At 41.0% G+C, this 922,746-nt stretch carries 760 protein-coding genes, 33 tRNA genes, 3 rRNA genes, 8 pseudogenes and 3 riboswitches (2 of these 807 running past the window's edge); of the genes and pseudogenes, 451 read left to right on the forward strand and 353 right to left on the reverse strand.

Features of this window, described 5'->3' with window-relative positions; translation table 11 throughout:
• The 6 genes from HQQ94_RS09875 to HQQ94_RS09900 form a co-directional block, all read left to right on the forward strand.
• Positions 1–65 carry the final stretch of a lipopolysaccharide kinase InaA family protein gene (locus HQQ94_RS09875; RefSeq protein WP_173294266.1) on the forward strand. The gene continues 658 nt to the left of window position 1, outside the view, so only the last 65 of its 723 coding nucleotides appear in the window; the start codon falls outside the window, past its left edge; it ends in the stop codon at positions 63–65.
• A gap of 86 nt (positions 66–151) precedes the next feature.
• Entirely contained in the window at positions 152–322 is a 171-nt protein-coding gene (locus HQQ94_RS09880; RefSeq protein WP_173294267.1) for a hypothetical protein, read from the forward strand.
• A gap of 18 nt (positions 323–340) precedes the next feature.
• Positions 341–631, forward strand: coding sequence for a J domain-containing protein (locus HQQ94_RS09885; RefSeq protein ID WP_173294268.1), 291 nt, complete (start codon positions 341–343; stop codon positions 629–631).
• Positions 632–644: 13 nt separating this feature from the next.
• Complete coding sequence (locus HQQ94_RS09890; protein WP_173294269.1) at positions 645–1,136, forward strand: hypothetical protein; 492 nt, start codon at positions 645–647, stop codon at positions 1,134–1,136.
• The gene (locus HQQ94_RS09895) at positions 1,136–1,891 is read left to right on the forward strand and encodes a hypothetical protein (RefSeq protein WP_375335695.1); all 756 of its coding nucleotides are present in this window, start codon (positions 1,136–1,138) and stop codon (positions 1,889–1,891) included. Before HQQ94_RS09890 ends, HQQ94_RS09895 begins: the two co-directional genes overlap by 1 nt.
• Positions 1,892–1,902: 11 nt before the next feature.
• A complete protein-coding gene (locus HQQ94_RS09900) occupies positions 1,903–2,796 on the forward strand; it encodes a hypothetical protein (RefSeq protein WP_173294270.1) in 894 nt (297 codons plus the stop codon).
• A gap of 86 nt (positions 2,797–2,882) precedes the next feature.
• Here HQQ94_RS09900 and HQQ94_RS09905 read toward each other — a convergent pair whose 3' ends face one another.
• Complete coding sequence (locus HQQ94_RS09905; RefSeq protein WP_173294271.1) at positions 2,883–4,175, reverse strand: citrate synthase; 1,293 nt, start codon at positions 4,173–4,175, stop codon at positions 2,883–2,885.
• 417 nt (positions 4,176–4,592) lie between these two features.
• Here HQQ94_RS09905 and sdhC point away from each other — a divergent pair, with 417 nt between their 5' ends.
• From sdhC to HQQ94_RS09955, 10 genes are all read left to right on the forward strand, one after another.
• Entirely contained in the window at positions 4,593–4,988 is a 396-nt protein-coding gene (gene sdhC, locus HQQ94_RS09910) for a succinate dehydrogenase cytochrome b556 subunit (RefSeq protein ID WP_173296594.1), read from the forward strand.
• The gene (gene sdhD / locus HQQ94_RS09915; RefSeq protein WP_173294272.1) at positions 4,982–5,329 is read left to right on the forward strand and encodes a succinate dehydrogenase, hydrophobic membrane anchor protein; all 348 of its coding nucleotides are present in this window, start codon (positions 4,982–4,984) and stop codon (positions 5,327–5,329) included. The genes sdhC and sdhD overlap by 7 nt, the downstream gene beginning before the upstream one ends.
• Positions 5,330–7,096, forward strand: coding sequence for a succinate dehydrogenase flavoprotein subunit (sdhA, locus tag HQQ94_RS09920; protein ID WP_173294273.1), 1,767 nt, complete (start codon positions 5,330–5,332; stop codon positions 7,094–7,096).
• Between the two features lie 10 nt (positions 7,097–7,106).
• Entirely contained in the window at positions 7,107–7,814 is a 708-nt protein-coding gene (locus HQQ94_RS09925; RefSeq protein WP_173294274.1) for a succinate dehydrogenase iron-sulfur subunit, read from the forward strand.
• A gap of 219 nt (positions 7,815–8,033) precedes the next feature.
• On the forward strand, positions 8,034–10,856 hold the full coding sequence (sucA, locus tag HQQ94_RS09930; RefSeq protein WP_173294275.1) for a 2-oxoglutarate dehydrogenase E1 component: 2,823 nt from the start codon (positions 8,034–8,036) through the stop codon (positions 10,854–10,856).
• Between the two features lie 29 nt (positions 10,857–10,885).
• On the forward strand, positions 10,886–12,067 hold the full coding sequence (gene odhB / locus HQQ94_RS09935) for a 2-oxoglutarate dehydrogenase complex dihydrolipoyllysine-residue succinyltransferase (protein ID WP_173294276.1): 1,182 nt from the start codon (positions 10,886–10,888) through the stop codon (positions 12,065–12,067).
• A 107-nt stretch (positions 12,068–12,174) separates the two neighbouring features.
• Positions 12,175–13,341: an ADP-forming succinate--CoA ligase subunit beta gene (sucC, locus tag HQQ94_RS09940; protein WP_173294277.1), complete on the forward strand. Its 1,167-nt coding sequence runs from the start codon at positions 12,175–12,177 to the stop codon at positions 13,339–13,341.
• Positions 13,341–14,213: a succinate--CoA ligase subunit alpha gene (gene sucD, locus HQQ94_RS09945; RefSeq protein ID WP_173294278.1), complete on the forward strand. Its 873-nt coding sequence runs from the start codon at positions 13,341–13,343 to the stop codon at positions 14,211–14,213. Before sucC ends, sucD begins: the two co-directional genes overlap by 1 nt.
• Positions 14,214–14,814: 601 nt before the next feature.
• A complete protein-coding gene (locus HQQ94_RS09950) occupies positions 14,815–15,936 on the forward strand; it encodes a TDT family transporter (RefSeq protein WP_173294279.1) in 1,122 nt (373 codons plus the stop codon).
• A gap of 487 nt (positions 15,937–16,423) precedes the next feature.
• Complete coding sequence (locus tag HQQ94_RS09955) at positions 16,424–17,563, forward strand: OmpP1/FadL family transporter (protein WP_254304036.1); 1,140 nt, start codon at positions 16,424–16,426, stop codon at positions 17,561–17,563.
• A 333-nt stretch (positions 17,564–17,896) separates the two neighbouring features.
• Here HQQ94_RS09955 and HQQ94_RS09960 read toward each other — a convergent pair whose 3' ends face one another.
• Both HQQ94_RS09960 and fur read right to left on the reverse strand, forming a co-directional pair.
• Positions 17,897–19,531 carry an FMN-binding glutamate synthase family protein gene (locus tag HQQ94_RS09960; protein ID WP_173294280.1) on the reverse strand — a complete coding sequence of 545 codons (1,635 nt, stop codon included), beginning with the start codon at positions 19,529–19,531 and terminating at the stop codon, positions 17,897–17,899.
• A gap of 113 nt (positions 19,532–19,644) precedes the next feature.
• Positions 19,645–20,076: a ferric iron uptake transcriptional regulator gene (gene fur, locus HQQ94_RS09965; RefSeq protein WP_173294281.1), complete on the reverse strand. Its 432-nt coding sequence runs from the start codon at positions 20,074–20,076 to the stop codon at positions 19,645–19,647.
• Positions 20,077–20,358: 282 nt separating this feature from the next.
• On the opposite strand from fur, the gene cobB reads away from it, so the two are divergent.
• The 6 genes from cobB (at position 20,359) to HQQ94_RS09995 (ending at position 26,463) form a co-directional block, all read left to right on the forward strand.
• Positions 20,359–21,123 carry a Sir2 family NAD+-dependent deacetylase gene (gene cobB, locus HQQ94_RS09970; protein ID WP_173294282.1) on the forward strand — a complete coding sequence of 255 codons (765 nt, stop codon included), beginning with the start codon at positions 20,359–20,361 and terminating at the stop codon, positions 21,121–21,123.
• A 53-nt stretch (positions 21,124–21,176) separates the two neighbouring features.
• Positions 21,177–21,626, forward strand: coding sequence for an AAA family ATPase (locus HQQ94_RS09975; protein ID WP_173296596.1), 450 nt, complete (start codon positions 21,177–21,179; stop codon positions 21,624–21,626).
• Positions 21,627–21,985: 359 nt separating this feature from the next.
• Positions 21,986–22,990 (forward strand): ABC transporter substrate-binding protein, encoded by a 1,005-nt coding sequence (locus tag HQQ94_RS09980; protein ID WP_173294283.1) that lies wholly within the window; start codon positions 21,986–21,988, stop codon positions 22,988–22,990.
• A gap of 82 nt (positions 22,991–23,072) precedes the next feature.
• Complete coding sequence (locus HQQ94_RS09985) at positions 23,073–23,972, forward strand: proline/glycine betaine ABC transporter permease (RefSeq protein ID WP_173294284.1); 900 nt, start codon at positions 23,073–23,075, stop codon at positions 23,970–23,972.
• Positions 23,965–25,236: a glycine betaine/L-proline ABC transporter ATP-binding protein gene (locus HQQ94_RS09990; protein ID WP_173294285.1), complete on the forward strand. Its 1,272-nt coding sequence runs from the start codon at positions 23,965–23,967 to the stop codon at positions 25,234–25,236. The genes HQQ94_RS09985 and HQQ94_RS09990 overlap by 8 nt, the downstream gene beginning before the upstream one ends.
• A 3-nt stretch (positions 25,237–25,239) precedes the next feature.
• Positions 25,240–26,463 carry a carbohydrate porin gene (locus tag HQQ94_RS09995; RefSeq protein WP_173296597.1) on the forward strand — a complete coding sequence of 408 codons (1,224 nt, stop codon included), beginning with the start codon at positions 25,240–25,242 and terminating at the stop codon, positions 26,461–26,463.
• A 129-nt stretch (positions 26,464–26,592) separates the two neighbouring features.
• Here the strand turns inward: HQQ94_RS09995 and HQQ94_RS10000 are convergent, their stop codons facing one another.
• The 5 genes from HQQ94_RS10000 to eco (HQQ94_RS10020) form a co-directional block, all read right to left on the reverse strand.
• Positions 26,593–27,099 carry a GNAT family N-acetyltransferase gene (locus HQQ94_RS10000; RefSeq protein WP_173294286.1) on the reverse strand — a complete coding sequence of 169 codons (507 nt, stop codon included), beginning with the start codon at positions 27,097–27,099 and terminating at the stop codon, positions 26,593–26,595.
• A 146-nt stretch (positions 27,100–27,245) separates the two neighbouring features.
• The gene (locus HQQ94_RS10005; RefSeq protein WP_173294287.1) at positions 27,246–27,509 is read right to left on the reverse strand and encodes a hypothetical protein; all 264 of its coding nucleotides are present in this window, start codon (positions 27,507–27,509) and stop codon (positions 27,246–27,248) included.
• Between the two features lie 2 nt (positions 27,510–27,511).
• Positions 27,512–28,006 (reverse strand): GNAT family N-acetyltransferase, encoded by a 495-nt coding sequence (locus tag HQQ94_RS10010; RefSeq protein WP_173294288.1) that lies wholly within the window; start codon positions 28,004–28,006, stop codon positions 27,512–27,514.
• A 123-nt stretch (positions 28,007–28,129) separates the two neighbouring features.
• Positions 28,130–29,428 (reverse strand): cytosine deaminase, encoded by a 1,299-nt coding sequence (locus HQQ94_RS10015; protein ID WP_173294289.1) that lies wholly within the window; start codon positions 29,426–29,428, stop codon positions 28,130–28,132.
• Between the two features lie 361 nt (positions 29,429–29,789).
• Positions 29,790–30,377 (reverse strand): serine protease inhibitor ecotin, encoded by a 588-nt coding sequence (eco, locus tag HQQ94_RS10020; protein WP_173294290.1) that lies wholly within the window; start codon positions 30,375–30,377, stop codon positions 29,790–29,792.
• Between the two features lie 245 nt (positions 30,378–30,622).
• On the opposite strand from eco (HQQ94_RS10020), the gene HQQ94_RS10025 reads away from it, so the two are divergent.
• Positions 30,623–31,111: a hypothetical protein gene (locus HQQ94_RS10025; RefSeq protein WP_173294291.1), complete on the forward strand. Its 489-nt coding sequence runs from the start codon at positions 30,623–30,625 to the stop codon at positions 31,109–31,111.
• Between the two features lie 194 nt (positions 31,112–31,305).
• On the opposite strand, the gene bioA is transcribed toward HQQ94_RS10025, so the two are convergent.
• Entirely contained in the window at positions 31,306–32,673 is a 1,368-nt protein-coding gene (gene bioA / locus HQQ94_RS10030) for an adenosylmethionine--8-amino-7-oxononanoate transaminase (protein ID WP_173294292.1), read from the reverse strand.
• 110 nt (positions 32,674–32,783) lie between these two features.
• On the opposite strand from bioA, the gene bioB reads away from it, so the two are divergent.
• The 4 genes from bioB to bioD are packed head-to-tail and all read left to right on the forward strand — an operon-like array spanning position 32,784 to position 36,603.
• Positions 32,784–33,848, forward strand: coding sequence for a biotin synthase BioB (gene bioB / locus HQQ94_RS10035; RefSeq protein ID WP_173294293.1), 1,065 nt, complete (start codon positions 32,784–32,786; stop codon positions 33,846–33,848).
• Positions 33,849–33,896: 48 nt separating this feature from the next.
• A complete protein-coding gene (locus HQQ94_RS10040; RefSeq protein WP_375335717.1) occupies positions 33,897–35,066 on the forward strand; it encodes an aminotransferase class I/II-fold pyridoxal phosphate-dependent enzyme in 1,170 nt (389 codons plus the stop codon).
• 52 nt (positions 35,067–35,118) lie between these two features.
• On the forward strand, positions 35,119–35,919 hold the full coding sequence (locus tag HQQ94_RS10045; protein WP_173294295.1) for a methyltransferase domain-containing protein: 801 nt from the start codon (positions 35,119–35,121) through the stop codon (positions 35,917–35,919).
• Between the two features lie 6 nt (positions 35,920–35,925).
• Positions 35,926–36,603 carry a dethiobiotin synthase gene (gene bioD, locus HQQ94_RS10050; protein WP_173296598.1) on the forward strand — a complete coding sequence of 226 codons (678 nt, stop codon included), beginning with the start codon at positions 35,926–35,928 and terminating at the stop codon, positions 36,601–36,603.
• A gap of 102 nt (positions 36,604–36,705) precedes the next feature.
• Here bioD and HQQ94_RS10055 read toward each other — a convergent pair whose 3' ends face one another.
• Positions 36,706–38,835 (reverse strand): M3 family metallopeptidase, encoded by a 2,130-nt coding sequence (locus tag HQQ94_RS10055; RefSeq protein WP_173294296.1) that lies wholly within the window; start codon positions 38,833–38,835, stop codon positions 36,706–36,708.
• A gap of 272 nt (positions 38,836–39,107) precedes the next feature.
• On the opposite strand from HQQ94_RS10055, the gene htpX reads away from it, so the two are divergent.
• The 10 genes from htpX to HQQ94_RS10105 all read left to right on the forward strand — a co-directional run bounded on the left by htpX (position 39,108) and on the right by HQQ94_RS10105 (position 48,904).
• Complete coding sequence (gene htpX, locus HQQ94_RS10060; protein WP_173294297.1) at positions 39,108–39,968, forward strand: protease HtpX; 861 nt, start codon at positions 39,108–39,110, stop codon at positions 39,966–39,968.
• 922 nt (positions 39,969–40,890) lie between these two features.
• Positions 40,891–41,523, forward strand: coding sequence for a response regulator transcription factor (locus HQQ94_RS10065; RefSeq protein WP_173294298.1), 633 nt, complete (start codon positions 40,891–40,893; stop codon positions 41,521–41,523).
• Between the two features lie 359 nt (positions 41,524–41,882).
• On the forward strand, positions 41,883–42,233 hold the full coding sequence (gene hinT, locus HQQ94_RS10070; protein WP_173294299.1) for a purine nucleoside phosphoramidase: 351 nt from the start codon (positions 41,883–41,885) through the stop codon (positions 42,231–42,233).
• Between the two features lie 80 nt (positions 42,234–42,313).
• Entirely contained in the window at positions 42,314–42,703 is a 390-nt protein-coding gene (locus tag HQQ94_RS10075; protein ID WP_173294300.1) for a YcfL family protein, read from the forward strand.
• A gap of 102 nt (positions 42,704–42,805) precedes the next feature.
• Positions 42,806–42,917, forward strand: a riboswitch (TPP riboswitch).
• Between the two features lie 76 nt (positions 42,918–42,993).
• Entirely contained in the window at positions 42,994–45,243 is a 2,250-nt protein-coding gene (locus HQQ94_RS10080; protein ID WP_173294301.1) for a TonB-dependent receptor, read from the forward strand.
• 96 nt (positions 45,244–45,339) lie between these two features.
• Positions 45,340–45,600, forward strand: a complete 261-nt coding sequence (locus tag HQQ94_RS10085; protein ID WP_173294302.1) for a YkoF family thiamine/hydroxymethylpyrimidine-binding protein — start codon at positions 45,340–45,342, stop codon at positions 45,598–45,600.
• Positions 45,601–45,708: 108 nt separating this feature from the next.
• A complete protein-coding gene (pnuC, locus tag HQQ94_RS10090; protein ID WP_173294303.1) occupies positions 45,709–46,347 on the forward strand; it encodes a nicotinamide riboside transporter PnuC in 639 nt (212 codons plus the stop codon).
• 61 nt (positions 46,348–46,408) lie between these two features.
• Entirely contained in the window at positions 46,409–47,431 is a 1,023-nt protein-coding gene (locus HQQ94_RS10095; protein ID WP_173294304.1) for a phosphotransferase, read from the forward strand.
• Positions 47,432–47,570: 139 nt separating this feature from the next.
• Positions 47,571–48,161: a DoxX family protein gene (locus HQQ94_RS10100; protein WP_173294305.1), complete on the forward strand. Its 591-nt coding sequence runs from the start codon at positions 47,571–47,573 to the stop codon at positions 48,159–48,161.
• A 194-nt stretch (positions 48,162–48,355) separates the two neighbouring features.
• On the forward strand, positions 48,356–48,904 hold the full coding sequence (locus HQQ94_RS10105; protein ID WP_173294306.1) for an NAD(P)H nitroreductase: 549 nt from the start codon (positions 48,356–48,358) through the stop codon (positions 48,902–48,904).
• 119 nt (positions 48,905–49,023) lie between these two features.
• Here the strand turns inward: HQQ94_RS10105 and HQQ94_RS10110 are convergent, their stop codons facing one another.
• The gene (locus HQQ94_RS10110) at positions 49,024–49,770 is read right to left on the reverse strand and encodes an MBL fold metallo-hydrolase (protein WP_173294307.1); all 747 of its coding nucleotides are present in this window, start codon (positions 49,768–49,770) and stop codon (positions 49,024–49,026) included.
• A gap of 40 nt (positions 49,771–49,810) precedes the next feature.
• On the reverse strand, positions 49,811–50,440 hold the full coding sequence (locus HQQ94_RS10115) for a chemotaxis protein (protein WP_173294308.1): 630 nt from the start codon (positions 50,438–50,440) through the stop codon (positions 49,811–49,813).
• Between the two features lie 503 nt (positions 50,441–50,943).
• Between HQQ94_RS10115 and HQQ94_RS10120 the strand changes: the two genes are divergently transcribed.
• The 8 genes from HQQ94_RS10120 (at position 50,944) to HQQ94_RS10155 (ending at position 60,832) form a co-directional block, all read left to right on the forward strand.
• The gene (locus HQQ94_RS10120) at positions 50,944–51,297 is read left to right on the forward strand and encodes a hypothetical protein (protein WP_375335718.1); all 354 of its coding nucleotides are present in this window, start codon (positions 50,944–50,946) and stop codon (positions 51,295–51,297) included.
• A 133-nt stretch (positions 51,298–51,430) separates the two neighbouring features.
• A complete protein-coding gene (locus tag HQQ94_RS10125) occupies positions 51,431–51,817 on the forward strand; it encodes a hypothetical protein (protein ID WP_173294310.1) in 387 nt (128 codons plus the stop codon).
• A gap of 352 nt (positions 51,818–52,169) precedes the next feature.
• On the forward strand, positions 52,170–52,856 hold the full coding sequence (locus tag HQQ94_RS10130; RefSeq protein WP_173294311.1) for an ABC transporter ATP-binding protein: 687 nt from the start codon (positions 52,170–52,172) through the stop codon (positions 52,854–52,856).
• The gene (locus HQQ94_RS10135) at positions 52,810–53,868 is read left to right on the forward strand and encodes an HlyD family secretion protein (protein WP_254304038.1); all 1,059 of its coding nucleotides are present in this window, start codon (positions 52,810–52,812) and stop codon (positions 53,866–53,868) included. The genes HQQ94_RS10130 and HQQ94_RS10135 overlap by 47 nt, the downstream gene beginning before the upstream one ends.
• Positions 53,865–55,064 carry an efflux RND transporter periplasmic adaptor subunit gene (locus HQQ94_RS10140; protein ID WP_173294312.1) on the forward strand — a complete coding sequence of 400 codons (1,200 nt, stop codon included), beginning with the start codon at positions 53,865–53,867 and terminating at the stop codon, positions 55,062–55,064. Before HQQ94_RS10135 ends, HQQ94_RS10140 begins: the two co-directional genes overlap by 4 nt.
• A complete protein-coding gene (locus HQQ94_RS10145; RefSeq protein ID WP_173294313.1) occupies positions 55,061–56,317 on the forward strand; it encodes an efflux RND transporter periplasmic adaptor subunit in 1,257 nt (418 codons plus the stop codon). Before HQQ94_RS10140 ends, HQQ94_RS10145 begins: the two co-directional genes overlap by 4 nt.
• Positions 56,314–57,573 carry an ABC transporter permease gene (locus HQQ94_RS10150; RefSeq protein ID WP_173294314.1) on the forward strand — a complete coding sequence of 420 codons (1,260 nt, stop codon included), beginning with the start codon at positions 56,314–56,316 and terminating at the stop codon, positions 57,571–57,573. The genes HQQ94_RS10145 and HQQ94_RS10150 overlap by 4 nt, the downstream gene beginning before the upstream one ends.
• A gap of 436 nt (positions 57,574–58,009) precedes the next feature.
• The gene (locus HQQ94_RS10155; protein ID WP_173294315.1) at positions 58,010–60,832 is read left to right on the forward strand and encodes an ExeM/NucH family extracellular endonuclease; all 2,823 of its coding nucleotides are present in this window, start codon (positions 58,010–58,012) and stop codon (positions 60,830–60,832) included.
• A 131-nt stretch (positions 60,833–60,963) separates the two neighbouring features.
• On the opposite strand, the gene HQQ94_RS10160 is transcribed toward HQQ94_RS10155, so the two are convergent.
• From HQQ94_RS10160 to HQQ94_RS10175, 4 genes are all read right to left on the reverse strand, one after another.
• Positions 60,964–61,284, reverse strand: coding sequence for a YdbL family protein (locus tag HQQ94_RS10160; RefSeq protein ID WP_173294316.1), 321 nt, complete (start codon positions 61,282–61,284; stop codon positions 60,964–60,966).
• Positions 61,285–61,313: 29 nt separating this feature from the next.
• Positions 61,314–61,475: a YnbE family lipoprotein gene (locus tag HQQ94_RS10165; protein WP_173296600.1), complete on the reverse strand. Its 162-nt coding sequence runs from the start codon at positions 61,473–61,475 to the stop codon at positions 61,314–61,316.
• Positions 61,476–61,548: 73 nt separating this feature from the next.
• Positions 61,549–65,031 (reverse strand): YdbH domain-containing protein, encoded by a 3,483-nt coding sequence (locus tag HQQ94_RS10170; protein ID WP_173294317.1) that lies wholly within the window; start codon positions 65,029–65,031, stop codon positions 61,549–61,551.
• Between the two features lie 160 nt (positions 65,032–65,191).
• Positions 65,192–66,040: a D-hexose-6-phosphate mutarotase gene (locus HQQ94_RS10175; protein ID WP_173294318.1), complete on the reverse strand. Its 849-nt coding sequence runs from the start codon at positions 66,038–66,040 to the stop codon at positions 65,192–65,194.
• A gap of 341 nt (positions 66,041–66,381) precedes the next feature.
• On the opposite strand from HQQ94_RS10175, the gene HQQ94_RS10180 reads away from it, so the two are divergent.
• Together HQQ94_RS10180 and HQQ94_RS10185 are read left to right on the forward strand one after the other, a co-directional pair.
• The gene (locus HQQ94_RS10180) at positions 66,382–68,172 is read left to right on the forward strand and encodes an acyl-CoA dehydrogenase C-terminal domain-containing protein (RefSeq protein WP_173294319.1); all 1,791 of its coding nucleotides are present in this window, start codon (positions 66,382–66,384) and stop codon (positions 68,170–68,172) included.
• 269 nt (positions 68,173–68,441) lie between these two features.
• On the forward strand, positions 68,442–70,412 hold the full coding sequence (locus tag HQQ94_RS10185; RefSeq protein WP_173294320.1) for a methyl-accepting chemotaxis protein: 1,971 nt from the start codon (positions 68,442–68,444) through the stop codon (positions 70,410–70,412).
• A 59-nt stretch (positions 70,413–70,471) separates the two neighbouring features.
• Here the strand turns inward: HQQ94_RS10185 and HQQ94_RS10190 are convergent, their stop codons facing one another.
• A complete protein-coding gene (locus HQQ94_RS10190; protein ID WP_173296601.1) occupies positions 70,472–71,080 on the reverse strand; it encodes a DUF938 domain-containing protein in 609 nt (202 codons plus the stop codon).
• Positions 71,081–71,663: 583 nt separating this feature from the next.
• Here HQQ94_RS10190 and HQQ94_RS10195 point away from each other — a divergent pair.
• The 3 genes from HQQ94_RS10195 to HQQ94_RS10205 all read left to right on the forward strand — a co-directional run bounded on the left by HQQ94_RS10195 (position 71,664) and on the right by HQQ94_RS10205 (position 72,796).
• Positions 71,664–71,939, forward strand: coding sequence for a helix-turn-helix transcriptional regulator (locus HQQ94_RS10195; protein WP_254304039.1), 276 nt, complete (start codon positions 71,664–71,666; stop codon positions 71,937–71,939).
• Entirely contained in the window at positions 71,902–72,132 is a 231-nt protein-coding gene (locus HQQ94_RS10200; protein ID WP_173294322.1) for a hypothetical protein, read from the forward strand. Before HQQ94_RS10195 ends, HQQ94_RS10200 begins: the two co-directional genes overlap by 38 nt.
• Positions 72,133–72,259: 127 nt before the next feature.
• Complete coding sequence (locus HQQ94_RS10205) at positions 72,260–72,796, forward strand: hypothetical protein (protein WP_173294323.1); 537 nt, start codon at positions 72,260–72,262, stop codon at positions 72,794–72,796.
• Between the two features lie 155 nt (positions 72,797–72,951).
• On the opposite strand, the gene HQQ94_RS10210 is transcribed toward HQQ94_RS10205, so the two are convergent.
• The 4 genes from HQQ94_RS10210 to ggt form a co-directional block, all read right to left on the reverse strand.
• A complete protein-coding gene (locus HQQ94_RS10210; RefSeq protein ID WP_173294324.1) occupies positions 72,952–73,221 on the reverse strand; it encodes a hypothetical protein in 270 nt (89 codons plus the stop codon).
• Positions 73,222–73,472: 251 nt separating this feature from the next.
• Positions 73,473–75,524 (reverse strand): bifunctional 2',3'-cyclic-nucleotide 2'-phosphodiesterase/3'-nucleotidase, encoded by a 2,052-nt coding sequence (locus tag HQQ94_RS10215; RefSeq protein ID WP_173294325.1) that lies wholly within the window; start codon positions 75,522–75,524, stop codon positions 73,473–73,475.
• A gap of 481 nt (positions 75,525–76,005) precedes the next feature.
• Positions 76,006–78,183 (reverse strand): M3 family metallopeptidase, encoded by a 2,178-nt coding sequence (locus HQQ94_RS10220; RefSeq protein WP_173294326.1) that lies wholly within the window; start codon positions 78,181–78,183, stop codon positions 76,006–76,008.
• Positions 78,184–78,561: 378 nt separating this feature from the next.
• Complete coding sequence (gene ggt / locus HQQ94_RS10225; protein ID WP_173294327.1) at positions 78,562–80,307, reverse strand: gamma-glutamyltransferase; 1,746 nt, start codon at positions 80,305–80,307, stop codon at positions 78,562–78,564.
• A gap of 374 nt (positions 80,308–80,681) precedes the next feature.
• Between ggt and HQQ94_RS10230 the strand changes: the two genes are divergently transcribed.
• Entirely contained in the window at positions 80,682–81,908 is a 1,227-nt protein-coding gene (locus HQQ94_RS10230) for a GNAT family N-acetyltransferase (protein ID WP_173294328.1), read from the forward strand.
• 19 nt (positions 81,909–81,927) lie between these two features.
• Here HQQ94_RS10230 and HQQ94_RS10235 read toward each other — a convergent pair whose 3' ends face one another.
• The gene (locus HQQ94_RS10235) at positions 81,928–82,545 is read right to left on the reverse strand and encodes a LysE family translocator (protein WP_173294329.1); all 618 of its coding nucleotides are present in this window, start codon (positions 82,543–82,545) and stop codon (positions 81,928–81,930) included.
• A gap of 288 nt (positions 82,546–82,833) precedes the next feature.
• On the opposite strand from HQQ94_RS10235, the gene HQQ94_RS10240 reads away from it, so the two are divergent.
• Positions 82,834–84,768, forward strand: coding sequence for a hypothetical protein (locus HQQ94_RS10240; RefSeq protein ID WP_173294330.1), 1,935 nt, complete (start codon positions 82,834–82,836; stop codon positions 84,766–84,768).
• On the forward strand, positions 84,765–86,450 hold the full coding sequence (locus tag HQQ94_RS10245) for a HEAT repeat domain-containing protein (RefSeq protein WP_173294331.1): 1,686 nt from the start codon (positions 84,765–84,767) through the stop codon (positions 86,448–86,450). Before HQQ94_RS10240 ends, HQQ94_RS10245 begins: the two co-directional genes overlap by 4 nt.
• A gap of 86 nt (positions 86,451–86,536) precedes the next feature.
• Here the strand turns inward: HQQ94_RS10245 and rsgA are convergent, their stop codons facing one another.
• Positions 86,537–87,403, reverse strand: coding sequence for a ribosome small subunit-dependent GTPase A (gene rsgA, locus HQQ94_RS10250; RefSeq protein ID WP_309247245.1), 867 nt, complete (start codon positions 87,401–87,403; stop codon positions 86,537–86,539).
• Positions 87,404–87,449: 46 nt separating this feature from the next.
• A complete protein-coding gene (locus tag HQQ94_RS22330; protein WP_217274027.1) occupies positions 87,450–87,623 on the reverse strand; it encodes a hypothetical protein in 174 nt (57 codons plus the stop codon).
• A gap of 352 nt (positions 87,624–87,975) precedes the next feature.
• Here HQQ94_RS22330 and HQQ94_RS10255 point away from each other — a divergent pair, with 352 nt between their 5' ends.
• From HQQ94_RS10255 to HQQ94_RS10270, 4 genes are all read left to right on the forward strand, one after another.
• Complete coding sequence (locus HQQ94_RS10255) at positions 87,976–88,146, forward strand: hypothetical protein (RefSeq protein ID WP_173294332.1); 171 nt, start codon at positions 87,976–87,978, stop codon at positions 88,144–88,146.
• A 782-nt stretch (positions 88,147–88,928) separates the two neighbouring features.
• A complete protein-coding gene (locus tag HQQ94_RS10260) occupies positions 88,929–89,399 on the forward strand; it encodes a hypothetical protein (RefSeq protein WP_173294333.1) in 471 nt (156 codons plus the stop codon).
• A 465-nt stretch (positions 89,400–89,864) separates the two neighbouring features.
• Positions 89,865–90,491 carry a LysE family translocator gene (locus tag HQQ94_RS10265; RefSeq protein WP_173294334.1) on the forward strand — a complete coding sequence of 209 codons (627 nt, stop codon included), beginning with the start codon at positions 89,865–89,867 and terminating at the stop codon, positions 90,489–90,491.
• Positions 90,492–90,721: 230 nt separating this feature from the next.
• Complete coding sequence (locus HQQ94_RS10270; RefSeq protein ID WP_173294335.1) at positions 90,722–91,036, forward strand: hypothetical protein; 315 nt, start codon at positions 90,722–90,724, stop codon at positions 91,034–91,036.
• Between the two features lie 273 nt (positions 91,037–91,309).
• On the opposite strand, the gene HQQ94_RS10275 is transcribed toward HQQ94_RS10270, so the two are convergent.
• A complete protein-coding gene (locus HQQ94_RS10275; RefSeq protein ID WP_173294336.1) occupies positions 91,310–92,077 on the reverse strand; it encodes a helix-turn-helix domain-containing protein in 768 nt (255 codons plus the stop codon).
• 103 nt (positions 92,078–92,180) lie between these two features.
• Here HQQ94_RS10275 and HQQ94_RS10280 point away from each other — a divergent pair, with 103 nt between their 5' ends.
• Positions 92,181–93,344 (forward strand): MFS transporter, encoded by a 1,164-nt coding sequence (locus HQQ94_RS10280; RefSeq protein WP_173294337.1) that lies wholly within the window; start codon positions 92,181–92,183, stop codon positions 93,342–93,344.
• Positions 93,345–93,744: 400 nt separating this feature from the next.
• Here HQQ94_RS10280 and HQQ94_RS10285 read toward each other — a convergent pair whose 3' ends face one another.
• Positions 93,745–94,710, reverse strand: coding sequence for an acyl-CoA desaturase (locus HQQ94_RS10285; RefSeq protein WP_173294338.1), 966 nt, complete (start codon positions 94,708–94,710; stop codon positions 93,745–93,747).
• Positions 94,711–95,071: 361 nt separating this feature from the next.
• Here HQQ94_RS10285 and sctR point away from each other — a divergent pair, with 361 nt between their 5' ends.
• Genes sctR through HQQ94_RS10305 form a run of 4 tightly spaced genes read left to right on the forward strand, consistent with a single transcriptional unit; the run spans position 95,072 to position 97,857 of the window.
• Positions 95,072–95,722, forward strand: coding sequence for a type III secretion system export apparatus subunit SctR (sctR, locus tag HQQ94_RS10290; RefSeq protein WP_173294339.1), 651 nt, complete (start codon positions 95,072–95,074; stop codon positions 95,720–95,722).
• The gene (gene sctS / locus HQQ94_RS10295; RefSeq protein WP_173294340.1) at positions 95,719–95,988 is read left to right on the forward strand and encodes a type III secretion system export apparatus subunit SctS; all 270 of its coding nucleotides are present in this window, start codon (positions 95,719–95,721) and stop codon (positions 95,986–95,988) included. The genes sctR and sctS overlap by 4 nt, the downstream gene beginning before the upstream one ends.
• Before the next feature lies 1 nt (position 95,989).
• Entirely contained in the window at positions 95,990–96,790 is an 801-nt protein-coding gene (gene sctT / locus HQQ94_RS10300; RefSeq protein WP_173294341.1) for a type III secretion system export apparatus subunit SctT, read from the forward strand.
• A gap of 17 nt (positions 96,791–96,807) precedes the next feature.
• A complete protein-coding gene (locus HQQ94_RS10305) occupies positions 96,808–97,857 on the forward strand; it encodes an EscU/YscU/HrcU family type III secretion system export apparatus switch protein (protein WP_173294342.1) in 1,050 nt (349 codons plus the stop codon).
• A 91-nt stretch (positions 97,858–97,948) separates the two neighbouring features.
• On the opposite strand, the gene HQQ94_RS10310 is transcribed toward HQQ94_RS10305, so the two are convergent.
• Positions 97,949–99,058, reverse strand: a complete 1,110-nt coding sequence (locus HQQ94_RS10310; protein WP_254304040.1) for a YdiY family protein — start codon at positions 99,056–99,058, stop codon at positions 97,949–97,951.
• A gap of 10 nt (positions 99,059–99,068) precedes the next feature.
• Here HQQ94_RS10310 and HQQ94_RS10315 point away from each other — a divergent pair, with 10 nt between their 5' ends.
• Entirely contained in the window at positions 99,069–99,221 is a 153-nt protein-coding gene (locus tag HQQ94_RS10315; RefSeq protein WP_173294344.1) for a hypothetical protein, read from the forward strand.
• On the opposite strand, the gene HQQ94_RS10320 is transcribed toward HQQ94_RS10315, so the two are convergent.
• Positions 99,195–99,767, reverse strand: a complete 573-nt coding sequence (locus HQQ94_RS10320) for an arylesterase (protein ID WP_173296602.1) — start codon at positions 99,765–99,767, stop codon at positions 99,195–99,197. The two genes, HQQ94_RS10315 and HQQ94_RS10320, sit on opposite strands and share 27 nt — an antisense overlap.
• Before the next feature lie 40 nt (positions 99,768–99,807).
• Between HQQ94_RS10320 and HQQ94_RS10325 the strand changes: the two genes are divergently transcribed.
• Complete coding sequence (locus tag HQQ94_RS10325) at positions 99,808–100,551, forward strand: ABC transporter ATP-binding protein (RefSeq protein ID WP_173294345.1); 744 nt, start codon at positions 99,808–99,810, stop codon at positions 100,549–100,551.
• On the forward strand, positions 100,551–103,016 hold the full coding sequence (locus HQQ94_RS10330) for an ABC transporter permease (RefSeq protein ID WP_173294346.1): 2,466 nt from the start codon (positions 100,551–100,553) through the stop codon (positions 103,014–103,016). The genes HQQ94_RS10325 and HQQ94_RS10330 overlap by 1 nt, the downstream gene beginning before the upstream one ends.
• Before the next feature lie 80 nt (positions 103,017–103,096).
• Here the strand turns inward: HQQ94_RS10330 and HQQ94_RS10335 are convergent, their stop codons facing one another.
• On the reverse strand, positions 103,097–104,011 hold the full coding sequence (locus HQQ94_RS10335; protein WP_173294347.1) for a TIGR01777 family oxidoreductase: 915 nt from the start codon (positions 104,009–104,011) through the stop codon (positions 103,097–103,099).
• 210 nt (positions 104,012–104,221) lie between these two features.
• Positions 104,222–104,593, reverse strand: a complete 372-nt coding sequence (folX, locus tag HQQ94_RS10340) for a dihydroneopterin triphosphate 2'-epimerase (protein ID WP_173296603.1) — start codon at positions 104,591–104,593, stop codon at positions 104,222–104,224.
• A 78-nt stretch (positions 104,594–104,671) separates the two neighbouring features.
• Here folX and HQQ94_RS10345 point away from each other — a divergent pair, with 78 nt between their 5' ends.
• Positions 104,672–105,751: an AI-2E family transporter gene (locus tag HQQ94_RS10345; RefSeq protein ID WP_173294348.1), complete on the forward strand. Its 1,080-nt coding sequence runs from the start codon at positions 104,672–104,674 to the stop codon at positions 105,749–105,751.
• A 63-nt stretch (positions 105,752–105,814) separates the two neighbouring features.
• Positions 105,815–106,726 (forward strand): class I SAM-dependent methyltransferase, encoded by a 912-nt coding sequence (locus HQQ94_RS10350; protein ID WP_173294349.1) that lies wholly within the window; start codon positions 105,815–105,817, stop codon positions 106,724–106,726.
• 743 nt (positions 106,727–107,469) lie between these two features.
• Here the strand turns inward: HQQ94_RS10350 and HQQ94_RS10355 are convergent.
• The 3 genes from HQQ94_RS10355 to HQQ94_RS10365 form a co-directional block, all read right to left on the reverse strand.
• Positions 107,470–107,889, reverse strand: a complete 420-nt coding sequence (locus tag HQQ94_RS10355) for a DUF4878 domain-containing protein (RefSeq protein WP_173294350.1) — start codon at positions 107,887–107,889, stop codon at positions 107,470–107,472.
• Positions 107,890–108,287: 398 nt separating this feature from the next.
• A complete protein-coding gene (gene pta / locus HQQ94_RS10360; RefSeq protein ID WP_173294351.1) occupies positions 108,288–110,429 on the reverse strand; it encodes a phosphate acetyltransferase in 2,142 nt (713 codons plus the stop codon).
• 112 nt (positions 110,430–110,541) lie between these two features.
• A complete protein-coding gene (locus HQQ94_RS10365; protein ID WP_173294352.1) occupies positions 110,542–111,738 on the reverse strand; it encodes an acetate kinase in 1,197 nt (398 codons plus the stop codon).
• Between the two features lie 193 nt (positions 111,739–111,931).
• Here HQQ94_RS10365 and yfbV point away from each other — a divergent pair, with 193 nt between their 5' ends.
• The gene (gene yfbV / locus HQQ94_RS10370; RefSeq protein ID WP_173294353.1) at positions 111,932–112,375 is read left to right on the forward strand and encodes a terminus macrodomain insulation protein YfbV; all 444 of its coding nucleotides are present in this window, start codon (positions 111,932–111,934) and stop codon (positions 112,373–112,375) included.
• A gap of 45 nt (positions 112,376–112,420) precedes the next feature.
• On the opposite strand, the gene pflA is transcribed toward yfbV, so the two are convergent.
• The 3 genes from pflA to HQQ94_RS10385 all read right to left on the reverse strand — a co-directional run bounded on the left by pflA (position 112,421) and on the right by HQQ94_RS10385 (position 118,428).
• Positions 112,421–113,161: a pyruvate formate lyase 1-activating protein gene (pflA, locus tag HQQ94_RS10375; RefSeq protein WP_173294354.1), complete on the reverse strand. Its 741-nt coding sequence runs from the start codon at positions 113,159–113,161 to the stop codon at positions 112,421–112,423.
• Positions 113,162–113,322: 161 nt separating this feature from the next.
• Positions 113,323–115,605, reverse strand: coding sequence for a formate C-acetyltransferase (gene pflB / locus HQQ94_RS10380; protein ID WP_173294355.1), 2,283 nt, complete (start codon positions 115,603–115,605; stop codon positions 113,323–113,325).
• An 822-nt stretch (positions 115,606–116,427) separates the two neighbouring features.
• Positions 116,428–118,428, reverse strand: a complete 2,001-nt coding sequence (locus HQQ94_RS10385) for a hypothetical protein (RefSeq protein ID WP_173294356.1) — start codon at positions 118,426–118,428, stop codon at positions 116,428–116,430.
• A 428-nt stretch (positions 118,429–118,856) separates the two neighbouring features.
• Here HQQ94_RS10385 and HQQ94_RS10390 point away from each other — a divergent pair, with 428 nt between their 5' ends.
• Together HQQ94_RS10390 and HQQ94_RS10395 are read left to right on the forward strand one after the other, a co-directional pair.
• On the forward strand, positions 118,857–119,789 hold the full coding sequence (locus tag HQQ94_RS10390) for a phosphatidate cytidylyltransferase (protein ID WP_173294357.1): 933 nt from the start codon (positions 118,857–118,859) through the stop codon (positions 119,787–119,789).
• Positions 119,790–119,791: 2 nt separating this feature from the next.
• Entirely contained in the window at positions 119,792–120,454 is a 663-nt protein-coding gene (locus HQQ94_RS10395; RefSeq protein WP_173294358.1) for a lysophospholipid acyltransferase family protein, read from the forward strand.
• Positions 120,455–120,569: 115 nt separating this feature from the next.
• Here the strand turns inward: HQQ94_RS10395 and HQQ94_RS10400 are convergent, their stop codons facing one another.
• A complete protein-coding gene (locus HQQ94_RS10400) occupies positions 120,570–121,166 on the reverse strand; it encodes a CDP-alcohol phosphatidyltransferase family protein (protein ID WP_173294359.1) in 597 nt (198 codons plus the stop codon).
• A gap of 252 nt (positions 121,167–121,418) precedes the next feature.
• Between HQQ94_RS10400 and HQQ94_RS10405 the strand changes: the two genes are divergently transcribed.
• The 5 genes from HQQ94_RS10405 (at position 121,419) to HQQ94_RS10425 (ending at position 130,304) form a co-directional block, all read left to right on the forward strand.
• Positions 121,419–122,180 carry a DeoR family transcriptional regulator gene (locus HQQ94_RS10405; RefSeq protein WP_173294360.1) on the forward strand — a complete coding sequence of 254 codons (762 nt, stop codon included), beginning with the start codon at positions 121,419–121,421 and terminating at the stop codon, positions 122,178–122,180.
• A 253-nt stretch (positions 122,181–122,433) separates the two neighbouring features.
• Positions 122,434–123,936 (forward strand): glycerol kinase GlpK, encoded by a 1,503-nt coding sequence (glpK, locus tag HQQ94_RS10410; RefSeq protein WP_173294361.1) that lies wholly within the window; start codon positions 122,434–122,436, stop codon positions 123,934–123,936.
• A gap of 100 nt (positions 123,937–124,036) precedes the next feature.
• On the forward strand, positions 124,037–124,747 hold the full coding sequence (locus HQQ94_RS10415; protein WP_173294362.1) for an MIP/aquaporin family protein: 711 nt from the start codon (positions 124,037–124,039) through the stop codon (positions 124,745–124,747).
• A gap of 112 nt (positions 124,748–124,859) precedes the next feature.
• Complete coding sequence (gene glpD, locus HQQ94_RS10420) at positions 124,860–126,485, forward strand: glycerol-3-phosphate dehydrogenase (protein ID WP_254304041.1); 1,626 nt, start codon at positions 124,860–124,862, stop codon at positions 126,483–126,485.
• Between the two features lie 1,200 nt (positions 126,486–127,685).
• Positions 127,686–130,304 (forward strand): TonB-dependent receptor, encoded by a 2,619-nt coding sequence (locus HQQ94_RS10425; protein ID WP_173294363.1) that lies wholly within the window; start codon positions 127,686–127,688, stop codon positions 130,302–130,304.
• A gap of 73 nt (positions 130,305–130,377) precedes the next feature.
• Here the strand turns inward: HQQ94_RS10425 and gloA are convergent, their stop codons facing one another.
• From gloA to HQQ94_RS10500, 15 genes are all read right to left on the reverse strand, one after another.
• A complete protein-coding gene (gene gloA, locus HQQ94_RS10430; RefSeq protein ID WP_173294364.1) occupies positions 130,378–130,788 on the reverse strand; it encodes a lactoylglutathione lyase in 411 nt (136 codons plus the stop codon).
• Between the two features lie 329 nt (positions 130,789–131,117).
• Entirely contained in the window at positions 131,118–131,756 is a 639-nt protein-coding gene (gene nth, locus HQQ94_RS10435; protein ID WP_173294365.1) for an endonuclease III, read from the reverse strand.
• 42 nt (positions 131,757–131,798) lie between these two features.
• Positions 131,799–132,497 carry an electron transport complex subunit E gene (locus tag HQQ94_RS10440; protein WP_173294366.1) on the reverse strand — a complete coding sequence of 233 codons (699 nt, stop codon included), beginning with the start codon at positions 132,495–132,497 and terminating at the stop codon, positions 131,799–131,801.
• Positions 132,490–133,116: an electron transport complex subunit RsxG gene (gene rsxG, locus HQQ94_RS10445; protein WP_173296605.1), complete on the reverse strand. Its 627-nt coding sequence runs from the start codon at positions 133,114–133,116 to the stop codon at positions 132,490–132,492. The genes HQQ94_RS10440 and rsxG overlap by 8 nt, the downstream gene beginning before the upstream one ends.
• 30 nt (positions 133,117–133,146) lie before the next feature.
• On the reverse strand, positions 133,147–134,199 hold the full coding sequence (rsxD, locus tag HQQ94_RS10450) for an electron transport complex subunit RsxD (RefSeq protein WP_173294367.1): 1,053 nt from the start codon (positions 134,197–134,199) through the stop codon (positions 133,147–133,149).
• A 3-nt stretch (positions 134,200–134,202) separates the two neighbouring features.
• The gene (gene rsxC, locus HQQ94_RS10455) at positions 134,203–136,401 is read right to left on the reverse strand and encodes an electron transport complex subunit RsxC (protein WP_173294368.1); all 2,199 of its coding nucleotides are present in this window, start codon (positions 136,399–136,401) and stop codon (positions 134,203–134,205) included.
• Positions 136,395–136,964 (reverse strand): electron transport complex subunit RsxB, encoded by a 570-nt coding sequence (gene rsxB, locus HQQ94_RS10460; protein WP_173294369.1) that lies wholly within the window; start codon positions 136,962–136,964, stop codon positions 136,395–136,397. Before rsxB ends, rsxC begins: the two co-directional genes overlap by 7 nt.
• A gap of 2 nt (positions 136,965–136,966) precedes the next feature.
• Positions 136,967–137,545, reverse strand: coding sequence for an electron transport complex subunit RsxA (gene rsxA, locus HQQ94_RS10465; protein ID WP_173294370.1), 579 nt, complete (start codon positions 137,543–137,545; stop codon positions 136,967–136,969).
• A gap of 108 nt (positions 137,546–137,653) precedes the next feature.
• Positions 137,654–139,549: an EAL domain-containing protein gene (locus tag HQQ94_RS10470; protein ID WP_173294371.1), complete on the reverse strand. Its 1,896-nt coding sequence runs from the start codon at positions 139,547–139,549 to the stop codon at positions 137,654–137,656.
• 208 nt (positions 139,550–139,757) lie between these two features.
• Positions 139,758–139,833 (reverse strand) — tRNA-Asn (locus HQQ94_RS10475).
• 32 nt (positions 139,834–139,865) lie between these two features.
• Positions 139,866–139,941, reverse strand: a tRNA-Asn gene (locus HQQ94_RS10480).
• 32 nt (positions 139,942–139,973) lie between these two features.
• Positions 139,974–140,049: transfer RNA gene (locus HQQ94_RS10485), tRNA-Asn, on the reverse strand.
• A gap of 33 nt (positions 140,050–140,082) precedes the next feature.
• A tRNA-Asn gene (locus HQQ94_RS10490) sits at positions 140,083–140,158 on the reverse strand.
• 32 nt (positions 140,159–140,190) lie between these two features.
• Positions 140,191–140,266: transfer RNA gene (locus tag HQQ94_RS10495), tRNA-Asn, on the reverse strand.
• Positions 140,267–140,298: 32 nt separating this feature from the next.
• Positions 140,299–140,374 (reverse strand) — tRNA-Asn (locus HQQ94_RS10500).
• A gap of 910 nt (positions 140,375–141,284) precedes the next feature.
• Here HQQ94_RS10500 and uvrB point away from each other — a divergent pair.
• A complete protein-coding gene (gene uvrB, locus HQQ94_RS10505) occupies positions 141,285–143,300 on the forward strand; it encodes an excinuclease ABC subunit UvrB (RefSeq protein WP_173294372.1) in 2,016 nt (671 codons plus the stop codon).
• Positions 143,301–143,320: 20 nt separating this feature from the next.
• Here the strand turns inward: uvrB and rrtA are convergent, their stop codons facing one another.
• Positions 143,321–143,935 (reverse strand): rhombosortase, encoded by a 615-nt coding sequence (rrtA, locus tag HQQ94_RS10510; protein ID WP_173294373.1) that lies wholly within the window; start codon positions 143,933–143,935, stop codon positions 143,321–143,323.
• Positions 143,929–144,612: a 7-cyano-7-deazaguanine synthase QueC gene (gene queC / locus HQQ94_RS10515; protein ID WP_173294374.1), complete on the reverse strand. Its 684-nt coding sequence runs from the start codon at positions 144,610–144,612 to the stop codon at positions 143,929–143,931. The genes rrtA and queC overlap by 7 nt, the downstream gene beginning before the upstream one ends.
• 285 nt (positions 144,613–144,897) lie before the next feature.
• On the opposite strand from queC, the gene queE reads away from it, so the two are divergent.
• Positions 144,898–145,566, forward strand: a complete 669-nt coding sequence (gene queE / locus HQQ94_RS10520) for a 7-carboxy-7-deazaguanine synthase QueE (protein WP_173294375.1) — start codon at positions 144,898–144,900, stop codon at positions 145,564–145,566.
• On the opposite strand, the gene HQQ94_RS10525 is transcribed toward queE, so the two are convergent.
• The 3 genes from HQQ94_RS10525 to HQQ94_RS10535 form a co-directional block, all read right to left on the reverse strand.
• Positions 145,563–146,621, reverse strand: coding sequence for a PLP-dependent cysteine synthase family protein (locus HQQ94_RS10525; protein ID WP_173294376.1), 1,059 nt, complete (start codon positions 146,619–146,621; stop codon positions 145,563–145,565). The two genes, queE and HQQ94_RS10525, sit on opposite strands and share 4 nt — an antisense overlap.
• Positions 146,622–146,782: 161 nt before the next feature.
• A tRNA-Tyr gene (locus tag HQQ94_RS10530) sits at positions 146,783–146,867 on the reverse strand.
• A 30-nt stretch (positions 146,868–146,897) separates the two neighbouring features.
• Positions 146,898–146,982: transfer RNA gene (locus HQQ94_RS10535), tRNA-Tyr, on the reverse strand.
• Between the two features lie 126 nt (positions 146,983–147,108).
• Here HQQ94_RS10535 and HQQ94_RS10540 point away from each other — a divergent pair.
• The 3 genes from HQQ94_RS10540 (at position 147,109) to HQQ94_RS10550 (ending at position 150,327) form a co-directional block, all read left to right on the forward strand.
• Positions 147,109–147,600 carry a VC2046/SO_2500 family protein gene (locus HQQ94_RS10540; protein ID WP_173294377.1) on the forward strand — a complete coding sequence of 164 codons (492 nt, stop codon included), beginning with the start codon at positions 147,109–147,111 and terminating at the stop codon, positions 147,598–147,600.
• A gap of 108 nt (positions 147,601–147,708) precedes the next feature.
• On the forward strand, positions 147,709–147,996 hold the full coding sequence (locus tag HQQ94_RS10545) for a DUF406 family protein (RefSeq protein WP_173294378.1): 288 nt from the start codon (positions 147,709–147,711) through the stop codon (positions 147,994–147,996).
• 150 nt (positions 147,997–148,146) lie between these two features.
• Positions 148,147–150,327: an EAL domain-containing protein gene (locus HQQ94_RS10550; RefSeq protein WP_173294379.1), complete on the forward strand. Its 2,181-nt coding sequence runs from the start codon at positions 148,147–148,149 to the stop codon at positions 150,325–150,327.
• Between the two features lie 22 nt (positions 150,328–150,349).
• Here HQQ94_RS10550 and HQQ94_RS10555 read toward each other — a convergent pair whose 3' ends face one another.
• Entirely contained in the window at positions 150,350–150,835 is a 486-nt protein-coding gene (locus HQQ94_RS10555; RefSeq protein ID WP_173294380.1) for a YchJ family protein, read from the reverse strand.
• A 263-nt stretch (positions 150,836–151,098) separates the two neighbouring features.
• On the opposite strand from HQQ94_RS10555, the gene HQQ94_RS10560 reads away from it, so the two are divergent.
• The 3 genes from HQQ94_RS10560 to HQQ94_RS10570 all read left to right on the forward strand — a co-directional run bounded on the left by HQQ94_RS10560 (position 151,099) and on the right by HQQ94_RS10570 (position 155,118).
• Positions 151,099–151,746: a TetR/AcrR family transcriptional regulator gene (locus tag HQQ94_RS10560; RefSeq protein ID WP_173294381.1), complete on the forward strand. Its 648-nt coding sequence runs from the start codon at positions 151,099–151,101 to the stop codon at positions 151,744–151,746.
• 11 nt (positions 151,747–151,757) lie between these two features.
• On the forward strand, positions 151,758–154,034 hold the full coding sequence (locus HQQ94_RS10565) for an acyl-CoA dehydrogenase (RefSeq protein ID WP_173294382.1): 2,277 nt from the start codon (positions 151,758–151,760) through the stop codon (positions 154,032–154,034).
• 115 nt (positions 154,035–154,149) lie between these two features.
• Positions 154,150–155,118, forward strand: coding sequence for an MBL fold metallo-hydrolase (locus tag HQQ94_RS10570; RefSeq protein ID WP_173294383.1), 969 nt, complete (start codon positions 154,150–154,152; stop codon positions 155,116–155,118).
• 77 nt (positions 155,119–155,195) lie between these two features.
• Here HQQ94_RS10570 and HQQ94_RS10575 read toward each other — a convergent pair whose 3' ends face one another.
• The 3 genes from HQQ94_RS10575 to HQQ94_RS10585 form a co-directional block, all read right to left on the reverse strand.
• Entirely contained in the window at positions 155,196–156,260 is a 1,065-nt protein-coding gene (locus HQQ94_RS10575) for a ketoacyl-ACP synthase III (RefSeq protein WP_173294384.1), read from the reverse strand.
• An 89-nt stretch (positions 156,261–156,349) separates the two neighbouring features.
• Positions 156,350–157,021 (reverse strand): GntR family transcriptional regulator, encoded by a 672-nt coding sequence (locus HQQ94_RS10580; RefSeq protein ID WP_173294385.1) that lies wholly within the window; start codon positions 157,019–157,021, stop codon positions 156,350–156,352.
• Between the two features lie 227 nt (positions 157,022–157,248).
• Positions 157,249–160,215 (reverse strand): ricin-type beta-trefoil lectin domain protein, encoded by a 2,967-nt coding sequence (locus HQQ94_RS10585; RefSeq protein WP_173294386.1) that lies wholly within the window; start codon positions 160,213–160,215, stop codon positions 157,249–157,251.
• Positions 160,216–160,627: 412 nt separating this feature from the next.
• On the opposite strand from HQQ94_RS10585, the gene HQQ94_RS10590 reads away from it, so the two are divergent.
• Positions 160,628–161,434 (forward strand): Cof-type HAD-IIB family hydrolase, encoded by an 807-nt coding sequence (locus HQQ94_RS10590; RefSeq protein WP_173294387.1) that lies wholly within the window; start codon positions 160,628–160,630, stop codon positions 161,432–161,434.
• Positions 161,435–161,924: 490 nt separating this feature from the next.
• Here HQQ94_RS10590 and ptsG read toward each other — a convergent pair whose 3' ends face one another.
• On the reverse strand, positions 161,925–163,667 hold the full coding sequence (ptsG, locus tag HQQ94_RS10595; protein WP_173294388.1) for a PTS glucose transporter subunit IIBC: 1,743 nt from the start codon (positions 163,665–163,667) through the stop codon (positions 161,925–161,927).
• 50 nt (positions 163,668–163,717) lie between these two features.
• Complete coding sequence (gene ptsP, locus HQQ94_RS10600) at positions 163,718–166,291, reverse strand: phosphoenolpyruvate--protein phosphotransferase (protein ID WP_173294389.1); 2,574 nt, start codon at positions 166,289–166,291, stop codon at positions 163,718–163,720.
• 669 nt (positions 166,292–166,960) lie between these two features.
• Here ptsP and gmhB point away from each other — a divergent pair.
• The 8 genes from gmhB to HQQ94_RS10640 all read left to right on the forward strand — a co-directional run bounded on the left by gmhB (position 166,961) and on the right by HQQ94_RS10640 (position 174,736).
• The gene (gene gmhB, locus HQQ94_RS10605) at positions 166,961–167,512 is read left to right on the forward strand and encodes a D-glycero-beta-D-manno-heptose 1,7-bisphosphate 7-phosphatase (protein WP_173294390.1); all 552 of its coding nucleotides are present in this window, start codon (positions 166,961–166,963) and stop codon (positions 167,510–167,512) included.
• A gap of 464 nt (positions 167,513–167,976) precedes the next feature.
• Positions 167,977–169,520: ribosomal RNA gene (locus HQQ94_RS10610) — 16S ribosomal RNA — on the forward strand.
• Positions 169,521–169,719: 199 nt separating this feature from the next.
• A tRNA-Ile gene (locus tag HQQ94_RS10615) sits at positions 169,720–169,796 on the forward strand.
• A gap of 159 nt (positions 169,797–169,955) precedes the next feature.
• Positions 169,956–170,031 (forward strand) — tRNA-Ala (locus tag HQQ94_RS10620).
• Between the two features lie 469 nt (positions 170,032–170,500).
• A 23S ribosomal RNA gene (locus tag HQQ94_RS10625) occupies positions 170,501–173,403 on the forward strand.
• A gap of 259 nt (positions 173,404–173,662) precedes the next feature.
• Positions 173,663–173,778, forward strand: a 5S ribosomal RNA gene (gene rrf, locus HQQ94_RS10630).
• The 16S, 23S and 5S rRNA genes sit together here with 2 tRNA genes alongside, the layout of an rRNA operon.
• Before the next feature lie 162 nt (positions 173,779–173,940).
• Positions 173,941–174,129, forward strand: coding sequence for a hypothetical protein (locus tag HQQ94_RS10635; RefSeq protein ID WP_173294391.1), 189 nt, complete (start codon positions 173,941–173,943; stop codon positions 174,127–174,129).
• A 40-nt stretch (positions 174,130–174,169) separates the two neighbouring features.
• Positions 174,170–174,736, forward strand: a complete 567-nt coding sequence (locus HQQ94_RS10640; RefSeq protein ID WP_173294392.1) for a hypothetical protein — start codon at positions 174,170–174,172, stop codon at positions 174,734–174,736.
• Between the two features lie 51 nt (positions 174,737–174,787).
• Here the strand turns inward: HQQ94_RS10640 and rsmF are convergent, their stop codons facing one another.
• Positions 174,788–176,242, reverse strand: a complete 1,455-nt coding sequence (gene rsmF, locus HQQ94_RS10645) for a 16S rRNA (cytosine(1407)-C(5))-methyltransferase RsmF (protein WP_173294393.1) — start codon at positions 176,240–176,242, stop codon at positions 174,788–174,790.
• A gap of 172 nt (positions 176,243–176,414) precedes the next feature.
• Between rsmF and HQQ94_RS10650 the strand changes: the two genes are divergently transcribed.
• A complete protein-coding gene (locus HQQ94_RS10650; protein ID WP_173294394.1) occupies positions 176,415–177,641 on the forward strand; it encodes a nucleoside recognition domain-containing protein in 1,227 nt (408 codons plus the stop codon).
• A 23-nt stretch (positions 177,642–177,664) separates the two neighbouring features.
• Here HQQ94_RS10650 and HQQ94_RS10655 read toward each other — a convergent pair whose 3' ends face one another.
• Positions 177,665–178,036: a diacylglycerol kinase gene (locus tag HQQ94_RS10655; protein ID WP_173296606.1), complete on the reverse strand. Its 372-nt coding sequence runs from the start codon at positions 178,034–178,036 to the stop codon at positions 177,665–177,667.
• Between the two features lie 177 nt (positions 178,037–178,213).
• Here HQQ94_RS10655 and HQQ94_RS10660 point away from each other — a divergent pair, with 177 nt between their 5' ends.
• Entirely contained in the window at positions 178,214–179,113 is a 900-nt protein-coding gene (locus HQQ94_RS10660; protein ID WP_254304042.1) for a DNA ligase, read from the forward strand.
• Positions 179,114–179,519: 406 nt separating this feature from the next.
• On the opposite strand, the gene HQQ94_RS10665 is transcribed toward HQQ94_RS10660, so the two are convergent.
• Together HQQ94_RS10665 and HQQ94_RS22855 are read right to left on the reverse strand one after the other, a co-directional pair.
• Positions 179,520–180,458, reverse strand: a complete 939-nt coding sequence (locus HQQ94_RS10665; RefSeq protein WP_173294395.1) for a sensor domain-containing diguanylate cyclase — start codon at positions 180,456–180,458, stop codon at positions 179,520–179,522.
• A gap of 59 nt (positions 180,459–180,517) precedes the next feature.
• Positions 180,518–180,649 (reverse strand): hypothetical protein, encoded by a 132-nt coding sequence (locus HQQ94_RS22855; RefSeq protein ID WP_302051846.1) that lies wholly within the window; start codon positions 180,647–180,649, stop codon positions 180,518–180,520.
• Positions 180,650–181,008: 359 nt separating this feature from the next.
• Here HQQ94_RS22855 and HQQ94_RS10670 point away from each other — a divergent pair, with 359 nt between their 5' ends.
• Entirely contained in the window at positions 181,009–181,572 is a 564-nt protein-coding gene (locus HQQ94_RS10670) for a dihydrofolate reductase family protein (RefSeq protein ID WP_173294396.1), read from the forward strand.
• Positions 181,573–182,139: 567 nt separating this feature from the next.
• Here the strand turns inward: HQQ94_RS10670 and HQQ94_RS10675 are convergent.
• Positions 182,140–183,180 (reverse strand): IS110 family transposase, encoded by a 1,041-nt coding sequence (locus tag HQQ94_RS10675; RefSeq protein WP_173294397.1) that lies wholly within the window; start codon positions 183,178–183,180, stop codon positions 182,140–182,142.
• 150 nt (positions 183,181–183,330) lie between these two features.
• Between HQQ94_RS10675 and HQQ94_RS10680 the strand changes: the two genes are divergently transcribed.
• From HQQ94_RS10680 to HQQ94_RS10695, 4 genes are all read left to right on the forward strand, one after another.
• Positions 183,331–184,308, forward strand: a complete 978-nt coding sequence (locus tag HQQ94_RS10680) for a transposase (protein WP_173294398.1) — start codon at positions 183,331–183,333, stop codon at positions 184,306–184,308.
• Between the two features lie 448 nt (positions 184,309–184,756).
• Positions 184,757–185,002 (forward strand): hypothetical protein, encoded by a 246-nt coding sequence (locus tag HQQ94_RS10685; protein WP_173294399.1) that lies wholly within the window; start codon positions 184,757–184,759, stop codon positions 185,000–185,002.
• A gap of 285 nt (positions 185,003–185,287) precedes the next feature.
• Positions 185,288–185,785 (forward strand): GNAT family N-acetyltransferase, encoded by a 498-nt coding sequence (locus tag HQQ94_RS10690; RefSeq protein WP_173294400.1) that lies wholly within the window; start codon positions 185,288–185,290, stop codon positions 185,783–185,785.
• A 111-nt stretch (positions 185,786–185,896) separates the two neighbouring features.
• Positions 185,897–186,676 carry an alpha/beta fold hydrolase gene (locus HQQ94_RS10695; protein ID WP_173294401.1) on the forward strand — a complete coding sequence of 260 codons (780 nt, stop codon included), beginning with the start codon at positions 185,897–185,899 and terminating at the stop codon, positions 186,674–186,676.
• A gap of 280 nt (positions 186,677–186,956) precedes the next feature.
• On the opposite strand, the gene HQQ94_RS10700 is transcribed toward HQQ94_RS10695, so the two are convergent.
• Both HQQ94_RS10700 and HQQ94_RS10705 read right to left on the reverse strand, forming a co-directional pair.
• Positions 186,957–188,057: an IS91 family transposase gene (locus HQQ94_RS10700; protein WP_173294402.1), complete on the reverse strand. Its 1,101-nt coding sequence runs from the start codon at positions 188,055–188,057 to the stop codon at positions 186,957–186,959.
• The gene (locus tag HQQ94_RS10705; protein WP_173294403.1) at positions 188,054–188,944 is read right to left on the reverse strand and encodes a site-specific integrase; all 891 of its coding nucleotides are present in this window, start codon (positions 188,942–188,944) and stop codon (positions 188,054–188,056) included. Before HQQ94_RS10705 ends, HQQ94_RS10700 begins: the two co-directional genes overlap by 4 nt.
• A 203-nt stretch (positions 188,945–189,147) precedes the next feature.
• Between HQQ94_RS10705 and HQQ94_RS10710 the strand changes: the two genes are divergently transcribed.
• Complete coding sequence (locus tag HQQ94_RS10710) at positions 189,148–189,327, forward strand: hypothetical protein (protein ID WP_173294404.1); 180 nt, start codon at positions 189,148–189,150, stop codon at positions 189,325–189,327.
• 497 nt (positions 189,328–189,824) lie between these two features.
• Here the strand turns inward: HQQ94_RS10710 and ylqF are convergent, their stop codons facing one another.
• On the reverse strand, positions 189,825–190,763 hold the full coding sequence (gene ylqF, locus HQQ94_RS10715; RefSeq protein WP_173294405.1) for a ribosome biogenesis GTPase YlqF: 939 nt from the start codon (positions 190,761–190,763) through the stop codon (positions 189,825–189,827).
• Between the two features lie 120 nt (positions 190,764–190,883).
• Positions 190,884–191,726 (reverse strand): isopenicillin N synthase family oxygenase, encoded by an 843-nt coding sequence (locus HQQ94_RS10720; protein WP_173294406.1) that lies wholly within the window; start codon positions 191,724–191,726, stop codon positions 190,884–190,886.
• A gap of 313 nt (positions 191,727–192,039) precedes the next feature.
• Here HQQ94_RS10720 and HQQ94_RS10725 point away from each other — a divergent pair, with 313 nt between their 5' ends.
• Positions 192,040–192,948, forward strand: coding sequence for a bifunctional methionine sulfoxide reductase B/A protein (locus HQQ94_RS10725; protein WP_173294407.1), 909 nt, complete (start codon positions 192,040–192,042; stop codon positions 192,946–192,948).
• A 55-nt stretch (positions 192,949–193,003) separates the two neighbouring features.
• Here the strand turns inward: HQQ94_RS10725 and HQQ94_RS10730 are convergent, their stop codons facing one another.
• Positions 193,004–194,560 (reverse strand): SulP family inorganic anion transporter, encoded by a 1,557-nt coding sequence (locus HQQ94_RS10730; protein ID WP_173294408.1) that lies wholly within the window; start codon positions 194,558–194,560, stop codon positions 193,004–193,006.
• Positions 194,561–194,686: 126 nt separating this feature from the next.
• Positions 194,687–198,223, reverse strand: a complete 3,537-nt coding sequence (gene rne / locus HQQ94_RS10735) for a ribonuclease E (protein WP_173294409.1) — start codon at positions 198,221–198,223, stop codon at positions 194,687–194,689.
• Positions 198,224–198,806: 583 nt separating this feature from the next.
• Here rne and rluC point away from each other — a divergent pair.
• Complete coding sequence (rluC, locus tag HQQ94_RS10740; protein ID WP_173294410.1) at positions 198,807–199,766, forward strand: 23S rRNA pseudouridine(955/2504/2580) synthase RluC; 960 nt, start codon at positions 198,807–198,809, stop codon at positions 199,764–199,766.
• Positions 199,763–200,413: an HAD-IIIA family hydrolase gene (locus tag HQQ94_RS10745; protein ID WP_173294411.1), complete on the forward strand. Its 651-nt coding sequence runs from the start codon at positions 199,763–199,765 to the stop codon at positions 200,411–200,413. The genes rluC and HQQ94_RS10745 overlap by 4 nt, the downstream gene beginning before the upstream one ends.
• A 45-nt stretch (positions 200,414–200,458) precedes the next feature.
• Here the strand turns inward: HQQ94_RS10745 and HQQ94_RS10750 are convergent, their stop codons facing one another.
• Positions 200,459–201,058, reverse strand: coding sequence for a nucleoside triphosphate pyrophosphatase (locus HQQ94_RS10750; protein ID WP_173294412.1), 600 nt, complete (start codon positions 201,056–201,058; stop codon positions 200,459–200,461).
• Positions 201,059–201,371: 313 nt separating this feature from the next.
• On the opposite strand from HQQ94_RS10750, the gene yceD reads away from it, so the two are divergent.
• The 11 genes from yceD to HQQ94_RS10805 all read left to right on the forward strand — a co-directional run bounded on the left by yceD (position 201,372) and on the right by HQQ94_RS10805 (position 212,829).
• Positions 201,372–201,896 (forward strand): 23S rRNA accumulation protein YceD, encoded by a 525-nt coding sequence (yceD, locus tag HQQ94_RS10755; protein WP_173294413.1) that lies wholly within the window; start codon positions 201,372–201,374, stop codon positions 201,894–201,896.
• A 16-nt stretch (positions 201,897–201,912) separates the two neighbouring features.
• Positions 201,913–202,083 carry a 50S ribosomal protein L32 gene (gene rpmF / locus HQQ94_RS10760; RefSeq protein ID WP_173294414.1) on the forward strand — a complete coding sequence of 57 codons (171 nt, stop codon included), beginning with the start codon at positions 201,913–201,915 and terminating at the stop codon, positions 202,081–202,083.
• Between the two features lie 14 nt (positions 202,084–202,097).
• A complete protein-coding gene (plsX, locus tag HQQ94_RS10765; protein WP_173294415.1) occupies positions 202,098–203,126 on the forward strand; it encodes a phosphate acyltransferase PlsX in 1,029 nt (342 codons plus the stop codon).
• Positions 203,127–203,139: 13 nt separating this feature from the next.
• Positions 203,140–204,099 (forward strand): beta-ketoacyl-ACP synthase III, encoded by a 960-nt coding sequence (locus HQQ94_RS10770; protein ID WP_173294416.1) that lies wholly within the window; start codon positions 203,140–203,142, stop codon positions 204,097–204,099.
• A 51-nt stretch (positions 204,100–204,150) separates the two neighbouring features.
• Positions 204,151–205,077, forward strand: a complete 927-nt coding sequence (fabD, locus tag HQQ94_RS10775) for an ACP S-malonyltransferase (RefSeq protein WP_173294417.1) — start codon at positions 204,151–204,153, stop codon at positions 205,075–205,077.
• A 9-nt stretch (positions 205,078–205,086) separates the two neighbouring features.
• Complete coding sequence (gene fabG, locus HQQ94_RS10780; RefSeq protein ID WP_173294418.1) at positions 205,087–205,833, forward strand: 3-oxoacyl-ACP reductase FabG; 747 nt, start codon at positions 205,087–205,089, stop codon at positions 205,831–205,833.
• Between the two features lie 159 nt (positions 205,834–205,992).
• Positions 205,993–206,226 carry an acyl carrier protein gene (gene acpP / locus HQQ94_RS10785; protein ID WP_012324673.1) on the forward strand — a complete coding sequence of 78 codons (234 nt, stop codon included), beginning with the start codon at positions 205,993–205,995 and terminating at the stop codon, positions 206,224–206,226.
• A 160-nt stretch (positions 206,227–206,386) separates the two neighbouring features.
• Positions 206,387–207,625 carry a beta-ketoacyl-ACP synthase II gene (fabF, locus tag HQQ94_RS10790; protein WP_173294419.1) on the forward strand — a complete coding sequence of 413 codons (1,239 nt, stop codon included), beginning with the start codon at positions 206,387–206,389 and terminating at the stop codon, positions 207,623–207,625.
• Positions 207,626–208,239: 614 nt separating this feature from the next.
• On the forward strand, positions 208,240–208,506 hold the full coding sequence (locus HQQ94_RS10795; RefSeq protein WP_173294420.1) for a DUF4212 domain-containing protein: 267 nt from the start codon (positions 208,240–208,242) through the stop codon (positions 208,504–208,506).
• A 26-nt stretch (positions 208,507–208,532) separates the two neighbouring features.
• Positions 208,533–210,251 carry a sodium:solute symporter family protein gene (locus HQQ94_RS10800; protein WP_173294421.1) on the forward strand — a complete coding sequence of 573 codons (1,719 nt, stop codon included), beginning with the start codon at positions 208,533–208,535 and terminating at the stop codon, positions 210,249–210,251.
• A 730-nt stretch (positions 210,252–210,981) separates the two neighbouring features.
• A complete protein-coding gene (locus tag HQQ94_RS10805; RefSeq protein ID WP_173294422.1) occupies positions 210,982–212,829 on the forward strand; it encodes a DUF294 nucleotidyltransferase-like domain-containing protein in 1,848 nt (615 codons plus the stop codon).
• A 35-nt stretch (positions 212,830–212,864) separates the two neighbouring features.
• On the opposite strand, the gene HQQ94_RS10810 is transcribed toward HQQ94_RS10805, so the two are convergent.
• Both HQQ94_RS10810 and HQQ94_RS10815 read right to left on the reverse strand, forming a co-directional pair.
• On the reverse strand, positions 212,865–214,601 hold the full coding sequence (locus HQQ94_RS10810; RefSeq protein ID WP_173294423.1) for an ATP-binding protein: 1,737 nt from the start codon (positions 214,599–214,601) through the stop codon (positions 212,865–212,867).
• 15 nt (positions 214,602–214,616) lie between these two features.
• Positions 214,617–215,153, reverse strand: coding sequence for a heme NO-binding domain-containing protein (locus HQQ94_RS10815; protein WP_173294424.1), 537 nt, complete (start codon positions 215,151–215,153; stop codon positions 214,617–214,619).
• A 376-nt stretch (positions 215,154–215,529) separates the two neighbouring features.
• Here HQQ94_RS10815 and HQQ94_RS10820 point away from each other — a divergent pair, with 376 nt between their 5' ends.
• Together HQQ94_RS10820 and pntB are read left to right on the forward strand one after the other, a co-directional pair.
• Entirely contained in the window at positions 215,530–217,074 is a 1,545-nt protein-coding gene (locus tag HQQ94_RS10820; RefSeq protein ID WP_173294425.1) for a Re/Si-specific NAD(P)(+) transhydrogenase subunit alpha, read from the forward strand.
• A gap of 14 nt (positions 217,075–217,088) precedes the next feature.
• Positions 217,089–218,489: a Re/Si-specific NAD(P)(+) transhydrogenase subunit beta gene (gene pntB / locus HQQ94_RS10825; RefSeq protein WP_173294426.1), complete on the forward strand. Its 1,401-nt coding sequence runs from the start codon at positions 217,089–217,091 to the stop codon at positions 218,487–218,489.
• Positions 218,490–218,572: 83 nt separating this feature from the next.
• Here pntB and pyk read toward each other — a convergent pair whose 3' ends face one another.
• Both pyk and HQQ94_RS10835 read right to left on the reverse strand, forming a co-directional pair.
• Positions 218,573–220,012, reverse strand: coding sequence for a pyruvate kinase (gene pyk, locus HQQ94_RS10830; RefSeq protein WP_173294427.1), 1,440 nt, complete (start codon positions 220,010–220,012; stop codon positions 218,573–218,575).
• A 180-nt stretch (positions 220,013–220,192) separates the two neighbouring features.
• Entirely contained in the window at positions 220,193–221,047 is an 855-nt protein-coding gene (locus tag HQQ94_RS10835; RefSeq protein WP_173294428.1) for a MurR/RpiR family transcriptional regulator, read from the reverse strand.
• Between the two features lie 306 nt (positions 221,048–221,353).
• Here HQQ94_RS10835 and zwf point away from each other — a divergent pair, with 306 nt between their 5' ends.
• The 4 genes from zwf to HQQ94_RS10855 are packed head-to-tail and all read left to right on the forward strand — an operon-like array spanning position 221,354 to position 226,032.
• Positions 221,354–222,826, forward strand: a complete 1,473-nt coding sequence (gene zwf, locus HQQ94_RS10840; protein WP_173294429.1) for a glucose-6-phosphate dehydrogenase — start codon at positions 221,354–221,356, stop codon at positions 222,824–222,826.
• A 12-nt stretch (positions 222,827–222,838) separates the two neighbouring features.
• Positions 222,839–223,537 carry a 6-phosphogluconolactonase gene (pgl, locus tag HQQ94_RS10845; protein WP_173294430.1) on the forward strand — a complete coding sequence of 233 codons (699 nt, stop codon included), beginning with the start codon at positions 222,839–222,841 and terminating at the stop codon, positions 223,535–223,537.
• Between the two features lie 9 nt (positions 223,538–223,546).
• On the forward strand, positions 223,547–225,373 hold the full coding sequence (gene edd, locus HQQ94_RS10850; protein WP_173294431.1) for a phosphogluconate dehydratase: 1,827 nt from the start codon (positions 223,547–223,549) through the stop codon (positions 225,371–225,373).
• 17 nt (positions 225,374–225,390) lie between these two features.
• Positions 225,391–226,032 (forward strand): bifunctional 4-hydroxy-2-oxoglutarate aldolase/2-dehydro-3-deoxy-phosphogluconate aldolase, encoded by a 642-nt coding sequence (locus HQQ94_RS10855; RefSeq protein ID WP_173294432.1) that lies wholly within the window; start codon positions 225,391–225,393, stop codon positions 226,030–226,032.
• Positions 226,033–226,128: 96 nt separating this feature from the next.
• Here the strand turns inward: HQQ94_RS10855 and eco (HQQ94_RS10860) are convergent, their stop codons facing one another.
• A complete protein-coding gene (gene eco / locus HQQ94_RS10860; protein WP_173294433.1) occupies positions 226,129–226,707 on the reverse strand; it encodes a serine protease inhibitor ecotin in 579 nt (192 codons plus the stop codon).
• Between the two features lie 189 nt (positions 226,708–226,896).
• Between eco (HQQ94_RS10860) and HQQ94_RS10865 the strand changes: the two genes are divergently transcribed.
• A complete protein-coding gene (locus HQQ94_RS10865; protein ID WP_173294434.1) occupies positions 226,897–228,525 on the forward strand; it encodes a phosphoethanolamine transferase in 1,629 nt (542 codons plus the stop codon).
• Positions 228,526–228,715: 190 nt separating this feature from the next.
• The gene (locus HQQ94_RS10870) at positions 228,716–229,747 is read left to right on the forward strand and encodes a GGDEF domain-containing protein (protein ID WP_173294435.1); all 1,032 of its coding nucleotides are present in this window, start codon (positions 228,716–228,718) and stop codon (positions 229,745–229,747) included.
• 77 nt (positions 229,748–229,824) lie between these two features.
• On the opposite strand, the gene HQQ94_RS10875 is transcribed toward HQQ94_RS10870, so the two are convergent.
• Positions 229,825–232,524 carry an acetate--CoA ligase family protein gene (locus HQQ94_RS10875; RefSeq protein ID WP_173294436.1) on the reverse strand — a complete coding sequence of 900 codons (2,700 nt, stop codon included), beginning with the start codon at positions 232,522–232,524 and terminating at the stop codon, positions 229,825–229,827.
• 820 nt (positions 232,525–233,344) lie between these two features.
• On the opposite strand from HQQ94_RS10875, the gene tssB reads away from it, so the two are divergent.
• The 16 genes from tssB to HQQ94_RS10955 all read left to right on the forward strand — a co-directional run bounded on the left by tssB (position 233,345) and on the right by HQQ94_RS10955 (position 254,995).
• Positions 233,345–233,833: a type VI secretion system contractile sheath small subunit gene (tssB, locus tag HQQ94_RS10880; RefSeq protein WP_173294437.1), complete on the forward strand. Its 489-nt coding sequence runs from the start codon at positions 233,345–233,347 to the stop codon at positions 233,831–233,833.
• Positions 233,834–233,925: 92 nt separating this feature from the next.
• A complete protein-coding gene (gene tssC, locus HQQ94_RS10885) occupies positions 233,926–235,401 on the forward strand; it encodes a type VI secretion system contractile sheath large subunit (protein WP_173294438.1) in 1,476 nt (491 codons plus the stop codon).
• A gap of 6 nt (positions 235,402–235,407) precedes the next feature.
• Positions 235,408–235,833, forward strand: coding sequence for a type VI secretion system baseplate subunit TssE (gene tssE, locus HQQ94_RS10890; RefSeq protein WP_254304043.1), 426 nt, complete (start codon positions 235,408–235,410; stop codon positions 235,831–235,833).
• Positions 235,834–235,835: 2 nt separating this feature from the next.
• Positions 235,836–237,602 carry a type VI secretion system baseplate subunit TssF gene (gene tssF, locus HQQ94_RS10895; RefSeq protein ID WP_173294439.1) on the forward strand — a complete coding sequence of 589 codons (1,767 nt, stop codon included), beginning with the start codon at positions 235,836–235,838 and terminating at the stop codon, positions 237,600–237,602.
• A complete protein-coding gene (gene tssG / locus HQQ94_RS10900; protein WP_173294440.1) occupies positions 237,566–238,573 on the forward strand; it encodes a type VI secretion system baseplate subunit TssG in 1,008 nt (335 codons plus the stop codon). Before tssF ends, tssG begins: the two co-directional genes overlap by 37 nt.
• A 12-nt stretch (positions 238,574–238,585) precedes the next feature.
• Positions 238,586–239,929, forward strand: a complete 1,344-nt coding sequence (tagH, locus tag HQQ94_RS10905; protein WP_173294441.1) for a type VI secretion system-associated FHA domain protein TagH — start codon at positions 238,586–238,588, stop codon at positions 239,927–239,929.
• Positions 239,929–240,459, forward strand: coding sequence for a type VI secretion system lipoprotein TssJ (gene tssJ / locus HQQ94_RS10910; RefSeq protein WP_173294442.1), 531 nt, complete (start codon positions 239,929–239,931; stop codon positions 240,457–240,459). Before tagH ends, tssJ begins: the two co-directional genes overlap by 1 nt.
• 2 nt (positions 240,460–240,461) lie before the next feature.
• Entirely contained in the window at positions 240,462–241,796 is a 1,335-nt protein-coding gene (gene tssK / locus HQQ94_RS10915) for a type VI secretion system baseplate subunit TssK (protein ID WP_173294443.1), read from the forward strand.
• Between the two features lie 4 nt (positions 241,797–241,800).
• Positions 241,801–242,586, forward strand: a complete 786-nt coding sequence (icmH, locus tag HQQ94_RS10920; RefSeq protein WP_173294444.1) for a type IVB secretion system protein IcmH/DotU — start codon at positions 241,801–241,803, stop codon at positions 242,584–242,586.
• Between the two features lie 9 nt (positions 242,587–242,595).
• Complete coding sequence (tssH, locus tag HQQ94_RS10925; protein ID WP_173294445.1) at positions 242,596–245,199, forward strand: type VI secretion system ATPase TssH; 2,604 nt, start codon at positions 242,596–242,598, stop codon at positions 245,197–245,199.
• Complete coding sequence (locus HQQ94_RS22985; protein WP_173294446.1) at positions 245,199–246,743, forward strand: sigma-54-dependent Fis family transcriptional regulator; 1,545 nt, start codon at positions 245,199–245,201, stop codon at positions 246,741–246,743. The genes tssH and HQQ94_RS22985 overlap by 1 nt, the downstream gene beginning before the upstream one ends.
• On the forward strand, positions 246,743–247,381 hold the full coding sequence (gene vasI, locus HQQ94_RS10935; RefSeq protein WP_173294447.1) for a type VI secretion system-associated protein VasI: 639 nt from the start codon (positions 246,743–246,745) through the stop codon (positions 247,379–247,381). Before HQQ94_RS22985 ends, vasI begins: the two co-directional genes overlap by 1 nt.
• A 5-nt stretch (positions 247,382–247,386) precedes the next feature.
• Positions 247,387–248,802 carry a type VI secretion system protein TssA gene (gene tssA, locus HQQ94_RS10940; RefSeq protein ID WP_173294452.1) on the forward strand — a complete coding sequence of 472 codons (1,416 nt, stop codon included), beginning with the start codon at positions 247,387–247,389 and terminating at the stop codon, positions 248,800–248,802.
• A 16-nt stretch (positions 248,803–248,818) separates the two neighbouring features.
• Positions 248,819–252,382 carry a type VI secretion system membrane subunit TssM gene (tssM, locus tag HQQ94_RS10945; protein ID WP_173294454.1) on the forward strand — a complete coding sequence of 1,188 codons (3,564 nt, stop codon included), beginning with the start codon at positions 248,819–248,821 and terminating at the stop codon, positions 252,380–252,382.
• Positions 252,383–252,594: 212 nt separating this feature from the next.
• Complete coding sequence (locus HQQ94_RS10950) at positions 252,595–253,842, forward strand: type VI secretion system ImpA family N-terminal domain-containing protein (protein WP_173294456.1); 1,248 nt, start codon at positions 252,595–252,597, stop codon at positions 253,840–253,842.
• A gap of 754 nt (positions 253,843–254,596) precedes the next feature.
• Positions 254,597–254,995, forward strand: a complete 399-nt coding sequence (locus HQQ94_RS10955; RefSeq protein WP_173294458.1) for a tail fiber domain-containing protein — start codon at positions 254,597–254,599, stop codon at positions 254,993–254,995.
• Between the two features lie 144 nt (positions 254,996–255,139).
• Here HQQ94_RS10955 and HQQ94_RS10960 read toward each other — a convergent pair whose 3' ends face one another.
• Positions 255,140–255,538, reverse strand: a complete 399-nt coding sequence (locus HQQ94_RS10960; protein WP_173294460.1) for a hypothetical protein — start codon at positions 255,536–255,538, stop codon at positions 255,140–255,142.
• A gap of 674 nt (positions 255,539–256,212) precedes the next feature.
• Here HQQ94_RS10960 and HQQ94_RS10965 point away from each other — a divergent pair.
• Positions 256,213–256,935, forward strand: a complete 723-nt coding sequence (locus HQQ94_RS10965) for an META domain-containing protein (RefSeq protein ID WP_173294461.1) — start codon at positions 256,213–256,215, stop codon at positions 256,933–256,935.
• A 195-nt stretch (positions 256,936–257,130) separates the two neighbouring features.
• Here the strand turns inward: HQQ94_RS10965 and HQQ94_RS10970 are convergent, their stop codons facing one another.
• Both HQQ94_RS10970 and HQQ94_RS10975 read right to left on the reverse strand, forming a co-directional pair.
• Positions 257,131–258,225 (reverse strand): hypothetical protein, encoded by a 1,095-nt coding sequence (locus tag HQQ94_RS10970; RefSeq protein WP_173294462.1) that lies wholly within the window; start codon positions 258,223–258,225, stop codon positions 257,131–257,133.
• A 10-nt stretch (positions 258,226–258,235) separates the two neighbouring features.
• Positions 258,236–258,691, reverse strand: coding sequence for an ati2 chaperone (locus tag HQQ94_RS10975; protein WP_173294463.1), 456 nt, complete (start codon positions 258,689–258,691; stop codon positions 258,236–258,238).
• A 454-nt stretch (positions 258,692–259,145) separates the two neighbouring features.
• On the opposite strand from HQQ94_RS10975, the gene HQQ94_RS10980 reads away from it, so the two are divergent.
• From HQQ94_RS10980 to HQQ94_RS11050, 15 genes are all read left to right on the forward strand, one after another.
• Positions 259,146–260,156 (forward strand): substrate-binding domain-containing protein, encoded by a 1,011-nt coding sequence (locus HQQ94_RS10980; protein ID WP_173294464.1) that lies wholly within the window; start codon positions 259,146–259,148, stop codon positions 260,154–260,156.
• Between the two features lie 572 nt (positions 260,157–260,728).
• Positions 260,729–261,127: a tol-pal system-associated acyl-CoA thioesterase gene (ybgC, locus tag HQQ94_RS10985; protein WP_173294465.1), complete on the forward strand. Its 399-nt coding sequence runs from the start codon at positions 260,729–260,731 to the stop codon at positions 261,125–261,127.
• Positions 261,117–261,806 carry a protein TolQ gene (tolQ, locus tag HQQ94_RS10990; RefSeq protein WP_173294466.1) on the forward strand — a complete coding sequence of 230 codons (690 nt, stop codon included), beginning with the start codon at positions 261,117–261,119 and terminating at the stop codon, positions 261,804–261,806. Before ybgC ends, tolQ begins: the two co-directional genes overlap by 11 nt.
• Positions 261,806–262,240 (forward strand): protein TolR, encoded by a 435-nt coding sequence (gene tolR / locus HQQ94_RS10995; protein WP_173294468.1) that lies wholly within the window; start codon positions 261,806–261,808, stop codon positions 262,238–262,240. The genes tolQ and tolR overlap by 1 nt, the downstream gene beginning before the upstream one ends.
• A 9-nt stretch (positions 262,241–262,249) precedes the next feature.
• On the forward strand, positions 262,250–263,149 hold the full coding sequence (tolA, locus tag HQQ94_RS11000) for a cell envelope integrity protein TolA (protein ID WP_173296609.1): 900 nt from the start codon (positions 262,250–262,252) through the stop codon (positions 263,147–263,149).
• A gap of 9 nt (positions 263,150–263,158) precedes the next feature.
• The gene (gene tolB / locus HQQ94_RS11005; RefSeq protein WP_173294470.1) at positions 263,159–264,487 is read left to right on the forward strand and encodes a Tol-Pal system beta propeller repeat protein TolB; all 1,329 of its coding nucleotides are present in this window, start codon (positions 263,159–263,161) and stop codon (positions 264,485–264,487) included.
• 34 nt (positions 264,488–264,521) lie between these two features.
• Complete coding sequence (pal, locus tag HQQ94_RS11010) at positions 264,522–265,058, forward strand: peptidoglycan-associated lipoprotein Pal (RefSeq protein WP_173294472.1); 537 nt, start codon at positions 264,522–264,524, stop codon at positions 265,056–265,058.
• A 34-nt stretch (positions 265,059–265,092) separates the two neighbouring features.
• Entirely contained in the window at positions 265,093–265,818 is a 726-nt protein-coding gene (gene ybgF, locus HQQ94_RS11015; protein WP_173296610.1) for a tol-pal system protein YbgF, read from the forward strand.
• A gap of 347 nt (positions 265,819–266,165) precedes the next feature.
• Positions 266,166–266,241, forward strand: a tRNA-Lys gene (locus HQQ94_RS11020).
• A 66-nt stretch (positions 266,242–266,307) separates the two neighbouring features.
• Positions 266,308–266,383, forward strand: a tRNA-Lys gene (locus HQQ94_RS11025).
• Between the two features lie 67 nt (positions 266,384–266,450).
• Positions 266,451–266,526: transfer RNA gene (locus HQQ94_RS11030), tRNA-Lys, on the forward strand.
• Between the two features lie 66 nt (positions 266,527–266,592).
• Positions 266,593–266,668: transfer RNA gene (locus HQQ94_RS11035), tRNA-Lys, on the forward strand.
• Between the two features lie 66 nt (positions 266,669–266,734).
• A tRNA-Lys gene (locus tag HQQ94_RS11040) sits at positions 266,735–266,810 on the forward strand.
• 66 nt (positions 266,811–266,876) lie between these two features.
• Positions 266,877–266,952: transfer RNA gene (locus HQQ94_RS11045), tRNA-Lys, on the forward strand.
• Between the two features lie 67 nt (positions 266,953–267,019).
• Positions 267,020–267,095: transfer RNA gene (locus HQQ94_RS11050), tRNA-Lys, on the forward strand.
• A 342-nt stretch (positions 267,096–267,437) separates the two neighbouring features.
• Here HQQ94_RS11050 and HQQ94_RS11055 read toward each other — a convergent pair.
• The 3 genes from HQQ94_RS11055 to acs form a co-directional block, all read right to left on the reverse strand.
• Entirely contained in the window at positions 267,438–267,707 is a 270-nt protein-coding gene (locus HQQ94_RS11055; protein ID WP_173294474.1) for a GrxA family glutaredoxin, read from the reverse strand.
• Between the two features lie 69 nt (positions 267,708–267,776).
• A complete protein-coding gene (locus HQQ94_RS11060) occupies positions 267,777–269,519 on the reverse strand; it encodes a DEAD/DEAH box helicase (RefSeq protein WP_375335696.1) in 1,743 nt (580 codons plus the stop codon).
• A gap of 100 nt (positions 269,520–269,619) precedes the next feature.
• Positions 269,620–271,572: an acetate--CoA ligase gene (gene acs / locus HQQ94_RS11065; RefSeq protein ID WP_173294476.1), complete on the reverse strand. Its 1,953-nt coding sequence runs from the start codon at positions 271,570–271,572 to the stop codon at positions 269,620–269,622.
• Positions 271,573–271,744: 172 nt separating this feature from the next.
• Here acs and HQQ94_RS11070 point away from each other — a divergent pair, with 172 nt between their 5' ends.
• Genes HQQ94_RS11070 through HQQ94_RS11080 form a run of 3 tightly spaced genes read left to right on the forward strand, consistent with a single transcriptional unit; the run spans position 271,745 to position 277,151 of the window.
• Positions 271,745–275,173 (forward strand): PAS domain-containing hybrid sensor histidine kinase/response regulator, encoded by a 3,429-nt coding sequence (locus tag HQQ94_RS11070; protein WP_173294478.1) that lies wholly within the window; start codon positions 271,745–271,747, stop codon positions 275,171–275,173.
• Positions 275,174–275,189: 16 nt separating this feature from the next.
• The gene (locus HQQ94_RS11075; protein ID WP_173296612.1) at positions 275,190–275,801 is read left to right on the forward strand and encodes a fumarylacetoacetate hydrolase family protein; all 612 of its coding nucleotides are present in this window, start codon (positions 275,190–275,192) and stop codon (positions 275,799–275,801) included.
• A gap of 60 nt (positions 275,802–275,861) precedes the next feature.
• On the forward strand, positions 275,862–277,151 hold the full coding sequence (locus HQQ94_RS11080) for an FAD-binding oxidoreductase (RefSeq protein WP_173294480.1): 1,290 nt from the start codon (positions 275,862–275,864) through the stop codon (positions 277,149–277,151).
• Positions 277,152–277,192: 41 nt separating this feature from the next.
• Here the strand turns inward: HQQ94_RS11080 and HQQ94_RS11085 are convergent, their stop codons facing one another.
• Complete coding sequence (locus HQQ94_RS11085; protein WP_173294482.1) at positions 277,193–277,852, reverse strand: response regulator transcription factor; 660 nt, start codon at positions 277,850–277,852, stop codon at positions 277,193–277,195.
• 370 nt (positions 277,853–278,222) lie between these two features.
• Between HQQ94_RS11085 and HQQ94_RS11090 the strand changes: the two genes are divergently transcribed.
• Both HQQ94_RS11090 and HQQ94_RS11095 read left to right on the forward strand, forming a co-directional pair.
• A complete protein-coding gene (locus HQQ94_RS11090; protein WP_254304044.1) occupies positions 278,223–280,712 on the forward strand; it encodes a glycosyl hydrolase family 18 protein in 2,490 nt (829 codons plus the stop codon).
• A 101-nt stretch (positions 280,713–280,813) separates the two neighbouring features.
• Positions 280,814–281,881, forward strand: a complete 1,068-nt coding sequence (locus HQQ94_RS11095; RefSeq protein ID WP_173294484.1) for a lytic polysaccharide monooxygenase — start codon at positions 280,814–280,816, stop codon at positions 281,879–281,881.
• Positions 281,882–282,231: 350 nt separating this feature from the next.
• On the opposite strand, the gene HQQ94_RS11100 is transcribed toward HQQ94_RS11095, so the two are convergent.
• Positions 282,232–283,302, reverse strand: a complete 1,071-nt coding sequence (locus tag HQQ94_RS11100; protein WP_173294485.1) for a 3-deoxy-7-phosphoheptulonate synthase — start codon at positions 283,300–283,302, stop codon at positions 282,232–282,234.
• A gap of 159 nt (positions 283,303–283,461) precedes the next feature.
• Complete coding sequence (locus HQQ94_RS11105; protein ID WP_173294486.1) at positions 283,462–284,274, reverse strand: pyruvate, water dikinase regulatory protein; 813 nt, start codon at positions 284,272–284,274, stop codon at positions 283,462–283,464.
• Between the two features lie 126 nt (positions 284,275–284,400).
• Here HQQ94_RS11105 and ppsA point away from each other — a divergent pair, with 126 nt between their 5' ends.
• From ppsA to HQQ94_RS11125, 4 genes are all read left to right on the forward strand, one after another.
• Positions 284,401–286,770: a phosphoenolpyruvate synthase gene (ppsA, locus tag HQQ94_RS11110; protein ID WP_173294487.1), complete on the forward strand. Its 2,370-nt coding sequence runs from the start codon at positions 284,401–284,403 to the stop codon at positions 286,768–286,770.
• 98 nt (positions 286,771–286,868) lie between these two features.
• Positions 286,869–289,934 (forward strand): FAD-binding and (Fe-S)-binding domain-containing protein, encoded by a 3,066-nt coding sequence (locus tag HQQ94_RS11115; protein WP_173296614.1) that lies wholly within the window; start codon positions 286,869–286,871, stop codon positions 289,932–289,934.
• 53 nt (positions 289,935–289,987) lie between these two features.
• A complete protein-coding gene (locus tag HQQ94_RS11120) occupies positions 289,988–290,431 on the forward strand; it encodes a DUF1285 domain-containing protein (RefSeq protein WP_173294488.1) in 444 nt (147 codons plus the stop codon).
• Between the two features lie 114 nt (positions 290,432–290,545).
• Positions 290,546–290,965 (forward strand): MarR family winged helix-turn-helix transcriptional regulator, encoded by a 420-nt coding sequence (locus HQQ94_RS11125; RefSeq protein WP_173294489.1) that lies wholly within the window; start codon positions 290,546–290,548, stop codon positions 290,963–290,965.
• A 177-nt stretch (positions 290,966–291,142) separates the two neighbouring features.
• Here the strand turns inward: HQQ94_RS11125 and HQQ94_RS11130 are convergent, their stop codons facing one another.
• Entirely contained in the window at positions 291,143–291,487 is a 345-nt protein-coding gene (locus HQQ94_RS11130) for a hypothetical protein (protein ID WP_173294490.1), read from the reverse strand.
• Between the two features lie 206 nt (positions 291,488–291,693).
• Positions 291,694–292,728 carry a Glu/Leu/Phe/Val dehydrogenase gene (locus HQQ94_RS11135; RefSeq protein ID WP_173294491.1) on the reverse strand — a complete coding sequence of 345 codons (1,035 nt, stop codon included), beginning with the start codon at positions 292,726–292,728 and terminating at the stop codon, positions 291,694–291,696.
• A 253-nt stretch (positions 292,729–292,981) separates the two neighbouring features.
• Between HQQ94_RS11135 and HQQ94_RS11140 the strand changes: the two genes are divergently transcribed.
• Entirely contained in the window at positions 292,982–293,425 is a 444-nt protein-coding gene (locus HQQ94_RS11140; protein WP_173294492.1) for a DUF4826 family protein, read from the forward strand.
• 89 nt (positions 293,426–293,514) lie between these two features.
• Here HQQ94_RS11140 and HQQ94_RS11145 read toward each other — a convergent pair whose 3' ends face one another.
• From HQQ94_RS11145 to HQQ94_RS11165, 5 genes are all read right to left on the reverse strand, one after another.
• Positions 293,515–294,639 (reverse strand): cupin domain-containing protein, encoded by a 1,125-nt coding sequence (locus tag HQQ94_RS11145; protein ID WP_173294493.1) that lies wholly within the window; start codon positions 294,637–294,639, stop codon positions 293,515–293,517.
• Between the two features lie 102 nt (positions 294,640–294,741).
• Complete coding sequence (gene purB / locus HQQ94_RS11150; protein WP_173294494.1) at positions 294,742–296,112, reverse strand: adenylosuccinate lyase; 1,371 nt, start codon at positions 296,110–296,112, stop codon at positions 294,742–294,744.
• 28 nt (positions 296,113–296,140) lie between these two features.
• On the reverse strand, positions 296,141–296,755 hold the full coding sequence (hflD, locus tag HQQ94_RS11155; RefSeq protein ID WP_173294495.1) for a high frequency lysogenization protein HflD: 615 nt from the start codon (positions 296,753–296,755) through the stop codon (positions 296,141–296,143).
• Positions 296,756–296,758: 3 nt separating this feature from the next.
• The gene (mnmA, locus tag HQQ94_RS11160) at positions 296,759–297,877 is read right to left on the reverse strand and encodes a tRNA 2-thiouridine(34) synthase MnmA (protein ID WP_173294496.1); all 1,119 of its coding nucleotides are present in this window, start codon (positions 297,875–297,877) and stop codon (positions 296,759–296,761) included.
• A 679-nt stretch (positions 297,878–298,556) separates the two neighbouring features.
• Positions 298,557–299,276 (reverse strand): pseudouridine synthase, encoded by a 720-nt coding sequence (locus HQQ94_RS11165; RefSeq protein ID WP_173294497.1) that lies wholly within the window; start codon positions 299,274–299,276, stop codon positions 298,557–298,559.
• Positions 299,277–299,642: 366 nt separating this feature from the next.
• Here HQQ94_RS11165 and HQQ94_RS11170 point away from each other — a divergent pair, with 366 nt between their 5' ends.
• On the forward strand, positions 299,643–301,865 hold the full coding sequence (locus HQQ94_RS11170; protein WP_173294498.1) for an NADP-dependent isocitrate dehydrogenase: 2,223 nt from the start codon (positions 299,643–299,645) through the stop codon (positions 301,863–301,865).
• A gap of 111 nt (positions 301,866–301,976) precedes the next feature.
• On the opposite strand, the gene cspD is transcribed toward HQQ94_RS11170, so the two are convergent.
• Entirely contained in the window at positions 301,977–302,183 is a 207-nt protein-coding gene (cspD, locus tag HQQ94_RS11175; protein ID WP_173294499.1) for a cold shock domain-containing protein CspD, read from the reverse strand.
• Positions 302,184–302,430: 247 nt separating this feature from the next.
• On the opposite strand from cspD, the gene clpS reads away from it, so the two are divergent.
• The gene (gene clpS, locus HQQ94_RS11180; RefSeq protein ID WP_173294500.1) at positions 302,431–302,739 is read left to right on the forward strand and encodes an ATP-dependent Clp protease adapter ClpS; all 309 of its coding nucleotides are present in this window, start codon (positions 302,431–302,433) and stop codon (positions 302,737–302,739) included.
• A gap of 36 nt (positions 302,740–302,775) precedes the next feature.
• A complete protein-coding gene (gene clpA / locus HQQ94_RS11185) occupies positions 302,776–305,034 on the forward strand; it encodes an ATP-dependent Clp protease ATP-binding subunit ClpA (RefSeq protein WP_173294501.1) in 2,259 nt (752 codons plus the stop codon).
• A gap of 111 nt (positions 305,035–305,145) precedes the next feature.
• Here clpA and infA read toward each other — a convergent pair whose 3' ends face one another.
• The 3 genes from infA to aat form a co-directional block, all read right to left on the reverse strand.
• The gene (gene infA / locus HQQ94_RS11190; RefSeq protein WP_011865366.1) at positions 305,146–305,364 is read right to left on the reverse strand and encodes a translation initiation factor IF-1; all 219 of its coding nucleotides are present in this window, start codon (positions 305,362–305,364) and stop codon (positions 305,146–305,148) included.
• Between the two features lie 138 nt (positions 305,365–305,502).
• A complete protein-coding gene (locus HQQ94_RS11195; protein ID WP_173294502.1) occupies positions 305,503–306,213 on the reverse strand; it encodes an arginyltransferase in 711 nt (236 codons plus the stop codon).
• Positions 306,203–306,913, reverse strand: a complete 711-nt coding sequence (gene aat, locus HQQ94_RS11200) for a leucyl/phenylalanyl-tRNA--protein transferase (protein ID WP_173294503.1) — start codon at positions 306,911–306,913, stop codon at positions 306,203–306,205. The genes HQQ94_RS11195 and aat overlap by 11 nt, the downstream gene beginning before the upstream one ends.
• A 55-nt stretch (positions 306,914–306,968) precedes the next feature.
• On the opposite strand from aat, the gene HQQ94_RS11205 reads away from it, so the two are divergent.
• A complete protein-coding gene (locus HQQ94_RS11205) occupies positions 306,969–307,445 on the forward strand; it encodes a glycine zipper 2TM domain-containing protein (RefSeq protein WP_173294504.1) in 477 nt (158 codons plus the stop codon).
• Between the two features lie 68 nt (positions 307,446–307,513).
• Here the strand turns inward: HQQ94_RS11205 and HQQ94_RS11210 are convergent, their stop codons facing one another.
• Positions 307,514–307,852: a hypothetical protein gene (locus HQQ94_RS11210; RefSeq protein ID WP_173294505.1), complete on the reverse strand. Its 339-nt coding sequence runs from the start codon at positions 307,850–307,852 to the stop codon at positions 307,514–307,516.
• Between the two features lie 235 nt (positions 307,853–308,087).
• Between HQQ94_RS11210 and HQQ94_RS11215 the strand changes: the two genes are divergently transcribed.
• Entirely contained in the window at positions 308,088–308,840 is a 753-nt protein-coding gene (locus HQQ94_RS11215) for a Nif3-like dinuclear metal center hexameric protein (RefSeq protein WP_173294506.1), read from the forward strand.
• 74 nt (positions 308,841–308,914) lie between these two features.
• Here HQQ94_RS11215 and dsbB read toward each other — a convergent pair whose 3' ends face one another.
• Entirely contained in the window at positions 308,915–309,439 is a 525-nt protein-coding gene (dsbB, locus tag HQQ94_RS11220; protein WP_173294507.1) for a disulfide bond formation protein DsbB, read from the reverse strand.
• An 87-nt stretch (positions 309,440–309,526) separates the two neighbouring features.
• Complete coding sequence (nhaB, locus tag HQQ94_RS11225) at positions 309,527–311,104, reverse strand: sodium/proton antiporter NhaB (RefSeq protein WP_173294508.1); 1,578 nt, start codon at positions 311,102–311,104, stop codon at positions 309,527–309,529.
• Between the two features lie 262 nt (positions 311,105–311,366).
• On the opposite strand from nhaB, the gene fadR reads away from it, so the two are divergent.
• Positions 311,367–312,116: a fatty acid metabolism transcriptional regulator FadR gene (gene fadR, locus HQQ94_RS11230; RefSeq protein WP_173294509.1), complete on the forward strand. Its 750-nt coding sequence runs from the start codon at positions 311,367–311,369 to the stop codon at positions 312,114–312,116.
• A gap of 49 nt (positions 312,117–312,165) precedes the next feature.
• Here the strand turns inward: fadR and HQQ94_RS11235 are convergent, their stop codons facing one another.
• Together HQQ94_RS11235 and HQQ94_RS11240 are read right to left on the reverse strand one after the other, a co-directional pair.
• The gene (locus HQQ94_RS11235; RefSeq protein WP_173294510.1) at positions 312,166–316,014 is read right to left on the reverse strand and encodes a translocation/assembly module TamB domain-containing protein; all 3,849 of its coding nucleotides are present in this window, start codon (positions 316,012–316,014) and stop codon (positions 312,166–312,168) included.
• The gene (locus tag HQQ94_RS11240) at positions 316,011–317,852 is read right to left on the reverse strand and encodes an autotransporter assembly complex family protein (RefSeq protein WP_173294511.1); all 1,842 of its coding nucleotides are present in this window, start codon (positions 317,850–317,852) and stop codon (positions 316,011–316,013) included. Before HQQ94_RS11240 ends, HQQ94_RS11235 begins: the two co-directional genes overlap by 4 nt.
• Before the next feature lie 467 nt (positions 317,853–318,319).
• Between HQQ94_RS11240 and hrpA the strand changes: the two genes are divergently transcribed.
• The 6 genes from hrpA to HQQ94_RS11270 all read left to right on the forward strand — a co-directional run bounded on the left by hrpA (position 318,320) and on the right by HQQ94_RS11270 (position 326,642).
• Positions 318,320–322,201, forward strand: a complete 3,882-nt coding sequence (gene hrpA / locus HQQ94_RS11245) for an ATP-dependent RNA helicase HrpA (RefSeq protein WP_173296615.1) — start codon at positions 318,320–318,322, stop codon at positions 322,199–322,201.
• 382 nt (positions 322,202–322,583) lie between these two features.
• On the forward strand, positions 322,584–322,742 hold the full coding sequence (locus HQQ94_RS11250) for a nitrate reductase (protein WP_173294512.1): 159 nt from the start codon (positions 322,584–322,586) through the stop codon (positions 322,740–322,742).
• A 39-nt stretch (positions 322,743–322,781) separates the two neighbouring features.
• The gene (locus tag HQQ94_RS11255; protein WP_173294513.1) at positions 322,782–323,039 is read left to right on the forward strand and encodes a chaperone NapD; all 258 of its coding nucleotides are present in this window, start codon (positions 322,782–322,784) and stop codon (positions 323,037–323,039) included.
• Between the two features lie 2 nt (positions 323,040–323,041).
• Positions 323,042–325,531: a nitrate reductase catalytic subunit NapA gene (gene napA / locus HQQ94_RS11260; RefSeq protein WP_173296616.1), complete on the forward strand. Its 2,490-nt coding sequence runs from the start codon at positions 323,042–323,044 to the stop codon at positions 325,529–325,531.
• 11 nt (positions 325,532–325,542) lie between these two features.
• Positions 325,543–326,034, forward strand: a complete 492-nt coding sequence (locus HQQ94_RS11265) for a nitrate reductase cytochrome c-type subunit (protein ID WP_173294514.1) — start codon at positions 325,543–325,545, stop codon at positions 326,032–326,034.
• Positions 326,035–326,042: 8 nt separating this feature from the next.
• A complete protein-coding gene (locus HQQ94_RS11270) occupies positions 326,043–326,642 on the forward strand; it encodes a cytochrome c3 family protein (RefSeq protein ID WP_173294515.1) in 600 nt (199 codons plus the stop codon).
• Positions 326,643–326,721: 79 nt separating this feature from the next.
• Here the strand turns inward: HQQ94_RS11270 and HQQ94_RS11275 are convergent, their stop codons facing one another.
• From HQQ94_RS11275 to HQQ94_RS11290, 4 genes are all read right to left on the reverse strand, one after another.
• Complete coding sequence (locus HQQ94_RS11275) at positions 326,722–327,666, reverse strand: LysR family transcriptional regulator (protein ID WP_173294516.1); 945 nt, start codon at positions 327,664–327,666, stop codon at positions 326,722–326,724.
• A gap of 20 nt (positions 327,667–327,686) precedes the next feature.
• Positions 327,687–328,685 (reverse strand): D-alanine--D-alanine ligase, encoded by a 999-nt coding sequence (locus HQQ94_RS11280; RefSeq protein ID WP_173294517.1) that lies wholly within the window; start codon positions 328,683–328,685, stop codon positions 327,687–327,689.
• 239 nt (positions 328,686–328,924) lie between these two features.
• Entirely contained in the window at positions 328,925–329,833 is a 909-nt protein-coding gene (locus HQQ94_RS11285) for a dihydrodipicolinate synthase family protein (RefSeq protein ID WP_217274029.1), read from the reverse strand.
• A gap of 28 nt (positions 329,834–329,861) precedes the next feature.
• Positions 329,862–330,641: an aldolase gene (locus tag HQQ94_RS11290; protein ID WP_173294518.1), complete on the reverse strand. Its 780-nt coding sequence runs from the start codon at positions 330,639–330,641 to the stop codon at positions 329,862–329,864.
• Between the two features lie 127 nt (positions 330,642–330,768).
• On the opposite strand from HQQ94_RS11290, the gene HQQ94_RS11295 reads away from it, so the two are divergent.
• On the forward strand, positions 330,769–332,271 hold the full coding sequence (locus HQQ94_RS11295; protein ID WP_173294519.1) for a PLP-dependent aminotransferase family protein: 1,503 nt from the start codon (positions 330,769–330,771) through the stop codon (positions 332,269–332,271).
• A gap of 62 nt (positions 332,272–332,333) precedes the next feature.
• Here the strand turns inward: HQQ94_RS11295 and HQQ94_RS11300 are convergent, their stop codons facing one another.
• Positions 332,334–333,560: a benzoate/H(+) symporter BenE family transporter gene (locus HQQ94_RS11300; protein WP_173294520.1), complete on the reverse strand. Its 1,227-nt coding sequence runs from the start codon at positions 333,558–333,560 to the stop codon at positions 332,334–332,336.
• A gap of 91 nt (positions 333,561–333,651) precedes the next feature.
• Here HQQ94_RS11300 and HQQ94_RS11305 point away from each other — a divergent pair, with 91 nt between their 5' ends.
• The 27 genes and pseudogenes from HQQ94_RS11305 (at position 333,652) to rnd (ending at position 361,181) form a co-directional block, all read left to right on the forward strand.
• Positions 333,652–334,194 (forward strand): helix-turn-helix domain-containing protein, encoded by a 543-nt coding sequence (locus tag HQQ94_RS11305; RefSeq protein ID WP_254304045.1) that lies wholly within the window; start codon positions 333,652–333,654, stop codon positions 334,192–334,194.
• A 127-nt stretch (positions 334,195–334,321) separates the two neighbouring features.
• Positions 334,322–335,020 carry a hypothetical protein gene (locus HQQ94_RS11310; protein WP_173294521.1) on the forward strand — a complete coding sequence of 233 codons (699 nt, stop codon included), beginning with the start codon at positions 334,322–334,324 and terminating at the stop codon, positions 335,018–335,020.
• A gap of 642 nt (positions 335,021–335,662) precedes the next feature.
• On the forward strand, positions 335,663–338,350 hold the full coding sequence (locus tag HQQ94_RS11315; protein ID WP_173294522.1) for a hypothetical protein: 2,688 nt from the start codon (positions 335,663–335,665) through the stop codon (positions 338,348–338,350).
• A 29-nt stretch (positions 338,351–338,379) separates the two neighbouring features.
• Positions 338,380–342,561 (forward strand): DUF637 domain-containing protein, encoded by a 4,182-nt coding sequence (locus HQQ94_RS11320; protein ID WP_173294523.1) that lies wholly within the window; start codon positions 338,380–338,382, stop codon positions 342,559–342,561.
• A 44-nt stretch (positions 342,562–342,605) separates the two neighbouring features.
• Complete coding sequence (locus tag HQQ94_RS11325) at positions 342,606–343,508, forward strand: Imm49 family immunity protein (protein ID WP_173294524.1); 903 nt, start codon at positions 342,606–342,608, stop codon at positions 343,506–343,508.
• A gap of 309 nt (positions 343,509–343,817) precedes the next feature.
• Complete coding sequence (locus HQQ94_RS11330; protein WP_173294525.1) at positions 343,818–344,174, forward strand: hypothetical protein; 357 nt, start codon at positions 343,818–343,820, stop codon at positions 344,172–344,174.
• 239 nt (positions 344,175–344,413) lie between these two features.
• Positions 344,414–344,755 (forward strand): DUF5992 family protein, encoded by a 342-nt coding sequence (locus HQQ94_RS11335; protein WP_173294526.1) that lies wholly within the window; start codon positions 344,414–344,416, stop codon positions 344,753–344,755.
• Positions 344,756–344,836: 81 nt separating this feature from the next.
• Positions 344,837–345,154: a hypothetical protein gene (locus HQQ94_RS11340; protein WP_173294527.1), complete on the forward strand. Its 318-nt coding sequence runs from the start codon at positions 344,837–344,839 to the stop codon at positions 345,152–345,154.
• Positions 345,155–345,409: 255 nt separating this feature from the next.
• On the forward strand, positions 345,410–345,547 hold the full coding sequence (locus HQQ94_RS11345; RefSeq protein ID WP_173294528.1) for a hypothetical protein: 138 nt from the start codon (positions 345,410–345,412) through the stop codon (positions 345,545–345,547).
• Complete coding sequence (locus HQQ94_RS11350; RefSeq protein ID WP_173294529.1) at positions 345,547–346,077, forward strand: hypothetical protein; 531 nt, start codon at positions 345,547–345,549, stop codon at positions 346,075–346,077. Before HQQ94_RS11345 ends, HQQ94_RS11350 begins: the two co-directional genes overlap by 1 nt.
• 36 nt (positions 346,078–346,113) lie before the next feature.
• Positions 346,114–346,437 (forward strand): annotated as a pseudogene (locus HQQ94_RS11355) (transposase); the annotation flags it as partial.
• A gap of 232 nt (positions 346,438–346,669) precedes the next feature.
• Positions 346,670–346,885 (forward strand): hypothetical protein, encoded by a 216-nt coding sequence (locus HQQ94_RS11360; RefSeq protein WP_173294530.1) that lies wholly within the window; start codon positions 346,670–346,672, stop codon positions 346,883–346,885.
• A 44-nt stretch (positions 346,886–346,929) separates the two neighbouring features.
• Positions 346,930–347,826: an Imm49 family immunity protein gene (locus HQQ94_RS11365; protein ID WP_173294531.1), complete on the forward strand. Its 897-nt coding sequence runs from the start codon at positions 346,930–346,932 to the stop codon at positions 347,824–347,826.
• Between the two features lie 369 nt (positions 347,827–348,195).
• Positions 348,196–348,522, forward strand: a complete 327-nt coding sequence (locus HQQ94_RS11370) for a hypothetical protein (RefSeq protein ID WP_173294532.1) — start codon at positions 348,196–348,198, stop codon at positions 348,520–348,522.
• Positions 348,523–348,847: 325 nt separating this feature from the next.
• Positions 348,848–349,213, forward strand: a complete 366-nt coding sequence (locus tag HQQ94_RS11375) for a hypothetical protein (protein ID WP_173294533.1) — start codon at positions 348,848–348,850, stop codon at positions 349,211–349,213.
• 156 nt (positions 349,214–349,369) lie between these two features.
• Positions 349,370–349,897: a hypothetical protein gene (locus HQQ94_RS11380; RefSeq protein WP_173294534.1), complete on the forward strand. Its 528-nt coding sequence runs from the start codon at positions 349,370–349,372 to the stop codon at positions 349,895–349,897.
• Positions 349,898–350,136: 239 nt separating this feature from the next.
• Positions 350,137–350,478: a DUF5992 family protein gene (locus HQQ94_RS11385; protein ID WP_173294526.1), complete on the forward strand. Its 342-nt coding sequence runs from the start codon at positions 350,137–350,139 to the stop codon at positions 350,476–350,478.
• 81 nt (positions 350,479–350,559) lie between these two features.
• Positions 350,560–350,817 (forward strand): hypothetical protein, encoded by a 258-nt coding sequence (locus HQQ94_RS11390; RefSeq protein ID WP_173294535.1) that lies wholly within the window; start codon positions 350,560–350,562, stop codon positions 350,815–350,817.
• 676 nt (positions 350,818–351,493) lie between these two features.
• Entirely contained in the window at positions 351,494–351,877 is a 384-nt protein-coding gene (locus HQQ94_RS11395) for a PEGA domain-containing protein (protein ID WP_173294536.1), read from the forward strand.
• Between the two features lie 288 nt (positions 351,878–352,165).
• Positions 352,166–352,885, forward strand: a complete 720-nt coding sequence (tsaB, locus tag HQQ94_RS11400; RefSeq protein WP_173294537.1) for a tRNA (adenosine(37)-N6)-threonylcarbamoyltransferase complex dimerization subunit type 1 TsaB — start codon at positions 352,166–352,168, stop codon at positions 352,883–352,885.
• A 55-nt stretch (positions 352,886–352,940) separates the two neighbouring features.
• Positions 352,941–353,324 carry a hypothetical protein gene (locus HQQ94_RS11405; protein ID WP_217274030.1) on the forward strand — a complete coding sequence of 128 codons (384 nt, stop codon included), beginning with the start codon at positions 352,941–352,943 and terminating at the stop codon, positions 353,322–353,324.
• Positions 353,325–353,331: 7 nt separating this feature from the next.
• Positions 353,332–354,060, forward strand: coding sequence for a M50 family metallopeptidase (locus HQQ94_RS11410; RefSeq protein WP_173296619.1), 729 nt, complete (start codon positions 353,332–353,334; stop codon positions 354,058–354,060).
• Between the two features lie 520 nt (positions 354,061–354,580).
• The gene (locus HQQ94_RS11415) at positions 354,581–356,179 is read left to right on the forward strand and encodes a GMC family oxidoreductase (RefSeq protein ID WP_173294538.1); all 1,599 of its coding nucleotides are present in this window, start codon (positions 354,581–354,583) and stop codon (positions 356,177–356,179) included.
• Positions 356,180–356,313: 134 nt separating this feature from the next.
• Complete coding sequence (locus HQQ94_RS11420; RefSeq protein WP_173294539.1) at positions 356,314–357,144, forward strand: class I SAM-dependent methyltransferase; 831 nt, start codon at positions 356,314–356,316, stop codon at positions 357,142–357,144.
• 18 nt (positions 357,145–357,162) lie between these two features.
• Positions 357,163–358,035, forward strand: a complete 873-nt coding sequence (locus HQQ94_RS11425; RefSeq protein ID WP_173294540.1) for an alpha/beta fold hydrolase — start codon at positions 357,163–357,165, stop codon at positions 358,033–358,035.
• 254 nt (positions 358,036–358,289) lie between these two features.
• On the forward strand, positions 358,290–359,963 hold the full coding sequence (gene fadD, locus HQQ94_RS11430; protein WP_173294541.1) for a long-chain-fatty-acid--CoA ligase FadD: 1,674 nt from the start codon (positions 358,290–358,292) through the stop codon (positions 359,961–359,963).
• Between the two features lie 108 nt (positions 359,964–360,071).
• The gene (gene rnd, locus HQQ94_RS11435; protein ID WP_173294542.1) at positions 360,072–361,181 is read left to right on the forward strand and encodes a ribonuclease D; all 1,110 of its coding nucleotides are present in this window, start codon (positions 360,072–360,074) and stop codon (positions 361,179–361,181) included.
• 96 nt (positions 361,182–361,277) lie between these two features.
• Here rnd and minE read toward each other — a convergent pair whose 3' ends face one another.
• From minE to minC, 3 genes are read right to left on the reverse strand one after another with little or no spacing between them, the layout of a single operon-like run.
• On the reverse strand, positions 361,278–361,535 hold the full coding sequence (gene minE / locus HQQ94_RS11440) for a cell division topological specificity factor MinE (protein ID WP_173294543.1): 258 nt from the start codon (positions 361,533–361,535) through the stop codon (positions 361,278–361,280).
• Between the two features lie 2 nt (positions 361,536–361,537).
• Positions 361,538–362,347, reverse strand: coding sequence for a septum site-determining protein MinD (minD, locus tag HQQ94_RS11445; protein WP_173294544.1), 810 nt, complete (start codon positions 362,345–362,347; stop codon positions 361,538–361,540).
• 26 nt (positions 362,348–362,373) lie between these two features.
• Positions 362,374–363,039 (reverse strand): septum site-determining protein MinC, encoded by a 666-nt coding sequence (gene minC / locus HQQ94_RS11450; RefSeq protein ID WP_173294545.1) that lies wholly within the window; start codon positions 363,037–363,039, stop codon positions 362,374–362,376.
• A 120-nt stretch (positions 363,040–363,159) separates the two neighbouring features.
• Here minC and HQQ94_RS11455 point away from each other — a divergent pair, with 120 nt between their 5' ends.
• Both HQQ94_RS11455 and HQQ94_RS11460 read left to right on the forward strand, forming a co-directional pair.
• Entirely contained in the window at positions 363,160–363,441 is a 282-nt protein-coding gene (locus HQQ94_RS11455) for a YcgL domain-containing protein (protein ID WP_173294546.1), read from the forward strand.
• A 117-nt stretch (positions 363,442–363,558) separates the two neighbouring features.
• Positions 363,559–363,999 (forward strand): YcgN family cysteine cluster protein, encoded by a 441-nt coding sequence (locus HQQ94_RS11460; protein ID WP_173296621.1) that lies wholly within the window; start codon positions 363,559–363,561, stop codon positions 363,997–363,999.
• A 4-nt stretch (positions 364,000–364,003) separates the two neighbouring features.
• Here the strand turns inward: HQQ94_RS11460 and HQQ94_RS11465 are convergent, their stop codons facing one another.
• The 4 genes from HQQ94_RS11465 to pdsR all read right to left on the reverse strand — a co-directional run bounded on the left by HQQ94_RS11465 (position 364,004) and on the right by pdsR (position 369,639).
• On the reverse strand, positions 364,004–365,173 hold the full coding sequence (locus tag HQQ94_RS11465) for a serine hydrolase (protein ID WP_173294547.1): 1,170 nt from the start codon (positions 365,171–365,173) through the stop codon (positions 364,004–364,006).
• A 251-nt stretch (positions 365,174–365,424) separates the two neighbouring features.
• The gene (locus HQQ94_RS11470; RefSeq protein WP_173294548.1) at positions 365,425–366,600 is read right to left on the reverse strand and encodes a cystathionine beta-lyase; all 1,176 of its coding nucleotides are present in this window, start codon (positions 366,598–366,600) and stop codon (positions 365,425–365,427) included.
• 96 nt (positions 366,601–366,696) lie between these two features.
• Positions 366,697–368,874: a proteobacterial dedicated sortase system histidine kinase gene (pdsS, locus tag HQQ94_RS11475; protein WP_173294549.1), complete on the reverse strand. Its 2,178-nt coding sequence runs from the start codon at positions 368,872–368,874 to the stop codon at positions 366,697–366,699.
• A 69-nt stretch (positions 368,875–368,943) separates the two neighbouring features.
• Positions 368,944–369,639 (reverse strand): proteobacterial dedicated sortase system response regulator, encoded by a 696-nt coding sequence (pdsR, locus tag HQQ94_RS11480; RefSeq protein ID WP_173294550.1) that lies wholly within the window; start codon positions 369,637–369,639, stop codon positions 368,944–368,946.
• Between the two features lie 295 nt (positions 369,640–369,934).
• On the opposite strand from pdsR, the gene pdsO reads away from it, so the two are divergent.
• The 7 genes from pdsO (at position 369,935) to rplY (ending at position 376,559) form a co-directional block, all read left to right on the forward strand.
• The gene (gene pdsO, locus HQQ94_RS11485; protein WP_173294551.1) at positions 369,935–370,630 is read left to right on the forward strand and encodes a sortase-associated OmpA-like protein PdsO; all 696 of its coding nucleotides are present in this window, start codon (positions 369,935–369,937) and stop codon (positions 370,628–370,630) included.
• Positions 370,631–371,287: 657 nt separating this feature from the next.
• Positions 371,288–372,382, forward strand: a complete 1,095-nt coding sequence (locus HQQ94_RS11490; protein WP_173294552.1) for a hypothetical protein — start codon at positions 371,288–371,290, stop codon at positions 372,380–372,382.
• A gap of 451 nt (positions 372,383–372,833) precedes the next feature.
• Positions 372,834–373,175: a hypothetical protein gene (locus tag HQQ94_RS11495; RefSeq protein ID WP_173294553.1), complete on the forward strand. Its 342-nt coding sequence runs from the start codon at positions 372,834–372,836 to the stop codon at positions 373,173–373,175.
• A 412-nt stretch (positions 373,176–373,587) separates the two neighbouring features.
• Positions 373,588–373,673 (forward strand) — tRNA-Leu (locus tag HQQ94_RS11500).
• A 404-nt stretch (positions 373,674–374,077) separates the two neighbouring features.
• On the forward strand, positions 374,078–375,466 hold the full coding sequence (locus tag HQQ94_RS11505) for a murein L,D-transpeptidase (RefSeq protein ID WP_173294554.1): 1,389 nt from the start codon (positions 374,078–374,080) through the stop codon (positions 375,464–375,466).
• Between the two features lie 112 nt (positions 375,467–375,578).
• Positions 375,579–376,127 (forward strand): DUF882 domain-containing protein, encoded by a 549-nt coding sequence (locus tag HQQ94_RS11510; protein WP_173294555.1) that lies wholly within the window; start codon positions 375,579–375,581, stop codon positions 376,125–376,127.
• Between the two features lie 144 nt (positions 376,128–376,271).
• The gene (gene rplY / locus HQQ94_RS11515; protein ID WP_173294556.1) at positions 376,272–376,559 is read left to right on the forward strand and encodes a 50S ribosomal protein L25; all 288 of its coding nucleotides are present in this window, start codon (positions 376,272–376,274) and stop codon (positions 376,557–376,559) included.
• Between the two features lie 69 nt (positions 376,560–376,628).
• Here the strand turns inward: rplY and HQQ94_RS11520 are convergent, their stop codons facing one another.
• The 4 genes from HQQ94_RS11520 to sodB form a co-directional block, all read right to left on the reverse strand.
• Positions 376,629–378,146, reverse strand: a complete 1,518-nt coding sequence (locus HQQ94_RS11520; protein ID WP_173294557.1) for a SpoVR family protein — start codon at positions 378,144–378,146, stop codon at positions 376,629–376,631.
• Between the two features lie 8 nt (positions 378,147–378,154).
• Complete coding sequence (locus HQQ94_RS11525) at positions 378,155–379,423, reverse strand: YeaH/YhbH family protein (RefSeq protein WP_173294558.1); 1,269 nt, start codon at positions 379,421–379,423, stop codon at positions 378,155–378,157.
• Between the two features lie 52 nt (positions 379,424–379,475).
• Positions 379,476–381,410, reverse strand: a complete 1,935-nt coding sequence (locus HQQ94_RS11530) for a PrkA family serine protein kinase (RefSeq protein WP_173294559.1) — start codon at positions 381,408–381,410, stop codon at positions 379,476–379,478.
• Positions 381,411–381,672: 262 nt separating this feature from the next.
• Positions 381,673–382,254, reverse strand: coding sequence for a superoxide dismutase [Fe] (gene sodB, locus HQQ94_RS11535; protein ID WP_173294560.1), 582 nt, complete (start codon positions 382,252–382,254; stop codon positions 381,673–381,675).
• 212 nt (positions 382,255–382,466) lie between these two features.
• Here sodB and grxD point away from each other — a divergent pair, with 212 nt between their 5' ends.
• A complete protein-coding gene (gene grxD, locus HQQ94_RS11540) occupies positions 382,467–382,817 on the forward strand; it encodes a Grx4 family monothiol glutaredoxin (RefSeq protein WP_173294561.1) in 351 nt (116 codons plus the stop codon).
• 128 nt (positions 382,818–382,945) lie between these two features.
• Here the strand turns inward: grxD and HQQ94_RS11545 are convergent.
• Positions 382,946–383,036 (reverse strand) — tRNA-Ser (locus tag HQQ94_RS11545).
• Positions 383,037–383,342: 306 nt separating this feature from the next.
• On the opposite strand from HQQ94_RS11545, the gene HQQ94_RS11550 reads away from it, so the two are divergent.
• From HQQ94_RS11550 to HQQ94_RS11575, 6 genes are all read left to right on the forward strand, one after another.
• Positions 383,343–385,286: an ATP-dependent DNA helicase RecQ gene (locus tag HQQ94_RS11550; RefSeq protein ID WP_173294562.1), complete on the forward strand. Its 1,944-nt coding sequence runs from the start codon at positions 383,343–383,345 to the stop codon at positions 385,284–385,286.
• A 158-nt stretch (positions 385,287–385,444) separates the two neighbouring features.
• Entirely contained in the window at positions 385,445–387,220 is a 1,776-nt protein-coding gene (locus HQQ94_RS11555; RefSeq protein WP_173294563.1) for a DUF885 domain-containing protein, read from the forward strand.
• Between the two features lie 157 nt (positions 387,221–387,377).
• Positions 387,378–388,058 carry a response regulator transcription factor gene (locus tag HQQ94_RS11560; protein WP_173294564.1) on the forward strand — a complete coding sequence of 227 codons (681 nt, stop codon included), beginning with the start codon at positions 387,378–387,380 and terminating at the stop codon, positions 388,056–388,058.
• 143 nt (positions 388,059–388,201) lie between these two features.
• A complete protein-coding gene (locus tag HQQ94_RS11565) occupies positions 388,202–389,329 on the forward strand; it encodes a carboxypeptidase family protein (protein WP_173294565.1) in 1,128 nt (375 codons plus the stop codon).
• A gap of 115 nt (positions 389,330–389,444) precedes the next feature.
• Positions 389,445–389,762 (forward strand): zinc ribbon domain-containing protein, encoded by a 318-nt coding sequence (locus HQQ94_RS11570; protein ID WP_173294566.1) that lies wholly within the window; start codon positions 389,445–389,447, stop codon positions 389,760–389,762.
• Positions 389,759–390,043: a YeaC family protein gene (locus tag HQQ94_RS11575; protein WP_173294567.1), complete on the forward strand. Its 285-nt coding sequence runs from the start codon at positions 389,759–389,761 to the stop codon at positions 390,041–390,043. Before HQQ94_RS11570 ends, HQQ94_RS11575 begins: the two co-directional genes overlap by 4 nt.
• A 42-nt stretch (positions 390,044–390,085) precedes the next feature.
• Here the strand turns inward: HQQ94_RS11575 and ansA are convergent, their stop codons facing one another.
• Both ansA and sppA read right to left on the reverse strand, forming a co-directional pair.
• Positions 390,086–391,099 carry an asparaginase gene (gene ansA, locus HQQ94_RS11580; protein WP_173294568.1) on the reverse strand — a complete coding sequence of 338 codons (1,014 nt, stop codon included), beginning with the start codon at positions 391,097–391,099 and terminating at the stop codon, positions 390,086–390,088.
• Between the two features lie 170 nt (positions 391,100–391,269).
• Positions 391,270–393,111, reverse strand: a complete 1,842-nt coding sequence (sppA, locus tag HQQ94_RS11585) for a signal peptide peptidase SppA (RefSeq protein WP_173294569.1) — start codon at positions 393,109–393,111, stop codon at positions 391,270–391,272.
• Positions 393,112–393,276: 165 nt separating this feature from the next.
• On the opposite strand from sppA, the gene HQQ94_RS11590 reads away from it, so the two are divergent.
• The 3 genes from HQQ94_RS11590 to HQQ94_RS11600 all read left to right on the forward strand — a co-directional run bounded on the left by HQQ94_RS11590 (position 393,277) and on the right by HQQ94_RS11600 (position 397,008).
• Complete coding sequence (locus HQQ94_RS11590) at positions 393,277–395,292, forward strand: FAD-dependent oxidoreductase (protein WP_173294570.1); 2,016 nt, start codon at positions 393,277–393,279, stop codon at positions 395,290–395,292.
• A 168-nt stretch (positions 395,293–395,460) separates the two neighbouring features.
• Positions 395,461–395,736 (forward strand): hypothetical protein, encoded by a 276-nt coding sequence (locus HQQ94_RS11595; RefSeq protein ID WP_173294571.1) that lies wholly within the window; start codon positions 395,461–395,463, stop codon positions 395,734–395,736.
• Between the two features lie 351 nt (positions 395,737–396,087).
• A complete protein-coding gene (locus tag HQQ94_RS11600) occupies positions 396,088–397,008 on the forward strand; it encodes a manganese-dependent inorganic pyrophosphatase (RefSeq protein WP_173294572.1) in 921 nt (306 codons plus the stop codon).
• Between the two features lie 121 nt (positions 397,009–397,129).
• Here HQQ94_RS11600 and HQQ94_RS11605 read toward each other — a convergent pair whose 3' ends face one another.
• Entirely contained in the window at positions 397,130–399,574 is a 2,445-nt protein-coding gene (locus HQQ94_RS11605; protein WP_173294573.1) for a Lon protease family protein, read from the reverse strand.
• 354 nt (positions 399,575–399,928) lie between these two features.
• On the opposite strand from HQQ94_RS11605, the gene uvrY reads away from it, so the two are divergent.
• The 8 genes from uvrY (at position 399,929) to HQQ94_RS11645 (ending at position 406,231) form a co-directional block, all read left to right on the forward strand.
• Positions 399,929–400,573 carry a UvrY/SirA/GacA family response regulator transcription factor gene (gene uvrY, locus HQQ94_RS11610; protein ID WP_173294574.1) on the forward strand — a complete coding sequence of 215 codons (645 nt, stop codon included), beginning with the start codon at positions 399,929–399,931 and terminating at the stop codon, positions 400,571–400,573.
• 20 nt (positions 400,574–400,593) lie between these two features.
• The gene (gene uvrC, locus HQQ94_RS11615) at positions 400,594–402,426 is read left to right on the forward strand and encodes an excinuclease ABC subunit UvrC (protein WP_173294575.1); all 1,833 of its coding nucleotides are present in this window, start codon (positions 400,594–400,596) and stop codon (positions 402,424–402,426) included.
• A gap of 44 nt (positions 402,427–402,470) precedes the next feature.
• The gene (pgsA, locus tag HQQ94_RS11620) at positions 402,471–403,028 is read left to right on the forward strand and encodes a CDP-diacylglycerol--glycerol-3-phosphate 3-phosphatidyltransferase (RefSeq protein ID WP_173294576.1); all 558 of its coding nucleotides are present in this window, start codon (positions 402,471–402,473) and stop codon (positions 403,026–403,028) included.
• Positions 403,029–403,212: 184 nt separating this feature from the next.
• A tRNA-Gly gene (locus HQQ94_RS11625) sits at positions 403,213–403,288 on the forward strand.
• A gap of 43 nt (positions 403,289–403,331) precedes the next feature.
• Positions 403,332–403,405 (forward strand) — tRNA-Cys (locus HQQ94_RS11630).
• Positions 403,406–403,494: 89 nt separating this feature from the next.
• Positions 403,495–403,580: transfer RNA gene (locus tag HQQ94_RS11635), tRNA-Leu, on the forward strand.
• Between the two features lie 190 nt (positions 403,581–403,770).
• The gene (locus HQQ94_RS11640; RefSeq protein WP_173294577.1) at positions 403,771–405,375 is read left to right on the forward strand and encodes a hypothetical protein; all 1,605 of its coding nucleotides are present in this window, start codon (positions 403,771–403,773) and stop codon (positions 405,373–405,375) included.
• Positions 405,376–405,634: 259 nt separating this feature from the next.
• A complete protein-coding gene (locus tag HQQ94_RS11645) occupies positions 405,635–406,231 on the forward strand; it encodes a DUF998 domain-containing protein (protein WP_173294578.1) in 597 nt (198 codons plus the stop codon).
• Positions 406,232–406,242: 11 nt separating this feature from the next.
• Here HQQ94_RS11645 and HQQ94_RS11650 read toward each other — a convergent pair whose 3' ends face one another.
• The 9 genes from HQQ94_RS11650 to rmuC all read right to left on the reverse strand — a co-directional run bounded on the left by HQQ94_RS11650 (position 406,243) and on the right by rmuC (position 423,855).
• Positions 406,243–406,902, reverse strand: coding sequence for a DsbA family protein (locus tag HQQ94_RS11650; protein ID WP_173294579.1), 660 nt, complete (start codon positions 406,900–406,902; stop codon positions 406,243–406,245).
• The gene (recD, locus tag HQQ94_RS11655; protein WP_173294580.1) at positions 406,899–408,953 is read right to left on the reverse strand and encodes an exodeoxyribonuclease V subunit alpha; all 2,055 of its coding nucleotides are present in this window, start codon (positions 408,951–408,953) and stop codon (positions 406,899–406,901) included. The genes HQQ94_RS11650 and recD overlap by 4 nt, the downstream gene beginning before the upstream one ends.
• Positions 408,950–412,609 (reverse strand): exodeoxyribonuclease V subunit beta, encoded by a 3,660-nt coding sequence (gene recB, locus HQQ94_RS11660; protein ID WP_173294581.1) that lies wholly within the window; start codon positions 412,607–412,609, stop codon positions 408,950–408,952. The genes recD and recB overlap by 4 nt, the downstream gene beginning before the upstream one ends.
• 4 nt (positions 412,610–412,613) lie before the next feature.
• Complete coding sequence (gene recC / locus HQQ94_RS11665) at positions 412,614–416,165, reverse strand: exodeoxyribonuclease V subunit gamma (RefSeq protein WP_173294582.1); 3,552 nt, start codon at positions 416,163–416,165, stop codon at positions 412,614–412,616.
• A 144-nt stretch (positions 416,166–416,309) separates the two neighbouring features.
• Positions 416,310–418,313 (reverse strand): DUF3488 and transglutaminase-like domain-containing protein, encoded by a 2,004-nt coding sequence (locus tag HQQ94_RS11670; protein WP_173294583.1) that lies wholly within the window; start codon positions 418,311–418,313, stop codon positions 416,310–416,312.
• Positions 418,306–419,223 (reverse strand): DUF58 domain-containing protein, encoded by a 918-nt coding sequence (locus HQQ94_RS11675; RefSeq protein WP_254304046.1) that lies wholly within the window; start codon positions 419,221–419,223, stop codon positions 418,306–418,308. Before HQQ94_RS11675 ends, HQQ94_RS11670 begins: the two co-directional genes overlap by 8 nt.
• 75 nt (positions 419,224–419,298) lie before the next feature.
• Positions 419,299–420,210: a MoxR family ATPase gene (locus HQQ94_RS11680; RefSeq protein ID WP_173294585.1), complete on the reverse strand. Its 912-nt coding sequence runs from the start codon at positions 420,208–420,210 to the stop codon at positions 419,299–419,301.
• A gap of 145 nt (positions 420,211–420,355) precedes the next feature.
• Entirely contained in the window at positions 420,356–422,260 is a 1,905-nt protein-coding gene (locus HQQ94_RS11685) for a transglycosylase SLT domain-containing protein (protein WP_173296622.1), read from the reverse strand.
• 98 nt (positions 422,261–422,358) lie between these two features.
• Positions 422,359–423,855, reverse strand: coding sequence for a DNA recombination protein RmuC (gene rmuC / locus HQQ94_RS11690; protein ID WP_173294586.1), 1,497 nt, complete (start codon positions 423,853–423,855; stop codon positions 422,359–422,361).
• Positions 423,856–424,139: 284 nt separating this feature from the next.
• Here rmuC and msrP point away from each other — a divergent pair, with 284 nt between their 5' ends.
• The 3 genes from msrP (at position 424,140) to HQQ94_RS11705 (ending at position 427,689) form a co-directional block, all read left to right on the forward strand.
• Entirely contained in the window at positions 424,140–425,156 is a 1,017-nt protein-coding gene (gene msrP / locus HQQ94_RS11695) for a protein-methionine-sulfoxide reductase catalytic subunit MsrP (RefSeq protein WP_173294587.1), read from the forward strand.
• A 75-nt stretch (positions 425,157–425,231) separates the two neighbouring features.
• Positions 425,232–425,873 (forward strand): protein-methionine-sulfoxide reductase heme-binding subunit MsrQ, encoded by a 642-nt coding sequence (gene msrQ / locus HQQ94_RS11700; protein WP_173294588.1) that lies wholly within the window; start codon positions 425,232–425,234, stop codon positions 425,871–425,873.
• A gap of 169 nt (positions 425,874–426,042) precedes the next feature.
• Positions 426,043–427,689, forward strand: coding sequence for a methyl-accepting chemotaxis protein (locus tag HQQ94_RS11705; protein WP_173294589.1), 1,647 nt, complete (start codon positions 426,043–426,045; stop codon positions 427,687–427,689).
• A gap of 131 nt (positions 427,690–427,820) precedes the next feature.
• On the opposite strand, the gene HQQ94_RS11710 is transcribed toward HQQ94_RS11705, so the two are convergent.
• Positions 427,821–429,041, reverse strand: a complete 1,221-nt coding sequence (locus tag HQQ94_RS11710; protein WP_173294590.1) for a uracil-xanthine permease family protein — start codon at positions 429,039–429,041, stop codon at positions 427,821–427,823.
• Between the two features lie 184 nt (positions 429,042–429,225).
• On the opposite strand from HQQ94_RS11710, the gene HQQ94_RS11715 reads away from it, so the two are divergent.
• A complete protein-coding gene (locus HQQ94_RS11715) occupies positions 429,226–430,332 on the forward strand; it encodes a DUF2066 domain-containing protein (RefSeq protein ID WP_173294591.1) in 1,107 nt (368 codons plus the stop codon).
• Positions 430,333–430,402: 70 nt separating this feature from the next.
• Positions 430,403–431,113, forward strand: coding sequence for a DnaA inactivator Hda (hda, locus tag HQQ94_RS11720; RefSeq protein WP_173294592.1), 711 nt, complete (start codon positions 430,403–430,405; stop codon positions 431,111–431,113).
• Between the two features lie 52 nt (positions 431,114–431,165).
• Here hda and HQQ94_RS11725 read toward each other — a convergent pair whose 3' ends face one another.
• The 6 genes and pseudogenes from HQQ94_RS11725 to HQQ94_RS11750 all read right to left on the reverse strand — a co-directional run bounded on the left by HQQ94_RS11725 (position 431,166) and on the right by HQQ94_RS11750 (position 437,249).
• Positions 431,166–433,112 (reverse strand): hypothetical protein, encoded by a 1,947-nt coding sequence (locus tag HQQ94_RS11725; protein ID WP_173294593.1) that lies wholly within the window; start codon positions 433,110–433,112, stop codon positions 431,166–431,168.
• Between the two features lie 177 nt (positions 433,113–433,289).
• Positions 433,290–433,718, reverse strand: coding sequence for a GNAT family N-acetyltransferase (locus HQQ94_RS11730; protein ID WP_173294594.1), 429 nt, complete (start codon positions 433,716–433,718; stop codon positions 433,290–433,292).
• Positions 433,719–434,098: 380 nt separating this feature from the next.
• On the reverse strand, positions 434,099–434,503 hold the full coding sequence (locus HQQ94_RS11735) for an ASCH domain-containing protein (RefSeq protein ID WP_217274031.1): 405 nt from the start codon (positions 434,501–434,503) through the stop codon (positions 434,099–434,101).
• An 839-nt stretch (positions 434,504–435,342) separates the two neighbouring features.
• Positions 435,343–435,591, reverse strand: a pseudogene (locus HQQ94_RS11740) (transposase); the annotation flags it as partial.
• 15 nt (positions 435,592–435,606) lie between these two features.
• Positions 435,607–435,789 carry a hypothetical protein gene (locus HQQ94_RS11745; RefSeq protein ID WP_173294595.1) on the reverse strand — a complete coding sequence of 61 codons (183 nt, stop codon included), beginning with the start codon at positions 435,787–435,789 and terminating at the stop codon, positions 435,607–435,609.
• A 419-nt stretch (positions 435,790–436,208) separates the two neighbouring features.
• On the reverse strand, positions 436,209–437,249 hold the full coding sequence (locus tag HQQ94_RS11750; protein ID WP_173294596.1) for an IS110 family transposase: 1,041 nt from the start codon (positions 437,247–437,249) through the stop codon (positions 436,209–436,211).
• Positions 437,250–437,399: 150 nt separating this feature from the next.
• Here HQQ94_RS11750 and HQQ94_RS11755 point away from each other — a divergent pair.
• Positions 437,400–438,377 (forward strand): annotated as a pseudogene (locus HQQ94_RS11755) (transposase).
• 239 nt (positions 438,378–438,616) lie between these two features.
• Here the strand turns inward: HQQ94_RS11755 and HQQ94_RS11760 are convergent.
• The gene (locus HQQ94_RS11760; RefSeq protein ID WP_173292465.1) at positions 438,617–438,766 is read right to left on the reverse strand and encodes a hypothetical protein; all 150 of its coding nucleotides are present in this window, start codon (positions 438,764–438,766) and stop codon (positions 438,617–438,619) included.
• A gap of 212 nt (positions 438,767–438,978) precedes the next feature.
• On the opposite strand from HQQ94_RS11760, the gene HQQ94_RS11765 reads away from it, so the two are divergent.
• Both HQQ94_RS11765 and HQQ94_RS11770 read left to right on the forward strand, forming a co-directional pair.
• Positions 438,979–439,248 carry a hypothetical protein gene (locus HQQ94_RS11765; RefSeq protein WP_173294597.1) on the forward strand — a complete coding sequence of 90 codons (270 nt, stop codon included), beginning with the start codon at positions 438,979–438,981 and terminating at the stop codon, positions 439,246–439,248.
• A 272-nt stretch (positions 439,249–439,520) separates the two neighbouring features.
• Positions 439,521–440,309 (forward strand): alpha/beta hydrolase, encoded by a 789-nt coding sequence (locus HQQ94_RS11770; RefSeq protein ID WP_173294598.1) that lies wholly within the window; start codon positions 439,521–439,523, stop codon positions 440,307–440,309.
• 756 nt (positions 440,310–441,065) lie between these two features.
• On the opposite strand, the gene purN is transcribed toward HQQ94_RS11770, so the two are convergent.
• Both purN and purM read right to left on the reverse strand, forming a co-directional pair.
• Positions 441,066–441,710 (reverse strand): phosphoribosylglycinamide formyltransferase, encoded by a 645-nt coding sequence (purN, locus tag HQQ94_RS11775; protein WP_173294599.1) that lies wholly within the window; start codon positions 441,708–441,710, stop codon positions 441,066–441,068.
• Positions 441,710–442,747: a phosphoribosylformylglycinamidine cyclo-ligase gene (purM, locus tag HQQ94_RS11780; protein ID WP_173294600.1), complete on the reverse strand. Its 1,038-nt coding sequence runs from the start codon at positions 442,745–442,747 to the stop codon at positions 441,710–441,712. Before purM ends, purN begins: the two co-directional genes overlap by 1 nt.
• A gap of 213 nt (positions 442,748–442,960) precedes the next feature.
• Here purM and upp point away from each other — a divergent pair, with 213 nt between their 5' ends.
• Positions 442,961–443,587, forward strand: a complete 627-nt coding sequence (gene upp, locus HQQ94_RS11785) for a uracil phosphoribosyltransferase (RefSeq protein WP_173294601.1) — start codon at positions 442,961–442,963, stop codon at positions 443,585–443,587.
• A gap of 65 nt (positions 443,588–443,652) precedes the next feature.
• On the opposite strand, the gene HQQ94_RS11790 is transcribed toward upp, so the two are convergent.
• The gene (locus tag HQQ94_RS11790; RefSeq protein WP_173294603.1) at positions 443,653–444,972 is read right to left on the reverse strand and encodes a Na+/H+ antiporter family protein; all 1,320 of its coding nucleotides are present in this window, start codon (positions 444,970–444,972) and stop codon (positions 443,653–443,655) included.
• Between the two features lie 302 nt (positions 444,973–445,274).
• Here HQQ94_RS11790 and HQQ94_RS11795 point away from each other — a divergent pair, with 302 nt between their 5' ends.
• Complete coding sequence (locus HQQ94_RS11795) at positions 445,275–445,880, forward strand: peroxiredoxin C (protein ID WP_173294605.1); 606 nt, start codon at positions 445,275–445,277, stop codon at positions 445,878–445,880.
• A 125-nt stretch (positions 445,881–446,005) separates the two neighbouring features.
• On the opposite strand, the gene rnt is transcribed toward HQQ94_RS11795, so the two are convergent.
• Positions 446,006–446,671 carry a ribonuclease T gene (gene rnt, locus HQQ94_RS11800; protein ID WP_173294607.1) on the reverse strand — a complete coding sequence of 222 codons (666 nt, stop codon included), beginning with the start codon at positions 446,669–446,671 and terminating at the stop codon, positions 446,006–446,008.
• Positions 446,672–446,811: 140 nt separating this feature from the next.
• Here rnt and HQQ94_RS11805 point away from each other — a divergent pair, with 140 nt between their 5' ends.
• A complete protein-coding gene (locus tag HQQ94_RS11805) occupies positions 446,812–447,681 on the forward strand; it encodes an OmpA family protein (RefSeq protein WP_173294609.1) in 870 nt (289 codons plus the stop codon).
• A gap of 637 nt (positions 447,682–448,318) precedes the next feature.
• Positions 448,319–450,463, forward strand: a complete 2,145-nt coding sequence (locus HQQ94_RS11810; protein ID WP_173294610.1) for a prolyl oligopeptidase family protein — start codon at positions 448,319–448,321, stop codon at positions 450,461–450,463.
• Positions 450,464–450,592: 129 nt separating this feature from the next.
• Here the strand turns inward: HQQ94_RS11810 and HQQ94_RS11815 are convergent, their stop codons facing one another.
• The gene (locus HQQ94_RS11815; protein WP_173294611.1) at positions 450,593–452,194 is read right to left on the reverse strand and encodes a M28 family metallopeptidase; all 1,602 of its coding nucleotides are present in this window, start codon (positions 452,192–452,194) and stop codon (positions 450,593–450,595) included.
• Between the two features lie 274 nt (positions 452,195–452,468).
• On the opposite strand from HQQ94_RS11815, the gene HQQ94_RS11820 reads away from it, so the two are divergent.
• Complete coding sequence (locus tag HQQ94_RS11820) at positions 452,469–454,367, forward strand: sodium:proton antiporter (protein WP_173294612.1); 1,899 nt, start codon at positions 452,469–452,471, stop codon at positions 454,365–454,367.
• A gap of 65 nt (positions 454,368–454,432) precedes the next feature.
• On the opposite strand, the gene fadE is transcribed toward HQQ94_RS11820, so the two are convergent.
• Positions 454,433–456,880 (reverse strand): acyl-CoA dehydrogenase FadE, encoded by a 2,448-nt coding sequence (gene fadE / locus HQQ94_RS11825; RefSeq protein ID WP_173294613.1) that lies wholly within the window; start codon positions 456,878–456,880, stop codon positions 454,433–454,435.
• 239 nt (positions 456,881–457,119) lie between these two features.
• Between fadE and HQQ94_RS11830 the strand changes: the two genes are divergently transcribed.
• Positions 457,120–457,899 carry a class II glutamine amidotransferase gene (locus tag HQQ94_RS11830; RefSeq protein ID WP_173294614.1) on the forward strand — a complete coding sequence of 260 codons (780 nt, stop codon included), beginning with the start codon at positions 457,120–457,122 and terminating at the stop codon, positions 457,897–457,899.
• Positions 457,900–458,019: 120 nt separating this feature from the next.
• Here HQQ94_RS11830 and HQQ94_RS11835 read toward each other — a convergent pair whose 3' ends face one another.
• Both HQQ94_RS11835 and HQQ94_RS11840 read right to left on the reverse strand, forming a co-directional pair.
• On the reverse strand, positions 458,020–458,787 hold the full coding sequence (locus HQQ94_RS11835) for a DUF3108 domain-containing protein (RefSeq protein ID WP_173294615.1): 768 nt from the start codon (positions 458,785–458,787) through the stop codon (positions 458,020–458,022).
• 135 nt (positions 458,788–458,922) lie between these two features.
• On the reverse strand, positions 458,923–459,288 hold the full coding sequence (locus tag HQQ94_RS11840; RefSeq protein ID WP_173294616.1) for an MGMT family protein: 366 nt from the start codon (positions 459,286–459,288) through the stop codon (positions 458,923–458,925).
• 254 nt (positions 459,289–459,542) lie between these two features.
• Between HQQ94_RS11840 and def the strand changes: the two genes are divergently transcribed.
• A complete protein-coding gene (gene def / locus HQQ94_RS11845; RefSeq protein ID WP_173296624.1) occupies positions 459,543–460,034 on the forward strand; it encodes a peptide deformylase in 492 nt (163 codons plus the stop codon).
• 99 nt (positions 460,035–460,133) lie between these two features.
• Here the strand turns inward: def and HQQ94_RS11850 are convergent, their stop codons facing one another.
• The gene (locus tag HQQ94_RS11850) at positions 460,134–461,504 is read right to left on the reverse strand and encodes a histidine kinase sensor domain-containing protein (RefSeq protein WP_254304047.1); all 1,371 of its coding nucleotides are present in this window, start codon (positions 461,502–461,504) and stop codon (positions 460,134–460,136) included.
• A gap of 163 nt (positions 461,505–461,667) precedes the next feature.
• On the opposite strand from HQQ94_RS11850, the gene HQQ94_RS11855 reads away from it, so the two are divergent.
• Positions 461,668–462,183, forward strand: a complete 516-nt coding sequence (locus HQQ94_RS11855; RefSeq protein WP_173294618.1) for a DTW domain-containing protein — start codon at positions 461,668–461,670, stop codon at positions 462,181–462,183.
• A gap of 57 nt (positions 462,184–462,240) precedes the next feature.
• Here HQQ94_RS11855 and HQQ94_RS11860 read toward each other — a convergent pair whose 3' ends face one another.
• Positions 462,241–462,915: a hemolysin III family protein gene (locus tag HQQ94_RS11860; RefSeq protein WP_173294619.1), complete on the reverse strand. Its 675-nt coding sequence runs from the start codon at positions 462,913–462,915 to the stop codon at positions 462,241–462,243.
• Positions 462,916–463,398: 483 nt separating this feature from the next.
• On the opposite strand from HQQ94_RS11860, the gene HQQ94_RS11865 reads away from it, so the two are divergent.
• The 12 genes from HQQ94_RS11865 to HQQ94_RS11920 all read left to right on the forward strand — a co-directional run bounded on the left by HQQ94_RS11865 (position 463,399) and on the right by HQQ94_RS11920 (position 477,338).
• A complete protein-coding gene (locus HQQ94_RS11865; protein WP_173294620.1) occupies positions 463,399–464,274 on the forward strand; it encodes a hypothetical protein in 876 nt (291 codons plus the stop codon).
• A 167-nt stretch (positions 464,275–464,441) separates the two neighbouring features.
• Positions 464,442–464,540: riboswitch (TPP riboswitch) on the forward strand.
• A 248-nt stretch (positions 464,541–464,788) separates the two neighbouring features.
• Positions 464,789–466,747: a phosphomethylpyrimidine synthase ThiC gene (gene thiC, locus HQQ94_RS11870; RefSeq protein WP_173294621.1), complete on the forward strand. Its 1,959-nt coding sequence runs from the start codon at positions 464,789–464,791 to the stop codon at positions 466,745–466,747.
• Positions 466,748–466,750: 3 nt separating this feature from the next.
• Positions 466,751–468,358 carry a thiamine phosphate synthase gene (thiE, locus tag HQQ94_RS11875; protein ID WP_173294622.1) on the forward strand — a complete coding sequence of 536 codons (1,608 nt, stop codon included), beginning with the start codon at positions 466,751–466,753 and terminating at the stop codon, positions 468,356–468,358.
• Positions 468,345–469,100 carry a HesA/MoeB/ThiF family protein gene (locus HQQ94_RS11880; protein WP_173294623.1) on the forward strand — a complete coding sequence of 252 codons (756 nt, stop codon included), beginning with the start codon at positions 468,345–468,347 and terminating at the stop codon, positions 469,098–469,100. Before thiE ends, HQQ94_RS11880 begins: the two co-directional genes overlap by 14 nt.
• A 71-nt stretch (positions 469,101–469,171) precedes the next feature.
• Positions 469,172–469,381 (forward strand): sulfur carrier protein ThiS, encoded by a 210-nt coding sequence (thiS, locus tag HQQ94_RS11885; RefSeq protein WP_173294624.1) that lies wholly within the window; start codon positions 469,172–469,174, stop codon positions 469,379–469,381.
• A 1-nt stretch (position 469,382) separates the two neighbouring features.
• Positions 469,383–470,147, forward strand: a complete 765-nt coding sequence (locus HQQ94_RS11890; protein WP_173294625.1) for a thiazole synthase — start codon at positions 469,383–469,385, stop codon at positions 470,145–470,147.
• Positions 470,148–470,186: 39 nt separating this feature from the next.
• Complete coding sequence (gene thiH / locus HQQ94_RS11895; RefSeq protein WP_173294626.1) at positions 470,187–471,296, forward strand: 2-iminoacetate synthase ThiH; 1,110 nt, start codon at positions 470,187–470,189, stop codon at positions 471,294–471,296.
• Between the two features lie 197 nt (positions 471,297–471,493).
• Positions 471,494–471,766 (forward strand): chemotaxis protein, encoded by a 273-nt coding sequence (locus tag HQQ94_RS11900; protein WP_173294627.1) that lies wholly within the window; start codon positions 471,494–471,496, stop codon positions 471,764–471,766.
• A gap of 14 nt (positions 471,767–471,780) precedes the next feature.
• Positions 471,781–473,046 (forward strand): putative metalloprotease CJM1_0395 family protein, encoded by a 1,266-nt coding sequence (locus tag HQQ94_RS11905; RefSeq protein WP_173294628.1) that lies wholly within the window; start codon positions 471,781–471,783, stop codon positions 473,044–473,046.
• A 429-nt stretch (positions 473,047–473,475) separates the two neighbouring features.
• Entirely contained in the window at positions 473,476–474,486 is a 1,011-nt protein-coding gene (locus tag HQQ94_RS11910; protein ID WP_173294629.1) for an acyltransferase, read from the forward strand.
• Positions 474,487–474,687: 201 nt separating this feature from the next.
• Entirely contained in the window at positions 474,688–475,758 is a 1,071-nt protein-coding gene (locus tag HQQ94_RS11915) for a DUF3541 domain-containing protein (protein WP_173294630.1), read from the forward strand.
• A 44-nt stretch (positions 475,759–475,802) separates the two neighbouring features.
• Positions 475,803–477,338, forward strand: a complete 1,536-nt coding sequence (locus HQQ94_RS11920) for a M14 family zinc carboxypeptidase (protein WP_173294631.1) — start codon at positions 475,803–475,805, stop codon at positions 477,336–477,338.
• A gap of 46 nt (positions 477,339–477,384) precedes the next feature.
• On the opposite strand, the gene HQQ94_RS11925 is transcribed toward HQQ94_RS11920, so the two are convergent.
• The 6 genes from HQQ94_RS11925 to cmoA form a co-directional block, all read right to left on the reverse strand.
• Complete coding sequence (locus tag HQQ94_RS11925; protein ID WP_173294632.1) at positions 477,385–479,097, reverse strand: M2 family metallopeptidase; 1,713 nt, start codon at positions 479,095–479,097, stop codon at positions 477,385–477,387.
• Complete coding sequence (locus HQQ94_RS11930; RefSeq protein ID WP_173294633.1) at positions 479,060–480,022, reverse strand: alpha-L-glutamate ligase-like protein; 963 nt, start codon at positions 480,020–480,022, stop codon at positions 479,060–479,062. Before HQQ94_RS11930 ends, HQQ94_RS11925 begins: the two co-directional genes overlap by 38 nt.
• Positions 480,023–480,024: 2 nt before the next feature.
• Positions 480,025–481,533 (reverse strand): inactive transglutaminase family protein, encoded by a 1,509-nt coding sequence (locus tag HQQ94_RS11935; protein WP_173294634.1) that lies wholly within the window; start codon positions 481,531–481,533, stop codon positions 480,025–480,027.
• A gap of 11 nt (positions 481,534–481,544) precedes the next feature.
• Positions 481,545–482,282, reverse strand: a complete 738-nt coding sequence (locus HQQ94_RS11940) for a RimK/LysX family protein (RefSeq protein WP_173294635.1) — start codon at positions 482,280–482,282, stop codon at positions 481,545–481,547.
• A 101-nt stretch (positions 482,283–482,383) separates the two neighbouring features.
• Entirely contained in the window at positions 482,384–483,376 is a 993-nt protein-coding gene (cmoB, locus tag HQQ94_RS11945; protein WP_173294636.1) for a tRNA 5-methoxyuridine(34)/uridine 5-oxyacetic acid(34) synthase CmoB, read from the reverse strand.
• 76 nt (positions 483,377–483,452) lie between these two features.
• A complete protein-coding gene (gene cmoA / locus HQQ94_RS11950; protein ID WP_173294637.1) occupies positions 483,453–484,184 on the reverse strand; it encodes a carboxy-S-adenosyl-L-methionine synthase CmoA in 732 nt (243 codons plus the stop codon).
• A 149-nt stretch (positions 484,185–484,333) separates the two neighbouring features.
• Between cmoA and HQQ94_RS11955 the strand changes: the two genes are divergently transcribed.
• The 8 genes from HQQ94_RS11955 to HQQ94_RS11990 all read left to right on the forward strand — a co-directional run bounded on the left by HQQ94_RS11955 (position 484,334) and on the right by HQQ94_RS11990 (position 493,441).
• Positions 484,334–486,469, forward strand: a complete 2,136-nt coding sequence (locus HQQ94_RS11955) for a GGDEF domain-containing protein (RefSeq protein WP_173294638.1) — start codon at positions 484,334–484,336, stop codon at positions 486,467–486,469.
• A 173-nt stretch (positions 486,470–486,642) separates the two neighbouring features.
• On the forward strand, positions 486,643–488,421 hold the full coding sequence (gene aspS, locus HQQ94_RS11960) for an aspartate--tRNA ligase (protein WP_173294639.1): 1,779 nt from the start codon (positions 486,643–486,645) through the stop codon (positions 488,419–488,421).
• Positions 488,422–488,510: 89 nt separating this feature from the next.
• On the forward strand, positions 488,511–489,257 hold the full coding sequence (locus HQQ94_RS11965; protein WP_173294640.1) for a YebC/PmpR family DNA-binding transcriptional regulator: 747 nt from the start codon (positions 488,511–488,513) through the stop codon (positions 489,255–489,257).
• Between the two features lie 3 nt (positions 489,258–489,260).
• Positions 489,261–489,782 carry a crossover junction endodeoxyribonuclease RuvC gene (ruvC, locus tag HQQ94_RS11970; RefSeq protein ID WP_173294641.1) on the forward strand — a complete coding sequence of 174 codons (522 nt, stop codon included), beginning with the start codon at positions 489,261–489,263 and terminating at the stop codon, positions 489,780–489,782.
• Complete coding sequence (gene ruvA / locus HQQ94_RS11975) at positions 489,779–490,396, forward strand: Holliday junction branch migration protein RuvA (protein WP_173294642.1); 618 nt, start codon at positions 489,779–489,781, stop codon at positions 490,394–490,396. The genes ruvC and ruvA overlap by 4 nt, the downstream gene beginning before the upstream one ends.
• Positions 490,397–490,414: 18 nt before the next feature.
• On the forward strand, positions 490,415–491,434 hold the full coding sequence (gene ruvB, locus HQQ94_RS11980) for a Holliday junction branch migration DNA helicase RuvB (RefSeq protein ID WP_173294643.1): 1,020 nt from the start codon (positions 490,415–490,417) through the stop codon (positions 491,432–491,434).
• A 665-nt stretch (positions 491,435–492,099) separates the two neighbouring features.
• Entirely contained in the window at positions 492,100–492,885 is a 786-nt protein-coding gene (locus tag HQQ94_RS11985; protein ID WP_173294644.1) for a DUF3800 domain-containing protein, read from the forward strand.
• Positions 492,886–493,219: 334 nt separating this feature from the next.
• Positions 493,220–493,441 carry a BrnT family toxin gene (locus tag HQQ94_RS11990; RefSeq protein ID WP_173294645.1) on the forward strand — a complete coding sequence of 74 codons (222 nt, stop codon included), beginning with the start codon at positions 493,220–493,222 and terminating at the stop codon, positions 493,439–493,441.
• Here the strand turns inward: HQQ94_RS11990 and HQQ94_RS11995 are convergent.
• Positions 493,438–494,355, reverse strand: coding sequence for an IS5 family transposase (locus HQQ94_RS11995; RefSeq protein ID WP_173294646.1), 918 nt, complete (start codon positions 494,353–494,355; stop codon positions 493,438–493,440). The two genes, HQQ94_RS11990 and HQQ94_RS11995, sit on opposite strands and share 4 nt — an antisense overlap.
• 88 nt (positions 494,356–494,443) lie before the next feature.
• Here HQQ94_RS11995 and HQQ94_RS12000 point away from each other — a divergent pair, with 88 nt between their 5' ends.
• The 8 genes from HQQ94_RS12000 (at position 494,444) to HQQ94_RS23080 (ending at position 499,290) form a co-directional block, all read left to right on the forward strand.
• Positions 494,444–494,668 carry a hypothetical protein gene (locus HQQ94_RS12000; RefSeq protein ID WP_173292467.1) on the forward strand — a complete coding sequence of 75 codons (225 nt, stop codon included), beginning with the start codon at positions 494,444–494,446 and terminating at the stop codon, positions 494,666–494,668.
• Between the two features lie 214 nt (positions 494,669–494,882).
• Positions 494,883–495,332 carry a GNAT family N-acetyltransferase gene (locus tag HQQ94_RS12005; RefSeq protein WP_173294647.1) on the forward strand — a complete coding sequence of 150 codons (450 nt, stop codon included), beginning with the start codon at positions 494,883–494,885 and terminating at the stop codon, positions 495,330–495,332.
• Between the two features lie 793 nt (positions 495,333–496,125).
• Entirely contained in the window at positions 496,126–496,533 is a 408-nt protein-coding gene (locus tag HQQ94_RS12010; protein WP_173294648.1) for a hypothetical protein, read from the forward strand.
• Positions 496,534–496,618: 85 nt separating this feature from the next.
• Positions 496,619–497,077 carry a GNAT family N-acetyltransferase gene (locus HQQ94_RS12015; RefSeq protein ID WP_173294649.1) on the forward strand — a complete coding sequence of 153 codons (459 nt, stop codon included), beginning with the start codon at positions 496,619–496,621 and terminating at the stop codon, positions 497,075–497,077.
• A gap of 7 nt (positions 497,078–497,084) precedes the next feature.
• Complete coding sequence (locus tag HQQ94_RS12020; protein ID WP_217274032.1) at positions 497,085–497,621, forward strand: GNAT family N-acetyltransferase; 537 nt, start codon at positions 497,085–497,087, stop codon at positions 497,619–497,621.
• A 175-nt stretch (positions 497,622–497,796) separates the two neighbouring features.
• The gene (locus HQQ94_RS12025) at positions 497,797–498,429 is read left to right on the forward strand and encodes a LysE family translocator (protein ID WP_173294650.1); all 633 of its coding nucleotides are present in this window, start codon (positions 497,797–497,799) and stop codon (positions 498,427–498,429) included.
• A 173-nt stretch (positions 498,430–498,602) separates the two neighbouring features.
• Positions 498,603–499,085: a GNAT family N-acetyltransferase gene (locus tag HQQ94_RS12030; protein ID WP_173294651.1), complete on the forward strand. Its 483-nt coding sequence runs from the start codon at positions 498,603–498,605 to the stop codon at positions 499,083–499,085.
• Positions 499,086–499,128: 43 nt separating this feature from the next.
• Positions 499,129–499,290, forward strand: a complete 162-nt coding sequence (locus tag HQQ94_RS23080) for a hypothetical protein (protein ID WP_375335719.1) — start codon at positions 499,129–499,131, stop codon at positions 499,288–499,290.
• A gap of 42 nt (positions 499,291–499,332) precedes the next feature.
• Here the strand turns inward: HQQ94_RS23080 and yfaE are convergent, their stop codons facing one another.
• The 5 genes from yfaE to ubiG form a co-directional block, all read right to left on the reverse strand.
• Positions 499,333–499,680 (reverse strand): class I ribonucleotide reductase maintenance protein YfaE, encoded by a 348-nt coding sequence (gene yfaE, locus HQQ94_RS12040; RefSeq protein WP_173294653.1) that lies wholly within the window; start codon positions 499,678–499,680, stop codon positions 499,333–499,335.
• Positions 499,649–500,779: a class Ia ribonucleoside-diphosphate reductase subunit beta gene (gene nrdB / locus HQQ94_RS12045; protein WP_173294654.1), complete on the reverse strand. Its 1,131-nt coding sequence runs from the start codon at positions 500,777–500,779 to the stop codon at positions 499,649–499,651. Before nrdB ends, yfaE begins: the two co-directional genes overlap by 32 nt.
• 86 nt (positions 500,780–500,865) lie before the next feature.
• Entirely contained in the window at positions 500,866–503,154 is a 2,289-nt protein-coding gene (nrdA, locus tag HQQ94_RS12050; RefSeq protein WP_173294655.1) for a class 1a ribonucleoside-diphosphate reductase subunit alpha, read from the reverse strand.
• A 671-nt stretch (positions 503,155–503,825) separates the two neighbouring features.
• A complete protein-coding gene (locus HQQ94_RS12055) occupies positions 503,826–504,527 on the reverse strand; it encodes an HAD family hydrolase (RefSeq protein ID WP_173294656.1) in 702 nt (233 codons plus the stop codon).
• Positions 504,527–505,252 (reverse strand): bifunctional 2-polyprenyl-6-hydroxyphenol methylase/3-demethylubiquinol 3-O-methyltransferase UbiG, encoded by a 726-nt coding sequence (ubiG, locus tag HQQ94_RS12060; protein ID WP_173294657.1) that lies wholly within the window; start codon positions 505,250–505,252, stop codon positions 504,527–504,529. The genes HQQ94_RS12055 and ubiG overlap by 1 nt, the downstream gene beginning before the upstream one ends.
• 286 nt (positions 505,253–505,538) lie before the next feature.
• Between ubiG and gyrA the strand changes: the two genes are divergently transcribed.
• Positions 505,539–508,250, forward strand: a complete 2,712-nt coding sequence (gene gyrA, locus HQQ94_RS12065) for a DNA gyrase subunit A (protein WP_173294658.1) — start codon at positions 505,539–505,541, stop codon at positions 508,248–508,250.
• Between the two features lie 151 nt (positions 508,251–508,401).
• Positions 508,402–509,493: a 3-phosphoserine/phosphohydroxythreonine transaminase gene (serC, locus tag HQQ94_RS12070; protein WP_173294659.1), complete on the forward strand. Its 1,092-nt coding sequence runs from the start codon at positions 508,402–508,404 to the stop codon at positions 509,491–509,493.
• Between the two features lie 75 nt (positions 509,494–509,568).
• On the opposite strand, the gene HQQ94_RS12075 is transcribed toward serC, so the two are convergent.
• Positions 509,569–510,774 (reverse strand): amino acid aminotransferase, encoded by a 1,206-nt coding sequence (locus tag HQQ94_RS12075; RefSeq protein ID WP_173294660.1) that lies wholly within the window; start codon positions 510,772–510,774, stop codon positions 509,569–509,571.
• A gap of 389 nt (positions 510,775–511,163) precedes the next feature.
• Here HQQ94_RS12075 and aroA point away from each other — a divergent pair, with 389 nt between their 5' ends.
• The 8 genes from aroA (at position 511,164) to HQQ94_RS12115 (ending at position 518,390) form a co-directional block, all read left to right on the forward strand.
• Positions 511,164–512,444 (forward strand): 3-phosphoshikimate 1-carboxyvinyltransferase, encoded by a 1,281-nt coding sequence (aroA, locus tag HQQ94_RS12080; RefSeq protein ID WP_173294661.1) that lies wholly within the window; start codon positions 511,164–511,166, stop codon positions 512,442–512,444.
• A 248-nt stretch (positions 512,445–512,692) separates the two neighbouring features.
• Positions 512,693–513,385: a (d)CMP kinase gene (cmk, locus tag HQQ94_RS12085; RefSeq protein WP_173294662.1), complete on the forward strand. Its 693-nt coding sequence runs from the start codon at positions 512,693–512,695 to the stop codon at positions 513,383–513,385.
• Between the two features lie 105 nt (positions 513,386–513,490).
• Positions 513,491–515,161: a 30S ribosomal protein S1 gene (rpsA, locus tag HQQ94_RS12090; protein WP_173294663.1), complete on the forward strand. Its 1,671-nt coding sequence runs from the start codon at positions 513,491–513,493 to the stop codon at positions 515,159–515,161.
• 69 nt (positions 515,162–515,230) lie between these two features.
• A complete protein-coding gene (gene ihfB / locus HQQ94_RS12095; RefSeq protein WP_173294664.1) occupies positions 515,231–515,518 on the forward strand; it encodes an integration host factor subunit beta in 288 nt (95 codons plus the stop codon).
• Between the two features lie 124 nt (positions 515,519–515,642).
• Positions 515,643–515,930 carry a LapA family protein gene (locus tag HQQ94_RS12100; protein ID WP_173294665.1) on the forward strand — a complete coding sequence of 96 codons (288 nt, stop codon included), beginning with the start codon at positions 515,643–515,645 and terminating at the stop codon, positions 515,928–515,930.
• A 1-nt stretch (position 515,931) separates the two neighbouring features.
• Positions 515,932–517,092, forward strand: coding sequence for a lipopolysaccharide assembly protein LapB (gene lapB, locus HQQ94_RS12105; protein ID WP_173294666.1), 1,161 nt, complete (start codon positions 515,932–515,934; stop codon positions 517,090–517,092).
• Positions 517,093–517,143: 51 nt separating this feature from the next.
• Entirely contained in the window at positions 517,144–517,845 is a 702-nt protein-coding gene (gene pyrF / locus HQQ94_RS12110) for an orotidine-5'-phosphate decarboxylase (RefSeq protein WP_173294667.1), read from the forward strand.
• Between the two features lie 2 nt (positions 517,846–517,847).
• On the forward strand, positions 517,848–518,390 hold the full coding sequence (locus HQQ94_RS12115; protein ID WP_173294668.1) for a DUF2058 domain-containing protein: 543 nt from the start codon (positions 517,848–517,850) through the stop codon (positions 518,388–518,390).
• Between the two features lie 28 nt (positions 518,391–518,418).
• Here the strand turns inward: HQQ94_RS12115 and HQQ94_RS12120 are convergent, their stop codons facing one another.
• Positions 518,419–518,559: a hypothetical protein gene (locus HQQ94_RS12120; RefSeq protein WP_173294669.1), complete on the reverse strand. Its 141-nt coding sequence runs from the start codon at positions 518,557–518,559 to the stop codon at positions 518,419–518,421.
• 627 nt (positions 518,560–519,186) lie between these two features.
• Between HQQ94_RS12120 and HQQ94_RS12125 the strand changes: the two genes are divergently transcribed.
• The 8 genes from HQQ94_RS12125 (at position 519,187) to HQQ94_RS12160 (ending at position 531,230) form a co-directional block, all read left to right on the forward strand.
• The gene (locus HQQ94_RS12125) at positions 519,187–522,249 is read left to right on the forward strand and encodes a hypothetical protein (protein WP_173294670.1); all 3,063 of its coding nucleotides are present in this window, start codon (positions 519,187–519,189) and stop codon (positions 522,247–522,249) included.
• A gap of 480 nt (positions 522,250–522,729) precedes the next feature.
• Complete coding sequence (locus HQQ94_RS12130) at positions 522,730–524,487, forward strand: acyl-CoA dehydrogenase (RefSeq protein WP_173294671.1); 1,758 nt, start codon at positions 522,730–522,732, stop codon at positions 524,485–524,487.
• A 295-nt stretch (positions 524,488–524,782) separates the two neighbouring features.
• Positions 524,783–525,115 carry a DUF1904 family protein gene (locus HQQ94_RS12135; RefSeq protein ID WP_173294672.1) on the forward strand — a complete coding sequence of 111 codons (333 nt, stop codon included), beginning with the start codon at positions 524,783–524,785 and terminating at the stop codon, positions 525,113–525,115.
• 10 nt (positions 525,116–525,125) lie between these two features.
• Positions 525,126–526,439 (forward strand): CDP-diacylglycerol--serine O-phosphatidyltransferase, encoded by a 1,314-nt coding sequence (pssA, locus tag HQQ94_RS12140; protein ID WP_173294673.1) that lies wholly within the window; start codon positions 525,126–525,128, stop codon positions 526,437–526,439.
• A gap of 318 nt (positions 526,440–526,757) precedes the next feature.
• Positions 526,758–527,501 (forward strand): tRNA-uridine aminocarboxypropyltransferase, encoded by a 744-nt coding sequence (locus HQQ94_RS12145; protein WP_173294674.1) that lies wholly within the window; start codon positions 526,758–526,760, stop codon positions 527,499–527,501.
• A 297-nt stretch (positions 527,502–527,798) separates the two neighbouring features.
• Positions 527,799–529,841, forward strand: coding sequence for a hybrid sensor histidine kinase/response regulator (locus tag HQQ94_RS12150; RefSeq protein WP_173294675.1), 2,043 nt, complete (start codon positions 527,799–527,801; stop codon positions 529,839–529,841).
• 225 nt (positions 529,842–530,066) lie between these two features.
• The gene (locus tag HQQ94_RS12155; RefSeq protein ID WP_173294676.1) at positions 530,067–530,300 is read left to right on the forward strand and encodes a hypothetical protein; all 234 of its coding nucleotides are present in this window, start codon (positions 530,067–530,069) and stop codon (positions 530,298–530,300) included.
• A gap of 294 nt (positions 530,301–530,594) precedes the next feature.
• Positions 530,595–531,230 (forward strand): hypothetical protein, encoded by a 636-nt coding sequence (locus tag HQQ94_RS12160; RefSeq protein WP_173294677.1) that lies wholly within the window; start codon positions 530,595–530,597, stop codon positions 531,228–531,230.
• A gap of 138 nt (positions 531,231–531,368) precedes the next feature.
• Here HQQ94_RS12160 and HQQ94_RS12165 read toward each other — a convergent pair whose 3' ends face one another.
• From HQQ94_RS12165 to HQQ94_RS12200, 8 genes are all read right to left on the reverse strand, one after another.
• On the reverse strand, positions 531,369–532,124 hold the full coding sequence (locus HQQ94_RS12165; RefSeq protein ID WP_173294678.1) for a hypothetical protein: 756 nt from the start codon (positions 532,122–532,124) through the stop codon (positions 531,369–531,371).
• 184 nt (positions 532,125–532,308) lie between these two features.
• Positions 532,309–533,523, reverse strand: a complete 1,215-nt coding sequence (locus HQQ94_RS12170) for a pyridoxal phosphate-dependent aminotransferase (RefSeq protein ID WP_173294679.1) — start codon at positions 533,521–533,523, stop codon at positions 532,309–532,311.
• A 295-nt stretch (positions 533,524–533,818) separates the two neighbouring features.
• Entirely contained in the window at positions 533,819–534,379 is a 561-nt protein-coding gene (gene efp, locus HQQ94_RS12175) for an elongation factor P (RefSeq protein ID WP_173294680.1), read from the reverse strand.
• Positions 534,380–534,404: 25 nt separating this feature from the next.
• Positions 534,405–535,595, reverse strand: a complete 1,191-nt coding sequence (gene earP, locus HQQ94_RS12180) for an elongation factor P maturation arginine rhamnosyltransferase EarP (protein ID WP_173294681.1) — start codon at positions 535,593–535,595, stop codon at positions 534,405–534,407.
• An 80-nt stretch (positions 535,596–535,675) separates the two neighbouring features.
• Positions 535,676–536,203, reverse strand: a complete 528-nt coding sequence (gene fldA, locus HQQ94_RS12185) for a flavodoxin FldA (protein ID WP_173294682.1) — start codon at positions 536,201–536,203, stop codon at positions 535,676–535,678.
• A 51-nt stretch (positions 536,204–536,254) separates the two neighbouring features.
• Complete coding sequence (gene ybfE, locus HQQ94_RS12190; RefSeq protein ID WP_173294683.1) at positions 536,255–536,527, reverse strand: LexA regulated protein; 273 nt, start codon at positions 536,525–536,527, stop codon at positions 536,255–536,257.
• A gap of 11 nt (positions 536,528–536,538) precedes the next feature.
• Entirely contained in the window at positions 536,539–536,760 is a 222-nt protein-coding gene (locus tag HQQ94_RS12195; protein WP_173294684.1) for a DUF2788 domain-containing protein, read from the reverse strand.
• Positions 536,761–536,844: 84 nt separating this feature from the next.
• Positions 536,845–537,624: an alpha/beta fold hydrolase gene (locus tag HQQ94_RS12200; RefSeq protein WP_173296626.1), complete on the reverse strand. Its 780-nt coding sequence runs from the start codon at positions 537,622–537,624 to the stop codon at positions 536,845–536,847.
• A 293-nt stretch (positions 537,625–537,917) separates the two neighbouring features.
• Here HQQ94_RS12200 and seqA point away from each other — a divergent pair, with 293 nt between their 5' ends.
• The 7 genes from seqA (at position 537,918) to nadA (ending at position 546,529) form a co-directional block, all read left to right on the forward strand.
• A complete protein-coding gene (gene seqA / locus HQQ94_RS12205; protein WP_173294685.1) occupies positions 537,918–538,460 on the forward strand; it encodes a replication initiation negative regulator SeqA in 543 nt (180 codons plus the stop codon).
• Between the two features lie 31 nt (positions 538,461–538,491).
• A complete protein-coding gene (gene pgm / locus HQQ94_RS12210) occupies positions 538,492–540,144 on the forward strand; it encodes a phosphoglucomutase (alpha-D-glucose-1,6-bisphosphate-dependent) (protein WP_173294686.1) in 1,653 nt (550 codons plus the stop codon).
• 152 nt (positions 540,145–540,296) lie between these two features.
• Positions 540,297–541,346, forward strand: coding sequence for a succinylglutamate desuccinylase (gene astE / locus HQQ94_RS12215; RefSeq protein ID WP_173294687.1), 1,050 nt, complete (start codon positions 540,297–540,299; stop codon positions 541,344–541,346).
• Between the two features lie 200 nt (positions 541,347–541,546).
• A complete protein-coding gene (locus HQQ94_RS12220; protein WP_173294688.1) occupies positions 541,547–542,725 on the forward strand; it encodes a thiamine pyrophosphate-dependent dehydrogenase E1 component subunit alpha in 1,179 nt (392 codons plus the stop codon).
• Between the two features lie 3 nt (positions 542,726–542,728).
• Positions 542,729–543,706, forward strand: a complete 978-nt coding sequence (locus HQQ94_RS12225) for an alpha-ketoacid dehydrogenase subunit beta (RefSeq protein ID WP_173294689.1) — start codon at positions 542,729–542,731, stop codon at positions 543,704–543,706.
• Positions 543,707–543,716: 10 nt separating this feature from the next.
• On the forward strand, positions 543,717–545,309 hold the full coding sequence (locus tag HQQ94_RS12230; RefSeq protein WP_173294690.1) for a dihydrolipoyllysine-residue acetyltransferase: 1,593 nt from the start codon (positions 543,717–543,719) through the stop codon (positions 545,307–545,309).
• Positions 545,310–545,461: 152 nt separating this feature from the next.
• Complete coding sequence (gene nadA, locus HQQ94_RS12235; RefSeq protein ID WP_173294691.1) at positions 545,462–546,529, forward strand: quinolinate synthase NadA; 1,068 nt, start codon at positions 545,462–545,464, stop codon at positions 546,527–546,529.
• Between the two features lie 65 nt (positions 546,530–546,594).
• On the opposite strand, the gene HQQ94_RS12240 is transcribed toward nadA, so the two are convergent.
• The 6 genes from HQQ94_RS12240 to HQQ94_RS12265 all read right to left on the reverse strand — a co-directional run bounded on the left by HQQ94_RS12240 (position 546,595) and on the right by HQQ94_RS12265 (position 558,563).
• On the reverse strand, positions 546,595–549,210 hold the full coding sequence (locus HQQ94_RS12240) for a glycosyl hydrolase family 18 protein (RefSeq protein WP_173294692.1): 2,616 nt from the start codon (positions 549,208–549,210) through the stop codon (positions 546,595–546,597).
• 82 nt (positions 549,211–549,292) lie between these two features.
• Positions 549,293–549,380, reverse strand: a riboswitch (cyclic di-GMP riboswitch).
• Between the two features lie 216 nt (positions 549,381–549,596).
• Complete coding sequence (locus HQQ94_RS12245) at positions 549,597–550,853, reverse strand: RHS repeat-associated core domain-containing protein (RefSeq protein WP_173294693.1); 1,257 nt, start codon at positions 550,851–550,853, stop codon at positions 549,597–549,599.
• A gap of 62 nt (positions 550,854–550,915) precedes the next feature.
• Positions 550,916–552,151, reverse strand: a complete 1,236-nt coding sequence (locus HQQ94_RS12250) for an RHS repeat-associated core domain-containing protein (protein ID WP_173294694.1) — start codon at positions 552,149–552,151, stop codon at positions 550,916–550,918.
• Positions 552,152–552,272: 121 nt separating this feature from the next.
• Positions 552,273–553,511 carry an RHS repeat-associated core domain-containing protein gene (locus tag HQQ94_RS12255; protein WP_173294695.1) on the reverse strand — a complete coding sequence of 413 codons (1,239 nt, stop codon included), beginning with the start codon at positions 553,509–553,511 and terminating at the stop codon, positions 552,273–552,275.
• A 3-nt stretch (positions 553,512–553,514) separates the two neighbouring features.
• Complete coding sequence (locus HQQ94_RS12260; RefSeq protein WP_173294696.1) at positions 553,515–557,303, reverse strand: RHS repeat domain-containing protein; 3,789 nt, start codon at positions 557,301–557,303, stop codon at positions 553,515–553,517.
• Positions 557,304–557,432: 129 nt separating this feature from the next.
• Positions 557,433–558,563 carry a hypothetical protein gene (locus HQQ94_RS12265; RefSeq protein WP_173294697.1) on the reverse strand — a complete coding sequence of 377 codons (1,131 nt, stop codon included), beginning with the start codon at positions 558,561–558,563 and terminating at the stop codon, positions 557,433–557,435.
• 751 nt (positions 558,564–559,314) lie between these two features.
• Between HQQ94_RS12265 and HQQ94_RS12270 the strand changes: the two genes are divergently transcribed.
• Positions 559,315–560,505, forward strand: a complete 1,191-nt coding sequence (locus tag HQQ94_RS12270) for a hypothetical protein (protein WP_173294698.1) — start codon at positions 559,315–559,317, stop codon at positions 560,503–560,505.
• A gap of 124 nt (positions 560,506–560,629) precedes the next feature.
• Here the strand turns inward: HQQ94_RS12270 and hmgA are convergent, their stop codons facing one another.
• Complete coding sequence (gene hmgA / locus HQQ94_RS12275; RefSeq protein WP_173294699.1) at positions 560,630–561,922, reverse strand: homogentisate 1,2-dioxygenase; 1,293 nt, start codon at positions 561,920–561,922, stop codon at positions 560,630–560,632.
• Between the two features lie 188 nt (positions 561,923–562,110).
• Between hmgA and HQQ94_RS12280 the strand changes: the two genes are divergently transcribed.
• The 19 genes and pseudogenes from HQQ94_RS12280 to pglZ all read left to right on the forward strand — a co-directional run bounded on the left by HQQ94_RS12280 (position 562,111) and on the right by pglZ (position 581,169).
• The gene (locus HQQ94_RS12280) at positions 562,111–562,599 is read left to right on the forward strand and encodes a MarR family winged helix-turn-helix transcriptional regulator (RefSeq protein WP_173296627.1); all 489 of its coding nucleotides are present in this window, start codon (positions 562,111–562,113) and stop codon (positions 562,597–562,599) included.
• A gap of 174 nt (positions 562,600–562,773) precedes the next feature.
• Complete coding sequence (locus HQQ94_RS12285; protein ID WP_173294700.1) at positions 562,774–563,625, forward strand: bifunctional 2-polyprenyl-6-hydroxyphenol methylase/3-demethylubiquinol 3-O-methyltransferase UbiG; 852 nt, start codon at positions 562,774–562,776, stop codon at positions 563,623–563,625.
• Between the two features lie 116 nt (positions 563,626–563,741).
• Complete coding sequence (locus tag HQQ94_RS12290) at positions 563,742–564,011, forward strand: type II toxin-antitoxin system Phd/YefM family antitoxin (protein ID WP_254304048.1); 270 nt, start codon at positions 563,742–563,744, stop codon at positions 564,009–564,011.
• Positions 564,008–564,355: a type II toxin-antitoxin system RelE/ParE family toxin gene (locus tag HQQ94_RS12295; protein ID WP_173294701.1), complete on the forward strand. Its 348-nt coding sequence runs from the start codon at positions 564,008–564,010 to the stop codon at positions 564,353–564,355. Before HQQ94_RS12290 ends, HQQ94_RS12295 begins: the two co-directional genes overlap by 4 nt.
• Before the next feature lie 170 nt (positions 564,356–564,525).
• Positions 564,526–566,667 carry a DNA/RNA non-specific endonuclease gene (locus tag HQQ94_RS22335; protein ID WP_217274033.1) on the forward strand — a complete coding sequence of 714 codons (2,142 nt, stop codon included), beginning with the start codon at positions 564,526–564,528 and terminating at the stop codon, positions 566,665–566,667.
• 4 nt (positions 566,668–566,671) lie between these two features.
• Positions 566,672–567,013 carry an immunity protein YezG family protein gene (locus HQQ94_RS12305; protein WP_173294702.1) on the forward strand — a complete coding sequence of 114 codons (342 nt, stop codon included), beginning with the start codon at positions 566,672–566,674 and terminating at the stop codon, positions 567,011–567,013.
• 24 nt (positions 567,014–567,037) lie between these two features.
• On the forward strand, positions 567,038–567,196 hold the full coding sequence (locus HQQ94_RS12310; RefSeq protein WP_173294703.1) for a T6SS immunity protein Tdi1 domain-containing protein: 159 nt from the start codon (positions 567,038–567,040) through the stop codon (positions 567,194–567,196).
• Positions 567,197–567,215: 19 nt separating this feature from the next.
• On the forward strand, positions 567,216–567,785 hold the full coding sequence (locus HQQ94_RS12315; RefSeq protein WP_173294704.1) for an imm11 family protein: 570 nt from the start codon (positions 567,216–567,218) through the stop codon (positions 567,783–567,785).
• Between the two features lie 177 nt (positions 567,786–567,962).
• Positions 567,963–568,274 (forward strand): GAD-like domain-containing protein, encoded by a 312-nt coding sequence (locus HQQ94_RS22565; RefSeq protein ID WP_254304049.1) that lies wholly within the window; start codon positions 567,963–567,965, stop codon positions 568,272–568,274.
• Entirely contained in the window at positions 568,247–568,636 is a 390-nt protein-coding gene (locus HQQ94_RS22570; protein ID WP_254304050.1) for a T6SS immunity protein Tdi1 domain-containing protein, read from the forward strand. Before HQQ94_RS22565 ends, HQQ94_RS22570 begins: the two co-directional genes overlap by 28 nt.
• Before the next feature lie 77 nt (positions 568,637–568,713).
• Positions 568,714–568,974 carry a hypothetical protein gene (locus HQQ94_RS22575; RefSeq protein ID WP_254304051.1) on the forward strand — a complete coding sequence of 87 codons (261 nt, stop codon included), beginning with the start codon at positions 568,714–568,716 and terminating at the stop codon, positions 568,972–568,974.
• Positions 568,920–569,054 (forward strand): annotated as a pseudogene (locus HQQ94_RS23085) (immunity protein YezG family protein); the annotation flags it as partial. The gene HQQ94_RS22575 and the pseudogene HQQ94_RS23085, both read left to right, overlap by 55 nt.
• On the forward strand, positions 569,047–569,175 hold the full coding sequence (locus HQQ94_RS12330; protein WP_173294705.1) for a T6SS immunity protein Tdi1 domain-containing protein: 129 nt from the start codon (positions 569,047–569,049) through the stop codon (positions 569,173–569,175). The pseudogene HQQ94_RS23085 and the gene HQQ94_RS12330, both read left to right, overlap by 8 nt.
• A 103-nt stretch (positions 569,176–569,278) precedes the next feature.
• The gene (locus HQQ94_RS12335; RefSeq protein ID WP_173294706.1) at positions 569,279–570,403 is read left to right on the forward strand and encodes an HNH endonuclease; all 1,125 of its coding nucleotides are present in this window, start codon (positions 569,279–569,281) and stop codon (positions 570,401–570,403) included.
• A gap of 202 nt (positions 570,404–570,605) precedes the next feature.
• On the forward strand, positions 570,606–571,367 hold the full coding sequence (locus HQQ94_RS12340) for a hypothetical protein (protein WP_173294707.1): 762 nt from the start codon (positions 570,606–570,608) through the stop codon (positions 571,365–571,367).
• A gap of 3 nt (positions 571,368–571,370) precedes the next feature.
• Positions 571,371–571,916, forward strand: a complete 546-nt coding sequence (locus HQQ94_RS12345) for a BREX protein BrxB domain-containing protein (RefSeq protein ID WP_173294708.1) — start codon at positions 571,371–571,373, stop codon at positions 571,914–571,916.
• A 9-nt stretch (positions 571,917–571,925) separates the two neighbouring features.
• Positions 571,926–575,399, forward strand: coding sequence for a BREX system P-loop protein BrxC (gene brxC, locus HQQ94_RS12350; protein WP_173294709.1), 3,474 nt, complete (start codon positions 571,926–571,928; stop codon positions 575,397–575,399).
• Between the two features lie 146 nt (positions 575,400–575,545).
• Positions 575,546–579,010 carry an Eco57I restriction-modification methylase domain-containing protein gene (locus tag HQQ94_RS12355; RefSeq protein WP_173294710.1) on the forward strand — a complete coding sequence of 1,155 codons (3,465 nt, stop codon included), beginning with the start codon at positions 575,546–575,548 and terminating at the stop codon, positions 579,008–579,010.
• Positions 579,011–579,129: 119 nt separating this feature from the next.
• A complete protein-coding gene (gene pglZ / locus HQQ94_RS12360) occupies positions 579,130–581,169 on the forward strand; it encodes a BREX-1 system phosphatase PglZ type B (protein ID WP_173294711.1) in 2,040 nt (679 codons plus the stop codon).
• Positions 581,170–581,343: 174 nt separating this feature from the next.
• On the opposite strand, the gene HQQ94_RS12365 is transcribed toward pglZ, so the two are convergent.
• Both HQQ94_RS12365 and HQQ94_RS12370 read right to left on the reverse strand, forming a co-directional pair.
• A complete protein-coding gene (locus tag HQQ94_RS12365) occupies positions 581,344–583,197 on the reverse strand; it encodes a DEAD/DEAH box helicase family protein (protein ID WP_173294712.1) in 1,854 nt (617 codons plus the stop codon).
• Between the two features lie 60 nt (positions 583,198–583,257).
• Positions 583,258–585,252, reverse strand: coding sequence for a DEAD/DEAH box helicase family protein (locus HQQ94_RS12370; RefSeq protein ID WP_173294713.1), 1,995 nt, complete (start codon positions 585,250–585,252; stop codon positions 583,258–583,260).
• A 280-nt stretch (positions 585,253–585,532) separates the two neighbouring features.
• Between HQQ94_RS12370 and HQQ94_RS12375 the strand changes: the two genes are divergently transcribed.
• Positions 585,533–585,673 (forward strand): hypothetical protein, encoded by a 141-nt coding sequence (locus HQQ94_RS12375; protein ID WP_173294714.1) that lies wholly within the window; start codon positions 585,533–585,535, stop codon positions 585,671–585,673.
• Here the strand turns inward: HQQ94_RS12375 and HQQ94_RS12380 are convergent.
• A complete protein-coding gene (locus HQQ94_RS12380) occupies positions 585,670–586,626 on the reverse strand; it encodes an IS30 family transposase (RefSeq protein WP_173292984.1) in 957 nt (318 codons plus the stop codon). The two genes, HQQ94_RS12375 and HQQ94_RS12380, sit on opposite strands and share 4 nt — an antisense overlap.
• Before the next feature lie 147 nt (positions 586,627–586,773).
• Positions 586,774–586,989 carry a hypothetical protein gene (locus tag HQQ94_RS12385; RefSeq protein WP_173294715.1) on the reverse strand — a complete coding sequence of 72 codons (216 nt, stop codon included), beginning with the start codon at positions 586,987–586,989 and terminating at the stop codon, positions 586,774–586,776.
• A gap of 351 nt (positions 586,990–587,340) precedes the next feature.
• Between HQQ94_RS12385 and HQQ94_RS12390 the strand changes: the two genes are divergently transcribed.
• Positions 587,341–587,604, forward strand: a complete 264-nt coding sequence (locus HQQ94_RS12390) for a hypothetical protein (RefSeq protein WP_173294716.1) — start codon at positions 587,341–587,343, stop codon at positions 587,602–587,604.
• Positions 587,605–587,773: 169 nt separating this feature from the next.
• A complete protein-coding gene (locus HQQ94_RS12395) occupies positions 587,774–589,270 on the forward strand; it encodes a hypothetical protein (protein ID WP_173294717.1) in 1,497 nt (498 codons plus the stop codon).
• Between the two features lie 152 nt (positions 589,271–589,422).
• Here HQQ94_RS12395 and HQQ94_RS12400 read toward each other — a convergent pair whose 3' ends face one another.
• From HQQ94_RS12400 to HQQ94_RS12415, 4 genes are all read right to left on the reverse strand, one after another.
• Complete coding sequence (locus tag HQQ94_RS12400; protein ID WP_173294718.1) at positions 589,423–590,448, reverse strand: GGDEF domain-containing protein; 1,026 nt, start codon at positions 590,446–590,448, stop codon at positions 589,423–589,425.
• A gap of 149 nt (positions 590,449–590,597) precedes the next feature.
• Entirely contained in the window at positions 590,598–593,222 is a 2,625-nt protein-coding gene (locus HQQ94_RS12405) for an MlaD family protein (RefSeq protein ID WP_173294719.1), read from the reverse strand.
• Positions 593,209–593,841: a paraquat-inducible protein A gene (locus HQQ94_RS12410; protein WP_173294720.1), complete on the reverse strand. Its 633-nt coding sequence runs from the start codon at positions 593,839–593,841 to the stop codon at positions 593,209–593,211. Before HQQ94_RS12410 ends, HQQ94_RS12405 begins: the two co-directional genes overlap by 14 nt.
• Positions 593,834–594,460 carry a paraquat-inducible protein A gene (locus HQQ94_RS12415; protein ID WP_173294721.1) on the reverse strand — a complete coding sequence of 209 codons (627 nt, stop codon included), beginning with the start codon at positions 594,458–594,460 and terminating at the stop codon, positions 593,834–593,836. The genes HQQ94_RS12410 and HQQ94_RS12415 overlap by 8 nt, the downstream gene beginning before the upstream one ends.
• A 330-nt stretch (positions 594,461–594,790) precedes the next feature.
• Between HQQ94_RS12415 and HQQ94_RS12420 the strand changes: the two genes are divergently transcribed.
• From HQQ94_RS12420 to HQQ94_RS12475, 12 genes are all read left to right on the forward strand, one after another.
• Complete coding sequence (locus HQQ94_RS12420) at positions 594,791–595,075, forward strand: YebG family protein (RefSeq protein ID WP_173294722.1); 285 nt, start codon at positions 594,791–594,793, stop codon at positions 595,073–595,075.
• Positions 595,076–595,479: 404 nt separating this feature from the next.
• Positions 595,480–596,124: an RNA chaperone ProQ gene (gene proQ / locus HQQ94_RS12425; RefSeq protein ID WP_173296630.1), complete on the forward strand. Its 645-nt coding sequence runs from the start codon at positions 595,480–595,482 to the stop codon at positions 596,122–596,124.
• Positions 596,125–596,161: 37 nt separating this feature from the next.
• Entirely contained in the window at positions 596,162–598,228 is a 2,067-nt protein-coding gene (gene prc, locus HQQ94_RS12430) for a carboxy terminal-processing peptidase (RefSeq protein ID WP_173294723.1), read from the forward strand.
• Positions 598,229–598,323: 95 nt separating this feature from the next.
• A complete protein-coding gene (pepN, locus tag HQQ94_RS12435) occupies positions 598,324–600,885 on the forward strand; it encodes an aminopeptidase N (RefSeq protein WP_173294724.1) in 2,562 nt (853 codons plus the stop codon).
• Positions 600,886–600,931: 46 nt separating this feature from the next.
• Positions 600,932–601,156, forward strand: a complete 225-nt coding sequence (locus tag HQQ94_RS12440) for a DUF2835 domain-containing protein (RefSeq protein ID WP_309247246.1) — start codon at positions 600,932–600,934, stop codon at positions 601,154–601,156.
• Positions 601,157–601,485: 329 nt separating this feature from the next.
• A complete protein-coding gene (locus tag HQQ94_RS12445; protein WP_173294725.1) occupies positions 601,486–603,549 on the forward strand; it encodes a DUF1302 domain-containing protein in 2,064 nt (687 codons plus the stop codon).
• Positions 603,550–603,567: 18 nt separating this feature from the next.
• Positions 603,568–604,932: a DUF1329 domain-containing protein gene (locus HQQ94_RS12450; RefSeq protein WP_173294726.1), complete on the forward strand. Its 1,365-nt coding sequence runs from the start codon at positions 603,568–603,570 to the stop codon at positions 604,930–604,932.
• A gap of 56 nt (positions 604,933–604,988) precedes the next feature.
• Positions 604,989–606,014, forward strand: coding sequence for a YCF48-related protein (locus tag HQQ94_RS12455; RefSeq protein ID WP_254304052.1), 1,026 nt, complete (start codon positions 604,989–604,991; stop codon positions 606,012–606,014).
• A 16-nt stretch (positions 606,015–606,030) separates the two neighbouring features.
• Positions 606,031–608,343 carry an RND family transporter gene (locus HQQ94_RS12460; protein WP_173294727.1) on the forward strand — a complete coding sequence of 771 codons (2,313 nt, stop codon included), beginning with the start codon at positions 606,031–606,033 and terminating at the stop codon, positions 608,341–608,343.
• Positions 608,344–608,612: 269 nt separating this feature from the next.
• On the forward strand, positions 608,613–613,457 hold the full coding sequence (locus HQQ94_RS12465; RefSeq protein ID WP_173294728.1) for an NAD-glutamate dehydrogenase: 4,845 nt from the start codon (positions 608,613–608,615) through the stop codon (positions 613,455–613,457).
• A 62-nt stretch (positions 613,458–613,519) separates the two neighbouring features.
• Positions 613,520–614,542 (forward strand): quinone-dependent dihydroorotate dehydrogenase, encoded by a 1,023-nt coding sequence (gene pyrD / locus HQQ94_RS12470; RefSeq protein WP_173294729.1) that lies wholly within the window; start codon positions 613,520–613,522, stop codon positions 614,540–614,542.
• A gap of 161 nt (positions 614,543–614,703) precedes the next feature.
• A complete protein-coding gene (locus HQQ94_RS12475) occupies positions 614,704–615,237 on the forward strand; it encodes a cell division protein ZapC (protein WP_173294730.1) in 534 nt (177 codons plus the stop codon).
• A gap of 53 nt (positions 615,238–615,290) precedes the next feature.
• On the opposite strand, the gene HQQ94_RS12480 is transcribed toward HQQ94_RS12475, so the two are convergent.
• Positions 615,291–616,361 (reverse strand): SGNH/GDSL hydrolase family protein, encoded by a 1,071-nt coding sequence (locus HQQ94_RS12480; RefSeq protein WP_173294731.1) that lies wholly within the window; start codon positions 616,359–616,361, stop codon positions 615,291–615,293.
• A gap of 282 nt (positions 616,362–616,643) precedes the next feature.
• Between HQQ94_RS12480 and rlmKL the strand changes: the two genes are divergently transcribed.
• The 5 genes from rlmKL to rmf all read left to right on the forward strand — a co-directional run bounded on the left by rlmKL (position 616,644) and on the right by rmf (position 623,222).
• Positions 616,644–618,779, forward strand: coding sequence for a bifunctional 23S rRNA (guanine(2069)-N(7))-methyltransferase RlmK/23S rRNA (guanine(2445)-N(2))-methyltransferase RlmL (gene rlmKL, locus HQQ94_RS12485; protein ID WP_173294732.1), 2,136 nt, complete (start codon positions 616,644–616,646; stop codon positions 618,777–618,779).
• Complete coding sequence (locus HQQ94_RS12490) at positions 618,769–619,008, forward strand: glutaredoxin family protein (RefSeq protein WP_173294733.1); 240 nt, start codon at positions 618,769–618,771, stop codon at positions 619,006–619,008. The genes rlmKL and HQQ94_RS12490 overlap by 11 nt, the downstream gene beginning before the upstream one ends.
• A 1-nt stretch (position 619,009) precedes the next feature.
• Positions 619,010–620,929: an ABC transporter ATP-binding protein gene (locus HQQ94_RS12495; RefSeq protein ID WP_173294734.1), complete on the forward strand. Its 1,920-nt coding sequence runs from the start codon at positions 619,010–619,012 to the stop codon at positions 620,927–620,929.
• A gap of 35 nt (positions 620,930–620,964) precedes the next feature.
• Positions 620,965–622,869 carry a DUF3466 family protein gene (locus HQQ94_RS12500; RefSeq protein WP_173294735.1) on the forward strand — a complete coding sequence of 635 codons (1,905 nt, stop codon included), beginning with the start codon at positions 620,965–620,967 and terminating at the stop codon, positions 622,867–622,869.
• A gap of 176 nt (positions 622,870–623,045) precedes the next feature.
• Positions 623,046–623,222 (forward strand): ribosome modulation factor, encoded by a 177-nt coding sequence (rmf, locus tag HQQ94_RS12505; protein ID WP_173294736.1) that lies wholly within the window; start codon positions 623,046–623,048, stop codon positions 623,220–623,222.
• Positions 623,223–623,299: 77 nt separating this feature from the next.
• Here the strand turns inward: rmf and fabA are convergent, their stop codons facing one another.
• Both fabA and HQQ94_RS12515 read right to left on the reverse strand, forming a co-directional pair.
• Positions 623,300–623,815, reverse strand: a complete 516-nt coding sequence (gene fabA, locus HQQ94_RS12510; RefSeq protein WP_173294737.1) for a bifunctional 3-hydroxydecanoyl-ACP dehydratase/trans-2-decenoyl-ACP isomerase — start codon at positions 623,813–623,815, stop codon at positions 623,300–623,302.
• Positions 623,816–623,882: 67 nt separating this feature from the next.
• Positions 623,883–625,616, reverse strand: a complete 1,734-nt coding sequence (locus HQQ94_RS12515; protein WP_173294738.1) for a S16 family serine protease — start codon at positions 625,614–625,616, stop codon at positions 623,883–623,885.
• 794 nt (positions 625,617–626,410) lie between these two features.
• Between HQQ94_RS12515 and HQQ94_RS23090 the strand changes: the two genes are divergently transcribed.
• The 3 genes from HQQ94_RS23090 (at position 626,411) to HQQ94_RS12525 (ending at position 627,566) form a co-directional block, all read left to right on the forward strand.
• The gene (locus HQQ94_RS23090) at positions 626,411–626,584 is read left to right on the forward strand and encodes a YaaC family protein (protein ID WP_173294739.1); all 174 of its coding nucleotides are present in this window, start codon (positions 626,411–626,413) and stop codon (positions 626,582–626,584) included.
• Positions 626,585–626,748: 164 nt separating this feature from the next.
• Positions 626,749–627,066, forward strand: a complete 318-nt coding sequence (locus HQQ94_RS22990) for an alpha/beta fold hydrolase (protein WP_217274034.1) — start codon at positions 626,749–626,751, stop codon at positions 627,064–627,066.
• A complete protein-coding gene (locus tag HQQ94_RS12525) occupies positions 627,033–627,566 on the forward strand; it encodes a hypothetical protein (RefSeq protein ID WP_217274035.1) in 534 nt (177 codons plus the stop codon). Before HQQ94_RS22990 ends, HQQ94_RS12525 begins: the two co-directional genes overlap by 34 nt.
• 183 nt (positions 627,567–627,749) lie before the next feature.
• Here the strand turns inward: HQQ94_RS12525 and HQQ94_RS12530 are convergent, their stop codons facing one another.
• From HQQ94_RS12530 to HQQ94_RS12545, 4 genes are all read right to left on the reverse strand, one after another.
• Complete coding sequence (locus HQQ94_RS12530; RefSeq protein ID WP_173294740.1) at positions 627,750–630,983, reverse strand: efflux RND transporter permease subunit; 3,234 nt, start codon at positions 630,981–630,983, stop codon at positions 627,750–627,752.
• A gap of 3 nt (positions 630,984–630,986) precedes the next feature.
• Entirely contained in the window at positions 630,987–632,177 is a 1,191-nt protein-coding gene (locus tag HQQ94_RS12535) for an efflux RND transporter periplasmic adaptor subunit (RefSeq protein ID WP_173294741.1), read from the reverse strand.
• 395 nt (positions 632,178–632,572) lie between these two features.
• Positions 632,573–633,583, reverse strand: coding sequence for a type I glyceraldehyde-3-phosphate dehydrogenase (gap, locus tag HQQ94_RS12540; protein ID WP_173294742.1), 1,011 nt, complete (start codon positions 633,581–633,583; stop codon positions 632,573–632,575).
• A gap of 439 nt (positions 633,584–634,022) precedes the next feature.
• A complete protein-coding gene (locus HQQ94_RS12545) occupies positions 634,023–634,859 on the reverse strand; it encodes a DUF2989 domain-containing protein (RefSeq protein WP_173294743.1) in 837 nt (278 codons plus the stop codon).
• Between the two features lie 204 nt (positions 634,860–635,063).
• Between HQQ94_RS12545 and HQQ94_RS12550 the strand changes: the two genes are divergently transcribed.
• The 5 genes from HQQ94_RS12550 (at position 635,064) to HQQ94_RS12570 (ending at position 638,603) form a co-directional block, all read left to right on the forward strand.
• A complete protein-coding gene (locus tag HQQ94_RS12550; protein ID WP_173294744.1) occupies positions 635,064–636,500 on the forward strand; it encodes a glyceraldehyde-3-phosphate dehydrogenase in 1,437 nt (478 codons plus the stop codon).
• A gap of 344 nt (positions 636,501–636,844) precedes the next feature.
• Positions 636,845–636,920: transfer RNA gene (locus tag HQQ94_RS12555), tRNA-Gly, on the forward strand.
• 16 nt (positions 636,921–636,936) lie between these two features.
• A tRNA-Cys gene (locus tag HQQ94_RS12560) sits at positions 636,937–637,010 on the forward strand.
• Positions 637,011–637,093: 83 nt separating this feature from the next.
• Positions 637,094–637,179 (forward strand) — tRNA-Leu (locus HQQ94_RS12565).
• Positions 637,180–637,409: 230 nt separating this feature from the next.
• Positions 637,410–638,603, forward strand: coding sequence for an amino acid aminotransferase (locus tag HQQ94_RS12570; protein ID WP_173294745.1), 1,194 nt, complete (start codon positions 637,410–637,412; stop codon positions 638,601–638,603).
• 79 nt (positions 638,604–638,682) lie between these two features.
• On the opposite strand, the gene yvcK is transcribed toward HQQ94_RS12570, so the two are convergent.
• Positions 638,683–639,576, reverse strand: a complete 894-nt coding sequence (gene yvcK, locus HQQ94_RS12575) for a uridine diphosphate-N-acetylglucosamine-binding protein YvcK (RefSeq protein ID WP_173294746.1) — start codon at positions 639,574–639,576, stop codon at positions 638,683–638,685.
• A 132-nt stretch (positions 639,577–639,708) separates the two neighbouring features.
• On the opposite strand from yvcK, the gene HQQ94_RS12580 reads away from it, so the two are divergent.
• Both HQQ94_RS12580 and HQQ94_RS12585 read left to right on the forward strand, forming a co-directional pair.
• Positions 639,709–640,536, forward strand: coding sequence for a glucosaminidase domain-containing protein (locus HQQ94_RS12580; RefSeq protein WP_173294747.1), 828 nt, complete (start codon positions 639,709–639,711; stop codon positions 640,534–640,536).
• Complete coding sequence (locus tag HQQ94_RS12585; RefSeq protein WP_173294748.1) at positions 640,514–641,143, forward strand: DUF2987 domain-containing protein; 630 nt, start codon at positions 640,514–640,516, stop codon at positions 641,141–641,143. The genes HQQ94_RS12580 and HQQ94_RS12585 overlap by 23 nt, the downstream gene beginning before the upstream one ends.
• A 46-nt stretch (positions 641,144–641,189) precedes the next feature.
• Here the strand turns inward: HQQ94_RS12585 and ttcA are convergent, their stop codons facing one another.
• From ttcA to HQQ94_RS12600, 3 genes are all read right to left on the reverse strand, one after another.
• The gene (ttcA, locus tag HQQ94_RS12590) at positions 641,190–642,149 is read right to left on the reverse strand and encodes a tRNA 2-thiocytidine(32) synthetase TtcA (RefSeq protein WP_173294749.1); all 960 of its coding nucleotides are present in this window, start codon (positions 642,147–642,149) and stop codon (positions 641,190–641,192) included.
• Between the two features lie 80 nt (positions 642,150–642,229).
• Positions 642,230–643,162, reverse strand: a complete 933-nt coding sequence (gene uspE / locus HQQ94_RS12595; RefSeq protein WP_173294750.1) for a universal stress protein UspE — start codon at positions 643,160–643,162, stop codon at positions 642,230–642,232.
• Positions 643,163–643,305: 143 nt separating this feature from the next.
• Positions 643,306–644,223, reverse strand: a complete 918-nt coding sequence (locus HQQ94_RS12600; RefSeq protein ID WP_173294751.1) for a DNA replication terminus site-binding protein — start codon at positions 644,221–644,223, stop codon at positions 643,306–643,308.
• A gap of 392 nt (positions 644,224–644,615) precedes the next feature.
• Between HQQ94_RS12600 and HQQ94_RS12605 the strand changes: the two genes are divergently transcribed.
• Positions 644,616–645,164: a hypothetical protein gene (locus HQQ94_RS12605; RefSeq protein ID WP_173294752.1), complete on the forward strand. Its 549-nt coding sequence runs from the start codon at positions 644,616–644,618 to the stop codon at positions 645,162–645,164.
• Positions 645,154–646,272, forward strand: a complete 1,119-nt coding sequence (locus tag HQQ94_RS22585; protein ID WP_173294753.1) for a tyrosine-type recombinase/integrase — start codon at positions 645,154–645,156, stop codon at positions 646,270–646,272. The genes HQQ94_RS12605 and HQQ94_RS22585 overlap by 11 nt, the downstream gene beginning before the upstream one ends.
• Before the next feature lie 51 nt (positions 646,273–646,323).
• On the opposite strand, the gene HQQ94_RS12615 is transcribed toward HQQ94_RS22585, so the two are convergent.
• The 9 genes from HQQ94_RS12615 to ccoN all read right to left on the reverse strand — a co-directional run bounded on the left by HQQ94_RS12615 (position 646,324) and on the right by ccoN (position 654,252).
• The gene (locus HQQ94_RS12615; protein WP_173294754.1) at positions 646,324–647,073 is read right to left on the reverse strand and encodes an FNR family transcription factor; all 750 of its coding nucleotides are present in this window, start codon (positions 647,071–647,073) and stop codon (positions 646,324–646,326) included.
• A gap of 51 nt (positions 647,074–647,124) precedes the next feature.
• Positions 647,125–647,817, reverse strand: a complete 693-nt coding sequence (locus tag HQQ94_RS12620; RefSeq protein WP_173294755.1) for a sulfite exporter TauE/SafE family protein — start codon at positions 647,815–647,817, stop codon at positions 647,125–647,127.
• Positions 647,810–648,001: a cbb3-type cytochrome oxidase assembly protein CcoS gene (gene ccoS / locus HQQ94_RS12625; RefSeq protein ID WP_173294756.1), complete on the reverse strand. Its 192-nt coding sequence runs from the start codon at positions 647,999–648,001 to the stop codon at positions 647,810–647,812. Before ccoS ends, HQQ94_RS12620 begins: the two co-directional genes overlap by 8 nt.
• The gene (locus HQQ94_RS12630) at positions 647,998–650,376 is read right to left on the reverse strand and encodes a heavy metal translocating P-type ATPase metal-binding domain-containing protein (RefSeq protein ID WP_173294757.1); all 2,379 of its coding nucleotides are present in this window, start codon (positions 650,374–650,376) and stop codon (positions 647,998–648,000) included. Before HQQ94_RS12630 ends, ccoS begins: the two co-directional genes overlap by 4 nt.
• A gap of 71 nt (positions 650,377–650,447) precedes the next feature.
• Positions 650,448–650,927 carry a FixH family protein gene (locus tag HQQ94_RS12635; protein WP_173294758.1) on the reverse strand — a complete coding sequence of 160 codons (480 nt, stop codon included), beginning with the start codon at positions 650,925–650,927 and terminating at the stop codon, positions 650,448–650,450.
• A gap of 110 nt (positions 650,928–651,037) precedes the next feature.
• Positions 651,038–652,006 (reverse strand): cytochrome-c oxidase, cbb3-type subunit III, encoded by a 969-nt coding sequence (gene ccoP, locus HQQ94_RS12640; RefSeq protein ID WP_173294759.1) that lies wholly within the window; start codon positions 652,004–652,006, stop codon positions 651,038–651,040.
• A complete protein-coding gene (locus HQQ94_RS12645; RefSeq protein WP_173294760.1) occupies positions 652,006–652,173 on the reverse strand; it encodes a cbb3-type cytochrome c oxidase subunit 3 in 168 nt (55 codons plus the stop codon). The genes ccoP and HQQ94_RS12645 overlap by 1 nt, the downstream gene beginning before the upstream one ends.
• Positions 652,174–652,188: 15 nt before the next feature.
• Positions 652,189–652,815 (reverse strand): cytochrome-c oxidase, cbb3-type subunit II, encoded by a 627-nt coding sequence (gene ccoO, locus HQQ94_RS12650; protein WP_173294761.1) that lies wholly within the window; start codon positions 652,813–652,815, stop codon positions 652,189–652,191.
• A 12-nt stretch (positions 652,816–652,827) separates the two neighbouring features.
• Positions 652,828–654,252 (reverse strand): cytochrome-c oxidase, cbb3-type subunit I, encoded by a 1,425-nt coding sequence (gene ccoN / locus HQQ94_RS12655; RefSeq protein ID WP_173294762.1) that lies wholly within the window; start codon positions 654,250–654,252, stop codon positions 652,828–652,830.
• Positions 654,253–654,515: 263 nt separating this feature from the next.
• Between ccoN and HQQ94_RS12660 the strand changes: the two genes are divergently transcribed.
• Positions 654,516–654,977, forward strand: coding sequence for a hypothetical protein (locus HQQ94_RS12660; RefSeq protein ID WP_173294763.1), 462 nt, complete (start codon positions 654,516–654,518; stop codon positions 654,975–654,977).
• Positions 654,978–655,040: 63 nt separating this feature from the next.
• Here the strand turns inward: HQQ94_RS12660 and HQQ94_RS12665 are convergent, their stop codons facing one another.
• Positions 655,041–656,606 (reverse strand): response regulator, encoded by a 1,566-nt coding sequence (locus HQQ94_RS12665; RefSeq protein ID WP_173294764.1) that lies wholly within the window; start codon positions 656,604–656,606, stop codon positions 655,041–655,043.
• A gap of 196 nt (positions 656,607–656,802) precedes the next feature.
• Between HQQ94_RS12665 and HQQ94_RS12670 the strand changes: the two genes are divergently transcribed.
• From HQQ94_RS12670 to HQQ94_RS12680, 3 genes are all read left to right on the forward strand, one after another.
• Positions 656,803–657,084, forward strand: a complete 282-nt coding sequence (locus tag HQQ94_RS12670; protein ID WP_173294765.1) for a hypothetical protein — start codon at positions 656,803–656,805, stop codon at positions 657,082–657,084.
• Positions 657,085–657,221: 137 nt separating this feature from the next.
• The gene (locus tag HQQ94_RS12675; RefSeq protein WP_173294766.1) at positions 657,222–658,514 is read left to right on the forward strand and encodes a site-specific integrase; all 1,293 of its coding nucleotides are present in this window, start codon (positions 657,222–657,224) and stop codon (positions 658,512–658,514) included.
• An 80-nt stretch (positions 658,515–658,594) separates the two neighbouring features.
• Positions 658,595–658,789: a hypothetical protein gene (locus HQQ94_RS12680; RefSeq protein WP_173294767.1), complete on the forward strand. Its 195-nt coding sequence runs from the start codon at positions 658,595–658,597 to the stop codon at positions 658,787–658,789.
• Positions 658,790–659,289: 500 nt separating this feature from the next.
• On the opposite strand, the gene HQQ94_RS12685 is transcribed toward HQQ94_RS12680, so the two are convergent.
• Positions 659,290–659,715, reverse strand: a complete 426-nt coding sequence (locus HQQ94_RS12685; protein WP_254304053.1) for a DUF3653 domain-containing protein — start codon at positions 659,713–659,715, stop codon at positions 659,290–659,292.
• A gap of 260 nt (positions 659,716–659,975) precedes the next feature.
• On the opposite strand from HQQ94_RS12685, the gene HQQ94_RS12690 reads away from it, so the two are divergent.
• Positions 659,976–660,398 (forward strand): hypothetical protein, encoded by a 423-nt coding sequence (locus HQQ94_RS12690; RefSeq protein ID WP_173294768.1) that lies wholly within the window; start codon positions 659,976–659,978, stop codon positions 660,396–660,398.
• 68 nt (positions 660,399–660,466) lie between these two features.
• Here HQQ94_RS12690 and HQQ94_RS12695 read toward each other — a convergent pair whose 3' ends face one another.
• The 4 genes from HQQ94_RS12695 to HQQ94_RS12710 all read right to left on the reverse strand — a co-directional run bounded on the left by HQQ94_RS12695 (position 660,467) and on the right by HQQ94_RS12710 (position 662,813).
• Positions 660,467–660,829 carry a hypothetical protein gene (locus tag HQQ94_RS12695; protein ID WP_173294769.1) on the reverse strand — a complete coding sequence of 121 codons (363 nt, stop codon included), beginning with the start codon at positions 660,827–660,829 and terminating at the stop codon, positions 660,467–660,469.
• 62 nt (positions 660,830–660,891) lie between these two features.
• Positions 660,892–661,044, reverse strand: coding sequence for a hypothetical protein (locus HQQ94_RS12700; protein WP_173294770.1), 153 nt, complete (start codon positions 661,042–661,044; stop codon positions 660,892–660,894).
• Positions 661,045–661,469: 425 nt separating this feature from the next.
• Entirely contained in the window at positions 661,470–662,105 is a 636-nt protein-coding gene (locus HQQ94_RS12705) for a hypothetical protein (RefSeq protein WP_173294771.1), read from the reverse strand.
• A 51-nt stretch (positions 662,106–662,156) separates the two neighbouring features.
• Positions 662,157–662,813: a protein-disulfide isomerase gene (locus HQQ94_RS12710; protein WP_254304054.1), complete on the reverse strand. Its 657-nt coding sequence runs from the start codon at positions 662,811–662,813 to the stop codon at positions 662,157–662,159.
• Between the two features lie 384 nt (positions 662,814–663,197).
• Here HQQ94_RS12710 and HQQ94_RS12715 point away from each other — a divergent pair, with 384 nt between their 5' ends.
• The 3 genes from HQQ94_RS12715 to HQQ94_RS12725 all read left to right on the forward strand — a co-directional run bounded on the left by HQQ94_RS12715 (position 663,198) and on the right by HQQ94_RS12725 (position 665,596).
• Positions 663,198–664,370 (forward strand): DUF3103 family protein, encoded by a 1,173-nt coding sequence (locus HQQ94_RS12715; protein WP_173294772.1) that lies wholly within the window; start codon positions 663,198–663,200, stop codon positions 664,368–664,370.
• A gap of 309 nt (positions 664,371–664,679) precedes the next feature.
• On the forward strand, positions 664,680–665,132 hold the full coding sequence (locus HQQ94_RS12720) for an antitoxin Xre/MbcA/ParS toxin-binding domain-containing protein (protein WP_173294773.1): 453 nt from the start codon (positions 664,680–664,682) through the stop codon (positions 665,130–665,132).
• Positions 665,129–665,596: an RES family NAD+ phosphorylase gene (locus HQQ94_RS12725; protein ID WP_173294774.1), complete on the forward strand. Its 468-nt coding sequence runs from the start codon at positions 665,129–665,131 to the stop codon at positions 665,594–665,596. Before HQQ94_RS12720 ends, HQQ94_RS12725 begins: the two co-directional genes overlap by 4 nt.
• A gap of 18 nt (positions 665,597–665,614) precedes the next feature.
• Here HQQ94_RS12725 and HQQ94_RS12730 read toward each other — a convergent pair whose 3' ends face one another.
• The 3 genes from HQQ94_RS12730 to HQQ94_RS12740 all read right to left on the reverse strand — a co-directional run bounded on the left by HQQ94_RS12730 (position 665,615) and on the right by HQQ94_RS12740 (position 668,844).
• Positions 665,615–666,556, reverse strand: coding sequence for a hypothetical protein (locus tag HQQ94_RS12730; RefSeq protein ID WP_173294775.1), 942 nt, complete (start codon positions 666,554–666,556; stop codon positions 665,615–665,617).
• Complete coding sequence (locus tag HQQ94_RS12735) at positions 666,556–667,929, reverse strand: sphingomyelin phosphodiesterase (protein WP_173294776.1); 1,374 nt, start codon at positions 667,927–667,929, stop codon at positions 666,556–666,558. The genes HQQ94_RS12730 and HQQ94_RS12735 overlap by 1 nt, the downstream gene beginning before the upstream one ends.
• Before the next feature lie 429 nt (positions 667,930–668,358).
• Positions 668,359–668,844 carry a VF530 family DNA-binding protein gene (locus tag HQQ94_RS12740; protein WP_173294777.1) on the reverse strand — a complete coding sequence of 162 codons (486 nt, stop codon included), beginning with the start codon at positions 668,842–668,844 and terminating at the stop codon, positions 668,359–668,361.
• A gap of 324 nt (positions 668,845–669,168) precedes the next feature.
• Between HQQ94_RS12740 and HQQ94_RS12745 the strand changes: the two genes are divergently transcribed.
• From HQQ94_RS12745 to HQQ94_RS12775, 7 genes are all read left to right on the forward strand, one after another.
• Complete coding sequence (locus HQQ94_RS12745; protein ID WP_173294778.1) at positions 669,169–670,764, forward strand: ABC-F family ATPase; 1,596 nt, start codon at positions 669,169–669,171, stop codon at positions 670,762–670,764.
• Positions 670,765–671,146: 382 nt separating this feature from the next.
• On the forward strand, positions 671,147–672,976 hold the full coding sequence (locus HQQ94_RS12750) for a thiamine pyrophosphate-binding protein (protein WP_173294779.1): 1,830 nt from the start codon (positions 671,147–671,149) through the stop codon (positions 672,974–672,976).
• Between the two features lie 24 nt (positions 672,977–673,000).
• Entirely contained in the window at positions 673,001–673,867 is an 867-nt protein-coding gene (locus tag HQQ94_RS12755) for a citrate/2-methylcitrate synthase (RefSeq protein WP_173294780.1), read from the forward strand.
• A complete protein-coding gene (locus HQQ94_RS12760; protein ID WP_173294781.1) occupies positions 673,860–674,741 on the forward strand; it encodes a hypothetical protein in 882 nt (293 codons plus the stop codon). The genes HQQ94_RS12755 and HQQ94_RS12760 overlap by 8 nt, the downstream gene beginning before the upstream one ends.
• Positions 674,742–674,795: 54 nt before the next feature.
• A complete protein-coding gene (locus tag HQQ94_RS22860; RefSeq protein WP_217274036.1) occupies positions 674,796–676,937 on the forward strand; it encodes a TonB-dependent siderophore receptor in 2,142 nt (713 codons plus the stop codon).
• Positions 676,938–676,948: 11 nt separating this feature from the next.
• Entirely contained in the window at positions 676,949–677,890 is a 942-nt protein-coding gene (locus HQQ94_RS12770; RefSeq protein WP_173294782.1) for an ABC transporter substrate binding protein, read from the forward strand.
• Between the two features lie 34 nt (positions 677,891–677,924).
• Positions 677,925–682,466, forward strand: a complete 4,542-nt coding sequence (locus HQQ94_RS12775) for an EAL domain-containing protein (protein WP_173294783.1) — start codon at positions 677,925–677,927, stop codon at positions 682,464–682,466.
• Between the two features lie 67 nt (positions 682,467–682,533).
• Here the strand turns inward: HQQ94_RS12775 and HQQ94_RS12780 are convergent, their stop codons facing one another.
• Entirely contained in the window at positions 682,534–683,781 is a 1,248-nt protein-coding gene (locus tag HQQ94_RS12780; RefSeq protein WP_173294784.1) for an HD domain-containing phosphohydrolase, read from the reverse strand.
• A gap of 424 nt (positions 683,782–684,205) precedes the next feature.
• Here HQQ94_RS12780 and HQQ94_RS12785 point away from each other — a divergent pair, with 424 nt between their 5' ends.
• On the forward strand, positions 684,206–684,466 hold the full coding sequence (locus HQQ94_RS12785; protein ID WP_173294785.1) for a hypothetical protein: 261 nt from the start codon (positions 684,206–684,208) through the stop codon (positions 684,464–684,466).
• Here HQQ94_RS12785 and HQQ94_RS12790 read toward each other — a convergent pair.
• Positions 684,453–687,014 carry a UvrD-helicase domain-containing protein gene (locus HQQ94_RS12790; RefSeq protein ID WP_173294786.1) on the reverse strand — a complete coding sequence of 854 codons (2,562 nt, stop codon included), beginning with the start codon at positions 687,012–687,014 and terminating at the stop codon, positions 684,453–684,455. The two genes, HQQ94_RS12785 and HQQ94_RS12790, sit on opposite strands and share 14 nt — an antisense overlap.
• 186 nt (positions 687,015–687,200) lie before the next feature.
• On the opposite strand from HQQ94_RS12790, the gene yfbR reads away from it, so the two are divergent.
• Positions 687,201–687,788: a 5'-deoxynucleotidase gene (gene yfbR, locus HQQ94_RS12795; RefSeq protein ID WP_173294787.1), complete on the forward strand. Its 588-nt coding sequence runs from the start codon at positions 687,201–687,203 to the stop codon at positions 687,786–687,788.
• 23 nt (positions 687,789–687,811) lie between these two features.
• Positions 687,812–689,146: an anti-phage deoxyguanosine triphosphatase gene (locus tag HQQ94_RS12800; RefSeq protein WP_173294788.1), complete on the forward strand. Its 1,335-nt coding sequence runs from the start codon at positions 687,812–687,814 to the stop codon at positions 689,144–689,146.
• 89 nt (positions 689,147–689,235) lie between these two features.
• Here HQQ94_RS12800 and HQQ94_RS12805 read toward each other — a convergent pair whose 3' ends face one another.
• Positions 689,236–689,868 carry a YchE family NAAT transporter gene (locus tag HQQ94_RS12805; protein ID WP_173294789.1) on the reverse strand — a complete coding sequence of 211 codons (633 nt, stop codon included), beginning with the start codon at positions 689,866–689,868 and terminating at the stop codon, positions 689,236–689,238.
• Between the two features lie 332 nt (positions 689,869–690,200).
• On the opposite strand from HQQ94_RS12805, the gene adhE reads away from it, so the two are divergent.
• Positions 690,201–692,801 carry a bifunctional acetaldehyde-CoA/alcohol dehydrogenase gene (gene adhE / locus HQQ94_RS12810; protein WP_173296636.1) on the forward strand — a complete coding sequence of 867 codons (2,601 nt, stop codon included), beginning with the start codon at positions 690,201–690,203 and terminating at the stop codon, positions 692,799–692,801.
• Between the two features lie 63 nt (positions 692,802–692,864).
• Here adhE and HQQ94_RS12815 read toward each other — a convergent pair whose 3' ends face one another.
• A complete protein-coding gene (locus tag HQQ94_RS12815) occupies positions 692,865–693,752 on the reverse strand; it encodes a mechanosensitive ion channel family protein (RefSeq protein ID WP_217274178.1) in 888 nt (295 codons plus the stop codon).
• A gap of 486 nt (positions 693,753–694,238) precedes the next feature.
• Here HQQ94_RS12815 and HQQ94_RS12820 point away from each other — a divergent pair, with 486 nt between their 5' ends.
• The gene (locus HQQ94_RS12820) at positions 694,239–697,412 is read left to right on the forward strand and encodes an autotransporter outer membrane beta-barrel domain-containing protein (protein ID WP_173294791.1); all 3,174 of its coding nucleotides are present in this window, start codon (positions 694,239–694,241) and stop codon (positions 697,410–697,412) included.
• A 132-nt stretch (positions 697,413–697,544) separates the two neighbouring features.
• On the opposite strand, the gene HQQ94_RS12825 is transcribed toward HQQ94_RS12820, so the two are convergent.
• The 10 genes from HQQ94_RS12825 to HQQ94_RS12875 all read right to left on the reverse strand — a co-directional run bounded on the left by HQQ94_RS12825 (position 697,545) and on the right by HQQ94_RS12875 (position 707,655).
• A complete protein-coding gene (locus tag HQQ94_RS12825; RefSeq protein WP_173294792.1) occupies positions 697,545–698,885 on the reverse strand; it encodes a magnesium transporter in 1,341 nt (446 codons plus the stop codon).
• Positions 698,886–698,898: 13 nt separating this feature from the next.
• Complete coding sequence (locus tag HQQ94_RS12830; RefSeq protein WP_173294793.1) at positions 698,899–699,339, reverse strand: RimK/LysX family protein; 441 nt, start codon at positions 699,337–699,339, stop codon at positions 698,899–698,901.
• Positions 699,329–699,856 carry a mechanosensitive ion channel domain-containing protein gene (locus tag HQQ94_RS12835; protein WP_173294794.1) on the reverse strand — a complete coding sequence of 176 codons (528 nt, stop codon included), beginning with the start codon at positions 699,854–699,856 and terminating at the stop codon, positions 699,329–699,331. Before HQQ94_RS12835 ends, HQQ94_RS12830 begins: the two co-directional genes overlap by 11 nt.
• Before the next feature lie 25 nt (positions 699,857–699,881).
• A complete protein-coding gene (locus tag HQQ94_RS12840) occupies positions 699,882–700,907 on the reverse strand; it encodes a succinylglutamate desuccinylase/aspartoacylase family protein (RefSeq protein WP_173294795.1) in 1,026 nt (341 codons plus the stop codon).
• A 1-nt stretch (position 700,908) separates the two neighbouring features.
• A complete protein-coding gene (gene rimK, locus HQQ94_RS12845; protein WP_173294796.1) occupies positions 700,909–701,817 on the reverse strand; it encodes a 30S ribosomal protein S6--L-glutamate ligase in 909 nt (302 codons plus the stop codon).
• A 100-nt stretch (positions 701,818–701,917) separates the two neighbouring features.
• Positions 701,918–702,247, reverse strand: coding sequence for a YbjQ family protein (locus HQQ94_RS12850; protein WP_173294797.1), 330 nt, complete (start codon positions 702,245–702,247; stop codon positions 701,918–701,920).
• Positions 702,248–702,313: 66 nt separating this feature from the next.
• Positions 702,314–702,661: a cupin domain-containing protein gene (locus HQQ94_RS22865; RefSeq protein WP_173294798.1), complete on the reverse strand. Its 348-nt coding sequence runs from the start codon at positions 702,659–702,661 to the stop codon at positions 702,314–702,316.
• Positions 702,662–702,714: 53 nt separating this feature from the next.
• Positions 702,715–703,353 carry a glutathione S-transferase family protein gene (locus HQQ94_RS12860; RefSeq protein ID WP_173294799.1) on the reverse strand — a complete coding sequence of 213 codons (639 nt, stop codon included), beginning with the start codon at positions 703,351–703,353 and terminating at the stop codon, positions 702,715–702,717.
• 899 nt (positions 703,354–704,252) lie between these two features.
• A complete protein-coding gene (locus HQQ94_RS12870) occupies positions 704,253–706,430 on the reverse strand; it encodes a malate synthase G (protein WP_173294800.1) in 2,178 nt (725 codons plus the stop codon).
• A 280-nt stretch (positions 706,431–706,710) separates the two neighbouring features.
• Positions 706,711–707,655: a LysR family transcriptional regulator gene (locus tag HQQ94_RS12875; RefSeq protein ID WP_173294801.1), complete on the reverse strand. Its 945-nt coding sequence runs from the start codon at positions 707,653–707,655 to the stop codon at positions 706,711–706,713.
• A 112-nt stretch (positions 707,656–707,767) separates the two neighbouring features.
• On the opposite strand from HQQ94_RS12875, the gene HQQ94_RS12880 reads away from it, so the two are divergent.
• The 6 genes from HQQ94_RS12880 to HQQ94_RS12905 all read left to right on the forward strand — a co-directional run bounded on the left by HQQ94_RS12880 (position 707,768) and on the right by HQQ94_RS12905 (position 716,332).
• Positions 707,768–709,351 (forward strand): isocitrate lyase, encoded by a 1,584-nt coding sequence (locus HQQ94_RS12880; protein WP_173294802.1) that lies wholly within the window; start codon positions 707,768–707,770, stop codon positions 709,349–709,351.
• 374 nt (positions 709,352–709,725) lie between these two features.
• Complete coding sequence (locus HQQ94_RS12885; protein WP_173294803.1) at positions 709,726–710,706, forward strand: DMT family transporter; 981 nt, start codon at positions 709,726–709,728, stop codon at positions 710,704–710,706.
• A gap of 169 nt (positions 710,707–710,875) precedes the next feature.
• The gene (locus HQQ94_RS12890; protein WP_173294804.1) at positions 710,876–714,037 is read left to right on the forward strand and encodes a response regulator; all 3,162 of its coding nucleotides are present in this window, start codon (positions 710,876–710,878) and stop codon (positions 714,035–714,037) included.
• Between the two features lie 10 nt (positions 714,038–714,047).
• Positions 714,048–714,524, forward strand: a complete 477-nt coding sequence (locus tag HQQ94_RS12895; protein WP_173294805.1) for a hypothetical protein — start codon at positions 714,048–714,050, stop codon at positions 714,522–714,524.
• Between the two features lies 1 nt (position 714,525).
• Entirely contained in the window at positions 714,526–715,575 is a 1,050-nt protein-coding gene (locus HQQ94_RS12900; RefSeq protein ID WP_173294806.1) for a sulfate ABC transporter permease, read from the forward strand.
• A gap of 415 nt (positions 715,576–715,990) precedes the next feature.
• Entirely contained in the window at positions 715,991–716,332 is a 342-nt protein-coding gene (locus HQQ94_RS12905) for a hypothetical protein (protein WP_173294807.1), read from the forward strand.
• 152 nt (positions 716,333–716,484) lie between these two features.
• Here the strand turns inward: HQQ94_RS12905 and yjjG are convergent, their stop codons facing one another.
• From yjjG to HQQ94_RS12925, 4 genes are all read right to left on the reverse strand, one after another.
• Complete coding sequence (gene yjjG / locus HQQ94_RS12910) at positions 716,485–717,159, reverse strand: pyrimidine 5'-nucleotidase (protein WP_173294808.1); 675 nt, start codon at positions 717,157–717,159, stop codon at positions 716,485–716,487.
• A gap of 103 nt (positions 717,160–717,262) precedes the next feature.
• Complete coding sequence (locus tag HQQ94_RS12915) at positions 717,263–717,478, reverse strand: EutP/PduV family microcompartment system protein (protein ID WP_173294809.1); 216 nt, start codon at positions 717,476–717,478, stop codon at positions 717,263–717,265.
• Positions 717,479–717,687: 209 nt separating this feature from the next.
• The gene (locus HQQ94_RS12920) at positions 717,688–719,742 is read right to left on the reverse strand and encodes a S9 family peptidase (protein WP_173294810.1); all 2,055 of its coding nucleotides are present in this window, start codon (positions 719,740–719,742) and stop codon (positions 717,688–717,690) included.
• A gap of 217 nt (positions 719,743–719,959) precedes the next feature.
• On the reverse strand, positions 719,960–721,498 hold the full coding sequence (locus tag HQQ94_RS12925) for a fumarate hydratase (protein WP_173294811.1): 1,539 nt from the start codon (positions 721,496–721,498) through the stop codon (positions 719,960–719,962).
• A 209-nt stretch (positions 721,499–721,707) separates the two neighbouring features.
• On the opposite strand from HQQ94_RS12925, the gene pabB reads away from it, so the two are divergent.
• The gene (pabB, locus tag HQQ94_RS12930) at positions 721,708–723,132 is read left to right on the forward strand and encodes an aminodeoxychorismate synthase component I (RefSeq protein ID WP_173294812.1); all 1,425 of its coding nucleotides are present in this window, start codon (positions 721,708–721,710) and stop codon (positions 723,130–723,132) included.
• A 1-nt stretch (position 723,133) separates the two neighbouring features.
• Positions 723,134–723,706, forward strand: a complete 573-nt coding sequence (locus HQQ94_RS12935; protein WP_173294813.1) for a CoA pyrophosphatase — start codon at positions 723,134–723,136, stop codon at positions 723,704–723,706.
• A 4-nt stretch (positions 723,707–723,710) separates the two neighbouring features.
• On the opposite strand, the gene HQQ94_RS12940 is transcribed toward HQQ94_RS12935, so the two are convergent.
• Positions 723,711–724,046 (reverse strand): hypothetical protein, encoded by a 336-nt coding sequence (locus HQQ94_RS12940; protein ID WP_173294814.1) that lies wholly within the window; start codon positions 724,044–724,046, stop codon positions 723,711–723,713.
• 240 nt (positions 724,047–724,286) lie between these two features.
• Here HQQ94_RS12940 and asnS point away from each other — a divergent pair, with 240 nt between their 5' ends.
• Complete coding sequence (gene asnS / locus HQQ94_RS12945; RefSeq protein ID WP_173294815.1) at positions 724,287–725,687, forward strand: asparagine--tRNA ligase; 1,401 nt, start codon at positions 724,287–724,289, stop codon at positions 725,685–725,687.
• A 74-nt stretch (positions 725,688–725,761) separates the two neighbouring features.
• Here asnS and HQQ94_RS12950 read toward each other — a convergent pair whose 3' ends face one another.
• Positions 725,762–726,211, reverse strand: coding sequence for a helix-turn-helix domain-containing protein (locus HQQ94_RS12950; protein WP_173294816.1), 450 nt, complete (start codon positions 726,209–726,211; stop codon positions 725,762–725,764).
• A 412-nt stretch (positions 726,212–726,623) separates the two neighbouring features.
• Between HQQ94_RS12950 and HQQ94_RS12955 the strand changes: the two genes are divergently transcribed.
• Entirely contained in the window at positions 726,624–727,310 is a 687-nt protein-coding gene (locus HQQ94_RS12955; protein WP_173294817.1) for a flagellin, read from the forward strand.
• 49 nt (positions 727,311–727,359) lie between these two features.
• Here HQQ94_RS12955 and HQQ94_RS12960 read toward each other — a convergent pair whose 3' ends face one another.
• The 10 genes and pseudogenes from HQQ94_RS12960 to punC form a co-directional block, all read right to left on the reverse strand.
• Positions 727,360–730,596, reverse strand: a complete 3,237-nt coding sequence (locus HQQ94_RS12960; protein ID WP_254304055.1) for a DEAD/DEAH box helicase — start codon at positions 730,594–730,596, stop codon at positions 727,360–727,362.
• Between the two features lie 243 nt (positions 730,597–730,839).
• Complete coding sequence (locus HQQ94_RS12965; RefSeq protein WP_173294818.1) at positions 730,840–731,568, reverse strand: cytochrome b/b6 domain-containing protein; 729 nt, start codon at positions 731,566–731,568, stop codon at positions 730,840–730,842.
• Positions 731,569–731,602: 34 nt separating this feature from the next.
• Complete coding sequence (locus HQQ94_RS12970) at positions 731,603–732,817, reverse strand: RsmB/NOP family class I SAM-dependent RNA methyltransferase (RefSeq protein ID WP_173294819.1); 1,215 nt, start codon at positions 732,815–732,817, stop codon at positions 731,603–731,605.
• Between the two features lie 258 nt (positions 732,818–733,075).
• Positions 733,076–733,276, reverse strand: a pseudogene (locus HQQ94_RS12975) (alpha-amylase family glycosyl hydrolase); the annotation flags it as partial.
• A 116-nt stretch (positions 733,277–733,392) separates the two neighbouring features.
• Positions 733,393–733,737, reverse strand: coding sequence for a 5-carboxymethyl-2-hydroxymuconate Delta-isomerase (locus tag HQQ94_RS12980; protein WP_173294820.1), 345 nt, complete (start codon positions 733,735–733,737; stop codon positions 733,393–733,395).
• 297 nt (positions 733,738–734,034) lie between these two features.
• The gene (locus tag HQQ94_RS12985; RefSeq protein WP_173294821.1) at positions 734,035–734,472 is read right to left on the reverse strand and encodes a hypothetical protein; all 438 of its coding nucleotides are present in this window, start codon (positions 734,470–734,472) and stop codon (positions 734,035–734,037) included.
• Between the two features lie 568 nt (positions 734,473–735,040).
• The gene (locus HQQ94_RS12990) at positions 735,041–736,072 is read right to left on the reverse strand and encodes an IS110 family transposase (protein ID WP_173293618.1); all 1,032 of its coding nucleotides are present in this window, start codon (positions 736,070–736,072) and stop codon (positions 735,041–735,043) included.
• A 177-nt stretch (positions 736,073–736,249) separates the two neighbouring features.
• On the reverse strand, positions 736,250–737,167 hold the full coding sequence (locus tag HQQ94_RS12995; RefSeq protein ID WP_173294822.1) for an IS5 family transposase: 918 nt from the start codon (positions 737,165–737,167) through the stop codon (positions 736,250–736,252).
• 432 nt (positions 737,168–737,599) lie between these two features.
• Positions 737,600–737,690, reverse strand: a tRNA-Ser gene (locus HQQ94_RS13000).
• A 152-nt stretch (positions 737,691–737,842) separates the two neighbouring features.
• Positions 737,843–739,036: a purine nucleoside transporter PunC gene (punC, locus tag HQQ94_RS13005; protein WP_173294823.1), complete on the reverse strand. Its 1,194-nt coding sequence runs from the start codon at positions 739,034–739,036 to the stop codon at positions 737,843–737,845.
• 130 nt (positions 739,037–739,166) lie between these two features.
• Between punC and punR the strand changes: the two genes are divergently transcribed.
• The 6 genes from punR (at position 739,167) to HQQ94_RS13035 (ending at position 742,599) form a co-directional block, all read left to right on the forward strand.
• Positions 739,167–740,069: a DNA-binding transcriptional activator PunR gene (punR, locus tag HQQ94_RS13010; RefSeq protein ID WP_173294824.1), complete on the forward strand. Its 903-nt coding sequence runs from the start codon at positions 739,167–739,169 to the stop codon at positions 740,067–740,069.
• 307 nt (positions 740,070–740,376) lie between these two features.
• Positions 740,377–741,036, forward strand: a complete 660-nt coding sequence (locus tag HQQ94_RS13015; protein ID WP_173294825.1) for a Bax inhibitor-1/YccA family protein — start codon at positions 740,377–740,379, stop codon at positions 741,034–741,036.
• 145 nt (positions 741,037–741,181) lie between these two features.
• On the forward strand, positions 741,182–741,571 hold the full coding sequence (tusD, locus tag HQQ94_RS13020; RefSeq protein ID WP_173294826.1) for a sulfurtransferase complex subunit TusD: 390 nt from the start codon (positions 741,182–741,184) through the stop codon (positions 741,569–741,571).
• 46 nt (positions 741,572–741,617) lie between these two features.
• Positions 741,618–741,974 (forward strand): sulfurtransferase complex subunit TusC, encoded by a 357-nt coding sequence (tusC, locus tag HQQ94_RS13025; protein WP_173294827.1) that lies wholly within the window; start codon positions 741,618–741,620, stop codon positions 741,972–741,974.
• Positions 741,974–742,255, forward strand: coding sequence for a sulfurtransferase complex subunit TusB (gene tusB / locus HQQ94_RS13030; protein ID WP_173294828.1), 282 nt, complete (start codon positions 741,974–741,976; stop codon positions 742,253–742,255). The genes tusC and tusB overlap by 1 nt, the downstream gene beginning before the upstream one ends.
• On the forward strand, positions 742,252–742,599 hold the full coding sequence (locus HQQ94_RS13035; RefSeq protein WP_173294829.1) for a TusE/DsrC/DsvC family sulfur relay protein: 348 nt from the start codon (positions 742,252–742,254) through the stop codon (positions 742,597–742,599). The genes tusB and HQQ94_RS13035 overlap by 4 nt, the downstream gene beginning before the upstream one ends.
• A 115-nt stretch (positions 742,600–742,714) precedes the next feature.
• Here HQQ94_RS13035 and HQQ94_RS13040 read toward each other — a convergent pair whose 3' ends face one another.
• The gene (locus HQQ94_RS13040) at positions 742,715–743,698 is read right to left on the reverse strand and encodes a glycosyl hydrolase family 18 protein (RefSeq protein WP_173294830.1); all 984 of its coding nucleotides are present in this window, start codon (positions 743,696–743,698) and stop codon (positions 742,715–742,717) included.
• A 502-nt stretch (positions 743,699–744,200) separates the two neighbouring features.
• Here HQQ94_RS13040 and HQQ94_RS13045 point away from each other — a divergent pair.
• On the forward strand, positions 744,201–744,986 hold the full coding sequence (locus HQQ94_RS13045; RefSeq protein WP_173294831.1) for an ABC transporter substrate-binding protein: 786 nt from the start codon (positions 744,201–744,203) through the stop codon (positions 744,984–744,986).
• A 217-nt stretch (positions 744,987–745,203) separates the two neighbouring features.
• Here HQQ94_RS13045 and HQQ94_RS13050 read toward each other — a convergent pair whose 3' ends face one another.
• The 7 genes from HQQ94_RS13050 to HQQ94_RS13080 form a co-directional block, all read right to left on the reverse strand.
• A complete protein-coding gene (locus tag HQQ94_RS13050; RefSeq protein WP_173296638.1) occupies positions 745,204–746,508 on the reverse strand; it encodes a DEAD/DEAH box helicase in 1,305 nt (434 codons plus the stop codon).
• 240 nt (positions 746,509–746,748) lie between these two features.
• Positions 746,749–747,177, reverse strand: coding sequence for an adenylyltransferase/cytidyltransferase family protein (locus tag HQQ94_RS13055; protein ID WP_173294832.1), 429 nt, complete (start codon positions 747,175–747,177; stop codon positions 746,749–746,751).
• Positions 747,174–748,691: an asparagine synthetase B gene (locus HQQ94_RS13060; protein ID WP_173294833.1), complete on the reverse strand. Its 1,518-nt coding sequence runs from the start codon at positions 748,689–748,691 to the stop codon at positions 747,174–747,176. Before HQQ94_RS13060 ends, HQQ94_RS13055 begins: the two co-directional genes overlap by 4 nt.
• A gap of 459 nt (positions 748,692–749,150) precedes the next feature.
• Positions 749,151–750,494 (reverse strand): cytochrome c, encoded by a 1,344-nt coding sequence (locus HQQ94_RS13065; RefSeq protein ID WP_173294834.1) that lies wholly within the window; start codon positions 750,492–750,494, stop codon positions 749,151–749,153.
• Between the two features lie 8 nt (positions 750,495–750,502).
• Positions 750,503–751,036, reverse strand: coding sequence for a (2Fe-2S)-binding protein (locus HQQ94_RS13070; protein WP_173294835.1), 534 nt, complete (start codon positions 751,034–751,036; stop codon positions 750,503–750,505).
• Positions 751,033–753,831, reverse strand: coding sequence for a xanthine dehydrogenase family protein molybdopterin-binding subunit (locus HQQ94_RS13075; protein ID WP_173294836.1), 2,799 nt, complete (start codon positions 753,829–753,831; stop codon positions 751,033–751,035). Before HQQ94_RS13075 ends, HQQ94_RS13070 begins: the two co-directional genes overlap by 4 nt.
• Positions 753,832–754,101: 270 nt before the next feature.
• Positions 754,102–754,467 (reverse strand): hypothetical protein, encoded by a 366-nt coding sequence (locus HQQ94_RS13080; protein ID WP_173294837.1) that lies wholly within the window; start codon positions 754,465–754,467, stop codon positions 754,102–754,104.
• Positions 754,468–754,928: 461 nt separating this feature from the next.
• Here HQQ94_RS13080 and fusA point away from each other — a divergent pair, with 461 nt between their 5' ends.
• Positions 754,929–757,022 (forward strand): elongation factor G, encoded by a 2,094-nt coding sequence (gene fusA / locus HQQ94_RS13085; RefSeq protein ID WP_173294838.1) that lies wholly within the window; start codon positions 754,929–754,931, stop codon positions 757,020–757,022.
• Between the two features lie 87 nt (positions 757,023–757,109).
• Positions 757,110–757,736, forward strand: coding sequence for a PolC-type DNA polymerase III (locus tag HQQ94_RS13090; RefSeq protein WP_173294839.1), 627 nt, complete (start codon positions 757,110–757,112; stop codon positions 757,734–757,736).
• Positions 757,737–757,828: 92 nt separating this feature from the next.
• On the opposite strand, the gene HQQ94_RS13095 is transcribed toward HQQ94_RS13090, so the two are convergent.
• The gene (locus HQQ94_RS13095; protein WP_173294840.1) at positions 757,829–758,518 is read right to left on the reverse strand and encodes a DUF3334 family protein; all 690 of its coding nucleotides are present in this window, start codon (positions 758,516–758,518) and stop codon (positions 757,829–757,831) included.
• Positions 758,519–758,955: 437 nt separating this feature from the next.
• Between HQQ94_RS13095 and HQQ94_RS13100 the strand changes: the two genes are divergently transcribed.
• The 12 genes from HQQ94_RS13100 (at position 758,956) to HQQ94_RS13155 (ending at position 767,883) form a co-directional block, all read left to right on the forward strand.
• Positions 758,956–759,342 carry an ACT domain-containing protein gene (locus tag HQQ94_RS13100; RefSeq protein WP_173294841.1) on the forward strand — a complete coding sequence of 129 codons (387 nt, stop codon included), beginning with the start codon at positions 758,956–758,958 and terminating at the stop codon, positions 759,340–759,342.
• A 27-nt stretch (positions 759,343–759,369) separates the two neighbouring features.
• Positions 759,370–759,627 carry an HPr family phosphocarrier protein gene (locus HQQ94_RS13105; protein ID WP_173294842.1) on the forward strand — a complete coding sequence of 86 codons (258 nt, stop codon included), beginning with the start codon at positions 759,370–759,372 and terminating at the stop codon, positions 759,625–759,627.
• A 75-nt stretch (positions 759,628–759,702) separates the two neighbouring features.
• Complete coding sequence (gene crr, locus HQQ94_RS13110) at positions 759,703–760,212, forward strand: PTS glucose transporter subunit IIA (RefSeq protein ID WP_173294843.1); 510 nt, start codon at positions 759,703–759,705, stop codon at positions 760,210–760,212.
• A 287-nt stretch (positions 760,213–760,499) separates the two neighbouring features.
• On the forward strand, positions 760,500–760,844 hold the full coding sequence (locus HQQ94_RS13115; RefSeq protein ID WP_254304056.1) for an ArsC family reductase: 345 nt from the start codon (positions 760,500–760,502) through the stop codon (positions 760,842–760,844).
• Positions 760,841–761,971 (forward strand): succinyl-diaminopimelate desuccinylase, encoded by a 1,131-nt coding sequence (gene dapE / locus HQQ94_RS13120; protein WP_173294845.1) that lies wholly within the window; start codon positions 760,841–760,843, stop codon positions 761,969–761,971. Before HQQ94_RS13115 ends, dapE begins: the two co-directional genes overlap by 4 nt.
• Positions 761,965–762,672: a M15 family metallopeptidase gene (locus tag HQQ94_RS13125; RefSeq protein ID WP_173294846.1), complete on the forward strand. Its 708-nt coding sequence runs from the start codon at positions 761,965–761,967 to the stop codon at positions 762,670–762,672. The genes dapE and HQQ94_RS13125 overlap by 7 nt, the downstream gene beginning before the upstream one ends.
• A 24-nt stretch (positions 762,673–762,696) precedes the next feature.
• Entirely contained in the window at positions 762,697–763,587 is an 891-nt protein-coding gene (locus tag HQQ94_RS13130; RefSeq protein ID WP_173296639.1) for an alpha/beta fold hydrolase, read from the forward strand.
• 109 nt (positions 763,588–763,696) lie between these two features.
• Positions 763,697–764,308, forward strand: coding sequence for a carbonate dehydratase (gene can, locus HQQ94_RS13135; protein ID WP_173294847.1), 612 nt, complete (start codon positions 763,697–763,699; stop codon positions 764,306–764,308).
• Positions 764,309–764,507: 199 nt separating this feature from the next.
• Positions 764,508–765,692 carry an 8-amino-3,8-dideoxy-alpha-D-manno-octulosonate transaminase KdnA gene (gene kdnA / locus HQQ94_RS13140; RefSeq protein ID WP_173294848.1) on the forward strand — a complete coding sequence of 395 codons (1,185 nt, stop codon included), beginning with the start codon at positions 764,508–764,510 and terminating at the stop codon, positions 765,690–765,692.
• A gap of 84 nt (positions 765,693–765,776) precedes the next feature.
• Positions 765,777–766,847: a 3-deoxy-alpha-D-manno-octulosonate 8-oxidase KdnB gene (gene kdnB, locus HQQ94_RS13145; protein WP_173294849.1), complete on the forward strand. Its 1,071-nt coding sequence runs from the start codon at positions 765,777–765,779 to the stop codon at positions 766,845–766,847.
• A 60-nt stretch (positions 766,848–766,907) separates the two neighbouring features.
• Entirely contained in the window at positions 766,908–767,645 is a 738-nt protein-coding gene (gene kdsB / locus HQQ94_RS13150) for a 3-deoxy-manno-octulosonate cytidylyltransferase (RefSeq protein WP_173294850.1), read from the forward strand.
• A gap of 13 nt (positions 767,646–767,658) precedes the next feature.
• The gene (locus tag HQQ94_RS13155; RefSeq protein ID WP_173294851.1) at positions 767,659–767,883 is read left to right on the forward strand and encodes a DUF2897 family protein; all 225 of its coding nucleotides are present in this window, start codon (positions 767,659–767,661) and stop codon (positions 767,881–767,883) included.
• A gap of 1 nt (position 767,884) precedes the next feature.
• Here the strand turns inward: HQQ94_RS13155 and HQQ94_RS13160 are convergent, their stop codons facing one another.
• The 6 genes from HQQ94_RS13160 to HQQ94_RS13185 form a co-directional block, all read right to left on the reverse strand.
• Positions 767,885–768,388, reverse strand: coding sequence for a cupin domain-containing protein (locus tag HQQ94_RS13160; protein ID WP_217274037.1), 504 nt, complete (start codon positions 768,386–768,388; stop codon positions 767,885–767,887).
• A gap of 151 nt (positions 768,389–768,539) precedes the next feature.
• A complete protein-coding gene (locus HQQ94_RS13165; RefSeq protein WP_173294852.1) occupies positions 768,540–769,535 on the reverse strand; it encodes an OmpA family protein in 996 nt (331 codons plus the stop codon).
• Between the two features lie 9 nt (positions 769,536–769,544).
• Positions 769,545–770,576: a fimbrial protein gene (locus HQQ94_RS13170; protein ID WP_173294853.1), complete on the reverse strand. Its 1,032-nt coding sequence runs from the start codon at positions 770,574–770,576 to the stop codon at positions 769,545–769,547.
• Positions 770,573–771,331, reverse strand: coding sequence for a molecular chaperone (locus HQQ94_RS13175; protein ID WP_173294854.1), 759 nt, complete (start codon positions 771,329–771,331; stop codon positions 770,573–770,575). The genes HQQ94_RS13170 and HQQ94_RS13175 overlap by 4 nt, the downstream gene beginning before the upstream one ends.
• Positions 771,332–771,343: 12 nt before the next feature.
• On the reverse strand, positions 771,344–773,806 hold the full coding sequence (locus HQQ94_RS13180; RefSeq protein WP_217274038.1) for a fimbria/pilus outer membrane usher protein: 2,463 nt from the start codon (positions 773,804–773,806) through the stop codon (positions 771,344–771,346).
• A 245-nt stretch (positions 773,807–774,051) separates the two neighbouring features.
• Positions 774,052–774,576 carry a fimbrial protein gene (locus tag HQQ94_RS13185; RefSeq protein WP_217274039.1) on the reverse strand — a complete coding sequence of 175 codons (525 nt, stop codon included), beginning with the start codon at positions 774,574–774,576 and terminating at the stop codon, positions 774,052–774,054.
• A 1,170-nt stretch (positions 774,577–775,746) separates the two neighbouring features.
• Here HQQ94_RS13185 and HQQ94_RS13190 point away from each other — a divergent pair.
• From HQQ94_RS13190 to HQQ94_RS13200, 3 genes are all read left to right on the forward strand, one after another.
• Positions 775,747–775,914, forward strand: a complete 168-nt coding sequence (locus tag HQQ94_RS13190; protein WP_173294855.1) for a hypothetical protein — start codon at positions 775,747–775,749, stop codon at positions 775,912–775,914.
• A 367-nt stretch (positions 775,915–776,281) separates the two neighbouring features.
• Positions 776,282–776,809 (forward strand): fimbrial protein, encoded by a 528-nt coding sequence (locus HQQ94_RS13195; RefSeq protein ID WP_173294856.1) that lies wholly within the window; start codon positions 776,282–776,284, stop codon positions 776,807–776,809.
• Between the two features lie 865 nt (positions 776,810–777,674).
• Positions 777,675–778,190: a fimbrial protein gene (locus HQQ94_RS13200; RefSeq protein ID WP_173294857.1), complete on the forward strand. Its 516-nt coding sequence runs from the start codon at positions 777,675–777,677 to the stop codon at positions 778,188–778,190.
• A gap of 1,079 nt (positions 778,191–779,269) precedes the next feature.
• On the opposite strand, the gene HQQ94_RS13205 is transcribed toward HQQ94_RS13200, so the two are convergent.
• From HQQ94_RS13205 to HQQ94_RS13260, 13 genes are all read right to left on the reverse strand, one after another.
• Positions 779,270–780,823: a hypothetical protein gene (locus tag HQQ94_RS13205; protein WP_173294858.1), complete on the reverse strand. Its 1,554-nt coding sequence runs from the start codon at positions 780,821–780,823 to the stop codon at positions 779,270–779,272.
• 441 nt (positions 780,824–781,264) lie between these two features.
• Positions 781,265–782,755 carry a hypothetical protein gene (locus HQQ94_RS13210; RefSeq protein WP_173294859.1) on the reverse strand — a complete coding sequence of 497 codons (1,491 nt, stop codon included), beginning with the start codon at positions 782,753–782,755 and terminating at the stop codon, positions 781,265–781,267.
• 625 nt (positions 782,756–783,380) lie between these two features.
• Complete coding sequence (locus HQQ94_RS13215) at positions 783,381–784,349, reverse strand: hypothetical protein (RefSeq protein WP_173294860.1); 969 nt, start codon at positions 784,347–784,349, stop codon at positions 783,381–783,383.
• 454 nt (positions 784,350–784,803) lie between these two features.
• Positions 784,804–786,285, reverse strand: a complete 1,482-nt coding sequence (locus HQQ94_RS13220; RefSeq protein WP_173294861.1) for a hypothetical protein — start codon at positions 786,283–786,285, stop codon at positions 784,804–784,806.
• Between the two features lie 511 nt (positions 786,286–786,796).
• Positions 786,797–787,828, reverse strand: a complete 1,032-nt coding sequence (locus HQQ94_RS13225; RefSeq protein ID WP_254304057.1) for a reverse transcriptase domain-containing protein — start codon at positions 787,826–787,828, stop codon at positions 786,797–786,799.
• The gene (locus HQQ94_RS22610) at positions 787,770–788,069 is read right to left on the reverse strand and encodes a hypothetical protein (RefSeq protein WP_254304058.1); all 300 of its coding nucleotides are present in this window, start codon (positions 788,067–788,069) and stop codon (positions 787,770–787,772) included. The genes HQQ94_RS13225 and HQQ94_RS22610 overlap by 59 nt, the downstream gene beginning before the upstream one ends.
• A gap of 829 nt (positions 788,070–788,898) precedes the next feature.
• Positions 788,899–790,662 (reverse strand): Calx-beta domain-containing protein, encoded by a 1,764-nt coding sequence (locus HQQ94_RS13230; RefSeq protein WP_173294862.1) that lies wholly within the window; start codon positions 790,660–790,662, stop codon positions 788,899–788,901.
• Positions 790,663–791,216: 554 nt separating this feature from the next.
• Positions 791,217–793,529, reverse strand: coding sequence for a fimbria/pilus outer membrane usher protein (locus HQQ94_RS13235; protein ID WP_173294863.1), 2,313 nt, complete (start codon positions 793,527–793,529; stop codon positions 791,217–791,219).
• Between the two features lie 86 nt (positions 793,530–793,615).
• Positions 793,616–794,440: a fimbrial protein gene (locus tag HQQ94_RS13240; protein WP_173294864.1), complete on the reverse strand. Its 825-nt coding sequence runs from the start codon at positions 794,438–794,440 to the stop codon at positions 793,616–793,618.
• On the reverse strand, positions 794,403–795,071 hold the full coding sequence (locus HQQ94_RS13245) for a molecular chaperone (RefSeq protein WP_173294865.1): 669 nt from the start codon (positions 795,069–795,071) through the stop codon (positions 794,403–794,405). The genes HQQ94_RS13240 and HQQ94_RS13245 overlap by 38 nt, the downstream gene beginning before the upstream one ends.
• 51 nt (positions 795,072–795,122) lie before the next feature.
• Entirely contained in the window at positions 795,123–796,157 is a 1,035-nt protein-coding gene (locus tag HQQ94_RS13250; RefSeq protein ID WP_173294866.1) for an OmpA family protein, read from the reverse strand.
• Positions 796,158–796,220: 63 nt separating this feature from the next.
• Positions 796,221–796,754, reverse strand: a complete 534-nt coding sequence (locus HQQ94_RS13255; protein WP_173294867.1) for a fimbrial protein — start codon at positions 796,752–796,754, stop codon at positions 796,221–796,223.
• A gap of 320 nt (positions 796,755–797,074) precedes the next feature.
• Positions 797,075–797,659, reverse strand: a complete 585-nt coding sequence (locus tag HQQ94_RS13260) for a fimbrial protein (protein ID WP_173294868.1) — start codon at positions 797,657–797,659, stop codon at positions 797,075–797,077.
• A gap of 1,364 nt (positions 797,660–799,023) precedes the next feature.
• Here HQQ94_RS13260 and HQQ94_RS13265 point away from each other — a divergent pair.
• On the forward strand, positions 799,024–800,754 hold the full coding sequence (locus HQQ94_RS13265) for a Calx-beta domain-containing protein (RefSeq protein WP_173294869.1): 1,731 nt from the start codon (positions 799,024–799,026) through the stop codon (positions 800,752–800,754).
• 761 nt (positions 800,755–801,515) lie between these two features.
• On the opposite strand, the gene HQQ94_RS13270 is transcribed toward HQQ94_RS13265, so the two are convergent.
• The 3 genes from HQQ94_RS13270 to dapA form a co-directional block, all read right to left on the reverse strand.
• Positions 801,516–802,418 carry a LysR family transcriptional regulator gene (locus tag HQQ94_RS13270; protein WP_173294870.1) on the reverse strand — a complete coding sequence of 301 codons (903 nt, stop codon included), beginning with the start codon at positions 802,416–802,418 and terminating at the stop codon, positions 801,516–801,518.
• A gap of 849 nt (positions 802,419–803,267) precedes the next feature.
• Positions 803,268–804,389, reverse strand: a complete 1,122-nt coding sequence (gene bamC / locus HQQ94_RS13275; protein WP_173294871.1) for an outer membrane protein assembly factor BamC — start codon at positions 804,387–804,389, stop codon at positions 803,268–803,270.
• Positions 804,390–804,392: 3 nt separating this feature from the next.
• On the reverse strand, positions 804,393–805,277 hold the full coding sequence (dapA, locus tag HQQ94_RS13280; RefSeq protein WP_173294872.1) for a 4-hydroxy-tetrahydrodipicolinate synthase: 885 nt from the start codon (positions 805,275–805,277) through the stop codon (positions 804,393–804,395).
• Between the two features lie 502 nt (positions 805,278–805,779).
• Here dapA and HQQ94_RS13285 point away from each other — a divergent pair.
• Both HQQ94_RS13285 and bcp read left to right on the forward strand, forming a co-directional pair.
• Complete coding sequence (locus tag HQQ94_RS13285) at positions 805,780–806,325, forward strand: glycine cleavage system protein R (RefSeq protein WP_173294873.1); 546 nt, start codon at positions 805,780–805,782, stop codon at positions 806,323–806,325.
• Between the two features lie 18 nt (positions 806,326–806,343).
• Complete coding sequence (gene bcp, locus HQQ94_RS13290; protein ID WP_173294874.1) at positions 806,344–806,820, forward strand: thioredoxin-dependent thiol peroxidase; 477 nt, start codon at positions 806,344–806,346, stop codon at positions 806,818–806,820.
• Positions 806,821–806,867: 47 nt separating this feature from the next.
• Here bcp and HQQ94_RS13295 read toward each other — a convergent pair whose 3' ends face one another.
• The gene (locus HQQ94_RS13295; RefSeq protein WP_173294875.1) at positions 806,868–807,479 is read right to left on the reverse strand and encodes a LysE/ArgO family amino acid transporter; all 612 of its coding nucleotides are present in this window, start codon (positions 807,477–807,479) and stop codon (positions 806,868–806,870) included.
• Positions 807,480–807,602: 123 nt separating this feature from the next.
• On the opposite strand from HQQ94_RS13295, the gene HQQ94_RS13300 reads away from it, so the two are divergent.
• Positions 807,603–808,505 carry a LysR family transcriptional regulator ArgP gene (locus HQQ94_RS13300; RefSeq protein WP_173294876.1) on the forward strand — a complete coding sequence of 301 codons (903 nt, stop codon included), beginning with the start codon at positions 807,603–807,605 and terminating at the stop codon, positions 808,503–808,505.
• 6 nt (positions 808,506–808,511) lie between these two features.
• On the opposite strand, the gene HQQ94_RS13305 is transcribed toward HQQ94_RS13300, so the two are convergent.
• Together HQQ94_RS13305 and HQQ94_RS13310 are read right to left on the reverse strand one after the other, a co-directional pair.
• Complete coding sequence (locus tag HQQ94_RS13305) at positions 808,512–809,603, reverse strand: AI-2E family transporter (protein WP_173294877.1); 1,092 nt, start codon at positions 809,601–809,603, stop codon at positions 808,512–808,514.
• A gap of 54 nt (positions 809,604–809,657) precedes the next feature.
• Positions 809,658–809,879, reverse strand: a complete 222-nt coding sequence (locus tag HQQ94_RS13310) for a sulfurtransferase TusA family protein (RefSeq protein WP_173294878.1) — start codon at positions 809,877–809,879, stop codon at positions 809,658–809,660.
• Between the two features lie 291 nt (positions 809,880–810,170).
• Between HQQ94_RS13310 and HQQ94_RS13315 the strand changes: the two genes are divergently transcribed.
• The 3 genes from HQQ94_RS13315 to HQQ94_RS13325 all read left to right on the forward strand — a co-directional run bounded on the left by HQQ94_RS13315 (position 810,171) and on the right by HQQ94_RS13325 (position 812,502).
• Positions 810,171–811,580 (forward strand): M48 family metalloprotease, encoded by a 1,410-nt coding sequence (locus tag HQQ94_RS13315; protein ID WP_173296643.1) that lies wholly within the window; start codon positions 810,171–810,173, stop codon positions 811,578–811,580.
• A 187-nt stretch (positions 811,581–811,767) separates the two neighbouring features.
• Positions 811,768–812,118 carry an arsenate reductase (glutaredoxin) gene (gene arsC / locus HQQ94_RS13320; RefSeq protein ID WP_173294879.1) on the forward strand — a complete coding sequence of 117 codons (351 nt, stop codon included), beginning with the start codon at positions 811,768–811,770 and terminating at the stop codon, positions 812,116–812,118.
• A gap of 12 nt (positions 812,119–812,130) precedes the next feature.
• Positions 812,131–812,502 (forward strand): DUF2069 domain-containing protein, encoded by a 372-nt coding sequence (locus HQQ94_RS13325; RefSeq protein WP_173294880.1) that lies wholly within the window; start codon positions 812,131–812,133, stop codon positions 812,500–812,502.
• Positions 812,503–812,526: 24 nt separating this feature from the next.
• On the opposite strand, the gene HQQ94_RS13330 is transcribed toward HQQ94_RS13325, so the two are convergent.
• From HQQ94_RS13330 to eat, 5 genes are all read right to left on the reverse strand, one after another.
• A complete protein-coding gene (locus tag HQQ94_RS13330) occupies positions 812,527–813,234 on the reverse strand; it encodes a GMP synthase (RefSeq protein ID WP_173294881.1) in 708 nt (235 codons plus the stop codon).
• Positions 813,235–813,316: 82 nt separating this feature from the next.
• Complete coding sequence (locus HQQ94_RS13335) at positions 813,317–814,486, reverse strand: iron-containing alcohol dehydrogenase (protein WP_173294882.1); 1,170 nt, start codon at positions 814,484–814,486, stop codon at positions 813,317–813,319.
• A 29-nt stretch (positions 814,487–814,515) separates the two neighbouring features.
• A complete protein-coding gene (locus tag HQQ94_RS13340) occupies positions 814,516–815,943 on the reverse strand; it encodes an aldehyde dehydrogenase family protein (protein WP_173294883.1) in 1,428 nt (475 codons plus the stop codon).
• Between the two features lie 55 nt (positions 815,944–815,998).
• Positions 815,999–817,366 carry a glutamine synthetase family protein gene (locus HQQ94_RS13345; protein WP_173294884.1) on the reverse strand — a complete coding sequence of 456 codons (1,368 nt, stop codon included), beginning with the start codon at positions 817,364–817,366 and terminating at the stop codon, positions 815,999–816,001.
• A gap of 139 nt (positions 817,367–817,505) precedes the next feature.
• Positions 817,506–818,966 (reverse strand): ethanolamine permease, encoded by a 1,461-nt coding sequence (eat, locus tag HQQ94_RS13350; protein ID WP_173294885.1) that lies wholly within the window; start codon positions 818,964–818,966, stop codon positions 817,506–817,508.
• Positions 818,967–819,460: 494 nt separating this feature from the next.
• On the opposite strand from eat, the gene HQQ94_RS13355 reads away from it, so the two are divergent.
• Positions 819,461–820,762 carry an NAD(P)/FAD-dependent oxidoreductase gene (locus tag HQQ94_RS13355; protein ID WP_173294886.1) on the forward strand — a complete coding sequence of 434 codons (1,302 nt, stop codon included), beginning with the start codon at positions 819,461–819,463 and terminating at the stop codon, positions 820,760–820,762.
• A gap of 50 nt (positions 820,763–820,812) precedes the next feature.
• Here the strand turns inward: HQQ94_RS13355 and HQQ94_RS13360 are convergent, their stop codons facing one another.
• From HQQ94_RS13360 to HQQ94_RS13375, 4 genes and pseudogenes are all read right to left on the reverse strand, one after another.
• Positions 820,813–821,391, reverse strand: a complete 579-nt coding sequence (locus HQQ94_RS13360; RefSeq protein ID WP_173294887.1) for an HD family hydrolase — start codon at positions 821,389–821,391, stop codon at positions 820,813–820,815.
• A 10-nt stretch (positions 821,392–821,401) separates the two neighbouring features.
• Positions 821,402–823,337, reverse strand: a pseudogene (locus HQQ94_RS13365) (ATP-dependent DNA helicase).
• A 574-nt stretch (positions 823,338–823,911) separates the two neighbouring features.
• Complete coding sequence (locus tag HQQ94_RS13370; protein WP_173294888.1) at positions 823,912–824,439, reverse strand: hypothetical protein; 528 nt, start codon at positions 824,437–824,439, stop codon at positions 823,912–823,914.
• 5 nt (positions 824,440–824,444) lie between these two features.
• Positions 824,445–824,867 (reverse strand): hypothetical protein, encoded by a 423-nt coding sequence (locus HQQ94_RS13375; protein ID WP_173294889.1) that lies wholly within the window; start codon positions 824,865–824,867, stop codon positions 824,445–824,447.
• A 96-nt stretch (positions 824,868–824,963) separates the two neighbouring features.
• Here HQQ94_RS13375 and HQQ94_RS13380 point away from each other — a divergent pair.
• A pseudogene (locus tag HQQ94_RS13380) lies at positions 824,964–825,998 on the forward strand (IS110 family transposase).
• A gap of 492 nt (positions 825,999–826,490) precedes the next feature.
• On the opposite strand, the gene HQQ94_RS13385 reads toward HQQ94_RS13380, so the two are convergent.
• From HQQ94_RS13385 to HQQ94_RS13395, 3 genes are all read right to left on the reverse strand, one after another.
• Entirely contained in the window at positions 826,491–826,991 is a 501-nt protein-coding gene (locus HQQ94_RS13385) for a hypothetical protein (protein ID WP_173294890.1), read from the reverse strand.
• Positions 826,992–827,605: 614 nt separating this feature from the next.
• Entirely contained in the window at positions 827,606–827,941 is a 336-nt protein-coding gene (gene imm45, locus HQQ94_RS13390; RefSeq protein ID WP_217274040.1) for an Imm45 family immunity protein, read from the reverse strand.
• A 70-nt stretch (positions 827,942–828,011) separates the two neighbouring features.
• Positions 828,012–828,158, reverse strand: coding sequence for a hypothetical protein (locus HQQ94_RS13395; RefSeq protein ID WP_173294891.1), 147 nt, complete (start codon positions 828,156–828,158; stop codon positions 828,012–828,014).
• 467 nt (positions 828,159–828,625) lie between these two features.
• Here HQQ94_RS13395 and HQQ94_RS13400 point away from each other — a divergent pair, with 467 nt between their 5' ends.
• From HQQ94_RS13400 to HQQ94_RS13415, 4 genes are all read left to right on the forward strand, one after another.
• Positions 828,626–829,162, forward strand: a complete 537-nt coding sequence (locus HQQ94_RS13400) for a hypothetical protein (RefSeq protein WP_173294892.1) — start codon at positions 828,626–828,628, stop codon at positions 829,160–829,162.
• Entirely contained in the window at positions 829,162–830,919 is a 1,758-nt protein-coding gene (locus HQQ94_RS13405; RefSeq protein WP_173294893.1) for an OmpA family protein, read from the forward strand. The genes HQQ94_RS13400 and HQQ94_RS13405 overlap by 1 nt, the downstream gene beginning before the upstream one ends.
• A gap of 145 nt (positions 830,920–831,064) precedes the next feature.
• Complete coding sequence (locus HQQ94_RS13410) at positions 831,065–831,559, forward strand: Rab family GTPase (RefSeq protein ID WP_173294894.1); 495 nt, start codon at positions 831,065–831,067, stop codon at positions 831,557–831,559.
• A gap of 5 nt (positions 831,560–831,564) precedes the next feature.
• Positions 831,565–833,718, forward strand: coding sequence for a bifunctional diguanylate cyclase/phosphodiesterase (locus HQQ94_RS13415; RefSeq protein WP_173294895.1), 2,154 nt, complete (start codon positions 831,565–831,567; stop codon positions 833,716–833,718).
• A gap of 475 nt (positions 833,719–834,193) precedes the next feature.
• Here the strand turns inward: HQQ94_RS13415 and HQQ94_RS13420 are convergent, their stop codons facing one another.
• The 4 genes from HQQ94_RS13420 to HQQ94_RS13435 all read right to left on the reverse strand — a co-directional run bounded on the left by HQQ94_RS13420 (position 834,194) and on the right by HQQ94_RS13435 (position 845,761).
• Positions 834,194–840,601, reverse strand: a complete 6,408-nt coding sequence (locus HQQ94_RS13420; RefSeq protein ID WP_173294896.1) for a hypothetical protein — start codon at positions 840,599–840,601, stop codon at positions 834,194–834,196.
• Positions 840,507–842,432, reverse strand: coding sequence for a hypothetical protein (locus tag HQQ94_RS13425; protein WP_173294897.1), 1,926 nt, complete (start codon positions 842,430–842,432; stop codon positions 840,507–840,509). The genes HQQ94_RS13420 and HQQ94_RS13425 overlap by 95 nt, the downstream gene beginning before the upstream one ends.
• Positions 842,369–845,083 (reverse strand): hypothetical protein, encoded by a 2,715-nt coding sequence (locus HQQ94_RS13430; RefSeq protein ID WP_173294898.1) that lies wholly within the window; start codon positions 845,081–845,083, stop codon positions 842,369–842,371. Before HQQ94_RS13430 ends, HQQ94_RS13425 begins: the two co-directional genes overlap by 64 nt.
• A 531-nt stretch (positions 845,084–845,614) precedes the next feature.
• A complete protein-coding gene (locus tag HQQ94_RS13435) occupies positions 845,615–845,761 on the reverse strand; it encodes a hypothetical protein (RefSeq protein WP_173294899.1) in 147 nt (48 codons plus the stop codon).
• Positions 845,762–846,046: 285 nt separating this feature from the next.
• Between HQQ94_RS13435 and HQQ94_RS13440 the strand changes: the two genes are divergently transcribed.
• Both HQQ94_RS13440 and HQQ94_RS13445 read left to right on the forward strand, forming a co-directional pair.
• Positions 846,047–846,478 carry a hypothetical protein gene (locus HQQ94_RS13440; protein ID WP_173294900.1) on the forward strand — a complete coding sequence of 144 codons (432 nt, stop codon included), beginning with the start codon at positions 846,047–846,049 and terminating at the stop codon, positions 846,476–846,478.
• 10 nt (positions 846,479–846,488) lie between these two features.
• Complete coding sequence (locus tag HQQ94_RS13445; RefSeq protein WP_173294901.1) at positions 846,489–847,295, forward strand: hypothetical protein; 807 nt, start codon at positions 846,489–846,491, stop codon at positions 847,293–847,295.
• 68 nt (positions 847,296–847,363) lie between these two features.
• On the opposite strand, the gene HQQ94_RS13450 is transcribed toward HQQ94_RS13445, so the two are convergent.
• The gene (locus HQQ94_RS13450) at positions 847,364–847,966 is read right to left on the reverse strand and encodes a LysE family translocator (protein ID WP_173294902.1); all 603 of its coding nucleotides are present in this window, start codon (positions 847,964–847,966) and stop codon (positions 847,364–847,366) included.
• 196 nt (positions 847,967–848,162) lie between these two features.
• On the opposite strand from HQQ94_RS13450, the gene HQQ94_RS13455 reads away from it, so the two are divergent.
• Positions 848,163–849,056 carry a LysR family transcriptional regulator gene (locus HQQ94_RS13455; RefSeq protein WP_173294903.1) on the forward strand — a complete coding sequence of 298 codons (894 nt, stop codon included), beginning with the start codon at positions 848,163–848,165 and terminating at the stop codon, positions 849,054–849,056.
• Positions 849,057–849,061: 5 nt separating this feature from the next.
• Here HQQ94_RS13455 and HQQ94_RS13460 read toward each other — a convergent pair whose 3' ends face one another.
• The 3 genes from HQQ94_RS13460 to HQQ94_RS13470 form a co-directional block, all read right to left on the reverse strand.
• The gene (locus HQQ94_RS13460) at positions 849,062–851,509 is read right to left on the reverse strand and encodes a hypothetical protein (protein ID WP_173294904.1); all 2,448 of its coding nucleotides are present in this window, start codon (positions 851,507–851,509) and stop codon (positions 849,062–849,064) included.
• A 194-nt stretch (positions 851,510–851,703) separates the two neighbouring features.
• Positions 851,704–851,910: a cold-shock protein gene (locus HQQ94_RS13465; RefSeq protein WP_143563685.1), complete on the reverse strand. Its 207-nt coding sequence runs from the start codon at positions 851,908–851,910 to the stop codon at positions 851,704–851,706.
• Positions 851,911–851,995: 85 nt separating this feature from the next.
• Positions 851,996–852,934, reverse strand: coding sequence for a DMT family transporter (locus HQQ94_RS13470; protein WP_173294905.1), 939 nt, complete (start codon positions 852,932–852,934; stop codon positions 851,996–851,998).
• Positions 852,935–853,082: 148 nt separating this feature from the next.
• Between HQQ94_RS13470 and HQQ94_RS13475 the strand changes: the two genes are divergently transcribed.
• From HQQ94_RS13475 to HQQ94_RS13520, 10 genes are all read left to right on the forward strand, one after another.
• Positions 853,083–853,949: an AraC family transcriptional regulator gene (locus HQQ94_RS13475; RefSeq protein WP_173294906.1), complete on the forward strand. Its 867-nt coding sequence runs from the start codon at positions 853,083–853,085 to the stop codon at positions 853,947–853,949.
• Between the two features lie 379 nt (positions 853,950–854,328).
• Positions 854,329–855,228, forward strand: coding sequence for an ATP phosphoribosyltransferase (gene hisG, locus HQQ94_RS13480; protein ID WP_173294907.1), 900 nt, complete (start codon positions 854,329–854,331; stop codon positions 855,226–855,228).
• Between the two features lie 4 nt (positions 855,229–855,232).
• Complete coding sequence (hisD, locus tag HQQ94_RS13485) at positions 855,233–856,531, forward strand: histidinol dehydrogenase (protein WP_173294908.1); 1,299 nt, start codon at positions 855,233–855,235, stop codon at positions 856,529–856,531.
• Positions 856,532–856,533: 2 nt separating this feature from the next.
• On the forward strand, positions 856,534–857,577 hold the full coding sequence (gene hisC, locus HQQ94_RS13490) for a histidinol-phosphate transaminase (protein ID WP_173294909.1): 1,044 nt from the start codon (positions 856,534–856,536) through the stop codon (positions 857,575–857,577).
• A gap of 64 nt (positions 857,578–857,641) precedes the next feature.
• Positions 857,642–858,721 (forward strand): bifunctional histidinol-phosphatase/imidazoleglycerol-phosphate dehydratase HisB, encoded by a 1,080-nt coding sequence (gene hisB / locus HQQ94_RS13495; RefSeq protein ID WP_173294910.1) that lies wholly within the window; start codon positions 857,642–857,644, stop codon positions 858,719–858,721.
• A gap of 49 nt (positions 858,722–858,770) precedes the next feature.
• On the forward strand, positions 858,771–859,421 hold the full coding sequence (gene hisH, locus HQQ94_RS13500) for an imidazole glycerol phosphate synthase subunit HisH (RefSeq protein ID WP_173294911.1): 651 nt from the start codon (positions 858,771–858,773) through the stop codon (positions 859,419–859,421).
• Positions 859,421–860,176 carry a 1-(5-phosphoribosyl)-5-[(5-phosphoribosylamino)methylideneamino]imidazole-4-carboxamide isomerase gene (hisA, locus tag HQQ94_RS13505; RefSeq protein WP_173294912.1) on the forward strand — a complete coding sequence of 252 codons (756 nt, stop codon included), beginning with the start codon at positions 859,421–859,423 and terminating at the stop codon, positions 860,174–860,176. The genes hisH and hisA overlap by 1 nt, the downstream gene beginning before the upstream one ends.
• A complete protein-coding gene (gene hisF, locus HQQ94_RS13510; protein WP_173294913.1) occupies positions 860,170–860,943 on the forward strand; it encodes an imidazole glycerol phosphate synthase subunit HisF in 774 nt (257 codons plus the stop codon). Before hisA ends, hisF begins: the two co-directional genes overlap by 7 nt.
• Positions 860,944–860,989: 46 nt before the next feature.
• Entirely contained in the window at positions 860,990–861,622 is a 633-nt protein-coding gene (gene hisIE / locus HQQ94_RS13515) for a bifunctional phosphoribosyl-AMP cyclohydrolase/phosphoribosyl-ATP diphosphatase HisIE (protein ID WP_173294914.1), read from the forward strand.
• A 216-nt stretch (positions 861,623–861,838) separates the two neighbouring features.
• Positions 861,839–862,945 carry a phosphoribosylaminoimidazolesuccinocarboxamide synthase gene (locus HQQ94_RS13520; protein WP_173294915.1) on the forward strand — a complete coding sequence of 369 codons (1,107 nt, stop codon included), beginning with the start codon at positions 861,839–861,841 and terminating at the stop codon, positions 862,943–862,945.
• A 61-nt stretch (positions 862,946–863,006) separates the two neighbouring features.
• On the opposite strand, the gene HQQ94_RS13525 is transcribed toward HQQ94_RS13520, so the two are convergent.
• The 3 genes from HQQ94_RS13525 to HQQ94_RS13535 all read right to left on the reverse strand — a co-directional run bounded on the left by HQQ94_RS13525 (position 863,007) and on the right by HQQ94_RS13535 (position 865,717).
• The gene (locus HQQ94_RS13525) at positions 863,007–863,600 is read right to left on the reverse strand and encodes a hypothetical protein (RefSeq protein WP_173294916.1); all 594 of its coding nucleotides are present in this window, start codon (positions 863,598–863,600) and stop codon (positions 863,007–863,009) included.
• On the reverse strand, positions 863,594–865,180 hold the full coding sequence (locus HQQ94_RS13530) for an FAD-dependent oxidoreductase (protein WP_173294917.1): 1,587 nt from the start codon (positions 865,178–865,180) through the stop codon (positions 863,594–863,596). Before HQQ94_RS13530 ends, HQQ94_RS13525 begins: the two co-directional genes overlap by 7 nt.
• Before the next feature lie 168 nt (positions 865,181–865,348).
• Positions 865,349–865,717: a response regulator gene (locus tag HQQ94_RS13535; RefSeq protein ID WP_173294918.1), complete on the reverse strand. Its 369-nt coding sequence runs from the start codon at positions 865,715–865,717 to the stop codon at positions 865,349–865,351.
• A gap of 304 nt (positions 865,718–866,021) precedes the next feature.
• Between HQQ94_RS13535 and HQQ94_RS13540 the strand changes: the two are divergent.
• From HQQ94_RS13540 to asnB, 3 genes and pseudogenes are all read left to right on the forward strand, one after another.
• Positions 866,022–866,297: pseudogene (locus HQQ94_RS13540) on the forward strand (UMP phosphatase); the annotation flags it as partial.
• Positions 866,298–866,368: 71 nt separating this feature from the next.
• On the forward strand, positions 866,369–868,087 hold the full coding sequence (locus tag HQQ94_RS13545; protein ID WP_173294919.1) for a M28 family metallopeptidase: 1,719 nt from the start codon (positions 866,369–866,371) through the stop codon (positions 868,085–868,087).
• A 351-nt stretch (positions 868,088–868,438) separates the two neighbouring features.
• Entirely contained in the window at positions 868,439–870,112 is a 1,674-nt protein-coding gene (gene asnB / locus HQQ94_RS13550; RefSeq protein WP_173294920.1) for an asparagine synthase B, read from the forward strand.
• A 50-nt stretch (positions 870,113–870,162) separates the two neighbouring features.
• Here asnB and HQQ94_RS13555 read toward each other — a convergent pair whose 3' ends face one another.
• Positions 870,163–870,867 (reverse strand): DUF445 domain-containing protein, encoded by a 705-nt coding sequence (locus HQQ94_RS13555; RefSeq protein WP_173294921.1) that lies wholly within the window; start codon positions 870,865–870,867, stop codon positions 870,163–870,165.
• A 363-nt stretch (positions 870,868–871,230) separates the two neighbouring features.
• Here HQQ94_RS13555 and HQQ94_RS13560 point away from each other — a divergent pair, with 363 nt between their 5' ends.
• Positions 871,231–871,608 (forward strand): VOC family protein, encoded by a 378-nt coding sequence (locus HQQ94_RS13560; protein WP_173294922.1) that lies wholly within the window; start codon positions 871,231–871,233, stop codon positions 871,606–871,608.
• A gap of 10 nt (positions 871,609–871,618) precedes the next feature.
• Here the strand turns inward: HQQ94_RS13560 and HQQ94_RS13565 are convergent, their stop codons facing one another.
• The gene (locus HQQ94_RS13565; RefSeq protein ID WP_173294923.1) at positions 871,619–872,632 is read right to left on the reverse strand and encodes a 2Fe-2S iron-sulfur cluster-binding protein; all 1,014 of its coding nucleotides are present in this window, start codon (positions 872,630–872,632) and stop codon (positions 871,619–871,621) included.
• 398 nt (positions 872,633–873,030) lie between these two features.
• Here HQQ94_RS13565 and HQQ94_RS13570 point away from each other — a divergent pair, with 398 nt between their 5' ends.
• On the forward strand, positions 873,031–873,387 hold the full coding sequence (locus HQQ94_RS13570; protein WP_173294924.1) for a glutathione S-transferase N-terminal domain-containing protein: 357 nt from the start codon (positions 873,031–873,033) through the stop codon (positions 873,385–873,387).
• Positions 873,388–873,441: 54 nt separating this feature from the next.
• On the opposite strand, the gene HQQ94_RS13575 is transcribed toward HQQ94_RS13570, so the two are convergent.
• The 4 genes from HQQ94_RS13575 to HQQ94_RS13590 are packed head-to-tail and all read right to left on the reverse strand — an operon-like array spanning position 873,442 to position 875,772.
• Positions 873,442–873,846, reverse strand: coding sequence for a CBS domain-containing protein (locus HQQ94_RS13575; protein ID WP_173294925.1), 405 nt, complete (start codon positions 873,844–873,846; stop codon positions 873,442–873,444).
• Complete coding sequence (locus tag HQQ94_RS13580; protein ID WP_173294926.1) at positions 873,843–874,193, reverse strand: P-II family nitrogen regulator; 351 nt, start codon at positions 874,191–874,193, stop codon at positions 873,843–873,845. Before HQQ94_RS13580 ends, HQQ94_RS13575 begins: the two co-directional genes overlap by 4 nt.
• A 53-nt stretch (positions 874,194–874,246) precedes the next feature.
• The gene (locus HQQ94_RS13585; RefSeq protein WP_173294927.1) at positions 874,247–875,038 is read right to left on the reverse strand and encodes a DUF1538 domain-containing protein; all 792 of its coding nucleotides are present in this window, start codon (positions 875,036–875,038) and stop codon (positions 874,247–874,249) included.
• Positions 875,038–875,772 (reverse strand): DUF1538 domain-containing protein, encoded by a 735-nt coding sequence (locus HQQ94_RS13590; RefSeq protein ID WP_173294928.1) that lies wholly within the window; start codon positions 875,770–875,772, stop codon positions 875,038–875,040. The genes HQQ94_RS13585 and HQQ94_RS13590 overlap by 1 nt, the downstream gene beginning before the upstream one ends.
• A gap of 326 nt (positions 875,773–876,098) precedes the next feature.
• Here HQQ94_RS13590 and HQQ94_RS13595 point away from each other — a divergent pair, with 326 nt between their 5' ends.
• Positions 876,099–876,506: a hypothetical protein gene (locus tag HQQ94_RS13595; RefSeq protein ID WP_173294929.1), complete on the forward strand. Its 408-nt coding sequence runs from the start codon at positions 876,099–876,101 to the stop codon at positions 876,504–876,506.
• Between the two features lie 177 nt (positions 876,507–876,683).
• Positions 876,684–876,908 carry a DUF2986 domain-containing protein gene (locus HQQ94_RS13600; protein WP_254304060.1) on the forward strand — a complete coding sequence of 75 codons (225 nt, stop codon included), beginning with the start codon at positions 876,684–876,686 and terminating at the stop codon, positions 876,906–876,908.
• Between the two features lie 119 nt (positions 876,909–877,027).
• On the opposite strand, the gene HQQ94_RS13605 is transcribed toward HQQ94_RS13600, so the two are convergent.
• Entirely contained in the window at positions 877,028–878,527 is a 1,500-nt protein-coding gene (locus HQQ94_RS13605; RefSeq protein WP_173294930.1) for an MATE family efflux transporter, read from the reverse strand.
• Positions 878,528–878,562: 35 nt separating this feature from the next.
• Positions 878,563–879,402: an ion transporter gene (locus HQQ94_RS13610; protein ID WP_173296645.1), complete on the reverse strand. Its 840-nt coding sequence runs from the start codon at positions 879,400–879,402 to the stop codon at positions 878,563–878,565.
• Between the two features lie 151 nt (positions 879,403–879,553).
• Between HQQ94_RS13610 and HQQ94_RS13615 the strand changes: the two genes are divergently transcribed.
• Both HQQ94_RS13615 and HQQ94_RS13620 read left to right on the forward strand, forming a co-directional pair.
• Positions 879,554–880,093, forward strand: coding sequence for a murein L,D-transpeptidase family protein (locus HQQ94_RS13615; protein WP_173294931.1), 540 nt, complete (start codon positions 879,554–879,556; stop codon positions 880,091–880,093).
• Between the two features lie 86 nt (positions 880,094–880,179).
• A complete protein-coding gene (locus HQQ94_RS13620) occupies positions 880,180–880,764 on the forward strand; it encodes a VOC family protein (RefSeq protein WP_173294932.1) in 585 nt (194 codons plus the stop codon).
• Positions 880,765–880,837: 73 nt separating this feature from the next.
• On the opposite strand, the gene HQQ94_RS13625 is transcribed toward HQQ94_RS13620, so the two are convergent.
• The 13 genes from HQQ94_RS13625 to HQQ94_RS13685 are packed head-to-tail and all read right to left on the reverse strand — an operon-like array spanning position 880,838 to position 891,193.
• The gene (locus HQQ94_RS13625) at positions 880,838–881,362 is read right to left on the reverse strand and encodes a DUF3833 domain-containing protein (protein WP_173294933.1); all 525 of its coding nucleotides are present in this window, start codon (positions 881,360–881,362) and stop codon (positions 880,838–880,840) included.
• The gene (locus HQQ94_RS13630) at positions 881,359–881,868 is read right to left on the reverse strand and encodes a chalcone isomerase family protein (protein ID WP_173294934.1); all 510 of its coding nucleotides are present in this window, start codon (positions 881,866–881,868) and stop codon (positions 881,359–881,361) included. Before HQQ94_RS13630 ends, HQQ94_RS13625 begins: the two co-directional genes overlap by 4 nt.
• Positions 881,868–882,377, reverse strand: coding sequence for a DUF2878 domain-containing protein (locus HQQ94_RS13635; RefSeq protein WP_173294935.1), 510 nt, complete (start codon positions 882,375–882,377; stop codon positions 881,868–881,870). Before HQQ94_RS13635 ends, HQQ94_RS13630 begins: the two co-directional genes overlap by 1 nt.
• Entirely contained in the window at positions 882,355–883,617 is a 1,263-nt protein-coding gene (locus HQQ94_RS13640) for a cyclopropane-fatty-acyl-phospholipid synthase family protein (RefSeq protein WP_173294936.1), read from the reverse strand. The genes HQQ94_RS13635 and HQQ94_RS13640 overlap by 23 nt, the downstream gene beginning before the upstream one ends.
• A gap of 41 nt (positions 883,618–883,658) precedes the next feature.
• A complete protein-coding gene (locus HQQ94_RS13645; RefSeq protein ID WP_173294937.1) occupies positions 883,659–884,378 on the reverse strand; it encodes a DUF1365 domain-containing protein in 720 nt (239 codons plus the stop codon).
• Positions 884,375–885,628 (reverse strand): NAD(P)/FAD-dependent oxidoreductase, encoded by a 1,254-nt coding sequence (locus HQQ94_RS13650; protein ID WP_173294938.1) that lies wholly within the window; start codon positions 885,626–885,628, stop codon positions 884,375–884,377. Before HQQ94_RS13650 ends, HQQ94_RS13645 begins: the two co-directional genes overlap by 4 nt.
• 6 nt (positions 885,629–885,634) lie before the next feature.
• A complete protein-coding gene (locus tag HQQ94_RS13655; protein ID WP_173294939.1) occupies positions 885,635–886,351 on the reverse strand; it encodes an SDR family NAD(P)-dependent oxidoreductase in 717 nt (238 codons plus the stop codon).
• Positions 886,348–886,779: a nuclear transport factor 2 family protein gene (locus HQQ94_RS13660; protein ID WP_173294940.1), complete on the reverse strand. Its 432-nt coding sequence runs from the start codon at positions 886,777–886,779 to the stop codon at positions 886,348–886,350. Before HQQ94_RS13660 ends, HQQ94_RS13655 begins: the two co-directional genes overlap by 4 nt.
• A 10-nt stretch (positions 886,780–886,789) precedes the next feature.
• Positions 886,790–888,235, reverse strand: coding sequence for a deoxyribodipyrimidine photo-lyase (phrB, locus tag HQQ94_RS13665; protein WP_173294941.1), 1,446 nt, complete (start codon positions 888,233–888,235; stop codon positions 886,790–886,792).
• Entirely contained in the window at positions 888,235–889,179 is a 945-nt protein-coding gene (locus HQQ94_RS13670; RefSeq protein ID WP_173294942.1) for a DUF523 and DUF1722 domain-containing protein, read from the reverse strand. The genes phrB and HQQ94_RS13670 overlap by 1 nt, the downstream gene beginning before the upstream one ends.
• A gap of 17 nt (positions 889,180–889,196) precedes the next feature.
• Positions 889,197–889,919, reverse strand: coding sequence for a ChrR family anti-sigma-E factor (locus HQQ94_RS13675; protein ID WP_173294943.1), 723 nt, complete (start codon positions 889,917–889,919; stop codon positions 889,197–889,199).
• Positions 889,912–890,538 carry a sigma-70 family RNA polymerase sigma factor gene (locus HQQ94_RS13680; protein ID WP_173294944.1) on the reverse strand — a complete coding sequence of 209 codons (627 nt, stop codon included), beginning with the start codon at positions 890,536–890,538 and terminating at the stop codon, positions 889,912–889,914. Before HQQ94_RS13680 ends, HQQ94_RS13675 begins: the two co-directional genes overlap by 8 nt.
• A 58-nt stretch (positions 890,539–890,596) precedes the next feature.
• Positions 890,597–891,193, reverse strand: coding sequence for an LON peptidase substrate-binding domain-containing protein (locus HQQ94_RS13685; protein ID WP_173294945.1), 597 nt, complete (start codon positions 891,191–891,193; stop codon positions 890,597–890,599).
• Positions 891,194–891,515: 322 nt separating this feature from the next.
• On the opposite strand from HQQ94_RS13685, the gene HQQ94_RS13690 reads away from it, so the two are divergent.
• Positions 891,516–891,956 carry a phosphate ABC transporter substrate-binding protein gene (locus tag HQQ94_RS13690; protein ID WP_254304061.1) on the forward strand — a complete coding sequence of 147 codons (441 nt, stop codon included), beginning with the start codon at positions 891,516–891,518 and terminating at the stop codon, positions 891,954–891,956.
• Between the two features lie 4 nt (positions 891,957–891,960).
• On the opposite strand, the gene HQQ94_RS13695 is transcribed toward HQQ94_RS13690, so the two are convergent.
• Entirely contained in the window at positions 891,961–892,269 is a 309-nt protein-coding gene (locus tag HQQ94_RS13695; protein ID WP_173294946.1) for a hypothetical protein, read from the reverse strand.
• A gap of 99 nt (positions 892,270–892,368) precedes the next feature.
• Between HQQ94_RS13695 and HQQ94_RS13700 the strand changes: the two genes are divergently transcribed.
• Positions 892,369–893,106: an ABC transporter substrate-binding protein gene (locus HQQ94_RS13700; protein ID WP_173294947.1), complete on the forward strand. Its 738-nt coding sequence runs from the start codon at positions 892,369–892,371 to the stop codon at positions 893,104–893,106.
• Positions 893,107–893,213: 107 nt separating this feature from the next.
• On the opposite strand, the gene HQQ94_RS13705 is transcribed toward HQQ94_RS13700, so the two are convergent.
• Positions 893,214–894,524 carry a TIGR03503 family protein gene (locus HQQ94_RS13705; protein WP_173294948.1) on the reverse strand — a complete coding sequence of 437 codons (1,311 nt, stop codon included), beginning with the start codon at positions 894,522–894,524 and terminating at the stop codon, positions 893,214–893,216.
• Between the two features lie 10 nt (positions 894,525–894,534).
• Complete coding sequence (gene dnaQ, locus HQQ94_RS13710; RefSeq protein WP_173294949.1) at positions 894,535–895,263, reverse strand: DNA polymerase III subunit epsilon; 729 nt, start codon at positions 895,261–895,263, stop codon at positions 894,535–894,537.
• 66 nt (positions 895,264–895,329) lie between these two features.
• Here dnaQ and rnhA point away from each other — a divergent pair, with 66 nt between their 5' ends.
• Positions 895,330–895,806, forward strand: a complete 477-nt coding sequence (gene rnhA, locus HQQ94_RS13715) for a ribonuclease HI (protein ID WP_173294950.1) — start codon at positions 895,330–895,332, stop codon at positions 895,804–895,806.
• Positions 895,807–895,841: 35 nt separating this feature from the next.
• Here the strand turns inward: rnhA and HQQ94_RS13720 are convergent, their stop codons facing one another.
• A complete protein-coding gene (locus tag HQQ94_RS13720) occupies positions 895,842–896,735 on the reverse strand; it encodes a LysR substrate-binding domain-containing protein (protein ID WP_173294951.1) in 894 nt (297 codons plus the stop codon).
• A 64-nt stretch (positions 896,736–896,799) separates the two neighbouring features.
• Positions 896,800–897,546: a class I SAM-dependent methyltransferase gene (locus HQQ94_RS13725; RefSeq protein WP_173294952.1), complete on the reverse strand. Its 747-nt coding sequence runs from the start codon at positions 897,544–897,546 to the stop codon at positions 896,800–896,802.
• Between the two features lie 216 nt (positions 897,547–897,762).
• Here HQQ94_RS13725 and gloB point away from each other — a divergent pair, with 216 nt between their 5' ends.
• Positions 897,763–898,539: a hydroxyacylglutathione hydrolase gene (gene gloB / locus HQQ94_RS13730; RefSeq protein ID WP_173296647.1), complete on the forward strand. Its 777-nt coding sequence runs from the start codon at positions 897,763–897,765 to the stop codon at positions 898,537–898,539.
• An 89-nt stretch (positions 898,540–898,628) separates the two neighbouring features.
• Positions 898,629–900,173, forward strand: a complete 1,545-nt coding sequence (locus HQQ94_RS13735; RefSeq protein ID WP_173294953.1) for a LysM peptidoglycan-binding domain-containing protein — start codon at positions 898,629–898,631, stop codon at positions 900,171–900,173.
• Positions 900,174–900,297: 124 nt separating this feature from the next.
• Here the strand turns inward: HQQ94_RS13735 and HQQ94_RS13740 are convergent, their stop codons facing one another.
• Positions 900,298–902,124, reverse strand: a complete 1,827-nt coding sequence (locus tag HQQ94_RS13740; RefSeq protein WP_173294954.1) for an AsmA family protein — start codon at positions 902,122–902,124, stop codon at positions 900,298–900,300.
• Between the two features lie 434 nt (positions 902,125–902,558).
• Here HQQ94_RS13740 and HQQ94_RS13745 point away from each other — a divergent pair, with 434 nt between their 5' ends.
• On the forward strand, positions 902,559–902,882 hold the full coding sequence (locus tag HQQ94_RS13745) for a hypothetical protein (RefSeq protein ID WP_173294955.1): 324 nt from the start codon (positions 902,559–902,561) through the stop codon (positions 902,880–902,882).
• A 688-nt stretch (positions 902,883–903,570) separates the two neighbouring features.
• Here the strand turns inward: HQQ94_RS13745 and serS are convergent.
• The 6 genes from serS to lrp all read right to left on the reverse strand — a co-directional run bounded on the left by serS (position 903,571) and on the right by lrp (position 910,535).
• Complete coding sequence (gene serS / locus HQQ94_RS13750) at positions 903,571–904,857, reverse strand: serine--tRNA ligase (protein WP_173294956.1); 1,287 nt, start codon at positions 904,855–904,857, stop codon at positions 903,571–903,573.
• A gap of 18 nt (positions 904,858–904,875) precedes the next feature.
• Positions 904,876–905,250 carry a fluoride efflux transporter CrcB gene (crcB, locus tag HQQ94_RS13755; RefSeq protein WP_173294957.1) on the reverse strand — a complete coding sequence of 125 codons (375 nt, stop codon included), beginning with the start codon at positions 905,248–905,250 and terminating at the stop codon, positions 904,876–904,878.
• Positions 905,243–906,574, reverse strand: coding sequence for a replication-associated recombination protein A (locus HQQ94_RS13760; protein WP_173294958.1), 1,332 nt, complete (start codon positions 906,572–906,574; stop codon positions 905,243–905,245). The genes crcB and HQQ94_RS13760 overlap by 8 nt, the downstream gene beginning before the upstream one ends.
• 9 nt (positions 906,575–906,583) lie before the next feature.
• Complete coding sequence (lolA, locus tag HQQ94_RS13765) at positions 906,584–907,210, reverse strand: outer membrane lipoprotein chaperone LolA (RefSeq protein ID WP_173294959.1); 627 nt, start codon at positions 907,208–907,210, stop codon at positions 906,584–906,586.
• A 106-nt stretch (positions 907,211–907,316) separates the two neighbouring features.
• Positions 907,317–909,854: a DNA translocase FtsK 4TM domain-containing protein gene (locus tag HQQ94_RS22995; RefSeq protein ID WP_375335697.1), complete on the reverse strand. Its 2,538-nt coding sequence runs from the start codon at positions 909,852–909,854 to the stop codon at positions 907,317–907,319.
• A gap of 177 nt (positions 909,855–910,031) precedes the next feature.
• Entirely contained in the window at positions 910,032–910,535 is a 504-nt protein-coding gene (gene lrp, locus HQQ94_RS13775; protein WP_173294961.1) for a leucine-responsive transcriptional regulator Lrp, read from the reverse strand.
• Between the two features lie 181 nt (positions 910,536–910,716).
• Here lrp and ald point away from each other — a divergent pair, with 181 nt between their 5' ends.
• Both ald and trxB read left to right on the forward strand, forming a co-directional pair.
• The gene (gene ald / locus HQQ94_RS13780; RefSeq protein WP_173294962.1) at positions 910,717–911,832 is read left to right on the forward strand and encodes an alanine dehydrogenase; all 1,116 of its coding nucleotides are present in this window, start codon (positions 910,717–910,719) and stop codon (positions 911,830–911,832) included.
• Positions 911,833–911,981: 149 nt separating this feature from the next.
• The gene (gene trxB, locus HQQ94_RS13785) at positions 911,982–912,938 is read left to right on the forward strand and encodes a thioredoxin-disulfide reductase (protein ID WP_173294963.1); all 957 of its coding nucleotides are present in this window, start codon (positions 911,982–911,984) and stop codon (positions 912,936–912,938) included.
• A gap of 173 nt (positions 912,939–913,111) precedes the next feature.
• On the opposite strand, the gene rplT is transcribed toward trxB, so the two are convergent.
• The 4 genes from rplT to thrS all read right to left on the reverse strand — a co-directional run bounded on the left by rplT (position 913,112) and on the right by thrS (position 916,244).
• On the reverse strand, positions 913,112–913,471 hold the full coding sequence (gene rplT, locus HQQ94_RS13790; RefSeq protein WP_173294964.1) for a 50S ribosomal protein L20: 360 nt from the start codon (positions 913,469–913,471) through the stop codon (positions 913,112–913,114).
• Between the two features lie 18 nt (positions 913,472–913,489).
• Entirely contained in the window at positions 913,490–913,684 is a 195-nt protein-coding gene (rpmI, locus tag HQQ94_RS13795) for a 50S ribosomal protein L35 (protein ID WP_173294965.1), read from the reverse strand.
• 85 nt (positions 913,685–913,769) lie between these two features.
• Positions 913,770–914,312, reverse strand: coding sequence for a translation initiation factor IF-3 (infC, locus tag HQQ94_RS13800; protein WP_173296648.1), 543 nt, complete (start codon positions 914,310–914,312; stop codon positions 913,770–913,772).
• Between the two features lie 3 nt (positions 914,313–914,315).
• On the reverse strand, positions 914,316–916,244 hold the full coding sequence (gene thrS, locus HQQ94_RS13805; RefSeq protein ID WP_173294966.1) for a threonine--tRNA ligase: 1,929 nt from the start codon (positions 916,242–916,244) through the stop codon (positions 914,316–914,318).
• 284 nt (positions 916,245–916,528) lie between these two features.
• Here thrS and HQQ94_RS13810 point away from each other — a divergent pair, with 284 nt between their 5' ends.
• Entirely contained in the window at positions 916,529–916,825 is a 297-nt protein-coding gene (locus HQQ94_RS13810; protein ID WP_173294967.1) for a hypothetical protein, read from the forward strand.
• A 251-nt stretch (positions 916,826–917,076) separates the two neighbouring features.
• On the opposite strand, the gene HQQ94_RS13815 is transcribed toward HQQ94_RS13810, so the two are convergent.
• The 8 genes from HQQ94_RS13815 to HQQ94_RS13850 form a co-directional block, all read right to left on the reverse strand.
• Positions 917,077–917,153, reverse strand: a tRNA-Val gene (locus HQQ94_RS13815).
• A 31-nt stretch (positions 917,154–917,184) separates the two neighbouring features.
• Positions 917,185–917,261: transfer RNA gene (locus HQQ94_RS13820), tRNA-Val, on the reverse strand.
• Between the two features lie 2 nt (positions 917,262–917,263).
• Positions 917,264–917,340 (reverse strand) — tRNA-Met (locus HQQ94_RS13825).
• A gap of 44 nt (positions 917,341–917,384) precedes the next feature.
• Positions 917,385–917,461 (reverse strand) — tRNA-Met (locus tag HQQ94_RS13830).
• 44 nt (positions 917,462–917,505) lie between these two features.
• Positions 917,506–917,582 (reverse strand) — tRNA-Met (locus HQQ94_RS13835).
• A gap of 44 nt (positions 917,583–917,626) precedes the next feature.
• Positions 917,627–917,703, reverse strand: a tRNA-Met gene (locus HQQ94_RS13840).
• Positions 917,704–917,747: 44 nt separating this feature from the next.
• Positions 917,748–917,824, reverse strand: a tRNA-Met gene (locus tag HQQ94_RS13845).
• Between the two features lie 204 nt (positions 917,825–918,028).
• The gene (locus HQQ94_RS13850; RefSeq protein ID WP_173294968.1) at positions 918,029–919,390 is read right to left on the reverse strand and encodes an MATE family efflux transporter; all 1,362 of its coding nucleotides are present in this window, start codon (positions 919,388–919,390) and stop codon (positions 918,029–918,031) included.
• Between the two features lie 32 nt (positions 919,391–919,422).
• On the opposite strand from HQQ94_RS13850, the gene HQQ94_RS13855 reads away from it, so the two are divergent.
• Entirely contained in the window at positions 919,423–920,043 is a 621-nt protein-coding gene (locus HQQ94_RS13855; RefSeq protein WP_173294969.1) for a riboflavin synthase subunit alpha, read from the forward strand.
• 64 nt (positions 920,044–920,107) lie between these two features.
• On the opposite strand, the gene prpF is transcribed toward HQQ94_RS13855, so the two are convergent.
• Together prpF and acnD are read right to left on the reverse strand one after the other, a co-directional pair.
• A complete protein-coding gene (gene prpF, locus HQQ94_RS13860) occupies positions 920,108–921,340 on the reverse strand; it encodes a 2-methylaconitate cis-trans isomerase PrpF (protein WP_173294970.1) in 1,233 nt (410 codons plus the stop codon).
• 53 nt (positions 921,341–921,393) lie between these two features.
• Positions 921,394–922,746: the 3' portion of a Fe/S-dependent 2-methylisocitrate dehydratase AcnD gene (acnD, locus tag HQQ94_RS13865; protein WP_173294971.1), read on the reverse strand. 1,272 nt of this gene lie beyond the right edge of the window; the window shows 1,353 of its 2,625 coding nt (coding positions 1,273–2,625); its start codon lies off the right edge, out of view; its stop codon occupies positions 921,394–921,396.

Consider the following 922,746-nt stretch of genomic DNA (forward strand, 5'->3'; position numbering starts at 1 on the left):
ACGTGGGTGGTAAAGATCTTCGTCCTATTTATTGGTTGTTATGGCATTTTAGACAAACAAAGTAATGGCATCATTTTTAGTTGGGCGTGATGGTGTTTATTGTTATGGTCAATATTAAGCTAACTTATGACAGTGTCGTAAAGGTTGGCGCGTGTCGCGGATTGTATGTTGTACTCTGGCCTTTCTACCGTTAAACTTTGCTTTTAAAAAATCATTGATCGGATCAGAGTCAATGGGATCTGGGACGATGCGAATTTTAGTGGGTAAATGGCAATACAGTGTCAGCCTACTTAACCCTTTCGATTTTGAAATGAAAGAATAACTGCTCGCAGGTAATAACATGATTAACCACTTTAGTGTGCTTGGCGTTAAGCCGAGCGCAAACGAAGACGATATAAAAAAAGCTTACAAACGCTTATCGAATAAGTACCACCCTGATAAATTACTCGGCGTGTCTGAAGATGATAAAGTCGAGGCCGAAGTTCGACTACAGAGAGTAAAAAAAGCTTATGAAGTGCTTTCAAATCCTAAGCTTAAAAGTGCATTTGTGAGAGATTTCAATAATGTTATTGTGACCGACCCCGCTGCCGCAATGCGCGAGCTATGGGACCAATTTTATTCTATAAGTTAATTTCTGAGTACTCATGACAACATCACTAAATCTCGCACGCATTGATGAGTTAAAAGAAAATGCATATAGCAATATCGAATCTTATAATGATCCCGATACCCCAAATGCGCTGGAACAATTTACCAGTCAAATCAAAACGATTTTGTTGGCCGATCCTAAGTTACTCAATTCTGTCCCTGAGTACTTACCCATTGCTCTGTATGATAAAGTTAAATTTCCACCTGCAGCAAAACTCAAATGGTCTGGCTGGATAGAGCAAGGGATCTTACCCCCGTGGAATGATTTTAAAACGACCGTGGCCTTTAATAATGCTGATTTACCGCTGGTGTTAGCGGTTCGGGAATATTGTGAAACCTTACTCATAGAGAGCTGTGCAGTTTTATACTTATTGGAAAATGAGAATAAAGTGCCGTCAGGAAATAAAGAAAAGGATCAAGATGATAATGATGACTACGTTGAAGATAATGATGATGGTTATTACGATCAGTATGATGAGGAGCACTGATGAATAACTTAGTTGAAATTGCTGCAGCCGAAATAAAACAATTGGCAGATATAGAGCCTAAGCAAGCGAGTAAAAAGTTTGAATTGATGGCTAACACCATGACTGATGAGGTGTTGGTTGAAGTGATTGAGCAGATGGATATCGTGACCTTAACTCAAATCAACAGTCATCATGATATCTCCTGTCCGTCCATTATGTCGGAACTGATGAGTCCTGAGCAGATCAGAGACATTGTTTGCCAACAGCCTCTTTATTGGGAAGAGAAAATTAAGAGTAATGCAGATGAATTGATCCAGCATACTTTTGACTTTCTGACATACCTTATTCGTATTCAAGACTGTGAAGCTAAACAGACGGCTATTTTGGAGTGTATTGCTGAAGATCCTGCAGGTTTATTTTATCTGTCGATCCCTTTTATTGAATTTATATTAGGGCCATCAACAAGCACTGAATATCACATCAATGATAGCTACGATGATGAAGATGATGGTGAAACGATTGGTTTTAGTGATAGAAACACAGAAGAGGAAGCTCATGGTCTTAGTATGGATGATCCTCGTAGTTTGTTAGCCTTGATTAGTCAACTTGCCCCTGATGTCGAGAAATCGATTAAAAACCTACTACGTAGCGAAAATTCAAGTTGGATAAATATTATTAACAAATTTGTCAGTGAATTAGTACTTCAAGCAAAAGAAAAGAATGAAGTGACTGATGAGTACGCTGAAGTTGATGATATGTTTAGTTTTCTTGATTAAGGAACTCACTAATGCAAGTCGTGTTAAGAGATAGTGACCAAGGGCCTTTTTTAAGTAGAGTATTAGCCTACGGCCAAACAGAAGCGTTATTAGATGACACACAATTGGCGAATATTAAAGCGAAAGCAGTGTTGATGAGTCTTAAATTGGCTGATAAGTTTTATAATAAATACAAGATGCATTTATTAGAACATGCCGCTTTTGATGTTATTGGCGTGGCAAGTTTAGGTCTGATGGCGTTAAGTGATCGAGATAAGTATCAAGGACTCAATTTACTTTTAACGTCAGATGGGATAGTTAAATCCTTTCAGAAAGGCTGGAGTATGCTGAGTACGGTCAGTAAGTATAAGCTGAGCAATAAGTCAGTGTATGGTGATATTGATAAAGTCTTACTCGATAAAGTGTCTAGTCCAAGCGATAGCGATGAATGGATAGGTTGGCAAGCTTATCAAGAAGCATTATTAGATTTTAACCGTCAGGAATCAGTGGTGTGCTTGCTAAAGCAATGTTATGCCCAAGTTAGCTACGATCCTTTAGATTGTTTGAGTCTGGAAAGTGTGTTTGCTGAAGTGGTACTGTATCGACTATTTTTGGGCTCAGTTAACGTAAGACAAGATCTCAAGCAACGGATCGCACATATCGAATTTCAAGATATTTGGTTCTCAGCTGAACACATAGAACAACTCATAGAAAAAACGTTGTCTGAGCTGCCTTTGGCCCTTGCAGAGACAATAAAAGTGGACTTAGGTAAGCATTTTACAGCGGGTTTGCTGCGCACGTTAACGTTTGCTAAAAGTTATCGTGAGTTACTGTTAAAAAATGTCAGTCCAGAGCGGTTAGAGCGATTGGAATACAAAGAAGGTCTAACAGGTTTGTTGGGGTGGCCTGTTTATATTGTGATGTAAAATCATTAGGGTTAATTAGAGTGAAAAAAAAGCGCGAATATCAAGCTGAATATTCGCGCTTTTTATTGACCTAATTTAAATTATTATCAAGAATTACGTTTGTTTTTTGGAATAAAGCTACGTTCAGTATCGCCAGTATACAATTGTCGAGGACGACTGATTTTATGGCCGGGTTGATCTAACATCTCTTTCCAGTGAGCAATCCAACCGACGGTACGCGCAAGGGCAAATAGTACGGTGAACATGCTGGTTGGAATACCAATAGCTTTCATAATAATTCCCGAATAGAAGTCAACGTTCGGGTAAAGTTTCTTAGAGACAAAGTATTCATCTTCTAATGCAATACGTTCAAGTTCCATGGCCACATCAAGCAGAGGGTCATTCACTTTGAGCTCACTCAGTACTTCATGACATGTTTCACGCATGACTTTAGCACGTGGGTCAAAGTTTTTGTAAACACGATGTCCAAAGCCCATTAGACGGAAAGGATCGTCTTTATCCTTTGCACGTGCAATGAATTCTGGAATGCGATCAACAGTGCCAATTTCTTCGAGCATATTTAGACAGGCTTCATTGGCCCCGCCATGTGCAGGTCCCCACAGTGATGCGATCCCCGCAGCGATACATGCAAATGGGTTTGCACCAGAAGAACCCGCTAGACGTACTGTAGAAGTTGATGCGTTTTGCTCATGATCTGCATGTAAAATGAAGATACGGTCCATAGCGCGTTCTACAATCGGGTTCACTCGATACTCTTCGCACGGCACAGCAAACATCATACTAAGGAAGTTACCTGCGTAGCTAAGATCATTACGTGGGTATACAAATGGCTGACCAATTGAATACTTATAACACATGGCGGCAATAGTGGGCATTTTAGACACGAGTCGGTATGCTGCAATTTCACGATGACGACTATCATTGACATCTAAAGAATCTTGATAAAATGCAGATAAAGCACCCGTCACGCCACATAGCATTGCCATCGGGTGAGCATCACGACGGAAGCCTCTAAAGAAAGATGCCAACTGTTCATTCACCATTGTGTGGTTTTTTACAGTAAGAACAAATTCTTTATATTGGCTTTTAGATGGAAGCTCTCCGTACAAAAGTAGATAACATAGATCTAAATAATCAGAGTCTACCGCTAATTCGCTTATCGGATAACCACGGTGGAGCAGTATGCCCAAATCGCCATCAATATAGGTGATCGCTGATTCACAGGAGGCTGTAGCGAGAAATCCTGGGTCGAATGTAAAGTGCGCTTTACTGCCTAACTTACTGATGTCAATGACATCGAATCCTGCAGTTCCTTTTTTGATCGGCAAATCGATCGATTCATTCCCTGGTAGTTGTAACTTGGCTATTTTGTCAGCCATACCCTTCTCCTTACTTCATTCATATGTGAGTGCGGCTTATCAATCGCAATACTCTACAGTGAATCTAGATCACATTTCAATTTAAATAAGTGTTTAAATTTGTTAGACCGCGGTCTTATTTTAATCAACAGCATAGCATAACTGGGACTTGGCAGTTTTTTTTACCAAAAAAACTTAATATGCATAATGTGACGTTTGTATTTGACATTTGCCCCGCGTATACTTGCTTCGGCTCCGATGAGCTACTAACATTACCAGTTAGTTAACACTTGTTTACATGCGTTTACATCAGTAAATAGTGTTTTTTATTTGGTTAATTGTTTGTTTACACTTTTCTTTTACGATAATTAAAATTGTGATTTAGATCACGGTCTATAATTTGAGTAAAAGCGGTTCGTATAACAAAAATATAGCTCAATAGAGCAGAGTGAGCAGAACGTGAAAAAGCAAAGACCTGTCCATTTAGATCTGCAGACCATTCGCTTCCCTGCAACAGCGATTGCGTCCATTCTTCACCGTGTATCCGGTGTCATCATGCTATTTGCTGTTGGTATTCTTATTTGGTTGTTAAATCAATCTTTAGCATCACCTGAGAGTTTCGCAGCGACACAATCTCTTTTTGATAATTTGTTGGTTAAATTTGTCATTTGGGGAATTCTTACCGCTCTTGGTTATCATCTCATTGTTGGTTTACGCCATTTAGTGATGGATACTGGGCGCTGGGAAGAGTTAGCTTCTGGCATTGTTTCAGCAAAAATTGCGTTTGCTTTGTCAGCCGCGTTTTCTATCATTGTGGGGATTTGGGTATGGTAACTAACGCAGCAAGTCTTGGTCGCAGTGGTGTCCATGACTTTATTCTGATACGCGCCAGTGCAATCGTTTTGGCTATCTATACCATTTTCTTGGTTGGATTTGTTGCATGTAGCGCTCCACTTACCTACGACGTATGGCATGGCTTATTTAGTGCATTGCCGATGAAGGTATTTACATTGTTAGCGCTTGTTGCTTTGCTTATCCATGCATGGATTGGTGTTTGGCAAGTACTGACAGACTATGTAAAACCGATCGCTTTACGTGGTGTACTTCAGTTCGTTGTTGTCGTGGTAGCCTTTTCTTATATGGCTGCAGGCATTTTGATAGTGTGGGGTGTTTAAGTGAGTATTCCAGTTCGCGAATTTGATGCGATTGTGATCGGTGCCGGTGGCGCAGGTATGCGAGCCGCATTACAAATCTCTAAAGAAGGTAAAAGCTGTGCGCTTTTATCTAAAGTATTTCCTACACGTTCTCATACCGTATCTGCGCAAGGGGGCATTACCGTTGCGCTAGGTAATGCCCATGAAGATCATTGGGAACAACACATGTACGACACGGTTAAAGGTTCCGATTTTATCGGAGATCAAGAAGCCATCGAGTTTATGTGTAAAACCGGTCCTGAATCGGTTATCGAATTAGAGCAAATGGGACTGCCATTTTCTCGTTTCGAGAACGGCACTATCTATCAACGCCCGTTTGGTGGCCAATCAAGAAATTTTGGTGGCGAACAAGCAGCACGTACAGCAGCCGCTGCGGATCGAACCGGTCATGCGCTTTTACATTGCCTTTATCAGCAAAATGTAAAGCATAAAACAGAAGTGTTTTCTGAGTGGTATGCACTGGATTTAGTGAAAAATGCAGACGACGTGATTGTCGGTTGTACTGCCATTGATATTGAAAGTGGTGAGATTGTTTATTTCAAAGCTAAAGCGACAGTGTTAGCGACCGGTGGTGCTGGGCGTATTTTTGCTTCAACCACTAACGCACATATTAATACCGGTGACGGTGTTGGTATGGCGATGCGTGCTGGTGTTCAGATGCAAGATATGGAAATGTGGCAGTTTCATCCTACTGGGATTGCTGGCGCGGGTGTTCTCGTGACGGAAGGATGCCGTGGTGAAGGTGGATATTTGCTGAACAAAGACGGTGAACGCTTCATGGAGCGTTATGCACCTAATGCCAAAGATTTAGCATCTCGTGATGTCGTTGCGCGTTCGATGATGACTGAGATTCGTGAAGGTCGTGGATTAGATGGTCCACTTGGCCCGCATTGTCTGCTTAAGCTTGATCATTTAGGTAAAGAAACATTAGAAGCTCGTTTACCTGGTGTTTGCGAATTATCACGTACATTTGCTCACATTGATCCTGCTGATGGTCCTATCCCTGTGTTACCTACTTGTCACTATATGATGGGAGGGCTGCCCGCGAAAGTGAGTGGTCAGGTCATTCGAAAGCATACCGATGGTACGGAAACTGATGTTATTGGTCTTTTTGCTGTGGGTGAAATTGCGTGTGTATCAGTACATGGTGCTAACCGTTTAGGCGGCAACTCACTGCTCGATTTAGTGGTATTTGGTCGTGCAGCCGGGCAACACTTAGGTAAAGCATTGGATGAAACCGCTACCCCAATTGACGCCACTGAGGCAGATATAGCGGCATCACTTGAACGTTTGAACCGTTGGGAAAGCAATAAAGACGGTGAAGATCCGGTACAAATACGTAAAGACTTGCAGCTTTGTATGCAACTTAATTTCTCTGTATTTCGAAGTGGTGATGCAATGGCTGAAGGTTTGAAAGAACTTAAAGCAATACGCGCACGTTTAGCTAATGCTAAGTTATCTGATAATTCAAGCGAGTTCAATACGCAGCGTATTGAGTGCCTAGAGTTGGATAACTTGATGGCCACAGCGATTGCAACAGCTTATGCTGCAAATTACCGCACAGAAAGTCGTGGTGCACATTCACGTGAAGATTATCTTGAACGCGATGATGAGAACTGGCTGTGCCATAGTTTGTTTAACCCAGATACAGAAGAGATGGATCGACGGCCTGTGAACATGGAGCCTAAGCTTCGTGCTGCATTCCCACCGATCAAGCGTACTTACTAAGGAATTTGAGATGAATTTGAATATTGCAGTTTATCGCTATAATCCTGATGTAGACGCTAAGCCTTACATGAAGGATTACACATTAGAAGTAGCAGAAGGTACCGACATGATGGTCCTTGATGCGCTGATATTGTTAAAAGAGCAAGACCCAACATTAGCGTTTCGTCGCTCATGCCGTGAAGGTGTTTGTGGCAGTGATGGCGTTAATATGAACGGTAAAAATGGGTTGGCTTGTATTACGCCAGTTTCTACCTTTCAAGGTAAAAAAATACAGATCAGACCGCTGCCAGGTATGCCAGTGGTACGTGATGTTATTGTGGACTTAAGTCAGTTCTACAAGCAATATGAAAAAATCAAGCCTTACTTGATTAACGATGAAAAAACGCCTGCGCGTGAACATCTGCAATCGCCTGAGGAACGTGAACATTTAGATGGATTGTACGAATGCATTATGTGTGCGTGCTGTTCGACTGCTTGCCCATCTTTTTGGTGGAATCCTGATAAATTTATTGGTCCAAGTGGACTACTACATGCTTATCGTTTTCTCATTGATAGTCGCGATACTGCAACTGAAGAGCGTTTATCTGAACTCGATGATGCTTACAGTGTATTTCGCTGTCATGGGATTATGAACTGTGTGGATGTGTGTCCTAAAGGACTCAATCCAACAAAAGCAATTGGGCATATTAAGTCCATGTTGTTAAAAAGAGCAGTGTAAATGCAATATCAAGAGCTTAAATCAATAATAACATAGCTCGAATAGAGTCACTTTTCTTTTTTTGAGAAGTGACTCTTTTGTATAATGAAACTACAATTTGTCGTGAAGTCTAGATAATTTAGATTTTGGATGACAACGATTGTGCATTTCTTGTTTTATCATAAAGAATGCATACTTAAGACTTGGCTAAGTTCGTGTATAAGTTTGAAAGGAATAGAAATGCACCAAGGCATCATGAAAGCCTGGCTCGAATCATCACACTTAAGTGGTGCAAACTCGACCTATGTAGAAGAGATGTATGAAGCCTATCAAGAAGACCCTCAGTCTGTTGCTTCAGACTGGCAAGCGGTGTTTGATAACCTCCCTTATGCGAACGGCACATCGAAAGATGTACCGGAAGCTGCTCATTCAAAAGTACGTGATTATTTTCGTAGTTTAGCATTAGAAGGAAGTCATAAGGGCGTCGCCCGCGTAACCGATCCTGAAGTCGATGCTAAGCAAGTTAAAGTCCTGCAGATGATTAATGCTCATCGATTCCGTGGCCACCAGAATGCAAATTTAGACCCTCTGGCGCTTTGGAAACGTGAGCCAGTCTCTGAGTTGGACCCTGCCTTCCATGGATTAACTCGCGAAGATATGCAGCGTGAATTCAATACCGGTTCCTTTGCTCATCGTGGTGACACTATGAAGCTTGGTGATCTTGTTAACGCCTTGAAAGCCACTTACTGTGGTTCAATTGGCTCTGAATACATGCATATCACTGATACCGATGAGAAACGCTGGATACAGCAAAGGTTAGAGCCTTCTTTAGGTAGCGCTAATTACGATAAATCGGTTAAAAAACGTATCCTCGAAGGCTTAAATGCCGCAGAAGGTATGGAAAAATATCTCGGTGCCAAATTTCCTGGCGCAAAACGTTTCTCATTGGAAGGTGGCGATGCGTTAGTGCCTATGATGCGAGAGATCTTGTATCGTGCAGGCGAAGCGGGCACTAGAGAAGTGGTTGTGGGCATGGCTCACCGTGGTCGCCTGAATCTGCTGGTGAATATCTTAGGTAAAAAGCCTTCAGAACTGTTTGATGAATTTGCCGGAAAGCACAGCGATGACGTCAATGGTTCTGGTGACGTTAAATACCACCAAGGTTTTTCTTCTGACTTCCAGACACCTGGTGGTAATATTCACCTAGCATTGGCTTTTAATCCTTCTCATCTTGAGATTGTTAATCCTGTGGTGATGGGCTCAGTACGTGCACGTCTTGATCGTCGGGGTTGTGATTCTGGCTTGTTAGTTTTGCCTATTACCATACATGGTGATTCAGCCATCACAGGCCAAGGTATTGTGCAAGAGACATTTAACATGTCTCAGACTCGCGGTTTCACAGTGGGTGGTAGCATCCGAATCGTGATTAATAATCAAGTTGGTTTCACTACTTCTGCAACTGAAGATGTACGTTCAACTGAATATTGTACCGATATTGCTAAGATGGTGCAGGCACCCATTTTTCATGTGAATGCGGATGATCCTGAAGCCGTTGCGTTTGTTTCTCAATTAGCGGTTGATTATCGCAATGAGTTTAAACGAGATGTGGTGATAGATCTTGTTTGTTATCGTCGTCACGGTCATAACGAAGCCGATGAGCCAAGTGCAACTCAGCCTTTGATGTATGCCAAGATAAAAAAACATCCCACACCACGTAAAATTTATGCAGATCGATTGATTGCAGAAAAGACCTTCGCTGCTGATGATGTGACTTCGATGGTTAATCATTATCGAGATGCGCTTGATCATGGCGATTGTGTCGTGTCTGAATGGCGTCCAATGACGTTACATTCGGGCGATTGGTCTCCTTACATCAACAAAGAGTGGGATGAAGATTACCCCGCTCAAATGTCGATGGAGCGTATCAAGAATTTAGCTGAAAAAATCAGTCATGTGCCTGCAAGCCACAAACTTCAATCGCGTGTGGCTAAAATTTACAAAGATCGTGCTTTAATGGCCAGTGGTGAGAAGTTGCTTGATTGGGGGTTTGCAGAAACCTTAGCTTACGCCTCTATTGTTGAAGATAAGAAACGTATCCGTATAACAGGTCAAGATTCTGGTCGTGGTACTTTCTTTCATCGACACGCTGTATTGCATAATCAAAACGATGCTACAGCCTATTTGCCACTGCGTAACATTGCTGATGAGCAAGGTCCTATTGACATTACAGATTCTGTTTTGTCAGAAGCCTCTGTACTTGCATTTGAATATGGTTATGCGACGGCAGAACCAAGTGGATTAACCCTTTGGGAAGCACAGTTTGGTGATTTTGCTAACTGTGCTCAAGTTGTTATTGACCAATTTTTATCATCGGGTGAGCAGAAGTGGGGACGCCTATGTGGTTTGACTCTTCTATTACCTCATGGTTATGAAGGTCAAGGACCTGAACACTCGAGTGCACGACTTGAGCGTTTCCTACAACTGTGTGCCAACCACAATATGCAGGTTTGTGTGCCGTCAACACCGGCGCAGGTTTACCATATGTTACGACGACAGGTTGTAAGACCGATGCGTCGGCCATTGGTCGTGATGTCTCCTAAATCTTTATTGCGTCATCCATTAGCGGTATCTTCGATGGAGGAACTTGCTCAGGGAACATTCCAAAATGTTATTCCTGAAATTGATGGTCTAGACAGCAGTAAAGTTGACCGAGTCGTATTCTGTAGCGGTAAGGTGTACTTTGAGTTGTTAGAAAAACGTCGCAAGGAAAATGTGACCAATGTAGCCTTGATTCGTTTGGAACAATTATACCCGTTCCCACACGAAGATATGGATACAATATTATCTGAATATCAACATGTTAAAGATTTTGTTTGGTGTCAGGAAGAGCCTCAAAACCAAGGTGCTTGGTATTGCAGTCAGCACCATTTCTGGACGTCGGTTCCAGCAGGTGCAAAGTTAATCTACGCGGGACGAGAAGCATCTGCTGCACCCGCGTGTGGTTATCCTGCACTGCACGCCAAAGAGCAAGAATCTTTGATTAAAAGCGCATTAAAACTGTAGTAATAGACAAATTAAAAGGATAGCTCCTCATGAGTATCGAAATTAAGGTACCCGTACTACCAGAATCTGTTGCTGATGCAACTATTGCTACTTGGCATGTTCAGCCTGGAGAACACGTTTCACGAGATCAAAATCTTGTTGATATTGAAACTGATAAGGTTGTGCTTGAAGTCGTTGCACCTGAAGATGGTTCAATTGCTGAGTTTCTAGCACATGAAGGTGATACCGTTCTCGGTGAAGCCGTGATTGCTAGATTTACCGCAGGTGCTGTAGCGGGTCAAGAAGTGACTAACACTGAATCGAATACTGCAGAAGTTGCAGATGATTCTACTGATGCATTAAGTCCGTCTGTTCGCCGCCTATTAGGCGAACATGGTATTGAAGCAAACAAGGTTAAAGGTACAGGCACTGGCGGACGTATTACTAAAGAAGACGTCGAAGCTTTTGTTAAAAATAAGTCAGCAACGCCTGCTGCAGTAAGTGCCCCCGTTGTTGTTGTGCCACAGGGTGAGCGCAGTCAGAAACGTGTGCCAATGTCACGTCTGCGTAAAACGATCGCTAATCGTTTGCTTGAAGCTAAAAATTCGACAGCCATGTTGACGACGTTTAACGAAGTCAACATGAAACCGATTATGGATATCCGTAAGCAGTATCAAGAAGTGTTCGAGAAGCGCCATGGTATTCGTTTAGGTTTCATGTCTTTTTACATTAAGGCCGTTACCGAAGCACTGAAACGTTTCCCTGAAGTGAACGCATCGATTGATGGTGATGATATTGTTTATCACAATTATTTTGATATCAGTATTGCAGTCTCGACTCCACGTGGCTTGGTTACACCAGTGCTTCGTAACACCGATACCATGAGCCTTGCCGATATTGAACGTAATGTTCGTGAGCTTGCGCTTAAAGGCCGTGATGGTAAATTGACTGTTGAAGATATGACAGGAGGTAACTTCACCGTGACCAATGGCGGTGTGTTTGGCTCACTCATGTCGACGCCTATTCTTAATTTACCGCAGAGTGCGATCTTAGGCATGCATGCCATTAAGGATCGCCCTATGGCCGTGAATGGGCAAGTTGAAATTTTGCCTATGATGTACCTAGCATTATCTTACGATCACCGTATTGTCGATGGTCGTGAGTCAGTTGGCTACTTGGTTGCCATTAAGGACTTCCTCGAAGATCCAACTCGTCTACTGCTTGATTTATAGTTAGCAGTGACAACTGACCAGTCGTCTCACATGGAGCGATTGGTGTACCCTCGTGACTGGCCATTAAGGCCAGTTGGATTTGATAAGAAGTATACGGATAGATCATCATGAATTTGCATGAGTATCAGGCGAAATCTTTATTTGCCGAATATGGTTTACCAGTGTCAGAAGGCTTTGCATGTGATACTGCTCAAGAAGCAGTTGAAGCAGCAGGTCATATTGGCGGTGATATGTGGGTTGTTAAGTGTCAAGTACACGCAGGCGGCCGTGGTAAAGCAGGTGGCGTAAAAGTTACTGGCGATAAAAACGAAATTAGAGCATTTGCTGAACATTGGTTAGGTAAAAATCTTGTCACTTATCAAACTGATGAGAAAGGTCAGCCAGTCGCTAAAATTTTAGTAGAAAGCTGTACTGACATAGCTAACGAATTGTACCTCGGTGCCGTTGTTGACCGTGCTTCACGTCGCGTTGTATTTATGGCGTCTACTGAAGGTGGTGTTGAGATTGAGACTGTGGCTGAAGAAACGCCAGAGCTTATCCACAAAGCTATTATCGATCCACTAGCGGGTCCTCAACCTTACCAAGCTCGTGATCTTGGCTTTAAACTGGGCCTTAACCCGACTCAGCTGAAGCAATTTACAAAAGTCTTTATGGGCTTAGCGAAAATGTTTGAAGATCATGATTTCGCACTACTTGAAATCAACCCGCTTGTGATCACGACAGAGGGCAATATTCACTGTTTAGATGGTAAGATTGGCATCGATGGTAATGCACTTTACCGTCAACCAAAAATTCGTGAAATGCACGATCCATCACAAGATGATGCTCGTGAAGCTCATGCTGCTAAGTTTGAACTTAACTATGTTGCACTTGATGGAAATGTAGGTTGCATGGTTAACGGTGCAGGCCTTGCTATGGGAACGATGGATATTGTCAATCTACACGGTGGCAAGCCAGCTAACTTCCTAGATGTTGGGGGCGGAGCGACCAAAGAACGTGTTGCTGAAGCATTTAAAATCATTTTATCTGATGACAATGTTAAAGCGGTTCTGGTTAACATCTTCGGTGGCATCGTTCGTTGTGACATGATTGCTGAAGGTATCATCGGTGCAGTTAAAGAGGTCGGTGTAACCGTACCTGTTGTTGTTCGTCTTGAAGGAACTAATGCTGATCTTGGTCGTGAAGTGTTAGCGAATTCAGGTCTTGATATTATCGCAGCTACAAGTCTAACTGACGCAGCTGAGCAAGTTGTTAAAGCTGCGGGAGGCAAATAATGTCTGTCTTAATCAATAAAGAGACTAAAGTGATCTGTCAGGGTTTTACTGGCGGACAAGGTACTTTTCACTCTGAGCAAGCTATCGATTACGGTACGCTAATGGTCGGCGGTGTTTCACCAGGAAAAGGGGGGCAGGTTCACTTAGGCCTGCCTGTGTTTAATACTGTTAAGGATGCGGTAGCTCAAACGGGTGCAACAGCATCAGTTATCTATGTGCCGGCTCCTTTTTGTAAAGATGCAATCTTTGAAGCGATTGACGGTGGCATTGAGCTCATCGTTTGTATCACTGAAGGGATCCCAACATTAGATATGCTTCAAGTTAAAGTTAAGCTTGAAGAAACTGGTGTTCGTATGATTGGTCCTAACTGCCCAGGTGTTATTACACCTGGTGAGTGTAAGATTGGTATCATGCCAGGACACATTCATTTACCTGGAAAAGTCGGTATTGTTTCTCGCTCTGGTACGTTGACGTACGAAGCGGTTAAGCAAACGACTGATGAAGGTTTTGGTCAGTCTACTTGTGTTGGTATTGGTGGTGACCCAATTCCTGGTACTAACTTCATCGATGTTTTGGAAATGTTCCAAAACGATCCACAAACAGAAGCCATTGTCATGATTGGTGAAATTGGTGGTACAGCTGAAGAAGAAGCGGCTGATTACATCAAAGCTAACGTGACTAAGCCTGTTGTTTCATACATTGCTGGTGTTACTGCACCTGAAGGTAAGCGTATGGGACATGCCGGTGCTATCATTGCTGGTGGTAAAGGTACTGCTGAAGATAAGTTTGCTGCGCTTGAAGCAGCAGGCGTGACAACTGTGCGTTCACTTGCTGATATCGGTAAGGCATTGCGTACACGCACTGGTTGGTAATGTCATACTAGACCTGGTTTAAAAAAGGCGCCTATGGCGCCTTTTTATTTTTCGCTGACAACGCATTATATATTCTGCCCTGTTTTTTCATTCGTTAGTTCAATGTTCAGTCTATTGATAGTTGTGTTTATTTACTTGTTGATACAATGAATGAATTTTCCTCAGTAAGGATGACTTTATTCTATTCTCATAGACAACAGTAAAGTTCGCTGCAGCCATATTATTTACCCATTTACCCATTTACCCATTTACCCATTTACTCAGGTTGATTGTTTTTACATTAGGCGATGATGTGCCAGTCAATATCTGCTTAAACATTTCATATATTGACTCCATGAGTCGGGCTGATGGCATTTGCTGACGAAGTTATAGCGGAGAGAGAACTCATGCAGAGTCTCTCTTATTTTGAAGATAATTTATTGACGCTAACTCACGGGGTGAAATTTTTCAATCAGTGTAAAGCTATTACGCTAATATTTATTATGTGTTCTCTTCTTCTATTAATAGACATTCACGATATTCAACTATTGCTGTTTGAAGCTGGCTAATGAGTAGAAAAACACCTTCTAACATACCTCTAATACGTAAGAAAGGGATCTGTATGTCTACAAATGCTCAAATTGAATTCAGTAAGGAAATAGGACCTAATTGGTTTGCTTCTGTGATGGGGACAGGGATCATTGCTAATGCTGCGGTAGGTTTGCCTTGGTTTGGTGAGCATTTAAGCAGCCTAGGTTTGGCTATATGGTTACTTGCATCAATAATGTTATTTTTTATGCTACTGATAAAAATAGTTCAGACGGTTATGAATCCTCATATTATCAAGAGGCAATTTAATGATCCGGTTATGGCGCAGTTTTTTGGAGCGCCACCAATGGCAATACTGACTGTGGCTGGAGGAACTGTCTTATTCGGACCACAAATTATGCCTAGTGATGTAGCGATAATAATAGCATGGATACTTTGGATTTTAGGTACTGTTGGCGGATTAATTGCTGCTGTTATCATTCCTTATCGTCTTTTTACTCATCATAAAATCCGACATGACGCTGCTTTTGGTGGCTGGCTTATGCCTGTTGTTCCTCCGATGGTTTCAGCAGCGATGGGGGCAATGTTAATCCCTTATGCACAAAATATTGTTTTACAACAAACCCTTCTATATTTCTGTTATGCCATGTTTGGGATAAGTTTGATCAGTTCACTCATTATCATTACCATGATTTGGAGTCGCTTGGTTCATTCAGGGACATCTGGTGGTGCTCGAGCTCCTACTCTTTGGATTGTTTTAGGGCCTCTGGGACAATCAATTACTGCGGCGGGAGCCCTTGGAACTGTCGCGCTACTCGTTGTCGATGAACCCATGTCTACAAGCATAAATAATATGGCTATTATTTATGGTGTTCCTATCTGGGGCTTTGCTTTTTTCTGGTCGATATTAGCGGGTTTATTAACGATACGAGCACTGCGTAGAAAAATGCCTTTTTCATTGACTTGGTGGGCATTAACGTTCCCTGTAGGCACTTGTGTTACTGGAACCACACAATTGGCATTACATACTGGGTTATGGGTGTTTGAATGTGCTGCGGTTATTTTATTTGCTGGCTTAATCTGTACTTGGCTTATTGCTGCTATTGGTACAATTAACGGAGTGAAAAATCGAAGCATCATTCATAACCCAACGACACCTATACATATCGTTTCTAATAAAGACTACCTTGAATAGACATTATTCTAATGAGATCGACTAGCTGAAGTTTGGAATATTAGCTTTGAGACCAAGCATGGTCAATTCTAGCCTATAGCAGATTATAACAACAGGTGCATCTTTACCTAATACTTTCATATTTGTTATAACCGCTATAACTTTATTGTGAGTGACGTTAATGGTTATACTTAAGATTAAAAGGATGACTGGCGATTGTGAATTTAGTGAGCTTGATAACATGTTTATCAACACAACATTATTTAGCAATTTTTTTGTCAGTTAAGGTATGTCTCTATTCGTCATTTATGTAGACACTTCAATTTTATGTATGTTGAATATATGTATAATTAGTCTAGATTTACCTATGTGAGCTGTGTAATTTCAAACAGTTATAGTGCTTATAAAATAAAGCATACTCGAGCAATAATATGGTTCACTCTTTCAACGATGGTAATGGATATATCTCCAGATCCTTTGGTTAATCATTTGATATTTGGATTATATAATGAGAAATAACACGACTTATTTAGTCATTCCTTTTACACTTTTAAGCTGCATGGTACCAAGTACGGTTTTAGCAGGTGGTTTAGGTCTATCACAAATAGGTACAGCAGAGAGTGTAGGAACAGCTGGCGCTGCTAATGTCACCAATAGTAAAGATTCATCAGCAGTGGTGACTAACCCCGCTGGTTTGTCAGCGATAAAAGAGAGCAGTGCTGTCATTGGCATTCAATATTTAGATGTAAAGTCTGATTTTGAACGTGGCTCATCTGAGACAGGAACAACGGGGAGTGCAGGGCAGTTCATGCCCCATTTATCCTATGCCAAACGTATAAATGATGACTGGGTCGCGGGTATTGCTGTGCATTCACCTGGTGGCTTAGGCATGGCTTATGACAATGGTGTTGCAGGAGGCCCAGCTAAAATAATTAATGAAAATAATATTGCTATTATCAATATTACCACCTCAGCTTCTTATCAGGTGAATGAGAGATTATCACTAGGTGGCTCTTTAATTGCACAGTATGCAGACTTAAAAGTTGATTTGTTTCAGGGGACGGAGCAAGCTAATACCATAGAAGGTGATAATTGGGCTCCCTCATTTGCACTGGGTGCACTTTATCAGTTATCGGATAAGACCACATTTGGATTAACCTATAATTATGGGGGTAAACATGAGCTTGATTTAGCGACGCGTTTACCTGAGCCGCAAACTATTGACGTTAATTGGCCACAAAGTATGGAACTTGGGATTGAACAACAACTCACAGATCAGCTTGCACTAATGGTAAGTGCCAATTGGCAGCAGTGGAGCAGGTACAATGACAAGTATTCAGATACATGGGGTGGTGGTATTGCGTTAAGTTACCAATTAAGTGATTGGACCTTACAATCAGGTTTTAGTTTTGATACTAGCCCACTGAATTCGGCTGAGAGAGATGTCATATTGCCACTGGATCAACAATGGCGATTTGGTTTCGGTGCAATGAAAACTCTGGACACAGGTTCAGTGCTTGGTATTGCTTACCAGTATCAATCTCTGGGAGATGGTGAAATCGATGGAAATACATTGAACCCGATCCAGCCTCAGGGGTATTACAGTGAAAATCGGATACATTTCATCACGGTTTCTTTAAGTTTTTAGGCGATAATGATTTAAGTATAAGGGTGATATTATCACCTTCTTTTTATCCTCTAAGCAGAAGGGATCGCCTTTTTCAGGGCAACAATTTACTGATACCAAATGCATTAAGTCATTGTTCATTCCGCGTGAATCCAAAGCCCTGAAATCAAGGGCTGTAATTGCTCCATCAATACAGACATTCGCCACATCCATGTGGCTAGCGGATGATTGAAGTTAATCGTTATTCTATATCTAAATTATTCAACATGGCATGCAGGGCTTTGAACCCTTTTTAATTTATTGGACTCAGAATACAGGATTGCCGTTATAATCCATTTTTTGTTTGAATTATGCTCAGCGATTAAACTCAGCGGGTTTAAGGAAGTACAAGTCTTCTACGTAAAATTGATCTGCATTGCATGATGCCCACCAAGCTGACCAAGCATCATCACATTTGTTTTCAAGTAAAGCACCATTAGCCAGAGGTGTAATTAAACTGCCCCAAGATATCAATAAACCATAAGGCGAGCGGCGTTTTATCATTTGTGGAGTAAGTTTAGCAGGATCTGATAACCCCATACTGCCAACGAGTTCAAAAAAACTCTTTAAGGTATTATTGTGAAAGTTCTTAACTCTTAAGCTCTTATCATGGACGTTTAATGCGTTTGAACGAGCAGGATCTTGTGTTGCAATGCCTGTCGGACAATGATTCGTATTACAATGACGTGATTGAATACAGCCCAGTGCCATCATCATGGTCCGCGCTGCGTTAACGGTATCAGCGCCTAAGGCTATTTTAGACAGCAGATCGAAACTCGATGCTGTTTTTCCTGATGCTATGATGCGTATTTTGTCCCTTAAACCGACACCGACCAATGCGTTGTGGGTAAAATACACGCCTTCGAGGCATACCATGCCTAAGCGGTTAGTGAATTCTACAGGCGCTGCGCCAGTGCCACCTTCTGCGCCATCGACGGTAATAAAGTCGGGAGTGATCCCTGTGATTAACATTGCTTTACAGATGGCTAAAAATTCAGCTGGGTTACCGATACAAAGCTTAAAACCAACCGGTTTTCCACCACTAAGATCCCTTAATTTTTTGACAAAATTAAGTAAGGCTATCGGAGTCGTACATTCTGGATTCACCGCTGGGGAAATACAATCCTTATCCATTGATATTTGCCTGATAGCGGCTATTTCTTTGGTTATCTTTGCTTTAGGGAGTACACCGCCATGTCCAGGTTTAGCACCTTGACTAAGCTTTATTTCGATCATTTTTATTTGCGGGCGAGTGGCCATATCTTGAAATGAGTCAGGATTAAAGTGACCGTTATTATCTCGGCAACCAAATAACCCTGAGCCTATTTGCCACACAATATCACCTCCATGTTTAAGATGGTAGGGACTGACTCCTCCTTCACCAGTATTATGAGAGCAGCCCGCTAATTTTGCTCCTAAGTTCATGGCTTCGATGGCATTGGCGCTTAATGAGCCGAAACTCATGGCTGAAATATTGAGGTAAGAGGCATCATAGGGTTGAGTACAGTCTGGTCCTCCAAAACGAATCAGTTCAACGCCATTAGCAATGGTTTGTGGGGAAAGAGAGTGCCATAGGCTTAAGTAGTTTTCTTCGACTAAATCCCGTTGAGTACCAAAAGCGATGGTATCACGAACATTTTTGGATCTTTGATAGACTAGGGAGCGTTGTTCCCGATTAAATGGTTTTTCTTCGGTATCGTTGGCAATAAAGTATTGCTGGATTTCTGTTCGGTAAGACTCTAGGAAATATCGTAAATAAGCGACAACGGGATATAGGCGGTTTAAGGTGTGTGGGCTGTACTTTAAATCGAAAAAACCGATAGCGGTGTAACTTAACGTTAATACCAACAAGAGACTTGAGAGCTCATTCATCTCAATGGTTAATATATATAGTGCTAATAGATTGCCTAAGGTGGCAATCAGCCAGTATACAGTTTGCATTATTGTCATGCTGCATCCTCAATCGTTGTTCGTTTAGTGTATGCCTATCAGCGTGTGACGGTATAAAAAAACCAGCAGTTAGCTGGTTTTATGTAAAACTATTTTGCTGGTAATTCCCAGGACTATACTTTGCCGTGATCACATTTATCGGTCGTCGAAACACCATAAAGATATAAACTATGGTTAGTGAGTTTGATATTGTGCTTCATTGCAATTTCATCTTGACGGGCTTCGATCATATCATCTGAGAATTCGATAACTTTTCCACAAGATAAGCAAACAAGATGATCATGGTGGTGTTGAGATGATAATTCAAAAACGGCTTTACCGCTTTCGAAATGGTGACGAGTCACAATACCTGCATCATCAAATTGATTTAACACTCGATAGACAGTGGCGAGACCTATCTCTTCACCTAAATCAAGTAATCTCTTATAGAGATCTTCAGCACTGATATGCTGATTTTCAGGCACTTGCATCAGTTCTAGGATCTTGACTCGTGGTAAGGTAATTTTCAAACCTGCTTTTTTTAGCGCTTGATTTCCATCTGTCATTACTAATCTCTTGATTGAGGAACCTAAGCAAATATGGGTTCAATTGTGTATATGAAAATTCATTATATGTGTACTAATGGAAAACATAAACCTTTCATCTTGGATTATAGTGCGATAAGCAATTTTTTTACAAAATATGGACATTAATAACGATATTTGGTGCGCTTTAAGCATACTTTTTGTATTGTTATTCAACTTTATACTTAACACGCTTAGCCGTTTTTTGGATTTATGGTTGGGTCTTTGTGTGAACTTTTTTAATAAGAAAGGAAAGGACTGAAGATGTATCAGCAGATCGTAATATTAACTGGCGCGGGTATTTCAGCTGAATCGGGTATAAACACGTTTCGAGATCAAGATGGTCTTTGGGAGGAACATAAGATTGAAGATGTTGCTACTCCCGAAGGTTATGCCAGAAACCCAGTGATGGTTGAGGCGTTTTATAACGCGCGTATTGCTCAATTACACGATGGGAAGGTAACGCCTAATAAGGGTCATCATGCGTTAGTCAAACTTGAACAGGAATTTAATGGTGAGCTATTAATTGTAACGCAAAACATTGATGATTTACATGAGCGTGCAGGGTCTCGTCGCCTGTTACATATGCATGGTGAGTTGTTTAAATCTCGTTGCCCACAGTCACAACAAACATTTATGTTACAAGACACATTTGGGCCTGAACACACTTGTACTTGTTGCATACCGGCCCAACGACTGCGTCCTCATGTGGTGTGGTTTGGTGAAATACCTATCGGACTTGATAGAATCCAAGATGCACTTGATAGCTGTGATCTTTTTATTGCCATTGGAACGTCTGGAACTGTTTATCCTGCAGCAGGGTTTGTCGATACGGCTAATTATCATGGGGCACAAACCATTGAAGTTAATTTAGCTGAAGCTGATCGCCATAGTAAATTCCAATATCACGTACAAGGTAAGGCAAGTCAACGATTGCCTGATTTGGTCAATCATATTCTTCAGGGGAGAAAGGTGAGTGATTTAAGTTGCGCAGTGACGGATAACTTGATCGGAAAAGGCGATATTTGATGATAAAAAACAATAGTGAGAATGCATCAGAGTTGAAGGTTGAGGACGCGAACATCGCTCACCATGTGGCCATTATTATGCGTGGCTTGCCTGGAAGTGGGAAGTCACATTGGGTGAATGAATTCATTGCTCGTCAGCCGATTCATCTCAGGGCGCGGCTCCTTAATCATGGTTGCTTTTCAACCGATACTTTTTTTTATCGCGATGGCCAGTATCAGTTTGATCCTCGATGTTTGCCTGAGTATCACCAGCGGAATTTAACGGGGTTTATTTATGCCATTTCACAAGGTGAGCCGATAGTTATCTGCGATAACACTAATTTGGCTAAATGGGAGTCTATGGCGTACGAAGCTGCCGCAAAATCACTCAATTATCAGGTGCGTTATGTTTTAGTTGGCGTACCCAATGATAGTCATCATCAAGCATTGTGTGCTAAGCGTAATCGTCATGGTATTTCATTAACACAAATAGTGAAAATGGCAAAACAGTTCGAGGAATTTTAACCGTTTTAGGGCGTGTTTACTGACTAGGTTTTATGGCGCATTCTGGTGACGAATTCCTATTTAGAAACGAATTTGATCGTCTCAAAACAGTTCGTTCTCTAACTATTTTACGATTACTTTTCATGCTGATTTATTGGCTGTGTTATTTCTATTTTAACGAATTGAATATGTTGATTTAGGCTATTGATATCTATATTAATTTTGTCAATTATCTGGCGTGTATATTACAGTGTGAATTTTGTTTTATAATCTCTAAAAAAGGATGCGATTAAGTTAATTTAAAGTGGGTCAACTTGTATGGAAATGGTTATTTGTGTAATGTAATGGCTATATTCTCATCGCTTCGAGCAGGGAGCTCTATGAAAAAATTCATTTTAATCGTTGGTTTACTAAGCACTTCTATAGCACAACAGGCATTGGCAAATGAGCAATGCGGCAAGGTGACTATCGCTGATATGAACTGGAGTTCTGCTTCACTGATTGCCAATGTCGACCGTTTTATTCTTCAACATGGTTTGGGCTGCGAAGCTGAGTTACTTCCAGGTGACACCATGCCCACTAGCACCTCAATGATTGAAAAAGGCCAACCTGATATTGCACCTGAAATATGGAGCAACGGGGTAAAAAAACTGATTGAAAAAGGGGTAAGTGATAAACGATTAGTCATTGCGGGAGAATCTCTTTCTGATGGCGGAGAAGAGGGTTTTTGGGTGCCTCAATATATGGTCGATAACGATCCCAGCTTGAAAACAATTGAAGGGGTAATCGCCAAAGTTACTGACTTTGATCATCCAGAAGATCCTGATAGAGGAGCCTTTTATGGATGTCCTGCCGGGTGGGGGTGCCAGCTTTCGGCTGAAAATCTTTACCGAGCTCTGAAGTTGAATGAAGCGGGCTTTGATCTTATCGATCCCGGTTCAGGGGCTGGACTATCAGGCTCTATTGCACGTGCTTATGAACGTAAAAAGCCTTGGTTTGGTTATTACTGGTCGCCGACTGCCGTGCTAGGTAAGTACAAAATGGTGAAGGTGGATTTTGGTACTGGTGTTGATTTAGCCCATTTCAGTGCTTGTCTTTCTTTAGCTCAATGCGCTGATCCTAAGGTGAGCATGTATCCTAAGGCATTAGTGCAAACCATTACCACGCCAGATTTTGCTAAAAAATCGACTCAAGGTTTTGACTATCTTAGTCGACGTGCATTTACCAATGCCCAGATGAATAGCCTACTTGCTTGGATGGAAGATAATCAGGCTGATGGTGATATTGCAGCAGAGTATTTCTTAACTCATTATGAGGACGTATGGATAAAATGGCTTCCTGCTGATGCTGCAGCAAAAGTGAAACTAGCACTTAAAGCCCGTTAAATAGATTATGGCGAGGTTTTTGGACCTCGTCACTTCCCCCCTTTCTACGCGTAAATAATGTAAACATAAATTAGAGGTATTAATGGCCGATTCTTCTTGGCTTAACACATTTCCTAAAATGGATCGTGTCGATTTGTTAGCGATCCGTAAATATTTAGACAGTGCATTTCGTGATTTCTCTCGAGAGTATGGTGATAATATCGAGTTTTTTTTTAGTCCAATGCTCGATTTCCTTATTTGGTTTGAAAAGTTGCTGGTGCAATCCCCCTGGTGGGCAGTCCTTTCGGTTATTACCGGTTTAGTTTACCTTTCTAGTCGTTCATGGAAATTATCTTTTAGCGTAATAGTGTCGTTTTTACTTATTGGTTATTTCGGTATGTGGGAAGACACGATGCGGACGTTAAGCATTATTACAGTGTGTACCATGTTAGCCATCATTTTAGGCGTACCCATAGGTATTTTTATGGCGCGCAGTGATCGGACTCAATCGGTAGTCACCCCTATCTTAGATGTAATGCAGACCATGCCGGCATTTGTTTATTTGATCCCAGTGGTCATGTTACTTGGCATAGGTAAAGTGCCCGGTGTGATTGCGGTTGTGATCTACGCCATACCGCCCGTTATTCGCCTTACCAACTTGGGGATCCGCTTGGTAGATAAAGAAGTTCTTGAAGCTGCTACAGCTTATGGAGCCAATAAAATGCAACGCTTAATGGGTGTGCAATTGCCACTCGCTTCCCCAACCATCATGGCGGGGATTAATCAAACGATTATGATGGCACTGGGGATGGTGGTGATAGCATCAATGATTGGGGTTAAAGGTTTAGGTCAGCCGGTACTCAAGTCAATTACAAACCAGTATTTTACTCTGGGTCTTTTTAATGGCTTAGCCATCGTTGCGTTAGCTATCATTTTTGACAGGGCCACACAGGCTTATGCTAAGCGCTCTCAGAAACACCTGCTGGATGGACATAATGCCTAGTAAAGCGAAAAAACAGCCTTTAATTCAGATAAGAGATCTTTATAAGGTTTTTGGCAAAAAACCAGCCAGTGTCATGCCTATGGTACATGAAGGTTTATCGAAAGAGAGTATTTTGGCCCAAACCAGTCATACCCTAGGCCTTAAAGCGATTAATCTTGATATTCACAAGGGCGAAATTTTTGTCATTATGGGCTTATCTGGCTCAGGAAAATCCACATTAATTCGACACTTCAATCGGCTTATCGATCCCACAGAAGGGCAAATTTTGGTGGAAGGTATTGACGTAATGAAACTCAATACCAAGGAGCTAGAAGCATTTCGTCGTAAAAAAATGGCCATGGTGTTTCAACGTTTTGGGCTTATGCCTCATCGTAATGTGCGCGATAATGTTGCTTACGGACTCAAGGTGCAGGGACTTGATAAAGTGAGTCGAAGTGCCAAAGCGGATCAATGGCTAGAAATTGTCGGTCTCAATGGGTATGGAAACCAATACCCATCACAGCTTTCTGGTGGTCAGCAGCAACGTGTTGGTTTAGCTAGAGCACTTTGTACAGATGCTGAAATCTTACTCATGGATGAGGCATTTTCTGCACTCGATCCATTGATCCGAAGTGAGATGCAAGATCAATTGGTTGAACTGCAAAAAGATCTGAATAAAACCATTATTTTTATCACCCATGATCTTGATGAAGCATTGAGAATTGGAGATAGAATTGCCATTTTAAAAGATGGTGAATTAGTCCAGATTGGCAAGCCTGTCGATATTTTACTGAACCCAGCTGATGATTATGTTGAAGCTTTTGTCAAAGATGTGAATCGCCCCCGTGCCTTAACGGTTGATACCGTGATGAAGCCTCCTGCATATCGTTTGACTGCAGATACCATCGGAGAGGCGCTTAAAGAGATGAGGCGGATACCGGCTAATTATGCTTATTACATGACTGAAGACGGCTTTCAGGGGGTGGTGTGTGAGAAAGCGTTGGAAGATGCTGCCAAATCAGATAAAGAAGCCCCAATGGATGAGTTTAAGGTAGAAGATATGAACACCATATCGCCAGATTCGCTGCTGGAAAGCATTATTCCAGCGACCATGAAATCAAAATTTCCTCTTCCAGTGGTCGATGATGATGGGGATCTACAAGGTGTACTTTCGAGGGAACATCTTGCAGAGGTATTATCGGGTTTCAACAATGATGAAGTAGACGAAATAGATGAAAAGGTGCGTGAAGATAGAGTAAACCATAATGATAAACAAAAGGGATAAATGATGATCCGTAAGACACTATTAGCTTCTTGTATTGCAGTGATGTTAAGCGCTAACGCAAATTCTACCTCGGTGGACGAAGAAATAGCAGCTCTAAAGACCCGTATTGGTCAATTGGAATCAGAAAAGGGGGCAACAGCAGTCGATAGTAAGGAAAAAAAGGAGAATGCTATCAAGTTTGGTGGCGCTGCTCGTTTCCAATATTCCTATGAAGATTACGATGAAGATAATAAAGATCGGGGTGGTGACCTTGACTTTGATGTCTTTCGTATCGAGGTTGACGGAAATCTCGACGATATTATTTTTTCTGCTCAGTATCGCTGGTTTCAGTATATGCACGTGGTGCATCATGCCTGGGTCGGTTACAATTTTGATGAGCATCAACAAGGAAAAATTGGGGTGACTCAAGTGCCTTTTGGTATTTTACCATTTGCATCAAATAGTTTCTTTTTCAGTTCTAATTTTTATTTGGGGCTTGAAGATGATTATGATATGGGCCTGAATTATACCTACAAAAACGAGGCCAACCAACTGGATCTGGCTTTTTACAAAAATGATGAGTTAGGTGGATTGGATGGGTATGTTTCTGATCGCACTGAGCGCTACTCCTATGATGTGGTGGGTGTTCGCGGCGATGGAGATGACCCAGATACAGGTAAGCCGAAAATCGAAGCTGCAGAAACCAATACTGTTAATGTGCGTTATGCCCATAACTTAGTGTTTGATGATCTTGCCATTGAGCTTGGCGTATCGGCTCAGGTTGGTCAATTGGATCTAACAAGTAAGCAAGATGGCGATCATCTCTCCGCGGCGTTGCACGGTGTAGTAAATTATGATCGCTGGAATGCCAAGTTACAGATGACAGGTTATGAGTATGATATCGATGGCATGGATGTTGAGCAAATGGCGGTTGGTGCTTATGGTTTTTATGACTCTATTCCAGCTGAGGCAACCAGTTATATGGCGAACCTAGCGTACAGTTTACCTGTGAGCATAGGGCCAATATCAAATCTGACCTTTTATAATGATTACTCGCTTGTGACTGATAAATCCACTGATTTGGAAGATACTTTTATGAATGTCACCGGTGTTGCTATTACCGCGGGTGGTCTCTATACCTATGTCGATTTTGTTATCGCTGAGAATCAACCGTTTATTGGTGGCTCAATGGTCGGAGATGGTGAGGTTAACCATCGTCTTAATATTAACGTCGGTTATTATTTTTAATATAAATATTTAGGTGCGATATTACTTATTTATGTGGTGATAAAAAACAAGGTAAGTCTGGTTAGGTTTATCTTGTTTTTTTATATCGTTAACAGTGCTTTATATCCCAGTGATGACGGTGAAAAATATTTAGGTTAACGCTAAACGCCAGTTAAATAATGTATCTGTCTCATCTGTTTTGGTAAATTGATTACGCTCTAAAATAGTATAGGAGGCCACATTGCTTTTATCCGTTGAAGCAATGATGGTGTTGACGTTAGCTTGTTGTTTTGCCCAGCCTATTAATCCTGCGAGGGCTTCAATCATAAAGCGTTTACCTCTGAACTCTTCGTAAGTCCCATAACCTACTTCAATTTCCCCCTTTTCATTAGGCTCACCAAAAAAGCACAGATCTCCGACCATGGTGTTTTGTTGTTTATCGATAACAGACCAAAGAGTTGAATATAAGTAATTTTTATCGGGATCAGCCACATTTGGTAAAATCATGTTATCCAGTGCCTCTTTAAGCTCACTGGAAATGGTCATTGTTGTTTTATTAACCTTCAATTCCACTTCTAAAGAGTGGTCGGCTATTGCATATTTACTGAGTTGGTCGTAGGTGAGAGGCTGTAATCTAAGTCTTGGTGTTTCAATCATATTTATTTTTTTTGTGAGATTAATTGTGAGATTGATTGTAACATTCTTTACTCTTTGTGGCGCTGTGCGTGGTTATTGTTTTAATTGTGTTTATTTTAGTGTTTTTGGTGCTTTTCGGCTTGTGGCATAAACGAGAATAAATCAGGCTAAATTGATGACACAGATTTGGTGTGTAAATGCTGTAATATCTCGAGGTTTAATTTTTTGATAACAATCACTGTGTCGGGGAGCGTGGTGTTTAATGCAACCCAGCCATCAGTGCCCATGATATCAAGCGTTAATATCAGCAGCTCTGCTTGTGTCATGGTGACACTGGTTGGCTGCCACATTCCCGTGACTCTGATGATACCTAGACTGGTATTGAGCCGGCTGATAGCAAATGTTGTTGTTTCGCTGGTGGTGTTGGTCATTGTTAACTTGCAGAAGTCAGTTTTGTTGACATGGAAACTGACGCCAATATAAAACCTGCTGGGTGTTGCCAGCGGGTTTCTTCCAAAGCAGTAAACCCAATAGTTTGATAAAACGTCACTGCATTGAGACTTGATGAAAGTTTTAGTTCACTTAATCCTGACTTTTGTGCACTTGAGATTAATGTTTTAGCTATTCGTTTACCAATACCTTTACCAGCAGCATTGGGGTCAACAAAAAGGGATTCAAATCGACTTTGCTCGATATCGATAAATCCAAAACCGAGTATGGTTGTCTTTGCATGTATGTCAGTACTTTCGGCAACGATGGTATTTAAATCGACTAATATCTTGTCAAAGTCATCCGGCATTGGGGAGTGTGCCCATGCGGTGACGATTTCTTTAGGATAATGGGATAAACAAGCCTTTAGAATCGCGTTAGTTCTTATCGCCCAAATGCGTTGCACATCTTTAGCTGTGGCAGTTCTGATTGTGATCAAAAGTGATCTCCTTATCGTAATCAATCATTGAGTGCTGTATGTCTGCTACTCTACTGTATTATTATCTCTATAATTAATATACATAAAATTGATATCTCGTTGCAAATTTTTTGGGTGTGAATACTAACGACGAAAAGTCACGTTTTCAGTGTCGGCTAAATGAATTTTTGTGGTCGCTATTTGGGTTTCAGCGATGCATTTACCGTGACGTATTGAATAACGGACAGGGACTTGGCGGCGCAGAGCATCGAAACCATTATCGGCTGGAAGCACAAGTAAGCTACCTGGCTTGCCTATTTCAATGCCGTATTTGTCTTGAATATTGAGAGTACGTGCTGATTGATGACAGATAAGTGCCAGCGAGTCGTTGATCTCATCATATCCCATTATCTGACACACATGCAGTCCCATATGGAGTACTTGTAACATATTCGCAGTGCCCAGTGGATACCAAGGATCGAAGATATCGTCATGGCCAAAACAGACATTAATATTGGCAGCGAGCATCTCTTTGACCCGAGTGATCCCACGACGTTTAGGGTGATCATCGAAACGTCCTTGCAGGTGAATATTCACTAAAGGATTGGCGACAAAGTGAATGCCAGACATCTTAAGTAAACGAAACAGGCGCGAGGTATAAGCTCCATTATATGAGTGCATGGCTGTAGTATGGCTAGCGGTGACGCGTGAGCCCATATTAAATTGATAAGCCAGCGCTGCGACAGTTTCGACAAAACGTGATTGCTCATCATCAATCTCATCACAGTGAACATCGATCATGCGGTCGTATTTACGCGCAAGGTCAAATACAAAATGCAGTGAGTCGATACCGTATTCACGCGTGAATTCAAAGTGGGGGATAGCACCAATGACATCTGCGCCTAACTTGACAGCTTCTTCAAGCAAGTCCTTGCCATTGGGATAGGATAAAATGCCTTCTTGTGGGAAGGCGACGATTTGAATGTCTACCCATTCTTTCATCTCCTGTTTCACCTCAAGCATGGCTTTGAGTGCAAGAAGAGATGGATCGGAAACATCAACATGGGTACGAACGTGTTGAATACCATTGGCGATTTGCCACTTTAGTGTCTGCTTGGCTCGGTTTTTCACATCGTCAATAGAAAGCATAGACTTACGCTCTGACCAACGTTCAATGCCCTCAAATAATGTACCAGAGATATTCCAGCTTGGCTCACCGGCAGTTTGTGTGGTGTCTAAATGGATGTGGGGTTCGCAAAACGGGGAAATGGCCATACCACCTTCACCGTCAATTATCTTCCCTGAGACATTTGAAGAGCTAAAATGTAGATTGTCGGTCATTGAGGCTATTGCTTGAAATGCTCCATTTTCAATTAAAATTTGCTGTAGACCTTGTTTGCCTTCAATCGTGACATTTTGGAGCAGCAAGTTGGCAGTTGGCATGGTATTTCCTTATGTGTTGGCTCATTCGATACTGCTTACTGCTAGGGAATAGTGTATTTCTTTATTGACCTTTTAACCAAACGACTTGGATTAAATTTCTTGCGTTAGGATTTGCTAGCTTGTTGACTATAATACATCAAAATGCTCAGTAGCTGCCTTTTATGGTTAGGTGTGATCCAATCAAGTTCATAAAGGTGAGCCACAGATGCGGCTAACGTAATTTGATGTAAATTGTCATAAGAATCCCTTTTCATTCTTAGTATCATTAACAATCTATCGATTAATTAATACTCATTTTTAGCACTATACTGAAGTCCCCTTAAGATGCCAACCTGCTCGTTAGCATTTTAAGGGCATAACATTAATTTGTTTGCGTTTCACTGGCTTTAGAGGTGTGGAAGCTCCCGTCTACACGCCAAAGTCGGTATCTCAGTTCGCTGCCTTTGGGTAGGTAAAAAACCTTAGCTAAATGGCTATCATAGTTGAGTTTAAGTTCATCTTGAATAGGAACGAAGCTTTCTTTCTCGCTTTCTTTACGAATACAAGCCATACGTGTACTGGCCCCTTCATTAATGCTATCGACCTGATAGTAATGATACCCCCAGCCTTTTACTGAATGTTCCATGAGTTCGCCTGAGAGCACTTGTTGATTACAATCTACCATTTTTGTTTGGCCGATTTGGATCTCTAGTAGGTAATTAGATTCATCATCTAAAGTCGGTAATGTTAAAATATGCTGTTCTAAACCGTTTGTCGGAGCAGGGAACATCTTAGTTGTTTCTTGTCTTTGGTAATTAGATGCCGTGAAAGTTTGAGTTGTGATGTTGTTTTCACTGTGATCATTTGGCTGAGTTGAATGATTAGCTAAGACATTGAAAGAGAAGAGTGAGATGGCTAAGGCTGTCGTCGTTAATGCATGTTTAGCAATATTAAGGGGCGATGAATTCATATAATCTCCAAAAATAAAATGATGTACTTTAAGTTACCGACTTTTATAAACGATACCAAAAACAAAAAGGGTTAAATTAATTTATTACTTTCTTAATTGAATGATTTTCACTCGATAGATGAGATGAAATCATGTATGTTTGAATATACCTATGCTTTATAACCTGTTATCTAGCATTGAGTAGACGACAATATGCTTAATTAGGTCTATTTTTAGTAGATGAGATAAATAGCAAAGGAAAATTGATGAATATTGAGTTAATCGGAAATTTTGTAGGATTAACGCTGGCTCATACCGCTTTTATTGGTAGCGGGCAAGATGGTGAGTTAATGGTGCCATACATTATTTTACAGTCTGGAGCGAAAAGGGAGGTACAAAACTTTGAAGCTGAGACCCAGCAAAAAGCGATAGAACTTGCTCATAAGGCGATTGACAAGCAGCAAGCTTCGGTGGATGCTTGGGCGTATGCCCAAGAAGGTGTGATTGAGTTAGCAGATGGCACTAAACAAGATGTGTACCTAATTAAGGCGTGGTCGAATGATTTAGCTGAGCCTATTGAACTTTATCAAAGGACGCAATCCGTCCCCTTTAAACTGATTGGTAGTATACAAATGCTCAACTTTGAGAAGGCTGGTTTTACTATGGATCAAGCTGAAACGTTCATGAATGCACTCAATACTGGTATTTTGTCCCATAAAAGTGCCAATGAAAATTGGAAAAACTGGTTCGAGTGATCATGAGTGTAGTGCTTTTTTGCGATTAACGTGATCGAACATTGATGGTGTTTAGCTTAGTTGCCATGAATAATCGATATGGATTGTCTTTTGAGTCTCCTTAATGACATCTGCAAACAGATGTATGTAGCATCTTGAGGTCGTGTGGGAATACACCAAAGGACAATAAAGCAAAAGCTTGAGAGAAATGATGGTTATCCATGACTAATAAATGCTGCTGATTGATTTGAATAAAGGGTATTTTTTGCCACTTTCTTCATTGCGTTTGTTAACTGGCTCAGTTGTTTTTTTGATATAATATAAGGTGGCATAATATAGATAAGGTTTGAAAAAGGTCTTATCCAGACACCCAAATCGACAAATTCTTGTTGTAATTGAGCAGTATTGACTGTCGAATTCATCTCTATAACCCCAATAGCCCCTAACACCCGTACATCTTTGACTTCAGGATAATGAATGACTTCTTCCAGTTCAGCCTTTAATTGAATTTCTATATCAATAACTTGCTGCTGCCATTCATTGTTTGCCAATAGTGCTAAGCTCGCACAGGCAGCAGAACAAGCTAGCGGATTGCCCATAAAGGTAGGACCATGCATAAACACGCCTGCAGGAGAGTCACTGATCCCTTGGGCGACCTCATCACTGCACATGGTGACAGCCAGGGAAATATATCCACCTGTAAGCGCTTTACCTAGGCAGAGAATATCCGCTTCAACGACTGCCCCATTGCTAGTGGCATGCTCATAAGCGAATAGCTTACCTGTACGGCCAAAGCCTGTGGCAATTTCATCAAGGATGAGTAACACATTAAATGCATCACACAATTTACGCAGGCCGATTAAATATTCAGGGCTGTAAAAGCGCATACCGCCTGCACCTTGCAGAATAGGCTCGATAATAACGGCAGCGATAGTGTCATGCTTAGAGTCGAGTGTTGCGTGCATTTCATCAAGATCGCTTGGATCAAAAATTTGACCAAATTTTGTTTGCGGCGCGCTAACAAACTCGTGTTGAGTGACGGAATCACCAAACATAGTATGCATACCGCCTTCGGGATCACAGACGCTCATGGCTGCAAAAGTATCGCCATGATAACCGGACTTTACCGTTAGGATCCGTTGTTTTTGTGGCTGCTCTCGGCCTTGCCAATATTGCAATGCCATTTTTAGTGCTACTTCAACGGCAATGGATCCTGAGTCAGCCAAAAAAACTTTAGTCAGCTTAGGGCTAGTGATCTTCACCAGTTTTTTCGATAACTCAATCGCTGGCTGGTGAGTGATCCCGCCAAACATGACATGACTCAAGGTATTAAGTTGATGTTGCATCGTTTGAATGATTGTCGGGTGGCTATAACCATGAACACAGGCCCACCAAGAACTGGTGCCATCAACAAGCTTGCGCCCATCGTGGAGTGTGAGCTCACAGCCTGTAGCTGAGGCGACTCCGAATGCTGGCAGAGCATTATTCATCGACGTGTACGGATGCCAGATATGTTGTTTATCAAAATTGAAGTCAATTGAATGGTTATTAACAGAGACATTGCAATGAGTATTGCTGGCCATAAATTATCCTATAGTAAACCTTGTGTTCGGTTTGTCGTTGACAGATTACTGTCTACAGGTATCCTAGGCAAGATAAAAACAAATAATATTGAGCTGAAAGGGTAAGGTTAATGTCGGATATGCAGATACGCCATGATTGGCAACGTGATGAGATAGAAGCACTGTTTGCTTTACCTATGAATGATCTATTGTTTAAGGCTCACTCGATCCATCGTCAGGTTTATGATCCGAACGAGATCCAGATCAGCCGTTTACTGTCGATTAAAACCGGTGCTTGTCCGGAAGATTGCAAATATTGCCCTCAAAGTGCACGTTATGATACCGGTCTTGAGAAAGAGCGATTAATCGAGATTGGAAAAGTGTTGACTGAAGCCCGTAGCGCTAAAGCGGCGGGAGCATCACGTTTTTGCATGGGAGCTGCGTGGCGCAACCCCCATGCTCGTGATATGCCGTATCTAAAAGATATGGTGCGTGAAGTTAAGTCTATGGGCATGGAGACATGCATGACATTAGGCATGATATCGCCAGATCAGGCGGGAGAATTAGCCGAAGCAGGTTTAGATTATTACAACCATAATCTGGACACCTCGCCAGAATATTATGGCGACATCATTACCACCCGCACTTATCAAGATAGACTCGATACCTTGTCCAATGTACGCGCGGCGGGCATGAAAGTCTGCTCCGGTGGTATTGTGGGTATGGGGGAGCAAGCCAGTGATCGTGCCGGATTATTGCAGCAGCTTGCTAATATGGAGGAACATCCAGATTCAGTGCCGATTAATATGTTAGTGAAAGTGGCGGGGACACCGTTTGAAAACCTCGATGATCTCGACCCTTTAGTATTTGTCAGAACCATCGCAGTCGCTCGCATCTTGATGCCATATTCTCGAGTACGCCTTTCTGCTGGCCGTGAAAGCATGAGCGATGAAATGCAGGCAATGTGCTTTTTTGCTGGTGCGAACTCTATTTTTTATGGGTGTAAGTTATTGACCACCAATAACCCTGAAGAAAATGATGATATGGCTTTGTTTAGACGTCTTGGTTTGCACCCAGAACAAGGCAAGTATGCCACGATTGAAGAGGATAAAGCAGTATTTGAAAAAGCAACCGCTAAAGCGAATGCCATTAAAGATAAGCAAAGTGCTGCTTTTTATGATGCCGCAGCCTTATGAACAGTCAGTATTTTTACCATGAATGAGTGTGCCCATTTCCCAGAGATAGTGTCCATGTCATTGTCTGAAAAAATGCACATGAAACAGACTCAGCTTAAGCAAGCTGGGTTGTTGAGGGTGAGACAAAAAATAGATCCTGCTTCGGTGAATCAAATATATCCTTCGATGGTATTGTCCGTTGATGGGGTGGAACACATCAACTTCAGCAGTAATGATTATCTGGGTTTATCTCAAGCGCCAGAGATGCTAGATGCGCTTTGTTTAAGTGCAAAGCAATATGGCGTAGGAAGTGGATCTTCACCCTTAGTCACTGGTTACGGTCATGCACACCAGTTACTTGAGGAGCAGCTTTGCCAAGTGACAGGCCATGAAGCAGGTTTGCTTTTTTGTTCAGGTTTTAGTGCCAATACGGCTCTGATGAAAACCTTGTTCAATACTGGGGATACCGTGGTGGCCGATAAACGGGTACATGCCTCTATTGTCGATGGTTTAGTGGACAGTAAGGCGACTTTAAAACGTTTTTTGCATAACGATCTTGCCAGTGCTGAACGACTCATGTCGAAATATGCCCCACAAGCATTGGTGACAGAAAGTATTTTCAGCATGGATGGCGACGTAGCACCACTGGCAGATTTATCGCGTCTATGCCGTGAAAATAACACGTGTTTTATTGTCGATGATGCTCACGGGTTTGGGATTCAGCCAGCCCTTCCGGCGACGATGAAACCAGTGAATGCATCCATTGCCGATATTCAGGTTGTGACCTTTGGTAAAGCGCTAGGGTGTCAAGGAGCCGCCATTCTTGGGAGTCAGCTCCTTATCGACTTTTTGGTCTCGAACGCCCGGGAATATATTTATTCGACGGCGCTGTCACCCATTAATGCCAGCCTTGCGTTGACAGCGGTAAAGTTGACACAAACTTCTGAGTTAAGGGCAGTTAAATTGGCAGAAAATATTGCTTACTTTAAGCAATCTTGCCTTTCAGCCAAGATATGGTTGAGTGAGTCTATGACGCCGATCCAACCTTTGATCATCGGTGATGTGGATAACACATTAGCCATTGCAGAGAAGTTGAAAAGCTTAGGCGTGTGGGTAGGGGCTATTCGTCCTCCTACAGTGCTTAAGGGCAGTGCACGACTGAGGATAACGATCACAGCGTTACATACCCATGGTGACATTGACACATTAGTCAACTCGTTAACCTTGGCCCTTGGTTAATCGTCATGAATGTGAACATTCAGACAGCTAGTGATTAGATGAGTGTATAGAGATGAGATCAGAGCAAGTCATTGATAGGATTAACGAGCGAAGTAACACAGATGTCATTGCCGAGTGTTTTTCTGCGGCGGCGAACACCTATCACCACCATAACAGCTTACAGAAAATCTCAGCACAGAAGCTGCTTAACGAGATGAGCCCAAGTGGTGTGTTACTGGATATTGGCTGCGGACCCGGAACTGATTTTAGCTATTTTATTCATTTAAAGCATGTTATTGCACTTGATATTGCGCAAGGAATGCTTGATCAGGTGGAGCGTCATTTCCCCACATATCAAACAATATGCAGTGATGCTAAAGCCATCCCTTTAGCGCAAAACAGCGTCGATACTGTGTATTCAAATCTGGCATTACAGTGGTGTGATGATATCAAGCAATCTTTTGACAGTACCGCTTTAGCACTTAAATCTGGCGGTAATTATCACTTAGCTATCGTGGCTCAAGACAGTTTACCTGAGTTAACAGAGTTAGGGTTTAGGGCTAATTCATTCAGAAGTCTACCTAATATCGCATCCCAGTTTGATCCAGAGGTGTGGCGAATTAAGTCAGCAGCGGTAGAAACCATTACCGTTTACTTTACTAGTTTAAAAGCCTTACTTTATTCGATTAAAGGGGTCGGGGCTTCGATACATACTGGTGCATCACCGTCTAATTCGACTTCATCAGTATTAAGCCATGGCATACGTGGTCGTGGTGATTGGCAAAAACAGTTAGTGAAAGCTGAAAGGATGCGGCAAGAGGCAGGTTTACCTTTGACGTATCACATTGCACGACTACATATCGAAAAAAGGTAATAGATGATTTATTTTGTGACGGGGACTGATACAGATTGCGGTAAAACCTTTATCGCTTCGGCGTTGTTATGTCAGGCTAAGAACGCAGATAAATCCACTTTAGGGCTTAAACCCATTGCCTCAGATTGTGAGGCAACACCACTAGGGTTGAGAAATGCTGACGCACTGAGTTTAATGGCTCAATCGAGTATTGAGTTAGCTTACTCACAGGTGAATCCGATTTCATTTAAGCCCGCCATCGCCCCGCATATTGCAGCAGAGAAAATGGGAGTCGATATCTCTCCTAGTAGAGTCTGTGACAGTTTGACTCCTGTACTCTCATTACTTAGTCAAGAGGATTTCTGTCTGATAGAAGGGGCGGGAGGTTGGCGTTTGCCACTGGGGGAAGGTCAGTTTCTTTCACAAGTGGTTAAGCAACTGTCTTTACCGGTTATTCTTGTGGTGGGTGTGAAGTTAGGGTGCTTAAATCATGCTGTGTTGACCCAGGAGGCGATGTTAGCTGATGGCATCAAGATAGCCGGTTGGGTGGGTAACATCCTTGATCCTAATATAGCCTACCTTGAAGAAAATTTGACTTCTTTACATCAACTGATGACATCTGCTTGTGTCGGTGTCGTCCCCCATTTACAAGATTGTTGTGTTGAGCGCGCAGCACTTGAGCTCAATATCGATATATTGACATGATTGGGGCATGACAGTGGGGTTACTTTCATTTTAATCGACCAAATCCCCCCAAGTGCCGATGGTGTTTGGGGGGATTAAATGGTGATAATATGGGGGATCTCGTTAGTCGTTCAATCCTCTGCGCAGAAGGAGGGCATCGGTGTTCGGTTTTTCTCCTCTAAAACGGATATAACTTTCCATTAGATCTTGACTATTACCTTTTGAAAGAATGGTCTCTCTATATTTATTGCCATTTTCTAGTGTTAAACCGCCGGTTGTTGCCATATAGGAAAAAGCATCGGCCGCTAATACTTCAGTCCATAAATAAGCGTAATACCCTGCTGAGTATCCACCGCCAAAACTGTGATTAAAATAGCTGGTTTTATATCGAGGAGGAACAGGTGCGTAATCTATGCCGTGTTTGGCAAGCATGTTATGTTCGAATGTCTCCACATTATCTATTTGAGTATTAGGCGTGATTGAATGCCATTCCATATCGATAATCGCAGCTGCTAAATACTCAGTGGTGTCGTGACCTTGATTAAACTTGTGAGACGCGAGTATCTTATTTAATAATGCGCTCGGGATCGGTTCACCTGTTTGGTAATGCTTAGCATAGTGAGAAATCACTTCAGGGTTGATGTCCCAATCTTCATTAAACTGAGAGGGGAACTCGACGAAATCACGTGCAGTGGCTGTCCCAGCGATACTAGGGTATTTCACCTTGGAAAATAATCCGTGAACAGCATGACCAAATTCATGGAACATAGTAGTGACCTCATCGAAGGTCATTAAGGTTGGATTTCCTGCTGCTGGCTTAGGAATATTGAGTGCATTGTAGACAACGGGATGAGTACCTAAAAGATCCGATTGTGTGACAAATTCATCCATCCAAGCACCACCATTTTTACCCGGTCTTGCGTAGGGATCGAGGTAGAAAATACCAATAGAGCTTGCATCCTTGTTAAACACTTCGAATGCCATGACATCTTTGTGCCATACAGGCAGATCTGTACGGGGTTTTATGTCGATACCATAGAGTCTGTTCATGGCATAAAATAACCCATCTTCTAATACACGATTAAATTCGAAATATGGTTTAATTAAACTTTCATCTAAGCTGTATTTTTGTTTGCGGACTTTTTCTGCATAAAATGCCCAATCCCATGGCTGTAGCTCAAACGTTGCGCCCTCTTTGTTCATTATGTCTCGAATGTCTTGCGATTCAGTTTTGGTTTTGGCGACGGCTTTAGGCACGAGATCATCGAGGATGGCAAATACTGCGTCGGGTGTTTTAGCCATCTGATCGGCAACAGTATAGGCTGCCCACGTTGGGTAACCCAGTAGCACTGCTTTATCAGCACGCAGTTGTGCCATTTTGATGGCTAAGGGACCATTATTGCTTTTTGCTCGCTGTGATGACGTTTGCCATATTTTTTGACGTAGCTCTCGATTGGTTAAACTTGCCAGTATGGGCTGTCTAGTGGTGTTGACTAGCGTGATCATATAGCCTTTTTCACCCGCTGAATCAGCGGCTGTTGCGAGGGAAGCAATTTCATTGTCCGATAAGCCATCAAGTAGGGCTTTATCGTTAACCACAATGACATCATGTTTAAATGATGCTAACACATTTTGTGAAAAATCAGCACTTGCTTTTGCCAGTAACGTATTGATACTGCGTATTTTAACCTGATCCTGCAATGACAATTTGGCGCCCGCACGAAGAAAGTCATTGTAATAAATTTCAGTCAGGTATTTTTGTTCGCCTTTCAGTAAATTTCTATTTTGGTAAATACTCTCTACTCGCGAAAAAAGTGCTTGATTAAGGTAGATATTATCTTCGTGGTGGGTAAGTTCTGGGAGGATATTATTTTCTATTTTCAACATGCTATCATCAGACATTAGCGCTGATAAATTAAAAAAAGCACGGGAGACCCGGTTTAGTTGCTCACCTGATGTTTCCATTGCAGAGATAGTATTGTCAAACGTGGCTGAAGCGGTGTTATTAACGATAGCCGCAATTTCTGTATTGTGTTGCTTCATTCCGAGTCGAAATGCAGGTAAGTAATCGCTTGAAACGATTTGATCGAATTGAGGGGCTTGGTCTTGTAATGGACTTGGATAAAATAATACGTTGTCTATTGTCTGTGTGCTCATATTGACCTTTATGTGGGGTTGAGCGGGATCAATCACTTGAGTAGAGCATCCATTTAAAACAAATACTATGCCAATTGTTATTAGATTCTTGCGCATATGAAATCTCTTCTTCTTTATTTGTTGGTGAACCTTTTTATTCGTTAACTTGTGTTGTTAACTTTTATCTGAACACCCTAGCAAGGTTTAAGCCTACTGCATAATGTTAAATCTGGATCATTGTGGATCTTTTCCTGCCATGTATGATTTACGCAGTCGTTATAGTGTGTGTTTTATTTTTGATTTCTCCCTTGAATTTTCATTTTTAGGACATATTATGTCTTTAACGATGTAGGATCTGGTACTCAAGTACCTAATTAGGAGCTTAGTTAATGCGTATTTTATTATTGATAGCAACCAATATGGCAATTTTACTTGTCGCATCAATTGTGATGTCACTGCTGGGTGTTAATACCTCGACGATGGGAGGTCTCTTGGTGTTTGCCGCGCTCTTTGGTTTCGGTGGTGCTTTTATTAGCTTGGCTATTTCTAAATGGATGGCAAAGAAAACCATGGGGTGTGAAGTGATCACCAATCCACGTGATAACACTGAACGCTGGTTAGTTGACACGGTGGCTCGTCAAGCTAAGCAAGCTGGGATTAAGATGCCTGAAGTGGCTATTTATCAGTCAGAAGAACTTAATGCTTTTGCGACTGGGCCAAGTAAAGATAATGCATTAGTGGCAGTCAGTAGTGGGTTGCTTTATGGCATGAGTCAAGATGAAATAGAAGGCGTATTAGCACACGAAGTGAGTCATGTGGCCAATGGCGACATGGTGACATTAACGTTAATCCAAGGTGTGGTAAATACTTTTGTCATCTTTGCTGCTCGCGTGGTCGCGGGAATGATTAATAATGTTGTGTCAAGTAATGACGAAGAGGGTGAAGGTTTAGGGATGTTCGCTTATATGGCGGTGGTTTTTGTCTTGGATATGTTGTTTGGTATTTTAGCTTCGATGATTGTGGCTTATTTTTCACGCATTCGAGAGTTTAAGGCCGATGAGGGTGCAGCTAAACTTGCCGGTAAAGAAAAGATGATTGCGGCTCTTGAGCGTTTACGCCAAGGTCCAGCTACGGGAGCGATGCCTGCTCAAATGTCTGCACTGGGTATCAATGGTAAGAAGTCCATGTCAGAATTGATGATGAGCCACCCTCCTTTGGAAAAACGCATTGCTGCACTTCGCAATCGTTGATTTTATTAAGTATATTGACAATTCATCTTAAGGTGAATTGTCAATCATATAGAGAAGTGACCGAGTTCAGGGGCGTTAATTGCGCCTGAATCCATTCAGTGTAATTCAATATTTCATAACGAAAACATAGGTTGCTTCTCCTCATGCTCTGCAGGAGTTCCGATAAAATACCTGCATCAACAAGGGAATAACCATTGCCTCAATCACTGCCTTATTCTGCCATCCTATTGTGACTCTAAAACGGCTTCTTGAAGTGGCTTGAGTATCTCTCTTTGTCGCCCCGACAGATAGTCAGCTTGCTGGCTTGGATAATATTATTTATATGCTGGTTTTCTATACTGAAAGTAAAAATTTCATCTCTATGTCTACAGTAATTAGCTTTAGTCATGTTAGCTTTTAGAGAGTTAACAAAAAATTAATGTTTTTTTACTTAATAGAGCTTTGAAATACACTCAAATTGCTACATAATAGCAACAATTAAATGTGGACCAGATTTTGTTTAAATATAATCCATAAGAGTTTGATATAGCTTTATAAAGTGTTAGTAGTTAAGTATTAGGTCGAAGGTGAGAATAGCCGTTCGGCACAATAACCTTAATACTTTATGTTGACGATGTTAACAGCTATCCCTTACATACTATGCATTAGCGGTTGTTAGTGCCGTTCGTTCTTTTTCTAATACGTACCTACAGAAAAAGGATCACCACTTTAACACAAGCGGCCTTTAAACAGAATAGTGAAGTGTGCTTGTTATTATGCCCCCAGAGCCGATGAATAATACAAGGCTTGAGGGCGGAACTCTTTACTATTTTGTTGATAACCTAAGTAAGTAATAGGTTACAGGCTTTATTTGGTATCACTCATATTTTGTTGCCTCTAGGGGTTGTCAATATGGTTAATTTTGTCGACATGGAGTCGCAGTATGTTTAAAGTCATAAACTGGGTCGTCATTTCTCGATCTAATCTTCTCACTGATTTACTTGATACTCGTTGGCCTCAAGAGTTTTTAGTCAAGTTACTTAAAATACCTCCAGAGAATGTCGAGCTTGAGGTTACAAATGGAGATTTCTCACTGATTATCATCGATCTAGCGACGGTTGATATTCAAAAGGCATATCAAATTCAGCGTTTCGTTGAAAAAAAATTATCTGCACGGGTTGTTTTTTTACACTTCCCTAGGCAAATAGATGCGCGTTTTCTTATTCATTCAACAGTGACAGCAGGAGTCTTTTTTTGTAATACGACTTTGGAAACAATCGGTCATAGTTTGGGAAATATTTTAAGAGGTCAGTCTGTTATACCAGCAGAGCTGCTACAGCGAAATCAAGATAATGTATCTCAAGTTGATGGCACTGATAGCCTCACAATGCGTGAAAGAGAGGTTTTGCAAGCACTGCTAAGAGGCAGTACAAATGTGGATATAGCCAATCAACTTTTTGTGAGTGAAAGTACGATTAAAACTCACCTTTATCGCGCTTTTAGAAAGATTGGTGTGTCGAGTCGAGGTCAAGCTATTGCATGGGCACAAACTCATTTGCATGAGGTACGTCATTAGATAATAGTATATTAATTAAGACTTAATTGAGTGTTTACTGAGCGTTTTATAGTGAATTAAAATGCTCAGTAAATAAAATTTAAGTCGTTGAAGATAGTTAATTAACGAAGCCCTGCCTTTAATCTATATTGGAGGGTTTATCGATTCATTTCTCCTTGCTGTTTCAATGTTTATGTTGTTCCTTTCATTTTTAGTTTCTTGTTAATAATACCTAGGCCACTTCCATATAAACAATAAATATAGCTATTAATTTCAAAGTTATGTGTCTTTAAATTGGTATGACAAATACAGTGGTGCACTCCCAATTTCGATAATTACAGGTATACTCCTAACATTGAGTTTATAAAGAGGAATAATAAGTGGCAGAAGAAACTATTTTTAGTAAAATTATACGTAGAGAAATCCCCGCAGATATCTTATTTCAAGATGATTTGGTAACCGCGTTTCGTGATATCAATCCTCTGGCTCCAAGCCATATCTTGATTATTCCTAATCATCTTATTGCTACTGTCAATGATGTTAAAGCTTCAGATGAGAGAGCATTAGGTCGTATGATGACCGTTGCTGCCAAAATTGCTGAAGAGGAGGGGATAGCTAACGATGGATACCGGTTAATTATGAACTGTAATAAACATGGTGGTCAGGAGGTTTATCATATTCATATGCATTTAGTCGGTGGTAGACCTTTAGGGCGGATATTAGCAACGTAAAGATAACCATCGCGTAGAGAACACCATTTTATGGGGCATTCATGGCTCCGTTAACGTTAAGATCCGTCTGAGAATACACAATGATAAAATTTATTTTAGTGATTACTTTTGCCTTATTTATGAGTGCATGCGCACCACATTCCGCTGGATTAATGGCCAGTTCAACCGGTGAGGTGAGAGTCGATAATCGATCATTTGCGAGTGAAATTAGCGTTGAACAGCTTAAATCTCGTCAGCAAGAAGGTTTTTTACAAGGATCAGGCTTGATCATAAGTAAAGTTGCTACTTCTCTTCGTCTCCAATATAAGTTTACGTGGTATGACATTAATGGCTATTCACTTGACGATGAAGGTGTGGCGTGGAAATCATTAAAAATTCATGGAAAACAGCAAATTCAAGTGTCTGGTGTTTCACCTAGTGCTAATGCCGTTAGGTATGAATTGTATGTGAGGATGGCTTTTTCTAACTAACTTATTTTTGCATCGACATGAGTGCCAACATGTAAGTTGGCATTTTTTATGTGCAAATGACCACACAAGTATGTCAATCATTTGTATTAATCATGTATAATCGCTAGCGCCAAGGGGTGATATCGTATTATATACGGTATCTGAGATGTCATGTGACAAACCCTTTGAACCTGATCCGGCTTATACCGGCGTAGGAATGGGCCAATTTTTGATTTTTCAATCATGATCAAATTCAATATCCTTTCTCGCTTTTCAATTGCCGGATCTCAAAATAATCATTTGGGGTCCTCATGTCTGTTTCAAAACGGTTTACGATAAAAAAAATGTCACCAGCAGCGCTGGTAGTTTCGAGTGTGCTGACTAGTTTCTATGCGCTATCTGCTGAACAGAACCAAGATTCTGAACTAGAGGATGAAATGGAAGTGGTGGTGGTTGCATCAGACTTTCGTGGCACGGCGATTGAAAAGATGCCGTCTAGTGTCACGATTATCGATCAACAACAGATTGAAGATGAAGGTGCGCAGCACTTTGAAGATATATTAAATTCCATCGCGAATTTGAATTGGTCAGGAGGAAGCTCAAGACCTAAATATTTTCAAATCAGAGGTGTGGGTGAGCAAGAGGAATATCAAGGTGCACCTAATTCTTCGGTCGGTTACATTATTGATGATATCGATATGTCAGGGTTAGGCATGATATCGAGTATGTACGACTTACAGCAAGTTGAAGTGCTTCGTGGACCTCAAGGCACCCGTTATGGCGCCAATGCGCTTGCTGGGCTTATTTATCTTAAAAGTAATGACCCTACCGATGTGTTTGAGCATGGTGCGGAAGTCTCTGTCGGTGACGATGCATTGACAACTTTTAGTGGTTTTAGTTCAGGACCATTAACCGATTCCGGCAAGTTATTGTATCGCGTCTCATTACAACAACATAATCAAAATGGTTACCAAGATAATCTCTATCTAGGCCGTGATGACACCAATGCTCGTGATGAATTTACTGGCCGAGCAAAATTGCGCTGGTATGCCACGGACGATTTAGAGGTGGACTTAACCTTGTTGCATGCCAATTATGATAATGGCTATGATGTGTGGACTTTGGACAATAATGGTGAAAATACGCTGACCGATGCCCCTGGTGTTGATAAGCAGCGCACCACAGGCAGTTCACTTAAGTTTACTTATACGGGGGCCGACAAATTTGAGCTGGTTTCTTTGACGTCTTATGCCAATTCACAAACAGATTATAATTACGATGGTGATTGGGCTAACCCTGATTATTGGGCTGGTTTGGATTGTGGCGTGTCTATAGGCACTAAACCTTGTGTTTATAACGCGACTTGGGATAAAGAGGGAGAGAGAACGACTTTATCTCAAGAATTAAGGTTATCTTCTAATGATGCCGGCAGAATATTTTTAAATTCTACTAATTGGTTAATTGGTGTTTATTATTCCCGCTTAGATGAGGAGAACCTAACGACTGATTATTCTAAATACAATTCAGGAAAACTAGCTCCGTTATATAATGAGAGAACTAAATATTTAGATGCGAGTTATAATGCGAATACTTACGCTGTTTTTGGTCAAATAGATACCGACTATTCTAATGGTTATTTATTGTCTATAGGACTTCGCCTAGAGGGCCGCCAGAGTGACTATGAAGATAGCGGCCGTAAAGAGGATAAAGATGGCCATGTTATTGATGTCAATGGTCAGGAATTTGATCCAAGTGAAACAATGTGGGGTGGTCATGTCGCCCTTAGTAAAACCCTGAACCATGATCATGAGGCGTATATGCGAGTCGCTCGAGGTTACAAAGCGGGCGGTTTTAACATGTCACTTCCTGTGGAGCTGTCTGATAAGAAAGAGTATGACACCGAGACCTTGTATAATTATGAAATAGGTTTGAAGTCCATTTGGCTCGATGGGGCTGCCAATACTAACTTCTCATTGTTTTATATGGACAGGCGAGATCAACAAGTTGCTGCATCGCAACAGAATCCAGATGATATCTCTGAGTTTATTCTCTATACCGAAAATGCCGGTAGTTCGCATAACTATGGCGCAGAACTAGATGGTACTTGGTATGCGACCAATAATCTTAAGCTATATACCAGTCTTGGGTGGTTAGAAACGGCCTATGGAGATTATGCATACCAGGATGGAGGTGGGAATACCGTGGATTTAAGCGGGCGTGAGCTGGCGCATTCTCCTCAATTCACTTACAGTGCTGGTGCGACTTATCGTACCGACTCTGGCTGGTTTGCGAATGTAACAGGTAGTGGTAAAAGTGATTTTTATTACTCAGACAGCAACGAGTCAAAATCACAAGCTTATACCATTTTTAATGCCCGTGTGGGTTATGAAGCTGAGTACTGGTCAGCCTATTTATGGGGACGTAACTTGTTTGATGAGCAATACGGCACCCGAGGGTTTTATTTTGGTAATGAGCCGGATCAAGATTGGGCTGACAAGCAATACATCCGCTATGGCGATCCTCGTCAATTAGGGTTAACTGTTAGTGTTAAGTTCCTTTAGTAAAGGTGACTCGGTTTACATGCCCGATCATCTTTATTGATATGTGTATCAATATTTATTATTTGGCCGCACTAGAAGGCGGCCTAAGGTCATAAAATGAAATTAACTGCAGAAATTAGTTGTTACCCTTTACAAGATAACTATTTAGATCCCATTCTATGGTTTATTGCTCGAGTCGATAGCTATGTAAATATAGAGCGAAAAACCAATGCCATGGCAACTCAAGTGTGTGGTGAGTATAAAGAGGTGATGGATATGTTGGCCACTGAAATGGAAGCAGCCCACGAGAAATGGGGTAAAGCTGTGTTTGTGTGTAAGTTTATCGGCGGTGAACTAAACCTATCTCATACTCAATAGTGCAGTAATAATGAATCGTAATCACCTTAAATATTACTAATATCAGGCTCCGCTCTCACTTTTTAGAGATGCATTGTTTAGACTAATTAAATCAGAATGGATGATTCAATGACAGACTTTTGGTCAGCATTATTAAGCACATTAACAGGTGCTTTCTCTCAAGCCAATGCATTGACCGCCTGGGAAGCACTAGCGGTGGTGTTAGCTGCAGCCTATTTGGTACTGGCGATGAAAGGCAGTATCTGGTGTTGGTTTGCCGCTTTTACGAGTACGGCCATTTATACTGCCCTGTTTTGGAAGGTATCATTGTTAATGGAGTCAGTACTGAATATCTACTATATGGCGATGGCGATATATGGTTTTCAGCAATGGTCTAAAGATAGGCAAGGTAACCATAGCGGTGTTATTTCATGGAGCCTTGTTCGACATCTGCAGATGATATTGATCACTGCGTTGATCTCGATATCTATTGGGTTTGTTATGACAAATTATACTCAAGCATCATACCCTTATCTCGATGCTGCTACGACTTGTTATGCTGTTATGACAACGTATTTAGTGGCTAAAAAAGTGTTAGAAAATTGGTTATATTGGGTCGTTATCGACTTATTTTCAATCTATCTTTACCTACAAAAGGGCTTAATGTTAACCTCTTTGTTGTTTATTGTGTATGTGGGCATGGCTATTGGTGGTTACTTTTTGTGGCGTTCAAGCATGCGGAATGAAAACTTAACCGTGATCAGTTAAGTTGCATGCTTCAGTTTACGGTGGCGTTTTCCTCAATGACCTTGTTTAAGTTGATCTATTTATGAATCAAGCTGAGAAGCTACTGGCGATATTACCCCATTTTGTGGTCGATGATCTTACTCTATTTGGATTAAAGTTATCTTATTCATCCAAGGTAATAAGGCTTACCCATGGATTAAGTAACGTCAATTACCTGATCACTGATGGTGAACGTCAATGGGTGTTACGCAGCAACTCATCGGCGAGTGACAAACTTTGTGATCGTCAAGCAGAAGTGAAAAATTGGCGCTTGGCAGCGGATGCCGGATTAGCACCTTGTTTGTATTATGTCAGCCCTGATCATACTTATTTTCTCAGTGAATACATTAAGGAAGATCCTGACAATCAATGGTCTGATTTACTTTGTACTCATGCCCCTCTAATTGATGATCCGTTAAATAAACCCAATGCTCATCGACAATTGTTAGCCCTTTTACTTGGACTGGCTAAATTAGCTGTGCCGGATAATGTGATTGAGGTGTCTACTCAGTGGCGGATATATCGGGATCAATTGCTTGCTATGCAGGGTCAAAGTTTACGGGTAAAAAACAGTGAGATAATCAAGCAATGGCAAGTACACTTGCAGCAACTGTTGGACGTGGAGGAAAAAATAGACCAATGGCTTGCAGAGTTAGATGAATGTCACTTAGCCAGTCAATATAGCCATAGAGACCTCAACCCTCATAATCTATTGTTTAAAAATGGGAAAGTTTTTTGTATTGATTTTGAATATGCCTGTGGATCACATCCTTTGTTTGATCTTGCCGTCGTATTGTCGACTCATCGGCTGTCGACTCTGCAGCGAGAAGCATTAATTGAGTCTTATTTACTCGGCCATCCTAAACTCACCATAGCGGCTAAATCGGCATTACCTGCAGCTGTTAATGTTTATTGGATATTTGCGGCCTGTTGGTCATTGTTAATGGCATCTGATAATGTATTTTATGGCGAAAAGCGGGTTAATAGTATTGAACATAATCACAATCCACATGGCGCACAAGTCTACCTTGATTATTTTGAACAATTTTTACTTTTGATAGACTAAGCTATGTACTAGTCGCTTCAACACACTGATTTTTGTGGAATACTGAGAGTTAAAATTAAGTTGATAGAAATAAGAACTGTTTGAAATAAAATTCTCCTGTTGGAGGTCTATTTAAGCAATAATAGAAAAAGGAATGATCATGTTAATTATTAATTTATATCAAAGATTTGTCGACTTACTCAGTTATTTCGAGGGGATAGCGCCTCTTGCGCTTAGGCTTTACCTTGCACCAGTGCTTATGCAAGCAGGTTATAATAAATTATCTCACTTTAGCGACTCAGCTGCTTGGTTCGGCAATCCTGATTGGGGATTAGGGTTACCTTTTCCTGAAGTGATGGTGTCTCTGGCTGCTGGCACTGAGTTGATTGGAGGTGGCTTGCTTATTTTTGGATTGGCGACTCGTCTCATTGCTATCCCACTTATGGTCACTATGTTGGTGGCTGCGTTTGCTGTCCATTGGGATAACGGTTGGTTGGCTATTGCTGATGTTAATTCTTGGCTGGCCAATGATCAGGTACTTGCAGCGGGAGATAAATTGAGTGCAGCGAAGGCATTGTTACAGGAAAATGGCAATTACGAATGGTTAACAAGTTCAGGTAACTTTGTGGTGCTGAATAACGGTATTGAATTTGCTATCACTTATTTATTTATGTTGCTAGCGCTGTTATTTATGGGAGGAGGTCGTTATACCAGCATGGATTATTATATTACTAAGTCACTTAATAAATAGAGTCAATAATTTACTGCTTCTAGAAGTCAGATTAAACCAACATCAAATCCCACCATTTCGGTGGGATTTTTGTATGAGAAACAGGGATTTTTTGCTATTATTCTTGTTTGTTATAGACAGTATTTATCGGTATTAAGCTGTGATAGATCTGAGTCGAACACAGGTTTATTCCGATTGACATATAGGAGCCTCCATTGGACGCTATTGAATTATTGCTAACAAGACAGTCATGTCCTCGTCTTGCTGAGCCAGGTCCTGATAAAGAACAATTGAACATGATACTCGATGCGGGTGCTAGAGTCCCAGATCACGGAGGTCTAGCACCTTGGGAATTTGTGATTGCCCAAGGTGATGGTCTCGCGCGTTTAGGGCAAGTATTTGTCGATGCAGCGATTAGCAATCAGGCTAGTGAGGTGGCGCAAAAAAGAGCATTGTCTATGCCACTTCGCGCTCCTATGGTGATAGTGGTGGTCGCTAAACCAGTTGAACATGATAAAATTCCTCAACTTGAGCAGGTTATTGCTGCAAGTTGCGCTACGATGGCGATGCAGCAAGCTGCATTTGCATCCGGTTTAGGGGCTATTTGGCGAACAGGCAGTGTCGCCTTTGATCCTAAAGTGAATGCAGGTTTAGGGTTAACGGAACATGATCAGATTGTGGGCTTTTTGTATATCGGTACCCCAGTAGTTAACGCTCCTATTAAGGCGAGTAAGCAAGGAAGTGACTTCGCACGATACTTCTAAATATCACGATGACTTGTGCATCCAAACGTCAGATTACATTTTTGATGGAGTAAGGCTCATGCTGGGTAATTCATGAGCCTTTGAAGGTAATTATGTGAGTTACTTATTGAATTTTCATGTTAGTTTGATGCATGTGTGATGGCTTGACCGACTTCGAGTTTTTCAAACCAATCGAGGAACTGTCCGACTTGTTTGCCGGTAAAAATCCTTCCATGTTGAGGACACATATATTCAATGTCTAGCTTTCGGACTCTTGCTATCCAGTCATTCTTAGCGGCATTTGACGGCATCCATCTTTGATGAAAAAAAGTCATTTTTTTCGCATGGCTTTCAAAATCGTCAACAAAAATACTGGCATTGGGATCTTCTAGTGCAGCACCCACATCACCGCTCATTAAGACTCTGGTTGCTGGATCATAAACATGAAAGTTACCCGATGAATGTAGATAGTGCGCAGGAATAAATTGCACTTCAGTTTGATCCAATATTAATCGGCTGCCTTCATCTGGAAGTGCTTCATATTGAATGTTATTCATACCAAAATGACGAATAAATCCTTCCCAAATCCAAGGTGAATACAGTTTGGCTTCGGGTAACGTTTGATCCCAAAGTCCAAGTGAAGAGATGATATCCGGATCTTGGTGTGATGCGAAAAGATGGGTGAGTTGTTCAAGAGGAATATGTTTGACAATACTGGCCAACATGGGCGCAAAAAGTTCAATACCACCAGGATCCATTAAAAGGGCTTTGTGTTCAGTCACTATCATATACTGGTTAGTATCGATAATTTTTTCAGGCTTTTCAGGATCTCGTCCAAAATAAATCCATTTGTGGGTGGGGGTTTCAACGAGTACTTGACTCTTCATTAGTGTGGTATCCCTGATAAACTTGCATAATAGACATAAATTAGGCAGCTTTTTTGGTTACTGATGTATCAAAAAGTGAAATAGCGTTATCCACCCTCTGACGAATTTTATTAGCAACAAAATCAACGCGATTAGCGACATCATTAAATGTGGCTTGATTTGCCACATCAACACGACAGGCCTCAATTCGACAAATCGAGGCCAGAATATTGGCGGTTCTTAGGTTACGTTTAAGTTCATGGAGTTGTGTCTCCATTTGGTTCATAATTTTTTTAAAAGAATCTTGAAGTTGAGAGTAACGATGAGAAATATGCTGATATGCGGGTAAAATAGTATTGCCATATGGTGCATTGTGCGAATCATGTTTTGCTTTTTCAAAATGCTTTAGTGCAGTGGCAGCTCTTGCTGTTTCTGTCGCCATTTTACTGGCTTTATTGGCGAGTAAGTTAATGTCGGTTGCTGCTTTCATCGTGTAATTAGAGAGGTCATCAATAAAGCCAGTTAATGCTTTAAATCCCAATGCAGCATTGCCGACCCTCGATGAGGCAGCTTGCGCATTGCTGGCAGTAAGATTAATTTGCTTGCAGTAAGTTAATGTATGATTGAGCTCTGCGGCAACCACAGCAGCGATCACATAATACTGGCTGAATTCAGCTCGTGTCCTTGACATAGTGACGGCTTCCTCTGCAAAATTAAACAAAGTATAGTCTAAAAATCAGCGAGTAAAGATGCTAATGAATATTTGGTTTGTGAGTGAAAAACAGCCAGATTTAACGACGCTTAATGATCCAGAAAGGATGATTTTCTAGGGCTTTGTATTTATACCCAAGCCACATCAATGTGCTCGTTTCAGAGTCTACATAGGATGGTTTAATCCTGCATTTTGAGGTCATTTGGGGATAATGTGGTGTTGTTAGAAAATCGACAATCGTGATGCAAGTGGTGCCAAAATGTAACGCCTAACGGTGGAACACATAAAACGGATTTTGTTTTCTATTCACTTGATATTCAGTGATAACTAAAGTAGAACTGACCAGCATAAAGTCATTTCATTATCTTATGATTGGAAGCATCATGTTGAGTTCTATTTTTATTAAGTTTACTGCAGGTGTTAACCTGAGAAAACCATCCCTGATTATTATTCCTGTTGGTCTTTTGTTGAGTGCTTCTGCTATGGCAGTGGTGAGTCCAAGCGAAGCGGAACTCGCTTTTAATCATGAGGTTCTGGAGTGTGCTTCTTATTATCAGATAAGTTCCAATGCGATTGCCAGTATGAACGTGCCTCAAATGAAAGCGGTCGGTGATCGCTTGCTCGTTTCTGCTGAGCAGGCTGTTGGACTGGCGGAGCAATATCAGAACAAGAACCAGGTGTCGAGCACGCTGGCTGCTATCAAGGACAAGCAGTTATCGAGCCTACCGAGTGACAAAAGTTTAGCTTCTTTAATGGGGAAATATAAAGTCACTTGCCAGTCACTGTTAGCTGAGCCACAAAAGCGACTCGATTACTGGATTATGGCCACCATGTAATTTTTATCAAAAGCCGCATTATAAAGGTTTCGCAATCATTAATGTGAATTGCTGAAAGCATTTAGTGTCATAACCTGTCTATGTTTCTATGACATACACATTCAAATATAAATGAAATAATGGATATAAAATCATGAACATTTTTTTTATTGCGGCGGCTATTCTTGGGTTATTAACGTGTTTGGGTCATTTTACCTATGGCAGTAAGCAATATTTACAGCCAATGTTGGCCTCGAACTTGACTCCATTAGTGAAAACAGTATTGCATTGTGTTTTTCACTTTGTGTCAGTGTTTCTTGTTCTTTCCAGCATGGTACTAGGAGCCTGTGGTATGGATGTTATTTCTAATATGCAAGGATTTGGATTGGTGTTGTTTGTGGCCCTGAACTTTGGAGTATTTGCTATTTGGCAACTCTTTATTGCGTTTGATAGTGATATAAAGTGGTCACTCCGGAATGTCTGCCTATGGGCCCCTTTTGCCTGTATCGCTATTTTGAGCTTGTTAGGGATATACAGTTAATTCACGGTCCCTCATTGATGCTTTGCTCTTAGTTATTGAATACATTTATTCATGTTTTCAGGTGAAAAAGTGATGATACATCTGTTAATCTTTTGAACTTTATGTATCAATGCCACTCTTATGTTGGGCTTGTTCGTTTTGGATTGTTCCAATAGCAATAGGGGGCGGTATGATAAGTTTAATGGTACAGACTGAAGTTGTTAGATCAATGTAATGCAGTTGTTCAATCACTGATGTGAGACGTTATACCAAAGCCACTTTAAGATGCTCGTTTCAGAATCCCCATAGGATGGTTGAATTCTGCATCTTTAGGCCGTTTAAGTATATATCGATATGTGCGAGTGAGATAGTCATGATAAAAGTCAGTGGGTTAAGTAAAGAATATCAGATGGGTGATAGCTTCATATTTGCACTTAAAGAGGTTGAGTTTAGCATTAATAAAAATGAGTTTGTTGCTATTATGGGGCCTTCAGGCTCTGGAAAGTCAACATTAATGAATATCATAGGGTGTTTAGATAAACCCAGCTCAGGCAGTTACCAGCTTAATGAGCAAGAGGTTGCACGTTTAGATGACGATGCATTATCTGTTGTGCGGAATAAAGAGATAGGCTTTGTGTTCCAAAGCTTTCATCTACTGCCTCGCATGAGCGCCGTTCAAAATGTGTTATTGCCTTTACGTTTTTCCTCCCCTCCTAATGATGATATCGATTATGCGAGTGAGTTATTAACACGAGTAGGATTAGGTACACGACAAAAACACCGTCCTAATCAGTTGTCAGGCGGTCAAAGGCAGCGAGTTGCTATCGCTCGCGCATTAATTAATCGCCCAGCAATTTTACTTGCTGATGAACCGACAGGCGCGCTAGACAGTCAAACTGCTAGCGAAATTATGGAGCTTTTTACTGAGCTACACAAAGCTGGACAGACCATTATTCTCGTGACCCATGAAGAAGACGTGGCAGCGTATGCACAACGTATTATTCGTATGCGTGATGGCAAAATTATTGGAATTGAACAGCGGGGTGAGTATGTGGCTTAATACTAACGGTAAGCTATGTTCGATGAGAGTATTATTGATGATGTTACCGATGACTCTTGGCTATATGCTTGCTGTCAATGCCGAAGAGTTAGACGCTAATCATACCATAGAAGCTGAACATTTATTATTAACGGGGAAAATTTCGTCTATTCAATCACAGTTATTGATGGTACCTAAAGCCGGTGATGCTTGGCGCTATCAAATACAATGGATGTTGCCAGAAGGCTCGATAGCAAGTCCTGGTGACACAGTGATGATTTTCGATAAGAGCCAAATTGATAATCAGATTGAACAGCTAGAAGCGAGTTTACTGAGAGTGACCGCTGAAGAACAAAGCCAGTCTATCGATTTAAAGGCGAGCGTGTTACAGGCTCAATTCGATGTAAAAGAAAAGCGATCTGAGCGAGATAAAAGTAAACTCGATGCGAATGTGCCTGCAGAGTATATTGCAGCAAAAGATTATGCAGATAACCAATTTAAGCTTATGCAGGCGAACAGCGAGCTGAGCAAAGCTGAGCAAACGTTAAGAGAGGAACTCGATAAACAAAGCAGCAAGCTGGCACAACTTGCCATCGATAGACGTCGAGCCCAACTTGAACTCACGCAAGCTTTGGATGGAATAGCGAAGCTGACACTGAAAGCTGAGATAAAAGGGCCGATACTCTACAGTAGCGATCCTTGGTCGCAAAAGAAATATGCGATTGGTGACACAGTACAGGTGGGTCGTGAAGTCGCCAGTTTACCGGCGATGGAAGAGTTAGAAGTACTTGCTTGGGTGAATGAGGTTGATGTCGACAAAATAAAGGTTGGCAGTCAAGTCAACCTAAGAGTTGATGCACAGTCCGACATGACGTTTACTGGGCACATTAATACCATAGACAAACAAGCATTGAAGCAGCCAGGCTGGGGGAATAGTAACTGGTTTAGCCTCCAGATTGATTTTATATCCGATGCAAAAATCAATATCATTCCAGGCATGAGTGTATTAGTTAATGCGAAGGTGAGACCATGAAGTTTAGCGTTAATGCGATTGTAGTCGTTCGTTGTCCACCGATAATGGCTCTTGTTGTTTCGCTGTTAATGTTAACAGCATGCAATCACTCTATGGTGACGTCAGTTGAAAAAGGCATTTTAAGTCAAAGCCTTGAAGTGACAGGAGAGCTTGTGTCCGCTGACACGGCAGTTGTTAACCCCCCAGTGATACGTCGAGCATGGCAATATCAAATTAAACAGCTAGCGCCAGAGGGGTCTGAGGTTAAAAAAGGTGACATGCTTGCTCAGCTTGATACCTCAGAGTTATCGCAACGCCTGACGGTTAAAACCGCTGATTTTGAAGCAACTCGTCAAGATATCAAGACATCTAAATTAAGAAATGCACAAAAAATTGAAGAGCTAAGGTTATCTCTGGCCGAAGCGAAGATGAATGTAGAGAAAGCTGAACGTAAGTATGCACTTTCGGATATGACGACAGCGACGATCGATAAAATTAAGTATGAAAAAGATGCGGTGATTGCCAGAGATAAAGTCATCCTAATAGATCAGAAGCTGGCGCTTGAAGCACAAAGTGCCAAGCAAAGAGAAGCCATGTTGATGGGGGATAAACAAAAGCTGTCCATTGAGGTCGATCAACTGCAGCGAGGCATAGACTCGCTCACTATCTTGGCTCCGCGTAACGGCATGCTGGTATACGGTAATGATCCTAGTGGCAATAAAATTAAAGAGGGTCAATCTGTGTATGTAGGCGATACATTATTGAGTATTCCGGATCTAACACATATGCAGGTCAACATGACCATTCCCGAGGTCGAAGCCAGACGAGTTAAAGTCGGTCAAGTATTAAAAATTAAGCTTGATGCCAATCCCGATAAGGTTTTTATGGGGAAAATTATTGAACTAGGTGCGGTGTTTAGACATAAAAATCAAGACATACCTTTAGTGATTTTTGATGCTGTAGCCAGTATTGATGAGCCAGATAAAGATCTGATGAGACCTGGAATGACGGCGAAAATATCGATTGATATTACCGATGATAAACAGGTGTTATTGTTGTCTATCGATGCCGTACATTATGATGCTGGGCAGGCATTTGTGTTACTTCCGGGTGTATTTAGTGACAGTAAGCAGAATGTGAGCATCGGAAAAATGGGTAAAGAACGAGTGTCTATTACCTCAGGGTTAGTGTTAAATCAAGAGGTTTTATTGCCATGAAATATGTACTTTTGGAGTGCATTAGGCTGACAGGAAAAGGACTTTATTTAAGTAAAATATTGTGTGTCGTTATTGTCGTGGGGTGTTTAAGCCTCTCAGCCTGTGATCAACATGTTGAAGATGGTGTGCTTACCATGAATATCACGCGGGAAAATTTTAAGGTTGATATTCCAGCGACAGGTGAGTTAGAGGCCAGCCAGTCAACCGCTGTGACCGTACCGACAGGGCTACGAGGTCCTCAATCTTTGGTGTGGTTATTAGATAACTTTACTCAAGTTAAAGCCGGTGATGTGGTCGCAAGAATGGATCCGGAACGTGAAAGTTATCGCTTAATTATGGAAGGGTTCGATCACAAACAGTTAGGTTTTGATAGTCAAATTCAAGCAGAAAAAGATCACACCGTCAACCAAATGTTGCAGCAAGGAATTGAGATAACTCGTCAGGAAAAAGATTTGGCTGAGCGTTATTTTAGTGATGATGAGCGGGTTTATACCAAGATTGAAATCATTGATCAGATGCGAAATCAGGATTACTTAACAGCTAAAGTACATTACTTTGATTGGAGTTTAGCACAACATGCTTCTCAGGCTGAGGCTGAGCAGAAATTGATTAAGCTTAAGCAAAAAGGACATGCTGCCAAAATTAATCGATTCAAAAACAATCTGAAACATATGGAGATCATTGCCCCTCACGATGGTCTATTTGTGTACCAAAAGGGATGGGATGGATCATTTCCGGTTGTGGGTGACATGATATGGTCAGGTTTTGCCATTGGTTTATTACCTGATACTTCTGTGATGCAGGCAAAACTCTATGTACAAGAATCTGAAGCATCGGGTTTAGCCATAGGCCAAACTGCAACTGTGTATCTCGATGCTTATCCAGATCGACCTTTTCAAGGGAAAGTGATCCAGTTAGATGCACTCGCTAAACCTAAAGATAAAGATAGCCCGGTTAATTACTTTCAATTTACCGTTAGCTTAGATAAAACATTCGTGGAGATTATGCAACCTGGCAGACAAGTCCATGCGAGTGTGCATTTGTTGAGTGCAGACGATGTGTTGACAGTGCCTAATCAATCTATCTTTCAAAAAGAGGGCCAATATTGGGTTTATGTGAAGACGGTTAACGGTTTTATGAAGCGAGCTGTGATCCTTGGAAGCCGCAGTTTGAATCGCACGGTGATCATCGATGGTTTAACCATCGGCGATGTTATTGCACTGACAACTCCGCCTAAAAGGAGTCGAATATGAAGTTTCTAATGGTTCAAAGTAGAGCGTATGTCGAAGGTATAAAGCAAGCATTTGATGAAATGCGTCACCATAAGCTTCGTACAGCGTTGACTTTATTGGGAATGATATTTGGTGTTGGTGCTGTCATTGCGATGTTAAGTGTTGGAGAAGGTGCCGAACGTGAAGCACTCAAAATGATCGAATCCATGGGGGTAAGAAACGTAGTCGTTAACGCTAGAACGACTGATGGGGAAGCGTTAAAGTCAATACGTGAGCATAGTTTAGGGTTAAATTTAAGGGATGTCGAAAGTGCCAAAGAGACGTTACCTTTTGTGGAGGAGTGGAGCGCCGAGAAACAAGTGAAGGTGTTTAGTTTATTTAGCTTGGAGGGTCGCAGTGATGCACACGTTAAAGGTGTGACAACTAGCTACTTTTCTTTAACGTCTTTGGCGTTAAGTGATGGTCAAATATTCACTGCTAGTGATGAGCTTTATTTTAGGCAAGTGGCAGTATTAGGCCCAGAAGCGGCGCGAAGCTTATTTCCACAAGGGAATGCTATTGGCAGTGTGATAAAGATTAATCATCAATGGTTTACTGTCATTGGTACATTAACAGATGCCAATGTGGGCCAATCTAAAATTCAAGGTGTCAAATTAGGTGGTGAACGAAATCAGGTATTTATTCCTTTGTCGACCGCATTGAAGAAGTTAAATTTCACCCCCCTTGAAGATGAACTTGATGCGTTTAAAATGTCAATAGCCATCGGTGTAGAGCCCTCATTGGCGGCGAAAAGTTTACGACATTTAATGAATCGTCGCCACGGTGGAGAACAAGATTATGACATCGTAGTACCAGCAGATTTATTAGCTCAGCATCAAAAAACCCAACAGATATTTAATATTGTGATGGCCTGTGTTGCAGGAATTTCATTGCTTGTAGGTGGAATTGGGATCATGAATATCATGTTAGCTACGATAATGGAACGCACCAGTGAAATAGGATTATTACGCGCTTTAGGTGCCAAAAGGAAAGATATCGCCCGCCAATTCTTAATTGAGAGTATTGTCATCTCTGCCACAGGAGGCATTATCGGGATCGGTGTCGGTCAGTTACTGGCGATGGTGATCTCAATAGCGGCTGGCTGGCCAATAGCTTGGTCACCTTCAGCCATTATTTTAGCCTTGGGAGTATGCATGACCATTGGTATTGGTTTTGGACTATACCCGGCTAAAAAAGCAGCGAGGCTAGATCCTATCGTTGCACTACAAAGAGATTAATAGACTTAAGAGTTTTACATCTTTCTTCTAACTTGTTCGACATGCTAGAGCTGGCATGTCGAGCTTAGAGAAATGACGGTTTATTTATTTCGTCAATATCTTAGACTGTGGCATTATTGTCCACCCTAAATAATCGTGCCTACTTTTCCTATTTATCGTTACAGCCCTGTCATATTTATATTCTAGTGGATTACTTTTCCAGTGGTCTTTTATAGAGCCGTCATCGAATATTTGCTCACACAGTATCCTAATAGACTCCCTTTAAAGTTATTGCTTGGTTTTTTATTATCGATTTCGTAGCTAAATTGTAATTATTTTGTTTTATGATTTGATTTTATGTTTTATGCTGTTTCCGATTGGTAATAAATAGGTGTTTGAAAAATAGCCAGTTTTTGTAATGGAACTTAGGTTTCATGGATGATATTAAGGGGTTGATATGTTGATTAAAGCAAGCTTACTTTCTTTGTTGATGGCGAGTATGTCTACGTTTGCCCAAGGGGCAGATGATCTGATTTTCTCTGAATATGTTGAGGGCAGTGGTAACAATAAAGCGTTCGAACTTTATAACTTAAGTACTAATACTCTTGATTTGAGTCAATACCAAGTTGAATTTTATTTTAACGGCAGTACACAAGCGGGTGGTAGGATCCCGTTATCGGGATCATTAGCGGCAGGTGAAGTGTATGTTGTGGCCAATCACAATGCGAGTGCAGCAATATTGGCTGTCGCAGATCGGGTTAGTAACATTGATTTTTTCAATGGTGATGATGCCATTGTGTTAACTTCAGGTAATGTGGTGGTCGATAGCCTAGGTCAAGTGGGTTTTGATCCCGGGAGTGAGTGGGGCAGTGGCACTTTATCGACAAAAAATAATACTTTGATTCGTGATCCACAGACACTTATCGCAGATACCGTAGTAGATGATGAAGTGGGCTTGGAGACTTGGCTAGGTTTTGCTCAGGATGACATTACAGATCTAGGACAATTCAATGGTGACGATCCGGTAGAGCCACCTATCCCTGTTGAACTAGTGTGTCATGATCCTGCGGTGAGCATTCATGCACTGCAGGGGCACACGGATATGAGTCCTTTTAATGGTCAAACGATTGAAGTAGAAGCGATTGTGACCAGTAATCAAGCGTCTGGTTTACAGGGATTCTTTATGCAGATGCCGGACAATGCTGTGGATGCTGATCCGTTGACTTCAGAAGGTGTCTTTGTCTATACGGGAGGAAATATTCATTATTTGGCTGGAGATCGGGTTCGTATTCAAGCCGTTGTGAAAGAATTTAATGGGTTAACTCAGCTTACTGACATTGTTGCTCATACTCGGTGTGGATCATCTCAATCGATCCCCAGTGCGGTGAATGTGACATTGCCTGTTGAGAACATCGTCGATTTTGAGGCATTTGAAGGAATGCGCGTTAGCTTTACTCAACAGCTTGTGGTGAACGAAGTGTATCATTTAGGCCGCTATGGTGAATTAATGTTGGGGAGTCAACGTCACTTTATCGGCACACAAGTGGCCGCCCCAGGCAGTGATGCTCTGGCGGTGAGTGCCGCAAATGCACGAGATGCCATTGTACTTGACGATGGTTTGAGTGTGCAAAATTCCGATCCTATTCGCTATCCAGCACCAGGTTTAGATTCAAGTAATACGGTGAGAGTCGGGGACACAATTACAGATCTTAATGCTGTCATGCATTTTAGTTTTGGCAAGTATCGTTTAATGCCTGTTGATACGGTCAATTTTGTTGCTGAAAATACGAGAAGCATCATGCCAGATCTGGCTGAAGGGGGAAATTTAACCGTAGCAAGCTTTAACGTGTTGAATTACTTCAATGGTGATGGCCTTGGTGGTGGTTTCCCAACATCGAGAGGGGCGGATACTGTCATCGAATTTACGCGCCAGCGTGCCAAAATCATTAGCGCTATGGTGGGGATTAATGCTGATATATTTGGTTTAATGGAAATTGAGAATGATGGTTTTGGAGCAGGATCTGCGATTGACGATTTAGTGTCAGGCCTAAATGAAGCCGTGGGTGAAACTCGCTATACCTATATCAATGCAGGAGGAAACTCCATTGGTACTGATGCGATTGCGGTTGGGATGATTTATCGACACGATAAGGTTACCCCACAAAGCGGAGCTCACGTGTTATCCTCTGCTAATTCGCCGCTAAATGATGCTGGCGTGCCTTTGTTTAATGATAATAAAAATCGTCCTATGCTGACTCAAACGTTTAGGCTTAATGGTAGCGAACAGTCATTGGTTGTGGCGGTGAATCACTTTAAGTCGAAGGGAAGTGGGTGTGACAGTATCGGCGATCCGGATCTTAATGATGGTCAGGCTAATTGTAATTTAACCCGTACTTATGCAGCGCAAGCGGCCAGTATTTGGTTAGCAGAGCATTATCCTCAAGCGCCGGTATTACTGATTGGTGATCTTAATGCTTATGCACAAGAGGATCCGCTATCAATATTAAAAGGGGCTGATTTTACAGAATTATTCGAACATTTCGATAAACCTGGAGCATATTCATACGTATTTTCAGGAGAATCTGGCCAGTTAGACCATGCGTTAGCCAATAGTCAATTACTGAGTAAGGTGATTGATGTAACCGAATGGCACATCAATACCGATGAGCCAAGCTCACTGGATTATAATACCGAGTTTAAGTCAGACTCACAGTTGGTCACCCTTTATAATATCGATGCATACCGCTCATCTGATCATGATCCTATTATTATCTCTTTATTACTTGAAGCTGATAATATAGCACCAGTTTCCCGTTTTACTGCTGATGTTCAAGGTGCGAAGGTAAGCTTTACCAGTACCTCTACTGATGAAGATGGCTCTATTGTAAGCCACTTGTGGGACTTTGGTGATAACAGTGTGTGGAATAGCCAGAGCGTGGTGCATGAATATGCTGAAGATGGCGATTATACCGTCACCTTGACCGTGACCGATGATGCAGGTTTGAGCAGCAGTTCATCGGCAATCATTACCGTTAACACTAAAGCGAAAAAAATGAAGCCTGTTGCGGTGATTAAGCACATTAATCTTGGTTTGGTCGATGTGTTTATCTCGCAAAGCTATGATGAAGACGGTGAGATAGTGCAACAAAGATGGAAGTTTAATGATGGCAGTCAAGTATTTGGCCCCGTTGCTGTTAAGCTCGCTGATCACGCATCGAGGGTAAAGTTGATTGTAAGAGATAATGATAGTTTGCGCGGTAGCGCTAGATTGAGGTATTAGCTTATACCCAAGCGACCTCGAGATGCAGGATCTTGCATCTCGAGAAGTGGTTTGGGTATACGGTATTAGTGATATGTTACCACTCAACAAACAATGGTGTGTTTGTTGAGTTATTGACACTTTATAATGCCTTATTTCTTGAGCCACTTACCGCTGCTAGTCTGAATATATTCACCTGAAGTAGCGGCTTTCATTGCTTTTTCAGCGGCCAGTTTGGCCACTTCATTGGCTGATATGCCATTACTTTTGGCAATTTTCTGATAGTGTGCTTTACGTTTAGTGTTGACTTGCTCCACAACAGCATTACCTTGAGCATTATTGACCACTATGCCTAGGTAGCCATTGGCTTGTTCACCCACTAAGCCTTGAGATTTAGCATCTTGTAATGACATAGCGAATGCATTCAAGCTTAGTAGTGTGACTGCAGCGAGGACCAAAAATTTAGTTTTCATTGTGTATCCCTTTTATTTACAGAGCGTGATCAAAATAGCTCATCATTGGTGAGCAAAGCATCAAGATCTTTGTCCACTTTTATGCGGATCTCATGTTCAATCTTCACATTAAGATTGATCACGATAGGTTTATCTGGTGGCGCTATCTTCACTGTGGGAGTACATCCTATTAGTGTTAATAGCGCTATCATTGCGGCCAAAGCGGTGCGTTGGATAGGCAGTCTTTTCACGGTTCATTCCTTTTATCCAGTTTGTTTATATCAATCAATTTATTGATTGTTCAATTTGAGTTTGCAACTTATCCCCTATTTGTAGACTCCTTAAAAGCTGTAACATGTTTTCTTCTTGAGAATAATTCAAGTGTATAGGGCGTTCAACCCCTTTTCCTTTGCCTTTAACATTGAGGTGTAAAATAGCATCTCCTGTCGGTGCCATGTCGAAGCTAGTAGACAGTTCTGAATATTCAAGGTGCTCCATGGTTGAGAAAGCAAAATCGAGATAGGGTTGAGAATCTCGCATTTGATCGACTGCAGGGTTGCCGTTTAGAGTAATGAGCCCTCCAGGTGCTCTGGTGGCCAAGCGACCTCCACTGACTGAGACTTTTCCATCCACTAAATCAACAGGGAGGACACCGTCTAGCGTACCATTTGCATAAAGGCCTATCTGAGGCTGAATGGCAATGAGTTCAGCCAGATTGAGTCCTTGGAGCACTAAATATCCATGAGATCGTTCTTTTAGATTAAGGGTAAACTCTGGCAAGGTGAGTTTTCCACCGAGCAGTTTACCGCTGGCATTCATCTGAATATCGGCATGAGTCAAGTGGGTTGGTACACTGACGGATGGGGAGGGCTTTTTGGGCTCTGAATCTAAGGGGATAAAGAGGCTTGCATGAGAGTCAAAGTCTTCGATAAGGACCCCAGGATTAAAGGCCCTAGCGGATAGATTAATCTCATCACATGCGAGAGAACTTTGTTCTTTTGGGCGATGGTCATCGTGATGTAACCTCAGCTGGCATTTGGCATTTAGCATGGCTTTTTCAAAAGGCAGCTCATTCATACTGCCGCTAACCTCAGTCAGTGTTGGGCTAAAATCTACGGCCAATAGCGTGGTTTTCTGGGCAGATGAGGTGCTTACTGGAGTAAAACGGTATTTTGTCTCCAATGTTGCGTGACCATTGGCATGAAATGTTGCAGGCAGTGGATAACTTGCATCCACAATGGCTAATATCTCGCTTAATTCGCTTTCAAGCATTGCCTCACCCTGAACAGATATTTTTTGCACATTTTGCCGAGTTAAATCAAGAGTGACTTGGTGTGTTGAGTTGAATTGGAGTTCGCCTAATGACCAAGCTTCTTGGGTTGTTAACGTGGGTTTACTCCAATTGAATGCTTGTTTTATTGTTGCGTGATTAAGCTGCAGTATTTTTTCTGTTTTTAGGCGCTTATTTTTATGATGGCTGCGTGTGAGTGTTAAGCCTTCAAGTTGGTAATGTGCTCGGTTTCTCCACGCAGCCTGACTGAGAATATGTGGCCAATGCTGAGTCTTATCGAGCATAAACGCTAAGTTTGTGCTGTCCAATATTGTCAAGGTGAAATAGGGAAGTTTAGCTGTTAATGCTTGATTTAATGACTGAGAAAGCGGCGTTTTTGTTGTTGCTATCTTAATATTCGCTGGATTTTTTTCTTGAACGTGAGCGGGGTCTTTAATGACTTGAATGAATTCAGTCTCTGTTTGCTTGAATTCAAACTTTGGTAGTATCAGGGTTAATTGAGCATTATTCTCTTGAGCATGTTCAAGTGAGAAAGGCGTTAACGATGACAATTTAGCCTTTTGAGCTGTGATGGCAATAGAGGGGGCAGCCAATGGTGCTTGTTTACTTATTTTTTTATCTAAAAAGCTAATTTTTTCAGCCTCTAATGAAAACCTAGCACCTGTAAATTGGGTAGGTTTGAGGGCCAATGGCTGCAGATCTTTTGAGCCCATATTGACAGTGAAGTCACTGGGAGCCGATGTGCGAAAGATTACATTATTGGCCTCAAATGTGATGTCGTTTGGTGTTAATGAAGGCTGATAATGATAGGTGACAGGATCTAGACGTAATACAAGACGTGGTAGCACCACTGAAAGTGTATCGGATGCATAGCTTACTTTAAGCGGTGTGAGGTTTGATAATGAAAGTGATCCTATTTTCATTGTTATCGCTGTTTGTTTATCTTGGACTGTGCGTAACGTCAGCTTATCACTGACAATACTGGATTCGTTATCAACACTCAATGTGAATATAGGCTGAGTTTGAGTGACGCCATCATGTGTATCATTAACCTGCTTCAGTTGCAGTGTCCCCTTGGTGGTCATGGTGGTGTTTGCTAAGTGTAATTCAAGTGCATTGAGACTTTGCGGCAATAGCGGCTGAAGTGCGAGTTGCGTTTTGGTGATTAAGTTGAATGACCAATTGGCGCTAAGCGCCAGAGATTGTACATGGTGAGGCAAGACTAGGCTTAGCGCTTTGAGTGAAATATTGGTGGAGATGGTGTTATTGACGATTGAAAGCCTAATGTCGGGTGAGCTAATTTTTTGTGTTAAGAAGGAAAACTTGAGAGGATCACGTAATGAAAGAGTGGCTGTTAATTGATTCAAGGGCTCATTGGATTTGGTTGTTTGCAATGGCTCAATGGCCTTGAGTAAGGTCTTATTCTTGATAAGTGCCAACAGTGCAATTGTTTGTTGGGGCTTGGGAGTCACTTGTATCGAGAAGGGAAGTACCGTGAGGGATAGATCGGTAATGTGCCCGCCGATTTCAAATTCCAACATCTGATTCGGTTTGCTTTCGATATGAGTGAGTGAACTTGTTGATACTAAGAGGGACGATTGAGCTAATGCTGTATTGGGAATTAAGGCTAAATCTGCTAATGGCGACAAAATTAACTGTGTGCCAATGAGTTGATGAATAGAATGTAGCTGAGCCGTTTTCAAATCCAACTCCGCTTGACTGTTGAGTGTGCCACTCAAATAGATCCCCTGTTTATCTAATTTTGTCTTCATGGCCAGCACAGCATTAAATGCGCTGTTCGTTAAGGGGTGTTTAGCGATATTGTTTAACAGAGTGTATAGCTGCTCGAAGACGATGGAGCTTGAAATAGACCATTTATTATCGGTGAGGTGAGCATCTAAAGTGAATAGAGGCTGCCCATGTTGGGTGAGCTGACTGGTTAAGTGACCCAATTTATCTAATGTGAGATGAGTTAAATTCAAACTTAATGCGCTGGATGGGATCCCTTTTAATGAGAGGGATGTTTGCCCCATTTCTATTTGCGGCAGCTGGGTGATATCCAGTCCTAACGTGGGTCCTTGTTCATCGAGGTTTTTACCTGTATTACTGAGTACATTAGGGTTAAGTACTACCGCTATTTTTCCCAGTGAAATGGTGGCGAGTTGATTGGCAGAAAAGTTCAGTAGAGAAAAACGGTTATCGAATGTCAATTCGAGATCTTGAATGCGGATATCGCTACCCTTTACCACCAATACCAGTTTAGGTAATTGCCAATGAGTCAATGAACGGGGATAGAGACTGAGTTCAGTGATCTTGGTGTCATATTGGCGTAAATAATGGTTGGCAAGCTTAACTGCCAGCCATTCATAACTGAGCATTAATGTGATGAGTAAGCTGATCAAGAGAAAAGCGCAAGCCAGCGTACATTGGGTTGCTCGTGATAAAGTGCGGATCATGAATTGTGGTTTTATCGCCAATTAATGGTATTTGAGTCTAGCATGATGGCAACACCAATATGTGAAAAAAGTTGCCATGATTTATGCTTATTGCTGCGCAACTTCTTTAAAATAGGGTAATAAGGAGGTCGATAATGAGGATTAATTTTGGGTTAATGTGAGTCACTTTATCGAATGACATTTAATTTTTCCAACGGATCTGAGTGGTTAATGTGTGGGTCTCATGTGGGGCTAATATCACAGCATCCTCTAATACGTTTGCCGCTTCAAGGCACACCATAGACGCATAATCCTCGGCATTAAATCGAGATAATTGCTGCGATTTATCTATCCAAGGGTTCCAGAGTACTGCTGAGCGACTATTTTTACGGCTAACTTCGATAATACCTTCAGGTGTTTCTAGTGTTTGTATCTGACCAAGTTCAGTATAAACACGGTCAGTTTCTTTGTTGAACACCACTTCGTTATTGTGTTGCTTAAAAGGACCTTCACCAAATTCCAGATATTTTGCGCCCTCAAACCCCTTTGCCTTGAGTGTAGTGATGTCAGTAATGGGGAAATAGCTATGCAGTGCTTGAGTCAACTTAACCGTGTTGCTGGATAAGTTGGTATTGATCAATGACACGGTTAATGTGTTATTTAAGATAAACTGAATCGCAATTTGAGTATGATGTGGCCAATATCGTGTATCTTCTTCATTTAATTCAAGGGTAAAGTTGAGCTCTACTCCTGATTCGAGGATCTGAGTCGATGTTAAATCCCATATGCGGGTGCGGGCAAAGCCATGTTGTGGCCAATCTGGGTTGCTATGCATACCAAACCAAGGCCAACAAATAGGGATCCCTCCTCTGATCCCATAACCCGCTTGATAGTCATCTGCACTGGAAACCCACAATAGAGGTGCTTGGTTTTTAGGTTGGAAAAATTCAATTTGTGCACCTTGTAAGAAAATTCTGGCTTGGCATAGTGGAGTATCTACATTGACATATTCCAAGCCGTTAGCGTGTTTTTTGGTCGTGATTGCACTCATCTGCCGTTTCCTTATTTAATTCTAATTGAGGTTATTTACAAATAGTTAAACTCTTTATCCTCAGAGTCAAAAGAAGAATTTGAATCATAACATCATTCGTTGAATGGAGTGTATCTTACCTGAAAGTGAGTCTCTCCCTCCCTATTAATGGTGTCGTTCTAAGCGTTATTATTAAATGTTATTTTTTGATGTCGAGGTTTATTTTGAAGAACGAGATCACGTTTTAAGCTCCAGTTAACGTAAGCTGTTTCTTGCAAATGGTATCATTTAAACGCATGATTGAAACTACCGTATGAATAACTCACAATGATTAATTGTGCAGGTAAATAAAAGGATTAGAGATGGCGTCATATCAAGCACCACGTCGAGATTATCAATTTATATTAAATGAACTTCTTAATATCTATGAAGAAACTGAATTAAGAGGTTTTGATGAAATAGACGCTGAACTGAGCGATGCGATTTTACAAGGGGTGGCAGATTTCGCGACTGACATTATGTTACCGCTTAACTGTCGTGGAGACATCGAAGGTTGTCAGTTACTTGATGGCAATGTTATTGCCCCCAAAGGCTTTAAGGATGCCTATCAGCAGTACGTAGAGAACGGATGGGGAACATTAACCTGTGATCCCGAATTTGGTGGCCAAGGTCTTCCTGAGGTAATAGGGGTATTTGCTACTGAAATGAAAACAGCAACCAACATGGCATTTGCTATGTATCCAGGGTTAACCCATGGGGCTTATGCTGCGATTCATGCCCATGGTAGTGATGAGTTAAAGCAGAAATATTTAGCCAAACTGGTGACAGGTGAATGGACAGGTACCATGAATCTAACGGAATCTCATGCGGGGACAGATCTGGCCCTGTTACGCACCAAAGCACAGCATGTTGGTGAAGGCTTATTTGCTATTTCGGGTGAAAAAATATTTATCTCATCGGGAGATCACGATTTAGCTGACAATATCCTTCATTTGGTGTTGGCCCGCCTGCCGGATGCCCCAGAGGGAGTTAAAGGTATTTCTTTGTTTGCGGTGCCTAAATTTTTGGTTAATACAGACGGCAGTCTAGGCAAGCTCAATACACTTTGTGCGACAGGACTTGAGCATAAAATGGGGATCCACGGTAACTCGACGTGTGTGATGCATTTCGATGGCGCGATAGGTGAACTTGTGGGTGATGCACATCAAGGTTTACGGGCCATGTTTACTATGATGAACCAGGCACGATTAATGGTTGGTGTGCAAGCGCTGGGTGTGTCTGAAATTGCTTATCAAAATGCGCTTATTTACGCAAAAGATAGAATACAGGGACGTGGTCTAAGTGGTGTTAAGGCGCCTGAAATGGCGGCAGATCCTATTTTGGTTCATGGAGATGTTCGCCGCATGTTAATGTCGCAAAAATCGTTTAATGAAGGGGCAAGAGCGATGATGGGGCAGCAAGCTTTATGGCTAGATAAAGCAGAGCGCCATCATAATCCAGAACAAGCAGAGCTCGCCTCTAAGTTTGCAGCGTTATTTACACCCATTGTGAAAGGTTTTGTGACAGATAGAGGGTTTAATGCGTGTGTCGATGCGCAACAAGTCTTCGGTGGTCATGGTTATATCCATGAATGGGGTATGGAGCAATTTGTTCGTGATATTCGTATTTCTATGATTTATGAAGGCACTAACGGGGTGCAAGCGTTAGATTTAGTGGGTCGAAAAATCCTCTTTGATAAAGGGGCGACTTTGTTTAATTGGTCTGAGTTAGTCAAGCAGTTCATTGGGGCTAATGTCAATAATGAGTTGATGAAACCCTATATTGCTGGACTGATGGATGCATCAAGTGATCTTGAGCAAGCGACCCAGTTTATTGTTAATCATTCAGAGACAAACCCAGATATTCTTGGCGCGGCTTCTATGCCTTATATGCAAATTTTTGGGATCACAGCGTTGGCTTGGATGTGGGCACGGACCGCTTCTGTGGCATTGTCAGCTCTTGAGACCGCTACATTGGAAGTAGACTTTTATCAAGGAAAGCTGAAAACTGCTCAGTTTTACATGAACTACTGGGTTGTACAAACGCGCAGTTTACGCCAGCAACTCGACATGAGTAGTATACAATTAACTCAATTTGAAGTATCTGATTTTTAAAGTTAATGGGTGTTGAGACGATTAACGATATATCATTTTTCGTTAAGCGTCATGTCACCCATATTGCGTTTAATCGTGCAGTCGTGTTTGGTGCGATAGTTTGCGTTTTTGTAAGTAATGTCAATTAACAGAGCAACGCTTCGTGAGCTTAGTGAGCTGAGCTTAGGTCAGTGAATATCTTAGCGTTATCCACGAATGTACATTTGAAATAAAATATTGATTAATATGGTCTAATATTTATCCATACTTGTTTAGATGGATGATTGATTATGAGCGCATTTTTTTCTATTGGTATCAATATCGCAAATAGACTTAATTTTAAGAAAAAGTTTAGTTTGCTTGCTTTAGCCACCTTAGTACCACTGTCCCTTGGTGCTGCGTATTTAATTCAACTTCAATACCAACAGGTAAAAATTGTTGGTAACGAATTAAGAGGCTTAGCGTCTGTTAATGCCTTATCAGCAGTGGATCTTAACTTGCAACAGGCAAGGTTAGCTCTGATCCGTGGTGACGCGGTTGCTTCAACGCTAACACGAGTATCAGAGAAGCTGGTTGCGAGTGTTGAAACCATTGACGATAGTGAGTCAATGACCCTGTTATCGCAAATCTCTAATGCACTGCAAAGTGAGTCAAATGAGACGGCATTGGACGCCATTAATCATAGTGCAGATCTCATTGCAGATTTGAAAGAAAATATTGGGTCGAGTTCAGGCTTAGCACTTGATCATGATCCTAAAGGTTTTTACCTTGCAGAGCTTTATTTGACAAGAATTTCAGCCATCAATGACTACCATTCTCGTGTGAGTACAGTGGCCATTGAAGTGTTAGGAAATAATGGATTTACTCCCGTAAATTACACTCAATTAGTGGCGCTTAATACACGTTTATTTGAGCTGTTAGAAAGTAGCCAAAAAACGCTATCTCGGTTAAAGACCAAAGCGAGCAGTCAGGAAATATCACAATTTATCGAGACGATTAATGCACTTCACACCCGTTTGTCTCAATTTATACAAAGAGTCGATGCCGATATTATTAGCCCTGAAAATGTAAACATAGGTCTTAATGAGTTTACGGCAGAGTCTGGTGCTATGGCCCTGCTAATACAGGAGGGGCTTAATGATAACCAACAGACATTGGCAACCTTGCTTAATGAGCGAGAAGTTGACCAGTCTAGGATCATGTTTTGGCTAATGCTTATGGTTATTTCTGTTGTGATAGGTTCACTTTATGCTTTATTGGCGATTTATAAAGCCATTGTGTTTAACGTTTATCAGATTGAGTCTGTGGCCAGTCAGGTCTCTAATGGCAATTTGAGTCACAATATACAAATTGATGGCAAAGATGAGTTTTCTCAAATCGCATTGGCATTTAATAGTATGTTAATTAGTATGCGCACCTTGATCCGTGAAGTGCAAGTATTGAGTCATGATGTGGTTCAGGCCAGTAGTAAAATGCAAGAGATAACCAATAAAGTTGAAGGTACGCTAACTGAGCAGCAAACCCAGACTCATGAAATCGCCAGTGCTATTGGTCAGATGGTCGTGTCGGTCAACAGCGTTGAATCCAGTACAGGCGAAGCCACCAGTATTACCAGTGCAGCCAGTCATGCGGTAGAGCAAGGACAAACGGTGATCTCCGCAACAGTATCAGGGATCAATTCAATTGCAGAAGAGGTGGCGAAAGGCTCTAAAGTGATCAATCAACTTGCATCTCACAGCTCAGAAATAGGCAATGTGGTTGATGTTATTCGAGGGATCGCCGAACAAACTAATTTACTGGCACTAAATGCTGCGATAGAGGCGGCGAGAGCGGGGGAGCAAGGGCGCGGCTTTGCTGTGGTGGCCGATGAAGTGAGAAGTTTAGCGAGCCGAACTCAGCTATCAACCCAAGAGATACAAACCATGATAGAGCAAATTCAGCTTGGTGCAAAAGAGGCCGTTTCAGCCATGGAAGCGGGTACCCAACAAGCGGATAATGGTGTGACCCAAGCAAATGAAGTCAGAGAAAGCATTAGTGTGCTAACGGGGAGTGTGCAGGAAATTGTCGCGGTGATGCGAGATATCTCGAGTGCGGTGGCCGAGCAACGTCATGTCAGTACCCAAATAGACAGCAAAACATCATCGATAGGTGAGGGGGCTGATGATGCCTTACTTTCCGCCAAAAATGCTTCACAAATAGGGCTAACTCTTGCCGAAGACGCAAGAAAGTTGGCCAAGCAAATCGAAGGATTTAAGTTGTAGTTTTTTGTTACTTAACGTGGTTATTTTTAATAAAAAAATTAAGTGAAGCATTTATTTAACTAATTGATATTATTTGTAAAATGTAGTAGGCGGTTGTTGGCGGGCATGTCGTGATCGTCAACGAATGTTAGCCCTTGAATTTCTGCAAGTTGAATAATCCATTCAATATCACGAATGGCACGACTCGGATCCTGCTCTGCGAGACTAAGATCAAATCTGGCATTACTCTGACTGGTATGTTTACCCGCGTACTTAAATGGCCCATAAATACATAGCTGGCCTTTAGCTTGTAAATGTTGGCCGACTCCCTTAAAAAAAGCTTCAACCATGACCTTTGACATAATGTGTAAGGTATTGGCGGTAAAAATGGCATCGATGTGCGCTGCCATGGGTAGCGGCCAGACCGAGGTGACATCCAATGTTAATGGCTGAGGTAAGTTCGGACGCTGATATTGAGCCAGTCTTGCGTTTATCACGTCGAGATATTGCAATTGATCACTGGTTTGCCAGATAAGGTGTGGCAGGTGCTCAGCAAAGTAGACGGCGTGCTGAGCCGTGCCAGTGCCTATTTCGAGTAAATGAGTCGAGGTTGAAAAAATAGTATCGATCACTTGAAGAATGGGATCTTTGTTATTGTCGCAAGCTTGAGAAAAGGGCAGTTGAGTCATGTTTGGATACGCTATATTCATTAAGATGATCAAAGTATTACGGTGTTTAATAAGATAGGATAACTTGATTTGGTATTGAAAAACAGACTGAATTAGCCTTTATTGAATTACTTGTCTGAAAATCATGAATGTCTCTTCACTGCATATTAATGAGATGGTGGTTCAGTGATGAATCCTCACTCATTTTTTAGACATTGCCTAACGTTCATTACCCGTGCAGGTATAAGAGCATATTTTACATAGAAGGTGAAAAATTGAGTCGAGCACTGGCCTGCTCGACTCTGTTCGGGTTGTAAATCATGACTGACTCTTAGGTCAATTTCATTGGGTTTACTATCAAAAAACAGCAATATGATTGATAGTAAATTGCTTATCTTGTGCTCGCTCCCTAGGCGGTTCTGTTAGTTTTTTTAGTTTGTTACTGCACAAGTCAACTCGAGTGTTAATAGTAGCAAATCAAATGTCAAAATAATTAGACTAAAATTATAAAAAATGTTAAATATATGTCCTTATTTTAGAGGCTTACCTATGGTTAGTCACTAAAAGCGTGTGTAGTTAACGGATAGCGGTGCAAAAGGAACTTATGCTAACAACACCTGACATTGTAAAATCACTGCGACTGTCAAAAGGATACAGTGTGACAGAATTGGCAAATAAACTTGAATGCAGTCGACAGACGATTTATAACTGGGAGGAGGGCATTTCTGAGCCTAAACTGTCCCAGTTTTTGCGTCTGTGTGTCATTGTTGGGCTGAGCCCTAGTAACTTATTTCCTGATATTGCCACCATTAACAGACGAACTTCAAATAAGGAGATTCACAATGAAAATCAATCATCCACCCGTGGTATTACCAAGTAATCAATCTATGTTGTCTGTCGCTAAATTAGCGGTTAAAAGTGAGCCTTATATTAGACAAAGTACATGGGGAGGAGATGTTAAGCCTCCCCCATTAATGCAAAACCCGGAAATTTATGAACACCTTGTGACAGGCATGAGTGCGGCTCATACTGCTGATTTAACACAAGCGTCTCAGGTATCCATTAAAGTTTAATGTTTGCTAAATTAATGCTGTAATGTTGATGCGTTGTAGCATTATTTGAATCTTCGCCTTTACAGTGAAATCCTATTGAGTCAGCAGACCTTACCATTAATTTGAAAGTAAGGGTTTATCCAGTTTTATGTTTGAATATATTTCATTGATTAATCGTTATGAATGGGTTGTAGTACTGGTTGCTTTTGTGGTGAGTGCTCAGTCACCCAATATTCGTTGGTTAACTGGGACTATAATGGTCTTAAAGACAATAGATGTACTGACAGTTGATATTTTTTTACAGTGGGGTGGGTGGTTTTATATTGCGATTAGTTTTTTAGATCTTAGTATTGTTCTTTCGATACTATTACGACAAAAAACGGCAAGTTATATCGCAAATCTTGAGATCCCCTGCTTTAGCCAATTAGCCCAAAAATCGGCGCAATATTACAAGTTGACCAGCAATGAAATAGGTCTTGTTATCTTGTATATGATCTCTATTATTGTCAATTTTGCATCGTCGATTGAGCATGTTATTCGCAGAAATTCAGAATATAACCCCATGTTTATTTATAACCATTATTCGCAGTCAAAGCTGGCATTGACTTTCCTGTGTGTCATGATTGTATGTTCGTTGGCCATTAATGGCGCCAATAATCTTTATCGAGATAAAAGGAAAAACTAGTTGTCAGGCTTTTTGATAAGCGTGAATCCATCTTTGGCTTGTTGAAGTAAAACGGATGTTCACGCACTGGTGTTAAGGTCAACATCCGCATTTTTAGTTGATTAACGTAAATATGACGCCAGTCATAAGGCGTGAGTTTTGTTGCGTGTACAAGCTTAGCTTTCAGCTCTGCCCGCTTCTTTGGCTTTTTTAATGTCGAAATTGTCCAGTAACAGTAGGTTATCGGCAAGGGCTGATTTTAGCTTGGTTGCTGGTGGCAGTTTTTTTGAATGACTGAGTGATTCCCTTCGAGTGACCGATTCGAGTAATGCTTCCAGCTTTTCTGGGGATTCGAGGTCGAGTTTAGGGAGTTTGTTAGTGGTTGCATCGTTGTAAAGTTTAAATTCATTTTTTAAGTGTTGTTGAGCTTCCTTTATTCTATCCATATTGTATCTCCACTTTAATCAAAATTTAACCGCTCAATATCTAACCTATTCTATTGGGGGGACTTTCGCAAGCAATTACCTCTGCTTTTTATTGGTGGGAGTGGATTTTAATGATCTTAAAGCAATTATCTCCATCAAAGTATATTGATGGAGATGATTAACTATGAGTACTTAGCTGCAATGAGCGTTGATTTTTTACTGCTGAAAACAGCACGAATACGGTTTTAAAAAAACGCCTTGTTAACAGGTGGTTATTGAGTAACAGGATCTGTGGTTAAATCGATATTGTAGATAGCAAAACCAAATTCGTCGGTAAGGTCAGTGCGCTTAGTGAGCGGGCGTCGTTGGTTGTCTAAGATGAACTTATCGGCTAAAGGCGTGTTTTGAGTTTCAAAACGAATATCCAATGGCGTCGCGGTGCTAATGGTCACAAAATCCCAGTTATTATCTGCGCTGGGATCCACTTGGTCTTTTATTTCAGTTTCATTGGCAATGTATTGTGCCAATGCTTCACGGTTACTATCAGGCAGCTCCATGATGACATAATCAGAACCAGTTCCTGCAAATTTACCGCCAAATGCACGATAGTTGTTTGTTGCGACAATAAATTCTTTTTTCGCGAATTGGTTACCGGTAAATACCGTATCCCCCTCGGTGTAGGTTAACTCGACAATGCGATTAGCATTGGCGTCGACCAGTTGACAATCGCCATCATATTTCGTGGGTTGCGTTACATCGATTTGATACGTAATGCCATCTATCACATCAAAGTTATAGGTACGGTGAGTGTCCCAGTTGATCAAGTATTGTGGCTCAGTGGAGCTGGTTGATATTTGATTGAACTGGTTGGCACTGCACTCTAACCACTCTTTTATGTCAGCTCCAGTGACTTTTACCGCCACCATCGTATTGGGATATAAGTATAAATCTGCTGCATTTTTATACGTGAGATCTCCAGCGGGGACTTGCACATAAGAGTCTGCGTCAGCGGCTGTGCTATGACGCCCGCCAGCTTTAAAAGGGGCCGCAGCAGAGAGTACGGGTATCCCTTTGAGTGCGTCGGTGAGATTGGCTGTCACTTTAGCTATTTGTGCATCAGAGACAATTTGCACTGATGGATCATCTTGCACCAAAGTGAGAAAACTGTACATGTCTGCTGAGGCTTTACCAATAGGTTGGTCGACGTACTTAAGCGTCCCTAAGTGTGCGTTTTCTACAGCGTCACGAATGCCTTTATCAGGGCTGACTAATTCTACATTTTCGTCATATATCGGTGCCGCTTTTGCACTGCCGTCGATAACAACCCAAGCGCCGTGTTGCATTTCTAGCTTAAGATCGACAATACCTAAGTTATCTCCCCACCGACCAGGCATGACTGCGGCAACACCGTTAATGGTGCCCTTGTCTAAATCGGCATTTGCGAGTCCTTCAAACGTCGCTGAGGGGAACACTGAATGGCTGTGGCCAAATGTTATTGCATCGATGCCTTCAACCAGTGAGAGAGCATAGGTGGCGTTTTCGTCGCTGGCATCGACAGGGTTACTGGGTGTTCCTATGCCTGAGTGTGGGATCGCGACGATGACATCAGCACCTCCAGCTTTCATCAAGGGGATGAACTTTTGAGCGGCTTCAACAATGCCCATGACTGACACTTTGCCTGCCAGATTTTGCTTATCCCACTGCAGAATTTGAGGTGGCACAAACCCAATATACCCTATGTTCAGCGTTTGCTCATCACCATTACTGTCGAACACGGTTTTGGCTTCGATAACATAAGGCGTGAATAAGTTGTCACCTTTGGCTTTTCCTTGCCAACAATCTGCTTCGCAAAGTACATTCGCGTTAACATAAGGAAAGTTAGCTCCTCCAAGGGCTTCTTCTAGAAAATCTAGCCCATAATTAAACTCATGGTTGCCGACATTGCCGACTGAATAGCCAAGTGTGTTCATTGCTTTGTACGCTGGGTGAGTGCCACCAATGGTATTATCACGTTTATAATTCGCTGCCACAAAGTCTCCCATAGGACTACCTTGCAATAAATCGCCATTGTCAACGAGTACAACGTTAATGGCTTCGGCAGCTTGCTGCTTAATGAGACTGGCAGTTCGAGCCAGGCCTATTTTTGCATCATATTGGGTTTTGTAATAATCATAATCCATGATGTTAGTGTGCAGATCTGAGGTCTCTAAAATCCGCAGCTCAATCTGAGCCGCTGGCGTTGCTTGAGTGTTATCATCAGATCCACAGGCGGTTAATCCTAATGTGGTTGCTATTATTATTGTTAATGAATTTTTATTAAACATGTCTATTGTTCTCTTTTTTATGTAGACCCCGAAAGCGTGTTGTTGCAGCGCTCAGTGTGCTGATGAAAGATGTTTATTATCTTGTGTCAGCAAGGAAGATTATAAAGAAATAAAATAGCATTTATGTGATTAACAATAGAATTGATGAGGTGAATTTTGTTGTTTGAGTATATTTTGTACTATTTAGGCTGAGCGGTATTTTACATTTTAATACATCTGTTTTTTATGTTGAGTTAATTGTTTTTATTTTGTGTGTTTTTGACCTAGGTTGGGTCCACGTGAATCTTAGATTCCAAGGATAACCGGTTAATGAAAAAAAGAGGTACCCAAGCAACTTTAAGATGTTTGTTGCAGTATTCCTATAGGATGGTTGAATACACGTTGTATCTTGAGGCTGTTTGGATGTAGGTATAAAAAAGCACGGTGTTTACCGCACTTTTTTACACTGAAGCCAACTTAGCCAAGCTAAAGTCAATGTAGGCTATTTATTCAGTAACCCACGGCGACGAAGCAATGGTTCGATCCCCGCCTCTTTACCACGAAAGGCTTTATAGAGTGCCATGGGATCTTCACTGCCACCTTGTGATAATACTGTTTTTCTAAAGGCGTCAGCAGTGGCTCTATCGAAAATGCCTTTTTCTTTAAAAGCTTCAAATGCATCAGCACCTAAAATATCTGACCACAGATAGCTGTAGTAACCGGCAGAGTATCCGCCAGCAAAAATATGCGCGAAGTAAGTACTGCGATAGCGTGGAGCGATTTCACTGATTAAGCCCATATTGTTCAATGATTCAGCCTCAAAGACAGCCGCATCCTTCGGGGTAAAGTCAGTGATCGTGTGCCAATCAAGGTCCAGTTTAGTGGCTGCCATGTATTCTACCGTGGCAAAACCTTGGTTAAACTTACTTGCAGCTTGTATTTTGTTAACCAGTGATTGTGGGATCACTTCACCTGTTTGATAATGTTTAGCAAATTGAGCAAGCACTTCAGGTTGAGTCATCCAATTTTCCATCACTTGTGATGGAAATTCGACGTAATCACGTGGTACAGAGGTGCCCGCTTGTGATCGGTATTGTACGTTTGACAGCATGCCGTGAAGGGCATGACCAAATTCGTGAAACAAGGTACTTGCTTCATCGAATGTGAGCAGTGAAGGCCCACCATTAACAGGGTGAGGGAAGTTTAATACATTCACAATGATTGGTGTCGAATTGACCCCATTCATATTGTATTGCTGCTGGTAAGCGTTCATCCAGGCACCGCCACGCTTGTTGTCACGAACATAGTAGTCACCCATGAAAATAGCCATCACTGAGCCATCTTTGTCGTACACTTCCCAGGTTCGTACATCACGATTGTACTTAGGCAGATCCGTGCGTTCTTTGACTGTGATCCCATAGAGACGGTTGGCCGTGTAAAATACGCCTTTTAAAGTACTTTCTAGTGAGAAGTAAGGTCGGGTTTCTTGCTCGTTAAAACTGTATTTAGCCACACGAATTTTATCAGCATAATAATCCCAGTCCCACGCAGCAAGTTTGAAGTGACCACCTTGCTCATCGATAAGTTGTTGCATTACATCGACTTCGACTTTTGCCTGCGCTAAAGCAGCAGGCCATACCTTGTTGAGCAAACCATAGACGTTTTCTGGTGTTTGCGCTGTGCGTTCTTCAAGGACTAAGTGTGCATGAGTCGGATAACCTAACAGTTGAGCCCGCTCTGCACGTAGCGCGGCCATGTTCGCTAACACTTTTTTATTATCGTGGGCGTTATCCTGATTGCCGCGATTGATGTAACCCTGATAGATCTGTTCACGCAGTTCACGGTTATCGGCATAGGTTAAAAATGGTGTGATAGAGGGGCGTGATGTGGTGAACACCCATTTACCCTCGTGTCCTCGTTTAGTGGCAGTTTGAGCTGCGGTGCTGATGACATCGCTAGGCAATCCTGCTAAATCAGCTCGATTGTCGATAATCAATGCAAAGTCGTTAGTTTCAGACAATAAGTTATCAGCGAACTCTAGACTTAATTGACTTAGCTGTTCATTTAATGCTCTAAGTGTTGCTTTGTCCGCTTCATTTAGGTTGGCTCCTCCGCGAGTAAAAGAATGGTAGGTATCTTTTAAGAGCTTTGCTTGAGCAATACTGAGCTTCAGTTCATCACGCTGCTGGTAAACGTCACTGACTTTATTAAATAACATTTTATTCAATAAAATGTCGTCATTGGCAGCTGAAAGCATGGGGGAGACTTCTTTAGAGATGGCTTGTAGTTCATCATTGGTGTCTGCACCAGTCAGGTTATAAAAAACATTGGCCACTTTTGAGGTTAAGTTACCGGAAAACTCCATCGCTTCGATAGTGTTACTAAAAGTTGCAGGCGCTGGATTGTCTATAATGGCTTGAATTTCAGCTTTATTTTGCGCAATACCGGCCTTAAAAGCAGGCAGATAATGCTCTGATTTAATGTTATCGAAATTAGGGATCTCTAAATAGGTACCGTATGGTTTAAAAAAGGGGTTAGCGGCATTATTGTCAATAATGTGTTGTGCTACTGCATTGGGCGCCACACTCGTTTCAGTTGTGTTTGGTGTGTTGTGACATGCACTCAAGATGAAGGTGAGTGCCATTGCTGTGATAAGTGGTTTGAGGGTGGATCCCTGCATATTGATATCCCTGATTTATTTGTTGAATAATGATGTTATTAACGCCAACACCGAGGTCAACCTCCGTGTTTAGCCATGTAAGGGTATTTTGTATATCCAGAGGTTAAATAACATAGTTGACAGTAATTAAGCTACTTTAAATGATTTTTATTTGTAACAAATGTTTAGTAATTGTTTCGGAGGTTTGTTTTTTTGTGTTCAACGAGTTGGTTTGATTTTTCTGTGGTAAGGACAAGATATACCCAAGTGGCATCGATGACTTTAGTAGGGGCGGGTAAGAAAAACTAGGTAAATAAATGATTGTTTAAAAAGGATAAACGCCTGTGTTTATAAATACATTATACTAACACAGGCGTTTGATTTGGCCATAAGCTGAAGCTAGTAGCCTAACGCTTCACTGCCGGCGCGTCTTGGATCTGAAGCGCCAAATATTCCTTGCTCTGTGAGCATGATAGATTGTGTCGAGCCCATGGCATTTTTGACGTTAACTTTATGCCCTTTTGTTTTTAACAGGTCTATGGTGTCTTGATTTAAGCTTTGTTCTACGCGTATTTCATCAGGTAACCACTGGTGATGAATACGAGGGGCCACAGTTGCTTCAGCAATATTGAGATCATGATCAATCACATTCATGATGATTTGCATCGTAGTGGTGATGATGCGAGAGCCACCTGGACTACCTGTGACGATAAATGGCTTACCATCTTTCATCACTATGGTTGGACTCATTGAACTCAATGGTCGTTTGTTACCTTCAACAGCATTGGCATCACCGCCGACTAAACCATAACCGTTAGGTACACCAGGTTTAGCGGAGAAATCATCCATCTCATTATTGAGCAGTATTCCAGTCCCTTGAGCGACCATGCCAGATCCATAGCTGAAGTTTAGGGTGTACGTGTTTGATACAGCATTACCCCATTTATCGACAACGGAGAAATGGGTCGTTTGGTTACTTTCATAAGGCGCTAAATCACCAGGTTTCACTTCACTGCTCGGGGTTGCTTTATTCATCACGATTTGACTGGCGAGCTTTTTGGCGTAATCCTTGCTGATAAGCGCTTGTACGGGCACTTTATAGAAATCAGGATCGCCTAAGTACTCACTGCGATCGGCGTAGGCGCGTCGCATAGATTCAGCCATAACGTGTATGGTCGCAGCTGTATTATGCCCCAGCTTGTCGATAGGGAACTGTTCGAGCATGTTGAGCATTTCAATCAGATGGATACCACCAGATGAGGGAGGCGGCATAGAAATAATCTGGTAACCTCGATAATCACCTTGAACAGGCTTACGCTCAACCACCTTGTAATTTTTGAGATCGTCTAAGGTCATGATCCCACCAGCTTCTTGCACCGATGAGACTATCTGTTTAGCGGTTTCACCTTGATAAAACCCCTTGCTCCCTTGCTGTGCAATCAGTGATAAAGAGTGGGCTAATTCAGGTTGTTTAAACAGCTCACCCACCTGATAATTACCGCCATCGGCTTTGTAGAAGACTCCTGTCGAGCTAGGCCACTGGTTAATATGCTGCTTCATGCCTATCAATGAAGTTGATAGATCTGAGGTTACCTTGATCCCTTCTTTGGCCATTTTTATCGCAGTCTCGGTGACTTGCTTCATGGTCATGGTGCCATATTTTGTTAATGCCAGTTCCATTCCCATGACTGTGCCGGGAACACCGACAGCTAAGCCGTGTTCTTGGCTTAAACGTGCATCCGCATCACCGTTTTCGTTAAGGAAAATATCTTTGTGGGCTTTTGAAGGGGCCATTTCACGGTAATCGATGGCGATAGTCTTATTTTGCTCCGCGATATGGACCAGCATAAAGCCACCTCCGCCGATATTACCTGCTCGTGGGAGAGTTACAGCTAAGCTAAACGCGACAGCAACGGCGGCATCGACGGCATTACCGCCTTGTTTTAATATCTCAACGCCGGCGCGTGTAGCTAAGGATTCTTGACTGGAGACCATGCCATGCTTAGCCCAGACAGGTTGAGCTGTTGCCATTTGACTATAAATCGATGTTTGTGCTGCGTGTACGGGTGAAACTAATGCAGTCGAGAGACTAATAATAGGCACTGCGATAGACATGGCAACGATTAAGGTTTTGAACGCGCGCATTGATTTTCCTTTTTTATAATTAATTATCTGTGCAATGTGCCGCTAATAAAAAAAAATTGCAAGTGATACTGATCTTAAGTGTTCTTGGCGTTTTAAAGAGACACATCACATCTTTACGGCTCGGTGAATAAAATGTTTTTACTTTGTATTAAGTGAGGTTGTTTATGTGATTTTTGCCCACTATTTAATAACAATGAAATGGCTGGCTTCGCACTGTGTCCAGAAGGTTGTTCTGCAATAAATATGTGGAAATAATTCCGAGATAGTCAGTTGAGTGTTAGGGCTATCATTGGCAATCTAAACTGGCTCTGACTAACGCAAATATTTATACTCAACACACACCTAGTTTCTAACCTTTAGTGAGTGATGTCTCCATGAATGAGATCCGCATTGAATTTGCCTCAGCTATCACATGTATTCCTGCCGATGAGTGGAATGCTTTAATGGCAGATAAATTGGGCGGGGTTAATCCCTTTACTCGACATGAATATTTAGCAGCACTGGAAGCGAGCAATTGTGTGTGTAGCAAAACGGGTTGGACGCCGATGCATCTGATGGTGTTGCAAGGCGATCGACGTTTGGCGGTTATGCCACTTTATGCCAAGACTCACTCTTATGGCGAGTACGTGTTTGATTGGGCGTGGGCAGAAGCTTACGAGCGTAATAATATTGAGTACTATCCTAAGCTGCTCAGTGCGATTCCTTTTACCCCCGTCGCTGGCTCACGAGTGGGGATCTGTACGACATTGAGCGTGAATGAAACAGACTCTGTCTGGTCAGCAATGGTGAGTAAACTATCAATTTTGATTAAACGAGATGGGTATTCCAGTTGGCACTGTCTATTTTTACCTCAGTGTGAGTCTACTCAATTTTCAAACAAAGGGGCTCTGGCGAGAATAGGGACTCAGTTTCATTGGAAAAATCACCATTACCAAAGCTTTGATGGTTTTTTGGCAAGTATGCATTCGCGTAAGCGTAAAACCATTCGTAAAGAGAGAGAGCGGATCGCTCAGCTTGGACTTAATATACGTTTTATTAATGCCAAAGAGGTAACACAAGCCCAGTGGCAAGCATTTTATCAGTGCTATCAAATGACCTATGCTAAGCGTTCAGGCCATTATGGGTACCTCAATCTCGCCTTTTTTAAGGCCATTGCGTTAAGTATGCCTGAGCAGATCATGTTATTGGTGGTCGAGGCGAATGATATCGATAGTATTAATGTCGAGGAAAGTGAGGGCAAGAACAGAGAAAATCCACTCACTCGCATTATTGCCTCAGCGCTGTATTTTCAAAGTAATACTCACCTTTATGGTCGTTACTGGGGTGCGCTAGAAAGGGTGGAAGGTTTACATTTTGAGGTTTGTTATTATCAGGGCATTGAGTATTGCATCAAACAGGGGTTAGACACATTTGATGCAGGTGCTCAAGGAGAGCATAAAGTGCCCCGAGGCTTCGAGCCGATAGAGATTTATTCCAATCATGAGATTGCTCACCCAGCGTTTAGAGATGCCATTGACTCCTTTACTCTGCAAGAATGCGCTCAGGTAAGGCGCTATATACAAGAAATGAGCAAGGTCTTACCGTTTAAAAGCGAGGGTTAAGTGAAAGCCTTCCTTGTTTTTAGCTCAACGCTAACCAACATCCTACGCCTATCATGAGTGAGCCTGCTACTCGGTTTATCCACTTGATGTTGTCTCCACGGCTTAAGAATTTTTTTAGGGTCTTGCCACCGGTGGCATACGCGGTCATGCTGACAAATTCAGTCAACATGATGATGCTTAATAATGTTATTAATTGTGGGGCTAATGCGTTACTGACATTAATAAAGGGGGGCAGGAGTGAGATCATAAATGCCCAACCTTTAGGATTCGCGATGGCAGTGATAAACCCCTGTGAAATCAGTGCGCCATTGCTTATCTCAGTAGATTGTTGATCGAGCTTGGCCATTTTCCCCTTAGCACGCCACATTTGTATGCCAATATAGCCTAAATAGATCCCGCCAACCCATTTTAACATGTCAAAGATGTGTGGGTAATTAAGCATAACACTGGCCACACCCATGACGGCTGCGATGGCAACTAAGGCCACGCCAATTAGCTCACCTATCATCATCCAAAAGGTACGACGTACGCCAATGCTCATGCCTAATGTCATGGCGAGTGTCATGCACATTCCAGGCGTGATGGAAACGAAGAAAAAAGTAGGTAAAAAAACCGCAAGTAATGTGATATCTGGCATGATTTGTATGGACTGTTTATCATTTGGGATGCTGAGTCTATCTGTATATGAGGAAACAATCGATACTATTGCTATAAAAAATGCTGTTTTATTTCTGCTCTACTAGGTCAAATGAGAGTCGCATTGATTCGTCTAGCAAACAGAATTTACTTTCATCTTACCTTAATCAATCAATTAACCCCCTTTTAATGCCGTGTACTACAATTTTAAATGGTGCAAATAAATTCAGTTGATGACTGGATTGAGTATTTAGCCGTTGGCTCGTAAATAAAGACAAGTGAGGGGACGATGTTTGCAAACACGTTAATCATTTCAATATTAGGCTTGTTATTATTAGGGTGTGATAGCAACAAATCCAGCACTGATATTAAAGGGAATCTTTATGTTAGCGAGGTTCTCCTGCAAACAACCAACATCTTGGCGCATAAAGATCAATTTTCAGTAGAATATACTCTCAATGCTATCAATATCATCGAGCAAGAGGTTAAGATTGATTTTTATATGATTGAGACCTCATCAACCCCTGCTGATGTGGGTAATGTTTCAATTGATTTAGATAATGCGCATTTTCTTAAGAGTATCAGTATCGAAAAAGTCAGCAGTGGCACCTACCTAAGATCTGTTGACCTTATGGTTCCTAATATCAAGGGGGTAGAAGGTGAGTATCTGGTGGTCGCTATTGTTGATCCTAATCGTGAGTTCGAAGAAGTAAACGAACATGATAACTGGTTGACGCTTGAGATGATTGACAGTATGAGCGACGAAGAGCGAGAGTCGATTAACATATCGATTTATTCAAATAATACCATGCTCATCAAAGCTCCCATCGTGAATGATATTATTATTGATGAATATAATATTAGCCAAACTGCGATTATTTTTAATACGCCAGCCAAGGTAACAGAGTCAGCATTGACGTCAGATTTAGTGGGCTATATTGAAGCGCGTAATGGCGGTCCAGTGATGCCCGATACGGTGTTACAAGCCGATGTTCTGATTGGTGGTACATGGCAACCGCTTCATTTTTGGAATGCAAACTCGATATCTGGTAAAGATGAATATAAAACAAGTTTACCTTATTTATTTGAGCATAAAACTAACGAAGAACATATTGGGTTTGATATTGTCTTTGATAATGCTTATCTAGCAACACTTTACAGTGAATATGATAGTCGTATTCAAAATACATTAACGATTCGTTTTAACCTAATGCCTGCTTCAAACTCTGATTTTGAAGATACGAATATTGACAACAATATCGTTAGCTTCACTTTGCCCTATTATTTCTTTGAAGAGCCACAGTCGCAACCTGAGGTTCAATCACCAAGTAGCACTAAGTCATCGTTTGTCTCTGTTGAGCCAAATAATACAGAAGCAGCAGCTTTTATCGATTTTAATAAAAGTTACAATAAAATTTACGGTAATACGAGTAAAATTGCGGCAGAAATTCAGCTCGCTGGTGGTGTTTCAGTGGATCCTATACGAGTGGGTGGCTCAGCTTACGCCTCTGGTGGATTTAATGTTCATATGTTTAAAGCTAAAAACGTGATTGTGGGTGTTGATTTTAAAGCCAATGCTTATTTATTAGATGAAACGGGTTATTCATTAGACATGACCTTCCTTAATACGACAGTATTTTCCATGGAAGAGACCCAAAAACGTAGCAATGAAGATGAATTACCTGCCTGGTCAATAGGGCATGAGAAAAAATGGGAGCGTTCACGTGATATTGTTGAGTCTCGTTTTTTTGTTGGCCCTATTCCGTTAAGTGTTACCGCAGGTGTCAGTGGTCATGTGGGATTCGGTGTTCAAGCAGGTTATAACGGCCGATTATTTATCGAAGGGGACTTATTTAGTGCGGCTTTTAGTGGCTATGCCCTTGGTGGTATTGATCTGTTATTAGTTGAAGCGGGTATTGAGATTTCAATCATCATTATTGAAAATAATTTTACATTAAGTTCAAATTTAGGGTTAGCATTAGCAAAAGAGGACATTACACCAGTGATCACTTATCAGGCTTTATTGGTCGATAAGCTTGACGTGATTAAAGGTGAGTTTGGCCTTTTTGCCAAAGTGACTGGCATTCAATGGTGTAAGAAATGGTTTATTTATTATCCGTGTGGTACCAAAGCTAATACTTATACTTTCTGGTTTTATCAAACGCCCAGTTTGTTTAATAAAACGTTTACACTTTATAGTAAGGAAGGGACGATTGAATTATGATAAAACGAGTATCATTAATGTGCCATATCGGCACAGTGTTACTTGTTAATCCTGTTGCAAATGCTTCATGTCAATTGCAATACAAGTTAAGCGTTAATACAGAAACAACATTTGTGTTCAACAGCACGACAAGCCAACGTATTAACTTGAATGGGATATTAAATTTAAAGCCGCTTAATAAAGACAAAGACGGCCAATGGTGGGGTGTTAAAGGTGATAATATTGAATTATCAAGCCAAGGTGTAACACAAATCGATAATGACTATGTGATTCCGTTTGCCCTTAAACGCGGTAAAAATGGGTTAATTGTTGATTTTTGGTTTACTCGACACACAAAGCCAGAGCAGCAAGAAAAACTTAAGGGCTTAGTGTATAACATGCAATTTCGCGATGTTAATTATCAAGGCGCTTCTACTGAATATGATGGTGTAGGGCAATATATTGCTAACTATCATCGTCAAAATAATCAGGCTGTCAAGGTGAAGCAGCAATACCTATTGTCAGTGAAAAAAGCGCGAGCGCTCGATTCTGTGGATGTTATTGCTTCAAGCACACGTGCATTACTCGATAAATGCTGGTTAACAGATATTAAAACAGCAGAAACCCTCGCGTTTAATCAACTTGGCAACAGTTACAAACTGACGGTTAAACAGGGTTATCAGTTGACACCTATCAAGCAACGATTAGCCAGTGATTTGTGGGCATTACCAAACGACACATCACAATGGCCAGAGGCTAAACCTATTGTAATGACATTAGCGCAAAAAGAAAAACTAGCGCAAGAATTTAATGTATTTTTAAAGCAAAAATCATTAGTGGAGATTGAGCCACATGAATTGGCTAGATTATTAGTCAATTTTGCGCCAGTCTTTGAACAACTTGTGCCATTACTTATCGAAGGGGCATTTTCTGAAAATGATAATATGCGTTTATATCATGCATTTGGGTTAATTGATAATCCTCAATCACAGCAATTTCTAACGTCATTACTGGATTCAATTGACATTGATAACACGGATAAATTTAGAGCGATCCAAGCATTGTCACAAGGCTCAGGAATATTGGATCCAAAAGCCTACGCCCAGTTTGTTAATTTAATGGATTCAGGGATTAGTGATGATCAAAATTTAAATAATAGTTTGATTTATGCTGCGGGTGCGATGATCCAATTTAGAGTTGATGATCCTGCAATGAAAAACTTACAAACTAAATTACAGCAGAACTTAGTTAATGCTGTGACGGCGCAAACTCAATCAACTTTCATTGTTAGCTTAACCAATACAAATAGTGTCGATAACGTGTCACATATTCAAGAATTTCAGGCCAGTGGTTCGGCGCAGGTCAGACGCAATGTTGCCAAGTCATTGGGGCAATTACAAACGTCAGAATCATTTAGTACGTTAAGTACAATGTACGGTAACGAATCCAATCCGCGTGTAAAAACGGCGCTTATCCGTTCTTTAGGCAATTATGAATTGAGTGGTGAAATGACTAGTCAGATCAAAATACTCGCCAAAGAAAGTACTGATCATACGCTGCGTAAAGCCTCTATTGATGCCATGGCGAAACAAATTCAATATCAACCTAATGTTAAAGATGATTTAAGAGCGTTACTTTCTAGCGAAAAATCACGTCAAAACTTTGAGTCTATTGTGAAAGCAATTAACAGTAACGAACAATAAATAACGGTTGTTTTTTATATAATAATTGTTATATGGTTCATTTTTAACACTGAAAAAGAGGCCTGCTTGCCTCTTTAGTTTACATTTTACTTACCTTGTCGTTGTTTTACCTGTTCTCGATGAACTTTTTTACTGAACGCTTTCATATGCTGTTTTTGCGCGTAAGCATTTTGCGCTGAACGTGCATTGAAGGCATCTTCTTTGAGCAGTTTCTGATAATTATTCCAGTGAGATTGAGGTAATCCCCCGGACTCCAAAGCTTGTAATATTTTACAGTCAGGCTCCGTTTGGTGAATGCAGTTAACAAACTTACATTGTTTAGCCAACTCAACAATATCATTAAACGTTTTCTCTACTCCTTCCTTGGCGTTGAGTAATTGAAGTTCACGAATACCGGGAGTATCAATAAACAAAACACCTTGCTCATTAATTAATAATTGCCTTGAGGTCGTGGTATGCTTGCCTTTGTTATCATTTTCACGTATGTCACCGATGCTTTGAACTTCACCGGATCGGGTTTGATTAAAAAGAGCATTGATTAAAGATGATTTTCCAACGCCTGAAGATCCAACCATTGCGATGCTTGTTCCGGGTTGTAAAAATTGAGTCAGTGACAGCAATGAATCAGGTTGTAACATTGAAATCGCGATCACGTCATACACTGCTAAGTTGCGTATTTGATCTAAATAGTCTTCAACATTATCGACTAAATCAACTTTATTGAGCACAATAACGGGCTCGATATGATATTCATAAGCCATTGCAAGGTAGCGTTCTAATCGTTTCAGGTTAAAGTCGCTGTTTGCACTGGTAACAATAAAAAGATAGTCTACATTAGCTGCTATCAGCTGCCGCTTTTGGTTGCTTAGACGCTCTAATTGGTTTTTGGCTTCCAGTACCTGCAAGATGCGAAAGTGCTCATTAGCACGCTCTGTAATAACCCAATCGCCCACACAAAAATGCTCACTTACTGGCTGGAAACTCTCAGAGCAAAGTAATTCAACTTCCCCCCTTTGCCCACGTTTGCCCTAATCCTTTGATGACAGATCTATGGATGGCGCTGATCCGAAAAATTAATAATTCATCAGATTGCAGTTTTTCAAATGTTTGAAGATCGATTTGTTGCTGAAAGAAGTGACTCCAACCTAGGGGTTGTAATGGTGAAATATTCAATGCTTTAGCTCCGGCTAAAAAAACACAAATGAGTTATTCCTGAATTGAGGAATAACACTTAAAAGCGCCGGATAAGACAGTACTGACTAAGATACTCTGGAGAGATATCTTATCATTAGAGGGAGTTTATCAACACGAGAATATTCTCGTCGTGCTAAATTTTTCCGCTCTGTGTTGCCTTAATCGACGTTGAATTGATAACAATCATAAATAAATCCTTACATATATTAATGAGATTTGATTATCTTGGATTTAGCCGAACAGGTCAAGTTTTGATAGATTAAGAAGCAAATTAGGATAGTCATATTAATAGTGCTTAAACAAGACATCTCACCAGATTATGGACTTTGATATGGCATTAACTGACTCGTTTGTGGATTTAAGGTGTTGTCATTTGATTTCTCTTTTTTATTGTGATCTTTTAGATGGATCTGAATATCATTACGTCTTTAGTTTAAATATTGAACAGGAAATTGTTGATCGGCTACAAAAAGCCATTGATGAAGTGAGGAGCAATGAATAATTTTGGTTCCGTTGCAAATAACCAATTTGGCAGAATGTAACCAGTTCTTTGTCTATTCGATTTGGCTCTTGGCTTCATAAGAGTCACCCTAACTTATTTCTGATCCAAAGTTGGTTAGCCTTCGAATGAAGAATTATCACATTTATTGTTGTTGGGTCGAGGTTATATTCGGTGTTGGGTCGTTTTTTGAAGGTCACAGCTTCATAGCTATCTATCGCTTGCAGCGTGCTAATGTGTACCTTTCTTTGACAAGGGTCTGTGAGACGCTGGCTCTTGATTTCATAAGAGCCATCCCAGTGGTCTCTGCCAAAACAAACAACGTCCATGTTTAAATGCCAGTTCGACATCCCAGCCTCTCGTTCGGAGAGTATAACTTCGTGATACCTCACCCTGTTTTGGAAGCTCACAGCCGTATCTACACCCATAATTTCAAGAAAACGTGTCTCTTTGATTTGGCTTTTTGGGTGACACTGAAATGGTCTAGGTTATTTTTGGTGCCAAAGTTGGTTAGCTTTCGAATGAAGACAGCCGTATCTACACCCGTTATTTCAAGCAACCATGTCTCTTCGATTTGGCTTTATTTGTGATTTATCTAGCAGAACTCTCTAACAAAAATCCAAGACAGTCCATAAGGATTATGGACATATTATAACCACGAGAATATGTTAAAAATATTATGGGTGTCCACTTAGTGAAATTGCAGTGGCTATGTAACTTCTTCACTAAATAGTTTTCAAGATCAAAGTATTAGGTGTTATTTTGTTCGTGGGTGTTGCTTCTCTGTGGATGTTAACGAAACTGAAATAATACCAATCATTTTTAATTGCATGCCGTTTTCATGGCAAGGAAAATTTGAAAATGTATATATATCAGACTTTTCTTCATTGTCTAGGTTTGCTAAAAATCCAAACATTAATTTAGTAATGGCAAGTGCGAACGGGCAGAGTATGCAGGCTTCTAATAAGTCTAAACAATGGAGTGGTAGTAAGCCAAACTCTAATGACCTACTTCGGCATTTAGAAAGTCCAATTCAACTAAAACCATATCTTAATGCTAGAAAAGTGAATTCAAACTGGTGGATAGCGAATAATGAAATTGCTTTTACGGTTATGGATCATGAGGTTGATACTCACAAGTACGCTAAAGAAGAAAAAGCACTCTTTTCTTCGCCTCCGCCAGTGAGGAAAAAGCTAAAGAAGTCTAAATCTAAAAAAGGTATGGTAAAAAAATATAAAAATAAAAATCGCAGGTAACATCTTATAACTAATAAGGATAGGCCGTGCGCAGCCGCGTCCTTATCCCAAGTGTTGAACAAGCCCGAGCTAGTGAGAAGTTGTACTTTTAATAGCAAATAACAGTTCGAGAAAATCATAGCCAGCCATTGTTAATCAATAACATACCGACATTTACGCTAGCGTTCAACGTTCTGCAACTATCAACTCATGGCAGAAAGGAATGTTAAGCTCATATAACCAAGTGCTGTTAACAAACTGAGGTTTTTTTTCATAAAAAGTTGATTTTCAGACAAGGAATATTTGCTCTGTTGAGAAGTGAAATTAATGATGGCCGTCTATGTGCTTTTTCACCAATAAAAAATTATATATGGCAATGATTAAGTTATTTGTTAAAATAGACTTTTATATATATGAGCGTGACATCGGAAGAAATATGTGCGATTCGCGCACGATAAAATTGTTAGCTCTCTACAAAGGATTATGATGAACTTCGAAAATTGGTTAGCATTTTGTTCTATTGCTTTTATCGCAGCAGCAATCCCTGGTCCTGCAATATTATTAGTTTCGACACACAGTTTACAATTTGGTATTTTACGCTCTCTTATGACTGTCGCTGGAAATATCACTGGTCTTTTCATTATGTCGGCTTGTTCTATATTGGGGTTGAGCGCATTGGTAATGGTTTCATCTACAGCTTTTACTGCCATAAAAATAATTGGCGCGATCTACCTTTTTTATATGGGAATTAAAATTTGGCGTAGTGGTGTACAGTTAAATAATACGAATAACCCAAAACAAGCACAAATAACTACTTGGAAACTTTATATGCAAGGATTAATGATATCTTTAACCAATCCTAAAGCAATAATATTTACTTCTGCGCTTTTCCCGCAATTTATTGTTGTTTCTGAACCATTACTACCTCAGTTTCTAATTTTGGTTGTCACGCTTATGACGTGCTCCTTTATATGTTTACTTTCATACTCTCTTTTGAGCCAAAATTTAAAAGCAGGTAGTGAAAAATATGTGTCAGGCCATATTCTTGGAAAAGTGTTTGGTTCTGCATTTATCAGTGCGGGTGGTGTTTTAGCAATTTCAACTCAGAGGTAATTGAGAGCTAACTAATCAGGATAGGCCGTGCGCAGCCGCGTCCTTATCCCAAGTGTTGAACAAGCCAACGAAGAGGGGGAAATTTAGGTAGGTGGCCAAATTAACTATGCCACTTCAATCAGGCATATATAATCGTTAAATCACCACTGTATCCAAACGATGAAGTCATCGCCCCTTTTATTAAAAAACATGGAGATGCCGTTCGTGATGTTGCATTTTGTGTTGAAAATGTGCAGAAGACTTTTGAACATGCGAAGAAGAGTGGTGCAGAGGTTATCCAACCCCCGACTTACAGCGAAGATGATAAAGGTCAGGTACTCATTGCCAGTGTATTGGCTTATGGCGATACAGTACACTCTTTTATACAAGGTGATCAGTATCAGGGCTTATTTCTTCCGGGTTATCACCCAATCGCTCCTCACTTGGTGAATACATTTGCAGAAAGCTTACCTCCAGTACCTATGGGTCGGATTGATCATGTAGTGGAAATAGATGGGACAGGCATACTTTATCTGCTCAGCCAATCGTTTGTAATACTCAATTGAAATGCCTAGCGCAGGGATAAAAAGTATCACTCCTTTGATTTGTGTTGCATGTTCAGTCCTGTGAACTTGTGTTTGGGTAAAAAAGATAAATAACGTAAAAGCATTCCTATGTTAGAGCGGGAAACCCGCAAGGGCTCACACTCAGCGAATGGAATGAGTTCGGCTATATCATCCTGACAGAGGGTTTTTCTATGATATATTTGCGCCTTGATTCTTTTGCTGTTTGTTTACGAAAGAAGCTGTTTGTGGACACTGCCCGATTTTATTTCACAATCACCTCCGCATAGCCATATATACTCTCGGTGATCTGCCCACCATATTCTTGAAAAAGGTGGTGAAGGCACTGTCGCTGGAAAAGCCCAGCAAGCTGGCGATGTCAGATTGACTGTGCTTATTGGCCAGCAGTTCAATCGCTTTAAGCAACCGCCATTGCTGCCTCCACTGTTGATAACTTAGACCTGTTTCACGACTGAAGATGCGACTGATGGTCTTTTCCGAGGCGCCGCAATCGTGCGCCAGTTTATGTAGTGGCGGCACAGTCACCGTATCGGCCAGATGTCGAAGGCGGCGATCGTTCGGTAGCGGAAGTAGGGTTAATTCACGCGGCATCAGCGCGATTTCATCTAAGCATACAGCCAAAATATTGGCGGCAGTGCCGCTCCGCCAATCGGTACAGAAGTCAGATATGGCGATACGTTCCAGCACTTCATACAATAGAGGCGATGCTGACAGCACTTCAACCTGATCAGGTAGGCTAAAATGAAGGTCGCGCTCGAAATACACTGAGCGATAGCCGACGACCCCGGTTGTCTGTACGCGGTGTATCATCCTTGGTGGTATCCAAGCAATACGTGTCGGTGGTAGCATACAGATCTTCTCATTGAGTGTGATACGCATGCATCCTTGCTGACTGAACAGCAGTTGTCCCATGTTGTGCGAGTGTGAGCCAGAATCATGTTTTGTTAGCTCGGCTGCAATCCCCAATACGCTATTATCGAGCGCGTCAGGATCAAAAATGTTCTGGGCGTTAAGCCATGCCATAGAATGTCCGATTTTGTAAGTTTATTGTCTTTTGTTATGGTAATAGATGATAAATAAAGATGATACCATGTGTTTTTTATTCTTAACCATGGATTAATTTATTATGGGACGCAAGCTTACCTTGACGTTGGCGACATCAATGATGATGTTTCCCCAAGTCGTGGAAACTATCTATAGCCCAGCTCTGACGGACATTGCAGAAGGTTTCCACGTTAGCGCTGAAATGGCCACGCAAACCTTATCTTATTACTTCTTTGCCTTTGCCATCGGCATAGTAACGTGGGGGCGATTGTGCGACGTAATTGGGCGTCGCCCTACCATTTTGGCTGGGGTGGCGTTATATATGTTGGCCTCGATTGTAGCTATTTTTTCCGGTAGCTTTATTGAGTTACTGGCGGCACGAGGTTTGGCCGCCTTTGGCGCTGCCGTAGGGTCTGTAGGCACTCAGACTGTCATTCGTGACCAGTTCGACGGTAAGGAACTGGCACGGGTGTTCTCTTTGATGGGAATAGCGATGGCAGTTAGCCCAGCGATAGGCGTGCTGAGTGGTTCATTCCTGACCCACTATTGGGGCTACCAAGGGGTATTTAGCGGTCTGGCAATATTGGCTGCGACACTACTAGCCTATGTCACATGGAAACTGCCGGAAACCCGTCCTGAACAGGTGATCAAGAGTTCTTTCTTTGGCACGCTGGGGCGCATGGTTAACGACAGTGATATATGGCACAGCGCACTGTTGGTGGCACTGTTCAATATCTGTATGTACAGCTATTACCAGCTGGCACCATTCCGTTTTAAGGATTTGGGTCTGCCAGAACAGTGGTTTGGCTATACCGGTATCGTACTCGCTGTTGGGGTGGGTATAGGTGCCACTATCAATAAGCTGTTGATTGCCAAACGCTGGCTCTTTACCGCATTGCTGACTCTGGCGAGTGTTCTATCTCTGATTGGTGGTATATTAGTGTTCCTGCTGAAGGATACTGTGTGGTTTGTCTTACCAATGATACTAGTGGTTATGGCGTATGGTATTGCCATTCCCAATATTCTGGCGCGCGCTCTGCGCCACTATAAGGATTGCATAGGCACTTCTGGCGCAATTCTTGGCCTAATGTATTACCTGCTGCTCGGCACTGGCCTTGTATTCGCTGGGCTGGCGCAGCAGCTGAGCGCGGTACTGATCCTGAGTAGCCTCTGCACGTTAATGTTGGTATGGAGCATTATACGCAGAGAAAGCAAGCTTGTTCTACTTGAAAGCGAGAGTATCTGAATGTTAAACCTTGGTCGGTACCGTTAAATGGCCAACAAGTCATGGCTCTCGTCGATGATGTTACTGCACTGTGCCGTCAGATACATATGCCCTCCCTGAAAAACACGTTGCTGAAAATCCCCTTTCGCCACCTGATGCCAGTCTTCCAGATCCTGTTGTTCCTAAAAAGTCATTTAACAAACTTGCGGTCAATATTTTCAGTGTTCGAATGATTATAATTAATTTTAATCTTTTTTTTGGATTCCCATGAACAAAATTGAACAAGCATTTTCTGATGTTTTAGCTCAAGATTTGGAGGGGTTGAAATGAATGATGGCGTTAATACGCACTTTGAATTCGTTGTCGTTACGACTCTATAGGAATCATCTTCTTCATACTGCTCTACCGTAATTGTTCTTTGTTAGCTGTCTTTTCGAATAAACTTTGCAACTTCACAATCTTCAGGGACTCGTTCGACACGATTATCTATGTTATCAGCCACCACAACCAATTCCGAACGAACAGGAAGTTGCTTAGGTAGCTTGATATTTTTAACAATTCTAAGGTTATACAATGTGTTCAAAACCCACCAACCCGGATCAGGTTCATTGTGATATAAACCTAGCATTGCAGAACCAGGATAAGCATGGTGATTGTTATGCCATGCTTCACCCATGGATAGGAAACCCGCAATTCTAATATTGTGACCTTGTACCGCAGCACCTTTAACTTCCCAAGTGCGATCGCCTTTATTATGGGCGAAATAACCGATTAGCCAATGACCGCCAACCGATATAACAATTCTTACAGAAACTCCCCAAACTAACCAAGAAACCCCACCGATAAGAAATAAAGGAACGGCTAAAATTAATTGTTGAAGCATCCATGTTTTCTCGATGAATTGATAAAACTTATTGAGTGACACATTATTTTCTATATGAAATTCAGGTGGTTGATTTAAATTCAAATCACAATTCAATTGCCACCAACCATCTTTTAGAATTTTGGACCCATGTAATAAATAATCATGACATTGTGATTGTCGCTGCGCCCAATCACGAAGGTCGTGTTGAACAATCATTCCAATTGGACCAGCCATGCCGACTAACACACCTAAATACACGAACAAATATTCCATCCATTTAGGGCATTCGTAGGAGCGATGAATTAGCAATCTATGCATGCCTAGAGAATGGCCAAAACACAATGTTATTGGAGTAATAACTAAAAAGACCAAAAAAGAGGATGTAGATAGAACAAACGGCGCGACTAAAACAGTTATTAATAAATGCGTTAAAAACCAAATAGATTTAACTGGCTTCCACTTTACAACTCCACTGAAAGCACTGGTATTATTATTTGATCTAACTCTATCCGTATTGAGCATGACTATCCTTAGGCAGCTAACAGCTTATTAATTTGCAGCAAGATAATGTTCCTGACTGCTGATTAATTTGTTGTTAACCTATCACTTCTAAGTGGTGGTTGTAAATGTGCTACCTTGACTTTTTGTTACAAAATTGCGCTGGATAAATCACGTATAAAGGAAATAACCAAACTCAAATCGAGGAGACACGTTTGCTTGGAATCGCCAATGTCGTTAGGGCAGTGACCGTTGACAGCAAGGCCGTTTAATAACATCCCGTTACTATGGAATTTGTGAATCTATTCACGTTCAGGTCTTCACCTGATACAGAGTTTTAGCGAATAGCGTCATGATGGCACTCTAGTTATAAAAGGAGTGCCCCATGACCTTACTCGATAACCCAATTCAGCTTATTATCATGCTTTTTTGTTTGTCATTACTGCCGTTATTTGCAGTGATGGGCACGTCTTTTTTAAAATTGGCCATTGTATTTTCAATGTTGCGTAATGCCCTTGGGATCCAGCAAATTCCCCCCAATATGGCGATATATGGTCTGGCGCTTATTTTGACCTTATTTACCATGGCGCCTGTGGGGCTGCAGATAAATGATAATCTCAAAGCGACCCCTATCGTGTTTAATTCGCCCAATGTGATTGAACAAATAAATACTCAAGCCATTGCGCCTTATCGTGACTTTTTGCAGAAGAACAGCAGTAAAACCCAAGTGGATTTTTTTGCCAATATCGGCCATAAAACTTGGCCTGATAAGTATAAAGATGAATTATCTAAAGATTCATTATTAGTGATGCTACCTGCTTTTACCATGAGTCAACTGGTTGAAGCATTTAAAATAGGCTTACTTATTTATCTTCCTTTTGTGGCCATCGATCTTATCGTGTCTAATATTTTGCTGGCAATGGGGATGATGATGGTGTCACCGATGACCATAGCCTTACCCTTTAAATTGCTTATCTTTATTTTGATGGGAGGCTGGGAAAAGTTGGTGGGCCAGCTTATGGTGTCTTTCTCATGAGTGAAACCATTATAGTGCATCTGACTTCTGAGTTGCTGTGGATGGTGCTACTACTTTCATTACCCGTTGTGATTGTTGCCTCTATCGTGGGGGTGATTGTCAGTCTTGTTCAAGCATTGACGCAGATCCAAGATCAAACCTTGCAGTTTTTAATCAAACTGGTTGCGGTTTGCATCACCCTGGTGGTGAGTTATCACTGGATGGGGGGTTCCTTACTTAATTACGCCAATATGGCATTCGATCAAATAAGTCATATGGGGGGCTAGAATGATAAGTCAGCTGCCTGCAGAGTTAACCACACAATTGCCAGTATTGGCATTGTGTATGATGCGCCCATTGGGAATGATGTTACTGCTTCCTCTTTTTAAAGGTGGAGCTATGGGCAGTGCACTTATTCGTAACAGCTTGATTTTACTTTTTGCTTTACCGACAGTATCGATCATGGATGGAATGCAGTCGATCATCTTACAAGCGGATATGTGGAGTGTATTTAGTCTCTTTGGTAAGGAAATTTTAGTGGGTTTCCTACTTGGTTTTTGTGCAGCCATTCCATTTTGGGCCATCGATATGGCCGGATTTGTAATAGACACTATGCGTGGTGCATCAATGTCGACTGTGCTTAATCCATTAATGGGTTTGCAATCCTCTATTTATGGCATGTTGTTTACTCAACTATTGACGGTATTATTTCTCGTTTCGGGTGGTTTTAATCATCTCTTGGCTGCTATGTATCAGTCTTACAATCAATTACCACCAGGATTTGACTTGAACTTCACTCAGCCATTATTGGTCTTTATTAGCCATGAGTGGCAGTTAATGTGCCAGTTGTGTTTAAGTTTTGCAATGCCAGCGATGGTGATTATGATTTTAGTCGATGTGGCGCTGGGATTAGTGAACCGCTCAGCGCAGCAACTCAATGTGTTTTTTCTGTCGATGCCAATTAAGAGCGCTTTAGTATTATTGCTGCTTATTTACAGCTTACAGTTTGCTTTGTCTCACTATCTGGAGCGAATTTCCGGTATAGAACAACAGATAAGCATCTTGTTTGGCCTCTTGTCGAGTCATTAAATGTATAAGGTGAATGCATGAGTGAGAAAACAGAAAAACCCACAGAAAAAAGGCTAAAAGAGGCGAGAAATCGTGGCCAAGTGATCAAAAGTGCTGAAATTGTCACTGGGTTACAGATGGCGATTATTTTAGGTTATTTTTTGTTTGAAGGTCAGGCGTTGATGCACTCGGTGATGTACTTGATCAATGTGAGTATTCAATCGATTAACTTACCGCTTGAAAGGGCAGCAGATCAGATCATTGGCACCTTTGCTATGGTGGCCTTTCGGTTTCTCGGGGGATTAACGGTAGTGCTGGTGTTGACTATTATTGTTGGCAATGTAGTGCAAACTGGCCCTGTGTGGGCATCAGAAGCATTGATGCCGAGCATGAAGAAACTTAATGTGGTTGATAATGCTAAGCAATTAATTTCATGGAAGAGTGTGTTTGAGTTAGCGAAAAACTTGCTTAAAGTGATTGTACTGAGTTTAGTTTTTTATTATTTATTGCGACGTTATGTGACGTCTTTCCAATATTTACCCTTGTGCGGTGAAGGCTGTGGACTGGGGGTGATATCGACATTAATCACCTGGTTGTGGGCGTGTTTTTTAGGGTGCTATGTTATTTTCGGCATTGCTGATTATGCTTTTCAGCGCTATAACTTGATGAAAGAACTGAAAATGTCAAAAGATGATACCAAGCAAGAGTATAAGGATTCAGAGGGCAATCCAGAAGTGAAACAAAAACGCCGTGAAACCCAAAGAGAGGTGGCTTCCGGCAGTCTTGCGGCGAACGTACGTAAATCAACGGTGGTGATACGTAATCCAACTCATTTGGCTATTTGTCTATATTATCAAGCGGGTGAAACGCCGCTGCCGAGACTGTTGGAGAAAGCGGAAGATCATATGGCTTTACATATTGTTGATTTGGCTGAAAAGGCCGGGGTGCCCATTGTGGAAAATATTCCTCTTGCCCGCGCTATGTATGCTCAAGTTGGCAGTGGGGAGTCCATTCCTGAGAGTTTATTTGAGCCGGTTGCTGAGTTGCTACGTATGGTGATGGCGGTGCCTTATGATGAAAGTGATTAGGCGGTTTTATCTGTTGAACCTTGTTTGAATGTACAATCGCCATAAAAAGCGGTGAAGCACAAGCGGCCTCACCGTGATCAAATCGTTGAAATTAAATATCGAGACTTAGCTGGATGATAAACCGGTAATCGTTTTGCTCTGGAAAAATGTTATTGTTATCGGCTTGTGGTTTATTGATATGGTCCCAGATGTATCTTAAATCGAGATCTAACATATCGGTTAATTCTATGGAAAACTTTGCTTCTGCATTGTGGGTATATCCACCGGATAATTCGTTAAGGTAGTTGATTTCATATTTAGCATAAAAATCGATGTCACTGGTTATTTCAGTGTCATATTCATTTAACACTTTAAGGGATGGACTGCCTTCATTGTCCGACTCACCTGGCGCGACATTCTCAAATTGAGTGTAAGTATATCCTGGGCCAGCGCTTATACTCCATGTTGTATCGTTGTTATCGATGATGTCGTAACCTAATCCTAAACCTAAATTGACTTGGTAGGCTATGTTTTTGATAGGGTCAATAGTGATTGTGGCATCAATAGGTGTAAAGAACATGCGTTTAGATATATACCAATTAAATTTGGTATTTAATTTCTGGTTATCCGCCGTTGTTTCATCTTCGCTTTTAGTATAAGCACTGTCATATTTTAAGGAGTAACGAGACTGAGTTGTGCGGCGGATGGCTTCAGCACTCGCAGTGTAATCTATTTGGTCAGTATTGCCTGAATAAAAGTTAGCGCCTAATGAGACTTCGCTTGACCAGTAGTTTGCTTCGGTTTGCCCACCTTCAATGATGGTCATGATTTGCGTGCGGTCGAACTCTTCCCCGCCAATATAGGTTCGCCCGTCTTTTATGTATAAAGTGCCCGTCTTGGTGGTGAGATCAGTAAAGCCAACACTGACAATACTACGACTCTTGAGTACTTTAATATCTTCCCAATCAATGTCTGTTGTCCCTAGATCTTTACTCTTAAATTCTAGTTCATCATCATTAAGGCTTTTAATGGTGCCTTTTAATACTTCAGATGATGTGAGCTGTACCCAGTCATACTGGCTGTCTGCTTCTGGGTAAATTTGGGAAATGGCAAATGGAGGTGGTTCGATCCCTGTCTGAGTCTCCGCCAAGACTTGAGGAATAAACAATAAAGTGAGACATACACTTAAAGTGAGTGTCATGTTATCAAATTGGCTTTTCAAGGATTTCCCCATGATGACTAAAATTGGTCAGTGGTATTTTATTGACGTGGAGAATATACAAACTGCTGCCGATAAACAAATTTTTAGTGCTAACATGGGGAACAGTGTTAGGGTTTGTGTGTGCATTTTTCACGATTTAGAGCATATCGTTAATCCAAGGTAGAATAAAGTTGACAATATCTTGTTGGGCGAGCTTGTTTGGGTGTATACCATCTCTTTGCATTAATTCTGGCTTAGTGGCTATTGTTGTCATAAAAAACGGCATTAACGTGATCTGATGCTCTGTGGCGAGATCTTGGTATACTTTGTTAAACATTTGGGCGTACCTGGGACCGTAATTTGGAGGCAATAGAATGTCAGACAGAAGAATTTTACTGCCTTGGGCTTTCACTAAGGTAATTATTTTTGTAAGATTTTCTTTGAGTTGCTGAGGTGGAAAACCTCTTAATCCATCGTTGCCTCCCAGTTCAATGATGACAAGTTCAGGTTGTATGGAGTCAAGCAGGGCTGGGAGTCTACGCAATCCTCCAGCCGTTGTTTCACCACTTACAGAGCCGTTTGTTATCGAATGTTGAGGTATGTGTTTACGCATTAAATAAACCCAACCTTGCTCTTCATCGATACCATAACTTGCACTTAGGCTATCACCTAGGATTAATATAGGGGCAGCAATCACGTGAGAACAAGCTAATATGGCCACTAAGCACATTAGGCTAAGTGAACGTTTACGCATTAAGGTAGAAGGTTTTATGTCAAAAAATAGTGTGATCACAGTTAAGGCTCTCGTTAAGTCAGTGGCTACCCAAGAAGGGGAGCTTACTATCCTCAACGGCATTAATCTCGATGTCAAGTGTGGTGAGAGTGTCGCCATTTTGGGGCCATCAGGCTCAGGTAAGTCAACCTTACTGGGTTTATTAGCAGCATTAGACTCGCCGAGTTGTGGTGAGATAACGCTGGATGGTGAAGCGCTGCAATGGATGGATGAAGAGGGTAAGGCGGCACTGAGGAAGAAAAAAGTCAGCTTTATTTTTCAATCATTTATGTTAGTTGATACGCTCAATGCGTTAGAGAATGTGATGTTACCAGCTGAGCTTGCAGGGATAGATAAGGCCAAAGAAAAAGCTGAGGCCATGCTCATGAGAGTTGGATTAAGCCATAGACTGACACATTTCCCCAATCAGCTTTCAGGTGGAGAGCAGCAAAGGGTTGCGATCGCCAGAGCCTTTATTTGTGAGCCTAAAGTGTTATTTGCTGATGAACCTACTGGGAATTTAGATGCCGCTAATAGCCAGAAAGTCGCTGATATGTTGTTTGAACTCAATCAGGAAAGCGATACAACCTTGGTGCTGGTTACTCATGATTTAGTCTTGGCTAACCGATGTGAACGTCAGTTGTTGATGGACTGTGGTGAGCTGACTGAACGAAATAGTCTATTAGAACAAGATGCGAGCACAGAGATATCGATAGATCTTCAGTGTGTGGAGGCCAATTAATGGAGATACCGTTAGCGTGGCGGCTATTTAAGCGAGAGCTGCAACAAGGGCAATTAGGGCTTATTGTACTGGCCATCACTTTGGCTGTGTTATCCGTGACGGGGTTAGCGCGTGTGAGCGAACGCTTACAGGTTGCCATTAGTGGTCAAGCATCGACGTTTATTGCCGCCGACAGGATCATCAATTCCCCAGTTAAGATTGATGAGGCCATTTTACGTCGGGCTGATGAGCTTGGGTTAAGTCGGGTCTCGAGCATGCAATTTAATTCTATGGTGTTTGCTGGTGACAAATTTCAGCTGGTGACGGTGAGAGCCGTAGAAGAAGGTTACCCTTTAAAAGGCAAGATAGAACTGAACCAACAAGAAGGAGCACAGTATTCTGCACTGCCTAAAGTGGGTGATTTATGGTTTGAAAGCCGGCTAGGTGGATTATTAGCTTACCCTAAAACGCTTGAATTGGGTGATCGGCAATTTAGTCTCAGTGCTGAGATCGCCAGGCTGCCAGATGCTGGGTTTAATCCTTTTGCCTCTTCACCGCTCGTGCTAATGCGTTTAGAAGATGTGGCCAGTACTGGGGTGATACAGCCAGGTAGCCGAGTGACCTATTTGGCTCAATTTAGTGGCAACGAAGCTCAATTAGCCCAATTTGAAATGTATGCTAAGCCATTATTGAACAACAGCCAGCGTTGGATTGACGTGAGATCGGGTGATTCACCCATTGCCAGTGCTGTTAAGCGGGCAGAACGTTTTCTATTATTGGCGAGCTTGTTGGGGATAGCATTAGCGTGTGCTGCGATTGGTATTGCAGCGCAACGTTACTGCCAGCGGCATTATGATGTGGTTGCTATGTTGAAAACGTTTGGCGCATCAGCTAAACAAATCCGAACATTGTTCGGTATTCATCTCTTATTAGTGACCTTATTTGGCGTCATATTGGGCCTGATAGGAGGATTTATACTGGATGCGGTTATCACCTCTTTTTTACCAGTTGAGATAGCCGCTTATTCACCTCCGCTGATGAGGCCAATATTGTTAGGGCTTGCTACTGGCTTTATTAGTGCCTTTATGTTCTCGGCTTATCCCTTAATGAGGTTGCTTTCTATTCCGCCTTTGCGTGTGCTGCAACGTCAATTGGAAGGGCTAGAGCTTGGTATGTGGCTTCATTTATTACTTAGCATCATAGCCATGGCGATGTTAGGTTATCTTTATTCACAAAGTTTACCATTAACCTTAACTGTGGTTGCTGGTGTTGTGTTGCTCGGGCTCTTGTTAAGTGGATTGGGTTTTTTAATGATCCGCGCAGGTCACAGCATTGGCATGAAAACCACGAACCCGTTACAGCTTGCTTTGGCTGGTTTGAGGCGAAGGGCTAAACAAAATGCTACCCAGTTAGTGGGCTTTAGCAGTGCGTTAGTCTTACTGTTGACCATTTTCGCTTTACGACAAGATTTGTTGAGTGAATGGCAAAAACAATTGCCTGAGAATGCCCCTAACTACTTCCTTGTGAATATCGCGCCGGAGGAGTCGGTGCCATTGAGTGATTTTCTGGCCAAAAATACGGTGAAAACCACCGATATTTACCCTGTGATCCGTGGGCGCTTGAGTCAAATTAATGGTGAAACGTTAATATCTGCTGAGCAGGCCGATGATGGTGTGGTAGGCAGACGTGGCATGTCACGTGAATTGAACCTAACTTGGCGTGATAAATTACCGGAGAATAATGAGCTTATTCAAGGCGAGTTTAATGACGAAGATAACGATGTGTCAGTGGAGTCTGGGATTGCCGAGCGGCTAGACATTCAGTTGGGAGACAGCTTAACCTTTGTTATCGATAATCAAGATGTCACCGTGAATGTGAGCAGTATACGTGAGGTGCATTGGGAGACGCTTCAACCTAACTTTTTTATGATCTTTACTCGACATTCGCTGTCTTCATTTGCCTACACTTCAATGGCCAGTTTCTATCTTGAGGAAGAAAAGTCTGAGGTGATTTTACAGATCATTAAACAATTCCCGACGGTATCTATCATTGATGTGGGTAACATGGTGAAGCAATTACGTCAGATTATCGATCAAGTGTCCTTATCATTGACCTTAGTGCTTGTGCTCGTGGTGCTTGCTAGCAGTTTAGTGATGATAGCGCAAACTGAAGCAGGAATGGCAACGAGGCAAAGAGAATTGGCTGTATTGAGAACATTTGGTGCTTCAGGGTGGCTACTTAGAATGGCGACGGGTCTTGAATTTGCATTATTGGGTGGTATAGCAGGACTTTTAGCTGTGATTGTGGCCGAATTCACTCTTTATTTGTTAAAAACGCAGGTTTTTGAGCTTAATGTGTATATGCACTGGCCATGGTGGGGGATCGCGCCCGTGTGTGGCGCGCTAATTGTGGCACTATTAGGCGTATGGCGTTGTCGACAATTATTACAAAAGTCCTGCAGTGAGTTGCTTAAATCGCCTGCTTAAGAAAACCCGATCCTGTTAATCATTTACGGGTCTGTTTCCTGAAAAGATAGCAGTGAATGAATAAATCCTAAGTTTGAGTGTTATTTACGCTCAAGAATATCAGCGAGTGCATAACTGAGCTGGGGATATTTGAATGTGTAGCCAGCATCGATAAGCCGTGTTGGCATGACATATTGACCTTGGGTTAACAATTGTGCCATCTCACCGAGTAAGATATTAAGGATAATAGCAGGCATAGGAAGCAGTGATGGACGGGACAGAACACTGGCGAGTGTGTTTGAAAACTCTTGATTACTGACCGGATGAGGTGCAGTTGCATTAAAGATCCCGCTGCAGGTGTCGTTGTTAATGAGAAAATCAATTAATGCGATGACATCTTCTTGATGTATCCAACTCATTCCTTGTTTACCAGAAGCAATGGTTCCCCCTAAGCCTAATTTAAATGCGGGTAACATTTTGGGCAACGCACCACCTGATAATCCAAGCACTAGACCGATACGGATCACGCAAACACGGGTGTGCTCTGATGAAGCGTTAAGAGCAAGTTCTTCCCATTGTTTGCATACAAGGTGTGGAAAATCTTCCGTACCGTTTGGTTCTTGCAGTGTTAAGGTTTCGTCAACACGCTGCTCGGCAATATTTCCGTAAATACCTATTGCAGAAGCATTAATAAAGATAGATGGAGGTGTTTGGCTTAATTTGATGAGTTCAGATAACCTGTCTGTGAGTTGCCAACGAGTCTGACAAATCGTGTTTTTTTGATGAGCAGACCAACGTTTGTTGGCGATAGGCTCACCGGCTAAATTGATCACAGCATCAAAGTCATTAAGATGAGATAAGTCGTGTAGACTGTTTTTATAGTGATGTTGAGTTCCAAGTTTCTCTCTGGCTTGGGCGGGAGAACGCGACAGGATACACAGTTGATGATGACTTTCTAAAGCTTTGACTACTTGATGCCCAATAAATCCGTTGCCCCCGGTTATCAATATTTTCATCGTATTTCATCATGTGTAAAGTTAATATACTTTCAGGATAGCAAAGTTGCTTCAATCATGCTTAGTGACAATAGCAAGTATTTGAACGATAAGATGTTCTCCTAAAGAAAATTAACTATGTTCAATGAATGTGGTGATGAATAAAGCTTATTTTTTATGTATGGCTGCAGAGAATGAAGTACAGCCATATATTTGATTTATAGTCTAAAATTAATCAATGTTATTCACATAGCGTAGTTCCATCGACACAGAATCAGCAAAGCGTAGAGCATGTGGTTTGTCTATTTCTACTTTAGCGAAGTCGACCCAAGCATGTTCACTGGTGATATCCAGTACTTGGCCAGTAAGGTGCTCCAATAAAGAAAATCGATTATCTTCAACTAATGAGATGATTTTTTTGGTTATCGTGCGATAATTCAGGGCGTCAACCATATTGTCACTATTACGTGCTTTTTCTGCACAATAGTGAATTTCAGCATTGATTAACACATCTTGTTTGTTTTGGGTCTCATCGTCCTTAATGCCTATGAATGTGCGAAGACGTAGATTTTTGATACGAATGACAGCAGTGTCTGATTTCATCATGTTGAGTTGCTCTATTTTTGAAGTTACTAGTAAGCCTATCAATGTATTACTTAATCGTGAAGGAATTTATTTAAAATGCCGAGAATTGATGCTCAATCCGCGACCTATAAAGGGTTTGCCATTTTAGCTTTTATTGTGGTGATTCTTGCAGGTATTAAAACGGCAAGTCCCATTGTGGTCCCTTTTGTGCTCTCTGCTTTTATTGCGGTGATTTGTAACCCAATTATTGATTGGAGTACCAAATTACGTGTTCCTAGGGCGTTATCAGTGTTGTTTCTGATGGTATTTATTGTACTCATGGGGCTGTGGTTAGCACAAGTTGTGGGCAGTTCTATCAACGAATTTTCTAGCCAACTTCCTCATTATAGGGATCAACTCGTTGAGCAATTTGGCTGGATAATTGATAAATTACGCACGCTTAATATCATCATAAGTAAAGAGCAAATGCTGGCGTATTTTGATCCTGGCGTAGCGCTGTCTATGACTACCAATATGTTATCTGGCGTTGGTAGTGTTATGGCTAATTTGTTTTTAATCATATTGACGGTTGTCTTTATGTTATTTGAATCTGAAACCTTGCCTAAAAAGCTGCACTTCGCTTTAGACGATCCTGACATGAGAATGCAACAGATAGATCGATTTTTGCAATCAGTTAATCAGTATATGCTGATTAAAACTTTAATCAGTGTTGCAACTGGAGTGATTGTTGGAATAGGGCTAGCAGTCATTGGCGTTGATTATGCGTTATTATGGGCCGTGGTGGCTTTTTTGCTTAATTATATTCCCAATATAGGATCCATTATTGCCGCTATTCCGTCGGTACTTTTAGCGTTTATTCAGCTTGGCCCTGCGGCAGCTGGAGCGACAGCTTTATTGTATTTTGGCACTAATATGGTGATGGGGAACGTAATAGAGCCTAAATACATGGGCAGGGGATTGGGGCTTTCTACTTTGGTGGTATTTTTGTCTTTGATTTTTTGGGGATGGTTACTGGGTTCTGTCGGCATGCTTTTATCTGTGCCGTTAACTATGGTGGTTAAAATCGCCTTGGAGTCGAGCGAAGGTGGCCGTTGGTTCGCCATTTTATTAGCTGATGATGTGAATGAACTTGAGCCAGAAGCGACATCAGAAGTCGCATGTATTGAAGAAGAGTAAACCTTCAGTACTTAGTTCAATAAAACAAATTTTTTAGGCGTATTTAGGTTAGAAGTGAATGTAATGCAGTTATTTTTTGATGAATTGAACAATGTTACTTTAGATGAAGAAGTTAACCGCCTTTTTCATGGGCGTGGCGGTATTTATCCTGGTATGGAACATGTATGTTTAGATTGGTTTCCACCAGTACTCTTGTTGACCAGTTTTAAATCGTTAGCAGAAGATGATCTTGTATTAGCAATGGACAGATTATCTCAGCTATGGGATGAGCAAGATACAGTTAACGGCTCGATGAATCTGGTTTATCAATATCGAAATAGCGGTCAAACTCATACAGAAGTGCTTGCTGGTGTCGTGCCTGAACAACACCTTGTGCGTGAAAATGGGGCTGAGTTTCATATACATCTTTTAAGAGGCCAAAATCATGGTCTTTTTTTAGATATGAAGAATGGTAGGCAATGGGTGAGAGATCATGCAGCAGATAAAAAGGTGCTCAATCTTTTTGCGTATACTTGTGCGTTTTCAGTGGCAGCCTTGCAAGGAGGGGCTGACAGTGTGGTAAATATTGATATGAGTAAAGGTGCCTTATCGATAGGTAAGCAAAATCATCTGCTTAATCACTTACCTTCAGGTGCGCGTTTTTTTGGTCATGATATTTTTAAATCTTGGGGCAAGTTAACGAAATTAGGGCCTTATGAAATGATCATTGCAGATCCCCCCAGTAATCAAAAAGGTAGCTTTGTTGCAACTAAAGATTATTCTAGATTACTCAAGCGTTTACCTGAGCTCTTAACGCCTGATGGGGAAGTGCTTTTGTGCCTTAATGCACCAGAGCTTGGGATTGAGTTTTTGATGGGACAAGTGGCGGAGTACAGTCCTAACTTGGTATTTGTGGAACAATTAGCCAATCCTGAGGTGTTTACTGATAGAGATCCTAATAAGGCGCTAAAAGTATTACGCTATAGGCGAGTGTAGAGACAAGTATCTCCTGTCTATTTTGGTTGTCGATTCCGATTTTTGTGTATTTTTTATAATATTATTTTTCGTTTAATCCTATCTTAGAGTGCTCTGATGTGACCATGACTTAAGTGTTGCTGTCGGAGCCATCGATTTTTAGCCACATTAAAATCATGTTTAACTTTCAGTCCAATGGAACATATTTAGGCTTTTTTTCATAATAATGGCCTATTTTAGGTAACGAAAGTGAAAGTATTGTGTAACTCATGGCCAGTGCCTGATATGATGAGTCACTAAGGTCTGTTTATCTTTCATGGTTGTTCTTGCAATCTATTGTCGATTTTTATACATGTTAGAGCTGGTGTAGTCTAGTGATCCTACACCGACAAGTGATAACGCAGTAGAAAGGGTCAACAAACCTTGCCCTAGTGCTCATTTCGATGGCTTTATTGCTGTGTCGCGTGCTTTTTACTTAAGCCATTAAGTCTCATCGCTCGACGCCTTACACTAAATTCATTGAGATTGATCAACATTCAAGCTCGAAAGATAAACAGACCCTAGAATAGGAATATTTTTTTGGCGCAATATTATTAAAGTCATGATATGACACTATCCTACAAACAATCATTCGGAGTGGTTATGGAAGTTCAAGAATACGAAGGTGCGTATTACCAAGTTAAAGACGAGGTGATTGAGTCTTTACCGTTAAAAATGGATGATGATACCTTATTAGAATAGATGATATTAATTCAATTGATGAGTTAATTGCGATTGACACCTTCTGGTAAAATTTCAACAATTTTCCATTTTTTATTGTTTCTGTGAAGTTTGATTGTACGGTCGTCAATCCAAGTCCGTCCGCCTTTAAGTCCATATATTTTAACAATAACATTGACATCGTCCGTAAATTTTCTGAAAAAGTCGATGTCGACTACTTCGACTTCCAGTGTGACATTCGTCATTGATAGATTGAGAAAATGGCGCTGAACAGAGGAGGCAATATGGTAGTGTGCAATCACTTCTTTCATAGGCTCGTTCACATAAAGTTGTGCTTTTTTGATGTCTTTATCTATGTAAATTGCAGTGAAAAAACCTAATGAAACATCTTCAGGCGTACGGTGTGCGGATTCTTGCCCACAGCCTAAAATGAAAAAAAAACAAAATATCGTGATAATTTTCATATGCATGACACGCAGTGAATTTGAACTAAGTATCGCTAGTTAAACTGATATTGGCAAGAATATTTCAGTACTGCATATGTTTTTCTTGACTACAAGTCAAAAATAGGTCATATCTGTTATGGATGAATGGTATTGTTATCCACAAAATCTGTGGACAAGTGTGTTGAAGATTTTACTGTCATTATTCAACTTCATGATTATTAAGTATTTATTTTTGTGGTCAAAAAATGACGCATGTTAGTCATTATTATTTTTATTCAGTTTATATCCCCAAGCTACGTCAAGATGCTCCCTTCAGCGTCCTCATAAGATGTCTGAATTCAGACTCATGAGGACGTTTGACATCATCAACATAAAAAGTCAGTCAATGACAGATTTTTATGCTGATGATAAAGACGTTATTTAATTTGTGAAGCTTGGATCGCCGTGAGAGCAATAGTGTAAACGATATCGTCAACTAACGCGCCCCGAGACAGATCGTTAACAGGCTTACGCATACCTTGAAGCATTGGGCCAATACTAATAAGATCTGCACTTCTCTGTACTGCTTTGTAAGTTGTATTCCCTGTGTTTAGATCTGGGAACACGAATACCGTTGCTTGGCCTGCAACTGGACTATTTGGCGCTTTAGATTGAGCAACGTTAGGCATGACAGCAGCATCATATTGAAGTGGCCCATCAATAATCAGATCGGGGCGCTTATCTTTAGCAATCCGTGTTGCTTCACGCACCTTATCAACGTCAGAACCGGTACCTGAGCTGCCGGTAGAGTAGCTGATCATAGCAACACGTGGCTCGATACCAAATGCGGCAGCTGAATCAGCAGATTGAATCGCAATATCAGCTAACTGTTCTGCATTTGGATCAGGATTAATGGCACAGTCACCATAGACGAGTACTTGATCAGGCATTAACATAAAGAAAATAGAAGAAACAAGACTGGAACCCGGTGCGGTTTTTATTAATTGAAGCGGAGGACGAATCGTGTGAGCTGTCGTATTCACTGCCCCAGAAACAATGCCGTCGACTTCATTTTGCGCTAGCATCATGGTGCCTAATACCATGTTGTCACAAAGTTGTTCGCGAGCGACGACTTCTGTCAGGCCTTTATGTCGTCGCAGATCGAGCATAGGTTCAATGTAACGCTCACGTACAGAACTCGGTTCGATAATTTCAATACCTGCACCCAGTTTAACACCTTGTTGGACGGCAATACGTTCGATTTCATCACGGTTACCAAGTAGCACACATTTAGCGATACCTCGTTCAGCACAAATACTTGCCGCTTCAATGGTCCGTGAGTCATGCCCTTCAGGTAATACCACCGTTTTACATGCTGCACGGGCAAGTTCGGTTAACTTATACCTAAATGCTGGTGGAGAGAGTCGATGTTCACGGGAAGAGTTCTTTGTGACGTTGGCAATCCAATGTTGATCGATATGACTGGAGACGTACTCTTGAACATCTTCAATACGTACCGCATCATCAACAGGCACTTCATGATCGAAACGTTGAATGTTAAGTGATGTTTGCCAAGTATTTGTGTCAATCAAAAAGACAGGCAAGCCGGTCTCAAAAGCTTGTTTGCACAGTGCCATTATCTCAGGCTCAGGCTCATAGCTTCCGGTAAGCAGTAGTGCTCCTATTTTCACACCGTTCATGGCTGCAAGACAGGCTGCCACAATCACATCTGAACGATCGCCAGAGGTCACTAATAGAGAGTCTGTCTTAATGTGGGTTACCATATTAGGGATACTACGTGCACAGAAAGTGACTTTGCGTAAACGGCGGGTGTTCATTTCACCGGTGTTGATGATGTTTGCATTAAGGTGCTTAGCCAGATCAGATGCTCGCGGTGCAACCAGATCTAAGTGGTAAGGTACACTTGCTAAGATCCGCAATGTACTATTACTTGGGAGTTGAAACAAGTTAGTCGTATCAGGACGTTGTACAGCGGCATGATCAAAGACCTCAGAAAGATCGGGGCGAGCACGACCTTCATCATCAACTGGGGCTCCTATTTTGTTGATCATGGCACCAATGATACGTTTATTCCTAACGCCTCCCCATGTGTTATGGGTGATTTCTAAGCGGTTCATTAGTGCGGTTGGTTGTTCGTTACCTGGCGTGGCAACAAAAATAATGTCTGCGTCGAGTGCTTTAGCAATGGCGTAGTTAATATCGCTTGAGAAAGGATGGTTTCTCGTTTGCACTAAGCCTTCAACAACTAGCGTTTCAGTATCATCAGTATGTTGTGTGGCACGATCAATGATCTGCTCCATTAACACATCGGTTTTATCAGTGCGAATGAGTGCTTCGGCGTGATCCATATCAAAAGGTGTTAATGGATTAACGGTTGGCGATTGACCTAAAATGGTTGTCGACCGTTCAGGTCCATTATCATGTGGACGTTGTTGTGCAATAGGCTTAAAGAAGCGAACTTTAACACCGTGGTGCTCAAAAGCTCGAACCAGCCCCAAACTGATTGAAGTAAGACCGACACCAGTGCCGATGGGAACGAGCATAATATTGCGAGACATAAAAACCTCTGTTTTAAGCACAGACTGACTGAGTCACTCTACTGCTAACTGTCTGTTACTAAATAATATAAATTGTATTCTTGAAATGGATAAGCGTTTTCAGTCCCAAGTATTATTTAAGAAGACGCATAGCATCTTCTGCTATTACCCATTCTTCATTGGTTGGAATGACCATGGCGATGGGACCGTTAGCAGTCGTGATCTTACCTTGCTTACCGAAACGTGCCGCTTTATTGCGTTCATCATCAATGTCGAAGTTAAATATTTCGAGTAAATTAAGTACTTTTGCTCGAATAATGTCAGAATTTTCACCTATGCCTCCGGTAAACACAAGGGCATCTAAACGCCCTAATGGCACAGTATAAGATGCGATGTACTTAGCCAGACGGTAGCAGAAAATGTCTAAGGCTAATGTTGCGCCTTTATGACCTTCTTCGTACGCTTGTTCGATGCCGCGACAATCGCTAGTGAGTTCAGAAATCCCCAAAAGCCCACTTTGTTTATTCATCAGATTGTTAACTTGATCTAAGGTATAGCTTAGATGGTTAACTAAATGATGGATAATTGATGGATCGATATCACCACAACGAGTTCCCATGACTAACCCTTCAAGTGGCGTCATTCCCATTGATGTGTCGACACTTTTACCACCTTTAATAGCAGCGACTGAAGCCCCGTTACCTAAGTGAGCACAAATTATGTTGCAATCTTCAATTTTTTTGTCCATTGCTTTGGCGGCTTCACGACTAATGAATAAATGACTCGTGCCATGCATGCCGTAACGTCGGATGCTATTTTCTCGGTATAGTGTATAGGGAAGTGCGTAGATGAAAGCTTTCTCTGGCATCGTTTGATGAAAAGCCGTATCGAATACGGCAATTTGTGGTAATTCAGGAAAAGAGGCTTCTGCTGCGCGAATGCCGATTAAGTGAGCTGGATTATGAAGTGGAGCCAGTGCGGCACAATCTTCAATACCTTGTATTACCCTATTGTCGATAATCACTGATTGGGTGAATTTTTCACCGCCATGCACAACACGGTGTCCGATGGCATGGATTTGTGCGGCAATGTTAGGATGAGCACTTAGAATGTGATTAACGATATATTCAATTGCTTCGCTATGTGCAGTGAATGCACCTAGGTTAGCAGTTTGCTTAATTCCATCCACTTTCCATTTGATTTTAGCATCTTCAAGGCCGAAACATTCAGCTAAGCCTGAGATTTTGTCGTCACCTGTTAAGGCGTCGATAATCGCAAATTTTAGTGATGAGCTACCGCAGTTAAGAACTAATACCAGTTTATTTGACATCTTTAAAACCTTTTACAATGTAGTGAACATTTGTCACTGTACAATAATGACTTTCTTGGTAAAAAATACCGAAGTCGTTAGAAATGCTCTGAGATCAGAGCGAAAATTGTTAACTTAGGCCTCACAATGCCTTGGGGCTCCATTTGACCTTGTGCTATGGTAGAAGCAGTATCACATTAAATTGGTGTAATTTTTGAGCATTCAAGTTTTCAAAATGCTAGGTCAGGGTCATCAATATATGAGGACTTGGCCGATGGCCAGACAACTTAGTTTTTACTTTCCAGAATATCGCGTTATTCGTGCCACTCGGCTCGCTTTGCCAGTTATGCCTATTTTGGCTTTATTGGCTGCTGCGAGTCAGTTATCTATTCACGGCTGGGCATTTCTACCACAAGCCATTACATTAGCCTTGTTTTTTATTAGCTTGCCTATTCAAGGCTTGCTATGGCTAGGTTGGCGATCTCGTCACCCATTACCACTTACTTTACTGGGGTGGTGCGATACATTAACCGCTAAAATGATCGCAATGGGGATCCGTTGTCATCCCTTGGGACCTAAAGCATGTTATTTCGATATGGCGCTTATTTTAAAAGCGGCATTTGAATGCTTAGATGAACAATATTGGGAAGAACTTTAATTGAGTATAGCTGGTTCGTTTTAATATTGGAGTATCTTAACATTATTAGTAGATAGCGTTTAATCCCGCATTGATAAAGACGCGCTTTATTTGCTCCATTGTGTCAGTTGATGGGGGAGAAATTTGATCCAGTTCATATTTTTCACCTAAGGCTTCCCATTTATGCTTACCTAGTTCGTGATAAGGGAGCAGTTCTATCTTTTCTACATTGGCCATAGGCTTAAGAAAATCAGCGAGCTTTTTTGCTGAGGCAATATCGTCTGTGTATCCTTCAACAATAACATAACGTATCCAGGTTTTTTGTTGGCGTTGGTGTAAGTATTCTGCAAATTGTAAGGTACGATGATTACTGACCTTTGTAAGGTCGATATGTCGTTGATCATCGATATGTTTTATGTCAAGGAGGATCAGATCAGTATTATCGAGCAGCTCATCTATGTCGTGTGTATATTTTCTGACAAACCCATTAGTGTCTAAACAGGTATGAATACCTTCTTTTCTACATGCTTGAAAAAGAGCTGAGATAAAGGGGGCTTGGAGTATGGCCTCACCGCCGCTAGCAGTCACTCCTCCGCCATTGGCTTGATAAAAAGGGCGGTAGCTAACAATTTGAGACATGAGTGTGTCGACATCAATTTCTGTACCACTGTGAAGATCCCAAGTGTCACGGTTGTGACAGTATTGGCAACGCATTAAACAGCCTTGCATGAAAGTGACAAATCGGATACCTGGCCCATCTACGGTGCCGAAGGATTCCAATGAGTGGATACGACCTGTTACTGCCATGATAACTCCCTATGTATCTGTTCTGTTTTAAAAATAAATATACCCAAACAGTGAAATGATGCAGTATTTGCCGCGATCACTGTTTGGGTATTGGCTATACACTCTGCGTATCGTGTAGTGTTAGCTTTTTATTTGCCTTTATCGTTCAAAATGAGTGACGTTTACATACTGGTAGTAAAGGTACGAGTGATAACATCTTGCTGCTGTTCTGGAGTCAGTGCGTTGAAACGAACGGCATAACCAGATACACGAATAGTGAGCTGAGGATATTTATCTGGATTCACTACAGCATCTTCAAGCATTTCACGATTCATCACATTGATGTTTAAATGTTGACCGCCTTCGCGGTTTTCGTTATGTGCGAAATAACCGTCCATCAGTGCTGCTAAGTTTGCACGTCGACCATCTTCATCTTTACCAAGTGCCTTTGGCACAATAGAAAAAGTATAAGAGATGCCGTCTTGGGCGTGAGCAAAGGGAAGCTTAGCAACAGAAGTAAGTGATGCAATGGCGCCATTTTCATCACGTCCATGCATGGGGTTTGCACCCGGAGCAAAGGGTGCGCCTGCTGGACGCCCATCTGGTGTTGTGCCTGTTTTCTTACCATACACGACATTAGATGTAATGGTTAAAATAGACTGAGTTGGTATCGCATTACGGTACATTTTCATATCGCGTATTTTAGCCATAAAACGTTCTACAAGCTCAATAGCTAAATCATCAACGCGTGCATCGTTGTTACCAAATTTAGGATAGTCACCTTGGATGTCGAAATCGACAGCAATGCCATGTTCATCACGTATGGGTTTTACTTGTGCAAATTTGATGGCAGAAAGTGAATCAGCCGCGATAGATAGACCTGCAATACCACAGGCCATTGTACGACGTACATCACGATCATGGAGTGCCATAAGGGCGGCTTCATAAGAATATTTATCGTGCATGAAGTGAATAGCATTCAATGCGGTCACATATTGTATCGCTAACCAATCCATCATACTGTCTAAGCGAGTCATGACATCGTCAAAATCTAATACTTCAGAGGTAATTGCTGTAGATTTAGGGCCTATTTGAATTTTAAGCTTTTCATCGACACCGCCATTGATGGCATAAAGCATCGTTTTTGCTAAATTTGCACGAGCACCGAAAAATTGCATATGTTTGCCGACAACCATAGGACTCACACAGCATGCAATCGCATAGTCATCAGAGCTAAAGTCAGGACGCATTAAATCATCGTTTTCATATTGAATTGAGCTAGTGTCGATAGACACTTTCGCACAGTATTTTTTAAACGTTAATGGTAATTTTTCAGACCATAATACGGTAATGTTCGGCTCTGGACTAGGCCCCATGTTATACAGTGTGTGTAAAAATCGAAAGCTAGATTTAGTGACTAAAGTACGGCCATCGAGTCCCATTCCCGCAATAGATTCAGTTGCCCAGATAGGATCACCAGAGAATAGCTCATCGTATTCAGGAGTGCGTAAAAAACGAACCATTCGCAGCTTCATGACGAAATGATCAACCATTTCCTGGGCTTGTTGTTCTGTTAACACCCCATTTTTAATGTCTCGTTCGATATAGATGTCCAAAAAGCTCGATGTACGCCCAAGTGACATGGCCGCGCCATTTTGGCTCTTAACTGCTGCGAGATAACCGAAGTAAGTCCACTGAATGGCTTCTTGTGCATTAGTTGCAGGTAGAGAAATGTCAAAACCATAGCTTGTCGCCATGACCTTCATTTGGCCTAGCGCTCGATGTTGCTCAGCAATTTCTTCACGAAGTTGCATTGTGTAAGATAAATCTTTACCTGTTTCTAAGTCTGGTTGCAGTGAAGTAAACTGAGCTAATTTATCATCGATTAAATAATCTATTCCGTAAAGGGCGATACGGCGATAATCACCAATGATCCGACCACGGCCGTAAGCATCAGGCAAGCCAGTTAAAATACCGGATTTACGGCAACCCATGATTTCAGGTGTGTAAATATCGAAAACACCTTGATTGTGGGTTTTACGCAGTTCTGAATATAGATATTTAATTTTAGGGCTGAGCTGTCGGTTGTAAGCTTTACACGAGCTTTCAACCATGCGAATTCCGCCATTGGGCAACATTGCGCGTTTAAGTGGTGCTTCAGTTTGCAGGCCAACAATGGTCTCAAGACTTTGCTCTATGTAGCCAGCTTGATGTGAAGTAATGGTCGATACTGTTTCGGTGTCGAAATCTACAGGGGCATGAGTCGTATTTTCTTGCTTTACTCCAACCATGACCTTGTCCCAAAGTTGAGTGGTGGCAAGAGTGGCTGGTGTTAAAAAAGACTCATCACCGTCATAAGGGGTATAATTAGTTTGAATAAAGTCACGAATATTGACTTCATTTTCCCATTGGCCATAAACAAAGTCTTTCCACGCATTAGCAAATGGCTTAGTTTTTTCGATCATAGTACAAATACCTTTTAGTTGAGATACGTGTTATTGGTTATTGATGTCAGTAGTAAAACGTAATGACATCGATATACCAATAGCTAAGTCTTAAAGCTTCCTCACTGTGTTGCTTAAGTGCAGGGAACTCATTTCCGAGTGGTTTGTGTTCTGAGTGTTTTGTTGCTATAGACACTTGATGCGACACAAGACATATCGGAACTGTTAAATTGGTAAGACCAATTACACCCTTAGTCATTTTAGCATAAATAAAGATAAACTGCACCTTTACTACCTTTGTGCTTGAACTGTTTATTCTAAAATGGTTGTTTTTATGCGGTTTTATATTATAAACCTATATATTCGGCATTTTAATGCATAAAAACTATCATTTAACATTTATTATATGACACTAATGTTAACTTTTTTTTCATTTTCTGGCTCTTATTACGCTAAAATAAAATGGTAATACCAATTTACCATTTTATTTTAGCATAGCAATACTGATGCAGCATTAAGTATGCTTCTCATTTTATCTATGAGGTGAATTATTTGCGATCTACGTAGCAATTTACAATCACTATGGTGTAAAAAATGATTGTTCGGCACGTATATTGCGTTACTTGTAGATCATGTTTTTATGTGGATATAAGAGCCATTTCCAGACTATGACACCGTCAGTTGCTGTTTCGGTGACAGTGACAGAAATTGATGTGATGACAATCCGTTATGATCTTGATTTTTGCTAAAGTAAATGTCGCTATTTAACTCAAACATTGGTCGAGCGGATGTGTGAAAACAGCAAAGTGAATAACAATTTTGCTGTTTTTATTTTTGTGTCTATTAATGGTTAATGTATCTGGTTCCTGAAAAACCTTGGTGAAGTCCAGTTGATATTATCTCATAGCGATCTGAGCTAAATGTTGGAAAAGGATCGAAAACGGCTCTGGGTAAACCGGGAAGTTGGACGAGATAACCTTTAGGAGCAGAGATAAAGCCGACGTCTATACCTGCTCGCTGTAATTCAGATGAGAGTGCGGGTAAATAAAATCCTCCTCCTACATTACACGATTGGAGTTTCAATACTCCGACTTGCCTTAATCCTTGTGCCTTGAGTTGTTCAACCAAACCACGAGGAGAAATTGACGTTTCTATGTCAATATTACCAATACTGACAGGACCATATGGGTTACCATGTGCAACAATGTCTAAGCGGTCATCAAAGGTGAGATCTGCAAGTTGGTTATTGTTCATTTTTGGGAAAATATTCTCCAATCGACGTGATGTAATATACCCATCGCTATATAAATGACTCGCAGGGATCTGGTAACGGCTTTTTACATTATTGGCGTAATGAGTGAATAAGGATTCAGGTTTGCCTTTTCCCAATAATAGTACATGGCGAAATTCGCCAGAGTTAACCCAGTTATTACCACTTTCGGATAACTGTTTAACGACCCAGGATGCTTCTTCTGCTTGAATAATGGGATACTGGCCAAAAGAACCGAGTTCTTCAAAAAGCGCATATTTTTCAGTAGAAGGAAATCGGCGAATACGCCTCAATTTTTGATTAACCTGTGCTACGTAGTCGATACCTTCGACGGCATCAGTTCCTAAATAATGAAACAAACGTGGGCCAATTTCTTCTCCAAGTAGATCTTGATCCAGAAGCTCACTATTTTGAAGCGCTTTTTGTAACGTCATCGGTGTCTCGATGGTCGCTGACTCCGCAGCTGCTAATTCAGCAGCTCTTTGTGTGTATAGCGCATCAGCTACAGTCCCTCCCCGAAACATAGAGCGTGCGAATATGAGTTCTTGCGCTAATTCGCCTAAGGCCAATTCACCCACTATTTCGGGTATGGCTAATTCAGGTATGATTAATAAACCGATACTGATGGCAACAAAAGATACAGATGACCATCGACTGTGGTGTGGTGTTTGTACTTCTTCTCTCGCATAATTTGAAATAGCTTCACCAACGATTGAATATCCGTATTTATGATTAGGTAAAGGTTGAAGTTGGGTATACCAGTTTGACATTACAGCTTGCTTTGAAAGCGTCATATAAGGCCATTGGTGTATTAGCCGTTCTTGGGCATAAGCAGCGACTCTTGCATAAGGGTGCGATCTGTAGAGCGCCTGACTGAACTCATCATATGCTGGATGCCAGACGCTAGCTGAAAGTTGAAGCTGTTTTAACAAAAAGGATTCAATGAGGGTTTGATTATTGGTAAATTCGGCGATCAACCATTGTCTAATTGATGGGTGTTGACGGCTATTAGAAATGTCAGAGAGTGTTCTGATTAACGCTTGTTCGCCATTCATTTTTAAAGCAATATCAAGCGCGACAGAATACACTGCCAATTTAAGCACATTATATTTATAGTAGCGATCAAGATAAGATTCTTCAATATTAGTAGATAGGGGGAGTAGTTCAAGTTCAAAGCGTAAGCTTTGAAAAAAGAGTTGCCTAACACCTTCTATATCAAATAATTCATGATGGGGTAATCCCGTTGATATTGATGTTAAAAACAGTACTGAAGCTTCGTTAATAATGGCCATTTCAGTATGTGATTCTGATGGATATGGCCCATCGATGTTATGCTTGAGCCAATCAATCAAGAGAGAGTTTGTTTGTAGCTCCCCATGCTTCTTATTACTTACATTTAAAGCATCAACGGCCGACAATGCGGTATCATTCCCCTCAAAACTAACCCATTCATCCAGATTTTTTTTAGTATTGTAATGGTGTAAGTGACCTGTTTTTTCGTTATTAGCGTATGAGCTAAAGCTAAAGATAAAAAATAAAAAAAGAATGATAAATGATACTTTTTGTTGTTCCATGGCATATATTCCTGATGGTAACTTATTTTAATCATGCAAGTGGTATAGATTATTGTTGATTATAGATGGTGTTGTTTTTATTAATTTTGTTGTTTTAAAAACATTATTAAACCTAGTTAAAGGCATTTGTATTTCAGGTTACACTTTTTCATTGTTTAATGTCGAGAGGTATATAAACAATTCCGCATTAGATTTAATTACGTCATGTGGCATTGGGGTTGATGATTTTTTCGCCACAAAAAGTTTTTTTGTTATCGTAATGGTTGTGACATAAAAATAGACACTTAGTACTATTATCTCATTTAGTTATAGATATTTTTCATGGTATATTGTTAGCGATAATATAAGGGTATTTTTATCAGTGCTTAATGTAAGAAAACACATTTTTCAATCACTGAAATTTTAATCATTTGCAAGGTGAAGTTACGATGTTGAGTGTCGCAGACAATGTATTTTATATGATGGTGATGGTCATCATATTATTAGTGGTAGCATCCATTACTTGTTATACTATTCAAGTAAAGTCTCCAGATAAAAATTACACAGAGCTACATCAACGTATTCGATCTTGGTGGGTGATGATAGGCATCCTATTTGCTGTGTTGCTCAGTGGCAATACCTTATCTATGGTATTTTTTGCTTTTTTAAGTTTTTTAGCATTAAAAGAATTTCTGTCTATAGTACCTATGCGTCTGACTGATCGTAGAGTCATATTTTGGGCATATTTATCTATTCCATTTCAGTATTATTGGGTAGCAATAGGCTGGTATGGCATGTTTATTATTTTCATTCCAGTGTATGTTTTTTTATTTTTACCAATGCGGATGGTACTTATTGGTGATATGAAAGGTTTTATTCGTTCTGCAGGTATTGTTCATTGGGGAACAATGTTAACAGTTTACAGTATTAGCCATATTGCTTACTTATTAGTATTACCAGAAAAAAACAATCAAGCCGGTATTATTGGCCCTGTATTATTTTTATTATTTATGACGGAGTTTAATGATGTTTGCCAGTATGTATGGGGTAAAATACTGGGTAAACACAAAATAATTCCTAAAGTCAGCCCAAATAAAACGTGGGAAGGTTTTATTGGTGGTGTCGTCACCATTACTTTCTGTTCAGGCTTCATTGCTCCAATGCTCACACCATTGACGTTTAACCAAGGTCTTATGGCTGGAATGCTAATGAGTGTCAGTGGTTTTATTGGTGATGTGGTCATTTCTTCAGTAAAACGTGATTTACACATTAAAGATAGTGGACATCTAATCCCTGGTCATGGTGGAATTTTAGACCGATTGGACAGTTTAACTTATACTGCACCCTTATTTTTTCATTATCTCTATTACGTAAGCTATTAACTATGGATAGATTGTTTAAAATACTTTTTTTTGGATTAATCATTAAGCCTATCGTATTTGTTGTCTTAGGTCTGAATCTTCGTGGTCATGATAAATTACCGAAAAAAGGTCCTGCTGTGATTGTTGCTAATCATAATAGTCATTTAGATACCATCGTATTAATGAGTTTATACCCTTTATCAATGATACACCGAGTACGGCCTGTTGCTGCCGTTGATTATTTTTTAGGTCAAGGTGGTTTGCTCGCATGGCTAGCATTAAAATGTATTGATATCGTGCCTATGGACAGGAGTGGGATCACTGAACGTGAAGCCTTATTTTCAGAGTGTCATAAGGCGCTAGATAATGGTGATATTTTAATTTTATTTCCAGAAGGGAGTCGTGGTAAACCAGAGCAAATGAGTAAGCTAAAAAATGGGGTCTTTTTTTTGCTCAATGAGCGTAATGATACCAAGGTCACGCCAGTGATGTTACAAGGGCTAGGTCGATCTCTGCCAAAGGGAGAAGCACTTTTGGTACCCTTTAATTGTGATGTTATTATCGGTGAAAGTATCACAGTCACCAAACAGGCATCGACATTTATTGAGCAACTTAATCGTGCTTTTAGTACGTTGTCGAAACAGTGTATTACTCATTTTTATCAAGATGTAGACGAAGGCCAATAACAAAGGGAGTTATTGGCCTAACGTGGATCTATATCCAAGCCACTTTAAAGATGCTCGTTTCAAAGTCCCTGCATTTTGAGGTCATTTGGGTATATTAATAACGCGTCTAGATAGATTATTTCGTTCCATGATGCATGCGTTTATACAAGGTCACTAAACCTAAGAGTCCCGCCACCGTTAAATAAACAGAAACCCAAGTTTCAGATAACAGTTCACATGCTAATAAAATAGCGAATAAGCCCATTGTAAAAGCACGATCACTTTTACCCATTGGCCCATCGTATCGGCGGTCATGGTTAATTGTTTGTGCAACGACTCCCGCCATTTCGGTAAATATGCCAACAATAACAAAAGCAACGAGTAAAACAGGTGAAACAATAGAACAGAATGCAAGAGGTAAGTACATGACAGTATCAGAGATGACATCGGTCATTTCATTTAGCATTGCTCCTTTTTTTGTTTGCATATTATGCTCACGGGCTAACATCCCATCAATGGCATTTAATCCCATTCTTAACAAAAGGATGATTGGCAATAAAAGTAATGATATTACAGCCTCTTTGCTGATATAAATAAGCGCACCACAGGATGCGGACAGTAGCACGGCAAACCAAGTCACTTGATTTGCGCTGATCCCTTTATCTGCAAGTTTCACCACGATAGGCCTAAGAACGTTTTGAAATTTTGGTTTAAGATCGTAAATTGTTAACATAAGATACCTTTTTTGTTCATATCTTATCATGTTCAGATTCGTAACGATATTGTCGTATTCGTTGGACGATATGGACTCGTTGCTTACTAAGTTAAGGCCAATATTGAGCGATAGTGACTCGCGGGCATTAAAAATGTAAACTCATCATGTGTATTGATAAGCGCTTAGGCAGGCTATGCGTCATTACCCATAATTAGGTTGCTTGACGTTGTAAGCAATATTTAATCACTTTTACTCATATTGTGGCATTCTATGATTTTGAATCAACGTCAACAAGCACTACTGACTAGAGTTAAGCGTGATGGTCATGCGAGTGTTGAAAAATTGGCCGTGTATTTTGATGTGACTCCACAGACTATTCGCCGTGATATTAATCAACTTGCAGATGCCAGTTTGTTACAAAGAGTGCATGGTGGAGCCAGCACACTCTCTAGTGTGGAAAATGTGGCTTATAATACTCGACAAGTCATGCTTTCCAATGAAAAGACACGTATCGCAGAGTGTCTTGCGTTACAGATCCCTAATCAAGCGTCTTTATTTATTAGTTTAGGGACTAGCACTGAGGCTGTTGCTGGCGCCTTACTGCACCATACTGGTTTGCGTATTATTACCAATAACCTTAATGTCGCCTCTATGATGTGTGATTACACTGATTGTGAAGTGATTGTCGCTGGTGGGATAATGCGTCCTCGAGATAAAGGCATTATAGGTGAGGCTACGATTGAGTTTATTAAAAAATTCAGAGTCGATTATGCCATTATAGGCACATCTAGTATTGAAATGGATGGCACATTACGTGATTTTGATTTAAGAGAGGTTAGAATTACAGAAGCGATTATTGAACAATCTCGTCATGTGTTTCTTGTGGCTGATCATTCAAAATTTAATCGTCCGGCATTAGTTCAATCTGGCCATCTTTCACAAATTAAAGCCTTGTTTACTGATCAATCAGTGAGTGCTGACATTGCACGTGTACTTAATGAAAGTGGCACTGAACTTTATATCGCACATTAATCCTTATCTCTTTCAGCCATAATTAAGGTCCTTATAAACACGCCAATAATGGGTGAAACTGTATTGTTTGTACGGATAGGTTGCCATACTTTTGTATTAAACCGAAAAATTATGTTTGCTTAAATACCATTTATTGTTCGCTTTTATTCAGAAAAGTAATGTAATCTCTGGTCTCACACTTATTATCTTTATTACAACAACATATAACAAGAGCGTAAGTGCCCATCCTTAATTCGTTTATTGGAGTAACGAAATGCAAGATAAATTTATCATGGCCTTAGATCAAGGAACGACAAGTTCACGCGCCATTATTTTTGACCGTGCTGGTAACATGATTTCAATAGCACAAAAAGAATTTAGTCAAATTTACCCACATGCAGGTTGGGTTGAACACGATCCCATGGAGATTTGGGAAAGCCAGCGTAGCGTTGCTATTGATGCACTCAGCCAATCCCAACTTAATAGTAATCAAATCGCTGCAATGGGGATCACAAATCAACGTGAAACAACGGTTATTTGGGATAGAGAAACAGGTCTTCCTATTTACAATGCAATTGTCTGGCAAGATCGTCGTACCGCAGCGTTCTGTGATACCTTGAAAAATGATGGCCTTGAACAAATGATCCGTGATAAAACGGGTTTACCTATCGATGCTTATTTTTCAGCCAGTAAAGTTAAATGGATTCTTGATAATATTGATGGTGCAAGAGAGCGAGCAAACGCTGGGAAACTCGCGTTTGGCACAATAGATTCATGGTTAGTGTGGAATTTGACAAAGGGGCAATCGCATATCACCGATGTCACTAATGCTTCACGTACTATGTTATTTAATATCCATACACTGAGTTGGGATAATGAACTACTGGAATTACTCGATATTCCATTAAGTATGTTACCAGAAGTACGTTCATCCAGTGAGCATTATGGAGTCGTGGTTGATCCTTTATTAGGTGATCATATCCCAATTACGGGGATTGCTGGTGATCAACAAGCCGCCTTGTTTGGGCAGCAATGTACTCAGCCTGGCATGGTAAAAAATACATATGGGACAGGGTGTTTTATGATGATGAATACAGGCACTCAACCTGTGGCATCGCATAATAATCTCATTACGACGATTGCTTGGCAATATAATGGGCAAACCCATTATGCACTCGAGGGAAGTATTTTTAGTGGTGGTGCTGTGGTGAAATGGCTACGTGATGGGATAGGCTTAATTAACTCATCTGCAGAAGTCATGCAATTGGCAGGAAGTGTCAAAGACAGTGATGGTTTATATTTAGTGCCTGCTTTTGCTGGGTTAGGTGCCCCACATTGGAATCAAGAAGCGCGAGGCTCAATGTTCGGTGCGACACAAGGAACTACGGCTGCACATATTGCCCGTGCAGGATTAGAAAGTATTGCCTATCAAACACGTGATGTACTTAACGCAATGGAAGCAGATTCTGGTATTAGTGTGCCGGAATTACGTGTCGATGGTGGCGCCTCGGTGAATAATTTATTAATGCAATTACAAGCTGATATCTTAGAACTTGGTGTTATCCGACCAAAAGTGACCGAAACAACGGCATTGGGCGCTGCTTATTTTGCGGGGTTAGCGGTAGGTTATTGGAATGATATTGATGACGTACAAGGACAGTGGCAATTGGATACACGTTTTGACCATAGTATGAGCAAGAGCGATATTGAACAGCGTATAAAAGGTTGGCAGCGTGCTGTTGATGCAACTTGTTTTTGGGCTGATCAAGATAAATAAAAAGAACTCAGTGTTGATGTTTCAGTAGCATGGTTTTTTAAAGCAATGCAACTCAATTATCAATAATTGGTCTGCAACAATATAGGTTAATGGAATAATTATGACTCCTCTTTTTGCTGAATTTATCGGTACCACGCTATTAGTGTTACTTGGGAATGGCGTGGTCGCCAATGTACTTTTAAATAAAACGAAAGGCCAGAACAGTGGTTTGATCGTGATTGCTTTTGGTTGGGCGATGGCGGTATTTATTGCCGCATTTAGTGTTGCAGCGTATAGCGGAGCACATTTAAATCCAGCTGTCACACTGGCATTGGCTTTGTGTAATAAGTTTGCTTGGAGTGGGGTTTTTGGCTACATTTGTGCGCAAATGGCAGGGGGCATGGTAGGGGCATTTCTAGTGTGGTTTATTTATAGAAAACACTTTGAAGATACTGAATGTGGTGATACTAAACTAGCTGTTTTTTGTACAGGGCCTGCAATACGCAGTATGTCGGGGAATTTAGCGTCAGAAGTCATTGCCACGTTTGTATTGGTATTTGCTATTTTACATATGGTGTCGCCACAGGTGTCTTTAGGGGCGATGGATGCCTTACCTGTCGGATTGGTCGTACTTGGTATTGGTGTGTCATTGGGTGGCACGACAGGTTATGCAATGAATCCAGCACGTGATTTAGCACCACGTATTATGCATTCTATACTGCCCATTGCCGCCAAACGTGATAGTGATTGGTCTTATTCTTGGATCCCAGTCGTCGGCTCATTAACTGGTGGGGCATTAGCTGCAAGTTTACATCTTGTCTTAGCATTGTAAATAACAGGTTTAATATAGTGAAGTAAAAAACCACAGCTTGCTGTGGTTTTTTTATGGATATACACGGCACTGAAATATAAATAACAATAAAGCGAATCTTTTCGAAAATTAAATGTTGTTTAATGTTCGTTTCTGGCGTAAATTTAGCCTGTTGAAACATTCATTCGAACAAGAGTATTTTATGATTTATGATCTGTTAGTGATTGGTGGTGGCATTAATGGTGCGGGGATTGCGCGTGACGCTGCTGGCCGTGGTTTATCTGTTTTATTGTGTGAAAAAGATGATTTAGCACAGCATACTTCATCGGCTAGCACTAAATTAATTCATGGAGGATTACGTTATCTTGAGCACTATGAATTTTCACTTGTGCGTAAATCATTAAAAGAACGTGAAATATTACTCCGTTCTGCGCCACATATCATTGGACCTCTACGTTTCATTATGCCCCATGCGCCTGAACAACGACCGACTTGGTTGATTCGAGCGGGATTATTTCTTTATGATCACTTGGCCAAACGGGAAATACTGCCTGGAAGTGAGTCGATTAAATTGGGCCAACATCTTACTGGTGAACCGTTAAAAAAAGGATTCAAGCAGGGTTTTGCTTATTCAGATGCTTGGGTACAAGATGCAAGACTTGTGGTATTAAATGCGCTTGATGCTAGAGAGCGCAGTGCGCACATATTGACACAAACCGAAGTGATTGCCGCAAGACGAGAGGGCCAATATTGGCATGTATCATTAAAAAACAGTGACGGAGAAATAGAAGACGTTATCGCTAAGGGAGTGGTGAATGCCGCGGGTCCATGGGTGGACAACATTTTAGGTCAGGTTACTCAAACGGGCTCAGCGCACAAGATGCGGCTAGTTAAAGGTAGCCATATTATTGTTAAGCGACTTTTCGATCATCCTTATGCTTACATTTTTCAAAACCCAGATAAGCGTATTATTTTTGCCATACCCTATGAAAATGATTTCACTCTCATTGGTACCACGGATGTTGAATACCAAGGTGATCCAGGAGAAGTGACCATTGACCATGCTGAAGTAGAGTATTTATGCCAGATGAGTAATCGCTATTTTGAACAACAAATAATGCCGAGTGATGTGATTGCAACCATGTCTGGCGTACGACCATTATTTAATGATGAGGCTAATAGTGCGGCGAGTGTGACTCGTGATTATTCGTTAGAGCTTTGCTTTGAAAATAATGCAGCACCTTTGGTGTCAATTTTTGGAGGAAAACTAACCTCTTATCGCAAATTAGCTGAAGAAGCGATTGATTTGATCGCGCCTCACTTAGGCAACAAGCAAGGACGTTGGACAGAAGGTGAGTGTTTACCGGGAGGAGATATACCCAATATGGATATGTCTCATTTTATTCAGCTATGTCAAGAAAGATACCCTTGGATCCCAGCAACAATTATCGTACGCTATGCCAAGTCTTATGGCACTCGGCTACATCAGCTTATTGGCTCAGCAAAGTCACTCGATCAGCTTGGGATAGAAATTGCCCCTACTCTTTTTGAAGCAGAGGTCATGTACTTAATCAATGTTGAATGGGCAAAAACAGCACAAGACATTATATGGCGCCGTTCAAAATTGCAGTTACATCTCCAAGACAGTGATATTGCAAAGTTAGAAGACTGGCTCGCTGTTCACTTTAGTTCAGCGGCAGCGTTAACAAATAACCTTGCTTGGTCTACATCATTGACGACGGGGGAGGTGTCCATATAAATATTTACCCTACCGCGATGCTATCGTCATGAATGGCTGGGCTAAGATGAGCCAGTCAAACAGTGTAATATCATGTCGCGTGCTAGGATCTGCTTTGAACGCAATAGGATGCCATTTTATAATTTTCTATTGTTATATCTCTCCAAAAACTAAGCTTTATGACTGGATTAGCAGTAAAGCACTTAAGTTACCAATGAAAAGCGATGCCTCTATACGAGTAAGCTTGTATCCAGTCTGTGACCCTCCATCTTACTTGAATCGGCCATGTTACAGGTTCAGATACACCAATACAGAGCCAAATAACCTGAACTCGGGATAACGAGTGTCAGACATGTCTTATTTTTAATTAAAATCAACAAGTTAAACTCCATCTGTTGTTATTCACCCACCCACTTGCTTAATGCCGACATTTTTGTCGATATCAAGGCGGGATTTCGTACGTAATAGCTGGCTATGACTAGAAAGCACAACAAAGATAGGGGCCAAAATAGCGATATTAAGCGGCGCTGCTTACACCCGAGCTCAGGTTAAATAGGTCGCTATAGCGTATTGGTATTCCTATTTTTCATTGTGGTGTCATGGTTAATAGTGGCTCTCTTTCATTTTTGCGGTATTTTGTGCTGATTAAGCATGATTCTAACAATGTACAGATGGTGTACTTTACTGTTTACTCTTCAGTTTTTTTGTTACATTAGATGTCAAAGTTAACATTTGATATTTTATTGTATTATTTTGTTTCTGTGTTATTTAGTTAAATAATCTGTAAATACCCCCTAACAACTCATTATTTAGCTGAATATTTGCTGAATAGTGTCTAAATAATACAATTATACCACTGAAATATGCTTTGAATGATTGGTTGTTACTTGGGTGTTTATGATTTCCGAAGTAATTTCTGTGATCTGTATCACACTTACAATATTTTGGTAGGTTGCCGTATTGTTGCTAACTGATTGGTGTTAAATGTCGTAAAAACTATAAATACTAGTGTTTAACTCTGTCTTTGTGTTGTTGGTAGTTTTATTTTTATTTACCCTCATAGTTACTTACCTTTTTTATTGTTTTAATCAACCTTTTGGCATCATTGGTTAATGAGGTTGAGAATTGACTGTGTTCTGGTGAATCTTCACTATCAGACTAAGCGCTGCACGATTACATATTTACACATAGAAAAGCGCAATAATTAGGGAGTCAGCTTACATGTTAACAAAATCACTCTATTCACCTAGTCAATTAACCTCAGCGATTAAGCTAAGTTTAATTGCCGCCGTATCAACCACAGCATTGACCGTTTCAACCCATGTCGTTGCCGCAGAAGATAATGTGGAACGTATTGAAGTGACGGGATCACGAATTCAACGAAGCGACATGGAAACGGCATCACCGGTTACAGTGATTGATGCGGCAACCATTAGATCTGAAGGTTACACATCCGTTGGTGAGTTATTACAAGCGCAAACATCAATGGCTGGTGCTGCTGAGGGAGCAAGCAGTAACAACGGCTCAGGTGGTATCGCGAAAGTCGATCTGCGTGGGATGGGACCTGAGCGCACTTTAGTATTGCTCGATGGACGGCGTATGGTGAACTCTGGCGCTGGTGCGGACAGCTCAGTGGATCTTAACTCTATTCCCGTTGCTATGATTGCTCGGGTTGAAATATTAAAAGATGGCGCCTCTGCGGTATATGGCTCAGATGCGATTGCCGGCGTTGTGAACATTATCACTAAGAAAGATTTTGAAGGTTTCCAGTTTGATGTCACTGGCGGCATGACAGATAAGAGTGACGGTGAAAATGGTGATATCAGTGCACTTTACGGGTTTAATACTGATACGGGGAATTATACCTTTGGTGCGGCTTATTCAGAACGCAAAGCCGTCATCCAATCTGATAGGGATTGGACAGATGCAGGTAACAGTTCGTTTACTCCACAAGGTGGGATTGTTGGGAATAAATTTGATGAAAATGGTAATCCAGAACTTGATGATAAAGGTAATATAAAACAAGAAGTTAAAAATAATAATAACGGAGTTTGGGGGCCGCAAGAGCAAGGCTATGATTTTACTCAAGATAGCTATTATCAAACACCAAGTAAGCGTTATAGCTTGTTCGCCAATATGACTCAAGAATTGGGTTCTGATATCGTTTTGACTGGTGATATCCTTTACACCAAGCGCCAATCTAACCAGCAGTTAGCCGCCCAACCGGCCGACTTATTGTTAGATGTCTGTCAAGCGGGCCAAGATAAATCGACGTGTGTCGATATTGATAATGATATGGCTGCTGCGGGTATTGTTGCCGATGAAAATGGACAAGTGAATTATCGAAAACGCATGAATGACGTTGGACCGCGCATTTACAGTCAAGATACAGATACGTATCGAATATCAGCAGGTCTTGCAGGTTCATTAGATGTCAATACCGGCATGAATTGGGATGTGTCTTATACTTACGGTAACAACAAAGCCACAGATTCAGTTGAAAATGCCATCAATGCCAATTTAATGACCAATGCTATTTATGCCGATCAAGGTCCCTGGTTTAGCGGTGAGCCAGTGACAGATCAAGGCTTGTTAGACAGTGTGGGTTATACCGAAGAATCTGATGGTGGCAATGAGCAACATGTATTTGCAGCGGGTCTCAATGGCGAGTTAATGGAGCTGGATGCGGGTGCGGTTGGCTTTGCTATTGGGGTTGAATACCGTTACGAAAGTGGTTATTACAACCCAGATCCTCTTGTTGTGGCCGGCGAAAGTACTGCAGCGCAACAAGATCCAACTGAAGGCAGTTATGATGTTTTTTCCGTATATCAAGAAATTAGTGTGCCCTTCACCGACAAGTTAACCGGTGAATTTGCCCTGCGTTATGATGAATATTCCACTTTTGGCAGTGCGGCGACCTGGAAAGTCGGGTTAACCTATGAAGCCACCGATGATTTGATGCTTAGAACGGTTGCCTCAACCGGATTTCGCGCCCCGAGTGTGACAGAGCTATACGGCGGAGATACCGGCTCTTATGATTATTTAACTGATCCTTGGGGCAGAGAGCAAGATCCACAAATATTAGTTAATTATACTTCAGATGATGATCTACAAGCCGAAGAGTCTGAGTCTTATACCGCGGGGTTGGTTTATTCACCTAGCTATGTTGATGGCATGTCATTAACCCTTGATTGGTGGCGGATTAAAATTGACAATGCCATTGCGCGCCAGAACACTCAAACTGGGCTTAATGAGTGTAATAAAGGTATTCAGTCAGCTTGTGATGAGTTTAACATCGGTGAAGATGGCGATTTAACCAATCTGACCAGCTCGCTTACAAACGTGGGTTCTCAAGACACCAGTGGGATTGATTTTAACCTAGCGTACAGCTTTGAAGGCTTAGGTTTAGACTGGACTATTAGCAACGACACAACCTACTTGCTCAATTTCGAGCAGGATGGTGAAGATTATACAGGGACTATCGATGGCAACTTTGGTGCTTATGCTCAAGTGCGTAACAACTTTAGTATTAAGGCTGCACGAGGTGATTGGAGTGTGATGTATTTTAATCGCTATATCGGTGAAATGGATGATGAATATACCGACACAGATGCAAATGATAAGCCGTATGATGTTGTAGGAAAAGTCGATGCTGTTCTCTATCACAATGTTTCCGGTACTTATCATATCAACGATGAGATAATGTTGAGCCTTGGGGTTAAAAACCTAACCGATGAAGAGCCATCAACCGTGTCTAACGGCACTGCTGGTGGTACCATCCCTGAAGTGTATGACACCATAGGCCGTCAGTATTATGCTGGTGTTAGCATGACGTTCTAAAATGATACCTGTACAGTAAAAAAAAGCGCCTTTATGGCGCTTTTTTACTGTTTATTGAAAAGACTTAATAATCTTAGTCCAGTCCCTTAGTAACCGAACGCATTTGAATTAATTCAATTTTATAGCCATCAGGATCTTCGATGAAAGCGATTTCAGTTTTCCCACCAGCCACCGGACCTGGCGCTCTGACTATTTTCCCCCCAGCTTGCTCGATAGATTGACAGCGAGCATAAATGTCTTGTTCACCTATGGCCAAATGACCAAAAGCATCACCGTGCTCATAGTGATCAGTATCCCAGTTATAAGTGAGTTCAATGACAGCAGTGCCTGTTGATTCCTTATCAAAACCGACAAATGCCAAGGTGTATCGATATTCCTTGTTTTCAGAGCGGCGCAGTAGGGTCATGCCGAGTACATGAGTGTAAAATGCAATACTGGCTTCAAGGTTGGTTACGCGGATCATGGTATGCAGCAGCTGTGGCATAATGTTCTCTTAGATTGATGATTGGGCTGGGCGGTTGTTAATTTATGACACTGGAATATAGCATGAATGAGGCTAATCTTGCGTGGCTTCACATATATTTCTGACAGGAGTTGGCAAGTGATTGATAAGAGGCAATAATAAACTAGACCGAATTTTTGGAGTATTCAATGGACATTGAATTAAAAATGGCGCTCGTAACAACGCTTATTATAGGCGTGTTTCTCTCTATTTTCTTTGTATGTTTATATTAAAGACGATAGCAATAAAAAAGCCGCCTAGCGGCATTTTTTATGTGTGTAATAAGGTGTTTGGGAGCCGGTGTTGAGGTGTCATACAGCATAGACTTTGTCTTTAAATTCACATAGATCTTCAATTAAGCAGCTACCACAGCGAGGCTTACGGGCGATGCAAGTGTAGCGCCCTTGGAGAATGAACCAGTGATGTACGTCGACTTTGAACTCGGCAGGTACTACTTTCAACATTTTTTCTTCGACTTGATCGACATTTTTGCCCATGGCAAATTTTGTTCTGTTAGCCACACGAAAAATATGGGTGTCGACGGCAATGGTTGGCCAGCCAAATGCTGTATTTAACACCACATTGGCAGTTTTACGGCCCACACCGGGCAAGGCTTCAAGTGCTTCACGATCTTCGGGGACGTTACTATTGTGCTTATTGATTAAGATGCCACAGGCCTTGATGACGTTGATGGCCTTGTTATTATATAACCCAATGGTTTTGATATACTCTTTGAGTCCATCAACCCCTAAATCATAGATAGATTGAGGTGTGTTAGCCACGGGGAAAAGTCTATCAGTGGCTTTGTTGACACTCACATCTGTTGCTTGGGCCGACAAGGTGACCGCAACAAGCAGCTCAAATGGGCTCGAAAAATTAAGTTCAGTTTCTGGATGAGGGTTATTATCTCTTAAGATCGCTAAAATAGCGTGCCTTTTTGCCTTATTCATTTCTATTTAACACTCTACTTTTATGTCAATGGGTATAAAGGGTTAGCCTACTGTTGTGATCCTAGCACGTGTTATCACTTCTGGAGTTTCTTGAGCTGGTCCTCGTTCTGCTAATTTTTTGTCTATGATATTTTTGAATGCAATTAAAAATCCCATTGCAATAAAAGCGCCTGGGGGGAGCATAGCGAGTAGAAAACTGGTTTCTAGGTGCCATAAGTGAATGGTTAGCCCTGAAGCCCAATCACCGAGCAAAAGATCTGCACCACTAAATAAAGTACCTTGGCCTAATATTTCACGGCAAGCGCCTAAAAGTGACAAGACTAACAGGAAACCTAAGCCCATCATAAAACCATCAAAAGTAGATTTAAGTAAAGAATTACGCGATGCAAATGCCTCTGCTCTGCCAATGATCACGCAGTTAGTGACGATGAGTGGCAGGAAAATGCCTAAAGATAAGTATAAACCGTAAGCATAGGCGTTGATGAGCAGTTGAACGCAGGTTACCAGAGCTGCGATGATCATCACAAATACGGGAATACGAATTTCCTTAGGGACGAAATTTTTCACTAAAGAGACCAATAAGTTAGATCCAATCAGTACAGCCATGGTGGCTAAACCTAACCCTAACGCATTCGTTAACGTTGCTGTAACGGCCAATAAAGGGCAAAGGCCGAGTAGCTGTACCAGTCCAGGGTTGTTTTTCCACAGCCCTTGAAGTGCGATGTGTTTGTACTCATTCATAATTTACTCCACAATTACCAGGTCTTGTCAGTAATCTATTTTGATTTGCCTTGAAATAGAGTAGAGTACGCTTAATGGCGTTTACATAGGCTCTGGGGGTGATGGTAGCACCGGTAAATTGATCTATTTGTCCACCATCTTTTTTGACATTCCAGCGTATATCATTTTCAGAAAGTAAAAACATACCGTTAAAACTGTGTACCCAGTCTGATTTTCTCAGATCTATTTTGTCTCCTAATCCAGGAGTTTCTGCATGAGACAGTGTTCTGACTCCGAGCACTTCACCTGCCACGCTTATACCGATGATAAGGTGAATATTGCCGTTGTAACCATCGGGCGCCACGGTTTCAATTGCGATGGCAACCGGTTCATCCTTCATACTTGCAATGTACGAGGGAAGTGGCGTGTCGATGCCTAATGCTGCCTCATCGTGGATTAAAATACAATGTGCGAGAAGTTCATTATCATGTACATGATCGGGAATAATTTGATGCAGTACACGTTTTAACTCAAGTTGTTGTTGCTCTTTTATTTTATCAAAAGTTTGTTGATTAATTAAGGCGACAAGCCCTGTACAGAAAAAGGCAAATACCGCCAATAACAAACCGTTTTTTAACATTGTTTTTTTCACATATTACTCCGGTTTGTTTTAGCTTCTAGACCTGTGACCGTAGGTCCTAGGTTTAATATAATGATCAATAAAAGGGGCACAGAGATTGGCGAGTAAAATGGCAAATGCAAAGGCATCAGGATAGCCGCCATAGGTTCTTATCACATACACTAACAAGCCAATTAAGCCGCCAAACAATAGACGGCCTCGCACACTGGTGGCAGCAGTGACTGGATCTGTCGCAATAAAAAATGCCGCTAACATACTGGCGCCAGACACAAGATGAAATAAAGGACTGGCATGAGTGTCTGGATTTAACAGATATCCGGCACTGGCGCTAATAAAGAGTCCAGCTAATACCCCTACTGGAATATGCCAGCGGATGAGTTTCAGTTTTAGCATCAACAGTCCCCCAGCTAAATAGGCCATGTTGACCCAGAGCCAGCCAACACCAAAACCATGATTGAAGATAGATTTGGATAAACTTTCTGTACTTGTTAGCCCCATCCCTAAGTCTGTTTTTAGTGTATCGAGTGGCGTGGCCATTGCGATCCCATCGAAACCTAACTTGTAAGCTTTAATATCATCAGCGGATGGACTTAAAAAAATCAATTGTAGCGAGTCCCAAAAATTCACAGCTTGAGTGACTAATTCCATCGGTGCAACCCAGCTGGTCATCTGAACCGGAAAAGAAATCAGTAACACGACATAACCCACCATTGCGGGGTTGAAAATATTATGTCCAAGCCCACCGTAGAGATGCTTAACGATAACGATTGAAAAAAGTATACCAATAACAATTACCCACCAAGGTGCGAGCGGAGGAATGGCGATCCCTAGCAGTAATGCTGTGAGTAGGGCACTGTTATCTTGTAGGGTTTCACGAACAGGTCGCTGTCTTAATTTGAGTACTAGCCCTTCGCTGAGCAGGGCAACGCTAATCGCTAATGCAACTTGTATTAAAACTCCCCAACCAAAAAAATAACACTGGGTGACGACACCAGGAAGAGCACACCATAGTACACGTTGCATTACAGTACGAGTTTGAATACTTCGACTCAAATGAGGCGAAGAGGCTATCTTAAACGCCATCAGTTAATCCTTTTCATTATCTAATTTAGCTTGTGCTTTTTTGGCTTTGGCTCGAGCGACAGCCGCAGCAATTTTCACTTGTTTATCATCAGCTGCAGTAGGTGGATTGTCATCAGTGGTGTTGGGAGCCTCTGAGATTTGCTCGGTTGCTTTCAATGCTGCTTTTTTGGCTTTGGCTCGAGCGACAGCCGCAGCAATTTTCACTTGTTTATCATCAGCTGCAGTAGGTGGTGGATTGTCATCAGTGGTGTTGGGAGCCTCTGAGATTTGCTCGGTTGCTTTCAATGCCGCTTTTTTGGCCTTGGCTCGAGCGACAGCCGCAGCAATTTTCGCTTGTTTATCATCAGCTGCAGTAAGTGATGGATTGTTATCAGTGGTGTTGGGACCCTCTGAGATTTGCCCGGTTGCTTTCAATGCCGCTTTTTTGGCTTTGGCTCGAGCGACAGCCGCAGTAATTTTCGCTTGTTTATCATCAGCTGCAGTGGCTGAGGTATTCTCATCAGTATTGGTAGGAGTTGCTGAGACATTTATGGTTGAGTTAAGCGCTGCTTTTTTGGCTTTGGCTCGTGCAACCGCCGCTGATATGGCATCCCGTTTATTATCAGACTTACTCTCTGGCGATAGGTTTATTGCATCTGATTCTGTTGGTTTAATCGATTTTTTTGCCTGTATTCTGGCCATAGCCAGAGCGACAGCATCTTTATCTGAGCCCGACATATTGGCTTTACGTCTTTGTGCCGCTTCTTTTTGCTTAGCGTCACGGGCATTTTTTTCATCTTCTAAACGTTGAGTTCTCAGTTCAAACCTTTGTTTAGCTAATTCAGCTTGTTTTTTCTCTTCTATTTCACTTTTTACAGCTGATTTGGCTACGCGGTAATATTCCACCAAGGGAATATTACTTGGACAAACATAAGTACAGCAGCCACATTCGATACAATCATTGAGATTGTAATTGAGTGCTTTATCATATTCTTTCGCTTTGGCATGCCAAAAAAGTTGTTGGGGCAATAGCTGAGCTGGGCATACAACTGCGCATTCACCACATCGTATACAAGGGAGCTCTTTTTGCTCAGGTGCCATTTCAGTTTCATTGGGTAATAAGACACAGTTAGTGCCTTTAAGGATTGGAGCGTTGTCATTATAGAGGGCATATCCCATCATAGGACCACCAATAATGACTTTATCGGTGTTATTGCCTGAGAAGCCAGTGTGTGACAAAAGGTGCGAAATAGGGGTTCCGATCGGCGCCCAATAATTACCCGGCGTAGATACATTGTTACCTGTGATGGTCACCACTCGTTCAATCAGTGGGTAGTTTCGGAGTACTGCATCTTGTATTGCATAGCAAGTCGCAACATTTTGAACCAAAATACCCAGCTGAGCTGGAATAGCACCAGAGGGAACCTCTTGACCTGTTAATATTTGAATTAACTGCTTTTCACCGCCTGAAGGATATAATGTCGGGACTGATGTGATCCTCACCCCGTCTTTGGGAAGCAGACTGCGGTTCAATGCCTGTTGCATGATATCAATGGCTTGAGGTTTATTGTCTTCAATGGCGATGATGAGGCGCTTGGGAGTTAACAATTGATATATAATGGCAATGCCTTGCATTATAGCATCGCTTTGCTCTCTCATTATCATGTCATCAGAGGTAATGTAAGGCTCACATTCAATCGCATTGATAATGAGGAATTCAATGTCACTAGCCGGGTTTAATTTTATGTGGCTAGGAAAAGCGGCACCCCCTAAACCAGCGATCCCAGCCCGTTGAATTTTACTTAACACATCCTGAGCTGAGAAGTTTTCAATATCACTCAGCGCCAGTTTAGGATGGATGTTATCGCTTAAGGTGTCCAGTCCATCGGGGCGGATCACACAGCTTAATTGTGGAAGACCTGAAGGGTGATTGCTTGGGCGTTGCTCTATGTGAGTGACATGTCCTGAGGTCGGTGAGTGTACCGGTAAATAACCAAAGTGATCACCGTTTGTTATGTTCATTCCTTTCGTCACATAATCGCCAATTGTGACGTTTAATACGGCATTGTCACCTACCTGAGTGAGTGGAACGATATATTCATCTGCCAGTGGTAAGCATGAAATCTTGGATGTATTTGACAAGGTTTTTCGCTCTGGAGGGTGAATGCCTCCTATTGCACGCCATAATGTTCCTTGATCAATCTGTTCCAATAAGGTTAGCACTTGGTGTCCTCTTCAAGCATTTGAACGGGAATGACATTTAATTTCCAGTCCCAATTTTTAACTGTTGGTGTGATGGGAAGCATATCAATACAGTCAACTGGGCATGGTGCGACACAAAGATCGCAACCGGTACAGTAATCTGTGATCACAGTGTGCATCAGCTTTCCAGCTCCAAGGATGGCATCAACAGGGCAAGCTTGGATACATTTCGTGCAGCCAATACATTCATCCTCACGAATGTAGGCAACTTTTTTAATTTGGATCTCTTCACTTGCCGTTAAAGGCTCTGGCTCTACACCAGCCATGTCAGCAAGCTTTTCCATTGTGGCTGTACCACCGGGAGGACATTTGTTTATTTTTTCACCGCTGGCGATGGCTTCTGCATAGGGACGACAGCCAGGATAGCCGCATTGACCACATTGAGTCTGGGGTAACAAGGCTTCGAGCTGATCAACAAGAGGGTCAGCCTCTACTTTAAACTTCTCTGCTGCAATGCCAAGTAAAATGCCAAAAAAGAGAGCTAAGAGGGTCAGTAAAACAATTGCAATAAAAATATTAGACATTGTTAATTAACCAACCCAGTAAAGCCCATGAATGCCAATGACATCAGTCCTGCAGTGATCATTGCGATTGCCCCCCCTTTGAAAGGTTCGGGGACATCGGCCGCAGCGAGCCGCTCACGCATTGCTGAAAACAATATGAGTACAAGAGAAAATCCGACAGCGGCACCGAAACCATAAATTGCTGATTCAATAAAGCCATGTTTTTCATTAATATTAAGCAGAGCTACGCCTAACACAGCACAATTGGTTGTGATCAATGGCAGGTATATACCTAATGCGCGATACAGCGTAGAACTGGTTTTTTGGACAACCATTTCAGTAAATTGAACGACCACAGCGATGACTAATATAAAGCTCATTGTTCTTAGATAGCTTAAATCAAAGGGCAACAATAGATACTGGTTAATTAGATAGCTTAATATCGATGCCAAAGTGAGAACAAACGTCGTGGCCATTGACATACCAATAGCTGATTCGAGTTTGCTAGAAACCCCCATGAAAGGGCAAAGACCAAGAAATTTAACTAATACAAAATTATTAACAAGAACAGTACTTATCAATAGTAGGAGATATTCACTCATCTCAATTCATTATTTATCACAATTATGCCTATTATTATCGGCTTTTCTGGGAGTATAAACAACACATAGAATGCAGGGTTTTGTGAAAATAGACACATTTTATGGTATCTAGGTATTTTTAACTGCTTCTGGCTCGGCGATATAATAACCTTGAAGCCCATCAATCAATAACTTTTCCAATGCTAGTTTTTCGTCTTGGTGTTCGACACTGGTTGCCACCACATAAATGCCTAATTGGCGTGCAATATTAATGATCATTTTAACAAAAAACTGATTATTAGTATCTTGATGTATATTGTTGGTATAGGAGCCGTCGAGTTTAATAAAATCAGGTTTTATTTGATTAAAAAATTTAAAAGAGGTAAAACCCATGCCAAAATGCTCAACAGATACTCTACAGCCTAGGCTGTGAATAGCTTCAACAAATTTATAACTTGCTACTAGGTTGGTCTGCATACCAGATTCGTTCACTTCAAAAACAAGTCTGGAGGCTGTGTTCTTTTGTTTAGCGAGTAAGGTTTTTAACCAGAGAATAAATGGCGCTTGCATGACTGAAACTGAACTAATGTTAATCCCATAAGCACCAGTGAGTGTTGGATCCTTAGCGAGCATAGCTAGTGTAGCCATCACGACAAGCTTATCGAGTTCGATAATCATATTGTGGCGCTCTGCCATTGCTATAACAGTATTTGTTGGCAATAACTGTCCATCATGATTATAAAATTTTGAAAAAAGTTCATGATAAGTGGTCGTTTCTTTTTGACAAGGTAAGATGGCTTGGTGATAAAATTTTAGGGACTTTTTGTTAATAATATCATCAATCGTTTCTTTCCAATGTTTGTCATCATAAAGTACATCGTTGTTATTTTTTTCGAGTAAATAGAAACTGTTAGGGCCTAATGTTTGGGCTATGCTAGTGGCTGTATCTCCAAGAGATAAGAGTGTTGCAGGCTCACTATCATGGGTGTAAGGAATAAGGCCAATATGGGCAATCGATTCGTTGTTAACCGTTTTTTGATATTCATCGAATTGACTTTTTAAATTTTCGACCAAGGGAAGGCCATTTTGAATAATGAGCCCTGGGAGGAAAATAGCGAAATCAGCGGTGGAAATTCTGTAACAATCAGCATTAGGGTGTTCTGTCAGGGTCTTTCTAATACAATTTGCTATTTTTATTAAGTAATTATCACCTGCGCTGCGACCTAGAGTCTCATTAATGACATTGAGTTCAGAGGCTTTTATGAATGCTAATAAGCCTATTTTATTTTTGTCATCACTGGATAGCGATGCGAGTTTATCTGTAAATTTTGAGCGGGTAGCAAAACCTGTAGTTTGATCTTTAAAAGCGGCACGATTGAGATCTTCATATTCTTTTGTTCTTTCCTCACCTTGTTTTTTTAGCTCACAGAGGCAATGTTCTAATGCCTCTGCTAAAGGCGTGAATTCGGCTTGTAATTTAGAACTTTCTAATGGGTGGTAATGGTGGTGTGATAGTTCATTGACATAGTCACTGGCATAAATTATTTTTTGTTTTATTTTTATCATTAAGCTGATAAATATCAGTGTGATGATGAAATAGGTTAGCCAGATAATGAGGTTTATTTTTACAAATTGAGAGACTGCATTATGGGTTAAATCTTGTGTGAAAAGCTTGACTTGCAATCGACCTGATCCTACTTGGCGAGTATCTGGTAATGTTAACGTGAATAATATACTCAAGGGATGATGTGAAGTAGGGTTGAATTCCCCTTCAGTAAAGTTCAAACGGTTTTTACTTGCATGAATAAATTGAAAAAACTGAAGCGGTGTATGAGACTGTATTTTTGCATAAAGAAGCGCACCATCTTCTGGAAAAGTATGGTCTATTGTTATGTATGAATGATAATTTTCCAGCCTTAGCTTGCCTTTTTTAGCGAGTATATGAGCTTGCTCCAAATATACAAGGAAACTAAGCCCGATAAAAAGTACAAAAATAATCCCATGAAAAAATTTCGATATGTGCATAAAAATCCATTTTGATAAAACAGAAAAAGTCACAGATAATATTATTTTAGTTAATGTTGAGGGTTATGCTATTGAAAAAAGATTAAAATACGTCTTTAAGGCAAAGGTGTTCATGACATTCGTCATGGCATTGTGTGGATATGAGCTGTGTTTAGGTAATACTAACGTCAGCGAATAGTATTAAATGATGAGTTATTAACATGTACATTGGCTCCCCAGACTGGACTCGAACCAGTGACATACGGATTAACAGTCCGCCGTTCTACCAACTGAACTACAGGGGAATCGATTTATTGTTTACATTGACTTTTTAAATTGGCTCCCCGGACTGGACTCGAACCAGTGACATACGGATTAACAGTCCGCCGTTCTACCAACTGAACTACAGGGGAATCGGTTTTATATTTACATTGACTTTTTAAATTGGCTCCCCGGACTGGACTCGAACCAGTGACATACGGATTAACAGTCCGCCGTTCTACCAACTGAACTACAGGGGAATCGATTTTATTGCTTACATTGACTTTTTAAATTGGCTCCCCGGACTGGACTCGAACCAGTGACATACGGATTAACAGTCCGCCGTTCTACCAACTGAACTACAGGGGAATCGATTTAATATTTACACTTACTTTTTAAATTGGCTCCCCGGACTGGACTCGAACCAGTGACATACGGATTAACAGTCCGCCGTTCTACCAACTGAACTACAGGGGAATCGATTTAATATTTACACTTACTTTTTAAATTGGCTCCCCGGACTGGACTCGAACCAGTGACATACGGATTAACAGTCCGCCGTTCTACCAACTGAACTACAGGGGAATAATTTAAAGTCATTCATTGCTGAAGACGGAACGCATAGTAAATCGCTCTTCGTTATGAGTCAACTCAGCGGACAAAAAAAAGTGAATTTGAGCGGTTAAGTGCTCAGCAAACACCCATCATGGTGTAGATTCAATCGTTATCCTTGTTGTATCTATCATGAATTTTTTGATTTGGCAGTAATTAACATGACTAAAGTCAATGCCATTAGCTTGTCTTTGTAAATGATGTGTATCAGCATATTGTATGATATAGGCTGTAAATAGATTGGATGATAAGGGTTTACAGTGGCGATATATGTCAGCTTATCCAGATGGATCAGGCTCTTATTTAAGTGTTTTATTAGTTGTGGCTTTTTTTTAAAACACTCAAATGAAATAAAATTACATCATTTTTTATTTCATGTAGAGAAGAATGATATGTGTTAAAAGTCACGTATAATAAGGGGTCGGTTGAGTTATCCACTATTTCTGTGGATAAACCTGTGGGTTAAGCTAAAAATAGTGTGTCAACCCCTTAAAAACAGTGAGCTGAAGTTAAAATGAGCATTTTTATTTGGAATATTTAAAATGATTAATTAACAATGACTTGGTAAAAGCAAGTGCTTATTTTAGAGTGGATTTATAATGTGATCTAATTGTAACCGTAAAATGCTTGGGCCTTGTGTACTATTTTGTCATTTCCACTGTGGGTATGATGTTTCCATGAACGACTTAGCATTTTTTTACTTGTTGTTTTAAAATTTCATATTCTTAATTCTTTCCCTCATTCATCGCCGTTATCTTTAGGTGCATTAAGTGAGTTTGGGTATTAAGATTGATATCAGATACAATGTTCTGCTTATGATGGCGGAAGTCATCATGGGGTAATAGATCAAAATAGCGTGCTCATTATTTAGGAAGTGCAATTAGTGACAGAATTATCTTTTCAACTTGAATCTCAATATGCCCCTGCGGGCGATCAACCCAAAGCCATCGAAAAGTTAGTTGATGGCATTGAAGCGGGTCTTGCTTGTCAGACTCTGCTTGGTGTGACGGGATCGGGTAAAACATTCACCATTGCCAATGTGATTAAGAAAATGGCTCGTCCTACCATTATTATGGCGCCTAATAAAACGTTAGCTGCGCAGCTTTATGGTGAGATGAAGGAGTTTTTTCCTCACAATGCTGTTGAGTATTTTGTTTCTTATTATGATTACTATCAACCTGAGGCTTATGTGCCTTCAACGAATACTTTTATTGAAAAGGATGCTTCGGTCAATGCACATATAGAACAGATGCGTCTTTCTGCGACTAAAGCATTGTTAGAAAGAAAGGATGTGGTATTAATAGCCTCTGTATCTGCCATTTATGGTTTAGGTGATCCTGATTCTTATTTGAAAATGTTATTGCACCTAAGACAAGGTGATTTTATGGGGCAGCGAGATATACTTAACCGCCTCAGTGAGTTGCAATATACTCGTAATGATATTGAGTTAAAGCGAGGCACTTATCGCGTCAGAGGTGAGGTGATTGATATTTTTGCCGCTGATTCAGATAGGAATGCCATACGGGTAGAATTGTTTGATGATGAGATCGAACGATTAAGTTTATTCGATCCGTTAACGGGTCATATTATTCAACGTATTGCGCGTACGACGGTATACCCTAAGAGTCATTATGTGACACCTAGAGAAAAAATATTAACGGCAACAGAATATATCAAAGAGGAACTTAGAGAACGTAGACAGCAATTACTTGATAATAATAAGTTGGTTGAAGCGCAGCGTCTTACCGAAAGAGTTCAATACGATATCGAAATGATGGTTGAACTGGGCTATTGTTCTGGAATTGAGAATTACTCTAGGTACCTTTCTGGTCGAGGAGAGGGCAGTGGACCGCCGACTTTGTTAGATTACTTACCCGCTGATGGTTTACTGATCATTGATGAATCACACGTTACCGTGCCACAAATAGGGGCAATGTATAAAGGCGATCGTTCGAGAAAATCAAATTTGGTTGAATATGGTTTCCGTTTACCTTCAGCATTGGATAACAGACCGCTTAAGTTTGAAGAATTCGAAGATTTAATGCCACAAACTATTTACGTATCAGCCACGCCCGGAAAATATGAAATTGACAAGAGTGATGGTGAAATTGCTGAGCAAGTGATCAGACCAACAGGCTTGCTTGATCCTGTGCTTGAGGTTCGTCCGGTTGATATTCAGGTTGATGATTTATTATCTGAAATTGCGCTGCGAGTGAAAGTGAATGAACGTGTTTTAGTCACTACTTTAACGAAACGAATGTCTGAAGATCTTACCGAGTACCTAGATGAACATGGGGTTAAGGTAAGATACCTGCACTCTGATATTGATACCGTTGAGCGAGTTGAGATCATAAGAGATCTTAGGTTAGGTGTGTTTGACGTACTGGTGGGTATTAATTTACTTAGGGAGGGACTTGATTTACCTGAGGTGTCATTAGTGTGTATTCTTGATGCTGATAAAGAGGGTTTTTTACGTTCTGAGCGCTCTCTTATTCAAACCATTGGTCGTGCAGCCCGAAATATCAATGGGAAAGTGATCCTTTATGCTAATAAAATCACCGATTCGATGGCAAAAGCCATGGGTGAAACGGAACGACGTCGTAAGTTGCAACATCAATTTAACCTAGATAATGGCATTACTCCAAAAGGGGTATCGAAGACAATTACCGATGTGATGGACATTGGTGGTAAGGAATATGAGCAGCCAGATCTTACTCATATCCGCAATATAGCAGAGGCGAAAGGTGAGTATAAGGTCAAAGATGTGGCAACTGTCAGTCATCAAATTGATGCATTGGAAAAATTAATGTATGAGCATGCAAAAAACCTTGAATTCGAGCAAGCCGCTGCAGTACGAGATCAAGTGAGTCGACTTCATAGCACTTTGATTAAAGCCTAATGAGACTTTAAAAGTGTCGATTATTGATCACACGATGCTTTTATTATTTTTCTTTGTAAAATAAGTTTGAAAAATACCATGGCAAAAAAAAGTATGATACCTGTGATCGTGCCCACTAAATGAGCCTCTATGGCCACACGGGTACCAATCATTTCAGTGACTTGTTTACTGGCACCGAACCATTGCTCATGACCGACTTTTATTATTACGCCGATCAGCAATAAATATCCTGAACGCATGCCCACTTGGATATCTTTAATGGCACCATAGGTAAATATTCCGTGTAGTACACCGCTTAAGCCAATATACCCCAGTACGTTAGGGTAAAAAAGATACAACCCGGTACCTTGTAACAAACAAAGTGTTATAAAAAATAGGGTAAAGCCGGTTAAATGGTAGTGTTGCTGATGCAGTAAGATAATGACCCATAATCCGGCTACGTTCATCACAAGGTGCCAAATGTTGGTGTGTAACAAGTTGCCGGTAAATAATCGCCAATATTCGCCTAATGCTATCTCGTTTCGTTCATAGGCCAGTAGATCGTCTATGCTGACATAAAATAATATGATTGAACTGAGTGAGATAAGTAATATTATTGGTAAAGTGCTACCCCATAATGGTGGTGTTTTTAACACTTAGCGGCCAAATCAAGTTGTACTTGCTGTTTGTTATTAGCATAGTCATCAAGTCCTTTTTGTCTCAGTAAACAGGCTGAGCAGGTGCTACAACCAGTGCCTTTGATGCCATTATAACAGGTTAAGGTTTCATCCTTGATTAAGGTCAAGCTGTGATATTTGTCTGCAAGTGCCCATGTTTCAGCTTTATTGAGCCACATCAATGGGGTTGAGAGGAGTAGAGGTCTATCCATGCCTTGTGTTAATGCAGATTGCATTGCTTTGATAAAGTCATTGCGACAATCTGGGTAACCTGAAAAGTCTGTTTCACAGACACCAGTGATGACAGTGCTAGCACCTAGTTGATAAGCAAAGATACCTGCGAGGGTTAAAAATAAGATATTACGACCCGGTACGAAGGTATTGGGTAGACCATTATCCATCAGTTCATTTGATACTTGAATTGAATCACGAGTAAGGGATGAAATAGCCAATTCATTTAGCATAGTCACATCAAGTGTCTTATGACTTTTAAGTCCGAGCTGTTTGCCTAGTTTTTTTGCAATGTCAATTTCTTGTTGATGTCTTTGACCGTAATCAAAGGTGATACCGTGAACTTCTTCGTATTGAGTGAGGGCTTGAATGAGACAAGTAGTTGAGTCTTGACCACCACTAAACACGACGACTGCTTTTGACATAATAATCACTAATTAGAATACACCTTTGTTATTTTAACGGATTTGACTTAGCTTGCAAATAATTAAACTTATAATAACGTCTAAGCTTCTGAAAATTATTACAATTTAAATAAGTTTTATATGTAGCCAGTGTCATGTTTTCAATGCGTAGATTGAGCTATATACTGTGAATGTAGGCAAGCTTTCTCACTCAACAGCAAGACAGTGGTTTCACATTGTAGGTTTGACTTGCCAGTGACGGGGAAATCAATTATAAATGCCGCCTAATTTATTTGAAGGTTCAGCATGAAGTATCCGGTTAATGAAGTATTTGAGACGATCCAAGGTGAAGGAGTTTACACCGGTGTTCCAGCCATATTTGTGCGCCTTCAAGGGTGTCCTGTTGGCTGTAGCTGGTGTGATACAAAACATACTTGGGATTTACTTGAAACCAATCGTGTTGAGCCTGAGTTGGTGATCCAAGTTGATGGTACTATTGGGCGTTGGTCACATTTAACGAGTGATCAGTTAATTCACCGTTTAAAACAGAAAGCGTTTACGGCTTCACATATCGTTATTACTGGAGGTGAGCCATGTATGCATGACTTAACGGTGATAACGGAGACATTAAACAAAGCTGGCTATTCGACACAAATTGAAACCAGTGGTACGTTTACCGTGTTGTGCTCAGATGAAACTTGGGTAACCGTTTCACCTAAATTGAAAATGAAGGCGGGGATGGCGGTATTGCCTCAAGCACTTTATCGCGCCAACGAAATTAAGCACCCTGTTGCCACTCAAACCCATATAGAAGATCTTGACGCCTTATTAACAAACATTGATGTAGCTAATAAGACTATTTGTTTACAACCTATTAGCCAAAAAAAACGAGCAACTGAATTGGCTATGCGTGTCTGCATCGAGCGAAATTGGCGATTGTCGATACAGACTCATAAGTATCTAGAGATTGATTAGTTCAAGCGACCAGTGAGGGAAAATTGTGTGAGTTGAGCCTCGTATTTGCTCAGCGAGCCTATGTTCTCTTGCACCCAACTTGGGTCGTAATAGCTATCTAAGTAGCGTTCTCCAGAATCACACAATAAGGTCACAATAGAACCCTGTTGATGACTTGCTTGCATCTTTACTGCTATTTTAAGGACACCATATAAGTTTGTGCCTGTCGAAGGTCCTGCTTTTCTGCCTATTAGTTTTTCTAACCAGCGCATGGTGGCGATAGAAGCGGCGTCGGGTATTTTCTCCATATTGTCGATGACACCTGGAATAAATGACGGTTCCACTCTTGGGCGGCCAATACCTTCAATTTTACTGCCATGAGCCGATGTTAACGTTTTATCACCTGTAGTGTAATAGTCATAAAATACAGAGTGTTCTGGATCTGCAACGCAAAGTTGAGTATCGAGCCGCTGGTAACGTATATAGCGACCAATGGTTGCTGATGTGCCTCCGGTCCCAGGACTCATCACTATCCAGCTAGGAATAGGGTGAGGTTCTAACGCCATCTGTTCGAAAATTGAATTGGCTATGTTGTTATTTCCTCTCCAGTCTGTTGCACGTTCAGCATAAGTAAATTGATCCATGTAATGCCCATCAAGTTGACTTGCTAATTGCTCCGAAGCGGCATAAATCTCACTTGAATGGTTTACAAAATGGCAGCAGCCGCCATAGAATTCAATCTGTTGAATTTTTTTCTTTGCGGTAGTGTTAGGCATAACGGCAATAAAGGGTAGGCCGAGTAATCGAGCAAAATACGACTCAGAGACAGCTGTACTCCCAGATGAAGACTCTATAATCGTTGTGCCTTCTTTAATCCAACCGTTGCAAAGCCCATACAGAAATAACGAGCGTGCCAGCCTATGTTTAAGGCTGCCTGTCGGATGGGTACTTTCATCTTTAAGGTAGATATCAATTCCTGTGAGTTGAGGAATATCCAATTTAATTAAATGAGTATCAGCACTGCGTTGATAGTCTGATTCGATCTTTTCGATCGCCATGTTAACCCAAGAATTCATTATATATGCCCTGTACCGTAGATGTTATTATCTAGATAGTAACCAATAATAATTAAGGTAGGAAGTTAAAGCAGTGTATTTATGTTGTGTGACATCAATGTATTTTAAACGTTAGTCAAATGTTTAAAATAAGCAATGATGCTGATTCAGTTAATAAGAAGTGGTGGAGGGAGAAGGATTCGAACCTTCGAAGGCTGAGCCGTCAGATTTACAGTCTGATCCCTTTGGCCACTCGGGAACCCCTCCACGGATACTTTTATTATCATTTTGCGCAAGTGGTGGAGGGAGAAGGATTCGAACCTTCGAAGGCTGAGCCGTCAGATTTACAGTCTGATCCCTTTGGCCACTCGGGAACCCCTCCTCAACTTGCGGCGAGAATAGTAGACACAAACGGTGGTTGTGTAAAGGTCCTATTTGAAATAATTGCTAAAGTTGTGCTCCAAGCGGCCGATTAATTACCAATGGGTTGTTTTAGTGATGAATTTTTATGCGAACAAGCACAATTTTAATCAATGAGTCACAATTGGGCACACGCCTTAATCACGCCATCGATCAAGATAGGCGAGGTGAGTTTGCACTTTTATTAGCATTCCTGTCTGCAGATGCGCGTGATATGGCTCAATTTCACTTGAGTCATGATGCTATTGATCCAAACCTAGCCTTGCGTGCTAAGTTTGAGTTGCCAGAAAAACAGGATTTGATCAATGATGTGACTGTTCAATCATCACCTAGGGATAATAGTTCCACCTTCGTTAAAGGTGGAATAAGGGCTTTTCAACTTATGCAAGCTTTGTCTCCTGAGGCTTTGGTGATCCGAGGTGATAAGCCGATGCTGATGCAAAAGGTATTGGCAAATTGCGACATCTTAACCAGACAAAAATATAATAATAATGTGGCATCAGAGGTTCATTCAGCTCTGGATATTCACTTTGTTGATCTGCTCGCTCAACAACGGTTAATAAGTCGGGGCTTAACCTGATTGTTAATGACTTATTGCTTTATGATCTCTCTTCAATTTTTTAACGCGAAACCCGTCAACTGTTAGCGTATAATGATGACCAATGTACATCAATAGAGCTAATAACGAATGAAGATAGCGACACTAGAGCAATCAACCTTAGTGAATGACACCTGTAATGATTGCGGCAGTTATGCTGATATTGGTGCTATGATTGATGAAAATGATACTCAGTTATTGCTTTCTTTTACAGGTATTGAAGCGCATAAAAAAGCCAAGATCACAGCAGAAAAAGCAAAAAATCGTTTCGATAATGTAACAAGTGAAATAAAGAGTGAAGGTGAAATATTTAACTTATTGATTAAATTTGCCTTTAGTGTAGAGAAAATAATATTTCAACTAGAAAATAGCATTTAAATTGGCGGTGATGTTTGCAAATTAGCTAGTTGGTCATGTAGTCTGGCGCGCTAATAATAATTTTAATACTGACTAGTTTCGAAAAATTGACAAACACGATCAATTAAATGGAACATTGGGTAGGCATGCTTACTCATTTTAGGGAGCTAAGTGAAGAAGTTTAAGTATCAACACTTATTGGAGTTGATTGTTAACTCTGAAGCTAAGCAAGAGGGGAATTTTCAAAAGACTGCTCAAATGGCTGCGGAGTTGTTATGTCAACATCTTCTCGTCACGCACGTCGGCGTTGTAACTATCTCTTGTGAAAACAATCAAATTAATCCTATTGCTAATTATGGCCATATTTCACCTGATGGCTTTGTACGCCCAGCTCCGGATTTATGCCCTAAATATATAACAGAATTAGCCAATAAACGCCTAATTGATGCTTTTGATACAGGTAACGATCCTAGGCTGTGTGAATTAGCTCTCGGGTATTTTACGCCCAGTGGCGTGAGGTCTACACTTGATGTTGCAATTCGAATTAATGGGTATTTAGAAGGTATTTTATTTCTTGAAAGAATGGAATTTTCTCATTGGTCAGACAATGATATTCAAATAGCCTCCCAAGTGGCTGATCAATTAGCACTCTCGCTTGCAACGCGTAATGCCTATGAAAAGGAAGAAAAATTAGCACTATTACTGAACGCTGCTGAAGGCTCTGATCAAATCACCATGCTAATTAATCTTAAAACAGAAATGGTTGAATATGTTAATCAGGCTCACGAGACAATAACGGGTAAATGTAAAACGAGTGTGATTGGCCACTCATTGCAGGAATTAAGTTTTGTTAACCAATACCCTGAAAAAGCGAAAGAAGTGTTGGCTAAACTTAAACAAGGTTTAGTGATGAAAGGCGAAAGTCAAATTCTCAAATTAGACAATTCTTCATGTTGGGTTCGTTACTCTATTAAGCAGTTTATTACTGATAGAGGTAATCATTTTGCTTTAATAAATGCAGAAGATTGTAGTGAAGAGCATAAGCATAATCTGGAACTTGAAAGACTGGCATGGCGTTGCCGTTTAACGGATTTATATAATCGAACTTATTTTATTAAAAAGCTTGAAAAAGTAAGTAAAGGACATTTATTACTGATTGATCTACGAGGTTTTAAACGATTTAATGATACATATGGCCATGATAATGGTGATCGTTTATTGATCGAGATAGCCAGCAGGTTAAAACATTTTGCTAAGGTTAATCATACAGAGCAATTTGCCAGAGTTGGTAGTGATGAATTTGCTATTGTTTTCCCTGAATTGACACAAAGTGAACTAACATACAAAACCTCAAGTCTCTACCGCCAACTGACTAAGGCGGTGGTGATCGATCGCGAACACATTGAGCCCAAACCTGCTCTTGCGGTTGTAGACATTGAAAAAATTGAGGCTAATTTTTTACCTTTAGCTTGTGCTGATATTGCTCTTCAATATGCTAAAAATAAACAGGGAGATGCAATTCAAATATTTAATAACGCTTTGCTTAGTACTTTTAAAGAGAATGCTGAAATTGAAAGAGATTTACAAACGGCACTTAGAGGAAGAGAATTTGAACTTTATTATCAACCAATAAAAGATCTTCAAAAGAAATGTTATATTGGGGCTGAAGCGCTTATTCGCTGGAATCATCCTCAAAAAGGTGTGCTATATCCTGGTGCTTTTATCGCAATAGCCGAGCAAACTGGCCATATCAATGCCATTGGTACTTGGGTGCTGGAGGCGGCTTGTAAGCAGCTCAATCAGTGGCAACGTCAGTATGTTAATTTAACGATGCATGTGAATGTGGCTGCGAGACAATTTTTTAGTGGTAACTTATACGTTCAGGTTTGGGATTTGATCACATGTTATCGTTTAAAACCTGGGACCTTGATTTTAGAAATTACAGAAACAGAACTAATGGAAGACATAAAATACGCGACTCATTTATGTCAGGAGTTGACGGAGCTGGGGGTTGGGCTTGCTATTGACGATTTTGGCACCGGTTACAGTTCGATGCGCTACTTAAAACAGTTCCCTATTTGTAAACTTAAAATCGATCGCTCATTTATTTCAGATCTTTCCACTAGCCACGAAAGTCAGGAAATTGTGAGTGCAATTATTGCTATGGCATCAGCATTAAATATTTCTGTGACAGCTGAAGGGGTTGAAACGAAAGAGCAGGAGCTTTTTTTAGCAGATAATCATTGCCATCAAACCCAAGGGTTCCTGTACAGTCCGGGGTTAAGAGAATCAGAGTGTAGCCAATTTTTTATAAAACAAGGTAAATCATGCGAAAGTCCATCAATGGTTTAGCGTACAGCTCGTTTAGCTCAGTCTATTTTAGGCAGCATTGCTTATATTTTTTCCCGCTGTGACAAAGACATGTTTCATTTCTTTTAGGATAAACAGCAGCTTTTTGTTTTCCTTGTGTATAGAGCCATAGGCCATTTTCACAGATAAATTGCGAACATTCATGGATGGCATTGATCCCATTTGCATCGCGATACCAGGCTTGAAAACAAACTTCGCCTGAATAGGCTTGCATGTGATGTGACATTATTTGAAGAGAAAGCCATTGTAACGCATCATTTTCGGCTAATACTTCAGCGGTTAACGTATTTAAAAATGCTGGATGATGAGTTTGGATTAAATAATCATATTGTTTCATAACAAAAGCAGTATAGCGGCTTCTCATTAATTGCTCTGGCGTGATAGGCGTACTATTTGCTTGATGGTAAGGAGCACAGCATTCACTGTATGAGACAAAAGTGTGACTGTTATTTTGACTGCAAGGGCAAGGTTCATCTAAATGAGTCATCATGGTTCACGGTTGTTAATAAGGGGTAATAGTGCCTATAATACCAATTTTGTATCAATTTTACAGCCTATATAAAGTAGAGCTGATCGAGGCTGCAATGGTTTAGTTGGCAAGCTGTCTCAAAAGAACTTGGGCAAGAGGTTAGCTACTTTAAGTGCACAGGGGATCCATTAAGTGTGGTTTATTGGCGATGAATTTAGTTTGACAAAAAGTGTGTCAATGTTTAATTTAAACGAGTGTTTAAAATAGAGTTAGAAGGCGATGTAATGGCAAATCGATCTGATACCAAAACAAGAATACTGGATGCTGCAGAAAAATTATTTGCAGAACGAGGTTTTTCTGAAACCTCATTACGTTTGATAACCAGTAAAGCAGAGGTGAATCTTGCTTCTGTCAATTATCATTTTGGATCAAAGAAAGAGTTAATTAGAGCTGTTTTAGCACGTTATCTCGATGTGTTCATGCCTGTTGCATCGGCAGAAATTGTTAAATTACAAGGAGGGGATAATACTGCATCATTGGATGATATCTTCTCTGCTTTGGTTGATCCATTACTGGATTTAAATCAATTAAGGGCAGAAGGTACGAGCACTTTTTTACAACTCTTAGGCCGTGGTTACATTGAAAGTCAAGGTCACCTCCGCTGGTTCATCACCACTCATTATGGTGAGCATTTGACTCAATTTGTTAAAGCTGTTGCCGAGAGTACCCCACATATTCCTCCCGCTGAGATGTTTTGGCGTTTACACTTTACCTTAGGTACCGTTGTTTTTACCATGGCATCAGCGGATGCTTTAATTGAAATCGCTGCTGCAGATTTTAAGGAACATAATGATATTGAAGCCGTTATTCGTAAAATGATCCCCTATTTATCTGCTGGTGTTTCAGTACCAGTGAATGAAGATGTTATTTAAAAGGTGAACCCATGACTCTATTTATACTCGCACTGCTGGTTATTATTGTGCTTTTTGGTGTTAAAAATATCAGGATGCAGTTTGTTACACGTCCTGTTTTTTCGTTTTTTAAAAAGGTACTTCCTCCTCTTTCTAACACTGAGAAAGAAGCCATGGAAGCTGGAGATGTTTGGTGGGAAGGAGAATTATTTCGCGGTAAACCCAATTGGGAAACATTACATAGCTATGGTAAACCTAAGCTCACTGCTGAGGAACAAGACTTTATTGATAATCAAGTGATCACGGCGTTAAGCATGATTGATGATTTTGATATTGTTCAGACACGTAAAGATCTTCCACCTGAATTATGGGAATATTTTAAGCAGGAAGGCTTCTTTGCACTTATCATCCCGAAAAAATATGGTGGTAAAGCGTTTTCTGCTTATGCTAACTCGACCATTGTGGCTAAGTTGGCTAGCCGGAGCGTGAGTGCTGCGGTCACGGTTATGGTGCCTAATTCACTCGGCCCTGGAGAGTTATTGACTCATTACGGCACGAATGAGCAAAAAGAGTACTGGTTGCCTCAACTTGCATCGGGTAAAGCGGTGCCCTGTTTTGCGTTAACAGGTCCTGAAGCTGGTAGCGATGCAGGTGCCATCCCAGATACTGGTGTCGTCTGTCGTCAGCAGTTTGAAGGTGAAGAAGTGTTAGGTTTAAGACTTAATTGGGATAAACGCTACATCACTCTAGCCCCAGTTTCGACAGTTCTTGGTTTGGCATTTCAGATGCAAGATCCAGATGGATTGATTGGTGATAAAGAAACCATGGGTATTACCTGTGCATTAATTCCCACCGATCACGATGGGGTGGTGATCGGACAAAGACATAACCCGTTAAACATGGCTTTTATGAATGGCACGACCCAAGGGAAAGATGTTTTCATTCCTCTAGATTGGATCATTGGCGGTCCTCAATACGCGGGACGTGGATGGCGGATGCTGGTTGAGTGCTTATCTGCTGGTCGAGGTATCTCATTGCCTGCATTGGCAACAGCATCTGGACACACGGCGACGAAAACGACAACGGCTTATAGCTATGTACGTCATCAATTCGGTCTTTCCATAGGGGAGTTTGAAGGTGTGCAAGAAGCGCTTGCTCGCATTATTGCTAATACTTACCAGTTAGAGGCGGCAAGAAGGCTCACGACCACAGGTATCGACCTTAAGGTTAAACCTTCGGTTGTGACAGCAATTGCAAAATATCATATGACTGAGCTGAGTCGAGATGTACTCAACGATGCGATGGATATCCAATCAGGAAAAGGGATCCAACTTGGCCCTAAAAACTATTTAGGTCATCCCTATATGGCTAATCCTATTTCCATTACTGTTGAGGGAGCAAATATTCTGACGCGCAGTTTAATGATATTTGGGCAAGGGGCTACACGTTGTCATCCCTATGTACTGGCTGAGATGGAAACTGCCGCCATGGAAGATACTTGCGCCGCGTTAGCGCGTTTTGATTCTCTTTTATTAGGTCATATTGGGTATGTGGCTAGAAATGCGTTTAGTTCATTATTGAGTGCTTTGACAGGCAGTCGTTTTAACCAATCACCAGTCAGTGGTGAAACTCAGCATTATTATAAAGAGATGACACGCTTGTCATCATCATTAGCATTAATGACAGATTTTTCTATGTTGGTTATTGGGGGGGATCTTAAACGTAAAGAAATGCTGTCAGCACGTATGGGCGATGTATTGAGTGAATTGTATCTTGCTTCAGCAACGTTAAAATTATTTGAAGATAATGGACGTCAGCATGATGAGTTACCCGCGGTGCGTTTTGTCATGGCGACCCGACTCCACAATGCCGCTAAAGCGCTTGATGGTGCGCTACGAAACTTCCCTAACCGTCCGGTAGCTTGGATGATGAGAGCGTTGATTTTCCCTCTGGGTAATCATTTTAATGGTGCCAATGATAAAATGACCACAGATCTCGTCACTGGAATGATGAAACCTGGACCTGCTCGTGATAGATTGACTTTCCTTTGTCCTGATTTTGAGCAAGATAAAGGGGGGATTGCAGAGGTTGAAGATGCATTTAAAGCTCAATATGCCTGTCGTCATCTCTATAAGAAGATAAAGACAGCCCAACGTGATGGCTTACTGTCTAAAAAAATAGCTAATATTGAATTGTTTATTTTAGCGACTGAAAAATTAATTATTACTGAAGCAGAGCATGATTCATTACTTAAGGCTGATGAGTTACGGCTAGCGGCCATTAATGTTGATGACTTTACCACTCTCTAGCGTTAAGTTGTATGACACAAAATAGGGCGCATTAGCGTCCTTTTTTAATCGTTTTTGATGGTATCTGCCTCAGCCTCTAATAAGACATTATGATCGATCTGAGGATAAACAGTAGATGAAAAAAATAAATCAGTACGTTGTTGTGATCATGGTGATCATCGCTAGCACCCGTGTGTTTGCATCGATACCTTCAGATGAGCAATGTCACGATATTAACATACAAACGTTAGGTGCTGGAGGGCCTGAAATTGATGATGGTTTGGCATCGTCATCGTTTTTAGTGTGGATAAATGGTAAGGCTAGAATTATGGTCGATGCTGGTGGAGGCAGCACGCTAAATTTTGAAAAATCTATGGCAAATTTTAATGACTTGCAAGCCATTTTACTGACTCACTTGCATGTAGATCATAGTGCGGCGATCCCAGTTTATATTAAGGCCGGTTTTTTCACTGGTAGAAAAACACACTTAGCGATTTTCGGCCCTAATGCAGGTGCTGGTTTTCCTTCGACAACAGCATTTATCTCAGCATTGTTCGATGATAAACAAAATAGTGCCTATCCCTATTTGTCTGATAATATCAGGGAGCAAGCTTCCACAGATTATTTGGTGATCCCGCATAATGTGTCACCTGAAAATGCAGTGTGGCAACAAGCATTAAGCAAAGATTTATCGATTGCTGCTATTAATGTTGTTCATGGCCCAGTGCCAGCTTTAGCCTGGAAAGTCATTTTTAAACAGTGCTCAGTGACATTTAGTGGAGATATGAATGGCAGTAGCGGTCATTTAGTCCTGTTAGCCAAAGACACGCAGTTATTAGTGGCCAATAATGCGATTGGACAAGAAGCGGGACGCGTGGCAAAAAATCTTCATATGACGCCAAAAATCATTGGTGAGATCTCACAACAGGCGAATGTCCATAAATTGGTATTAGCGCATTTTATGTTGCGCAGTGTCAGTAAAACAGATGAAAGCAGAGATATCATCAAAAAAAGCTACTCTGGTGAGGTTGAGTTAGCGAAGGAACTTGAGGTTATTAAATTAAGTAGCGGTGACAGTGGGGTGGAGGAGTCAATGACTGATTGATGTCATCATTAGACAAGGATAGTTGTTATTAAAAAACACCAGCATGATGGCTGGTGTTTTTGAAAATAAGTGAGTGATTAGCCGCAAAAATGTTTAACGGCGTGACTAACCAGTTCAATACCCGTTTGTTCACACGGTGGTAGTTGTGCTTCACTTTGGTGAATAGGTGTGACTCTGTCACCCCATTTTATCAATGTCGCTGCTGAGGTTAGACCCGCTCCAAAAGCGCAAGATAGAATCGTTTGTCCCGATTTTATTTTACCTTGTGCAAGTGCATCGCAAATAGCGATAGGAATGGTAGCAGCCGAAGTATTACCGTAGTTGGCGATGTTCACTATTGCTTTTTCTTTCGGGATTTTCATTCGGTTGATAAGCGTATCTATGATACGTTCATTAGCTTGATGAGGAATAACCCAATCAACAGCATCTTTATCTACGCCACATTTTTGCAGTACCTGAGTGCTTAATTTCCCCATGCCTGCGATGGCACGTTTAAAGATTTCTTGGCCGTTAAACTCAATGTAAAATTCAAGTGAATTAGCACTAAATCTATCCATTGCGGTTCCGAAGCCTGATTTGAGAATATCGCGGCCAGCAGGATCATTGTTTAGCTCATAACCAAGCACCCCGATAGCTTCATCAGTCGCTTCAAGTACGACAGCTCCTGCGCCATCACCAAATAGAACGGCAGTTTCACGACGTGACCAATCGAGATAGAAAGATAAACGTTCCGCGCCTATCACAAGTACTTTCTTGCATTGGCCACTTTTAATTTGTGAGCTAGCAAGACCGACGCCATAAAGAAATCCGCTACAGGCTGCATTGATATCAAATGCTGCGCAGGTTGCGCCGACATTGGCTTGAACCGTAGAAGCGATATTGGGGATCAAGGTATCAGGACTGGCAGTTGCAAGTATGATCATGTCTAAATCAGAGCCTTTAATGCCAGCGGCTGCGAGTGCATGTTGCGCTGCGACAGAGGCCAGTTCTGAGGTGTTGACATGACTGATATGACGTTGGCTAATGCCGGTACGTGATTTAATCCATTCATCAGAAGTGTCAATGAAGGTCGAAAGGTCATGATTTGTTAAGGTTGCTGGCGGAACACATTTTCCCCAGCCGGTGATCGTGGCGTACTGCATCAGTTTTTCTCTCAAATAAAAAGGCAAAAATTATAACTTTCTTATTAAACATAACTTAGCTTAACAAGTTGGCCGATCTCTCCTGTGTTTTATGCTACTTTTTGTGCGACAAGATCGCGTAAAGTGCTTGCAGCATGCAGAATATGTGATCGTAGAAGTTCGACGGCCTTATCGACTTCTTTATTCTTACAGTAACGGAGTAAATCTCGATGATCGTGTTCTGCTTGTGCTATTGCACCTGCAAGCTGTAATTGTAATCGAATATAACGATCACAATTGGTATTTAAGCCATGCACGACTTCTAACGTGTGTGGTCGATTAGCAAGATGATATAAGCATGTGTGAAACCGAGTATTAAGTTCACTCCATGTCGCAATAGCATCTTCTTGTTTAAAGGCTATTTCTAGTTCATCAAGTACTTTTTCAGCTCGTAAATAATCTTCATCTCTTAGATTGGGTATGGCTCTCGCTAAGAGGTCTGTTTCTATCATTACCCTTAGCTCAAACAATTCAGTGACTTGTTCCACTGAAAGCTCTGTTGCAGTTGCCCCTTTGTGCGCTTCAAATTTGACGAGCCCTTCAGCTTCAAGTTGAAGTAAGGCTTCTCTAATGGGGATCCTACTGACATGAAATTCGGAGGCTAAGGCACTTTGACGAAGCGGTTCGCCTGCAGCGATGTCACCAGACAGAATTTTCTCTCTGAGCACTTCAACAACAACTTGTGTGCGTGTTTTATGGACAATGGGTGTTGTTCGGCTCATAAATTCAGTTTGATTAATCTTATGCTATTTTATTCGACTAAGACTACCGTTAATACTGCAATAAATAAAGGGAAACTATATTTCCCTCTATTTATTTTAATATTTGTGACATAGTGTAGAGGCTCATCAGCTTAGACTGATTGTTGGGTTCTTGATTTGGCGATAGTTCCCTTAGCGTTGCCAAATCAATACTGGCTAAAGCGGATGATACTTTAGCCTAAGTCGGTCTAGTTTACTGTCGTTCGCCATCTTTGATTTGAGCCTGAGTTATCATCCCAAATCGTGATATCCGAGTTGTCAACATTGGCGTTGGCATTAATCACTTTGTGATGATCTAGGCGAGAACGCAAGTAACCTCCATCTTGCTCCCATTGTTGAGCAGTGCCATTATTGCAATCAGTTACCACAATCGGCGTGTTATTTGCGGTGTTAGATCCTGCCAGCGCGACGCACTTATCCCTGTTAATTTTAGTGTGAATGCGGCCTTTTTTGGGGTCGTAGAGCCATTGTTGGTTATTTTCACCGTGGCAGGGCTCTAATTTTAGGTGATTCCCGTTGGTTACGTTGCTTGCAGGGATCCCTAAACATCGGCCTCCTTGATGTGAACGTAACGTTGACCAAAGGTATACTTCTCTTTCTGTGCGCAGTTCCCAAGCTTGACTATTACTGCCATCAAATGTCCATGAGCCAACGAAGTTGCCATTACCTGCTCCCCATACATCAACAACATAATTAGGGTCTTGTGTTGCCCTTAGCCAATAGCCATCATAAATCCAACGTTGAGCGTCGCTGTTGTTGCACTGGCTGATCCCAATATTGCCGTTGTTGTAAGCTTGATCTCGATTGTCTAAACACATGTTAGGGTTGACGCGATTTTTGAGCGTTTGGTTTGATTTATCATAAATCCACTGTTGATCATCTGATTGATGTTGACAGTCATATTGTTGAATAGCTTTCCCATCAGTGACTTGGTCATCATCGCCTGCAATATCGATACAATTACCGTTGCTCCAATTAACTATTCTGACGTAAAACTCCAGAGGATTATGGTGTTCATTGTTGTCATTGGTCTTTGCTCGCTCCCACATTTGTAAATAGGCTTCGGCTGAATTCATAATGGACTCATAAATACGCGTTGGAGCCTGTTCGCGGATATCTTGTAGGTGATCGGCAACCATACCGTAATGTGCCATACCATCATAGTTATAGTCATAGGTGCGGTTTCCTGACTGTTGCCGCTTAAATAGTAAACCAAACTCTGAGGTAAAAGGGTATTTAAGCGGATTATTTTGGGCATCTGCTCTAGGGCCAGGCTGTTCACCTAATCCGCTCATGTCCGTTGCGAAACCGACACCATGCACATAGTTTGTTTGTTCGACCTCATCAAGATATTGCGAGATAGTGCTGGCGATGTGGTCCGAGGTCCAGTTATAGGGTGTGACAAAGCCGCCTACGTGTACTGCACGCTTGAAATTACGATGCAGCTCTCCGTTTTTACCCGAATTCATCCAGCTATGAGATGAGATCACCCCGCTGTAGTGCCGCGCTTCGACAATATCCATTACCGAGTTGGCGGTTTTTTCACTCATATGGTCGAGCTCGATGAGCATTTTTTTATCTATCATACGATTGACCAGATACACACCGAGTTCCGATAAACCTTGTTGATTACAGTGCTCGAGCGTGGGTGGATATTGTGATCCTACCATTGTTTTCGCTGCTTCTCTGATAATAGGAAGATCATTGAGCAGAGGAAAGTCAGAATGTAGGTTAATACCGTGAGTGAAACCGTCACACTCTTTAGCGTCAAAAGCATAGCCTGTACTGAGTACTTGACCTATGTTGATCACACTGTCTTCAACACGAGAGCCACCGAATCGATTATCAAATTTATGGGTTGGATAAACAATTCGTACGCCTAAGTCATAGACTTCTTGTAGTTGTTGCTCGACATCAAAACGAGAACAACTATCTTTGAGTCCACAATTAAAGGTTTCTGATGCCTCAATGCCCATCAACACGGCCAATTGTCCATTAGCTATTACTTCACGAGCTTGTTCAGGAGAGGTGACGAGGCGAAAGAATCCTTGGCCTATACCGCCTGCTTGGGCATCAATATAATCTTGCATTTTAGATAGGCTTTCTACTTGCAGTCGAATACTGTCCATGGTGTTGCAGCTGTTGTGGTTGCCCCAAGCGGCGGGGTTGATTGTCGACTGTATGTGGCACAATACTTCGTTTTCCACAAGATGAGTGACGATCATTCTTTGCCCGCTAAGGTAGGCTCGTTCCATCCACTTATAATAATAACCCATATGGCTCATCTGTTTGTGATTCGGCCAGTGAGGAAAGTCTGGCCAACCACGAGTATCATAGCGATAAGTGATGTCGTTGTAGGCTAATACATTGCCTATGATGTCAAGTGCCCCTCTATAGCCATGTACTGTGCTGCTGTCGCTAAGAGCATGTTCGACACCAAAGCGGTGGAAAGGTTGACCATGCATAAAGCGGCCACCCATAAACTCATAAGAGGTAATATGAGTGTGAGGATCGATAAAGCCTCGTACACTCTGATCCACAGAGCCTTTAAGGGCGTCAATGTTGCCACTGACGTTGGTTGTTATTTCAGGAAAAGAGGAGCAATTATTTTGAGTGACTAATTTAAAAGTCGTTTCAGCTTCTTGTTGTTCTATGTTGGGGAGTTCGATGATTGATAATGCATCATTGTGATAATCATAGTGCAGTGTTTTATTTAATCCCGAGAGGTTAAACTGATAGAGAGTACTGTTAGTGTCTTGTGTGATAGCCCTTGTTTGCCATTCGGAAAAACGACTGACAGATTGACTCGCTATGATATTTGAAGACGTATGTGCAGTGAGATAATAGCTATCTTGATCTGTCATCAGATAATGGTTTAAATCCGTCGGTTTAAAGTAAAAACGACTGGCATTGTGTAGCTCAGTGCTGGAAAAACCATAACTTTGCTCGTCGCTAATTTGCTGGTCATCAGTGCCGCGTTTTATATATTTTCCTGTTTGTGGAGATTGGATTGAATAGCAGCCTTGGGCGAGTGCATGCACAGGATTATCGCTATTATTTTGCGTGGTACTTTCTATTGATGTTGCCCAAGGTGGAGTGCTTGTTGTGACTCCTACGGTAAGTATAATTAGTTGAACTAATGATTTAATTTGCATTATTCCATGTCCTATATTAATTATTATGTAAGTCGTGTATTTGAAGGTAAGTGGTTAACTTTACTTGTTAAATTTTTTACGTCTTGCGGTTTACTCTTGCTAACAGTACTTAACCCTTTTCCTTTGTACTTATATAGTAGGAAACTATTATTTGTATCTGCGTATAGTGTGAACAAATAAATGATGATTTTTTAATAATGGCACTATTAATTTCTTACTTAGCTAGAGTTCAGGTGACTTATTGTTTATTTTATTGTTTCAGATTTGGCCATAATAATGTCCCCCTCGAGAATACCGGTTTACCTTACTTGGGCTATGTACGTTGAGTTTGACAGCAACCTAGCGATTAAGCTAACTTGTGCGCTTTAGTATGCTGGTATGGAATCGATGACTGATAAGAAGGTAAATTAGTATGTATAAAATAGCGATCTCAGATCTCGATGGAACATTGCTGGGGGCAGATCATCAGATCTCAGCGAGCACTAAGGACAGTATTCAGCGTTGGGTGGATAAAGGGTATAAATTTGTTATCGCCACTGGTCGGCATTATATTGAGGCAAACAGTGTACAAGAACATCTTGATATCCCTATTTATCTCATTACTTCAAACGGTGCTCGAGTCCATAATCGTGAAGGTCAGATTATTCATCAGCAGGATCTAGACAGTGATATTGCCCAAGAAATTAGTGATACGAAATTTGATTATGCTGTGCAGGTAAATCTATATACCGATCAGACTTGGTATACAAGTCACCGCATAAAAGAGTTGGACGATATAGGATTAAACGGGGCCTTTGACTGCGTAGCAACAGAGTTAAGTGCACTTGATAAAAGCAATACGATCAAAATGTTTTTCTGGGCAGAGCAGGAATTGTTACAACCTATTTATGAGGAGTTAAACGCTCGTTACGGTGACCGTATTAACCTAACTTTCTCATTGGAAAATTGTTTAGAAGTGATGCAAGCGAATACCAATAAAGGTGAAGCTGTCAAAGTGGTATTAAAAGATAAAGGCTTACAATTGACAGAGGCAGTGGCCTTTGGAGACGGTATGAATGATGTTGAGATGCTCAGCGTGGTTGCTAAACCTGTGCTGATGGAAAACTCTCAACAAGCGTTACGTCAAGCATTACCTGATGCTGAGCTAACCCTGTCGTCAACAGAACACGGCGTAGCAGTCATGATGAATAAAATTTTATTAGCGCAAGAAAACAGTTGAGTGACAGTTGTTCATTTATGTCGGTTATCCTTGGGATCTAAGAATCAAACTACCTGAAGATTCAGGATGCCTGTCTCTTCAACGAATAGTTTGATTCTTTATCGCCTTTAAATTGATAGCTTGCTAGTGACTTTGTCAATCAGTATTAAAGATAGGATTATCGTTATTTGGTTCAATAGACTCTGTAAATAAGCAATTGGAGCGAATGAAAAGGGGTGGTTTGTGGAAAATTCATATTTTCTAAATCATGACTATCTAAACGAAATGAGCCATCTTTACTTATTGTACTAGTCTCACTGTTGATTAAACTTTACTGATACTCTCATTTTTTTTACGGCATTGAGTCATCTTATGGCTGCCGACTGATTGACATCACCTACCTGATAGAGACTAAAACGTAGAATTATAATAGGGGGAACATTTATTGTGTTTCCCCCTATAAGCACAGAATGAATTAAAAGTTTAATTCATTCTGCTCCAGATGATGACTCTACAGTGGCTGGTTTAACGCATTTGCCAATGCGGCGGTATTGGTTTTAAATAGTAAGTGAATGACCTGACTATTTAGGATAACCATATCTTCAACATTATTATTCAGTAATGCTTGCTTATCGATGGTCTCACTGTTTTTTACTTCAATACGTAAGCGATTGTCAGCTATCGATCGACAAGATGTAATCTCACCTAAAACAGATTTTATCGCGGTAGCTTGAGCATTAACGGCTGTGTTGACGACTACAGGGCTCTCAATTACCGGCGCTATTTTTGTTTGCACGAAACTCCCAGATCCAATCATTTCGTCTATTTCAGTTCGCGTCACTTCAGCTATGGTACCAACAATGGCTTGTATCGCGTTACCAGAAATAAGCACTCCACTGGCGCCTAGCTGTTTTAACCGAGCTTGGTCAACTTTACTGGTATCAACGACGTCAATACGTAAACGGGTGATGCATGAATCCACATTGGTTAAGTTTGCAGGGCCGCCAAAAGCTTCGATAAAATTGCGCGCTCTTTCAGTGCCAACGGCTGATTCGATTTCGAGATCGTCATCGGTACGTCCAGGTGTTTTTAAATTCAACGAGACGATTAATACTCTAAAGACAGTATAATAAACTGCAGCGTAAATTAAACCGAGTAGCGCCAACAAGCCTATTTTTTGTGAATGGCCAGAGAGTACTAAAAAGTCGATTAACCCGTGTGAAAATGATGTGCCATGAACGACGCCGAGCATATTAACCAATACATAAGCGAATCCAGCAAGTAATGCATGTACGACGTACAGTACAGGTGCCGCAAACAAGAAGGCAAATTCAATAGGCTCAGTGATACCAGTTAAAAAGGCGGTTAAGGCTGCAGACATCATAATCCCGCCAACCAAGGTACGGTTTTCAGGTTTTGCAGTATGCCAAATAGCAAGAGCGGCAGCAGGAAGACCAAACATTTTAAATAGATAACCACCAGCTAATTGACCGAATCCATTACCAGCAGCACGGCTGGCATCATCAGCTTGTAAATAGCAAGTCAATACACCCGTCGCTTCTTTGCCTAAACTGTCGACGCAATTACCAGCCTCGAAGAAGAAGGGGACATTCCACACATGGTGTAAACCGACTGGAATTAATAAACGTTCTACGACACCGTAGATACCAAACGCTAAGGTTGGATTTTGATAGGCTGCCCAGTTAGAGAATGTTGCCAATAAATGAGCAATGGGTGGCCATATAAATGACAAGATCACCCCTGCTACGATGGCAGCTAAGCCAGTGATTATTGGGACACTACGTTTGCCTGAGAAAAACCCTAGGTATGAAGGTAGCTGTATTTTATAAAAACGATTGAATGTCCAAGCTGCGATAGCACCTGCAATCATGCCACCAAATACACCGACATCAGTTCCTGGTTCTAATACATCAATGCTTTTTGTCATAATGGAATAACCGACCAGTGCTGCCATGGCAGCTACGCCATCATTTTTAGCAAAACCAAGTGCAATACCAATAGCGAATAACAAACCCATGTTACCAAATATGGCTTCGCCAGCTTGGACCATAAGCAAGTTAACGATATCTGGGAGTACACTGAAATTAGCCGCACCAACCCCTAATAAAATACCTGCAACCGGCAGTACTGATACCGGTAACATGACCGATTTTCCGACTTTCTGCAAGATTGAAAATGCATCGGTGAGGTGGGATTTTTTAGGGTTAATGTTATTTTTTGTTTTAGTTGTCATTATTGTTACCTTGTTCATTTTAGCTATTTACTGCTGAATTAATCAAAAAATTATGATTGCTTTGATATCGTCAGTAAGGTCACAGGATCTCGCATTAGCTCACGAACATCTTTAGCGTCAGCACAGACTAAAGCTTTCGCGGCTAATGCTTTACATGCGTGGTGATTTAATTGGCGTATTTGATGTTTGATTTCAGGGATGCTAGGAACGCTGACGGATAATTCATCAATGCCTAGACCAACCAAAATAGGCACAGCGTCTTTTTCACCGGCCAAACCACCACATATCCCCACCCACTTCCCTTTAGCGTGAGCCGCCTTAGTGGTGAGTTCAATTAACCGTAACACTGCTGGGTGTAATCCATCGGCAAGGGCTGCTAATTTTGGATGACCGCGATCGATAGCTAAGGTGTATTGAGTTAAATCATTGGTACCTATAGAAAAGAAATCAACGTGCTCAGCGAGTACGTCAGCGATGATGGCTGCAGATGGGACTTCAATCATGATCCCAATTTCAATATTACTCATGTCGATGGCTAATTTATCAGCTTCTTCGTTTAATACTTGTTTCGCTAGTTTTAATTCAAATAAGGATGCAACCATAGGGAACATGATACGCAAGCGTCCAGCGGCTGAGGCTTTAAGTAAAGCGCGGATCTGTTGACGTAATATGGCAGGTTTATCTAGGCCAACTCGAATGCCTCGCTCGCCGAGAAAGGGATTATCTTCTTTAGGCAAGGGTAAATAAGATAAGGGTTTATCACCGCCAACATCCAATGTCCGCACCACAAGAGGGCGTTCACCTAATGTGTTAAGAACTTGTCGGTAAGCTTGCTCTTGCTCAGCTTCTGTTGGTGAAATTGCTTGATCTTGATATAAAAACTCAGAGCGTAATAGACCGACAGCTTCGCCACCTAATTCAACCAATTGTTTGGCATCGGTGACATTGGCTATGTTACCGGCTACTTCAAACCGGGTGCCATCTAACGTCACAGCAGCTTCATCTTTATGTTCAAGTGCAATGGTGTGTTGCTCTTGGTTAGCTTCTTTAATGGCTTGCAGTTGCAACATTTCCTCTTGAGTAGGATTAAGCAGTAAATAGCCTTTGGCAGTATCCAGTAGGACTTCTGTATTGTGTAATGTTAATACTTTTGGATCGACAGCTGCCATCGCAGCAATCCCCATTGCACGAGCCAAAATAGCACTGTGGCTTGTTGTTCCACCTAAAGAGGTACAGATCCCAAGTACGTGATCAGGGTTGAGCTTGGCAGTGTCTGAAGGTGTTAGTTCTTTGGCGACAATAATGGTATTTTCTGGTAGTTGTGCAGGAATGGTGTCTTGTGATAATCCGGCGAGTATACGGGAGACACGGTTGCCGACATCGTTTAAATCAATTGCTCTGCCAGCTAATAAATTATTATCCATAGAAGCCAATTTGTTTGCTTGTCTGCAAACACTTTTTTCCCAAGCGTAAGGCGCAGATTTTCCTTGTTTAAGTTCTGTTTGGCAGCGTTGATATAAGTCAGGATCATTGAGTAGTTCTTGATGAGCAATGAAAATATCGGCTTTATCTTCCATTCCCTTGCTGCGAAGTTCGTCGACTAATTCAACCAGAGTTGCGTCTGCAATTTTGATGGCATTATCGAGTTTGGTTTGTTCAACAAGAGGATCACTGGCAAAAGTATCAAATTTAGGCACTTGGGCTTCAATGACATAGAGTCTACCTTTCACTTGTCCTGGTGAGGCTTCAACACCGAGTAATCTGCGTGGATCTTGACTGTGTTGTAATAACAGTGAAGGTTCAGAAAAAGGATCGAAATCATTACTTGTATCTATGGCTGTGGCTTCTTCACCGAGTCCTGATTGTATGGCTTGAGTTAAGGCTTCAATAGCAGCGAGTTGATCTGTCCCTTTAGCTAGAATGACAATCTTATCCCCACAACGAATGTCTAATCCCATTATGCCGACGACACTACGTGCGTTTGTTTGTTCTGCTGCTTTCTCTATCATCACATCACAAGAGAAGGGTTTAATGGCGGTAACAATAGCAGCCGCAGGTCGAGCATGAATACCAGTCGGATTGATAACAGTAATTGGGGCTGAAGTTAACATATTATCAGACTTTTCAACTGCTTGAGTTTGATTTTCAGATGATAGTACAACGTCAAATAACACATCACCTGCACGGATGTTTTTCTGTGTTGTCGGGATTAAGCTGCTAATTTGCTGCATGTCAGTAAGTAGGACGACGGTACGTAAACTCGTCGCTTGCTCACCGACTTTATCTAAATCGAGTTTAATTAACGGTGTTTGGGCGGCAACAATGTCACCTTCTTTCACTAAAGCCTCAAATCCTTCTCCTTTGAGCTTTACTGTGTCGACACCTATGTGTAATAAGATTTCAATCCCTGCGGCTGTTTTTAAGGTTATTGCATGTTTCGAAGGATGTATTTGAGTGATTTGAGCTTCACAAGGGGCATGTAAAATGTTGTCTGTAGGGTCAACGGCAAAACCATCACCAACCATTTTTTGAGCAAATGCAGCATCAGGTATGTCACTCAGCGGACAACTTAGCCCGGTAAAAGGTGACAGTAATTGCAGTCTTGTTGAAATTGGATTATTCATTGCTACTCCGGGTACAGTGCTTTAAAGACATGATTTCCATTAACATTTTACTCCGTTTTTAAAGCTATGTTATTATTTTTTTAACGATTTCACACATATTATGCGTATACCGCTCGTGAGTATTATCCCTTGATAAGTAAGGGATATATTGTATTCCCAGTTCTTAGCTGAGTATTTGAACCAATAAATGTCGTATTATTGTGGGCTTAATAAGCTAACAATATACCATCATGGTGACTTGTTCTGATTGCCACATTCTCTGATGAAGAAAAATTACACTCAAACGCCATGAATGACTGTGACTTTTAGCACATTTTTAGTCGTAAATGTAATTTTATAACGATATTAACAGTAATACTTGATGAGTAAATCATTATTTAAGATAAATTAAGTTCAACGATGATCGTGTCTAGTGTTTTGATACGCGCTCATTTCGATGTTGTTATCTATATAGAATAGATAGCAGGATGCTACAGATGATGGGATTTAGTAAAATGGGGCTACAGGTCGATTGCCTCTTACGTATATAGCGTAATGATTGATATTTTTGTGATGGATAACGCACTACAGGTGGATATTAAATTAAGGTAGGGCACTCGAATAGATTAGCGGTGCAATTTATCTTGATGAGTGAAATAATACCAGTAGATTTTTTTGGGAGTGAATCGTGTGAATAGAGTTGTTTTTTTAGACAGAGATGGCGTTATCAATATTGATCATGGATATGTCCATATGATTGATGATTTTGAATACGTTGAAGGTGTATTCGATGCATGCCGTTCATTAAAAGAGATGGGGTTTACACTGGTTGTTGTGACAAATCAGTCAGGAATTGCAAGAGGAATGTACACAGAAGAACAATTTCATACCCTAACAGAATGGATGGATTGGAATTTTATTGATCAAGGTGTTGAACTTGATGGTATCTACTTTTGTCCTCATCATGCAACAAAGGGAGTTGGAGAGTATAAGCAGGATTGTGATTGCCGTAAGCCCAAACCTGGCATGATGATATCGGCTGCTGAGTTTCTACAGTTAGATTTGAGTCAATCTGTGATGGTCGGTGATAAGCGTGATGATATGTTGGCGGCCAAAGCAGCGGGGATCCCTATTCGAATTTTAGTGCGTAGCGGGAAGCAAGTGACGGATGAAGCGATTATTGAAGCCACTATTGTTCTCGATTCGATAGCCAATGTACCAGAATATTTAGCAAGTCTATGATGATCACAGTAGATATTTCAGATCTATCGCCAACAACAAGGTTAAATGACGCGATATGCTTGGGTTAATGGCGGTGAACTGCACTCATTTGTATGATAAGTAGTCACTTGGTGTTGAGTGTCGAAAATAGAGGTTGACGCAAGCAAAAGAATACGTAAAATACGCCTCCTCAAGCCAGTGACCTAGCGTCTAACGGCAGTATCTGAAAAATTGATACTAACGCTCTTTAACAATTTATCAAGTAATCTGTGTGGACACTCACAGGTATTGAGTTATTCGAAACTGCCTCTTTTTTCTAGTAAAAAGTGAGGCAGTCAAAAAATTTCTCAATGAATGAGTGTTCATAGATTCGAACCTAGTTTGAATCAATATGTACAATCGTTGTTAATACTCTTATGAGTGTTGTCAATGACATCAGAATTCATTGAGCCGCTGAGTCCTTAACGGGGTTTAGCAAAAAACTTTAATTGAAGAGTTTGATCATGGCTCAGATTGAACGCTGGCGGCAGGCCTAACACATGCAAGTCGAGCGGAAACGAAGATAGCTTGCTATCAGGCGTCGAGCGGCGGACGGGTGAGTAATGCCTAGATATCTGCCTAGTCGTGGGGGATAACAGTTGGAAACGACTGCTAATACCGCATACGCCCTACGGGGGAAAGGAGGGGACCTTCGGGCCTTCCGCGATTAGATGAGTCTAGGTGGGATTAGCTAGTAGGTGAGGTAATGGCTCACCTAGGCGACGATCCCTAGCTGGTCTGAGAGGATGATCAGCCACACTGGGACTGAGACACGGCCCAGACTCCTACGGGAGGCAGCAGTGGGGAATATTGCACAATGGGCGAAAGCCTGATGCAGCCATGCCGCGTGTGTGAAGAAGGCCTTCGGGTTGTAAAGCACTTTCAGCGAGGAGGAAAGGTTGGTCGTTAATAGCGGCTAGCTGTGACGTTACTCGCAGAAGAAGCACCGGCTAACTTCGTGCCAGCAGCCGCGGTAATACGAGGGGTGCAAGCGTTAATCGGAATTACTGGGCGTAAAGCGTACGCAGGCGGTTTTTTAAGCCAGATGTGAAAGCCCCGGGCTCAACCTGGGAATTGCATTTGGAACTGGGGAACTAGAGTCTTGTAGAGGGGGGTAGAATTTCAGGTGTAGCGGTGAAATGCGTAGAGATCTGAAGGAATACCGGTGGCGAAGGCGGCCCCCTGGACAAAGACTGACGCTCATGTACGAAAGCGTGGGGAGCAAACAGGATTAGATACCCTGGTAGTCCACGCCGTAAACGATGTCTACTCGGAATTTGGTAACTTATGTTACTGGGTTCCCAAGCTAACGCATTAAGTAGACCGCCTGGGGAGTACGGCCGCAAGGTTAAAACTCAAATGAATTGACGGGGGCCCGCACAAGCGGTGGAGCATGTGGTTTAATTCGATGCAACGCGAAGAACCTTACCTACTCTTGACATCCTCAGAACTTACCAGAGATGGTTTTGTGCCTTCGGGAACTGAGAGACAGGTGCTGCATGGCTGTCGTCAGCTCGTGTTGTGAAATGTTGGGTTAAGTCCCGCAACGAGCGCAACCCTTATCCTTATTTGCCAGCACGTAATGGTGGGAACTTTAGGGAGACTGCCGGTGATAAACCGGAGGAAGGTGGGGACGACGTCAAGTCATCATGGCCCTTACGAGTAGGGCTACACACGTGCTACAATGGTCGGTACAGAGGGTTGCAAAGCCGCGAGGTGGAGCTAATCTCACAAAGCCGGTCGTAGTCCGGATTGGAGTCTGCAACTCGACTCCATGAAGTCGGAATCGCTAGTAATCGTGGATCAGAATGCCACGGTGAATACGTTCCCGGGCCTTGTACACACCGCCCGTCACACCATGGGAGTGGGCTGCACCAGAAGTAGATAGCTTAACCTTTCGGGGAGGGCGTTTACCACGGTGTGGTTCATGACTGGGGTGAAGTCGTAACAAGGTAGCCCTAGGGGAACCTGGGGCTGGATCACCTCCTTACCTATACGACTAACTCAATATTTGCTGAGTGTTCACACAGATTACTTGATAGAAGAAAGAGAAATATATCGAAAAGTATTTTTGAGGATTTTAATTCTTAATCAAGGCACTTGATGAGTCTCGCAGGGAGTGTGCTTTAGTACATGACTGAGAAATGAAGAAAGTAACGATGAGTAAGTGTTAAAAGACCAAAAAGAATGGGTCTGTAGCTCAGCTGGTTAGAGCGCACCCCTGATAAGGGTGAGGTCGGTGGTTCAAGTCCACTCTGACCCACCAATTCTTTTCTACTCTGCGTTAGTTTAATACTCGTTTAGACTCATTTTTATGAGAGTTAAACGTCACATTAAACTGCATTGATTAGAATGCGAATTGGCTTCGCCATTTAACTAGTGATAGCTAATTGGTTACTTGATTATTTCTCAACTGCATGTAAATGGGGCTATAGCTCAGCTGGGAGAGCGCCTGCCTTGCACGCAGGAGGTCTGCGGTTCGATCCCGCATAGCTCCACCATTTAATTATATTTTAATACAATATATACATGCATTGGATAGAGATGCCAAAGATAAACTAATACTTTATCTTTGGCTTTTTTAAGCCCGCTCTTTAAAAATTTGGAAAGCTGATAGTGTTAATGTGAAAGGGACGGTGAATGGCTTAGGTTGTTTGTTGTTAATAGCATTAATGCGAAAATAAATAATTGAGTTCTCAAACACTTAAATCAAGTGCGGAATGATTTACCTTAGGGTGATGAGTTCAAGAGTATTCTTTTGGCGAAAGTAAACACCATTAGTTGCGATACATCTCGTTCAAACTACCCGTTTGAACAATAGATAATATTAGCGCAGCGAGTTTGGTCTTAGGCAATGCGCGAAAGTGAGCGAGAAAGGCATGTAGCTGCGCTACATAACTGACAAGCGAACTTAAGTAACGCCGCATAAGGGCAAAGTAGCAAGCGAATAAAAACCTATGTGGGTTGTATGGTTAAGTGACTAAGCGTATACGGTGGATGCCTTGGCAGTCAGAGGCGATGAAGGACGTAGTAACTTGCGAAAAGCGTTGGCGAGCTAGTAACAAGCATTTGAGCTAACGATATCCGAATGGGGAAACCCACATGCATAAGCATGTATCACGACATGAATACATAGTGTCGTGAGGCGAACCCGGGGAACTGAAACATCTAAGTACCCGGAGGAAAAGAAATCAACCGAGATCCCCCTAGTAGCGGCGAGCGAACGGGGGTTAGCCCTTAAGTCTATGGGGTGTTAGTGGAATGTGTTGGAAAGCACAGCGGCACAGGGTGATAGCCCCGTACATGAAAACTAACCATAGATGAAAACGAGTAGGACGGGACACGTGACATCTTGTCTGAACATGGGGGGACCATCCTCCAAGGCTAAATACTCCTGACTGACCGATAGTGAACCAGTACCGTGAGGGAAAGGCGAAAAGAACCCCTGTGAGGGGAGTGAAATAGAACCTGAAACCGTATACGTACAAGCAGTGGGAGCGGTTCTTGAGACCGTGACTGCGTACCTTTTGTATAATGGGTCAGCGACTTACATTTTGTAGCGAGGTTAAGCGAATAGCGGAGCCGTAGGGAAACCGAGTGTTAACTGCGCGTTTAGTTGCAAGGTGTAGACCCGAAACCCGGTGATCTATCCATGGGCAGGTTGAAGATTGAGTAACATCAATTGGAGGACCGAACCGACTTATGTTGAAAATGAGCGGATGACTTGTGGATGGGGGTGAAAGGCCAATCAAACCGGGAGATATCTGGTTCTCCTCGAAAGCTATTTAGGTAGCGCCTCGAGCGAATACCATTGGGGGTAGAGCACTGTTAAGGCTAGGGGGTCATCCCGACTTACCAACCCTTTGCAAACTCCGAATACCAATGAGTACTACTCGGGAGACACACGGCGGGTGCTAACGTCCGTCGTGAAAAGGGAAACAACCCAGACCGTCAGCTAAGGTCCCAAAGTTATTGCTAAGTGGGAAACGATGTGGGAAGGCTTAGACAGCTAGGATGTTGGCTTAGAAGCAGCCATCATTTAAAGAAAGCGTAATAGCTCACTAGTCGAGTCGGCCTGCGCGGAAGATTTAACGGGGCTAAGCAATACACCGAAGCTACGGGTGTGCATCTTTGATGTACGCGGTAGAGGAGCGTTCTGTAAGCCGTAGAAGGTGAAGGGGTAACCCACGCTGGAGGTATCAGAAGTGCGAATGCTGACATGAGTAACGATAAAGGGAGTGAAAAACTCCCTCGCCGAAAGACCAAGGGTTCCTGTCCAATGTTAATCAGGGCAGGGTGAGTCGACCCCTAAGGCGAGGCCGAAAGGCGTAGTCGATGGGAAACGGGTTAATATTCCCGTACTTCTGCTAACTGCGATGGAGAGACGGAGAAGGCTAGGCTAGCGCGGCGTTGGTTGTCCGCGTTTAAGGTAGTAGGCAGTATTCTTAGGCAAATCCGGGAATACGCATTAAATTGCGATGCTGAGAGCTGATGACGAGTCACTAAGGTGATGAAGTAGTTGATGCCATGCTTCCAGGAAAATCTTCTAAGCTTCAGGTTAGTAGGAATCGTACCCCAAACCGACACAGGTGGTTGGGTAGAGAATACCAAGGCGCTTGAGAGAACTCGGCTGAAGGAACTAGGCAAAATGGTACCGTAACTTCGGGAGAAGGTACGCTCCTGTTGGTGATAAGACTTGCTCTTTAAGCTGACGGGAGTCGCAGATACCAGGTGGCTGCAACTGTTTATCAAAAACACAGTACTGTGCAAACTCGCAAGAGGAAGTATACGGTATGACGCCTGCCCGGTGCCGGAAGGTTAATTGATTGGGTTATCTTCGGAGAAGCTCATGATCGAAGCCCCGGTAAACGGCGGCCGTAACTATAACGGTCCTAAGGTAGCGAAATTCCTTGTCGGGTAAGTTCCGACCTGCACGAATGGCGTAATGATGGCCACGCTGTCTCCAGCCGAGACTCAGTGAAGTTGAAATTGCGGTGAAGATGCCGTATACCCGCGGCTAGACGGAAAGACCCCGTGCACCTTTACTATAGCTTGGCACTGAACATTGAACCTACATGTGTAGGATAGGTGGGAGACTATGAAGATGGGACGCTAGTTCTGTTGGAGTCAACCTTGAAATACCACCCTTGTAGTTTTGATGTTCTAACTCTGGCCCCTGAATCGGGGTTGAGGACAGTGTCTGGTGGGTAGTTTGACTGGGGCGGTCTCCTCCCAAAGAGTAACGGAGGAGCACGAAGGTTGGCTAAGTACGGTCGGACATCGTACGGTTAGTGCAATGGCATAAGCCAGCTTAACTGCGAGACATACACGTCGAGCAGGTACGAAAGTAGGTCATAGTGATCCGGTGGTTCTGAATGGAAGGGCCATCGCTCAACGGATAAAAGGTACGCCGGGGATAACAGGCTGATACCGCCCAAGAGTTCATATCGACGGCGGTGTTTGGCACCTCGATGTCGGCTCATCACATCCTGGGGCTGAAGTCGGTCCCAAGGGTATGGCTGTTCGCCATTTAAAGTGGTACGCGAGCTGGGTTCAGAACGTCGTGAGACAGTTCGGTCCCTATCTGCCGTGGGCGTTGGATGATTGAAGGAAGCTGCTCCTAGTACGAGAGGACCGGAGTGGACGAACCGCTGGTGTTCGGGTTGTTATGCCAATAGCATTGCCCGGTAGCTACGTTCGGAATCGATAACCGCTGAAAGCATCTAAGCGGGAAGCGAGTCCTAAGATGAGTCATCCCTAGGGATTTAATCCCTTTAAAGAGCCGTTCGAGACTAGGACGTTGATAGGCAGGGTGTGTAAGCGTTGTGAGGCGTTGAGCTAACCTGTACTAATGACTCGTAAGGCTTAACCATACAACCCAGATGGGTTTTACTTCTAAGAAGTTTGTGGTTAATGAGTGATTACAGAGCGAAAAAGAATACCAATTTGATTTAAGTTACACTCAATTATATTTATTTAACAGCTTTTCGAATTTAGTTATTTGGTTAATTACGCAGGAAATTGTTTGGCTGACAAAGCCGTAACGAGCGAAGCGCGGCGTGTACTTTAGTACACAAGCACTGGAGCGAGGAAACAATGCCGTGAGACGAATAATTAACCAGTAAGAATTTGTCTGGAAACCATAGCATTGTGGCACCACCTGATCCCATCCCGAACTCAGAAGTGAAATGCAATCGCGCCGATGGTAGTGTGGGGTCTCCCCATGTGAGAGTAGGTCATTTCCAGGCGCCTAATTCGTTTTTACTTTGACTCTTTGTTAGAAAAATAGTGAAGACAAAACGTCTCTTAAGAGAGTTGATAAAGCCCGTTGCTAATGCAACGGGCTTTTCGCATTTAAGGCAGTTAAGATTAAATGATTAGTAAATAAAGTCTCGATAAATAGGGAAATTATGAAGTGGTTAAGTAAAAAGAATAAATTTAGACTGGGATCTATTGCTGCTGTGATGTCTCTGTTGATCGTTTATTTTATTTTTAGTGCATTAAAGTTGGTACTTTATCTTAGTGCTATCGGTTTACTGGCCTATGTCGGCTATAAAATATTTAAAATAAGAAAACCAGTAAAAAAAATCGAAATATAAAAGACTTTCAAGTAAATAAATAATAATTAAGGATAATTAAATGGGCTTTTTTAATAAAATAAAAACTCAGGCTAATACGATTGGTACTAATATTAGTGATTCTACGGCTAAATTAGGTGGGGATATATTTACTTCAACCAAAGATAATGCAAAATTAATTGCCATAAAGGCGAAAATATCTTCTATTGAAGGCCAATTACATATAGGTTATCAGGGTATTGGTAAAAAATACGTTGAAAACCTGATGAATAATGAAGGTAAAAAAGTAGAGGATGTATTAGCCGATACACTTAGCAGCATCGAGCCTTTACTAGAAAAAAAGATCACACTTGAAAATGAAGCAATCGAAATTGAAAAAAGCCTGAAAGATCAAATTAAGTTACAAGAAAAAGCTATTTTTCAAAAAGAATACGATTCTGAAAAAGAAAAGCTGGATAGAGCCTTAAAGATGGAGATTATTTCGGAAGATGATCATGAGCGTAGACTGGGTAACGCCAAGCGAAAACTCGATAATTTCGACACTATTCGCAAGCTAAAGAAACAACATGAAATGAAATTAATCACTGAAGATGAATTAACGGCGAAACTAATAAGCTTAGGTGCTTAAACATTTTAACGCCCGTAGTGAAAACGCCATGGCACTTCAGCGACATTCACATCATGTTTTCAGGTTAATATCAAAGTGACATTTTGCTTCTGAAGTCATGACTTTATCGCGTACTAGTTCTCGAGGGAGATTGTTTTTCAATCGTTTCCCAAGGTGTTTGGCAAGACCTAATGGGCAACCATGGTAGCTAAGGATCACTTCACCTTGTGGCTGCTGCTCATCTTGTAGTGGGATATCTCGGCCCATAAGATATTGAATGGCTTGTGATGAATCTAACTCAATACATTGTTGTTGGTTGGCTAATGCTATAATGGCTTCATGGCGTATCTTGAAGCCTTTTTTTAATCCATCGGCAAGTTTAATCCCTATTCGTTGAAAGCGCATTTTTCCAATCAGATTGGCTATCGCAGCGGGAAATAACCAGTATTCAAGATCTCGAACCATGATTAAGCCATCATTGGGAAGAATGATACCAAAGGTGTGTGTAAAATAGTTGGCTAATTCAGTTTTCACTTTTGTACAGGCAGGTGAAAATGGAAAGTTTTTTTGCTGTTTAGGGATAGGCTTTTGACGTTCAACATCTGTAACTTTACGTATTTTAGCGATAAAGAAACCTTCACTATCATATATTTGAGGCCAAACATGCAAGAAACCCTCTGCAGTACAAGATTTTTCCGCATCGGGAAAGAGGTGACGTAAAGACTGAAATTCTAATGCATCAGGAAAGCATGACATAAGGTGTTCACACACTTCCTGATTTTCTGCTCGGCTGAGTGCGCAAGTTGAGTAGACTAAACTCCCTCCCGTTTTCAATGCCAGAAATGCCGATTCAATCAAGGCCTTTTGCGTGTCAATAATGGAGGTATTGTTTGCTGTACTCCAATTTTTCAGTGCGTGAGGATCTTTGCGTATCGTGCCTTCGCCACTGCAAGGAGCATCGAGTAAAATGGCATCGAATTGGTTGTAGAGGTATTCACCAAATACTCGAGCATCGAAATGAGTTAGCGCTGTATTAGCCACCCCCATGCGTAATACATTGGCATGGAGTACCTTAACTCGACTGGAGGAGTATTCGTTCGTCACCAGTAGGCCTGAATTTTTCATTAAAGCGGCCATTTGTGTTGTTTTTGAACCAGGCGCTGATGCCATATCCAGTATGGAGTATTGGGCCGTGTGATCAAAATCATCAAAGAGTGCTGTGGGGGGCAACATTGAACTCGCTTCTTGAATATAAAAAAGCCCCTGAATATGTTCTATGGTGTTACCTAATTGTATTTCATTGTCTAAGGCGACCCAGAAGCCATCACTGCACCAAGGGATAGGCTCAAGTGTCCAGCCTTTAGGCTTCATCAAGTCGATAAAATCTTTGGAAGTAATCTTTAGCGTATTGATACGAATAGAGGGACGAAGAGGCCGATGACAGTAGCTGATAAAATCATCCATAGTGAGGTGAGAAGGCATATCTTTGACAATGCTATGAAGAAAATCTTGATTTAAATGAGCCATAAGGAAGAAACGGTACCAGCAACATATTATTTTTCGGCATTATAGCATAGCATAACGGAGTGAGTGTACGAGGTTAGGATTTGTGGAGTGACTTGATGTTGAGGGTTAGCTTCTCTTAGGTTGACAGCTGATAATTCAGTTGCAGAATGATGCGTGATTAGAAGGATGTAGTGTGTTAAATCGGATATGGTTATTTTTCTTTGTAACAGCGATGCTTGCCATTGTGTTTCAACTTTTCAATGGTCATATCGAGGTGCTATCAGCATCAGTTAATGCATTGTTTGACAGTTCAAAACTCGCGGCTGAAATTGCGCTGGGATTAATCGGGGTGCTATCTTTGTGGATGGGATTGATGCGTGTGGGTGAAAAAGCCGGTGTGGTTGGTTTTTTTGCCAGATTGTTTGAGCCTTTATTATCTAAGCTAATGCCGGACGTACCTAGAGGTCACCCAGCATATGGCAGTATCACGATGAACCTTACGGCGAATATTTTAGGGCTTGATAATGCGGCTACTCCTCTGGGATTGAAGGCAATGCAAGATTTACAGAGCGTAAATCCGGATAAAGCAGTCGCCACGAATGCCCAAATTTTGTTCTTAGTGCTTAATACTTCATCTGTAACACTTGTGCCTGTGACTGTCTTTCTTTATCGAGCTCAGCAAGGTGCATCGGCCCCTGCTGACATTTTTTTGCCGATACTTCTGGCCACAACGGCGTCTACCTTAGCTGGCGTTATTGTTGTATCACTGTTTCAGCGTATTTCTTTGCTTAATACGGTTGTTTTAGGTTATGGAACTGTGCTTTTGGGCTCGATAATGGCGTTAGTTTTCTATTTGGGGACCTTAACCACATTAGCAATAGGAACCCTGTCGACAGGAATGGGCAATGGAATATTACTGCTATTGGTGTTCAGCTTTATACTGGTGGCAGGTCTACGAAAAGTGGCCGTATATGATGAGTTTATCATTGGCGCTAAAGAAGGCTTCGCTCAATCAATCACGCTTATCCCATACTTACTTGCCATGTTACTGGCTATTGCCCTGTTGCGTGCTTCTGGTGCATTAGATTATTTGTTAAACCTTATTTCTTTGATAGTGTCAGTGATAGGAGGTGATACCCGTTTTGTCGATGCATTGCCGACAGCAATAATGAAACCTTTTAGTGGCTCAGGCGCCAGAGCAATGATGCTTGAAACTATGGAACACCATGGTGTCGATTCATTTGCTGGGCGTTTAGCTGCTGTTTTTCAAGGAAGCACTGAAACCACTTTTTATGTATTAGCGGTTTATTTTGGTGCGGTTGGGATTAAGAATGGCAGACATGCGTTATTGTGTGGCTTAACCGCAGATTTTTCTGGGATCCTTGCGGCTATTTTTGTTTGTTATTATTTTTATGGTTGATGTCGTTGTTTATCTAAATGTTGTTAAAGATAGCGAGATCCCAGTACAACAGCCCAGGTTGTTGCACATAATGTCAGGCTTATAAAAACAGCGGCAGATGCAACATCTTTAGCTTGTCCGCTCAATACGTGAGTTTCGTCACTAATTCTGTCGACAACGGCTTCTATGGCTGAATTTAATAATTCAACAATTAACACAATAAATAGGGTTAAGATCAGTATTAAGCGCTCTATTATACTGATGTCAGCAATTAATGCTGCGGGGAGCATTAAGCAGGCAAGCACGAGTTCTTGTCTAAATGCGGCTTCATGTATCCACGCGGCCTTAAGTCCTTTCATCGAGAAGCCAAATGCTCTCAATATACGTCTAATACCGTGGTTATGTTCAGGTTTCATATTGGTCCAAAGTTGATTTTTGCTGTTAGCAGCTTGTTTTTGTAAGAGTATCATATAGTGTAAATGTGTGACTAATTTCAAATCGTGTGTTTCCTGTTCTACACTCATGATTATTGATGTTGGACTGTTTGTTAGATTAATGGACTAATCTGACGGTGTTGCGCGAAGGAGTGCTGAATGAAAGCTTGGCGATATTACACTTTTATCCTCGTATTAACGGCTACATTTCCATGTATGACACTGGGTAACTCTCTATTAGAAGTGACACCAGTGAAGCCACCTTTTTTACCATCCAAATCTGTCTTTTCCATTAACCACCCACTATTTTCGGCCAATTTACCCATAGAAGGAAGCCTTTCAGATTATCTCATCAGTGAAAAGCTTGATGGTGTCAGAGGGGCTTGGAATGGTAAGCAGCTATTCACTCGAACGGGGAGGAGAATTATTACTCCGAGTTGGTTTACTCAAGACTTTCCTGATTATCCGTTAGAGGGGGAATTATGGATGGGAAGAGAGACATTTGAACAGATGTCAGGCTTAGTGAGAAGAACCACACCTCTTGATGAGGAATGGAAAAAAGTTAAGTTTATGGTGTTTGATTTTCCTAGCAGCGAACTGACGTTTGAGCTTCGTTACCAAAAATTTGCAAAAGACTTAGCCAATATTTCTCCTTATATAGTGGTCATTGAGCAGAAGCGAATATCCAGTTTAACTGAGTTAGATATTTGGTTTGAACAGGTGGTTAAACAAGGAGGGGAAGGGTTAATGTTACATCGTCAAACATCACTTTACATCGCAGGTAAAAATAAAGATGTGATAAAATTCAAACCACTTTTTGATGCAGAAGCAATGGTCATTGGTCATATACCGGGAAAGGGCAAATTTACAGGTATACTGGGGGCATTATTGGTTGAAACGCCAGAAGGGTTACGCTTTAAAATTGGCACCGGCTTTACGTTAGCGGAACGTCGCCAACCACCAAGATTAGGCGCTATGGTGACTTATCAGTTTTCTGGTTTGACGCAGAAAGGGACGCCTAGGTTTGCACGCTTTTTAAGAGTAAGGTTAAGCGAGTGAACCTTCATCGTTATCTATCTATCGCTTGCTCAGCGGGATCTGTGTAGGCACTTCTGCGAGACGCCGAAAGCACATCTGACCGCCACGGACGCACATTAACAGGCAAGTAAGCTGAATAAGGTTTTCTTTAGAAAAGCTAACGTAAAAGGATTTCATATCGTCTATAAAGTTATGCCTGTCTCATCTCTTTTGTTCATTGTAACCATATCTTCGACTATTTATGAGGTAAACCTCTGGTCCTGATGGAAGTGAATCACATCTTTTCGCTTGAGCATTTTATTTTTAATTAGCTTGCCAGCCTTATTTACAGTAAAAAAATCAAAAATAAACTTTGTGATATCTATTATTCATTTGATAATGAGCGCCTATCCGTTCGTATTCACTATATTTTTTGATGTCTTGTCGTTTATTGTAGAGAACTTGCTTTTATTTGGTTTTTACCAGTATTTTTTGCTATATATAATGCATTGTCGGCGATATTAAGCAGATCATTATAGTCGCTGGTCGATGTCGGGCAAGGATGATTAGTCAACCCTATAGATATGCTAACATCGACTCTTTGTTTTTTGCTATTAATAATATTAAGTTGTGCTAAATTTTTTAGTAGAGTATCTGCTAGATTTTGTGCTTGATCTAATGAAAGATTTCCCCAAATGATGACAAATTCATCACCGCCGAAACGATAACAACAATCACTGGGTCGCTTACATAAATTGTTGATTAGCTGAGCGACGATTTTTAAACATTGATCTCCAATTAAATGCCCATGTGTATCATTAATTCCTTTAAAGTCATCAATATCAATAATACCAACTGATATAGGAAGGAATAGACGTTGACAGCGTTTTAATTCGTTTAAGAGAAAGTTATCACCATAGTGACGATTATGTATTTGAGTAAGCCCATCATACTGGGCGTTTTTTATGGCTTCTTCTTCGGCGATTTTTCGTATAGTTATATCGTAATGGATGATGCTATAGTAATCGCAATTTGTAATAGGTAATGGGATAACTCTCATCATGAACCATCTTTGTTTATCTGGACTATGGCAGGGATATTCTAGATAAAAACTCTCTTTAGTGCGTATGACATTTTGTATCCCCACAAAGGCTTCTTGTCCAAATTCGTCTCCATTGTTACTGGCTTGACGACAAACAGATAAATAATTTTTACTGGTCCATTCACTATCAATAGTTGAGCTATTATTATTGTTGGCAAAGCTGCACCAAGGTTGGTTTACGTAGATTATATTTCCTTTGTTATCAATGATAGTGATGTGTTCACCGAGAGTATTTAGAAGGAAAATCGCCATCTTGTTAAGATCGAACTCCATAGGGCTATTCATGCTATTCCTTTTCTATCAAATATTTATCTAGACGATATTGTAAACAATTATGAGTAATTTTAGCTTTGATATTGAGTTACGCAAGCCAGTACAGTGTTGGGTAGAATATTGAAGGTCGCCGCTTCACTTTTATTAATCGCTTCCTGCGGGTGCCGTGCACGTCTTGCATGTTCCAGACATACATTAGACATTTTCTTTCATCCATGAAGGTTAAACGTACCAATGTCGTGATCACACGGATGTGAATGAACGACCTTATGTGCACCTTGCTTAACAAGGATCTGCGAGATGCTGGCTCTTGATTTAATTTTTGGGAAATAAAAGATGAAACAAAAGATAAGACAAAAGATAGGACAGGCACATCTTTATTCTGCCTCTTTTGTCTTTTCTGAATATCTTCAGCACCAATAAAAAATTATAGTTGGCAATGCATTAAGTTATTTGTTAAACATAGATTTACTATATATGAGCGTGGCATCGGCAGAAATATGCGCGATTCGCGCACTATAAAATTGCTATAAGTAATTTCTAATTTGGAGTTGAATCTACTATGAAATGTTCTGTATATATTGCAACAAGTGCAGATGGTTATATTGCAACAACCGAAGGTGATGTAAATTGGCTACATACCGCAGGAAATTCGGAAGCGGATATGAGCGATAACCTTGATATGGGTTTTAATGAATTTGTAGCCTCTGTTGACTGTATGATCATGGGAAGAAAATGTATGGATGCAATTTCTAGTTTTAATTTAACTCCTGAACAATGGCCATATGGAGATATGAAGGTTTACGTATTAAGTCATTCTATCAATGAACCACCTGAAAATTTACGCGGGCAAGTTGAAATGTATTCAGGCGATATCTCAAAGTTAATAAGTCACCTTGAAACTGAAGGATATAAACATGCATACATTGACGGTGGAACAACAATTACGGCTTTCATTAACCTTCAACTCATTAATGAAATGATAATTACAAAAGCTCCAATCATTTTAGGTGGAGGTATAGCACTTTTTGGTAAAATCAATAGTAATATTAAGCTAATTAACTCAGAGGCAATTGCATTTCCAAATGACTTTGTTCAAGTTAAGTATGGTGTGAATTACTTATAACAAATAAGGAGAGGCTGCGGGCAGCCGCGTCCTAATCCCAAGTGTTGAACAAGCCCGAGACTGTAGGAGTCGATACCTTTATATAGTAATAAGGAAAGTCGGGAAATATATGGACGCTCCAGGTTAGTCAAGGTAATACTCATCTAGCCAAATGAATCAATAGACATATATGGACGCTCCCGGTTAGTCAAGGTAATACTCATCTAACCAAGGTATTTTTGACCTTAGTTTCTTTGTTAACTATGACCTCTCGTTACGTGTTTATTGACTGACTCTTTTCGCTTTAAGCGATAGTGCTGACATATATACGGGCTTAACACGTTCTCTTTTTAGAGAAAATGCGCCCCTGATGAATTCCGTACCTACACACCTAAAAGTATTTGAACAGCCAGTCGGGTTATTAACCCTTGTCTCTAACGGGTTTATGCAGGATGAACTGAGTCTTTTGTCATCAATTTAACCACTTCTCTAAGAGGTGACTATCAAGTGCTCACTACACCCAGTCGGGCTCAGTATCGGCTCTTGTCTTGAACGAGCTTTGCTTGATAGTCGATACCATTAACATTATCAGACGCATGATATTATCTCTGCCGTTTGGCCGCTTTGTGCTTGATAACGTGTTTGTTTTTTTAATAATATCCACATCAGCCTTGCCAGTTTATGTGCTGTCGCTACCGTGGCCTTATTAAAACCTATTCGCGCTTTTAATTGAGTTACCCATTGGTTGAGTGCGTCATCTTTTTTGTGTGCATGACTAACAACGGTTCTCGCACCGTGGATGAGTTGTTTCCGTAAATAGCTGTCACCACGCTTAGTAATACCATAAATCTGGCTTTTATTTCCTGAGGCATATTGCCTCGGTGTTAGCCCAAGCCAGACAGCGAGTTCTTTAGGGCCATTAAAAGCCTGGCCTTTGTCGATACAAGCTTCAAAAGCGGAGGCTATTACATGACCAATACCCGGTATGCTGAGCAGTATCGGTCCTGTTTCGGTTTGCTCTACCTTCTGTTTTATCAACTTATTGAGGTCTTTGAGTTGCTTAGTTATTTGCAAGTATTCATCATAAACTTGGTTGAGGAGATATCTGAGTAAAGGTCTCTGCTCACTGTCATTGATAATATCCCAGATGTTTTGTTCAAAAGCGGTAAAACCTTGTGGGAAAACAAAGCCAAAATCAACCAATAACCCTCGAATTTGATTGGTACAAGCGATACGCTGTTTGATTAACCGGTCTCTTATTCGGTGCATCATCAAGACCTCTTGCTGGGCCTCTGACTTAATTGGCACAAAACGAATATTAGGTCTTGAACTTGCTTCAAAGATAGCTAATGCATCGTTACTGTCATTTTTATTGCCGCGAACAAATGGGGTAACATGTTGAGCGGGTATCAACTTAACGTTATGACCAAATTGTAAACCGACACGGCCCCAATAGTGGGATGAATAACAGGCCTCCATAACCACAGTACAAGCAGGCGTGTTGCATAGCAGCTCTTTAAGCTGATTTCTGTTCAGCCGTTTGTTATAGACTTTTTTAGCATCTGCAGTCATTCCAAGTACTTGGAATACATTCTTTGCAAGATCAATCGCAATAGTGGTAACTTTCATAGTGGACGCTCCTTATGTAACTGAATGGTCAATATCAGTTTGGCGCATTGACGCCGAATTAGGGAGCGTCCATCTCATCAGCCATCGTTAATTGCACTTCTCTGTCGCTGTGACTAAAATTTAATCATGGTGATGTCATTGGAGTGAGTTATGCCACAGCCTAGAAGAACGCTAATCAGTATCGAAGATACGCCTTATTATCATTGTTGTAGCCGTGTCGTGCGCCGCGCATATCTCTGTGGTGACGATAAGTACACAGGTAAAAACTATGACCATCGACGCGGCTGGGTAGAGGCGCAAATGCTTAAATTATCTGACGTGTTTGCGATTGATGTTGCTGCCTATGCCGTGATGAGTAATCATTTGCATATTGTGTTATATATCGATTTAGATAAAGCCAATGTCTGGTCAGATAGGGAAGTGGTAGAACAATGGCATCAATGCTTTAACGGCACAGCACTCACACAAAAATTTGCTCGAGGTGAAGTGATTGATGAGCACCAAGTGAGTCAGTTAAAACATCTTATTGCGACTTACCGCTCACGGCTGAGTGATATTAGCTGGTTTATGCGATGTCTTAATGAGCCCATTGCTAGGCAAGCCAACTTTGAAGATAACTGCACGGGTCATTTCTGGGAAGGACGGTTTAAATCTCAAGCGCTTTTGGATGAAGCGGCAGTGCTGGCCTGTATGGCTTATGTCGAGCTTAATCCGATTCGGGCTAAAATGGCCAATACGCCTGAGAATTCAGACTACACCAGCCTTCAATTGCGAGTCAAGGCGGCAATCAATGGAAAGCAACCCACCAGATTACTGCCCTTTATTGGGGATGAAAGGCTGAATCAACCCAAAGGCATAAACTTCGCGCTGAAAGACTATCTTGAATTAATTGATGAAACAGGCCGTATTATTCGAGATGATAAACGCGGAGCAATCTCGGCCAATGCAGATAAGATATTAACAAGGTTAAACATTCCTGCTGACAATTGGCTCAAAATCACCACAGAGTTTGGGCATCTATTTCATGGACCAGTAGGAACATTGCAAGAGCTAAGTCGTTACTGTGAACACTTAAATAAAAGACGACGGCATTTTTCCTCGAGTTGTGAGTATCTGAAAGTAGGCTAGGTGCTGGATTTACGTAATTAGTGCAACAGAGCTCTAATATACCCCCAATAAAATCTTCCTCAGTTTATCAACAGAGCAGATATTTCTTGCCTGAAAATCAACTTTTACGACAAAAAAACTCATTTTGTTAAGAGTACTCTGTTATATGAGCTTAACATTCCTACCTCTCATGAGTTGATATTTGCAGAACGTTGAAGGCTCGCGGGGATGTCGATATGTTATTGATTAACAATGGCTGGCTATGACTTTTGTAATAGAATCTTCCTCGGTTTATCAACAGAGCAGATATTCCACGTCTAAAAATCAATTTTTTATGACAAAAAGCCTCATTTTGTTAAGAGCACTCGGTTATATGAGCTTAACATTCCTACCTCTCATGAGTTGATATTTGCAGAACGTTGAAGGCTCGCGGGAATGTCGATATGTTATTGATTAACAATGGCTGGCTATGATTTTTGCTAAAGGCTTTATGCGGCTGCGTTATTACGGGTTTATGGCTAATTCGATAAGACGTAAATCGTTAACCCTCATTAGGAAAAGCTTAGATAAAGCGGTTGATAAGCCAGAAAACGTAATCACAGACACCGTAAAAGATGAAATAGGGCCTGAATGTCCAAGTTGTCATCATGCAGGGATGGTCTTGATAGGAATTATATTGCCTAACAAACAGTTAGCGCAGTTTCGAACGATCTAGTTGAATGATATAAACGGTTAATTATGCGTTGAAAAAAGCGATAGTAGAGGCTTCGTTTGTCTTGACTAAAGCCCCTAACAAGGTAAACTTGCTTGATAACGTTGAGCAAAATAGAGTAAGGAAGCTACTGATAAAACCCTTTTGGTTAAAATCCTTCCGGTCACTGAAATGACTCAATAAACAAAAACCATATAGATTGTGCCAGGCGGCTCAGTCCAACAGGACATTTATCTCTCATGCTTCGACAAGAGATAAATGCTTAATTGTTAGGCTTGAAGGTAGAGTATGGTATTTAACGTAAGAAAAGCTCGATTAAGTGATATTCAGGAAATATCATTAATTCATGTGCAATCCTGGAAGTCTGCTTTTAAGGGATTAATGCCTGAGCGGTATATTAATAGTTATACACTCGAAGATAGAAAAACCGAATGGTTAAGCATCCTAGATAGTGGCTCTGAAACCGTAATAATTGCAGAAGAAAATAATAAACTTGTAGGTTTTTTATCTTATAGCGAAAAGGTAAATTTTCTATATCTGAGTAAACTTTACCTTTGCCCTAGCATTTATGGAAAAGGTGTCGGTTGCTTACTGATGAAGCAACTGGAAAGTGATGCTCAGTTGGCATGTATTGATCTGATTCGCTTATATGTTCTTGATAGTAATCAATCAGCCATTAAATTTTATTCAAAGCAAGGTTTTGATTTCGGTGACGGTTTTGAATCAGAGGTGTTTGAGGGTGAAACAATAATTGACCTTCTGATGGAGAAGCGTCTACAAGCCTAACAAGGCAATTAAACGGAACTAAAACAGTTGGTTAGGTTCCGCTTCGCTCCACATTATAACCAACAATTTTAGTCCGCTTATTGCGGCGTTAGCCCTTAATAGGAATATCATGTGAAATATTTCCAAAAAGGCAGTGGTGAATATTTAGTCTTGGTTCATGGAGCATTAACAGATGGTTCTATGTGGCTCCCTCATACAGATTCCTTGTCTCAGTATTTTGATGTGGTTTCAGTGACTTTAAGTCATTTTGATAATGATGATAACTTAATTTTTGGTCTGAACTCACACGCTCAAGAACTATGTGAGCTTGTGAAAAAGTTAGTTTCAGATAAGCCCGTGAATATTGTTGGCTGGTCTTATGGTGCAGATGTTGTATTGAACATGATAGCAACGTCTCAATTGCCATTGTCTAAGGTATTTTTGTATGAGCTGGGATATCCCGGTTGTGTTCAAGAAGATGAAATGAAAACTTGGGCTGCGGATGCAGAGTCAATGTTTGAGCCTGTTTTTAATGATGTACATCAGGGGAATTTGAGTTTAGCTGTTGAATCATTGATTGACGGTTCTGGGAATTGTAATGGTTACTTCGATAAGCAACCAACTGAGGTGAAGAGTTTACAGTTAAAGCAAGCTTATACATTGCCTTTGCAACTGAATCAGCAAGAACATCCATCGATTGATGCCCAAAGTCTATCTAATATTGATCTTTCATTAATATTTGGGCATGGCGATAAAACACGAGACTTATTTAAGCTGGCCACACAGAGTGATGCACGAGCTTCAAGACACTCAAAATTGGTGGTTATTGAAAATGAATCTCACATGTTACCTCAAGAAAATCCAGAAAAGTTTTCGAGTTTACTAATTGATTTACTGGGAAAAAAGGGCTAACAGATTAGGATAGGCCGCGCGCAGCCGCGTCCTTATCCCAAGTGTTGAACAAGCCCGAGCATGTTGGAAGTGATACCTTTATATAGTAAATATCAGCGTAAGATCTTACGCTTTTTAGGTATGTGCTGAGCAGTAGTACTTTTTGTAACTCATAGCGATCCATTAGCATCGACAGCTAATTATTTTACATTAATATCAATGCCTTAACCACTTTAAGGGGATCACCTCCTCATATTTATTTTGCTCTGTATTTTAACTCTTAGTTTTATAAACCTTCCGCTTAAACAGTGGCGTTAGGTTGCATTAAATGTTGGCTAATAAAGCTTGTCAGTCGAGTATGGACCCTGAGAAAACTCATTGGCTTATGGCAGCAGGGGCAAGGTCGTATAGCACGGGTCTTGGTTGTTTTTTCGAGCGGCGCAAACACTGTTCCTGCCACCGCTAGCATCAAACGTATGCGTTGCCGCAGCTTGGCAGCACTCCCTCTCAATAACCCATAGTCTCTGACTCGTCGTAAGCCCTTTGGCAAAACATGTTGCAATACTAAGTACAGAAACTTCACTGCGGGGAGTGTGTGTATTTCAGTGGCTTTAGTTTGGCTATCTTGATACTCAAAACTGACTTGCCCATCGATGTCGCTGATAATGTTTTTATCGGGCAGTACGCCTCGATAAAGATATCTCGACAGATACTTGAGTGCAGGTAGCCCTTTGCCAGCATGTTGACAGTCGACAACCCATTTCTTGGGGATGGCTTCAGGAAGCTTGCCACCCAGCTCACTGGTTAGTTTTTTCAGCAATCGTGCTCTCCATACTTTGGCGAGATTAAAATTGTTAAACAGGTATTTGCCTTTGCCCTTGTGCCACTGCTTTTTATCTTTATCGAAGCTACCTGCTGGAATAATAAAGTGAATATGCGGATGCAGATCACGCCGCCTGTTGTGAGTATGCAGTACTCCTGTAAAGCCAATATCACCGCCGAGTTGCTTTGAGTTTTTAGCAAAGTCTTTTAGCACGCTGGCAGCCACCGAGAACATGGCTTGATACATCAACTCAGGTTGATGCTTTGCAGTGGCGCGTAACTCATAAGGCAAGGTGAAAGTCACCATGTAATACTCAACGGGCAACAGTTTAGCTTGCTGCTTTGCAAGCCAATCTGTCGTGGTGTTGTGCTGGCATTGTGGGCAACTTCGATGACCACATGACAATGGAAAGTCAGCATGATGGTAACAGCTTTGACAAGCCCATTGACTCGTTCGCTCAGTATTAGAGCGGCAACTGAGCATGGCGTTGATGGCTTGGCGCATTGCGTTTGTCATCTGTTTCTCATAAGCCTGATTAAACGCATCAAGATGGTTGCGTAAAATGTCGATAAACGTCATAGCCCCCACTCCCACTTCAACACCAAAGCATCGCTAAGTTCGTTAACCGCTTTTACCGTATTCTTGCGGGTGATTTGAGTGAGTCTCGTATAACGTGCAGTTGTGTTAAGGCTACTGTGCCCGAGTAATGTTTGCACTGAGCGTAAATCAAGACCTTGCTCAAGCAGATGAGTCGCGTAACTGTGACGTAGATTATGCGGACTGATAGATTTATGAATGTTGCACTCACGAATGACACATTTTAGCGCTTTTTGGATGCCCCCTTTATCTATCAATGAGTCTGGTTTATCGTCTTTGCCTGGGAATAAATAACGAGGATGTCGATGAATTTGCCAGTAATACCTCAGCGCTAATAAGGTTCGCTGAGGTAAAGGAACGAATCGATCTTTACCGCCCTTCGCATCACGAATATGCACCTGCATCAATGCAGAATCAATATCACCGATTTGCAATGAAATCGCCTCACCGAGGCGCAACCCCATACTGTACAAGGTCAGAAAGAAGACCTGATATCGCAACTGACGTGTGAGGCTAATGACAATAGCCACTTCAGCTGGGGTCAGAATATCTGGCAAGCGATGAACTTGCGGAGGCTTAACAATGTTGAGCCACTCCCAGTTTTGGTTGAGCACATGGCGATAAAAAAACTGTAAGCCGTTACGGTCAAGCTTAACCGTGCTCCATGAATGTGATGCGATCAGTTGAGCAAAATAGCGCTTCAAGTCATCGGTGGTAAGGTTATCGGGACAAGCGTCAAAGTAGGCTGCAATGCGTCGTACAGCTCGACTATACGCATCGATGGTGGCAGGCCGCTTGCCTTGCAGTGTTAAGTTGGTAAGATGTTGTTTATAAAGAGAATCAAAGCGTTGTTGTTCGGATGTGGTCATGATAATACTCCTAGGTTAGCGATCGAATCTGATCGCCACTAGAAAGTATCTAGGATATGAGGATAAACAGGCTTGTTATCTCTTCTGCCGCATAGCGGCTTCGTTCAACAAGGCATTTCAGCGGATAAACCGCTGAATGCAGCGTTACCCATAGAAAATTTAACCTGAAACTCATGAATTAGAATTAATGGTCTAACTCGGAAATGTCCATAATCGAGTTAGCAACCATAAAATCTCAATCGAAGAAACAAGGCTTTGCTTTTAACAAAGGTGTAGATACGGCTGCGAGTTTCGGTTTCAAGGATGAAACCGTAAAGCGGCCATGGATGGCTTCACAGCGTCTCGCCGAAGTGTCTACACATAGGCCCACGGCAGGTGATTAATAAAATTTGAAACTTTGGTCATCAATAAGCCGACCAAACACCAAACCTGCCCAATGAACCCAACCAAAAGATATTTAAAACTTGTTATCCGACAAATTAACCCATTTTTGTCCAAAACCGTGTTAGCAACCATAAAAGCTCAATCGAAGAAACCATGCTTTTTTTTTACAAAGGTGTGAACCCGGCTGTGACCTTCCGTGACAGGGAAGTCACGGCAGAGGCTATAGGGATATATTCACGCCGTGTCACTGAAGTGTTCGCACAGTTCTCGCCGAACAGGCGTTAAACACCAATGAAACTTTGGTGATCAATAAGCCAATCAAACACCAAACCAGCTCAATGAACCAATCAAAAAGAGATTTGAAACTTGTTATCCGACACAGCAGAAAGCGGCGCTGAAATTTATATGGTTTGAGTCACCGCGACTATTTCAAGTCTATTCCAAGCTTGATTTCAATGCCCTTATTCTGATCTGAATTTGGGATAATGCGTTCAGGTTACTTATAGCGCTTACCCGAGCGTTTGAGTGCTTCGGCTTCTTCTTTAGCCTGTTTTTCGGCTTCTTTTTGTGCCAGTTTTAAGGCGACTTCTTGTTTTTCAATCTCAGCCATCTCGGGTGTTTCTAATGAAAGTTGACCTATTTTACCAGAGCGAAATTCATGGAGTACAAGCTCTGAAACTTTATGCAAGTCGATACGCCCACCAGGTCGAAGCGCGCCCCGTTTACGGCCAATGGCTTCTAAAAGCTCGATATCGGTGGCCGGAAGTGTTGTTAATTTATAGCGCTCAGCAATAGCTTCAGGATACGCGTGAAGAAAAAATTCGGCAGCAAACATGGCGACATCTTCATACTCCATCGCAGTGTCTTTAATGGCACCTGTGATCGCGAGGCGATAACTGCTTTTTTCATTGTCGACTTTGGGCCATAAAATACCGGGAGTATCAGAAAGTACAATGCCATTTTTGAGATTAATGCGCTGCTGAATTTTGGTGACTGCGGGTTCATTGCCTGTTTTTGCTATGGTTCTACCAGCAAGCGTGTTGATAATGGTGGATTTACCCACGTTGGGGATCCCCATTATCATGGTACGAATATCTTTTTCTAGCTTGTCCCGCCCAGGCACAAATTTACGGCAAAGATCAGGAATTTTTCTGACTTGCGCAGCGTGTAAGGTTGTGATTGCCATCGCCTTAACACCTTGTTCTCGCTCTAAATATTCAATCCAATCTTGGGTTACTTTAGGATCGGCGAGATCAGACTTATTGAGCAGTTTTATACAAGGCTTGCCATCTCGTAGGGTCGACACGACAGGGTTTTCACTACTATAAGGGATCCTTGCATCTAAGACTTCAATAACGAGATCGATTTGAGGCATCACCTCTTCGATCTCTTTACGTGCCTTATGCATATGCCCCGGGTACCACTGAATTGCCATGTAAACGCTCTGTATCTCAACTGAATGGGGAGATTTTACCTTGTTAAGGCAAAATTTAACAAATAAAAAGCGCTATTTGACGCTTTTTATTCACGGGAGACTAAATAATTTGAATTTAGGTTAACTTACAACCCCTAATTCTCTTAATCGTTCCATTAGGTAGCTGTCGGCAGTGTATTTATCTGATAACACCACTTCTGGATTTGGATGTAAAAATAATGGCAAAGAGATACGTGATTTTGTCTTATCGCTGCCTTCAGGGTTGATCACTCTATGACTTGTTGATGGGTAATATCCACCTGAAGCTTCTTGAAGCATATCGCCGATATTGATAATAATACTGCCGAAGTCACTGGGGACATCTAACCAAGCGCCATGTTGAGTTTGTACTTGTAATCCAGGTTCATTTGCAGCAGGTAAGACTGTGATTAAGTTGATATCTTCATGAGCTGCAGCGCGGATAGCTCCCATTTCTTCATTGCCTGACATCGGCGGGTAGTGAAGCACTCTTAATAAGGTTTTTTGACTATTATCAATCATTTGAGGGAGTGCCATCGAGAACTTAGCTTTTACGTCATCAGGTGCGTACGTCTCAATCCAACCCAGTAACTCTTGCGCTAATACATTGGCTTTATCGTAGTAGGTGAGTATATTATCTCGTAAAGAGTCAGGTATACGTCCCCAAGGATATACGTGGTAATACTCTTTAATATCCTTAACCGTATGACCTTTTGCCGTTTCAGATGTTTCAGCAGGGAAAAAACCATCTTGTGTTTCTGGTTTAAATAAATAGTTGCGTTTTTCTTCAGTGTTGAAAAATGCTTGCCATTGGACATAAATAGCCTCAACTAATGCTTTGTCGATAGGGTGATTACATAATACACCGAAGCCTGTTTCTCGTAGTGATGTGACAAACTTTTCTGCACAGTCCGGTGCTAAGTAGTTTATTGTTTTTAGTTTCATATCTGCTCACATATAATTAAACTAGGGGTAGTGTAACGAGGCAAAAGCGGCGGGGCAAATACGTATTAATAATAATCATGTTGTTATTGTTTCACTTTTGGTTTTATAGTGAAATTATGGTAACTAATTGTAATATTTACAATTGCATGGGTTAGAACAGTGTGCTTTAATTTTTTTGTTTATTTGACGATTGGGGACACAATACTCGGCATAAAACGAGAGGATTATCTATTATTCTTTTATTAATACAATTTGAGTTAATTTTTCAGGGGATATTTCTGAACCATTGTATGACAATCTATAGGTTAAAATAATGAAAATACTGACTGATTTTGAGCGCTATGTTATTGAAGAAAAAGGAACAGAACGTCCTTTTAGTGGTGAATACAATCAATTTGATGCTCAAGGTGTTTACGTGTGTAAGCGTTGTGATACTCCGCTGTATTTGTCTGAGAGTAAATTTATTGCCCATTGTGGGTGGCCAGCGTTTGATGATGAAATTTCAGGTGCGATAAAACGTAGCCCTGATATTGATGGGCGCAGAGTTGAAATCACCTGTGCAGCGTGTGATGGACATTTAGGTCATGTTTTTGAAGGTGAATATCTCACGGAGAAGAATATTCGTCATTGTGTGAATTCTGTGTCATTGAGTTTTCAGCCGTTAGAGGGTATGGAGGCTGAAAGCCGTCAACAACTTGCCACATTTGGAGCTGGGTGCTTTTGGTGTATTGAAGCTATTTTTTCAGAACTCAATGGGGTAAATGAAGTCCGGTCTGGTTATAGTGGTGCAGATCCCGATACGGCTAATTATGAAGATGTGTGCACAGGGTTAACGGGTCATGCCGAAGTGGTGCAAATTCACTTTAATCCTGATGTGATAAGTTTTAATGATTTACTGGAAGTATTTTGGATGAATCACAACCCCACGACATTGAATCGGCAAGGAGCCGATAGCGGTACTCAATATCGCTCTGTGGTATTCGGCCATACTAGCCAACAAATTGATAATGCTAATGAGATGATAGAGAAACTGACTTTAGCTCAATTGTGGCCAGATCCGATTGTGACAGAAGTTGCTTTGTTTGAAACATTTTATCCAGCAGAAAATTATCATCATAATTATTTTGCACAAAATGGTGACGCACCATATTGCCAAATGGTGATAAAACCTAAGATAGAGAAGTTTAGAGACGCTTTTTCGCAAAAATTAAAAGCAAACTAAAACTAAAAAAGCGAGTCAATGACTCGCTTTTGTTTGTTATTTAAGTAGCAGCTGATTAATCAAGCTTGTTATCGGCAATTTTATAGTGAGGATCTTCAATAACATTCACTTCAACAAGATCACCCGCCTTGTGGAGTAATTTCTTACAATCATTACTGAGGTGACGAAGGTGTAATTTTTTCCCACTGGATCCATAACGTTCTGCTAGGGTATCAATCGCATCTAGAGCAGAATGATCACACACACGAGAGTTTTTGAAATCAACAATCACATCACCTGGATCGGTCTCTGATTGAAATAAATCTAAAAAGTCAGCCACAGAGCCAAAGAACAGCGGGCCATTTAGTGTGTAGACTTTCCAGCCATTATCATCTTCAGTGATGTCGACATTGATGTGTTTTGCATGCTCCCATGCAAAGACAAGCGCTGACACAATCACACCTACAAAGACAGCAAAGGCAAGATCGGTGAAGACGGTCACGAGGGTGACGAGTATGATGACAAAAGCGTCGTGTTTAGGCACCTTACTCATGACGTTAAAGCTGGCCCATTCGAATGTACCCAGAACCACCATAAACATCACCCCCACTAATGCGGCAAGTGGGATCATTTCGATAAGTGCCGAGCCAAAAAGGATAAAAGCAAGTAGCGCGAGTGCTGCAGTAATACCCGATAAACGACCACGACCACCAGAGTTGATGTTAATCATGGACTGGCCAATCATGGCACACCCTCCCATGGCACCAAAGAAACCACTGGTGATATTACCAACACCTTGCCCTATGCATTCTTTGTTACCTTTACCACGGCTATTGGTCATTTCATCGATAACGGTCAAGGTTAACAATGATTCGATTAAGCCAACTGCGGCAAGAACGAAAGAGTATGGCAAAATAATGTATAAGGTGTCTAATGTAAAGGCAACATCTGGAATCGAAAAGGTCGGTAAATTGCCTGCAATCGTTGCATGCTCATCGCCGCTCATCGACTTAAGAAAATCCAATACAGTACGAGTATCTAAGTCTAAGAACACAACCAATAAGGTGACCGTAATGATAGCGGCAAGAGAAGAGGGGATGGCTGAGGTCAATTTAGGTAAAAAATGGATAATCGCCATGGTTAATGCAACTAAACCAAGCATTAACATTAATTGATCGGTAGGTAGCCAGATCATTATCCCATTAGGATCTGGCAGTTTAAATTGACCAAGTTGAGCGAGAAATATCACAATGGCTAAACCATTGACAAAACCTATCATGACAGGATATGGCACAATGCGAATAAACTTACCTAATTTGAGTAAGCCGAATGTGATCTGAATGAGACCTGCTAGGACCACTGCAGCGAACAAATATTGCACGCCGTGTTCGGCAACAAGTGCCACCATGACGACAGCCATAGCACCTGTTGCACCCGATATCATCCCTGGACGCCCACCAATTAGAGCGGTGATTAAGCCCATGATAAATGCTGCGTATAAACCTACCATAGGTTCAACTCCAGCGACAAAAGCAAAGGCGACAGCTTCAGGAACGAGTGCGAGTGCAACCGTTAATCCCGACAGCAGATCTGCTTTGCTACTAGCTGTTTTGTGACGAATAAGATCAAACATTTAGCCTCTATTATAATTATATTTAGGTTGAATAGCGGTCGCGGATATTAACAAACTATCCACGTTAATTAAATGAAAAAGCCATGCAATAGTGCATGGCTTTCAGTTATACAGGTTAACTATAGATTATGGTTTAATCATTTCCGAATTTGCTGTATTTGTATTATTGGTGACTCTCACTGGCTGAGCGTTGTCAGAGGCTTGATATTGACGACCCATTGGGGTGGCAATATTTTCTCTGTTCCCTACCACGGGTTTAGTCATATCAGATGTCACCATGGTCCCAAAACGACTTTTGTTAGCTGGTTTAGCTTTCATCGGCTCTGGTGCTGGTGAGCGGTCAACAGTGGACACAGGTTGAGCTGCAGATACAGCCGCTGCTTTCACTGGTGCGTCAGGTTTAGTCGCAATGGCGGCAGAGTTTGTCACTGCTTTCACTGGCACGTCCGGTTTGGTCGCAATGGCGGCAGAGGTCATCTCTACTTTCACAGGCGCGTCCGGTTTGGTCGCAATGGCGGCAGAGGTCATCTCTACTTTCACAGGCGCGTCCGGTTTGGTCGCAATGGCGGCAGAGGTCATCTCTACTTTCACAGGCGCGTCCGGTTTGATCGCGATGGTCGCAGAGGTTGTCGCTGCTTTGACTGGTGCGTCCGGTTTTGTCGCGATGGTCGCAGAGGTTGTCGCTGCTTTGACTGGTGCGTCCGGTTTTGTCGCAATGGCCGCAGAGGTCGTCGCTGTTTTGACTGGTGCGTTCGGCTTGGTTGCAATTGCCGCAGAAGTTGTCGCTGCTTTGACTGGCGCGTCCGGCTTGGTTGCAATGGCCGCAGAGGTCGTCGCTGTTTTGACTGGTGCGTCAGGCTTGGTCGCGATGGCTGCAGAAGTTGTCGCTGCTTTGGCTGGTGCGTCAGGCTTGGTCGCAATGGCTGCAGAAGTTGACTCTGCTTTCACTGGTGCGTCAGGCTTGGTCGCAATGGCTGCAGAAGTTGACTCTGCTTTCACTGGTGCGTCAGGCTTGGTCGTAATGTCAGTCGGTATCGTCTCGACATTTGTCATTGACACTTCAGGCTTAGTTGGCGCTGTGGATCCTATTTTTACAGAGGATTCAGTTAGTGCTACCGCCTTAATTGAAGCAGCTGTTGATTCATTGGCTTGGTTTCTCACTTCAGTTTCATTTGGAATGAAAATGGGTGTCCTGTCACCAGAAGCTTCAGTCGTGTCTTCATCTTTACGACGGCGTTGCCCTGCAGCTCTAAGATGACGTGGACTGCGACGATTACGACGTTGGCCTTCACGAGACTCAGTCGCTTCTTTGTCTTCATCAACCTCTTGAGGTGAAGTATCTACTGATTTTGCTGCTATGTCCTTGATGTCCAGCTCCTGTGCTGTCACATCAATATCGGGACGAGCCAGTTCAGTTTGCGGAGTTTCTATACTGATGTGGCTTGATTCAGTTTTTATCACGTCAATCTGGTCAAGATTTTCAGTGGCTTTTACTGTTACCTCATCTTGCTGCGTCTTCGGCTTGGCTTTTCTTGGCTGACGCTTAGGACGAGCTTGTTTTTCATCATGTGTTTTTGATTCTATCTCTTGTTTGGTTGAAGAAGTTGCAACAACGTCAGTTTGCTCATTTTCAACGCGTACTTTACGGCGCATGTTACGACGTTGGCGACGTTCTCTAGCGACCTCTTGTTTTGGTTGTTCGACAGTTTCGTCAGTCTTATCTATAGCTTGTTTCGCTTTATTATTCTGACGAGGCGGACGCTTGGTTTGCTCGTCCTTGTCCTTTTTAGCATAGATCTCTTTATTTGAGTCCGTTGCCTTAGTATGAGAAGTACGTTCTCTTTTATCGCTAGATTGTTCTTTATCATCACGTGGACGACGGTCATTGCGACGAGTATTACGTTGGGCATGTTTGTTTTGATTACTGTTTGTTGATTTCTGAGCTTTTTTAGGCTCTTCTTTCTCTTCCGATTTAAACATTGCACCGATAGCAGAGAAAAACTGAGCAAGTAGACCTGGCTTTTTCGCTTTTTCCTGAGTGGTTTTTGGAGACATGTCAGCAATTGTTTTTATGGGGGTAGAAAAACCAGTCAGTACAGGCTTAGGAGGGGCTGCACGCTCTAATTTTCTAGGCTCATAAAGTTCAGTTTCAGGCTGTCCAAGCAACTTATAACTTGATTCATGGATCTGATCATCTTTACGGTGACGTGATACACGGTAATCCGGTGTTGTCATGTTGGGATCAGGGATAACATAGATTTCAACATCATGACGCTGCTCAGTGATCCGAATGGCTTTACGTTTTTCGTTGAGAAGAAAGGCAGCAACATCAACAGGTACAACTGCTTCTATTTGTAATGTGTTTTCTTTAATTGCTTCTTCTTCCATAAGGCGCAAAATGGACAGAGCTAATGACTCAGTACCACGAATTGTACCTTGGCCATGACAGCGTGGACATAAGTGAGCAGCTGATTCTTCAAGAGAAGGTCGCAGACGTTGGCGAGACATTTCCATTAGACCGAAACGAGAGATCCGACCTAATTGAACACGTGCTCTGTCATGATGCACGGCATCACGCATTCTGTTTTCAACTTCACGTTGATGGCGCACGGGTGTCATATCGATGAAATCAATCACCACAAGCCCGCCTAAATCACGCAGGCGAAGTTGTCTGGCTATTTCATCAGCCGCTTCAAGATTCGTATTGAGTGCGGTTTCTTCAATATCGCTGCCTTTAGTTGCACGGGCAGAGTTAATATCGATAGAGGTAAGTGCTTCGGTGGGATCGATCACAATCGATCCCCCTGACGGAAGGCGAACTTCACGTTGAAAAGCCGACTCTATTTGGGTTTCTATTTGATAATGTGTGAAAAGTGGCACTTCGGCTTCATATTGTTTAATGCGATCGACAAAATCAGGACGCACTAGGGCAACATGTTGTTTAGCTTCTTCAAAAATTCGTGGGTGATCGACAAGCACTTCACCGACATCACGACGTAAATAATCACGGATAGCTCTGACTATTACATTACTTTCTTGGTGGATCAGAAAAGGAGCGGCACGACTCTCTCCTGCTTCTTTAATCGCTGTCCAGTGATGTTCTAGAACTTTTAGATCCCATTTTAACTCAGCAGAATCTTTACCTACACCTGCAGTACGTACGATCAAGCCCATACCATGTGGGACTTCAAGCTCGGATAATGCCGTCTTTAACTCTGTGCGCTCGTCACCTTCAATGCGACGAGATATACCGCCTGCACGAGGATTATTTGGCATCAGAACTAAGTAAGAACCTGCAAGACTGATAAAGGTGGTTAACGCAGCACCTTTGTTGCCACGTTCTTCTTTATCTATCTGAACAACAACTTCTTGTCCTTCCTTGATCACCTCTTTAATGTTAGGGCGACCTTGAAAAGAATAGCCTTTAGGAAAGTACTCTCTTGCAATTTCTTTTAGTGGTAAAAAGCCGTGACGGTCTGCACCGTAATCAACAAACGCGGCTTCAAGTGAGGGTTCTACTCGGGTAATTTTACCTTTGTAAATATTGGCTTTCTTCTGTTCATGACCAGGACTTTCAATATCAAGATCATACAGTTGTTGCCCATCAACAAGGGCAACGCGCAACTCTTCAGATTGAGTTGCATTAATTAACATCCGTTTCATTATGACGTAATTCTTCTAAAATAGGGTCATCAAATGATTTTTTCGTTGCATTACGGGCCTAGCATTCATAACAGAGCCTCACGGCAAGTGTCTAGGCAAGGTGCGCATTTCTGTAAGACGCATTCTCTGCGTGTCGCATCCATTTATGGCTTGTCTTTTACTTTTAAAAACAAGGGGTTCGTTGTAAAATATCAACCAACCCAATAAATTATTCAATACTTTCCGTTAATGCCAAAATCGAATCGTGTTCATTTGATGATAAGTTAAAATTAATCTTCGAATTTGGGGTGCGATTGTTGGAGAAACCACGTTGTCATGTGGGTTTATCATGCTGTTTAGTCGTTAACACTTACTTTAGATTTCATATAAAACGACTTGCAAATCAATGATTTGCTACAGATGAGAAACATTTTAGTCTCCACTTATTTCGCTATTGTTGAGGTTTTTGTAAACAACTTGTCTACTGATTATACCCAACCACGGATGGAATATAGCAATAATCACTAAATTCAGCAAATGGAAAGGCTCAAAGTTCTGATAATTTGCTGTATAATGCGCTTTCAGATATAGATATAGGCACATAATGAATACCGAATCTCCAAAAGCTCAAGTCCAGTTCGTTACTATTGATGAAGATAATCTCGGGCAACGTATCGACAATTACCTCTTAGCTAAATTAAAAGGTGTGCCTAAAAGTATGATTTATAGAATCGTGCGTAAAGGTGAAGTTAGGGTCAATAAAAAACGTATTAAACCTGAGTATAAGCTGCAAGATGGCGATATTGTGAGGATCCCACCAGTACGGGTCTCTGATAAGGAACAATGCCCAGGTCCTTCAGCTAAATTGAGTCAGGTCTCACAGCTTGAAGAGCGTATTTTGTTTGAAGATAAGCATATTATCGTGCTAAATAAACCTGCCGGGCTTGCTGTTCATGGTGGAAGTGGTGTGGATTTTGGTATTATTGAAGCGATGCGTGCGCTTCGACCACTGCAGAAATTTTTGGAATTAGCGCATCGTCTTGATAAAGATACTTCAGGGGTGCTACTGATAGCTAAGAAACGCAGTGCTTTAAGGCATTTACATGATCAACTTAGATTTAAAAAAATGCAAAAAGATTACCAGGCCTTAGTCAAGGGAACTTGGCAGGCAAAAGATAAAGCGATAAAGGCGCCATTGCTTAAGCTAACCTTGAAGTCTGGTGAGCGTATTGTACGTGTCAATCAAGAAGGCAAAGAGTGTGAAACTCGTTTTAAGATTTTACAACGTTATCAGGGCAGCACACTTATCCAAGCTAGCCCTGTAACAGGTCGTACGCACCAAATTAGGGTCCATTGTCAACATGCAGGTCATTCTATCGCGTGTGATGACAAGTACAGTGAGCAAAAATATGATGACAGTTTGCGAGCGCTTGGGCTTAACCGTTTGTTTCTGCATGCGGCGCAATTGAGGTTTATCCATCCAGGCACAGAAGAAGTGATGGTAGTCAAGGCCCCTTTGGATGTTGTGCTTATTAAAACATTAGATAAATTGGTAAAAGTATGAAGCAATATCAGCTGTTAATATTCGATTGGGATGGAACCTTGATGGACTCTGTCGGAAAAATCGTTGCGTGTATACAGGCGTCTTCACGCTCTCTTGAGTTGGCCGTTCCGTCAGAGTCAGCAGTGCGAGATATTATTGGGTTATCGATGCATAAAGCACTTCATACTTTGCATGATAATCTGGATGATGTCATTTATAACAAGATGATTGAACTATATCGTCAGCAATACCTTGAGCTCAATGATACACCGAGTCCTTTGTTTGAGGGAGCAGAGTCACTAATACAACAACTCGATCAAAAAGGCTATCAGCTTGCTGTTGCGACAGGAAAAGCCAGAGCGGGGTTAACCCGCGTGTTAAATGAGACGGGGTTAGGTCATTATTTTATTGCGAGTCGTTGCGCAGATGAAGCGCTAAGTAAGCCTAACCCTGAGATGATCAATCAACTGTTAATTGAGCGTCATGTGACGCCAGAACAGTGTCTCATGATAGGTGATTCATTGCATGATCTTAATATGGCAAATAGTGCTGGAGTTGATGCTATTGGTGTGAGCTACGGTGCTCATGGTACAAGTAAATTAAGTCGCGCTAATCCCAAAGCGATGATTAATGCCCCACTGGACTTACTCAACTATTTAGGTCACTAACCGTCTCGCCGGTATTGTTATCAGCTAATGTCCAACACAACGCTTCTAGCTTGCCGAGTTTGATGCTAGAACGTGGTAATTTTGCAATTCAAGCATATCAATTAGGGTGATCAAAGGCAGACCGATTAACGTGTTAGGATCTTTTCCTTCTAATTGGGTAAATAACGCAATGCCCAATCCTTCACATTTAAAACTGCCAGCACAAAAATAAGGGCGTTCAGTGTGTAAATAGTATTCGATTTGTGCCTGTGTTAATGCTCTAAAGTGCACGTTAAAGGTTTCAAATCGAGTGTCATTGTGACCTGTATTGATGTTATGCACAGTTAGCCCGGTATAAAATGTGATGATCTGGTTTGAGGCCTGAGTGAGTTGTTTGACGGCATTTTCATGGGTAAGAGGCTTACCGACAATGCGTTTATTGATCACTGCGACTTGATCTGAGCCAATCACGAGTCCTTGTGAGTAAGCAGAAGCTGCTGCAATTGCTTTTTCTTGCGCTAGGCGCATCACTAAGGCTTCAGGGGATTCGTTTAGATGCGCTGATTCATCAATATTGGGTGAACAAGTTTCGAAGGGGATATTCAGCTTTTCGAGTAGTTGTTTTCTAAAGGGTGAGCTTGAAGCGAGTATTAGCTGAGCTGACATAATCAGGTTCCATGTAAATGACAGTTGAAAACATAATAAGCATTCACATTTTCAATTTGAGCCTATTTTGATGTCAAGTTTATCCTTTTTCATCTTTTAAAGGAGGACATTTTTTGTTTATTAAGGATAAAAAAGGTCCGTTCGCTTTTATTTTAAGCGTGAGACACTTGAGTAAATGCCCATGCTTAGGTAAAATTTATCATTGATTAATTTATGTTGTTAGAGTTAAAAATGTAATTGAATTAGCCTATCTTCACCAAGATAGCTAATTTCCTTTGACTCTAAGGATTTCAAACTATAAAATGCGCGCCTTATGCAAACAGTAAAAATACCGGTTTCAATTGATCCAATACGCGCTGCGGCTAGTCAACTTTCTTATGAAGGTGTGATCCCTGGCAAGCATTTAAAGCGATTAAATGAGTTAAGTGCCGGAGACTGTTCCGATGTGGTAGTGTCATTGGAATGTGGCGAGGATATACAGGGGATAGTCTACCTTAAAGGGAAGGCTGTGACGGAGCTCACTCTACATTGTCAACGCTGCATGACACTATATAGCACAAAGGTTACGGTCGATTTTAATTTTACTCCTTGTGAGAATGAGGTTGAAATCGATGAGCTCCCGGATGCGTATGATCCTATTGAGTGCGATGATATAGGTGAAGTTCGTCTGCATCAATTGATTGAAGATGAATTGATAGTCGCTATGCCCTTGATCCCAATGCATGCCGACGAAAGTTGTAACCAAGGTGATCAAGACATAGTAGTAGGCGAAATTGAACCCTCTCAAGAGGAGCGTCCAAATCCGTTTGCAGTGTTAGAAAAACTGAAGAGCAAGTAATCTAGGAGACAGATAAATGGCTGTACAAAAGAGTAAAAAATCTCGTTCGAAGCGCGGAATGCGCCGTTCACACGATTCATTGAGCACTGCTCAGTTATCAGTGGATGCAACGAGTGGTGAACTACACCGTCGTCACAACGTGACTGCTGATGGTTTCTACCGTGGCGTAAAGGTTATTAACAAGTAATTGTTGATACTTTTATGACAGATCTAACGCTTGCGTTAGATGTGATGGGGGGTGATTATGGCCCCTGCGTCACAGTGCCTGCAACCTTGCAGGCACTTAATTTATACCCCTTCTTAAGTGTTATTCTTGTTGGCAATCAAACAGATATCGATCCTTTTTTAATTCATGTAGAACCTTGTATTCGACAACGTATTGACATTATCCATACGGCAGAAATGGTCAGTATGTCAGATCGTCCAGCGCATGCACTCCGAAATCGAAAGCAAAGTTCCATGCGATTGGCGATTGAGTTAGTGCGTGACGGTAAAGCGCAAGCTTGCTTAAGTGCCGGTAATACCGGAGCACTGATGGCCATTGCGAAAGTACTGCTAAAAACCCTACCAGGCATTGATAGGCCTGCGTTAATTAGTCGATTACCCGCAGTCAATAAAACCCCAGTTTATCTGCTAGATTTGGGAGCCAATGTTTCTTGCTGTTCAGATACATTATTTCAGTTTGCAGTGATGGGATCAGTGCTTTGTGAAGTCATAGATAAAAAAGAAAATCCGCAAGTTGCGCTTCTTAATGTGGGTATTGAAGAAATAAAAGGTAATGATCAGGTGCAGCAAGCAGGACAGTTGCTGCAACAATGCCCGCAAATAAATTATGTGGGCTTTATAGAAGGGAATAAACTGTATTCAGGCAATGTTGATGTGATTGTTTGTGATGGATTTGTAGGCAATATTACATTAAAAACCTCTGAAGGGATCGCTACATTATTAGTTAATCAATTAGAAAATGGATTGACCAAAGGTTTTTTTGTGCGCTTGATGGCTAAATTGATCGCACCGCGTATAAATTCTATTCTTAAACAGATGAACCCCGACCACTATAACGGTGCAAGTTTGATAGGATTACGGGGCATCGTAGTCAAAAGCCACGGCAGTGCCGATGAATCTGCGTATTTGCAAGCGATTATGCTTGCAGTGACCGAAGCACAATGTAGACTGCCTAAGATGATTGAAGAACGTCTTGAGTCTATTCTTTTAGATATAAACAACTGATATTTCCTAAAATATGCATACAAAAATTCTTGGAACGGGCAGTTATCTGCCAGCACAGGTACGCAGCAATCAGGATCTGGAAAAAATGGTAGAAACCAATGACCAGTGGATTGTTGAACGTACAGGGATCTCTGAGCGCAGGATCGCAGCGACTGATGAGTCGGTATCGACCATGGGTTTTGAAGCCGCCAAAAAAGCCCTTGACATGGCTGGTATTGAGGCTAATCAACTTGATATGATCGTTTGTGGTACCACAAGTGCAAGCCATGCTTTTCCTGCTGCTGCATGTGAAATTCAAGCTATGCTAGGGGTTGATACTATTCCAGCTTTCGACATCGCTGCTGCGTGTTCAGGCTTTGTATATGCATTGTCTGTTGCTGATCAGTATGTCAAATCTGGTATGGCTAAAAAAGTCTTAGTGGTTGGTTCTGATGTATTATCACGTCTTTGTGAGCCCGCAGATCGCAGCACGATTATTCTATTTGGTGATGGTGCTGGAGCGGTTGTTGTTGGAGCTTCAACTGAACCTGGTATTCTATCGACTCATATCTATGCTGATGGTCGGCAAGCTGATTTGCTTAAATGTTCATTGCCTCCACGTGGTCATGAGCCATCGCAAGACATGGGGTATATGAAGATGAAAGGCAATGATGTATTTAAAGTAGCAGTCACGCAACTGTCACGGGTTGTCACCGAAACCCTAGAGCTTAATCACATTGATAAGTCTGACATTGATTGGTTAATTCCACATCAAGCTAACTTCCGCATTATTAAAGCCACCGCTAAAAAGCTCAACATGAGTTTAGATAAAGTGGTTCTCACCCTGGCCAAACACGGTAATACTTCGGCAGCATCTGTTCCTATTGCCTTTGACGAGGCTGTTAGAGATGGTCGTATACAGCGTGGTCAGCTACTCATGCTTGAAGCATTTGGAGCGGGATTTGCTTGGGGCAGTGCATTAGTTCGTTTTTAATTATTGCATTAAAGTAGCGATTAATTATCTTGAATACAATAGGTAGAATTTATGAATAATTCAGCTTTTATCTTCCCTGGTCAAGGTTCACAAGTGGTTGGAATGTTGGCTGAACTTGCTAGTGAACATGAAATTATTGCTCAGACTTTTAGTCAAGCAAGTGAGATTGTAGAGTATGACCTTTGGGAACTTGTACAACAAGGACCTGCTGAAACGCTAAATGAAACAGATAAAACTCAACCCGCATTGTTGACGGCAAGTGTTGCAATATGGCGTGTATTTGAAGCCAGTGGAAAAGCTTTACCGAATGTATTGGCAGGGCACAGTTTAGGTGAGTACTCAGCTTTAGTCTGTGCGGGTGTCATTGATTTTGTTGATGCGGTGAAACTCGTTGAATTACGTGGCAAGTTAATGCAACAAGCGGTGCCGGTTGGCAGTGGCGCGATGTTTGCCATCATTGGTTTAGATAACCATATGATTGTCAAAGCTTGTGAAGAAGCATCAGAAGGTGACGTCGTCTGTCCCGTTAATTATAATAGTCCTGGTCAAGTCGTGATCGCAGGCACTAAAGCTGCCGTTGAACGAGCGGCGGTATTGTGTAAGGCAGCAGGTGCTAAAATGACCGTTGCTTTACCTGTTAGTGTGCCTTCTCATTGTGAATTGATGCGCCCAGCGGCTGAAAAATTGGCTCTGGCTTTGGATTCTATCACGTTTAAAACGCCTAACATTAGTGTCATAAATAATGTTGATGTTGCTTCGCCGACATCAGCAAAAGCCATTAAAAGTGCGCTAGTTAGGCAACTTTATTGCCCTGTGCTTTGGTCTGATACTGTTACAGCGATGGCAAAAATGGGTGTGACACACGTGTTTGAAATTGGACCAGGTAAAGTCCTTACAGGACTGACAAAACGAATTGAACGTTCACTTGTAGGCAAAGCAGTGAACGATGTGGCATCACTCGCGATATTGACCGAGTAGGAGATTTTAATGAGTGTGAATATAGATTTAACTGGCAAAATTGCTTTAGTTACTGGCGCTAGCCGTGGTATTGGTCGTGCAGTTGCTGAAACATTGGTGGCAGCCGGTGCAAGAGTGGTTGGTACCGCGACAAGTGAGCGCGGCGCGGCACTCATACAAGAGTATTTAGGTGATAATGGCCTAGGACTTGTTTTAAATGTGACGGATAGCCAGTCGGTGACTGATTTATTTGCCGCGATAAAAGCACAAGAGGGCGACGTTAATATTTTAGTTAACAATGCCGGTATTACACGTGATAATTTGTTAATGCGGATGAAAGAAGATGAATGGGGTGATATCATTGATACCAACCTTACATCGATATTTCGCACCTCTAAAGCCGTTATGCGTCCGATGATGAAAAAACGCAATGGACGTATCATTAATATCGGTTCTGTTGTAGGCTCTATGGGTAATCCAGGGCAAACAAACTATTGCGCAGCGAAAGCTGGCTTGATAGGATTTACCAAATCACTTGCTAGAGAGGTTGCATCTCGTCAAATAACAGTCAATGCTGTTGCTCCTGGATTTATCCAGACAGATATGACAGATGAGCTGACTGAAGAGCAACAAAAGGGTATAATGTCTCAAGTGCCGATGGAGAGACTTGGTCAAGCACAAGAGATCGCCAATGCTGTGGTGTTTTTAGCTTCAGACTCTGCTGCGTACATCACAGGAGAAACTCTCCATGTGAATGGTGGCATGTATATGGTATAAATGTGATAAGCTGATAGCACTTTATTTTATTGATGTTTAGCATCAATAAAAGCTTATTTCGTGGTCAAACTGCGAAAGTTAAGCTTGCATTGTGTGTCAAATTGAATAAACTACTCGCAATCTTACGCAAGTACGTAATTTGAATAGGAAAGAAAACTAATGAGCAACATCGAAGAACGTGTAAAGAAAATCATTATTGAGCAACTGGGTGTTAAAGAAGAGGACGTTAAGTCTGCTGCATCTTTCGTTGACGACTTGGGTGCAGATTCTCTGGACACGGTTGAGTTGGTTATGGCTCTAGAAGAAGAGTTTGATACCGAGATCCCTGATGAAGAAGCTGAAAAGATCACGACTGTTCAAGCAGCTGTTGATTACGTTTCAAAGAATCAGTAATCCTGAATTCTAGAAAACAGGCAGCATTTATGTTGCCTGTTTTTGTTTCTAGTGATTCGCATTATCTGTCCCAGTCTTCTATTCATTACCCCTTCCAAGTAATCATAAAGCAGTGTCTAATCACTGTTGTCGATCAATTCAATGTTATATAGGTGAAAGTGTGTCTAAACGTCGTGTAGTCGTAACAGGCCTAGGCCTAGTCACTCCAGTAGGTAATACCGTCGATTCAAGCTGGAAAGCGTTGCTTTCTGGTCAGAGTGGTATTGCGCCCATAACCAAATTTGATGCTAGCGAGTTTACGACTCGTTTTAGCGGCTCAGTCAAAGATTTTGATGTTGAGCAATACATGTCTCGAAAAGATGCGCGTAAAATGGATCTTTTTATCCAGTATGGGATGGCTGCTGGTATACAAGCGGTGACAGACTCTGCTCTTGACATGGATAAAATCGATAGTTCAAGAGTGGGGGTGGCCATTGGTGCAGGCATTGGCGGAATGCCACTGATTGAGCAGGGACATATGGCCCTATTAAAAGGCGGTTCTCGCAAAATTTCTCCATTTTTCGTACCCAGTATTATTATCAACATGATCTCGGGTCATCTTTCTATCAAATATGGTATGAAGGGACCTAACTTTGCCGTCACCACAGCTTGTACGACCGGTGTGCATAATATCGGTTTTGCCGCTCGTACTATCGCCTATGGTGATGCAGACATCATGGTTGCTGGGGGCGCAGAAGATGCGACGTGCCCGCTCGCTGTCGGTGGTTTTGCGTCGGCAAAAGCCCTTTCTACGCGCAATGATGATCCTCTCGCTGCAAGCCGCCCTTGGGACAAAGATCGTGATGGTTTTGTTATCGGTGATGGTGCTGGCGTGATGGTAATGGAAGAATATGAGCATGCTAAAGCTCGTGGGGCGACTATATATGGTGAGCTTGTCGGTTTTGGCATGAGTGGGGATGCTTTTCATATGACATCACCGCCAGCTGATGGTGAAGGTGCAGGTGCAGCCATGATCAATGCCATCAATGATGCCAAACTGGCTAGAGAACAAATCGGGTACATTAATGCCCATGGTACTTCGACGCCAGCAGGTGACAAAGCGGAAGTGGCAGCGATTAAATCAGTGTTTGGTGAGCATGCCTATCAATTGTTAGTCAGCTCGACGAAGTCGATGACTGGGCATCTTTTAGGTGCTGCAGGTTCGATGGAAGCAATTATTACCTTACTTGCCCTTAGGGATCAAATGATCCCTCCGACCTTGAACTTGGACAACCCGGATGAAGGCTTCGATTTAGATTTTGTGCCTCATACCGCACGTGAACATAAATTCGAGTACGCCCTATGTAATTCATTTGGCTTCGGCGGTACTAATGGCTCTTTGTTATTTAAAAAAGCCTGATATTTGCTATTTAGGCTAATGTGACAGATTTGCTTAGGATTAAAGGGTCTTTAGTGGTAATGCCAGTAAGTTAAGCTTTCTGGCATTTTTTTGCCCAGCGAAGCTTGAAAATCCAGCAGATTTAAAAAACCTCTATCACCCCGACTAAGTGGAAGTTAGAACGGTATTGGTTAACGGCAGGGTTTGAATTAAGCCATGGGAAGTGAGGTGTACACAACTAACCGAAACGATTAGAACTTCAGATTTGTATCAAGGTTAAGGTAGTAAAACCAGAGGTATTTGTTGCTCCTTAATAAAGATAAATAATAATCAGGTGGCCTTATAAATCAGGCGCGCCTATCCGAATATTGATTTCAATACCCTGGATCTGGATAAAGTTCAGCGGATTTATCATCCTCAGACCTAAATTTTTATGAGACCTTAGTCTCGTCTTCATTATGAAAATTAAATAAGATTACGTTAACGTCAGTGCTTAATTTGTTGTTATTTAAGGTTTAGTTGTTATTTTTTATTGGGCCTGACGTTAACGTTAGACTAAAGTCTTGATTCTTGTTGGCCAGCAGCTTGATAGATTAACAAGGGCTGAATAATAAAAATTAATTAAAGGAGTCATTATGAGTTTTGAAAGTAACGACAAGGCGGAAAGTTACTGGCGTGAAAACTTACGCTTAGTATTGGGGTTATTGGCCATCTGGGCTGGGGTATCGTTTGGCTGTGGTATTTTACTGGTTGATGTACTCAATGACATTCATTTTATGGGGTTCAAGTTAGGCTTTTGGTTTGCACAACAAGGAGCGATGTACGTGTTTGTGGCGCTGATTTTTGTTTATGTTGTGAAAGCGAATGCATTAGACAAAAAATATCAGGTTCAGGAAGACTAACATTGGGCTAGAAAAGGAATGAAGTGATGGATGTAAAAACGTTAACGTATTTAATTGTTGGGGTGACGTTTGCCCTTTATATTGGGATTGCGATCTGGTCTAGAGCGGGTTCAACAAAAGAATTTTATGTGGCTGGTGGTGGGGTGCATCCCGTGATGAACGGCATGGCAACAGCGGCAGATTGGATGTCGGCAGCTTCTTTTATTTCCCTTGCCGGCATTGTTTCATTTACTGGCTATGATGGCTCAGTTTATTTGATGGGGTGGACAGGGGGATATGTATTACTGGCTTTATGCATGGCTCCTTACTTACGTAAATTCGGCAAATTTACCGTGCCAGATTTTATTGGTGATCGTTATTATTCTCAAACTGCTCGTACAGTGGCCGTGATCTGTGCCATTTTTATCTGTTTTACGTATATTGCAGGGCAAATGCGTGGCGTGGGAGTGGTATTTTCACGTTTCTTAGAGGTTGAAATAGACACGGGGGTGTATATCGGTATGGCAGTGGTTTTCTTTTATGCGGTATTGGGGGGGATGAAAGGGATCACTTACACGCAAGTTGCCCAATATTGCGTGCTTATTTTTGCTTTTATGGTCCCCGCAATTTTTATCTCTGTGATGATGACAGGGCATATTTTTCCACAAATTGGTTTTGGTGCTGAGTTGGTCGATGCTGCAGGGAATAATACCGGCGTTTACTTGCTTGATAAGCTCGATGGTCTGTCGACCGAATTGGGTTTTTCTCAATATACTCAAGGTACAAAAAGTACGGTTGATGTGTTTTTTATCACGGGTGCTTTGATGTTTGGTACTGCGGGTTTACCCCATGTGATTGTGCGTTTCTTTACTGTGCCTAAAGTGAAAGATGCGCGTATTTCTGCGGGGTGGGCGCTGGTCTTTATAGCGATTATGTACACGACCATTCCAGCATTGGGGGCATTCTCTCGCGTGAATATGATTGAAACGATTAATGGTCCAGAGTCGACAGGTGTAGCCTATGAAACTGCGCCAGAATGGATTAAGAACTGGCAGAAAACGGGTCTGATTGAGTGGGATGATAAGAACGCGGATGGTAAAATTTACTATGCTAAAGATGACCGCAACGAAATAAAAATAGATCGTGATATTATGGTGTTAGCCACACCAGAAATTGCAAACTTACCTGCTTGGGTGATTGCTCTTGTGGCCGCAGGGGGGTTAGCGGCGGCACTGTCAACGTCGGCGGGTTTGTTGTTGGTGATTTCGACATCGGTCGCCCATGATTTGTTGAAGAAAAACTTAATGCCTGATATTTCTGATCGAAAAGAGCTGATGTTTGCGCGTATTGCTGCGGCTTTGGGAATAGTAATGGCAGGGTATTTTGGTATTCACCCTCCTGGATTTGTTGCCGCAGTGGTGGCGATAGCATTTGGTTTAGCGGCATCATCTTTGTTTCCGGCGATTATCATGGGCATTTTTTCTAAGACAATCAATAAAGAGGGGGCTATCAGCGGCATGGTCATTGGGTTACTGTTTACTGCCTTTTACATTATGTTCTTTAAGTTTATCCACCCAGAACTGAACAATGCGGAGCATTGGTTGTGGGGAATTTCACCCGAAGGTATAGGGATGTTAGGCATGTTAGTTAACTTTGCTATAGCATTTTCGGTGAGTAAAATGACTACAGCTATTCCGCTTGATGTGGTGAATATGATTGAATCGATCCGTTTTCCAAAGGGAGGCGGCGAAGCACATGATCACTGAATAACTTATCAATGCTAATAAGAGTGCAGCGGCGCTCTTTGTGTTGTTAAATGCTTACATCACCATGTTTTTGGTGATGTAAGCCCTCTATATTCATTTCGTTAATCTGAGATCGGATGAGTGCGTATTATTGAGTGCAAGTCCTCAAGATATTGTGAATGATACAGCAGAGGCGAAGACCAATGAAGTAGAGCAAATGCTATTTTTCGACGGTAACATTTATCATAATTAAGCTGTAAATTAGACCCAGTAATTAATTGCAGATAATAACTAGATAAAATCGACACTAACTATTTATCTGATGAACTTTACTTATTTAAAAATCATTAAATGATGTGTGTCATTTTTATTTATGGTGTATTTAAAACAGCTAATAATTTGGCTAAAACCGATGTTATAATTGGGGTTATTATAACTTGTTTAGTTATTAACCTTAATGAGAAAAGTCTAGATCACTATTGTGTTGTTTTTTTGTGTTTGTTTCTTTGTGATTATTTTTTAAATTGTAATTTTTTTGTAACTTATCGTTTTTCATATCATAAATTGAATAAAAAAAATCAAGTCCAACATCCGCATTAACATTATAAATAATTGATACTATTATTTTTTAATGTTATTTTTGTTAATGTTTAAGTAGGATACTCGCCTTAAGTCGAATATCTGAACCAAATTGAGTTAGGTATAATTTTTATCTCTAAAATTTCTTCTTTAAAATTGTGACAATCGATTTATGGATACAAGTGAACTTCAACTCATTACTGATTTTATTCAGGGACTTGATCCCTTTGATACTTTATCTAGTGCCACGTTAGATCGATGCTGTAAAAGTTTACGTGTGGGTTATTATAGTCAAGCTTCGACTTTTATTCCTTTTGATGAGGTAGAGCCGCTGCTTTATATTGTCCGTCGTGGTGCTTTTGAGGTGAGAAGCGAGGAAGGTGAATTACTTGACCGCTTAGGTGAAGGGGATTACTTTGGTTTTCCTTCGCTTCTGTCCGGCGAAAAGGTCAGTAATCGTATTCGGATCTTAGCCGATGCAGTGGTGTACCATCTTGATTCCGATACCTTTGACTATTTACGCGCCGAGAGTCGGCCGTTTGATCGTTACTTTAACCGAGCTTTTGCTAAACGTCTTCGTGATCAAGCTAAGCTTAGCGCGAAAGAGCTAACAAGGAGTAGTCGAGTGAGTGCCTTGATGTCCCACTCTCCCTTGATGGTTGATGTGAATATTTGTGTGAGTGAAGTGGCAAAAAAGATGCGCGGTGCTGGTGTCTCCTCTGTTTTGGTGCTTGATAATGGCAAACTCTGTGGTGTATTAACTGACAGCGATATGCGTAATCGAATACTGGCAGCAGGCAAAGATGGTCGCTGCTCTGTGCAGGAAGCCATGACTCCAGAGCCTCATACACTGGAGTCGAATGCATTAGTGTTTGAAGCCATGCTCTTGATGAATGAGCATAGCATTCGGCATCTGCCTATTGTTGATGATCACAAAGTGATCGGAATATTGACCAAAAGTGATATTTTTAAAGGCAGAAGCGCTCAGCCTCTGTTGCTTATTGGTGAAATAGAACGCCAGAGCAATGTCGACAGTCTTATTTCGGTGAGTAAGCAGATCCCATTACTGTTGCAAAACTTAATCACTACAGAGGCGAGAGCTGAGGAGATAGGTCGAGTGTTGACCTCTGTTAGCGATGCTTTGACGCGGCGTTTGATCATATTGAATCAGCAGTTGCTGGGTGAGGCTCCGATGGCGTTTTGTTGGTTAGCATTCGGCTCTCAAGGAAGACAAGATCAGACTGCCTGCTCAGATCAAGATAATGGTTTATTGTTGGAACATGCGCCTAATGAAGCTCAATCTGCTTATTTTGATGCCTTAACTAAGGCGGTATGCCGCGGCTTAGATAAGTGTGGTTACATGTATTGCCCTGGTGATATTATGGCGCAGAACCCTAAATGGCGCTTAAGCTTGTCTCAATGGCGACAGCAGTTTATGCATTGGGTTGACAGTCCAGAGCCTAACGCCTTGATGAATGCCAGTATTTTCTTTGATATGCGATCTGTATTTGGCCCCAATTCGCTGTTTGATAGTTTACAAGATAAGGTATTAGCGAATACTCATAATAATGATATTTTCCTTGCTGGTATGACAAATAATACCTTGAGAGTATCGCCTCCTTTGGGATTTTTTAATAAATTTGTCGTCGAACGTGATGGTTCTGAAGTGAAGGGAATAGATCTTAAACATAAAGGTAATGCATTAATTAATGATATTGTTCGTGTTTATGCGCTTTCTGCTGGGATTAAAGAAGTGAATACAGCACGTCGGATTTTTGCCTTGATGGAACAAGGTATTATGAATCGAAAAGACGGATTAAATTTGGCAGATGCTCATGAATTTATTGCCCACATACGCTTATCTAATCAGCGAGAGCAATATATTAATGCTGTGCCAGTTTCAAATTACCTTAAACCTAAACATGTGTCGTCGCTACTCAGGCAGCAGTTGAGGGATGCCTGTAAAGTGGTGAGTGACGCTCAATCAGGTATAAAACTTAAATTTTCTCGCAGCTTTTAAGTTTAATTATTCGGTTGTTTATCGTTCATAATTGTTTAAAGTGTGTTTTTGTTAGGTTTCCATTTGGTTAGCATGACGCTTAGCTCTTGCATCTTATAGGGTTTACTTATCAAGTCGTTCATGCCGACTGCTTTACATAAGTCTTGCTCGGTTGAGGTTGTGCCTGCAGTGAGTGCAATAATGGGTTTTACATAGCCTTTAGCACGAAGTGCAGCAGTGGCTTGATAACCATCGATGATGGGCATTCGACAGTCCATTAAAATAAGGTCAACATCATTTTTTTCTAAATAATCAAGAGCTTCTTGTCCATTGGATAGAATTTTAGGAGTGATTTCAAGTTTAGCCAGCATTAATTTAATGAGCATTTGATTGGTCTGGCTGTCTTCGACAACGAGTATAGATAGCTGTTTAAAAGAGGTAGTTGAAACGGTGTCAAGCTGGTGAGAAGGCGCTTGGATCTCTTTTAGTGGTAATGAAACAGAAAATGTACTGCCTATATTAATATCACTGTTGAGGGTGATGCTGCCATTCATTGCATTGACTAAGAGGGTGCAAATGGTTAAGCCCAGCCCAGTGCCTTCAAAGTGTCGATTACTGCGATTGTTAGCTTGTGTGAATGGTTTAAAAATAGCATCTATGTGCTCAGGAGCAATGCCGAATCCAGTATCACTGATAGAAAAATAAAAGCGTTCATTTAACCAGTAGACTTCTACTGATATTTGACCTTTTTCGGTGAACTTAATGGCATTGCCAATTAAATTGACAAATATTTGTTTAATTCTGTCAGGATCTCCCAATAAATAGTTAGGTATGTTGTTGTGATAATGAAATTCGAAATCGAGGGATTTCTCCATTGTTGGTGCTTTGAACAAATCTCGGATCATGTCGCAAAGTTGTTGTGTAGAAAAAGCGATTTCATTTAGTTGCAGCATTCCCGCGTTGATTTTACTGACGTCTAATAAATCATTGATGATCACTTTTAATAATTCACCAGATTGGAACATTGTCTGTATTAGGGTGGTTTGATATACACTCATTGGTGTTTGGAGCATCAGCTCTGTACTGCCTAATAAACCATTGAGTGGTGTTCTTAATTCATGATTGATCATGGCGACAAAATCTCGTGTTGAACTTTCGGATTGTTCAGCACGCTGTTTCTGAGCTAATGTGCGTTCTAATAAGGCTTGTCTTTGGTAAGCTGCACAGAGCATGTCAGTAAAAAGAAGCAGCTGTTTTTCGATCACTTCAGTCCAACGAATAGGAACAGATAATGCAATTTTTAATGATCCTAAGTAGGTATCGTCACTGTTGATAAACATGGTGATCTCATTGGCATTGTTATTCCAGTTACATGCCTTAAGGTTAGGTATTGAATGCCATTGATAGGGAGAGCCGGAGTTCAATACGATGTGCTGTGTTTTGTCGTTGGTATCGATAAATGTAAGTAGCACTGAGGTGAATGTTTCTACAGCGGCAAGATCATCAACCAATAACTGAAGTAATGTATTGGTCATGGGTTTTTGGAGAAAACTTTGGGTGAAATTTAATAAAATAGAATCTAAATAACTTTTTAGCGTGATTAATGCCATGCCTTGATCAGACTTTTCTTGCACGATATGGAGATTGTCTTCTACCAGTTGTTTTGCTAGATAAAGTTCACGACTTTTCTCATCTAACAGCATTTCGGCTGCGAGTCTTGCCTGCTGTTCCCTAGCCACTTTCTTAGTCAGTAAACTGATTTTTTTCTTTAATTCAGTATTTTCATTATTCATAGTAAGACACATTGTTTATTCGCCCAGCGTTAGGCAAAATCGGACTTCAGACTCTTGAGGATTGAGTGGATCCATATCAATGTGTATTTTCTCGTTAAAATGCTCAGCACAGCCATGCAATAATCCAAGACAAACATGTGATAGACAGCGTGCTGAATGATAGTCCATCACCAGCTGTGCTTTTGTTTCCGAAATAAAGATGAATTCAGGTGGCATTGCATTGTGATAGAGTTTTTTTACTTCGATATGAATGTATTCTTCTACACTCTTAACAAACTCAAATGTGGATTTTGTTTTTCCTTCCAGTCCCGGCATACTTTGGTATAAATTAATGAAGATCGATTTGCCATAGACTTCTTGGAGCTGCTCAACGGAAATACCGGTTAATTTGCTAAGACTGACGATCAGCTTAACCAGTGCTAAATGGTCGTAGGTACCTACGCTAGTGTAGGCACCAGTGTCATTGTTATCATCGAGTATTTGCTGGCAAATGTCTAAACCAAATTTATCTTCAACTAAAGTTAAAAATTCAGAAAAAATGATGCCTTTCATTTGTGTATTACTCTGTTTCATCGTTAAAGTAAAACTAGTTTATGGTCAGGTTTTTAGCAATCTGAACAAGCTTAAGGTCGCGATGATAAACATTGATTAAGCTAGGCGTATGGGAGCATCAATGGGTGAGTCATCATCATGATGACTGTTTTGTCGATTAAAATGGCGCTAAATTTAATTATTGAAAATTATTGACTCATAAACCAAATATCTTGTTATTGTTGTTAGGTTTTATGGCATGCTTAACTGATTTTTGAGTATTATTGATTGCCTTGTCGTAAAATATAATGAAACATTAACGAATGCGTTATCGTGCAAGGCGTGTGTTAATTGCAGTAGAGAAGTTCACTATCACTATCGACATCAGGAAAACATTATGCAAATCGGAATACCAAGGGAGATCCTTGATCAGGAGAGCCGGGTAGCCGCGACACCAGCCACTGTTATTCAACTTAAAAAATTGGGTTTCAGTGTGGTTGTACAACGCGGTGCTGGAGAAGCTGCCAATTTTAAAGATGAAGCTTATCAAGAAGCGGGTGCTGAGATTGTGAGTCTTGAAAAAGCATTTCAAGCCGATCTTATTTTGAAAGTGAATGCACCGACGATTGACACGCTGAGTGGCATTGACGAAGCCGATTTAATGCAAGCAGGCACCACGGTTGCCAGTTTTGTCTGGCCGGCTCAGAATCCTGAGTTGCTTGAAAAATGTAAGACAAAAGGCATTAATTTACTTGCTATGGATATGGTGCCACGTATTTCACGGGCTCAATCCCTGGATGCCCGTAGCTCATTAGCAAATGTCGATGGATATCGTGCTGTTATTGAAGCGGCTAACCATTTCGGCCGTTTCTTTACAGGTCAAATTACCGCGGCAGGGAAAGTACCGCCTGCCAAAGTATTGATCATTGGTGCGGGGGTTGCCGGTCTTTCAGCCTTAGGGACTGCAGGGAGTTTAGGGGCTATTGTTCGCGCCTTCGATACTCGCCCCGAAGTGAAAGAGCAGATCCACTCGATGGGTGCAGAATTCTTAGAAGTCGATTTTGAAGAGGAGTCTGGTTCTGGTGATGGTTATGCCAAAGTCATGAGTAAAGCCTTTATTGATGCTGAAATGGCCTTGTTTCGTGAGCAGGCTAAAGACGTTGATATTATCATTACTACTGCACTTATTCCGGGAAAGCCTGCACCAAAATTGATTTTAGCCGATATGGTTGGCTTGATGAAGCCAGGTAGTGTGATTGTTGATCTGGCTGCTGCCAATGGGGGCAACTGTGAGCTGACCGTTCCCGGTGAGGTTGCCGTTGTTAACGATGTGACGATTGTGGGTTATACCGAACTGTCACGTCGGCTTCCAACACAGGCAAGTCAATTATACGGCACTAACTTGGTGAATTTACTCAAGCTGATGGTGCCAGAGAAAAATGGCCATTATGACATTAACTTTGATGACGAAGTGATCCGTGGTGTTACGGCAGTTAACGCGGGGGAGATCACCTTTCCGCCGCCTGTTATCCAGGTCAGTGCACAACCACAAGCAAGGGTTCAAGAGGCAAAAGCTGACGTGGTTGAGAAGAAAAGTAATCCTTGGATTAAACCGATAGTCGCAACGGTTGCAGTGGGCTTATTTGGCCTCATTGCTCAGTCTGCGCCAACGGATTTTCTGCAGCACTTTAGCGTGTTTGTACTTTCATGTGTTGTCGGTTATTACGTGGTTTGGAATGTGAGTCATTCATTGCATACTCCCTTAATGAGTGTCACTAATGCGATCAGTGGCATTATTGTCGTCGGCGCGCTGGTACAGATGAACAGTGACAATACGGTGGTGTTGATTTTATCTGGGATCGCGATATTGATTGCTTCGATTAACATTGCCGGTGGATTCACCGTGACTCAGCGTATGCTGAAAATGTTCCGTAAAGATTAAGGGAATTGACGAATATGTCTATAGGATTATTAAGTGCAGCTTATTTGGTTGCCGCTGTCCTGTTTATCTTCAGTCTTGCAGGCTTAAGTAAACAAGAGACCGCTCAGCGTGGGAATATTTTGGGTATTATCGGGATGGCGATTGCGATAGTTGCGACGCTTGCCAGTACTCAAATTGAAGGCAATAGTTGGATCGTTACATGTGCCATGCTCATCGGTGCAGCCATTGGTGTGCGCTTAGCACTGAAAGTTGAAATGACGGAGATGCCAGAGCTGGTGGCTATTCTTCACAGTTTTGTCGGGATGGCGGCGGTGCTTGTGGGTTTCTCCAGTACATTAGATCACGGTAGCTTAATGGATGCTGTGACCGGGCATATCGATCCGGTGGCGAAAACAATTCATGATGTTGAAGTTTTCTTAGGTATATTTATCGGTGGCGTTACCTTTACCGGCTCAGTGGTGGCATTTGCTAAGCTTCGCGGATTGGTTAGCAGTACACCTAAAAGCTTACCTGGTGCACATTGGTTAAACTTAGGTATGATTGCCGCTTCTGTGATGTTAGGGGGGTATTACATGCAAACTGATGCCATTAGCGCATTAGTTATTATGACCTTAATCGCTTTTGTATTTGGTTATAACTTGGTGTCTGCCATTGGTGGCGCAGATATGCCTGTTGTGGTGTCTATGCTGAATTCATATTCAGGTTGGGCAGCAGCAGCTGCGGGCTTCATGTTAGGTAACGATCTGTTGATTATCACTGGTGCATTAGTCGGTAGTTCTGGTGCGATTCTTTCTTACATTATGTGTAAAGCAATGAATCGTTCATTTATTTCAGTTATTTTAGGGGGCTTTGGCACCGAAAGTGGCACCGTGCTCAGCAGTGATGCAGAACAGGGTGAGCACCGTGAAATTCAGGCTGATGAGGTCGCTGACATGTTGAAAAATGCACGTAATGTCATCATTGCACCTGGTTATGGAATGGCGGTGGCACAAGCACAATACCCTGTTGCAGAAATAACTCAAAAATTACGTCAACGAGGTGTGAATGTGCGTTTTGCTATTCATCCTGTGGCGGGGCGGTTACCTGGTCACATGAATGTGCTTTTGGCTGAAGCTAAATTGCCATACGATATTGTAATGGAGATGGATGAAATCAACGATGACTTTGCCGATACGGACGTAGTGTTGGTGATTGGTGCGAACGATACGGTTAACCCTGCAGCGAAGGAGCCAGGAAGTCCCATTTCAGGCATGCCAGTTCTTGAAGTGTGGCATGCTGACAGTGTTGTCGTGTTTAAGCGCTCAATGGCAACAGGTTATGCTGGTGTACAAAACCCGCTCTTTTTCAAAGATAATACTGAAATGTTATTTGGTGATGCTAAAGAAAGTGTCAATAAAATTTTAGCCAGTCTTTAGCATTTGAATTAAACTATATTGTGGCAATCAAATATCAGCCAATGATGGCTGGTATTTGATTGACTAACAACTCAACAATGTTGCTAAGCAACGATTAATATTTTACAAGTATTAGTACCACCAATGGTTTCCATTGAATCCCCTTTTGTCATCAACACCATATCACCGCTGTTAAGATCTTCAGATGTAGCCAGTGCGGCTAATGCTTGACGTGCAACGTCATCGGCACTCACATTAGTTGAATCGAAATAAATGGGTTTTACTCCCCGATACATGGCCATTTTCGCTAATGTGACATCATGACGAGATAAAGCAAAAATAGGCAATGATGAACTTATTCGTGACATGAGTTCTGCGGTTGCACCAGATTCGGTTAATGCGACAATGGCTTTAATGCCTTTAAGATGGTTGGCTGCGTACATAGTGGATAATGCAATTGTTTCTTCAATTGACTCAAAACTTTGATCTGGTCTATGTTTAAATAGTTGTACGCTTGGATGTGCTTCAGCGCCTAGGCATACGTCCGACATGGCTGTGACGGTTTCTACTGGGAAGTCACCTGCTGCTGTTTCAGCTGAGAGCATAACGGCATCGGTACCGTCGAGCACTGCATTCGCCACATCCATGACTTCTGCACGTGTCGGCATCGAGTTGGTGATCATTGACTCCATCATTTGTGTGGCCGTGATCACGCTTTTGTTGAGTTCACGAGAGCGGTTGATAAGCTTTTTCTGCACAGCAACAAGCGCTGGATCGCCAATTTCAACCCCTAAATCACCTCGAGCCACCATCACAACATCTGAGGCGAGGATCACATCATCCATCGCAGCCTCTGTTGCAACGGCTTCAGCACGTTCCACTTTAGCCACAATCAGTGCATTACTGCCAGCAGCGCGAGCTAATGAGCGAGCATAGTGAAGATCGGTGCCATTACGGGGGAAGGAAACAGCGAGGTAGTCAACTTGAATTTCAGCAGCGGTGATAATATCACGCTTATCTTTTTCAGTTAGCGCTGCCGCGGATAAGCCGCCACCTTGTTTATTGATCCCTTTATTATTGGATAAGGGACCAGCAACGGTCACTGAAGTGTGTATTTTATTGCCATCGATTTGTTCGACACGTAATTGAACCCGACCGTCATCAAGCATCAAAATGTCACCAATATTGACATCATTAGGTAATGCTTTGTAGTCGATACCCACCTGGTCTTCATTACCTAACCCTGTTTCCAGTTCAGCATCTAATATAAAGCGGTGGTTTAATGGTAGGTGTATTTTTTTATTATCTTGGAAGGTTGATATTCGAATTTTAGGGCCTTGAAGATCACCCAATACAGCGACATGAACTCCCAGCTCTTTAGCAATTTTTCGTGTGTCTGCAGCGCGTTTGATGTGGTCTTCAGGTGAGCCGTGAGAGAAATTAAGTCGTACAACGTTAGCCCCTGCTTTTATCATACGACGTAGGGTGTCATCGCGATCAGTTGCTGGACCCAAAGTAGTGACAATTTTGGTTCTGCGGAACATGAGATACTCCGTTAATGTGTAAAAAATATGACATTATATTAACAGGTAATGGATGTTTTTGTAGGAAAGTTACCAACAAAATGATCTTATATAAAGGATGAAATAGATGAGGTTAACTGAAATATGAGCGGTATTACGACAGAATAATGATGTGATACTGCCACAATACCGAGAAAAAGATCACAAATTGGGATCTTTATCTATCCTAGATTCTTTCAATACCTCTTTAACACGTTTCAAACTTTCTCTAAAGCGTGGTCCACGACGTAGAGTAAAACCGGTTGCAAGTACATCAATCACAACTAGTTGAGCTAAGCGAGAAGCCATAGGCAAATACATGTCGGTATCTTCAGGGACTTCTAAGGTGACAGGTAATGTACATTCATATGAGAGAGGTGAATTACGGGTTGTTAGGCCTATTACTGCCGCACCATTCTCCCTTGCGATACGGGCTATATCGATCATTGATTTAGTGCGACCAGTATGTGAAATTAAGACGATAACATCTCCTTCACCGCTGTTAATACAGCTCATTCGTTGCATTAAAACATCATCAAAACAAATAACTGGGACGTTGAATCTGAAAAATTTATTTTGTGCATCATGAGCAACAGAAGCAGATGCGCCAAGGCCAAAAAATGAAATTTTCTTGGCTTGAGTCAGTATGTCAACGGCTCTATTGATGGCTGCTGTATCAATGCTTTGTCTTGCTGTATCAAGGGAAGCCATTGAAGATTCGAATATTTTTGTTGTGTATGAATCAGGGCTGTCATTTTCTTCTACATGACGACTGACATAAGGTGTCCCATTGGCTAAACTTTGAGCTAAGTGAAGTTTGAAGTCAGGAAAACCTTTGGTATCCAATCTGCGGCAGAAACGGTTGACGGTAGGTTCACTCACATCAGCCATTTTAGCTAATGTAGCTATACTAGAGTGGATTGCTGTTTGAGGCGAGGCTAAAATAACCTCAGCGACTTTTCGCTCTGATTTACTAAAATGTGTAAGGCTTTTTTGAACCTTCTCTAGGGTATTCATATGCGTATATCCACTCGAAAGTAATGTAATTATATTTTATTTTTTTGTCATTTTTGTACGTTTTAAGTCGCAGAAACGTGACGTGGGTGACGAATGATAATGAATGAATGGGGTAAACTTTTTATTATATATAGCCATTTAATCAACAAAAGCATATCAGATTATGTATAGCAATGCCTAGGGCTGTTAGTGTCGTATTTTTACAGAATTTTGATGCAATTAATAAATCCTGTTGTTATATTACAACAAATGGGTGAGTTCTCATCGATTCGATGGGGCACCACGATGAAAGGAGATTGAGAAGCTATGGGCATAACAACACCAGAAGCCAAAGCTTGTGATTTTGTATTGTTTGGTACTAAAGGTGACTTAGCTCGTCGTAAATTACTGCCTTCATTATATCAACTGGATAAGGCGGGTTTACTTAACGAAGAGACGAAAGTGATTGGCGTTGCTAAAGATGCTTTTACTGATAAAGAATATAATGAATTAGTCGTTAAGGCGTTAACAGGCTTTATCAAAGAAGAACTCTGTCAAGAGACTCTGGCTCGTTTCTTAGCGCGTTGTCATTATATTGGCACCAACTTCACCGAATCAGAAGGTTATCAAGCCTTTCATGAACTGTTAGAACCGACAAAACGTGTCATGGTCAGTTATTTTGCGACGCCACCTTCTATTTTTGGTGATATTTGTCGTTGCCTTCACGAACAAAACCTTATTCACTCTGACTCTCGTGTTGTGCTTGAAAAGCCGATTGGTTCAGATCTGGCATCATCTAAAGTGATCAATGATCAAGTGGCTGCTTTTTACAACGAAGATCAGGTATACCGTATTGACCATTATTTAGGTAAAGAGACGGTTCAAAATCTCATCGCACTGCGTTTTGCAAATTCTTTATTTGCATCTAAATGGGATAACAGAACCATAGATCATGTTCAGCTCACAGTGGCTGAAGAGGTAGGTATTGAAGGCCGTTGGGGCTACTTCGATAAAGCAGGACAAATGCGAGATATGATTCAAAATCATCTTTTGCAAGTGCTGACCCTCGTGGCGATGGATCCACCAGTTAATCTCGATGCTGACAGTATTCGTGATGAGAAAGTGAAAGTACTTAAATCACTGCGGCCTATTAATTTAGATAATATTTACGAAAATACGGTACGTGGTCAGTACTCTGCCGGTTTCTTACAGGGCTCTCCTGTACCAGGATATCTGGAAGAAGAAGGTGCGAACACACAATCGAATGCTGAAACGTTTGTTGCTCTGCGTGTCGATATCGATAATTGGCGTTGGGCTGGCGTGCCTTTTTACCTTAGAAGTGGTAAACGGATGCCGACTAAGAGTTCTGAGATTGTGGTGTACTTTAAAAATCCGCCTCATAATTTATACCGTTCAAATTACCGTAATCTGCCACCCAATAAATTAACAATCCGTTTGCAGCCTCATGAAGGTATTGAAATTCAGATGATGAATAAGGTGCCAGGTCTTGAGCAAAAACAACGTCTACAAACCACTAAACTTGATTTAAGTTTCACCGACACGTTTAAAAATGAACGTATTGCTGATGCTTACGAACGTTTGTTACTCGAGGCAATGTTAGGTAATCAGGCATTGTTTGTACGTCGTGATGAAGTCGAGCAGGCCTGGACGTGGGTTGATGGGATTATTGAATCTTGGACTGAAAGCAATGATAAGCCTAAACCCTATCCTGCAGGCAGCTGGGGACCTGTGGCAGCGGTTGCTTTGATAGCAAAAGATGGCCGCTCTTGGGATGAATAAAGGAGATAAGACATGATTCAAGCAAGTGTATTTAAGTCATTTGAGAATAAAGAAGCGTTAGAGGAGCAGCTTGCTGAACGTATTGCACAGCAACTTCAAGCGGGTGTCGATAGTCGTGGGAAAGCCAGTTTGATCGTTTCTGGAGGGTCGACACCACTGAAGTTATTCCAGTTGCTGAGCAACAAAAAGGTTGAGTGGGGGGAGGTGTATATTACGTTAGCTGATGAGCGTTGGGTTGACGCGGAAGCTAATGATTCTAATGAAAAATTGGTTAGAGCTCATCTCCTGCAAAATAAAGCGGCGAATGCGAAGTTTCAAGGGTTAAAGAATATGTTTTCCACTCCAGAAGAGGGGTGTGACATGGCGATAGAACAATTAGCGCATTTACCACGTCCTTTTGATGTGGTGATTTTAGGTATGGGAAATGACGGGCATACATGTTCTTGGTTTCCTTGCTCGAAAGAGATTGACGTTGCGCTGTCTACAGATGAACTGTGCGTAGCAGTGAATCCTGAGAGTGCACCCAACTCACGTTTATCTTTATCTAAAACCGCGGTTCTGGCGAGTCGTCAGATATATTTACACATTGTCGGTGAACAAAAGTTAACGGTTTATCGTCAAGCGCTCGAAAACGAGAACGCAAATAGCATGCCGATCAGGGCTGTTTTAGGTCAAAACAAGACCCCTGTCGATGTTTATTGGAGCGCCTAAGGAGCCATTATGCACTCAGTAGTTCAGGCAGTAACAGATAGAATCATAGCCAGAAGCAAAGAACCAAGAGCAAAATATTTAGCGGCCCTCGATGAGGCTAAAAATAATGGGGTGCATCGTAGTTCCCTGAGCTGTGGCAATCTAGCCCATGGTTTTGCAGCGTGTAAACCTGACGACAAACAGTCTATTAAAGCGTTAACTAAAGCCAATATCGGTATCGTTACTGCATTTAATGACATGCTGTCGGCTCATCAGCCTTACGAAACCTACCCGGATTTATTAAAGCAAGCGTGTGCTGAAGTCGGCAGTGTTGCTCAAGTGGCCGCTGGGGTTCCTGCGATGTGTGATGGTGTGACTCAAGGGCAACCAGGCATGGAGTTAAGTTTACTTAGTCGCGAAGTGATAGCCATGTCTACAGCGATTGGGTTGTCGCATAATATGTTTGACGGTGCCTTGTTGCTGGGGATCTGTGACAAGATAGTACCGGGTCTTTTGATTGGTGCATTGAGTTTCGGTCATCTGCCAATGTTATTCGTCCCGGCAGGCCCAATGAAGTCTGGGATCCCCAATAAAGAGAAAGCCCGGATCCGGCAGAAATTTGCACAAGGTTTGGTTGATCGTACCGTGTTACTTGAAGCAGAATCGGCATCCTATCACAGTGCGGGAACATGCACTTTTTACGGAACCGCCAATAGTAATCAGTTAATGTTAGAAGTAATGGGGTTGCAGCTCCCCGGATCATCATTTGTGAACCCTGATGATCCTTTGCGTGAGGTGCTAAATAAAACGGCGGCTCAGCAAGTGTGTCGTTTGACGGAAATGGGCACTCAATATACGCCTATTGGTGAAATTGTTAATGAGAAATCAATCGTTAATGGGATAGTTGCCTTGCTCGCGACAGGCGGGTCAACGAATTTGACGATGCATATTGTTGCCGCCGCCCGTGCAGCAGGAGTGATGGTTAACTGGGATGATTTTTCAGAGCTTTCTGATGCAGTGCCATTAATTGCCCGTGTGTACCCTAATGGTCATGCAGATATTAATCACTTTCATGCGGCAGGTGGAATGGCTTTTTTAGTGAAAGAATTGCTTGATGGAGGTCTTTTACATGAAGATGTTAACACGGTTGCAGGTTACGGGCTGCGTAAATATACCCAAGAGCCGCGTTTGGTTGAGGGTAAGTTAACTTGGGTTGATGGACAAGCAGACAGTTTAGACAAAGAGGTGTTGACTAAAGTCAGTGAACCTTTCCAAGTAAACGGTGGACTTAAGTTACTTAAAGGTAACCTTGGTCGTGCAGTGATCAAGGTCTCGGCTGTGCAAGAGCAACATCGTATCGTTGAAGCACCTGCCGTGGTGATTGATGATCAAAATAAACTTGAGGCTATTTTCAAAGCTGGTGAGCTGGATAAAGATTGTGTTGTTGTTGTTAAAGGACAAGGCCCTAAAGCTATTGGCATGCCTGAGCTACATAAATTAACACCAATATTAGGTACGCTTCAAGATCGTGGTTTTAAGGTTGCTCTGTTGACTGATGGCCGTATGTCTGGCGCATCAGGAAAAGTGCTTGCAGCTATCCATCTGACACCTGAGGCGTTAGATGGCGGGGCTATCGCTAAAATTCAAAATGGAGATATGATCCGCATTAATGCCAAGACCGGAGAGCTAACACTGTTGCTTTCAGTCGCAGAAATACAGGCTCGAGAGGCTGAAAAGGTCATGTTGCGTAGTACCAGTTATGGGATGGGTCGAGAGTTGTTCGGTGCATTACGTTCAAATTTAAGTAGCCCGGAAACTGGTGCACGTTGTACCAGTACCATAGATGAAAACTATTAATTAGGAAGAATATTGCAATGTCTAAGAATAACTGGTCGTTACAAGCACAAGATATTTTTAATCGTAGCCCCATTGTTCCTGTTATGGTGATCAATAAAATTGAAGATGCTGTGCCGTTAGCGAAAGCACTGGTTGCTGGTGGGATCAGCGTATTGGAAGTTACGCTACGTACCGCTTGCGCATTAGAGGCTATCACTAAAATTGCGAAAGAAGTGCCTGATGCGTTAGTGGGGGCTGGGACTGTTTTAAATGAAGCGCAGCTTAAGCAAGCCGTCAATGCTGGTGCTCAATTTGTGATAAGCCCGGGTGCCACACCGAGTTTATTGAAAGCGGCAATGGAGGGCTCTGTGCCGTTAATTCCAGGTGTAGCCAGTATTTCTGAAGTCATGGCAGGTATGGCATTGGGGTACACTAACTTTAAATTTTTTCCGGCTGAAGCTTCTGGTGGAGTCAAGGCATTGAAGGCTTTTTCTGGTCCACTTGCCGATATTCGTTTTTGTCCTACGGGAGGAATAACGCCAAGTAGCTATAAAGATTACCTCGCTCTGAGCAATGTTGATTGTATTGGTGGTAGCTGGATTGCTCCTTCTGATGCGATGGAGCAAGGTGATTGGGCACGTATAACTCAACTTTGTAAAGCTGCAATTAGCGGTATTTAATCCCTGCGTCATTAATTTATACAAGAAAGGCGACCTAAAAGGTGCCTTTTTTGTATAAATAGTAGTAAATCATGCGTTGTCAAAGTGAAGACTATTTTAGTGTGATTGGTATGATGAGGTATTAAATTCAGTATCAACACGCCAGACTCGGTATCTTAGTTCGCTACCTTGTGGTAGGTAGAAGACCTTAGGTAAGCGACTATCATACTTGAGCATTAATTTATCCTGTATCGATAGAAACTGCTCAGTTTTTGCTTTGTCAAAGCAAGCCATCAGGGTGCTGGGACCTGGCTTAATACTGTTGACTTGATAGTATTGATATCCCCATCCTTTAACGGTGAGAGTGGTGAGTGCACCAAATAAACCGTGTTTATTACAGTCGACTAATTGCGTCTTTCCTATCTGTATCTCAACCATATAATCGGCTTCATTATTTAACTGAGATAAGGTTAAGATATGCTGCTCCATTCCTTGATTTGGGGCAGGGAACATTTTTACATTTTCATCTGCTTGATAATTGATAGAGCTAAACGTTTGTGAAGTGATCATCTTGTGTTGATATTCCTTGTTCTGTGAGCTGTCGGCTGCTAATAGATTAAATGAAAACAATGCTATAGCTAGTACTGATGTGCTGATAATGCGTGCTGTCGAAGAAAGTGATCTTGGTATTGTCATGAAATATCTCAATAGCGGTAAAGTTAATGTATGGGTGTATTTAATCATATAAACGTAGAACAGATTGAAAAGGGTTTATTTTTTTAATTGCGGTGTTGTGTATTTTTACTGTTTATCGTGGATAATTGTTATTTTTGTTTGGCTTGACTATTATGTTGGTTGTTTGATATAAATTTTATTGAGGATTAAGTGCTATTTCATGCTAAGAGTCTAACGGTCAATCAATTTACTCTGCTTGTTACTGTCTATTATGTGTGTATTTTCAATATTCCTTTTTTTAAGCTGGTTAAGCTAGGGGTTGAAAAACAAACTGAAACCGATGTTTTTTTTATTGCAACACTCCCGTTATTTTTAGTTTTCTTGATTAGTTTTTTCTTCTCATGTGTAAGTGTTAAATATCTTTTAAAGCCTATTTTTATCTTGATAACCTTACTTTCATCGGGTGTGTTTTTTGCAGAACTTCAGTACGGTGCCGTGTTTGATATTGAAATGATCGCGAATATTATGCAAACCAATCAGGCTGAAGCCTTAACCTACGTTAATTTTTCGTCTTTGTGCTATTTTATGTTGACAGGTATAATACCTACAGTATTGATTTTTAAGGTTAACATAGTTTACAAGCCTGTCATCAATGAAGCTATCCATAAACTGGTATTTATGCTTATCATGCTCATGGGAATTGGCTTTATTGCTTTCTTTTATTACCCTCACTATGCTGCATTTAATCATCATAATGACCAGCTTAGGCGCTCAATCATCCCCACTTATTTTATGCGCTCGATAATGCTATATATTAGTCAATATTATTTGCAGACTCCTTTGCCTTATCTACAGCAAGGGCTTGATGCGGTGAATATACGTCCTGTAGGTAATGGGAAAGGGAACCTTATTGTGTTAGTTGTGGGGGAAACAGCTAGGGCAATGAATTATGAATACTATGGTTATGACAGGCCGACAAATACTTATACTAAAAAACATGGACTGACTGCTTTTCAAGATACGAGTTCCTGTGGGACTACAACAGCGGTGTCAGTGCCTTGCATGTTTTCAAACATGACAAGAATTCAATATGATGCCAGACAATCTCAAGCACAAGATAATGTTCTTGATGTATTAGAACATGCGGGTATTCAACAGATTTGGTTCGATAATGACAGTGGCTGTAAAGGGGTGTGCGACAGGATAAATCATGTGATGATTGCACGGGATAGTGATCCTGAATTATGCAATGGCGACTACTGTTATGATCAAATACTCTTGGATAAATTGGACACTGCCTTCGTTAGCATTGACAATCGTGATACGCTTATTGTATTGCATATTATTGGCTCACATGGTCCAACATATTATCTACGCTATCCACAGGAGCATCAATATTTTATTCCCGATTGCCCCCGTAGTGATATACAGCACTGTAGTGCCCAAGCGTTAATGAATACGTATGATAATACGATCCTCTACACGGACTATATTATTGCGGGTGTGATTGATAGATTAAAAGCACAGTCTGCACAGTTTAATACTGGCATGATATATCTGTCTGATCATGGTGAGTCACTCGCAGAGAAGGGACTTTATTTACATGGAACCCCCTATGCGATCGCCCCCGATGAGCAAATTAAAATTCCTCTGTTAACCTGGTTTTCTACGTCGTTTAGCGAGGAAAATAAATTAGATCAAATGTGTTTGAGTCGAAAAGCAGATCTGGGTGGTTTTTCTCATGATAACTTATTTGATTCATTATTGGGCTTGATGTTTATTGAGACGATTGTTTATGATAGAAATCTTGATATTTTCGATTCATGTCGAGGGGAATAAACGGGGGATAATTTACATAAAAGTATGGCAACATCCCTGTATTTGGTTATTGTTATAAGGGTGGTTAGTTTTATTATCTAGAGTTCAAGGTCGTGAAAAATGATCTAACTTATGTTCGTAAGATAATAACGACCATCAGGAAATGGAGGTGGACGATAGGATTAAAATAAGAAATCCATGGCGGTGAATCATGAATTTAGCGAAACATTTATTAGATATTGAACTCTCTGCAAAAATCCTTAGGCATGCAGTGCCTAAAATGTCTGAACTGGATATTCCTGTTACACCAGATAATTACTCGGTGTGGTATGAATATTTTCTTGGTATCAATCTTGATTTAAAAAGAGCTATTGATGAGTACATTGCTAAAGACACGACATTTACAGATGAGGTCAATGCAGCTTTAGTCAAGCGTTTTATTTTAGAGAATTCACCGAATGTGATTGAAAATGTACACGTTGAAACCCAATTAGTGATAAATAATCTGTTGGAAAAAGTGAGTCAAATGAACAGTGGTACTGCAAACTTGACAGAGACCTTGAGTGAATTTCATCAGGAGCTTAAGCAAACCTATGATGTTGATGTACTTTATAAGTTGGTTGACACTCTAGTGGATGAGATGGGCAGTGTCATCTCAGATAATAATCAGATGGAGGAAAGTCTCTCCTCCATGAGTGATGAAATTTGCTCGCTTAAAGCAGAAATGGAAAACCTTAACATTGTTGCACAAACCGATCAGTTAACCTCTTTGTTTAATCGAAGAGCATTTGAAGACGAAATTCAATCCCACATGCAGCATTATAATCAAAATCATTGTGCCAGTTGTTTACTGGTGGTCGATATCGATCATTTTAAAGTGTTTAACGATACTCATGGGCATCTTGTCGGTGATAAGGTGTTGGCTTATGTGGCTTTAGCCTTAAAGAAAACGGTGAAGGGAACAGATTTTGTTGCCAGATACGGAGGTGAAGAATTTGTCGTGTTATTGCCTAATACAAAATTAAACGATGCGTTAGTGGTCGCTGAAATTCTTCGCAAGACCATTGCTGATAAAAAATTGACAATAGGTAAAGAGGATAAACATTCTCTTGGGTCGATTACGGTATCGGTAGGGGTGTCCACCTTGCATGATAGTGATGATAGAGAGAGCTATTTTATTCGGGCTGATGAGGCACTTTATCGTGCAAAGTCTTCAGGACGTAACTGCACCTGCAGTGAATAAAGGGACTGTTATTAAGAGCCCTTTAACCGGATCACCTAGTGAAGTCAATGTGTGAGTGGCTCACTTTGGTCGTATTGCTAATGTGGATCGTTTAATTGCATATCCATTTTAATCAGCCGTTCCTCCCTATCAAAAGTGACGATGAACCCTAATTTTTTAGCCAGATTAGCCATATTACGATTTTCAAATAAGGTCAAGCCGGTTAAAGATAACGTATTGTTTTCTTTATAGTATGAAATGAGTTTTTCGAGTAACAATTTGCCTAATCCCTGTCCTTGATGATCGCTTCTGACTGCCATGGCGAATTCTGCTTCAATATTATTTGGATCGATTGAAGCTCTGATAGCACCCAATGTCAGCTCATCACCATTGTCATCTTTTGCAATGGCAACGAAAGCCATTTCACGGGCATAGTCAATTTGAGTGAGTACAGCCATTTCTTCATGAGTCATTTTAGAACGCACACCAAAGTAACGTTTATACCTGTCTTCATCTGATAGTGAGTTGTCGAATATAAGATGTTTAGGCTCATCTTCCGGTAAAATAGGTCTAAGCATGACTGGGCGGCCATTTTTAAGTGTGGTTTGCTGTTCGAGTTCTTTTGGGTAGGGAGAAATGGCGAGTCTGGCACCGTTATCTATTTCAGTTTCATGAAGCTGAATATTGACGTCGAGTAAGGTAATGTGATGACCAGCACAGAGTACGGGATTTAAATCTAATGTGGCTATTTTTGGGCAATCGATCACTAAATGAGAAATTTGTGTGAGCATGACACACAGGGCATTCATGTCTAGCCCTAGAGGTAAGTGCCGATCTTTTAGTTTGTTTGTTTTGAGTGCTTGAATCACCATATAACGAGCTAATGCCATGTTTAATGGAGGAAGAGCAACGACGGCATCACGGCAGGGATCCCATTGAGAGCCTCCCTCACCGAGTAAAATAGCAGGTCCAAAAACGGGATCGTTAACCACAGCGACTCTTATCTCTTGAGCCCCAGCCGTTAACGCCATCTTTTGGACCACTAATCTCTCTATTTTTGCTGTTGGATGGTGTGCTAATACCCGTGAATTTATCGCGATGGCTGCTTGGTAAACTTCATCTTTATTACTCAAGTTTAGCATCACACCATGCACATCTGATTTATGATTAATATCGGGTGATTGGACTTTTATCGCGACGGGATAACCGATTTTATTGGCAACTTTTACTGCGTCTTCTGGTGTCTCCACGGCGTAAGTCGCGATGGTTTTTAAACCATAAGCAGACAGGATATCGATTGATTCATGGGTGTCTAACATGCGTTTACCATTTTTATGAGCTTGAGAAAGTGCATGTCTGGCTTGTTCAACATTGGTTGGAATGTTATCGGGTATTGATTGTGGCACCTCTTGTAGCAATTTTTGATTACGGCGATACTCTACCATATGCATGAAAGCACCAACTGCTCCTTCATGAGTTCTATAGGTTGAGATCCCTGCTTTATTGAAGTGTTTTCGGGCTAAATAGGCTGAATCTTCACCGCTCCAGTTTGTGAGTATATTGATTTTTTTCCGTTTAGGATGAGTACACACCATTGTTGCAAGGGAACGGGCAATGTCCAGACTATCTTCTAAAGCTGAAGGTGAATGAATGACCAAAATAGCATCTGCAGCATCACAGTCCATTAATATTTTGAGTGTCTGCGTATAACGTGCTGAGTGCGCATCTCCGCCGATATTAATGGGGTTTTTTCTAGACCAAGTAGAGGGGAGTAACGCATCGAGTTGTGTTAAGGTATCGACATCAATTATGGCCGATTTACCTCCGCCGAGTATGAGTTGATCTAATGCTAGTTCCGCAGGTCCTGTGCCATTACTTATAATGGCGAGTCGTTCACCTTGTAGCGCAGAGGAGTGAACTAAGGTTTCAACTGCGGCAAAAAGTTCAATTAAATCATTTACTCTTAGCATACCCGCACGCCTGAAGGCCGCTTCATAAACTGCATCGTTACCCACTAACATATGAGGATGTAATTGAATGGTATTAGCGCTTTGATGAGTACGTCCTGATTTGATGACGAGAATAGGTTTATTTTTTGCCGCTGCTCTTGCTGCTGAAATAAAGTGACGTTTATCATTAACCGCATCGATATAAAGTAAGATAGCACTGGTTTTTGAGTCGCGACCGAGATAATCAAGCAGCTCATCAAAATCAATATCGCTAGTGTCACCTAAAGAGATAAAGGAAGAGAAACCAATGCCTTTATTATTTGCCCAATCTAATACAGTGGTACAGATGGCCGCAGATTGAGACACGAATGCAATTTTGCCAGGCAGAGCACGAGTGTGGGCTAAACTGGCATTAAGTCCTAAATTAGGTAGCATCATTCCTAAGCTATTCGGTCCTAAAATTCTCATCCCGTAACGGTTAGCATGTTGCTTGGTTAATTCTAGTAAGGTGCTTCCTTCATGTTGACTTTGTGCTGTCATACCAGAAGCAAGGACAATGGCAAATTTACATCCAAATTGTGCCAAGGTTTCAACAATAGCAGGTACGTGGTGTGCCGCTGTGCAGATCATCGCAAGATCAGGTATTAAAGGAAGGGCTTCAATATTTGGGTAGGCCAGTACGCCCATCACCGCTTTATATTTGGGTGTCACAGGCATGATAGGGCCTGCGAATTCCCCTGCCAGTAGATTTTTCATGACGATATTGCCAGCGCGTTTTTTAGTATTGGATGCACCAATAATGGCAACTGACGTTAATGTAAATAAAGTATGCAATGTACGCTGGCTCATCATCATTCTCTTATGTGGTTATTTATTTTGAGTCTACGCTAAAAATAGAAATATTTAGTTCATTAGTCATTGTTAAAACGTCATTATATGCTTTAATTGTTTATTTTAGGTTGTTTTTTATACGGCAATATCAATAATAATAAAAGAAATGGATTAAGATGAGATGGAGGAAACCGAATCGAGCGTTTAATATACAAATTTATTTTAATAAGCTTTAAAAGCGATTAAGAGTGCCTACTCTAAATTGTTTTTATGGTGTAACATTTTTAATGTTACAAAAAGTTTCATTTAATATTGTTACTTATTTGTTTGCTTAATCGCGTGGTTTATTTTCAACGTTGGCGAGATAAGGCCTATTTTTTTATTGGAATTTGGTGCTTTGGTATTAGTATTTTTTACATCTATGTTATGAGTGGCGAGGTTCGCTAAAATATAGATTCAATGAGTCTTTTGAAGCATTTTATTATATTTATAATTTTAAAAATAGTACATTTTAAGTACTAATATAGCACTAATTGATTACATTTTTTAGTTCATTAAGACCTTTGAATTAAAAAGTAGGCTTGTACGACCAAGGATTTAATTTAACATTTATTTATCATTTTAAGCCGGTGAGAGTATTTTTTTCACTTGCCTTTATGGTAACTCTGGATAAGATAGCATCAAGATCTGGTTAAAATTTGGTATGGCATACTGAATAGATCGTCACCGTTATTAAAGTTCAATATTGGTAGTGTAAACCACCTAATTGATAGAAAACTTTGCTTTAGTTTAAATTGTAATAGGGTTTTCCCTATAGCCGTATATGGAGATATCAAAAATGGCAAAAGATGGATCAGTTGCGCCAAAAGAGCGCATCAACATCAAATATGTACCAGCGACAGGTGAGCAACAAGCGGAGATGGAACTTCCGTTGAAAATGTTGATAGTAGGCGACTTTAAAGGTCATGCTGAAGATACCCAACTTGAAGAAAGACAGGCTGTTTCTGTCAATAAAGTCAATTTTAGCGCAATTATGAAAGAAAGCGATTTGTCAATTAGCACAACCGTTGCTAACAAATTGACAGATAATGATTCTGATGAGTTAAATGTGACATTAAACTTCAGTTCATTAAAAGATTTTTCCCCTGATTCAATTGCCGGCCAAGTTCCTGAAATAAATAAATTGATTGAACTAAGAGAAGCGTTAGTTGCTTTGAAAGGCCCACTAGGTAATATCCCATCATTTAGAACAAAGCTGCAGGAATTAATTGAAACCGAAGATTCTCGTGAACAATTATTGGCAGAACTTCAAACTCTAGAAAATTAATACTAACGTATTTAGTTTTATTCGATATGGACATAAATTAAGTGGGTTCACTTCTCACTGAATTTGAAGCTTGATTTAAGGAATATAATTTCATGGACTCTATGGATACAGCACTGGAAAGCAAGCAGGCACAAAGTGTTAATTTGCTAGATGAAATTTTGGCACAAACCAAAATGACACCTATCGATGAAGGCTATGATGTTGCTAAGAAAGGTGTCGCCGCATTCATCAGTAATATCATTGAAACTCGTTCTAGCAGCGAGCCAGTAAACAAAACGCTCGTAGATAAAATGCTCGTTGAGCTTGATAAAAAAATTAGCAGTCAGATGGATGAGATTCTACATAATGAATCTTTTCAACAGATGGAATCATCTTGGAAAAACCTGAAATTGCTAGTTGATCGTACTGATTTTAAAGAAAATATAAAAATTGAGGTACTGCACGCGACCAAAGATGAATTGCTTGATGATTTTGAATTTGCGCCAGAAACGGTTCAATCAGGTCTTTATAAGCATGTTTACTCATCAGGTTATGGGCAATTTGGTGGTGAGCCTATTGCCGCTATTGTCGGTAATTATGCCTTTACCCCATCAGCCCCTGATATGAAGTTATTGCAGTATGTTGCTGCCGTTGGTGCGATGGCGCATGCCCCTTTTCTTTCATCAGTTGCCCCTGAGTTCTTTGGCATCGATTCGTTTGAAGAGTTACCAAATCTAAAAGATCTTAAGTCAACGTTCGAAAGCCCTAAGTATACCAAATGGCGTGCTTTAAGGGAGTCTGAAGATGCAAGATATCTAGGATTGACGGCCCCACGTTTCTTACTTCGTGTGCCTTATGATCCTATTGAAAATCCTATTAATTCATTTAATTATCGTGAAAATGTTCATGAAAGCCATGAAGATTACCTTTGGGGTAATACTGCTTTTGCGTTGGCAACACGTTTAACTGAAAGTTTTGCAAAATATCGCTGGTGTCCGAATATTATTGGTCCCCAAAGTGGTGGCGCTGTTGAAGATTTACCTGTTCACCTGTTTGAATCTATGGGTGCGCTACAGGCTAAAATCCCAACAGAAGTCTTGATCACAGATCGTAAAGAATTTGAGTTAGCCGATGAGGGATTCATTTCTCTTACTATGCGAAAAGGCAGTGATAATGCTGCATTTTTCTCTGCTAATTCGATTCAAAAGCCTAGAGTTTTCCCTAATACTAAGGAAGGTAAAGAGGCTGAAACTAACTATAAACTGGGTACACAGATCCCTTACATGATGATTATTAATCGTCTAGCGCATTACATCAAGGTGTTACAACGTGAGCAGATAGGTTCATGGAAAGAACGCCAAGATCTAGAGCGTGAGCTGAATAGTTGGATCAAACAGTTTGTTGCTGATCAAGAAAATCCGCCTGCTGATGTAAGAAGCCGTCGTCCATTACGTGAAGCTAAAGTTGAAGTGCTCGACGTTCAGGGCGATCCAGGTTGGTACCAAGTTTCTATGTCAGTACGTCCGCATTTTAAATATATGGGTGCTAGCTTTGAACTCTCATTGGTTGGACGTTTAGACCAGGAGTAAGCGACGTTGTTTAATCGTGACGAAATGTTTGGTGTCAGCTTCTTTCAACGGTTAGGTGCTGACATTGATCAACCCATTAATGGTGTTGAATCAATTGAATATGTTATAGCGTCGATTAAACGTAATATCTCTGGCTTGCTTAATACGCGAGTCGGAGAATCCCAAAGTTGTCCAGAGCTCGGATTGTTTGATTTCAATGATGCGAATTCTGGTAGCTTCGATTTAGGGGTTAGGATAAAAGCGGGTATTAAGGCTTGTATTGAACGATTTGAACCAAGATTATCTCACATAGATATCAATGTTTTACACGATAATACTTGTCCTTTTAGTTTACGCTTTCATATCCATGGAAATATTAACGTTAAATCGGTAAATGAAAAAGTTGAAATTGATCTTTTTTTGGATAGTAATCGCACCTATAGGGTAAGTTAACTGTGTCTCAAGACAAATATTTCAGGGATGAATTAGCCTTTCTAAGGGAACAAGGAAAACAGTTTTCTGATCTTCATCCCCAATTAGCACGCTATTTACACGGCAATAATACCGATCCAGACGTTGAACGTTTACTGGAAGGTTTTGCTTTTTTGACCGGTAGGTTACGTGAAAAGATCGATGACGAATTTCCTGAATTGACTCATTCGATGATCAATATGCTATGGCCGAATTATCTGCGACCGGTGCCTAGTACAAGTATCGTGCGTTTTTCACCTCATGCTCGTGGTATTAGTAATAAGCAACTGATCGAAAAAGGTTGCATGTTAGACACGAATGAAGTTGATGGCGAAGTGTGTCATTTTACCACCTGTAGAGATGTCAATGTTTACCCGCTTTCGGTGAACAATATCGAATCTTTTCACTCTAGAGAAGCATCAATTATTGATATATATGTCTCTAACTTTAGTGATTTGTCATTGCATGAAATAGGCCTTGATGATCTGCGTTTCTATTTAGGAGGTCAAAACCACAGTGCACAAATGCTCTATCTTTGGCTTAACCATTATTTAGAAGGCATAGATATTTGCATAGGTGATAAGCATTATTCCTTGCCAAATTCGAGTTTTAAATGTGTTGGTTTTGAGAGTGGTGATGGTATTTTACCTTATCCAAAAAATGTATATGAAGGCTATCGAATATTACAAGAATACTTGTCATTTTCTGATGCTTTTATGTTTTTTGATATTTGTAAAATTTATCAATGTCTCCCATCAGGTGTTGGTGGTGATTTCTCAATTAAATTAAAGTTTTCTCGCACTTTACCTGCTGACGTTTTGATTCAAAAAGAGATATTTCAGCTTTACTGCGTTCCCGTGCTTAATTTGTTTTCCCATGATGCCGATCCTATCGATCTCACAGGTAAAAAGAGTGAATATCCTATTTTTCCATCCAGTCGTAAGCCAGCTAACTTTGAGATTTTTAGTGTTGATAAAGTGCAGGGATGGCACGATTCTGACTCGGGTCGTGTTCGAGGCGAAGAACGAGTTTATACACCATTTGAAAGCTTTCAACATGAAGTCGAACGAGTCAGAGAACGGGTAGCACTTTATTATCGACTACGAGCGAGAGAGAGTATTCGTGGAGATGGTTTCGATCACTTTCTTTCTTTTGTGAGAGGTGATGAGACCCAGAGGTTTGATGCTAATGAAGCTGTGTCTGTCAGTTTAACCTGCACTAATAGACAGCTGCCTACTCAACTAGGTAAAGGTGATATTTGCGTGACGACCGATTCTTCACCAACGTTTGCCTCATTTGAAAATATTACCGAACCTAGCGCTTCGCTAAGACCTGTGCTTGATGGCAGCATGTTATGGACACTCATTTCAAATTTATCGCTGAATTACCTGTCACTTTTATCTAAAGATGCTTTGTGCTCAATTATTCGAGCTTACGATTTTAAATCACTCATCGATAGACAAGCTGAGCGAGTCACTCAAAAACGCTTAGATGGCATTGTCAGTATTGATTCTAAACCGACAGAGCGAATTTTTCGTGGTATGCCTGTGCGAGGGTTGCAATCTGTGATCTCTCTCGATCAGCATAAGTTTGGTTCGGAAGGAGATCTATACCTTTTTGCAACGGTATTAAGTCGTTTTTTTGCACTTTATGCCAGTATCAATTCATTTCACGAATTGATCGTGATTAATACCGTCAATCAGGAAAGATACACATGGGATATTCAGATTGGCCAACAACCCTTGATCTAGCAACGGAAAAAGATGCGTTAGTGTTCCCTGAGGCTGTTAGTTCATATAATTTTTTTCAACTTGTTGAGTTGATGCATAAATTAAGTGGCAATAACCCTGAAGAGCATGATTGGGAAAGTTTAGGGCAACTGCTCTTCTCGGCAAATCCGAGTTTAGGTTTTGCTGCCAGTGATGTCACAGCCATTGAAAGGCTTTCTGTTGATCGGGTTAAAATTGAAACCACATTCTTAGGGTTAAATGGGGCTCAATCACCATTACCCAGTTACATGCTAGAAGAGTTACTTCATGACGAAACAAATATTAAACGTGATTTTTTAGACTTTTTTAACAACCGTTTAATTGCTTTATTTTATCGAGCATGGCGAAAATATCGATATTATATTCGCTTTCAAGATGATGCCATTGATAAATTTTCATCTCAAGTGTTTGCGCTTGTGGGGTTAGGCAATGAAGATATTCGCGGTGATACTCCCATTAACTGGTGCAAGATGTTGCCTTATGCGGGTATGTTGGCAGGACGAAGTCGTTCTCCTCAGGCGGTTGCCGGTATTATTGCACATTGTTTTGATCTTGAAGATGTCTCGATTAGACAATGGGAATTTAGGCATGTCGAGATCCCGCAGTCGCAGCAATGTGTCTTAGGAAAAAGCAATGTCAAATTAGGCGAAGATACACTTTTAGGGAGTAAAGTCGGCGATATAAGTGGGAAATTTGTCTTGTGTATTAAAGGCTTATCCTTAATGCGTTTTCAAGATTTCTTACCTTCTGGCAAAGAATTTATGCCGCTGTGTAAAGTCATGGAAGTCATACTTAGAGAGCAAATGGCGTTTGATTTTGAATTGACATTAAAGACGGATGATATTCCTTTACTTAGGTTAGGTGAAGAGCAGGGTGGACAATTAGGTTGGTCTTCCTTTCTTGGACAAGCTGCCATTGAACAGCAGCAAGTATTAATACAAATTAGGCAGTAAAAGAGGCACAGAGTGGATAAATCAATATTACTCAATATCGTTAATTCCCAAATGCTGGATTCAGGCTTATTGCCTTTTGTCAGATTCAGTAAAGAAGGTGGGCTGCTTGGTAGTGATACCAATGCTGATTGGCAATTAAAAGATAGGTTAAATCAAGTTCGACATCAACATTGCCGTATTGTTTGGCTAGATGAACAGTTTTGCCTCGAAGATCTCTGTGGTGAAGTGTTTATTAACAATGCTTCTATGCCTGTTGGGGTGAACCGTTTTGCCAGTCTTAATGAGAATGATGAAATCAATGTTGGCCCTTATAAGGTCAGAATATCATTAGGGCAGGGTACGAATGACGCTAGCTCAATGAGCCATCGCATATCGGAACTGTTTAGTGAAAATAATTTTGCTGATTTGATGAGTGAGTCTTCGTCTGAAGTTGCGCACGATCATAATGATATTTCCATTGACGATCCTATGTTAGCACTAGATGCATTGCAGCAAAAATCACTAGAGAACACATTAAGTTTTGCATCTAAGCAAGCAGACAAAGTTGACAATAATAGTCTAATCGATGACCAATATTCGATTAGCGATAAAGAGCTAACCGTGCAAGCTGATTCCGAATATACCGCTGATTCTGCGATTGCATTAACACAACACACTTACTTGGATAATTTTACCATGGATGAGAATACGCTAGATTTGTTGGAATCTGAATTACATGCTGAACTGGACATAGATCTGGCCAAAAACAGTACATTCACAGGCGAGCATATTACCGCTGGCCCTCTATTTCGTGGCCTAGGTACACAAGTTGGCGATGTCCGAAATAGCGCACAAATGCAAGCTATTGCAGTGGATTTAGGCTCGGCATTAAAAGCGGCTATTACAGGGCTACTTTCGTTGCATAGCACGGCAAATCAAAGCCGTTACGAGCTAATGAATAAAAATTTACAACCAATTGAAGATAATCCGCTTCGATTGGGTCTAGATTATGAAGAAACAATCAATACCCTGTTTTCTTATGACAGGAGCCCGGTTCATTTATCATCAGAAGCGGCTATTACCGAAAGTATCCAATCTGTTGAACATCATAATGAAGCGGTTCAATCGGCGATCAGTGAAGCACTGGATTATATCTTATTGGCTTTTTCTCCTGAAAAATTGTTAAAGCGGTTTAAGCAGTATCGTAAATCAAGTGATGCTAATTTAGAGGCTGGCGATAAATGGGCTTGGTCTATGTATGAAAAATACTACGCTGAGCTGACCTCTAACCGCCAAAAAGGTTTTGAGAAACTCTTCTGGGAAGTTTTTGAGCAAGCCTACGATCGTAAGCTGCGTGAACTTCAAAGGGAGTGCTAATGAATATACTGCGCCTAGTGCTTATGATCTCGTTGTTGAGCCAACTCACTGGGTGTGGTTCTGTATGGGAAGGCACTAAAAAAGTGGGCCAAGTCATTTGGGATCCTTCTATTCCTGTTGGGGCACCGAAAGATCAACCGACACGATTAACTTACAGCATAGTGGCGCAGCAAGATGTGAACCAAAATGCCAATGGTGATGCGACACCTATAGAGTTTCAATTATTTGAATTAGAAGAAGATTCAAAGTTATTAGCCGCTGATTATGATTCCTTAGTCACAGACTTTGAAGATGCGCTAGGGTCAAACTACATCGATCACAGTGATTTTACCTTGTTACCTGGTCAGTTTAAATTCATCGAATCTTTTGAAGTTGATGAGGATACACGCTACATAGGTGTCATGGCTCACTTTGGTGATCCAGATGTTTCACAGTGGAAAAAAGTAATTAAAATCAAACCAATAGGAAGAGAGTATCATTTGTTGATTTTATTTAAAGAACAGGAAGTCATTCTGGATAAAGTGGAATAATCATGTCGTCAAAAAATAGAGTAATTTGGTCTGAAGGTCTATTCATCAAGCCACAGCATTTCCAGCAGCAGCAACGTTATTTTGAATATATTACTGATGCAAGATTGGATTCGGTGCACGGTCACCTTTATGGGGTTGCACAGCTTGAAATAAACCCTGAATATCTTGGCTTTGGCCGCATTGCAATACAAGCTGCGAAAGGCGTGATGCAAGATGGCACTGTGTTTAATATTCCCCAAGAGGATGTTCAGCCTAATGCATTAGAGGTTGCCGATGGTTCATTGGCGAACCAAATCGTTTACCTCGCTTTGTCGCTACGCAGTGATTCGATAACAGAAGTCACAGAGGCGTCCGTATCAGGCAATTCTCGCTATGTGACTCATCGTCATGAAGCGCGTGATATTCATACTAAACAGGGTGATTTTTCGACTATTGAAGTCAGCCCAGTGCACATGAAACTCATGTTTGAAAAAGAAGATCGCAGTGCATATACCTCAGTCGCCATTGCTAAAATTTTAGAAAAGCGTCCTGATGGAAGTGTGGTGCTCGATCCTCATTTTATTCCTTGTCATTATAATGTAGTCGGTATCCCTATATTACATCGTTTTATTGGTGAAATGGCTGGAATGATGCGTGAAAGAGCCAAAAACATAGCCCAACGAATTGGTTCTCCAAGTCAGGGTGGTGTGGCTGATGTGTCTGATTTCATGTTGTTGCAAGCATTAAACAGAATGCAACCTGCATTACAGCATATGTCACAGTTAAAGAGTCTGCATCCAGAACAGCTTTACCTTACTTTGGTGAGCATTTGCGGCGAGCTTTTTTCATTCACTGATGACAGCCGGTTAGCGCCTTTGTTTACAGCTTATGATCACGATATGCCTGTTACCTCATTTACCTTATTAATGAATATGTTACGACAGTCACTTAGCATAGTACTTGAGCCTAAAGCGGTATCGTTACAGTTGCAAAAGCGTAAATACGGCCTGATGGTTGCGCCAGTACAAGATCCTGATTTAATTAAAGAAGCTGACTTTATTTTGGCTGTACGAGCCAAATTGCCGTTAGAAGAGTTGAAGAAACTCTTTTTACAGCAGACCAAGATTTCATCGGTTGAGAAAATTCGTGAGCTTATTTCATTGCAACTTCCTGGTGTTGGGCTGACTCCCTTGCCGGTTGCGCCAAGGCAGTTGCCTTATCACGCAGGTTACACCTATTTTCAGTTAGATCGCAGCAGTAAATCATGGGAAATGCTCAATAATTCTACTGGATTTGCTTTCCATGTGGCGGGTGATTTTCCAGAGCTTGAGCTGCAATTTTGGGCCATAAGGAATTAATGCGATGAAACCTCAAAAAAAACCGCTAACAGAGCAACAGTTAGACGATGTCTTGTTTGATGAAGCACGTAATATTGATGCAGATAAAGAATATTGGTTTCAATTACGTGGTGATAACATTAACCCTTTGATTGATGCCGCTGCACCATTGATGGGCATGGTTTTTAGAGTGAGAAAACTGGCCGAATTGGCGGATGTTGACAAGCTTTACCACAACAGTGTCGATGATATTACCGCGATTGAAGCTGAATTGATTGAGCTCGGATATGATCGAGCGATTATTCTGGCTTATCGTTATGTGTTGTGCTGTTTTATTGATGAAGCGGTCATGAATACCCCTTGGGGATCAGACAGTATGTGGGCTGAACATTCTTTGCTTACGCGTTTTCATAATGAAACGTGGGGCGGTGAAAAAGTGTTCAGCATTCTACAACGTTTAGAAACAGAAGCGCTGACGTATAAAGAGCTACTTGAATTTATCTATCTCTGTTTTTGTTTAGGTTTTGAGGGGCGCTATAAAGTGATGGCCAATGGTAAAGAAGAGTTCGATAAGATCATTAATCGTCTTTACGAAACTTTAAGGCACCTAAAGGATGAAGAGCCAGAACTGTTAACCAGTGCGACAGAACATGTGGTGAACACTAAATTTCAAATCGGTAGGCAAATGCCTATTTGGACTGTTTTTGCGGGTTTTTCTGTGGCGTTAAGCGTGATTTTTATTTTTTATTCTGTTTCGTTGGCCAATAAATCAGCGGGTGTGTTAGACAAACTTTTCCAGATCTTAAATTAAGGATATTTTATGATCCGTATTGAATTAAGTACGCTTATTACAAAACTAAACCCTATCAGTAAGTTGGCTATGGAAGAAGCTGCTTCCTTGTGTATTGGAAGGCGCAACGAAGAAATTACGCTATCGCACTTCTTGTACAGTTTATTAGATAATCCTCTTAGTGATCTTAGGGTACTGCTGAAGCACTCAAGTTGTGACTTAAGCGAATTCAAATCGATACTTGGCAATACCTTACCCAGAGGAGAAAGCTTGGATACCTATCCGTCTTTTTCACCTTTATTGGTTGAGTTATTGCAAGATGCATGGTTGCTGTCTACCACCGAATTAGCGCAGACTGAGCTGAGAAGTGGTGCGGTTTTACTGGCTGCATTAATGCATTCAAATCGTTATTTACCTATTGAACTGGTCAATTTCTTCAGTGACATTAATCGTGAAACTTGGCGTAAAAATTTCAGCATTTTAACCTCCACATCGTCGGAATCTGCAGCTAATTCGACACAGGGTGACAAGGCATCCAGTGCACCGACTCAAGCATCAGCCAATAGCGCTTTAGACAAGTTTACCACTAACTTTACTCAATTTGCCCAAGACGGTGAATTGGATCCGGTACTGTGTCGTGATGATGAGATCAATCTCATGATCGATATTTTGTGTCGCCGTCGTAAGAATAATCCGATCGTTGTCGGTGACGCTGGTGTCGGTAAAAGTGCTGTCGTTGAGGGACTGGCACTGCGAATTGTTGCTGAAAAAGTGCCTGATTCTTTAAAGGGAGTGCAACTGCTGTCTTTGGATTTGGGACTGCTGCAGGCTGGGGCTTCAGTCAAGGGAGAGTTTGAAAAGCGTCTTAAAGGTGTCATTGATGAAGTGAAAAGCTCGGCGATACCCATTATTTTGTTTATTGATGAAGCGCATACCCTCATCGGTGCTGGTAACCAAGAAGGTGGTGGTGACGCGGCGAATTTACTCAAACCGGCACTGGCTCGAGGTGAATTACGCACCATAGGGGCAACGACTTGGAAAGAATATAAAAAATATTTTGAAAAAGATCCTGCACTTACTCGACGTTTTCAACTCGTCAAGCTTGACGAACCGACAGCAGAACAAGCGGTCACTATCCTGCGTGGATTACACAGTGTGTATGAGTCTGCGCATCAGGTTTTGATCCAAGATTGTGCGTTAAAAGCGGCAGCGCATCTGTCGAATCGTTACTTGTCAGGTCGTCAATTGCCAGACAAAGCCATTGATGTGTTAGATACTGCTTGTGCGCGTATTGCCATTAACCTTACTTCACCGCCAAGAAGGCTATCTGAACTTGAGGGAGTGATCCATCAAACAGAGGTTGAGATGTCCCTATTGCTAAGGCAAACGGCGATAGGTCAAACGGTCGATACTGAGTATTTAGCTGAGCTTGAAGAGATCACAAGCAATGCTTCACAAGAGTATCAAACACTCGAGTCTTTGTGGCAACAGCAACAAACCATTGTTCATAAGATTATCGCCTGTCGTAGCGAGATTTTAGCCGATGATGATATTGACAGAGATCTTGAGGCATTGCGTCATGAATTACAGTCCATGGAGTTATCACTGGCAGAGATAAGTGTGGATAACACGTTAATCATTCCTCAGGTTGATGAACAGCAAATTGCTTCTGTGATAGCTGATTGGACCGGTGTGCCCGTTGAGCAGATGAACAGTGATGAGTTACATAAAATTACCCATTTACCACAATTGTTGGGTGAATCACTTAAAGGTCAAGATATTGCCATTTCACGTCTACATAAGAATATGTTGACTGCACGAGCAGACTTACGTAAAGCAGGGCGCCCTAAAGGAGCATTTTTACTTGTTGGTCCCAGTGGTGTCGGAAAAACTGAGACAGTGATCCAAATTGCGGAGCAACTCTATGGTGGTAAGCAGTTCCTGACGACCATCAATATGTCAGAATACCAAGAGAAACACACAGTATCACGTTTGATTGGCTCGCCTCCAGGTTATGTGGGCTATGGAGAAGGCGGAGTATTAACCGAATCCATTCGTAAAATGCCTTATTCAATTGTGTTACTCGATGAAGTTGAAAAAGCGCATCCAGATGTATTGAATCTGTTTTACCAAGCGTTTGATAAAGGTGAGTTGGCTGATGGAGAAGGCCGTTTAATTGATTGCCAGAATATTTTGTTTTTCTTAACCTCTAATCTTGGCTATCAAACCATCGTCGATAACGCTGAGACGCCAGAGCTTATCGAAACACAATTGTACCCAGAATTGGCCAGTTTCTTTAAACCTGCTCTGTTGGCGCGTATGGAAGTTGTGCCTTATTTGCCGCTTGGAGAAGCCGTATTACGGCAAATTATCGAGGCCAAATTAACGGCGCTAACATCGCGACTTGCATTACGATACAAGGCGGACGTTTTCTGTTCTGAAGCGCTTACTGATGAAATTATCCGACGTACAACACGCACTGAAAATGGGGCTCGTATGTTAGAAGCGATCATTGACGGGCAAATGTTACCTCCTATCGCCTTAGCATTGCTTAATAAATTGGCTAATAAGGAGCCTGTATTCAGTATCAAACTGGGCTGTATTGACGGTGAGTTTGTTGGAGAGGTCTGTTAGTGAGCACGGGGCAGTGGTTACAACAAACATCAAATTTGATTGCATGTGATCAAGTCAATGATGTGATTGATCAATTTATGCAGACGTTACAAGAAGAGCTAGAGTTAACGAACTCGCTTTTTTTAACACTGTCTGTTGATGGTCGTCAGCTTGTTACGTCTGCTTTTCAATCCACAGGTTTGTTGCACATTAATGATCGAACAAGCTGGAATGTCAGTGACTTCCAGCATCCATTTGCCCATGTATTGCATGCCGGAAAACCTATGGTGTTGGATTATTACAGCTTGGCTTACTGGCGTGATAACAGTGAGTTTAAGGCATTTGTCTCAGGGATCCCTAAAGAGATGAGTTTACTCTTATATCCTTTGAAACAAAATCAGCAGATGTTAGGTTTAGTGTGTTTCACTTTTACTTCAACGATTAATCTACTTAAGCGGCAGGACTGGCAGCAATATTGTGGAGTGTTTACGCGCCACTGGCAGTTATTAAATACGGTGGCAGATCAGACTGGCCAAGCTTGCCGATTAACAGACTCAATTGCTGAAATCAAAGGCAAAATCATGTTAAAAGAGGATCTTGCGCGTTTATCTGAAGAGTTGGTGGGAGACTCAGGTGTGATGCTAAATCTCCGGCAAGAGGTACTACGTGGCGCCAATACTTTATTATCTGTCATGGTGCAAGGCGAAACGGGGACAGGTAAAGAATTAGTGGCTAAAGCAGTGCATCATTATTCGGCTCGCCATCAAGCGCCTTTTGTCGCGATAAACTGTGCGGCGATTCCTGAAAATTTACTTGAGTCAGAACTCTTTGGTTATACAAAAGGGGCGTTTTCTGGTGCGGCCAGCAATAAGATTGGTTTGATTGCTCAAGCGGATAAAGGCACGCTTTTTCTTGATGAAATTGGTGATATGCCATTGGCGTTACAGTCTAAGTTACTGAGAGTATTAGAGTCTGGAGATTTTCGAGCGCTAGGGGCGAGTACAGAAATGCATTCTGATTTTCGCTTAGTAGCCGCCACACACGTGAAGTTAAAAGAGAAAGTGGACGCGGGCGAGTTTAGACGAGATTTATATTATCGTTTATGTCAATTTCCGATCACCGTTCCAAGACTCAGCGAACGTTTGGGTGATGTGCCTATTTTAACACACCACTTTATTCGTCGTTTTAATCGTCAACATCACACTCATATAGCAGGTATACGTTATGAAACCTTATCAAAATTAGGTGAGTATGGTTACCCTGGTAATGTGCGTGAATTGAGGAATATGGTCGAATATGCCTGTGCATTAACTTCCCATAATGGTGAAATTGATATCACGGCACTTCCTTCCTTTGCTGAGTCTCAAATAGAAATTGATGAATTAAAAGACAATGAATATGCCAATATTGGTGATCTCAAAGAGGCTGTCGCACAATTTGAGCGCAATATTATCCGTACTCGGATCCATAGGTTTAAAGGCGACCGTACTAAAGCTGCCATGAGTTTAGGCCTACCTAAACGAACGTTTTCTCATAAATGTTTAAAGTTGGAGATAAATGAATAATGTTACAGGGTAAGGGATTAATCCTGTCTGGATTGCTGCTGTCCGCATCCATGTGTTATGCACAGGCCCAGACACTTGATGATGCTCACTCGTGTGTGACAATCACGAGTAAGCTTGAACGGCTTTATTGCTTCGACCGGGTGTTTTCAACCCCCTTATTCACACCTTCGAAGGTCGAGGTGCAAGGACATGCGGTAGAACAAACTAGAGCGCTGGCTAATGAAGCGCGCAGGACAAGCGAAACCCATTTCTTGCTAGGACAAGAAAAGAATAATCCTGACAATGTATGGCTGACGGCGTCAGCGATAGGCGCGCTACCTCCCCGACCTATTTTAATGCTGAGTTGTATTGATGGGATAAGCAGAGTAGAGCTGATATTAGCTGATTACGTTGACAAAGGCTCAGTGTTAGTGGCGATTAATAAATCGCTAACAGCAGGTCAACGTTGGATAAGTGATGATACAGGATTTGTATTTCGCTCTGGACGAGGTGTTCCTTCGATTAAACGTATGAAAGAAATGTTGGCAGGTGAGAGCTTTACTTTGCATTCAGATCAAGCGCAATTTAATGATTTACAGTTTGATGCTCAAGGATTAAAGCAAGCGCTTAAACCTCTTCGTAACATTTGTGGTTGGTGAAGAAGATGACACATGAATACCTTAAAAAGATCACTGCGCCGATAGCGGGAGAGAGTCCCGTTGGAGAGAGACTGCATGATGATCCACTTTTTGATTTTGTTGAAAGCCAATTAATGAAAGTAGGATCGCTTTCTCATGCTGAAGTGCAATGGGGGGAGGTTGAAACCGCCATTGTGACCTTATTAGGCACACGCAGTAAAGATCTCAAATTGATCACTTATTTAATGCAGTGCGTGCAATATCAAGCCAGCATTGAAAGGTTTAGCTTATCATTGGGCATTTTAGATGCATTTATGCAGTCTTTTTGGGAAACATGTTTCCCAGCACCGGGTGCGCGTGGCGTCTTACCTAGGCGTAAGTACTTTAGTCAAATAATGCAAAGAAGCATTAAAGTGGGAGAGAGTGTCGACACGCAATTTTGTGATCCCGACAGCCAATCTCTCTTACTGTCACGTTTGGCGAGTTTGTTTGAGACGGCTGATAAATTGGAGTTACCCACCGATGATTTAGCGCAGCTGCAAACGCGCTTAACCCGTCAATTTGATCGCAATGAACAAAGTGCACCTGCGGTTTCTCATGGAAGTGTACAGGGCAGTTCAGGTGAGGTCGCTCAACACTCACCACCAACGAGTGCCCCTAAGTTAGAAATCGATTCAACTAATGATAAAGCAACTAAACAAACTTTACTCAAAGTTGCTGATTTTATTTCAGAATTTGAAACAGGTATAGGACTAAGTCTTAGGATCCGCCGCTTTGCGACTTGGTTTGCTATTTCTGGTGTGCCAGTGAATGCCAACGCAGCAGGAGAGACGAGCCTGATGCCAATAGCGACAGATAGGATCAATGAATATAAGACTCAGCTAGAAAGAGGCGCCGATATGGCATTGCTTAGGCGGATTGAACAGAGTTTGACCCTGAGCCCATTTTGGCTTGATGGCCATTATTTAAGTGCGCAAATCGCCTCAGCATTGGGGCAACTGGAATGGGCGAAAGCGATCCATGAAGATACGGCAGCTTTTGTGGTACGACTGCCTAAATTACTCATGATGTCATTTAAAGGCGGTATGGCATTTGCTAATGCAGAAACACGAAGTTGGTTAGATGAAGGTTATGGCGGTAACAGTTTTGATTGCAATGGACAGGGAGTAGAACAACAGCGTGCAGAGGTAACTGAACTGGCTGAGTCTGGTGGGTTATCAGTGGCATTTGCCAGTTTAAATGAGCATTTGCAGCAAGCATCTGAGCCAAGGGATGCTTTTTATTTGCGCTTACTGGGTGCAGATTTAAAGCAAAATCATCAATTGTCAGCAATGGCGAGTGTCGATTATCAAGTACTATACGAGCAGGCAAATCAAACAGTCTTAGCTGACTGGGAGCCTACGCTCATGGCTCGTTTAAAACAAAAAGCCAATTTTGATTAAGTCAGGGAATAACAATATGTGGTCTAAGCTCAATTATTTATTTATGAAGATACTACCGGAGATAAAATCGGCAATGCCGATTTTAATTGTGGCTATTTTTGTGTTGATTAACGTCGGGATCTGGTGGGCAGGCCCTTGGCTTGTCGTTGATGAACAGCAGCCTCTTACGAGTGTGATGGCAAGAGCGATTACCAGCACTATTTTCTCATTGTCATGTTTTACTTTCTGGGGCTGGCTTCAGTGGCGAAAACTGAAACATTACAATTTGGAGAATGAGCAATCTCAGCAATTGAAAGAAGATCCCATTAAAGGACTCGTTGAACGTCAAGAAGTGGAACTTAATGACGTTATGTCGGGATTAAAAGACAGCTTAAATACTCGAAATTATTTATATGCTTTACCTTGGTATCTAGTATTAGGTGTAGAAAACGCTGGAAAAACCAGTCTGATTAATCGTTCAGGACAAAAATTTGTCTTTTCTTCGGTGATGCGCGCTTCAGGTAAAAAAACTGAAAATCCTTATTCGTTTGATTGGTGGATAAGTGACGATGCGGTGTTAATTGATCCTGATGGTGAGTTATTAACTCAGAAGACAGTTGAAGGTACCAATGAAGGCGAGATGGCAAGACGCCTATGGACGCATTTTGTTGGATGGCTTGAGAATACCCGTAGCCGTCGTCCGTTAAACGGCGTGGTACTTGCGCTCGATATGGCTAGTATGATTAGTTCTGCTACCTCAGAACGCAAGGCTTACGCACAGCTGCTGCGTGCTCGCCTACGTGAATTGATGGAAACCTTATCGACCCGACTCCCTGTGTATATCACCTTAACTAAGCTGGATCTTTTACTCGGTTTTGAACCTTTTTTTCGTCACTATACGCAAGCACAGCGTGATGAGATCATGGGCTTCACCTTTTCGTTAAATTCTGTCAACGATCTTGACAGTTGGTTAGCGGAATTTGATGCTGATTACCGTGGCTTTATTGAACGTATTAATGCCCAACTTCCTCGAGCATTATTGCAGTGCCGTGATAAAGAAGAGCGCACTGCGATCTACAGTTTTACTCGCCAGATAGCGGGATCACATCAAGTGTTGCAGGAGTTTTTAGGTGATGCATTAGCCAGTGATCAATTTTCTACCTCGGCTTTAGTCAGAGGAGTTTATTTTTCCTCGGTGTATCAACAAGGTGTGCCAACCAATGCTTATGTTGACAGTGCTTCACGTCGGTATGGTTTGAGAGAGTCAATTAATAGTGCTCAAAAGTCAGATAATTCTACACCTTACTTTATCCATACTTTATTTCATAAAATTATTTACCCTGAAGCCGGCCTCGCATCGGATAATTTCAAAGTGGCCAAGCAAAAGCGGCGTCTAATGATGCTCTCTTTTGTGGCCTGTTCGATAGCATCAGTTTTGTTAGTCGGCACTTGGCACAGATATTACCTGCTTAATAGCCATCAAGCCGATGCTGTGCTTAATAAAGTGACAGCGTTTAATGAACTTAATGAAGTGTCTAGCTTTGATGTGTTGGGTAAAAGCATTATTCCGCCTTTAAACACCATACGTACGGCCACGCTTGAATTTGGTTTTTTCCGCGATAAACCTAAATTCATTTCTGATTTTGGTCTTTATCAAGGTCATACCATTGGGCCAAAAGTAGAAGAGACATATTTGAAGTTATTGTCATATCGCTATTTACCTGCTTTATTGAAGCAAGTTGCGACAGACATGTCCAGAGCGCCCAATAAGAGTAATGAAAAGTTAGCCATGCTGCGGGTGTTCCGCATGATGGTGGATAAAAGTGGACGTCATGATGATTTTGTTAAGTCATACTTTACGCAAGTTTGGCAAAAGTCTTATGAAGGTGACCGAATACTCCAGACTCAACTGATGGAGCATCTTGACTATGCATTACTGCATACCGATCTGCAATCATTGCGCGATGCAGGGGCATTTGAGGCTGAAGCTAAGCTTAAACCTTATGACAGTTTGATTGCTCAAACGCAGCAAGAGTTAAGTTCGTTGCCCATAGAGCAGCGAGTGTATCGCCAGTTAAAGCAGTCTGCAAGTTCTGCTCTTGGTACATCTTTGGATTTAAAATTGGCCACTGGGCCAGCTTATGAATTGGTGTTCGCACAAAGAGATGCAGGCAAAGCAACACTGGATCCGATGAAAATTCCCCGTTTATTAAGTAAGCAAGGTTTTGAGCGTTATTTCATTCCAAAATCGGATTCAATTGCTGACTTAGCCTTGATAGACAGTTGGGTATTGGGTCAATCAGAATCGACTGATTTTAGTCAAGCTGATAAAGTTGCGCTTAGAAATAAGATCATTAACCAATATATTCTTGACTATAAATCATCATGGCGTAAGGCATTAAATGGTTTCGAATTGCAGGATTTTAATGATATCAATCATGGTGTCTTAGTGATCGATAATTTTGCGATCAGTAATCGTCCGATTAATCGAATTTTAGACAGCTTGACTAAAAATACTGAGTTGTTTCCCTCAATGCCTGATGATCTCAGTGCACAAAAGGCCATATTGGATTCACCGCAGTATCAAATTGCGGCAAAAATCGATGCTGACTTTACTGGGCTTAATCAACTACAGAAAACCGATGGTAACCAACCTGTTTATCTTGATGAGGTCATGGATTCTATTGGACGTTTACATGGCTATTTGAAATCGATACAAGATGCACCGGATGTGGGTAAAGCGGCGCTTAAGGCAGCGCAGGATAGATTGACACTCAGTGATACCGATCCTATCTATGCGCTAGCGCGGATCTCTGCCAGCTTACCTAAGCCTATGGACACCATGGTGGGGAAAATGGCCAGCGAGAGTTGGAAAGTGATCCTGCAAAGCGCGATTAAGCATTTAGAAGTACGTTGGTACAATGAAGTTTTTCAAGAATATCAACAAAATCTTGCATCACGTTACCCGTTTAATCCAGCATCGACTAAACAGGTTTCTATTGATGACTTTCAACGCTTCTTTGGTCCAGAAGGAACCTTGAATACTTTTTATAACGATCAAATGAAGATGTTTCTTGAAGAAAACTTTGATGCACTTAATCAATTTAGTCAAGGTAACTCGAATTTGGTGCGCAATGAAGTATTGGCATCATTAAAGCAAGCTAAGCAAATCCAGCAAGCCTTCTTTAACCCTAAAGGCAATCTGGATGTTGAGTTCTCACTTGAAGCACTTAAAATGAGTGCCAATAAACGCAGAAGTGTCATGAATATCGATGGGCAGTTTGTCGAATATACGCATGGCCCGCAACGCGGAATTAATTTGATTTGGCCTAACACACTAAGAAAATCAGCGCTTAGTAAGCTGACCTTAGTACCAACGGAGACAGAGGCTTCACCGCGTTCTGTTGAGTTTGAAGGGCCTTGGGCATTCTTCCGCTTACTTGACAGTGCAAAAATGTCTGGCAGTAGCTCAACCAGTGTCGACTATCAGTTTGAGGTGGATAAAGGCGATGTGACTTACCGTTTACGTACTCGTGACAATGTGAATCCGTTCACGACTAAGTTACTCAGTGGTTTTAAAATCCCTAAAACCTTGTACTAAGGTTGATTGAACAACCAACCTATGTTGTGCAATGCTTGTTGATGGTTTTTATAAAGTGACGTTGATGTGGTGTATGGATCCCACCACATCAAGTCATAACGTGATAGATAAATCAATCAACCAGTCTTGCGCTAATAACAGCAGGGGCAACCCTGTTTTTTAATACTGAGTCAGTGTAACAAGGCAGCATTTTGTCTAGTGGTGATTTTTTAATGCAAAACAATACCTATAAAGTGCAACGTTTTATCTTAGCTTCAGATCTCACTGAGTTGAGAAACAATGCGATTTATCAACAAATGCGAGCCGAAATCAACCGACGTAATAATCCGTTGAGCGGTGGGACAGATTGGGAGAAGGTACATCAATTAGCTGAACAATTAATCTGCTCTGTAGGTGCGGATTTACTCACTTCAGCCTACTATATTAGCGCAGCTTGCAAGACGCAAGGGGTAAGTGGTCTCGCATCTGGCCTTGAGCTTATGCTGTCTATTGTGTCTTATTCGGCAGAACTTGTTCAGCTTCCCTGTGAAAAAGTGGCCGAAACGATTAACTGGGCGGTGACGAAGATCACCCCAGAGCTTAAACAAATGGCAGCTACGCCAGCAAATGTAAGAGAATGGTATCGCTGTGAATATGCCTGTCAGCAATTGTTTGAATTATTAAAGCAGAAACAGCCACAGCATGTGCCTAACTTGGATGTACTAGGTTACCTGATTTTTGAAAAAATCGATTTGATCGACAGCAATAAATCTAAGGGGCTAAATAGCACGATCACACCACGTACTGACTCACCGCCTCAAGTTAACAAGTCAACCAAGTGGCCGGTGTTGATGATGTTGTCGACACTGTTAATGTGCAGTGTATTGAGCAGTTATCTCAGTGTTATTTACCATGAGAAAATCATTGCTAAAGCACCGAGTTGGCTTTATCAAGCACCAGAGGTTGTGGTCGTTCCACCTTTATCTGTGGCACAACTGATTGATAAATTATTTAATCTGCCGTTACAAGAACCCTTGATTTCAGTTTATCCAGAACAAGTGATGTTGCTCGTGGACTTGGATAAACATTATCGACGTTTTTCAGTGGCGAGAACCAAGATGGCGAACCTGAGCCAACTTGCAGTTCAGTTACCTAAAAATAGGCGTAAGGTACAAGGGCTTTCATCTGATCTTGCAGAATATGCCAGTAGCTTAACGCCAATATTAGGCAGGGCTTACTATATTGATGATCTGTTAGCCGATCAAGAACTCGGGCGAGCCAAATTTGAATTAACCCAGTTGAATAATCAGTTAAAAGCGTTACTTATTAAGCGTACATTATTGACTCAAGCTTGGAACAAACAACACAAGGCAGTCGTGTTGTCTGGGGATAATGTCTCTGTTACAGGGAATAAAAAAAAGGTATTATTTGATGTTGCGGCAGATACCAGTCACAGCATTCCATCAATAGTTAAGCAATAAATTATTTTTGGGTCCATATTTTACTCAAACATGGGTAAGATATGGAACCGTTAAAAAAATCTAGCCCTATCTTTTGATCAAATACACATGTGCACTTGATATGATCTCGAATAAAAACCAAAGCAGTCTTGATTTATCGCTATTTCATTTAGTATTTACTCGTAATACTAATTAACATTACCTTGATCTATGTCAGTCTTTTGTTTAACATTGTAAATATAAAATTGTTTAATATAGTTGTCGTTAAATGGTCAAAAAATATTTATCATGTATTTTTCTTTACATGATGCTAAATATACCTGTAGTACATGCTGTTATGACAAATGTATATTGTGCTGTGCCTGATGGAAGTGACTGGGATTGGCTCCTTGATAGCGCTGGCCATTATGTATTAATGGAAGGGTCATGGGGGAAGCACATATACTCTGATGGGGCTTACTTTGATTACTTTAGCATTTCAATAGCAAAATATACATTACTTAGTTCACAATGTCCTAGAGGTTATGTAGCCCAACCAGCTGATCGATATTCGTCACATTGGGAGGTATTTAATATAATATTTTCTGATGGGAGTGTTATTGCTGATGGCCACAAAAGTATTTTTAGTCGTATAAATCTTCCGACAGCATTTCGTTTATAATTTTATGATGTAAGTGATCTATTTTTATATGTGTTTAATTTTTTAGCATATATTATCTGATGATTTTTAATACTACTTATGGGTAGTAGAAATATAATATATAGGATTTTTGTTATGACAATAAAAAAAATCACCATGCTTGGTTTTTGTTTTTTAACCATGTTTTCTGTGCCCGTTATTGCCGATGAACCAAATGATGATGAATGTAAAATTAACTGTCCTGGCGATTTCGATCCATGGCGTAGTGATAAAGCACTAAAGACAAACATTCGTAATATTGAGCACCCAATGTTAAGTATAAAACAGATACAGGGTGTTAAATATGAAATGAAAGCATCCGGCAAAACAGAATTCGGTTTTATCGCGCAAGATTTACAGTTGGTGTATCCAGAAATGGTAATGACCGACAGTGGATCAGGTTATTTAATGGTAGATTATCGTGCAATGATCCCTACATTATTAGAAGCGATTAAGGCGTTGGAAACTCGTATTAGTGATCTTGAAAATAGGTAAGTATTGATTTATATTTATTAAGATTAAAAGCGATGACAATGATGTAACAGATCATCTATCATCGTTACTTTCTTACTTTAATTGAAATTATCGTATTGAAGTTGATACATCATAACGGAATAAATATGGCGTATTGTTTAATACTCATAATGATCTAAAGTAATGGTTAGCATAAGAACCTAAGATAGTTTTGTTACCACTAGCAAGATAATCTTCTCCATTGTTTCTAGAAACTTTAAATACTTCCCAATAAGAAGAATTGTGACCACCAGGTTGTGCATTTTTCCCTTCACCACATTGATGGCTTAATGAGTGATAAGCTGCTTCAGATATTCTAAAATAATTAAAATAGCTACCGGCTAGGTTTGGTACTGGTTCTCTTCCCCATACACCTTCAACGTTAACATAGTCCTGTGAACTATCGATTAGCCAATCCCAACTACCATCAGCTTCAGCGCAATATACATAAGTCTCAGCCGCATTTGCATTAGAAAAACAGACAGAAAACAAAGCTGCAATTGCCATAGATGTTGATTTTTTCATTGTGATTTATTCCTATTTGACTTTTATTATTTGACTTTTATTATTTGGACTTAAAGATACCAATAATGACATTGTTGTTTAATATTCATACGTTAACAAAAGGTTTCATTATGTTTTTAAGTGTATTTTTTACGTTTATGCTGAATGCTTAAAAAGCAAAAATCTCATAAATTATTGATTCAGATCAAGTTTTTGTCACTTAACTATAAATATAAACACGTAATTAATACTTAAGTGCTGCTTTTATTTGTTTTTTAGTACATATTTATTGCTTTTATAGTACAGAGTTGCTTATTTTTACATCCTTTTTGTTAACTTAATCGGTTAGGTAAAAGTGTAAATAATGAACCCAATGAATCACTGTAGTAGATTTTTATGTAAACTTTATTTGTGATTTTTTCTGATCCTTAACTGATCACTTAAGAAGGAGTCTCTCTATATTTGGATAAGGGATTAGCAATAGATCTGGACCGTGATGAGTAATTATAGTTGATTGACGACGACAAACGACATGGACAATAAGAAAGAGGTGATTTTAAAATATACACATGCATTCTTAATGTAGGTTAAAGGTTTAATTTTTTAGTTAAACGTTATTAAAATGTGTGACATTTAGTTTTAATCATATAGATTACCGCGTGGGAATGATCCCATAATTAACGTGGATATAAAGTATGAAAATGGATAGTAGTATTAAAGTATTAAGTTTAGGCTTGGCAGCATTGTTTTCTTCAGCCAGTTTTGCAAATGATGCTATTGTATTGCCGAGTGAAGTATCAACAGAATATGCCATTACACTGACACAAGAACCTACTATTGTTGGTAGTATCTTTCATGGTAGCACTATTAATTGCAGAAATGATTTTAGCGAGTATTCAGCGAAAGTCGTGTCTAATTCAGATGGGTATGCATTACAAATAGTATCAGGACAAAGAATGGATTGTCGTGCACTTATTGTCCGTGACTTTGAATTAGATCTTGATTTATACATAGATCATCCATTTCCGAACTCAGAGTTATTTTATCACTCACTTCCACTATCAAACTTAATTGTTGATCCTTACGGTACACGAGTAACGCTTGATATGGTTCAAAACCATGAATGGAAACTGATAGAAATTGATGGCGAAGCGGTATCTTCAACAGCGACATTAGAAATTAACCATGATGCTGGTATAAGTGGTAATGCAGGCTGCAATCAATTCTTTGGTCAATCAGAACTGAAAAACAATCGTCTGCGTGTGTTACGGATGGGAATGACACAAATGGCATGTCGAGATATGAATATTGAGAGAATTGTATCAAGCGTACTTTCAGATTGGAGTTCTGTCAGTATTAATAACAGTCAATTAACGTTGAAAGGAACAGAATATTCTCTCACTTATTCATATGATTGAATATATTAATTAAAGGAAATGTGTATAACACATTTTGTATAGCTTTATAATTAATGGTTTAAAGTTAATTTTACGCCAAGTTTATTAGCATATTTCTGTTATTATACATTGCTATTAATGCATAGTGATTATCTCATGGTAAAGAGGTGATCGCTATGCTTGAGTTCATTTTAATCGGTAATTAAATAATGATGACTATTTTGAGCTGGGTGTGATCATACCTTCTTCTTGGGTGCCTTGACCACGAATATCAAAGGTGGATATGACCGGTTTATGATCACTGGCATGAATATGGGTTAGCACATTGCTGATAACTTTTGATATACGGCCTGATTTATTTGATATTCCAATATTGTCCAGTTGCCCTATATCATAATGTTCTCGATGGGGGCTTTTTTTAATACTGCCATCTTCATTCAGTTTTTTATAAGTCACATTGTCACCTAGGGAACTAAAGTGGACGTCATAATCTTTGTAAATTGTCTGATTTGAACTTAGTGGGTCAACCCCATTTTTATAACGGTAATTATGATCACCTGCCACTAATAATTCTGTGTCATTTTTGGTGTTTTTTAATAATGCTTTAATTTCTCCGTTTCGCTTTGCTTCACTATTTGAATCAAGATGCACACCTACTGCACGAAGTTTCATATTATCAATTTCAACTGTAGTGGTTACTCCACCTTTATTTTTAAAAATAGTTCCACCTTCTTGAAATTTATCGTGATCAGTGACTTTAATATTGACATCAGGCTTTGCAAGCATGGTTAAACCAGTGCGTGATATATTCAGTAAGTGTTTCGGGTGTTTTTTTGTCATGACTCTAAATTCATTCTTGTCAATGACATCCATATCAAGACGTTTCGCTATACGTTCGGCTAAATTTTCATTTTTAAATATAGAGTGTTTTGATTCTTGCTCTGCGATAATCACCACATCAGCATTTTTATCTTTTAATTGAACGGTGAGTTTTTCTACGTAACATTTATTTAATGTTTTGTTGGCGGCATTCAATGTCAACACGCTGACTTTTGTCATGGATTTTGGAGTGGATAGCTGCACATTCATATCACGTTGAATTTGATCTCGTTTTATCGATGAGTGACATCCAGTTTGATATTTTAACAAGACATTTCCATCGTTGCTTTTTGATACTGTGTAGGTCTTGGTCATATCAAGGATATTGGTTTTGAATTGAACAATATCACCATCATTTGCCTCTTTTATTTTTTTTATATCATGGACTGATAAATTGGCATGTGATGAATGTGATAAATTAATGGTTGTCATGATGGATGCCCTATACTTTTAAAAAATGATGGTATGTTGAATGAGACGAGGTATCTTGTGTGTGGTTCACTTTATCAATCATCTCATTCCATTGCTCAATTTCAGTCGTTAATTCTTCAACCATGCGCTGTACGGCTCCGTCTAATGCTTTATCAAGAGAAAGGGTTTGATAAGCCACTAAACGGCGACTGTCTGGTAATACCCCTAATCCCATACCGCCATAAACAGGGGCTAAAGATTGATCTGCAAACACTAAAAATAATGTGTCAGGCATAGGATTGGGCAGTTCTTTATGGTTAGAAATGGAAACCGAAAGGGTTAAATTTAATGTGTTTTTAATTGCGGTAAGTAAAATACCATCGTCTTCATTTTCTTTATCAGATCGAAGCTCACAGCTGAATATGCCGTATTCATTAAATTTAATATCCACACCAAGAAATGAAAGTGACTGCTGATATATATCCATTAAAACTCCACAACAATTTAAATTAACACATAAAGTTCTTTATCTTAACATTAATTTCATGGTGTTAACTAGCTACTAAATATAATAAACATGGTTAAGGTTTTTTTACTTAGATGGCTACATTTATATTGTATTTAAGGTGTAGAAAATGACGGATGTACTTGTTAACTTGTATTGTTTAATCCTTAGTTCTTACCGATGTTAAATAACCATAATAGGTTTCCACTTTAATGCTGGAGTATTTTTATTAGCTGTTGTATGCCAATGAAATGCGTCAGCGTGAATGCCAGTTTGTAGACCTTATTTATCCTCTCTTATTGGAAAATAGCAAACAGCTTACTCAACGGTTAAGTGACAGTGCTTGGTATGTTGAAAGCTACGCCTTGAAGTTGTTTGGGTATATACTTATTTATAGGCACTGCTTTACCGTTTATAAATATTAGAGGTTAACATTATGCAGTATAATTTTTACTTATTATTCTATTGTTTACTGTTAAGTACTCCCTTGATGACAAGGGCTGATAACCTTAGGTTTGCTCTGATCCCTAAAGAAACGAACAATCCATTTTTTATTGCCAGTGGTGAAGGGTGTAAATTTGCTGCAAAAAAGTTGGGTAATGTGGAGTGCATATTTCAAGGGAGCGCTAACATTGATGTTAGAGCTCAAGATAAAATCATTTCTGACTTAATCGATACTGGTGTCGATGGGATTGCAGTTGCGATATCCCAATCTGAGTTTTTGGCCAGCCATAGCATTAAGAAAGCAATCGAACACCAGATCCCTGTTATCACCTATGATGCTGATTTTGATCCACAAACCTTAAAAAAATATCAACACTTACGATTATCATATATAGGATCTGATGACTTTGAACTCGGTAAAGCGCTGGGTGAGCAGTTAACATTATATCGTCCTAATGGCGGTGTATTGGCGATACAGAGCGGACGTCCGGACTCTCCGAATCTTAACTTGCGAGTAATGGGAGTACGCTCTGCCCTTTCTGGTAAATTATATTCTACAGCACCGGGTGAACGATTAAATGGAGATAATGGTTGGACTGAGATCAGTCAACCTTTATATAACTTTGGTCAGTTTGATAAAGCATTGGAAGATTTAAAAACGGTACTTAACTTATATCAGGATCAGAAAATCGACTCATTTGTGGCTGTCGGTGGCTGGCCTCAGTTTATTGAGGGTTATCGTGACATCGTTGAGCCTTATAAATTGGATATTGAGAGAAAGGATATTGTTGTTATTATTGGTGATTCAGCTAAAATACAACGGCAATATTTACAAGAGCATCTTGCGCATGCCAATATAGGGCAAAACCCTTTTGAAATGGGTAAACAAGCCATTTTTACCTTATATAAAATTGTCAATAAGCAAAAATATGAAAAACAGATCATGACCCCATTAACTTACTGTACGCAAGATAATTATCGTACGTGTACAGGTAAAAATTAGCGTAATTGGGGCACACTTTTTACTCATCAAAAAAAGATTTATTCATTAGCGTAAAAAGCGTGATCACAGCACTTTATTATTTTTGCACCAACATATTTCTTACTGGCTTGAGAAGAATACTCGTTAATTTACGTTACTACTTTTCGGCCACTTTTTATAGATAAAATAATCATTTATCCAATGGGTTTACATTGTGTTGGCATCTGTATGGCTCGATTTAATTTGGGTCGAGACACTGGGGAAGCGCTGCTATCTTATTCATCTCTCTAGTCTCTTTATTGTTTGATGGTATATCTAGGTCAAGAGTAATGCATATGGATAACAATAAAACGAGTGTGAGATGATGTCACTTTTAGTGAAGTAACGAGTGATTCAACAAAGGCTGTTAAGTGGACTATGGCCCTATAACAAGCAGAGTCGATCTTTTTTGCGAAGAGGGGAGGGAGAGTCTATTCGACATGAACAAATATTTATGTTAATTAGCTTCTTCATGGTGCTGTGAAGCATTCACAATTGCATGGTCTCTAGGTATAGTAGGCCTCTTTTATCGTAATGTATGGCACCAGAGTTCTATGTTTCGTTGGCCTATTTCTATTTATTATGAAGATACCGATGCCGGTGGCGTTGTGTATCATGCAAATTATCTTAAATTTTTTGAGCGTGCCCGTACTGAATGCCTAAGGGCTATTGGGGTTAATCAAACGCAGTTATTAGCTGAGGATATTGCGTTTGTGGTAACAAGGGCCGAGCTTGATTTTTGTCGTGCAGCTCGTTTTGAGCAGAACCTTTTAGTTGAAACGCTTGTCATAGAAATGAAAAAGGCGTCGCTGACATTTCAGCAACGCTTAGTTGATCACCAAGGTGTCGTGTATTGTGAAGGCAAGATAGTCGTTGCTTGTATTACCTTGACACGAATGAAACCTAGGGCCATTCCTCAAAATATTGTTCAGGAGTTAAAAAGTGGAAGCTGAAATTTCAATTATTGGATTGTTTTTACAGGCAAGTGTTTTAGTTAAGTTGGTTATGCTGACGTTACTTAGCCTCTCTATCATGTCATGGGCGGTTATTATTCAGCGTCGTCAATTGCTGAATACGGTCAGGAAGAGCTCGCTGAAATTCGAAGATAAATTTTGGTCTGGGGTCGATCTTAATAAATTGTATAAAGAGCTCTCAGTTAGGCAAGAAACCAATACGGGTTTAGAGACGTTATTTCATTCTGGTTTTAAAGAGTACGCTAGATTAAGAAAGTTAAATAATAAGGTTCCAGATGCTGTGATGGATGGCAGCTATAGGGCGATGAGAGTCTCGCTTTCAAGAGAGATGGATAAACTGGAAACCCATCTGCCTTTGTTGGCAACGATAGGCTCAACCAGTCCCTATATTGGTTTGTTTGGTACTGTGTGGGGGATCATGAATTCATTTATTGCATTGGGTGCCGTTGAAAATGCCACGTTAGCCATGGTGGCGCCAGGGATCGCAGAAGCGCTTATTGCAACGGCGATGGGACTATTTGCAGCCATTCCAGCTGTGATTGCTTATAACCGCTTTTCAACGCAGGTGGATAAAATTGAGATGTTATATGCCAACTTTATGGAGGAGTTCTCTAGTATCCTACATCGTCAAGCGTATAGCGAAAAGGAAGAGGCATAATGCAGCAGGGTTATCAGCGTAAACGCCGTCGTCCGGTTGCTGAGATAAATGTAGTTCCGTATATCGATGTGATGTTGGTGCTGTTAATCATCTTTATGGTTACAGCCCCGATTGTGACCCAAGGGGTAAAGGTTGACCTCCCTCAAGCTCAATCTGAAGCCCTGTCTGCGGACAGTAAACCTCCGATTGTCGCTTCCATCGATGCTGATGGGGCTTATTTTCTCGATGTTGGCAGTTCAAGCGCTCGTGAGACGTTGGATCTTGAAGAGATAGCAACACGTGTTAGTGCAATGATACAGCTAGAGCCTGAGCGTCCTGTAGTGGTGAAAGCTGACAGAAGCATTGCTTATGAAAAGGTGATCCAGCTCATGGTGACATTGCAAGGTGCAGGTGTTCCTTCTGTTGGTTTGATGACAGATTCGCCAAAGGAGTGATCAGTGACAATGAGAGTGAATATTAAATTTCCTTTAGTGATTTCAGCCAGTATTCATATTGGTGTGATTGTGATTCTTGCCATAGGTGTCGATTTTTCAGAAAAGCCTAAACCTCATGTTCAAGCCAGTGCACCAGCAGTCCAAGCAGTGGTTGTTGATCAAAACAAGGTGACACAGCATGTTGAGCGTTTAAAAGCTGAAAAACGAGAATCTGCGCGCAAAGAGAAAGCTAGGCAGGATAAATTAGCACACCAATTGCAGCAAGCGAGAGAGGAACGTAAGCGTGAGCAAGCTCAAATTAACAAATTAGAGCAGCAGCGTAAGCTAAAAGAAATTGAAACTAATAATGCCACTAAGGCTGCTAATTTAGCTCAAGAAAAAGAAAAACAAGCTAAGGCGTTAGCGCAACAAGCAGAAGCTGACAGAAAGCTAAAAGAGCAGGAACGTAAAGCATCTGAAGCGGCCGCTGAAAAGGCTGCAGCCAAACGTAAGCAAGAGGAAGTCGCTGCGAAGAAAGCATCTGATAAACGTAAAGCAGATGAAAAAACACGTCAATTACAAGAAAAGATGATGCAAGAGGCGTTAGCCGCTGAGCAAGCGTCATTGTCACAGACGCGTAATAAACAGCTGACGACGGAAGTGGACCGTTATACCAGTATGATACGTGCAACGATTCAGCGAAATCTCGTGGTTGATGAATCTATGCGTGGTAAGAGTTGTCTGATTTTTATTCGCTTAGCCAGTGATGGTTTTGTGACTGGAAGTAAAGTTGTGTCTGGCGATCCTGTTGTATGTCGAGCGATTAAAACAGCAATGAATAAGGCGGGACGTTTGCCAGTATCAAGTGAACCGGCTGTTTATAATGAACTAAAAGAAATTAATTTAACCGTGCAACCAGAATTTAATTAGAGGGGTACTATGAAGACGTTAGGTAAATGGCTCTTTCTTGGGCTTATTGTGTTAAGTGTACCTGCCAGAGCGGCGTTAGATATTGTGATCACTGAAGGTATTGACGCAGCACGTCCCATCGCTGTGATCCCTTTTGTATGGCAAGGAGAAGGGCCAGCTCCACAGCAAATTTCTGATGTGGTCATGTCTGATCTGACTCGCAGTGGCACCTTTAAATCGTTAGATGAATTGAGTCTACCTCAAAGAAACATCAATTCTGTGTCTCAATTTGTTGCCAAAGATTGGTCAAAGGTTGGCGCTGAAGCGGTTGTTATGGGCTCGATTAAACCTTTTGGCAGTGATCAATATTTGGTGACATTTGACTTGGTTGATTTAGTTAAGGGGCAGATGCAATCTCATTCAGGTGCCGAATCCAGTAGTGAATACCTCATAGATAGTCGTGAAACCGTGATTTCTTTGGCTCAATTTCGTCAATATGGCCATAGGATCAGCGACATTGTTTACGAAAAACTAACAGGCGTGCGTGGTGCTTTTTTAACGCGAATAGCGTATGTTGTAGTGAAGCATGGAGAGGCCTCACCATATCATTTAATGATTTCTGATTATGATGGTTATAACGAACAGATGTTATTACGCTCCCCTGAGCCCCTAATGTCTCCTTCTTGGTCTCCTGATGGTCGGAAATTGGCTTATGTCAGTTTTGAAAATAAGAGATCTGAAATATTTATACAGGATATTTACACCCAGTCTAGAGCTAAAATCACCAGTTTTGATGGCATTAATGGTTCTCCTGTTTTTTCACCCAACGGTAAAAAATTGGCGCTGACTCTCTCTAAAGATGGTCAGCCAGAAGTGTATGTAGTGGATATTGATACCAAAGCCTTAAAGCGTGTGACTAACCATTATGCTATTGATACCGAAGCATCATGGTTTCCCGATGGTAAATCACTTATTTTCACCTCTGAGCGAGGTGGACGTCCTCAAATTTACAAGGTGTCATTAGCATCGGGCAAAGTGCAACGGATGACATTTGAAGGAGAATGGAATTTAGGGGGGTCAATTTCTCCGGATGGGCGGAGTATGGTATTTGTTAATCGAACGAAAGGTAAGTTTAACATTGCACGAATGGATCTCGAAACACGCTTTATGCAGGTGTTAACTTCTACTCGTCTTGATGAGTCACCCAGTGTTGCCCCCAACGGTAGTATGGTGATCTATGGGACAACCTATCAAGGAAAGCAAGTGTTAGCAGCGGTTTCAACCGATGGACGATTTAAGGCTCGATTGCCTGCAGTTCAAGGGGAAATTAAATCACCCTCTTGGTCACCATTTTTATAACGATATTTACTGATAAAAAATTAAGGATTTTACGATGGATCTCAATAAGCTGTTTAAAGCCATGTTGGTTGCAATACCTATGTTAGCGATGAGTGCATGTAGCTCGACGTCTGACTCTGAAACAGATGCAACGAGTGTTAATACCAGCTCAGAAAGCGATCTGACGACAGGCGGTGTAGAAACGGGAGGAGTTGCATCAGTATTGGCACCAAAAGAGCAGGAACGTCTCAAATATCAAGAATTACGTAAAGAACACATCATTTATTTTGATTTTGATCGCAGCTCGGTATCCGCACATTTTGCCGAAGTATTACAAGCCCATGGCGAGTACCTTATTGAGCACCCAAATGTGCATGTGATGATTGAAGGTCATGCAGATGAACGTGGTACACCAGAGTATAACATTGCACTGGGAGAGCGACGAGCAAAGGCTGTAGCGAAATATTTACAAGGTATGGGTGTATTGCATAGCCAAATCAGTAATGTCAGTTATGGTGAAGAAAAACCGCTCGATATGTCTCGTACTGACGATGGGTTTGCGATTAATCGTAGAGCAGTATTAGTTTACTAATTTTTAAAGTAAAAAGTGTAGGTAAAAAGTGATGATGAAAAATGCCGTATTAAGTGCGGCAATTCTTCTCAGTATAGGAGCAGTCATTGCTGCTCCTGCACCAGTTGCAGATATAACTGGTGGTTCAACCGATGAGAGAGTTGCACGTTTAGAAAGGATAGTAAAAGCAAAGCAGCAATCTGAATATCAGATGCAGTCACGTCTTGATACTTTGCAGCAAGAGGTCCTTGATCTTCGTGGACTCAATGAGCAACAAAGCTATCAGCTTGATCAGGTGTTGCAACGACAACGCCAATTGTATGATGATATTGCTAACCTAACGGTCAATCGTACATCAGTCTCTGCTGCTTCATCATCACCTTCAGAAGCGGGTCATGCTTCAACGCTCAGCGAAACAGCAAGTTACGAGCAAGCCCTTAATTTAGTGCTTAAACAGAAAAAATATGATGAGGCCATATATGCGTTTGGTGCGTTTATTAAAAACTATCCGAATTCAACATATTCTGCTAATGCGAATTATTGGCTAGGTCAGCTTTTATACAATAAAGGTGAGTTTACTTCAGCTAAAAAAGTGTTTAACACTGTGGTAGATAATTTCAAAGAATCTAATAAGCGTGGAGACAGTTTAGTTAAGCTTGGAATGATAGCTGAAAAGGCTGGAAACCGATCATCTGCAGAAGTCTATTATCAACAAGTGTTAAAAGAATATGCAAATAGTTCAGCTGCTCGAATTGCTCAGCAGAAGTTGACTGCTCTTTAATCTGATTTGAAACGAAAAACATACTCCTAGTCTGTTTTTCATTCAAACAACAAGAAATGCAAAAAATGCACTTGCATGCCAATACGAAAAAGGTATTATAGGCGCCCTCAGAGCGGAGAGTCGCTTGAGGTGTTAATTTGCATTGTTACAAATAATAATGACAATTTGCTGTAACATGCAAAGTGGTGTGATTATTTAAGGCAAACATTGTATAATGTTATCGAATATTTATATTGATAATATTATTGATGATTATGTTGCTAATTATTTGATAAAACCACATTTGAAGTGGACTAAAAGCTTATTTGATTGTTGAGCTTACAGTGAATTCAGAAGATTTACCAGAAGGGCCGTTAGCTCAGTTGGTAGAGCAGTTGGCTTTTAACCAATTGGTCGAAGGTTCGAATCCTTCACGGCCCACCACTTATCTGAGAGTGGATTGAATGACGTTAATTGAGTCATGCAATGAATTCAGAAGATTTACCAGAAGGGCCGTTAGCTCAGTTGGTAGAGCAGTTGGCTTTTAACCAATTGGTCGAAGGTTCGAATCCTTCACGGCCCACCACTTATCTGAGAGTGGATTGAATGACGTTAATGTGAGTCATGCAATGAATTCAGAAGATTTACCAGAAGGGCCGTTAGCTCAGTTGGTAGAGCAGTTGGCTTTTAACCAATTGGTCGAAGGTTCGAATCCTTCACGGCCCACCACTTATCTGAGAGTGGATTAAATGACGTTAATTGAGTCATGCAATGAATTCAGAAGATTTACCAGAAGGGCCGTTAGCTCAGTTGGTAGAGCAGTTGGCTTTTAACCAATTGGTCGAAGGTTCGAATCCTTCACGGCCCACCACTTATCTGAGAGTGGATTAAATGACGTTAATTGAGTCATGCAATAAATTCAGAAGATTTACCAGAAGGGCCGTTAGCTCAGTTGGTAGAGCAGTTGGCTTTTAACCAATTGGTCGAAGGTTCGAATCCTTCACGGCCCACCACTTATCTGATAGTGGATTAAATGACGTTAATTGAGTCATGCAATGAATTCAGAAGATTTACCAGAAGGGCCGTTAGCTCAGTTGGTAGAGCAGTTGGCTTTTAACCAATTGGTCGAAGGTTCGAATCCTTCACGGCCCACCACTTATCTGAGAGTGGATTGAATGACGTTAATGTGAGTCATACAATGAATTCAGAAGATTTACCAGAAGGGCCGTTAGCTCAGTTGGTAGAGCAGTTGGCTTTTAACCAATTGGTCGAAGGTTCGAATCCTTCACGGCCCACCACATATAAACTCGTGGTAAAAAGATATAAAATCAAATATTATCTTAATGGTGATAATACAACTTCAGCTTTTTCTGCAATAATTTTTTAGATCTGTACTTCTACGCTACTTTTTGCCGTTATATCGCCGATCCGCTTGCTATATAGTGATTGAATTTCTTCGGGTTGTATTCCCCGCCGCTTGCGGCGTAAAGGCTTTTGATCCTCAACGACTCAAGATAGCCCTCTTCGTAAAGCGAATTTGAGCCAGAACGTAAACCTTTGGTGAGGGGATATTCATTTATACCCTATAAAAAAAGGAGGCTTAAGCCTCCTTTTTTATAGGGTACAGCGAGTGTCAGTAATTAACTCGCGGGTGATAATAACTGGTTATCTCTCACATACTGTTCAAATTCGGTACATCCACCAACATGATCTTTATCAACAAAAATTTGAGGTACTGTCTCGACTGGCTTACCGACTGTCTTTTCAAGATCTGCTTTTGAGATCCCTTCCGCGTGAATATCCACATACTTAAATTTAAAGTCATCACGGGCGTCAACAAGTTGCTCGGATAGTTGAACTGCTCTGACACAGTATGGGCAGCCGGGACGGCCAAAAATTACGACAAACATAGTCACTCCTGAAAAATTGATCGATATTATCAATACTATATACCATAAGAAGACTCATCTTGCATATGCCTATCGAATAAACTTATTTTCTGTTTGATAGCGGCCACGATAATCAAAAAAAGTGTCAATGAGATCCCACCCTTTTTGCCCTTTTTTTAATAAGAGTAAATCTGGCATTTTAAATTTTTCTCTTGCAGTCATGACGTCATCGACATTGTTGTATTGCTGATGTTTCAGTCCTGGTGTGCGAGTATGAGTAAGCACAAAAATGGCATAGAATGCTTTTCGTTGACCTGCAGTCTGAAACTTAAAATAGCGACAATAATCATTACCATCAAGATCAATATATTGAATGCTTAACCGCTCACCTTCTTTGACAAACAGCATGGTTTGGCATTTGAACAAATGGTGATGTTTTTGTTGTAATACTTCCTTAAGACGTTTATCTGGATCAATTAGCATGGCATTACAGTGGTGACAGATTTTTGCGGCAATATCATTTTCTTCCCCACAATTAGGGCAAGATTTAGAGCGAAAACGGAAGTCACACTGATGCTTTACCGTGTTTTGTTCAATTAGCGCTTGGCAGCGTCTGCCAAAGTGCTCGATAATGTCGCCATCATCGTCAACCAGTCCCCAAAAAATATTGGCGAAATGGCATTCTGGGCAGTGGACTTGAACCGGGACGCTTTTACTATTGGGCTTATGTTGGCCGACTTCGGGAAAGTAAAGATCGTAGCCATTGGCTGCATAGTCGATGACGAGGCACTCATTTTTTCCTTCGCAGATCCTAAGTCCTCTTCCTACCATTTGCTGAAACAGGCTCACAGATGCTGTCGGCCTTAATATTGCAATGAGATCCACATGAGGCGCATCAAATCCTGTGGTGAGCACTGCGACGTTCACGAGATACTTAATTTCTCTCGCTTTGAAGGAGCTGATGATGTTATCTCTGGCCTCTGTGGTGGTTTTAGCCGTAATAAGCGCAGCAGCTTCATTGCTTAATCCCTGCATAATTTCTTCAGCATGGCGAACAGTAGCGGCAAAAATAATGACTCCCTGCCTGCTTGCTCCTATCTCACTTATCTGCTTAATAATTGCAGTGGTTGCTCGCCCGCTATGATTGAGTAGGGCATTGACTTCTTTTTCCTGATATTCACCACTTTGGGAGGGCACTAAAGCACTAAAGTCATATTGTACTGATAAGCCATCGAACAGTTTTGGTGCTGTTAAATAACCTCGTTTAATGAGAGGTCGCATTGGAAGTTCAAAAATACACTGCTGGAATACGGGTTTATCAGGGTTACCCATTTTACCATGGTAATGGTGATGATAAATCCAGCCTAAGTCTAATCGATAAGGCGTCGCAGTAAGCCCTAACAGCTTTATTTTTGGATTTTGATGCCTAAGATGGGTCAATAATTGTTGATATTGACTGGTTTCATTGGGGCTGACCCTATGGCATTCATCGATAATCACTAAAGAAAAGGGGTCATTGAACTGCTCATGTGCTCTGACGGCAGATTGAATACTGGCTACAACCGTTTTATTTTTAGTGGACTTTTGTTTAAGACCAGCGGAATAAATACTGGCAGCAGTGGTCATTATACCGACTTTTTCAGCGTTTTGAGCAACGAGCTCTTTGACGTGAGTCAGCACTAAAACTCGGCCATTAGCAATGCGAGCAAGCTCTGCAATGACAATACTTTTTCCTGCGCCAGTAGGGAGGACTAATACTGCGGTATCATCGCTTGATGTAAAATGTGTCACCGCCGCGTCTACTGCTTGTTGTTGATAGTCTCTTAATTGCACAAAAATCTAATTACAATGGTGTCTTACAAGGAAGGATAACAGTATTTGAGGTGGTTTGGGTATAAGCCCCTTATCAAAGGGGCTATTCGTCTTGATTGGTTTATTCGTTACGGTTTAAACGAAATTCGATTAAGGTATCAATCACTGCAGGATCTGCCAAGGTTGATGCGTCTCCTAAATGAGTCACTTCGTTAGCGGCAATTTTGCGTAAAAAGCGACGCATAATTTTACCTGAGCGGGTTTTAGGCAAGCCACTGGCCCATTGAATAAGATCGGGTGTTGCTAGCGCACCAATTTCCTTACGTACCCAGCTTCGGAGATCTTGACGTAGGGCTTCGGATTCAACAGAGCCCTTGGTTAAGGTAACATAGGCATAAATGCCTTGTCCTTTGATATCATGCGGATAACCCACAACTGCTGCTTCAGCGACACTATTATGTGAAACTAAAGCACTTTCTACCTCAGCGGTACCGAGTCGATGCCCTGAGACATTAATAACGTCGTCGACTCGACCTGTGATCCAGTAGTAACCATCTTCATCTCGTTTGGCGCCATCACCAGTAAAGTACATGCCGCGGAACGTTTTAAAATATGTCAGTGCAAATCTGTCATGATCGCCAAATACGGTGCGCATTTGCCCTGGCCAAGAGTCAAGTATGACTAAGTTCCCTTCGGCTACCCCTTCAATAATGTTCCCCATATTGTCGACTAAGGCTGGCTGTACGCCAAAGAAAGGGCGGGTTGCTGCCCCCGGTTTAGTATCGGTTGCGCCAGGTAATGGGCTGATCAAAATACCGCCAGTTTCGGTTTGCCACCATGTGTCGACAATAGGGCATGTTTCATGGCCAATGACTTCGTTGTACCAGCGCCATGCTTCAGGGTTAATGGGTTCACCGACTGAGCCCATTATCCGTAATGAACTGCCATCAAAATCAGCAAATGCTTCTTTGCCTTCGGCCATCAGAGCACGAATGAGTGTGGGTGCAGTATAGAGTATGTTGACATGGTGACGATCGACGATGTCACCAAGGCGTGAGGAAGTGGGGTAGTTAGGGACGCCTTCATGGATGAGAACAGTGGCTCCGTTAGCTAATGGACCATAAACCATATAGGTATGACCTGTGATCCAACCGACATCAGCCGTACACCAATAAACTTCTCCTTCTTTATAATCAAATACATATTCATGGGTCATCGTGGCATAAACCATGTAACCCCCTGTCGTATGGAGCACACCTTTAGGGTTCCCTGTCGATCCTGAAGTATACAATAGGAATAATGGGTCTTCAGCGGTCATTTCTTCTGGCTCACAGTGTATTGATGCTGTTTCCATTACCGTGTCCCACCTAATGTCACGGCCTTCTACCCAATCGATATCTGCGCCTGTACGTTCATAAACAATGACTGTTTCGACGCAATCGACATCAGGGTGAGAAAGGGCAGCATCGATATTGGCCTTAAGAGGAATGGTACGGCCCGCACGTAAGCTTTGATCGGCGGTAATAATGACTTTAGATTTACCATCAATCACACGTGATGCAATAGAATCGGGTGAAAAACCACCAAAGACAACAGAATGGATGGCACCAATACGCGCACACGCTAACATAGCGACTGCCGCTTCTGGTACCATGGGCATATAAATGGTGACAACCTCGCCACGTTTAACACCTTGACTGCGTAATACATTAGCAAATTTACACACACAGACATGGAGTTCTGCGTAGGTTAATGTCCGTTGGTCTTTAGCATCATCGCCTTCCCAAATGATGGCCACTTTATCGGCGTTGTTTGTCAGGTGGCGATCAAGGCAGTTCGCTGATGCATTGAGTGTGCCGTCATAGAACCAATTGATTGATAAGTTGTGATCATCAAATGAGGTTTTTTTTATCTTACTATAAGGTTTAATCCAATCTATACGTTGGCCGTGTTCTCTCCAGAAACCTTCAGGATCCACAATCGACTCTTGATACATTTTTTTGTATTCTTGTTCATTTATATGTGCATTTTCAGCAGTGGTGCTGGGCACTTTGTAGAGAGATTGTGTGTTCATTGGGGAACCCTTAATTGAATAATGCGTTACATGAGTATGTAGTCTTATGGTCTAGCAGCTCCATTAGACCTTGGTCTAGTGCTGAAAGGCTCTTTTTAGTGTCTTGAGATAGATAAGTACACTGAATTAATGCGCTAATGAATGCGCTATAAAGTTAACAAATGAGAGCGTTATGAACCTGACTATTTTCGTTGCCGTTGTTGCCATTTTTTATGTTTTTTTACTGTTTATTTTGGCTTGGGGAGGTGAACGTTGGTTTAGTCAGTTTACGAAGAAAATTCATGTTTGGGTATATGGATTAAGTTTGGCTGTATATTGTTCATCTTGGAGCTTTTTGGGTACTGTGGGCCAATCGGCACAAGATCTTTGGTCATTTTTGCCTATTTTCCTTGGTCCTATGCTGATTTTCACTTTAGGTTTTGGTTTGCTGAGAAAGATGGTGATGGTTTCTAAGGCTCATAACATCACTTCAGTTGCCGATTTTATTGCTGCCAGATACGGTAAATCTCAATTGCTTGCAGCCATTGTGACCTTCATTGCTCTGTTCGGCATTATGCCATATATCGCCCTGCAGCTTAAGGCGATGGTGTTTAGCCTTAATTTATTTCAGCTTGAAGATTCTCATTTTGATGGGGCTAAAGTATCGCTAGTTATCACTTTGATTTTAATGGTTTTTGCTATTTTATTTGGTACTCGTAAGCTAGATGCCACTGAGCATAATCCCGGTATGATGTTAGCGATCGCGTTCGAGTCCTTAGTTAAGTTAGCCGCTTTTTTGATTGTGGGTGTAGTGATCAGTGTGGGCTATTTTGATGGATTTGATGATATTTGGCGACAAGCCGTCGAAAGAGACTTGATCGGTGATCCGACATTGCGAATTGAAACTTTATTGCCACAACTCATTGTCGGTATGGCGGCATTTTTATGTATGCCTCGGCAGTTTCACGTCATGATGGTGGAATGCAGTGACGAGGAGACTTTACGTCGAGCACGTTGGATTTTCCCCATATATCTATTACTTTTTGGCTTGTTTGTTGCCCCTTTAGCATTGGCGGGGAAAATTATCTTAGGGGATAGTGTTGCAGCCGATACTTATGTGATTAATATGCCTTTGGCGTTAGATCAATCTGGGATAGCTATCATTGCTTTGCTTGGCACCTTGTCTGGTGCGACAAGCATGGTGATTGTGGCTGTGGTGACCATTAGTACTATGATAAGTAATGAATGGTTGATCCCCGTGATGTTACGAACTGGGAAGATCAGACAAACAAACTTTAGTCAGTTTTCTTTATTTTTGCTCAATGCACGTCGGCTCTCTATTATTATTATTCTAGGTTTAGGTTATGTCAGTTACCTGTCATTTATGGACAGTGATTCACTTTTTGTACTTGGGACCTTGTCTTTTGGTGGTTTTGCTCAATTAGCACCTGCATTGATTGGTGGCATGTATTGGCAGCAAGGTAATCGCTCTGGTGTGTTATTAGGTTTGGCTGTTGGCTTTGGGCTGTGGTGTTGTATCTTATTAACAGATGCGGGTGATATCTCAGGGATCTTTAATCATGATTTTGCGTTGCTGGAGTCTATCAAGCCCAATGTTCGTGATATGTTAATCGCGCTGCTGGCCAATTGTACGTGTTATATATTGGGGTCAATGTGGTTCAGAGCTGGGGTCGTTGAACGTATTCAAGCCAGTGAATTTGTTTCCCCTAGAAATCATAAGCGTAATAATATTCGTAGGACAGCGACGGTATCTCAACAGGATCTTTTGATTTTGGCGAGTCGTTTTGTGAGTCCCACACGCGCTTATGAAAGTTTTTCTCGTTTTTCTGAAGAAGCGGTAAAAACCGATAGCTGGCATAAAACCGCGTCAATTGAATTGATTGCGCATACTGAGTATATGTTAGCGGCCGTACTCGGTGGTTCGAGCGCTGCATTGGTAATGGAGTCCATACAAGAAGGGAGAGATCTGGCCATTGATGAGGTTTTTAGTTTAGTTGATGCGGCATCCTCCAAAATTATATTGAGCCAAGATATGCTCAGAGGTGCGATTGAGCACGCCTATGAAGGGATGAGTGTGGTGGACAAAGACCTTAATTTGGTTGCTTGGAATTTCAAATATGCTGAATTATATCAATATCCTGCTGTTTTTTTACAAGAAGGAATGCCGATCAGTGAGGTGATACGTTTTAATGCTCAGCGTGGTTTTTGTGGTGAGGGAAATATTGAAGATAAGGTGAAGACGAGAGTGCAGCATATGCGAGACGGCACAGCTCATGTCTCTGAACGGCAACGCCAAGATGGTAAGGTAATCAAAATACAAGGTAACCCCATGCCTGGTGGTGGTTTTGTGATGACGTTTACTGATATTACTCAGTACCGGGAAGATGCCAAAACTCTGCAAGATATGAATGAGACCTTAGAGGCTAGAGTCAACAAACGGACTTATGAGCTGGCGATGCTCAACAGTCAGTTACTCGAGGCTAAAGCACACGAGGAGCGAGCGAATGCGTCGAAAAGTAAATTTTTAGCTGCAGTGGGCCATGATCTAATGCAGCCGTTAAATGCAGCACGACTGTTTACCGCTTCTTTGGCTCAATACCCCAATTTAGATCAAGAAGGCAAAACCACACTTTCCCATGTGAACCGTTCCCTTAAAATTGCCGGTGAATTGCTTACCGATTTACTTGATATTTCGAAACTAGATTCCGGGATGATTGAAGTTAATTGTCAATATTTTGCCGTTTCTGATTTACTTGATGGTTTAGGTGTGGAGTTTTCCGCAATGGCAAAAGACAGTCAGATCACATTCAGTATGTTGCCTTGCCGCGCCACGATTTACTCTGATCTAAGTTTACTAAGGCGTGTATTACAAAATTTTTTAACCAATGCGTACCGCTATGCCAAAGGGGGGAGAGTGGTATGTGGTTGTCGTTATCGTGGTGATGAATTGGAGATCCAAGTACTCGACACTGGTTGTGGTATAGACGAAACCGAAACGAAGGAGATTTTTAAAGAATTTAAGCGACTCGATAATCCAATCAGTCATAATGTCAGTGGCTTAGGATTAGGTTTAGCCATTGCAGACAGGATCAGCAGAGTGTTAGATCATCAAATCCATGTGACATCAGTGCTAGGACGTGGTTCTGTTTTTGCTATTCGTGTCCCTTTGGGTAAAAAGTTAACTGAGCCACTACATAAAAAGACGTTGAGTTTAGTGCAGCCTTTAGCTGGGGTTAATGTCTTGTGTATTGATAATGAAGATGCCATTTTAGCAGGTTTAGAAAGTTTATTGAGTCGTTGGCAATGTGAGGTTGTTTGCGCAAAAAATTTGGCAGATGCAAGAATTAAATTGGGCCTTAAAGGTGTTGCTCCAGACATCATACTTGCTGATTATCAGCTTGATGATGGTCAAAATGGCATGGATGCAATGAATGCTATTAGGGGGCTATATGGCAGTCATTTACCGGGTATTTTAATCACGGCGAATACTAATAAAGATCTCATTGAAGATGTGCATCAACAAGGCTATAAATATATGGCCAAAATGGTCAAGCCTGCAGCATTACGAGCGCTTATTTCGAGTTTAATTAAGAGAGTGTAAAAGGAGACATATGACCATGAATACGGTGACAATTAATCAACGAAGCATTAGCCCTAATAAAGTGGTGTGCGTGGGCCGTAATTATGTTGAGCATATCAAGGAGCTGGGTAATGAAGTGCCTGAGTCTATACTATTGTTTGTTAAACCAAACTCAGCCATTTCAACAACATTAACCAGTTTTCATCATGAAGCGATTCATTACGAAGCAGAATTGTGCTTGTTATTTGAAAAAGGTCGGTTTTCCGCTGTCGGTATTGGACTTGATTTGACTAAACGTAGCCTACAGAACGAGCTTAAAGCCAAAGGGTTACCTTGGGAGAGAGCAAAAGCCTTTGATGGGTCGGTGATATTAAGTGAGTTTGTAGAAATAGAAACCCTCAGTGAACAGCTGAATTTTGAGTTGTCAATCAATGGATTTAAGACACAAGTTGGACACATTGAATTGATGATGAACTCACCAGAGCAGATTTTAACGGAAATAACCGATTTTATGAGTCTTCAAGATGGCGATATTGTCATGACAGGAACGCCAAAAGGTGTGGGTATTGTTCATGCGAATGACCTTTTCGAGGTGAGATTATTTGACGGTCAGACTCCGTTGATTAAGGCACATTGGACAGCACGTTAACATTCGATATATCATTGATTTAAAAATAAAATTTATTTTTAGTGCCAATGGATACTGTTTATGACTGAATCGAGATGTCGTTCCTATTATAACGCAACCATCAATAGCGAAACTCAATACCCAAGATTGGAAGGGGAGCATAGAGTCGATGTGGCAATTGTGGGTGCTGGTTTTACGGGAGTCGCTACCGCGGTTGAATTGGCAGAGCGTGGCTTTAAAGTTGCGATTATTGAAGCGAATAAGGTGGGGTGGGGAGCCACGGGTCGAAATGGGGGGCAAGTTACAGGCAGTTTATCTGGTGACACAGCAATGACCAAACAGTTGATTAACAAGTTAGGTAAGGATACCGAACAGTTTGTGTGGGATCTGCGCTGGCGTGGTCACGAGATTATTACATCTCGTGTTAAAAAATATCAGATTGATTGTGATGTAAAGTTTGGTCATTTGCACACCGCCTATAAGCCTGCACATATGACAGGGATACAAGCATTTTATGATGAAGCGGTTAAGCGCGGTATGGAGGATGAAGTCTCATTGCTCACTCAACAGGACATTCCTGATTACCTGGAAACGCCACTTTATCATGGTGGTTTATTGAATAAACGTAATATGCATTTACATTCTGTGAACCTGTGCATTGGTGAGGCGAGGGCTGCACAGTGTGGTGGTGCACTTATTTTTGAACACTCACCAGTGTTAACGATCAATGATGGTGTGTTACCTGTTGTGAATACTGCTCATGGTTCCATCAGGGCCAACAGCGTCGTGTTGGCAGGAAATGCTTATCATAGACTTGCAAGAAAGCAGCTAAAAGGCATGTTATTTCCAGCTTCTTTAGGCAATTGCACAACCGCTCAACTCAGTCCTGAGGTGACCCATGCCATTAACCCACACGATATTGCCGTGTATGACAGTCGTTTGGTGCTGGATTATTTTCGTATTACAGCAGATCATCGATTGATGTTTGGTGGTGGTACAAACTATTCAGGACGTGACTCAACAAACATTACATCAGAACTTAGGCCTGCTATTGAACGTACATTCCCTCGATTAAAAGGAGTCGATATCGAGTTTGAGTGGGTAGGCATGGCAGGTATTGCCGTCAATAGAATTCCGCAGTTGGGTAAGGTTTCTCCCAATGTATTTTATTGCCAAGGTTACTCGGGTCATGGCATTGCTACATCTCATGTCTTAGCTGAGATGATGGCTGAGGCTATCGCAGGTCAATTGACCGAGTTTAATGTGTTTGCCGACATGAAACATATTCGTATTCCCACGAATGAATGGTTGGGTAATCAAGCCATGGCGTTAGGGATGCTTTACTATCGTTTGATGGAAAAGCTACGTTAGTATCTAGACTGATAAAAATCTGCAAGCCAAGTGTTTAAAAGTTATATCTCTACTTTTTGCATTTCTAATTGCTGTAGTGAGATAACTGCTTGGGTTCGATTACGTACCCCCAGTTTTCGAAATATTGCAGTGGCGTGCGCCTTAATGGTGGCTTCAGAGACCCCTAAATCGTAAGCCACTTGTTTGTTTAGCATCCCTTCTGCAAACATCTGCAGTACTTTGTATTGTTGTGGAGTGAGATCAGAAAGTTTATTGGCGATTAGGTTGGTTGAGTTTTCTTCAATATGTTGTATTTCAACATTTTTAGGTAACCAAATATCCCCGCATAAGACTGAGGTTAATGCTAATGTAAGGGAGTCCATTGAGGATGATTTTGGAATAAATCCCGCACTACCATAATGCAAAGCACGGCTAATCGTCATGTTGTCTTCATGAGCTGAAATGACCACAACAGGAAGTTCTGGAAAGTGACTACGCAGGTGAATTAACGTGGAGTACCCGTGGGAGCCTGGCATTTGTAAATCTAGCATCACCAAGTCGTATGCAATCTCTGCTTGTTCAAGTAAAGCTTGCAGAGCTAAAGCACTGTCTGCTTCAAACCATTGAGTATTTGCAAAGGAGATGCTTAAGGCTTGACGTAGTGCATTGCGAAATAATGGATGATCATCAGCAATGATTATGTTTAAATTTTCTAGCTTCATGGCTTCTATAGTTGGATGCGTTGCGCGTGAAGATTGGCTCAATGTAACAGAAAAATGGTAAGTTATCCTATCGATTTATGAGTTTATCCGTTTTCATTGGTAGGATTGAGCCTAAATGAATTTTTTTGGGGAAAGTGAGGTTAATGATTAAGACTTGAAAAAGAGTGTATAGCAGAGTAATTGATTAGCAAGGTAAAAATGATGAAGGTTATAAGCTTACTTGGTATTAAGATAATAAAAGAATAACCAAATGTTTGTTTTATGTTTAAATTAGTAAGGTCGATGCCATCGCCTTTGTGGTTATGTTGTGAGTGGGCAGTCTCTGTATTTAGGTTATTCGGCTTAACTAAATAATAATAGGGATCATGCCATGAGTAACAAAACTGCATATTTTTGGAGACATCAGCATTTCGCCGTAATAATGGTCAGTACGGCACTTTTAAGTCAAAGTGTTATGAGTAATGCCAGCGCTATCATCACCCCAGTTGAATTGAATATGACCACTCAAGTCAAAGAGGATGTGGGTGGTTTAGCGGGATCGCAAGCAGTGCTTGGTGATATTGTTGATAGCACGACAAATCATGAAGCTTGTCGCCCTGATGGATTAGAAGGTGATTCTGTTTATTGTCATGTTTATGACCAAAATGGCCGTGAAAAAATGGGCATGGATCATGCGAGACGTGTGATTGGGTATTTCACCTCTTGGCGCAATGGTACTAACGGTCAACCTCGTTATTTAGTCAATGATATCCCATGGAATAAAATCACCCATATTAACTATGCATTTGCCCATATTGATGCAGACAATAAGATGTCTGTTGGTAATGTCGACAGTGTCGATAATCCTGCCACGGGGATGACTTGGAGTGGTGTGGGTGCAGAGATGGATCCCGAATACGCCTATAAGGGACATTTCAACTTATTAAATAAATTTAAGAAACGGCATCCACAGGTGAAGACACTCATCTCTATTGGTGGCTGGGCTGAAACGGGCGGTTATTTCGATGATAATGGTGCGCGTGTGGCTAGCGGTGGTTTCTATGAAATGACCAAAACTCAAACAGGCATTAATACCTTTGCCGACTCAGTGGTTGAGTTCTTGAGAACCTATGGTTTTGATGGTGCAGATATTGATTATGAATACGCAACGTCGATGGCAAAATCTGGAAACCCCGATGATTTTGCGGTTGCTGATCCCCTGCGTGCAAGCTTATTTAAGCAATATGATCTTTTGATGAAAACGTTGCGAGAAAAGCTTGACGCAGCAAGTCAGCAAGATGGTAAGCATTATATGCTAACCATCGCAGCCCCTGCATCGGGCTACCTACTGCGTGGCATGGAAGCACATCAGATGGTTCGCTTTCTCGACTATGTCAACATCATGAGCTATGACCTTCATGGAGCTTGGAATGATTTTGTTGGTCATAATTCTGCTTTGTTCGATAACGGTGATGATGCTGAATTGGCTTTTTGGAATGTGTACTCTACACCGCAATATGGTGGGATCGGTTATCTGAATACTGATTGGGCTTATCATTACTTTCGCGGAGCCATGCCAGCAGGTCGAATTAATATCGGTTTGCCTTACTACACGCGAGGTTGGCAAGGTGTAACTGGTGGTACTCATGGTTTGTGGGGAAAAGCGGCGTTACCCGACCAAAATTCATGTCCTGCAGGTACGGGGGAAGGTAATAATAAATGCGGTTATGGTGCAGAGGGGATCGATAATATATGGCATGATTTAGATGAAAATCGCAACGAAATGTATGCGGGTTCAAACCCGATGTGGCATGCTAAAAATTTAGAGCAAGGTATAACTGGGAGTTATCTTGGCAGTTATGGCTTAGATCCACAAAATGATCCTGCCGATAGGTTAACTGGAAACTATGAACGCCATTTTGATAATGGGGCCAAGTCTTCTTGGCTATGGAATTCATCGAAGAAAGTTTATCTTTCTACCGAAGATGAACAAGCCATGGCGACGAAGGTGGCGTATGTTATCGATAAAGGGATCGGTGGGGTGATGTTTTGGGAACTTGCGGGTGACTTTGACTGGTATCCCGAGCGTAATGATGGGGAAGGTGAGTACTTTATTGGCGATACCATGACCACTATTGCCTATCAAGGTTTTGTGAGTGTGCCGCCTTATGGTAATACATTAGCCAATGATCCAGTACCTGATAAATCACTTGCGTTAAGTGCGTCACTCAGTGGATATAAATTGGGTGATAGCAATTATCCCATCACACCGACTTTAACTATCACTAATCATGGCCAAAGCACCATTCCTGGTGGTGCCATATTTGAGTTTGATATTGCGACGTCAACGTCATCACAAATCAGCGATCAATCTGGCATGAATTTAACCGTAATAACCGATGGTTCTAACGCTGCCTCGGGTAACGTTGGCGGTTTAGAGCATGATTTCCATCGCGTACGCTTTATTTTACCCAGTTACAAAACTATCGCTCCTGGAGGAAGCTTTGGCGGTACAATTAAGTATTATTTACCCGTGTCTATGCCCTCTAATTTCACCGTGAGCTTTAATGGTAATCGTTACGGTTTTGGTCAAGGTGATGCCTCTACACCACCTGATGACTGTGATTTAGAGCCTACACCGCCAGGTTGTGATGATACCAGACCACCCTCGACAGATAGCTGCGCGGATGCGGGAATAGATCCAAGCCTTGTGCCCGAGTATCCTAATTTCCCTCAAAAAGACTGGCAAGGTAAGCCAAGTCATGCCAATGGAGGCGATCAAATGAAAGATGCTATGTCAGTATTTGTGGCTTTATGGTGGACCAATACCCAGCCAAGTCGTAGCCGTGCTGAATGGAAATTTATTTGTAATATTGACTGATCATAAAAAAATGATGAGGACTAATGCGTGTTTGATTAGTCCACAGGCTAGCCTCTGTACTCAAGAGGCATTATTTCAACGTTATAGAAGGGAATCTATTTATGTTACCTCCATCTTTGCTAAATATTTCACTGCCTATTTTTACAGTAAACGCAATCACGTTGAGTATGGTATTACTCACCACAGCCCTATCGATACAAGGTGTGAATGCCCATGGTTATATGGACATTCCCAAAGCTCGCCAGCAATTTTGTGTTGATGATGGAGGTTATTGGTGGCCAAATGATGGCTCTGCTATGCCCAATCTGGCATGTCGTGCAGCTTTTTTAGCGAAAGGTACTAAACAATGGGTTCAACATCATGAGTTTTCAGAGAATGTGATTGATTATAATAATATGTCAGCAGTCAAACTGGCCATCCCCAATGGACAGCTTTGTGCGGGGGGGGATAGTCAGAAATCGGGTGTTGACTTACCTTCGGTGCATTGGCAACGCTCGGATGTGATGTTAGATAATGAGGGTAAAGTTCGTATCGTGTTTGATGCCCATACACCACATAATCCCAGTTTTTGGCAGTTTTATCTTTCATCATCAGATTTCAATGCTGCAGAGGATATGTTGAGTTGGGAAAAACTCGAGTTGATTGCTGAAGTGGGTGATGTTGCCGTGTCGTATTTTGAAGGCAAAAAAGTGTATGAAATGATGATCCCTTTTCCGACTGACAGAAGCGGCGAAGCCACCTTGTATACGCGTTGGCAGCGTGAAGATATTGCAGGTGAAGGGTTTTATAACTGCAGTGACATTAATATATTAACCGATGATTCGCCAATAGGCTGGTCTACTTTGGCACCCTATGTCATTAATGGTGTTGAAGCGCAAGCAGGGCAAGAGGTTTGGTTTAGGCTTTTCTCTGCTCAAGGGGAGGAGCTTATTTTTGAGAAGTTGCTCATTGATGACAGCCATACATCGCCTACAATGTGGGCTCGAATATTGGCTGAACAAATATTAGTAAAATATGACGCTTTGGTACAAATCGGAGTGACAGATCAGAACGGCGATATTCACTATACAGATGATATTTCGCTCAATAAAGTCTGGAGCCAATCCCCTGATGTGACTTATCGATTAGAGGTTAAATCTTCATCATTGATTCCTTATATACCCAAGTGACCTCAAGATGCAGGATTCAGCATGTCGAGACGAGGTATGAAATTGATGGACTCGTTATTCTCGGCTCGGGCATCCTGCTTCACCCTAGCTCCTGAATCCGTTCAGGCGTCATTCAATATTTCATCACGAAGAAAAATGTTGCTTCACGCCATGCCCTACGGGAATAGCCATTGCATTAATCACTGCCTTATTCAGCTATCCTATGAGGACTCTGAAACGAGCATTTTGAGGTCATTTGGGGATACACTATTAAAGGATCAATAAGTGGATTTGGTGTGATCGCAAGGTGAGTGCCATATGACTGGAAGTGAGAGGACGGCTTTGCAGCAAAAAACCGTCCAGTGGTTCAATTATCGGTCTTTGTTGAGCAGTGTTATTCGGGTTCTAGAGGCGCTGGCTAGTTTTCGAAGTAATGTGACTGAGTCATCCCAATGAAGGCAGGTATCGGTAATGCTCTTACCGTAAACTAATGGTTCGCCCGTTACCACTTTTTGATTGCCTTCTTCGATAAAGCTTTCTGCCATAATTCCCGCTATTGCGGTTGAGCCTGCGGTCATCTGTTCGATAATACTATCTGCAACAGCCAGTTGTTGTGTATGTTTTTTCTGGCTATTACCGTGGCTGAAATCAATGACCATACGATGAGATACGCCGACATCGCTCAGTTGATTGGCGGCAGTATTAATATCCTCGCTATGGTAGTTAGGTTGTTTACCACCACGTAGAATAATATGCCCATATGGGTTACCACTAGTACGGTAAACGGCCATGGCGCCATCTTTGTCTGGAGAGTAAAAAATATGGGGTTCTTTTGCCGCGCGGACCGCATCGATAGCAATACTGATATTACCATCAGTCCCATTTTTAAACCCGACAGGGCAAGATAAAGCGGATGCCATTTCACGATGAACTTGACTCTCAGTGGTGCGTGCTCCCACAGCGCCCCATGTGATTAAATCAGCAATATATTGACCGTTCACCATGTCGAGAAACTCAGTCGCGATGGGTAATTTGAGTTCAGTGATCTCTTGTAATAGTTGACGCGCTAAACGCAGTCCCTTATTTGCATTAAAGCTGCCATCGAGATCGGGATCTGAAATTAATCCTTTCCAGCCGACTATCGTTCTTGGTTTTTCGAAGTAAACCCGCATGACTATGCAAAGATCGTCTTTTAACTCTTGATGTAAAATGGCGAGACGTTTCGCATAATCGATGGCTGCTTTTGTGTCATGAATAGAACAAGGGCCAATAATCACTAACAGTCGTTGATCATTCCCGGTTAAAATGGCTTCTACCTCACGTCGTTGCTGGATTAAATAATCTGCAGCGTCTTGAGTTAATGGAAATTCTGAAGCTAATTTAGCCGGAGAAATAGCCTTACATAATAAAGTTGAGCGTAGTTCATCTGTTTTAGTGGTCATTCATTATACCGATCGTTCGTGTGGGCATTTTGCCTGCTTGTGCCTGATTATAACGAATCTTAATGAGATCTGCAGTGCTTCACGTTGAAAAATAGCCATGTAAGCTGTTTTTTTAAATAGTCACGTCAGGGGACTGACTTGCTCGGAACAATAATGCCGCTAAAACATGTGTCGTTCCAGGCCTGTCATCGCCAAAATTTTTGTGGCAATTTCTTCAACTGAATGGTAAGTGGTGTTGACAAATGGGATCCGTTCACGCCTATACATCATTTCTACTTCTTTAACTTCGATACGGCATTGCCTTAATGAAGAATACCGGCTGTTTTCCATACGGCTTTGACGGATCTCATGCAAACGAACAGGATCAATGGTTAAACCAAAGAGTTTGCTCTTATTGTTTTTTAGTTCGTCTGGCAGTTGTAGGTTATCCATATCATCCTCGACAAAAGGATAATTGGCGGCTTTGATACCAAATTGCATAGAAAGGTAGAGACTACTGGGAGTCTTGCCACAGCGAGATACACCTAATAGGACCAAATCGGCTTTGTCGATATTTTTTAATGTCTGGCCATCATCATTATCCATGGTGTAATTAATAGCATTGATACGCGCTTCATAGCTTGCATTCATGTTGCCGTGAGTGCGATGAACAATAGGTGAGGCTTTGATGCCTAATTGTTGCTCTAATGGAGCGACAAAAGTGTTTAAAAAGTCATAATCTAGTCCTTCACTACTGTAGATAATGTTACGGATCTCCGCTTTTACGATAGAATGGAACACCAAAGGGCGTTCACCTGTGGTAATAAAACAATCATCAATTTGGGCTTTTATTTCATTTGCTTTAGATTCTGTTTCAACAAATGGAATTGTAAGCGATTCAAATTCAATAGGAAACTGTGATAAAACCGCATGCCCGAATACTTCTGCTGTGATTGCCGTTCCATCTGAAATATAAAATACTTTACGTAACATTTTGACCTCTTCTTGTAATAATATTACAAATAAATTTATAGATTTACGTGTGTAGTGCTGGAGTGTAAAATGCCATAGCTCTGATGTGAAGGGGCAACACTGAAATAAACTTGCGGAGATAGAACTGTGCAGCAATATGTACTCTGGTATCAAGAATTAGGCATGGGTGACGTTAACAAGGTTGGCGGTAAAAACGCTTCTCTTGGAGAGATGATTAGTAATTTATCTAATGCAGGAGTCCAAGTCCCAGGTGGTTATGCGACGACCTCTTATGCGTTCAATGAATTTCTTGAACAAAGTGGGCTTAACCAGAAGATATACGACATACTCGATGTGTTAGATGTAGATGACGTGAATGCACTCGCTACAGCCGGTGCACAGATTAGACAATGGGTTATCGATACGCCATTTCATAGTACATTTGAGCAAGCGGTTCATGATGCTTATAATAAATTGTCTTCTGAGACCAAAGATGCCTCATTTGCAGTTCGTTCTTCAGCCACTGCAGAAGATATGCCTGATGCGTCATTTGCTGGTCAGCAAGAAACATTCCTGAACGTTAAGGGATATGATGCGGTACTGATTGCGATTAAGCATGTTTTTGCTTCTTTGTTTAATGATCGTGCAATCTCTTATCGTGTTCACCAAGGGTACGACCATAAAGGTGTTGCTTTATCTGCGGGTATCCAACGTATGGTTCGTTCCGATACAGCGGCCTCTGGTGTGATGTTTACCATGGATACTGAGTCTGGTAACAATGATGTGGTTTTTATTACTTCATCATTTGGTCTCGGTGAAATGGTGGTTCAGGGGGCGGTTAACCCAGATGAATTTTACGTTCATAAGCCAAGTTTAGTCTCAGGTCATAAAGCGGTTGTACGCCGTAATATTGGCAGTAAGCTCATTCAAATGGTTTATTCGGACGATCTTGAACACGGCAAACAAGTTAAAATTGAAGATATCGCTGCTGATAAGCGTCGTGAATTTTCAATCAATGATGCTGAAGTGATGGAGCTTGCTAAGCAAGCGATGGTCATCGAAAAGCATTATGGTCGTGCAATGGATATCGAATGGGCTAAAGATGGTAATGATGGTAAGCTTTATATCGTTCAAGCCCGTCCAGAAACCGTGCGTTCTCGTGAAGATGTGCAACTGATTGAGCGCTATCATCTCCATACTAAGAGCGATGTTATTTCTGAAGGCCGTGCGATCGGTCATAAAATTGGCAGTGGTGTTGCTAAGGTTTTATCATCCATTGCGGATATGGACCAAATTGAAGACGGTGATGTACTCGTGACTGACATGACAGATCCTGATTGGGAACCTATCATGAAGCGCGCAAGCGCGATTGTGACCAACCGAGGTGGACGTACTTGTCATGCAGCGATTATTGCTCGTGAATTAGGTGTGCCTGCCGTCGTAGGTTGTGGTGATGTCACTGAACACATTAAGACAGGCCAACAAGTGACAGTGTCTTGTGCTGAAGGCGATACTGGTTTCATTTATGATGGGATCCAAGCGTTTGATGTTGTTCGTTCTCGTGTTGATTCAATGCCTGCACTGCCGATTAAAATCATGATGAATGTCGGTAATCCAGATAGAGCATTCGATTTTGCTCGCTTGCCTAATGAAGGTGTGGGTTTAGCACGTTTGGAATTCATCATTAATCGCATGATTGGTATTCATCCTAAAGCCCTGCTTGAGTTTGATAAGCAAGATGCGGCACTGCAGGCTGAAATACATGAAATGATTGCGGGTTATTCATCGCCTGTTGAATTCTACATTGCTCGTCTTGTTGAAGGAATGGCGACGATTGCCTCAGCTTTCTTCCCAAAGAAAGTGATTATTCGAATGTCTGACTTTAAGTCAAACGAATATGCTAATTTGGTTGGTGGTGACAAGTACGAGCCTGAGGAAGAAAACCCAATGTTGGGTTTCCGTGGTGCAAGCCGTTATATTTCTGAATCGTTCCGTGATTGTTTCGCCCTTGAGTGTGAAGCGATTAAACGTGTTCGTAATGAGATGGGCTTAACCAATGTTGAAATCATGATCCCATTCGTCCGTACTGTGGGTGAAGCAGAGCAGGTCATTGAGTTACTTAAAGAAGAAGGTTTAGAGCGCGGTAAAGATGGCCTCCGTGTCATTATGATGTGTGAATTACCATCAAATGCATTGCTGGCTGATCAATTCCTTGAGCACTTCGATGGTTTCTCTATCGGTTCAAATGATTTAACTCAGTTAACCTTAGGTTTAGACCGTGACTCAGGTATTATTAGTCATCTGTTTGATGAGCGTAATGATGCTGTGAAGGCATTATTGTCCATGGCCATTAAAGCGGCTAAAGCCAAAGGTGCCTATGTGGGTATTTGTGGTCAAGGCCCATCAGATCATGCTGATTTTGCAGCGTGGTTAGTAGAGCAGGGGATTGATACAGTATCGCTAAATCCTGATACGGTTATTGATACTTGGCTATATTTAGGTAAAGAACACGCTTAATTGTTCTTGAAATAGAATAAGCTAATCATAAAAGTCGCTATTTAGCGGCTTTTTTTTTGTTTATACTAGTCGGCCAAGAAAATAAGATAGAAACTGATATGCTGCCCATTGTGAAGTTGCCAAAATTATCACACACACAAACACTTGAACCTGTGTACCACTCTTTTCTTGAGGTGCTTGAGCAAAGCCACTTTTGCGGTGATATCGATAAACGTTATAGCGCTCGTGTGGTGCAAGCGACGGATAATTCTGTTTATCAGTTTTTACCTCAAGCGGTGATTTATCCTAGCAGCCAGCAAGATGTCAGTGTGGTACTTTCGTTGGCGGCTAAGCCTGAGTTTGATAAAGTGGTGTTCAGTGCTCGTGGCGGGGGGACAGGCACTAATGGTCAATCTTTGACTCATGGGCTTATTTTAGATCTATCCCGTTATTTGAATCAGGTTATAGAGATTAATCCCCAAGAAGGTTGGGTTAAGGTCCAAGCTGGAGTGGTCAAAGATGCGTTAAATGATGCACTGCGTCCTCATGGTTTTTTCTTTAGTCCTGATCTTTCTACGTCCAATAGAGCGACCATAGGTGGCATGATCAATACCGATGCTTCAGGTGCTGGATCGCTGGTTTACGGCAAAACATCTGATCATGTGTTAGCTTTGTCGAGTGTGCTTTATGATGGCAGTGTACTTGATACAGAGGTGATATCTCTAGAGGGACTTAATCATGTAGACACTGTGGTCAAGCACCCACTTGGACAGAAGTTAATTCGAGAAGTTGCGTCACTTTGTCGAGAAAATCGTTCAGAAATAGACCGTAAATTCCCTGTTCTCAATCGTTTTTTGACTGGTTATGATCTTAAACATGTGTGGAATGATGAGTTAACAGAGTTTAATTTATCCCGTATTTTGACTGGCTCAGAAGGTACACTTGCGGTTGTTACCGAGGCGAAACTCAATATCACGCCGCTGCCTAACGTACGCATGATGATTAATCTTAAATATGATTCATTTGAATCGGCTTTGAGGCATGCGCCTGATTTAGTTAAGGCTAAAGCGACCGTTGTTGAAACCGTAGACTCAACAGTATTGAACTTGGCTAAGCAAGATATTATTTGGCATTCAGTGTCAGCGCTTATTAAACCGGTATCGGGTGGCATTATCGATGGGCTTAATATGGTGGAGTTTGCGGGAGAAAAAGAAGAGGTTGAAGGCAGAGTGGCGGAATTGACCGCGGTATTAAGCGCTCAAGTCGAACAAGCTAATGGTGGGTTATTAGGTTATCAAGTGACGAGTGATAAACACAGCATCAATATGATCTATGCAATGCGTAAAAAAGCGGTCGGGTTATTGGGGGCAAGTAAAGGTCGTCGTAAGCCTATTGCTTTTGCTGAGGATACCGCTGTACCACCGGAAAAACTAGCAGATTTCATTATGGAATTTAGAGCATTACTCGATAGTCATCAACTTCAATACGGCATGTTTGGTCATGTGGACGCAGGGGTACTTCACGTTAGGCCCGCATTGGATATGTGTGATATTAATGATGAAAAACTACTGAAGACGGTGTCAGATCAGGTGGCTGCTCTAACGCTTAAATACGGTGGCTTAATGTGGGGGGAACATGGTAAAGGGGTGCGGGGTGAATATGGCCCAGCAGTGTTTGGTACTAAACTCTATGGCGTACTCGAGGAGATTAAAGGCTTATTCGATCCTCATAATAAGCTCAATCCAGGTAAGCTGGTGGCACCTAAAGGGACTGGGGCACTTATTTATAATGTTGATAGTGCCAAAAGAGGCAGTTTCGATAGACAGATACCCATTAACACGCGTGAAGTATTTCCTGATGTCATGAACTGTAATGGCAATGGTATGTGCTTTAATTATAGTGCCTATTCACCTATGTGTCCCTCTTTTAAAGTCACTGGGGATAGAGTGCAGTCGCCTAAAGGTCGTGCAGGTCTTATGCGTGAGTGGTTGCGTTTACTTGAAGTTGAAGGTGTCGATGTTAATGAGTTGGCTAAGGCTAAAAATTTAGGGTTACTGCAACGCGCCCAAAATAGTTTAAAAATGAGCCGTGAATATGATTATTCTCATGAAGTGATGGAATCGCTAAAAGGGTGTTTGGCTTGTAAGTCTTGCTCGTCTCAATGTCCGGTGAAAGTGGATGTGCCTAAGTTCAGGGCGCAGTTTTTTAATATTTACTACCAAAGGTATTTACGCCCAGCGACAGACTATTTAGTCGCTGGTATCGAAGATGCCTTACCCTTAATGGCAAAAGTACCTAGATTAACCAATTTCGTTTCTCAACACCCTTTTAGCCAATGGATAATTAAAAAGTCCTTGGGTTATGTCGATGCACCTGCATTGTCAGTTCCTACGCTGAAACAGCAGTTAGATGGACACAGTAGTCGTGGTTACGATCTCGAAGCATTAGAAAATATTCCAGACGTTGAAAGAAATAAATATGTGCTGGTGGTGCAAGATCCATTTAACAGCTATTACGAAGCCGATACGGTGTACCATTTTATTCAGTTAATTGAAAAAATGGGCTTTAAGCCGATTCTATTGCCATTCAAACCTAATGGAAAGCCTATTCATGTTAAAGGTTTTTTAGATAAATTTGCTAAAACAGCCAAATCATCAGCTGATTTTTTCGCTAAGGTGCATAAACTGAATATTCCCATGGTGGGTGTTGACCCTGCCATGGTGCTCTGTTATCGAGATGAGTATCGCGAAGTGTTAGGTGATGGCTATGATTTTGATGTGAAACTGGCGAATGAGTGGTTATTAGATGCAATCAAAAGCGTTAAAAATAGTCAGCAATCCCATGGGACTAAACCTGAGTTTACCTGGTTTAGTCACTGTAGCGAATCGACAGCAAAACCAAATACTGGCAATGAGTGGCAACAAATATTTGCACATTTCGGGGCTCAATTACATGCCGTTAATCTAGGCTGCTGTGGTATGGCTGGAACCTATGGTCATGAATTAGATAATCAACAACGTTCTCGTGATCTTTTCGACATGTCTTGGGAGAAAAAATTAAGTGATTTACCTCCGGCGCAGATATTGGTTTCGGGCTATTCTTGTCGAAGTCAAGTAAAGCGTTTTGGGGGCTTTAAGCCTAGACATCCAGTGGAAGCTTTACTGAGTTTGCTTGAGTTTTCATGATCACTTGTTGAGTACCGAGTGTATTTTTTAGGGGGCAATATTGAGGATCGAGTATGAGCGATAACAACACGTTAATACAACAGCATCTGGCTAGGTTAGACAAGCGAGCTGAGTTGTGTTCAGAAGACGTATTGTTCAAGATCGATGCACAAGGTGATTGGTTCTATGTTGATGAAATACTACCGGTTAAATTTGCGCGCTTGTTTGCGTCGATTCTTAATAATATTAACGGTGAGTATTTTCTGATCACACCAGTTGAAAAATTGAAGGTTAAGGTATCTGGACATGCATTAAGCATTGTGGATTATCACTGCTTCGAGGCTGGAGGGATTGAAGTGACCACCTCATTACAGACTCGCCATAAGTTGGTTGATGTCGCTGCTTTTAACGTGAATGATGAAGAGATTTATGCGGTAGTCGAAAGAGGCATGACAGCAAAATTAGGTCGAGCATGTTATTATCGTTTTATTAATGAGTTCATGGTGGATGATTATTAAAGTTTTGATATTTAAAGGTTTATATTTTAAAGGCTAATTAGTTACCAGTATTGCTAGTTTCTTGTGAACTAAGTGGTAATATTAAATGAGGTACTTATAGTGTGGAGATGCTGATTGAAACAGTCGGAAAGTTTAGGTTATCTGGTTTCTCATTTGAATATCGATTTACAACATGCACTAGATCAGAAGCTCAAGCGATACCAGTTAGACATTAAGTTGTGGCCGGTTCTTTTTGCACTATGGCAAGAGGAAGGGATCACCCAGACTGAACTTTCTAAGCGTTGTGATGTCGCGAATTACACCATGACGCGTCTTTTGGATCAACTCCAAACACAAGGCTTGATCACTCGACATCAAGAAGCCGATAATCGTCGTGCTTTTCAGATCTTACTGACCAACTCAGGTAAAGCGTTAGAACAAGATCTGATTGTTGAAGCCGAACGTGTGAATGAACACTTCTTAGCAAATCTCTCCATTGAAGAGCAATGTGTTTTTGTGGCATTACTGAATAAAATAAACCGCTTCCCAGTATAATATTCATTTGTCATTAAACATTTGGGCGAAGCTTGATGGATACTAGGGTCGATAGAAACGAGAATACATACCAAGCTCATCTCTATCTGTCATCATCAGTTGGGTGGAATGGAGTAAAAAATGAAACTGAATTAATGGAAATCGGCTTAATATTTGCCCAGCTTAATAATGTTAAAATTAATTCAGTAGTAATAACAACAAGCTTGATAATATAAAAAACGTGGCTAAATTTTGTAATGATTTTCGACTGCGTAGTAAGCTCCCTTTACCTTGTTTAATGCTCGTAATTAAAAAATTCTTTTTATATATTCGACATATCATCAATTCTGATGTCGGATCGATAAGTAATTGAAATTTACAATGATTACCATCATCTAGTTGTATTTTATGTTCACTGCGTTGCCTGAAATTCAATTTCCTAGACACCATTTTCCCATTGATGTATACCTGTTCTAATCCGCACCAATTACTTGCCTGAAGTTCAATGACATCCTGATTGAGATCATACTTGAAAGTAACCATACTGCTTTCCTCTGTAAGGTAACTAGCCTCTAATTCAAGCAGACAAATATGACAATATCCAGTACAAAATGATTAATTTTCTGTGCTAGTTAACTATCTCTTTGGCAGGCTTGGTAAAATACTTTTTGGCATAAAAAAAAGGGATAAAATAGTGTTTGTCCCTTTGTTGTTTTCTGATCATTTTGCATCAATACTGCGTGATCAATTTATTCTTTGGCAGCATGAATAATCGTACGTGCAAGTTCGTCAGCAACTGATGTGGTCGTGCAGTTTTGCTCATCAGCTTGGATAAAGACACGCATAAGTGTCTCATAGATCTCTTCAACTTTTTGAGTCGACAGTGCGGCATCATAATTTTTTTCGAATGAGACATTAATGATCCCCCCTGCATTGATCACATAATCTGGTGCGTACAAGATATTGAGGGCTTTAAGCTCATCACCGTGTCTGGCTTCTGCTAATTGATTGTTGGCACACCCAGCCACAATGGTGGCCTTAATGAGTGGGATAGTGGTGTCATTAATGGTTGCGCCTAGTGCACAAGGAGCATAAACATCGACATCTTGGTGATAAATATCCTGAGGTGAAACAATTTCTGCGCCAAACTCTGTAACGACTCTATCTAAAGAGGCTTGATTGATATCTGTAACGATTAACTTAACGCCTTCATTGTGAAGGTGACGGCATAAATAGTAACCAACATGGCCAACCCCTTGGACTGACATTTTGAGACCATTAAGGCTATCGATACCACGTTGGTGTTTAACTGCTGCTTTGATGCCTAAATATGTCCCCAATGCCGTAAAGGGAGAGGGATCACCGCTCTTGCCTTCAAGGCCTGCCATATAGGGCGTTTCTTCATGTGCAATCATGATATCTGCTGTGTTCACTCCTACATCTTCTGCAGAGTAGTATTTACCTCCTAAACTATCGATGCAACGACCAAAGGCGCGAAAGAGTGCTTTTCTGTCTTGTATGTTAGGATTGTCAATGATAACTGATTTACCACCGCCCATTTTTAGACCCGCTAAAGCATTTTTATAGGTCATGCCACGTGATAAACGTAACACATCATTTAATGCTTCATCATCAGAGGCGTAGTTCCACATTCTACAGCCACCTACTGCAGGGCCTAAATGTGTATTATGGATAGCAATAATGGCTTTTAAGCCGCTCTCTTTGTCCTGACAAAACACGACCTGTTCATGTTCGTCAAATGAGATATGATTGAATACAGTCACGTAACAGTCTCCCTAAGGATTGAAACACTGGCCCTATTAAATAGTTAACTTGAGCCTTATTAAAGTTATTGCAGAACGATAGCATTTAGGGATACTCTCAACAAAATAAAGACTTGGATTAATTGTGGAACGTGTGGCAATTTTGCTTTCCACTTTACGTTAACGTTAATTAAAAACTAATTTTAACTGATTTTGGCTGAGTGTATTCTGAACGCGATCATCTGCTCGATATCACCATAGAATAGGATGTAATATGACCGAAAAATTAGCGAGCTCAACAGCCACGCTAGCGCCTGAGCAAGAAGAAGCATTACAGCAGCAGTGGATAAAAGAACATTTTCAAAAAGCAAACCGTTTTCTTGCTGAAAAGGGCGTGATCCCAAGTAAAGTGGTCACTGATGACAGTCGTTATTTAGCCCCCTATGTTGCAGTTTGGAAGATGGAATCTAAACAACCGATTAAACAAACTTTTTGGGTGATATCTGGAGATCTACCCAGTGATTATGTGGATGTCAAAGTAGCAACAACTGCGCGTGATGCCTTGCGTCATTTTTCCATGATGTGGCAAATGAAAGCGGAAAACTTACATCAATCTGGTGTCACAAAAGATCCAATACACGCTAAGTTTGCTCAGTTATTGGTGTCACGTGCAGAAAGTCTTTATCAGCTCCAAGGTGACACGAAACTGTGGGGATAACGGTTTCATTAGGCGTTTAAAAATGGCAGTTCACATGCCATTTTTAGTTATTTTCTCAGTTTGAAAACACGAGCATATAATGAGTGGCATTAACCTAGATAGTAATAGCCTTTATTCAATAATGAGATAAGTAAGTTGCAGGTATGATTTGATTTGCATAATTGTGAAGCGAGTATATTATCGATAATGAATGCGTTAGTGATAGTATTAACAGCGCTACTTTCGAGATCTTGACTGTCAAAGACTTCACCATTGATAAATATTCTCTTGTTATCGCCTTCGACAGAAATCACTTTTAAGCCGCCAATTCTATGTATTTCAGCACCCTCTGACAGGGATTGAAGCAAATCATCTTGGGTGTAAGTATTATCAGGCTCACACAGATCCAATTCGAAACGATTTTGACTAAGCAATTGCCCTAATACTGTCTGGTAGTGTTTAGGTTTCTGCAGTAACTCATTGAGCAAGGTAAGCATATCTTGTTGTTGTTCAATGGATATATGGCTTGGTGATGTTGGCTCTGTTGTTGAAATAAAGCGTTTTAAGCCGGTATTACTGTCGATGAGATGATCGGCAATGCCACTAAATAGTTCTTGTTGGCTTGGTGCTCTAAACCCGAACGAGTAACTTAATGCCGTTGTCAGTGTATTAGCGCAGTGTGGAAAACCAGGAGGTATGTACAACATATCTCCGGCTTCAAGTATCACGTCAATAATGGGGTCAAAATCATCAATCAGTGCGGTGTTTTCATCACCACCTCTAGGTTGATATTGTTTTTTTTCTCCTACTTTCCAGTGTCGGGATCCCTCTCCTTGGAGTAAAAATACGTCATAATTGTCAATATGGGGGCCGACACCACCACCTGCGGTGGCAAAGGAGACCATTAAATCATCAAAGCGCCAATCAGGAATAAACCTAAAAGCTTGAATAAGTGGAGCGACATCAGGAAACCAGTGGTTGACTGCCTGGACTAACAATTGCCAGTGACTTTCGCCAAATTGATTATAATCATCAATTGGCCCTTGCACTGTCTTCCAGTCATTTTCCTGTGTGACGATAACACGTGATGAGATCTCTTCTTCACAGGCCAGACCTGCGAGTTCATCGGCACTAATGGGATCAACAAAATCACTAAATGCCCCTTTAATGACAAGAGGGGATTGTTGCCAATGTTTGGATAAAAATTCATCAGTGTTGATATTTAATTTATACATAGAGTGGTTTCACTTGCAGTAAAGGAGCGGATTATGCGTTTAGATATAAAAAAACGGTAAGGGTTAGCCTACCGTTTTGATGAAGAGTGTAAAATGAAAGACTTATTTCATTTCGTCTACAAAAGCTTCTGCACGACCAATATAATTAGCCGGAGTCATCTTTTTAAGCTCAATTTTTACTTTTTCAGGTAGTTCAAGACCATCGATAAATACTGCAAGTTGCTCACCATCAATACGCTTACCACGCGTGAGCTCTTTGAGTTTTTCATATGGTTTTTCAATTCCGTAACGACGCATCACGGTTTGTACTGGCTCTGCCAATACTTCCCAATTTTTGTTTAGCTCTGCGCGAAGTTGTTCTTCGTTAATCTCAAGCTTACTGATCCCTTTTAAAGTCGCTTGATAAGCTATCAGAGCATGGGCGATACCAACACCTAAGTTCCGTAACACAGTTGAATCGGTTAAGTCACGCTGCCATCGAGACACGGGCAGTTTAGAGGCAAGGTGCTGCATCAGTGCGTTAGCAATGCCTAAGTTACCTTCTGAGTTTTCAAAATCGATAGGATTCACTTTATGCGGCATGGTTGAAGAGCCAATTTCGCCAGCGATGGTTTTTTGTTTGAAATGGCCTAATGCGATGTAACCCCAGATGTCACGATCGAAGTCTATCAGTACAGTGTTAAAACGTGCGACAGCATCAAACAGTTCTGCGATGTAATCATGAGGTTCTATTTGAGTGGTATAGGCATTCCAGTTTAGCCCAAGGCCAGTGACAAAACGCTCTGACAGTTCATGCCAATTTACTTCAGGGTAAGCTGAAATGTGGGCGTTGTAGTTACCGACAGCACCGTTGATTTTACCCATCAATTGAACAGCATTTATGTGAGTTAATTGGCGTTCGAGACGTACTGCCACATTTGCCATCTCTTTACCTAACGTAGAAGGCGAGGCAGGCTGTCCATGAGTACGTGACATTAAAGGAACAGAGCGATATTCTTTTGCTAAGCCTTTAATGGCATCAACAATCTGCTGGCAGTATGGAACAAGAACTTGCTCGCGGGCGTCGGTGAGCATTAAACCATGAGAGAGATTGTTTATATCTTCAGAAGTACACGCGAAGTGAACGAACTCATCAATAGCACGCAGTTCAGCATTATCGGCTATTTGCTCTTTAATGAAGTATTCCACGGCTTTAACATCATGGTTTGTGGTTGCTTCAATGGCTTTAATACGAAGTGCATTGCTTTCGCTAAAATTATCTTTAATGCTGTCGAGCAGCGCTAAAGCTGTTTCGCTAAAAGGGGGGATTTCTTCAATTTCTGGGCAGCTAGAGAGCAGCTTTAACCAGTTGATTTCGACTTGAACACGGTATTTGGTCAGGCCGTACTCGCTGAAAATCCCTCTTAATGAGGCGGTTTTACTACCATAACGACCGTCTACAGGAGAGATAGCAGTTAGTGCGGATAATTCCATTATGAAGCTCCTTAATGAACTTAACTTATTATAGGGAAAGACTTTTATTAGCTATATCCAGGATGGATTTTCTGGCGAAGACAAGCTGTCTACGTTTGCCACCCAACTGGCGCCACAATACTGCACTGCGCATCGCAGCAAGCAGTAGTGCTCGAATTTTTTCTTGGACCTGAGTTTGTTTCAGGTATTCAGGGTTGCCTGAAATTTGAATTTTTGGGCCTAAACTACTGATGATATCGCTGTAAATACCTGCGAAATTAGCCACGACTTGTTCATCAGTGATGGTAAAATGATGCAGTTGACGATGGACCTGATTGATTCTCTCTGCCAATATCCCCATGGTATTACTACGAGAAAGTTTACGTTCGAGGGCTAATATACCCACGAGATAGCGGGTAACTTCGACATCTTTATCTTTGCTATCGCCAAGTTGATTGACGATAAGCTGGTAGCCTTTATTCAATGCTATTTTATCTGCATAGACTTCAGATGTTGAATCTGGATTAGTGACTAACACAGTATTAAGACTTGCCGCTAGGCTATCTTTATCTGCATTTCCGTGCCTAGCGGTATGTTGTACCTGTGCAATTGCTTGCAAAATGCCAGCAAAAGCCATCGTACGTTCATCTAGAAACTCACTCACGTCTTATTCTCTTATTAATGAATCAATAATGCCACCGCCTAAACACAATTGGCCATCGTAAAAAACAGCTGATTGCCCTGGTGTCACTGCAGCAAGGGGGTCGTCAAATAAGACTTTAATTTTGTCTTTATCTTCATAGAACAAAGTACAAGCAACGTCTCTTTGACGATAACGAGTTTTCACCGTAAGGGTCGTCTTGTCACTCGGTCCTTTTTTATCAACCCAGTGTAATTGATCTGCATAGAAACCCATTGACATCAATCGAGGGTGAGTACCACCTTGGCCTACAACGAGGACGTTGCGATCCATTTCTTTATCGACCACATACCAAGGGTTATCATTGCTATTTTTCATACCACCGATCCCTAAACCTTTGCGTTGGCCTAGCGTGTGGTACATCAAGCCTTGATGAGTGCCAATGACTTCGCCTTCAGCGGTTTCAATTTTACCCGGCTGCGCAGGTAAAAAAGTGCTGAGGAAGTCAGTAAACTTACGTTCACCGATAAAACAAATTCCAGTGCTGTCTTTTTTATCGTGGGTGATGAGGCCCATCTCTTTTGCTAATGCTCTGACTTCACTTTTTTCAAGTTCGCCCACAGGAAAAAGTGAGCGGGAAATTTGTTCATGGCTTAATGTGTAGAGAAAATAGCTTTGATCTTTATTGCCATCGACACCACGCAACATTTGGCTTTGACCGCTGTCATCACTGCGACGAACATAATGTCCCATGGCAATGTAATCAGCCTCTAGGATATCATCAGCAAATTCAAGAAACGCTTTAAATTTAATCTCTTTATTGCAAATAATGTCGGGGTTAGGCGTTCTGCCCGCTTTATACTCAGCAAGAAAATATTCGAATACATTATCCCAATATTCAGATGCAAAATTAACAGTATGTAGCGTAATGTTAAGCTTATCACACACTGCTTGCGCATCTTTCAGATCGTCAGCAGCGGCGCAATATTCATTGGTGTCATCTTCTTCCCAGTTTTTCATGAAAAGACCTTCGACTTGATAGCCCTGTTTAAGTAACAGGTAAGCCGAAACCGATGAGTCGACACCGCCGGACATGCCGACAATGACTTTTTTATTTTGAGTCGCAGTGGAGTCGATTATTGCCATAGATCCTAAACCGTTGTATGTGGCCTAAATAGCTTAAGATAACGACGAAGCATCTTGTCCCTATTTAAGCATGTGCTCAAGTAAGCGCCTTAGATTCGAACTATCTTTAAAAAAACAAGCTATATTTTTTGGCGGTATTCTAACACGCATTCTAGCTATGAGCTAACTTGAGAGGCGCAGTATTGCACCCTTCTAGCACATAATGTGTTTTATTTTTGGTGTCTTCACACTTGAATGTCCCTATGAGCTTTTAAGGTGTTAGTCAGTGAGTCGATGTCTTCTTCGTTAATATTGGTACTGGTAGGCTGTAACTAAAGCGTTAATGTTACTTTAACGGTCTTTTTTAAGGGCTCGGCGTCAAAAGATCCACAGGTCAACAAGCTGCTGCTTTAAAAATAACCTGTAGGTTGTTTATGTAAAATGTCCATGATAGTTTTATTGTTCAATAGTCTGTTTTACATTTTTGCTATCAAGAGAAGATATGATGCTCAGATAGCCGTGAAACTAGAAAATGACATTGTCTGATGACTTGCTTGTTACTATTTCGTCAATATTGGCATGTTCTGCCTAGAGAGTTCATATCATTAAGCCGTGATATGGCTACTCATAAAAAGCTTACTGATGTGGTGGGTCCATCAGATAAGTGTCTCCTTATGATGATGCCGAAAGAGTTAGGCAGTTAAGAGGAGCCTGAAGAATCATGACAAAGGCTTAAATATTGGCCAGGTTGAAGGTTATCAAGACTCCATTGGCCTATTTTATAACGGATCAGTCTGAGCGTTGGAAAACCGATGTGAGCTGTCATTCTGCGGATCTGGCGATTACGTCCTTCACAAATTTCAATTGTCAACCAAGTGGTTGGGATCGCTTTGCGTTCCCTGATCGGAGGAACACGTGGCCATATGTCTGGTTGAGGCATGATTGCCACATTAGCGGGTAAAGTCATCCCGTCTTTGAGCTCGACGCCATGTCGCAACTTATCTAATTGAGCGTCACTTGGCATGCCTTCAACCTGAACCCAATAGGTTTTAAACGTCTGTTTTTTAGGCTCAGTTAGGCGAGATTGAAGTTTGCCATCATTAGTGAGTAAAAGTAAGCCTTCGCTGTCTCGGTCTAATCTCCCTGCGGCATAAATGTCTGGAATAGCAATAAAATCTTTTAATGTTTGGCGGCCTTGTTCATCGGTAAATTGGCAAAGTACATCAAAAGGTTTATTGAATAGGACAATGATTGGGTTCTTGACCTTAGGTTTACTTTTTGCTGAATGTCGCTTAAGCACTCGAGTTGTGACATTGATTTTGTTACTAGGAACTCTGGATCCTTTTGTGTTTTTTTGAACTTTAGAAGCCGTAGTGCGGGTGTTTTTGGGTGTGCATTTGGGTTTAATTGTGTGACTCACGCTGACTAATCTTCTGGCATAGTATGAATTAATGGTTACAGTGTACTGCGCATTGCCCCTTTGTGGAATGTGAATATTGCCTAGAATGTTTTATGATGTCCGCGATCTACCCTAAGAGGTTACCGTATCTTGAGATGTTTATCTTAAACAGCATGACGTGATTTTAGGGCGAAAAGTGTGTATTTTACGGAGGAACCCATTAAATCAGACGTTTTACTCTTTTGATTGCGACTAACCATTTTATTGAATCTAGGTGTTAATCAAGATGTGATAAAAGCATTGATATAACTGCAACGGGTAAAAATAAGCAGTGTATAAAAATAAAATATTTTTAATTCTCTATTTTACAATAATGTAGGACGAAAAATGACTGACAATTCAACAATTATCTATACTGAAACAGATGAAGCACCCGCATTAGCCACTTTATCTCTACTGCCTATTATCAAGAGGTTTACGCAAGCGGCAGGCGTAAATGTAGAAACTCGTGATATCTCTCTTTCGGGTCGAATTATTGCCAATTTTCCAGAAAACCTCTCAGATCACCAAAAAATGAGTGATGCATTAGCTGAGCTGGGTGAGCTTGCAGGTCAACCAGAAGCTAACATCATTAAGTTACCGAACATTAGTGCTTCTATTCCTCAATTGAAGGCATGTATTCTAGAGTTACAAAATAAAGGTTATGATATTCCGTCATACCCTGATGAACCAACGAATGCAGCAGATAAAGCCATTCAAACTTGCTACGATAAAATTAAAGGTAGCGCAGTAAATCCGGTATTACGTGAAGGTAATTCAGATCGTCGTGCGCCGGCTTCTGTTAAGAAATATGCTCAGAAACATCCACATTCTATGGGAGCATGGAGCCGTGATTCTAAAACGCATGTTGCGCATATGAATGAAGGGGATTTCTACGGCAGTGAAAAATCATTAACCTTATCATCTGCAGATGAAGTGAAGATTGTGCTGACGATGACTGGCGGCCGTGAGCAGGTATTGAAAGAATCATTTCCTTTGTTGGCTGGTGAGGTGATTGATGCAGCAGTATTGAGTAAAAAGGCATTAGTTGATTTTTTTGAACGTGAGATTGAAGAGGCTAAAAACCAAGGTGTACTGCTTTCTCTGCATTTGAAAGCCACCATGATGAAGGTGTCTGATCCAATCCTTTTTGGCCATGCTGTTAAAGTTTACTATAAAGATCTTTTTGCTAAACACGCATCATTATTTGATGAGTTGGGTGTCGATGTTAACAATGGTTTTGGTGATGTTTATGCCAAAATAGCGCAATTACCAGCGGAGCAAAAAGCGGCTATTGAGGCTGATATCGCCGCAATATATGCCAATCGCCCAGAGCTTGCCATGGTTGATTCTGATAAGGGGATCACTAATTTACACGTACCAAGTGATGTGATTATCGACGCTTCTATGCCGGCAGCGATACGTACATCGGGTATGATGTGGGATAATGACGGTCAACCCAAAGATACCAAGGCGATGATCCCAGATCGCTGCTATGCAGGTGTTTACCAAGAAACGATCACCTTTTGTAAAGAGCATGGTGCGTTTAACCCAACGACGATGGGCAGTGTGCCAAACGTCGGTTTGATGGCGCAAAAGGCTGAAGAGTACGGCAGTCACGATAAGACATTTGAGATCCCTACAGCTGGTACTGTTAACGTGATGAATCATCAGGGGGAAGTACTGCTTTCCCATGACGTTGAAGCGGGTGATATTTGGCGAATGTGTCAAGTCAAGGATGCCCCTATTCGAGATTGGATTAAACTTGCGGTTAAACGTTCACGCTTATCGTTAACACCTGCAGTATTCTGGTTAGATGAAAATCGTGCCCATGATGCTGAAATTATTAATAAGGTTAAGCAGTATCTCCCAGATTATGATACCGAAGGGCTAGATATCCGTATTATGTCTCCAGTTACAGCGACACGTTTTACGTTAGCGCGAACCAAAGAGGGCTTGGATACCATTTCAGTTACTGGCAATGTATTACGCGACTATTTAACGGATCTTTTCCCCATTTTAGAGCTAGGTACCAGTGCTAAAATGTTGTCTATTGTCCCCTTAATGAATGGGGGAGGATTATTTGAAACCGGTGCGGGTGGATCAGCGCCTAAACATGTCCAACAAGTTGAGAAAGAGGGCCACCTACGTTGGGATTCTCTGGGTGAGTTCTTGGCGTTGGCAGCCTCTCTTGAGCATTTAAGCCAAACCACCAATAATGCTAAAGCACAAGTATTAGCCGACACATTGGATGCGGCAATTGGGCAGTTTTTAGATCAAAATAAGTCACCTTCACGTCGTGTGGGTCAGATAGATAATCGAGGCAGTCATTTTTATCTCGCGATGTATTGGGCTCAAGAAGTGTCGCAGCAAAACCAGGATACAGAGTTAAAAGCGCAGTTTTCATCGCTTGCTGAAGCTTTGACGAACAATGAAGCTAAAATTATGGAAGAGTTAAATGCAGCACAAGGTTCTGCTGTTGATCTTGGTGGGTATTATCGTTTGGATACCAGTAAAGCCTTGGTTGAAATGCGCCCAAGTGCGACATTAAATGCGTTGTTGACAGCGTAGGGAATACGATTGATGCAAAATAATTTTTTTGTCATTATGATCCTATGATTATGTTGTAGATAATAAAAAGGCAGGGAACCACCCTGCCTTTTTGTTTAACATCGCCTTATGTTAATTTGTGGGTGAAATCGCCGATGCGTGCATCCCCTTAGGTCCAGCTTCTACTTCGAATTGAACGGGTTGGCCTGCCTTTAGCGTGCGATAGCCTTCCATATCAATGGTAGAATAGTGTGCAAAAACGTCTTCGCCACCAGCTTCAGGGCAGATAAACCCGAATCCTTTGGCGTTGTTGAACCATTTAACAGTCCCGTTTGCCATACTTCCACTTCCTTCTGTTGTCTACTTGCCAGTATGAGAGTAAAACTAAATAAGCGGGGACAATTCGCCGCTGTTAAACAGAATGAAAGGAGTGGGTTTATATGTCAAGAATAATTTAACAAAAAACTAACATTTAAGTAAAAAGTTTGTTTCAATTGATGAGTGGATATTAGATTGTAGAAGAAAGCTTTTTACTGAATAATCTCTTTAATTGGTACAAGCGATGACTAGAGGCTAATATTGAACCATGGGTAAAGCAGGAAACATTGAGCACGTTGAAGAATGTGTCGAATCGAAATTAATGTCACCTTCGATGTACAAGGTGGTTTTAAATAATGATGATTATACGCCAATGGATTTTGTGATTGAGGTATTACAACTCTTTTTCCAAAAAACGGAGGAGCAAGCGACAGATATTATGCTTGCAATTCATCATCAGGGGAAAGGCATTTGTGGTGTTTTTCCTTTTGGGATTGCCGAAACAAAGGTTGCTCAAGTAAATCAATTTGCAAGACAAAACGAACATCCGTTACTGTGTTCATTAGAGAAAGCCTGAGTTGGGTTATTTTAGTGGTAAATTTAGGGGGTGCTTATGTTAAATAAAGATCTTGAAGTCACCTTAAACCTGGCATTTCAGCAAGCCAGAGATGCACGTCATGAGTATATGACGGTAGAACACCTGCTGCTCGCGTTAATAGATAATCCAGCTGCGCAAGAAGCTTTAGTGGCTTGCGGAGCAAATCTTAATAAATTAAGAGAGGATGTGTCTAATTTTATTCAGCAAACGACGCCTATCATCGCTGATCCTGAGGATGATAGAGAAACCCAGCCTACGTTAGGGTTCCAGAGAGTATTACAAAGGGCTGTGTTTCATGTGCAATCCTCTGGGCGTAATGAGGTCACTGGAGCCAATGTACTGGTTGCTATTTTTAGCGAACAGGAATCACAAGCAGTTTATCTTTTGCGCAATGGTGAGGTGACTCGCTTGGATGTGGTTAATTTTATTTCTCATGGTGTGTCTAAAGATGAGATAGAATCTGGATCGCAGCAGGAGCGAATTGAGGATCAAACTGAAAATGAAGAGGATAAAAGTAAGCTGTCCCAATTTGCTTCAAACCTCAATGAATTGGCAATACAAGGCAGTATCGATCCTTTAATTGGTCGTGGTGATGAGATTGAACGTTCGATTCAGATCCTGTGTCGTAGAAGAAAAAACAACCCGTTATTAGTCGGTGAAGCTGGGGTAGGTAAAACGGCCATTGCTGAAGGACTTGCGTATCGTATTGTTAAAAATGAAGTGCCGGAGGTAATGAGTTCTGCCACGGTATATTCGTTAGATTTGGGGGCATTACTTGCGGGGACTAAATACCGTGGTGATTTTGAGAAACGCTTTAAAAGTTTGCTTAAAGAGCTAGAAGATGATGAACATGCGATTTTATTTATTGATGAGATCCACACAATTATCGGAGCGGGTTCGGCTTCGGGAGGGGTTATGGATGCGTCAAATTTATTAAAACCGTTATTATCAGGTGGCAAGCTGAGGTGTATGGGATCGACGACTTTTCAAGAATACCAAAGTATTTTTGAGAAAGATCGCGCTTTGGCAAGGCGTTTTCAAAAAGTGGATATCAATGAACCTTCTGTTGCAGAAACGACCAAAATCCTCCAAGGGCTTAAGTCAAAATATGAAGAACACCATGGCGTGAGATATACCATGGCGGCGTTGAGTATTGCTGCGCGTTTGTCGGATAAGCACATTAATGACCGTCATCTTCCAGATAAAGCGATTGATGTCATTGATGAAGCAGGCGCACGTATGGCAATGCAGCCAGCCAATCGGAGAAAAAAGACGATTGGCCAGAGTGAAATTGAATCTATCATCGCTAAAATGGCACGTATTCCTGAGAAGTCCGTATCAGCGTCAGATAAGGATATGCTTAAAAACCTTGAGCGTAACCTGAAAATGGTTGTTTTCGGCCAGAATAAGGCGATTGAGAGCCTCAGCTCCGCCATTCGACTGTCTCGAAGTGGATTAAGTGGAGAACATAAACCTGTAGGCAGCTTTCTATTTGCTGGGCCGACAGGGGTAGGTAAAACTGAAATCACCAGTCAGTTAGCCAAATGTCTTGGGCTGAGCTTAGTACGCTTTGATATGTCTGAGTATATGGAGAGCCATGCGGTCTCACGTCTTATCGGTGCACCACCAGGTTATGTGGGTTATGATCAAGGAGGCTTGTTAACGGATGCTGTTCTCAAAAATCCTCATTGTGTTGTGTTACTTGATGAGATAGAAAAAGCGCATTCTGATGTTTATAACTTGCTATTGCAAGTCATGGACCATGGTATTTTGACTGATAACAATGGTCGAAAAGCCGACTTTAGGCATGTAACCTTAGTGATGACCACGAATGCAGGTGTACAAGAGACGGTCAGAAAATCGATTGGTTTTAAACAGCAAGATCATAGCCAAAACGCATTATCTGAAATTAATAAGGTATTTTCACCTGAGTTCAGAAACAGATTGGATGAGATCATCTGGTTTAATCATCTTGATTTGACTGTTATTGCAAAAGTGGTTGATAAGTTTTTAGTCGAATTGCAAGCTCAACTCGATGAAAAAGGGGTCACTCTAGATGTGAGTGATGAGGCTAGAACCTTACTTGCTGAAAAAGGTTACGATAAGGTCATGGGAGCCAGACCCATGGCACGTGTTGTGACTGAACTCATTAAGCGGCCATTAGCCGATGAAATTTTATTTGGTAAGCTCGAGAAGGGAGGGGTAGCCCATGTTGACACCAGTAAAAATGAGATTGTTATCTCAATAGGAGCCTTGGAAAAAGTCAGTCAGTAATTGGTTAACTGTTAGACATAAAAAAGGCTGCAATTGCAGCCTTTTTATGTGATGTTAATTCGATAAAATAAAAACGGGTATTGCCAGTTTTAAAATTTGGGTCTAGCTAACTTAGCGTGAACGGAAGACGATGCGACCTTTGCTCAAATCGTAAGGGGTCAGCTGAACCGTAACTTTGTCACCGGTCAGAATTCGAATGTAGTTTTTACGCATTTTACCTGAGATGTGTGCGATCACGACATGACCGTTCTCTAGCTCTACACGGAACATTGTGTTCGGCAAGGTTTCAAGGATCGTGCCTTGCATCTCAATGTTGTCTTCTTTCGCCATTAATCAGTTATCCTGTTAGCCTTCAAGTTTTAAATCGGGCATATCATGCCGCAAAATCCGCTTGTTGTAAAGAGAATGCCATCGTAAGAGCGACATTTGATTTTTGATTTAATACTCTTTATAAAATGAAAATACTGTTTACTCATCAGATATTTGCTGCCACCCATTTGAGGTTAATAGCTGATAAGGTAGGTAGCTTCGTTTGTAATTCATTTTTCTCGACTCATCAATTTGGTAGCCAAGATAAACAAAATCCTTATTCATTAATTTAGCCAGACGACATTGAATGAGGATCAGTAGCGATCCTAATGAACGTTTATGTTCATCAGGGCTGAAAAAACTATAAATTGCAGAAAGGCTATTTGGCATGACATCAGTCACAGCCACGCCAATCAGTTCTTGGTTATTCCACAGCTCAACAAAGATAGGCGTAAGCCAGCCTGCGTCGATAAAATGTTGATATTGTTCTCTGGACGCGGGGTACATGGGGCCATCTTGGTGTCGTTCATTGATATAACGTGCATAAAGGTCGTAATGGTATTCTTGTTGCTTATCGGCTATTTTCCAAATGATATCTTTATTATTTTTTAAGGTACGCTTCTGGCGTTTTGAAGGAGTAAATAATGTGGCTGGGATCCGAATGGGTAAACATGCACTACAATTCGGGCATTGGGGTTTGTATATTGTTCCACCACTGCGCCTGAAGCCAAATGCCAGCAGTTGTTCGAACAGATCCAAGTTGATGGATTCTTCTTGCAGGACTAATAACTGCTCTAGTTGATGTTCGAGATAGCTACAGGAAAAAGCTTGTGTGACTCCAACTGAAATAGGCTGTGATTTAAAGCTCAAGTGATACCTCTGACTTTTCCCAAGTATTGGGGGCGACGCTGAGATCTCGAAAACGGTTAAGCAAAATAAGAAAATCTTTTCTTTTCAATGCAGTTGCCCCAAGAGAGATTAAATGTGGGTTCATCACTTGTGCATCGATAAGTTTAAACCCTTGGGTGTGTAAATGTTGATGTAGCATGAGCATAGCGGCTTTAGACGCATTAGTGTGGATATGGAACATCGACTCACCACAAAAAACTTGACCAATGCCCAAGCCATATAATCCACCGATTAATTGATTGCCATCCCAAACTTCAATGGAGTGAGCCTGACCTAATTCATGCAGTGCTGTGTATGCATCTTGGATCCCTTGGGTTATCCACGTCCCATTTTGTGATGTTCTCGGGGCGGCACACGCTTCAATGACTTGGGAAAATGCAAGGTTTATACTGTATGTCCAATCTTGTTTTTTGAGGTATTTAATGAGTGAGCGACTGGCTTTCATGGTGCCGGGGATAAATACAGCTCTTGGATCTGGAGACCACCATAATATGGGGTCCTCTGCATTAAACCAAGGAAAAATGCCTTCATAATAAGCATTCAATAAGCGTTTGGGTTGCAAGTCTCCGCCGACGGCCAACAGGCCATTAGGATCAGTTAGCGCTAATTCCGGCGAGGGAAACGGCTCGAGTGTATGATTTAAATAAGACAGTGAGTTCACAATTGAGTAAGATTATATTAATTAGCCTTCTTTATACGTTAGCGGAAAAATCATAATGTTGAAACCTTGGATTGCCAGCTTAAGCTTAATTTGTTTATTGATGAGTGTATTGGGTCCTGTTGAAGCAGGATATACCCGTGATCAAGCTGTACCTGTAGAACAAGTTCAATATGGACATGTCATTTCGGTTCGAAATATTACTCAAAAGCAATTGGTTGAAGATCAAAATACAGGGTGGAAAACCTTTGGTGGAGCTTTAGTTGGCGGGGTTATTGGTCATCAATTTGGTGGCGGTAGCGGTCAAGATGTGGCGACAGTATTAGGAGCATTGTTGGGTGCTGGTATCGGGAACCGCTATGGAGATAGCAGTTATTATGAGTCGTTAAAGCTGGTTGAGTTAATGATTAAACAAGAAGACGGCAAAGAGGTTATGATTATTCAGGATCTCGATTCTGGTATGATTTTTAATGCAGGTGACGAGGTCAGGGTGGTGTACCTTACAGGTCGTGTTAGAGTTGACATCGCAATGTGATGTCAATTCTAAACTTAAAAGGAGCGCTAAGGCTCCATTTTAAGTGAGTTTTTTTATTCTTTAAACAATTAAAAACCGCGAGGTAATTGACCTTGACCTGCAAGTTTGTCGCGCCAGAATTCTTTCGGTTTTTTTCCTCCATTCACATGTGTTTTTTTAGTTGTTGGCGTTTTAGATTTCGTTGTTTTTGCGATTGGCGTTACTTTCTTTTTCGAAGCAGGTTTTGGTGCAGTTTGTTTGCCAGAGAGTGCATCAAGCATACTTTCGAGTTCATTAAAGCGAAGGGATTTACCGCCATCGATGTTATACCAGCTACCTTTTTGTTCAATCATTACCGTACGATTTTCTTTCGTTGCAAGGGCAGACTCTAACGCACTGATAACTTCTTCTTTGGTCAGTTTTGACATAGCTACAACCTATTTCTTGTCGTGTTTGTTTAAAGGTTTTGATCATTTTTATAAGTGAAACAGCTTAAAGACCAACTTTTACTAAATTTTGGCAATTTTAATCGATTTTATGAGCCTATTGCGCTTAAAATCATCGTTAACACTTATCTCTAGTTCATCTACTTACTTTCATTAGTATAGTTAATAATTATTTTTTGATGAGTTACACTGCGATAAAATATCAAGAGGTCACTTTATGACGCGAATAGAATTAAGCCAATATCTTGCCGATTTATTACAAATTTCCATGTACAAAGACTACGCACCAAATGGACTTCAGGTTGAAGGTTGCGCTGAAATATCAACTATAGTGACAGGGGTGACAGCATGCCAAGCGTTAATTGAACAGGCTGTGGTACTAAATGCGGATGCAATCTTAGTTCATCATGGTTTCTTTTGGAAAGGTGAGCCTGATGTGATAACAGGCATGAAACAGAAAAGAATAAAATCTCTTTTGAATAATGATATTAATTTGTTTGGTTACCATCTTCCACTAGATGCTCACCCTATATTAGGCAACAATGCCCAGTTAGCGGGTAAACTGGGTATTAAAGATGCTAAAGCCTTAAAAGGGGTTGCACAAGGGCTGATTTGGCAAGGGCGTTTAGACCATCCAATGTCAGCTAATGATTTCTCGACGAAATTGAATCAAGTCTTAGAGAGAGCCCCTTTGCATATTGGTAAGGACAATGATGAGATACAGACGTTAGCTTGGTGTACCGGTGGCGCGCAAGATTATATCGACATTGCCGCAGATCTGGATGTTGATGCTTTCATCAGCGGCGAAGTGTCTGAGCGTACTTATCACAGTGCTGTTGAATTAGGGATCCATTATTTTGCAGCGGGTCATCATGCTACCGAGCGTTATGGCATTCAGGCGCTAGGGGCGCATCTGGCGAATGAATTTAATTTAGTGCATCATTTTGTTGATATTCATAATCCGGTGTAGCACTTCTTTATAGAGAAGCTTGATATGGGATAAATAACGCTCTTACGGGCGTTCTTTATCACCACAAAACCGACTTAACGTGTTTTACTCAAAGTAGGAATAATAAAGACAACCATCGCAATGAGATAAACAGAAAAAGCCACAATCATCCATTGTCCCATTGTGATCGACAACATTTCCCACGGGATATCAGTGCACATACCGGTAGGCATAAATAGAGAAGGGATCCATTCGTGAAGCGGCATCCAAGTGGGAAATTCGGGTAAAAAAGCGCAAGTTGAAAAAGGGGATGGGTTGGTCTGCATATCGACTAATTCTAGGGCAAGCTTTAATCCCCAAGCCGCACTTCCTCCCCAAGCTATGATAGCTAAAAGTCGCATTACTCTATTTTTATGACCTAAAACTCCCATTAATCCAGCCGCCAAAATGCCGAATATGGCGATACGTTGATAGACACACATCACGCAAGGATCTAATTTCATCACATATTGGAAAAAAAGGGCACAAAGTTCAAGCCCGAGTGCTGTTCCAGCTAATATAAGCCAAGCAAGCCGTGATTGTGCGAATTGGGTGACTTGATTCAATATCAGACTCTCCATTTTGGTTATTAAAAAACGCCCAAGTAGGGCGTTTATAAGACTTTTACTTGTTAATAAAGTTCAGTTTAACTGAATTAGTTTTCTCATTTAGTGTGTTAGTGAGGTGCTATTGGCCACTGAATGATGGGTGATGATTTGATGATCATAAAAGTATTGTGTCATCTGTTCTAATCCACCGAATTGAATGGCTAGCACACCCACAATTGATAATACGATGGTGTATGGAACAGCCATCCACACCATGCGTCCATAGGATAGGCGAATGAGGGGAGCGATTGCTGATGTGAGTAGGAACAAGAAGGCGGCTTGGCCATTAGGAGTTGCCACTGAAGGTAAGTTTGTTCCTGTATTAATTGCCACAGCAAGTAAGTCAAATTGTTCTCGGGTTATTTGGCCTGACAGGAGAGCTGCTTTGACTTCATTAATATACACGGTGCCAACAAACACATTGTCACTGACCATAGAAAGCAAACCGTTGGCAATGTAGAAGATAACTAATTGTGTGTTGCCTTCATAACTCAATGCCCATTGAATCACTGGTGCAAATAATTGTTGGTCAATAATGACGCCGACAATGGCAAAAAACACAGCCAGAAGCGCGGTAAATGGTAGGGCTTCTTCAAATGCTTTACCCAGTGCATGTTCGTGTGTGACGCCATTAAATGCGGTGGTCAAGATGATGACCGACAGACCGATGAGACCGACAGATGCTAAATGAAAAGCTAATCCTATTATTAACCAAACGCCTACTAAGGCTTGTATGACGAGCTTCATCTTATCATGATTAGTACGCCTTGCATCTTCATGAGAGGCGTAATCGGATAGGATTTTATGCACAGCTGAGGGAAGTTCTTGTCCATAGTCAAACACTTTATATTTTTCGACTAAGAAACACGTAAAGATCCCAGCAAAAAATACTGGGATCGTCACCGGAGACATACGTATTGCAAATTCGCCAAATTGCCAATTAGCTTGAGCAGCAATAATCAAATTCTGTGGCTCTCCGACCATAGTGCATACGCCGCCTAATGCCGTGCCTATACCAGCATGCATCAGTAGATTTCTTAAAAAACCACGAAATGCACTTAATTCATTTTCACATAACTGCTGATGTCCCTCGGAGGTATGATCATGATCGTCGGTGAAGTGCTTGCCCGATGCGACCTTATGATAGATGGAGTAAAATCCGACGGCAACAGCAATAATCACGGCAATGACGGTTAATGCATCAAGGAAAGCAGATAAAAAAGCGGACGCGATACAGAACATTAACGAGACAACAATTTTAGACTTTATTTTCGTGATCATCTTAGTAAAAACATATAAGAGCAGTTGCTTCATAAAGTAGATACCTGCCACCATAAAAACAAGCAGTAACAATACCTCTAAGTTTGCTTCTATTTCATGGAACACTTGGCTTGGCGATGTCATGCCGACTGCCACAGCTTCGATGGCAAGGAGTCCGCCTGGTTGGAGTGGGTAGCATTTTAATGCCATTGCTAACGTGAAAATAAACTCAAGAATTAATAACCACCCAGCAATAAATGGATCGATATAAAAGACCATCGGATTAATGATTAAAAATGATAAAATTGCGATTTTGAACCACTTAGGCGAATGACCTAAGAAGTTATCAATAAACGCCTGACTCATAGTCACAGGCATGGCACCCTCTCTACATTAATGGATATGATGATAAACCATTTTAGTTTAGCGTAAAGAGACGAGTATTTAATAGCTTATTGACATTTAAAGAGTAAAATTGTGATTTTTTACATAAAACCATCCATTTTGAGTGGTTATTGGTCAATTTTTTCACGTTAAATTTTGTTCTTTCACTGTTTTAATTTAGAAAGGTTTCCATTTATCCTCTCTCTGGTATGATCAGTAGATAATAAAGGTAAATTTAATGTGGAAAATACCCCTGATGACAATTGTCCAAAACGCTCCGCCGGTGGCAAAGAACAAAGATATTATCGAAGCCAAAGGGCCCGCGAGTTTTGCTGAGAAATATATTGTCCGCTCTATCTGGGAGGAAAAATTTCCACCGGGTTCAATATTACCTGCAGAAAGAGAACTCTCAGAACTTATTGGGGTTACGCGCACAACATTACGTGAAGTACTGCAACGATTAGCACGTGATGGTTGGTTGACGATACAACATGGTAAACCCACCAAGGTGAATGATATTTGGGAGACATCAGGCTTAAATGTATTGGAAACCATAGCGGATTTGAACCCAGCAGGTGAGCCTGTGTTACTCGAACAGCTGCTTTCAGCTCGAACCAATATTAGTGCTATCTATTTTAAAGGGGCTGTTCGCTATAATGCTGACAAAGTGTTAGAAGCATTGCACACACTCGGTACACTCAATAATGATCCTAAAGCGTATGTTGAGTTTGATTATCAGCTTCATCGTAGCTTGGCGTATAATTCAGGTAATCCACTTTATGTATTAATTTTAAATGGGTTTAAAGGACTTTATAGCAGAGTCGGTGAAGATTACTTTGCTATAGATAAAGCTCGAGAGTTAGCTTTTAAGTTTTATGAGTCTTTACAACAACTTGCTAAAGATAAAAATCATAATGCAATCCCCGCATTAATGCGCAGCTATGGGATAAATAGTGGAAAAGTGTGGCAACAATTTAAAAACAGTCAGACAAACTTTGCAGAATAATGCTAGGTGCCCGATAAAAACAGTCAATAAGCATTTTTATCGGGGGTCATCAATCGATATCGAAGTTATAGTAGATGTCGAGTGATTGTTCGATGTTACCGGATACCGTTTCTAGGTAGAGCTGAGATAAAAGATAATACCTTACTGTCACCTCATAGCCAGGGTTAAAGACTCCCACTCCATATTTGACCATTAAGTCTTCTCCAATAAAGGCACTAATTGCCACGCGACCATCATCATTGGCGTTAAGTTGAACATTTGAAAAGCCTATTTTTTCGATAAGATCGGTGGCAGAGTGGCTAATGTTATTGACCGCAGAGCCACCGAGTTGGTTACCAAGACTTAATGCTGCTACCATCATCAAACTATTATTTTGGTTACCATCACTGTCTTTAATTGCCCCTCCTTTTAGGATGTAAGAGAGGATCTCACCTTGATCTTTTGTTGGTGATGAAAACAGTGTGACGATAGGTTTTAGTGGTGTTCCAGTGATCCTGACTCCAGCAATTACTTCTTCTTCTTTGATTTCTCTAACAGCTTCGATATTTAGATTCGGGATGTCCAGTGGGCCAATAAACTGCACTTCGCCGGTTTTAATTGCTAGCGTTTGACCTAAAAATGTATAATTACCGTCTATGACGCGAATATCTCCATAAAGAAGCGGCGGCCTGAATGCTGCTTGTTTTAAATCTAATGTTCCCGCTAATTTACCCGTTAACCCCATGCCATCGATTTTCAGTTTATCGAATACATTGATCTTCACATTAGCTGTGATAGCTAATGGGTTGTGTGCCACATCGCCTGATGAAATACTGTCTTCAAATACAACATCTTGAGACTCGGCAACCCCACCTTCGGATAATTGAGCAACTTTGATATTACCTGAGATAATATTGAGGATACCTTGAACATCCACTAGATTTTTCTGGAAATGTATTGTTAAGTCAGGTGAGACATTAATCATGGCTAGTGGAGGTTGAATGATGGCTAAGTTTTCACCATTAAATTTAATGTCTCCCGTAAACTTATCATGAGCCCAGTTAAGCTGCCCAGCCAGATCTGCTTTCCCTTCTCCCATTAACCAATGGCCGTTGACTTTGGCTTCTTGGCCTGATAATGACAGTGAAAGGTCGATATCTTCAAGCAAAGTTGGATTCGCTGCAATGAGCAGTTCTCCTTTTTTAAGTGACACTTCACCTGATATATCAGGTTTATCTAACGTCCCTGCTATGGTCAATTCACTGGAGATTTTACCTTTAAGGCTTTCCAGTTGTGGCATAAATTCAGATAACGATGCTAGGTTAATTTGGTGTAATTTAGTGTAACCTGAAATGGCCCTGTCTGGGCTGACATTGATATTTAATTGACCCTCCCAGTTAGCGATATCATAGGAATCGAACCTTATTTGAGTCGACAGTGTTTCGGGGTCAAGCGCTGCCTGCAGATTAAGCACCTTATAACCAATATCAACATTATTATGATTATGATTTAGGCTAATATAACCAGGATCAAAATTAAGCTCTACAAAGCCAGTAGGCTTACTATCCGGTTGCCATGAAAGTTGTGAGTTGAGCTTAGCGGGTGCTTCCCATGTTACATTTTCTGGTAAAAAAGGAGCGAGTAACGCACCAACATTGCCGGTAAAACTGACGCTAGTTTCTCCCTTATTACCCAGTTCTGCAGTGTTATCAAGACACAATGAGCCATCTTTATGTTGCCAGCAAAATGGGTTAATGGCGCCAAATTGCTGTGTATTGTTCCAAGTGATCTCGAAAGGGGCTTTGAGATCCCATGGGCCTATTATGGAATCTAGACTGAAAGTACGGATTTCGGCATTGATAGCTTCAATGTCAGGATCAAACTGTGAATAAATTTCAGTATTGAGTTGCAGCTCACCTAATGTGTCTAAAGCGAGTTGTTGATTACTTTCATCGCCGTCAATGTTGAACATAATGGCGTCGAGTTTTATTTTTTGCCATGTGAAGTCATTAGCCTTAAGTGACAAGTCAAATTGATGGGCATTTTGTGGAAAATAATGTCCTTTTATGTGTGCTTTTCCAAGCTCGAACTGTTCAAATGTTAAGTCTAATGCGTTGGCCGTCATGTCTATTTTTGGCTGTCCATTAGGTCCTGATACTTTGATGTCTGCTTTGATTGTGCCATTGGCACTTGGGTGCCAAAGATTAAGATCCGGTATATCGAGTAACGCATTAATAGCCCAGTGCTCTTTTACTGTACCAGACATGGTTAACATAGATTGTAACGCACTGAATACTAAACTGTTTGAACTGATGTTTAACTCATCATTAATGGTTATGTCACCCAATAAATGAAAGGGATAGCCTTGTAATTCGCCTGTTAAATTTGATTGAGAGAGGCCCACTTGCCATTTTTTATTATCGAAAGTCCCCTTGGTGTGTAGTTGTCCTGTGATGAGGCTGGTTGGCAGAGGATTTTCTAAATCTAAAACCAGTTGTTCAATCTTTATATCCTTAAGGCTAATATTAGTGTCCCAAGTGAATACATTGTCATAGTTGACTTCCCCTGAGGCGACAAGTTCTCCGATATCTCCTTTTGCATTGAGGTGATTTATCTTTAATTGAGTGCCAAAATGCTCAAATTGCGTGTTTATATCTAATGGTGGTTGATAGGGGGTATTGATAACACTGGATAATGTAATCGATTGATGATTCAGATCCCCATTAGTTGCTAAGATGATTGATTGACCTGTATAAAGCGGCTTATCTAATGGCCAGCTTAGCTGCCGAGCGTTGAGGTTAAGATGGTAAGGCAGGTGTGGGGATGCCAAACCGATATCACCGTCAAGTGAAAAGTCAACCTGCCCAGCTCCCGTAGCATTAATGGCGAGTTTGTTAAACCCTCCTTTAGCTTCCAGTTTGACTATTTGAGCACCCATCTCAGGGAATTCGTTAATGCGGCGAGCATCGAGGGCGACTGATAAATCCATCGGGTAATCATCTTTGAGGGATATGTCACCTTTTAAGTTAACGTTACCGTCGCTATGATCAAGCTGCAAGTTTTCCACGTGTACAAGAAAGTTGTGATAACTTGCTTGCAGATTAATCTGCTTAAATTTATCTTCACGCTTGCCGAGTTTGAGCCGACTATCGTGTATTTTGGCACTAGAGACAAAAATGGGAATAGGGATAAATACTCTCGGTAGATGAGCCATCGCCCATTTGTTATCTTGGGGAGTCTGTTTGTTAATGGGATCCGTTTCTTCGCTCGACTCTGGAATCGACACGAATAGACCCGTGGTATTAAGATAGTTGACCCTAATACCCGTTTGCTGCCATTGAGCTTGAGTGCGCAATGCACTGACATTAAATTGCATATCATTGACGCTAACCTCAACGTTGGCGAGTTCGGCCAGCTGAAGATCGATACCAAAAGGCAAGATGAGTACTTTCTCTGTTTCGAGATGATCTGTTTCGAGATCATCTATTGGGCTGTTATCGCGGGCTAATGTATCCGTGTCGATGTTGACTAATACGCCAGATGCTGAAAGTTCATCTATGCAAACTTGCTTTTTCAATAGACACATGGGAAGCCATTTAAGGTTTAGTTCCTTGATATCCACACTGATCCCGTTCATTTCCCAATGAGTGTCTTTGACCTTGAGTTGGCTGTTTATTGTGCCTGTTACATAGGTAATATTCAGATCGGGGACTAATATATCGGCCAATAATACGGTGATCCGGCTGCCGAAATGAGTACCAATTAATATGGCAATAAGGATCAATACACTAAGCGGGATATAGATGATTAGCCTAGAAAGAGCTTTAAAGCTGCGCCAACAAAGCATAGGTAGGCTCGCGGTGTTTAATTGACTGTCTTCTTGTGCGTGATGAGGTTCTGGATGTGAGGGCTGGTTCATAATTCAGTGCCCATGGTAAGATGGATACGCCAAGGGCGATCCATGGTATCTGTCTCTTTTAAGCCAACACCGACATCAAATTTAATCGGGCCGATAGGTGAGATCCAATGAACCCCACCGCCTACCGATACTATAGGTTCAATTTGGTCTGTATCAAATGCGTTGCCCGCATCGATAAAACTGGCTAAACGCCAAGTGGGGGTCAGGTAGTATTGGTACTCAAGGCTACCCACTATAAGGTAGCTACCGCCGACCACTTGCCGTGTTTGTTCGCCAGTTGCGCTGGTATAATCTAAATAAGGCCCGAGCGCTTGATAACCGTAACCACGAATACTTTGATCTCCACCGGCAAAATAGCGTAGTGATGGAGGGATAAAAGGCAAATCTTCATCAGCGGCTAAGTTAAACCCTAAATCGAGTCTGGATACCAGTCGGTGTTTATCAAAGAAAGTATCAATCCACTTATACTTGGTTTGGAGTCTGGTTAGGCGCGCTGTTGAGCCTAAATTAGGATCAGCATACTCGATACTGTAATACTGAAAAAAGCCAGATTTAGGATCTAAACTGTTATCGCCTCGGATAGTTTTGGAGATACTGGTCCCAAGGAGGATAAATGTGGGGTCATAATCAACTTCAGATTGCGTGTAATATTCACGAATTGCTTCGATTGAGTAATTAAGTACCCATTGATCTGCCAATCTTTGCTGACGAATGATCCCCAGTAGACGTTTGTTTCCTTCTAACTCTCCGGTGTTGGTGAAAGTGTTATTACTGGGGTCATAAACTTGAGTGGCACCATATTTATCTCTTAACATGCCAATACGGAATTTTAGTTGATCATCTAAGGGATGGCTTAACGGAATAGTATAAGTGGTTAAAAACTTTGGCTTATCGGGAGCCCACTCTACACTGGTTTCTTGTGAATGGCCAAAACGATTGATTTGAGGTGTGCGCCAAGTGACTCTTACTCTAGGCTCTATACCAGTCTCATTGGTATCACCGATGTCGACACCGAAACCTAATTCAATTGAATGGCTAGGTTTTGAAGAAAGATCGACTTTAATTGGGATAATTAAATCAGTTGATTTATTGACCTGTGGGAGAACTTTAACGTTGGCAAAATATCCCGTATCGAGTAACTCTCGATTTAATGCGCTAAGACGGGTTGTACTGTATGGACTATTGAGCTTGAAAGGGATCAATGTTCGCATTACATTATCATTCAATGTTTGTCCTTCAAAGTTGATTTCACCAATACGGTAACGTTGACCTGAATCATAATGCAGTGTCAGTCTTGCGGTGTTGAGATCGCGGTTGATTTTGATCGAAGATTCAATATATTTACCATCAAAATAACCACGTGATAGCGCCAAAGTGATCAACTGAGATTTTAGCTGTTCATAGGTGCCATGGTTGACGATATCACCGGGTTTGACGGTGCGTGTGTTTAACCAATTAATCATTACTGGATCATTGAGGATTTGTCCTTCTAAGTGCATATCGATCCATTGAATTAATGTTGGGGGACCTGGCGTAATAGAAAGATTGAGTGCCCAAGCTCCTTGTTCCGGTGACAATACTTCCTGTTCAACCTTACCATGATAATAGCCAAGCGAATGCAGCGCAGCAATGGCGCTATCTTCAGTGTTAAAAATAAAAGTTCTGCGTTGAACGATTGACGTGGGTAAAGGACCTAAATGCGCGCGGATATTGGTGTCTAACTCATCGGAACCCCCTTTGATGTTTAATGTTAACCAATCATTGGCCTGTACTGAAAAAGAGCACATTAAAGTAGAGATAAGAATGAGGCTAATCGGCCATAAGTCTAAAGTACGCATATGTAACAAAGAAACTCTAATGAATGTTGGGTGAATACTGTGCCTATTGTCGCTAGATTATCGAATGCAGGCAAGTTGATGAAGGTAATTAACGCGATAAATGATGACAAACAGGAGAAATATTATAAATAAAATGAGTAAGTGGCTCAATATACCAAAATACTAAGTCTAATATTGGAGATGAGAAACCTATCTTTGTTTAATTAATGAGTGAATAAGAGGTGTTTCTTCATGCTAACAACGAGAAAATACCTCTGTGATTGATCATGACAATAGATTATCAGTGATCGTGATTGAAACTGGGGATATGGTTACCAAGGTAGCGTGCTTTTGGAGCCAGACCTTAAGCCCATTTATGTTGACTTAGGTTGATTGATGTTTACTACTTTATGACCATCACGTTAATTAGCCATACCAATAATCCCAGTTCCTTGCTAGGATCGTTTTTTTGCTCCTAGAAATGGAATCTGGTCTTGAGTTCGCAACCATCCCCACTATCAAATGCTTATCTTAAACTCTGTTATCAGGTCGATGCCGCTAGGATCCAGCGCCGTTTGCTCAGGCTACATAAAGAAACCGATCCTGATAAGAAGCGTGCAACCTTGGTTAAGCTTGAATCACAAGCCATTGACGCTTTTCAGAAGGCAGAACATCGTCGTCAATCGCGTCCAGAGATAACGTATCCTGAAAGTTTACCTATTTCACAGAAACGTGAAGAAATAGCCAGAGCAATTGCCGGTCATCAAGTGGTGATCATCGCCGGTGAAACAGGCTCAGGTAAAACCACTCAGTTACCCAAAATATGCCTTGAATTGGGGCTCGGTTGCCGTGGTTTGATTGGGCACACCCAGCCAAGACGATTAGCGGCCAGAAGTGTTGCCACTCGTATCGCCGATGAACTCAATAGCCCATTGGGTGAGGTGGTGGGCTTTAAGGTCAGATTTGCCGATGCCATCAAGAGTAGCTCTTATATTAAATTGATGACAGATGGCATTTTATTGGCCGAGCTGGCTAATGATAAGTTACTTGAACAGTATGACACTATCATTATTGATGAGGCTCATGAGCGGAGCCTTAATATTGATTTTATTTTAGGCTATCTGAAAAATGTACTGGAAAAACGTCCCGATTTAAAAGTGATTATTACCTCGGCAACCATTGATTTGGATAAATTTTCACGGCATTTTAATGATGCTCCCGTGATCGAAGTGTCGGGTCGAACCTATCCGGTTGAAACCCGTTTTAGGCCGTTAGTGCGCGATAATGAAGAAGATCTTGATCTTACTGAAGGTATTTTTGCCGCCGTTGATGAATTGTTCAATGAAGGACCAGGCGACATTCTTATTTTTATGAATGGTGAGCGAGAGATCCGTGATGTTGCTGATCAACTCAACCGACGTCAATATCGAGATACAGAAGTATTACCGCTCTATGCACGGCTTTCTTATGGCGAGCAGTCCAAAGTCTTTAAACGTCATGTGGGGCGCAGAATCGTATTAGCGACGAATGTGGCCGAAACGTCATTGACAGTACCTGGGATACGCTATGTGATTGATCCAGGCAGTGCTCGGATCAGCCGTTACAGTTACCGGACTAAGGTGCAGCGTTTGCCTATTGAGCCTATCTCTCAAGCCAGTGCCAATCAAAGGCAAGGCCGCTGTGGTCGAGTTGCTGCCGGTATTTGTATTCGTCTATATGGTGAAGATGACTTCACAGGGCGCCCCGAATTTACCGATCCTGAGATCTTGCGTACTAACTTAGCCTCGGTGATTTTAAAAATGTTGGCGATTGGGCTCGGTGATATCGATGCATTTCCATTTATCCAGCCCCCTGATCGGCGTTATATTCAAGATGGTTTCTTGTTGCTTGAGGAGCTTGAAGCTGTGTCCAAGCGCAAGGGACGTCTCGCCTTAACGGCGTTAGGTCGCCAATTAGCGCATATTCCCGTGGATCCGCGTTTAGCACGTATGGTGATCCAAGCCAATAAAAATGGTTGCTTGCATGAAGCGCTCGTGATCACCTCTGCACTGTCGATTCAAGATCCTCGCGAGCGGCCCATTGACAAAAAGCAAGCCAGTGATGAGGCGCATAAACAACACAGCAATAAAGACTCTGATTTTGTCTCGTTTATTCATCTGTGGGATCACATTAAGCGACTCCAAAAAGAGCACTCCGCTAGCCAGTTTAGAAAACAGTGTAAACAGGAGTTTCTTGCTTACCTTCGGGTACGTGAGTGGCAAGATCTTTATACTCAGCTAAAACAAGCAGTGCATGATCTCAAGTGGCGTCTTAATACAGAGCCAGCACATTATGATGTATTGCACCAATCTTTACTCACTGGATTATTAAGCCATGTGGGGTTTAAAGATAAAGATAATGAATACTTAGGCGCGCGCAACCGTAAGTTCTTTGTCTTTCCAGGATCGCCACTGGCTAAAAAAGGGCCGAAGTGGATTATGGCAGCTGAATTGACCGAAACATCACGGCTATTTGCGCGTTGCTGCGCTAAAATCGAGCCCGAATGGATTGAACCATTAGCAGGACACTTGATCAAAAAAAGCTATCTTGAACCTCACTTCGAGGCCAAGCAGGGCAGTGTGATCGCGTTAGAAAATCAATGGCTTTATGGGTTGATGATAGTCCATCGGCGTAAAACCCAATATGGTCCAATTAACCCTGTCGAAGCGCGTGAAATCTTCATTCGAAGTGCCTTAGCCGAGGGCGAATTGAAGACCAATGAGGCATTTTTTGTTAAGAATCGTAACTTGCTACAAGCGGTCGAAGCGCTAGAGCATAAATCACGCCGACGTGACATCTTAGTTGATGAGCAAGTACTGGTAGACTTCTATGAGCCTAGAGTGCCCTCTGGTATTTATAATGCACCGACTTTCTTTAGCTGGTGGAAAGTTGAGAGTCAACAGCATCCAGATCTGCTGGATTTTGAACGTGAACAATTGATGCAGAGGGGAGATACCCATATTTCTGCGTTGGATTTCCCCGATGTGTGGCTCCAAGATAGGTTTACACTGTCGGTCAGTTATCACTTTGAGCCTTCAGCTGAAGATGATGGTGTGGCAATCCACATCCCTGTTGCGCTGCTGAATCAAATAGAAGAAGCGGATTTTGATTGGCAAGTACCTGGGCTTCGAGAAGAGAAGTGCATCGCGCTCATCAAATCGTTGCCGAAAGCGCTGCGCCGTAATTTTGTCCCTGCTCCTGATTATGCAAAAGCGTGTTTACAGGCGATGAAGCCCTTTGAGATGACGCTAATTGATGCCATGTGTAAACAATTGCTGCGCATGAGTGGTGTACGTGTTAGCCCTGAAGATTTCGATACCAGTCAGTTAAGTAAACACCTTATGATGAATTTTAAGGTGGAAAATGATCACCGTAAACTCCTTGCACAAGGGCGTGTTCTGGACCAACTTAAAGCCAATTTACAGGGGCAAGTGACTCAGGCTATTCGCCAAGTTGCCGATTCTGGGGTAGAGAAAACAGAGCTGGTTACATGGTCATTTGGTGATTTACCTCACCAGTTTCAACAGCGCAAAGGTCAATTTGAAGTGAAGGCTTTCCCGGCGCTAGTTGATGATAAATCAAGTGTATCGATTAAATTATTTGATGATGAAAATGAAGCATTTCGCTCTCATCGATTGGGCCTGCAACGTTTGTTGTTAATCAATATTCCATCACCCGTGAAGCATTTGCAAAAAACCTTACCAAATAAGGCCAAACTGGCAATGTATTTTAATCCATTTGGTCAGGTGCAGGTGTTAATTGATGACATACTTGCTGCGGCTGTACAGCAATTGCTTGATGAAAAAGCACTGGATGTTCGTAGCGAAGCTGATTTTGATAAGGCAAAAGAGTGGGTAAGGCAAGAGATTAACCCAACCGCGGCAAAATTGGCCCTTAAAGTAGAGGAAATTTTGACTTTATTTCAGCAGATCAAAAAAAGACTGAAGGGAAAAATCAGCTTAGACATAGCGTTTGCGATGAGCGACATTCAAACGCAATTAGATCAACTGGTGTACAAGGGGTTTGTCGAAGGCTCAGGTTGGCGCAGACTGCCTGATATGGCCCGTTATCTTAACGCGATAGTTAACCGTTTGGATAAACTGCCCATCGATCCGAGTCGAGACCGTTTACATATGCACAGCATTAATCATGTTCAACAAACACTGCAAGCACAATTGGCTAAAGTCCCTCGCTCTGCGGCCATTCCAGAAGCCTTACTCGATGCCAGATGGATGATAGAGGAATATCGCGTGTCTTGTTTTGCACAGGTATTAGGCACAGCATACCCCATTTCTGAAAAACGAGTGTTAAATCGTATAAAAGAAAGTTAATCCAACCTTGTGTCACTCTTCAATCAATAAAGTACAGATGCGATCTCTGTGCTTTATTTTTACCACCACTTAGTTCATCTCCTCGCTAATGCTCGCGTATTGTTGCTACATTATTTCTTAAAATTGATCTAAATCATGGTTACTATCAATTTATTCTTTTTTTAATCAATTGTGGGCAATGTGCGTTGTCTAATATTACGTTTTGTGTCGATAATAATAACTAGGTTCATATGTTGTAGCGTTTAAGAACACTCGTTTGAATGGTCAATCCTCTAGTGTTAAATTAGATTTACATGTTGATAAAGATAACGTTAATAATATTAATGCTATTTATTACAATAGGTTATGTTTTTCTTGAATGCAATCACACGTTGGAGGACTTATGGGTTCTACTGCTTCAGAAGAGAAAAGTTTAGAGCTAACTATCTTTATCTTTCTAACTGTCTTTCTCGCGCCCTTATTATCAGTACTTTTAGTGTCTGGTTTAGGTTTTGCTATCTGGTTTAGCCAAATAATGACGGGCCCACCAGGGGCTGGTTAACGCACGTAAAATCAATAAATATAAATTGAGTAATATTCAATGAGCAATGAACTTCATGTAACGAGTTTGGTATTACAGGTTCAGCCTGAAAAAATGGCTTCAGTGAGGGCATGCATTATTAAGATGGATAATGCTGATGTGTCTGTCAATAACGAAGTAAAACTTGTGGTCGTACTCGAAGGAGATTCCCCTAAGTCATTAATGACAGATATAGAGACGATAAATGCCTTTTCTGGTGTGCTATCGGTGGCTATGGTTTATCACCAAAGTGAAGTGCTCCAAGAGGGCGAAAAATGAAGATGAATAGACGTGATTTTATGAAAGCCAATGCAGCTATCGTTGCAGCAAGTGTGGCAGGACTTATTTTACCAAGCAGTGCAAGTAACCTAATCACCAGCTCTGAAGAAACTAAACTAGAGTGGAATAAGGCGCCTTGCCGTTTTTGTGGCACAGGTTGTTCAGTGATTGTTGCTACACGTGATGGTAAAGTTGTGGCGACCCATGGGGATGCCGAAAGTGAAGTGAACAGAGGCCTAAACTGTATTAAGGGGTACTTTCTTTCTAAAATTATGTACGGTCGAGATAGACTCCAAACGCCAATGTTACGCATGACAAATGGTCAGTATGACAAGCAGGGTGAGTTTACACCGATCACTTGGGATACCGCGTTTGATACTATGGCTGAAAAATGGAAAAAGACCATTAAGGACAAAGGCCCTACCGCCATTGGCATGTTTGGCTCTGGTCAGTGGACAGTGTGGGAAGGTTACGCCGCTTCTAAACTGATGAAAGCTGGATTTGGCTCAAACAATATTGATCCTAATGCCCGTCACTGTATGGCATCGGCGGTAGGCGGCTTCATGCGTACCTTTGGCATTGATGAACCCATGGGGTGCTATGATGATATAGAAGCGGCAGATGTATTTGTCCTCTGGGGCTCTAACATGGCTGAGATGCACCCTATTTTATGGAGCCGTGTTACTGATCGTCGTTTGAGTGCACCGCATGTTAACGTTGCTGTCTTATCTACTTTTGAGCACAGATCTTTTGATTTAGCTGATTTAGGGATTGTATTTACACCACAAACTGATTTAGCCATGCTTAATTTCATTGCTAATTATATTATTCAACATGATGCCGTTAACTGGGATTTTGTTAATAAACATGTCAACTTCCGTCAAGGTGAAACAGATATCGGTTATGGCCTGAGGCCATCACATCCACTACAACAAAAAGCTAAAAACGTTAAGACAGCTGGCGATTCCACGCCCATCGATTTTGAAGCCTTTAAAGCTTTTGTGGCTGATTATGATGTTGAGTCGGTCAGTAAGCTTTCAGGTGTGCCAGAAGGTAAGTTGATCGCACTGGCTAAGCTTTATGCTGATCCGACTAAAAAAGTCACGTCGTTTTGGACCATGGGCTTTAATCAGCACACTCGTGGGGTGTGGTGTAATAATCTTATTTATAATATTCATTTGTTATTGGGTAAAATTTCGACTCCAGGTAACAGTCCATTCTCATTAACAGGGCAGCCTTCAGCGTGTGGTACAGCACGTGAAGTGGGCACCTTCTCACATCGTTTGCCAGCAGATCTAGTGGTGACAAATCCAAAGCACAGAAAAATCGCTGAAAAAATCTGGAAGATCCCTGATGGTATTATTCCACCTAAGCCTGGTTACCATGCTGTAGAGCAGAACCGTCGTTTAAAAGATGGTGACATTAATGCCTATTGGGTTCAAGTGAACAACAATATGCAGGCGGGACCCAATATCAATGAAGAGGGATTACCGGGTTACCGTAATCCTGACAATTTTATTGTGGTTTCAGATGCCTATCCAACGGTGACGACTCAAGCGGCGGATCTTATTTTACCGACGGCGATGTGGGTAGAAAAAGAGGGTGCTTACGGTAATGCTGAGCGCCGTACTCAGTTCTGGCATCAGATGGTGAAAGCGCCGGGTGAGTCTCGCTCAGATCTGTGGCAGTTGATGGAATTTTCTAAGCGTTTCACTACTGATGAAGTCTGGCCTGCTGATGTGCTTGCAGCGAACCCTGATTTTAAAGGCAAAACCTTGTTTGAGGTACTGTATCAAAACGGTAATGTTGATAAATTCCCACTTGAACAAGTCGATCTTAAGTATATGAATGAAGAAGCCCATCACTTTGGTTACTATGTTCAAAAAGGTTTATTTGAAGAGTATGCAACATTTGGTCGAGGTCATGGCCATGATTTAGCAGATTTTGATACTTACCATGCAGTGCATGGTCTTCGCTGGCCCGTGGTGAATGGTAAAGAGACTCGATGGCGTTTTCGTGAAGGCAGTGATCCCTATGTGAAAGCGGGTAAAGGTTTTGAATTTTATGGTAAGCCAGATGGGCGAGCTGTGATTTTCGCTTTGCCTTACGAGCCTGCAGCGGAGTCGCCTGATGCCGAATATGATATTTGGTTATCGACCGGGCGAGTACTTGAGCATTGGCATTCAGGATCGATGACTCAACGTGTCCCAGAACTGTATCACGCTTTCCCAGATGCAGTGTGTTTTATGCACCCAGATGATGCGAAAAAGCGAGGGCTACGTCGTGGGGATGCAGTAAAAGTGATTTCTCGTCGTGGTGAAATTAAAACGCGAGTTGAAACCCGTGGTCGTAACAAGCCACCTATGGGCTTGGTTTTTGTGCCTTGGTTCGATGCCAGCCAGCTGATCAATAAAGTGACGCTTGATGCGACGGATCCTTTATCAAAACAGACTGATTTTAAGAAATGCGCTGTTAAAATCGTTAAAGCATAAGGAGCTATATCATGAATACAATAACAGTTGTTTTTATTATTGGGCTGATGAATAGTGCTATGGTTATGCTCTCAATGTCTGTGATGGCAGAAACTGTCTCTGATGTAAACATGGCGACATTGCGTAAAGCGCCTTTGAATATTGAGCAGACACCACCAGTGATGCAAAAAGTGTTGAATACTGATATTAAGCAGTCAAGAAACTACCCGATGCAGCCACCAGTGATCCCTCATAAAATTGATGGTTATCAAATCGATTTGAAGGTGAACAAGTGCATGTCATGCCACGCCCGCAAGCAGATCACAGATTCTCAAGCACCGATGGTGAGTGTGACACACTATATGGACAGAGAAAATAATTTTCTGGCGACGTTATCACCACGCCGTTATTTTTGTACTCAGTGTCACGTATCGCAGCTCGATGCTAAGTTGTTGGTTGAAAATGATTTCATTGATATGGATCATTTGATAAAAGCGGGCATTAATAGTAAAGATAAGCAGTAGGAGCGGATATGATAGCTAAACTACGTGCAATCTTGAAAAAGAATTGGCAGGTGCTCAGAAAGCCGAGTGTGCACTACAGCTTAGGGTTTCTCACCTTAGGTGGCTTTGTGGCTGGGGTGATTTTCTGGGGGGGATTTAACACCGTTCTTGAAGCGACGAATCAAGAAGCTTTTTGTATTGGATGTCATGAAATGGAAAATAACGTCTATCAAGAGTTGAAAACGACGATTCATTTTACTAATCGAAGTGGTGTAAGAGCGACGTGCCCAGATTGTCACGTGCCGCATAACTGGACCGATAAGATTGCGCGTAAAATGCAAGCATCGAAAGAGGTCTGGGGTAAGATATTCGGCACGATTAATACTCGTGATAAGTTTGAAGCTAAGCGTCGTGAACTGGCTGAACATGAATGGGAACGGCTAAAGGCCAATGACTCTCTTGAGTGTCGAAATTGCCATAACTTTGATTATATGGATTTTACTCGTCAGTCGAGCCGTGCTGCAAAGATGCATTCAACGTCACTGGCTAAAGGCGAAAAAACCTGTATTGATTGCCATAAAGGCATTGCTCATCATCTTCCAGACATGAAAGGGGTGCCGGGTTTCTAATAGAGTAATAGGGTTAGGACTTAAAAAGTAAAGCCAACAGCATGCTGTTGGCTTTTTTGATGGCATGATTCCAATGGTATTATGTTTGTGAGTTTGCCTGATAATGAGCTAAGGTACGACTTGAGATCAGTTCTCTTAGCCAGGTATGACTGGGATCAAAATTAAAATGCTTATGCCATAACAACACATAAGCGCCTGGGATCAGGTGAGTGGGCACCGGGAGTGTGGTGAGCGCAAAATGTTGGCTCATTTTCGCTGCGTATTTGGCTGGGCAGCACAGTAATAGTTCACTGTGCTCACACAGATGCATTGCACTGTGAAAATCAGTCATATTGACAGCAATGTCGCGATGGAGGTGCTCAAGATTGAGGACATCATCGAGTAGCCAATGATCGATGCCACCAAAGGTAACTTGTAGGTGACGATACTTTAAAAAGCTGGCTAAGTTCCAAGGTTCTTTTAGCAATGGGTGTCGATTACTGACTAAGCAAACGGGGTGATCACGCAGCAATTCAACACATTCCAGCTCGTCGGGAAGGTTGTGGATGTGCTGCAAGGAGCGGTTATCCCATTCTCGACAGGCAATGCCAAGATCGAGTTCACAGCGTTGTAGCATGTCCATGGTGCCCAGGTGCCAAGTTTGGCTATTGAGCCTTATGTTTGGCGCCTTTTGCAGTAACTCAGGCATAAAATACGGGTAAGTCAGCGAATAGGCAGTTTCGACCATATGGATACGAAATTGTCGTTGACTTAACTTGGGTTCAAATTCACTGGCACGTGTGAGCTGAGACATCTGGTTGAGTATTTGTCTCAGCTCTGGTGCAAGATATAAGGCTTTTGGTGTGGGCCTTAATCCATATGATGTACGTTCAAACAGTTTATCGTCGAAAGTGTCACGTAATTTGGCTAATTGTTTGCTTACCGCTGACTGACTTAAATGTAAGCGAGCCGCAGTAGAAGTGACGCTTTTTTCCTCAAGTAAGACGGCAAAAACAGTCAATAGATTGAAATCAAAATTCCTCAACGATATTTATCCCACAGAGTTTAATCAAGCTGTGATTGAATGTTTGAATACAAGTATTCGGCAAAGTCATCACCATGGTTCTCAAGCATTTTAGGGAACATCGAAATAGGGGTTAATCCAGGAAAGGTATTGACTTCATTGAGTAAAATTTCATTGTTTTCAGTTAAGAAAAAGTCGATACGGGATAAATGGCGTAACTTCATGCCCTTAAATACCGTGATGGCGTAGGCTTGGATTTGCGTGGCGATATCCTCGCTAATATCGGCTTCAATTTGTGTTTCTGTTTGGCTATTGGCTGCGTATTTTTCATCAAAGCTGTAAAATGCATCGTGCGTACAGATTATCTCACCGGGTTTGGTCGCCACAACCTCGCCATTTAATTCATAGGTCGCGACTTCGAGTTCACGGGCCTTAATGGTTTTTTCGACAATAACATAAGCTGAGTAATTAAAAGCCTGTTTTAATGTGTCGCTCAGTTCCTCGATGCTGTCGACACGGTAGCAGCCGACAGATGAGCCTTGCGAGGCGGCTTTAATAAAAAGCGATCCCCACTCAGTGAAGGCTTGCTTCGTTTTTGCAATGGATGTTTCATTAAACTCGTTGAGGAAGATATAAGGCGTATTGGGGATCCCCAGTGCGCTGAACCACATTTTAGCGGTTATTTTATTAAAACAATGCTTACTCGCCTCGGCATCGCAACCGAAATAAGGCAGCTTGATTAAATCCAAATAAGATTGAATATCGCCAGTTTCACCTGGGTAACCGTGAATACAAGGGATCACATAATCTACAGGCCATGCAGGCTCACCATGGGTAAAACGCAGTTCTTTACGGTGAGTGAGTTCACAGCTTTTTCCATCTTGAGTAAGATAACGACCTTCACCATCGAGCTCTACTCTTAGCAGATTGATCTGTGGAACTTTAGCTAAAGATGCTTCAACAAAGTTTGCCGACATGAGTGAAATAGCATGTTCATCGCTGCCGCCACCACATAGTAAGAGTAGATTTATTTGACTCATGTTCGCTTTATCTCCAGAGGTAGAATTAATTGCAAGATCACTATGGCGTAATGATAATTTATTGCAACTATTCTGAGACGATCTTGGGTCAGTTTTACATTGATAGCTGAATATCTATCCAAGCATTAGCTGAGGATCTGCATTTTTGTGACTGGTGAGATGAGCCATGTTTACAAACCGAACAAATATTGAATGATACTTGCCCGGCTTTAGCAGGGTTTATTTAACCTGAGTTCAGCTTATTGAGTAAAATTGGCGCGATTTAATTTTTCCAGCAAGTGCTCAAGCTTGATGATTTGGGTGTCATGTAAAGGAAACACAGGTTTCCGTGGCGCGCCGACATCAAAACCATTGTTTGTTAATCCCGCTTTGATTGTGCTGGGCAATCCCCCTTTTAAAATAAACTCTAAAATAGGTAATTGGTGATAAAAAAGTTCTCTTGCTAAATGAATATCACCTGCTTCACAAGCTTGATATAACTTGAGTGGCCAAGTGGAAATAAGGTTAGGAGCAGCAGTACACCAGCCTGTTGCGCCAGCAGCGAAGGCTTCGAGTGCCAGTGGATTACAGCCATTGTAAAAAGGCAATTCATTGTTCGATAACATCCGTATTTTATGCATACGTTGTATATCGCCACTGCTCTCTTTGACCATGGTAATATTGTCTATCGAATTAAACATGTTGACGATTAATTCTGGTGACATATCAATGCCGCTGGTGGCGGGATTGTTATAGACCATCACTGGCAGGCTCACCGCTTCTGCAATCGATGCGTAATGTTGAAAAATTTCATCATCACAGAGTTTCCAATAGGAAGCGGGTAACACCATAATGGCATCGGCGCCCACGTCTTCAGCAATGCGTGCACGCTTAATGGCATTTTGCGTAGTCAGCTCAGAAATACCGACAATGACAGGTACCCTGTTGGCTATTTTGTTGATACAAGTTGAAGCAACGAGCGTCCACTCTTCATCATTTAAGTAAGCGCTTTCGCCCGTACTACCCAAAGGGGCAATGGCGTTAGACCCTGTTTGCAGGAGTTGTTCAATTAACTGTTCCAGTTTAGCAACATCAATGCCGCCAGTGTGAGTAAAGGGGGTGATAGGGTAAGTAATAATACCTTTGAATTCTATTGCATTGTGAGTCATGTTTATTCCTTATTGATAATGTGTGGTGTTATGCCAAGCAATCTTGATGAGTGCGCAGTGTACGTCTTGCGTAATAAGCAAAAAATGCTTGGTAACGTTTCGAGGTTGAGATCCAGTCATGGGCTTCTTTGGCAAGTTCGCTTTTGATCGGTTGGATACTCCCAGCCGCCATCGCCGTGAGCTGCATTTTGGCGGCTTTCTCTATTAAATGTGCCAGCATGAGTGCTTCTTCAACCGTGCGCCCGGTGACGAGTAAACCGTGGTGTGCCAGTAATAGCGCGCGTTTATCGCCTAGTGCTGAGGAGATCATCACGCCTTCTTCGTTACCGACCGGGATCCCCGGCCAATCGGCCAGAAAAGCACAGTCATCAAACAGCGGACATGTGTCCATATGAGAGATCACCAGAGGTTGCTCTAACATGGACAATGTCGCGACGTGAAAAGGATGAGTGTGAATGATGCAGTTTATTTCAGGGTGTTCTTTATAGACCCAAGTATGGAAGCGATTAGCAGGGTTCGGCATGCCTTGCCCAGAGAGGCGATTCAAGTCTTGATCGACCAACAATAAGTTAGATGCACTGATCTCATCAAACCCTAAGCCTAATTGTTGGGTGTAGTAACAGTTGGGCTCACTGGCACGGGCTGTGATTTGCCCTGCGAGACCTGAGTCATGGCCCGCATCAAATAAAATACGGCAGGTGAGGGCCAATTTTTCAGTGGTGCTCCAATCAGGGATGGATAGAAACTCATCCATTTTTTTATGTGAATCAATAACTAAGTCTTCTTTGGTGCGAGTTAAACTGGTCATGTTATGTTCCTTTTTAGCAAATGGAGTCAATTGACATAAGTAGAATATATGGTCATAGTGCAGCAACATCTGGAGTGAAAAAACCTCCAGTTTTTTAATTTGTACGGGTCCAGATAGAGGGCGTTCAATGACAGCAAACAAGCCTGTGAGTTTACGCAATTGGCATTTGAACATGACGCTTGAAAGAAGCGGTGGTGTGTCGTTGCATCTACAACTGGTACAGGCGGTGGTTAATGAAGTGTGTAAAGGCCGCTTATTACCCGGTTCCCCTTTGCCCGGCACGCGTAAAATGAGTGATGATTTGGGGGTCAATCGTAAAACCGTGGTGCAAGCTTTTGAAGAGCTCCAGGCTCAAGGTTGGATCGAGACTCAGCCAAGGCGCGGCTCTTTTATTAGTCAAAAACTGCCGATTTTTACTAGCCACCAAGCACCGATTGTGGAACCTACACCGTTTCCATTATCGTTAATTGAGTCTGGGCTGGAAACCTATGCACTGTCAGTGAGTCCTGTTAAACCAAGTCGATGGCAATTCAGTGACGGTGTACCGGACACAAGATTGGTGCCGTTCGATGTATTGTCACGCGCGTTTAGGCGCGCATTACTGATTTCAGCTCGTGCCAATCGTTTGGCTTATGATGATGCTAGGGGAAATCTCTCATTGCGAAGCGCCATCGCTGATATGTTACGTCAAGAGCGGGGAATGAGTGTCAGCACTGAGCAGGTATGCATCATTCGTGGCAGTCAAATGGGGATTTATTTAAGTGCACGGCTACTGTCGAATCACACGGGTTGCGTGGTGATGGAGAAACTCAGTTACCCACCAGCCCGTGAGGCGTTTGAATCATTTGGTGTTGATATTGCGTATGTCGATCAAGACGATGATGGCATGAGTCTCGATGCCCTCGAGCAAATGTGTGTTCAGCGCGAGATCAGTGCGGTTTACACCACGCCACATCATCAATTTCCCACCACCTGCATGCTGTCACTTGAGCGCAGGATCCGTTTGTTGGCTTTGGCTGAGCAGTATAATTTTATCATTATTGAAGACGATTACGATCATGAGTTTCATTTTTCTCATAAGCCTATGCTGCCATTGGCGAGCATGGAAACCGCTGGGCGGGTGATACACATTGGCTCGTTGTCGAAAATATTGGCCCCAGGGCTTCGCCTTGGGTACATGGTCGCGCCAGAAGGGTTTATTCAGCGTTGCGGGCGAGAAATTTTATTAATCGATCGTCAAGGCAATGCGGTGACAGAGCTTGCAGTGGCAGAGCTGATGGTCAATGGACAGATGAAGAGGCATATTCGGCGAGCCTTGAAAGTGTATCAGTTACGGCGTGATCATGCGGTTAAACGGGTGCGAGAAATATTGCCGATGGCGCGATTCAATGTGCCTTCAGGTGGGTTGGCGTTGTGGTTATGTTTTGATGAGCAACTGAATATGGACAAGCTGCAAAAGGAGGCGAAGGAGCTGGGTTTATCAGTTTTGTTAGGGGATTTATTCTCAGGGCTTAATGACAAAACCCATGCATTAAGGCTTGGCTATGCCGATCTTAATGAAACTGAATTTGATCAAGCACTCATGTGTTTATCTCATGCGATAGCGAAGCAAGAGATCGCACCGACTTAATCAATACCTTAAGTGGCATATTAAGTCGGTTAGATGTTCTCATAAGATTATTTGATTCATTTTTAATTGGATTGATGAGGGGGTATTTCTATCACCAGTGAAGGGCGTTGCTGCATTTTTTCTCTTGCTTTACCGACAAAATGACTAATGGCAATAGTGATAATACCGGCTAACATGCCCCACAGCGCAGAGCCAATGTTCCACAAACTGAAGTCCGACGCGGTGACTAAAAAGGTCATCAGGGCCGCTTCTTTATATTGAGTTTCGATAAATGCGTGTTGTAAGCTGCTGCCTATGGTTGAAAAGAGTGCGATACCAGCAAGGGCCAATATCAGTGCTTGGGGCAGTGACTGAAACAGGGTCATTAAACTGAGTGCGCCTATTCCCATCAATAGATAAAAGCCGCCAGTGCTCACCGCCGCCCAGTATCGTTTGTTTGGGTTTGAATCGGCCTCAGGCGTCATGCAAATGGCGGCGGTTAAGGCTGCCAGATTGATGGCGAACCCGCCGAAAGGAGCGATCAGAATATTCACTAAGCCAGTGATGGTCATTATTTTTGAAATCGGAGGCCTATATTTATGGGCATTTAAGATGGCAATCCCTGGGATATTTTGTGTGGCCATGGTGATTAAAAAGAGCGGGACACCTATGTTGAGTGCGGCGGCGAAGTGCCATTCTGGCTCGATATAAATCAGCTCGCTGACGGTCCACTCTAGTTGAGGGATAACAAACAATCCTTGCTGCCAAGCCAGTGTCGTGCCGACGACTAAGATGGCGAGCATCGCAAAACTCGGCATGATTTTTTTACACACCAGGTAAACGATTAGCATGGTGAGTACTAAAAAAAGCTGCTGCTGCATCAGGTTAAACACATTGATGCCAAAAGAGAGCAATATTCCCGCTAACATGGCACTGGCTATTTGTTGCGGTACCTTGTTGATGATTTTTTCAAACCAACCGGTGAGGCCAGACACAGTGATTAAGCCAGCAGAAACGATAAACGCGCCGACGGCCTGATTGATGGTAAATCCTTGAGCACTGGTGATCAGTAGCGCAGCCCCTGGCGTCGACCAGGCAATCAAGATAGGGACACGGTAATAGAGAGATAAGCCAATAGAGGTGACGCCCATGCCAAGCCCTAAAGCAAAAATCCAACTCGACACCATGGTTAAATCAGCGCCTAAGTTAACCGCGGCTTGATAGATCAAGGCCACTGAACTGGTGAAGCCCACTAAAGCAGCAATAAAACCGATATTGATTCTATTTAATATGAGTCCGGTGTTATACATATGCTTCCCTGTGTATGCTAAAATCAACCTGTGCGTAATAACGCACAATTGGGGCGACAAAATAACACCGTACGTGATAACGCACAAGGGGATGATGATTAATACTCATATTAACGACACCTTAGGGACACGGCTAAAAGAGGCCCGCAGTGTCAAAGGCTGGAGTTTAGACAAAACCAGTCTATACACTGGGGTGTCTAAAGCCATGTTAGGCCAAATAGAACGGGGAGAGTCCAGTCCAACGGTGGTCAAATTGTGGAGTATCGCCAATGGTTTTACTCTCCCTCTGTCATACTTTATTGACGATCTTGGCCAGACAGACAGGCCAAGTGTATTAAGTAATGCAGAGCAAGATATTCAAGTGTCCATTCTCTGTCCCTATGATGATGTGACCCAATTGGAAGTGTTTCAAATTATCTTATTTCCTCAGCGAGCGCACATTTCACCGCCGCATAACCAAGGAGTCATTGAACATATTTTGGCCATTGATGGCAGCATGGAATATTACTTAAATCAAGCGTGGCACACGGTCGAGCAGGGGACGGCGGTAAAGTTTTGTGCCGCTCAGACCCATGGCTACCGTAACATGAGCGACAAATCGGTGATGATACACAATATTATTCGTTATACTTGAAACAGTATTGTCGACAAAAGTCGCTAGTAATGTCAATAAAAAGTGACTATTAGGATTTAAATGTTTAAATGTTTAAATTGTCGACAATGTATGTTTAAATTCTCCTCCTAAACTAGAGGAGTTATCGATGAATAGTTATCATGTATTTGGCACGATCAATACGTTTTTTACTGTGATTAGTGTGTACGGTGTTTATTCGCAGCTAAACACCATTTGGCGCAGAAAGATCAACATTGATATCGCAGAAACACCAACGGCACTGCTATCAATAAATCAATTTACTGTCAGTTATTTAGCCTATTTTTCTTTTTTTATATACGGTTATTCGATAGAACCCTTTAATCATTATATGGTATGGCCTCGATTAATCGCGACCTTAATCGTCGGCACTATTTTGTATGAAATATGGCGAGATAGAAAAGACAGGCGTTCGTGGTGTGTCTTTTTGTGTTCGATAATCTGTCTACTGCTGGGAATGGCAGGATTGTTTTGGGGACATACCTTTGTTGATGAGGGCCGTCAAGTGTCGACAATCATCATAGTGGTTATTTCATTGCTAATAGCGCAGGGCTACTTTCATCAAATTCGCCTTATTGTGAGATCGGGTAGCACAGGGGCTGTTGATTTGAAAATGAGCCAATTTATCTTCATGATGGATATATCGACGATTTTATTTGCATTGAGCATGGGAATGTCAATCGGCTGGCCATTGATGCTGCTCGCCATCACCAGTGCAACCACCAAAATAGTGATCATGTATTTGTTTCATTGGGTTAACACTAGTGACATTGCTCAACACCGAAGGGAATATTATCTAAGATCCTAGCCGTGAGTGCTAGGATCTTAATTGATTCCCTATCGCTTCCTATTCCTGTCCAACATGATTAATTTTAATAGGGCTTATGGCGCGTGGTTTGTCGTTGTTGCGAGTTTCCCATGGGCGCGTTTTACTACACACAAAATAGTTCGTCACTTTCAATGTAATCCCCACATCCCTCTTGAATCGATATTTATGCTGTAAATTGGTTTTTATTTAGCCAATATATCTTAAATTTAATAAATATAGCGTTTTTATTAGCTGAAACTAATAACCATTCAAATTTTGTTAATAAATTGTCGTAAATATTATGAGTTACTTATTTTAGTATTGCCTTGTTTTTTGTGTTTCTTAAGTTGTATTTGTTTTTCATGTGTGGATAATGCTCTTCGAAATTCACATCTTAACGACATAAGTATTATTTCTTGTGCTTATGTCGTTCTATATGTCGCAAGTACGTGACTAATTCGATAAAACTGATTGTTCTTTTAAGGCGATAACTTTATCTTTTTGTAAATTTAAATCAACAAAATCAATAAATAATACTGAGGTTTGTAAATGTTCAGATGGATATGTTGTAAAAGGAATGTGAGGCTTTTTTGGCTTTTGCTATTAACGTCTTGGTACAATATTAGCGCACATGCAGCCGATGTGAATCTGGTGACGGCGAATAAAAGCATTAAAATCATTGCCGCGTCATCTGCTGACGGCGCACAATTAGTCCCTGCAAAGCCAGTAAGAGGGATATCTTATAATGTATTTTCAAGATTCGACTTAGCCAACACAAATCTCAGAATATACAATGGTGGCCAAGGCGCGACGAATAATGGATCCGCAAGTTTGATTGTTATTCAAGCCACCAACATCAAGCTTTCTGCCAATATTGAAATAATCGGCCGGCCAGCCGATATATTATTCATCACCAATTCAACTCGCACTAATAGTATTAATTGCCAGCAGTGCAGTTTTAGCAATGTGGGCCGTGCCACGTTTGCCGCCGCCACTACCAAGTCGGTATCTTCGATACTCGCTTCAGGCACCGTGAACAATCTGGTGACGAACAGTACGGGGAGTGTCACCGTCAATGGCCTTAGTGCGCCGGGCCTGCAATCGTTAGAGTTAATGGCGAATACCGTGCAAACAGCGGGCACCATAGACATTAATCTTAGGGCCGATATCCACCCACAAGGTGGCCATATTATTCACCCCCAAGGCAGTAAAATTGTCGGCTCTGGTGGCATTAGCTTGTATGCAGGTCTAATGACCATAGGGTATGAAAAGCTAAAAGTCTCAGCGGCAACGGTAGTCAACCAAGCATTTGTTGTCGGTGGCAAATTGCGCGCGGCCAGCATTGCAGTGGTCAGCCCTAAGCACATTACCTTAGCCACATCGGCCAATCTCAGTACCTTGTCAGATATTATCGCCACCAGTACTCATAATAATGATTTTTATGCCCCTATTGAGGGAATATACATTCAAGGGGTGGGTAAACACACCAGCAGTGCCCAACATAACGTCACTCTTAGTGGTAAGTTATTTTCTGACAATAGAGTGTCGATAAAATCATTAAATAAGGTCAACTTACATTCAGCTATCGTCACTAAAGACTTGTCTGTCATTGCAGCAACCATGGTGAGGAACAAGGGCAGTGTGCAGGCGCAACAGGTTGAAATTGCGGCCAATACCTTTATTAATAATGGCCAGATTGCCGCGACAGATGTGGCGGTCGAAACCCAGCAGAGTATTTACAATAGCTTTGGCGGCAATATTAAATCAAATACCTTGATATTAAAGTCAAATAATGGCGCTGTCGTTAATGGCTCACGCAGCCATTATGAAAACTATGCCAATGTGCCAACCATACTGCCTATTAGTATCGATATGACCGCGAAAAAATACGGTATCTTTTATGATATTAATGAAAAAAGAGGCACTTTCCAAAAAAATGTGTCAGCGCACATTGTTGCCAATGATCTAACAATCGTAGCCGATGTGATAGAAAATATTAACCCCTATTTTATCGATAAACTCCCATCAGCGAATTGGGATGCAGGCATTAGTATTAACAATGCTCAGGCAAAACAAGTGAGTATTGAAGCTGAATATGCTTTAGATTTAAAGGGCTATAAATATATTGTAAACGCCTCTGCCATTATAGGCTTACATGAGAATGGTCAAGCCAACATCAATACCCCAACATTCAGTAATGAACGTTATAAAATACAGTTTGAAACCTATGTTTATCGCCGTGTTGATTACAGTCATGATAAGAATAAAACCAATAAACGCTACAACTCGGGTACGACTTCAAAAATTTTAGCCTATTCACCGCCAGGGCGTTTGTTTTCATTTGGTCGCTTTATACACAGTTATGGGTTGAATAAAAACCAAGCAGCCAGCACTCGTGCCGTTAATAAAGAAGTGCAATCAATTAATGAAATGTCTTATTTCGAAGTGTTTAATGATAGTCACTTTTATAAAGGTAAGGTCTCAAGCATAGGGCTAGAGCTTACCAAAGAATATACCTCAGTTGATATTAATGCGCTCAGGGGGTGCTTAACCTATCGTCATTGTGAGCGAGAGGATATTACCACTTCCATTGAAGCTGAAACCTTATTTGCGGTGACGGGCAACATTTATGGGGTTAAAAAAGGGTTAGAAAGCAACACAGATCTGGATATTGTTGGCATTGGTCCCATGAGTAATGATGCCAGAAGAGTGGTTAATAAAATTGTTGATGAATACATTGCGACTCATACCACAGAATTGAACGGTTATGCTTGGGGAAATAAACCAGACGTGAATGTTTTTTCTTGGCTAGAGAATGTTGATTGTCTGTATAGGGCTACTTGTTCTTTTGAGGTTCTTTCCTCAGAAATCGTCGGTGATCTTGTTCAAGGTCAGATAGCCATAAAAAAAATAACATATTTACCCCCCTACGGAAATTATACCGCTTCAATTAGTGAGGTTCAGCAATTTAAAACTTATCAATTTAAAGTCAATTTCCAACAAATTTTAGATGCCGAAATGGTAGACAGAGACGTTGATGGAACATCATATACCCACAGGCAATTGACCACAGCGGTAGAAAATTTTGTCTTACAAGCGGAGCGGGTAGTATTTCCATCAGGACTTAACACATCATATAAATATAGAAGCACAAAAAATGATTTAACTAGTGTTAAATATTTTGTTGATGGTGCCAAGCTAGTTATTAATTATATGCAGATAGATGACTATGCAAGAAAAAGATCGTTTGGGAGAAAATCAAAGCATAAAAAGACAACAAATAATGTCACCGCGTCGATGCCACTTAGCCAAGTTCCTGATTATTTATAATAAAGAAGCAGTAAGGATACGTATTTTCAATGAAACAGATAATAAAACAAGATAAAGTGTATATCCCGCCGTTATGGCAGCGCTTTACTTCGTATTTACTTAGCTTAGTATTATTAGCACAAATTATGCTGCCAACCACAGTGCAAGCCTATGTGTTAATATCAAATGGCCAACTAGAATCAGAAGCTAATAACGCCTTACAATTTGAGCGTATTGATAATAGCGAGCAGCAATTTAAAAAAGCTTATTATGTCGATGTAGCCGCAGCCGAAAAAGCCCAAAATGTATTAAGCTTTCATCAAACCTTGCTGGCAAATAATAAATCCAGTTTACCCAAACCTGTGATGATCCCCATTATTAATGGCGATATTACCATTATTTTTCCTTACTACCCTGTAGAGAAACGTATCGGTGATGCCTTTGTGCAGTCACGCTTGATACGCTCACAAATATTTAATCAATTACAGCGTACGGTTTTGCCACGTTATCATGATTCAGAAGTGAATCAGATTAATGATTTATACAATCGAGCCTACGATTTTGCGCTGTCTTCTGGTGTGAAATACGGTGACATGGTCACCCGTGCACAGGTGCAGACATTTGCTCGAGATTTTATTTGGCCAGAGCTGCGCACCATTAACGGCGAACCTGTGCTGGTACCTGTGGTGCATTTAACCGATAAAACCATCGCAGAAGACAGTGTTAATGGTCATCAAGTTTTCTTCTCGGGGGGGGCGGTACAGTTTAAGAACATTCATGTCGGCTCGGGCACTTTATTCACCCGCCGCAATACCTATTTGCAAACAGCGGGCAATTTCACGGTTGCCGAAGGCGCCAGTGTGGTGGCCAGTGGCGACCTAAACTTACTGGTGGGCGGCACGTTGCAAAACTTGTCCGGCCATTTATCGGCGCAAGATAATGTCAATATTATCGCCAATCAATATCTGCAAAAAACCTTGGTACACCGTTATGCCACTCGTTATGAGCAAGGTACTCGCCTAGGTGAAATCGCCAGTGTTAATGCCACCAATGGTGATATATCCATTCGCAGTCATCACGATATCGTGGTGCAAGGGGGCAGGCTTTCAGGTAACAACATTATCTTCAATGCTCGCGGTAATATACAGCTCATCAGCCAGGATACTACCTATGTGCGCAATCAAAGGGTAGGAGGCTTTGATGAAAATGAATCCATTATTACCCATACCGCCTCTAAATTGAGCGCCCAAGATAACATTTATCTGATGGCCTCCGGTGCCATCGAGCTTAATGCAGCCACCTTGTCTGCCGATAAAGGGGCGATACAGATATTAGCTGGTCAAGGGGTGTATATTGGTAATGCGTTTAATCAATTCCAGTCCTCACGCTCCGGCACTGTGGGCAAAGTCACCACTCAAGAACGTGAATTTCAAACCATTGCTATTCGCTCGGCATTAGATGCAGGTAAAAATGTATTAATCGCCACTAAAATGGGGGACGTTATTTTAAAGGCCACGGCAATCACTTCTGCTGCGGGCACGGACATTTATGCCGATAATGGCAAAGTCAACTTACTGCTCGCTAAAGAGCAAGATCATTATTACCTTAACAGAGTGACCAAAGGCTTTTGGCGCATAAAAACCGAAACCATTGATGATCAAGAAGAGTTTGCGGTCTATAACGAGGTGGTGGGTGGTGTCAACATTCATGCCACCAGAGGGCTGAGTGTCGAGCTGGGGCAAAAAGATGATCAATCCCTTGATGAAATATTATCAGGCTTTGAAGAGTCGCCCTCATTAGCTTGGATGGCAGACGTTTATGCTGATAATGAGTTTAACGGTCAAGTCGATATTATTTACCAAGAACTCGTTAATATTCATAAGCATGACAAAACTAGCACCCTGAGCCCTGCCGCCATGGCCATTATTGCCATAGCTATGGCTGTTGCCATGGGGCCAGCTGGATTTGGTGCCATAGGCGGCACGGTTGGAACAACAACCGTTACAGCAGGTGTCACTACCACGGTAGCAGGCACAGGCATCACAGGTTTAGTCGGCTCTGTGACGATGGGGGCAGTCTTAGAGGCTGGTGCGTTAACATTGGCAACGCAAACCGTGTCTAGTCTAGCTAATGGTGATAATTTAGGTGAATCATTAAAAGCACTCACCTCAAAAGACTCATTAAAATCACTCGCCACTTCAATGGCCACTGCTGGTGCATTAGATTACTTACAAATTAATCAATTTGAATTTTTTGACAGCTCAATGATGCCAGAAGACTTGGCGAGCTTAAGTAATCAAGTGGTACAAATAGCGGCCCAAAGTACGGTCTCTACGGGGATTTCAACCTTAGTCAATGGGGGTAACTCTAAAGAGTTTCTCGCATCACTGCAAACATCCATGATGACCTCAGCGGTGAACCGCATAGGGGCTAAAATTGCCAATAAAATTGGTAGTTTAGCCAGTGAACATCAGTTCAATGAGGCGATGCGTTATGTCTCTCATGCGGCGCTAGGTTGTTCTTTAGGCTTAGTGACCGATAAGATCCAAAGCAGTGACATTTCCAGTGCTGGCGCGTGTACCAGCGCGGCGACAGGCGCGGTTGTTGGCGAATTAACCGCCACCATTTACACTGAGCAAATGCTGTCAGAGCAACAAAATGAATTGCTCGATGCCATGAAAGAGTTAGGGCTTGCCTATGATTTTGACATCAGTAAAGCAAACTCCACACAGGCCTCTGAATTACAAGCCGTGTTTGACCGCGTTAAATACGCCCCCACGGAAAACGACCTCGCGCAGATAAGGGTCATTACCCGCAGCTCAGTCGATATGGCTCGATTAAGCGCTGGATTATTGGCTTTCGCCAGTGGTTTAGATGTCAACATGGCCGCCGATGCCGGTGGTAATGCCGCAGAAAATAACAATGCGGTTGTAATAATACAGGCGTTTATAACAGCCGCGGCTTTCTATACCAGCCTATATAAAGTCGGTGAGCTGGCAAAAACCCTTGATAATGCCATGAAGCAATATAAACAACTGTCAGAGGAGGAGAAAAAAGATGCCTTAGTTGAAGCCATCATTGGCATTGCTAAAGATGCCGCTATAGATGTCGCTCTTATCCTAGGGGTAAACAAAATCTCTAAAGCCTCTAAAGTATTACCTATCGAGGAATTGCAAGAAAAACTCTATCTCATGGTTAAATCCCATCCTAAGGGAGCGCGAATATTAGCCGAGTTAGGTGATGACTTTGATGATAATTTACTGTCTCATGTATCAGGCAAAAATAAGCTGCTTGTTCAAGCCAGATTGAATGCTAAAGGTGAAGCATTAGCTAAATATTATCAATACAAGAAAATAAACCCTAATACGGTGATCACTGAAACAGACATTGCAGCGCAGCTTGCAAACGGCAAAATGATCACCGCCAATGGCCGTTTTGCTAAGCTTGACGGTAAGCGCAGGAATCCACCTAATATCCCTGATGATGTGGACTATAGAATAAACCTCAAGGGCAGTAAAACAATATCGGGTAATGCCAAACTTGATGCCAGCTTTTTACAGTCTAAAGTCACCGATCCGATTAAGGGAGATAAGATCACCGTGGCGCAATTGGAGCAAAGGCGCAAAGATCTCATCAATGAAAAGAAAACACTGACTGAGTTGTATCAGACGCCGGGCTTGAAAAAAAATGATGCCATCGACATCAGGCTCAATGAAATGACGGCTAAGATGAGAAAATACAGCGAAACCGCAGGTCTAGCGCGTGCTGAGCACTATTTAACTCAAAAATATGTTAAAGTTGAGCCGTTAACCTTTAACTACTTAGATAAGCGGACAAGCCATCAATATGACGGCATTTATCAAGTTACCGACGGCTCTGGTAAAACCAGCTTGATAAAACTCGAATCTAAAGGCGGCGTAGCGCCCAGTTCCAATTATAAGACTGCCCAAGTCAGTGTGAGTCGTGACAATGTGGTGCTTAGCGCCCAACAAGGCAGCAAAGCTTATGATGACAATATTTGGCGCTTTATGCAGGACAAACACAAGCAATATATAGGCCGAGATGATTACAAAAACGGCACTATGGATAAAGTGCAGCGGGATAAGGTAGACTCTTTGGGTGATACCCTTGGGAAAATTGATGAGGTTGATGCGGTCAAGTATATCGGCATAGAGCAAAAGTTTGACCCGCTAGGCAATTTATCCACCGCTGCCGTCAAGTTTTTTGATTAATAGCCATTGTGAATAATCAATGATGAATAGAGATGAGTGTAAACATGAGCATGAATAAAATTGATCTAACCATCCCGATCCCGTTTCATTTGGCGAGCACCAAGGGCATCGATTTTGTTTATAAAAATGAGCTGGCAAGACTCAATAAGATATTAACGATCAATTATACCAAACAGTTTACTCCATTAAAGTCGATTGCTGAGCGCTGCTGGTTTTTGGCCATTGAAGCCAATCACGGCGCCCAGCTACCGGCGCAGGGCTTACGTTTGCTGCAAGCGTTTCAGTATTACGCGCTGAAATCGGTGGAGTATCGTTTGTTAGCCGACAATGAGCAAATAGAGGTGGTATTGCCCCAAGGGGGGATCCGTTTTGGCTATCGTGACAGCGATTATCGAGCAATCGATTGCGCCGATTACTCCGTTTATTTGTGGATCTCTTTACTGTGCGAACAAGATGATGACCTAGACTATTTAGTCGAAGTGCAAGATCACGCCAATGTAAAGTGGAGAACGCCCGCACAATACCTATATTTTGAGATCATCGCCGGTTTTTTAAAGCTAAAAAATGTTGATGTACAGGCCAAAATTCAAGAATTTGTCGATGAGACAACGGAAGATAAGATCTGTGCTGGATTAAATGAGTTTATGACTTACATCGCCTTGCCGACCATAGATGTGATGTTAAAAATATTTGGCGGCGCCGACGAGCAGTTGTACCGTGAGACCATGTACAATGCGGCGCAATCCCATGCTGAGTTTTGGCCACAAGAACAGCTTGCCGGTAAAGATGACGGCCCACTGTCGCTGCCACTCACCGCACTGGCGCGCGTAGCCTATAAACACTTTGGCTACACCTTGGGCTTTGAATGTGACTATATTCCCGAATATTTTTACCAAGCTGAGCTACAAGCATTTGATGTCAGTTTCTTAAATGCCAGTGATGAATAGCATTGATGTTAAATATCAGTAAATAAGGATCCCTTAACAAAGAGAAAAGAGAAAGCAGCAAATACAATCATGGCGCCTAGCGTCATGATTAGCTCTGTTCGCGTTAAGTGTTAAGTGTCAAAGGGAAGTCGTTAAATATAGGGAGCTTGATGAGAGAGTAATAAGACGTAAATAACAGGAAAAAAATAACAGCATGAATTGCGACAGCTACCACTATTGGTAGGTAGCATGTATACGGCTTACTGGTTTTCTAGTAGCAATTTTTTAGATGTCCTTGTTTGGAATAAAATAAATAAAAAGGCAAAAACAATGTTAAAAATAATATCAAAATCGATGTTAAACCTCGCGGTTGGAACCGCAGCTTTACTGCTCACAGGCTCAGCTTATGCGGCATGCATGAGTATTGGCTGCACAGGTGTCTATGTCGAGAGGCTTTATACTTACGTGTCAGGTCAGATTTTGATTGGTACCTCTGGTGATGAAACCTTAATGTCTTGTGAAGCGGCTGAAGGTAAGTACGCCACTTTAAACCACAGTGAGCCAGCGGCTGATATCATTTATTCAACCTTATTGGCAGCGCAAATGGCTAATAAAAGGGTGTACATTCGCACTGATGAGAAGTCTAAGGGGTGTAAAATTGTGTATGTCACGTTGGACAAACAGTAATACTCACCGATTAACGGTGCCACCTATAATAAATTGATGCTAAATATCAGTAAATAAGAGTCTCTTAATAAAAAGCAAACATAATTATGGTGCCTAGCGTCATGATTGGCTCTGTTCGTGTTAAGTGTCAAAGGGAAAGTGAGTCACTGTGACATGGATAGTTATTATATTGTCAATTGAATAATCATTCTCTTAATTGATTTACGGAATTTTGTGAACAAAAAAAGGGGGTATAAAAAATGAAAAAAACACTAACTGTGATCGTCGGGATACTTTTTTCGGGCAGTGTGCTAGCTGCGCTGTCTGATGGTGGGAAAGTCCTTGAGTTATCCTCGGTGTCTACAGTTGTCGGATCTGCTAATACCACTAAAGATACGTCTTTTAGGGTTAAGATTTCCGGTTCTGGACAGTGTGCTGGAAAATATATTAAATTTCAGACAAATGTGAATTCAGCAGAATCATTAAATAGAAGCTTTTCAATGTTAACAGCTGCTTACTTTGCTGATCAGCGAGTCTCTATTCAAGGGGCTTATGCTAACAGTAGTTGTGATTTAGGTAGTCAGGTTAGGTTGATAAAATAGCGTCATGATTGGGCTTTGTTTGTGCTGGCTCTCAAAGGTCTGTAATGGCTTGCTTTACCATGAATGTAACTAAGGAATATTATGCAAACTAGCATTAAAGCGGTGTTATTATTAGCAGTTTTTATAGCAACTAACGCCTCAGCTGCTCAAAATTATACCAATGTGACAATTAAAGACGTTATCGTCAACATGAATACTGGGATTCATTTTCGTATTAATGAAAAGATGATCAATTCTGAAAATTGTGGTTCTTCCAAATGGTTTAAAATAGAGTCAGGCTCAACGTATGAAAAATCAGCGTTAAGTCTGCTATTAGCATATGAAGCTCAAAATAAACCAGTGATCATAAATGTTAACGGTTGCACCGGAGGATACCCTAAGTTGGATTCTATTTATTGATTATGGAATCGTGTCTATTTTATTAATCGATGGTGCAGCTACTGGTGTATGGCAAGAATTTGAACAAACAAATTATGTGCTTGATCCTATATGTGATAAATAATTAAAGCTAACTAGAGAATATCCAAGCTATTATTGTGCAGCAACCCTAATTTAAATGAATTAAAAGACAGTTAAATTAGGGCTTGATAGTGATTTAATGGCTGGGTTGCCTATGGTTGATGTTGTTTTTTAAAATTTAATCGAGTCGTAATAATGGGTGGCACTAGATGGTCGCTAGATGGTCGTGATAAGAGCGGAGAAATGATTCAGACTGGGCGTTGGGAGATTGTGTTTGGTGCCGGAAAAATGGGGGATGCGTTGCCAGTAATTAAGCATGCGCTATATAAATAATGTTAAAAATTAAAGACGAAATGAATTGTGTAGCATTATCAATTGAATTTGATGAATATATTCCATTTACTGCTGAATTTGAATGCGACTCGTTATCACCTCCTCTTTATTGGAGAGTTGGTGATGGTAGTTTATCATTAATGGAAATTGGGCTGAACAAGAACTCAGGTGTAGTACAAAGTGTGACTTTGACAAGTATAAGAACAGAGAATATTCGTAAAGTTAGTTACGCCTATGTTGTTAGTGTGTCAGAGAGTGTAGGGCTACCTATATTTGATTTGTCTAACTGGGTAAAAGACAGCTATTCTGATGAGTTTGCTAATAACTTTATTGATGAGTTTAATGTAGAGCTTGATCTCATTCTTGGCCAAAACTTTATCTCAGTTTCAATTGTTGATGGAAAAAAACCTGTTCGTTTTATTAATAACAACAATGTTATATTTGGTATTGATGCTGAAGACTTCCTTTCTAATGTTGATATTATCAATGTATCAGAAGAAAATATTAAAATAATAGAGTCTGCTATTTAAGTAAAGGAAGATTAACGGTGCCACCCATAATAAATTGCTTTACTGCCATTTGTAGGGACCGAACGAAAAGATATGCCCAAAGGCCTAATGTTTAATGCCAAGGATTATCTGCAATTGGTTGATGATACAGGTAGGGTTATTCGAGATGATAAACGTGGCGTAATAAGTCAGTCTTCGATGCAACTACTTGAAAGGTTAAATATTCCTCAAGAAAACTGGATAAAACTCACGAGTGATTTTAGTCGTCTATTTAAAGGACCTGTGGGAACGCTAGAAGAACTTGATGTGTATTGCTAACATTTAGAGCGTAAGCGAAGGCAAGGTGCAGCTAATTGTCGACGATGGTTGGATAGTGCTTAGTAAAAGCGTTTAGCCACATAACCATAATGTATAAACCCAAACCGAACATTTTTTCGGCATGTTTGTTGCCTGCTTAAAGGTAAAATAGTCGATATTTTTGTAATGAGTGACGGATTGACACATCAAGCTGCTTTTGTGGTCTGTGTGTAGCAGTAATGTAAGCTGATTATTTGGCCAAGCCAAACTCAGCCACGTTCAACCTATAAAATGGCATAATAATGGGTGGCACTAGATGCTGTGCTTTATGCAGGACAAACATAAACAATATACAGGTCGAGATGATTACATTAATGGTACCATGCCCAAGGCGCAACGGGACAAGGTAGACTCCTTAGGTGATACCCTTGGGAAAATTGAGGAAGTTGATGCGGTTAAGTACATCGGCATAGAGCAAAAGTTTGACCAACAAGGTAATTTATCCACCGCTGCCGTCAAGTTTTTTGATTAATAGCCATTGTGAATAATCAATGATGAATAAAGATGAGTATAAACATGAATAAAATTGATTTAACTGCCCCCATTGCGTTTCATTTAGCGCACACCAAGGGTGTCGATTTTGTCTATAAAAATGAGCTGGCAAGACTCAATAAGATATTAACGATCAATTATGCTAAACAGTTTACTACATTAAAATCGATTGCTGAGCGTTGTTGGAGTTTAGCCATTAAAGCCAATAATGGCGCCCAGCTACCGGCGCAGGGCTTACGTTTGCTGCAAGCGTTTCAGTATTATGCGCTGAAGTCGGTGGAGTATCGTTTGTTAGCTGACAACGAGCAAATAGAGGTGGTATTGCCCCAAGGGGGGATCCGTTTTGGTTATCGTGACAGCGATTATCGAGCAATCGATTGCGCCGATTACTCCAGTTACTTGTGGATCTCTTTGCTGTGCGAACAAGATGATGATCTAGATTATTTAGTCGAAGTGCAAGACCACCCCAATGTAAAGTGGAAAACGCCCGCACAATACCTATATTTTGAGATCATCGCCGGTTTTTTAAAGCTAAAAGATCTTGATGTGCAAGCCAAAATCCAAGAATTTGTCGATGAGACCACCCCAGATAAGATCAGTGCGGGATTAAATGAGTTTATGACTTACATCGCCTTGCCGACCATAGATGTGATGTTAAAAATATTTGGCGGCGCCGACGAGCAGTTGTACCGTGAGACCATGTACAATGCGGCGCAATCCCATGCTGAGTTTTGGCCACAAGAACAGCTTGCCGGTAAAGATGACGGCCCACTGTCGCTGCCACTCACCGCACTGGCGCGCGTAGCCTATAAACACCGTGGCTACACCTTGGGCTTTGAATGTGACTATATTCCCGAATATTTTTACCAAGCAGAGCTACAAGCATTTGATGTCAGTTTCTTAAATGCCAGTGATGAATAGCATTGATGTTAAATATCAGTAAATAAGGATCCCTTAACAAAGAGAAAAGAGAAAGCAGCAAACATAATCATGGCGCCTAGCGTCATGATTAGCTCTGTTCGTGTTAAGTGTCAAAGGGAAGTCGTTAAATATAAGGAGCTTGATGAGAGAGTCATAAGACGTAAATAACAGGAAAAAAATAACAGCAATGAGCTGCGACACCTACCACTATTGGTAGGTAGCATTTATACCGCTTATTGGTTTTCTAGTAGCAATTTTTAGATGTCCTTGTTTGGAATATAGTGAGAATAAACCTCTGCCCTAGCGAAAATATCGATGTGGCAGTCGCCAAATCGAGAAGGTTAACAATAATATAATATGGAGTATTGAATGAAATTAGTGAAGCTTGTAAAATTAGTGTCTCTTTTAAGCTTGTTGGTCGCAAGTAGTAGTTATGCCAGAACATCGTGTCCGAAAGACAAAATAGTACATCTACAAATCGAAAGTAATCATGTTTTGTATAGCCAAGATGTCAATGGCAAACTTTGGAGAAGGTTAGGTTCTTTAAGTGAACCCGGAACGAGAGAAAGGTATTCAGCTCTTTTGGCGGCTCAAATGTCAGGAAAAGAGGTGGTGGTAGCTTATTCTGATAATGCTTATGATTGCAGCTTGACTAACTATAAAGTATCAGCATACTTGGTGAGAACATTTAATTAGCCTTGAATTAACTGCATCATATGACATCTATGAACAGGATTAACGGTGCCACCTATAATTAATTGATGCTAAATATCAGTAAATAAGAGTCTCTTAATAAAAAGCAAACAGCAAACATAATCATGGCGCCTAGCGTCATGATTAGCTCTGTTCGCGTTAAGTGTCAAAGGGAAGTCGTTAAATATAAGGAGGTTGATGAGAAATAAGAGCTAATCAAAAAAATAACAGCATGAATTGCGACTAAAATAATTTCCCATGTTATTTTAGCTAGCTATTAATGTGGCTTTATATCCAAAAAATCAATCATTTAAATCAAGAGGCTTGTGTGAAATTCAAACATTTAACTTTAACTCTATCTTTAATCTTTACTCCTATAATAGCGAATGCTGGTAGCTATTGGTCCGATGACTTGAAAATTGATTCTATTTCTTCGTTCACAGCTCCAAACGATAACAATATTTATATACGAACAAATAATTTAAATCAATATAAATGCCATAAACCTGATGTTTATGGTTATGGTGATTTTAAGCTTGTTAGAGATGATAGTGGCGATTATAAATCAAGTCTTTCTATTTTACTTGCAGCTTTAACCGCTAATTTGGATGTTAGGTTATTTTACACTCAAGATGTATCGGGAAATTACTGTACTATAAACTTGGTTCAAGTTAAAAGAAATGGAGCAATATAAAGCATCAAATAATAACGGTGCCATAATAAAACTCACAAGGAAAAATAGAGTTTGTGCCGTCTTTGACGCAAGTGACCGCACGTTACGCATATAATAAGACACGAGGTGAATGGTTTATAACGACCATGTTTCCAAGCAAACCAAAAGGCTAGACTGATGACTGAAGACTTAGTTCATTTTACACTAACGTTAGGTAATTATATGGCACCTAATGGACACTATGGTGATGCGAGTGCTGACATTAATACATTGCGTTATGGCATTTTAACCGAGTATGTTGAGGAAATGTATGCTGCACTTGATTCAAAATATATTAATGTCGATATCCGTCAATTGAAACTGGAAATCATCGCCGCCTATGATCGCGATGCCAGTTTTTGGCAGGCATTGAACCAAGATAAATCCGGTCGACAATACGATAATGATTATGGCTTTAGTGATATTGCCATACGTAACTGGGAAGAATATTTCAGCGATGAGTTTACCTTGTTTACCGTCTGGGATGAATTTTACCATGCTGACATGTTAAAGCTGTTGGTTAAAGTGCAAATCTGGGACCGTATTTTCCCCAATGAAGAACTGCCCAATTACCAAGTACCGAAAACTGGCCAACTGCCTCATTTTGGTGATAATTTTGCAGAAAAATTAACATCTTGGTCACCGAGAATTAATGCATCAGATTAACAGTGCTAGCCACAATTAATTGATGCTAAATATCAGTAAATAAGGGTCCCTTAACAAAGAGAAAAGAGAAAGCAGCAAACACAATCATTGCGCCTAGCGTCATGATTAGCTCTGTTCGTGTTAAGTGTCAAAGGGAAAGTGAGTCACTGTGACATGGATAGTTATTATATTGTCAATTGAATAATCATTCTCTTAATTGATTTACGGAATTTTGTGAACAAAAAAAGGGGGTATAAAAAATGAAAAAAACACTAACTGTGATCGTCGGGATACTTTTTTCGGGCAGTGTGCTAGCTGCGCTGTCTGATGGTGGGAAAGTCCTTGAGTTATCCTCGGTGTCTACAGTTGTCGGATCTGCTAATACCACTAAAGATACGTCTTTTAGGGTTAAGATTTCCGGTTCTGGACAGTGTGCTGGAAAATATATTAAATTTCAGACAAATGTGAATTCAGCAGAATCATTAAATAGAAGCTTTTCAATGTTAACAGCTGCTTACTTTGCTGATCAGCGAGTCTCTATTCAAGGGGCTTATGCTAACAGTAGTTGTGATTTAGGTAGTCAGGTTAGGTTGATAAAATAGCGTCATGATTGGGCTTTGTTTGTGCTGGCTCTCAAAGGTCTGTAATGGCTTGCTTTACCATGAATGTAACTAAGGAATATTATGCAAACTAGCATTAAAGCGGTGTTATTATTAGCAGTTTTTATAGCAACTAACGCCTCAGCTGCTCAAAATTATACCAATGTGACAATTAAAGACGTTATCGTCAACATGAATACTGGGATTCATTTTCGTATTAATGAAAAGATGATCAATTCTGAAAATTGTGGTTCTTCCAAATGGTTTAAAATAGAGTCAGGCTCAACGTATGAAAAATCAGCGTTAAGTCTGCTATTAGCATATGAAGCTCAAAAATCATAGGTTCCAGGGTTCTATAGCCCGTTTCTGCTTTTTAAACTCTACTATCAAAGCAATAACCAATCTTAATGTATGTTTTTATTTAGCCATAATTGACCCAAATAACGGTCGTTATTAAATAGTGTGTAATGTTAATTTTTAGGGTTGGTTAACTCGTCCCCGCCTCCTGCTGCAAAGGTTTTATTAACTGAACCTCTTCCTAATTGGTTTCAATTGTAAATTGCAATAGTAAAAAAGTGCCATATTTGTTGGTATTCGTTTTGCTTTTTCTGTTTTTTAGTGTATCTTGCGCGCTGTTTTTATTCTTTATGTTGTTTTGGTATATAGATGTATTGATTTGAAAATGCTAAATGAGACAAGTGGGCGGCTCAATATTCCAATGTTAATTAATATCTGATTAAGCGTGACATTTAGGTGTTCCTAACACTGTATAAATAAGATGAGTCAGTAGGTTATGTGTTTTTTTTAATCACAATCTTTTGATATCAATAAATAAAATGCAGTTCATTGTGATCTGAGCTCTGGGGCGTTTGATACTTAACATTGTCAGTATCGACCTGCAACCCTTCGTTATGCATTTCGTTGCGTATTGTTATCGGTCAATTGTAGCGATTTTAATTAAGCGTTATTTTTTTAATAAAATATAAAATATAAAATATAAAATATAAAAGGTAAGAAAATGAAAAAAACTTTAATGATTAGCACGTTATTGGCAACTACGTTTATTTCAGGTTGTTCATCAATGTTTAACGGGACGACACAAACCGTTAACATTAGAACTAACGAAGAAGGGGCTAAGTTGTATGTTAATGAACAGTATATGGGGCAAGATAGCGCGACTTACACCTTTAAGAAAAAAGATAATTATGTACTTCGTGTAGAGAAAGAAGGTTGCCAGTCTAATAGCCTTAAACCTGAAAAAGCGTTTGATCCGACAACATTGTTAGGTATATTCATTGATTATGGAATCGTGTCTATTTTATTAATCGATGGTGCAGCTACTGGTGCATGGCAAGAATTTGAACAAACAAATTATGTGCTTGATCCTATATGTGATAAATAATTAAAGCTAACTAGAGAATATCCAAGCTATTATTGTGCAGCAACCCTAATTTAAATGAATTAAAAGACAGTTAAATTAGGGCTTGATAGTGATTTAATGGCTGGGTTGCCTATGGTTGATGTTGTTTTTTTAAAATTTAATCGAGTCACCCATTTTTTCCAGTATAATTCTTAGGTTATAATACCCCATGAGTTGATGGCCGCTGTGTTGTTGACAGACGTTTTAGATGTCGTCTTGCTACTGTGATGTGGCGAGGTGTGATATTAGCCTTATTGTTTGTGGTATTAAATGACAGATATACAGAAAAAAGCCGATGCACTCACCGTACTCTCATTAGACACGTGCACAGAATCTTGTTCGGCAGCTTTAAGCGTGAATGGTCAGGTGTATTCAGCATTAGCGATTGTGCCTCGTGAGCATAGTCAGCGTATATTGCCTATGGTCGACAGTGTGTTGTCTCAAGCCAAGATTCAATTAGCGGATGTCGATCTTATCGCTTATGGACGCGGCCCGGGCAGTTTTACTGGCATTCGGATCTGCACTAGCATGACCCAAGGGTTAGCATTAGGCCAAGATATCCCGGTGTTCGGCATTTCTGCATTGCAAACAATGGCCCAAACTGTGTTTGATCATCAAGGGGCCGTGCAGATCATTAGTGCGATTGATGCGCGAATGGGTGAGGTTTACTGGGGCCAATTTATTATCAAAGATGGCTTAGCACATTTAGTGGGTGAGGAAATGGTGATTTTGCCAGATTTGGTGACCTTATCATTAGACGCAAATTTACCCATTATTGCTTGTGGTACCGGATTTGATACTTATCCTCAGTTACTTGAGCTAAGTGAGCACATCACGTTAAGCCAAGAAATACAGTTTCCTGATGCCAAATCTATGTTGAGTCTCGCTAAACAGGGTTATACTCAAGGTCTATGTACATCAGTTGATGACTTAGCACCTGTGTATGTGCGTGATACTGTCACCTGGAAAAAGCTGCCAGGCCGAGAGTAAGCATTCTAGTATACTAGGTTGTAGTATTGGCAGTTAACCTGATGAAGGACGGTATATGCAAATTCAACCTACGGTATTGAGTCCCCCTCAGAGCTATTCATCAAGTGCACCTAATGTTAGTGCGACTAAAGTTCATGTAGCCCCGCATTCTGCTGTTGATGCTATCCATCAGCTTGAACATGGTAAGAAAAGCCAAGGATTAGAAAACAGTCACTTTGAGTCGATGACGGTTAATGGTGATGAGGCTCATTTGCCAACTAAAATGCTGAGCACTGAGTCAATGACAGCAGAGCTGTTAAGCGCTCGTTTAGGCGCTAAACTTGAGTATGAACAATCGTTACAGGGCAGTGAAGGCGCAGTGGGTGAATACCTTGCGAATGAAAATGCCGCCGCTCGTGAACAGATCCAGCAGATGGTGGGTATCGACACTTATGCATAATCAACCTATGCATAATGAGTCGCTTAGTGTCCTTGAAGGTGATAAGTTATCCGGTACTGGTGCACCGTCGAGAGGACGGTTCTTTTTCGAAATCATGTGTGCTTTTATGATGACTCGACTGCCGTTTATCAGTGTGCCCTTTAAATGGCTAGAAAGTTACTTTCATGAGCTTTCTCATGGTTTGGCAAGCCTATTAACCGGAGGAAGTGTCAGTCATATTCAGCTTTTCCCTAATGGTGCTGGTTTGTGTTTTACCCAAGGTGGTTGGCCTGTTGCGATCGGATTTAGTGGCTATTTTGGGGCGGCACTTTGGGGGTATTTGATTTTTGTCTTAGCCACTTGGCCAAGGGGGATACGTGTTAGCTTTGCTTGCCTTGGTTTTGCTGTGGTGTTAACCACATTATTGTGGGGACGGGATTTATTGACTATTGCCATTTTAGCGTGTTTAGCTGTGCTGTTTTTATTGCCACTTAAACTCAATAAAAACCATTTTATGGGCAGTGGACTAAGAGTGATGGCCTTGATGATTATGCTCAACGCATTGGCCAGTCCGATGGTATTATTAGGACTTAGTGGCCAAGGTGATGCCTCTATGTTAGCGTCGCAAACGTGGATCCCTGCTTGGGTTTGGGTGTTCATGTGGTTAGCAATAAGCGCTTGGATGATTTTTCTGTGTTGGCGCCGCGTTGATCGAGCCGCAATGAAGTCGTCAATTTTGATTGGCCAATCGTATTAAACCGTTACCTACCTACTTACCGTATGATAAAAAATACTGCTTTAAGAACCTAATAGTGAATTCATTGGGGAAGATCGCGATTCAATCGATTGAGTAAGACGATCCGTATAGCCGCTATGCCAGTTTTCATTTAAGTTGATCTTTAGCGTAAATCATTTGACGATTTGTTTCTTTACGCGGATTTATCATCAAAAAAACTCACAAAAACCTCATAGAATTAACTTTTAAAGGCAGTTGATGTGTTTCGATGGCTAATTATTGACCTGTACAACTGCCGTTATGGACTTGTTTGACGAAAAGGAATAGATTTTATGATGTTGTTTTTCATTCTGTCTTCGCCTTAAAAAGCCAATTTGAGTCTATGAGAATATGGCTGCGATAACGATTTTATTGAGTACTTCTCTTCATTTTAACAGGAATGAGTCAGAGAGGGACTTGTTGATCACTGATAAACATTACGTATAAAACGGTGGCCACAAGTTTGGCCACTAGCATCATTTATTATGTAGAGGTGAGTTAAATGTTCGATTATATCATTGTTGGGGCTGGCTCTGCTGGTTGTGTTTTAGCATCACGTTTATCTGAAAATTCTGAGATTTCAGTTTGTCTTTTAGAAGCGGGGGGCCCGGATGATAGTGTGTTTATTCATGCACCTGTCGGCGTTGCTGCGATGATGCCAACCAAGATAAATAACTGGGCTTTTGAGACCATTCCACAACAGGGACTCAATGGCCGAAAAGGTTATCAGCCAAGAGGAAAAACCTTAGGGGGGAGTTCATCAACCAATGCCATGTTGTATGTACGTGGTAATCAGTGGGATTACGATAATTGGGCGGCACTAGGTAATAAGGGGTGGAGTTATGATGCAGTCTTGCCCTACTTTAAAAAAGCAGAATGTAACGAATATCATACTAATGAGTTCCATGGTGTGGATGGGCCATTAAATGTTTCAAATGCGACTAATGCCAGTGATCTTAATCACCTATTTATCGAGTCTTGCAAGTTACATGGCTTAATACTAAATGAAGATTATAACGGTGCTGAGCAGGAAGGGGCTTTTATGTATCAGCGTACAGTGAAAGACGGTGAACGCTGTAGTGCAGCAAAAGCCTACCTTACGCCTAACCGAGCGCGCTCAAATTTAACCGTTATTACGCACGCATTAACTGAAAAAGTATTGTTTGATGGAAAAAAAGCCGTTGGGGTTCGTTATAAAAAAGACAATCAATCAGTCGATATTTTTTGTAACAAAGAAGTCATTCTAAGCAGTGGGGCGTTTGGATCACCACAAGTATTAATGTTGTCAGGTGTTGGGCCGAAAGCGCATCTTAGTGAAAATGGCATTGATGTGATCCATGATTTACCTGGAGTTGGCCAAAATTTACAAGATCATATTGATTATGTGCAAACATACAAAGTCTCAAGTAACGAAGATACGTTTGGGGTTTCACCTAAAGGCGGGATCGATATGTTAAAATCGATGTTTGAGTGGAAAAATAAACGTACTGGAAAAATAACCAGTACATTAGCGGAATCAGGTGCATTTTTTAGCACACAAGATAATCTAGTTGCCCCAGATGCACAGCTGGTGTTCGTACTTGGGATTGTTGATAATCACGGCCGTAATGTGAACTTAGGGCATGGTTATAGTTGCCACATCACCGTATTACGTCCCGATAGTATTGGTGAAGTCAAACTGCGGAGCAATGATCCTGAAGATGCATTATTGATTGATCCTAAATTTTTTGAAAATGAACAAGATTTTGCGTTAATTAAGCGTGGTGCGAAAAAAATGCAAAACATTCTTGAAGGACAACCATTTGATGGGATCCGTAAACAGATGCTTTATCAAGTTGATAATGGTAACGATCAACAGTTGGAGCAAGATATTAGAAATCGCGCAGACACCCAATATCACCCAGCTTGCACCTGTAAAATGGGGACGAAGGAGGATATTATGGCTGTCGTCGATCAAGAACTCAGAGTGTATGGGATGGAGGGATTAAGAGTGGTCGATGCATCCATTATGCCGAAGCTGGTCAGTGGTAATACCAACGCGCCTACGATCATGATTGCCGAAAAAGCCGCTGATATGATATTGAGTTCTGTCGAACCCTGATAAATGTATTGTATCCGAGCTGTGAAAATCTTATGGGCTCTTCTAAATTCGGTCATTTATGGCCGATTCTTTAATATGTATCATTTTTCTGTTAGTTTGTTGTTACTTATCCAACAATTTTACAGGGAAGCAAGATGCACTATCAATCCATTATTAGTGGTTTACTCTTAAGCGCGACATTCAGTGTTAATACATGGGCTCATGATCATGACCATGAGATGAAAACGTTAGCCCAAGTAGTGAGTAGCGACTTTAGGCAAGATAAAAATATCAGTCGTGATAAATATCGTCATCCTCTAGAAACACTCACCTTTTTCAATATAAAACCCAGTGAAACAGTGATTGAATTATGGCCTGGTGGCGGCTGGTATGCAGAAGTATTAGCGCCTTATCTTGCACAAGAGGGGCAATATATCGCGGGGAATTTCGATACTCAACCTGAGGATGAGAAATTACGTCAGGGTTATCGAGCAACAACAGGGCGACTATTTGAAGCTTGGCTTAAGGAGCATAGTGTTCAAGTCGGTAACGCGAGGACTGTGACCTTCGATCCTCCTACACATTATACTTTGGGCAGTGATGCCAGTGTCGATACGGTGTTGACCTTCAGAAACTTGCATAACTGGGCCATGAAAGGCTATTTAGAGCCTGTATTTGAATCGACTTTTAAGGTGCTCAAATCTGGCGGGATTTTTGGTATTGTTGAGCACAGAGCCAACCCTGGTATGACGGCTAAAACCGGTTATATGGATGAAGCCGAGGTGATTGCTCTTGCTGAAAAGGTGGGGTTTACCTTAGTGGCTAAGTCTGATGTGAATGCCAATAGCAAAGATACTAAAGACTATCCAGAAGGAGTCTGGAGCTTACCGCCACGTTTGGCGCTAGAAGAGGTAGACAAAGCCAAATACCTCGCGATAGGTGAAAGTGATCGCATGACATTAAAGTTTATTAAAAATATTCAATAAGTGACGGACTAAGGTTCTATGCTGCAATTTAGCACCCAAAAAAATGAGATTGAATTTCAGCTGCCACATATTCGTCTATCTGCTCGACTTTGGGGACAGCCGGATAAGCCTGTGTTGCTGGCCTTACATGGCTGGCTAGATAATGCGAATAGTTTTGCGCCTTTGGCTGAACAATTAACTGAGTTTCAAGTATTAGCGATTGATTGGCCAGGACATGGTGGCTCTGAACATCGACCCGGTCTATATCCGCTGCATTGGATAGATTATTTATACGATCTAGAGCTCCTAATGGAACATTTATCTGGAGCTCAACAACCTGTCGCTATTATTGGGCATTCACTGGGGGGAATTGTCGCGTCGGCTTATGTGGCAGCTTTTCCTGAAAGGGTTAGCAAGCTGGTGCTGATTGAAGCGATTAGCCCTCTGTATGAGTCAGTATCTAAACACAGTCAAAGATTACGTGATAGTTTTAAGGATCATGCGCTTTATTTAAAGAAAAAAGATGTTGCGCCTACTGTGTATGCGTCCATTGAACTTGCCGTTAAAGCCAGAATGAGACTGACAGGTTTAGGCGAACAGTGGTGTCGTCTCTTAGTTGAGCGCAATATGCAGCAAGGTGATGACGGTGTTCGTTGGCGTAGCGATCCTAGATTGAAGTTAGATTCACCTTTAAGGTTTACATTTGAGCAGGTGGATGCATTGATGACTGAGCATGCTGGTAATACGTTATTAATAACGGGCGTGAGTGGCTTTTCACAAATAAGTCAATTATTGCCAAGGGCACAGACTTGGTTTGAGCAACTTATCTGCGTAGAGCTTGAAGGTGATCATCATTTGCATATGGAAAATGCAGTGGGGGTTGGTCGTCAAATTACACGATTTCTATCATGATGATATGCAAATATAGAGGGGAAAAGAGACTAGGATTTCTATGGTATTTGTGTGATGATGTTCACAATTAAAACGTGTGTATGAATCAAACTTAATAGAATCATAAATGTATTCCTAAGCCACTTTAGTCAGCAGGTCCTGCTAACATGTGGCATTAAGTGGTAGAACTTAAGGCATAGCATTGCTGTTTAGTCCGTTTTTACAAGAAGTATGTTTCTGTATACGTTGAATATGGAAATATTTAGGAGAAATGTGTGCAACAGGTTTGGATTGATAATTTACCCGATGATGTGTCTAATGAAATCGATGCTAATCAATATGACTCGCTGGTTGACATGCTCGAGACATCGGTGTCGAAATATGCCGATCAAGCAGCGTTCGTCAATATGGGGGCAACATTAACTTACCGTAAACTGGAAGAGCGTAGCCGTGCTTTTGCCGCGTATTTACAACATGAACTTAAGCTTGAAAAAGGTGATCGTGTCGCCATCATGATGCCAAATGTCTTGCAATATCCCATTGCATTATTTGGCGCTTTACGAGCCGGCATGGTGGTGGTTAATGTGAACCCTCTCTACACTGCACGTGAATTAAAGCACCAGTTACATGATTCTGGGGCAAAGGCGATTGTGATCGTTTCTAATTTTGCCCACACATTAGAAAAAGTGGTTGAGCAGACAGGGGTGAGCCATGTGATCTTAACTGGTCTGGGAGACTTGCTCGGTACACCGAAACGCACTGTAGTGAATTTTGTCGTCAAGTATATCAAAAAAATGGTGCCAAAATATCATTTACCTCATGCGATATCCATGCGAAAAGTCTTACAGAAAGGTCGACGCATGCAGTATGTAAAGCCGACATTAGAGAGCGATGATCTGGCTTTTTTACAATACACGGGTGGGACAACTGGGGTGTCTAAAGGTGCCATGTTGACGCATTCTAATGTAGTAAGCAATGTGTTGCAGGCTGATGCTGCATACTCCCCCATGTTGGTGGATGGCAAAGAGTTTGTTGTCACAGCATTGCCGCTCTACCATATTTTTGCGTTGACAGTGAATTGTTTACTCTTTATGCATAAGGGGGCCAATAACTTATTGATCACCAATCCAAGAGATTTGCCCGCATTTATTGGAGAATTAAAAAAATATCCCTATACCGCGTTAACAGGGGTCAATACACTTTTTAATGCTTTGGTGAACGCTGAAGAGTTTACTCGTTTGGATTTTTCTCACCTTAAACTCTCTATCGGTGGAGGGATGGCTGTGCAACGCGCGGTGGCTGATAAATGGCAACATATCACGCAAACTAAATTACTTGAAGGCTATGGATTAACAGAAGCGTCGCCTTTGGTGACATGTTGTCCCTATAATTTGGCCGGTTACAATGGTTCGATTGGCTTTCCTGTGGCAATGACAGATATTCAGATCCGTGATGATGAAGGCAAAGAGTTGGCCCAAGGTGAGGTAGGGGAATTGTTTGTGAATGGTCCACAGATCATGAAAGGTTACTGGCAGCTTGCTGAAGAAACGGCCAATGTCATTGGTAACGATGGTTATTTAGCCACGGGTGATATTGGCTATATGGATGAGCAAGGTTATTTTTTTATTGTCGATCGTAAAAAAGATATGATTTTAGTCTCTGGTTTTAATGTCTTTCCTAATGAGGTGGAGGAAGTGGTGGCTATGCATCCAAATGTGGTCGAGGTAGCTGCAGTAGGGATACCCAATGAGTTGTCGGGTGAATCAGTGAAAGTGTTTGTCGTTAAAAATGATACATCTTTAGGCGAACAGGATCTGATCGCCCATTGCCGTCAGCATTTAACGGGATATAAAGTCCCTAAACTGGTAGAATTTAGAGGTGAGCTACCGAAATCGAATGTCGGTAAAATTTTACGCAGAGAATTACGGGATGAAGGTAAAACCGTTTGATTTTTTGCTGACATCACACCATTATGTTATGTCATTTTGACGGTGTAAAGCTAGCTTCGATGCTAGCTTTTCTCTTTTTCATAGCGTTGAATTCTCTGGGAGAGCAATGTGTTAGCGTTTCAATATATAGACGACGATGAGAGTTTATCTGCCCTCGTAGCGCAATACCGAAAAAGTCCATTACTGGTATTGGATACAGAATTTGTGCGTACTCGTACTTTTTATGCCCGCCTTGGTTTGATACAAGCTTATGACGGTAAAACGTTAGCCTTAATCGATCCCGTTGCTGTCAGTGATCTGTCTGAATTTTGGTGCTTGTTGCAAGCGCCTAACATGACCACAATTTTGCATTCTTGCAGTGAAGACTTAGAAGTGTTTGCTCATAATGGCCAGTGCCAGCCGGCGAAACTGTTTGATAGTCAGATTGCTGCGGCTTTATGTGGTTTCGGACATGGCTTAGGTTACGCCAAGCTTGTTGAGCAAACCTTGGATATTCCTCTGGATAAAGGTGAGTCGCGTACTGATTGGATAAAACGCCCCCTAAGTGAGGCCCAACTTCATTATGCGGCCAACGATGTTTATTATCTTTTTGAGCTTTATCCTCAGTTGGTTGAAAAATTAGAGCAGCAAAATCGAATGGAGTGGGTATTCGAAGAAGGGGAGCGCATGACACAAGGACGCTTGTCTCCTCCCGATCTAGACTTGGCTTATTTACGTGTTAAAAATGCATTTCAATTAAGCCCAACGCAGTTAGCGTACCTTAAAGTTTTGGCAACATGGCGCTTATCAAAAGCGGTATCCCGTGATTTAGCGGTGGGATTTGTGGTTAAAGATCATGCTTTGATTGGATTAGCTAAAAAACAGCCTAAGAGTATCACTGAGCTGTATAAAATGATTGAGCTGACTGAACAAGAAAAACGTGTTCATGGTAAAGATCTTATTGCTTTGTTAGCCACTGCTGATTTAGATAACCTACCTAAAGCTATCGATATATTGGCGCTTAAAACAGGCTATAAAAGTGCATTTAAGACGATTAAACAATGTTTAACAGACATAAGTGAACAACATGATGTACCTATTGAGCTATTAGGATCTAAACGTCATATACATGAATATTTAGAGTGGCAGTGGGGTGACAAAACAGGTGCGATACCTTTGCTATTATGCGGGTGGCGCAAAGGGCTAGTATCAGTTCCATTGGCTGCACTTTCGATTTAGATTAACTCGATGTTATCCAAATACTATGCCCTTATTTTTGTTAAAAACGGGGCACAGTACTTGGATCATTAATCAATACTCATCATCCTGTGAGACTTACTTCTCAGGTAATGTGACATTAAGTTCAAGTACGGAAAGTTTATTATCGCTTTGATCGAGTTGCACTGAGACTTGTTCTGGATCAATATGAGCGTATTTTTTTATCACCTCAATAATTTCTTGTTTCATTTGAGGAAAATAATCAGGTGCGCCGAGCTCTCCGCGCTGATGAGCGACAATGATCTGTAGGCGCTCTTTGGCCGTTACTGCTGTGTTAGCCTTTTTGCTGCTTTTGAAATAATCGAGTAAAGACATAATTAGCTACCAAATATTCGTTTTAAGAAACCTTTCTTCTGCTCAGTGACAAAGCGTAAAGGGAGTTGTTCTCCTAGTAATCGGTCGATGCTATCGCTGTAAGCTTTGCCTGCATCACTTTCTTGATCCATGATAACGGGCACACCTGAATTTGATGCTTTTAGCACGGCTTGAGATTCAGGGATCACGCCAAGTAAAGGAATAGCTAAGATTTCTTCAACATCTTCTACGCTTAACATTTCTCCGCTGGATACTCGGGCAGGGGAGTAACGTGTCAGTAATAAGTATTCTTTAACCGGTTCTAAGCCTTCTTCAGCGCGTTTTGATTTACTCTGCAACATGCCTAAAATTCTATCTGAATCACGTACTGAGCTTACTTCAGGGTTGGTGGTGACAATAGCCGTATCGGCGAAATAGAGTGCCATCATTGCCCCAGTTTCTATGCCTGCGGGTGAATCACAGATAATAAACTCAAAATCTTTAGCTAAGTTATCCAGCACCCTACCGACACCTTCTTTGGTCAGTGCATCTTTATCCCGTGTTTGTGAAGCGGGTAATATAAATAGATTTTGACAACGCTTATCTTTGATAAGTGCTTGATTTAAATTGGCTTCACCATTGATAACATTAACGAAGTCATAGACTACTCTGCGTTCACAACCCATGATAAGGTCTAAGTTACGCAGTCCGATATCAAAATCTACAACGACAGTTTTATGCCCTTTTAATGCCAAACCTGTAGCAATAGCAGCACTTGATGTGGTTTTACCCACGCCGCCTTTACCTGAGGTGACAACAATTATTTGTGTCATGTCTTATTCTTTCCTTTTTGCTGTCTTTAAAGAGGTAGCGCTTCCATAATAAGAGATTCACCATCGAGGCGAATACAGCCACTTTTTGTTGTATTATCGTGTTCAATGTTTTCGGCTAGCCAATATTGTCCTGCCACTGATACCAGTTCGGCTTCTATAGTGCGTGCGATAATAACCGCATGTTTATTACCCGCAGCACCAGCCATGGCTTTGCCTCGCAAGTTACCATAAATGTGAATGCTACCATCGGCAATCACTTCAGCACCATTACCCACAGTACCAATAATAACAAGGTCGCCATTTTTTGCATAAATTTGTTGGCCAGAACGCACATTTTGTTTCACTATTTTAGTGGTATTAGGCATTACAAGCTGATTTTTTGACTGTTTTCCTGACTTAATAAGCGCCAATCCCAATACTTTAGCTTGAGCTGCAATACTGTCAATGGCTTCGGTTATCCCAACGATCACTAATTGTCTGGAGGTCAGTAAATCTTTTAGTGCTGCTAAATTATACTCAGGTTGGGTAATGCGACTGAGGTTAACAACCAGTGGTGCGCCGATAAAAAATTGTGGTGCAATAGCCAGTTTACTCTCTAGTTCACTTGCCACTTTCTCCAAATCAAGATGATTAATATGGAGTACTGAAAGTGTAAATGATGAGCCTTTTAGCTCTAGGCTTGGAGTCTGCATTGTTACCTTGCTCTTATTAAATAATCAGGCTTGATACTGATATACATTATATTAATAGCTGTACATGTTATAGTGTGGCCTTGTTAGTAGCAAGTTGAATAGTAGGAAAGTAGACAGTATATGATCTGTGCCGTGTATAAGAGTCGATGTAAGCTTGATAGTTATCTTTTCGTTGAAAAACGTAATGAATTTGAACGTGTTCCTGTTGCATTACTTGAGATGTTTGGGTCACCAGAGCTGGTGATGATGTTGCCCTTGATGAAGCGGGATTATTTAGGTTTTGCAGATATTGAGAAAGTGAAAAATGAATTAGTCAATAAAGGCTATTATTTGCAATTGCCTCCGCCAGTGGTCGATTTACTTGAAGAGCATAAACGTGCGATAGGCTACAGTAGGGAGTAGAGTGGATGCATTTAGCCGAAAAATGCCATCTTGAACTGGCTTAGGTGTATAAGCTTCATTGTATCTACTTCTTAGTGTAAAATAAGTAAAGGTAGTGGCTTTTTGTCGAAAATAATCATGTCATTTTGGAAAGAAAAATCCTTAACTCAGATGGATCCCCATGAATGGGAATCCTTGTGTGATGGATGTGGTAAGTGTTGTTTAAATAAGTTAATTGATGATGAGACCGAAGAACTTTATTACACCAGTGTGGCGTGTAAACTCTTAGATCACCAACAATGCAACTGTACTCACTATGCCGAACGAGTTAGTTATGTGCCTTTATGTACACAGGTGACGGCAGAGAATATTGCTGAATTGACTTGGCTTCCTGATAGCTGTGCTTACCGACGTTTGCATTTAGGCCGAGATTTACCTTCGTGGCACCCTCTAATAACAGGTTCAAAAGTGGCGATGCATCAGGCTGGGATGTCAACACAAGATAAAGTGAAATGTGAGACAAAGATAAAGTACCTAGAAGATCACATTGTCTTGTGGCCGATGATGGATGTGGATTAGCAGCTTACTCGATTAAATGGCTTTTACCTGAGGTTTGTTTTTCTTGCTTGATTAACTGATGCCAAAATTGAGATCCCAGCTCTGCGATAACACGGGATTCGCCATTAAGTAACATGGCCATGCCTATTTTTAGTCGAGGGGAATAGGCGATCTCGGTCACATAGCCGGACACCCATCCAGCGTGATAGATGAGTTCTTCCCCTTCAAAATCATAGACTCGCCACCCTTTTGCATAATGGGCATCATTGAGATAAGTCCGCCATTCACGACGTCTCAACTCTTTGCTGGTTCTAACCCCTGGTTCTGTGATGTCATGGAGTAATTGTGGGCTAAGCACCTTAGGGTTGTTGCCTAAATTGGCCATGAGCCATTTAGATATGTCAGTGATACTTGCATTCACCCCGACTGCGGGCTCAAGTTGATAATAATTCGATTTCACTCTCACTTTTGTAAAGCCTGAACGGGTTTTTATATGTGGGCTAGCACGATTGCTATTGGCTAAAAAAGCGTCCATGCCGATGGAGGCTGTGCTCATTTTTAGTGGAGTAAAAATGTGTTGTTTGATCAGTTTTGCATAGCTTATGCCTGTTTGTTGCTCGATAACAGGTTGGATAAACGAGAAGGCGATATTTTGATAGCTGTAGCAAGTTCCTGGTGAGCACATGGGTGTAAGTTTGGAAAATTTAGGAATGATCTTTGCCAGTTTACCATTCGCATTAAGAATATTGTCATAGCTATTAGGCATTAACCCTGTGCTTTGTCCGATGAGGTGCCCTAATTGTATTTGTTTAGTGACATCAGGATCGGCCAGCGTAAACTCAGGCATATAATGAATAAGCGGATCTTCCCAATTGAATTTTTTTTCATGGACTAGCATAGTGGCTAACGTACCGGCAAACGTTTTAGACACTGAGGCTAGCCTAAATACAGTGTGAGTGTTTATGTTAAGCGTTCCTCCTTTGATACGTTTACCGTATGCACCTATTTGTAAAACCTTATTATTGTCAATGACGACAAATGCCCCACCGGGTACGCCATTTTTTTTCAGTTGTTGATGAAACTCTTGTTTAAAATTATCGCTTAATTCTTGATAATTTGACCGTGCTTGAATGCTAGTGGAGAGAAAAAAACAGATCAGTCCGATTGACACTCGTCGTTGAAGCGTAGACGACATAAAGATAATGACTCCAAAGAATACAATGGCAGTGAAGAAGGAGTGACACTTTGCCCCTTCTAAAAGGTGTTATAAGTAGACGCGCTGCAGTTAAATAAAAGACGTTATCGAACTAGGTTAACAAAAAAAAATCAATAAAACAGTAGATAATTAACAATAACATACCTTTGCATGTGCTTTCTCAGGACAAGATGCGTGACATAATAATAGAATTAAACCGCCATTTGGCGGTTTAATGGTGCAATATAGCGTTAACTTAGTGCTTGATTATATCTCTCGAAGCCTGCATTTAAATCGGCGATTAAATCATCAGGATCTTCCAAACCGACATGCAAACGAATAAGTGGCTTACTGCTGTCCCACTGTGTCGCGGTTCTGAGTCTATCAATGCCAAACACGCCTAAAATTAAGCTTTCAAATCCTCCCCAAGAAAATCCCATCTTAAAGTGTTGCATGTTTTCAACAAATGCTGTGATAGCCGTAAGATCACCCTCTTTTAACACGAAAGAGAATAAACCATTAGATGCCGTAAAATCACGTTTAAAGAATTCATGCCCAGGACAGGTATCGAAAGCTGGGTGCCTAATATGATCGACCTCAGGACGAGATTGCAACCAATTGGCCACTTTAAGCGCATTTTTCTCATGTTGTTGTATTCTAATGCCTAAGGTTCTTAGACCTCGATTGGCGAGGTATACGTCATCGGGAGAGGTACATTGACCCATTAAATAGCTATTTTCTCTTAATTGTTCCCAATGAGCTTCATTCGCCGTTGCTGTGCCCATCATGACATCTGAATGGCCAACAATATATTTAGTTGCAGCTTGAATAGAGATATCAACTCCCATATCAAATGGACGGGAATTGATGGGCGAAGCCCATGTATTATCTAACATAACAATTAATTGGTGTTGATGAGCGATATTGGCAAGTGTGGGTACATCTTGGATCTCCATGGTGATAGAGCCTGGTGATTCAAGAAAGAGTACTTTAGTATTTGGCCTGATAAGTTCACTGATCCCGGCGCCAATCATAGGATCATAATAGGTGGTTTCTATGCCAAAACCCGCTAATAATTTATTGCACAGATCGCGGGTGGGTTCATAAGCGCTGTCGACCATTAATAGGTGATCGCCAGAGGTTAAAAATGACAGCAAAGCACCACCGATCGCAGCAGATCCAGATGGGTACAATGCGGTGCCTACACCACCTTCTAGCTCAGCAATGGCTGCTTGGAATGCAAAATGGGTTGGGCCACCGCGTCTGCCGTAGAACATTTCGCCTTTGGCTCTGTTCTTGGTTGCAAACTTCATTTCTTCCATGGTGTCGAATATCATGGTTGAGGCTCTAAAGACGGGCGGGTTAACGACGCCTTTAGTCCATTTCTTATCTCGTCCAACACTGATGATCTGTGTTTCTTTTTTCATAAGGTGATTATTCCACAATCAAAATGTATTTTTAGCCATCTTAACATCTAAACGGCCAAATGAAAGGGGGTTTATTACTGTGTGCTGACCCCTGGATCATTTGAGTGGTAAGCTTATCAGTATTTCGACCCCAGTATGCTGTGAATTGTTACCGTCTAAGGTGAGGTTTTTTGCGATGATCGTCCCATGATGAAAATCAGTGACTAATCTGGCGATATAAAGCCCTAAACCTAAATGAGGCTTATCTTGTGCCTTTTGTTGCCTGACTGACACCATAGACTCAAATATTTGTTCGGCCATTTTTTCCGGTAACTCAGGCCCTACATTGCTAATAGAGAGCTGAGCGAGTTTGTTTTTTGCTGTGAGTGTGACCGATATGTGTGTACCTTTTAGGCTAAACTCTAAGGCATTAGCAATCAATTTATCCATGAGTTGTGCTATGTATTCTGGCACGCCTGTCATCAATAAGTCGTCATCTGAGATATGAGTGACAAATTCTTGATCTGGGTAGGTGAGTTGGTAACCTTGAACACAACCACTGATGACTTTAGATAAAGGGAAAGTATCAAGATCTGCGTTAGATAAGCTTTCCTCAAGTCGCGTTGCTTCACTCATGTTATTCAAGATCATATTAAGCCTGCTAACCCCTTCTTGCGCACGATCAACATATTTACGGCTATCGGGGTCAAGGTGTTGCAAGCTGAGATGTTCTAATGATGAGCGAACCACGGCGACTGGGGTTCTTAATTCATGTGAGAGTCTGGAACTCATGTGTTCAAGATAATGAGTGTATTGACTTAAGCGACTGACAATATTAGCAAAACTTCTGGAAAGATCGCCTATTTCATCGCGGACGTTAGATCCTTTAATCGATTGCTTAATTCGACCTTGGCTGTCGATGGCCTTTTCTGCTTCATCCCTGAGTTTGCGAATACGGCTAGAGATACTCGAGGCGAAGAAAAAGAGTGCCAATGTCCCCATACTCATGACGGTGATGATGACGTTGAAGAGTTTTTCTAGTGCTTTATTTCTTAGGGTTCTTATTCCGTGAGTGGTTTCCTCTGAGATGACTGCCCCCATGACTTTATCATCAATCCAAATAGGACTGGCAGCTGCTAAAATAACCGCTTTATTATCAGGGGTTAATCGCCATGTCGATCCCTGTTTACCTGAGAGTGCCTGTTTAATATGACTGCCACCAAGTACCGTAGAATCTTGTAAAGAATCGATAAAATCTTTGGCTGGAATGGTTAATATTTGATAATAAAGGGGGTGTAAATATTCGTTTTTAAATTTTTCCCAGAAGGTGGGCACAGGCCGCTCTATAAGCGTGCGGCTCCAAACACTGTTATTGGTTCGAATATCACCTGATTTGGCAAGTACACGTCCATGTCTATCTACTACCCAAATTCGAGAGCTGTTATGGCTCATTCCTTTAATGATGCTTTCTATTTCGGGAGAGGGAACAAGGACGGTACCGAGTTTATTCACATCATCAATGGCTGAGGTACCTATAATAGCGTCTAAATGACCGGTTTTAGCATTGTTGATATCGTAAATAGCGACTCCTAATTTACTGCCAACCATCTTAAGTGGAATGCGCAGTTCGACGTTATATCCTACTGCTGTTTTCTTCCACTTCCCTTGGATCTTCACTTCCGGTGTCACCGGGCTTGAAAGAGCCTGATTTTCTGAAAGTTCAAAGGCACTAAACCAACCATCTTGAGTCGTTGCGACAATGTAGCGTTTAAATCGACCATCGGGTGCCAATGTGGCGATAGCAAGATGATCATTGTGAGTGATAGAGAGGTTATTTTTACCCCGGTAGATAACATTGGGATCGGTGACTTCGAAAAACGCGTAAAGGTACCCAGCATATTTACCTACCATATGGGTAAAGTTCATGGTTAGTGGTGTGTTGAGATTAGCTTTATATATTTGATTATGTTCACCATAGTTGATACTTTTATGTCGATAAGGTGCCCAGTCGGCTAATTTACCATCAAGTTGGATTGGGCCTGACAGCGGATAAGCGTAAAGATCCCGTCCCTGTTCTACCTGAGTGTGGAAACTCGCTTGCGTATCAAATAATGTAGGTCTTTCATGTAGGGCGGTGGCTAACGCTTGTGTTGTTCCTTCTAAGGTTTTTTCCTGACCATATCTGAGATACTTTTCCATTTCCCAGACATATTGGTAACCGAGCCAAGGCAAGCAGAGCAGAAACAAAGATAATATAGCAACCTTAGTCCTTAGACCTATGGGAAGATTCAACATACAGCTTTCTCTGTGTGGAAAGGAATGAAATGACCGATAATAGTGGTGAATAAAGCGGTCAACGTGGCATTAAAGGGGTTGTGGTTCCCAGCGATAGCCCATACCATAAACCGTGTCTATACAATTAAACTGAGGATCTTGTGCGATAAATTTCTTTCTTATTCGTTTTACATGGGATGTGATGGTACTGTCGTCGACAAATATTTTTGCTTCTTGCATGAGATGTTGACGATTTTTAACATGACCTGGACGTTTAGCCAGCGAATGGACCATCCAAAATTCAGTGACAGTCAACTCGATCGGGGCTTTATTCCAACATACCTGCATACGGTTAGCATCAATGGTCAATGAACCTCTTTCGAGTAAATGTTCAATCTCGAGCGATTTCCCCTGCAGTTCAGCGCGTCTAAATAACGCTGCTAAGCGAGCGATTAAGTGAGGAAAACTGACATCTTTGCTTAGGTAATCATCAGCGCCTAGCCGTAAACCACACACAGTATCAAAGTCACTGTCTCTTGCGGTTAAAAAGATGATGGGCAAATTACTCGACATAGCTCTTAGTGATTGGCAGAGGTGAAAACCACCGTCAATTTCATCTTCTAAGCCAATATCGATGATCGCCAAGTCGGGTAATCGAGCTGAAAAAGCCACCATGGCACTGGGGCGGTTGGCATATGCTTGGACGCTATAACCCTGTTGCTGTAACACTTCTTTATAATTTTCCCGTATTGCCTCTTCATCTTCTACAATGGCGATGCGTTTCATCAATGATTACCTTTAGTGTGACGCTACTGTTTACCAGTTAGTGGTGTGTTTAACTGAGTTGATGACCGCTATTGTTGTCATATCGAAATCAGTATCGCCAGTGACTATACAGGAAAATGTCTGCGATTAAAGACACTGCGATGAATTGCCATTTTGTTGCCACTATTCATGTGTGTAATGTCATTTTATTTCCATGTTGGAGCCATGTATTTTTTGTTTAATTTAGCTATCGAAATTAAGGGCATATTGCGGTCAATCTTGTGCCTTATTTTTAATCCCTTGATAGGAACTCACAATGAACAAGAAAATATATCCTCTTTTACTGACCAGCACGCTCATTATTTCAAATGCCAGTGATGCATCTGAACATATTAATGAAAGAGCGCACAATGAGGAACTGATTGGCGTGACCTCAGGGATCGTCCTTGGGGCGGTTGTTGCTGGGCCGGTGGGAGCGATCATTGGGGCTTTTACCGGGGTATTAATCGGCAAGTCTGTTGGCGATGACTCTGAAATAGATGCCCAAGACGCCAAAATAGCCGAAAAGGACTCACAAATACAGATGTTAAGTAATGAGACTAAACAGTTAGTAGAACTAAAGCAGGGTCAAGCGCAACAATTAACCAAATTAGGCATGAGATTAACGCTTCCGTTTACAACAGGCTCTTCGGAGCTTGCTCGTCACATTAAGCAACAACTTGATGACTTGGCCTATGCCATGTCAATGTCGCCTGAATTGACAGTAGAGTTGACAGGTTATGCCGATAGAAGGGGGGACTCGACGTATAACCAAGCCCTATCAGAGCAACGGGTCGCTGAAGTGAAAAGTTACTTAGTCGCTCAAGGCGTCGATAATCGTCGTCTTACACTTAAGGCATTTGGTGCTAATGCGCCTCTGAGTGAAACTCAAAATACTGAAAATGATTTCTTTGATAGACGAGTTAATATTCAGTTTATTTCAAGTGAGGCTAGGCCCACTATTAATCAATAATATTGATAATGTAACCATATTGATTGTATTTTTTCATGGTTGTATATAGTAAAGACTCAATCATCAAGTTTGATGATTGAGTCTTTACTTATTATATACAGGTGCAGGCTAAAATGAATCGATAATTAGTTAACTTGTCATTTTTAACATGTTACATTTTCAATTACTATCTCGAGTGAAATACCATATCCTATCCTCGTTGTCAGTATGTATAAAGTCCAATTCCCCTTTCTCATTTATTTGTCAAAAAGTACCACGCTATTGTGTGACCAAATCTAATACACGTATTTATATCGGATGTTCTTTGTGGAAGATTTATTTTTATTTTGAGGTGTTTTTTGACTTAAATCTTCGTTAAATCAAGCTATAAAAAGAAAAATTGCTAATATTTTGGTTATTTTTAGCACATCTTTATATATGGTCTACAATACAAGTGCTTGTTCATGAAAAGTACTTGTATTTAGTCATTAAATAGCTAGGTTTAATGTGACTAATGATGTCATAGGTATGAATGTCAACATAATTAATAATGAGAAAAGATGTCACTCCTTCAAGGGGGAAAGATAACAATACTCGCTCAATGTTGTAGTACTCAGTAATTAAATCTAACCACTCACGCTGTTAATATTAGCGTCAGTAAAAGGAAAAGGAATAATCATGAAATCACTTTCACTTTTAACTATGGGCATTTTATTAAGCGCTAATGCATATGCTGGTGATATTAGAATCAATGGCTTTGCTACGGTAGCGGCTGGTATGCTGACCAAAGATGATGGATATGCAGCTGATGCAACCTATGACAGTATGACAGATGAGTTGTCATTTAAAGATCTTTCGGTGTTTGGTTTGCAATTTAACGCAGACATGGGTGAAGGGTTATCAGCAGTTGCGCAACTTGTTTCGCGTGGGACTAAAGATTTTAAACCCGAATTGGAATGGGCTTATGTGAGTTATGATTTTACTGAAGCACTTAACTTTAAAGTTGGCCGACTTAGATTACCGACCTATTTTTATTCAGAATACCTAGATGTGAGTTATACCTACCCTTGGTTAACACCTCCAATTGAAGTTTATGCTGCGCTGATCACCAGTTATGATGGTTTCTCTATGCTTTATTCTTCCAGCTTAGGTCCTGTGGATTATTCACTTCAGGTTGGATATGGTTCGAGTGAGCTGAATATACCTTCGTTAGGTGATGTTGCAGCTGATTTTGATTTATTGGTGAACTTTGATTTTTCTTATGACATCTGGTCGACGAAACTGGTGTATATGAACGCGAAAACGAGTATTTCTAGTGCAGGTCTAAATGGATTGCAAGCATTGTTTCCAGATCTGCCGAATACTATTGTGGGAGACGAAGTACCAGATCAAATTTATGGTGTGGCCTCATATTTAGATTTTGGCACTGTTTATATGGGGGTGGAGTACACCTATATTGGCTTTGAAGATACACATTTTGTGTTAAATAATGATAATCGTTTTATGGCGACAACAGGTTATCGCTTCAGTGATTTCACCCTACATTATAGTTACAGTACCTCCATCAAATCCAATGATAAAGGGATGCTCGATCCATTGCGACCAGGATATGCTGCTATATCGGACGGTAATGATGTTACCACACACACGGTCGGCCTTCGTTGGGACTTCCATCCTAGTGCGGCATTTAAAATTGATGGAGGTACCACAGAAGACGTTATTACAAATACCGAGGCTGATTTTGTTAGGGCGGGTATGACGGTGGTATTTTAAACTCAGGATAACCTCTGCTTTTCTCGTAGGAGAAAGTGGAGGTTATCAATTCAATTTGGCTTTAATAAGATGAACAGTCCCTCTATTTTACGTGAGTATATTGTATTCGTTAATGATAAAAAAAGAGAGCCATGACCCCGTAAAACTGTGTTAGTAAACACCTGTGGCGCATTGCCTGCTTACGTTTATCCTATAACCCTCTTTCAATCTCAGTTTAGCTTAAAATACACCAGATAAACATTTTTATGCTGAAAAAAACGAAATCAAGGATACTCTACAGCCCTTTTACCATACAGATATGTAAATCTTAACCTCATCAATCATAGGCTTAATAGCGTTCACATTTGTCCGTTATCGTCGATAAATATGACTGCTCATCATTATTGACACGTTATTTTGTTAAAACAGGTTATAATTATTATTAAATCTTTTATAGAGTTAATTCCATACAATGTCAACGAAGCTACCGCAAGAGAAAAAACTCACTGTGACGTGTAGAGTCGAACCGGGTTGTTTGGGCCCAGATGGTATTGAGCACATCGAATCATTTTGCCGGTTTTCTCATCAAGAACTCAAAAAAGTAGACGCAGAATTTATTAAATGGTTACCTTTGCCCCGCTATGATAAATCCCTTTCTGAGATGGAATACTCTGTTGCGAGTAAATTACTCACACGTGAAAAAGCGTCACAATATCTCGCTCATTTTGAATGTGAACTCGATGAGTTTGAAGAACATTTTCATGATAAGTTGTCAACCCTTATTAATGATTTTTTAGCGAATAGAAAACATTAATACCCTGTTCATTTGTGTTTGTAAGCGAGAAAGACATCATTCATCATAATACTGATTATCTCCTAAGCTGAAGACCGATATGCTTACCAAATCGACATAATGAATGTAAAACAAACTCAGAAGAATGTTTTTTAATCATTTGAATCAAAAGATAAAAACTTTATATTGACTCATTTTAAAAAATGGTTAAAGTGTCGATTCTTTAGTTGGCACTGCAGTCATCGGGGTGTATTTTTAGTTATTGTGTTCTGCAACAGTTTGCGATGGCAGAACGGCTATACTGCGATGAAAAATCAGTTGGGCTTTTTCGACTCTGGCCACAACACTATATTTAGATATTAATGAGTTTGATTCAATAAGAATTAGGCAGTATTAACTACCGATAATACGCATCATGAATATCAACGAGTTTGCCCGAGTGGTGGAATCGGTAGACACAAGGGATTTAAAATCCCTCGCTGAATAAGCGTGCCGGTTCAAGTCCGGCCTCGGGTACCACATTATCTTTAATACACGAAAGCCCTGATCTTATCAGGGCTTTTTCATGTGTTATTGCTTATTTGTTTTGCACTGACAAATGGTACCAATGACCATATTCTTATCTTTTGTTATAACGTTTGGCTCGCTTATGTGTGATAGCTAGACGTTATCTGAAGGTATATATTCGTTTCTATTTTTGGACTTAACAATATAAAAATCTGAAAAATATAATTTTTTATATGAATAGCTTCTTAAATTATTGCAGAAGATAACAGGAAAAAGTGTCCATGTAACTATGTGATCTTAAATACACCTTTGGCGTTATCTACTTTCAAGAGATAAACTTTGTTGAGTGGTAGTCAGTCATTAGACATGGAATGTGTTCCTCATCTAATGCAATTGGTGATAATAAGAGGTGGATTATGTACCAAGAGAAGTTGAGGAGAATTATTTGTAGCGTACTATTTACTTTATTCTACAGTACTCCAGCGTCAGCATTAGATAGAGTCGATGCGGCCATTAACTCTCTTTACCATCAAATTCAACTCGTAAATTTAATCAATCCTTCTGAAGTGCTGATGGAATATCAAGCTATTTTGGCTCAAGGAACAAGAGACGAACAGTTGAAGATTATCGATAATGTTCAACTTGATTTAGCGCAATTTTGGCGTTCAGTCAATATTCCTATTCAGGGGGGGATATTGACTGACGATTTACATCAAAATGCGATGTTATTGGAACCCATTTCTCAAGACTATCTTCCTATCAGTAATCGCATCAGATATTTACTTTGGATCCATCAACACCAAAATTGGAAGGCAATGGTGTTGAATGTGTGGTTGGAAGCGGGTGATGAACATCCTGCTATTCCTGAGATTAGACAACGATTACAGTGGCTTGGGGATTTGACTGATGTGGAAGTTAATAACAATTTAATGACCTCAGCGTTAGTGGAAGCTATATTACGTTTTCAACATCGCCATGGTTTAAAGCAAGATGGGATCATAGGGCCTGCAACGTTAAGGTGGATAAATCTTACCCCGAAAAAAAGGGCAACATTATTAGCAAATAATTTTATAAACAAAACCAGTTATCTGGCTATTATTGGTGCGCGATTTTTATTGGTAAATATTCCGGCTTTTGAGATGATATTGGTGGATAAAGGGGAGGTACAATTGCAGTCTAGAGTGATTGTCGGTAAACCTTATCGTCAAACTCCTAGATTAAGTAGCCATATTTCCAATATGGTATTAAACCCGAGTTGGAGAGTCCCAACAAGGCTACTCAGACGTGATTTGTTACCTAAAGTTCGTCAAAATGGGTCATATATCAGTGAACATAATTTTGATGTGTATAACTCAGTTGGATCGCAGATTGTTAAAACGCCTGAAGAGTGGCAGGAGCTGGCGGGAGGTCGATTTCCGTATCGATTAGAACAAAAGCCAGGGGAAGAGAACACCTTAGGTCGTTACAAATTTTATTTTGAGAATAAGTACAATATTTACCTTCATGATACATACGATAAAGCGTTATTTGAAGAGTCAAATAGAGCACTTTCTTCTGGTTGTATTCGTGTTGAAAAGGTGGAATCTTTAGCTAATTGGTTGGCGTCTAATTTAGTTAAGGATAAGCAAACTTGGGTCGAGTTACAAACTGACAGAGAGAAAACTCAATGGTTTTCCTTTGATCATTCTTTAGCGGTGCACTTAGTGTATTGGACAGCTTGGATGGACAGGAAAGGCTTAGCTCAGTTTAGAAATGATATTTATCACCAAAATTCAATGCTTAATCTTGTTTCGATGAAAGAGTAACTTTCTCACTTACTAACGATAACATTACTTTGTATAAAGTTAACTTGATTTCGTCCTTATTTCAGTTTAATTTATCTGAAATTATGGTTGTAAAATAGTCAGTGGTGAGAGAGTGTCTTTAGTGTGTCCAGTCCGTAGGCAAGTATTATTAGGCCTTAGTGGCGTTGCTGTATTTTCAGCTATCCCGTCAGAAGCGCAAGCGAGTCGCTCGGCTAAAGGAGTGAAAAGTTTAGGTTTTCATAACCTCCATACAGGAGAGCGCAGCCAAGGAAATTACTGGGTAAATGGACATTATCAAGAAGGGGTGCTATCTAAATTTAGCCACGCATTGAGAGATCATCGCAGTAATGAATCAGTACCAATGGATAAACGGTTATATGATCTTCTGTTTATGCTCAAGGCGTCACTCATGACAGAACAGGATTTTAATGTCATATCGGGTTATCGCTCTCCAGAAACTAATGCGATGTTGGCGTCTAAAAGTCACAATGTTGCGAAGCAAAGTTATCATATGAAAGGGATGGCAATGGATATTGCTATTGATGATGTTAAGTTGAACGATGTACGTGAAGCAGCCATAGCGCTTAAACTTGGTGGTGTTGGGTATTACCCTCGCTCAGGGTTCATTCATGTCGATACTGGGCCTGTCCGCACCTGGTAAATGGATAAAAGTTGGCTAAGGGGGAATACATCCTAAAATGATTTGTTAGCTTCATGGGGGTGTGTTAATATTCGCGCGCAATAAACAGCGTCTTCGTTGGTCGAAAATGAAGACAATCGAAATTAATTAATTAAGTGAGAAACCATGTCTTATACTATCGCTGCACAAGTCCGTACTGAAATCGGGAGAGGTTCGAGCCGCCGCCTACGTCATGCTGACAAAGTTCCGGCAGTTATCTATGGTGCGGGTAAAGAACCTGTTGCTATCGTTTTTGATCATAAAGATATCATCAACATTCAAAGTAACGATGATTTTTACACGAACGCACTAACGATTAATCTTGATGGTGCTGATGTAAAAGTTAACGTTAAAGCTATGCAACGCCATGCGTTTAAGAGCCTTATTGAGCACGTAGATTTCACATACGCTTAATTGTATTGTGTTATTCATAAAAAAGCGCCTATTGGCGCTTTTTTTGTGGGTAATGATTTCGTATTTATTCTATTCGTTTTCTTCTGTTGGGCAAACGGCAATGATGGTTAGCTCTCCTTCATCGTTGAGTTCTTCTAATTTTACATCAAACCCCCAAAGTCGGTGTAAATGCTTGACAACTTCATGGCGACTTTTTGAAAGAGGTACGCGGTTTGTTGGGACGTACCTCAATGTCAATGATCTATCTCCTTTAACATCTACACTTTGAACTTGGATGTTAGGCTCTAAGTTTGATAGGTTATATTGCTGAGATAGCATTTGCCGAATATCTTTATAACCTTGTTCGTCGTGAATAGCCGAAACGGATAAATAATTTTTCTTATCGTCATCTAAAATACCAAACAGTTTGAATTGACGAATAATATTTGGCGATAAATACTGACTAATAAAACTTTCATCCTTAAAGTTTTGCATCGCGAAATGCAGTGTTTCAAGCCAATTACTGCCCGCAATATCTGGAAACCAATGTTTATCTTCTTGAGTTGGTTCTTCACATATCCGTCTAATATCAACAAACATATTAAACCCTAATGCGTAGGGATTAATGCCACTATAATAGGGACTATTATAATTGGGTTGTGCGACAACATTGGTGTGATTTTGTAAAAACTCCATCATAAATCTATCGGTAACTAAACCATCATCATAGAGATGGTTTAGTATGGTATAGTGCCAAAATGTGGCCCAACCTTCGTTCATCACTTGAGTTTGTTTTTGTGGATAGAAGTATTGCCCCATCTTACGAACGATACGGACAATTTCTCGTTCCCACGGTTTTAATAGCGGAGCGTGTTTTTCTATAAAATAGAGAATATTTTCTTGGGGCTCTTCTGGAAAATGGAAACTCGGTTTTTCTTTAATATTATGCTGTGTTAATGGGACTGTCCGCCAGAGATCATTGACTTGGCTTTGCAAGTATTCTTCACGATCTTTTTGTCTGAGCTGTTCTTCTTTGAACGAGATCTCGCTGGGGCGTTTATACCTATCAACACCGTAATTCATTAAGGCATGACAAGAGTCTATGACGAGTTCGACTTGCTCAGCTCCGTGAATTTCCTCACATTGACTTATGTAATTTTTAGCAAAAACAAGATAATCAATGATCGAGCTTGCATCAGTCCATGTTTTGAAAAGATAATTATTTTTAAAGAAACTATTATGACCAAAACAGGCGTGGGCCATTACCAATGCTTGCATTGTGATGGTGTTTTCTTCCATGAGGTAAGCGATACATGGATCTGAATTAATCACAATTTCATAAGCAAGGCCCATTTGACCACGTTTGTAGCTTTGTTCAGTCTCAATGAACTTTTTACCAAATGACCAGTGAGTATACCCTATGGGCATGCCGATCCCCGCATAGGCATCCATCATCTGTTCGGCTGTGATCACCTCAATTTGATTAGGGTAAGAGTCCAGTTTATAGTGGGTTGCTACTTTCTCTATTTCTGTTAAGTAATTTTGAAGTAGATCAAAATTCCAATCAGGTCCATCGTCAAGTGGTACTCTCTTTTTCTTTTTAGCCATAACGCCCCCTAAACAGCTTGTTTTTTAAATAGTTCTCTAAATACAGGGTATATGTCTTCGGCTTGCTTGATATGCTGTACAGCGATGTTATCGAAGTCTTTTTGCAAGCTCTCATATTCTCGCCAAAGTGTTTGGTGAGCACGATTGGTGATCTCTATATAGCTAAAGTATCTCACGACAGGTAAAAGTTTGGTTTCCAAGAGTTTTTTACATCCTGGAGAATCATCGGCCCAATTGTCACCGTCTGAAGCTTGAGCTGCATAAATATTCCACTCGTTTTCTGGGTAACGTTCTTTTTGTATTTGATGCATGAGTTTTAGTGCGCTTGAAACGATGGTGCCACCGGTTTCCTGAGAGTAGAAAAATTCATGTTCATCAACTTCCTTTGCTTGAGTATGGTGACGAATATAGACAACATCTAGATTTTTATAGGTTCGAGTCAGAAATAGGTATAATAAAATATAAAAACGTTTAGCCATGTCTTTGGTTGCTTGATCCATAGAACCAGAGACATCCATAATACAGAACATGACAGCTTGGCTAGAAGGGATCTCCCTTTTGGCAAAATTGTTATACCTAAGATCGAAAGTATCGATGAAAGGAACTTTCGCAATTTTCTGTTTTAATGCCGTGATCTCTTGTTTTAAAAATAAGATTCTTTCAGTTTCTGCCCCAGGCGTATTTTCCAATTCCTCTAGTTCAATGATGAGTTTATTCAGTTCTTTCTTTTTCGATGATGACATGGCTATTCGTCTGGCGAGCGATGATCTCAGCGAGCGAACAATATTAATGTTTGATGGAACCCCTTCATTGGAGAAACCTGCTCTATAAACTTGGTATTCAACGAGTTTATTTAGACGGTTATTTTGTAAGTTAGGCAGTTCAAGATCTTCAAAGAGCAGTTCTAAATATTCATCTTTTGAGATTTGAAAGACAAAATCATCTTCACCTTCTCCTGAATCAGAAGCATCACCTTGACCTGCACCTTGACCATTACCTGATGGTGGACGCTCTATTTTGTCACCTCGCGTAAATTGGTCATTGCCTGGATGAACTCGCTCTCTTACTCCTCCTTTGCCCTGATGAAAAGAGGGCTCAGTGATATCTCGCGTTGGGATCCCTATTTTCTCTCCTTTATCTACATCCGTTACACTTCTTCTGGTCACAGCATCACTAACAGACTTTTTGATTTGTTGCTTATATCTATTAATGAAACGTTGACGGTTGACTGTGCTTTTTCCTTTAGCATTAAGTCGTCTATCGATAAAATTTGCCATGCGTACCTCCCAAGTCATAGTAGGGAGCAAGCTCCCTACCTCTGTCTCTAAATTAAGAGGACTTACGTACTCTCAGATACCATTCTGACAGCAGTCTGACCTGTTTTTTGGTGTACCCTTTATCCATCATACGATCGATAAAATCATCATGTTTTCGTTGATCATCCGTTGACGTTTTAGCATTGAAAGAGATAACAGGTAATAGATCTTCTGTATTTGAGAACATTTTTTTCTCTATGACCACTCGGAGTTTTTCATAGCTGGTCCAGAGTGGATTAGAGCCGTCGTTATTGGCTCTAGCTCTCAATACAAAGTTAACTATTTCGTTACGGAAATCTTTGGGATTACTTATCCCCGCAGGTTTCTCAATTTTTTCAAGTTCAGCATTAAGTGCTGAACGGTCGAAAAGCTGACCCGTTTCTGGATCTCGATATTCTTGATCTTGGATCCAAAAATCAGCATAAGTGACGTACCTGTCGAAAATATTTTGCCCATATTCGGAGTAAGATTCGAGATAAGCGGTTTGAATTTCTTTGCCGATAAATTCAACATATTTAGGGATAAGGTAACCTTTGAGGAACTCGAGGTAACGCTCAGCCGTATCTGCAGGAAATTGTTCTTGTTCAATTTGTTTTTCAAGTACATAGAAAAGGTGAACTGGGTTGGCGGCAATTTCACTATGATCGAAATTAAAGACTTTAGACAGAATTTTAAAAGAGAAGCGGGTTGATAGCCCATGCATGCCTTCGTCGACGCCGGCATAGTCTCGATATTCTTGATAAGACTTAGCTTTTGGATCGGTATCTTTTAAGCTTTCCCCATCATACACGCGCATTTTTGAGTAGATGGAAGAGTTTTCTGGTGCCACCATTCTCGATAGCACACTAAATTGCGCTAAGGTTTCTAAGGTACCAGGAGCACAAGGTGCCTTAACTAACTCAGAATGGCAAAGCAACTTATTGTAAATCAAAATCTCTTCGGTCACTCTTAAGCAATATGGAACTTTAACAATGTAAACTCTATCTAAAAAAGCTTCATTGGTTTTATTATTTCTAAATGTTGTCCACTCTGACTCGTTGGAATGTGCAAGGATTATTCCATTATAGGGCAGGGCTGATAAGCCTTCAGTTCCATTATAATTACCTTCCTGTGTTGCCGTTAATAGAGGGTGGAGCACCTTAATGGGCGCTTTAAACATCTCTACAAACTCCATCAATCCTTGGTTAGCTCGACATAATGCACCAGAATAAGAATACGCATCGGCATCATTTTGAGCAAAATGTTCCAATTGCCTAATGTCAACCTTACCGACTAAGGATGAAATATCTTGGTTATTTTCATCTCCAGGCTCTGTTTTGGCGATGGCCATTTGATCTAAAATAGCAGGAAAGACTTTAACTACCTTAAATTGAGAAATATCACCGCCGAATTCATGTAAGCGTTTTACCGCCCATGGTGACATAATGCATTTTAGGTATCGATGAGGGATTTTGTAGTCTTTAAGCAGTAAATCACTGTCTTCCTCAGGGTTAAATAAGCAAAATGGATGATCATTTACTGGGCTTCTTTGGCCATTTGCACTGAGAATATAAATAGGTATATTTTGCATTAATGATTTTAATTTTTCAGCTAAAGATGACTTACCGCCACCGACGGGTCCTAGCAAGTAGAGGATTTGTTTCGATTCCTCCAGTCCCTGTGCTGAATGTTTAAGGTAGGCGACTATCTGTTGGATAGCTTCCTCCATACCATAGAAATTTTTAAACTCTGGGTAGCGTGAAATTAACCGGTTAGAAAATATTCTACTGAGAATGGGATCTTTCGATGTGTCGACAACTTCAGGCTCCCCAATGGCAAGAAGCAGTCTCTCAGCGGCCGAGGCATAAGAGCTTCGGTTTTCTTTACAGATAGTTAAAAATTCCTGTAATGAATATTCTTCGTCTAGTTTTTTTTCATAGCGCTGTTGGTAATGTTCAAATATGCTCATATTTCACCCCCTGAAACGCCCAAATAGGTTGAAAGCGATAACTGAAAATCAGTCTCCTAATATTAATATTAGACCAAATAATGAAGTAAGGATTAAAAAAATTCAAATAAAACAATGACAAACAGTTGCAAATGCAACAGTTGCAAGTGTGAGAACATCGAGATGCTGAGAGATGAGTGGGTTGATAAAAATAAAAAGGAGCGATAAATAGCTCCTTATATTTTGAGAGACGGGTATGCTAACTCGTCACTTTTTACGGTAATTATGCAAAGTTTTGGTTAACAAAATCCCAGTTTACCAATTCCCAGTAATGAGCAAGATAATCAGGTCTAACATTGCGATAATCTATGTAGTAAGCATGCTCCCAGACATCGACAGTCATGATAGGTGTGACATTACTATCGGTTAATGGTGTGGCAGCGTTACTTGTGTTGACGATGGCGACTGAGCCATCAGCATTTTTGACTAGCCAAGTCCAAGCACTACCGAAATTATTGACAGCAGAATCTGTAAATAGTGCTTTAAATTTTTCAAATGACCCAAAAGCTTCATCAATAGCTTTAGCGACAGGACCTGTAGCTACGCCACCACCGTTTGGTGATAGGCAGTTCCAGTAGAATGTATGATTCCAAATTTGTGCAGCATTATTGAAAACCCCACCAGAAGATGTCTTAATGACTTCTTCTAAGCTTTTTTCTGCTAATTCAGTACCTTCTACCAAGCCGTTAAGCTTAACAACATAAGTGTTATGATGTTTGCCATAATGATATTCGATAGTTTCTTGAGAAATATGCGGTTCAAGAGCATCTTTAGCGTAAGGTAATGCAGGTAATTCAAAAGCCATTGCGTTTCTCCACTCAATATAAAATTGATTTATAGTACTTGTTAGAATGATTTTACTAGAAAAATCACCAACAGTATGTTCAATTATAAGATTATTGCAATCGAAAAAAACGGTAAATAAAAACCCTCTAAAAAGTAGGTTTTAGTTCTTGTGTTACCTGAAGTACAATAGGGGAAATTTGTTCGTTATCGCATACGAGTTAGGAAATAAAAATGGAAACAAACGAAACGGTAGATAAAATCAAACAGCAGTTATCTGAAAATCCTATCATAGTATACATGAAAGGGTCTCCTAAATTGCCGAGTTGTGGTTTTTCATCTCAAGTTGCTCAAATTATGATTAACTGCAATGCACAATTTGCGTATGTTGATATTTTACAGCATCCAGATATACGTAGTGAATTACCAAAATATGCTAATTGGCCTACTTTTCCGCAATTGTGGATCGAAGGTGAATTAATTGGCGGTTGCGATATTTTGACAGAGATGTTCCAACAAGGCGAATTGCAAACCTTGATCTCTGAGATTGCTGCAAAGTATCAATCTGAAGAAGATGCTTCTTAACGTTTTCATCAGGTTGATTGACTAGGATAAAAAAGCCTTTTATGTGAAAGGCTTTTTATGTAAAGTATGTTACTTTTAATATCGTATACGAAAAAGGGCTATCAATATGATAGCCCTTTTTCTAAATATGGCGGTGAGTTAGGGGTTCGAACCCTAGATGGGCTATAAACCCATACACACTTTCCAGGCGTGCGCCTTCAGCCACTCAGCCAACTCACCAATTTATGGTTTACAAACTAACAATAAAACCAATTGCTTTGCTTGCTAACGGGGCGGTACCTTACGCAAAAGTCCGGTGATGGTCAAGTGGTAAAATATACATTTCAATCATTTGTGTATTAGCTAATCAAATCGTCTTTTTTTAAATCGTTAATTATGATGAATGATAATTTTTATCAACCTGAATGTTATGCTTACTTTATTTCAATATGAAATAATAAACGTATCAGATAATAGTCTTCTTGCTTAAGTAGACCTCTATTGGCACTATTGAGTGTCTCATTATTTTTTCAGCAGGTTTCTTACGTGCAGCAATTATTGCAATCCCATTTTGGTTTCAGTGAGTTCAGACTTGGTCAAGAACAAGTGGTCCGTACCATACTTGAGGGCCACAGCGCCGCCGCCATATTTCCCACTGGCTCGGGAAAATCATTGTGTTATCAGCTTCCGGCACTCTGTTTACCTCATTTGACCATTGTAGTGTCTCCTTTACTTGCGTTGATCCAAGATCAAATAGGGTTTCTTAAGAGTAAAGACATTCCTGCTGCGAGTATTGATTCAACCCAAAGTCATGATGAAACCAATGATGTGATGAGAAGAGCACGAACCGGCGAGTTAAAAATCCTAATGATCTCAGTGGAGAGGCTAAACAACGAGCGATTTAGGCAGTTTATCAGTGAGATCCCTATTTCGCTTTTAGTTGTCGATGAGGCCCACTGTATTTCGGAGTGGGGACATAACTTTCGACCTGATTACCTTAAACTTCCTCGGTATCGACAAGAGTTGAATATTCCTCAAACTCTGCTGTTAACAGCGACAGCGACGCCTCAGGTCATTCAGGATATGGGCAACAAATTTGGGATCGACACTGACAATGTGATCTTAACAGGTTTTTATCGCCACAATTTACATTTGGCGGTTAAAGGGCTATGCAGTGATGAAAAAATAGATTACCTGTTTAAATGGTTACAAACTCGGTTACATTATGCTGGGATCATCTATGTCACCTTACAGCAGACAGCGGAGCAGGTTGCTGCACATCTTAACGCTAGAGGTATTCAAGCTAAAGCTTACCATGCTGGCATGAACCATGAAATACGCCAGTCTATACAAGATGAGTTTATGTCAGGTGCACAGGGCATTATTGTGGCCACCATCGCTTTTGGAATGGGTGTCGATAAAACTGACATTCGTTTTGTGGTGCATTATGACTTACCTAAATCCATTGAAAACTATGCTCAAGAAATAGGCCGATCAGGACGTGATGGTGGTGATGCAGATTGTTTGGTGCTCGCTAATGGAGACAATTTAAGCACATTAGAGAATTTTGTGTATGGTGATACTCCAGAGCCTAGTGGTATTGCCGTTGTACTAAAAGAGATCGGTAAAGCGGTGGCAGGAAATACCGGTTCGGCATTAGCTCAGTGGGAAGTGGTGCTAAACAGTCTTTCCAATCAATCAAATATTCGACTCCTATCGTTGAAGACCTTGCTGGTGTATTTAGAGTTACTTAATATTATTAAACCGACCTACAGCTATTTTGCTGAATATAAATTCAAGTTTCTTATGCCGCAAGCTGAGATTATCGAATATTTTAAAGAGGAAAGGCGGGATTTTATCCGTGCCATATTGACCACTGCCGATAGAGCAAAAATCTGGTTTAGTATTAACTTTGATGCATTAAACCAGCACTATTCCAGTGATAGGCAAAGAGTGTTAACCGCGATTAATTACCTTGATGAGAAAGGGATGATTGAATTGCAAAGCAAGCAGATGACTCAGGTTTATCAAATAGTAGAGAGTCATTTTGATGAAAAAGCGCTTACCGCCTCACTGTCGCACCGTTTTACAGATAAGGAAACCAGTGAAGTCGCCAGAATCAATCAATTGGTGACACTATTAACGTCAACTCAATGCTTAAGTCGTCAGCTTGCTCACTATTTTGCTGATGATCAGATGACGACAGATTGTGGCGTTTGTTCTGCTTGCTGTGGTGAGCCGGCGATACTTCCCCCTGTGCCGTACCAAAAACCACTGGATGATTATGAGGTTGATCAAGTCTGCTTGAATGCAGTCACTAAGTTAGGTGATGCTTGTACTCCTGTTTTGATCGCTCGCTTTCTATGCGGTTTACCCACCCCATTGTTTACTAAATTGAAGTTGAGATCTTGTCAAGGTTTTGCTCAGTTTGAGAAGTATCGTTTTGCTGATGTTAAATGTTGGGCACAAGGACAGCTAAGAGGACGCTGATGTGCGAATTAAATCGATTGGACATGAGGTGTACAGATAGTGATTTATTAACAGGGCCCTTATTACGCAATCTGTCTGAGTTGATACAGATAATATAGCCACCATCTTTATCTCGAGCGTTATATTAACGAGCTCAAACGAATAAAATTAGGAAGAGTATGAAAAAAGCAAGATTACCCTTGATGATTGCCTTGACATTTTTCGGGCTCACAGCCTGTCAACATCAGGATCTCAGTACGCCAATAGTGCCTGTAACAGTGAACAAAGAGAACGTTAGTTTTCGTCAATTTTCTTCACATTTCTTGAGTGATTTTTGGCGGGAGTCCCCCACCTGGGCATTGTACAGCGGCTATCACAAATATGATGGTGTGTTAAAAGTTCCTAATGAGCCAAATCGCGCGTTATCCATTGCGTTTAATAAGCAAGAACTGGCTAAATTAGCTCGTTTTGACTTAGCCACATTGTCACCTAACGAACGTATCGATTACCATTTAATTAAGGATCTGTTAACGCGTGCTCTATGGGATATCACGACATTCAAATCTTGGCAGTGGGATCCTAGTACTTACAATGTCGCTGGAGGATTTGCTCAGCTTATTAATGAAGATTTTGCTCCCCTTGATTCTCGACTTCGCTCTGTACTTGCGCGACTTAACAATGTACCTGCTTATTATGAAGCGGCACGGCAAAATATTGTCAACCCGACATTGGAGCATACGCAATTAGCATTAATGCAGAATCAAGGGGCATTATCTGTGCTGGATGATAATTTGCTTGATTCAGCAAAAAATTCAGGACTCACAACAGCAGATAAATTACTATTTGAAAAAAGAATTAATTTGTCTATTTTGGCTATTACTGAACATATTGAATGGTTATCAACTTTAGTCACTAAATTAGAGCAACAAGGAGCGCGGAGTTTTAGAATTGGTGAAGAACGCTATGAGCAGAAGTTTTCGTTTGAGATCCAATCGGGTATGAGTGCTAAGGCGCTGTATGAAAAAGCCCTTGAAGATAAGACAAGAGTTCAGGAAGAGATGGCTAAGATCACATCTCAGTTATGGTCTACGTATTTTGATACCCATCAACCTAAAGATCAAAATAAAGCGACGCGCCAGTTGATCGATAAATTGTCAACCAAACATGTTAAGCGTGAGAACTTCGTTGATGAGGTGAGGGCACAAATTCCTGAGCTAATAAAGTTTGTTAATGAGAACAGCCTAGTTAGCCTTAATCCAGAAAAACCATTAGTTGTTCGTGAAACCCCTACCTATATGCGTGGTTTTGCTGGAGCATCAATTAGCGCACCAGGTCCCTATGAAAAGTCGAGTAATACTTATTACAATGTGACACCACTGGATGCTATGGATGATGAGGCTGCCGAAAGCTATTTACGTGAATATAACCATTGGATTTTACAGGTGCTGAATATTCATGAAGCGATCCCGGGTCATTATACTCAATTGGTATATTCAAATGAGTCCCCTAGCATGATTAAAAGTCTATTTGGTAATGGTGCCATGGTTGAAGGTTGGGCTGTGTATACCGAACGTATGATGCTTGAAGAAGGCTATGGTCATTTCGAGCCTGAAATGTGGCTGATGTATTACAAGTGGAATTTACGTGTCATAGTGAACACAATCCTCGATTACAGCATTCATGTGAAGGGGATGACTGAGCAAGAAGCAATGAGCTTGATGACAGAAGAAGCATTCCAGCAGACAGCTGAAGCTCAAGGAAAGTGGAAAAGAGCGACGCTTAGTCAAGTGCAGTTAACCAGTTACTATTCAGGGTATCGTGAGATTTATGATTTTCGTGAGGAGCTCAAAAAAGTAGAAGGAGATAAGTTTGATTTAAAGACTTTTCATGAGCATTTTTTACGTTATGGTAGTGCGCCAGTTAAGTATATACGACAGTTAATGCTCGACGAGTAATCTTTTTTGTTTTTAGTGATACCAGTGTTGCGACAAATGAACTTTTTATTGGAGATCTTACTCGCAAATTTGACATTTATAATAAAAATGACTAGCGATTCAACTTTGCTTATAGTAGTGTTTATGATAATTGTTCGTATTTGCATTTAGGGTCGGGATGAACAAAGTACTTTTGGTGGATGATGACGTCGTTTTTAGAGCGTTATTAGAGCAAGCACTCGAAGAAGAAGGTTATCACGTTGTCTGCGCTGAAGATGGCATGATGGCATTATCAATATTAGAAAATGAAAAGCCTGACATTATTTTACTGGATATTATGATGCCAAAATTAGACGGTTTTGGTTTATTGTTAGCACGAAAAGAACCGATCCCAGTGATTATTATTTCTGCCATCGACTGTGAATATGATAGAATTAAGGGCTACGAATTAGGGGCTGATGACTTTCTTATAAAACCTTTTAATATCAAAGAATTGCTAGTTAGAATTTTGGCATTGCAACGTCGTGTTGATTTGGTTCGTTCAGAGCGAATTGGATTGGTTGAGCATATTCAAGATGACATTAAATTTGATGATATGCAATACTGCGTCTCTATTGCTACTAAGAAGGTGTTACTCACTCAAACAGAATTTAAATTATTTAAATATTTGTTTGAGCGAAAAGGTGAGGTGATCACTAAACAAGAGTTGCAGCGTAGTGTATTACAAAAAGAGCTTGGTAGGTTCGATCGAAATTTAGATATGCATATCAGTAATACCCGCAGAAAACTGGCCGATATAGCGTTACCTAAAACGTTAATCAACACCGTTAGAGGCCAGGGTTACAGCTTTGCATCTTAGTGATGTAAAGCTGATGGTGTTTGGGTCCTTAATTAGGTCATTTTTTACTTTTCGGGCTGCTCTGCGGCGCATTTTCGTTTATCCTATAGCGTATCAGACAAGCTATTAGTGGCTTATTGTCATTGATAATATAAGGAATTGTTATGCGGATCAGCGCCAATTTTGATGGTGGTAATATTGAAGTTATCAACCAAGATAATATTAAAGATGTGCAACTGGCTATTCGTCCCGATGTGGGTGATGAATTTTTTCAGTGGTTCAATTTTCGTTTAGAAGGTGAAATAGGCTGTCAATATCGGCTGAATATTGTCAATGCTGATTTAGCTTCTTACCCTGCAGGCTGGGATAATTATCAAGCCGTGGCAACCTATGATAGACAACAATGGTTTCGTCTTCCTACAGTATATAAAGAAGGGACGCTCAGCATTGACGTCGAGCTAGATTGCGATTCGATTCAAATTGCTTATTTTGCCCCCTACAGTTACGAGCGTCATCAAGATCTCCTCGCGTCAGTTCAAATTCATCCATTAGTCAGCCTTGAACATTTAGGGTTAACGTTAGACGGTCGTGATATGACGTTAATTAACGTCGGTGATAATGATGAGTCTAAAGCGAATATTTGGATCACAGCTCGCCAACACCCTGGTGAAACCATGGCTGAATGGTTGGTTGAGGGCTTGTTAAATAGCTTGTTAGATGGTGATAATGTTAACGCTAAAGCGCTGCTCGATAAAGCTAATTTTTACATTGTGCCTAATATGAATCCAGACGGTAGTGTTCGTGGTCATCTAAGAACCAATGCTCTCGGGGTTAATTTAAATCGAGAATGGCAACATCCATCTTTGGAAAAGAGTCCAGAAGTTTATTATGTGACTCATAAGATGAAAGAAACAGGTGTGGATTTGTTTTATGATGTACACGGTGACGAAGCGCTTCCTTTTGTTTTTCTTGCAGGCTGTGAAGGGATCCCATCGTATGACGAGTCTAAGGTTAAACTGCAGAAACAATTCGTCGATGCATTATTATTAACCAGTGCTGACTTTCAAACTGAGTTTGGCTATGATAAAGATGAACCGGGTAAGGCGAATATGACCGTTGCTTCCAATTGGGTTGGCGAAACATTTTCTTGCCTGTCAAACACATTAGAGATGCCGTTTAAAGATAATGATAATATGCCAGATCAGATGACCGGTTGGTCACCTGAGCGATCTATGTATTTCGGTGAGGCTTCTTTGATTGCTATGTTAGCAGTCGTTGATCATTTACGGTGATGGATCGCAGATCTCCTCAATTATTTCGACATGCAAAATTGTGTATGTTTACATCATTTTGGGGTATAGCATGAGTTCAGTAGTCATTAAGCTAATCAGTTTTTGAGGGGATGTGATGGCGTTGATTGAATGTTCAACTTGCAATAAACGGATCTCAAGTAAAGCAAGCCATTGCCAATATTGCGGTTGCCATGTGTCAGAAGATACCGAGCTTGTGAGTAAAATCTCTCACATCAAACGTTCGAATCAGCTGATTAATCATGGATTATTGTCCATGTCTGTGTTTATTGCAGGTGTAGTGGTGTGGTGTTGGGGTGGCGAGTCAGCCCAAGGTTTACGCGCTTATATTGGCAGTGCCTGTTTTGTTGTTGGCTTTGTTGGTTACCTTATCACTCGCTTGCGGATTGTGATACATAAACGGAAAAAAGTATGAGTGAAGAAATTAATAAGATGATTGATGAGATGCCAGAGCTTGTCTATGAGCGACTTCGTGGTGGTGTTGAACTGGGAAAATGGGAAGATGGTACGGTGTTATCGCCTGCACAACGTGAATCGACTCTGCAACTGGTTATGCTATACCAAGCAAGAAGACTCAATCAAACTGATCATTTCACGATTAGTCGTGGAGGGGCGCTAAACGAACTGTCGAAGTCTGAGCTTAAGAAACAGTTTAAAGGTGAGGCTATCGCCGAGTTTAAAGAGAAAGATTTGTAAAATAGATGAGAAACCTAGGAATAAACTCCTAGGTTTTCTCTGTTAATCCTCGGTTAATTCACCGACTAAATCTTGCTGCATCGCGGTTCGAACTTCATCGGGTGTCAAAGGTTTAGATAGCAAATAATGTAATTTAGCCAGTGTCGCTTCAGTGGTCATGTCTGATCCACTTATCACCCCAGCCGCTTCTAAAGCATGACCGGTTGCATAGCCTTTCATGTTGACCTTACCTTGCCAACATTGTGTTAGATTAACAAGTATAACCCCTCTGTTGGATGCATCAGAGAGCACCTTTAACAGCGCGGGATTTTTTGGTGCATTCCCTACTCCATAAGTCAGAATAATTAACGCTTTAACGGGTTGCTGTAAAATATTTTCAATGATATCTGTGGTGATCCCTGGGTAGAGGGTCACTACGCCAATAGGCTGTGGGCTAATCGTTGCGACGGCTAGCTCTTTTGGGCCTTTGGTGGCTATCACTCCGGCTTTTAACCGAATTTTAATACCCGCATCGACTAACAAAGGAAAGTTGGGTGATGCAAAAGCACCAAATCCATCAGCATGTGCTTTTGTGGTTCTATTACCTCTGAACAATTTATTGTTGAAAAATAAAGATACCTCAGCAATTGGATAGTTTGCGGCGATGTAAAGCGAGTTTAATAAGTTAGTTTGTCCATCAGATCTTAACTGTGCCAATGGGATCTGTGATCCTGTCACTATGACCGGTTTTGAAAGTCCTTGCAGCATAAAGGAAAGGGCTGAAGCGGTAAAGGCCATGGTGTCAGTGCCATGCAAGATAACAAAGCCATCATAAAGATCATAATTATCTTTGATGTCATTGGCGAGCCTTTGCCAATCGGTGGGGGCCATATCTGAAGAGTCAATTAAAGGACTGTATTCATGTATGACAAAATTAGGCATTTCATCATGGTAAAACTCAGGCATAGATTTAACACAGTCGGTGAGAAACCCTGCGATGGGTGCAAATCCTTGCGCCGTTTTTTGCATACCTATGGTGCCGCCTGTATAGGCAACGTAGATGGAACGTTTTGTCATGATGAATGTCTAGTTAACATTGATTGACCGCAGTATACTTGTTTGAGTGCCTTTGCCCAATGATAAAACCAAATAAATGGACATGAGAATGGGGGGAATGGTTGAGTATGAACATTAACAAGCCCGAGAAATTATCGTTTCATCGGGCTGTAGAGATGAAATGTCAGTGGTTACAAATTACAATTGTCGCATAATAAATACATACCGTTGGGATCATCGAAAGCATTAAAGTCATCGATAGCACTTGACCATTGAGACAATAGTTGCGTGATAACGGAAGTATTGTCTGCCGTTACTGATTGTGGCAAGTAGGCGCTAGCTGATGACATTATTTCTTTGATAAACAATTCTTGTGGTGTGAGTTCTTGTTCAATGAGTTCACTATCATAATGGTCGAGTTTAGCCATTTCGGCAGCTTTTGTGACTGCTTGCTCTAGATCGCCTAATTCGTCAACAAGTCCAAGTTCCAGTGCTTTTCGTCCTGACCAAACTCGGCCTTGAGCGATGCTGTCAACATCATCAATACTCATGTCACGTTCACTGGCGACTAAAGAAATAAAATCGCGGTAGCCGCGTTCAATATGACGTTGAATAACGGCTTTTATTTCAGGGGTTAACCCTTTGGTCACCGACATTCCTGCCCATTGTGATGTCGCGACGCCATCAGTGTGAACACCAATACTCGACAATGAATCTTCAAAAGTGGTGAGCATCCCAAATATGCCGATAGATCCCGTTAAAGTCGTTGGGGTGGCGTAGATATAATCTGCACTGGCAGAAATCCAATATCCGCCTGATGCGGCGTAGCTTCCCATACTAACCACCACGGGCTTACCTGCGGTTTTTAGTGCTATGACTTCTTGTCTTATTTGTTCTGAAGCAAAAGCGCTGCCACCAGGGCTATCGACTCTTAATACTACCGCTTTAATATTATCATCAAAACGAGCCTTCCTCAGTAAAGTCGAGGTACTTTCTCCCCCTATTTCCCCTGCGGGTTGGTGACCATTAAGGATGGTGCCTTTAGCGACGATGATGCCGACAGTATCGCTGTTTGGCAGCTGAGGAGGTAAGGTGATTAAGCTTAGGTAGTCATAAAAATTGACGTGTTTATAACGATGACCTTCTGCTGAAGCTCCCACTAACTCAAGCATATCGAGTCTAAAACCCTCGGCTGATACTAATTTATCGACCCAGCCCATGTTCAGCGCCATTTGAGCTGATTGACCTTCTGCTTTATCGAGTTCATCAATATAACGCTGCGCTGTTAATACTAAATCTTCGCCAGTCATCTTGCGATTCTGAGCGACGACCGTTTGGTAGCTATTCCACATATCTGTTAGTAGGGCTAAGTTGGCTTCTTTTGCCGCTGGGGACATATCATCTCGGATAAAAGGTTCAACCGCAGATTTGAATGTACCGACACGAAAGATGTGTGCATTAATCTTCAACTTATCGAGTGCGGATTTATAATATTGTCTGTAACGACTTAAGCCTTCCATTTCAACAGCCCCTTGGGGGTTTAAGTAGATGGTGTCGGCAAAGCTTGCGAGAAAGTATTGATTTTGCCCATACCAGTTAGCTTCAGCAATGATGGGTTTGCCAGACTCTTTGAAACGGCTGAGTGCATCACCGATGGACTGGAGTTTACTCACCCCAGTCCATTTTAGGTTACCAATATCCAATATTATGGATGAAATACGAGTATCTTGTGCTGCGTTATCAATGGCATTAAGCACATCAGCAAGTAATATTTCCCCTTCAGTGTCGTGACCGTTTTCCATGGCTGTTTGTATGGGATCAACGGGTCTTTGTTGTTCAACGATAGCGCCTGATAGATCTAACACTAATGCCGATCCGGCTTCTATTTCTACATTATCATCAATGCTGATCGAAACGATAATGGCGATAAGCAGACCGAAAAAAATAACATTCAAAATTAACTTTCTTACACCGTTTAGGGTTCTCCATAGGAGCCGAGACATTCTTTTTACTAATGAGGGGTTAGCGGGCATGATCCAATCCTTTATTTCGTTAATATGACTATGCTAACTGAAAATGCTGCGATAGGGAAAATCAATTGTAAAGGGATCTGTTCATGATTGTGCCACAACTTAGTTGAGCTTAGATAAAACAAGAGGTATGCTAATTTTAATCACTTGTTTTAAAAGGATGTTTGAATGTCGTTTCCGCATTTATTAGCCCCCTTAGATCTGGGCTTTACAGCGTTAAAAAACCGTGTACTGATGGGATCTATGCATACTGGCTTAGAGGAAGAGAAAGGCGGGTTTGAGAAACTCGCACAATTTTACAAAGAGCGTGTTGTAGGAGGCGTAGGCTTAATTGTCACTGGTGGGATCTCGCCTAACTTACGTGGACGTTTAGCCCCTAATGCTTGTCAGTTAAGCTTTCCATGGCAAATAGGCAAACATCAAGTTGTGACGAAAGCGGTACATGAAGCTGGTGGAAAGATTTGTATGCAACTTTTACATGCTGGCCGTTATGGTTACCATCCTTTTTCCCAAGCACCGAGTAAAATTAAATCCCCTATCACCCCCTTTACCCCTTCGGCGATGTCTGCTAGGCAAATTTGTGGGACGATTAAAGATTATGCTTCTTCGGCTGCGTTATCCCAAAGAGCGGGATACGATGGTGTTGAGGTGATGGGATCAGAAGGCTATTTGATTAACCAATTTGTCTCTTCGCGTACCAATGTTCGTGAGGATGAATGGGGAGGAAGTTTTGCAAATAGAATCAAGTTTCCATTAGAGATCGTCCGTAGTATTAGACAAAAAGTGGGTGATGATTTCATTATTATCTTTAGATTATCCATGTTGGATCTTGTTGACAATGGTTCAAGTTGGGATGAAGTCGTTGAGTTAGCAAAATTGTTAGAACGTGCTGGTGTCACGATCATGAATACCGGGATTGGTTGGCATGAAGCGCGAGTACCGACAATTGCCACCAGTGTACCAAGAGGGGGATTTGCTTGGGTAACAGAGCGCCTTAAGCAAGAAATCACGATCCCTTTAGTGGCAACGAATCGCATTAATACGCCTGACATTGCGGAACATATTCTTGCGTCAGGTCAAGCCGATATGGTCTCGATGGCCAGGCCTTTTTTAGCAGACGCCGATTTTGTTAACAAAGCCCAAGCAGGGACACCTGAGCTTATCAATACGTGCATTGGGTGTAATCAGGCCTGTCTTGATCATACCTTTGCACTTAAACGCGCGACGTGTTTGGTTAATCCTAGGGCATGCTATGAAACGGAACTCAATTTTACGCCGACGATGAAAAAGAAACGTATCGCTGTGATGGGAGCTGGCCCTGCAGGGATGGCATTTTCCGTTTATGCGGCAATGCGTGGACATGATGTGGTGTTATTTGAAGCTAAATCGGAAGTGGGTGGGCAATTTAATTTGGCTCGTAAAATTCCTGGTAAAGAGGAATTTGATGAAACCATACGTTACTTTATTCATCAGATGGCATTACATCATGTTGAGTTGCGTTTAAATACACGACTTGATGCCACAGTGGTAAGAGATGAGCCATTTGATGAAATCGTGATGTCATCAGGTGTTGTGCCGAGAAAAATAGCGCTTCCTGGCTTTGATAACCCTAAAGTGGTGGATTATCAACAAGTACTTAACAATGAAGTCTTACTGGGCGAGCGCGTTGCCTTGATTGGTGCGGGTGGGATTGGTTTTGATATGGCCCATTTTCTTTGTGAGCCAGAATCTACCACACTGCAACCTGATAAATGGTTAAAACAATGGGGGATCGATAAGGAATACTCTGAACGTGGTGGGCTAATGGCCCCGGTTGATACTAGCGCACATCGTGATATTTATTTATTGCAACGTAAAAAAAGCAAAATGGGTAAAGGGTTAGGTAAGACCACTGGTTGGATACATAGGCTGGTACTTAAGAAGCATCAGGTTAAGATGAGAACGGGCGTTAATTACCGTCAATTTGACGAGCAAGGGTTACACATAACAGTGGATGAAAAAGATGAAATTTTGCCCGTTGATAATGTCGTCTTGTGTGCTGGGCAGGAGTCAAATAGAACATTACTCGATGAGATGAAGGCGACTGGATTACCTGTCCATTTAATTGGCGGTGTCGATGTTGCCGCGGAGCTGGATGCTAAGCGGGCCATACGTCAAGGTGCTGAACTGGCGATTAAACTATAAAGTGCGACTAAGCCAGAGAAGGGACTCTGGCTTTCACCACCCCCTTAAATTCCACCCTTTTCAGTTTTCGCTCATCTTTATGTTGACTCTGATATTTCGTCATCACAACAGATAGCGTGCTAAATCCTCATTGGCTTGCTATTATAAACATGGCTAAAAGGGGGAATAATGAAGTCTAGTCTCGATAAAATGCTTGCTAACCATAACAAACTCATTCACACGGAAGGAGTGAAGATCACTTCTCATACTCAAAGGGAAGTTGAAGAGTGGGTTCAACATACTGTTATGATAGAAGGATGTGATGTTCCTTTTAAGTTTAAGCGGCCGAAAAAATTTCGATGCCTTAAGGGTAATAAAGTCAACATGACCTATTATGCTGAACAAGAAAAAGTAGCAGGATTTGAGATTGAAGTGATGAAAGTCGTCAGAATCAAGCGCTTTTAGCACAATCAATGAATTACCGTGATAAAAATACCCTGTGCACTTCACGATAAGCATACCAGTGAATGCGTATATCAATTGTCCTCAAATGTTTGAGTAAAACTGCTTTGCTGATAAATGATAACTACGTTGTTTGGTTATTTTCTTATGATGTGTGCTCATTTACCCTACCGTTGCGAGTTTTACGCCTTTGTTTACAGTTAATCATTTTCAAAATCACTCAATTTGATAGAATGTATAATTAGTCCAGCTATTTCATATTTTCAGCTTAATCACGTCTCGACATGCCGGATCCTGCATCTTGAGGTGGTTTAGCTCTATGTGTATCTAGTTGAATATATAGGAGAGTTATCAATGTCAGTTTATGTTGTGGGACATAAGATCCCAGATTCAGATTCAATTTGTGGTGCGATTGCACTTGCTTACTTAAAAAATCAGATCAATGAGCCGGCAATTGCGGCTCGTTTAGGTGAGTTATCACCTGAAACAGCGTTTATTTTAGAAAAATTTGGATTTGAAGCACCAGAGTTTAAGACAAGCTATGCGGGTGAAGAAGTGTATATTGTCGATCACTCTGAGTTAACTCAGGCGCCGGATGATATTGCTCAAGCCACCATTGTTGGTATTGTTGATCACCATAAGTTGGGTGACTTGACCACATCAACCCCACTTGAGTGTTGGATCCGTCCTGTCGGTTGCAGTAATACCATTATTAAGATGATGTTTGATTTCCACAGTGTCAAAATCCCTAAAGACATCGCGGGTATTATGCTGTGTGCGATTTTAAGCGATACGGTGATTTTTAAATCTCCAACTTGCACCACGGCTGATATTAAGTGTGTGGAAGCTCTGGCTGAAATTGCTGGGATTGAAGATTTTAAGGCGCTTGGGATGGATATGTTCAAGGTCAAATCTGCCGTTTCAGGAACGTCAGCACGGGATCTTGTGATGCGTGATTTCAAAGATTTTAACATGAATGGCAAGAAAATTGGCATTGGCCAGCTAGAAGTCATCGACTTATCAGTGTTTGACAATATTAAAGCTGAGCTTGAAGCGGATATTCTTGCATTAAAAGCCGAAGGTGAGCGCCATAGCGTGATTTTGCTGTTAACAGATATCATGAAAGAAGGATCTGAGTTACTAGTTGTCAGTGATGATGCAAGCTTAATTGAACGTGCTTACGGTAAAGTTTGTGTTAATGATAGAGTGTGGCTTGACGGTGTATTAAGCCGCAAAAAGCAGATCGTGCCACAGTTGCAAGCAGCACTGGTGTAAACCAAGTATGTTTTGATCGTTTTTTATTGAGTTTATTGATAAAACCTCAGCAGCATTCGCTGAGGTTTTAGTTTATGGCTAAGGCAGTAAAATGCTTGTTCCTTTACTCGATAATGAGTACCTAATGGTTACTATGTTGTATTTCTACAGTCTTAGCTGATCTGAGTAAATTTAGTCGTGACTGAGCCATACCAAAGATGGAGTCACTTGGATGCTCAATCTGGGTGTTGGTCTTGATAACATTGTTCATGTTTGTATTGAGCCCTGCACTGCACCCCATCAATATTTCTATTGCCTGAGTGATATTGTCGATTGCCCAGATACTAAATTGCGCTTTTTTAATCGCGTCAACAATATCGCTGCGTAGCATTAAGTTTTGCACATTTGATTTAGGGATAATAACCCCTTGAGTAGGGCTACGGCCTTTAATTTTACAGACATCGAAGAACCCCTCAATTTTTTCATTGACTCCCCCAATGGGCTGAGCTTCACCGAATTGATTCATTGATCCCGTAATGGCAATATCTTGTCGGATAGGCAATTCTGAGAACGCTGAGATGATGGCGCAAAGTTCAGCCATTGTCGCACTGTCACCATCGACGCCTCCATAAGATTGTTCAAATGTGATATGAGTCGTAAGTGGGATCTTTGCTGTTTTACCGAGGATCGATGCTAAGTAAGCTGAGAGGATCATCACTCCTTTTGAGTGGATACTGCCGCTTAAATCAACTTTACGTTCAATATCGAATACTTTGCCTTCGCCAAAAGAGGTTGTCGCTGTAATGCGGTTAGGCGCACCAAATTGATGATCTGAGGTACTAATAACCGACAATGCATTAACTTGACCGATAACATGATCTTGGGTGTTGATGAGTGTGGTGCCATTAATAAAGCTTTGCATGATATTGTCTTTAAGGCGGCAAACTCGTAATTCATGATTATGCAGTGCTTGCTCTACATGGCCTGAGCGGATCATATTGGCATTCATCGCTCGAGCGCAATAATTAGATTCGCGCAAAAGGTTGGCGATATCGGCAGAGTGTAACGAGAGCTTATTTTGATCGCCGGCCTGACGTGAGCTGAACTCGATGATCCGTTTGATGGCATTTCTATCACAATGCAGCATTTTATTGCCATGGATGATACTGGAAATAAATTGAGCGTACTGAGCCTCGGACTTATCGGTTCGTGGCATCTCATCTTCAAAGTCCGCAGTTACCCTGAAAAGTTCACTGAATTCGGGATCATAATGCTGCAGCAGCTGGTAGGTATGATGATCCCCAAATAGAATAATTTTCACATCTAAAGGAATGGCTTCAGGATCGAGGGAAATCGTTCCTGATAGGGTGACCTCTCGTTCCAGAGAACTTAAACTGAGTTTGCGTGAACGCAGTGCTCGCTTAAGCCCATCCCAAACATAAGGTTGATCGAGTACTTTCGCCGCATCTATCATGAGGACCCCTCCATTAGCCTTATGTAAGCTACCTGGGCGGATCAATGAAAAGTCAGAAAAGATGGTTCCTTTAAAAGTTGCGTTTTCTATATAACCAAAAATGCTATGGTAATTGGGACTTTCTTCAATAATGATCGGCATTACACCTTCATCTTGGTGGATCAATACATTGATTTGATAGCGACGTGGCATCTTTTTATCCAAAGAAGCGTAGGACAGTGCCAGTTGTTCCTCATTCTCTTCAAGAAAGAGATCCAAATTGTCTAATATATCCTTATGCATCGCGATAAGATAATTTTTCACCGCTGGTAAATGACTGTACTTATCTTTTAATTTATTGGATAAGTGAGACATAACATCTTGTGCAACCATCTCGTCTTGTTTTTGTTGTTTATCAGTATAGTCTTCTTCCCAGACCGTAAACTTTCTGACGATGACACGCAGTTTTGATTCCAGCGCGGTAATATTGGCTTCTAGTGTATCTTGCTGTTTTCGAGGCAGCATTGAAAAACGTTCTTCAGTATAAGGCTCATCACCATCCATCGCCATTAACTCATAACTACCTTGAGGAGTGATGGTTAAACTAATGTTGCATGCTTGTGCTTCTTTGGTCAGATCTTGCAATGCTTTTTCTTGTTTGTTGGCTAAGAGTCCTTTTAGTTTTTCTGCTCGAGAATAATACATTTCGTTATCAAAGGCTAAAGGCAGGGCTTTCACCAGACGCAGTATTAATTTTTCAACATCTTTTTTAAATTCATTGCCTATGCCTGCAGGCATTTTAAGCATTTTAGGCGTTCTGGCCTCTTCAAAATTATTGACATAGCACCAATCATAAAGAGAATGGGCTTGTCCATCTGGAGAGTGTCGGTTCAGGTAGCGCATCACCATGGTGCGTTTGCCTAAACCATTTCGTCCAATGGCATAGATGTTATAGCCTTTGTCTTTCATCGACATCGCAAATTCAACGGCCTGTTGTGCACGTTCCTGACCGACGATTTCATCGAGGGGAGTTAAGTGTTTAGTGGACTTACATTCAGGCGCAAGATTAGCGAGTACAGATTGACGGTAAACTTGGTCACTGCTTAGAGGGGGAATTATCGAGAATGTAGACATAGGGAGAACCTCGTATATGACGCTAGATGGTTTCAGTGTAGGCCTGAAGATTTTAAATTTCAGTAGTTAATTTCGATAGTTAACCAATTTATTTACATTTGGCGTTTGAACGGCTGTTTTATAAACAATTTGATGCTTGAGTGGCATTAACCTTAACCTTGTTCAGTCACTGTTAGAATACAGTAATATCAGATACTTGGTTGTCAATTTTTTTATACAAATTGTGGGTGTAAATTGATTCTGTAACGATATGATAAATACCGCTTTCCTATTATTGGTATATGGGCTAAATTACGTTTGATATGATGTTGGATCGAGCCTGTTCCATACGCTTACCTCTAAGGTAGATTTGAGTTGATTTCTGTATATTTAGTCGATGATCATGAATTAGTTAGAACGGGGATACGGCGTATTCTCGAAGATGAGCGCGGAATTAAAGTGGTCGGTGAAGCAGGCAATGGTGAAACTGCTGTTCAATGGAGCCGAAATAATGAAGCTGATGTCATATTGATGGACATGAACATGCCTGGGATTGGTGGGCTGGAAGCGACACGAAAAATCCTAAGGTATCAACCACATGCCAGAATCATTGTTCTAACGATCCATACTGAGGACCCTTTCCCGACTAAAGTGATGCAAGCAGGTGCCTCCGGGTACTTGACCAAAGCTGCGACACCGCCAGAAGTATTGCAAGCCATTCGACAGGTTGTCCATGGTCAGCGATATTTATCACCTGAAATAGCACAACAAATGGCCTTAAGTCAGTTTAATCAGACGGCTGAAAATCCATTTAAGTCGCTTTCTGAGCGTGAGTTACAAATCATGATGATGATCACAAGTGGTGAAAAAGTAAGTGATATCTCCGAGCAGCTCAATTTAAGCCCCAAAACAGTGAATAGTTACCGTTATCGATTATTTGCCAAATTAGGGATTAGCGGTGATGTTGAACTTACCCGTTTAGCGATCCGATATAAAATGTTAGATACAGGCCAGTTTTAACCCTTGTTAATTTGAACATTATGTCTGATCAGTTTGATTCAAAATCATTTTTGAAAAGTGTCTCTTCGTCACCGGGTGTTTACCGAATGTACGATAATGAAGGGAAAGTGATTTATGTTGGGAAAGCAAAAGATCTCAAGAAGCGGCTCACTTCGTATTTTAGGCAAAACCTTCCTAACATAAAAACCAAGACATTAGTGTCACACATCGTCAATATTGATGTCACTTTGACGCACAGCGAAACGGATGCTTTGCTGCTTGAAAATGACTACATCAAGCAATATATGCCTAGGTACAATGTCTTACTTCGTGATGATAAGTCTTATCCCTATATACTACTTAGCGATCATCAGCACCCAAGGCTTGCTTATCATCGTGGTCCTAAGCGACATAAAGGCACGTATTATGGGCCTTATCCAAATGGGGGAGCGGTAAGAGAAAGTTTGCATTTGTTGCAAAAAATTTTTCCAATCAGACAATGTGACGATGTGTATTATAAATCGCGCTCTCGGCCTTGTCTGCAATATCAGATCGGTCGTTGTAGTGCACCATGCGTCGGCAAAATAAGTGATGAAGAATATTCAGCACAAGTTAAACTGGCAAATTTATTCCTCAAAGGTCGAGATCAATGGGTGATGGCAGAGCTTGTTTCCAAGATGGAATTATCGGCTCAATCGTTAGCGTATGAACAAGCGGCGAAATTTAGAGATCAAATCGCCGCGTTAAGGAGAGTGACTGAGCAGCAGGAGGTGTCTCATGCATCAGGAAATATGGATGTCATCGGTGCTTATTATGCATCAGGTGTGGCTTGCTTTCATTTACTCTTTATTCGTGACGGTAAAATATTTGGTAGTCGAAGCTATTATCCTATCGTACCGGCAAAAACGGAATTAGACGAAGTATTGAGCTCGTTTATGCTGCAGTTTTATCTTAATGCCGATGTTCAGCGAACGATCCCTAAAGAAATACTATTGAGTCACGATTTTGCTGATCTCGCTACGTTAGAGGTTGCGATACAACAAGCATTAGAGAAAAAAGTCGAGATTAAAACCAAGGTCAGAGCCGATAGAGCCAAATTTTTAAAATTAGCATTAACCAATGCCACTAATGCGGTCAATACTCGCTTATCCCATAAAAATACGGTTGAGCAGCGATTTTTACTTTTAGAAGAAGCGATTGAAATCTCCAGTGCAATAACCAGAATGGAATGCTTCGACATCAGCCACACGATGGGAGAGAGTACAGTCGCTTCATGTGTTGTGTTTAACCGTGAAGGACCTCATAAAGCAGAATATCGTCGATACAACATCAATGGGATCACCCCAGGTGATGATTATGCAGCCATGAAGCAAGCGATCACCAGACGATTTGATCATATTGACAAGACTGGTAAAATTCCTGATATCCTGTTTATTGATGGTGGGATAGGGCAATTAAGGATTGCTCAGGAAATCGTGGATGAAAAGTTTGCTCAGCTAGATATCGCACCTTTATTAATCGGTGTCGCAAAAGGAGAGGGGAGAAAACCCGGTTTAGAAACCTTAATATACGGAGAAAATGAACACGCTTTTACATTACCTTCTGATTCTGGTGCTTTACACCTTATTCAGCACATTCGTGATGAATCTCATCGATTTGCAATAACCGGTCATCGTAATAAGCGTCAAAAAACACGCAACACGTCAAGCTTAGAGTCCATTGAAGGAATAGGACCAAAACGGCGCAAAGCATTACTGCAATATTTAGGTGGAATTCAGGAAGTGAAAGGTGCCAGTGTGTCTGAATTGGCAAAAGTGCCAGGTATTAGTGTAGAAATGGCACAAACGATACATGATTCATTGCGAGGGTCATAAAATTAAGGCAAGATTGACTTAGCTTTTAACATTTTGGTTTTCTCATGCCGTTTAATATACCTATCGCGTTAACTTTATTCAGGTTGGGCTTATTGCCTGTGTTTGTTGTTATTTTTTATCTGCCTTATTCTTGGTCACCTTTCGCTGCAGCATTTGTATTTTGGTTAGCAGCAGTCACAGATGCTCTTGATGGATATGCGGCGAGAAAGCTAAAGCAATCAACCCGTTTTGGGGCTTTTTTGGATCCGGTTGCTGATAAAATCATGGTCACTACTGCCTTGGTTCTGCTTGTTGATCAGTACAACAGTATTTGGATGACGCTACCTGCATTGTTTATGATTGGTAGAGAGATGGTTATTTCAGCACTGAGAGAGTGGATGGCTGAGATAGGTAAGCGTGGCTCAGTGGCGGTATCTTGGATTGGTAAATATAAGACTGCGGCGCAAATGACTGCCATTACAGGATTAATTTGGCACCCTCACGAATTCGTGACTTATGCTGCTTATGCCTTATTTTATGTTGCAGCTGTACTCACATTCTGGTCAATGATGAATTATATCATGGCTGCTTGGAGTGATTTAACCGCCGAATCGAATGATTAAAATGCAATAAGGCCATTTAGTGTCCAAGCAGTTATTTATTGTGATATATACGATTGACTCTTGGCGCTAAATCGGTAGAATGCCATTCCGCAGTCAAGGGAAAGCTTATTAGCATAACTTAATCTGCAGTTTGGCATAACACTATAGAGTGAATTTTCATAGATAGTGTAAGAGATATAGAGATGCGACATTAGCTCAGTTGGTAGAGCGATACCTTGCCAAGGTATAGGTCATCGGTTCGAACCCGATATGTCGCTCCAATCTCTATTTTAATAAAATTAATGCTGAACAATAAGATTAAATGGCGCGATGGCAGAATGGCTATGCTGCGGATTGCAAATCCGTCCATCTCGGTTCGACTCCGGGTCGCGCCTCCATATTTAGACATTGATGAGTGTTACTTTGATTATTAAGAGTAATGCAGTATTAACTACCGATAATACGTATTGTCAATATCAACGAGTTTGCCCGAGTGGTGGAATCGGTAGACACAAGGGATTTAAAATCCCTCGCTGAATAAGCGTGCCGGTTCAAGTCCGGCCTCGGGTACCATCTTCATCTTTAAGATGAGCAATAAGCCCTGATTTTTATCAGGGCTTTTTTGTGCCTGTTTATTTTATCTATTTGGGAGGTTATTCATTACATTTATCCCTCAGTGTTAATTAAATAGATTTTTATGTTCTTTAAGTTGTTAGTAAGTTATTATTCTTGCTCAATTAAATATAAAGTATACAAGGAATGTATGAACAAGTTTACTTCACTTATTCTATTAACGTTTTCACTGTTGTTATCTGGCTGTGGTGGTTCTAGTAGTGAGGGCGTGACGAGTACTCCTAAGAATGATCCCGTCATTACCGATACTCCACCTCCCGTTATTACCAATGATCAAGCCCCGGTTATTACGCTGAGCGAGCATCAACAAGCGCAAGGTGGTCAAAGCATGATACTGATCGCCAGTGTCAAAGATCCTCAAAATGATAAGGTCACGGTTGAGTGGCAAGCTGAAAATAATGATATTAGGTTTTCAGATAAAAAAAGTTTAACCACCACGTTAACTCTGCCAGACGTCACCACGACGTTGATGACGATGATCACCTTGACCGCCACCGACAGCGGTGGTAATCAAAGTAAACAGACATTGAAACTGACCATCGTCCCTAACGATGTCGACAAGCCCACTGTGTATATTGAATTATTAGATAAAGTAGAAAGTATTTCAGGGAATGTGGTCACGCTCAGCGCCAAGTTGACCCATAACGTTGCCATCGATGCCATTATTTGGGATTTATCCTCACTCGATATTACTGACACTGAGCAGACTGAAGCCGTTAAAGATAACATCACTACCTCAACAGTGACCTTTACCGCCCCTAATGTGAATAAGTTAACCGAATATCCGATTAAGCTGACGGTTACCACAGATAAAAAGGCTGAATTTAGTCAAGAGAGCCGTCTGTTTGTCGCCCTTGATAATAGCAATGAATTAACGGTGAGTTTGCCTGAAAACATTGAAATTAACGAATATGCGAGCACAGAGGTGACGCCGACAATTAACAGTACCCAAGTGATTGATTCATATCAGTGGCGCTGGATATCGGATCATAATGCATCGCTCAGCTTAATCACCCCAAAAAATAAGATACTGAGCGTATTTGTTCCTGCTACTGAAACCGATATTCAAGGGCAATTGCAATTAACCGTGGTGAGCGGAGACGTCAGCCGAACGGTGACCACAGAGGTGAGTATCAAAAATACTGCGGTCATAAGTGATGTAACCCTTAGCGCTTCAAGGCTGGTTGCAGTAAAAGGGCAACAGATAGTCCTGAATGTGATGACAGACAATCCCGAGCAGATCAAAGAATGGTCTTGGGAAGTGGATAAAACTCAAGGAAGTGATATCACTGAGAGCAAACAACAATTCGAAATCACTGTCCCAAAAGTTAGTGGTCAGCAAATCATGAGTATTGTTTATCGAGCCACCTTGATCGATGGCCGAGAAGTACAGAAAGTAGTCAATATTACTCTGCTTTCAGAATGGACGGGGAGAGATTCATTTACTTATGACAGCTTCGGTTACACATTACATGATATTGATGCCGGGAGCCCACAAACTGTTACCCTTACTTTTAAGGATCCACATCATCTAGTTGATGTAATGACTCTTGAACAATTGGATTTACTCGATAAAGTCGAATTAATACGAGCAGAGGATCAAGTCATTATCGTGTTACAAATCAATGAAACCTCTACTGTTGATCGTTTTGGAGTTATTCGTTTAAAAGTAGTTTATGGCGATTATAGTATTCCACTTTCTATTTTATTAAATATTCGGGCTGCTAATCCATAATTATTCACTTTATTGAGTCAACATAAATCAATAGCAGACCGCAGCTGGCGGTCTGCTATTCGTTTAAATCTCTTAAATGTTTTCTGCTTTATGTCCTATCATTTATGCGATATACATCTCTCAAAACAAGAACATAGCCGCCTTGTTAAGTGAATACACAAGTCACTAAAAGATATATATTTTTTTGCTGTTTTTTTCGATACAAGATGAGTAAAATCAAATCTATAAAAGGATTGGGTTTTATTCAAGGAGTAAAAAAATGTTACCGCTTTATTTTGCTTATTCAGGGATTGTTGCATCTGTTTGGATTGTACTCGGGATTGCGATTGCTGGCTGTCGCTATCAAGGTTATAGCCACACTAAACAGTTTTGCAGTGAATTGGGGGCGAGTGGCAGTCCGACAGAAAAGTTTTCCCCATTAATTAATAATTATCCTCTAGGTTTATTGTTTGTGATATTTGGTGGTTATCTTATCCAACTGGCACCTTCATCTGTGTTGATGATTATGGTGGGCACGTTGATTGTGTTACATGGGATCGGGACTTGGGTGGCGGGTTATTTTCCCATGGATGCTGATCCTTATACCAAAACGCCGAGTTTTCAGTGTAAAGTGCACTCATGGGCGGGATCAGTGATGTTTTTATCCCTTTTGACCGCATCTGTGCTGTGCTTATTTATCAATGAATTGTCTTTTTCTTTTAAAATGTTGACGATATTCAGTATATTCGCTTCAATGTATTTCTCGTATACCTTGGTAAAGTCATTTAGAAATAAGACCGATCCTGGTACTCAGCAAAGATTAAGTTACGCAGCCCAATTAGTGTGGCTATCTGGATTATCCTTTGTTATTGCATAAAGTGGATCACTTTAGCAGAGATTGATGATCTGCTGATGGCTGTTTTGCCAGTGCAAGTAGTCTAGCTTTATGGGACTAATAGTGTCACTCCTATTGCTATCTAAGTGCTTGAGCACGAGTGAGGGAAACCCATTAATGGGGAGCTGGCGTACTCTGTCAATTTCGTCCATTAATCGTTGGTTGAGTTGTACACAATGCATCTGCTCTGTAAATATGGTGCGATTAAGTCCAATGTCGGTAGCTATAGTGATTAAGGTGTCCACATTTGATGGGTTTTTAGCCTCGAGATAATAGGCTGTTTGAATGCCCTGAATCATCTGCTGTTCAAGGCCCATCTCTCTGGCTATCAATGCGGCACGACACGCAGGGTAAGTCGAACGCCTTGGTTGACACAGTTGCCAAAAATCGTCGTTAAATGGCGTACCAAGTTGATCGCTGATATTGCGCCAAGTTTGCTGTAAAAAGTCTTGCATCTCCAAAGGCATCGGTTCATTCGAATCTGCTGCTAGGCCACCAAGTTGATATTTTACCATAACTCCAGAGCCTTCAAGTGCTGCCTTTAGTTTGTGCCAAGTCGGTGCATATCCCCAGCACCAGCTACACATAGGGTCGTAGACATAATATAGGATTGGCTGAATATGTTGGTTTGTGTGAATGTGAGTCAATGTCATATTGTTTCATTCCATAGGCGTCTTGCGAGTCCCGACGATCGTTGCGTGGCGTGTAAGCTTGCCAGTTCGAAGACGGTTTGCGATCCCAGACAAGTGAAATGTTGTTTAGCGCGGGTGATGGCGGTGTATATCAGTTCTTTTGTTAGTAGCTGTTTTTGTGCCACACTTGGCCACAAAGGCAATACCAGCGCGACATTGTTAAACTCGCTGCCTTGACTCTTATGTACTGTCATGGCAAAGCAGGTATCGTGACTGGGCAGGCGAGCAGGAAGGACTTTTAAAACACTGCCATCGGCCTGAATAAAGTGGGCCATTAACCTTGGGGCAGTAAGATGATCACTACCAGTATTGGCTTGATCTAACAAGATCAGGCCAATGTCACCGTTAAACAGGCCTAAGTTATAGTCGTTACTCTGTATTATCACCGGTCTTCCTTGGTAAAACTCCAGCTCGGTGGAAATGAGTTTGGCTTTTTTTAGTGCGTTAGCCACTCCTAAATTAATGCCATCGACACCATATTCACCGGCTCGCATGGCACATAGGATCCTAAATTCGTTATAACAGTCGATAATGGCACTGGGATGGCTGGTACCATTATGGGCCAGTTCAAGATACCCTCGGTAGTGATTGACTGCCTGTGATAACAGTTGATCTAAGCCCGTATTCCCAGTATGCATCTTTTGATGTTCTATCCAGTTAAGTTCCTGATAACCTGTTTGCCATACGTGCATGATGCGGTGTTTATCTGAGTTGTTTACCGCACTCGCGAGTTGACCGATACCAGCATCGCCTTGAAATCTGTGGCTATGCATCAGCATGCATAAATTGTCACCCATTTGGGGTGAATCGCTGATAAATTCACTCAGATCAACGCCAGTCAGGGTAAATAAATGTTGGGCGTGATCGGCTGAATAACGCATTCGCCATTGGGTATTGTTTCTGGTACTAGTGTCATTGCTCAGGGTGTTAGAGTGTTTCAATCCAGCGCAGATATCTGCTAGGACAGCGCCAGCTTCGACCGAGGCAAGCTGATCTTGATCCCCAAGTAAAATGAGTCTGGCGTGGGCAGGCAATGCTGATAGCATTTTATGCATCATGGGCAAATCGACCATAGAAGCTTCATCAACCACGAGTAAATCGAGCCTGAGCGGGTTGTCTTTATGATGGCGAAACTGGTGCGAGTTAGGGATCACCCCCAATAATCGATGTAAAGTTGATGCTTCCTCTGGAATTCGCTGCAAACAGCTCAAATCCATCTCATCAGCGAAAGCGGCCAGCTCTTGTGCCAGTCTTTGTTTAGATCCCTTGATAGATTCACTTAACCTCGCCGCCGCTTTGCCGGTGGGGGCGACAAGCCTTATGACCATTGGTGACTCTAGCGTCAATAAAAACAGCAGTTTAGTGACCGTGGTGGTTTTACCTGTACCCGGGCCGCCGGTGATCACCGCCAACTTTTGACTAAATGCGGTGGCGGTAGCAATTTTTTGCCAATCAATATTCGGCTGAATGTCATGACTTAATGGAGGAAAAAGTCTATCTAAACGGGCTTTAGTGGCTGTAGAGCCTGATGTGCACTGGCTATTGGACAGGCGCAAGAGGAAGTCACAGATTTGCGTCTCAAATTGATAATAACGCTGTAGATAAAGTGAGCCGCCCTCTAATACCATGGGGGAGGGAGTGCTATTTAATGTGTTGTTTGCTTGGGTCGAGGTAAACGTCGTGATACAAGGACATTGTGCTAATACTGCGGTGAGTTCATCATGACTTAGGGTTATTTGACAATGTGATGCCTGCTCAAGCATGGGGTTATTCAGTACGATGTGATGAATGGGCAAGCAAGTGTGTTGCTGAGATAGGTGTTTACTGAGCAAGGCACAGATCAGCAGGAACAAGTCACTGTAAGATGTACCATGGCATTCATCAAGAATGCGCAGTTGCACTTGATGAAGCTGAGCCAGCTCAAAAGCAAAATGTCTATCAAGGGGCGTGATTAAGCGTTCGTTTTCCCAATACTTTAGCAGGGCGTTCATGGGCTGCGTTGAATGGATCATGGCTTATGCTCCATTGGCTGCTTCACTGCCGTTTGTGAGCTGCTCGCATTGACAAGGCTTGGCTCACTGTCGAACAAATGATCGAGTGACTCGATAAGGGCTTTAGGCGGCTTATCATAGAAAATACCGGATTGTGGAGCCTTGACAGACATGCCACGCAAGAAGAGGTAATAACAGCCACCAATATGTTGATCATAATCATAATTTTGTATTCTTAACCCAAGATATCGATGCAGCACCACAGTATAGATAATGTACTGTAAGTCGTATCGGTGGTTGCGAATGGCATCTTTCATTGCATCGGATCCGTAGTGGCTATAGTCATCACCGAGATGGTTAGATTTGTGATCGGCGATATAGAATTGATCTTGGTGCTCGAAAATTAAATCGATAAAGCCTTTGAGCATGCCTTTGAGTGACTCAAAATTTAACCCGGCACTGTAACCATAATGAATAAGAATATCATTGAGTTTATCGGCTTCAAGTGTCTTTATCGGCAAGTAAAACTCCATTTCGACCAGTTTTTGGGCAGGGACTAATTGTGACAATGTGAGTTTGCTATTATCACTCAATGTGGCGGCCAGTAAATCCAGATACCAGGGCAGTAGTACATCATACCAAGACTCATCAATACCGTATTTATCCATGGCGATAGGGAGGTGTATTGGTAGCTCTGTTTCAGCTTGAGTAAAATCAATTAATTCGAGCACGAGATGCATAAAACTCCCCGCATTAGCACCCCGCTCAAAGGTGAACCGTGAGGGGGTTGGGTCAATCTCATCTTGAATGATGTTAAGTTCTGGGAATATTTCATCATCCGCACCTGGCGCAATGTGCTCATGAGGCAAGTCTTTGACCAGTCCTGAGTAACTGCCGACACGCCATGTAATATAGCGTTTACGTTTTAATTGCTTAGGGGCCAATGTTTGGTGATGTTCAGCGGTTCTCTCTAATGATTGTGTTGAAGGGTGATCAGCCACTTCAGTGACACTGATGGCATCACCTTGGTGTTTTTTGAGTAAGATTTGAGTTTGAGATTGAATGCGTGAAAAATCGCAGTCTTTATTTTCTATCCCCAATAAATACCCTATGGCGGTTTCATGAAGTTGGCTGGTGATCCCCGCTTTTTTAGTGAATCGGCTATGGTTGGCGACATAAAGATAACATTGGTAGACTGGTCGTGTCATGGCGACGTATAAAAGGCGCAGATCTTCAGCAAGGTTTTCACGTTTATGATGCTCCCAACCTTCATCTGTTTGCGCGATATCCCAGATCAATTGATTGTCATCATGGTAAAGCATAGGGGCTGGCTTACGGCGGTTATCTCTGGCTAAACTGATAAAAGGGAGAAAACAGACGGGATACTCCAAGCCTTTGCTCTTGTGTATGGTGACGATTTGTACCAAATTTTGCTCACTTTCAAGCCTAAGTTGAGCCTCTTCATTCACGTTGTTTTCAATCAGTGCTTGTTCATACCAGTTAACCAAGGCACTGATCCCATCAAGCTCGGTGGCTTTTTGTTGCAGTAGCTCTGCCAAATGCCTAAAATCGGTGAGACGACGTTCACCATCTTGACTTTGAAGCAGACGTTTTATCAGCTTGGTTTCATTGGCCAGATTTAATAGGGCTGGCATGATGCCGCGCTTAAGCCAGTTTTGATGTAAGTGACTAAACTGTTCAAGCAGGGTTTGCCTTACCATTTCATCTTGATTAAAACAATGGATCGACATCGCATCATAGCCAAGTAATGAGGTGGCTAAGGCGGATCGCAGCGCGTGTTCATCTTTAGGGGTGGCGAGTGCATAAAGGACTAAGGCGAGCTCACGTGCTTCAAGCGTATTAAAGACACTGTCTCGGCTGAGAAATACCGCTCCTATTTGCCTGTTTGATAGTGATTGCTTGATCACAGCAGCTTCGTTTCTATCACGCACTAATACAGCGATATCTTTGGCTTTTAACGCTATGCCATCAATTGTGCATTGATTCAGGCGGGATTCAGTGAGCAGCCTGCATATTTCGGCGGCGGCATCTTCTGCTAGACGCTTTCGTGCGGTGGTTTTATTTAATCCTTTGTCTGGATCTTCACTTAAGAGTTTTATCTTAAGGGCTGATGTTTCATGATTTTTTTCGACAAATTGTTTGTTATTGGCAGAAGGTGAAGACTGCACTGGCTCGAACGGAATGTCGGTGCTGATAAAAGGCGCATGGTGGTTTTCAAATAGCGTATTCACACTCATGATCATCTTGTGACTGGAGCGATAGTTTGTGTCGAGATTATACTGTGCTTTGGTGTGTTCTCTTGCCTGAATATAGGTGTGAATATCCGCGCCTCTGAAGGCATAAATGGCTTGTTTAGGATCGCCAATCATCAACATGCTCAATTTTTTTGATGGCAAAGTGTCACTTTGCCTCTCTTTATTCTGGATAGATTGAGTTTGATATATACGGCTAAATATCGAAAATTGCAGAGGGTCGGTATCCTGAAATTCATCAATTAAGCACACCGGAAAGCGTGTAGCGATAATGTTTGCTAGATTGGATGCATGTTCATTGGGGCGCAGCGCCTTTTCAAGGGTCACAAGTAGGTCATCTGGTGTCAGTAAGTTACGCTCAGATTTTTGCTGGTAAAAACGAGTTGTGATCCCTTTTCTGGCGCAATAAAGAAAACTTGGAACAAAATCTTTGATAAGTAAACATAAACGTTCAATATGATCCAATATTGGGGCTTGCTGTGGGCTGGGTATTTCCCCACCTTTGTTAAGCTTAAGCCCACTTAATGATAGACATTCCATCACTTTGGCAGGTGGTAAACTGTTTCCGAATTGACACCAGTTATCCATGGTATCAAGCATGGCGGTCAGTTTAGGGTGAGCTTCTGCCTTTTTACCAAACCTAACCCCGCTTAGTGGTAATGTGTGCAATAAGGTTTCTATTTTAGCACGTTCATCTGGCCAAATACGTGTTAAGCGGTGTAGGCTTTCCGTTAATGTTTGCTGCAATGCATCAAATGCTGGTGGTGTCGGTTGGGCGGTAGCCTGACTGGCGCCAAGTAATGGCCGGAGCTGTTTAGATAGTGCATCGGGATCGGCGAATTTATCTTGTATAATTTCAGCTAAATAGATGGGCAGTGGATAACAATGTTCACGCCAAAAATCCCGTACTGCGTGATGTAAAAACTCACTGTCATCTAAGGTGAATTCAGATTCGAACAAGAGTGATGATTCAAAAGCCATGTCGGCTAAAATACGCTGACAAAATCCGTGAATAGTAAAAATTGAAGCTTCATCGAGGGACTTAAGGGCTAAATCCAGACGTTTGAGTGCCAGTGGACGTTCAGTTTCTGGAATGAGTTGGTAGAGAGAGCCGATGAATTCATCATCAATGTCTAACCCCATAAAGCGTCGGTAAGCCAGTTGGATTTTTTTACGGATCCGATCCCTTAACTCACCTGTTGCTGCATTAGTGAACGTAACGACTAATATTTGCTCACATGTTAATGGCGTTGGAATATCATAACCCAGCAATAAACGCACATAAAGACCGGCGATGGTGAAGGTTTTACCTGTGCCTGCACTGGCCTCGATTAAGCGACTTCCGTCAAAGGGTAAGGTGAGAGGATCTAAAGTTTGAGAACGCTGGTGTTGGCTTGATGGCATAATATTACGCCCCCTCTTCGACAAAAGTAGACAGCTGGCTTAGTTTATCTCGATGATAGAGACTCAACATGGGGCTAAGCAGCGTGATGGCAATGTGGCCAAATTTATCTTCTGAGAAATCTTCTGGAAAACGAAAAAGTCGTTGATAATGGGGCTCAAATCCTTCACCCAGCTGGCTTTGTTCATCTATCCACTGACTTTTCGCTTCGATAAGTTTATCGTCATGGTTACCTTCGGCTTCGACATAAGCCAAGGCGGTTTTTGGCATAAACATTAACGGGTGTGTTTGCCCTGATTGGAAGTGCTGAAGCCAAAGGCTTAATTGCGCCTTGGCTTGATCTGGGCTCACTGGATGGAAAGCATGGAAATAACCAATATCGAGTAAATAACTGATAAGGTGTTTGGTGCTGTTCTGGCCTGTATTGATATCATCGACCCCCATGGCACAGAGGCACAAATGACGGATGTAGACACGAATAAGATCGCGTCCGTTAGCGGTGCCAGGTCGATAATTGACTAGCCCCTTAGCACACAGGTTGTCAATGCGTCCAACCAGAGTCATGACTTGCTCCACACCGTCCACTTGGTTGAACGTGAGTTTAATATCCAGCGACTTTTGGCTCTCACCTTGAAGATAAAGAGTACGGCCAATAAGTGGCTGAATGTCATGCCGATATTGATTAAGCAGCAGATCATCAAAAGGGTGAAGTGGCAGTTCACCGCTGGCTTTTAAGCGTTGCAGTAACACTTCATCAGGTGTATCAAGTTTTTGAGAGATGGTATTATCGAGTAAATTAGCCTGTAGCTTATAACGCTCCAAAGCGTTCAGGCTGAAAGGTTCATCATTGTCATCAGCTTGAATATTGACCCCTAAGTCGACTTTAAGACTGCGATTAAAAAAGTACTGTGCCGGATTACGGAAAAAGCGAATAAGGGCAGAGACTTCCAGTTCTCTGTCTGCTTCAGTGTCGATGACTTCAGGTGCTTGAGAGATGCGTATTCCATGTTCAATAAAAGGGGGAGTAGCATTCAATGCCGCACGATTAAATGCTGCTGGGCACCATTGAGCTGAGTAACTTTGTTTAGGTAAATGATGGATTGATTGTTCAAGTTTTTGTGGGTGATAAAGGCGTGCATCGAAAGGCTGCAACGGCTGTTCAATAAGTAATTGTTGGTGAATGGTTTTTTCTATGGCAGCAATATCAGTTTCATTGTGTTGTTCATCTCCAAACGCCTCAGGCAGATAACACAGTTGACAATATTCAAGCAATTCAGAGACAAGCATAGAAGGGATACGTTCTGAATTATCCCGCTCACTATGACCAATATAGCTGATATAAAGCTGTTCTCTGGCTGAGAGTACGGCTTCTAAAAAAAGATATCTATCATCTAAACGGCGTGATCGGTCGCCTCTACGGGGAGCAAACTGTGCCACTAAATCAAATCCGACAGGGTGCTGAACTCTAGGGTAAACACCGTCATTCATGCCGACCAGACACACCACTTTAAATGGGATAGAGCGCATGGGCATCAAGGTACAAAAGTTAACACTGCCGGCTAAATATCGTTGGCCCACACGGGATTCACTTAAGGTGCTGCTAAACCAGTTTTGCAGCACTTGAGTATTGAGGGGCGTGACTTGGCCAGCATCAAGCAGCTCGGTTTTTAATTTGCTTATGGCTTCACGTATCGCTTGCAGTTGCACACGTTCTTCATCATCGACCTCATAAAAGTCTTCCAGTAACTGAGCCAGCTGTGTCATACGTTCATCGATAGAACAGGTTTCGGCCAGCGCGTGTTGGATCTGATCTAACGCTTCGATAAAGTTAAGTAACTTACCCAGTGCTTGTGCTGATTGCCCTTCGATGCCAGCGACAATCAAACTGTCTTGATAGAGCGCAGCATCATCGCTAAAGGCATAGCCTAATATGAGACGTTTAATGCCGAATGCCCATGAGTTTTTATCAAATGCTGGCAATGATTGTGCAACACGACTGCGTTCATTTCTCCCCCAACGTACTTGAGCCCGTTCAAGCCAATGACGGATCATGATCAAAGCATCATCGTTAAGCTCAAAGCGCCTGAGTACCGCAGGTACTTCTAAAATACCCAATATGTCTGTTAAGCCGAAGCGGCTTTGATTGATGGATAAAATGTGCAAAAAACTATTAATTAAGGGCGATTCTTGAGCAGCACCTCGGTCTGCAATGGCGTAAGAGATGTAATGTGCGCCTTGTTTTGCAGAAAATACAGCATCAATATAAGGGGCGTAAGCAGCAACATCGGGCAACATGATGACGATGTCTTTTGCCAGTAACGGTCCATTTGAATGGGGATCTTCACGTGAGAGCATGTCTAACAGGTGGTCGTGTAAGGTTTCAATTTCGCGCAGTGGGCTGTGGCAACTTCTGAGGGTAATAGAATCATCAGTTTTAGTCAGTATTCGACGTCCATCGAGCGTCAGGTAAAGTGATGCATCGGGACCTAAACTTTTGCCACGAGTTTCGAGTTCGAGAATGTCATGTTGCACACCCTGCAGTACATTGGCTGTCCCCGGATCTTGGTAGGATTCGAAATTAAAATTAGTGTGCTCTGCGGGGAGTTCTAAAATAAGATCGAGCAGCTCACGTCCCATTTTGCCGTTATTGGCCAACAGGGGATTACCGACCTCAAGTTTATCTTCCCATTGAGCTTCAAGTTTATGCTTGTTGGCGTACTCGAGTGCCATGCGAGCTCGAAGGCGGGGATCGACAATATCGCCCCAATAGTGCTGGCATGGGCTTAAATTAAGCATGATCACATCGATACGTGTGGCTAAATGGTAGAGGACGTCTAAGGTTTGTGGTGCCATGGATGAGATCCCAAAAACGAATAAACGTTTTGGCAGGCCATCAAGGCAGGTATTGGGATCATTCAATGCATCAAATAAAGACTGGTGTAGATTTGCTCTGTGATAACGGCTCTTATTAAGGTGCTGGTTGTTAAATTCGATAAGGGCGCGCCATAAAATAGGTTGCCATGCTTGAGCAGGGGCGAGTGTGTCATTCTTTGGAGGTAAATTGACCTCATTAGCTTCCCACGCGGCTATCCAATCGGGGCGATAGACCAAATACTGATCGAAGATATCGGCTATTTGACCACACAGCTGAAATAATTTTAGTGGGTTTTCTATGGGGTTAGTCGCTTCATCAGGAAGTGCATGATCATTGAAGTAATTTTGTAATGGAGCAAATACATCTATGTTAAGTAAACTTGGTAATAACGCCATGAGTTTCCATGTCATGGCCGGTTTTGTAAAGGCATTTTCTTTAGGGACATCAGGCAGCAAGAGATGGCACAATTGCCAAATAAAACTTGAGGGTAACGGGAATTCCAATGCTGCGGCTATCTTATTTTTATTCGCAATTTCCATTCTTAGCCAAGTAGACATGCCTGGGCTTTGCACCAATATTTGCTCTGGCATTAAGAGCGACATCTCCGGCATGGGCGTTTGTAGCTCGCTGGCGAGCAATGCTGAAAGGGATTCCATTCGATTCGATTGAACAAGATAGAGCATTAACATACCTACGGAAAATAAGGATAAGCATTAAATGATGTTAACGAACATCGACGTTAACTATTCTATGTGTTTGGTTTAGCAAGTCCAATAGAACCGATGTTTTTACAGAGAATAAATGCGCTTAATGAATGCTTTCTAGGATTAGAGCTGTTTTTTTATCTTCTTAAAAAGTGAAATAAACAATTTTTTTATTTCTTGTTCATTATCTTCAGATAAAGATTGGTATTTTAAGGCGATGTAATAGTGGGTCAGTAAGGTGAACTCAGGGGCAATGGTGGGCAGTGATAATGCCACTTTTTTACTGTACGTCAGCGGCCCGTCATTGAGATTTCGAGGGATGCCATTTTTTTCAAAAAGAGCACAGATCTTCAGATAAGCGGTTGAATAAGTCTCGGGGGGGGACTTGAAAGTCAATAATCCTGCACTGTAGGCGATAGTCAGGCTGATCAAAGCCATGGTAAACAACATCAATAAGGATAACTTTTCTTGTGTCACTTCTCCTAACATTTGTTGAAGTACATGTGTTTGTTTTTTTGAGTCAAAGCCCAATACCCATACGCTCCAATAGTAATCTAGACTGTCTAACGATATCCTCAGTGTATTGAGCAAGGGGAAGTCTCTCAGCCTTAAAGAACTAAAAGGACTGTCGAGTAGATAACTCGCTTCTGGTTGAAAGAAAGCATCGAATCCTTGTAATACACGCTCTGGGGCGATCATCGCGGTAGGATCAAATCTAACCCAGCCTTTGCCTTCAAGCCAGACTTCAGCCCAAGCATGTGCCATATATTGATACACGTTAAGGTAGCCAGCTTGCTGGTTCCATTCACCACCTTGATAGCCTGTCACTAGCCTGGCTGGTATGCCTGTTGCTCTGGAGATAAAGACGAATGAGCTGGCGTAATGTTCACAAAACCCGGCCTTATTTTCAAATAGAAAATCATCGATTTGCTGAGGACCTACGGCTGGTGGCGTTAAGGTGTAATAGTAATTCTCTTGATTAAAATAGCTCATTAGGGCCAGTAATCGATTGTTTGGCTCCGGGTATTCTCGTGTTAAGTTTTCAGCAAATAAACGTGTTTTTGGATTATTTTTTTCCGGTAGCGCTAAATTTATTTGTTTCACTGTGTCATGGAGTGTTAAATCCATAGGGGAACTCAGATAAGATTGAACCGAGTATTGAAATGGCTGATCTATGCTTCTTTTTGCGTAGAGTCGATGATCGGGCAAGTTGATGATGTTGCTATGTTCACTGAAGGCGACATCAAGACCAAATAGCCAATGTTGACCGCTGGGTTGAGCAATGACGCTATAGTTCAGAGCATTACCAGTCGCTTTTTGTTTGCTAGGGACAGCAAAGGCAACATTTTTTTCTATATCACTCATGCTTGTATGCTGCGTCCATGTTTGTCCATCATAGTTTTCCATTACTAGTGCACGCCAATATAATAGAGGATTTGCTGGAGGATTGAAGCCAAAATCGGCTCGAAATGCCAGCGCTGCAGAGCGCGTTAGTTTTTTTATATCCCCGAAATGAACTTGATTAGATAGTCCGGTATTGCCAGAATTGCTTTGTGGTATTAACCATAAAGGTGATAATTTAGGCAAAACGATAAAAAGCAGAGCCGCTAAAGGTAAACTTTGTAATATGAGCTTTGTACCCATTTTAGCCGTTTCTTTGATGTTATCATCTTCATGATAAAGGCTGACTAACACACAGGTATTGATAATAGTAACTAGGCTGAGAAGGCTTGCATATAAGATAGATTGTTGGTTAATAAAAGTGATGGCAATAAGAAAATAGCCTACTAGCACGACGATGCGTACATCTCGTCTTTCTTTCATTTCGATGTTTTTAAGTGCATAACCTAGGATAAGTAGGTTAATAAGTCCGTTAAGTAGACCTATTTGGTGACTAATTAAGGCCAATGTGAGCGCAGAGGCTAATGCCAAAGATGTGACCAAAAAATGAGGCGGCTTGGCGACTTTACCAATAAAAATACCGAGGCGCCACAGTAGGCAGATCCCATAAATGGCTAGGCTCCACGGGGTGAGCTTGTCATGTAAAGGGATTAATATGGTGACATTAATGACCAGAAGCCACAGTAAACTGTGGCGGGAAATAATCTCATGCAGTGTGTCACTCATTACTGCTCTCAGGGAGATTGGGGACAAGCGCAAGTGCTTGTAAACATTCAATCCTATGAGCTTCACCTTCGGAGGGAGTAATGATGCGCTCGCCTAATATTAGTCCAAAAATTTGATTTTGTTCACTTAATGAATCCACTGCACTGGTTAATTGGCTTAATCTGGTTTCAATATCTGCACGTACTAGATTTGTTAATGTGAGCCATTGGGGGGGTCCTTGAGGCTGTTGAAATTCTTTACTTAACATTCCTCGACCTTGAGCGAGTTGTTTCCAAGCTATTTGGCGAAGGGATTCACCTGCAACATGTTGTTTTAATCCTTTAAATTCATCCACGCCTGGAATATGTCCACCGATATCATGAGTGATCTGGCTATCATCATGTGTGAGCCGTTCTCTAGTCTCTAATGGGCAGGCAAAGACAGTGTGTTGATTGCCTAAATCGACATTGGACCAGGCTCTGCATAAACCCAGAGGATAACGAGATTCAATGTTTAGCCTGCCAGGAGAAATGTGCCCTCGGTGTGCATTATCAAAAGGAATGAGTGAGATGATAGGCTCATGAGTCACTCTGGTGATGATCTTTACTTGATTATCTGGATAATTGACTAACACTTCAAATTGCGTTTGTTTGGCTTGTAGGCGAACAGGGAAAACCAGCGTGTCTCCCGCATAAGCTTGAGGGGAAGGTGTTGATGATATTGTCAGTCCTGCTAAGTTTCGGTAACTGTATATGATGCAGGTATTAAATACGCTCAATAAAAGTAAGCTTAACCCAATGACTAAATTGTTTTGATAGTTAGTGCCAAAGATGAAGAGCAGTAATACGAGTAATAACCATAATAGACCAAATCCTGTTGGTAAAATAAACACACTTTTATGGGTGAGTGTGATGATAGGTGACGATGGCAATCGTTTTATTACCCATCGATTAAACCAGTGTATTAGTCGATTTTGTTTTTTTATCATAATGCTAATGACAAATAGTTATAGTATTGGATTGATATTAAAGAGAATCTTTTGTGAAATAGCCTCGCCTTGCTGTTGGCTACTGCTACGGATCCTATGTTCTGCTACTGAAGTAAATACCGCTTGTACATCTTCAGGTACTAGATAAGTACGTCCCTGAATGAAGGCCCACGCTTTTGCTGCTTGCAATAGTGCTTTACTTGCTCTGGGAGAGAGACCAAACCCTTCTTTATGGGCACGTGATGCATTGATTAGCGCTAAAATATAGCCTAACAAGGCATCAGATGCACTGACTTTATCAACCATTTTTTGTAATTGTGCGAGTTCAATTTGAGTAATGCATTGGGGTAGTGTGGTTATTTGAGGAGATTGGACATGGTTTTTCAGCATGGCCATTTCAGCATCTGCACAAGGGTAGCCAATCGAGAGTCGCATCATAAATCGATCCAGTTGAGATTCCGGTAAGGGGAAAGTGCCTGATTGTTCGCTGGGATTTTGAGTGGCGATAACAAAAAAAGGCGTTGGCAAAGGGTGAGTGATCCCATCGACAGTGATTTGATGTTCCGCCATGGCTTCAAGCAGTGCACTTTGTGTTTTTGGGCTGGCTCTATTGATCTCATCAGCAAGCACCATTTGTTTGAAAATAGGCCCTGGATGGAAAATAAATTGTGATTGTTCACTGTCGAATATGGAAACGCCTAAAATATCGGCCGGTAACATATCACTGGTAAACTGAAGTCTTTGGTAGCTCAACCCTAAGGTTTGGGCGAGACCATGCGACAGGCTGGTTTTACCCATACCTGGAAGATCTTCGATAAGTAGATGACCTTTAGCTAGAATGCAAGTCATGGCTAATTGTATTTGTACCGGCTTTCCTAGCAATACTGTGTTTAGCTGCTTAATTATCTGCGCTATATTTTGTTGTGCCATCCTATTCCCTTACCGCGACGCAATGGATTAACTATGCGGTAAACTTACTATGGGATAAACCTTAGGTATGATCCAGTTTAGTTTAAGTATTTAACATTTTGGGGATACAGGTGCATAGGGTATATTTTTGAAGTAAACAAATGATTCAATATTTAAAATTTAATTCTGCAGCTGAAAATAATTCAGGTACTTTATCTTGCTTAACTTGATAAATTACTCGATAACTCAGCACAGCTTGTACATATTCTCGTGTTTCTGAAAAGGGAAGAGATTCAATAAATTCAATGACATTGAGTTGACCATCAGATTCTTTTAACCAACGTTTTACGCTACGAGGACCTGCGTTGTAGGCCGCAGTGGCCAACACTCGGTTATGGTTAAATTGGTTAAGTAAACGAGCATAGTAGGCGCTACCTAAGCGCACGTTGGTATTTGGCTGGTATAGGCTCCGATATCCTTTATATTGAATTTTTTCTTTTTTGGCTATTTCTTTGGCCGTTGCCGGCATTAATTGCATGAGCCCTCTGGCTCCAGCCCCTGATGTCGCGTAGTCATAAAACGCACTTTCGCGTCGAGCAATGGCCCTGAGTTCATCAATATCGACTTGTTGTTTTTTACTGGCATTGACAAAATCGACATCTGCTGCGAATGGAAAGCGGATACTCATGTCGTTCCATAATTGACCTTGTATGCTGGCCTGTACTCCCAGTGAGTGCCATTGATTTTCAAAAGCTAACACAGCATATTCTTTTTGCATGGCTTTATTATGGCGCTTTAACATGAGTAGCCATTCCTCTCTAGCATCAATGGTTTTATCTAAGGCCAGCAGTTCTATAACACGATCAAGCCCTTTATCCTGAGATATTTTTTGACGAATAAGTGGATCACTCATCGTTTTTTTATGTTGCAATTTATATTCTAGTTTCAGTTCGTTTGCTGCAGAAAAACCATAAAAGTTACGTTGCTGACTCAGGGGGGTGAGGATACTAACGCGCTCTTGCGTGTTGTGATCGGTGTTTCTTGATAGCCAGTATTGCCATCTTGATTTCGCACGTGTTTGCTCACTTAATAAGGATAAGTATTTTGTTGTGGATTGGTGGTCATGTTGACGTATTGCCCATCTTAGCCTTAACTCCACCAGATCATCACTGTCAAGCAGGGGGAGTAGGGTATCGACATACCCTTTTAGTTGTTCTTCTTGTTGTATAATGACCCGTTTAACGAGGTAACGGCTGAGTTCTCGTCCTTGAACATCGGAGAAACGGTCGTTTTTTTGGTAGTTGGCATAAAGCTTAATGGCTTGCTTAAGATCTTTTCGTGCTAATTTTCTTAAACCAGCACTGACAATCTCAGCATAAATTTTTGCTGAAGCAGAAAATCGTTGTGTATGACGTAAGCGTCTGGGATCTTTATAAACGGCCAGCATTGTCTTCATTGCTTTTTGCTGATGAGTGACTTTTCGGGAGAGGTAGCTAAGTAATCCCTTTTGATTGGCATTAAAACTTAATAGCATACGAGACCAGAGCAAGGGTTGTGTTATCCCACCTGATTTTTCCCAAGAATGGAATAAAGGATCGCAGGCTTTTGGTCGTGATCGGCCATACAACCAAAGTGATGTCGCCCCCTTATAAGCTAGTTTTGTGTCACCTTTAAACAGTTTAGCTCGGTAATAATAACACTGTAAGGTAACATTATTAGGTAGCGCAGGGCTGATGGTTAAGAAATCATTCCAGCGCTTTTGATTGCCTGTTCGAAGCAAATAACGGTATCTTATGGTATTAAAAAGAGGCGTCTCTTTAAAGGGTTCAAGGGCTTTATCTGCTGCTTTTCCCTTGAGGTTGAGTATGGTGTTGGTATTGGCATGAAAGTCGAGGTACACATTTAATGGGTAATGAGCTAATTGTGTCCTTAAATGATCATACTTTTTCATCTGATGTTCAGATAACGCGGTACGAGCATCGAGATAATTTTGTTGATCTTGGGTCAGTAAATTTGCGTTAGCACTACTTACTAGTGTGACGCTGGCAAGCACAAGTAGCACAGAACACATATTGCCAACAAACGGCTTTAGCATGGCACTGAATTCCATCCGCATTTTACTGATCCCTTTTTATATCCACATTATTTGCTTAACTAACAAGGTGTAGTTCAATTCAATTGCTTATCATCTAATTGGTAGTCACCAAGTGCCTGCTCTAGCATGCGTTGATCGAGTTGTTTACTGGTGTTGACGCCAAGTTGCTGCATTTGGTGTGCTTGTTTGACTAAATTCCCTTTACCCTTTGACAGTTTGTTCATCGCGTTGGCATAGCTTTTTTCAGCTCCTTCTATGGCTCTGCCTAATTTTTCCATGTCTTCGATATAGCCACAAAGTTTATCGTATATTTTACCTGCTTGCTTAGCGATCTCTTGTGCATTTTGATTTTGGTATTCGTAACGCCAAATATTATTGATGGTTCTTAAGGCAACCAATAGGTTTGTAGGGCTGACTATCATGATGTTGTGCTCTAGTGCATAGTTAATGAGACTAGGATCATGTTCAAGTGCAAGTAAAAATGCAGGCTCTAAAGGGATAAACATTAGCACATAGTCTAAGCTTGTTACTCCATGAAGCTTTTGGTAATTTTTATTACTGAGCCCTTTAATATGACTGCGTACTGAGATCACATGCTCTTTAACTGCTTGTTTCTGTATCACACTATCATCACTATTAAAGTAACGTTCGTAGGCTACCAATGACATTTTAGCATCAACAACAACATCTTTATTTTCAGGTAGATGCACGATAACATCAGGTTTAAAATGTTTACCCTCATCATTTTTAAAATCAGTTTGGGTATCGTATTCGTGACCTTCTCGTAAACCACTTTCTTGTAATACACGTTCTAAAATGACCTCTCCCCAGTTACCTTGTTGCTTGTTATCCCCTTTAAGAGCATTGGTGAGATTGATGGCATCTTGGCTCATTTGCATATTCAGTGCCTTGAGAGATTCAAGTTGATGATTGAATGCGCTTCGCTGAGATTGTTCATTTGTATAAGATTCACTGACTTGTTTTCTAAACCCCTCAAGTTGTTGCTTAAAAGGGCCAAGTACTGAGTCTAGTTGATTGGTGTTCTGGTGCTGAAATTTTTCTGAGCGTTCTTCAAATATTTTATTGGCTAAGTTTTCAAACTGTGTATGTAATCTTATTTCGGCAGTTTCCAGCAATTGAAGCTTATCTTCAAGAGCCTGTTGCTCAGCATTAAATTTAACGGTTAGGTTTTGTTGCATTGCATTTGATTTAGATAATGCGAGTTGAGATTCCATTAACTTACGTTGAATTTCTTTGAGTTGTGCTTCTAATCCTGCACATCGTTCAGCATCGGCTTGAGCTTTTCCTAATGCCGACAATTGTTGCTCAAGTTTGTATTGTACTTGTTCTAACAGTTGCTCCTTCTCAGACAAAATAGAGTTTTTGTGTCGGAGGTTTTGTTTATGTTGTTCTATGTCTTGTTGATGGATATTTTCTTTTTGTTCGGTTGAGATTTCCCAACGCCGACGAGTGAATTTTTGATTTAAAAGTGCGCCTATCATGATTGAAAGAAAAGAGATTGCCGTAAGCGTGATGATTTCGGGAACTGATAACATGATGTCATTGGGCATGAGAGATAGCCTTGGTCAAAGAAGAGAGCATTAGATTCGCATTTTGGCTCAGGTTCTTCAAGTATGATAAGCGTAAATGAGTAACTCTTAATCGTATGTTGGTTCAGTGTTGCTGAAATATCATGTTGGTGCTAAAAAAAATGCTGTTTACTGGCAGCTATAATAAAAGAATAGCCATGTTTTTTAATCCATAAATTGAACGATTAATCCAATATGTCATTTATTTGAAATTGAATCGAAGATAATACGGTCTTATCTGGTAAGCAAAATATGAGGAGCATTCAATGCATGTCAAAAAAAGATCTTCTTGGGATACATTAACGAGTTCAGATATCACGCCTGAATCGGTATTTAATGACCGCCGTAATATCATCAAGGCTCTAGGGCTAGGGGCATTAGGAGCGAGTATTCCTGGTCATGTACAGGCTGGTATTTTTGACTTATTTGGTAACGGTAAATCGGGTGCGCCTTTTGTGACCTCTTCACTGGCGTTTACGGCAAATAAAGGGTTTGATGTTACAGAGCCTAAAACACCGTTTGAAAAAGTCACTCAGCATAATAATTTTTATGAATTTGGTACCAATAAACAAGATCCTGCTGATAATGCTCAAGGGTTTAAGGTTGATCCTTGGTCCTTAGTCATCGATGGGGAAGTCGATCATCCGATCACATTGGATTTGGATGATTTGACTAAATTGATTGCCCTTGAAGAACGCACTTATCGTTTACGTTGTGTCGAAGCTTGGTCTATGGTCATACCTTGGGTCGGATTCCCTTTAGCGGCGTTACTCAAAAAGGCAGAGCTAACCAGTAAAGCTAAGTATGTTGCGTTTGAAACTGTGTTTGATCCAGAACAAATGCCCGGGCAAAAGAATCGCTTAGTCGGGGGGGGGATCCATTATCCTTATATTGAAGGGTTGACCATCGCTGAGGCAATGAATGATTTATCATTTTTGGCTGTCGGCCTTTATGGTAAAACATTACCACCACAAAATGGTGCTCCAATACGTTTAGTCGTTCCTTGGAAATACGGGTTTAAGAGTATTAAATCTTTAGTTAGGATCAGGGTAATGGATAAGCGTCCGCCGACAAGCTGGAATCAATTAGCGCCTCAAGAGTATGGTTTTTATGCCAATGTAAACCCTAACGTGGACCATCCTCGCTGGTCTCAAGCCAGTGAAAGGCGCATTGGTGAGGGAGGGCTATTTTCAGCTAAACGCATCAAAACACTTCCGTTTAATGGATATGAAGAGCAAGTTGGCGCACTCTATCAAGGACTCGATTTACGTCGGCATTTTTAAAGGGGGCTTTCAACTTGTGTTGAATCGATAGGAAAGCTGTTTGTGGTGTTGATGGGATAGGTTTTGGAGTGATAAATGCGGTTAACAATGAAACATGTTTTTTGGTTAAAGCTGGCTATCCATTTGACCGCCATTTTGCCTATTGTCTATTTAATTGGATCAGTGTTGATGGATAAAGCCGGTGGCGATCCTGTGCAGTTTATTATTCATTACACTGGCATAGGTGCGCTCAACACCTTAGTCATCCTGCTGACTCTTTCACCTATTGCACGTAAATTTAAGCAGGGTGCGCTGCTGCAAACTAGACGTATGATTGGTCTCTATGTATTTGCTTATGCCAGCTTACATCTTGCTTCGTTTATTAGTCTTGATTTGTTGTTTGAATGGTCGTTACTATTGAGTGAGACCGTAAAACGTCCGTACATATTAGTAGGGACTTTCTCTTACATCATTTTGATTGCATTATCAGTTACTTCATTTAAATCGATTAGACGAAAAATGGGTAAACGTTGGCAACAGCTTCATAATTGTGTGTATCTTTTGGCTATTTTGGTGCCGATCCACTTCTATTGGTCAGTGAAATCGGAAGTGATAGAACCTAGCATTTATATTGTGCTTTTAAGCTTGTTATTAGTGATACGTTTACCTTTATCTACGTTTTTTTCTTCATTTTATTTACGTTTGAAAATAAAATTCATCGAGTTAAGATCACAATGAGTGAAGTGTAAACAGGCGTTAGTGTTAAAGAGGGTAGGTCTCTTCCCTATACGAACCATAAAGCATTAAAAATGCGTTGTGTTAGCGACAACATGCTATTTTGACAAATGGTATTTTTGACCCATTCTTAATACAGGGTTTTAATGTGCTTTATCGCTGAGGTTGGACTTTGAATCTTGCTAATGATTTGTTTAGAAAAACCAAAATATCAAAACGTTTATTGCTAATGCTAGTGCTTTCTCTTGTCGCCACTCTATTAATGTTTTTATTTGCATTAAATAATATCAATGAATTGTTATTTAAAGAGAAAGAAGCAAAATTAGCGTCACTTGCCGATGTCGGTGTCAAAGTGGTAGAAAAGTATTATCAGAGTGCTCAGCAAGGGATAATGAGTGAAGCTGATGCCAAAGCAGGGGCGATTTTGGCACTTGACGTTTTAAGGTATGCCGGGAAAGAGTATTACTGGAGCGTGGATACCCAAGGTATATTGGTTCAGCATGGTTTTGCTAAAAAACTAGTAGGCACCAATGTGTTAGGAATTGAAGATCCCAATGGGGTTAAACTTTTTGCTCTCATGGTTTCAGGTACAGAGAAAAAAGAATCCACGAAAGTCGAATACATGTGGCATCGTCCCAACGAAGATAAACCCATGCCTAAAATAGCCGTCGTGAAAAAGTTTCAACCTTGGGGGTGGATTGTTGGGACCGGGATCTACGTTGATGATATAAAAGAACAGCTTGAGGTTTTTGCTTGGCAATATTTTTTAATCGGTACGCTGGTATGGTTACCTGTGATGCTCATTTTAATCATTATTTCTCAGAGTATTTCACAGCCATTAAGGCAAACTATTTTTGCGTTAGAAAACATCTCTAAAGGTGAAGGTGACTTAACATTAAGGTTAAATGAATCTGGTAACGATGAGTTAAAAGAGGTGGCAACTAACTTCAATGCCTTTGTCATTAAGATACAAGGCGTTGTAGGATCTGTATTACATTCTGTTTCACACAGTCAAGAGTTGGCTAGTGGTCTTGCTAAAATATCAAGTGAAGCCAATGACGTGACCAAGAAAATGCAAGCAGAGACAGAAAGTGTTGCAACTGCGATTTGTGAGATGTCATCGGTAGCCACTGACATTGCGACAAATGCAAAAAATGCTGCTGAAAATGCATCGGATGCAGATACCGAGGCCAGTAAAACCACCTTAGTTGTCGACGATGCGGTAAAAAGAATCAATGAACTATCAAAAGAGTTAGACGTCACCGCCACGGGCACTGAAGGTTTAAGGATCAGCTCAGGTAAAATAGGCCAAATATTGGATGTTATCGTTGGGATCGCTGAGCAGACCAATTTATTGGCATTGAATGCGGCAATCGAAGCAGCGAGAGCGGGGGAAGCTGGCAGGGGGTTTGCTGTTGTAGCAGATGAAGTCAGAAACCTAGCCAGTAAAACCCAAGAATCAACACAAGAAATTAACGGTATTATTGATGAATTACGATCGTCAATTCTTTGTGTTAATGACTCTGTTGAACGGGCTAAAGGATGCTCAAGTCAAACGGTTGAAGAAACAATATTAGTTGTCGATGCTTTAGAAACGATCAAGTCTTCTATTAGTATTATTTCAGATATGAATATTCAAATTGCCACGGCAACGGAAGAGCAAAGCTCTGTGATTGCAGAGTTGAATATGAACATTACTCGAATTAATGATATTTCGCTCGATAATCAACATAAAAGCGTACAAATTGGTGAGACCAGTGAACAGATCCAACAAGGATCATCTGAATTAAATGGGCTGGTATCGAACTTTAAAGTATAAGTGTTAGTATTTCATGTGATTATCGTCATTGCTGTAAACCTTGAATATTGTTGACGTATTAACTCGAAGCGATAAGAAGTTTAGCAGCATAATTGATGTGCTAAACTCCTATGGATACTGCCATCAATCATTTAAGGTGTTTCTTTAGGCATAGGCAATAATAGGTTCATGATAATGGCTAGGATACCACACAAGCTAATGCCGCTTAGGCTAAATGAACCTATGCCGAATGCCATTCCCCCGATCCCAAAGACGAGAGTGATACCGACGATACAGAGATTTCTGGGTTCAGTGAGGTCGACCTGATGACGAATTAAAGTATTCAAGCCCACAGCCGCAATTGATCCAAATAATAGACACATTATCCCCCCCATGACAGGGACTGGCATGGTTTGCATAATCGCGCCTAATTTACCGATAAAAGCGAGAATGATCGCGATAACGGCTGCCCATGTCATGATCACAGGATTGAAGCTTTTGGTTAATGTTACCGCGCCAGTGACTTCTGAGTAAGTGGTATTGGGCGGACCACCAAAGCTAGCAGCGGCAATCGTAGCTAAACCGTCTCCTGCAATTGTGCGGTGTAAGCCAGGGTTTTTTAGATAATCTTTTCCGGTGACATTGGAAATAGCAAGAATATCTCCAATATGCTCAACTGCAGGGGCTATTGCGACTGGGATCATAAAGGCGATGGCATGCCAATGAAATTCAGGGGCGATGAAATTTGGGATAGCAATCCAACTTGCGGTAATGACTGATGTGAAGTCTATTATGCCAAATAATAAGCTCATCATATAGCCGACGAGTATACCCGCTAAAATAGGCATTAGTTTCAATAAACCTTTACCAAAAGTTGCCATGATGACAGTGCTTAGTAGCGCAGAGAGAGAAATGATAAGGGCCGTGTTCTGATCGACTAATATGATTGACCCATCACCACTTTTACCTAAGGCCATATTGACAGCAACTGGGGCAAGTCCTAGCCCAATAACGATAATAACAGGGGCAACGACAACTGGCGGCAGTAAACGTTTAATAAACCCATCGCCTTTGATTTTTATCAAGCTTGCCAAGATTAAATAAACACCTCCAGCAGCCATTAAACCTCCCATCGTCGAGGGGATCCCCCATGTTTGTACGCCATACATAATAGGAGCGATAAAGGCGAACGATGAGGCGAGGAAAATAGGAATTTGACGCCGAGTGATGAGTTGGAATAGCAGTGTGCCTAAACCTGCGGTAAATAAGGCGACATTAGTATCTAGTCCTGTTAGCAATGGCATTAATACGAGTGCGCCAAAAGCAACGAAGAGCATTTGAATTCCCTGAAGTGCAAGTGAAATATTTTTCATTATTATTCTCTTTACGTAAAACAAACATTCTCATTCTAATCGTATGTTTGCAGTTTCATTGTGTTGAATTTTACCTACTGATTTGTGAATGTCACGATGATTTTTAATAATCATAAAGTGAAATCAGATACGTAATTAAAGTTGTGGTACAATTTTATTATCTAAGCCTATAGAACAGTCCAAAATGCGTAAAACCTTATTTAGCGTCTTAATCTTATATCTTAGCGGTGTGTTTATTCAGATTAACACAGTGAATGCTGCTGAAGTCACTTTGTTGGATGAAAGCTTAGTGCCTGTCACAAGCCGCTCTGTCGCAGAGCGCAATAAGGCCATATCTGTGGCGTTACAGAATGTCGTATTAAAAAATTCTGGCTCTGAGACGGCACTGACTCATGCCAGCATCCAAGCTAAAATCAAATCTCCTCATTCTTTGATCAGGCAGTTTGGCTACGATGAGATTGATGGAAAACTATTTCTGAAGGTTAATTTTGATCATAAACGCATACTTGCACTTCTTCGGGCTGCTGAGTTGCCAGTGTGGGGTAAGCAGCGGCCTTTGACACTAATTTGGCTGGTGGAAGAAGGCAATGATGAGAGGCAAATTATTAATGATGCTTCATTGGTAGACAGTCGACAGTTTTTTACACAAGAAGCTGAAAGCAAAGGGGTCCCGCTTTTATTTCCTTTGATGGATCTCGACGATAATATGCAGATATCAGTGAATGATGTGAGAGGGATGTTTGTGGCTCAGGTGGATAAAGCTTCTGCGCGCTATCAAACCGATTATTTTGTGATGGCATCAATGAGTCCCAATGTTGATGGTGTTGAATTGAGTATGTCTTTATTCGTTAAAGGGTCTGATGAACAAAGCGGGATCCCTTTGGTGAGTAAACGGCAGATAGTGACGGATACGCGCGCAGCGGTCACAGAGATTATATCGAGTGTCAGTGATTATTATGTCAGTCGTTATGCCATTGCTGATAGCGGTGATAAACTTAATGCTTTGGTTAGCTTTGTCGATATAACAGAGATGAAACAACTTGTTGCAATTGAAAAGTACCTTAATCAACTGAGTGTGGTTAAGGAGGTTAGTGTGTCTCAATTACACAGTACCAATGTACAATATCATTTATCGTTATTTGGTACTCTTGATGATCTCCACCGGTTAATGGTGTTAGACCCTAGAGTAATACAGACGCAATCTGAATATCAAAGTGAGGATGATAGTAGTCACATTGATGACACTGACTCTGCTGAATTTAAAGAGCTTGAATATCACTGGCGCGGTTAGCCATTCAAATTTGTGAGGGCCCATGGTAAAATGGGTGTTTTAGTGCATTGGAATATAGAGAAATACTTGAGTGAAATCTAACTCACCGATACAGTTATCGTTACCTGTTCATCTTCCTGATGATGAAACATTTGACAGTTATTACCACGCTGCTGGAAATGACGAGTTAATTCAGAGTCTCCAAGCGTGTGCAGAAGGGCATTCTGAACGTACCGTTTTTTTATGGGGGCCGATTAAATCTGGCAGAACTCATCTTATGCATGCGGCATGCGCGCATGCAAATGATCTACAACGAAGCAGTTTCTACCTCCCACTGGGCATACATGCCAGTATTTCTACCGCATTACTGGAAGGACTAGAAAACGTAGATCTTGTTTGTATTGATGATGTTGATGCTATTGCAGGTCATCCGCTTTGGGAAGAGGCTATATTTGATCTTTATAATCGAGTGGCTGAACATAAAAACTGCTCCTTGATTGTCAGTGCAAGTGTCTCACCTACCGATCCTAGTTTTGCATTACCCGATCTTGTTTCTCGTATGCAGTGGGGCTTAAATTATCAGTTACAACCTATGGCTGATGATGAAAAATTGGCCGCATTACAACGTCGAGCTGCCATGAGAGGCTTGCAGCTTCCTGAAGATGCTGGGCGTTTCCTTCTTAATCGTTTAGCAAGAGATTTACGCACGCTTTTTGATGTCTTAGATATGCTAGATAAAGCCTCTTTAGTTCATCAGCGTAAGTTAACTATTCCTTTTGTAAAAAAAATGCTTAAAATTTAATTTTCCATAATATAAGCAAACACGGTTGTAGGTCTCTCCCGTGTTTTTAGCTTCATTGTTTCTGTTGTTTATGCCTGTCTCCACTGAACCTGAATTGAGGTAAATTCACAGCAGTGTCTTTTTGAGGTATGTTGTTTTTATTAACAGAGGTTAACGATGAAATTGATAGGTTTTCAGACCAAGAATTACCTTGCTTCATGCTAATAGGCTTCGGGAGAGAGCTGATTAAGTCAGTCCCATTGAGGTTGGGGAAAATATTATCAATGACAAATGCTGCTTTGTCTTGCAGTGAATTTTGGCTAATACGTCCGCGTTGGCCCCAGTCAACGATAATCGTGTCAGCGCTTGGATTTTCAGGGCGATCTGTCACCCCAATGTCACGTACAATGCCATATCTGTAACTCATCATTGCTTCTTCAAATAGCATGGCCATGTCTTCTCGAGAACTTGAGTATGCATAATAGTCGTTTGTGACATCGTTTGAAAAAAAATGGGTGATATCACTGGCTAAGTAATTTTTTTGCACTGATGTTGCCGCTAATCCTTTAAAACTGACGGTTGCTAAACTGAGCATCTCATGGCTTAAAATAGGAAATTGAGCCGTCATTTGATCTGAAATAAGTTCACTTGTATCGACTCTTCGTTGATAGTGATCCTGTAGAGTTTGATTGTCCATGTTTAAATCTGCGTAAAACGTACTGGGGAAAAAATCATTAGCATGTGCTAATTCGTGGTAGAGCAGAGCAGAAAAATCAGGAAACATCTCCGCTAAAGTACGGTTAGTTCTGGTCGAGCGTGGGGCAGTGTAGGTGACATTCACATTATCTTTGACGTATCGCCAAGGCATAATAAAGTCTAATTCATGACTGAAATCACTTCGAAAATCAGCAGCTTCATTGATACTATCTCGTTCTTCAGCTAATAGCCAAAGATCGCTTGGATCGAGATAGATTGCACCCGTTAGCACCCAATAAAATGAAGGGCGAATATCGTAGCTAATGACAATAGCGGTCACAGATCGCAAGAGATTAGCAAAGTCGCTATTGGGATCCATTGTTGCGATAAAGGTAGCAAAGTTGTCGCCCATCCACTGATGAGAGACGAGTACTCTGTCCAGAATCATGTCGTTATTAAGCGTCTCAGCCACTTGGCCTAATAATGGCAATTTAGCCAGAGTACAAGGTGAGGCTAATTGATTAGAATAGACACATGTCTGGATCGCCTTTGCATATGGCGACGTTTCTCTATAGGCAAAGGTTTTTGCTATTGGTTGATCAAAATATTGCGAGGTTATCTCAACCTCATTAGTGATTAATGCTAAGACTTCTCCTGATATTTCTTTGCCTGATAGCGTGCCTGTTGCACGTAATATCGAGATAGAATCAGTAGCAACATTGGGGGCAATAAATTGAGGGCGTTTAATGTTGGTGGTATCTAGCGTCAGTTCTGGGCCAGAAGAAATACACCAAGTGATGTTTGATGGGAATCTATCCTTGTTAGAACCCATAGGATCAATACGAAAACTGACATTATTCCCCTCAACGACTTGATGGGCACTGCGAATATTGAGATGGGGGAATGTCGCATCATAAGCCGTTAGTTCAATGGTTTCAGTGTGGTTTAGATCACTTGACTTGATGTTGACTGAGAAAGCATAGTTGCCAGCCTCTGCTAATTGGAATGCCAGCACAGGGCTTTTCACGGATGCTAATATTATAGGTGAGCCACTGAGCTGTTGCCAAGTGAAAGTCAGCTCTGTGCTGTCTCTATTATTGAGTTGTGCAATGATTGCACCCGTTTTATAAGCAATGTAGTTCTGCTCTGTAACAAATTCAACACTGGATGCGGTCGTTATGATGTTAAGTTCAGTGCTCTGCTCACAACGTAACAGACTAGGGGGCGAGGGAGTAAAAATGGGACTTTTGGCACCAGAGCCGCCGCCACCACAAGCAGATAAGGCTAAAACACTGACCATGACTAAGGGCTTATATTTTGTCATAGACACATACTCCCAAGTGAGTTAATTTTATAATCAACTAAAATGTAACACATTTAAATGAAATGTTATCAGTTTAAGTTGATATTTGTGTGTGTTGAATTTGAAGTAAAGATGAAATGTTTGAATTGCCTGAGCCTAAACCCTATACCACCGATTATCAGCTATTTATTATTGTCTTTATTTGATTTGTGCACCCAGTTGCTTTTGTAAAAAGTAACTGGTGTGTCCTTCTGGCATATTCGCTAGTTCACCAAAAATTTCATAACCTGCTTTAATATAAAAGCCTAACGCCTGAAATGTCGTTGTTTCTAAGCGAATGTTAGTGGTTTTTTTGCGTAAAGAATAGTGTTCCATTTCTGATAAAAGTCTACGTCCCCAACCACTATTACGGATGCTTTCATCAATCCAGAGACCTTGAATATGCATCCAGTTCCAATTTATTTCTCCGAGAATACCCCCCACAATTTTACCAGAGTCATCTTTTACAAAGGACGACACTTTCTCTTTGTACACCGCTCCAGTAAAAGATTCGTTAAATGTTGTAAGACCTGTTTTTAAAGCTTCGAAATCACCATCTTGCGGCGGTAAAGGTGTCGTTAATTCCATAGTATACAACGAACTCCGTGTTGGCATAAACTCATGAGGTGACTTCCTACTATACATAAGATCTGCAGTAAGAACACCGTTACTCTTTTCTATAAGAGAATAACATACTGTTATTAAACGTTAACAACAGACAAGGGCTGAACCGCGAAAATAAGCCTGCTATTAAAGAGTGCGAGCAGATGAGGCATAGGCTAGAAAAAAATATGCCTGTCCTATCTTTCTATTAAAATTAACTACTGACAAGGGCGGATCCGTGAGAATGAGCTTAACACTCCTTGCTTTTATGAATTAATAGTTACAAAACATAGAGCGCTCTCTAGAATATAGGTATGTTATTGATTAACAATGGCTGGCTATGATTTTTGCCTCTGTTAATTCGATCACATTGTTGCTTTGATCACGTCTACCAACTCAAAATGCAATGTCACCAATTCAAAATCATCGTGTAAATCATAATCTGGCATACATTTAATATGGCAGTCTCTAAACTCCTGTGCGCTATCAAACGTTTCGCCCAGCCAAACTTCCTCTGGAATAGCACCAAATTTGATATTGTAAACTTTAGTTGCTTTGATGATGCAGCGCAGATTTTCTTTGCCATCGTATACTTCAATTATATCGCCAGCAACATAACCACCATCACCATATTCACCATAAGGTTTGTGATAATCTTCTACCGTCTCAGCTGTCACTGTTTTACTGCCATCCATCACCGTGCGGACGAGGCTATCATCATTTTCATCAGCGCCCCAAAACGTAAGCCTTTTTCTTCTATTCATGTTCATGGTTTATCCTAAGTTTAAGTGAAAATTATATAAGTAGTGGACAAGTTATATTGACTACAGTAGTGTTATCTGCATTAAAAAAGTTGTAGCCTACTCCTCTGCGTCTCGGGAGAAGCATAAAGGATTTCATCATATGTTAGATTGCACAACGGGCGCTATATGAAGACATAATCTTTCCATCGGCCTTTACCATCCATACTGATTTTAATGTCATGCTTCAACAAAATATCCGTGAACTAAAAAATTGCCACCTCGATAATAATTAAAAAAGAAGGTTTCCTAAAGCCCTAAAGAAGCAATAAATTATTATTTATTTTATATCGACATAGCTATCGCACGTCAAATAGATAAACTATCAAATAAAAAACTAAAAGAATTAACACAAAAAAATATCAAGAGCACCTCTAACAATTTGAATCGTATTCCGTATTCCAAAAAATAATATTAAGCTAAATTTTATTTAAAAAAATATATACAGAAAAGGTTAAAAATTAAATATTACAATATTTATGCTGTATTTGGTTGACTTCAGAATTGATATTGCGAAAGCTGGCACTGGTGCATAATTAGTAACATCCATCTTACAACCTCTTTAAATATCCATATAAAAATTTATCGGCTTAAAAAATATAGCATTGCATTATGCTTTCAGCTCTAATAATACAGATAGTAATAAAAAAAATCAACAAAAAAACCAACAAAAACCACACCCCGCAACATTAACCAACACAAAACACCATGTTAGATAAAGTTAAGTGCTTAACCAACACAAAACACCATATTAGATAAAGTTAAGTGCTTAACCAATACAAAACACCATATTAGATAAAGTTAAGTGCTTAACTAAAAGTTATCAAATATTTAGACTGATAATTATTCAGTATGTCTTTTACACTATTTTTTAGCGTCTCAAACGTGATAAAAGCATGGCAAGATAGCCATTCATATTTGATCTTTTTCCAGAGTATTTCAATGATATTGAGTTCGGGTGAATAAGCAGGTAAATATATAATGACAAGTCCTTTTAGTAACCATTCATAGCACTTTTCTTTAAAACGCTTAGCGCGATGAAATGAAGTATTATCAAGGTCATACGTTGAACCTTAAGCATTAAAGTGAGCATAAATATCGCTTAAACTATTGTTATATTTTGACTTTCTCTGTTTAGTTGACAGGGCATTTTTTTGAAGGTAAATATAGGCCCACTCAAGCCGCTCTTTGAATGCTAAATATTCTCTGTCAGCAATCGCTTGTATTAAAGGAATAAACCAAATATCTGCGTTCATAACCAAAAATCAATAGACATATATGGACGCTCCCGGTTAGTCAAGGTAATACTCATCTAACCAAGGTATTTTTGACCTTAGTTTCTTTGTTAACTATTAACTCTCGTTACGTGTTTATTGACTGACTCTTTTCGCTTTAAGCGATAGTGCTGACATATATACGGGCTTAACACGTTCTCTTTTTAGAGAAAATGCGCCCCTGATGAATTCCGTACCTACACACCCAAAAATAAAATACACCCAGTCGGGTTATTTACCCTTGTCTCTAACGGGTTTATGCAGGATGAACTGAGTCTTTTGTCATCAATTTAACCACTTCCCTAAGAGGTGACTATCAAGCGCTCACTACACCCAGTCGGGCTCAGTATCGGCTCTTGTCTTGAACGAGCTTTGCTTGATAGTCGATACCATTAACATTATCAGACGCATGATATTATCTCTGCCGTTTGGCCGCTTTGTGCTTGATAACGTGTTTGTTTTTTTAATAATATCCACATCAGCCTTGCCAGTTTATGTGCCGTCGCTACTGCGGTCTTATTAAAGCCTATTCGCGCTTTTAATTGGGTTATCCATTGGTTGAGTGCATCATCTTTTTTGTGTGCATGACTAACAACGGTTCTCGCACCGTGGATGAGTTGTTTTCTTAAATAGCTGTCACCACGCTTAGTAATACCATAAAGCTGGCTTTTATTTCCTGAGGCATATTGCCTCGGTGTTAGTCCAAGCCAGACAGCGAGTTCTTTAGGGGTATTAAAAGCCTGGCCTTTGTCGATACAAGCTTCAAAAGCGGAGGCTATTACATGACCAATACCCGGTATGCTGAGCAGTATCTGTCCTGTTTCGGTTTGCTCTACTTTCTGTTTTATCAACTTATTGAGGTCTTTGAGTTGCTTAGTTATTTGCAAGTATTCATCATAAACTTGGTTGAGGAGATATCTGAGTAAAGGTCTCTGCTCACTGTCATTGATGATATCCCAGATGTTTTGTTCAAAAGCGGTAAAGCCTTGTGGAAAAACAAAGCCAAAATCAACCAATAATCCTCGAATTTGATTGGTGCAAGCAATGCGCTGCTTGATTAACCGGTCTCTTATTCTATGCATCATCAAGACCTCTTGCTGAGCCTCTGACTTAATTGGCACAAAACGAATATTAGGTCTTGAACTTGCTTCAAAGATAGCTAATGCATCGTTACTGTCATTTTTATTCCCGCGAACAAATGGGGTAACATGTTGAGCGGGTATCAACTTAACGTTATGGCCAAATTGTAAACCGACACGCCCCCAATAGTGTGATGAATAACAGGCCTCCATAACCACAGTGCAAGCAGGCGTGTTGCATAACAGCTCTTTAAGCTGATTTCTGTTCAGCCGTTTGTTATAGACTTTCTTAGCATCTGCAGTCATTCCAAGTACTTGGGATACATTCTTTGCAAGATCGATAGCAATAGTGGTAACTTTCATAGTGGACGCTCCTTAATGTAACTGAATGGTCAACATCAGTTTGGCGCATTGACGCCGAATTAGGGAGCGTCCATCTCATCAGCCATGGTTAATTGCACTTCCTGTCGCTGTGACTAAAATTTAATCATGGTGATGTGATTGGAGTGAGTTATGCCTCGTCCTAGAAGAACATTGATAAGTATCGAAGATACACCTTACTACCATTGTTGTAGCCGTGTCGTGCGCCGCGCATATCTCTGTGGTGACGATAAGTACACAGGTAAAAACTATGACCATCGACGCGGCTGGGTAGAGGCGCAAATGCTTAAATTATCTGACGTGTTTGCGATTGATGTTGCTGCCTATGCCGTGATGAGTAATCATTTGCATATTGTGTTATATATCGATTTAGATAAAGCCAATGTCTGGTCAGATAGGGAAGTGGTTGAACAATGGCATCAATGCTTTAACGGCACAGCACTCACACAAAAATTTGCTTGAGGTGAAGTGATTGATGAGCACCAAGTGGCTAAATTAAAACACCTAATTGCGACTTACCGCTCACGTCTGAGTGATATTAGCTGGTTTATGCGATGCCTTAATGAGCCGATTGCCAGACAAGCCAACTTTGAAGATAATTGCACAGGTCATTTCTGGGAAGGGCGGTTTAAATCTCAAGCGCTTTTGGATGAAGCGGCAGTGCTGGCCTGTATGGCTTATGTCGAGCTTAATCCTATTCGCGCTAAGATAGCCAATACGCCCGAGAATTCAGACTACACCAGCCTTCAATTGCGAGTCAAGGCGGCAATCAATGGAAAGCAACCCACCAGATTACTGCCCTTTATTGGGAATGAACGGCTGAATCAACCCAAAGGGATAAACTTCGCGCTGAAAGACTATCTTGAATTAATTGATGAAACAGGGCGTATTATTCGAGATGATAAACGCGGAGCAATCTCATCGAATGCAGATAAGATATTAACGAGGCTAAACATTCCTGTTGAAAATTGGCTCAAAATCACCACAGAGTTTGGGCACCTATTTCATGGGCCAGTAGGGACACTGCAAGAGCTAAGTCGCTACTGTGAACACTTAAATAAAAGACGACGGCATTTTTCCACGAGTTGCGAGTATCTTAAAGTAGGCTAGCCGCTGGATTCAAGTAATAAGAGCAACAGAACTCTAATATACCTGTAATAGCATCTTCCTCAGTTTATCAACAGAGCAGATATTCCTTGCCTTAAAATCAACTTTTTACGACAAAAAACCTCATTTTGTTAAGAGTACTCGGTTATATGAGCTTAACACTCCTTCCTTTCATGAATTAATAGTTACAAAACATAGAGTGCTCTCTAGATATATGTATGTTATTGATTAACAATGGCTGGCTATGGTTTTGGCTTATCAAAAAAGGCGGTAATACGACGTACTACACGGGCATAAGCCTCAATGGTTGAAGGACGTTTACCTTGTAGCCTTAAGTTGATAAGATGTTGTTCATAAAGATAATTGTAATGTTGTGCTTGTGATGTATTCATGGGTATACTCCAATAACGCATCATCGAAGTGACAATGCTATTATTGAGTATGGACGGTAGTTACAAACACCTCTGCCGCAGAGCGGCTTCGTTCAACAAGTCGTTTAAACGGACAAATAACAGTTGGCTTTTGCTCCTTCGTCGCTTATTTTAACCAACAATTTTTGTCCGCTTAAGTGGGCGTTGGTATCAAAAAAATCATTGGATGATTTATGACAAAATTGGAATTTGCAGTCAAACTCGAAAAGTATCAAAAAAGGAAGCGCAGATCTAAATGGACGTTTTATAGTATTGCTTTTGTCTCTTTGATGTTTTTAGTTATCCCAAGTTCGATATTAAATTTTAATGAAAGTGAGTCTACTTTCTTTATGGTAATGGCTGTTGTTTACTTTTTAAAAGCATCAGGTATTACAAATGGGACAGAAGAGCAAGAACTCCTAGTTAATGCGCTAGATTTACTTTCGGCTAAAAATGATACCTAAGTTGCTTAAACGGAATAAAAATAGTTGGCCATCGATCCGCGATTATAGCCAACCATTTTTATCCGCTTAGCAAGGCGTTGGTTATGGATGTAACGTCTACAATGTACAAAGCTAGTTTCTATTTATCCTTGGCCAGCAGAAAATAACCATTGACCTAATCTCTTGTTTTCACTAAAATCGACCTATTATTTAGTTATTATTAATCCCTCGGTATTAATTCCCTATTCAGGGCATTTAAATTTTCTCTCGAATTCACAAAAACGAGATTAAACATGACTAAATTAAATCAACAGAATAACCCACTATTTACTTCAAAAATAAATTACCCGATAAGTTTTGATGGATGCGTCAAATCGAATTTACCTTATAGTACTGATCCTTTACTGGTTATGGATATCTATTACCCTGGGAAAAGGAGTACTCCTGCTCCGGTTGTTATCTTAGTTATAGGATATCCTGACCAGGGCTTCGAGCAAATGACAGGACTAAAAATAAAAGAAGTTCAACAATATATATCTTGGGCGCAACTTTTCGCGGTTTCAGGAACTACAGCGATTACTTACTCAAACATTGAGCCCGAAAAAGATATTTTCACTCTACTTCAACATCTGAAAGGTAATGCAGTTGATCTTGGTATTGATAGTGAAAATATTTCTCTTTGGTCTTGCTCTGGAAACGTGCCCAATGCACTTTCAGTATTAGCATCAGATTCATCAATCAAATGTGCAGCTCTTCTATATGGCTTCATGATTGATCTGAACTGTTCACAGGTGGTTGCTGACGCATCAGAAGTTTTCAAATTTGTACATCCGCTAAAGGGCGTTAATTCGTTACCTGAGTTTCCGCCTATATTGGTTGTGCGGGCTGGCCAAGATGAAATGCAGGGATTAAATAGTTCGATCGATACGTTTATTGATCGGGGGTTAAAGAATAATATGCCAGTGACTTTAATCAATCTTCCTGAAGCCCATCATTCATTTGATTTATTTGATGAGTCAAAGAGAATAAAGACAACGATAAGGAATATTTTGGAGTTTATTAACAACCATCTTACTCGTTAGGATTCTGAAAACTAATGTGTATTGATAGCCGTAGTGTGCCAGAGTAAGGAGTAGTCTGTTGGAAAAATAAACATAACAAATAAGAATAGGTGTCGCGTAGCCGACACCTTATTCGGGTGTTGAACAAGCCCAGAGTCTGCTTTATAATGCAAAGAGCGATTTGTTTTGTGAAGGGATTGCGATCAATGACTTGATCACAATACGCACGAAAAAAGGTAGGACAGGCATATTTTTATCTTTTCTGCGATCCCGCCACGTTCAACCTGAAGTGTCCTTAAAATGTTAATTAAAGGTCTCTTGAACCAATTTCAACATATCCTCATAACTATAAAATGTCGATAAGTCTTATGGGCTCTATCTTGATTTTTTATTAGAGAATTCTGCTAAATAAATGACAGATAAAACAGAGTAATAACGCTAAATCGAAGAGAGTAATAATAGGTGTAAGTGAAATCGAGGACTTCGGTTTCAAGGATGAAACCGTAGAGCATATAGGGATATATTCACAGCGTGCTGAGAGATCACCTACACATACCCTCGCTGGAAGCGATTAATAACAAGGAAGTTAAAGTATAAAATAAGCTAGCCCAATACAAAATCAGCCAAAGGTTAATTGAAAAGATCACAGCCTTCATTCGAAGGCTAATTAGTAATTAGAGACGTGCATAAAAAAAGGCTAAGAATCACTTCTTAGCCTTTTTACAAATGATGCCTTGTTCTGAATGTGTAAAAACATACCAGGGCATAACATGAGTGTTAGTCTACGGCGTAACCGGCGCTGTTGAGTACGACACCATCGAGAACGGCTTTACCCTCTGTCATAGCCAGTCTGCCTTGACTGAACCATTTAACGACCATTGGGTAGATGGCGTGTTCTTGCTCGTGTACGCGCAGTGCCAGTGTCTCTGATGTGTCATCTTCATAGACGGGCACTTTCGCTTGCAAAATGACCGGGCCTGAATCTAGCTCTGGTGTGACAAAATGGACGCTGACGCCGTGTACTGTATCGTTGGCGTCAATCGCGCGTTGATGGGTATGCAGTCCGGTGTATTTAGGCAATAACGAGGGATGAATATTGATCATCTTTCCTTCAAAGCCTTGCACTAACTCGTCGCTTAATATGCGCATAAAACCTGCTAGTACAATAAGATCAGGCTGATACTTATCGATAGCGAGTTTTAGTCTAGCGTCATACTCAACGCGAGTTTCATCTTTATGTGCAATCACACAGCTGGTATCTATCTCACTTTGGTGAGCACGGATAAGGCCATAAGCAGTGGGTTTATTACTGATCACACCGACCACTTCGGCCTGAAAATTGTCATCACATCCGTCGATAATGGCCTGTAAATTACTGCCATTACCTGAGATCAATACTAATACGCGACTGCAGACTGACATTACAGGATCTCCACTTGCTCTTCATCATCATTGCGTTTGGCAATGTGACCAATTAACCAGGCTTTTTCGCCTTCAGCATTAAGTAGGGTAAGGGCTGCTTCAACTTTGTCGCTTGGCAGGGCGACAACCATGCCAACGCCACAGTTAAATGTGCGATACATTTCAAATTCTGCGATATTACCATTTTTCATCAACCAGTTAAAGATTGATGGCCACTGCCATGAGTCGCCTTTAACGACAGCTTTACAGTCAGCCGGCAGTACGCGAGGGATATTTTCCCAGAACCCACCACCTGTGATGTGTGCCATTGCGTGAACGTCAGTTTGTTCAAGCAGCTTAAGCAGTGATTTAACGTAAATTTTGGTTGGCTTAAGCAAATGGTCGATAAGTGGCTTACCTTCAAGATCATCTTGTGGGTTAGCTTGGCTGACTTCAAGGACCTTACGGATCAAAGAAAATCCATTTGAGTGCGGGCCACTTGATGCTAGTGCGATAAGTGAGTCACCTGCCGTGACTTTAGTGCCATCGATGATGTCGGCTTTTTCAACTACGCCGACGCAGAAACCTGCAAGGTCATAATCATCACCTTCATACATACCGGGCATTTCAGCGGTTTCCCCACCGATTAACGCACAGCCAGATTGTACACAACCTTCGGCAATGCCTTTAACGACTGCGGTGGCAGCATCAACGTCTAATTTCCCTGTGGCGTAATAGTCGAGAAAGAAAAGTGGCTCAGCACCAGAGACGATTAAATCGTTAGAGCACATGGCAACTAGATCAATACCGACGGTATCGTGCTTTTTATGATCAATGGCTAATCTTAATTTAGTACCAACACCGTCGGTGCCAGACACCAGAACTGGGTGCTTGTACTTAGTTGGCAGCTCACACAGAGCACCAAATCCACCTAAGTTGCCCATGACTTCTGGGCGGTGGGTACGTTTCACTGCAGTCTTAATATTATCAACAAGTGCATTTCCGGCGTCGATATCAACACCTGCATCTTTATAGCTCAGCTGGGTAGGAATGCTCACGAAGATCCTCTCGGGTACAGAATAGTTATGGGGTTTTATGCGGTGCTATTCTAACAGCTTGTGTCATCACTCGAAAGAGGCAGATCGCAGATATAGCACCTGACATCGAGTATGATTTATTGGGTTTTTAAAACTTTATGTTTTCCATTGTGGACAAATAAATTAGAATCTTCTGAATTTGCTTGTATAAATGTCAAAAATCAGGAGATAAAGATGAAAGTGGTTGAGGTTAAACATCCTTTAGTACGTCATAAAATCGGATTAATGCGTGAAGGTAATATTAGCACTAAGCGTTTTCGTGAATTAGCTGCTGAGGTAGGCAGTTTATTAACCTATGAAGCAACGGCGGATTTTGAAACTGAGACCGTGGTGATCGAAGGATGGAATGGCCCTGTTGAGGTTGAGCAGATTAAAGGTAAGAAAGTCACCGTGGTGCCTATTTTGCGTGCTGGTCTGGGTATGATGGATGGCGTATTGGAACATATTCCAAGTGCGCGAATTTCAGTGGTGGGGATTTACCGTGACGAGGAGACCTTAGCACCGGTTTCTTATTTTGAAAAATTAGCCAGCGATATGCCTTCGCGTATCGCGTTGGTCGTTGATCCTATGCTGGCGACGGGAGGGTCAATGATTGCAAGCATTGATTTGCTAAAAGAGCGTGGTTGCACTGCGATCAAAGCCTTAGTGTTAGTGGCCGCACCAGAAGGTGTTGCTGCGCTAGAAAAAGCCCATCCAGATATTGAGCTTTATACTGCTTCGATTGATGATTGTTTGAATGAACAAGGCTATATTCTTCCCGGTCTGGGCGATGCGGGTGATAAGATTTTCGGTACGAAATAATGTTTAGCTAAAAGCGTGACAAAAAAGGAGCCATTAGGCTCCTTTTTTGGGTAATGTCTATTCGATTAAAGCACCATGGCGGCAATCCAACCAAACACTAATAAAGGTATGTTGTAGTGAATAAAGGTTGGGATCACACTGTCTTTAATATGGTCGTGTTGTCCATCAGCGTTAAGACCGGCTGTGGGACCTAAGGTCGAATCTGATGCCGGTGAGCCGGCATCGCCTAATGCAGCAGCTGTGCCGACAAGGGCGATGGTGGCAGGAACAGAGAAACCAAAGCTGATGGCTAGCGGGACATAGATAGCGGCAATGATCGGGATAGTTGAAAAAGATGAACCGATCCCCATGGTGATAAGTAACCCCACGATTAACATTAAAAAAGCGGCTAATGCTTTGTTATCACCAATGATATCACTTAGTGATGCGACTAAACTACCCACATCACCGGTCGCTTTTACGACGGCAGCAAAACCTGCAGCTGAGATCATGATGAAACCTATGTTAGCCATCATGCGCACACCTTGGTTAAAGATATCTTGATCAGCAACGTGCTTAAGTGCACCTGAGAAGCTGAAAATAACAAAGCCAACCAACGCACCAAAAATCATCGAGTCAGTTTGTAATTGAACTGAAAGTGTCGAGATAATAGCAATAACGGCAATAATGATATTTTTACGGTTGAGTGTTTCTTCTGGCTCTGCAGCAAGTATCGCTTTTTCTTCGTATTCTCTAGGCTTACGATAACTGACAAATATGGCAAATAATAACCCGGTTACCATACCAAAGGCGGGGATCATCATGGCGGTAGGGATTTGTTCACGAACAGCGTGCAGATCATTACTGTTTAAATTAGCAAGCAGAATATCGTTTAGAAAAATGCCGCCAAAGCCTATAGGTAAAATCATGTAGGTTGTGACTAAACCAAAGGTAAGGACACAAGCAACTAATCGTCGATCTAATCTTAATTTAGACATTACATGAAGCAGTGGTGGGATCAAAATGGGGATAAAAGCAATGTGAATAGGTAATAGGTTTTGCGATGAGACCGACATCAATAGGATCATGATGAGCAGTGTCCATCTTACGCGGTTCATATTGTTTTTATTTTGCTCACGCCCTAAAGAGGCGATCACTTTACGTGAAATGAGCGTGGTTAGGCCTGAATGTGATAGAGCAACAGCAAAAGCACCAAGCAGGGCATAACTCAATGCGATTTGGGCACCGCCGCCGAGGCCTGTATTAAAAGCGTCGATTGTTTGTTGAACATCCATGCCTCCAACAAGACCGGCGACTAATGCAGAAATGGTCAGTGCGATGACGACATTAACCCTAGCGAAACTGAGGGCCAGCATCAGGCATACTGCGATAACAACAGCGTTCATATTCTATATTTTCTTTTATATTTGTTAGATTGACGGTCATTTTTGCTTAGTCAATGTCGTCTTGTCCAGTAAATAGGTCTTTTTTCTTGTTTAATCGATAGTTTGTTAACTAATTGTGATTGTAGATAAGTGTTAAGTGTAAAATATCAACACAATAGTAAAGGTCAATTAGGCTACAAAATCAGCGGAAAGAGGTATATTTATCAAAAAATGTGTTATTGACTTGTGTGGCAGTAAACAGTGCCTATAATGCGATAAGATTTAACGAAAAACGTTTTTCAATCCATAGATGGAGATATATAATGAGCGTATTAGTAGGCCGTCCAGCCCCTGATTTCACCGCGGCTGCAGTTCTGGGTAATGGCGAAATCGTTGATAGCTTTAACCTCGTTGAGGCAACGAAAGGCAAGCCAACAGTCGTATTTTTCTACCCACTTGATTTTACTTTTGTCTGCCCATCTGAGCTGATTGCCTTTGATCATCGTATTGAAGAGTTTAAGCAACGTGGTGTTGAAGTGATTGGTGTTTCTATTGATTCACAGTTCACTCACAATGCATGGCGTAATACTCCAGTAGCTCAAGGCGGGATTGGTCCTGTTCAGTACACGCTAGTGGCTGACGTTAAGCATGAGATTTGCAAAGCGTATGATGTTGAGCATCCAGAAGCGGGTGTCGCTTTCCGTGGTTCTTTTTTAATTGATAAAGAAGGCCAAGTGCGTCATCAAGTGGTTAATGATCTTCCACTAGGCCGCAATGTCGATGAAATGCTGCGTATGATTGATGCACTTCAATTCCATGAAGAGCACGGTGATGTGTGTCCTGCTGGTTGGGAAAAAGGCGATAAAGGTATGGATGCAAGCCCAGAAGGTGTTGCTTCTTACTTAAATGATAATGCAGATGCACTATAATTTGTAATATTATCAGTTGCTAAAGTTTAAAAAAAGCTGCGTTTATCGCAGCTTTTTTGTTTTTAAATAATGTGACTTAGCAAGTTTTCTTTAATGTCATTGTTAATTCATCATATCGTGATGAGTTAGTCGCTATCGCCTTTTATCGTTTCATTATCTATCGCTAAAGGCCACCCACCTAATGTTTTCCAGCGGTTGACAATTAAACAAAATAATTCTGCTGTCCGCTCTGTGTCGTAAAGGGCTGAGTGAGCTTCATTATTATCAAATGGGATCCCAGCAATAGAGCACGCTTTTGCGAGTACTGTATGGCCTAACGCCAGACCTGACAATGCTGCAGTATCGAAGGTTGCAAAAGGGTGGAAGGGGCTGCGTTTAAGCGCACAGCGTTCAATCGCTTTGGTCACAAAGCTATGATCAAAGGTCGCATTGTGGGCAACGATAATCGTTCGATGGCAGCCCACAGCTTTTTGGGCTTTTTTGACTTCTTTAAAAATCTCCAAGAAGGCGTCTTTTTCACTGACTGCGCCCCGCAATGGATTGGTAGGATCTATGCCTGTAAACGCCAAGGCTTCAGGTTCTAGATTTGCGCCTTCAAAAGGTTCGATGTGAAAATGCAAAGTTTTGTCTAAACTGAGTATACCTTCATCATTCATTTTGAGCATGGTGACGGCGATTTCAAGTAACGCATCGGTTTGAGCATTGAAACCGGCTGTTTCAACATCGATGACAACGGGGAAGTAGCCTCGAAATCGGTGACTTAATTTATTCGCGTTGCAAATGTCGCTCATGACAATATCCAAATAGTTAGCATGCCGCTATTATGAGGCAATGGGTTAATGCTGTCATGTTTGAATGTTTGTTTTATAGGCTAAAGGTATGCAAAGATGTGCCGATAGGCTAAGTAATAGAATAAATAAGAGTACTTTGTATGTGGCTAAGAGTATTACTGGTGTTAGCTTTGTTTTTGCCTCTGTCGACGAGTGCGCAATTACGACATTATGTTGCCTCATTGGATCAATCTCAGTGGACGTTAAGTGGCAATACGCCAATCATATGTCGACTTGAGCATGATATTCCTGCGTATGGTAAAGCAATATTTACCAGCTTAGCAGGTAAAAGCCATAATCTTATTTTTAATCTCGATATGTGGGTAAAACCAGAAAAAGTGACCCAAGCAAAACTAATGAGCTTACCCCCTACGTGGCGTCCCGGAGTACTGTCTACAGAAATCACCGAATTGACTTATCAAAAGTATTTTAGTGGCGAGGTGACTCGAAATGCAGCCTGGTCTATGCTTTCTGAACTTGAGCAAGGCATGCAACCTACCTTCTATTATGCTGATTGGTATAATCATGACAATAAAATCGCCGTGGGGTTGTCAGCGGTTAACTTTAATCGTCAGTATGCTGAATTTAAAGCATGTTTAGCTGGTTTGTTACCCTATAGTTTCGATGATATCGCCTTTACCGTATTAACCTATGAATTTGGTGGCCAAGAACTGACGCATTATGCGAAAGAACAAATAGCCAAAGTACAAGAGTACCTTTCTTATGATCCTGACGTAGAGCTAGTATTAATTGATGCTTATACAGACAGTTATGGTGGTCGTTCAATAAATCAAAAGGTATCAGAGAAACGGGCTGATTCAGTTAAAGCCTTCTTTGTTGCTGCTGGGATCACTCAAGAACGGATCCACACAGTAGGTCATGGTGAGTTAAATCATGTTGCATCCAATGATACGATTGGTGAACGTGCACGTAATCGACGTGTCGTCATTAGGATGAGTAAACCTATGTAACCTTGTGGTGTTGGTACGAAACAAGATAAAAGAGATGCAAAAGCAGTATTGACATTCAATTAAGGTGGGTTGAGTGGTCAGTGGAGATAGTGAACTTATCGTCTATAGGGTAATTGTAGGCAAAAAAAAGCCCGCTTAATTTTTTAAGCGGGCTGCAAAAAATAAATTGCAATCAACAAATTGAAGGAAGGAAGTCAAGCTTAAGAACCAGGGAGTAAATTAACGTGTTAGACACGCTAATTAAGAGTTCTTTGTTTCCATATCTGCTAGGCAGACACTTCCTGAAAACACGTTCATTATAGGGCTAGGGTCGCAAAGCAACAAGCGAGAAAAACTAGTCTTATTCATTAGTTTTTATAATCCTAAATATTGTCATTTAGATAATCCGATGCAATGATAACGCCTATTTACGGTTGATTACTCACGTTTTATGCATATTTTACTCTTTCTATCTGTTCATCATGTTACAGATTTATTAATCTTGGGGCCTAACATAATTTTGAGAATGAACTTTATTTCGTTGCCATGTTTTTTTTAAATTGTATAGTAGATGTAAAACAAACATTTAATTACAAGGGTTTACTCTCGAGTAATGAATATAACAATAATATAACATTATGTTGGGGTTGGAAGTAAAATGAAATTGAGATCAAGATGGGCTACACAATCTCTGTTATTGGTAGGGATAGTGTCACTAGTGATGGGCTGTCAAACTAATGTGGCGGAGCAATCGACCTCCTTATTGGCTACGGTAGGCGATACCGTTGACACGATTCAGGGAGTTAAGGTGGCAGATCCTTATCGTTTCTTAGAAGCTGAATCAACAGAGACGAAAAATTGGGTAAAGGCACAACAGTTAAATGGCAATGAATATCTATCAGGTATCGTCAATAAGCAGGTGATTGTTGAGCGCATTACCGAACTTTGGGATTACGAAAAGGTGTCAGCACCATTTGAGCATGGTAATAATACGTTTTACTATCGCAATAACGGGTTGCAAGCCCAATCTACTTTGTATGTTAACAATAAGGCTGGGGTTGAAAAAATTGCGTTAGATCCTAATACCTTTTCCAGTGATGGGACGGTCGCATTATCGGGTGTTTCCGTTAGCAGTGATGGTAACATGTTAGCGTATGGAACATCGAATTCAGGTTCCGATTGGCAGAAATGGCAGTTTATTGATGTTGACACGGGCAAGGCATTACATGATGAACTAAATTGGATAAAGTTTTCTAGTGCCGTTTGGGACCATGATAATCAAGGTGTCTATTATGCTCGTTATGATAAGCCTATGGGAGGGAATATACTTGCTGATGTGAATGTGAACCAAAAGGTTTACTACCACAAAATAGGCACTGAGCAGAGTCAAGATACCTTAGTCTATGAACGTGAGCAGAACAAAGATTGGGGCTTTGGCATTGAAGTGGCAGAAAAAGGGGATTATTTATTGTTGTCGATCTCTCAAGGTACCGACAGCCGTAACCGTTTTTTTTACAAGTCCCTAGAGGCAGATACTGATGTCGTAGAACTGATTATTGATTTGGAAGCGGAATATCATTTTTTAGGCAATGACAAATCTATTTTTTACTTTAAAACAGATTTAAATGCACCTAATGGCAAGGTGATTGCTATCGACGTTAATCAGAGTGATAAGCGGTACTGGAATACCATCTTACCTGAAAGTCATGATCCTATTCGTGACATTGCCATCATCAATGATCATTTCGTGGTGAGTTATTTGAATGAGGTACTTGGAAAGCTGTCTATTTACAGCATGAACGGTCAATTGAAACAAGATGTCATACTGCCAGGCAAAGGAAACATTGGCGGTCCGTATGGTAAGCGCAGTAAAGAATATTTTTATTATGTCTTTAACAGTTACGTCCAGCCAAAAACTACGTATAAATTTGACTTTAGCACAGGTAAATCAACGCTATTTGTTAACCCTAGTATTTCCTTTAATCCTGATAATTATGTTTCTGAACAAATTTTTTATAATAGTAAAGATGGCACCCGTGTTCCTATGATGATCTCTTATAAAAAAGGATTAACAAAAAATGGGACTAACCCGACTTTACTTTATGCTTACGGCGGTTTTGGGATCTCGTTAACACCTAGGTTTAGCCCTGCTAATATCGCGTTGATGGATCTTGGGGGGGTGTACGCTGTGCCAAATTTAAGAGGGGGAGCGGAATATGGGGAAAGTTGGCATCAGGCTGGGATGTTAGACAATAAGCAGAACGTATTTGATGATTATTATGCCGCTGCTGAATATTTGATAGAAAATAAGTACACTAATCCCGGTAAACTTGGGGCTTATGGACGTAGTAATGGCGGATTATTGATGGGAGCGGCGTTGACACAGCGTCCGGAGTTGTTTGCCGCTGTGTTACCTGCCGTTGGCGTATTGGATATGCTTCGTTTCCAAAAGTTTACTATTGGCTGGGCGTGGACAAGTGAATACGGCAGTGCCGATGTTGCTGAACAATTCCCAGCTCTGATGGCCTATTCTCCTTATCATAATGTGAGCAAGCGTGACTATCCAGCAACGATGATAATGACAGCTGATCATGATGACCGCGTGGTGCCCCTACACAGTTTTAAATTTGGGGCTATGATGCAGGCGAAGCAGCAGGGGGATGCACCCGTGATTATGCGAATTGAATCGAAAGCAGGCCATGGTTCGGGTAAACCCACGTCGATGAAAATCGATGAGTTTGCCGATATTTATGCTTTTTTGTTCGACAGTTTTGGTTTGAATATTCCTGCTAAAATGAACTAATCTTGAAAATGAATGTTAACAGTGAAAAAAGAGACACGTTTGGGTCTCTTTTTTGTTGCGGTAATCATGCGTTGAGCGGCTCGCTAATATTCACTTCATCCAACTCAATAGATTATGGAGATATAAGATTTATCGTCCATCTTCAGCCCTTCGTTGTTTAAAATCAGAATCCTGTTTCCATTGTGGCCAATCATTGTTGTTGGCAAGTGTTGTCGCAATATCAGTGATTAAGGTGATATCTTGCTCCATTCCTGCTAATGACCATAGGGGAGTGTAGTCGTCGGTTTCTTTGTGATATCGATGACTAATATAGTCTGGATCTGTATCGCCTAAACTCATGAATAATAATCCTGGGACACCTTGTTTAGCCATAGAGAAGTGATCAGAACGAAAAAAAAGCCCGTTTTGCGGTCGGGGATCCAGTTTCACTGTGCGGCGTTGTGCGTTGGCTGCCAGCGTTAAATAATGTTCAAGTTCAGAGAGATTATTGCCATATTGCAAAATATAGTCGACCCCATCAAGGGGATTCATGCCATCGATATTCAATATAGCGACGATATTTTTCGTTGGGATAGCAGTCCCTTCAGCAAAAAGCTCCGAGCCTAATAGTCCGGTTTCTTCAGCGGTAAAGTTGGCAAATAAAATAGAACGTTTAAATGGGTGTAATTTGTGTTTGGCCATCAATAGACGCGCAATTTCTAAGGTGCCAGCAACACCAGTTGCATTGTCTATTGCCCCATTATAAATAATGGGGCCACTGGGGGTTTGTTTTGTACCAAAGTGATCCCAGTGAGCACTGATCACAATCGTCTCTTCTGGCTTTTCACTGCCTTTAATTAAGGCAAGGACATTGTTTGATTCTGCTTGCTCAATATCGGTTTTAAGGTGTAAATTGGCCGTCAGCTTTAATGGCACAGCCGTAAAGTTTGCCGTTAGGGCTTGTTGCTGCATTGACGCTAATGTTAGGCCTGCTTGTGTAAATATCTGTTGCGCCACTTCTTGTTGTATCCATCCCATGATAGGCAGTTTAGTCGCATTTTTTTTATCGTCGATTAAAGTGTATTTACTGCCAGAGTTTGAATTCTCTACTACCCCCCAAGGATAAGCTGCAGCAGCAGTTTCATGGATAATCAGTACCGCCTTGGCACCTTGTCTGGCCGCTTCTTCGTATTTATATGTCCAGCGGCCATAATAGGTCATGGCATTACCGGTAAAAAATTGTGGATCTTGGGTAGCAAAGCCTGGATCGTTGACAAGCACGATGACGGTTTTACCTTTGACATCGACATCTTGATAATCATTCCATTGGTATTGAGGTGCATTAATGCCGTAACCGACAAAGACAAGTTCAGATTTGTCTAATTGTATGTCGGTGTTTATTTGTTGGGTGCGAGCGGTAAAATCTGTTCCAGCGTTAAAAGTAAGATCACCGACGGTTAATTGCATACTTTGATCTGAAGTGAGTTTAGCCATAGGAACAGCTTGCAAGTAATGGCCTTTATTGCCTCCTGTTAAGCCCATGGCGTGATATTGCTCAGCTAAATAACGGGTTGTGAGTTTTTCTCCTTCAGACAGGGGACCCCGTCCAGCGAATTCGTCTGAGGCAAGCTGTTTTATGTGTTGGTGAATGCTGGCCAGGTTAACCTGGTGAGTGTGATTAAGTGTGACGTTCTGACTGCAAGAGGATGATAAGAATGTTGCTATAACAATGAGTATACTTTTTTTATTCATCTATTTGTTTTTATTGTAATAAAAATATAGAAGAAGTATACACCCAAATCGTTAAATAATACGAGTGTGCTCTACGTAGACTAAGGTCTGTTTATCTTTCATGGTTGTTTTGCAAGGGTGTGTTGTTTTTTTGTACAGGGTAGGGTTTGTGTAACTATTACCCTAGGGCTCATGTCAATGGCTTTATTGCTTGCGTGTTAGCGACCTAAAATTTATTCCTGTCATATACTCAATAGTTGAGTGTGTGATTGAACAAAGTGTAAGGATAACGTATATGGTTGAGCAGATCACTGCCATGTTAGGTTTGGTGGGCGTCTTATCGTTAATATGCCAATGGATAGGATGGAAAATGCGGCTTCCCGCTATTCTTCCTTTATTACTGTGTGGTTTAATCATGGGGCCTATGTTTGGTTTTATTAATCCAGATGAAATATTTGGCGATCTTTTCTTTCCGATTATTTCTTTGGGTGTGGCGGTTATTCTTTTTGAAGGCGCGTTAACGCTTAATTTTAAAGAAATAAAAGGTCATGGGCGCATGTTGACGAATTTAGTGTCGATAGGCACGCTAATCACTTGGGCGTGCATTGGCATATCGACACACTTTTTACTCGATTTTAATTGGGAAATGTCAATGTTGTTTGGTGCTTTGGTCGTGGTGACTGGGCCAACTGTGATTGTTCCTATGCTACGTAGTGTTAAACCAAAATCTGAACTAGCAAGCATTCTTCGTTGGGAAGGGATTGTTATTGATCCCATTGGGGCATTACTGGCTGTACTTGTGTTTGAATTCATTGCCGTTGCTGCAGATCCGACCACTCACGTATTATATGCGCTTGGGTATATGCTGGGACTGGGACTAGGATTTGGCGCTGTCATGGGGTTTTGTGTGGGCTACATACTTAGAAATAATCTATTGCCACACTATTTAAAAAATACGGCGGTATTAACTATCATGTTAGGGGTTTTTGTCGCTTCAAATTTAGTCCAGCAAGAGTCTGGATTATTGACTGTGACTGTCATGGGTATTTTTTTGGCAAATATGCGTGGTGTTGATATTTCTGACATTATTGAATTTAAAGAAACCCTCACAGTGCTGTTAATTTCTGCCTTATTTATCTTACTTGCCGCGCGACTTGATTCAAATGCGCTATTGAGCTTAGGTTGGGAAGGGATTGTGGTTTTAGGGGTTGTGATGTTTATTGCCCGCCCGTTAAGTGTGTGGTGTTGTGGAATTGGGACCTCATTAACGCGTGCGGATAAATGGTTTTTAAGCTGGATGGCACCTCGTGGGATTGTAGCGGCAGCCGTTTCTTCATTATTTGCTATTAAGCTTGAACAGTCAGGTGTTGAAGGCGCAGAGTTAATCGTACCCTTGGTGTTTCTTATCATCATTGGCACTGTGGTTATTCAAAGTTTAACCGCGGGGGCCTGGGCCAGATTTTTAGGGGTTAATGCGGGTAAAGCACAAGGTTTATTAATTTTTGGTGCGGCAAGGTTTCCCCGTGAATTGGCTAAAGTCCTTAAATCAAAAAATGTGATAGTGACGTTGGCAGATAATAACTGGGACAATATTAGATTGGCTAGAATGGATAATATTGCGGTTTATTTTGGTAATCCAACCTCAGAGCATGCGGCTAATTATCTTGACATGAAAGGGATCGGTCGTTTACTGGTGATCTCCCCCTATCGTCAGCTCAATCCTTTGGTCAGTTTTCATTATCAGGATTTATTAGGCAGTAAAAGAGTGTATGGATTGATGCATAACGAAGATGCTAGTGCTAGGCATCAGCTTTCGGAGTCTTATCAGCAGAGTCTCTGCTTATTTGGTGATTCAGTCAGCTATGCTAAATTGGCCAGTTTAATGGCTCAAGGTGCCTTAATAAAGATCACGAATATCACTGATAATTTTAGTGTTAAACATTTTAGAGATAGGTACGGTGAGAGCGCCATGCCGCTTATTTATCTTGATGATGGTAAGGTGATTATCTTTACTGCATCAGATAGTGAGCTTAAAACAGGTATTGAATTAATCTATTTATTACCCGTAGAGGCACAAAATTTGGCAAAAATACAGGATGAACAAATAGCAAGAGATAGCCTAGTGGAAAACGAAGCGAATGGCGAGGCGAAGTTAGCAGATAATAAGAGCGATGAAGCGGACAACGACACATAATGACAATCACGGAACAACATAAAAAAAGGAGGCCGACGCCTCCTTTGTTATTTCTATTTTATGTTTTAAGCAGCTTGTTCGTGATTTTGCTTAGTGGCTATCATGGCTTTTAACTCATCAGGGTCAAAATCATCAACATTGATTGACTTCATTCGTCCAATTTCAGCTCGCTCCAGTAAGGCAATTTCATCATCATTTAATATTCCTAAAGCTTTCCCTTCTGCGGCGACTTTATCTAGCCACATAAATGGAATACGTTTTCCCGCAGCTCTACAGACTTTATCGTGCAATGGCTCACAAGCGATAATGTCTTTAAAGGTTTGCTCTTGAATACCGACGGCATTGTTGTCACAAGCGGTTAAAAACTGGCCTTTTCCGAGGCGATCACGACTTGCACAAGGTGTTTGCATTATTTTAGCCACTTTATGATCCAGCACATCGCTTGGGCGTTTAAGTGGGCGACCGAATGGAAATAAGATAATGCGGAGCACATGTCCGAGTCCCATAGGAAAGTTATTCAACAAATCATCGAGGGAATCTTGCAGTTTATACAGTGAGTCTTCAACGGCCCATTGCACCAATGGAAGATCTTCTGTTTGACGACCTTCATCTTGATAGCGTTTTAAGGTTGCAGAAGCTAAGTATAATTGGCTTAAGAGATCACCTAATCGCGCAGATATACGCTCTTTTCGTTTTAACTCTCCGCCTAGACTTGCCATTGCTAAATCAGATAATAAGGCTAAGTTAGCACTAAAGCGATTCATATGTTGATAGTAACGTTTAGTTTTATCAGTATAAGGTGAATTTGAAAAACGACTGGATGTGAGGCCTAACCAGAAGCTACGCACGAGATTACTGATCGTAAATCCAATGTGGCCAAATATCGCCGAATCAAAATCGCTTAATCCTTTCTCTGCATCAGTATCAAATGCTGATTCCATTTCAGTAAGTACATATGGGTGACAGCGAATTGCGCCTTGGCCATAAATGATCATTGATCTGGTGAGAATATTGGCACCTTCAACAGTGATAGCAATAGGCGCTGCTTGGTATCCACGGCCTAAGTAGTTATTTGGGCCAAGGCAAACTCCTTTTCCACCATGGATATCCATGGCATCAATCACACATTTCTGCATTCTATCTGTAAGATGAAACTTGACAATTGCAGAGATAACAGATGGTTTCTCACCGAGATCAATCCCAGTTGTTGTCAAGCTCGTGACTGCTTCCATCAGATACGCGTTCCCGCCGATCCGGGCCATTGGTTCTTCTATGCCTTCAAGCTTGCCGATCGGTAATTTGAATTGGCGCCGAATACGGGCATATGCGCCAGTTGCAATCGCGGCTGTTTTCACGCCACCTGCTGAGTTTGATGGTAAGGTGATCCCGCGTCCTACAGATAAACACTCAACCAACATTCGCCAACCTTGGCCAGCCATTTCAGGCCCACCTATGATAAAGCTCAGTGGCACGAACACTTCGTCACCTTGAGTCGGACCATTTTGGAACATGCAGTTCAATGGGAAGTGACGACGACCAGTTTTAACGCCCTCAATATCTGTTGGGATCAAAGCACAAGTGATCCCTAATTCCTGCTTAGCACCTAATAATTTGTCAGGATCTTGCAGTTTAAATGCAAGCCCCAGTACTGTGGCGACGGGGGCAAGTGTGATATAGCGTTTGTTCCAGGTTAATTTCATGCCCAGAATTTCTTCACCTTCCCATTGACCTTTACAAACAATACCAAAATCAGGAATGGCGCCCGCATCACTGCCCGCTTCAGGGCTGGTGAGTGCAAAACAGGGAACTTCTAAACCTTGAGCTAACCTAGGAAGATAATGATTTTGTTGTGCTGCTGTACCATAATGTTGAAGTAATTCGCCAGGGCCTAAAGAGTTCGGGACGCCTACAGTCGATGCTAATTCACTGCTCAATCCTGCCAGCTTTTGTAATACACGTGACTGGGCATAGGCTGAATACTCTAAGCCGCCATATTTCTTTTTAATGATCATGGCGAAGAAACCATTGTCTTTTAAGTATTGCCAGATGTCAGCGGGGAGATCGCCCAATTGATGAGAAACCTGATGCTGGTTGAGCATCTTACACACTTCTTCGACTGGGCCATCTAAAAATGCTTGTTCTTCTGCGCTTAATCGAGCAGTAGGATAATGATGTAACTTTTTCCAATCAGGCTTACCGGCAAATAGATCAGCATCCCACCATGTGGTTCCAGCTTCGATGGCTTCTTTTTCAGTAGAAGACATCTCTGGCATTATGCCACGGTATATTTTCAGCAAGGGTTGAGTGAGGAATTTTTTACGAAATGAATGGGTGTTAAGAGGTAATGCGATAATTAAAAAGATAACCCAAATAATGGGACTTACTGCTGCCGTTGCCGATCCTATTGTCAGGACGACAGCGGTGATGATGCTTGATGTCAGTAGGGAAACTCTGAGATAGGCTAAAGCACCTAAAACAAAAAGTATTGCGATAGTTGAAAGTAGGGTAGTCACTGTTATTCTCCTTAATAGGGCAACCTATTGATTGGCTATCAGCCAAGTGTATTTTTGATCCATATCACAATTATAGGTTGTGGTCTGACCTGTGTCGCGTAAAATTTAAACCTATGTGGAATTGATTACAAGCTTTATTTAAAACAAACGTTTAAATTTTTGTTTACACATGAGATTCCACTTTCTTCTTTAACTCGTTAGAATATAAAAAAGCAGTAGAAATAAAAAAGGATAAATTGATGTGTGAACTATTGGCGATGAGCGCAAATGTGCCAACAGATATCGTATTTAGCTTTACAGGCTTAGCGCAAAGAGGCGGTGTCACAGGGCCGCATGTAGATGGTTGGGGGATCACATTTTACGAGGGGAAAGGCAGCCGCACATTTAAAGATGCGTGTCCCAGCAGCGAATCCCATATTGCAAAAATGCTTCAATCTTACCCTATAAAAAGTGAAGTGGTTATCAGTCATATTAGACAAGCTAATCGAGGCTGTGTTTCATTAGAAAACACACATCCTTTTACACGGGAACTGTGGGGACGTTATTGGACCTATGCACATAATGGTCAATTGTCAGAATATGATGATAAATTTATAGTTTCTCGTTTTCAAGCAGTAGGGGATACTGACAGTGAGCTTGCATTTTGTTGGATATTAGAAAACGTGGTGAATAAGTTTGGCGAGCATGAGCCTGATGACGTGAGATCGGTATTTCAATATATCGCCAGTTTGGCAGATGAAATTCGTGAACTGGGTGTATTCAATATGATTTTAAGTGATGGTGATCATGTGATGAGTTATTGCAGTAATCATCTTTGCTATATCACACGTAAAGCGCCATTTGGGCAAGCAAAATTGATTGATACAGATGTCGTTATTGATTTTGATAAGGAAACAACGACAAATGATATCGTGACCGTGATCGCGACACGGCCATTAACTCACAATGAACAGTGGCATATCTTAGACGCTGGTGATTGGGAATTGTTTTGTAAAGGAGAAAGGGTCGTGTATTTGTAGGCGCATACTTGATTATTATTGTGCATGTTTAATGTTGAGATACTGTGAATATACGTACGGTTAAGAATGCCTAAAGGCTTGAGAACATTTAGGCATTGACTCTTTAAGTTTAGATATCAGTTAGGGATTAATACTGATTTCAGGCTTAATCGATAGGTTTTTTATTGTTTGTTCAGGCTCGGTGAATTGGTAGTTTACTAGTTTGATATCCAGTTGTTTACTGCCTTTCTCAAAGTGAGTGAGTCGCACTGGAAGGTAACCTAGATCTGGTGCCATCCAAAAGAACGTTTGTCTTTTTTTGCTGTCTCGCACCACTTCAATTTTGATGGTTTCGTAGCTGCCACTGTCTATGTTCATTCTCTCTTTACCAATAATACGGAAATCGTACTCATCGATTTCTCCCTCTTTTACCATGGCGTAATGCAAGTTTTTCTTGCCTTGAACCATATCAAGTCTAAATTGGAGTTGCACCATAAGGGGATCATATAAAAGGTTGGTATAGGGGAGCTGAGCTCGTTCATCTTTATAGCGGCTATGCACAACAGATTGGCTTTTAGCGAAGGCAGCCTGCTCTTGATATTCTGGCCCAGTACCTTGACGGTTATGGGTATAACGCATAGGCGTTAACTGATCACCTTTTAAGGTGAAGTCACTGCGTATGTTCCTTCGGTCTGACAACATTAATAGACTTACGTCACTATCAAAACGGTACTGATAGACGTTCCCTTCTGCAATGGGAAGTTGGTATCTGGCTTTACCAAGCTCAATATTACCATAATTAACTTGGTATTCAGCACGTTGAGGAGTAAGTGGACTAAGTTCTGCCGTAATTGCAAAGCTAGAATTTAGTAAGCATGATGCAATGATTAGGTGTTTACCAATAGACAAAGAGGTTTCCTCATATTATGTTACAGTTTGTTATTTAAGCCGCCGCATTGATGAGTAGAACAGTACCGTCAAGATGTTTAGGGCATCGCTTAGTCGTGTTCTGGATCTTATAACAAGTAGGTTTAAACGTTATCGCTAAAAAGGGATCTCGAACATTAAAGTGATCAGATCGGGTTTCCATGCATATTCAGACAATGAAATCTTTCCATCGTTCACTTGCACGCCATCAAGTCTCAACAGCTCCATCTGAGTTTGATAAGCTTGGCTCTTACTTTCAAAAGAAATTCTACCTTGGCTATTGATGACTCGATGCCAAGGTAATGCCATTGAACTAGGTGCTCTTTTCAATGCTGTTGAGACATATCTTGCTCTACCAGGAAGACCGGCTAAATCGGCTATTTTTCCATATGAGCTTACATAGCCTTTAGGGATATGATCCACGATAAACCAAATTTTTTCTATCGGGCTAATGACTATTTTCTCCAGCTTTTTTTCTAGCATGGTCTTCTCAATTCAATAGTGGCGGCTCATACTTCAGTGTTTGTGTTATTCTTCGCCATACATCATTTACCTTACTGACCACGATGATATAATTTTTTTTAATATTGCACTAGTGTCTGTTGAAATATCTTATTATTTTATGATGGTAACCACTATCAGTGAGCGAAGCTGAGTCATTGTGTGGTATTGTCAATCTTGCCTTTAGAAAAAATGACGTCATAATAACAACAAAACTTCTTTACGATGTGATCTTAATGGCCATACTGGATATTCTTACCATACCCGACGAACGATTAAAACGAAAAGCTAAGCCTGTTACTGATATTAATATGGTGCAAGGCTTAATCGATGATCTGTTAGAAACCCTATACAATACTGAAGATGGCATTGGACTGGCGGCAACGCAAGTGGGCAGTGAACATGCGGTATTAGTCATCGATTTATCACCTGATAGAAATCATCCCCAAATTTTTATTAATCCAGAAATCGTGATGGCTGAAGGTCAATTTGTCGGTGAAGAGGGCTGTTTATCGATCCCAGGTTACCGAGCTAAAGTGACCAGAAGTGAAAAAATTAATATTAAGGCGCTCGATCGAAGCGGTACACCTTTTGACATCGACACTGATACCTTCTTAGCCATAGTCATCCAACATGAGATGGACCACTTAAATGGTATTGTATTTACTGATCATCTTTCTAAATTAAAACAGCAAATAGCACTGCGAAAAGTAAGTAAGTACGCTTGATCTGTTTGAGAGTGGGGGTTAACAATCACTCGTTAAACTCATTATTAACTGATGATAATGAGTGTTAACCAAAGGTCATTTATCCCACTTTTGTGGTGATTATTGAGGAATAGACAAGCTAATTTTTAAGCCACCCGATCCCAAATTTTCAGCAATGGCTTCACCACCGAGTAGTTGCATACTTTTCTTCACAATGGCTAAGCCTAAGCCATAACCACCTTGACTCGAGTGCCTAGCATCATCCATACGTGTAAATGGATTAAACACGGTTACTAATTCTGAGTTATCAATTCCTGGTCCATTGTCTGTAATGATGAAAGATATCTTGGCAGGTGTTTTGATACAAGTGATAATAATGGTGCAATGCTCACCGGCATATTTAAGCGCGTTTCTCAGTACATTGTCTATGGCGCGTGATAGCAGCCCCAAATCTGTTTTTAATATGAGTTCATCCTCGGGTTGTTCCCAGATGATGGTTTGATGTGCTTTGGCTTCAAATTCAATGTCATTGAGTGCCTTGATACGGATCATATTCGCAGAGATATCTTTGATATTCAGTGTAATATGGGCACTGTTGAGTCGACTAAAATTGAGAATCGTATTGATCAATGCTGACATTTCTGTATTTTCATGAGCGAGTCTAGAAAGAAGCTTGGGGTGCGATCCTCCGAGTCGCTTCTCAAGTAGATGTAAAGCAAGTACTTGTCTGGCTAGTGGCGTGCGTAATTCATGGGAGACGTCTCTTAGTAGCCTCTGCTGATTTAGCATTGACTGCTGTACTTGTTCAGCCATGTGGTCAAATTCAGTGGCTAATCGATAAAATTCAGGCTCGTTAGTAGAAAAGTGTTGAGCAATACGCGTGTCAAGCTTCCCGCTTGCTAGCGCTTGTGTACCTGATTGCAGGTGTTTTAGTGGTTTGATTAAATATTTACTGAGTATGGATGTAAACATTAACAGTACCGCTAAACCTACTAAAGTACGGATTATCCACAAACTGATGCTAAGTTGTTGAGCTGGGTGAAGGTTAGGATTTAGCTGCACAACTAAGGTTAAACCTTGATGCTCTTGTTTAAGTTTGTCAGTGAGTTGAGGAGGTAGTGGTACACTGATCAACGGTTTTCTAACGCGATCTCCCATGGGTTGTTTAAGTTGCTTTAAATAGTTTAATTTAAAAATAAAGTGTGGATGCATCTCTCGTTGACTAATCGATTGAAGATCATTATTAAGAATGAAAAGAGTGAAGTCTTGTTGCTCCTCCCACTCAGCTAAGCCCTTAATATTATTGTTTTTTATAAATAGACTTGCTTCATCTGCCAGCTCAGTGAGTTGTTGTTGGGTTGAGGGTGGCAAAGTAAGCAGCTTATTCAATACTAAGCTTTCAATTGCTGTTGCGATCAGTAAAATAGCCAATAGAGAGATAGCAAAATAGCCGAATAGTTTGCATTGTAAGTATGTAAAAAGATCTGACATAGGTAGAACCATAGAATTTAGTGTGCTGTAAGCCAGATAGATAATGATATTTTTCACCATTATAACTGGGGAGGATCACTCCTACCAGCTGAGTCTTTAAAAAGTTATCTTTTGTTGGTTTACTCGGGTAGCTAAGCTAACAAAAATGAATATAGAGAGATAAATGAAGGTTATATTATTAACTCATGAGCGCGAGGTAGAACGTTCTACCAATACTGGTATGTTGGCCCTTAATTTATTTCCCCAATGGTGCACTCGTGTTATCTGGTCAAGAGTTGATTCAAATAAGGAAATGTTAGCATTGCTTGCCAGTAACCGAGCCAGAGTATTGTTCCCTAAGCTTGAACAGGAGACTCATTCATCATCGGATAAGAAAAAAACAGTGGGTCAAACTGACGTAAAAAATAAAGCACAATGTGATGAACATCTCCCAGAGATCATTATTATATTGGATGCAACCTGGCAAGAAGCGCGGAAAATGTTAAGGCAGAGCACTTACTTAAGAGCTGCAAATAAGTTTACACTTCCTGAGAATACGCGGTCTTCCTTTAGTTTAAGGCGCAATCAAATTGAAGGTGGTTTATGTACCGTCGAGTGTATTATTGAAATGTGCCGATTAACGGGAATGGCGGCAGAAGCTGCAGAACTTGAACAGGTTTTTACTGTGTTTAATCAATAGTAAACTGATTGCCCATGCTGACATTTTTTACGCTCGAGATAGTGGGTGTCAATGAGGCTATAGTAAGGTTGAATAAACACAAAAAAAATGGCTTACTGCTCCAGCAAGCACAAAGAGGTGCCAAATAGCATGATTATAAGGAATGCGTTTGCCCACATAAAAGACAACGCCTAAACTGTAAAACAGACCTCCAGCAAGTAGAAGTTGAAAACCCAGTGCTGACATACTAGTAAGCATGTCACTCATTACGGTGACACATAACCAGCCCATGGTGAGGTAAAGAATAACACTGAACTTTTTGAACCGATGAATAAACAAAGTCTTAAATGCTACCCCAGCGAGTGCAAGTAGCCAAATAGCAATCAAGATAGTATTTGCTTGCTCACTGTTCAGGGTCAGTAACATTAATGGAGTGTAGGTTCCCGCAATAAGCACGTAAATGGCACAATGATCTGCAATTTTTAATCTTTGTTTCCATTTTGGATGAGAGGTGCTGTGGTAGGCAGTAGAGCATGAAAACAATAAAATAATACTAGCGCAATAGATGACCACGCCAGTCATTTGAATCGGTGCCAGCGTCTCTTGCCCTTTGAGTACCGAGAAAATTAGACCGATCACACCAGCAATAATACCTAAAGCATGACTGAGGCTGTTGGCTATTTCTTCAGATGGTGAATAGCCACTCGAGTTTAGCTTAAGTGCTGTTTGATAACACATTTTCTGTTTGGGCATGGACTTCAACTTCAGTTCAACACTTTTTAGAGATTAACAGTATTCAGTTTTTAATACTAGCATTGAGCTTACATGTGTAAGCTTATTTTTTGTGGTGGTATCTAATTAACCTGAGATCGGGTTAAGCAGCGCCGCTTAATATCGCTATTTTGGCCCCTATCTTTGTTGTGCTTTCTAGTCATAGCCAGCTATTACGTACGAAATCCCGCCTTGATATCGACAAAAATGTCGGCATTAAGCAAGTGGGTGGGTAAATAATAATAATTAGATGAAATTTAACTTGTTGATTTTAAGTAAAAAATCAAACATATCTGACACTCGTTATCCCGAGTTCAGGTTAATTAGGTAATGTAAAAGGGATAAGTCAATGCGATGTTGAAAGTGAACTTTATTTAAATTATTGTCTCTTAAGATTAAGGAACTTGAAGCATGATGTTGCATTGAGTGTTAATCGGACAGGTAAAATGGAATTTATATCAGTAAATGAACAGTAATAATACCAAGGGCTTAACGGCTAATGTAAGTGATGTGCAAGATGAAGTTTTAACGTTTAGTATTAATGGAGCCTTTGGTAGGGTGACAACTTGTAGATCATATCATTGCAATAGAGTAAATCTGTTTTTTTTGCTGTTTGCCGTCATGACTCACCTAATTATCATCATCATCTTAGAGCAAACATGGGAAATTAACCCATTAACTCTACCTGAATCGAAGCAACCCAAGCTGAATGCCTATATGTATTATGACGTCAAAGTTGAAACTATTGAGGCTAATATTGAAGCTGTTAAGCAAAAGGAAGATTTATTCGTACCTAAGTTCGTTGATGAGACTCATTCTGCAGCTAAAACCGTCAGTAAACCTCCCCTTAAAAAAAGCGCTGTTAAAGAATCCTTTAAGGTAAAATCCAAAGAGAAAGCCAGTGTGACGGCAACTAAGGTGGTTGATACGAATTCAACAAGCCAGATAAAAACTCAATCTAGCCGAAGTTTACGCCAATCTACTCAAGGGTATGTTCAAAGACAAAGGGAGTTGGCTTTGGATAAGGTAGTGATAGAGGAGTCCGTTCGGTATACCCGTAAGCGATCGATGAGTGAGATGGATGGAGATTTCATTCTGTTAGATCTCCCTGAACATAATATGTGGGTTGATGCTGAAACATTGGATAATGAGTTAGATCCCAATCGTATCGTTAAAAAAGGCCATACCTGTTACCGAGTAGTAAAAACGCCAACGCCACTCAATCCTTATGCAGAAAATTTAGGCTATCCATTTCGATGTGATGGTAAGTCTCTTGCATCGGAACTGAAAAAGTCAATTGCCGAGCGAGCAGATAGAATGGGAATAAAACATAACTACTGAATTGATATTTATTCATTGAAGATTAGTCTTTTGCTAAAATAATTAAGTAAATTACTAAATAATAAATTTAAATCAATTAATTAAGAAATTAAATTGATTCATCGCAACCATAATTATTCTGCTATTAAATAGCTTGTTTAACTCACAGTTTTACGTTTATACTCGTTTCCATCTTGTCGGAGTGCCTATTGGCTGAGACCGTTTATTCGGGATCCGTTGAACCTGATCAGGCTAATACCTGCGAAGGAAACAAGCATGATAATTACAATAAATTCGTGCGTTATGTGACAATGTTATACGAGTACTAATAAAACTCAATGGGGTAAATTTGAACTGATGATTCGAATTGAGCCGTTAACGGGTGTCATTTTTAACACCAGTATTGTCATTGTGTTAAGCCATTTTTTGAAAGCTTAATTCAATTTATGTTTTTATCTGATACATTTTCATATTGTATCTGCTGTTCAACATCTCCAGGCAAGCAACTTCATTTCTTTTTAAGGTGAGATTGCTTATGTCAAATCGTCGTGAAATTCGAGCGCAAGCTCAACAGTTTATTGATACATTAACACCTCTACAACATCCTAATTCTGAAAAAGTGTACCTAACAGGTAGTCGTGAAGATCTGCGTGTGGGAATGCGCCAAATTCTCCAATCAGATACCATGGTTGGTGGCACAGAATCAAAGCCTATACTTGAGTCCAATGCACCTCTGAAAGTTTATGACTGTGCCGGTCCTTATTCCGATCCTGACGTGGAAATTAATGTTCGCAAAGGACTGGCTAAATTTAGGCAACATTGGATTGAAGAGCGAGGTGATACCGAACAACTAGAGGCCGTGAGTTCTGGTTTTACTCAACAGCGCCTAGCTGATGATGGACTCGATCACCTTAGATTTGATTCTTTGCTGCCACCCAGAAAAGCCCAATCTGGTAAGTGTGTTACGCAGCTTCACTACGCAAGAAAAGGGATCATTACTCCTGAAATGGAGTATATTGCCATCCGTGAAAATATGGAGCAGAATGTTATTGAAGATAAAGTTCTGAGGAAAAAAGCGCCAGGAGAGAGTTTTGGCGCATCGATAGAACAGGTTATTACCCCTGAGTTTGTTCGTCAGGAAATTGCGCGAGGTCGTGCGATTATTCCTTTGAATATCAATCATCCAGAAGCTGAGCCTATGATAATAGGGCGTAATTTTTTGGTGAAGGTGAATGCTAATATCGGTAATTCAGCAGTGACCTCTTCGATTGAAGAAGAGGTAGAAAAACTCGTTTGGTCAACGCGTTGGGGAGCCGATACCGTGATGGATCTTTCAACTGGGCGTTATATTCATGAAACGCGTGAATGGATCATACGTAACTCACCGGTGCCGATTGGTACCGTGCCAATTTATCAGGCATTAGAGAAGGTCAATGGCGTTGCCGAGGATCTTAATTGGGAGGTGTTCAGAGACACCTTGATTGAACAGGCTGAACAGGGAGTGGATTACTTCACCATCCATGCAGGGGTACTTTTACGTTATGTGCCGATGACGGCAAAACGTGTCACCGGTATAGTGTCCCGTGGTGGTTCTATTATGGCTAAATGGTGCTTGTCTCATCATCAGGAAAACTTTCTCTATGAACACTTCAAAGAAATATGTGAGTTATGTGCCGCTTATGACGTGTCGCTATCATTGGGTGATGGTATGCGTCCAGGCTCCATCGCTGATGCTAATGATGAAGCGCAATTTAGTGAATTAGCAACCTTAGGCGAGTTAGTTAACATAGCCTGGCAGTATGATGTGCAAACCATCATAGAAGGCCCAGGGCATATCCCGATGAACCTTATTAAGGAGAATATGGATAAGCAGCTTGAGGTGTGTGATGAGGCTCCATTTTATACGCTAGGTCCACAAACCACTGATATTGCTCCAGGTTATGACCATTTTACTTCAGGGATCGGTGCGGCAATGATTGCGTGGTACGGTTGCGCCATGCTTTGTTATGTGACGCCTAAGGAGCATCTCGGCTTGCCAAATAAGGAGGATGTAAAACAAGGGCTCATTACTTATAAGATAGCTGCTCACGCCGGTGATGTCGCCAAGGGACACCCGACTGCGCAGATCCGCGATAACGCACTTTCTAAGGCCAGATTTGAATTTCGCTGGGAAGATCAATATAACTTAGGGCTTGATCCCGAAACAGCCAAAGCTTATCACGATGAGTCTTTGCCACAGGAATCAGCTAAAGTCGCGCATTTTTGTTCCATGTGTGGTCCTAAATTTTGCTCGATGAAGATAAGTCAAGAAGTGCGAGAATACGCGGCTGCGCAAGACATTCAATTGCAGTCTAATGCTAGCTATCAAGTCAAAAATGCTACCGATATTCAAACGGGGATGGAGCAAATGTCGGCTGATTTTAAAGCGAAGGGAGGCGAGCTTTATCATGAAGCGGGGACGGTCAATCTTGATGTTGTTGACGTAGAGGCCTAAGGCATGAGTTGTTCATTGACACCTTCAGTCATCAAGCCAGTTGTGTGGAGCATTGCTGGCTCAGATAGTGGTGGAGGGGCAGGCGTACAAGCAGATTTATTAACCATGCAGGATCTAGGTTGTCATGGTTGCAGTGTCTTGACCTGTTTGACGGCGCAATCTTCTGTTGCAGTGAATTTAGTTGAATCTGTCTCAGTGGCCATGTTTCGCTCGCAGCTTGATACGCTATTACATGACTTACCACCAGTTGCGATTAAAATCGGGTTATTGGTTAACCAAAGACAGATCACTCTGTTAGCTAATTGGCTTAAAAACGCGCTATTTAGTTACAGTCAGCGATGTGGTGTTGAAGTGAATGTCATTTTAGATCCAGTGATGTTTGCAAGCTGTGGTGACACACTAAACCCTTGTTTAGATTTTTCACCTTTTAGGGGCTTATTGAGCTTAATTACACCTAATATGGCAGAACTCGCGGCGCTGGTGGATCTGTGCGAGATGAATGCGAACGAGATGGCCGATACACAGGGATCAGATTTAGTCGATCAAACATCTTGCTTACTCGCAGCGCAATACTTATCAGATAAACTTGCATGTAATGTGCTAGCGAAAGGGGGCGATCTAGGTCCGACTTGGCTGGCAGCATCTGCGCAAGACATCTTTGTGTGTGTTGAAGCGAATGGGATGTCTACACGACATCAAGGACGAAGCTTTCTTTTCTCCGGCCATCGTGTTAATACCGAAAATATCCATGGCAGCGGCTGTACATTAAGTTCTGCAATTACAAGTGTTATGGCTCATGGTTATGTGCTGCATGATGCGATCGTGGTTGCTAAAGCCTATGTGACAGCTGGAATTGGGGCGAGTTATCAGGTTGGCTGCGGCGCGGGGCCACTTGCTAGAACAGGTTGGCCCTCAGATCTGAGTGTTTACCCTACCACAACCACCCTCGACTGTGGTCCATCACTGCCCCAAGGTCTTAAATTTGCACCTATTACTGAAAGGTTGGGTTTGTACCCTGTGATCGCAGATGTTGCTTTACTGCACAGTTTGCTAAAAGCGGGGGCTAAGACGATTCAATTAAGGATAAAAGAGCAGGCAGATCAATATGTAGAACAGCAAATATGTTCGGCAATTCAGTTAGGTCGAGATTATCAGGCAAAACTGTTTATTAATGATCATTGGGAGCTTGCGCTTAAGCATGGTGCTTATGGTGTACATCTTGGGCAAGAAGATCTCTATTTGGCAGATCTTATTGAGATAGCGAAAGCAGGCATGGCCTTAGGTGTATCAAGCCACAGTTATTTCGAGTTGTTGCTTGCTCACCAAATATCACCCTCTTATATCGCATTAGGGCATATCTTCCCAACGACGACCAAGGACATGCCGTCGGCTCCACAAGGTCTAGATAAGCTGAAGAAATATGTGGATCTACTGGGTGAGTATTATCCTTTGGTGGCCATTGGTGGCATCGATGCATCTGTGCTTACAGCGGTTAAACAAACGGGGGTTGATGATGTTGCAGTGGTAAGAGCAGTGACCCAAGCTGATGATCCTGGCAAGGAATACACATCACTTTGTGAAATATGGAGGACGTGTGATGTCACTCAATGATGATGAATTTATGCGTTACTCAAGACAAATATTACTGCCAGAAGTCGGCGAGTTTGGCCAGTCTGCACTAAAGCGCGCGAAGGTGCTGGTGGTTGGTGTCGGCGGGTTAGGGCAATTGGCTGCTCAATATTTGGCTGCGGCAGGGGTGGGGAGCTTGACGTTAATGGATGATGACAGTGTTGAAGTGTCCAATTTGCCAAGGCAGTTGTTATTTGATGATAGGGACATTGGTGAGTATAAATCGTTGTGTGCAAAGCAAAAACTGATGAGGCGGTATCCAGATTGTGAACTCCACAGTATCACAAGACGGTTATCCTTGGCTAATGCCAGCGATAACATCAACAACGCTGATATTGTTTTAGATTGCAGTGACAATTTAGCGACTCGTCATAGTGTGAATCAAATGTGTGTCCAGTTAACAACTCCCCTAGTGACAGCCTCTGTGGCGCATTTTTCAGGTTTTGTTTTTACAATCGATTTGGAGCAGGCTCCTGCTGCTGGCTGTTATCACTGTTTGTTTCCAAAAGAGACCTTAGTGGCTCAAAATTGCACTACTGCCGGTGTGTTAGGCCCTATGGTTGGCACAATGGCATCGATGCAAACGTTAATGGCAATGAATTGCTTATTAGGAATGGGAAATGCGTGTGGAAAATTGCTGAGATTTGATGGGTTAACGTTTAGTTGGCGCAGTGCAACACTGAGTCGAGATCCTCAATGCCATGTGTGTGGAGTGCTGGCGTAAAGCAGATTTGAGTGACGATATACCAGAGAGCTTCATAGGGTATATACCAATAAATTCGAGGAAACAGCATAATGAAAACGTGTGAAATTATGGTCAATGATGATGTGATACTTATCCCTCAAGGTTTGAATATTATGGGGTTAATTACCAAGCAAAATATGGAACCAAAATCAGTGGCAGTGGTCTGTAATGGCCATGTTGTTCCTAGGGTGCACTGGCAAGAAAGGCTCTGTGAAGAGACAGATAACATTGAAATATTTTCAGTCGTAGCAGGTGGTTAGTATGTTTACAGTAGCGGATCATATATTTCAATCAAGGTTATTCACAGGTACGGGTAAATTTTCATCTTCTCAGGTCATGCTAGCGGCAATTAAGGCCTCTGAGTCTGAGTTAGTGACCATGGCGATGAAACGCGTGGATCTTAAAACGGGCAATGACGATATTTTATCACCTCTTTTACACAGTGGCATTAAACTCTTGCCTAATACAGCAGGGGCTCGAAATGCGAAGGAGGCGATTTTTGTGGCTGAATTATCCCGCGAAATGTTAGCGACTCCTTGGATAAAGTTGGAGATACATCCCGATCCTAAATATCTCATGCCTGATCCCATTGAGACGTTGAAAGCGGCGACCATTCTGTGTGAAAAAGGGTACGTAGTATTGCCTTATGTTCATGCCGATCCCGTACTTTGTAAGCGTTTGGAAGAAGTTGGCTGTGCAGCTGTCATGCCTTTAGGCAGTCCGATAGGATCAAATCAAGGCTTGGTGACCGAGCCTTTTTTAAAAATGATCATAGAACAAGCAAATATTCCAGTGATTGTGGATGCGGGAATTGGTGCACCATCACAAGCATTAAGAGCGATGGAACTCGGGGCTGATGCCGTGTTGGTGAATACGGCGATTGCCAGTAGTAACAATCCTATTGCCATGGGCCGCTGTTTTGCCCAAGCAGTACAGACGGGCAGAGATGCTTACCTTGCAGGCTTAGGCTTGGTGAGTCAGCATGCTATTCATACCAGTCCGTTGACTGGGTTTCTCAATGATTAGTCAGCATCAAAGATATCTGGGCTTAAAGGAATCACTGCAATGAGTTTTATGCATTACTTAACAGGGCTTTCTCGTGAAAAACTCACCTTAAAGCTTTATTCATGTACAGAGCAAGACGTGGAAAGAGCACTGCAAAATCCACAAGGCTCTTTGGACAGTTTACTTGCGCTTTTATCTCCGGCTGCTGAGCCTTATCTGGAGCAAATGGCGCAAGCGTCAGGTTATATCACCCGACAGCGCTTTGGGGCGAATATCGGGATGTATCTTCCATTATATTTATCTAACTTGTGTGCTAATGAATGTGATTACTGCGGGTTTAGCATGAGTCACCGTATTAAGCGTAAGACACTCAATATCGATGAATTAACCGCTGAGATGTCGGTGATTAAGTCAATGGGGTATGACTCCATTTTATTGGTTTCTGGTGAACATGAAACCAAAGTTGGAATAGACTATTTCAGCTCTGTCTTGCCCAGTGTTAAAGCTCATTTCAGTTACGTTGCTATGGAGGTGCAACCACTTCAAGAAGTTGAATATTCCAAGCTTGTGGGTCTTGGCCTTGATGCTGTGATGATTTATCAAGAAACCTATAACCCACAAACGTATGCTAAACATCATACTCGCGGCAATAAACAGGACTTTGAGTATCGACTCACCACCCCAGAGAGAATTGCAAGATCAGGGGTTGATAAAATAGGGTTAGGGGTATTATTCGGATTAGATGATTGGCGTTTAGATGCCCTGTTATTGGGTCATCATTTGGGGTATCTAGAGTCTCATTTTTGGCGTACACGTTACAGTGTTTCCCTGCCGAGACTGCGTCCATGTACTGGTGGGATAACACCTAAAGTGGAATTAAGCGATAAAGGCTTAGTACAACTTATTTGTGCATTTAGATTGTTTAATCATCAAGTTGAAATCAGTCTCTCTACACGAGAACCTGCAGGTTTACGTGATCATTTGTTTGGACTGGGTATTACTCAATTGAGTGCAGGCAGCTCGACACAACCTGGCGGGTATCTTAAGCCTAATACGCAACTTGATCAGTTTGAGATCAGTGATGATAGATCTCCTCTTGAGGTCTGTGCTGCGATGAGAGCAAAAGGATTTAACCCTGTTTGGAAAGATTGGGAGTCAGCTTGGATTTAGCGTAAAGAGCAACAAAGGAAGTTTATTTTATTTCAGTTATTTACCTTGGTGGAGTGTGTTGAGGAGGACTAAAACACAGATTTAAGCTGGACTTTTGGGGGCGAATGGTCAATAATTAACCTTGAAACAGGTGTGTTACCGAGTTTACTGTCAAAGCAACTCTAGTGTTTATTTAAAGCTTATTTGGAGTTAAATATATGCAAATTCCATCCAGTTTTTCATCCGGCCAAGCTGGTCTGCAAAGTGCACAATCAGGTCTTACTCAGGCGACGGTTGATGTTGCTACCAATGCGCCACCAGCTCAGCAGACACAAAATAAAGAAACCGATCAAGTTAGACCTATTGAAAATGTTGATAAAACTGATGCGTTAGTTTCTGCCATTGAATCAAAAAATCAAGGTCAGGCTTCAGCACAAGTCATTGAAACATCTTCAGAGACGATAGGCAGCCTCATCAATATCGAAGTCTAGTTGGTGTGTTAGGGGTGAATGTATCGCTTGATGTATCAGGGGGAAGAGATCGTCTTTCTTCCATTACTCGTACGCCTGCAGTTTCACCGTCTTTTTCTGTAGCGACTTCGTCTGCTGCTACAGTGCCCGCGACATTACATACGACAGTTGCTCCAATTCCCCCGTCTAAATCAGTGTCTCTTAATGCCAGTGCAGTCAATTTACCCAGCGTTCGTGCTAACATAACGACGAACGTCAGCTCCGGTGGTGTTTCGCAAGCACCTTCAATGGTTGAGCAAGGCAGTTTTAGTTTAGCCCAAGGTGCATTATCTGTAGATGGTTTAGTGAATACGACGTCTATTGTTTCATTATCAGGCATTGAAACAGCAACGACTCCAACAAGGGGAGATCCGAGTTCATCAGTGCCAATGTCTCCTCCATTTTTTGATGATAAAAGTCATTCTGATGGTACCACCGAGTTAGTAACAGATAATGATGCTCAGTCTATTTTTAACCCTATTAATGAGCCATCATTAGCTGAACAAATTGTGTCTCCTTCAAGTTTTTTCGGTGAAAGTGAGCAGACCAGCCCCCCTATTTTTACACCTTATGAAGGTGATCCCGAAGAAACGAAGCGTTCAAGGGATGAAAATGTAGAAGAGCTCATCATTGAGCAACAGGTATTGGCTCAGCTTGCTAAGAGAGATGCCGAAGTGAGGGCCCATGAGCAGGCGCATGCGAGTGTTGGTGGGAGTTTGGCTCAAAGTCCCCGATTAAGCTATGAACAAGGAAGTGATGGTCGTCGATATGCTGTCGATGGTGAAGTGTCGATAGATATTTCTGTGGTCGCTGGAAATCCCTTGGCGACAGTCAATAAAATGCGGCAAGTTTACGCTGCAGCAATGGCACCATCAAATCCTTCAATAGCAGATATACAAGTTGCTGCGGAAGCAATGAAAAAATTAAATCAAGCAAAAGCTGAATTGGTTTCTCAAAGACAACAAGCTGTACCATCAATTGAAGAGATGGCTCCCTTATTGGGGGCTCAATCGGTTATTGATGGCATTCCAGTATTTGATCCTCCTGAAGTGAGTATTGCAGGACAGGTAGATGAAACAGGAGCAATATCTAAACCTCAAGCTGAAGACATTAACCCCGTCAATGACACTATTGGCATCATAAATCGACAGTTAACATCATCAGTACTGGATATCTCGTCTAATGGTTATTTAAGCAGCACAGTGTCAGGGAAATATGACCCTGTACCCAGCGCAGTGAGCTCGATAAACTTTTCAATTTAATTATTTTATTGGTGCTTAATCACTTAGCCGCCATCATCAATGACTTTAATTGTGGATCCCACCCTGTTTATTCAATGACTGATTCTAGCGAAGGCTGCTATAAATATCTGTCTATTGCCCAAGAACAATAACGCTTTCATGGCAATTATTGTTGATTTTAATGCTGATAATGTAACTAATATGAACCTGACAAGCGTGTCTATTGTTGGTTTTTTCAGTTTTAAGGGAAGTATTAGTCACATGAAATCATTAAAAATAGCATGTTGCTTCTTAGCTGGCATCAGTAATAGGCAAGTGGGATTTATCAGTTGTATAATATAAATTAATCATTAAAAAGATTAAAAATGAGAAATAGCATTTGTTGCTGTAAGCTCACAATACATTTCACTTAAATGAAGTGAATACACAAAAATACCATAGGAAACGGTTATGGGAAGAGTCTTCTTTTTTGATTTACTGCGATGTGTTGCTGCGGTTGCTGTGATTGCGATTCATGTTATAGCGCCTTATCGGGAGGAGTTGAATAGCATTCCTTTTGATCAATGGGCAACGGCGGTGTCAGTGAATAGTTTAAGTCGCTGGGCAGTCCCGATATTTATTATGATCACTGGCGCGTTAATGTTGAGTGACAAAAGAGAGTTCGATGGGCCTTACTATGTGAAAAAACGCCTAGGTAAGGTCTTGATACCTTTTCTTTTTTGGTCTGTTTTTTATGCAATTTTTTCTGGGTTAACAGCTCAAGGTTATGATGCAGACTCTGCAAAAAAGGTCTTGTTTGATTTGCCTTTTGAATATACATATTATCACCTTGGTTTCTTTTATTACTTCATTCCTCTGTATTTTGTTATTCCTTTTTTACGTGTAATGGTACAAAAATTAGATAATATAGCTCTTTTTACTATTATCGCTATTTGGTTATTGACGACATATTGCTACTTGATTAAATATGACGGTATATGGAGTACTGAAATCTGGCTCTACAGTGGCTATTTACTATTAGGTTACGCCTTATATCAAAGAGTTAAATTGACTAAAATGAATACAATAATAGCACTTATTATTGGTTTGAGCGCATTGGGCACAACGGTCTATATGATTATTAGTCAAAGTGTTATGTTAGGGGAGTATACTTTTGGTCGATGGCTTTCTTATAAAACCATTAATACAGTTGCTGCTGCAGGAATGCTCTTTTTTGTATTTCGCCATGCAGATGCATTACTACCTGAAAAATCACAGGCGATAATTAGTTTTATTAGTAAATACAGTTTAGGTATCTATTTACTACACCCTATTTTTCTCTGGCCAATGAAAAATTATGCTTGGCATACAGGACACCCTATCTGGGTGATCCCTTTATGGATTTTTATCAGTGGTACTGGTGCATTATTACTGAGCTGGCTGTTATCCAAGTCCCCAAAAACAGCGTGGTTAGTTCCTTAGCTCTCAATTCAGATAAGGTGAGTATTAACAGGCTTGTTGTTTAAGCCTGTTATCGTCTGAGACCCTGTCAATCGTTTGCTTAACGAATAAAAATATTAGTGCCCATACATCATTTATTTTGCCTCTTTCAACACGAAATATAGGTAATATTAGGTTAGTTTTGATTGCTAGTTGCCATCAAACTTATTCATAGGATTTAACATGAAAATGTACCTCGCCGGTTTATGCTTACTTATCAGTATCCATTTATGTGCTTATGCCGATGAGGCGAATAGGAAAAATCTGAAGGCTGGTGCCGATCTGATTAAGCAAACCTATGAAGAGCAGCTCTATACCTTACCGGCATTTAAAATGGGTCATTATGGGCTACGTATGTATCGGCAAACTCAGGAAGATAAATATACATCAGCTATTTGGCTTGATATGGCAAGGTTGACAAGCCTATTAAATCGGTTTGCTATGGAGGTATATACCTCTGAACAGATCCGTGACTATGTTAAAATTAGTAGTGAAAACTATACAGATACAGATCCAGTTAGAGGAGCACTCAGACGTAAAAGCTTGCAAAAAATGCCTGAGTATTTATATCTCATGTACTTACTTGGGTCCATGAGTAGGGCGGATGAATATGGTTTAAAACACAGGGAAGATGCTAAGTTACGAGAGGTCATAAAACGCTATGATTTTACCAAATATGCGAGTGATCCGGACATGATCCGAGCTTGGGCGGCTCAACTTGCCAATCAAGTTTATTGGTTACGTCAATTGGGTGAGCAAGACGTGGTTGAATCTTTTATTAATACTTTCAAGGCGACTTACCCTGATAGCCAAGATGATCAATTGACGGAACAAGAGTTTGCCAACAAAATATATGGCTTAACGCATCTTATTTTTGCTGCTTCTGAATATTACCAACGTCCTATTAATGAACAGGATTTTCAATGGATCTACGATTATTTCCGTAACAATATTGACAAAATTATAGCAAGAAGTAAAGAAGATGTGATCACTGAAACAGCGATTAGTTTTTTACTTGCAGGTAAAGAAACCGATCCCGTAGTCAGTAAGGTGAGAGTACATATCTTAAACGCGATAGATAAAGAACAAGGCATGATCCCCTCGAGAGATGGTCGTTTCAGTTTTTCTTATGGCGAACACAGAAACGTGTTGGCTGTGATGTTGTTAGATTGGCGTGGTGTTAATACAGGCCCTAATATTCAGCTGCAACCAAACATGTTCCGCAGTCTACCTTACGGCTTAGTGACCAAGTAATAGACTATTTTGACTATCACTCATAATAAGGATTCTAGGCCTTTATGTTTAAAAACAAGAATAAGATAATTTACCCTCATGTTAAGTCATATAAACTATTGGCTTTGGCGAGTTTGTTCATTATTGTTATGCCGTTCCAGGCCCTGCTTTCAGAAAGAGTCAACCAGACTCACACTCAAATGGTAGCGGAAGCCGGATACTCAGCACAAGAATTTAACCACAAATTACAAGCTTTAGTTGCTCAAAATACAGAAATGAGCCTTAAGCAAGTGGGGGAATCATTTGATCACCAGCCTATTTACCAAGTGTCTCTGGGTGATCAGATGATAAATAATAAGCTCAAAGTGATGGTTGTGTCAGGTCAGCATGGTAATGAAGCATCTGGCCCTTTAGGGGTATTGGCATTTTTAGAGCAAGTAAATGCAGGACAATATAAACATTTGTTGGCAAATTTGGATATTAATATTTTACCCATGGTTAATCCCGATGGTTGGGATCTAGGTACCCGTAATAATAAACAAGGCCGCAATATTAATGCAGATTATGTTGCCATGGAAAGCCCTGAATCTAGGATTGTCGCTAAAGTATTGAGTGATTATGCTCCCAATGTGCTGTTGGATATGCACGAGTCTCCGATCTATAAGTCAACGTTGGCTGGGAAGCAGGGATACTTGACTGATGTTGAAAGTCAGTTCGAAATAGCCAATAACTTAAATGTTCCAGAACACATTCGTCAATATGCCGAAAATAATTTTTTGCCTCAACTTATTGATATGGTGATCAGCCAAGGACAGGGGGCACAGCGCTACCAAGGTGCTATTGTGAAACTAAATCAACCACTGACGGAAGCAAGAGCCAGCCTGACAAGCTTAAGGAATTATGCTGCTTTTTATGGCACTTTGTCGGTATTATTGGAAAATCGATTAGATTATCCAGGCTGGCAGTATCAGACACCGGGTAATTTGGGTGCTAGAACAGCAAAACAGTGTTTAGGATTAGTCAGTTTATTAGCACTTGCTAACAGAAATAAAGCCGAATTAATGACACTACTGACTTTGCCGACTGCTGGCGATCGCAATATGGTGGCAGATACTCACTATCAAAGCGATCCGACTAAGTTGTTCAAATCAATTTCCCTTATTGTGTTGGCTACCGGTAAAAAAGAGGTACATCAATTTCCTTATCTGAGTGATGTTAACGTCATCAAGCAGTATGTGAAACCTCAGTCATACGCTATTACCCAACATCAACAAGCGATGGCTCAATGGCTTAGTGACCAAAATGTCAAATACAGTACCGTGCAGAAAAGATCTCAACAGTCTGCCATTAAGCTGGTGTTAAAAAGTAGAGCGAGTGTCAAGGAGCAGGGCATTGGTACTCGAAGTAAAGAAGTACTGATGTTCGAAGAAAAGCATGAAGCTTTGCAACTTAAACAAGGAGATTTACTTGTTTCTACGTCTCAACCTTTGGGAGACTTGGCTTCTTTGTTGTTAGATGCTCGCTCATCTTACGGCCTGTACCAAAACAACATATGGCCGCTAACGCTTCACGAGCAAACTTTTATTGTTCCTTTGATGTAGTGTTATTCGAATAAGGCTTGATCACCTCAGGCCTCTTTTACGTACTCTAAAGATGGCAAGATAAAATAGGCTGCTCTTCAACATTGGATGCATTTTTTATTCTGTTAATGAGTGAAGCGGGATCGATAGGCTGCCCTAACAAATGGATTAACCTTTGTGTTAAGTTAAGTGAATCTTCATTAATGAGTAACAGTTCAAATACTTTCTGTTGATGTTGGCAGCCTTGAGTATTGAGGTAAATTAACTTAGCTAATTCATGTTGCCAAAGCTGCTGATAATAGAGTGGACCAAGATCGGTTATGGAGAGAAAGCTATAAGGGAAATCTTCTGGCTTATTCCAAGTCTGACCGAATGCTTTCGCAAATTCTATTGAGAGGTGAGTGTCCGTTGTAGAGCCACCATGGCGATAAAAATCTAATGCAACTTTAGCCCGAAAGACTTTCAGCTGGGTTGAATATGTGGCTATGATATCCTCTTGGCTCTTTAATTGTTTGGGTTCTAGGATGTTTTGAGACAAATAATGTTCCAACCAAAACTGGCCCAATAGTGAGGTATCAGATGTATCACCCAAAACATTAACGAGATAGTAATGATGACTGGCAGACAATTGGAATAGCGCCGTGGCCATCGCTGATATTAACGCCTCTTTATCTCGATAGTTGTTGAGCTGAGTTTTAGTATTTAATTGCACTTGGCCAAATTGTAATCCTTGAATTGGCGTTCTTAATCTTTTTGCTTGTGAATGTTGATTATCATTGAAATAGATCTCTCCTAACAGTCTGCCATTAAACCAGACTCGGTGGATATGTTCTGTGACAATATCAAATGTGAAGCCTAACGTATTGGCTCTGGCATAAAGAAGCTGAATAAAAGCAACCGAAGTGAGTGTAGTAACTGGTGTTTTATTACTTGTTGCTAGTACAGAGCCTATTTCCCATGGTGGTATATTAATCGCGTTTGTTTCAATATTGAGAAATGATGATACCAGCTCAGGTGATGAAAGAAATTGTTTAGCTAACATAAAACTGCTGTGATCGGCGAAGCCCTCTTGATGGGCTTTTTTCTGTCTTAGGCTTGCTATGCGGGTTAATGCAGGGGTATTTTTTTTTCTTGCTCGTCCTTGATAAGCTTGCCAAACTATTTTTTTACAATTTTTGTCTTGCTGTTTTATTAAATAAGAGGCAATGGAGAAATCAACATTTTTTTGTTTTTTTTCATTAGGCAGTAAGCAATCTGTACCAGTAAATTCAAAAATTAAGTCTGTATTTCGTAATCCATGTTTAACACTGGCTTGAGCGGTGTAAAGCTGAGACTTATCGGTTTGGCTAGTTTCATCTATGATTAATTGGTTTATCCTCATTCCCAATTGTGTTAATTCAGCCGCTTCACTTTGTCGTAGAGCTGACGTTAACTCATGGATCTGAGTTGAATTAAGTATTTCACTCATCATATCAGAAAGCCGAAGTTGACAGCGCAGTATCCCCTCTAAATGTGAGGGTGATAATGGAAAGCTTTTGTAAAATGTTAGACGGTCTTTAATATTAAATAACCCGAGCAAAGACTTTTCTACTCGGTAACTTGAACCCACCAGATCATGCATGTCATTAGTAGCGTCATGCGTTTGATTCAAGGTTTCAACAGGCGAGGCGAGCTGTAGACATTGATTGATGAGTAAAGGAAGAGGAGATGTGGCGGCTTGGGCCGCCACATTGACACTAAAATTACAGCTTATCGCTATGACAAAAATGCTTTTTAGCATATTCAACACGTTCACTCACTGTCATATTATGGTTGCCTAATGAATCAACATGATCTAAATAAGGTAAAATCCCTCGTCCATTCGCGATTTGGATGGCCAATCCAGGTCTAGCATTGAGTTCGAGTAGCAAAGGGCCTTTAACTTTATCTAGTACCATATCGGTACCGAGATACCCCATTTCACTCATTTCATAAGCTTTTGATGCAGTATTCAATAAAAAGTCCCAATGAGGTACCTCGATATCAGTGAGTTTCTTATTGGTATCAGGATGCACATCGATTGGCGTATCAAATTGTACTGCGTGTAAGCCTTTTCCAGTACCAATATCGACACCAACGCCGACAGCACCTTGGTGTAAATTAGCTTTACCATCAGAAGCTGCGGTTGACAATCTTAGCATGCCCATGACAGGAAAGCCTTTATAGACGATCAAGCGAATATCAGGCACGCCTTCGTAGGAATAACCATCAAATACAGGGTCGAACTGAATCAGCCCCTCAACGATGGCGACATCAGGAGATCCACCCAAAGAAAAGAGACCACTTAATATATTTGAGACATGTCGATAGATCTCACTGTGGCTAACTTCTTGACCATTGGGTTTAAAGTAACGACCAGCTTCGACCTTGGTTATCACCAAAATGCCTTTACCACCCGATCCTTTAGAAGGTTTGATCACAAACCCGTCTTCTTCGTTGACCATTGCGGGGATGGCTTCTATTTCATGTTGTTCACGTACAACACCAATAAGTGCAGGTACGGCAATATCATTGTCAATAGCGAGCTGTTTCGTGGTGAGTTTATCATCGACTCTTTTATAAAATTTACGCGGATTATAGCGGCCGATATAATCAATATTGCGTTTATTCATGCCTAATACGCCACTTTTTCGCAATAATGAGGGGTTGGCAAATTCCAGTCTCATGACTATTCTCCAGCCAGTGGCTTAAAGCGTCTAAGTTCGAGTAAACGGTAACCTGTATATTGGCCCATTAATAACACTGCAGCTAATATGACTAAGTGAATACCGAGGAAATTAAATACCCAATGTTGTATCCAAGTTGCGCTCATGGCTAAATAAGCCAGTGTTGCGACCAATAAACTACCTCCACCTTGCAAGACGACTTCTTTAGGCCCTTCTTCTTCCCATAAAATGGACATTCTTTCAATCGTCCAAGCTAAAATAATCATAGGGAAGAACGTAATCGTTAAGCCTTCACTTAATCCAAACTTGTAGGAAAGAAGGGTAAATAGCCCAATAATACCTATAACGACAATGATCACTGCCGATATTCGTGAAATTAAGAGTAAATTTAGCTGTGATAAGTAGGATCGTATCATTAAGCCACAGGCTACGATCAGAATAAAGCCAATTAACCCTGTCACGAGTGTTGTTTGTATAAATGATAGTGCGATAAGCACTGGCATAAACGTACCAGAGGTTTTCAGCCCTACAATCACGCGTAAAAAAACAACCATAAGTACGCCGATAGGGATCAGTAAAATGCCTTTAAACAGACTTTGTTCCTCTAAGGGTAATTGATATAAGGAGAAGTCAAATGTGCCCTTACTTTTCATCACATCTATGGAGGTGGCTAATGCTGAACGTGTGTCTTGGAGCATTGAAAAATTCACTTTAGAATTGACGCCACCAGTCACATCTAACGTTGACTTACCTGAACGATCCCAAAGGAGGACATTGTCACTTCTTCCCTGCGTGCCGTCTGCCGGATTAAATAATAGCCACTCACCCTCATTATAGACTTCAACAAAATTGGTTAATTGCTGTCTTCTACGTTGATCTTCAAGAAATAACCCACTGACTTCCTGCGCTGGGATCCCTTTATTATGCAGCATATGTAAAAAGAGCTTAGTTGGACTGTTACTACTGAGTAGCAACTCAACATTTTGACTTCTTTCGGTGGCATTTAATGCCTTATTGAGCTGTTGGGCAAAAGTTAAGTTAGTTGCGCTCATTCCCCATACTTTATCAATAACCTGTTTAGCGGCATCTTTTTCAGTGGCAGGCCATACGTAGGGCTGAGGTGTTACCGGTTCTTCCAGTGCGTTAATCTTGGTGATGCCTGTCGGGATTAAGGTCACTTTATAATACAGGTTTTGTAAACCATTTGCGGCACGTACTGACCATAAAACACGATGATCTAAAGGATTATCTTTGTTAATGGTAAGACCGTAACCGGGTGAAGAAGCATTTTCAACTAAGACTTCAAACGCAGGATCATGAGGCAGTGCAAATGATACTTCTGCTGGTTCTCCAGTGCCTTGGAAGCTGACTTTAGCATCAACGGCCCAGCTCTGGATCTGTTCACCGGGCAAGAAAGGGACATTGTGCTCAATACCACGAAACACACTCGCGGTGATCCCTGAAATAAAGAGCAGAATAACAAGAATATAAAAGGGTTTTTTAGAATGCATGTAGAAAGTTCCTATTTATCAGAGACTGGCGCAGGCGCAGGCTTCTTTTTACCATGTATATAAGTTTGCCCGACGTCGACAACGGCAATATCTTGCATAAATTTACGCCCAAGTAAAAGTGGGAAATCTAAATGGCTGCGATCAACCAGGTTAAGATCCGTTTCTGCTGTGTACTTACCTATTTGTAGATGTGCATGAATCACTGGACGACGATCTGCTTGGCTATCCGCATCTTGTTTGATACGGATGAATCGCTCGACTTTAGATTCGAAGGTTTGCGCAGGCGCTTTTTCACCTAAAGTGAATACGTCATACCTGACCCATTGTTTGCCATCACGTTCGAAGAGAATAATATTACGTGCATCTAATGACGATGATTCAGCACCAGTATCAATGCGGGTGTTAAAGTTGGCTTTGACTTCTTCGACAAAGACTTTTTCGACCGAGCCGAGGATAAATTTGCCTCCAAGAGGTGATGCAGGGCAATCCGGTACGACGGGAACGATTTGTTTTTCAGGTGCTAACTTTTGTTCTAACGCCGTTATTTGCTTTGATAAACTTGTAATAGCGAGTGACTGCGACTTTTTGCTTTCATCCATTGCTTGCATCAAATCAGTTTGCTGTTGTGCGAGACTTGATTCTAGAACAGTCACGCTGACTGTTTTGGTCAAATTTGCGCTTTCCTGAGTTGTCGTTGCACATCCTGCTAAGCCAGCCGCGACTGTAATACAGATTATCTGTTTAAACATAGTGCTTCCCATTGACTAATGTATTTATGATTTAAAATATTAATGTATCTTTTATGTTCTATCGACTTTCTTATCATGAAAATAGAAAATGAATTTAAAGGTTACATTAAATCCTTATTTGGTTGATTTTTGGTTGCGATAAACGTTGCACGTTTAGGCGCAGGATACCCTTCTACTGTCAGGTTTATGTCATTCGGTTCGAGATAGTCAACGAGCGATTCATTTGGCATCCAATCAGTACTTCTTTGTTCTGCTAATGAAGTGACATCAATGTCGACACATCTAATATTGATAAAATCCGCTTTTTTTAACCAACTTGCTAAAGCGGCAACGGAAGGAAGAAACCATACATTATTCATCTTGCCATATCTATCTTCCGGAACCAAAACAGTATTTTCATCACCATCAACCACTAATGTTTCTAATACTAGTTCACCACCTATTCGCAATTGATCTTTAAGTTGTAACAAATGATCAATAGGTGAACGTCTATGATACAAGACGCCCATAGAGAAAACGGTGTCAAATGCATCCAAAGGGGGCAGTTCTTCTATGCCTAAGGGTAAGAGATGAATAGGCAAATGTTCGCCTGCGAGGCGTTTTATCGCTTCAAACTGGCAAAGAAATAAGGTTGATGGGTCTATTCCGACAACATGGTTAGCTCCTTCGCCTAACATGCGCCACATGTGATAACCGCTGCCACAGCCAACGTCTAATATTGTGCGCTTGTTTAGTGCGGAAAGGTGAGGCAAGATACGTTCCCATTTCCAGTCAGAACGCCATTCGGTGTCAATGTTTATTCCATGCACCGAGAAGGGCCCCTTACGCCAAGGCTTAAATATCTGCAGTAAATTGGTTAATTTCTCTTGCTCTCCATCGGTAAGTTGCTTACCACTGCCAATGGTCACTGAGTGTTTAAGCGCTAATGTGTCAGGAAGCGGATAGTGTAACTTGTTCAGTACTTTTTCCCATTTAGGGAGCGTTCCGTGTTTATGCTCACGTTGCCACTGCCCTAAAATAGCGGGTAGAGTTTCTAACCAATGTTGAAGGCTAGAATCTGCTATTTTTTTATAAAATGAACTAAAACTGATCACTTAACTGTCCCTTCGAAAGATAAAAATTGAACGATAACATTGAAGTTGATTGCTTTAATTAATCGCGTTGAAAGGGTCATTTAATCGCAATCATAGAAGCAAAGTTGAAACATTGAAACCAAGGGTTGAAATGGACAAATCCTTGTGCTTTTAATCGTATTTCATGTTGCTTCAAGGTGTCTGGTTTCATGACATTTTCGAGTGAACTACGTTTTTGACTTATTTCTAATTCACTGTAACCATTAGCTCTTTTAAAGTCTAGGTGAAGATCATCAAGCAGACTTTGGATTGAGTCATCTTCAAAATTTAATTTCTCAGATAAGACCAATATCCCTCCTGGTTTGAGACCTTTGTAAATTGTTTTCAGTAGCTTTTCTCGGTCTTTTGGGACCAGAAATTGTAGCGTAAAGTTAAGCACAACCATTGAGGCATTTTCAATGTGAATGTCACGTATGTCACTACAAACGAGATCGACAGGAGTGTCACTCACATATGCCCTCAAATTTTCTTGGCAGCGTTCAAGCATCGGTTGGCTGTTGTCTACCGCGATAATAGTACAGTTACGCGATCCTATGCTCCGACGGATACTCAATGTAGCAGCACCAAGCGAGCAGCCTAAATCATAAACATAACTGTCAGGAGTGACGTATTTATTGGCAAGTGCACCGAGGGTTGTTAATATTTGACCATAACCTGGAACTGATCGTCGGATCATGTCATTAAAAACACCAGCAACTTTATCATCGAACTGAAAATCGCCTACATTTTCAAATTCTTGTGAGTATATTTTATCTTGAGAAGTGTTCATTTCATTTTAATGTGTAAATTCAAGGTGCGATTGTATCGAATCATAGTTGTTTTCAGCAAGTCTAGTACTGATATTTATGATAAAGTTCTCTTTGAGTAACTAAATTAATACATTAATATTACAAGTCGATTACTGGTTAAGGGCTGAATTTGAAGTTATTTATACAATTTTTAAGTATTTTATCTTTCATTATGTTCACATCTCACCTCTTTGCTATTGATGTGTCTCCCTCTGAGAATGAATTTCCCCCGCTCGCTGTTGAAAAAACGGTAATGGTTGATCAACACACTGAGATCCGGATAGCCATCACAGCAAATATTGAACCATATGTAGGCACCGATGCAGAGGGAAAGCCTAATGGTTTGTTGATAGATATTTGGAATTTATGGTCTAAAAAAACAGGCACCCCAATTGTTTTTATCATTGGCGACTCAAATAGTTCTCTTGATTTTATACGTAAAGGAAAAGCTGATATACATATCGGTTACCCTGAAAGCCAGACGTTGAACAGCGGTTTAGTCAGAAGTCAGCGTATTTATCAAATAAAAAGCCGTTTATTTCATTTTGGTGAGCCGATTTCTTCACTTTCCAAGTTAACATCGATGCGAATTGGCGCAATTGCGACAGCACCTTACCTGGATAAAGTAAAACGGGTAGTACCAGATGCAGAGTTAAAATTGTATGGCTCAGTGGCAGCAATGATTGAAGCGGCCAAAGCAGGACACATCACAAGTTTTATTGCGGCTTCTGCATCAACACAACATTATTTGATTGAAAAAGAAGTGGTATCGGAGTTTTATCCTTTTATGGGATTAACGTTTATAACGGATTTATTTGTGTTATGCCCTGATGAAAACGATGAATTATCAATACGAATAAAAGAGGGGTTTACATTAATAACAGAAGAAGAGTTGACGGCAATTGAGCAAAAATGGGTAGTGGATGCAAACAATTGGACATTGACCAATAACATGAGGACGATAGAGATATCTGCGCAAGAATATACTTTTCTAAATGCCTTACCCCCTTTAAAAGTGGGATATGTTAACAACAAGCAATCAACGAAACTCATTGATGATAAAGGTCATGTTCTGGAAGGAGACAGTGAGGTTTTACAACACATACAAGATCAATTAGGCATCAACACAGAAGTGGTAGAGTATCAGCAATTGTCTGTTTTAATGGCGGATCTCAGTGATGGGAAGATCGCGCTTGCCGTTGACTTGACTCACATTGCTGAAAGTTCAACAAATCTGCTTTTTAGCGACGCTTATTGGCCCTCGCCTTGGGCGGTTGTGACGCCTATCGAACGTGAACCAGTGGCTAAAATTGAACAACTCACCGGACAGCGAGTTGCCATTGTTGACAACGACCTGTGGCTCATTGAGTTCCTGAAAACGCAATACGATATAAGGTTGACGGTCGTTGCTGATACACACGCTGGGGTTAAAGCTGTATCTGATGATGCAGTGGATGCTTTCATTGGCAAAGCGGCTGATATGCCTGCCGACCTATCACAGATCACTTTACTGGCCGATGTTCATGGGTTAAAAAGTTACGTTGGAGTCCACTCGGATAAAGCCAGATTAGTTCCGTTAATCAATAAAATATTAAGCGATGTAAAACAAAAGACTCGACAAGAGATCTATCGCTATGGCATGTCTGCCAATAAGCAAAAAAAACCAAGCGGGTTTATGATGCTGGTAGGCCTATTGGTCGTTTTATTTGCCACCTTTTTTCTGTTATCTCGGGAATTCATAAAGCGAAAACAATTGGAAAGTAAATTTCAGCAACTCAGCAATTATGATACCTTAACGTCATTACCTAATCGTTCATTGTTGGATGATAGGCTAGAGCAGGCTGTTTTATGTCATTGCCGAGAACTTGCTTCGTTTGCAGTACTGTTCATTGAGTTTGGAGGGATGAAATCCATTCACACGAATTTGGGGCACAAGGCGGGAGATGAGCTGATTAAAACCTTGTCTGATATATTGCGCCATTCTGTGAGACGCTCAGATACCGTTGCGCGATTTTCAAGTAATGAATTTGTTGTTATCTTGAATCGTACCAAAGACTTAGATATTGTGTGTCAGGTCGCTGAGACGATAATAAGCCATTTATCAGAAGAGGTTGCAGTGGAAAAAAATACCGTTAAGGTTGCTATCAGTATTGGGATGGCCATGTACCCAGCTGACGGTGATATTGCGGTGGAGTTGTTGAGAACGGCTGACGAATTGATGTTTAGAGCAAAAGAATCAGGTGGAAACTGTTATAAATCAAGATAGTAAGTTATTTTTTTCTGTATATCTAATACAGGTTTAGTCAATGAATTGAGTGATACTTCACCGACTGGCGGTGAAGTTGTTTTTTAATCGGTAATATTTAACTATAATGCCGCTTTTGTGTTGTTTGGAATATTCTTCAGCCATATAAGGGTTGCGGATAAGGAAAAAGTGAGATGCGCAGTCAATATTGTGGAGACGTTAATAAGTCTCACGTTGGACAAGAAGTAACCTTAGTTGGTTGGGTAAATCGTGCTCGTGATCTAGGCGGTGTTGTTTTTCTTGATCTTAGAGATAGAGAAGGCATAGTTCAGGTTGTTTATGATCCTGATTTAGCAGAGGTGTTCGATGTGGCGAGTACGCTGCGCAGTGAATTTTGTGTCCAGATCACCGGACTTGTGCGTGCCCGCCCTGATAGCCAAATAAATCAGGATATGCGCACTGGCGAGATTGAAATCTTAGGCAAGGGGCTTACAGTATTAAACAGTGCTGCTCCGTTACCGATTAACATGGATAAGAATCAGCATAATACCGAAGAGCAAAGATTAAAGTATCGTTATTTAGATCTTCGACGTCCAGAGATGGCCGATCGTATTGTGTTTCGTTCAAAAGTCACCAGTGCCGTACGTCGTTTCCTCGATGACAGTGGTTTTTTAGACATCGAGACCCCCATTTTAACCAAAGCAACGCCAGAAGGGGCACGTGATTATTTAGTCCCAAGTCGTACTTATAAAGGTCAATTCTTCGCTCTGCCTCAATCTCCTCAATTGTTTAAACAGCTACTGATGATGTCAGGCTTTGACCGTTATTACCAAATCGTTAAGTGTTTTCGTGATGAAGATTTACGTGCTGATCGTCAGCCAGAATTTACCCAGATAGATATTGAAACTTCATTCATGACATCAGATCAAGTGATGATGAAAACCGAAGAGATGGTACGTGGTCTGTTTAACGATCTATTAAATGTTGATTTGGGTGAATTTCCTAAGATGACATTTGCTGAAGCCATGCGTCGATTTGGCTCTGATAAGCCAGACTTACGTAACCCGCTTGAGTTGATTGATGTTGCCGATCTCGTTAAAGATGTTGAGTTTGCCGTTTTCAATGGTCCTGCCAATGATCCTGAAGGGCGCGTTGCTGTACTGTGTGTTCCCGGCGGTGTGAAGCTATCTCGTAAGCAGTTAGATGAATACGGGAAATATGCAACTATCTACGGTGCTAAAGGGTTAGCCTGGATGAAAGTGAACGATCTTGAAAAAGGTCTTGAAGGCATTCAATCTCCAGTGCTTAAATTTTTGAGTGAAGAGGTGGTTAATCAGTTACTGGCGCGTACGAACGCTAAGACCGGTGATCTGATCTTATTTGGCGCAGATAAAGCCAACATTGTTGCTGAAGCCATGGGTGCATTACGTTTGAAAGCGGGAGAAGATTTTGACCTGCTTGAAGGGGAATGGAAACCATTATGGGTGGTGGATTTCCCCATGTTTGAACCAACCTCAGATGGGGGATTGCATGCCATGCATCATCCATTTACCGCACCGATGGGGATCACACCTGAGCAATTAGAAGCGAATCCTACAGCGGCTATCTCTGATGCTTACGATATGGTGCTCAATGGGTGTGAGTTAGGCGGTGGCTCTGTGCGTATCCATAACAGTGAGATGCAATCAGCTGTCTTTCGCATTTTAGGGATTGAAGAGGAAGAAGCGAATGAAAAATTTGGCTTCTTACTTGAAGCCTTACGTTATGGGACGCCGCCACATGCAGGTTTAGCTTTTGGTCTCGATCGTATTGTCATGTTAATGACGGGTGCCAGCTCTATTCGTGATGTAATGGCTTTCCCTAAAACGACGACAGCGGCATGCCCACTAACTAATGCGCCAGGTTTTGCTAATCCGGCTCAATTAGTTGAATTAGGGATCCAAGTTATCGACACTCAAGACGAGCTAGCGTAGTTTATTCGTTAACATAGCCGAGTTTATCTCGGCTTTTTTAATTGACTCTTTGGCAAGGTTATAGCGTCTAAACAGTGAAGGGATAAAAGATGGCAGGTCATAGTAAATGGGATAACATCAAACACCGTAAAGCGGCACAAGATGCAAAACGCGGTAAGCTTTTTACCAAATTTATTCGTGAATTGACGGTTGCTGCCCGTGAAGGCGGATCAGATGTTGATGCCAATCCGCGTCTTCGTGCCGCGATCGATAAAGCCCTATCAAATAATATGACGCGTGATACGGTTGAGCGTGCAATAAAACGCGGTGCCGGTGAGCTTGATGGTCAAATACTTGAAACCATCATGTATGAAGGTTATGGACCTGGCGGCACTGCGGTGTTAGTTGAAACCATGACAGATAATAAAAACCGCACAGTGTCAGGCGTGAGAAACGCGTTTAGTAAATCAGGGGGGAACTTAGGTACTGATGGTTCGGTGGCCTATCTTTTTGATAAGCGTGGTGTGATATCTTACGGTAAAGGTATTGATGACAATATCATTATGGATATCGCACTTGAAGCCGGGGCTGATGATGTGGTTATTCACCAAGACGGTACGATTGATGTATTGACCATGCCAGAGGATTTTGGGGTTGTTAAAGATGCGCTTGATGCTGCGGGGCTTGGCTCTGTTCACGCTGAAGTGACCATGATCCCATCTATTAAAGCAGCACTTGATGCCAATACAGCCCCTAAGTTTATGCGATTAATCGATAATCTCGAAGATCATGATGATGTTCAAGAAGTGTATCATAACGCAGATATTTGCGATGACGTCATGGCGTCGTTAGAGTAATACATGGCCATTATTCTTGGTATAGATCCAGGTTCTAGGATCACAGGTTATGGTGTGATCCAATGTCATGGCAGAAGCCAAATTTATTTAGGCAGTGGTTGTATTCGCACCGCTTCCGATAATTTTCCTTATCGACTAAAACAGATTTTTGATGGTGTTTCAGAAATTATCCGTCAATATCAACCTGATTGCTTTGCCATTGAACGAGTGTTCTTGGCAAAAAATGCCGATTCAGCGCTTAAATTAGGTCAAGCGCGAGGCGCCGCCATTGTTGCGGCAACGAATGCAGATCTGCCAGTTGACGAATATTCAGCAACTCAAATAAAAAGTGCGGTTGTAGGAACCGGTAAAGCGCAGAAATCTCAAGTTCAACATATGGTGCAACAGATCCTAAAACTCCCCGCCGCTCCCCAAGCTGATGCCGCCGATGCACTCGGTGTGGCTATCTGTCATTTTCATACCAGCCAAAGTCTGGTGGCGTTGGGGGGAAGAGCTAACGCAAGAACATACGGACGTTACAAATGATAGGTCGTTTACGAGGTGTGCTTGTCGAAAAACAAGCACCAGAAATATTGCTTGAAGTGGCCGGTTTAGGTTATGAAGTTCAGATGCCCTTAACCAGTTTTTATGAGCTTCCTGATTTACATCAAGAAGTGCAAATTTATACCCATTTTGTGGTGCGCGAAGATGCCCAGTTGCTTTATGGGTTTATCACCAAACAAGAGCGAGCATTATTTCGTTTATTGATTAAAACCAATGGGGTTGGCCCAAAACTTGGCCTCACCATATTATCAGGCATGACCGCCAGTGAATTTGTTGCCTGTGTTGAGCGTGATGATATTGCCACGTTAGTGAAGTTGCCAGGGGTTGGGAAAAAAACCGCAGAAAGATTACTGATTGAAATGCGAGATAAGCTTAAGAGCTTGATGGAAGCCTCTGCAGGCTCAGAACGTGAGTTTATGCTCAAGTCTAATTACACAGCAACACCTGTGGTTAATACGGCTGAAGAGGATGCGATTGCAGCCTTGTTATCATTAGGCTATAAACCTGCGCAAGCCAGTAAGGCGGTATCTGCCGCATATCAAGAGGGCATGAGCTCAGAGACCTTGATTAAATCGTCACTAAAATCAATGTTATAAATTTAAATTGAGAAACCCATGATAGAAGCAGATCGTTTAATCCATGCAGAGCCACAGGGTTTTGAAGCGCGTGATGAGCAAATTGATAGGGCCATGCGGCCTAAAACGCTCGATGAGTATACGGGCCAAGATGATACCCGTGCGCAGTTAAAGATTTTTATTCAAGCCGCTCAAAATCGTGGTGAAGCATTGGATCACATGCTGGTTTACGGTCCTCCAGGATTAGGTAAAACGACGTTAGCCATGATAGTGGCTAACGAGATGGGAGTGAACATCAAATCAACTTCGGGTCCAGTGCTTGAAAAAGCAGGCGACTTAGCGGCCCTGTTAACCAACCTCGAAGCGGGTGATGTGCTGTTTATTGACGAGATCCACCGCTTAAGTTCAGTCGTTGAGGAGATTTTATATCCCGCGATGGAAGATTACCAATTGGATATTATGATTGGTGAGGGGCCTGCTGCCCGCTCGATTAAATTGGATCTTCCTCCTTTCACACTCATTGGCGCCACCACTCGAGCTGGTGCCTTAACCTCACCCTTAAGAGCCCGATTTGGGATCCCATTACGATTAGAATTTTATAATATCAAAGATTTATGTTCTATTGTCACTCGTTCGGCAAATGTCCTAGACTTGCCTATCGATGAAGAGGGAGCGATTGAATTAGCCAAGCGTTCGCGCGGCACCCCTAGAATCGCCAATCGATTATTAAGACGTGTACGAGATTATGCTGAAGTGAAGCATGATGGTGCGATCAACAAAAAGGTGGCCGATCTTGCGCTTGATATGCTTGATGTAGACGCGGAAGGTTTTGATTATATGGACAGGAAATTACTGCTAGCCATTATTGATAAATTCATGGGAGGCCCGGTTGGGTTAGACAATCTGGCAGCGGCCATCGGTGAAGAGCGTGAAACCATTGAAGATGTTCTTGAACCCTTTTTAATCCAACAAGGCTTTATTCAGCGAACGCCAAGGGGACGGATTGCGACCCAACGGGCCTATCAGCATTTTTCCATTATCCAACCAGAGAAGTCGTGAGCTTTCGAATGAAAGCTGATGACATTTTTTGTTAGCTTTGGGGTGATGTGGTGTTAAATGGCATTGTTGAAGTTTGTATCTTAGATGTTATTTTTATACTTTCTTGTTCAAACTTCGTTTGAAATTAACGTCGTGGTATCCCATACCACACCGGGCAAAGAGGACTGCTCGTCCTCGTCCTCCTTGCATCCACCTATGACGCCCCAGCGAAGTTGTTTTCCTCCGTTTGCTCTTAAAATATCTAACAATTTCAATGGGGCATCCCAGCCCCTCGAAATCTAGTCTCACTTCCATGTGAGCCTTACGATATTTTCTGCGACTCACTGCGGCAACTTCCAATGGGGGAGTTTGCAGCCCGAACTTTCATTGGATACTCTCTGCCGCATTCGTACCCAATTTTTCAAGTAAGCGTGTTGCTTCGATTTGAGATTCTCTGTATTGCAAGAGACATCCGTTTTTGATCAATCTCAGTGTACGTATCCACGGTGTACAATGAATGCTGACGTACCAACATATCTTCAGCAGCAATAAAAAATCATATATGGCAATGCAATAAGCTATTTGTTAAAAATAGACTTATTATATATATGAGCGTGACATCGGCAGAAATATGCGCGATTCGCGCACTAAAAATTGTTAAATGCACAGTCGAACATGGAGTAGTTATGACGTTTATAGCATCATTTGCTGATGAAAGTGGAACCCATAAAGGTTGCCCTTGTTACACTATTGGAATCCTCAACGTCCCCGAAGATTTTCTGCCTGTATTCAATAAAACCATTGAAGAAATATATAATGCAAGTGGGCTCCAAGGCGAAATAAAATGGGAAAAAGTACGAAAGAGTTCAGGGCAAGTTAATTTATGCACTTCTATTCTAAAATTTATACTTCAAAGCCCATGCACGTTTCATTCTATTGCAGTTTCAAAAGCACCTTACAGGAAATGGCATTCAAACGAAGAAGCCGCATTTTTCACAACATATGACTTCTTGTTACGTCAAAGTAGCCATGGATTAAATTCAAAATTTAAAGTCTACATTGATCAAAAAAGCACTTCTTACAGTAAACAAGATGAGGTTATGCAAATTATAACTAATCATATGCTTGCTAAACTTCCTACGTCATCGACAATCGAACATGTATCAATGGAAAACTCAAAGTTACATTGGGGTCTACAGGCTGTCGATGTTATAACAGGTGCTATTAATACTGGGTATCATTTATTCTTTGATGCTAACGCTCAAATTCAAACAGCGAAGAAAATTACCATTGATAGAATGGCTAATATTTTAGGGTGGGATAAGCTGCAATATGATACTTATCCAAACGACCACTTTAATATCTGGCACTTTCCACCAGAAACGCGTGCGATACCATGCACAAGAAACATTGAACCTAATTTTACAATAGATGATATTAGTCGAGAACAGTTCGGAGCAATGTGCACTTAACTAATACACAAAAATTATAGCCAGCCTGCTCCCTTAGCATCATTGCTAATAATTTAATTTATTGATAATCAGTGTGTTGTATTAAATTCTCCTCAATGTTCGTTCTAGCATTATCCCTCTCTTTTAGTAATAAGTGTCAGCGTTAGGCTGTGATTGTTAAGCTTGTCTGTCGGCTGTATTTAAAGAGGCCCATAAAGCACATAGGCTGATAACAAGGTAATCCAGCGGGCACAAAAAACTTTGCTTTTTCGGTCTTCTGCTTTTGGCGTTAGCCGTCTTTTCGGAACATCATTGAAAGTTGCCTTTTGAGTAATAATGGTATATTTTTAACTCTATGGTTGATTTTGAATTTGATGAAGTTAAGAGTAACTCGAATCTTGAAAAACATGGTGTGGATTTCAATGTAGCTAAATTGCTTTGGAATGATCCTGATTTAATTGAGATCCCAGTCAATACTCACGATGAACCAAGATATATCGTAATAGCAATGCTGAATGGCGTTGTTGCTCAAATCTCGACTCTAAACGCAGCAACCCAAGGTGTTTCACCCAATTAGGCAGCGTGTTTCCTAACTGGCATTCCTAACCCTATGACTTTATTCATTGCTTTTACACCCGCTAACGCTTCACCTACCTGAGCGTTATAATCCCGAAGACTCAGTTTTGGACTAATTAACTGTTTATATCGATACATCGCTGTTTCTGATAGTGATCTCTGATGATAATCATTATCCTGTTTCCATTGCGCTAATTGGTTAGCCTTGAGTGCTTTTACTGCTTCATTTCTGGAGTGGTCATCCTCCCAATATCCAGCATGACTTCTCGGAGGGATAGTTGGCTTGCATCCTTTGCGCTGAAGTAGTTTATGACATGCCTTAGTGTCATAGGCACCATCAGCTGAGACTTGAGTTATATTTCTTCTTAATGGGTTAAGTAATGTGGGAAATACTTCATTATCGGCAACGTTAACTAAGCTTATTTCAGCTGACACAATTTCATGGGTATTACTATCCACTGCAAGGTGTAGCTTTCGCCAAGTACGGCGTTTTTCTTTACCATGCTTACGCGTTTTCCATTCTCCTTCTCCATAAACTTTCAGACCTGTTGAATCAATCACAACATGTGCCGCAGAGCCACGACTCGGTGCTCGATAGTTGATCTCAACAGTCTTAGCTCTTTTGCTTATACAGCTATAACTTGGTGAGGTCAGTGGCACATCCATAAGTTGAAATACAGAGTTGGTGAATCCTTCAAGTGCTCGTAATGACAAGTTAAAAACGCCTTTCACAACGAGTGCTGTTTCAATAGCAACATCAGAGTAAGTGAACCCTCGACCACGACGCCCGTGGTGTTCACAACAATACCAAGACTTAATTGCTTGCTCATCAATCCAGAAAGTGAGTGAGCCTCGATTAATCAACGCCTTATTGTACTGAGACCAATTGGTTATTTTATGTTTAGATTTTCCCACTTTTCAGCTTCCGTATAGCTATCTTTAGGGATCAGATCACGCTAACGGCAAAAGGTTCCCTCGATTTAGGAAACAAGGCTTGTTTGAAATGATCACAAGAGCACGACTTTATTTTAGTCAGTATGCTCAGATACACGGAGATTATCAAATGGATTTTATTCTAAATATTCTAATGGCATTAGGCTTAGTGCCAGCAAAAGATTTAGCAGACTCAATGCAAAAATCAACAACATTAACCGTGATGGTCATAGTTGGGCTTATCTTATTTGGTGGTTTTGTTCTCTTTCTGTTTCATATGGCAGGTAAGCAATAATGACAGAGAGGTGTGATAACCAATTAATTAATAAGGGGAAATTGTTAACAGCTTTCGTTCGTCATCATTTTTATTAATGATGGCAGTCTATGTACTTTTTTGTTATATTATTTTTTAAAAATAGAATTATTATATATATGAGCGTGACATCGGCAGAAATATGCGCGATTCGCGCACGATAAAATTTTTAGCCAACAAGGAGTATTATTTAGCGATGGCAATTAGCCTGAGAGAAGTCACTAGAGATAATTGGGAAGATATTATCTTACTAGAAATAACAAAAGAACAAGAAGAATTCGTCGCTTTAAATGCAGAATCAATCGCAGGTTCTAAGTTTAACGAACACTATGTTAATCGAGCAGTCTATTTCAATGAAGATCCAGTTGGTTTTATCCAGTATTTTCCTAACTACGAAAATGAAAAGCCAAATGAAATTTATATTGACCAATTCATGATAGATGTACCGCATCAAGGAAAAGGTTATGGCACGAAAGCCATTAAGTTAGCTCTCGATGAAATCAAGCTAAGAGAAGATTGTAAAGCTATTTCAATATGCTACGTTGAAGGACACGATGTAATGAAAAGCTTCTTTGAACGCTTTAATTTTAGTGTTGTTGAACAAGATGAGTTTGATGAAACTATCATGATGCTAAATGTTGCCTAACTAATAAGGATAGGCCGCGCGAAGCCGCGTCCTTATCCCAAGTGTTGAACAAGCCCGAGCTAGTGAGAAGTTGTCCCTTTAATAGCAAATAACAGTTCGAGCAATGGCTCTGTTTGAAATGGTCACAATAGCACGACTTTATTCTAGTCAGCATGCTCCCTTAGTACCAGTGCCAATAATTTAATTTATTGATAAACACTGTTTATTTATACAGCATGCATGTTATGATATTCCCGAATTTAAACAAAGATAAAGGTAATGTTATGGTATCAGGATTTTAATCTTCACCTAGTGATTTTGATTTTATTATAGGTAGCTGGAATATAAAGCATAAACGCTTAAAAGATATATTAAAAGGGGGTGATGAGTGGATTGAATTTTCGGGAGTTTCATCCGCCATAAAAACTCTTGGGGGCTACGGTAACGTTGAAGATCATATTCTTGAATTTCCAGATTCAACTTTTCGAGCAAAAGCTATTCGATCGTATAATGAAGAATCAAAAAAATGGGCAATTTGGTGGCTAGATGGCAGAACGCCAGACGTAATTGATAAACCTGTTCTTGGCGAATTTTCTAATGGTATTGGCCTGTTTTATACAGACGAAGAATATAATGGAATACCAATAAAAGTGAGATTTAAGTGGATTCTGGAAAACCCAGAGTCACCTGTTTGGGAACAGGCATTTTCTAAGGATGATGGTAAAAATTGGGAAACCAACTGGATAATGGAGTATCCAAACAAAACTAAATAGTAAAGTGGCTTAGCAAGGCGTCAGCTGTAAAGGAGTACAAATTGAGATTCATAATATCAATCACACTATTATTCACTTCTTTTTTATCGAGTGCTTGCACCTGCTTTTCATCAAGCCTAGAAGAGTCAGTTCAAAACGCAGATTTCATCTATGTTGGTCAAATTACCTCAGCACAGGTTAATGGCCCTAAACGAGTTGTAAACTACTTATCTAATATTGAAACATTAAAAGGCTCACCTGACACCGACACTTTAGTTTCTTATATTGAAGAAGGTATGTGTTCCAGTCCCGCTGCAGTCGGGTATAGGTATGTTGTTTTTGGTAAAAAAGGCATTACTCCTACTCTGGGGTTGTGCGGTGCTACTCAAATAATAACTGAATCAAGTAAAGAACTTGTTGCTAGCGTTCAAGAAATTACAGCTAATAAGTCGTTAAAGCAGGACAAATAACCATTGGTTTTTGCTCCTGCGTCGCTTATTTTAGCGAACAATTATTTGCCTCTTAGTGAGGCATTAAACCTACTCGGAGATTTTAGTGGTAACCATTAGAAAAGCGACATTATCGGATATTGATATTGTGTATGATTTGATTATTGCTATCGCAAAGCATCATGACCAAGAGCAATACGTAGTAACGACTAAAGATGAATTAGTCAATTTTGGATTTGGAGATACCCCTTCATTCGGCGTGCTATTAGCTGAAATGGATGGTGAAGTTGCTGGATACTGTTCTTACACGTGGAATTATTCAATTTGGCTTGGTTCAACTTATATGAATATTGATGATGTATTTGTATGGGAAAAGTTCAGAGGTAAGCAGATAGGTGAATTATTGATGCTTAAAGCTAAAGAGGTCTGTTTAGCTAAACGTGCCAGTCGGATCAAGTGGGCAGTTGAACAAGACAATCTCGGTGCAATCAAGTTTTATGAGCGTTTAGGAGCCAATCTCGATATTAAAGGTCTTTTCCGATGGGATGTTGTATCGCAGGATTAACAAGCAAATGGCTACACAATGTTTAACCCCTTATTGGGGCGCTATAACCTTAGGGATAAAAATGGAACTGAGAGTATTTGAAAAGGAAGACTATGGGATACTCATTCGTTGGATCGATTCTGACAAGTTGAATTATCAATGGGGTGGCCCAAAGTTTAATTTCCCCTTAGATAGTTATCAATTAAGTCAGCATTGTTCTCAGGCTGAAGTGTTCCCATTTATTTTTGTTGTTGATGGAAAAAATGCAGGCTATGTGGAATTGTTCAAAGTTTCACAATCTCACTGTCGTATTTGCCGTGTGTTTGTATCTGATGGCTTTCGGGGTCAAGGTATTTCAACGTTAATGCTAAACCAATTAATTCAGTTAGCCAAAATGAAGCACAATGCTCTGCTGTTGTCTTTGGCGGTGTTTGAACGAAACGAAATTGCAAAGAATTGTTACCAATCATTGGGGTTTATCGTTACTTCACATCAATCTGGCACCCGATCTTTTGACGGTGAAGTTTGGGATCTTTTGCTAATGGAAAAACGGTTATATCCCTAAGTCATTTCAACATGCTCGTTTCAGAGCCCTTATAGGATGGCTGATTGAATCCTACATCTTGAGGTCGTTGGGTATAGTTTTTCGTAACATGATAAAATGAATAAGCAGACAGAAACGTTATCTTGTCGCTAGTTAATAAGCTGTTAGTTTCCTTAAATTAGATTGAGATATCTCCATGATAGATTTTACTATTTTACCTTTATTTTTTACTGCTATTGTCTTCCTCGTAATGTCACCGGGGCCTGATTTAGTGTTGATTTCCACTTACTCTTCTACAAAAGGCTTTAATGCAGGACTAATGATATCAATAGGTGTATTTAGTGCTGGTATTTTACAAACATTACTCGTTGCATTTGGTTTAGGGCAATTAATGCAATCTATTCCCATGTTTGCATATGCTATAAAAATAGTTGGAGCATTATATTTAAGTTATTTAGGCATAAAAATGTTACTCAGCTGGTACCGTAATAACTTACAAAGTAGTCAAACTAACATTACTGAAAATGTAACTAACCTGAGCCTTATCAATAAGGGGCTCTTAAATAATTTACTTAATCCAAAGGCTTTATTGTTCTTTAGTTTGTTTTTACCTCAATTTACTACTGGTACGGGTTCTCTTTCTGTCCAAATTTTAATATTAGGTTTTATGCTAAGTTTTTTTGCTTTATTGGTTAATAGTATTTTTTCAATAATATTGAGTCAGTTTGGTAGCTTAGTAGGCAATAAATTAAGTTTAGGACGGCATATAGAGGGTTTATTAGGGGTTATCTTTTTAAGTCTGGCCACTCGTTTAGCCATTAGTCAGTAGAGTGGGCTAATCGATCCAGCATCATATGGCAGCCGAGTCCTTATTCTGGTAGTTGAACACGCCAACGACTGGAAAATAGACAGTTTGCTGTTTTCGCTCTGATCAATATTCTAGCAAGCTATTAATTTCCCCTTAATGGGGCATTAGGTGACATTATCAAGTTGAGGTGGTAAATGGATATTCGAATTGGTGAATTAAGAAATGAAAAAGTGGTAACGTTATTAAAGATACATCATGAGGACATGCTTTCTCACTCACCACCTGAAAGTGTTCACGCACTAGATTTAAGTGCTCTTGAATCACCCAATGTCACTTTTTGGAGTTTCTGGGTAAATGAGGAGTTAGCAGGAATTGGTGCTTTAAAAGAATTAGATAAAGAGCATGGAGAAATCAAATCAATGCGTACATCAACGAATCAATTACGTAAAGGCATCGCTCGTAAGCTATTGGAACATATTATACGTCAAGCGAATATTCGTTCGTATAAAAAACTGAGCTTGGAAACTGGCACTATGAATGCTTTTTTACCAGCACAGAAGCTTTATCTACAATTTGGTTTTCAAGAGTGTGAACCATTTGGTGGTTATAAAGAAGATCCTTATAGTATGTTTATGACAAAAGATATTGTGTCGTTGAGCGATTCTTTGGTCGTTTAAGCACGAGTGGCTGGTAAACATGGTGGATTTAACACGAGAGTCAATGAAGCAAGGTGTTGAAGAATATATTAGGTATTACCACCATGAACAGGTGCATATAACGCTCGGTGACTTAACGCCAATCAAGCACAAAGTCAGATGTCTGGTTGTGCTTAATCAGGCTAGTATAGGGAGGGTGATGAGAGGGGAGTCGCTTGATACCTGAGCCGATACGGGTTATCGAACTCAGGTTAGTGGGATGATATTGTTAGCTTGATGTGGTGACTGCTTTACCCACAGCGGTTATGTAATGAGCGCTCAGTTCAAGATCCAGATCTGAGTTTGGGCTACAGCAGCATGGTAAACATTCGTCTTTTTCTAGGTGTGCCAATGGTTGAAGATGGTAAGTCACAGAGCCACTGATCACCTTGGTTTTACAGGCGCCGCAATAGCCATTGCGGCATTCTGAGAAAAGTTGAATCTTTTTTTGCTCAAGTGCCATTAAGATATTGCAGTGCTGCTCAGTAAAAAGCGCCACAGGTTGACCTTGCAAACTGATAATAGGCGCTTTTTTTAAACGAGGATTAAAGGTCAAAGTCTTCAAACTCACTTTCATCAATGGACGAATCTATTTGACCAACAAGGTACGATGACACTTCCACTTCTTGTGGGGCAACTTGCACGGAATCACTTTCTAACCAGGTTCTCATCCAAGGTAGCGGGTTGGTTATTTCTGGGTAGGGCTGGGCTAAATTAACCGACTTCATGCGCTCGTTAGTTATAAACTCAACATATTGACATAAGATTTGTTCGTTTAGGCCGATCATGGATCCGTCTTTGAACAAGTACTTAGCCCATTCTTTTTCTTGTTCGGCAGCTTTAACAAACAAATCGTACGCTTGCTGTTCACACTCTTTGGCTATCTCGCCCATTTCTGGATCGTCATTGCCCGTTTGCATGATTTTGATGATGTGTTGCGTACCGACCAAGTGTAAGGCTTCATCACGGGCGATTAAGCGGATAATTTTAGCATTCCCTTCCATGACCCTACGTTCAGCAAAGGCAAAAGAGCAAGCGAAACTGACGTAAAAGCGAATGGCTTCTAATGCATTAACTGACATCATACAAAGGTAGAGGGCTTTTTTAATTTCACGTTGGGTGACAATCAATTCTTTACCATTGATGACGTGAGTACCTTCACCGAGCAGATGAAAGGCTTGAGTTAATTCAATCAAGACATCATAGTATTGAGCAATGTCAGCTGCACGCTTTAAAATTTCTTTATTTTCAACAATATCTTCGAAAATAACGGATGGATCATTAACGATATTACGAATAATGTGTGTGTAAGAGCGTGAGTGGATGGTTTCAGAAAAAGACCAAGTTTCAATCCAAGTCTCAAGCTCAGGCAAGGATATCAAAGGTAAGAAGGCTACGTTAGGCGATCGTCCTTGAATGGAGTCAAGCAGGGTCTGGTATTTTAAGTTAGAGATGAAAATGTGTTTTTCATGATCTGGAAGGCTCGCATAATCAATTTTATCTTTGCTGACATCGACTTCTTCTGGGCGCCAAAAAAAAGAAAGTTGTTTCTCAATCAACTTTTCAAACACTTCATATTTTTGTACGTCGTAACGTGCAACGTTGACCGACTGTCCTAAAAACATAGGTTCTAGACGTGCATCATTAGGTGTTTGACAAAAAGTAGAGTAGGCCATTTTTTTTCCAGAATAATGGGGCATTGTGCCCCAGTTTACATTGATAACAAACTCAGTGCTATTGCATTGAGACTGGGTAAAGTTGGTTAAATCTTACACGCACCGCCAGCACAGTCATCGTCTTCTTGTTCGACGCTGACCATGTCATCATGGTTGTCTGATGCACCATCACGTGTGTTGTGATAGTAAAGCGTTTTAATACCAAGTTTGTACGCATTAAGCAGATCTTGTAGCAAGACTTGCATGGGGACTTTTTGGTTATCAAAACGGGATGGATCATAGTTAGTGTTGGCTGAAATGGCTTGATCGACAAACTTTTGCATCAAACCAACCAGCTGTAAGTAACCCTCGTTATTTGGCATTTGCCACAGTAGTTCATAGCTGTGTTGGTATTTATTAAAATCAGGGACCACTTGCTTCAACTGACCATCTTTACTCGATTTGACACTAATAAGACCTCGTGGTGGTTCAATGCCATTGGTTGCATTGGAGATCTGTGATGATGTTTCTGAGGGCATTAATGCCGACAGTGTTGAATTGCGTAGCCCATGAGTCACGATATCTTGGCGTAGTGTGTCCCAATCCATGTGCAGCGGCTCATCACAAATTGCATCGAGTGCCCGTTTGTATGTGTCGATGGGCAACACACCTTTAGAATAGGTCGTTTCATGAAATGCCGGACAAGGGCCTTGCTCTTTAGCCAAGTTCATTGAGGCTTTCAAGAGGTAGAACTGAATGGCTTCGAATGTCTTGTGGGTAATGTTATTGGCAGAGCCATCTGAATACCGCACGCCTTCTTTGGCTAAGTAGTTGGCAAAATTGATCACGCCTATGCCTAAAGTGCGACGGTTCATGGATGATTTTTCAGCTGCGATCAAGGGGTAATCTTGGTAATCGAGCAAATTATCCAGCGCACGAACAGCCAGATCGGCAAGGGGTTCAAGCTCTGCTAGGTCTTTAATCGCCCCTAAATTTAATGCTGATAAGGTGCAAAGGGCTATTTCGCCTTCGGGATCATTAACATTGTTTAGTGGTTTGGTGGGCAGCGCAATTTCAAGGCACAAGTTAGATTGTCTGATCGGAGCCACTTTGCTGTCAAAAGGACTGTGAGTATTGCAGTGATCGATATTTTGAATGTAGATCCGCCCAGTAGAGGCGCGCTCCTGCATCATTAAACCAAACAACTCTGTGGCTTTTATTTGTTGCTTACGTACCGTAGGATCGGCTTCATATTGAAGGTAAAGGCGATCAAACTCGTCTTGATCTTCAAAGAAAGCATCGTATAGCCCTGGTACATCCGATGGGCTGAATAAACTGATCACCCCGCCTTTGATCAAGCGCTGATACATGAGTTTATTCAGTTGTACACCGTAATCAAGATGGCGAACGCGGTTGTCATCGACGCCTCGATTATTTTTTAATACCAGTAATGACTCCACTTCAAGGTGCCATAATGGGTAAAACAATGTGGCAGCACCACCACGTACGCCACCTTGAGAACACGATTTTACTGCTGTTTGAAAATACTTGAAAAAAGGCAAGCAACCAGTATGAAATGCTTCGCCCCCACGGATAGGGCTGCCTAATGCTCGAATACGGCCGGCGTTAATGCCGATGCCAGCACGTTGACTGACATATTTAACGATGGAAGAGGCTGTGGCGTTGATGGAATCTAAACTATCATCACACTCAATTAATACACATGAGCTGAATTGGCGTGTGGGTGTGCGTACGCCCGCCATGATCGGGGTGGGTAGCGAAATTTTAAAGGTCGATACCGCATTGTAAAAACGCTTAATGTACTCTAAACGCGTCTCACGTGAATAATTGGCAAATAAACAGGCTGCAACTAATATATAGAGAAATTGTGCGCTCTCATAAATTTCGTGTGTAACACGGTTTTGCACCAGATATTTACCTTCTAGCTGTTTGACAGCTGCGTAGGAAAAATCCATGTCACGCCAATGGTCGATATATCCGTCCAAGATATCGAGCTCTTCACGACTGTAATCTTGAAGAATATGGGTATCATATTTGCCCATTTCAACCAATTTAACAACGTGATCATACAACTTTGGGGGTTCGAATTGACCAAAGGCTTTTTTACGCAAATGAAATATCGCTAAACGGGCAGACAAAAACTGATAATCAGGCGATTCTGGAGAGATAAGATCGGCAGCAGCTTTAATGATAGTTTCATGAATAGCTTCGGTTGGGATCCCATCAAAAAACTGCAAGTGAGAACGAAGTTCTACCTCAGAGACCGATACATTGGTTAGGTCTTTTGCTGCCCATGTGATCACACGGTGAATTTTCTCGAGATCGATGATTTCGCGTTCGCCACTGCGTTTTGTGACTTTCAAATTACTGTTCATAAGGTCCTGGTTTATATAGTGTGTTTGGTGACAGAAAAAACGGTTGTTTTAAGATCCCATGCTATGCATCAGTCAATGGTGTGGAAAGATCATTTTCATGATAAAAACAATACATCTTTAGTGTCTCTAACAGTGACTTACACACTACATATGGTGTTTTTTAATTGATAATGTACAAGATAGTGAGGTTTTGGTGATTTAGCAAGTATGAATTTGACTCGGGATCTGGGTACATCTTGTGGATAAGTTGAGGATAAAAATAGGGGTTAGCGATGACTTACCTTTAGTGACCTTTGCTTGTGGGTCTGCTGGGGTTTGCTGTCATTTTGAGCAGGTGTTGGCAGTATAAATTTACTTCGATCGATTGGCGATCTTTTGGCTATTTTTGTTGATCATCCGCTAAAAAATAATCAGATAAAATGAACGACTTTGGCTGCTGAAACATTAAAATCGCAACCACATCTTGAGGTGAATGAAAAGCATAATTTTTACGTTCATTGATTTGATCTTACCGTTAGAATAAGCGGGCTTTTGAGAGGTGTAAAAGGAATAGGGTTTTGTGTGAGTATCAGTGACTCTGATGGCATGTGTTGTTAACGATATTAAAAGCTGGCAGCACAAATGGATGCGTTTCCTCGACGTATCTTTGTGCGTAACCAGCCTAACAACGACTAGTTCAACTGAGCAGATTGGTGCTGTAAAATGTCAATGACATCTTGAGGTGAATGGACGGTGTGATCTTGTGGCCACAGTTCTGGCCTGTCGTCAGGTGCAATGTACCCCCACATTGCGATAGCCCCTAACATTTTGGTGTTAGCGGCAGCAACTAAGTCTCGTTCAGCATCGCCTAAATAGAGAATATGCTCAGGTGCACAGTTGATTTGCTGAGCGGCCAGTAGCATGGGCGCAGGATCAGGTTTGGGCACCCGAGTGCTGTCACCACTTATCACGGTTTTCATGCTAGCCGTTAGCCCTAATACATCGAGCAGCGGACGAGTAAAACGGGCGGGCTTATTGGTCACAATACCATAAGGGATGGATTGTGCATCCAAATAATCAAGCAGGGCCGCGATCCCCTCAAATAGGTGGCTATGTTGGCCGTTGATTTGAGCATAATGGCGGAGTAGTCCTTGTTGTATGTTGATTTGCTCAGCTTCAGTCATATTCGGTTGTGCAGCTTTAGCCATGGCTAAGCTGCCGTTGGAGGCGGTGTGACGCATCTCATCGAATATGACTTGTGGGTAATGATATTCAGCTAAACTTAGATTGAGCGCCGCAACCAGATCGGGGGCGGTGTCAACTAAGGTGCCGTCGAGATCAAATAATACCGCTTTAATGATTGGTTTGCTACAAACTGGGGAGATATCGGTCATTAATCTTGGCTCTTTTTTGTTGCTATCATATAGTTAACATCAACACGCTTGGTATAGCGAAATGTGTCGGTGAGTGGATTGAAGGTGATGCCTGTGGCATTTTCACAAAAAAGTTCTGCATGTTCTGCCAATGAGATTAGCTCTGAAGGTTTAATAAATTTTTTATGATCATGTGTGCCTATCGGTAGCATTTTAAGCAGGTATTCTGCTCCTAATATGGTTTCAACATAAGCACGCAGGTTGCGATTAATGGTGGAAAAGAAAGCATAACCACCAGGCTTTAGCATATCTGCACAGGCTTGGATCACCGATTGTGGGTTAGGGACATGCTCTAACATTTCCATGCAGGTGATGACATCATAAGCTTGTAGGTGGTTATCTCGATGTGATTCTGCCGTGTCTTGTATATAGTGAACATCAACGCCCATTTCCAGTGCGTGCAGTCTGGCGACATCTAAAGGCTCTGTGCCCATATCGAGTCCGTCGACGTTAGCGCCAATGCGGGCCATACTTTCTGATAAAATCCCACCGCCGCAGCCGACATCGAGAATACGTTTACCAAATACGCCGCCACAGGTTTGATCAATGTAGTTTAGACGCAAAGGATTTAATTGATGCAGCGGCTTAAATTCGCCTTCTGGATCCCACCAGGTGACGGCCATTTTTTCAAATTTGGCTATTTCATTGGGATCGACATTGATTGCTTTTTGCGTATCTTGCTGCACGGTATATCACCTGTAAGCTGTATGTTGTTCTTCATTATACCTATCGGTATTCATAAGCCCAAGAAGAATGGGGTGATATTTTAACGAATTGATTGAAATGGTGAACATGGTAAAGAAAGGTAAATATATCTTTGATGAATCGTTAATTTATCGCGAATTTTCAATAGGGTCTGGCGGCAAAAAATAACTGTGTTAGAATGATAAATCACGTTTTCAGGCTCGGTAATTTTACTCTCCAATTTTGGGTGTTGAATTATCGACTAAAATTCAAGGGATCGAGCAGTTTATGACTGATCTGGCTTCATCTATAACTCCAATTAATATTGAAGACGAATTAAAAAATTCATATCTAGATTACGCCATGAGTGTGATCGTAGGCCGAGCATTACCCGATGTTCGCGATGGTTTAAAACCAGTGCACCGTCGCGTATTGTTCGCGATGAGTGAGCTTAAAAACGATTGGAATAAACCTTATAAAAAATCGGCTCGTGTTGTTGGCGATGTTATTGGTAAGTACCACCCACATGGTGATACAGCTGTTTACGATACTATTGTTCGTTTAGCTCAGCCCTTCTCAATGCGTTATCCCTTGATTGATGGGCAAGGTAACTTTGGTTCAGTCGATGGTGATGCTGCCGCGGCAATGCGTTATACCGAAATTCGCATGGACAAAGTGGCGCATCAACTATTAGCCGATCTTGACAAAGAGACAGTGGATTTTGTGCCTAACTACGATGGCACCGAATTTATTCCTGCGGTATTGCCTACCCGGATCCCCACCTTGCTGGTCAATGGTTCATCGGGTATTGCTGTTGGGATGGCGACGAACATTCCGCCACACAATCTAAGTGAAGTGCTCGCCGGTTGTTTAGCGCTGATTGAAAATCCAGATTTAACCATCAACGAATTGATGGAGTACATCCCTGGACCTGATTTCCCCACTTCAGGGATCATCAATGGCCGTAAGGGCATTATTGACGGTTATCATACTGGTCGTGGCCGCGCAGTCATGCGCGCTAAAGCGGAAGTAGAGACTGAAGACAATGGCCGCGAACGTATTATTGTTCATGAAATCCCTTATCAAGTGAATAAAGCACGCTTGATTGAAAAGATTGCAGAACTGGTAAAAGATAAAAAAATCGAAGGCATTAGTGGTTTACGTGACGAGTCTGATAAAGACGGTATGCGTATTGTTGTTGAGATCAAGCGTGGTGAAGTGGGTGAGGTTGTGCTTAACAACTTGTACGCTCAAACACAGATGCAGTGTTCTTTTGGCATAAACATGGTGGCATTGACCAATGGTCAGCCGAAACTGTTTAACCTTAAAGAAATGCTAGAATGTTTTATTTTGCATCGCCGCGAAGTCGTCACTCGTCGTACGGTTTTTGAGTTACGTAAAGCCCGCGATCGTGCACACATTCTTGAGTCTTTAGCCATTGCATTGGCCAATATCGATCCTATCATTGCATTGATTAAAGCCTCTCCCACACCAGCAGAAGCTAAAATTAAGCTGATTGATGCAGGATGGGAATTGGGCCATGTGCAGGGTATGCTTGAAAAAGCTGGTGACGATGCCGCTCGCCCTGAATGGTTAGCCCCAGAATACGGCATTCGAGAGGGTCGTTACTACTTAACTGAGCAGCAAGCACAAGCTATTTTGGATTTACGCTTGCACAAATTAACGGGTCTTGAGCATGAGAAGATCTTAAAAGAGTATGAAGAACTACTCGAGATCATTGCTGCCTTACTTTATATTCTTCGCAGCTCAACTCGGTTGATGGAAGTGATCACCGAAGAGCTCAATGAAGTGCTGCTTAATTTTGGTGACGAACGCCGGACCGTGATTAATGCTAATGAAGTTGATATGAGTCTTGAAGATCTGATCAATGAAGAAGATGTGGTGGTAACTCTTTCACATCTTGGTTATGCCAAGTATCAAGTGCTCACCGATTACCAAGCGCAGCGTCGTGGTGGTAAAGGTAAAGCCGCAACGAAAGTGAAAGATGAAGACTTTGTTGAAAAGCTTCTTGTTGCTAACACCCATGATACTATCTTGTGTTTCTCAGATTTTGGTAAAATGTATTGGCTTAAGGTTTACCAGTTACCACTGGCGAGCCGTACAGCACGTGGACGGCCAATTGTTAATCTCTTACCACTTGCAGAAGGCGAACACATTACGGCTATTTTGCCAGTGCGCGAATATGCTGAAGATAAGTATATCATCATGGCAACGTCTCACGGTACAGTTAAAAAGACCGCATTGACGGCATACAGTAATCCACGTGCGAATGGCATTATTGCGGTTAACCTTAAGGATGGCGATCAGCTTATTGGCGTTGATATTACAGACGGTAATGACGATATCATGTTGTTCTCTAACGAAGGTAAAGTTGTTAGGTTTAACGAAAAAGCTCGCAGCTCAGAAACAGGCGAAGTTAAATTGGATCCTGAAACAGGTGAAGAAATGATTGCGCTACGTGCGATGGGTCGTACCGCAACGGGTGTGCGCGGCATTAAACTCGAAGCGGGACAGCAAGTGGTGTCTCTTATCGTGCCTAAAGGTAAGGGTGATATTTTAACGGTGACAGAGAATGGTTACGGTAAACGCACAGATCTAAGCGAATACCCTGCTAAGAGTCGTGGTACTAAAGGCGTTGTTTCCATTAAAGTAAGCGAACGTAACGGTGAGGTTGTTGGCGCGGTACAAGTAAGCGAAAATGATGAAATAATGCTGATAAGTAACAAGGGTACCTTAGTGCGTACTCCAGCCACTGGGGTATCAAGTATTGGCCGTAATACTCAAGGTGTCACGATAATACGTACTGTAGAAGATGAGAAAGTTGTTGGCTTACAGCGTATTGATGAGATCCAAGAGCCTGCTCCTGAACTTGATGAAGAAGGTAACCCTATTATCCCAGCGATTGCCGATCATAGTGTTGAGACAGGATCTGAAGCGGATACACCTGAAGTCGATGATGCAGCAGACACTGATGAATAATTGCTAATGTGTTAGTTTATCTAAACGGGCGTCCATGTGGACGCCCGTTTTTTTTGTTCGTTAAAAAATATTGAGTTATTTGAAAATAATCTAGGTCGCTCATCTAATCCTATGACAATATGCCTATGACTTAATTTAAAAGGAGAAAAAAGTGAGCGCGACATACAATTTTTGTGCAGGCCCTGCAATGTTACCCCAAGCTGTCATGCAAAAAGCACAGAGCGAACTGCTTGATTGGAATGGTTTAGGAACCTCTGTGATGGAGATAAGTCATCGCAGTAAAGAGTTTATTGCTTTAACTGAACAAGCTGAAGTTGATTTGCGTGAATTGATGTCGATCCCCGCTAACTATCATCTACTATTTATGCATGGTGGTGGTAGAGGGCAGTTTTCTGCTGTTGTGAATAATTTTCTTGGTAATAACGGGAAAGCCCTCTATCTTGTCTCAGGTAGCTGGTCGAAAGCTGCAGCTGAAGAAGCCGTTAACTTGACCAGTCATGCGCAAATAGATAGGATTGATATTGTTAAAAATGATAACAATATCAATACTGTTGTGGTTCCTCCTCTATTAGGTAAGAGCGATGAATATCGCTATGTGCATTATTGTCCCAATGAGACAGTAGAAGGTATCGAAATTTTTGATGATATTGAGAGTCCTTGGCCGATTGTTGCCGATATGTCTTCTAATATACTCTCTAGAGAGATAGATGTGAGTCAGTATGGATTGATCTATGCGGGCGCTCAAAAAAATATTGGTCCATCGGGTTTGAGTATTGTCATTGTGCGTGATGATATGCTGAGTATGCCAAGTCTACCTCAGTCCTCAATTATGGACTATAAATTAGCGGTCAAACACGGATCTATGTATAACACTCCGCCTACCTTTTCTTGGTACCTTGCTGCTGAGGTCTTTGCTTGGCTTAAATCTGTGGGCGGCGTAAAGGCGATAGCTCAGGCGAACGTAGAGAAAGCGAGCGTGTTATACGACTTTATCGACGGCAGCGCCTTTTATTCAAATACGGTTGCGGTACAACATCGCTCAGTGATGAATGTGACGTTTTATTTAACAGACGAAGCGCTTAATAGTGAATTCTTGTTTGATGCGATGACGGCGGGACTCGTGGCGTTAAAAGGCCACCGCAGTGTCGGTGGTATGCGTGCCAGTATTTACAATGCTATGCCGCTTGCTGGAGTAGAGAAGTTGATTGAATTTATGGCGCAGTTTGCTCAAGCAAAACAATAGCGAATGTTTAATGAATGCCTAGCCGTGGATGATTGCTAGGCATTCGTTGGTCGGAACTACTCCGAGATCATCGGTTTATAATACATTCGCGATTGATTCAGCTAGGTGGTCAACATTGGTCAATCCAATGCCTGCGATGCTAATACGGCTAGAGTCGACCATATAAATTCCATTATTTTGTTGCAGTAACGCCACTTGTTCTTGATTGACCCCTAAGAAGGAAAACATGCCTTTTTGCTGCACGATAAAGTCGAAGTTACCTGGTGCGCCTTTTTCTGTTAATTTATTGACTAACATGATTCGGTTGCCATTGATCCTATCTCGCATGACTTTCAATTCATCTAACCATTCTTGTTTGAGTTCTGGTGAGCCTAAAATGGTTTCGACAATGGCGGCGCCATGGGCCGGTGGCATTGAGTAGAGACAACGTACAACGTAGAGGAGCACTGAAAACGCCACATTTACTGATGCGCTATCTTTGCCCATGATAGAACAGGCTCCGATGCGTTCACGATATAAGCCGAAGTTTTTAGAGCAAGAACTGCAGAGGATCATTGTATCGACGGCTGCGGCCATTTTACGGACACCATAAGCATCTTCATTAATCCCGTCACCAAAACCTTGGTACGCCATATCAATAAGCGGAGTGAAGCCTTGATCTTTAGTGAGTTCGACGATTTGGTCCCATTGATCGGTACTAAGATCCATGCCGCTCGGATTATGACAGCAAGCGTGCAAAAGTACGACATCATCAGGCCCTACTTTGGTGAGTGCGGCTTTCATCTCATCAAACTTAAGACTTTTACTGTCGTAGTCATAATAAGGATAGGTTTTCACTATAATGCCGGCGGCTTCAAATAACCCTGTATGGTTGGCCCAAGTGGGATCGCTGACCCAAATGACGGCTTGACCACTTGAGGTGCGAGTGCTGGCACGTTGAATAAAATCTGCAGCCACACGTAAGGCCCCTGTACCACCCGGTGTTGACACGGTGCGGATGCGATTAGCAAGTAACGCGGGGTTATCGTGGCCAAAAGCCAGTTGAGTGAGTAATAAATTAAAATCGGCAGAGCCTGTTGGACCGATATAAACCTTCGTTGTTTCAGTGTCGATACGGTGTTGTTCAGCTTTTTTTACACAGGTCAAAATAGGGGTATGACCGATCTCATCTTTATAAACGCCTACGCCTAAATCAATCTTATAAGCACGGGGATCGTCACGGTATTTTGTCATTAAGCCTAGAATAGGATCAGCTGGCATTGCGGTGAGAGTATCAAACATAGCTTCATTAGCCTTAAATTAGTCATTGAATCAATAATGGTAGAGTAACGTAAAATCATTGTTCAGTAATAGTAGAACGCTATAATTGATCGAATTATTTACCTGACGTTATTCCATTCATCTTTTCTGAAATGTGATCAATTTTATTCAATCAGGGTTGGTCAGTGTAAATATAGAGGAGTAAAAGTCCCGTTTTAGGATAAAAAAGCCTAAAAACACAAAAAAGAGTTGAATAGTGGCGCTCAATCAGTAAATTTAGTACCACGAAGTGCAAACTCCGATTAAACAGCACACCATTTTGTCGTGATGGTGCTAAACAGTCTGTTTACCATGAACATCTATTGCTAACCTGTGGGTTGTTTGTCCCGCGATAAAAAAGAAGTTATTCAATGAAGCAGCTACGTCTCGAGACCATCAATCAAGTACAGGGAACGATTAACATCCCTGGTTCTAAGAGCATCTCCAACCGTGCACTCTTACTTGCTACGTTAGCGAAAGGGACCACGACACTTACCAATTTATTGGATTCAGATGATATTCGCTATATGTTAACGTCATTGAAACAATTGGGAGTGAATTACAGTCTGTCTGATGACAAGACCGTTTGTGAGTTAGAGGGGCTAGGTACTGCGCTTAATTCAGAGGCAGCACAAGACTTATTTTTAGGCAATGCGGGGACGGCTATGCGCCCCTTGTGTGCAGCCTTAACCTTAGGAAAAGGCCAATTCACTTTGACGGGAGAACCTCGTATGGAGGAACGCCCAATTGGCGATCTTGTTGATGCGTTAAGGCAGTTAGGCGCGGATATAGTCTATTTGAAAAATGAGGGTTTTCCACCGCTAACAATTAAGGCAACTGGCCTTAATGCTGGCGATGTCGAAATAGCAGGCGACCTTTCCAGTCAGTTCCTCACGGCATTACTGATGGTATCGCCGCTGGCTAAAGGTGATGTGAATATCAAGATTAGAGGCGAGTTGGTCTCTAAACCTTATATTGATATCACGATTGCGTTAATGGCTCAGTTTGGTGTTACAGTGATTAACCACGATTATGGACGTTTTGAAATCAAAGCTGGCCAAACTTATGTCTCGCCGGGCAAAATATTGGTAGAGGGTGATGCTTCATCAGCGTCTTATTTTCTCGCTGCAGCTGCGATTAAAGGCGGCGAGGTTAAAGTCACTGGTGTTGGTCGATTAAGTATCCAAGGTGATGTCAAATTTGCTGATGTACTGGAAAAGATGGGCGCTGATATTGAGTGGGGCGATGATTATATTATCTCACGGGTATCAAAATTACATGCGGTGGATATGGACATGAATCATATTCCTGATGCAGCAATGACTATCGCAACCACGGCGTTGTTTGCAACCGGGACCACCCATATTCGTAATATTTATAACTGGCGTATTAAAGAGACCGATAGGCTCGCAGCGATGGCAACAGAATTACGTAAAGTGGGTGCGATTGTTGATGAAGGGCACGATTACATTAGTGTCACACCACCAAAGGTGCTCAATACTGCCGCTATTGATACTTATAACGATCATAGAATGGCCATGTGTTTTTCTATGCTAGCCTTTGCCGATTGTGGTATTACGATCAATGATCCTGATTGCACTTCCAAAACATTTCCAGACTATTTTGAACAGTTTAACGCATTGGCTTGCTAAAACCTGTTGTTATGCGACGTCAGCCTGACAGTGATCTTGTTTCAGATTAAGTAGATCTTGTTTGAAACACCTGTTTTTATTTGATTTATAACAGCTTATTCAATTTTAGTGCAAATATTTGCCGCTTTCTGTTACCAGATAGTTTACAATACGCGCGCTGATTTTTCGGGTAGAGTGTTGTTGCCGAGATCGGTACTGAACTCATTTAAAAAATCTTAGGGAAGACAGATTTTACTGTGGAGAAACTTATGTCAGAACTGGCTCCTGTTGTCACAATTGATGGCCCAAGCGGTGTTGGGAAAGGTACAATAAGTCAATTGTTAGCTGAACGTTTAGGTTGGAAATTATTAGACAGTGGTGCGATATACCGTGTGTTAGCGTTGGCAGCTATTCATCATAATGTGGCCGTCGATAATGAAAATTCTCTTACCTTACTTGCTGCGCATTTAGACGTAAGGTTTATGACGGGGACGGGAAGTAACGGCATTAAAGTGGTGCTTGAAGGTGAAGATGTATCAAATGATATCCGTACCCAAGAGTGCTCTAATGCTGCATCAAAAGTGGCGGCTTTTCCTAGAGTTAGAGAAGCCTTGTTGCGTCGTCAGCGTGCGTTTAATGAAACGCCAGGCTTAATCGCAGACGGTCGAGATATGGGCACCGTTGTCTTTCCTAAAGCGCAGACAAAAATTTATTTAATTGCATCGGCTGAAGAAAGGGCGCAAAGGCGTTATAATCAGTTGCGAGACAAGGGCTTCGATGTTAATATTGAAAAGATATTATCTGAGATAAAAGAGCGTGATGATCGTGATATGAATCGCAGTGTTGCTCCTTTGATGGCTGCTGACGATGCATTAGTGATTGATACCTCTGAAATTGGAATAGAAGAAGTGCTCGATCTTATATTAGCACATATACAAACTAATTTATCGAGCGTGGGCTAATGTTAGCTGGCGCTTTACCTATTCGTATCATGGATGAAGCGAATAATTTTACTGAACTCCACGGCCAGGATGGTGCGTGGTTTATTAAAGTAAGTAACTAAAAACATGACTGAATCTTTTGCTGATCTATTTGAACAATCCCTAAATGAACTTGAGTTCCGCCCTGGTTCTATCGTCACTGGTGTCGTTGTATCGATTAAAAACGGTATGGTACTGGTTGATGCAGGTCTTAAGTCTGAAAGCCCAATCCCAGCTGAGCAATTCAAAAATGCTCAAGGCGAACTTGAAATCGCTGTTGGTGATTCTGTTGACGTAGCGCTTGACTCTGTTGAGGATGGCTTCGGTGAGACTCAATTATCTCGCGAAAAAGCTAAGCGTCACGAAGCTTGGATCGTTCTAGAAAAAGCGTACGAAGAAGCTGAAACGGTGATTGGTATCATCAATGGCAAGGTTAAAGGCGGTTTTACTGTTGAATTAAATGGTATTCGTGCATTCCTACCAGGTTCTCTAGTTGACGTTCGTCCAGTACGTGACACTGCTCACCTAGAAAACAAAGATCTAGAATTTAAAGTTATCAAGCTAGACCAGAAGCGTAACAACGTTGTTGTTTCTCGTCGTGCTGTTATCGAATCTGAAAGCAGTGCAGAGCGTGATGCTCTTCTTGAGAACCTACAAGAAGGTCAAGCAGTTAAGGGTATCGTTAAGAACCTTACTGACTACGGTGCATTCGTAGACCTAGGTGGCGTTGACGGCCTACTGCATATCACTGATATGGCGTGGAAGCGTGTTAAGCATCCATCTGAAATTGTCAATGTTGGTGATGAAATCAACGTTAAAGTACTTAAGTATGATCGTGAACGCACTCGTGTGTCACTTGGTCTTAAGCAACTAGGCGAAGATCCATGGTTAGAAATCAGCAAGCGCTACCCTGAAAATACACGTTTAACCGGTCGTGTTACTAACCTAACTGACTATGGTTGTTTCGTTGAAATTGAAGAAGGCGTTGAAGGTTTGGTCCACGTGTCTGAAATGGATTGGACTAACAAGAACATTCACCCATCTAAAGTGGTTAACTTAGGTGATGAAGTTGAAGTGTTAGTACTTGACATCGATGAAGAGCGTCGTCGTATTTCTTTAGGTCTTAAGCAGTGTAAAGTTAACCCGTGGGATGACTTTGCAGATCGTTTTGCTAAAGGCGATAAAGTGACGGGTAAGATCAAGTCAATCACTGACTTCGGTATCTTCATCGGTCTTGACGGTGGTATTGATGGTTTAGTACATCTTTCTGATATTTCTTGGAATGGTACAGGCGAAGAAGCTGTATCTGATTACAAGAAAGGTGATGAAATCAACGCTGTTGTCCTGTCTGTTGATCCTGAACGTGAGCGTATTAGTTTAGGTGTTAAGCAAACTGAAGACGATCCATTCAATGCATATCTTGCAGATAAGAAGAAAGGTGCTATTGTAAATGGTACAGTAACAGCTGTTGACGCTAAAGGTGTTACTATTGAATTAGCTGAAACGGTTGAAGGTTACTTACGTGTATCTGATATCTCTCGTGAGCGTATCGAAGATGCATCTACCGTTTATTCTGTAGGCCAAGCCGTTGAATCTAAATTCATGGGCGTTGACCGTAAGAACCGTACAATTAGTCTTTCTATTAAAGCGAAAGATGAAGCTGATGAAAAAGAAGCAATGGACAGCTTGAACCATAAGCAAGAAGATGACGTGATGAGCTCAGCTATGGCTGAAGCATTCAAAGCGGCTCGTAAGTAATTTGCCTTAATTTCAGGGGCTTAGCCCCTGATAGGTGACAGTGTTAGGCTTGATAATAGAGGGTATAGGATGACCAAATCCGAACTGATCGAAAAACTTGCCATGAGGCAGTCTCAGCTGTCGGCTAAAGAAGTGGAAAGTACTATCAAAGAGATGTTAGAGCAAATGACTCAAACATTAGAAGGCGGTGATCGAATAGAGATCCGTGGTTTTGGTAGTTTTTCTCTCCATTTTCGTGCACCACGTACTGGCCGTAATCCAAAAACTGGTACCTCAGTTGAATTGGATGGCAAATATGTACCGCACTTTAAGCCAGGCAAAGAACTGCGTGAACGTGTCGACATGATAAACGTTTAATCAACATTGTTTTAAAAGCCTCCTCTAAGGAGGCTTTTTTATGCCTAATTCGTTAGGTATGAGTGGTATCTTGAGTCAAATTCTTGGATAATCAAGTCATATCAATCCTAGTCTGGAGTGTAACGTGAAGTCTTTTATCATCACAGTGTTAGTGGCACTATTCTTCTTTTTAGCGCTCATATTTGGTGCTCGTAATGAGCAAGTGGTGACCATTAGCTATTTTATCGCTCAAGGAGAATTTAGATTACCTATTGTGTTAGCGGTGGTCTTTCTCGTTGGATTTCTCATTAGCTGGATGTTTGCCATGTACCACATCGGAAAACTAAAGCTTATGCTACATACCGCCAATAAAAAAAATCAACGTCTTGAAAATAAAAAAGACAGTAGCTTAGTGCCGGAAATAGACGTCTAGTATGCTAGAGATATTGTTTCTGTTGCTTCCCATAGCAGCAGGTTACGGGTGGTACATGGGCCGTAGAAGTGTCAGACATAAGCAGGGTAATGAGCATAAAAAGTTAAGCCGAGATTACTTTACGGGTTTAAACTTTCTTCTTTCAAATGAATCAGATAAAGCAGTTGATCTATTTATTTCTATGCTTGATGTCGATGATGAGACCATAGACACTCACCTTTCATTGGGATCACTTTTTCGAAAAAGAGGAGAAGTTGACCGCTCTATTCGTATTCATCAAAATCTCATTGCTAGACCCAGTTTAGGCAATGAACAACGTGATATTGCCATGATGGAGTTAGGCAAAGATTACCAAGCTGCAGGTTTTTATGATCGTGCTGAAGAAATATTTTTGAATCTTGTGAAGCAAAATGATCACAGTGAAATGGCTGAAGATCATCTCATCGATATTTATCAAGTGACGAAAGAATGGCAAAAAGCGATCAATATAATTAACAGCCTTAAACGCAAGCGTCAGCAGGTTTTACGCCATAATACGGCACATTTTTATTGTGAACTTGCAGGTGAGGAAACAAAGAGCCGAGATCAAGTGAAAATGCTACTGTCAGCCATTAAACAGGCCCCAGATTGTGGTAGGGCAATACTGACGTTAGCGGATCAATATCTAGCGCTGGGTGAACTGGCTAAGTGTCATGACATGTTGATTAAATTATTGGATGCTGATATTGAACTGGTCCCAGATGCGTTGCCTACGGCTAAGCAAGCTTTCACTGAACGCGGTGATCTCATTGGCTATTGTGACTTTTTACGACAAGCTCTGGCAGAAGGTGCTGGTGCAAGTGTCGCGGTTAATTTAGCGCATAATCTTATTGAGCAGGGTGAAAGTGATGAAGCTGAAAAGCTGATTTTGGATGGTTTGTATCGTCACCCAACGATGAAAAGTTTTCAGCATCTAATGCAGATGCATGTCCAGCAAGCCGAAGAGGGCCAAGCCAAAGAAAGTCTCAGCATGTTAGAAAAATTGGTTGAACAGCAAATAAAGTACCGTCCCGGATATCGATGCAGTGAATGTGGTTTCCCTTCCCATAGTCTCTATTGGCATTGCCCCTCATGCAAAAACTGGGGGAGCATTAAACGTATTCGCGGCTTGGACGGTGAGTAGTGCTTAATTAGTGCAAAAAATAGTGTATACCGCAAAGCAAATGGAGAAATAATGAGTAACAAACCGATTTTAGTCGCCTTAGATTTTGATAATAAACATGCTGCTTTGCAATTAGTTGATAAGCTTGATCCTGATATGTGCCGCTTAAAAGTGGGCAAGGAAATGTTTACGTTATTTGGTCCACAACTTGTCAAAGAGATCCACCATCGTGGTTTTGATCTTTTTTTGGACCTTAAGTTTCATGATATTCCAAATACAGTGGCTAAAGCCGTCAGATCTGCTGCAGAGCTTGGAGTGTGGATGACAAATGTTCACGCTAGTGGTGGGCTTGCGATGATGGAAGCTGCCAAAAGGGCTTTGCTCCCTTATGGTGACGATGCGCCCTTGTTGATCGCAGTAACAGTGCTAACATCGATGAGTGATGAAGATCTGAAGCTGATTGGTATTGATGTGTCAGTTGTTGACCATGTTAAACGTCTCGCTAAGTTAACTCACCGAGCAGGGCTTGATGGTGTTGTGTGCTCGGCTCATGAAGCCTCATTACTCAAAACCTCACTGGGTGGTTCCTTTAAACTTATCACACCAGGTATACGGCCATTGGGGAGCGATAAAGGTGATCAGCACAGAGTCATGTCACCACCACAAGCGATGGCAGCAGGGGCTGACTATTTAGTGATTGGTCGGCCTATAACGCAAGCTGTAGATCCACTGGCGGCATTAACGGCAATTCATCAAACGATAACAGTGAGTTAACGATGGCAAACCCATTCCAAGAGCAGCTCCTCAAAGCGGGGCTAGTCAGTAAGCAGAAAGTACAGAAAGCACAAACACAAAAAAGACGCAATCGTAAGGCAAAAGTTGATGATGGCTCTGCTGAGTTAAAGCAACAGATAGCAGAGCAGAAGCAAGCACAAGCGATTAAGGATAAGACGCTCAATGAACAGCGTTTTGAAGCAGCATCTGAAAAAGGATTAGTTCGCGGTCTCGTGACTGAATTTACACGCTTAGCCATTAAGTTGCCAAACAGCGGTGAAGTTAAATTTAATTATCATTTTGGTAATAAAATTTTTGCATTATATGTAGATGACAAGCTCCAGAGCCAGCTATTAAATGGTCAGCTTGGTATTGTCCGTTACGAAGAAACAAGTTACTTGGTACCTCATAAATTGGTGGAGAGAGTGAATATGCTCGTCCCTCAGTGGTGTGGTTATTTGTGGGTGAAGGATGAGAAAAATCAAGACATAGAAGAAGATGACCCTTACGCAGATTATGTGATCCCTGATGATTTAATGTGGTAGATTTGACTGATTTTAAAAAGGATATTCATTATTGAATGTCCTTTTTTGTTTGCCCAGCGAAGCTGGCAAACCCAGCAGGTTGAAAGAAACCTGTATCACCCTGACTAAGGGGAAGATAATCCGAATGGCAAGGACGTTGCTGGCTGACTGCAGGGTCTGAGGTGTACACAATTAACCGTAACCTGTTTAGGCATTATTGGTGGGTGAGCGTGCAAAATAGCGTAAAGCCCAATACTTAGTCAGACTAATAGTGTGTTTAAAGGCTGACAATGACTTTTCATTTTTCTGATCATAATAAACACCTTTAAAGATTTTGTTTATTTTAAGCTATAAATCTCTACAGTTTCATTAGACCATTGCAGTTCTACAATTATAGACGTAGACATTCAGCAATAGATTATAAAACCTCACACCAGAAATATAATGAGTGACAAAAAGTGGCTTAAAATCTCTACAGAAAAACTTGACTATTACAAAGCCATTAAGATCCTATAATGCAGTGTGTCATAACATTGAGGTTTAATGTTATTTTGCGACCAAACTGTCAGTTTGGGTTTTCTGTAGCATTTTTATATCGTAAAACTAAATCGTGAACAATAATTAAATCATAGTTAAGTGAAGTAATGAATACCGTCACAAATCTCAGGATGAAGTAAGTGACGGTTTATTTCGTTCACGCAACTTAAGTCACGTCGTGGAAAGTGAGATCGATGAGTTTGCCCTGTTACTGATATTCGTATGGTTTCAACACTGCGAAATAGACAGTTGAGCTTAACTTAACGAGAAAGAGCTGATTATGATGAATAAATGGTTAATGGCACTTATTATGATTTTTGTGATTGGTTGCAGTGATAGCGATAGTGCGAACAACAATGTAAACATTGGTGACGGGATTTGCCTTATTGGTGAAGAGGGAACAATTGATTGTACAAATACGGGTAATAACAGTAACGGTATTTGTGAAGTGGGAGAGACAGGCACTGATTGTAACGGGATGTGCGAACCAGACGATGACCTTGATTCATTGGATTGTGGATCTAATAATAACGGCAATGGTATTTGTGAAGCTGGCGAGACAGGTACCGATTGTGACGCGTTATGTTTAACCAGTACCGAATCACTGTCAATAGATTGTAGTGCTAATGGGCATGAGCTAGTGAGTATTTCAGTAACACCAACCTCAGGCAATTTACCCCTTAATATTGCATTAGAGCTGACTTCTATTGGTTTATTTGAGGGAGGGAGAACGTTAAATATATCACGTTATGCGGAGTGGTTTTTTGATGTTCCCGATATTGTCTCTGTTGTTATTCCCGATGATGAAGCATTAGATAATGCTATTGCTACGGCACTCTCTGTTGGTAGTACAGATATTACAGCAAGTGTAGGAGAGAAAACGAGTATAGCAGTAAGAATTATAGTGGCAGATGAGTCGATTATTTCAGGGAGCAGTTTTCTTGAAGCGACACCGAGTGTCATTGCGCTTGGGCTCAGCAGCCAAGTATACGCTAAAGCGCTATTTACTGATGGAAATAGCTATTCCACTGAAAATATCATTGATAGCAATATTATTGCTTGGTCTATTACTGCTTCAGATGCTGTAACGGGTGCTAAAATTTCATCAGAAGGGCTAGTAACCACATCGACCATGACTGGGCCAGCGACATTGACCGTCACAGCAATGGGAGTCGGTGCATATGAAGGAGAAACCGCTAGTATAAATCTTCTGGTGACAGATGAGTCGATAATATCAGGAAACAGTTTTCTTGAAGCGACACCGAGTGTCGTTGCACTTGGGTTAAGTAGTCAGGTATATGCTAAAGCGCAGTTTACAAATGGTGATATTTATTCTACTGAGGATTTCAATGATATTGGTATTGTCAACTGGTCAGTGACGGCTTCAGATGATGTGATAGGCGCATATATTTCTGCTGAGGGTTTGGTTACAACATCGGCCATGACAGAGCCAGCTATGCTCACGATCACAGCAACGGGGATCGGTGCGTATGAAGGGGAAGTGATAAGTGTAGATATATTAGTGACAGATGAGACAATCATTTCAGGAAGTAGTTTTCTTGAAGTTAATCCTAGCGTTATTACGCTTGGATTACCGAGTCAAGTATATGCTAAAGCGCAGTTTAGTGATGGAAATACCTATTCAACACAGAATGTTGATGACGCTGGTATTGTCAACTGGTCAGTGACGGCTTCTAATGGTGTTATAGGTTCTTCCATTTCAGCAGAAGGGCGTGTGATAACATCGAGTATGACTGGTCCGGCTATAGTGACAGTAACTGCCACGGGGGGAGGGGCATTTTTAGGTGAGTCAGCAACGATTGATGTTGTGGTGACAGAGGAAACAATCATTTCAGGTAGTAGTTCACTTGTGGCAATACCGAGTACGGTAGCGCTTGGGATAAATAGTCAGGTATATGCCACAGCAAAGTTTACTGGTGGGCATACTTATTCAACGAAGGATTTAGATGACAGTGGTATTGTTAATTGGTCGGTGACGGCTTCAGATGGCGTGACGGGAGCGAATATTTCAGGTGAAGGGTTAGTGGCAACATCGAGTATGTCTGGGCCGGCTACACTTACGGTTACTGCGATTGGTGTAGGAGCATATTTGGGTGAGGTAGCCAGTACCAATATTGTGGTGACAGAGGAAGAGGTCGTTTTAGGCAGCGCTTCACTTGAGGCTATACCAAGTACAGTCGCGCTAGGTTTCCCCAGTTATGTGTTTGCTAAGGCGTTGTTCACCGATGGAAATACCTATTCAACAGCGGATTTCGATGATAATGGTATTGTCTATTGGTCTGTGACGGCTTCAGATGGTGTGATAGGCGCCTCTATTTCTGCAGAGGGGGAGGTTACAACATCTACCATGACAGGGCCTGCGACATTAACGGTTACTGGGGTGGGCACAAGTGCCTATGGAGGTGAGACACAAAGCATTGAGATAGTGGTGACTGATGCGTTAGTTATTGCTAATACGCTTTCTTTGGCAGCAGCACCAACAACTATTGAAGCAGGGGACACCAGTCAGCTATCTGCGGTAGCGGATTTTACCGACGGCAATACTTATTCAATTAATAATGAAGACATAGATTGGTCTGTCACGGCTTCAAATGGAAACATGGGGGCGACGATTTCAAGACAAGGATTGGTTAGTACAGTGGCTATGGATGGTGCTATTACTACGCTCACGGTTAGTGCTACGTATGAGGGGGAGGTTAAAACGATAGAGATTGATGTCATTGCAGCGACGGCTTGGTCTGGAATCGATGTTTGCGGTAATACGGTGAATGATAGGGGGATAAGTAATGCGATAGGCACATGCTTAAAAGTGGCTGACGACAGTGTAAATAGTCGACTTTTCACTGGGACACCCAGTCTTGCGGTAATGACGACATTAGGTTATGTGCAGGCTAATGGAGATTCAGCGGTTAATTCTGGAAAAAGTTATAATTTTGCTCATGGTGAAAGTGGATTAAACGGACCTGTTGGTGATTTTGTACGTTTTGATCAAATGTTGATAGGTGGAACGAGTGGGGATAGCATTACGGCTAGTGGTGTTGATGGTCAGTTTGACCGATGGTGTCAGGATTTAGCAAGAATTTATTTTTATAATAAGAGTGACTGGCGACGACCAACCATTGCTGAGTTATTGGCTTTTTATAGTGATAAAGGTGATATGTATCCGACTTATGGTTGGGCAACCGTTGCTTTTTATTGGACGAGTGAGGTCGCGATTGCATCGCCCACCGAATTTACTGATGTAGGCTTGCGTTCAGGTGGTGGCACTACTGATAATGAACCGACTGAGGGTTATTATGGTTCGTGTGTATCAGGACCCTAATGTTCCATGTGCCGCTGTTAACTTTGCGCCCTTAGGGCGCATTTTTTGTTTGCCCAGCAAAGCAGGCAAACCCAACAGGTTGAAAGAAACCAGTATCACCCCGACTTAAGGGGAAGATAATCCGAATGGCAAGGGCGTTACTGGTTTACGGAAGAGTCTGATGTAAGCCATAGGAAGTGGGGTGTACACAACTAACCGTAACCAGCTTTGGCACTATTGGTGTGTGAGCGTGAAAAATAGCGAGAAGTTCAATACAGGGGCCGTATACGAAGTCCGTACGAACGGTTCTGTGAGAGGGATGAGGCGGTAACACCACCCTACTCGATATTCCTCGTACTTTATTTCTTTACCAGATACTCAATGTTTCATGTTGGAGTCATCAGTGTATATGTTAGCAAATCAGTAAAAAAAACTTCCTCTAATCATATTTTTTGGTGTAAATTAAAACAACTGTTTAAATTATATGTTTGAGGCATAATCATGAATCCTTATCAAGCTCCGCTAGCGGAAATGAAGTTCCTATTAGACAAGGTGTTTGATGCACCTCAAACGTGGGCATCATTACCCAAAATTGCAGAAAACGTTGATCTTGATACGGCTGTTGCTATCATGGACGAAGCCGCTAAGATCTGCCGTGAACTTATTCATCCCATTAATAGAAACGGTGATGAACAAGGAGTTGTGTATCAAGATGCTAAGGTGATCACGCCAGACGGTTTTCAAGATGTTTATCGTCAGTATGCTGAAGGCGGCTGGGTTGGTTTCTGTGGTGATCCCGATTTGGGTGGTATGGGCATGCCGAAAATGTTAGGTGTGTTAGTGGATGAAATGGCGTACAGCGCCTGTAATGCGTTTACGCTTTATGGGTCGTTAACTGCCGGTGCAGCGCTGTGTATCCATGCCCATGCAAGTGAGGCATTAAAAAATACCTATTTACCTATGATGTACAGTGGTCAATGGTCTGGTGCGATGGACATGACAGAGCCTCAAGCAGGCTCTGATCTACGTAATATTCGAACGAAAGCCATTCCAAATAACGATGGTAGTTATCGCATTAGTGGCAGTAAAATTTTTATTACTGGTGGCGATCATGATCTGACTGAAAATGTGATCCATCTGGTATTGGCAAAGTTACCCGATTCTAATGCTATTTCGCTATTTTTAGTGCCAAAAATCAAGGTTGGTGATAACGGAAACCTAGGTGAACTCAATGGAGTGAGTGTCGGTTCTATTGAACATAAGATGGGTCTTAACGCTTCATCAACCTGTGTAATGAATTATGATGGTGCAGAAGGTTACCTCATTGGAGAGCCTGATCGTGGTTTAGTCTGTATGTTTACTATGATGAACTATGAGCGACTTGCCATAGGGATCCAAGGTCTAGGAACATCTCAGGCAGCTTACCAGATGGCCGCTGATTATGCTAAAGAGCGCGTGCAAGGTACGGCTGCAGGGAGCTCGCCATCAGGGGTAAACAGTGATCCTATATTAGTCCATGGTGATGTGCGCCGTATGCTACTAAACGTTCGTGTGTTAACTGATGCTGGTCGTGCATTGTCTGTGCTAACAGGTCAGCAACTCGATATCGCTAAATACGGTGAAGGGGATGCTCAAGCTAAGGCAAGACGTTATGTGGGCTTACTGACGCCAGTAGCTAAAGCTTTTTTAAGTGATCGAGGGCTTGATGCTGCAGTGACCGCTCAGCAAGTATTTGGTGGACATGGTTACATTCGTGAAACAGGCATTGAACAGTTGGTGCGCGATACTCGTATCGCTCAAATTTATGAAGGCACAAATGGCATTCAAGCTATCGACTTTCTTGGACGTAAAGTCACAGGTGATAATGTCGCAGCGTTAACTGAATTTGTTGATGAGTGTGTTGAGAAATTAATGTCATTAACGCAAGTTAATGAAAACCATAGAGCGAGTGTGGTAACGTTACTCGGCGATCTAGTATCGATAGCTGAGCATATTAATAGCAATAAGACGACAAGTCCTGCGCTTGTTAATGCCAGTGCGGTAGATTTCTTGGATGCTTTTGGTTATGTGCTCTATGGTTATTTTTGGTTATTAATGTCAGATATTGCCTCTGGTGAAGCGGATGTTGAGTTTGCCGAGCAGAAGCGATATTTTAGTGATTTTTATATCACTAAAATGCTGCCTAAAGCGCGTTATCATCTGTCTCTTGTGGATGCCGGTGATAGCGTTGTGATGAATATTCCTGAAGCACTATTTTAAACCGTTCGATTAACGTAAAAAATGAGTCTCGTTATAGGATCTCATCTTTTACGTTTTATATTCTCTTGTCTGTTACCGCTGGATCCAAGCTATTTATGTTGTCATTAACGTGGCAATGTCATGTCTTTGATGGTGTGATTGCTTGCAAAATTTGATGTTTTGGTTAATGTGGATGTTTATTGTTCTAAAATCGTACGAAAGTTAAGATGTTAGCGAGGTATTTTGTAGAAAAACCTTGCTGAAACGAGTGTAAATCGGTAATTTCTACTCTTGATAATTTATTTAAAGGATTGACATGCCACACATTCGTTTACGCGGCCTGCCAGAAGCGGTGGTTATTGACTTAAGTCGCACTTTACTTCATGAGCTTGCACAGATTTGTCATGTGGATCAGCAAGGATTCACATTAGACTGGATCCCGAGTACGAGTTACCGTGATGGCTTGTTAGATCTAAGTACAACGCAAGTTGAAGTGCTTTGGTTCCCGAAAGATCATGACACTCACCAATTGGTTGAAAGTGTGATCAGAGAGGCAATCATGATGGCTTATCCCGAGTTACAACATCTATCTGTCATGTTTATGGCATTAGATCCGAGCACTTACTTCCGCAATGGCGAGCATTTTTAAGGAGATGGCCTTGCTGAATAAGCTGGGTGGAATACCGATACAGCCAGATGCTATTCGTTGGTTGCTAACCCCTAAATGCCTAAAAATAGAATTATTGGCGTGCATTAAAAAAGCGAAAAATGCCATCTATATCTCTACTCTTTATTTAGAGGACGATGAAGCTGGCAGAGAAATATTATCAGCTCTGATGGACGCTAAAGCCGAAAATCCTGCATTAGATGTTAAAATCTTAGTGGATTTTCATCGTGCGCGACGTGGGCTTATAGGGCATAAAGGTGATAGTGGAAATTACCTTATGTACCGTAAGGTTATCGCCGCTGCAAAACACCCAATCGAGATTTTGGGTGTACCTGTCAAGTCGCGAGAGTTTATGGGTGTTTTACACCTAAAAGGCTTTGTGGTTGATGATACGGTGATTTACAGTGGGGCAAGTATTAATAACATTTACCTGCATCAGCATGAAAAATATCGTTTTGATCGTTATCATGTGATTGAATCTGTTGAATTGGCTCGTTCTATGCGTCAGATGGTACAAACGTACCTGGTTGAAGATGATGCTGTGTGTTCACTTACTCAAGAAAAAGAGTGCGAGCATTTACCAGAAAAAATCGATATTCGTAGTTTTAAAGCGCGTTTGAGTAAAGCGCATTATGAATTTGAACAAATACGGAGCGGTAACCGTATTACACCTGTTGTTGGACTTGGTCGTAAAAAGAATAAGTTGAATAAACTGGTTGTTGACATGGTCGCGCAGTCCAAAGAGTCCTTGTTTATTTGTACTCCTTATTTTAATCCACCGAATATTTTAGGCCGCGCCCTGGCCAAGCATCTCCGTGACGGAAAGCGTCTGGATATTGTTGTTGGTGATAAAACGGCTAATGATTTCTATATACCTCCAGAAGAAGAGTTCTCTACTATTGGTGCTTTACCTTATATGTATGAGCAATCCTTACGTAAATTTGCTAAGAGTCAGCAATGGGCTATTGAAAATGGTCAACTGAATATCCACCTTTGGAAAGAGGGGAACAATAGCTACCATCTTAAGGGGATGAGTGCGGATGGAAGGTGTCATTTGATCACTGGCAGTAATTTAAATCCTAGAGCTTGGTCACTTGATCTTGAAAATGGTTTATTACTTCAAGATGAAACAGGTTGTTGGCAAGAGAAATTTGAAGCAGAACAAACTCATATTCTCGAGCATACGAAGCGTCTGTATCACTACAGTCAGGTGGATACTTTAAACAGTTATCCAACACCTGTGCGTAAAATTATGAGGCGCATTCGTCGATTAAAAGCCGATTTTTTGTTAAAACGAATTTTATAATTTAACGGATTTTTTGTAAATAAAATATGAAGCCTGTGTTCACAGGCTTTTTTGTGTCAGGAACACTTATGCCAATGGATCAGGACGACATACCGTGGGCTTTGTGTCAGGAACACTTATGCCAATGGGTCAGGACGACATACCGTGGGCTTTGTGTCAGGAACACTTATGTCAACGGGTCAGGACGACATACCGTGGGCTTTGTGTCTGGGCCTGCGGATCAGTGTTTCTGATATGCCTTGAGCTTTACCCAAACTGCCATTGGCTGTTATTATTAGCCAATCATTTCCGTTTAGTATTAAAAGTGAAAATACGTCTATGAGTGTTAAGCTGCACGCAGTGCATCAGCTTTATCAATATCGAAAAGCGATATCAAGTAGGCCCTATGGTGCACGTGGTAAAAAACTGATCCGGTGTGAACTTTGTCTATTATCTAAGCAGTATTGCACCTGTGAATGCCGTCGACAGCTAATGTCTAACAATGCATTTTTATTAATAATGTATGATGATGAAGTATTAAAACCAAGTAATAGTGGCCGGTTGATTGCTGATTTAATTCCCGATACCCATGCATATATTTGGTCGCGTACACAAGCCAATCGAAAAATGATGCTTGTTATTGAAAATCCGATTTATCAGCCTTTCGTCGTTTTTCCCAGTGAATATGCCTGTGAAGATCAGCAAATATTGTCTAAAGTTGAACCCTCTATGATACAAAAAGGCAAAACTCCGTTATTTATTTTACTTGATGGAAGTTGGCGAGAGGCCATAAGGATGTTTCGTAAAAGCCCTTATTTACATGGTTTGCCTTTATTATCTTTTACGCCTGATACTGTGGCTAAGTACGGTTTGCGTAAGGGTAGCCGTGACTTTCAATTGGGGACTGCAGAGGTGGCAGCACTGGCACTGGCAGCAGCGGGAGAAATTGAAAATGCCGCATCACTTAACATTTGGTTCGAGTTGTTTATCGAATCCTCAATATTTAGCCGCAGTCGTAAGAGTACTGACGATTTATCACCTTTATTCGCATTACGATCTCAGTTTATAAATTCTTGTCAATAACCAACTACCATAATACTTTTCTTAAATGTAAGTTGATCACAGTCTAAATTTACTTTTTATATATTGCGATTGAATGAGTCAAATCATGTGACTCTGGTTATTTTGGTGATAAATAGTACACTTTAAGTGTGTAACATAGACGTTAACACTTTAACTTATCAATTAAATAACAATTTTACGTATATTTGTAAGCAAATAGTGACAGAAAAGGTGTTGTTAGGTTACTCTGTGGCGGAGTAGTAGATTAATTGAGAAGCCCTCTCGGCTTAAGGTTGGTAATGTTGTTAAAAGATCGTCATGAAGTTATGGTTATGCCAGATGAAGTGTAAACCTTACTCTTTCGTTTGTCTGGTTATTGGATTGGCTGTGACGTTATTTATCGATGGACTATTTTGGAGTCACTCGCAGAAAGAGTTCAGCCGACATCATGAAAAAAAATCAGCTGCGGCAGTCATCGCTGCACATGACATGCTGCAGCAACACCGAACCATTATCAAGGCCATCGACTCATTTTTTAGTGCTTCTATCTTGGTCACGAAAGCTGAGTTTACCGAATTTACTCATGAATTACTTAAGATTGAATCAGCAGTGGCGTTTACTGTTGATGACGACAATAAATTAGCATTTATCTCTGATCCCTCCTTTGAGAGCGAAATGGAGCTGGGTAAGTTCTCAACCAATGTTGACGGCGAGTTAATCTTTGAAATGCCTGAGTATTCAGCTTTTATCATACCGATTGATGAGCCGGATCTGCGTTATATGGTGTACGTGATATCTCATCAGCGTGTGCTTAACAAACTTAACAATGAACTTGAGATCTGCATTAAGTATTCAATAGGGGATAAAACACTGAGTAATGGTTACTGCCAAATTGAAAAATCCAGTTTGCAACAGCTATTCTTTTATTATCAAAGTGAAGACTATCATTATGAGTCTGAATTTAACGCTGAAAATTACAGCCTAAAAACCTGGTACTCACCATCAGGAGAAGAGATCAGTGAAGTGCTGTTGATCATATTACTCTTCTCAATTACAGGCATTGGTTTTTCTTTTCTGCTGTATCTTAAAGTTGAACAAAAAAATGCGTTGTACAAAATGCGCATTGAAACCAATTCAAAAGTGGCTGTTTTATCAGCGATCAATCACGAAATACGCACACCAATTAACGCTGTGCTCGGGTACAGCAAGATGCTCAAAGATTCAGGTCACTTTGCACAGCAAGATGAAATGACAGTCAACAAAATTATTTGGTCGGCAAACCTACTTAACAGTGTGGCTGAAAATACCTTGAACTTTAGTAAAGCCAGTGCAGATAAATTGACGCTTGATAATCAAGAAACAGATCTGTGTGAACTTATTCATAATATTCAAGATTATTATCTCGCATTTAGTGAGACACACGATAAAGCATTAAATATAATCATAAAAGACCCACTTCCAGAGAGAGTATCTTTAGATAGCACTAAACTTTATCAGTTAACGACCAATATCATCAACAATGCATTTAAGTACAGCACGGGTAAACAGGTTAACTGTCACATAGATTTAAAGTACTATTACAATCGCCCTTTTTTAAGAGTGGCGATTAGAGATTTTGGTAAAGGAATGTCAATCAGCTCTATAGAAGCTATAACCCGTCCTTTCGCGACAGATTTACATAATACGCAGGTATTGCAATCAGGCATCGGGATAGGCCTATATACGTGTAAACAGGTGATAGAGAAAGTGGGCGGAAAAATAATGATCCGCAGTAAAACCGGAGAAGGGACACTTGTGATTATTCGTTTTCCTTTAGGGCATGTTGAACAGGTTGCTCAAGCTGATGAACAGCCAGTATTAACTGAAGGTATCATGGATAATAAGGTGAATGATCAACAAATACTTGCTCATTTGAATATCCCTGAAAACCTTCAAGATATTGAAATAAAAAAAGAAAATATGAATAAGTATCAACTAAAAGAACTATTGTTGGTTGATGATAATTTATTCAATTTAGAAGTGTGTAAAGCCATGTTGGAAAAATATGGTTTTAATGTGACAACCCAGAGCGATGCAATATCAGCTAAACAATATTTGATAGAGATGACGCCTGAAATTGTGTTGATGGATTATCGACTTGAAGATACCAATGGTTTAGCACTTATCGATGAACTGATGGATTTACAAATTTGTCAAGAAAGAGAAAAAGACATCAAAAAGACCTATTATTTTATTCTATCGGCGAATGATAAGGCTGAGATCCCTTTTCACGAAGAATACCCAGATGTATTTTTTATGCAAAAACCTCTCAATATGGATATTTTTATTCAGCAACTCGACAGCCTTTATACGGTGAATTAACTTCTTACTAGATAGTGACTTTTCTCTATTAAAAGCCCGCTATACTTTCACTCATATATGTTCGTGTATTGGTTTCTAAAGTCCTAGTGGGTTCTTTTTAGAACAATGAGTCAACTTGACGGCTGTGATTCACTTTGCGTAATGGATAAGCTTTCTCTATATTGAATAGATAGCAGGGATCGTTACAGAATTGCTTACGCGAGTGAAGTGCCCAAGGAATGACTTATGTATGCCAATATTAGTTGTGCGTTAAAATATGTTTTGTTTACCTTATGGTTTGGGGCGATAGTATGTATGCTAAATGTATCTAAATCTGTAGATGTACAGGTCCATGTTTTGATGCAAGATGATAGCGCTATCAACATTAGTTTTAATCGTTATCAAGCGGGTTATGTTTGTCGTGAAAGAGGCTGGGAATTCTGCTTTAGCTGGTCTTATTCTACTCGTCGCCTTGCCTGAATATCCCAGGAGGTATCTTCATTTTTTTTAATGCTATTGATTAAATTGTATATTATTGTTAGTTTTTGGTTGTTAGAGATTTTGTATTTTGGTGATAGCTCCTTAGTACATACATATTCGTAATATTAAAGCATATAAAAATAATGAATGCTGTAGATAAAATTTCAGTATTCTTTAAACATAAAGTTATACATTAATGACATATTACTGATAGTAATATGTCATTGTTATTTAATTACCAAGGATGGCTGCCTCTTTCATATTCATGTGTGGGACATGGCGCCTTAAAATATAATGATGAAAATAAAAAAATCTGTCAGTCAAGTAATCAGTGGTGCTTTATGCTGCATTGGTTTATTAACAGTACCTGTAAATGCCAGTCAAGAAGGCTTTATGTCTACTGCGATTTCTGATCCTATTATGAGAGAAACCTATCGCCAATCATTTTTTATTAATAAAGGTCAAAGGAAAACCTTTTGGCACACCTTTTCTAATACACAAAGTTATAATCAATTGGCCGCGTTTGTTGCCATTTCTTACGGCGATTTACTGAGTGTTTCATGTAAAGTGTCTTTATTTGATGGAAATAGTCGATATGCTTTTAAACAATTAAACTGCAGTCGTAGTCAACAATGGGATCCAATGACACCTGATGTACCAGTGTTGGTATCGACATTACGTGCTAAAGTTGAAATTTACAATGCTGATTGGACTAAACCCAGTAAACATGTGTCTCTTATCTTAACGCCTAATTTTGCGAATCAAGACGATGTGGATCAGGATGGTATGCCAGCTTGGTTTGAAATTTTGCGCAATCTTTCTGACAATAATGCGTTAGATGCTGCATCAGATAGTGATAATGATGGGTATACTGCATTAGAAGAATACCTCGGTGGATCGCATCCAGAAGATGCTAACAGTACGCCATAAATAAGTGGGCCTACAAGATTGGTGACTTAGTTGATTTAAGACGCTATCGTGTTTTAATAATTCAATAGCCTAGTAAAATGAGGCTATTGAATGGAAAGTTTCATCTATTTAAGCAACACATCAATTGATTATAATCTGCTATTCTTTTTGACTCTGTTCTTTGTTCGCTTGTTGTAAGTAGCTTTCAAACAGTCCTTCTAATTTCATGTCACGAAAGATATTAGCTAATTTAACGGCAATGTCACTGTGGCGTTTATGCAAATAACAATAAAGTTTAATATTGTCTAATAAAGCTGCGGTAATAATTTTATTATCAATAAACTCTTTAGTGGCTAAGAGGTCTTTAGTCAGAGCGGTAGTATTGATGAATATGTCTATTCTCCCACGTTCTAGTTTACGTAAAGAATGAATAGGATCTGATGAGTCAGTCAACTTTTCAGCACTGATATGGTTTGATAACCGTTTAGCAACCCCAAAAGTACCACGATAATATTCCACCTTGTATTGGCTTGTTTGGATATCATGCCACGATGAAATTTTTATGGATGGATCATAAGTAAAAGCACTGATCTGCCAATTACTAATGGGTTCTTCTACCCGTATTAAATCCGGATGTTTTTCGCCATAGGTAAACACTCTGCTCATTTCCCCATCGATGGAGCCAAAATCTGCCATTTTACTGGCTCTAATAACAGGGACGACAATGTATGAAAAATCCATGTTAAGTCGAGAGAAGGCTTCTGTATAGATTAATTCAATGGATCTAATGTGCGGGTTAGAGTTTGGCTCTGCAACAAAAGCGAAGTGTATATTTTGTTTATCTGCTGCTTGAGCAGTGATGGTAGATATGGCATATAAGAAGAGAAAGCTGATTCGAGAGCAGTAGATGCCCATATTATCTCCTTAGAAAAATGGTGAACGTTTGATCCAAGTAATAAGTATAGACAACAGGATGTGCTGATGAGGATGAAATCAAGATATATTAATGATGATAGGGTGTGTTGGATTCAAATCATATTTAAGATTTAGGGTAATAATAAAGCGACCTATAAGCCGCTTTATTGAAAAACTTACACATCTATTGCCTATAACCATCCATAAAGTGAGCAAATTCAGTAAGGGCTTTTTGGAGATCTTCTTTATGAGGAAGAAAAACAACACGCAGGTGATCAGGCTCTGGCCAGTTAAAGGCGGTGCCGTGAACTAAGAGTATTTTTTTCTCTTTTAATAGATCAAGGACGAGGCGTTCATCATCGCGAATATTGAATTTTTTATTATCTAGTTTAGGAAAAGCATACATTGCACCTTTAGGGCATTTTACACTGATCCCTGGGATAGAGTTTAATAGCTGGACGCAGGTGTCACGTTGGACTTTTAAACGGCCTTCATTAATCAATAGCTCATTAATACTTTGATATCCACCTAGTGCAGTTTGAATAGCGTGTTGGTTGGGCACATTAGCACATAAACGCATTGATGCTAACATCTCTAGGCCTTCAATATAACTTTTGGCCGCTTTTAGATCACCTGAAAGCATCATCCACCCGACACGAAAACCTGCAGCGCGATAGGATTTAGATAAGCCATTAAAAGTCACGGTGAGGATATCATCTGACAGACTAGCTGCGGGGACATGCATCGCATCATCGTATAAAATCTTGTCATATATCTCATCGGCGAACAGAATTAAGTCATTGCGTCTGCAGATCTCAATGGCTTCAAGCAGCAATGCGCGAGAATATACTGCACCGGTTGGATTATTTGGGTTAATTAATACTAATGCACGGGTTCTAGGGGTTATTTTGGCCCGTATATCATTAAGATCGGGAAACCAATCAGCGTCTTCATCACAACGATAATGTTGCGCTTTACCACCAGATAAATTAACAGCTGCTGTCCATAAAGGGTAGTCAGGTGAAGGAATAAGCACTTCATCGTCAGTATTAAGTAGGCCTTGCATTGCCATCACAATCAGCTCAGAGACCCCGTTGCCAATGTAAATATCTTCGATATCTACCCCGAAAATACCTTGTGATTGGTAATGCTGCACAATGGCTTTACGGGCAGAAAATAACCCTTTGGATTCACAGTAGCCTTGAGAGCTGGGTAAATTGAGGATCACATCACGAACAATCTCTTCCGGTGCTTCAAAGCCGAAGGGAGCAGGATTGCCAATATTGAGTTTTAAAATACGATGCCCTTCATCTTCAAGGCGGCGTGCTTCTTTATGTACCGGCCCCCTGATGTCGTAACAAACTGAATCTAACTTGTTTGATTTAATAATTGGACGCATTCACAACCTCTAAAATGCTAAGTCAGTATAAGGGGTATTCTCGTGCTTTTAGGTAAAGCCTAAGTACTGGGACAATAGCGAATTATGGGGACGTTGAACAGTGATTTATAGCGTTTTTGATAAGGTATGTTATTAAGTGGCAGACTATCTCACTTAAATTAGGTTCTCATTATGATTTTTTTAGGGTTTTATATGGGAAAGTAATATATTTAAGTTTGATACACTGCAATTTTTATTTTGGCATAAAAAAACCAGTGTTTATCACTGGCTTTATCACATGAATTAATCGTTACGCTTAAACACGTTTTTTAAATTCATTTGTACGAGTATCAACTTCAATCATATCGCCGGTTTTAACAAAATCGGCTACGCTAAGTGTTGCGCCACCAGCGATAGTGGCAGGCTTCATGACCTTACCCGACGTGTCTCCACGTGCTGAAGGCTCTGTGTAAGTCACTTCACGTACGATAGTGATAGGCAATTCCACAGAGATGGCTTTTCCTTCATAGAAGGTCACGTTGCAGGTGTCTTCCATACCATCAACAATGTAAGCGGCAGCATCACCTAAATTATCAGCTTCTACGTCATATTGATTATATTCTGCATCCATAAACACAAACATAGGATCAGCATAATATGAATAGGTACATTCAAGGCGCTCTAAGATAATATCGTCTAACTTATCATCACCTTTGAATGTCGATTCAGTACTCGAGTCGATGAGTACGTTCTTTAATTTTAATTTAACGATAGCGGCGTTACGGCCTGAACGTGTTGTTTCTGTTTTTTGAACAACCCACGGGCTGCCATTTAGCATGATCACGTTACCAGGACGGATTTCATGAGCAGTTTTCATTACAATATTTCCTATTTTTAGACTTCTATTTCAGTGCAGCATCTTCGCAACTTTGGACAAATTGAATGAGTCGAGTAGCAAGATCTGCATTATTTAATGCGATATTGGGCCATTTCTGTGCATGATGCAATATGGCTAAACGTTCAGAATCAAGATTATGCCAATGCATTTTTACATCGCTTTGCTTGCCTTGATTGAAAGCAACGTTAAGCATTGACCAAGACTTAGCTATTTCTGGAGCAAGATTATCGCAGTAAATCTGCATAAAAGCTTCTAATTTTACAAGGTGATAATCATCTTCTTGAGGATAGATGTGCCAAATAAAAGGTTTGGCTGCCCATTGTGCTCTAAGAAAAGAGTCTTCTCCACGCACAATGTTGAGATCACAACTCCAGAGTAGTCTATCGAAGCCTTGCTGATCTGTCATTGGTAAAATGTGCAAGGTTAAGCTTTGATGCACTATTTGTTGACCTGACACAAGCGCTTCAATGGGACAAGGCAACAAATGTATTAAAGAGCGTAAGCTACGGCCTTTAGGGATAAGCAGGTGTATTTTGTGCTCAGATGTTTGCCATAGTGCGCACAGTGCCGCTAATGCTTGCGTTTCGTAACTAAATACACTGATGACTTCATCATGGTTATGTATGCCAGTGAGGCCGAGTTGTGTAAATAAGTCGAGTTTGTTTTGAGGGTGCGATTGCCATTGCTCTCGTTCGTTAAATAATGCTTTTTCACAAATGAGTCCCCCCGTTTTAGGCGTAAACCCTGGGAAGTAAAAAAACTTTTTTAATCCACTGGTTTGTAATGAAGGCAAACCATGGCATTCATCAACCCAAGTCTCTGCACTTAAATATTCTAGATTCAGCCATAAAGGCGGAGTTGCATCAAGTGAATCTTGTCGCTGGTTAAGCTGTTCAATGACGATATTAGGTAACTTACAGGCAAATGCTTCAATAATAACGTGACCCGGTATATAGACGATGTCTAATGGGGTGTTCCATTGGTGTATATTAATGCCATCAATATACTGGGTCATGAGTGATGGATCTAGTTGAGGCAATATATGGGAAAAACTAAACAAATCATCTACCCAAAGATTGATGATTAATGGGTACTCGAGTACTAACTGTTTGGCTAAACGCCAGCTCACGCCAATGTCGCCGTAGTTATCGACAACGGCACAAAATATATCCCAATACTGTGTTCTGGGGGTCATTAATGGTGATTCTTACGCTATATTAATATAAAAAAAGCGGCAATGAGCCGCTTTTATGGAGTCGTGCTGATGAGGAAAGCTTAATCTTCTAACTCAGCCAAACACATTTCTTCGTATATTTGCTTAACCCACGCATCGACTCGTTCTTCGGTGAGTTCTGGTTGACGATCTTCATCGATACCTAAACCCACAAAATGTTTATCATCGGCTAATCCTTTCGATGCTTCGAAATCATACCCTTCACTAGGCCAATGGCCGATGACAATTCCGCCACGGGTTTCAACAATTTCATTGACCATGCCCATCGCATCGAGAAAATACTCAGCGTAGTCTTCTTGATCACCGCAGCCAAAAATAGCCACGAGTTTATCTTCGAATTTTATTTGCTCTAATTCAGGGAAAAAATCATCCCAATCACATTGAGCCTCACCGTAGTACCAAGTGGGGATCCCAAAAAGCAGCAGATCATATTCTTGTATCTGTTCTTTGGTACTCTTTGCGATGTCTTTGACATCGACCATCTTTTTACCCAGTTTTTTCTGGATCATTTTAGCGATGGCTTCAGTGTTACCGGTATCGCTACCGAAAAAAAGACCTACAGTTGCCATTGTCTTTCCTATTTCTCATTAGCTGTATTTACTGAACATTGTCAAACTTGGTTAAGTATTAACTTGAGTTTGCAATATCAATTCGATTAATTCGCTTCGACTAATGTTACTGTCCAAAGCTTTTTCATTCAAGGCGTCATATAAATCTTGTGACACCTTTAATTCTATCCGTTTTAATCCATTGGCTTTATCACGCTGGATTTGGTTGCGTTTATTGACTTTTAATTGTTGGTCTCTAGGTAACGGATTACTTCTAGGACGTCCACGTCGCTTCTCTGTCGCGAATAAATCAATTGTGGTTCTATCTGATGTTTCTTTAGCCATGTAATTAATCGTTAACCAATGCCTGAGCCTTCCCAGAACACCTGTATTAATCCCTTTGCAATAAACCCGGCACAGCCGAGAAATAACACAAGCCAAACAATGTTTCGGCCAAATTTAGGCACTTTGCCCTGTTTTAGCACATCATGTATGGCCATACCGATAAAGAAAAAAATCGATGCGAAGAATAGGTTTAGACCTAATGCTTCAATTTGTTCCATATACTGAGATAACATTTAACGCTTCCTCAGGCCAAAAAGAGGCGAGAATATATCATAAATGACGTGTGTCTGCTATATGCTTAAATAGCTAAAAGTGGATTATTTACGATCATGTTTACGGAGAAACTCAGTGACGATCCGATTGAAAATGACAGGTTTTTGAGCATGTAACCAGTGACCGGTGCCGGCGATTGTCTTCGCATTAACATGAGAAAATTGCGCCATGATGGCTTGCCTATGATCGGCCGTAACATAATCAGAGTCTCCACCACGGATCAATAAACAGGGTCCTGAATAAACGTCGTTTGCAGGTAAATGATGGTTGTGCCAAGCAATGATATCGGGATAACACTCTACTAATCCCGTTAAGTTCATTTTCCACTTAAACCCAGTTTCATCTCGAACGAGGTTTTTTAATAAAAATTGCGCTGTGGCTTCATCTATCTCAGATAGTAACAGCGCGCTAAGTGCTTGAGAACGGCTGTTTAGTTGATTTAGGTCAATTGACATGAGGGCCTCAAACACCTTGGTATGATGTGGCTGGTAACTCACAGGTGCAATATCGGCGGCGATGACACTGGTGACACGTTGAGGAAATGAGAGCGCCGTTGCCATGGCGATTTTTCCGCCCATGGAATGGCCAACAACATGTGCTTGCTCTATTGAAAGTCTGTCCATTAACTCAATGATAGCGGCAGCTAACGCGGGGTAGTTCATGACAGACCAGTGGGGGCTTAATCCGTGGTTTGGCACATCAAGGCGTATCACTCGGTAATCTTGCTCAAGATGTTTGCTTAAGTTGTTTAAGTTGTCTAAGTTGCCGAAAAGACCGTGAATTAAGATCACAACAGGGCCTTGGCCTGTAGAAATGTAGTGCATATCAAACTCGTCCCAGTGCAAATTGACAGACATTGTGCCTCTAGTGACCTTATTTTGACAACAATCAAAACAAACTTCACGGTTGAGACGACGTCTTTTTATACAAATTGGTGAAAATGATGCATCTAAAGAGCAAGTATCTAAAAATTGAGAGAAAGAGTCTTTATTCTAAGGCTAAAGATGACATACACTTGTGAAGCGATCGTAACCATGAAAAATGCTCCTTTGACGGTATATTTTTCGCGATCGTTTATTGTCTAGGGCAAACATTTCAATTGAGGAAGACGAAGATCATGAAATATATAGAGGTTGATGAAGAGTTATATCGCCTTATTGCCAGTAAGACCGAGAAGATCGGCGAAAGTGCTTCTGAGATCTTACGTCGACTTTTAGGTCTGGAAGTTAATGCAATAGAAGTAATACCAAAAGATGAACCAGAGATTATTAGTCATCCAAGTTTAGAAACAAAAGCGGACCGGATTATCGACAAACCTCGATTTACCGATCTTCATTCTTACCTTGATAAAGATCGATTGTCTACGGCAAAAGGGGCGGTAGGCCGATTTTTGTTTATTTTGGAAGCGGTATATTTAGCTTCGCCCGAAAGCTTTGCTCAAGTATTGAAAATACAAGGACGTGATAGGTTGTATTTTGCCACATCAAAACAATCGCTACTTAAGGCAAGTGAATCGGCGAATCCAAAAGAGATAGGCCAAAGTGGCTATTGGGTGACAACAAACAATAATACCGCAAAAAAAAGAGCTATTTTAACCGAGGTACTGCAGCAGTACGGTACGGTAGAAGCACAAATAGAGTCGATTACTCACCATATTTAGATCAACACTTTTAGTTAATCAGGAGATAGTATTGATGATTCATGAGCGGGCAGGACAAGTAGCATTACAAAAGGATTTGGTGAACATACCTAAGCTGATGAGTCACTATTATCGCTTAATACCCAATGTTGAAATAGACGAACAAAAGGTTACGTTTGGCACTTCAGGCCACCGTGGCAGCGCGTTTAATCATAGTTTTAATGAATATCATTTGCTCGCGATCACTCAAGCGGTTGTTGATCACCGTAATAGAGCCAAGATCACCGGGCCGCTTTATGTGGGTATTGATACCCATGCTTTATCTCAAGCAGCCTACATCACGGTGATTGAGGTCTTAGTGGCTAATGGAGTGAATGTCATTGTTCATCAACATGATGGCTTTACACCGACGCCAGTTATTTCCCATGCGATAATTACCGCAAATAAAGGCCATTACGGTGAAGTCGATGGCTTGATTATTACCCCATCGCATAACCCTCCACAAGACGGTGGGATTAAGTATAATCCTCCCCATGGTGGTCCCGCAGAAGGTGAGATCACTCAATGGATTGAAAACAGTGCCAACACATACTTGCGCCAGCACTTGAATGGGGTGAAACGCGAAGCTTACGCACAAGCCTTATTAAGTGGCAGTGTGCAAAGCGTCGATTTAATTCAGCCCTACGTAGATGACTTAATTAATGTGATCGATATGGAGGCGATTGCTAAAGCCAAAATACGATTAGGCGTCGATCCTTTGGGGGGATCTGGGATCCATTATTGGGCCGAAATCGCTAAACGGTATGAGATCGATATTACGCTAGTTAATGATCGCGTCGATCCTAGCTTTAGTTTCATGCCACTGGATAAAGACGGTAAAATTAGGATGGATTGCTCATCGCCTTACGCCATGTCTGGGCTGTTAAAGTACCAAGATGATTTTGACCTGTGCGTAGGCAATGATCCTGATTATGATCGCCATGGCATTGTGTGTCCTAGCAGTGGCTTGATGAACCCGAATCATTTTCTGGCTGTGGCAATTGATTATTTAGTGACGCACCGACCGCAATGGTCTGAGTCGTTAATTATCGGCAAGACTTTAGTATCAAGTGCCATGATAGACAAAGTATGTGCTCAGCATCAACGTGTTATGTGTGAAGTTCCCGTTGGTTTTAAATGGTTTGTCGATGGGTTAGCCCAAGCTCAATTCGCTTTTGGTGGTGAGGAGAGTGCAGGTGCCGCTTTTTTAAGGCGAGATGGGACGGCTTGGACCACAGATAAGGATGGGTTTATTTTAGCACTATTGGCTGCTGAAATATTGGCCGTCACAGGGCAAACGCCAGCACAGCGGTACGCAGAATTGGTCAAGCTACATGGGGTCAGTTTTTATGCTCGTGTAGACAGTCCTGTGAGCGTACATAAGAAAGCGATGTTTGCTGAGATGATTGCTGGTAAGGTCGATGTCAGTGTATTAGGAACCGATACTTTGGCGGGTGAAATGATTCAAACAGTCTTGACTAAGGCACCTGGTAACCATGCCAATATTGGTGGGATTAAGGTGGTGTCTCAACATGCGTGGTTTGCCGCCAGACCTTCAGGAACAGAAGCATTGTTTAAGATCTATGGAGAGAGCTTCGTGAGTCAAATTCATCTAGATGAAGTGCTCAGTCAAGCGCAAGAAATAATAGATAAAATGCTAACTTAACTATCTGTGAACAACAATGAGTAGCATGCCACTGTCTGATGAGACAATGGGAGTCATCATGCTACGTCTTTTATTTCATTTAAATACCAGGTTTTTACACATTAATTTCTACAGGTAGAAATTAATGTGTAAGCGCCATTAAGGAGTATCTCGTGCTACAAGCGCTCAAAGAGTCTGCAGACTTTTTACAACTCACATTATCTCAGCCACAACATTTTGATGACGCTGGTACATTTATGCTAGGGGATCATACTCAAGTTGCAGTATGGGACACAGGTGTGATTGTGTTTGAACCTAAGGTTGTGTGCGGAAAAGACATTGTGCTCTCTTGTGGCGTACACGGTAATGAGACCGCCCCGATTGAGTTGTGTAATGGGCTTATTAAAGCGCTGCTTGAGGAAAAACTCATCGCTAAACAGCGAGTACTTTTCTTATTTGGTAACCCACCGGCCATTATAAAGGGAGTCCGCTTTATCGAAGAAAACCTCAATAGGCTCTTCAATGGTGCTCATTCTATCGGTGCAGGTTTGATTAATTCAGAGCGGATCCGAGCTAAAAAGCTCGAATTTTATGTCGATAAATTTTTCAGTTCATCTGCCATGTCAAGCCATCAGATCCACTATGATTTACACACGGCTATTCGTGGATCAAAACATGAAAAATTTGCCATTTACCCTTTTAGGCCAGGTCGTCAATACAGTGGTGAGCAAATTATGTTTCTCGAAGCTAGTGGTATAGAGACGGTATTATTTCATCATGAACCCACTACGACATTCAGCTACTTCTCATCTGTTAATTACCACGCGGATGCATTTACGATTGAGTTAGGTAAAGTCTTGCCCATGGGGCAAAATGACATGACACGGTTTATTGCGTTAAATGAAATGCTTGTGCGCCTTATTACAGATAAACCACTTCAACTGTCTCCATTCAATGCTAAGGCAGTGAACTTGTATCAAGTATGCCGTGCAATTAATAAGCGCTTTGATGATTTTGAGTTTACATTTTCCAATGATGTTGAAAATTTTACTGCATTTCCAAAAGGTTATGTTTTAGCCAAAGAAGGGGGGCAGGATATTAAGGTTGAATATGAAACTGAAGCTGTGGTGTTCCCCAATGCTAATGTGCCAGTGGGTCAACGTACCTTATTGTGTTTGAAACCTGCCAGCACAAAAAATATAGACCTCAAGCTGAACGTTTAGTTTCTTTGGAGACCCAATGACCGCAGGATTGATGGTGATGTAAAGCTAACCATACGCATTGCGAACGGGTTAGTTTTTACTAAGCTAGAATGAACACTTGATAGGTAGTTTACGTTAACGTAATGTCTGCAGAGCGTATCACTCTCCTAAGCATAAGGAGAGGACTCAATAACAAAGCACTCAGTTGATAAGAGAATAATATGAGCAACGCAATAAGCCATAATGAAATTGTCCATAGCGTCAGTTTTCTTGATAAGGATTCGATAAGCATCCCTATTTTAAAAATCTTACAAGCCGATGGCACCGTTTATGACAATGCGGTGTTACCCAATATTGATGAAGCACTTGCCCATCGTATTTATGATACGTGTGTTTTTACCCGGGTATTAGATGAGCGCATGTTAGGTGCTCAGCGTCAGGGAAGGATCAGTTTTTACATGACCTGTACTGGTGAGGAGGCCTCGATTATTGGTAGTGTCGCGTCGCTTGATGATGAAGATGTGATCTTAGCTCAATATCGCGAACATGCGGCAATCCGTTATCGTGGATTTAGCACTGAACAATTTATGAATCAACTTTTTAGTAATGAAAAAGATTTAGGTAAAGGACGGCAGATGCCTATCCATTATGGATCGGCAGAGCTGCATTACCAAACGATCTCATCACCACTTGCGACACAAATCCCGCAAGCAACGGGGGTGGGCTATAGCTTAAAAATGCAAGGTAAGGCAAATATTGCGATCTGTTATTTTGGTGAAGGCGCCGCCTCTGAAGGCGATTTCCATGCTGGTTTAAACATGGCTGCAGTGCTTAAGTCTCCCACTATTTTCTTTTGCCGTAACAATGGCTACGCTATCTCAACACCGACCTGTGAGCAATATGTAGGTAATGGTATTGCAAGCCGTGGTCCAGGTTATGGTATGCATACCATACGTGTTGATGGTAACGATATGTTAGCGGTGCTAGCTGCAACGCAGCAGGCGAGGGCCTATGCCGTTGAACATAACGCCCCAGTGCTTATTGAAGCGATGACGTATCGACTGGGTGCCCATTCATCATCCGATGATCCATCAGGATATCGTTCAAAAGATGAAGAAGCTAAGTGGCAGCAACACGATCCTGTTAAACGTTTTAAATTGTGGATGATAAGCCAAGGGTGGTTGACTGAGCAGCAAGACATCGCATTATTTGAAAAGTACCGCAGTGAAGTACTTGCTGAGTTGAAAGTGGCAGAAAAACTGCCTATGTCGCATATCGACACCTTAGTGGAAGATGTTTACGATACACCGACGCCAATACTTCAGGCGCAACTTGACACGCTCAAACAACATATTAAGCAGTACCCTACATCATACCCAAAAAGCGAAGGGAGAGTCTAAACCGTGGCCGAAATTAATATGTTACAAGCCATCAATGATGCACTTTCTACTGCAATGGAGACAGATAAAAAAGCGGTATTATTCGGTGAAGATGTGGGGCATTTTGGTGGTGTATTTAGAGCAACATCAGGTTTACAGGAAAAATATGGCCGTGATCGTTGCTTCAATACACCATTAACTGAACAAGGAATTGTGGGTTTTGCTAATGGTTTAGCGTCAAATGGGATGACGGCCATTGCCGAGATCCAATTTGCAGACTATATCTTTCCTGCTATTGATCAAATTGTAAATGAAACGGCTAAGTTCAGATATCGTAGTGGCAATGAGTTTAATGTAGGCGGGGTGACTTTGAGAACACCTTACGGAGGAGGCATTGCTGGTGGGCATTATCATTCTCAGTCTCCAGAAGCTTACTTTACCCAAACTGCGGGTCTTAAAGTGGTTGTTCCGCGTAATGCTTACCAGGCCAAAGGGTTATTGCTTGCTTCTATCCGTGATCAAAATCCGGTTATTTTCTTTGAGCCGAAACGTTTGTATCGAGCCAATATAGCAGAAGTCCCCGACGGTGATTATGAGATTGAATTGGGTAAGGCTGAAGTCGTGCGAGAGGGTAAAGACATTTCTTTACTTGCTTGGGGAGCACAAATGGAAATTCTAGAACATGCCGCAGATATGGCTGCCAAAGAGGGGATTTCCTGTGAAATCATTGATCTCCGCACTCTGGCACCATGGGATGCAGATACGGTTGCTGAGTCGGTAAAGAAAACCGGTCGGTTGTTGATAAACCATGAAGCACCGTTAACCGGAGGCTTTGCTGGGGAAATTGCAGCGACCATTCAGCAATCATGTTTTCTGTATTTAGAGTCTCCAATCAGTCGAGTGTGTGGATTAGATACCCCTTATCCTTTGATCTATGAAAAAGAATATATGCCAGATGCGCTGAAAACTTTCGAAGCGATTAAAGCATCAGTAAAATTTTAGGAGCCTGGTGATGATTAAAGAATTTATTCTGCCCGATATCGGTGAAGGTATTGTCGAGTGTGAATTGGTTGAGTGGCTAGTGAGCGAAGGGGATGTTGTGGTTGAAGATCAGCCCATTGCTGATGTGATGACTGATAAGGCCTTAGTGCAAATCCCCACACCTCATGCAGGTGTCATCAAAAAACTTCACTATAAAAAAGGGGATGTGGCAAAAGTTCACTCCCCACTCTATTCTGTTGATATTAAAGAAAATTTGTCTTCTTCTGATATTGCTGAAACACAAGCTTTCGAGTCGAAAGTTGAGGTTGATGACGCGCAAAAAAATAGTACTGTTGAACCTAATTCACTTCAAAAGAGTCTTGCCGAAAATGTCTCCATTGAAGAGTTTCTTTTGCCGGATATCGGTGAAGGGATCGTCGAATGTGAATTGGTTGAATGGCTAGTTCAAGAAGGCGATTGGGTGGTTGAAGATCAGCCCATTGCCGATGTAATGACAGACAAAGCGTTAGTGCAGATCCCTGCGATTAAGACAGGTAAAATCGTCAAATTGCATTATCGTAAAGGTCAGTTGGCCAAGGTCCATGAACCGCTATTTTCGGTGGCTGTGACGCTTGAGCCGACAGTATCACAGCCAGAGAAAAATGCCGCTATTAATGTCAGTGAGCCAGATCAAACGGTGATCCTACCGATAGTGGCCCAAGGTCGTGCACTGGCCAGTCCTGCCGTTAGGCGTATGGCGCGTAGCATAGGCATTGATATTGCGAATGTGACTGGGACTGGCAAGAATGGCCGTGTTTATAAAACGGATATTACTCGTTATCAATCAAGCCCTGAGTTGTCGGAAATGGCTGACAGCGTATGCAGCTTAGCCTTAGATGTTACGGTGACTAACACCTTGGTTGATAGACTCGAGCCCATTCGTGGTGTGCAAGCTGTGATGGCGAAGATGATGACTGAGTCAGTGAATACTATCCCGCATTTCACTTATTGCGAAGAGATAGACCTAACTGAGCTGGTCACATTAAGGGAGAGTATGAAGTTGAGATACTCAACCGATACACTTAAGTTGACCATGATGCCGTTTTTTATGAAATCAATGTCACTTGCGCTAAAACAGTTTCCTGCGATGAATAGTCGAGTCAATGATGAGTGTACTGAGCAGACCTACCTTGCTCAACATAATATCGGCATGGCGGTAGACTCCAAAGTGGGGTTATTGGTTCCGAATGTGAAAGAGGTACAGAACAAGTCTATTTTAGATATTGCCGCTGAGATTACACGACTGACTATCGCTGCGCGAAGTGGTCGTGTCAGTCCACAAGATCTAAAGGGAGGCAGTATTTCTATTTCTAATATTGGTGCGTTAGGGGGAACGTTTGCGACGCCGATAATTAATAAGCCTGAAGTGGCCATTGTTGCCTTAGGCAAACTTCAAGTGTTGCCGCGTTTTAATGCAGAAGGTGAAGTGGAGGCAAGAAAAATCATGCAGGTGAGCTGGTCAGGTGATCATCGTGTCATTGATGGCGGCACAATTGCTCGGTTTTGTAACTTATGGAAGTGTTACTTAGAAACGCCTCAAGAGATGTTGTTAGCGATGCAGTAATCGTTGTTGGTGTTAATCGTTCAAAAAAGAGTGCTGCCGCGCTCTTTTTTGATTAAAAATAAATTTTTATCACAGATACTGACGATAGAGGTTAATTTTTCGTTCATACTTACGTATAATTCCGCTAATAACAATTTCATCCTGGTTGTAAAATGAGTCTGTTAGCCCCCAAAGTTGAACCTATTCACTATCCATTTCCTCCTAAATCTCCTTCTCTATCTGGGCATGAAAAAGCGGAGTATAAGGCAAGGATCAAACAATTATTACTCGATCGAGATGCGGTCCTCGTTGCCCATTATTATACCGATCCAGAGATCCAAGCATTGGCTGAAGAAACCGGTGGATGTGTCTCTGATTCTCTTGAAATGGCAAGATTTGGTCGAGATCATGAGGCTAAAACCTTGATCGTGGCTGGGGTCAAATTTATGGGGGAAACCTCTAAAATTTTAAGTCCAGAGAAAACCGTATTAATGCCCACGCTTGATGCGACGTGTTCACTTGATATTGGGTGTCCCATCGAAGCCTTTAGTGCGTTTTGTGATGCCCATCCTGATCACATTGTCGTGGTGTACGCCAACACATCAGCCGCAGTCAAAGCTCGTGCCGATTGGGTGGTGACCTCCAGTATCGCTCTCGAGATTGTTGAGCATTTAGACAGTGAAGGTAAAAAAATCATTTGGGGACCAGATCGTCACTTAGGCAGTTATATTGCCAAGGAGACGGGAGCGGACATGTTAATGTGGCAAGGGGATTGTATTGTCCATGATGAATTTAAAGCCAACGCGCTGCGCGAGCTTAAAATTCAACATCCAGATGCGGCTATTTTAGTGCACCCTGAATCCCCTGCAAGTGTCGTTGCCCTCGCTGATGCAGTTGGCTCTACCAGTCAACTTATCAACGCAGCTAAAACGATGGATAATAACACCTTTATTGTCGCAACAGACAGAGGGATTTTCTATAAGATGCAGCAAGCTGCACCGGGAAAAACGCTAATAGAGGCGCCTACTGGCGGTAACGGTGCTACCTGTCGCAGTTGTGCTCATTGTCCTTGGATGGCCATGAATAGTTTACAAGCAATAGAAGCGTCTTTACTTGCCCATAATACCAGTCAACATGAAATATTTGTCGATGACCAATTGCGAAAAGCGGCGTTAATTCCACTTGATCGCATGCTGGATTTTGCACAGATCCTAAACATGAAAGTCAAAGGCAACGCCTAGTTAAAAAATACCCCGGCTTAGACCGGGGTATGTGAACACAGCAATATTAGCGATTGATTAAGCTTTTAATCGCAAGTAGCAGGGCCAACCAGTGTCCATACTGCAGCTGTTCCTGGCTCATCACCTTTAGTCCAATAGCTCGCTTGCCATTGCTGCTGGTTATGAACAGTCATATCACCACTATTAAACACAACATCTTTATCCCACCCCAGTTGAACTTGACTCAATAATTGCCATTGATCCGCGCTACGGCTTGGCTGATTATTTTGAGTCCAGTACTTGGCTTTCCATACCAATTGATCATATTGAACGGTATCAACAGCGGTATAAACCGTACTGCTGTCCCATACAGGATAATGATTAGCATTGGGATCGGTAACGGTGCAGCTACCTCCAGTGTGGCTCGGTGTAACCGTGAGTGTGCTAACAGCACTAGCATCAAGTGAGCCATCGGAGACCAGCACACTCAAAGGATAATCTGTGCTGGTATCGACATCTGAACCTGTGAGCGTTAATGTTGCCGTGTTTGAGCCTGAGGCAGAGATCTGTGCAGGTACCGTCCAGTGGTAAGTTAATGGATCGCCATCGGGATCCGATCCCGTTGCAGTGATACTGATAGATTTTCCTGACTCAACGGTCACTGTGGGATTAACACTCACAATAGGCGCTTGATTTGGCGTGTCAGCTTTGTTGATCACCCTGACCGTGTCATCAGCCGTTAACCCTTGTGGATCGGTTACGGTTAAATTAAATTGATATTCAACATCCTCAAAGGTTTCAGTCAGTATCATTTTTGCTTCAGCTTGATTAGCCTGACTAATGCTCACGCTAGGGCCTGAAGTTTGTGTCCACGCATAAGTCAGTATTTCGTGTTCAGGATCGTAAGAACCACTGCCATTTAAGGTGATGTCTGCAGGTCCTGTGACATTCAAATCAGCACCTGCATTGGCAATGGGCGCTTTATTAGCTGGTGGAGTGGTGCCTTCACCATTGCCTAATCCTTCATGGATAGCATTGAGTATGTCACCATTATCAGCATCGATTTCCCAAGCAAACATGCCGCCCAGCTGATGATTAATTACATATTGGCCTTTTGCTTTAACTGAACGTTCATTATCATAAGTGATCAAGTCACCCGTAGAGGCTTTGAATAAATAAGGTGCCTCAGCGGTTTCATCGTAATGATATTCCCAATCACTGCCCATGTGCTTATTAACGATTTGGCGATAGTCAATAACGCCATCTTCCCATGTCCCTGCTATCTTGCCTGTTGCTGTGCCAGTAAAGGGGTTGTTATCTTGATAATCATGCACGCCCGTCCAGCCACGACCATACATAGCTGCCCCGACCACGATTTTACCCGGTGTCACACCTTGAGTTAATAGTGCTTTGACGCCTTTGTCAGTCGTATAACGGGTATTAGGATCCCAACTTGCATCGTAAAGCGATGTTTGATGCCCCAGCTCAGTATTGCTCCAACCCCCATTGAAGTCGTAGCTCATTAAGAAGATATAATCCATGTACTGCTGTGCAGCCTGATAATCCACTTTGGCTATTTTATCATCACCGGCACTAATGGCTGATGTTAATTCATAACTGCGACCAGTTTCGTCACTCAACGTATTGAGCATATTACGTAGATCTTGCATTAAGAGCACATAGGTTTGCCCATCACTACTACTGCCTAAATCACCATTAGCGCCATCGCCACCAGGAAACTCCCAATCGATATCAACCCCATCGAAAAACTTCCAGGTTTGTAAAAATTCTTTGACTGAGGCTACGAAGGTGTCTCGTTTGGTTTTATCACCAAATTGGAAGAAGGGATCGGATAAGGTCCAGCCACCAATTGAAGGCAGAATTTTTAAATCAGGGTTGGCTTGTTTCAATGCCATTAATTGGCCGAAATTACCTTTATAGGGATCAGCATAGTCGCTAACACCTTCTTGCCCTAACTGTATCGCTGCCCAAGGATCGTGTATCGCGACTTTGAAATCTTCACGTCCCTGACAGGCCTTTTGTAAAGATTGGAAGCTTTTTCCTTCTTCAATGTCTTTGAGGCTGTCGTTAATGCCATCACCACCACAAATAGGAGTAAAGCCGTATAAAATATGGGTGAGGTTTTGTGCCGGAATTTTATCCACTGTAAATTTGCGGCCATAGACGCCCCATTCAACAAAGTAAGCACCAACCACTTTACCGGATTGATTGGCATAAGGACGATTGTTTTCCATTAATGGGGTATTAAGAGGTGCGAGGTGTTTGCCATCGGTGTCGGCGACCAAAATTTCTTTCGCTGCGCTGCTAGTACAACCATCACTGTTACAAAGTTGCACTAGCATCTGATAACGTCCGCTATCCTTTACGCTAAAGCTGGCTTTTCCTGATGTGCTCGATGGGCCTTCCCACACGATGTTATCATCGAGTAACACTTGGGCGGTATCGCCCACTTCACCATACCAAATGTCCCAAGCAACAGAGACGTTAGCAGCTTCGTTAACGGTAACCAATTCATTGTAGGCTGTCGCTGTTTGGCTGATCTCAACAATGGCAAATTTAGTGTCACCATACTGAATGGTAGGGGCACTTGGAATGGCAGCTTGGATACTGGCACTAAAGGCACTTATTCCAATCGTGGATGCGACCAAAAGAGCGGTGGTTGATATTTTTGTATTGAACATAATTCGTTCCCTATTGAGTGAATAACATCAATGAGGCAATTAAACGCAAGTACAGGTTATTCTTATGATTAACAATCTATCCTGTAGTAACCCCGCTATCCTAGGTAACAATTACCCTTAGACCGGAGGTTTTGCGTCCCAGTATTTCAACTGGTTTGCCTTTAATTATAGTGAAACCCAATGACAGCGCTGTCACATGGTTGCAATCATGATATGTGCTATTAACAAATGCAAACGAATAATGCAAAAAAATTGACATATTAACCTTAATAAACATTGCGTTAACTGAAGTTAACATTTTATTACTCATGTATCTATTGTGGTTCAGTTTTTGAGTAGCACCCCTAATGTTAATTAAGGGCACCAATGAGGATACGCGATCTTACTTATTTATAGAGTGCATCAAAACCACCTCCAAATGGGGTGTGACATCGACAATGGATCATGTCGATTTCAGAATAGCGTAAACCGGCTTTTTGTAATGATTTTAGTAATTGCTTGTTAGTGGTGACTCTTCCTGGTCTAATGGCCATCACATCAATCTGACTCCTTTTGGCGGTATATTGCATTTGTTGTGCAGTGTCCTCCGGAAAATTGGACAGTAAATAAGTTTTTGATTTATGCCCTTGTCCAATGATTTCCGTGGGCAATAATGTACCTCCGGTCGCAGTTGATAAACCCGGATCGACCAGCGCCTTACCATGAGGCGCATAATAATTTAGCTTGGTATCAGCAGTGAACCCAGCCGTTGGTGAAGCCATACCGTGAGAAGTGAGCACGAGTCTACTCGAAGATTGATTAGGATCTCCTTGATACAAAAGAAAATTACGACCTACTGGCTTGCCTTTATTAGCACTTGTAATCGTACTGTTCATTCCAGTGGGGAATCGCGTTTTTGTTGATGTGAATCCTTTACTTATTCCTTTGCCAAGTCCAAAGGTCGCTAGGCCGATAACGGCGCCGATCCCTGCGTTGATCCCCGCTTGTTTGGTGTCAATACCGGTGGCCACATTTAACCCAAAATCAGCCGCACCAGAGACGACGGCGTCTGCCACCGCTAAGCCCACTTGAGCACCTGTTTTAGCCCCAACAGCGGCAGCGCCAAAACCGCCACTGATAAAGCCTAAAGCCGCACCGATCCCCACTTGCTTCCAGTCAAATTTAGTGTCAGTTGCCGCCGCGCGTATTCCTTCAGCGGCAGCGGAAATACTGGCGCCTACCACAGCGCCGACAATCGCCCCAATTAACAAGCTCATGAGCGCGAAATGACCACTGGGATCTTTCAGGTTTATCGGATCGCCCAGACAATAGGCATAAGAGTTAATCCCGCCTTTGCCAAACGGGCTCATGCTGTCACTAGCGTGAAAGCGCATCAGTGCCGGGTTATAAACACGATAACCCTTGCCTAAATGATACAATCCCGTGGCTGAATCTTGCCGCTCACCATTAAAGCCTAAGCTGTTTTTTGCAAGCGAGCTTTTGCCTGCACTGACGTTGACAATTTGCCCAGCAGCACTAGCAACCGCAGGGGAGAGTCCCGCAAGAGGTGAGGTCGCCATTAAGAGGGATGAATGTTTTATAAAGCGTCTGCGTGATTCATTGACGGATAAATTTATATGGATTTTTTTGTTAATATTATTCATGCCCAGCCAGCCTCTCTATGGATATCATTTAGTTTGTTATTCTTCGATTTTGTAAAAAACGCCTATGTGAATGGGTTAACACCAGAATAAATAAGATCAATTTTTTTAAATGGGATATTCCCTGGATAAGTCACTTCACTGATTGTGCTTCCTAGGGTGATTGCTCTTGGTTCTAGAAATTGTTGATCTCTAAAACTAAACACAAAACTATGGGTGGCACTATTACTGTATTTCTCTTCACCAAGAAATAGATTTAGATGAGCTTGCTCATTACTCATGGCATCTTTAGCTTGCGCGAGATAGACTGAGTTACTGGCTTTGACTCCACGTCTAGAATAATCTGGCGTTGCTCTGAAGTAGTGACTACCAGATATTGCCTCATAGCCTTCTTTACTTGTGTAGTGAATATAAAGTGGTTTTCCATTAAAGGTGCCGTTATTAAGATGCATATCAATACGTGGATCCTTGGCAATGCCAAATCCTTCAGGGGCCCACTTTTTAGCGGCTTTTGTGGCGCCTCGACCACTTAAGCCTATGTTTTTAACATTAGCAATACGGCGGTTGACTGCCGATAAAGATTGACCCGCTTTATTTATTCCTTTGCCAAGGCCAAAGGTCGCTAGGCCGATAACGGCGCCAATACCGGCATTAATCCCGGCCTGTTTTGTATCTGTGCCTGTTGCTACATTTAATCCAAAATCAGCCGCACCAGAGACGACGGCGTCTGCCACCGCTAAGCCCACTTGAGCACCTGTTTTAGCCCCAACAGCGGCAGCGCCAAAGCCACCACTGATAAAGCCCAAGGCCGCGCCTATGCCGACTTGTTTCCAGTCAAATTTAGTATCAGTTGCCGCAGCGCGTATTCCTTCGGCCGCGGCGGAGATGCTGGCACCCACCACAGCGCCGACAATCGCGCCAATTAACAAGCTCATGAGCGCGAAATGACCACTGGGATCTTTCAGGTTTATCGGATCACCCAAACAATAGGCATAAGCATTAACCCCGCCTTTGCCAAACGGGCTCATGCTGTCACTGGCGTGAAAGCGCATCAATGCTGGGTTATAAACACGATAACCCTTGCCTAAATGATACAATCCCGTGGCTGAATCTTGCCGCTCACCGTTAAAGCCTAAGCTGTTTTTTGCAAGCGAGCTTTCACTTGCGCTGACCTTGACGTTGACAATTTGTCCTGCTGCGCTGGCTATCACTGGCGACAGACCCGCCAGAGGAGAGGCCGCTATTAATAATGATGACTGCTTCATAAAGTGCCGACGTGATGCATTGATTGATGAATTCATTATTTTTAACTCGCTATTTTTTACATTATTTATGCTTAGTTTACCCATGTTGATTGCTATAGGTTTTAGAGATAATTGCTCTCTAAAACCGAAAACAAAATATAGGTTTCACAATCAGTGATTAAAATTTGAAAGCCGCAGCAAAATTAACCATTTGACGTATATCGACGTCATAGTGAGATGCTCTCCAAGCAGGAATTGAAGATGATAAACTTTGAACTGTCGTTCTATAGTGACCAGTATCATTGTTTATCCAAAGTTTTTTGCCCTCAATTAATTGACCTGAACCGCCTGTTATAATGCTTCCACCCCCAGCAGGAACCGAATGCTTAAACTCTGGGCTAATAACTGATAATCCCTTATTATTGAATATCCATTTAAATTCTTTTTTTGATTCAATGAATTGATGAAAACCTTCCGTGCCTTGTGAATAGGGGCCTAAGCCATCTGAGTAATCAGAGCCCATTGCTTTTACATTTGATTCCTCAACTTCTCCTGCAAATAATTTAGGCATGCTATTATCAAACTCTCCAAATTTAGCATGTGAAGAGCCGTAAGCTTTATTGACTTTAGCGCTACCCGCACCTCCGGTCAGTGCTCTTCTTGGATCTTTAAATACTTTGGCGTTTGAGCCCATGCCGACACCAAACGTAGCCAAACCGATAACCGCACCAATGCCAGCATTTATTCCGGCTTGTTTGGTATCGACACCCGCCGCTACATTTAACCCAAAATCAGCCGCGCCAGAGACGACGGCATCAGCCACCGCTAAGCCTACTTGAGCACCTGTTTTAGCCCCAACAGCGGCAGCGCCAAAGCCACCACTGATAAAGCCCAAGGCGGCGCCTATGCCCACTTGCTTCCAGTCAAATTTAGTATCAGTTGCCGCAGCGCGTATTCCTTCTGCCGCGGCGGAGATGCTGGCACCCACCACAGCGCCAACAATCGCCCCAATTAACAAGCTCATGAGCGCGAAATGACCACTGGGATCTTTCAGGTTTATCGGATCGCCCAAACAATAGGCATAAGAGTTAATCCCGCCTTTGCCAAACGGGCTCATGCTGTCACTGGCGTGAAAGCGCATCAGTGCAGGGTTATAAACACGATAACCCTTGCCTAAATGATACAATCCCGTGGCTGAATCTTGCCGCTCACCGTTAAAGCCTAAGCTGTTTTTTGCAAGCGAGCTTTCACTTGCGCTGACCTTGACAATTTGTCCTGCTGCGCTGGCTATCACTGGCGACAGACCCGCCAAAGGAGAGGCCGCTATTAATAATGATGACTGCTTCATAAAGCGCCGGCGTGATGCATTCACCGAGGAGGGTAAAGATGAAGCATCTGAAGAGGTTATTTGTTTCATCAGCTATCCCTGTCCATAAGGGGTATATTGACGTGTCTGCTTGGTGCGTTCGTCGCTGGTTTCTGTTTCTGTTAATGTGGTGAGAATGCTGCCTTGGGCATTGGGCAGTAAGAATTGGTGCTGAGCGCTGCCCTGTGCATTCACCGTACGACTCACCGCTGCACTACCAACACGCTGATAACTGGTATGTACCCCTTCAGAAAACTCATTGGCAAGCTGTTCGCCTTGATAGTAAAGGTAGATAAGAGCGTCATCGTTAGTTTGTGACACGACCTGACCCGAGGCATCATAATGGTAGCGTGATAAGGTATTCCCGTCTTGGCTGACGGTTTCCATTTGATCCAGACTGTTGTATTGGTACTCTCTGCCTTGCTCATCACTGAGTAAATTACCTGCAGCATCGTATTCAAAGTTAACATCGGCGTGATAACTTGGATGGGTATTGGTCATGTTTTTCAGTTGCACTGGATTATCTAAGGCATAGGTGAAAAGGGTGCTATTGTTTGTACCACCGACAAAGGTACTGTCAGCCTGAGTGATGTTGCCATACACATCGTACTGAAAGCTTTGATGAGTAATGACATTGCCATATTCATCTTGCGGTGCATTAGGCCCTGAGCATGTATAGGTATCTAATCGGTGCAATTCATCATAGGTCATCGTCTCAGTGGTGATGTCGGTGCCTTCTCGGTATATTTTTTCCTTAATTTGTAAGTCGGTGTTAAAGGTTTGCGTCGTGGTAAACTCTTCAATGCCATTGACGGTGACAATTCGACTGGTTTCCATTCCCATCGCATTAGGGACTAACGCAATGGAGACAATATCATCGTTATGGTGAGTATCATATTGCACTGGACGACTATGGACGTCATAAATTATATCTGTGGTGGTAGATTGTCCATTTTCTGTTGAAACAACCGTCTGTATACGAGCATAGCGGTCGTAATTGTATCGGGTAACATTACCGAAATAGTCTTCTTTTGACAGTAGCAAGCCCATCAAAGAATAGTCATAATGTGCGCTGCGAGTCGTGCCGTCATTGAGTTGTACCGACTCTGAGGTGAGCTGGCCAAGTCGATTGTGATCAAAACCTTGCAAACCACTTTGATTGAGGGTTTGTTTTAAGCTGCCAGTGGTCTTGTCGTAGTCATAGGTACTGGCCAGATCGGCATTGGCTGCCATGGTCATGGAAAGGGGCACTTGCAGATACTGATTATTGTTAAATGTGACAGTGTCACCATGAGGGGTTGTTTGCGTTGATGGCAGCATAGACGACCCGACATACTGAAAGCTTCTGGTCACTGTGCCAGACTCCTCTTGTACCATCCGTGCTAGCCCATCGTACTGACGATGACCTAAGCTGATATTATTCATCTTGATGTCAGTGGCAAGCTCACCCGTGGTAAAGTCAGCATATTGAAGCGTTTGTGTGAGCGTTTGATTGTCAATTTCCCTGTCGATAGCCACGACCCTGTCGCAATTGTCGTAACGTTGACTGGTAAGGTGATGATTGGTATCGGTAGTATCTAATAAATTGGCATAACCATCATAGTGATATAAGGTTTTAGCGAGTTGATTATTGTCAACATCTAAAGTTTGTTTTGATGTTTCCAGTCCTGACTCATTGTAGAGAGTGATCTCTTTTAATAGACCAACAATGTTATATTCTGTGGTCAAGGTGACTTGATTTTGAGTGATTAATTCAATTCTGCCATCAGGGTGAGTAATTTTATTGACTTCACCATGCTCATCATACTCATAGGCAGTCGTGAGTGATAATGGAATATCTGCTAACCAATCGGTATTTGTCTGTGTGATAAGCAGGCCAAATGCATCATAATGCAATGTGCTTATATTTCTTAATACACCATGACTATCTGTTTGTTGTGTATTAGTGTCTTTGCCGGCGTTATTAAACTGACGTACTTGCTGATTACCTTTTACATCGGTGATAGTGAGTGCATTAATGCCGCTGCCGACTTCATAATGATAATGAACGCTTGCTGAATATTCGGTGCTAGGTGCCACTGTTTCGGATAGTTTTCGGCCGATACTGTCATAGGTGAATAGCATTTTCACATTGTCAATATTTGTACTTTCAATGGGTTGTCCATCAAGATAAGACGTTTTCTCTGATATGCTGGCACTGATACCATCATGGGCAAGAATATTCTGGGTTGTTAGCAGGCCATCTGCTGCAAAATCATAGGCATAAGTTAACTGACTTTGCTTGCCGTTAATGACAGTGACTGAAGTGTGAATACGGCCATATTGGTAGACGTTAGTGTTATCACGGTAATAGGTCTGTGTGGTACTTTGATTGTCGTCTGTAGTATTTGACAATAACACGATATAATCGTTGACGTCATCAAGCTTGGGTAATGCCTGATAGGTCATTTGAGTGTGGCGGGGTGTTTCACCATGTTGAGTAATAGCGGGTATAAATGATTCACGCTTAAGCAGTGCGACCATGTTATTGGGCTCGGCTGGACAGGCATTGCCTTCACCAGATGCAGCATAAAATACTCGTTGAACCTCAGAGCCATCAACTTGTTTTACATAGGTTTGATTAGCGTATTCATCGTAATTAAAACATGTGGTATAAGTTTTTGAAGCACCATTTTTATAATAAGTGACTTTCTGCTCTTTCACAAAGCTATAATTGGCAGCTTGATAGTCAATGCTACTGTTTAAGTCTGCAAAATACAGGTTTTGTTCTTTTTTATATAAGATCCCATTATTGAGGTATTCGGCTGACTCGAGTAAGTGGTATTTATTGTAAATTCTAACCACAGACTGACGGCTATTAATGGTTTCGGTGCAGCTAAATTGATAATTGTTGGCGGCTTTAAATAAGGTGTCTTCCCCAGCGACCCAAGCTCTGTCGCTGGCAAATCCTAAGTAGTTTTTATCAGAATAATCGTAAGTCGTGTATTGTGTTAATTGATTCTCACCCGGCGAGATTTGATGGACTGTTACATAAGGTATTCTGTCTAAAGGGGCATTATCGGGCAGTAAGTGGCCGTTATCTAAGTAGGTTATTTCTTCTATCATACCACTGGCATGGGTTACAGTTTCAATTAAATCATAGTCGCAGATCGTTAAATAACGGTAGGCAATTTTTGTTGAATAAGTGTGCTCAGGAAAGCGAATATCATCCAGACGTTTATATACCCCATTGCCTGTTTTATTAAATACTAATTCTTGGTAAACGGTGTTATTAAAGCTATGCTTAACGCGTGTTGTCCAAGTTGAATCCCACCAATTAATGACAGTTTCACGCCCAGCATCATCGTAAATACGCCATAAGGTGGGTTTGAAATTAAACGTGGAATAGTCAAAATAAATGGCCAGACCTTGGTTGGAAACGGTTTTATTTAACGTACCCTCATCCCAGTCGATAAAATCTTTACGGCCATCTTTATACACGACTTGTATTTCATTGCTGACGCCAAGATAAAATACCCGAATATCTTTTAGTTTACGGTAGGGGATATCATATTCCCCTTTTTCATTGTTCCATTGTATTTTAAAGCTTTGTCCTGACGATAACATTAAGGTGTTAGTACTTTGACTAAAGCTGCTTAATGATATTCCCCAGCCGCGTCCAAAGCCAGTATCATAGATCCCAGAGGCATTATAATTTAATGACAAATCGACAGTAGGACCGCTGCCTTTATGGGAGATAAAAGTACCTAAATTAACCCTAAAAGAAAACATGCCGGTTCTAACATCAACACCGGATGAGATAGATTCTGAGAAGTTATATGCATTGCTGACAATACCAGACATTGGTCATACCTTTAAATAAAGTGAATTAAGGAATTTTATATAAATAAAAGTGGCTACTTTTTTCAACATATAAAAAGGTGGTTTCCCCACCTTATGTTTAAAAAATGACAAGAGATTTAGATAAAATAATTATTCATTATGATCACTGAGAGTAATCATGAAATCATTATCATATTTAAATGTCACGTCGCTTTTGGTACCGTACATATCAGTCATCGTGATCACTTCTTGCAGTGTTGATGATGGAAAGTGAATACCAAACCTTTGGGTAAGATCTCCAGTCTCTGAGCTAACACAGTAATATTCTTGATGAGGAGCGTAAATAGGTTTACAGGTTTTTTCATACTGCATTACCGCAGTATGTTTTAACTTTAAATTGAGGAATGTACCTACATAATCCTGACTTGTATTGTTAGGAACTGAAGCATCAGCAACAGCATTTTTATTGATTTCATAGACATATTTGTAATTCTTTTTTTCATTTCCCATAAAATAAGTGCCGACCCAGCTTACAGCATCATTATGTACATCATATCTGCCAAGCATCGCGCCATTTTCATCGAGTTCAGGGTAATTCCAATTCCAGCTTAATCCTGATTTCATTTCTCTAATTTCAGGTGTTTCTGCGTTTTTATACAGTTCACGGTAATCGAGTCTAACTAACCCGTTATCACGTTCATTAATATAGTCATTAAAGTAAAAGCTATTTTCTGTAAGGTGTTGAGGAGCAATGCTTTTTAATGCTATGGAGGCATCAGATGTTACATTGTCACAGGTTGTTGCATATACGTTGTCATCAACAATTGATGCATCAGAAGCATTAAATATAATGAAACTAGAACGAATACACATCTGCATCTCACCAAATGTGTTATTTTTTGCACCTATATAATAGTAAGCATATGATGTACTTTTTTGGCTGTTGTGACTTTTATTAACACTTGCTCGGTATGAATTATTAATTTGGTGGGCATAACCATTGTCCCTATCCTCAGAAAACCAGTTATATTGGTTTATAGAGTTTTCAGTATTGAGCCGATAAAAACCTGTACCCATTAGTAGTGCGAAGTAACCATCAGCGACTTCATAGCCTACGGAAACTTCTGCAGTCATGGTGTCATTTGCATAAATAATACCATCACCTAATTTATGAACCGTTAAGTTCTTAATATAAGAATTTGGTGGGGCATCATTTGCGTTAACAGAAAAAATAGAGAGTGCTGCTAGCGCTATTGTTGAGTATATCAGTGCTTTCATCATTATTTGTCCTTTAGCTTTTTATTGTGCTTTGTTTTGTGATTGTTTAATTTTTTCAAAAACGAACTTCCCTATTTGTTAATTTAACAAGCTTATTAACTTTATCCTATTTAAAAGATATGTAATTAATAGTTTAAGTGTCAACATTAAAGTAGATAATGAATAAAAAATAAATATAGCGACCATTTTTAATTGATTCTTATATATGTAATTACAACTTGTTTATTTAAAGTTTAAACATTAATGCACCTTAAGCGTTTTTATATTAAAAATTTTAAAATTTTTATCTCATATGTAACAGTCGGCATCATAAATGTAAGGGAAAGTTGTTGGTGATACCGCTATTTATCATATTTGTTAACTCAAATGTTGGTTTTTAGTGTCCACTGTTAAGTTGTATAACTTGGTTGTCTTTTTTTATTTAATCACTTATTTAACAGGTGCTTATGCTATTTTTTTAGTATTTATCATTATTGGTGTTAATAATTTAAATTAATTTACTTAGGTTTCATTAATATTTATTAACAATAATGTATCAATGGTAAGCGTTTTGAAATATCGTTAACTAGTTAAATGAATGCTTGTTTTTATCTTGACTGTTTTTAATGTGGTGAGTTATAGTTTTTATGGTTACTTACACTTTGTATTCATGTTTGTTTTTTTAACATCTATCTCTTTTGTAACATACAATATAGAAATTAAACACTATCGTTTTTCACTTTATATATCGATGAATAATAAAGGACAATTAATTATGAAGTTTGTCAAAGCAACAAGTATTGCATTGTGTGTTTTATCTTCCATTGGCATTCAAGCTCAACCTTTAGATAATACTCCGCCAGGAGGAGGGATAAAAAATTTGCAAATATTTTCTTATGATGGTCAAGATAGGACAACAATATACGCAAATGGAAATATGCAAGCGGCTTTCGATATTGTTTATGAGTTGGCGCCGGATCACGTATTTAAAAGCGCAGTGTTGAAAAAATATAACACAGAAGAATCGCTAGCAAGTTGGGTACAGTCAAGTACAGAAAATCAATATCTTCATAGTATCAACAGTAGCATGAGATCGATTTCTGCAAGAAGCCGTAACATTAAAAAAATATATCTTTCTAGAAATACACCTGCGAGTGTTGAGGTGTGTGTTGAATTAACAGCAACAAAAAATGGCGTAGACTCAATAAAATCTACCTGTATCCCCGGCAGTGCGAATGCCAGTGTGTATGTTAGTGCCATAGCGCCCAAATATTTAACCAAAGATAATTTTGAATTAACAGACTGGGGATCGGCAACACCTATCAATAAATACGTTGCGCCGTCTACAGGCACGTGGAGTAATGAGATTAGAGAGCAAGTATTACGTTCGAAAGGCAATGCACCAACAATATTGTCGATTGAAAGTGATAACTTATTACAAGGAGGCACATCCGCACTTTTTGTTAATAAATCTCTCGTGAGTAAATACATACCAGAGGTTGCGCCATCTGGTGTATCGCACATCATGTCTTGGGTGGCCCTGCCAAGTAAAGTAAATAAGATTGATTTTGTTGAAAATGTGGGCCTCAATGAATACTGGGGGTATACGTTAAGGCGCACTATTCCTTATTATTTTAAAGATGATCCAACTTATGTGTTCTCGCTTGTGACCTACGTATTAAGGGATGACAAGTTTCTTTATGATCATGTGTACAATCATTATGCGTTATGTGGAGAAAAAGTCGGCAACAATAATTCTGGTGTGCGTGTCAGAGATTGCCAAGTACGCGGAAACTTAGCTCAGAAAGCGCCAGTTTATGGGTATAGTCAAAGCCAAATCAACAGCTGGAAAGTTGAACGTCTAAAAGGAAGCGTTAATGTGATAGATTGGTACGGTACCAAGTCACAGCTTAATTTCGGTGTTAAATATATGAATGATGTGTATTCTGACATTGTCTTAGAGTAAATTAATCGCTCGGCCGTATTTTATAAAGACGTCGAACTGTTTGTTTCAAAATATTGGCAGTGTAAGCAGCAAGCTTTTTCACCATGGTGAAAGTGTTTGCTGCTCTTGCCTGTCTAATCCGAATTTAACCAGTAAACTTCTTGCTAATATTTCTCCAACACGCGCTATAGTCTGTTTGTCGCTCCTTGCCTTCTAATGCATAACGCGTTGGCGAGAATATGTAGCGTGATTCAAACATAAAGGCGAGGGTGTTGTCATAACGTTGTGGGCTAAGTGCTGCATTAGATGCCTTTTCAAACACCCCAGCTTCAGGTCCGTGTGGTGACATACAATTGTGTAGGCTAGATCCACCGGGGACAAAGCCTGTTTCTTTGGCATCATAGACGCCATGGATAAGCCCCATGTATTCACTCATCATATTGCGATGGTAATAGGGAGGCCTAAAGGTATTTTCCGCCACCATCCAACGAGGAGGGAAAATCGCAAAGTCCACATTAGCGACGCCTGGCGTGCCTGAAGGGGAAGTCAATACCGTAAAAATGGACGGATCGGGATGGTCAAAACTCACGCTATTGATCACATTAAAGCGGGCTAAATCATATTTATAAGGTGCACTATTGCCCGTCCAAGCCACCACATCCAAGGGAGAGTGGCCAATATCACAGCGAAACAGATTGCCATTAAACTTGGCGATCAGCTCAAAATCTCCTTCAAGATCTTCATAACACGCAACCGGGTAATGAAAATCGCGATCGTTGGCAAAGCCATTGGCACCAACGGGACCGCGTTCTGCTAATACATAGGGCTGGCCGTAATTTTCACAGATATATCCCCGCGCAGTATCGCTGAGTAGTTCAACTGCAAACTTAATACCTCGTGGGATCACTGCGATTTCACCCGGTTTAATGGCTAGTTTTCCGCATTCAGTATTGAGTAACAATTCGCCTAATTGAGGCACAAACAGCATCTCGCCATCGGCGTTATAAAAGTAACGTTGTTCCATCGAACGGTTAATGGCATAAATATGCACGCCGACACCTACCTGAGTGTTGGCACTGCCATTGGCAGCCATGGTTACTAGGCCGTCCACAAAATCGGTGTCTTCGGTTGGTAGCTCAACGGGATCCCAGCGCAACATGGTCGGCGGGGCCATCGCTTCGGTGATGGGGGCTGTGCGAATAAGGCCATTATCCATGGCTTGATATTCGCCTTGGACCACTGAGGGACGAATACGATAAAACCAATTACGGCGGTTATCACAGCGCGGCGCTGTAAACGCGGTGACATTGAATTGCTCGGCATACAAGTGATAGTTTACTTTTTGTGGGCTAAATTGACCCAGAGGCAGAGCGCCTGCCAGTGCCTCAGTGTCAAATTCGTTACCGAAACCTGTCATGTATTTGAGATCTAATGCCATGATATGCATTCCTTGTTGAGCAATTGTTGAACATTGATTGTCAGTAGGTTTACAATGTACTCTCAGCTGAGACTAGTTTCAACATGAGCATTGAATTTAAATGCACATCGCGATGAGGTGGAACGATGTCAGCTGTAAACTTTTCCTTACTACCAATGTTAATCACTGTGCAACAACAAGGCTTCTTTATGACTCAACCGATATCGGCTCAGAACACGATTTTACTGCAGCAGTTTTTACCTTATAGACTGGCCAACTTGGCACAAAACATCAGTGTGGATTTTGCTCAGGTGTACCAAACTCAATTCGAGCTCACTATTCCTCAATGGCGTATTTTAGTTAACTTGGCTCAATATCCGTTGAGTGAGGCGAAAACGGCCAAAGAATTAACCGTGTTGGCTTCGATGGACAAGTCTACTGTTTCACGGGCAGTGAACATCATGCTCGATAAGGGCTTACTGGCTAAACAGTTAGATCCTACAGACAAACGTGCTTCACGCTTAAGCGTAACGGATAAGGGTAACCAGCTTTATCATCGCATTGCTCCGCAAGCACTAAAATGGCAAGCCGACTTATTAGCGGTATTGAGTGTTGGTGAACATCAAGCGCTGCTGGGCATTTTAGATAAACTCGATGGCAAGCTGGGCTTATCTACATTGATATCAACAAAGAAATAGCCACTCTCTATCACTGCCTTGTTCAACCATGCTACGGGACTTTAAAACGATCATCTAAAGTGGTTTGGGTATCAATAAGACAAAAAATCACGGTTTTACAGAGTATGTTGTTTTTCTCTTTTATAATGAAAAGAGCAAGGCACAGGTGAGCTTGACTGAAGCGATAGGAGTAGAATGCCAGATAATGCACATAAGCTAAACGTCCATAGCGAGACTGTCCATAACGACCGTTTTTATAATGACCGTTTTTATAATGACCGTTTTTATAATGATAATGCCGAGCAGTTGGCTGGCCAATATCTCTCTACCTCGTTTGAGCAAGTGCATGCTTCATGGTCATCCCATCTTAACCTGATGTTGGCTCGCAACATGTGCTTGTTAACGGTACTAGATGTGGGCGCAGGTGCGGGCCGTGATGCTTACTATTTAGCTCAGCAATCCCACTCTTTTACATCAAGCGCTCTTAATGAACAAGGACAGCACGTCATCATGCAGCAACACGTCGAAGTGGTGGCGGTTGAACCTGCACAACAGCTAGCCGACCTAGGTAAACAGCATACCCAAGGATGCAATGTCACTTGGATTGATGACCGCTTACCCGAATTACATCGTCTGGCCATTTACCAACACGGATTTAACCTCATTTTACTTAGCGCCGTATGGATGCACATTCCACCAGATGAGCGCATTACAGCACTGCAAAGCCTCGAATATTTACTGGCGCCCCATGGCAAGTTGATCATTTCGCTGCGTCATGGAACAAACGATCATAACAATAGCAACAACAATAGCGATAGCAGTAGCAATAATAGTCACAGCACCAGAGCAGATAATGGCAGAGTCATGTATCCAGTTAGTGTCGATGCACTGCAAGATGTAGCCAGTCAAGCACACTTAGTCATCATTGATGCGACCGAGAGAGAAAGCGATAAATTGGGCCGGCCCCAAGTCTTTTGGCAAACTGTCATTTTGCAACGAATCCAGGACGTTAATGCTAGTCATGGGATGATGAACACAGCTTTATGACTGGGACCCGTTGATTGGGGGTATATACTTGCCAATAAATTTATCTTAAATGACAAGTGAGACTAAATTTGGTCTTAATATGGACTGTTAGACAGTGTTTTGCTAAAGTAGAGATAATGAATATTAATCAGAGAAATATGATGAATATCGAAACCATTAGCTATTTGAAAAAAAATGCGGCAAATCTTTCTTTAGAAGAGCCAATGACAATTACACAAAATGGTGTTCCAGCTTACGTCATCGAATCTATTGACGATAGACATAGGCGCGACGAAGCCATTGCATTGCTCAAAATGATTAGTTTTGCCAAAAATGATCAAAATAAAAATGAGTTAATGTCATCGTCAACGTTTAAACAGCGCTTGGCGGCTAGAAAACAAAAATGAAAACAGTGGAAATTGTTTATACGCAGACGTTTGAGCAAACGGTTGATAGTGTCATCATCCATTGGTCTCAATGGAATGAAGAGAACACCGTCATTGAAAGAATCGAGTCACTTGTTGAACATTTTGAAGCACAAGTGACACAGAATCCTTATATCTATTCTCTTTGTGCTGAATTGGTGCCTTTAGGAAATACCGATATTCGGGAAATGAAGAGGCAAAATGCTCGATTGTTATACGAAGTGGTTGAACAAACAGAGTGCTTCACTATTATAGCGTTATTATTCTTAGGTCAGAAACAAAGCATTCAAAACCAGCTTATCGATCACTGTATTTTATACAAGTAATGGATCTTTTCCTGTGTATCTTCACACTCGCTAATTTATTTATCGTAAATTTAATAACGACTTAGCCTACTTTTTACACTCATTTTTTAGACTCAATCTTAGTTAACTTAGCGCACTTTTTACTGTATGATGCGGTTTTTTACTGTGCCATTACAGGGAAGTCATACAGTATGTCGTTACGTTTAGCCTCCATTGATTCACTCATGATCAATGATGCGTTGCTGATTGAGTCGAATTTATCCAGTCTGAGTGAGCGTGATTGGCAAGCCATCACCCCATCAGGGCGGTCACCCAGCAATATTAAACGAGGCGTTAAAAAAGGGGATTGGGTAGTGCTAAACGATGCACCACAATCGCCTTTATTTGCCATTGAAGCAGGGAGCCCCACTGCTAATCCCAATAATGGTGGTGATATTGACCCCTATATTGTGATGCAACTGACTCAACGTTTTGCTTCAGCAGGCAGTGCCACTTTATTCGAAGCCAGAAAAACCGACAGTTTACCGCCATCGCCGCCGCTCTATTACACGCCTGAAGCCGTGCTAAGAGAAGAAAATTTTGTCCCTGAAATCACCCCCATCAGTGACAATTTAGCCAAAAAAGCGCCCAATTTAGAACTTACGCTCAATTATAATGACAGCGAAAAAACTTACGCCAGCAATGTGCCTTATAGCGTCATGTTTAGCGATCCCAGTAATACCGTCATTAAAGGCAGCCTAAATGACATGGGCTGGGCCGTGGTCGAAGGCGGCCCCAATTACCCTGCTGAAATTATATTTGGTGATGAAGCAGAAAAAGTGGCTGCCGAATCCGCGCTTGAATCCCAATATCAGCAGCTCGATAGCGCCTTAAATGACACCGCAGCGCAGGTAGCTAAGCAGGCACTCAGCATTCCCGCTACCAACCCAGATACACAAGCCAAACAAGCCACCGATAGCGCGTTAACTGAGACGTTTAACGCCGCCGTTAATAATAAAATCGCCGAACTCAATGCCCAAAGTGCTGAATTTGATAACTTGTCATTTTTGGCGCAATCCTGGCAGCTGGCCAAAGCGACTCAACAGGGTGCCAGTAACGGTTTTAATGCCTATCTACCGGATTTAGGTGATTTTGGCGAACTGATGCAAGCGGCCGATATCGACATCAGCATGCTGGTCGACGCCATTAGTAGCGGCAACATTGACGCATTACAAGCCAAATTAACACAATGGAAACTGCGGGGTGACACAGGCTTAAAGCAAGCCCGCAAAGCCATGGAAACCCTTATTTTGCTACTAAGCGACCCTGTCACCCGTGACATGTTAGCCAGCATGCCCAAGCGCATATTGGCCGCCATGCCAGAAGATAAAATCGCTGAATTGACCGCCTATCAAGCGACCCAACTGGGCATGGACACCGCATTAATAACCGGTGGCACCGCAGTGGGCAGTTTAGCCGGAGGGGTAGGCGGCCCCGTCGCCGCTGGGATCCTCTTTACCGCGACAACGGCCCGTAAAGGCGGTAAAGCCCTTGAAGGCACAATTAAAATCGTCACCGACATTTCCACATCGCTGAAAAAAATCAATAACCAGCATGATGCCAAGCCCTACAAAAAAGACAACATCAGCCCGCTCGAAAACGGTAATAAAGCACAAAGCAAGGGTGGTAATGGAAAAGGCAATAAAGCTGGCGACAATAACAAGCAGAATACAGCGGATAAAGTAGAGAGTAACGGGGCAAGTACAGCAGCCAATAACCCGAGTAAAAGTAATACGGCAAGTACAGACAAAAATGAAAAACCAGAGAGTAAAGATAGCTCAGAGATCTATGCTAATGAAATTGAGCTAGAACAAGGTAAAAAAGGATCTTGGAATAAAGAGTTAAATGGTAAACTAAAACCTAATTCTAAATATAAAGTGGGTAGCTACACCTATGAGACTGATGATTTAGGTAGAGTAAAATCAGTTTCAGGGGATTTAGATTTAACCAAACAAGATCGAAATACTTACCAACAAGGTAAAGCTGGTAAAGAAAGCGGCATTAAAGACGGTTTAGATAAAGATGAAGGAGGTCATATTATCGCCTCTATCTTTAATGGACCGGGTGAGCAGATCAATTATTCTGCTATGGATGGGAATCTAAACAAAGGTGCATGGAAGCGAATGGAAAATACATGGGCACAAGCACTTAAAGGGAATCCACCTAAGAAAGTAAGTGTAAGTATTGATGCTATATATGAAGGTAATGATAAGAGACCAGCTAGTTTCGATGTATTCTTTGATATAGATGGTGAAGAAGAATTCTTATCTATGAAAAATAAACCTGGGGGTTAATAAAATGGAAAATATAGATAACCTATATTTAAGCATTGCTCAAAATATAATCCAAAATAGTTCGGATTCTTGGGATATTGCAGAAGTAAATGTTGAAGTATTCGATGATGCTTTAAAACTTAAAGGTGGCCATTACAAGAATGAAATGTTTACTTCATTTAAATTTAGAAACTTTGATCGTAAGATTATTAAGGACTTTGAAAATATACATTTAATTACAACAGAGAACCCTGATAATAATTGGAACCGTGCAAAGTTTACTCTAGAACCTACTGGAAAATTCAATATTGAATTCGAGTGGGATCAAGCACTAGCAGATGAGATTGAACGCTTAAATAATGAATGATTATTTTGCCGCTTTTGTGTCTTTGTGCCTGTATTGGCGTTAGGCGGCGCACCTAAACTAGAGGACTTGCAGAAAGTGAAAGTGATTGAACATCTGACATTTTTAGCTGACTTATGTCAAAACCAGGGCGAGAAAACAATAATGGCCGATATCGTTGCTATGTCAGATGCACTGCATAAATAGCTAGGCTTGGATGAAAATAATGTACTGGATTATGTCTAGTGAGCGTTCAAAAGATAACGAAGTTGTTTTAGAAATACAATCTAGTTCTCTTTCTAATCAGGACGTTGGCTTCTCTACTGGTGAAAGTCAGCTTGTTATTATTAAAGAAATTATTTTACACTATCAATTAGGAGAAGGTACGAACTTATATACAGATAATTTAATCTGTTACGGAGCTAAAGGGCTGATTGTAAATAAAAAAATAAAAGAATTACTAGAGGAGCTGGGAGTAGGAAATATTGATTTTTATAATGTAAATTTAGTTAATATTAAAGATAATACTTCTATAAGTTACTACCTTGCTAATGTGATCGGTGCATTTGAATGTGTTGACTATGAGCATTCAGATATAGAATTATGGCCAAATGGAAAAATTGAACAAATAGATGCACTTGCCTTTATAGACACGAGTGAAATGGATCTCCCACCTATCTTTAGGCTATCTAGCTTCTTACCTCTGGTGATTGTCAATGACGAGATAAAACAAGCTTTTGAAGCCAATAATATCACCGGGTTTAAATTCTATAAGCCCGAAGACTTTTACCTTTAATGAACCAGTTTTTTGATAATTTTGCTGTCCTTTTCCTGCATGGACTTTAGGCGGCGCACCTAAACTAGAGAACTTGCAGAAAGTGATTGAACATCTGACATTTTTAGCTGACTTATGTCAAAACCATGGCGAGAAAACCGTCATGGTCGCTATGTCAGATGCACTGCATAAATAGCCATGCTAGATGAAAATTTAGAAGAATTTTTACGTGAATTTGGCCAGCCAACGAGCCAACGGTTTCCCACAGCTTCTGAAGTTGAACAATATCGTGGTATTTTACCCGACAGGTTATTAGAGTATTGGCAAGAAATCGGCTTTTCCGGCTATATGGATGGCCTGTTTTGGATTGTTAACCCCGCTGATTATGACGATGTTGTAGAACGTTTTTTAGAATCGACCGACTTCCCTGAGCTAGATACTTACCATGTCATAGCCCGTAATGCATGGGGGAAATTACATCTATGGGGGAAAAAACAGGGGATTCATTAACTATTACCCCGATGAATAATTGGATGAGTACTGGGCAAGGTTATACTTCCGATATTGCTAAAGGAGAAGCTAATAGATGCATTGAGTTCTTTTTTGCATTCAAACAGCCCAAAAAAGAAAACACTCAAGGTGAAAATGGTAAGCCGATGTTTGAGGCGGCATTAAATGCCCACGACGCTCTTACTGAAGATGAAGTATTTGCGTTTAATCCCTTCTTGTTTATGGGCGGCAATAAAACGGTCAAAGCAATGTCTAAAGAAAATATCTTTGTCCATTTAAACCTGATCGCTGATATGGGGGATATGGAAGTGATCGATATGGCTTCGATGATCAACAAAACCCTCAAGCAACACGGAGAATAGAGTGTCCAACTACGGCTGCGAATTTTAAATGTGTGACGAATTTTCATACACTAAAAGATTCCAAGGGAGTAGAAATAGTGAGTAATATCAGAACAGTAGATGCTATATATACTTCTATTGCAATAGGGATGTCCAATAGCATAAATGAACAATGGGATAACTCTCTTCTGTTGGTCGAATTTTTTGATGATGCAGCAAACTTTAAAGGAGAGTTTTTTTTCAGAATGAAAAAAAATATTTTAAAGTTCAAAATAATGCATTTGAAGATTTTGAAGAACTCCACCAAATTACCACAGAAAACCCAGATAATAACTGGAACCGTGCCAAGTTCACTTTAGCGCCTACAGGTAAGTTCAATATGGAGTTTGAGTGGGATCAAGCACTAGCAGATGAGATTGAACGCTTAAATAATGAATGAGTTTTTTGATAATTTTGCCGTCTCTTTTCCTGCATTGGTGTTAGGCGGTGCAGCTAAGCTGGAAAACTTGCAGAAAGTGAAAGTGATTGAATATTTAGATCCCAAGGAACTAGATTTTTAGTTGAACTCAGTGTTAAATTACCGCACTAAGTGATTGAATTAACCTAAGACGCAGTGATTGAACGAGTCCAAAACTAGGTTGTTAAGGAAAAGGGAAGGCCTCAATGAGTTCAGCTAAATCAGTTCATTGCTTGACCCATGTCGATGCCCAACTGCAGGTCGACTTTATTGGTTATTTACAACGGTTGCTGGTGGAAGGGGATTTTGTTGCCACTTACAAATTTGCGTTGCTGCATGCCCTTGCCGATATTTGTATCGAGCGGCCACTCGATACATTCAATAACGAGATGGGCCTTTCACATGAACAAGGTCATAATGTCATTACCATTGATGAGTTGGTGGAGAAGTTTATTGAGCTTTATTGGCAACATTCCTTGCCTTATAGCGGCGCGGTTACGGCTACCAATGCTCCGCAAACCGCGTTTATTTTGCTGCAAAACTCTGGTCGTCAATCAGCCTTAATCAAAAATTTAGCCGAGTATCGTAGCCAAGGGATCACCAGTTTAAGCCAATTAAAGCAACATCCTGATTGGCGTAAATTGGTGAGTAAAACCCGCACGACCTTTAAAGATGGCCCATTGTGGCGTTTGCAATTACTGGCGGGCAGCGAAGTGTGTTTTTATTATCCCCATGATAAAACTCAGTCGTTTATTGCGCTTAATCCTGGGATAGCCTTCTGTTTTCGCCGTTTTCACGATTTGGTGGTGTCATTAGCCAGAACGCACTGGACACAAAAAGTGGGTAATTTCCCGTTAAACCACACAGCCATCGGCGGGCAAGGCAACTTGGCTGAGTTCTTGTTTGGTCGTGACAGAAACGCCATCACCACAGCAAGGCCAGTGCTGTTTGATATCCAACAAGGTCAGTGTTTTTACTGTCAAAAATCATTGAACGAAACCGGTGAGGTCGATCACTTTATCCCGTGGGCGCGTTACCCTAACGATCTGGGTCATAACTTCGTGCTGGCTCACAGCAAATGCAATAACGCCAAACGCGATCACTTAGCCGCGGAGCTGCACAAAGAGCGCTGGTTTGAGCAAAATATTATTCAACATAATCACACCATCAGCACAGAACTGGGCCGTTACTTTGTCTGCGAAAGTGGCCGCACCGAAGCCATTGCCACTTGGGCCTACCAACTCGCCAGCCAAAACCAGTCACCACTGTGGTTAAAGGGCAAGCACTTTGAAACCTTAGCCCCAAAAACCGCAGATCTTAATATGCAGTGATCCTGTATTAACTTAAGTCTATTTGACTCTTTTTAAACTGTGTTCCGCTGTTATTTTAACCATCTAGTTTTTAATAAAAACTTCTGCTCGTAGTTCTTTTTACTTATATTTTTTAGAGGGGATTTGTGGCAAAATATTTATATGTAAATGAATTATTTTGTTTGGCCAAAAGTGCTAAGTTAAACTAAAGTAAGAAGGTTTTGTGGTAGATAGGAAAAATTTAGAATTTTTTGGCTTCAAATTTGGCAAAAATGGTGCCCATTCAGCGCGAAGTATGATGATTGAGGAGTTGTCATTACTGTTGTTTTCTTGCCCAGAAAACGCGACTCGAGAAGACTACGAAAAAGATATCGTTGAGTTTAACATTCTGCATAAGCCAACTGAAAAATCTCGTAAGTTAACTTATAGACATTTAGTTGATCTATATGGCCTTTCACTTGATGTGCCGTTGTTTAAACTACTACGTGAATGGTGGGAGCTGTCAGAAGATTCGCAAGCTATTCTAGCTCTACAGCTGGCTGTTGCCCGTGATCCAATATTAAAAGGTTCAGCTGAACTCATTTTGAACCTTGAACCAGGTGAACACATTTCCCGTGAGACAGTTGAAGCGCACTTAGCAAAAGATGATCCAGAACGCTTCAGCGCAGCATCATTAAAATCTTTTGCACAGAATGTCAATGGTACCTGGACCCAGGCTGGTTACTTGACGGGTAAAGCAAAAAAATATCGAGCTATACCAAAGGTTACCTATGTCCATATCGCTTATGCATTGTTCCTTGCGCACTGTCACGGTCTTTCAGGTCAGAGAATGTTCGACAGTTTTTGGTGTCAGCTTCTAAGTCAAGACAAGACAAGGCTTTTTGAGCTAGCGCATAGCGCTTCGCTTCGCGGTCTGATTAACTTCAAACAAGCCAGTGACGTGGTTGAAGTGACCTTTCCCAATATTAAACTTCCTAAGGTGTAGGTCATGTCGGATCGATTATCAAAATTGTTAAAGGGCTTTGAAAGTCACATTAGTATTCCATGGCCATCGGCAGTGTCTGCTGATGAGAGAACGATCTTTTTGGTTTATAACAAAGAAGATGAGCTGAAATTAAGAGCCAGAGTGGGGGAGTTTGAACAAGCATCAACTCAACACGGTCATCCATGGAAGCTACTGGATTTAACCACCAGCTTCGAAACATGGATGGCAGAGCAAGATTATAAAGAGACTTACTTCGAAGATCCTGAATATCTCACTGGGCTTTATGGGGACTTTGCCGACGAACTGGTTGAAAGCCTTAAACAACAGTTTATCCATGATCAAGATCAGAATGAAGTCATCGCATTACTGGGTTGCGGAACCTTATTTGGTTTTGCATCAGTGTCTGGGCTGGTCGAAGCGGTCGCAAACAACGTAAAAGGGCGGCTGGTGGTCTTTTTTCCCGGCGAAGTACATAACAATAATTTTCAATTATTAGATGCAAAAGATGGTTGGGGTTATCACGCCACCGCTATTTCAGCTACAGCATAGGGATCAAGGATGTTAAACCGTGAAATTTTTATTAACGACCCAATCAACAGTCGTTTAGCCAATAATGGTGTAGCACAAGTCAAGGATGATCACTCTAAAGGTGCGCTTGACACTCTAGAGTATGAATTAAGAACCTTCGTCTGTGACGGTGCTTATGCCAAAGGCATGGACAGTATTTTAAGCCACTACTTAAGCGCCGTTAAAACAAATAGCGAGCAACCCGGTGTATGGATCAGTGGCTTCTTTGGTTCGGGTAAGTCGCACCTTGCCAAAATGCTGCGTACTTTGTGGACCAACCAAACGCTTAATGATGGCAGTGATGCACGTAGTATTACCGATTTACCTCCTTATATAGCGGCTCATTTTGATGATTTGTCATCATTAGCAATACACAATGGTGGTTTGCATGCTGCGTCTGGCACCTTAGGTGCTGGTGTACGCTCCCAAGTGCGTATGGCGTTTCTTAGTATCATCTTTAAGTCTGTCGGGTTACCTGAGCAATACCATTTAGCACAATTTGTTATGTGGTTAAAAGCTGAAGGCGTATTAGCTCAAGTACAGCAATATGTTGCTAAAAATGCAAAAGTTAAAGAAGGCGTGGATAGTTGGAAACACGAGTTGAAACATCTTCACGTCTCTCCAATTTTGCATGGTGCAATATTAAATGTTATTCCTGGTTTTGCTTCGGACGTAAAAGAAGTCCGTCAAATGATAATGGCTCAGTATAATATCGTTGACGATGTCACCAATGACGAAATGGTGTCGGCTTTGGTTGATGCTATATCCAAAGATGGTGAATTACCGCTTACATTAGTCGTGCTTGATGAAGTACAACAATATATTGGTACAGATACTCAAAGAGCTTTTGATGTTCAAGAAGTCGTCGAAACCTGTAGTGGTGCAAGTGCGCTTAAATCTAAATTACTGTTTGTGGCAACCGGACAAAGTGCCTTATCCGGTATGTCTAATTTGCAACGTTTGTTAGGTCGATTTCAAGTACCAGTCCAACTTGAAGACACAGACGTTGATGCTGTTATCCGTAAAGTCATCTTACAGAAGAAAAGCTCTGCTGAATCTCAAGTACAAGCGGTTATCGATGACAATTTAGGTGAAATAACTCGTCATCTGCGTGGCAGTACTATTGAGCACAATAAAGATGATGAAAAATGGATGGTGAAAGATTATCCATTGTTGCCTGTTCGCCGTCGCTTCTGGGAGCGTATTCTTCCAGCATTAGATAAGACTGGTACAGGCTCCCAGTTACGTAATCAGTTACGTGTTGTTCATGAGGCTGTCAAAACCACAGCAGAACAACAGCTAGGTTATGTGGTACCCGCAGATTTTATCTATGATCAAATTGCGACTAACCTGCTGCAAACGGGCGTGATATCAAAAGATATATACGAGACGATTAGTCGTAAGAAAGGCGGCAATGAAGACGAGCAGTTACAAGGTCGCTTACTGGCGCTCATTTTGCTGATCAGTAAACTCCCTAGTGACGTCGAATACGGTATCCACGCAACTGTAGATAGCCTCGCTGACTTGTTGTTAGAAGACCTGCTGCAAGATAAACACAAGCTCCGTCCAATAGTGCCAAAAATGCTGCTAGTGCTCGAAGATGAGCACCTGATCATGTCAATGGATACGTCACAAGGCCAAGAGTATCGTTTGCAAACGATAGAGAGCCAAACTTGGTATGACGAATTCCGCCGCCAAGAATCTGATTTAGTTGGTAATCCGCAGACGTTAGAGTTACACCGCTCGAAAGAGATCCAAACCTATATTCGTAAGCAAATTGCTCAAGCCAGAATCACACAAGGCAGTATTGCCGAAGCTCGTGTTATCAATGCAATTTTTGACAGTGAGCTACCCAGCGATACCGATAAAAAAATCTGTGCCTGGGCACCGGAGGTCAGTGAGAAACAATTTAACGACCTGTCTCGTGGTAGTGACCCAGATTCTGCGACCATTTTTATCTATGTGCCTACTTCTCATCGCAGTGAACTACAATCAGCTATCGTGACACTAAAGGCGGCAGAAAATACTTTAGATGTACGCGGAGGTGCGACCACCGATGCTGGTAAAGAAGCTAAAAATGCCATGGAAACACGCTTAAGGGATGCCGAACGCACCAAAAAAGCGTTATTAAAAGATATCTTCTCGCAAATTCAGGTTCGCCTTGCTGGCGGTCAAGAAGTTGAAGGTGAAACGCTTACGGAGCAAGTTCAGAATGCGGGCGAACTTGCCTGTCAGCGGTTGTACAACAAATTCAAAATGGCTGATGATCGCGGTTGGGCAAAGGTGTTCGAACGTGCCAGCAAGCATGCTGATGCGAACGCCCTGGAAGCGATAGGCCACAATGATGAAGCAGACAAACATCCAGTTGGTGCGGAGATCAAACGCTTTGTTGGTGCGATGAAAACTGGTAAAGATATCGTCGACAACTTCCGTCAAGCGCCCTATGGTTGGAGCAAAGACACGATTGAAGGTGCACTGCTTGCGATGGTGGCTGCCAGTATTTTACGCGCCGCCGATAATCAAGAAAGAGCCGTTGATGCTAAAAAGTTAGATCGTTCTTCCATATCACAAACCAAATTCCGCCCTGAAAACGTGACCTTGTCAAAAGTGCAGTTGATTAAAGTCCGTGGTGTGGTGAGTACCTTGCATGAGCAAACCTGTAATGCGGGTGAAGAGTCAAGTAAATTACCGCTGGCCATCATCAATGCCCGTAATCTTGCTCGCAAAGCGGGTGGCGAGGCACCACTACCTATGGCACCAAGCACCAAGTTACTCACCGATTTAGAGATGTACTCAGGTAACGATCAACTGCAACAGGTGTTCGACCATAAAGAGCAACTGCTGAGTGACTTTGCCGATTGGCAGGCGTTAGCCGATAAAGTCAAAGCGCGTCAGGCTCGTTGGAGTGAGTTTTTACTTGCGCTTAAAAACGCCAAAGACTTAGCCATTTTTAAGGCGTTAGATAAAGAACGTGATGCCATTATTGCTAATCGCAGCTTGTTGCAAGATCCAAACCCAGTGGATCCGCTACTTAAGCAAGCGGTTAACGCACTGCGTAATACCCTGACGAGTCGCTTAGGTGAGTATGAGCAAGAGCATAAAGCCTGCATGCTTGAGCTTGAAGAGGACGACAACTGGCAAAAGCTGGATGAAACTAAGCGAAATCAATTTTTAGCGAAACGTCATCTCGACAAGCTGCCTGAGGTGAGCATAGGTGATACTACTGCCGTATTTGATGCCCTCGATGACATTAACTTCCAACAATGGAGCGACAAGTCGGCCGCGCTACCCAGTATCTTCGATCATGTGCTTAAAGATGCGATTAGTGAACTCACTCCTAAGGTGAGATATTACAAACTTAATAAGCCATTAATCGAAAACGAAGCCCAGTTACAAAGCTGGCTCACTAAAGTCGAACAAGAGCTACGTGAAGAATTAGCCAAAGGGCCCGTCGTACCATCTTAGTGCCCTCGAACTGCTGACCTAATAGCTTTGAGGAGGTTGAATGAGTTTAACTGAATTCATTCGCCATTTACCATTAACCTTTCCGAATGATAGAGGTTAATGGTTTTGTTCAATTCACTACCAAGAATGTAAAGTAACGAGAAAAAATGAGAAGTTCACTCGATAAGCAATTGCGTAAAAAATTAGAAGCTACCGTGGTTGAAGCCCGTGACGTGGTAGAAGTCGCTGTCACTGATGCCATAACGCGACTTGGTATTGCAGATGTGCAAGCGCCAAGTTATTTATCTGAAGATGACCGCAAGCTGCGTAATACCTTGCGCGCCCATGCTCGTCAGTTAGGTGATAGCTTAATTGATGGAGCACAGGAAACCGAATTACTGATTAATGAGATTGCCTACGAGCATTGGCACCGTATGCTGTTTTCTCGTTATCTTGAGCAAAACCACCTGCTGATGTTTGAAGGTACATCGGTCACATTAGATGAGTGCAGCGAACTTGCCGAAGAAGAACCCGATTGCAAGGATGGCTGGGAACTTGCGGGCCGCCTAGCGCAAACCATGTTGCCGCAAATTTTCCGCGCCGACTCGCCAGCATTTGCTATTAAGCTTTCAATTAACCATATCAACAAGCTGGAAGAGTTGATTGCAGCGCTTAATCCCGCCACTTTCCAAGCCCAAGACAGCCTGGGTTGGTGTTACCAGTTCTGGCAAAACAAAAAGAAAAAACAGGTTAATGAGTCCGGCGTCAAAATTGGTGCCAAAGAGCTCAGCCCGGTAACTCAGCTATTCACCGAACCTTACATGGTGAGTTTTTTACTGGACAACGCCCTCGGTGCCTGGTGGGCAAAACGTCGCTTAAGTAGCGATGACTTAATCCGGGCTAACAGCGAACAAGAGCTGCGTGAATTGGCGTCTATTCCTGGCGTACCACTGGAGTATCTGCGTTTTATCGAAGAAGAGGAAGTATGTTCCCACAGCGGAGAGAAGGTAAATAAATGGAAAAGTGCAGCAGGGGATTTCGACAAATGGCCTGAGCACTTAAGCGAGCTAAAAACCCTCGATCCTTGCTGTGGTTCGGGTCACTTCTTGGTCGCGGTTTTCCTGATGCTAGTGCCAATGCGAATGCACCTTGAAGGCTTAACCGCGAAAGAGGCCGTTAATGCGGTATTGCGCGACAATATTCATGGCCTAGAGCTAGACCAACGCTGCGTCGAACTAGCCGCTTTTGCACTCGCATTAGAAGCTTGGCGTTATCCAGATGCTGGGGGTTATCGTCAACTGCCAGAGCTGCAACTGGCGTGCTCTGGTATGTCGATTACCGAGGCGCAAAAAGAATGGAAGGACTTAGCTAAAGGCGATGAAGTCCTTTCTGATGCCGTTACCTGGATGCAACAGACCTTTAAAGAAGCGCCAACGTTAGGTAGTTTGATTGACCCAACGAAGGCCTTACCTAACAAGAATGAAGGTGAGCAAGCCCCTTGGGAACTATTGCAACTGGCCATGGTAGGTAAAGCTGATGCGACTAGTGAAGCCAAGGCTGCCGCACAAGGTTTGGCGAAAGCAGCAGGATTATTGGCTGATAAATATCAGTGGGTTGTTACCAATGTTCCATACCTGGCACGAGGTAAACAGTCAGAGACATTGCAATTATATTGTGACAAGTATTACATCAAAGCAAAAAGCGACCTGGCTACAGTTTTTTTACAGAAATGTTTAGAGTTATGTTTAATTGGTGGTAGTTCAAGCGTTGTGATACCTCAAAACTGGTTGTTTTTAAAAGGGTATCAGAAGTTTCGGTCAAGCTTACTTGATGAGCACGAATGGAATGTTGTTGCTCGCTTAGGGGCTAAGGGGTTTCAGACCTCAATGTGGGACTTTAATGTTCAGCTTATTGGAATCACAAGGGGTAGAGATAATACTTATTCATTGATCCGAGGTATTGATGTATCAGAATATCAGTCTGCAGATAAGAAATCTGACAAATTACCATTCGAATCTTTAAAAAGTATTATTCAACTTGAACAATTGAAAAACCCTGATGCAATTGTTAGCTTTGAAAATGCTGATATGTCTGCTCGTTTTTCTGAAACGGCATCTTGTTATCAAGGCTCTTCAACAGGAGATAATAATAGATTTGTTATCTCCTTTTGGGAATACCACTCAACCTTAGGTAAATTTCAGTTATTAGAGGGAGTGCCAAGTGGCAAATCGGATTTTAGTGGGAAGCAATTGGCTATTGACTGGTATGGCATGGAAGCTTCAAAAACCTCTGCAGTTAGAGGATGGGATGCTTTTAATAAGAAGGGCGTAAGTATTGGACAGATGGCAAACTTGCCTGCTTCTTTATACCTAGGGCGTCGTTTCCCGAACACTACGCCAGTAATAGTTCCAAGCAATAACGAAGACTTAGAAGCAATTTGGGCATTCTGTTGTTCAGATGAATTTGCAATTGAGCTCCGAAAAATCAATCAAAAGCTCAGTGTAGATAATGGCTATGTTGGTAAGATACCTTTTGATCGTGAAAGATGGAACTTACTTGCTAATAAACAATTCCCTAATGGCCTCCCAAAACCTTACTCAGACGATCCAACTCAATGGATCTTCCATGGTCACCCATGTGCTTCTGTCATTTGGGATGAAGAAACTAAGACCACAGCTGTTGGTGAGTTGCGTCAGGATGATACTGTATTGCAAGTCGCAGTTGCTCGTCTGCTTGGTTACCAATGGCCTGCGGAGCTGGATGATGACAAGGTGAATGGCGAAGCCAGAGAGGGTGCCCTGGGGCAAATGGAGCTGGCGCCTGAAATGCGTCAGGTGATGCTGAAAAACACTGATTTCGATGGCCTAGTCGATGACGATGGTATTGTCTGTATCCCGGCTATTCGTGGTGAGATGAGTGCAGTAAAGCGTCTCGAGGCCATATTACAAAAAGCCTATGGTCAGCAGTGGTCAAACACGATTGAAGCCAATCTGCTTAAAGCGGTTAAATCAACTAACCTGGGCGATTGGTTGCGGGATAAGTTATTTGAGCAGCATTGCAAACTGTTTCAACACCGCCCCTTTATCTGGCAGATTTGGGATGGTTTAAAAGATGGTTTCTCTGCATTAGTTAACTACCACCAGCTTGACTATAAAGGGCTTGAACGCCTTATCTATACCTATCTCGATGACTGGATTAGTACCCAGAAACGTGGTGTTGCCGATGGCATTGATGGCGCCGATATTCGTTTAACCGCCGCTGAGAACTTAAAGGTTCAGCTAGAAGCGATTTTAGAAGGTGAAGCACTGCCTGGTAAACCAGGCTTAGATATTTTCGTGCGTTGGAAACCTATTGAGCAGCAAGCTATCGGCTGGAACCCAGACCTAAACGATGGTGTACGCTTAAACATCCGTCCGTTTATGTCCGCCGAAGATATGGGTAAAAAAGGTGCCGGAGTGTTGCGTGCCAAGCCCAATATCCATTGGAAGAAAGATCGCGGCACTGACGTAGCCTCAGCCCCTTGGTTCGAGCTTGGCCCGAAGTACGACGGCAAAGAGGGTGATCGCATAAACGACCATCACTTAACCCTAGCTGAAAAGCGTGCAGCCAGGGAATCAGCTAAAAATGATTAAGTCAGTTGATCATTGGTCTATAGAACAGATTGATAAGTGTACCGCTGTTTTATTCACTCAGGTTTTAGATATGTTTCAGTTGCCTCAACTTCGTGAACGAGTGGGATAAGGATAGCCTTATGATTATTGATTATTTAGTCCGTCAGTTACGTGATTGTGCAAACTTCAATTCGGCAGTACAAGTCGCTCCAGCGGCTATTTTGTGGACAGATATTGACAAGCAATGGCAGTCGGCGATGCCGTTTATTAAGCAACAATTACCTGAGCTGATTGAGCTTGGTGAATATAAGCCTGAAGATCGAATTGGTCCCGCAATTTGGATTAAGTGCGCGATTGCTGGTGCCCTAGAGGATTGTCAGTTACCTGAAGGTAAAACGCCAATTATCTATTTGCCAGGAGTGGGACGCAAAGATCTGCGCGCTATTGAGCAGTGCCCAGACTTTTTGCGTCCTTTGGCTGAGTTACAGTATCGTGGTTGCTGGTGGGCGTATAATACGGCGGGGCGAGATTGGAGTGTGTCTTCATTCCTAACTAACTCAAAAGTGGGTTTGGGCCTTGAGTTAGCAAAGGATAAGAAAACCTTAGATGCTATCATTCAGGTATTGCCTGATATTTTAGAAACACCAGCAGAGCGTTTACAAGGTAAAAAACTTACCGCTGATGAGTTCTATGCCATCGTCTTGAATGATCCCGCCAAAGATATTTTGGGTTGGTTGAACAATCCTACAGATAAAGAAGCGCAATGGCTGGGCAGCAAGTGGGATATCTTCTCGCAGTCATGTGGCCAGAATTATGGCTTTACTCCGATGCATTCAGATTTGTCACAGCCGCTGAGCCTGCTATGTGAAGCTGAAGGTGTGTGGAGCGATGTTTGGCAACGCTTTTTAGATACGGCGAGTAATTTACCAGTGCTACTTAGATCATTAGCAGAGGTTGAACCGTCGGATCTTGCATTTGAAGCAGAGCGCTACCTGTCGGAAAATAGCCGAGGAGAGCTTGCCATTGAACATGAGCTTAAAGCGTTAAAAGATCAATTGCGTAAGGATGTTAAAGCTACTGTAGAGCGATTGTGGCATGAACAAAGTGGTCGCCAATCTTGGATTTGGACCACATTAGGCTTATCCGTCTGGCTCTCAATATTAAGTGAGCTGAAAGCCGTCCTTGAGCATACTGAAATACCATTTAATGGCTCAACGCCGCAAGCGATGGCTGAGTTTTATCAAGAGCGCTTTTGGCTGGCGGATGCTGCCGCTATTGCTGCCATGGCTAAGACACGAGACATCCACCAGCAAGAAGTTATTGCGGATGTGCTTACGATTATTTATACCCCTTGGTTAGAGCAAGTGACGCTGAACTTTCAAACTCTGGTGGAGCAGAAAGGCTATCCTGGCGACAATCAAATTGAAGAATCTACAGCGCATTATTCTGCGGGTAGTGAAGTTATCTTTTTTGTTGATGGTTTACGCTTCGATACTGCGAAATCACTGGAAGTTAAGTTAGAGAAGCTTGGGCTTAAAGTTGGTTTGACTACACAGTGGTCGGCATTGCCCTCTTTGACTGCGACAGCGAAAGCGGCAGTCACTCCCGTTGCGGATCTATTATCTGGATTACAAGACAATGAGAACTTTACCCCAGTGCTCACTGAAACTGAATTTGAGTTTTCCTCTTATCATTTTAAAAAAGCCTTGGCCGACAAAGGTTGGCAATATTTAGATGGTTTAGAAACAGGTGAACCTAATGGTTATGCTTGGGTGCAGACCGGTGATCTTGACAATATGGGGCATGCACAACAACGTAAGATGCCTATGCATATCGATGCAGTGCTCAATGATGTTGTTGCACGCATTGAAGGCCTAGTGAATGCAGGATGGAAGCGTATCAAGATTGTCACCGATCATGGTTGGTTATGGGTGCCCAATAAACTGGCTGAGGCGAGTATCCCTAAAACGTTGGTCAAGAAACGTTTAGCCCGCTGTGCCATTCTTAAAGACAATATGGGCTCAACTGGGGTTACGGTACCTTGGCATTGGAATCAGAATGTGACGATTGCTATGGCTCCAGGTATAGCGGGGTATGTGGGCGGTGATTATTACAGCCATGGTGGCTTGAGTCTGCAAGAATGCTTGACGCCAGTGATTAAGTTGCATGTGAAAGCATAGTTAAATGGAATGGCCAGGTTGTTCTTGGCCATTCTTTGTTTAGTGATAAAGGCTCGACTTCTCAAGGTGAACTGAACTTTACTTATCAGTTTTTCCTCTGTATGTGACCTAAGTGGAAATTAGATAAGCGTAAGGATTAGAGTCCTGAAACAAGCTTAGATGGTACTTTTTAGGTTAATTATTTTTAAAAACGGATTGGTTTTTTATGTGAGAATGCTGAATATCGAGATGTTCTTTTTTATTTAATAATTCACCGCGTTTGAAAAGAACAATCACACTGCTGTCATATTTAACCTTTAGCAGATCACAAATTTCAAGCATATCATCTTCGTCCATGGCTCTTTTGAAAGCATCAATTTGTCTTGAAAGATTATAAAGACTAAAGATTGATGCCATAATCTTTTTATCTTCAGTAGTCTCCCCTCCGCTAGGCTTAATGATTTTGTTAAACTCTATTGGTTCACTGTTATCGATCGCTTCGATGAACCGTATGGTGCGTTCCTTTGCGCTGCTTTCTGTATGGTTATCGTAAGTTGCACCATTGACCCATTGCGCTTTAATACTATTCTGATGCTCCACGCGCAAGGCTCGCCCTTTTTTACGAAATGGACCATTGTCTTTTAATAGCTCGTTACGGATGTGCCTTATTGCTTCTAATAGCTCGGGATCTTGAGTGTATTGGGTAAAGTCTGCGTGAATATTGTGTAGTTGTGCTGGTACACACAGATAACCTTCCGTTATGTAGGTTTTGCTATTGGCTAGCTTTTTTATGACGATGGATTCTTTCTGAGGAGAAATAGGTGTACCTCGGTCAAATCCATTCACTTCATATTTAGTGCATATTTTCTCGAAAACCTGACGTAGCCCCTCAAAGTCATCGGTTTGGTCTGTTTGTTCAAGGTGGTTAAGCAGGTCGCTATAGGCTTGTATGGCATCCAAGTTGGTATAGTGCTTTGCTTCAGTGTTTTGGTGGTAGCCGCAAGCACGACCAATGTTTGCTTGTACTACCGCTGCGATATTGGCGATGGTGCTATCCCAAGTGGCGATTAACTGTTCTTTCATGGCGTGGCCGAAGTTTATCCCGGCGCGGAATCCCGCAACAGTAATCGCTACAATTTTTTCATCAAATAGAACGGCTGTTTCGTATGCTTGTTTAAAATCATTAATGCTGGATAACTCTTCATCGGGAATACCTGTTAGTTTTTGGCCGATGATATAGATTTGATCTTCTTCAATCCCTGTATCCAATAGGATTTTCTTAGCCTTATGAGCAGAATTATTCGGTACCCTTATAAGACTCCAGCCTGGTCCTTGATGTGTGTTAAATGAGCGAATAAAGCGACGGCGGAGTAGGGAGTCGTTACAAAAGTCACGCTGCTCCTCAGCAAGCTTTATTATTTGCTGACTGCTGTGCATCTGACGTATACCATGATATTCATCGCTTGTTTTATGAAACACTAGGCGAGTCTGAAAATTGTGCCTAAGAATTGAATCTCCACCTGCTGCATATAAAGCGCTAAAGGGCGTAGCGGAAATAAATCCTACTTTACATTGCTGATTTTCTTTCTCTAAATAATCAAATACTTTGCTATATCTCACTGCATCTGAACTTGAACCATAGTGGCACTCATCAATAATGATGAGTTTGGGTTGTTGATTTTTGAATTGTAAGCTGAGTGCTTGACGGAAATTATTAAAGTTACTGACTACAACATTGGGACAAGCAGATAAGTCATGCTTAGCTTGGTCGAACAAGGCTATGTCGGCCATTGTTACTAAGTAGAGGGTATCTTTAAGTTGTTTTCTGTCACATATTACAGTGTCGTCTAAGCTTTGACGTTGTAGGCAAGCTAAAGCAAGCGATATACCTGATTTCCCTGATTGCATTTCGGCAGCAATAACAACGGCACGAGAACCAGAATTAAGAGCTATATGTGCCTTATTTGCAGCTTGCCTTTGATGTTCAAACGTTTCTTGCTCTATGACTTTTGCTATTTTTTCTCTGTGTATGATGGCTTTATTTGTCATTATTAACTCGGTACCTGTTTCCAAGCACTTCTAGTAACTTATTCGGACTATTAGATGTTTTTAGAAAATAACATCTGGAAGGCCTGTGAATTGACTTTCGTCATTGATGTTGGTTTTCACATCAGGACCTAAATTGGCGTGCTTTTTAGCTGTTGATAACTCAATACTGTATTCACCACGTTTATACAAAACAAATAAGGTATCGTCCTTTTCAACACCAAAATGCTCACATATTTCATGCATATCCTGCTCAGACATGATTTTCTTTTTTACATCACGACGGGATTGGTTATAGACACTAAAAACAGTTGCTGTGACTAACTTATTTTCAGATAGTTCACCGCTTCCGGGCATGACCACTTGGTTGTATTCTTGTTTTTCACCTTTGTCTATTTTTTTTGTAAATAGCAGGGTACGTTCTTTCATTGTACCTACTTTACGTGCTTTTTCTTTGTTGTCGTAGGTATCTCCGTTAACCCATTGCGCTTTTATCCAATTTTTATATTTGCCGCGCATGGCTCTATGGCCTTTTACCTTTGGGCCATAATTTCGAAGTAACTCGTCACGTAACATGGAAATGGCTTGTAGTAAGACATCATCATCCGTGTGCTGTTTATAGTCATACTCTTCATGCAGTAGCTTTCCTGGTACAGCAATATATTTATTGGTGAAATAGGTTTCTACATCACCAATGGGTTTGCGTTTTTTCCGTTTTACGGTAATGCCTACATCTAGGCCTTGCACGTTGTATTCTTCACATAGATCATCGAAAAACTCTCGAAGGCCTTCGAAATCGGATGAACTGTGTTCGTTGGTATTTTTTTCAAGATAATCGAGCGACGCACTATAAGCTTCAGCGGCTGCCATATTGGTAAAGTGCAATGATTCGTTATTCTCATGGTAGCCACATGCTCGGCCAATGTTTGCTTGAACAACCGCTGCGACACTAGCTACTGTGCTATCCCAAGTTGAAATCAGGTTGTTTTTCATGAGTGGGCCGAAGTTTATGCCCGCACGGCAACCCGCGACTGTAATGGCAACAAGTTTCTCACCAAAATCTATAGCATCGTGAAACTCTTTTTTAAATTTATCTATATTGGTTTGTTCATCTTCGGGTACTCCACTCAGAGAAAGGCCAAGAATGAAAATATTTTCTTCAGGTACACCTTCTGCTAAGAAAAACTCTTTGGCTTCCATAGCGGTACTTGCAGGCACACGAACTAATGACCAGCCAGAATCTGGATAGTTATGAAAGTAATCTATGAATTCATTTCGTTCGTTAGAGGGGATCAAGAAGTTTTTATTGGTTGATTCAAGGCCTTTAACTTTTCCTGCAGCTATCATTTCACGCACGCCATAATATTCATCACTGGTGCGGTGAAATACTAATTTAGTACCAAAACTTCGGCGAAGTAAGGAGTTAGCTACAGCGCTTTGCGCAATACTTGCAGCTTGTGTTGCTGCTACATCATCTTGTTCATCTACAGCTTCTTCTTGGATCTCTTTTGCTTTGTCATAAGCGGTTTCAGCCGCGTATAGCGCACCAAATGGGGTTGCTGAGATAAAGACAACTTTACAGGTATCATTTTCTTCGAGGTAATCAAAAATTTTGTGATAACGAACTGCGGATACGTTAGAGCCGTAGTGACACTCATCTATGATAATTAATTTAGGAGGATTTTCTTTAAACTCATTCTCTAAATCATTCTCAAAGCGGACAAAATTACTAACTATTACGTTTTTTGCACCATTAAGATCATCTTTCGCTTGCTCTAGCAAGGCTACATCAGGCATTGTGATTAGGTAGAGAGTATCGCGTAATTTCTTACGGCTTGTTATATCTAAATCTGAAAGGCTTAATCTTTGCTGACAGCATAACGCTAATGCAACTCCAGATTTACCTGCTTGCATTTCAGCAGCGGTAACAACCGCTCTAGTGTCTTTATCAAATGCCTCAAAGGTCTTTTTAGCTGCTTCTCTTTGATGATCATGAAGTGATTTTCCCTCCAGTACTTTTAGTACCCCATTCCTAAGCTCTTGTGCTGATTTTGCCATGTGTCACCTTATATTTAAGAAGTTAATTTATTCTGCTGCTGGGGACTCTATTTCATGTTCCTATTCAATGTTCAATAAACTGTAATCGCTTGAACCATGTTGACATTATATGGATATCAGTTAGCGTATCGAATTTAGCGGCAAAATAGAATGACTATATTTGTAAAATCAGTTATTTATTCATATTAGTAAACTCGTAGTGGGTATGTTTTCGAGCTCGAGTAATAACAATAACTGGCGATATTATCGCGAATAATAATAAACGTGCTGGAGTACAAGGATGACGTGTTTTAATACTGGGTGGGGATTCCTCGTTGATTATCAATTTTGGAATGAACGAGTGGGAATAATTACTGCGATAGTGGCTACGGTAGCTCTGGGTTTTGCTTGGTACCAAGTGGTGATCGGCAGAAGAGGCTAGATCTCAGCAATAAACGACACACGCTTGCCTGTTAAATATTCATACGGACTCAGATAGTCTAATGCCTTTCTGGGTCTCATGTTAATCAAAAACTCAGCTTGTTTGATCTCTTTGTGTGATAGTGAGCCAATCGCCATTCCTTTGGGGAAGAAACGCCTAAGCAAACCGTTGGTATTTTCATTTAATCCTCTCTCCCATGAGTGGTAAGGTTTTGCAAAATAAATGTCACAACTTAATGCTTTACTTACTTTTTTATGACCAGCAAACTCACCTCCATTATCAAATGTTATCGTTTTACACATTCCTTGAAATGGCTTAAGCAATTTATTAATCGCTCTGGTCACCACTTTTTTAGTTTTATTGGGAACACGGCAAGTTACCAGTAATTTTGATACACGTTCAACTAAGGTCACAAGATAACCATCTTGCCCATAAACCGTATCACCTTCCCAATGGCCAATCTCTATTTTTTCATCAACACAAGCAGGACGTTCACTGATATCGACTCGCTCTGGGATAAGCTTTGCCCCAGCTTCAACACCACTACGCTTCTTATAAGGTTTGCCTTTTCGAGGGAGTAATTGGTGCCATTTTTCTCTTTTTATGAGGTTGTAAATAGTATTGCATGACAAAGAGTTAGCACTCTTTTCTTTTTTCATTCGTCCTGCTATTTGTTCTGGACTGAAGCCTAATACTAACAACGACCTGACGTGCTCTTTTAAGCTTGCAGAGCATTTAGTGTATTTAGCGGCCTCACTACGGCGTATTTGCATTTGCTGCTGTGCAGTCTCCGCACAATACTCCTTCATGCAGGAGTCAATGAACTCATTTGAAATAGTTTTATTACTACGGCCAAGCTCTTTAGCCATTTTTCTCGCTGAAAAATCTAGTTTACAAAATGCTTCAATCTGATACCGTTCTTTGAGCGTCAGTTGCTTACGTTGGTTTCCCATTGTGGTTACCTTGGTGGATTGTGTGAGAGCCTGAAGCTTATAAGCAACTGACCTTCTTATCTATACCAAAGTGTGTCGGTTATCCTTGGAATCTAAGGAGAAAGTCGACGAGCTACGGCTTATGCAGCATACGATAGTTATTTAAAGTTATGCATAGAATATCAAATGTTTGCCAGTGGTAATGAAATTGAAATCACTATTGTTCATTTTAGTGACAGAATCAGCTTCTCCAGCATCATTAATTATTACCAAGTATTTTTTGTTATTGGAGAGTGTTAGCTCAAATTCTGTTGGTTTCTCGGTTGTTTTTAATGCTGTACCACTTGTGATGTCCTGATATATTTTGTCAAAAGAAAGACGCATAAAATCACCTAAATCATTGAATTAAAACTACCAAATTTATCTAATTAGATTTTTTTGGAGGATTGTAAGCTTATGATATTATCAAATTAGCGTAGAACATCTATCAGGTCTTTACCTTAGATTCGATCACGTTTATGAAGATATACAGCCTTTGGATCCTAGGCGAGGGGGCTCAATATTCTGTACCAGATTAATATCTTAAATTTCCAGCACGTTATCTATCCGCCTTTTAAATGTATATATGATAGCTTATTCGTATTGATTAAAGCCAAAGTCATCAGACTGTTCAGCATAGGTTCAGCTCAATGATTGTACAATTTGCGTACTTTAATATAACCAGATGATGAAATCATGAAAAATATTCCTTTACACGTTAACATTGAAGGCCAAGATCACACGGTTAATACTAACTGGCTAACAATCATGGAAACGTTGAAAAAGCGCAGTGTTGTTCAACATGAATTGACCAATATTTATCAAGAATTATCTGCAGGTATGCGGGTTACTACCCGAGGCCTAACACTCGCCCTTATTAAGCCAAGTTCTGGATTAGAAGGGATTATTCGTGAAACTAAGTTTTCAGAATATGATTATGCGGACATGATGCGCGCCTAATACTGACGGCATTATGTTTCAAGGAACGAAATAAAACTCATCATCTGATCATTAAATCTTTATCGGAATATTCGTATTCCGAGACAACTTATAACAAAAATTTAAAGCATATCGGTGACGTTTTGTCCTTTCTCATGGGACCGTTATCTTTTTATGAGGATTATTATTTATGAAATACCGTAACCATTCTATTTTTGCCCTTCTTGGATTTTGTGCTGTGTTAGCACTTTCCGGTTGTGGGGGCAGTAGCGATGACAATTCTGGCACTGATGGTGGAACAGATGGCGGCACAGATGGCGGCACAGATGGTGTCACAGATAGTCCTGCATTAAAGTCACTTACTGTACCTAAGGTTGATTTTCAATCAATAAAGCCAGCAGATTTTGAGCTTGTTTCTGATGAAGAAAATATTGCTATAGACGATATGGTATATGAAAATTCTGCAAATGGAGAATCGTTAGCGTTTCTCGTGACCTTTGAGGATTGTGAAAGTTGCGGTTTAGAGCCTGTGATGCCAACTGTCACACGTGTACTTGATATTAATAAAAAATACATCATGTTCAACATGGATAACTCTACCATAGCATGGGAAGGTACGCGTTATTATGGCGACTACCCTTTGATAATGGATAAAACCAGCGGAAAATTATATCCGATCATTGTCGATGGCAAACCATCTGAGTTTGATCACGATTTGTCTAATGAAAGTCCTTTTTTGAGCCAACAAAAGCAAGGCGATATATCTCCGAACGAAATGCTGTACAGCTTTGATATTACTGACGAGAATAATTGGCATAAGCGTGGAGTCTTTAAGGCTGTAATTCATGATGATGCATTTGTTGTTGAAACTGTCATGCAAGATGTATATGCAGATTATAGACAAGTAGAAATCGATGCATTAGGGAATATGCTGTTTCACTATCAAGATCCACCGGAAAACAATGTCGAGTTCTATAACCACTACGCTTATATTTCAGACAGCGGTAAATTTACCGAATTGCTCTATGATGACACACGTAATAGATATAATTCTTTGCGTGTTATAGATGGCAAATTGGCTGGGATTGATAGCAATGACCCAGATTATTTTTCTTTTATTGAACCTCCGGTCAATAATCAGTTGGTATCGTCTAGAAGTCAGTATGAAATATTCGATGCAAAATTATCATCAGTCCCTTTAAGAAGTCAGGATATTGATGGTTATGATATGAATGTAAAATGCACCGTTAATCGATTAGATGAAAGTGGTTATTCATATGCGGTGAACAGCCTTTTGATCGATCCAGATAGACCCTATAGCTCTTTTGATGCACTGCGAGCTTCGCAACATACACTTTTTTGCTTGGATTACACTGAGTCGTGGACTGTTGAGGGAGTGACAGTGAAAGTTTTTTCTTATAACACACAAACGCACGAGTTTAATGACTTCGATACCGATATAATCTTGCATGATGAATTTTATATTCCAGGTCCAGAAGGTGAAGGTGGGCTAACGGCAGAGTCAGGTGTTGTTGTTGAATCTGATGAGGATATCATGCTTTATATGAACAGAATAAACAGTGATGAGATTGTGGAATACCATATAAACCCCACAAAGAAAACCGTTGATATAAGGATAAATAATGATTTTATATCCCCAACAGGTTTTGCAGTTATTGATGAGTAAAACCTCGTTCTTGAGCGGATTAAGTCGTAGGTGAAGCAATAACACGCTTGATGGATAAAAACGTACCATTTTTATTCATCAAGTTTTCTCTTTTCCATACCTTTGAGCTTAAGCATCAATTAAACTATCCCGCTCAAGTGTTATGATTTTAGTTAACCTAGAATAGGCATGACTCGATTACGTCCTAGCCGTTTTGCTTCGTAGAGTAGGGTATCTGATTGCGATATCAGTTGGCTTGGTGAAATAGAGGGTTGCCACTGGGCTACGCCAAAAGAGGCGGTGATTTGGTTTACCATTAAATTTTTACGCCTATCTTTAACCGATATTTTTTCCAATGCTCTGCGCATGGCTTCGGCTAATTGTCTGGCTTTTCTCAGTTCACTGTTGGCGGCGATGACCACAAATTCTTCGCCTCCATAGCGGTATAATTTAGTCCCTTCCTTACAAGACTCTCCCAAACGTTTAGCCACAGATTTTAGCACTTGATCGCCAAGTTGATGACCATAATTATCATTAAATATTTTAAAGTGATCAATGTCGATAAGAATTAAGCATAATCCCTCAGGAGCTTGATTTAAGGCTCCTTTTAAGTCGGCATCGAAGGCTCTACGGTTTAATACTTGGGTTAAGGCATCAAATAATACGTCTTTTTCTGATTTTTTTAATTGGGCTTTTAATGTGTCTATTTCTTGTTGGGCACGCTGTAGATGGTCGGTAAAATATTGGGTACTGGAGCGGATCTCATCTGACTCTTTGACCATGCTTCGCACCAAGCCTAAAACTTTTTCAAGGTTCACTCCTTCTGTTTCTATGCGGCTTAATTTTTCAAAATTGCTGGTGATTTTTTTCTGAAAATGAGACGCATCATTATTTGTGTCTTTTAATGACTGCGATAACTCGGTGGCCATTGCTTCGAGATTCTGCCTCATGTCGATAACATCGATATCGACGGGATCAGAGACAAACTCACGATAAAGCAGCGTTGAATTGGACGCAGAGCACGTTTTGTGCTCGGCAATAATGTTATCGAGTTGCTGATTCAAACTGGGCTGCCGTTCTGCGACGTAGGCATACCAAAGAGCATAATTGATCGGAGTGGCCGGAATGTGATGCTTAAGCATCAAGGGGATCGCTTTTTTTAAATTAATCGCCGCTTCTTGCATTAGCTCTGTTGACATATGGATACCTATTTGTTGTATAAATAAATCATAGTTAAACAGGGTTAATCAAGCCAGTATAGACAGAGAATAAAATGAGTCGGGGTGTTGATGAATGGCATGCTCCCGTTTGTACCGAGAGCATGCTAGCTGATTTTACATGGCTAATGTTATGGCATCGTTTGCACGGGTGCCCATTGTAGCCATTGAGGATCAACATGCTTATTCAAGATGAACTGGGTATTAGGCTGTAATGTGTTTGATGCCGATGTGGGTGCTTGTGTGACGACGCCAATACCGCCGGCAAGGATGGTTTCTAATGTCCCTGTTTCAATCTTAGCCCCTGTAAATAACCCGATGTCGACTTTGACACCGGAGAGATCCCAAAATTGACTGCTTTGATTGATTAAATGGCTAAACTTAGCGTCAATATGAGCATACATCAGCACAGAGTTACCAGTATCAGATAGAGCATAGTTGTCAACTTGGCCAATTTTCATGCCTCTAAAAAAGACTGGAGTCCCGGATTTTATTGATCCTAATGAACTGTCTTCTAATGTGAATTGCAGTTCTCCCGCTTTAGCGAGCACACTTGGGGTTAAGGTGCCGATAAATTGGCGACTGGTTGCCGTTTTTTGTCCTGGTAGTACACCCACATAGGGGCCTGTGATTAGGGTTTCTGCCGCCTTTATACCGGCTAAAGAGATTTGTGCTTCTACAATAAAATATTGCGCGTCCACTTGGGTAAAATGATCGGCATAACGGCCATAAAGGTAGGCTTTAGCAGTGACATTGTGCAGATCTTTGTCCAGTTGAACGGTTTTAATTTCGCCTATTTGATGACCTTGGTAGCGGATCGGGGCTTTGGCCGCCAATTTAACATCAGCAGGGAAACTCAAGGTGATGGGTTGGGCGAGGGCTAATGCTAATGACTTATCTGCATAGAGGTGTTTTTGGTTACCTTGTTCTTTTTCATCGAGTAAGCCCAGTGTAATACTGCCCTTTAAGGCGCCTTGAAGCGAGGCTATATCGATATTAATACCTGTCATTGCAGCGTTGATGGATACTGCGCTGTTGCGCCAAAACACGGTATTAGATCTGAGTAAACTGGAAAATTGTTTTTGAATGCTGAAGGTTATAGCAAAGTTTTCACTGCTTGCCTGCCATTTTATATTGTTGACTTGCCCAATTTGCATTTTTTGATAATACACTGGCGCGCCAACAGAGAGATCGGCACCATCTGGGCTGCTTAAGGTTAATTGAGTTAAGTTGGCGTCATCAAAGTGCTTGTCAGCGTGTGCTTGCGATGTAAACAGCAACAACGAGGCATCTTTTTTCACTCTGGTCGTTGATTTACCTTGGATCAAGCTAATCGCGCCTTTAGTCAATGTACTGAGATCATTTGTTTTAACTGAAATGGCTTCTAGTGATGCCTCGATAGAAACGGCGCTTTCTGAGACAAAGTAACTGCCTTGGGTGATAAGTTCTGCAAATTCAGACGCTATCGCGATATGGTATTCGATGCCGGATAAATCGTGATTGAGTTTGACTGAATCAACACGGCCGATAGCAAAATTTTTATATCTAACTTCAGCACCTTCATCTATTCCTTGATTACTATCGGATGTGAGGACTAGGGATAAATTTTTATGGGCTAATGTATCAGGTTGTGTGGACAATAGGGGGTAGTGTGACAATGGTTTTCCTGCCCCAGGAGAGAAGTTAATAACACTGCCTGTGAGTAATCGCTCAACATGATCCACCCCTGAGAGTGAAAGTGTGGCCCCTTCTAACCAAAAGCTTGAGCTCGCTGAAAGTAACTTTGCATGTTCGGTATTGAGTTTTGCGGTAAATTCAACCCCTGAGTCAGTGAGGCTTGATCCTGTTATGCGGCCAATGGTGATGCCTCTAAAAACAATATTAGTGCCAACAGATGCGGAGCCGGCTTTCTCTGCGGTGAGCGTAAACTCAATGCCGCCGAGTGCTAGCTCTTCAGTTGCATAAATTTCATAATGTTGGCCTTTCTTTGCCGCTTGAGAATCTTCAGTTGAGCTAAAGCTTAACCCGCCAGCGAGTATCGTCGATAAGCTTTCGGTTTTGACTTTTATTCCTGCCAGTGATGCATCTATGTTAACCCCGGATACGTTCCAAAATTGCGAGTCGTGTTTCACCAGATGAGCGTATTGTTTGTCGATAAACGCAGTTAGTGAGATTTGTGTTGCACCTTTGAGTTGGTAGCTGATGATCTGCCCTACTGGAATTTGACGGTAAAATAGTTGTGATCCGACACTTAACGAGCCTAATTTTTGACTGGTTAGCTCGATCACAAGTCCATCTTCATTGGGCAGAACTGCTGGTGCGTTTTCTTCTGCTTGGAAGAAAGATTGAGATTTGCCTTCGCCTGGTTGAATCGCAATATAATTACCAGAGAATAAGGTGTCTAATCCTTCAACACCAGTGATTGATGCTTTGGGTGCCACGAGCCAAAACTTAGTGTGTTGATTGAGAAAAGGCCCAGCTCTATAGTCCATTTTAAGATCGACATTAACCCCTTTTAGGTTTTCACCTATGCTGATGTCGACCACTTTTCCAACAGTGACCCCTTGATAACGCACTAATGTCTTGCCGACATCAATACCAGTGGCACTGGGAAAATGGATCCGTACTTCGATGCCTGCTTCCTTAATGCTCTTGACGCCGAGCCAAGCTCCCAAGGCTAATGCCAATAAAGGTAACAGCCAAATTGGCGAGAAGAGTTTCTTTTTTACAATTTTTGGTGCTTCAATGTGTGTCATCTTTCGATTCCAGTCGATCCCAGAGTAAACGAGTGTCTAGTACTTTTGCTGCCAGTTGGGTCAGCAGAATGACTAATGCGAATGCGGTGGCAGCCGGAGCGGGCTTTGCATCTAATAATTGGCCCATGTTGACCAATGCAACAGTAATGGATATCACAAACAGGTCTAACATAGACCAGCGGCCTATCCATTCAATGATGTGAAATCCTAACATGAGTTTTTTTTTCGAAATAGGTAAACGAAAACTGATGGCAGTTAAATAAACGGTTAATCCGACAATCTTAAGCAAAGGGACTAAAATACTGGCGGTAAACAAGATAATGGCGATAGGGAACATACCTGTGTGTACTAGATGTGCTATCCCAGAAAATATTGTGTCATGGCGTATATTTCCCCGATCTATGAGCATGGTTATCGGGTATATATTGGCCGGTATTAACAAGATAGCTGCAGTGATTAACAGTGCCCAGCTTTGCTGTAAGCTATGATGATGTCTAACCGATAAAGCGTTATCGCAACGTGAACAATGACTTTGTTCTTGTTTATTGAGCATATAACAGGTGTGACATGACGTTAAGCCTATTTCTTTACCTTGTGTTGTTTGTGTGAGGTTATTCATCGAGAAAGCTCCACATGTGTTCTACATTATATTCACGCTGCAAGAATAGAGTGGCAATAAATAATAGGATGAAACAGAAGGTACCGAGGCCTAAAAAAATATCAGCAAAATCGGATAAATTGAATACGGTGACTAAAATACTAATCAGGTAAATTTCTAACATAGTTAATTGAGAAACAAAATGTTGATAGCCAAGTAACCGTTTGAGTTGTCGCCTAAAAAAAGGTGAATGTAGGCGATACTTGATAATAAGTATTTGAGATAGAATCGATATAATGAGTATACCAGGTGCGATGATTGCGGTGATGATGACGGCGATCCCAACGAGCCAATAACCTTCATCATATACCGCCAACGCGCCTTCAATAATGGTCGTTGTTCTAACACTGCCTAAAAAATGTAATTCTAAAATGGGAAAAAAATTGGCGGGTGTAAAGCAGATTAGCGCAGTAATGCATAAGGCTAACATGCCGTTAATTGAACAGTAGGGAGTGTCGTATAAAACAGTATTGCAACGGGGACACAGTGCTCGAACACCTGACGGTAAGGCCCGTTTAGTCACCACTAAATCACAAGAGTGGCATAAGGTCACACTATCCTTAATACAATCTGATCCCATGTTGTGTTTTTTATTCCTTAATTGTGTGCCATTAACCGATATTTTGATCAATAGATAAGCTTACCGCTGTTGTATTACTTTCATCATCAAATCATGATCAAGTATATACCCAAATCACGTTTAAGATTCAGTATGGGGCAAAGCTAAGAGTATTTTTTACACCGAAAAATATTGATTTTCCTTTGATCCCGGCAACGAGCCTGTCAAGGATACCCGATTGATGGTCATCAATAATGAAGATGAGAATACCAGATTTTTTAGAATACTTGCACAATAAGTTATTTTTATGAGACCCTATAACTGTATATAAAAACAGTGCAAGGAATAATTATGACGGTAATGACTAAATTTGTCGTAGTAAGAGAAGGGGTTGAGAAGATGACGTTTACATCTAAGAAGGAGGCGGATGCTTACGATAAAATGCTTGATATCGCTGATCTGCTGATGCCGTTTTTAACGGATTCAGCACTTGAACTCGAGGACACTATCTGCGAAAAATTAAGCTTCTATTTAGCTGAGCATAGAGAGCATCTAGCGAGTTTATTAAAAGGAGTGGTACCATCAGAGGTTAAATCGGTCAAAAAAATGGCCAAAAAGGTTGAACCTAAAAAATAGCGTGTAAGGATATTTATCAACGAATTTTAGGCTGATTTTAGATCGATTCACAAAAATAGATCAAATTAGTCTTGAAAATGGGATAAAAAACGTCGAAAGTGCGTTACTTGGTTAAACGATAAGCAATTATTCATAATTGGTGGTCGCAATCGTGCCAGTCACGCTTATAATAGGCGGTTGGAATGATGTGGATGTTAAATCTCTTTAATTCTTAGAATGAATGCTTGGCGTTTGTGAGTTGTAATTGCTAAGGTATGTCTGCTGCGTTTGTACTCTTTGTTTAATGGTTAACCATTGACTCGATATTAAATGCTATTGCGCCTGATGAATATAAACGACCCTTAATGGTGTATTCCTGTGAATATGCTTTGGATAGAGTCCCTTTTTAAACTGTGGAAGTAATGATGGAATCAACAGATAAGTTGACCGACACCAACGCAATTCTTGCGTATTTATATGAAACATTTCCTTTGTGCTTTATCGCCGAAGGTGAAACTAAGCCATTAAAGATTGGATTGTTTCAGGATTTGGCTGAAAGGTTAGCTGATGATTCTAAAGTCAGTAAAACTCAATTGAGAATTGCGTTAAGACGCTATACTAGCAGTTGGCGTTACCTTAAAGGTGTCAAAGCTGGTGCGCAACGTATTGACTTAAGTGGCCAGGAATGTGGAGCGTTAGAGCAAGAGCACATTGATCATGCTCAGTTGACGCTTAAAGAGAGTCAAGAAAAAGCCAAAGCAAAACGTATAGCCAAAGCGACAGCTGCAAAAGCAAGTGAAACTACTAGTACTAAGTCGGTTAAAAAAACGGCGCCAAAGCGCACTAAACCGATAGCTAAACCGACACTTAAACCAGCTAAAGAAGTGGCTCCAGCTGTTGAGTTAACACCAGCGGTATTAAATGAGCTAAAACAACATCAGCGCGTTAATGTCAAACTGGGTAAATTACCTGTTGCTGGTGTGATTGTTGATATTAAAAAAGAAGATGTTCAAGTGCAATTGGACTCAGGTTTGACGGTGAAAGTTCGCATTGAGCACATAATGCTGTAACACACTTAAATTTAATCTTAAAAGGAGTAACTTGTTGATGCGGAAAATACCCTTGGTTGTCTCAATCGCCAGTATTTTTGTCGGTTTTTCGTCGTGGGCGTTAACCCCATCAATTCCATTCAGCGAGTTACCCGCTTTAACACAGGAGCCACAACATAAAGTGGCTAGCAAGCGTGTTACCGATCTCTTCACTCGATCCCATTACCACCGATTTAAGCTTGATGATACGTTTTCTGTACACGTTTATGAGCGTTATCTAAAACAACTCGATTATCGACGTAATGTCATGCTGCAAAGCGACCTTGATACATTTATGGCGTATTCAAAGCAATTTGATGACATGCTTAAAAGTGGCGATTTAACCCCAGCTTATAAAATGTTTGAATTGGTGCAAAAGCGACGTTATGAACGGTTTTCTTATGCGTTGTCATTACTAGATAAAGAAATGGATTTTACACTCGCCAATGACAATTATCAGTATGATCGCGAAGAGGCTGCTTGGCCTAAAGATGAAGCCGAGGTGAATGAATTATGGCGTCAGCGTGTGAAATACGATGCATTAAATTTAGCGTTAACCGGAAAAACGTGGCAAGAAATTGTGCCTGTGCTTGAAAAGCGTTATAACAATGCGATTAAACGATTAAGTCAAACAAAAAGCGAAGATGTTTTTCAAGGCATGATGAATGCATTTTCTCGTAGCGTAGAACCTCATACTAGTTACCTATCTCCTCGTAACGCAGAACGTTTCCAAATGGAAATGAACCTAAGCCTTGAAGGCATTGGCGCCGTGTTACAGATGGATGACGATTACACAGTGATCAAAAGTTTAGTGGCTGGTGGTCCAGCTGCAACGAGTGCGAAATTATCTCCAGAAGATAAAATTGTTGGTGTAGGTCAAAATGGCAAAGAAGTCATTGATGTTATTGGCTGGCGCCTTGACGATGTGGTCGAATTAATCAAAGGCCCCAAAGGCAGTAAAGTCGTATTACAAATTTTACCTAAAAAAGGCGGTTCATCAGCTAAGCCTTTTGAAATTGTTATTGTTAGAGATAAAATCAGATTAGAAGATAGGGCTGCCACTTCCGAAGTGATTGAACCCAAAAAAGGACGATACGCTAATCGCAAAGTAGGTGTGATTCAGATCCCTGGCTTTTATATGGGGTTATCTGTTGATGTGTCTAAAGAACTGGCTAAATTGAAAGAAGCACAGGTTGAAGGGGTGATCATTGACCTTAGAGGTAATGGTGGTGGTGCCTTAACCGAAGCCACGTTATTAACGGGTTTGTTCATTGAACAAGGTCCAGTGGTTCAGATTAGAGATGCCAATGGTAAAGTTTCTCAAAATCGTGATAATGATGGCAAAGTAACTTATTCTGGCCCATTAAGTGTGATGGTTGATCGTTATAGTGCATCGGCTTCTGAGATTTTTGCTGCAGCCTTACAAGACTATGACCGTGCACTGATTGTAGGTGAATCAACGTTTGGTAAAGGCACTGTACAGCAGCATAAGAGCCTAGGCCGTATCTACGATATGTATGAAAAGCCTATTGGGCATGTTCAATATACAATAGCGAAATTTTACCGTATTAATGGTGGCAGTACTCAGCTTAAAGGAGTCACACCTGACATTGCTTTTCCTAGTGCGTTAGCACCTGGTGAATATGGTGAAGCTGAGGAAGACAATGCGCTACCTTGGGATAAAGTGCCTGTGGCGCAATACAGTACCTTGGGTGATGTTAATCCGAGTCTCATTACACATTTAGATGAGATGCATAAGGTGCGTATTAAACAAGATGTAGAATTTAGTTATATCTACCAAGATATTGCTGAATTCAAGGTACATCACAATGAGAAAACCATATCATTGGTTGAGAGCGAGCGGATTAATGAGCGTGAAGCCAATGATAAAAAGCAACTGGAACGTTTGAATAAACGTCGTGTCAGTCAAGGCTTTGCTGCGCTCAAGAGTTTAGACAACGATGATGAAGACACCTCAGATAAAGAGGATGAAGTTAAGACCCCTGATGCTTTTCTTGATGAAACCGTGAGTATTACGCTCGACTTGGTTGATATTGAACAAGTGGCCAAAAATACCATAAAATAACATTTATCACTCACATAGAAACGCGCTTATGGCGCGTTTTTTTATATCCACCCCCCTATAAATGCCCTCTAACATACAAAAATTAAGGTCGGAAAATGACAAAAATCAATGCGAAGTATCTTAAAGATTATCGAGCTCCAGCATTTACCATTACCCATATTGATTTAAATTTTGAGTTAGATGGGAAAAATACTCAAGTGATTGCGAAGAGTCAGTGTGTACGTCAAGACAAAGAGCAAACCAGCTTAGTGCTCAATGGTGATCAGCTGACGTTGTTATCGGTTAAGATCAATGGTAATGATGTTACCTACATTCAACATGCAACGAGTTTGATCATTGAGACTGCCTTGGTTGAGTTTGAATTAGAGATCATTACACAACTTGATCCTGAGGCCAACTTAAGCCTTGAAGGACTGTATATGTCTGATGGGGCCTATTGCACGCAGTGTGAAGCTGAAGGGTTTAGACGCATCACGTATTTCCTTGATAGACCCGATGTCCTTGCTGTCTATAGTGTTCGAATTGTTGCTGAAAAAGAGACTTTTCCTTATCTTTTGAGTAACGGTAATCTCGTTGAACAAGGGGATATCGAAGGTGGACGACACTTTGTACAATGGCAAGATCCTTTCCCTAAACCCGCTTATTTATTTGCCTTAGTGGCGGGTGATTTTGACCTGTTAGAAGATGAGTTTATCACCTGTAGTGAACGGCCCATTAAATTGCAGGTTTTCGTTGATAAAGGTAATCTAGATAAGTCACATCATGCGATGGCATCACTGAAAAAATCCATGGCGTGGGATGAATCTCGATTTGATCTTGAATATGATCTTGATATCTACATGATCGTTGCCGTTGATTTTTTTAACATGGGTGCGATGGAAAACAAGGGGCTAAATGTCTTCAACACTAAATATGTGTTAGCGGATACGAGTTCGGCTACCGATGTTGACTATCATGGTATTGAGTCTGTTGTGGGCCATGAATATTTTCATAATTGGACTGGTAATAGGGTAACTTGCCGTGATTGGTTCCAGTTAAGTCTTAAAGAAGGGTTAACCGTTTTTAGGGATCAAGAATTCAGCTCCGATCTTGGTTCTCGTGCTGTGAATCGTATTCATGCAATTAAAGTCATTAAAAACCAACAGTTTGCCGAAGATTCAGGCGCAATGTCACATCCTATTCGACCTGATTCTGTGATTGAGATGAATAATTTTTATACTGTCACCGTGTATAATAAAGGTGCAGAGGTGATTCGCATGATGCATACCTTGCTCGGTGAGTCCCGATTTCAAGCGGGTATGAAGCTTTATTTTAAACGTCATGATGGACAAGCTGTGACGTGTGATGATTTCATTGCTGCGATGCAAGATGCCAGTGGTGTTGATCTTCAACATTTCTCCTTGTGGTATAGCCAGTCAGGCACGCCCACTGTCAGTGTGACAGAGCAGTATGATGAAGTGAGTAAGTGCTATTCACTGGTGATTAAACAGCATACAAATGCGACTGCTGATCAACTTGATAAAGCCCCCTTGCATATTCCGTTCGATCTTGAACTTATTTCATCTGATGGTGAGACCATGTTAAGTGAAGTATTGGATGTTAAATTAGCTGATCAAACGTTTATTTTTAATGATCTCGATCATCAACCTATCCCATCACTATTGCAGAATTTCTCAGCACCAGTGAAGCTTGATTTTAATTATTCGGTTGAGCAATTGGTCCACTTAATGCGCTATGCAAGCAGTGAAGTAGCGCGGTGGGAAGCATCGGTTGCCTTGTTTAGCCAGTCAATTTGGAGCAATGTTGATAAGCTCGCAGCCAAACAAGCCATGCATGTTGATTGCAGGGTCGTGGATGCTTATCGCGGTGTACTGTTATCTGAAACCTTAGATCCGGCACTGGTGGCGGAGATCCTGACTTTACCCAGTGTTTCTGCGTTAATTGAGCAAGCTAGTGTTGTGGATCTCGATAGTTTGGTGATGGCGCGTGATTTCGTTATTGGGGAGCTAGCTTCAGGCTGTGAAGATGAATTATTGACGCGTTATCGCGAGCAAATCAATGTTGATAATGCCTCTGCCCGCTCGCTTAAAAATGCGTGTTTGCTATTGTTACAAAAAGTATCGATTTTGCATCAGGTCCATGCTCAATCTCAGTACGAAAATGCCACCAATATGACAGACAGTTTAGGTGCCTTACTTGCGCTTAATAGTGATGAGTCGCCTTTAAGAAGCGAACTGATGGCAGATTATGAGGATAAATGGTTAGTGACGCCACTGGTGATGGATAAGTGGCTAACCTTGCATGCGGCATGTGGATCTGACCAATGTTTAGAGAGACTGGAGAAGCTGACAGAGCATGCAGCATTTAGTTTTTCTAATCCTAATCGTGTCCGATCTTTAGTGGGGGCATTTACTGCTAATTTAGTTCAATTTCATCGATATGATGGTAAAGGGTATGAGTTTTTAACTGAAACCATCATTAAGTTAAATACGTCGAACCCGCAAGTGGCTGCGAGACTTATTACTCCATTAATACAGTTTAAGAAATTCGATATTCATCGACAAGGTTTGATAAAAAGTGCCTTAGAGCGGATTTTAGCATTGCCTGAACTGTCTACCGATCTGTACGAGAAAGTGTCTAAAGCCCTGGATTATTAGCCTAAGATAACATCACTTTGTAGTGGGTTATCTGTCAAATAATGATATGAATAAAATGATTTTTTATTTTTCACTTAATGTTAACTATCAAGATTTTGAGCGTTACTATCAAGGTCATGTTAATAAGGTTGAAGTGAGTGATAGCAAAGGAAAAAAACTGTGGATCCATTGTCGTCATTTTCGGCCTTTTGTCACGAGGGCTGGGATCCAAGGTCAGTTTAAATTGGAATTGAATAAAAATGGAGATTTATTGTCACTGATTAAAATCTAGTTGATTTTTATTAGAGTATTTACTTCAAACGACCGATTATATTTATTTCATGAATATAATCGGTCAATGCGACCCTATGTTATTGTTATTATTGATGTTTTATCTTTCTTCATCGATTAAACCCCTTCATTACTCCTCATTTTTAAATCAAACGTTTACATTTTCGATGTTATTTTTATTAAACTACTTAATATTTAAAACATTTTTATTACGTTTCGTGTTGCTCACTAGATGTAAATACTGTAACAATAGTGTTGCCTGTAGGCTGACTAGATGTTGGTTACCATTCCTATAACAAAAAATCCAACAGGTTACGGAGAAGAGCTAAAATGAAAAAGGTTATTAAGGGTTTTAATAAGTCGACGCTTGCTTTAGGGATCGTAGCGGCATTGAGCATGGGATCAACATCCATTGCCAATGCAGTCTCATTTAATTGGGGAGAGGTTGACGGTACATTTGATAGTACACTTTCAGCAGGCGCTAGCTGGCGAGTGGAAGGACGTGATTGGGACAACAACATCGGTAAGGTCAATCATCCCAGATTCGATTGGACAAATTATTCTGCATTCAACAATACCAAATATACCAACACTCAGATTTGGGCCCAGCCAGGTTCATATTCTAGTAATGGCGATTTAAGTGATCAGCTTTATTCTCAAGGAGATACAACAGCGGTTGTTTTTAAAGGTTTACATGAGTTGTCACTTAAATATGACAACTACGGTGTTTTTGCTCGCGGAATGTATTTTTTTGATCAAAAGGCCAATAATGGCAGCTATGGCTACCGTGATCCGATAACGGGCCAAGAATATGATCCTTGTTCGGACTCACAAGCATCTGAAGTTCAATGCAAAGATATACGCTTACTTGATGCATTTGTTTATGGTGACTTTGATTTTAATGAGGGGTCTAATCCATTGACGATTCGTGTCGGTCAACAGGTGATATCTTGGGGAGAAAGTACCTTAATTCCTCATGGTATTGGGGTGATTAACCCAGTGGACCTCAATATTCTTAATGCCCCAGGTGCTGAGCTTAAAGAAGCCTTTAGACCCCAAGGCATGGTTTGGGCATCGCTTGGCTTAACAGATAAACTTTCTGTTGAAGCGTTTTATCAATACGATTGGCAACCTATTTGGGTACCGACCCCCGGATCTTATTTTGCAACCAATGATTTTGCTGGTTACGGTGGTTATGGTCAAAATGCTCAGTTAGGGTTTAATGCCAACCCGGATATCAACTTGGCGTTCTTAGAGGCTGAGTATAATCAATTGCTGACGATGATAGCATCGGGGCAATTGAGTGGAGCACAGCAAGCTGGACTTGCACTGGCTTATCCAACAAAAGTGACCTTAATCCAAGATCAAGCGAGTGCTAGCGACTCTGGGCAATATGGTCTTAAGTTAGGGTATTATGCGCCTGAATTAGGTGAGACCGAGTTTGGCCTCTATTACATGAATTATCACAGTCGCAGACCATTAATTAGTGGCACGGTAGCCAACTTTACTGGTGATGCCATTGCTCGAGATTTGGTCCAACTTGGCGGTATTGCCGCCCGAGCTGGGGAGGTTAATCGTGAAGTCTTACTAGGGTTAGAGACCTTTTCTAAAGCACAGATTGTTTACCCAGAAGACATTCAATTATATGGGTTTAGTTTCAATACGTTAGTCGGTGACACTTCGGTTGCCGGTGAAATTGCTCACCGTCAAGATGAGCCTTTGCAAATTGATGATGTTGAATTGCTGTTTGCTGCCATGCCACAACAGTTGGCTAATGCTGGAGTACCAGATCTGATTGTTCGTCCTGAACTTGATGGTATTTCACAAATGGACACCATTGCGCCAGGTGAAACGGCACAAGGGTATATTTTACGTGATACCACTCAAGCACAGTTCACATTGACTCACTTATTTGGACCGACTTGGGGTACGAGCAATTTGGTGATGTTAGCCGAAGTGGGTGGTGTGTGGATCCATGACATGCCAGAGTTTGATGAATTGCGTTTAAATGGCCCTGGTACGGCGCGCTCTGGGGGTAACCCAGACATGCCTGGAGTGATCCAATTGACTCAAGATGGGGTTGAAAGCAATCCATTTCCTACGGATTTTGCTTGGGGCTACCGTTTAGTGGCTAAAGCGGAATATAACAATTTGTTTGCTGGGGTTAACATGTCACCAAGGGTTATTTTTTCCCATGATGTCGATGGGATCACGCCCGATCCTATGTTTCTGTTCACTGAAGGGAAAAAATCTGTCGCTGTCGGTGTGAACTTTGATTATCAGAGTCGTTGGGGAGCCGATTTCTCTTATAACAGCTTCTTTGGTGGTGTCGGGACGACTAATCAGATGTCTGACCGTGATTACGTGTCATTTAACATCAAATATTCAATTTAAATCACAAGGACAATAATAATGAATAAACTTGGGATATTGTCGACGGCTGTGATCGTTGCACTGAGTGCACCGAGTGCTATGGCAAAAGTGACGGATACTGAAGCTGCTAAGTTAGGCACCGAACTCACCCCTTTAGGGGGGATGAAAGCCGGGAATGCTGATGGCAGCATCCCTGCATGGGATGGTGGGATCACAGCAGCGATTGCAGGTTATAAAAAGGGGATGCATCACCCAGACCCTTTTCCGCAAGATAAAATTGAATTCACTATTACTAATGCTAACAAAGATAAGTACAAAGCACATTTAAGCCCCGGTCAAATGCGTTTATTTGCGCTTTATCCACAAACCTATAAGATGAATGTTTATCAGACGCGACGTACGGCTTCTGTACCACAATTTGTCTATGATGCGACCAAAGCCAATGCGACACGGGCTGAGCTGGTTTCAGAAGGTAACGGCATTAAAGGTGCCTCGATTGGTGTTCCTTTTCCTATCCCTGATAATGGTTTAGAGGTTATTTGGAACCATGTTTTGCGTTTTCGTGGCATTGATGTCGAAACTGCCCGAAGTCAAGCTGCCCCGACCGCTGGCGGCAGTTATACCTTAGTTGAAACGGCAGAAGAAATACGCTTTCAGTATTCTCGCCCAGAAATGACCCTCGACAAGTTGAAGGAAAGTAACACCTTGTTTTACTTTAAACAAGTGGTGACTCAGCCAGCACGTCATGCAGGTACTGCTTTACTGGTTAAAGAAACCATGGATCAAGAAGCCCTGCCGCGCCAAGCTTGGACGTATAACACAGGCCAACGTCGTGTTCGTAAGGCGCCTAATGTGGCATTTGACAGTCCAGGCTCTGTTTCTGATGGCCTAAGAACTACCGATGACTTTGATATGTTTAATGGCTCTCCTGTGCGATATAACTGGAAGTTGGTCGGTAAACAAGAGATCTATATTCCTTACAATGATTACAAATTACATTCAGATACATTGAAATATGATCAGATTATTCAACCCGGTCATATTAATCCTGATTTTGTACGTTGGGAGAAACATCGCGTTTGGGTAGTAAAAGCTGAACTTAAAGAGGGCATGCGCCATATCTATAAAACGCGGGTTTTTTATATTGATGAGGATTCTTGGCAAGTGTCGTTAGCCGATATATATGATAATCGTGATGAATTATATCGAGTCGCTGTTGCACATAGTATGAACTATTACGAAGTGCCGACGCATTGGACGACATTGGAAGTCTTTCATGATCTCCAATCTAGGCGCTATATCGCCATGGGACTGGATAATGAAGGTCGTATGTATAATTTTGATGCAAAATTGAATGAAGCTAACTTTACCCCAGCTGCTTTAAGAAGTGCAGGTATTCGTTAATTCTGTGACACAAAGGGGCACATAGATGGTGCCCCTCTATTTCTAAGGGAGTTTGTATGTTGTCTAGCATGCTTCGATTTATGTCTTTTTGGTTACTCATACCCAGTTTGCTTCCTTTATCGGTGATGGCTAATGGATCACAGAGCCTGAATCGTCAAATTCAGCCGTTAGCGATAAAATCCGTTATTGTTGATATTGCGGTTAAGGGTAACACCATGGTTGCCGTGGGTGAGCGTGGGCATGTCTTTGTATTTAACAATCAAGAAGTGTCTCAATGGCATCAAGTTGTGTCACCCACCGTCGCTCATTTAACCAAAGTCTTTTTTATTACGCCTCAAATTGGGTGGGCAGTTGGACATGATGCAACCATTATTCACACACGGGATGGCGGGCTGACTTGGCAATTACAAATGTCATCTCCTGAAGTTGAAAAGCCATTGCTTGATATACTTTTTTTCGATGAATTAAATGGTGTGGCCATTGGGGCATACGGTCTGTTCTATCGTACTAATAATGCCGGTAAGGATTGGATTGCCGAGTACCATGAAACACTCCTAGTGACAGAGGATGTGACTTATTTAGCGGAGTTAAAAGCCGAAGATGAAGCATTATACCTCAGCGAGCGAAGCATTCTTTTGCCTCATTTAAATCGTGTTATAGCAATGAAAGATGGGCGTGTGCTCATGGTGGGTGAGCTTGGATTGATGTCGGTATCCAAGGATCGTGGGCGTCATTGGCAAAAACTTGATGTTATCTATGAAGGCTCGTTGTTTAATGTGATCGAGTCAGAAGAGAGCGTTTATGTGATGGGATTACGTGGTCATCTTTTTCAAGCAGCACTGAATTTACGTCACTGGACTAAAATACCATTGCCCATCGATTCAACCATTCATGGCGTCATGTTGCAACACGGTGGTGGATTGCGGGTGGTGGGAAATGGGGGAGGGGTGTTGGATATCAATGCCAGTGGTGAAAGTGAATTGGTGATGCTACGCCAAGGTGAAAACTTGGTGTCAATAGCTGAAGATCCTCAGGGACATATTTGGATAGCAGGCACTAAAGGCCTCTTCGAACTCAAATAATAATAGGATCGTTAAGATGTTAGGTAAAATGGTTAATGGCTTCGAATCTTACTTATTTCGGCACAGGGTTTTTGTCATCTTCTTGTTTATGCTGGGAACTGTGTGCTTAGGTTTTCAAGCAAGTCATTTAAAGATGGACGCGGCATTTATTAAAAACATTCCGCTAAATCATAGTTATATGCAGACTTACTTAAAGCATCAAAAGCAGTTTGGGGGGGCAAATAGTATTATGGTCGCGGTAGAAGATACCAGCGGAGATATTTTTAACGACACCTTTTTTGAGGCATTGAAAAATGTCCATGATCAATTGTTCTTTATTCCTGGTGTCGACAGAGCGCAAGTTAAGTCTCTGTTTTCTCCTTCTACTCGTTTTACCGAAGTCGTCGAAGATGGCTTTGCTGGCGGGCCGGTTATTCCCGCTGATTTTTCAACGACACCCACGGGATTATCTGTTGTTCGAGGCAATATAGAAAAAGCGGGCATTGTAGGGCGTTTAATTGCTGAAGATTATTCTGCTGCCATGGTGTCAGCGCAACTGATGGATTTTGACCCTCAAACTGGTGAGCCACTTGATACTCTGGCGTTTGCTGAGCAGTTAGAGCAAGAGTTACGGACACAGTTTGAAAATGAGAATATCAAGATCCACATCATAGGCTTCGCTAAAATGGCGGGTGATGTGGCCGAAGGCGCTAAAGGTGTCATGCTCTTTTTCCTGATCGCGATTGTGATCACTGCTGTTATGGTTTACCTCTTTTCACAATCATTGATACTGACCTTTTTGCCTTTACTGTGCAGTTTGATTGCGGTTTTGTGGCAGCTTGGTCTGTTGACGGTCGTTGGTTTTGGACTGGACCCAATGTCTATTTTGATCCCATTTTTGGTGTTTGCGATTGGGGTGAGCCATAGCGTACAAATGATCAATACTGTCAGTCGCAAAGTGACGGCAGGGGAGTCGACAAAATCTGCAGCAGCATCAGCTTTTCGCAGTTTAATTATTCCCGGTGGTATTGCTTTATTATCCGATACAGTAGGCTTTTTGACATTACTGACCATAGATATCGGTATTATTCGTGAGTTAGCCATTTCAGCTTCTTTAGGTGTGGGGGTGATCATTTTGACTAACTTGATTTTATTACCTTTACTGATTTCATTTACACATGTGTCGGTATCCAATACTGGGTATGGTTCATCAAACAGCCAGGTGAATAAGTTATGGAGAAAGCTGTCACTTTTTGCTACCCCCAAGTATGCGATATGGGTACTGATGATCACCACGGTGCTTTATGGTTTAGGGATGCAGCAAGCGAGTTTGATGAAAGTTGGCGATCTTCAAGGCGGTGCACCAGCGCTACACCTTGATTCAAGGTATAACCAAGATACCTTTTATATCACAGAGAAGTTTTCGATTACTACCGATGTCATGACAGTCATTGTCGAAGCATTTCCTGAAGCCTGCACATATCATTCTGTTCTTAATCAGATAGATCAGTTCGAGTGGATGATGGGGAATACTTCTGGAGTGAAAGCCACTGCGAGTCTGGCTTCGGTGGCAAAAAGGATTAATGCCGGTTTTAATGAGGGAAATCCTAAATGGCAAATGCTCCCTAGAACAACGGCGAGTTTGGTTCAAGCCGTAGGCCGTGTGCCTACAACTTCAGGTTTGCTGAATGGTAATTGCTCAGTGATGCCTGTTTATCTTTTTTTAAACGATCATAAAGCAGAAACCATAGAGATGGTGATTGGTAAGGTTAAGGCGCTGTCAGCTGAAATGGATAATGATAAAATCCAGTTCAAACTAGCGTCAGGCCCTGCTGGAGTTATGGCGGCAACAAATGAGGCCGTAGCGGAAGCTCAATTGCCAATGATGCTTTATGTTTATGGTGCGGTTTTTGTACTCTGTCTGATAAGCTTTAGATCATTAAGAGCGACGATTGCGGTTATTTTACCTCTTTATGTTGTATCAACCTTAGCGCAAGCCTTGATGACTCAGCTTGATATTGGTTTGGCGGTGAGTACATTGCCTGTGATTGCATTAGGGGTTGGTATTGGCGTGGATTACGGTATCTATATTTTGTCGACAATGGCGGTCAAATTAAGAGAGGGAATGCACATACAAGATGCGTATTATGAGGCGTTGGTTGAGCGAGGTAGTGCGGTCATATTTACTGGCCTTACACTGGCCATTGGTGTGAGTACCTGGTTTTTCTCTGCATTAAAATTTCAAATGGACATGGGGATTTTACTCACATTTATGTTTTTAGTGAATATGTTGGGTGCGATAATTATTTTACCTGCAATAGCAGCATTTTTTTGGAGAAAAGGTCGTTAGGGCCGCATAAACAGGGGCTTTAAGCTCCTTTTTTGCTTTATAACCTTTGAATAGTTACGCTTAAATGTCGATTGTTTGTTCATCTAAATGGCTAAAAGATTGCTATTACTGGTTTTGTTGAGGATCTACCACTAAAATAACACTCGAAAAGTGACAGATTTAGTAATAGACTTCGCCCATGGCCTAGGTCACATTATTCGAACCGGTCATTTGTAAAAGCAGCATCCCAAAAAATATAAAGCACTGCCAGACCCTAAGGAAACAGCAACATGGCCTTGAAAGATGCAATGCCTTCGGTACTACTAGAAAATGTAGTTAACCTTATTCACTCTAAAGTTCCTAACGCACAAGCAAAGCAGGTAGAGCAATTTGCCAATTGTCTCTATGCTCACATGTCTAAAGATGATCTTAAATCCCGTAATGACAGTGATCTTTATGGGGCAGTATTAAGCTTGTGGAATGCGGCAAATCTTACACCGAAAGATGGATCACATATTCGGGTTTTTAACCCCAGTCAATCGAAGCATGGTTGGCAATCGACGCATTCAATTATTGAAGTTATCCAACCTGATATGCCTTTTTTAGTTGATTCAATAAGCATGGCATTAAATCGGTTGGGGATCACAGCACACATGATCTTGCATACCCCTCTCGCAATAAAGCGATCTAAAGAGGGAATTAGTCAGGTTCGTTATGCTGATAATACCGGTGATAAATTAGAAACTGTCGCTGTTTTTCTGATTGAGATAGACAGGCAAAGTTCAAATAAAGATATCAAAGAACTCGCTAAAGAAATTGAATCAGTATTAGGTGATGTTTCAGCCTCTGTCAGTGATTGGGGGGCGATGTCAGACAAGTTGAGTTCAACCATTAGTGAACTCGCTACTCGTCCATATCCAGGCGAGAAACAAGAATTAGCAGAAGCGACAAATTTCCTTAATTATTTGAGTGATCACCATTTCACTTTATTGGGTTACCGTCGTTATGACTTACGCAAGGTGTCGGGTGACTTAGAGCTTGTCCCTGATACATCAAGCAGCTTAGGTTTGATGAATATAGCAGGTAAATCACAACTTGAAACAGGACTGTTACTGTCTAACTTTTCTGATAGCGCCCGTAGAGAAGCACTCGATGCTAGCCTATTAGTATTGACCAAAAGTAGTGAAAAAAGCCGAATTCATCGCCCAGCGTATGTTGATTATGTCGGTGTTAAGCGCTTTGATAAGCAAGGTAATGTTATTGGAGAAGATAGGTTTTTAGGTCTGTATGCTTCTAACTTATATAATCGAAGCCCACGTGAAATTCCGTTGTTATCCGAGAAAGTGCAACGTGTATTAGATCGCTCAAACCTCATCCCCCGCTCCCATGATTATAAAGCCTTAATGCACATTCTAGAAACCCTACCACGTGATGAGCTTATTCAAGGGAATGTAGAGCAACTAGCCAGCGTCGCACATGGCGTGCTTGAAATGCAAGACCGCGATAAATTAAAATTATTTGTGCGTAAAGATGGTTTCGGTCGATTCCTTTCTTGCCTTGTTTACGTGGCGAAAGATAGATATAACACTAAGCTACGTGAAGATACTCAACGTATTTTAGCTCAGCATTTTAAGACGGATACTGATGTTGAATTTACAACTTATTTCTCTGAATCGACATTGGCGCGTACGCATTATATCGTTAAAGTCGATAATAATAATATGGAGGTAGATGTGGCCGCCATTGAAAACAATTTAGCCGAAGCTGCACGCTCGTGGGATGATAAACTAAACGATGCCTTAAACATTACACAGGGCGAAGAGTCTGGCACCAGTTTATCGAAACGCTATATTGATGCTTTTCCACGTAGTTATAAAGAAGATGTATTACCGAGTTCTGCCGTAGTAGATATTCAGCATCTTGAAGCTTTGGATGACAGTCATAAATTGGGGATGTTGTTTTATCAACCTCAAGAAACGGCACAGAATAACAGTAAAGTACGCTTAAAACTCTTTCATAAAGATGAGCCTATTCATCTTTCAGATGTACTGCCTATGCTGGAAAACTTTGGGCTACGGGTCATCAATGAAAGGCCTTATGAATTAGAAACGCTAGGCAATAACACCTACTGGATTTTAGATTTCTTGATGACAATTCAAGGAACATTGACAGAAAACATTGCTGACAGTCAGGTTCGCTTTCAGACGGCATTAGCCAATGTTTGGGATAAAAAACTCGAAGATGATGGTTTTAACCGTTTAGTACTAGCAACAAGTTTGGGTGGGCGTGAATTATCAATATTACGTGCTTACGCTAAATACATGCGTCAGATAGATGCCACCTTTAGCCAAGCCTATATTGAAGAGACGTTTACTTCCTATCCGCAAATTGCTGAGCTGCTGGTTAAAATGTTTATTCGTAAATTTAACCCTAAGCTTAAAACCCGAACCTTAACCAAGTTTGTAGAACAAATTGATCTGTGTTTAGAAGATGTATCCAGTTTGGATGATGACCGGATTATTCGCCGTTATTTAGATCTTATTAATGCCACATTAAGAACGAATTTTTACCAGCTTGCCGAAGACGGGAGTGAGAAAGAGTACATTTCTTTTAAATTCTCACCTGAAAAAATTCCTGAGATGCCACGTCCCTTACCTAAGTTTGAAATTTTTGTGTATTCACCAAGGGTTGAGGGCGTCCATTTACGGGGCGGCAAAGTGGCTCGAGGCGGTTTACGTTGGTCAGACCGTCGTGAGGATTTCCGTACTGAAGTGCTAGGATTAGTAAAAGCGCAACAAGTTAAAAATACGGTGATTGTGCCTGTTGGGGCTAAAGGTGGTTTTGTTTGTAAGCAGCTGCCCACAGATGGCGATCGTGAAGCATTCTTTACCGAAGGCAAGGAGTGTTATCGTATTTTTATTCGTGCGTTGTTAGATATCTCTGACAATATTATTAATGGTGAAGTTGTTCCACCATGTAATGTTGTTCGCCATGATGAAGATGATCCTTATTTAGTTGTTGCTGCAGATAAAGGCACGGCAACTTTTTCAGATATTGCGAATGCTATCTCTGAAGAATATAACTTCTGGCTGGGTGATGCATTCGCATCCGGTGGCAGTAATGGCTATGATCACAAGAAAATGGGCATTACTGCTCGCGGAGCTTGGGAATCCGTTAAACGCCATTTCCGTGAGATGGGAATTGATTGTCAAAAAACGGATTTTACCTGTTTAGCCATTGGCGATATGGCCGGTGATGTATTTGGTAATGGCATGTTGTTGTCGGAACATACTCGACTGGTAACAGCATTTAATCACATGCATATTTTTATCGACCCTACCCCTGATGTTGCAGCAAGCTATAAAGAGCGTGCTCGTTTGTTTGAGCTACCTCGTTCTAGTTGGGAAGATTACGACAAAAGTTTGATCTCTAAAGGTGGTGGTGTCTTTATGCGATCGGCTAAGTCGATCACTTTGACACCTGAAATTAAGAAGATGCTCAATACTAAAAAAGCATCGATGACACCGACAGAGCTGCTCAAAGAGCTTCTCAAAATGCAGGTCGATCTGATTTGGAATGGTGGAATTGGTACGTATATTAAAGCGAGCAGCGAAACGCATGCTGAAGTCGGAGATCGTGCCAATGATACCCTTCGTGTCAATGGTCATGAGGTTCAAGCTAGGGTTATCGGCGAAGGTGGCAATTTAGGTTGTACTCAACTTGGACGCATTGAATATGCGGCTAATGGCGGTCGAATGAATACCGATTTTGTTGATAATGTCGGTGGCGTGGATTGTTCTGATAATGAAGTTAACATCAAAATTTTACTGAATGCATTGGTAGCAGATGGTGAGATGACGTTAAAACAACGTAATCGCTTGCTTGTTGATATGACTGATGAAGTGGGTCGTATCGTGATTCAAGATTGTAAAGATCAAACCCGCACAATTTCAGTGACTCAGGTTCGTGGTGCAGAGCAGTTAAAAGAGCAGATCCGCTTTATTCACTATCTTGAGAAAGAAGGCAATCTTGATCGTGCTCTTGAGTTCTTACCGACAGAAGATGAGCTTACTGAGCGTTTGGCCAATGGTAAACCACTCACTCGACCTGAATTATCAGTATTAGTAGCATATGCAAAAATGGTGTTAAAGGAACAGTTATTAACCCCTGAAATCACAGATGATCCATTTTTAAGTCAATTGTTGGTTAATTATTTCCCCAAACAATTACAAGAGAAATACAGTGATCGTATGGTTGCTCACCCTCTTAGAGCTGAGATCATTGCCACTTCACTTGCAAATCAACTGGTTAATGATTTAGGGCTTAATTTTGTCCAACGTATGAAAGAAGAAACGGGGGCGTCAGTTGCTGAAGCTGCTATTTGTTACACCATGGCCCGAGAAGTGTTTGGTTTAACAGATTTAACGAAACAGATCACCTCTCTTAATGGCATTATTCCTGCGGTTGTAAAAGGTGAAATGTTACATCAAATTCGCCGGAATATGCGCCGTGCATGTCGTTGGTTCTTACGCCACAGAAACCGTGGTCAAAGTATCCTACAAACGGTTGAGTTTTTTACACCGGTATTTGTCGATCTTAAAGCCAATGTACACAGCTACATGGTTAAAGAAGAAGTTGATGCGATTCATCTTGAAATTGCTGCGTTAGTTAAGGAAGGGGTGACAGAAGACATTGCCATTAATGTTGTGGATATGAGTACCTTATTTTCAGCATTAGACATTGCACAAATAGCCGAGATTGAAACTAAGCCTGTGGCACTTGTCGCTCAAACCTATTTTAAGTTAGGCGCAAAAGTCGATTTACACTGGTTCTTAGATCAGATCACCGCACAGCCAGTTGCCAACCATTGGCAAGCATTGGCAAGAGCGGCGTTTAGAGAAGAGTTGGATTGGCAGCAGCGTTCACTGAGTTCAGTTGTGCTTCGAACATGCACAGAAATGTGTGATGCAGATAGTATTATTGCTCAGTGGATAGAGACTAACGAAGGCCTGTTAGGGCGATGGTTCCAAATGTTGGCAGACTTTAAAATATCAAAAAGTCATGAGTTTGCAAAGTTCTCGGTTGCATTACGTGAACTTAATTTGATGATCCTTAATTGCGAAGGTCAAAAGTAAATTGTTATCATAAAAGACAAGCCCTGGCCATTGCTGGGGCTTTTTTCGGTCTAGGAGAAAACATGTTTTATACACTCGCTCAGAAAGTCATGTTTCAGATGGATGCTGAAAAAGCGCATGATTTCGCATTGAGTAGCTTGAAGAGAACAGCTAATACGCCATTAAATTGTTTTTATGCTCAAAAAGTCGAATCACCCCCTGTTGTTTGCATGGGCGTGACATTCCCAAATCCAGTGGGTTTGGCTGCAGGCATGGATAAAGATGGAGAGTGCATTGATGGTTTCCATGCCATGGGGTTTGGTTATATTGAGGTTGGTACTGTGACGCCAAGACCACAAGCTGGTAATGATCTACCCCGTTTATTTCGATTAATGCCTGCAGAAGGTATTATTAATCGAATGGGCTTTAACAATAAAGGGGTTGATAACCTAGTTGCTAATTTAAAAGCCGCTAAGTCAGGAGCCTTAGTTGGGGTCAATATTGGCAAAAATAAAGACACACCAGTAGATCAAGGTAAAGAGGATTACCTAATTTGTATGGATAAAGTCTATCAATATGCCGCTTATATTGCCGTGAATATTTCATCCCCGAATACACCGGGTTTACGTAGCTTACAGTACGGTGATCTATTAGATGATCTATTAGGATCGCTAAAAGAAAAGCAAAAAGAGCTGGCGCAGAAACACGGTAAATATGTGCCTATCGCGCTTAAAATTGCCCCAGATTTATCTGATGACGAAATAGTTAACATTGCAAACTCGCTTGTCAAAAATAATTTCGATGGTGCAATTGCGACCAATACGACATTGAGTCGAGAGGGGGTCAGCGGATTAACTCATGGTAATGAAACCGGTGGGCTAAGTGGTAAACCTTTGAATTCTTTATCCACATCAGTGATCAAAAAATTATCAAGGTACTTGAATGGTCAGCTTCCTATTATCGGTGTCGGCGGGGTGAGCTCTGCTGCTGATGCGATGGATAAACTTGATGCTGGCGCGTCTATGGTACAAATTTATTCAGGCTTTATTTATCAAGGACCCAAATTAATCAAAACAATTGTGGATGCGTGTAGAATACGTCAATAAATCTATCAACATTCAGCTCGTTTTTTGAACGCATGATTATTTTACACCATACGATAAGCACATAAAACCTTGTAATATAAATCTAAATTTAAAAAATAGTTTGGATATTGAATGAAATATCGACTATCATATTACATTATATTCAATATATGGTAGTCGATATGCTATTAATGCCAAAAAGGGACTGGCAGTGGAGATATCATGATACGTATGGTGCTTTAAGCATTTCATTAGGGACTGAAATGGAATTTCTCACTCCTTATAAATCGAAATGTTTAATTCCTGATGCCTTATCGGTATTAGATTTTAGTGTTGAACACGCAAAGTTTTATATCGATTTTGTGGAGCTTCTTACCGGATATCTACACGTTTCTGATGCTGCAAAAGTACAACTCGCGCTGAACGCGACAGCGGCTCATTTTTTATTAAAGCCACAAATGCCTAAATCATGGTTTTTTGACACCAGCAGTATGTGTGTTTATAGTGATTTAGGTAAAGTTTTTCAACTTAAATGCCAAGGTGTACATGCTGAAGTGATGGTGGTTGAGAACAGTATTCAAGCATCTTTGGTGATGCTGCTGTCCAAAGAGTTACCACTTAATGGCGCTAAATCATTGATGCGATTTGAATGCATTAAAGTGATGCACGATAGGCTGCACCCATTAAACCAAACTAGAGCCATTAAAGCAGCATAATATGTTATGTTGCTTTACCTTTATTCTTGTTTCATTCATCTTTGCTTATCTGTTTATTTTGCATGTTTAGTCGCAAAATGTATGTCATTTTCGCTTAAAAGTTGTTCTGCTTCATATGCAAACAATCGATGCAGTGACGCTGATGGATGCAGGCCATCCCAAAAGGCATGTTCATTCGCTTTATCTGCAACCTTGTTATTTACCCAATCCCATGCTGGTTTTAAAATATAGTTAATTTCAACTTGTGTTGGAGCATGAGTAAATGAACCTTTTGTTTGTATAGAATGAATCATATCTGTAAAAATACGATGAACATCAAGTAAATATACATTGCTTGGTCGATTTTGTTGTGGTGTAAATTGGGGTAATTGATCGTTCAGTGTTTGATTAAATTCATCAACAAATCTTTGTGTCTCATCTGCATATGGATGTAATGTGGCACCATGCTGAAAAGGAGGTAAATTCATCAGTAAGATATGCTGAGCCCCTAGGGCGCGTAATTGCTTAATATGGCGTATTAATTTCAATGCTGTTTGAGATCCTGTCTCAGCTACATCACCAAATAAAGTAAACCATAGATTGTTGGTTCCACCCTGTAAAATAATTAAATCAGATGGTTGAAAATGTGTTTGCGACTGCTCAAAATCCTTAATTTGCTGACCTATGTTTGGCATGATACGACCACCTTGGGTTAATTCTGCCCCCTTGCTTAGATCAAGATCAACAAAATAACCTTCTCCTGCCATTGCACCGCCTATGGCCCAATTTGTTCCTTTGAGCGCACGAATAGAGAGAGGGTACATGATTGCTTGATCATCAATATCGATTATTAATGGAGTGACTATTTTATTTAAGGCGGGTGTTGAGGGTTGACGCCAAAGGCTGATATTTAACTGGTCGACCCAGGTAAATCCATTACTATAACGAGCGCTGACATTCGGTGGCATGGCTCTGATCCCGATGATCCCTTTCGTTGCTTGGTGCATATATAAGCTGATTAAATGTTTGTTGCCTGCATCAGACAGACTATCGCCAAAGGTAATGATGCGATTAATAGATTGTTGTTGCCCAGCGAATAGCATAGTGGGTAAAAGTCCTAACACAAAGATGATGCTTTTTAGCATGCTATAGATCCTAATCGTTATCTGGAAAAATGCATAGTGCAATACAGAACATGTACTTGCAACAAAATACAATATAACCCCTCTTAAATCGTAACAAAATAGACAGTTAGCCTGATTGATGAGCGCTTTGTCAGTATTGACTTAACAACCGCGTGCTCAACGTGAACAAAGGTTCCCCTAATTGAGATGGATTAATCACACTCTAAACGAATAACTTTTTATCATTTATGTTTAGTACAAGGTATAATGTGTTATTAATTTTTACAGCGTACCTATCTATTGATGTTAAATTTTTTTGCTGCAGCTCCTAGGGGCTATGAATATGCGTTATCACTTGAGTTAGCAGAACTCGGTGCCTCTGACATAAAAGAGAGTGTTGCCGGCGTTTACTTTTCAGCTGAGCTTGAATTGGGCTATCGGATCACACTTTGGTCTCGCATTGCGAGTCGGATTATTTTCGTTATCCATAAAGGTCCGTGTGAATCTCCTGAGCAGCTTTATAATGCTGCTTATGGTATTGATTGGCAGATGGAGTTTTCACATCGCAGCACATTTAGCATCGATTTCCATGGCATGGGTGGGTTCATTAACAACACCATGTTTGGCGCGCTTAAGGTGAAAGATGCCATTGTCGATCGTTTTCGTGATGATGATTGCCCGAGACCTGATGTCGATCGCGTCGATGCAGACTTTAGAATTGACGCACACTACCGCCGCGGACAAATCACGATTGGTTTGAACTTTTCCGGTCCAGCTTTGCATAAGCGTGGTTATCGGGAAACGACGGGCGAAGCCCCACTAAAAGAAAATTTAGCAGCAAATATGTTAATGCGCAGTGGCTGGCAAAAAAATCCAGTGTCTTTATTGGATCCTTTTTGTGGTAGCGGGACTGTGTTGATTGAAGCTGCCATGATGGCATGTGATATCGCTCCTGGTCTGCATCGCAAGCGTTTTGGTTTTGAGCACTGGCTAAGGCATAAAGGTAAATATTGGCAAGAGTTGCTTGATGAGGCAAGGGCGAGAGCATCGATAGGCGTGACGCGTTGCAAAACTCAATTTTATGGCTCTGATATCGATCCGCGAATCGTGTCTCTTGCCAAAAAGAACGCTGAAAATGCAGGCGTACTAAACTTAATTAATTTCAGTGTGACTGATGCGTTAGATGTCAAAGTACCGGAACAAACTGGGTACTTAATCACTAATCCACCTTATGGAGAGCGATTAGGGACAGTAACAGCACTGTTGCAGCTGTACTATCAATTAGGCGATAAATTTAAAGCTGAATTTGGAGGCTGGAACCTTGCCGTACTTAATAGCGATGTAGAGCTTTTATCAGCCTTAAAGTTAAAGGCTGATAAACAAATGAAGATGAATAACGGTGCATTAGAATGTGCATTTAATCTTTATACTGTTCATGCAACCAATACGCGCCGCGTTGATCCAACCAATATTAATCGCGATGGGGATGTCAGTGACATTGCGGTGCCTTTTGTCAACCGGGTCAAAAAGAATCTTAAGCAGCTGCAAAAATGGGCTAAAAAAGAAGGGATTGATAGCTACCGTATTTATGATGCTGATTTACCTGATTATAAAGTGGCTATCGACAAATATCTTGATTATGTGGTTATCCAGGAATATACCGCACCAGTGGATATTCCCGAGTCCGTGACTAAGCGCCGCCTGACGGATGTATTAATCACGCTTCCGAGTGCTATTGGTATTGATCCTGACAAGATTATTTTAAAAACCCGTGAAAAACAAAAAGGGACCAACCAGTACGAAAAAATTCAAACCAATAAGCTTGAACTTATCACAACCGAATACGGTGCTAAATTTAAGCTTAACCTGAAAGAATATTTGGACACTGGACTTTTTCTTGACCATCGTTTGACTCGTCAATTAGTGGGTGTAAAATCTAAAGGCAAAGACGTATTAAACTTATTTGCCTATACTGGCACCGCTTCTGTGCATGCGGCTTTAGGTGGCGCTAAATCGATTAAAACGGTTGATATGTCAAATACTTATACCAACTGGGCAAAAGAGAATTTTGCGTTAAATGGGTTAAATGATGACAAGTATCAGTTCGTTCAGGCAAATTGCATGCAGTGGATTAAGACCACTCACGATACGTTTGATTTGATTTTTATCGATCCTCCTACATTTTCAAACTCAAAAAGGATGGAAGATTCTTTTGATGTTTTGCGCGATCACGTGGCTTTATTATCCAGTTTAATTACGTTATTGAATCCCAATGGTGAAATTATTTTTTCAAATAACAAACGAAAATTCACCATGGAAATTGGCGCATTAGAAGCGTTGGGTTTTACTGTGATGAACATAGACGATCAAACATTACCGCTTGATTTTAAACGTAATCCACAAATCCATAACACGTGGTTGCTCACACATGCCGAGTAAGACCATTAACTATATTTTGTTTCACACAGATGTGTGTCATCTGTGTGAACTTGCGAGTGATTTACTGCTCCAAACTGGCGTATTGTTCATTAGCCAAGATATTTGTGATGATGAAAGTTTGGCTGAGCAATACGGTATGCGCATTCCAGTACTGAAACAGATCAATACCAATAAAGAGCTAAATTGGCCTTTTGATATTGATACATTGAAGCAATTTTTAGGAGTATAACTTGAGTTTAGTTCGTATTAATAATGGTTCGTTAGCGTATGGTTATACACCATTATTGCAAAAAGCGGATTTCACCATTGAAGCGGGTGAACGTGTTTGTATTGTTGGTCGCAATGGTGCTGGAAAATCGAGCTTAATGAAAGTATTGAGTGGTGATGTACTGCTCGATGAAGGTGAATTTAACATAGCAACGGATGTTAAAGTCAGCCGTTTGCAGCAAGATCCTCCTAAAGCTGAAGGCGGGTCTGTTTATTCTTATATTTCTGCCGGTTTACAAGAAGTGGGAGAAAAATTGGAACGCTATCATCAGTTAGCCCATGATGTCGGCAGTGCAGATCCAGTGCAAATGGATCGTATGCTCAAGCAAATGGAGCGCCTGCAAGAAGACATCGATCACCTTAATGGTTGGCAGCTTGATAGCCGCATTAATCAAAACTGTGAGTTATTAGGCTTAGATCCTGATAGCGCTTTAGCAGAACTCTCAGGTGGATGGCAACGTAAAGTCGCCTTAGCTAGAGCGCTAGTCAGTGAGCCGGATCTTTTACTGCTTGATGAGCCGACCAACCACCTCGACATTGATACTATCGAATGGCTTGAGCAATTTTTACTGAGTTATAAAGGCGCCATTGTGTTTGTTAGCCACGATAGGGGCTTTATTGCGAGGATGGCGACCCGCATTGTGGATCTTGATCGTGGTGTTATTACCTCTTGGCCTGGAAATTATCAAACATATTTAGACGGTAAAGCCGAGTGGTTAAGGGTTGAAGCCGAACAAAATGCTCAGTTCGATAAGAAGTTAGCCGATGAAGAAACCTGGATCCGTCAAGGTGTCAAAGCCAGACGAACACGAAATGAGGGGCGGGTCCGTGCATTAAAAGCACTCAGAGTTGAACGTATGGCTAGATTGAATCGTCAAGGCGGTGCCAAGATGGCGGTGGCCGATACTGACCGCTCAGGTAAACTTGTATTCGATATTGAAGCGCTTAACTACAACTTACCAGATAAAAATTTAGTGAAAGATTTTACTTCTGCTGTTATGCGTGGCGATAGAATTGCTCTTATTGGTCCTAATGGCTGTGGTAAATCGACACTGGTTAAATTATTAATTGGACAACTTGAAGCCCAGTCAGGGTGTGTGAAGGTAGGTACTAAGTTAGAAATTGCGTATTTTGATCAATACAGAGAAGCCTTAGATCCTGAAAAAACAGTGGAAGAAAATGTCGGTGAAGGTAAAAAGACCATCACCATTAATGGTCAAGACAGACATATTTTAAGTTATTTACAGGATTTTCTTTTTTCGCCAATGCGAGCGAGAACCCCTGTTAAAGCCTTGTCAGGGGGGGAGAAAAACAGATTGTTATTGGCCCGCCTCTTGTTAAGGCCGGCAAACTTAATTATTCTCGATGAGCCCACAAACGATCTCGACATCGAAACACTGGAATTATTAGAGTCGCTATTAACTGATTATCCCGGTACCTTATTGATTGTTAGCCACGATAGGGCATTTATCGACAATACCGTGACCAGTAGTTGGTGGTTTACCGGTAATGGGGGATGGAGCGAGTATGTAGGTGGTTACCAAGATGCGGTATCTCAAGGAGCACGTTTTTATTCTGAGGAACCTCAGACAGTAAACATTGTCCAACCTGCTAAGGTGCAAAATATTGAGGTTGAACCAGCATTAAAACCCAAAACGGAAAAGAAGCTTTCCTATAAATTACAACGTGAACTTGAATTGCTACCAGCAAAAATGGAACAATTGGAGCATGAAGTTGCAGCATTACAAGTTGTGATAAACACGGCAGATTTTTATGCTCAAGATCAAAATACAATTAATCTTCAGCTTGAAAAGCTCGCGAATAAAGAACAAGAATTGGATATTAGCTTTGAGCGATGGGAAGAACTTGAGTCGCTTAAGTAAAATACATCACTAGAAATAGTAAGGGATTAGCGTTAATGAAGTTTACATTGAATAAAGCCCTATCATTAGTTGCCGTAGGGGTAATAAGTGCACTACAGGGCGTGCAAGCGGCGTCGGTTTATGAAATAAAAAACCTAGACGAAGTTTATTCGCAGGACGAAACTGCTGAACTCATTGGTACATTAAGAGAGACTCGAAGTGGTTATGGCATGGCCGTTAATACCAATGGTGAATCGGTTGCTGTGGCTAAAGGTAAAAAGAAACTGACTGTTTCTGAAGACGATAATAATGATGGTATTATTGATATTGAAGATGGTATTGCACCCGAAGAAAGAATTGTGCTTTCAATTAATGATCCCATTATCGCCAATAATTTCACCTTTACTGCTATTGTAAATGATGCTGTTAAGCCTTGGCTGCCAGTGTTTGATAGCATCAATGGGACAACGCCGCCTGATGAAAGCTCTGCAGATAATCCCGAGACGATAAATTCAGTTGATGCCTATTTTTACGATATCAATGATATGGGTGTCAAAGTCGGCTCGATGACAGCAGAGCAGCAAACAGTACCTTATGCAGGTAGCACCGAAGATCAAGAATTTTGGTACTATCGTGAATTTGAAGAACGGGGTTTTGTAAAATCTATCGATGGTACAGAGACGCCGCTGATCCCGCCATACATAAGCTATAAGAAAGATGACACAACAGAAGCTGTGAATATCGGTGGTTATTCTGTTGCTGTAAAAGTGAACCCAACGGGATTGGTTGTGGGTTATGTGGGCTCTGAGTTAACCCAAGATTCTCAAAATCGCATTAATTCCTGTATTGATGGTGATCGAGACGACTGGCCTACTGATATTTGTATTCAAAATCAGCAGTTTCCCTATGATGAGTTTGGTAATAATTATATAAAATACCAAGTTCGTCCTTATGTTTGGCAGCTCGATGGTAATGGCGCTGTAATTAGTGAGAAAAAATTACCGATAGAGGATGAGTTAGATGCCAATTCAAATACGATATATGTCGCGCAAGGTTTAGGTGTTAATGCATCAGGAGTGGTGGCAGGGCGTTCTGATCACAAGCGACCCGGTAAAGACTATACTTCTAATGATGCATTTTTCTGGGATTTTGATAGTAATGGTGATTATCAAGCACATGCCATCCCTATGAACGATGATTGGTATAAATCTATTGGCTATGATATTGATGATAATGGGATCATGGTGGGGAGCTATCAGCTTTATTTGGATGGCTACCTTCGATATAAATTTTTCTATGTCGATACTGCCACCTCTGATTTAAAGATTGTGACGCCTAATGATTTTAATGATTCAATATCAGATCGCAGTAGCTGGCCTAGAGACATTAATAACCAAGGTCAAGTTGTTGGTTCAATTGAGATCACGACTGAAAAAGAAACCCCTAGAGCTAAAGGGGGCTTTTTGTTCGATAAAAACACCAATGAGTTTAATGACTTAAATACATTACTGACGTGTGAATCTAAAGGGTTTACTAAGAATTCAGAAGGTGTCTGGACCCGGATAAAAGTTGATATTGAAGATGGCAGTGGTAAGCCTCTTTCGTATAATAGAGACATTAAGGTTGTGGAAGCCAATAGTATTAATGAAGAAGGGCTTATCGTCGGTACAGCATTTGTTCGTAAACCAGAATACCAATACGATAGCGAAGGTGATTTAGTGATTGGGGATAATGGGCTGCCAATATTCGCACTGGATGGTAATGGCGATCCACTGACGTCTTATATTCCGCGCATGGTAGTGCTCGAATCTGGATCCGAGACAGTAGATGACGCTTGGCTTACAGCGAATAATTGTATAGATGATAACGAAGAACCTGAAGATTATGAACGTCAAGGAGGGGCCAGTTTTGCTTGGTTGTTCGCTTTACCATTGCTTTGGCTGCGTAGACGCATTAAATAGTATGATGTGATAAACAAAAATCGAGGGAAATGCCTCGATTTTTTTTATTCAAAACTCAATAGCTTAAAAAATAACCGTTAAAAACGTCCTCATTTTGATTGATTTTCGTTGGAAAAAGTTCTATTTATATTATGTGAAGCTATTGCTTCTTTGTATTTAAAGCAGAGGATTTTTGCATGAAAAGACAAAAAAGAGATCGTTTAGATAGAGCTTTTTCAAATGGATTTCAAGCAGGGGTTGGCGGTCGCTCAAAGGAAAACTGCCCTTATTCTACACTTGAGCCAAAGTCACAATGGTTAGGAGGCTGGAGAGAGGGAGTCGACGGTCGACTGAGTGGAGCTTTCAATAAATAACATTGAGTCATTTTTGCCCTCACATTCACTGTATAGAGTAGAATTATGAGGGCATTTTTATGCCTTAATATGCCAACTTAGAAAGTTGATGTATCTTTGAATATTCCCACTTTCAGATCTTTTGCGCTATATATCTCACGGCCATCGACTTCCATAACGGCATCAGCAATACCCATGACTAACTTTCGGTAAACTTTACGTTTAATCGTGAGCTTGTAAGTTACTTTCTTAGCGTCAGGTAATACTTGACCGGTAAATTTAACTTCACCGACGCCTAATGCACGTCCTTTACCTTCCGCACCTTCCCAACCTAAGAAAAATCCGACAAGTTGCCATAGTGCATCTAAGCCAAGACAACCTGGCATGACGGGATCCGATTGAAAGTGACATTTAAAAAACCAAAGTTCGGGATTGATGTCGAGCTCAGCAACTATTTCACCTTTACCAAACTCTCCGCCATCCGCGTTGATATTAATAATACGATCTATCATCAACATGTTATCTAGGGGAAGTGGTGGCGAGTTTTTATTGAATAACTCTCCTTTACCACAGGCGATAAGGTCTTCTTTATTGAAATTATTTGCTTTACTCATTATTTATACCACTTCAGCAATTTGAGACATCAAGATTAGCGAACACGTGTACGCTAAACAACTCCGATCAGCTATAAAACTTCATTTTTTCAAACAATTTAGCCAAAAAACCCCTTTCTTCATCTTCATAGCCAGCTAAACGCGCTAATCTATCTTGCACTAGACCGTATAAAGAATCATCTGGGAAATCATTATTTTCATCAGGTACGCCAGCTTTCAAGTGCATCAAAAGTTCGACAGCTTCATCAATATGTTCAATGCCGTAAAGGTGAAATTGTCCAGCATTCACTGCGTCGATAATATTGATGTCTAAATTGAGTTGTTGTATGTTTGATTTGGGGATGATCACCCCTTGTTTTCCTGTGAGACCACGTCGGGCACAGAGTTGATAAAAGCCTTCAATTTTTTCATTGACTCCACCTATGGCTTGAACATGGCCTAATTGGTCTAATGCGCCAGTAACAGCAATAGCTTGGTCGATGGGTTTCTCAGTGATGGCAGACATTAAACTGCAGTACTGAGCCAATGAGGCACTGTCTCCATCTGTCTCTTGATAAGATTGTTCAAACACGATATTGGCATTGAGGTGAAGTGGGGCATCTTTACCAAAAATGCGATACAGACAAGAAGACAAAATCATCATGCCTTTAGCATGAATATTACCTGCCAACTCAGACTTACGTTCAATATCGGTTACTTCACCATCACCATAATGAACCGATGCGGTGATCCTTGTCGGCTCACCGTAACAATAATCGACGCTACTGACGACGGATAAACCATTTATCTGGCCAACCATCAATCCCTCGGTTGGTAGGCTAATGGATTTATCATCAAAATCTTGTGCAGCAAACATTTCAGATGCATTATGTCTTTTCTGGTATTGGGTTAATGCATATTGAAAGTTTGTGGCTGATACTCGTTCTGACGTACTGTAGGTATTGGCTTGAGCCAAGAGTTGACCTATGTGGTTTGACAATAAAGACAATCGGAGTTGATGATCTGCAAGCCTAGCACAATAAAGAAATAGGGGGGCCAATATTGATTGTTCAAGTTGCACGTTCACGCTTGCAGCAACGGCCATTAACCAAGTTGCATAGGCTGATTCAGGTGTGTGGGCTAAATCCAGTTCATTTACCATCTCGCCTAAAATAGGAAAATGTTGCCCAAACCGTGTTTCCTCTCCCCAACAAACCTGATATTGACGCCCAGATCCGATAAGGATCACCTTGCAATTAAGCGGTATCGCAGGAAGAGACGAGTGAACCTTGAATTCTCTTTTCGTCAATATATCAAACAAGAGCTCCCACAAACCGTCTCGTTTCCACAGTGACTCAGCACAAATGAATAGATAATGACAATTAACTAAGGCGCCTGGAGTGTAATTAAGTGATGAGCTGCCTTGTGTATTATTAATGAATTGACCTACAAGGTCTGCACGCTTAATGTTACCACAAAGATATTGATAGTCTTGAACTTTACCTGCAAATCTCTCATTGTTGTTATTCACAGTAGACCAGCTAAGCATGTACTCATTAGTGGGTCCTGCGATTTTACATAAAACCTGCTCAGGTTGATTGTCTTGACTAGAAATTAAGCTCTTGATGAATTCGGCTCTATCGATCCCAGCAAAATCGACAAGAAACATATGTTGATTGGCAGTATGAGTCAGAAGTTCGAATGCATTTAGTACTCTTTCCTGTCCAAGTAGTAAGCTTTGATTTGTATGCGTAAGCTCGCCGAGTGTGGGGATCTTATGTTGTGGAGACAATGCAGAAACTGGAATGGCATTTGAATTCATATTAGCAAGTGCTACTTAATAATAAATTGATTGATAATATACAGATATTAGCACAGCTTGATTGGAGGCCATATTCAATTTGTCATTTAGGGACCTTAAAATAGGTGAGCTTGATTAAAGCTCCATTTATGGTGAATTAAAAATCATCAAACTGGCGCGGGTATTTTTTGCCCTCGCAAGGATAGCGAAGTCGTCAAATGCACCAGATCTGAAAACCGGCATAGGTTTATCGCCCATCTAGGGTTTAAATCCCTATCTCTTCGCCATATTACAACACTAAGTCTCTATTTTTGATAGCGATTTTTTTTGTATCAGTTTACCAGTTGGATCTTATTGATGGCTAGATATCACTGAACCCTTGGCCATATTATAAAGCAAGAGCAATAGGTGCACCTGAGATAGCTAAATTGGTTAGCCTTCGAATGAAGCTTGATTTCATTTTTACTCTTCTGGGGTAGATTTATTGGGTATTGGATGGTTTTTTAAGATCATACCTTCACTTTTATTTATCGCTTCCAGCGGGGTATGTGCAGATACTTCTGTGGCTCGCTGCAAGTACGTCCTTGTGCTCGACGACAGCATCTGATGTGAATGGATTCACAAATGCCGTGATAACAGGGATGTTATAGAACGGCCTTGCCATCAACGGCCACTGCCGCATACACCCGTTATTTCAAGCAAACGATCTCTTCGATTTGGCTTTATCTGTGATTTATCTAGCAGAACGCTTAAGACTCCCCATCAGTATTACAGACATATTCTAACCACGAGAATATGTTAAAGGTATTGCTGCCATGCATAAACTATCAGAAATATCTCGATATACACCGGACAAGCTTTCTAAGCATTTCGATTGTCAACACAACTGGCTCCTATCTGAATTTGTCAGTTCGGCAACAGCACAATTCATTGATGAAATATCATCGGAACTAACTGGGCACGAGTTTATGCTTCCGAGTAGAAATTAAGGTGTTAACAAGGCCACCAGAAAAGAAATTATCAAGACTATCCAAGATAGTGGATTGTTTTTGTTCTGCTCAACATTTTAGGAAACATATTAATTATCCCTTTCGTTTCGTGCTAATTTAGTTATGATAACGTTTAATTAAGCTGTAAGAAGTGAGAGGGTAATGTGCTTGTTGAAAAGTGGCTAGACATCGATGCTGATAAGCTTTATTGCTTGTCTACTGATATTGATGAGTCTCAAGAAACGTTAGTGCTAATTCATGGGCTGGGCGAATCGCATCTCTGTTTTGCGGACGCATTGGATTGGCTGCCGAATTACAACCTGATAATGTTTGATTTATGTGGTTATGGTTATTCTCCTGCTTCAGTGATATCCCACTCAACAGAAACTCAAGCAAAACGTATATTAACAGCTCTTGAGCAATTAAACATACACAAATGCTTTCTCTTATGGCACTCTTGGGGGGCGATACATCGACCTTAGTTTGTCAATACGATACGAAAGGTATAGTGCGTGGTTTGCTTAATGCTGAAGGTGGATTGCATGAAGAAAATATCATTTTATCTCAGATTATTGCCGAAAAATATTCAGAATTAAGTTGTGACGAGTTTTCAGAATGGATCAAAGGTGACGGTTTTTCAACTCGTTTTGCTATGTCTTGGAGCCACGGAGCCGGTATCAAATACCTGTCGTCAGTTAGACGGTGTGAGCCCACAGTTCTTGGTCAGACTGCTAGTGAAATCTATGCCCAACATGCGACTCAAGATATGCGCGGTGTTATCGGTTGGGGGAAAATATATGAAAACTTGTCTATCCCTAAAGTTTACTTCTGGGGGACGCAAAGTCTAAGAGGGTGTGATCGTGCGATGGCATTTATTGCTACGTTAAATAATGTTTCGTTTGAGGGGGCAAACCACTGGGTACAACATAACCCTGCTACGTTTTACTCAGAAGTTGATAAATTTATTACTAACATTTATTAATGGGACTGGTTGAGACTCACCATTGAAATTGATTCGCTCAAGCATACCATACAATGAAGGATAATCTGCTTCAACAGCGGCGTTAGGTCGCTTTCCCATTGTTCGTTTCAGCTTAAGACCCCCTTGCAATAATGCAAGGGGGTCTTATTGATTTTACTTAATGTCTTAATTGAACTTCATTATTTACGCAATTAATTCAACTTCTTTGCCATTAGTGTCCTTATTTAATTGCGCTGGAACACGAGGTTTACTGCCGATGAGCTTCTTTATATCTTCAATTGCTAAGTATAAACAAGGCATCAGTATTAAGGTGACCACGGTTGCAAACAGCACACCGAAGGCGAGGGAGGTCGCCATAGGGATCACCATTTTGGCTTGCATACTGGTCTCTGTCATGATTGGCATTAAGCCGATGAAAGTGGTGAGTGATGTCAACATAATGGCTCTAAAGCGTCGACACCCCGCTTCAATCACTGCTGTTTTCATTACGATCCCCGCTTCCCTTGATTTGTTAATATGATCCACCATCACCAGAGAGTCATTGATGACGACTCCGGCTGCTGCGATGATGCCAAAGAGTGACAATGCGCTGAGATCTATTCCCATGATCATATGACCCATAACAGAGCCTATAATACCAAATGGGATCACTGCCATGATCATCATAGGTTGAGAGTAAGATTTAAGCGGTATGGCCAACAAACTGTATATGATCAATAAGGAGATAATAAAGTCTCTTAATTGTGTCTTCGTGCTGTCAATTTGTTCTTGGATATTACCCGACACTTCACTTTTTACTTTAGGATAGAGTGTTAATAATTGCGGTATAAAGTCATCGCGAATATCTTGAGCGAGTTTGAATGGCTCCGCTTGGGCGGCATCGACAGAGGCCCAGACATTGATGGTGCGATTGCCATTTTCACGGCGAATATAACTGACTCCTTGTGTGACAGTGACATTGACGACGTCAGACAGAGGAACTTCAACGCCTTGGGGCGTGACTATCAATACATCAGAGACCTGAGCGATGGAGTTTCGTTGTGATTCTGGGTATCTGAGCATGACTTTTATTTCAGTCCCGTTACGCAAAATTCTTTGTGCTTCAAGACCATAGAAGCTATTACTGACCTGAGAGGCAATATCAGCTAATGTAAGTCCTAAACCATAGGCTTGCGGTTTGAGTTGAAATTGTAATTCCTTCACACTAGATTGGCGGCTGTCGTTGATATCACTAACGCCTTTGAAGGTATTTAGCTTGTTTTTTAACGCGAGGGACGCAGCAAGTAATTGCGCTTCGTTCTTGCTTTCCAAGCGGAAGCTAATATCGCCATCATCACGCCCCCCGTCGAAGAGATTATCTTGAATTTCAAATGATTTTATTCCTGGGATCTGTGGTATAGCCTGACGCCAAAGTTCAGCTAATTGAAAAGTGTTCAGAGGTCTTATCTCTGGATCCACCAGTTTAGTCATGACTTTCGCTGAGGTGCGGCCTCCAAGTTCGACTTGCATGTCAGAGACCATGGCCTGATCATATTGCTCTTCAAGTTGTTTATCGACATCATAAATCGCTCTTTTGATCGCTAATGCCGCCGTTAACGTGGCTTTTTCTGAGGCGTCGACATTCATCTCTATTTCGATTTGTGGGAAGTCATGGGGGATCTTGGGTTGACCGATAAAGCGAACGAGACCACCTGCATAAAGGCCTGCACAGATAAGCATAAAACTGATAAAGACCATGATGGTGGTATAATGATATTTAACTGCTTTTTTGAGGGCAGGGCGATAGACAGAGTTAATAAACAGGTGCAGAGTACGATCGACTCTATCTTGGATAGCATTGATAATATTTCTGAGCCAATCTAATGGGTTCTTTGAGCCTGGTTTGACGATGGTTTTTTGTTTCATTCTTGCTAAGTGGGCAGGCAAAATCAGCTTTGACTCTACCAATGAAAAAATAAGGCATAAAATAACGACAGTGCCTATTGCTTTACCAAAAGCTGAGGTGGGTCCATCACTAAGGGTTAAAGGTGTAAAAGCGGCGATAGTGGTTAATACACCAAACGTGGCTGGTATAGCAACTTTCTTTACCCCGCGTATGACATTGTCTAAACTCTGACCATTTTTGTCACATTCATCATAGGCACTCTCTCCCATGACAATGGCGTCATCGACCACAATACCAAGGACCAATATAAAGGCAAACAGACTGATCACATTGACGGTGACATCTAACATGGGCATCGGCATCAATAGCAAGGCACCGAGGAAGCAAACTGGTAATCCCATCATGACCCAAAATGCTAATCGCACACGTAGGAAAAGTGCCAACATGATAAAGACTAAAATAGCCCCACTTTTCATGCTATCTAGCATGAGATCTAACCGACCTTCGAGGTAATAGGACATATCTACCCAGGTTTCAAGTTTCAACCCTTCAGGTAAGATGTTCTGTTTTTTGGCAACGTACTTTTTCACGATATCAGCGACATCAGTCATGCTTTGATCGTTTGCAGCCCCGACAAAAAAAGTCACTGAGTTTTTGCCATTGAACTTAGAGTATTGAATGCCTTCCTCGAATCCATCAATGACAGTCGCAATATCTCCCAATAAGACATTGGTACCATCTTTTAAGGTAATTAACGGTAAATTTTCAAATTCATATCCGACATACGCTTGATTTTGGACTCGCAAATTGATGTAACCCGTTTCTGCACGTATTTGTCCTGCAGACATGTTGCGTGAAAAGCCTTGTACCGCTTTAGCGACGTCGTTAAAATTCAGGCCAAATTCACGTAATTTATCTTTACTCACTTCAATGGCAATTTCATAATCCAGACCGCCATAGAAGTCTGTAATATTCACTGAAGGTAATTGCATCAACTCATCGTGAATATTTTCGCCTAATTCTTTGAGCTGTCGGTGCGTTATATCACCATATAAGCTTATGTATAGCACTTCTTGTCGCAACTTAATACGCTCAACCTTAGGCAGCTCCATACCGTCTGGAAAGCTAGAAATGGAATCGATTTCAGATTTTATTTCATCCAGTACAACTTGTGGATCGTAGGAGTCTTCTATTCGAAAATACCCTGATGCTTGGCCTCGATTTGAATAAGTTATCACACGTTTAAGGCCTTGAACGCTTTCTAATGCTTCTTCAATTTTAATGGTGATCCCTTCTTCAACTTCTTGAGGAGCTGCACCAGGGTAGGAAGCATTAAATTCAATCCAGTTAATATCCACTTGTGGGAAAAACTGCTTTCGGATGGTATTTGCGGTTAGTAAGCCCCCTACAATGATAATGATCATTAATAAATTAGCGGCAACGCTATTACGAGCAAACCAAGCGATGATGCCGCTATTGACGTCGTCATGGGATAATGTTGATGATGAGTGGGGATTGATAGACTCAGACATGGCTTATTCCTTCTCTTCCATTGCAAGTTGAGTCTCTTTTTCTTCTGAGCCATCTTGCTGCAATATTGTCTCATTAGGAAGCGCCAGCTGCATGCCTTCGATAGGGTAATCTAATGCAGATGTGATGATATTCATTCCCTGCTCTAATCCCGCTGAAATGACAACATTTGCACCAGATTGACGGATCACTGTGACTGGTTTATACCTGAGTTTATTCTCTTTATCTAATACTGCAATTTTCCCATCTACGATGAGATGCCTTGGCAACACGGTGACTTCCCCGGCGTTATTACCGGTGATTTTGGCTGTCACGTAGGTACCATACCTTAACTCATTATTATTATCTTTAAGGCCATATGGGTCTGCGACTTCAGCCACTAGATAAGTCATACGACTGGTACTGTCAATGACTCCCTCGCTGCGAACAATACGGCCTGGCCACTGTTGATTTTTACCCCCCACAGTGGCACTCATTTCGACCATTGCCCCTTTTCCTTTATGGGTGAGGTATCGAAGTTCTTTATCGGCTAAGGGGAGCCGTATCTCTGCTTGTGCTGTGCTTAACACTTTGCCTACAGCACTGCCTTGACTGACATAAGAGCCTAACCCAACGTCTCTACTGCCAATCAATGCGTCGTAAGGCGCCCTAATGATGGTTCGCTCAACGTTGCGTAGCGCTCGTTTTAACCCCGCTTCAGATGAATTGAGTTTTGCGATTTCATGGGCAAGTTGTGGTTTACGTAAACTCAGTTCGGTGGGTAAGCCATCTTTAATGTTTTTCCATTCTTCCTCAGCGACTTTTCCTTGAGCGCGTTCTTGAACTAACGCCGCCTTGGCTGAGGCTAAGTTTGCTTTTGCATCAATGAGATCAGCGTCATAGTCACTGGGGTCTATTCTAGCAATGATATCCCCTTTACTGACAAACCCGCCTGAGACAAAGTTGTTAGATAAAAATATGATCTCGCCATTGACTTGAGCGACGAGTTCAGTTTCATATTTAGGCTTGACTATTCCGTATGATCCGACCGAAAAAGTCATAGGTGCCATTTCAACTGGCTTGATAGCCACTAAAGGAGTGTTATCTATCTGGGGTTTTTCTTCTAATGGTTTTTTTAGTGCGGATATGGCTAAAAAACCACCAGCACCGATTAGTAATACAACTATAGGGAGTATTATTTGTTTTTTGGTCGCCACGTACACATCCTCTTACTTAAGTCTATGTTGTTTTTATTCAATAGCTTAAGTCTATTTATTTGTTTTTATTTAGTGAAAGTTCCTTTTATCATAGAGTATGTTAATTCAAACGCGCCAATGTTACACATCCATTATGTAAATATGTATGTCGTTTGCATGATAAGTAAGCATTAATATCGATGAGTGATAAAGATAAGTGAGGTGATTAATATCAGTGATAATAAATAACAGTTTATTCAGTGTGATTAGGCATGATTTAGGCTGAGGGCGGGGGATGATATCCAGTCATATCATGTTGAACTTTGCCACAAAAAAGAAGTGAAATTTGTGGGATTGTCAGTTAAGAGATAAAAATCAGTCACTAAAATAGTGACTGATTTTGTTGAGTTAGTTCATTACTTGGCAGTCATCAGTGCGATTGCATTATCTAGCATACGATTGCTGAAGCCCCACTCATTGTCATACCAAGACATTACTTTCACTAAACGACCTTTTACACGAGTCTGAGTGGCATCGAAGTTAGATGAAAAGGGATTATGATTGAAATCGATAGACACTAATGGTTCTTCATTAACAGCCAATACTTCACTCATTGGGGCGGATGCGGCGGCATTTTTGATAATGGCATTGATTTCTTCAACCGTTGTATCACGAGATGCGATAAAAGATAAATCCACCAATGAGACGTTGACCGTAGGTACACGTACGGCTAAACCGTCAAATTTACCTGCCAGTTCTGGTACCACAAGGCCTACTGCTGCTGCAGCGCCAGTTTGTGTGGGGATCATTGACATGGCGGCTGCTCGAGCTCGACGAAGATCCGTATGATAAACATCAGAAAGACGCTGATCATTGGTGTAGGCATGGATGGTCGTCATTAACCCTGATTCAATGCCAATCATATCGTTTAAAGGTTTAGCAATTGGGGCTAAGCAGTTGGTCGTACAAGAAGCATTAGAGACAACCGTCATATCTGCTGTGATGACGTGGTTGTTGACGCCATAAACGACAGTAGCATCAACATTTTTTCCGGGTGCTGATATCAACACTTTCTTAGCCCCTGCGTCTAAGTGAGGTTGAACAGCGTCTTTTGAGGTAAACATGCCTGTGCATTCAAAAACTACATCAACTTGTAACGCTTTCCAGGGTAGCTTTGAGGGATCTCGTTGAGAAAACGTCAGGATTTTATCTTGATTAACATAGATAGCTTCATCATCGTGTTCAACTTTTGCGTTGAAACGACCATGAACAGAGTCGTACTTGGTTAGATGAGCATTGATTGAGGCGTCACCAAGATCGTTGATAGCGACAATCTGGATCGGGTAATTTTTTTCACTTTCATACAGTGCTCGTAAAATATTTCGTCCAATACGGCCATAGCCGTTAATAGCAACTCGGATAGACATCTCATATCCCTCAGGTAAGTGTAAAAATAACTTCTAGTAGTAAAATTACCAAACTGACAACTACTGTCAAGCTATATCCGATATCTCGGTGTTTTTTTCGTGTTCATCATGATTATTACGCTTTTATGGTCATTTTTTTACATGAACTGTCTAGGGTCTGTTTATCTTTTATGGTTTTCATGCTGATATTTTATACAAGGTGAAACTTGTGTAGGTTAGTTATTCTACACCAACAAGTGACAAGGTACCGCGTTCATCCCGATGGCTTTATTGCAGTGTTGCGGGATTTTTACTGAACCGATTACGCTTCATCACCCGACGCCTTACATTAAATCCATTGATATTGAGCAAAATTCAAGCTCTAAAGATACACAGTCCCTAGTATGTTGTCACAACCCCGTTTTGGGCAGTTTTGTTCGTAGTCACAAAAGTGAGAGGCTTATTCTTTTTCTAAAATACGCTTAATTTCACTGGATGGGTAATGGCCCTCTCCAAGTGCATCAGCTAAGTTTTTCGCTTGTATGTCTAGAGAAGCTTGAAGTGTAGTATCCCCATCAATGATCATGAGCATTTTTTTTTCTGATACTTGATTGTCGGTCATGAGAATATTGGCCCTAGATAGAAGATACGTGAAGGCTGCATTATCTAATTTTTGATAAGTATTGGCTAAACCAAGTAACCATTCGGGTTTAAAGTTATCTTGAGAGCTTCGATTTAAGACATCTAAATAAGTGGCTTTTGCTTTGTTTAGATCGTATTTTTGAAAATGGGAAGCGATATTGGCGAGTATGTTAATATCATCGATCAAATTTAATTGCATTGCATGCAGTACTTTGTTTTTGGCAATTTGATCATTAAAACGCATCCAATGGTAAAAGGCGAGATGAACATTGTGGCTCTCCTTAGTCAAGACTTGGAGTTCTGCCAAACTTTGTGAGCTGAGCCCAAATGCTCTTACTCTATCATTGGTTCTTTTAGGCGCGAGAATGTGCTTTACGCCGGAGGCAAGCTCAATGCATTTATTGTATTTTTCTAAATGGATTAGTTGTGAATAGAGGGCTTTTCCTGACGTAGGTTGTTCATGTTTAGTTATTAATCTACTGCCAATTAAGTCAGATTTTTCTATCCGACACCAACTGTCTTGGTGTAAGTCGTCACAAATGTCAGGATTTTTTTTACAGATACTGCTGCTATTTACTGCGGTATCGCAGCCAAGTAGGACCGAAATAATAATAATGCTGTAAAATGATGTAAATATTACTACATTTAGACTCAAAATAAGCTCCAAAACAGATTTTATGCTAATAAAATTACATTTTAACCGTTAATATCTTGCTGGCTTGAAAGCCCACTTTTCATTACAATGGCGCCGACCATAATGGGGGATACCCGATTAATAATTAAAGTATTGGTCTTTTTTTTTTGTTACTCAATCATTTCTGCGAAATAAAAGTAGATATCGTGAGATAAAGGATCTGTAATGAGCGCTGATAAACACCTACAAAGCTGGCAAGAACGTTTCGAAATGGCGGAGGCTATGCAACCTCTTCTTGGTAAATTATATCGTAATCAAGGTGTTGAGGTCGTTTTATACGGTAAGCCTCTACTGAATGCCTCTACGATAGAAATCATCAAATCACACCGTTTAGTAAGTAAGCATGTCGGTTACAAACTTAGGCTGCGTGAAAGTTTTCCTTTTGTTGAAGCTTTAAGTAAGTTAGCAGTAAAACAGTGTAAAGTGGATATTGGTAAGCTTGCGATTAAGTATTGGCGTGAGAATGCTGATGTCAATGGCATTGAAGCATACATGAGTCAAGAGCTTGCTACTGCCATTGATCATAATGATCAAGAGAAGCCGAGAGACGTTGTACTTTATGGTTTTGGTCGAATAGGTCGCTTACTAGCTCGTTTATTGATAGAGAGAACCGGGGTCAGTAATAAATTACGTTTACGCGCAATCGTGTTACGTGGTGGGCGTAAAGGCGACCTTGAAAAACGAGCAAGTTTACTCAGAAGGGACTCTGTTCATGGTCCTTTTAATGGCTCTGTTGAAGTTGATGAGGAAAATAATGCCATTATCGCTAATGGTACGTATATTCAGGTGATTTATGCCAATTCACCAGACGAAATTGATTATACAAGCCATGGTATCAATGATGCCCTCGTTGTTGATAATACTGGGATCTGGAAAGATGAAGATGGATTAGGTTTACACCTTAAGTCTACAGGCGCGACTAAGGTGCTACTTACTGCCCCTGCTAAAGGCAGTATTAAAAACATTGTTTATGGCGTTAATGAGTCAGATATTTTACCTGAAGATACTATTGTTTCTGCTGCGAGCTGTACGACTAATGCCATCACACCGGTATTAAAAGCAGTTAACGATAAATACGGCATTGAAAATGGGCACGTAGAGACGATTCATTCTTATACCAATGATCAAAATCTTATCGATAACTATCACAGTGCGGATCGCAGAGGACGCAGTGCACCATTGAACATGGTGATCACCGAAACCGGTGCTGCTAAAGCGGTATCTAAAGCCCTACCGGTGCTTGAAGGTAAGTTAACGGGCAATGCCATTAGAGTACCGACACCGAATGTGTCAATGGCGATCATTAGTTTGAATTTACATCATGAAACCAATAAAGAAGAGATGAACGATTACCTACGAAATATCGCACTCCATTCAGATCTGCAAAACCAAGTGGACTTTACTGAATCAACCGAAATTGTATCATCCGATCTTGTTGGTTCACGTTATGCTGGTGTGATTGATTCACAGGCGACAATTGCTAACGATAAGCGTGCTATTCTTTACGTCTGGTATGACAATGAGTTTGGCTATAGTTGCCAAGTGGTGGGAGTCATGCAAAAGATGCTCGGACTTAATTATCAATCTTTGCCTCTGGTTTAAGAGTATTACACGTTATGATGAAAGAAGCTCCAGCCCATAATAAAGGCTGGAGCTTTTTCATTTTTATGGATGAATTTGATTAAGATAATATTAAAACATGAGTAAATTGTTCAAAAAATAAGGCTTTGGTTTGTTTTAACATCAGTTAGATAAAAAATCGCTTTTAATCTCGTTTTCAGGATTGACTCTGCAGCTCAAATCGGTAGAATCCCATCCCGAAGTCAAGGCAAAGAGATTAAACAAACCTTGTCAGAACAGTAAGATTGATATCATTAACTCAGTTGATAAAGAATGAAGATGTGACCTTTATTGATATTTACAGATAATGATTGTCTAGAGATTATGCGACATTAGCTCAGTTGGTAGAGCGATACCTTGCCAAGGTATAGGTCATCGGTTCGAACCCGATATGTCGCTCCAAATTAAACAATGAGTTGGCGCGATGGCAGAATGGCTATGCTGCGGATTGCAAATCCGTCCATCTCGGTTCGACTCCGGGTCGCGCCTCCATATTTAGATATTGATGAGTTTTCTCTCGTTAGAGAAAACAGTATTAACTACCGATAATACGTATTGTCAATATCAACGAGTTTGCCCGAGTGGTGGAATCGGTAGACACAAGGGATTTAAAATCCCTCGCTGAATAAGCGTGCCGGTTCAAGTCCGGCCTCGGGTACCATCATTTAAGCCCTGACATACGTCAGGGCTTTTTTGTTATAATCTATCGATTTATGTCTTATGATCCCGCCTAAAAACTATTTTTTCTACTAGTATAAAATCTCACTACCTCTTAGCTCCTTACAGTGGTATAAAGAGTACAATACTTAAGAAATCTCAATAGACAGAATGTAATCTGTCTGGATCATTCTAGTATCAGCCCCTACATTCAAATACTTTAGGAAAGCAGTCATGATATTTACTCAGGTTGAACTTGCACCAGCCGATCCCATTTTAGGTTTAACGGATGAATTTAAAGCAGACACGAGATCTGAAAAGGTCAATCTAGGTGTTGGGATATATAAAAATGAGGCAGGATTAACCCCTATTTTAGAGTCTGTTAAATTAGCTGAGCAGCGATTACTTACCACTGAAAAAAGTAAAAATTATTTGGGAATTGATGGCGTTCAAGCCTATAATCAGGCAGTTCAAGCGTTGCTTTTTGGTGCCGATCACCCCGTTGTTAAGCATAAAAGAGCGTTAACTGCACAAGCGCCTGGTGGCACAGGATCGCTACGTATAGCGGCAGAGTTTTTGGTCCGTAATACCCAATCGAAAACCATTTGGGTTAGCTCACCTACTTGGGCAAATCATAAAAATATCTTCCAATCGGCTTCGCTTGAAATTAAAGAGTATCGCTATTATAAAGCCGACACTCATGATAAAGATTTCGATGCTATGGTCGCTGATCTTACCACTGCTAAAGCGGGCGATCTGGTGCTACTTCACGGCTGTTGTCATAACCCTACTGGGATCGATTTAACCGAAGCACAATGGCATATCATTGCTGATCTTTGTTTGAAACAAGCATTAATTCCCTTATTTGATTTTGCCTATCAAGGTTTTGGTGCTGGTGTCGATGAAGATGCTAACGGATTGAGGATTGTGGCTAATACTGTTCCAGAGCTGTTAATTGCAAACTCCTTTTCTAAAAACTTTGGCTTATACAATGAACGTATAGGTGCGGTGACAATTGTGGCTGATACTCAGGCTTCTGCCATTAAAGCCTTTAGCCAAGTAAAAAGTACTATTCGAGGAAACTATTCAAATCCGCCGGCACATGGCGCGTTAATTGTTAGCACCATTTTAGCTGATGCAGAGTTAAAAACCATGTGGAAAGCTGAGCTGACGGAAATGCGTGAGCGTATCGCTAAAATGAGAACGCTTTTTGTGGCGACGTTAAAAGAGGAGGGAGTCACACAAGATTTTAGTTTTATCTCAAGACAAAATGGGATGTTTAGTTTCTCAGGTCTTTCTAAAGCGCAAGTCTCTCAGCTTAAAGATGAGCATGCCGTTTATATCGTAGGCTCAGGCCGGATAAGTGTTGCGGGTATGACGAAAGATAATATGCCTGTGATTTGTAAAGCAATCGCCAGCGTACTGTAATCAGCTTTTACGTCAAAGCGCTTATTCAGTTGATAAACCCAAAGCATATAGTGATTCTTTGGGTTTTTTAATGATCAATTTAAAAATCTGAAACAATACATGCCAGTGCTTTTGCAAGTGCTTTTCGATCATGTAGACCAATATGATGTTGACTGACTAAAGGACGATAGAGAATGTTACCGCATTGGTAACTCTCTTCAGAATGAGCCAGTATTTTGTCGATTAATTTGATGCCGAGGATCTGATGGCACCAGTCGACTTTTTGCGTTAACGAAAAATCTGCAGCAGAGGATGGCTCTCGGGTTAAATTATCAATTAACACCACTTCTGCACTAGAATTAGCCAAGGCATCTGCAAATTTTGGTAACAAAAGTGGTGGCATGACACTGGTTAAAAAGCTGCCTGGTCCTAGGATCACAAGATCGGCTTCACGTACGGCATCACAAGCTTCACAGGTGGCTGTGACCATTGGCTCTAATGACAGCGCAATGGGGTGTTCCGACATTTCATCTACATTCATCTCACCAAAGACTTTATTACCACAAGCTTCAATAGCCACGAGATGCGTAGGCTCTTCTGACATGGGGATAACGCGGGTTTCGATGTTAAGAAATTGGCGTATTATATTGACAGCTTCTAATGGTCTGACACACAGTTGATCTAATGCAAGTAGCATTAAGTTACCTAGATTGTGACCAGATAATTCATTTTCGCCTGTAAAGCGATATTCAAATAATAAAGAGCCAATTGAGGGATTGCTTGCCAATTGTGATAAGCAATTACGCAGATCACCCCATGCAATGCAGTCTTGCTGTTGTCTAAGTCTGCCTGTTGAGCCTCCATTATCCGTTGTCGCAACAATACCTGTTAATTTAGGTCCAAGGAAGGAAAGCGTTGACAGTACTCTTCCTAGTCCATGACCACCGCCAATGGCGACGACATTATCAAATTTGTTTAGTGCATTATCTTGCATCAGGGTTTTCCTTGCTAACACCCAGGGATCAATCATCACCGATTATAACCTAGAATAGTTATTCAAACAGATGTTTTGTCGAAAGTGAAATATGGCTTATAATCTGAACCAATAATTTGATTTGAGGTGCGAATGAAAACAGGAAGAGTGGGTCAATTAACCGTATCGGTAAGTGTTGTTATACTTGTCTTTATTATATTAACGCTTAATTTTGTTGTAAAAGAAGATAAAAAAGATCAACAATTAGGGCAACTCGTTGAAAATAAGCAGCCGCTTAGCTTAATCCCAGATTTTGCTTCTATTTCGCTTGTGAGTGATAAAAAGAAAGCATTCTTTGAGTATTTACGTCCGTGGATCCGGCTTCAAAATGGGATAATAAAAGAAGAACGCCAATTTTTACAAGACTCATTGCAGCACCTAAACAACGGCTTGGCGCTGACGGAGGCAGAGAATTATCATATCGAAGAAATCGCGACCAAATACAAATACACGCCTCGCATTATCAATATTGCCACGATTGAAACATTGTTGATAAGAACTGATATCATTCCAGAGTCAATGGTGCTTATTCAAGCAGCTAATGAAACGGGGTGGGGCAGTTCAAGGTTTGCTAAGGAAGGGTTTAACTTTTTTGGTCAATGGTGTTTTAAAAAAGGGTGTGGTTTAGTACCACAATCAAGAACCGCTGGCATGTCGCATGAGGTTGCCGTGTATGACTCAGTTGAAGATTCTGTTGCCTCATATATGAAAAATTTGAATTCTAATGCTGCCTATGCATTATTTCGTTCAATTCGTGCAGACATGCGCGCGGAAAATAAAGAACCCAGCGCTGATAAACTCGTATATGGGTTAGTCAATTATTCAGAACGACAAGAAGCGTACATTGATGAGCTTTTAGAAATGTTACGTCATAATCAGCAATACTTGGTAGGAAATAATGAAAAGAAACCTTCTGTTTAGTTGTTTAATCATCGTTTGTTCTTCAGTGCAAGCTATTCCGATATCATTAGAGTACCAAGGTTTTTACCAAAGATTAAAACAGGTCAATAAGGGACATTATTCACAGGTAGAGCTGGTTTTTTCGGTACCAAATAAAGAAAAGTGCCGAATACAAAGTGGTAATATTAGCACTGAAAAAGAATCATTTCCTTTAATCATTACTAAAGAACAACGACTATTTTTACCCTTTGATGAAAAATTAAAATCTGATAGAGCTTTGATTAATTTAGATATTCAAGGTGAAACGAAACATTGTAATATTGCGATGCAAGTCAGAGCAAAACAAACCAAAATGGAGTATACACACGGTGATATTGTTGAGATCCAAGCTGAAATGAATGCCATGCTGAGTGAAATGCAGGGGTTCCCTATGCGTTATTTCACAACCGATATTGCAGGTGTGAGTTTTTTATTCGAAGCTGACAGTGATGTTACGGTTAACATTGATGGTGTTGTACAGTCTGTTTCTGGTAAGTTGAGGCTTAGTCGAGCGCAAATTTTAACCTTAACCAACCTTAAACTATCGTTAAAACCTAAGGTTATAAGCCCTTGGACAAATGGTGACTAAATTGAATTAGAAACCAAAAAACTATTTTTTGGTTTCTAATTAGACATTAAGGTGTATAGGTATTCACCACTGCTATTTTATGCTCATCTTTTACTCTTTTAATGCTACTGGCCGCATCGAGATCAATATGGCCATTGTTTGACACATCGACAAAGTCGAAGGCTGGGAGCACCGATTCTGCCACTTCCCCTTTTAATGGCGCATTAGGATCACGAGTTAACGACCTAAAATCAAACTGTTCTCTGTCTACCCCTTGTGAAGGTGATGTATTTTGCATCGCCGTAAAAATAGACTCTATCCGTCCAGGGTGTTCAATATCCCATTGATTAAGCATGTCTTTAACTGAAGCTCGCTTTAAATTTTCTTGAGAACCACATAAATTACATGGAATAATAGGAAATGATTTTAATTCAGCATATTCGGCAATTTCTTTCTCACGAGAATAAGCCAAGGGACGGATCACTATATTTGCGCCATCATCTGAGAGTAGCTTAGGTGGCATGGCTTTTTGTTTACCCGCAAAAAACATATTCAAGAACAGGGTTTCAATAATGTCATCCCTATGATGCCCCAAAGCAATTTTTGTTGCCCCTATTTTTTGTGCAAAGCCATATAAGGTCCCACGACGTAATCGAGAGCATAGAGAACAGGTTTTTTGACCTTCGGGGATTTTATCTTTAACGATTGAATAAGTGTCTTTTTCTAAGATATGATAAGCGACACCCAAGTTATCGAGGTAAGCAGGAAGAATGTGTTCAGGAAAACCAGGCTGTTTTTGATCTAAATTAACGGCCACAATCTCAAATTTTATGGGGGCTCGTTGTTGTAAGTCCAGTAGTATATCCAGCATGACATAACTATCTTTTCCGCCAGAAAGGCAGCACATGATCCGATCACCTTCTTCAATCATATTATAATCAGAGATGGCCTTACCGACTTCGCTTTTAATCTTCTTTTGAAGTTTTTTTATGCGAGTGATTTGCTGAGTTGTTTGACCGGTCGACATAAAAACGCGCCTAATAACACTTGAATTATGGGCGCGTAGTATATCCTAAAACTACAGTGTTAAAAAGCTGAGTTATCAGCTTAACTTTGTTCTAAAGGAGATTTATACCCGTCAGGCTTAATGGCTAATAAATCACAGTTAATGCTATCGATCACATGTTCTGCTGTATTTCCTATCAATGCTGCAGAAAATCCAGTTCTGCCTACGGTGCCTAAAATGACCAATTCCGCATCTAATTGCATAGCAAGATCGGGGATCACATCTTCAGGTAAACCTTCTTTTATATGACAGCAATCTTGACTAATGCCCAATGTTAAGGCGAGATCGAATACCCTTTGCTCATGTTGGAGCCTAATTGTTTGACTATAAGCATGAGCATCAAAATCGGGCAATTCGATAGCAAGATTAATCGGCGTACCTGGGTAACCGTTGACAAGATGAACTTGAGCATCAAACTGTTTAGCAAGCGCTTTTGCACACTCAATAATTTTATGATTGAGTGTAAGATGATCTTTATCCTCTGATCCAACATTAATAGCACATAATATTTTACCTGCTACAGGCCAGTCATGTTCTTTAACTAACAACACTGGGGCAGGGGATTTACGCATCAAATGCCAATCTGTTGGGGTAAAAATAACCGACTTGAGTTTATCATGCTCATGGGTCCCTTTGATAATGAGATCAAAATTGCCAGAAATAGCATGCTGAATAATACTCTCAAAGGGGCGGTTGTGCCAAATGACTTCACTTTTAATGCTGATCTCTGGACAAGCATACTGCTCTAGCACCTCATCAAGCCAGGCTTGTCGTTGAGCAATGACGCCTTTTCTCATGGATTCACGCTCTTGGCCTGATAAAATCGAGGTCATTTCATAAGAAAAATCATAAATGGAAAGGAATACAGTTATGCTCGCTTGATTGTGGGTGGCGAGCTCAATTGCTCTTGCGAGTGCGGGTTGTGGATCACTGGTTGGATCAATGACAACTAACAGATTTTTATATTCTTTCATATTTTTGTCCCTTACTCATTTTATACCATTAATAATGGCGCATATCGCGTAAAATACATTGTTTTAGATCAAGTTAGCCCATATTGCTTAACTTGTTATACCATTGTTTTAAAATAAGTAAATTAATTATTGTCTCATTAATATTAATTGATCACATACCAATGTTTACGAGGTATGAGCACCGGATGTTTAATCGGTGTAGGCTCACGATATTGATAGTTCTTTAACGCATTAATAGTTACAGGTGTATTAAACAATATTATAGGCAATGTAGCATTAGTGCTTAACATTCGTTTGCTGCGTGTATCACCAGTATTCTTACACCATATATCGATTAAAGGTTGAACTCGTGCAAATCTTATTTCAGTTATTTTTGCACTTGAAGAAACTCGACTCATTAATTCTCTTTCTTTTTCGTAACGGGCTATGAGTTCTTCTTTATTTAAACCAAAGCATTCGAAGTTTTTTGCATTGATGCTGGATTTTAAAATATCAGCGGCAACATCATGTTTGACGTGATGTTGCATTTTTTTAGCGCGCCAATAAAAATTAACAGATGATATTTCATCGACGATTGTATCCATATATTTCATTTTTCTGACGGCACTAAGAAGTACTAGATTAGGGATAAGTTCATGTAAGTTTTCATGGATGAGTTGTCGTTTCGCAAAACCCACTTTAATCGAATCACTAAAAATGACTCGACGTTGGTTAACTTCATTGTTTAACTCGATGAATTCATCTTTCGATTTTTTAGGTAAAACAATTAATCCAGGAAAACGCTTTGCTAAATAGGTATTTTCATTGAATGCGTCAATTTTCAGTTGAGTTATTGCTTGCCGAGCATAACGCTTTGTCTGCTCGGTTATTTGCGTAAGCTCTTCCATGACTTTAATATTGCTAGGAGTGGTATTTTCTTCACCTATTTTATTGGCGGGCAACGTGTACATACAAATATTAATCATATTGTCACAGACAAAAGTGGCTAGCTCAGAAAGGGCCTCTGCCAGTTGCAAGTGGTTGGTTTTTATATACGAATTCAGGGTAGCTCTATTGGTCATATTAATTACGGCATACAGGCTAAAAATTAAGTATCTACTTGATAAATAAAGCTGTCAAACGTTAATTTTCAAAATTAACGATTAAATAACATTTAATGAGCATCCTAGCGATATCCTCGAAAATGAACTCATCTACAGCATCTATATTACCTTTATTGGATGTTTTTCAAGCTACCGCAAAGTAAATATAACCAACTTATCCTCTCACTAAACCCAAAGCATTTTTTTATGGTGACACAGTTTAAATAGACTATTGATAAACTGCTCTTTATGCAACATAATTAGAGTTATGTTGCATAAAGACATAATGCCCGATGAGGCTATTGTATTTTTTATGGTGTCACCATGATTGAGTGCTTGGCAAAATAATAGTATGAGATATAGGAATAGAATTGTTAATAACACAAGAAAGAGTAGAACAAGATGACAATTACACTCCGCCTAAATGGATTTATGATAACGGACGTACTGGGCGAGGTTATAACCTCAGAATGTTATCAATCACAGAGATAAAAATTTCTGCTGATTTATTAAAAACATGGTTATCAAACATTAACATTTCAGATAATCCGTCATGGTATAAACCTTTTGCAAGTTCTACAGAATATCAATCCCATCAATCCTATTTTTTACGTTTACTTAGAACGATTAAACAATGTGAAATTGAAGGTGAAGGTATATCAATACATGAAATGAACACCTTAAACCAAGAACTAAGCCGCATTTTTTCTGATGAGGGCTGGCGACACATGAAGCAAAAATTTAGTCAACAAGCAAAACGGAAGCGTAAAGCAAGACCAGAGATCTCGTCTTCACTACTTAGCAAGCTTCACCATGTTAAGACGACTCAAGGTTTTACTAGCCTTGATGAGGTCATTGATGAATTATTGTCTTTTTACCATGATAATCAAAATTCAAATGGTGCATGTTGTGAAAAATAATACTGAACTGACGCCATCTTATGGCGATTTACCGCAATCCATCGCACCAACATCAATTCAAGAATCACTGTTAGACACACGTAGTTTACTTGAAAAACGCCTCAAATCACAGTTGGCTTTATCCTCAGATCTGGTTGATCAAGATTTAGTACGATTACTCATTAAACATTTACTGGCAGACTTTGCGAAAAATGATAGCGGTTTATCAGATAACACCATTAAGACATTGTTTATCTATTGGCAAAGTTTTGAATTGTGGTGTCACAAACATCAATGTACTTCACTACCAGCATCGGCGACCACATTTGTCGACTACATGAATGATAGAAAGTCAGCGGTAAAAATGAATACCTTAAGCCAATATCGCTGGGCCGTAAGTAAAATTCACTTAGCTGCCGGATTACCTTCACCCTGTCATACTCAAAAATCAATTGATGTAGTGGGCGGGATCAGAAAACAAAAAATCAGATCAAGCGAACTTGTCACACAAGCAAGTCCATTTCGCAGTTCACACTGTGATGCGCTAATTGATTTGTGGATTGGATCTGGAACACCTTTGCAATATAGAAATTTAGCGATAATGGTAACGGCGTATGAAACGATGATGCGTGAAAGTGAGTTAGCACGAATTGAGTTAGCGCATATAAGTTATCAATCAGATGGTCGTGCGACTTTGCTTATTCCTTTCACAAAAACAAATATATCTGGTGATCCCGATACCGTCATGTTGAGTCGACAATGTGTTAAAATTATAAATAATTATTTGTCTCATACGGTGAATAAGTCTAATTTTCTATTTAAGAAAATGACACGAAATGGCAAGCCAGCACAACACAACGGTCCTATTTCTCGTTACACTGTCGACAGGGTTTTTAAACGTGCCTTTAATGATTTATGTACAAAAAATATAAATTTAACTCATGAAATAGCACCATGGTCTGGGCACAGTGCTCGAGTTGGAGCTTGTCAGGATCTATTAAGTGCTGGCTATTCTATTCTCGAAGTTCAGCAAGCGGGTCGCTGGGCATCAAGTGAAATGGTTTATCGTTATGGTAGAAATATATTAGCAAAAGAATCTGCAATGGCCAAAGCACGTTGGGGACGCTAACAATAAATACAGATGCAGCATCGATCCTTTTGCATCTGTATTAACGGTTTATTATCGAAGAGTCGTGCTACTTTGAGCAAGTTTATTAAGTTCACTAAAATTAATAATTGTGATGTATTTACCTTTCACTTCAATTAATTCCGCCTTTTTCAACCGGCTGATTAAGCGGCTAATCGTTTCAGCAGTTAATCCTAAGTAATTAGCAATATCTCCTCGAGTCATGGTCAATCTAAATTCTTTTGATGAAAAGCCACAGCTACCAAATCGTACGGCTAAATTACTAATAAATGCCGCTAATTTCTCTTCGGCATTTTTTTTACTTAAGAGTAAAATCATGTCTTGATCACTGCGGATCTCATTACTCATCAAACGCATTATTTGTTGTCTTAGTTTTGGTATTGTCCCACTGATGTCAGTAAGTGTTGAATATGGAATTTCACAGACCATTGATGTTTCAAGTGCTTGGGCAAAATTTGTATGCTGTTGAGAATAAATAGCATCGAAACCCACGACATCACCCGCAAGATGAAACCCCGTAATTTGTTCATCACCTTGTTCTGTAATAGTAAAGCTTTTAATCGTACCAGAGCGAATAGCAAAAAGAGAGCTTAGCTTATCCCCTGATTTAAAAATTTGCTCACCTTTTTGCAATGGCTTTTTTCTTTCAATGATATCGTCGAGGCGGTCGAGTTCAACACTATTAAGCGTAAAAGGCATACATAAAGCACCCATATTACAATTGTGACAATGAATGGCAGATCCAGAATGAATTGAACCACGACTGTTATTACTGTCTGTCATAAACTTTTTTACATTCCTCTATTACGATGATGATGAATTAAATCGGTAAGCTTAGCTTAGTTGTGCAATTGCGATATACAATGTTTGTAAACCAAATAAGACCAACATTGAACCACTGAACAATCTCACTACTTTATGCTGGACACATCGCGCTAATGTATTCGCTGCGACTCCAGCACTGAATAAGGCTGGCAAGGTGCCCATGCCAAATGCAGCCATAATTAATGCCCCTTGCTGTGCCGAATGGGCGGCAACCGCCCAAGTTAATGTACTGTAAACCAAACCGCAAGGAAGCCAACCCCATAACATACCACCAACAAATGCGTGATGTAAGCTTTTTATCGGGGTGATCCGTCGTGCCAAAGGGGATAATACCTGCCAGAGGATTTTGCCAAGCCGCTCTATCTGCACCACCCCAGACCAAATTTGTGCGATATACAAACCTGTGATGATCATCATCATACCAGCAAAAATCCTGAGGATGATCAGGTATAAATTCACATCAAATAATCGTCCTAATGCACTAGCAGAGCCGCCCACTAAGCCACCTGCAATTGCATAGCTTAATATTCGACCTAGGTTATAGGTCAATAAAAAGGTTAATTTAGCTGTTAATCGGTTTTGATGATCTTTTGATGGCAATTGCGATGAAAAAGCACCTATCAGACCACCGCACATACCAATGCAGTGGCCCGCACCCATTAACCCGACCAAAAAAGCCCCTGTTACTGAGTAATCAATCAAGAGGAGGCAACTTTTTATCAGTTGATTCTTTGGTTATGTTAACTTCATTTTCATCAAAAAAAATCGACATACTTTGCCTATCCAGATCATCAAACTGTTCTGATTTTACCGCCCAGAAAAACACCCCTATTGCGATGATAACGAACAGCATCGCAATAGGAATTAATACATAAATGATACTCATAAACGAACCCTTAACAGTCGTAAACTATTCGCGACAACAATGAGTGAACTGGCGGACATGCCTAAAGCAGCAATATAGGGTAATACATGGCCTGTTACTGCCAAGGGGATTATAAACAGGTTATATCCTAGTGCCCAATATAAATTCTGTTTTATTATTTTATCAGTCAATTTTGCCACGTATATTGCATCATTGAAACGTGATAATTGATCACCAAGTAAAATAAGATCGGCACTGTTTTTCGTAACCGCTGAGCCACTGCCCATGGCAACTGACAAGTTCGCACCTGCAAGTACGGGGGCATCGTTAATACCATCGCCAAACATGGCAATAGAGTATTGAGTTTGTAATGTGTGGATCAGTGTTAATTTGTCTTCTGGCTTAAGTCCTTTATACACATTCGAGACGGCTATTTTTTTGGCGATCTGATCAACATGTATCGAAGAATCACCGCTGGCAATGCTGATTTCATAGCCATTTTTCTTCAGCGTATTAATGGTGTCGACGGCATCTTCTCTTATCGCATCGACAAGCGTAAATTGAGCCAGTAGTTCACCTCCTTTGGCTAAATAGACAGCTTGAGTTTGGGTATTATCAACACCCATAAATTGAGCGCTGCCTATTTGATATTCAATTCCATTGATCATCCCTGTTAAGCCTTCACCCACCAGACTTTGCTGATTGTTAGCTTGATAGGCGCTATTTTTGTATGGCTCAAAGGCATGAGCAATAGGATGTAACGAAGCGCTTTCCAAAGCTGCAGCAATAGACAATGCCTCTTCACGATTAATATCACTAAAAAGAGTAATATGATCAATAGTGAGTGCGCCGCAGGTGAGGGTGCCTGTTTTATCAAATACGACATGATCTATCTTAATCAGTTTCTCAAATACACCTGGTTTTCGTACTATTACGCCCATACGAGTAAATATACCTGTTGCACAAGTCACCGCCGTGGGTGTTGCCAACGCAAGTGCACAAGGACAAGTGGCAACCAATATTGCTAACGTGACCCAAAAGGCATCTTCAGGCCAGTAGATACGCCAAACGATAAAAGTTAATATTGAGATAGCTAAAATAGCCCAAGTGAAATAGTTTGATATTACATCAACATACAGCGCTACTTTAGGTTTATTATTCGAGGCTGTTTCTTGTAAACGAATGATCCCAGAGACTAATTGGTCTTGCCCTATCGCTGAAATTTCAACCTTAATAGGGTGTTCAATATTAATGGTGCCAGCATAGACAGGTTGATTTAAGGACTTGATGACAGGGAGCTGTTCGCCTGTCAGCATAGCTTCATTAAGACTCGATTGGCCCTCAATGATCACACCGTCAGCCGCGACGATGTCACCCGGTTTAACTAAAATAATGTCCCCAAGATTAAGCTGCTTTGCTGGTACCTCTTTATTGCCAGTGCTGGTGATCAGCTGAGCAATAATAGGGACCAATTTGTGCAAATTACTGGCACTCACGGAGGCTTTTTGTCTCGCATTTTGTTCCAAATAACGGCCAAATAAAAGAAAGAAAGTAAACATGCTCACAGACTCAAAATACACTTCACCTGTGCCATTAATAGTGGCAATGCAGCTGGCAATATAAGCCCCTAATAGGGCAATTGACACAGAAACATCCATATTTAAGCGTCCACTGAATATTGAACGAATAGCACTAAAATAAAAGGGCTGGGCAGAATAAAAGACGACTGGAGCTGCAAATATCATGCTGACCCATCTAAAGTAATCTCGGTATTCGACATCAAGATCGCTAAAAAAATCGGCATAGAGGGCAAGGGCAAACATCATTACCTGCATGGTTGCAAAGCCAGCTAGCCCGAGTCTTAGCAAAAATTTACGGCTATTTTCTTTACTTTGTTTTTCTTGTTCGTCCACTTGGTAGGGGGCTGCTCGATAGCCTATTTCACTGATATGCTTAAGGATGTCACTCAGCTTGATTTTATTTGAAGTCCAACAAACCTGAGCGCGCTCTGTGGTCGTGTTGACTTGTATTGATGTGATACCTGCAACATGTTTCAGTTTATGCTCAATTAACCAGGCACATGCTGCGCATGTTATTCCATCGATTGATAGGGATACCGAGGAAATGTCATTGTGGTTATAAACAAAATCTTGTTGGATTTCAGGAAGGTCAAATGCTGAAAAAGAACTCAATTCATCGGGGATCAGTGCCGTTTTTTTACTGCCTGTTTCCGTTCGATATTGGTAGTAGTCGCTCAACCCTGCATCTATAATGGTTTGTGAGACAGCTTGACAACCAGGGCAACACATTCGCTCATGGTTATTATTGATACATGTGGTAAATTGAGAACCGGTTAACACGGGTTCCCCACAATGGAAACAATCACAGTACTTCATCGTTAATTGAGTTCTACCTGTATTATACCGCGTTCAAATTGAGTAGGTTAGCCCACTCTTACGTGTACCCTTTAATTTAACCAATATTCAGTATCATCGGTTATTTGCAAACGTTTTTGGATCCGCCAGCTTTGATCATAACCTTCGATCCTCACTTCCCATGCTCCAGTAATGGGCTTAGCCAGTGCAATACGGTAAGCACTATCACCATCAGCAGTAACAATTTGTTTAAAATCTCGGGCTTCTATTGTTGGGTGAAAAAATTCAACATGTAATGCCGCTAAATACGCATCGCCTCCGTGTTGAGTGATCGTTAATTGATTATCATTGACCTCTAGTTGAAACTGCATGCCAAGTTGCTGGGCATGCTTGATTTTCTTGAGGTCCATGTTGATGCGTTTACCATCTTTATAATAATCTTCAGACACAAGCGCATCTTGATTGACGATGGCGAGATAGAGTAGGTTAATACTTGCCGCAACCGCACACAAAGGCAAGATAATAAGGAACCAAGGCCAGAACTGCTTATACCAGGCTTGAGGGTGTTTCATGTTAAATACCTATGAGAAAATTGATGATCAGTTTAACGTTAAAAATGTGATTTATCACTTTAAAAAAAAGGCCTCGATATGATCGAGGCCTTCTTATCACTTATTCATAACTACTTGTGTGACAAGCTATAAACATAAGCTGTGATCACGTGAACTTTTTCTTCACCTAACACATCTTTCCAAGCTGGCATAACACCACTACGACCATTCTTGATGGTCTGCTCAATGGTGCCACGACTGCCGCCATACAACCAGATGTTATTGGTTAAGTTGGGGGCACCCATAAACTTATTGCCTGTTGCATCCATACCATGGCAAGCAAAACAGCCTTTCATAAATGACCCTTGACCTTGTGCAGCGAGGGCTTCGTCGTGTTCCCGACCTGCTAGCTTAGTCACATATTCAGCTAGACCTTTGATCTCACTGTCCTCGATTGGCAAACCACCTTTTGGTGGCATCATGCCATGACGTCCATTCATGATTGTTGTTTTAATCGTGGCAAGCTCACCACCATATAGCCAATCATCATCAGTGAGGTTAGGGAAGCCTTTGCTACCACGAGCATCACTGCCATGACATTGAGAACAATTTTGTAAGAACAAGCGTCCACCCACTTTAAGAGCTTCTTTGTTCTTCACTAATTCTTCAAGCGGGGTTTCAGCATAAGCTTTAAAGATCGGACCGAATTTTTCGTCGGCACGTTCTACTTCTTGATCATACTGAACCCAACGACCTTCTTTGGTTGCCAATTCAATCGCGGCAACAGAATCAGCCTTAATGCCTTTTTCAGTCCCTATTCCTTGGTTAGAACTAGTCCAGCCTAAAAGGCCTTTATAGTTACCTAAACCTGGATAAAGCGCTAAGTAAATCACGCCAAACACAATGGTTAAGTAGAACATATAACTCCACCATTTAGGCAGTGGGTTATTTAGTTCTTCAATACCGTCAAAGCTATGGCCCATTGATTCGCCTTCTTCAACACCAGTGGTGTTTTTTGAGACGAGTCGTAATAGGATAAAACACCCTGCGATTACCACAATAGTGAGTACGGTAATCCATATACTCCAGAAGCTTGTCATCACTTGTTTTCTCCTGAACCCTTGTTATCTTCATCATCTGAAAAAACAAGGTTAGCCGCTTCGTCAAATTGGTCCTTACGACGAGAGCTGTAAGCCCATGCAAATATACCGATAAAGGTTAACATCACGACAAGAGTAATAATGCCTTGTATTGTTCCGTAATCCATATAATTGCCTCCTAGTTATTTCAGTGCATGCCCAAGGGACTGCAAATAAGCGATGAGTGCTTGCAGTTCAGTTTTACCCTCAACCGCTTTTTGTGCACCTGTAATTTCTTCATCGGTATAAAGGTCTTTACCTTTATTGCCCCCTTTATGAAGGCTACGCAAGATATCCATTTTTTTGCCTGTTAACTCGCCGTCAAGCTTGTTTTCAGCCAACCAAGGGAAACCAGGCATATTCGATTGTGGTACAACAGCACGAGGATCAATCAAATGAACTTCATGCCATTTATCACTGTATCGACCGCCAACACGAGCCAAATCTGGTCCGGTACGTTTCGAACCCCATTGGAAAGGATGATCCCACACAGACTCCCCAGCAACAGAATAATGGCCATAACGCTCAGTTTCAGCTCGTAAAGGACGGATCATTTGACTGTGGCAGTTATAACATCCTTCACGAACATAGATATCACGTCCTTCAATTTGCAAAGCTGTGTATGGAATTAACCCATCGACAGGCTCAGTGGTATCTTTTTGAAAAAGTAACGGAGTGATCTGTACTAATCCGCCAAAACTAATAGCAATAACCGTTAAGATCCCCAGAAGGCCGATGTTTTTTTCAACTAACTCATGATTAAATTTCATCAACTCTTCCCCTTATGCTTCTGCTAATGCAGGCAAAGATTCTTTCGGCGCTTTTACTGTCTTAAATACGTTATATGCCATGATTAGCATACCCGTTACAAAGAAACAGCCACCGAGGAATCGTACAAAGTAGAATGGGTACGAAGCTTGAATACTTTCAACGAAGCTATAAGTCAAAGTTCCGTCAGAGTTAACTGCGCGCCACATGAGACCTTGCATCACACCAGAGATCCACATCGAGACGATATACAGTACAGTCCCAATCGTCGCTAACCAAAAATGAATGTTAACCAACTTGGTACTGTACATACGACCATGACCATAAAGAACAGGGATCAAGTGGTAAAGTGAGCCTATTGATATCATTGCAACCCAGCCTAATGCACCAGAATGGACGTGACCAATTGTCCAATCAGTATAGTGGGAAAGGGCATTGACGGTTTTAATTGCCATCATCGGGCCTTCGAAGGTAGACATACCATAGAAAGACAATGAAACAACAAGAAAGCGAAGCACAGGATCCGTTCTTAATTTATGCCAAGCACCAGATAACGTCATGATACCATTTATCATACCGCCCCAAGAAGGAGCAAATAGAATAAGAGACATCACCATACCAAGAGACTGTGTCCAATCAGGAAGAGCCGTATAGTGGAGGTGATGAGGACCCGCCCAAATATACAGCGCGATGAGCGCCCAAAAGTGAACAATCGACAAACGGTAAGAGTAAACAGGGCGACCGGCTTGTTTAGGGACGAAGTAGTACATCATGCCTAAAAAGCCTGCAGTCAGTAGAAATCCTACTGCATTGTGACCATACCACCACTGTACCATGGCATCCACAGCGCCAGCATACAAAGAGTAAGACTTCCATAGACTTACAGGGACAGACATTGAATTCACGATGTGCAGCACTGCGACCGTGATAATGAAGGCGCCAAAGAACCAGTTCGCCACATAAATATGCGAGGTCGTTCGTTTAGCGATTGTCCCGAAAAAGACCACCGCATAGCTGACCCAAACCAAGGTAATAGCGATGTCGATAGGCCATTCAAGTTCAGCGTATTCTTTACCGCTGGTAATACCTAAAGGCAGGGTTATCGCTGCAGACAAAATAATGGCTTGCCAGCCCCAGAAGGTAAATGCTGCCAACCTAGGTGCAAATAACTTGGTTTGGCAGGTGCGTTGGACGATATAATAGGATGTTGCAAAAAGCGCTGAAGTACCAAACGCGAAAATCACGGCATTAGTATGCAGAGGTCTAAGACGACTGTATGTTAACCATGGAGTATCGAAGTTTAGTTGTGGCCAGATTAACTGAGCCGCGATCAATACACCGACTGACATGCCAAATATTCCCCACAAAACGGTGGTGAGGGCAAATTGACGAACAACGGTGTAATTGTAATCAGCGCCTTGAGGCTGGGAATGGTTCATTTTATTGCTTCCACTGCTTATTACTTATACTTAATTTGTGAGTAAAATAAATCTTTACCCGATAAAATGACATGACATTATATTCACTATGAAATATAACAGACAATGGCAATGTATTGCCTTGTGATTTTGTTATGTTTACAAGGTAATATAATGATACTTGAGGTATGTCAAAAAAGATAGGAATTGTAGGATCTTAAATGTTGATCTAGATCAACCTACTCAATAGAATGCATGATAATTTTAATTAAAGGTAAATACTTGTGCGGTTTGTCAAACTTCTCTCTAAATATCGATATTTCCAGCCATTAATCATTGCCTTTTTACTGGTAAGCTGCTCACCAGCCCCCCTAAAGCCTATTATTGCGACGATAAAAGATGACTCACTGTGCCAGTTTACTCAAGGCTATTGTGAGCAAACGGTTGATGATGTCATCATTAAACTGCTTATTACACCTATAAATACCCCGAGCGAAAAACCATTAACGGTTAATTTAATGAGCTCAGAGATAATCAGCGACATAAATATCCGCATCGAAGGCAGAGATATGTTTATGGGGATTATCCCAATAGTGTTAAATCGTATTACTGATTATCAATATGGTGGACAATTAATATATGGCTCGTGCAGTAGTCATTACATGGTGTGGCGCGCGATAGTCTCTTTTACTTTACGTGGCCAAACCAAGATTGTTATATTTGATTTCCTTGCAGATAATGAATAAATCCATCTAAAAAAACAGACTAAGCCATATTGAGGCGTAAAATGGAATAAACCTCACAATAACCTAGTCATGCAATTCCTCTTTAAGCGTATTAAACACTTCTATGTTTTCTATAAATAACTTAAGTAATCTGGGATCAAAATGGGTGCCAGATCCTTCTTCCATAACCTTTAAGACTTCGTCTAAAGGCCAAGCTGGTTTATAGCAACGAGCATGAGATAGCGCATCAAACACATCTGCAATAGCGACTATTCTTGCAAAAATATGAATGTCCTCTCCTTTTATACCTGAAGGATAACCAGAACCATCATACTTTTCATGGTGTTGTAGTGCGATAATGCTTGCAGCTTTTAAAATAGGTCTTTCCGATTTGGCTAAAATTTGATGCCCTACTTGAGGATGTTGGCGCATAATGCTCCATTCTGCTGCATCTAACTTGCCCGCTTTTAATAACACTGCATCAGGAGTCGCAATTTTACCGATATCATGCATAGGTGACGCATGTTTGATTAACTGTGCATCTTGTAAATCCATCCCTGCAATCAATGCTAACTCGTAACAATAGGCAGACATACGCTTGACATGATTTGCAGCTTCTTTTGAACGACTTTCTACCACATCACCTAAACGTAAAATTAATTCAGATTGAGTATCCTCAACTTCTTTATTAAGTAATAAATTTTCAAAGGCAACACCAACATTAACAGCAAAAATATCAATGAGTTGTTTATCAAGATCATCAATGTGATTGATGCCATCCATGTACATTAAGTTTATCCAACCTGTTTTGGCCGGGAAATAACCCACAAAACAGTCTTTTTCATAAAGGCAGTTTTTTTCTGCCAAGGCCTGTAATAATTTTTGTTTAATGTTATCGGGGACTGTTTTGTTATGATAGTCTGCATATTGGCCTGTTCCTGCCAATACATGAAGTTCATTGGCATTGACTTGATCGCTCATCGTATCAATTGAATTACAGGATAAAAGTAAGGTTTCACTGTCGAAATTGAGCAGGGTGGCAACTTGAGTCAATAAGCCATCAGCAAAATGATGTAGGGTACGCAGCTCAAATAAACCTGAGGTTGCTTTCACCACTCGCTCAAGGCCTTTTCTGTGTCTAATTTGGGTCTCTTTAGCTTCCTCAATTTGTATAATATCTCGATACGACCTCAAGGCACTGTAAACGCTGGTAACAAGTTTTCTAGAATCGAGCTCTGCTTTCGCTTTGTAATCATTAATATCATAATTAACGATCACATCTTCTTCTGGTGCTTGCCCAGGCTGGCCTGTTCGTAATATCAGGCGTATTGCACTATTTTTATGATCTTCTCTTATCCAACGCACTAATTCTAAACCTGCGTGATCGCTTTCCATGACCACATCAACGAAAGCCATGGCGATGTCATTTTCTTTAAGTAATACCTGTCTAGCTTCCTCACCGCTATACGCGTTAACGAATTCTAACGTACGGTTATCTAACTTAAATCTTGATAATGCGAGCTTAGTTACTGTGTGCACATCTGGCTCATCATCAACGATGAGGATCTTCCAAGCCGGCCCAAAGTTTTCTTCAACGACCTTTTTTTTACCTGAAAATAGCGGGCTCTTCTTTGCTATATTGCTCAGCATTAGACAACCTCTACAATGTAATTAAATTTTATCCCCGTTCATTGAGTGTAGACAATGTTTAAGGTAGTGGAAAATAGTAAACAAAATAAAACGCGAATTGCCTTGATAAGATGCGTAAGTTCACTAGCATTAGTTGATAATAATTCTCATTTGGGTGTAAAATCCAATGAGCGCCATTATTCTTAAAGGTTAAATTATGCAAACGACTCACATTAATCTTGCTATTTCAGCCGAAAAGCTTGCCAAGTTAATTCAATCTGGTGATGTATGTGCAGCAGATTTCCGTTGTCTGGATCAGGCCTCAAAACAAAAGGTATGGCAACTCTGTTTATTGTGTTGTAGTAATCGAGTGGGATGTCTACAGTCCTGTAACTCAAGTTGTGCTGGATCAGAATGTAACTCATCTGATCCCAGTATAAATAGTCAGCAAGTTGGTGACATTATGAGTGCGCCCAATAAATGGACTAACATCATTTGATCCATGAACACCAGAATTGTTTAAATGGCATAAAAACCATGACACAACAAAGTGATCACTGTTAAAATCAATCACCTAGTTGAATATCCAACGAGAAACGCTTCTTGGCGGTTTCCGTCTTTTATTATTGAGCACTTATGAAAATGCCGCCTGTTTTACCCTTATTTGAATCTGCATTGCACATTCAAGAGGGAAACAGCCATATCAATCAATACATCACCCAAATCAGTATTAGCCAAGTTACAGATGCAGGACTGTTATATGAGCACGCAACTGAACTACTTTACGAACAGAAAAATAATGAAAATAGCTATAAAGCTTATCGCAGTGAACTGACCACTTTTTTTCATTGGTGTTTTGATATTGCTAAAAAATCAGCGGCTGGTCTATCAAGACGAGAAATAGCCCGCTATCTGGATTATTGTCAACATCCGCCAATTGAATTAATTGGCTTTTTTAATGTTGCCCAGTTTAAATTAGATAAAGAATTGGGGCGTAGAATGCCTAATGATGCATGGCGACCTTTTGTTGGTAAAAAGAAACTAGGTGAAAAGCTGCCCTATGCATTGAGCGAAAATGCATTAAAAACCAAGGTCGCTATCCTTTCTTCTTTTTATAGCTATTTAATGAGTGAAGACTTTTGTGAACGAAACCCAGCACAGGCATGGATGAATCACAGTCGTTTTTCGTCAAAGAAAAAATATCAGCTCAAAACAGAAGAGGGCAGCATGCTGTCATTTAGTGAGCTGCAATGGTCTTATGTTATTTCGACGGTAGAACAGCTTGCCAGAGACGACCCAGAGTTTCATCAACGGAGTTTATTTTTAATCAAACTCGTGTACTTTTGTTATCTCAGAATATCAGAGGTGAGTGCAAGAGTAGGCTACACCCCCGTAATGGACCAATTTAGACAAGACAGCCAAACAGGAATATGGAGTTTTTATATACCACAAAGTAAAGGGGGCAAGCCTCGTTCTGTGGCAATATCTAAAGGGTTACTGTCCGGAATAGTCGAATATCGACGTTTTCTTAAACTCCCAGATTATCCTACGCCAGGAGAACATCACCCCTTGTTTATTCGTCATCGCGCGGCGGGTAGAGGCAGAGAAGTGGGCAATATTAATGCCAATTTAGGTATACGCCAGGTACGAGAAGAAATAGATAACATAATCGAAGACGCGGCGAACAAAATAGAAAGTGATGGCTTAATCGAAGACGCCCATCAAATGCGCAAGCTGACAGCACACAATATACGCCACACAGGGATCACCCATGATATTAATATCAATGGACGTCCGCTGTCGCATGTTCAAGCCGATGCTGGGCACGAAAGTATCGATACCACATCACAATATTTGCATACATCACAGATAGAGCGGCATCAAAGTGCACAGAATAAACCACTGGATCATTTACAAGGAATAGAATAACGAGCTCGCGCTTTATACCAACTGCATTAAGTCATCGTTCATTCAGCGGGAATTCAAAGCCCTGAAGGCAAGGGCTGTATTTGCTCCTGCAATACAGACATTCTCCCCATCAATCCTCCCTCATTTTTAGCCTAACACAGCGCCCCACAGAATCAGATAAAACCGCTATCGGAAATGCGACTATCTTTAGAACAGGCAGACTAAAACGCTTAGATGACAGGAAGATGGTCGCCAAAGAACTTGATGTTCCCTTAAGTGAGCTGCTCAGTGAATAAAAAGTAGGCTTGAACCACTGGATTTTGTCGAGAGAAACGATATTACAGGGGAGGTGAGAAGGGGAAATTTGAAAACATGATCTTTTAAACTATTGTGAAAGTAACCTATGCTTATTTAAAATCGGAATTAAGAATGGAAAACAATTGGAACGGACAATCATCTTTATGTTTGGCCAAATAGTCTCAGTATTATTTATCATCGTGAGTAATAAGACCGAGATAAAATGGCTCACTAATGTTCAGCAAGAACACAGCAAACGGATAGCCAAGCTAGAAGAAAAATAGCCACCAAAAGTTATGATGTGCTAATGCCGATAAGTGTCATTATCGGCATTAGATTTAACAAAATTTATCTGTTCAAAAGGAGAAAATAAAAAGTCCACAGCGACCACTGTGGACTTTGTTCTATTAATGGATGAGTTAACTAAGGATTAATTAACTCATTAAAAGCCTAGTTTAATTTATCCGTTCTGAGAATGTTATTTTCGTTTATTAGAATGTTATTTTCGTTTATTTCTGACTTTTTCTGCATAAACCAATTCAGGTGCAACAATCGGGGATAGCTTAACTTTCTGAAGTGTCTTAATCATCTCGTCAATTTCTTCCCGTATTGCCTTAGCTTCATCATCGCTGCGGAGTTCAGCAACTTGAACTCTTAACTTTTGGCGCTCAACGCGATCGAGTCGGTTAAATTGTCTATCGTAAAATATCTTCATGAGTTCACTGGGTGCAAAGGTGAGTTTGTCATAAGGGGTAAAAAGTCGACCATTAACGAACTTGAAGCCATCCCATTCTTTAGTTTTTGGGATTGAACGTTGGTATAGGTCAACATATTTATCAACCCAAGACGGACAAGATAAACTCCACCAATTTCTTACTGTTCTTTCTGTTACATCAAAATGAATGCTAGCGCTATGTGAATCCAATTTATCGAATCCATTGTTAAACTGACTCAAAAACCAACGTCTCGTTTTTGGTTGCAGTAGGTGAAAACTCCTTTTCTTTAGTCTTTTTAGTCATATTGCAACCCTCAAGAATTCCTTTTTGTTATAAGGCTCCTTATTTGCAAAAGTGCATAAAACAAAGCACTCAATACAAATTATTCCTAACATGCTCAAAAGACCACTTTTCACCATAGTTGGAAATATCTTCCAGTGCGTACAATGTATATTATGTTAAATAGCGCATGCATAAGCAGTTCGTTAATTTCACTACCTTCCTGAGAATGTTATTTTCGTTTATTTCTGACTTTTTCTGCTCTAACTCTGGTACTAAATTTAAATGCCTCTTTAATGATGACCATAGATTGATATGTGGTTTCTTTAATGTAAATAAAGCAACGGCCTATCGTTGGATCAACGCTGGACAACCTACCAATAACACAGCATTACGTTTATTAGATATTGCCGCTATATATTCAGTGGCAGAATTATCACGCCCATTTGATGTTCTACCGAATGAAACTGATGTAATGTGTGAACAATTAGGACGAGTACCATCAGCTGATAAGCAAATGAGCCAACCACGACTCTTTAAACCATGGCGAGATCGAGAACCTGACTTTGTAAAAGAGTTTAATAAAACGCGCTCCTCTGTGAAATCTGGTTAGTTTTCGCTAGTCAGTACGCCAGAAATCACACAGATTTACAACTAGTCCCCTTAATGTTTGAAGGACTATTACTTAAATTTGAATGTAAGTGATACTGATACACCGAAACCTATATTGATAGTAAATCCTGATATTTCAATATGTGGGTTATCCTTATACTTTTCCTTAAGACTTGCTAATCCCTTGATAAGTTTAGGAATATTCTCATTTACATATTCGACTACGTCTGTTCCCATTGACTTCATCTCTATATGACCGTCATGAATAGTTCCAACCTTAATATTCCCTTGTATTGCGGCTAAGTCCTCGCTTATTGATTTATATGTTTCTTCTTTCGTTATTGCTTTGTATGTATCTTTTTTCGTTTCTGCATTAAGACCATAAGATAAAAATGAAAGTAACACACCAACAGCTAAGTTTTTTATAAACATTTAAATATTCCTTTAAAATAAATGATCGAAAACTAACTATAGGTGAATGTAAAAAAACAGCTCTAGCCGGCTTTTTTATCTTCCAGTTTCACTATTCTGGTAGCGTGGTCTTGCTGAATATTAGTGAGCCATTTGATGTCTGTTTTATTGCTGACAATGATAACAGCGACTGAGACAACTTGAGTAAACAGAAATAGCATTGTCTTTTCATCCATTTTGCGGCCTCCAACGTAAGCTTTTATCGTGCTTACGTTCATTTCTGACCGATTCCCACGCACCCAACCACCCCGATTGCAAGCACGCTCGCACTTTGTTGGCTAACAACCGCATCGCCCACCGTTACCAGTGCGTTGACTGCGTCTGGATGTATTTACACTCGAAGCACCAAAAGAGAGACTCATCTGTAAAAAATTCTGAAGGCCTGCCGCATTTTGAGTAAACTCCTGCAAAGCACACCGGATACTATTGTAAGTACTACTTGGTATTATAAGTCTCCTTTTTTATTATTTTAGTTAGGTACTATTTTGTCAGTATGCCGTAAATTGTCGTCGAATTGTTCTTATATGCAAACATTCACTTTAAAATAGGTACTAGAGCAGCTCATCATTTATGTGTAAGCTACTCTATTTGTTGAGTTCAACTAATGCTTTTGTGATGTTTTATCTCGAGATGCAAGCTGACTTGTTGGTGTCATAAAATGATTATAGGCTTTCATGGCCCGGTTAATGGGATCTGAGCCTCCAGCTAATACCGCCCCCGTAAACACAATATCAAGGATCATAAAAAAGGTCTTTTGATAGCCTGACAAAGCTGAAGCATCAAGAATATTCCCAATAATCCTTACACCAACAAATGCTAACAACATACCGATCCCCAAACCTAGCCATTTAGACATCATCCTTGAATGTGCTCGGTATCGGGCTCTTTCTTTTTCAATGTTTTCTAATTGTTCAACTAAGTGGTTATAGTGCTCAGATTTTAACACTGCTGTCGATTGAGGCTGCATTTGAAGGTATTTTTCAACGGCTAATTTTCTGTTATTGATATTTCTATCTAGCTCATCAGCCCCTGCACTTCTCCATGCAGATAAAAACACTTCAATTGCCCTTTCTACAAACAATGAGAGCAAAATAAGAGTTCCCAGTAATGATGCGGTATTCGCCAGACTGGTATCATCAATTTTTACATTTATCGGCTCAATTTTCCATGCTAAAACCAGGATAATAATAACGGTTAATATTCCCCAGAATCGGCTGTATTTTATCTGATTGATCATGTGTTCCCTTTTATTCATCTGCGATTTACACTAAAAAAGCACCATGCAACTTTAACGGTTAAGGGCAGCAAGTTCCTTTTCAACTGCATCGACAACGGTCTCTGGCTGGCTTAAATACTGGGAGTGGTCGATAAAAATTCCTTGGTCATCAGCTATGATTAACAAGGCGGGAAAGGCAGTTGTGGCTATCATGTCTTGAACTTCTTCAATATCTGCCAACACAAATTCAGCTTCGCTGCTTAATTCATCTCTAAAGACTTTCTTTGAAGGTGATAACTTAAACGCTTCAATAAGGTCGTTAAAGTCCGGTTTACAATTAAATGCATTCCCTTCAATAAAATGTGATTTTTGCAATGCATTTAATACGGGCAGCAGTTTATCAGGCTGTTTAGTCTGCATCCAAGCCATTAAGTTGGCCGTTTTTAAGGAATCCTTAGGACTATTTACATAGCGCATATGTTCTTTGCCAAATTTAACGGGACTTAGCGTTAATATCGCCTCGACCTGCTCTTGGCCTGCTGCATCAGAACCATTGAAATGGGCACAATGCATCAAGTGAATCGCCATCTCAGGATAAGCCTGACTAAGGGCATTAACCAAAGGGGTCGCGGCATAACTCCACGGACAATGAGAATCGTAGATAAAATAAAGTGAAAGTGTCAAAGGAGCTGAAGTCGGTAGCACTGGTGTCAATAAGTCGGTGATCATTGAATCGCATCTTGTCAAAAACATGTGGGGAGTATTTTAATTTTTTTACTTCTAATATACAAACTGCAATTGACTGACCTCACTGATGTGATAGTACTTTTGTGACACATACAGATCCCAAAAGGCAGATTTAGCACCTTATCGATAGGTCGAACCCTTGGGTGTATTATGCAGCGCCCTTGCCTTTACATTACATTACCCCTAAGCATTAGCCCTTACGAACTATTCACCTTGTTAATTTAGTGTTTAACGCTATTTTCTGTGATGAAAGTTTATTTATATACTTTGTCAATCCTGATTATGTATGAATAAGCTCAACAACAATCAATATAAACGTAAAGCAATGTTAATCACCTCTTATAGAATATTCAATAGGAATATAATATGAAAAATTTTACTTTAATTTTGATGTTAACGGCTCCATTAATGACGGCATCGTCATTGAGTTACGCTAAACAAGTCCCTCCTAATGGGTTGTCCGAGCAACCAGCCATCGGCACAGTGTCCGACACTAAACGTGACATAGCACTTGAGCTGAGCCGTCAGTACAGTCACATCTCGTCTGTACTTCAATCGACGATTAATCAATATAATTTAACCATCGATGCTCAGCAGGCTTTTCAGTTAAGCGGTATTGATGATAGAAAATTGCAAGATGCAGAGTTGACAATACGAGCCGCAAAAGGCCTCAATATCCAAAATAATAATCAACTTGGTGAACGAAGTAATACAGAGGCCAACTTATTACAATTTAGGCTCGCTGATGTCAGCATGCTATCTGATTGGCAACGAGGGGAAGCCCCGTTATTTGCATTTGAACCCGATGGAAATGACACACAATGGGCACATGTAGAAGCATATGATCTTGACGGTAAAATCCATCTATTGGATGTATATGAACTACCGCAAAGACCGGTATTTGTTATTGGTTTGGATAAACAAAAAATGAATCAGGAAGGGTTAGCGGTCATGCGCAATATTCTGACATCAGGTATTTCGTTGGTCCCTCCTCAGCCACATGCCTTATCCAATCAGACCATATCGACCACAGTGATTAAACAGATCAGTATGGAAGATGATCAAGAACCTTGGGTATCTGGCAAAGCAGAAATTTACGCGATTGTCACAGGTGTCAACCCTAGTCGAATGGCTCCTGTATTAGATGTAGTTGACATGCCCTATTTGGATTACTCTGATACCCAATATTTCCCAAATCAGATCATCATACATTGGGAACGCTATCGTTGGGATGCTGCAGATCTGATCTTAATGGAACATGATGACGGCACTAATTATAAAGAACTCGCCTCAGCACTACTGCTTGCAGCAGAACAAATTTTAAAGGCCATCCCTAATCCCGACGTTCAGGGTTACGCGATCATTGCCACCATAACTAATGGTCTTTTGTCAGTCATGCCTGATGGGTGGTTTACCAACGATGATGACTTTGTTGATGTGTATTACACGCTGCAAGAAGGCGATAATTATATTCATCATTCAGGTGCCGGTGCCAATGTTAAGGCGACATTTGAGCCATTGATGATTAACCAAAGGTAATAATGTCATTTTTTGTATAATTAGTGCTTAATATTTAGAGGCTTATTTATTTACCATGCGTTAGCCTCTTAGTCCCTCCTCACTTCTTCCTGACTCGCATTACCCGTCTCCTTGGCACATCAGCGCTATTGACTTATTGCCTAAACTAACCTTATACAGAGGCCGTATTCAAGTCGTACATTTTACTTAGCTATCAAATGATATATACTAACACTATCAAATGGTATTAATATTGATGTAGCAGCACACAGAATTAAATGCCTATCATTAAGATTGTGATCTGCTTGCTATTAATGAGGACTTATCGTGATGACCAGCATAAATGTGTTTACCCCAACAAGTTCAGCCAATAAAGTGCTAAGTTTCTGGCAATTAGTCGGCTTACCAGCTCGAGGCACCCGTTTATATACAGCCTTACATAATGGGCTGCCTTTCGAAATTTACGCTAAATTAGCACACATCTCAGGGCTTGAAAAATCGGAATTGGCTAACGCAACGGTCATTGCCAGTGCCACGCTACAGCGCAGAGCAAAAGCCGGAAAATTTAATAAAGATGAAAGTGATCGCCTCTATCGATTTGCTGAAGTCTACAAATCCGCATTGGATCTATTTGAAGGTCATGCCAAAGATGCCTCTACATGGTTAAAAAGTCCTGTTCGCGGTCTGGGTGGTAAACGTCCCATTGAAATGTTATCCACCTCAGCAGAAACAGAAGCGGTATTGAATCTTATTGGTCGATTAGAACACGGCGTATTTGCATGATCACAGGCTATCGTATTGTTAAAAAAAAATGGGCAGCAAACGCCTTTGACGGTGAAGGTGCAAGGCTCTATGGCGGTCGCTGGAACAGTCGTGGGCAATCTTGTGTGTATTTAGCCGGATCTGAATCTCTGGCGATTTTAGAAGTATTAGTTCACTTAGATAATGCTCAGCAAATTGAGCATTACGCCCTCTTCTCTGTCACTCTAGATGAACAAGATGTGTTGCGGCTGCAACAACAAAGCTTACCCGGTAATTGGCAAGAAGATCCCGCTCCCTCTGATACTGCAGATTTAGGTGATGAGTGGTTAGCCAGTCAAAGTAGTTTGGCATTGTGTGTCCCCTCAAGCATCGTCGCCAGGGAGAACAATTATGTGCTTAATGTAACACATCCACATTTTGCCACTGTGCTAGAAAATCTGATTGAACTCGAATTCTCCATGGATAATCGTTTACTCCCCAGATGATGAGTAAGATGATCGCATTTACATTTTAAAAAAATCCTGCCGATATATCAACTTGGCATTGGCTTGATATTGCGCCCATGCTTGCTCGCTCAAATGTGACATATCCGCCTTTCGAAGATGAATAAATGTCTGGTTTAATTGTGCTAATCCCGCTTGATAACGAACAATATCCTGTTCCTGCCGCATCACTTCTTGTTCTCTAAGCGTGATTGAAGCAACGTGTGCATTGGAAAGGTAGGTTTGCTGTAATTGTAACATCACTTGTTGTTTATCTGATGAGGATAAATGATCAGGGATCAGAGTAACCCCATGTTCATATTTAGCCTGTTCTGTGTCTAGCGACAATGACATTAATTGTGTTTCCCAATGATCTATCAACGTTTCATAGACTGCGATAAAGGTGTCTGCATCGGTGACATCTTCAAGTCGTGCGCGCGCCTCTAGAGTAACGTCATACTGGGCATATATATCGACAAATAACGTATTGGCTGTATCACCCCATATTTGCTGTTCTATCATTTTCACGTTTGCGACTTTATCGATTAAATCAACGTTTTGACTAAGCAAAATACTGCCTAACCGCTGATCACGTAAAAACGTATTATCAGGATAAAGCGATAATATTTCAAATCGATGACTCGTTAAGCTGCCCTGCGCTAGCGATAGTGCTTCATCACAATTATTGGTTTGGTGGCATTGCTTCCAGAAATGTTCTAGTGCTGCAATTAATGGCGTTCCTGCAGCGCTAGCCAATACTGAAAAAGAGACTCTAGAGTGATTGATAAGGGGTGGAGTTTTGTTGATATGGGTGTGAGCTTGACGGTGTACTGATTGTTGCTTAGCACTGACAAGATCAATAGAGGTTGGCAGGGGTATTGGCTTTACTCTATCATCAGCCGTTATAACATAAAAAGCACCGCACAAAAGTGCGATGCCTCCCCATATAAGCGCAGCTTTCATTAAAAAATCTCCGCCCCGACCGGAAAATGATCTGATAAATTCCAATCTCCCCATAACTGCGCTGCAGTACTACGTGGTACGTGTACCGTATTACGGTTGGACTTTTTGATGCCATGTTGATTACTGACCAAAATGTAGTCTAAATATTCCACATTACCATTGTCAGCCACAACCTTACCCGCAAAGGCATTTATCCGTGGATCGAAGGTCGATTCTGTGTAGCCTGTGTATTGAGGCTCATCAGCTTCAAGATGCGCTAACATGCTCAGGTAATCATGTTCAAACTTGCGTTTATTGACATTAAAATCACCACCGTAAATAACCGTTTCTGTGGCCGGTATATTAAGATCAGCAGCAAATTGGTGAATTTGCTGAAACTGACGTTGTCGATAGTCTCTTGCTATATCAGTATCATAAGAGGCTGTGTGCGTGGCAAACACATGGTACGCTTTCCCATTTTTAATCACCTCAGCATAATTCACACCTTTATCAGCAAAACAATCAGTACCCGCGCAATCAGGGAAAATATATTGGCTTTGATTAACAATGGGAAAGCGGCTTAAAATCGTTACCCCGCCATCATGAATGTTCATGCCTGGTTTATTCAACATGCGTGTCTGATAAGGATATTCATCCGCTAATTGACGTAAAAATCCGTCCCTTCCTGCAGCAAATACTTCCTGTAACAATAGCACGTCATAGCCTTGCATCTGCTCTGGTAATAGTGAAAATCGTTCGCTAATCTTTGAAGCAATCAGAGGAAGCGCCCAAATATTGTAGGTCATCACAGATAATACATCCGCGTCATCATTGGCCACTGGTGGCTGCTTTATGGGTGTCACAGTGTAATAAATATCATCATACCTAGCAGTTTTGCTGGCTTTCAATGCGAGTTCAATAGGCTGCTCAGCCACTATCATTGACTGCACTCTGTGTATTTCTCGATCATTTTTCCATAAAAGCGCAATATCAGCCGTACTCACGCCATGTTTGAGCGTTGAGCTAAACCTGTGCCCTTCGACCTCTTGATGCAGAGTAAAATATTGTCCATCCTCATTCGTTAATTGCGTCTCAAATTGGTACTTATGATTATTTTTAACCCCCTCCCATCGATTAATGCTTAACACTAATTGACTCTCCCAAGGACCTAAGATCTGCGCTTGTTGGATCCATTCACTTCCTTCCTCTAACCTGTCACTACCAGTATGACTGACATCAATCGTCATCTGTGCTGCGGAGTTATTCGTGACGTAAATATCGGTATCGGCCAGTAAAGCAGGTGAGAAAATTAACAAACTGAATAAAACGCTAAACCCATTTATACAACGAGATAAAAAAGAATAATGTGAATCTAAATAAGTCACTGCTGGCATATTGACTCCATATTATTGTAAATATTAACCAATACATTAATAAGTTAATGTCGATTTGTTAGCTTGTTAAGTCAAAAAATACAGATAACGATTAACGAGCACCTCTTATTATTAGTAGATAAAATCAACAATTTCACACTTAATCTAAAAATAGAGGTGAGATAATAATGTGTTTTGTTTTTATCAATTATCTTTCAAGCAGTTACTTTAAAATTAACCCGCACAAGGTGAGTATTCACGGTTTATGCAAATTATATTCATTTCGAAAGATATAACCCCGAGATTTTTTTAACCAACATGAATAATGACGAATGATTATTCATTATTGTTTACAGTGGGATATTGAGAAAATGGATTAAAAAAACCGACATTTAAAGGACTAAATGTCGGTTTTCACTGGGTATGGCATTAACGCGATCAAACCATGAGTTATTTATTACCCCAAGGATTATTTGGATCTTGCGACGGTTTAGCGCGATTATCGTTAGTTCGCGTTTTATAAGCACCATCGTGGACTTTCTTAGTGTAACCTTTACTGTTATTTGCTTTCATGGCTTCATAATCTGCTGTTGCCTTAGCCCGCATTTTTTCAATAAGCTCAATCGTGAGTGCTTCAGGTTTACGAGGAACAATCCCGTCAGCAAAACCGCGTTCGCGAGGCTTAAGTTCAAACTGTGCAGCGCTGCCTTTAGGCATACGTTTAAAACGGTAAAGGTAAAAACTTTCAACTCGCTCTCTCGCCCATTCTGTTTTTTTAAGAAACTTAAGGCACGCTTCATGAGAAGGATTAAGGTTAAAACATTCTAAACGCAAGGCGGTGTATAAAATCTTCCAATCATAAAACTTCACCAACTCAGTGAGCATCACTTCAAGTTTAAGGCCATGTAATGGGTTATTTTGTTGCTCTTCAATCATGGGAGTGTCCCTATACTAATCTTCTCTTATCCCTCGATAATACCAAAGAAATCTTAATCTCTCCCATCGAAATGTCTTTTTTATGGATAAAGCTGCATTTTATTGCCATTTTGAGGACAGAGATAAACGCTAAAAAGTGTGACTGAGGCCCTTATCTCCAAAACGACTCGAATACTTGAGTAATTAACTCGACATACTAGCGGCTAAATCTGTATAATACGCGACCTGATAATTTACGCTATATGCACGTCTTATTTTGGCCTCACTTTTTATGCGAGCTTAGTCAAATAATTAACCTGCTAATTAACACCTGGGAACACGTCTTTGATTTCTACCGCGAACATCACAATGCAGTTTGGTGCTGAGCCTCTGTTTGAAAACATTTCAGCTAAATTTGGACACGGCAACCGCTACGGGTTAATCGGTGCAAACGGTTGTGGTAAATCCACATTCATGAAAATCCTCAGTGGTGAGCTTGCGCCAAGTTCAGGTAATGTCTCAATTACACCGGGCCTAAAAGTCGGTACCTTGAGCCAAGATCAGTTCGCTTTTGAGCAATACAGTGTGGTCGACACTGTGATCATGGGCGATGCTAAGTTGTGGAAAGTGAAGCAAGAGCGCGATAATATTTATGCGCTACCAGAAATGAGTGATGAAGATGGCATGAGAGTCGGCGATCTTGAGAGTCAATTTGCTGAAATGGATGGCTATAGCGCCGAAAGTCGTGCCGGTGAAATCTTACTCGAAGCCGGTATCGAAGAAAGTTTCCATTTTGGATTAATGCAGCAAGTGGCACCTGGCTGGAAATTGCGTGTTTTGCTTGCACAAGCCCTCTTTTCAAATCCAGACATATTGCTGCTCGATGAGCCAACCAATAACTTGGATATCCACACCATTAATTGGCTAGCTGAAGAACTCAACAAACGTAAGTGTACCATGATCATCATTTCTCATGATCGACATTTTTTAAACACTGTCTGTACGCATATGGCCGATATTGATTATGGTGAACTGCGTATTTATCCTGGTAACTACGAATACTTCATGGAAGCTTCAGGTCTTATTCAAGAGCAATTATTAGCGGGTAATGCTAAAAAAAGTGCTGAAATGGCCGAACTACAGGATTTTGTGAATCGTTTTGGCGCGAATGCCTCTAAAGCCAAGCAAGCGAGTTCACGTGCTAAAAAATTAGATAAAATAAGCTTAGATGAAGTTAAATCATCGAGCCGTATGACCCCTTCATTACGCTTTGATGAAAGTAAAAAAATGCATCGTCAAGCCTTGGTGATTGAAGAGCTGGGCCATGGATTCGAAGATCAGCTGCTATTTCAAGGAGGAAATTTAATTCTTGAAGCCGGTGCTAAGCTAGCCGTTATTGGTGAGAATGGGGTTGGTAAAACAAGCTTACTTCGCTGTTTAGTCGATGAGCTTAGCCATAATGAAGGCGTTATCAAGTGGTCTGAAAATGCCGCTATTGGGTATTGCCCTCAAGATAGCAGTCTCGATTTTGATAACGATCTGACTCTATTTGACTGGATGTCTCAATGGCGCACACCTAAGCATAATGATCTTATGGTGCGGGGCATGCTAGGCCGTTTACTGTTTACTGACGATGATGCCAATAAAAAAGCCCGTAACTGTTCTGGTGGTGAGAAAAACCGTCTGTTATTTGGTAAGTTAATGATGCAAGACATTAACGTTCTAGTGATGGATGAACCCACGAACCACATGGACATGGAAGCCATTGAAGCCTTAAATAATGCATTAAAGCTCTTTGAAGGCACCTTATTGTTCGTGAGTCACGACCGTGAATTTGTCTCATCACTGGCAACGCACATCATCGATGTCAAAGATAAAAAGCTCATAAACTTTCACGGCACATTCAATGAGTATTTAGCTAGCCAAGCTAAAGCCAAATAATAACCAAAAAAAACAGGCATAAAGATGCTAAAAAGCCTCTTTATGCCTACGCCACATCAAGAGACATTTTCCCCTTCTTTCTGCTTATCGATGCTAACAGTAGATGTTATTACTATTTTTAAGCCCTCATCTATCAATATATTTCCACCTCATACAAACATCCTCAAATGACAAATTTTCTCTTTATAAACAATAAAATACCAATTACCGAACTACTATCCACCCAAGTAACATACCTGATAAATACCCTATTCAACTGAATCTATAGCATAAAAACCATCCAAAAATGCCCTCATTGACTGAATATTGACTACGCTTATGCGTGAGGAAAAAGATTGTTTTTAATCTATTTTGCTCCTCCAAACACAAAAGGAGAGTTGTAATGGATAATGATTCTGACGATTCTGAAGCAATAGACTCATTTGAGCTTAATGAGCAACTTTCCAATGCATGCCTCCCAATAACTATTCCTACAGCAGAGGCTCCATTAGATCTTGCAGACTTGCTCTTACAGTATCTTGCCTCATTGGACATTGACTTTGTCTTCGGTATTCCAGGTGGCGCTATCGAACCCCTATATAATGCATTGGCACGTAATCGATGCCATGGGACAAGCCACATCCCTAAAGCCATTATCGCTCGTCACGAAACGGGGGCAGTCTTCATGGCCGATGGTTACGCATGCAGGACGGGAAAGTTGGGTGTTTGCTGCGCAACCACAGGGCCTGGGAGCACCAATTTAATTACCGGCGTTGCGTCTGCTTACGCCAACAAAATCCCCATGTTGATCATCACGGCCCAAACCCCGCTTACCTCTTTTGGTAAAGGGGCATTTCAGGAATCTTCCTGCACCGGTATCAATACCGTTGCCATGTTTGAGCATTGCACCCGTTATAATACCTTAATCTCGCATCCTGAGCAGTTTGAACGTAAACTTGCTGCCGCATTAATGACCGCCTTTGCTTCGCCTTCAGGCCCAGTACATTTAAGCATTCCTTTAGATATATTTCGCAGCCCTACCCCCCTTAATAGAGAAAGATTTGATATTAGGACTCTACTGAATAAGCCTTCTTTAATGGATAACGTCGCACTCGATGAATTGATGTTGGAATTAACGCCTGATAAAAATATTGTGTTTGTCATTGGAGAAGGGGCAAGTGAAGCAATTGGGTCCATATTAGCGACGGCGCATTTACTGGGGGCAACTTTGCTCACCACCCCCCATGGAAAAGGACTGATCAGCGCTTATCATCCAAAATTTAAAGGGATCATAGGCTTTGCTGGTCATCAGAGCGCTGTCGACTGTTTACATGATCAATCATTAGACACCATTGTTTGTATTGGTACCGTACTGAGTGAATGGGCATGTACCCGCGAATTATTGCTCAATTCGAAGGTCATACATATTGATGAGCAAGAGGCTAACTTTATCCATACCACCATGGCTAAAATACATGTCAGAGGACGTATTTTAACCGTGTTTGATCGCCTCTATAAAGCATTAGTTCAACAATATGAACTCCCTTTACCTTCAAGTTATGTGCTCGATCCCACCCAGCGCTTTTTTACTCTCGATGATGAAGCGGCGTTTTTAGACTGTAAAAAACCAATCACTCCGCCACGATTAATGCACGACTTGACCGAGTTGTTCCCACCTGATACCCGTTATCTCGCCGATACTGGAGCCAGTTTTGCGTGGGCTATTCATTATCTTCACCCATTTGATCGTCGTATGCAGGGAGATCGTGATGCCAGAGGCGGACTGTTCCGTGCTTGCCTCGAATTTGCTTCCATGGGCTGGGCAATAGGCTGTGCCGTGGGGGTCGCACTGGCAGAGCCAAATCAGCCGGTGGTTTGCATTACTGGCGATGGCAGCATGTTAATGAGTGGTCAAGAACTCACGGTAGCAGTACAGCATAAACTCCCCATCATTTTTGTGATCCTTAACGATTCGTCATTGGGCATGGTCAAACAGGGGCAAAAACTGAATCATGCTGGCGCGATAGGCACAGCATTACCTTATGTCGACTTTGCCGCCTTTGCCGCTTCGATGGGGGCTGCAAGCTACCGTATTGAGTCCACAGAAGACATGCATTTACTGCCTATTCGACAAATTTGTCAATCTCAGGGGCCAACGTTACTCGATGTGTATATCGACATTGATGCCGTTGCGCCTATCTCAGCACGCATAAAACAACTCAGTAATGGTTAAAATGGATAGAAACAAGGAGTACAAATGAAATCCCAACAGGAAATGGAGCCCATTACGACAGAGATCTGGCAAGAGATCCCCGATGAGCATGATCCTTTCGTGGCTAAAACCTGTGTGTGTGCCGGATTTAATGTTTTTGAAGATATGCTCGGTAAAGCCAGCTGGATAGAGTATCTGTATTTATTGTTTCAGCAGCAACAGCCAAGCCCTTATCAAGCCAGACTATTAAACGATTTGGCCGTCGCCATTGCCAATGCAGGCCCCAGAGATCACAGCGTCCAAGCAGCGATGTCAGCAGCGGCGGGAGGATCAACCTTTGCATCTTGTTTAATGGCGGCACTTGCCGTAGGGGCTGGACAACTCAATGGAGGTCAGGAGATTTACCATGCCGTCACCATGTGGCAGCGATGTAGTCAAGATCTTGCCCTGTGGCAGCATATGCTAACGAAAAAGACGTATCTGCATTTCCAATTGGAAAACAATGGTCATGATCACAGTACTTGGCCAACCTTAACCCATGCACCTGGATTTTCCCTCCACGGACTTCACTGTGCAGCACCAACCCTGCAAACCCTTGAACATTTAGCCAATATCACTGATGCGCCGACAGAATCGACTCTCAGCTGGCTGTTATTGCATCGGCACGCATTAGAGCAAGCCTGTCAGCGACCGCTGAGTATGACGGGCATCGTTGCGGCCACCTTTACTCAGCTAGCACTCGACCCACAGCAATCAGAGCTGCTTTATTTACTGCTGCGTTTACCCGGCGCAGCCGCTCATGCACTTGAGCAACATAGACGCGGGTGGCGAGATTATCCTTTTCATCCACAAGGCATTAAATTAATGGAAAGCGGATCCATGAGCCCAGTGCAAAGGAAGATTGATGAATAATACATTCAGAACGTTTCAGGCAGATCCCCCCCACACATTGGCAGCTTGGGAGGAAAATTGGACAACAGAACTCGGTGCATGGTACCCAGGCGAGCGCGTGGTATTTCGTGGGCAAGACATGCATAAAGATTTAGCGGCACTGCCTTGGATGGGACTTTTACTCTATGGGATCACAGGCAAGGTGCCGAACAGTCGACAGATCCGTTTATTTGATGGGATCTGGGCCCTTGCGGCCAGTTTTCCCGATCCAAGGCTGTGGAATAATCGCATTGGCGCATTAGCAGGAACCGCTCGCAGCTCGACAACTCTGGGAGTCGGTGCTGGTATTGCCGTGTCTGAAGCCGTCATTTATGGTTACCAACCCCTCATGGCCGCCATGGAGTCACTACTGGCCATTTCGCATCAATTACAGCAAGAGCAAATGAGCCTGAGGGATATTTTACAAAAAAAACTGACCGCACAACATGCCAGTTTGACGAAACCTGCAAGCGGGAAAAATCGTTCTGTTGCACAACTCCCAGGTTATGGGCGCCCTATTGCTGCCCGTGATGAGCGGATCGAGCCATTAATGACGTTAGCCGCAGAGCTTGGATTCGATAAAGGCCCCATGCTCACGCTCGCCTTTACCATAGAACAAACACTGGCCGATATGGGCCAAACACTGCAAATGAATGTCGTGGGACTCATGGCAGGCTTCAGTGCTGATCAAGGCCTAACCCCTCGCGAACACTACGAGTATGGGGTACTGTGTTTTAGCGCTGGGATCTTACATTGCGCAATCGATGCGGCTAAACATCCGGCGGCGGCTTTCTTTCCACTGCGTTGTACTCGGATCCATTACATCGGCCCAACATCACGGCAATGGCAATCGTAGCATACCGAGTTGGATAACCAGTATTGGTTGTTACCCTTCGGTATAAGGATGAATATGAAACAACACATTAAATGCGGCTCACAGATGCTAATGTTAAGCTTGTTAGTTGCTGCGAACTTAGTGCAAGCCCAAACACTGAGTGAGAATATTGAAGAGGATGAATTACTAGACCTTTATGGCGATACTGAAATGATTGCCATCGCCACTGGCAATCTGCAGACGACAGCTAAAGCCCCGGCCGTCGCAACGGTTATCAGTGCACGGGATATTCAAATCAGCGGCGCCACGGATCTCGATGAGCTACTTGAAACCGTTCCAGGACTTCATGTCAGCCGTAGTGCGTTAGGTTATAACCCTATTTATACCTTCCGTGGTATACAGTCTGCTTATAATCCACAAGTGTTGGTATTAATTAATGGCATTCCTATCAGTAATTTATTTCAAGGTGATCGCAGTTTGATTTGGGGGGGAATGCCAGTTAACGCCATAAAAAGAATCGAAGTGATCCGCGGTCCAGGCTCAGCCCTTTATGGTGCCGATGCTTTTGCTGGCGTGATCAACATTGTGACGCTTTCTGGTCATGACATCTCTGAAAATGAATTCGGCGTCAGACTCGGCAGTTTTGATACCCAAGATGCGTGGGCAAAAATAGGCTTTGATTGGCAAGATTTCAGTGTCGGTTTAGTGCTTGAGATCCACAACACTGACGGGCAGGATGAAGTGATTGATTTAGATCGCCAATCTTTGCTTGATGCTATCACGGGAACTCAAGTGTCCAATGCCCCCGGCAGCGTCAGTTTATCCCGTGAAAATATTGATGCTCGTTTGGATATCACCAATGGCCATTGGCAGCTTCGCAGCGGCATGCAGCTTAGGCGTGATTGGGGCAATGGCGTAGGAGGGGCTGAATCACTCGACCCTAGTAATCGTTGGAAAAGCAATCGATACAATGCCGATTTAACGTATCGCAATGATGAACTGGCAGACTTTTGGGATCTTCAAGCACAAATGAGCTATTTGCAAACCAGTATTGAAACCGACAATGATCTGCGTCTTTTCCCTGCCGGCAGTGACTTGAGCCTTCTTGGTTTAGGGGGCGTGTATCCAGATGGATTAATTGGCAACCCAGAATCTTTCGAACGTCATTATCGCGGCAATTTAACCGCAATATATTCAAGGCTTGAGCAACATCAACTTCGTTTTGGCTTAGGGTATACATTTAGCGATCTGTATAAAGTGAAAGAAAGTAAGAATTTCGGCCCCGATCCCATCACAGGTAGCATGTTACCCCCTGGCAGCCCTGTTGTCGATGTCAGTGATTCACCCTATGTATATATGAATGAAGGCGACAGAACCAATATTTATGCCTATGTCCAAGATGTCTGGTATTTAGCGGATGATTGGGAGCTAACCACAGGTTTACGTTTTGATGACTATTCTGATTTTGGCAATAGCACCAACCCTAGGTTGGCATTGGTGTGGTCAACGAGCCAAAAACTCACAACCAAAGCGCTATACGGTCAAGCTTTTCGAACCCCTTCTTTTGCAGAAACCCAAGCCATTAATAATCCGGTTGTGTTAGGCAATCCAGACTTGGCACCTGAAACACTCGCCAGTTACGAATTGGCTTTTGATTATCGCGCCACAACGGATCTTAAATTAGCGTTGAACCTATTTTATTATGACTGGCAAGATATTATCAAGTTTACTCAAGATGAAAATGGCAGCACTAAAACAGCTAAAAATATGGGCCATCAAACAGGCAAAGGAATTGAGCTTGACATGGATTGGGCCATAAGCGAACGCTGGAAAGTGAACGCCAATTATGCCTGGCAAGAATCCATCGATGAGTCCACCAATAACAAGATAGCACTGGTGCCTGAAAGCCAACTCTATTTAGCGCTCGATTGGGCCATCACTCACAACATCAGCTTGCATAATCAAGTTAATTGGATCATGTCTCGAGCACGAGAGCCTTATGACAATCGTGACCAGATAGCAGATTATGCCGTGCTCGACATAACACTGCACTATGAATCGACATCGGGAGGCTGGGGGGCGGATATCATCATGCGCAATGTCACTGATAGTGATGCCCGTGAGCCGAGCGTCTGGTCGATACCACAGGCGTCAATCCCCAATGATCTCCCTCTTGAAGGAAGAAATATGTATGCCCAGCTCTATGTTAAGTTTTAAAGTCAATGATAATGGCAAAGCAGTACTTTAACAGGCGAATACTCCGTATTTTCCTCACCGTTTGTGGGCTATTAACCCTCACGGATGCGCGTGCATCCTCCAATCCTATTGCTGTGCTTTACCCTGAGATAAGAGAGCCTTACAATCAAATTTTTGTCAATATTACCTCAGGTATCGAAGCTGAATATGGCGCTCAGGTTAAGGTGTTTAAATTAACCAACAGTACCCCTATTAATGACGTCAACAAATGGCTAGCTAGGCATCAAATATCAAGCGTTATCACCTTAGGCAATAAAGGGTTATCTATCGCTAAGCAACTAAAAAAGGACATAACGGTGATTGTGGGTGCAGTGAAAATGGCTGCCAAGCCCGGTGAACTTAATGGGATCTCGATGTTTCCCTCCCCTAAAACCGTCATGCAAGAAATGAGTTCGTTAGTGCCTAACATCAATAAAGTCCATTTTATATTACACCCAAATAAACAACAGTGGTTGCAGCCTTGGATAACATCAGCAGAGGCTGTGGGGATCACGCTAATGTTACATAAAGCAAAAGATTTAGCGGAATCAGCCACTCAGTATCGAGACTTACTTAAGACTCTGGATCACAAGACAGAAGCGTTATGGTTAGTGTCCGATCAGGCGATTATGGACCCTGCCATCATGGCAAATATTTTAGAACAGGCTTGGGAAAAAAACTTAACCGTTTTCTCTAATAGTCTGGCTGATGTTAAACGTGGCGCCCTATTTGCTATGTATCCAGATAATCATGCCATGGGAAAAAGTTTGGCTAAACTCTTGAGCAAAACTTTACTTCATCCCAATGATCCACCAGCGGTGATCTTACTCACAGACACCTTAATTGCGATAAATCAACGCACAGCTAAGCATCTTGGTTTATATTTTAATAAGGCAAAGCAACAAGATTTTGGTCTTGTTTATCCATTGCGGTAACGGCCATAACGGTTGAGTTAATAAGGAAATTGATATGCCAGTCATAAAAAGAGTCTCTGCATTCTTACTCGTCAAGCTCAGTTTTAGGCAACAGCTTACCTATACCTTTACTTTAGGCATTATATTATTAGCCATCATCACTTCCCTTATTACCGCCAGCACCTCACTCAAAACCATTGAACAGAGCATGATAGAGGAAGGCCATAAGATAGCCCTAAATCTAGCTCGCCAAAGTACCCTCGCCCTGCTTTATCACAGTGAAGAGGCCGCTACAGAAGCGGCAGATAACAGCTTAGGATTTCCAGATATCGTCGGTGCCTCACTGTTCACCACCGACAATCACCCCCTTTTATTAGCTGGCATCCCCATTATTGCTAAGCACAACAACGTAGTGGTCTCCACTGATGGCATTAGTACCAGAGAAAATGACCAATTTTGGGATTTCTCCCTACCCGTTTATTCTGGTCGTGCGGTCGATCCAGACACCCACTCACCTTTTACCACCGATAAAATTGATAAAACAGCACCTGAACATATTGGCTATGTTCACGTCATTAAAAGCAAGCTAAATCTCGATGCGATGAGTCGAGATATATTGCTGACGAACCTTATCACCTCGAGTTTACTGGCCTTATTACTGCTAATATTTTTGCTTTGGTTAACCAATAGGGTCACCAGGCCCATTAAATCTCTATCAGATCGAATGCTAGAAGCTGAGAATGGTCAATACGACATACGAGCAGAGCTGCAAGGCCCAAGCGATATTATTCACATGGAAAAAGCATTTAATACCATGATGGATGAATTACAAGCCCGTCAACAGGAACTCGAACGTGCAAGAGACAGCGCACTGGCATCAGCTCTGCTCAAAGGGCAATTTGTTGCCAGTGTGAGTCATGAATTACGTACGCCCATGAACAGCATACTCGGTATGATGGAGTTGATCTCAAACCTAGGTGTGCAACTTAAAGCGCAGCATTACCTAAAAATAGCCAGAAGCTCAGGTGAACATCTGCTGAGGTTAATTAACGATATTCTCGATTTCAGTAAATTAGAGTCAGCTAAAGTGCAACTGCATCTCGACAGCGTTAATATCGCAACACTTGTACAAGATGTCATCGAACTACTGAGCGTACAAGTACAAGGAAAACACTTGTTACTTGGTGCTGAACTCGACCCTAGATTACCACTAACCGTACAAGCCGATCCTGATCGATTGAGTCAAATTTTGATTAACCTTGTGGGCAATGCCATCAAATTTACCGAATATGGCTGTTTATCGATTCATGTCACTGTTTTAGAGGTAAATACACAACATATACAGTTAAAATTTGAAGTCATGGATACAGGAATAGGCATTAAAAAGTCACAACAACGTGCCATTTTCCAAGCCTTTACTCAGGCTGATAGTTCTACCACTCGTCTCTATGGTGGCACGGGATTAGGACTGGCTATATCGCGTCAACTGGTGGGGTTAATGGGCGGTGAAATGGGAGTAGAAAGCCAAGTAGACAGTGGCAGTAATTTTTGGATGACCCTAACTCTCAACTGCGATCCATATCGAGGACAAGGTGCCCAGCAAGGTCTATCTCCTGCAAGCCCTAAGGTATTAATCTTAAAAAATGACGCTAACATACCCACTATACATGAAAAATTAACAACGCTTGGATACGAACTTACCCTTGTCAATAACATGGACCAAGCGTTAGAAAAACTCTATCAAGTCACCGCGAACTTACCGGCTTACTCACTCTTTATTATTTATAACGCAGAGACGCATCATAATGCTAACGCATATCAGGCGCTCAGCAACATACCGACCAACGAGCAACCCCCAACAATCATCATGACGCCCCAATGGCGACAGCCTCAGCCTACCCAATCAAAACGGTATTATTTGCCTCTTGAATTAAGTGATAAACAACTCCTTGCGGCCATCACCTCACTTTTATCTCATTCGCCAAGTGACGCATTCGCATCAAACATGCCAATTGAAGAGTTAGATACGAGCTTACAAATAGAACACAGTAAGGGGGACATTTTAGTCGTCGAAGACAATAAATCCAATCAATATGTTGTCATTGCTATGCTGGAAAAGCTGGGCTATCTGCCTATCATCGCCTCCAACGGTCAAGAGGCATTGCAATTGTTACCCGATCCCGACATCAAAATGATTTTTATGGATTGTCATATGCCCATTATGGATGGCTACGAAGCCACCCAAAAAATTAGGCAAGGTGAACTTGATGGTGAACATCTTCCCATTATCGCCATGACAGCCGATGTCAGTGAGAGTGACAAAGAGCACTGTTTAAAAATTGGCATGGATGATTTTCTCGCTAAGCCTGTCAGTGTCGCCTCATTAAAAAGTAAACTGGATAAATGGCACCAATCGGCAAGCGCTAACAATAAATCAAGCCTAATGTCTGACAGTGAAAGTGATCAAAATACTTCGTTAATGGCGCATCCACCTGAAGATCAGCAAGCGAGCGTCGACCACTCGGTCATGGAACACTTGCGTCAACAAACAGGCAAAACCTTTATTCTGTTGGTCCGTGCATATTTGGAAGACACGCCACAAAGTATCATCCAATTACAAGCCGCAATAGAAGAGCAAGATAGTAAAAAAATACGCGATTTAAGCCACCTTATTAAAGGAAGTTCAGCCACATTGGGCGCTAATGGACTCGCCGCTATCTCAAATACACTACAAATCGCCGCCGATGAGCAAACTCAAGCCATACAACGCAACTTGCTTCATCAACTCAAACAAGATTTTATTCAGGTTGTAGCCTCGTTAAATGATGAGGTCAATGGGGTCAGCAATCAACAATCCCCTGAGGTGGACAAGGTCATCCCTTCGAAAAATGTCACACCGGGGCATCCCTATGTATTAATTGTTGATGATGATAGAAGCACCAGATTAAGCCTTAAGGGCTGTCTAGAACAAGATAATTACTACATTGAAGAAGCAGCTAATGGCGCAATCGCACTGGCAAAATGTGAACAAAAAATGCCCGATTTGATTCTAATGGACGCCATGATGGATGAGATGAATGGCTTTGAAGCCATGAGCCTCATTTTAAAACTGCAATCCACATTTAAGCCGCCAATGTTAATGCTCACAGCCTCTAACGATGAAGCCATTATCAATATGGCGTTCGAACATGGTGCCACGGACTTTATTCCTAAACCCGTCAACCTGCATGTGTTGAAAAAACGGGTGGCTCATCTGGTTCGCGCGACTCAAGCCGAACGAAATATACACCAGCTTGCCTACCATGATCCCCTGACAAATTTGCCTAATCGCACCCAATTTATGGAGAAATTCACCGAGGGTCTAAACCGAAGTAAGTCAAATAAAACCATGTTAGCCCTTATGTTTATCGATTTAGATAAATTTAAATTTATCAATGATACCCAAGGTCATGACGTGGGAGATATGTTACTCAAGGCCGTAGCCAAGCGCATCACCCATTGCGTCAGAACAGATGACTTGGTTGTTAGGTTAGGTGGAGATGAATTCACCATTTTATTAGAAGACATCAAAACGTCTGCTATCGCAGCCAAAGTCGCTAACAAAATCTGTAAATTGCTCGCCGAACCATTTACATTTCAAAATAAAGCCGTTAGCGCACCTGCAAGTGTGGGGATCGCGGTGTTCCCCTCTGACGGCCAAGATATTAACACCTTAATGAAACATGCCGACACCGCCATGTACCGTGCAAAGTCCCGCGGGGGGAATCAGTTTCAATTCTATGAATATGGTATGGAAGCTGAACTTGTCCGCCGAATTGAACTTGAACGAGATTTAGGTCAAGCCATTGATAAAGATGAATTAACTTTACACTACCAGCCTCAAATTGAACTCAATAGTGGTAAATTAATCGGTGTTGAAGCCTTAGTCAGATGGAATCATCCGGAACGGGGATTAATGCCACCGGATGAATTTATCCCTTTAGCTGAAGAATCTGGCTTAATTTTAGCCTTAGGTGCATGGGTGCTCAATAGCAGCTGCCAACAGATGAAAAAATGGCTCAATAAAGGACTTAATATCGAATTTATTGCCATCAACCTCTCTGGCAAGCAAATGCAAGAAACGGATCTACTCACCCACATCAAGCAATGCCTTAACACACACGAACTGCCCGCAAAATATATTCAATTGGAAATGACAGAAAGTGTCATGGCGGTTGAATCTGAAGCGTGCCTTGAGCTGCTTAACGGCTTAAAAGAATTAGGCATCTCTGTGGCTATTGATGATTTTGGAACCGGTTATTCGTCACTGAGTTATTTGACCAAATTTCCGGTAGACACGCTCAAAATTGATTATTCATTTATCAGTAATCTTCCTGATGATGAAGACAGTGCGACCGTCACATCAGGCATTATTGCATTGGCGCATAAATTGCGTATGAATGTCATTGCTGAAGGCGTAGAAACCCTTGCCCAAAGAGAATTTTTGCAACATGAACTGTGTGATTCTATCCAAGGATATTCAATCAGTCGACCTTTACCAGCAGAGGAGTTTGAAGCCTGGGTTAAATCTTATGCGCCTGTTGCGGATTCAAAGTGAATGTGACCAAATAAAGTTATCATAACCGCTGCATTCACACCGCGTTTGCAGCAATGATATGCCATTCTTAGACTTTACCCACCCCTCGCACTACCTGATTAAAGACCTCAACCCAAAATGGGTCAAATTGTGTTTTTGAAAAGTTATTGATTTCGTTCATGGTACGAACCAATGGCCGTTTGAGTAACGTATGGTGGGCGCGTTCATGAGATCGCGCATCGAAGGTATCAGCAATGGCGAGGATCTTCGCTCCATCGCAAATCTGATCACCTGTTAATTGATTCGGATAACCGGATCCGTCTACTTGCTCATGGTGTTGCAGAACCATTTGCGCCGCTGCCATCCACTTGTTAGATTCTTTTAATAATTGATAGCCTAATTCAGGATGGCGATGCAATGCTTGCCTTTCTTGTTCACTCAATGCACCAGTATTGACAATCAAAGACCAAGGCAAAAATGACATCCCAATATCATGCATTAACACTGCCGCCGTCAACTGAGTGACATTAACACGCTTGCCCGAATTTTCATTCATGGCTAAAGCTAATATTAATAAACGCAGTGTGCGCCCTTTCCAATAAAAAGAGCGATTTTCTAATGGGGAGCTTAAACTTTTAAAGAAATTAATGTCCTCATCAATATCGACATTATATTCTTCAAGTACATCATTAATTTGTTTATGGCTAACCGCTTCATCACTAACAAGGTAATCAGTATTAACCAAGAGTTCTCTTTGCGTTGCTGCGCTTTTCTCTTGTAATTGCGCTTGAGACTCTTTCAGGCACACTGGCGGTAACATTTCAGTGCTGGTTGGCTTATTAAGACGGGTGTTAGGGTCGAGAATGAACAAACACGTTTTAATGTATTCAATTCTATCCTCGGGAATAACATCGGCAATACAGCTGATATTGACACATAAGATATCAATATCGCTGTCTGACAACACACTGGGAACATTGTTAATGCTTGATTGAACCATGTTCTCAGTTCTGTCTAATGTCAGTAAAATAATATCACATAAGAGGCTATCGTAATCGACGTGCTTTTTGCGGATAGCATCCAAGAGATCTTCTACGCTCTGGATCAAAGGGGTGAGATCTTTTAACCCCACATAAATTAAGTTCCCCTTAATCGTATGGATCGATCTAAACAGAGAATTAAGGAGGGCATCGTTTTTAGGGTCGATTTCTAAGTCTATTAATACCGAATCACAGGATTGATGGGCATTCTTAAAATCATCAAAAAATTCTCCCATGGCATCCATATCGACCTTACTCTCGCCACTTTCTTGTGCTGAGTTATCCCCAATCGCCATACTACGCACCTCGATTTTATTGCTAGAATCATTATCATTTCCAATGCTGTAAGTATAGTCATAATGCATTAGCTTGCCTCAAAGACAAGATAAAGCAAGGCTATCAAAAAAGACTCCGGGCTTTTTACTTAATCCATTAAGTCGCATCATCCGACGCCTTACACTAAATCCATTGAGATTGAGCAATATTAAAGCTCGAAAGATAAACAGACCCTAAAACACTAATTAACGCTTTTGAGAACAATGATATCAATTTACCTATACACTGAAATTGATTTGAATTTCTATTGAGTCAGCTACTCTATAACTTTAACAAAGCATAAAAAAAACAGGATTTCAGCATGAAAAATTACTGAGAGCTTGGTATAACCAGAAAAATAATCACTTAATATCTCAACACATTGTCGACTCTGAAGGGATCAACATGGAAACCTATGACTCTCGATTAAGCAATGCTTTTATTTACAAAACCGCCAATGATGCTTTGGCTGCGAAGGTCCCATTGAATGATGCTGTCAATGAGATATTGACGTTCTTTAAAGGACCAGCACCGACCTCAGTCAAACGTCGAGCAACTAAAGCGATGTTTGAACTGAAACAAGAAATAACAGCAGAATCTCTATTTGATTTTTCGTTACTTGAAGACATCATAGAAGAAGATAAGCTGACGCTTAGCAATAAGTAATGTCAGTATCTAACGCTCTTAATTCTTTAAAAAAGATTGACTCTTTATTGAGTTCAGCATGAATAAACACGCTTTTTTTCGCACGTGATAAAGCAACATAAAATAAGCGACGCTCCTCACTGTAGGCATACCCATCAGGTTCTGGTAGTAACATGTCAAGAATGGGATCATTGTCTATCTTACAAGGGAAACCAAATTTATCATCATTAACATCAATCACAATCACAAAATCTGCCTGCTTCCCCTTCGCAGCATGTGCTGATAAGCTAGAAATGCTCAATTGTGTATGGCGTTTTCTCCAGGTGGTTAACTCTGGTAATGACGCTTTAAAACGACTAATGACCATGACAGTTGCGTGTTTCGAGCCAAGAATAGAAATGATTTTGTCAAAGGCTTGCTGTAACGCCACCCGCTTTTTATTGTTCAACAAATACACTTCCGGATTGATACTGTAACGCTCAGTGGTTAGGTTTTTTGTTCTTTGTGCTGGATTTGCTTGAATAAAAGCAGAGGCAACCTGTTCAATTCGATCGTTAAATCTAAACGTTTTATCTAAAGTCACCACTTTAGTGGCACCAAATGTCTCTTCAAAAGACGTCGTTAAGTTGAGATCACTGCCAGTAAAGCGATAAATGGCCTGCCAATCATCCCCCACACAGAACAGAGCACAACCTGCGCTAGCATCCCTCAATTGAATAACCAGTTTTGCCCGCTCCGCAGAAATATCCTGAAATTCATCAACCATGATGTATTTAAAACGAAAACGATCGACTGTTTTTTCATGGAAATCAACCTTACTCGTTATCTCAATGGCTTGATTTATCATGTCGGAAAAGTCATATGTATTATGCAGCTTAAGCTGTTGCTCATAACGTTCAACCACCCAATTGAACAGGTATAAAAATGCTTTCCATCTCAGCTGATGATAAGGCATTATCGTTTGATTATTTGCAGCTTTACCCTTCATTAATTCAAGATCTTGTAACACAAGATCAGACCCTTTAAACAAGGTTAAAAAGCTCGACATTAATCGGTTTACATTACGATAAATACCCAATTTTTTGACCTGCACAAACACCTCCTCAGGAGAGAGAGGCATAAAAAATTTTTGTTCTGCAAGGCCTATTTCTTCACATCGCTGACACAATAACGCTTCCAAGCTTTGCTCCAGTATGCCTTTGTCAGCTTGCCAACTGAACGTCTGTAAAAAATGCGTATTATGCTGCTTATGAATAGCCATTTTCCATTCACTACTTTTTTTATACGCCGCGTTATTCATAGCAGTTCGTGTATGACCTTGTTCATCGGTAGCAACATGTTCTAGGTAAGCATCTAAGGCTGGGATATAAAAATCAGCTTGATACGCCTTTTGACTCGGCTCACTGACAGGAAAATGATAACCCGGTGAATACTCAAACTTAATCCCGTGGGTGTAGAGGTAATTGCAGATAGTCAATTTATCAAAACAGCTCACGCGATCCCCTGAAAGTGCGCGTATTGGATTATGATTAAGGTAAGTTCGATATTGATCATGAGTGGTAAAATCCAGCTCGTTTACATGTGGATAAAGGTAGCGGCCAAAATAATCAGCAACAGGATCCGCCATTTTAGGATCGGCAACAATGGCATCAACTTGCTCATCAACAAATTGAATAAACCGTTTTTCGTCAGTGGCTAAAAATGACAGTTGCTTTGATGGCTTTGAATAGCATTGGATAATCTCTTGGCCTAACCCATGGAAAGTACTCACCTTAACCTTCTCTAATCCCACCCTAGTGTTAACCCGTTGCGCTAACTCCATTTTGGCGTCTTTACCATAGGCTAACATCAATATTTCATCAGGTTTGGCCAAACCTTGCTTAACTAAATAAGCGGCTTTAGCGGCCATCGTACTGGTTTTACCCGTTCCAGCCCCAGCAATCACTAAGGTATTATTCTCATCGATAATGCAAGCCTGACGCTGCAAGGAGGTTAATGGATTATCTTCTACAGTATCAAATAACGCTTGATGCATGGTGAGCTGCTGGCTCAACCACCATTGGTTATATTTATCAGTAAAATGCGTAGGTTGTTTAATGAATTTAGCCAAATTACAATGAAGCAGACTGGCATCGAAACCTAATTGTACAAAACATTTGTTTAGCGTAAATGACGTTGAATGTCGGTGATATTGTTTTATCAGTTGTGCACAGTCACTGTGACGTAAATACGCTTGATGCTGGCTTATTTGTCGATCAAATTTGCCAATATTATCCATTAATTCGTTAAAGATCGCCAAATAATCGCTTTTCCAAAACAGCATTCTGTTACTTACAGCATGGTCAAATAAGAAGCGGGTGCTCATGGAACGAAAAAAATAAAACCTGTTTTCCCCCCATACCAAAATACGAGTGAACATCCCTTCTTCTATTTCAACCCGTTTGGTTAAGTTAGGATAAAGATAAAGTTGACCATCAATGGTTAACCCTCGCTCACATAATTGAGCAGTTTGGCCAAAAAATAGACCTTGAAGATAACCAAATTTAACCGAATGTCGCGTAAGTTTCATTTATTGCCTCAGGGTGCCAACATAGTCGCACATCATAACAATTAACCTCGACACACGCTCATGAACAGTGCAAGTAATCCTATTAAAGGGTGACTTTTTTCTTTCGTTAGCATATTTATTTGTCTTATCGAGGATCGCTTGTGATAATGTAACATCATATTATATCAGTAAAAATAGGAGCCTATCATGAGTCACCTCTTTGCCCACCTTGCTAGGATGAAATTAATTCAACGCTGGCCACTCATGTATAATATCCGTAGCGAAAATGTCCAAGAACATTCACTACAAGTGGCCATGGTTGCACATTCACTCGCCATTATTAGCAATCAAAAATTTGGAACGGAACTCAGTCCAGATAGAGCGGCAACCGTGGCAATTTTTCACGATGTCAGTGAAGTATTAACCGGTGATTTACCCACTCCCGTTAAATATTTCAACAAGGAAATTGAAGCTGAATATAAGAAGATAGAGTCGATTGCAGAACATCGATTACTTGACATGGTGCCTGATGAATTTACATCACAATACCAGCCCCTGTTAACCAGTAAATATGCCGATCCCACCTATAAAATACTGGTTAAATCTGCTGACACCATTTGTGCTTTTTTAAAATGTCTGGAAGAACTTCGTGCAGGTAATAGTGAGTTTAATACCGCCAGAAAACGCTTGATTGAATCCCTGAATGACAATCCAGATCCTGCAGTTAAATATTTCATCGACTGCTATGTACCCAGTTTCAAGCTCAGCTTGGATGACATTAATAAGTTACTTTAACCAATGATAAAATAAGGATAATCATGACAGTCTCTCGATGGCATGAACGACGTCTAACCGAGGATAAAAAGCGACGTAATGATCATCGCAGTCCTTATCAAAGAGATCGCGCCAGAATACTACATTCTGCTGCGTTTAGAAGACTGCAAGCAAAGACCCAAGTCTTGGGGGTGGGGATGAATGATTTTTATCGTACTCGATTAACCCATTCACTCGAAGTGTCTCAAATTGGCACTGGGATCCGTGCCCAACTCAAATTAAAGCAAACTGATCATCTTGATTTATTTGATTCCATGAGTCTCATTGAATCATTATGTCTAGCCCACGACATTGGTCACCCGCCTTTCGGTCATGGTGGTGAAGTCGCATTAAACTACATGATGCGTGATCATGGAGGGTTTGAAGGTAATGGTCAAACATTTAGAATTCTCACTGGGTTAGAACCCTATACCGAATGTTACGGCATGAACTTATGCCGTCGAACTTTACTTGGTATCCTTAAGTATCCAGCGCTTTATTCATCGCTACATCATAAAATTAAGCCCGTTGAGATCACCAACTTTCGCCAACTCAAACCTACCGACTGGACACCCGTTAAAGGTATTTTCGATGATGATAGCGCGATTCTAGAGTGGGTGCTCGCGCCGTTATCTCACACAGACAGAGCACTGTTCCAGCAAAGTCATGTCGTCTGCGCAGGTCAACATAGACGCACAGGTTATAAATCGCTTGATTGTTCCATTATGGAATTAGCTGACGACATTGCTTATGCGGTACATGATCTTGAAGATGCCATTGTTATGGGTATCGTCACCTCCAACCAATGGCAGCACGATGTCGAGAATGCATTAAAAATAAGTGAAGATAGCTGGATTAGTCAGGAGTTTGCCGTAATAGGTGATAAACTTTTCTCTCATCATCACCACCTGAGAAAAGACGCGATTGGCACCTTGGTCAATGGCTTTGTCACTGCCATCGATTTACTTGAGGACGAGGCATTGACTGAACCTTTGCTGCGCTTCAATGCAAGTTTGGATAAACACTTTGCTGAGGCGTTAGAGGTATTAAAACAATTCGTGTACAAACATGTGATACGTAAACCTGAAATACAAATGCTAGAATACAAAGGACAGCAGATTGTGATGGAATTATTTGAGGCGTTTGAGTCAGATCCTGAACGTTTACTGCCAGCACACACTCAAGAACGTTGGCGCCGTGTGACCGCTGAAGGATTAAACAGTCATCGTGTCATCGCTGATTATATCTCTGGTATGACCGATGAATTTGCCTCAAGATTACATCAACATTTATTTAGTCCAAAAATGGGCTCAATGATAGAATTAAGCAGAGAACTGTGATTTTATGTGCATCATATAGCCCGCCTACATTTATTGTCGATATGAAATAATCTCCTCCTTTAAAAGACTGAGATTATTTCAATATGACATCAGCCTATTAAACTTGGAAATAACCCTTTAAATCCCGCTGCAATCACTTCAATGCCAATCGACAGCATAAGCAAGCCCATTAAACGGGTGATCACATTAATCCCAGTCTTGCCCAGCACTTTAAAAATTATCGGTGCCATCCTAAACAACACGAAACTGATGATACCAAATATAATAACGGTGATGGACATACCAATCAGATTGGTTAATGTATTATGCTCTGCAGCAGCAACTATCACAGAGCTGATAGCACCTGGACCTGCCATCAAAGGCAGTGCAAGGGGAACCACGGCAACAGACTCCATCCCCGAAGATTCACGATCTTCTTCTTGATTACGTTTCACCTCACCAAGTTTGCCTTGAAGCATTGACATGGCAATGATCGCAATCAAAAAACCACCAGCAATACGAAAAGCAGATAAAGAAATGCTAAACATATTCAGAATATGTTGCCCTGCAATAATCGTCACCAACAAGATAACAACCACAGCAAAGTTAGCCACTTTCCCAGTATGATTGCGTTCGGTATCTGTTTGATGACTGGTTAGACTAACAAATATTGGCAATAATCCAATCGGATTAATAATGGCAACTAAGCCTAGAAAAAATTTAACGTACAATGTTAAATCCAATTTGATATCCTCAACGTAATGACAAACCTAATCATGATTAATTTTTATTATATCTGCTCCTAAAAAAGGTGCTAGTTTACCTCATGGTTAACCACGCTAAAAATGAAATAATGTCGTCTATTTTCACCATTTAGGAGCACCCATTTTGATGTTATGTATTTACCCTCCCCCTTTAAATGATCTAAGCGAGTCATTAATATCGTTATTCAATTACATTTACACGCAAAAGTGTGCTAAAGATCACGGTCTATAGTCATATTTGAATGTTATTTTACTTCATAGAGAATGTTTAGCCAAAATCATTTCGCTAAATTTTTTCAAGGATATGCATGATGGCAGTAACAAACGAACAAGAACTTAATCTCCTCGTACAGAAAGTCGCAAATGCTCAAGCAGAATTTGCCAATTTTACTCAACAACAAGTTGATAAAATTTTCAGAGCCGCAGCATTAGCGGCGGCAGATGCGCGGATCTCACTCGCCAAGATGGCTGTCAAAGAAACCGCTATGGGAGTGATTGAAGATAAGGTGATAAAGAATCACTTCGCCTCTGAATACATCTACAATAAATATAAAGATGAAAAGACCTGTGGGATCTTAAGTGAAGATCACACCTTCGGCACCATCACCATTGCCGAGCCCGTTGGTATTATTTGCGGTATCGTGCCGACAACCAACCCCACTTCGACTGCGATTTTTAAAGCCCTTATCAGCCTTAAAACCCGCAACGGCATCATTTTTTCACCTCATCCTCGAGCGAAAGAATCTACGACAACCGCCGCTAGAATCGTGCTAAATGCTGCAGTTGCAGCAGGGGCGCCTCAAGACATCATTGGCTGGATAGATGAACCCAGTGTTGCGTTATCAAATCAATTGATGACACATGATAGCATTAATCTAATTTTGGCCACTGGCGGCCCCGGTATGGTAAAGGCGGCTTACTCTTCAGGTAAGCCAGCCATCGGGGTGGGAGCAGGTAATACACCGATTGTTATCGATGAAACTGCCGATATTAAGCGTGCCGTTAGCTCCATTTTAATGTCAAAAACATTTGATAATGGTGTGGTATGTGCATCAGAGCAAGCGGTTATTGTACTTGATGAAATCTATGATGTTGTTAAGGAACGCTTTGCAGATCATGGCGGCTATATTTTAAGTCAAGATGAAACGGCGGCGATGCAAAGCGTTATCTTGAAAAACGGCGGATTAAATGCCGATATTGTCGGGCAAAGTGCCGCTAGCATAGCTGCAATGGCTGGGATCATTGTGCCGAAACGGACTAAGGTCTTGATAGGTGAAGTTGACGATATTTCAGATACTGAAGCATTTTCCCATGAAAAACTTTCACCACTACTTGCTATGTACCGCGCCAGTAGCTTCGAAGATGCGTTAAACAAAGCTGAAGCACTCGTCACATTAGGCGGAATTGGCCATACATCAGGCTTGTACACAGATCAAGATGTACAAACGGATCGAGTGGTTGCATTTGGTTTTCGCATGAAAACAGCGAGGATCCTCATCAATACTCCTGCATCACATGGCGGTATCGGCGATTTATACAACTTCAAACTCGCCCCATCACTCACCTTAGGTTGTGGCTCGTGGGGCGGTAATTCTATCTCTGAAAATGTCGGACCCAGTCACCTTATCAATAAGAAAATGGTCGCCAAGAGGGCTGAAAACATGTTGTGGCATAAACTTCCTTCATCTATCTATTTCCGTCGTGGCAGTTTGCCTATCGCACTTGAAGAACTTAGTGATAAAAAACGAGCGCTGATAGTGACCGACAAATACTTATTTAATAACGGCTACTGTGATGAAACCTTAAAAATTCTCAAAGCACAAGGCTTAGAAACTGAGGTATTTTATGAAGTTGAAGCAGATCCAACCTTGGCGATTGTGAAGCAAGGAGTCAAGGTCGCACATAGTTTCAAGCCCGATGTGATCATCGCCTTAGGGGGCGGCTCACCGATGGACGCCGCTAAAATAATGTGGGTGCTTTATGAGCACCCCACTGTTGACTTTACCGATCTCGCCTTACGTTTTATGGATATCCGTAAGCGTATCTATAAGTTCCCCAAATTAGGTGTAAAAGCACAACTCGTGGCGATCCCAACCACATCAGGTACTGGTTCTGAAGTCACTCCTTTTGCCGTTGTTACCGATGAGAAAACGGGAATGAAGTACCCTATTGCTGATTACCAGCTAACGCCCAATATGGCAATTGTCGATCCTGATCTGGTGATGAATATGCCTAAATCGCTCACCGCGTTTGGTGGTATCGACGCGGTAACCCATGCGTTAGAAGCCTATGTCAGCGTGATGGCTAACGAGTTTAGTGATGGGCAGGCACTGCAAGCGCTCGATTTACTGTTCAAATACCTGCCAGATTCATACCACTTAGGGGCTGCGGCGCCTGTAGCAAGGGAAAAAGTGCATAATGCTGCAACCATTGCTGGTATTGCGTTTGCGAATGCATTCTTGGGTGTTTGTCACTCAATGGCCCATAAACTAGGCGCAGAGTTCCACCTTTCTCATGGTTTGGCTAATGCACTGCTGATAAGCAATGTTATTCGCTTCAACGCAACAGATATGCCCACTAAGCAGGCCGCCTTTAGTCAATATGATCGTCCTAAAGCACTTTGTCGTTATGCTAAAATTGCCGACCACCTAAACTTAGTTGGTGATACTGATGAAGAGAAAGTCGACGCTCTCATTAACGCTATCGATCACCTCAAAGACACCATCGGGATCCCTGCTTCTATTTCAGAAGCTGGCGTCAATGAAGCGGATTTTTTGGCTAAACTTGACGAACTAGCCGAAGATGCCTTTGATGATCAATGCACAGGGGCTAACCCTAGATATCCACTGATCTCAGAGCTCAAACAAATCTTGCTCGATAGCTTTTACGGCAACAAATACAGCGATAATTAATATCACTAGATGATGATACTCACTCACCCTACGTGAGTGAGTATCTCACAACATTGATTAAATTCATGTTGATACATAAGCATCAGCTTGTCGTCCATCAAATGCATCCACTCGTGTTGGGCTGGGTGATTTCCCAAATGACTCATGATAGGCAAACATAAAATCTTGACGAATTAATTGCTCTAAATGAGAGGCTCGCTCTGTGGGACAAAAAATCATAATGTGTACATGCTGCTCTCCGGTAACCCCACTACTGACATGAATGTGCGGCTCTGGCCCAGGTAAATCAACGCCTGCATGCTTTTCTATAATATTATTATAACGCCTTGCCACTTCATGAAAATCTTCACAATGTTGTTCTATTTTCAATAATAGTGGCGCAAATAATGGGTATAAATTGACGAACTCAACCAAAGTGATCGTAATGTTGTGGTACACATAACGCTTCATAAAATTGAGATTTTTGACTGCGTGGGTAAAAAAAGTACTGTTCGGGAAGGTCACTGTTTTTCCAGTGTAATGATACTGGCCATGATGTAAGTCTATTTCTTGGATCATGGTGGCCATTAAATTATGTTCAATGACCTCTCCACATAAAGCGCCCACTTCGATCCAATCACCGATCACGAATGATTTTGAACTGGCTCTTTGAATGGAGCCCGTAAAGCAGAGAATAATTTCCTTCGAGGCAACCACAATAGCAATAGCAATGGCGGTGACCGATAAAGCAAATTTATTAATTTCGGTTTGCCACAAGATAAACAAGATCGTGACAAGTAGAATGAAAGTGCCATTTTTGGTTCGCGACATCCATTTACGTTGGGACTCACTCAAAAAATTCACATCACCACGAATTTTATAAATAATAAAACGCTTAATTGCTGATATTAAAATAATAATACATGCTGTTAGTAACAGTTTATGGGTTAACAACAAACTGATAAGAGCCATTAAATCTTGCACAAAAACCTCTTTAATACATCCTTAGCGCACTAAGATAGCTGACTAAGTAAGTGATTCATATGTTGGCGTCATTCGGTGCGCGATTTTAGAAAGCTAACGATTAAAATGCAAGTTGTTTTTTGTACGTATATTAAACGGGCTAGTGTTCTTTGAGTGTTACACACTGCCTATAAATTGCTTATAATCAGTCAGAATGCAATGTCTGTTTTATCGCAAAAAAACACCTATTAGTTTATTAAAAATCAAAGCCTTAATTAATAATTCAAGCCAACACATGACAGATACACTAGCATCAGTACATTGTCGCTAATGTAGCTAAAATGTGTCCGTTTATTCATTACCCCGATATTAACAAATTGTATTTTTATTAATGAGCACACTATTATTTAACATTACGGTAACCCTTGATGGCTTTTTATTTAAAAACAATGACAAGCTGGCAGTTCAGGATTGATACGTCATCAGGAGGAAAAGATGAAATTATCACGTGTAGCTGCAGCTTTAGGCATGGCATTAACATTAAATCAGGTGCAAGCCACTACCCTCAATATGGATGATAGGCAGCCGGTGCCCGCAGACGCAAACTTTGTTGGTAAAACGTTTTTATGGGAGGTGAATCGCACTAGTGAGTTCAATCTCAACCACCTATTGGGCAACCTAACGGGCGACTATGATGGCGTGCGCTATTCTGCTAAATTCAATGACGCATTTTATGTCGATGTCCGCGGTATCGACTCAGGCCGTCTACCTGGATATAAATATCTACAAAATTTTTACGTCGAAGGGACCGATTCGAATACAGAGATTTTTAACATGGTCGCTGTCAGAGCTGGCATTTCTCCTCCTCCTACTGATACTCATCGGCATGACTACATCCTGCGAACCTTAAATTTAGATAACATTCATTTACAAGTGACTGACGATAAAGACTTAGCAGCATTAGTGGGCGTCCCTAATGCTATGCCTGAGCTGCTGATTTACGATGCGATTAATTTAAATTCTTCAAAGCTCACTATGGGACGGATCACTGGTGGTGGTAATACTCCCAGTGAACTCTCCTTTCTTGGTGATCACGAGATCAATGTTATGGGGGCTGGTAATGTTATCGATATTGCTACCGCTACCTGGAATAACACAACGGTAGGGGATCATTCAACATCCTTGAATATTGCAGCTGGCAGTGACCTCACCATAGCAAATGGCACTGATATTTTTAACGAATTCAATGGTGATCTCAGCATGGGCAGTGGCTCAACACTGACCATTGATAAAAGCCAAGTGGTGCTAACCTCGGAACCACCAAATCCTAAATTCAAATCATCTGTCATCGATAATGCCACCGTTAATTTATCCGGCACATTTGGTGGTTCGTATGCAAGCTTGCAGCTAACCAACCCTACAATTAAAAATTCGACTATCACATTGGCTAACAATACGTCTTTTCGCTCCTATAGCCGTTTTATAGGCGGGAATGGTGCAGGCGTTGTGGATTTTGAAGGGGATAACACCATCAATATTGGCAACGGCGCGACCTTCATTGGCCAAGCTAAAAGCGCTACAACGCCGAATTTTGGTAGCTTTAGCTTTAAAAATGGCACAACAACGATAAATGGTGATAGCAATGCCATCAATACTTCAAACTTTCAAGCTGATACTTGGTTTATCGACAACGCGACGGTGAACTTAAGTAAGGTCACCGCCGAACAATATGTAACCACACTGAATATAAGCAACAGTACCTATAAGGGGCGTGGATTTGACTTTACTAACCTTTCAACCTTAAGTGTTACAGATTCAACCATTTCAGGTTCAGTGGATTTTGGTAAGAATGTTGCAGTAATTTGGCTGAATAATAGTTCCACAATTGACCCCGGCTTCAGCACACAATCAGGAGGAACCGATCAATATGCTCGAGGCATGACATTTAATTTTGATCGAGCTATTTGGCAAGGGAACAATACGTTTATCTCTAATATAGATCCCAACGGAACTGAAGTCGTTGCGGGAGTTCCGGCAACAACAACTTACTCAAATACACTTTTCATTAATCGGACAAATGTCACCGGCTTTGACACATTAAATATTGTATTAAACTCAGCAGGTACCACTTTACCCGCAAGTGACTATGCAACAGGTGGCGAGTTAGGCGATGGCGTCTATGATGTGGTCATTTTACAGGATGGTGCAACAACGGATGCAGATAATCCAACCATTACCTTAGGCGGCAATATGCCGGCTTTGTTAACTGCCGCGCAAGTCAAAACACCCAGTGCCGATAATCAGGTCAGTGTTCAGCTAGCTGAACTGCCCGCTCAGGCATTAGCCCTCCACCCTAGTGTCACACCGGCTCATCAGGCAACGACGATCACACAAACGCTTGTCCAGCCAAGTACAGGTAACACGGTTCAAACACAAGTCACTGTCACTCCAACTAATAATGGCGGTGCTACCCAGACAGTAACCACGACCACAACGACAACCGGAGGCGGAACAAGTCAAACCACTAGCACATCAACACTACAACCTGCAACGGGCTCAAATAACCTGCAAAATACAGCTAATTTATTAGCCAATAACTATACTAATGGTAACGAGACCACCATAACTAATCTTGGTAGCATAACAAATAGTCAATTATCCAGCCATTTAAACAGTATTCATGCAGAACCCTATTCATCCAATATGACGGTTGCCCTTGAACATACAGATGCTGTAATGAATTCAGTATTTTCTCAATTTAGAAATAAAGCCTTTTCAGCTAATAGTAATGGCTCCATTGAAGATACAACACCAACAACCCGCCAAGGTGTGTGGTTAGATACAGGTTACATTAAAGGGGATGTTGAAGGTGAAGATGATTTAGGGAATTTTGAATACAGTTTATCACATCTCACTTTAGGTATTGATATCGCAACATTCGATAAAGCCACTCTAGGTGTATACGTTTCTGCCGGAAGCTATGACATGGATGAGCATGACAGGGCGATAGAAGATTTTTCGAATGACGCCTATCACTTGGGTTTGTATATGATTCAACCCGATGTCGGTCAATGGGTACTACGAACACTACTCGGTTATGCTTATGGCGATCACAGTTCATCACGCCTCGTACAATTATCTAATACGAGTAGTAACGTTACTGCTGATTTTAAAAGTCATAGTATTTATGCTGGAATAATGGCTACAACGAATTGGTATAGCAACGATTGGGTGTCATTATCACCTGAGCTTGGATTTAATTATGTCTACTTTGAGCAGCAAGGTTTTTCAGAGCAGGGTGATCCCAACTTGAATCTGCAACTGGATGACAGTGATGCACAATCTATTATTACATCCCTCGGGTTAAGCGCGACTTTCACTAGCCTTTTTCAACATCATGCTATTTATCCTGAAGCGTATATCCGTTATGAGCATGACTGGTATGCGAGAAAAAATAACGAACATAAAGTCAGTGCAGGATTTGTTGCAAACCCTGATCAAAAACTGGATTTTGCAGGCCAAAGTCGTGGTGAAAATGCGATAAGTGTCGGCTTAGGCCTGACCAGTGATGTGACAAGTGCTTTTCAAATTAACGGCGGGATAAATGTCACTGAATCTACACACGGTAAAGAAAGCGGTGGGTATATCAGAGCAAGTTATCAGTGGTGACGCAATTTCTGGTTATCAATATATTGTTCAAGGTCGCGCATGAAGCGAACAAGATCCCCCCCTCGCCTGTTTCACTTCAATGCCATACACTATCACTGTGGCGATAAGTCAGCTTAGTCACTGTTTGATGAGTTATAAAAATACCAAGCTGGCTAACCCTAGAAAAACAAAAAAACCAATCACATCAGTGACAGTCGTCAGGATCACAGAGCCAGCAAGTGCGGGATCAATATTCAATTTTTTAAGCAAAACAGGAATAGAAATACCACAAAAAGCGGCGACCAACATATTCACAATGAGAGCAAAAGCTAAAATACCAGCAATGAGTAAGCTATCAAACCAAGCAAATGTGATCCCAGCAACGACCAAAGCCCATAAAAGACCATTATAAAAAGCAATGTGAAGTTCTTTATTTTTTAACATACCGACGTTAGCCGCTGATAATTGTCCTGTGGCAAGCCCTCTAATCGTTAATGTCAAGGTTTGACTGCCTGTGATCCCACCCATACTGGCAACAATGGGCAGTAATACGGCTAAAGCGACCACTTGGGATACCACTTGATCGAATAAGCTTATCACCGATGACGCTAAAAAAGCGGTGAGCAAATTTAACCCAAGCCATACCGCCCGCCTGCGAGCACTGATTAGTACTGGTGCAAATAAATCTTCATCGTTCACTTTGCCCATGTGTAATAACTGGGTTTCATATTGTTCTTGAAAAATATCCAGGGCATCTTTTAACGAAAATCGACCTAATAAAAGGCCCTCTTCAGTGACAACAGGAACCATGCTACGTCCGCTATTTTTGACATGATTGGATGCGTCTAACAAACTTGAGTGCGCTAATAACACACTTTGTTCAGCGGCCAATAATCGAGCGATCATTTGTTCATGTTCTGCACTAAATAAGGTGTTTAGCTCTAATTCCCCACAGTATTTTCCTTGTTCATCGATAACCAATAATGAATCGGTATAAGCCGGTAAATCGGTATTTTTTAATTCCTCTAAAACAGAAGACACATCGGTTTTAATGTCTAATGTATAGACATCATGATTAACATAACGACCAAGTTGATCTGTACCATAGCCCAGTGCCGAGGTGAGATTATCACAAGTTTCTTGAGATAATTTTTTAATCAGTTTATGAGCAACCCGATCAGGCAAGGCATCGATAACATTGATCTGTTGCTCATTACTGCCAATTTGCAGTATATTTTCTATTTCTTGTTTAGATAGCTGGCTAACCAATTGATTTTTAGCATCATCTCTCAATGCCCACAAAATCTGATTTTGCAATTCAAGCTCAAGGCCTTGCCATAACGCCGGACGTATTTCAGCCGGTATGGCTTCTAGAATAAACGCCCAGTCATCGGCATTAAATTGACCGGCTTCAAGGGGGAGTGCAACCCCACCAGCCTTAAGCTGAGTAATGATCCAAGTAAGAGAAATGTTTCTTTGCTCAACATTTAGCATGTTATATCCCTATTTATGGTGCTAAAGGACGGTCAGTTAGATAATTTTGAGAAGGATCCACCAGCACCTTATCGGCCATCGCTTCTCGTCCTAGCAGCATTAAATAGCTCATATCAGCACGATTAGTCAATGACAGCTGAATAGGCCAACTGGCATTTCCCAGCGCTAACATGGTTTCAATGATATAGCGTTCTTCCACTGCGCCATTGGACGATTTTATCCGCCTGGTGTCACATAATTTAGCTTTACATTGAATGATGTCTTCCACTTCATAGATATCTGGGTGAATATCAAAACTGACCCATGGTTTACCTGATTGGTTAAATCGAACAATATTATCAACATGCAATGAAGACGTTTTAGCGCCGGTATCGATCCGTACTTGTAAATCAACAATACTCAGCTCTGGCAGGTGACAGATCTCCAAACACCCCACGATTAACTTATTCTTCATTGTCTGGGATCTCTTTTTTGTTTCGTGCTGGATTAATTATTGTAACTGTTTTTTGAAATACTAATGTATTGGGATACGTGTAGATTTCATTCTCAGTCCCACGTAAAATAACATGGAATAACGTAATAGATTCAATGGTTCCTTCGACACTGTTTTCACTATCCAAAATCTTTACGTAGCTCCCCACCCCGTACGGAAAGAAAAAGAAGACAATAATACTTGCGGTAATGTTGCTTAATATTGACCATTGGGCAAACAGGGCCACTCCGATCACCGCAAAAATAGATCCCATGAATAAACCGATATCTGAATAGCCCCAGCCAGCGACAACACTCAAAGCTACGGCGGTTAATATGCCCCACATCCCGATGATGACTTTTTTGACATAATAAACACGCTCAAGCGGGACATGGCGTTCTTGTCCTATGCGGTTAACTAAGGTGTTAATACTTTTTTTACCAACAATATAAATAAAAACAATTGCGAGTATTAAAAGAATCGATTTAAAAATAAGCATTGGTTAGCCTTTGATAGGGTTGTTATCAGTCAAGATTGACGTATTCAGGCAATAAGTCATCCTGTAATTTTTCAAGCTGTTCGATTATTTCACCGTCATCCTCATCGATAAAATACGCAACATGAAACATCGCTTCACCTTGCTGCACTAAGGGGATATTTTGATTACCGATGATGATCCCATCACGGTTTGCCACTATGTCCCCTAATAGACTACCGAAAGGATCGCTGATTTTGGCCAGGCAATCCCCTTGCTTAACACGGTCTCCTAATTTTTTTACTTGAAAAACAACACCACTGCAATTTGCACGCAGCCAAGCACTGGTATTGGCGATAAAAGGCAGTACCGTATTTTTTCGGCGAATTTTGCCAAGCATGCCCAGAAAACTCAATACGTTTTGGATCCCTTTAACCCCAGCTCGAATCGACAGCTCATCAAACCGTAATGCCTCTCCGGCTTCATAGAGTAATATACGGGTGCCATGTTCCACCGCCGCTTGCCGTAATGAACCATCTCTTAAGGTTGAATTAAGCAAAACAGGCACAGCAAACGCTTGCGCTAAAGATAAGGTTTCCTCATCATTTAAATTGGCCCTAATTTGCGGTAAATTACTCCGATGAATAGCCCCAGTATGCAAGTCAATACCGTACTCACATTGACTGACAATTTCCTTTAAAAAAGTGTGCGCCATGATCCCGGCTAACGAGCCGTTTGCTGAGCCGGGAAAACAGCGATTTAAATCACGCCTATCAGGCATATAACGACTTTGGTTCAGTACGCCATAAACATTCACCATCGGCACTAAGATCAAGGTTCCTTTGAGTAATTTAAAACGCTTTAAATTAATTAAACGTCGAATAATCTCTATACCGTTAAGCTCATCACCATGCACTGCAGCACTAACGAAAAAAGTAGGCCCATCTTTTTTTGACCTCACAACATACACTGGCATCGACATATCGGTGTTGGTGCATAATTTAACGACGGGGATCTCAATTTGGCGAGTTTCACCGGGTAATATTTCAATCCCAGCGATGACCAGTTTCTTCATGTTACCCTTTACCGCGCGTTTTATTGGTATTTTTTACTTTAGTATTGTTTTCAATAAATTCAAAAATTAACCCTGCGACATCTTTTTTTGTTGCCGTTTCAATCCCCTCAAGTCCTGGAGAAGAGTTGACTTCCATCACAACCGGTCCATTACTTGATTGCAAAATATCAACACCACATACATTTAAGCCCATGACCTTTGCAGCATTGACGGCAGTGGCCCTTTCTTCCTTGGTGAGTTTGATTAATGAGGCTGAGCCACCACGGTGTAAATTGGATCTAAATTCACCTTCAGCCCCTTGACGTTTCATGGCTGCGACGACTTTATTACCAACAACAAAGCATCGAACATCCGCACCACCGGCTTCTTTAATAAATTCTTGTACCAAAATGTTGGCCTTAAGCCCCATAAAAGCTTCGATAATGCTTTCTGCTGCCTTATTCGTTTCAGCCAATACCACGCCAATCCCCTGCGTGCCTTCAAGTAACTTAACGACCACAGGTGCGCCGCCAACATTTTTGATTAAATCTTTGATATTATCAGGTTTGTTTGCAAACCCTGTTCTAGGTAACCCCACATCTTTACGTGACATTAATTGTAATGAACGTAATTTATCTCGAGAACGGCTGATCGCGACAGATTCATTGGTACTGAATGTGCCCATCATTTCAAATTGCCTGACCACGGATGTGCCATAAAAAGTCACAGATGCGCCTATTCGTGGAATAATCGCATCGTAATAAGGCAGCTCTTCGCCTTTATAACGTACCGCTGGACGGCTTTTAGTAATGTCCATGTAACAATGTAACGTGTCGATAACATCCACATCGTGACCACGCGCCTCACCTGCCTCTTTGAGACGACGAGTTGAGTATAAATTCTCATTACGAGATAAAATGGCAATTTTCATGAAAACCCGATTAAATTTATATTATTGATTACGTAATAAAAAATAACCTAAAAATGTGAAATTAGCGATAAAAAGTATTTACCAATCACAATTTAGTCGTTTAATTGTGATTTTCTTTTTCTATCACGACAGCGGTGCCATAGACCAGAATTTCGGCCATGCCTTGGGAGATAGCACTGGTTGTGAAGCGAATGTTGATAATGGCATTGGCCCCTTTCAATTTCGCATCGTCAATCATTCTTTGCACTGCCATATCGCGCGCATCTGATAACATTTCTGTATACCCTGCTATCTCACCACCAATCAATGTTTTAAGCCCAGCCATGATATCTCTACCAACATGTTTAGACTGAACAATATTGCCGTTAACGAGGCTGATAAACTCGGTGACTCGATAACCAGCAACATCTATTGTATTTGATAAAATCATCTTTACTCCCTCACAGTTCTCGATAAGTCTGTTTTTCTTCAAAATACATTTTTAAAGCCATGTAATTTACAGAGAAATTTGAATAACTAATAAATCTATATTATCGGAGGAATGATTAACTAACCCATGCTCTCCCCATGGCTGATTCAGTATCATATCACCTTTTGTGATCTGAACTTTTTCCCCGTTTAAGGTCATTTGACCATTGCCTTCAAGCACAATATACATTTCTTCATTATTGCCGTGCTTGTGATATCCTACCGTTGAATGTGGAGGAATAACGACTCTATCAATGAAATCAATATTACTTTTAAAATCATCTGAACTCCAGATCTCATGCAAATCATACGGACCCACTCCATCATGGGATTTTTCACAGACTTGGACAATATTGTTTAAAAAATTCTTAATCACATCAAATCCTTAATAAATGGCAACCGATTAAATTAACCTATAGGCATTAACGGTTATTGATAATCAGCTAGACTTAAATTTTCCTTCTCACATACCTTAATCACGGCATCACGTTGTGCTAATCGTCGCAGATATTGAGATAAATGATGAAATGATAGTGGTGGATTTTTAAGCTCATCAGCCCACACAGCCAGCATAAATAAAAAATAATCAGCAACACTAATCGTTTGTCCAATAAGGAAATCTTTATCTTTAAGCTCACGGTCAAGTAAGGTAAACATATCTGTTATTCTACTTTCTTGTGCGGCGACAATACATTCAAGGGTGTTAACATCTGTTGTATGTTGTTGAGGATAGCAATATACCATCAGTGCAGCTTGGACTGTATTGGTTAAATACATCATCCATTGAAAAAATAATGCACGGTTTTTATCGCCAATTTGAGGGATTAAGTTTGAAGCTGGATGGACTTCAGCCAAATGAATACAAATTGCAGGACTTTCGAAAATAGCAAAACCATTATCAATTAAGGTCGGGATCCGGCCTGCCGGGTTTAATGCTAAATAATCAGCAGATTTTTGTGCATTGCTTTTTCTATCTACCATGATAAGTGTGAAATCAATCTTCAGTTCTTCGAGTATAAAGTGAGGTGCAATACTGGCATTCAATGGATAGTAATATAGCTGATACAACAGATCCTCCTTGTGCTGTTAATAAAATGTTTAATCATCGTACGTAAATGATGAATACTAAGCAATGAAATACCATTATTGGTATTTCATTTTATAAAACCATTTTGATATTGGACGATAATAAGTTAATCCATTACTTTATAGATTGGGCGCATCAAAATGTTCACCTTCATCACTGTATGCTGTCACGATGACATCTTCTACTAGCCCTGTTTGAGACGTGACGTGAGATTCAAAAAAATGCTGAATTTGCTCTCTCGCGCAATGTGCAGACCATGCACCATGATCCTTCCAAATCTCATTAAATACAATGGAATATTCATTCCTTGTCGCATTCGGGTGATCGATTTGACGGGTAAGTCGATATTAAATACAACCTTCTTCTCGATATGAGTCTGGCTCAAGTGCTTTTAATACCTCAAACAACTCAGCTTCTTTGCCTGCTTTAGGTTTAAATTGGGCTAATACGTAAACTCGACTTGTCATTAACTGTCTTTCCTATTTAGATAAATAACTTATATTCCAAGGATAACGCAAGCATTTATATCAAATGTCCCTTTAATGTATCATTGATTCAATAAAACATGTTTTATGTAAAGACTGGCCTAAAAAACTACGCTCATATAATGCAGCATAAGCTCCAGAGGTCATAGTGATCACATGGTCCAAGATGCAAGCTAGTGCCCAGAAATTGAGACTATAACGTTAACATTATTTGAAAGTAGATAAAAATTATGCGGTTACATTTTTTCTCCCATCAACGAAATCACGGCAAGAACTAGCACAAGCTTTACACTCAAAATGTTTGCCTTCATGCTTACCGCATTCTTACTTGCAATCTTTACAGATCCCGGTATATACCTGCGCAAATTCACCTAAATGTGATGGTTGATATGCGGCTAATGTGCTTTAGCTTGGATTCGATAAGCGTGAAGCAGAGGCTCAGTATAACCAGAAGGCTGACTTTTCCCTTTGAAAATCAAATCTTCAGCGGCTTTAAATGCAATACCATCAAAATGAGGGGCCATATTCCGGTACGCTTTGTCTGTGGTATTTTGTTTATCGACCACCACGGCCATTCTTTTCAGCGATGCCGTGACTTGTTCTTTATTACATATCCCATGTTCGAGCCAATTGGCAATATATTGAGATGAAATTCGTAATGTGGCCCTGTCTTCCATCAGAGCAATATCATTAATGTCAGGCACCTTAGAGCAACCAATGCCTTGATCTATCCAGCGAACCACATAGCCCAATATTCCTTGAACATTGTTGTCTAACTCTCTTTCTATTTCTGCTTGAGTCAGTGTAATAGGATGCTCAAACAAAGGAATCGTGAGTATGTTGTCCAAACTTGCCCGTTTTCTTGTGGCTAATGTTTGTTGACGTTCAGACACATTCACTTGATGGTAGTGAATCGAATGTAAACTGGCCGCATTAGGTGATGGTACCCAAGCAGTATTGGCACCCGCCTTAGGGTGAGCGACTTTTTGATCTAGCATTTTTGCCATCTCATCGGGCATCGCCCACATGCCTTTTCCTATCTGAGCTCGACCAGAAAGTCCGCATGCTAAGCCAACATCCACATTCCAATCTTCATAGGCATTGATCCAAGCTTGTTGCTTCATCATTGATTTAGGGACAAATGGACCTGCTAGCATAGAGGTATGGATCTCATCTCCAGTTCTATCAAGAAATCCGGTATTAATGAATACCACTCGCTCTTTTGCTGTGCGAATACATTCTTTAAGGTTAATTGTCGTGCGACGCTCTTCATCCATGATACCCAGCTTGATGGTATAACGTGACAATTTAAAGGCATCTTCAATACGCGTAAATAACTCACAGGTAAAGGCCACTTCTTCAGGTCCATGCATCTTAGGTTTAACAATATAAATGGCACCTGTCCGACTGTTAGCAAGCACGGGATGATAACCTTGTAGATCGTGAAGCGCGGCAAGTACTGTTATCATGCCATCGAGGATCCCCTCAGGGATCTCATCACCATTGCTGTCTAAAATGGCATTATTGGTCATCAAATGGCCGACATTACGAATAAACAGTAAACTGCGACCCGGTAAAATGAGCTTACCTCCTTCCAGGGTGTCATATTCTCGGTCTTGATTCAATTGACGCGTTAGTTCTCGCCCCCCTTTATGCACTTGAGCAGTGAGAGTGCCTTGCATTAACCCCAACCAATTTTCATACACTTCACATTTATCTTCAGCATCAACGGCGGCTATAGAATCTTCACAATCCATGATCGTCGTCACTGCAGCCTCAACCAGAAGATCTTTAACGTTGGCCAAATCAATGTTACCGATGCGGTGATCTTTATCTATCTGTATTTCAACATGGAGGCCATTGTTTTTTAATAAAATAGTGCAGGGAGCGTGTTTATCTCCAGTGAAGCCAATACATTTTTCAGGGTGCATTAGGCCAGTATCACTGCCATCGGCTAATGTCACCAACAGTTGATGATTCGTTATCTGATAATGACGTACATCACTATGGCTACCTACCGCCAAAGGCGCTAGCTGATCTAAATGTTGCTTAGCAAAGGCGATAACTTTCAGTCCTCGAACAGGATTATAAGCCGATCCTATCTCTGCACCGCCCTCTTCACTGATGGCATCGGTACCATAGAGTGCATCATACAAACTTCCCCAGCGAGCGTTTGTGGCATTGAGCGCAAACCTAGCATTTTTAAGCGGAACCACTAATTGAGGGCCTGCTTGTTCAACAATTTCTTTATCAACATGTTCTGTTTCAATTGTGAAGTCAGCTCCCTCTTCGAGTAAATAACCAATGTGTATTAAAAATTGCTTGTAGGCAATAGGATCATGCTTTTGGTGAGCCAAATTTTGGCTCACATGCCATTGATCTATTTGGGCTTGCAGTTCGTCACGTTTATGCAGTAGTGCCCTATTTTTAGGGCTCAGATCATCGACTATTTCTGCTAATTTGCGCCAAAAGTGATCAATAGAGATCTCTGTTCCTGGCAGGATTTTGTCATTAACCAAATCAAGCAGCACTTGTGCTACTTGCAAACTACCCATTTGAACTCGTGATATCATCGCTGTGCTTCCTTAATTGATCAATCATCTCTAGATAAATAGGATACTCAGTACATGCCAGCATACTGATAATAAAAAGGAAAATTAAAAATCGTGGGCATAGCTTCTAACACCAAGTGGCGTCAAAATGATTGAGGTCACTTGGGGATAAAACCTGAGTACCGCACAGCACTGCTGTGCAAATAGAGCTAACTCAAGCTTATATCACCGACTATCATTGACATAATTTATCGTATTTATGATTAGTATTCATTAGAATGATATTACTCATGTATTGAGATTAAAATCGGTCAATCATCTTCGCGGTTTGCGTGATTAATTCACGCATCCATTGATGAGCGGGGTTGTGTTGTAATAAAGGACTCCACGCCATCGTTAACTCAATATTCGGAATATCAAAAGGAGGAGGCACTATCGACACTCGAGGATTATCTTGCTGTAACCTCGCCATCTTACTTGGCACTGTAGCAATAAGATCTTGCCTTTCAGCCAGCGAACTTGCGGCCTGATAGTGACGAGTAAACACGGTGATCCGCCGTTTAGCCCCTATCTTAGCTAACGCTTCATCTACCCAGCCCAGCCTCTGTACATCATCGGGATCCATGCCAACACCAATCCCCATGCCAGTTTTACTGACCCACACATGATGGGCACCAAGATAACTGGCTAAGTTAAAGTGTTTCAACACATCATGATTTCGATTGATTAAGCAGCTAAAACTATCTTTCCAAAGTACTTTTTGGTGAAAAGATTGGGGGATACTGTCGAAACGGTTAATTACCATATCCACTCGCCCTTGCTCCACATCAGGAAAATTCACATCACTGGGCGTCATAATGTCTAAAATAACTTTAGGGGCTTCATTGCGTAAACGCGCGATTAATAACGGTATAAGTGTCGCTTCAGCATAATCTGACGCCATCATACGAAACACTTGCTCACTCTCGAAGGGGTTAAATTGCGCTTTGGGTTCTATCGCTTTTTCTAAACCAACCAGTAATTCACGGATCACCGGCTTTAACGCTAACGCTCGCTCGGTTGGGGTCATCCCTTTACTGGTCCTGATCAGTAGAGGATCATCAAAAAGTCCTCGTAACCTTTTTAATCCATTACTCATTGCCGGTTGGCTGATCCCCAGTTGATCAGCCGCGCGTGTAACATTTAGCTCTCTTAGCAACACATCAAAGTACACTAATAGATTGAGGTCGACTCTAGATATATTCATAAAACAAATACCGAAGATAATCACTATAAATTAGACTTATTATACTCAGTATTACTATTATTTTTAATGGAAGCAAACATTGTTAATCATTTTTAGTAGGAAGGGACTTACCATGTCAAATTATAAAGCTGATATCGACAGCACAACAACGCTATTAGAAAAAGAAGGTAGCGCATGGAATGCGATTAACCCTGAGTCAGTCGCTCGTATGCGAGCCCAGAACCAGTTTAAGACAGGTTTAGACATCGCGAAGTACACTGCTAAGATAATGCGTGAAGACATGGCTAATTACGATGCGGATCACACGAAATACACCCAGTCTTTAGGGTGCTGGCATGGTTTTATTGGTCAGCAGAAGATGATTGCCATTAAAAAGCACCTGCTCAGCACTAAACGTTGTTATCTTTACTTATCGGGTTGGATGGTGGCAGCCCTACGCAGTGAATTTGGACCATTGCCCGACCAATCAATGCATGAGAAAACCTCGGTTGCCAGTTTAATCAGCGAACTTTATACTTTCCTTCGCCAAGCCGATGCCCGTGAACTTGGTGGTCTTTTTCGTGAACTCGATAATGCCAACGGCAAAGAAAAAGACGCTGTTCAAGCAAAAATTGATCACTTCGAAACTCATGTGGTTCCGATTATTGCCGATATTGACGCAGGCTTTGGTAATGAAGAAGCCACTTATCTAATGGCGAAACAAATGATTGAAGCGGGTGCCTGTTGTATTCAACTTGAAAACCAAGTTTCAGACGTTAAACAATGTGGTCATCAAGACGGCAAAGTCACCGTCCCTCATGTTGAATTTCTTGCCAAAATCAATGCGGTGCGTTATGCCTTCCTTGAGCTAGGTATTGATGATGGTGTCATTGTTGCGCGTACTGATTCATTAGGTGCTGGACTAACACAAAAAATAGCGGTGACCTCGAAGCCAGGTGATCTTGGCGATCAATATAATTCATTCCTTGAAGTTGAAGAAGTCGTGACAGAGAACCTCAATAACGGCGATCTGGTCTTTAAACGTGGTGATAAGTTGGTTAAGCCTGCACGTCTGCCTAATGGCCTGTTTAAATTCAGGGCGGGTACCGGTGAAGAACGCTGTGTACTCGACTGCATCACCAGCTTACAAAATGGGGCGGATTTGTTATGGATTGAGACTGAAAAGCCTCATGTGGCTCAAATTGGAGCCATGGTCAATGCCATCCGTCACGTTATTCCTAACGCCAAACTGGTATACAACAACTCACCATCATTTAACTGGACACTGAACTTCCGTCAGCAGATCTTCGATATCATGGCACAAGCAGGTAAAGATGTATCGAGCTATAAGCGTGAAGACTTAATGAGTATCGATTACGACGGCACTGAACTGGCCATACAAGCAGATGAGAAAATCCGCACCTTCCAAGCTGATTCAGCACGTGAAGCAGGTATCTTTCATCACCTCATCACACTACCCACTTATCATACAGCGGCCCTGTCGACTGATAACTTGGCCAAAGAGTACTTCGGCGATCAAGGCATGCTGGGGTATGTGGCGAATGTTCAGCGTCAAGAGATCCGCCAAGGCATCGCCTGTGTGAAACATCAACACATGTCAGGCTCTGATATTGGCGATGATCACAAGGAGTACTTCTCAGGCGATCAAGCACTAAAAGCCTCGGGTAAAGATAACACAATGAATCAATTCAGCTAATTAACTTATTGGTACTGCTGGTTCTCATCATTCAACACCAACAAAAATCAGGCTATTCTGATTTTTGTTGTTGAGGACCCAAAGTATGGTTGACATTGTTATTAATATCCGCATTATAGTCTGAATTATCTCTATGTAAGTTAATGGTCTATATCAAAAATATGAATCAAATTTATACTCTTTGCTATGTGTTACAAACCAATAAGGTACGACTCAATGTCAATACCTTATGGTTTAATATGCAGCGGAGAAAATGGAGTAACTAAGAGACTTTCTACCATTTTAAACCGCATGAGTCAGCAATGCGGTTATCTATCCTAACACCGCATTGCCCTCGAGTATTATCTATGTTGTTATAATGAGAGCCAAATGCCATGCCAGAACAAGCATCACATCAACCCGCAGTTAAGCATATAAACCAACCTCTTTTATCAAAAATGGTGCCAGTGGCTTTTTTGGCCGTCGTGCTTATCTGGTCGACAACCCCACTGGGCATTGTATGGAGCAGCGAGTCAGTTCACCCAACGATGGCTGTGTTACTTCGAATGTTGATTGCGCTTGCTTTAGGTAGCTTAATTTTACTCATCACTCGAATTCGATTACCTATGTCTAAAACAGCACTCAAGTTATATGCCTTTTCATCCATTGGTATTGTTGGTGGCATGCTATTGAGCTATTTTTCAGCCAAGTATCTCATGTCGGGGACCATATCGTTAATCTTTGGACTTTCTCCTTTGATATCCGGACTTTTAGCCCAAAAAATTCTTAATGAACCCACATTCGGGCCGATACGATCTTTATCATTGGTCGTGGCTTTTATCGGGCTTGGAATTGTGTGTTCCTCTAAAATCTCGTTAACGTCGGATAGCTGGATAGGTTTAGTACTGATTTTAACAGCAATGTTTCTGTTTAGCTTAAGTGGTGTGTTAATTAAAACGGTTAAAATTAACATCCACCCCATCGCAAGTACTGTCGGCGCACTGATGTTTTCCACGCCAATATTCATCTTAGCTTGGATCATATTTGATGGCACTTTACCAATAGCACAATGGGAAATAAAATCTATTTATGCCATTATCTATCTTGGCATATTTGGCTCCTTAATTGGTTTTATTGGTTACTTTTACATCTTGCAAAACCTCAAGGCGAGTACAGTGGCTTTAGTCACACTCATCACTCCTGTTTTTGCCATCATGCTAGGCGCAAGCCTCAATGGTGAAATCATCACTTCATCCCTCATTTTAGGGGCTATCTGTGTCCTTTTGGGATTAAGTTTGTATCAATTTGGTGATCGATGCTTACAGCGTGTAAAGCTAAGTCGTCAACGACGAGGCTCAACAAAGATTATTTTATGAAAAATAATCTTATATTCAATAAATTAAAAAAACTACAACCACATCATTAAAACAAATAGACAGTACTCGTTTTCCTAACGAGTACTTTAAAAAACCATCTAAAAATAAGCAACCTATGTAAATAGTGCCATAATGAATGAATCACTCAAGGCAGAGGGATTTGCATCGTATGTCAATATACGTTTGGAACAATCTATCAGTAAAAAATAAATTATTTAGTTTAGTTCTCATACCAATAGTGCTGTTACTGACACTCGCTGGACGACAGGTATATTTCCTAACAATACAAATGTCTGAATTAGAGCGTTCGAATAACTTATCTCTCTATCTTCAAACAGTGTCGTTATTGTATCGCGAATCTCAACACGTCAATGTTGAGAATGCAGGTCAGATGACTGCATCATTATCGGCAAAGCTTACCACACTCTCTCCTGCTATTTTTCGCACTAACACACAGACAGTAAACACATTGATTGATAACTTCAATGAAGCAACATTATCGATTATAGAAGCCAATGACCAATATGAAAAACTCGATGCAATCGAATGGCAAGCTGACTTATACCAACTAATTTTACTGAGCATTGAACGTGTACCACTGGAACATTCCAATACTGACATTAAACATCATCTATATGCATTATTGCAATTAGAATGGTTAATGTTTTGGTCGAACGAAGAAGATAAACTCAGTAGATCCTTATTCAATATCCATCAAGATATGCAAAAGTATGACCACGAATTGGCAGAACAGATCCAAACGTTAAGCCAGAGACAGTTACTTTTTTTAGAACGATTTGTGTCATTGAATGCTAACACTGCTCAAGTGGCTTTAATGGTTAACACATTTAAAAATGAGGTATTTATCACCAGTCAACAATTTCGGAGTATTTTACTCAATATGACCGCGATTGAGTCATTAACTCAACAAGATGTAAATCGTGGATTAAACGCCCTTTCCACTCGATTGACGCTGCTTCTTGCCGTTGGCAATAATATAAAATCTCAGTTTCAATCTGACGTTGAACAAGCCATTGATGCTGCTGAGATTCAACGTGCTCTGTTCATTTCAATGATCACTGTACTCACGTTATTGGTTATTGGTTTTGCGCTAAGTTTTGCTCGACAAATGACTCACAACTTAAATCTCATATTAACGTTTATTAAATCAAACGATATTGCCCATCAATCCTTGCTCTCTGCTCTGATCAAAGGAAAAGATGAACTCAGTCTATTTGCACAACAAGTCGCGCGATTAACATGGGAAAGACACCAGACTAATGAGAAGCTCATTGTTGCAAAAGAAGCCGCCGAACAAGCCAAAGATGAAGCGATACAAGCCAGTAAAGCTAAAAGTAGTTTTCTGGCGAATATGTCTCATGAAATACGCACACCTTTAAATGGTGTTATTGGTATTGCAGAAATACTCGCTGATACAGCACTTAGCCCCACTCAGCAAGACTACCTCGATACAATAGAAACATCTTCACAGCTTCTGTTAAGTCTAATCAATGACATACTTGATTTTTCAAAAATTGAATCTGGCATGTTGTTAATCAACCCAGGTTCTACTTGTATACGTGAAACTATTTATGATGTTGCTGCTATTGCCGCACCCAAAGCAAGAGAAAAAGGCATAGAAATAAAAGTCAACATCAGTGAAAATACTCCCTGTAGAGTGATGGTCGATGATCATCGTTTACGCCAAATTCTGATGAATTTTATGTCCAATGCCGTTAAATTCACATTACAAGGCTCTGTCACTTTATCAATAGAAACTCAGAATATAACGGATGAAAACACCCAGATTAGATTTGCTGTTCAAGATTCTGGCATTGGTATTGATGAACTACAACAACAGAATATTTTCACCCCTTTCATTCAAGAAGACGATTCAATTACCAAGCAATTTGGGGGCACGGGTTTAGGGCTGGCGATCAGTACACAATTGGTAGAGATCATGGGGGGGGAAATCTTATTAGACTCACGTAAAGGACAAGGTAGCTGTTTCTATTTTGATCTTCAATTACCTATTGATATTCAGCACTATGAACCCAAGAACGCCTTTACTCCAATAACACTGGTTTGTAATAATCCTTTACTACGCCAATATATAGGATCTGAATTATCATTTTACCAAGTGGCCATTTCACAGCATATCGATACGATAGAGGCGATCCTTGCTCAACCAATAGCGCAAACCAAGTCCCTATCTACTATAATTATCCTAGAAGACGTGATATACCAGAATTCTCCCGTTTTAACTCAAGAAAATAATCAGACATTAAAAAAACAATTTGAAACTCTCACATCTCGCGGCGTGTCCATTTGCTTAATCAGACCATTTCTTGGTACCCACTATGATTTTGGTAACAGTATTGCAGCAGTATTGTTCCTTCCTTTACTTGGAACGCGTTTACTCAAAGCACTTGAAACGTGCCAAGCAAGTCATCAAGTTATAATGAGTTCACAAACCACTGAATTAATGAAAAATAATAACGTGCTCATTGTTGAAGATAATTTAGTCAATCAAAAGATTGCTGGATTACACGTAGCAAAAGCTGGCTTTGACTTCGATTTAGCAAATAATGGTGAAGAAGCCATTCAAATGTACACCAAGCATCCTCATTATGCTGCTATTTTGATGGATTGTATGATGCCGGTCATGGATGGTTTTACGGCGACAGAGCAGATCCGAAACATCGAAAAAGAACGCAATATGTCGCGCAGGATCCCAATTATAGCCTTAACTGCAAGCGTACTTGATGATGATATTCAAAAATGCTTCGATGTTGGCATGGATGATTATCTTTCTAAGCCTTTTAAAATGAAGGCTCTTAAAGAGAAACTTCTCGCTGCAACTGAGTCTATTACACTCTCAAATACAATAAAAAACAATGAAAAACAACAACTTAGTGTTAGCCAGACAAATATCACTAAGCCATGTCTCATCAAATCTGCAAGGATCCTATTGGTTGAAGACAATCACATTAATCAAGAAGTGGCTTCATATATGCTTTTAAAAGCAGGTTATTCTTTTGATATCGCTGACAATGGTCAAGATGCGGTTGACATGTATCGTAAAGATAATAGTTATGACATTATTTTAATGGATTGCATGATGCCAATAAAAGATGGCTTTACTGCAAGCGAAGAAATCAGGGCTCACGAACACGCATCTGGACTGAATAAAACACCGATCATCGCACTAACAGCGAGCATTATCGATGATGATGTACAACGTTGTTATGATTCTGGAATGGACGCCTATGTTGCCAAACCGGTTAGAAAAGAAAAATTACTTCACCAAATAGAAAGTGTCATGATATGAGAGATCACCAATGACTTTACCACCAACATTGTTGAATCCATGCAAGTTGAAAAAAATCGCTATTATCATTGTGTTACTTAAACTCGTCATTCTACCCACCTCACTGTATGCTAACGACAATTACGTTATTTTTTCTCTTGATCCTGAATTCACTGAAATTTCAATTCATAAGGCAAGAAAATTATATAAGGGGAAAAGTAAACGCCTTAATGGTAAACGAGTTGAGCTTTCTGACTGGCCAGAAAACAGTCAAGAACGAGCAAGTTTTTATCAAAATTTACTCGGTAAAAATACGGCACAAATGAATGCTCATTGGGCGAGTTTATCTTTTTCTGGGAAAGTGAGATACCCTAAAGAACTTGATAAAGCAAACATAAATGTGTTAATTCAATGGTTAAAAGCAAAGCCTAACCGTATCGGTTATGCGCGTCTAACATCTCTGCCTAAAAACGCCACCATCTTATATATCGTTAACTCGGACAATTAATATGAGAATAATCTCTGCAGCTTTAGTCATCCTATCTTTTCCAGCTGCTGCCATCATAGAAATAACAGATAACTTAGCATTGGGAGGTTTCGGCTCTAGCTCATGGGCTAAATCAGATAATGCCACTTCCTTGATGATCCATCGAGGTTTTGTTGATGAAAGTTGCTATGATTGTGATACTACCTTTGGCGTTCAATTAGATTATTATTATGATGCGTTAAAGGCCTCTATACAAGTTGTCAAACGTCCTCAAGATGGCTGGGATGATCCTCAAATTGAATGGGCTTACATTGGGTATGACATTGATGATTTCGATATACATGTAGGTACACTTCGACTGCCACTGTTTCTAACATCAGAATATTATTATGTTGGGCACGCCTACAAAATGGCCCGTCCGCCAACAGAGGTATATAACAGTATCTTGGGGATCACGGCTTTTAACGGCGTAGATGTGAGTTGGAACATCGACATTAATGATACTCAATCTCTTGTTGTTACACCTTTTTATGGATTCGAAGATGAAAATGAAGTTAATTATTCTTCTTCTACTACTCTCAATTTTTCCATCAGCAGTATGCTTGGTTTTAATGCTAGGTTGAGCAGTGATAATTATCGATGGAATTTTGCCCTACTTAATGCTCAGTATGACCAAACCAATAGTGTTAGATTCGGTGAGCAAGTGATTGTTGTGCAAAATGATAATCAAAGTCTACTTTTATGGTCATTAGGAGCTGAATATGAAATAGGTTCCACTTTACTTACCATTGAAGCTCAAATTAATGATTATTCTTCTTCTTGGTATAGTAGCATTGCTTATCAGCATCAGAGTGTCACTTCCTATATAAGCTATGGTACTCAGTATGATGCCAATGAAAAAATAGTCAGTAATAGTTATCTCATAGGATTGCGCTATGATCTTTACTTTAATCTATCCATGAATGGAGAGCTTCAATATTTTGATTTAACGAAAGACAGAGGCACTTTTTTATCTTCCCCAATAAAAGATGAGGCATTTCTTTATACTGTCATGCTTAATTTTGTCTTCTAAAAAATGTATCTCTGTCGATAAACATAAAGATTGGAACTATGTCAATAATTTAGTTAATTAAAAAGGATAGAAAATGAATATTAGTAGATATGTAAATGCTAGATTTCAGCAACACCTGAGCAACTAAATGACATGATGCCAAACGGAATTTATTTCCCTGATGGTTTTATATGCAGCACGTGTCAGATTGTGCTTTATTTTCAGTCAATAAAGTTAGAAAGCGCTCTGGTGAAGCTAGGGATTTCAATCTTTAATATCAATGAAAAGAGGCACATTAGATGAACTAGCAAGGTTTTCAGAATATAAAATTTGCAAATATTATATAATAAAAATCGTTGGGGCAATGCTCAACACAAGGATGGCATTCAGTATCGAAATAAGGGTTACATGATAACCCATAGTGGAGAGGTATTTTATGATTGATTTAACCAATTTTTTTAAACAATGGGAAAATAACTCAGAGTCCATAGAAGTTATCTTAACAGCTTATCTGGACGAATACGCAGAAGCTGAGACAACATTACGCACGCTTTTCGACGCTCAAAATTGGGGTGAAATATATATATTCTCTCACTCATTAAAAGGACTTTTAGTTGATTTTGGTGAGAAAGATACCTCAGTTATTTTAGCCGAAATAGAACAAAAAACCCAAATAGGCCAGTCAGTGGACGAGCACTTAATTAATCAAACTTGCTTAGCATTACCTGACATACATGCACAAATACAGACGGAACTGTCTTGTTTTTTAACCAAATAAATAGGCTTAGCACTGCTACATACCTAATGCCTATTCACCCACACTCGCCATTTTCCCTCTTTATTCTGCTCTAATCGACTTAACACCTTGGTTTGGGATAATAGCCACTGCCACTTAGCCTACCTATGCCGTGACCAAGTTATTGCTTTCAATTAATTTGAAAGTAATAACTTCAAATTATATAATGAGTTAACTTCATAATGAGGCGTAATTCCATCAGAGGCCTGTTGTTCATGACAATTTAACCAACAGGTATCTACACCAGCGTTTAATCCTCCCAAGATATCGGAGTGTGGGTTATCGCCAACCATTAATACCTTATTCCGCTCAGGATAGTTCATCAATGCTAAAGCATGCTCAAATATGCCTACATCTGGTTTAGCCATTCCCACCTCTTCAGAGATCACCACGTGATCAAATGCATCAAGTAGTCCGGTTTTCTGTAAACGAACGGTTTGCAGCTCAGTGAAACCATTGGTGATGATCCCAAGGCTGGCCTTACCTACTAACTCATCGATAAGCGCTTTAGCACCGGGCAATAAATCACAGATCTCCGCCATGTCCTGTAAAAAATGACTGTTAAGTTGTTGGGCACTGACACCAATCTTTTCTCCCCACTGAATAAATCTTCTTGTTTGTAACTCAGCGGCAGTAATTAATCCATTCTGATAATCGACCCAGAGTGGCTTGTTAATGTGTTGATAGAGTTCAAAATCTGTGTCTTTGAAATCAATAGCAAAACGGCTAAACATAAGCTTAAGACCTGCAAATGCATCGAAATGAAACAAGGTTTCATCGGCATCAAAGAGTATCCATTGGTATTGCATTTTAGTCCTTTTTATTGATTAAAATATTTATCAGCTAATCCTGTCGTATTGCCAGTAATGCGTGTTTTTTTCCCCTTATAGTCATTGTAAAAAGCAGCATGACTTAGGCGGGAAAACTCACCCTCTCTGTGATAATAAATGACACGAGTTTTTGCTTAGATTCACTCACAGGCATACGAGTGGGAATATCGCCATCAGCTGCAGTCAACCAAGCAATCAGATCAAGATCGAGATGAGCAAGCCCTTCATTCTGGCTAAGTTGTTTCGCTAAGGTTGATTTTCCCGAACCTGAATTACCAAAAATAACAATCCGTTTCACATACACTCCTGCAAAAATTGAACACTCAGAATAAACACAATGATTATCGAAGACATTAGCGACTTAAAACGTAATATCGATGTTTATCTCGTCATTTAGATACATATTGAAATAGTTTCACTTAATTCGAACATAGTAACGGTATTGAATATCATGCTAATAAAAAGGCCAACACAGAGCTGACCTTTGGTCTTATTTGAGGCTAAATGCTATTTTTTTTCAGTCCAGCGATCCATCCAACCTAAGACCTTGGCATACCACTGTTCAAGATTGTCAGGGGTTAAGATCCAATGATTCTCATCTGGGTAAATAAGTAATTCTGACGGGATCCCCTTGCGCTGCATGGCACTAAATGCAGCTAAACCTTGCCCATAAGGTACACGGAAATCTTGCTCACCATGGATAACCAGCATGGGGGTTTTCCAATTTTCAACATAGTTAACCGGGTTAAACTTCTCGTATAAGTCTTTGTTATCTTCATATGTGCCACCAAATTCATGCTCAGGAAACCATAATTCCTCTGTGACATAATACATAGAGCGCATATCAAACAAACCCGCATGATTAACGAGGCAATTAAAACCATCACTCCAATTACCTTGGATCCAATTCATCATATAACCACCATAGGATCCGCCCAAGGCGCAGGTACGGTTGCCATCAAGCCACTGTTGCTGCTGAGTGACCGCAGCCAATCCTTTTTGCAGATCTTCAAGTGGCTTGCCACCCCAATCTTTCGTAATCGAATCTGTAAACGCTTGACCATAGCCAGTAGAGCCATGAAAATCAATCATCACAACACCGTAACCCGCACCAGCCCATAATTGTGCATTCCAACGACTGCTAAATGAATTACCAAACGAGCCTTGTGGGCCGCCATGAACCAGAAAAGCGATAGGGTACTGTTTGCCTACTTGATAATTTGTTGGCTTAATCCAGTAACCATAAACCTCTTCATTGTTCCAACCTTTAAAACTAAACTGTTCAAAATCACCAAATTTAATCTTGGCTAAGTTTTCCTTGTTTACGTTAGTTAAACGTTGTGTCCCTTGACCGTCTAAATTTATTCGATGTAAATCACCAGGTTTATCTAAACTTTTGTGGTTGAATATGATTTTATCATCGGTAACGCCAACGATACTATTACTGCCGTCATCAAATAAGGTTTTCACGTCACCAAACTGAGTATTCACTTCAAATATAGTGACTTGGCCTACGTCTTGAGCCGTGACATATAAGGTGCGATTATCTTTACCAAAGGTCATTGCACTGGGACTACGATCCCATAATGGTGCAACTTCTTTTTCCTGTCCAGTCACAGTATCACGTAACATGATCCGATAACGATCAGCCTCAAAACCTGGTTTTGTCATCGCGAAATACGCTAAATAACGACCATCGGCTGAATAAGTAGGCTGTGAATCCCAGGCTTTATTTGCTTTTGTTAAGTTAACGACTTCACCACCAGAAACCGACACTTGCCACAGATCATAATTCGTATTCCAAGCTTGGTCTTTACTGGGGGCTTTTGCTGTATAAACGACATGTTTACCATCGGGAGTGAAGGTCACTTCTTCCATCCCTGAAAAAGGTTTTGGTGGAGTATCAGTGTCTAAACCAGCTGTGACATCTGTAGCGGTTGAGATCTTTTCACCGTTAAGCTGAGCCACAAACAGGTGACTACGAGCGTGATCTCCCCAAGTATCCCAATGTCTCACCATCAGCTGCTTATATTCACGGCCTGTTGACTTGCGTTTTTCTTCGGCAACAAACTTGGTTTTAGAACAAGCTAAATCTTTACAATCTGGAAAAACACGCAGGTTAAACACCACTTGTTTTGAATCTAGTGAAAGCTTAAAACCTTCAATATCCAATGGCAGATCAGAGACTTGAATTGCTTCTCCCCCTGAAAGTGATAAAGCGTATAATTGATTCGTACCATGACGATCAGCCAAAAAATACAGGGTTTTATCATCAGCAGAAAAAGCCACACTATGCTCAGTACCGCTCCCCGATGTCAATTGCTTTACTGTACTTTTTTCTTCAGACAAATCTTGGATATAAAGATCAGAATTGGCCTTTCCTTTACTATCAATTTTTTTGATAGCATAGACCAATTGTTTACCATTATGAGAGAGTGCCGCTGAGTGTAGTGTATTGATTTTAACTAAGTGTTGAACCGTAAAATCCTCAGTTTGAGAGGCTTGAACGGCACTTGCTATTCCGACACTAGTCAGGGCAAGTATGAGCGCAGATTTTTTCATTATTATTATCGTCGTCTTTGTTGATTGCTGTGTTATTTATGCCTGAGTCACTGCGAAATGCTCGCTTCTGAGCTTCCTAAGTATGACTGAACAAGGCGTGATTGAGAAAAGCGTTATTCTCCAGCCGACAGTATAGATACATTTTTCTATACGGAAAGTACATTATCAAAATAAGGAGGCGTAAACCTCCTTATTTTATTTCACTATTTGTAAGTGATTAACTTAATTTAACTTTCCAAATAGCCGGACCCGTTTCGTGTGCATTCACCCCATTAGAATCCACAGCGACAGTCACTGGCATGTCTTGTACGTCAAACTCGTAAATCGCTTCCATGCCAAGATCAGCAAAGGCGACAACACGGGATTGTTTAATCGCTTTAGAGACAAGATAAGCAGCGCCACCGACAGCCATCAAGTAAACCGCTTTATTCTTTTTAATGGATGCTACCGTCGCAGGACCACGTTCGGCTTTACCTATCATTCCCATGAGTCCAGTTTGCTCTAACATCAGATCGGTGAACTTATCCATACGTGTCGCCGTTGTCGGACCCGCAGGGCCAACGACTTCATCACCGACAGGATCAACAGGTCCAACATAATAGATAAATTTACCCGTAAAATCGACCCCTTCAGGTAAGCCTTCACCTGATTCAATCAAGCTTTGGATCCGCTTGTGTGCAGCATCTCGGCCTGTTAGCATCTTGCCGTTAAGCAGTAAAGTATCACCACTTTCCCACTGTTCGATATCGGCTTGAGTGACAGTATTAAGGTCAACTCGGCGCGTATTTTCACCCACTTCACGGGTGATCACAGGCCAATCTTCCAGTGATGGTGGAGGTAATAGTGCTGGGCCCGTTCCGTCGAGATGAAAATGTACGTGCCGTGTTGCTGCGCAGTTCGGGATCATCACGACGGGTTTTGAAGCTGCGTGAGTAGGTGCAGATTTAATTTTAACATCCAGTACAGTGGTTAATCCGCCGAGTCCTTGTGCGCCAATCCCCAGTTTATTCGCACGTTCAAAAATGTCTATACGCATCTTCTCTTCTGTGGTTTCTGCGCCTTTCACTTGCAACTCATGAATATCGACCGGATCCATTAATGATTCTTTGGCCATCACAGCCGCTTTTTCAGCCGTGCCGCCAATGCCGATCCCTAGCATGCCTGGTGGACACCAGCCAGCTCCCATGGTCGGTAAGGTTTTTTCAACCCAAGCAGCCACATCATCAGAGGGATTTAGCATGGCCATTTTTGATTTATTTTCTGATCCACCACCTTTAGCGGCAATCGCCACATCGACATGATGACCTGGCACCATCTCGATATGCACAACGGAGGGAGTATTATCTTTGGTGTTCTTACGTGTACCAGCAGGATCAGCGACGATGGAGGCACGCAGTGGATTATCAGGATTAGTATAAGCTTGCCTTACCCCTTCATCGACCATCTGCTGAACAGTCATGTCAGTCTTGTCCCATTTTACCGCCATGCCCACTTTAACAAAGCAAGTAACGATACCTGTATCTTGGCACAGAGGACGTTTACCTTCAGCTGACATACGAGAGTTAATTAATATCTGTGCAATGGCATCTTTCGCTGCATTGCTTTCCTCACGTTCATAAGCCTCAGACATCGCATCAATGAAATCTTTGGGATGGTAATACGAGATGTATTGCAGTGCATCAGCAACACTTTCAATAAGATCAGCTTGCTTTATGATGATTTCGTTACTCACAGACTCTTCCTTTTTATCGGACATAATAGAGATTCACTCCAACAGCTTTTATCGCCGTCATAATTATTGTTATTCACCTTGCTCTGGACCTATGATACCCCGCTATCCCCACAAGTGGAATATGACACTTGGGCCTACTGCCACTTACAATGCGATTATTTTAATTCTAGCTGATGGTTATGATACTCTATCGATAAGTTACAGGGGAATACCACATTTATTAAGGTTTATCGATGACTTTTCTAGCATCGCCTCAGCTTGCTTCGTGTAAGCTGACTTGGAAGCACACTACCACAGAGTTATTTTCATATTTTTCACACCAACCTTGGGCCATGTTACTTGACTCTGCCAATGCGAAGCATGTTGATGCTAAATACGACATCATTGTGTGCGATCCTGTTGCCACAATCATCACCGAAGCAAATAGGACTGAAGTCACCCATTTTAATGCTGCTAAAGTGAGTAAAGTGGTACACGTAGATATTGATCCATTTGATGTAATTAAATTAAGCCTTGCTCAATACTTTCCTCACTCATTAGCCAGTCCATATCCATTCTCTGGTGGGGCGATGGGATGTTTTAGTTATGATTTAGGCCGACAAATAGAAATATTACCTTCCATTGCACAAAAGGATATTGAATTAGCCGAAATGAATATCGGCTTGTATATGTGGGCGCTTATTTACGATTATCAATTGGCCTGTTGGACGTTAGTGCATTACCAAGGTCAGGATGCTCTGAATCATAAATTAGCCGAGCTTAACGCGTTAATCAAAAAACCTGTGACTCAAAAAGACTGCCCTTTTTCATTAACAAGTCACTGGTATAACCAGACTTGCCGTCAACAATACTTAGAAAAATTTAATAAAATACATCATTATCTGCACAGTGGTGATTGCTATCAGATTAATTTAACTCATCGATTTGAAGCTGATTACCATGGTGATGAATGGCTCGCTTATGTTGAGTTAAGTCAAATCAACAAAGCACCTTTTTCTGCTTTTATCAGACTCGATAATGCCGCCATTTTATCGATATCACCGGAACGTTTTATACAACTGCACGGCACCGATATTCAAACTAAACCCATTAAGGGAACACGCCCAAGGTTTAACGATCCCGTAGAAGATCAACGATCTGCAACCGCCCTCTTACATGCCCCAAAAGATCGCGCTGAAAACCTCATGATAGTCGACTTATTACGCAATGATATCGGAAAAGTGGCTCAAGCAGGATCTGTCGAGGTCCCAACACTGTTTAATATTGAAAGTTTCCCTGCTGTCCATCATCTCGTCAGTACAGTGACCGCTAAGCTCGACCCACAATACCAAGCCAGCGACCTATTAAAGGCCACATTCCCTGGCGGATCGATTACTGGCGCGCCTAAAATTCGTGCCATGGAAATCATTGAAGAGCTTGAACCTTCACGCCGTAGCCTATACTGTGGATCGATTGGCTACATAAGCCAAGATGGCAATATGGATACCAGTATCACCATTAGGACGTTAGTTACCCAATCAAACCGAATATATTGTTGGGCTGGTGGGGGGATTGTTGCTGACTCAATTGCAGAAGAAGAATATCAGGAAACCTATGATAAAGTGAGCAAAATTCTGCCTATTCTTAAAAACATGTCATCAAGAATAATGGAGGAGTAAGGTGAATTTATCGGAACTGAGAGTGAGGTATAATGTTCATCCTTTGGTGGAACAAGCGAGCTTGCCTATATCAACAGCATTACGCCAAGCAGCCGTATTAATTGCATTCACCCAAGTCGATAACCACACTCATGTCATTTTAACCCGCAGACCGATGCATCTGCGTAACCATCCTGGACAGGTCAGCTTCCCTGGTGGCAAAGTTGAGCAATGTGATCTTGATATCATCGCCACAGCATTGAGAGAAGCGGAAGAAGAAATAGCACTGAAAGTCACGAATGTAGAAATTTTAGGGCAATATCCAAAATATAAAACCTTCACTGGGTTCGAAATCACACCGGTACTGGGCATTGTCAAAAACAGTTTTGTACCTGTTCTTGATGAGGAAGAAGTGGCCGATTTTTTTACTGTCCCCTTAAGCTTTTTATTAAACCAGAATAACCGGCTACATTACCTCCATCATAGACAAGGTATCCCCTACACCATCCATTTCATTCCGTTTAAACAACACATTATTTGGGGAGCAACCGCAGCAATTATAGAACAATTATGTCAACAATTAACCCATGAATGAAGCCCTACACAAAAAACCGTAAATATAAGCCTGCTGCAACTGACACCATCAACAACAGTGGGATATTAACCCAATACCCCATTTTACTATGATGAGCAAAATAATAATTAAAAGCCAAACTAACCAAACTAATCGCCGCACATCCCCAGAGAATATACTCAAGTTGAATCGTGTACGTTTGATCCCACATTAAGCGCACTGGTGAGCCTTTACTGAAGAAATAGCCTACCTCCCTATCAGGTCTTGCCTTATCAAACACCAATAATGCATAGACGGCTAAAGACCATCCAACCACGGATAAAAATGACAATAGCAGCTGAAACATTCTCACTTTTTTCATATCGTTTCCCCTAAACTCAACTTGTTAAGTATAACAATATGCGCTTGGTCTGCATATTTCAGTCACTTACTCTGCATTAATAGGCCATAAAGAAAAGAGGTTTTTATCATAAAACCAAATTTTGTCTCTTTTTTTTACAACAAAGCATGATTACTCTTTTTAACACTTGAGAAAAGACGCCAGCAAGGTAATATAAGCGTCTGAATTTTTATAACACGTTCTCTGGAGAACTAAGCAGCAATGAGCATTACATCTGTCGCTTCTGTATTTAAAGGTGAATTTGCGATCGGTTCGCAAGTTACTGTTCGTGGTTGGGTAAGATCTCGCCGAGATTCTAAGGCTGGGATATCTTTTCTCGCCGTTTATGATGGTTCCTGCTTTGATCCTATTCAGGGTGTAGTGCCAAATAGTTTACCGAATTATGATGAAGAGATCTTAAAGCTAACGGCCGGTTGCTCTCTCGTTATGACTGGCGAAGTCGTTGACTCTCCAGGTAAAGGGCAAGCATTCGAACTTCAAGTGACTCATGTTGAAGTCGCAGGTTGGGTCGATAACCCTGAAACCTATCCAATGGCTGCTAAACGACACTCTATTGAGCACCTAAGAGAGCTTGCTCACTTACGCCCACGCACTAATATCATTGGGGCTGTGGCGCGAGTCAGAAACAGCTTATCTCAAGCCATTCACCGTTTCTACCATGAACAAGGTTATATTTGGGTATCGACGCCACTTATCACAGCGTCTGATTGTGAAGGTGCAGGCGAAATGTTCCGCGTATCGACGTTAGATCTGGAAAACCTTCCCCGTACGGATGAAGGCAAAGTAGACTACAGTGAAGATTTTTTCGGGAAAGAATCTTTTTTAACAGTCTCAGGCCAGCTTAACGCTGAAACTTATGCCTGTGCACTGTCAAAAGTCTATACATTCGGTCCCACTTTCCGTGCAGAAAACTCTAATACAAGTCGTCACTTGGCTGAATTTTGGATGGTTGAACCTGAAGTCGCATTTGCCGATCTTGATGATATAGCAGGTCTTGCTGAGCAGATGCTTAAATTCTGTTTTAAAGCCGTACTTGAAGAGCGTCGTGATGATTTAGAATTCTTTGCTCAACGCGTTGATAAGACCGTCATTGAGCGTCTTGAATCTTTTGTTGAAAGCGATTTTGCCCAAGTCAACTATACCGATGCCATTGAGATCCTCAAAGCATGCGATAAAAAGTTCGAATATCAGGTTGAATGGGGCATTGACTTGCATTCAGAACATGAACGCTATCTAGCTGAAGAACACTTTAAAGCTCCTGTGGTGGTCAAAAACTACCCTAAAGACATTAAAGCTTTCTATATGCGTCTCAATGACGATGGTAAAACTGTTGCCGCAATGGACGTACTTGCGCCTGGTATTGGTGAAATCATTGGTGGTGCACAGCGTGAAGAGCGTTTAGATGTTCTCGATGCTCGCCTCGAAGAAATGCAACTTAATAAAGAAGACTACTGGTGGTACCGTGATATGCGCCGTTACGGCACTGTCCCACACGCTGGATTTGGATTAGGTTTCGAACGTTTAGTATCGTATGTCACTGGTGTCTCTAACATCCGTGATGTGATCCCATTCCCTCGAGCGCCAAAATCAGCCAGTTTCTAACCATTAGACACTTCTCTCATAAAACGCCTTCACGGGCGTTTTTTTTCACTCAACAACCCACCACGGTGATTCGATTAATCTGCTACCTCAACGTGCTCATCTAAATGGGTAACCAATGTGCACTCTAAGCGTTCTAATATCCTGTAAATATTGGATATTTCATACATCACACCAAAATTATCATGTATATAAGCTTGTACATCACAGCCATGTAATGGATCTGCACTTTGGATTGCGAGACGGGATGTTATAAACCTAGACAATTGCTGTATTTGTTCATCATTTAACGCGGCTGGTCTCCCTGTGTGTTTTTTCGCCTTCAATCCCTCTAAACCTAAGGCTAAATAGCTTGTGATCCATTTATTCACACTTGTACGGCTTACTTTGAGATAATCTGCGATCTGGTATCGCGATTTCCCCTCTTGAAAATGAAGCAAAGCAAGTAACTTTAATTTCATTCGCGCATTGGTCTCTTTACGAATAAGTTGCATTAAGTTTTTAGTCTCACACATGCTAACAGCCATCACTCAGTTCTCCATATTTACCTTAAAATGTCGCTTTACAATGAATGTTCCACATCCATTACCACTCACACTTAATAACACTCTCAAACGATTGGTAGCACAAGATCACATCACACACCAGCAACTACCAAATAACATTACCTATACAAACCGATACCTATTATTGGATAAAATTGTTAATCCGCTGCGTAAAGTACAACTTAATGTGTAGTACATAACAACTACTTAGACAAATTTACCCCCTTTAAAGGGCAAATAAGACCCATTTATAACCAATTAAGGAGTATGACTCGATGTACTAATAATCATTCTCTTACATTTAACCGCACTAAGTACTGATGCCGCAATAGTTGATTTTTCAACCAGAAAGTCGGATACTAAAAGTTAACTATGGTAGTATGAAGAGGTATATATGAAGTTACCTGCCACTCCATCATCAAGTCTTAACAATCTTGAACGCCTGCAAGAAGAACGCAAAAATCAACTGGAAAAGCTATCAACAGGCTTTAAAATTAATCAAGCCTCAGACGATCCAGCCGGTCTTCAAATTGCCAATCGATTAACTTCCAGTATTCATGCCTCAAACACACGTGAAAAAAATGCCCAAGATCAACAAGGGATCATTAATACACAAGCAGGGCAATACGCCTCAATTACTGATAATCTGCTACGGGCAAGAGAATTAACCATACAGGCAGGTAACCCTTTAAATGATAAGCAGGCTATCCAAGCTGAACTTGATCAACTGACAGAAGAAATCAATGTGATCGCAGAAGATATCTTAGGGCAAAGTAATTTTATTGCTCCTTTAAATGCCAATAACACGAGTGCGTCGCAAACCATCATTGAAGAGGCCAATGTTGTCATCGATACCAATACCAGCGCAGCAGGAGCACAAAGTAATGCATTAGATAGTCAAATTAATCATTATCAAATTAGTAACATCAATCATCAAGCGGCTCGCTCTCGGATCCAAGATACCGATCACGCTCAATCATCTTCTGATTTACTCAGAACTGAACTTCAATTAAAAATCGCAGTTATTTTAAAAAGAGATGACGAGGATCGCAAAGGACTTCTTTTCAATCAATTTATTTAATTCCTTTTCATCATGATCTAAGCCTGATAGAACAAATGAACAATTGGCTTTATGACCCATCCATTGCTAAAGGTTTAAGTAATGCTAACCAATCGTCACCGGTCATTTCTGTGGCCGTTTGGGTTTCATGCTCATAAATACTTTGCGCCAAATTGAATTTAGATTCCTGTAATCTTTGTATCCGCTCTTCGACCGTATCTTTACAAATCAGTTTATACACAAAAACGGATTTATTCTGACCGATCCTGTAAGCCCTGTCGCTTGCTTGCTGCTCTGCTGCAGGGTTCCACCAAGGATCGGTGTGGATCACAACATCGGCAGCAGTTAAATTTAAGCCTGCTCCTCCCGCTTTTAAACTAATTAAAAAAATGGGCACTTCATGATCTTGAAAACGCTTCACTAAACTCGGTCTATCTCGACTTTTCCCCGTCAGCTCAACGTGATCAATAGATAATGTCTTTAATAACTCAGAAATAAGCGTTAACATACTGGTAAAAGATGAAAATATCAGTACCCGTCTCCCCTCTTCAATCATGTTGGGAAGTTTGGCAGCCAACCAATTCAATTTACCTGAATGAGTCACACCATCAGATCCGATAGCTTTATTTGGTGTTTTACCTCTTTGTTTATCCCCATTGTCAATTAACCTTTCACTGGGAGAGATCCTCCCCATTGATACACCCTCAATGGTTTTATTGATAATGAGATCTAATTTAAGTAATTCAGGATGACAACAAACCTGCCTTAACTTAAGCAGTGCATTAGTGAGCGCTAAGCGATTTCGTTTCATGCCTGAAAGAGAAATCGCTTTTCTCAGTTCATCAGACATTGTCAACCGGATAGTCTCATAAAAATCAGCTTGTACCTGAGTCAAATTAATGTACTCATTGATCACTGTTTTTGTAGGAAGCTCAGTCGCCACATCTGATTTCATTCTGCGTAACAAAAAAGGGCTGATCCTTTGTACCAAAGCATGCCGTTTTGTTTCATCGTCTTCTTTTTCTATCGGAATTTGATATAAGCGGTTAAATTGCGTTAAATTTCCTAGAAAACCTGGCATTAAAAAGTTAAACAACGACCATAATTCACCTAAGTGATTTTCCAGCGGTGTCCCTGTTAAACACAACTTGTGAGTCGATGTTAAACGACCCACAACGCTCGCAATTCGACTGCGAGCATTCTTAATATTTTGTGCTTCATCAAGCACCACCAAATGAAAATGCGTGTCAGCCCAAAATAAGGTATCTTGTTGCAAAGTACCGTAACTGCTAATGATCACATCAGCTTGATGGATCTGCTCTGCTTGTTTATGGCGCTTGCCTCCAGACCACTCCAGTATATTCAAATCGGGGGTAAAAACGTGCGCTTCATGTAACCAATTGGCTAATAAACTGGTGGGGGCAACAATCAAACATGGCTTGTTTAATCGACCACATTCTTTATCAATTAGGATACTAGCCAACGTTTGGATCGTTTTACCTAACCCCATATCATCGGCTAATATTCCAGAAAAACCTTGTTGTTTAAGGAATTGAAGCCAATTAAGCCCCTGTTTCTGATAGTCTCTCAGCTCAGCTTTGAGCCCTCTAGGGGGATGAACCACATGGGCTTTTACACCATATTTTTGTAAATAATTAAATACTTTTTCAGCTTTACTTTTCAACAAACGACTTCCCAACCACTGAAATTTATCCGCTGTTTTCACTGAAGATAACTCAGCAATTCTGGTCAACTGATGCATAGGTAAAGTGACTGTTTCTGTCGCCGACAAAGGACTCTTTTCATAGAGTTCGACTAATACAGCTAAAATGTTCTTAATTCTGGCTGCGGGTAACGCGAGTCTTTCACCACTATCAAGTTCCATTAATAGGGTGTCTTGATTATTAATATTGTCAACTAAACCTTGGCGTACAGCTTTCACTAGGTAAGGTAACAAGTTGATTTTTTTCCCGTTAACTTCGACACCAATCTCTAGATCAAACCAACTTTTATCACTGTCATGATTTGATACATCACCGTACCAATACGTTGGCTCTATCACTTCAAAGCGATTTTTAGGCTCATATTTCACTTCCCAACCAGCAAGTGATAATCGATGAAGTGCGATCACCTGCTCACTCAATTCTTGAGGTAAGACTCTCGTTCCTGTGGCGAAAGTCTCCCACACAGGCGATTCAAAAACCGACGTTAATAAGGGAAAATTAGCTAATTGTACATTGAGTTCAGCCATGTGCTTCATGACTTCTGGAGCATCATAGGCGCAAGAAAGCACCTCATCGACACTCATGCTAAGCCCATCCTGAACGAGGAAGAAATTCACGACTTCACATTCCTGCGTGGGGTTATCATGCCATGGGAATTCAATCTGATGCCGGCTAACTTTTAGCTCGGGCCACCAATCCTGTTCGAGATCAAACACTGGTTTATCGACTTCAACATCCAACGGACGCAGTATTAAGCTCATACTTGCTAAGTCTAGGTGTCCCCATTCTCCGAGCGCAACAAAAGCATTAAGGTCGATAAAATCATTGGGATAATGAGTCTCAATTTTAATCGCTGTGCCTGCACAGTCTTGCCAAAAGCAACGCTGAGTTGCACATAAGGTTTTAATAAGATTAAACGAAGTAAAATCAATAATGTCCAACGAAATAGCATCTTGTTGCGCCATTCTTTGACTATCATCTAATGCTAAAGAAAGTGCTTTTATGTGCGCGAACAAGAATAAATCTGCCTGAGTAACATATTTAGGCTTTGATGATTTAGTTGAAAAACCAAAACCTATATCCTGTTTAATCAAATAATTGCCATTTTTACTAAGATAACCTTTATGAGCGGTTAAATGTAATCCTTGCTCACCTAAAGATAACAGATAAACAATCCGATTTCGGACCATTTTAGGATAAGGATCAAATCTTTGATTAAATTCCGTTTTAAGTAGTCTTAAGGCCGTATCTGGGCGTTTTTTATCACCTGAATAAGCAGTGATCAAGTTTTGTTTAGCAATATGATCAATAGCAAGTGCGGCTAAATGCTCACAAGGCTCACCTTTACCACATGAACAATGACTGTGTTCTGAGCCAATGATAGGACCTGCAGTCCAATCGAGATAAGTGTAAATAGGAATACTGTTTAAAGGTGTTTGTTGTCGTCTTTGTTGGCTGTCAAGTCCGAACTCACCTGTAAGCTGCCAAGTCGTGTGATCACTGCGGATCAATTGTCCTGCAAACAAGCCTTGCATTGCGTTGAAAATGGTAGCTTGAGTAAAATATGCTGTTAGCTTGATCAATTAATTTGCCTTTAACTTACTGAGTTAATCGATCATATGTTATAGAAACACAGGTGATCACCACTAAACAGAAAGCAAGAATTATAGCACTGTTAACTCAGCACATCAGTTCTTTTAATCCAGATATAAATTAAAAAATAATCAAGCGCATCAAATATCTACTAAGAATTCCTATGACCGAACCTTCAACATGATTAAGCAAAACTCAGAGAGAGTTTCCCTTAATCATGGATAACGATAAGACTATTGGCGATCTTGAGTCGGGCCCGTTATTCTTTTCTCACCAGAAAACATGGCCGATATTATCCCAGGTTGATGCTTTCGTTCTGCGTGTATCACCGCGATCACATGGAGCAAAATTAACACCAGTAAAAAATAAACCGCATAAAGATGAACGGTTCCAGCAAAGCCTTTATAAGGTTTAATCTCATCCAGTTTATGTTTATTGACCCCAGTTTCATCATAAGGCTTAATGCTTACAGCATCGACACCATCTTCAGCAAGATAAGCTGCAACAGTATTGCCAAATGGCGGGTAATAAATATCTGTTCCTGCGCGAAATAGTCCCGTCATGAGAATAAGTGTTAAGGTCAACATGATAATCAACACCGCCAACTTGCCAACAGGGTTGTGCCCAACATATTGTGGATTTTCACCTCGCGCGAGTGCTGACTGATATGCCTTAATCGCACTCAAGTTAGGCATATTGTTTGTAAATCTCGCGAAATGATTACCGACAAATCCCCACACAATCCTCAACAATAAATTAGCAGCAAAAAAATAACCAATAATCACGTGTAATTCTTTTAACTTAATTTTGGCTTCGAGTCCATTGATCCCTAAATCTTTGCGAAACAGCATCAACAAGCCAACAAATACCAAACTCAGCACAAGCAACACATTGAGCCAGTGAAATAGACGACTCGTTTTATCCCAGACTCGGTATATTTTTGTCTCTGTAGCTAACATCATGGCTCCCTTATATTTATCAAAATGGTGAATAAGGCTACTCAGCAATCCGTTCTAGTCTCGCCATGTAAAACCCATCAAAACCTGAATCAGCAACGCTAATGGTGTCATCTTCTAATAACCTAAAATGTGTATTTTCAACTAAAAAGGCATCGATTTGATCGCGGTTCTCTTCAGGCATAATAGAGCAAGTGGCATAGACTAAAATCCCGCCCACTTTCACCATGCGACTATAACTGTGTAAAATATGCTTTTGTAATTCAACAAGCACTGGTAAACGCTCTGCCGTATCACGCCATTTAGCATCAGGGTTACGTTTAAGCACCCCAAGCCCAGAACACGGTACATCAAGCAATACCCTATCAGCACTCAATTTAAGGCGCTTAATGGTTTTACTGCTGGCAATAAGGCGTGTTTCAATATTACTGGCATTAGCACGGCGTGCACGCTGTTTAAGACTGTCTAATTTCCATTGTTCTACATCCATCGCAAGTAAACGACCTTTACCTTGCATCTGTGCGGCAATAGACAAGGTCTTGCCACCAGCACCGGCACAAGCATCAATGACTCGCATACCCGGTTTGGCATCGACGGCAGAAGCCACTAACTGCGAACCTGCATCTTGCTGCTCAAACCAGCCTTTTTTAAAACTTTCAGTACGAAATAATGCAGCATCAGACGTGACCTCTAGTGCTGTTTCTACCCCTTCAACTATTTGGGTTTGTACCTGCTCATTGCGCAGCTTTTTACCTAATTCGTCACGGGTGCATTTTAAGGTATTAGCGCGAATAAAACGCTTAGGTGGTAGAGTCAACGCAGCCCGTTCTTTTGGCCAATTATCCCCTAATTGCGCTTGACCCATGTCCTCTAGCCATTGAGGACAACCATCCCAAAGTGCCGCTTGTTTTTTAGCTTCTTCGAGACGGGTAACATATTCAGCTTCGCTAAGGGGTAACGAATACTCAAGTTTAGGGAGTTCAAGTCCATGAAACATATGCCATGCATTCATCAAACGCGTGCCCAAACGCGATATCTCATCGGGTTTCACATCAGACAAGAAACAGTACAAATTTAAACGCCGTAACATGTCCCCAGTAACCTTGGTGATCCGAGCCAGCTCTGAAGGGGCAAGCTGAAGACCTGAAAAATGGACTGAATACGCCCTATCTAAAGGCTTACCTTCAGATAACACCATATCTAAAATACTAATAACTAATTCTGTGGAGCTAGGGGACAGCGGAGAGTTAAGCATGATATTGCCTGTGGTAGATGCATAAAGGAAAACAGGCCGATCATAAGAGTTAACTCTGCAATACGCAAGACATCTCTCCTATTCTCGATAACCTCTAGGCTCACTCCCCCACTCAGCATCATTACCCGCTAACAATATCATTATTCATTCAAGGGATATGGCAGAAGGATAGCAATTTGAATCCCTCCTACTCACTCATTTCTGGACAAAAGTTGGTTTACTTGCTGGATAGCAAGTTGGAAATATATTTTTTGGGCTGACCGCATAGGCGCATATATCAATACAAAATATGTTCGAAAGCGCTTTGATTTTATCGACAATCCAGCCGCGACGATGCTCATAACTTTTACCAGTGAGCTTATCTTCCCCACATAGGTAGGCCCTTCTTACACAACGATTTATTATGTGATAAAACGGCGTTGATTCTGCATCAATGAGGGTTCTTCTAGCTGACGTCATGATCGTTATCCTGAACAATACGCAGTTGAGGTAACTTAAAGGCTAGTAGAGGATATGCTAAAGCACAAAAGATTTGGCTGTCCCGTCTTTCCGTCTTTCTTTAACAATACATTGCACTACAACATAGCCCGATTACAATAAGTAGCCTTTTCAAAATCACTAATGTTAATTGCTATATTAGGTATATCAGGAAACATAGTAACAAGTTTACTAACGACTTGTTGTGACAGGTTAGCTTTTTGCTCAGTTGTGCGCCCTTGTATTATATGAGCAAAGACATGGATAAAGTTTTCACGTTTATTACCCACAGAGTATTTTTGAAACGGATTCATTCTTACTTTTATATCGCCCTCATCGAATAGCCCTGTTGAGTTAGCTACAAGATGGATTTGTTCGATAATAAATTCTTCGTCGTGGGATTTGAGGACACTTTCAGAGCAGTCCATTACAAAGTGTGGCATTAATTCTCCTAATTACGATTTGTATTGCATCGTGGTAGAGCGGGCCATTGCTGATCCGACCCCACACAGATCCGGACGTGCGGAACTACCGCATCCGGCTCTTCAGTTATATATTCACTCGTGTAAAACACGACCCTAGTACCAATCAATCAGCACTAAACGCTTGCTGACCTTTGGACTCTCAATTCTAAAATACTCTAACATCTTCTTGAAATTACTGCAGTTATAACTTCTCCGTCTACTACGCCTATTCAACCATTTGCGCAAAAAATCATTAAAAGTCATAGCCAACCATTGCTAATCATTACTGCTATTGCTTAACTTATTAAACTGATTACTTATTGGGGGCAAGAACATAGCTAACATAATTGCCCCATTTGTCATACTGGCGATTTCCCACAAAACATGTTCCCAAGCATAAGATATAATTGGCCCAGTAAATAATGAAACAAGTGATACTAACACCGCACTCCCTAGATAAAGCCAGCGCGCCCAGTTTCGAAACAATAACACCCCAATGAACGAAACAACTATAAGAGAGAGTAGTCCAAACATAGCAACGGCTACAATAGCGGGATAAGACTCAAAATAAATGTACCAATCAACTGTTTCTGGTAACAATTGCCACGCAGAATCTAAAGCACCATCATCGAAAAAATATAGGGCTACGCAAATAGCGATCTCAAAAATAAAAAGCCCAATTACGGCTAACCTGAATACGACTCGATTGTTCATTACTTCCCTTTAAGTTCAACATCTTGTTGCTACATGACAAAATAGTTGCTTAAAATAAGCGACGAAAGAGTAAAAAACAACTGCTTTTTATCATTATTTAACTGCTCATTGTGTCGTATTCCACTCATTTAGACTTTTGTTGGTGCACAACTGACAAGGCCATATATGGACGCTCCCGGTTAGTCAAGCTAATACCTGCCTAACCAAGGTATTTTTAACCTCAGTTATCTACTTTCCTGCTACTAATCTCGTTGTCATTTGATGTGACTCTTTTCCGCTAAAAGCGGTTGTACTGCCATATATACGGGCTTAACAAGTCTTTTTTAAAAGGAAATGCGCCCCAAATGAAATCCGTACCCTTGCGCCTGTTAAAATTTAAACACCCATACGGATTATGTTTACTGCATATCCTTGGCCTGTTCTGGCTGACATTGGTTGGACTGAGCCATTACTTCATCGTTTACCACAACCTTGATTAGTTTTTAATGTGCTACCTTGCCGCTCTTATCACCCAGACGGGCTAAAAACCCTTGGCCTGACCGAGCTTGGCAAGATAGCTACAACACTTTTAACATGTGCCATGATAGCCACCATATTGAGCCTCATATGGGCTCTGTTTTTGAAGTAAAATCCATATCAGTCTTGCCAAACGATGTGCTGTTGCCACAACGGTACAGCATATGCTTTTTCGACCCCTCAGCTGATTTATCCACATGTTTAAATCATCTTGTTTTTTACTCGCATGACTGACGACTGTCCTTGCTCCATGGATCAATTGTTTACGTAAATAGCAATTACCTCTCTTGCTGATCTTACCGTTGACACTCTTATTACCTGAAGCAAATTGTTTCGGGGTTAACCCTAGCCACACTGCGAGCTCTTTTGGGCTGTTAAAGGCTTGGCCACCACCAATTGAGGCTGCAAATGCCGAAGCGATGATTGGCCCAACACCAGGGATTGTTAATAAAATTCTCCCATTAGGATCTCGCTTAACAATTTGCTTTATCAATGAGTTAATTCGATCAAGGCGCTGGTTGAGCGTTTGATATTCATCCCAAAAGTCATTGGCCATTAATTTTATCATTGGTCGCTGATGCTCATCACTCATAATTTCCCACATGGCTCTTTCAAATGCGCTGTAGCCTTGAGGAAAACTGAGGCCAAAATCAACAAATACACCTCGAACTTGGTTAGTACAGGCCGTTTTTTGTTTAACAAGGCGCTCTCTGATCCGGTGAAGCATTAATACTTCTTGCTGTTCCTCCGTTTTCACAGGTACAAAACGGATGTGAGGTCTGAAACTCGCTTCAAAAATAGCTAATACATCGTTTTTATCGTTCTTATTACCTCGAACAAATGGGGTCACATGTTGTGCTGGTATTAATTTAACGTTGTGCCCCATGGCAAGGAATTTCCGCCCCCAATAATGAGCTGAATAGCACGCTTCAAATATGACATCGCAAGCGGGTTGCTGCAGCATGAACTCAGCCAGTTGGGCTCGATTAAGCCGTTTATTGAAGACTGACTTTGCATGCTCATCCATACCAAGTACTTGGAAGACATTCTTTGCAAGATCGATAGCAATAGTGGTAACTTTCATAGTGGACGCTCCTTAATGTAACTGAATGGTGAAACATCAGTTTGGCGCATTGACGCCGAATTAGGGAGCGTCCATCTAATCACCCATAGTTAAAATAATAGTTAAAACAAGATAAATTTACGGCGTTGTTGCTCAAATCTCGACTCTAAACGCAGCAACCCAAGGTGTTTCACCCAATTAGGCAGCGTGTTTCCTAACTGGCATTCCTAACCCTATGACTTTATTCATTGCTTTAACACCCGCTAACGCTTCACCTACCTGAGCGTTATAATTCCGAAGACTCAGTTTTGGACTAATTAACTGTTTATATCGATACATCGCTGTTTCTGATAGTGATCTCTGATGATAATCATTATCCTGTTTCCATTGCGCTAATTGGTTAGCCTTGAGTGCTTTTACTGCTTCATTTCTGGGGTGACCATCCTCCCAATATCCAGCATGACTTCTCGGAGGGATAGTTGGCTTGCATCCTTTGCGCTGAAGTAGTTTATGACATGCCTTAGTGTCATAGGCACCATCAGCTGAGACTTGAGTTATATTTCTTCTTAATGGGTTAAGTAATGTGGGAAATACTTCATTATCGGCAACGTTAACTAAGCTTATTTCAGCTGACACAATTTCATGGGTATTACTATCCACTGCAAGGTGTAGCTTTCGCCAAGTACGGCGTTTTTCTTTACCATGCTTACGCGTTTTCCATTCTCCTTCGCCATAAACTTTCAGACCTGTTGAATCAATCACAACATGTGCCGCAGAGCCACGACTCGGTGCTCGATAGTTGATCTCAACAGTCTTAGCTCTTTTGCTTATACAGCTATAACTTGGTGAGGTCAGTGGCACATCCATAAGTTGAAATACAGAGTTGGTGAATCCTTCAAGTGCTCGTAATGACAAGTTAAAAACGCCTTTCACAACGAGTGCTGTTTCAATAGCAACATCAGAGTAAGTGAACCCTCGACCACGACGCCCGTGGTGTTCACAACAATACCAAGACTTAATTGCTTGCTCATCAATCCAGAAAGTGAGTGAGCCTCGATTAATCAACGCCTTATTGTACTGAGACCAATTGGTTATTTTATGTTTAGATTTTCCCACTTTTCAGCTTCCGTATAGCTATCTTTAGGGATCAGATCACGCTAACGGCAAAAGGTTCCCTCGATTTAGGAAACAAGGCTTAAATTTACCCTTTATAACCTACAATATTCCCGAGCAAGGTAATAGTTAAAATATTGATTTTAAAATATATTTACTGTTACCATTACTTGGTCGCTGCAATTGTACTAAGTGGACACCTATAATATTTTTAACATATCCTTGTGGTTAGAATATGTCCATCAGTCTTATGGACTGTCTTAAGGTTCTTGTGTCAGGATGGTTAGATAATAGTGCTAGGTAAATCACCAATAAAGCTCAATCGAAGAAACACCTTTGCTTGAAATAACGGGGTAGATACGGCTGTGGTCGTTGATTACATGAATGCTAGAAAGCAAAAAAGCCATTGATTATCAATGGCTTTTTTTTAGAATGTGGCGGAGGGATAGGGATTTGAACCCTAGACGGGCTATAAACCCGTGCCGGTTTTCAAGACCGGTGCATTCGACCACTCTGCCATCCCTCCGAACGACGCAGATAATATAGTGAGTCGATTTGTATGTAAAGCACTAACTGCATACTATGCCATAAAAAATCGTCAACTGATTAATTTGCCACCAAGTTTGAGCCGGTATCATGGATCAACACCTGCTCATTTATCTTTTTTACATCTTATGTCTATCGGATCAGGCCTGATGAAGTGCCATTGGCTCTTATTTTGTATCCAACCAAAGCCAACATAGCACAAGATACTATCCCCCAAGCAATAGCCACTTCACCAGATGCAGCCCACAAAGCCACGACGCTCGAAACACCAAAAGAAAGACTCATCTGTAAAAAATTCTGAAGGCCTGCTGCTTTCGCCGCATGTTGAGTAAACTCCTGTAAAGCACAATTCACCACAATGGGATATATCGCCCCATTGGCGGCGGCAATGATCGAAAAAGCAACCAATAGAGGAAGAAGACTGCCTGTATCTAACATCAAGGAAAACAGCACAATTGAGGTAACACATAGACCAAAACAAATAAGCATCGCCGTTAGGGTTTTTTCTACCCCAAATTGACGGATCAATAGCTTACTAGAATAGCCACCGACAATAAACATCATGGTCTGTGGGATAAAGCTTAACCCAATTTCTTTTGCTGCAAAACCATGCTGTTCCATCACAATTGGCCATAGTGTTAAATAAGCAAAAAAAGCCCCTGAACATGCGCCGAATATGAGCACATTCCCTAAGTATTTAGCGTTTTTAAATAAATCTAAATAGGAAACAGAGTCTATGACATCATGCGTCATAGCCTTCTCTTTAGGCACAAAAATGAACGTTAATACCATCAGCAATAATGCGAGTGCTGTCAGCAATAAAAATATACTCTGCCAGCGACTGATATCGAGAATGAATGCCCCGACAAGTGGTGCTAAGGCTGGTGAGAGTGCAACAAGAGGCATAATGTTAGCAAAGACATTCTGCGCTTTGATTGCATCATATTTTTCAATCACTATCGCTTGCCAGATAACGCCGGCACTGCAGGCGCCCAGCGCTTGGAAAAAACGGGCAATGTTAAAAGCAAGTGCTGTCTCACTATTGGCCAGTGAGAAACTGGCAACAGCAAAAAGAAGCAAGCCTAATAGTAACGAATGCCGCTTACCGAACCGCTGGACTAGAGGCCCATAAAGCAGCTGACCTACCGCTAATCCTGCCAGAAAACATGTTAATGAACTGGCTACATGAGCAGGCGTTGCCTGCATGGTCTCTTCAATGGCTTTAAATGCCGGAAGATACATGTCAGTTGCAATAAAACCTAACATGCTTAACAACGCTAAATAGCCGAGAAAAAAAAAGTACTTGCTGTGATCCAGTGAATTCATAATCAGTGTTAATATCTGCTAAAGTAAATGACAAATTAAGGCTGTGCAGTCTAAAGACTTGCTAAATTATTGTGAAACGTTTATTTTTGAGCTTAGCCATCAAAATTTATCATAGCAAGGAAATGCGGGTATGCTTTCTGAACAGTCATTATTACTGATTGATATGGTCTCTCGCGTTGGAAGTTTCACCGCAGCGGCGAATAAACTTCACAAGGTGCCTTCTGCCGTAAGTTATGCCGTAAAACAGGTTGAAGATGAACTTGGCACTGAATTATTTCAACGCCACCACAGAAGTGTCAGCCTGACCCCCGCTGGTGAACATTTTGTCAAACAGGCCCGCGCCATTTTAACCAACATAGAATTAATGAAAGACGATACAAAACGTGTCGCAAATGGCTGGCAACCTACCCTATCAATCGCACTCGACAATATTGTTAGAGCCGATAAAATTAGTGTACTCATCGCTGATTTTTATCGCCATTTCACCAATGTCGAACTGATTATTCGTATCGAAGTGTTCAATGGTGTTTGGGAATCTATCGCCAATGGGCGCAGCGACATCGCTATTGGCGCCACCACGGCTATCCCTGTCGGTGGAGATTATCATTTCAAAGACATGGGTGAGATAGAATGGGCATTTATTGTCGGTAAAAAGCATCCGCTGGCTGACGTTCATCGACCATTAACAGATGATGAATTACGTCAATATCCTTCAATTTGCCTTGAAGATACCTCACGAGAGATCCCGAAACGCATGACATGGTTGCTCGAAAACCAACGCCGTTTGGTTGTACCTGATTGGATACGCGCCATTAATTGTTTCAGAGAAGGGTTAGGCATAGGTTATATGCCGATGCATTTCGCCGATGCATTTATTCGAAGCGGCGATTTATTATCCAAAGAGATAGAGAGAGCCAAAGCCACTAGTCCCTGCTGTTTAGCCTGGAATGGAGCAAACATGTCACCAGCAATGTCATGGGTCCTCGACTATCTTGGCGATAGTAAAAAATTGTATGACGATTGGCTACATTAAATTTTGTGCATGAATACGCATTTACCTGTACCCATCTAAATAAGCTAAGTATGATTAAATAAACGTCAACAATCATTGATTTTGACGTTAAAATAGAATGGTACATAAGGTAAAAGAGCATATTTAAAAGGATAAAAGAGGTTTACGCCTTTCCCACTCTGACTCCCTGATGTATGATTCAATGACTTATACTCGTACGTACGGGATAATGTAAATTGATATCGCGACTTGCGGAACTCTTTTGAGTAAAGTGAATCGAAGTAATAAGATGAGAGCATCTGCTATAAAAGCGTCACAGGAGATAGATATGACACAACAGACATTGTATTCAACGAACACTTCAACATTGGAAGTGAATAAGCTTCTAAAAAATACCTACATGCTACTTTCATTGACACTCGCTTTTTCTGCCGTCTGTGCAGGTCTGGCCATGGCATTGCAAATTAGTCCTCTGTTATCTATCGGTATGTCGTTAGGTAGCTTAGTTGTCCTCTTTGTGACCTTAAAAAAGGCCGACAGCGCAGCAGGGCTTTTTTGGGTCTTTGCCTTTACAGGTATGCAAGGTGCGTCCTTAGGTTACATTCTAAATCACTATGCTGGTATGGCTAACGGTCCACAGCTTATCATGCAGGCATTAGGGTTAACTTCGGTTGTATTCGTGACTTTGTCAGCATACGCGATCACCACTAAAAAAGACTTCTCGTTCATGAGAGGATTTTTAATGGCCGGTCTCGTTATCGCTATCGTAGCAGGCATTGCTAATATCTTTATAGGTAGTGGTGTGGTATTTATGGCACTTAATGCTGGTATCGCGCTTTTGATGACAGGTTTTATTCTGTTTGATACTAGCCGAATAGTGAATGGTGGTGAAACAAATTACATCAGGGCCACTATCGCATTATACTTAGATTTCCTTAATTTGTTTATTGCTCTTTTGCATTTAATGGGCATTGGCAATAACGATTAATCAAGCATAAACGATTACTGTCACTGCACTTGATTTATCTCTTCGATAAATAATATTTTGTCACACAGTATTATCGGTTAGAATAGCCCCTTAAACGGGGCTATTTTTTTGCCTGCTTACTAATTGATAACTAAAATACTAATACATGAGCAAATTCATCATTCAAGTTAACGGCTCTGCTTATACTAGCTCCGCCAGTTATCATGCTTACCGTTTTTCAAAAGCGGCTCTAGAATCAGGGCACGATATACAGTGCGTGTTTTTTTACCAAGATGGTGTGCTTAATAGCAGTTCATTCAACAGCCCAGCTTCAGATGAATTTGACTTAACAAGCGCTTGGATTAGCCTTAATCAGACATATCAAGTTAAGTTAGTCAATTGTGTTTCTGCCGCGTTAAGGCGAGGGGTATTGTCAAAAACTGAAGCTAATGAGTTAACAATAGACCACTGGAATATACAAGATCCCTTCGAAATGGGAGGCCTTGGCGAACTCGTGACTGGCATTGAAAAAACGGATAAATTGATCAGTTTTTAATGAATGGCAACCTACAATCAGTCAATGACAAAATTAAGATATTAAGATGAAAAAATTAACCATCATTTTTCGCCGTGCTCCACACGGTACAGCCCACAGCAGAGAAGCATTAGATCTCGCGCTACTTAGCGCCAGTTTCGAACAAGATGTGTGTTTGATTTTTGTGGATGAAGGAGTGCTAAACCTCGTAAAAGCACAGCAACCAGAACGGATAGGTGCAAAAGACTTTATTGCCACTTTGGGTGCTCTCCCCCTATATGACATTGACACTGTACTTGTGTGTAACACCTCATTAGTTGAATATGGTTTACAGGATATCGAACTGACAATAGCGCATGATAAAGTCTCACAACATGCAATAACGCAACAATTAGCCCATGCAGATGAAGTGTTGGTATTCTAATGATTTTACATCACGTACAAACCTCACCAGCACAAGATAATGCCTTAGCGACTTGCATCAGATATATTGATAAGCAGGACACGCTATTACTGTCTGGCAATGCTGTAAACGCACTTTTACTTCAATCTTGGCAAAAAGCATTGGCTTCAATACCTGTATTGGTGTTGGCTGAAGACGTAAAAGCACGCGGGATAACCACACAACTCAGTCCGTTCACGTCAATTAGCTACGAACAATTTGTTCAAGAAACATTAAGTCATAACAAGGTGATTAGCTGGTGAAAAACACAAATACTAGTATAGAATATAACAACAATAAAATAGACACCGATCATCAAGGTTATTTAAAAAATATAACCGATTGGAATGAAAATATCGCTCAAATTATTGCAACAAAAGAGAACATCGAGCTCACGCCAGCACACTGGGAAGTCATTAATTTCGTACGCGACTTTTACCTTGAATTTAAAACCAGCCCTGCTATTCGTGTCCTAGTTAAAGCCATTGGATTAAAATTGGGGGGTGATAAAGGGAACTCAAAATACCTTTACACCTTATTTCCTGTCGGACCCGCTAAACAGGCAACAAAAATAGCCGGTTTACCAAAACCAGCTAAATGTATCTAAACATCTTATTATGGGAAATGTAAAAACCTAGATAAACTAGGCTTTTACATGTAAACATGAATAAATATAAATTCATGAATCTTAGAATTTATAACGATGTACTCTTCATTGTCCGTTACTCTATCATTTCATCATCAATAGCTGCAATAATGGAGTTCACATCACCATAAGGTAGATCTAATTGTGGCTCCCAAGTAAAAACACCTCTATATCCCGCAGCTTTAACAGCGCTGACTTTTTCACGTATTAATGGTATAGAATTATAATTGTAGGTATATTCACCTAAAATAAATTTATTTAATTCTGGATCTGCACCATAATCACTAATAAGCTTTGACCAAGCTATATCTTTAGGGCTGCCAGCTTCAACTTGACTTTCAGTGACCGCATAGATAGGTAATCCAAGTAATAGTTTATTCTTATCTACGCCATAATTTTGGTTGAGTTGATCTAACACATCGATGACAGCAACGGTACTTAAATTATTTGTGTGAGGTCCATAACCTTGGACATTAATGAAATCAACAATATTATCAACAGCTTCAGCTTTATCAAAGTAATGATTATAATTATTGCTGCCTATTGATATAGATATTTTTTTATGTGGAAACCAACTTCTTAGATTATGGATCATATTACTGTAAAGCGAGACGGCAATATCCGTTTCCCAATCGATATCTAATCCAACAAATCCATAATCAATCAATAATCGATTCATCTCATTCATGAATCTTCTATATGTTTCTGGAGATGCTGATGTCACAATGGGATCTAGATTACCCACTCCAAGCATCATTTTGCTGCGTTGATTTGCATCTAACTTGGCAAAAAAATCATCAAATTTCAGTTTAAAATTATCTTCTGAATGACCATCATAAAATAACTCTCCATTATCATTAGGTTTAACAGAGAAAAAATACGTATAAGTTACATTTTTTAGAGACTCATTAACGTCTGAATTGTCTCTATTAAAAACATAGTAATCATTTCTTATAAAGCCGCTCGATTCAGAGCTTGGAGCAAGCTGGTTTGCAATACTAAACATGGGTAAAGTAATTAACGTTAAACCGAACAATACTTTCTTATATTTACACTTCATAACATTCCCATCAAAACCATAAAAAATTATTCTTAATAATTAGAATTGGAAGTTAAAACAAATCAACATTCATATCAATAGCAAACCAAATAATCTGATATTATTCCCTTATCATTAATGATTAATTAATAAAACAAACAATCAAAATCAATCATTATCACCAACGAGAAAAACATAAAACACCAAATAATCACCATTAAGAAGATAACACTTAAAATAAAACACATAAGTATCAAGATCAGCATTTAAGACATGATGTATTGTGACTATTCCATATAATAATCGCAATTATGTACCCAAAACTAGCACAATGATGACTGACTTCTCAGCTCTAAGTTTGGCATGCCTCAAAGCTACCGATCTAACTAATCAATATCAAAAGACCTGATGGTATAGCACTGCAACAAAGCCCTCCCGAATCGTAAAAACTTCTCTTATTAATTTTTTGACAACGACCTAAGCTAAACTAGAATTAAGTGTATTAATTTGCACAGGTTGCCACATGAAAATCATTCCGATGATTAAGATTTCGGCTATCAGTAAGGCTTTATCATTTCAATACTCATATCTCTCATCACTTCACCTCTTATGCTTGCTAGTGCTTAATGTATCTCTCTCTTCCAACTGTTTAGCTAAACCCATAGACAAAGAGGTACTTATCTCTACGCAAGAGTGGCCTCCCTATCAGATAAAGTCACCATATGCGCAGACTGGTTTTGCAATAAATGCTCTGAAATGTGTCATGGACAAAGTGGGCCAAAAATACCGCGTCATCTTTCTGCCTTGGGGACGCGCACAAAATGGGGTTGCACAAGGCAAGTATGATGGTTTTTTTTCAGCTTCACAGAACGATAAACGCGATAACTATGCGGTGCTCTCACAAACATTTATCGAACAGGAGTGGAATTTTTATCTGCTAAAAGATACCAATATTGGTCTCAATAAAGCCTCTATTAAGAGTCATGCACAGCTTGGTAGCAGAATGCATGCTAATACGACCTATTGGCTCCATAAGGAAAAGTATCAAGTAATACATGAAAATGCCAGCATTGATAAGTTACTGAAACTGCTAATTATAGGGAAAATTGATGCCATTATGGAAAATAAATTACTATTCAGAGATGCCATTAATCGCTCGCATATCTCCTTATCAAACCTAAAAGTCGTACCAAATATCAATAAGCCATTGGGGGTTTATTTTGGCAAAGTCTTCATAGCAAAATATCCTGATTTTATTGAATCATTTAACCTGCACACAGAGGCTTGTCGATTTACATCTCAGGATTAACTCACATAAACGATATAGAGTAAGACCATTGCATGTGAACTTAGCAAAAGACTTTAGCATAAGGCCACAGCCTCTTACCCTTTATCAAACGCAAATACATGTAGCATAAAAATCTTAAACTCAGCTAGACCAAGGCTTCAAAGAGGAAATTCCTTATGAAGCGCTCCAACCATTTATTTTCCCAAGATGCACTGCCCATTATTTTGCTCCCTTCTTTTTACACATTCCACGGATTAGGTGGCAGTTTCTTACTCCCAGCATTTTTTGATGGACGCTGATCACGTGATGGCAATTGGCTTTTACTGATAGTACTTGTGTGCTTATCTTCACTGCTGGCTCGAGCAGGCTTGTGCTTTGGCTCGAAATTTAACACCGAAATAGGCACTTCTTTACTCGCCTTGAATCCTTCAATTTCTTTGCGTGTAATAAGATGCCCTAAACGGCGTTCAATCATACACAGATTCTTAAAATCATCTCTAGACACCAAGGAAATGGCCTGGCCCGATGCCCCTGCCCGTCCTGTACGTCCAATACGATGTACATACTCATCGGCAGGAAAAGGCAGATCATAATTAATCACCAAAGGTAACACTTCTATGTCTATCCCACGTGCCGAGACGCCTGTCGAGATTAGGTACTTAATTTTACCTGCCTTAAAGTCGGCCAGTAGTTGTTCGCGAATAGCTTGTGTACGGCCACTGTGTATCGCTTCAGCTTCAATACCTCGCTTGCCAAGTTGGCTGACGAGCTTACCTGCACCATGTTTCGTTTCAATAAAAATCAATGCTTGCTGCCACTGGTGTTCATTAATAAGGTGGCTTAATAATGCTGATTTTTTATCTTTGTCTACCGTTATCAGCCATTGATCAATATCCGGTTTATCGACATTTTCTTTCGTAAAAGAAAGTTGAATAGCATTAAGGAAGGTCTCTTTAGCAAGTTCTCTCACTTGTCTGGACAATGTTGCAGAGAATAATAAGTTTTGTCTGTTGTCTGGTAGTGTATCGATGATTTTGGTGATGTCTTCGATAAAGCCCATGTCTAACATTCTGTCAGCTTCATCAAGCACTAAAAATTCTATTTCATCAAAATGAATCGCTCTTTGGGTGTAAAGATCCCTCAAACGTCCAGGTGTTGCAACCACAATATCAACACCATCAAGTAATTGCTGCTTTTGCGGTGCATAGTCCACGCCACCATATATTGCAATAGATTTGAGTGACAGATGTTTCCCATAGGCTTCAATGCTGTGACAAACTTGCACAGCAAGCTCTCTTGTCGGCGTTAGAATAAGCGCACGAGCTCGTTTTTTACGTTGAGTCACGCCGCGAGATAACATCTCAAGAATGGGCAACACAAACGTCGCTGTTTTACCACTGCCTGTTTGCGCTGCTGCGATCAGGTTTTTGCCTTTTAGAGCAAGGGGAATAGCCTCAGCTTGAATAGGAGTAAGCGAGGTATAACCCAGCTCAGTAACGGCATTAATGATCGGTTCGCTTAATCCTAGTGTTGAAAATGACATCATAAATCTCAAATAAAGTACGCTGTTGAGCTTAAGCAAAAATACATGTGCTAGAAGCTAGAGAAACAGATTATATCTGTCCTTCTAAGCTAACCCCTAGCGCTATTGAGTAAAATAAATCACTGCACAATAAAACAATTCGTTAAATTATTGATTAACAAGGAAAATAGAACATTTTTAGTTATAAAGCATACAACATCAGAAGCATCGATAGAACGATAACATATTCAACGCTATTGTTTAACCTGACTTATTACTGTCTCTAATATCTTCTAAGGCTTCATTAATCAGCGTACTTGATGTACCTTCTGTGTAAGGAAAGTAAATCACTTCGCAGCTTACTTCAGCTAATTGTTTCTCAAAATCCTTCCATTTAGGCGTGTCATACCAATCATCACCAACAAATAGGTACCTAGCATGATTTTTTAATGCTGCAGCGGCCTTATCCATATTATTTTGTGGGATCGCGACATCGACATATTTACACGCTCTAACCACTTCAATACGATCAGTATACGGGATCACTGATTGCTTGCCTTTATACATCACCAACTCATCTACCGTGACACCCACCACTAACTTGTCACACATGGCTTTGGCATTTCTCAATAAATTGACATGCCCAACGTGAAATAGATCATACACTCCACTTGTATATCCAATGATCATTTAATTATCCTTAAATTTTCTTTGAACCAGATCTCATATGAACTTTCATCACCATTAGGGTCAAAAATGGCGGTCAAATCGACGGGGAAACCGACTTTTTTTTCAAACGCAAATTGATGGCCTTTATAAGGAGCAATAAGCTCTCTAAGAGGTGTTTTGCCTAAAGTATCGCCCATTAATGCATCTGGTGATAACTTGGCAGCAATCTTAAAGGTATGCATATTTGCTATCGGCTCACGCCCTTCTATGCCTGCAGCCATCAAAGAGAAATCTAAGCGACGAAATAGAATGGGCATATGATAACGAATAAAGAACCACCTCACCGTTTCAAAGGGACTCACAAACGTCAATCCATCAAAAAGAGAGGCCATTTTTAGGTAAAAGTCGCTACCTTTAACTGGACGTATATAGCAATACATGTCTAAAAAGATATCAATATCAAACTGACACACGGTACTTGCCCATTTAAAAATACGATCATAGCCAGCAAAAAACTCATCGGCCCCTTCACCGGACAAGAGTACTTTTATGCCTTCAGATGCTGCCACTTTCGCGATGATAGACAGTAACACCTCATTAGGTACTGACATGGGCTCGCCACGTAACGCTAATAAACGCTCAAATTCAGTTCGGTACTGTTGTGCAGAGCATTCTACAATAGTCAAGTTATCAATATTTTGCTTTCTTAAATATTCTAAATCCTCATCACCTTTAAAGCCGATGGTATAATATTTATCAAACTTCCCCAGCTCTTTTAGTAAGTTGCTGTCTATCCCTCGGCTTAATAATAACCCAATGGGTGCATCCGATACTTGCCGTGTCGTGATCCCTTTTTCGACGGCCATGGTTAATCGAGAGAGATCACACTCTTCATATTTTCCGTCTAAATACGTCAAGAGATTGAAATACTCACCATTAATTAAACATTTGGCTGGTGCGACTTCATCTATTCCCGAAAAAAATGACCCACTCAAGATCGGCGCTCTCACCGCATGATATTCTTCAATCGCATGATCATTCACCGATAAATTAAACAGTTTTTGCAGCGTATTTGGCTCAGAAGATAAGGTAATATAACCATCACGTTTATGGAAAAAAAGCGGTTTTACGCCAAAGCGATCTCGAGCGCAGTATGCCATCTCACCTTGGTGATCGATATACACAAAAGCAAAAAAACCATCAAGCTCAGATAAATTTAACTTGCCGATGCTAGCGAGATCACTTAATAAAACAGTGTCACTTTTGTAGCCCTTGTTGAAATACTTCTCACCCAGTTCGACGAAATTCAAAATTTCACCATTAAACACTAATAACCCACCATCACCGTGGATCAAAGGTTGATTAACCCCACTGTCGATATCAATGATGGCTAATCGAGAATGGTATGCCTTCCAACCATTATGCTCAATCAAACCCGATGACCCATCAGGCCCTCGAAACCTCAATGTCTTTTCAATAATATCCAGCGTATTTTGAGTGATAGATGGATCATTGGTAATAAAAATACCGCACATATAATAAAACCCTCTTCATGCCTGATGAATGGATTGCATTTTCTAACACGAAAAATGATGTAAAAATGACACGATATTAATCATAATTTTTAATCTAAATAGTTATGTCGATAGGGTATGTTAAACTGATTAGAGTGTAGGACAGTCTCTTATATCTTTCCAAAAAAATCCAACTTGCATTTGGATAAAAAATGAAGAAAATCATATTTTTTCACCCTAATTGACATATCATTTCACGACATGAAAATCGATCTTTCCATCATGATATGTAAACAACATCCACCCTCAAATAAGAAATCTCCTCCCATTCTCGTTATATACCCAAACGACTTCAAGATGTTCATTTCAACGTTTTCGTAGGATAGCTGGACAAGGCAGTGATTAAGATAATCGCTAAGCTAGGTAAAACTGACGATAGAGTTGGATGATTATTTTATGCCAATTACGTTCAGCGGGAATTCAAAGCCCTGAATGACTCTTATCCGGTCCAGAGTCCTTCAAATACCCTGATTCATCTAACTGTTTACGGATGGCCTTTACCTCATCAACGTCGATAACAGAATCGCTATGCCCTCCCCATACCACTCTAGCAAAATTGACCAACTCGGTTAATTCTAGATCAGATATTTCAGAACTAAACCCATTCATTGCTACTGTTCCTTGAATAAGGCTCTGGCGTTTACTTGGAAGTCCTCGCAAAATAACCGCAATGGCGTTATAGGCTGAATCTGCGGTCAATACACTATTATTATTAATGGCAACAACGGCATTGGGTTTACCTAGACCATCTAGCCCATGGCAGCCAGCACAATAACTCACATAACCTTGATACCCTTTTTGTGCCTTTTCATCTTCAGTCAAAAAACGCGGACTGTTTGCTGCTTCAGTGGTTAGCTGGCTTGTTATTGTCATCGTAGAGTGTTGATCTTCATCAAGTAAATAAGTCGATATAGCCGACAAATTCTCTCGTTTCATATGCCGTAAACTGTGATTAATCGCCGTGTACATGCCAGCAAAAGCTGAACCTAAATTCGATTCTCCCTCTTTAAAAAACCGAATCAGTTCATTATGTGTCCAACCTCGTTTTTTTAATTGCTTAGCCGTTATATCCACCGCATCCCACCCTTCGATAATCGCACCTTGTAATGCAGCATTTGATTTCATCGCAAACCCTATATTTCTAGGAGTATGACACTCACCACAATGCCCTGCTGCTTCAACAAAATACTTACCTTGGTTCCAAATATCACTCTTACCTACTGTCTTTTTAAAATCACTATCATCAAAAAACAATTGATTCCAACCACCTAAGGTAAATCGTATATTGGTTGGAAAAATAAGATCATTATCCTTATTAGCCTGTTCGATTGGTTTTACAGATTGAAAATATGTCCATAATGCATTCATATCCTCATCATTGAGCTTTCGATAGGAAGTGTAAGGCATTGCAGGGTATAAATTTCCTGAGTTTATTGAGTAGCCAAACTTCACCGCACGGTAAAAATCTTCACGGCTATAATTGCCAATACCATGAGTCTTATCGGGGGTTATATTAGTTGAATAAATATCGCCAAATGGTGATAAGAAGTGCAACCCACCAGCAAATTCAGCACCATTAGGCCCTGTATGGCAAGCCACACAGTCTCCTTCGATGGCTACCTGGCGGCCTCTTTCTTTAATCGCCTCACTCACCTTAATATTATTTAACTCAGGATTTATCACTGCCGTTTGACCACTACCAAGATAAATAAAGCCCACAGCTAATATCCCAGTAAAAATCCCAATCCCCATCCATTGTTTCATAAGCCCTCTTATCTAATCAGTTCAGGTTGAGAGAGGATAAGATTTTCCATCGCTTGGTAGTATTTCACATAACCGGTACAGCGACACACATGCGTACCTAAGTGATGTTCAAGTGCAGCTCGCAGCTCAGATTGAACAACTGGTTGCTGCTTAAGCGACTCATAATAGCCGATAGCTTCATTGACAAAACCGGATGTACACCAACCACACTGAAATGAAAAGTGATCAATAAACGCTTGTTGGACAGGATGTAAAACAAGGGCTTCAGTCTTCACATCAATATTTGCATGGCCTTCTATAGTCATTAAGTTCATCCCATTAAATGCCCCTACTCCCTTAATGCATGTTCTGTGGGTCACATGGCCCGTTTTAGTCTTCTCTAATATCACACAGGCATGACATATTCCCGCGCCACAACCAAACTTAGTGCCCGTTAAATTGAGATATTCATGTAAAAACTGAATCATCATGGTACCTTGGGCAACGTCAATAGGTCCGATTTTCTTCCCATTTAAAATAAGTTCGACAGTCACTGTGTTCATGGCTTCAACCTCGTCTTAATTTGCGCCGCGGTGATCGGAGTTTGAGTGAATCGTTCGCCAATCGCATTAAATATAGCATCTTGAACTGCAGAAATAACCGGTAACATCACCACTTCAGCGATGCCTTTAGGTCTATCCGTCGCTTGACTGGGAGGGAGAATTTCACACCCCATCTGCCACACATTGACATCTTTTGAGCACGGCACTCGATAGCGATGTAGATTCCAAGTACCGCTACCTGCTCCGGCTTCAAATGGCGGTAAATATTCGTGTAACACATGCCCTAAGCCCATGACTAAGCCGCCCTGGATCTGACCCTCTACAATAGGGGTTGAAATCACCGGCCCCGCATCAAGTACACTGTGTGTTCGCAATATGTCCACTTCACCAGTATGGCGATCCACTGCCAGTTCAATTAAGCAGTCGCAAGGGGCATAATAAGTCACCATGGCATTATTAAATTGCGTACTGGGGTATTTCACCCAATTTCGTTCAATCAAATGGTAACCTAAACTATCCATAGACTGCTTTTTCGCTGCACTGGCCCCCTCACCATAACGCACGGCAATCGCATCAAGTGAGTGAATCTGTGTATCCCCCTCAATGGTAAATTCAGCTTGCGTCCAAGCCCAACGGTTAACAGTATGGGCAACGCTTCCTGTCACAAAACCATGGTCGTGAGCCGTCTTGGCCAAACTGTGTAAATCCAATGGCTTTTGACCCATCAACGTCAATTTACCCGCCTCCCATTTAGCCAAAGCAAGATCGCTATCCAGTGACATGCCCCAGAGCTTGCGTGCTGCAGGTAAAATGCCATAACGATAGACCACAGCACAGGCGCCTTTTGTCGCCTCAGTTTGAAAAGTGGCCGAATCAGATGCACTGCTTGCCATTAGCTTTATCAATGTCCAACGTGGATCTGTGGACATTTTATCTTGCTTTTCTTGGCTAATCGTATAGGGATTGTCTGTCTCAAACAGCTGTAACGCTGCCCAAGTTTCAGTTACTGCAATGTCAACTCTGCCCGCCGCATGACCAAAAAATTCATGGGTCAATAAACCTTGACTCGTTTGCGCCCCAGAGCCCATTTCCATGTATTCAATTTCAAGGACAATTTCACCTTTTGCAGTCAGATTAACAGCGGCATTGGGACCCACATTACCTGTACCATAATTTTTAGCCAGTAAAGAATACCCAACACCAAACGACTTATTCGGGTGATTGGCTTCAAATTCTCGCTTATTTACTGCTCTGTTTTGCCAAATAGGGTGCAACTCCGCTTTATCCAGCAATTCCTGATACCGGATCTCACCATCAATTTCGGCACCTTGAGTATTCAAATCGCCTGTACGTAATAAATTCTGACGTCGCAATTCAAAGGGATCTACATTCAATTCATGGGCTGCTTGCCCTATCATCAAGTCGATAATTGGCATGCATTGGGCTGAGCCGTAACCTCGCATAGAACCTGAAGTCACATTACGAGAATGGTAAGCCGTTGCTTGCAAATCGCTTTGTGGAATATAAAAAACCCCTTGCATCGCCGACATACCTGCAGAGGCGACACTTGCAGAGAAATTTTCTCTTCCGCCCCCATCGACATGACACTGTGAAGTCAGCGCTTCAATTTTCAAGGTTTCTTTGTTGATCGACAATCGATTATGGATGTTAAATGGATGACGTTTCAGACCTTGTTGAAATTGCTGATACCTGTCATTGGCAATACGGATCGGATTACCGTCACAAAATAAGCTGGCAGCCAGTGCGTAAAATGGAAATACCGAGTGATCTTTCGCACCAAAAGCTCCACCGACAAAACCTGAATAAAGCACCACACTCTCCACTGCTTTAGCTTGAGTCGATGCTTTTAATAAATGCACCGCCATGTCAGAAAAATCCGTTGGATCTTGACAAGTGATCGCACCGTGTAAGGTATGCTTTTGTTGATCATACCAAACGTTAGCCGCTTCAGGCTCTAACATCATAGGGTCAACTATCTGAGTTTGAAAATCAGTGTCAATCACATGAGCACTGGGATCTGCCATCTCTTTATTGATACGGTCGGCATAATACATTCCTCGCTCACTTAATGTTCCAGCTATGTTTTGCTCAGTAGGCCATTTGGGCTGTCTTAATTGATAAGCAGGGAAGAATAATCCATCTTGAAAAACAGAAAATGCATCTCGTCCCTCCGTTCTATCTTGTGCGATGCGAATCACTCGCCATGCTGCATAGGGATCTCGTTCAAAAGGCGTCACCTTAGCCCCATACTTTACCAAGGTGGCATTAAAATCTAAGCGTGATTTAGCTGCGTTAAAATCATCAAAAGAATCAAATAATAACATGGCAACTGGATGACCAATAAAATGAGCAACCTTGCCTTTAGCCAATAACATTTCATCACCATGATATGTAGGCAATGTAATATGATGACTGGCTAGATCATCGGCCATGATCACTTTCGTGGGATGTTTTGCGAGAAAAGACAGATCGATATCTTCAAATAGATGATCGGTATCGGTCGCACACACAATGTAACCATGCCATTGACTATCAGGCCAATGGGGAAAGTCTTTCGCTCTAAAATCACGCGCAAATACCTTCTGACCAGTCACCTTTTGAATCGCATCCATGCGAAATTTAGCCTTACTGCCATCAGCCCATGGGGCCTGAGGTTTATACAGGTAGTCTTGCTCACGACTCGCGGCACCAGCAAGGGGAGCAAAATACACACTGACACCAGCAATCACCACAGATTTAAGGAAGTCTCGACGGGTCTGCTTAATATGTTTCATCTAGATACCAGAATAAGAAAAATGCCTGTACGTAATAGTAGGCGCTGAATGGATTATTTACTCACACTAATAAATAATAGCACTTATCAAATAGTTTGCCTAACATAATGATAACAATAAACAAATCTATCCAGCCCATTTATAAAAAACAGTAATTCCCTATTTAGTATTAACAGGATTATGTCGAAATAAAAGTAGAGATTAAGATTGAATCATTAAACCATACTATCAAAACATACCCACTAAGCCAGCCAGTGCAATAACACTTAATTACCCATTGATGATAGTCATTAACCGATGAATAAACTCCTTAACCGCCTCTTCATCAGCAAATTTAAACCCTAATCCATAATGAATGCCATTAAGGCTTTTTTGAATTCGTTTGGGAAAACGAGTCATCTCATTGTTATGAAAATAACCTTCTTTGTGAGTCACTCCATCAAGCAAAGCAAAATCAGTAAGAAACACTTCATAAGCTGGCCTTATCACCAATTGGCAATCTTTACCTGAACCGTGCAAATAAATCGGCTCTTTAAGCTTAGGCAGCATATATTCGGTAATTTTTTTTATGGTAAAGTTAGTCCGACAATCTAACGAAGTTAATACTGCCATCAATGCACTGTGTTCAATTGCCAAAGTTAACGCCTTAATGTGTGAGTGCTGACAGAAAGCCCATTGTCATCACTAATAATTGTGTAAGCAGGACTTTAACAAAAATACTGCACACATGCTGCATAAATAACGCTTATCAGCCTCAGGTTAATACACAGAGAAATTCCGATTTATTCACCCGTTTACGTTGGAGCTAATGCTAGCCACAAACAAAGCGTTCACTCATTAAGGACACCGAAGCTGCCAATATCGCCCTCACCTTTGAAAAAGTACTAAATCACAGTCGTAACAATATCTAGCACTAGAAAATAACGTAAATGAGCTGTATCATGGGATGCAGAGATGTATGATATGAACTAATGCTGTTTTATTTTACGCATTTAACCGAAAATAAAGCAGTTTTAATAAAAATCTATAAAACAATTCTAAAAGTATTGATATACTGCCACCGAATTTTAGAACGTAACTCCAATTAGAGTAGAAAAATGACTGATTTATCAAAGTACAGAAACATTGGTATATTCGCTCACGTTGACGCGGGTAAAACCACGACTACAGAGCGTATTCTTAAGCTTACCGGTAAGATCCACAAGATCGGTGAAGTTCATGACGGTGAATCTACAACAGATTTCATGGAACAAGAAGCTGAACGTGGTATAACCATTCAGTCTGCTGCTGTAAGTTGTTTCTGGAAAGATCACCGTTTTAACGTTATTGATACTCCTGGCCACGTTGACTTTACTGTTGAAGTATACCGTTCACTTAAAGTACTGGACGGCGGTATAGGTGTATTCTGTGGCAGTGGTGGTGTTGAGCCACAATCAGAAACAAACTGGCGTTATGCAAACGAATCAGAAGTTGCGCGTATTATCTTCGTCAATAAATTAGACCGTATGGGTGCTGACTTCCTACGTGTTGTTAAACAAACTAAAGACGTGCTCGCGGCTAATCCACTGATCATGGTGCTACCGATTGGTATCGAAGACGAATTTACCGGTGTGGTTGATCTACTGACTCGTAAAGCTTACGTGTGGGATGATACTGGTGAAGCTGAAAATTATGAAATCACCGATATCCCAGCGGATATGCTTGATCTCGTAGAAGAGTACCGTGAAATGCTCATCGAAACTGCTCTTGAGCAGGACGATGACTTGCTAGAAGCATACATGGAAGGCGAAGAGCCATCTTTAGATGAAATAAAACGTTGTATCCGTAAGGGTACACGTACAATGGAAGTCTTCCCAACTTACTGTGGTAGTGCTTTCAAGAACAAAGGTATGCAGCTTCTGCTTGATGCTGTTGTTGATTACCTTCCTAACCCAGTTGAAGTTGATCCACAACCTCTAACTGATGAAGAAGGTGTTGAAAATGGCGAATTTGCCATTGTTGATGTCAATGCTCCATTAAAAGCACTTGCATTCAAAATCATGGATGACCGTTTCGGTGCGCTCACTTTCGTGCGTATTTATTCAGGTAGACTGAACAAAGGGGATACTATCCTTAACTCGTTCACAGGTAAAACTGAACGTGTTGGTCGCATGGTCGAAATGCAAGCAGATGAGCGTAACGAGTTAGATTCAGCTCAAGCTGGCGACATCATTGCTATCGTGGGGATGAAAAACGTACAAACAGGTCACACTTTATGTGATGTTAAGCATCCTTGTACGCTAGAAGCCATGGTCTTTCCTGAGCCCGTTATCTCGATTTCTGTTACACCAAAAGATAAAGGCGGCAGTGAAAAAATGGGGATCGCTATCGGTAAGATGATTGCTGAAGATCCATCATTCCGTGTAGAAACTGATATTGACTCAGGCGAAACCATCCTTAAAGGCATGGGTGAGCTTCACCTAGACATTAAGGTTGATATCCTTAAGCGTACTTACGGCGTTGACCTTATTGTCGGTGAGCCACAAGTTGCTTATCGTGAAACTATCACTAAAGAAATTGAAGACAGTTACACACATAAGAAACAGTCTGGTGGTTCTGGTCAATTTGGTAAAATTGACTATATCATCCGTCCTGGTGAGCAAAACACAGGTTTCACTTTCAGCTCTAAGGTTGTTGGTGGTAACGTTCCGAAGGAATTCTGGCCTGCAGTTGAGAAAGGTTTCGCATCATTAATGGACACAGGTCCTGTTGCTGGTTTCCCTGTATTAGATGTTGAACTTGTCCTTCTTGATGGTGCTTTCCACGCCGTTGATTCGTCAGCTATTGCGTTCGAAATCGCCGCTAAAGGTGCATTCCGTCAATCTATGCCTAAAGCCGGTGCACAACTTCTTGAACCAATCATGAATGTTGATGTATTCAGCCCAGATGACAACGTTGGTGATGTCATTGGTGATCTTAACCGTCGTCGAGGCATGATAAAAGACCAAAATGCAGGTGTAACAGGCGTTCGTATTAAAGCGGATGTCCCATTATCAGAAATGTTTGGTTACATCGGCTCACTGCGTACAATGACATCAGGTCGTGGTCAATTCTCTATGGAATTTGCTCACTACTCTCCGTGTCCAAACAGTGTTGCTGAAAAAGTCATCACACAAGTAAAAGAAAGAAAAGCGGCTGAAGCTAAGAAGTAATATTACTTTTTACATCTCCTCATAAAAAACCCGCGACTTAAATCGCGGGTTTTGTTTTTTTGTAGATCGCATAAAGGTTATATACACATGATCACACGCCCTGCTAATTCAGTCATCGTACTCGACTTTGAAACCACAGGTCTCTCGCCTAACCAAGGCGATCGTGCTATTGAAATAGGTGCGGTAAAATTACAAAACGGAATGGTCGTCGATACATTTCAAGCATTAATGAACCCAGGTTTTAAGATCAGTCGATTTATCGAAGACTACACAGGAATAAGCAATGAGTTACTCATCGATGCCGCATCTTGTGAGACAGTGATGGATCGTTTTGCCGACTTTATTCAAGGCAGTAACCTGGTAGCACATAATGCTTCATTCGATAAACGATTTCTTGATGCAGAGCTGACATTAATCAATCGTGAATATACAGGAGAGTTTGCCTGCTCAATGCTGATTGCTAGACGTCTCTATCAGCAAGCACCCAACCATACTCTGGGTAGTTTAGTTGACTTTAACAAGATTGAAAATGACGGTGTATTTCACCGCGCGTTAGCCGATTCTGAAATGACAGCTAAGCTTTGGTTAACAATACTTGAAGATATACATACTCGCTACTTTCTTGCCAATCCGACTTTTAAATTATTGCAACAAATATCAAAAAAATCCAAATCAAACGTGCATGCCTTCTTACAAAATGGCTCACACAGATAACTTAAAACGTTCAAACCACTCGCAATTCACAATGCCATATACTCATGATTTGTATCGCTGAATTTTGGATAACAAGTGTCGACAGAAAAATATCAGATCCCCAGTTCATTCAAAAGATCATCTTCAGGATCTGGGGCAATATCTTTTGCTTCGGCTTCAGCTGCTTTATTCTTTTTGCCGCTATGCTCTGCAAAAAGTTCATCAGGATCAAATTCATTTTCTTCATCAAATTCATTTAATTGAATAAATTCAGTTTTATCCATAGCGAATTCTAAATAAAAAATATGATTATCTTGAGTTTTAAATGACACCCTACGTGCAATTGCTTCATCTAAATTAGTATCAATGGATATCGTTAATTGCTTGTTAATGGTTAACATCTTTGGCTGGCTTTGATTGATTGACGTTTGAAGTTGCTTACTGATCTTATTAATGAAATCACCTAATATTTGATTCATCAATTCTCCCATAACATCCCCGACCTCATCAGAGATGTGAGACTTCGCAAATTCTGACTCAGGCATTCCCATGTGCGTCATGTAACCACGATAAATTTCAAGCGCAGCTTCCCCGGAAAAATTGATCACGACCAGACCAGAGAACCCACCATCAAAGATAGAAAAACATCCTATATCAGGCTTTAAACCAGTACGAGAAATACTCTGAACCATAGCGGCATGGGATACCTGACTATCTGTTGTTTTAAATAACACGCTTACAACCGATCCACACAATTTCATTAAAATATCATCTGTTCTAACAATTTTAAGTGAGTTTGTCATAATCAAAACCAAAAAGAAGGAATAGTTAATTCTGAGTGTAAAAGTGAAATAAATCAAAATGAAAGCAGCAATTTAAACCATAATCATAACAAAAAAGAGCAAGTAGAGTGCAAGGCATTGAAAAATAACTTATTAACATATCCATTATTTTTACTGTTCAATCAAAATCATTGATGTAAAATTCATGTATAGCTCATCAGTATTTTACAAGCAACGCGTAATAGCCGTAAAACATGGTCATCATCTCATTGTTTCGCTGCGTTTATAAAGATCTGGCGGTTGATTCAACTCAGTAATATTGTCATAACTAAGACTTAATCATGACTATCAACGCTGTTAATAAGCAATAAGTTAACCTATTTCCCCCTTTCTAGTTACGTGATTTGTGTTAACATATTGATAAAGAAATATAACAACATACTTGGTGAATAATAATCATGTCAAGAATGACTCTTGCCGTTCATTCTCAACTTTATAGTATTCACAGCTTTAGTCCGGATGCTAACATCCCCCCAGCTGTATTTACTCAAGAGATGTTTTTTATTGGTAAAACAAAAGATGAATTGTCTGTTGTAGTGCCTGCTGAACTCAAACTGGAAAGCATTGAAGAGGAAAGCCATTGGCGCTGTTTAGAAGTGATAGGCCCCCTTGGTTTTTCGATGACAGGTATTCTTTCCAGTGTTTCAGGCACATTAGCAGACGCTAACATCAGCATTTTTGCCATCTCGACTTTTGATACCGACTACATTTTGATCAAAAAAGATAAACTCACTGATGCTATCAAGGCACTAAAAAAGAAACAATTTCAAATCACTAAATATTAATTTACCATTACAAATGAGTCGCCGCCTATGCATGAAAAAATTATCACTATCATGGCTAAACATGGCATACATACACGACCAGCAGCCATGCTGGTAAAAGCAGCAAAAAACTATGAATGTGATGTGATCGTTGAATGCAACGGCAAGCAAGCCAGTGCTAAAAGTTTATTTAAACTGCAAAATTTAGGCTTATACCATGGGGTGACGATTAAGATTTTTGCTGTAGGACCGGAAGCAGAGCACGCCGTAGAAAAGATATCTGAACTGATAATCACCTTAAACTAATCATGCTGTTCCTAACCCCAATAATTGAGTATGCTACTCAAAGAATAAAAACGATATCTGTATCAAGGATGTTAAATGAGACTTTTAAGCCGAATGAGACGATACATATCAGGACAAACCAATCCAAGAGGAGGAATTGAAGTTTTTTCCCCCATATCTGGAGACATTGTGCCAATAGAGGAAGTACCAGATGTTGTTTTTGCTGAAAAAATAGTGGGTGATGGATTAGCCATTGATCCAAAAGGCAATCAAATTCTTGCCCCAATAGACGGTGTTATAGGTAAAATATTTGAAACGAATCATGCATTTAGCATTAATTCACCACAAGGGTTAGCACTCTTTGTCCATTTTGGCATAGGGACCGTAGAACTAAGAGGAAACGGCTTTAAACGGCTTGCAGAAGAAGGACAAACCGTCAAAAAAGGCGAGCCCATACTAGCATTCGATTTACCCTACCTTAAAGAACATGCAACGAGTTTGCTTACCCCTATCGTGCTGGCCAATATGGAAGATATTACATCGATTAATAAATCACATGGCAGCGTTGAAGCAGGTAAAGATGTCATTTTTATTGTCGATCTTTGAACAAGTTCATTGAGCAATCTCTCTGTATTCAAAATACTAATGGGTATAAAACATAAGATTAATAATGTATATACTGCCCGTAAACCATTGATTAAGTTTATCATTTTAAGTTTTATTGACACACATTATTCCCCATTAAAATTTGACTGCTCAATAACTCATCTTGATTAATCATATTTTATCATTATCTGGTCTTGAGACATCGTAAAGGCAATGACACAATACCCCTAGAAGATACACCTACAAATAGCAAAAAAGCATTGCTATCATCTATGGAGAAAATTATCTTGACTCTTTTTGGAATTAAAAATTGTGACACAGTCAAAAAAGCGCGAAAATGGGCAGAAGCAAATCAATTGACTATTCATTTCCATGATTTTCGTATTGATGGGCTAAGCAAAGAACAGGTTGAAGCCTGGGTTGCAGTCATAGGCTGGGAAACTCTTTTCAACAAGCGTAGTACCAGTTTTCGACAGCTCAGTGATGATGATAAAAAAGATCTCAATGAAACCAAAGCCATTGAACTGATGTTAGCTCACCCAACGTTGATAAAAAGACCGGTATTATCAAGCGAAGGTAACGTCCTTGTGGGATTCAAAGAAGCAGAATATAAAGCGTGGTTTACCCGATGAGTCAAGATGTCTTAACCCTAGCTCAAGATCTGATCTCTCGCCCATCAGTTACGCCTCTCGATGAAGGCTGCCAAACATTAATGGCAAGCAGACTCAAGGTTAAAGGTTTTGACATTGAACCTATGGTATTTGAAGATACCACCAATATGTGGGCTAGACGGGGTAAAGAAGGCCCCCTTTTTTGTTTTGCAGGACATACAGATGTCGTGCCTGTTGGCGATCTTAACCGTTGGCATACACCGCCATTCGAACCTGTAGTGATTGATGGTTATCTTCATGGACGTGGCGCTGCAGACATGAAAGGCTCGTTAGCTGCGATGATAGTTGCGACCGAACGTTTTGTCGAAAAAAATCCCAATCATCATGGCTCCATCGCTTTTCTTATCACCAGTGACGAAGAAGGTCCCTTTATCAATGGTACACCTCGTGTTATCGATACCCTAGAAGCACGTAACGAGAAAATCACTTGGTCATTGGTCGGTGAGCCTTCATCTACCCATAAATTAGGCGATATCGTCAAAAATGGTCGCAGAGGCAGTTTAACTGGCAACCTAACCATCAATGGTATTCAAGGGCATGTGGCTTATCCTCATCTTGCCGATAACCCAATCCATAACGCCGCTCCAGCCCTAGATGAATTAGCCCGTATGAAATGGGATAATGGCAATGCATTTTTTCCACCTACCAGCTTTCAAATTGCCAATATACAAGGCGGAACAGGCGCATCGAATGTAATACCTGGTGCACTGGATGTCATGTTTAACTTTCGTTATTCGACCGAAGTCACAGCAGAGATCCTAATCAAGCGAGTGCTCAATATTTTGGATGCACATGGATTGAATTACGATATTAGCTGGATCTATAACGGCCTTCCTTTCTTAACTAATGACGGTCCTTTACTTGATGCGACTCGTGATGCAATAAAACAAATCACAGGCACGGATACGCAACCACAAACTTCCGGTGGTACATCTGATGGTCGCTTCATTGCACCAACCGGTGCTCATGTTATTGAGCTAGGCCCTGTCAATGCTACTATTCATAAGGTCAACGAATGTGTCAAAGTGTCTGATCTTGAGTTATTAGCCCAATGCTATGAAGTGATTTTGGAAAAGTTACTTTGCTGATCCCAACCACTGCAATCTATGGCCTAAAGAGCTCACACCTTGTGGATTATCAAGGCCATAAACTTCAACAGGACACGGCTGTGGCCTTAGCGACAATGAGTGCCGCTGCAAAATCTCAAGGGATAGAGATCCAGATCTGTTCAGGCTATCGAAGCTTTGCTGCACAGTTGAATATTTGGAATACTAAGGCTCTGGGGACACGTACATTATTAGATATTGATTCACATCCGGTATCAATAATAAATAAAAGTGATAAAGAATTAGTTGAATTAATCTTATTATGGTCAGCGCTTCCGGGCACATCACGACATCATTGGGGAACTGATATTGATCTCTATGACGCTAATGCCATAGCAGGTAAAAACTTACGGCTGATCACATCTGAATATCAAGAGTCTGGACCTTGTGGTCGCCTGCACACTTGGTTGGTTCAATGCAGTCATGAGTTTGGTTTTTATTTCCCATTTCAACAGGGCCTAAGTGGTGTCAGTCCAGAGCCTTGGCATCTGAGTTTTTTCCCTGTGGCTAATCAATATCTCAATCAATTTAAACTCGATAAAGTAACATCGATTTTAGATGATACTGACATCGAACTCAAAGAGGTATTAATGGCAAAAATCCCCGATATCGTGAAAGAATATGTACACAGAGTCGCACCTAGCCCGACCTATTTTGATGCGAGTAAACCGCATAGACTTTAGCTCAACCTATCAACAGCAGGCATGATGAACTTTATCTCAAATAGAAAAACATTAACAATAGACAACAACACACTCAGTTATCTTGATATTGGTACTGGCCCTGTACTCCTTCTTGGACACTGCTACCTTTGGGACGCACACATATGGGCTCATCAAATTGCGCATTTAAGTCAACACTATCGTTGTATCGCGCCCGATCTTTGGGGCCATGGTCAATCTGATGATTTACCCGAGTCCTGCCGTTCACTGCCACAAATTGCCGATCAGATGCTGTACATGATGGACCACTTAGCCATCGAAGAGTTTGCTGTGATCGGTCTATCTGTGGGTGGCATGTGGGGCGCTGAATTGGCATTAAAAGCACCACATCGTGTGAAAGCACTCATTATGATGGGGTGTTTTCTCGGATTTGAGCCTGAAGTTGCACGGGCTAAATATTATACTATGTTGAATATTATTCAGCACTCTGCGAAAATTTCTGAGAACTTGATTACACAAATAGCCCCTTTATTTTTTACCCGTGACGTTGAAAATTGTCACTCAGATCTGTTTATCGACTTTAAGCAAACACTGGCAAAAATGCCCCCTAAACAGTTAGACACCATTTGCAAACTCGGAAAAATCATCTTTGGGAGGCGAGATCTGTTAGAAGACATGGGATCGTTAACCGCCCCTTGCTTAATCATGACAGGGCTCGAAGACAAACTGCATCCTGTATTAGAAGGCTACCTTATGCATGATGCCATCAAAGGCAGTGAATATGTTCATATTCCTCAAGCTGGACATGTTAGTCCCTTAGAACAACCAGAGTTTGTCAATATACAACTCAGTTTATTCCTTAATAAACATTACCCTAACCCAACACATGCCAATACAGCACAAATTGGACATCACCTAAACAATAATAATCATTAATAAATATTAATGATTATTATCACTGAATCGCTCAGGACCCTGCAGAGTAGCTGGTAGAATACCTAGTGACTCACATTACATACTACCTAATTACCTATTATTGAGAATCATGAAAATACTAAAACCACTTTTTGATAATAATCGCCGTTGGGCTAAACGTATCGTACAAGAAAAACCCCATTTCTTTGAACAATTGGCGACCCAACAACACCCTGAATACCTGTGGATTGGCTGTTCAGACAGTCGTGTACCTTCAAATCAAATCATCGATCTTATGCCTGGCGAAGTGTTCGTTCATCGTAACATTGCCAACATGGTCATACACACAGATCTTAACTGCCTTTCTGTACTGCAATATGCAGTCGAAGTCCTTAAAGTTAAGCATATCATGGTCGTGGGCCACTATGGCTGCGGTGGAGTTAAAGCCTCAATGGGCAACGAACGCTTAGGCCTTATCGATAATTGGTTAGGACACATTAGAGATGTTCACCGTCTCCATACTGAAGAGCTCAGTAAGCTCGACGGAAAAGAAAAATTCGATCGCCTTTGTGAACTCAACGTGATTGAACAAGTGGGCAATGTAAGCAGTACCAATATTGTGCAAGATGCGTGGTTAAGGGGACAAAATGTCTCTGTGCACGGGTGGATATACGGCATCGAAAATGGCTTATTATCTGATTTAGATGTGACCGTCGACAATGAAAAGTTTAAGCCCGAATAAAATAGAAGATGCACACTGAGCCCCTAAACACACAAGATTTAGGCACTCAGTGTGCACACATCACACTATATGCATCATTTTTGTCTTTTTTCATGACAGATTGCTGAATAAACATCGCAGTTTACCTCTCAACCCAGTTATAATTGCTCGGTTATTATTTATCACATCGATACACGCAGCGAATGCTAAGGAAATGTCCATGCCCGGTTTTGAATTATTTGGTCCTGAAGAGAAGCAGGAAGTTGCAGATGTAATGGAACATGGTTTTACGTTCCGTTATAACTTCGATCATATGCGTAATGACCGCTGGAAAACACGTGAGATGGAGCAATTACTGTGTGAAAAAATGAATGTAAAACATGCCCACTTACTCTCTAGTGGAACCGCTGCACTCCAAACGGCACTTGCAGCTGCAGGTATTGGTGCCGGTGATGAGGTGATTGTACCTCCGTTTACTTTCGTCGCTTCCGTTGAAGCCGTCTTTATGGCAGGCGCAGTGCCGATATTTGCAGAAATTGATACCACTTTATGTTTATCCCCCGAAGGCATTGAAGCCGCGATCACACCACGCACTAAAGCGGTTAATTTAGTTCATATGTGTGGTTCTATGGGTAAGTTAGATGAAATAAAAGCCATTTGTGAAAAGCACAACTTGGTATTAATCGAAGACGCTTGCCAGGCCATCGGTGGAACATATAAAGGTCAAGCACTTGGCACTATTGGTGATGTCGGTTGTTATTCATTTGATTCAGTGAAAACCATTACTTGTGGTGAAGGTGGCGCTGTGATCACCAACAGTGACACGATTTATAAACACACTCATATGTTCTCAGATCATGGCCATGATCATGTCGGCAACGACCGTGGTGCTGAAGATCATCCAATCATGGGATTAAATTTCCGCATATCTGAAATGAATTCAGCAATGGGCTTAGCTCAACTGCGTAAACTCGATACCATTATCGACATCCAACGTAAAAATAAACACACGATTAAAGCTGCTATTGCCGATATTACTGACATATCTTTCCGTGAACTTCCTGATGTAGAAGGTGATTCAGCGGGTTTTCTTACCTTTATGATGCAAACAGAAGAGCGCACCATTGAGATCAATAAAAGGCTAGCAGAAAATGGCGTTGATGGTTGCTTCTATTGGTATGTGAATAACTGGCACTACCTAAGCAACTGGAAGCATATTCAAGAGCTTAAGTCTTGTTCTGCCCTACCCATCACATTGATTGAAAACCGCCCTGATTACACAAAAGTCTCAGTGCCAAAATCTGATGCCATCATGAGCCGAACCATCTCTATGCTGATCAAACTGTCGTGGACAGAAGATGAGATTGCTCAGCGTATTGAAAATATAAGAAAAGCCTTTGCTTAACAAACGCCTTATTCTAACAGGTAGCTGAGCCATGCTCCTGATTTTGGAGCATCCTTGGATATGATTTCAACGGAGAAAGTTATTATGAGTTTTAAAAATTTCAAATGTGTCCCGAAAATGATTTTTGGACGTGGCTCATTTGTCCAACTTGACACAGTATTAGATGCTGAGCGCAGCGACCCCAGTGATTTTGTGGTCTTTCTTGTTGATGATGTTCACCAAGGCAAGTCACTTATTGAACGCATCCCAGCAAAAGCTCATGACCTACTTATTTACGTTAATGTCGATGATGAACCTACAACGAAGCAAGTGGATACCCTCACTGAGCAAGTGCACGCTTTTAACACTAAGCGACCAGTGAGCGTGATTGGACTGGGTGGTGGATCAACACTGGATTTAGCGAAAGCCGTTGCGCTAATGATCACCAATACAGGTGGCAGTGCCATGTACCAAGGTTGGGATCTCATTAAGCACCCAGCCATTCATCACATCGGTATTCCAACCGTATCTGGCACAGGCGCAGAAGCCTCTCGTACTGCGGTACTTTGTGGCCCTGTGCGTAAGCTAGGTCTTAATTCAGATCACACGGTATTTGACCAGATCATCATGGATTCTGAACTTATTGCTGGTGTTCCTACGGATCAATGGTTCTACACTGGTATGGATTGTTATATCCATTGTGTTGAGTCACTTGAAGGCACATACCTCAATGAATTTGCCAAAGCTTTTGCTGAAAAAGCCATGGATCTTTGCCGTGAGGTTTTCATCTACGATCATGCTGAAAAAGATGACAAATTAATGATGGCATCCTACATGGGCGGCATGAGCATCGCGTACAGCCAAGTGGGTGCCTGCCATGCTGTGTCTTATGGGTTAAGTTATGTACTCGGTTATCATCATGGACTCGGCAACTGTTTAGCGTTCGATGTGCTCGAAGAGTTCTATCCAGAAGGTGTAACAGAGTTCCGCCAAATGATGGATAAGCATAATATTGTGCTGCCAAAAAACATCTGTAAAGATCTTCCAGATGACACCATCGCTAAAATGGTTGCCGTGACCAAGAGCATGGGGCCACTTTGGGATAATGTCTATGGCGAAGGCTGGGAAGAAAAAGTCACTGACGAGATGCTAACGAAGCTATTTCGTCGTATCTAATCCTCTCGTAATAGGGTACTTTTTCTGCCCTATTTTTATACCTAAACGTAGGAATAATAAATGAATGTCACCCTGTTAATCCCTGCACGCTATGGCTCAAGCCGTTTTCCTGGCAAACCCTTGGCGCCGATTAACGGTAAGCCTATGATCCAGCATGTCTATGAGCGCGCCTCTTTAGCAAAAGGATTAAGCGCCATTTATGTTGCAACTGATGATCAACGCATCAAAGAGGCGGTAGACGCATTTGGGGGTAATGTTGTCATGACCGATCCTCAAGCCGCATCAGGCACAGATCGTATTGAGGATGCTATCAAGCAGTTAGGGTTAAACGATAACGATTTAGTGGTTAACCTGCAAGGGGATCAACCTTTAATCGATCCTATCTCAATCGAACAAATCATCACCTTATTTGAGCGTCATCCGAATGAATTTGGCATGGCAACTCTCGGGGTTGAAATAACCGAACAATCAGAACTTGACGATCCTAAGCATGTCAAAATGGTCTTCGATAATGATTTTTATGCGTTATACTTTTCACGTGCGCGTATTCCATTTGGCCGTGATACTAATGAGCATCCAGTTTATAAACACTTAGGTATTTATGCTTACACACGCAGCTTTATTGCCACCTTTGCAAAATTACCACTGGGACGTTTAGAAGATTTAGAAAAACTAGAGCAATTAAGAGCATTGGAATATGGTTATAAGATCAAAGTCGCGATCAGTGCTTTTGATTCTCCAGAGGTTGATACTCCGGAGGACATTCGGATCTGTGAAGCTCGTTTAGCTGTCGACTAAATAAGGATTGCTTATGCCTGATCTCGAAACATGGCTCATTATTATATTAATCCTTGGTGTTGTTGTGAGTAATCTAGCGGTTCTCAAGTACCACGCTAAAATGAAAATGAGCCATTTTGGTCAAGAGCATAAGCAAATCAAAAAAAACAAACTGCATAATGATAGCCAAGCCAATACAGAAGAAACACCGCCATCTTCAGTAACAAATCAAGATAACAGAGACAGAGACAAAGATTAAATTACACTTTCACAAATGGCGCCAATTGAGTCGCCAATGTTGGAAATAATTGGCTCACCAATTCAATCGTTGCTATTTCATTATCTGCATATTCAAAACCAGGTGAAACAGCCTCACCCAATAAGCCGTAATTCACCTTACCGACGTCTTTCATAAGGTGAGATAACTTCCAATCTCCCCCTTTAACCAGCAGTTGCAAGCACTGCCCTTTAGTCACATCGGATCCTAATACCGTTTCAGTTAATTGACCATTAACATCAATAATCCAATACTTCATGGCAGAACCACTGTGGTAGAAATGAACAATATCCGACTTATTGCGGTGCATATACCCAATTGGACTGTCATCGGTGAGCATATAATAGATAGTGGATAATAATTTTCGTTGACCATTATGCCCTGTCGTATGCTCAGATACATAGGTTAATGCAAAATACCCACCTTCAATGGGATGTGGCTGTAAATCAAGTGCCTGAATAATATCTGTTTTAGTCATTTTCATCATACTATCGCTATGTGAATTCATTTCTATCATCGTTACTCATAAAATTTTACTTAACAAGCGATTATTGATCAAAAAAGCCATATTCCAATATAAATGGAATATGGCTAACGTATTTTCAATTAACAATAAAAATGACTATAGCAGCTTGACACTATATATCGTTAGATTTCATTCCCGTTATAAAAATATCGACTTTACGTGCATCTTTATTTTCATGTTGATTATTTTCCAGTAATTCAACTTTTCCCTGTGCATCAATACTGTCTTTATTAACCCCTTTAGAAATCAAATAATCCACCACAACTTGGGCTCTTTTTTGTGCGAGCTTTGAATTAAACTGTTGATATTGCTGTCGAGAGTCAGCCCAACCAGTGATCACCACTTTATAATCATCTAATTGCTGTATTTCTTCGGCAATAGAGTCCAATTTACTGAACATTTCTTCGCTTAAGTCGGTACGTGAATAAGCAAATGATGTCAAATCCACTTCTCTTTTTGCTTCAACATTATCAATTTCGGGGATCACCTGCACTTCAGGTATGTATTGAATCTCTTGAGCCGGAATACGTGATTGTCTCCACGGATGTAATACAAACGATAGTGTCATCATGGTTAACGATTCTGATATTTTTCTATCTGAATACGGGCTTAATAAATGCACATTAAACATATTATCAAGCTGCAACACCACATCCACATTTTTACCCAATTGATGATGGATCCCCAGACTTAAATAGGGAGAGACACCCTCATTACGGTGATCTGAATCTAATAAATCGTTATCCACTTCCGTTTGATATAGGTAGCTACCACCACCTACAAATACCCCTCCTTTGTCCCAAAGATCGAAACGCTTTTTAGCAAATAAATCCGCGCCGCGCATACTAAAGTCATTGCCATCTGATAAAGCGCGATAATTAGCCTCAAACGTCCAGTTATTCTTGCCCCAATCAATGCCAACACCGTATTTAAGATTGGTGATATCATAATCATCTAAAATATCATTGCCCATAAACCCAGCAATACCACCACCAACCTGAAAAAATACATCATTATCACTCTCAGAGCCTTCTATTGTCTCATCATCAGCAAAAGCATGAAAAGAAATCAACATTAATACGAGCAAAAAATAAGTACTTAGCTTCATAAAACCACCTTATAAATAGGAAACCATATAAACAACCATAGCGTTAAACTTACCTTCAGGGATATTGGCAGCATCTATGGCATATAATTTTGCTTGATAATTGGCATAACCTACATCCTCAATCTCAAAACCTGGTAGAATGGGTTCATTTAAGCCAATTTCAGTTCCACCATCATAAATTTTAATCCCTAATGCAGGCAGCTTATGATTTGTTTCATCATAAACTGGAATATAATCATTATTACTACCCTCCCGAATATTTTCAAAATAACCGCTCAGCTTGACTGCTGGGCAATCTGGACCAAATTTTTCATTAGTCACCTTTATCCTCATCGGCATCGATTTACCCGCAATCACATCATCAATAGTCAAAATCCCAAAATCAATGTCACTAGTATCAAGCGACAGAGATACCTCACATTTAGTCGGCTTCAAAATATTCATGTTACTAATTCTACTGCGGTAATTAGCAAACCGACCATTATATCCTTGTGATCCATCTACCTGAAATATGTTGGCAGGAGCATTATAACTAGTGAATGTACCGTTCCTTGTTACAATCAATGGTTGATAAGTGATTGTTTTTTCTTTTTTGGTATTTTTTTCACACTGAGAGTCACTTTCGTTTGATTTGCATGCTCGAATCGTAAAACCATTTACTGCTTGCTTAGAGTTATAAATATCAGTTCCATCATAACGAAAGCCTATTTTGATCCCTGGTATTTGAGTCGTTGTAGTGTCTCCGGTTTTTCCTGGCCAAAAATACACTTGTTCGGAAAAATCTCTAAGCGAGGGATAATTTCTTGCATCTTTATAACAGATCACTTTTACTGTCGTACTCGGTGCTCGCCATACAATCGTATTATTCGGTGCGCCTTCAGGTACAGAAGCACTTGGATCAATCAAGAAATTAGTAACACCTCCTTTATTACCACCAAAACTTCCTCCCGCATCCTCGCTGTAACACGCTAAAGCTAAGGCATTAAAAGATACACACCACCCCATCAATAACACACTAAGCGTAAGCAACGGCCTGTTCATAATGTGCCTCTTTTGACCACACCTGAAAAGTCACAACTGTTGCCTTTACAGCTATACTTGTTAAATATTATGGCACCATAATCGTTAACATTACTTAAATAATAGAATGACCTTTTTTTAACGTTAATCGCTTGACTTGTATAAGGAGCTAACATCATCGCTTTAAATTTTTCTGCTTTGTCCTTAGGACCATAAAGTAAATCTGCATAAGTTACATAAAACGGAGAATTATTTTCTAAAATCACTTTGCCATTTTTAAATCTGATGTGTGTCCCATCAGCGGTGACTTGAGCAACTTCTTTTATATCAGCAAGACTAGTAGGTCGAAAGAATACTTTAATAATGGACTCAATGGCAATTTGAATTGAACCACCTGTATTTGTTCCCTTCACTTCACTATTTTTAGGCGTCACAGGGACTTCACGTACATGCAGGTAGTAGAGGCTTTCTTTGTCTGTTGGTAAACTGTTAACAGGTGATACATTATCAATACGTAAAAAAGAATAACTACCAGACTCAACACGGACCAATGGTGGGATCACTATCAGTGGTTCACTCACTTCTTGTCCGTTAGCATCAGTTAACCACGACTGAGCTAAAAAATCAGCTTCTGCTGGGTTCTTTATTTTAAGCGTCTCAATCCCCTCACCGTCAGCGTAAATAACGCGTGTTCTATCTAAAGCTAAAGCAGCGTTAGCATTGTTTAACAGAGACATCGATACTACAAACGACATCAATAATAGTGAAATTTTCATAAAAACCCTTTATTACTTACAAACGACTGGACGAATTGTTTTTTTACTATTAATAACCGCTGCTGATATGACAAGTTGACACTCTTGATCCCCCCATACCGCTTTTAACTGGGAGTCGATATTGACTCCTGATATGTAAGATTTCTGACCTGAACTCACCATCCCTATTTTTTGCATATTTTCTTTATCAATAATCACTGCACCAAATGGGATAGCATTTTGACTTTCTATACGTGCGATAAAATTATCTCCTTGTCGAGCTCTGATCTGCTGAAAGCCGACCGCACCTTCGGTTAACGCCACGCTTTTAATATTATCTAGTACTTCAACATTTTTTGGCAGTGATTTGTAATCAACGGTATTATTGGTTTTACGATAAGGCGTTAGGCCATTAATTAACGCGAGACCAAAGGCATTCGACTCATCATGGCCATTACCTGTGACTGTTACATTCGGTGCTTTTGTGTCAATAAGTAGTTTCGTATCTCCAGCTGTTATTCCGCTGTAAGCTATGCCGTGTTCAGAAGCCAGTACAGTACCCGATACATTTGCATTCACTTGCGAATATGAATTGGTTTTGTAGCTAGCGCCTAATTGAGTTGAAACAACAGCAAAATTACGGTTGTAATTTCCTGTAATACCAATGGATTCTCCTTCATATTCATCATAAGCAACACTGTAATAGTCACCTTTATCAGTATTTCCTGAATAAGTTAAACTTTGTGTGTAACGATTATTGACTGATCGAGTTTGAAAAGCGATAGAATTATTTCCTCCGCCCAAGGGCATTGTAATACTTAATGAAATGCCTTCCTCACTGAGTGTTGGTGAGAATTCCCCAAATTTTTCGCTGCTCTCATATTCAATATATGACTCATCAGTTTTATAAGCATTAATACTCAAATATAGTGTCGAATCATAGATAACGAAAGGTTTTGATGCATTAAGGTTATAGCGAACTGTTTTTCTCCTATCATCCCAATATTCATTTAATGTATAAGAAAAATTAGTCGATACATCAGCAAATGATTTGCTTAATATTAGCGAACTCTCACTCTTTCTATTATTGTTAGTCTCAAAACTGTCTGAAATTGAATCATTTTGATAAGTTGATAAATATTCATCAAATTCATAGTATTGCTCTTCAGAAAACCGATATCCAGCTACACGCATATCTAAATCAATATCAGGAATAGTATTATTATAAGCAATACCATATGACAACCCCTCAACATCACTGTTATCAAATAAGGTCGCAGCGGCATTTGAAATATTAGCTGAAACGGCACCAAAATAGTTAAAGTTGACCCCAGCACCTAAGGTATAAGATTGATATTCTTCAGATAATAACGTTCCTGTAAACAAAGATAAGTTATTATTAAGGCCATATGATGCTTCAGCTGATATAAAACCTGGCGAATGGTCATAATAACTTGAATCAGGTATCCCAGCTGAAACACTGTAACGAATATGACCAGGACGGGTGAGAAACAAAGTATCAGCACCATTGACTTGAAAATGCTTAATCACTCCATCTGCTTGCTTGACTTCAACATCCAGTACGCCTTGCGATGATTGTGAAATATCATCAATAACATAGGGTCCAGCATTAACATTAACAATCTTAAGCACGCTACCTTGCTGACGAATGGTGATCACTGCATTAGTATCCGCATTCCCGGACACGACAGGTGAATAGCCTCTTAAATTAGACGGTAGCATATTATCATCACTTTGCAGCCGCACACCATTCATTCTAAAGCCATCATAAATATCAGAACCAAATGAGGTATTACCAAAGGTTAATTTTGAATCTAGACTTCGTATTGGCATAAAACCATACAATGATGAAAACTCTGGATTGTCATCGGAGCTTTGAAAATTAGCCCTGATACGAAGCGCATTATAGTTAGCACCAATCACGCCATAAACAGAAGAGCTACTATTCCAATCACTGTATTCATTGGCCTTACTGGAAAAGTAATTAACATTATAATCGACAAATAATGCTGGGATCCCATCATCCCAATATTTTTTATTAACAAAACCAGCTTGATAGTCTGTTAACACATAAATTTGAGGAACTATAATTTTGTAATTTCCTTTACCAATATCAATCGAGCTGCTCGTATTCTCTTCATTACTCACTAAATAGCACAGCTTATCATTTACTATATGTGTATTTTTAGAATAAACATCTAGCCCTTTATCATTTATTGGTAAAGATTGCAACACTTCATTAGTAATGCAGGCTTTTCCCTCATTTACATTGATATTTTCTGAATATAAATACTCACCATTAAAATAAATCCCGAGTAAATAACGCCCATCTTCAACAAACCCAGATTCAACAAACTTTTTCAAATCGATTTTATCTTTTGATTTAATGAAACGGCTATTAAACTCTGTTGCAACAAGAGTACAAGAATAAACTGAAAGTAATGTTAAAAAAAACAACTTAAACTTCATATTCATAAACACCCATCATCATATTATTTCATGTACATTTTATTTATTTTACGCCAGAAAAATAATACATATTATACAGTTATCATTTGATAAGCTTACTTATGAAAACGATATTCTCATAAGTAAGCTTATAATTAGAAAGTCATTAAAATTCTTATAAACCATCGGATTAACGTGCTAAAAAAATATAGTTATAGCAATATTGCCATAACTATATTTATAGAAATCACATCACTTAACCCGTTTAAGGTTTAAAGGTAAGCAATGTTCAATGTAGTTGTTGCTTCTGCAACACCAGCAACCGCATCATCATCGTCATCAGCTTCTAATGCTGCAGAGAATGTGATTACGTTTGTGTCAATTGTCAGTTCAACCGTTGTTGCTTCAGTACCAGCAACAATTGGAGTGCCACCATGAGAAAGACGAACACCAACCCCTTGAGCACCACCGTTAACAGCAAACAATTCACTATTAGTAGCATCAGTGCTGCCATTGAAGGTAAATTTCGCTTTTGTATAGGTGTCTAAAGAACACTCAATCAATTTAATATTGAACTGAACAGGTATTGAAGAACTACCTTTAGCTTTAAATATATGTGTTGGGTGTTGGCCTAACTGAACAGTTTGATCAACAGACTCTGGTGCAATACCACACGCAGCAGAAACAACTTCGCCTTTAAAGTTCACTGTTGTTTGGTTGCCCGCTGCAATAGCAGTCGTTGACGCCATGATCCCAGCGAATGAAAGAGCTGCTAGTAGTGTAATATTCTTTTTCATAAAATCTCCAGCCTTAATATAGGCATTAATAGTTATTCATAATGGAGCTATAAAGAAACAAAGAAACAATACAAATCAACCGTAAATCGTTACACCGCCAGCCCTTTAATCATTAACAATCAAAATCATAAAATTAACAATTTGACACAATGAATCAACACTGGTATTATTAGCTTCGTATAAAAAACAATGCAAACAAGTTACATTTAAGCTAAAAAGTTGGCAATAAAAACGTAATTTGTTCTATATGTTACTTTGTGACAATAGCGTCAAAATTTATTCACGTTTACCAGTAACTAGTGATTACTGAGTAAATTCGGGATAGATTAGACCCTTGATAAGAACAAATTTATAGTGAAAAAAAATGATAAATTATCTTATTTTATGAAAAAATATGATTTAAACATTAAAAAAAACAAATAATAACCTTTAAAACAATAACTTAGACACCTGTACGTTTTCAGAGCATCAATGTTATTGTTTTATGCAATTGATTTACGTAACATAATAAATGCAGAAAGACATATTTTTGACAGTAATTAAATTGATAGCAAAATTCGTGTTTTCAATTAGCTAATCCATTACTCATAAAAATACATACCGTAAAATCAAATAAACACGATAAAAAATAGATAGTAGAACAATCAGAAATATACCATATATCAATATTTTTGCATTTAACCTCGCCCAATTAAGATAGTGTCATACAATACCTAAATCATTGATAAATAATGTAAACAATATTATTTATCAATCAAAAAAAGACACTGAACTCTTAAAGTAATTGTATTGACGATAACAATGAAGCATATAAACAACCTATCCTACCTATTTAGTATACAAAAAATAACAAAAATCACCACCATAGCTGAAGTAAACTATTAAGGCAAAGTAGAGTGCTCTAATTTGATAAGTCCCCCCCTTAAACTCATTAGTTATTACCTCCGGTAAAGATTTAGATGAGGCCATAAAAGGGCTTAATTAAGTGTCCAAGGCGCTATCAACATTCAGAATGTTAATTGCTCCCGATGAATGTCTTTTTTCTTGATTTCGTATGTGTTCTTTTATCATTTTCTCATCCAAACCAATCTAAAAAAACATAGTAACCTCTACTCAAAAGTCCTCTCCATTGAAACTCTTTTGCCGTCCCTTAAACTGACGGTAACTAAAATGATACTTTTACCTTTAATAAACCCTATTACATTGGATACTGAAAATGGCAGTGGAATGCTCAAACAAGATGAAACTAAATCAGCCACCATATCTCGTAAAAAATGGTGGCACTTAGATGATGATCACAACTCTAGCTTGCTGGAGTCAGCAATTAAAATGAGTTAGCACTACTGCCTATCACTAACATAAGTAACAAACACTCTTGACTTGCTCTCCGTGTGTATATATTGTTTTACTTTGATCAAAATTATGGTTAAATGTAAAAATACTGAGCCAAATAGGTTAATGAAGAGGAAGTCCTAATTTCAGTGATAACAAGAATACATTTTGCTGAATAATCTTTATATTAATATACGCTAACTATTTTAAATGAGGGGTTTTTTCATCAATATATCATCATTAATACGAACAGTATTCGTGCTAATCTTGTTAATTAACCTTACTAAAACCGCGCAGAGTAACTTAATGAACGTGACATTTTTCTAGTCTAAATATGCAGTAATTTTACGATGCCAAGATGGCAGGAGAGTTTATGAAAAAAAAAATAACGTTATTGCCAGTTTTACTATTAGGCGGGCTGTTAACAACAAGTAGTGCAATGGCTGTCAATACAACACATGTTTATTTTAAGGGAAAAATTGTAGAGTCAGCTTGTGGCTTATCACCTGATTCTATTGATCAATTAATTCAGCTTGGCCAGCAACCTATTCATATTTTTAAGGCTAAAGGTGACCGCTCGCCTTCCATACCTTTCAATATTAAACTCACCGATTGTAACACCGAGATAGCCACTCAAGCGGTATTTACTTTTGGATCAAATAATGACTCAAGTGGTCAATTGTTCAATGTCGAGGGTGGAGCTACTGGCATAGGAGTACGGATTTTACACAATGGAACGCCCATTAATAATGGTGATGTGGCCACGACAAATAGTATTGTAGAGGGAAACAATATTGCTTCGTTCTCTGCTGCATTTGAAGCAAATGTGGATCCATTGCTTGTACCAATCACTTCCGGTACAGCTGATTCTTGGGCATTATTACAGGTCACTTACCTTTAAATAAGATGTCGTTAAGTTCAAATTTTTACTAGTTTTAGAGCAAAGCACAAAATAGTGTATAACATGACGGCGTAACAAAGATATTTGCTAAGGCGATACATCTTTAACAGCTTTGCTCTTACTCTCTATTCTATCTACTCTCACAATGTTCACAGACTCCCCATCTATCAGGATAATTGTAGCCCCTTAAATGCGTCCAATAATCAAATAAAGACGCTGTCAATGAAAACTCAATTGTACGACATTAATACGAACGTAAAGAAGTAACAGTAAAAAAGTTATACCTCTTCACTCCCCTAAACATTACTGTTACTGAGGTTGTAAAAAGTGAGGGGATCTCGTCTAAAACTTTGTATCATTGGCACGATGAACTCAAAAAAGCTTGTTTCAAAAGAAAATCCAGCTGCAAGACCTTAAACTACAAAAAGACGTTATTGTCAAATCTGGTGCATGAGAACATCTGATGCTCTGGTTGATCTAGAGTTATTATTCCACCGTCTTTAAATCCCTCCCCACTATGATCACCTTAGCCAGTAGCTAAAATTCACTCAGGCGATACCATTTCTTCTCTGCCACTTCAGCTTAAAGAGCATAATTACAAAAATTAACTTAAAAACAGTGAATACAAAACTTAACCTCAGTAAAATGTTAATAAAATAAGTAGTATAGATTTATTTTAATCATTTTGATCATTTAGTGTTGCAAATTGACGTGTTAAATGTAAAATATATGTATCGTTTATTTTCTAGGCATGACAGTTTGTAGATTTACTCCATGTTGATAGAAGTTGAAATTATAACATTACTGAATTATGACAATAATCTTGAAGATCTCAGTAAATAGTTTTTAAAGTGGTGGAAGTATTATGAGAGCAATATTATCAGTTTTATTATTATGTGGGGTCATGGTGTCAGGTACATCAAACGCTGTTAATGGAGGAAGTGTATCTATAAAAGGAAGAATTGTAGAATCTGCTTGTAGTTTCTCACCAGATGCTGGTAATCAACAAATTCAACTGGGTCAACAGCCAACTCATCTCTTTAAGGCGAGAGGAGATCGCTCTACATCAGTACAATTCAATATTAAACTGGCTGATTGTAGTACCAATATAGCAACTCAAGCATTATTAACTTTCGGTTCAAATAACGATTCTAGTGGCAAACTTTTTAATACTAAAGGTGATGCAACTGGCGTAGGTGTACGTATACTTCACAATGGCTCACCAATTAATAACGGTGATAGTGCAAAACATCATATCATTGAAGGAAATATTATACCTTCATATTCAGTAGCATTTGAAGCTAATGTCGATCCGTCGAACACACCTATTACTAGTGGGACAGCTAATTCATGGGCATTATTACGAGTGAAGTACCTTTAAGTAGACAATTTAACCAATGATTTATAAGCTCATTTCATATCCGATGCGGTTTTACCATCATCACCTCAGACTTTATAATATTGTAGTAAGACCTCCCATTCATCTTGTTTCAATACTATTTTATCAGGTTAATTTTCCATGCCAACAGCTTCATCGATAAGCCCTTTTTCTTAGTTATATAAGGTCATCGCTTCTCTAAGTTGTAGTAAACTAATACTAATACAGGTCAATAGAGGCTACAGTCTAACCACAGAGAATTGGTTGTTCGTCAAGGTGCTTAAACACGTTTTGCTTGATACCCTATAGTTTCCTTATGTGTCGCTCTGACGACAACACTTTCATTATGCTGCTATTTATCTTACAAGTAGCATAGAATATCGCTTCGTTATCACACACGAAACATCTGCCAATTTTTCACTTTCTTGTTCATCGGCATATATCCCAGTCTTCATGGATAAGTTCTAACCCCCAGTAATATGGCTATCATAGTAACCAATCTATAGACACCTTCTAGTTTAGAGCAATTACCAATGCATGATTTCACTATGGATTTACCACTGAAACCCGCCATATCAGCACAGGTATTAATCAACCTGAGCTCGGGTTAAGCAGCGCCGCTTAATATCGCTATTTTGGCCCCTATCTTTGTTGTGCTTTCTAGTAATAGTCAGCTATTACGTACGAAATCCCGCCTTGATATCGACAAAAATGTCGGCATTAAGCAAATAAGTGGGTAAATAACAATCAAGTGGAATTTAACTCATTGATTTTAAGTAAAAAATTAAACGTATGTGACACTCGTTATCCCAAGTTCAGGTTAATCAGTCTTTGTGTTCTACAAGCATCGCCTAAACAAGCATGATGAAAATGCTCTTTTGCCCATTGCTAAGAATTGAGGATTAACATGATCTGATGAGTTAATTATCTAAAATTAACTCATCAGATCATGGTTTACTTAGAAAATTCAATGTTTTTGTAGCGGAATCTGTTTTTATGATGCTTAATTTAAAAGTAAAAAAATGAGCGCCTCTTAATGAAAAGAAGCGCTCAATAAATAGCTATAATCTCTCTTTATTTACTTAATTGTATGTGATCTCACATGTGCGTGATGAAGATGATGACGAACTTTGCCCTCCTGCACCATCACAATAAGTCGCACTCTGAGTCTCATAACATGTTAATACCTTAGTAGTGGTATTATACTTAATATAACCAGAAATACTTGTTTTAACATTCTGTCCTAATATTGGTCCATTAGCACAACTATCACTAGTAGGATCACCAACCGCAGAAGATGTTACACTCGTCAAATGATTTATCTGATCCGAAGTTAGCGTGATAGAGTTTTTACCATATGGGTCATTTATACTACCGTTGCCAAAACCATCTGTGACATAAGCTAGGCTAAACTTATTATTATAATAATTAGCATTTCCACCAAACTTACTGGCGCTAATCGTTCCAGCGCAATTGACGTAGGTAGCCCCATCACCGGCGCCCCAAGGAGGCGTCGCGCCAGCTTTAACCCTTATCGATTTTATATTCGCTTCAGCTGAACATATTCCCTGACCAAGTACTTGATCTTCGGCAAAAACCTCTATTGTATCAGTAATTTCAAGATTTTCTTTTAACGTTGCAGTGACAACAACTGAGGTTTCTGCAGGAAAATTGTCACCAAAAACCAATATTCCAGTATCTTTATTAAGAGTGAGATTATCTTCTGACGGTACTGACCATACCATAGTAGCTGAATCATTATTCCCATCGGTAGAAATCGGATCACCATAGGTATAATCCACGGTATAGTTAAGTGGAATATCCACACCTTTTGCAAATGACTGACTATCACTAGAGTCACCTCCAATCGTAATGACTGAGTCGCCATTTGGTATTCCAGCACCCGCGACCACTATGATTTCATCGAAAACCTCTGGGTACTCATTTACCGACGCTTTCACCGTGAAACGATCATCTTCATCAACTCCTTCATTAAAAGTGAGTCGCCCTGTTGTGTTATCAAGCTCGACATACGCCAAGTTATTATTCCCTAATGCGGAAACCTCCCACGTCATATAAGTAGAATCATCGTCTATGGTCGAAGTTGAAATACTGGGTGAATCGGTATATTCAACGGTATAAACCATATCAACGGGAACACCTATCGAAAATATCTGATTGTCGGCAAATTCATCATCAATCGTGATATCATCTGTCATATCAGCGCCCGGATCTGGTGCGCAGCTCCCATCAACCGGATTTGAATCCACATTGTCATTATCACCATCACAATCTGTATCCGCTTTATCTGGGTCAGTACCCATTAAGAACACTTCCAGACCTTTAGGTAGGGTATCACCATCATCATCGGTATCCCCCATATCAACAGGATTATTGGGGTCATAAATGTTAGTAAACGCTTTATATTCAGTTAGATCGGTAAGACCATCGCCATCATAATCACTTTCACCAGGTGAATTCGCATCATACGGGTTCCAGCCATACATCCTTTCGATGCTGTCATCTAGGCCATCACCATCTGAGTCTGCCGCCATCGCTGCGCTGGAAAAAGATAAAGCGGCCACTAGCGCAGCTGACATAATGGAAAGACTAAACTTTGTTTCGTATTGCTTCATGGTAACCTCTTTGTAAATTAAACATGAATCTTAAGCACAAAAAATCGCACATTAGGAAAAATGGATAAAGTAATCAACTCAGACAAATCGAATCTGAACATTGTGATGATGATTTTTAATTGATATAGCGATAGAAACCCAAGCATAAATATACGCTAACGCTTTCTATCAATAGATGCTGCAAGCTAACATCAATGCATTAGGATGTAATTTACCTAAAATCGATAATAATGAAAAATCAGCTAATGTGGGTATTCCCCACTCTTTTGATCCACAGCAAGCAATTAAAACGGTCACAGCATACTAGCATTAAGATAAATTTATCCTTACCTAGGTTACTTAGTTGCAATGTTATATAAAGAAATTTATATCCAGAAAAAAGGCTTTAGGACATCATCGAATGCAACGAGTAAACCTGATTAACGATTTATGCTTATATATTCACCGATCTGAAGGAGCTACCTCATTCGTTACCGTACAGCCAGAAAATTGAGGATTACTGTCATAATTAAATCTAGCATGACACATAAGTTGTCCATCTTCAGCCCATATCGCTGCACGGTTTCCCATCGCCTCATTTATATTAGTTTCAACCAAATCCAATCTTGCTGAGCCTCCACTGATAGAAACACTACCCATCTCTTCCGCAATTAATGTTCCCCCAATGTCATATGCTCTGCTAAATGCTTGACTTTGTGTCGAACCCCCAGCAGGTCTTCCTGATACAACGAGCACTGTAGCTTCGCCTCCAACACATGTGAGATCAATATTCGTATACCATGCCTGACAGGTGGAACAATTATCAGTAATTCTGACCTTAACAGGCTCTGTATATACATCACAAAGATTCGCTAAACCTGTAGTTAGTTCATCTTTAGCAAAGACTTCTATCGTATCGGTAATTTCAGAATTTTCATTACCCGTTGCAGTCACGGTAACTTGCGTTCCCGCTAACGTCCCCGGTTTAAACTCAAAAACCCCTGTATCGGCGTCAATACTTGCATCACTATAATCAGATAAAGACCAACTCATAACATCACTATCAGGTGCAACATTCTCGGTTGAATAGGTTTCCCCATCTGTATAATCCACGGCGTAATAAAGCTGGAGCGGGACTTCGGCTGCAATTGTTTGGTCATCTGAATCGCCGATATCAGTTCGAATATCATCATTCAAAATCCCATTCACATCAGGGATCCCCATGGTTGAGGTGATAAGCATAGTATCAGTGATGTCACCATTATCGATATGCGTTGCAGTCACTGTGACCACTGTCCCCTCAGGAGTCCCGTTATAAAACTCAAAAATGCCTGTGTTTTCATTAATACTTGCAAATGTATTATCAGACAGAGACCAAATCATGAAATCACTATCTGGGTCGATATTCTCAGTTGAATAAGTCTGTTCATCATTATACTCAACAGCATAATAAAGCTGAAGTGGCACTGTAGGAGCAAGTGATTGATCTTCTGAATCACCACCTGAAGTGCGAATATCATCAGTTAAATCAACCCCAGGGTTTGGCTCAGGAATTTCACACACACCATCAACAGGATTTGCATCTAAATTATCATCTACACCATCACAATCGCTATCCGCTTTATCAGGATCCGTTCCCATTAAATACACTTCGAGGCCTTTAGCTAGTGTATCTTGATCGTCATCGGTATCACCAGCATCAACGGGGTCATCGGCATCATACATGTTAGTAAAGGAGTAATATTCAGTCACATCAATAATGCCATCCCCATCATAATCATCTTCGCCTGGAGAATTTGCATCATAAGGATTCCAGCCATACATGTTTTCGATGCTGTCATCTAAACCATCACCATCAGAATCTGCAGCCATCGCAGCACTTGAGAAAGATAACACTGCGACGAGTGCCACTGACATCAGTGAAAGAGTCAATTTTGTTTTATGTTGTTGCATTTTGTTCTCTCTGTAAATTAGACATAGATGAAGACTAACGTACTGACATCAAGTAGAAATTGAATAAATCAACTCACTCAACTACAGCCATTCCATTACTGCAATGTTTATAATCTTGTGTCTAATATAATGTATTGTTCGAACAAAAAACGTACATTATAAATATTTTATATATTCTTTATATATAAAAAAAGAGAGAATATGGACTTGGTTTAACGGATTAACACTAGATTCGAGGTCATAACATTATTGTACATTAAAATCATTTTATACAAATAGTTATGTCATAATTTAAGTTTTATTTTTTAGCTGTACATCAACCAGGGCTTCATCTAGTTGCTTGATAATCTCACTGACTCGGCTGTGGATTCATTGTGACTCAAGATAAAATTTTGTTTCTGAGCTCACCAGATTCGTAACCATCTAAAATACGTTGATTATCTTGTATTTTTTACGAGTAATACGCATCAATGTACCACAAAGAATAAAAGACTTTGAGTATAAGCCTTATAATATCAATTAGGTGCCAGATAAAAATATCTTGCACCTACCTTTTATTACATTACTATCTCGATACTTTGTCACTAAATGAGTTTCAATTTATCGTATTTAACCCCAAGTTCATTTAATTTGCTTTATCTAATGCATAACTTAAAATATTATGAATAAATTTTTCTTGATTAGTATCAACTGTATCATTGCCATTATCGAATCGACGGTAAAAATATTCATCATTCATGAAAACCGCTCTGCCACCATCACCTGCTACAAATCCTGCTGCAGTTCCATTCATCGTCGCAAATAAAGTGCTACCTGCTGGAAGGCTTGCAGTAGAATACATCCCACTAGGGTATGTGTTAATTACATCTATCGCCCCCACAATAGAACCAAAAGGTCCGTTATTAACGAGATCATCAACTAATGTAAGCATGGCTGGAGCGTTGTAGTGACCTAAGGTTCCCGTACCGCCAAATGCACTAATAGTAGCGTTACCACTGACATTGTAACCAAAAATTAACACACCACCGGCATTGACATATTCGAGCAGCTTCTGAGGGTAGGTGTCAGTATTACTGACTTGTAAAATATCGTATTTATTTACTAGTTCTACACCACTAAGAGTCCCTAAGTCTGATGTTACATCCACAATATTTATACCCTCTATCGGATAAACACCTGATTCTCCGTAATTATTCCGGTTATTAAGCGCTGGATTTGAATTCCACTCTAAATATATGTTATATGGCCCAGTTCCACCTATCGTTACTTGGCCCTGATGACAGCTTCCATCGACTGGATTCGCATCCAGATTATCATCAACTTCATCACAATCGGTATCTATTTTTTCTGGATCAGTCCCCATTAGAAACACTTCAAGGCCTTTTTGTAAGGTATCGCCATCATTATCTGTATCACCAGCAGCAACAGGATTATTCTCATCGTAGATATTTGTAAAAGCTTTATATTCAGTTAGATCGGTAAGACCATCGCCATCATAATCACTTTCACCAGGTGAATTTACATCATAAGGATTCCAGCCATACATGCGTTCGATGCTGTCATCTAATCCATCACCATCGGAATCTGCTGCCATGGCTGCGCCTGAAAACGATAAGACCGTCATTAAAAAAATAGATATAGGTGAAAGACTTAACAGTCTTTTTCTGCGTTGTATCATTGGATTACCTTTTGTTAAATTATGTATTAACCACTGAAACTAAAACTAATGTACATCAGGATTAAATGAAATCGCTCAAATACATCAAGCTTTATCATTTACTCTCATGATTGTGATAATCTTTATTAATATGGATAAATATTCAAGATTGAATATAACGAAAGTCGATAACAATAAAAAATCAGCAAGCGTGTGCCTGTCCCCACTATCGTCATCTAAGGCAATGAAAAATAATTTAAAAACATATAACAAAAACTGAATTTAAAATAAAGTGGACTCTTGAGGATTTGTAAAAACAAAGTATTCACTTAAAAATTCAAGCGCTAGATATCCTGCTCTAGCGCTTGGTTGTAAAGAGACATATTCGCTGTTAATTAATGGAGCACGCTTCCTCAATGGGTAAACAAGAAGCGGGAGCATTAGCCACATTAGGATGTGACGGTGAGCCTCCCCCCATATGATAATGAACGCACACATATTTCGCTTTATTTAAATCAGCTAATGGCACATCAATGCTCTTTTCAATGAAAGTATCTTGATTATTCCAATATGTTTTCATATTACTATTAACAGCAGCAGAGCCTTTATAAATTATACTCCTATGATATATTTGGAAATGATTTTGTAACCCTGTAGACTGCGACTCCGTAAGCGCTAAGTACATACCACATGGCGACGTCGACCCTGCTCCCACATCTCGACATGTTACCCCATTCCCCACCCACGGAAAATCACCTGAAACCGAGAAATTAAACGTTCCCGCGTCATTATCTATCGTCACTCCACACACTTTAGGCTCATCTTTGGCAAAGATCTCTATCGTATCAGTAATTTCAAGATTTTCTTTTAACGTTGCAGTGACAACAACTGAGGTTTCTGCAGGAAAATCGTCACCAAAAACCAATATTCCAGTATCTTTATTAAGAGTGAGATTATCTTCTGACGGTACTGACCATACCATAGTAGCTGAATCATTATTCCCATCGGTAGAAATCGGATCACCATAGGTATAATCCACGGTATAGTTAAGTGGAATATCCTCGCCTTTTGGAAATGATTGACTATCACTAGAATCATTGCTAATCGTAATTCTTGAGTCTCCATTAGGTATCCCAGAACCTGCAACAACAATAATTTCATCTGAAGTATCAGGATACTCATTCACGAATGCAGTAACCTTAAAACGATCATCTTCATCAACCCCTTCATTGAAGGTGAGCAGCCCTGTTCTTTTATCAAGAAATACATACGCCAAGTTGCTGTTCCCTAATGCAGAAACTTCCCACGTCATATAAGTCGAATCATCGTCTATATCCGAGGTTGAAATGCTTGGCGAACCTTGATAATCAACCGTATAAACCATATCAATAGGGACCCCTATCGAAAATACTTGCTCATCAAGAAAATCTCCATAAATAGTAATATCGTCAAACATATCAGCACTTAGAGCTGGTGAGCAACTGCCATCAACTGGATTAGCATCAAGGTTATCATTCACCCCATCACAATCTGTATCCGCTTTATCTGGATCTGTCCCCATTAAAAATACTTCGAGACCTTTAAGCAAAGTATCGCCATCATTATCTGATGCACCATCTGTAACGGGATTATTTGGATCATAGATATTAGTAAACGCTTTATACTCTGTCAGATCCGTAAGCCCATCTCTATCATAATCATCTTCTCCAGGAGAATTTGCATCATACGGGTTCCAGCCATACATGCGTTCGATGCTGTCATCTAAGCCATCACCATCGGAATCTGCAGCCATGGCTGCGCTGGAAAACGATAAGGTTGCGAATAGCGCAATTGACATGATTGAAAGACAAAACGTTGTTTCACATTGCTTCATGGGGTTCTCTCTATAAATTATGAATTGCTACTTAAGTCCAAAAATAGACCCTAGCGAACAATGGATAAAATCTCATATCAGGCAAGTCAAGCCTGACGTGTGATGAATTGATATTGGTATGGAAAAACGCCCAATCATAAAAGCAAATTAACGTGTGATGTTAAGTGCACTTTGCAAATGAATAGCATCAATATTATGTTGGAAATATACTCAACATTGATATCAATTAAAAATCAGCTGGTGTGGGTATTCCCCACTATTTTGAGCAATAGCAAACAATTATCAAGTGGATGATAATATTAAAACTCATTACATAATTAATTGAATCTATAACAAGTGAATAAATAACAACCGATTAACTGAGGATACTTCTCCCCAGAGAGTCTCTAATATGTTTATAGTATCACATTGACTTATCCAACTTTAAAACATATCGAGTAGGGTGAGGCGTTACCGCCTCATCCCTCTCACAGAACCGTACGTACGGACCTCGTATACGGCTCCTGCATACTTAACTCAGCTTTGCGCTGAACACATATCCCGTTTTTACATGTCCAAGATTCACTAACCCTGAGCTATCAAACCATTTATTGGGCAGCGCATAGTTTGCTAACGGACTCTGTGAGTTACGCCAACTGTTCATCTTGATTGATTTAAACGGGGGCTTATACCCCATCTGCTTCAACCGTCTGTGAAGTCGCTGTGGCGTTTTCCACAGCTTCAGTTGGACGCTCCTCAACCTACGCCTTAGCCAGCTTGCTATTTTCTCGAACTCCCTATTCGCATTCGCTATCCGAAAATACTGACTGAACCCTCTTAAAATAGGATTCACCGCTTTGATCACTTCGCTTAATGGCTTACCACCATTGCGCTTTGTCATCTGTTTTAGCTTCGATTTAAACCCTGCTAGTTTCTTCGGCTCGATACGTGTGTATCGACTACCTATCTCCACTCCTAAAAACTTCACACCTTCATTGCTGTCTGCTATGTGGGTTTTACGCGAGTTTACCTCAAGCTTTAACTCGACTTCCAGTATCTTCTTCGCCTGCTTGAGTGCATTTTCTGCCCCTGCTCGGCTGCGACATAAAATCAAGATATCGTCTGCGTAGCGCACTATTCTGTGACCCCGTTTTTTCATCTCTTGATCAAACGCATCCAGATAGATATTCGCTATCAGTGGGCTTATTACACCACCTTGCGGACTCCCTACTTCTGTCGCTTGCTTGTGCCCATCTACCATCACACCACTTTTCAAAAACTGAACGAGCAGCTTTAGCACGCTACCATCACTAACTCGCTTTTCGATGCTTGATAAGATTAGCCCGTGGTCTAATTTATCGAAACACTTTGACAAGTCCATATCCACTACATGTTTAAGCTCGTACCGACGCATAAACAATGTCGCTTTGTTGATCGCATCGTGACAACTTCGCCTTGGCCTATAGCCGTAGCTTGACGGGTGAAATTGCTCTTCAAAGATGGGGCTAAGTAGATCGTTTAGGGGTTTGTTGAACGACTCTATCCCTAATAGTTGGAATACCAAGCAATCTCACGCCGCCATCCTCTTTGGGGATCTCAACCCGCCTGACTGGCTGAGCTTGATATTGCTTAGTGCTGAGTTCATGAAGAAGTTGATCGAGGTTATCACTCAGATTTGAGGCGAAGTCGCTTAGGCTCTGCCTGTCTATGCCGGCCGCGCCTTTGGCTTTCCACACTCTTCTAAATCCTTTATACAGCTTCTCTTTACTCAGAAGTTGCCCGTATAAACTGTGATAAACTCGCATATTCCTCACTGATATGTGTGCTGTATGGGGACGGATATGACTTCCTCAAAGTCGGTCTATTTCACTTTGTTGCTTAGCGTTCTAGCGCAATGGCAATCTACTAAACAGTGACAAAACTACTCCCTTGTACAGTTTCTTAAGCCAGAGCCTTACTCCTAAGGTGACCAGTTCAAAAAGACTTCGATAGCGAATCGACTTGTGTACCTCTGAAAAAAAAAAACATCTGCTCATTACAGACTTAAAGCACGCTTCCTCCCTTCGCAATATTAAGCGCTTTTGGCAACTTAATACTCCACCAGACTTGATGCTGATGGTCAGCTTGATTTTATCCTCCACACCATTACTGGGCTTCACAGGCCGAGCCTTACTCACTACTACGGATTCATCTGCCACCTCACACCAACATTTCCCTTGAATCACCTCTTGGGATAATGCCTCCAGCCCTTATCACTGGAACTGATGCCAGGCTTCCCCAGTTACTGCACTGGCTCCCTATAAGGTATTCCACCCTCAAACACACTATTAGTCTGACTAAGTATTGGGCTTCGCGCTATTTTGCACGCTCACCCACCAATAGTGCCGAAACAGGTTACGGTTAGTTGTGTACACCTCACTTCCTATGGCTTCCTTCAGACCCTACCGTTAGCCAGCAACGCCCTTGCCATTCGGATTATCTTCCCCTTAGCCAGGGTGATACAGGTTTCTTTCAACCTGCTGGGTTTGCCAGCTTCGCTGGGCAAACAAAAAGGGCCAATTTAGAAAAATTGTCCCTTTTGGATATTACCACAGATTAAAATAACTCGGTGATGCTATGCATATTTTTAATATATTATTCTGCTGAACCACACTCTATAGCATTGTTATTAAAAGTACACTGATTAGCCCCACCTGGCAGAGTTGAAAAGATACCCGATCTTATTCTGGCGGTATTGCCTCTAATGGTTGCGGATAAATCAACATCACGACGATTACTATCGGTTAAATAAACCGTACCTGCACTAGAACCGTAATCAAAACTACCGATCGTTCCTGAATTTCTTTTAAAACTTCCCCATAAGTGATCAGGCCTTTGGTCACCAGCAAGATTCTCTGCTGTCGCTGCGGGATCTAGACACTTAAACACAACCACAGGAGTCGTATTACCGCCACTAAAAATCCGCGTATTGCCATTCAAATTCAATCCTTCACAGCCAACTTGACCGTATACCTGATCTTCGATATTCACCGTTGCAGCAGGAGAAGTACTTAACTCATAATCCTCACTGGCCACTAATGTGGTTATCACCGTTTCTGTCGGTTCTTCCAATGTATCGTCTTTAACAATAACATCGATTGTCTCTGAAGAACTGCCAGCTGGGAAAGTGAATGAACTTGGAATTGCAGTATAGTCTGTTCCATTAATTGCCGTACCTGTGATGTTGAGATTAACAACAGTAGCAACATCAAACGCTGGAGTGGCGGTTAAGGTAAAACGTCCGTTAGTGTTAGGCTCACTAGCATGCTTTGATGCCACTATGGTCAACACTGTCGGTATGATAGCCTCTGCAGCTACAACCTCAATGGTATCAGTGATAGCAGGATAACCGTTAAGTGTTGCGGTAACAGTCGCTGAACTTCCGACACTAAAGCCTTCTCCAAAGACGAGTGTGCCAGCATCGACATCAAGCGTCACATCTTCACTCGGGGAAACAGTCCATGCCATAGTATCAGAATCATCAATTCCATCGGTAGAAATAGGGTTACCGTCGGTATAATCCACAGTATATATCAGTGGAATGGCTTCTCCTTTAGGGAAATCTCGTCCATCATTAGGGTTTCCTTCGATGGTAATTTCTGAGTCACCATCAGGTATTCCGCTACCCGCGACCACTATAATTTCATCAAAAACATCAGGATACTCATTTACCGATGCCTTAACGGTGAACTGATCATCTTTATTAACTCCTTCATTAAAGGTGAGTTGCCCTGTTGTTATATCAAGGGAAACATACCCCAAGTTGCTGTTTCCTAATGCGGAAACCTCCCACGTCATATAAGTAGAATCATCATCTATGTCTGAGGTTGAAATGCTTGGCGAACCTTCATAATCAACCGTATAAACCAGTTCAACAGGCACCCCAATTGAAAATGTTTGCCCATCAGCGGGATCGCTATCAATCGTAATATCATCTGTCATATCTGCGCCAGGATTGGGAGCGCAGCTTCCGTCAACCGGATTTGCATCTAGATTATCATCCACGCCATCACAATCGCTATCCGCCTTGTCTGGATTAGTACCCATTAAAAACACTTCCAGACCTTTAGGTAGCGTATCACCATCATCATCTGTATCACCCTTATCAACAGGGTTATTGGGATCATACATGTTGGTAAAGGCTTTATACTCTGTTAGATCAGTCAGACCATCTTTATCAGTATCTGTTTCGCCAGGTGAATTAGCATCATACGGGTTCCAGCCATACATGCGTTCGATGCTGTCATCGAGGCCATCACCATCTGAATCTGCTGCCATTGCTGTGCTAGAAAACGATAAGGCCGCCACTAACGCAGCAGACATAATGCAAAGACTAAAGTTTTTTTCACATTGTTTCATTAAGTACTCTCTATAAATTAGGCATTAGCTGCAATAAATCCAAAAATGGAACCTAGCAGACAATGAATAAAATACTCATATCAGGCAAGTCAAGCCTGACGTGTGATGAATTGATATTGGTATGAAAAAACGCCCAATCATAAAAGCAGATTAACGTATGATGTTAAGTGCACTTTGCAAATGAATAGCATCAATATTATGTTGGAAATATACTCAATATTGATATAAATAAAAAATCAGCTTGTGTGGGTATTTCCCACTAAGTAAGACAGTCAGAAAATAGGATTGATATCGAGACAATAAAATAACATATAATATCAATGTGTTATGTAAAATCATTGAATCGATATATCTAACTTATCAGTCATAGGAATCAACAGCCCTGAACGATATTAAACATTAATATCAATGACACGACTATGTTAAATCATGTAGATGTATCTCAATTTGACTACTTGATTAAAGGGATGTCACCACTTTAATATGTACACTGGTGATAACATCATAAGAATACAGCTAAGTACGATACCTAGCTGCTTCCAATAATCTACCAACTAACGACAGTCTATCGCCATGGTGTGTAAACCTGTCTGTTCAACTTCCATTTCAGGTATGCTAAATTGACATTCTCCTGCCGATAACTCCGCTGCGGTGAGCGGAAAAGCGGCCAAATATAGTTCGCCATTCTCTGATACCCAACCGTACTCTTTACCTGCTGTATCCACCACAGGTGTAGCCAAAGCGGGGGCTGGTGAGAGTGTCAATAAAATATTTCTGCCCTGACGCACACCACTCATATTGGCGCGAATAATCGCCCCTTCCCTAGCCACGAGATTAATCGTTTGCGCACTGACATAGGTATTACTGGGTAAATTATCCACATCCACTGACAGTTTAGTCGGCGAATAAGGGGTCAAATCTGTGACCACAATACCTTGTGAATTACTGATATTATTGCCTAAGGTCACCCCTTCAGCGCCATTCATATCAATAATGGCCACCGGCGGCCTAAACCAAGGGGTTAACACCGCCTGATCATTGATAAAGACCAGACTTCCCTCTACATCCGCGCCCAAACGAGTAGTGCTCTCATCGACATAAACATCACCGGAGACGGCGCCCCAGCCTCGCTCATATTGGGCATATGCCGAAGCTTTAGTATTACTATTACTGTCAGTGCCCACGCCGACTTGATAATTTATATCACCATCATTGACATTATAATACGCATCGGCATTGCTATAATCCTTACCCGAATTGAACGTAAATGTGGTATTTGCCGTATCAGATAAAGGAATGCTCATGGTTAATGTGATAGAATAATCATCAGTGCTTTCATATCGAGTCTCCTCGCGACTGCTATCAAGAGACAAGGAAAAATTTGCACGTGTTTTAAACAAATTAACATCATAAGTTGAATAAATGCCAACACCCGTACTCTTACGTTTATCTAAAAAGTATTCACCATAAGCACGGACATTGAGCCCAATTTTTTTGGTTAAGGTTGTACTTAACGTCAGGTTATATTCGCTTTGCTTGATGCGTGTCGCCACAGGGTCGTCAAACACGTTACTTGTGCTAGAACTAGCCGCATTTAAATCGGTATAATTAAGATAACCCTCAGGGCTGGTTTGTAAAAATGCATTCAATGTCACATCTTTAATGATCTCATTTTGATAATCGAGCTGCAACCGAATCGGCGTAGTTAAATGATCATCATCCCACCGACTTGATAAGGTACTTAAGGCAAGCGATGTGGTGCCGTACTCGTTAAAGTTGGCCGCCCCAGATACCGTAAGCTGCTGATAATCATTGGCCGCCACCCAAGCCGATGCCGCGCTATAGGTATCTGACAAGCCATAACGCCATTCACCCGCGGTAACCGCAATATCTCTGTCTTCATCCACGCCAGCAACAAGATTTAATTCATAGGAGTTAGCGGATAACAAAAAACTGGTATTTCTATTATACACCACATAAGTTTTCACCCCGCTGCCCGCTTCATCAACCTCAACGGTCAATCGGCCATAGGGTAACCCTCCTAAGGGGATAGAATAAGGACCCGCTGACACACTTTCAAGCGCGATTTGATTGCCTGACTCATTATAAAAAATGATGGTGGCATTACTATTCGCTACACCGGTAAACTGCTGGGTATAATTACGCATTGATGGCGGCTTCATCAGCGGATCGGTATTAAGTGATGCCCCGATAATCGAGTTCAAGCTAGTGCCGCCAAAATTACCCGCAGAAGAAATACTGCCCACTTTCATCCGTGACTGTGAGCCAATATCCCGAAACAAATACGCATCTGAAAGTTGTTGATTATCTTCATTTAATGTGCCGCCGACATAGGCATGTACTGAGCCTAAGGTGCCACCCGCGGATAACAAGGCATTATAAGAGCTGGTATGCTCATTATCGGTGTAATTATCACTAACATTGAGTTTATAATTGACAAACGAAGTATTATCACCATTCGACCAATGCTCTTCGGGTAACCAATTACGATTATAATCAATCTGATATTTTTGTGGCACCTGAACATTCACGCTCTGTGTACTGCTGCTATAACTAAACACAATAAATTCATCGCTATCGCTCAGGCAGTACAATTTTTCCTTATGAGTAAAATATTTGGCTTTAATGGCGGTTAATTGCTGCAAGTTTGCTGAAACACATAATTGTTGATACTCATCGAATTTTTGTATCTCAATCCAATGTTCACCTTTACTTTCTTCATTAATATTCATTTGTACTAATGTGCGCCCTTCAGGAAGCACATCGGTTAATTCAATTTGCTTAAGCAGCTCTTCGGTCACTTCGCCTTCAAAAAAATCAAAATCAAAATCAGCAGCTTGTGCCATTTTTTGTGAATAAAGACTTAGTAAAATAACAAAAAAAGCCGAATGTTTTTATATTTTTTATATAAAGAAAACATATTAATATTTACTTAAAAATAGGTTAAATGAATCGTAACCACAGCGTTAAATTCGCCAGCACTCGGTGTACCGCCTTTTTGAACCACCCGCGCCGCTAATGATTTTGCCACAATATCAGAGGCTGCATAATCCTGATTAAGTGAAATCACGTTGTTATCGGAAAGCAGCTCAATGCCAATATTTTTAGCGCTACTGGCAGCAGAAATACTGATCACATTATTATCACCAATGGCATCAAATGAGATGTCTTTAACGTTTTCAGCAATACAACTGGTTTGTGGTAAATTAAATCTCACCGCATGGGATGGCAGCTCATGAGTATATATCACGCCCAATGGTACTAAAGTAACCGCAGGCAATTCACAGCTTAATTTTTTCACTGTCAGAGAGCTGGTAAAATAATGCTCTCTACACTGTGGACCTGCTGCATTGGGCTCGGTATAACACACCCTAAATGGCGGCAGTTGCAGCTGTCCACCTTGATCATTGCCTTCTTTTTGCTCGATCAGTACCTCTAACGGGTAGGTCTGGCCACTGCTGAACTCACGCTCAACTTGGTTAATTGGACTTGTATTCACTTGATATTTAACCGTGATCCCCGTTAAGTTGGTCGTAAATCCACCATTATTGGCCGCTGGTGATGTTAAATTTAAGCTAAAAGTGACATTGTCGGCACCACAATCCAGTAAGACTGTACCATTGGCGCGCACCAGCTCATCGGTTTGGCTGATTTGGCTTGGCAAGCCAATGTTAGTTTTCCAAGAACAATCGGCCAACACACTGGAAGCCGACACCATATTAATCAATATTAGTAAGAACAAACGCACCAAAATCATTGACATACCTATATTTTTTGGGGATAGATGTTACCGATTTAAATTGATAAGTACCAAAGGGCGGAACAATATTCACTCCAGGTAACTTTTCACCATTTATCGATGCTATTGTAAAGTAAAAAGGCGAAGCATTGTTGGCCTGCAACACCCCCTCTTCGATAGTCCAAGTAAGACTATCAATCCAATCACTACGAGTTTGCTTATTGGTTTTTATATTTTCAGGTTGATAATATAAAGGGACTCGCGAACGATAAGCAATTTTAATGACATTATCTTTTCCGCCTTTATTAGGAGGGATATCTTGTACCACAATATAAAATAATGACTCTTGATCTTGTTGTTGCAAGTGCTTTTTATTCAATAACCGCACTAAAACATTACCGCTCGCATCAATTTTAAATACTGATGGCAACAATGAAAAGGAATCCGTCACCTTATTGCCATCTATATCCTCAATCCATGTCTGCGCCATATAGCCAGTATCGGCACCATTATGTACCTTGATATTGATATGTTCTTGGGAGGAATCGATAAAATAGCGAGTATTGGTCGGCGCAACGGCGCCAATAGTACACGTTGACCACACTAAAATTAAAACAAACCACACTGGGAATATATTTTGTACTTTCATAATGCAATCACTTTTCAATAAAAAGATAAGATAGGTATAAGTTTAGTTGAACTAACGAAAGTTAATCTCCACCGAGCGCTCGATAGCGGGCACGCCAGTTAATGGCTGACTATTGGATACTGAGCGCACAAACAAACGGTGTTTATCTACGCCCAAATTAATTAAGTAATCCGTCACTGCCTTAGCACGCTGAGTGGATAATTTTGCATTAAATGCATCGCTACCCGAATCATCGGTGCGACTGGTAATATCGGCGCTAATATCAGGATTATCTTGCATAAAATCGGCTATCTCTCGTAAACTAAAGCGCACATACTCTGACAATACGGCTTTGGCTAGTTCAAACGGCAATAAATAATCGGCACGGGTAGCACCTGGGAGTTGGCGTGTTGTTTCGACCTCTTTGATGATTTCGACTTTTTTAATCACTTCAACTTCACGGATCTCAACCTGCTGCGCTCTTGGCTGGCCGAACTTATAGGTTAAGCCCCAATATAATTGATTTAAGCCTACAAATTGACTATTTGATCCAAGTTCGGTATTCGCCATCTCTATGCCTGGGGTATATTCATAGGCTAACCTCGTCGTTACAGCATTGCTGAGTCGATACTCAAGCCCAATGCCAGATGTGATGACAAAGTTACTTTGACTGATATCGGCTTTAGTTTCTGGCTGCTGAGTATTGTTAAATAAATAGCCGATCCCAGCCCGTCCAAATACAGATAAATTTTCTGTTAATGGGTAGCGACCTTGAGCGCCGAGTTGGATATTGTGAAATGCGGTTTCTGTATAGTTATAACTATAATCATACGCACTATAGAGACCCCAATATCGATTAAAATCATAACCCGCATCGAGCTTTAACAAGTTAATTTGTTTAGATATGGAGCTCCATTCAAGGTCATCCATGACGCCGATACCTAAAGCTGCCCCTATCCACCAACCTTTGCCCAATTCAACATCAGACTCTGCTATGTCATCATTTACGGTTGAATCAAGTGCCATCGTCAGAGGCGAAAATAATATCCCCAAACTTAAACTAAGTGAGGTAATAAATAAGCTCATTGTTCTATTATCTTGATTCATTAACTGGCTCTCACTAAAAGTGATATATTAATAACTATAATATATCACTTTTAAAAAAATATCTTATAAATAGGTTAATTCAAAATTAGCAGAACCATTTGCCAAACCAGCAGTTACACTCGATCCCACTTTTTTATAAGCAGCATAAAAATCAAGCTCTACATCTCCTAGTGTAGTTGGTAAAAGTACACCAGATGATTGTTGTCCTAACGGAAGTACTTCATCCACCCCAACAGCTGCATCAAAAAATTCAATGGCTACGCCACCCGCTTCTGAGCCACCCAGAGTAGCGATATCAAGAACATTATCGCCGTCGGCATCACTGCCAGTAAATGTTGCTGCAACCTTTGCTATTCCATCACCACCAATACAGTTTTGTAACTTAATGGTAAATTGCTCTTTAGGTGAATAGAGAGAAGCGTCGAAAACATCAGCACCAATGCTTCCCAACGCAACAGAAATATTTTCTGTTGCAAGTTCACAACTGGCTTCAACCAAAGTACCTGTAATATTTAATTGGCCATCTGCTGCTATTACTTGAGTCTGAAGTAATAGAGAGGTGATTAATGTAGAAAGTGCAACTATATTAGTTTTCATAAAAAATATCCAGATCAAGTTAAAACAATTAAAACAAGGTAGAGAATTATATTTCATATATAAATAGGCTACTGAAATCTTATCCAATAAAAGATTTTAGTAAACAACTCATTAAACTTCAGTATTAATTAAAAGCTACCATACAATAAAATTAAACATGTTAAATAAGAAATAAATTAAAAGCATAGGAAAGTCGATTGTTAAATAACGATAAAGTACTTACGATAACATTAAATAACAATCGAATATTCATACCATTTAATCAGGACCATGCAAACTTTGACAATAAGTACAAATAAAGCAAGTCCTTATTACAATGCTTATAGGTACGTTAGTTCGAACTGAGCAACACTGTTAGCATTACCCGCTTTAACAAGGTTACCAGCACCAGTAGCTTCATAAGCTGCGAAGAAATTCATAATGATATCGTCAGCTACACCACCCATTGTTTGTTGATTGTAAGAAATTCCGTCATTGATGCCAATTTTAGTTGACCCATCATTATCAAATAAACGAACACCTACACCTTGTGCAGTATCTGGACCACCAGCTGCAATAAGTCCACCAAGACCAGAGACAGTACTATCTTCCATACCTGAAAATGTTATGGCAACCTTATCAATAGGTGTACCTTCGTCATTATTACCTGCAACACAATCAGTTAATGTAATATCAAAAGGTACTAATGTAGAGTTTGTACCTAGACCTGCAGCGAAGGTATCTACACCAACAGAGCCGAGTGCTACTTCAACATTTTGATTTTCAGGTAACACGTCACAAGTACCAGAGTTAATTGAACCTGTGATTTGAACTTGACCATCTACAGCAGCTTGAGCAGCAGATGACATCATTCCTAAACTAAGTGCAAGAAGAGAAAATTTAAGAACTGTATTTGTGTGAGTCATTATGTATATACCTTTTGATTGTTGATTAATTTACTTTCAATAAATGTTGTTTAACTAACATCACCAATTGATGTGGGGCCATAGTACGGAAAGTTGACACTGTGTCAAAATCAGTAGCCTTGGGGAAATCCCCACGCCTTCATGGTTACTTTTAATATGGCTAACGATACACCCATAAAAAACAACAATAAGAAATACACCTAAGACCTTGATAAGATTACGCTTAATTTTTTTCAACACTTGAAAAAAAAATGAATATCGATTTTTTATTAAACAATAAATGATTAATAAAAACCCAAAAAATGTTTAAAAAAAATGATAAAAACACCATATTCGTCATAATTAAGCTTAAAAATTAATACATAAAAATACAATTTAAGACTCTATATTTTAATTATTGACCAATTTTTGATATCATTTATGCCAGAGAGTTGGATGATGAGCATGCTTTCATATTAATATTAACTTATATACTCTGCATTAATGTCCACTTAACTTAGTATCCTAATAACAAAAAGTTAACTAAATGTTTCAAATGTTATTACATATGGCCAGTTCAAGCGAGATTATTTACATTACGTAAACTTTATAAAGCAACTATAGTATTAGTCCTTCAACTTGACCTTCATTGTTAATCATTTCATCGGCACTGAACGATTCACGTGATGTATTATGTTTTATTAAAAGCGCTCGGTAACCCCTTTCCTTATTATCTAGTGATAATTGCCAATATTGACAAATTTTTCAGCGAAAAACCACGCCAGCATGGAACGGCTCATGCCACTCATTAAATAGTCAACAACCTATATAATAGTGAAGAATATACAACTCCCTAAAAACTGCCCTTTAATCTAAGACTCACCACATAAAGTAAATATAAATCTTGAGAACTTGGACCCGAATAGCCGATTTAAATTGATTTCAGTAATATTAAGCCTGCAATGAGTATGTACAAATGAAATGTCAGGTTTTAGAAGTTATGGCTAGATCTCAGCAATAAATGACATACGCTTACCTGTTAAACATTAACAACACCGCCAAATGTAGCGAAATAGATATAGGTATAGGTATAGGTATAGGTATAGGTATAGGTATAAAGTAATGTAAGCATTAATGACGGCACCATATACAGTTGCACTATTAATGTTAACACCTTAAGTCTTCTGGCGCTTCTTTAGGCTTAATATTGCTAGGTGACAGTGGGAAAATCCCACACAAGCTGATTGTTAATTCATGGTTACATCAAATACATTACACAAGCTAACATTTATGATGCTACTCCATAACTAAAATGATTTTTTTTATTTTGCTATTTATCATTCAATCAATTGAAGGTTGATATGTAACTTTACAAAGAGGTTCCAATGAAGCGATACGCAACAAAGTTTGATTTATCAATGATGTCCGTCACATTAATAACGACGTTATCTTTTTCTAGCATCGCGATGGCGGCAGATTCAGATGGTGATAGTGTAGATGACCGCATAGAAAGAATGTATGGTTGGAACCCCTACGATGCAAATTCTCCTGGTAAAGCAGATTATGATGGCGATGGTCTTACCGATTTAACTGAGTTTAAAGCCTTTACCAATATATATGATGCTAATAAACCCGTTCTCGATGGTGCTTCAGATAATGATCATGATAATTTGCCCAAAGGCCTTGAAGTATTTTTAATGGGTACTAATCCAGACAAGGCAGATACTGATTGTGATGGTCAAAATGATGACGTAGATGTTAATCCTGTAGATGGAAGCTGCGCACCCAATCCTGGCGCTAATATGACAGATGATATCAGGATTGATGATAATCCTGTTGACAATCAAGTATTTTCAATAGGCGTCCCGTTTCAGCTAATTTATACTGTTGAATACGCTAATTCTCCACCTATTTCAACCTCGGCAATAGACGATGATTCTACTTATATGACGTGGGAGGTTTCCGCATTAGGGAATAATAACTTGGCGCATGTCGATCTTGATAAAATAACAGGGCAACTCACCTTTAATGCAGGAGTTAATAAAGATGATGAGTTCACCGTTAAGGCATCGGTAAATGAGTATCCTGATGTTTTTGATGAAATCATCGTTGTCGCGGGTGGCGGCATACCTGATGGAGATTCAGAAATTAAGATCCAAGGTAACTCTAGTGATCACCAGTCATTTCCTAAAGGGGAGTCTATTGCACTAAAATATACCGTGGATTATACCGACGGCGAACCTATTACGACTAATGGGATTAATGATTCAGACTCTATGTCCTGGACTGTGTCCCCAAGTGATGATGTCAGTCTTGATGTGAATACTGGCATATTAGTATTTGAGGATGGATTCAATGTCGGAGAGACAGTCACAGTAACTGCCAGTCTTAATGACGACCCTACTATTACAGATTCAATAGACGTCGTTGCTGAGGATGCAATACAACGCGTATTAACAATTCAAAGAATTAAACATGCCAAAGAACCTAGCACAGATGGGAGTTTTAAACTGACGGTTACCCCAGTATTTAATGTTGCGACTGTTATTAACTTCAACGTAACTGGCACCGCAACTAATGGAACGGATTACAAGACGATTCAAAATTCATTGACTTTTCCTGCTAATACAACAACAAAATCCATCTCTGTTGATGTTACAAATGACACTAAGATAGAAAATACGGAAACGGTGAAGATAACATTGTCAGCCAGTAATGATTACGTGTTAAGCAGCTCTAAAACTGCAACGGTAAATATTGAAGATCAGATTTATACCGTCTCCATGACAGTTGAGGTGCAATGTAATGTTTCGGGAGGATTTTGGGGACAACAGATAAATACAGAACTTTGGACAAGGGTGACAAACCATACAAGTAAAGATGGGTGGATATATGACCATGGTAGCTGGAAAAGTGTTCCAGCTTATGCAAATAGAAAACAGATAAACTATCAACAGAAACATAATGATGGTGGCAGTGTTGTTGCACGATTTAATGATGATAAAAATAGCTACTTTGCTTTACCATCATCTGAGCAGCATTGTCGCTGGCAATTAAACCATAATGCTAATGGCACTTGGAGTCATAGCTACAATGGATTCAGCAAGAAGCCATAATATCAGACAACATAAATAGGACGAGGACTATTTCTGCTCATTCAACTCATGCATACACTGTGATTGAATGACAGAGATAGTCTCATCTTAGAATGGCTCTCAGTTCATGCATAAAACAACCTTTGTACTGCCATTAATTAATCATCAATAGTTCACCATAAGACATTTCATTATCAAGTGTTGACAAAATTTGTTGACTCAGTATCGATCAGCGGTATTGGTAGATAATGTTTATGCCTAAAAACGAACACTCTTACCATGCCAAATATCTTTAACAGTTCAAAAAGATATTCCTTAGAATCACAGTACAAAACACGTCGTGATGGATTTTAATAACCGATGACAAGTTATTTTACTGCATACTGAAGAGTCGTCTGCACCGATGATTGCACAAGTGCTTAGATTACATGAAACGACTGTTACGCATCAGTTTAACAAAAATGACACCCATTATACATGGATGCCGTACATGCTACCTAATCAACAAAGTTGAGCGATGGTCGGTATAAAAACGGGCAAGATAATGTCGACAATAGACGATACTTTAAACGGGAGGATTAACGACAATTTTCAAATACTCAAATCTGCACCTTGAAGTCGTTTGGGTATAATAGACAAAATATGCCAATGAGATGAAACTAAATCAGCCTGTATACACCATCCAAAATGGCTGCACTAGATGATGATCACCACTCAACCTTACTAGGATCAGAGATTAACATCCAATAGCCCTGTTATTACACAATAGAACAACGTAAATATCAATTTTCACTAGCCATAATCCTAAACTGATTTTTGATTTCATTGACTATTTCAGGTATTATTTTTCCTTTAGTATTACGGTATAACAGTAGGTAACGGATTTGCCATACGTCATTTAGAAAATTGGTTTGTAGCTCTACAATGTTATTTTTCGTCTTTTTTACCAAATGTTTGGGTAAAAAAGCCCAACCTGAGTCTTCCAATAGCCTGAGTAATAACTCCTCCTTATCAATGATCTGTTGATAATTAGAAAATCTGTTGCTATCACTTAAACCTGCATCCACAAAATTCTTTAATACATATCTTTTTTCTAATTGAAGATCCTGAACAGAGACAGAGTCCAGCTGTTGTAAGGGAGAATTAGCACCAGAATAAAAAGCGCCAGGTAAGTTACCAAGAGCACAATGTCCAATCCCTTTCGGTGGGATCACCAACCTTGTTGATTCATTTGGAAGCATAATGAGTATATCAATCTCACCTTCCAATAACAGATTGAAAGCATTATCTCTGTCATAATGAACCCAATTAAATATAGTATCAACGAACTGTAAAGAAACAGATTTATTGACATTATAAATGAGCATATCAGGCACTGTCGTATCTAAAGAAATGGTGAACTCTTTTCCTTCTTTAGATAGTATATTAATTGCAGTTTGCTCTAACTCTGAAGCATTCCGTAACAATAAGATAGCTTGATGATATATTTGACTACCTTCGTTAGTTAGTTGAGGACTATTGCTTGTACGATCAAATAATATGACTCCAAGACTGATTTCTAGGTTACTAACATGCTCACTCAACGTGGATCTATCTTTTCCAAGTACTCTAGCTGCTTTAGCAAATGAACCATGCTGGCATACTGCAGCAAAAGTGGTTAATTGAGCGAAAGTGAATTGTATCATTATGGCATACCTCTTTTTTTACTTTAATTACGCTTCCTTCCATGTAAAGCCATATATCACCTTGGGTTATGAATGTCTTAGCACATTTTTGATAATTCTAGATACTCCCTAAATTTATACTATGTTAGCAGTGTCAAAAAAATAACTATGCCAATGAATAAACTATACTAGCTACAAATTCAGTTAAATTAAACTCTCGTATCACAAAAAATTATAGTGAAAAATGATGAAAAATGATGAAAAAAATGATGAAATAGATATCACAATTTATAAATAATGCAGTAAAATAGTTGTATAACAGCAGGTTAAATAACAGAACTAAAAAAAATACACATCGACAATTGACCCATATTTATTTACAAAATAAAAAAAAGTGACGTTATTTTGACGTTAATTTTTTTAGTTCATTAAACCATATTAATTAAAGAACCATTAGTTATCATAAATGTAGAAAAGTATGATCACTTTAACCGAACAAAGCTGCAGCATTTCAAAGCCACTAATTGTTCCTAAAATAGTCACTAATATTGTATATATGGAGTAAAAAGTAGTTATTTAGCGACTTCAGATTCTAAGCTCAGCGTTAACGAACCTAAAACACACACTTGATAGAATAAATCTACCTAAGAATGAAGTTAAGTTTCTATCATAATTCAATATTTTGATCTAGATTAGCATTTGAAGTGCTTAGGTAAAGGTACAGAGCAGAGGCTAAGTTTAGCTTTTTGACGGTAAATAACGGTGTATTTATATATTAAGGTAATAAATACATGTAGATGCTATTGATAAATAAGGGAACAGTAACACGCACTGCTCCCTTATTTATAGTATGCATTAAAATAACTAAAATTAACGCACTTTACGATCTTCTTTCATTAGTTCTGCAAGCCCTTCATAAACAGCCTCTACAACCACATTATCTACCGCTTTATCTTCATCATCGTGTAGATAAATTTCGGTTTTGTCTTTAGTGGCATTTTCTTTTAGTTGTAAACGGTATGAACCTTCTTGGATAGGCAGTTCTTTTTCACTCCACAAAGAACTCCAAAAACCAGAGTCATCGTTAACATTAATATAATAAAGACCTTTACTACTATCCATATCAACAATGTCAAAACCTAGCTCAGGTAACACAATTCGCAAGCGATCCCACGTTTGCTTAAATGCAGCATCGGCAAGCCAATATGATGCGATAAAATCGTCGCTCTTTATATCAAGTCCTGAGCCTTTAACCACAGATATATCAATGCCTAAACTTTCTTTAATGCGCTTAGCTTTTATCGACTGAGCCCGCTTAACACTCATATAAGCAATCGCATTATTAAGCATGTCGATAGTGTAACGACGTCTGTCTTCACCGGTTAACACGATATCTTGTTGTTCGCCATCAAAACTCTCTTTGTGATCAATCAAGTCGATGGAGATATTACCGCTGCGGCCATGGGGACGTACATCGACATGAAATTGATAACGCTGACTCAATAAGTAAATGTCATCACTGCCCCATAGGTTCGATTCCATCACTTCTTTATTTTCTATCCAGTCAGTTTCAATCAGTCCTTTCTGGTAATCTTCACTTAAAATAGCAATGGATTTACTGGCCAAATAAGCGGTTAATACATCATAAAGTTCTTGCTTCAAATCGATGTCATTATCAATAGATTCAACGACGATCTTAATGTTGTCACTGCTTTCTTCTACATGCGTCCCTTCAGCCATTGGCAGTACTTGTAATGGCGGGCGTATATCCAACATTCTGCCAACCAATGCTTGATTACTTTTAGAACCAAGCTGAGGAATGGCATATTCTTTACTGTAAACTGGCGTCTTTAACCCATCAGGAATGTTCAGTGTCGGTTCTATCGCTGCATGAATATATTCATCACCGCCATTGGCCTGCCTGCGATCCACAGGTGAACTACAAGCGGTCACAGCTGCGAGTAAAACTAAGGGAGTCACTTGCTTTAACATCAATTAATTAACCTCTATTCGAGCATGTCTCATTGCATCTAATAATTGACCATGAAACTCTGTAGAAAGTTCCGTTAAAGGTAATTGAATATACCCTTGACTTATCAGCCCCATTCGATGAGCAGCCCATTTTACAGGAATAGGGTTTGCCTCACAAAATAAGGCAGAAAAAAGTCCCTTTATACTGTCTTCAGCAGCCATCGCAGCTTGAAAATCCCCTGAAATGGCGGCATCACACATTAACTTAAACTGCTTGGGAACAATGTTATTGGCCACTGAAATCACACCATCACCACCAAGGGATAAGAATTCTCTGGCTGTGCCATCATCACCGCTATATAGCAAAAAGTCATTGCCGCATAATTCACGTAAACGCTTAACACGGCTTAAATCACCTGTAGCTTCTTTAACTCCGATGATATTGGGTACACTCACCAGCTCAGCGATCGTCTCTGGCAGCATATCAACAGCAGTACGCCCTGGCACATTATATAATATTTGCGGGATATCAGTACTCGCCGCCACTGCTTTATAGTGTGCAATAAGACCTTTAGGGCTAGGTTTATTGTAATAGGGGGTGACACCTAACATCGCGGCGACACCTAATTTGGATTGTGCTTTAGTTAACTCTATCGCTTCTGAGGTTGCATTGCCGCCGTTACCGCCTATCACGGGTAATCTGCCGGCAGCAAACTTAACAGTTTGCGAGACCACCTCTGTGTGCGTCGGGATGGACAATGTGGCTGATTCACCTGTTGTGCCTACCGCTACAATGGCATCAGTCCCCTCATTAACATGGTACTCTACTAGCTGTTCAAGACTGTTGTAATCTACTGTGCCATCACAATTCATTGGTGTGATTAAGGCTACGATGCTTCCGTTTATCATGTGAGTCCCCCCAGAATTCAGGAATCGCTATGGTACTGATGCTTAGCACTAAAAACAAGCATTTCAGTGTTTCTGTGGCGTTAAGACTTTTTCATCCTGCAAACAAGGTAAAATTTAAGCATAATTTAAGATAACGCCCAACTTTTGTATTTCATCATCACTAAAATCTGACACTTCTGCGCCCTGCCAATTGAAGAATTGACTCACATTACCAAGAGCCATCACCCGATTATCATTACCTGATATTTCATACTTATTAGTATTTAGACCTTAGGAGTGAGAGAATTGGATGAGTAACGCAAAAAGCGGTGTTCTATTGGACGTACGATCCTAATAGCAATGAATAACGTCACTCTGACCACTTTTTGTTAAACCGAATTTGGTATATCCACAAGACAAAGATCACATATTAAAAAACTTGTGGTAGCATTAGGCTACTTAAAAAAACGCGGCACCTCTTTTGCGTTTAAGTTTACAATATCGATAAAAATAAGGAGAATTCATGTCCAACCATCTTGTTATTACTGCTATGGGTGTTAATCGTCCAGGTATTGTCAGTAAATTTGCAAGACTTGCCAGTGAATGTGATTGTGATGTCGTTGACAGTCGCATGGCCTTATTTGGCAGCGAATTCACTTTGATCATGATGCTTTCAGGTTCTTGGGCCTCTATCACTAAGATGGAATCAACCTTGCCCAGTTTGAGTGTTGAACTTGAACTCATGACCGTCATGAAGCGTACCTCTAAACATACCGCTCAACATTACGTTTCTCGCCTTGAAGTAACCTTCAATGGCAAAGATAAACGTGGCACCATGAAAAAGATAACTCAATTTCTCGCTGAACGCTCATTGGATCTTGCAGCCATGAGGTCTCACGCCGAAGAAGACAAAAATGGCGATCCCACTCAAGCTGTATTTTTGACCATTAATGTACCTGAAAAAATAGAACTCGATAAGCTTGAACTCAGCATCCATGAACTTGCACAAGACATGTCGCTCAATTGCACTATCGAGCGTATGCAAGAATTCACCGCTGCACAAGCATAATGACCTTAGGATATATACATGAAAACATTAGTTGTAGGTGATCTCGCGCCTTTATTTACATTAAATAATCAACAAAATGAGCTTGTTTCATTAAAAAATTGTCTCACACAGGGGCGTGTACTTGTCTATTTTTACCCTAAGGCTTCAACGCCTGGATGCACTGTTCAGGCTTGTGGATTAAGAGACAGCAAAAGTGAGCTAGAGAAACTGAATATCACAGTGTTAGGGATAAGCCCAGATCCTGTGACTAAACTGACGAGATTTTCAGACAAACAAACACTCAACTTTTCCCTACTTAGTGATGAAAGCCACAGTGTTGCCGATGATTTTGGCGTATGGGGGGAGAAAAAATTTATGGGTAAAATTTATGATGGTATCCACCGATTGAGTTTCCTTATCGGACAAGATGGGAAAATTGCTCATGTGTTTGATAAATTTAAGACCAAAGATCACCATCAAGTTATACTATCCCATCTAACAGAAAATTCACTTTAACCATAAAATAGAATAATGCTCATTAATACGGGCATTATTTCGCTGTTTTAGCATAAATAAGGCCAAATCAAGCCCCATGCCATGGCCCACATGATCACAAAAATACATCGATCTAAATAGCACCAGGCTTTAGGCTTTTGAAACAAAGGCCGTAAATACCTCGCCCCAAAACTAAGACTGAAGAACCATATGAATGATGCTGACACAGCTCCGGCACCAAAGAAGTAACGATCTGGTCCTTCAAATTGAGTACTAATGCTCCCCAAAAGTACCACGGTATCTAAATAAAGATGCGGATTGAGCAAACTAATACCCAATGTCGTCAATATTGCCACTTTTAATGTTTCAACCCCTTTTATTCCTTCTTCTGTCAAGTAATGAGAATAAAATGATGACTTCAATGCTTGCGCACCATAAACCAACAAGAAAATACCTCCACCTAGGCTAGCAATATCTTTAATTAACGGAAAAGTGACAATAAGATGCCCCAACCCAGTAACACCTGCGGTGATCATCAAAGCATCGATTAAAGAACATAAACCGGCGATCGGCAGTGAGTGCCCTCGCGTTAATCCCTGTTTTAATACAAATGTATTTTGTGCCCCTACAGCCATGATAAGGCTTGCGCCAATTCCTACACCTTGAATAAATGCTTGCATCACTGACAACCTCAATATGACTCATTGAGTTAAGTTTACCGACACAGTGAAAATAAATATAACTAATGTTTTTTATGCTGTATAAGTAATACTTATATTACTAGCGTATTCTGGACCCCTCACATGTTTGATTATGCTCAATTACATGCCTTAGCCATTGTGATCTCTGAAGGAGGATTTGAACGTGCTGCTAAAATACTGTGTGTTTCACAACCTGCTGTGTCTCAGAGAATAAAACAGTTAGAAGAAAAAATAGGTCAAGCTTTAGTGATCCGTTCTACACCAGTGGAAGCTACGCCTATCGCAAAACGTTTATTGCGCCACTATTCTCAGGTTCAATTATTAGAAAGCGAATTGAGGATTGAAATGGATGTCGATGATCCTAATTTACCGACCATCGTCAAAATTGCTGTTAATGCTGACAGTTTAGCAACCTGGTTTATCCCTGCGTTATCAGAGGTATTTAAACGCCATCAATGGTTGTTAGAATTAATTGTCGATGATGAGTCCTATACTCACAACTTATTAAAAAATGGTGAAGTTGTGGGCTGCGTCACCACAACCCAAACAGCATTAGCTGGCTGCAATAGTGAATATTTAGGTGAAATGGAATACCTGTGTGTCGCGACACCTGATTTTGTCAAACAATATTTCCCCGTCAATATCACTCACAGTTCACTGGAAAAAGCGCCTGCAGTGATATTCTCAACCAAAGATAAACTGCATGAGAAATACCTGTTCCAATACTTCAAAATGAAAGCGGGAAGTTGGCTCGAACATAAGATCCCCTCATCAGAGAGCTTTCTTGAAGCCATTATCCAAGGAATGGGGTACGGTTTAGTTGGCCATCTTCAAGCTAAGCCATTAATCGACAAAGGCATACTGGTAGAAATCACCCCAAATAAAAGAAAACGCATTCCTCTTTATTGGCAGCACTGGAACCTAACAGCCAAACAAACCACCCTGATTTATCGTTCACTGGCAATGACAGCAAAACACTCTCTTTGCCATCGTTCACCGTCCTAATACAGATCACCGCTTAACGGTATCATTTAGCGGCTCTTCGAGCTGCGAAGCCGGAGTTGGCCAAGCATTAAGCACCGCTTTAACTAATGACGCTAATGGAATAGCAAAGAAGACACCCCATACGCCCCATAAACCACCAAATACGAGCACGGCAGCAATAATAAATACGGGGTGTAAATCAACGGCATCAGAAAATAATAGGGGGACCAAAAGATTACCATCCAATGCTTGAATGATGCCATAACCTAACATCAAATAACCAAACTCAGGCGTTATTCCCCATTGGAAAAAAGCCACTAAGGCAATGGGCAAAGTCACTAATGTCGCACCAACATAGGGGATCAGTACTGAAAAACCGGTCAATACACCCAACAACGCTGCGTATCGTAAGTCCATAACAGCAAAAAAAATATAACTCGCCACACCAATAATCACAATTTCGATGACTTTACCGCGGATGTAATTAAAGATCTGCTGATGCATTTCATACCACACTTTACGAGCAAGCTGACGATTGGTCGGAATAAACCGCTTGCTTCCTTTAAGCAGTTGAGCTTTATCTTTTAAGAAAAAAAACACTAGCAGTGGAACAAGAATAGCGTAAACCATTAACACCAGTAATGAAGCCGAATAGCCTAATATTTGTTTACCGATATCGACAAGGTGTTCCGTATCTAACATTTTTTTCAACTCACCAACCATAATATCAAGCTGATCAGGACTCACAAATTGCGGATACATATTTAAGTAACTTTGGGCCGTTATCAGGCCTTTATCTAGCATGGTAGGAAAATCGGTGATTAACTCCACGCCTTGTTTCCAGATACTCGGCACTAACCCTAATATTATCAGTAGCATTAACCCTATAAAAATCAATAATACAAGTGATGCTGCAGTGGTTCTATTAATCCCAAGTTTTAACATTTGAACTAAAGGCCACTCCAATAAAAATGCCAGCACCAAGGCAACGATGACAGGCGCCAATAAGCCACCAGCAAAATAAATCGCCAGTGTTATTCCCATTAAAATAAACACCAATGTCACAGCTTGTGGATCACTAAACCTTTCTTTATACCAACTTGTTAATAAAGCTAACATACATCATCCCTAAATTTATATTGTTCTGTTCCTGTCGATAAATTCAATTTAATATTACGCTACATTCTGTATTTTGAGTGTTAAAATATGTTCATCATTATCGATCTCTGAATAAACATAACCCGCTTTGTTTAAGAATCGAGGAACGTCATGCCTAGATCCACTGTCAGATAATGACACGCAAAGTGTTTCACCAACATTTAACGTTTTTAACGCTAATTTGACTTTAACTAATGCTTGTGGGCAACGAAATGAAGTTAAATCAATAAAATCCATAATACTCTTGCTATGAACAAACTTTGGCTACTATCCTACAGTGATAAGAAGGCCACACACAATGCTAGCCGATACAGATAGCATAAAATAATCATCACGATAAAGCGTAACATGTCGTTATTTGGCTTTAAGCAACACACGTAACATTATATAATCAATAACAATATATATAGCCCGAATCGTCCAACAAGAGGCGCATTCACTGTCTATTGATGGCAGGATGATTTAATAAGGATCAGTTTGAGTAAATTAACATCAAAAAAATCACTTTTAGCTGGTGCATTGTCATTTATGTTCAGCCTTACTGCACCTGCAAGCTTAGCCAATAATGATCTTCCTGATCTCGGTACTGCAGCTGTAAATACCTTCAGTTTAGAAAAAGAGACTGTTTTTGGTGATGCCTACATGCGAGTGATCCGCTCATCTGCTCCCATGCTAAACGATCCGGTATTGAGTCAATATCTCACCGAATTAGGTAACAAGTTAGTGGCTTATGCTACTGGCGTAAAAACCCCTTTTTATTTTTTCTTATTAAGAAACGATGAAATTAACGCATTCGCCTTTTTTGGGGGGCACGTCGGTGTACACACTGGTTTATTCCTCAATGCCGATACTGAAAGCCAAATCGCATCCGTACTCGGACACGAAATAACCCATGTCACTCAACGTCATTTAGCCCGTTCTTTAGAAGCACAAAATAAAAGTTCAACGGCAACAATCGTCGGTATGCTAGGAGCCATATTGTTAACCATTGCAGCCCCTCAAGCAGGGATGGCAGCACTGGCCACCACACAAGCATTGTCGACTCAAGCTAAAATCAACTACACTCGTTTACATGAAAAAGAGGCTGATCGCCTTGGTATGCAGATTTTAGTCAATGCGGGATTCGATCCTAATGGTGCAGCAGACTTTTTCGCTAAGTTAGCCACTCGATACCGATTCACCACCAGCCCACCACAAATGTTATTAACTCACCCTTTAACAGAATCGCGTATCACAGAAGCAAGAAATAGGGCCGCGCAATATCCTCATCAATACGTGCCTGACAATCTCAATTTTCAACTCGCTAAATCGCGGATCCAAGTCAGATTTTCCAGTTACAGCGATGCTGCTGCGCTTTCACTATTTGACACACAATTAGCCAAACAAAAATACGCTTTCAAAAATGCAGCGTTATATGGTAAAGCGCTGGCATTATTTAGAGTTGACCGTTTCAAAGAAGCTGAGTCCATTATCGACACATTAATCAAGGAGGATAAAAATAATCTTTTTTATATCGATGCTAAAACTGACTTACTGCTACAAAGAAAAGCCAATGAACAAGCCATCAGTTTACTCGAAAACCAAAAACGACTTAAACCAACCTCACAAGTGATCAACATTAACTTAGCCAATGCTTATATTGAGGCAGAACAACCGGAAAAATCAATTTCGTTATTAGAGGAACAAATTTTTCTCGATAAGCAAAATCAACTTCCTTTCTTCTTGTTAAGCGATGCCTATATGAAGACAGGTAATAAAGCAATGGAACATTTTGCCAAGGCAGAATCCATGGCACTAGGCGCTGATTATAAAACCGCTATTGATCAATTAAATTTTGCTTATCAACTCACAGAAGATAACCCTCTGCAACTTGCTCGAATAGAAGCGAGAATACGGCAATTTAAGCTGGCTGAAAAAGCACTAGAGGCGTTAAAGTAATAATGGGACCCTATTAATAAGAAGTTGTTATAAGAAATAAGGTAGAGGACAGGTGAGTTTATCGAAACAGTCAGTGAATATTTACATATTAAGTAAACAATTCACACAATGATAACCCTATCCTTTTGGCTTTACTCACCTTTTAACGTATGATGTCGTCAAATTTCAAAGACAAGGCTTACTTACAATGACTCAAGTTACTATCATTCATAATCCTCGCTGTTCAAAAAGCCGTCAAACTCTTGCTTTGCTTGAGGAGAATGGGTGTGATATTCAAGTGGTTGAATACCTAAAAAGCCCATTAGTGAGCAGTGAAATTGAAGGGTTATTAATGAAACTAAACTTAACCGCAAGAGAAATAATGCGCACTAAGGAAACCGAATATAAAGAACAAGGGCTAGGGGAACTAAACCTAACTGAAGAACAATTGATCCGCGCCATTGCCAAAACACCAGCACTACTTGAACGCCCGATAGTTCTCGCTAACAATAAAGCCGCCATAGGCCGTCCACCTGAGAACGTGCTTTCAATTTTATAATAAAGGTCCTTCATGAGCTCTAATACGTTATTTAAGCTTTGCCGTTCAGGCTACCTATCGTTAACTATTCTGCTAAGTGCCTGGTTTATCCATCAAGGCATAAATGGTGAGTATTCATTGATTTTCTCACTCTTATGGATAATCCCTATACTATTGCCACTTAAAGGCGTCATTCAAGGTAAACCCTACACTTATGCATGGGGGAGCTTTATTATTTGCCTCTACATGCTTCATGGCCTTACTTTACTTTATGTCACCGAAAAATATGTTTTTTTCGCTTTAGCTGAAGTACTTTTACTCGGTAGCTTACTAATTGGTTTTCCTTTTTATGCTAGGATCCGTGGGCGTGAATTGGGTTTAGGGCTAAAAAAACTAAAAAAATAACGTTACAGTACGGCAAAGTTGTTATTAATCTTTTTGGATTAGAAAATTCACCAGCCAACGGGTGACTAGTTGAGCATCCACCGGGGATAAAAGTGACAACTCTCCGGTTTCAATGCGTTGATGAGGGATCCTGTCCCGGCGGGCATTCATCAAATCCTGTGAGTAGGTTTTACTGAATTCTGGGTGCCCTTGAATACCTAAAAAATGATCGCTTATCTGTATTATATAACATGGACAAAAATCACTGGCGGCAATCACCTCGGTGTGTGCAGGCAGTTCAACCACTTGGTCTTGATGACTCACAATTAAGGATATCGACTCTACTGGATCATTCATCCAAGGTTTACGTTCAATGACCCTCGCTGTTGCCACCCCAATCCCCCATCCTTTAGGTGACTTGGCGACCTTGCCTCCTAAAGCTTTAACCATCATTTGATGACCAAAACAAATGCCAATTAATTTCTTTTTACGGGCGTATAATCTTGCCACAAAATGTTCAAATTGGATCACCCAATCGTCATCATCATTGACCCCATAACGACTCCCTGTGGTAATATAAGCATCACACTCATCCACAGAATCTGGGTAGTCGCCCTCCATCACGCGAAAAACGCGAAACACTAATTGTGGATCGATCCCTTCAAGCAAGCGAGTAAACATCAAAGGGTAATTTCCATGTTTCGCTTGCAGTGTCTCGGTAACATCATCGCATTGCAAAATACCTATTTTCATCTGATCTCCGGTGTGAAAAATCTCGCAAACATTGAGCTAGACAATCGATTTGCTAGCTCAAGCCATCCTCAAACAATCGCTGTTACCCAAGATGACCGTTAACGGCATTGCCAAAGAGTGACGAATAATCATCCTCGCTTAACGAAATGGGATTCCCTCCGGCAGCGGCGTCTTGAACAGACATCTTACCCACTAACACTTGATCATCTAAAGTGATCCCTATTTCGGCAAGCGTATGGGGAATACTAAGTTGTGCTCGTAATGTGATAACCCAAGCCAAAAAACCATCAAAGTTAGCTTGGTCTAATTCAAGATATTTTGATAAACGAATGATCTTCTCTTCGATAACACGCCTGTTTCGCACTAACACATAGGGCATTAAAATCGCATTCAACAATCCATGATGCTTGTCATACAATGCGCCAAGGCTATGGGCGATGGCGTGCATGGCGCCTAATCCACGCTGAAAACTGGTCGCCCCCATACTCGATGCCACCAACATCTGCGTTCTGGCCTCAATATCGTCCCCATTGGCCACCGCCCTAGGCAAATACCGTTTCACTAAACGGATCCCCTCTATCGCGATCCCCTCAGCCATAGGGTGATAAAAAGAAGAGCAATAGGCTTCCAGATTATGCGATAAGGCATCTAGGCCTGTTGCTGCGGTAATATGAGCAGGTAAACCCACAGTCAAATGGGGGTCTAGTAACACATTGGCAGGTAACATATTAGGGTGAAAAATGATCCGTTTTATTGGATGAGAGCCATCGGTATCGGTGATCACTGATGCTCGGCCCACTTCAGATCCCGTGCCCGCTGTGGTCGGTACCGCCACGACAGGGATCATGAGACTAGCATCAATGTGCGTCCAGTTATCCCCCACATCTTCAGTGCTCCATAAAGACAATGATTGCTTTGCTATCATTGCAATGGCTTTGGCTGCATCTAAGCTTGAGCCCCCGCCGAATGCGACCACACCATCGAAATGTCCAGCGTTAAAAAAACTCGCACCGGCTCGCACATGTTCTCCGGTTGGGTTCCCCTGTATCTCACAAAATACCTCAGCTTCAAGCCCAGCTTGAGTACAATATGCTATCGCCTCGTTAACCATGGGAAAATCCACCAAACCAGGATCGGTGATTAACAAAACTTTCGTCATCTTAAGCGCTTTACAACGCTCACCAAGTTGGGCTAAGCAGCCCTCTCCCACCGTTATGGCCGTGGGAAAATTCCAATTTGCGTGTAAATCCATCAATGACTCCCTTTTGGATCTATCAACCTTCATGCAGGTAGTGAATTATGTTTAATATGAAATGATTTAGGCTGTGTCAGATAATCAAAGCCAAGCTTTGATAAAGTGCACCCTCGCCCGGATTGTTTGACGCCTGTCCAAGCCAAAGCAGGATCGAGGTAATCGCAACGGTTAAGGAAAAAAGTCCCCGTTTCAAGACGATCACCGAGCGCAATACCTAACTCCATGTCGCGAGTGAAAACACTGGCGGTTAAGCCAAAATCACTGTCGTTCATCAAGGCAATGGCTTCATCATCACTTGCGACTTTCATGATCCCCACTACAGGCCCAAACGACTCTTGTGTCATGACCCGCATGGCGTGATCCACATGGGTGAGTATTTGTGGCGCAAGATAAGGGGTTCCCTGCTGACTCATGGGAAACAGGGCTTCATCGATATGGGCAACAGCCCCTTGTGCTAACGCCTCTTTTATCTGATCGCGCACAAAATCTGCCGCAGAGGTGCGAACCAAAGGGCCTAATGTGACATTGTGATCATCAGCACGCCCTAATTGATATTGCTTGGTTAAGGCCACCGCCTTAGCAACAAACTCATCATACACCTGAGCTGCAACATAAATGCGCTCAATACCGCAGCAAGATTGACCCGAATTAAAAAAAGCGCCATCAACTAATGTCTCAACGGCCTTGTCTATATCGGCATCGGCGCGAACATAAGCAGGATCTTTGCCCCCCAGCTCCAAGCCTACACCAATAAAACGGCCACTCGCCGCTTGCTCGACCATTTTTCCACCATATACTGATCCGGTAAATGCCACGTACGCGATTTGCTCATGTGCAATAAGCTTGGCGGTATTATCGTGATCGGTGTGAAGATATTGAAAGACCCCCTCTGGCAATCCTGCATCGTGAAACGCTTGATGCAAGCGCTCAGCACACAAAGGCGTTTGTGCTGAATGCTTAAGGATCACACAGTTGCCTGCCAATAAAGCAGGGATAATGGCGTTAATCGCGGTTAAAAAAGGGTAATTCCAAGGCGCTATCACCAATACTACCCCTAAAGGATCCCGCTTAATGTAACGGGTAAACCCCGCTTTTTCATCTAATTGAATGGGGGCCAATGCTTGCTCACAAATCTCAATCATGTATTCACTGCGCTCAGCCACGCCCGCCATCTCACCTGCGGTATAACGTATTGGGCGTCCCATCATCCAACTCAGTTCACGGCCTATTTCTGCTTGATGACTCAATAGCTGTTCAATGGCTTTTTTACACAGAACTTTGCGTTGAGCAATAGATGTACGTCGCCAACTCTGCTCAGCGCCATCATAGGCAGCCACAGCCTGTTCAACACAGGATAACACTTGATGTTCATCTGCCAATGGACGGCTAACATACACTTTGCCGTCTATTGGTGAAATTGTATCCTGCATGTTTATTTTTGAAGATAATGCCATAAATAAATCCACTCCATTGAGTACTACCACTTAAGCGTAAACACCCGCTTATTGACTAAATAATTTCGAAATAACGCGCCATTTCCCAATCGGTCACATGGCGTCTAAACTCACGCTCTTCCCATTCACGGCTGATGGCGTAATGCGCAACAAAGGTTTCGCCAAAACAGCTTATTGCCGCTTGAGATTGCTTAAATTGTTGCGCCGCATCCCATAATGTCACTGGCAGCGCCAATGCAACATCATGGGTCTGTTCATAGGCATTGCCTTTAACCTGATCGTGAGGCTCTAATTCATGCTCGATACCATAAAGACCACTGGCAAGCGCGGCCGCCAATGCCAAATAAGGATTAGCATCTGCGGCGCCTAATCGATACTCTACCCGTTGCGACTTTGCTGAGCCTGGGATCACTCTCAACGCAGTGGTTCGATTCTCAACACCCCAGGTCGCATCCGTTGGCGCCCAAAAACCCGGAACCATACGAGAATAACTGTTAATGGTTGGGGCTATCATGCACAAAAATTCAGGCATTAACGCTTGCTGTCCTGCCAAAAAGTGTCTTTGTAACTTGCTCATGTTGTGAGTTTGACTGGGATCATGAAACGCAGAGCTGCCATCTTTGTTATGCAACGACAGATGTATATGACCACTTTGCCCAGGATAATCACCCGACCATTTCGCCATAAAGGTCGCCATTAAATTGCGTTTTTGTGCCAACACCTTCATAAAAGTTTTAAACAGCGCGCCTTTATCGGCTGCCGCTTCAGCACTATCGACAGCAAGCGCCGCTTCAATAACACCAGGGCCAGTTTCAGAATGCAGGCCTTCAATAGGAAAATCCATCAATTCAGACATGGATAAAATATCTTGATACAGATCTGAATGCACAGAATTACGGATCATCGAATAACCAAACCAATCTGGGGTAATCGTCTGGAGATCACGATAATTTTTGTCTCGAATGGATTGAGGGGTTTCGTTAAACAAAAAAAACTCATACTCCAGCGCTGCTAATACGTTAAAACCCATCTTATCTGCTTTATCGATGACTCGTCTGAGTGTTCCTCGCGGGCAAACTGCTTCCGCCTCATCGGAAAATTCGGCGAGAAACAGCAACATCCCTTCTTCACCTATCACGTCGCGACATGTATGAGGCAAAATTTTCACTGGCGCATCTGGATACCCCGTATGCCAACCAGTATATTTGGCATTATCGTACAGCTGATCTTTCACATCCCAGCCCAGTACTACATCACAAAAGGCAAACCCTTTTTCTAATGAAGCAAAAAACTTTGACTTAGACATATACTTGCCGCGCATCACACCATCGTTATCAAACAGGCCAACCTTAATGTGGCTTAGTCCTCGCTCTTCAATGATGGCAATAGCATCGGCAATACTGCTTACTTGTCTTGCTTCCATATTCGCCCTACCTTCTCTTTGATCTCAGTAATATATTGCTATGTAATTGTTGAGTTGAATCGCTCAATAAATAAGTCACCAGAATGAATTGCCAGATAACCGCAGTGAACTGGCAAGTATTGACCATGGTACAGTCAGGTTAATGAAGCTCAGACTCCGCTGATGCGATCATGTCGAACTCCTCTTCCGGCGCCGAAGCCACCAATCTATGGCGACTGTAAAGAACAAAATAGGTCACCATGATCAAATAAAACAGCGCTGACCATATCGCTGCCTGTAAACTCACCACAAAAGTCGATGCGAGTGCGATTAAAGAAAGTGCTAAAGCAATAGATGAAGTCAATATGCCACCCGGTGTTTTATAGGGACGTTCAAGATTGGGCTCTTTTTTGCGTAAGATAATATGTGACAACGTCATCATGGCGTAAGAAATCGTGGCGCCAAACACTGCCATGGTGATCATCAAGTCACCTTCACCAGTTAGTGATAGCAAGAAACCTAATATTCCTGGCACAATTAAGGCCCAAACAGGCACTTTACGTTGACCTGACAAGGAGAGAAAACGCGGTAAATAACCGGCACGAGATAGCGCAAAAACTTGACGGGAATAAGCGTAAATAATCGAGAAAAAACTCGCAATTAAGCCAAATAAGCCAACGATATTAACAAACTTAGCCGCCAGTGAATCGACGCCATACACTGACTGTAATGCGCCAACTAACGGCGCTCCATGAGTTTTCATTGCCTCAGCGCCAGCCCCTCCAGGCACCAGCAACAACACCGCTGCAGCGAAGACAATCAGTACCAGCATGGAAGCAATAATGCCTCTTGGCATATCTTTAGCCGGGTTACTGGCCTCTTCGGCCGCTAATGGTACCCCTTCTACCGCAAGAAACAGCCACATAGCAAATGGTAGTGCAGCCCAGATCCCCATATACCCTTCGGGAAGAAAACGACTTGAGCCGGCAACATCGGGATTAGCAGCAATATCAAACAAGTTAGCAGAATCAAAATGTGGCACCATACCGACCACAAAAACACCGATAGCAATCACAGCCAGTAACGTGATCCCCATCATGATTTTTAATGCTTCTCCCGCGCCCCATAGATGCAAACCAATAAACACCGCATAGAATGCGGCATACACAATAGGCCCATCGATGCCAACCAGCTCATGCACATATCCGCCAATAAAAATGGCAATGGCGGCAGGGGCAATCGCGTATTCCAGTAAAATGGCCGTCCCGGTTAAAAATCCACCCCACGGCCCCATCGCGCGGCGTGCAAAACTGTATCCTCCCCCCGCCGTCGGCAATGACGATGACATTTCAGCGAGACTTAATACCAGACAGATATACATTAACCCCATGATCAGCGTCGCAATGAGCATGCCGCCAAAGCCACCGAGTTCAAGACCAAAGTTCCATCCGGCAAAATCACCCGAGATAACATAAGAGATCCCTAGGCTGGCCAAAAGTACCCATCCTGCAACCCCTTTTTTAAGTTGACGTTGGTTCATGTATTCATCTGAAACGGCCTTGTACTTGATGCTTTTATTTTTTATTTTAGGTGCATGGTGTGGCTTTGATACGTGTGACATGACATTTCCCTTTATCTTGATTGACGAAATGATCCCATTAATTCGCTATTAATGAATGCCTGACAGAATTTAATCCGTCCAATGCCTTAACAGCAAAAACAATCATGTGTATTAACCTGCCGTATCAACATTCTGAATACTAAAGGAGAGAGTTAACCGATATCGGTAGTCGATACTGATCAAGCCAAATCATGAGCAGACATGTCATGAGAAACCGCAAGTGAGAACATGACCAATCTTAAAGTTGTAGCAACATAAATACAACATATAAAACCACCTATTATTACATCAGGTGGATTATCCAAAAAATGAGTTCAATTCAGATAAATATACTGGTGACATAGTAAACAATATCGGCCAACATAGACGCAGAGACTCATCTTTACCTTATGTCATTTTGGTTCAGCCGCGAGCAAGCATTAATGGGCTATAAAATAGTCTATGTGCGCGGTGTGTTTGACATTAATAGACATCAAAATTTTACGGAGCAATAGATGAACGCAACAGGCCCTAAGATCGTTATCGTCGGTGGTGGTGCAGGTGGATTAGAACTGGCCACTCAACTTGGACATAAGTTAGGCAGAAAACAACGGGCTCAAATCGTGCTGGTTGATAGAAATCGCACCCACATCTGGAAACCTCTGCTTCATGAGGTCGCCACTGGATCGTTAGATTCTGATCTTGATGGTGTGGTTTACTCTGCTCATTCAGCCAAACATGGTTATCAGTTTCAATTAGGTACTTTCTGTGGCTTAGATCCCAACACCAAACAGATCACCATGGCCCCCATTACCGATGATACTGGTAATAACATATTGCCAGAGCGGCAGATCTCCTATGATAGACTGGTGATAGCTGTGGGCAGCGTCAGCAATGACTTCAATACACCAGGGGTTAAAAAGAACTGCTTTTTTCTTGACTCACACCAGCAGGCAAACCGATTTCACAATGCACTGCTTGACAGTTTTACGCGGATTCATCAATCAGAATCAATTAATCAACTCAATATTGCCATTGTCGGCGGAGGCGCCACTGGGGTCGAGTTGTCTGCAGAACTTTATCACGTCACCCAAATGCTCAAAATCTACGGATTGAGTAAAATGACCGCAGAAAAACTCAACATTCACCTCATTGAAGCCGGTCCACGCATTCTCCCTGCACTGCCCGAACGCATTGCCACATCAGCCAGACGTGAGCTCACAACACTTGGGGTTAACGTGATGGAAAATACCCGGATAAGTGAAGCCACTCCCACGGGGTTTATGACCGCTGAAGGTCAGCTCATTGATGCTCATTTGATGTTGTGGGCAGCTGGGGTTAAAGCACCTGATTTTATCAAATCGCTGGATTTTTTTGAGCTTAATCGCGCCAATCAAATCATGGTAAAACCCAGCTTAATCAGTACCATTGATGAAGCTATTTATGTGATAGGTGATTGCTGTGCTTGCCAACAACCCGATGGCAGCTTTGTGCCCCCAAGGGCACAATCGGCTCATCAGATGGCTGAATGTGTTGAAAAAAACCTTATCCATGAACTCAATGGTGAGCCTCGCCAAGCCTACACGTATGTCGATCATGGCTCCTTAGTCAACCTGTCACGTTACAGTACCGTGGGCAGCTTGATGGGCAATTTGACTAAAAGCAGCATGTTCATCGAAGGAAAAATAGCCCGACTGGTGTATGTTTCTTTATATCGTATGCATCAAAGGGCGATACACGGCAGTCTGAAAACGTTTGGCTTATGGTTTGCGGAAAAAGTCTTACGAGTCGTCAGACCCAGAATGAAGCTACACTAAGCCAGCGTTAAGCACCTTTTTCAAAAGATAAAGCAATAGGGCTTTATCTGTTATCTTAATATGCCATTCGTCATCGCCTTTTCAAGCTTTAGCTCCAATGTTGACCATAGTGACTCACTGCCTTGAGCGATACGGCTATTGACACTAAAAATCTGTTCTTTGGTAATGTGATTATCGCGCCAACTGTGACCATCACCATGTAAGTTGTGTAATAACGGTGGTAGCCTATCAATGGCTTTAGCGTAGGCAGACTCTGCACTTTCCCCAAGCTCAAACTCATACCAAAGCGCTAGATATTCTTCAGCCTGATCTTGGGGCAAAATGGCCAATAGCCGCTTAAGGCCTGCCGCTTCTTTATCTTTTATTGCCTGTGTTTCACTCGCATAAATAATAGTATCCCCAGCATCAATTTCACCTAAATCATGAATCAGCAGCATCTTGATGACGCGATCAATATCAACCTCTTCATTGGCATGATCTTTTAGCATCAAGGCGGCCAAACACACATGCCAGCTGTGCTCTGCAGCGTTTTCATACCGCGTTAACCCCACAGGGCGCGTCTTACGTTTAACATCTTTTAATTTTTCAATTTCAATAATAAATGACAGTACTTTTTCAATGGGATCCATATTTTTCCTACTAGGTTATTTTTGCTAAAAAAGACACCACTTTATCCATATCTCGGGTGCGTGCCATCGGCGGAAGCGAACTCAAAAAAGCCTGTCCATAGGCGCGATTAACAATGCGATTATCACATAAAATCAGCACCCCTTTGTCCTTTTCATCACGGATCAAACGGCCCACCCCTTGATTGAGTGACATCACCGCTTGTGGCAAAGACAAGGCCATAAAAGGATCTTTACCTTCACGGCTGAGGCTGTCCGCTCGGGCGCGATATAAATTATCGTCCGGTGACACAAAAGGCAGTTTATCGATAATCACACAGCTCAATAGCTTGCCGCGCACATCAACCCCTTCCCAGAACGCGCCGGTCCCCAACAACACCCCATTGCCTAGCTGACGAAACTTCTGTAACAGACTCTGCTTACTGCCTTGACCTTGCACCAATAACGGATATTGCACTCGTCGACTGAGCACACTGGCCACTGCATTCATCATTCGATGGCTGGTGAACAAGATAAAAGTGCGCCCTTGTGCGGCATTAATGGCTTGGGTAGCAATCGCCACCAAATCGCTTACCGCTGAATCTTGCACACTCACCCGCGATAAATGCCTAGGCACGCATAAAAGAGCATGGTTAGCGTAATCAAATGGGCTGTCTAATATCAGCTTTTTAGCACAATCTATGCCTAAGCTCTGGGTAAATAAGCCTAGATCTCGATTAATTTGCAAGGTTGCAGACGTGAAAATCCAACAAGTACGAGCATCAAACAAACGCTCACACTCACGAGCCACATGAATAGGAGAGATCCTCAGGGTCAAATATCGATAGCCGAGATCTAACGTGTAAGCAGCTTGATCATTATCACAGAGAAAAAACTGCGTTAACTTATGAATGTGATCCGCTAACGTGTCAATCGCAACGTCCAGCGCCTCACTTCGCCCAATATGCGCTTGCAGTAAACTCGCTAGCCCCTTAAGCTCAGTCAGCAATGCCCATGAGCCGACTGCAATGTGCTGCTCCCCCATCAACCGCCGCCAATCGGTCTCATCATGTTCAAACACTTGCTGATGCCAATCATGCAAGCGGCCGATGCAACTGGATGTGAGTACATCTATCTGAGCTGAATCCCTCAGCTGATGTCGATAAATATCAATGATCTCATTAAGCAACTCAGTCAAACCACGACTTGAGATCCGCTGACCAAAGTAAGTGACCGCAATATCTGGCAGCAGGTGCGCCTCATCAAATATCACCACATCAGCATCGGGCAATAGCTCGGCAAAGCCGGTTTCTTTGAGAATTCTATCCGCAAAAAACACATGATGATTGACCACAATAATCTTAGCATCCTTAGCTTTACTGCGGGCTTTACGGGTGAAGCAATCCTCATAGTGAGTGCATTTTTTACCCGTGCATTGCTCACGTCTACTGGCAATAAATGGCAATGCATTCGAATTTTCAGCAACCGATGTTAAGCCGCCTAAATCCCCGTCACTTGTCTGACCTGCCCATTGGTTTATTTTGAGCAGATCGTCCAGCACTTTAGGATCCAGTGAATCACAACCTTGCAGTTGTTTCTCTAATAAATCTTGGCACAAATAATTATTGCGCCCTTTTAACAAGGCCACTTTGGGTGTCAGATCGAACATCGATAACAGCGCTGGAAGATCTTGATAAAACAACTGTTCTTGCAGATTTTTACTGCCTGTACTGACAATGATCTGCTGACCACTTAACAGCGCTGGGATAAGATAAGCAAACGTTTTGCCCACCCCCCGTCCCCGCCTCAACCACCAGGTTAGTCTGCTCAGCAACGGCTTCACACACCGCTTTGGCCATGGTGATCTGCACTTGCCTAGCCTGATAACCGTTAATATGACGCGCCAGCACACCATATTCGTTAAAAGCGGCAAGGCTAGCAGCCGTTAATTTATCCGTCAGGGCAGTCACAAGGATCTCTAAAAGAAGCAAGGGGATGAATGGCTGCTATTATCCTTGTTTACTCAGCTTGTTCAAGTCCAATCCTTCCAGTGTTTTTCAAGGTACTTAACACCCTCCGTTGACCGCATGTTATCGGCCCGGTAACGATTCTGGTACAAGGGCCATTTGTCTTCAACACCGGTTTACGGGCATTTCCTCTCATAAAGAGACTTGTTAAGCCATATATATGGCAGCACTATCGCTTAAAGCGAAAAATTGTTGGCTAAAATAGGCGAGGAACGAACAAAAGCCAATTGTTTGTTGTCCGTTTAAGCAACTTTTCATGTAATCCTGCTGATATTTGTATCGCAATGTTAAGAAAATAACAAAATTACCAATACCTTAAACTATTGATTTACTTGTTATACATCCCCCTCATCAACCTCCTTATATTTAACGTCTTCCCTTTGACACTTAACGCGAACAGAGCTAATCATGACGCTAGGCGCCATGATTGTGTTTGCTGTTTGCTTTTTATTAAGAGACCCTTATTTACTGATATTTTGCATCAATTTATTGTGGCTAGCACAGTTAATCTGATGCATTAATCCTTGATAATAATTGCCGAATTCCAAGGTGTTAATTTTTTTGTAAAATGATCACCAAAATGAAGCAGCTGGCCGATTTGTGGAGCTTGATAGTTAGGCAGCTCCTCATTGGGGAAAATACGATCCCAGATTTGCACTTTAACCAACAGCTTTAGCATGTCAATATGGTAAAACTCATCCCTGACGGTGAATAAGTTAAACTCATCACTGAAATATTCTTCCCAGTTGCGTATGGCAACATCACTAAAGCCATAATCATTATCGTATTGTCGGCCCAATTCATCTTGGTTCAATGCCTGCCAAAAACAGGCATCGAGATCATAGGCGGCGATGATTTCCAGTTTTAATTGATGGATATCGACATTAAAATATTTTGAATCAAATCCTGCAAACATTTCTATAACGTATTCAGTTAAGATGCCGTATTCATATTCACTTTTATCATCACCAGTATCACCATAGTCTCCATTAGGTGCCATATAATTACAGAGTGTTTTTGTAAAGTTAACCAGTTTTTTAGTCATGATACCTAGCCTTTAGGTTTGCTTGGGAACATGGTCGTTATAAACCATTCACCTTTATTTTCATTATATTTATAACGTGCGGTCACTTGCGTCAAAGACGGCACAAATACAAATTCAATTTGATCTTTGGATTTTTTACCTCTATAGCCATGCCCCACGCTTTTGCCCATGTCCACGATGATATTTACAGGGTTCATATTTTGGACATCTGGCTTAAATTGCTGCTTAAATGCCGCTGAGCCAGGCTTGACTTTATTTAACGCTTCAATCATCAGCTCTTTAGATTCAAATTTAGATGAAATTGTTGGAATACCTGTATCTTTACCATCTGGGGCAATACCCTCACTTGCCCGGTATTGTATATGTGCTTCACTAACATGTGCGCCGTGAGCCTCAACCGCATGGGCTTTGCCGTTGGCTTTTAGCATCAATTTATTATGGGTGATTAGATGGACGCTCCCTAATTCGGCGTCAATGCGCCAAACTGATGTTTCACCATTCAGTTACATTAAGGAGCGTCCACTATGAAAGTTACCACTATTGCTATCGATCTTGCAAAGAATGTCTTCCAAGTACTTGGTATGGATGAGCATGCAAAGTCAGTCTTCAATAAACGGCTTAATCGAGCCCAACTGGCTGAGTTCATGCTGCAGCAACCCGCTTGCGATGTCATATTTGAAGCGTGCTATTCAGCTCATTATTGGGGGCGGAAATTCCTTGCCATGGGGCACAACGTTAAATTAATACCAGCACAACATGTGACCCCATTTGTTCGAGGTAATAAGAACGATAAAAACGATGTATTAGCTATTTTTGAAGCGAGTTTCAGACCTCACATCCGTTTTGTACCTGTGAAAACGGAGGAACAGCAAGAAGTATTAATGCTTCACCGGATCAGAGAGCGCCTTGTTAAACAAAAAACGGCCTGTACTAACCAAGTTCGAGGTGTATTTGTTGATTTTGGCCTCAGTTTTCCTCAAGGCTACAGCGCATTTGAAAGAGCCATGTGGGAAATTATGAGTGATGAGCATCAGCGACCAATGATAAAATTAATGGCCAATGACTTTTGGGATGAATATCAAACGCTCAACCAGCGCCTTGATCGAATTAACTCATTGATAAAGCAAATTGTTAAGCGAGATCCTAATGGGAGAATTTTATTAACAATCCCTGGTGTTGGGCCAATCATCGCTTCGGCATTTGCAGCCTCAATTGGTGGTGGCCAAGCCTTTAACAGCCCAAAAGAGCTCGCAGTGTGGCTAGGGTTAACCCCTGAAACAATTTGCTTCAGGTAATAAGAGTGTCAACGGTAAGATCAGCAAGAGAGGTAATTGCTATTTACGTAAACAATTGATCCATGGAGCAAGGACAGTCGTCAGTCATGCGAGTAAAAAAACAAGATGATTTAAACATGTGGATAAATCAGCTGAGGGGTCGAAAAAAGCATATGCTGTACCGTTGTGGCAACAGCACATCGTTTGGCAAGACTGATATGGATTTTACTTCAAAAACAGAGCCCATATGAGGCTCAATATGGTGGCTATCATGGCACATGTTAAAAGTGTTGTAGCTATCTTGCCAAGCTCGGTCAGGCCAAGGGTTTTTAGCCCGTCTGGGTGATAAGAGCGGCAAGGTAGCACATTAAAAACCAATCAAGGTTGTGGTAAACGATGAAGTAATGGCTCAGTCCAACCAATGTCAGCCAGAACAGGCCAAGGATATGCAGTAAACATAATCCGTATGGGTGTTTAAATTTTAACAGGCGCAAGGGTACGGATTTCATTTGGGGCGCATTTCCTTTTAAAAAAGACTTGTTAAGCCCGTATATATGGCAGTACAACCGCTTTTAGCGGAAAAGAGTCACATCAAATGACAACGAGATTAGTAGCAGGAAAGTAGATAACTGAGGTTAAAAATACCTTGGTTAGGCAGGTATTAGCTTGACTAACCGGGAGCGTCCATATATGGCCATGTTATTTCCAATTTTCGATTTTTGCCTCGCCACAATTGTGGGTGGCCATGTTATTTTTGTTATTTATTGGATGTCTCAGTTAATCTCCTATCATCAATAAATCAGACAATTCTGCCTTATCCAGATTTGAAAACTCAATCCCAATCAGCTCCCCTGCTGACCCAACAAAAAAATCTACTGACTGATTTCGATAAATTTTTACAGGTTTTATATCATTAGATAATATTAACCTCAAACTATTGTCATAACCACAAACCTTAAAATCTGAGTGAATATCTAGATATCCATCCTCAGGCCATTTTTCAACCTCAATAATAGGCATACACACTTCAACTGACAGCTCATTTTTTTCAGTTAAAGGCATATAAATTGGCTCACTTAACATTAAAATAGAGACTGAAGAAATACATCCACTATGGCTGTTTATAGCAATTTCAAGTAAGGTATTGTCAAAGTTTCCAATTCGCCAATATATTGGTACCTGACTTTTTTGATTTTGAAACTCTGCTATAAATGGTGTGTATCCACTCATATCTACACTTAATATTTCCAGCTCTTTTTTAGAAGTTATTTTTAACATTTTGCCTCACTTGGTAGGAGCATAACGTGCATGATATAAAGCTGGCAATTGCCCTTCAATTTTAGGTTTAGCAAATATCAACTCCCACCCATCTACTTTAGTCATTTGACGATAATTTAAAGGGAAATTTCCTGAACATACTCGGTTAAAATGCCATAACGCAATGTATTAATGTCAGCACTCGCATCACCATAGTCTGCATTATGCGTCCTATAGTCACATAAAACCGATGTGAAATTAACTAACTTGTCCGTCATCATCTTTAGCCCTTAGGTTTGCTTGGAAACATGGTCGTTATAAACCATTCTTTTCGTGTCTTATTATATGCGTAACGTGCGGTCACTTGCGTCAAAGACGGCACAAATACAGCCGTGGGCAAGCTTCCCCTGTCAACGCCCATCTGCAGTAAGGAGCGGCACCTTACGGTGCAAAGCCCACTCTAATATCATAAAAAATGAGGTCTTGCCTACCTGCTAAGCACATCTGGTAAAAGTAAGCAGATAACTTGGACATACAGAAAGGATTAATGCCATGGAGCACATGGAAGTGCTGAAATGGCCACCTTCAATCTTCTACCGATTTATCTCGGCGCACTTGATGGCGATGTTATTTGATTAATCAGCTAATGAGGCTACTGGATTAGCAACATAGCCATCCGAAACAAAAACATCAGATACATCACACTCTGGATACACCCAATGAGACCAGTTATTAATTAACCATTCTTTTTCTATGGCTAATTTACCTGATTCCTTAGGTAAAAGAATTAAAATCAAACCTGCTTTATAGCCAGAACTTACCATTAGCCCTTGCCCTTTACCCTCTTGAGAAGGCTCAAAAACCATAAAATCGATGATATTTTCATAGGGATATCCCCCTGCCAACCTGAAAACAGTACCGTGAGGAAATGAATCTCTATCACAATTTATTAATTTAATCCAGTTCATCATATTACCTTCAAATAATGTCCACCAGAAATGTCCTGCTTTCCAGATATAGGCTCTAGCTCTAGATCAATATTCACTTCACCTTTATGCTTCTCGTTTTTGGGTTTACAACTTCAAACATACAATTTAATGCTGCTAGCTCATCTTTATAGACAAAATCGACACCCTTGGTGTGCGCTAAATGAAAGGGGATGGGGGCGGTTAAATCGATTTTATTCATGTTTATACTCATTTCTATTCATCACTGATTATTCACAATGGCTATTAATCAAAAAACTTGACGGCGGCGGTTGTATGACTCACACGATGGCCTTTATGATCATGAACTATTGTGCATGTCACAGTGAAGCCCACTAAAGCTAATTTGGTATGAGGAAGGATACATTTATCAGTCAAATGTAAAGTAATCGAACATTATCCACGCAGGAATAAAAACTGCAACTTAATAATGACAATCTTCTACCGATTTATCTCGGCCCACTGGGTAGCATGGCTAGCTGTCGTTCGGTCATATTGACCCCGGATAATGTACCCGATGAAGGGATGAAACATGTAAGCCAACATTTAAGAAAAAGTGTCTACAACCTTGAAAAACACCGCATACTACCTATACTCCAAAAATGAATTTTTTTAATTACTGCTACACTCAATATACTGAATTATTTTGCTCAATATGGAATGCACAGTATGCCAAATAAGAAAAATAACGAAAAAGACAAGCAAGAATCTACTAGTTCATTAGGGGAACTTGATCAACTTAGGAAGATTGTATTTGGCGATGCACAGCAACAGTTAATAGCAAAATTAACCAAATTACGCAGTGATACGGAGCAAGCGCAGGATACACAAGATAAGAAATTTTCACTATGTATAGATAAAATGCAACGCGATTTTATCTATAAATTAGAGGAGCTAGATAAACGAATAAACGCGGTCGATAAAATGCATGACGATAACGAAGCTGATATTCAAAAGAATCACGAAAATTTGACTTGCGAACATGAAATGTTTGCTGCAGCTACGCGAGAAGACTTTAAAAACATTGATCAATCTCTTCACAACGAAAGTGATACGTTATCTAAAACATTTAATGATCAACTTGAACAACTTAAAAAACATCTTGAAGATGTGTCAAAAGATCTCCGCTTTTCTAAAACAGATCGTAAAACGCTTGCCCAATTGCTGGCTACCATGGCAATTAATTTGGAAGATGACCAGCGATAATGTCAAATCCGTCATCAACTGAACAAATTGAATCAGAGCAACAACTAGACAAAGTTAGGACTTTGATACTTGGTGAGAATAGTTATTTGGTGACTGATGTTATCAAAAAGGAAGCGCGCAATATTGTAGGTGATGTACTTACTGAGGCATTGCATGATAGGCAAAAGAAAGACGGGTCGGTGAATAAAATTTTACTACCGTTAGTGGAAGATTCTGTTCAGCATTCTGTTACTCATCATAGTGATAAACTCGTTAGTTCTCTTTATCCTTTAATGGGGAGTTTGGTTAGAAAGTCAGTGACCGCATTTTTGACTGATTTTATGGAGAAAACGAATCAGTTAATTGATAGTAGTTTTACCGTTAAGGGATTAAAGTGGCGATTTAAAGCTCACCAAGCTGGTGTGAGCTTTTCAGAATACGTTGCCTCAAAAACATTCGTTTATCGAGTGGAACATGTCTTCCTGATCCATCGAGAAACAGGATTATTACTGAACTCTGTTGATTTAAATAAAGCGGGTAAAAGTGATGCCGATCTGATTTCTGCGATGTTGACCGCTATCAATGACTTTGTCGGTGATTCATTTATAGAAAGTAAAGATGGTATAAAAGAACAGTTACAAACGGTCACTACCGATAATTTCAATTTATTAATAAAACCAGGACCAAGTGCATTGGTGGTCGCTGCAGTAACGGGCAATCCACCGCAACAGGTTAATGATCAATTACAATTGACGCTGGAAGATATTCACAACTTATATAATGATGAACTTAATCAATTTAAGGGTGATAATCAAAGCTTTATCAATGCTGAAAATATATTGCGTGATTGTTTATTATCACAGCAAAAAATACTAGATTCTGCGAATGACAAAAAATCATGGTACTTTTGGTCATTCGTGTTAGTTGCCATGACGATGATTGTTTTTCAAATATTTCAATGGTGGGTGAAAATAGAGTTAACAGACAAACTCATGAAATTTGACCTCCAACCTGGTATTATCATCAATCATATTTATGTGCATAATAATAAAAAAATTGAGCTCGATATACTGCGAGATCCTGATGCCATTACTTTAGCTGATTGGCTAAAAAAAACGAATTTAAGCATAGAAAACATTACACTTATTGAACGTAATTATTACTCTTTAGATCCTGATATTTTACATGCTCGAGCTAAAAAAATCTTGGCTAGATATCCAGAATTAAAAGCTGAATGGCAAGCAGAGCTGCTTAATTTAACTGGGGTTTTGGATAGAATTTCATTTGAAAAGCTATTACGTTCGCTTTCAGTGGCTGGCTTTATAGAAGGTGAAAATTTATCAATAAAACACATTCAGCTTATTTCTTCGGCCACCGTTGTCACGAGTAAGCTCGTTAAGCAAAAATTATTTAATGACATCGTTGGCAGGATCTCGACTGTTCAACTACATTTTTCAGTGGCTAGTCGTGAGGTTACGCCAACAATGCAGCTAATTTTACAGCAACTATATCAAGACATACAATTATTAAATCATTTAGCCGATGAACTTGAGTTAAGCTTTGGTTTATTGATCATGGGAAGCAGTGATAATACAGGGAGCAAATCCACTAATAATAAATTAAGTCAGCAACGCGCACAAAATACTGGAAATGCATTAAAGAAACTAGGGTTGAATGAACAACAGATGTATATCATGGGCTTAGGGCAAATAGACATTGCAAAGGTTAAAAATAAAGCAAGAAAAGTTATCTTTAACGTACTATATGTGAAGAAGTAAAATTTCAATATTAAATCTTAGCTGTTGAAAAGTAAGCTTTTTATTTTATAATTTATATCAGCTAGTAATAAGTAAATTAACTAGTATACGCACTCTCAATATCGACTTTGAAAGTTAGAAAAATTAAAGAGACAGGAGATGACTCTTGATCCAAAAGAAAATTTGTCTACTAGGCACCTCTAGCGTAGGTAAAACAAGCTTAGTTAAGCAATTTGTTGAAGGTATATTTGACGAAAAATACCTTACTACAATTGGCGTTAAAGTTGACAAGAAAATCATCTCTATAGGCAATGAACAAGTACAATTTATGCTGTGGGATATCGAAGGAAATGATCGTTACAATGTTTTCCAAGAACGCTATTTACGAGGTGCATCAGCGTATATTTTAGTCGTAGATCAAACACGTTTGTCTTCCTTAACAGATGGTATAGATATTCACACCCTTGTCAGAAAGTCTTCTAATTGCCCGGCAATTTTAGTCATAAATAAAAGTGATTTACAAAAAAATTGGCATTGGGACGATAAAGCCTTTGTCGCTTATCAAGGGCTCTTTGATTTACAATTTAATACCAGCGCAAAAACCGGAGAGAACGTAGAAGATATGTTTGTTTCGTTAGCTCAATTACTACAAGAGGATTAAGTTAAATGACCTCATTAATAAATAATGTACTCAATGCCATGCAGCAAATTATTATTGAAGTTGTTGATAGTAGCGCAGGTACGGCAAGAATTATTGAAGGCGAAAGCCAATGGTCTAACGACTTATTTCCTCATTCTCAGCATCGAAAAATTTTTAATATTGATGATAACTTTCCTTTTTTGCAAGACTTTCTTATTGATGCCGAATTAGTTTGGACTGATACAAAAAATGGTAAGGTACGTTCTGGTTTCTGGACAGAAGTGATTGGAGATAATCAAAAAGTACATTTAGAAGCGATTGCTATTAAGCAAGAACAACATAATTTATTAGTAATAAGTAACCTCTCTGAAGAGTTTATAATTCGTCAAAATACCATGCAATCAGCTCGAGATTTAGTGCTTCATCATGACCGGTTAGTAGAAACAAATGAGTACCTTCATACCCGACTGCTTGCAATATTAAATAAACCAACAGAGCAAAACGGTATTCTTGTCGCGCTGACTAAAGCAATAGAAAACACAGGTTTTTCGGTGTTAATAGCAGAGAGTAATTTTAATACCATTATTACCAATACAACAGCATTGAGTTTGTTTGAACAAGATAAACCGTCAGACGATAAACACACGAATCCAATGGCTGTCATTGTTCAATTATTGAAAAATCAAGTACCTGAATATGAAAGAATAATATCAACTAAATCGAGTTGGGATGGCGAACTTTGTTGGATGTCTCCACCGTCAACGCTAAAATGGCTAAAAGTGTCATTATATCCAGTATTAGGTGAGCTCAATGAAGTGAAGAACTGGCTAGTATTTGCGAATGATATTAGTAATACTAAGCACTTAGTACAAGTTAATGAACAGCTTGGTCTGCAAGATATGTTAACAGAGCTACCTAACCGCATCGCCTTTTGGCAAACACTTGAAAAGCAAGTCGCATTAAATATTCCTTTTTATCTACTTTATGTTGATATAAATGAGTTTAGGCGCCATAACGAATTTTATGGTCATGATGAAGGAGATAAACTACTGATTGAATTAAGTGTTCGCCTAAAAAACACCATGCAAGCATCAGATTTTATTGCTAGGGTTGGAGGCGATGAATTTGCCATTATTTTAAACAATATTAATAGCCAGCAAGCTTGTAAACATGAGGTTAATAAAATATTTAATGCGATGAAAAAAGACTTTGAAACAACAAAATCTGGCACCTTCAATATCTGCCTTAGTATCGGTGCTGCTAGTTTTCCTCATGATACCTTATGCGTTAAAGAATTAATGAAGTTTGTAGATTTAAGTGCGTATAACGGTAAAGAAGTTAAAGCAAATTCATTACAGTTTTATTCCCAGTCAATGCAAGATGCTTCGCATCAATTAATTGAGCTAGAAAATGAACTGAGACTAGCCATTAAAAATAATGAATTTGAATTATTCTTACAACCTATCGTTGACTTGGAACGAAATAAAGTAGTGAAAGCTGAAGCGTTAATACGCTGGAATCATTCAACTAAAGGCATGATTTTTCCTGATGTTTTTATTCCTGTTGCAGAAAAAAGTGGACTCATTATCATGCTTGGTAAATGGGTTATTGATAGAGCTTGCCAAATAGCTAAAGAAATTAATGGTATGGGTTATGAATTAAGGATCTCGATAAATCTTTCACCTTCTCAAGTATTCGACATAAACCTGTTTTCAGATCTGCATGCTTGCGTTAAACACTATAATATCGATCCAGGTCTGTTAGAGCTGGAAATAACAGAAGGTGTATTAGTTGATGATTATTCAATAATTGAACAATTACTGAATAAAGTTAGAGCACTAGGCATGAGTGTTTCAATTGATGATTTTGGTACAGGATACAGTTCATTGGCTTACCTAAAAAAATTGCCTGTCGATATTTTAAAAATTGACCAATCATTTATTAGAGATATTGTTAATGATGATAATGATAAAGCTATTGTAAAAGCGATAATTTCAATGGCGCACAATTTAAATTTAGGTGTTATTGCTGAAGGTGTTGAAACCAAAGAGCAATTAAGTTTCCTTCATAAAAATGATTGCAATGCTGTACAAGGTTACTTATTTAGTAAACCTGCTGAATTTGATAAGTTTATAGCGTATTTAAAAGATGAAAAAAATGGCATAGTTCAAATTCACTGAACATATACAGGCTCATCAGGACCTGACCCTTCTACACCTAGCTCTTCCACACAAATATTGAACTTTCTAAGTAACCTGAGCTCGGGTTAAGCAGCGCCGCTTAATATCGCTATTTTGGCCCCTATCTTTGTTGTGCTTTCTAGTAATAGCCAGCTATTACGTACGAAATCCCGCCTTGATATCGACAAAAATGTCGGCATTAAGCAAGTGGGTAGATGAATAATGATCAAAAGTGGTTTAGCTTGTTGATTTAAAGTAAAAAATAAACATATCTGACACTCGTTATCCCGAGTTCAGGTTAAGTAAACCATGAACAGTTAACTTCAATACTCGTTATCAGCTAAATTGTCATGGTGGCAACTTGATATATATCAAGTTTAATCAAATAAAAAGGGCTAAATCAATATAAGATTTAACCCTAATAATTTATTTTATTGTTCCAGTTTAAGTCACTCTGAAACCATACTGGTTGAGTTTATTCTGTTAAAGGACAAACTTTTGGGTCTTGTACTTCTGCTCCTCGAAAGATAATAGATTGACCCATGGCTGCTCGAGCAATGAGTTCACCAATAATTTCGACTTTTGCCCCAACACCCAATTGCAGATCCGTTTCAGGGTTAAGTGTAAGGCTTACATCTTGATTGACTTTAAACACGCTATTATTACCCACAACCACTTTAGCTAATTCGGCAATGGTCACATTCGCGTTAGCGATAAGCGTTGCATTAGGTTCAACAATCAAAGAGGCATCGGCATTAATACTGATATCAGCATTAATTTCAGTGTAACCAATAATACTGATATCTTCACTGTAGCTGGTGACGGTATCGATACTCCCCGCAACACCATTATGCCAAATGTTCTCACCTAAGTTATCAAGCCAGATGTAGCTAAAATCAAGCCATAAACCTAAGTTAGCATCATCGCCACGATCAAAGAACAAATGATTAATCAGTGCAATATCAACACTTCCCCACCAGTTGTATTCCACTGACACACGGTCATTAAAATACCCAGTTTCGGTTTGTTCGGCATAAATGTTGTACTCGGTATTACCTTCAAAGCGATTGTAATGGGCAGCAAAACTTGCAAGGCTAACCTGTTCGTTGTAATACAAGTGTATCGCACGAGTATTATTCATAAGCCATGAATGGGTGATATTCACATCACTGCTATCCCCAGCATAAATGCCCACTTCGGCATGAGAGAGATGAGTGTGTTTAATAACAACATGGCTACCAGCATGAGCTGCTAGCCCTTGCCATAAACCGCCATCTCTATCTTCTTCACGTAGGCCAATGTAAACCAAGTTATCTTCGCTACCTTGGCTGTTAAAATGACCACGTACATCCACTTGTGTGTCTATGCTGGTATAAAAACGGCTGCCGGCAGTTAAGTTAACGGTTAAATCTGCAGGTAGGGTTAATTCACTGGCAGTAACAATAATGCGGCCAGTCACCTCTACTGTGGCATCCTCATCGACAATAAATTCAGCTCCTTCCTCTACGATTAAGTCGCCATCAACATGTAGAGTCGAATCTGCGTCAATCGTTATACTCGAACCAGCACCAATGGTGACACTGTGGCTAGCATCAATTCTGGTTTCACCGATAATTCGAATACGGCGCTCAACAATGACATCGGTATCAATCGTCCCAGTATCGTAAACGTAACCGATATCATCTACACCTGCACCAAAGCGATCATGGTCGTGATCAACGGTTAAACCATAAGCGTGATCAAAAATCTTCGCCGCAATGTCTTCAGCCACAACCGTATTCCACCAGTTAAAACTGGCATCGATATGCAAAGTTGAATTCTGGTCAACACTGTAAGCATAAATGTTGAAGGTATTATTGATAAATTGATTATATTGTACAATAAACGTGCTACCCGTATTTTGTATGGTTTCATAGACACGTACAGCATTGGTATTGTTAACAAAACGGCTATAACGGATATCGACATTAATGGCCATATCACTGTTTATATGGGCGTAAAGTCCATATTCTGCATGGCTAACTTGGGTATAAACCAATTGAATATTCGCGCCAGAATAAGCCGTAATGCCTTGCCAGCTGCCTAAGTGAGGTACATCAAGTGATGAGCCAAAATGGATCTCATTACCTTCGATACCATTGCCAATTAAGCTGCCATAGATATTAAGCTTCACATTGAGTCCCGAGCGAATATTCACCCCGGCACCAATACGCCACTCCCCATAGACATTAATGATGGCAGCATCTTCAATCGTGATTCTGGCGCCGTCTTCGATGATCCAACGACCCGCTTGAGCAACGGTTAAGGTCACACCAGCGCCAATGGTAATATGGCTGCCAGCAGTAACACGTACCACTTGATCTGTAGTTATGTGAGTATTACCGATAAAGGTAAAGTCACCATCAAGTACGGTTTCGTTATCAATAATCAGCTCATCAGGCCAAATCCATGCAATGGCATTATCAATAATGTCATCGATATCGATTGAGCCACGATATTGACCATAATTAATCATCAAACCATCACTAGCATCTTGATGATCATAAATCTTAGCTAAGATCTCACCCACACGGGTGCTATTCCACCAGTTAAAACGCGCATCGATAACAGTGGTTGAGCTGTGGTTATTGCTATGGCTACCGTGAATATGAAAATCATTACTCATAAACTGGTTATAATGCAGCACTAAGCTTGAGCCTGTATTGCTATAACCTTCATACACATATATACCATAAGTGTTTTCAATAAAGCGGCTGTATTTAATATCAATAATCTGGCTATTAATGCTGTGATTAATATCCACATAAACACCATATTGTGCATGGAGGATTTGGGTATACCTTAAGGTCACCTTAGCGTTGGCATGTGCATGAATACCATACCAACTGCCAGCACTGGGCGCCTCAACTGACGAACCAAAGTGAATTTCACTGCCTTCAAGCCCATTACCAATCAAGCTACCATACACATTGATACGCGCATTTAGGCCCGATGTCACTGTCACGCCAGCGCCAATTATCCATTCTCCGTAAACGTCGACACTGCCACCATCTTCGATTGTGACACTGCCCCCCTCTTCGATGATAAATTGGCCACCTAAGGCAATGGTCAGTTTGACCCCTGCGCCAATGTTGATATGGCTGCCAGCCTTAACCCGCACCACTTGGTCAGCAACAATATGGGTATTACCGATAAAGGTATAATCACCATCAAGTAGGGTTTCACCATCAACAATTAAACTCTCAGGCCAAATCCATGCAATGGCATTGTCGATAATATCATCGATAGCACTTGAGCCACGAAACTGTCCATAGTTGATGAACATACCGTACGTGGCATCTTGATAATCATAAATTTTACTGGTGATCTCACTAATATCAATGCTATTCCACCAGTTATAGCGGGCATCTATCACGGTTGTCGATGTATGACTACCGTTATGAGTGGCATAGAGGTGTAAATTATTATCAATAAATTGATTATACTGCAATACAGGTGCAAGCCCTGTGTTCTCATAACCTTCTAAAATACGTACACCATGGGTGTTGCCCACAAAGCGGCTGTATTGAATGTCAATAACTTGGGCATTACTGCTGTTATCGATATAAGCATAAATACCATATAACGCATGGCTTATTTGAGTGTATCTTAGTGAAACATTGGCATTAGCATAAGCCGTTATACCATTCCAACTATTAATACTCGAATCAGCCAGTGACGACCTGAAATAAATCTCATGATCTTCAATACCGTTACCGATAAGGCGACCATAAACATTAATATCAACATTCGCGCCTGATTTGATATGAACCCCAGCAGCAATTATCCATTCACCGTAAACCTCAACACTGCCACCATCTTCGATTGTAACACTGGCACCCTCTTCGATAATAAATTGGCCACCGAGTTTTACCGTCAAATCAACCCCCGAAGCAAGGGTAATATGGCTACCGGCTTTGACCCGCACAACTTGGTTAGCAGCGATCTCAGTGTTACCAACAATGTTGTAATCACCATTTAGCACTGTTTCACCATCAATAATAAGGCTATCTGGCCAACTCCAAGCAATCACATTGTCAAGGATGTCATCAATCGCAGTAGAACCACGATATTGGCCATAATTAATATTCATCCCATATCGAGTGTCCATATGGTCATATATCTTTGCCATAATGTCGCTAATATCGCTGCTGTTCCACCAGTTAAAGCGCGCATCAATCACGGTTGTCGATGTATGGCTACCGTTATGGGTGGCATACACATTGACGGTATTATCAATGAATTGGTTATAGCTAATAACAGCTGCGAGACCATTATTGTCATAGCCTTCATAGAAACGTACGCCATTGGTGTTTGCAACAAAACGACTATATTGAATATCAATCACTTGGTTATTAGCACTGTTATTGATATGGGCATAAACCCCATATAATGCATGGCGGATTTGGGTATATTTGAGTTGCACTGTCGCTGTGCCATAGGCAGTAATGCCCTGCCAGCTGCCCAGTGTCGGCGCCGTTAATGACGAAGCAAACAAGATCTCATTATCTAAAGCGCCATTGCCGATTAAGCTACCGTAAACCTGAATATGGCCATTAAGACCAGACAGCACTCTGGCCCCAGCCTCTAGCTCCCAGTCACCATACACCTTCACTTGAACATCATCAGATAGGCTTAATTTACCGCCGTCTTCAAGTATTAACTTGCCGCCGACAGCGATAGTTAATGTCATGCCGGCAGCTAGCCTGACATGACGTCCGGCTTTGATCCGCACTATCTCACCTTCGGCAATATTGATATCGCTGCTGATTAAATAGTTGGCATCCAGCACATATTCGCCATCGATTAGTCTCGACTCGGGCCACTCAAAATCAATCAGGGCATCGAAATAATCATTAAACTCTCGAGAGAGGCGATAAGGCGATAAATTCACCTGCATACCTTGAGCGTTATTCTCGCTATAAACTAACTTAGCGCTGATATCTTCAAGCGTCGTTGCCCCCCACCAGTTATAGCGGGCATCGACCGTGGTGTTACGATAACGATTACTGTCTATGGTCTTTAGATTAATGTCATTATCAATAAAATCACTGTAAATAATTGATGGGGCAAAGCGGGTCGTTTTTTGATATGAATAAGCATCTTCTAGCGTTATGCCAGTAACGTTCTCGCTAAAACGGCTATAGGAGACATTAATATCAGCAACCAGACCATTGCTATTATAAAGGTAAACATACAGCCCAGATGCCGTATGACTGACTTGGGTGTAAGTCAGTGTGACCTTAGAGCCAGAGTAGGCTTTTATCCCTTCCCAGTTATTTTTCTCTAATACTGCTTGAGAAGAGCCAAAAGTAATAAAATTATCGGTGCGGCCCGTACTAATGAGCTGGCCATAAATATGTAACCACACATCATCGGCAATATGCACTTGTGTGCCAGCGGCGATATTCCAAATGCCTGAGGCGGCCACGTTAACCGTAGCACCATAGGCCACGTTAATACTAGCATTCTCGCCCACATCCCAAGTGCCTAAGACAACGACTTTCGCGCCAGCTTCAAGAACAATGTGAACACCATCTTCAATAATCAGTTGGGCGCCCAAAGCCACTGTCAGGGTTTTACCCGCTTTAATGGTTAAATTGCTACCAGCCTTCACCCGCACAATCTGACCCGATGTGATGCTGGTATCACCGACTAGGGTAAACTGACCATCAAGAATGTGCTGATCTTCTTGTTCACCAGAGGCTTGTATTAAGATATCAGGGAAGTAATAGTGAATTAGATTAAGTCCGATATCGGCAATATCACTGGATAAACGATACTGACTATAGTCAACTGGCATGCCTGTTGTGCTGGCCTGTTTATCGACAATTTTAGTGGCTATGTCAGCAAAGTCGCTGGTGTTCCACCAGTTATAGCGCGCATCGACGCTTGCACCACCAGTAACTTTATCTTGAGTGTAAAGGTGAATATCGTTATCGACAAAATCATTATATTGAATCGATGCGCTAATGTAATTATGACCGTAGGCATCCTCAAGACGTATACCGTTCACGTTTTCATTAAAATAACTGTGATTAACGTTTAATACTGCTTGTGATGTAGACGTAGTGGAATTGGTATTTAAATAAAGCCAGAGTCCATAGTTAGCATGCTTGATTTGGGTGTAGCTGAGGTTTATATTAGGTTTCCCGAAGGCTACAATACCTATCCACCTGCCTTTCTCTGGCGTTTCAAATGATGAGCCAAAATACACAAGGTTGTCTTCGGTGCCTTGCGCCTTAAGGGTACCGACGATATTGAGTTGTACATTGAGCGCCGAGAGTACTTGCGTGCCCGCATTTAGTTGCCAAGTCGCACCTGCTGCTATCGTTACATTGGCACTGTGACCAAAGTTCAACTTAGCATTTTCAGCCACTGCCCAAGAGCCTGCTGATACCTTAATCTTGCTACTGGCACCAAAAGAGAGCTCTGCATTATCAGCAACAGACCAAGTACCAGCGCTATTAATCACGGCGCCATCTTCAACAATCAGCTTAGCGCCATCTTCGATGATGAAGCTTGACCCTGCCACTATCGTTAAGGTTTTACCCGCTTTAATGGTTAACTGATGGCCAGCTTGCAATACAATTTCTTGGCTTGCCTTGGTGCTAGTATTGCCTTCTATAATACTGTTGTTTTCTAATCGATAACCTTTTGTTTCTTCATACAGGGCATCAGGGAAGTGATAGTAAATCAGATTCTGCGGAATATCAGCAATATCATTGGATAAGCGATATTGACTATAGTCAACTGGCATGCCTGTTGTGCTGGCCCTTTTTATCGACAATTTTAGCGGCAATATCAGCAAACTCGGTGGTGCTCCACCAGTTATAGCGCGCATCGACGCTTGCACCACCAGTAACTTTATCTTGAGTGTAAAGGTGAATATCGTTATCGACAAAATCATTATATTGAATCGATGCGCTAATGTAATTATGACCGTAGGCATCCTCAAGACGTATACCGTTCACGTTTTCATTAAAATAACTGTGATTAACGTTTAATACTGCTTGTGATGTAGACGTAGTGGAATTGGTATTTAAATAAAGCCAGAGTCCATAGTTAGCATGCTTGATTTGGGTGTAGCTGAGGTTTATATTAGGTTTCCCGAAGGCTACAATACCTATCCACCTGCCTTTCTCTGGCGTTTCAAATGATGAGCCAAAATACACAAGGTTGTCTTCGGTGCCTTGCGCCTTAAGGGTACCGACGATATTGAGTTGTACATTGAGCGCCGAGAGTACTTGCGTGCCCGCATTTAGTTGCCAAGTCGCACCTGCTGCTATCGTTACATTGGCACTGTGACCAAAGTTCAACTTAGCATTTTCAGCCACTGCCCAAGAGCCTGCTGATACCTTAATCTTGCTACTGGCACCAAAAGAGAGCTCTGCATTATCAGCAACAGACCAAGTACCAGCGCTATTAATCACGGCGCCATCTTCAACAATCAGCTTAGCGCCATCTTCGATGATGAAGCTTGACCCTGCCACTATCGTTAAGGTTTTACCCGCTTTAATGGTTAACTGATGGCCAGCTTGCAATACAATTTCTTGGCTTGCCTTGGTGCTAGTATTGCCTTCTATAATACTGTTGTTTTCTAATCGATAACCTTTTGTTTCTTCATACAGGGCATCAGGGAAGTGATAGTAAATCAGATTCTGCGGAATATCAGCAATATCATTGGATAAGCGATATTGACTATAGTCAACTGGCATGCCTGTTGTGCTGGCCTTTTTATCGACAATTTTAGCGGCAATATCAGCAAACTCGGTGGTGCTCCACCAGTTATAGCGCGCATCGACGCTTGCACCACCAGTAACTTTATCTTGAGTGTAAAGGTGAATATCGTTATCGACAAAATCATTATATTGAATCGATGCGCTAATGTAATTATGACCGTAGGCATCCTCAAGACGTATACCGTTCACGTTTTCATTAAAATAACTGTGATTAACGTTTAATACTGCTTGTGATGTAGACGTAGTGGAATTGGTATTTAAATAAAGCCAGAGTCCATAGTTAGCATGCTTGATTTGGGTGTAGCTGAGGTTTATATTAGGTTTCCCGAAGGCTACAATACCTATCCACCTGCCTTTCTCTGGCGTTTCAAATGATGAGCCAAAATACACAAGGTTGTCTTCGGTGCCTTGCGCCTTAAGGGTACCGACGATATTGAGTTGTACATTGAGCGCCGAGAGTACTTGCGTGCCCGCATTTAGTTGCCAAGTCGCACCTGCTGCTATCGTTACATTGGCACTGTGACCAAAGTTCAACTTAGCATTTTCAGCCACTGCCCAAGAGCCTGCTGATACCTTAATCTTGCTACTGGCACCAAAAGAGAGCTCTGCATTATCAGCAACAGACCAAGTACCAGCGCTATTAATCACGGCGCCATCTTCAACAATCAGCTTAGCGCCATCTTCGATGATGAAGCTTGACCCTGCCACTATCGTTAAGGTTTTACCCGCTTTAATGGTTAACTGATGGCCAGCTTGCAATACAATTTCTTGGCTTGCCTTGGTGCTAGTATTGCCTTCTATAATACTGTTGTTTTCTAATCGATAACCTTTTGTTTCTTCATACAGGGCATCAGGGAAGTGATAGTAAATCAGATTCTGCGGAATATCAGCAATATCATTGGATAAGCGATATTGACTATAGTCAACTGGCATGCCTGTTGTGCTGGCCTTTTATCGACAATTTTAGCGGCAATATCAGCAAACTCGGTGGTGCTCCACCAGTTATAGCGCGCATCGACGCTTGCACCACCAGTAACTTTATCTTGAGTGTAAAGGTGAATATCGTTATCGACAAAATCATTATATTGAATCGATGCGCTAATGTAATTATGACCGTAGGCATCCTCAAGACGTATACCGTTCACGTTTTCATTAAAATAACTGTGATTAACGTTTAATACTGCTTGTGATGTAGACGTAGTGGAATTGGTATTTAAATAAAGCCAGAGTCCATAGTTAGCATGCTTGATTTGGGTGTAGCTGAGGTTTATATTAGGTTTCCCGAAGGCTACAATACCTATCCACCTGCCTTTCTCTGGCGTTTCAAATGATGAGCCAAAATACACAAGGTTGTCTTCGGTGCCTTGCGCCTTAAGGGTACCGACGATATTGAGTTGTACATTGAGCGCCGAGAGTACTTGCGTGCCCGCATTTAGTTGCCAAGTCGCACCTGCTGCTATCGTTACATTGGCACTGTGACCAAAGTTCAACTTAGCATTTTCAGCCACTGCCCAAGAGCCTGCTGATACCTTAATCTTGCTACTGGCACCAAAAGAGAGCTCTGCATTATCAGCAACAGACCAAGTACCAGCGCTATTAATCACGGCGCCATCTTCAACAATCAGCTTAGCGCCATCTTCGATGATGAAGCTTGACCCTGCCACTATCGTTAAGGTTTTACCCGCTTTAATGGTTAACTGATGGCCAGCTTGCAATACAATTTCTTGGCTTGCCTTGGTGCTAGTATTGCCTTCTATAATACTGTTGTTTTCTAATCGATAACCTTTTGTTTCTTCATACAGGGCATCAGGGAAGTGATAGTAAATCAGATTCTGCGGAATATCAGCAATATCATTGGATAAGCGATATTGACTATAGTCAACCAGCATGCCTGTTGTGCTGGCCTTTTTATCGACAATTTTAGCGGCAATATCAGTAAAGTCTGTGGTGTTCCACCAGTTATAGCGCGCATCGACGCTTGCACCACCAGTAACTTTATCTTGAGTGTAAAGGTGGATGTCGTTATCGACAAAATCATTATATTGAATCGATGCGCTAATGTAATTAGCGCCGTAGGCATCCTCAAGACGTATACCGTTCACGTTTTCATTAAAATAACTGTGATTAACGTTTAATACTGCTTGTGATGTAGACGTAGTGGAATAAGTATTTAAATAAAACCAGAGACCATAGTTAGCATGCTTGATTTGGGTGTAGCTGAGGTAAATTCTAGATTTACTCATGGCTTTAATGCCAAACCACCTACCTTTCTCTGGCGTTTCGAATGATGAGCCAAAGTACACCCGGTTATCTTGGGTACCGACAGCGTAAAGTCTACCGTAGATATTGAGTTGTACGTTGAGTGCCGAGAGCACTTGCGTGCCCGCATTTAGTTGCCAAGTCGCGCCTGCTGCTACCGTTATATTGGCACTGTCTTCAAGCTCGACTTTAGCGCCTTCTTCAATGATTAGCTGTGCGCCAGAGGCTAGATTAAGCTTAACCCCTGCTTTAATGGTTAAGGTATTACCTGCTTTAAGCGTTAAGATTTGCCCTGAGCTTATATTGAGGTTGGCCACCGCATAATAGTCGTTAAATAAGCCATATTCGCCATCGATTAACAGCTCAGTAGGCAAGCTTATTGCTAAACTGCGCTCTTGCGTGCTTTGCATACTGGCCGAAAAATAATTGTCGCTGTAGTCGACATTTAGTCCTAATGGGCTTTGACGGCTATCGAATATTTTCGAGGCGACAGTCACTGCCAAGGCAGAATCCCACCAGTTATAACGGGCATCTATCTGGGTCGCCATCATAGGGCTACCGCCCATGGCATATAGATGATGATTCTGAGTACCGATAAACTGGTTATATTGCAGGTTCGCAGTCAAAGGTATTTGATTATTAAGTTGATAAAAAAACGCCCCATAGCTGTTATTAATAAAGCGGCTATGCTCGACATTAATTTGAGTGTCGTTGTCACTGGCGTCATCATTGATGACCGTGAGGTTTGCGTAAATACCCGTTACCGCATGGCTAATTTGGGTATAACTTAAGTTAACCTTCGCGCCGCTGTTAGCATATATACCTTGCCAACTACTGTGAGTCGGACTGGCGAGAGAGGAAGTAAAGCGGGTTTCATTACCTGCAAGTCCTTGACTCAGTAAGCTGCCATAAACTTCAATTTTTGCACCACTGTCAACATTAACATTAACCCCATCTTTAATAATCAACTCAGCGCCGGAGTCGATAGCCAGGGTGATCCCAGCGGCTAATGTGACTTGCGCATCGGCATTAACGATCATGCGATCGCCAGCATTGATGTGGGTATCTTGATTAATGATCCAATCATCTGGCGCATACAAATCTTCAGCATGGGCCGTTTGGGTAAATAACAGCGCCAATGAAAGCCCACATATGCCACTTAACGTTATGTGGGAACGCGAAGGGGAAATGGTCGCCAGCGAGCGACGATACAATGGGATTATCACGTCGTTGTTATTACTCGTTTCTTGAATCTCAGCGCTGGGTACGCGCGAGCAACTTGAACGAGTGAAATTAGGCCAAATAAATTGAATGAGTTTTCGCAAGATAATATCCTTTTAATTGTTCTTGGCTAGTGTGGTCACTATTCCATAGTGACTTTTTGCTCTAACAGAGAATGCCGAAGAACTTTAATGTTAATTTAAATCAGTTGGAGTCGAGCTGTATCATCTGGTGTAAATCTGGCGTCCACTCCTTTTGCTTATGCTTTTACATGAGTTGCAAAAGTCCAATTAACTATCGATTGACTGCCAGCCACTGCTCACTGGTTCATTGAAATGACAGCTAGGTATTGACAATAAGGCGGCTAATGTCGAGAGAAATGAAATTAATCGGCAACATTTTTTGATAAATATAAGGTGTTTGATTTAGGCAAGGATCGCGCGGCGACTTAAAGTCACGGAACATGAAATCAATAAGACATTGTTGGGGGGAGTAACTTTTAGCCTAACGAGGAATAACGCTTAAAAAGAAATACATTTTGATGCTGGGATCATCGGTAAAACGGGTTGAATACGACTATTACATTTTATTCAATGACGCTATATGGGCTAACGCGAGAGGAAAGTGACCTCCTGCTAACATTCCTTCACCGCTTGCCATTCTTGATACAGCGCCATACCAAAAGCCACCGTAACCGCCGCTAAAATACTGAATCCGATGACAGACATAATCACCGTTATGATATCTGTACCACCACTGTTTGTTATTATATTATTTGTCACCAAAATAATGTCTCTAAAAGTTAAATTTCTAGGATTATAAACAGCATCAGCTGAACTGATACTGAATCGTATGCTGTAAAAGTGAATTTTTAATCGCCTAGTATTATAAAATCAGCTAATCGATGTACAACACACAACTGCTCACTGCTGTAATATGGCGCGAAGATGCGGGGGGATATTATATCAAAAACACTTTAAATGCCCCTATTATTTTGCCACTAGAAATAATCTTAAACTTCCATGTTAATGATTCTTCTTTACACTCTAAATGTATCAGGAGATGTCATGGGAATTATTTTATGTAACATCGTTTATAGGGATATTATGAAAATAAAAAGTTTAGTTTTGGCGACGCTAATTGTTGCCGTAACCACTCCAACTCAAGCCGCCGTCAGTGCGTTTAGTCGCTCAAATTGTTATGTCCCTATTGCCGAGATTGGCTGGGAATCCGTGACTTGGGGCTGGCCGGAATCATATCGAGGCACCAGTACTTGGCATTTAAAGGACGGTGAACATCCTAACGATGCACATAATATGAAAGATGACTTTAGAACAACTTGGCGCTCATTCGTCGGTGACAGCCACGGACTCGCTAATGGCTGGGATAATAAATATACCGTAAAAGGGAAGCATTGGTGGTCGAAAAGCGTGCCACATAAGGGCTTGTTCTGGTTTAAGAACTCAGTCGCCACCGATTGCAATTTAAGCCAATGGTAAAGGAGGACATATGAAAAAACATAATTTTACCCTACTTGCGAGTATCTATGCTTGCACATTTTTCATTGCGAGCACTCACGCTGCGAATCCCGTGATTCACGACGATAATAACCCATTCATCACAGAACAAGCGCCCAATTCGCAGCTTGAACCAAGTGGTTTAATCGTATATTCCTTTGCCGAACATCCCAACAAGCTAACAGCAAGTGCTGATGGCACTGATTATATTACCCAAGCAAAAGAAACCAAAGAATACGGTTTTACCTTGGTTCATTCCTCCCAGATCCGTCAGTTTGATAAGGTGATCCGCCACTATAAAGATGGTGATATGGAATTTAAGCAAACCTTTAAACGCCCAATACTCGCCAATCAATCACACATTGATGCCCAAAAGCACTCGATGTCATTTGCTGGAAATGTTGCAAGTTTAGATCAAGCACTTAACGGCAAGTTTGAGCTACTGCACTCATCGCTCGGAGGAAACTTTATACCTGGCAAAGGTTGGGATCAGTTATCCAAGATAGTGAAAAGTAAGACCTTAGGTCATGTCATTATCGATATCATGACCTTTACCAAAGACAGTGGTTTGATCATGGATCAAGATGCGGTTAATTTTTATGTTAACGGCAATCCAGGGATTTTAATTGTTATGGAAGACGACAGTGGTCGCGCAGAAACCTCTTTAACTTGGGCTGACAATGAAAAATCATACACCGTTGAGTTAGATAAGAATGTGAACGCCAATAACCTGATGATTCCATTTAAAGATCTCATCCAAAAAATCTCAACACATAACATCCCGATGGAACGTCTGTAATATTCACTCCCCGCTTGTGAGCGGGGACTTTCACATAAATTGACAATTAAAGTCACACTCTCGGTTCATTAACCTTGATAACCTAAGGTGCTGGCTAAGAGTCCACAACCAATCAAGCTCAGCCCTGCTGAGCGATTGACCCACAGGTTCAGTTTATCTGAGCGCAGCATAGGCGCAATAATATGAGCCAATCCTGCATAGCAAAGTAATATCATCGCAACTATCACCAGAAATATAGGCCCGAGTATGGCTAATTGTGGCAATAATGGCTCCTTAGCCACGATAAATTGGGGGAAAAAAGCAATAAAAAAGCCGATAATTTTAGGGTTTAGCATGGTGATGATGAACGCTTGAGTAAACGCATTACGTTCATTTGAATGCTTCTTAGATAATACCTTGTCTTGACTGGCCAGTTGCTGCCAGCCCAAATAGATTAAATAAATAACCCCTAGCCATTTAACCCACTCAAATACTAATTCTGAGCTGGACAATAGCGGACCCAATCCCATCATCGTGATGCTCAGTAAAATAGCATCAGCTGTAACAACCCCTAAGGTGGCAGCTGCTGCCTGAGCAAAATTTTGCTGTAATGCCCTTAATATCACCATCAGCATAGATGGACCTGGAATAAGTGTGATTAACACCGTGGCTGCGATAAAACTGAATAACATACTCGCTCCTTAAATAACAATGATGGTTTCTAGGAAAGTCAAAAACGTGCTAGACAACCCATGTCGTGATGCTTTTATTGAAAGCTATCGTGACATATTCACAGACTTGATCATTCGCACTCACTATAAAGTGAATTAAGTTGTATTATTAGATGAGATACATTAGTTTTACTGTTCGATTAAATGAGATAATTAGATGATTGATGAATTAAAAGCCATGGCTATTTTTGCCCATACTGTCGATGAAGGTTCTTTTCGTCGTGCGGCACGTATATTGGGACTTTCACCCTCTGTCGTCAGTCATCATATTAAGCATTTAGAGCGGCGCTTAGGGGTGGCACTACTTTATCGCTCAACACGAAAATTATCATTAACCTCAGCAGGAGCACTATTTTACCCATCTTGCCGTGATATGTTACTCGCAGCAAATAGCGGCTTAACACAGATAAATCAAGACTGTGAACAACCTACTGGCTGTTTAAAAATCACCTTACCATCGATGTTGAGTCAAGCCTCCATAATGGAGAACATCGCGACATTTATTCGCTTATATCCCAAGATTGAATTACAACTGAACTTTAGTGATCGGGCGGTCGATTTGATTAATGAAGGCATAGACATGGCGATTCGTATCGGGCCATTAAAAGACAGCGCGTTGAAAGCACGTTTGCTTTTTACCATGCCGAGAGCTTTAGTCATGTCAGCCGAATTTGCACAACAATATCCATGTAACATGATCAATGACCCCAATGACTTAGTCCAACTTCCTTGGATTGGTTTATCGGTGCGTACCACCAAGAAAGTATTTTTAGGCCCTCAACAACAACGGTTGGAGATCGCTGTTAATAGTCAAGTCACCGTGGATGATTTACACGCGCAAATAAGCCTAGCTAAAGCAGGTTTAGGGCTCATTACCCCTCCCCTATTTATGGTTCAAGAGGCATTAGCTACTGGTCAATTAACGCCACTATTGAAAGCTTGGCAGCCCGAGCCTCTGGGGGTTTACATCGTTTGGCCTGCTCAAGCCAAAGCGAATAGCTTAACTCAGCGACTGATCCAAACATTAACGGCCCCAGAAAGCCCCCGTTAACGATATTAAACTGGCAACCTATGCTGTTTTACCTTATTGATCTGCTGGCGTAAATTAAGCGGCGCCGCTTCTATCAATTTACTGTGTAAGTCTAACGCCTTGTATTTGGAGGTATTAAAGTCTAAGGTTGTCCATGTCGCCTTGTGTTGTTTCTCTGTTTCAATGAATTGTTTTTTCAGTAATGTTTCAAATAATGCCCGACATTTTTTAAATGCATTCGAACTTAATTGTCTATCCTTTGGGGTTTGAGCTAACTCAGCCATTTGGCCAAAAAATAACGATTTGTCATAGGGTTCATATTGCTGCTCATCCATTAATTTTTCAACTTGATGGAGTAAATGCCCTGTTTTTGTACTGATGCTAGTATCTAGACCATTCATCACATCAAGCTGTTGCCCAAACCTAGTAAACATATCAAGATAATCTTGGTTGTTTTTATTAAAAAATACACTCCAAGGGTTATTGGGACTAGTTTGCTCATCAATCTCTTTATCTGCCATTTTATATAAATTATTAAACCTAACTAGCGTATACATAATGTCTGTTGAAGAGATACTTTCATGAATGACCACTTCATCGGTATGCTCTAATTTATATTTAGCATTTACTTTTATCGCAACCGGTGTATGAGCAGAGATACTGCCGCTTAATGACATAGTGCCACCAAGATAAACGCGATAAAATTGATGTCCATTGGACAAGTGATCATTTTTATCACCCTTCGCATCAATAAATGATTGATCACTTGGCATAAAACACCGGGTTTGAAATGTCAGTTTTGCACCAGCTCCTAAGGTTGGCATGACATTCAAATCCACCACATGTTGTAAGTTAAATTCCGCTAATTTTGCATTAAGAGGCGCGGCAATATCAGTCGCTGACAGCATGGTAGCCATTGAAGTCGAACCACTAAGAGTCACTAAAACGTCATGGTAATGCCCTTTACGCACTCGACTGGGATGATCAAACTCACGATTTATCTTGGTAACATCCAACTTGATGCCTGCCACATTCACCGAAAAAGTGGTGGTTGTGTCTTCTCTTATTTGATTAACCTCTTGTTTTATTTTATTTAAGTCATTCAACTTGGTCTGCGAGTATTCAAAATCAGAATGATTTAAGACATTGAAACATTCCGTCAGATTTTGTTTGAGAAGCGGACTCTCTACATTTTTAGCGAGGATGGCTAAATAAGCATGTGATGCATAAAAGCACTGTAATTGCTGATGGCGACCTACGTTGCCATATTTGTTTTCAACCGTGTGTTTTTTATTTGCAGACTCTGTAATGATAGAATTATTTAAGTGTTTATTTTTTTTGGTATAATCTTTATTTTTAACTGCTGAATTATAGGTTTCTATATCACTTTTAAGTTCTGCTAAATGGGATAATAATTCGGAAGTCGAGAAAAGATAAGGCTTCACAAAAGTGCTATACACCAACGGCTTAATTTTTACCGCTAAATGTTCATCCTTTTCCATAAACGAATAAAAATCATTATTCACCAATTCATGGGAATTATTTTTTATTAATTCGACATCCGCTTTCGCCCCAATAAATAACGCAGCATCCACTTTAACATCGGCGCCGACTTTAGCGCTAACTTCATGTCGATAACCAGCTTTGTACGTTTTACTTTTAGACGATAATAGTAATGCTTGTAAATCCGTTAAGTTCGCGGAATTCAATTCGCTATTAGTGTGACGGGCATATTTACCTAACAAATTTTCAATGTCTAACTCTGCATTTTTAAGTTGTTGTGTTTTCCTCTGCAGAGACTTATCTTGACTTGTATATTCAACAAGATGCTTAATGCTGGCAAATTTTTTAAAATTAATTCGTTGATAAGAACTGCTTAATTTGGCTTTCAATCCAAAGGTTCCCACAGCGGCAATAGATGATTTACATCCAGCCCAAGCAGACATTGAGACAATATTACTCTCTTTAACATAAATAGAGCCTTCATCATTGGTATCGACTTGCTGCCGATATCGATATTTTACCCCTGCTCCTGCGACTTCGACGTCTGCCGCCCCCGTCCCCATGCTTGCTGCAAAATTCGCACTGACTGTTATGCCATTCATTTTTTTCGCTCCAGGATTTACCAATCCTGCCAACTTTGCTTCTGCTCGTGGTAATTGATTTTTTTGATTATTTTTAATAGTCTTTATATGTTCAAAATATGAAAGCGTTTTATACAAACGTTTAGCTTCAGTTAAGCTCAATGCGTCAACTTTATTGTTATTGTTATGACTATTTTGTGTTTCAATAAATAACCCCAGTTCATTCCCTAATCGCTTTATTTGCTGAATGGTATTACTGAGTTTAGTATCGTCATGCTCCTGTTGAACGTGAGATGACCTGCTTTTCTCTATTTTCGCTTTAGGGGAGTGATGGCGCGAATGCGCTGTTGACTGGATAGGCGCACGGTAATGATTGGTATTAATCAACATATCAACTAACTGCTAATGAAATATTTCCCTGCATAATACAAATCTTTCATTAACAAAATATGACAATTACGATAAAAACATTCACTTTCACTTATCTTTTTGTTATTTAAAGGCATCAAAAACATAAAAAGCCAGTGTAAGCTAGGCCGACACTGACTTTTTATTTACTTAATAATGTTTATAGAAACATTAATTTAGCCTGGTATAACATTCGTTGCGCATGGACCTTTTTGCCCTTCGCCAACATCAAACTCAACAGACTGACCGTCATTTAGTGTGGCATAACCACCACCACTGCGGATTTCAGAATGATGAACAAATAGGTCTTTACCGCCATCTTCAGGGGTAATAAATCCAAAACCTTTGTCTGCGTTGAACCACTTAACTGTACCTTTACTCATATTCGACTCTTTATTTTAAAATATTGAATTATCGCAGTCTTCTGCCACAGCAGTATAGTGCAAAACACGACGAAAACTGAAACTATTATCTCAAACTTTGGTTTATTCGCTGCCTTTTAACTCGTTTTCCGACATAACAGTAGAGATAACTTGATACAGGCACGTTTATTTGGGTAATGATATTGCCTAAAATCACCAAAAAAAGTCCAGAGGTTGAATAAACAGTCCAGCTATACCCCTCAAAAAAGCTCGATGTGGCTAAGGCTATAATAGGTGTGATCAACAAAAGGTACGCTGCTTGATTAGCTCCTAACTTATCAACTAGCATCAAGTAAGCTGTAAAACCTAAAACAGATGCAGGTATAGCCAAATACATTAAACTCATAAGATATCTGCTACTCGTGTCCAGATCAAAACTTAACCCTTTGAAACTGATAATGAAAAACAAGGCTATACAAGCATACACCATAGCGTAACTGGTCGCGGTATAGGGCTGAATATTATTGCGGCTATTATAAAGACTGATCATGTTTCCCATAGAAAAACACCAAGTACCTAATAGCGAAAGCAGTAAACCATAAAGCAGCTCTATCGACCAATTCGCTTTAATCAAATCAGCGCCAAATAACAGCACTATACCACTTAAGCCCACCACCACACCTAACCAAAAATTAGCCTTGATGGGAGTGCCGTAAATAAGCTTACCATGCAATGCATTAAACACCGGAGCGGTTGCCATTACCACCGCTGTCAATCCGCTAGCAATATAGTGTGTCGAACCATAAAACGCTAGAAAATTGCAACAAAACAAACACAGTCCTTGCAGTGCAAAAAACAGATGCTGCCTCTTCGTGGTATTTTGCAGTTTTTTGAACACCACACCAGACACCAACATCAAGGTTGCTGCAATAGTAAATCGATAAAAAATAGACACTTCTGTGGGCGTCTCTCCCTCTTGCCACTTAATCGCAATCCATGAAAAACCCCAAACAAAAATCATTAATCCATATAACACCGCTGTCATAGCATACTCTATCGTAACCATTAGATTGGGCTTAGTGTGATGCTAATGCCATGGAAAGTATGTCACTATCAAGGGACAGTTAACACAATATTGCGGTTAGTTTTGCCACACGATTGTGAGCGTTAATGCAAAACGTTAATATGAACTCATGAACAAAAATCAAAATACACACGTCAGTTTTAATGAATCGCATAAACTGTGTTTTCGCCGACATACATTAACCGAAAAACTCAGTTGGGCCCATTATCAGAACAGCCAAGAGCGACTGTTTTATGCCAATGACCAACAACACACCTTGAGTATGTATTTGTCCGGTGGCTATGAAACTCATCGAACCGATATTCAGTCAGATTTTGGTGCACCGGGTCGATTCTGCTTAATGCCTAAAGGCAGTGAAAGCCATTGGCAGTTAGGCACACCACAACAGTTTATGCATCTCTATTTCGATGACCATTATCTTAAACAACTGGCGCTTAACGTTTTCGATATCGATCCTCGAACGCTGATATTGCCAGAACTAACCTTTTTTAAACATCCGGGTCTTGAATCCTTATTCCGCAACAATATGGTCGATACTAATTGGCAAAATGAAAGCCCATTAACACTGAAACAAGCCACTGACACCATCTTAATCTCCATGCTGCATAGCAGTGGTATAACCAAAACCGTTAACACATTAACAGGTGGGCTATCGCCACGTATCGCGGGCATGGTGAGGGAGTTTATTCATGCACATTTTCACCGACAAATTTACCTTTCAGAGCTTGCCAATATAGCCAAGCTTAGTGAATATCATTTTTGCCGTATGTTCAAGGAAAGCTTTGCCCGTACTCCACAAGAATATTTAACTTACATTAGAATTGAGCAAGTTAAATACTCATTAAGTCATTCCTCCCATAGCTTGACAGAAATAGCACTCGCTTGTGGTTTTTCAAACCAAAGTCATATGGGTCGATACTTTAAAAAACAAACCGGGATCACCCCAAAGGCATTTCAAAAAATGCAGCTGAGCTAAAAAGTGATATGAATAGCGCATCAATCATAAAAATTAATAGTTGCAATCATGTCTGAAAGTGTTTAGTTTAAATGGGTCTGCTGGCAACAATGCTAGCGATAATTTTTTGAGTCCTTAGACTCCCTTAACGTTAATAGAGAACATATTATGATAAAGCGTCTGAACACTGTGCATCATCACCATACGCGGTAGCCTTCGGAAGCTCACTGCCGAAGGACTATGTTCCTTCTGGCGGTTGATTTAACAATATCAAGAACCCCTGGAAGGAATTCCGGGGGTTTTTTCGTTTTAGCTTATTTAACTGATAAATAAAAATTTAATCTCAGTTAAATACACACAAAATAGATAGATAGTTAAATCAACTTATAGGAATGTCATCATGTCAGAGTCAAACAGATTACGTATCGCTATTCAGAAATCAGGTCGCCTTTCTAAAGAATCCATGAAGCTGTTAAGAAGCTGTGGTGTCAAATTTAATATCAATGAACAACGCCTTATCGCCCACTCAGATAACTTACCCATTGATTTATTACGTGTGCGTGATGATGATATTCCAGGTTTAGTGATGGATGGGGTAGTTGACTTAGGGATCATAGGCGAGAATGTACTCGAAGAGGAACAAATTGAGAGAGAGCGTTTAGACAAGCCATCAAATTGTATTAAATTACGTGAACTCGATTTCGGCGCATGCCGCCTCTCTTTAGCTGTCCCGAACGAATTTAAGTACCAAGATGCAACGTCATTAGAAGGTCTTCGTATTGCCACCTCATACCCTAATTTACTGCGTCGTTATATGCAGAAAAAAGGGATCACTTACAGTGATTGCATGCTCAAGGGTTCTGTTGAAGTCGCGCCGCGCGCAGGATTGTCTGACGCCATCTGCGATCTGGTGTCTACTGGCGCAACATTAGAAGCTAACGGCCTATATGAAACTGAGGTGATCTACCGCTCCAATGCGTGTATTATTCAATCTTCAGAAGAGAAAACCCCATCAAAACAAGCGCTAATAGAAAAAATATTATCTCGTATCAATGGTGTTGTACGCGCGAAAGAGAGTAAGTATATTCTTCTACATGCACCAACAGACAAATTAGATCAAATCGTCGCCCTACTTCCTGGCGCTGAAAACCCAACGATATTACCACTCAACGATGACACCAATCGGGTCGCTATCCACGCCGTCAGTACCGAAGATCTGTTCTGGGACACCATGGAAGCGCTCACTCAACTGGGTGCCAGCTCAATTCTTGTTATGCCCATTGAAAAGATGATGGGATAACATCATGGAAATCCTCAACTGGTCACAATTAACGGCTGATGAGCAACACGCAGCATTAACTCGCTCTCCTTTAGTCGGCGATGTTTCTCTGGAACAAAGCGTTGTTAATATTATCAATCGCGTACAGCAAGATAAAGATGCCGCGCTGACAGCTTATAATCTTCAATTTGACGATTTCAGTAGCGATAAACTACACATCACCCTTGATGAGATCACCGCTGCTTGTCAGCGCGTCACACCTGAGATTAAAAATGCGATCGAGCAAGCAATCACCAATATCGATACCTTCCACAACGCGCAACAATTCGTGCCCATTAATGTTGAAACTCAAACGGGGATCCGTTGTGAGTTAAGATCTGAAGCCATCGAAAAAGTCGGTTTATACATTCCAGGCGGCAGTGCACCGTTAATTTCAACCGTGCTCATGCTAGCCATTCCAGCAAAAATTGCAGGATGCCAGCAAAGAGTGCTGGTCTCGCCCCCACCGATCGATGACGCCATTATCTATGCAGCCAACGCGTGCGGGATCACTGAGATATTTCAAGTGGGCGGCGCACACGCCATTGCCGCGTTGGCATTCGGCACCGAAAGTATTCCAGCAGTAGACAAAATTTTTGGCCCTGGAAACCGTTATGTAACCGAAGCAAAGCGTCTTATTTCACAAGACCGTCGCTGTATTGTCAGTATTGATATGCCAGCTGGGCCCTCTGAAGTGCTCGTTATTGCAGACCGTCATGCTAACCCAGATTTTATTGCCGCCGATCTGCTGTCACAAGCTGAACATGGTCCCGATTCTCAGGTGATGCTGCTTACTGACTCAGAAAGCTTAGCCAAGCAGGTTAATCAGTCACTCAAGCAGCAATTAGCACAACTCAGTCGCCAAGATATCGCCGCAGCAGCATTAAATGCCAGCCGCACCTTACTGGTGAATAATATGAATGAGGCGGTGAATGTCGCTAACCGTTATGGCCCTGAACATTTAATCATACAAACACAAGCACCACGTGAGTTGCTTAACACGATCCGCGCAGCAGGATCTGTTTTTCTAGGGGCTTATACACCTGAATCTGTAGGGGATTACGCCAGTGGTACCAACCACGTATTGCCAACCTATGGCTATAGCCGCAGTGTCTCCAGCTTATCGCTTGCCGATTTTTCGCGCCGCTTTACGGTGCAGGAACTGACTTTAGATGGCTTAAAAAACATAAGTCACACTGTCATGACGCTTGCCGCAGCTGAGCAACTTGATGGCCATAAAAATGCCATTGCAATTCGCTTAGCATCATTCAATGAGGAAACCTAATCATGAATAAGCCACCACTGAACCTGGCCCAACGTCTTGCCCGTACTGAGCTGTTGGATCTTGAAGTCTATCAATCAGCAAGGCGCATTGGTGGCCAGGGGGATGTATGGATCAATGCCAACGAATCCCCTTTTAATAATACTAATATCGCCAATATAAACCGTTACCCACAGTGTCAACCACCTGAGCTAATCTCAGCTTACGCCACATATTCTGGTGTCAGCGAAGATAGCATTATCACCAGCCGCGGCGCCGATGAAGCGATTGAGCTGCTTATTCGCACTTTTTGCCACCCAGGAGTCGATTCAATCGCTTGCTTTGGTCCCACTTATGGCATGTACGCCATCAGTGCCAACACATTTAATGTAAAGGTAAAAGCACTTGGGCTGACGCCTGAATATCAATTACCTGATGATATTATGACGCAAACTCAAGGGGCCAAACTCGTGTTCATCTGCAACCCCAATAACCCAACAGGCACGGTGATCGAAACAGCAGATATCGAACAAATCATCAAGAATATGCCCGAGAGCATCATTGTTGTAGATGAGGCCTACATTGAGTTTTGCCCAGACTACAGCGTGGCTAAATTGATTAACAAATATGACAACTTAGTTGTATTACGAACCTTGTCTAAAGCTTTTGCGCTCGCGGGGCTGCGTTGCGGCTTCCTGCTCGCAAACCCACAAATTTGTGATCTGGTGATGCGCGTCATCGCGCCCTACCCTGTGCCTGTGCCCGTGTCCCAAATCGCCACGGCAGCCCTCAGTCATGAAGGGATTGCGTTAATTCGGGAACAAGTTGGTCACTTAAAAGTCTGCGGCGCGCAGTTAACCCACGCACTGCACAGCATTGGTGCAGAGGTCTTGCCCGCAAACGGCAACTTTGTGTTGGCTAAATTTAACACTCAAGTATCAAGCGAGCGTCTGCAAGAAGCGGGGATCGTCACTCGCGCTTACCAAGATCCTAGGTTGGCTAACTGTATTCGCTTTAGTTTTAGCGATAAAGCTGATACCGAGACAATAATTAACATATTAACCCAATAGGTTACAGGATCCATCATCCTAAAAATAACCACCAGTATTGAGCACATTTAAAGGCTAACACACCATGAAACAGAACATCTTATTTATTGACCGCGATGGCACTATGATTGAAGAGCCGGTGAGCGACAAACAGGTCGACAGTTTGGCTAAACTGGTTTTTGAGCCGCTATTGATCCCTTCTTTACTTAAGCTTCAAGCGGCAGGTTTCAGGCTCGTGATGGTCAGTAACCAAGATGGTCTTGGCACGCCGTCATTTCCACAAGATGACTTCGATGCTCCTCAAAACATGATGATGCAGATTTTAGAGAGTCAAGGAGTGATCTTCGATGAGATCTTACTTTGTCCTCATTTCGATGATGACAACTGCAGCTGCCGTAAGCCAAAATTGGGATTAGTCAAAGATCACCTCACGCAAGGCAAGATCAATTTTACCCAATCTGCTGTCATTGGCGATCGTCACACAGACATGGAACTCGCTAATGCGATGGGCATTAAGGGGTTGCAATACAACCGCGATACCCTCAATTGGCACGACATCACCCAACAGCTGTTAAGCACCGAGCGAGTGGCGAGCGTCATTCGCACCACCAAAGAAACCGATATACATGTCACGATTGATTTAGACTCACAAGAAAAAGGCAAAATTGACACAGGTATTGGATTTTTTGATCACATGCTAGATCAAATCGCGACCCACGGCCATTTTAAGATGGATGTCAGTGTCGATGGCGATCTGGAGATTGACGATCACCATAGCGTTGAAGATACCGCCTTGGCGATCGGCGATGCTTTAAGGCAAGCCTTGGGGGATAAACGTGGCATCGCCCGCTTTGGCAATGTATTTGAACAAGCTATCCCAATGGACGAAGCCAGCGCCTCGTGCCTGCTGGATTTATCAGGTCGTCCTTTTATCAAATTCGAAGGCGAGTTTGCACGTGAACTTGTCGGCGCCATGGCCACTGAAATGGTGCCGCATTTCTTTCGCTCATTTGCTGACGGTTTGCGATGCACTTTACATTTAACGACCAAGGGCAATAATGATCACCACAAGGTCGAAAGCCTGTTTAAGGTATTAGGGCGTACCTTGCGCCAAGCAGTCAAAATCGAAGGTGACCGTTTGCCTTCAAGTAAAGGCGTCCTTTAGCCATGAAGAATAACCAAACAACGATGACTGCATCTTCAAAGGACAACACATGATCCCCACAAACACCACCGTCATCATCGACACAGGTTGTGCCAATTTAAGCTCGGTTCGCTATGCATTCAAGCGGCTTACTGATGATGTGATTGTCTCCGATGATCCTCACGTCATCAAAGCGGCAGCGAGAGTGGTACTCCCCGGAGTCGGCACTGCTGGCGCGGCGATGGCTTCATTAAAAGATAAGCAACTTATTGAGCTTGTCCAGCACTTAACACAGCCCGTCCTTGGCGTGTGCTTAGGCATGCAGATAATGACAGAACTGTCAAAAGAGCAAGGAGGCAGACGCATTGATTGTGAATGTTTGGGCCTTATTCCCACACAGATCACCGAACTTGATAGCCAAGGTCAGCCTCGGCCTCATATGGGCTGGAACCAAATCACCCCATCAGACCACCCCCTATTTGCGGGCATCGCGGACGGCAGTTATCTCTATTTTGTCCACAGCTACCGTGCACCACTGAGTGAGTACACTATCGCACAGTGCCAATATGGTGAAACCTTCAGCGCCGCTATCGCCAAAGATAACTTTATGGGTGTGCAATTTCATCCCGAAAAAAGTGCCTCGGTGGGTGCGGCGATATTAAGCAATTTTTTAACATTAGATAACGACTCTTTTACCCTTACATTACAGGAGACAAACTGATGATAATACCGGCAATCGATCTTATTCAAGGCCAAGTTGTGCGTCTCTACCAGGGCGACTACACACAAAAAACTGTCTTTGATTTAAGCCCGCTTTCACAACTTAAATCTTATCAGAAACAAGGAGCTAACTGGCTTCACATTGTCGACCTCACTGGTGCCAAAAATCCTAAAATGCGTCAAACAGCACTGATAACAGAACTCGTTAATGGCCTCGATGCCAATATTCAAGTTGGGGGTGGCATACGCACTGAAGAGCAGGTCATCGAACTGCTCAACATAGGGGTTAAACGTGTCGTCATTGGCTCTCTTGCTGTCACAGAAACCGCGTTAGTGCAGAGCTGGTTGCAAAAATATGGCTCCGATGCTATCTGTCTGGCCTTGGATGTTAATATCAATGAGCAAGGCGACAAAATCGTCGCCGTCTCTGGCTGGCAATCTGGCGGCGGTAAAAGTCTAGACGCATTAGTTGCCGCTTTTGCCCCTTTTGGCCTCAAGCATGCATTAGTGACTGACATCAGTCGAGATGGCACATTAAGCGGTGCTAATACGCAACTCTACCAAGAAATAGCCCGCTTATACCCACAAATACACTGGCAAGCTTCTGGCGGTATCGCCACTTTAGAAGATGTAGCAGCAGTGCGAGATGCTGGCGCCGATGGCATCATCATAGGCAAGGCCTTGTTAATTGAAAATTTTAATGTAGAGCAGGCTATTGCATGTTGGCCGAATAAAATAGGAGTTGAGCCATGTTAGCCAAACGGATCGTGCCGTGTCTTGACGTAAAGGACGGAAAAGTGGTTAAAGGCGTGCAATTTCGTCATCACGAAATTGTCGGCGATATCGTTCCCTTAGCTGCACGGTACGCAAAAGAAGGCGCCGATGAACTGGTTTTTTATGATATCACTGCCAGTGCCCATAACCGGGTTATCGATAAAAGCTGGATAAGTAAAGTGGCTGAATGCATCGACATCCCCTTCTGCGTCGCAGGTGGCATTAGCACCTTAGCGCAGGCAAGAGAAAAACTCGCATTCGGCGCAGATAAAATTTCAATCAATTCACCTGCACTGAGCGATCCAAGCTTAATTAGACGCTTACAAGATGAGTTCGGGCGCCAATGCATCGTAATAGGCATCGACTCCTATTACGATGACATAAGTGACAGTTATAAAGTGAAGCAGTTCACTGGTGATGAGTCCGCCACCAAAGACACTCAATGGTTTACTCAAGACTGGGTTGAAGAGGTACAAAAGCAAGGCTGCGGTGAAATCGTCCTTAACGTGATGAACCAAGATGGCGTGCGTCAAGGCTACGATTTAACACAACTCTCTATCGTACGTGCAGTATGTGATGTACCACTTATTGCCTCAGGAGGCGCTGGTACCATGGCGCACTTTAGAGCGGTGTTTGACATTGCTAAAGTCGATGCAGCACTGGCCGCCAGTGTATTTCATAAAGGGATCATCGACATTAATGCCCTTAAACATTATTTAGCACAGCATCACATTGCCACTCGACGTTAAATCATTTTATGATAAGTGAACTGCCCTTAAGCGACAGGAATAGACAATGACACACACAATACAAGATACAGCCGCCTTTTCAGCTTCACTGGATTGGGACAAACAAGATGGGCTCATTCCCGCTGTGGTCCAGAACCACCTAACGGGCAAAGTGCTGATGCTAGGTTATATGGATAAAGCTGCATTAATCAAAACCTTGGAGACTGACACTGTGACGTTTTTCAGTCGTAGCAAGCAGCGTTTGTGGACCAAAGGAGAAACCTCAGGTCACACTCTTCAGCTGGTTGGCATCGACAAAGATTGTGATAACGACAGCTTATTAGTACAAGTGTTACCCAAGGGTCCAACGTGCCACTTACACACTGAGAGCTGCTGGCCCAATGGTCCCGCCCATCCTTTTCTCGACAACCTAGCCAACTTGATAGCGGCACGTAAAGGCGATGATCCCAATTCCAGTTACACCGCTCACTTGTTCGACAGTGGCACTAAGCGTATTGCACAAAAAGTGGGTGAAGAAGGGTTAGAAACTGCCCTTGCCGCAGCCACTCATGATAAACCTGAGTTGATTGATGAAGCGTCCGACCTTATCTATCATTTACTCGTCTTACTCGAAGATCAAGATCTCAGTTTGGCTGATATTACTCATAATTTAAGAGCACGTCACATCAAGGCTAAGTAGCGGGTTATCAATCCAAATGAACATGATTGGATTGATTAAAAATACAAAGCCTTAACATTAGGGCTTTGTGAGCCACACCCCCGGAGCTGAATATCCGTATTATCTACTAAACAAAAAATACTGTTTTTACTGCGATTCTCAGCCTAAAAAGCTGTTGCAAGTGGCAACTTCTGCTACAATTCCCGCCGAAATCATCCATTACCATAAAAGACTCCTATGAATCTCTCTACTACCGTTCTAGCCGTTAACGATGATCTTCCTATCCGTACAGATATGGCCGTTCATTCAGGTAAAGTTCGCAGTGTTTACTGGCTCACAGAGCAAGACAGTGCCCGCTTAATTCAACAAAAAGGTTACGATGTTCCTGCTGATACACCACTTGCCATCATGGTGATAAGCGACCGTATTTCAGCATTTGATTGTATCTGGCAAGGCGAAGATGGACTCAATGGTGTACCTGGTAAAGGGGCCGCACTTAACGCTATATCAAATCACTGGTTTACACTCTTTAAAGAAAAAGGCTTAGCGGACAGCCATATTCTAGATGTACCGCATCCCTTTGTATGGATAGTTCAAAAATCCCAGCCAGTGATGGTTGAAGCCATTGCCAGACACTATATCACAGGGTCGATGTGGCGTGCCTACACCAAAGGGGAACGTGAGTTTTGTGGTATCACCCTGCCTGAAGGATTAGAAAAAGATCAAAAACTCCCAGCGTTATTAATAACCCCATCAACAAAAGGTGTGTTAACCGGCCTTGAAGGTGTACCTGAAGCTGATGACGTCAACGTGTCGCGCAGCGATCTCGAACGTCACCTCGAGGGGTTTAATTTTCACCAAGCATCAGATATCGACCTCTATGAGAAGCTACTCACTGAAGGCTTTGCCGTGATAAGTGAAGCACTTGCTGCACAAGATCAAATTTTTATCGATACTAAGTTTGAATTTGGTTACGTTAAAGGTGCTGACGGTAAAGAGAAACTTATTTATATGGATGAAGTGGGCACTCCTGACAGCTCACGGATCTGGGATGGACCCGCACATCGTAATGGCAACATCATCGAACAATCAAAAGAAGGTTTTAGACAGTGGCTCCTCAATCACTTTCCTGATCCCGATATTTTGTTAAATAAAGAGCGTATGCCTGAACGTTTTGCCCTCGCAGCTGATAACAAATTACCGCAATCTGTTATGATGGATATTTCTAATACATACATCGCTATCGCTGAAAAAGTCATTGGTAAAAAATTACATATTAGTGAAAACCCTAAACAAGAAATTATTGATATTCTACACAATGAATATCAATTAATTACTGACTAAAATAGTCAGTAATTAATTGAAGCCACAACGTTATTAAGCGAGGCGATGTGGCTTTATACTTTCATGAGTTTCCAAATCCATTCTTACCATAAAGGGATTTAATTGACCGAATCACATTCTTACATGGGTCAATTAACCAATATTTGTTGATAATTAATAATACCTGTACAGGGATATAACCACGTTTAGCATAAAAAATGCACACATAATCGGCTGTCGGTATCGGCCCTTCATACAGTTTATTTGGGAATACAATAGACTGCAGTTTTGCCACCTTTGGATGTTTAGCACCACCAATAATAAACCGTTTTTTGCTCTTTATGATGTCTAAAAGTGACCACAAATAAATAATGCCACGGTAAAAGTTATTCACTTCACTATTGATCCATAATCCACCAGCTTCAACCACATCATCTCCCTGAGTCATAAAATAAGGTTGGTCAACCGATGCTGGAATATCTGCAAAATAACGGATCGGCAACCGACTATTTAATGTATAACCTCCTATCATTTCACCTTTTTGATCACTAAAAGCCCGCACCATAGAAATACGTTTAAAATACTCTATGGAAGTCTCATTGCCGGATGCCTGCTTATAGTGTTCAGCAAAGGTTTCAAATTCTGCATCTTGAGCAAGAATCGTCGTAGTTAACATAATCGCTTCCCCTTTAGTGGGGCAGTCTGATAACGACCTGCATTAATTAAATTATGTGGATCGAGTGCATCTTTGATCTGCCCTTTAAGCTCAAGCGCATCCTGATCCAGTTCTTGAGATAAAGAAAAAGGCATTTCATCTACGGCACGTCGATAACATTGCCATTTATTTTCGGTATAAAGTCGACGCAATCTATGTATCAGTACTTTGGCTCTTTGTTGCTCTTCTGGCACACTCACATCATAATATAAGCTAATGATCGCCTGACACATATGTGCTGTCACCGACGTTAATGTGATCCCAAATTCGAATCCATATTCTTGAAATAATGTCTCAGTCTGCGTCACACAAGCATTCACTTCTTCTCCCAGCATAGGCAAAGTTGGGGCAATCCAATAAAAACCACAATCATTGTCGATGGGATCCATGTTCTCAATGCTATGTGGTTGCTGATTACGCCAATAACAACCTTTAAGGGCCATAGGATCTGGATTTCCTTCAAACATGATCATTGCACGGGTAAATTGACTCATTTGTTCTTGAAACTTCACGTAACGAATGGAATGCTTAAACAAGGGCATGGCATTTTCAAGCAAACGATCCACTTTGATCAGTCGACTTAACGAAATAACCTTAACATCAGCCATTGATCTCAATGCTAATTTAATTCTTCGCGCTTTGGCTTTAGCAACATTAGGCTCCCCAGATACGACAAAAGCGGCTGTCCACGGCATGATTTTATGTTGTTTTTCCAGTTGCGCGACGTCTTCTTTCAGGACTCCCAATCTTGGATCCCATTGAGAAAAATCAAACTGGCTTACCATAGACAACATACGGTAATTATTACCAATATGGGGTAACGTATCTAAGGTATTTTCTGCTTTAAGTTGTCGAAGAATATCAATATAAGCACCTATATCTTCAACATTTTTTAACCTGACAAGACAACGTAAACTTTGCTTTTGTTTCAGCGACAATTCAAAACGTATTTTCGTCACTACTGCAATATTATTTTGCGTAAAAAGCTCGGTGATCCCAGCACCATGACCCGCTCTACCAACATAACGTGGCTGTGTATCCAATGATTTTTGTTCACCATTAGCAAGAATATATTCAGTAATAGTGAAATGCCGACTCCGATAACCTTGTGCACCATGGCCAAAGCCTCTTTCGAGCACATTACCCATAATACTGGTGGTTGGCCCTGCTCCCGTACAGTCAACCATCCAAGGAGTATCAGTTAGAAACGCTGCAAGTTGTCCTTGGGTGACACCGGGGCCTATTTCTACTACGCCAAGCTGCTCATCATAATCGTGGATTTGATTCATTAAACTCAGGTCAATCAACAAATTGTCATCAGCCACTGGCGCCGCTTTACCATACCCCCAGTTTTTGCCCGTACTGATCACATAAAAAGCTTGCATAGCTTTCTGGCATTGTTTAATTAAGCTGATCAATTCATCGTTAGTCTTGGGTTTCACTACACCCAATATTCGTTTTTTATAATCTACCAGTCCACTTTTATTATAATAATCAATGATATCACTGGAATCATCGTTAACAAAACTTAAATCCAACATAAAGACCCACAATTAAACACTAAAAACAAACAAATTATACACTTGTTTGAATTGGCAGATATGTAGTCCAAAAGTACTTAATCACCAATAGGATAAAATTGGAATATCTCTGCTTCGCAACCATCACAGAGTACTGTGAACAAGGTTGTATTTGAGATCAATGAAATATTAATTTGGCAGAAGTTTTTTAACAATATGGAGCAATTTTTCTGGCTCAATCGGCTTTTGCAGCCAACCTTTTACACCGCAATGCCTCCCTTCTTGTTTTTTTGAATCTTTTGATTCATTGGTTAACATGATAACCGGAGTAAATTTAAAATGTTGTTGCTGCTTCAATACTTTTACAAATTCTAGACCATCCATAATGGGCATATTAAGATCGCAAATGAAGAGTGCGACATTAACGCCTTGTATTTTATCTAGCGCATCACGACCATTCTCAGCTTCTAGGATTTGATAACCTGCACTTTTGAGTGTACAGGATACGATTTGACGAAAATAAATAGAATCTTCAACAATCACAATAATATGGCTCATATCCGTCTCTTATATTTGGCAGGCATACTATCTTGCACGAACGTTTATTGGTTTACATTGAGTATATACCCAAACCACCTTAAGACGCAGAGTTACGCATGTTTTATAAAAAAACATCGAGGTTCTGATTAACCCTGTCGCTATCTTAATTTTGTTGATTATTTTTCAGGGGAATGATTAACATCCAGTGTCCATATCACTTGGCCTTGTTAGTTGAGTAAAAAGCATTGTAATTAGCGCCAATTTGGCTTTATATGGCTTACAAGGCTATTTTCTCTAACAGAGCATAAACCGAGAGTTTTTCATGAAAAATATTATTTGCGATATCGACGGCGTATTACTGCATGATAATGAACTTATTCCTGGCAGTGATAAGTTCATTCATCGCTTACTTGAACAAGGTAATCCATTGGTTATTTTAACCAATTATCCGGTACAAACAGGCAAAGATTTGCAAAATAGACTTGGTTCTGCAGGGATTAACGTCCCCGAGGAATGTTTTTATACCTCAGCCATGGCAACAGCTGATTTTCTAAAACATCAAACGGGTAATAAAGCTTACGTCATCGGTGAAGGCGCCACTTCAATAACCAATATCATCTTCTTTACCCTAGCGTAATGAAGCCAATAACAACAAAAATAGGATGTTCCATGCGATTACTGCTTACTGTACCGACCATTGCATTACTGAGTGCCTGTAGCCAACACGTTACAGAGTCTCAATCTGACGTTAAAGTCCAATCTGACTCCCAAGAGCAAGCCGATATCGGCAACCAAATTAAGTTTAATGAGGCCCGTTTTCGTATTGATATAAAAACCCTCTCGTCAGATAAATTTGAGGGACGTGCACCCACTACCAAAGGGGAAACACTCACGCTTAACTACTTAACCTCAGCCTTTAAACAAATGGGATTAGTCGGCGCCAATCATGGTGACTTTTTACAAGCAGTCCCTATGGTGAGCTACACCGCCAGTGAACAACAAGTGATTAGACTCGCGGGCACTGAGCTGACACATCGCAAAGATGTGGTCTTGGGCAGTCGTCACGATAATGGTGGCATCGATATTAGTAAGGCGCCTTTGGTATTTGTCGGCTACGGCATCTCTGCGCCTGAATATGACTGGGATGATTATAAAAATATCGATATGACAGGTAAGATTGCTGTGATATTAGTCAATGATCCTGGCTTTGCGAACCCTCAATCTGGCTTGTTTAATGGCAAAGCTATGACCTATTACGGTCGTTGGGACTACAAATATGAGGAAGCCAGTCGTCATGGTGCACTAGGTGCGATTATCATCCATGATACCGCTCCGGCATCCTATCCATGGTCTGTGGTTGAAAATAGTTGGACTGGGGCACAGCAAGATCTGGCTCAGAGCAAACATGATCAAGCCAAACATATTCAAGTTGAAGGCTGGATCACTTTAAATGCCGCAACAGCGTTATTCACTCAGTCTGGATTATCTCTGTCTACACTCATGAAACAAGCGGCCAGTAGACCACTTAATTACCCCTTGAAACAAACCGCCGATATTCAATTTACCAATAAAGCGGAATACGCCAACAGCTATAATGTTGTCGCCACTTTACCCGGCATTACAACCCCTGATGAACACGTTCTCTTCTCCGCTCATTGGGATCACCTTGGAGTCGATGAAAGTAAATCTGGTGATAACATCTATAATGGTGCACTTGATAATGCTTCCGGTACGGCAGGTATTTTGGAAATTGCACGCCAATTTGCAGAGCAAGCACGAAATGGCCACCCATCAGATCGATCTGTGACTTTTATTGCCACAACGGGTGAAGAACAGGGATTACTTGGCTCTCGTTATTATGCCGCCCATCCACTTTATCCTATCGACAAATCGGTGGCCCTATTTAACTTGGACAGTACCAATATCTATGGCAGGACCCGTGATTACACCATCGTTGGTAAAGGTAAATCGGAACTGGAAAGTTATCTCATTAAGGCATTAGCGTCACAGCAACGCACTGCCACGGCAGAAAAAAATCCTCAATCCGGTGGATTCTTTCGCTCAGATCATTTCAGCTTCGCACAAAAAGGCATCCCCGCTGTCTTTGCCGGTGGTGGTAGTCAACCTGTAGATGAAGCCACCCGCCAATATAAGGCTCTGATGAAGCAAACAATGAAAGATTGCTATCACAACACCTGTGATGAATACCGAGACGATTGGGATCTCAGTGGCGCATTAGAAGATATTGCCGTCTACTATCATGCCGCTCATGCATTGGCTAACAGTGACAATTGGCCCGGGTATTATCAGGGAACAGAATTCCATCACCTGCGTGCAGCTAAATCTACACAAGGGCCAACCATTGCCAATGTTGGAGTTAGCGAATAGCAAAGTTAATTGTTAACCATTTATGATCGCCTACTTCGCTAGGCGTTTATCTTTTAAGCGTTTTATATGCTCGATCATAAGTTAAAATATAATTTCTTCATTGCACAAACAATTAAGCCATTATTAGCGAAAAATAGATTATATGAGCCCAGCAAGCTAGCAAATGAAGATTCCTCACAAAAAAAAACCTTTAAGTGACAATTCATCACTAAGGCTGCAAAATTTTCAAGATTAAACCTGATAAAAAGTCACTTTTATCTATGATTTATCATTTTAGTATTTGGCAAACTTGTCATTTAATGGCACAGTAGCACCTAATTGAGATTTACACCGTTTTGTGGAGCAAGCCCTATGTGTTCAATTTTCGCCATTTTAGATATACAATCTGACTCAACACCTCTACGTCAAGTCGCACTGGAGATGTCTAAACTTATGCGTCACCGTGGCCCTGACTGGTCTGGGATATACAGCTGTGATAATGCTATTCTTGCCCATGAGCGTCTCGCCATTGTTGATATTGAGCATGGTGCTCAGCCTTTACTCAGCCAAGACCAAAACATCATACTGGCTGTTAACGGTGAAATTTATAACCATAAAGAGTTAAAAGCTGAACTCGGTGATAAATACACCTACCAAACCCATTCAGATTGTGAAGTTATTTTGGCCTTATATCAGGAATATGGCACTGAGTTTTTAGATAAACTTAATGGTATCTTTGCTTTTGTTTTATATGACAAAGAAAAAGATTTTTACCTCGTTGCTCGAGATCATATGGGGATTATTCCTCTCTACACTGGCCGCGATACTGAAGGTAACTTTTATATTGCCTCTGAGATGAAAGCCTTAATGCCTGTGTGTAAAACGGTTGAGCTCTTCAAACCTGGCCACTACTTGACCAGTACAGACAATGAAACTGATGGCTACGTTCATTATTATCAGCGCGATTGGAAAGCATTTGATGCAGTGAAAGACAACCCAGCCAGTGCTGATGAAGTAAAAGAGGCATTAGAAGCAGCAGTAAAACGGCAATTAATGTCTGATGTCCCCTATGGTGTATTACTCTCTGGCGGGCTTGATTCTTCTGTGATCTCGGCGATCACACAGACTTATGCTAACCGACGTATCGAAGATAATGATGAGAGTAGTGCCTGGTGGCCACAACTGCACTCATTTGCCGTGGGTCTTGATGGCGCTCCTGATCTTATCGCAGCGAAAAAAGTGGCTGACGCTATAGGGACAATCCATCATGAAATCACCTTTACTTTTCAAGATGGGATTGATGCCATTAAAGATGTGATCTACCACCTAGAAACGTATGATGTCACCAGTATCCGTGCTGCAACACCTATGTACTTGATGGCTCGAAAGATCAAAGCCATGGGAATAAAAATGGTCCTATCAGGTGAAGGTGCAGACGAACTGTTTGGTGGTTATCTCTACTTTCATAAAGCCCCTAATGCACAGGCGTTCCATGAAGAGCTGGTGCGAAAACTCGATAAGCTACATTTATTCGATTGCTTACGCGCCAATAAAGCCATGGCCGCTTGGGGATTAGAAGCCCGTGTACCTTTCCTTGATAAAGAGTTCATCGACGTGGCAATGCGGATCAATCCCGAAGCTAAAATGTCCAAAGACGGTAAAATCGAGAAGCATATTCTGCGTCAAGCCTTCGAACATAAGCTACCGAAAGAAGTCGCATGGCGTCAAAAAGAGCAATTCAGTGATGGTGTGGGTTATTCTTGGATAGACGGGCTAAAAGAATTAGCTGAAGAAAAAGTGGATGATCTCAAACTGGCCAATGCCAAGTTTAAATTCCCATACAACACCCCAGAGACCAAAGAAGGTTATTACTACCGCTGTTTCTTCGAAGAACTGTTTCCACTGCCAAGTGCAGCTGAAACTGTGCCAGGGGGGAAATCAGTAGCCTGCTCGACTCCTGAAGCCTTGGCATGGGATGAAAGTTTACAGGGGATTATCGATCCATCAGGCCGTGCGGTTCAGTCGGTTCACGACAGCGCTTACTAGAAGTAAAAATAAGGCTGTGGTGAGATGATCACAGCCTTACCTGATTTTATTTAACGAGTAAACATAGCCGCAATTAACCCAATAATACCGCCAAATACACCACCCCAGACAACCAACCAACCTAAGTGCTCTCGGATCATCTCTTCAATGATTTCTTTCACTAACTCTGGCGTTAACTCATTTAATCTTTGAGTGACGATGTCGCTCACTTTGGTGCGCATATCTGCAAGTACATCAGGGCGTTCGAGCTCATTCTTGACTAAATTAACAAAATCTTCGCTTTGTGATATTTCAACTAAAGACGATTTCATTTTGTCAATAAAAGGCGCTTTAAGAGGAGCGATAGCCTCTGAGCCACCAAACATCGCTAACATACCGCCAAGTGATGATTGCTCAATCGTGGTAACTAAAGCATCAAAAGCTGGCGCCATGTCGACTTTTTCAATTACGGGTTGCAGGTTGATGTGTGACTCAACACCTTCTCCTGATAAAAAGCGCTCAATATTTTCATCAGTAAAAAACTGCTCCATCATCAAATTTGAGATAGCTATTTTAAACTCTTCAAAACGGGTTGGGATCACACCAGATCCATACAAACCAGGTATTTTTTCAAATAACATATGCACAGCTAACCAGTTGGTCACCGCACCAGAAAGTGCAAATAGACCGACGTTAAATAGGATGGCTGATGCAAAAAAGTACCCAGATACAACCAAAACGGCAGCGATCAAGTTAGTGATGACACTCTTATTCAATCTCTTACTCCAACATTATTAATAACACTTCAAAAAATAATTATATCATAGTGATATTAGCTTTTACCCATTCATGCAGAGATCGTCTTCATGCTAACCAACAAAAACAGTCATCCCCCTATGCTTCATCGGCTAACACGCTTATTTTGTCAGTAGACTATAAAAAAATATAAATTTTACATCATCTTAGAACCCAAAAGAATGTTGCCTATTATTAAAAAAAATCGGTAAATTTAATATTTTTAATCTCTGAAAAGCTGGTCTACACTTTAATTCAAACAAAGACAGTCACACTTAATTCGAAAATAACACAATCACTATTGACCACCAACATAACCATGATGGGTCATTAAGGAGATAAGTATGCAAGCCCCAAATAGCCCACGTGGAGCATTAGGTTGGCACGAATTAACCTCTAATTCTTGTCAGGATGCATTTAATTTCTATGGCGAAATATTTGGTTGGACATTTAAAACAATGCAGATGCCACACGGCCCTTACCATATTATTGAAAACGATGGCGTGGATATTGGCGGGATCGCACCAAACCCATGTCCCCAACAAGAAAGTCATTGGACTGGCTATGTAACGGTCGCCAATGTTGATGACGTTGCAATGAAGGCCAGATCATTAGGCGCTGAAATTCTCTATGGGCCGGAAGATATTCCTCAAGTCGGCCGACTCTGTTGGATAAAAGATCCTCAAGGCGCTATCATCGCAGCGATAACTTATAAAAAATAGCAATATTAGGTTAACGAGTCATGCTTAAGTATTTATAACCATAAGCAAGCGCATGGATCCTCTCAAGTGGCGCCCCATAAACATATAGTTGTTGCGGCCCTTTGGTCACGAAGCTGGGCTCAGCGCACAAGAAAACCCGTTGTGAATAACCCGATGATGTCGTCTGATTTCCTAATTGATGCCGACTCATCGCCACGTCGAATGGATCGCCAGTCTTAATCCTCTTAGATCGCAACTTTCCCTCATGCACATTGTCGACACAGGCGAAATAAGCGACATTTTTATGTGCTAACATCAAATGAGATAACGCATTATGATAATAAAGATCCGCGATATTTTTAACCCCATGATATAGGTATATTCTTCCCTTATGCCCTTGAAATAATGCCTCTTTCACTATGCCATACACTGGTCCTAATCCGGTACCAGCACCGATTAATATCAAACTGTCATTTTTATATTCAGCCTTGTAGCAACTGTCCCCCCAAGGTCCTTGCATTAAAAGCGTTTCCCCCACACTGGCATGATTAAATAACCAATCGCTAAATTGGCCATTGTATTTTCTGCGTATATGCAACTCAATGACTGGTGAATGTGGATCATTCGTAATCGCGTAGCTTCGTGTCAGCCCATCAAAACGACGTAAGTTAATATGTTGTCCTGCGCTATGAGGTATCTCTTCACTGGGTTCAATTAAAATTTTGACGACAGACTCAGACAAATACTGTTTCATCGAGATGTGCCCAGTGGTAAATAGGTTTTGAACTAAAATTGACTTCAACTTTAACTCTGGTGTGGGCTGACATTGACATGCACAAATATACGCATCTGATTTTAGCTCGGTGGTTAATCCCTTTTGTGCGTCGTCAGGAAGAACACCATCAATATGCTGAACTAAGCAGGTTTTACATGCTCCTTTTTTACAGGAGTAGCTTACAGAGTGCCCTTGCCTAATTAATGCATCGAGTATTGTTTCACCTTCAACAGACTGTATCGTTTGCTCATCAAAATAAAATTGCGTCATAGTAATTTTATCCAATTTTTTTAGAATATCAATGCAACCTATCAACGTATCTTATTGTTTAACATTACTTATGTCCTTTTTCACTCGCTAAAATTTAAACTCTAAGATACAGCTAAACAATTAACTAAGTATGTGCGATCGGACTCAAAAAGCGATAAATTTAAGCAAAATCTATCATAGGTTCTCACTCTTAAGTACCATACTATTTACTCACTTAACTCATTAATATAGAGATTATTAACTTTTATATGATACAACTTAGCCATTAACGTCAGCATTAATGGCGCATAAACCTCATCCAAAAAATAGAGATTGGCCTTAGCGACTTACATAAGGATGTGATCTTGTGCTGACATGAGTTACACTCTGGCGGATTTTGATTATACCAGAGGTATTGCATGTTTATTATTCGTTGGTTTTTAGGTCGTCTTATCTTACTGCTCAATTTTATTTTCACGCCCAAAAAGCGCAAACGTCCTCAAGGTGAACAAACGACCGTCGATGCGGCCACTCAATATTTAGCCTTATATCAATATAAAGCGTGTCCATTTTGTGTAAAAGTGAGGCGTTCTATGCGCAAACAAGGTTTAAACATTGTGCTCCTAGATGCCAAGCAAGCACCCCATAAAGACACATTATTGGATCAAGGTGGGTATGCCAAAGTTCCATGCCTACGGATTGAAGAAAATGGTGACACTCGTTGGATGTATGAATCTTCAGATATTATTGATTATCTTGATAAGCGCTTTGCATAAATAAAAAGAAGCGGCCGCTAATCACTGGTCGCTTTTTATTTCAGAAATCAACAATTAACACTTGGGCATCATACCTTTTAGTACCAGATCCTGATAACTCACTAACCCCAAAATCTCACCATTCTCAATAACAGGGGCTTTTGAGATCCCAAATCGTTCAAATAAACGCGCACAATAACGTACATCCATCTTAGCATTAACCGAAAAAACAGGTTTTAGCATAATTTCATAAATGTTCACCCGCTCAGGCGCCTTATTTTTTGCCAGTATTTGTTTGGCTATGTCACTCATTAACACAATACCAAATTCATCGTTTTCATGGCGCTTATTCACAAACAACACTTTTACATCCTGCTCAATGGCATACCTAACGGCATCAGCGACAGTATGAAGACCATCAACCATAGCAAATTTATTGGTCATCACATCAGAGTTTCGAACCACTTCACGCTGACTCATATCTCATCCTCTATATCTTTACATATTTCTTTCACTTGGTGTGCTACACCAACGGCATCTTCAACATCTATCTGTATTGCGATCCCTTGTCCTGGATTAATATCAAACTTCCCGACTCTATTTATCGTCTCGAGAATAATACGGCTCTTATGCTCTTCAACTAAAAAAAGCACCACATCTCGTTGAACATCGAGTGTCAGTCCCATAAAGGTTCTCTTTTTTTCAATCCCCTCACCTCTAGCATGGTTGATCACTGTTGCCCCTGTCGCACCCGCCTTCCTTGCCGCATCTACAATACGATTTGTCGTGCCATCATCTGTAAAGGCAATAATGAGTTTAAAGCGCATCTTTAACTCCTCATAATTTATTAATATTCGTTTTTATAAATAGCAAAACCAGATCAAGATGTTTTATTTTGCTCCCTGATAGCCCGTCTTTTATTGAACACAGCAACCATTTGCGCGTACCCCATCACACTGATAATAGGAAACAAACTCGCAAAAGCGATCAAACCAAATCCATCAATTAACGGATCACGGCCTTCAACATTCGTTGCTAATCCCAAACCCAACGCCGCCACTAAGGGCACTGTTACCGTCGATGTGGTCACACCACCAGAATCATATGCAAGGGCAATAATCACTTTTGGCGCATAGATGGTTTGAATAACAACAATGATATACCCAGCCATAATATAATAATGGATCGGATCACCAACCACGATTCTAAAGCAGCCCAAAGCAATACCAAAGGAGACACCAATTGCCACTGATATGCGTAATCCCTGAACACCAATCGCACCAGCAGAGACCTCATTGGCTTTAATCGCCACCGCGATTAACGATGGCTCTGCAATCGTCGTACTAAAACCAATAGCAGCGGCAAATACATACACCCACATATAATCTTGCCAAACAATCACCTCATTGTGCTCAAGATTAGGATGAATAAACTCAACACTTGTGAGTTGCTCCGCCATGCTCTCGCCAATCGGAAAAAGAGCCAATTCAAGTCCGACTAAGAACAGTGATAAGCCAACAATGACATAAACAAAACCTAATACTACTTTACGCCAATTAACAATAGGTTGTCTGAGTACACCTAGCTGAAAACCAAACAAAATAACAGCAATTGGGATAACATCCCTTACCGTTAGCAAGAAGGTATCAAGCAACAAGGTCAACATCTCCATTAAAATACCCACATGCCGTAAACTAATACGAAAATCATTGGTGTTAGACTCGCAAATGCAATCAACCCAAACCCATCAAGCATAGGATTTCTTCCTTTAATCACACTGGATAACCCTATTCCGAGCGCCGTGACTAAAGGCACGGTGATCGTCGATGTTGTCACCCCACCGGAGTCATAAGCAATACCAATGATGCTCTCAGGCGCAAAACACGTCAGGATCATGACTGTGACATATCCACCAATGATTAAATAGTGAATAGGCCAACCTTTTAAGATCCTCACCACACCTAATAAGATTGCCAAACCAACCGCAATTGCCACGGTGAGCCTCAGCCCCATGGCATAATGATCCATTGATGCTTGACCTGTGTTAATCATGCCTCCCTCAGCTGCAACTTGAGCCGCTTGATTCGCCACTGCCGTTAATGCAGGCTCAGCCAATGTCGTACCAAAGCCAAGCGAAAATGAGAATAATACCAACCAAAAAATACTGCCTTTACGAGCCAGCGCTTGAGCAAGAGATTCACCAATAGGAAACAACCCCATTTCAAGTCCAAATACAAAGAAACTCAAACCAAATATAATAAAAACAAGCCCAATCAAAATTGAGAGTAAATCGGTAGGAGCTTGCTGTAAAATAAAGATCTCAAAGAAGCTCACTACCAATATGATAGGAACAAGATCTTTAAAACTCGATAGCAAAGAGTGAAGTAGTTTACCAAACGCTGCCATTAAGGCTCCATGTAAATAATCAAACTAAAAAATTCAGCTTATTCGCACTGTGTATCATGGCACACTGAGCGGAACATATTCAGTGTGCCATTAAGGAAATAAATAGCAACGATTAACCCTGATAGTTTGGTAAAAAATTGAGCACGATCAAGTTTATGACAACATATTTAAGCTGCCTGTCGAGTGTAAAAGAAACCGTATAATCATGCTCGTTGAAAATGAGTTATGCTACAATCATCAACTTAATCATTTCGTCGTATAAACACCGAAGTTCATATCGCTAACGATGAACGATTGAGATTACTGACAACACCATAAGATATACTATGCTGAACTATCAAATAGCCATTTTACTTTCACTGACATTGATGACCGCTTGCACCAGTAAAAAAACTGATCCAAATGATTTCGACCTTCGCGTAAAAGACAAATTTAGCACCAAAATAAAAGGAGATGGCATTAAGCTTTTTACCTATAAAGCTCAACTTGCCACTTTATATGATCCCCATATTGAATCGCCTTCTCGGCATCATACGCTCCAATCATCGGAACGCAATAAGCAACCAGATCTTACCGACTGGACTCAACAGATAGAGTTAGGCCTTTCAAAAACGTTGGCGATGACTGGTTTTTGCCTAGAAGGTTTTATGGAACTCAGTCGTATCATTGAAGTCGGAAGGGCTGAGATCCGTGGCGAATGTAACGAAGGCGCCACAGAAGATGATAAGAATTAGTTTTCACACAAAAGCGGCTAAAAAATCACTGGCTCTGCCACTGCAATTTATCCACTAAATAAGAAAATCCATATTTTATGGCTTGAAGTGTGGGATTGAGTTAAAATCCGTGCCAGTTTACGATCTGGTGATCAATATCGGCAGATTTATACAGTACTTGGGTTGGGTAGAGAGTTTATGAACAGAAAACAAAAAATGATCAAGATGACGGCGAAACGTGCTAAAGCACGCCTGAACAAACATACAGCTCCTACAATCAAAACGTATGTCTCTAAAGGCGATCGTGCCAAAGCATTAGCTCAAGAGCAAGCTCAAGCGGCATTGAATGCATCTAATGAGAACATTGATAACGAACACGTTATTCTAGACGTAGAAACACCAAATAGTGAAGAAGAGAAATAATACCGCACTGTTTTTCGTTGTATTTAATTTCACCACTATGATAGCCATAAAAATAACCTATATCGCTAAAGCGAATACACCGTTTTTATGGCTTCTTTACTATCACATGTAACATTAGTTTATTTATCAGTCGTCTTAAAAATATGAGACACTTCATTACTTGCTTCACAATCTTGCTCTTCGGTTATTTGAGCCATTTGGACACATGAAGAAGAAAGTGGATTAGGGCTGGTTGGGCTCAACTCAAGATCGAATGGATCATCATTAACATCTGCATCTAATCTCGCTTGTAAAGTGTTCACCCTCACTTTTTCAACCAATCGAAAGGCGGCATAAACACCAAAAATAGCAAAAATAATGGTCCCAATCACTTGTCCAAGTAACACCCCATAAACTCCACCCCATTGAGCACCAAAATAGACAAAAGGTATTGTGCCTATCGTCGCCTTACCCACGTTGAAAAAAGTAGAGTATTTAGCCTTACCTAAATTATTAAAGGACGCATTAGCAACAAATAACGCACCAGAAAATACAAAGAAAAAAGCAATATAAGTACAAAAAAATCTAATTAATTCAGCACTGTCTCCCTTCATGTCGAACATTGAGACGATTTGCTCTTGCAGTAACATGAGTAACAATGAAACAGTGATTATATACCCAGCACAAAACTGCAGTGCTTTGGTTAAGCTTTCTCGAACACGGCTAAATTCATGGGCACCATAATTCTGTCCAATAATAGGTCCTATCGCACCAGATAAAGCAAAAATCATCCCAAAACAAACAGGCGTTAAACGTCCCAGTACTGCCCACCCAGCAACGTATCCATCGCCAAAATCAGCAATCGCTCGCGTAACCACAGCATTGCCAATCGGAGTGGCTACATTTGTCAGCATGGCTGGCCCCGCAATGGCAAAAATAGGCTGGAGATCAGCTTTAAAATTTGCCAAATCAAACTTGCCAAATAATTTGTGTTTAACGATCACGCCACGAGCCGAAATGAGTAATACACCCAATCTGGACAGCACAGAAGCAATAGCAGCTCCCTCGATCCCCATGCCCAGCGCAAAGATAAAAATAGGATCAAACACCAAATTAATCCCACCACCAGCCAATGTCGACATCATCGAGAGTTTTGCATCCCCGACAGCCCTTAACGCAGTACCAAGTGACATGGCGAGACAAATGAATGGCAATGACGGTACCAAAATATAAAGGTAGTCAGATGCCAGTTCAGCTGTGTGCCCAGTGGCCCCTACGAGTGCCAACAGTTCAGGAATAAAATAACTCACAATACCTGACACTAAAAGCGATATAAATAAGGTTACCACAACGCAGTTTAGCAATAATCTTTTGGCAGTATCGACCTCTTTAGCACCTAACGCTCTTGACACTAATGCACCTAAAGCTATAGACAAACCAATGCCAATAGACGTCGTAAAAAAAGAGATACTGCCCGCATAACCGACAGCTGCGGCTAACTCTTGCTCACCCAGTAAGCTTAAAAAGAAAATATCAATCAAATCGACCACAAACAGTGCCGATATACCAATGGCTGAGGTTGAGCTCATCACCAAAATATGACGCATTATCGAACCTTGAACAAATTTAGCTGTGGTCATTTTTATCCTTGTTGTTATTGATTAATTTTTACTTTTTATAGGTCAGCTTCAAGGCTATCACCACAATTATCACAGTATTTTGCATCATTTTCATGACCCATTTTCAAACAATTACGGCACCGTCTGATGTCTTTGCTGCGCACCATCTCTTGTGAGATCTCCGCCGTTAAAATGCCAGTAGGAATGGCAATGATGGAATAGCCTAACAACATAGTAAAAGCTGCAATAGCCTGTCCTAAACTAGTCTGTGGAGTGATATCACCATACCCAACAGTAGTAATCGTCACTATCGTCCAATAAACTGACTTAGGAATAGAGCTAAAACCACTCTCAGGTCCTTCGACAACATACATTATCGCACTCAATACCATTACAATTAAACTAACGGAGAAAAAGAAAATAAAAACCTTACGTCCCGATTGCAACATTGCTCTAAGCAACACGTTGCCTTCACTGAGATAGCGTAACAATTTAAATACTCGGAAGATCCGAAATAATCTTAAAATTCGGATAACGAGAGTAAAATTCGCGCCAGGGAAGAATAGTACCAAATAACCTGGTAAAATAGACAATAGATCCACGACACCATAGAAACTTCTGACATACCGAATAGGCTGAGCAGAGCAATAGAGCCGAAGTAAATACTCTAAGGTAAATATGAGGGTAAAACACCACTCTAAAGCCCCTATCAATTCACCATATTGGCGATGTATGGAAGCGAGTGTATCAAGAAAGACTAAGCTGACACTCAAAATAATACAAACAATTAAACTAATATCAAAATAGCGACCTAAACGTGTGTCAGTACCAAATATAACCCTTCTGAGTTCGAACTTTATACACTCCTTGCGATTGACTTGACTATCTTGTTGCATTAAAAACCACTGTTCATCGACTAGAACCCACATTTTGCCACTATATAGAGCGTAATTCCAATGCGAGCTTTTGACATTAGGTTAAATTCGATTTAAGCACCATAATTAAGGTATTATACTCACACATGCTAACCGTTTATTAAAAGATCACATGCATAAATTAACTTTTCTGCTCGTTTCTATCCTTTATCTAAGCCTTTGTGAGCCGAGTTATAGTGCCACTTCAAAGCAAAGTGATCCAATTGGCTCATCAATATCGACCTTAAACGGTATCGATCTAGTTGTGGTCACTAAATCAACCTCAAAAATGGTGCTCATGCGCAATGGAAAAATCATGCGCCAGTACCGTATTGCATTAGGAGATAGGCCTAAAGGACACAAATTGGAAGAAGGTGATCAACGTACCCCAGAAGGACGATATACCTTAGACTATAAAAAATATGATAGCGCGTATTATCGCGCAATACACATCTCTTACCCTAACGATGAAGATCAGCTCAGAGCCAATGCATTAGGCATTAACCCTGGGGGACAAATTATGATCCATGGTCAGAGCCCTAACTCATCTCACTCAGCAAGAGAAACACAGCAATACAATTGGACAGATGGCTGTATTGCAATAACCAATCAACAGATGGATGAACTTTGGGGCGCTATTAGCACAGGCACTCCCATTGAAATTTGGCCGTAAAAAATTTTACCTGTGCTCCCCTGCTTTTCTATACCTTAAGATAGGTCAGTTATCGCTGACTTTTACCTAATAAAAAGAACAAGATTATGACTGAATTACTGTCCCACACTCGCTTATTAACTTCTTGGCCAGATTTTTCTCGTAATATTCGCCAATTTTTAGAAGAACTTGGCTTAGCAGATTTAGGGCTTGAATGCGATCACGTCGCGCTAAGGGTCAATACCACTGCCGTTGCCGATGCACTGAGGGATGAGTTCTGCAGTAAGGGGACCATTATATCAAACAATATCATCAATGGCCGACCGATTTTAATTATCGAACTGAACACTCCTTTGCGATTAGGCAACCTCAACATCGATTGCATTGAGCTCCCCTACCCCAGCAATAAACATTATCCTGTTGAAGGGTGGGAACATATTGAACTTGTATTGCCTTGCCAGGCCACCAGCTGTGATACGTTAGCACAAATATTGATTGAAAAGGTGCCGCATTTAGCTCACATTATTGAAAATAGCACCGATATAAAAGTAAAACTCAGCTCACCTTCTGGTGAACATGAACGCCTTGCAAACCCAACCATTGCCTTTAAAAAGGGCAATATCTGCATTAAACTTCACCCATATGGGATAAAGCAAGTCATTAACTCGGAAGTTCAATCACCAATGAAGTAATCATTAACGACTTACCCTTTGCGAATGTTCAAATAATGGTTCGCTATCAAGGGTAAAATAATCCACACAGAGGTTAATCTCGCTTCTCGATATAGAGGATAATCTCTCCAACCTTAATACCGAATTTGGTGATATCTGTTTTATTAAACAACCTTTTCTCATCAAAAAGGTACATCCAATCATCTAAAGTTACCTGATAGTTCACCCCATCGACGTTAATGTCCATATCATATCGCCAAAAAAGTACTGAGCCACGGGTTTCCCCTTCAGCTATTCCGATAACATCCCCTGCTTCTCCAATGTATTGATGATCATTTTCCTTAGTCAGTTGCCAAACACGAGTTGTTCGTTCACCATCATTAAACACAAACTGTTCGCTAATCGTCCCTAACTTGCCCTCCCATTGTGCATCTATATCGGCCTTAAATCGACGTAACATTTTACCGGAGCGATCAAACACAATCCCGTAAGCAACCAGTTCCCCATTAAAAAAATGATCTAAATGCAGCTCAGGAGTTGTTGCTTCATAATCATCTAAAGTCGCAGTACTGCAAGCTGACAAAAGTAAGGTTAATAGACTAAGTACTATATATTTCATTCTCGCTCTCCCAATAACTTCATTCTCAGCTGAGGCTCAGAGGTCTTTTCTGACAACCAAATATCTAAAAATGCCGGACCAAAATTATCGTCGTTAATCACCCCTAGTTCCTGATCAGGTAAGTCATGCCCCCCTGAATAGAAGGTACTGCGTCTTTCATCATCGACATAAATAATCAATTGATCACCTTCATTAATATTTGGCCAGATGCGATTAAGCTGTTCTAGCCAATCGGTAATTAAACGTTCATCGATACCTATATGCTGCCACTGCTCTTTGGTAGCATTAAGTAAGTCTGCTTGACTAATATTCTTAAAATATTCAATCTTAAGTAACTTAGGATAATGATCTTGCTGGTAGGGTGACGCATCGACATACAGCTCTGCTCGGTACAAGGTCCAAAAAAGATAGCGCATTTCACCTTCACCTAACTTAGTCATTTGAGGTAAAGGGTTCGCATTGAGTGCATAACTCATCAGTAAAAAACATAACATGGGTATTTTCATCACACGCCTCTTTTCGTTAACTCTGTTCTCACCACATAGCGAAAGCACACTGCTAAAATAGGTAATAATACACACCAAACAAGTGATAACGTGAGCAAGGCATTGGCATTACTCCACCCAAATGTTAATGCTCCCATCTCTACGCCGAGTCGGTAACTCATAGGACCTGCAATGGCCCCTATCAAGGCTATCAAGAGGAGATGTAAACTCATTAGCCATTTCAAACTGTGATTAAAACTGATGATAAAGATGCACCAGAGTAATCCTAGCCAAATAGGAAAAGCATTGTCTTGCATTGACAACAGATTAAGGTCTATTAAAACCTTATCGACGGCAATGCCCAACGGCACCAATAACAATAATCTACCGTCCCCTTTAGGCGTGGGGGAGAGGAGAAAATGTATCATGATTATCAAGGCTAAAGCAGGCAATGCCACCGCTGTAAAATAGGCCGATATAAACCAACACAACTGAAATAAAACAAGATTAATAAGCCAAAATCGCTTCATGCTGCTCTCCAAGATAAGCAGGCTTTCTGGCGACTAAATGATGAGTACTGATGACTCTTTCAATAAATGCCCCTTCACAATAAGCGAAATAAAACAGCCAGAGACGCCTAAAGGATTCACTATAGCCTAGAGATGACAACATTAACCACTGAGCTTCGAAGCGTTCTCGCCAATGGTGTAATGTGCGGGCATAATGCACACCAATATCATCTAAGCGATCAAGCACCATATCAGTTTGCTCCGATAAGTGTGATGCCATCACAGATACCGAAGGTAAGCATCCACCAGGGAAAATATATTTTTGAATAAAATCGACACCACTGCGATACTTGTCATAACGTTGATCTGCAATGGTAATGGCTTGTATCAACATCTTGCCATCAGGTTTGAGTAAATTGCTACAGATCCGAAAAAAACCGCCAAGATATTCATGCCCTACAGCCTCTATCATCTCTATTGATACCAGTTTGCTATATTGACCTTCGAGTAAACGATAATCCGATTTAAGTAAAGTGACCTGATCTGATAGCCCTAAAGCCTCAACCCGGTTTTTAGTGTAGGCATATTGCTCATCTGAAATGGTCGTTGTTGTGACTTTACAGCCATAATGACGGACAGCATGAATTGCCAATCCTCCCCACCCCGTACCAATTTCTAACAAGTGATCTTCGGGTTTCAATGCTAACTTTTGACAAATCTGCTCCATTTTATTTAACTGGGCGGCATCCAAATCCCATGCTTTGTCATTATAAATGGCGCAGGAATAAAGCATCTCTGGATCGAGAAAGCTTTGATAAAGATCATTCCCTATATCATAGTGAGCCAAGATGTTTTTCTTCGACCCTTGTTCTGTGTTGGCATTTTTCAAGCGCAAAAATTGATGTTTTATTCTACTCAACCACTGGGTCTTATTGTCTAATTCATCTAATTGGCTCTGATTTCTTGCCATGATCTGAATTAATGCGGTTAAATTACTGCAGGTCCAATGATGGGCAATATAACTCTCAGCACCACCAATGCTGCCATCTTGGATCAGTGAGGTATAAAAATGCTCATCCAAAACGACTATTTTACAGGTTAAATTGGCGTGAATATCACCAAAACTCATCCTATTCCCAGCTTCTTCGAGCTCAATATGCCCCCCTTCAAGGCGAGACAACAATTTATGTACCAATAAACGATATTTGTCGTTCAGCCAACTCGTCTTAACCAAGGAGATCTCTTTTTGTGTGCTTTCCATTATTGACCTCTGTCATGCATTCAATATGTCGTGTGTTTATTTCATCCTTGAGGATGACTGATAAAAGGAATTTTTTTCAAAACTAACTTTAACGCTTGCCAATAAATCCCAAATACAATTTTGACACTCATGACAGGCAAACTTAACCAAGTGTTAAGCAAATTTTTCCGATTGATTGCTCGTTTATGTAACGCCAAACTGGCTTCAAACTGTTTGCCTTCTTTATGATTTTCAATCCGCACAAAAGCCTTATCCTGCGGTGGCGTAATGTACCAGTGGTAACACATATCCATCTCCATAAACGGAGACACATGAAACGCTTTGTCAGTGATCATACTGCCTCCCATCTCAATCAGATAATAATGGCGTTGATCCCACGGTGTATTACTGACCTCAGCAAGCATGTATTGACAAATATCATCTTGGTCATAACAAAAGTAGAAGTTTATTGGGCTAAAATAAATCCCAAAACAACGACATTGAACCAGCATTAATATTCGACCTGTACAAGGTTTACCACCTAAACTCTCAACTTTATTAACAATACGTTGCTTAAGCACCAGTGGTTCACTACGAATGTAATCTTTTTCACAAAAACGAATAGGATTGAACCAATTACCACCAAAAATATGGCTTTTAGTCAGCACTTGTTGCTGCTCATCAATATCAATCGCCATCATGTAGATGGGATAGGTAAACTCATGTTCAAATTTACCCTGCCTACGGTGATAAATTTTCCCATGGTAAATCCCACTGTTCATAAACTCACTCCAAATCGCTCGGTCACATCTAATGCACTGTGCACTCCGTCTTCGTGAAAACCGTTATACCAATAAGCACCTGCAAAATGAGTATGTTGTTGGCCACAAATCACGTCTCGTTGCTTCTGAGCATTGACAGTATCGCTCGCTAATACTGGGTGATCATATTCGAACCGTCGGATAATTTTTTCAGGATTGATGTAGGAGGTTTGATTTAATGTCACACAAAATACAGTGTCTGATTTTATTCCCTGTAATATATTCATATTGTAGGTCACACAACTTGGTGATTCTTGTTTGTCATCAAGCATGTAATTCCAACTTGCCCACGCGAGTTTTCGTGCCGGTAGCAAGGTGTGATCCGTGTGCAATACCACTTCATTACTTTGATAAGGAATACCAGACAGTACGCGAATTTCGTCATCAGAAGGGTCCCTTAACAGGGCTAAAGCTTGATCGGAATGACACGCTAAAATCACCTCGTCAAACACTTCAACTCTGCCATCGTCAAAATGGATCTGTACTTGTTGATGACGACGAGTGATCCCTGAAATACTGGCCTGTAGCACAACTTGCTGCGTTAATTGTTCGGTGAGTTTTTTAACGTAACTGCGAGACCCTCCTGACACCACATACCACTGAGGCCTATCAACAATATTTAATAAGCCATGATGATAGAAAAATTGAATAAAAAATGTCAATTCAAAATCTTTCATCTTAGCTAAACTCGTCGACCAGATGGCCGCCCCCATAGGTAAAATATAGTGCTGACTAAAAAATTCAGAAAAATGATGCTGCTCAATAAACTCACCCAGTGTCAATTCAGCAGGAATTTCATCAGACTCATAGAGCGCCTTACATGTATTATTGAACCTTATAATATCAAAAATTAATCGCCAAAATTTTGGTTTGAGGATATTTCGGCGTTGAGCAAATAAAGCATTAATACCATGGCCATTATATTCAAAACCAGAGCCTCGATGATGCACACTAAAGCTCATTTCCGTCGCTTGTCTCTCAACTCCCAAGTGTTGCAACAATGTATTAAAACGAGGATAAGTTCTATCGTTAAACACAATAAAACCAGTATCTATTTGATAATTTTCTGCTTCATATTCAATATCAACTGTTGCTGTATGGCCACCCACGTAATCATTTTTTTCAAATACTGTCACAGTGTGAGTTTTATCTAATAGATAAGCACAAGTTAATCCCGATATTCCGGAACCAATAATGGCAATTTTTTTCATGAGACATTACATCCTTACAGCGAGTCGACGCCAAAGTGTAAAAGGTAAACAAGACAATATTTTCATTATGCAAGTAAAGTGAGAGGGAAAATCAATATGATGTTTTCCTTTATTAATCCCTTGAACTATTTTGACTGCAGCCTGCTCACTGGTTATTTTCATGGGCATGGGAAAATTATTTTTTGCCGTTAAAGGAGTCGCCACAAATCCAGGCCGCACAATACTGACGTGAATATTATGTTGAGCCAAATCGATGCTCAACGACTCTCCAAGATAGGATAAGGCCGCTTTGGATGCACCGTATGCCTCAGCCCTTGGCAGAGCTAACAATTCGGCACTAGAACTGACAAACACCACTCTGCCACCTTGATTGACATGCTTAAGCCAATACTGAAGCCCATAAGCAACTGAAATCAAGTTTGTTTGAATAACGCGCTCAAAACGCTCGGCATTAAAATCCAAAACATCATCAATATATTGACAATCACCGGCATTAAAAATAAGTAAATCTAGAGCAGGCAATGCTAATTCAATGGCTTGAACTTGCTGTTTATCTGTCATATCAAAGGCAAGTGTTGTGATTAATGAACTGGATGAAGCTAACGCTGTCAGCCTGACTTTATCGCGGCCACAGGCAATCACTTGCCAACCAAGTTGCACATAATGTTCTGCTAAGGCTTTACCAATCCCAGATGAAGCCCCAGTTATCATAACAGTGCTCATTTAGCTGCTCGTCTTTTAACAGCCTTAACCGCCAAGCCTAAGAGTGGGATATGTTCATATAGCATGCTACCAACATCAAAATAGTCACGATGTATGATCACTTTATTGTCTTGCTCAACCAGATAAGAGTGACCTTCAACGATAATTTCCCCCCCTTGATTCAACGTAGGATGACAAAAAGTCATCGTCCAATAAATGGCAGCTTGATTATCATTAGCAAACACATTATCAATATTAAAAACGCAGCTATTCAAGTTGGTGTACAGAGAATCGAAATAACATAACATGTCGTCAATCCCATAAACTTGATGCAGCGGATCCCTAAATTCAATATTTTGATGATATATTTTATGCAGTGATGATAAGTTATCTATACCTAACTCACTATAAATCGAGATAAAATTTTGAAGCCATAACGGGTGAACCATAGCCTATCCTCTATTGCGCTTTGTAAAATTCGATAGCCCTGAGCCTGGCGGTTTTATGCTCGACCAAGGGTGGCCAGTAATGCTGTGATAAACCCTGCTGCGCCATATATTCATGGGGTAAATGAATATATTTGTTCGGAACATCTGCCAACTCAGGAAGATACTTACGAATGAAATCTCCATTTGGATCAAACTTTTGACTCTGAAGAATGGGATTAAACACTCTAAAATAAGGTTGAGCATCACAACCTGTACTCGCAGCCCATTGCCACCCACCGTTATTCGCCGAAAAATCACCATCAATTAAATGTGACATAAAAAATTGCTCACCTAATCGCCAATCGACTAACAAGTGCTTGGTTAAAAAGCTGGCAACGACCATACGTAACCGATTATGCATCCACCCTGTTGTGATGAGTTGTCTCATGGCGGCATCGACTAACGGGTAACCCGTTTGACCTTTTGACCAAGCATCGAAATCAGCTCCTTTACCAGGCCATGGTGTGTTTTCATACTTTTGTTGAAATGGGCTACGTTTAGATAATCGAGGGTAATGAAACAGGAGATGCTTATAGAAATCACGCCAAATCAATTCATTAAGCCAGGCAAATGCTGGGTGATTCACCTCTTCTATCAACTGAGGATAACGATGTAAAAGCTGCTGATAAAGCGTCCTCGCACTCAACGCACCAATCGCTAGATAAGGCGATAAACCAGAGGTACCTTTTATTGCCGGAAAATCCCTTTGCGCTGAATACTCAACCACTTTATCATTGAGAAAACGTGGAACTATTTTTTCCATCACCTTGTCTGCTAAAGGCCAGTGTGATGAGATTGTTCCCCCTTGAACCAGGGTTTCATCTGTCAGCAAAAAAGGACTTAATGATGCATTGAACAATGGTAAATCATCTTCACATGCCATCATAGGTGTTTGATTCATAATACCGATTTTCTCTGGCCTGCCAATACACTCTGCACCAAACTCACGCATGTGTTTAAGCCAAGCTTTTTTAAACGGAGTAAACACCTTAAACATTTCACCAGACTGATTAAGTATTCTGCCCCTTGGGGCTATGACATCACAATCAAAAAACTTAATGTTCAATCCACTCTCAAGTAATGCCTTATCTCTTAACTGCTCATTACACTCAGGCTCAGAATTGGCCAACACCTGCTGGATTTTATGTTCACGACAGAAATTGAGCAAACATGTCCCTTGCGCTGCAAAATTAGTGGCGCTGAGATGGAGCAATGTCATCCCGTATTGACTCATATCCGTTGCCATTTGATGCAAGTGCCTACGAATAAAATCCAACTTAATCGGTGATTCATTGTGGTTCTGCCACTGCTCAGGTGTAGAAATGTATAGCGCATACTGGCAACCATTAGCTACCGCTTGCGATAATGCAGGATTATCGAAACAACGCAGATCCCTTCGTATCCAGAGCAAAGTCATTAATAGCCGTACCTTAACTTCAGTTCTTGTGGATGCGGATTTAAATAGACCTGCTGCTGTAGATAATCATTTGGAAATTCAATCAAGTAATGCTTAATCAAGGTTAATGGCACTAGCAGTGGTGTTAACCCTTTGCGGTAAGCATCAATGTGTTCGGTTAACTCTTGACGTTTGGCATGATCCAGTTGTTTGGTAAAGTAACCTTGAAGATGGTGTAGCGTATTGGTATGACTTTTACGTGATGCCTTATGCTTAAGTGCTATCATCAAACCACTAATATACTGCTCCGCCATGACTCCAAGTTCTACATCGCTGCCACCAAGTAATTGCCCCAACTGACGATAGCTCTCAATATGGTGACTCATGACCAAATACTTATGCTCACTGTGAAATTGAATCAGCTTATGTTTTGTCAAACCACTGCCTTTCAAATTCAGCCATTTTTGATAGGTAAAAACACGCGTCATAAAATTTTCACGGATCACAGTATCATTGAGTCGACCATTCTCTTCAACAGGCAACAAGGGATTTGCTTTCATCACTTCTTGCGCAAAAAAACCAACGCCATTGGCGTCTGAGCCTTTACCGTGGTGATGATGAACCTTAACTCTTTCCATGCCACAACTTGGGCTTTTAGCACAAAAAATAAAACCACTAAACTGATCTAATTGATCCCCTATTTTTTTCCCATAATCAGTCAGTGCATCAGATACATCACCCGTTCCATCAGGACGAGACACGGTAATAATATTATCCTTAATGATTTGACGAATAGTCGGACGAGGGATCGGTAAGCCGATGGCGACTTCAGGGCAAAATGCTTTAAAATTAGCAAATTCTGATAAATCTTGAGTGCAAAAAGTTGAACGCTTATGTCCTGAATCATAACGAACCTTCTCGCCAAGCACGCATGCGCTTATCCCTATTATTAATTTTTTATCCATTACTTTTCACCTTAAAATCAATAAATAAACTGGCCTATAGGATTAAGTAGCTGACTTACTCCTTGAGTAAAGTGAATGGCATCACTTGAAACAGTCAAGCAAATGCAGCCTGTTTTGGTCACGGGTTGATGAGTATGCTCACCATCTAGCCAAATAAAATCCCCTTCATGGTACGTGCCCATCTCATCTTCAAAACACCCTTGAAGTAACAAGGTTACCTCAAACCCTTTGTGTGTATGGGTGGGCACACAACCTCCCTTATCAATGTATAAAAGACTGGTTCTAAGATTGCCATCTTCAATAGTTAATCGTGAACGAGACAGTTTTCCTAACCCTTGAAATGACTTTCTTTCAACGGACTGTAATGCTCTTGGAAGTGTAAACTTAACACCCGACACTTCAATTTCTTTCTCTTTAGCAATGGAAGTATTATGTTGAACATCATCTGGTAATGTTTCAGTTATGGCCTTCAGCATCATCAATTGTTCACTGTCAAGCTCATCGTCAACATGCATCATATTGATATCACCATCGATAAAACCTGCGTCTCCACCTACCATAGGTTTCAATGGTACATGCCCAAAATACACATTCGCAGCTTGCTCTGTGAGATGCTCAATTTCTTGCTGACACAAAGGACACATTTCAACATGGCTGGCGATAACAATGGACAAGGATGCAGGAAGGGAGCCTTCGACAAACGATGATAAAAGCGATCCTTTAGGGTGTAATTTAATCATATGTTCCTCCAACCTGCTCTTTCAATTTAGCCAGTGCTAATCTTAATCTAGACTTGACGGTACCAATTGGGATCCCCAGTTGTTTAGCCAGTTGTTCTTGAGATAACTCCTGAAAATATACCCCTTTCACCACCAATTGTTGTGCTTGGGGTAATCTGTCTACATAAGCAACCATTTGACGTTCCATCAGATGATCGGCATAAACCTCACTTTCACTGTGCTCTTTCGTCTCAATAGGCCATATATCATCACCTAACAAAAGTTCGTTTTTAGCCTTGATTTTTCTCAGCATATCAAACGATGCATTTCTCATGATGCTGTATACCCAAGTCGTTGCAGCTCCCTTACTGGCATCATACAGATGTGCCTTATTCCATACCCTAGATAAGGTTTCTTGCACCAGTTCCGCAGCAAGCGTATCGCTATTGAGCTGTTTTATACCAAAGTACTTAATTTTAGGCGAAAAAAAAGTAAAAATGTCCGTAAATGCGCGCTTGTCACGATGAGTACCTACGAGCATAAGCAATGAAGAAAGCTCAGTATGTAGCGGTTCTTCTGTGTGTGTAGAAATAATTTTATTGACCTCAACAAAGTTGGCGATCCCCTCATTATTAGGCATATAACATACTCACTTATCGGTAGTTAAGTGGGTTATACGTTACAAAAATCAAAAAGGATCAATGATGTCTGATTGGACCTTGAACTAGAGTATGTAAAAAACCTTCAATTTGGTCAAAACTATAATCAAATATAAATTTTTCTTTGTCACTCAAAGATAAGGGTAAAAGTTCTATGTATCTTGAAAAAACCCAGTTAACATCGTAAAAATGTGTCTTTTTATACAATTTATTCAAACTTGAGTTTTGCTTAAAAATATCACGTAGGTGTTCCACCAATAGCGAAATATCAGGCCCCATCTCACGGTAGCCCCAAAGCTTACAAAGTGTGGAGTTCGTACTTAACGCACCTGAATCTTCTCTAGTTAAATCAGTGAATTCAACCATACTGATTCCTTGAATATCGATGAGTAAAATATTGTCTTTAGTCAGATTGAAATCGATAACTTTCACCCACACTCCCCAAGGTGAACTATGATAGGGTGCATCAGGTGTAACAGTGCTAACGACAAACCCCCGCCCTTTAATCGCACTCTTAACCATAGAGATAGACTTTGGTTCATAAATTTTTAATCTCTGGATCCCGCCAGGCAGTAATACCAATGGCAAAGGCATTACAGGTAAACGCTCTATACATTGCCCTACTTGAGTTAACATAACATCTTCCACATTAAGCTTGCGCAAAACACACAAGTGGATTAGATACGATTCAATCCCTCATGTGGATCACTTCACAGTGTAGTGCTTTAGCTCAACAATTGGCTAGGATCTTGGCATAAAACCAGATAACAACTTATCTGCCATTTGGCTGTTTATCTCAGTTTGAAAAACAGTTCCACTGTTACATGAGTCCAAAATGAATCGATTTGTTTGGAAGTGTAGAACATAATAGAAAAATCTTAATTAGAATAAAAACTTGCATTTATTAGACCTCTATCTATTCTTAAATTTGTATCAATAACACACCTAGGAATAAGATATGTTAAATTTGTTTAAATATATAAAAATGTTAGTAATACTTAGTTTATCACTTGCAAGCTTACTCACTGTTAACCTAGCTGTTGCGGAAGTAGCTGTTATTGTACATCCAAGTAACGCATCAGATTTTGATGCGTCTACTATAAAAAAAATATTTCTCGGGAAGCAAAAATCTTTTTCTAATGGTAAAACGGCTATCGTGCTAAGCGTCAATAACTCAGATCCTGTGATGACAGAATTTAATCAAAAAGTCATGGATAAATCTAATTCTCAAATCAAAGCCTATTGGTCTAAAATCATATTTACTGGTAAAGGAACACCACCTCAAGAAATGGCTTCAGCAGGCGAAGTGATCTCATCCATTTCAAGTAATCCAGATTCTATTGGCTACATTGATGCATCTTTGGCAACAGATGCAGTTAAAGTCGTCGCAAAATTCTAGATAATTAGAGTGCAATGATAACAACACCTCTGTTCGTGCTATTTACGATATAAAAAGGTGAGATTAGACGCAGTAATGATGGGGCAATATCCGCAGCTAAAATTATCGGAATAGTCGATGACGCTTTTATATTAAGGTCAAACACATGATGAAATGTTAACTGCGGATTTTTATCATATGGTGCATCAAAAAAATGAGATAATGACCAAGGACTACTTGGAGAATATTTCAGTATGCATTCAACCCACATAAATACGGTACCTGCATCACACATAACAGCAGATGTATTTGAACATAAAAAGTGATCTAACATAAACCTCCCCTCATGAGTCACTATATTATTTAGTCTACACTTAATGAATCCTTACCTTATTGAATTAACTATATAAATATGTATAAAATCAGTCAAAGCATGAACTTAATGGTTCTTTTTTGCCTTCTTATCCTCATCACAACAGATGCTGCCAGTCGAAAAATGACCTTTGCATTTATTGTCGATCCAAACACCAATATTCATGCTAAATGGACAGAGTTGATTTACATCGAGGCATTTTCTCGTCTTAATATCGATTTTGAATACGTCATTCTTCCCGCCATTAGGGCAAGCAGGATGTCTGATTTAGGGCGAGTAGATGGTGAAGGAGGAAGAGTGGTAAACTACGACGCAGAACACATCAATTTAATCCGTATCGCTGAGCCGATATTTGTGTCTAGTATCAGAGCTTATACACACAATTCATCAATTGAAATTCACTCTTGGAACGATATTAAAAACAGTCAATATAAAATAGAATATTACCGCGGTTCCCATCTTATCCATGATAGGCTGACTCAATACGTCACACCAGACAGATTAAGTCATTCATCAAGTCCAAGTGAGTCACTGCGTAAATTACTGCGTGGTCGAATTGATATCTATATCGAAACAGAGCAACTTCTTGCTGAACTATTAACCGCTCCTGAATTTGTTGGTGCTAATATCAAAATACTAAACCAGCTAGAAGACACTAGCATCTATGGTTACCTGCATAAAAATCACCATGAGCTTGCACCTAAATTGGCTCAAGTATTTCGTCGAATGAAAGCTGAAGGTATATTTGATCAGTATTTTATCAAAGCAAAACAGCTTATTGGCACTCATGAAGAATAATACTCTTAATTCATTAATGTCTAACACTCGTAAATGAACACAAGCTGATAGACTAAATAAGCAAAAATATTTACTCATTTGATAAAAAAACGCCAGTTAAGGTTACCTTACTCATCTTCTGGCATCGTCAAATCTATTTCATCTAATTCTACGCTAGTATCTTCTTGTGCTAATTTTTCACGCTCTAAACGCAATTGGGTTGCCGCTAATGCTTCTTTTAAATTGCTATACTTTCGCCAAATTAGCAAAGCTAAACTACCAAAGAAAAGTAAACTAATATTGACGGTAATAATCCAGAAAACAGCTTGTTCTTTCGCTTTCTTTTCTTCAATAGCCGCTTTTTTTGCAGCAACCGCTGCCAATTCTTCAGCTGAAGGTGGTGGCACCGGCGGCTCTATCAAATTAAAAAAGTGTTCGGGTAAAGTGAGGACAACTTCCCTCCCTGATACTAAGGTGCTCACTGCCGTCCCTTTTATACGATAACTACCAAAATCAGTCACCTTAGGCAAAGTTAATTCGGTTTCAGCTTCTGACAACCCCCGGATGACTAAGGGTAACTGTAAACCCGCTGGACCCACTAATTCAAGATCTAAATAGGTTTCGTTTAACACAACATGATCTAATTTAGCTTGTATCAATAATGTCCAAGGCTCATGAAGAGGATCGTCTGGTTCAATAACGGCAATATCAATTGGCATGGGGGATAAAACAAATGGATAAGTCACTTCACGCTCAAAGACATCATTATCTGCCTTCACAGATAAATGATACTGACCCCAAGGATGGTTAAGCGTTATTGTACTGGTAAATACGCCATCATCAGGGCGTTCATCTAAACCTTCACCGTTATCTTTATACGTGCCAACCACTCGAGTTCCTGCGGTAAAATTTTCATCTCCAGCTTGATGACCACTGGTAAATTTTGCCGTCCAATTAAAAAGATAATCTAACCCTGGCATTCTGAGTCTTTGTTTGTCAGCTAACAAGTGAGCGGTGACTTTTAACCGCTCACCTTGATAAAGAGGTTGGGGCAACTCTTCCACCCATATCCCTAATTCAGACACTTTTTTAATGATCGAACCTTCAACAACATGACCAATCAGCTGCCAAGGGCCGGGTAAAGGATCGTTAATGGTAATAATATCACCGCTCAATCCGTCTATCCATACGACATTGTCAGGATGACGTTTTGAAAATAACTTACTTCCATCTGGTAATACAATGATCACGGCACCACTGCCAAACTGACGTTGTACAATTAACGTCATACTGTCAACCAGATGATCGATTCGAAAACGATTCTTTAATTCACCTGCCTGTTGCGCAGGCACAATATCTGCTAACACGAGCCCGCTATAAGATAGAGCAGTCACAATAATGAAGCCACATAAGTGGTAACTAAACTTAAAAAATATCATAAGGTGACGTTTATCCTCGCCAAATACACTGTCCTGATTTTGCCACTAAATCTAATCTTTCTTCATGCTTAATTAATTCATCGGCCGTTGCGCCGATCACTTTAAGTTTACCGCGATTTTTACTTAAACGTATGATCCCTCCAGCCTCACTTCCCTCTTTTTCATTTGAGAGATTAAACTTAGTCTGCCCACCTGTCATCATCAGGTAAACATCTGCCAATATCTCAGCATCAAGTAAAGCGCCATGGAGGTCTCGACGAGAATTATCGATACCATATCGTTTACATAACGCATCGAGATTATTTTTCTGACCTGGATGTAAATACTTGGCGATAGCCAATGTATCTAAAATAGAGCAGATGTCAGCAGTCTTAGGTCCACTTGGCCTAAGCAGTGAAAACTCATGGTCCATAAAACTAACGTCGAAATTAGCATTGTGAGCCACCACTTCAGCACCATCAATAAAATCAATAAAATGATGTGATATTTCAGCAAATTTAGGTTTATCAGCAACGAACTCATTCGTAATACCGTGCACTTCAATTGCTTCAGCATCAATGAGTTGCTGGGGATTGATATATTCGTGATAATGCCGCCCAGTTAATCGTCTATCGATCACCTCAACACAACCAATTTCAATAATACGGTGACCCAGATAAATAGCACCCACGCCTTGATTCATGCCTGTGGTTTCGGTATCGAGAATGATTTGACGTTTTGCACTTGATACAATATTCATAAGATTAATAGCACTTAATAAGTTTTTGGGTATACTCGCCCCATGATTTGACTATGGTAACACTTGATGACCGTTATGAAACAGCTCTCTATATTTACCGATGGTTCCTGTCTAGGCAACCCCGGTCCTGGCGGCTACGGTGTAGTAATGAAATACAATGCCCACACTAAGGAGCTATCCGATGGTTTTTTATTAACAACAAACAATCGTATGGAACTCCTCGCGCCGATTATCGCTCTAGAAGCCTTAAAAGTTCCTTGTAACATCGTACTAACGAGTGATAGTCAGTATATGAAACAAGGGATCACTCAATGGATCCATGGCTGGAAAAGAAAAAATTGGATGACTTCGACAAAACAGCCAGTTAAAAATGTCGACCTATGGAAAAGACTCGATATTGCATCTCAACCACACAAGATAGATTGGCGCTGGGTAAAAGGCCATAGTGGTCATACAGAAAATGAACGCTGTGACATCTTAGCCAGAACAGCAGCAGAAGCTAAACCAAGCCAAAAAGATCTCGGTTACCAGCCTAATAATTGAACTACCTAGACTGCATTAAGAAGACTATCTGTGTTTTACTCCACATTAAAAAGATGGCTACAAAAATCAACAAATCCATCACAAAGTGATGTTGATTTGCGACTTTTATGGTGAATACGATAAAATTGCCTTTCAAGAAATAAGCCTTCAACTTCAATAATACCTACCTCTTTACGGCTCACTTCTTTCGCTAACGTGAGCTCAGATAACACCGCTAAGCCCGCCCCTTGTTTAACGGCTTGTTTAATGGCCTCTGGGGTGCGAAATATATATCGCTCGACGGGTTGCATATCCAGTGCATTAGCCGCATTGATAAAATGTTCACGTGTACCAGAGCCTTCCTCTCGCATGACCCAAAACTGCCCTTGTAGTGCCTTAGGCGATACGTGTTGACCAGCAAGAGGGTGCGCTGGATGACAGAAGATAAGCAATCTATCTTTGTGCCACGCTTCAACTTTGACGCGGCCATCTAAACATTGGCCTTCAATAAAGCCAATCTCGCTTCTAAATTCAACAATTGATTTAATCACCGCTTGAGTATTATCAATATCTAAGTCCACTTGCACACGAGTATGTTGCTGGCAAAATGCAACTGCACTTTTCGCTAACATAAAATTACCTATCGTGGAACTGGCACTGACATTCAAAGTGCCACTGAATTCTGCATCAGGAGATAAAAATAAACATTCTATCTGATCAAATTTCTGTAAAGCCTCAGTCGCAAGGGGCAAAAGTAAACTGCCTTGCGAATTTAATCTAAGTCTATTTCCTACTCTTTCAAACAAACGTGCATCCAGTTGCTTTTCAAGTTCAGCTAATGCCATAGACGTTGCGGGTGCAGACAAATTGACCATTTCAGCGGCTCGTGCTACTTGTCCACTGCGCGCCACAGCCTCAAAAATAGTCAGTTGTTTTAGTGTAATTCTCATCTGCTTCTAATATATGTTAATAGGTAAAAAAGCGGTAAAAAATAATTATTCGCTTCTATTTAGCCTATGGTTTATCGGTTTTATGCTCTGCATTAAAATGCTCATTTCTACCCGCGCTCGGTGCTGTAGCCCATTGAGCTTGCCTCACCTTGCGCTTTTCATGAATTGGCGTCAAAGGGATCTCAAGTTTTCGAGCAACAATCAGATACAAGCTACCGCTACTGGGTAACCATGCTTGCAAAGCATCTTGCCATATACTGTTTTCTTTTAAATCTCTTAATAAATGATGATAAAGAAAACGCTCATCAGAAATCACTTGATAACCTAATACGCCTAGCCAATCTTTCACCCGTGAAGGCATAAAAAAACGTCCACTCCAAGGTAATTTTTGTTGATATCTAGGCAGTAACTTCCCCATAAATGCAGGACTTAACGGATTAAACCCTATAATAAAAAGATAACCACCAGAAATTAATACTCTATCTGTTTCTCGTAGTAATTTATAAGGATCTGTTTCAAATTCCAATAGCATGCTCATCACCACTGCATCGATAACCCCATTTTGGATCGGCAATGCCGTAAAATCAGCTCTCAATGAAGCACTATCACCATCAAACAAAGAAAATCGGCGGGCCACAGGCAGCTCTGGCATCTTAAGATCAGCACTTAATTCACCTAAACTGAGCATATGATAACCAAATACTTTGGGCCACCAAGGCATTAAAATCTGTTCGACTAAGCGCTTAATCTGCTCTCCATTAGGGAGTTGTGACCAAGATGTCAGCGATAAGTGTATTGTATTTTCCGGCATAGCTACTCCCTAAAACAAACACTCATTGGTTGAAGTAAAATCAGTATAACCTGTAATAATCAATAGACGTTATAATGGCAGTATCGACATAAGTCTAGATAAAGCGCTGTACAAGCAATAGCGTCGAAAAGTAAACTAATAATGTACACACGTTATCACAACATTCGTCCTATCAAGGGGAATTTTAATTTGGAAACAAATATGTCTGCGACTTCAATGTTAACCGTTACCCCAATCCAGGCATTTGTTGATAACTATATTTGGGTTATTTCCTTACCGACTTCGCCTTTAGTCTATGTGGTCGACCCTGGTGATGCTGATGTTGTCATTCACTATCTTCAAACTCATCAACTGACACTAGCAGGTATATTAATCACTCATCATCATCATGACCACACTGGAGGGATCAAGAGACTCATAGAGTACAGCACTACCATGCTGGATATTTTTGGACCATCACGTGAGAATATAGCCCATATAAACCAACCCATTACAGATCAAAAACAAATATTGTTACCAGCATTAGGCGTCACGGCTTCTATTTTTTATTTACCCGGCCATACCTTAGGACATATTGCCTATCATATACAAGATGAGTTGTTCTGCGGTGATACCTTATTCAGCGGAGGTTGTGGACGCTTGTTTGAAGGCAGCGCAAGTCAACTTTACCACTCACTGCAATGCTTAGCTAATTTAGATCCTAAAACACGTGTTTACTGCGCCCATGAATACACCTTATCCAACCTAAAATTTGCAATGGATGTGGAACCTAACAACCCAGATTTAGCTCATTATCATGCTCATTGCCATCGTATTCGTGCCAACGATCAAGCCACTTTACCTTCAAGTATCGAAATTGAACAAGACATAAATCCTTTCTTACGTTGTCATAAACTTGAGGTTATCACTTCAGTTAATCAACATTTCAATCAAGACTCATCAGATGTAATAACAACTTTTGGGCTTCTCAGGCAATGGAAAGACAAGGCTTAGAAAATAAATTACAATGTCGTGCTAATTAAGCCCTTTTTTTATCTATACTCCTAAAGGTAAAGGGGCGACATTGAGGAATTTCTTTTTAAATGCGCATACACACATTTTTCATAGCAGGAGGCCTTGCCCTGCTATCAGGTTGTCAGTCATTAACTCAAACCACTACAGATTTGAGTACACCAAGTAAAAAACCAGTGCAACCTGCCATATCCTTAACCAAAGTAGCACAAACTTCGACGTTAAAAGCGGTTGAAGTTAACGATGTTTGGCAACGAATACGCTTAGGTCTACACTTTCCAATTCCAGATCAAAAACTCGTTAATCAGTATCGTCAGTGGTATATCAAACACCCTCAACACCTCGAACGAGTATCACAAAGAGCTGAGCCATTTCTGTATATGATTGTAGAGGAAATTGAAAAACGTGATCTGCCAATAGAATTGGCTTTGCTGCCCATCGTCGAGAGTGCGTTCGACCCTTTTGCCTACTCCCATGGCGCAGCTTCTGGTCTATGGCAATTTACAGCCCCGATGGCCAAATATTTTGGTCTTAAGATGAATTGGTGGTATGACGGTCGTCGAGATGTCCCTGCTGCAACCGTCGCAGCTCTGGATATGCTCGAATACCTTTACAAGAAGACTAACGGTAATTGGCTCTACGCAATGGCGGCATATAATACGGGTGAAGGCCGTGTACTTAATGCCATTAATAACAATAAAAAACAAGGTAAAGGGACCGATTTTTGGTCATTAGATCTCCCAACAGAAACCGAACGATACGTTCCTCAGATGTTAGCATTGGCCGATGTGATTAAACATGCGGATAAGTATGGTATCAAGCTCATGCCGATCAAGAATAAACCTTTAATTCAAGTCGTGGATATTGGTGGTCAAATTGACTTAGCTTTAGCCGCGGAATTGGCAAACATGACCACATCAGAACTGCATAAACTCAACCCTGGTTATAACCGCTGGTCAACAGCACCTAATGGCCCACATAATCTAGTGCTTCCGGTAAACAAAGCCTCAGAATTTGCCCTAGCGCTTAGCAACACACCCTCGGATGAAAGATTAAACTGGGAAAGATATAAAATAAAATCCGGGGACAGCTTAGGGCTTATTGCCCAGCGTTATCACACTAGCGTTTCCGCGCTACGTGTCGTCAATGACATCCCAGACAATACTATCGTGATAGGTAAACACCTACTGATCCCTGTTGCGGCTAAGAGCCCAGAACAATATGCTTATTCTACAACTCAGAGAAAACTCTTAAAGCAAAAAAATAAACAGGGAAATAAGGTTAATTATACGGTAAAATCTGGTGATTCAATCTGGGAAATAGCCAAGCGTTATAAAGTCTCAACCTCCCAACTTGCCAGTTGGAACAATATGTCGTCCACAGACATACTGAACATAGGGACGCGCCTTACTATATGGATTAATACCAAATCTTCTGCATTGACTCGTACCGTCAATTACACCGTCAAACAAGGTGATTCTTTGGCACGTATAGCGACGAAATTTAAAATAAGTGTAACGGATCTTGTCCGTTGGAATGCCTTAGAGAAAAGTAAATATATCCAACCAGGGCAAACACTTAAACTCTTTGTAGATATGAACAATGTTAGAGCATAAACATTATAAAGCACTGCATACTCTATAATAATAACGCCTATGTACGTCAATATCATACATAGGCTTTTATTTATAATGATGTATTACAAGTCAGTCATCGACTAATATAACCAGATCCCTTTTATTAAAAGGCACCAAATTTCTTCAAAATACTGTCTTTTAACTTATCTTTTACTTTGTCTGTTTCTTGTTTCAACTTAACATCGAACAAAGCTTTAGTATCTAATGTAAATTTAGGATCAGAAAAACTTCCTTTTATAGCAAAAGGAATGGCAACACCAGTGAGCGCATCAGGCTTTCCACCTCCTTGTCCCTCAAGAGAGCCGACAACCGATGTTGTTAATGAATAATTTAATGCCTCTGTAATAATATTGGCCGTTCCAGCTCCTTCAAGCCGGATCAAAGGTGAAGCCATTAATAGATCAGGATTAGTAGCAACGCCCTTAACCACTGAGAATGAACCTGTCAGGCTGGTAAAATCTGTTTTTTGATCAGGCGTTGAACCGGAAGATAAGTCACCACTGAGTTTCGCTTTAGCATCGCGGATCATTTGTGGAATATTCACACCATAAAGTGCGCCGTCAGCAATTTCGAATTTTCCTTTCGCTGCTAGATTTTTCTTCAGATTATCAGTAGTCAGACTTCGCCCCTTACCCTTAACACTAAAATTTGCCGTTCCAGCCAACAGCTCTACACCTGCAGCATCTTTCAATAGTTCAAGGATCTGTACGCCTTGCACCGATTTATCGAAATGATAGCTAGGCACCTTTTGGCGTCCATCAAGTCGAGCACTTGCGGTTAATTTTCCCTTATAAAGATCAGCATTTAGCTGCTCCAATGTTAATACGCCGTCACTAAGGTTGGCTTTCATCAACCAATGACTCGTGAGTATATTCGCCAATTTTATTGACTTGGCAGTTAATGCTAAATTGAAATTCACTAATTTCAATGCCGATAAATCAGGTTCTTCATTTGAGCTAACCTTAACGGTGGCAGTTTTCTCTTTTGATGCTTTTTCTGCGGGCATCAATGTATCCAAATTAATATCCCCCAGATCAAGCTTACCTTTAATCGTCGGAACCTTTAGTCCATAAGCGATGTTCACTTCTCCAGAGCCTTCAATATCAGCCATTGTCAATTCATTGAGCGTCAGTTGGAGTTGCTTCTTATCCAAAAATATCTCAATTTGAGTGAGTAACTGGCTATTTAATTGCTTATTAGGAATAGTTTCGCCCATGACAGAATTTTCGATTTTAAAATCTTTTAACTGAAGCGACAGTAAAGAATCTGCAACCTTGATCATCCCCTCACCTTGACTTGTTAACTTAATATCAGGAAGTTCAGCGCTTAATTGATAAACAAAGGGAGCAAATTCTCCCAAACCAAACTTCCCTAAAGTGAATTTATCTAACATGAACACTTGCTCTGTGCCAGCGATTTCATCTGACATACTCACTCTCGTGTTGGTTATCGCTATTCCACCAATATCTAAACTTGATAACGACACTCCGCCGCTTTCTACTGAGGTCTCTGTTAGTTCAGGTTCAGGTTTACTTTCTCCTCCGTCTAAACCATCAAAACTGGTTTGTCCATTTTGACGAGTTTCCAACTGAACTGTCAGTCCATCTAAATTAAGTTGAGCAATTTCAACTTTTTGGCTAAATAAAGGTATTAGGGCAACCTCGGCAATAATCTTATTTACTTTGAGCATAGAAGCTGCTTTAAAGCCTTCTGGATTTGAAAGAGATATGTTGGATAACTCAATGCCGATTGCAGGAAAAAACGTCCATGTTAAATCATCTTCAATCACCAAATTTCGACCGGTTTTATCCTTAACAGCATCGACTAACTCAGGCTTAAAGTCATTGGGGTCAAAAATAAGCATCAGATAGCCAGCTAATGAGGTAAAAGAGAGTACTAATACGATAAAAAACCATTTCAACATTTTCATAACGGATCCCGTCTAAATTGAGCATTAAATTCAAGTATGAACAATAAATCGAGTTACCCACTCAAAATCCACACGTCATTTTACTCTGAATAATAGCATCATACCCTTCATAATTATAATGTTAACAACATTATAGCCAAACAGCTTCAAAATGAAAAACCATCATAAATAGACAGTTTGAGGGTATAATTAATTTGTATTTCTCTAGTATGTCAATCTAAAGCCTAATAAAATCAACCTAATTATTCTCTAAATACACTTGAGTTTCTCTTTTACAATGCAGATAATGATGGCTGACATTGCGTAATATGTACTTATTTATGCATAAACAATATGAATCTCTTTAAGAAATGTGTTTATAAGTCTATAATAAGCGACCATAGCGAATTTTAGCCATGGCTACTCAGTAATTTTTCTTTAAAAAGTGATCAATAATGAACGAAAATCTTGATTTACAAAGTGCGCTTGCAGCACTTGATGAATATGGTTATGACAAAAAGCAATCAAGCGATCTCACTCAAGCTCGTAATAAGCAGCAGATGGGAAAATATATCGAATCCTTAGATTATAACCTACGTCGTTTATTAATATTACAAGAAACAGTAAACGAACTTGTTAATAAAAAGAAACACTTAATCGTCCAACAAGAGAACATCCAAACATATAAAACCAAGATAATTAACTTATCTAGGCAATTCAGCATATCCTATGATGAAGTCTTACATATAATGCAAGAGCAAAGTGATCAAGCACGCTAAGCTAAGTCGGTCACTGAATTTAAAATTAATGACTTCATTTATTGTAAATTATCATTAGACTTTTAATATTGATTGTCTAATGGAATATCATCCATATGGGTGACGTCAACATTACACTTAGCAATAACTGAACTACATTCGTTCTTCGGTTGCAGCTCTAATAATAGCGAAATGCATCAGATCCTAGCCGCTTCGATGAATTCATCATCTTGCTCTAGGAAAGCATTAACTTTTCTATGATCGCTCAGTCATTATTTAGGCTAAAATGACAAATTTTTAATTGGTTGACTTATATAAGTGCAGGTATAAATAATGTAATTTTATAAACAATGGTTATCTGTAAAATAACTTATTGTCGTCGTCAGATATTATTTAAGTAAAATGTCAGCACTTATATTCGATCATTAACCAACACATATTACCTCTAGTTTTCAATTCATAATTAATGTACATACACAGAAGGTTATTCGAATATGTTTTATACCATTGCTAAATACAAGACATTCGTGCTCAGTAATATGACTATAATAAAACCTTAAGCATTTGAATCGTTAAGGTTTTATTATATCATTATATGATTTTTCAAGGATTACAATACTAGCTTCGTCACATTTAACGAGTATGATAGTAACAAAGCACAGCAATTGAGCTAAATCAATCAAAGTAGCACATATGTCCTATGCCTACATTAACCGATTTTATCTAAACCACCCATATAAGCACGCAGCACTTCAGGTACCGTGATAGTGCCATCTTCATTTTGATAGTTTTCCATCACCGCAACTAACGTACGACCTACCGCAAGCCCAGAGCCATTGAGCGTATGAAGTAAAGCAGGCTTTTTAGCCTCTTTAGATTTATAGCGTGCATGCATGCGACGAGCTTGGAAATCTTGCATATTACTGCATGAAGAGATCTCCCTATAAGTATTTTGAGCCGGTAACCATACTTCAATATCAAAGGTTTTACTGGCACCAAAGCCCATATCACCAGTACATAAGATCATGGTCCGATATGGTAGCTCAAGTTTCTCTAATACTATTTCAGCATGGCGCGTTAATGATTCTAAAGCAGCCATAGAATCTTCAGGCTTAACCAGTTGCACCATTTCAACTTTATCAAACTGATGTTGACGAATAAGACCACGGGTATCACGGCCATATGATCCCGCCTCACTTCTAAAGCAAGGTGTATGGGCGGCTAATTTTATCGGTAGATCTGCTTCATCAACAATGGTATCACGTACAGTATTTGTCAACGGCACTTCAGCAGTTGGAATTAAGGCTAAGCCTTGCCCTTCTTCTGTTGCAGGTTTAGTATGAAACAGATCTTCGCCAAATTTTGGCAACTGACTCGTTCCCATTAAGCTGTCTTCATTGACTAACAAAGGCACATAAGTTTCAATATAACCATGCTCGGTCGTATGAAGGTCTAACATAAATTGTGCTAATGCCCTGTGCATACGCGCAATTTGGCCTTTCATGATAATGAAACGTGAGCCAGTGATCTTAACTGCAGATTTAAAATCTAATCCGCTTAACGCTTCGCCCAGTTCAACATGATCTTTAACACGAAAGTCATAGTGTTTAATTGTGCCCCAACGACGAATTTCTACATTCTCAGTTTCATCTTTACCGATTGGCGCCGATGCATCAGGTAAATTAGGCACACTCATTGCTATAGAGTTAAGTGTGTCAAGTAAGCCTGCAAGCTCAAGCTTCTTAGCATCCAGTTGTGATCCAAGATCCCCAATTTGAGCCATTATAGGCGCAACATCTTCCCCTTTGGCTTTGGCTTGCCCAATGGATTTAGAGATCGCATTACGCGAAGCCTGTAGGTCTTCGGTTTCCATTTGCAGCGACTTACGTTGTTCTTCTAATTTACTAAGGCGCTCTACATCTAAAATAAAACCACGGGTTGCGAGCCTTTCGGCTGTCACTTCTAATTCATTACGCAAAAATTTTGGATCTAACATGTCTGATATTCTTAATAGTTATATGCGAGAAAAAACCAACTGCTGCCCTAAATAAACCATGAATAAACATAGACAAAGGTTCAGCGTGATATTTAACAGTGCCTTTAACCAACTTCCACTCTGAATAAGTAACAAGGTCTCGTTGGAAAAGGTTGAAAATGTTGTCAGTGCGCCTAATAAGCCAACACCGACTAAAGCTTTTAATTCAGGGCTGACTTCACTCACTTGACCTAAAGCATAAATACTTCCCATCATAAATGAGCCCATGATATTGACTAATAGTGTACCAAAAGGAAATGAAGAGCCAAATAGCTGAAGCATTAAAATTGACAGTAAATAACGAAAAACAGCGCCAATTGATCCCCCTAAAGCCACTAATAAGATATTATTCATACCTTTTCATCCTGCTATTTTTATCAAGTTGCGCTAATTGCGCTAATTTAGTTTTTATCCGTTGCTCAAAACCATGCTCTGTTGGGTAATAGAAACGACTTTGGGCTAATCTTTCTGGAAAATAACATTCACCACTGGCATAAGAATTCAATTCGTCGTGAGCATATCGATATCCTTCACCGTAGCCCAAATCTTGCATCAATTGACTGGGTGCATTTCTTAAATGTATTGGCACTGCATCGTTTGGCGTCTCACGTGCGAGCTGACGTGCTGCTTTAAAAGCAGTATAAACCGCATTACTTTTAGGTGCACAAGCAAGGTATACAATGGCTTGAGCAATCCCTCGCTCACCTTCTGCGGGACCCACTCGATGAAAGCAATCCCATGCATTAAGCGCAACCGTCATGGCAACCGGATCTGCATTACCTATGTCTTCTGAAGCAATCGCCAATAAACGACGTGCGATATAAAGAGGATCACAGCCTCCCTCTATCATACGACAAAACCAATACAAAGCAGCATCTGGCGCAGACCCACGAATAGACTTATGTACCGCAGAGATGAGGTCATAGAATTGATCTCCATTTTTATCAAAACCAGACAATTGATGTCCAGCAACATCCTGAAGTATATCCTCAGTAAAGCTCTCACCATCAACAATCATGTCACTCATGAGTTCAATGAGATTAAGCGCTTTACGCGCATCTCCATCACAAATATTCGCCAATTTAATCGCCACATGTTCAGGGATACATAATCGACGTTGGCCTAATCCACGCACCTCATCAGACAATGCCTGATTAACGATAAGCACTATCTCTTCGTTGGTCAATTTCTTAATCAGGTATACACGAGCACGCGACAACAAGGCGTTATTGATTTCAAATGAAGGGTTTTCAGTCGTTGCACCAACAAAGATAATCGTGCCGTCTTCGATAAAAGGTAAAAAAGCATCTTGTTGACTTTTATTAAATCGATGCACCTCATCAACAAACAACAAGGTACGCTGTCCACGAGATTCAGCCACACTTTTTGCATGCTCAATCGCTATACGGATCTCTTTTACACCCGATGTCACCGCCGAAATACGTTCAACATGGGCATTGGCATAATGTGCAACAAGCTCAGCTAAGGTCGTTTTACCTGTACCAGGTGGTCCCCAAAACATCATTGAGTGCGCCTTACCCGCTTCAAGAGCTTGGCGCAAAGGCTTTCCCTCACCGAGTAAATGTGACTGACCTATATATTGAGATATCTCTTCAGGGCGCATTCGCGCAGCTAAAGGTCTAAAATCAGGGGTAAAATCGAAACTGAAACTTGACACTAATGCCTCTTAGTTAATCTCTTTTAAACGTTGATCATCGATATCAACATCATCCGGCACAATAAATTTAAACATGGATAACTCATTATCAGCAATCCCTGTTTGTTCTGACAGCGAAAATTGACTCACATTACCTTGTTGATCATGTAACACCATTTTGGTCAGGGTATTACCATCGAAACACACTTTCACCGACTCAACGCCACCCTCTACACTTTTAGGCGTAATATTAAAGCAACCATTAGTATTCGTCACTGAATATTGAGACCAAGTCTCTTCATCTCGATGCACTAACAACGCAATTGGGGATGCATTAATGGCTTGATTTAAATCCATAACAGAAACTTCTTCGGCAAAAGGATTATAAATCCACACATCTTTTCCATCAGCAACAATAAGCGACTCATCGGGAGCTTTGAGATGCCAATAGAATTGATTTGGATAAGCAAGCGCAAATACACCGCTGCCTTTTTGGATCTGTTTATTATTGATATCTGTCACTGTTTGTTCAAATTTTGCTTTCAGCGTCGACACTTCTGTTAGCTTGGTTTTTAGTGCAGATGACTCGTCTGCTTGAACATACTGTGATGCTAATAATGGTAATGCAAGCACAAATGCTGATAACACCTTTCTCATTTCAATTCCTTCATCTCATTTTTATCATAGAAAATCGTGTCCTATAACCAGCGAATTTTCATCTAATTAGGATTTTATTCATGATCAGTTTGATCTATTAAGCATACTAAAAGACTTTAGGTGGTGGTGGTGCAAGCACTTCACGATTACCATTATGCCCTTGTGAACTGACCACACCTTGTGCTTCCATCTGTTCGATAATACGTGCTGCACGGTTATAACCAATTTTAAATTTACGCTGTACACTAGAAATAGAGCCTCGGCGTGTTTCAGTCACGAAGGCAACCGCTTCATCATAAAGCGCATCCGTGTCATCTTCGCTTTCACTGGTCTCTCCAGGTAACAATACTTGTGCGCCTTCAGGTGCACCTTGTATAATTTCATCGAGATATTGTGGTTTCCCTCGAAGATGCCAATCTGCAACCACGGCATGAACCTCATGATCGTCAATAAATGCACCATGAACTCGGTTTGGCACAGAAGTACCAGGTGGAAGATAAAGCATGTCACCCATCCCCAACAACGCTTCCGCTCCTTGCTGATCTAAAATAGTACGTGAATCTATTCGACTTGAAACCTGAAATGCCATCCGTGTTGGAATGTTAGCTTTAATCAAGCCGGTGATAACATCAACAGAGGGACGTTGGGTTGCCAAGATAAGATGAATACCTGCAGCGCGTGCCTTTTGGGCAATACGAGCAATCAGTTCTTCCACTTTTTTACCGACTATCATCATCATATCAGCAAATTCATCAACAATGACGACAATTGAAGGTAATTTATCTAACTCTGGCGCTTCGAGCTCCATGCTGTCTGATGACTTCCACAAAGGATCAAAAAGAGGCACTCCCGAGGCTTTTGCCTCTTTTATTTTAGCGTTATACCCTTTAAGATTTCTCACACCCAGCGCTGACATTAACTTATATCTGCGCTCCATCTCCCCAACACACCAACGTAAAGAGTTCGCAGCTTCTTTCATGTCAGTCACCACTTCACATAAAAGATGTGGGATCCCTTCATAAACGGATAACTCCAACATTTTGGGATCGATCATGATAAACCGAACATCATCAGGGCCTGACTTGTAAAGTAGGCTGGTGATCATCACATTGACCCCAACTGATTTACCTGAGCCTGTTGTGCCTGCAACCAGTAAATGAGGCATTTTACCCAGATCGACGACCACAGGTTTACCTGCAATATCTTGCCCTAAAACCATACTTAAATGAGATTCGCTTTCAGTAAATTCTTTGCTATCTAATACATCACGCATAAAAACTGTTTCACGAAATTTATTAGGGAGCTCTAAACCGACATAGGCTTTGCCTGGAATGACTTCAACAATTCGTACACTTTCGGCTAATAATGAACGTGCTAAATCTTTAGACAAATTAGTGATCTTTGACGCTTTAACACCCGGGGCTAATTCAAGCTCAAACCTTGTAACAACAGGGCCTGGGAACACACCCATGACTTTAGCGACAATATTAAACTCAGCCAGCTTAACTTCAACTAATGCTGCCACTTGATCAAGTTCTTCACGGCTAATAGGATTATCTTGCCTATTAGGCACATCTAATAACGAGATACAAGGCAATGGGGTGACAGCTTTGGTTGCATCTTGCAGATTTTGACCAGGAAGGATCACAATACCGTCAACAATTTTAGCTTTCTCTGTTGGCTTCACAGCAATTGAATTAACAGTATCTAGTGACATTTTTTTATCAAAAACCACCTCATCATCGCCCTCATCAATAACGAGCTGGTGATCAAAATCAATGTCATCTAATTCATTCGCAGACTTATCATCAATTACACTCACCGTATTAGCGGAATCAAGATAACGATTCGTTTGATGCTTGCTTGTCGCCTTCTCTAAGGCATTAGACTTTACCTTGCTGGTCTGTGCTTCAAAGGGACCTGCGTTCTCAGCATCATATTTTTTTTGGTTCTGTCGTTTCTCTTTGAATGTGTAAAAGATAGACATAAAGCCACGAGTATCTTCAGTTTCTTCAGATTTAGTCTTAAATTTTAGCGGAATATCTCGCAGAAAATGACATAAGTAAATGGTGTAAAAACCAGTTAAATCAACGACTGTAAACCAACTAATTCCCGTTAATAATGTAAAGCCTGCACCAACGAAACAAAGAAGCAATAGAGTTGTGCCTAACGTATTGAAGTAAGGTAGCATCGCATCACGAATAACATCACCAGACACCCCTCCAGCAGAAAAATCATAGATATCATTCACATTCATACTGGCTAAAGCTGCTAAACTAAAGACCATTAATAAAAAGCCTATTAATCTTAATCCCACTGAAAAATAATCAATTTCCAGTAATCTGTGCGTACGCTTAAATAAAATCCACCCAGTCAACGCTATAATAATGGGAATTAAATAAGCAATATAACCAAACAAGTAAAATAATACGTCGGCAGACCAAGCACCAACAGCACCAGTGAGATTTAAGATCTCACCCTCGAAATGTGACTGACTCCAACCTGGATCTGAAGAATGAAAGCTACTCAGCGCTAGCAGTACATAAGTTGCTAACATGCAACATATAATGAGGCCGCCTTCCAGAAGGCGGTGTACTCCACTAAGCGTGTTAACATTATTTGCTTTAAACAAATAGAAACCCATAAAAAATAAAAATACGTATGCTAAAGATATCAAATTTATGCACAGTTTGCAGCGATTAACCCCATAGAAAAGCAAGAATATGAAGCTAAATTAATGTGAACGACGATTTTATCGTCATTGAGTAGGATAAAAAAAGGAGCCATAGTTGGCTCCTTTCGTCATTATTACATTAAAACACTAAGATTCTGCAGTAATATTTATTGCAACCTTATTTGTTTGCTTAACCTCTTCCATTACCACGTAAGTACGTGTATCAGAAACAGATGGCAATTTTAGTAAAGTTTCACCTAATAATCGACGATACGCAGACATATCAGAGACTCGTGTCTTTAATAGATAGTCAAAATTGCCTGAGACTAGATGACATTCTTGAATATCATCGAGTAACTGTACAGCACGATTAAACTTATCAAACACTTCCGAACTATCACGATTGAGCGTAATTTCAACGAACACAAGTAAAGAAGCACCCAAAAAGTGAGGGTTGACTAACGCTGTGTATCCGTTGATATACCCTTGCTTTTCGAGTCTTTTCACTCTCTCCAAACAAGGAGTAGGGCTCAGCCCTACCCGTTTCGATAACTCTACATTGGAAATGCGTCCATCCATTTGCAATTCATTAAGTATGTTTCGATCTATACGATCTAAGTCTTTTATTGGACTTGTTTTACTACCAACCATATTATCAACCTTGATTTGTCACTAAAACAATACTTATCACTAGGTATATTCAAAGTTTAGCAGCATAAACTGCCGAACTGATACTATACTAGATTTCCCTGAACTAATCACGTTTAGGTCATGACAAATATAACAATTTTTCCCATTTTTAATGGGTTTTTATGCAATTTGAGGCTCTAAGATGATAATTGGTGTACCTAAAGAAATCAAAAATCACGAGTATCGCGTTGGAATGGTCCCATCAAGCGTACGTGAATTAACGAATAGAAATCATAAGGTCTTTATCGAAACAAATGCTGGTTCCGGAATTGGTTTTACAGATCAAGATTATATCGATGTGGGAGCATCTATTTTAGCGACTGCTGCTGAAGTGTTTGCCACTGCTGAAATGATCGTTAAAGTAAAAGAACCACAAGCTGTTGAGCGTGCGATGTTACGCGAAGATCAACTGCTGTTTACTTACCTTCATCTTGCTCCTGATCTCCCTCAAACTGAAGACTTAATCAAAAGTGGTGCTGTTTGTATCGCTTATGAAACAGTGACTGATGATCGTGGTACGCTGCCCCTTCTTGCTCCTATGTCAGAAGTTGCAGGTCGTATGTCTATTCAAGCTGGAGCTATGGCACTCGAGAAGTCCATGGGCGGTCGTGGTATGCTACTCGGCGGTGTTCCTGGAGTTGAACCAGCTAAAGTCGTGATTATCGGTGGCGGCATGGTGGGGACTAATGCTGCACAAATGGCCGTAGGTCTCGGTGCTGATGTCGTTATTTTAGATCGTAGTATCGACGCTCTTCGTCGTTTAAATGCACAATTTGATAACAAAGTTAAGGCCATCTATTCTACCGCTGATGCTATCGAAAAGCATGTCTTAGAAGCTGATCTTGTTATTGGTGGGGTACTAGTTCCTGGTGCTGCAGCACCTAAACTCGTCACCAAAGATCATATTAAGCGTATGAAACCTGGTTCCGCAATTGTTGATGTCGCCATCGATCAAGGCGGCTGTATTGAAACATCTCATGCCACCACTCATCAAGATCCAACTTATATCGTAGATGATGTTGTCCACTATTGTGTCGCCAATATGCCTGGAGCGGTAGCTCGAACCTCAACGTTCGCACTTAACAACGCCACCCTTCCTTATATTCTTAAGCTTGCAGATCTTGGTTACAAACATGCACTTTTGCAAGACAAGCATTTACTTAATGGCCTAAATGTTATGCACGGTAAGATCACCTGTCAAGAAGTCGCTGAAGCATTAAATTTAGAGTTTGTTGATCCAAAAATTTTACTCAGTTAAAACAAAATTTTTAGTCAACAATATTAACAGGGAGCCTTAGGCTCCCTTTTTCGATGAGTACAATCTAAAAGAATGGGTAAAGAGCGCTTTACCCATTGCCATAAATTTCCTACAATCGCCGTCATTAGCGATAAAGGATGGAGATAATAATGAGTCAAGCTAGACACTGTGAATTACTGATTTTGGGCTCAGGCCCTGCCGGCTATACTGCAGCAATATATGCAGCCCGCGCAAACTTAACACCTGTTTTGATCACGGGCATTCAACAAGGTGGTCAGCTGACCACCACTACAGAAGTTGAAAATTGGCCAGGCGATGCTGAAGATCTTACCGGTCCGGCTTTGATGGAACGCATGCAAAAACATGCGGAAAAATTTGAAACTGACATCATTTTCGATCACATTAATGAAGTTGATCTCCAAGTACGTCCTTTTAAATTAAAAGGAGATAATGGCGAGTTTACTTGTGATGCTTTAATCATCTCTACTGGCGCTTCGGCGATGTATCTTGGTCTTGATTCTGAGGAAAAATTTAAAGGGAAAGGCGTTTCAGCGTGCGCAACGTGTGACGGTTTCTTCTATCGTAACCAGAAAGTCGCGGTGATTGGCGGTGGTAATACTGCTGTTGAAGAAGCCCTTTACCTAAGCAACATCGCATCTGAAGTTCACTTAATTCATCGCCGTGATACTTTTCGCAGCGAAAAAATATTAACAAAACGATTAATGGACAAAGTTGCCAATGGTAACATTATCTTACACTTACATAATACATTACATGAAGTTGTCGGTGATCAAATGGGCGTAACAGGCCTTAAGATGCAAAGTACCAAAGATGCTACAATTCAAGATCTTGAAGTGATGGGCGTGTTTGTTGCAATTGGTCATAAGCCCAACACGCAAATGTTTGAAGGCCAACTTGAAATGAACCATGGCTATATCAAGGTACAAAGTGGCCTAGAAGGTAATGCTACTCAAACAAGCATAGAGGGAGTATTTGCGGCGGGTGATGTTATGGATCAACATTATCGTCAAGCTATCACGTCTGCTGGAACAGGTTGCATGGCTGCACTTGATGCAGAACGTTACTTGGATGCAAAAAAGAGTTAATACTCGTCGGTTCCATTTCATTCTTTAATTATTAGTAGCAGACATAAGTTCTGCTATTTTTTTGTGATGATAGATAGCCGAACTTAGAATAACATCACATTGATGTTCAGTAAGTAAAACTGTAATACTAAAAAAGGGACCCTAAGGTCCCTTTTTAAAGCAGATTTAGCTAATTAATTAGCTAACGCTTCTTTTGCTTTCTCAACTAAAGTTGTAAACACAACTTTATCAAAAACAGCGATGTCAGACAGGATCTTACGATCGATTTCAATAGAGGCTTTTTTCAAACCATTAATGAAACGGCTGTAAGATAGACCATTTTGACGAGAAGCCGCATTGATACGTGCAATCCAAAGTTGACGGAATTGACGTTTCTTTTGACGACGGTCACGATAGGCATATTGACCCGCTTTAGTTACGGCTTGCTTCGCAACACGGTAAGTACGTGAGCGAGCTCCGTAATAACCTTTAGCTAGTTTAAGTACTTTCTTGTGACGAGCACGAGCGGTTACACCACGCTTAACTCTAGGCATTGTTCATTGCTCCTTTAATTAAGCGTAAGGTAGTTGACGTGCAATTGCAGGCATGTCAGCTTTAGATACTAAACATTTAGCACGTAAGTGACGTTTACGCTTAGTGCTCTTCTTGGTCAAAATGTGACGTAAATTGGCTTGCTTACGTTTGAAACCATTAGCGGTTTTCTTAAAACGCTTCGCTACACCCTTGTCTGTTTTCATTTTAGGCATTGCTAAAACTCCGCATTGGGACATTAATAAAACGCAAGGCGAGCAGACATCTTAACAGATCTCTGCTACTTTTTTGTTGGCCTTACTATTTCTTTTTCGGCGCGAGTACCATTACAGCTTGGCGACCTTCCATTTTAGGAAAGGACTCAACAACTGCTATCTCAGCCAAATCATCTTTAATACGATTCAAAAGATTCATACCAAGACTTTGGTGAGCCATTTCGCGACCACGAAAACGCAGCGTTACTTTCGCTTTGTCACCGTCATCTAGAAAACGATTCAGGTTGCGTAGTTTTACCTGATAATCATTTTCGTCTGTACCGGGACGGAATTTAATTTCCTTCACCTGTACAACTTTCTGCTTCTTCTTTTGTTCTTTTTGAGACTTTGCTTTATCAAAAAGAAACTTTCCGTAGTCCATTATACGACAAACCGGCGGCTCAGCGTTAGGACTAATTTCAACTAAGTCCACACCAGCCTCATCGGCTAACTCTTGTGCTTCTCTAATTGTTAATAATCCAACAGGCTCACCATCTAGACCGTTTAAACGTACTTCTGGAACACCTACAATGAGTTCATTGATTCTATTCGGGGCCGCCTGGCGCCCTGCTGTTTTTTTGATCTTTATGACCTATTCCTCCAACAAATTGAGACTACGGAGCGTTATTTGTTTTTTGATCTTAGAAGCAAATTCTGTGATTTGCATTTTACCTAAGTCAATACCATCTCTGGTTCGCACCGCAACTTCCTTATTTTCCATTTCTTGATCACCAATGACCAATAAATAAGGCACACGTCTTAGAGTGTGTTCGCGTATCTTAAAGCCTATTTTCTCATTCCTCAAGTCTTTAGAGGCACGAATACCACTTTCTTTTAAAATATTTACGACTTCATCGACATAATCAGACTGTTTATCGGTAATATTCATCACAATGGTTTGCATAGGCGCTAACCAAGTTGGAAATTTACCCGCATATTCTTCAATAAGAATCCCTAGAAAACGCTCTAACGATCCTAAAATGGCACGGTGGATCATTACCGGCGTTTGACGACTATTGTCTTCGGCAACATATGTCGCTCCAAGACGCTCAGGTAAAGCGTAGTCAAGTTGAACAGTACCACACTGCCATGCGCGATCTAAGCAGTCGTGAAGTGTGAATTCAATTTTAGGACCATAAAATGCACCTTCACCAGGTAAAATCTCAAAAGCGATATCATTTGCCTTTAATGCATGTTTAAGGGCATCTTCGGCTCTGTCCCACATCTCATCATCGCCAATGCGTTTTTCAGGACGCGTAGAAAGTTTAACAACGATATTTTTAAAGCCAAATGTTTCGTATGTATCATACACCATCTTGATACAGGCACTCACCTCTTGTTGTACCTGATTTTCAGTACAAAAAACATGAGCATCATCTTGAGTAAAGCCTCGAACACGCATCAGCCCATGTAAAGAGCCTGAGGGTTCGTTACGATGACAACAACCAAACTCAGCCATACGTAAAGGCAGATCACGGTATGATTTCAAACCTTGATTAAATATCTGCACGTGACCGGGACAGTTCATTGGCTTAATGGCATATTCACGATTTTCAGAATTGGTCGTGAACATTGCATCGGAGTATTTGTCCCAATGGCCTGAACGTTCCCACAGTGCACGATCCATCATTAATGGCCCCTTCACTTCCTGGTAAGTGTATTGCCCTAACTTTTGACGAATAAATTTCTCAAGTTCGAGGAACAAACTCCAGCCATCATTATGCCAAAACACCATACCGGGTGCTTCCTCTTGCATATGATAAAGATCAAGTTGCTTACCAATTTTACGGTGATCGCGTTTCGCGGCTTCTTCCAAACGATTAAGGTGCACTTTAAGGGCTTTTTTGTCTGCCCAAGCTGTGCCATAGACGCGTTGTAACATCTTATTTTCTGAGTTACCACGCCAGTATGCACCAGCAACGCTCATTAACTTAAAGTGCTGACAGAACTTCATGTTTGGAACATGTGGGCCACGGCACATATCAACGTATTCTTCATGATGGTATAACGCAGGTTGAGAATCATTACTGATATTCTCATCAAGGATCGCCATTTTATATGTTTCACCACGAGCTTCGAACGTATCACGCGCCACTTGCCAGCTTCCGACTCGTTTTTTAACAACATAGTTTGTTTTTGCAAGTTGTACCATGCGCTTTTCCAACGCATCTATGTCTTCTTGGGTCAGTTTATGCTCTAAATCGATATCATAATAAAAACCATTATCGATTACTGGTCCTATCGCCATTTTTGCTTCTGGCCATAATTGCTTGAATGCATGACCGAGTAGATGAGCACATGAGTGCCGAAGGATCTCTACACCCTCGGTATCTTTAGCGGTAATAATAGACAACTCGGAATCGGTATCGATAATGTCACAAGCATCTTTCAACTCACCATTAATTCGACCTGCGATACACGCTTTGGCGAGACCCGGTCCGATATCGGCTGCAACATCTAACGTAGAAACAGGATGAGCAAACTCACGTTTGCTTCCATCAGGAAGTGTAATAACAGGCATGAAAATTCCTTATCCAGTGGTGACCCCCACGTAGGGCCACTTGCTAATTAAATAATAAAAAAACGCACTTATGGGATAAGCCATTACAAGAGTCTTAGTCACCTTAAGTACAAGCACGTAATTCTACGAGATCACACTAGCGTAACGCAAGGGGCTGCTGGACTTTAGCGCAATAAAACATATTGAGTTAGCCATTCAACCAATGTCACGATTAAACAACATTACCGTCATTTTTACTTAATATTCATAACCTAAAATATTCTCATACACAAAAGGAGATCGATATGATGAATGTATTCATACTCACAGTCGCACTGATTTCAATGACTGATAATGAAAATAGGCAAGAAAGGATCTCAAAAGCGGGATCCTCCATGATCACAATGAGTCACTCGAAAAATGAGCTCTTAAGCTCTTCTGTATCACCAGCTCTTGCTCATATTACCAGTGAAGAATTATCAATGGAGATCAAAGCTAATCTAGAGACAGCATTTGAGCGGATCTTAACGGAAATGGACCAAGAGTTAACAAACAACATTAAGAGTGATTCAACAAATACTCTTTATTCACAAAAAGACTAACCAAAAAAACAACAAGTATGATTAATAACGTTATCTTCAAAATAGAGAGATAATACTACATAATGAAGTGGTTTCGGTATCTAACGATGATTGTATATAGCGTGTAACTTTATAGGACATCTTCATCCATCTAGGCGACACTCGCCAAAAATTAACGTGATTTATCAATCAAAAAAAATTGGTTAATATAAGAGTCAATTTTAGATATAAAAAAACCAGCTTTAACTGGTGAATGATCTTTTTAAAAGAAATGGTACAACCGAGTGGATTCGAACCACCGACCCCTACCATGTCAAGGTAGTGCTCTAACCAACTGAGCTACGGTTGTATTTTTGATGCATGTATATATTTTAAATATGTGGTACAACCGAGTGGATTCGAACCACCGACCCCTACCATGTCAAGGTAGTGCTCTAACCAACTGAGCTACGGTTGTATTGGTTGCGGGAGCTGGATTCGAACCAACGACCTTCGGGTTATGAGCCCGACGAGCTACCATACTGCTCCATCCCGCGTCCGATAAACGCCGTAAATTATTTTAATTCTACTTACAAAGAATTGGTTGCGGGAGCTGGATTCGAACCAACGACCTTCGGGTTATGAGCCCGACGAGCTACCATACTGCTCCATCCCGCGTCCGATAAACGCCGTAAATTATTTTAATTCTACTTACAAAGAATTGGTTGCGGGAGCTGGATTCGAACCAACGACCTTCGGGTTATGAGCCCGACGAGCTACCATACTGCTCCATCCCGCGTCCGATAAACGCTGTAAATTATTTTGATTCTACTTACAAAGAATTGGTTGCGGGAGCTGGATTCGAACCAACGACCTTCGGGTTATGAGCCCGACGAGCTACCATACTGCTCCATCCCGCGTCCGATAAACGCTGTAAATTATTTTGATTCTACTTACAAAGAATTGGTTGCGGGAGCTGGATTCGAACCAACGACCTTCGGGTTATGAGCCCGACGAGCTACCATACTGCTCCATCCCGCGTCCTACAGTCCGTTCGGCTATTGCCTTGGGAACGAGCGCCATAATACGGGATACTCATTTTGTTGCAAGTAAAAAAACACGATTTAAGTTTAAATGCCGCTTTGCTGTCCAATTTGCTCTTTTATAGTGCATATATATCAATAAACATCATCCACCTTATTTTTTTGTTTTAAAATCATGTAACTTAACTCTCCAATGACACAATCAAGTAAGCACTTCTTTAAACAAACCTCTTTTTTGTATATAGCGTAAACGAAGGGCAAACAAAATAGCCGCACTCGTTAAACCTGCAATAAGCCCTACCCAAAAACCATGAGCTCCCATCGCTGGAACAAGTAAATCCGTCCTTGCCAGCACATAGCCCAACAACATGCCGACACCCCAATAAGAAAATAATGTAATATAAAGTGCGCTTCGTGTATCTTTATACCCCCTTAGCGCTCCAGCAGCAACGACTTGTATTGAATCAGAGAGTTGATATAAAGCCGCAAGAAACATCAAACTGCCAGCCAAGATCACCACTTCAGGATTATCATTATATAAGTAGGCTATCTCAATTCTGAACAACACGGTGATCATGGCCGTCATCACAGCTAAGATAAAAGACATCGTTAGCGCTAGTTTCGTGATTAACGCTGATATATCTGCTTTATCTTGCCCCAAATAATAACCAACACGGATTGACACTGCCGTGCCAATAGATAAAGGCAACATAAACACAAGTGACGAAAAATTTAATGCGATTTGATGACCTGCAACCACATTTGCTCCTAATGGTGCTAACAATAGGGCAATAACCGCAAACAAACTCACTTCAAAAAATAATGCCATTGCAATAGGAAAGCCATGTTTGCTCATATTCCACATCGTTGGTAAATGAGGTTTATGAAATGATTTGAACGGCGCCATCACAGCAAATCTTTTATGAAGCTGCATGTAAATTATCATGGCAATAAACATCGCCCAAAAAACTAATGCCGTCGCAACCCCACAACCAGCCCCTCCCATCGCAGGCATGCCAAAATGACCATAAATAAATATATAATTAGCAGGTATGTTAACTGCAAGCCCTACGAAACCAATAATCATAGTAGGAAAAGTGTAAGAAATACCTTCGCAACAACCTCTAAGCACTTGATAAAGTACAAACACAGGCACCCCCCAAGAAAATCCCTGCAAATAACCGACACTCATCCTAGCCATTTCAGGATCAAGATCCATCATCATAAAAATGTTTTCGGCAAAACTAAGAAACAAGATCACACCTAGACTGCCAATGATGGCAATATAACCAGCTTGAAACGCTAAAGCTTGTATTGATTTTTGATTATTGGCACCATGGTAATGAGCAAATACAGGAGTAAATGCAAGCAATAGTCCTTGTACGAAGAGTAAAGCAGGTAACCATAAACTGGTTCCAATCGCAACAGCGGCCATATCTAAGGCACTCACTCTGCCAGCCATAGCCGTATCAATAAACCCCATCATGGTTTGGGTTATTTGAGCAATAAATATAGGCAATGCCAGCTGCACGAGACGTTTGGCTTGAAAGCCGGGATTATTCATTAAGGCACCCTTTAATTCTAACGAGAGAATATATGTTTACAGGAATAGTTCAAGCCACATGCGAAGTGGTTGCAATACATAAAAAAAATGGCGTAAATACGTTAGCCATTGCCATGGAGCCGAATTTACGCAAAGGACTCATTACTGGCGCAAGTGTTGCGAACAACGGAGTCTGTTTGACTGTTACACAAGTTGAGGATAATAAAGTGTTTTTCGATGTAATGGAAGAGACGTTAAACCTAACTAACCTCGCAAGCTTACAACTGGGTTCAAAGGTCAACATCGAGCGCTCTTTGACTTTTGGCAGTGAGATCGGCGGCCACTTACTATCAGGACATATCCATACCCGAGCCAGTATAATCGACATAAGCAATACCGACACACATTTTGATATTCAATTGGAAGTTGAGCCCAAATGGATGAATTATATTCTCTATAAAGGTTTTGTTGGGATCAATGGTTGCAGTTTAACTGTCGGTGCAGTCACTGCAAATAATTTTATGCTTCATCTTATTCCAGAGACATTAAAGTTAACCAATCTTAATATTGTCAAAATTGGTGAACAACTTAATATTGAAATTGACAGCCAAACTCAGGCCATTGTCGACACAGTAGAACGAGTACTGGCAAAAAAAGGCATTGTTGGACTTTAAGACCCATTCACAAACTCTAACAAAGGCTGACACCATTCGGAACCAGCCTTAACATCCTCACACATTAACCAAAAATATCACTAGGCACTCTGACACACCCTTCCATTAATACTCGTGCACTGCGGCTCATTACCACTTTAGTTACATGCCATTGCCCATCTTCAAGTATGGCTTGAGCGCCAACCCTTAAACTTCCTGAAGGATGGCCAAAATTCACTTTACCATTAAGAGCTGACTCTTGCTTACCTCCACTCGCAGCAAGATTCACTAAGGTGCCAGGTATCGCTGCAGCGGTGCCAATGGCCACCGCTGCAGTCCCCATCATGGCATGATGCAATTTACCCATAGACAGTGCACGAACATTGAGATCAATATCTGTACTTGCAATATTTTTACCGCTTGAAGAAGTATATCCAATCGGCTCAGCAACCATGGCCACTTTCGGAGTATGTTGTTGCCCTGCCGCTTCATCAATATGACTAATGAGTCCCATCTTCACCGCTCCGTAAGCACGAATAGCCTCAAACATCACCAATGCTTGTGCATCACCATTAATGGCCTCTTGTAACTCAGCCCCGGTATAACCAAGATCTTGCGCTTGAATAAATATGGTGGGGATCCCTGCATTGATCATGGTGGCTTTTAATACACCGCTAGCGACAACGTCACTAGGAAGCACTAAATCATCGACAAGATTCCCCGTGGGAAACATCGCTCCGGTCACATCAGCTGGATCCATAAACTCAATCACAACTTCAGCTGCGGGAAAAGTCACCCCATCGAGTTCAAAACTCCCGACCTCTTGTACTTCCCCTTGAGCAATAGGCACATGAGCGACAATGGTTTTGTTGATATTGGCTTGCCAAATTCGCACAAGTGCAATGCCCTCATAGGGAATTCGTTCGACGTCCACTAAGCCACTGCTAATAGCAAACGCGCCAACCGCTGCTGATAAATTACCGCAATTGCCACTCCAATCAACACACGCTTTATCGATCGCCACCTGACCAAAAAGATAATCAACATCATGATTTTCTTGCGTACTTTTAGACACTATCACTGTCTTGCTGGTACTGGAGGTCGCGCCTCCCATGCCGTCCGTTTGTTTACCATAAGGATCCGGACTGCCAATCACGCGCAGTAATAAAGCATCACGATGAGCACCAGCAACTTGAGCTTGTAGTGGTAAATCCTCAAGATTAAAGAAAACGCCCTTACTAGTACCGCCGCGCATGTACATCGCCGGTACTTTTAACTGAGGAGAGTAAGCGGGCGGAATATGTTGTGCATGAACCATAAATCTTACCTTTATATTAAATAGCAGTCACATAGCACCGCCATGAATCCCCATTAAGTCGCCGAAGACGAGGTGAGGAAATCCTGTGCAAAGCGCTGCAATATCCCACCTGCTTCGTAAATCGACACTTCTTCTGCCGTGTCTAAGCGACATTTTACCGCCACCTCTATCTGCTCGCCACTCTTGCGGGTGATGATCACAGTTAACATAGCCCCTGGGGTACGTTCACCAATAACATCATAGACTTCAGTTCCATCAATTTGATAAGTATGACGATTTTCATTATTAGTAAACTCAAGCGGCAATACCCCCATGCCCACTAAATTAGTGCGATGAATACGTTCAAAGCCTTCAGCTACAATCACTTCAACCCCAGCCAAATGGACCCCTTTCGCCGCCCAGTCACGGCTGGAGCCTTGACCGTAATCCGCACCAGCAATAATGATAAGTGGCTGTTTACGCGCCATGTATATTTCAATGGCTTCCCACATTCGTGATTCTACACCTTCAGGCTCTAGGCGAGTCAGCGAACCTTGCTTAACTTCAATTTCACCATCGTGACCAGGTTGAGTCACCATTTCGTTAAACAATTTAGGATTAGCAAAGGTGGCACGCTGAGCGGTGAGATGATCACCGCGATGCGTCGCATAAGAATTAAAATCAACCTCAGGCACCCCCATTTTGTCCAAATAAGCTCCAGCCGCGCTGTCTAACATGATGGCATTCGAGGGGGACAAATGATCCGTGGTGATATTATCACCAAGCACAGCCAATGGACGCATGCCTTTCATGGCGCGCTCACCCGCTAGCGCCCCTTCCCAATAAGGAGGACGGCGAATGTAAGTACTCTGTGGCCGCCAATCGTATTGAGGATTATTATCTTTACCATATTCGACATTAATATTGAACATAGGCTCGTACACTTTACGGAACTGTTCAGGTTTAACACATGCTGTCACCACCGCATCAATTTCTTCATCTGATGGCCAAATATCCTTAAGAAGGATCTCATGGCCCTCACTGTCGATGCCTAAACTGTCTTTTTCGATGTCGAAACGAATGGTACCCGCAATGGCATAGGCTACCACCAGAGGAGGCGATGCCAAAAATGCTTGCTTAGCATATGGATGAATACGGCCATCGAAATTACGATTGCCAGACAGCACCGCTGTTGCGTATAAATCACGATCGATGACCTCTTGCTGAATTGCAGGATCTAACGCACCGCTCATGCCATTGCACGTAGTACAAGCAAAACCCACAATACCAAACCCTAGGGCTTCAAGTTCAGTGAGTAAATTCGCCTCTTCAAGATACAACTGCACCGTTTTTGAACCTGGGGCTAATGATGTTTTCACCCAAGGCTGACGCGTTAACCCTTTTGCGTTCGCATTACGAGCAAGTAA

Origin of the sequence: Shewanella sp. VB17 (assembly GCF_013248905.1) — a bacterium.
Taxonomy (GTDB): Bacteria; Pseudomonadota; Gammaproteobacteria; order Enterobacterales; family Shewanellaceae; genus Shewanella.

Coding starts and splice junctions, on each gene's coding strand:
- HQQ94_RS09885 (WP_173294268.1), top strand. CDS start 341: ATGATTAACCACTTTAGTGTGCTTGGCGTTAAGCCGAGCGCAAACGAA.
- HQQ94_RS09890 (WP_173294269.1), top strand. CDS start 645: ATGACAACATCACTAAATCTCGCACGCATTGATGAGTTAAAAGAAAAT.
- HQQ94_RS09895 (WP_375335695.1), top strand. CDS start 1,136: ATGAATAACTTAGTTGAAATTGCTGCAGCCGAAATAAAACAATTGGCA.
- HQQ94_RS09900 (WP_173294270.1), top strand. CDS start 1,903: ATGCAAGTCGTGTTAAGAGATAGTGACCAAGGGCCTTTTTTAAGTAGA.
- HQQ94_RS09905 (WP_173294271.1), bottom strand. CDS start 4,175: ATGGCTGACAAAATAGCCAAGTTACAACTACCAGGGAATGAATCGATC.
- sdhD (WP_173294272.1), top strand. CDS start 4,982: ATGGTAACTAACGCAGCAAGTCTTGGTCGCAGTGGTGTCCATGACTTT.
- HQQ94_RS09925 (WP_173294274.1), top strand. CDS start 7,107: ATGAATTTGAATATTGCAGTTTATCGCTATAATCCTGATGTAGACGCT.
- sucA (WP_173294275.1), top strand. CDS start 8,034: ATGCACCAAGGCATCATGAAAGCCTGGCTCGAATCATCACACTTAAGT.
- odhB (WP_173294276.1), top strand. CDS start 10,886: ATGAGTATCGAAATTAAGGTACCCGTACTACCAGAATCTGTTGCTGAT.
- sucC (WP_173294277.1), top strand. CDS start 12,175: ATGAATTTGCATGAGTATCAGGCGAAATCTTTATTTGCCGAATATGGT.
- sucD (WP_173294278.1), top strand. CDS start 13,341: ATGTCTGTCTTAATCAATAAAGAGACTAAAGTGATCTGTCAGGGTTTT.
- HQQ94_RS09950 (WP_173294279.1), top strand. CDS start 14,815: ATGTCTACAAATGCTCAAATTGAATTCAGTAAGGAAATAGGACCTAAT.
- HQQ94_RS09955 (WP_254304036.1), top strand. CDS start 16,424: ATGAGAAATAACACGACTTATTTAGTCATTCCTTTTACACTTTTAAGC.
- HQQ94_RS09960 (WP_173294280.1), bottom strand. CDS start 19,531: ATGACAATAATGCAAACTGTATACTGGCTGATTGCCACCTTAGGCAAT.
- fur (WP_173294281.1), bottom strand. CDS start 20,076: ATGACAGATGGAAATCAAGCGCTAAAAAAAGCAGGTTTGAAAATTACC.
- cobB (WP_173294282.1), top strand. CDS start 20,359: ATGTATCAGCAGATCGTAATATTAACTGGCGCGGGTATTTCAGCTGAA.
- HQQ94_RS09980 (WP_173294283.1), top strand. CDS start 21,986: ATGAAAAAATTCATTTTAATCGTTGGTTTACTAAGCACTTCTATAGCA.
- HQQ94_RS09985 (WP_173294284.1), top strand. CDS start 23,073: ATGGCCGATTCTTCTTGGCTTAACACATTTCCTAAAATGGATCGTGTC.
- HQQ94_RS09990 (WP_173294285.1), top strand. CDS start 23,965: ATGCCTAGTAAAGCGAAAAAACAGCCTTTAATTCAGATAAGAGATCTT.
- HQQ94_RS09995 (WP_173296597.1), top strand. CDS start 25,240: ATGATCCGTAAGACACTATTAGCTTCTTGTATTGCAGTGATGTTAAGC.
- HQQ94_RS10000 (WP_173294286.1), bottom strand. CDS start 27,099: ATGATTGAAACACCAAGACTTAGATTACAGCCTCTCACCTACGACCAA.
- HQQ94_RS10005 (WP_173294287.1), bottom strand. CDS start 27,509: ATGACCAACACCACCAGCGAAACAACAACATTTGCTATCAGCCGGCTC.
- HQQ94_RS10015 (WP_173294289.1), bottom strand. CDS start 29,428: ATGCCAACTGCCAACTTGCTGCTCCAAAATGTCACGATTGAAGGCAAA.
- eco (WP_173294290.1), bottom strand. CDS start 30,377: ATGAATTCATCGCCCCTTAATATTGCTAAACATGCATTAACGACGACA.
- HQQ94_RS10025 (WP_173294291.1), top strand. CDS start 30,623: ATGAATATTGAGTTAATCGGAAATTTTGTAGGATTAACGCTGGCTCAT.
- bioA (WP_173294292.1), bottom strand. CDS start 32,673: ATGGCCAGCAATACTCATTGCAATGTCTCTGTTAATAACCATTCAATT.
- bioB (WP_173294293.1), top strand. CDS start 32,784: ATGTCGGATATGCAGATACGCCATGATTGGCAACGTGATGAGATAGAA.
- HQQ94_RS10045 (WP_173294295.1), top strand. CDS start 35,119: ATGAGATCAGAGCAAGTCATTGATAGGATTAACGAGCGAAGTAACACA.
- HQQ94_RS10055 (WP_173294296.1), bottom strand. CDS start 38,835: ATGCGCAAGAATCTAATAACAATTGGCATAGTATTTGTTTTAAATGGA.
- htpX (WP_173294297.1), top strand. CDS start 39,108: ATGCGTATTTTATTATTGATAGCAACCAATATGGCAATTTTACTTGTC.
- HQQ94_RS10065 (WP_173294298.1), top strand. CDS start 40,891: ATGTTTAAAGTCATAAACTGGGTCGTCATTTCTCGATCTAATCTTCTC.
- HQQ94_RS10075 (WP_173294300.1), top strand. CDS start 42,314: ATGATAAAATTTATTTTAGTGATTACTTTTGCCTTATTTATGAGTGCA.
- HQQ94_RS10080 (WP_173294301.1), top strand. CDS start 42,994: ATGTCTGTTTCAAAACGGTTTACGATAAAAAAAATGTCACCAGCAGCG.
- HQQ94_RS10085 (WP_173294302.1), top strand. CDS start 45,340: ATGAAATTAACTGCAGAAATTAGTTGTTACCCTTTACAAGATAACTAT.
- pnuC (WP_173294303.1), top strand. CDS start 45,709: ATGACAGACTTTTGGTCAGCATTATTAAGCACATTAACAGGTGCTTTC.
- HQQ94_RS10095 (WP_173294304.1), top strand. CDS start 46,409: ATGAATCAAGCTGAGAAGCTACTGGCGATATTACCCCATTTTGTGGTC.
- HQQ94_RS10100 (WP_173294305.1), top strand. CDS start 47,571: ATGTTAATTATTAATTTATATCAAAGATTTGTCGACTTACTCAGTTAT.
- HQQ94_RS10110 (WP_173294307.1), bottom strand. CDS start 49,770: ATGAAGAGTCAAGTACTCGTTGAAACCCCCACCCACAAATGGATTTAT.
- HQQ94_RS10115 (WP_173294308.1), bottom strand. CDS start 50,440: ATGTCAAGGACACGAGCTGAATTCAGCCAGTATTATGTGATCGCTGCT.
- HQQ94_RS10120 (WP_375335718.1), top strand. CDS start 50,944: ATGGCAGTGGTGAGTCCAAGCGAAGCGGAACTCGCTTTTAATCATGAG.
- HQQ94_RS10125 (WP_173294310.1), top strand. CDS start 51,431: ATGAACATTTTTTTTATTGCGGCGGCTATTCTTGGGTTATTAACGTGT.
- HQQ94_RS10130 (WP_173294311.1), top strand. CDS start 52,170: ATGATAAAAGTCAGTGGGTTAAGTAAAGAATATCAGATGGGTGATAGC.
- HQQ94_RS10135 (WP_254304038.1), top strand. CDS start 52,810: ATGGCAAAATTATTGGAATTGAACAGCGGGGTGAGTATGTGGCTTAAT.
- HQQ94_RS10140 (WP_173294312.1), top strand. CDS start 53,865: ATGAAGTTTAGCGTTAATGCGATTGTAGTCGTTCGTTGTCCACCGATA.
- HQQ94_RS10145 (WP_173294313.1), top strand. CDS start 55,061: ATGAAATATGTACTTTTGGAGTGCATTAGGCTGACAGGAAAAGGACTT.
- HQQ94_RS10150 (WP_173294314.1), top strand. CDS start 56,314: ATGAAGTTTCTAATGGTTCAAAGTAGAGCGTATGTCGAAGGTATAAAG.
- HQQ94_RS10155 (WP_173294315.1), top strand. CDS start 58,010: ATGTTGATTAAAGCAAGCTTACTTTCTTTGTTGATGGCGAGTATGTCT.
- HQQ94_RS10160 (WP_173294316.1), bottom strand. CDS start 61,284: ATGAAAACTAAATTTTTGGTCCTCGCTGCAGTCACACTACTAAGCTTG.
- HQQ94_RS10165 (WP_173296600.1), bottom strand. CDS start 61,475: ATGATAGCGCTATTAACACTAATAGGATGTACTCCCACAGTGAAGATA.
- HQQ94_RS10175 (WP_173294318.1), bottom strand. CDS start 66,040: ATGAGTGCAATCACGACCAAAAAACACGCTAACGGCTTGGAATATGTC.
- HQQ94_RS10180 (WP_173294319.1), top strand. CDS start 66,382: ATGGCGTCATATCAAGCACCACGTCGAGATTATCAATTTATATTAAAT.
- HQQ94_RS10185 (WP_173294320.1), top strand. CDS start 68,442: ATGAGCGCATTTTTTTCTATTGGTATCAATATCGCAAATAGACTTAAT.
- HQQ94_RS10190 (WP_173296601.1), bottom strand. CDS start 71,080: ATGACTCAACTGCCCTTTTCTCAAGCTTGCGACAATAACAAAGATCCC.
- HQQ94_RS10195 (WP_254304039.1), top strand. CDS start 71,664: ATGCTAACAACACCTGACATTGTAAAATCACTGCGACTGTCAAAAGGA.
- HQQ94_RS10200 (WP_173294322.1), top strand. CDS start 71,902: ATGAAAATCAATCATCCACCCGTGGTATTACCAAGTAATCAATCTATG.
- HQQ94_RS10205 (WP_173294323.1), top strand. CDS start 72,260: ATGTTTGAATATATTTCATTGATTAATCGTTATGAATGGGTTGTAGTA.
- HQQ94_RS10210 (WP_173294324.1), bottom strand. CDS start 73,221: ATGGATAGAATAAAGGAAGCTCAACAACACTTAAAAAATGAATTTAAA.
- HQQ94_RS10215 (WP_173294325.1), bottom strand. CDS start 75,524: ATGTTTAATAAAAATTCATTAACAATAATAATAGCAACCACATTAGGA.
- HQQ94_RS10220 (WP_173294326.1), bottom strand. CDS start 78,183: ATGCAGGGATCCACCCTCAAACCACTTATCACAGCAATGGCACTCACC.
- ggt (WP_173294327.1), bottom strand. CDS start 80,307: ATGCGCGCGTTCAAAACCTTAATCGTTGCCATGTCTATCGCAGTGCCT.
- HQQ94_RS10230 (WP_173294328.1), top strand. CDS start 80,682: ATGAATGAGATCCGCATTGAATTTGCCTCAGCTATCACATGTATTCCT.
- HQQ94_RS10235 (WP_173294329.1), bottom strand. CDS start 82,545: ATGCCAGATATCACATTACTTGCGGTTTTTTTACCTACTTTTTTCTTC.
- HQQ94_RS10240 (WP_173294330.1), top strand. CDS start 82,834: ATGTTTGCAAACACGTTAATCATTTCAATATTAGGCTTGTTATTATTA.
- HQQ94_RS10245 (WP_173294331.1), top strand. CDS start 84,765: ATGATAAAACGAGTATCATTAATGTGCCATATCGGCACAGTGTTACTT.
- HQQ94_RS10255 (WP_173294332.1), top strand. CDS start 87,976: ATGGCATTAACTGACTCGTTTGTGGATTTAAGGTGTTGTCATTTGATT.
- HQQ94_RS10265 (WP_173294334.1), top strand. CDS start 89,865: ATGAACTTCGAAAATTGGTTAGCATTTTGTTCTATTGCTTTTATCGCA.
- HQQ94_RS10275 (WP_173294336.1), bottom strand. CDS start 92,077: ATGGCATGGCTTAACGCCCAGAACATTTTTGATCCTGACGCGCTCGAT.
- HQQ94_RS10280 (WP_173294337.1), top strand. CDS start 92,181: ATGGGACGCAAGCTTACCTTGACGTTGGCGACATCAATGATGATGTTT.
- HQQ94_RS10285 (WP_173294338.1), bottom strand. CDS start 94,710: ATGCTCAATACGGATAGAGTTAGATCAAATAATAATACCAGTGCTTTC.
- sctR (WP_173294339.1), top strand. CDS start 95,072: ATGACCTTACTCGATAACCCAATTCAGCTTATTATCATGCTTTTTTGT.
- sctS (WP_173294340.1), top strand. CDS start 95,719: ATGAGTGAAACCATTATAGTGCATCTGACTTCTGAGTTGCTGTGGATG.
- sctT (WP_173294341.1), top strand. CDS start 95,990: ATGATAAGTCAGCTGCCTGCAGAGTTAACCACACAATTGCCAGTATTG.
- HQQ94_RS10305 (WP_173294342.1), top strand. CDS start 96,808: ATGAGTGAGAAAACAGAAAAACCCACAGAAAAAAGGCTAAAAGAGGCG.
- HQQ94_RS10315 (WP_173294344.1), top strand. CDS start 99,069: ATGATGACTAAAATTGGTCAGTGGTATTTTATTGACGTGGAGAATATA.
- HQQ94_RS10320 (WP_173296602.1), bottom strand. CDS start 99,767: ATGTGCTTAGTGGCCATATTAGCTTGTTCTCACGTGATTGCTGCCCCT.
- HQQ94_RS10325 (WP_173294345.1), top strand. CDS start 99,808: ATGTCAAAAAATAGTGTGATCACAGTTAAGGCTCTCGTTAAGTCAGTG.
- HQQ94_RS10330 (WP_173294346.1), top strand. CDS start 100,551: ATGGAGATACCGTTAGCGTGGCGGCTATTTAAGCGAGAGCTGCAACAA.
- HQQ94_RS10335 (WP_173294347.1), bottom strand. CDS start 104,011: ATGAAAATATTGATAACCGGGGGCAACGGATTTATTGGGCATCAAGTA.
- folX (WP_173296603.1), bottom strand. CDS start 104,593: ATGAAATCAGACACTGCTGTCATTCGTATCAAAAATCTACGTCTTCGC.
- HQQ94_RS10345 (WP_173294348.1), top strand. CDS start 104,672: ATGCCGAGAATTGATGCTCAATCCGCGACCTATAAAGGGTTTGCCATT.
- HQQ94_RS10350 (WP_173294349.1), top strand. CDS start 105,815: ATGCAGTTATTTTTTGATGAATTGAACAATGTTACTTTAGATGAAGAA.
- HQQ94_RS10355 (WP_173294350.1), bottom strand. CDS start 107,889: ATGAAAATTATCACGATATTTTGTTTTTTTTTCATTTTAGGCTGTGGG.
- pta (WP_173294351.1), bottom strand. CDS start 110,429: ATGTCTCGCAATATTATGCTCGTTCCCATCGGCACTGGTGTCGGTCTT.
- HQQ94_RS10365 (WP_173294352.1), bottom strand. CDS start 111,738: ATGTCAAATAAACTGGTATTAGTTCTTAACTGCGGTAGCTCATCACTA.
- pflA (WP_173294354.1), bottom strand. CDS start 113,161: ATGGCAGTAACAGGTCGTATCCACTCATTGGAATCCTTCGGCACCGTA.
- pflB (WP_173294355.1), bottom strand. CDS start 115,605: ATGATCGAAAAAACTAAGCCATTTGCTAATGCGTGGAAAGACTTTGTT.
- HQQ94_RS10385 (WP_173294356.1), bottom strand. CDS start 118,428: ATGGAACAACAAAAAGTATCATTTATCATTCTTTTTTTATTTTTTATC.
- HQQ94_RS10390 (WP_173294357.1), top strand. CDS start 118,857: ATGTTGAGTGTCGCAGACAATGTATTTTATATGATGGTGATGGTCATC.
- HQQ94_RS10395 (WP_173294358.1), top strand. CDS start 119,792: ATGGATAGATTGTTTAAAATACTTTTTTTTGGATTAATCATTAAGCCT.
- HQQ94_RS10400 (WP_173294359.1), bottom strand. CDS start 121,166: ATGTTAACAATTTACGATCTTAAACCAAAATTTCAAAACGTTCTTAGG.
- HQQ94_RS10405 (WP_173294360.1), top strand. CDS start 121,419: ATGATTTTGAATCAACGTCAACAAGCACTACTGACTAGAGTTAAGCGT.
- glpK (WP_173294361.1), top strand. CDS start 122,434: ATGCAAGATAAATTTATCATGGCCTTAGATCAAGGAACGACAAGTTCA.
- HQQ94_RS10415 (WP_173294362.1), top strand. CDS start 124,037: ATGACTCCTCTTTTTGCTGAATTTATCGGTACCACGCTATTAGTGTTA.
- glpD (WP_254304041.1), top strand. CDS start 124,860: ATGTTGTTTAATGTTCGTTTCTGGCGTAAATTTAGCCTGTTGAAACAT.
- HQQ94_RS10425 (WP_173294363.1), top strand. CDS start 127,686: ATGTTAACAAAATCACTCTATTCACCTAGTCAATTAACCTCAGCGATT.
- gloA (WP_173294364.1), bottom strand. CDS start 130,788: ATGCCACAGCTGCTGCATACCATGATCCGCGTAACCAACCTTGAAGCC.
- nth (WP_173294365.1), bottom strand. CDS start 131,756: ATGAATAAGGCAAAAAGGCACGCTATTTTAGCGATCTTAAGAGATAAT.
- HQQ94_RS10440 (WP_173294366.1), bottom strand. CDS start 132,497: ATGAATGAGTACAAACACATCGCACTTCAAGGGCTGTGGAAAAACAAC.
- rsxG (WP_173296605.1), bottom strand. CDS start 133,116: ATGTTAAAAAACGGTTTGTTATTGGCGGTATTTGCCTTTTTCTGTACA.
- rsxD (WP_173294367.1), bottom strand. CDS start 134,199: ATGGCGTTTAAGATAGCCTCTTCGCCTCATTTGAGTCGAAGTATTCAA.
- rsxB (WP_173294369.1), bottom strand. CDS start 136,964: ATGTCTAATATTTTTATTGCAATTGTTTTACTGACCCTCTTAGCTCTC.
- rsxA (WP_173294370.1), bottom strand. CDS start 137,545: ATGAGTGAATATCTCCTACTATTGATAAGTACTGTTCTTGTTAATAAT.
- HQQ94_RS10470 (WP_173294371.1), bottom strand. CDS start 139,549: ATGCACATATCGAAATTTTTTCATGGGATTATTTTTGTACTTTTTATC.
- queC (WP_173294374.1), bottom strand. CDS start 144,612: ATGTCAAAAGCAGTCGTCGTGTTTAGTGGTGGTCAAGACTCAACTACT.
- queE (WP_173294375.1), top strand. CDS start 144,898: ATGAAGTATCCGGTTAATGAAGTATTTGAGACGATCCAAGGTGAAGGA.
- HQQ94_RS10525 (WP_173294376.1), bottom strand. CDS start 146,621: ATGAATTCTTGGGTTAACATGGCGATCGAAAAGATCGAATCAGACTAT.
- HQQ94_RS10540 (WP_173294377.1), top strand. CDS start 147,109: ATGCGAACAAGCACAATTTTAATCAATGAGTCACAATTGGGCACACGC.
- HQQ94_RS10545 (WP_173294378.1), top strand. CDS start 147,709: ATGAAGATAGCGACACTAGAGCAATCAACCTTAGTGAATGACACCTGT.
- HQQ94_RS10555 (WP_173294380.1), bottom strand. CDS start 150,835: ATGATGACTCATTTAGATGAACCTTGCCCTTGCAGTCAAAATAACAGT.
- HQQ94_RS10560 (WP_173294381.1), top strand. CDS start 151,099: ATGGCAAATCGATCTGATACCAAAACAAGAATACTGGATGCTGCAGAA.
- HQQ94_RS10565 (WP_173294382.1), top strand. CDS start 151,758: ATGACTCTATTTATACTCGCACTGCTGGTTATTATTGTGCTTTTTGGT.
- HQQ94_RS10570 (WP_173294383.1), top strand. CDS start 154,150: ATGAAAAAAATAAATCAGTACGTTGTTGTGATCATGGTGATCATCGCT.
- HQQ94_RS10575 (WP_173294384.1), bottom strand. CDS start 156,260: ATGCAGTACGCCACGATCACCGGCTGGGGAAAATGTGTTCCGCCAGCA.
- HQQ94_RS10580 (WP_173294385.1), bottom strand. CDS start 157,021: ATGAGCCGAACAACACCCATTGTCCATAAAACACGCACACAAGTTGTT.
- HQQ94_RS10585 (WP_173294386.1), bottom strand. CDS start 160,215: ATGCAAATTAAATCATTAGTTCAACTAATTATACTTACCGTAGGAGTC.
- HQQ94_RS10590 (WP_173294387.1), top strand. CDS start 160,628: ATGTATAAAATAGCGATCTCAGATCTCGATGGAACATTGCTGGGGGCA.
- ptsG (WP_173294388.1), bottom strand. CDS start 163,667: ATGACAACTAAAACAAAAAATAACATTAACCCTAAAAAATCCCACCTC.
- ptsP (WP_173294389.1), bottom strand. CDS start 166,291: ATGAATAATCCAATTTCAACAAGACTGCAATTACTGTCACCTTTTACC.
- HQQ94_RS10635 (WP_173294391.1), top strand. CDS start 173,941: ATGAAGTGGTTAAGTAAAAAGAATAAATTTAGACTGGGATCTATTGCT.
- HQQ94_RS10640 (WP_173294392.1), top strand. CDS start 174,170: ATGGGCTTTTTTAATAAAATAAAAACTCAGGCTAATACGATTGGTACT.
- rsmF (WP_173294393.1), bottom strand. CDS start 176,242: ATGGCTCATTTAAATCAAGATTTTCTTCATAGCATTGTCAAAGATATG.
- HQQ94_RS10655 (WP_173296606.1), bottom strand. CDS start 178,036: ATGAAACCTGAACATAACCACGGTATTAGACGTATATTGAGAGCATTT.
- HQQ94_RS10660 (WP_254304042.1), top strand. CDS start 178,214: ATGAAAGCTTGGCGATATTACACTTTTATCCTCGTATTAACGGCTACA.
- HQQ94_RS10665 (WP_173294395.1), bottom strand. CDS start 180,458: ATGAATAGCCCTATGGAGTTCGATCTTAACAAGATGGCGATTTTCCTT.
- HQQ94_RS22855 (WP_302051846.1), bottom strand. CDS start 180,649: ATGTCTAATGTATGTCTGGAACATGCAAGACGTGCACGGCACCCGCAG.
- HQQ94_RS10670 (WP_173294396.1), top strand. CDS start 181,009: ATGAAATGTTCTGTATATATTGCAACAAGTGCAGATGGTTATATTGCA.
- HQQ94_RS10675 (WP_173294397.1), bottom strand. CDS start 183,180: ATGAAAGTTACCACTATTGCGATTGATCTTGCAAAGAATGTATTCCAA.
- HQQ94_RS10680 (WP_173294398.1), top strand. CDS start 183,331: ATGCCACAGCCTAGAAGAACGCTAATCAGTATCGAAGATACGCCTTAT.
- HQQ94_RS10685 (WP_173294399.1), top strand. CDS start 184,757: ATGATTTTTGCTAAAGGCTTTATGCGGCTGCGTTATTACGGGTTTATG.
- HQQ94_RS10690 (WP_173294400.1), top strand. CDS start 185,288: ATGGTATTTAACGTAAGAAAAGCTCGATTAAGTGATATTCAGGAAATA.
- HQQ94_RS10700 (WP_173294402.1), bottom strand. CDS start 188,057: ATGACGTTTATCGACATTTTACGCAACCATCTTGATGCGTTTAATCAG.
- HQQ94_RS10705 (WP_173294403.1), bottom strand. CDS start 188,944: ATGACCACATCCGAACAACAACGCTTTGATTCTCTTTATAAACAACAT.
- HQQ94_RS10710 (WP_173294404.1), top strand. CDS start 189,148: ATGTCCATAATCGAGTTAGCAACCATAAAATCTCAATCGAAGAAACAA.
- ylqF (WP_173294405.1), bottom strand. CDS start 190,763: ATGGCAATTCAGTGGTACCCGGGGCATATGCATAAGGCACGTAAAGAG.
- HQQ94_RS10720 (WP_173294406.1), bottom strand. CDS start 191,726: ATGAAACTAAAAACAATAAACTACTTAGCACCGGACTGTGCAGAAAAG.
- HQQ94_RS10725 (WP_173294407.1), top strand. CDS start 192,040: ATGAAAATACTGACTGATTTTGAGCGCTATGTTATTGAAGAAAAAGGA.
- HQQ94_RS10730 (WP_173294408.1), bottom strand. CDS start 194,560: ATGTTTGATCTTATTCGTCACAAAACAGCTAGTAGCAAAGCAGATCTG.
- rne (WP_173294409.1), bottom strand. CDS start 198,223: ATGAAACGGATGTTAATTAATGCAACTCAATCTGAAGAGTTGCGCGTT.
- rluC (WP_173294410.1), top strand. CDS start 198,807: ATGAATACCGAATCTCCAAAAGCTCAAGTCCAGTTCGTTACTATTGAT.
- HQQ94_RS10745 (WP_173294411.1), top strand. CDS start 199,763: ATGAAGCAATATCAGCTGTTAATATTCGATTGGGATGGAACCTTGATG.
- HQQ94_RS10750 (WP_173294412.1), bottom strand. CDS start 201,058: ATGTCAGCTCAGCTAATACTCGCTTCAAGCTCACCCTTTAGAAAACAA.
- yceD (WP_173294413.1), top strand. CDS start 201,372: ATGCAAACAGTAAAAATACCGGTTTCAATTGATCCAATACGCGCTGCG.
- rpmF (WP_173294414.1), top strand. CDS start 201,913: ATGGCTGTACAAAAGAGTAAAAAATCTCGTTCGAAGCGCGGAATGCGC.
- plsX (WP_173294415.1), top strand. CDS start 202,098: ATGACAGATCTAACGCTTGCGTTAGATGTGATGGGGGGTGATTATGGC.
- HQQ94_RS10770 (WP_173294416.1), top strand. CDS start 203,140: ATGCATACAAAAATTCTTGGAACGGGCAGTTATCTGCCAGCACAGGTA.
- fabD (WP_173294417.1), top strand. CDS start 204,151: ATGAATAATTCAGCTTTTATCTTCCCTGGTCAAGGTTCACAAGTGGTT.
- fabG (WP_173294418.1), top strand. CDS start 205,087: ATGAGTGTGAATATAGATTTAACTGGCAAAATTGCTTTAGTTACTGGC.
- acpP (WP_012324673.1), top strand. CDS start 205,993: ATGAGCAACATCGAAGAACGTGTAAAGAAAATCATTATTGAGCAACTG.
- HQQ94_RS10795 (WP_173294420.1), top strand. CDS start 208,240: ATGAGTTTTGAAAGTAACGACAAGGCGGAAAGTTACTGGCGTGAAAAC.
- HQQ94_RS10800 (WP_173294421.1), top strand. CDS start 208,533: ATGGATGTAAAAACGTTAACGTATTTAATTGTTGGGGTGACGTTTGCC.
- HQQ94_RS10805 (WP_173294422.1), top strand. CDS start 210,982: ATGGATACAAGTGAACTTCAACTCATTACTGATTTTATTCAGGGACTT.
- HQQ94_RS10810 (WP_173294423.1), bottom strand. CDS start 214,601: ATGAATAATGAAAATACTGAATTAAAGAAAAAAATCAGTTTACTGACT.
- HQQ94_RS10815 (WP_173294424.1), bottom strand. CDS start 215,153: ATGAAAGGCATCATTTTTTCTGAATTTTTAACTTTAGTTGAAGATAAA.
- HQQ94_RS10820 (WP_173294425.1), top strand. CDS start 215,530: ATGCAAATCGGAATACCAAGGGAGATCCTTGATCAGGAGAGCCGGGTA.
- pntB (WP_173294426.1), top strand. CDS start 217,089: ATGTCTATAGGATTATTAAGTGCAGCTTATTTGGTTGCCGCTGTCCTG.
- pyk (WP_173294427.1), bottom strand. CDS start 220,012: ATGTTCCGCAGAACCAAAATTGTCACTACTTTGGGTCCAGCAACTGAT.
- HQQ94_RS10835 (WP_173294428.1), bottom strand. CDS start 221,047: ATGAATACCCTAGAGAAGGTTCAAAAAAGCCTTACACATTTTAGTAAA.
- zwf (WP_173294429.1), top strand. CDS start 221,354: ATGGGCATAACAACACCAGAAGCCAAAGCTTGTGATTTTGTATTGTTT.
- pgl (WP_173294430.1), top strand. CDS start 222,839: ATGATTCAAGCAAGTGTATTTAAGTCATTTGAGAATAAAGAAGCGTTA.
- edd (WP_173294431.1), top strand. CDS start 223,547: ATGCACTCAGTAGTTCAGGCAGTAACAGATAGAATCATAGCCAGAAGC.
- HQQ94_RS10855 (WP_173294432.1), top strand. CDS start 225,391: ATGTCTAAGAATAACTGGTCGTTACAAGCACAAGATATTTTTAATCGT.
- eco (WP_173294433.1), bottom strand. CDS start 226,707: ATGACAATACCAAGATCACTTTCTTCGACAGCACGCATTATCAGCACA.
- HQQ94_RS10870 (WP_173294435.1), top strand. CDS start 228,716: ATGAATTTAGCGAAACATTTATTAGATATTGAACTCTCTGCAAAAATC.
- HQQ94_RS10875 (WP_173294436.1), bottom strand. CDS start 232,524: ATGAGCCAGCGTACATTGCATACTTTATTTACATTAACGTCAGTTGCC.
- tssB (WP_173294437.1), top strand. CDS start 233,345: ATGGCAAAAGATGGATCAGTTGCGCCAAAAGAGCGCATCAACATCAAA.
- tssC (WP_173294438.1), top strand. CDS start 233,926: ATGGACTCTATGGATACAGCACTGGAAAGCAAGCAGGCACAAAGTGTT.
- tssG (WP_173294440.1), top strand. CDS start 237,566: ATGGGATATTCAGATTGGCCAACAACCCTTGATCTAGCAACGGAAAAA.
- tssJ (WP_173294442.1), top strand. CDS start 239,929: ATGAATATACTGCGCCTAGTGCTTATGATCTCGTTGTTGAGCCAACTC.
- tssK (WP_173294443.1), top strand. CDS start 240,462: ATGTCGTCAAAAAATAGAGTAATTTGGTCTGAAGGTCTATTCATCAAG.
- icmH (WP_173294444.1), top strand. CDS start 241,801: ATGAAACCTCAAAAAAAACCGCTAACAGAGCAACAGTTAGACGATGTC.
- tssH (WP_173294445.1), top strand. CDS start 242,596: ATGATCCGTATTGAATTAAGTACGCTTATTACAAAACTAAACCCTATC.
- vasI (WP_173294447.1), top strand. CDS start 246,743: ATGTTACAGGGTAAGGGATTAATCCTGTCTGGATTGCTGCTGTCCGCA.
- tssA (WP_173294452.1), top strand. CDS start 247,387: ATGACACATGAATACCTTAAAAAGATCACTGCGCCGATAGCGGGAGAG.
- tssM (WP_173294454.1), top strand. CDS start 248,819: ATGTGGTCTAAGCTCAATTATTTATTTATGAAGATACTACCGGAGATA.
- HQQ94_RS10950 (WP_173294456.1), top strand. CDS start 252,595: ATGCAAAACAATACCTATAAAGTGCAACGTTTTATCTTAGCTTCAGAT.
- HQQ94_RS10955 (WP_173294458.1), top strand. CDS start 254,597: ATGACAATAAAAAAAATCACCATGCTTGGTTTTTGTTTTTTAACCATG.
- HQQ94_RS10960 (WP_173294460.1), bottom strand. CDS start 255,538: ATGAAAAAATCAACATCTATGGCAATTGCAGCTTTGTTTTCTGTCTGT.
- HQQ94_RS10965 (WP_173294461.1), top strand. CDS start 256,213: ATGAAAATGGATAGTAGTATTAAAGTATTAAGTTTAGGCTTGGCAGCA.
- HQQ94_RS10970 (WP_173294462.1), bottom strand. CDS start 258,225: ATGACAACCATTAATTTATCACATTCATCACATGCCAATTTATCAGTC.
- HQQ94_RS10975 (WP_173294463.1), bottom strand. CDS start 258,691: ATGGATATATATCAGCAGTCACTTTCATTTCTTGGTGTGGATATTAAA.
- HQQ94_RS10980 (WP_173294464.1), top strand. CDS start 259,146: ATGCAGTATAATTTTTACTTATTATTCTATTGTTTACTGTTAAGTACT.
- ybgC (WP_173294465.1), top strand. CDS start 260,729: ATGTTTCGTTGGCCTATTTCTATTTATTATGAAGATACCGATGCCGGT.
- tolR (WP_173294468.1), top strand. CDS start 261,806: ATGCAGCAGGGTTATCAGCGTAAACGCCGTCGTCCGGTTGCTGAGATA.
- tolA (WP_173296609.1), top strand. CDS start 262,250: ATGAGAGTGAATATTAAATTTCCTTTAGTGATTTCAGCCAGTATTCAT.
- tolB (WP_173294470.1), top strand. CDS start 263,159: ATGAAGACGTTAGGTAAATGGCTCTTTCTTGGGCTTATTGTGTTAAGT.
- pal (WP_173294472.1), top strand. CDS start 264,522: ATGGATCTCAATAAGCTGTTTAAAGCCATGTTGGTTGCAATACCTATG.
- ybgF (WP_173296610.1), top strand. CDS start 265,093: ATGAAAAATGCCGTATTAAGTGCGGCAATTCTTCTCAGTATAGGAGCA.
- HQQ94_RS11055 (WP_173294474.1), bottom strand. CDS start 267,707: ATGTTTGTCGTAATTTTTGGCCGTCCCGGCTGCCCATACTGTGTCAGA.
- acs (WP_173294476.1), bottom strand. CDS start 271,572: ATGAACACACAATCTCTCTACAAAGTGCCCAGCACCACTGCTGAAAAT.
- HQQ94_RS11070 (WP_173294478.1), top strand. CDS start 271,745: ATGAACCTGACTATTTTCGTTGCCGTTGTTGCCATTTTTTATGTTTTT.
- HQQ94_RS11075 (WP_173296612.1), top strand. CDS start 275,190: ATGAATACGGTGACAATTAATCAACGAAGCATTAGCCCTAATAAAGTG.
- HQQ94_RS11080 (WP_173294480.1), top strand. CDS start 275,862: ATGACTGAATCGAGATGTCGTTCCTATTATAACGCAACCATCAATAGC.
- HQQ94_RS11085 (WP_173294482.1), bottom strand. CDS start 277,852: ATGAAGCTAGAAAATTTAAACATAATCATTGCTGATGATCATCCATTA.
- HQQ94_RS11090 (WP_254304044.1), top strand. CDS start 278,223: ATGAGTAACAAAACTGCATATTTTTGGAGACATCAGCATTTCGCCGTA.
- HQQ94_RS11095 (WP_173294484.1), top strand. CDS start 280,814: ATGTTACCTCCATCTTTGCTAAATATTTCACTGCCTATTTTTACAGTA.
- HQQ94_RS11100 (WP_173294485.1), bottom strand. CDS start 283,302: ATGACCACTAAAACAGATGAACTACGCTCAACTTTATTATGTAAGGCT.
- HQQ94_RS11105 (WP_173294486.1), bottom strand. CDS start 284,274: ATGTTACGTAAAGTATTTTATATTTCAGATGGAACGGCAATCACAGCA.
- HQQ94_RS11115 (WP_173296614.1), top strand. CDS start 286,869: ATGCTGCCCATTGTGAAGTTGCCAAAATTATCACACACACAAACACTT.
- HQQ94_RS11120 (WP_173294488.1), top strand. CDS start 289,988: ATGAGCGATAACAACACGTTAATACAACAGCATCTGGCTAGGTTAGAC.
- HQQ94_RS11130 (WP_173294490.1), bottom strand. CDS start 291,487: ATGGTTACTTTCAAGTATGATCTCAATCAGGATGTCATTGAACTTCAG.
- HQQ94_RS11140 (WP_173294492.1), top strand. CDS start 292,982: ATGACCGAAAAATTAGCGAGCTCAACAGCCACGCTAGCGCCTGAGCAA.
- HQQ94_RS11145 (WP_173294493.1), bottom strand. CDS start 294,639: ATGTATAAATTAAATATCAACACTGATGAATTTTTATCCAAACATTGG.
- purB (WP_173294494.1), bottom strand. CDS start 296,112: ATGGAATTATCCGCACTAACTGCTATCTCTCCTGTAGACGGTCGTTAT.
- mnmA (WP_173294496.1), bottom strand. CDS start 297,877: ATGGCAATAATCGACTCCACTGCGACTCAAAATAAAAAAGTCATTGTC.
- HQQ94_RS11170 (WP_173294498.1), top strand. CDS start 299,643: ATGACTGACAATTCAACAATTATCTATACTGAAACAGATGAAGCACCC.
- cspD (WP_173294499.1), bottom strand. CDS start 302,183: ATGGCAAACGGGACTGTTAAATGGTTCAACAACGCCAAAGGATTCGGG.
- clpS (WP_173294500.1), top strand. CDS start 302,431: ATGGGTAAAGCAGGAAACATTGAGCACGTTGAAGAATGTGTCGAATCG.
- clpA (WP_173294501.1), top strand. CDS start 302,776: ATGTTAAATAAAGATCTTGAAGTCACCTTAAACCTGGCATTTCAGCAA.
- infA (WP_011865366.1), bottom strand. CDS start 305,364: ATGGCGAAAGAAGACAACATTGAGATGCAAGGCACGATCCTTGAAACC.
- HQQ94_RS11205 (WP_173294504.1), top strand. CDS start 306,969: ATGTTGAAACCTTGGATTGCCAGCTTAAGCTTAATTTGTTTATTGATG.
- HQQ94_RS11210 (WP_173294505.1), bottom strand. CDS start 307,852: ATGTCAAAACTGACCAAAGAAGAAGTTATCAGTGCGTTAGAGTCTGCC.
- HQQ94_RS11215 (WP_173294506.1), top strand. CDS start 308,088: ATGACGCGAATAGAATTAAGCCAATATCTTGCCGATTTATTACAAATT.
- dsbB (WP_173294507.1), bottom strand. CDS start 309,439: ATGGAGAGTCTGATATTGAATCAAGTCACCCAATTCGCACAATCACGG.
- nhaB (WP_173294508.1), bottom strand. CDS start 311,104: ATGCCTGTGACTATGAGTCAGGCGTTTATTGATAACTTCTTAGGTCAT.
- fadR (WP_173294509.1), top strand. CDS start 311,367: ATGACAATTGTCCAAAACGCTCCGCCGGTGGCAAAGAACAAAGATATT.
- HQQ94_RS11235 (WP_173294510.1), bottom strand. CDS start 316,014: ATGAACCAGCCCTCACATCCAGAACCTCATCACGCACAAGAAGACAGT.
- HQQ94_RS11240 (WP_173294511.1), bottom strand. CDS start 317,852: ATGCGTACTTTAGACTTATGGCCGATTAGCCTCATTCTTATCTCTACT.
- HQQ94_RS11250 (WP_173294512.1), top strand. CDS start 322,584: ATGGGTTCTACTGCTTCAGAAGAGAAAAGTTTAGAGCTAACTATCTTT.
- HQQ94_RS11255 (WP_173294513.1), top strand. CDS start 322,782: ATGAGCAATGAACTTCATGTAACGAGTTTGGTATTACAGGTTCAGCCT.
- napA (WP_173296616.1), top strand. CDS start 323,042: ATGAATAGACGTGATTTTATGAAAGCCAATGCAGCTATCGTTGCAGCA.
- HQQ94_RS11265 (WP_173294514.1), top strand. CDS start 325,543: ATGAATACAATAACAGTTGTTTTTATTATTGGGCTGATGAATAGTGCT.
- HQQ94_RS11270 (WP_173294515.1), top strand. CDS start 326,043: ATGATAGCTAAACTACGTGCAATCTTGAAAAAGAATTGGCAGGTGCTC.
- HQQ94_RS11280 (WP_173294517.1), bottom strand. CDS start 328,685: ATGAGTCAAATAAATCTACTCTTACTATGTGGTGGCGGCAGCGATGAA.
- HQQ94_RS11285 (WP_217274029.1), bottom strand. CDS start 329,833: ATGACTCACAATGCAATAGAATTCAAAGGTATTATTACTTACCCTATC.
- HQQ94_RS11290 (WP_173294518.1), bottom strand. CDS start 330,641: ATGACCAGTTTAACTCGCACCAAAGAAGACTTAGTTATTGATTCACAT.
- HQQ94_RS11295 (WP_173294519.1), top strand. CDS start 330,769: ATGACAGCAAACAAGCCTGTGAGTTTACGCAATTGGCATTTGAACATG.
- HQQ94_RS11300 (WP_173294520.1), bottom strand. CDS start 333,560: ATGTATAACACCGGACTCATATTAAATAGAATCAATATCGGTTTTATT.
- HQQ94_RS11305 (WP_254304045.1), top strand. CDS start 333,652: ATGATGATTAATACTCATATTAACGACACCTTAGGGACACGGCTAAAA.
- HQQ94_RS11310 (WP_173294521.1), top strand. CDS start 334,322: ATGAATAGTTATCATGTATTTGGCACGATCAATACGTTTTTTACTGTG.
- HQQ94_RS11320 (WP_173294523.1), top strand. CDS start 338,380: ATGAAACAGATAATAAAACAAGATAAAGTGTATATCCCGCCGTTATGG.
- HQQ94_RS11325 (WP_173294524.1), top strand. CDS start 342,606: ATGAGCATGAATAAAATTGATCTAACCATCCCGATCCCGTTTCATTTG.
- HQQ94_RS11330 (WP_173294525.1), top strand. CDS start 343,818: ATGTTAAAAATAATATCAAAATCGATGTTAAACCTCGCGGTTGGAACC.
- HQQ94_RS11335 (WP_173294526.1), top strand. CDS start 344,414: ATGAAAAAAACACTAACTGTGATCGTCGGGATACTTTTTTCGGGCAGT.
- HQQ94_RS11340 (WP_173294527.1), top strand. CDS start 344,837: ATGCAAACTAGCATTAAAGCGGTGTTATTATTAGCAGTTTTTATAGCA.
- HQQ94_RS11345 (WP_173294528.1), top strand. CDS start 345,410: ATGGGTGGCACTAGATGGTCGCTAGATGGTCGTGATAAGAGCGGAGAA.
- HQQ94_RS11350 (WP_173294529.1), top strand. CDS start 345,547: ATGTTAAAAATTAAAGACGAAATGAATTGTGTAGCATTATCAATTGAA.
- HQQ94_RS11360 (WP_173294530.1), top strand. CDS start 346,670: ATGCTGTGCTTTATGCAGGACAAACATAAACAATATACAGGTCGAGAT.
- HQQ94_RS11365 (WP_173294531.1), top strand. CDS start 346,930: ATGAATAAAATTGATTTAACTGCCCCCATTGCGTTTCATTTAGCGCAC.
- HQQ94_RS11370 (WP_173294532.1), top strand. CDS start 348,196: ATGAAATTAGTGAAGCTTGTAAAATTAGTGTCTCTTTTAAGCTTGTTG.
- HQQ94_RS11380 (WP_173294534.1), top strand. CDS start 349,370: ATGACTGAAGACTTAGTTCATTTTACACTAACGTTAGGTAATTATATG.
- HQQ94_RS11385 (WP_173294526.1), top strand. CDS start 350,137: ATGAAAAAAACACTAACTGTGATCGTCGGGATACTTTTTTCGGGCAGT.
- HQQ94_RS11390 (WP_173294535.1), top strand. CDS start 350,560: ATGCAAACTAGCATTAAAGCGGTGTTATTATTAGCAGTTTTTATAGCA.
- HQQ94_RS11395 (WP_173294536.1), top strand. CDS start 351,494: ATGAAAAAAACTTTAATGATTAGCACGTTATTGGCAACTACGTTTATT.
- tsaB (WP_173294537.1), top strand. CDS start 352,166: ATGACAGATATACAGAAAAAAGCCGATGCACTCACCGTACTCTCATTA.
- HQQ94_RS11405 (WP_217274030.1), top strand. CDS start 352,941: ATGCAAATTCAACCTACGGTATTGAGTCCCCCTCAGAGCTATTCATCA.
- HQQ94_RS11410 (WP_173296619.1), top strand. CDS start 353,332: ATGCATAATGAGTCGCTTAGTGTCCTTGAAGGTGATAAGTTATCCGGT.
- HQQ94_RS11415 (WP_173294538.1), top strand. CDS start 354,581: ATGTTCGATTATATCATTGTTGGGGCTGGCTCTGCTGGTTGTGTTTTA.
- HQQ94_RS11420 (WP_173294539.1), top strand. CDS start 356,314: ATGCACTATCAATCCATTATTAGTGGTTTACTCTTAAGCGCGACATTC.
- HQQ94_RS11425 (WP_173294540.1), top strand. CDS start 357,163: ATGCTGCAATTTAGCACCCAAAAAAATGAGATTGAATTTCAGCTGCCA.
- minE (WP_173294543.1), bottom strand. CDS start 361,535: ATGTCTTTACTCGATTATTTCAAAAGCAGCAAAAAGGCTAACACAGCA.
- minD (WP_173294544.1), bottom strand. CDS start 362,347: ATGACACAAATAATTGTTGTCACCTCAGGTAAAGGCGGCGTGGGTAAA.
- minC (WP_173294545.1), bottom strand. CDS start 363,039: ATGCAGACTCCAAGCCTAGAGCTAAAAGGCTCATCATTTACACTTTCA.
- HQQ94_RS11455 (WP_173294546.1), top strand. CDS start 363,160: ATGATCTGTGCCGTGTATAAGAGTCGATGTAAGCTTGATAGTTATCTT.
- HQQ94_RS11460 (WP_173296621.1), top strand. CDS start 363,559: ATGTCATTTTGGAAAGAAAAATCCTTAACTCAGATGGATCCCCATGAA.
- HQQ94_RS11465 (WP_173294547.1), bottom strand. CDS start 365,173: ATGTCGTCTACGCTTCAACGACGAGTGTCAATCGGACTGATCTGTTTT.
- HQQ94_RS11470 (WP_173294548.1), bottom strand. CDS start 366,600: ATGAAAAAAGAAACACAGATCATCAGTGTTGGACGAGATAAGAAATGG.
- pdsS (WP_173294549.1), bottom strand. CDS start 368,874: ATGTTGAATCTTCCCATAGGTCTAAGGACTAAGGTTGCTATATTATCT.
- pdsR (WP_173294550.1), bottom strand. CDS start 369,639: ATGAAACGCATCGCCATTGTAGAAGATGAAGAGGCAATACGGGAAAAT.
- pdsO (WP_173294551.1), top strand. CDS start 369,935: ATGAACAAGAAAATATATCCTCTTTTACTGACCAGCACGCTCATTATT.
- HQQ94_RS11490 (WP_173294552.1), top strand. CDS start 371,288: ATGAAATCACTTTCACTTTTAACTATGGGCATTTTATTAAGCGCTAAT.
- HQQ94_RS11495 (WP_173294553.1), top strand. CDS start 372,834: ATGTCAACGAAGCTACCGCAAGAGAAAAAACTCACTGTGACGTGTAGA.
- HQQ94_RS11505 (WP_173294554.1), top strand. CDS start 374,078: ATGTACCAAGAGAAGTTGAGGAGAATTATTTGTAGCGTACTATTTACT.
- rplY (WP_173294556.1), top strand. CDS start 376,272: ATGTCTTATACTATCGCTGCACAAGTCCGTACTGAAATCGGGAGAGGT.
- HQQ94_RS11520 (WP_173294557.1), bottom strand. CDS start 378,146: ATGGCTAAAAAGAAAAAGAGAGTACCACTTGACGATGGACCTGATTGG.
- HQQ94_RS11525 (WP_173294558.1), bottom strand. CDS start 379,423: ATGGCAAATTTTATCGATAGACGACTTAATGCTAAAGGAAAAAGCACA.
- HQQ94_RS11530 (WP_173294559.1), bottom strand. CDS start 381,410: ATGAGCATATTTGAACATTACCAACAGCGCTATGAAAAAAAACTAGAC.
- sodB (WP_173294560.1), bottom strand. CDS start 382,254: ATGGCTTTTGAATTACCTGCATTACCTTACGCTAAAGATGCTCTTGAA.
- grxD (WP_173294561.1), top strand. CDS start 382,467: ATGGAAACAAACGAAACGGTAGATAAAATCAAACAGCAGTTATCTGAA.
- HQQ94_RS11555 (WP_173294563.1), top strand. CDS start 385,445: ATGAAAAAAGCAAGATTACCCTTGATGATTGCCTTGACATTTTTCGGG.
- HQQ94_RS11560 (WP_173294564.1), top strand. CDS start 387,378: ATGAACAAAGTACTTTTGGTGGATGATGACGTCGTTTTTAGAGCGTTA.
- HQQ94_RS11565 (WP_173294565.1), top strand. CDS start 388,202: ATGCGGATCAGCGCCAATTTTGATGGTGGTAATATTGAAGTTATCAAC.
- HQQ94_RS11570 (WP_173294566.1), top strand. CDS start 389,445: ATGGCGTTGATTGAATGTTCAACTTGCAATAAACGGATCTCAAGTAAA.
- HQQ94_RS11575 (WP_173294567.1), top strand. CDS start 389,759: ATGAGTGAAGAAATTAATAAGATGATTGATGAGATGCCAGAGCTTGTC.
- ansA (WP_173294568.1), bottom strand. CDS start 391,099: ATGACAAAACGTTCCATCTACGTTGCCTATACAGGCGGCACCATAGGT.
- sppA (WP_173294569.1), bottom strand. CDS start 393,111: ATGCCCGCTAACCCCTCATTAGTAAAAAGAATGTCTCGGCTCCTATGG.
- HQQ94_RS11590 (WP_173294570.1), top strand. CDS start 393,277: ATGTCGTTTCCGCATTTATTAGCCCCCTTAGATCTGGGCTTTACAGCG.
- HQQ94_RS11595 (WP_173294571.1), top strand. CDS start 395,461: ATGAAGTCTAGTCTCGATAAAATGCTTGCTAACCATAACAAACTCATT.
- HQQ94_RS11600 (WP_173294572.1), top strand. CDS start 396,088: ATGTCAGTTTATGTTGTGGGACATAAGATCCCAGATTCAGATTCAATT.
- HQQ94_RS11605 (WP_173294573.1), bottom strand. CDS start 399,574: ATGTCTACATTCTCGATAATTCCCCCTCTAAGCAGTGACCAAGTTTAC.
- uvrC (WP_173294575.1), top strand. CDS start 400,594: ATGTCTGATCAGTTTGATTCAAAATCATTTTTGAAAAGTGTCTCTTCG.
- pgsA (WP_173294576.1), top strand. CDS start 402,471: ATGCCGTTTAATATACCTATCGCGTTAACTTTATTCAGGTTGGGCTTA.
- HQQ94_RS11640 (WP_173294577.1), top strand. CDS start 403,771: ATGAACAAGTTTACTTCACTTATTCTATTAACGTTTTCACTGTTGTTA.
- HQQ94_RS11645 (WP_173294578.1), top strand. CDS start 405,635: ATGTTACCGCTTTATTTTGCTTATTCAGGGATTGTTGCATCTGTTTGG.
- HQQ94_RS11650 (WP_173294579.1), bottom strand. CDS start 406,902: ATGACATTGACTCACATTCACACAAACCAACATATTCAGCCAATCCTA.
- recD (WP_173294580.1), bottom strand. CDS start 408,953: ATGATCCATTCAACGCAGCCCATGAACGCCCTGCTAAAGTATTGGGAA.
- recB (WP_173294581.1), bottom strand. CDS start 412,609: ATGCCATCAAGCCAACACCAGCGTTCTCAAACTTTAGATCCTCTCACC.
- recC (WP_173294582.1), bottom strand. CDS start 416,165: ATGCTCTATCTTGTTCAATCGAATCGAATGGAATCCCTTTCAGCATTG.
- HQQ94_RS11670 (WP_173294583.1), bottom strand. CDS start 418,313: ATGAGTGACACACTGCATGAGATTATTTCCCGCCACAGTTTACTGTGG.
- HQQ94_RS11680 (WP_173294585.1), bottom strand. CDS start 420,210: ATGGCACAACAAAATATAGCGCAGATAATTAAGCAGCTAAACACAGTA.
- HQQ94_RS11685 (WP_173296622.1), bottom strand. CDS start 422,260: ATGTGTTCTGTGCTACTTGTGCTTGCCAGCGTCACACTAGTAAGTAGT.
- rmuC (WP_173294586.1), bottom strand. CDS start 423,855: ATGCCCAATGACATCATGTTATCAGTTCCCGAAATCATCACGCTTACG.
- msrP (WP_173294587.1), top strand. CDS start 424,140: ATGCATGTCAAAAAAAGATCTTCTTGGGATACATTAACGAGTTCAGAT.
- msrQ (WP_173294588.1), top strand. CDS start 425,232: ATGCGGTTAACAATGAAACATGTTTTTTGGTTAAAGCTGGCTATCCAT.
- HQQ94_RS11710 (WP_173294590.1), bottom strand. CDS start 429,041: ATGAAAAATATTTCACTTGCACTTCAGGGAATTCAAATGCTCTTCGTT.
- HQQ94_RS11715 (WP_173294591.1), top strand. CDS start 429,226: ATGCGTAAAACCTTATTTAGCGTCTTAATCTTATATCTTAGCGGTGTG.
- HQQ94_RS11725 (WP_173294593.1), bottom strand. CDS start 433,112: ATGACAAAATATAAGCCCTTAGTCATGGTCAGTGTTTTAGCCTTATCT.
- HQQ94_RS11730 (WP_173294594.1), bottom strand. CDS start 433,718: ATGGAATTAACGACACCTTTACCGCCGCAAGATGGTGATTTCGAAGCT.
- HQQ94_RS11735 (WP_217274031.1), bottom strand. CDS start 434,503: ATGAACATGAATAGAAGAAAAAGGCTTACGTTTTGGGGCGCTGATGAA.
- HQQ94_RS11745 (WP_173294595.1), bottom strand. CDS start 435,789: ATGAACGCAGATATTTGGTTTATTCCTTTAATACAAGCGATTGCTGAC.
- HQQ94_RS11750 (WP_173294596.1), bottom strand. CDS start 437,249: ATGAAAGTTACCACTATTGCTATCGATCTTGCAAAGAATGTATCCCAA.
- HQQ94_RS11760 (WP_173292465.1), bottom strand. CDS start 438,766: ATGAATACATCACAAGCACAACATTACAATTATCTTTATGAACAACAT.
- HQQ94_RS11765 (WP_173294597.1), top strand. CDS start 438,979: ATGACAAAATTGGAATTTGCAGTCAAACTCGAAAAGTATCAAAAAAGG.
- HQQ94_RS11770 (WP_173294598.1), top strand. CDS start 439,521: ATGACTAAATTAAATCAACAGAATAACCCACTATTTACTTCAAAAATA.
- purN (WP_173294599.1), bottom strand. CDS start 441,710: ATGTCAGTCTGCAGTCGCGTATTAGTATTGATCTCAGGTAATGGCAGT.
- upp (WP_173294601.1), top strand. CDS start 442,961: ATGAAAGTGGTTGAGGTTAAACATCCTTTAGTACGTCATAAAATCGGA.
- HQQ94_RS11790 (WP_173294603.1), bottom strand. CDS start 444,972: ATGAACGCTGTTGTTATCGCAGTATGCCTGATGCTGGCCCTCAGTTTC.
- HQQ94_RS11795 (WP_173294605.1), top strand. CDS start 445,275: ATGAGCGTATTAGTAGGCCGTCCAGCCCCTGATTTCACCGCGGCTGCA.
- rnt (WP_173294607.1), bottom strand. CDS start 446,671: ATGAGCGACATTTGCAACGCGAATAAATTAAGTCACCGATTTCGAGGC.
- HQQ94_RS11805 (WP_173294609.1), top strand. CDS start 446,812: ATGTGGCTAAGAGTATTACTGGTGTTAGCTTTGTTTTTGCCTCTGTCG.
- HQQ94_RS11810 (WP_173294610.1), top strand. CDS start 448,319: ATGAAATTGAGATCAAGATGGGCTACACAATCTCTGTTATTGGTAGGG.
- HQQ94_RS11815 (WP_173294611.1), bottom strand. CDS start 452,194: ATGAATAAAAAAAGTATACTCATTGTTATAGCAACATTCTTATCATCC.
- HQQ94_RS11820 (WP_173294612.1), top strand. CDS start 452,469: ATGGTTGAGCAGATCACTGCCATGTTAGGTTTGGTGGGCGTCTTATCG.
- HQQ94_RS11830 (WP_173294614.1), top strand. CDS start 457,120: ATGTGTGAACTATTGGCGATGAGCGCAAATGTGCCAACAGATATCGTA.
- HQQ94_RS11840 (WP_173294616.1), bottom strand. CDS start 459,288: ATGCTAGAAAAAAAGCTGGAGAAAATAGTCATTAGCCCGATAGAAAAA.
- def (WP_173296624.1), top strand. CDS start 459,543: ATGGCCATACTGGATATTCTTACCATACCCGACGAACGATTAAAACGA.
- HQQ94_RS11850 (WP_254304047.1), bottom strand. CDS start 461,504: ATGTCAGATCTTTTTACATACTTACAATGCAAACTATTCGGCTATTTT.
- HQQ94_RS11855 (WP_173294618.1), top strand. CDS start 461,668: ATGAAGGTTATATTATTAACTCATGAGCGCGAGGTAGAACGTTCTACC.
- HQQ94_RS11860 (WP_173294619.1), bottom strand. CDS start 462,915: ATGCCCAAACAGAAAATGTGTTATCAAACAGCACTTAAGCTAAACTCG.
- HQQ94_RS11865 (WP_173294620.1), top strand. CDS start 463,399: ATGAACAGTAATAATACCAAGGGCTTAACGGCTAATGTAAGTGATGTG.
- thiC (WP_173294621.1), top strand. CDS start 464,789: ATGTCAAATCGTCGTGAAATTCGAGCGCAAGCTCAACAGTTTATTGAT.
- thiE (WP_173294622.1), top strand. CDS start 466,751: ATGAGTTGTTCATTGACACCTTCAGTCATCAAGCCAGTTGTGTGGAGC.
- HQQ94_RS11880 (WP_173294623.1), top strand. CDS start 468,345: ATGTCACTCAATGATGATGAATTTATGCGTTACTCAAGACAAATATTA.
- thiS (WP_173294624.1), top strand. CDS start 469,172: ATGAAAACGTGTGAAATTATGGTCAATGATGATGTGATACTTATCCCT.
- HQQ94_RS11890 (WP_173294625.1), top strand. CDS start 469,383: ATGTTTACAGTAGCGGATCATATATTTCAATCAAGGTTATTCACAGGT.
- thiH (WP_173294626.1), top strand. CDS start 470,187: ATGAGTTTTATGCATTACTTAACAGGGCTTTCTCGTGAAAAACTCACC.
- HQQ94_RS11900 (WP_173294627.1), top strand. CDS start 471,494: ATGCAAATTCCATCCAGTTTTTCATCCGGCCAAGCTGGTCTGCAAAGT.
- HQQ94_RS11910 (WP_173294629.1), top strand. CDS start 473,476: ATGGGAAGAGTCTTCTTTTTTGATTTACTGCGATGTGTTGCTGCGGTT.
- HQQ94_RS11915 (WP_173294630.1), top strand. CDS start 474,688: ATGAAAATGTACCTCGCCGGTTTATGCTTACTTATCAGTATCCATTTA.
- HQQ94_RS11920 (WP_173294631.1), top strand. CDS start 475,803: ATGTTTAAAAACAAGAATAAGATAATTTACCCTCATGTTAAGTCATAT.
- HQQ94_RS11925 (WP_173294632.1), bottom strand. CDS start 479,097: ATGCTAAAAAGCATTTTTGTCATAGCGATAAGCTGTAATTTTAGTGTC.
- HQQ94_RS11930 (WP_173294633.1), bottom strand. CDS start 480,022: ATGAGACTGGAATTTGCCAACCCCTCATTATTGCGAAAAAGTGGCGTA.
- HQQ94_RS11935 (WP_173294634.1), bottom strand. CDS start 481,533: ATGCATTCTAAAAAACCCTTTTATATTCTTGTTATTCTGCTCTTTATT.
- HQQ94_RS11940 (WP_173294635.1), bottom strand. CDS start 482,282: ATGTTTAAACAGATAATCTGTATTACAGTCGCGGCTGGCTTAGCAGGA.
- cmoA (WP_173294637.1), bottom strand. CDS start 484,184: ATGAACACTTCTCAAGATAAAATATACTCACAAGAATTTGAAAATGTA.
- aspS (WP_173294639.1), top strand. CDS start 486,643: ATGCGCAGTCAATATTGTGGAGACGTTAATAAGTCTCACGTTGGACAA.
- HQQ94_RS11965 (WP_173294640.1), top strand. CDS start 488,511: ATGGCAGGTCATAGTAAATGGGATAACATCAAACACCGTAAAGCGGCA.
- ruvC (WP_173294641.1), top strand. CDS start 489,261: ATGGCCATTATTCTTGGTATAGATCCAGGTTCTAGGATCACAGGTTAT.
- ruvA (WP_173294642.1), top strand. CDS start 489,779: ATGATAGGTCGTTTACGAGGTGTGCTTGTCGAAAAACAAGCACCAGAA.
- ruvB (WP_173294643.1), top strand. CDS start 490,415: ATGATAGAAGCAGATCGTTTAATCCATGCAGAGCCACAGGGTTTTGAA.
- HQQ94_RS11985 (WP_173294644.1), top strand. CDS start 492,100: ATGACGTTTATAGCATCATTTGCTGATGAAAGTGGAACCCATAAAGGT.
- HQQ94_RS11990 (WP_173294645.1), top strand. CDS start 493,220: ATGGTTGATTTTGAATTTGATGAAGTTAAGAGTAACTCGAATCTTGAA.
- HQQ94_RS12000 (WP_173292467.1), top strand. CDS start 494,444: ATGATCACAAGAGCACGACTTTATTTTAGTCAGTATGCTCAGATACAC.
- HQQ94_RS12005 (WP_173294647.1), top strand. CDS start 494,883: ATGGCAATTAGCCTGAGAGAAGTCACTAGAGATAATTGGGAAGATATT.
- HQQ94_RS12020 (WP_217274032.1), top strand. CDS start 497,085: ATGGCTACACAATGTTTAACCCCTTATTGGGGCGCTATAACCTTAGGG.
- HQQ94_RS12025 (WP_173294650.1), top strand. CDS start 497,797: ATGATAGATTTTACTATTTTACCTTTATTTTTTACTGCTATTGTCTTC.
- HQQ94_RS12030 (WP_173294651.1), top strand. CDS start 498,603: ATGGATATTCGAATTGGTGAATTAAGAAATGAAAAAGTGGTAACGTTA.
- HQQ94_RS23080 (WP_375335719.1), top strand. CDS start 499,129: ATGAAGCAAGGTGTTGAAGAATATATTAGGTATTACCACCATGAACAG.
- yfaE (WP_173294653.1), bottom strand. CDS start 499,680: ATGAAAGTGAGTTTGAAGACTTTGACCTTTAATCCTCGTTTAAAAAAA.
- nrdB (WP_173294654.1), bottom strand. CDS start 500,779: ATGGCCTACTCTACTTTTTGTCAAACACCTAATGATGCACGTCTAGAA.
- nrdA (WP_173294655.1), bottom strand. CDS start 503,154: ATGAACAGTAATTTGAAAGTCACAAAACGCAGTGGCGAACGCGAAATC.
- HQQ94_RS12055 (WP_173294656.1), bottom strand. CDS start 504,527: ATGACCGATATCTCCCCAGTTTGTAGCAAACCAATCATTAAAGCGGTA.
- gyrA (WP_173294658.1), top strand. CDS start 505,539: ATGACTGATCTGGCTTCATCTATAACTCCAATTAATATTGAAGACGAA.
- HQQ94_RS12075 (WP_173294660.1), bottom strand. CDS start 510,774: ATGTTTGATACTCTCACCGCAATGCCAGCTGATCCTATTCTAGGCTTA.
- aroA (WP_173294661.1), top strand. CDS start 511,164: ATGAAGCAGCTACGTCTCGAGACCATCAATCAAGTACAGGGAACGATT.
- cmk (WP_173294662.1), top strand. CDS start 512,693: ATGTCAGAACTGGCTCCTGTTGTCACAATTGATGGCCCAAGCGGTGTT.
- rpsA (WP_173294663.1), top strand. CDS start 513,491: ATGACTGAATCTTTTGCTGATCTATTTGAACAATCCCTAAATGAACTT.
- ihfB (WP_173294664.1), top strand. CDS start 515,231: ATGACCAAATCCGAACTGATCGAAAAACTTGCCATGAGGCAGTCTCAG.
- lapB (WP_173294666.1), top strand. CDS start 515,932: ATGCTAGAGATATTGTTTCTGTTGCTTCCCATAGCAGCAGGTTACGGG.
- pyrF (WP_173294667.1), top strand. CDS start 517,144: ATGAGTAACAAACCGATTTTAGTCGCCTTAGATTTTGATAATAAACAT.
- HQQ94_RS12115 (WP_173294668.1), top strand. CDS start 517,848: ATGGCAAACCCATTCCAAGAGCAGCTCCTCAAAGCGGGGCTAGTCAGT.
- HQQ94_RS12125 (WP_173294670.1), top strand. CDS start 519,187: ATGATGAATAAATGGTTAATGGCACTTATTATGATTTTTGTGATTGGT.
- HQQ94_RS12130 (WP_173294671.1), top strand. CDS start 522,730: ATGAATCCTTATCAAGCTCCGCTAGCGGAAATGAAGTTCCTATTAGAC.
- HQQ94_RS12135 (WP_173294672.1), top strand. CDS start 524,783: ATGCCACACATTCGTTTACGCGGCCTGCCAGAAGCGGTGGTTATTGAC.
- HQQ94_RS12145 (WP_173294674.1), top strand. CDS start 526,758: ATGAGTGTTAAGCTGCACGCAGTGCATCAGCTTTATCAATATCGAAAA.
- HQQ94_RS12150 (WP_173294675.1), top strand. CDS start 527,799: ATGAAGTTATGGTTATGCCAGATGAAGTGTAAACCTTACTCTTTCGTT.
- HQQ94_RS12155 (WP_173294676.1), top strand. CDS start 530,067: ATGTATGCCAATATTAGTTGTGCGTTAAAATATGTTTTGTTTACCTTA.
- HQQ94_RS12160 (WP_173294677.1), top strand. CDS start 530,595: ATGATGAAAATAAAAAAATCTGTCAGTCAAGTAATCAGTGGTGCTTTA.
- HQQ94_RS12165 (WP_173294678.1), bottom strand. CDS start 532,124: ATGGGCATCTACTGCTCTCGAATCAGCTTTCTCTTCTTATATGCCATA.
- HQQ94_RS12170 (WP_173294679.1), bottom strand. CDS start 533,523: ATGCGTCCAATTATTAAATCAAACAAGTTAGATTCAGTTTGTTACGAC.
- efp (WP_173294680.1), bottom strand. CDS start 534,379: ATGAAAACTGCTCATGAAATCCGTCCTGGTAACGTGATCATGCTAAAT.
- earP (WP_173294681.1), bottom strand. CDS start 535,595: ATGACCCCCAGAACACAGTATTGGGATATATTTTGTGCCGTTGTCGAT.
- fldA (WP_173294682.1), bottom strand. CDS start 536,203: ATGGCAACTGTAGGTCTTTTTTTCGGTAGCGATACCGGTAACACTGAA.
- ybfE (WP_173294683.1), bottom strand. CDS start 536,527: ATGGCTAAAGAAACATCAGATAGAACCACAATTGATTTATTCGCGACA.
- HQQ94_RS12195 (WP_173294684.1), bottom strand. CDS start 536,760: ATGTTATCTCAGTATATGGAACAAATTGAAGCATTAGGTCTAAACCTA.
- HQQ94_RS12200 (WP_173296626.1), bottom strand. CDS start 537,624: ATGCACTACATTTCTACAGGCCAAGGCCCTGTTGTGATCTTAATTCAC.
- seqA (WP_173294685.1), top strand. CDS start 537,918: ATGAAATATATAGAGGTTGATGAAGAGTTATATCGCCTTATTGCCAGT.
- HQQ94_RS12220 (WP_173294688.1), top strand. CDS start 541,547: ATGAGCAACGCAATAAGCCATAATGAAATTGTCCATAGCGTCAGTTTT.
- HQQ94_RS12230 (WP_173294690.1), top strand. CDS start 543,717: ATGATTAAAGAATTTATTCTGCCCGATATCGGTGAAGGTATTGTCGAG.
- nadA (WP_173294691.1), top strand. CDS start 545,462: ATGAGTCTGTTAGCCCCCAAAGTTGAACCTATTCACTATCCATTTCCT.
- HQQ94_RS12240 (WP_173294692.1), bottom strand. CDS start 549,210: ATGTTCAATACAAAAATATCAACCACCGCTCTTTTGGTCGCATCCACG.
- HQQ94_RS12245 (WP_173294693.1), bottom strand. CDS start 550,853: ATGAATAATATTAACAAAAAAATCCATATAAATTTATCCGTCAATGAA.
- HQQ94_RS12250 (WP_173294694.1), bottom strand. CDS start 552,151: ATGAATTCATCAATCAATGCATCACGTCGGCACTTTATGAAGCAGTCA.
- HQQ94_RS12255 (WP_173294695.1), bottom strand. CDS start 553,511: ATGAAACAAATAACCTCTTCAGATGCTTCATCTTTACCCTCCTCGGTG.
- HQQ94_RS12260 (WP_173294696.1), bottom strand. CDS start 557,303: ATGTCTGGTATTGTCAGCAATGCATATAACTTCTCAGAATCTATCTCA.
- HQQ94_RS12265 (WP_173294697.1), bottom strand. CDS start 558,563: ATGATGAAAGCACTGATATACTCAACAATAGCGCTAGCAGCACTCTCT.
- HQQ94_RS12270 (WP_173294698.1), top strand. CDS start 559,315: ATGAAGTTTGTCAAAGCAACAAGTATTGCATTGTGTGTTTTATCTTCC.
- hmgA (WP_173294699.1), bottom strand. CDS start 561,922: ATGGCATTAGATCTCAAATACATGACAGGTTTCGGTAACGAATTTGAC.
- HQQ94_RS12280 (WP_173296627.1), top strand. CDS start 562,111: ATGACTCAACCGATATCGGCTCAGAACACGATTTTACTGCAGCAGTTT.
- HQQ94_RS12285 (WP_173294700.1), top strand. CDS start 562,774: ATGCCAGATAATGCACATAAGCTAAACGTCCATAGCGAGACTGTCCAT.
- HQQ94_RS12290 (WP_254304048.1), top strand. CDS start 563,742: ATGAATATTAATCAGAGAAATATGATGAATATCGAAACCATTAGCTAT.
- HQQ94_RS12295 (WP_173294701.1), top strand. CDS start 564,008: ATGAAAACAGTGGAAATTGTTTATACGCAGACGTTTGAGCAAACGGTT.
- HQQ94_RS22335 (WP_217274033.1), top strand. CDS start 564,526: ATGTCGTTACGTTTAGCCTCCATTGATTCACTCATGATCAATGATGCG.
- HQQ94_RS12305 (WP_173294702.1), top strand. CDS start 566,672: ATGGAAAATATAGATAACCTATATTTAAGCATTGCTCAAAATATAATC.
- HQQ94_RS12315 (WP_173294704.1), top strand. CDS start 567,216: ATGTACTGGATTATGTCTAGTGAGCGTTCAAAAGATAACGAAGTTGTT.
- HQQ94_RS22565 (WP_254304049.1), top strand. CDS start 567,963: ATGCTAGATGAAAATTTAGAAGAATTTTTACGTGAATTTGGCCAGCCA.
- HQQ94_RS22570 (WP_254304050.1), top strand. CDS start 568,247: ATGGGGGAAAAAACAGGGGATTCATTAACTATTACCCCGATGAATAAT.
- HQQ94_RS12330 (WP_173294705.1), top strand. CDS start 569,047: ATGAATGAGTTTTTTGATAATTTTGCCGTCTCTTTTCCTGCATTGGTG.
- HQQ94_RS12335 (WP_173294706.1), top strand. CDS start 569,279: ATGAGTTCAGCTAAATCAGTTCATTGCTTGACCCATGTCGATGCCCAA.
- HQQ94_RS12345 (WP_173294708.1), top strand. CDS start 571,371: ATGTCGGATCGATTATCAAAATTGTTAAAGGGCTTTGAAAGTCACATT.
- brxC (WP_173294709.1), top strand. CDS start 571,926: ATGTTAAACCGTGAAATTTTTATTAACGACCCAATCAACAGTCGTTTA.
- HQQ94_RS12355 (WP_173294710.1), top strand. CDS start 575,546: ATGAGAAGTTCACTCGATAAGCAATTGCGTAAAAAATTAGAAGCTACC.
- pglZ (WP_173294711.1), top strand. CDS start 579,130: ATGATTATTGATTATTTAGTCCGTCAGTTACGTGATTGTGCAAACTTC.
- HQQ94_RS12365 (WP_173294712.1), bottom strand. CDS start 583,197: ATGACAAATAAAGCCATCATACACAGAGAAAAAATAGCAAAAGTCATA.
- HQQ94_RS12370 (WP_173294713.1), bottom strand. CDS start 585,252: ATGGCAAAATCAGCACAAGAGCTTAGGAATGGGGTACTAAAAGTACTG.
- HQQ94_RS12375 (WP_173294714.1), top strand. CDS start 585,533: ATGACGTGTTTTAATACTGGGTGGGGATTCCTCGTTGATTATCAATTT.
- HQQ94_RS12380 (WP_173292984.1), bottom strand. CDS start 586,626: ATGGGAAACCAACGTAAGCAACTGACGCTCAAAGAACGGTATCAGATT.
- HQQ94_RS12385 (WP_173294715.1), bottom strand. CDS start 586,989: ATGCGTCTTTCTTTTGACAAAATATATCAGGACATCACAAGTGGTACA.
- HQQ94_RS12390 (WP_173294716.1), top strand. CDS start 587,341: ATGAAAAATATTCCTTTACACGTTAACATTGAAGGCCAAGATCACACG.
- HQQ94_RS12395 (WP_173294717.1), top strand. CDS start 587,774: ATGAAATACCGTAACCATTCTATTTTTGCCCTTCTTGGATTTTGTGCT.
- HQQ94_RS12400 (WP_173294718.1), bottom strand. CDS start 590,448: ATGTCAACAGAGCTAATGCAAGAAGCGGCGATTAATTTAAAAAAAGCG.
- HQQ94_RS12405 (WP_173294719.1), bottom strand. CDS start 593,222: ATGACACACATTGAAGCACCAAAAATTGTAAAAAAGAAACTCTTCTCG.
- HQQ94_RS12410 (WP_173294720.1), bottom strand. CDS start 593,841: ATGAATAACCTCACACAAACAACACAAGGTAAAGAAATAGGCTTAACG.
- HQQ94_RS12415 (WP_173294721.1), bottom strand. CDS start 594,460: ATGGGATCAGATTGTATTAAGGATAGTGTGACCTTATGCCACTCTTGT.
- HQQ94_RS12420 (WP_173294722.1), top strand. CDS start 594,791: ATGACGGTAATGACTAAATTTGTCGTAGTAAGAGAAGGGGTTGAGAAG.
- proQ (WP_173296630.1), top strand. CDS start 595,480: ATGGAATCAACAGATAAGTTGACCGACACCAACGCAATTCTTGCGTAT.
- prc (WP_173294723.1), top strand. CDS start 596,162: ATGCGGAAAATACCCTTGGTTGTCTCAATCGCCAGTATTTTTGTCGGT.
- pepN (WP_173294724.1), top strand. CDS start 598,324: ATGACAAAAATCAATGCGAAGTATCTTAAAGATTATCGAGCTCCAGCA.
- HQQ94_RS12440 (WP_309247246.1), top strand. CDS start 600,932: ATGAATAAAATGATTTTTTATTTTTCACTTAATGTTAACTATCAAGAT.
- HQQ94_RS12445 (WP_173294725.1), top strand. CDS start 601,486: ATGAAAAAGGTTATTAAGGGTTTTAATAAGTCGACGCTTGCTTTAGGG.
- HQQ94_RS12450 (WP_173294726.1), top strand. CDS start 603,568: ATGAATAAACTTGGGATATTGTCGACGGCTGTGATCGTTGCACTGAGT.
- HQQ94_RS12455 (WP_254304052.1), top strand. CDS start 604,989: ATGTTGTCTAGCATGCTTCGATTTATGTCTTTTTGGTTACTCATACCC.
- HQQ94_RS12460 (WP_173294727.1), top strand. CDS start 606,031: ATGTTAGGTAAAATGGTTAATGGCTTCGAATCTTACTTATTTCGGCAC.
- HQQ94_RS12465 (WP_173294728.1), top strand. CDS start 608,613: ATGGCCTTGAAAGATGCAATGCCTTCGGTACTACTAGAAAATGTAGTT.
- pyrD (WP_173294729.1), top strand. CDS start 613,520: ATGTTTTATACACTCGCTCAGAAAGTCATGTTTCAGATGGATGCTGAA.
- HQQ94_RS12475 (WP_173294730.1), top strand. CDS start 614,704: ATGCTATTAATGCCAAAAAGGGACTGGCAGTGGAGATATCATGATACG.
- HQQ94_RS12480 (WP_173294731.1), bottom strand. CDS start 616,361: ATGCTAAAAAGCATCATCTTTGTGTTAGGACTTTTACCCACTATGCTA.
- rlmKL (WP_173294732.1), top strand. CDS start 616,644: ATGTTAAATTTTTTTGCTGCAGCTCCTAGGGGCTATGAATATGCGTTA.
- HQQ94_RS12490 (WP_173294733.1), top strand. CDS start 618,769: ATGCCGAGTAAGACCATTAACTATATTTTGTTTCACACAGATGTGTGT.
- HQQ94_RS12500 (WP_173294735.1), top strand. CDS start 620,965: ATGAAGTTTACATTGAATAAAGCCCTATCATTAGTTGCCGTAGGGGTA.
- rmf (WP_173294736.1), top strand. CDS start 623,046: ATGAAAAGACAAAAAAGAGATCGTTTAGATAGAGCTTTTTCAAATGGA.
- fabA (WP_173294737.1), bottom strand. CDS start 623,815: ATGAGTAAAGCAAATAATTTCAATAAAGAAGACCTTATCGCCTGTGGT.
- HQQ94_RS12515 (WP_173294738.1), bottom strand. CDS start 625,616: ATGAATTCAAATGCCATTCCAGTTTCTGCATTGTCTCCACAACATAAG.
- HQQ94_RS23090 (WP_173294739.1), top strand. CDS start 626,411: ATGCATAAACTATCAGAAATATCTCGATATACACCGGACAAGCTTTCT.
- HQQ94_RS12525 (WP_217274035.1), top strand. CDS start 627,033: ATGGCACTCTTGGGGGGCGATACATCGACCTTAGTTTGTCAATACGAT.
- HQQ94_RS12530 (WP_173294740.1), bottom strand. CDS start 630,983: ATGTCTGAGTCTATCAATCCCCACTCATCATCAACATTATCCCATGAC.
- gap (WP_173294742.1), bottom strand. CDS start 633,583: ATGTCTATCCGAGTTGCTATTAACGGCTATGGCCGTATTGGACGAAAT.
- HQQ94_RS12550 (WP_173294744.1), top strand. CDS start 635,064: ATGAGCGCTGATAAACACCTACAAAGCTGGCAAGAACGTTTCGAAATG.
- HQQ94_RS12570 (WP_173294745.1), top strand. CDS start 637,410: ATGATATTTACTCAGGTTGAACTTGCACCAGCCGATCCCATTTTAGGT.
- yvcK (WP_173294746.1), bottom strand. CDS start 639,576: ATGCAAGATAATGCACTAAACAAATTTGATAATGTCGTCGCCATTGGC.
- HQQ94_RS12580 (WP_173294747.1), top strand. CDS start 639,709: ATGAAAACAGGAAGAGTGGGTCAATTAACCGTATCGGTAAGTGTTGTT.
- HQQ94_RS12585 (WP_173294748.1), top strand. CDS start 640,514: ATGAAAAGAAACCTTCTGTTTAGTTGTTTAATCATCGTTTGTTCTTCA.
- ttcA (WP_173294749.1), bottom strand. CDS start 642,149: ATGTCGACCGGTCAAACAACTCAGCAAATCACTCGCATAAAAAAACTT.
- uspE (WP_173294750.1), bottom strand. CDS start 643,162: ATGAAAGAATATAAAAATCTGTTAGTTGTCATTGATCCAACCAGTGAT.
- HQQ94_RS12600 (WP_173294751.1), bottom strand. CDS start 644,223: ATGACCAATAGAGCTACCCTGAATTCGTATATAAAAACCAACCACTTG.
- HQQ94_RS12615 (WP_173294754.1), bottom strand. CDS start 647,073: ATGACAGACAGTAATAACAGTCGTGGTTCAATTCATTCTGGATCTGCC.
- ccoS (WP_173294756.1), bottom strand. CDS start 648,001: ATGAGTATCATTTATGTATTAATTCCTATTGCGATGCTGTTCGTTATC.
- HQQ94_RS12630 (WP_173294757.1), bottom strand. CDS start 650,376: ATGAAGTACTGTGATTGTTTCCATTGTGGGGAACCCGTGTTAACCGGT.
- HQQ94_RS12635 (WP_173294758.1), bottom strand. CDS start 650,927: ATGAAACACCCTCAAGCCTGGTATAAGCAGTTCTGGCCTTGGTTCCTT.
- ccoP (WP_173294759.1), bottom strand. CDS start 652,006: ATGACAAGCTTCTGGAGTATATGGATTACCGTACTCACTATTGTGGTA.
- HQQ94_RS12645 (WP_173294760.1), bottom strand. CDS start 652,173: ATGGATTACGGAACAATACAAGGCATTATTACTCTTGTCGTGATGTTA.
- ccoO (WP_173294761.1), bottom strand. CDS start 652,815: ATGAAATTTAATCATGAGTTAGTTGAAAAAAACATCGGCCTTCTGGGG.
- ccoN (WP_173294762.1), bottom strand. CDS start 654,252: ATGAACCATTCCCAGCCTCAAGGCGCTGATTACAATTACACCGTTGTT.
- HQQ94_RS12665 (WP_173294764.1), bottom strand. CDS start 656,606: ATGCTGAGCAATATAGCAAAGAAGAGCCCGCTATTTTCAGGTAAAAAA.
- HQQ94_RS12670 (WP_173294765.1), top strand. CDS start 656,803: ATGCAAACGACTCACATTAATCTTGCTATTTCAGCCGAAAAGCTTGCC.
- HQQ94_RS12675 (WP_173294766.1), top strand. CDS start 657,222: ATGAAAATGCCGCCTGTTTTACCCTTATTTGAATCTGCATTGCACATT.
- HQQ94_RS12690 (WP_173294768.1), top strand. CDS start 659,976: ATGCATAAGCAGTTCGTTAATTTCACTACCTTCCTGAGAATGTTATTT.
- HQQ94_RS12695 (WP_173294769.1), bottom strand. CDS start 660,829: ATGTTTATAAAAAACTTAGCTGTTGGTGTGTTACTTTCATTTTTATCT.
- HQQ94_RS12700 (WP_173294770.1), bottom strand. CDS start 661,044: ATGGATGAAAAGACAATGCTATTTCTGTTTACTCAAGTTGTCTCAGTC.
- HQQ94_RS12705 (WP_173294771.1), bottom strand. CDS start 662,105: ATGATCAATCAGATAAAATACAGCCGATTCTGGGGAATATTAACCGTT.
- HQQ94_RS12710 (WP_254304054.1), bottom strand. CDS start 662,813: ATGATCACCGACTTATTGACACCAGTGCTACCGACTTCAGCTCCTTTG.
- HQQ94_RS12715 (WP_173294772.1), top strand. CDS start 663,198: ATGAAAAATTTTACTTTAATTTTGATGTTAACGGCTCCATTAATGACG.
- HQQ94_RS12720 (WP_173294773.1), top strand. CDS start 664,680: ATGACCAGCATAAATGTGTTTACCCCAACAAGTTCAGCCAATAAAGTG.
- HQQ94_RS12725 (WP_173294774.1), top strand. CDS start 665,129: ATGATCACAGGCTATCGTATTGTTAAAAAAAAATGGGCAGCAAACGCC.
- HQQ94_RS12730 (WP_173294775.1), bottom strand. CDS start 666,556: ATGAAAGCTGCGCTTATATGGGGAGGCATCGCACTTTTGTGCGGTGCT.
- HQQ94_RS12735 (WP_173294776.1), bottom strand. CDS start 667,929: ATGCCAGCAGTGACTTATTTAGATTCACATTATTCTTTTTTATCTCGT.
- HQQ94_RS12740 (WP_173294777.1), bottom strand. CDS start 668,844: ATGATTGAAGAGCAACAAAATAACCCATTACATGGCCTTAAACTTGAA.
- HQQ94_RS12750 (WP_173294779.1), top strand. CDS start 671,147: ATGGATAATGATTCTGACGATTCTGAAGCAATAGACTCATTTGAGCTT.
- HQQ94_RS12755 (WP_173294780.1), top strand. CDS start 673,001: ATGAAATCCCAACAGGAAATGGAGCCCATTACGACAGAGATCTGGCAA.
- HQQ94_RS12760 (WP_173294781.1), top strand. CDS start 673,860: ATGAATAATACATTCAGAACGTTTCAGGCAGATCCCCCCCACACATTG.
- HQQ94_RS22860 (WP_217274036.1), top strand. CDS start 674,796: ATGAAACAACACATTAAATGCGGCTCACAGATGCTAATGTTAAGCTTG.
- HQQ94_RS12770 (WP_173294782.1), top strand. CDS start 676,949: ATGGCAAAGCAGTACTTTAACAGGCGAATACTCCGTATTTTCCTCACC.
- HQQ94_RS12775 (WP_173294783.1), top strand. CDS start 677,925: ATGCCAGTCATAAAAAGAGTCTCTGCATTCTTACTCGTCAAGCTCAGT.
- HQQ94_RS12780 (WP_173294784.1), bottom strand. CDS start 683,781: ATGGCGATTGGGGATAACTCAGCACAAGAAAGTGGCGAGAGTAAGGTC.
- HQQ94_RS12785 (WP_173294785.1), top strand. CDS start 684,206: ATGGAAACCTATGACTCTCGATTAAGCAATGCTTTTATTTACAAAACC.
- HQQ94_RS12790 (WP_173294786.1), bottom strand. CDS start 687,014: ATGAAACTTACGCGACATTCGGTTAAATTTGGTTATCTTCAAGGTCTA.
- yfbR (WP_173294787.1), top strand. CDS start 687,201: ATGAGTCACCTCTTTGCCCACCTTGCTAGGATGAAATTAATTCAACGC.
- HQQ94_RS12800 (WP_173294788.1), top strand. CDS start 687,812: ATGACAGTCTCTCGATGGCATGAACGACGTCTAACCGAGGATAAAAAG.
- adhE (WP_173296636.1), top strand. CDS start 690,201: ATGGCAGTAACAAACGAACAAGAACTTAATCTCCTCGTACAGAAAGTC.
- HQQ94_RS12815 (WP_217274178.1), bottom strand. CDS start 693,752: ATGGCTCTTATCAGTTTGTTGTTAACCCATAAACTGTTACTAACAGCA.
- HQQ94_RS12820 (WP_173294791.1), top strand. CDS start 694,239: ATGAAATTATCACGTGTAGCTGCAGCTTTAGGCATGGCATTAACATTA.
- HQQ94_RS12825 (WP_173294792.1), bottom strand. CDS start 698,885: ATGCTAAATGTTGAGCAAAGAAACATTTCTCTTACTTGGATCATTACT.
- HQQ94_RS12830 (WP_173294793.1), bottom strand. CDS start 699,339: ATGAAGAATAAGTTAATCGTGGGGTGTTTGGAGATCTGTCACCTGCCA.
- HQQ94_RS12835 (WP_173294794.1), bottom strand. CDS start 699,856: ATGCTTATTTTTAAATCGATTCTTTTAATACTCGCAATTGTTTTTATT.
- HQQ94_RS12840 (WP_173294795.1), bottom strand. CDS start 700,907: ATGAAGAAACTGGTCATCGCTGGGATTGAAATATTACCCGGTGAAACT.
- rimK (WP_173294796.1), bottom strand. CDS start 701,817: ATGAAAATTGCCATTTTATCTCGTAATGAGAATTTATACTCAACTCGT.
- HQQ94_RS12850 (WP_173294797.1), bottom strand. CDS start 702,247: ATGATTTTATCAAATACAATAGATGTTGCTGGTTATCGAGTCACCGAG.
- HQQ94_RS12870 (WP_173294800.1), bottom strand. CDS start 706,430: ATGATATCACGAGTTCAAATGGGTAGTTTGCAAGTAGCACAAGTGCTG.
- HQQ94_RS12875 (WP_173294801.1), bottom strand. CDS start 707,655: ATGAATATATCTAGAGTCGACCTCAATCTATTAGTGTACTTTGATGTG.
- HQQ94_RS12880 (WP_173294802.1), top strand. CDS start 707,768: ATGTCAAATTATAAAGCTGATATCGACAGCACAACAACGCTATTAGAA.
- HQQ94_RS12885 (WP_173294803.1), top strand. CDS start 709,726: ATGCCAGAACAAGCATCACATCAACCCGCAGTTAAGCATATAAACCAA.
- HQQ94_RS12890 (WP_173294804.1), top strand. CDS start 710,876: ATGTCAATATACGTTTGGAACAATCTATCAGTAAAAAATAAATTATTT.
- HQQ94_RS12895 (WP_173294805.1), top strand. CDS start 714,048: ATGACTTTACCACCAACATTGTTGAATCCATGCAAGTTGAAAAAAATC.
- HQQ94_RS12900 (WP_173294806.1), top strand. CDS start 714,526: ATGAGAATAATCTCTGCAGCTTTAGTCATCCTATCTTTTCCAGCTGCT.
- HQQ94_RS12905 (WP_173294807.1), top strand. CDS start 715,991: ATGATTGATTTAACCAATTTTTTTAAACAATGGGAAAATAACTCAGAG.
- yjjG (WP_173294808.1), bottom strand. CDS start 717,159: ATGCAATACCAATGGATACTCTTTGATGCCGATGAAACCTTGTTTCAT.
- HQQ94_RS12920 (WP_173294810.1), bottom strand. CDS start 719,742: ATGAAAAAATCTGCGCTCATACTTGCCCTGACTAGTGTCGGAATAGCA.
- HQQ94_RS12925 (WP_173294811.1), bottom strand. CDS start 721,498: ATGTCCGATAAAAAGGAAGAGTCTGTGAGTAACGAAATCATCATAAAG.
- pabB (WP_173294812.1), top strand. CDS start 721,708: ATGACTTTTCTAGCATCGCCTCAGCTTGCTTCGTGTAAGCTGACTTGG.
- HQQ94_RS12940 (WP_173294814.1), bottom strand. CDS start 724,046: ATGAAAAAAGTGAGAATGTTTCAGCTGCTATTGTCATTTTTATCCGTG.
- asnS (WP_173294815.1), top strand. CDS start 724,287: ATGAGCATTACATCTGTCGCTTCTGTATTTAAAGGTGAATTTGCGATC.
- HQQ94_RS12950 (WP_173294816.1), bottom strand. CDS start 726,211: ATGGCTGTTAGCATGTGTGAGACTAAAAACTTAATGCAACTTATTCGT.
- HQQ94_RS12955 (WP_173294817.1), top strand. CDS start 726,624: ATGAAGTTACCTGCCACTCCATCATCAAGTCTTAACAATCTTGAACGC.
- HQQ94_RS12965 (WP_173294818.1), bottom strand. CDS start 731,568: ATGATGTTAGCTACAGAGACAAAAATATACCGAGTCTGGGATAAAACG.
- HQQ94_RS12970 (WP_173294819.1), bottom strand. CDS start 732,817: ATGCTTAACTCTCCGCTGTCCCCTAGCTCCACAGAATTAGTTATTAGT.
- HQQ94_RS12980 (WP_173294820.1), bottom strand. CDS start 733,737: ATGCCACACTTTGTAATGGACTGCTCTGAAAGTGTCCTCAAATCCCAC.
- HQQ94_RS12985 (WP_173294821.1), bottom strand. CDS start 734,472: ATGAACAATCGAGTCGTATTCAGGTTAGCCGTAATTGGGCTTTTTATT.
- HQQ94_RS12990 (WP_173293618.1), bottom strand. CDS start 736,072: ATGAAAGTTACCACTATTGCTATCGATCTTGCAAAGAATGTCTTCCAA.
- punC (WP_173294823.1), bottom strand. CDS start 739,036: ATGAATTCACTGGATCACAGCAAGTACTTTTTTTTTCTCGGCTATTTA.
- punR (WP_173294824.1), top strand. CDS start 739,167: ATGCTTTCTGAACAGTCATTATTACTGATTGATATGGTCTCTCGCGTT.
- HQQ94_RS13015 (WP_173294825.1), top strand. CDS start 740,377: ATGACACAACAGACATTGTATTCAACGAACACTTCAACATTGGAAGTG.
- tusD (WP_173294826.1), top strand. CDS start 741,182: ATGAGCAAATTCATCATTCAAGTTAACGGCTCTGCTTATACTAGCTCC.
- tusC (WP_173294827.1), top strand. CDS start 741,618: ATGAAAAAATTAACCATCATTTTTCGCCGTGCTCCACACGGTACAGCC.
- tusB (WP_173294828.1), top strand. CDS start 741,974: ATGATTTTACATCACGTACAAACCTCACCAGCACAAGATAATGCCTTA.
- HQQ94_RS13040 (WP_173294830.1), bottom strand. CDS start 743,698: ATGAAGTGTAAATATAAGAAAGTATTGTTCGGTTTAACGTTAATTACT.
- HQQ94_RS13045 (WP_173294831.1), top strand. CDS start 744,201: ATGAAAATCATTCCGATGATTAAGATTTCGGCTATCAGTAAGGCTTTA.
- HQQ94_RS13050 (WP_173296638.1), bottom strand. CDS start 746,508: ATGTCATTTTCAACACTAGGATTAAGCGAACCGATCATTAATGCCGTT.
- HQQ94_RS13055 (WP_173294832.1), bottom strand. CDS start 747,177: ATGATCATTGGATATACAAGTGGAGTGTATGATCTATTTCACGTTGGG.
- HQQ94_RS13060 (WP_173294833.1), bottom strand. CDS start 748,691: ATGTGCGGTATTTTTATTACCAATGATCCATCTATCACTCAAAATACG.
- HQQ94_RS13065 (WP_173294834.1), bottom strand. CDS start 750,494: ATGAAACAATGGATGGGGATTGGGATTTTTACTGGGATATTAGCTGTG.
- HQQ94_RS13070 (WP_173294835.1), bottom strand. CDS start 751,036: ATGAACACAGTGACTGTCGAACTTATTTTAAATGGGAAGAAAATCGGA.
- HQQ94_RS13075 (WP_173294836.1), bottom strand. CDS start 753,831: ATGAAACATATTAAGCAGACCCGTCGAGACTTCCTTAAATCTGTGGTG.
- fusA (WP_173294838.1), top strand. CDS start 754,929: ATGACTGATTTATCAAAGTACAGAAACATTGGTATATTCGCTCACGTT.
- HQQ94_RS13090 (WP_173294839.1), top strand. CDS start 757,110: ATGATCACACGCCCTGCTAATTCAGTCATCGTACTCGACTTTGAAACC.
- HQQ94_RS13095 (WP_173294840.1), bottom strand. CDS start 758,518: ATGACAAACTCACTTAAAATTGTTAGAACAGATGATATTTTAATGAAA.
- HQQ94_RS13100 (WP_173294841.1), top strand. CDS start 758,956: ATGTCAAGAATGACTCTTGCCGTTCATTCTCAACTTTATAGTATTCAC.
- HQQ94_RS13105 (WP_173294842.1), top strand. CDS start 759,370: ATGCATGAAAAAATTATCACTATCATGGCTAAACATGGCATACATACA.
- crr (WP_173294843.1), top strand. CDS start 759,703: ATGAGACTTTTAAGCCGAATGAGACGATACATATCAGGACAAACCAAT.
- dapE (WP_173294845.1), top strand. CDS start 760,841: ATGAGTCAAGATGTCTTAACCCTAGCTCAAGATCTGATCTCTCGCCCA.
- HQQ94_RS13130 (WP_173296639.1), top strand. CDS start 762,697: ATGAACTTTATCTCAAATAGAAAAACATTAACAATAGACAACAACACA.
- can (WP_173294847.1), top strand. CDS start 763,697: ATGAAAATACTAAAACCACTTTTTGATAATAATCGCCGTTGGGCTAAA.
- kdnA (WP_173294848.1), top strand. CDS start 764,508: ATGCCCGGTTTTGAATTATTTGGTCCTGAAGAGAAGCAGGAAGTTGCA.
- kdnB (WP_173294849.1), top strand. CDS start 765,777: ATGAGTTTTAAAAATTTCAAATGTGTCCCGAAAATGATTTTTGGACGT.
- kdsB (WP_173294850.1), top strand. CDS start 766,908: ATGAATGTCACCCTGTTAATCCCTGCACGCTATGGCTCAAGCCGTTTT.
- HQQ94_RS13155 (WP_173294851.1), top strand. CDS start 767,659: ATGCCTGATCTCGAAACATGGCTCATTATTATATTAATCCTTGGTGTT.
- HQQ94_RS13160 (WP_217274037.1), bottom strand. CDS start 768,388: ATGATGAAAATGACTAAAACAGATATTATTCAGGCACTTGATTTACAG.
- HQQ94_RS13165 (WP_173294852.1), bottom strand. CDS start 769,535: ATGAAGCTAAGTACTTATTTTTTGCTCGTATTAATGTTGATTTCTTTT.
- HQQ94_RS13170 (WP_173294853.1), bottom strand. CDS start 770,576: ATGAACAGGCCGTTGCTTACGCTTAGTGTGTTATTGATGGGGTGGTGT.
- HQQ94_RS13175 (WP_173294854.1), bottom strand. CDS start 771,331: ATGAAAATTTCACTATTATTGATGTCGTTTGTAGTATCGATGTCTCTG.
- HQQ94_RS13180 (WP_217274038.1), bottom strand. CDS start 773,806: ATGAATATGAAGTTTAAGTTGTTTTTTTTAACATTACTTTCAGTTTAT.
- HQQ94_RS13185 (WP_217274039.1), bottom strand. CDS start 774,576: ATGAAAAAGAATATTACACTACTAGCAGCTCTTTCATTCGCTGGGATC.
- HQQ94_RS13190 (WP_173294855.1), top strand. CDS start 775,747: ATGATACTTTTACCTTTAATAAACCCTATTACATTGGATACTGAAAAT.
- HQQ94_RS13195 (WP_173294856.1), top strand. CDS start 776,282: ATGAAAAAAAAAATAACGTTATTGCCAGTTTTACTATTAGGCGGGCTG.
- HQQ94_RS13200 (WP_173294857.1), top strand. CDS start 777,675: ATGAGAGCAATATTATCAGTTTTATTATTATGTGGGGTCATGGTGTCA.
- HQQ94_RS13205 (WP_173294858.1), bottom strand. CDS start 780,823: ATGAAGCAATACGAAACAAAGTTTAGTCTTTCCATTATGTCAGCTGCG.
- HQQ94_RS13210 (WP_173294859.1), bottom strand. CDS start 782,755: ATGCAACAACATAAAACAAAATTGACTCTTTCACTGATGTCAGTGGCA.
- HQQ94_RS13215 (WP_173294860.1), bottom strand. CDS start 784,349: ATGGCAGCAGATTCCGATGGTGATGGATTAGATGACAGCATCGAACGC.
- HQQ94_RS13220 (WP_173294861.1), bottom strand. CDS start 786,285: ATGAAGCAATGTGAAACAACGTTTTGTCTTTCAATCATGTCAATTGCG.
- HQQ94_RS22610 (WP_254304058.1), bottom strand. CDS start 788,069: ATGCGAGTTTATCACAGTTTATACGGGCAACTTCTGAGTAAAGAGAAG.
- HQQ94_RS13230 (WP_173294862.1), bottom strand. CDS start 790,662: ATGAAACAATGTGAAAAAAACTTTAGTCTTTGCATTATGTCTGCTGCG.
- HQQ94_RS13235 (WP_173294863.1), bottom strand. CDS start 793,529: ATGGCACAAGCTGCTGATTTTGATTTTGATTTTTTTGAAGGCGAAGTG.
- HQQ94_RS13240 (WP_173294864.1), bottom strand. CDS start 794,440: ATGATTTTGGTGCGTTTGTTCTTACTAATATTGATTAATATGGTGTCG.
- HQQ94_RS13245 (WP_173294865.1), bottom strand. CDS start 795,071: ATGAAAGTACAAAATATATTCCCAGTGTGGTTTGTTTTAATTTTAGTG.
- HQQ94_RS13250 (WP_173294866.1), bottom strand. CDS start 796,157: ATGAATCAAGATAATAGAACAATGAGCTTATTTATTACCTCACTTAGT.
- HQQ94_RS13255 (WP_173294867.1), bottom strand. CDS start 796,754: ATGAAAACTAATATAGTTGCACTTTCTACATTAATCACCTCTCTATTA.
- HQQ94_RS13260 (WP_173294868.1), bottom strand. CDS start 797,659: ATGACTCACACAAATACAGTTCTTAAATTTTCTCTTCTTGCACTTAGT.
- HQQ94_RS13265 (WP_173294869.1), top strand. CDS start 799,024: ATGAAGCGATACGCAACAAAGTTTGATTTATCAATGATGTCCGTCACA.
- HQQ94_RS13270 (WP_173294870.1), bottom strand. CDS start 802,418: ATGATACAATTCACTTTCGCTCAATTAACCACTTTTGCTGCAGTATGC.
- bamC (WP_173294871.1), bottom strand. CDS start 804,389: ATGTTAAAGCAAGTGACTCCCTTAGTTTTACTCGCAGCTGTGACCGCT.
- dapA (WP_173294872.1), bottom strand. CDS start 805,277: ATGATAAACGGAAGCATCGTAGCCTTAATCACACCAATGAATTGTGAT.
- HQQ94_RS13285 (WP_173294873.1), top strand. CDS start 805,780: ATGTCCAACCATCTTGTTATTACTGCTATGGGTGTTAATCGTCCAGGT.
- bcp (WP_173294874.1), top strand. CDS start 806,344: ATGAAAACATTAGTTGTAGGTGATCTCGCGCCTTTATTTACATTAAAT.
- HQQ94_RS13295 (WP_173294875.1), bottom strand. CDS start 807,479: ATGCAAGCATTTATTCAAGGTGTAGGAATTGGCGCAAGCCTTATCATG.
- HQQ94_RS13300 (WP_173294876.1), top strand. CDS start 807,603: ATGTTTGATTATGCTCAATTACATGCCTTAGCCATTGTGATCTCTGAA.
- HQQ94_RS13305 (WP_173294877.1), bottom strand. CDS start 809,603: ATGTTAGCTTTATTAACAAGTTGGTATAAAGAAAGGTTTAGTGATCCA.
- HQQ94_RS13310 (WP_173294878.1), bottom strand. CDS start 809,879: ATGGATTTTATTGATTTAACTTCATTTCGTTGCCCACAAGCATTAGTT.
- HQQ94_RS13315 (WP_173296643.1), top strand. CDS start 810,171: ATGTTCAGCCTTACTGCACCTGCAAGCTTAGCCAATAATGATCTTCCT.
- arsC (WP_173294879.1), top strand. CDS start 811,768: ATGACTCAAGTTACTATCATTCATAATCCTCGCTGTTCAAAAAGCCGT.
- HQQ94_RS13325 (WP_173294880.1), top strand. CDS start 812,131: ATGAGCTCTAATACGTTATTTAAGCTTTGCCGTTCAGGCTACCTATCG.
- HQQ94_RS13330 (WP_173294881.1), bottom strand. CDS start 813,234: ATGAAAATAGGTATTTTGCAATGCGATGATGTTACCGAGACACTGCAA.
- HQQ94_RS13335 (WP_173294882.1), bottom strand. CDS start 814,486: ATGGATTTACACGCAAATTGGAATTTTCCCACGGCCATAACGGTGGGA.
- HQQ94_RS13340 (WP_173294883.1), bottom strand. CDS start 815,943: ATGGCATTATCTTCAAAAATAAACATGCAGGATACAATTTCACCAATA.
- HQQ94_RS13345 (WP_173294884.1), bottom strand. CDS start 817,366: ATGGAAGCAAGACAAGTAAGCAGTATTGCCGATGCTATTGCCATCATT.
- eat (WP_173294885.1), bottom strand. CDS start 818,966: ATGTCACACGTATCAAAGCCACACCATGCACCTAAAATAAAAAATAAA.
- HQQ94_RS13355 (WP_173294886.1), top strand. CDS start 819,461: ATGAACGCAACAGGCCCTAAGATCGTTATCGTCGGTGGTGGTGCAGGT.
- HQQ94_RS13360 (WP_173294887.1), bottom strand. CDS start 821,391: ATGGATCCCATTGAAAAAGTACTGTCATTTATTATTGAAATTGAAAAA.
- HQQ94_RS13370 (WP_173294888.1), bottom strand. CDS start 824,439: ATGACTAAAAAACTGGTTAACTTTACAAAAACACTCTGTAATTATATG.
- HQQ94_RS13375 (WP_173294889.1), bottom strand. CDS start 824,867: ATGCTAAAAGCCAACGGCAAAGCCCATGCGGTTGAGGCTCACGGCGCA.
- HQQ94_RS13385 (WP_173294890.1), bottom strand. CDS start 826,991: ATGTTAAAAATAACTTCTAAAAAAGAGCTGGAAATATTAAGTGTAGAT.
- imm45 (WP_217274040.1), bottom strand. CDS start 827,941: ATGATGAACTGGATTAAATTAATAAATTGTGATAGAGATTCATTTCCT.
- HQQ94_RS13395 (WP_173294891.1), bottom strand. CDS start 828,158: ATGAATAAAATCGATTTAACCGCCCCCATCCCCTTTCATTTAGCGCAC.
- HQQ94_RS13400 (WP_173294892.1), top strand. CDS start 828,626: ATGCCAAATAAGAAAAATAACGAAAAAGACAAGCAAGAATCTACTAGT.
- HQQ94_RS13405 (WP_173294893.1), top strand. CDS start 829,162: ATGTCAAATCCGTCATCAACTGAACAAATTGAATCAGAGCAACAACTA.
- HQQ94_RS13415 (WP_173294895.1), top strand. CDS start 831,565: ATGACCTCATTAATAAATAATGTACTCAATGCCATGCAGCAAATTATT.
- HQQ94_RS13420 (WP_173294896.1), bottom strand. CDS start 840,601: ATGCGCGCTATAACTGGTGGAGCACCACCGAGTTTGCTGATATTGCCG.
- HQQ94_RS13425 (WP_173294897.1), bottom strand. CDS start 842,432: ATGCCAGTTGACTATAGTCAATATCGCTTATCCAATGATATTGCTGAT.
- HQQ94_RS13440 (WP_173294900.1), top strand. CDS start 846,047: ATGGGAATTATTTTATGTAACATCGTTTATAGGGATATTATGAAAATA.
- HQQ94_RS13445 (WP_173294901.1), top strand. CDS start 846,489: ATGAAAAAACATAATTTTACCCTACTTGCGAGTATCTATGCTTGCACA.
- HQQ94_RS13450 (WP_173294902.1), bottom strand. CDS start 847,966: ATGTTATTCAGTTTTATCGCAGCCACGGTGTTAATCACACTTATTCCA.
- HQQ94_RS13455 (WP_173294903.1), top strand. CDS start 848,163: ATGATTGATGAATTAAAAGCCATGGCTATTTTTGCCCATACTGTCGAT.
- HQQ94_RS13460 (WP_173294904.1), bottom strand. CDS start 851,509: ATGTTGATTAATACCAATCATTACCGTGCGCCTATCCAGTCAACAGCG.
- HQQ94_RS13465 (WP_143563685.1), bottom strand. CDS start 851,910: ATGAGTAAAGGTACAGTTAAGTGGTTCAACGCAGACAAAGGTTTTGGA.
- HQQ94_RS13470 (WP_173294905.1), bottom strand. CDS start 852,934: ATGACAGCGGTGTTATATGGATTAATGATTTTTGTTTGGGGTTTTTCA.
- HQQ94_RS13475 (WP_173294906.1), top strand. CDS start 853,083: ATGAACAAAAATCAAAATACACACGTCAGTTTTAATGAATCGCATAAA.
- hisG (WP_173294907.1), top strand. CDS start 854,329: ATGTCAGAGTCAAACAGATTACGTATCGCTATTCAGAAATCAGGTCGC.
- hisD (WP_173294908.1), top strand. CDS start 855,233: ATGGAAATCCTCAACTGGTCACAATTAACGGCTGATGAGCAACACGCA.
- hisC (WP_173294909.1), top strand. CDS start 856,534: ATGAATAAGCCACCACTGAACCTGGCCCAACGTCTTGCCCGTACTGAG.
- hisB (WP_173294910.1), top strand. CDS start 857,642: ATGAAACAGAACATCTTATTTATTGACCGCGATGGCACTATGATTGAA.
- hisH (WP_173294911.1), top strand. CDS start 858,771: ATGATCCCCACAAACACCACCGTCATCATCGACACAGGTTGTGCCAAT.
- hisA (WP_173294912.1), top strand. CDS start 859,421: ATGATAATACCGGCAATCGATCTTATTCAAGGCCAAGTTGTGCGTCTC.
- hisF (WP_173294913.1), top strand. CDS start 860,170: ATGTTAGCCAAACGGATCGTGCCGTGTCTTGACGTAAAGGACGGAAAA.
- hisIE (WP_173294914.1), top strand. CDS start 860,990: ATGACACACACAATACAAGATACAGCCGCCTTTTCAGCTTCACTGGAT.
- HQQ94_RS13520 (WP_173294915.1), top strand. CDS start 861,839: ATGAATCTCTCTACTACCGTTCTAGCCGTTAACGATGATCTTCCTATC.
- HQQ94_RS13525 (WP_173294916.1), bottom strand. CDS start 863,600: ATGTTAACTACGACGATTCTTGCTCAAGATGCAGAATTTGAAACCTTT.
- HQQ94_RS13530 (WP_173294917.1), bottom strand. CDS start 865,180: ATGTTGGATTTAAGTTTTGTTAACGATGATTCCAGTGATATCATTGAT.
- HQQ94_RS13535 (WP_173294918.1), bottom strand. CDS start 865,717: ATGAGCCATATTATTGTGATTGTTGAAGATTCTATTTATTTTCGTCAA.
- HQQ94_RS13545 (WP_173294919.1), top strand. CDS start 866,369: ATGCGATTACTGCTTACTGTACCGACCATTGCATTACTGAGTGCCTGT.
- asnB (WP_173294920.1), top strand. CDS start 868,439: ATGTGTTCAATTTTCGCCATTTTAGATATACAATCTGACTCAACACCT.
- HQQ94_RS13560 (WP_173294922.1), top strand. CDS start 871,231: ATGCAAGCCCCAAATAGCCCACGTGGAGCATTAGGTTGGCACGAATTA.
- HQQ94_RS13565 (WP_173294923.1), bottom strand. CDS start 872,632: ATGACGCAATTTTATTTTGATGAGCAAACGATACAGTCTGTTGAAGGT.
- HQQ94_RS13570 (WP_173294924.1), top strand. CDS start 873,031: ATGTTTATTATTCGTTGGTTTTTAGGTCGTCTTATCTTACTGCTCAAT.
- HQQ94_RS13575 (WP_173294925.1), bottom strand. CDS start 873,846: ATGAGTCAGCGTGAAGTGGTTCGAAACTCTGATGTGATGACCAATAAA.
- HQQ94_RS13580 (WP_173294926.1), bottom strand. CDS start 874,193: ATGCGCTTTAAACTCATTATTGCCTTTACAGATGATGGCACGACAAAT.
- HQQ94_RS13585 (WP_173294927.1), bottom strand. CDS start 875,038: ATGGAGATGTTGACCTTGTTGCTTGATACCTTCTTGCTAACGGTAAGG.
- HQQ94_RS13590 (WP_173294928.1), bottom strand. CDS start 875,772: ATGGCAGCGTTTGGTAAACTACTTCACTCTTTGCTATCGAGTTTTAAA.
- HQQ94_RS13595 (WP_173294929.1), top strand. CDS start 876,099: ATGCTGAACTATCAAATAGCCATTTTACTTTCACTGACATTGATGACC.
- HQQ94_RS13600 (WP_254304060.1), top strand. CDS start 876,684: ATGAACAGAAAACAAAAAATGATCAAGATGACGGCGAAACGTGCTAAA.
- HQQ94_RS13605 (WP_173294930.1), bottom strand. CDS start 878,527: ATGACCACAGCTAAATTTGTTCAAGGTTCGATAATGCGTCATATTTTG.
- HQQ94_RS13610 (WP_173296645.1), bottom strand. CDS start 879,402: ATGCAACAAGATAGTCAAGTCAATCGCAAGGAGTGTATAAAGTTCGAA.
- HQQ94_RS13615 (WP_173294931.1), top strand. CDS start 879,554: ATGCATAAATTAACTTTTCTGCTCGTTTCTATCCTTTATCTAAGCCTT.
- HQQ94_RS13620 (WP_173294932.1), top strand. CDS start 880,180: ATGACTGAATTACTGTCCCACACTCGCTTATTAACTTCTTGGCCAGAT.
- HQQ94_RS13625 (WP_173294933.1), bottom strand. CDS start 881,362: ATGAAATATATAGTACTTAGTCTATTAACCTTACTTTTGTCAGCTTGC.
- HQQ94_RS13630 (WP_173294934.1), bottom strand. CDS start 881,868: ATGAAAATACCCATGTTATGTTTTTTACTGATGAGTTATGCACTCAAT.
- HQQ94_RS13635 (WP_173294935.1), bottom strand. CDS start 882,377: ATGAAGCGATTTTGGCTTATTAATCTTGTTTTATTTCAGTTGTGTTGG.
- HQQ94_RS13640 (WP_173294936.1), bottom strand. CDS start 883,617: ATGGAAAGCACACAAAAAGAGATCTCCTTGGTTAAGACGAGTTGGCTG.
- HQQ94_RS13645 (WP_173294937.1), bottom strand. CDS start 884,378: ATGAACAGTGGGATTTACCATGGGAAAATTTATCACCGTAGGCAGGGT.
- HQQ94_RS13650 (WP_173294938.1), bottom strand. CDS start 885,628: ATGAAAAAAATTGCCATTATTGGTTCCGGAATATCGGGATTAACTTGT.
- HQQ94_RS13655 (WP_173294939.1), bottom strand. CDS start 886,351: ATGAGCACTGTTATGATAACTGGGGCTTCATCTGGGATTGGTAAAGCC.
- HQQ94_RS13660 (WP_173294940.1), bottom strand. CDS start 886,779: ATGGTTCACCCGTTATGGCTTCAAAATTTTATCTCGATTTATAGTGAG.
- phrB (WP_173294941.1), bottom strand. CDS start 888,235: ATGACTTTGCTCTGGATACGAAGGGATCTGCGTTGTTTCGATAATCCT.
- HQQ94_RS13670 (WP_173294942.1), bottom strand. CDS start 889,179: ATGGATAAAAAATTAATAATAGGGATAAGCGCATGCGTGCTTGGCGAG.
- HQQ94_RS13675 (WP_173294943.1), bottom strand. CDS start 889,919: ATGATTAAATTACACCCTAAAGGATCGCTTTTATCATCGTTTGTCGAA.
- HQQ94_RS13680 (WP_173294944.1), bottom strand. CDS start 890,538: ATGCCTAATAATGAGGGGATCGCCAACTTTGTTGAGGTCAATAAAATT.
- HQQ94_RS13685 (WP_173294945.1), bottom strand. CDS start 891,193: ATGTTAACTCAAGTAGGGCAATGTATAGAGCGTTTACCTGTAATGCCT.
- HQQ94_RS13690 (WP_254304061.1), top strand. CDS start 891,516: ATGTTAAATTTGTTTAAATATATAAAAATGTTAGTAATACTTAGTTTA.
- HQQ94_RS13695 (WP_173294946.1), bottom strand. CDS start 892,269: ATGTTAGATCACTTTTTATGTTCAAATACATCTGCTGTTATGTGTGAT.
- HQQ94_RS13700 (WP_173294947.1), top strand. CDS start 892,369: ATGAACTTAATGGTTCTTTTTTGCCTTCTTATCCTCATCACAACAGAT.
- HQQ94_RS13705 (WP_173294948.1), bottom strand. CDS start 894,524: ATGATATTTTTTAAGTTTAGTTACCACTTATGTGGCTTCATTATTGTG.
- dnaQ (WP_173294949.1), bottom strand. CDS start 895,263: ATGAATATTGTATCAAGTGCAAAACGTCAAATCATTCTCGATACCGAA.
- rnhA (WP_173294950.1), top strand. CDS start 895,330: ATGACCGTTATGAAACAGCTCTCTATATTTACCGATGGTTCCTGTCTA.
- HQQ94_RS13720 (WP_173294951.1), bottom strand. CDS start 896,735: ATGAGAATTACACTAAAACAACTGACTATTTTTGAGGCTGTGGCGCGC.
- HQQ94_RS13725 (WP_173294952.1), bottom strand. CDS start 897,546: ATGCCGGAAAATACAATACACTTATCGCTGACATCTTGGTCACAACTC.
- gloB (WP_173296647.1), top strand. CDS start 897,763: ATGTTAACCGTTACCCCAATCCAGGCATTTGTTGATAACTATATTTGG.
- HQQ94_RS13735 (WP_173294953.1), top strand. CDS start 898,629: ATGCGCATACACACATTTTTCATAGCAGGAGGCCTTGCCCTGCTATCA.
- HQQ94_RS13740 (WP_173294954.1), bottom strand. CDS start 902,124: ATGAAAATGTTGAAATGGTTTTTTATCGTATTAGTACTCTCTTTTACC.
- HQQ94_RS13745 (WP_173294955.1), top strand. CDS start 902,559: ATGAACGAAAATCTTGATTTACAAAGTGCGCTTGCAGCACTTGATGAA.
- serS (WP_173294956.1), bottom strand. CDS start 904,857: ATGTTAGATCCAAAATTTTTGCGTAATGAATTAGAAGTGACAGCCGAA.
- crcB (WP_173294957.1), bottom strand. CDS start 905,250: ATGAATAATATCTTATTAGTGGCTTTAGGGGGATCAATTGGCGCTGTT.
- lolA (WP_173294959.1), bottom strand. CDS start 907,210: ATGAGAAAGGTGTTATCAGCATTTGTGCTTGCATTACCATTATTAGCA.
- HQQ94_RS22995 (WP_375335697.1), bottom strand. CDS start 909,854: ATGGGTTTCTATTTGTTTAAAGCAAATAATGTTAACACGCTTAGTGGA.
- lrp (WP_173294961.1), bottom strand. CDS start 910,535: ATGGTTGGTAGTAAAACAAGTCCAATAAAAGACTTAGATCGTATAGAT.
- ald (WP_173294962.1), top strand. CDS start 910,717: ATGATAATTGGTGTACCTAAAGAAATCAAAAATCACGAGTATCGCGTT.
- trxB (WP_173294963.1), top strand. CDS start 911,982: ATGAGTCAAGCTAGACACTGTGAATTACTGATTTTGGGCTCAGGCCCT.
- rplT (WP_173294964.1), bottom strand. CDS start 913,471: ATGCCTAGAGTTAAGCGTGGTGTAACCGCTCGTGCTCGTCACAAGAAA.
- rpmI (WP_173294965.1), bottom strand. CDS start 913,684: ATGCCTAAAATGAAAACAGACAAGGGTGTAGCGAAGCGTTTTAAGAAA.
- thrS (WP_173294966.1), bottom strand. CDS start 916,244: ATGCCTGTTATTACACTTCCTGATGGAAGCAAACGTGAGTTTGCTCAT.
- HQQ94_RS13810 (WP_173294967.1), top strand. CDS start 916,529: ATGATGAATGTATTCATACTCACAGTCGCACTGATTTCAATGACTGAT.
- HQQ94_RS13850 (WP_173294968.1), bottom strand. CDS start 919,390: ATGAATAATCCCGGCTTTCAAGCCAAACGTCTCGTGCAGCTGGCATTG.
- HQQ94_RS13855 (WP_173294969.1), top strand. CDS start 919,423: ATGTTTACAGGAATAGTTCAAGCCACATGCGAAGTGGTTGCAATACAT.
- prpF (WP_173294970.1), bottom strand. CDS start 921,340: ATGGTTCATGCACAACATATTCCGCCCGCTTACTCTCCTCAGTTAAAA.